General features: G+C 41.7%; 762 protein-coding genes, 9 tRNA genes and 2 riboswitches (2 of these 773 running past the window's edge). Of the genes, 466 read left to right on the top strand and 305 right to left on the bottom strand.

Translation table 11 applies throughout. The annotated features are described in order from the left end of the window. The 14 genes from CLV32_RS10225 to CLV32_RS10160 all read left to right on the top strand — a co-directional run. Positions 1–963: the 3' portion of a LacI family DNA-binding transcriptional regulator gene (locus tag CLV32_RS10225; RefSeq protein WP_133555046.1), read on the top strand. Its footprint begins 63 nt before the window's first position; the window shows 963 of its 1,026 coding nt (coding positions 64–1,026); the start codon falls outside the window, past its left edge; its stop codon occupies positions 961–963. A gap of 244 nt (positions 964–1,207) precedes the next feature. Beyond that, positions 1,208–3,508 carry an FAD-dependent oxidoreductase gene (locus CLV32_RS10220; protein ID WP_133555044.1) on the top strand — a complete coding sequence of 767 codons (2,301 nt, stop codon included), beginning with the start codon at positions 1,208–1,210 and terminating at the stop codon, positions 3,506–3,508. Continuing rightward, on the top strand, positions 3,502–5,193 hold the full coding sequence (locus tag CLV32_RS10215; protein WP_243732280.1) for a sodium:solute symporter family protein: 1,692 nt from the start codon (positions 3,502–3,504) through the stop codon (positions 5,191–5,193). Before CLV32_RS10220 ends, CLV32_RS10215 begins: the two co-directional genes overlap by 7 nt. Positions 5,194–5,195: 2 nt before the next feature. Next, positions 5,196–6,599: a sialate O-acetylesterase gene (locus CLV32_RS10210; RefSeq protein WP_133555043.1), complete on the top strand. Its 1,404-nt coding sequence runs from the start codon at positions 5,196–5,198 to the stop codon at positions 6,597–6,599. Between the two features lie 415 nt (positions 6,600–7,014). Further along, entirely contained in the window at positions 7,015–9,849 is a 2,835-nt protein-coding gene (locus CLV32_RS10205) for a SusC/RagA family TonB-linked outer membrane protein (RefSeq protein WP_133555041.1), read from the top strand. A gap of 4 nt (positions 9,850–9,853) precedes the next feature. Further along, on the top strand, positions 9,854–11,542 hold the full coding sequence (locus CLV32_RS10200; RefSeq protein WP_133555039.1) for a RagB/SusD family nutrient uptake outer membrane protein: 1,689 nt from the start codon (positions 9,854–9,856) through the stop codon (positions 11,540–11,542). A gap of 34 nt (positions 11,543–11,576) precedes the next feature. Then, positions 11,577–14,711 (top strand): SusC/RagA family TonB-linked outer membrane protein, encoded by a 3,135-nt coding sequence (locus CLV32_RS10195; RefSeq protein ID WP_133555037.1) that lies wholly within the window; start codon positions 11,577–11,579, stop codon positions 14,709–14,711. 9 nt (positions 14,712–14,720) lie between these two features. Further along, a complete protein-coding gene (locus tag CLV32_RS10190; protein ID WP_133555035.1) occupies positions 14,721–16,472 on the top strand; it encodes a RagB/SusD family nutrient uptake outer membrane protein in 1,752 nt (583 codons plus the stop codon). A 216-nt stretch (positions 16,473–16,688) separates the two neighbouring features. Further along, complete coding sequence (locus CLV32_RS10185; RefSeq protein ID WP_166641923.1) at positions 16,689–17,804, top strand: alginate lyase family protein; 1,116 nt, start codon at positions 16,689–16,691, stop codon at positions 17,802–17,804. Between the two features lie 80 nt (positions 17,805–17,884). Beyond that, positions 17,885–18,748, top strand: coding sequence for a glycoside hydrolase family 16 protein (locus CLV32_RS10180; protein WP_133555031.1), 864 nt, complete (start codon positions 17,885–17,887; stop codon positions 18,746–18,748). Positions 18,749–18,757: 9 nt separating this feature from the next. Then, positions 18,758–20,962, top strand: coding sequence for an alpha-galactosidase (locus CLV32_RS10175; RefSeq protein WP_243732279.1), 2,205 nt, complete (start codon positions 18,758–18,760; stop codon positions 20,960–20,962). 17 nt (positions 20,963–20,979) lie between these two features. Next, entirely contained in the window at positions 20,980–22,134 is a 1,155-nt protein-coding gene (locus CLV32_RS10170) for a glycoside hydrolase family 88/105 protein (protein WP_133555029.1), read from the top strand. Between the two features lie 13 nt (positions 22,135–22,147). Continuing rightward, positions 22,148–23,071, top strand: a complete 924-nt coding sequence (locus tag CLV32_RS10165; RefSeq protein WP_133555027.1) for a DUF4886 domain-containing protein — start codon at positions 22,148–22,150, stop codon at positions 23,069–23,071. Between the two features lie 17 nt (positions 23,072–23,088). Continuing rightward, positions 23,089–23,934 (top strand): hypothetical protein, encoded by an 846-nt coding sequence (locus tag CLV32_RS10160; protein WP_133555025.1) that lies wholly within the window; start codon positions 23,089–23,091, stop codon positions 23,932–23,934. Positions 23,935–24,000: 66 nt separating this feature from the next. Here CLV32_RS10160 and CLV32_RS10155 read toward each other — a convergent pair whose 3' ends face one another. The 3 genes from CLV32_RS10155 to CLV32_RS10145 are packed head-to-tail and all read right to left on the bottom strand — an operon-like array spanning position 24,001 to position 29,894. Then, positions 24,001–26,250, bottom strand: a complete 2,250-nt coding sequence (locus CLV32_RS10155; RefSeq protein WP_133555023.1) for an OmpA family protein — start codon at positions 26,248–26,250, stop codon at positions 24,001–24,003. Positions 26,251–26,259: 9 nt separating this feature from the next. After that, entirely contained in the window at positions 26,260–27,264 is a 1,005-nt protein-coding gene (locus tag CLV32_RS10150) for a PorP/SprF family type IX secretion system membrane protein (RefSeq protein WP_166641922.1), read from the bottom strand. Next, the gene (locus tag CLV32_RS10145; protein ID WP_133555019.1) at positions 27,261–29,894 is read right to left on the bottom strand and encodes a gliding motility-associated C-terminal domain-containing protein; all 2,634 of its coding nucleotides are present in this window, start codon (positions 29,892–29,894) and stop codon (positions 27,261–27,263) included. The genes CLV32_RS10150 and CLV32_RS10145 overlap by 4 nt, the downstream gene beginning before the upstream one ends. 262 nt (positions 29,895–30,156) lie before the next feature. Here CLV32_RS10145 and CLV32_RS10140 point away from each other — a divergent pair, with 262 nt between their 5' ends. The 19 genes from CLV32_RS10140 (at position 30,157) to CLV32_RS10050 (ending at position 51,818) form a co-directional block, all read left to right on the top strand. Next, positions 30,157–30,771 carry a histidine kinase dimerization/phospho-acceptor domain-containing protein gene (locus CLV32_RS10140; protein WP_133555017.1) on the top strand — a complete coding sequence of 205 codons (615 nt, stop codon included), beginning with the start codon at positions 30,157–30,159 and terminating at the stop codon, positions 30,769–30,771. 54 nt (positions 30,772–30,825) lie between these two features. Further along, positions 30,826–31,821 (top strand): type I glyceraldehyde-3-phosphate dehydrogenase, encoded by a 996-nt coding sequence (gene gap / locus CLV32_RS10135; RefSeq protein ID WP_133555015.1) that lies wholly within the window; start codon positions 30,826–30,828, stop codon positions 31,819–31,821. After that, positions 31,814–32,239, top strand: coding sequence for a GNAT family N-acetyltransferase (locus CLV32_RS10130; protein WP_133555013.1), 426 nt, complete (start codon positions 31,814–31,816; stop codon positions 32,237–32,239). The genes gap (CLV32_RS10135) and CLV32_RS10130 overlap by 8 nt, the downstream gene beginning before the upstream one ends. A gap of 3 nt (positions 32,240–32,242) precedes the next feature. Beyond that, entirely contained in the window at positions 32,243–33,436 is a 1,194-nt protein-coding gene (locus CLV32_RS10125) for a phosphoglycerate kinase (RefSeq protein WP_133555011.1), read from the top strand. A gap of 757 nt (positions 33,437–34,193) precedes the next feature. Beyond that, a complete protein-coding gene (mraZ, locus tag CLV32_RS10120; RefSeq protein ID WP_133555008.1) occupies positions 34,194–34,667 on the top strand; it encodes a division/cell wall cluster transcriptional repressor MraZ in 474 nt (157 codons plus the stop codon). Further along, positions 34,657–35,562 (top strand): 16S rRNA (cytosine(1402)-N(4))-methyltransferase RsmH, encoded by a 906-nt coding sequence (gene rsmH, locus CLV32_RS10115; RefSeq protein WP_133555006.1) that lies wholly within the window; start codon positions 34,657–34,659, stop codon positions 35,560–35,562. Before mraZ ends, rsmH begins: the two co-directional genes overlap by 11 nt. Further along, positions 35,559–35,993 (top strand): FtsL-like putative cell division protein, encoded by a 435-nt coding sequence (locus CLV32_RS10110; protein ID WP_133555004.1) that lies wholly within the window; start codon positions 35,559–35,561, stop codon positions 35,991–35,993. The genes rsmH and CLV32_RS10110 overlap by 4 nt, the downstream gene beginning before the upstream one ends. Next, entirely contained in the window at positions 35,983–38,076 is a 2,094-nt protein-coding gene (locus CLV32_RS10105) for a penicillin-binding protein (protein ID WP_133555002.1), read from the top strand. The genes CLV32_RS10110 and CLV32_RS10105 overlap by 11 nt, the downstream gene beginning before the upstream one ends. Before the next feature lies 1 nt (position 38,077). After that, positions 38,078–39,535, top strand: coding sequence for a UDP-N-acetylmuramoyl-L-alanyl-D-glutamate--2,6-diaminopimelate ligase (locus tag CLV32_RS10100; protein ID WP_133555001.1), 1,458 nt, complete (start codon positions 38,078–38,080; stop codon positions 39,533–39,535). After that, positions 39,535–40,782 (top strand): phospho-N-acetylmuramoyl-pentapeptide-transferase, encoded by a 1,248-nt coding sequence (mraY, locus tag CLV32_RS10095; protein WP_133554999.1) that lies wholly within the window; start codon positions 39,535–39,537, stop codon positions 40,780–40,782. The genes CLV32_RS10100 and mraY overlap by 1 nt, the downstream gene beginning before the upstream one ends. Further along, the gene (murD, locus tag CLV32_RS10090; RefSeq protein ID WP_133554997.1) at positions 40,782–42,125 is read left to right on the top strand and encodes a UDP-N-acetylmuramoyl-L-alanine--D-glutamate ligase; all 1,344 of its coding nucleotides are present in this window, start codon (positions 40,782–40,784) and stop codon (positions 42,123–42,125) included. Before mraY ends, murD begins: the two co-directional genes overlap by 1 nt. A 2-nt stretch (positions 42,126–42,127) precedes the next feature. Beyond that, positions 42,128–43,288 carry an FtsW/RodA/SpoVE family cell cycle protein gene (locus CLV32_RS10085; RefSeq protein ID WP_133554995.1) on the top strand — a complete coding sequence of 387 codons (1,161 nt, stop codon included), beginning with the start codon at positions 42,128–42,130 and terminating at the stop codon, positions 43,286–43,288. Positions 43,289–43,299: 11 nt separating this feature from the next. Further along, positions 43,300–44,409, top strand: coding sequence for an undecaprenyldiphospho-muramoylpentapeptide beta-N-acetylglucosaminyltransferase (murG, locus tag CLV32_RS10080; protein ID WP_133554993.1), 1,110 nt, complete (start codon positions 43,300–43,302; stop codon positions 44,407–44,409). Beyond that, a complete protein-coding gene (gene murC / locus CLV32_RS10075; protein ID WP_133554991.1) occupies positions 44,410–45,765 on the top strand; it encodes a UDP-N-acetylmuramate--L-alanine ligase in 1,356 nt (451 codons plus the stop codon). It abuts the gene before it with no gap. Beyond that, positions 45,758–46,900 (top strand): cell division protein FtsQ/DivIB, encoded by a 1,143-nt coding sequence (locus CLV32_RS10070; protein WP_133554989.1) that lies wholly within the window; start codon positions 45,758–45,760, stop codon positions 46,898–46,900. The genes murC and CLV32_RS10070 overlap by 8 nt, the downstream gene beginning before the upstream one ends. Before the next feature lie 27 nt (positions 46,901–46,927). Beyond that, a complete protein-coding gene (ftsA, locus tag CLV32_RS10065; protein ID WP_133554987.1) occupies positions 46,928–48,289 on the top strand; it encodes a cell division protein FtsA in 1,362 nt (453 codons plus the stop codon). A gap of 129 nt (positions 48,290–48,418) precedes the next feature. Further along, entirely contained in the window at positions 48,419–50,059 is a 1,641-nt protein-coding gene (ftsZ, locus tag CLV32_RS10060; RefSeq protein WP_133554985.1) for a cell division protein FtsZ, read from the top strand. A gap of 128 nt (positions 50,060–50,187) precedes the next feature. After that, complete coding sequence (locus CLV32_RS10055; RefSeq protein WP_133554983.1) at positions 50,188–51,429, top strand: aminotransferase class I/II-fold pyridoxal phosphate-dependent enzyme; 1,242 nt, start codon at positions 50,188–50,190, stop codon at positions 51,427–51,429. A gap of 197 nt (positions 51,430–51,626) precedes the next feature. Beyond that, positions 51,627–51,818, top strand: a complete 192-nt coding sequence (locus CLV32_RS10050; protein WP_133554981.1) for a histone H1 — start codon at positions 51,627–51,629, stop codon at positions 51,816–51,818. Positions 51,819–51,879: 61 nt separating this feature from the next. Here CLV32_RS10050 and dapA read toward each other — a convergent pair whose 3' ends face one another. From dapA to CLV32_RS10035, 3 genes are read right to left on the bottom strand one after another with little or no spacing between them, the layout of a single operon-like run. Beyond that, positions 51,880–52,761, bottom strand: a complete 882-nt coding sequence (dapA, locus tag CLV32_RS10045) for a 4-hydroxy-tetrahydrodipicolinate synthase (RefSeq protein WP_133554979.1) — start codon at positions 52,759–52,761, stop codon at positions 51,880–51,882. Between the two features lie 9 nt (positions 52,762–52,770). Next, positions 52,771–54,783: an NAD-dependent DNA ligase LigA gene (ligA, locus tag CLV32_RS10040; RefSeq protein ID WP_133554977.1), complete on the bottom strand. Its 2,013-nt coding sequence runs from the start codon at positions 54,781–54,783 to the stop codon at positions 52,771–52,773. Positions 54,784–54,806: 23 nt separating this feature from the next. Further along, on the bottom strand, positions 54,807–55,493 hold the full coding sequence (locus tag CLV32_RS10035) for a hypothetical protein (protein ID WP_133554975.1): 687 nt from the start codon (positions 55,491–55,493) through the stop codon (positions 54,807–54,809). Between the two features lie 62 nt (positions 55,494–55,555). On the opposite strand from CLV32_RS10035, the gene tyrS reads away from it, so the two are divergent. After that, positions 55,556–56,845, top strand: a complete 1,290-nt coding sequence (tyrS, locus tag CLV32_RS10030) for a tyrosine--tRNA ligase (protein ID WP_133554973.1) — start codon at positions 55,556–55,558, stop codon at positions 56,843–56,845. A gap of 1 nt (position 56,846) precedes the next feature. Here tyrS and CLV32_RS10025 read toward each other — a convergent pair whose 3' ends face one another. Genes CLV32_RS10025 through CLV32_RS10015 form a run of 3 tightly spaced genes read right to left on the bottom strand, consistent with a single transcriptional unit; the run spans position 56,847 to position 60,652 of the window. Next, a complete protein-coding gene (locus tag CLV32_RS10025; protein ID WP_133554971.1) occupies positions 56,847–57,827 on the bottom strand; it encodes a LuxE/PaaK family acyltransferase in 981 nt (326 codons plus the stop codon). Positions 57,828–57,854: 27 nt separating this feature from the next. After that, positions 57,855–58,208, bottom strand: coding sequence for a hypothetical protein (locus tag CLV32_RS10020; protein WP_243732278.1), 354 nt, complete (start codon positions 58,206–58,208; stop codon positions 57,855–57,857). Continuing rightward, positions 58,205–60,652 (bottom strand): penicillin acylase family protein, encoded by a 2,448-nt coding sequence (locus tag CLV32_RS10015; RefSeq protein WP_166641921.1) that lies wholly within the window; start codon positions 60,650–60,652, stop codon positions 58,205–58,207. The genes CLV32_RS10020 and CLV32_RS10015 overlap by 4 nt, the downstream gene beginning before the upstream one ends. A gap of 173 nt (positions 60,653–60,825) precedes the next feature. Between CLV32_RS10015 and CLV32_RS10010 the strand changes: the two genes are divergently transcribed. The 6 genes from CLV32_RS10010 to CLV32_RS09985 all read left to right on the top strand — a co-directional run bounded on the left by CLV32_RS10010 (position 60,826) and on the right by CLV32_RS09985 (position 70,567). Continuing rightward, a complete protein-coding gene (locus CLV32_RS10010) occupies positions 60,826–63,705 on the top strand; it encodes a TonB-dependent receptor (protein WP_133554969.1) in 2,880 nt (959 codons plus the stop codon). 184 nt (positions 63,706–63,889) lie between these two features. Then, the gene (locus CLV32_RS10005; protein ID WP_133554967.1) at positions 63,890–66,358 is read left to right on the top strand and encodes a glycoside hydrolase family 31 protein; all 2,469 of its coding nucleotides are present in this window, start codon (positions 63,890–63,892) and stop codon (positions 66,356–66,358) included. Between the two features lie 23 nt (positions 66,359–66,381). Further along, positions 66,382–68,376 (top strand): 1,4-alpha-glucan branching protein GlgB, encoded by a 1,995-nt coding sequence (glgB, locus tag CLV32_RS10000; protein ID WP_133554965.1) that lies wholly within the window; start codon positions 66,382–66,384, stop codon positions 68,374–68,376. A 91-nt stretch (positions 68,377–68,467) separates the two neighbouring features. After that, a tRNA-Cys gene (locus tag CLV32_RS09995) sits at positions 68,468–68,538 on the top strand. Positions 68,539–68,691: 153 nt separating this feature from the next. After that, on the top strand, positions 68,692–69,054 hold the full coding sequence (locus CLV32_RS09990) for a BlaI/MecI/CopY family transcriptional regulator (RefSeq protein WP_133554963.1): 363 nt from the start codon (positions 68,692–68,694) through the stop codon (positions 69,052–69,054). Between the two features lie 4 nt (positions 69,055–69,058). Continuing rightward, positions 69,059–70,567: a M56 family metallopeptidase gene (locus tag CLV32_RS09985; RefSeq protein WP_133554961.1), complete on the top strand. Its 1,509-nt coding sequence runs from the start codon at positions 69,059–69,061 to the stop codon at positions 70,565–70,567. Here CLV32_RS09985 and CLV32_RS09980 read toward each other — a convergent pair. The 5 genes from CLV32_RS09980 to pfkA form a co-directional block, all read right to left on the bottom strand. Next, complete coding sequence (locus CLV32_RS09980) at positions 70,557–73,220, bottom strand: carboxypeptidase-like regulatory domain-containing protein (protein WP_133554959.1); 2,664 nt, start codon at positions 73,218–73,220, stop codon at positions 70,557–70,559. The genes CLV32_RS09985 and CLV32_RS09980 overlap by 11 nt on opposite strands. After that, positions 73,217–74,161, bottom strand: a complete 945-nt coding sequence (locus CLV32_RS09975) for a GLPGLI family protein (RefSeq protein ID WP_133554956.1) — start codon at positions 74,159–74,161, stop codon at positions 73,217–73,219. The genes CLV32_RS09980 and CLV32_RS09975 overlap by 4 nt, the downstream gene beginning before the upstream one ends. Before the next feature lie 194 nt (positions 74,162–74,355). Next, positions 74,356–75,357 carry a type I glyceraldehyde-3-phosphate dehydrogenase gene (gap, locus tag CLV32_RS09970; protein WP_133554954.1) on the bottom strand — a complete coding sequence of 334 codons (1,002 nt, stop codon included), beginning with the start codon at positions 75,355–75,357 and terminating at the stop codon, positions 74,356–74,358. 4 nt (positions 75,358–75,361) lie between these two features. Further along, entirely contained in the window at positions 75,362–76,204 is an 843-nt protein-coding gene (locus CLV32_RS09965; protein ID WP_133554952.1) for a hypothetical protein, read from the bottom strand. A 4-nt stretch (positions 76,205–76,208) separates the two neighbouring features. Then, entirely contained in the window at positions 76,209–77,195 is a 987-nt protein-coding gene (gene pfkA, locus CLV32_RS09960; RefSeq protein ID WP_133554950.1) for a 6-phosphofructokinase, read from the bottom strand. 416 nt (positions 77,196–77,611) lie between these two features. Between pfkA and CLV32_RS09955 the strand changes: the two genes are divergently transcribed. Next, positions 77,612–78,292: an NUDIX hydrolase gene (locus CLV32_RS09955; RefSeq protein ID WP_166641934.1), complete on the top strand. Its 681-nt coding sequence runs from the start codon at positions 77,612–77,614 to the stop codon at positions 78,290–78,292. A 64-nt stretch (positions 78,293–78,356) separates the two neighbouring features. Here the strand turns inward: CLV32_RS09955 and CLV32_RS09950 are convergent, their stop codons facing one another. After that, positions 78,357–79,214 carry an N-acetylglucosamine kinase gene (locus CLV32_RS09950; RefSeq protein WP_133554946.1) on the bottom strand — a complete coding sequence of 286 codons (858 nt, stop codon included), beginning with the start codon at positions 79,212–79,214 and terminating at the stop codon, positions 78,357–78,359. A 410-nt stretch (positions 79,215–79,624) separates the two neighbouring features. On the opposite strand from CLV32_RS09950, the gene CLV32_RS09945 reads away from it, so the two are divergent. From CLV32_RS09945 to CLV32_RS09935, 3 genes are read left to right on the top strand one after another with little or no spacing between them, the layout of a single operon-like run. Then, positions 79,625–80,647, top strand: a complete 1,023-nt coding sequence (locus tag CLV32_RS09945) for a threonine aldolase family protein (RefSeq protein ID WP_133554945.1) — start codon at positions 79,625–79,627, stop codon at positions 80,645–80,647. Between the two features lie 25 nt (positions 80,648–80,672). After that, positions 80,673–82,178, top strand: a complete 1,506-nt coding sequence (gene accC, locus CLV32_RS09940) for an acetyl-CoA carboxylase biotin carboxylase subunit (protein WP_133554943.1) — start codon at positions 80,673–80,675, stop codon at positions 82,176–82,178. 5 nt (positions 82,179–82,183) lie between these two features. Continuing rightward, entirely contained in the window at positions 82,184–82,768 is a 585-nt protein-coding gene (locus tag CLV32_RS09935; RefSeq protein ID WP_133554941.1) for a riboflavin synthase, read from the top strand. Here CLV32_RS09935 and CLV32_RS09930 read toward each other — a convergent pair whose 3' ends face one another. Together CLV32_RS09930 and CLV32_RS09925 are read right to left on the bottom strand one after the other, a co-directional pair. Continuing rightward, positions 82,769–83,914, bottom strand: coding sequence for a tetratricopeptide repeat protein (locus CLV32_RS09930; protein WP_133554940.1), 1,146 nt, complete (start codon positions 83,912–83,914; stop codon positions 82,769–82,771). Between the two features lie 54 nt (positions 83,915–83,968). Continuing rightward, positions 83,969–85,750: a sensor histidine kinase gene (locus CLV32_RS09925; protein ID WP_133554938.1), complete on the bottom strand. Its 1,782-nt coding sequence runs from the start codon at positions 85,748–85,750 to the stop codon at positions 83,969–83,971. A gap of 147 nt (positions 85,751–85,897) precedes the next feature. Here CLV32_RS09925 and CLV32_RS09920 point away from each other — a divergent pair, with 147 nt between their 5' ends. Then, positions 85,898–86,485, top strand: a complete 588-nt coding sequence (locus CLV32_RS09920) for an outer membrane beta-barrel protein (protein WP_133554936.1) — start codon at positions 85,898–85,900, stop codon at positions 86,483–86,485. 108 nt (positions 86,486–86,593) lie between these two features. Then, positions 86,594–86,869, top strand: a complete 276-nt coding sequence (locus CLV32_RS09915) for a hypothetical protein (RefSeq protein WP_133554934.1) — start codon at positions 86,594–86,596, stop codon at positions 86,867–86,869. Here CLV32_RS09915 and CLV32_RS09910 read toward each other — a convergent pair. The 3 genes from CLV32_RS09910 to CLV32_RS09900 form a co-directional block, all read right to left on the bottom strand. After that, entirely contained in the window at positions 86,866–87,786 is a 921-nt protein-coding gene (locus tag CLV32_RS09910) for a YihY/virulence factor BrkB family protein (protein WP_133554932.1), read from the bottom strand. The genes CLV32_RS09915 and CLV32_RS09910 overlap by 4 nt on opposite strands. A 130-nt stretch (positions 87,787–87,916) precedes the next feature. Further along, entirely contained in the window at positions 87,917–89,047 is a 1,131-nt protein-coding gene (hppD, locus tag CLV32_RS09905) for a 4-hydroxyphenylpyruvate dioxygenase (protein ID WP_133554930.1), read from the bottom strand. A gap of 25 nt (positions 89,048–89,072) precedes the next feature. Beyond that, a complete protein-coding gene (locus CLV32_RS09900; RefSeq protein WP_133554929.1) occupies positions 89,073–90,239 on the bottom strand; it encodes a homogentisate 1,2-dioxygenase in 1,167 nt (388 codons plus the stop codon). A gap of 336 nt (positions 90,240–90,575) precedes the next feature. Here CLV32_RS09900 and CLV32_RS09895 point away from each other — a divergent pair, with 336 nt between their 5' ends. After that, a complete protein-coding gene (locus CLV32_RS09895; protein ID WP_133554927.1) occupies positions 90,576–91,571 on the top strand; it encodes a fumarylacetoacetate hydrolase family protein in 996 nt (331 codons plus the stop codon). Beyond that, entirely contained in the window at positions 91,571–92,461 is an 891-nt protein-coding gene (locus tag CLV32_RS09890) for a flavin reductase family protein (RefSeq protein WP_133554925.1), read from the top strand. The genes CLV32_RS09895 and CLV32_RS09890 overlap by 1 nt, the downstream gene beginning before the upstream one ends. Here the strand turns inward: CLV32_RS09890 and CLV32_RS09885 are convergent. The 6 genes from CLV32_RS09885 to CLV32_RS09860 form a co-directional block, all read right to left on the bottom strand. Then, the gene (locus CLV32_RS09885; RefSeq protein WP_133554923.1) at positions 92,458–92,973 is read right to left on the bottom strand and encodes a C40 family peptidase; all 516 of its coding nucleotides are present in this window, start codon (positions 92,971–92,973) and stop codon (positions 92,458–92,460) included. The genes CLV32_RS09890 and CLV32_RS09885 overlap by 4 nt on opposite strands. Positions 92,974–93,033: 60 nt before the next feature. Next, on the bottom strand, positions 93,034–93,735 hold the full coding sequence (locus CLV32_RS09880) for an SDR family oxidoreductase (protein WP_133554921.1): 702 nt from the start codon (positions 93,733–93,735) through the stop codon (positions 93,034–93,036). After that, complete coding sequence (locus CLV32_RS09875) at positions 93,735–95,525, bottom strand: aromatic amino acid hydroxylase (protein WP_133554919.1); 1,791 nt, start codon at positions 95,523–95,525, stop codon at positions 93,735–93,737. Before CLV32_RS09875 ends, CLV32_RS09880 begins: the two co-directional genes overlap by 1 nt. Before the next feature lie 84 nt (positions 95,526–95,609). Beyond that, complete coding sequence (locus CLV32_RS09870) at positions 95,610–96,086, bottom strand: GtrA family protein (RefSeq protein WP_133554917.1); 477 nt, start codon at positions 96,084–96,086, stop codon at positions 95,610–95,612. 87 nt (positions 96,087–96,173) lie between these two features. Beyond that, the gene (locus tag CLV32_RS09865) at positions 96,174–96,893 is read right to left on the bottom strand and encodes a CAP domain-containing protein (protein ID WP_243732277.1); all 720 of its coding nucleotides are present in this window, start codon (positions 96,891–96,893) and stop codon (positions 96,174–96,176) included. A gap of 84 nt (positions 96,894–96,977) precedes the next feature. Beyond that, entirely contained in the window at positions 96,978–97,619 is a 642-nt protein-coding gene (locus CLV32_RS09860; RefSeq protein WP_133554915.1) for a YceH family protein, read from the bottom strand. A 319-nt stretch (positions 97,620–97,938) separates the two neighbouring features. Here CLV32_RS09860 and CLV32_RS09855 point away from each other — a divergent pair, with 319 nt between their 5' ends. Further along, complete coding sequence (locus CLV32_RS09855) at positions 97,939–98,349, top strand: Rrf2 family transcriptional regulator (protein ID WP_133554913.1); 411 nt, start codon at positions 97,939–97,941, stop codon at positions 98,347–98,349. A 64-nt stretch (positions 98,350–98,413) separates the two neighbouring features. Then, complete coding sequence (locus CLV32_RS09850; RefSeq protein WP_133554911.1) at positions 98,414–99,064, top strand: NAD(P)-dependent oxidoreductase; 651 nt, start codon at positions 98,414–98,416, stop codon at positions 99,062–99,064. On the opposite strand, the gene CLV32_RS09845 is transcribed toward CLV32_RS09850, so the two are convergent. Together CLV32_RS09845 and CLV32_RS09840 are read right to left on the bottom strand one after the other, a co-directional pair. After that, on the bottom strand, positions 99,061–99,696 hold the full coding sequence (locus CLV32_RS09845) for a class I SAM-dependent methyltransferase (protein ID WP_133554910.1): 636 nt from the start codon (positions 99,694–99,696) through the stop codon (positions 99,061–99,063). The two genes, CLV32_RS09850 and CLV32_RS09845, sit on opposite strands and share 4 nt — an antisense overlap. 1 nt (position 99,697) lies before the next feature. After that, a complete protein-coding gene (locus tag CLV32_RS09840) occupies positions 99,698–100,618 on the bottom strand; it encodes a UbiA prenyltransferase family protein (RefSeq protein WP_133554908.1) in 921 nt (306 codons plus the stop codon). Positions 100,619–100,733: 115 nt separating this feature from the next. On the opposite strand from CLV32_RS09840, the gene CLV32_RS09835 reads away from it, so the two are divergent. Both CLV32_RS09835 and CLV32_RS09830 read left to right on the top strand, forming a co-directional pair. Continuing rightward, a complete protein-coding gene (locus CLV32_RS09835; protein ID WP_133554906.1) occupies positions 100,734–101,804 on the top strand; it encodes an AI-2E family transporter in 1,071 nt (356 codons plus the stop codon). A gap of 31 nt (positions 101,805–101,835) precedes the next feature. Then, a complete protein-coding gene (locus CLV32_RS09830) occupies positions 101,836–102,102 on the top strand; it encodes a hypothetical protein (protein ID WP_133554904.1) in 267 nt (88 codons plus the stop codon). A 56-nt stretch (positions 102,103–102,158) separates the two neighbouring features. Here CLV32_RS09830 and CLV32_RS09825 read toward each other — a convergent pair whose 3' ends face one another. Further along, positions 102,159–103,640 (bottom strand): glycine--tRNA ligase, encoded by a 1,482-nt coding sequence (locus CLV32_RS09825; RefSeq protein ID WP_133554902.1) that lies wholly within the window; start codon positions 103,638–103,640, stop codon positions 102,159–102,161. Between the two features lie 38 nt (positions 103,641–103,678). Here CLV32_RS09825 and CLV32_RS09820 point away from each other — a divergent pair, with 38 nt between their 5' ends. From CLV32_RS09820 to CLV32_RS09795, 6 genes are all read left to right on the top strand, one after another. Beyond that, complete coding sequence (locus CLV32_RS09820; protein WP_133554900.1) at positions 103,679–104,596, top strand: glycerophosphodiester phosphodiesterase family protein; 918 nt, start codon at positions 103,679–103,681, stop codon at positions 104,594–104,596. Next, on the top strand, positions 104,597–105,316 hold the full coding sequence (locus CLV32_RS09815) for an ATP-binding cassette domain-containing protein (protein WP_133554898.1): 720 nt from the start codon (positions 104,597–104,599) through the stop codon (positions 105,314–105,316). A 58-nt stretch (positions 105,317–105,374) separates the two neighbouring features. Continuing rightward, positions 105,375–106,103, top strand: coding sequence for a gliding motility-associated ABC transporter permease subunit GldF (gene gldF, locus CLV32_RS09810; RefSeq protein WP_133554896.1), 729 nt, complete (start codon positions 105,375–105,377; stop codon positions 106,101–106,103). Further along, positions 106,097–107,779 carry a gliding motility-associated ABC transporter substrate-binding protein GldG gene (gene gldG / locus CLV32_RS09805; RefSeq protein WP_133554895.1) on the top strand — a complete coding sequence of 561 codons (1,683 nt, stop codon included), beginning with the start codon at positions 106,097–106,099 and terminating at the stop codon, positions 107,777–107,779. The genes gldF and gldG overlap by 7 nt, the downstream gene beginning before the upstream one ends. Before the next feature lie 33 nt (positions 107,780–107,812). Further along, positions 107,813–108,937, top strand: a complete 1,125-nt coding sequence (gene dnaN / locus CLV32_RS09800; protein ID WP_133554893.1) for a DNA polymerase III subunit beta — start codon at positions 107,813–107,815, stop codon at positions 108,935–108,937. Positions 108,938–109,016: 79 nt separating this feature from the next. After that, positions 109,017–109,703, top strand: coding sequence for a DUF4397 domain-containing protein (locus tag CLV32_RS09795; RefSeq protein WP_133554891.1), 687 nt, complete (start codon positions 109,017–109,019; stop codon positions 109,701–109,703). Positions 109,704–109,706: 3 nt separating this feature from the next. On the opposite strand, the gene CLV32_RS09790 is transcribed toward CLV32_RS09795, so the two are convergent. After that, positions 109,707–110,456 carry an SGNH/GDSL hydrolase family protein gene (locus CLV32_RS09790; RefSeq protein WP_133554889.1) on the bottom strand — a complete coding sequence of 250 codons (750 nt, stop codon included), beginning with the start codon at positions 110,454–110,456 and terminating at the stop codon, positions 109,707–109,709. 156 nt (positions 110,457–110,612) lie between these two features. Here CLV32_RS09790 and katG point away from each other — a divergent pair, with 156 nt between their 5' ends. Next, positions 110,613–112,895, top strand: coding sequence for a catalase/peroxidase HPI (gene katG, locus CLV32_RS09785; protein WP_133554887.1), 2,283 nt, complete (start codon positions 110,613–110,615; stop codon positions 112,893–112,895). A gap of 71 nt (positions 112,896–112,966) precedes the next feature. On the opposite strand, the gene CLV32_RS09780 is transcribed toward katG, so the two are convergent. Then, the gene (locus CLV32_RS09780) at positions 112,967–114,019 is read right to left on the bottom strand and encodes a DUF4932 domain-containing protein (RefSeq protein WP_133554885.1); all 1,053 of its coding nucleotides are present in this window, start codon (positions 114,017–114,019) and stop codon (positions 112,967–112,969) included. 208 nt (positions 114,020–114,227) lie between these two features. On the opposite strand from CLV32_RS09780, the gene CLV32_RS09775 reads away from it, so the two are divergent. From CLV32_RS09775 to CLV32_RS09765, 3 genes are all read left to right on the top strand, one after another. Then, a complete protein-coding gene (locus CLV32_RS09775) occupies positions 114,228–115,286 on the top strand; it encodes a sensor histidine kinase (RefSeq protein WP_133554883.1) in 1,059 nt (352 codons plus the stop codon). Continuing rightward, positions 115,274–115,993: a LytR/AlgR family response regulator transcription factor gene (locus CLV32_RS09770; RefSeq protein ID WP_133554881.1), complete on the top strand. Its 720-nt coding sequence runs from the start codon at positions 115,274–115,276 to the stop codon at positions 115,991–115,993. Before CLV32_RS09775 ends, CLV32_RS09770 begins: the two co-directional genes overlap by 13 nt. 67 nt (positions 115,994–116,060) lie before the next feature. Continuing rightward, positions 116,061–116,720 (top strand): VTT domain-containing protein, encoded by a 660-nt coding sequence (locus CLV32_RS09765; RefSeq protein ID WP_133554879.1) that lies wholly within the window; start codon positions 116,061–116,063, stop codon positions 116,718–116,720. Here the strand turns inward: CLV32_RS09765 and CLV32_RS09760 are convergent. The 5 genes from CLV32_RS09760 to CLV32_RS09740 form a co-directional block, all read right to left on the bottom strand. Continuing rightward, entirely contained in the window at positions 116,707–117,579 is an 873-nt protein-coding gene (locus CLV32_RS09760; RefSeq protein WP_133554876.1) for a zinc dependent phospholipase C family protein, read from the bottom strand. The two genes, CLV32_RS09765 and CLV32_RS09760, sit on opposite strands and share 14 nt — an antisense overlap. A gap of 42 nt (positions 117,580–117,621) precedes the next feature. Continuing rightward, the gene (gene hscA, locus CLV32_RS09755) at positions 117,622–119,478 is read right to left on the bottom strand and encodes a Fe-S protein assembly chaperone HscA (protein ID WP_133554874.1); all 1,857 of its coding nucleotides are present in this window, start codon (positions 119,476–119,478) and stop codon (positions 117,622–117,624) included. A gap of 76 nt (positions 119,479–119,554) precedes the next feature. Then, positions 119,555–120,652: a DUF3810 domain-containing protein gene (locus CLV32_RS09750; RefSeq protein WP_133554872.1), complete on the bottom strand. Its 1,098-nt coding sequence runs from the start codon at positions 120,650–120,652 to the stop codon at positions 119,555–119,557. Continuing rightward, positions 120,652–121,986, bottom strand: coding sequence for a dihydroorotase (locus CLV32_RS09745; RefSeq protein ID WP_133555579.1), 1,335 nt, complete (start codon positions 121,984–121,986; stop codon positions 120,652–120,654). Before CLV32_RS09745 ends, CLV32_RS09750 begins: the two co-directional genes overlap by 1 nt. A gap of 188 nt (positions 121,987–122,174) precedes the next feature. Then, positions 122,175–122,735, bottom strand: a complete 561-nt coding sequence (locus CLV32_RS09740) for a hypothetical protein (RefSeq protein WP_133554870.1) — start codon at positions 122,733–122,735, stop codon at positions 122,175–122,177. A 223-nt stretch (positions 122,736–122,958) separates the two neighbouring features. Between CLV32_RS09740 and CLV32_RS09735 the strand changes: the two genes are divergently transcribed. From CLV32_RS09735 to CLV32_RS09715, 5 genes are read left to right on the top strand one after another with little or no spacing between them, the layout of a single operon-like run. Then, positions 122,959–124,269: a DEAD/DEAH box helicase gene (locus CLV32_RS09735; protein ID WP_133554868.1), complete on the top strand. Its 1,311-nt coding sequence runs from the start codon at positions 122,959–122,961 to the stop codon at positions 124,267–124,269. Positions 124,270–124,297: 28 nt separating this feature from the next. Beyond that, the gene (locus tag CLV32_RS09730) at positions 124,298–124,579 is read left to right on the top strand and encodes a hypothetical protein (protein WP_133554866.1); all 282 of its coding nucleotides are present in this window, start codon (positions 124,298–124,300) and stop codon (positions 124,577–124,579) included. 18 nt (positions 124,580–124,597) lie between these two features. Next, on the top strand, positions 124,598–124,933 hold the full coding sequence (gene gldC / locus CLV32_RS09725; RefSeq protein WP_133554865.1) for a gliding motility protein GldC: 336 nt from the start codon (positions 124,598–124,600) through the stop codon (positions 124,931–124,933). A gap of 6 nt (positions 124,934–124,939) precedes the next feature. Then, the gene (locus tag CLV32_RS09720; RefSeq protein ID WP_133554863.1) at positions 124,940–125,347 is read left to right on the top strand and encodes a hypothetical protein; all 408 of its coding nucleotides are present in this window, start codon (positions 124,940–124,942) and stop codon (positions 125,345–125,347) included. Between the two features lie 4 nt (positions 125,348–125,351). Continuing rightward, positions 125,352–126,011, top strand: a complete 660-nt coding sequence (locus CLV32_RS09715; RefSeq protein WP_133554861.1) for a heme exporter protein CcmB — start codon at positions 125,352–125,354, stop codon at positions 126,009–126,011. Between the two features lie 9 nt (positions 126,012–126,020). On the opposite strand, the gene CLV32_RS09710 is transcribed toward CLV32_RS09715, so the two are convergent. Continuing rightward, positions 126,021–126,665, bottom strand: a complete 645-nt coding sequence (locus tag CLV32_RS09710; protein WP_133554859.1) for a DUF6266 family protein — start codon at positions 126,663–126,665, stop codon at positions 126,021–126,023. Positions 126,666–127,403: 738 nt separating this feature from the next. Continuing rightward, positions 127,404–128,009 carry an alpha-ketoglutarate-dependent dioxygenase AlkB family protein gene (locus CLV32_RS09705; RefSeq protein WP_133554857.1) on the bottom strand — a complete coding sequence of 202 codons (606 nt, stop codon included), beginning with the start codon at positions 128,007–128,009 and terminating at the stop codon, positions 127,404–127,406. 205 nt (positions 128,010–128,214) lie between these two features. Here CLV32_RS09705 and ccsA point away from each other — a divergent pair, with 205 nt between their 5' ends. The 12 genes from ccsA (at position 128,215) to CLV32_RS09645 (ending at position 137,588) form a co-directional block, all read left to right on the top strand. Further along, positions 128,215–128,874: a cytochrome c biogenesis protein CcsA gene (gene ccsA, locus CLV32_RS09700; RefSeq protein ID WP_133554855.1), complete on the top strand. Its 660-nt coding sequence runs from the start codon at positions 128,215–128,217 to the stop codon at positions 128,872–128,874. Positions 128,875–128,876: 2 nt separating this feature from the next. Then, entirely contained in the window at positions 128,877–129,089 is a 213-nt protein-coding gene (locus CLV32_RS09695) for a CcmD family protein (RefSeq protein ID WP_133554853.1), read from the top strand. Between the two features lie 151 nt (positions 129,090–129,240). Continuing rightward, positions 129,241–130,662: a Glu/Leu/Phe/Val family dehydrogenase gene (locus CLV32_RS09690; RefSeq protein ID WP_133554851.1), complete on the top strand. Its 1,422-nt coding sequence runs from the start codon at positions 129,241–129,243 to the stop codon at positions 130,660–130,662. 125 nt (positions 130,663–130,787) lie between these two features. Further along, entirely contained in the window at positions 130,788–131,465 is a 678-nt protein-coding gene (msrA, locus tag CLV32_RS09685; protein ID WP_133554849.1) for a peptide-methionine (S)-S-oxide reductase MsrA, read from the top strand. A 164-nt stretch (positions 131,466–131,629) separates the two neighbouring features. Next, positions 131,630–132,040 (top strand): cytochrome c maturation protein CcmE domain-containing protein, encoded by a 411-nt coding sequence (locus CLV32_RS09680; RefSeq protein WP_133554847.1) that lies wholly within the window; start codon positions 131,630–131,632, stop codon positions 132,038–132,040. A 4-nt stretch (positions 132,041–132,044) separates the two neighbouring features. Next, positions 132,045–134,513 (top strand): heme lyase CcmF/NrfE family subunit, encoded by a 2,469-nt coding sequence (locus CLV32_RS09675; RefSeq protein ID WP_133554845.1) that lies wholly within the window; start codon positions 132,045–132,047, stop codon positions 134,511–134,513. Then, positions 134,513–135,274 (top strand): Rossmann-like and DUF2520 domain-containing protein, encoded by a 762-nt coding sequence (locus tag CLV32_RS09670; protein ID WP_133554844.1) that lies wholly within the window; start codon positions 134,513–134,515, stop codon positions 135,272–135,274. The genes CLV32_RS09675 and CLV32_RS09670 overlap by 1 nt, the downstream gene beginning before the upstream one ends. 39 nt (positions 135,275–135,313) lie before the next feature. Further along, positions 135,314–135,646, top strand: coding sequence for a 2Fe-2S iron-sulfur cluster-binding protein (locus CLV32_RS09665; protein WP_133554842.1), 333 nt, complete (start codon positions 135,314–135,316; stop codon positions 135,644–135,646). An 18-nt stretch (positions 135,647–135,664) separates the two neighbouring features. Next, on the top strand, positions 135,665–135,910 hold the full coding sequence (gene iscX / locus CLV32_RS09660) for a Fe-S cluster assembly protein IscX (RefSeq protein ID WP_133554839.1): 246 nt from the start codon (positions 135,665–135,667) through the stop codon (positions 135,908–135,910). After that, on the top strand, positions 135,910–136,446 hold the full coding sequence (locus tag CLV32_RS09655) for a KdsC family phosphatase (RefSeq protein ID WP_133554837.1): 537 nt from the start codon (positions 135,910–135,912) through the stop codon (positions 136,444–136,446). The genes iscX and CLV32_RS09655 overlap by 1 nt, the downstream gene beginning before the upstream one ends. Before the next feature lie 109 nt (positions 136,447–136,555). Then, positions 136,556–136,948, top strand: a complete 393-nt coding sequence (locus CLV32_RS09650; protein WP_133554836.1) for a hypothetical protein — start codon at positions 136,556–136,558, stop codon at positions 136,946–136,948. A gap of 70 nt (positions 136,949–137,018) precedes the next feature. Continuing rightward, the gene (locus tag CLV32_RS09645) at positions 137,019–137,588 is read left to right on the top strand and encodes a Maf family protein (protein ID WP_133554835.1); all 570 of its coding nucleotides are present in this window, start codon (positions 137,019–137,021) and stop codon (positions 137,586–137,588) included. On the opposite strand, the gene CLV32_RS09640 is transcribed toward CLV32_RS09645, so the two are convergent. The 9 genes from CLV32_RS09640 to CLV32_RS09600 all read right to left on the bottom strand — a co-directional run bounded on the left by CLV32_RS09640 (position 137,574) and on the right by CLV32_RS09600 (position 146,563). Beyond that, positions 137,574–138,479, bottom strand: coding sequence for a Ppx/GppA phosphatase family protein (locus CLV32_RS09640; RefSeq protein ID WP_133554834.1), 906 nt, complete (start codon positions 138,477–138,479; stop codon positions 137,574–137,576). The genes CLV32_RS09645 and CLV32_RS09640 overlap by 15 nt on opposite strands. After that, positions 138,480–139,796 carry an ABC transporter permease gene (locus tag CLV32_RS09635; protein WP_133554833.1) on the bottom strand — a complete coding sequence of 439 codons (1,317 nt, stop codon included), beginning with the start codon at positions 139,794–139,796 and terminating at the stop codon, positions 138,480–138,482. It abuts the gene before it with no gap. A gap of 5 nt (positions 139,797–139,801) precedes the next feature. Next, a complete protein-coding gene (locus CLV32_RS09630; RefSeq protein WP_133554832.1) occupies positions 139,802–140,707 on the bottom strand; it encodes an ABC transporter ATP-binding protein in 906 nt (301 codons plus the stop codon). Positions 140,708–140,815: 108 nt separating this feature from the next. Then, positions 140,816–141,991: a molecular chaperone DnaJ gene (gene dnaJ / locus CLV32_RS09625; RefSeq protein ID WP_133554831.1), complete on the bottom strand. Its 1,176-nt coding sequence runs from the start codon at positions 141,989–141,991 to the stop codon at positions 140,816–140,818. A 4-nt stretch (positions 141,992–141,995) separates the two neighbouring features. Further along, entirely contained in the window at positions 141,996–142,586 is a 591-nt protein-coding gene (locus CLV32_RS09620; protein ID WP_133554830.1) for a nucleotide exchange factor GrpE, read from the bottom strand. Positions 142,587–142,714: 128 nt separating this feature from the next. After that, the gene (locus CLV32_RS09615) at positions 142,715–143,398 is read right to left on the bottom strand and encodes a cell division ATP-binding protein FtsE (protein WP_133554829.1); all 684 of its coding nucleotides are present in this window, start codon (positions 143,396–143,398) and stop codon (positions 142,715–142,717) included. A gap of 2 nt (positions 143,399–143,400) precedes the next feature. Continuing rightward, positions 143,401–143,604 (bottom strand): fructose-6-phosphate aldolase, encoded by a 204-nt coding sequence (locus CLV32_RS09610; RefSeq protein WP_133554828.1) that lies wholly within the window; start codon positions 143,602–143,604, stop codon positions 143,401–143,403. Positions 143,605–143,643: 39 nt separating this feature from the next. Then, a complete protein-coding gene (locus CLV32_RS09605) occupies positions 143,644–145,560 on the bottom strand; it encodes a T9SS type B sorting domain-containing protein (RefSeq protein WP_133554827.1) in 1,917 nt (638 codons plus the stop codon). Next, positions 145,550–146,563 (bottom strand): acyl-CoA reductase, encoded by a 1,014-nt coding sequence (locus CLV32_RS09600; protein ID WP_133554826.1) that lies wholly within the window; start codon positions 146,561–146,563, stop codon positions 145,550–145,552. The genes CLV32_RS09605 and CLV32_RS09600 overlap by 11 nt, the downstream gene beginning before the upstream one ends. Positions 146,564–146,638: 75 nt before the next feature. Between CLV32_RS09600 and CLV32_RS09595 the strand changes: the two genes are divergently transcribed. Then, positions 146,639–146,989, top strand: coding sequence for a 4Fe-4S dicluster domain-containing protein (locus CLV32_RS09595; RefSeq protein ID WP_133554825.1), 351 nt, complete (start codon positions 146,639–146,641; stop codon positions 146,987–146,989). Positions 146,990–147,061: 72 nt separating this feature from the next. Here CLV32_RS09595 and CLV32_RS09590 read toward each other — a convergent pair whose 3' ends face one another. Continuing rightward, complete coding sequence (locus CLV32_RS09590; RefSeq protein WP_133554824.1) at positions 147,062–147,508, bottom strand: universal stress protein; 447 nt, start codon at positions 147,506–147,508, stop codon at positions 147,062–147,064. Between the two features lie 88 nt (positions 147,509–147,596). Here CLV32_RS09590 and CLV32_RS09585 point away from each other — a divergent pair, with 88 nt between their 5' ends. Continuing rightward, positions 147,597–148,376, top strand: coding sequence for a C40 family peptidase (locus tag CLV32_RS09585; RefSeq protein ID WP_133554822.1), 780 nt, complete (start codon positions 147,597–147,599; stop codon positions 148,374–148,376). Between the two features lie 62 nt (positions 148,377–148,438). After that, on the top strand, positions 148,439–154,321 hold the full coding sequence (locus CLV32_RS09580; protein ID WP_133554820.1) for an alpha-2-macroglobulin family protein: 5,883 nt from the start codon (positions 148,439–148,441) through the stop codon (positions 154,319–154,321). Here the strand turns inward: CLV32_RS09580 and CLV32_RS09575 are convergent. The 9 genes from CLV32_RS09575 to hisG form a co-directional block, all read right to left on the bottom strand. Then, entirely contained in the window at positions 154,318–155,214 is an 897-nt protein-coding gene (locus tag CLV32_RS09575; RefSeq protein WP_133554818.1) for a WD40 repeat domain-containing protein, read from the bottom strand. The two genes, CLV32_RS09580 and CLV32_RS09575, sit on opposite strands and share 4 nt — an antisense overlap. A 5-nt stretch (positions 155,215–155,219) precedes the next feature. Further along, positions 155,220–155,810 carry a bifunctional phosphoribosyl-AMP cyclohydrolase/phosphoribosyl-ATP diphosphatase HisIE gene (hisIE, locus tag CLV32_RS09570; protein WP_133554816.1) on the bottom strand — a complete coding sequence of 197 codons (591 nt, stop codon included), beginning with the start codon at positions 155,808–155,810 and terminating at the stop codon, positions 155,220–155,222. After that, positions 155,807–156,562, bottom strand: a complete 756-nt coding sequence (gene hisF / locus CLV32_RS09565; RefSeq protein ID WP_133554814.1) for an imidazole glycerol phosphate synthase subunit HisF — start codon at positions 156,560–156,562, stop codon at positions 155,807–155,809. Before hisF ends, hisIE begins: the two co-directional genes overlap by 4 nt. Before the next feature lie 3 nt (positions 156,563–156,565). Continuing rightward, positions 156,566–157,315: a 1-(5-phosphoribosyl)-5-[(5-phosphoribosylamino)methylideneamino]imidazole-4-carboxamide isomerase gene (gene hisA / locus CLV32_RS09560; protein ID WP_133554812.1), complete on the bottom strand. Its 750-nt coding sequence runs from the start codon at positions 157,313–157,315 to the stop codon at positions 156,566–156,568. A 1-nt stretch (position 157,316) separates the two neighbouring features. Then, entirely contained in the window at positions 157,317–157,910 is a 594-nt protein-coding gene (gene hisH, locus CLV32_RS09555; RefSeq protein ID WP_133554810.1) for an imidazole glycerol phosphate synthase subunit HisH, read from the bottom strand. Continuing rightward, positions 157,910–159,043, bottom strand: coding sequence for a bifunctional histidinol-phosphatase/imidazoleglycerol-phosphate dehydratase HisB (gene hisB / locus CLV32_RS09550; RefSeq protein WP_133554808.1), 1,134 nt, complete (start codon positions 159,041–159,043; stop codon positions 157,910–157,912). The genes hisH and hisB overlap by 1 nt, the downstream gene beginning before the upstream one ends. 2 nt (positions 159,044–159,045) lie before the next feature. After that, complete coding sequence (gene hisC, locus CLV32_RS09545; protein WP_133554806.1) at positions 159,046–160,092, bottom strand: histidinol-phosphate transaminase; 1,047 nt, start codon at positions 160,090–160,092, stop codon at positions 159,046–159,048. Then, complete coding sequence (gene hisD, locus CLV32_RS09540; protein ID WP_133554804.1) at positions 160,082–161,380, bottom strand: histidinol dehydrogenase; 1,299 nt, start codon at positions 161,378–161,380, stop codon at positions 160,082–160,084. Before hisD ends, hisC begins: the two co-directional genes overlap by 11 nt. A 66-nt stretch (positions 161,381–161,446) precedes the next feature. Beyond that, the gene (hisG, locus tag CLV32_RS09535) at positions 161,447–162,298 is read right to left on the bottom strand and encodes an ATP phosphoribosyltransferase (RefSeq protein ID WP_133554802.1); all 852 of its coding nucleotides are present in this window, start codon (positions 162,296–162,298) and stop codon (positions 161,447–161,449) included. A gap of 258 nt (positions 162,299–162,556) precedes the next feature. Here hisG and CLV32_RS09530 point away from each other — a divergent pair, with 258 nt between their 5' ends. From CLV32_RS09530 to bla (CLV32_RS09440), 19 genes are all read left to right on the top strand, one after another. Continuing rightward, positions 162,557–164,131 carry a L,D-transpeptidase family protein gene (locus CLV32_RS09530; protein ID WP_133554800.1) on the top strand — a complete coding sequence of 525 codons (1,575 nt, stop codon included), beginning with the start codon at positions 162,557–162,559 and terminating at the stop codon, positions 164,129–164,131. Positions 164,132–164,175: 44 nt separating this feature from the next. Continuing rightward, entirely contained in the window at positions 164,176–166,206 is a 2,031-nt protein-coding gene (locus CLV32_RS09525; protein WP_133554798.1) for a BatA domain-containing protein, read from the top strand. 6 nt (positions 166,207–166,212) lie between these two features. Then, positions 166,213–167,475 carry a dihydroorotase gene (locus tag CLV32_RS09520; RefSeq protein WP_133554796.1) on the top strand — a complete coding sequence of 421 codons (1,263 nt, stop codon included), beginning with the start codon at positions 166,213–166,215 and terminating at the stop codon, positions 167,473–167,475. Beyond that, positions 167,468–168,139 carry a hypothetical protein gene (locus tag CLV32_RS09515; protein WP_133554794.1) on the top strand — a complete coding sequence of 224 codons (672 nt, stop codon included), beginning with the start codon at positions 167,468–167,470 and terminating at the stop codon, positions 168,137–168,139. Before CLV32_RS09520 ends, CLV32_RS09515 begins: the two co-directional genes overlap by 8 nt. A gap of 28 nt (positions 168,140–168,167) precedes the next feature. Beyond that, complete coding sequence (locus tag CLV32_RS09510) at positions 168,168–168,740, top strand: DUF4199 domain-containing protein (RefSeq protein WP_133554792.1); 573 nt, start codon at positions 168,168–168,170, stop codon at positions 168,738–168,740. Positions 168,741–168,869: 129 nt separating this feature from the next. Next, positions 168,870–169,823, top strand: coding sequence for a glycosyltransferase family 2 protein (locus tag CLV32_RS09505; RefSeq protein ID WP_133554790.1), 954 nt, complete (start codon positions 168,870–168,872; stop codon positions 169,821–169,823). Between the two features lie 2 nt (positions 169,824–169,825). Then, a complete protein-coding gene (locus CLV32_RS09500) occupies positions 169,826–170,797 on the top strand; it encodes a glycosyltransferase (protein WP_133554788.1) in 972 nt (323 codons plus the stop codon). Continuing rightward, on the top strand, positions 170,790–171,617 hold the full coding sequence (locus tag CLV32_RS09495; RefSeq protein WP_133554786.1) for a hypothetical protein: 828 nt from the start codon (positions 170,790–170,792) through the stop codon (positions 171,615–171,617). Before CLV32_RS09500 ends, CLV32_RS09495 begins: the two co-directional genes overlap by 8 nt. Before the next feature lie 5 nt (positions 171,618–171,622). Then, positions 171,623–173,122 (top strand): GH3 auxin-responsive promoter family protein, encoded by a 1,500-nt coding sequence (locus tag CLV32_RS09490; protein WP_133554784.1) that lies wholly within the window; start codon positions 171,623–171,625, stop codon positions 173,120–173,122. 9 nt (positions 173,123–173,131) lie between these two features. Then, positions 173,132–174,298 carry a 1-deoxy-D-xylulose-5-phosphate reductoisomerase gene (locus tag CLV32_RS09485; RefSeq protein WP_133554782.1) on the top strand — a complete coding sequence of 389 codons (1,167 nt, stop codon included), beginning with the start codon at positions 173,132–173,134 and terminating at the stop codon, positions 174,296–174,298. A gap of 24 nt (positions 174,299–174,322) precedes the next feature. Then, entirely contained in the window at positions 174,323–175,654 is a 1,332-nt protein-coding gene (rseP, locus tag CLV32_RS09480; RefSeq protein ID WP_133554781.1) for an RIP metalloprotease RseP, read from the top strand. Positions 175,655–175,659: 5 nt separating this feature from the next. Next, positions 175,660–176,178 (top strand): iron-sulfur cluster co-chaperone HscB C-terminal domain-containing protein, encoded by a 519-nt coding sequence (locus tag CLV32_RS09475; RefSeq protein ID WP_133554779.1) that lies wholly within the window; start codon positions 175,660–175,662, stop codon positions 176,176–176,178. A 3-nt stretch (positions 176,179–176,181) separates the two neighbouring features. Beyond that, positions 176,182–176,466, top strand: a complete 285-nt coding sequence (locus CLV32_RS09470) for a DUF3817 domain-containing protein (RefSeq protein ID WP_133554777.1) — start codon at positions 176,182–176,184, stop codon at positions 176,464–176,466. 60 nt (positions 176,467–176,526) lie between these two features. Beyond that, a tRNA-Leu gene (locus CLV32_RS09465) sits at positions 176,527–176,606 on the top strand. Positions 176,607–176,674: 68 nt separating this feature from the next. Next, entirely contained in the window at positions 176,675–177,148 is a 474-nt protein-coding gene (locus CLV32_RS09460) for a hypothetical protein (protein ID WP_133554775.1), read from the top strand. Between the two features lie 129 nt (positions 177,149–177,277). Then, positions 177,278–178,195 (top strand): GlxA family transcriptional regulator, encoded by a 918-nt coding sequence (locus CLV32_RS09455; RefSeq protein ID WP_133554773.1) that lies wholly within the window; start codon positions 177,278–177,280, stop codon positions 178,193–178,195. A 91-nt stretch (positions 178,196–178,286) separates the two neighbouring features. Continuing rightward, on the top strand, positions 178,287–179,096 hold the full coding sequence (locus CLV32_RS09450; protein ID WP_133554771.1) for a DJ-1/PfpI family protein: 810 nt from the start codon (positions 178,287–178,289) through the stop codon (positions 179,094–179,096). A 476-nt stretch (positions 179,097–179,572) separates the two neighbouring features. Further along, positions 179,573–181,210, top strand: a complete 1,638-nt coding sequence (locus CLV32_RS09445; RefSeq protein ID WP_133554769.1) for an ABC-F family ATP-binding cassette domain-containing protein — start codon at positions 179,573–179,575, stop codon at positions 181,208–181,210. A gap of 15 nt (positions 181,211–181,225) precedes the next feature. Continuing rightward, positions 181,226–182,083: a subclass B3 metallo-beta-lactamase gene (gene bla / locus CLV32_RS09440; RefSeq protein WP_133554767.1), complete on the top strand. Its 858-nt coding sequence runs from the start codon at positions 181,226–181,228 to the stop codon at positions 182,081–182,083. Positions 182,084–182,143: 60 nt separating this feature from the next. Here bla (CLV32_RS09440) and CLV32_RS09435 read toward each other — a convergent pair whose 3' ends face one another. Further along, complete coding sequence (locus CLV32_RS09435; RefSeq protein WP_133554764.1) at positions 182,144–182,500, bottom strand: DUF4406 domain-containing protein; 357 nt, start codon at positions 182,498–182,500, stop codon at positions 182,144–182,146. Between the two features lie 61 nt (positions 182,501–182,561). After that, entirely contained in the window at positions 182,562–183,137 is a 576-nt protein-coding gene (locus CLV32_RS09430; protein WP_133554762.1) for a Crp/Fnr family transcriptional regulator, read from the bottom strand. Positions 183,138–183,270: 133 nt separating this feature from the next. On the opposite strand from CLV32_RS09430, the gene CLV32_RS09425 reads away from it, so the two are divergent. Continuing rightward, positions 183,271–184,074 carry an SDR family oxidoreductase gene (locus CLV32_RS09425; RefSeq protein WP_133554760.1) on the top strand — a complete coding sequence of 268 codons (804 nt, stop codon included), beginning with the start codon at positions 183,271–183,273 and terminating at the stop codon, positions 184,072–184,074. Positions 184,075–184,103: 29 nt separating this feature from the next. Then, a complete protein-coding gene (locus CLV32_RS09420; protein ID WP_133554757.1) occupies positions 184,104–185,009 on the top strand; it encodes a helix-turn-helix domain-containing protein in 906 nt (301 codons plus the stop codon). A gap of 84 nt (positions 185,010–185,093) precedes the next feature. On the opposite strand, the gene CLV32_RS09415 is transcribed toward CLV32_RS09420, so the two are convergent. The 4 genes from CLV32_RS09415 to CLV32_RS09400 all read right to left on the bottom strand — a co-directional run bounded on the left by CLV32_RS09415 (position 185,094) and on the right by CLV32_RS09400 (position 188,888). Further along, positions 185,094–185,711, bottom strand: a complete 618-nt coding sequence (locus CLV32_RS09415; RefSeq protein WP_133554755.1) for a hypothetical protein — start codon at positions 185,709–185,711, stop codon at positions 185,094–185,096. 162 nt (positions 185,712–185,873) lie between these two features. After that, positions 185,874–186,335, bottom strand: coding sequence for an Lrp/AsnC family transcriptional regulator (locus tag CLV32_RS09410; protein ID WP_133554753.1), 462 nt, complete (start codon positions 186,333–186,335; stop codon positions 185,874–185,876). Between the two features lie 119 nt (positions 186,336–186,454). Beyond that, positions 186,455–187,636 (bottom strand): cysteine desulfurase family protein, encoded by a 1,182-nt coding sequence (locus CLV32_RS09405; RefSeq protein ID WP_133554751.1) that lies wholly within the window; start codon positions 187,634–187,636, stop codon positions 186,455–186,457. A 184-nt stretch (positions 187,637–187,820) separates the two neighbouring features. Continuing rightward, positions 187,821–188,888, bottom strand: a complete 1,068-nt coding sequence (locus CLV32_RS09400) for a sensor histidine kinase (RefSeq protein WP_133554749.1) — start codon at positions 188,886–188,888, stop codon at positions 187,821–187,823. 184 nt (positions 188,889–189,072) lie between these two features. Between CLV32_RS09400 and CLV32_RS09395 the strand changes: the two genes are divergently transcribed. From CLV32_RS09395 to CLV32_RS09370, 6 genes are all read left to right on the top strand, one after another. Next, positions 189,073–189,732: a response regulator transcription factor gene (locus CLV32_RS09395; protein ID WP_133554747.1), complete on the top strand. Its 660-nt coding sequence runs from the start codon at positions 189,073–189,075 to the stop codon at positions 189,730–189,732. A 77-nt stretch (positions 189,733–189,809) separates the two neighbouring features. Next, positions 189,810–191,138 (top strand): S41 family peptidase, encoded by a 1,329-nt coding sequence (locus tag CLV32_RS09390; protein WP_133554745.1) that lies wholly within the window; start codon positions 189,810–189,812, stop codon positions 191,136–191,138. Positions 191,139–191,226: 88 nt separating this feature from the next. Next, positions 191,227–191,937 carry a RibD family protein gene (locus tag CLV32_RS09385; RefSeq protein ID WP_133554743.1) on the top strand — a complete coding sequence of 237 codons (711 nt, stop codon included), beginning with the start codon at positions 191,227–191,229 and terminating at the stop codon, positions 191,935–191,937. A gap of 283 nt (positions 191,938–192,220) precedes the next feature. Further along, positions 192,221–192,562 carry a phosphoribosylpyrophosphate synthetase gene (locus CLV32_RS09380; protein ID WP_243732276.1) on the top strand — a complete coding sequence of 114 codons (342 nt, stop codon included), beginning with the start codon at positions 192,221–192,223 and terminating at the stop codon, positions 192,560–192,562. 5 nt (positions 192,563–192,567) lie between these two features. After that, entirely contained in the window at positions 192,568–192,738 is a 171-nt protein-coding gene (locus CLV32_RS09375) for a DUF3606 domain-containing protein (protein WP_133554741.1), read from the top strand. 148 nt (positions 192,739–192,886) lie between these two features. Then, positions 192,887–194,086, top strand: a complete 1,200-nt coding sequence (locus CLV32_RS09370) for a winged helix-turn-helix domain-containing protein (RefSeq protein ID WP_133554739.1) — start codon at positions 192,887–192,889, stop codon at positions 194,084–194,086. A 36-nt stretch (positions 194,087–194,122) separates the two neighbouring features. Here the strand turns inward: CLV32_RS09370 and CLV32_RS09365 are convergent, their stop codons facing one another. Next, positions 194,123–194,785 carry a hypothetical protein gene (locus CLV32_RS09365; protein ID WP_133554737.1) on the bottom strand — a complete coding sequence of 221 codons (663 nt, stop codon included), beginning with the start codon at positions 194,783–194,785 and terminating at the stop codon, positions 194,123–194,125. A 40-nt stretch (positions 194,786–194,825) separates the two neighbouring features. Then, positions 194,826–196,262, bottom strand: a complete 1,437-nt coding sequence (locus CLV32_RS09360; protein WP_243732275.1) for a chloride channel protein — start codon at positions 196,260–196,262, stop codon at positions 194,826–194,828. A 39-nt stretch (positions 196,263–196,301) separates the two neighbouring features. Beyond that, positions 196,302–196,364, bottom strand: a riboswitch (Fluoride riboswitch). A 129-nt stretch (positions 196,365–196,493) separates the two neighbouring features. Between CLV32_RS09360 and CLV32_RS09355 the strand changes: the two genes are divergently transcribed. The 3 genes from CLV32_RS09355 to CLV32_RS09345 all read left to right on the top strand — a co-directional run bounded on the left by CLV32_RS09355 (position 196,494) and on the right by CLV32_RS09345 (position 199,267). Continuing rightward, positions 196,494–197,324 (top strand): hypothetical protein, encoded by an 831-nt coding sequence (locus CLV32_RS09355; protein ID WP_133554735.1) that lies wholly within the window; start codon positions 196,494–196,496, stop codon positions 197,322–197,324. Between the two features lie 35 nt (positions 197,325–197,359). After that, positions 197,360–198,238 (top strand): helix-turn-helix domain-containing protein, encoded by an 879-nt coding sequence (locus tag CLV32_RS09350; RefSeq protein WP_133554733.1) that lies wholly within the window; start codon positions 197,360–197,362, stop codon positions 198,236–198,238. A 90-nt stretch (positions 198,239–198,328) separates the two neighbouring features. Further along, positions 198,329–199,267 (top strand): alpha/beta hydrolase family protein, encoded by a 939-nt coding sequence (locus CLV32_RS09345; RefSeq protein WP_133554731.1) that lies wholly within the window; start codon positions 198,329–198,331, stop codon positions 199,265–199,267. 34 nt (positions 199,268–199,301) lie between these two features. On the opposite strand, the gene CLV32_RS09340 is transcribed toward CLV32_RS09345, so the two are convergent. Further along, complete coding sequence (locus CLV32_RS09340) at positions 199,302–200,264, bottom strand: SDR family oxidoreductase (protein ID WP_133554729.1); 963 nt, start codon at positions 200,262–200,264, stop codon at positions 199,302–199,304. A gap of 91 nt (positions 200,265–200,355) precedes the next feature. On the opposite strand from CLV32_RS09340, the gene CLV32_RS09335 reads away from it, so the two are divergent. Both CLV32_RS09335 and CLV32_RS09330 read left to right on the top strand, forming a co-directional pair. Beyond that, on the top strand, positions 200,356–202,008 hold the full coding sequence (locus CLV32_RS09335) for a WG repeat-containing protein (protein WP_166641920.1): 1,653 nt from the start codon (positions 200,356–200,358) through the stop codon (positions 202,006–202,008). A 121-nt stretch (positions 202,009–202,129) separates the two neighbouring features. Continuing rightward, positions 202,130–202,990: a DUF808 domain-containing protein gene (locus tag CLV32_RS09330; protein ID WP_133554725.1), complete on the top strand. Its 861-nt coding sequence runs from the start codon at positions 202,130–202,132 to the stop codon at positions 202,988–202,990. A gap of 29 nt (positions 202,991–203,019) precedes the next feature. Here the strand turns inward: CLV32_RS09330 and CLV32_RS09325 are convergent, their stop codons facing one another. Further along, complete coding sequence (locus tag CLV32_RS09325; protein ID WP_133554723.1) at positions 203,020–203,670, bottom strand: DUF1349 domain-containing protein; 651 nt, start codon at positions 203,668–203,670, stop codon at positions 203,020–203,022. Between the two features lie 92 nt (positions 203,671–203,762). Here CLV32_RS09325 and CLV32_RS09320 point away from each other — a divergent pair, with 92 nt between their 5' ends. Next, a complete protein-coding gene (locus CLV32_RS09320) occupies positions 203,763–204,524 on the top strand; it encodes a response regulator transcription factor (protein ID WP_133554721.1) in 762 nt (253 codons plus the stop codon). A gap of 62 nt (positions 204,525–204,586) precedes the next feature. On the opposite strand, the gene CLV32_RS09315 is transcribed toward CLV32_RS09320, so the two are convergent. The 7 genes from CLV32_RS09315 to CLV32_RS09285 form a co-directional block, all read right to left on the bottom strand. Further along, positions 204,587–206,422 carry a glycoside hydrolase family 13 protein gene (locus CLV32_RS09315; RefSeq protein WP_133554719.1) on the bottom strand — a complete coding sequence of 612 codons (1,836 nt, stop codon included), beginning with the start codon at positions 206,420–206,422 and terminating at the stop codon, positions 204,587–204,589. 25 nt (positions 206,423–206,447) lie between these two features. Continuing rightward, the gene (locus tag CLV32_RS09310; RefSeq protein WP_133554717.1) at positions 206,448–207,833 is read right to left on the bottom strand and encodes an alpha-amylase family glycosyl hydrolase; all 1,386 of its coding nucleotides are present in this window, start codon (positions 207,831–207,833) and stop codon (positions 206,448–206,450) included. A gap of 59 nt (positions 207,834–207,892) precedes the next feature. Continuing rightward, entirely contained in the window at positions 207,893–209,362 is a 1,470-nt protein-coding gene (locus CLV32_RS09305; RefSeq protein WP_208110979.1) for a RagB/SusD family nutrient uptake outer membrane protein, read from the bottom strand. 8 nt (positions 209,363–209,370) lie between these two features. Further along, positions 209,371–212,313: a SusC/RagA family TonB-linked outer membrane protein gene (locus tag CLV32_RS09300; protein ID WP_133554712.1), complete on the bottom strand. Its 2,943-nt coding sequence runs from the start codon at positions 212,311–212,313 to the stop codon at positions 209,371–209,373. Between the two features lie 380 nt (positions 212,314–212,693). Further along, positions 212,694–214,412 carry a DUF6377 domain-containing protein gene (locus tag CLV32_RS09295; RefSeq protein ID WP_133554710.1) on the bottom strand — a complete coding sequence of 573 codons (1,719 nt, stop codon included), beginning with the start codon at positions 214,410–214,412 and terminating at the stop codon, positions 212,694–212,696. Between the two features lie 181 nt (positions 214,413–214,593). Next, complete coding sequence (locus tag CLV32_RS09290) at positions 214,594–215,673, bottom strand: serine hydrolase domain-containing protein (protein ID WP_133554708.1); 1,080 nt, start codon at positions 215,671–215,673, stop codon at positions 214,594–214,596. 49 nt (positions 215,674–215,722) lie between these two features. After that, on the bottom strand, positions 215,723–216,046 hold the full coding sequence (locus CLV32_RS09285; protein ID WP_133554705.1) for a hypothetical protein: 324 nt from the start codon (positions 216,044–216,046) through the stop codon (positions 215,723–215,725). Positions 216,047–216,112: 66 nt separating this feature from the next. On the opposite strand from CLV32_RS09285, the gene CLV32_RS09280 reads away from it, so the two are divergent. Continuing rightward, on the top strand, positions 216,113–216,595 hold the full coding sequence (locus tag CLV32_RS09280) for a hypothetical protein (RefSeq protein ID WP_133554703.1): 483 nt from the start codon (positions 216,113–216,115) through the stop codon (positions 216,593–216,595). Positions 216,596–216,599: 4 nt separating this feature from the next. On the opposite strand, the gene CLV32_RS09275 is transcribed toward CLV32_RS09280, so the two are convergent. After that, on the bottom strand, positions 216,600–217,007 hold the full coding sequence (locus CLV32_RS09275) for a Dabb family protein (RefSeq protein WP_133554701.1): 408 nt from the start codon (positions 217,005–217,007) through the stop codon (positions 216,600–216,602). Positions 217,008–217,139: 132 nt separating this feature from the next. Here CLV32_RS09275 and CLV32_RS09270 point away from each other — a divergent pair, with 132 nt between their 5' ends. After that, on the top strand, positions 217,140–219,161 hold the full coding sequence (locus CLV32_RS09270) for a tetratricopeptide repeat-containing sensor histidine kinase (RefSeq protein ID WP_133554699.1): 2,022 nt from the start codon (positions 217,140–217,142) through the stop codon (positions 219,159–219,161). 106 nt (positions 219,162–219,267) lie between these two features. After that, entirely contained in the window at positions 219,268–220,626 is a 1,359-nt protein-coding gene (locus CLV32_RS09265) for a sensor histidine kinase (protein ID WP_133554697.1), read from the top strand. A 6-nt stretch (positions 220,627–220,632) separates the two neighbouring features. On the opposite strand, the gene CLV32_RS09260 is transcribed toward CLV32_RS09265, so the two are convergent. Continuing rightward, positions 220,633–221,022, bottom strand: a complete 390-nt coding sequence (locus CLV32_RS09260) for a VOC family protein (RefSeq protein ID WP_133554695.1) — start codon at positions 221,020–221,022, stop codon at positions 220,633–220,635. 211 nt (positions 221,023–221,233) lie between these two features. On the opposite strand from CLV32_RS09260, the gene CLV32_RS09255 reads away from it, so the two are divergent. The 3 genes from CLV32_RS09255 to CLV32_RS09245 all read left to right on the top strand — a co-directional run bounded on the left by CLV32_RS09255 (position 221,234) and on the right by CLV32_RS09245 (position 225,420). Next, positions 221,234–222,976 (top strand): serine hydrolase, encoded by a 1,743-nt coding sequence (locus CLV32_RS09255; protein WP_133554693.1) that lies wholly within the window; start codon positions 221,234–221,236, stop codon positions 222,974–222,976. A gap of 219 nt (positions 222,977–223,195) precedes the next feature. Next, a complete protein-coding gene (locus CLV32_RS09250) occupies positions 223,196–224,308 on the top strand; it encodes an FAD binding domain-containing protein (RefSeq protein WP_133554691.1) in 1,113 nt (370 codons plus the stop codon). Positions 224,309–224,346: 38 nt separating this feature from the next. Next, complete coding sequence (locus CLV32_RS09245) at positions 224,347–225,420, top strand: NADH:flavin oxidoreductase/NADH oxidase (RefSeq protein ID WP_133554688.1); 1,074 nt, start codon at positions 224,347–224,349, stop codon at positions 225,418–225,420. A 6-nt stretch (positions 225,421–225,426) separates the two neighbouring features. On the opposite strand, the gene CLV32_RS09240 is transcribed toward CLV32_RS09245, so the two are convergent. Together CLV32_RS09240 and CLV32_RS09235 are read right to left on the bottom strand one after the other, a co-directional pair. Next, positions 225,427–226,020: a pentapeptide repeat-containing protein gene (locus tag CLV32_RS09240; RefSeq protein ID WP_133554686.1), complete on the bottom strand. Its 594-nt coding sequence runs from the start codon at positions 226,018–226,020 to the stop codon at positions 225,427–225,429. Positions 226,021–226,050: 30 nt separating this feature from the next. Then, positions 226,051–226,599 carry a TetR/AcrR family transcriptional regulator gene (locus CLV32_RS09235; protein WP_133554684.1) on the bottom strand — a complete coding sequence of 183 codons (549 nt, stop codon included), beginning with the start codon at positions 226,597–226,599 and terminating at the stop codon, positions 226,051–226,053. A 69-nt stretch (positions 226,600–226,668) separates the two neighbouring features. On the opposite strand from CLV32_RS09235, the gene CLV32_RS09230 reads away from it, so the two are divergent. Next, positions 226,669–226,911, top strand: coding sequence for a hypothetical protein (locus CLV32_RS09230; protein WP_133554682.1), 243 nt, complete (start codon positions 226,669–226,671; stop codon positions 226,909–226,911). A gap of 4 nt (positions 226,912–226,915) precedes the next feature. Here the strand turns inward: CLV32_RS09230 and CLV32_RS09225 are convergent, their stop codons facing one another. Further along, complete coding sequence (locus CLV32_RS09225; protein WP_133554680.1) at positions 226,916–227,329, bottom strand: hypothetical protein; 414 nt, start codon at positions 227,327–227,329, stop codon at positions 226,916–226,918. 153 nt (positions 227,330–227,482) lie between these two features. Here CLV32_RS09225 and CLV32_RS09220 point away from each other — a divergent pair, with 153 nt between their 5' ends. Both CLV32_RS09220 and CLV32_RS09215 read left to right on the top strand, forming a co-directional pair. Next, complete coding sequence (locus CLV32_RS09220) at positions 227,483–228,526, top strand: NAD(P)-dependent alcohol dehydrogenase (RefSeq protein ID WP_133554678.1); 1,044 nt, start codon at positions 227,483–227,485, stop codon at positions 228,524–228,526. A 143-nt stretch (positions 228,527–228,669) separates the two neighbouring features. Then, positions 228,670–229,119 (top strand): hypothetical protein, encoded by a 450-nt coding sequence (locus CLV32_RS09215; RefSeq protein WP_133554676.1) that lies wholly within the window; start codon positions 228,670–228,672, stop codon positions 229,117–229,119. A gap of 196 nt (positions 229,120–229,315) precedes the next feature. On the opposite strand, the gene CLV32_RS09210 is transcribed toward CLV32_RS09215, so the two are convergent. Together CLV32_RS09210 and CLV32_RS09205 are read right to left on the bottom strand one after the other, a co-directional pair. Then, positions 229,316–229,873, bottom strand: a complete 558-nt coding sequence (locus tag CLV32_RS09210; protein ID WP_243732274.1) for an EcsC family protein — start codon at positions 229,871–229,873, stop codon at positions 229,316–229,318. 45 nt (positions 229,874–229,918) lie between these two features. Further along, a complete protein-coding gene (locus CLV32_RS09205) occupies positions 229,919–230,440 on the bottom strand; it encodes a hypothetical protein (RefSeq protein WP_133554674.1) in 522 nt (173 codons plus the stop codon). 133 nt (positions 230,441–230,573) lie between these two features. Here CLV32_RS09205 and CLV32_RS09200 point away from each other — a divergent pair, with 133 nt between their 5' ends. Continuing rightward, complete coding sequence (locus tag CLV32_RS09200) at positions 230,574–231,332, top strand: copper homeostasis protein CutC (RefSeq protein WP_133554672.1); 759 nt, start codon at positions 230,574–230,576, stop codon at positions 231,330–231,332. On the opposite strand, the gene CLV32_RS09195 is transcribed toward CLV32_RS09200, so the two are convergent. From CLV32_RS09195 to CLV32_RS09175, 5 genes are all read right to left on the bottom strand, one after another. Next, a complete protein-coding gene (locus CLV32_RS09195) occupies positions 231,277–232,455 on the bottom strand; it encodes an MFS transporter (RefSeq protein ID WP_133554670.1) in 1,179 nt (392 codons plus the stop codon). The genes CLV32_RS09200 and CLV32_RS09195 overlap by 56 nt on opposite strands. Positions 232,456–232,481: 26 nt before the next feature. After that, positions 232,482–233,384, bottom strand: coding sequence for an oxidoreductase (locus CLV32_RS09190; RefSeq protein ID WP_133554668.1), 903 nt, complete (start codon positions 233,382–233,384; stop codon positions 232,482–232,484). An 80-nt stretch (positions 233,385–233,464) separates the two neighbouring features. Further along, positions 233,465–234,370 (bottom strand): helix-turn-helix domain-containing protein, encoded by a 906-nt coding sequence (locus CLV32_RS09185; protein ID WP_133554666.1) that lies wholly within the window; start codon positions 234,368–234,370, stop codon positions 233,465–233,467. Between the two features lie 53 nt (positions 234,371–234,423). Beyond that, on the bottom strand, positions 234,424–236,535 hold the full coding sequence (locus tag CLV32_RS09180) for a PAS domain S-box protein (RefSeq protein ID WP_133554664.1): 2,112 nt from the start codon (positions 236,533–236,535) through the stop codon (positions 234,424–234,426). 79 nt (positions 236,536–236,614) lie between these two features. After that, positions 236,615–237,925 carry an Ig-like domain-containing protein gene (locus tag CLV32_RS09175; RefSeq protein WP_166641919.1) on the bottom strand — a complete coding sequence of 437 codons (1,311 nt, stop codon included), beginning with the start codon at positions 237,923–237,925 and terminating at the stop codon, positions 236,615–236,617. Positions 237,926–238,057: 132 nt separating this feature from the next. Between CLV32_RS09175 and CLV32_RS09170 the strand changes: the two genes are divergently transcribed. From CLV32_RS09170 to CLV32_RS09135, 8 genes are all read left to right on the top strand, one after another. Next, positions 238,058–239,179 carry a helix-turn-helix domain-containing protein gene (locus CLV32_RS09170; RefSeq protein ID WP_166641918.1) on the top strand — a complete coding sequence of 374 codons (1,122 nt, stop codon included), beginning with the start codon at positions 238,058–238,060 and terminating at the stop codon, positions 239,177–239,179. Positions 239,180–239,264: 85 nt separating this feature from the next. Next, on the top strand, positions 239,265–240,047 hold the full coding sequence (locus CLV32_RS09165) for a C10 family peptidase (protein WP_133554658.1): 783 nt from the start codon (positions 239,265–239,267) through the stop codon (positions 240,045–240,047). A gap of 99 nt (positions 240,048–240,146) precedes the next feature. Beyond that, positions 240,147–241,100, top strand: a complete 954-nt coding sequence (locus CLV32_RS09160; protein ID WP_133554656.1) for a DUF6624 domain-containing protein — start codon at positions 240,147–240,149, stop codon at positions 241,098–241,100. A 21-nt stretch (positions 241,101–241,121) separates the two neighbouring features. Then, on the top strand, positions 241,122–242,273 hold the full coding sequence (locus tag CLV32_RS09155) for a serine hydrolase domain-containing protein (RefSeq protein ID WP_133554654.1): 1,152 nt from the start codon (positions 241,122–241,124) through the stop codon (positions 242,271–242,273). Between the two features lie 154 nt (positions 242,274–242,427). Beyond that, complete coding sequence (locus tag CLV32_RS09150) at positions 242,428–243,531, top strand: metallophosphoesterase (protein ID WP_133554652.1); 1,104 nt, start codon at positions 242,428–242,430, stop codon at positions 243,529–243,531. A gap of 149 nt (positions 243,532–243,680) precedes the next feature. Continuing rightward, entirely contained in the window at positions 243,681–244,946 is a 1,266-nt protein-coding gene (locus CLV32_RS09145) for an MFS transporter (RefSeq protein WP_133554650.1), read from the top strand. Between the two features lie 33 nt (positions 244,947–244,979). Beyond that, positions 244,980–246,377: an FAD-dependent oxidoreductase gene (locus tag CLV32_RS09140; protein WP_133554648.1), complete on the top strand. Its 1,398-nt coding sequence runs from the start codon at positions 244,980–244,982 to the stop codon at positions 246,375–246,377. Positions 246,378–246,387: 10 nt separating this feature from the next. After that, positions 246,388–247,323 carry an endonuclease/exonuclease/phosphatase family protein gene (locus CLV32_RS09135; RefSeq protein WP_133554646.1) on the top strand — a complete coding sequence of 312 codons (936 nt, stop codon included), beginning with the start codon at positions 246,388–246,390 and terminating at the stop codon, positions 247,321–247,323. Here CLV32_RS09135 and CLV32_RS09130 read toward each other — a convergent pair. Further along, positions 247,320–248,084 carry a DeoR/GlpR family DNA-binding transcription regulator gene (locus CLV32_RS09130; RefSeq protein ID WP_133554644.1) on the bottom strand — a complete coding sequence of 255 codons (765 nt, stop codon included), beginning with the start codon at positions 248,082–248,084 and terminating at the stop codon, positions 247,320–247,322. The genes CLV32_RS09135 and CLV32_RS09130 overlap by 4 nt on opposite strands. Positions 248,085–248,394: 310 nt before the next feature. On the opposite strand from CLV32_RS09130, the gene CLV32_RS09125 reads away from it, so the two are divergent. From CLV32_RS09125 to CLV32_RS09100, 6 genes are read left to right on the top strand one after another with little or no spacing between them, the layout of a single operon-like run. Continuing rightward, the gene (locus CLV32_RS09125) at positions 248,395–251,412 is read left to right on the top strand and encodes a SusC/RagA family TonB-linked outer membrane protein (protein WP_133554642.1); all 3,018 of its coding nucleotides are present in this window, start codon (positions 248,395–248,397) and stop codon (positions 251,410–251,412) included. 13 nt (positions 251,413–251,425) lie between these two features. Beyond that, positions 251,426–253,156, top strand: coding sequence for a RagB/SusD family nutrient uptake outer membrane protein (locus tag CLV32_RS09120; RefSeq protein ID WP_166641917.1), 1,731 nt, complete (start codon positions 251,426–251,428; stop codon positions 253,154–253,156). A gap of 53 nt (positions 253,157–253,209) precedes the next feature. Next, positions 253,210–254,181, top strand: coding sequence for an NAD(P)-dependent oxidoreductase (locus tag CLV32_RS09115; RefSeq protein WP_133554638.1), 972 nt, complete (start codon positions 253,210–253,212; stop codon positions 254,179–254,181). 18 nt (positions 254,182–254,199) lie between these two features. Further along, on the top strand, positions 254,200–255,648 hold the full coding sequence (locus CLV32_RS09110) for an FGGY-family carbohydrate kinase (protein ID WP_133554636.1): 1,449 nt from the start codon (positions 254,200–254,202) through the stop codon (positions 255,646–255,648). A 1-nt stretch (position 255,649) separates the two neighbouring features. Continuing rightward, entirely contained in the window at positions 255,650–257,107 is a 1,458-nt protein-coding gene (locus CLV32_RS09105; protein ID WP_133554634.1) for an FGGY-family carbohydrate kinase, read from the top strand. Next, positions 257,100–257,699 (top strand): histidine phosphatase family protein, encoded by a 600-nt coding sequence (locus CLV32_RS09100; RefSeq protein ID WP_133554632.1) that lies wholly within the window; start codon positions 257,100–257,102, stop codon positions 257,697–257,699. Before CLV32_RS09105 ends, CLV32_RS09100 begins: the two co-directional genes overlap by 8 nt. A gap of 13 nt (positions 257,700–257,712) precedes the next feature. Here the strand turns inward: CLV32_RS09100 and CLV32_RS09095 are convergent, their stop codons facing one another. The 7 genes from CLV32_RS09095 to CLV32_RS09065 form a co-directional block, all read right to left on the bottom strand. Further along, positions 257,713–258,501 (bottom strand): FkbM family methyltransferase, encoded by a 789-nt coding sequence (locus CLV32_RS09095; RefSeq protein ID WP_133554630.1) that lies wholly within the window; start codon positions 258,499–258,501, stop codon positions 257,713–257,715. 62 nt (positions 258,502–258,563) lie between these two features. After that, the gene (locus CLV32_RS09090) at positions 258,564–259,202 is read right to left on the bottom strand and encodes a DUF6266 family protein (RefSeq protein ID WP_133554628.1); all 639 of its coding nucleotides are present in this window, start codon (positions 259,200–259,202) and stop codon (positions 258,564–258,566) included. A gap of 317 nt (positions 259,203–259,519) precedes the next feature. After that, positions 259,520–263,089 carry a GH92 family glycosyl hydrolase gene (locus CLV32_RS09085; RefSeq protein WP_133554626.1) on the bottom strand — a complete coding sequence of 1,190 codons (3,570 nt, stop codon included), beginning with the start codon at positions 263,087–263,089 and terminating at the stop codon, positions 259,520–259,522. Positions 263,090–263,092: 3 nt separating this feature from the next. Next, entirely contained in the window at positions 263,093–265,186 is a 2,094-nt protein-coding gene (locus CLV32_RS09080) for a hypothetical protein (RefSeq protein WP_133554624.1), read from the bottom strand. A gap of 9 nt (positions 265,187–265,195) precedes the next feature. Further along, complete coding sequence (locus CLV32_RS09075) at positions 265,196–266,839, bottom strand: RagB/SusD family nutrient uptake outer membrane protein (RefSeq protein ID WP_133554622.1); 1,644 nt, start codon at positions 266,837–266,839, stop codon at positions 265,196–265,198. Between the two features lie 10 nt (positions 266,840–266,849). Next, positions 266,850–270,086: a TonB-dependent receptor gene (locus CLV32_RS09070; RefSeq protein WP_166641916.1), complete on the bottom strand. Its 3,237-nt coding sequence runs from the start codon at positions 270,084–270,086 to the stop codon at positions 266,850–266,852. A gap of 187 nt (positions 270,087–270,273) precedes the next feature. Then, positions 270,274–271,416 (bottom strand): FecR family protein, encoded by a 1,143-nt coding sequence (locus CLV32_RS09065; RefSeq protein ID WP_133554618.1) that lies wholly within the window; start codon positions 271,414–271,416, stop codon positions 270,274–270,276. Between the two features lie 137 nt (positions 271,417–271,553). Between CLV32_RS09065 and CLV32_RS09060 the strand changes: the two genes are divergently transcribed. Next, entirely contained in the window at positions 271,554–272,141 is a 588-nt protein-coding gene (locus CLV32_RS09060) for a sigma-70 family RNA polymerase sigma factor (protein ID WP_133554616.1), read from the top strand. Here CLV32_RS09060 and CLV32_RS09055 read toward each other — a convergent pair. Next, positions 272,138–272,623 (bottom strand): FKBP-type peptidyl-prolyl cis-trans isomerase, encoded by a 486-nt coding sequence (locus CLV32_RS09055; RefSeq protein WP_133554614.1) that lies wholly within the window; start codon positions 272,621–272,623, stop codon positions 272,138–272,140. The genes CLV32_RS09060 and CLV32_RS09055 overlap by 4 nt on opposite strands. Positions 272,624–272,756: 133 nt before the next feature. On the opposite strand from CLV32_RS09055, the gene CLV32_RS09050 reads away from it, so the two are divergent. Further along, positions 272,757–272,930 carry a DUF3606 domain-containing protein gene (locus CLV32_RS09050; protein ID WP_133554612.1) on the top strand — a complete coding sequence of 58 codons (174 nt, stop codon included), beginning with the start codon at positions 272,757–272,759 and terminating at the stop codon, positions 272,928–272,930. A 74-nt stretch (positions 272,931–273,004) separates the two neighbouring features. Here the strand turns inward: CLV32_RS09050 and CLV32_RS09045 are convergent, their stop codons facing one another. Together CLV32_RS09045 and CLV32_RS09040 are read right to left on the bottom strand one after the other, a co-directional pair. Further along, a complete protein-coding gene (locus CLV32_RS09045; protein WP_133554609.1) occupies positions 273,005–273,424 on the bottom strand; it encodes an OsmC family protein in 420 nt (139 codons plus the stop codon). A 143-nt stretch (positions 273,425–273,567) separates the two neighbouring features. Continuing rightward, a complete protein-coding gene (locus CLV32_RS09040) occupies positions 273,568–274,482 on the bottom strand; it encodes a bestrophin family protein (RefSeq protein WP_133554607.1) in 915 nt (304 codons plus the stop codon). Positions 274,483–274,553: 71 nt separating this feature from the next. Between CLV32_RS09040 and CLV32_RS09035 the strand changes: the two genes are divergently transcribed. The 4 genes from CLV32_RS09035 to CLV32_RS09020 are packed head-to-tail and all read left to right on the top strand — an operon-like array spanning position 274,554 to position 277,770. Further along, entirely contained in the window at positions 274,554–274,877 is a 324-nt protein-coding gene (locus CLV32_RS09035) for a hypothetical protein (RefSeq protein WP_208110978.1), read from the top strand. Positions 274,878–274,900: 23 nt separating this feature from the next. Then, a complete protein-coding gene (locus tag CLV32_RS09030) occupies positions 274,901–275,977 on the top strand; it encodes an aminotransferase class V-fold PLP-dependent enzyme (protein ID WP_133554603.1) in 1,077 nt (358 codons plus the stop codon). A 30-nt stretch (positions 275,978–276,007) separates the two neighbouring features. Then, positions 276,008–277,102: a sensor histidine kinase gene (locus CLV32_RS09025; RefSeq protein ID WP_133554601.1), complete on the top strand. Its 1,095-nt coding sequence runs from the start codon at positions 276,008–276,010 to the stop codon at positions 277,100–277,102. Beyond that, the gene (locus tag CLV32_RS09020) at positions 277,099–277,770 is read left to right on the top strand and encodes a LytR/AlgR family response regulator transcription factor (protein WP_133554599.1); all 672 of its coding nucleotides are present in this window, start codon (positions 277,099–277,101) and stop codon (positions 277,768–277,770) included. Before CLV32_RS09025 ends, CLV32_RS09020 begins: the two co-directional genes overlap by 4 nt. A gap of 39 nt (positions 277,771–277,809) precedes the next feature. Here the strand turns inward: CLV32_RS09020 and CLV32_RS09015 are convergent, their stop codons facing one another. The 6 genes from CLV32_RS09015 to CLV32_RS08990 all read right to left on the bottom strand — a co-directional run bounded on the left by CLV32_RS09015 (position 277,810) and on the right by CLV32_RS08990 (position 286,144). Further along, complete coding sequence (locus CLV32_RS09015; RefSeq protein WP_133554597.1) at positions 277,810–279,279, bottom strand: M56 family metallopeptidase; 1,470 nt, start codon at positions 279,277–279,279, stop codon at positions 277,810–277,812. Then, on the bottom strand, positions 279,276–279,647 hold the full coding sequence (locus tag CLV32_RS09010) for a BlaI/MecI/CopY family transcriptional regulator (protein ID WP_133554595.1): 372 nt from the start codon (positions 279,645–279,647) through the stop codon (positions 279,276–279,278). Before CLV32_RS09010 ends, CLV32_RS09015 begins: the two co-directional genes overlap by 4 nt. Positions 279,648–279,797: 150 nt before the next feature. Beyond that, the gene (locus tag CLV32_RS09005; RefSeq protein WP_133554593.1) at positions 279,798–282,977 is read right to left on the bottom strand and encodes an efflux RND transporter permease subunit; all 3,180 of its coding nucleotides are present in this window, start codon (positions 282,975–282,977) and stop codon (positions 279,798–279,800) included. Between the two features lie 18 nt (positions 282,978–282,995). Beyond that, positions 282,996–284,165, bottom strand: coding sequence for an efflux RND transporter periplasmic adaptor subunit (locus CLV32_RS09000; protein ID WP_133554591.1), 1,170 nt, complete (start codon positions 284,163–284,165; stop codon positions 282,996–282,998). Between the two features lie 6 nt (positions 284,166–284,171). Next, positions 284,172–285,518 carry a TolC family protein gene (locus CLV32_RS08995; RefSeq protein ID WP_133554589.1) on the bottom strand — a complete coding sequence of 449 codons (1,347 nt, stop codon included), beginning with the start codon at positions 285,516–285,518 and terminating at the stop codon, positions 284,172–284,174. A gap of 41 nt (positions 285,519–285,559) precedes the next feature. After that, the gene (locus tag CLV32_RS08990; RefSeq protein ID WP_133554587.1) at positions 285,560–286,144 is read right to left on the bottom strand and encodes a TetR/AcrR family transcriptional regulator; all 585 of its coding nucleotides are present in this window, start codon (positions 286,142–286,144) and stop codon (positions 285,560–285,562) included. A gap of 181 nt (positions 286,145–286,325) precedes the next feature. Here CLV32_RS08990 and CLV32_RS08985 point away from each other — a divergent pair, with 181 nt between their 5' ends. From CLV32_RS08985 to CLV32_RS08975, 3 genes are read left to right on the top strand one after another with little or no spacing between them, the layout of a single operon-like run. After that, entirely contained in the window at positions 286,326–287,774 is a 1,449-nt protein-coding gene (locus CLV32_RS08985) for a circularly permuted type 2 ATP-grasp protein (RefSeq protein ID WP_133554585.1), read from the top strand. Between the two features lie 13 nt (positions 287,775–287,787). Next, positions 287,788–288,723 carry an alpha-E domain-containing protein gene (locus CLV32_RS08980; protein WP_133554583.1) on the top strand — a complete coding sequence of 312 codons (936 nt, stop codon included), beginning with the start codon at positions 287,788–287,790 and terminating at the stop codon, positions 288,721–288,723. 9 nt (positions 288,724–288,732) lie between these two features. Further along, positions 288,733–289,716: a transglutaminase family protein gene (locus tag CLV32_RS08975; RefSeq protein WP_133554581.1), complete on the top strand. Its 984-nt coding sequence runs from the start codon at positions 288,733–288,735 to the stop codon at positions 289,714–289,716. Between the two features lie 25 nt (positions 289,717–289,741). Here CLV32_RS08975 and CLV32_RS08970 read toward each other — a convergent pair whose 3' ends face one another. The 3 genes from CLV32_RS08970 to CLV32_RS08960 all read right to left on the bottom strand — a co-directional run bounded on the left by CLV32_RS08970 (position 289,742) and on the right by CLV32_RS08960 (position 292,741). Then, on the bottom strand, positions 289,742–290,848 hold the full coding sequence (locus tag CLV32_RS08970) for an NADH:flavin oxidoreductase (RefSeq protein ID WP_133554579.1): 1,107 nt from the start codon (positions 290,846–290,848) through the stop codon (positions 289,742–289,744). Positions 290,849–290,930: 82 nt separating this feature from the next. Then, positions 290,931–292,079: a fatty acid desaturase family protein gene (locus CLV32_RS08965; protein ID WP_133554577.1), complete on the bottom strand. Its 1,149-nt coding sequence runs from the start codon at positions 292,077–292,079 to the stop codon at positions 290,931–290,933. A gap of 161 nt (positions 292,080–292,240) precedes the next feature. Beyond that, on the bottom strand, positions 292,241–292,741 hold the full coding sequence (locus tag CLV32_RS08960; protein WP_133554574.1) for an ExbD/TolR family protein: 501 nt from the start codon (positions 292,739–292,741) through the stop codon (positions 292,241–292,243). A gap of 145 nt (positions 292,742–292,886) precedes the next feature. Between CLV32_RS08960 and glgP the strand changes: the two genes are divergently transcribed. Next, a complete protein-coding gene (gene glgP / locus CLV32_RS08955; protein WP_133554573.1) occupies positions 292,887–294,539 on the top strand; it encodes an alpha-glucan family phosphorylase in 1,653 nt (550 codons plus the stop codon). On the opposite strand, the gene CLV32_RS08950 is transcribed toward glgP, so the two are convergent. Genes CLV32_RS08950 through CLV32_RS08940 form a run of 3 tightly spaced genes read right to left on the bottom strand, consistent with a single transcriptional unit; the run spans position 294,536 to position 298,539 of the window. Further along, positions 294,536–296,131 carry an MFS transporter gene (locus CLV32_RS08950; RefSeq protein ID WP_133554571.1) on the bottom strand — a complete coding sequence of 532 codons (1,596 nt, stop codon included), beginning with the start codon at positions 296,129–296,131 and terminating at the stop codon, positions 294,536–294,538. The two genes, glgP and CLV32_RS08950, sit on opposite strands and share 4 nt — an antisense overlap. 4 nt (positions 296,132–296,135) lie before the next feature. Then, complete coding sequence (locus CLV32_RS08945; protein ID WP_133554569.1) at positions 296,136–297,194, bottom strand: HlyD family secretion protein; 1,059 nt, start codon at positions 297,192–297,194, stop codon at positions 296,136–296,138. A gap of 1 nt (position 297,195) precedes the next feature. Further along, positions 297,196–298,539, bottom strand: a complete 1,344-nt coding sequence (locus CLV32_RS08940) for a TolC family protein (RefSeq protein ID WP_133554567.1) — start codon at positions 298,537–298,539, stop codon at positions 297,196–297,198. Positions 298,540–298,599: 60 nt separating this feature from the next. Between CLV32_RS08940 and CLV32_RS08935 the strand changes: the two genes are divergently transcribed. Continuing rightward, entirely contained in the window at positions 298,600–299,451 is an 852-nt protein-coding gene (locus CLV32_RS08935) for a helix-turn-helix domain-containing protein (protein ID WP_243732273.1), read from the top strand. Here CLV32_RS08935 and CLV32_RS08930 read toward each other — a convergent pair. Next, a complete protein-coding gene (locus CLV32_RS08930; RefSeq protein ID WP_133554565.1) occupies positions 299,448–300,035 on the bottom strand; it encodes an NAD(P)H-dependent oxidoreductase in 588 nt (195 codons plus the stop codon). The two genes, CLV32_RS08935 and CLV32_RS08930, sit on opposite strands and share 4 nt — an antisense overlap. A 103-nt stretch (positions 300,036–300,138) precedes the next feature. Here CLV32_RS08930 and CLV32_RS08925 point away from each other — a divergent pair, with 103 nt between their 5' ends. Continuing rightward, a complete protein-coding gene (locus CLV32_RS08925; protein WP_133554563.1) occupies positions 300,139–301,050 on the top strand; it encodes a LysR family transcriptional regulator in 912 nt (303 codons plus the stop codon). 47 nt (positions 301,051–301,097) lie between these two features. Then, on the top strand, positions 301,098–302,156 hold the full coding sequence (locus tag CLV32_RS08920) for a class I fructose-bisphosphate aldolase (RefSeq protein ID WP_133554561.1): 1,059 nt from the start codon (positions 301,098–301,100) through the stop codon (positions 302,154–302,156). Here CLV32_RS08920 and CLV32_RS08915 read toward each other — a convergent pair. The 5 genes from CLV32_RS08915 to CLV32_RS08895 all read right to left on the bottom strand — a co-directional run bounded on the left by CLV32_RS08915 (position 302,153) and on the right by CLV32_RS08895 (position 309,286). After that, complete coding sequence (locus tag CLV32_RS08915; RefSeq protein WP_243732272.1) at positions 302,153–302,929, bottom strand: HAD-IIB family hydrolase; 777 nt, start codon at positions 302,927–302,929, stop codon at positions 302,153–302,155. The two genes, CLV32_RS08920 and CLV32_RS08915, sit on opposite strands and share 4 nt — an antisense overlap. Positions 302,930–302,972: 43 nt before the next feature. Further along, entirely contained in the window at positions 302,973–303,500 is a 528-nt protein-coding gene (locus CLV32_RS08910) for a hypothetical protein (RefSeq protein ID WP_133554559.1), read from the bottom strand. Positions 303,501–303,653: 153 nt separating this feature from the next. Then, a complete protein-coding gene (locus tag CLV32_RS08905) occupies positions 303,654–305,108 on the bottom strand; it encodes a RagB/SusD family nutrient uptake outer membrane protein (protein WP_133554557.1) in 1,455 nt (484 codons plus the stop codon). A gap of 18 nt (positions 305,109–305,126) precedes the next feature. Continuing rightward, positions 305,127–308,273: a SusC/RagA family TonB-linked outer membrane protein gene (locus CLV32_RS08900; protein ID WP_133554555.1), complete on the bottom strand. Its 3,147-nt coding sequence runs from the start codon at positions 308,271–308,273 to the stop codon at positions 305,127–305,129. A gap of 383 nt (positions 308,274–308,656) precedes the next feature. Further along, positions 308,657–309,286 carry a DUF4159 domain-containing protein gene (locus CLV32_RS08895; RefSeq protein WP_133554554.1) on the bottom strand — a complete coding sequence of 210 codons (630 nt, stop codon included), beginning with the start codon at positions 309,284–309,286 and terminating at the stop codon, positions 308,657–308,659. A 158-nt stretch (positions 309,287–309,444) separates the two neighbouring features. On the opposite strand from CLV32_RS08895, the gene CLV32_RS08890 reads away from it, so the two are divergent. The 11 genes from CLV32_RS08890 (at position 309,445) to CLV32_RS08840 (ending at position 326,139) form a co-directional block, all read left to right on the top strand. Next, positions 309,445–310,440: an AAA family ATPase gene (locus CLV32_RS08890; protein WP_243732271.1), complete on the top strand. Its 996-nt coding sequence runs from the start codon at positions 309,445–309,447 to the stop codon at positions 310,438–310,440. Further along, positions 310,437–311,324 (top strand): DUF58 domain-containing protein, encoded by an 888-nt coding sequence (locus CLV32_RS08885; protein WP_243732270.1) that lies wholly within the window; start codon positions 310,437–310,439, stop codon positions 311,322–311,324. The genes CLV32_RS08890 and CLV32_RS08885 overlap by 4 nt, the downstream gene beginning before the upstream one ends. Position 311,325: 1 nt before the next feature. Further along, complete coding sequence (locus CLV32_RS08880; protein WP_133554552.1) at positions 311,326–312,726, top strand: BatA domain-containing protein; 1,401 nt, start codon at positions 311,326–311,328, stop codon at positions 312,724–312,726. Next, a complete protein-coding gene (locus tag CLV32_RS08875; RefSeq protein ID WP_133554551.1) occupies positions 312,723–314,894 on the top strand; it encodes a DUF4175 family protein in 2,172 nt (723 codons plus the stop codon). Before CLV32_RS08880 ends, CLV32_RS08875 begins: the two co-directional genes overlap by 4 nt. 1 nt (position 314,895) lies before the next feature. After that, positions 314,896–316,680, top strand: a complete 1,785-nt coding sequence (locus CLV32_RS08870; RefSeq protein WP_133554549.1) for a hypothetical protein — start codon at positions 314,896–314,898, stop codon at positions 316,678–316,680. A gap of 54 nt (positions 316,681–316,734) precedes the next feature. Beyond that, the gene (locus CLV32_RS08865) at positions 316,735–318,369 is read left to right on the top strand and encodes a TldD/PmbA family protein (protein WP_133554548.1); all 1,635 of its coding nucleotides are present in this window, start codon (positions 316,735–316,737) and stop codon (positions 318,367–318,369) included. Between the two features lie 2 nt (positions 318,370–318,371). Continuing rightward, a complete protein-coding gene (locus CLV32_RS08860) occupies positions 318,372–319,688 on the top strand; it encodes a TldD/PmbA family protein (protein ID WP_133554546.1) in 1,317 nt (438 codons plus the stop codon). A 62-nt stretch (positions 319,689–319,750) separates the two neighbouring features. Continuing rightward, positions 319,751–321,391: a TldD/PmbA family protein gene (locus CLV32_RS08855; protein ID WP_133554544.1), complete on the top strand. Its 1,641-nt coding sequence runs from the start codon at positions 319,751–319,753 to the stop codon at positions 321,389–321,391. A 64-nt stretch (positions 321,392–321,455) separates the two neighbouring features. Continuing rightward, positions 321,456–323,036, top strand: a complete 1,581-nt coding sequence (locus CLV32_RS08850) for a Na+/H+ antiporter (RefSeq protein ID WP_133554542.1) — start codon at positions 321,456–321,458, stop codon at positions 323,034–323,036. Between the two features lie 121 nt (positions 323,037–323,157). After that, positions 323,158–324,798 carry a TldD/PmbA family protein gene (locus CLV32_RS08845; RefSeq protein ID WP_133554540.1) on the top strand — a complete coding sequence of 547 codons (1,641 nt, stop codon included), beginning with the start codon at positions 323,158–323,160 and terminating at the stop codon, positions 324,796–324,798. 3 nt (positions 324,799–324,801) lie between these two features. Next, on the top strand, positions 324,802–326,139 hold the full coding sequence (locus CLV32_RS08840; RefSeq protein WP_208110977.1) for a TldD/PmbA family protein: 1,338 nt from the start codon (positions 324,802–324,804) through the stop codon (positions 326,137–326,139). Positions 326,140–326,180: 41 nt separating this feature from the next. Here the strand turns inward: CLV32_RS08840 and CLV32_RS08835 are convergent, their stop codons facing one another. Then, entirely contained in the window at positions 326,181–327,797 is a 1,617-nt protein-coding gene (locus CLV32_RS08835) for an amidase (protein ID WP_133554536.1), read from the bottom strand. Positions 327,798–327,891: 94 nt separating this feature from the next. Between CLV32_RS08835 and CLV32_RS08830 the strand changes: the two genes are divergently transcribed. The 4 genes from CLV32_RS08830 to CLV32_RS08815 are packed head-to-tail and all read left to right on the top strand — an operon-like array spanning position 327,892 to position 331,215. Continuing rightward, positions 327,892–328,635: an EcsC family protein gene (locus tag CLV32_RS08830; protein WP_133554534.1), complete on the top strand. Its 744-nt coding sequence runs from the start codon at positions 327,892–327,894 to the stop codon at positions 328,633–328,635. Between the two features lie 50 nt (positions 328,636–328,685). Continuing rightward, the gene (locus CLV32_RS08825; RefSeq protein WP_133554532.1) at positions 328,686–329,027 is read left to right on the top strand and encodes a PadR family transcriptional regulator; all 342 of its coding nucleotides are present in this window, start codon (positions 328,686–328,688) and stop codon (positions 329,025–329,027) included. Next, positions 329,024–329,692 (top strand): hypothetical protein, encoded by a 669-nt coding sequence (locus tag CLV32_RS08820; RefSeq protein WP_133554530.1) that lies wholly within the window; start codon positions 329,024–329,026, stop codon positions 329,690–329,692. The genes CLV32_RS08825 and CLV32_RS08820 overlap by 4 nt, the downstream gene beginning before the upstream one ends. 20 nt (positions 329,693–329,712) lie before the next feature. Continuing rightward, positions 329,713–331,215 (top strand): YfcC family protein, encoded by a 1,503-nt coding sequence (locus tag CLV32_RS08815; RefSeq protein ID WP_133554527.1) that lies wholly within the window; start codon positions 329,713–329,715, stop codon positions 331,213–331,215. Here the strand turns inward: CLV32_RS08815 and CLV32_RS08810 are convergent. Continuing rightward, positions 331,168–331,923, bottom strand: a complete 756-nt coding sequence (locus tag CLV32_RS08810) for a carboxypeptidase-like regulatory domain-containing protein (protein ID WP_133554525.1) — start codon at positions 331,921–331,923, stop codon at positions 331,168–331,170. The two genes, CLV32_RS08815 and CLV32_RS08810, sit on opposite strands and share 48 nt — an antisense overlap. Before the next feature lie 96 nt (positions 331,924–332,019). Here CLV32_RS08810 and CLV32_RS08805 point away from each other — a divergent pair, with 96 nt between their 5' ends. The 4 genes from CLV32_RS08805 to CLV32_RS08790 all read left to right on the top strand — a co-directional run bounded on the left by CLV32_RS08805 (position 332,020) and on the right by CLV32_RS08790 (position 334,923). Continuing rightward, positions 332,020–332,502, top strand: coding sequence for a DinB family protein (locus tag CLV32_RS08805; RefSeq protein ID WP_133554523.1), 483 nt, complete (start codon positions 332,020–332,022; stop codon positions 332,500–332,502). A 40-nt stretch (positions 332,503–332,542) separates the two neighbouring features. Then, positions 332,543–333,865: an amino acid permease gene (locus tag CLV32_RS08800; protein WP_166641915.1), complete on the top strand. Its 1,323-nt coding sequence runs from the start codon at positions 332,543–332,545 to the stop codon at positions 333,863–333,865. 94 nt (positions 333,866–333,959) lie between these two features. Continuing rightward, complete coding sequence (locus CLV32_RS08795; protein ID WP_133554521.1) at positions 333,960–334,490, top strand: SRPBCC family protein; 531 nt, start codon at positions 333,960–333,962, stop codon at positions 334,488–334,490. Positions 334,491–334,494: 4 nt separating this feature from the next. After that, on the top strand, positions 334,495–334,923 hold the full coding sequence (locus tag CLV32_RS08790; protein ID WP_133554519.1) for a VOC family protein: 429 nt from the start codon (positions 334,495–334,497) through the stop codon (positions 334,921–334,923). Here the strand turns inward: CLV32_RS08790 and CLV32_RS08785 are convergent. Continuing rightward, positions 334,920–335,777, bottom strand: coding sequence for a ThuA domain-containing protein (locus CLV32_RS08785; protein ID WP_133554517.1), 858 nt, complete (start codon positions 335,775–335,777; stop codon positions 334,920–334,922). The genes CLV32_RS08790 and CLV32_RS08785 overlap by 4 nt on opposite strands. A 180-nt stretch (positions 335,778–335,957) precedes the next feature. Between CLV32_RS08785 and CLV32_RS08780 the strand changes: the two genes are divergently transcribed. Beyond that, positions 335,958–337,784 carry a PAS domain-containing sensor histidine kinase gene (locus CLV32_RS08780; RefSeq protein WP_133554515.1) on the top strand — a complete coding sequence of 609 codons (1,827 nt, stop codon included), beginning with the start codon at positions 335,958–335,960 and terminating at the stop codon, positions 337,782–337,784. Positions 337,785–337,806: 22 nt separating this feature from the next. Here CLV32_RS08780 and CLV32_RS23085 read toward each other — a convergent pair whose 3' ends face one another. After that, positions 337,807–337,947 (bottom strand): hypothetical protein, encoded by a 141-nt coding sequence (locus CLV32_RS23085; protein WP_166641914.1) that lies wholly within the window; start codon positions 337,945–337,947, stop codon positions 337,807–337,809. A 97-nt stretch (positions 337,948–338,044) separates the two neighbouring features. Between CLV32_RS23085 and CLV32_RS08775 the strand changes: the two genes are divergently transcribed. Beyond that, positions 338,045–340,228 (top strand): S46 family peptidase, encoded by a 2,184-nt coding sequence (locus CLV32_RS08775; RefSeq protein WP_133554513.1) that lies wholly within the window; start codon positions 338,045–338,047, stop codon positions 340,226–340,228. A gap of 67 nt (positions 340,229–340,295) precedes the next feature. On the opposite strand, the gene CLV32_RS08770 is transcribed toward CLV32_RS08775, so the two are convergent. From CLV32_RS08770 to CLV32_RS08760, 3 genes are read right to left on the bottom strand one after another with little or no spacing between them, the layout of a single operon-like run. After that, the gene (locus tag CLV32_RS08770) at positions 340,296–341,285 is read right to left on the bottom strand and encodes an MlaD family protein (RefSeq protein WP_133554511.1); all 990 of its coding nucleotides are present in this window, start codon (positions 341,283–341,285) and stop codon (positions 340,296–340,298) included. Positions 341,286–341,288: 3 nt separating this feature from the next. After that, positions 341,289–342,062 carry an ABC transporter ATP-binding protein gene (locus CLV32_RS08765; RefSeq protein ID WP_133554509.1) on the bottom strand — a complete coding sequence of 258 codons (774 nt, stop codon included), beginning with the start codon at positions 342,060–342,062 and terminating at the stop codon, positions 341,289–341,291. A gap of 10 nt (positions 342,063–342,072) precedes the next feature. Continuing rightward, positions 342,073–342,813 carry an MlaE family ABC transporter permease gene (locus CLV32_RS08760; RefSeq protein ID WP_394346173.1) on the bottom strand — a complete coding sequence of 247 codons (741 nt, stop codon included), beginning with the start codon at positions 342,811–342,813 and terminating at the stop codon, positions 342,073–342,075. Positions 342,814–343,096: 283 nt separating this feature from the next. Here CLV32_RS08760 and pta point away from each other — a divergent pair, with 283 nt between their 5' ends. From pta to CLV32_RS08745, 3 genes are all read left to right on the top strand, one after another. Further along, on the top strand, positions 343,097–345,190 hold the full coding sequence (pta, locus tag CLV32_RS08755; protein WP_133554505.1) for a phosphate acetyltransferase: 2,094 nt from the start codon (positions 343,097–343,099) through the stop codon (positions 345,188–345,190). A 26-nt stretch (positions 345,191–345,216) separates the two neighbouring features. Further along, a complete protein-coding gene (locus CLV32_RS08750; RefSeq protein WP_133554503.1) occupies positions 345,217–346,356 on the top strand; it encodes an acetate/propionate family kinase in 1,140 nt (379 codons plus the stop codon). Between the two features lie 247 nt (positions 346,357–346,603). Continuing rightward, on the top strand, positions 346,604–346,909 hold the full coding sequence (locus CLV32_RS08745; RefSeq protein WP_133554501.1) for a helix-turn-helix domain-containing protein: 306 nt from the start codon (positions 346,604–346,606) through the stop codon (positions 346,907–346,909). On the opposite strand, the gene CLV32_RS08740 is transcribed toward CLV32_RS08745, so the two are convergent. Then, positions 346,910–347,548 (bottom strand): rhomboid family intramembrane serine protease, encoded by a 639-nt coding sequence (locus CLV32_RS08740; protein ID WP_133554499.1) that lies wholly within the window; start codon positions 347,546–347,548, stop codon positions 346,910–346,912. A 662-nt stretch (positions 347,549–348,210) separates the two neighbouring features. On the opposite strand from CLV32_RS08740, the gene CLV32_RS08735 reads away from it, so the two are divergent. Together CLV32_RS08735 and CLV32_RS08730 are read left to right on the top strand one after the other, a co-directional pair. Then, complete coding sequence (locus CLV32_RS08735; RefSeq protein ID WP_133554497.1) at positions 348,211–349,506, top strand: glycoside hydrolase 5 family protein; 1,296 nt, start codon at positions 348,211–348,213, stop codon at positions 349,504–349,506. A 129-nt stretch (positions 349,507–349,635) separates the two neighbouring features. Next, entirely contained in the window at positions 349,636–350,019 is a 384-nt protein-coding gene (locus tag CLV32_RS08730; protein WP_133554495.1) for a hypothetical protein, read from the top strand. Here CLV32_RS08730 and CLV32_RS08725 read toward each other — a convergent pair whose 3' ends face one another. The 4 genes from CLV32_RS08725 to CLV32_RS08710 all read right to left on the bottom strand — a co-directional run bounded on the left by CLV32_RS08725 (position 350,020) and on the right by CLV32_RS08710 (position 352,807). Continuing rightward, positions 350,020–350,649, bottom strand: coding sequence for an alpha/beta hydrolase (locus CLV32_RS08725; RefSeq protein ID WP_133554493.1), 630 nt, complete (start codon positions 350,647–350,649; stop codon positions 350,020–350,022). A 1-nt stretch (position 350,650) separates the two neighbouring features. Beyond that, on the bottom strand, positions 350,651–351,586 hold the full coding sequence (locus CLV32_RS08720; protein ID WP_133554491.1) for a ring-cleaving dioxygenase: 936 nt from the start codon (positions 351,584–351,586) through the stop codon (positions 350,651–350,653). Between the two features lie 116 nt (positions 351,587–351,702). After that, positions 351,703–352,314, bottom strand: coding sequence for a thioredoxin family protein (locus CLV32_RS08715; RefSeq protein WP_133554489.1), 612 nt, complete (start codon positions 352,312–352,314; stop codon positions 351,703–351,705). Between the two features lie 4 nt (positions 352,315–352,318). Then, positions 352,319–352,807, bottom strand: coding sequence for a TlpA disulfide reductase family protein (locus CLV32_RS08710; protein ID WP_133554487.1), 489 nt, complete (start codon positions 352,805–352,807; stop codon positions 352,319–352,321). Between the two features lie 184 nt (positions 352,808–352,991). Between CLV32_RS08710 and CLV32_RS08705 the strand changes: the two genes are divergently transcribed. Continuing rightward, a complete protein-coding gene (locus CLV32_RS08705) occupies positions 352,992–353,360 on the top strand; it encodes a hypothetical protein (protein WP_133554485.1) in 369 nt (122 codons plus the stop codon). A 103-nt stretch (positions 353,361–353,463) separates the two neighbouring features. Further along, positions 353,464–353,997, top strand: a complete 534-nt coding sequence (locus CLV32_RS08700) for a ferritin (protein ID WP_133554483.1) — start codon at positions 353,464–353,466, stop codon at positions 353,995–353,997. Between the two features lie 213 nt (positions 353,998–354,210). Here the strand turns inward: CLV32_RS08700 and CLV32_RS08695 are convergent, their stop codons facing one another. Together CLV32_RS08695 and CLV32_RS08690 are read right to left on the bottom strand one after the other, a co-directional pair. Further along, on the bottom strand, positions 354,211–355,155 hold the full coding sequence (locus tag CLV32_RS08695; protein WP_133554481.1) for a chitinase: 945 nt from the start codon (positions 355,153–355,155) through the stop codon (positions 354,211–354,213). Beyond that, on the bottom strand, positions 355,155–355,937 hold the full coding sequence (locus CLV32_RS08690) for an SDR family oxidoreductase (protein WP_133554479.1): 783 nt from the start codon (positions 355,935–355,937) through the stop codon (positions 355,155–355,157). Before CLV32_RS08690 ends, CLV32_RS08695 begins: the two co-directional genes overlap by 1 nt. 94 nt (positions 355,938–356,031) lie before the next feature. Between CLV32_RS08690 and CLV32_RS08685 the strand changes: the two genes are divergently transcribed. Beyond that, on the top strand, positions 356,032–356,670 hold the full coding sequence (locus tag CLV32_RS08685; RefSeq protein ID WP_133554476.1) for a phosphatase PAP2 family protein: 639 nt from the start codon (positions 356,032–356,034) through the stop codon (positions 356,668–356,670). On the opposite strand, the gene CLV32_RS08680 is transcribed toward CLV32_RS08685, so the two are convergent. Both CLV32_RS08680 and CLV32_RS08675 read right to left on the bottom strand, forming a co-directional pair. Continuing rightward, entirely contained in the window at positions 356,671–357,966 is a 1,296-nt protein-coding gene (locus CLV32_RS08680) for a GntT/GntP/DsdX family permease (RefSeq protein ID WP_133554475.1), read from the bottom strand. A 1-nt stretch (position 357,967) separates the two neighbouring features. Further along, a complete protein-coding gene (locus CLV32_RS08675) occupies positions 357,968–359,470 on the bottom strand; it encodes a gluconokinase (RefSeq protein ID WP_133554473.1) in 1,503 nt (500 codons plus the stop codon). A gap of 173 nt (positions 359,471–359,643) precedes the next feature. Between CLV32_RS08675 and CLV32_RS08670 the strand changes: the two genes are divergently transcribed. The 3 genes from CLV32_RS08670 to CLV32_RS08660 all read left to right on the top strand — a co-directional run bounded on the left by CLV32_RS08670 (position 359,644) and on the right by CLV32_RS08660 (position 364,100). Next, positions 359,644–360,501 carry an HD domain-containing protein gene (locus tag CLV32_RS08670; protein ID WP_133554471.1) on the top strand — a complete coding sequence of 286 codons (858 nt, stop codon included), beginning with the start codon at positions 359,644–359,646 and terminating at the stop codon, positions 360,499–360,501. A 61-nt stretch (positions 360,502–360,562) separates the two neighbouring features. After that, positions 360,563–362,356 (top strand): ABC transporter ATP-binding protein, encoded by a 1,794-nt coding sequence (locus CLV32_RS08665; protein WP_243732269.1) that lies wholly within the window; start codon positions 360,563–360,565, stop codon positions 362,354–362,356. Further along, the gene (locus tag CLV32_RS08660; RefSeq protein ID WP_133554470.1) at positions 362,340–364,100 is read left to right on the top strand and encodes an ABC transporter ATP-binding protein; all 1,761 of its coding nucleotides are present in this window, start codon (positions 362,340–362,342) and stop codon (positions 364,098–364,100) included. Before CLV32_RS08665 ends, CLV32_RS08660 begins: the two co-directional genes overlap by 17 nt. Here the strand turns inward: CLV32_RS08660 and CLV32_RS08655 are convergent. Both CLV32_RS08655 and CLV32_RS08650 read right to left on the bottom strand, forming a co-directional pair. Next, on the bottom strand, positions 364,097–364,690 hold the full coding sequence (locus CLV32_RS08655) for a hypothetical protein (protein WP_133554468.1): 594 nt from the start codon (positions 364,688–364,690) through the stop codon (positions 364,097–364,099). The two genes, CLV32_RS08660 and CLV32_RS08655, sit on opposite strands and share 4 nt — an antisense overlap. Positions 364,691–364,764: 74 nt before the next feature. Beyond that, entirely contained in the window at positions 364,765–365,949 is a 1,185-nt protein-coding gene (locus tag CLV32_RS08650; RefSeq protein ID WP_133554466.1) for a metallophosphoesterase, read from the bottom strand. Between the two features lie 157 nt (positions 365,950–366,106). Between CLV32_RS08650 and CLV32_RS23315 the strand changes: the two genes are divergently transcribed. From CLV32_RS23315 to CLV32_RS08610, 8 genes are all read left to right on the top strand, one after another. Next, positions 366,107–367,426, top strand: coding sequence for a Pycsar system effector family protein (locus CLV32_RS23315; RefSeq protein WP_133554464.1), 1,320 nt, complete (start codon positions 366,107–366,109; stop codon positions 367,424–367,426). 1 nt (position 367,427) lies between these two features. Beyond that, positions 367,428–369,470, top strand: coding sequence for a polyphosphate kinase 1 (gene ppk1 / locus CLV32_RS08640; RefSeq protein ID WP_133554462.1), 2,043 nt, complete (start codon positions 367,428–367,430; stop codon positions 369,468–369,470). Next, complete coding sequence (locus CLV32_RS08635; protein ID WP_243732268.1) at positions 369,470–370,348, top strand: SdiA-regulated domain-containing protein; 879 nt, start codon at positions 369,470–369,472, stop codon at positions 370,346–370,348. Before ppk1 ends, CLV32_RS08635 begins: the two co-directional genes overlap by 1 nt. 11 nt (positions 370,349–370,359) lie before the next feature. Further along, positions 370,360–373,971, top strand: coding sequence for a BamA/TamA family outer membrane protein (locus CLV32_RS08630; protein WP_133554460.1), 3,612 nt, complete (start codon positions 370,360–370,362; stop codon positions 373,969–373,971). A 10-nt stretch (positions 373,972–373,981) separates the two neighbouring features. Continuing rightward, entirely contained in the window at positions 373,982–376,366 is a 2,385-nt protein-coding gene (locus tag CLV32_RS08625) for a GAF domain-containing protein (RefSeq protein ID WP_133554458.1), read from the top strand. Further along, positions 376,363–378,921 (top strand): BamA/TamA family outer membrane protein, encoded by a 2,559-nt coding sequence (locus CLV32_RS08620; RefSeq protein WP_133554456.1) that lies wholly within the window; start codon positions 376,363–376,365, stop codon positions 378,919–378,921. The genes CLV32_RS08625 and CLV32_RS08620 overlap by 4 nt, the downstream gene beginning before the upstream one ends. Before the next feature lie 70 nt (positions 378,922–378,991). Further along, a complete protein-coding gene (locus CLV32_RS08615) occupies positions 378,992–380,269 on the top strand; it encodes an NAD(P)/FAD-dependent oxidoreductase (protein ID WP_208110976.1) in 1,278 nt (425 codons plus the stop codon). 31 nt (positions 380,270–380,300) lie between these two features. Further along, complete coding sequence (locus tag CLV32_RS08610) at positions 380,301–380,747, top strand: nuclear transport factor 2 family protein (RefSeq protein ID WP_133554454.1); 447 nt, start codon at positions 380,301–380,303, stop codon at positions 380,745–380,747. Here CLV32_RS08610 and CLV32_RS08605 read toward each other — a convergent pair. Continuing rightward, positions 380,744–381,760 (bottom strand): LacI family DNA-binding transcriptional regulator, encoded by a 1,017-nt coding sequence (locus CLV32_RS08605; protein ID WP_133554452.1) that lies wholly within the window; start codon positions 381,758–381,760, stop codon positions 380,744–380,746. The genes CLV32_RS08610 and CLV32_RS08605 overlap by 4 nt on opposite strands. Before the next feature lie 332 nt (positions 381,761–382,092). Between CLV32_RS08605 and CLV32_RS08600 the strand changes: the two genes are divergently transcribed. From CLV32_RS08600 to CLV32_RS08560, 9 genes are all read left to right on the top strand, one after another. Beyond that, positions 382,093–385,323 (top strand): SusC/RagA family TonB-linked outer membrane protein, encoded by a 3,231-nt coding sequence (locus CLV32_RS08600; RefSeq protein WP_133554450.1) that lies wholly within the window; start codon positions 382,093–382,095, stop codon positions 385,321–385,323. A gap of 20 nt (positions 385,324–385,343) precedes the next feature. Next, positions 385,344–387,203, top strand: coding sequence for a RagB/SusD family nutrient uptake outer membrane protein (locus tag CLV32_RS08595; protein WP_133554448.1), 1,860 nt, complete (start codon positions 385,344–385,346; stop codon positions 387,201–387,203). Positions 387,204–387,218: 15 nt separating this feature from the next. Then, positions 387,219–388,862, top strand: coding sequence for a DUF4957 domain-containing protein (locus CLV32_RS08590; RefSeq protein ID WP_166641912.1), 1,644 nt, complete (start codon positions 387,219–387,221; stop codon positions 388,860–388,862). Positions 388,863–388,875: 13 nt separating this feature from the next. Continuing rightward, positions 388,876–389,640: a rhamnogalacturonan acetylesterase gene (locus CLV32_RS08585; protein ID WP_133554444.1), complete on the top strand. Its 765-nt coding sequence runs from the start codon at positions 388,876–388,878 to the stop codon at positions 389,638–389,640. Beyond that, complete coding sequence (locus CLV32_RS08580) at positions 389,641–390,414, top strand: rhamnogalacturonan acetylesterase (RefSeq protein WP_133554442.1); 774 nt, start codon at positions 389,641–389,643, stop codon at positions 390,412–390,414. After that, the gene (locus CLV32_RS08575; RefSeq protein WP_133554440.1) at positions 390,411–391,367 is read left to right on the top strand and encodes a pectinesterase family protein; all 957 of its coding nucleotides are present in this window, start codon (positions 390,411–390,413) and stop codon (positions 391,365–391,367) included. Before CLV32_RS08580 ends, CLV32_RS08575 begins: the two co-directional genes overlap by 4 nt. Continuing rightward, on the top strand, positions 391,346–392,308 hold the full coding sequence (locus tag CLV32_RS08570) for a pectinesterase family protein (RefSeq protein WP_133554438.1): 963 nt from the start codon (positions 391,346–391,348) through the stop codon (positions 392,306–392,308). The genes CLV32_RS08575 and CLV32_RS08570 overlap by 22 nt, the downstream gene beginning before the upstream one ends. After that, positions 392,305–393,927: a glycoside hydrolase family 43 protein gene (locus CLV32_RS08565; protein ID WP_133554436.1), complete on the top strand. Its 1,623-nt coding sequence runs from the start codon at positions 392,305–392,307 to the stop codon at positions 393,925–393,927. The genes CLV32_RS08570 and CLV32_RS08565 overlap by 4 nt, the downstream gene beginning before the upstream one ends. An 82-nt stretch (positions 393,928–394,009) precedes the next feature. Further along, entirely contained in the window at positions 394,010–394,795 is a 786-nt protein-coding gene (locus tag CLV32_RS08560) for a phosphatase PAP2 family protein (RefSeq protein WP_133554434.1), read from the top strand. Positions 394,796–394,834: 39 nt separating this feature from the next. On the opposite strand, the gene CLV32_RS08555 is transcribed toward CLV32_RS08560, so the two are convergent. Next, positions 394,835–395,467 carry an NAD(P)H-binding protein gene (locus CLV32_RS08555; protein ID WP_133554432.1) on the bottom strand — a complete coding sequence of 211 codons (633 nt, stop codon included), beginning with the start codon at positions 395,465–395,467 and terminating at the stop codon, positions 394,835–394,837. Between the two features lie 219 nt (positions 395,468–395,686). Between CLV32_RS08555 and CLV32_RS08550 the strand changes: the two genes are divergently transcribed. The 14 genes from CLV32_RS08550 (at position 395,687) to CLV32_RS08485 (ending at position 412,967) form a co-directional block, all read left to right on the top strand. Then, positions 395,687–396,211, top strand: a complete 525-nt coding sequence (locus CLV32_RS08550; protein ID WP_133554430.1) for a GNAT family N-acetyltransferase — start codon at positions 395,687–395,689, stop codon at positions 396,209–396,211. Positions 396,212–396,315: 104 nt separating this feature from the next. Then, positions 396,316–397,983 (top strand): glycoside hydrolase family 28 protein, encoded by a 1,668-nt coding sequence (locus CLV32_RS08545; RefSeq protein WP_133554428.1) that lies wholly within the window; start codon positions 396,316–396,318, stop codon positions 397,981–397,983. Between the two features lie 5 nt (positions 397,984–397,988). Next, positions 397,989–399,932: a glycoside hydrolase family 88 protein gene (locus CLV32_RS08540; RefSeq protein WP_133554426.1), complete on the top strand. Its 1,944-nt coding sequence runs from the start codon at positions 397,989–397,991 to the stop codon at positions 399,930–399,932. Continuing rightward, positions 399,932–400,957 carry a pectate lyase gene (pelA, locus tag CLV32_RS08535; protein ID WP_133554424.1) on the top strand — a complete coding sequence of 342 codons (1,026 nt, stop codon included), beginning with the start codon at positions 399,932–399,934 and terminating at the stop codon, positions 400,955–400,957. The genes CLV32_RS08540 and pelA overlap by 1 nt, the downstream gene beginning before the upstream one ends. A gap of 124 nt (positions 400,958–401,081) precedes the next feature. Continuing rightward, a complete protein-coding gene (locus CLV32_RS08530) occupies positions 401,082–401,870 on the top strand; it encodes a PAS domain-containing protein (RefSeq protein ID WP_133554422.1) in 789 nt (262 codons plus the stop codon). Between the two features lie 118 nt (positions 401,871–401,988). After that, positions 401,989–403,506, top strand: a complete 1,518-nt coding sequence (locus CLV32_RS08525; RefSeq protein WP_133554420.1) for a tagaturonate reductase — start codon at positions 401,989–401,991, stop codon at positions 403,504–403,506. A 6-nt stretch (positions 403,507–403,512) separates the two neighbouring features. Continuing rightward, positions 403,513–405,159: a UxaA family hydrolase gene (locus CLV32_RS08520; RefSeq protein WP_133554418.1), complete on the top strand. Its 1,647-nt coding sequence runs from the start codon at positions 403,513–403,515 to the stop codon at positions 405,157–405,159. Positions 405,160–405,184: 25 nt separating this feature from the next. Beyond that, positions 405,185–406,015, top strand: a complete 831-nt coding sequence (gene kduI, locus CLV32_RS08515; RefSeq protein WP_133554417.1) for a 5-dehydro-4-deoxy-D-glucuronate isomerase — start codon at positions 405,185–405,187, stop codon at positions 406,013–406,015. After that, positions 406,015–406,830, top strand: coding sequence for an SDR family oxidoreductase (locus CLV32_RS08510; RefSeq protein WP_133554416.1), 816 nt, complete (start codon positions 406,015–406,017; stop codon positions 406,828–406,830). The genes kduI and CLV32_RS08510 overlap by 1 nt, the downstream gene beginning before the upstream one ends. A 17-nt stretch (positions 406,831–406,847) precedes the next feature. Further along, complete coding sequence (gene uxaC, locus CLV32_RS08505; RefSeq protein WP_133554415.1) at positions 406,848–408,251, top strand: glucuronate isomerase; 1,404 nt, start codon at positions 406,848–406,850, stop codon at positions 408,249–408,251. Between the two features lies 1 nt (position 408,252). Beyond that, positions 408,253–409,272 (top strand): sugar kinase, encoded by a 1,020-nt coding sequence (locus tag CLV32_RS08500; RefSeq protein ID WP_133554414.1) that lies wholly within the window; start codon positions 408,253–408,255, stop codon positions 409,270–409,272. Continuing rightward, on the top strand, positions 409,262–409,921 hold the full coding sequence (locus tag CLV32_RS08495; RefSeq protein WP_133554413.1) for a bifunctional 4-hydroxy-2-oxoglutarate aldolase/2-dehydro-3-deoxy-phosphogluconate aldolase: 660 nt from the start codon (positions 409,262–409,264) through the stop codon (positions 409,919–409,921). Before CLV32_RS08500 ends, CLV32_RS08495 begins: the two co-directional genes overlap by 11 nt. Before the next feature lie 28 nt (positions 409,922–409,949). After that, a complete protein-coding gene (locus CLV32_RS08490) occupies positions 409,950–411,320 on the top strand; it encodes an MFS transporter (protein WP_208110975.1) in 1,371 nt (456 codons plus the stop codon). Positions 411,321–411,341: 21 nt separating this feature from the next. Further along, positions 411,342–412,967 (top strand): NADP-dependent glyceraldehyde-3-phosphate dehydrogenase, encoded by a 1,626-nt coding sequence (locus tag CLV32_RS08485; protein ID WP_133554412.1) that lies wholly within the window; start codon positions 411,342–411,344, stop codon positions 412,965–412,967. A 24-nt stretch (positions 412,968–412,991) separates the two neighbouring features. On the opposite strand, the gene CLV32_RS08480 is transcribed toward CLV32_RS08485, so the two are convergent. Continuing rightward, positions 412,992–414,023, bottom strand: a complete 1,032-nt coding sequence (locus CLV32_RS08480; protein WP_133554411.1) for a LacI family DNA-binding transcriptional regulator — start codon at positions 414,021–414,023, stop codon at positions 412,992–412,994. A gap of 94 nt (positions 414,024–414,117) precedes the next feature. On the opposite strand from CLV32_RS08480, the gene CLV32_RS08475 reads away from it, so the two are divergent. The 3 genes from CLV32_RS08475 to CLV32_RS08465 are packed head-to-tail and all read left to right on the top strand — an operon-like array spanning position 414,118 to position 419,697. Next, positions 414,118–414,477 (top strand): response regulator, encoded by a 360-nt coding sequence (locus CLV32_RS08475; protein WP_133554410.1) that lies wholly within the window; start codon positions 414,118–414,120, stop codon positions 414,475–414,477. Positions 414,478–414,516: 39 nt separating this feature from the next. Then, a complete protein-coding gene (locus tag CLV32_RS08470; RefSeq protein WP_133554408.1) occupies positions 414,517–417,231 on the top strand; it encodes a glycoside hydrolase family 2 TIM barrel-domain containing protein in 2,715 nt (904 codons plus the stop codon). A gap of 42 nt (positions 417,232–417,273) precedes the next feature. Further along, the gene (locus CLV32_RS08465) at positions 417,274–419,697 is read left to right on the top strand and encodes a glycoside hydrolase family 2 TIM barrel-domain containing protein (protein WP_133555554.1); all 2,424 of its coding nucleotides are present in this window, start codon (positions 417,274–417,276) and stop codon (positions 419,695–419,697) included. Here the strand turns inward: CLV32_RS08465 and CLV32_RS08460 are convergent, their stop codons facing one another. Further along, positions 419,698–420,495, bottom strand: coding sequence for a hypothetical protein (locus CLV32_RS08460; protein ID WP_133554406.1), 798 nt, complete (start codon positions 420,493–420,495; stop codon positions 419,698–419,700). A 172-nt stretch (positions 420,496–420,667) separates the two neighbouring features. Between CLV32_RS08460 and CLV32_RS08455 the strand changes: the two genes are divergently transcribed. The 4 genes from CLV32_RS08455 to CLV32_RS23080 all read left to right on the top strand — a co-directional run bounded on the left by CLV32_RS08455 (position 420,668) and on the right by CLV32_RS23080 (position 424,763). After that, positions 420,668–421,498 (top strand): alpha/beta hydrolase, encoded by an 831-nt coding sequence (locus CLV32_RS08455; protein ID WP_133554404.1) that lies wholly within the window; start codon positions 420,668–420,670, stop codon positions 421,496–421,498. Between the two features lie 5 nt (positions 421,499–421,503). Next, on the top strand, positions 421,504–422,910 hold the full coding sequence (locus CLV32_RS08450) for a glycogen synthase (RefSeq protein ID WP_133554402.1): 1,407 nt from the start codon (positions 421,504–421,506) through the stop codon (positions 422,908–422,910). A 10-nt stretch (positions 422,911–422,920) separates the two neighbouring features. After that, on the top strand, positions 422,921–424,192 hold the full coding sequence (locus CLV32_RS08445) for a glucose-1-phosphate adenylyltransferase (protein ID WP_133554400.1): 1,272 nt from the start codon (positions 422,921–422,923) through the stop codon (positions 424,190–424,192). A gap of 433 nt (positions 424,193–424,625) precedes the next feature. Further along, positions 424,626–424,763, top strand: a complete 138-nt coding sequence (locus CLV32_RS23080) for a hypothetical protein (protein ID WP_166641911.1) — start codon at positions 424,626–424,628, stop codon at positions 424,761–424,763. Between the two features lie 69 nt (positions 424,764–424,832). Here the strand turns inward: CLV32_RS23080 and CLV32_RS08440 are convergent, their stop codons facing one another. The 4 genes from CLV32_RS08440 to CLV32_RS08425 all read right to left on the bottom strand — a co-directional run bounded on the left by CLV32_RS08440 (position 424,833) and on the right by CLV32_RS08425 (position 428,871). Then, positions 424,833–425,249: a hypothetical protein gene (locus CLV32_RS08440; protein ID WP_133554398.1), complete on the bottom strand. Its 417-nt coding sequence runs from the start codon at positions 425,247–425,249 to the stop codon at positions 424,833–424,835. Continuing rightward, positions 425,239–425,679, bottom strand: a complete 441-nt coding sequence (locus CLV32_RS08435) for a Panacea domain-containing protein (protein ID WP_133554396.1) — start codon at positions 425,677–425,679, stop codon at positions 425,239–425,241. The genes CLV32_RS08440 and CLV32_RS08435 overlap by 11 nt, the downstream gene beginning before the upstream one ends. Before the next feature lie 463 nt (positions 425,680–426,142). Beyond that, entirely contained in the window at positions 426,143–427,501 is a 1,359-nt protein-coding gene (locus CLV32_RS08430; RefSeq protein WP_133554395.1) for a sensor histidine kinase, read from the bottom strand. Further along, complete coding sequence (locus CLV32_RS08425; protein ID WP_133554393.1) at positions 427,501–428,871, bottom strand: sigma-54-dependent transcriptional regulator; 1,371 nt, start codon at positions 428,869–428,871, stop codon at positions 427,501–427,503. Before CLV32_RS08425 ends, CLV32_RS08430 begins: the two co-directional genes overlap by 1 nt. 130 nt (positions 428,872–429,001) lie before the next feature. On the opposite strand from CLV32_RS08425, the gene CLV32_RS08420 reads away from it, so the two are divergent. The 6 genes from CLV32_RS08420 to CLV32_RS08395 all read left to right on the top strand — a co-directional run bounded on the left by CLV32_RS08420 (position 429,002) and on the right by CLV32_RS08395 (position 434,943). Further along, the gene (locus tag CLV32_RS08420) at positions 429,002–429,805 is read left to right on the top strand and encodes a helical backbone metal receptor (RefSeq protein ID WP_133554391.1); all 804 of its coding nucleotides are present in this window, start codon (positions 429,002–429,004) and stop codon (positions 429,803–429,805) included. 588 nt (positions 429,806–430,393) lie between these two features. After that, a tRNA-Leu gene (locus CLV32_RS08415) sits at positions 430,394–430,475 on the top strand. 70 nt (positions 430,476–430,545) lie between these two features. Continuing rightward, positions 430,546–431,892, top strand: a complete 1,347-nt coding sequence (gene tig / locus CLV32_RS08410) for a trigger factor (protein ID WP_133554389.1) — start codon at positions 430,546–430,548, stop codon at positions 431,890–431,892. Positions 431,893–432,050: 158 nt separating this feature from the next. Then, on the top strand, positions 432,051–432,740 hold the full coding sequence (clpP, locus tag CLV32_RS08405) for an ATP-dependent Clp endopeptidase proteolytic subunit ClpP (protein WP_133554387.1): 690 nt from the start codon (positions 432,051–432,053) through the stop codon (positions 432,738–432,740). Between the two features lie 4 nt (positions 432,741–432,744). Next, positions 432,745–433,986 (top strand): ATP-dependent Clp protease ATP-binding subunit ClpX, encoded by a 1,242-nt coding sequence (clpX, locus tag CLV32_RS08400; RefSeq protein WP_133554385.1) that lies wholly within the window; start codon positions 432,745–432,747, stop codon positions 433,984–433,986. A 93-nt stretch (positions 433,987–434,079) separates the two neighbouring features. Continuing rightward, on the top strand, positions 434,080–434,943 hold the full coding sequence (locus CLV32_RS08395) for an AMP nucleosidase (protein WP_208110974.1): 864 nt from the start codon (positions 434,080–434,082) through the stop codon (positions 434,941–434,943). Positions 434,944–434,973: 30 nt separating this feature from the next. Here CLV32_RS08395 and CLV32_RS08390 read toward each other — a convergent pair whose 3' ends face one another. Genes CLV32_RS08390 through sppA form a run of 5 tightly spaced genes read right to left on the bottom strand, consistent with a single transcriptional unit; the run spans position 434,974 to position 440,550 of the window. Then, entirely contained in the window at positions 434,974–435,486 is a 513-nt protein-coding gene (locus CLV32_RS08390) for a SixA phosphatase family protein (RefSeq protein ID WP_133554383.1), read from the bottom strand. Further along, a complete protein-coding gene (locus CLV32_RS08385) occupies positions 435,479–436,480 on the bottom strand; it encodes a glycosyltransferase family 9 protein (protein WP_243732267.1) in 1,002 nt (333 codons plus the stop codon). The genes CLV32_RS08390 and CLV32_RS08385 overlap by 8 nt, the downstream gene beginning before the upstream one ends. A 3-nt stretch (positions 436,481–436,483) precedes the next feature. Continuing rightward, positions 436,484–437,086, bottom strand: coding sequence for a DUF4254 domain-containing protein (locus CLV32_RS08380; RefSeq protein WP_133554381.1), 603 nt, complete (start codon positions 437,084–437,086; stop codon positions 436,484–436,486). Continuing rightward, complete coding sequence (locus CLV32_RS08375) at positions 437,067–438,764, bottom strand: DNA polymerase/3'-5' exonuclease PolX (RefSeq protein ID WP_133554379.1); 1,698 nt, start codon at positions 438,762–438,764, stop codon at positions 437,067–437,069. The genes CLV32_RS08380 and CLV32_RS08375 overlap by 20 nt, the downstream gene beginning before the upstream one ends. Positions 438,765–438,780: 16 nt before the next feature. Beyond that, on the bottom strand, positions 438,781–440,550 hold the full coding sequence (gene sppA / locus CLV32_RS08370) for a signal peptide peptidase SppA (RefSeq protein WP_133554377.1): 1,770 nt from the start codon (positions 440,548–440,550) through the stop codon (positions 438,781–438,783). Between the two features lie 53 nt (positions 440,551–440,603). On the opposite strand from sppA, the gene folK reads away from it, so the two are divergent. Both folK and CLV32_RS08360 read left to right on the top strand, forming a co-directional pair. Then, the gene (gene folK / locus CLV32_RS08365) at positions 440,604–441,098 is read left to right on the top strand and encodes a 2-amino-4-hydroxy-6-hydroxymethyldihydropteridine diphosphokinase (protein ID WP_133554375.1); all 495 of its coding nucleotides are present in this window, start codon (positions 440,604–440,606) and stop codon (positions 441,096–441,098) included. A gap of 17 nt (positions 441,099–441,115) precedes the next feature. After that, the gene (locus CLV32_RS08360) at positions 441,116–441,493 is read left to right on the top strand and encodes an Hpt domain-containing protein (protein ID WP_133554373.1); all 378 of its coding nucleotides are present in this window, start codon (positions 441,116–441,118) and stop codon (positions 441,491–441,493) included. Here CLV32_RS08360 and pssA read toward each other — a convergent pair. After that, positions 441,488–442,171, bottom strand: a complete 684-nt coding sequence (gene pssA / locus CLV32_RS08355) for a CDP-diacylglycerol--serine O-phosphatidyltransferase (protein WP_133554371.1) — start codon at positions 442,169–442,171, stop codon at positions 441,488–441,490. The two genes, CLV32_RS08360 and pssA, sit on opposite strands and share 6 nt — an antisense overlap. A 6-nt stretch (positions 442,172–442,177) precedes the next feature. Next, positions 442,178–444,082, bottom strand: a complete 1,905-nt coding sequence (gene rho, locus CLV32_RS08350; protein ID WP_133554369.1) for a transcription termination factor Rho — start codon at positions 444,080–444,082, stop codon at positions 442,178–442,180. 334 nt (positions 444,083–444,416) lie between these two features. On the opposite strand from rho, the gene pyrF reads away from it, so the two are divergent. The 11 genes from pyrF (at position 444,417) to CLV32_RS08295 (ending at position 455,274) form a co-directional block, all read left to right on the top strand. After that, the gene (gene pyrF, locus CLV32_RS08345; protein WP_133554367.1) at positions 444,417–445,247 is read left to right on the top strand and encodes an orotidine-5'-phosphate decarboxylase; all 831 of its coding nucleotides are present in this window, start codon (positions 444,417–444,419) and stop codon (positions 445,245–445,247) included. Then, positions 445,244–446,146 (top strand): DMT family transporter, encoded by a 903-nt coding sequence (locus tag CLV32_RS08340; RefSeq protein WP_133554365.1) that lies wholly within the window; start codon positions 445,244–445,246, stop codon positions 446,144–446,146. Before pyrF ends, CLV32_RS08340 begins: the two co-directional genes overlap by 4 nt. A gap of 37 nt (positions 446,147–446,183) precedes the next feature. Next, positions 446,184–447,464 carry a DUF2851 family protein gene (locus CLV32_RS08335; RefSeq protein ID WP_133554363.1) on the top strand — a complete coding sequence of 427 codons (1,281 nt, stop codon included), beginning with the start codon at positions 446,184–446,186 and terminating at the stop codon, positions 447,462–447,464. Position 447,465: 1 nt separating this feature from the next. After that, the gene (locus CLV32_RS08330) at positions 447,466–447,687 is read left to right on the top strand and encodes a PspC domain-containing protein (RefSeq protein WP_133554361.1); all 222 of its coding nucleotides are present in this window, start codon (positions 447,466–447,468) and stop codon (positions 447,685–447,687) included. A gap of 75 nt (positions 447,688–447,762) precedes the next feature. Continuing rightward, positions 447,763–450,360 (top strand): FtsK/SpoIIIE family DNA translocase, encoded by a 2,598-nt coding sequence (locus tag CLV32_RS08325; protein ID WP_133554359.1) that lies wholly within the window; start codon positions 447,763–447,765, stop codon positions 450,358–450,360. 13 nt (positions 450,361–450,373) lie between these two features. Beyond that, positions 450,374–451,024, top strand: coding sequence for a LolA family protein (locus tag CLV32_RS08320; protein ID WP_133554357.1), 651 nt, complete (start codon positions 450,374–450,376; stop codon positions 451,022–451,024). Between the two features lie 22 nt (positions 451,025–451,046). Continuing rightward, entirely contained in the window at positions 451,047–451,808 is a 762-nt protein-coding gene (locus CLV32_RS08315; protein WP_133554355.1) for an MBL fold metallo-hydrolase, read from the top strand. Between the two features lie 57 nt (positions 451,809–451,865). After that, a tRNA-Leu gene (locus CLV32_RS08310) sits at positions 451,866–451,949 on the top strand. Between the two features lie 553 nt (positions 451,950–452,502). After that, a complete protein-coding gene (locus CLV32_RS08305; protein ID WP_133554353.1) occupies positions 452,503–453,597 on the top strand; it encodes a hypothetical protein in 1,095 nt (364 codons plus the stop codon). Beyond that, positions 453,584–454,594: a sensor histidine kinase gene (locus tag CLV32_RS08300; RefSeq protein WP_133554351.1), complete on the top strand. Its 1,011-nt coding sequence runs from the start codon at positions 453,584–453,586 to the stop codon at positions 454,592–454,594. The genes CLV32_RS08305 and CLV32_RS08300 overlap by 14 nt, the downstream gene beginning before the upstream one ends. Next, the gene (locus CLV32_RS08295; RefSeq protein WP_133554349.1) at positions 454,591–455,274 is read left to right on the top strand and encodes a LytR/AlgR family response regulator transcription factor; all 684 of its coding nucleotides are present in this window, start codon (positions 454,591–454,593) and stop codon (positions 455,272–455,274) included. The genes CLV32_RS08300 and CLV32_RS08295 overlap by 4 nt, the downstream gene beginning before the upstream one ends. 373 nt (positions 455,275–455,647) lie before the next feature. On the opposite strand, the gene CLV32_RS08290 is transcribed toward CLV32_RS08295, so the two are convergent. Further along, complete coding sequence (locus CLV32_RS08290) at positions 455,648–456,052, bottom strand: winged helix-turn-helix transcriptional regulator (protein WP_133554347.1); 405 nt, start codon at positions 456,050–456,052, stop codon at positions 455,648–455,650. Between the two features lie 95 nt (positions 456,053–456,147). Between CLV32_RS08290 and CLV32_RS08285 the strand changes: the two genes are divergently transcribed. From CLV32_RS08285 to CLV32_RS08245, 9 genes are all read left to right on the top strand, one after another. Next, positions 456,148–456,876, top strand: a complete 729-nt coding sequence (locus tag CLV32_RS08285) for an SDR family oxidoreductase (RefSeq protein ID WP_133554345.1) — start codon at positions 456,148–456,150, stop codon at positions 456,874–456,876. Positions 456,877–456,888: 12 nt separating this feature from the next. Continuing rightward, positions 456,889–457,653, top strand: a complete 765-nt coding sequence (locus tag CLV32_RS08280) for an SDR family oxidoreductase (protein WP_133554343.1) — start codon at positions 456,889–456,891, stop codon at positions 457,651–457,653. Continuing rightward, on the top strand, positions 457,650–458,651 hold the full coding sequence (locus tag CLV32_RS08275; protein WP_133554341.1) for an NADP-dependent oxidoreductase: 1,002 nt from the start codon (positions 457,650–457,652) through the stop codon (positions 458,649–458,651). The genes CLV32_RS08280 and CLV32_RS08275 overlap by 4 nt, the downstream gene beginning before the upstream one ends. Positions 458,652–458,837: 186 nt before the next feature. Further along, the gene (locus tag CLV32_RS08270) at positions 458,838–459,419 is read left to right on the top strand and encodes a Crp/Fnr family transcriptional regulator (RefSeq protein ID WP_133554339.1); all 582 of its coding nucleotides are present in this window, start codon (positions 458,838–458,840) and stop codon (positions 459,417–459,419) included. Positions 459,420–459,556: 137 nt separating this feature from the next. Next, positions 459,557–459,991 carry a nuclear transport factor 2 family protein gene (locus CLV32_RS08265; RefSeq protein WP_133554337.1) on the top strand — a complete coding sequence of 145 codons (435 nt, stop codon included), beginning with the start codon at positions 459,557–459,559 and terminating at the stop codon, positions 459,989–459,991. A gap of 338 nt (positions 459,992–460,329) precedes the next feature. After that, the gene (locus tag CLV32_RS08260; protein WP_133554335.1) at positions 460,330–460,911 is read left to right on the top strand and encodes a Crp/Fnr family transcriptional regulator; all 582 of its coding nucleotides are present in this window, start codon (positions 460,330–460,332) and stop codon (positions 460,909–460,911) included. Positions 460,912–460,989: 78 nt separating this feature from the next. After that, a complete protein-coding gene (locus CLV32_RS08255) occupies positions 460,990–461,880 on the top strand; it encodes an MBL fold metallo-hydrolase (protein ID WP_133554333.1) in 891 nt (296 codons plus the stop codon). Next, positions 461,874–462,338, top strand: coding sequence for a nuclear transport factor 2 family protein (locus CLV32_RS08250; RefSeq protein WP_208110973.1), 465 nt, complete (start codon positions 461,874–461,876; stop codon positions 462,336–462,338). Before CLV32_RS08255 ends, CLV32_RS08250 begins: the two co-directional genes overlap by 7 nt. Before the next feature lie 35 nt (positions 462,339–462,373). Beyond that, on the top strand, positions 462,374–463,228 hold the full coding sequence (locus tag CLV32_RS08245; protein ID WP_133554331.1) for an alpha/beta fold hydrolase: 855 nt from the start codon (positions 462,374–462,376) through the stop codon (positions 463,226–463,228). Between the two features lie 166 nt (positions 463,229–463,394). On the opposite strand, the gene CLV32_RS08240 is transcribed toward CLV32_RS08245, so the two are convergent. From CLV32_RS08240 to CLV32_RS08230, 3 genes are all read right to left on the bottom strand, one after another. Then, positions 463,395–463,634: a hypothetical protein gene (locus CLV32_RS08240; RefSeq protein WP_133554329.1), complete on the bottom strand. Its 240-nt coding sequence runs from the start codon at positions 463,632–463,634 to the stop codon at positions 463,395–463,397. A gap of 166 nt (positions 463,635–463,800) precedes the next feature. Beyond that, entirely contained in the window at positions 463,801–464,508 is a 708-nt protein-coding gene (locus CLV32_RS08235) for a hypothetical protein (RefSeq protein ID WP_133554327.1), read from the bottom strand. Positions 464,509–464,510: 2 nt separating this feature from the next. After that, the gene (locus tag CLV32_RS08230; protein ID WP_133554325.1) at positions 464,511–464,699 is read right to left on the bottom strand and encodes a hypothetical protein; all 189 of its coding nucleotides are present in this window, start codon (positions 464,697–464,699) and stop codon (positions 464,511–464,513) included. A 197-nt stretch (positions 464,700–464,896) separates the two neighbouring features. Here CLV32_RS08230 and CLV32_RS08225 point away from each other — a divergent pair, with 197 nt between their 5' ends. Then, positions 464,897–465,277 carry an isomerase gene (locus CLV32_RS08225; protein WP_133554323.1) on the top strand — a complete coding sequence of 127 codons (381 nt, stop codon included), beginning with the start codon at positions 464,897–464,899 and terminating at the stop codon, positions 465,275–465,277. A 116-nt stretch (positions 465,278–465,393) separates the two neighbouring features. Here the strand turns inward: CLV32_RS08225 and CLV32_RS08220 are convergent, their stop codons facing one another. Next, positions 465,394–466,104 (bottom strand): NUDIX hydrolase, encoded by a 711-nt coding sequence (locus CLV32_RS08220; RefSeq protein ID WP_133554321.1) that lies wholly within the window; start codon positions 466,102–466,104, stop codon positions 465,394–465,396. Positions 466,105–466,310: 206 nt separating this feature from the next. Between CLV32_RS08220 and CLV32_RS08215 the strand changes: the two genes are divergently transcribed. From CLV32_RS08215 to CLV32_RS08205, 3 genes are read left to right on the top strand one after another with little or no spacing between them, the layout of a single operon-like run. Beyond that, positions 466,311–467,387 (top strand): UDP-glucose--hexose-1-phosphate uridylyltransferase, encoded by a 1,077-nt coding sequence (locus CLV32_RS08215; RefSeq protein ID WP_133554319.1) that lies wholly within the window; start codon positions 466,311–466,313, stop codon positions 467,385–467,387. Next, the gene (locus CLV32_RS08210; RefSeq protein WP_133554317.1) at positions 467,377–468,528 is read left to right on the top strand and encodes a galactokinase; all 1,152 of its coding nucleotides are present in this window, start codon (positions 467,377–467,379) and stop codon (positions 468,526–468,528) included. The genes CLV32_RS08215 and CLV32_RS08210 overlap by 11 nt, the downstream gene beginning before the upstream one ends. A gap of 15 nt (positions 468,529–468,543) precedes the next feature. After that, the gene (locus CLV32_RS08205; protein WP_133554315.1) at positions 468,544–470,220 is read left to right on the top strand and encodes a sodium/sugar symporter; all 1,677 of its coding nucleotides are present in this window, start codon (positions 468,544–468,546) and stop codon (positions 470,218–470,220) included. 3 nt (positions 470,221–470,223) lie between these two features. On the opposite strand, the gene CLV32_RS08200 is transcribed toward CLV32_RS08205, so the two are convergent. After that, the gene (locus CLV32_RS08200; protein ID WP_133554313.1) at positions 470,224–474,303 is read right to left on the bottom strand and encodes a hybrid sensor histidine kinase/response regulator transcription factor; all 4,080 of its coding nucleotides are present in this window, start codon (positions 474,301–474,303) and stop codon (positions 470,224–470,226) included. Positions 474,304–474,496: 193 nt separating this feature from the next. Between CLV32_RS08200 and CLV32_RS08195 the strand changes: the two genes are divergently transcribed. From CLV32_RS08195 to CLV32_RS08175, 5 genes are read left to right on the top strand one after another with little or no spacing between them, the layout of a single operon-like run. Then, the gene (locus tag CLV32_RS08195; protein WP_133554311.1) at positions 474,497–477,481 is read left to right on the top strand and encodes a SusC/RagA family TonB-linked outer membrane protein; all 2,985 of its coding nucleotides are present in this window, start codon (positions 474,497–474,499) and stop codon (positions 477,479–477,481) included. Positions 477,482–477,523: 42 nt separating this feature from the next. Next, positions 477,524–479,131, top strand: coding sequence for a RagB/SusD family nutrient uptake outer membrane protein (locus CLV32_RS08190; protein ID WP_133554309.1), 1,608 nt, complete (start codon positions 477,524–477,526; stop codon positions 479,129–479,131). Positions 479,132–479,147: 16 nt separating this feature from the next. Further along, positions 479,148–480,263, top strand: coding sequence for a SusE domain-containing protein (locus CLV32_RS08185; RefSeq protein ID WP_133554307.1), 1,116 nt, complete (start codon positions 479,148–479,150; stop codon positions 480,261–480,263). Between the two features lie 7 nt (positions 480,264–480,270). After that, positions 480,271–481,329 carry a glycoside hydrolase family 53 protein gene (locus CLV32_RS08180; RefSeq protein WP_243732266.1) on the top strand — a complete coding sequence of 353 codons (1,059 nt, stop codon included), beginning with the start codon at positions 480,271–480,273 and terminating at the stop codon, positions 481,327–481,329. 45 nt (positions 481,330–481,374) lie between these two features. Then, complete coding sequence (locus CLV32_RS08175; protein ID WP_133554305.1) at positions 481,375–483,855, top strand: DUF4982 domain-containing protein; 2,481 nt, start codon at positions 481,375–481,377, stop codon at positions 483,853–483,855. Positions 483,856–483,872: 17 nt separating this feature from the next. On the opposite strand, the gene map is transcribed toward CLV32_RS08175, so the two are convergent. After that, on the bottom strand, positions 483,873–484,631 hold the full coding sequence (gene map / locus CLV32_RS08170) for a type I methionyl aminopeptidase (protein ID WP_133554303.1): 759 nt from the start codon (positions 484,629–484,631) through the stop codon (positions 483,873–483,875). Positions 484,632–484,741: 110 nt separating this feature from the next. Between map and CLV32_RS08165 the strand changes: the two genes are divergently transcribed. The 9 genes from CLV32_RS08165 to CLV32_RS08125 all read left to right on the top strand — a co-directional run bounded on the left by CLV32_RS08165 (position 484,742) and on the right by CLV32_RS08125 (position 505,426). Next, positions 484,742–485,569 (top strand): helix-turn-helix domain-containing protein, encoded by an 828-nt coding sequence (locus tag CLV32_RS08165; protein WP_133554301.1) that lies wholly within the window; start codon positions 484,742–484,744, stop codon positions 485,567–485,569. A 90-nt stretch (positions 485,570–485,659) separates the two neighbouring features. Next, complete coding sequence (locus CLV32_RS08160; protein WP_133554299.1) at positions 485,660–486,916, top strand: prephenate dehydrogenase; 1,257 nt, start codon at positions 485,660–485,662, stop codon at positions 486,914–486,916. A gap of 510 nt (positions 486,917–487,426) precedes the next feature. After that, complete coding sequence (locus tag CLV32_RS08155; protein ID WP_133554297.1) at positions 487,427–490,618, top strand: SusC/RagA family TonB-linked outer membrane protein; 3,192 nt, start codon at positions 487,427–487,429, stop codon at positions 490,616–490,618. Positions 490,619–490,629: 11 nt separating this feature from the next. After that, complete coding sequence (locus CLV32_RS08150; RefSeq protein ID WP_133554295.1) at positions 490,630–492,576, top strand: RagB/SusD family nutrient uptake outer membrane protein; 1,947 nt, start codon at positions 490,630–490,632, stop codon at positions 492,574–492,576. A gap of 68 nt (positions 492,577–492,644) precedes the next feature. Beyond that, positions 492,645–494,627 carry a sialate O-acetylesterase gene (locus CLV32_RS08145; protein ID WP_133554293.1) on the top strand — a complete coding sequence of 661 codons (1,983 nt, stop codon included), beginning with the start codon at positions 492,645–492,647 and terminating at the stop codon, positions 494,625–494,627. Positions 494,628–494,751: 124 nt separating this feature from the next. Next, positions 494,752–498,969 (top strand): hybrid sensor histidine kinase/response regulator transcription factor, encoded by a 4,218-nt coding sequence (locus CLV32_RS08140; protein WP_133554291.1) that lies wholly within the window; start codon positions 494,752–494,754, stop codon positions 498,967–498,969. Between the two features lie 124 nt (positions 498,970–499,093). Then, positions 499,094–500,596 (top strand): glucuronyl esterase domain-containing protein, encoded by a 1,503-nt coding sequence (locus tag CLV32_RS08135; protein ID WP_133554289.1) that lies wholly within the window; start codon positions 499,094–499,096, stop codon positions 500,594–500,596. A 12-nt stretch (positions 500,597–500,608) separates the two neighbouring features. Continuing rightward, positions 500,609–503,221 carry a glycoside hydrolase family 3 C-terminal domain-containing protein gene (locus tag CLV32_RS08130; RefSeq protein ID WP_133554287.1) on the top strand — a complete coding sequence of 871 codons (2,613 nt, stop codon included), beginning with the start codon at positions 500,609–500,611 and terminating at the stop codon, positions 503,219–503,221. A 66-nt stretch (positions 503,222–503,287) separates the two neighbouring features. Beyond that, entirely contained in the window at positions 503,288–505,426 is a 2,139-nt protein-coding gene (locus tag CLV32_RS08125) for an alpha-glucuronidase family glycosyl hydrolase (protein ID WP_133554285.1), read from the top strand. A 129-nt stretch (positions 505,427–505,555) separates the two neighbouring features. Here CLV32_RS08125 and CLV32_RS08120 read toward each other — a convergent pair whose 3' ends face one another. The 4 genes from CLV32_RS08120 to CLV32_RS08105 all read right to left on the bottom strand — a co-directional run bounded on the left by CLV32_RS08120 (position 505,556) and on the right by CLV32_RS08105 (position 511,633). Then, entirely contained in the window at positions 505,556–506,656 is a 1,101-nt protein-coding gene (locus tag CLV32_RS08120; protein WP_133554283.1) for a glycoside hydrolase family 43 protein, read from the bottom strand. Between the two features lie 16 nt (positions 506,657–506,672). Next, complete coding sequence (locus tag CLV32_RS08115) at positions 506,673–509,534, bottom strand: glycosyl hydrolase 115 family protein (RefSeq protein WP_133554281.1); 2,862 nt, start codon at positions 509,532–509,534, stop codon at positions 506,673–506,675. After that, on the bottom strand, positions 509,535–510,662 hold the full coding sequence (locus CLV32_RS08110) for an endo-1,4-beta-xylanase (RefSeq protein ID WP_133554279.1): 1,128 nt from the start codon (positions 510,660–510,662) through the stop codon (positions 509,535–509,537). 140 nt (positions 510,663–510,802) lie between these two features. Continuing rightward, positions 510,803–511,633, bottom strand: coding sequence for a hypothetical protein (locus tag CLV32_RS08105; protein ID WP_133554277.1), 831 nt, complete (start codon positions 511,631–511,633; stop codon positions 510,803–510,805). A 98-nt stretch (positions 511,634–511,731) separates the two neighbouring features. On the opposite strand from CLV32_RS08105, the gene CLV32_RS08100 reads away from it, so the two are divergent. The 5 genes from CLV32_RS08100 (at position 511,732) to CLV32_RS08080 (ending at position 519,284) form a co-directional block, all read left to right on the top strand. After that, positions 511,732–512,541: an AraC family transcriptional regulator gene (locus CLV32_RS08100; RefSeq protein WP_133554275.1), complete on the top strand. Its 810-nt coding sequence runs from the start codon at positions 511,732–511,734 to the stop codon at positions 512,539–512,541. Positions 512,542–512,605: 64 nt separating this feature from the next. Further along, complete coding sequence (locus tag CLV32_RS08095; protein ID WP_133554273.1) at positions 512,606–514,048, top strand: alpha/beta hydrolase; 1,443 nt, start codon at positions 512,606–512,608, stop codon at positions 514,046–514,048. Between the two features lie 48 nt (positions 514,049–514,096). Next, entirely contained in the window at positions 514,097–514,645 is a 549-nt protein-coding gene (locus tag CLV32_RS08090; protein WP_133554272.1) for a DNA-3-methyladenine glycosylase I, read from the top strand. Positions 514,646–514,720: 75 nt separating this feature from the next. Beyond that, the gene (locus tag CLV32_RS08085) at positions 514,721–517,693 is read left to right on the top strand and encodes a CheR family methyltransferase (RefSeq protein ID WP_133554270.1); all 2,973 of its coding nucleotides are present in this window, start codon (positions 514,721–514,723) and stop codon (positions 517,691–517,693) included. Further along, a complete protein-coding gene (locus CLV32_RS08080; protein WP_133554267.1) occupies positions 517,668–519,284 on the top strand; it encodes a PAS domain-containing sensor histidine kinase in 1,617 nt (538 codons plus the stop codon). Before CLV32_RS08085 ends, CLV32_RS08080 begins: the two co-directional genes overlap by 26 nt. A 4-nt stretch (positions 519,285–519,288) precedes the next feature. Here CLV32_RS08080 and CLV32_RS08075 read toward each other — a convergent pair whose 3' ends face one another. Continuing rightward, positions 519,289–520,305 (bottom strand): LacI family DNA-binding transcriptional regulator, encoded by a 1,017-nt coding sequence (locus CLV32_RS08075; RefSeq protein WP_133554265.1) that lies wholly within the window; start codon positions 520,303–520,305, stop codon positions 519,289–519,291. 400 nt (positions 520,306–520,705) lie between these two features. On the opposite strand from CLV32_RS08075, the gene CLV32_RS08070 reads away from it, so the two are divergent. The 7 genes from CLV32_RS08070 (at position 520,706) to CLV32_RS08040 (ending at position 530,196) form a co-directional block, all read left to right on the top strand. Next, a complete protein-coding gene (locus CLV32_RS08070; RefSeq protein ID WP_133554263.1) occupies positions 520,706–523,822 on the top strand; it encodes a SusC/RagA family TonB-linked outer membrane protein in 3,117 nt (1,038 codons plus the stop codon). Between the two features lie 14 nt (positions 523,823–523,836). After that, positions 523,837–525,492: a RagB/SusD family nutrient uptake outer membrane protein gene (locus CLV32_RS08065; protein ID WP_133554261.1), complete on the top strand. Its 1,656-nt coding sequence runs from the start codon at positions 523,837–523,839 to the stop codon at positions 525,490–525,492. A gap of 14 nt (positions 525,493–525,506) precedes the next feature. Then, positions 525,507–526,019 carry a hypothetical protein gene (locus CLV32_RS08060; RefSeq protein WP_133554259.1) on the top strand — a complete coding sequence of 171 codons (513 nt, stop codon included), beginning with the start codon at positions 525,507–525,509 and terminating at the stop codon, positions 526,017–526,019. Between the two features lie 140 nt (positions 526,020–526,159). Further along, the gene (locus tag CLV32_RS08055) at positions 526,160–526,591 is read left to right on the top strand and encodes a DUF2147 domain-containing protein (RefSeq protein WP_133554257.1); all 432 of its coding nucleotides are present in this window, start codon (positions 526,160–526,162) and stop codon (positions 526,589–526,591) included. Next, positions 526,592–527,605: a WD40/YVTN/BNR-like repeat-containing protein gene (locus CLV32_RS08050; protein WP_243732265.1), complete on the top strand. Its 1,014-nt coding sequence runs from the start codon at positions 526,592–526,594 to the stop codon at positions 527,603–527,605. It begins immediately after the preceding gene. After that, positions 527,562–529,376 (top strand): M28 family metallopeptidase, encoded by a 1,815-nt coding sequence (locus CLV32_RS08045; protein ID WP_243732264.1) that lies wholly within the window; start codon positions 527,562–527,564, stop codon positions 529,374–529,376. Before CLV32_RS08050 ends, CLV32_RS08045 begins: the two co-directional genes overlap by 44 nt. Positions 529,377–529,386: 10 nt before the next feature. After that, positions 529,387–530,196, top strand: coding sequence for a hypothetical protein (locus CLV32_RS08040; protein ID WP_133554255.1), 810 nt, complete (start codon positions 529,387–529,389; stop codon positions 530,194–530,196). A 2-nt stretch (positions 530,197–530,198) separates the two neighbouring features. On the opposite strand, the gene CLV32_RS08035 is transcribed toward CLV32_RS08040, so the two are convergent. The 3 genes from CLV32_RS08035 to CLV32_RS08025 all read right to left on the bottom strand — a co-directional run bounded on the left by CLV32_RS08035 (position 530,199) and on the right by CLV32_RS08025 (position 532,177). Beyond that, the gene (locus tag CLV32_RS08035) at positions 530,199–530,474 is read right to left on the bottom strand and encodes a hypothetical protein (RefSeq protein ID WP_133554253.1); all 276 of its coding nucleotides are present in this window, start codon (positions 530,472–530,474) and stop codon (positions 530,199–530,201) included. Positions 530,475–530,564: 90 nt separating this feature from the next. Beyond that, the gene (locus tag CLV32_RS08030) at positions 530,565–531,236 is read right to left on the bottom strand and encodes a hypothetical protein (RefSeq protein ID WP_133554251.1); all 672 of its coding nucleotides are present in this window, start codon (positions 531,234–531,236) and stop codon (positions 530,565–530,567) included. 89 nt (positions 531,237–531,325) lie between these two features. After that, a complete protein-coding gene (locus CLV32_RS08025) occupies positions 531,326–532,177 on the bottom strand; it encodes a helix-turn-helix domain-containing protein (protein WP_243732263.1) in 852 nt (283 codons plus the stop codon). Between the two features lie 175 nt (positions 532,178–532,352). Between CLV32_RS08025 and hxlB the strand changes: the two genes are divergently transcribed. The 6 genes from hxlB to CLV32_RS07995 all read left to right on the top strand — a co-directional run bounded on the left by hxlB (position 532,353) and on the right by CLV32_RS07995 (position 539,301). Then, positions 532,353–532,934, top strand: a complete 582-nt coding sequence (gene hxlB / locus CLV32_RS08020) for a 6-phospho-3-hexuloisomerase (RefSeq protein WP_133554247.1) — start codon at positions 532,353–532,355, stop codon at positions 532,932–532,934. Between the two features lie 32 nt (positions 532,935–532,966). Beyond that, positions 532,967–533,599: a 3-hexulose-6-phosphate synthase gene (gene hxlA, locus CLV32_RS08015; RefSeq protein ID WP_133554245.1), complete on the top strand. Its 633-nt coding sequence runs from the start codon at positions 532,967–532,969 to the stop codon at positions 533,597–533,599. A 145-nt stretch (positions 533,600–533,744) separates the two neighbouring features. After that, positions 533,745–534,548, top strand: a complete 804-nt coding sequence (locus tag CLV32_RS08010) for an alpha/beta fold hydrolase (RefSeq protein WP_243732262.1) — start codon at positions 533,745–533,747, stop codon at positions 534,546–534,548. A gap of 11 nt (positions 534,549–534,559) precedes the next feature. Further along, positions 534,560–537,022 (top strand): hybrid sensor histidine kinase/response regulator, encoded by a 2,463-nt coding sequence (locus CLV32_RS08005; protein ID WP_133554243.1) that lies wholly within the window; start codon positions 534,560–534,562, stop codon positions 537,020–537,022. Positions 537,023–537,080: 58 nt separating this feature from the next. Continuing rightward, entirely contained in the window at positions 537,081–538,193 is a 1,113-nt protein-coding gene (locus tag CLV32_RS08000; RefSeq protein ID WP_133554241.1) for a hypothetical protein, read from the top strand. Between the two features lie 67 nt (positions 538,194–538,260). Next, the gene (locus tag CLV32_RS07995; protein ID WP_133554240.1) at positions 538,261–539,301 is read left to right on the top strand and encodes an Ig-like domain-containing protein; all 1,041 of its coding nucleotides are present in this window, start codon (positions 538,261–538,263) and stop codon (positions 539,299–539,301) included. 39 nt (positions 539,302–539,340) lie between these two features. Here CLV32_RS07995 and CLV32_RS07990 read toward each other — a convergent pair. Beyond that, positions 539,341–539,416 (bottom strand) — tRNA-Gly (locus tag CLV32_RS07990). A 212-nt stretch (positions 539,417–539,628) separates the two neighbouring features. Here CLV32_RS07990 and CLV32_RS07985 point away from each other — a divergent pair. After that, positions 539,629–542,025 (top strand): polysaccharide lyase 8 family protein, encoded by a 2,397-nt coding sequence (locus CLV32_RS07985; protein WP_166641910.1) that lies wholly within the window; start codon positions 539,629–539,631, stop codon positions 542,023–542,025. A 60-nt stretch (positions 542,026–542,085) separates the two neighbouring features. Here CLV32_RS07985 and CLV32_RS07980 read toward each other — a convergent pair whose 3' ends face one another. Next, positions 542,086–542,682, bottom strand: a complete 597-nt coding sequence (locus CLV32_RS07980; protein ID WP_166641909.1) for a GIN domain-containing protein — start codon at positions 542,680–542,682, stop codon at positions 542,086–542,088. 258 nt (positions 542,683–542,940) lie between these two features. Between CLV32_RS07980 and CLV32_RS07975 the strand changes: the two genes are divergently transcribed. Further along, on the top strand, positions 542,941–543,528 hold the full coding sequence (locus tag CLV32_RS07975; RefSeq protein WP_133554235.1) for an O-methyltransferase: 588 nt from the start codon (positions 542,941–542,943) through the stop codon (positions 543,526–543,528). Positions 543,529–543,571: 43 nt separating this feature from the next. Here CLV32_RS07975 and uxuA read toward each other — a convergent pair whose 3' ends face one another. After that, on the bottom strand, positions 543,572–544,738 hold the full coding sequence (uxuA, locus tag CLV32_RS07970) for a mannonate dehydratase (RefSeq protein ID WP_133554233.1): 1,167 nt from the start codon (positions 544,736–544,738) through the stop codon (positions 543,572–543,574). Positions 544,739–544,762: 24 nt separating this feature from the next. After that, entirely contained in the window at positions 544,763–546,691 is a 1,929-nt protein-coding gene (locus CLV32_RS07965; RefSeq protein ID WP_133554231.1) for a sialate O-acetylesterase, read from the bottom strand. 303 nt (positions 546,692–546,994) lie between these two features. On the opposite strand from CLV32_RS07965, the gene CLV32_RS07960 reads away from it, so the two are divergent. From CLV32_RS07960 to CLV32_RS07945, 4 genes are all read left to right on the top strand, one after another. Beyond that, positions 546,995–548,470 (top strand): xylulokinase, encoded by a 1,476-nt coding sequence (locus tag CLV32_RS07960; protein ID WP_133554229.1) that lies wholly within the window; start codon positions 546,995–546,997, stop codon positions 548,468–548,470. 22 nt (positions 548,471–548,492) lie between these two features. Continuing rightward, complete coding sequence (xylA, locus tag CLV32_RS07955) at positions 548,493–549,824, top strand: xylose isomerase (RefSeq protein ID WP_133554227.1); 1,332 nt, start codon at positions 548,493–548,495, stop codon at positions 549,822–549,824. A 91-nt stretch (positions 549,825–549,915) separates the two neighbouring features. Continuing rightward, positions 549,916–551,604, top strand: a complete 1,689-nt coding sequence (locus tag CLV32_RS07950; protein WP_133554225.1) for a sodium/sugar symporter — start codon at positions 549,916–549,918, stop codon at positions 551,602–551,604. Between the two features lie 86 nt (positions 551,605–551,690). Further along, positions 551,691–552,719: a LacI family DNA-binding transcriptional regulator gene (locus CLV32_RS07945; protein ID WP_133554223.1), complete on the top strand. Its 1,029-nt coding sequence runs from the start codon at positions 551,691–551,693 to the stop codon at positions 552,717–552,719. 11 nt (positions 552,720–552,730) lie between these two features. Here the strand turns inward: CLV32_RS07945 and CLV32_RS07940 are convergent, their stop codons facing one another. Together CLV32_RS07940 and CLV32_RS07935 are read right to left on the bottom strand one after the other, a co-directional pair. Beyond that, positions 552,731–553,471 carry an SDR family NAD(P)-dependent oxidoreductase gene (locus CLV32_RS07940; protein WP_133554221.1) on the bottom strand — a complete coding sequence of 247 codons (741 nt, stop codon included), beginning with the start codon at positions 553,469–553,471 and terminating at the stop codon, positions 552,731–552,733. Next, positions 553,464–554,501 (bottom strand): LacI family DNA-binding transcriptional regulator, encoded by a 1,038-nt coding sequence (locus tag CLV32_RS07935; protein ID WP_133554219.1) that lies wholly within the window; start codon positions 554,499–554,501, stop codon positions 553,464–553,466. The genes CLV32_RS07940 and CLV32_RS07935 overlap by 8 nt, the downstream gene beginning before the upstream one ends. A 213-nt stretch (positions 554,502–554,714) precedes the next feature. On the opposite strand from CLV32_RS07935, the gene CLV32_RS07930 reads away from it, so the two are divergent. The 5 genes from CLV32_RS07930 to CLV32_RS07910 all read left to right on the top strand — a co-directional run bounded on the left by CLV32_RS07930 (position 554,715) and on the right by CLV32_RS07910 (position 558,754). Beyond that, entirely contained in the window at positions 554,715–555,857 is a 1,143-nt protein-coding gene (locus tag CLV32_RS07930; protein WP_133554217.1) for a sensor histidine kinase, read from the top strand. Further along, positions 555,857–556,558: a LytR/AlgR family response regulator transcription factor gene (locus tag CLV32_RS07925; RefSeq protein ID WP_133554215.1), complete on the top strand. Its 702-nt coding sequence runs from the start codon at positions 555,857–555,859 to the stop codon at positions 556,556–556,558. The genes CLV32_RS07930 and CLV32_RS07925 overlap by 1 nt, the downstream gene beginning before the upstream one ends. A gap of 102 nt (positions 556,559–556,660) precedes the next feature. Further along, positions 556,661–557,380, top strand: coding sequence for a dioxygenase family protein (locus CLV32_RS07920; protein ID WP_133554213.1), 720 nt, complete (start codon positions 556,661–556,663; stop codon positions 557,378–557,380). A 1-nt stretch (position 557,381) separates the two neighbouring features. Next, positions 557,382–558,074 (top strand): pirin family protein, encoded by a 693-nt coding sequence (locus tag CLV32_RS07915; protein WP_133554211.1) that lies wholly within the window; start codon positions 557,382–557,384, stop codon positions 558,072–558,074. Positions 558,075–558,163: 89 nt separating this feature from the next. Next, complete coding sequence (locus CLV32_RS07910) at positions 558,164–558,754, top strand: HD domain-containing protein (protein WP_133554209.1); 591 nt, start codon at positions 558,164–558,166, stop codon at positions 558,752–558,754. Positions 558,755–558,778: 24 nt separating this feature from the next. Here CLV32_RS07910 and CLV32_RS07905 read toward each other — a convergent pair whose 3' ends face one another. After that, complete coding sequence (locus CLV32_RS07905; protein WP_166641908.1) at positions 558,779–559,423, bottom strand: YoaK family protein; 645 nt, start codon at positions 559,421–559,423, stop codon at positions 558,779–558,781. Positions 559,424–559,597: 174 nt separating this feature from the next. On the opposite strand from CLV32_RS07905, the gene CLV32_RS07900 reads away from it, so the two are divergent. Together CLV32_RS07900 and CLV32_RS07895 are read left to right on the top strand one after the other, a co-directional pair. Beyond that, positions 559,598–560,401: an AraC family transcriptional regulator gene (locus CLV32_RS07900; protein ID WP_133554205.1), complete on the top strand. Its 804-nt coding sequence runs from the start codon at positions 559,598–559,600 to the stop codon at positions 560,399–560,401. A gap of 108 nt (positions 560,402–560,509) precedes the next feature. Further along, positions 560,510–560,695 (top strand): hypothetical protein, encoded by a 186-nt coding sequence (locus CLV32_RS07895; RefSeq protein ID WP_133554203.1) that lies wholly within the window; start codon positions 560,510–560,512, stop codon positions 560,693–560,695. A 4-nt stretch (positions 560,696–560,699) separates the two neighbouring features. Here CLV32_RS07895 and CLV32_RS07890 read toward each other — a convergent pair whose 3' ends face one another. From CLV32_RS07890 to CLV32_RS07865, 6 genes are all read right to left on the bottom strand, one after another. Further along, entirely contained in the window at positions 560,700–561,392 is a 693-nt protein-coding gene (locus CLV32_RS07890) for a hypothetical protein (RefSeq protein ID WP_133554201.1), read from the bottom strand. A 234-nt stretch (positions 561,393–561,626) separates the two neighbouring features. Next, positions 561,627–562,127: an SRPBCC family protein gene (locus CLV32_RS07885; protein ID WP_133554199.1), complete on the bottom strand. Its 501-nt coding sequence runs from the start codon at positions 562,125–562,127 to the stop codon at positions 561,627–561,629. Between the two features lie 5 nt (positions 562,128–562,132). Continuing rightward, positions 562,133–562,456 carry an ArsR/SmtB family transcription factor gene (locus CLV32_RS07880; protein ID WP_133554198.1) on the bottom strand — a complete coding sequence of 108 codons (324 nt, stop codon included), beginning with the start codon at positions 562,454–562,456 and terminating at the stop codon, positions 562,133–562,135. A 281-nt stretch (positions 562,457–562,737) separates the two neighbouring features. Next, positions 562,738–562,822, bottom strand: a tRNA-Leu gene (locus CLV32_RS07875). A gap of 48 nt (positions 562,823–562,870) precedes the next feature. Continuing rightward, positions 562,871–562,943, bottom strand: a tRNA-Gly gene (locus CLV32_RS07870). Positions 562,944–563,079: 136 nt separating this feature from the next. Beyond that, positions 563,080–563,562, bottom strand: coding sequence for a regulatory protein RecX (locus CLV32_RS07865; protein ID WP_394346170.1), 483 nt, complete (start codon positions 563,560–563,562; stop codon positions 563,080–563,082). 209 nt (positions 563,563–563,771) lie between these two features. On the opposite strand from CLV32_RS07865, the gene CLV32_RS07860 reads away from it, so the two are divergent. From CLV32_RS07860 to CLV32_RS07845, 4 genes are read left to right on the top strand one after another with little or no spacing between them, the layout of a single operon-like run. Beyond that, complete coding sequence (locus CLV32_RS07860) at positions 563,772–564,302, top strand: gluconate 2-dehydrogenase subunit 3 family protein (RefSeq protein ID WP_133554194.1); 531 nt, start codon at positions 563,772–563,774, stop codon at positions 564,300–564,302. A gap of 9 nt (positions 564,303–564,311) precedes the next feature. Then, positions 564,312–566,027, top strand: a complete 1,716-nt coding sequence (locus CLV32_RS07855) for a GMC oxidoreductase (RefSeq protein ID WP_133554192.1) — start codon at positions 564,312–564,314, stop codon at positions 566,025–566,027. Further along, on the top strand, positions 566,024–568,483 hold the full coding sequence (locus CLV32_RS07850; RefSeq protein ID WP_133554190.1) for a bifunctional UDP-N-acetylmuramoyl-tripeptide:D-alanyl-D-alanine ligase/alanine racemase: 2,460 nt from the start codon (positions 566,024–566,026) through the stop codon (positions 568,481–568,483). The genes CLV32_RS07855 and CLV32_RS07850 overlap by 4 nt, the downstream gene beginning before the upstream one ends. 9 nt (positions 568,484–568,492) lie before the next feature. Continuing rightward, complete coding sequence (locus CLV32_RS07845; RefSeq protein ID WP_133554182.1) at positions 568,493–569,083, top strand: DUF502 domain-containing protein; 591 nt, start codon at positions 568,493–568,495, stop codon at positions 569,081–569,083. A 51-nt stretch (positions 569,084–569,134) separates the two neighbouring features. Here CLV32_RS07845 and CLV32_RS07840 read toward each other — a convergent pair whose 3' ends face one another. Continuing rightward, positions 569,135–569,842, bottom strand: a complete 708-nt coding sequence (locus tag CLV32_RS07840; RefSeq protein WP_133554180.1) for an LOG family protein — start codon at positions 569,840–569,842, stop codon at positions 569,135–569,137. Between the two features lie 15 nt (positions 569,843–569,857). Continuing rightward, positions 569,858–571,366: a sodium:solute symporter gene (locus CLV32_RS07835; RefSeq protein WP_133554178.1), complete on the bottom strand. Its 1,509-nt coding sequence runs from the start codon at positions 571,364–571,366 to the stop codon at positions 569,858–569,860. 78 nt (positions 571,367–571,444) lie between these two features. Between CLV32_RS07835 and recR the strand changes: the two genes are divergently transcribed. The 7 genes from recR (at position 571,445) to trpA (ending at position 577,555) form a co-directional block, all read left to right on the top strand. After that, complete coding sequence (gene recR, locus CLV32_RS07830) at positions 571,445–572,062, top strand: recombination mediator RecR (protein WP_133554176.1); 618 nt, start codon at positions 571,445–571,447, stop codon at positions 572,060–572,062. A 5-nt stretch (positions 572,063–572,067) separates the two neighbouring features. Continuing rightward, on the top strand, positions 572,068–572,883 hold the full coding sequence (locus CLV32_RS07825) for an SDR family oxidoreductase (RefSeq protein ID WP_133554174.1): 816 nt from the start codon (positions 572,068–572,070) through the stop codon (positions 572,881–572,883). Between the two features lie 4 nt (positions 572,884–572,887). Continuing rightward, on the top strand, positions 572,888–573,733 hold the full coding sequence (locus CLV32_RS07820; protein ID WP_133554172.1) for an alpha/beta hydrolase: 846 nt from the start codon (positions 572,888–572,890) through the stop codon (positions 573,731–573,733). 205 nt (positions 573,734–573,938) lie between these two features. Continuing rightward, positions 573,939–574,928 (top strand): anthranilate phosphoribosyltransferase, encoded by a 990-nt coding sequence (gene trpD / locus CLV32_RS07815; protein ID WP_133554170.1) that lies wholly within the window; start codon positions 573,939–573,941, stop codon positions 574,926–574,928. A gap of 31 nt (positions 574,929–574,959) precedes the next feature. After that, complete coding sequence (locus tag CLV32_RS07810; protein ID WP_243732261.1) at positions 574,960–575,574, top strand: phosphoribosylanthranilate isomerase; 615 nt, start codon at positions 574,960–574,962, stop codon at positions 575,572–575,574. A gap of 18 nt (positions 575,575–575,592) precedes the next feature. Next, positions 575,593–576,774, top strand: coding sequence for a tryptophan synthase subunit beta (gene trpB, locus CLV32_RS07805; RefSeq protein WP_133554166.1), 1,182 nt, complete (start codon positions 575,593–575,595; stop codon positions 576,772–576,774). Between the two features lie 10 nt (positions 576,775–576,784). After that, a complete protein-coding gene (gene trpA, locus CLV32_RS07800; protein WP_133554164.1) occupies positions 576,785–577,555 on the top strand; it encodes a tryptophan synthase subunit alpha in 771 nt (256 codons plus the stop codon). Positions 577,556–577,573: 18 nt separating this feature from the next. Here the strand turns inward: trpA and CLV32_RS07795 are convergent, their stop codons facing one another. Next, the gene (locus CLV32_RS07795; RefSeq protein ID WP_133554162.1) at positions 577,574–578,194 is read right to left on the bottom strand and encodes an L-threonylcarbamoyladenylate synthase; all 621 of its coding nucleotides are present in this window, start codon (positions 578,192–578,194) and stop codon (positions 577,574–577,576) included. 67 nt (positions 578,195–578,261) lie between these two features. Between CLV32_RS07795 and CLV32_RS07790 the strand changes: the two genes are divergently transcribed. After that, positions 578,262–579,923 carry an FMN-binding glutamate synthase family protein gene (locus tag CLV32_RS07790; RefSeq protein WP_133554160.1) on the top strand — a complete coding sequence of 554 codons (1,662 nt, stop codon included), beginning with the start codon at positions 578,262–578,264 and terminating at the stop codon, positions 579,921–579,923. A gap of 67 nt (positions 579,924–579,990) precedes the next feature. Here CLV32_RS07790 and asnS read toward each other — a convergent pair whose 3' ends face one another. Together asnS and sucC are read right to left on the bottom strand one after the other, a co-directional pair. Continuing rightward, positions 579,991–581,439, bottom strand: a complete 1,449-nt coding sequence (gene asnS / locus CLV32_RS07785) for an asparagine--tRNA ligase (protein WP_133554158.1) — start codon at positions 581,437–581,439, stop codon at positions 579,991–579,993. 608 nt (positions 581,440–582,047) lie between these two features. Beyond that, a complete protein-coding gene (gene sucC, locus CLV32_RS07780) occupies positions 582,048–583,238 on the bottom strand; it encodes an ADP-forming succinate--CoA ligase subunit beta (protein ID WP_133554156.1) in 1,191 nt (396 codons plus the stop codon). Positions 583,239–583,377: 139 nt separating this feature from the next. On the opposite strand from sucC, the gene CLV32_RS07775 reads away from it, so the two are divergent. From CLV32_RS07775 to CLV32_RS07760, 4 genes are read left to right on the top strand one after another with little or no spacing between them, the layout of a single operon-like run. Further along, complete coding sequence (locus CLV32_RS07775) at positions 583,378–584,028, top strand: ABC transporter ATP-binding protein (RefSeq protein WP_133554154.1); 651 nt, start codon at positions 583,378–583,380, stop codon at positions 584,026–584,028. Positions 584,029–584,035: 7 nt separating this feature from the next. Next, entirely contained in the window at positions 584,036–584,536 is a 501-nt protein-coding gene (locus CLV32_RS07770) for an ATP-grasp domain-containing protein (protein ID WP_133554152.1), read from the top strand. Further along, positions 584,536–585,141: an HAD family hydrolase gene (locus CLV32_RS07765; protein ID WP_133554150.1), complete on the top strand. Its 606-nt coding sequence runs from the start codon at positions 584,536–584,538 to the stop codon at positions 585,139–585,141. Before CLV32_RS07770 ends, CLV32_RS07765 begins: the two co-directional genes overlap by 1 nt. A 37-nt stretch (positions 585,142–585,178) precedes the next feature. Then, positions 585,179–586,810, top strand: coding sequence for a S41 family peptidase (locus tag CLV32_RS07760; RefSeq protein ID WP_166641907.1), 1,632 nt, complete (start codon positions 585,179–585,181; stop codon positions 586,808–586,810). 91 nt (positions 586,811–586,901) lie between these two features. On the opposite strand, the gene CLV32_RS07755 is transcribed toward CLV32_RS07760, so the two are convergent. Next, positions 586,902–587,843: a M28 family peptidase gene (locus tag CLV32_RS07755; RefSeq protein ID WP_133554146.1), complete on the bottom strand. Its 942-nt coding sequence runs from the start codon at positions 587,841–587,843 to the stop codon at positions 586,902–586,904. Positions 587,844–588,007: 164 nt separating this feature from the next. On the opposite strand from CLV32_RS07755, the gene CLV32_RS07750 reads away from it, so the two are divergent. After that, entirely contained in the window at positions 588,008–588,991 is a 984-nt protein-coding gene (locus tag CLV32_RS07750; RefSeq protein WP_133554144.1) for a potassium channel beta subunit family protein, read from the top strand. 47 nt (positions 588,992–589,038) lie between these two features. Here CLV32_RS07750 and CLV32_RS07745 read toward each other — a convergent pair whose 3' ends face one another. The 4 genes from CLV32_RS07745 to lpdA form a co-directional block, all read right to left on the bottom strand. Next, positions 589,039–590,487 carry a glyceraldehyde-3-phosphate dehydrogenase gene (locus CLV32_RS07745; RefSeq protein ID WP_133554142.1) on the bottom strand — a complete coding sequence of 483 codons (1,449 nt, stop codon included), beginning with the start codon at positions 590,485–590,487 and terminating at the stop codon, positions 589,039–589,041. Positions 590,488–590,588: 101 nt separating this feature from the next. Continuing rightward, positions 590,589–591,449 (bottom strand): sigma-70 family RNA polymerase sigma factor, encoded by an 861-nt coding sequence (locus CLV32_RS07740; RefSeq protein WP_008242129.1) that lies wholly within the window; start codon positions 591,447–591,449, stop codon positions 590,589–590,591. A 308-nt stretch (positions 591,450–591,757) separates the two neighbouring features. Next, positions 591,758–592,597 carry an MBL fold metallo-hydrolase gene (locus CLV32_RS07735; RefSeq protein WP_133554140.1) on the bottom strand — a complete coding sequence of 280 codons (840 nt, stop codon included), beginning with the start codon at positions 592,595–592,597 and terminating at the stop codon, positions 591,758–591,760. A gap of 76 nt (positions 592,598–592,673) precedes the next feature. Continuing rightward, entirely contained in the window at positions 592,674–594,062 is a 1,389-nt protein-coding gene (gene lpdA, locus CLV32_RS07730) for a dihydrolipoyl dehydrogenase (protein ID WP_133554138.1), read from the bottom strand. 335 nt (positions 594,063–594,397) lie between these two features. On the opposite strand from lpdA, the gene CLV32_RS07725 reads away from it, so the two are divergent. Next, positions 594,398–597,745 carry a TonB-dependent receptor gene (locus CLV32_RS07725; protein WP_133554136.1) on the top strand — a complete coding sequence of 1,116 codons (3,348 nt, stop codon included), beginning with the start codon at positions 594,398–594,400 and terminating at the stop codon, positions 597,743–597,745. A gap of 69 nt (positions 597,746–597,814) precedes the next feature. Here CLV32_RS07725 and CLV32_RS07720 read toward each other — a convergent pair whose 3' ends face one another. The 3 genes from CLV32_RS07720 to CLV32_RS07710 form a co-directional block, all read right to left on the bottom strand. Beyond that, the gene (locus CLV32_RS07720; RefSeq protein WP_133554134.1) at positions 597,815–598,477 is read right to left on the bottom strand and encodes a DUF6266 family protein; all 663 of its coding nucleotides are present in this window, start codon (positions 598,475–598,477) and stop codon (positions 597,815–597,817) included. A 253-nt stretch (positions 598,478–598,730) separates the two neighbouring features. Next, entirely contained in the window at positions 598,731–599,912 is a 1,182-nt protein-coding gene (locus CLV32_RS07715) for an AIR synthase related protein (protein ID WP_133554132.1), read from the bottom strand. 98 nt (positions 599,913–600,010) lie between these two features. Next, on the bottom strand, positions 600,011–602,194 hold the full coding sequence (locus CLV32_RS07710; protein ID WP_133554130.1) for a glutamine synthetase III family protein: 2,184 nt from the start codon (positions 602,192–602,194) through the stop codon (positions 600,011–600,013). Between the two features lie 249 nt (positions 602,195–602,443). Here CLV32_RS07710 and CLV32_RS07705 point away from each other — a divergent pair, with 249 nt between their 5' ends. The 5 genes from CLV32_RS07705 to fbp all read left to right on the top strand — a co-directional run bounded on the left by CLV32_RS07705 (position 602,444) and on the right by fbp (position 606,112). Continuing rightward, entirely contained in the window at positions 602,444–603,274 is an 831-nt protein-coding gene (locus CLV32_RS07705) for an energy transducer TonB (RefSeq protein WP_133554128.1), read from the top strand. Between the two features lie 111 nt (positions 603,275–603,385). Next, positions 603,386–603,769, top strand: a complete 384-nt coding sequence (gene gloA2 / locus CLV32_RS07700) for an SMU1112c/YaeR family gloxylase I-like metalloprotein (RefSeq protein WP_133554126.1) — start codon at positions 603,386–603,388, stop codon at positions 603,767–603,769. After that, entirely contained in the window at positions 603,696–604,475 is a 780-nt protein-coding gene (locus CLV32_RS07695; protein WP_243732260.1) for a tRNA1(Val) (adenine(37)-N6)-methyltransferase, read from the top strand. The genes gloA2 and CLV32_RS07695 overlap by 74 nt, the downstream gene beginning before the upstream one ends. Positions 604,476–604,523: 48 nt before the next feature. Then, positions 604,524–605,015 (top strand): metallophosphoesterase family protein, encoded by a 492-nt coding sequence (locus tag CLV32_RS07690; protein ID WP_133554122.1) that lies wholly within the window; start codon positions 604,524–604,526, stop codon positions 605,013–605,015. A gap of 23 nt (positions 605,016–605,038) precedes the next feature. Continuing rightward, positions 605,039–606,112 (top strand): class 1 fructose-bisphosphatase, encoded by a 1,074-nt coding sequence (fbp, locus tag CLV32_RS07685; RefSeq protein ID WP_133554120.1) that lies wholly within the window; start codon positions 605,039–605,041, stop codon positions 606,110–606,112. Here the strand turns inward: fbp and rnhA are convergent. Then, positions 606,109–606,582, bottom strand: a complete 474-nt coding sequence (gene rnhA / locus CLV32_RS07680; protein WP_133554117.1) for a ribonuclease HI — start codon at positions 606,580–606,582, stop codon at positions 606,109–606,111. The two genes, fbp and rnhA, sit on opposite strands and share 4 nt — an antisense overlap. Positions 606,583–606,757: 175 nt before the next feature. Here rnhA and CLV32_RS07675 point away from each other — a divergent pair. Beyond that, positions 606,758–606,833, top strand: a tRNA-His gene (locus CLV32_RS07675). Positions 606,834–606,978: 145 nt separating this feature from the next. On the opposite strand, the gene CLV32_RS23465 is transcribed toward CLV32_RS07675, so the two are convergent. Further along, positions 606,979–607,290: a ketopantoate reductase C-terminal domain-containing protein gene (locus tag CLV32_RS23465; RefSeq protein WP_394346172.1), complete on the bottom strand. Its 312-nt coding sequence runs from the start codon at positions 607,288–607,290 to the stop codon at positions 606,979–606,981. A gap of 725 nt (positions 607,291–608,015) precedes the next feature. Between CLV32_RS23465 and CLV32_RS07665 the strand changes: the two genes are divergently transcribed. The 3 genes from CLV32_RS07665 to CLV32_RS07655 all read left to right on the top strand — a co-directional run bounded on the left by CLV32_RS07665 (position 608,016) and on the right by CLV32_RS07655 (position 611,542). Beyond that, positions 608,016–608,798, top strand: a complete 783-nt coding sequence (locus CLV32_RS07665) for an SDR family NAD(P)-dependent oxidoreductase (RefSeq protein WP_133554113.1) — start codon at positions 608,016–608,018, stop codon at positions 608,796–608,798. A gap of 70 nt (positions 608,799–608,868) precedes the next feature. Then, complete coding sequence (locus CLV32_RS07660) at positions 608,869–609,693, top strand: helix-turn-helix domain-containing protein (protein WP_133554111.1); 825 nt, start codon at positions 608,869–608,871, stop codon at positions 609,691–609,693. 751 nt (positions 609,694–610,444) lie between these two features. After that, positions 610,445–611,542, top strand: a complete 1,098-nt coding sequence (locus CLV32_RS07655; protein WP_133554109.1) for a Fic family protein — start codon at positions 610,445–610,447, stop codon at positions 611,540–611,542. 84 nt (positions 611,543–611,626) lie between these two features. On the opposite strand, the gene CLV32_RS07650 is transcribed toward CLV32_RS07655, so the two are convergent. Further along, positions 611,627–612,142 carry a peptide-methionine (S)-S-oxide reductase gene (locus tag CLV32_RS07650; RefSeq protein WP_208110972.1) on the bottom strand — a complete coding sequence of 172 codons (516 nt, stop codon included), beginning with the start codon at positions 612,140–612,142 and terminating at the stop codon, positions 611,627–611,629. 169 nt (positions 612,143–612,311) lie between these two features. On the opposite strand from CLV32_RS07650, the gene CLV32_RS07645 reads away from it, so the two are divergent. The 5 genes from CLV32_RS07645 (at position 612,312) to CLV32_RS07620 (ending at position 618,183) form a co-directional block, all read left to right on the top strand. Next, positions 612,312–613,433: a serine hydrolase domain-containing protein gene (locus CLV32_RS07645; protein WP_133554107.1), complete on the top strand. Its 1,122-nt coding sequence runs from the start codon at positions 612,312–612,314 to the stop codon at positions 613,431–613,433. A 170-nt stretch (positions 613,434–613,603) separates the two neighbouring features. Continuing rightward, the gene (locus CLV32_RS07635) at positions 613,604–614,686 is read left to right on the top strand and encodes a DNA alkylation repair protein (protein ID WP_133554105.1); all 1,083 of its coding nucleotides are present in this window, start codon (positions 613,604–613,606) and stop codon (positions 614,684–614,686) included. Positions 614,687–614,988: 302 nt separating this feature from the next. After that, positions 614,989–616,200 (top strand): serine hydrolase domain-containing protein, encoded by a 1,212-nt coding sequence (locus CLV32_RS07630; protein WP_166641905.1) that lies wholly within the window; start codon positions 614,989–614,991, stop codon positions 616,198–616,200. Positions 616,201–616,340: 140 nt separating this feature from the next. After that, positions 616,341–617,354, top strand: a complete 1,014-nt coding sequence (locus tag CLV32_RS07625) for an SDR family NAD(P)-dependent oxidoreductase (RefSeq protein WP_133554101.1) — start codon at positions 616,341–616,343, stop codon at positions 617,352–617,354. Between the two features lie 10 nt (positions 617,355–617,364). Then, complete coding sequence (locus CLV32_RS07620; protein ID WP_133554099.1) at positions 617,365–618,183, top strand: helix-turn-helix domain-containing protein; 819 nt, start codon at positions 617,365–617,367, stop codon at positions 618,181–618,183. Here the strand turns inward: CLV32_RS07620 and CLV32_RS07615 are convergent. The 3 genes from CLV32_RS07615 to CLV32_RS07605 are packed head-to-tail and all read right to left on the bottom strand — an operon-like array spanning position 618,180 to position 622,848. Further along, entirely contained in the window at positions 618,180–619,007 is an 828-nt protein-coding gene (locus CLV32_RS07615; protein ID WP_133554097.1) for an oxygenase MpaB family protein, read from the bottom strand. The two genes, CLV32_RS07620 and CLV32_RS07615, sit on opposite strands and share 4 nt — an antisense overlap. Beyond that, complete coding sequence (gene xrtN, locus CLV32_RS07610; protein WP_133554095.1) at positions 619,004–620,344, bottom strand: exosortase N; 1,341 nt, start codon at positions 620,342–620,344, stop codon at positions 619,004–619,006. The genes CLV32_RS07615 and xrtN overlap by 4 nt, the downstream gene beginning before the upstream one ends. Further along, on the bottom strand, positions 620,341–622,848 hold the full coding sequence (locus tag CLV32_RS07605; protein WP_133554093.1) for an XrtN system VIT domain-containing protein: 2,508 nt from the start codon (positions 622,846–622,848) through the stop codon (positions 620,341–620,343). The genes xrtN and CLV32_RS07605 overlap by 4 nt, the downstream gene beginning before the upstream one ends. A 271-nt stretch (positions 622,849–623,119) precedes the next feature. Here CLV32_RS07605 and CLV32_RS07600 point away from each other — a divergent pair, with 271 nt between their 5' ends. The 8 genes from CLV32_RS07600 (at position 623,120) to CLV32_RS07565 (ending at position 633,767) form a co-directional block, all read left to right on the top strand. Next, the gene (locus CLV32_RS07600; protein ID WP_133554091.1) at positions 623,120–623,968 is read left to right on the top strand and encodes a metallophosphoesterase family protein; all 849 of its coding nucleotides are present in this window, start codon (positions 623,120–623,122) and stop codon (positions 623,966–623,968) included. Between the two features lie 172 nt (positions 623,969–624,140). Next, complete coding sequence (purL, locus tag CLV32_RS07595) at positions 624,141–627,803, top strand: phosphoribosylformylglycinamidine synthase (protein WP_133554089.1); 3,663 nt, start codon at positions 624,141–624,143, stop codon at positions 627,801–627,803. 93 nt (positions 627,804–627,896) lie between these two features. Further along, the gene (locus CLV32_RS07590; RefSeq protein WP_133554087.1) at positions 627,897–628,823 is read left to right on the top strand and encodes a YARHG domain-containing protein; all 927 of its coding nucleotides are present in this window, start codon (positions 627,897–627,899) and stop codon (positions 628,821–628,823) included. Next, a complete protein-coding gene (locus CLV32_RS07585) occupies positions 628,789–629,469 on the top strand; it encodes a DUF2306 domain-containing protein (RefSeq protein ID WP_208110971.1) in 681 nt (226 codons plus the stop codon). The genes CLV32_RS07590 and CLV32_RS07585 overlap by 35 nt, the downstream gene beginning before the upstream one ends. Before the next feature lie 388 nt (positions 629,470–629,857). Further along, positions 629,858–630,421 carry a UbiX family flavin prenyltransferase gene (locus CLV32_RS07580; RefSeq protein ID WP_133554085.1) on the top strand — a complete coding sequence of 188 codons (564 nt, stop codon included), beginning with the start codon at positions 629,858–629,860 and terminating at the stop codon, positions 630,419–630,421. Between the two features lie 33 nt (positions 630,422–630,454). Then, entirely contained in the window at positions 630,455–631,774 is a 1,320-nt protein-coding gene (gene mtaB / locus CLV32_RS07575) for a tRNA (N(6)-L-threonylcarbamoyladenosine(37)-C(2))-methylthiotransferase MtaB (protein WP_133554083.1), read from the top strand. 29 nt (positions 631,775–631,803) lie between these two features. Continuing rightward, positions 631,804–632,958 carry a prolipoprotein diacylglyceryl transferase gene (locus CLV32_RS07570; RefSeq protein WP_133554081.1) on the top strand — a complete coding sequence of 385 codons (1,155 nt, stop codon included), beginning with the start codon at positions 631,804–631,806 and terminating at the stop codon, positions 632,956–632,958. 14 nt (positions 632,959–632,972) lie between these two features. Then, positions 632,973–633,767 (top strand): inositol monophosphatase family protein, encoded by a 795-nt coding sequence (locus CLV32_RS07565; protein ID WP_133554079.1) that lies wholly within the window; start codon positions 632,973–632,975, stop codon positions 633,765–633,767. A 56-nt stretch (positions 633,768–633,823) separates the two neighbouring features. On the opposite strand, the gene CLV32_RS07560 is transcribed toward CLV32_RS07565, so the two are convergent. The 3 genes from CLV32_RS07560 to CLV32_RS07550 form a co-directional block, all read right to left on the bottom strand. After that, on the bottom strand, positions 633,824–634,375 hold the full coding sequence (locus CLV32_RS07560) for a NifU family protein (protein ID WP_133554077.1): 552 nt from the start codon (positions 634,373–634,375) through the stop codon (positions 633,824–633,826). A gap of 74 nt (positions 634,376–634,449) precedes the next feature. Continuing rightward, positions 634,450–635,796 carry an adenylosuccinate lyase gene (purB, locus tag CLV32_RS07555; RefSeq protein WP_133554075.1) on the bottom strand — a complete coding sequence of 449 codons (1,347 nt, stop codon included), beginning with the start codon at positions 635,794–635,796 and terminating at the stop codon, positions 634,450–634,452. A gap of 133 nt (positions 635,797–635,929) precedes the next feature. After that, a complete protein-coding gene (locus tag CLV32_RS07550) occupies positions 635,930–636,148 on the bottom strand; it encodes a PG1828 family lipoprotein (protein ID WP_133554073.1) in 219 nt (72 codons plus the stop codon). Between the two features lie 140 nt (positions 636,149–636,288). On the opposite strand from CLV32_RS07550, the gene CLV32_RS07545 reads away from it, so the two are divergent. From CLV32_RS07545 to CLV32_RS07530, 4 genes are all read left to right on the top strand, one after another. Further along, positions 636,289–636,858 carry an RNA polymerase sigma factor gene (locus CLV32_RS07545; protein WP_133554071.1) on the top strand — a complete coding sequence of 190 codons (570 nt, stop codon included), beginning with the start codon at positions 636,289–636,291 and terminating at the stop codon, positions 636,856–636,858. A 5-nt stretch (positions 636,859–636,863) separates the two neighbouring features. Beyond that, positions 636,864–637,967, top strand: a complete 1,104-nt coding sequence (locus CLV32_RS07540; protein ID WP_133554070.1) for a S1C family serine protease — start codon at positions 636,864–636,866, stop codon at positions 637,965–637,967. Between the two features lie 80 nt (positions 637,968–638,047). Further along, entirely contained in the window at positions 638,048–638,980 is a 933-nt protein-coding gene (locus CLV32_RS07535; protein ID WP_133554068.1) for a DUF72 domain-containing protein, read from the top strand. 47 nt (positions 638,981–639,027) lie between these two features. After that, on the top strand, positions 639,028–639,663 hold the full coding sequence (locus tag CLV32_RS07530; protein ID WP_133554066.1) for a peroxiredoxin: 636 nt from the start codon (positions 639,028–639,030) through the stop codon (positions 639,661–639,663). A 37-nt stretch (positions 639,664–639,700) separates the two neighbouring features. Here the strand turns inward: CLV32_RS07530 and CLV32_RS07525 are convergent, their stop codons facing one another. From CLV32_RS07525 to CLV32_RS07510, 4 genes are read right to left on the bottom strand one after another with little or no spacing between them, the layout of a single operon-like run. Continuing rightward, positions 639,701–640,882, bottom strand: coding sequence for a THUMP-like domain-containing protein (locus CLV32_RS07525; protein ID WP_133554064.1), 1,182 nt, complete (start codon positions 640,880–640,882; stop codon positions 639,701–639,703). Position 640,883: 1 nt separating this feature from the next. After that, positions 640,884–642,146 (bottom strand): aspartate kinase, encoded by a 1,263-nt coding sequence (locus CLV32_RS07520; RefSeq protein WP_133554062.1) that lies wholly within the window; start codon positions 642,144–642,146, stop codon positions 640,884–640,886. A 42-nt stretch (positions 642,147–642,188) separates the two neighbouring features. Further along, positions 642,189–642,662, bottom strand: a complete 474-nt coding sequence (locus CLV32_RS07515) for a GNAT family N-acetyltransferase (RefSeq protein ID WP_133554060.1) — start codon at positions 642,660–642,662, stop codon at positions 642,189–642,191. Further along, complete coding sequence (locus CLV32_RS07510) at positions 642,659–643,348, bottom strand: YggS family pyridoxal phosphate-dependent enzyme (RefSeq protein WP_133554058.1); 690 nt, start codon at positions 643,346–643,348, stop codon at positions 642,659–642,661. The genes CLV32_RS07515 and CLV32_RS07510 overlap by 4 nt, the downstream gene beginning before the upstream one ends. Positions 643,349–643,418: 70 nt before the next feature. Between CLV32_RS07510 and CLV32_RS07505 the strand changes: the two genes are divergently transcribed. The 4 genes from CLV32_RS07505 to CLV32_RS07490 are packed head-to-tail and all read left to right on the top strand — an operon-like array spanning position 643,419 to position 647,569. Further along, a complete protein-coding gene (locus CLV32_RS07505; protein ID WP_133554056.1) occupies positions 643,419–643,784 on the top strand; it encodes a DUF4296 domain-containing protein in 366 nt (121 codons plus the stop codon). Next, on the top strand, positions 643,781–646,153 hold the full coding sequence (locus CLV32_RS07500; RefSeq protein WP_133554054.1) for an endonuclease MutS2: 2,373 nt from the start codon (positions 643,781–643,783) through the stop codon (positions 646,151–646,153). The genes CLV32_RS07505 and CLV32_RS07500 overlap by 4 nt, the downstream gene beginning before the upstream one ends. Positions 646,154–646,203: 50 nt before the next feature. After that, complete coding sequence (locus CLV32_RS07495) at positions 646,204–646,908, top strand: CoA transferase subunit A (protein ID WP_133554052.1); 705 nt, start codon at positions 646,204–646,206, stop codon at positions 646,906–646,908. Between the two features lies 1 nt (position 646,909). Next, positions 646,910–647,569, top strand: a complete 660-nt coding sequence (locus tag CLV32_RS07490) for a 3-oxoacid CoA-transferase subunit B (protein WP_133554050.1) — start codon at positions 646,910–646,912, stop codon at positions 647,567–647,569. On the opposite strand, the gene CLV32_RS07485 is transcribed toward CLV32_RS07490, so the two are convergent. Then, positions 647,566–648,204: a uridine kinase family protein gene (locus CLV32_RS07485; protein ID WP_133554048.1), complete on the bottom strand. Its 639-nt coding sequence runs from the start codon at positions 648,202–648,204 to the stop codon at positions 647,566–647,568. The two genes, CLV32_RS07490 and CLV32_RS07485, sit on opposite strands and share 4 nt — an antisense overlap. Then, positions 648,194–649,381: a septal ring lytic transglycosylase RlpA family protein gene (locus CLV32_RS07480; RefSeq protein ID WP_133554047.1), complete on the bottom strand. Its 1,188-nt coding sequence runs from the start codon at positions 649,379–649,381 to the stop codon at positions 648,194–648,196. Before CLV32_RS07480 ends, CLV32_RS07485 begins: the two co-directional genes overlap by 11 nt. Before the next feature lie 208 nt (positions 649,382–649,589). Between CLV32_RS07480 and CLV32_RS07475 the strand changes: the two genes are divergently transcribed. Together CLV32_RS07475 and CLV32_RS07470 are read left to right on the top strand one after the other, a co-directional pair. Next, positions 649,590–650,069: a Dps family protein gene (locus CLV32_RS07475; protein ID WP_133554045.1), complete on the top strand. Its 480-nt coding sequence runs from the start codon at positions 649,590–649,592 to the stop codon at positions 650,067–650,069. A 95-nt stretch (positions 650,070–650,164) separates the two neighbouring features. Further along, a complete protein-coding gene (locus tag CLV32_RS07470; RefSeq protein WP_133554042.1) occupies positions 650,165–651,973 on the top strand; it encodes a UbiD family decarboxylase in 1,809 nt (602 codons plus the stop codon). Between the two features lie 58 nt (positions 651,974–652,031). On the opposite strand, the gene CLV32_RS07465 is transcribed toward CLV32_RS07470, so the two are convergent. Both CLV32_RS07465 and CLV32_RS07460 read right to left on the bottom strand, forming a co-directional pair. Next, positions 652,032–653,543, bottom strand: a complete 1,512-nt coding sequence (locus CLV32_RS07465) for an OmpP1/FadL family transporter (RefSeq protein ID WP_133554040.1) — start codon at positions 653,541–653,543, stop codon at positions 652,032–652,034. An 18-nt stretch (positions 653,544–653,561) separates the two neighbouring features. Continuing rightward, positions 653,562–654,575, bottom strand: coding sequence for a hypothetical protein (locus CLV32_RS07460; RefSeq protein ID WP_133554038.1), 1,014 nt, complete (start codon positions 654,573–654,575; stop codon positions 653,562–653,564). 105 nt (positions 654,576–654,680) lie between these two features. On the opposite strand from CLV32_RS07460, the gene proS reads away from it, so the two are divergent. The 4 genes from proS to CLV32_RS07440 are packed head-to-tail and all read left to right on the top strand — an operon-like array spanning position 654,681 to position 658,665. Further along, the gene (gene proS / locus CLV32_RS07455) at positions 654,681–656,153 is read left to right on the top strand and encodes a proline--tRNA ligase (protein ID WP_133554036.1); all 1,473 of its coding nucleotides are present in this window, start codon (positions 654,681–654,683) and stop codon (positions 656,151–656,153) included. A 35-nt stretch (positions 656,154–656,188) separates the two neighbouring features. Continuing rightward, positions 656,189–657,328, top strand: coding sequence for a cystathionine gamma-synthase (locus tag CLV32_RS07450; protein WP_133555534.1), 1,140 nt, complete (start codon positions 656,189–656,191; stop codon positions 657,326–657,328). Between the two features lie 3 nt (positions 657,329–657,331). Beyond that, positions 657,332–658,111 (top strand): TIGR02757 family protein, encoded by a 780-nt coding sequence (locus CLV32_RS07445; RefSeq protein ID WP_133554034.1) that lies wholly within the window; start codon positions 657,332–657,334, stop codon positions 658,109–658,111. Between the two features lie 29 nt (positions 658,112–658,140). Further along, positions 658,141–658,665: a YdeI/OmpD-associated family protein gene (locus tag CLV32_RS07440; protein ID WP_133554032.1), complete on the top strand. Its 525-nt coding sequence runs from the start codon at positions 658,141–658,143 to the stop codon at positions 658,663–658,665. Here the strand turns inward: CLV32_RS07440 and CLV32_RS07435 are convergent. From CLV32_RS07435 to CLV32_RS07405, 7 genes are all read right to left on the bottom strand, one after another. Then, positions 658,644–659,381: a polyprenol monophosphomannose synthase gene (locus CLV32_RS07435; protein ID WP_133554031.1), complete on the bottom strand. Its 738-nt coding sequence runs from the start codon at positions 659,379–659,381 to the stop codon at positions 658,644–658,646. The two genes, CLV32_RS07440 and CLV32_RS07435, sit on opposite strands and share 22 nt — an antisense overlap. 94 nt (positions 659,382–659,475) lie before the next feature. Then, positions 659,476–661,182 (bottom strand): peptide MFS transporter, encoded by a 1,707-nt coding sequence (locus CLV32_RS07430; protein ID WP_133554029.1) that lies wholly within the window; start codon positions 661,180–661,182, stop codon positions 659,476–659,478. Between the two features lie 117 nt (positions 661,183–661,299). Further along, complete coding sequence (locus CLV32_RS07425; protein WP_133554027.1) at positions 661,300–662,220, bottom strand: hypothetical protein; 921 nt, start codon at positions 662,218–662,220, stop codon at positions 661,300–661,302. A 1-nt stretch (position 662,221) separates the two neighbouring features. Beyond that, complete coding sequence (locus CLV32_RS07420; RefSeq protein ID WP_133554025.1) at positions 662,222–663,400, bottom strand: acetyl-CoA C-acyltransferase; 1,179 nt, start codon at positions 663,398–663,400, stop codon at positions 662,222–662,224. Between the two features lie 61 nt (positions 663,401–663,461). Further along, positions 663,462–664,235, bottom strand: a complete 774-nt coding sequence (locus CLV32_RS07415) for a GLPGLI family protein (protein ID WP_133554023.1) — start codon at positions 664,233–664,235, stop codon at positions 663,462–663,464. Positions 664,236–664,247: 12 nt separating this feature from the next. Then, a complete protein-coding gene (locus tag CLV32_RS07410) occupies positions 664,248–667,055 on the bottom strand; it encodes an outer membrane beta-barrel family protein (protein WP_243732259.1) in 2,808 nt (935 codons plus the stop codon). A gap of 135 nt (positions 667,056–667,190) precedes the next feature. Continuing rightward, positions 667,191–668,483: a sensor histidine kinase gene (locus tag CLV32_RS07405; protein ID WP_133554021.1), complete on the bottom strand. Its 1,293-nt coding sequence runs from the start codon at positions 668,481–668,483 to the stop codon at positions 667,191–667,193. A gap of 302 nt (positions 668,484–668,785) precedes the next feature. Between CLV32_RS07405 and CLV32_RS07400 the strand changes: the two genes are divergently transcribed. Both CLV32_RS07400 and CLV32_RS07395 read left to right on the top strand, forming a co-directional pair. After that, positions 668,786–670,450 (top strand): ATP-binding protein, encoded by a 1,665-nt coding sequence (locus CLV32_RS07400; RefSeq protein WP_133554019.1) that lies wholly within the window; start codon positions 668,786–668,788, stop codon positions 670,448–670,450. A gap of 80 nt (positions 670,451–670,530) precedes the next feature. After that, positions 670,531–670,779, top strand: coding sequence for a hypothetical protein (locus CLV32_RS07395; RefSeq protein WP_133554017.1), 249 nt, complete (start codon positions 670,531–670,533; stop codon positions 670,777–670,779). A 136-nt stretch (positions 670,780–670,915) separates the two neighbouring features. Here CLV32_RS07395 and CLV32_RS07390 read toward each other — a convergent pair whose 3' ends face one another. The 3 genes from CLV32_RS07390 to CLV32_RS07380 all read right to left on the bottom strand — a co-directional run bounded on the left by CLV32_RS07390 (position 670,916) and on the right by CLV32_RS07380 (position 676,058). Next, on the bottom strand, positions 670,916–671,593 hold the full coding sequence (locus CLV32_RS07390; protein WP_133554015.1) for a porin family protein: 678 nt from the start codon (positions 671,591–671,593) through the stop codon (positions 670,916–670,918). Between the two features lie 156 nt (positions 671,594–671,749). Beyond that, the gene (locus CLV32_RS07385) at positions 671,750–672,886 is read right to left on the bottom strand and encodes an alpha/beta hydrolase-fold protein (protein ID WP_133554013.1); all 1,137 of its coding nucleotides are present in this window, start codon (positions 672,884–672,886) and stop codon (positions 671,750–671,752) included. A 10-nt stretch (positions 672,887–672,896) separates the two neighbouring features. Next, entirely contained in the window at positions 672,897–676,058 is a 3,162-nt protein-coding gene (locus tag CLV32_RS07380; RefSeq protein ID WP_133554011.1) for a TonB-dependent receptor, read from the bottom strand. A gap of 178 nt (positions 676,059–676,236) precedes the next feature. Here CLV32_RS07380 and CLV32_RS07375 point away from each other — a divergent pair, with 178 nt between their 5' ends. Both CLV32_RS07375 and metE read left to right on the top strand, forming a co-directional pair. Next, entirely contained in the window at positions 676,237–677,127 is an 891-nt protein-coding gene (locus tag CLV32_RS07375; protein ID WP_133554009.1) for a glycerophosphodiester phosphodiesterase family protein, read from the top strand. Positions 677,128–677,208: 81 nt separating this feature from the next. Continuing rightward, positions 677,209–677,397, top strand: a riboswitch (cobalamin riboswitch). 148 nt (positions 677,398–677,545) lie between these two features. Beyond that, complete coding sequence (gene metE / locus CLV32_RS07370) at positions 677,546–679,858, top strand: 5-methyltetrahydropteroyltriglutamate--homocysteine S-methyltransferase (protein ID WP_133554007.1); 2,313 nt, start codon at positions 677,546–677,548, stop codon at positions 679,856–679,858. A 69-nt stretch (positions 679,859–679,927) separates the two neighbouring features. Here metE and CLV32_RS07365 read toward each other — a convergent pair whose 3' ends face one another. The 3 genes from CLV32_RS07365 to CLV32_RS07355 all read right to left on the bottom strand — a co-directional run bounded on the left by CLV32_RS07365 (position 679,928) and on the right by CLV32_RS07355 (position 685,932). Beyond that, the gene (locus CLV32_RS07365; protein ID WP_133554005.1) at positions 679,928–680,890 is read right to left on the bottom strand and encodes a GlxA family transcriptional regulator; all 963 of its coding nucleotides are present in this window, start codon (positions 680,888–680,890) and stop codon (positions 679,928–679,930) included. Positions 680,891–681,029: 139 nt separating this feature from the next. Beyond that, positions 681,030–682,145, bottom strand: a complete 1,116-nt coding sequence (locus CLV32_RS07360) for a GNAT family N-acetyltransferase (protein ID WP_133554003.1) — start codon at positions 682,143–682,145, stop codon at positions 681,030–681,032. Between the two features lie 43 nt (positions 682,146–682,188). Next, a complete protein-coding gene (locus tag CLV32_RS07355; RefSeq protein WP_133554001.1) occupies positions 682,189–685,932 on the bottom strand; it encodes a DUF3857 domain-containing protein in 3,744 nt (1,247 codons plus the stop codon). A 380-nt stretch (positions 685,933–686,312) separates the two neighbouring features. Here CLV32_RS07355 and CLV32_RS07350 point away from each other — a divergent pair, with 380 nt between their 5' ends. The 3 genes from CLV32_RS07350 to CLV32_RS07340 all read left to right on the top strand — a co-directional run bounded on the left by CLV32_RS07350 (position 686,313) and on the right by CLV32_RS07340 (position 687,286). Further along, on the top strand, positions 686,313–686,498 hold the full coding sequence (locus CLV32_RS07350) for a DUF3606 domain-containing protein (RefSeq protein WP_133553999.1): 186 nt from the start codon (positions 686,313–686,315) through the stop codon (positions 686,496–686,498). A 70-nt stretch (positions 686,499–686,568) separates the two neighbouring features. Beyond that, entirely contained in the window at positions 686,569–686,934 is a 366-nt protein-coding gene (locus CLV32_RS07345) for a response regulator transcription factor (RefSeq protein WP_133553997.1), read from the top strand. 64 nt (positions 686,935–686,998) lie between these two features. Continuing rightward, positions 686,999–687,286 (top strand): hypothetical protein, encoded by a 288-nt coding sequence (locus CLV32_RS07340; RefSeq protein WP_133553995.1) that lies wholly within the window; start codon positions 686,999–687,001, stop codon positions 687,284–687,286. A 56-nt stretch (positions 687,287–687,342) separates the two neighbouring features. On the opposite strand, the gene CLV32_RS07335 is transcribed toward CLV32_RS07340, so the two are convergent. Next, positions 687,343–688,512 carry an esterase gene (locus CLV32_RS07335; protein WP_133553993.1) on the bottom strand — a complete coding sequence of 390 codons (1,170 nt, stop codon included), beginning with the start codon at positions 688,510–688,512 and terminating at the stop codon, positions 687,343–687,345. Between the two features lie 284 nt (positions 688,513–688,796). On the opposite strand from CLV32_RS07335, the gene CLV32_RS07330 reads away from it, so the two are divergent. Continuing rightward, positions 688,797–689,918, top strand: coding sequence for an acyltransferase family protein (locus CLV32_RS07330; protein WP_133553991.1), 1,122 nt, complete (start codon positions 688,797–688,799; stop codon positions 689,916–689,918). A gap of 18 nt (positions 689,919–689,936) precedes the next feature. Here CLV32_RS07330 and CLV32_RS07325 read toward each other — a convergent pair whose 3' ends face one another. Continuing rightward, positions 689,937–690,506: a DUF1572 family protein gene (locus tag CLV32_RS07325; protein WP_133553989.1), complete on the bottom strand. Its 570-nt coding sequence runs from the start codon at positions 690,504–690,506 to the stop codon at positions 689,937–689,939. Positions 690,507–690,792: 286 nt separating this feature from the next. On the opposite strand from CLV32_RS07325, the gene CLV32_RS07320 reads away from it, so the two are divergent. The 3 genes from CLV32_RS07320 to idi are packed head-to-tail and all read left to right on the top strand — an operon-like array spanning position 690,793 to position 692,837. Next, positions 690,793–691,413 (top strand): MarR family winged helix-turn-helix transcriptional regulator, encoded by a 621-nt coding sequence (locus CLV32_RS07320; protein WP_133553987.1) that lies wholly within the window; start codon positions 690,793–690,795, stop codon positions 691,411–691,413. Positions 691,414–691,461: 48 nt separating this feature from the next. Next, entirely contained in the window at positions 691,462–692,298 is an 837-nt protein-coding gene (locus tag CLV32_RS07315) for a phytoene/squalene synthase family protein (protein ID WP_133553985.1), read from the top strand. Further along, complete coding sequence (idi, locus tag CLV32_RS07310; RefSeq protein ID WP_133553983.1) at positions 692,295–692,837, top strand: isopentenyl-diphosphate Delta-isomerase; 543 nt, start codon at positions 692,295–692,297, stop codon at positions 692,835–692,837. Before CLV32_RS07315 ends, idi begins: the two co-directional genes overlap by 4 nt. Here the strand turns inward: idi and CLV32_RS07305 are convergent. Together CLV32_RS07305 and CLV32_RS23460 are read right to left on the bottom strand one after the other, a co-directional pair. Continuing rightward, positions 692,798–693,226 (bottom strand): helix-turn-helix domain-containing protein, encoded by a 429-nt coding sequence (locus tag CLV32_RS07305; RefSeq protein WP_133553981.1) that lies wholly within the window; start codon positions 693,224–693,226, stop codon positions 692,798–692,800. The genes idi and CLV32_RS07305 overlap by 40 nt on opposite strands. Before the next feature lie 3 nt (positions 693,227–693,229). Beyond that, the gene (locus tag CLV32_RS23460) at positions 693,230–693,586 is read right to left on the bottom strand and encodes a type II toxin-antitoxin system HigB family toxin (protein ID WP_394346171.1); all 357 of its coding nucleotides are present in this window, start codon (positions 693,584–693,586) and stop codon (positions 693,230–693,232) included. Positions 693,587–693,845: 259 nt separating this feature from the next. On the opposite strand from CLV32_RS23460, the gene CLV32_RS07295 reads away from it, so the two are divergent. The 6 genes from CLV32_RS07295 to CLV32_RS07270 all read left to right on the top strand — a co-directional run bounded on the left by CLV32_RS07295 (position 693,846) and on the right by CLV32_RS07270 (position 703,680). Continuing rightward, a complete protein-coding gene (locus tag CLV32_RS07295) occupies positions 693,846–695,411 on the top strand; it encodes a sodium:solute symporter (protein ID WP_133553979.1) in 1,566 nt (521 codons plus the stop codon). A 26-nt stretch (positions 695,412–695,437) separates the two neighbouring features. Next, positions 695,438–696,373, top strand: a complete 936-nt coding sequence (locus tag CLV32_RS07290) for a dihydrodipicolinate synthase family protein (protein ID WP_133553977.1) — start codon at positions 695,438–695,440, stop codon at positions 696,371–696,373. A 220-nt stretch (positions 696,374–696,593) separates the two neighbouring features. After that, a complete protein-coding gene (locus CLV32_RS07285) occupies positions 696,594–699,629 on the top strand; it encodes a SusC/RagA family TonB-linked outer membrane protein (RefSeq protein ID WP_208110969.1) in 3,036 nt (1,011 codons plus the stop codon). A gap of 31 nt (positions 699,630–699,660) precedes the next feature. Then, a complete protein-coding gene (locus tag CLV32_RS07280) occupies positions 699,661–701,307 on the top strand; it encodes a RagB/SusD family nutrient uptake outer membrane protein (RefSeq protein ID WP_133553973.1) in 1,647 nt (548 codons plus the stop codon). 11 nt (positions 701,308–701,318) lie between these two features. Continuing rightward, positions 701,319–702,353 (top strand): sialidase family protein, encoded by a 1,035-nt coding sequence (locus CLV32_RS07275; protein ID WP_243732258.1) that lies wholly within the window; start codon positions 701,319–701,321, stop codon positions 702,351–702,353. 7 nt (positions 702,354–702,360) lie between these two features. Beyond that, complete coding sequence (locus CLV32_RS07270) at positions 702,361–703,680, top strand: DUF3748 domain-containing protein (RefSeq protein WP_243732257.1); 1,320 nt, start codon at positions 702,361–702,363, stop codon at positions 703,678–703,680. On the opposite strand, the gene CLV32_RS07265 is transcribed toward CLV32_RS07270, so the two are convergent. Beyond that, positions 703,677–704,546, bottom strand: a complete 870-nt coding sequence (locus tag CLV32_RS07265; RefSeq protein WP_133553971.1) for an AraC family transcriptional regulator — start codon at positions 704,544–704,546, stop codon at positions 703,677–703,679. The genes CLV32_RS07270 and CLV32_RS07265 overlap by 4 nt on opposite strands. Positions 704,547–704,739: 193 nt before the next feature. Here CLV32_RS07265 and CLV32_RS07260 point away from each other — a divergent pair, with 193 nt between their 5' ends. From CLV32_RS07260 to CLV32_RS07245, 4 genes are all read left to right on the top strand, one after another. Further along, positions 704,740–707,178, top strand: coding sequence for a hypothetical protein (locus CLV32_RS07260; RefSeq protein ID WP_133553969.1), 2,439 nt, complete (start codon positions 704,740–704,742; stop codon positions 707,176–707,178). 16 nt (positions 707,179–707,194) lie between these two features. Continuing rightward, a complete protein-coding gene (locus tag CLV32_RS07255) occupies positions 707,195–707,974 on the top strand; it encodes an HpcH/HpaI aldolase family protein (RefSeq protein ID WP_133553967.1) in 780 nt (259 codons plus the stop codon). A 123-nt stretch (positions 707,975–708,097) separates the two neighbouring features. Next, on the top strand, positions 708,098–709,723 hold the full coding sequence (locus CLV32_RS07250) for a fucose isomerase (RefSeq protein ID WP_133553965.1): 1,626 nt from the start codon (positions 708,098–708,100) through the stop codon (positions 709,721–709,723). Further along, positions 709,720–711,369 carry a ribulokinase gene (locus tag CLV32_RS07245; protein WP_133553963.1) on the top strand — a complete coding sequence of 550 codons (1,650 nt, stop codon included), beginning with the start codon at positions 709,720–709,722 and terminating at the stop codon, positions 711,367–711,369. Before CLV32_RS07250 ends, CLV32_RS07245 begins: the two co-directional genes overlap by 4 nt. A 58-nt stretch (positions 711,370–711,427) precedes the next feature. Here CLV32_RS07245 and CLV32_RS07240 read toward each other — a convergent pair whose 3' ends face one another. Further along, on the bottom strand, positions 711,428–712,330 hold the full coding sequence (locus CLV32_RS07240) for a hypothetical protein (RefSeq protein ID WP_133553961.1): 903 nt from the start codon (positions 712,328–712,330) through the stop codon (positions 711,428–711,430). A 266-nt stretch (positions 712,331–712,596) separates the two neighbouring features. On the opposite strand from CLV32_RS07240, the gene CLV32_RS07235 reads away from it, so the two are divergent. Both CLV32_RS07235 and CLV32_RS07230 read left to right on the top strand, forming a co-directional pair. Beyond that, positions 712,597–713,370, top strand: coding sequence for an alpha/beta fold hydrolase (locus CLV32_RS07235; protein WP_133553959.1), 774 nt, complete (start codon positions 712,597–712,599; stop codon positions 713,368–713,370). A gap of 90 nt (positions 713,371–713,460) precedes the next feature. Continuing rightward, entirely contained in the window at positions 713,461–713,979 is a 519-nt protein-coding gene (locus CLV32_RS07230) for a MaoC family dehydratase (protein ID WP_133553957.1), read from the top strand. A gap of 152 nt (positions 713,980–714,131) precedes the next feature. Here CLV32_RS07230 and CLV32_RS07225 read toward each other — a convergent pair whose 3' ends face one another. Together CLV32_RS07225 and CLV32_RS07220 are read right to left on the bottom strand one after the other, a co-directional pair. Then, positions 714,132–714,854, bottom strand: a complete 723-nt coding sequence (locus CLV32_RS07225; protein ID WP_133553955.1) for a class I SAM-dependent methyltransferase — start codon at positions 714,852–714,854, stop codon at positions 714,132–714,134. A 614-nt stretch (positions 714,855–715,468) separates the two neighbouring features. Beyond that, entirely contained in the window at positions 715,469–716,977 is a 1,509-nt protein-coding gene (locus CLV32_RS07220) for a hypothetical protein (protein ID WP_133553953.1), read from the bottom strand. A gap of 244 nt (positions 716,978–717,221) precedes the next feature. On the opposite strand from CLV32_RS07220, the gene CLV32_RS07215 reads away from it, so the two are divergent. Next, on the top strand, positions 717,222–719,069 hold the full coding sequence (locus CLV32_RS07215; RefSeq protein ID WP_133553951.1) for a glycoside hydrolase family 127 protein: 1,848 nt from the start codon (positions 717,222–717,224) through the stop codon (positions 719,067–719,069). 79 nt (positions 719,070–719,148) lie between these two features. On the opposite strand, the gene CLV32_RS07210 is transcribed toward CLV32_RS07215, so the two are convergent. Both CLV32_RS07210 and CLV32_RS07205 read right to left on the bottom strand, forming a co-directional pair. Then, the gene (locus CLV32_RS07210; RefSeq protein WP_133553949.1) at positions 719,149–719,658 is read right to left on the bottom strand and encodes a hypothetical protein; all 510 of its coding nucleotides are present in this window, start codon (positions 719,656–719,658) and stop codon (positions 719,149–719,151) included. Positions 719,659–719,869: 211 nt separating this feature from the next. Then, positions 719,870–720,967: an acyltransferase family protein gene (locus CLV32_RS07205; RefSeq protein WP_133553947.1), complete on the bottom strand. Its 1,098-nt coding sequence runs from the start codon at positions 720,965–720,967 to the stop codon at positions 719,870–719,872. 426 nt (positions 720,968–721,393) lie between these two features. Between CLV32_RS07205 and CLV32_RS07200 the strand changes: the two genes are divergently transcribed. From CLV32_RS07200 to CLV32_RS07190, 3 genes are all read left to right on the top strand, one after another. After that, entirely contained in the window at positions 721,394–721,762 is a 369-nt protein-coding gene (locus CLV32_RS07200) for a BlaI/MecI/CopY family transcriptional regulator (RefSeq protein ID WP_133553945.1), read from the top strand. A 4-nt stretch (positions 721,763–721,766) separates the two neighbouring features. Beyond that, positions 721,767–722,876 (top strand): energy transducer TonB, encoded by a 1,110-nt coding sequence (locus tag CLV32_RS07195; RefSeq protein WP_133553943.1) that lies wholly within the window; start codon positions 721,767–721,769, stop codon positions 722,874–722,876. Positions 722,877–723,047: 171 nt separating this feature from the next. Continuing rightward, positions 723,048–725,387 (top strand): outer membrane beta-barrel family protein, encoded by a 2,340-nt coding sequence (locus CLV32_RS07190; RefSeq protein WP_166641903.1) that lies wholly within the window; start codon positions 723,048–723,050, stop codon positions 725,385–725,387. A 44-nt stretch (positions 725,388–725,431) separates the two neighbouring features. On the opposite strand, the gene arr is transcribed toward CLV32_RS07190, so the two are convergent. From arr to CLV32_RS07170, 4 genes are all read right to left on the bottom strand, one after another. Continuing rightward, positions 725,432–725,875, bottom strand: a complete 444-nt coding sequence (arr, locus tag CLV32_RS07185; protein WP_133553938.1) for an NAD(+)--rifampin ADP-ribosyltransferase — start codon at positions 725,873–725,875, stop codon at positions 725,432–725,434. A gap of 95 nt (positions 725,876–725,970) precedes the next feature. Continuing rightward, on the bottom strand, positions 725,971–728,799 hold the full coding sequence (locus CLV32_RS07180; RefSeq protein ID WP_133553936.1) for an ATP-binding protein: 2,829 nt from the start codon (positions 728,797–728,799) through the stop codon (positions 725,971–725,973). 561 nt (positions 728,800–729,360) lie between these two features. Next, the gene (locus CLV32_RS07175) at positions 729,361–730,263 is read right to left on the bottom strand and encodes an IS3 family transposase (protein WP_133553934.1); all 903 of its coding nucleotides are present in this window, start codon (positions 730,261–730,263) and stop codon (positions 729,361–729,363) included. Next, entirely contained in the window at positions 730,260–730,688 is a 429-nt protein-coding gene (locus CLV32_RS07170) for a transposase (protein WP_133553932.1), read from the bottom strand. The genes CLV32_RS07175 and CLV32_RS07170 overlap by 4 nt, the downstream gene beginning before the upstream one ends. A 246-nt stretch (positions 730,689–730,934) precedes the next feature. On the opposite strand from CLV32_RS07170, the gene CLV32_RS07165 reads away from it, so the two are divergent. The 5 genes from CLV32_RS07165 to CLV32_RS07145 all read left to right on the top strand — a co-directional run bounded on the left by CLV32_RS07165 (position 730,935) and on the right by CLV32_RS07145 (position 736,045). After that, the gene (locus tag CLV32_RS07165; RefSeq protein ID WP_133553930.1) at positions 730,935–731,144 is read left to right on the top strand and encodes a hypothetical protein; all 210 of its coding nucleotides are present in this window, start codon (positions 730,935–730,937) and stop codon (positions 731,142–731,144) included. A 111-nt stretch (positions 731,145–731,255) separates the two neighbouring features. After that, entirely contained in the window at positions 731,256–732,641 is a 1,386-nt protein-coding gene (locus tag CLV32_RS07160; protein ID WP_133553928.1) for a DASH family cryptochrome, read from the top strand. Positions 732,642–732,775: 134 nt separating this feature from the next. Next, positions 732,776–733,273, top strand: a complete 498-nt coding sequence (locus tag CLV32_RS07155) for a gliding motility-associated C-terminal domain-containing protein (RefSeq protein ID WP_133553926.1) — start codon at positions 732,776–732,778, stop codon at positions 733,271–733,273. A 5-nt stretch (positions 733,274–733,278) separates the two neighbouring features. After that, entirely contained in the window at positions 733,279–734,157 is an 879-nt protein-coding gene (locus CLV32_RS07150) for a PorP/SprF family type IX secretion system membrane protein (RefSeq protein ID WP_133553924.1), read from the top strand. Positions 734,158–734,197: 40 nt separating this feature from the next. Continuing rightward, a complete protein-coding gene (locus CLV32_RS07145; RefSeq protein ID WP_133553922.1) occupies positions 734,198–736,045 on the top strand; it encodes a collagen-like triple helix repeat-containing protein in 1,848 nt (615 codons plus the stop codon). A 146-nt stretch (positions 736,046–736,191) separates the two neighbouring features. Here the strand turns inward: CLV32_RS07145 and CLV32_RS07140 are convergent, their stop codons facing one another. The 3 genes from CLV32_RS07140 to CLV32_RS07130 all read right to left on the bottom strand — a co-directional run bounded on the left by CLV32_RS07140 (position 736,192) and on the right by CLV32_RS07130 (position 738,887). Further along, the gene (locus tag CLV32_RS07140; protein ID WP_133553920.1) at positions 736,192–736,818 is read right to left on the bottom strand and encodes a response regulator; all 627 of its coding nucleotides are present in this window, start codon (positions 736,816–736,818) and stop codon (positions 736,192–736,194) included. After that, positions 736,811–737,620: a sensor histidine kinase gene (locus CLV32_RS07135; protein WP_133553918.1), complete on the bottom strand. Its 810-nt coding sequence runs from the start codon at positions 737,618–737,620 to the stop codon at positions 736,811–736,813. Before CLV32_RS07135 ends, CLV32_RS07140 begins: the two co-directional genes overlap by 8 nt. Before the next feature lie 370 nt (positions 737,621–737,990). After that, complete coding sequence (locus CLV32_RS07130) at positions 737,991–738,887, bottom strand: helix-turn-helix domain-containing protein (protein ID WP_133553916.1); 897 nt, start codon at positions 738,885–738,887, stop codon at positions 737,991–737,993. Here CLV32_RS07130 and CLV32_RS23235 point away from each other — a divergent pair, their 5' ends adjacent. From CLV32_RS23235 to CLV32_RS07105, 5 genes are all read left to right on the top strand, one after another. After that, positions 738,888–739,148: a hypothetical protein gene (locus CLV32_RS23235; protein WP_133553914.1), complete on the top strand. Its 261-nt coding sequence runs from the start codon at positions 738,888–738,890 to the stop codon at positions 739,146–739,148. A gap of 58 nt (positions 739,149–739,206) precedes the next feature. Then, positions 739,207–739,602 (top strand): cupin domain-containing protein, encoded by a 396-nt coding sequence (locus CLV32_RS07120; protein WP_133553912.1) that lies wholly within the window; start codon positions 739,207–739,209, stop codon positions 739,600–739,602. 96 nt (positions 739,603–739,698) lie between these two features. Beyond that, on the top strand, positions 739,699–740,760 hold the full coding sequence (locus CLV32_RS07115) for an NAD(P)-dependent alcohol dehydrogenase (RefSeq protein ID WP_133553910.1): 1,062 nt from the start codon (positions 739,699–739,701) through the stop codon (positions 740,758–740,760). Between the two features lie 244 nt (positions 740,761–741,004). Then, complete coding sequence (locus tag CLV32_RS07110; protein WP_133553908.1) at positions 741,005–741,409, top strand: nuclear transport factor 2 family protein; 405 nt, start codon at positions 741,005–741,007, stop codon at positions 741,407–741,409. Positions 741,410–741,492: 83 nt separating this feature from the next. Next, positions 741,493–742,638, top strand: coding sequence for an aldo/keto reductase (locus CLV32_RS07105; RefSeq protein WP_133553906.1), 1,146 nt, complete (start codon positions 741,493–741,495; stop codon positions 742,636–742,638). Positions 742,639–742,930: 292 nt separating this feature from the next. Here CLV32_RS07105 and CLV32_RS07100 read toward each other — a convergent pair whose 3' ends face one another. Next, positions 742,931–744,574, bottom strand: coding sequence for a carboxylesterase/lipase family protein (locus tag CLV32_RS07100; protein ID WP_243732256.1), 1,644 nt, complete (start codon positions 744,572–744,574; stop codon positions 742,931–742,933). Between the two features lie 170 nt (positions 744,575–744,744). Between CLV32_RS07100 and CLV32_RS07095 the strand changes: the two genes are divergently transcribed. Continuing rightward, positions 744,745–745,983, top strand: coding sequence for a PQQ-dependent sugar dehydrogenase (locus tag CLV32_RS07095; protein WP_133553904.1), 1,239 nt, complete (start codon positions 744,745–744,747; stop codon positions 745,981–745,983). A 2-nt stretch (positions 745,984–745,985) separates the two neighbouring features. Here CLV32_RS07095 and CLV32_RS07090 read toward each other — a convergent pair whose 3' ends face one another. Next, positions 745,986–748,499 (bottom strand): TonB-dependent receptor plug domain-containing protein, encoded by a 2,514-nt coding sequence (locus tag CLV32_RS07090; protein WP_133553902.1) that lies wholly within the window; start codon positions 748,497–748,499, stop codon positions 745,986–745,988. A gap of 292 nt (positions 748,500–748,791) precedes the next feature. On the opposite strand from CLV32_RS07090, the gene CLV32_RS07085 reads away from it, so the two are divergent. After that, entirely contained in the window at positions 748,792–749,412 is a 621-nt protein-coding gene (locus CLV32_RS07085) for a flavodoxin (RefSeq protein ID WP_208110968.1), read from the top strand. A 47-nt stretch (positions 749,413–749,459) separates the two neighbouring features. Here CLV32_RS07085 and CLV32_RS07080 read toward each other — a convergent pair whose 3' ends face one another. The 8 genes from CLV32_RS07080 to CLV32_RS07045 all read right to left on the bottom strand — a co-directional run bounded on the left by CLV32_RS07080 (position 749,460) and on the right by CLV32_RS07045 (position 757,882). Continuing rightward, positions 749,460–750,446 (bottom strand): aldo/keto reductase, encoded by a 987-nt coding sequence (locus tag CLV32_RS07080; RefSeq protein WP_133553900.1) that lies wholly within the window; start codon positions 750,444–750,446, stop codon positions 749,460–749,462. 2 nt (positions 750,447–750,448) lie between these two features. Next, positions 750,449–751,300, bottom strand: coding sequence for an aldo/keto reductase (locus CLV32_RS07075; protein ID WP_133553898.1), 852 nt, complete (start codon positions 751,298–751,300; stop codon positions 750,449–750,451). A gap of 132 nt (positions 751,301–751,432) precedes the next feature. Further along, entirely contained in the window at positions 751,433–752,413 is a 981-nt protein-coding gene (gene moaA, locus CLV32_RS07070; protein ID WP_133553896.1) for a GTP 3',8-cyclase MoaA, read from the bottom strand. Positions 752,414–752,431: 18 nt separating this feature from the next. Continuing rightward, complete coding sequence (locus tag CLV32_RS07065; RefSeq protein ID WP_133553894.1) at positions 752,432–754,594, bottom strand: xanthine dehydrogenase family protein molybdopterin-binding subunit; 2,163 nt, start codon at positions 754,592–754,594, stop codon at positions 752,432–752,434. Between the two features lie 30 nt (positions 754,595–754,624). Beyond that, positions 754,625–755,272, bottom strand: a complete 648-nt coding sequence (locus CLV32_RS07060) for a hypothetical protein (RefSeq protein WP_133553891.1) — start codon at positions 755,270–755,272, stop codon at positions 754,625–754,627. Beyond that, the gene (locus CLV32_RS07055) at positions 755,269–755,742 is read right to left on the bottom strand and encodes a (2Fe-2S)-binding protein (RefSeq protein WP_133553889.1); all 474 of its coding nucleotides are present in this window, start codon (positions 755,740–755,742) and stop codon (positions 755,269–755,271) included. Before CLV32_RS07055 ends, CLV32_RS07060 begins: the two co-directional genes overlap by 4 nt. Positions 755,743–755,866: 124 nt before the next feature. Then, the gene (locus CLV32_RS07050; RefSeq protein WP_133553887.1) at positions 755,867–756,775 is read right to left on the bottom strand and encodes a helix-turn-helix domain-containing protein; all 909 of its coding nucleotides are present in this window, start codon (positions 756,773–756,775) and stop codon (positions 755,867–755,869) included. Positions 756,776–756,781: 6 nt separating this feature from the next. Further along, positions 756,782–757,882: an alpha/beta hydrolase gene (locus CLV32_RS07045; protein WP_133553885.1), complete on the bottom strand. Its 1,101-nt coding sequence runs from the start codon at positions 757,880–757,882 to the stop codon at positions 756,782–756,784. Positions 757,883–758,141: 259 nt separating this feature from the next. Here CLV32_RS07045 and CLV32_RS07040 point away from each other — a divergent pair, with 259 nt between their 5' ends. From CLV32_RS07040 to CLV32_RS07030, 3 genes are read left to right on the top strand one after another with little or no spacing between them, the layout of a single operon-like run. Next, positions 758,142–758,606 carry a cupin domain-containing protein gene (locus tag CLV32_RS07040; protein WP_133553884.1) on the top strand — a complete coding sequence of 155 codons (465 nt, stop codon included), beginning with the start codon at positions 758,142–758,144 and terminating at the stop codon, positions 758,604–758,606. Between the two features lie 25 nt (positions 758,607–758,631). Then, positions 758,632–759,372 carry a carboxymuconolactone decarboxylase family protein gene (locus tag CLV32_RS07035; RefSeq protein WP_133553882.1) on the top strand — a complete coding sequence of 247 codons (741 nt, stop codon included), beginning with the start codon at positions 758,632–758,634 and terminating at the stop codon, positions 759,370–759,372. A gap of 29 nt (positions 759,373–759,401) precedes the next feature. Next, positions 759,402–760,307, top strand: a complete 906-nt coding sequence (locus tag CLV32_RS07030; RefSeq protein WP_133553880.1) for a helix-turn-helix domain-containing protein — start codon at positions 759,402–759,404, stop codon at positions 760,305–760,307. Positions 760,308–760,373: 66 nt separating this feature from the next. Here CLV32_RS07030 and CLV32_RS07025 read toward each other — a convergent pair whose 3' ends face one another. Next, positions 760,374–761,498, bottom strand: a complete 1,125-nt coding sequence (locus CLV32_RS07025) for an NAD(P)-dependent alcohol dehydrogenase (protein WP_133553878.1) — start codon at positions 761,496–761,498, stop codon at positions 760,374–760,376. Between the two features lie 314 nt (positions 761,499–761,812). Between CLV32_RS07025 and CLV32_RS07020 the strand changes: the two genes are divergently transcribed. Genes CLV32_RS07020 through CLV32_RS07010 form a run of 3 tightly spaced genes read left to right on the top strand, consistent with a single transcriptional unit; the run spans position 761,813 to position 765,181 of the window. After that, positions 761,813–764,077, top strand: coding sequence for a xanthine dehydrogenase family protein molybdopterin-binding subunit (locus tag CLV32_RS07020; protein ID WP_133553876.1), 2,265 nt, complete (start codon positions 761,813–761,815; stop codon positions 764,075–764,077). 28 nt (positions 764,078–764,105) lie between these two features. Next, complete coding sequence (locus tag CLV32_RS07015; RefSeq protein WP_133553874.1) at positions 764,106–764,573, top strand: (2Fe-2S)-binding protein; 468 nt, start codon at positions 764,106–764,108, stop codon at positions 764,571–764,573. Further along, positions 764,570–765,181 (top strand): hypothetical protein, encoded by a 612-nt coding sequence (locus tag CLV32_RS07010; RefSeq protein ID WP_243732255.1) that lies wholly within the window; start codon positions 764,570–764,572, stop codon positions 765,179–765,181. The genes CLV32_RS07015 and CLV32_RS07010 overlap by 4 nt, the downstream gene beginning before the upstream one ends. A gap of 4 nt (positions 765,182–765,185) precedes the next feature. On the opposite strand, the gene CLV32_RS07005 is transcribed toward CLV32_RS07010, so the two are convergent. Together CLV32_RS07005 and CLV32_RS07000 are read right to left on the bottom strand one after the other, a co-directional pair. Next, complete coding sequence (locus tag CLV32_RS07005; protein ID WP_262711518.1) at positions 765,186–765,341, bottom strand: transposase; 156 nt, start codon at positions 765,339–765,341, stop codon at positions 765,186–765,188. Positions 765,342–765,513: 172 nt separating this feature from the next. After that, positions 765,514–765,587: transfer RNA gene (locus CLV32_RS07000), tRNA-Pro, on the bottom strand. Between the two features lie 317 nt (positions 765,588–765,904). Between CLV32_RS07000 and CLV32_RS06995 the strand changes: the two genes are divergently transcribed. Both CLV32_RS06995 and CLV32_RS06990 read left to right on the top strand, forming a co-directional pair. Next, positions 765,905–767,422: a glycosyltransferase family 39 protein gene (locus CLV32_RS06995; protein WP_133553872.1), complete on the top strand. Its 1,518-nt coding sequence runs from the start codon at positions 765,905–765,907 to the stop codon at positions 767,420–767,422. Between the two features lie 39 nt (positions 767,423–767,461). Next, positions 767,462–768,514, top strand: coding sequence for a N(4)-(beta-N-acetylglucosaminyl)-L-asparaginase (locus tag CLV32_RS06990; RefSeq protein ID WP_133553870.1), 1,053 nt, complete (start codon positions 767,462–767,464; stop codon positions 768,512–768,514). Here CLV32_RS06990 and CLV32_RS06985 read toward each other — a convergent pair. Next, positions 768,511–768,783, bottom strand: coding sequence for a UBP-type zinc finger domain-containing protein (locus CLV32_RS06985; protein ID WP_133553868.1), 273 nt, complete (start codon positions 768,781–768,783; stop codon positions 768,511–768,513). The genes CLV32_RS06990 and CLV32_RS06985 overlap by 4 nt on opposite strands. 144 nt (positions 768,784–768,927) lie before the next feature. Between CLV32_RS06985 and CLV32_RS06980 the strand changes: the two genes are divergently transcribed. Together CLV32_RS06980 and CLV32_RS06975 are read left to right on the top strand one after the other, a co-directional pair. Then, the gene (locus tag CLV32_RS06980; RefSeq protein WP_133553866.1) at positions 768,928–769,305 is read left to right on the top strand and encodes a response regulator; all 378 of its coding nucleotides are present in this window, start codon (positions 768,928–768,930) and stop codon (positions 769,303–769,305) included. Beyond that, positions 769,305–770,348, top strand: a complete 1,044-nt coding sequence (locus CLV32_RS06975) for an adenylate/guanylate cyclase domain-containing protein (RefSeq protein WP_208110967.1) — start codon at positions 769,305–769,307, stop codon at positions 770,346–770,348. The genes CLV32_RS06980 and CLV32_RS06975 overlap by 1 nt, the downstream gene beginning before the upstream one ends. Here CLV32_RS06975 and CLV32_RS06970 read toward each other — a convergent pair whose 3' ends face one another. After that, on the bottom strand, positions 770,349–771,218 hold the full coding sequence (locus CLV32_RS06970; RefSeq protein WP_133553862.1) for a YitT family protein: 870 nt from the start codon (positions 771,216–771,218) through the stop codon (positions 770,349–770,351). Positions 771,219–771,223: 5 nt separating this feature from the next. Next, complete coding sequence (locus tag CLV32_RS06965) at positions 771,224–771,790, bottom strand: HD domain-containing protein (protein ID WP_133553860.1); 567 nt, start codon at positions 771,788–771,790, stop codon at positions 771,224–771,226. A gap of 157 nt (positions 771,791–771,947) precedes the next feature. Between CLV32_RS06965 and CLV32_RS06960 the strand changes: the two genes are divergently transcribed. Next, on the top strand, positions 771,948–773,348 hold the full coding sequence (locus tag CLV32_RS06960) for a sensor histidine kinase (protein ID WP_133553858.1): 1,401 nt from the start codon (positions 771,948–771,950) through the stop codon (positions 773,346–773,348). Between the two features lie 17 nt (positions 773,349–773,365). Then, the gene (locus CLV32_RS06955) at positions 773,366–775,027 is read left to right on the top strand and encodes an FAD-dependent oxidoreductase (protein WP_133553856.1); all 1,662 of its coding nucleotides are present in this window, start codon (positions 773,366–773,368) and stop codon (positions 775,025–775,027) included. A 26-nt stretch (positions 775,028–775,053) separates the two neighbouring features. On the opposite strand, the gene CLV32_RS06950 is transcribed toward CLV32_RS06955, so the two are convergent. Then, positions 775,054–775,383, bottom strand: a complete 330-nt coding sequence (locus tag CLV32_RS06950; RefSeq protein ID WP_133553854.1) for a helix-turn-helix domain-containing protein — start codon at positions 775,381–775,383, stop codon at positions 775,054–775,056. Positions 775,384–775,665: 282 nt separating this feature from the next. Here CLV32_RS06950 and CLV32_RS06945 point away from each other — a divergent pair, with 282 nt between their 5' ends. Continuing rightward, positions 775,666–777,174, top strand: a complete 1,509-nt coding sequence (locus tag CLV32_RS06945) for a carbon-nitrogen hydrolase family protein (RefSeq protein WP_133553852.1) — start codon at positions 775,666–775,668, stop codon at positions 777,172–777,174. A gap of 2 nt (positions 777,175–777,176) precedes the next feature. Here CLV32_RS06945 and CLV32_RS06940 read toward each other — a convergent pair whose 3' ends face one another. Beyond that, positions 777,177–779,402: an outer membrane beta-barrel family protein gene (locus tag CLV32_RS06940; protein ID WP_133553850.1), complete on the bottom strand. Its 2,226-nt coding sequence runs from the start codon at positions 779,400–779,402 to the stop codon at positions 777,177–777,179. A 65-nt stretch (positions 779,403–779,467) separates the two neighbouring features. Here CLV32_RS06940 and CLV32_RS06935 point away from each other — a divergent pair, with 65 nt between their 5' ends. Next, positions 779,468–781,036 (top strand): carboxylesterase/lipase family protein, encoded by a 1,569-nt coding sequence (locus tag CLV32_RS06935; RefSeq protein ID WP_133553848.1) that lies wholly within the window; start codon positions 779,468–779,470, stop codon positions 781,034–781,036. Here the strand turns inward: CLV32_RS06935 and CLV32_RS06930 are convergent. Next, entirely contained in the window at positions 781,023–782,882 is a 1,860-nt protein-coding gene (locus CLV32_RS06930) for a CocE/NonD family hydrolase (RefSeq protein WP_133553846.1), read from the bottom strand. The genes CLV32_RS06935 and CLV32_RS06930 overlap by 14 nt on opposite strands. Before the next feature lie 337 nt (positions 782,883–783,219). On the opposite strand from CLV32_RS06930, the gene CLV32_RS06925 reads away from it, so the two are divergent. Further along, positions 783,220–783,750 carry a sigma-70 family RNA polymerase sigma factor gene (locus CLV32_RS06925; RefSeq protein WP_133553844.1) on the top strand — a complete coding sequence of 177 codons (531 nt, stop codon included), beginning with the start codon at positions 783,220–783,222 and terminating at the stop codon, positions 783,748–783,750. Between the two features lie 44 nt (positions 783,751–783,794). On the opposite strand, the gene CLV32_RS06920 is transcribed toward CLV32_RS06925, so the two are convergent. Continuing rightward, positions 783,795–784,406, bottom strand: a complete 612-nt coding sequence (locus tag CLV32_RS06920) for a TetR/AcrR family transcriptional regulator (RefSeq protein WP_133553842.1) — start codon at positions 784,404–784,406, stop codon at positions 783,795–783,797. 93 nt (positions 784,407–784,499) lie between these two features. Between CLV32_RS06920 and bla (CLV32_RS06915) the strand changes: the two genes are divergently transcribed. After that, on the top strand, positions 784,500–785,408 hold the full coding sequence (bla, locus tag CLV32_RS06915; RefSeq protein WP_133553840.1) for a class A beta-lactamase, subclass A2: 909 nt from the start codon (positions 784,500–784,502) through the stop codon (positions 785,406–785,408). On the opposite strand, the gene CLV32_RS06910 is transcribed toward bla (CLV32_RS06915), so the two are convergent. The 4 genes from CLV32_RS06910 to CLV32_RS06895 form a co-directional block, all read right to left on the bottom strand. Then, on the bottom strand, positions 785,392–786,171 hold the full coding sequence (locus CLV32_RS06910) for an NUDIX hydrolase (protein ID WP_133553838.1): 780 nt from the start codon (positions 786,169–786,171) through the stop codon (positions 785,392–785,394). The two genes, bla (CLV32_RS06915) and CLV32_RS06910, sit on opposite strands and share 17 nt — an antisense overlap. 91 nt (positions 786,172–786,262) lie before the next feature. After that, positions 786,263–787,435: an MFS transporter gene (locus CLV32_RS06905; protein ID WP_133553836.1), complete on the bottom strand. Its 1,173-nt coding sequence runs from the start codon at positions 787,433–787,435 to the stop codon at positions 786,263–786,265. Positions 787,436–787,469: 34 nt separating this feature from the next. Continuing rightward, complete coding sequence (locus CLV32_RS06900) at positions 787,470–788,825, bottom strand: CHASE3 domain-containing protein (RefSeq protein WP_133553835.1); 1,356 nt, start codon at positions 788,823–788,825, stop codon at positions 787,470–787,472. An 81-nt stretch (positions 788,826–788,906) separates the two neighbouring features. Continuing rightward, the gene (locus CLV32_RS06895) at positions 788,907–789,728 is read right to left on the bottom strand and encodes an MOSC domain-containing protein (protein ID WP_133553833.1); all 822 of its coding nucleotides are present in this window, start codon (positions 789,726–789,728) and stop codon (positions 788,907–788,909) included. A 109-nt stretch (positions 789,729–789,837) separates the two neighbouring features. Here CLV32_RS06895 and CLV32_RS06890 point away from each other — a divergent pair, with 109 nt between their 5' ends. After that, positions 789,838–790,527: an NAD(P)H-binding protein gene (locus CLV32_RS06890; protein ID WP_133553831.1), complete on the top strand. Its 690-nt coding sequence runs from the start codon at positions 789,838–789,840 to the stop codon at positions 790,525–790,527. 462 nt (positions 790,528–790,989) lie between these two features. On the opposite strand, the gene CLV32_RS06885 is transcribed toward CLV32_RS06890, so the two are convergent. The 4 genes from CLV32_RS06885 to CLV32_RS06870 form a co-directional block, all read right to left on the bottom strand. Next, complete coding sequence (locus CLV32_RS06885; protein WP_243732253.1) at positions 790,990–791,430, bottom strand: hypothetical protein; 441 nt, start codon at positions 791,428–791,430, stop codon at positions 790,990–790,992. Positions 791,431–791,526: 96 nt separating this feature from the next. Further along, entirely contained in the window at positions 791,527–791,742 is a 216-nt protein-coding gene (locus CLV32_RS06880) for a hypothetical protein (RefSeq protein WP_133553829.1), read from the bottom strand. A 119-nt stretch (positions 791,743–791,861) separates the two neighbouring features. Beyond that, positions 791,862–792,113, bottom strand: a complete 252-nt coding sequence (locus CLV32_RS06875; protein ID WP_133553827.1) for a hypothetical protein — start codon at positions 792,111–792,113, stop codon at positions 791,862–791,864. Between the two features lie 52 nt (positions 792,114–792,165). After that, positions 792,166–792,957: a carbon-nitrogen hydrolase family protein gene (locus CLV32_RS06870; protein WP_133553825.1), complete on the bottom strand. Its 792-nt coding sequence runs from the start codon at positions 792,955–792,957 to the stop codon at positions 792,166–792,168. Between the two features lie 61 nt (positions 792,958–793,018). On the opposite strand from CLV32_RS06870, the gene CLV32_RS06865 reads away from it, so the two are divergent. The 6 genes from CLV32_RS06865 (at position 793,019) to thiD (ending at position 798,125) form a co-directional block, all read left to right on the top strand. Next, complete coding sequence (locus CLV32_RS06865) at positions 793,019–793,642, top strand: PhnA domain-containing protein (RefSeq protein ID WP_243732252.1); 624 nt, start codon at positions 793,019–793,021, stop codon at positions 793,640–793,642. Between the two features lie 90 nt (positions 793,643–793,732). Beyond that, complete coding sequence (locus CLV32_RS06860) at positions 793,733–794,641, top strand: NAD(P)/FAD-dependent oxidoreductase (RefSeq protein ID WP_133553823.1); 909 nt, start codon at positions 793,733–793,735, stop codon at positions 794,639–794,641. 136 nt (positions 794,642–794,777) lie between these two features. Next, positions 794,778–795,809: a methionine ABC transporter ATP-binding protein MetN gene (metN, locus tag CLV32_RS06855; RefSeq protein ID WP_133553820.1), complete on the top strand. Its 1,032-nt coding sequence runs from the start codon at positions 794,778–794,780 to the stop codon at positions 795,807–795,809. Between the two features lie 46 nt (positions 795,810–795,855). After that, the gene (gene metI / locus CLV32_RS06850; RefSeq protein WP_449415929.1) at positions 795,856–796,458 is read left to right on the top strand and encodes a methionine ABC transporter permease MetI; all 603 of its coding nucleotides are present in this window, start codon (positions 795,856–795,858) and stop codon (positions 796,456–796,458) included. Between the two features lie 13 nt (positions 796,459–796,471). Then, positions 796,472–797,287, top strand: coding sequence for a methionine ABC transporter substrate-binding lipoprotein MetQ (gene metQ / locus CLV32_RS06845; protein ID WP_133553816.1), 816 nt, complete (start codon positions 796,472–796,474; stop codon positions 797,285–797,287). 4 nt (positions 797,288–797,291) lie between these two features. Continuing rightward, entirely contained in the window at positions 797,292–798,125 is an 834-nt protein-coding gene (gene thiD / locus CLV32_RS06840; RefSeq protein WP_133553814.1) for a bifunctional hydroxymethylpyrimidine kinase/phosphomethylpyrimidine kinase, read from the top strand. Here thiD and CLV32_RS06835 read toward each other — a convergent pair. Next, a complete protein-coding gene (locus CLV32_RS06835; RefSeq protein ID WP_133553812.1) occupies positions 798,075–800,537 on the bottom strand; it encodes a hypothetical protein in 2,463 nt (820 codons plus the stop codon). The genes thiD and CLV32_RS06835 overlap by 51 nt on opposite strands. A 66-nt stretch (positions 800,538–800,603) precedes the next feature. Continuing rightward, positions 800,604–801,044, bottom strand: a complete 441-nt coding sequence (locus CLV32_RS06830) for a DoxX family protein (RefSeq protein WP_133553810.1) — start codon at positions 801,042–801,044, stop codon at positions 800,604–800,606. Between the two features lie 76 nt (positions 801,045–801,120). On the opposite strand from CLV32_RS06830, the gene CLV32_RS06825 reads away from it, so the two are divergent. After that, positions 801,121–801,303, top strand: a complete 183-nt coding sequence (locus CLV32_RS06825; protein WP_133553808.1) for a hypothetical protein — start codon at positions 801,121–801,123, stop codon at positions 801,301–801,303. On the opposite strand, the gene CLV32_RS06820 is transcribed toward CLV32_RS06825, so the two are convergent. From CLV32_RS06820 to CLV32_RS06805, 4 genes are all read right to left on the bottom strand, one after another. Beyond that, complete coding sequence (locus CLV32_RS06820; RefSeq protein WP_133553806.1) at positions 801,300–802,517, bottom strand: GAF domain-containing sensor histidine kinase; 1,218 nt, start codon at positions 802,515–802,517, stop codon at positions 801,300–801,302. The genes CLV32_RS06825 and CLV32_RS06820 overlap by 4 nt on opposite strands. A gap of 141 nt (positions 802,518–802,658) precedes the next feature. Continuing rightward, positions 802,659–804,014 (bottom strand): MFS transporter, encoded by a 1,356-nt coding sequence (locus CLV32_RS06815; RefSeq protein WP_243732251.1) that lies wholly within the window; start codon positions 804,012–804,014, stop codon positions 802,659–802,661. Positions 804,015–804,145: 131 nt separating this feature from the next. Next, positions 804,146–804,853, bottom strand: coding sequence for a LytR/AlgR family response regulator transcription factor (locus tag CLV32_RS06810; RefSeq protein ID WP_133553804.1), 708 nt, complete (start codon positions 804,851–804,853; stop codon positions 804,146–804,148). Further along, the gene (locus CLV32_RS06805) at positions 804,850–805,896 is read right to left on the bottom strand and encodes a sensor histidine kinase (protein WP_133553802.1); all 1,047 of its coding nucleotides are present in this window, start codon (positions 805,894–805,896) and stop codon (positions 804,850–804,852) included. Before CLV32_RS06805 ends, CLV32_RS06810 begins: the two co-directional genes overlap by 4 nt. 268 nt (positions 805,897–806,164) lie before the next feature. Here CLV32_RS06805 and CLV32_RS06800 point away from each other — a divergent pair, with 268 nt between their 5' ends. The 3 genes from CLV32_RS06800 to CLV32_RS06790 all read left to right on the top strand — a co-directional run bounded on the left by CLV32_RS06800 (position 806,165) and on the right by CLV32_RS06790 (position 811,314). Beyond that, positions 806,165–808,828: a TonB-dependent receptor gene (locus CLV32_RS06800; protein ID WP_243732250.1), complete on the top strand. Its 2,664-nt coding sequence runs from the start codon at positions 806,165–806,167 to the stop codon at positions 808,826–808,828. Continuing rightward, a complete protein-coding gene (locus CLV32_RS06795) occupies positions 808,819–809,634 on the top strand; it encodes a DUF4249 family protein (protein WP_133553798.1) in 816 nt (271 codons plus the stop codon). The genes CLV32_RS06800 and CLV32_RS06795 overlap by 10 nt, the downstream gene beginning before the upstream one ends. 81 nt (positions 809,635–809,715) lie before the next feature. Continuing rightward, positions 809,716–811,314: a Na+/H+ antiporter gene (locus tag CLV32_RS06790; RefSeq protein ID WP_133553796.1), complete on the top strand. Its 1,599-nt coding sequence runs from the start codon at positions 809,716–809,718 to the stop codon at positions 811,312–811,314. A gap of 67 nt (positions 811,315–811,381) precedes the next feature. On the opposite strand, the gene CLV32_RS06785 is transcribed toward CLV32_RS06790, so the two are convergent. Continuing rightward, a complete protein-coding gene (locus tag CLV32_RS06785; RefSeq protein ID WP_133553794.1) occupies positions 811,382–811,702 on the bottom strand; it encodes a putative quinol monooxygenase in 321 nt (106 codons plus the stop codon). A 174-nt stretch (positions 811,703–811,876) separates the two neighbouring features. Between CLV32_RS06785 and CLV32_RS06780 the strand changes: the two genes are divergently transcribed. The 5 genes from CLV32_RS06780 to CLV32_RS06760 all read left to right on the top strand — a co-directional run bounded on the left by CLV32_RS06780 (position 811,877) and on the right by CLV32_RS06760 (position 822,224). Further along, the gene (locus tag CLV32_RS06780; RefSeq protein ID WP_133553791.1) at positions 811,877–813,253 is read left to right on the top strand and encodes a M16 family metallopeptidase; all 1,377 of its coding nucleotides are present in this window, start codon (positions 811,877–811,879) and stop codon (positions 813,251–813,253) included. A gap of 4 nt (positions 813,254–813,257) precedes the next feature. Beyond that, positions 813,258–814,547 carry a M16 family metallopeptidase gene (locus CLV32_RS06775; protein ID WP_133553789.1) on the top strand — a complete coding sequence of 430 codons (1,290 nt, stop codon included), beginning with the start codon at positions 813,258–813,260 and terminating at the stop codon, positions 814,545–814,547. A gap of 167 nt (positions 814,548–814,714) precedes the next feature. After that, positions 814,715–816,244 carry a GAF domain-containing protein gene (locus CLV32_RS06770; protein ID WP_133553787.1) on the top strand — a complete coding sequence of 510 codons (1,530 nt, stop codon included), beginning with the start codon at positions 814,715–814,717 and terminating at the stop codon, positions 816,242–816,244. A 5-nt stretch (positions 816,245–816,249) separates the two neighbouring features. Further along, entirely contained in the window at positions 816,250–821,064 is a 4,815-nt protein-coding gene (locus CLV32_RS06765) for a chemotaxis protein CheB (protein ID WP_133553785.1), read from the top strand. 95 nt (positions 821,065–821,159) lie between these two features. Next, entirely contained in the window at positions 821,160–822,224 is a 1,065-nt protein-coding gene (locus CLV32_RS06760; RefSeq protein WP_243732249.1) for a major royal jelly family protein, read from the top strand. On the opposite strand, the gene CLV32_RS06755 is transcribed toward CLV32_RS06760, so the two are convergent. The 4 genes from CLV32_RS06755 to CLV32_RS06740 all read right to left on the bottom strand — a co-directional run bounded on the left by CLV32_RS06755 (position 822,211) and on the right by CLV32_RS06740 (position 824,902). Beyond that, on the bottom strand, positions 822,211–822,621 hold the full coding sequence (locus CLV32_RS06755; RefSeq protein ID WP_133553783.1) for a ribosomal maturation YjgA family protein: 411 nt from the start codon (positions 822,619–822,621) through the stop codon (positions 822,211–822,213). The two genes, CLV32_RS06760 and CLV32_RS06755, sit on opposite strands and share 14 nt — an antisense overlap. Before the next feature lie 11 nt (positions 822,622–822,632). After that, positions 822,633–822,935: a winged helix-turn-helix domain-containing protein gene (locus tag CLV32_RS06750; RefSeq protein WP_133553781.1), complete on the bottom strand. Its 303-nt coding sequence runs from the start codon at positions 822,933–822,935 to the stop codon at positions 822,633–822,635. Beyond that, positions 822,932–823,552 carry a hypothetical protein gene (locus CLV32_RS06745; RefSeq protein WP_133553779.1) on the bottom strand — a complete coding sequence of 207 codons (621 nt, stop codon included), beginning with the start codon at positions 823,550–823,552 and terminating at the stop codon, positions 822,932–822,934. Before CLV32_RS06745 ends, CLV32_RS06750 begins: the two co-directional genes overlap by 4 nt. Before the next feature lie 147 nt (positions 823,553–823,699). Continuing rightward, positions 823,700–824,902 (bottom strand): inositol-3-phosphate synthase, encoded by a 1,203-nt coding sequence (locus tag CLV32_RS06740; RefSeq protein ID WP_133553778.1) that lies wholly within the window; start codon positions 824,900–824,902, stop codon positions 823,700–823,702. Between the two features lie 279 nt (positions 824,903–825,181). On the opposite strand from CLV32_RS06740, the gene CLV32_RS06735 reads away from it, so the two are divergent. Together CLV32_RS06735 and CLV32_RS06730 are read left to right on the top strand one after the other, a co-directional pair. Continuing rightward, the gene (locus tag CLV32_RS06735) at positions 825,182–825,967 is read left to right on the top strand and encodes a HipA family kinase (protein ID WP_133553776.1); all 786 of its coding nucleotides are present in this window, start codon (positions 825,182–825,184) and stop codon (positions 825,965–825,967) included. Continuing rightward, the gene (locus CLV32_RS06730; RefSeq protein ID WP_133553774.1) at positions 825,957–826,337 is read left to right on the top strand and encodes a DUF3037 domain-containing protein; all 381 of its coding nucleotides are present in this window, start codon (positions 825,957–825,959) and stop codon (positions 826,335–826,337) included. Before CLV32_RS06735 ends, CLV32_RS06730 begins: the two co-directional genes overlap by 11 nt. A gap of 19 nt (positions 826,338–826,356) precedes the next feature. Here the strand turns inward: CLV32_RS06730 and CLV32_RS06725 are convergent, their stop codons facing one another. Then, a complete protein-coding gene (locus CLV32_RS06725) occupies positions 826,357–827,172 on the bottom strand; it encodes a DUF6515 family protein (protein WP_243732248.1) in 816 nt (271 codons plus the stop codon). Between the two features lie 210 nt (positions 827,173–827,382). Between CLV32_RS06725 and CLV32_RS06720 the strand changes: the two genes are divergently transcribed. Beyond that, complete coding sequence (locus tag CLV32_RS06720; RefSeq protein ID WP_133553772.1) at positions 827,383–827,586, top strand: cold-shock protein; 204 nt, start codon at positions 827,383–827,385, stop codon at positions 827,584–827,586. A gap of 168 nt (positions 827,587–827,754) precedes the next feature. On the opposite strand, the gene CLV32_RS06715 is transcribed toward CLV32_RS06720, so the two are convergent. Beyond that, complete coding sequence (locus CLV32_RS06715) at positions 827,755–828,462, bottom strand: DUF4397 domain-containing protein (protein WP_133553770.1); 708 nt, start codon at positions 828,460–828,462, stop codon at positions 827,755–827,757. 182 nt (positions 828,463–828,644) lie between these two features. Between CLV32_RS06715 and CLV32_RS06710 the strand changes: the two genes are divergently transcribed. Both CLV32_RS06710 and CLV32_RS06705 read left to right on the top strand, forming a co-directional pair. Beyond that, positions 828,645–829,208, top strand: a complete 564-nt coding sequence (locus CLV32_RS06710; RefSeq protein ID WP_243732247.1) for an RNA polymerase sigma factor — start codon at positions 828,645–828,647, stop codon at positions 829,206–829,208. Positions 829,209–829,210: 2 nt separating this feature from the next. Further along, positions 829,211–830,563, top strand: coding sequence for a hypothetical protein (locus tag CLV32_RS06705; protein WP_133553768.1), 1,353 nt, complete (start codon positions 829,211–829,213; stop codon positions 830,561–830,563). Here the strand turns inward: CLV32_RS06705 and CLV32_RS06700 are convergent. After that, the gene (locus CLV32_RS06700; RefSeq protein WP_133553766.1) at positions 830,547–831,782 is read right to left on the bottom strand and encodes a dicarboxylate/amino acid:cation symporter; all 1,236 of its coding nucleotides are present in this window, start codon (positions 831,780–831,782) and stop codon (positions 830,547–830,549) included. The genes CLV32_RS06705 and CLV32_RS06700 overlap by 17 nt on opposite strands. A 112-nt stretch (positions 831,783–831,894) precedes the next feature. On the opposite strand from CLV32_RS06700, the gene CLV32_RS06695 reads away from it, so the two are divergent. The 8 genes from CLV32_RS06695 (at position 831,895) to CLV32_RS06660 (ending at position 842,907) form a co-directional block, all read left to right on the top strand. Then, complete coding sequence (locus CLV32_RS06695; protein WP_133553764.1) at positions 831,895–832,803, top strand: SMP-30/gluconolactonase/LRE family protein; 909 nt, start codon at positions 831,895–831,897, stop codon at positions 832,801–832,803. Continuing rightward, positions 832,804–834,252, top strand: a complete 1,449-nt coding sequence (cls, locus tag CLV32_RS06690; protein ID WP_133553763.1) for a cardiolipin synthase — start codon at positions 832,804–832,806, stop codon at positions 834,250–834,252. Positions 834,253–834,349: 97 nt separating this feature from the next. After that, entirely contained in the window at positions 834,350–836,362 is a 2,013-nt protein-coding gene (gene tkt, locus CLV32_RS06685) for a transketolase (protein ID WP_133553762.1), read from the top strand. 85 nt (positions 836,363–836,447) lie between these two features. Further along, positions 836,448–837,083, top strand: a complete 636-nt coding sequence (locus CLV32_RS06680) for an HAD family hydrolase (protein ID WP_133553761.1) — start codon at positions 836,448–836,450, stop codon at positions 837,081–837,083. 118 nt (positions 837,084–837,201) lie between these two features. Further along, positions 837,202–837,861, top strand: a complete 660-nt coding sequence (locus tag CLV32_RS06675) for a response regulator transcription factor (RefSeq protein WP_133553760.1) — start codon at positions 837,202–837,204, stop codon at positions 837,859–837,861. Positions 837,862–837,918: 57 nt separating this feature from the next. Next, on the top strand, positions 837,919–841,320 hold the full coding sequence (locus tag CLV32_RS06670) for a glycosyltransferase (protein ID WP_133553759.1): 3,402 nt from the start codon (positions 837,919–837,921) through the stop codon (positions 841,318–841,320). Positions 841,321–841,374: 54 nt separating this feature from the next. Continuing rightward, positions 841,375–842,664 carry an NAD(P)/FAD-dependent oxidoreductase gene (locus CLV32_RS06665; protein WP_133553758.1) on the top strand — a complete coding sequence of 430 codons (1,290 nt, stop codon included), beginning with the start codon at positions 841,375–841,377 and terminating at the stop codon, positions 842,662–842,664. 33 nt (positions 842,665–842,697) lie between these two features. Then, entirely contained in the window at positions 842,698–842,907 is a 210-nt protein-coding gene (locus CLV32_RS06660) for a hypothetical protein (RefSeq protein WP_133553755.1), read from the top strand. 5 nt (positions 842,908–842,912) lie between these two features. Here the strand turns inward: CLV32_RS06660 and CLV32_RS06655 are convergent, their stop codons facing one another. Next, on the bottom strand, positions 842,913–843,611 hold the full coding sequence (locus CLV32_RS06655; protein ID WP_133553754.1) for a DUF4397 domain-containing protein: 699 nt from the start codon (positions 843,609–843,611) through the stop codon (positions 842,913–842,915). 210 nt (positions 843,612–843,821) lie between these two features. On the opposite strand from CLV32_RS06655, the gene CLV32_RS06650 reads away from it, so the two are divergent. The 10 genes from CLV32_RS06650 to CLV32_RS06605 all read left to right on the top strand — a co-directional run bounded on the left by CLV32_RS06650 (position 843,822) and on the right by CLV32_RS06605 (position 855,215). After that, positions 843,822–844,412 carry a TetR/AcrR family transcriptional regulator gene (locus CLV32_RS06650; protein ID WP_133553752.1) on the top strand — a complete coding sequence of 197 codons (591 nt, stop codon included), beginning with the start codon at positions 843,822–843,824 and terminating at the stop codon, positions 844,410–844,412. Positions 844,413–844,634: 222 nt separating this feature from the next. Beyond that, a complete protein-coding gene (gene spt / locus CLV32_RS06645) occupies positions 844,635–845,840 on the top strand; it encodes a serine palmitoyltransferase (protein WP_133553750.1) in 1,206 nt (401 codons plus the stop codon). 82 nt (positions 845,841–845,922) lie between these two features. Continuing rightward, positions 845,923–846,909: an NAD-dependent epimerase/dehydratase family protein gene (locus tag CLV32_RS06640; protein WP_133553748.1), complete on the top strand. Its 987-nt coding sequence runs from the start codon at positions 845,923–845,925 to the stop codon at positions 846,907–846,909. A gap of 17 nt (positions 846,910–846,926) precedes the next feature. Continuing rightward, positions 846,927–847,382: a phosphatidylglycerophosphatase A family protein gene (locus CLV32_RS06635; protein ID WP_133553746.1), complete on the top strand. Its 456-nt coding sequence runs from the start codon at positions 846,927–846,929 to the stop codon at positions 847,380–847,382. A gap of 1 nt (position 847,383) precedes the next feature. Then, positions 847,384–847,761: a GtrA family protein gene (locus tag CLV32_RS06630; protein WP_133553744.1), complete on the top strand. Its 378-nt coding sequence runs from the start codon at positions 847,384–847,386 to the stop codon at positions 847,759–847,761. After that, entirely contained in the window at positions 847,761–850,319 is a 2,559-nt protein-coding gene (locus CLV32_RS06625) for a DUF5686 and carboxypeptidase-like regulatory domain-containing protein (RefSeq protein WP_133553742.1), read from the top strand. Before CLV32_RS06630 ends, CLV32_RS06625 begins: the two co-directional genes overlap by 1 nt. 22 nt (positions 850,320–850,341) lie before the next feature. Beyond that, the gene (locus CLV32_RS06620; protein ID WP_133553740.1) at positions 850,342–851,643 is read left to right on the top strand and encodes a DUF4833 domain-containing protein; all 1,302 of its coding nucleotides are present in this window, start codon (positions 850,342–850,344) and stop codon (positions 851,641–851,643) included. A gap of 6 nt (positions 851,644–851,649) precedes the next feature. Continuing rightward, positions 851,650–852,270: a sterol desaturase family protein gene (locus tag CLV32_RS06615; RefSeq protein ID WP_133553738.1), complete on the top strand. Its 621-nt coding sequence runs from the start codon at positions 851,650–851,652 to the stop codon at positions 852,268–852,270. Position 852,271: 1 nt separating this feature from the next. After that, positions 852,272–853,210, top strand: a complete 939-nt coding sequence (locus CLV32_RS06610) for a phosphatase PAP2 family protein (RefSeq protein ID WP_133553736.1) — start codon at positions 852,272–852,274, stop codon at positions 853,208–853,210. Positions 853,211–853,304: 94 nt separating this feature from the next. Beyond that, a complete protein-coding gene (locus CLV32_RS06605) occupies positions 853,305–855,215 on the top strand; it encodes a tetratricopeptide repeat-containing sensor histidine kinase (RefSeq protein ID WP_166641902.1) in 1,911 nt (636 codons plus the stop codon). A 3-nt stretch (positions 855,216–855,218) separates the two neighbouring features. On the opposite strand, the gene CLV32_RS06600 is transcribed toward CLV32_RS06605, so the two are convergent. Together CLV32_RS06600 and CLV32_RS06595 are read right to left on the bottom strand one after the other, a co-directional pair. Then, the gene (locus tag CLV32_RS06600) at positions 855,219–855,650 is read right to left on the bottom strand and encodes a DUF983 domain-containing protein (protein ID WP_208110966.1); all 432 of its coding nucleotides are present in this window, start codon (positions 855,648–855,650) and stop codon (positions 855,219–855,221) included. Between the two features lies 1 nt (position 855,651). Then, positions 855,652–856,524, bottom strand: coding sequence for an AraC family transcriptional regulator (locus tag CLV32_RS06595; protein ID WP_133553732.1), 873 nt, complete (start codon positions 856,522–856,524; stop codon positions 855,652–855,654). Positions 856,525–856,717: 193 nt separating this feature from the next. Between CLV32_RS06595 and CLV32_RS06590 the strand changes: the two genes are divergently transcribed. Then, positions 856,718–857,446, top strand: a complete 729-nt coding sequence (locus CLV32_RS06590) for a head GIN domain-containing protein (protein ID WP_133553730.1) — start codon at positions 856,718–856,720, stop codon at positions 857,444–857,446. 53 nt (positions 857,447–857,499) lie between these two features. On the opposite strand, the gene CLV32_RS06585 is transcribed toward CLV32_RS06590, so the two are convergent. Further along, positions 857,500–857,931, bottom strand: coding sequence for a hypothetical protein (locus CLV32_RS06585; protein WP_133553728.1), 432 nt, complete (start codon positions 857,929–857,931; stop codon positions 857,500–857,502). Positions 857,932–858,322: 391 nt separating this feature from the next. Between CLV32_RS06585 and CLV32_RS06580 the strand changes: the two genes are divergently transcribed. The 3 genes from CLV32_RS06580 to CLV32_RS06570 all read left to right on the top strand — a co-directional run bounded on the left by CLV32_RS06580 (position 858,323) and on the right by CLV32_RS06570 (position 867,929). Then, the gene (locus tag CLV32_RS06580; protein WP_133553726.1) at positions 858,323–858,760 is read left to right on the top strand and encodes a hypothetical protein; all 438 of its coding nucleotides are present in this window, start codon (positions 858,323–858,325) and stop codon (positions 858,758–858,760) included. 424 nt (positions 858,761–859,184) lie between these two features. Beyond that, positions 859,185–866,894 (top strand): PKD domain-containing protein, encoded by a 7,710-nt coding sequence (locus CLV32_RS06575; RefSeq protein ID WP_133553724.1) that lies wholly within the window; start codon positions 859,185–859,187, stop codon positions 866,892–866,894. A 6-nt stretch (positions 866,895–866,900) separates the two neighbouring features. Continuing rightward, positions 866,901–867,929: a PorP/SprF family type IX secretion system membrane protein gene (locus tag CLV32_RS06570; protein ID WP_133553722.1), complete on the top strand. Its 1,029-nt coding sequence runs from the start codon at positions 866,901–866,903 to the stop codon at positions 867,927–867,929. A gap of 6 nt (positions 867,930–867,935) precedes the next feature. Here CLV32_RS06570 and CLV32_RS06565 read toward each other — a convergent pair whose 3' ends face one another. Together CLV32_RS06565 and CLV32_RS06560 are read right to left on the bottom strand one after the other, a co-directional pair. Then, positions 867,936–870,749, bottom strand: a complete 2,814-nt coding sequence (locus CLV32_RS06565; protein WP_133553720.1) for an outer membrane beta-barrel protein — start codon at positions 870,747–870,749, stop codon at positions 867,936–867,938. Positions 870,750–870,786: 37 nt separating this feature from the next. Continuing rightward, on the bottom strand, positions 870,787–871,647 hold the full coding sequence (locus tag CLV32_RS06560) for a hypothetical protein (protein WP_133553718.1): 861 nt from the start codon (positions 871,645–871,647) through the stop codon (positions 870,787–870,789). A gap of 104 nt (positions 871,648–871,751) precedes the next feature. Between CLV32_RS06560 and CLV32_RS06555 the strand changes: the two genes are divergently transcribed. Then, positions 871,752–873,308, top strand: a complete 1,557-nt coding sequence (locus tag CLV32_RS06555) for an MFS transporter (RefSeq protein WP_133553716.1) — start codon at positions 871,752–871,754, stop codon at positions 873,306–873,308. On the opposite strand, the gene CLV32_RS06550 is transcribed toward CLV32_RS06555, so the two are convergent. Continuing rightward, the gene (locus tag CLV32_RS06550; protein ID WP_133553714.1) at positions 873,295–874,545 is read right to left on the bottom strand and encodes a hemolysin family protein; all 1,251 of its coding nucleotides are present in this window, start codon (positions 874,543–874,545) and stop codon (positions 873,295–873,297) included. The two genes, CLV32_RS06555 and CLV32_RS06550, sit on opposite strands and share 14 nt — an antisense overlap. Positions 874,546–874,699: 154 nt before the next feature. Between CLV32_RS06550 and CLV32_RS06545 the strand changes: the two genes are divergently transcribed. The 4 genes from CLV32_RS06545 (at position 874,700) to CLV32_RS06530 (ending at position 879,846) form a co-directional block, all read left to right on the top strand. Further along, the gene (locus CLV32_RS06545) at positions 874,700–875,743 is read left to right on the top strand and encodes an alpha/beta hydrolase (RefSeq protein WP_166641901.1); all 1,044 of its coding nucleotides are present in this window, start codon (positions 874,700–874,702) and stop codon (positions 875,741–875,743) included. Positions 875,744–875,861: 118 nt separating this feature from the next. Further along, complete coding sequence (locus tag CLV32_RS06540; protein WP_133553710.1) at positions 875,862–876,932, top strand: DUF5694 domain-containing protein; 1,071 nt, start codon at positions 875,862–875,864, stop codon at positions 876,930–876,932. 102 nt (positions 876,933–877,034) lie between these two features. After that, a complete protein-coding gene (locus CLV32_RS06535; protein WP_133553708.1) occupies positions 877,035–878,312 on the top strand; it encodes an acetyl-CoA C-acetyltransferase in 1,278 nt (425 codons plus the stop codon). A 163-nt stretch (positions 878,313–878,475) separates the two neighbouring features. After that, positions 878,476–879,846 carry an alginate export family protein gene (locus CLV32_RS06530; protein ID WP_133553706.1) on the top strand — a complete coding sequence of 457 codons (1,371 nt, stop codon included), beginning with the start codon at positions 878,476–878,478 and terminating at the stop codon, positions 879,844–879,846. 40 nt (positions 879,847–879,886) lie between these two features. On the opposite strand, the gene CLV32_RS06525 is transcribed toward CLV32_RS06530, so the two are convergent. From CLV32_RS06525 to CLV32_RS06495, 7 genes are all read right to left on the bottom strand, one after another. Next, complete coding sequence (locus tag CLV32_RS06525; RefSeq protein WP_133553704.1) at positions 879,887–880,681, bottom strand: SDR family NAD(P)-dependent oxidoreductase; 795 nt, start codon at positions 880,679–880,681, stop codon at positions 879,887–879,889. A gap of 122 nt (positions 880,682–880,803) precedes the next feature. Next, positions 880,804–881,733 carry an alpha/beta fold hydrolase gene (locus CLV32_RS06520; RefSeq protein WP_208110965.1) on the bottom strand — a complete coding sequence of 310 codons (930 nt, stop codon included), beginning with the start codon at positions 881,731–881,733 and terminating at the stop codon, positions 880,804–880,806. A 34-nt stretch (positions 881,734–881,767) separates the two neighbouring features. Further along, a complete protein-coding gene (locus CLV32_RS06515; protein ID WP_133553702.1) occupies positions 881,768–882,763 on the bottom strand; it encodes an MBL fold metallo-hydrolase in 996 nt (331 codons plus the stop codon). A 30-nt stretch (positions 882,764–882,793) separates the two neighbouring features. Then, positions 882,794–884,560, bottom strand: a complete 1,767-nt coding sequence (locus tag CLV32_RS06510) for an amidohydrolase (RefSeq protein ID WP_133553701.1) — start codon at positions 884,558–884,560, stop codon at positions 882,794–882,796. Positions 884,561–884,574: 14 nt separating this feature from the next. Continuing rightward, the gene (locus tag CLV32_RS06505; protein WP_133553699.1) at positions 884,575–885,357 is read right to left on the bottom strand and encodes an alpha/beta hydrolase; all 783 of its coding nucleotides are present in this window, start codon (positions 885,355–885,357) and stop codon (positions 884,575–884,577) included. A gap of 155 nt (positions 885,358–885,512) precedes the next feature. Further along, on the bottom strand, positions 885,513–887,468 hold the full coding sequence (locus tag CLV32_RS06500; protein ID WP_133553697.1) for a sigma 54-interacting transcriptional regulator: 1,956 nt from the start codon (positions 887,466–887,468) through the stop codon (positions 885,513–885,515). Next, positions 887,461–889,704, bottom strand: a complete 2,244-nt coding sequence (locus tag CLV32_RS06495; protein WP_133553695.1) for a tetratricopeptide repeat-containing sensor histidine kinase — start codon at positions 889,702–889,704, stop codon at positions 887,461–887,463. The genes CLV32_RS06500 and CLV32_RS06495 overlap by 8 nt, the downstream gene beginning before the upstream one ends. Before the next feature lie 856 nt (positions 889,705–890,560). Here CLV32_RS06495 and CLV32_RS06490 point away from each other — a divergent pair. Next, positions 890,561–892,579, top strand: coding sequence for a M13 family metallopeptidase (locus CLV32_RS06490; protein ID WP_133553692.1), 2,019 nt, complete (start codon positions 890,561–890,563; stop codon positions 892,577–892,579). A gap of 71 nt (positions 892,580–892,650) precedes the next feature. On the opposite strand, the gene CLV32_RS06485 is transcribed toward CLV32_RS06490, so the two are convergent. The 4 genes from CLV32_RS06485 to CLV32_RS06470 form a co-directional block, all read right to left on the bottom strand. Next, on the bottom strand, positions 892,651–893,538 hold the full coding sequence (locus CLV32_RS06485; protein WP_133553690.1) for an EamA family transporter: 888 nt from the start codon (positions 893,536–893,538) through the stop codon (positions 892,651–892,653). A 694-nt stretch (positions 893,539–894,232) separates the two neighbouring features. Next, complete coding sequence (locus CLV32_RS06480) at positions 894,233–896,899, bottom strand: carboxypeptidase-like regulatory domain-containing protein (RefSeq protein ID WP_133553689.1); 2,667 nt, start codon at positions 896,897–896,899, stop codon at positions 894,233–894,235. After that, positions 896,883–897,701, bottom strand: coding sequence for a GLPGLI family protein (locus tag CLV32_RS06475; RefSeq protein ID WP_133553687.1), 819 nt, complete (start codon positions 897,699–897,701; stop codon positions 896,883–896,885). The genes CLV32_RS06480 and CLV32_RS06475 overlap by 17 nt, the downstream gene beginning before the upstream one ends. A 597-nt stretch (positions 897,702–898,298) precedes the next feature. After that, positions 898,299–898,712 carry a DUF3997 domain-containing protein gene (locus CLV32_RS06470; RefSeq protein WP_133553685.1) on the bottom strand — a complete coding sequence of 138 codons (414 nt, stop codon included), beginning with the start codon at positions 898,710–898,712 and terminating at the stop codon, positions 898,299–898,301. A 1,392-nt stretch (positions 898,713–900,104) separates the two neighbouring features. Between CLV32_RS06470 and CLV32_RS06460 the strand changes: the two genes are divergently transcribed. The 3 genes from CLV32_RS06460 to CLV32_RS06450 are packed head-to-tail and all read left to right on the top strand — an operon-like array spanning position 900,105 to position 901,985. Further along, entirely contained in the window at positions 900,105–900,440 is a 336-nt protein-coding gene (locus CLV32_RS06460; protein WP_133553683.1) for a hypothetical protein, read from the top strand. 52 nt (positions 900,441–900,492) lie between these two features. After that, positions 900,493–901,020 carry a hypothetical protein gene (locus CLV32_RS06455; RefSeq protein ID WP_133553681.1) on the top strand — a complete coding sequence of 176 codons (528 nt, stop codon included), beginning with the start codon at positions 900,493–900,495 and terminating at the stop codon, positions 901,018–901,020. A gap of 23 nt (positions 901,021–901,043) precedes the next feature. Then, positions 901,044–901,985, top strand: coding sequence for a hypothetical protein (locus CLV32_RS06450; RefSeq protein WP_133553679.1), 942 nt, complete (start codon positions 901,044–901,046; stop codon positions 901,983–901,985). Positions 901,986–902,535: 550 nt separating this feature from the next. Here the strand turns inward: CLV32_RS06450 and CLV32_RS06445 are convergent. Continuing rightward, the gene (locus CLV32_RS06445) at positions 902,536–902,739 is read right to left on the bottom strand and encodes a hypothetical protein (RefSeq protein WP_133553677.1); all 204 of its coding nucleotides are present in this window, start codon (positions 902,737–902,739) and stop codon (positions 902,536–902,538) included. 60 nt (positions 902,740–902,799) lie between these two features. Between CLV32_RS06445 and CLV32_RS06440 the strand changes: the two genes are divergently transcribed. From CLV32_RS06440 to CLV32_RS06425, 4 genes are all read left to right on the top strand, one after another. Continuing rightward, positions 902,800–903,045 carry a CHC2 zinc finger domain-containing protein gene (locus tag CLV32_RS06440; protein WP_166641900.1) on the top strand — a complete coding sequence of 82 codons (246 nt, stop codon included), beginning with the start codon at positions 902,800–902,802 and terminating at the stop codon, positions 903,043–903,045. Between the two features lie 24 nt (positions 903,046–903,069). After that, the gene (locus CLV32_RS06435; RefSeq protein ID WP_133553674.1) at positions 903,070–903,723 is read left to right on the top strand and encodes a toprim domain-containing protein; all 654 of its coding nucleotides are present in this window, start codon (positions 903,070–903,072) and stop codon (positions 903,721–903,723) included. Positions 903,724–904,239: 516 nt separating this feature from the next. Beyond that, positions 904,240–905,097 carry a pPIWI-associating nuclease domain-containing protein gene (locus CLV32_RS06430; protein ID WP_133553672.1) on the top strand — a complete coding sequence of 286 codons (858 nt, stop codon included), beginning with the start codon at positions 904,240–904,242 and terminating at the stop codon, positions 905,095–905,097. A gap of 21 nt (positions 905,098–905,118) precedes the next feature. Next, a complete protein-coding gene (locus tag CLV32_RS06425; RefSeq protein WP_133553670.1) occupies positions 905,119–905,913 on the top strand; it encodes an HNH endonuclease in 795 nt (264 codons plus the stop codon). 26 nt (positions 905,914–905,939) lie between these two features. Here CLV32_RS06425 and CLV32_RS06420 read toward each other — a convergent pair whose 3' ends face one another. The 3 genes from CLV32_RS06420 to CLV32_RS06410 all read right to left on the bottom strand — a co-directional run bounded on the left by CLV32_RS06420 (position 905,940) and on the right by CLV32_RS06410 (position 911,302). Next, positions 905,940–906,572 carry a hypothetical protein gene (locus CLV32_RS06420; protein WP_133553668.1) on the bottom strand — a complete coding sequence of 211 codons (633 nt, stop codon included), beginning with the start codon at positions 906,570–906,572 and terminating at the stop codon, positions 905,940–905,942. Between the two features lie 75 nt (positions 906,573–906,647). Next, positions 906,648–910,238 carry an NACHT domain-containing protein gene (locus CLV32_RS06415; protein WP_133553666.1) on the bottom strand — a complete coding sequence of 1,197 codons (3,591 nt, stop codon included), beginning with the start codon at positions 910,236–910,238 and terminating at the stop codon, positions 906,648–906,650. A gap of 8 nt (positions 910,239–910,246) precedes the next feature. Further along, positions 910,247–911,302, bottom strand: a complete 1,056-nt coding sequence (locus tag CLV32_RS06410; RefSeq protein WP_133553664.1) for a PIN domain-containing protein — start codon at positions 911,300–911,302, stop codon at positions 910,247–910,249. Positions 911,303–911,564: 262 nt separating this feature from the next. Between CLV32_RS06410 and CLV32_RS06405 the strand changes: the two genes are divergently transcribed. Both CLV32_RS06405 and CLV32_RS06400 read left to right on the top strand, forming a co-directional pair. Beyond that, positions 911,565–915,368, top strand: a complete 3,804-nt coding sequence (locus tag CLV32_RS06405) for a hypothetical protein (RefSeq protein WP_133553662.1) — start codon at positions 911,565–911,567, stop codon at positions 915,366–915,368. Positions 915,369–915,660: 292 nt separating this feature from the next. Next, positions 915,661–916,191, top strand: a complete 531-nt coding sequence (locus tag CLV32_RS06400; protein WP_133553660.1) for an OB-fold nucleic acid binding domain-containing protein — start codon at positions 915,661–915,663, stop codon at positions 916,189–916,191. Positions 916,192–916,279: 88 nt separating this feature from the next. Here the strand turns inward: CLV32_RS06400 and CLV32_RS06395 are convergent, their stop codons facing one another. From CLV32_RS06395 to CLV32_RS06375, 5 genes are all read right to left on the bottom strand, one after another. Next, on the bottom strand, positions 916,280–918,136 hold the full coding sequence (locus CLV32_RS06395) for a glycosyltransferase family 2 protein (RefSeq protein WP_133553658.1): 1,857 nt from the start codon (positions 918,134–918,136) through the stop codon (positions 916,280–916,282). A 36-nt stretch (positions 918,137–918,172) separates the two neighbouring features. Continuing rightward, a complete protein-coding gene (locus CLV32_RS06390) occupies positions 918,173–918,967 on the bottom strand; it encodes a hypothetical protein (protein WP_133553656.1) in 795 nt (264 codons plus the stop codon). Between the two features lie 35 nt (positions 918,968–919,002). Further along, entirely contained in the window at positions 919,003–920,103 is a 1,101-nt protein-coding gene (locus CLV32_RS06385; protein WP_133553654.1) for a glycosyltransferase family 2 protein, read from the bottom strand. A gap of 72 nt (positions 920,104–920,175) precedes the next feature. Continuing rightward, positions 920,176–920,421, bottom strand: a complete 246-nt coding sequence (locus tag CLV32_RS06380) for a hypothetical protein (protein WP_133553652.1) — start codon at positions 920,419–920,421, stop codon at positions 920,176–920,178. A gap of 101 nt (positions 920,422–920,522) precedes the next feature. After that, positions 920,523–922,746, bottom strand: partial view of a SusC/RagA family TonB-linked outer membrane protein gene (locus CLV32_RS06375; RefSeq protein ID WP_133553650.1) — the 3' portion only. It continues 200 nt past the right edge of the window; only the last 2,224 of its 2,424 coding nucleotides appear in the window; its start codon lies off the right edge, out of view; the stop codon is at positions 920,523–920,525.

Raw genomic sequence — 922,746 nt, 5'->3', positions numbered from 1 at the left:
GTTTCAAGAGCGCTTACCGGACATCCGAGTGTGAAAACTGAAACCAGAGCCCGGGTTTTGGAACTTGCTGAAAAGTTAGATTATCAGCGCAATATGCTTTCTATCAGTTTGATTACGAATAAAACTAAAACCATTGGAATTATATTGCCAGAGTTTATTACCTCATTTTTTCCGCAAGTAGTAGTAGGTGCCCAGGAAGAGGCAGCAAGACAGGGTTACAGTGTGTTGATTTCCCAATGCAATGAAAGCTATGAAACTGAAGTAGCAAACTCCAAAGTGATGTTAGCCAATCGTGTGGATGGTGTAATGGTCTCGCTTACTAAAGAAACCCTAAACTACGACCATTGGAAAGCATTTATTCGCAAGCGCATCCCCGTTGTGTTCTTTAATCGTGTATGCGAAGAAATGACCGTGCCGAAAGTGGTAGTTAATGACTATGATGCAGCATTTAAAGCTGTGGAACATTTGATAAACATTGGAAAACGTAGGATTGCGCATTTAGCCGGGCCGAATTCTCTTGTGATTAGCCGTAAAAGAATGAATGGCTATCTGGACGCGTTAAAGAAACACAATATTCCTGTAGATGAAGAGCTGATTATAGGCTACGATTTAACGCTTAACAAAGTAAAAATGTATGTTAAACATTTGGTTGAGTTAGATAATCCTGCTGATGCATTATTTGCTGTAAATGATCCAACTGCAATTGAGGCTATTCAGGTTTTAAAACAATTGGGGAAACGGATTCCTGAAGATGTAGCCGTTGTCGGATTTAGTGACAATTATGGATCAAGCTTTATTGAACCAAGTCTTACCACAGTTGCTCAACCTGTTCTCGAAATTGGGCGAAATGCTATGGAGCTTCTTTTGGGATTAATGGATAAAGATATTTCGGAATGGAAGCCGTTAATCAGAACACTTGATGCGGAACTGATTATTCGAAATTCTACAGTAAAAGGAAATTAAAACCAAGCCAGGGCTTTGAATGATTTATTTGGTCAATGCATATTCCAATAAGCTAAATTTTTGGGAAAAAATAGCATACCTGATAAAGGGAACGTTCCCAATTTTCGGGAACGCTCCCATGATTTTTTAGCATCTACTCTCGCTAGTCAGCACTTAAAATATAAATATCTTCGAAATCATTTAAAAAATTACTGCAAGATGCTGCCTAACCAAATGCGGCTTCTTGCATTTCGAAAGATATTTCATGAAAATAGAAGAACCATCTTTAAAAAGATATTTAAATCAGGTCGATCTGTCGGCTGATCTGATTGTTGCCGGCGGAGGTTTATCTGGTGTTTGCAGTGCCATTACGGCTGCCAGACAAGGGGCGAAGGTTGTTTTAGTTCAAGATCGACCAGTTCTTGGAGGTAACTCTTCCAGTGAAGTTCGCCTTTGGATCTTGGGTGCAACTTCTCATATGGGCAATAATAACCGATGGGCAAGAGAGGGTGGTGTTGTAGATGAACTTTTGGTGGAGAATACCTTTCGTAATCCTGAGGGAAATCCAGTGATCTTGGATATGATCTTATTGGACAAAGTAATACAAGAACCGAACATTCAGTTGTTACTCAATACCGCGATTTATGATATAGAAAAAAAAGACCAGGATACAATTGAATCTATTCAGGCGTTTTGTAGCCAGAATTCGACTTCTTACCGTTTGTCTGCGCCCCTTTTTTGTGATGCAACGGGTGACGGAATCGTAGGCTTCCTCTCTGGAGCTGCTTTCAGAATGGGCGCAGAGCATAAAGAAGAATTTAACGAGGGAATGGCACCAACAGAGGAATACGGTGAACTTTTAGGACACTCGTTATATTTTTATAGTAAGGATACAGGTAAGCCGGTAAAATTTATTCCGCCATCATTTGCTTTAACTGATATTACTCAGATTCCAAGGTTCCGTAATTTTAATGCAAATGAATTTGGCTGTAAGTTATGGTGGGTAGAATTTGGTGGACGATTAGATACCGTTCACGACACTGAAAAAATAAAATGGGAACTTTGGAAAGTTGTTTACGGTGTATGGAATTATATTAAAAATTCAGGGCAATTTCCGGAAGCGGAAAATCTGACCCTGGAATGGGTAGGTACAATACCGGGAAAAAGGGAGAGCCGAAGATTTGAGGGTGATTACATGATGACTCAACATGATTTAGTTGAGCAACGTAGTCATAAAGATGCCATCGCTTTTGGTGGTTGGTCAATCGATTTGCACCCCGCCGACGGAGTGTTTAGCGAACGCCCAGGATGTAACCAGTGGCACAGTAAAGGGATTTTTCAAATTCCATACCGTTCAATCTACAGCAAAAATATTACTAACTTATTTCTGGCCGGCCGTATAATTAGCGTTAGTCACGTAACATTCGGCGCCACACGTGTAATGGCTACATGCGGATATATAGGTCAGGCTGCGGGAATGGCCGCAGCGATGTGCATTCAAGGCCAACTCCAACCAAGAGATTTGCTCACTGGAGAAAACCTTCAAAAATTTCAACAAAACTTAATGAGAGAGGGGCAACATATTCCGGAATTCTCCTTATCAGATGATCAGGATCTCGCTCTTCAGGCAATATTGACCGCGTCAAGTGAATATCAATTGAAAGGTTTTGAGCGGGTAGACTTATGGAAATCGTTAGTGGTTCCCTCAGCACAAATGTTTCCTTTAAAGGCGGGCATATTGCCGGTCTTTTCGGTTCACATACATGCACTGGATGATACTGAGCTTAAGGTTGAACTGAGAATGTCCTCCAAAAAAGGAAATTTCACACCAGACGTCACACTTGCAGAAGAAAATATCCCAATAAAAAAAGGAAAACAAGTAGTCGATATAAGTTTTGATGTCGAGATAGAGGCTGACGATTATGTATATCTGATGTTCGGCGGTAATTCAGACGCTGAGATCGGCTGCACGGAACAACGTTTATCGGGGATTTTATCCTTATTTAATTCAAAAAACAAAGCTGTTTCTAACAATGGAAAACAAGTGCCACCCGAAGGAACGGGGGTGGATGAATTTGAATTCTGGTGCCCGCAACGTCGCCCGAATGGGCAAAATTTTGCAATTGCTGTTTCAGAAAAACAACGTGTTTATGGTGTTGAAAACCTGCTAAATGGCATTGACAGACCAGTTTCTCAGCCAAACGCATGGGTTGCCGAGATCAACGATCCACAACCGGCTGTCAATTTAACCTGGGAAACGCCGCAAGTCATCAAAAAAATTGATCTTTGGTTCGATAGTGATTTTGATCATCCCATGGAATCTGTATTGATGACACATCCCGAAAATGTAATGCCTTTCTGTGTGAGGGACTATGTAGTCAAAAACGATGCTGGCGATACCATCTTTGAACAAAAGAACAACTATCAAACGCGTAATCAGATTCTTTTTGAAAAAGGAGTTTTAACTAAAAATTTAACTATTGAGCTCCAGCATCCATCAGGAAACATTCCAGCAGCGTTATTTGCTGTCCGTTGCTATGCCGATCAAAATAATATAATATGGTAAGACTGGATTTTATAGTAATGGGCATCTTTGCCCTACTGATTTTTGCAATCGGATTGACTTTTACCCGTGTTGCAAGTAAAAATGGTCAGGCCTTTTTCGAAGCAGGTGGCGAAACACCATGGTGGATAAATGGCTTGTCCTTATTCATTAGTTATTTTTCAGCTGGTACTTTTGTCGTTTGGGGATCTATAGCTTATAAGTTTGGATTGGTTGCCAATGCTATCCAATTAACGATGGCGATAAGTGGGTTAATCGTAACGCTATTTATTGCCGCCAAGTGGAAAAAAACTGGCGTCGCCACGGCAGCCGAATTTATCGGTAAGCGTTTTGGGGATAAAGAAAAGCAGTTTTATACATATATGACGTTGCTTTTAAGCCTTTTTACTACTGCCGCGGTGCTTTATCCAGTTGGAAAAATGATTCATGTAGCAACTGATTTACCCATAAATACCTGTATTTTAATCATCGGACTTATTATCGTTCTCTATACAGCAGCCGGAGGACTCTGGGCAGTGCTGGTTACAGATGTTGTTCAGTTTGTAATCCTTTCGGCCGCTGTTGTAATCGTTATTCCTATAGCTTTTGCTCAAATAGGCGGTGTAAATAATCTGATTACAAAAGCACCAGCACATTTTTTTGAGGCTTTTAATGAAGATTACACCTTTGGGTTTATGCTTGCCTTCATCGTTTATCAAACTTTTTATATTGGTGGAAACTGGTCATATGTACAACGTTATACCAGTGTGAAAGATGAGAAAAATTCAAAAAAAGTAGCTGGCATTTTTACAGTGCTCTACTTCATATGCCCGATTATTTGGATGTTGCCACCGATGATTTACCGGATCATCAATCCTAATCTACAAGGCTTGCAAACTGAAGATGCTTACATGATGCTGATACAACAAGTAATGCCTGCAGGTTTAATCGGGTTGGTTTTGGCAGGTATGGTTTCAGCCACATCAAGTAAGGCAAACACCACGATTAATATGGCTGCTACGGTGTTCGCTCAGGATATTTATAAAAATCTAATGCGCCCCTCGGCATCAGAAAAACAGGTAATCTGGATGGCCCGTTTATTTACGTTGATATTTGGTGTGTTAACAATCCTGGTCGCCATGTGGATTCCTAGCGCAGGTGGAATTGTTGAAGTTGTTTTAAGCACCGCCTCCATTGCCGGTGGTGCCTTGTTTGCCCCGGTCATTTGGACGCTCTTTTCAAAAAGACAAACAGGCTTATCTGTGGTAACGGTGACCGTCAGTTCGCTGGTAATTAACTTGTTTTTCAAAGTTATTTCTCCATCCCTCCTTGATTTAAAATTAAACCGTACCATAGAAACAATCTTAGGAGTGGGTATCCCAATTGTTTTGCTCTGCATCTTCGAAATCTACTATCGAAATCGTGGTTTTGTTTCTGGAAAGTTTATTGAAATGGCCGAAGAGCAACTACGCCTGGTCAAGCAAAATCGGGAAGATAATAAGAACGCACATTTTGCTGCCGAAAAGCAAAATATATTCGGTATCCGGGTAATTGCAATATCCATGGCGGTTGTCGGGATAGGAATTGTTTGTCTCGGCATTTTAGCGGAAGGTTACTCAAACGTGATAATTGGTGTAGGCGCGGTGATTTTTATTTCAGCCATGGCTATTTATAAAGCAACCGTGAATAACAAAACTATTAAAGCTTAATCATGAGAATACAAAACGGCATATTATTTATACTTTTTTCTTTGGTATTCAGCGCACAGGCCGAAGTGCGGCTTCCTGCACTGTTTGCAGATAAAATGGTATTACAACAGAAATCACAGGTGAAAATCTGGGGTTTTTCGACAGGGAAAAAAGTAATCAGTATCAAGAGTTCCTGGGATAATAAAACCTACCTGATTAAGCCCTCAACGCATGGAGATTGGCAGACTTTTCTCTCTACGCCCATTGCCGGTGGCCCTTATGCCATCACTATCTCACAGGAAAATAAAATTGTCTTAAGTAATATCCTGATCGGAGAGGTATGGATTTGCTCCGGCCAATCGAATATGGATATGCCGATGAAAGGCTATGGTGGTTTACCGATTACCAATTCACTGGATATTTTGATGGATGCCCCAAATCCAAATTTACGGTTGTTTCACGTTGAAAAGGCCTTCTCCGCAACACCACAACAAGATGTAAAAGGACATTGGGAGCAAGCTGATGCCAGTTCGGCAAGTAATTTTAGTGCAGTTGGCTATCAGTTTGCCAGCTTTTTACAAAAACATTTAGGTATTCCCATCGGGATAATCCAAACAACATGGGGAGGTTCCCCAATAGAAGCATGGATAGATAGAACCCTGGTTGAGCATACTTTGGGTGATCGCCTGACTTCTGATAGAGCTATATCGAAAGCAAACCACCAAACGCCTGGGAATTTGTACAATGCAATGGTTAAACCTTTGGTTGGCTACAACATCGCGGGCGTCATCTGGTATCAGGGAGAACAAAACCGGCATAACAATCAAGATTACCTCGTCTTGCAAATGAAAATGGTCAATCTATGGCGAAATGAGTGGAATATTGGTGCCTGGCCTTTTTTTAGTGTTCAGCTGGCACCGATGGACTATGGCAAGGAGCCTGCACTATCTGTACCGCTATTGCGCGAAGCGCAAATTAAGTTAACAGATACACTGGAAAACTCGGGTGTCGCTGTTGCTATTGATGCTGGCGAATTACACAATATTCATCCCGCTAACAAAACGATTGTCGCTAAAAGGTTGGCCTATCTGGCCTTGGCTAAAACCTATCAAAAGAAGGGAATTGCCTATACCGGGCCGAAGTATCAAGCCATGCAAATTAACCAAGATACGGTGACCGTTAAATTTTCGGGCATTCCATTAGGAATGACGAGCTACGGAAAAAAAATCACGCAGTTTGAACTCGCTGGGAGTGATCATGTTTTTCATCCTGCAACTGCCAGGATAAAAGATGATAAAGTCATCGTAGTCAGCACCGAAGTTAAAAACCCTATAGCAGTTAGGTACGCATTTAAAGATTGGTGCGTTGGCGAACTTTATAGTGTAGAAGGCTTACCCGCCTCTCCATTTCGGACAGACAATTGGTAGTTTTTTTAGATTTGGTTTGATCCCTTGTTCCTAAAGAACAGGGGATTTTTGCTGTGTAAAATTTGAAGAATGCGCCGGTTTTCACAATTTATTGCTTAGCTTTTCTAAACTGTAGACGTCATTTTTGCTTGATATATAGAGATTTACGTATTTATGAGAACGTTCCCATTTTTTGGGAACGTTCTCATAAAATTTAGTCGTCACATTATAATACCTAAAATCAAAAGCTGAATATCTTTGGTAAACAGATTTTAATAAAATCAACTAACCAAATATTATGAGAAAATTCTACTACTACAAGGTATCCGCTTTAGCCTATTTTTCCGCCAAAATTTAGCAATATGTAATCCGACGGTTTTCAAATCTGAAAACTGGTGAAGCATTATTCTTTTTAACTCTTAAAAATTAAACAACCATGTCGATTTTTACAAAACCATTTATGGTATTGCTGTGCTGTATTTTTATTTTCGTTGGCAATGTGGCCGCGCAGGAGGTAACGGCGGCCAAACCCAATAATCAACCTAAAACTGATTCCCTGATAGCGGACTCCCTAAGGAAGCTGAAACAGCTAATTTATTTCAGTACCCCTAAAAATTTATCAACCGCATCTTCGGCAATGGTGTTGGGCAAAGAATTTAATACTACTCCGGTAGTGGCCTATCCGCTAGCACTTGCTGGTCGCCTGCCGGGCTTAACGGTATCGCAGACTTCTGGAGAACCTTTGAACGAAGGGTTTTCCTATCGGTTGAGGGGTCAAAGCCCACTCGTTTTTATCGATGGTATTCCCCGTTCGGTAACGGAGATCAGCATGGAAGAGATTGAATCGGTTACCGTATTAAAAGACGCTGTAGCACTTGCAATGTTAGGCGTTCGGGGTTCGGGAGGCGCGATCTCAATAGTAACAAAAAAAGGTAGCCCAGGAAAACAACAGATCAGCTTTACTGGTCAATGGGGCATTCAGAAACCCTTACAAAATCTCATCTCAAATCCACTTGATGCTTATAGCTATGCACAATTGTATAATGAGGCAATAGTTAATGATGGTTTATCGGTTGCTAACAATGGATTTAGTCAGGCTGCCTTAAATGGTTTTCAATCGGGTAATAACCCATATCTATATCCAAATGTGGATTGGAGAGATCAGGTGCTTAAAAACTCTGCAGCAATGGCACGCTACAATTTAAATACCAGTGGCGGCAATAACTATGTAAAGTATTTCATCAACCTTGAGCACATTAAACAAGATGGCTTTTTAAAGACGAGTGATTTAAACAGCAATTACAGTACTAATGCGGGGGTAAAGGGATATTTTATCCGCTCCAATGTAGATGTAAATTTAACCGATAAACTTACTGCCGGAATTTATATACAAGGCAGGATACTAAACAAAAATAATCCCGGTAACGCAGCAGTGGATAACATTTTTTCGTCGCTCTTAGCCACACCAAATAGTGCTTATCCCGTTTATAATGCAAATGGTACCTATGGTGGTTCTTCCCAGTTTACCAATAATATTTTAGGTCAGAGCATTGGTTCGGGCTACTCATTAAGCAATACGCGGACCGTCTTAACAGATGTTTACTTGAAATATGCTTTGGACGACATAACAAATGGCTTATGGATTAAAGCGCGGGCATCGTTTTTTAGCAATTTGAATGAGAATATCGTCAGGACTAAATCCTTTGCAGTTTTTGAGCCTATTGGTATTTCAGGTACCGGCGAAAGCACTTACCGCCAATTTGGTACCAACAGCGAGCAAGGCAATATCAACTCGATCAATTTTCAAAATCGTTCAGATTTTCAGGAGCTTTCAATTGGCTACAACCGGACTTTCGAAAAACACGGTTTTGATGCTGTAGTTTTAGCAAACCGCGATAACTTGGTAAATGGCACTAATTTGCCTTATACCATTCAAGGAATCTCTGGTCATGTTGCCTACAACTATGATGAAAAATATTTAGCGGAAATATCATTTGCTCAAAATGGTGCCAATCGTTATCCAAATAATGGAGGATTCAGGTATGGCTTCTTCCCGGCAGCAGGATTAGGATGGAACGTTAATAAAGAAGCGTTTTTAAAAGATCTTAGCTGGGTAAATAACCTGAAACTGTATACCTCATACGGCAAGAGCGGCAAAAACAACACCGCCTATTATACCTATATGCAGGTTTACAACGCCTCGCCAACATCCTATTTTGGATCTAGTGCCGCGGCCGGAACAACTGCCGGGGAATCTTATTTAGCCAATCCAAATATCACCTGGGAAAAAGCAAAACTCTTCAATGTTGGTCTCGATGGAACTTTACTTAAAAATCAACTATCATTTAACGTTGAGTATTATTCGAACAGCTATAGTGATTTAAGTATTGTTCGTGGAAATAATTCAGGCTTATTGGGTATTTCTTATCCTGAAGAAAATATTGGCAGACAAAAGTATTATGGCTGGGATGCGCAAATCAACTGGTCGCAGAAATTCAGGGAGTTTAGCTATTTTATTAATGCAAATGCAAGTCTTCAAAACTCAAAATTAATTTATTCCGCGGAGGCAAATCAACGGTATGCCTGGATGTACAGAACTGGCCATCAGGTAGGTCAAAACTATGGCTATATCGCTGAGGGCCTGTTTCAGAATCAACAGGAAATTGCAGGTTATCCAACTATCGAGGGATATACTCCGCAACCAGGTGATATCAAATATCGTGACTTGAATGGCGATGGCGTCATCAATCAGTTTGATCAGACAACATTTGGCTCAGAACATGCAACAGTGTTCTTAGGTTCCAGGATCGGGTTTAGTTTTAAAGGCATTGATTTTTCTGCACTGTTTCAGGGTGTAATAAATCAACAGATATATCTTTCTGGAAATTCTTACCGTGAGTTTCAGGGTGGAACAGCCCAAGCCTATGAAACACAGTTGAGCAGATGGACTCCCGCCACTGCAGCTACGGCTACTTACCCGCGACTAACCACAAGCTCGGGACCTAAAAATGGTGCGCCGAATAATTTTGTAAGTTCTTCGTATTGGTTGAGGAATGGAAATTATGTCCGATTAAAAACTATAGAGATGGGATACACTCTTCCCCCTGCTATATCGAAAAAAGTTGGCTTAAAATCAACCAGGATCTTCTTAAACGGACTTAACCTCTATACCTGGAGCTCGGATACTTTTAATGGTGCAGATCCAGAAAATTATAGTGGCGGATATCCAATAGGAAAAGTATTTAACCTCGGCGTAAACATTCAATTATAGTAGTATGAAAAGATTATTGAGCTTATTAATCATAACGCTGACGATTGTATCGTCATCATGCAAGAAATTTGAAACTGAACCGGAAGAACGAACAACAGAAACAGATGTTTTCGATCCAACAGATAAAGTAGGAACACTTTCGACGGCATATCTTCTGGGAATTTATTCGTTCCTGCCGACAGGCTTTAACAGAATTGACGGTGATTTACTGGATGCCGCAACCGATGACGCTGTGCCATCTTCTAACCGGTCTGGAATTAGTTTATTCACTAATGGACAGCTAACTGCAGTAAACTATCCAGATAACAACTGGAGCAACAGTTACACGATTATTCGTCGTTGCAATGTGTTCTTGAAAAATATCGGGGTGGTTCCTATTGCTGAAGTGATTAGACAGCGACAAGTTGCTGAAGCACGTTTTTTGCGTGCTTTTGCTTATTTTGAATTGTTAAAACGATATGGTGGCGTTCCATTGGCGGGTGATGAGGTTTTTGCCTTGGAAACGGATCTTAATCGCCCTCGAAATACTTTTGCTGAATGCGTCGATTATATTTCAAGCGAATGTGATTATGCAGCGGCAAACTTACCTAATGGATCGACAGTCATCGCCGCAGAGTTTGGCAGAGTGCCTTCAGAGGCGGCTTTAGCGTTAAAATGCAGGTTACATTTATATGCCGCGAGTCCGCTCTTCAATGGCGGTGGAGTGGAATCAAATACTGCATTGAAATCATTAACAGGTTATTTAAACGCTGATCAAAATAGGTGGATGCCAGCGATTACCGCTGCAGAGGCAATCATAGCCAAAGGATATTATAAACTTCCTGCGGGAACCGGAACCACCGCTTATAGTGCAGTATTTACTACAAAGATCAATACTGATATTATCTTTTCTAAGCAATCAGCAAACTCTACTGTAATTGAGAATGCGAATGCGCCGGTAGGTTATGTAGCGCCAGCTACAAGTAATGGTCGTACAAGTCCTACACAAAATTTAGTCAATGCATTTCCCAATTTAAATGGATCAGCGTATACGGGAACACAAACAGGGCCGTCACAGTATGAGAATCGTGATCCAAGATTAAAAGCCACCATTTTTTATAATACTGTTGCATGGCTGGGTAGGCCGGTACAAACTTTTGAAGGTGGCCTGGATAAACCGAATCAAGCTTTTAAAACGCAAACCAGAACTTCTTATTACCTGAGAAAGTTTATGGCTGATTTCTCTACATCGACAACCTATTCTAATCAAAGTCACAACTTCCCATATTTTAGGTTTGCAGAGGTTTTACTAAACTACGCAGAAGCGCTAAATGAGGTAAATCGTGTGGAGGATGCTGTTAAACAGATTATTTTAATCAGGGCAAGAGCTGGAATTACTGCAGGCACAGGCAACCGTTATGGTATTAGCGCAGGTATCACGCAAGTACAGCTGAGGGATCTGATCAGAAATGAGCGTAGAATTGAGCTCTCTTTTGAAGAACATCGTTTCTTCGATGTACGCCGCTGGAAGTTAGGATCAGCGCTAACCGGAAGTTTTCAAGGATTGAAAATTACGCCCAATGGCACGGTATACGATTACGAGCTGCAAAACGTAACGGATAATGTCTTCAGCAATAAATATTATCACATGCCAATCCCTTACACCGAGATCACCAAGAATACGAAGCTGTTACAGAACGAGGGCTATTATTAATTCCTTGCATGGTTTAATTTTTTAAAACAACGAAATGAAAAAATATATATACATTTTAAGCGTGTTTCTTTTTGTGCTCAGTTTTTCTGCAATCGCACAAAAAAGAGAAATTGCCGGCCAGGTAAGCGATAAGGATGGCGCCTTGCCAGGTGTAAGTGTAATCGATAAGGCCAATCCTAAAAATGGGACGGTTACCGATGCAAATGGCCGATTCAGATTGACCACTGAAGGCAACATCATCACCCTCAAAATGATCGGATACATTGCGAAAGAGGTATCCATTCAAGGTTTAAATAGCATTACTGCAACTTTAACAGAAGACCAGACAAATTTGGATGAAGTTGTGGTTGTAGGGTTTGGGGAAAAGAAAAAAATAACCCTCACTGGGGCCGTAAGTGCAATTAGTGGCAAGGATATCAAACAAAGTCCATCGCCGAGTTTGCAAAATACACTTGCTGGTAGGGTTACAGGATTTAGCAGTCAGCAGCGTTCCGGGCAACCAGGGAGAGATGGTGCCAGCTTTAACGTCCGTGGCGTGGGTTCTTACACCGGAAATAACAACCCGCTGATCCTGGTTGATGATATTGAGTTTACCTACGATCAATTCTCATCACTCAATGCAAATGAGGTTGAATCGGTAAGTATCCTAAAAGATGCCTCTACAACATCTATTTATGGTATTAAGGGTGCAAATGGTGTAATTCTGGTTACCACAGTGCGAGGGAGAGTCGGTAAACCACAGATCACTTTTCAGGCTGAATATGGTCTGAATCAGCTGACCAGGAGACCAGAATATTTGGATGCATACCAATCTGCGTCGATCATTAACCAGGGAGAGCTGAATACCAATGCGCTTAATCCAAATCCAAGTTTTGTGCGTACTTTTTCTGATCAGGATTTAGAGCTTTATCGCAACGGCACTGATCCATACGGGCACCCGAACAACGATTGGACTGATATTCTGTTAAAGAAATTTGCACCACAAGTTCGTGGGAATTTTGACATCACCGGAGGAACTGAAAAAGCCAAATACTTTGTCTCCATTGGCTATCTCAACCAGGGCGGGCAGTTAAAAGACTATAGTGCAGATTTAAACAGCCAGTTTTATTACAAGCGCTACAATTATCGTTCTAATGTCGATGTTAAATTGACTAAGACCTTAGATGTTAAGTTCGATCTGTTTGGTAACGTCGATGAGTTGAATAATAACAATGCCAGTGCAAATAGCTTGTTTAGTGATTTGGGTCGTACGGCAGAAACTGCTCCCTTTAACTATCCGGTCTACAATCCTGATGGAAGTCTGGGCTACAGCTTATGGCAAAGAAACTCGTCGGGAAGAAATAACAATAACCTGATAGGACGATTGATGTATAACGGATACTCCCGCTCATTTTCGAACAATATCAATTTAGCTACTTCGGCGGTTCAGAAATTAGATTTTATTACCAAAGGGTTATCGGTAAAGGGAACATTGGCCTATAGAAACCTATATAATTACACGCGTAATTTACAACGGCCTGCAAGTGGTACAGGATTCATTTCCTATATCTATGATCCGGTAACAGGCACTTATAATTTTGGTCAGCGTGATAACGTATACCGCATCAGTATACCAGTGTTAACAACAAGCTCTGGAAGTGAAAATACGACTTTAAGTCCCGGAAGTACCAGTAGTGCACTTACCATGCAAGCTATCTTAAACTATAACCGTTCATTCGGGAACCATAACGTAACTGGATTATTCTTATATAACCAGAATAGTAAAACCTATCAAAACAATGCTGATGGCAGGCGCTATAACTTTATCCCGGAAAATTTTAGAGGATATACGGCTAGATTAGGTTACGATTATAAGCAGAAATATATCTTCGAGGTAAGTGGTGCTTATAATGGTACCGACCGCTTTGCGGTTGGAAAAAGGTTAGGTTTTTTCCCTGCGGGATCAGTAGGGTGGAACATTGCTGAAGAAAAAATCTTCAAAGACAATTTGAAATTCATTGACCTTTTTAAAGCACGGGCTTCTTACGGTTTAGTAGGAGTTGATGGAACAGGAGGGACTTATGCTTATTTGCAATCTTATACTGCAGGATCGGGAACAGGCCTTTTCGGACTTGCACCGAACAATTCATACGGCCTGGCAACCGAAGGTACACTCGGCAACGATCAGGTAACCTGGGAAAAAGAAAAGAAGTTGGATATTGGTCTTGACGTTGCTTTCTTCAAACGTAAGTTTACGGCTTCATTCGATTATTTTAATAACAACAGATACGATATATTAACAACCCGGGGAACCGTCTCTGCGGTATTCGGACAGAATCTTCCACCTGTCAACCTGGGGAAAGTAAACAATAAAGGCTTTGAGGTAGAATTTGGGTTCAATGATAATATTGGAACGGATTGGAGGTACACCGTTCGTGGAACTTACTCGTTAGCTAAAAATAAAATCGTTTTTGCCGATGAGGCCGTTCAAAATTATGCCTACCAAACCTTAACGGGACAGTCTATCGGTTCTGTTTTAAAGTATAACTGGACAGGGGAGTTTTACAGTATTGCTGACATCGCGGATCCCACCGTCCCTAAACCAATTATTGGTGGTCGCCCGGGAGATCTGAAGTATAAGGATCTGAATGCTGATGGTGTGATTGACGCCAATGACCGGTCTTATTTCGGCTACACCAACTTGCCCAATACTACATTAGGCTTAACACTGGGTGCCAGCTATAAAAATTTTAGTGTCACAGTATTATTCCAGGGTGCAACAAACTTCGTAGCCAGTGCACAAGGTGCGGTGATACACCATAATGCCAGTAAAGCACTGCCGATTCACCTGGAACATTGGACGCCAGAGTTGGGCAACAATGCTAAGTATCCACAATTATATACAACTGCGCTAAGTCAGAGTCCAAGAGATTTCTACTCAGATTTCTGGGCTATTCCCGCAGACTATGTTAGGTTGAAAACCGCGGAGATCAGTTACACTGCCGGCCCGAAATTGTTGAGTAAGCTGAGGCTGAAAGGCTTAAGGCTATATACAAATGGATATAATCTGCTTACCTGGACGAAGCTGGATAAGCTGTATAATCTTGATCCTGAAGTTTTAGAATCCATCGCAGATCTACCTTATCCACCAACAAGAATTTTGAATTTTGGGATTAACGTTACCTTTTAATTGAGTGATATGAAAAAGATATTTACAATATTGCTAGTTGCAACAGTTATGTTTTCGTGTAAAAAATCGGGCTTTTTGGATGATAAAACCAATGGCCTCACGGAAGATGCAGTTTTTACAGATAGTATTCAAACGATAAATTTTTTAAACAGGGTCTATGTTGATGCAGGTTACAGCTTCGGTCCCTCGCGTTTTAACTCAGCGGGCGGTTCGGGAAATACAGAACTTGCTACTGATAATGCGGAAGGGAATAACAACCTTTCGGTATGGGCAGATTCCTATGTACAAGGGGTGATCGGGTCAAACAATGTTTTAACCAATTTTGCCACCGATAAGGATTTCTGGACAACGCCTTACAAAAACATCCGTCGGATAAACTTGTTGCTTTCTAAATTGCCGGAGGCACCGCTAAGTGCGGGAATGAAAAACCGGATGCGTGGCGAAGCCCGTTTTTTACGAGCTTACTATTATCATTATATGTTGGTCGCATTCGGTGGAATTCCTTTAATTGGCGATCAGGTTTTTGGAATCAACGATATTATCAACCTTCCTAGATCTAGTTTCAGCGACTGTATCAGCTACCTGACGTCAGAGCTTGATGCCGCTGCGGTTGAGTTGGCAACGGTTGCTTATAAAGATATTGATTACGGACGCGTAACAAAGGGTGCTTGTCTGGCTTTGAAGTCAAGAGTGCTGCTGTATGCTGCAAGTCCATTGTTTAACGGAGGTGCAGTAACAACCAGTCCTGCAGTGGTTCCTTTAATCAGCTACCCTACTGCGGATAACAACAGATGGATGACTGCCGCAAATGCAGCAGAGGCTGTGATAAATAGTGGTTTGTATTCACTGAACGTAGACAATGCTACGAGGCCCGGAAATGGCTTCTATCAGTTGTTCTTGAAACGGGTAAACAGCGAGTATATTTTTGCCTATAACCGTCCCGCCCAAAAAGAATTTGAAACTTTTTATCTGCCTCCAACAAGGTCTGGTAGCAGTGTAATGAAACCCACACAGAGTTTGGCAGAAGCTTTTCCTATGCGTGATGGTAAATCAATTAAAGAAAGTACGACCTATAATCCCAATGATCCTTATGTAAACCGTGATCCGCGTTTCGAATTTTCTTTGATCTACAATGGTTTATCTTATCTCAGCAACACAGGAGTAAAAACTCAGGTATTTACCTATAGTAGTACAGGCTCTACAATTGCTAACACCACCGCCGATGCTTATACGCCTCAGAATAAGTTTACCGGCTATTTTTCTCGTAAAATGCTGGACGAAAACCTGACCAATGCAAGCTCCGGTACCACAGAAAGAGCGTGGCCCCTGATTCGTTATGCGGAAATGTTATTAAACTATGCCGAGGCAATTACTGAAGCCGGACAACCCGAAAAGGCATACGATAAATTAAAACTATTACGTGATCGTGCCGGTATCTTACCGGGAGCGGATGGTTTGTATGGTTTGAAAGCAAATATGAGTGTTGCGGAAATGCGTGAAGTGGTGCGTAATGAACGCCGCATTGAAATGGCCTTTGAAGATCAACGGTGGAACGATATCAGAAGATGGAAAATCGCGGCTACAGTTTTAAAAGGTTTTAACAGTGTGGATATTATCACACGGAGCGCAACTAATACATACAAACATACCATTGGCACAGCGCCCCGGCCGTTAAATTTTAGAGATGCAATGTATCTACTGCCCTTGCCATTAGCAGAAATACAGAAAATGCCTTTAATGGTGCAGAATCCTGGTTATTAAAGCGCTAAACGCATAGCTGACACCTTACCCGAAGCCCAATAGTGCAAACTATTGGGCTTCCTTGATTTAAAGATCCGGGTTTATGAAAACGTTCCCAAAAAATGGGAACGTTTTCATTTAATAAGTATGCCCTGCAATGCCCTGCTTTAAATGATTGACGGTATCTTCGAAATACTGATTACAAATCAAATTCTATTTAACCAAATAGTACCAACGATGAACAAGCTTAAATTAAACCTAATTCTTGCCACAGTAGTATGCCTCACAGGCTGGGGGAGTATTCAAAATAAACTGTATGCCAGCGAACAGCCGCGTGGTATGCATCCCGAGAAACAATTAGACTTCGTTAAAAAACAAATCAAAAATAAAAAAGAACCTTATTTAACAGCCTTTAAAGCATTAATTATTAAGGCTGATTCTGCATTGTTCGTTAACCAGCATGCTGTTGAAGATTTTAGTATTCCAGGTTTTTATTCTGATAAGGAGGGCCACCGTAAAACCTCTTTGGCGCTACAGGTTGATGGTTTCTCAGCCTATAGCTGCGCATTAGCCTATAAACTTACCGGCCAGTCTAAGTATGCGGTTAAGGCCATTTACTTTCTGAATGCCTGGGGATCAATAAATAAAAAGTATTCTCAACTAGATGGCTCTCTGGTGATGTCCTATTCGGGAACAACGATGATGATGGCTGCGGAACTTTTGAAGAGCAATAAAAACTGGAAATCTAAAGATCAGGAACAATTTGCCTGGTGGACAAAAAATGTATTTCGGCATGCGGCAAATAGCATTCGTTACAGAAATAACAATTCTGGCGACTGGTCCAGGTTTGCTTCTTTGTTAGCCGATGTTTATTTAAGTGACCAAGATGATTTTCAAAAGAATGTCGGAATGATCAAAGATGAGCTTTTTAAACAAATTGCACCCGATGGGCACATGGTTGAGGAAGTTAAACGTCAGGGAAATGGTATCTGGTATACTTATTTCTCCTTAGCGCCTATCTCTGCATCGTTTTGGGTAATCTACAACCAGACCGGAGAAAATCTGTATGCTTTGGAACAGAACGGAACATCGTTAAAAAAAGGTTTGGACTACCTGCTATATCATAACCAACATCCTGAGGACTGGACCTGGTTTAAAAATCCAGTAACGGGTAATGAAAATACGGCTACGGGTTTTTGGCCGGCAAATTTATTAGAGGCAATGAACGGAATCTATCACAGCAAAGAATTCAATGCGTTCGTGGAGCCTTACCGGCCAATCGTATATCCACGCCATGATTATGCATGGACGTATCCAACCTTGTTTCCCCTAAGTTTAACGGGCTATAAATAAACACAATCACAACATCAGGTTTATATAACTGCAACGCAAATTCAAGCCCGCGGTTATTTAGCGCTTATATTAAAATCATCATGAAGAGAAATTCATTAACGTATTTGTTCATCTGTTGCACTTTACCAGTGTCTGTTTCAACATTTGCACAACAACTGGTAAACGCAAAACCTCCTAAACTAAAAAGTGACGGCTACAAATTGGTTTGGAAAGAAGAATTCAATTATAAAGGCGTACCCGATCAAACTAAATGGACTTATGAGAGGGGCTTTGAACGGAATGATGAATTTCAATGGTATCAGGAAGATAACGCATGGTGTGAGCACGGAAAGCTGATCCTTGAAGCAAGGAAGGAAAATAAACCTAATCCCAATTTTGTAGAAGGGAGCAGCGATTGGAAAAAGAATAGAAAGCAGGCAGAGTATACCTCTTCGAGTATTAAAACACAAGGTTTGCACAGCTGGCTTTATGGAAGGTTTGTGATGCGTGGAAAAATTGATATCCGCGATGGAATATGGCCGGCATGGTGGACTTTAGGTATTAAAGGTACCTGGCCGGCTACGGGTGAGATAGATATTATGGAATACTACCGGAAAAAACTCTTAGCCAACATTGCCTACATGGGTGAGGGTAAAAAAGATGCATGGTTTAGTGTAGAAAAGAATATTGATTCGCTAGGAGGAAAAGCCTGGGCAGATAAATATCACGTTTGGCGGATGGATTGGGATGAAAATAGCGTTGCACTCTACGTCGATGATCAATTGCTAAATAAAGTTGAAATGGATAAATTAGTTAACCAAAATGGAACAGGTATTAACCCATTTAAACAACCGCATTATATGTTGCTCGATTTAGCCATCGGTGGGAAGCAAGGTGGTGATCCATCACAGACAACTTTCCCTGCGAGATTTGAGGTAGATTACGTACGGGTATATCAAAAATAGCCAAATCAAATGATGAGCAACCAAATAGTAGACTTTAAAAGAACAATAATCAGTCTGTTCGCATTATTCCTTTTTGTGGGTGCCAGGGCACAATCTGTTTTAATTCCTATTGAAAGCAAAAACAATGCGATTGTCCTCAATGCGGATAAGGAAAGTGTACCCAGGATTGTCTATTTCGGAAAAAAACTAAGCAACAAAACAGAGTATAGCCGGATAGCAGGATTGTATCAGCAGGGCGATGACTATTCTGGAATTCTAAATGCTGCCTACACGGCCTCCGGATCTCAAAATCTTGTAGAACCTGCTTTGGCTGTTGTCCATGCTGATGGAAATACTTCACTCGATCTGCATTACGTGAGTCATGAAACAAAAGCATTGGATAACAATGTTTCTTTAACAACAGTACTACTTAGAGATCCTGTTTATCCGTTTGAAGTGACACTCAATTATAAGGTATATGCTAATGAAGACGTAGTTGAGCAGTGGACAACGATCAAACATAGTGAAAAGAAAGCCGTCAGGCTTGATAAATATGCATCAGCTAACCTTTATCTCAAAGGAAAAGATTTTTGGCTCAGGCAATACCACGGTGATTGGGCTAAAGAAATGCAGCCAGAGGAGTCAAAATTAACTCACGGAATTAGGGTTTTAGACAGTAAGTTGGGTACCCGGGCACATCTGTACCAGCCGCCAACTTTCATGGTTTCGTTAAATTCGCCAGCTGATGAAGACAATGGAGATGTCCTGTATGGAAGTATGGAATGGTCCGGGAACTTCAGAATAGATCTGGAACTGGACCCGCTGAATAATCTTCGCATTATTGCAGGTGTAAATAATCATGCATCAGCCTACGAATTAAAACCAAACATTGATTTTACAACGCCGGCATTTCTATTTACTTTTTCCAATTCAGGGAAGGGCGACGCCAGTAGAAAGCTGCAAAATTGGGCAAGAACCTACCGCATATTGGATGGAAAAGGATCCCGCTTAACGCTACTAAATAATTGGGAGGCTACTTTTTTTGATTTTGATGAGCAGAAACTGAGCAGATTGATCAGCGATACCAAAAAGTTGGGTGTTGATCTTTTCTTGCTTGATGACGGTTGGTTTGGCAATAAGTATCCTCGAAACAGCGATAATGCAGCACTGGGTGATTGGCAGGAAAACAAGAAAAAACTTCCTAATGGAATCAGTGCTTTGCTTAAAGTTGCTGATGAGAAAGGCGTTAAATTTGGTATTTGGCTGGAGCCAGAGATGGTTAGTCCTAAAAGTGAACTTTATGAGAAACATCCCGATTGGATCATCAAACAGCCCCAACGTGAGGAAAAGCTGTATAGGAATCAGTTGGTTTTAGACCTCAGCAATCCGAAAGTACAAGATTTTGTTTATAAGACCGTAGATGACCTTTTTACTAAGAACCCAAATTTAGCATACATCAAATGGGACTGTAATGCGGTCATATATAATGCTTATTCAAGTCACTTAAGCAACCAAACGCACCTTTATCTGGAATATGTTCAAGGTCTGTATCGCGTTTTAGAAAGAATCAGGGCAAAATACCCTAAAGTGCCTATTATGTTGTGTTCTGGTGGTGGTGGTAGGGTAGACTATGCAGCCTTAAAATATTTTACTGAATTTTGGCTGAGTGACAATACAGATCCTATGGAAAGGATTTTTATTCAATGGGAATACTCATATTTCTTCCCAGCAATTGCAAGTGCTAACCATGTTACGGATTGGGGTAAACAAAGTTTGAAATTTAAAACTGATGTAGCGATGATGGGGAAATTGGGCTTCGACATAGATATTTCTAAACTTGATGATAAGGAATTGAAATTTTGTCAGGAGGCAGTTGCTACCTATAATAGTTTCAAGGAAGTTGTTTGGCAAGGAGACCAATATCGATTACAGGATCCCTGGCAAAATGATGTCGCCTCAGTTATGTACATCAGTGCAGATAAATCTGCGGGGATTGTTTTCAATTACCTGGTTAATAATAGATATGAGAAGGGTTCCAAAGAGCCAATTAAATTGAAAGGTTTGGAGAACGGGAAGCGATATAAACTTTCAGAAATAAATCTTTATCCCAACACCAAAAGCAATATCAACAGTGAAACTATTTATTCAGGAGAATTTTTAAATACCATTGGTTTTAATCCAAAAGTGAATTCAAACCGTAAAAGTGTAGTCCTGAAAATTGAAGAAGTAAAATAACAGTAAAGATCACATAAATGAGTAATCCACAAATAAAACAGACATTTCTTGCCATTCTAATCTTATGTAGTGCCTGCGCTACAGGTTTTTCTAAAGTTGTTGGTGATAGCAGAGATTCGTCTTTTAAAACCACCGACATTTCCGGAATGATGAAACGTGTGGCCGATTGGCAAATCGATACATGGAACACCAAAGGGTTTAACCACCGCAAGGCGGATTGGACTAACGGCGCTTGTTATACTGGTATTTTTGCCTTTGGAAATATGAAAGGTAATGAGAAATATCTTAAAACGTTGGTTGATATCGGTAATGATATAGGTTGGAACACCGGACATATTCGTTTCTACGCAGATGATTATTGTGTTGGGCAAACCTATGCACAGTTATACAGCAAATATAAAGAACGCAAAATGATTGAACCGTTTACACTTTTGGCTGATAGCATTGTTGCCGCTCCCCATGATGAGCCCCTGAATTGGAGAAATAATATTCAAAAAAGGGAATGGGCATGGTGCGATGCGCTATTTATGGCACCTCCGTCTTTGGCCTATTTAAGTACGGCAACTGGCGACCAAAAATACCTGGATATGGCCAGCAAACTTTGGTGGAAAACGACCGACTTTTTATATGATCCTGCTGAAAGACTTTATTTCAGAGACGAAAGCTATTTCAATAAAAAAGAAAAAAATGGAGCAAAGGTGTTTTGGTCCAGAGGGAATGGATGGGTACTCGGTGGTTTAGTGCGGGTATTGGATAACATGCCCAAAACTCACCCGGACAGAGCTAAATTTGTGAAATTGTACAAAGATATGGTTGATCGAATTGCCGGATTACAACAACCGGATGGGAGTTGGCATGCATCTTTATTAGATCCCGCTAGTTTTCCAATCAAAGAAATGAGTGGAACAGGTTTCTTTTGTTATGCTATGGCCTGGGGACTTAATCAAGGTCTATTGGACGAACAAAAATACCTGCCTGTAGTTAAGAAATCCTGGGTAGCCTTAACTTCTGCTGTTCATGAAGATGGTAAATTGGGTTATGTACAACCTATTGGTGCCAGTCCTGATAAAGTGGATGCAAACAGTACTGAGGTTTATGGTGTAGGTGCCTTTTTACTTTCGGGCGTTGAGATCTATAAATACATGAAAGCGCATCCAAAAGCGCGCTATTAAAAATACAAAACAGATGAAAAGACTATTTTTCTTAAATTTTAAAGTCGGCAGACTGCTCATTCTTTTACTGGCTTTAAGCCTGAATGCGTTCTCCCAGGCTGATCACGATACGTTACGCTTATTCGTAATAGGAAATAGTTTCTCGCAGAATTCAACAACCTTTTTGCCGCAAATGGCTAAAGAAAGGGGCGAAAAATTAACCATCGGCAGGGCAGAACTTGGCGGTCATTCTTTGGAACAACATTGGGACTATGTTGAGAAATTTGAGAAAGACTCAACTGACGTTAAGGGGAGGCCTTATGCTGGCAAATCCTTGAAAACCTTATTGTCTAACGGGACCTGGGATATTGTGACAATCCAACAGTACTCTTATCTTTCAGGAGATTCGGCAAGCTACAATCCATATGCGCAAAAACTTGTTGCTTACATTAAGAAACTTCAGCCAAGAGCGCAGATTGTGATTCATCAAACCTGGGCCTATCGTGCTGATGCGAAGAAGTTTGGCAGTGTGGGGAAAGGACAGCTAGCTAAAAATCAGCAGGAGATGTGGGAGAAATCGCGTGAGGCTTACCATAGGTTAGCTAATCAGCTTAATGCGAAGATTTTGCCAGTTGGCGATGCATTTGAAAAAATGGCAACCGACAAAAAATATGGATATAAAAAGGATACAAGTTTTGATTTTGAACATGCTGTTGCACCAAATCTTCCAGATCAAACCAATTCAGTTAATATTGGGTATTTCTGGAATAAACAAGAGTTAGCATTTGATCCCAATCATGCTAACGACGCTGGAAAATATTTGGGTGGATTAATCTGGTACGGTATCCTCTTTAAGGAATCTCCGAAAAAAGTTAAATTTAAGCCAGAGTCTGTATCAGGTGACTTTGCAAAAGTTATAAAAAATATCGCCGATCATTTGGTAAACGATTCTAAATAGCTATATATGTCTTATATATGTTTAAAAAGCTTCTTATACCGGTACTTATTCTCCTGGCATTCCCGTTTCTCATCATTCTGATTAACAAGATAACTACTTTATATTATAACCGGAGTTACCAGCAGATAGATCAGGGAGTCATTACGTCACCACATTACCAGATGATTCAGATTAAGCTTTCCGGAATTCCTCAGGAGCTAACGGGTTATACTACGGAGATAGACTCCATGTATGTCGATACGATCCCGACCACGCCTGTGGATAGCTCAACTGTCCATAAAATAGATCCTAAATCTTTTAAAACATACGGGGGGCATATCTATATTGATACCGTAAAAAGGCTACTTCATATGGAAACAAGAGAAGATAGCGTAGATGGCAAAGGTGGTCCCACCGGAGATTACAAACAACATTACCTGACACTTAACCTAAAAGGAAAAATTATTGCAGATTCGGTAGTGTTGAATCCTGAGAAAGCACACACCTATCCAAATGGGTATTTAGTGCCGGATGTGCTTATCCCATTCCAGCCCTGGTTGGATGAAAACCAGCCTATTTATATTCATCATTTCGCTAAACAGAACTTTAATTCCTATTGCTTCAACCCCTTAAGAGGTTGGGGAAGTCCTAATGGTGCGGGGAACTGTTATTTTTGGGACGGAACCGCATTTTATGTGATCAATTTCCACAAGGAACTACTTAAGTTTAAACTACCCTGCTCCAGTGGCGCCTTTCTGTTTTCTGAAGATATGGATTTTAGTGCTGATATGAACTATTATCCTGTCCCGAAAAGCTACCAGAACATAGTTAACGCGTCATTTTTAGTTTATAAAAGTCAATTATACATGGTATCCGGGAAGTAGATCTTCACTGCTTTGCTCCCCGGATACGATGCTTTAACATCTGCAATTCAATTCATCACAGTTGCGCTATACCCCATTTTCGCTTAATACTTTAAACTCTGTGCGTCGGTTTTGACGCCTTCCCGCAGGGTTATCGCGACCGTCATCAAAGCTGTTTGGTTGTATTGGGCGTGTTTTGCCGTAACCTTTTGCAGTAATTCGCGAACGACTAATGCCTTTCGATATGATATAGTCTACACAAGACTGCGCTCTTTTTTGCGATAAGACGTTGTTCGTCTGGTCGGGTCCAAAGGAGTCGGTATGCGCGCTGAGCTCCACCTTAATTTTCGGGTTGTCATGCAAAATGCTAACAAGCCCGTCTAGCACTATTTTAGCCTCAGGCTTAAGCACAGCCTTGTTAAAATCGTACAAAATGTTGTCAATTACAATAGGCTTGTCAACTTCATATTCCTGCAGGCATACTACGGGATTATCCATCGTGTCTTTTAGTATTGTTTTAGGTGTCGATAGCGTTATGGCCTTAATAAAATAGCCTTCTTTTTCTAGCTTAAGCACGTAGAGCCTGTTGGCTTGTAAGGTAAAGTTGTATGTACCAGTAGCGTCTGTAATAAAAGTCGTAATAGTTTGGCGCGATGTGGAGTCATTCAAGGTCACCGTTACGCCCGCTAGCGGCTTGTTCGTGCTGCAATCAATTACTAACCCACTGCTGTTTACTATAACGAGTTTAGGCGGATACCGCTTCAACCGTATCACCGGAATAGGAATGGTGTCGTTTTTCAGGTTTTTAAATGCTGGCAACGTCATCGTTTTTGTGTAATAACCTTCTTTTTGTGCCTTAATTGAATAAATGCCTTTTTCTGGAACGGTAAAACTGTATTTTCCATTCGCACTGGTCGTAGAGATTTTACCCGGTTGCTGAGATAGCGAATCGCTCAGGTTCAGGGTTGTGCCCGAAAGGGGCTTGCTCGTGATTGAGTCAACGACCAGACCTGTCATTAAAATTTGACGGATTATAGGTTTATAGGGTACACTATATAAAATGAGGCAACAGTCAGACTCCCGGTCGGAGCTGATGTAGGCAACATGCTCATCGTTTTGGTCTGGGTAGAAGTGTATATCCGCCCGGGTGGAATTACAGGGATAACCCAGGTTTTTTGGTGTGCCCCAGCGCCCGCCATTGTTCAGACTCTCAAACAAATCAAAATCACCCATGCCAACAAACCCCTTGGAGCTATATACTAACGAGCGATTCAGCTCATTGTAATAAGGGGCTTGTTCATCAGCTGTACTGTTAACTGTGCTGCCTAAGTTTATGGTATTAATCGGCATCCCGTCATTATCCAATTCGCTTACCCAAATATCTGTGCCGCCCTGCCCCCCCATACGGTTGGAGGCATAATACAGGAACTTCCCGTCAGCTGTAACAAAGGGCTGCATAGAATTGTAATCGGCTGCATTTACAAAGCTATTGAGCTTTTGCGGTGTAGTCCAGCGGTTATTGGTAAAGCGACTCAGGTAAATGCAGGCTCCGGTAGTGTGCATTTCGTCGGCCCAAATGGTCAGGTACATGCGCTTGCCCGAGACATCTAGGGCTGGGGTGCCGTAATGCAGGCCGCGCCGTTTATCAAGTGTTAAATCTACCCGCAGCGGCTTAGCCACCTTGTCGGGCAGGATGGTGTAGATATGGTTAACCTGTTTGCTCTCGCCTGCTGCTGTGCGCGATGAACTGAACCAGTATTTGCCGTTGTTTATGCTCAGGGCAAAATCGCTACCGCTGCTGCTGATATTACCGGTTAGTTGTTGGGCATTAGCTGTTATTGGTTCTTGGATTTGTGCTTTCGCGAACAGACAGTTCTTAAGTTCTTTCTGAGCAACATCGGTATCGGATTTGTTTTTGCTGGTGTTTATGAAAAGCTGCAAATTGTTGATCGCATCGTCAATACGGTTATTGGCCCGCAAACAGGTTGCATACCAAAACCTGGCGAGTGGATATTCGGTCTCATATTTTTCAACCACCAGTCCGTAATATTGCTGTGCAAGGGTATAGTTGTGATCCAGGCGGTACGACTCAGCCAAACGATAATCTAGGTAGCCTGTTTGCGTAAAGTTTTGGCGCTTGCCTGGCCGCACCGAAAAATAAGGTACAGTGCCCTGGTTGCTGGTGGTGCCATTTTGTAAGCCTTTACTGTAATAGTAGGCGGCAGTCACATAATCCTTCGCATCGAAGGCGCGGTCTGCCCGCGTCATAAGTGCCCGGGTTTGGGCCATTGCACTTGCGGCGATAAGAGAAAATAAAATAAACGTTAATTTTTTCATATGATAATATTATAACCGGGGACAAATCGGCTCTACGCTCCTTAATCGATGCTTGAAAATATAACTTACCGAAAGCTCATATACGCCTTGCTGCCTGCCTAAGTTTGATTTCAGCGAGGATGTATTGTAATCATAACTGGCACCAATAAGCAATCTTTTTACATGGAGACCTACACTCCCAACGGCAGCATCATCAAGGCGGTACATGCCCCCTAAAATCAAGCTGGTTTCTTCTGCCAATCTAAATTCAAGATTGAGCCCAGCCGCCCGAATCTGGTTTTGCTGTTGGCGGATGTATAGCACGTGTGGGGTAACATCCAGGAAATTTGTGGTGCGCAACCGCATTCCGGCCTGGACATTGTATCGCATCGGGATGCGACTCTTAACTCCGCCATCCGTAGCAAAAGGATCATTAGCAGGGGCAATATGCGCTACGCTTACGCCGAAGAAGAGATTGGCCCTGCTGGTAGGCGTACCGTTATAATAAAACAAACCTGCGCTGGCATCAAATACGGTAGACTTGGTAGTGTTCAGGTTCTCAAAGTTGGGCAAACCGGGATCGTATCCCGTGCTGGGATTATATTGGTTGTCGAATTGTAAACTGTTAGGGTTGTAGCTGCGGTTAATAAGACCGGCCTGTAAACCAAAGTTCAGACGTTGATAGCCGTCGTCCGAAAGCGCGATCTGATAGCCGAAAGAGCCGTAAGCGGTCAGGTAATTATAGCCAGCCGATCCTGCCGACTGATTGAGGACGTTCAGGCCTAGTGCTACTTTATCAGACGTGCGAAAGTCAGCCGATACTGCCGAAGTTTTGTATCCGTTGTCAATGCCTATCCATTGCTGTTTGAAATTTCCGGTAACACGAAAATCGCCATCCATAACTCCCGTAAGCGCCGGGTTCAGCCACAGTGGGTTCGCATAATATTGCGAAAAATGTGGATCTACCTGTGCCTGGGCACCTCCTGCGCAAACTACCAGTAGCAGTGCTGTTTTAATTAATATTCTTTTGATCACTGTAATAAAGTAATTGTTCCTTTTTTATTTATCTGTTGCCCGTCGTTCATTGTAGCCCTCAAAGTATATATGTATACGCCAAGGGGTTGCAGCTTGCCTTTGTAGGTGCCATCCCAGCCTCTATTCTTGTCGGTAGTCGTGAACAGCAGTTCACCCCACTGGCTGTATACATAAAATCCCAATGTTTTAATGAGCTCGCCATGGACGTGAACCTCATCATTTTGTCCGTCGCCGTTGGGGGTAAAAGCATTGGGTACATAGATGTCGGCAAAGGGAGGCTCGATCTTAACCTGAGCCATGCCGAGTCCAGCGCTGCTACACAAACCATTAGAGCTTTCTACATAAAAGGTGGAACTGGTGCCGAGCGCTGGAGTTACAAACGTGGAACCTGTAAATAAAAGGGTGCTTTTTGTGGCCGAATCATACCACTTGTAAATCATACCGGGTTGTGCATCAACAGATAAGGTCGTGCTGCTGCCGAGTTTGATAGTTACGTTTAATGGTGTTATGAGTGTTGGCGTAGTTGGTGTACTTAAAACATTGATGACAACGACATTGCTGAGCGTAAATGTAGCGCAACTTCCAGATGTAACTAAACGCCGGTAATACGTAGTTGTGCTGATGGCCTGTGGGTTGTAATCTTTAGTGTTACCACCCGATATGTCGGTAAAGCTGGTGTTATTGGTAGAGCTTTGCCACTGGTAGGCGTAGGTGCCATCACCACCGCTGGGTGTGCTGCCGGCAATATTTGCAGGATCACCAGTAACACAAAAGCTGCTGACTGTAGGGGCTGTGAGCGTATTCTCGGCGATAGCTGATGCAATTACAATTGTGACTGTATTGCTGAGAACAGGCACAGCGCAAGTGCCTGAGGTAACTGACCGCCGGTAATAGGTTGTTACATTAATGGCCTGCGGGTTGTAATCTTTTGTATTCGCGCCGGATATATCAGTAAAGCTGGTGTTATTGGTTGAGCTTTGCCACTGGTAGGCATAAGTGCCATTACCGCCGCTGGGTATGCTGCCGCTAATATTTGCTGGATCACCAGTAACACAAAAATTGCTGATTGTCGGGGCTGTGATCGTATTGTCGGCAATAGCAGATGCGATGACAATCGTTACCGTATTGCTGAAAACAGGCACAGCGCAAGTGCCGGACGTAATTGACCGTCGGTAATAGGTTGTTACATTAATGGCCGTCGGGTTGTAATCTTTTGTACTCGCACCGGATATATCAGTAAAGGTGGTATTATTGGTTGAACTTTGCCACTGATAAACATAGGTCCCATCACCTCCGCTGGGTGTGCTGCCGATCATATTTGCTGGATCACCTGTAACACAAAAACTAATGATATTCGGTGCAGTGATCGTATTGTCGGCAATGGCCGATGCGATTACAATTGTGACCGTGTTGCTGAGAACAGGCACGGCACAAGTACCGGAGGTCACTGATCGGCGATAATAAGTGGTTGTACCGATGGTCTGCGGGTTATAATCTTTTGTGTTAGCACCAGATATATCGGTAAAATTTGTGTTGTCAGATGAACTTTGCCACTGATAAGCATAAGCTCCATCACCACCGCTGGGTGTACTGCCGGTGATATTTGCCGGGTCGCCGCTCATACAAAAATTGCCGATCGTAGGCGCGGTAATAGTATTGTCGGCAATAGCCGACGCAATTGCAATTGTTACCGTGTTGCTGAGAACAGGCACTGTGCAGCTGCCGGAGGTAGCTGACCGTCGGTAATAAGTGGTCGCATTAACGGTCTGTGGAGTATAATCTTTGGTGTTTGCACCAGGTATATTGATAAAGCTTGTGTTGTTGGTTGAGCTTTGCCACTGATAAGCATAGGTGCCATTGCCGCCACTGGCTGCGCTGCCAATAATAGCGCCCGGATCGCCGGCTGCACAAAAAATGGTAATGGGCGGGGCGGTAATGTTATTGTTGCTCACAGGAGGAACGATGAGGATGGTTATAGTGTTGCTGATACCAGGAACCACGCAGTTGCCCGCGCTCACTGAGCGGCGGTAATAGGTAGTAGTGGAGATTAGGGACGGAGTGTAATCTTTTGTCGTAGCGCCGGTAATAGTAGTGAAGTTGATATTGTCGGTAGATGATTGCCAGCGGTACACAAAATTACCGTTCCCCCCAATTGGCGTGCTGCCTGTTAGTGTTGCCGGCGTACCAGATAAGCAGAAATCGGTTGTAGCTGGAGAAGTAATGCTATTGTTGACTATTGGCGGCGAAGATTGTACGGTTACTTCATAAAAAGAATCATATGCGACCGTATTGCCACTGATAATTTTACGACGAATATCAAACATGATATCAGCCGAAGAAGCGTTGAGCAGGGCCGATGATAGGTAGTCGGCCGTACTATTTATTCCGGGTGCATTGACCCAGTTGTTGCCTTGTAGCAGTACTTCCCAGGTGTAGACCGTGGGTGTAAATACTGGCGTTTCACCTAGTATCACAACAGTAGCTCCAGAACAAATAGTTACCGGCTGCACTGCTGACGCAGGGCGAAGCTCCCGATGTATACTAACCGAGGAGTGTCGTGTCGACAACCGTGCAAGTAGTACACATGGAATCAACAGTAAAAATAAGAGCGCGAGCGAAAATTTATGCATTTGTAATATTGTCTATAGCTTACGACAGTTTATGTGTTAAAGCATCGTTCATTTATAATTTTAACGGTGTAGTGATGTGTCGATTTGCCGTTAATATATATCCCTTACAAAGTATCAGCTAATATTTTTAACAAAACTGACAGAAAGGTTTATAAAGCTGACATTTGTTTTTCTGCGCAATCCGAATCGTACAAGTGCTTGTATGTAATGAAATTTTTCAAAACTAAATGGCCTGATTTTAGCGTATTTGAATAAGATACAAATGAAAAATTTCGAAGAAACCAAAAAGCTACTGGATAATTCACAGATCTACTATATGATTTCTGTAGGGATGGATAGTACCTATACGTACGCCAACAAGCGGTACAACCGCGTTTTTGAAAATCAGTATGGAAATCTGGTTGGCCAGCATTATTCCATCACTATGCATAAAGATGACATGCGTGTTTGCGAATCTGTATCCGGACTGGCATTTCGATTCCCAGATCGTATATTTCCTGCCACAATACGTAAACATGATGGAAAAGGAGGGTACATCACCACGCAATGGGATTACAAAGCGATGTTTGATGAAAACGGACAGCCCGCAGGTGTATTTTGTATCGGTTACGATATTACAGAGTTTATGCAGCAAAGCAATGAATTGGAAGAAACGAAGGAATCGCTTAGTAAGACTCAGTTTACCCTTGCAGAAATTGCCTATATGCAATCGCATGGCGTTAGAAAACCTATAGCAAATATAATGGGTCTCAGTATGTTGCTGGAAACCATGGAAATGGATGAATCACTGAAAAACATGGTCGATATGATTAGTGCAAGTGCGAAAGAACTTGACCAGCTGATTAAAAATATGGCTAACCTCACAATAAATAAGTAAGCCTTTCTTATTGATTCAAAGAATGGGTATTTTTGCGCCCTCAATTGAATGAACATGAACATTGCAATCAATGGATTTGGCAGGATCGGACGTAACTTCTTACGTGAAGCAATAGCACGTAAGTTAAATGTAGTTGCGATTAATGATTTAACTAACCCAGCAACACTGGCACATTTGTTTAAATACGATACAGTACATGGTGGCTATAAAGGGACAGTTAGCAGCACGGAAAACGCGTTGATTATAGACGGACAGGAAATCCTGGTCTTGTCGCAATCCAAGCCGCAGGAACTCCCATGGAAAACTTTAGACATTGATCTTGTATTAGAATCGACTGGTAAATATACAACTAAAGCTGGTGCTGAGCTGCATCTGCAGGCTGGAGCAAGACAAGTGCTGATCTCCGCACCGTCGGCAGATTGGGAAATACCCATGATCGTGTTGGGCGTGAATGACAACAAGGTGGACCTTCAAAGTCCGATACTTTCCAATGCTTCGTGTACTACAAATAACGTTGCACCCATGGTGAAAATCCTGGATGATAACTGGGGGATTTTAGATGGCTATATCACTACCATCCACTCCATGACGGGCGATCAAAACCTGCATGATGCTCCCCATAAGGACTTGCGCAGGGCAAGGGCCGCGTCAGCTTCCATAATTCCGACAAGCACCGGAGCCGCAAAAGCAATAACGCATATCTTTCCGCATCTGGATGGAAAGCTCGGTGGAGCTGGCATTCGCGTGCCTGTGTTAAATGGGTCATTGACGGATTTTACGTGTATCCTGAAAACGCCGACTACCATAGAAGCGATTAACGCGGCGTTTAAATTTGCTGCAGAAAATGAGATGACCAGGATCCTGGAATATACCGAGGATCCGATCGTTTCTGTGGATATTCTGGATAATGCACACTCCTGCATCTTTGATGCACAGCTTACTTCTATTGTGGGTGATCTTGTAAAAGTTGTAGGATGGTATGATAACGAGTCTGGATATTCAGCAAGATTAGTAGATTTGGTGCAGAAAATAGCCTTACAATATGATTAAATTTATCAGTGCTGCAGACACCCTGCCACTTAGAAGTGAGGTGTTGCGTAAAAATCTGCCCCTTGCAGAATGTGTTTTTGATCGGGATCAGGACGGCTTCCATTTGGGTGCTTATGTTGATGACAAGCTGGTTAGTGTGGGCACTTTTTTTCCTGAAGACTATCCTGAACTCGGTGTTTCTGGCTACCGCTTAAGGGGAATGGCAACAGATCCTGCTTATTCGGGTAAAGGATATGGAGCTCAACTTGTAAAATTTGCACTAGAACACCTTAAAAATGCCGGAGCTTCCTATCTTTGGTTCAATGCCCGCAGTTCCGCTGTCGGTTTTTATAAGAAACTAAACTGCGACGTGATTTCTGAAGAGTTTGAAGTTCCAGGTATCGGTCCACACTTTAATATGTCAATACAAATAAAATAAAATATGAACACAATAGATCAATTCAATTTCAAAGATAAAAAAGCTTTGGTAAGAGTGGATTTCAATGTCCCTTTAGACAGTGAGTTCAACATTACAGACGACAAAAGGATGCGCGCAGCACTTCCTACCATCACTAAAATCCTTAATGATGGAGGATCAGTGATCCTGATGTCACACTTAGGTCGTCCGAAAGGCGGACCAGAGGATAAGTATTCTTTGAAACACATCCTGGGCGATCTTTCCAGAATGTTGGATCTGGAAGTGAAATTCGCCGACGACTGTATCGGTGAGCAGGCAGTACAGGAAGCACGTAACCTGGAGCCCGGACAAGTTTTATTACTTGAAAACCTTCGTTTTTATAAGGAAGAGGAAAAAGGCGACAAAGAATTTGCGGGTAAACTGGCTAAGTTAGGTGATGTATATGTAAACGATGCTTTTGGTACCGCGCACCGTGCACATGCCTCAACCGCTATTGTGGCAGAATTCTTCCCGCATGCTAAATATTTCGGTTATTTAATGGCCGAAGAATTGAAAAATGCAGAAAAAGTAAATCATGGTGCTGAGAAACCTTTTACAGCAATCATGGGTGGAGCTAAAGTATCAGATAAAATCTTATTGATCGAAAGCCTGCTTGATAAAGTAGACAACCTGATTATTGGTGGTGGTATGGCATATACCTTTGCAAAAGCAGCAGGTGGCGAAATCGGTACTTCGTTATTGGAAGCAGACCGCATGGAGCTTTGCCTGGAACTGGTTAAAAAAGCAAAAGACAAAGGCGTTAACCTGATCTTGCCACTTGATACAGTGATAGCTGATAAATTTGATAACAACGCCCAGAAAGATACGGTTGATACAGGTAAAATTCCGGCCGACTGGATGGGATTGGATATCGGTCCTAAAACTGTAGCCTTGTTCACTGAAACTATCAAAGGATCGAAAACTTTATTGTGGAACGGCCCTATGGGGGTTTTTGAAATGGCTAATTTTGAACAGGGAACCCGTGCTATCGCAGATGCTGTAGTAGCTGCAACACAGGATAATGGAGCGTTTTCATTGATCGGAGGTGGTGATTCTGCTGCTGCGATTGCTAAATTCGGATTGGAAGAAAAAGTAAGTTATGTGTCGACCGGTGGTGGTGCATTGCTAGAGTATATGGAAGGCAAAGAATTGCCGGGCGTAAAAGCAATCAACGACTAATTCAATAACGGTTTTTTAACGAAGGTCCTTAGGTGAAAATCTAAGGACCTTTTTTTATCTATATACGGTGCAATCCAAGATCGATTGTCTAAAGTCTGATTAGTAATTAATCATTTTACTGCATGCTTATTGGTCAATTGAATTTAATTAATAAGAAAATAAATAGTCCTGATTGCATTCATTTCCAGATGTTTATTGAGTGTCTGCATGCAAGTTGAATTTCGCCTTGATCGGTGATTAAATTAACAAGACCGAACAAAATCTGATGCTTTCATCCAGTATCTATCCAGATCCTATCCAGTATCTGTCCAGTTATCAGCCAAATAATACTGGATGAAACGTGTTTTATATTCGGAAAATCCCTGGATTAGTGTGCTTTTTAGCATTGCTTAATAGGAAATAATTGGCAGGTAAAGTCGGTGGGAACTTATGCACTCGGGGCTCTAAAAAAACTGCATTTTATTTTTTCGCTCAGATTATCGCTCAACTTCTTATGATCAAGTACATTGAGTGGAATTACTGATTATTAGGAGGTTAGAATGTTTATAAACTCCACCGCAAATTGCGTATGTTCGTATACTATTTGAAAAATAACGGATTTATGGGATTTTCTCCCACCTTTAAAATATGCCTCTAAATATGTAAAAAAGCGGTTTTTGGATTTTTTTTGTTTTGTTGAAAACTTTTTGTGGTAAAATGTGGTAGAAAGTGGTAGAAGTATCTATTTTTACACTACATAAAAAGTATAAATATCAAAATGGTTCAACTGCTAGGAGAGTTTGATTGTAAATTGGATGCGAAAGGTCGCCTTATGGTGCCTTCGAGTCTGAAGAAGCAATTGCCTGACGTTGAGAAAGAGGGACTTGTGATCAACCGCGGTTTCGAAAAACATCTTGTTATCTATCCTAAAAAAGTATGGCAAGGTATCGTTGAAGAGCTGAGTAAGCTCAATCCTTACGAGCAAAAAACTAGAGAATTTATCAGGTATTTTACCCGCGGCGCGACGGAATTGACGCTTGATGCGGCTGGTCGGGTTAATTTACCGAACTCTTTAATGGAGTCTGTAGGTATTTCTATCAATACCGAGCTTGTTTTAGCTTGCCAGTTTGATAAAATAGAAGTTTGGTCTAAATCTGCTTATGAAGCGATCTTTGATAATGAGCCTGCAAACTTTGCGAGTCTTGCCGAAGAAGTAATGGGCAATAAGAACAGGGGGGCGGATGGAAACTAATTACCATGTACCTGTAATGTTGCAAGCCTGCATGGATGGTTTGGCGATTAAGCCGAACGGTGTTTATGTGGATGTTACTTTTGGTGGCGGCGGTCATTCGCGTGAAATCCTAAAACATCTGGGTAAGGACGGTGTGTTGATCGCTTTCGATCAGGATCCTGATGCGCAACGGAATGCTATAGATGATCCGCGTTTCCGCTTTGTAGATCAAAATTTTGCTTTTCTAAAAAACAACCTGCGTTTGCTGGGTTTCCGTACAGTAGACGGTATCCTGGCGGATCTCGGTGTCTCGTCGCATCAATTCAATGAGCCTGAGCGTGGTTTTTCTACGCGTTTTGAATCGACATTGGATATGCGCATGGATAAGCAAAGTGAGTTAACTGCTGCAATGGTACTGAATACTTATGCTGAGGAGCAACTCCATAAGATCTTTGGTATTTATGGTGAAGTCAAAAATGCGCGGTCGCTCGCCAAGGCGGTGGTTACTGCCAGGGTTGCTCAGCCAATCAACACATTGGCTGAATTTAAGCAGGCTGTAGCGGCACATATCCCAAAAGGAAAAGAGAATAAATATATGGCGCAGGTTTTTCAAGCCTTGCGTATCGAAGTGAATAAAGAAATTGAAGTACTGGAAAGCTTTCTGGAGCAGTCGGCCGAAGTATTAAAACCCGGTGGACGCCTGGTGGTGATGTCTTATCACTCTTTGGAAGACAGGCCGGTGAAAAACTTCATTGCAAAAGGAAAAGTGAGGGGAGAGGTGGACAAGGATTTTTATGGCAATCAGCAAAAGCCATTCAACGCGGTAACCCGCAAGGCTGTAGTGGCGGATGAGGCTGAATTGCTGGCAAACAGCAGGTCAAGATCTGCGAAACTTAGAGTGGGGGAAAAGCTATGAATAACCAGTTTAAAAACCCAATAATAGAAGAAGATGAACTGGAGGAAGAACCAGAGATCAAGCTTAAAAAGCCTAAAATAAAAGAAGCGACACCGGAATCAAAGAGCAGTACGGTAGGCTTTTTCAAAAAGGTTTTTACGGAAGGTGGAGTAAGTAAGGAGGCGGCGACAGAGATGCTTCCTTTTCTGCTTTTTATTTCTTTTTTATGTATGCTGTATATCGCAAATAGCCATATGGCTATGAAAAATATCAGGGACATAGATAAGTTGGGTAAAGAAGTTAAAGAATTAAGCTGGGAATATAAATCGTTAAAAGCTGACCTTATGTTCAAGAGTAAGTTGACTGAGGTGGCAAAAAAAGTAGATACGCTGGGCATAAAGGAATTAACCGAACCGCCTAAAAAAATAATGATGACTAGCAATGAACATTAGAGCAAACATATTATTACGTGTTTATCTGGCTTTCGGCCTGATTGTACTGCTTGCCGTGGCGGTATTGATCAGGCTATGCGACGTACAGTTTGTAGAGGGACATAAATGGCGTGCCATGGCCGATAGTCTCTCTACAAAGTATGTCAATGTTGATGCCGCCAGAGGAAATATCTATTCAAACGATGGAAGCTTGTTGGCTACTTCTGTGCCCGAATATGAGCTGCGCATGGATCTCTTTGCCGGAGGTATTGAAGATAATGATGTTTTTTATGGTAAGGTGGATTCTCTTGCCTTAAAGTTATCGCAGTTTTTTGCCGACAAAACGCCTAAAGAATATGCACGTTATCTACGGAGCGCGCGTCAGGATAGTTCACGTTACTTATTGATTAAAAGACAAGTCAATTATCAGGATCTGAAAATGATCAGGACTTTCCCGCTATATAATATTGGTAAATACACAGGTGGTTTGATCGCTGTGCAACAAAATAAAAGAATTCATCCTTTTAAATTTCTTGCTGCCAGAACAATCGGGTATAAAAATGAGAATGTGTCCAACGGTGTAGGTCTTGAAGGTGCTTATGGCAACTACATCAATGGCGAGAGTGGTAAACGTTTGGTGCAGCGGATCGCTGGTGGTGTATGGATGCCTGTAAATGATGAGGCGGAGATTGCGCCTAAAGAGGGAGCCGATATTATCTCGACAATAGATATTAATATGCAGGATCTGGTTCAGACTGCATTGGAAAAACAACTGATTGCCAGTGAAGCGCATCATGGTGCTGCGATCCTGATGGAAGTTGCTACAGGTGAGGTAAGGGCAATAGCAAATTTTACGCAGGTTGCACCCGGAGAGTATAAAGAGACATTTAACTATGCTATTGCTGGTAATCAGGATCCGGGATCTACTTTTAAAGTAGCTTCTTATATGGCTTTGCTAGAGGATAAAAAGGTTGATACTAATACGATGGTTGCTACCGGGAATTATCAGGTTCCAGGTAAGTTAATTAAGGATTCGCATGGAAGTATCGGTGTCGTGACTGTGAAAAAAGCTTTTGAAGAATCTTCAAACGCAGCGATTGCACAATTGGTCAATACACACTATCGTGAGGAGCAAGCGAGATTTACAGACCATTTATATGATTGGCACTTAAACCAGAAACTGGAGCTGCAGATTCCTGGAGAGGCTCAGCCGGTAGTTAAAAACCCGAAAAACAAAAGTTGGAACAAGAACCTGACTTTGCCGCAAATGGCTTATGGTTATGAAATGCAACTGACTCCATTGAAGATGCTATCATTCTACAATGCGATTGCAAATAACGGAAGATATCTGGCGCCGATCTTTGTAAAAGAAATCAGAAAACTAGGTAACCCGATCGAGCAGTTCCAGGCACGTGTGATCAATAAAGAGATCTGCTCTCCGGCAACATTAGGTAAAATGCAAGCCATGCTGGCAGGTGTATTTACTGAAGGTACTGGTAAAAGTCTGGCTTCGAAATTTTATAAGATAGCAGGTAAAACCGGTACAGCGCAAGTTGCTGATGGCAATAAAGGTTACGGCAAAAAACAATACCAAAGTTCATTCTGCGGTTATTTCCCTGCTGATCACCCTAAGTATTCTTTGATTGTAGTAATCAACGATCCTAAAGGTGCTTATTACGCTGCAGCTGTTGCCGGACCTCCGTTCCGTGAGATTGCTGACCGTATTTACGCCCGCGATGTGCAGATGTACAACAATGTAGAAGAACATCTGGTAGGCAATACCAAATCGCCGGAGGCAAAAGCCGGAAAGAGTAAAGAAGTTAGAAAAGTATACAATGCCTTGGGAATTAAAACCCTTTACGCGGCAAAAGGAGATTACTTTAATAGCATAGATACGAGTAATGGTTTGGTTTACCAGGAATATAGCACATTAAAAGGCGTGATGCCTAATGTTGCTGGAATGGGGTTAAAAGATGCCTTATTTCTATTGGGTAATGCCGGCTTAAAAACCAAAGTGATGGGTAGCGGAAAGGTTTACGCACAATCTATCGCGGCGGGACAAAAAATTGGACGAGGACTGGGTGTTCAAATAGAATTGAAATAAGATGCAGTTGCAGGAAATTTTATACGGCGTAACGATTATTAAGCTTGTCGGATCGACAAACAGGGAGACTAGCGCCCTGACTTTTGATTCGCGTCAGGTGATACCGGAATCGGCATTCTTTGCAGTAACTGGTACAGTATCCGACGGACATAAATATATTGAACAGACAATTGCTGCCGGTGCGCGAATAGTGATTTGCGAGGTTATGCCTGAAGTGTTAAACGAACAGGTTACCTACATCCAGGTAGAAAATACATCTGTAGCCTTGGGAATCATGGCCGCAAATTTTTACGGTAACCCTTCAGCAGAGCTTAAATTGATAGGTGTTACCGGTACAAATGGTAAGACCACTATTGCGACCTTGCTATTTAAATTGTTTAGAGAACTTGGTTATCATGTAGGGTTGATTTCTACAGTTGAGAACCAGATCAATGAAACTGTTATACCTGCCACACATACAACGCCAAATCCACTTGCGCTTAACCAATTGTTGCGTCAGATGGTTCAGGCCGGTTGTGTGTATGCGTTTATGGAGGTGAGTTCGCATGCTGTGGTGCAACATCGCATTGAAGGAATTCATTTTGTAGGTGGGGTGTTTTCGAATATCACACACGATCACCTGGACTTCCACAAGACCTTCGATAATTACATCAAAGCCAAACGTGCATTTTTTGATGCGCTGCCTAAAACTGCTTTTGCCTTAACCAATGGTGATGACAAGAACGGGATGGTGATGCTGCAAAATACCAAAGCTTCTAAAAAGAGCTATGCTTTAAAACAACTGGCTGATTTTAAAGCCAGGATTATTGAAAATAAGTTCAGCGGACTGAATCTGGATATTGATGATACCGATGTATTCTTCAAGTTGGTTGGTTCATTTAATGCGTATAACCTGTTGGCAGTTTACGGTACAGCGATGTTGCTGGGCGAGGATAAACTAACAGTACTGACTATACTTAGTAACCTGACGGGTGCAGAAGGCCGTTTTGATTATGTAAGCAATGCGCAGGAAATTATTGGTATTGTGGATTATGCACATACACCTGATGCTGTTCAGAATGTGTTGAGTACTATACAGAATATCAGAAAAGGTACTGAGCAGGTGATTACGGTGATTGGTTGTGGTGGCGACAGGGATAAGACCAAACGCCCGGTTATGGCACAAGTGGCTTGTGACTGGAGTGATAAAGTGATTCTGACTTCCGATAACCCACGTACTGAAGATCCGCAGGCGATTTTAAATGATATGGAAGCTGGTGTTTCACCAACTAACAAACGTAAAACACTGTCTATTTTGGATCGTAAGGAGGCAATCAGGACGGCTTGTCACCTCGCCCGCAAGGGAGATATTATCCTGGTAGCAGGAAAAGGACACGAAAAATATCAAGAAATTAATGGAGTAAGATTCCATTTTGATGATAAGGAAATATTGATGGAACAATTAAACTCGATCAGCTAATGTTATATTATTTCTTCGAATATCTACGTCAGCATTATGACATCCCTGGATTGAGGTTATTTCAATATATCACATTCAGAACTTCACTGGCGATTATCATTTCCCTGATCATTACTACGGTTTATGGTCGCAGGATCATTAACTATCTGCACAAAATGCAGGTTGGAGAAACTGTGCGTAACCTCGGACTGGAAGGACAGATGCAGAAACAAGGTACGCCTACGATGGGTGGAATCATGATTTTGCTTGGTATTCTGGTGCCTACTTTACTGTTGGCTAACCTAACCAATGTATATGTCATCCTGATGATTATCACCACAGTTTGGATGGGTGCTGTAGGTTTTCTGGACGACTATATCAAAGTATTTAAAAAGAATAAAGAGGGATTGGCGGGTCGTTTTAAAATTGTTGGACAGGTAGGACTCGGGCTGATCATTGGTTATACCATGTATTATAACCCGAATATTGTGGCTCGTCAGAAAGTAGACGAAAGCAAAGTGGTTAAAGATGCTGCGCCGATGGTATTGCGCCAGAAAGGCGAGACTTTTTACTATACCCAGGATGTGAAGTCGACCATCACCAATATGCCATTCTACAAAAACAATGAATTTGACTACGCCAAGGTACTTAAGTTTTTAGGTCCTGGATACGAGAAATACGCTTTTTTTGTGTTCCTGCTGGTTGTTGTGGTGATCATCACTGCGGTATCAAATGGGGCTAATATTACGGACGGGATCGACGGTTTGGCAACAGGTACGTCGGCCATTATCGGGATTACGCTGGGCCTGTTAGCCTACGTGTCTGGTAATACGGTTATTGCCGATTACCTCAATATCATGTATATCCCAAATTCGGGGGAGCTGATGATTTTTGCGGGTGCTTTTGTGGGTGCCTGTGTAGGTTTCTTGTGGTACAACTCGTATCCCGCACAAGTATTTATGGGGGACACCGGAAGTTTGGCTATCGGTGGGATTATCGCGGCTTTCGCGATCATGATCCGCAAAGAGTTGTTGATTCCTATCCTGTGTGGTATCTTCCTGGTAGAGATTTTATCTGTCATGCTTCAGGTCTCTTACTTTAAGTATACGAAAAAGCGTTTTGGTGAAGGTCGTAGAATCTTCCTGATGTCTCCTTTACATCACCATTACCAGAAGAAAGGGTATCACGAAGCTAAAATTGTTGTGCGTTTCTGGGTTATCGGCATTTTGCTGGCCATCATTACCATCATCACCTTAAAAGTACGATAATGGAAAAGGAAAGGATTGTCATTTTAGGAGCCGGCGAAAGCGGCGTAGGTGCGGCAATGCTGGCGCAGAAGCAGGGATTCGATGTTTTTGTGTCGGATTTTGGTGCTATTGCTGATCGTTACAAAGCAACGCTAACTGAACTGAGCATCCCCTTTGAGGAGAAAAAACATACACAGGAATTAATCCTCACTGCGATCGAAGTGATTAAAAGTCCGGGTATTCCAGACGATGTGGCCATTGTTAAGGCGATTAAAAAACAACGCATTCCGGTGATCTCAGAGATTGAGTTTGCTAAGCGCTATACCGATGCAAAAACGATTTGTATTACAGGATCGAATGGTAAGACAACAACAACAATGCTGACTTATCACATTTTGAAAAAAGCAGGGTTGAACGTAGGTTTGGCAGGTAACATCGGCCATAGTTTTGCTGCTCAGGTGGCTACTGAAAACTTTGATTGGTACGTGTTGGAGATTTCAAGTTTTATGCTTGATGACATGTATGCCTTTAAGGCAGACCTGGCGGTGCTATTGAACATCACGCCAGATCATTTGGATCGGTACGATTATAAAATGAATAACTATGCGGCCTCAAAAATGAGGATTACGCAAAATCAGACTGCGGCAGATTATTTTATCTATTGCGCCGATGATGAAGAAACGCAGAAAGCACTGAAGAATACCACAGTGACTGCAAAAAAATATCCTTTCTCAATCCGTAAAAAGATTGAATTAGGAGCTTACCTCGAAGGAAATAATTTAAATATCAATATCAACCAATTAGACCAGTTCACTATGTCAATTTCAGAGTTAGCCCTACAGGGCAAGCATAATATTTACAACTCTATGGCTTCAGGCATAGTTGCCAAAGTGTTAGATATCCGTAATTCCACTATTCGCGAGAGTATGGGTGATATCAAAAACATCGAGCACAGACTGGAGCATGTAGCTAAAATCTCCGGTGTAGATTACATCAATGATTCTAAAGCTACCAATGTTAATTCTACCTGGTATGCGCTGGAAAGTGTACAGCCTGAAGTGGTTTTGATCATGGGTGGGGTCGACAAAGGGAATGACTATGATATGCTGAAAGAATTGGTGAAGAGCAAAGTCAAGGCGATTGTTTGTCTGGGGAAAAATAACAAACGCATCCACGAAGCTTTTGAAGATGACGTAGATGTTATTGTAAATACATTTTCTGCACACGAAGCGGTACAGGTGGCTTATCACCTTGCAAAGAAAGGGGATACGGTATTGTTATCGCCTGCATGTGCAAGTTTCGACCTATTCAAAAATTATGAAGATCGTGGCAATCAATTTAAGATGGCTGTAAAAGAACTGTAGTTATGTTTGCAAGTGCGCTATTAGAAAAAACCAAAGGAGACCGCTGGATCTGGCTGATTATCATCCTGCTTTCGCTGATCTCAATTCTCGCTGTTTACAGCGCTACTGGTACACTTGCGTATAAACAGGGGAAGACGGTGGAAAAAATCTTATTAACCAAGCACTTGATATTTGTACTGATGGGTATAGGAATGATTTATATCGCCCATTTACTTGATTATAAATACTATGCCGGTATCTCCAAGGTGCTGATGATCGTTACTATTCCGCTACTGCTTTACACGTTGGTGTTTGGTACAAGCTTGAACGATGCCTCCCGTTGGGTGAAGATTCCGATTATCGGATTGACCTTTCAGACATCCGATTTGGCTAAGCTTGCACTGATAACTTTCCTGGCCCGGATGCTTACTAAAAAGCAGGAAAATATTAAAGATGTTAAAAAAGCTTTTATACCAATTATGGGCTCGGTTTGTGCAGTGTTTATATTGATTGCACTAGCCAATTTATCAACAGCGCTCATGTTATTTGGAGTAAGCATTTTACTACTTATTATCGGAAGGATCAGCATCAAGCAGATTGCTATGGTTTGTGCCGGGGGGATGGTTTTATTGATGTTTGTTGTGTTTTTGGGGCCAAGAAGGGAAACCTACAGGTCACGGATCAATTCATTTATGCATCCTGAATTGCAGCATTCTGATAAGACTTACCAGGCGGATCAGGCAAAGATTGCGCTGGCAAATGGAGGTGTGTTTGGAAAGGGTCCTGGAAACAGTACACAACGGAATTTCCTGCCGCATCCGTACTCGGATTTTATTTTTGCCATTATCGTAGAAGAATACGGTTTGATAGGGGCGATTGTAATTATCATTTTATACCTCGCGCTGCTTTATCGATGTGTGCGGATTGTAACCCAAAGTCCGAAGGCCTTTGGTGCCCTGCTGGCTGCCGGACTGAGTTTTAGCCTTACCATTCAGGCTTTTGCAAATATGGCCGTTGCTGTAGGACTTGGCCCAGTAACAGGGGTTCCCTTACCGTTGGTAAGTATGGGTGGTACATCAATGATTTTTACCAGTATCGCTTTTGGTATTATCCTAAGCGTAAGCAGGGATGTAGAAGAAAACAATAAGAAAGTTGTTGTGGGAGAAATCCCGGCAATGGCATAAATAAAATAACTATGAGACCAACAAGAATTATCATTTCAGGCGGCGGTACCGGAGGACATATCTTCCCGGCGATTGCTATTGCCAATGCGCTGAAGCGCATGGAGCCTACTTGTGAGATCTTGTTTGTGGGCGCCACAGGCCGTATGGAAATGGAAAAAGTTCCGGCAGCGGGTTATAAAATAGTGGGTTTAAACATCAGTGGAATTCAGCGTGGTTCGATCACTAAAAACCTGAGTCTGCCTTTTAAACTGGTAGATAGCATGCGTAAAGCATTGGGCTTAATTTCATCCTTTAAACCTGATGTGGTTGTTGGGGTAGGCGGTTATGCTTCCGGCCCGATCCTGTTTGCGGCATCCTGGAAAAATGTACCTTACCTCATTCAGGAACAGAATTCGTATGCGGGTATTACCAACAAACGTTTGGGAAAAAATGCTGCCAAAGTTTGTGTGGCATTTGACGGTATGGATGCCTTCTTCCCCGCAGAAAAGATCCTGAAAACAGGAAATCCTGTACGTAAGGAAGTGGTTGATGTATTGAACAAGCATTTTGCAGGTTCTGAATTATTAAAGCTCGATCCACTTAAGAAAACAATCCTGGTAACCGGGGGAAGTCTGGGTGCAGGCACACTAAATAAAAGTATTGAAAAGCATCTGCAGGAAGTTCTGGATCAGGATGTGCAGGTGGTATGGCAAACGGGTAAGTTCTACTATCAGGATATCATTGATCGCCTTGGGCTGAATTTTCATCCCAATGTGCGGATTCTGGAGTTTTTGAACCGCATGGATCTGGCCTATGCTGCTGCTGATGTGATCATTTCAAGAGCTGGAGCCGGCACGATTGCCGAATTATGTCTGATTAAAAAGCCAGTAATTCTGGTGCCTTCGCCCAATGTGGCTGAAGATCATCAGACGAAAAATGCACTGGCCTTGGTTAAAAACAATGCGGCAATGCTGATCAATGACCGTTCGGCTATTGATACGCTGGTGCCCGAGGCTTTGGCTTTATTAAAAGACGAAACCCGGTCGGCGATGCTGGCAGAGAATATTGGTAAGATGGCTTTGCCGGAGGCTGATGATATCATCGCAATGGAAGTGTTAAAATTAGCAGGGAGGACAGTATAAATGGAACTTGCAGCAATCAACAGGATATATTTTGTAGGGATCGGCGGGATCGGCATGAGTGCGCTTGCCCGTTACTTTGCCAAACGTGGTGCTGTGGTTTGCGGTTATGACAAGACGCGTACTGACCTGACTATTGCTTTGGAGCGGGAGGGTATTCTGATTTCCTATATGGATGATGATGCAACGCTGCCTGTTTGTTTTCTGGATAAAAATCCGGATACGTTGGTAGTGTACACACCTGCTATCCCAAAAAACAGTACGATTTTAAATTATTTTCAACAGAACGGTTTCGCTTTAAAGAAGCGCTCTGAGGTATTGGGTATCATCAGTAAAGGGCAGTTTTGTATTGCTGTTGCGGGAACACATGGTAAGACTACAACGTCATCCATCATCGCGCATATCCTCACAGACACTGGTTACGGATGCACTGCATTTTTAGGCGGGATTGCTACCAATTATGGATCAAACTTTTTGTTGAGCGATAAGCCTGTGGTTGTTGTGGAAGCGGATGAATATGACCGTTCTTTTCTGACTTTACATCCTGATCTGGCGGTCATCACATCTATGGATGCCGATCATTTGGATATTTACGGTGATAGTATGCAGCTGCAGGAGTCTTTCAGACTGTTTGCTGGTCAACTCAAACCGGGTGGTACCTTGTTTTTGAGATCTGGATTACCGATTAGTGAAGGTGTAAATTACAGTTTGGATCCATGGGCAGATATTAAAGGATTGAACATCCGTATTGTAGATGGGTGTTTTGAGTTTGATTATGTCAGTGAAGAAGTAACTATCGAAGGGATCAGGCTGATGCTTCCCGGAAGGCACAATATTGAGAATGCTGTTGCCGCAATTGGCATAGCGTTGAAACTGGGGATTGAACCGGAAGCCATCAGGTCTGCCTTGGCTAGTTTCAAGGGTGTGAAAAGGAGATTTGAGATTCAGGTTAATACAAAGGATCATGTATATATTGATGACTATGCGCATCATCCTGAAGAATTGCGAGCTTGTTTTGCTGCTGTAAGGGAATTATATCCTGAGCGTAAGCTGACTGTAGTTTTCCAGCCGCATTTGTTTAGTCGCACTAAAGACTTTGCGGCAGATTTTGCTCAGGTATTGAGTACTGTAGACGATTTGCTTTTGTTGGAGATATACCCGGCCAGGGAGTTGCCAATTCCAGGGATTGATTCTGCGTTTTTGCTGGATCAGATTACACTGGATAGTAAAATAGTATGTGCAAAAGGGCAGGTCGTGGATTTAATTAAAGCCAAACAGCCTGAGTTACTGTTGACCGTAGGTGCGGGTGATATTGATACGTTGGTTCAACCACTTAAAAATGTATTGAGTCATGCTTAAACGGATCAACTGGACATTGATATTCAAAACATTTGCCTGGGTAGTTTGCCTGAGCGGTGTGGTGGTATTGATGAGCTTCGTAAGTGTGAAAAAGGCTGCAGTAAAATGCACTAATGTCAAGATTTTGATTCCTGGAGCTGATAACTTCATTGAAAGGGAAGAGATTGATGCGATATTGAAACAAAACCAGGGTGTTTTGATCGGGCGTAAGTTAGAACAAATTAATCTGGATGATATCGAAGATAAATTAAAGTCGAATCCTTACATCGGATTTGCAAAGGTATATGCGGATATGGATGGGGTGATCCACATCGAGATTAATCAGCGTCAACCCTTATTGAGGGTGATTAATGCTGGCAATCAGGATTTTTATATTGACAGAAAAGGGTTAAAAATGCCAGTGTCACCAAACTTTACCGCCAATGTGCTGGTAGCGAATGGTAATATCATGGAAAATTTCAGTGGCAAGATCGATACGTTACATACGCAATTGGCGGTAGATCTCTATAAGACTGCGGAGTTTATCAAAAAAGATAGTCTTTGGGATGCGCAGATCGAGCAGATTTTTGTGAACGAGCAAAAAGACATAGAGTTGATACCAAGAGTAGGTAACCAACGGATCATCCTCGGTAACGCGGATTCACTGGAAGTGAAGATGAGTAACCTGATGGCATTTTATAAACAGGCGATGCCCAAAGTAGGCTGGGAGAAATATAAAACCATTAACATTAAATACACAAATCAGGTGGTTTGCGTTAAGAATGAGCTAGACTCGGCAAATAGGGCAGAAGCGGGTAAGGCGCCATTGGCTAAACCAGTAGTGCCAGCCAAAATCAATGTAATCGATTCTATCGTAAAAGATGAGATTGCAAAGGAGATCAAAACTGAGGTAGCAGAAAAACCCAAGGTTGTGGTAGCGAAACCTAAGGCGGTTGCGGTAAAGCCCGAGGTGAAAAAGGTAGAAAAGAAACCTGAGCCGGCAAAAGTAAAGGCTGAGCAAGCTCCTGTAAAACCAGTAGTAAAGCCAGTAACCGCTAAACCGGTTGTTGTGCCACAAAAGAAAGTCGCTGCGCCCTTAACAACGGCAGCAAAGGCAAAAGAAAAAGTTAAGACAGATACCAAGAAGAACAAATAATAATAAACTCAACAAATTAGTACAGTTATGGGCAAAGAAAAATCTATCGTTCAATCACCAATCGTAGTAGGATTAGACATAGGAACCACAAAAATATGTGTGATCGTTGGTCGCAGAACACAGCACGATAAAATTGAAGTACTCGGCATTGGCAAGGCGGAGTCGGCTGGCGTAACAAGAGGTGTGGTGTCCAATATACAGAAAACAGTTCAGGGCATTGCCCAGGCTGTAGAGGTTGCCAGTGGGCAGTCTAACGTAGAGATACGTGTAGTGAATGTAGGGATCGCCGGGCAGCATATCAAAAGTCTGCAGCACCGTGGAATTCTTACACGCAGGGAGCTCAACAATGAGATCGCGAAGAAAGACATCGACAAATTAATTGATGATATGTTCAAACTTGTTATGCCCCCGGGAGAAGAAATCATCCATGTTTTGCCGCAGGAGTTTACCATTGATAACGAGCCGGGAATCAAAGATCCGATCGGTATGGCAGGAGTGCGCCTTGAGGCCAACTTCCATATTATCTCTGGACAGGTTACTGCTGTAAAAAACATCATGAGGTGTGTAAGCAATGCCGGCTTACAAACTCAGGAATTAATTTTAGAGCCGTTGGCTTCTTCTGAATCGGTGTTGAGCGATGAAGAAAAAGAAGCGGGTATCGCACTGGTAGATATCGGTGGTGGTACAACGGATATCGCTATTTTCCACGAAGGTATCATCCGTCATACGGCAGTTATTCCTTTTGGTGGCAATAGTGTAACTGAAGATATCAGAGAAGGTTGCTCGGTAATGAGAAATCAGGCTGAGTTGTTGAAAACCAGATTTGGTTCTGCATTGGCTGAAGAAAACAAAGAAAATGAGATCATCTGTGTTCCGGGATTAAGAGGTAGAGAGCCGAAAGAAATTTCTGTTAAAAACCTGGCCTATGTAATTCAGGCCCGCATGGAAGAAATCATCGAGCATGTGTATTATGAGATCAAATCATCGGGATACGAGAAAAAACTGATCGGTGGTGTGGTAATTACTGGTGGTGGCGCTTTATTGAAGCATTTGGCACAGTTGGTGGAATATGTGACTGGTTTGGATTGTCGCGTAGGTTATCCGAACGAGCATCTATCGAAATATGAGGATATGCCCAAAACTATTTACGATGACCTGAAAAGTCCAATGTACGCAACCAGTGTTGGTTTGTTGATCAAAGGAATTCAGAAGGCTGAAGAGCTGGTTGAAGAGATGAAGCAGCCTGGGGTGTATGTTGAAAAACCAACAGCTCCAAAAGAAAAAGTTAAGCGCAGCGGTAGCGGATTATTCGATAAACTATTGGCAAAAACCAAGGATTTTATCAGAGATGATATGAACGTTAGCGATGAAGATTATATCAAACCGTAATAATTATCCACAAAACGTGACTTTTCCACATTTTGAACAGTTGTGGAAAACTCCTGTTGAAAAAGTGTTAATATTACAAGGAGAGATGAACAGGTAAAACCTATTTTTAAATAACTGATTCATAAAGATATGCAATTCGAAATGTTAAAAGATAAGTCATCAATCATCAAGGTTATTGGTGTTGGTGGCGGTGGTGGTAATGCGGTGAACCATATGTACCGTCAGGGAATTACAGGTGTGGACTTCATTATCTGTAATACGGATGCGCAAGCATTAGAGTCAAGTCCTATTCCGAATAAGGTACAGTTGGGTGCAAGTCTTACTGAAGGAATGGGTGCGGGATCTATCCCTGAGGTAGGAAAAAATTCGGCTATAGAAAATATTGATGATATCAAAACCATGCTGGGCAGCACCACAAAAATGCTGTTCATTACGGCAGGAATGGGTGGTGGTACAGGAACAGGAGCAAGTCCGATCATTGCTCAGGCAGCGAAGGAACTTGATATCCTTACTGTAGCGATCATCACTACGCCCTTCTCTTTTGAAGGTAAGCGTCGTAAGATGCAGGCTGAAGATGGTCTTGATGAATTAAAGAAATATGTAGACTCTTACCTGGTGATTTCAAATGACCGTTTAAGGGATATTTTCGGAAACTTAACATTAGGTTCTGCTTTTGCACAGGCTGATGATATTTTGACAACTGCCGCTAAAGGCATTGCGGAGATTATTACTGTTCCGGGTTATATCAACGTGGATTTTAAAGATGTGCGTACCGTGATGAAAGACAGTGGTGTTTCAATCATGGGTAGTTATTCTGCAAGCGGTGAAAACCGTGCGCTTACCGCGGTAGAAGGGGCTTTAGCTTCTCCATTGTTAAAAGACAACGAGATTGAAGGTGCAAGATATATTCTGTTGAACATCAGTTCTGGCGTTCGTGAAGTGACAATGGATGAGGTTGCAATCATTACTGATTATATTCAGGACAAAGCTGGTCTTTCTGCTGATCTGATCTGGGGAAATTGCAGCGATGACAGCCTTGAAGATAACTTGTCTGTAACAATTATTGCTACGGGTTTCCAAACTACTGAGCAACGTGCACAGGAACAAAAGAATGTAAAGAAAATCTCTTTGCTAACACCTGAGGAAGCTCCTTTGGTGAGACCAGTAGAACAGGTGAATTCTTTCATCGAGCCTAAAGCCGAGGTTTATTCTAATGAACCGGTATTGAAGTCTGATATTAAACAGTCTGATCTTTTCGGTGATTTGTTTAACAACAACAAAAAGAAAACCGAAGATTCTGAAAATAACTTCATCAAGCATACACTTGTAGAAGAAGAACACACCACGTTCAATGATGTTCAGCAACCTATTGAATCTTCATTTGAATTTGAAGTAAAGGTTTCCGAGACAGATTTCACCTTTGAAACACCAGTTGCAGATTTCGCTGCTAATTTTGCTGATGCCCATCAGGAAGAGCAGGTAGAGGAAGTAGGTGCTGATGATGATAAAAACGATGAGTCTATTGAAGATCAGTTAAAGAAATCCAAAGAAAGGATTTTGAGACTGAAAGACCTGAGCATGAAATTGCGCACCACTAATGGCCTACAGGAACTGGAGAATGAACCAGCCTATAAGCGTAAGCAAATGCAATTGCAACAGGTTCAGCATTCATCAGAATCACAGGTTTCGAGATTCACGCTAAGTAATGATGAGGATGGCTCAACAGAGATCAGACCTAACAACTCTTTCCTGCATGATAATGTGGACTAACACATTCTAATATACTTTTAAAGCCTTAGTGACGACAATCACTAAGGCTTTTTTGGCATAAAAATGGCGTTGTTAAATATTAACCGTAAATTCGCAAAAAATTTAAGTCACCGTAAATACAGATTACATTGGATATTTTTGAAAAGATAGCAAAGCATATGGGGCCTTTGGGCCAACACCACAAATGGTCTCACGGGTATTTTTCTTTCCCTAAGCTGGAAGGTGAAATTGCTCCCCATATGATTTTCCGTGGAAAAGAACATTTAGTTTGGAGTTTGAACAATTACCTGGGGCTGGCAAATCATCCTGAGGTACGTGAGGCAGATGCAAAAGGTGCTGCTGAATTTGGTATGGCCTATCCAATGGGGGCCAGGATGATGTCTGGAAATTCGAAATACCATGAACAACTGGAGCAGGAGCTTGCTGCGTTTGTAGGTAAACCAGATGCTTTCCTTTTGAACTATGGTTACCAGGGAATGGTATCTATTATTGATGCGCTTGTTGACAGGAACGATGTGATTGTATATGATGCAGAATCACACGCCTGTATTATTGATGGGTTAAGATTACATATGGGTAAACGTTTTGTTTACCAACATAACGATATTGATAGTGCGCGTAAGCAATTAGAGCGTGCAACTAAGCTTGTGGCACAAACGGGAGGTGGTATTTTGTTGATCACTGAAGGCGTATTCGGAATGTCGGGTGCACAAGGTAAGTTAAAAGAGCTTGTTGACCTGAAAAAGGAGTTTAATTTCAGGTTATTGATAGACGATGCACATGGCTTTGGTACGATGGGTCCAACAGGTGCAGGAACGCACGAAGAGCAGGATTGTATTGAGGGCGTAGATATTTACTTCGGTACATTTGCCAAATCAATGGCCGGTATTGGTGCTTTCGTTGCGTCGACCGAAGATATTACCAACTTCTTTAGGTATAACATGCGTTCTCAGACCTTTGCAAAGGCTTTGCCGATGCCTATGGTTGTTGGGTTATTGAAGCGTTTAGAGTTGCTTAAAAACAATCCTGAATTGCGTACGCAGTTATGGAAAGTGGCCATGACATTACAGAAAGGACTTCGTGAGCGTGGCTTTGATCTGGGCATTACAAACACAATGGTTACTCCAGTATTCTTGAAAGGAGAGCTATTGGATGCTACGGCACTGACCATGGACTTGAGAGAAAATTATGGTATTTTCTGTTCTATCGTGGTATTCCCAGTTATTCCTAAAGGACTGATTGAACTTAGATTGATCCCAACAGCGGTACACACGATGGAAGATGTGCAGAGAACACTTGATGCTTTTAGTGAGGTTTCGGATAAATTGAAAAGCGGTTACTATAAGGATAATAAATTTTCGATGTCGTAAGGTAAATCATTGTTTAGAAAGCCCCTCTGTTACACAGTGGGGCTTTTTTGTTGACCTGTTGTGGATAATCTTATTAATTGTTGAAAAAATAATACGCAGTTGAAACCGTTTTATTTCCTTAAGTCTTTTTTTAGTAAGTGAAAGCACTTACTTTAGTTGTAAAGTATTGAACCTAAACCAATAAGAACCCCCAGACAATGGCTAAAATTGAAAAATTTAATGAGCTGAAAGACCTGATCAATGGTCTTGAGGCAGATGCTGATAAGTTTTATAACAAAGCGAACAGCGCAGCAGGAACACGTGTTAGAAAAGGTTTGCAGGAAGTTAAAAACCTTGCACAGTCGATCCGTTTAGAAGTGCAGGCTGCCAAAAACAGCGTGTCAAAATAAGCTGCTCAAGCGATCCATAAAAAAAAGGAACCAATTTGGTTCCTTTTTTTTATGGATGTTGTTATGCGGTGATCTTGTTGACTTGTTCAACGATTAACGCTTCCAGTTGCGGAGATACGTTAACCAGTGGTAATCGAACGCGATCGCCACATACCCCAAGGTGTTTTAATGCTGCTTTGACTCCGGCAGGATTACCTTCTGCAAAAATCAATCTTGTAAATTCAATTAACTGCAGATGTAAAGGCAATGCAGTCGTATAGTCGCCCGCAAGGGCTAAGCGCACCAGATTTGATAATTGTAAAGGCAAAGCATTTCCAACTACTGAAATCACACCTACTGCGCCAATGGAGATCATAGGAACTGCTACAGGATCATCGCCTGAAATCAGCATAAAACCTTCCGGTTTATCGCGTTGAATCTGATTGAACTGATCAAAGCTACCCGATGCTTCTTTAGTACCTATGATATTTTTGAAATCATGGGCGAGTCTGCAGGTAGTCTCCGGACTCATGTTACTTCCTGTTCTACCAGGTACGTTATATAACAAAATTGGCAAATCGCTTGCTTCGCTCAGGGCTTTGTAATGTTGGTAGATTCCTTCTTGTGTTGGTTTGTTATAGTTTGGGCTTGCAGACAGTATCGCGGAGTATCCTGCATGCTTAAAGCTTTGAATGCTTGCAGCCACATCCGCAGTATCATTACCGCCTATGCCGGCAATTAATGGCAAACGACCATTGTTAATTTCAGCGGTGAATTCCCAGATTTTCTGCTTTTCCTCCTTCTTCAGTGTCGACGATTCTCCTGTGGTACCAAGTGATACCAGATATTCTACCTTTCCGTCGATCTGGTGATTGATAAGCCTTGCCAGGCCATCATAATCTACCGATCCGTCTGCTGTGAAGGGCGTAACCAATGCTACACCTGTTCCGTGAAATTTATTCATTCTATTATTCTATTTCAACATATTTAATAAATCCTCCTGAGAGATCAGGGGGATACTCAATTTTTTGGCTTTCTCCAGTTTCGACGGCCCCATGTTGTCGCCAGCAAGCAGATAGTTTAATTTGCCGGAAATACTACTTAAGATTTTACCGCCATTACTTTCTATCGTTGCAGTGAGTTCTTCCCTGCTTACGCCTTCAAAAACTCCCGAAATTACGAATGTTTTTCCAGTTAATTTATCACTTGCGAGTTGAATTACTGTTTCTGTGACTTCAAATTGTAATCCGGCATCTTTCAGTAACGCTATTTGAACGTTATGTGCTTCCTGAGCGAAATATTCGACGATGCTTTCTGCAATACGTAATCCAATTTCGTCAATGGTTACGAGTTCTTCAATAGTGGCATTCCGCAGGTTATCCATTGTCTTCAGGGCAAAAGCTAGCTTTTTGGCTACGGTTTCGCCCACATAGCGGATGCCCAGACCAAAAAGTACTTTCTCAAACGGCATTTGCTTGGAAGCTTCAATACCCAACAGCATGTTGGCAATTGACTTTTCTCCGAACCGTTCCAGAGTTTTCAAATCTTCTGCTTTATCCTTAAGCGTATACAGATCGCTGATATGGCGCACGAGCCCTTTTCTATAAAAGCTTTCGATAGTCTCGTCTCCTAATCCATCAATGTCCATCGCTTTTCTTCCAATAAAATGCTGGATCTTACCAACAATTTGTGGCGGGCAGCCTTCATCATTGGGGCAATAAAAGGCAACTTCTACTCCTTTTCGGATGAGTGCAGTGCCGCATTCCGGACAATGTGTTGGATAAATCACCCTGGATGCATCTGCCTTGCGTTTTTCGAGATTCACCTGGATGATCTTGGGTATGATTTCTCCGCCTTTTTCCACAAACACGCTGTCTCCTTCATGTAAATCCAGACGTTCTATTTCATTGGCATTGTGCAGTGTTGCTCTTTTTACCGTGGTTCCGGCGAGTTGGACAGGTTTCAGATTCGCTACGGGAGTTACCGCACCTGTTCGTCCCACCTGGTACGTCACTTTTTCTAGTATTGTTTCTACTTCCTGAGCTTTATATTTATAAGATATTGCCCAGCGTGGACTCTTGGCTGTGAAACCAAGTTCCTGCTGTTGTGCATAGCTGTTCACTTTAATTACGATTCCATCAATATCATATCCGATTTTGAAGCGCTCGTTTTCCCAATGCTTGATGAATTCAAATACATCGTTGATGCCAGCTACCAGTTTGCTTTCTTCACTCACGTGGAAGCCCCATGATTTCATCGCCTGCAGACTTTCCCAGTGGGTTCTGAAATGAAGTTTATCTGTATTTAAGGCATACAGAAAGCAGTCGAGAGGACGCTTGGCCACCTCCCTGGAATCCTGCATTTTAACGGTTCCTGATGCGAAGTTACGTGGGTTGGCATATGTTACTTCACCTAGCTCTTCCTTTTCTCTATTAAGTCTGTCAAATGCTTTCCTGTGCATAAAGATCTCACCCCTGATTTCAAAAACTTCAGGAGCACTATGTTGCTTAAGATGGTGGGGGATATTGCTGATGGTCTTTACGTTTGCAGTAACATCATCTCCCTGTGTTCCATCGCCACGGGTTACAGCCCTGACCAATACGTTATTTTCGTAAGTGAGACTAATAGACAAACCATCAAACTTGAGTTCACAAACGTATTCAAAATTATCGCCGATTGCTTTTCTGATACGTTCATCAAAATCGATCAGATCCTGTTCATTATAGGTGTTGCCCAGGGAAAGCATCGGCCATTTGTGCTTAACGGTCTGGAAATTCTTGGTAATATCGCCGCCAACCTTTTTGGTTGGTGAATCCGGGTCTGCAAATTCCGGATGCGCTTTTTCCAGAGCCTCCAGGGCTTTAAGTTTTTGATCGAACTCGTAATCAGCAATAGTGGGCATTGCTAAAACGTAGTAATTGTAGGTATGCTGGTTAAGTTCTTTAACCAGGTTATCCATTGTGTCTTTAGTGCTCGAAATCGACATGGAGCGAAGATACAAATTGTCGCTTAAAATGTCTTCATGGAAAGTTCTGATTCCATGCTAACGAAGATGCTGAGGTAAGCGCTGGCAAGCTGTTCTTTAAAGCTATTGATGGCTATAGTTAATTCCTGTAGCTGGATATCTGTTAGTGGATTAGCCCACAAACGCATGCAGATTCTATTGAGTGCATAGGTAATATTTTCTGATTTCTGGTAGCTCAGCAGATACCGGCTTTTGATAAACTCTGATAAGAAATGCTTAAATCTATCTAGGTCTGGAATGCCTGCTATCGTCAGGAAAGAATCCAATTCAGCTGCGTTTGCAGTAGTCAATTGCTGGTAAAAGGTATCGACATTTACCAATGTAGTGATGCTAAGCAGGTGATCCAGGATTAACTCCAGTCCGATATGCGCAAGAAAAAATGGCTTCACAGGTCCGCTAGTCAGCACAGGTAAGATGTGCTGCTTCAGCGCGGCGGTCTGGATTTTAAAGAAAGCTGAAGAGTGAAAAATCCGGTCGGCTTCCAGGTGTTTTTCCCAGCCTTTGAGCAGTGACATGTGCGCGGACGAGCCACTGAATAGTTGGGGCGACTTCTGTGGATTAAGATTCCAGTCCTTGTGTGCATTTTTAACCAGGTCGGGCAGCACGACGCCCAATACCATATAGTAATCCGGGTTATTCCGCTCAAAATAATAGTGGGATAGGAAGTTCATCGCTTAAAAGTAGAAATTTTTTAGCCAGGCTTTTCCTATATTTGCCGCAAAAGGATAAACTAATGACCAATTTTGTAGAAGAGTTAAGGTGGAGAGGCATGTTGCACGACATTATGCCAAACACTGAAGAGAAGCTGAATGAAGGGATGTGTTCGGGATATATCGGATTTGATCCGACAGCTGATTCATTACATGTTGGTCACCTTACCCAAATCATGACCCTGATCCATTTTCAGCGCGCAGGACATAAGCCCTATGCATTGGTAGGTGGTGCTACAGGCATGGTTGGAGATCCTTCAGGTAAATCTGCTGAGCGGAACCTGCTGGATGACGCGGGTCTTGCACATAACCTAAATGGCATCAAAGCACAGCTCAGTAAATTTATGACCTTTGGGACTGAAGGTAATGACGCCGTAATGGTTAACAATGCCGATTGGTTTAAGAACTTCAATTTTCTTGACTTCATCAGGGATGTAGGAAAACACATCACTGTGAATTATATGATGGCTAAAGACAGCGTTAAAAAACGTCTTGACGGTTCTGGAACCGGGTTGTCATTTACTGAATTCAGTTACCAACTGATCCAGGGATATGACTTTTATTATCTGTGGAAAAACCATCAGTGCACTTTACAGATGGGTGGATCAGATCAGTGGGGTAATATTGTTACCGGAACCGAGCTAATCAGAAGAAAAGATAACGGAACCGCTTTTGCATTAACAACACAGCTGATTAAAAAGGCTGATGGAACTAAGTTTGGTAAAACAGAGAGTGGTGCAGTGTGGCTTGATCCTGAGAAAACTTCTCCTTACCGTTATTACCAGTTCTGGTTGAATGCTTCTGATGATGATGTCAAAAAATGGATCAGGATTTTTACGCTGAAAACCCAGGATGAGATCCAAGAACTTGAAACTGCACATAATGAAGCACCACATTTAAGAATTCTCCAAAAATCATTAGCTGAGGATATTACGGTGCGTACGCATTCTGAAGTAGCGTTAGAGACAGCGATTAATACTTCGAACTTCCTTTTTGGAAATGGTTCACTCGAATTCTTTGCTACCCTAAATGATGCTCAGGTGATGGAGATTTTCGATGGCGTGGCTCAGTTTATAATTTCCAAAGCTGACTTGGAAGCAGGCCTGGATGTTGCCACTTTGCTAGCCGAGAAGACTAGTGCTTTCCCTTCAAAAGGAGAGGTTAAGAAAACTATTCAAGGTGGTGGCTTGAGTATCAATAAAGAAAAACCTTCAGACGCTGCAGTTATCTACAATCAGAGTAACCTGCTGAACGATAAGTTTATCATTGTTCAAAAGGGTAAAAAGAATTATTTCCTGATTATCGCCGAATAGGTTATTGTACGAGCAGGTTGCAACCACGGATATCGGAGTTGTCAAATCTGCCCAGTACTTCAAATGATCCGTCCTGGTACGCTTTACCAAGATCCTGTGTCGCAATAAACGCACAGGAATTGATATTGGCCAGGTCGATCACATTGATGCCACCCGACTGTCCATGTTGTGGCGGGCTCAAGGGGTCATTCGTGTCGCGCAGTAAAATTTTCATCCATGGTGGGCAGTTAAAAATACCAACTCCATTTGAGTAACCCTGAGAAAGTAATTCTGTCATTCCATATTCACTATGGATCATTTGCACACCAAACCCTGCACTGAGCTGTGCATGAAGTTCTTCACGTACCATTTCTTTTCTCTTGCCTTTCATTCCCCCTGTTTCCATTACGATCATTTCAGGGAAATCAATATGGAAAGTCTCTACGAAATCCAGGAGTGCATAGGTAACGCCTATCAATATCGTTTTTGTTCCTTTTTTCTGTAATTCCTGCAGTTTCAGATACAGGTCATCGTGGTTATGTAGAAAATAACCACTGTCGGGATGTTTACTTTGCTTTAAAAGCGCATCTACCATATAGATCAGGGACGAGCCATCCCGTTCTAGGTAAGAGGGGAGAAGTGCAAGGATGCAGGTGTTTTCAGGATGACTGTAAAAAAGTTCAAACGCAGTATTGAAGCTTTGCTCATAGATTGCGACCTCGGTAACGAGATGGCGACTTTGCACCTGACCGGTAGTTCCTGAACTGGAAAAAACGATCTCAGGTTTAGCTCCGGTACTTAAAACTTCGTGCGTCTTGAAAAAAGAGATCGGCAAGAAAGGAATGTCTTTTACCTTATTGATGCGTTCTGGAATAATATGGAGATTTTCTATATAGGCCTTGTAGATTTCACAATTTGACGCCTGGTGCCTGAATATAGACAGGGCTACATTGTTAAAATCTGTTTCATTGCTAATACTGAAAATATCTGCTGTAGTGCTCACGACACAAAAATACACACAATTTCTTAATCAGGAATTGGGTTTTTTGTGAAGAATGGCTTTTCTGAACTGGTAGCCGCAAAATCCACTTACACCGGCAACGAATCCACCCAGTAGCGCAGTTAGGAAAAGCACCATCCACCAGGTTTTTACGGACAGCATTTCTGCAACTCTTGAGGCGAGGAGGTGCTGGTTTGGGATACTTTTAAATAGTGCGACACCGGTCCATAACAATGCAATTGCGAGAAATGGCGCCCAGAGCGCTATTTTTCCGGTTTTACCAACTAGTCCGCAGGTAACAAAGGAAATGACCACAATAATCCACCATGGCAGTACAATCTGTAATAGAAATGAGGCAACAAGTATAATTAAGAAGACGATCATCGTTTTTTAGCAATTTTAAGGTGGGCAATTTTTTTGGCACTAGGGTCGGTTGGCGACTGCATGTAGTATAAATCATATAGCCTGCCATCTGCCCAGGTATCGATCATGTCATCATAAAAGCGGCTACCTGGATTTCCCGATTGTCCACCAGGAAATACACCATGACCTTTAGGTGTTTTTCCCAATTCTATCACCATCCGCCAGGAAGGACCATTGCTCTCACTTAATGCGTTGATGGTACTTTTTCCACCACCCATTAGTAATGTCTTTGAACCCAGACCAGCTATTTTAGCCAGGTGCGGCACATTGGTGTGTTTGACTTTCGCCCATTGCCAACCGGTACCAATAGTTCCGTATTTACGTTCCAGGCTATCGCAAGTAAACTTGAAGGACTCATTAATCAAGTCGGCAAGCGTTTCCTTTTGAGCAGTTTTAATATTGTCGAACCATTTTGAGTTTGGTTCTTTAACAATGAGCTCTACGGTGCGGTCGCGCGAGGGGTAGCGCATCGGTACGTTATCGACACTAAATTCATCTGCCCAAATATCAGAGAACAGCCGCTTGGTCCAAAGTTCAAAGATGCCAGGTGCTATCTCTTTGGCATCGTAACGTTTATTCCATTTTGTAATAATATTAAGACCCTCTTTCTGGGTAGCATTTAGTTTTGTTCCGTCAATATTTGCAAATAAAGTGGGTAGTACGTTTTCTGCAAAAATACTGTAAGTATCGCTTTGCATGATCCTGATACTGTCGGCAGTAATCTTGGTCATGGCCGCTAATCTGTCATTTATCCGCTTACCGCGCTCGTAAGGAGCAAATTCCCAATTGATATAATATGGATAGGTTTGGTCGGTGGAGGACTGATTTGCGGAACTTACAAAATGGCGTTCAGGGTTCTTAACTGTTGGATTCTGATCTGCAGGGATCCAGCCCTGCCAGTCGTCCTTAGGATCTGAACCATCCAAGATAAATTTACCCTGATCTTTATATTTCAGGGGGAATTTTCCATTAGGGGTTATAGCGATATCATTGTCGGCCGAAGCGAAGACAAAGTTCTGTGCCGGAGCAGTAAAGTAGGTTAGCGCCTTCCTATAATCTGCATAATTTTTACCTCTATTGAGGAAATAAAAGGTCAGTAGTTCATTAGAGCTGTCATGTGCAATCCAGCGTAGCGCATGTCCGGTAGGAACATTATCAGCCATTGTGAAATTAGCTTTAGGTTTCTCCAGATAAACAACAGGACCCTGATGGGTATAGAATACCGTGTCGATTTCTGCTTTTTCGCCACGGATGCTAATAGATTCCATCCGCGTTGTAGTTGCTTTCCACTGATTGTTGTACCAATAGTTTTTGTGTGTTTGGTCTTTGAATTTTATCTGATAGAAATCAAGAATATCTGCAGCTACATTCGTTACACCCCATGCTATATTCTGGTTAAAGCCAACGGTAATACCCGGAGCTCCGGGTAGTGAAACGCCATATGCGTTTATTCCCGGTGCATGCAATTGGATCTGATACCAGATGGATGGTAATGTGAGATTAAGATGTGGGTCGTTTGCCAGAATTGGGAAGCCGGAAGCTGTTTTCTCTCCAGATACTGCCCAGTTATTACTGCCTATTCCTTCTTCCAGCTGTTTTGTATTTATACCAGTTGTCATCATCTGCACATAACTTGCCGGAGGAAGTGGTACTGGCAAGGGCTTAAAGTTCCATTTAGTGCCTTTTGGAATGATAGGATCTTCTTTAACGGGATAATCAGGGAAAAGATTGGTGGTAATTTCAGGGCCAAACTTTTTCAGGATATTAGTCATATAAAATTCGTCTGAGCCCATGGCAAGCACAGCTGACATTTGTTTTAGGAGTAGCGCACATTTTACAGGCGTCCAGTCTTCGGGTACAAAATCCAGTAATTTATATTCCATAGGCAGCTTCCCAGCAGTAAGTGTGTGAATATAATCATTGATCCCGGCGGTGTAAGCAAGAATCATTTGTTTTGAGCGGGGATCTGCCAACATGCCTTTAAGTGAGTTCTCTGCGCCATATACCATTCCCATTCTACGTTGATAACGATCCAATTCGATTGCTTTTCTTCCAACAACTTCAGAAAGTCTGCCAGCAGCATATCTGGTTTGGAAGTCCATTTGCCAAAGCCTGTGCATGGCAGTAACGTAGCCCTGCGCATAATAGAGGTCATGATCGTTCTGCGCAAAAATATGTGGGATCATGCGGTCATCAAAAACAATGTCAACGTCCTTTGTTGTTCCTGGAAGGTTGATTGCAGACTCGGCTGTTATTGCAGTGCTTTCAGCATTCTGCCAGAATCCCTTGAACGGGTTCAGAAATTTAACCACGGGAGGAACATCGCCAAATTTGGTGTTCAGGCAATAAATCAGCAGTAATGGGACAAGAATGCAGAAGAAAGCCTTTATTTTATTTATAATCATATAGTGTTTGCCGGCTTTAGGAGGGTATGCGTTATTTGGTTATCTATGGCAATTTAACATAAAAGTTAATTCAATTACAAAGAATAATTAAATTAATGAGGTGCCGGATAATTTGTTAGATTCAAAATTTGTTATAAATTTAGGTATAAATTAACCAAACTTAAACGAATTGTATGATCAGGAATTTTACTAAAGTAATTTTTGTGCTTGTCTTTTGTTGTTCCTCAGCTATGCTGGCCAACGCTCAGAGCACAGTTATCAGTGGTACTGTAACCGATAAAGTGAGTAGAGCACCTATTCCAGGTGTAAACGTAACTGTTAAAGGCAGAACAACTGCCGCATCAACAGATGTAAATGGACGATTTTCTTTAACGAGTATAGAAAAGCCACCGTTGACTCTGGTTTTATCATATGTTGGCTATGCTACAGTAGAGCAGCAGCTTACAGCGACTACGACTAACCTAAGTTTGGAAATGGAATCTGGAGTAATTCTTGGTCAGGAAGTCGTAATTTCCGCATCACGTACCCCAGAGCGTATCCTTGAATCGCCAGTAACGATAGAAAGAATCAGCGCATCGAATATCAAGGATTTACCGGCACCTTCTTTTTATGACGCCCTTACCAATCTTAAAGGCGTTGAAATGAGTGCGCAGAGTTTAACTTTTAAATCTGTTAACACCAGAGGATTCAACTCGAATGGCAATACACGATTCAATCAGTTTGTAGACGGAATGGATAACCAGGCACCTGGATTAAATTTCTCTGTAGGCAATATTGTTGGTCTTTCGGAGCTGGATGTTGATAATGTGGAGCTACTTCCAGGAGCAGCGTCAGCATTATATGGCGCCGGTGGTATTAACGGGACTTTATTGATGACTTCGAAAAATCCCTTTGACTACCAAGGGGCAAGTTTTCAGTTTAAAACTGGAATAAATCACGTCAATGATAATGAAAGTCAGGTGCAGCAATTCAATCAGCTGGACGTCCGTCTGGCAAAGTCGTGGAACAAGCGCTTTGGATTCAAAACATCATTCTCTTTCCTTCAGGCAAAAGATTGGGCGGCAAATGATACCAGGGATTTCGACCGTACTGCACGTCAGCTGAAATCCGGAGATAGAAATACAGACCCTAATTACGATGGCGTAAACGTATATGGCGATGAGATCAGCCAGAATATGATTAATGTGGCACAGAGCGTGCAAAACCAAACCGTTGCAGGTATTCTAGCTGCTACAGGTAATACATTAAATATTAAAAACGTATTGGACGCCAGTTTGCCTGCTAATGCTACTGCTGCACAGCAAGGGGCATTTTTAAATAGTTTGCCTGCGGCATTGCGAGGTACCGTGCAGAATTACCTGCCGTTCTATTTTGGATTAAGAAACAATGCGATCCCGAATCAATATGTTTCACGTACCGGATATGCCGAGAAGGATTTGGTTGATTATGATACAAAATCGTTGAAGACATCTACGACTTTAAACTACCGTATCACAAAATCAATTGAAGCGATTGCACAAGCCAACTGGGGGACAGGAACATCTGTATATACAGGTACAGACAGGTATTCACTGCGCAACTTCTCAATCGGTCAGTATAAGCTGGAATTAAAAGGAAAGGACTTTTTTGTACGGGCATATACTACTCAGGAACGTTCTGGAGAGGCTTATAACGCAACGATTCTCGGAACATTCATTAATGAAGCCTGGAAGCCGTCGACCACATGGTTCCCGCAATATATCGCCAACTATTTGGGTTCCAGAGCTGCCGGTCAGAGCGATGCTGCATCGCAGATGTATGCGCGTTCTCAGGCTGATATCGGTCGGTTGATCCCTGGCACTCCTGGTTTTGAGTCTGCCAAGATTGCGATTACAGCAAAGCCAATCGGTCCGCAGAATGGGGCTAAGTTTACAGATAAAACAAATCTCTTCCATTATGAGGGTATGTACAACTTTTCTGACTTGTTTAGCAATGTTGTGGACTTCCAGGTGGGTGCATCCTATAGAAATTACTTTCTGCATTCTGACGGAACGATTTTCGATGATGCCAACAGGACATTGACTATTGAGGAATATGGTGCTTTTGCTCAATTAGGAAAAAAGATGCTTGACGATAAGTTGAAGTTAACAGTTGCGGGTAGGTATGATAAAAGTCAGAACTTTGAAGGGCGCTTTACCCCAAGAATTACGGGTGTCTTGACTGTAGCTCCTAACAATAACATCAGGGCCTCTTACCAGACTGGTTATAGAAATCCAACTACTCAGGATCAATACATAGATCTTGCTGTTGGTGGAGGCTCGACTCGTTTGATCGGTGGTTTGCCGGAATTTCTGGAAAAATATAAACTAATCAGCAACCCTGGGGTACTTGCAGATAACTACAGGGCATTTCTGGGATCCGTTGCAAGCGGTACACCCAATGCGGCGTTACTTGTTCCTTACGTTTTTGATCCGCGAGGTGTAAGACCTGAAAGTGTTAAGTCGTTTGAGCTTGGCTACAAAGGGTTGTTGGATAGAAGGTTGTTGATCGATACTTACGCATTCTACAACATCTACAGTAATTTTATTGGGGCTGTAGAAATTTACCAAAATCCAACTGCAACAGCTGTGAAGTTTAATGTTCCGGTAAACCTTGTTGATGATGTGAAAACTTACGGCGGTGCATTCGGGTTAGATTACATGTTCGGGAAGTTTAATGCTACAGGAAACGTATCTTATAATAAGATCAATAATGTCCCTGCTGGTTTTATTAACACCTTCAATACGCCTGAAATCAGATATAACCTGGGCTTAGGAAGCAAAGAGATTGTTAAGAACTTTGGGTTTAACGCGCAGTACAGATGGCAGGATAAATTTACCTGGAGTTCTACTTTCGGAACGGGTGAGGTACCGGCGTTTAATACTGTAGACGCCCAGGTAAGTCTAAAGATACCTTCTATCAATTCGATTGTTAAGGTTGGCGGATCAAACATCCTGAATAAATATTATAGCACCTCTTTCGGAAACCCAACGGTGGGTGCTATTTACTATACTTCGATCAGTTTTAATCCATAAAAATTGAATACTACAGGCTGTATCAAAATTGATCTTTTCAATAAGATTGATTTCGGTACGGCCTTTTTTTATGCTTTTTACTTCCGATTAAAATGAGGTAATCCTTGACAATTCATATAAAAATTAACACCTTAGGTGTATTAAATACACGATTCAGGGATCTAAGATTTACACTGCCCAATTCATGGAAGAAAATAACGAACAAGGAAAAGAAATAAAGAATAACGCTAATATTCAGGAAATCGTTGAAGAGACGATTCAACATCTTAACAACCCCGTTACCGATTTAAAACCCATTGTTAAAAAATATTTAACAGCGGTACAGCACGTGGTAGCTGAAGGGAACAAATTCTATTTTTCTGACGGCGACGCCCGTGTAGAAGTCAGAGTTGTGAGTGATGAAATTATTAGAGTACGCCTTGCTCCGCATGGCGTATTTCTTGATGATTTCTCTTACGCAGTGCCTGTGGTGGATCAGAAAGTAACTACTTTCAGGATAGACGAAACGGAAGATCATTATCATATATCGACCAATACTGTTACATGTAATGTGAGGAAGCTGGATTTTCAGATCTCCTTTAGTGACAATATCTCAGGGCAGGTGATGAATGAAGATCATTCACCGATGCACTGGGAGGAAAATGTAGATTTTGGTGGTTATTATGTATACGCGACAAAGCAGTGCTTACCAGAAGAAAACTTTTTTGGATTGGGTGATAAGTCGGGCAACATGAACCTCAGAGGCCGTCATTTCCAAAACTGGAATACTGACGCCTATTCCTTTGGATGGGAGCAGGATCCGCTATATCGCACAATTCCATTTTATGTTGGGTTGCATGATACAACGGCATATGGTATTTTCTTTGACAATACCTTCAGATCTTACTTTGATTTTGGAAGAGAAGATCAGACAAAAACCAGCTTCTGGGCTGATGGGGGAGAGCTTCAGTACTATTATATCCACGGGCCACATATGATGGACGTTGTTAAGCGTTATCAGACCTTAACAGGAACACATCCTATGCCGCCACAATGGGCAATAGGTTATCAGCAGTGTCGCTGGAGCTATTATCCCGAAAGTAAGGTCAAAGAAGTAGCCGAAGGTTTTAGATCCAGACAAATACCATGCGATGCTATTTATCTTGATATCGATTATATGGATGGCTATCGTTGTTTTACCTGGAACAAAAAGCATTTCCCCGATCCGAAACGCATGATCAAGGAATTGAATGATATCGGTATGAAAACCGTTGTGATGATTGACCCAGGGATTAAGGTTGACGATAACTATTGGGTATTTAAAGAGGGTAAGGATAAGAATTTCTTCTGTCGACGGAGTGATGATTATTTTATGGAAGGACATGTATGGCCAGGACGGTGTCAATTTCCAGACTTTACCAATCCCACCGTTAGAGAATGGTGGGGTGGTTTATATAAGGAGTTGGTAGATCTTGGTGTTGCTGGTGTCTGGAACGATATGAATGAGCCAGCTGTATTTGGATCCGGAACTTTCCCTAACGATGTCCGCCACAATTATGATGGTTATAGGGGGTCACATCGTAAGGCGCACAATGTCTACGGTATGCAGATGGTTCGGTCAACTTATGATGGACTAAAGAAATTGATGCGTAATAAAAGACCTTTTACAATCACACGTGCCGGTTACTCTGGTATGCAACGTTATGGTTGCGTATGGACTGGTGATAACGTGGCAAGTTGGGAGCATTTAAAAATGGGTAATATCCAGTGTCAGCGGATGTCAGTTTCGGGTGTTCCTTTTTGTGGTACTGATATTGGTGGATTTAGTGGAGAGCCAACGCCAGAGCTATTTACGAGATGGATTCAGCTGGGCACATTTTCCCCATTTATGCGTGCACACTCCGCAGGAGATACTGCTGAGCGTGAGCCTTGGAGTTTTGGAGAGCCATTTACGAGCATTAACCGAAAGTTTATTGAGCTTCGCTATAAGCTGATGCCATATATCTATTCAGTGTTTTGGGAGCATCATCGTTATGGGTTTCCTATATTGCGTCCAATGGTAATGCTGGAGCAGGATAACATCAGTAACCACTACAGGCAGGATGAGTTCACATTTGGTGATAAGATCCTGATATGTCCTATTCTGGAGCCAGGTGCGGTTTCAAGAATGGTCTATTTGCCGAAAGGAAAATGGTTCAATTACTGGTCGCATGAAGTGCTTACAGGTGGTCAGGAACACCACGTGGATGCTCCATTAGATATTATGCCAATTTTTGTTCGAGCTGGCTCTGTTGTGCCAGAATATCCTGTAATGCAGTTTGTTGGGGAGAAGAGAATCGATGAGGTACGTATGAATATTTATTATGCAGATTATGAGGTGAACTCTTTCTTATATGAAGATCACGGCGATACGTTCGCGTATGAACAGGATATCTATTCGGAAAAGAAATTTAATGTTAAAGGTGATGCTGAATCGTTGACAATCAGGCAATCAGTAGAAGGTCTTTATACGCCGAATTACGAATTGTACACATATAATGTGGTTGGCATTCCATTTGAAGTAAAGAAAATTACCATAGATGATAAAGATATTGTTGACTTTAGCATGGATGAGCACAACTGCCTGCAGTTTAAGTCAAACAAAAACTTCCACTATATCAGAATCACCATTTAACCTAGTAATTTAAACCCAGATAAATGAGCAAAGTAAAACAGGAAAAGCCTTCCATAAAAAGTGCTGTTTCAGTTAAGAAGAATAATCCTGTATTTACCGCTGGTTCGGATCAACCGGTGTGGGTTTATAGTTTACTCACAGATTTCGATGTTGCTTTATTTATTAGCGGGAAGCATTTTAGGCTCTATGAGAAAATGGGCGCGCATCTGGTACTTGTTGACGGTGTTGCAGGTACTTATTTTGCAGTCTGGGCACCCAATGCGCAGCGTGTTGGGGTAATGGGTGATTTTAGCGACTGGGATAAAACAGGTTATACGTTGTTCAGACGATTGGATAGTTCGGGAATTTGGGAAGGATTTATCCCCGGGATTTTGAAAGGTACTGTTTACAAGTATTCAATCGTAGGTTTTGACGGAGTGATCAGGGAAAAAGGAGATCCATTTGCGAGTCGCTGGGAGCATCCCCCACAAACCGCATCTATAGTTTGGGATACTGAGTACAAATGGAAGGATAAAGCCTGGATCAGTAAACGTCCAAAATTGACTGCGCTAGATCAACCAATGTCGGTTTATGAACTCCATCTGGGATCATGGCAAAGGGATCCATCAGAGCCTAAGCGGGTACTTAGTTATAATGAGATTGCAGTGAGCCTTGTGCCCTATATTTTGGAGATGGGATTTACGCATGTTGAGCTTATGCCCGTGATGGAATATCCTTATTTTCCATCCTGGGGATATCAGATAACAGGCTACTATGCGGCAAGTTCCAGGCATGGGACGCCTCAGGACCTCATGTTCCTGATTGAAGAATTGCATAAGAATAATATCGGTGTAATTCTGGATTGGGTTCCTTCCCATTTTCCTGGAGATGCACATGGTTTGTACGATTTTGACGGCACGCATCTTTATGAACATGCAGATATGCGTAAAGGGTTTCATCCTGACTGGAAGTCTTATATCTTTAATTACGACCGCAATGAGGTAAGGTCTTTTCTTATCAGTAATGCAGTATTTTGGCTGGATCAGTTTCATGCTGATGGACTAAGGGTAGACGCAGTAGCGTCTATGTTATATTATGACTTTTCTAGAAAGGCTGAAGAAGCTGCAACCAACGAATTTGGAGGTAGCGAAAACTTAGGTGCTATACAATTTCTTAAGGACATGAATGAAGTGGTCTATAAGGATTTCAAAGGTGTACATACAATCGCTGAAGAAAGTAGCACACATCCGGGTGTAACACATTCAGTAGAATCTGGTGGATTGGGCTTTGGTATGAAATGGATGATGGGCTGGATGAACGACACATTGAAATATTTCAAAAACGATCCCATCAATAGGCAATTCCATCACCATCAGCTTACGTTTAGCATTACGTATGCTTTTACAGAACGTTTTATGCTGCCCTTTTCTCATGATGAAGTAGTGCATGGTAAATCGTCTATGATCTATAAAATGCCGGGTGATGAATGGCAGAAGTTTGCGAACTTAAGGACGCTCTATACTTATATGTTCACCCAGCCGGGGACGAAACTTCTTTTTATGGGTAATGAATTCGCCCAAAATGGCGAATGGAATTTTACGAGGTCGCTGGACTGGCATTTGCTGCAATATGATTCCCATGCCGGCATGCAACGGACCGTTAAGGCCCTAAACAAGTTATACCGGTCGGAACCGGCATTGTATGTAAACGCCTTTTCTTATGAAGGATTTGAATGGATCAATGCAGATGATGCACAACATTCAGTGTATGCATATATCAGAAGATCCAACAATGATAAAGACACATTAGTTGTTGTTTTAAATCTGACTCCGGTGTTTCGCGAAGGATATCGAATTGGTATGCCTTCAGGATCAAAATGGAAAGAAGTTTTTAATACTGATGCCACAGAATTTTTTGGAAGCGGTAAGGTGAGAAATTTTCCTTACTTGCCAGAAAAAATACCGTGTCATGGGAGAGACTTATCCATCCTCATGGACGTACCCGCACTCGCAGCAGTGGTCTTGAAACAGATTAAATAAAGGATATTGTCATTTTATTGTCACTAGCTCATTTTATCTTATTAAAGTATACTAAATTAGTAGACTATTTATATATTTGTATTGTCAATAGAGTCATGTGGCCGAGCGGTTAGGTAATGGTCTGCAAAACCTTCTACGGCGGTTCGAATCCGTCCTTGACGTCCTAGCTGATTCTCAGCTTATTAGTTTAGATGTTTGGTTAGATCTAAGTTTTGATTGTTTAAAATGCCAGGTTGGATGACCTGGCATTTTTTTTAAGATGCTCAGTGTTTGATGTTAACGTATTCTTCGTATATTTACGATACAATCGTATTTATGGAGAAGTTATCAATACAGGAAGAGGAAGCCTTACAGGCAGTGTGGCAGTTTGGAGCTGGATTTATCAAAGATTTTATGGAGGTGATGGCGGTGCCTAAACCACCTTATACAACGCTTGCTTCTACAATCAAGAATCTGGAAAAAAAGGGCTTTTTAAAAAGCGAAAAATTTGCAAACGCATATCGTTATAGCGCGAAGGTTAAGGAAGCAGAATATAAAAAACGTTTTATGAGCGGATTTGTAAACGATTATTTTCAGAACTCCTACAAAGAACTTGTCGCTTTTTTCGCAAAAGACAAGAAAATAACCGCTGAAGAACTTAAAGAAATCATCAATTTGATAGAGAACCCTAAAGCCTAACCTCATGCCTGAACTGTTTATTTTTCTGCTTAAAGTAAATGCTGCGCTAATTGTATTCTGTATCGCATACTATGCTGTATTGAGAAAGCTTACTTTTTATACGCTGAATAGATTTTTCCTGATTGCAGGGATTGTTTTTTCAAGTGTCTATCCTTTTATAGATCCTGCGGTCATTTTTGGGCGGCATGAGAATCTAATCAAGCCACTCGCATCGGCGTTGCCACAAGTTTATACAGTTGCAGAACAGGCAGCAGAAGTTGATTATTGGTTGATTATGAAAGTGATTTTTTGGCTGGGGGTGTTATTTATGGCCTTAAAAATGGCTATCAGGTTTTACTCTCTCTATCTCATACACCGCAAATCTGTTCCTGGTTTGGTAAGTGCTTATCCAGTTCGTTTTTTAAACGGCGAGGTGAGTACCTTTTCATTTTGGAAAAATATCTATTTAAATCCTGACCATCATGCATCAGAGGAGATTAACGCCATTCTAGAGCATGAACAGGTGCATGTTAAACAACTGCACACGGTTGATATTTTATTGGCAGAACTCAGTACCGTATTTTATTGGTTTAATCCGGGGGTATGGTATATGCGTAAAGCGGTAAAAGAAAACGTTGAATTTATAACCGATCAGAATGTATTGCAGAAAGGTGTAGATCGCCGTGCTTACCAGTATAGTATGTTGAGTCCACAACTATTGGCACAGCCTTCGGGGCTGATGAATAATTTCAATGTAACTGGTATAAAGCGCAGGATCCAGATGATGAATAAAAAGCGATCGTCTGGTTTTCAACTGGTCAGGTACTTGTTTTTGTTGCCGGTATTGTTGTTGATAACAACTGCATTTACGTTGTTCAGAAAGGAAGTTAAAGATAGTAGTGTATTTAAAAATACATTAGCAGTTGCCAAAGATGTCCTGACTTTAGCACCTTCCTCAGATCAGAATGGTATTGAAATATCGGTGTCGGGTAAGAACGCATCTTCAAAGGTTAAACGGCAGTCGAAAAAGAAACAAAATAAGAAAGTTCCGGGTAGCTTACCTGTGCACATAAGATCTGTTCTCACAGATACAACGGCTAAAAAGGTAAATCCGATTTCGTTTGCGCCGGTTGCAGAACAAAATGGAGGTGCTAACACTGTTGTTATGGTACGATATAATACAACTGAATTTCGTAAACCAATTAATTTGGATTCGGCAACTGTAAAAGCTATAAAAGTTAATTTCATCTATCGTGATGATCAGAAAGGAAAAGGAGAACCTGTTGTTAGATTCCGTGGCCAAACTGCTGAAGAAGGTTCGGCTTCCAAAACGGTGTTGCTGGATAACGTAAAAGTAATAGGTTATGGTAAGATGATTAAAAATGGAGGCCGTTATATCAATGATGAGCGTATTACTCCAGAAGATCTGGCTAAACTTAATCCTGACGATATCACAGAGATCAAAGTGAAGCCAGACCCTGAAAATAAGGAGCAGAAAGCAATTTTTATCTATGCTAAAAAAGCTAATAATTAAAAGTTGCTTTCAAGAGTGCAATTCGGCCTGGGATATTGTACGTAGCCGAGGTGAATGAGTTGATTGATTGCGTATTTGCACTGTAGGTTTTAATATTAGCGAGATTGGTAATATTGAATCCGAAATCAGTATGAATTTTCGCCACCGTATACCTGAATTTCAGATCAGCAAACAGGTAACTTAGATTTTCTTGTCCTGACTGGCGACTGAGCATGTGTTCCCCGGATAAGGTTGTATACACACTGTTGAAAAGTGTTGCACTGAGTTCCAGTTGCTGGTTAAGTTTGTTGAAGTTGTTGTTAAGCCCATTGTTGACTGCGGTTTTGTTGGAATAATTGTTATAATTCAGCTTATAATCCAGGTTGAGTAATGCAGTAAGTTTACTTTGTATGCCCAATTTTAACCCGCTATTGGTCGTGGTGAACGGAAGTAGTTCATTATTCTGGATTTGGTTTGATGTATTATAAGCATAGTTTAAACCACCGCTAATGGTAGTGCGAAACGGGATTAGGTATTTGCTGATACTTCCGGATAAGTTATATACATCGGTGTTGTTTTCGAAGGGAAGTACTATTCTTTGTTGCAGGTTGCTGCTGAGAATACTTGATGAAATCGTATTCAGGTTAACTTGCGTATACGATGCCTGCACCGAAAAAAAGAACATAGAAATTGCTTTTCGGTAATTAAATGACAATGCAGCAGAACTGATATTTCGTTCGGAAATGGGAGCGTTGTTAGCAAAGAGACTTCTGTAGTTTCTCAGTATTGCGCCGCGGTAAACATCATCTATGTCTCCAAGCTCAGTTTTGCGGTTTAAAGCAAGTAGCAGATAGTTTTCAATGCTTGTTTGATATTTTAAACTGAGTCGGGGGTTGAAAAGTAGTTTAGTTAATTGTTCATCCATTTTATATTGTACATCACTGTACGCTATATGCTGAAGTGTCAAAGGTAGATTCAAAGTGGCTTTGAGTTTTTCACCAAGATATTCGTATGTTCCTTCAGCAAAAACACCTTTTTTGTTCCAATCCAGGTCATTCGTACCATTGCTAAGCGCGGGATTTTCGGCTTGGTTAGTTTGCATCGCAGTTAAAGACGAACTGAGGTTCTGGGCCTGGAAATTGAAGCCTGCTTTTAAAGATTGTGTGAATTTTCCGAAGACGTTTTTAAATGTGCCATAGTTATTTGTGAAAAACGAAGGCATCTGCACATGTTGTGTTAGCGTCTGATAGGGTAGTCCACTATTTAAAATGTCTTCATTGATACCGGGACTTATATCAAGGTTTTCGGGTCGGTTTATGGCGTTAACGTAGGAATATAAGGTGTAGATATTCCCTGACTTAAGCGTGTTCATATAATCAAATTCGTTTGATATATCTAACATTTGCTGCTTTAATTGTTGATCAAGCTTGGCGCCATTCGTATTTAATGCTACCTGGAACCTACTTGGATTATAGTCGGCCACAAAGGTGTTTTTCATGTAGAATTTGTCTTTATTTACATTGAGTGTTGCCTGAACGTGCAGTTGATCTGGATGAGCAACATTATGCTGATCTTCCGTATATCTGATGTTTCCTGTGGGTAAGGTGATATCAGTTGTTTTTGAGTAATCCCTGAGCTGCCTGTCGCGCACATAATAAATGTTGGTCTTAAGCTGCAGATCATTTTTCAGGTTGAACAGGTTGTTTGTGTTGAGTAACGCCGCCTGGTTAAATAGATATCTGTTTTGCGGCAGGTCTGGTACTCCAGCGGCACCACTGGAAAGAAAAGGGTCGGGTTTAGATTTAGTAAGTCGGCTCATATAATCAGAGAAATTATGAGAGATCAGGTCTTCTGCAGGATCCTTTCCGATGTTGTTTGCTTTGAGGTAGTTGATACCCTTATATTTCTTTTTAAACATCATGCCGCTGGCATTTTCATCAAATTTGCCAGGTACACCGGCGCCGAGACTTAACTCGCCCATCAACTTAAGCTTCGCTTCGTCTTTTATGGTGATATTGATGGCGACATCGTCACTGTTCGTTTTGTTTCGTAGCATCTTTACAGGCTGATCGTTTTGAACAACCTGTACCTTATCAACTGCGCCCTGGGGGATACTTTTGGTGGCTATATTATATTTGTCGTCCAGTAGATTATCACCATCGATTGTGAAGTTTGATATGGGCTTCCCATTATAGCTAATCTTTCCATTGGCTGCCATTTCTATTCCTGGCATTTTTTTCAGTACGTCGCCAAGTACGCGATCCTGTTTATCACTAAAATCAGAGACTTTATAGTTCAGGGTATCGCCGCTTACTTTTAAGGTAGGTCTGTTTTTGATTTTTACAGTTGGCAGGGCAATTGAACTTTCAGAAAGCGTGACGTCGTATACCTGCCGCTCTTCTATTATATCGATACTTTCTTTTGCAAAGCCAAGACTGGTTATTTCCAATCGTGTACCCGTTTTTTTTGTGGGAAAATTAAGCGTATATCTGCCACTAACATCGCTTGAAGTATAAGTGAGAATATTTCCTTCAATTGTCTTCAAGGTAATGTTCGCTGAAGACACTGGTTTCTGTTGTTTATCTTTAACCGTTCCTGAAATACGCAGTTGAGCAGTGGCAGGCATGCTCATCATTATAAGCATGCCTGAAAGAATTAAAATGATGTTCTTCATTTTTTCTCAGGTAATTCAATGGTATTTAGTACGGTTGCAGGTTTAACTGTAGTGCTCCCTGGGGCAGCTTTAAAAACTACTTTGGAATCACCACTCATTCCACCCATACTCGAATTTATAAATCCAGCAGGGTCTTTGCGCAAAGCCTCTTTTAGATTGTTGATCTCTTTTTCGGTAGTTTTTATCGCGTCTTTTGGTAATTCTATAATGCTGGCGGTTGTCAGATTGGTGCCTTCATACCCGCCAATCACCATCACTTGTCCAGGAATGACCGCCTGAGGTTTGGCAACGGGCATTTGTGTTTTAATTTCTGATGCGTTCACCACCTCAAAGCCATCAAATTTAAAATTAATTTCTTTTTTTAAGTCAGAAGCCTGCACGATAAGGCCAGGAAGGCCATTGAGTTTCCAGGGACCGCTGCTAAATGGTATCTCCGGACAATACCAGACGGTGTAATCCCTTCCTTTGAAATAAGCAGTTGCTTTTTGGCATTTCAGACCCGATATGGTCAACGTATCATTGCTTAACTTCCAATCGATCGCTGGCATTGAATCTTCGGTGAGGTAATTGTTGACGATCCGCTGTTTCGTGAACATTTTTTTTTCATTCCGATATATGTAGATGTCATTTCCCGTGGTTCTTTTACCAGGGCTCATTTTTATATTTTTAATGAGACCCTGTTCAAATTGCTTCGCCATTTCTTCCATTTCTTTCTTCCGCTTCTCGGCTTCTACCACTTTGTCGAGGCTGGTGTACAAACTCGCATTTTTTCCTAAAAGCAACATCATCTGTTCCTCACGTGTGCTGTCGGGTTTACTTGTATTTTCTACAATGCTGTAGGTGTATGATACTCTGGCACGAACGGTGTCTGCTTTTTGTGCCGTTGCTATACTTGCTTGGAGAAGTATTACGACGAATGTTAAAAGGCTGTTTTTTTTCATTTTTAAATATTTTAGTTACGAATACATTGTAAACATACGAAAGATTCGTAGTAATATGAATATGTCGTAATTATTTTAACAGAGTTTAACAATTGCTGGCAGCATAAAATAAAAAAAGGCTATAAAACAAGAAAGGGATGCCACATTTGCGACATCCCCATTCTAACCAAATAGAAAACCTGTTTGAACAGGCCTTATTTTACTGTTCCGTAGTATTCTACAAATTTAGCTAAGGCAGAAGAATAACCCCATTCGTTATCATACCATGAAACTACTTTTACGAAGTTATCATTCAAAGCAATACCTGCATTTGCATCAAAAATAGATGCATGGTCATCTCCGATAAAGTCAGAAGAAACAACTTCATCTTCTGTATATCCTAACACGCCTTTCAGATAACCTTCCGAGGCTGCTTTCATAGCGTCTTTAATTTCCTGATAAGTAGCTGGTTTTTCCAAACGCACTGTCAAATCTACTACGGATACGTCAGCAACAGGAACACGGAAAGCCATACCGGTTAATTTTCCTTTCAAAGCAGGAATAACTTTAGTTACTGCTTTAGCAGCGCCTGTAGCAGAAGGGATGATGTTAGAGAAACCACCACGTCCACCTCTCCAGTCTTTTGCCGACGGCCCGTCAACAGTCTTCTGAGTTGCAGTTACAGCATGTACAGTACTCATTAAGCCTTCAACAATACCCCAGTTGTCATTTAATACTTTTGCTATCGGAGCAAGACAGTTGGTTGTGCAAGAAGCATTAGAAACAACTGTTTGATCAGCAGTTAATTGCTCATGATTAACACCCATAACATAAGTAGGAATAGAATCGTCTTTTGCAGGAGCCGAAAGAACAACTCTTTTTGCACCAGCAGCGATATGTTTATCAGCATCTGCTTTAGTGAGGAATAAACCAGTAGATTCAATCACAGTTTCTACACCTACAGCATCCCATTTCAAATTTGCAGGATCTCTCTCAGCAGTAATGCGGATTGTTTTTCCGTTTACAACCAGGTTTCCGTCTACCACTTCGATAGTCCCGTCAAAACGGCCATGCGTAGAGTCATATTTCAACATATAAGCCATATAATCTGGCTCCACAAGGTCATTTATTGCAACAACATCTAATCCTCTTTTCAATGCGGCTCTGAATACCAGTCTGCCGATACGACCAAAGCCGTTGATTCCAATTTTGCTCATCTTATTAATTTGAATAATAGTTTAATAAATTATATATAGGTTCTTTTGTAATCGTTGTTATTTTCAAGCCATGTTTTTGCGCGATATGACGCAGCCTGTCCTGAAAGTGAGCTGCCACATTGCCCACAAAATGAATTTCTTCTCCGGGATGGTTTTTTACCGTAGGCAACAGGTAAATTTTCATATAATTTTCTAAAGCCTGATCGACCATCTGTTGTATTGCTGGTTCCGCTCTCCATTCCATAAAGAAATCGAAAAAGGAACTGAGAAACTGCTGAGGCATCGGTTTCTTATAAATCCTTTCCAGAATCAATGCCCTGTCCAGGTTATACTTCAACTCAAATTCTTTATGTAACTTAGGCGATAATTTGCCTTGTATAAAGCTTTTCAGCAGCAGTTTACCAAGATGATTGGAAGATCCCTCATCACCAAGAATGAAGCCTAGTCCAAAATTGTTTTGTTCGGGATTTTTGCCATCAAACCAGGCACAATTTGCGCCGCTACCCAGGATACCAACAATACCACTTTTGGTGTAACAAGCTGCAATAGCTGCTCCATAAAGGTCATCTTTTACAACGATCTTGCTAAACTTGAAAAATAGGCCTAATGTCTCCTCTAACTCGCGACTCCTTTCCGGCGACGTTGCTCCGGCAGTAAAAACATAAATTCTTTTAATTCGCTCGGCGTTATTAATCAGAATAGACTTTTTATTGAGGGCGTTCAGAATTGTCTTTTGGTCATTTAAGGTCGGATTAATACCGGGCATAGCACATTCAGCAATGGTTTTTCCATCTTTGGCAATTTTCCAAAATGCTGTTTTTGAGCCACTGTATACTACCGCTGTCATAATATTATATCGATAACACTTTTGCCATTTCTAATAGATCTGCTTCAAGCTTGAATGAATGTTTATTAAGTGCTTCATCCAGACTTGTTGTTTTTACATCGTTGCCCCGTAGGCCAACCATCTGTTCAGTATTCCCTTTCAGTAATTCATTTACGGCAGCGAATCCCAATCTGGATCCTAAGATGCGATCGAAGCTGCTTGGACTGCCGCCACGCTGCAGGTGTCCAAGGATAGTAACCTTTGTATCGTAGTGGTTAAATCTTTCCTTAACACGATTAGCAATGTCATACGCTCCGCCGGCTTTATGTCCTTCAGAAACAATCACAATACTTGAAGTTTTTTTTGTTGATGCACCACTTTCCAACTGCGTGATCAGTTCGTCTAAACTAGTTTGTTTTTCCGGTAGCAACACTGCCTCTGCTCCAGTTGCAACAGCACTTCTTAGTGCTATACAGCCGGAATCGCGACCCATCACTTCAATAAAGAATAAGCGGTCATGAGCATCTGCAGTATCTCTGATTTTGTCGATTGCTTCTATTACCGTATTCATTGCAGTATCGTATCCCAGTGTAAAGTCCGATCCGTACAAATCATTGTCAATTGTTCCAGGTACACCGATAACCTTCACTCCAAATTCTTTGGAGAAGCGTTGTGCCCCTGTAAAAGTTCCGTCTCCACCAATCACGACAAGCGCATCAATATCTCTGGCTTGTAAATTATCATAAGCCTGTTGCATTCCTTCTTTCGTTTTGAATTCCAGGCAACGGGCAGTTTTTAGTATAGTACCACCTAGGTGGATGATATTGCTTACAGAACGGGCATCCATTGGAATGATGTTATTGGTGATCAATCCCTGGTAACCCTGCATAACGCCGAACATATTGATACCATTGTAGATACCAGTACGTATGACAGCCCTTATACAGGCATTCATTCCGGGTGCGTCACCGCCTGAAGTCAATACAGCAATATTTTTAATATTTGGTCTCATAATTATTATACGAATATACCGTGTATTTATTACACTAAGTAATTTATTTCAAGTTTTTTCATCAGTGGATTGTATTTTTTTAGAGAGATTACGCTTTGATCCGTCTGCTTAGTTTACTGGTTATCAATTCAAGATTATGCTGCCAAGGTAGAAAAAAAACGCAAGCCATTTTGTCCAGTTGTTCAATGGATATAGTTAAGCTACCTGGTTCTTTGACCAGGGAATTTGGGTTTATTGTAAATACGATAAAGTTTGTGTTGCGTTAACGTGTAACAAATGTTAAGAATAATATTCTTTTCTGCTTAATTCATTTAATTATATATTTACATTTACGTCGTTTTTACACTAAGTCGTTTTAATAAAGCTCTAAGTGTACATTTAAATTGCAAACACAAAAACATAAAGATTTGAAAGAAATGTTACCACAGTTTAATTCTGCCTTCTCGATTGATTGTGTGATTTTCGGGTTTGACGCTGGAGAATTAAAAATCTTATTGATCGAAAGAAACGAAGAACCTTTTAAAGATTGGTGGGCTCTTCCAGGTAATATCGTAGGCGAGAATGAAAGTCTTGATCAATCGGCATCTAGAATTCTTCACGAACTGACTGGATTAGGCGATATCTACATGGAACAATATTATACTTTCGGTGATGTAGCACGTCACCCACAAGGTAGAGTATTAAGTGTTGCCTATTACGCATTGATAAGATTGGGAGGAGATAAAGCATTAAAGCCTATCAGCAATTATGCTAAGCAGGCATATTGGGTAAATATCAAGGAACTGCCGAGATTGGCATTTGACCACCAGCAGATTTTTGATAAAGGCCTGGAGAAAATCAAAAGGAGGATCAAACATCAGCCTATTGCCTTTGAGTTATTGCCAGAGAAATTTACACTAACCCAACTTCAGAATATCTACGAATTAATTTCTGATAAAAAACTTGATAAAAGGAATTTCAGGAAAAAGATGCTCAGTTTTGGGGTGCTTAAAGACCTTGATGAGAAACAGAAAGGTGTGTCGTTCCGTGCTGCAACGCTGTATCGCTTTGATAAAAGGAAATATGCCAAGCTATTTGGGAAGGAAATCTCTTTCTAGAGTATACATTCATAAAAAAAGCGAAGATCTTCATCTTCGCTTTTTTTATGAATGTATACTAAGCTTATTTGCTTGCCGATTCAATATGATAGTTGACAAGGTCATCTATAGGTGATCGGATAATTTTACCGATTCCCATTTCGTAACGATCTGCAACAACACTTAGGATATCGCGGAAGCTATAGCCTACCGATCCTACACAGTTTAGTTTGTAGTCTTTGTAATTTGGATAGTGCGTAACCAGGTTCTCAAAAAATGCAGAGAATGCAAAGTCTACTGTAGAGAATGCATAATCTTCATAGTTGTCTTTGTAATCGTACAAAAACTTACTAAAGCTAGCGCAAAAACGGTTTGGAAGTGGTTTGTTATAGATATTGTCAAAAATATCTTCGTTGGTCAAGGCATAGTTGTCATAAAAACTTTCTCTAAGTCCTTTTGGCATATATCCCTTCATGTAATCACTCAGGATTCTTTTACCAATATAACAACCGCTACCCTCATCGCCAAGGAAATAGCCTAATGAATCAATATTCAAAGAAATATCCTTACCATCGTACAGGCATGAATTTGTACCGGTACCTAATATCGCTGCAAATCCGGGCTCATCACCAAGTAATGCACGGCAAGAGGCGAGTAAGTCGTGACCGATAAATATTTTAGCATTCGGGAAAGTTACCTGCATCGCATCAGCCACAATTTTTCTTTTGGCGTCTGTAGAACAGCCAGCTCCATAATAGTACACTTCGGTAAGCTTCTCTGTTTCTAAGTGATCAGGAAGTCCGATTTTAAGTGAGTCTATGATATAAGCTGTGCTCGAGAAATAAGGATTGTAACCTTCAGTATTAAAAAGAATCTTTCTTCCGGCTTCATTGATTAAGCACCAATTGGTTTTGGTTGAACCACCATCTGCAATAACTATCATCTTAATTTAAATTTTTCGGCATAAAAGTATACATTCTTAACACTTGTGGCTGACTTTTTTTCATAATTTTATTTTTTTAATACTCGTTTAGGTAAGGCATTTTTATGGTTAGTTTAAATGCCCAAATAGGTTATTGTTAAAAAAACACTAAGCTAAAATTACATTTGTTATTTTAAAATCCAAATTATTAAATTCTAAGTGTAGCTTTTAGCCCGTTTGTATTTTTTATTTAGAAAATTAAATTCAATTATAAGCGACTGATAAACAGTGTTAATTGGTTGAATTTTTGCCTGGGTGGTTGTTAATTAAAAAGAAAAATTTGATGCGATATTTTTTTTATTTTTTTCCTGTATCAGGTATAGGAATACCAATAAAAAGCTAATATTTGTATTCAGACAGTTCAAAATTTTATGCAAGAAAAAGTAGATTTTAGAAGCGATACGGTGACCCGACCGACAGCAGGAATGTTGGACGCAATGATGCATGCTAAGATTGGTGATGACGTTTTCGGTGAAGATGAGACCGTCAATGAATTAGAGTCAAAATTAGCTGCTATTTTCCAGATGGAAGCTGGACTTTTTTGTCCCTCAGGTACGATGACCAACCAGATTGCGATTAAATGTTTTACACAGCCTATGGATGAGGTTATCTGCGATCAGACTTCACATGTTTATCGGTATGAAGGAGGTGGTATAGCCTATAATTCTTTGGCCTCAGTTAGACTGTTGTATGGTGAGCGGGGCATCCTTACTCCTCAGTTGATTGCACCTGAAATTAATGAAGAAAATATTCATTATCCAAACACAAGTTTGGTAGTGCTAGAAAATACAGTCAATAAAGGTGGCGGTGCTTGTTATACGCTTGATCAAATTAACCCCATTGCGGAATTGTGCAGTACGGAAGGATTAAAATTGCATCTTGATGGTGCAAGAATATTTAATGCGCTTATTGCAACAGGAGATGCAGCATCAGATTACGGACAGTATTTCGACGGCATATCTGTATGTTTATCTAAAGGACTGGGCGCACCAGTGGGATCAGTATTTTTATCTGATCAGGCTACCATTAAACGGGCAAGGAAGCTACGTAAGGTGTTTGGCGGTGGAATGCGTCAGGCTGGATTCTTGGCGGCGGCAGGCATTTATGCGCTGGATAATCATGTAGACCGTTTGGCGATAGACCATCAACACGCCAAGGCGCTGGCTGATACCTTATCTGCGTGCAATTACATTGAATCTGTTATGCCAGTAGAGACAAATATCGTTATCGTGAAAGTGACTGCAAGTCGTAATGCCACTGAATTAGTACGAACTTTGGCAGATAAAGGAATTTTATGCAATACTACCGGTCCGGATACGATTCGTTTCGTTACACATTTAGACGTATCTTCAACTATGATAGATCAGGCGATAGCAGTATTTCGTGAGCTGTAGCTGATCGCCAGTAGAATTAAAGATTATGAATAAAGTTTTAGTAGCAAACCGCGGAGAAATAGCGTTGCGTATCATGCGTTCCGCTCGTGAAATGGGTATAAAAACAGTTGCTGTATTTTCTGAGGCAGACCGCAGCGCACTGCACGTGCGTTATGCAGATGAAGCCATTTGTATTGGCCCGTCAGCTGCTAGCCAGTCGTATCTTGTTCCTGAAAAAATCATTAATGCCTGTAAAGTTACTGGTGCTGATGCTGTACATCCGGGATATGGTTTCTTATCCGAAAATGCTGACTTTTCCAGGGCTGTGCAGGCCGCGGGACTTATTTTTATCGGTCCGGAACCTGAAGCAATGGAGATCATGGGAAACAAGCTTTCGGCAAAGGCGGCGGCATTGGCCTGGAATATTCCACTTGTCCCAGGAACCGCTGAAGCAATTACCAATGTTGCTGAGGCCAAAATTAAGGCGATTGAAGTGGGTTTTCCTATACTAATTAAAGCAGCAGCCGGGGGCGGTGGTAAAGGAATGCGGATTGTGCATAAGGCGGAAGATTTTGAAGAGCAAATGGGACTGGCTGTAAGTGAAGCTACATCAGCCTTTGGAGACGGTTCTGTCTTTATCGAACGATATGTGTCTTCGCCAAGGCACATTGAAATTCAGGTGCTTGGAGATAGTCACGGTAACATTGTTTATTTGTTCGAGAGGGAGTGTTCAGTACAGCGTAGACATCAGAAAGTTGTTGAAGAAGCTCCATCAAGCGTGCTGACATCAGAAATTCGAGAGCAGATGGGGAAATGCGCGGTAGACGTAGCACGTTCTGTCAATTATACCGGAGCTGGAACAGTAGAGTTTATCCTGGATGAAAATCTAAATTTCTTCTTTTTGGAAATGAATACGCGTCTCCAGGTTGAACATCCCGTTACTGAAATGATCACTGGTTTGGACCTTGTGAAAGAGCAAATTAAAATTGCAAGAGGAGAGGCGCTCACTTATGCGCAGGGCGACTTAATTATGCGTGGTCATGCCATTGAACTGCGCGTGTATGCCGAAGATCCTAAAAATAATTTTCTGCCCGACATAGGTACCTTAAAAACATATAAACTGCCGGCAGGCAAAGGTGTTCGCGTAGATGATGGATTTGAAGCTGGAATGGAAATCCCGATCTACTATGATCCAATGATTGCTAAACTAATTACCTATGGACAAACGCGGGAAGAAGCGATAGAAATTATGATCAGAGCTATTGCAGAATATGACATTACGGGCATACAAACTACCCTAGGCTTTGGTAATTTTGTGATGCATCATGACGCATTCAGAAGTGGTAATTTTGATACGCACTTTGTTGATAAATACTTCAAGCCTGGAGAGCCTGGAGAGCGTGGAGAGCGTGATCATGTCAATGAAGCTGAAACCTTGATCGCTGCAATTTTTGGATCTATTTATCGAAAGACCGCAGAGGCATCAGCAGTAACTGAAGCAACAACTAATAAAAGAAGTAACTGGCGGACAAATAGAATCGCTCAAAAATAAAAAATATGTTTACCGGAATAATAGAAACGCTCGGCACTGTTGAAGCTGTAGAAAGAGAACAGGATAATATTCATTACACAATTTCTGCTGCCTTGACCAATGAATTGAAAATTGATCAGAGTGTTGCGCATAATGGGGTCTGTTTAACAGTGGTTGGATTGACGGAAAATACATATATGGTAACAGCAATTCAGGAAACACTTGATAAAACCAATTTACAGCATTTGAAACCTGGGAGTAAGGTGAATCTGGAACGTTGTATGCAGATGAATGGCCGTTTGGACGGTCATATAGTTCAGGGCCACGTCGATCAGACAGCAATTTGTGTTCGTAGGGAAGCGCTTGAAGGAAGTTGGGAATACAGGTTTCAATATGATAGCACGATTGGAAATGTAACAGTTGAAAAAGGTTCTATCTGCGTCAACGGCATCAGTCTGACTGTTGTCAATTCTGCGGATGATGCCTTTTCTGTCTTTATCATTCCTTACACTTACGAACATACCAACCTGCATGAAGTTTCAGTAGGGGATACCGTAAATTTAGAGTTTGATATTATCGGTAAATATGTTGCCCGACTTACCCGTAAGTAATTATTTGCTTAGGGTATTGATTCGATCTTTAACATATAGTATTGCCTCCTTGTTTTTGCCTTCATCTGGCTTGCTTTTTAAATATAGCCGATAATAGGTAAGTGCCTTCGCAGGCTCTTTTAATTTCAAATCTTCTAATAACGCAATATTGTAATAGATTCCACCTTTACTGGTGTATTCCAATCCTTTTTTGTATGCTGCCAATGCAGATTTATATTGCAGTTTTTCTTCATACACAGTCCCCAATAAGGTGTAATAACTGGCCATATTAGGTGACGTGCTGAATTCTATAGTTTTTTTAGTGTATTCGGCAGAAAACGTGTAGTTTTTCAGTTCACGATAACAAAGCGCAGTGTAGTACAAGCTAGTTTCGTTTTCTTGTCCCCAGGATTCCAGAAGCTTAAAATATCTAATTGCTTTTTCAAAGGCTTTGGTCAACACAGATAACTTCCCCATCGTCGTAATCACAAATGATGTACTGTCCCCAGCCGCCATTAGCCGTTCGCCAACTTCGCTGGCTTCAGGGAATTTCAATAATGCCATACATACTGGCAACCTGGCTTTAAGCAATATGAAATTTCCGGTATCTGCTTTCATTGCGGGATCAAGTACAGCATAAGCTTTTTTATCCTGCTTTAAGATATTATAGCTTGTTGCCAGATCATATGCTACATCGGCCTCTGCTGGATTTAGTTTATTTGCTTTTTCAAGATACTTGATCTTGTCAGGGTCGTTACTCAAAGGATATAAGTTGGCAAGTTGCTTATACACATTAAAATTTGTACTGTCTGCTTTCAGGATCTCCAGGTAGAAGCTTTTCGCTTTTTCTTCATTTCCACGCCTGAGACTGATGGAGGCAAGATTAAACAAGACTGTTATATTGGTTGGTTGCAGTTGCTGCAGCGCAAGATAGTTTTTTTCTGCTTCGGGCAATAAACCTGCCATCAGATGAACATAGGCGAGTTGAAATAGCGCTTTTGGATCATTACTTTCCTTACCATAGATATTTTCAAGATAAGTTGCCGCCTCTGAATAACGCTGGTTCTGATAGTAGTCAAGAAGCTTTTCTTTGTCTAAATTACTTGTTTGAGCTTGCGCGACTGCTGCAACAATGAATAGAATTAATAAGCTAACATACTTTTTCATATCTTGTTTATTTTAAACTAAGATATTAGTTGTTTTTGTCATCTGCAAATGAATTTATACGTCTGCTAAGATTTTTTCCTCAATAGGAATGGAAATATAGAAAGTTGTCCCCTTACCTAAGGTACTTGTAGCTGAGATGTCGCCATCATTCCGTAACATAAATTCCCTGCACACCACCATTCCCAGCCCGGTGCCTTTCTCATTCATTGTTCCTCTTGACGATACACTTTTGCCATCAAAAAGGTTTGCAAGAAATTCGGGAGACATGCCGATGCCATTATCCTTAATGCAGAGCACCATGTGCCCGTCTCTGGAATAGGTAGCATAAACTTCGATCGTGCTTCCTGGGTTACAGAATTTAATCGCATTGTTCAGGATATTTCTGACTACAATCTGTATCATTAACATATCTGCGTACACGCCTTGTCCTGGAAATACGTCCTGGATGATAGTGATATCTTTGGCTTTTGCAGAAGGTAAATGATAATCGATCTCGTTGATTATCATTCCTTTCAGGTCAAAATATTCTTTATTAATCCCATAACCTTTTAACTGGCTTCTTGACCAATGCAGAATATTCTCCAGCAAGTCTGTAGTATACAGAATATCCTTGCTCAGGGTTGGTAAGATATCTTTGAATTCATCAATACTGATGACATCGTTAGCGATCATTTTAAGTACTTCTGACAGATTCACCAACGGACCACGAAGGTCGTGTGCTATAATAGAAAAAATCCTGTCTTTAAGCTGATTCAGTTCCTGGAGTTCATCAGCCTGTTCTTTAATTTTGCGAGCTTCATGACGCAGATTGGTTAAATCTTGAAACTTAACGATCGTCGCTTCATTATTTAATTTGTTTTCATTGAGGTATCTGATATCAGCTTCAATATCGAATGTACCCGTCGCGGTTTGTAAAACAAGTTCCGATTTTCCGGATCTGTTTTCTGTAATAGACTTTATAAGAAATGTCTCTCCCGGAAAAATCTCAGAGATTTCCCGCCCGATAATTTCGTTGGATTTCAGATCCCCGGTATATTTTTTAAAAGCAATATTGTAGTCGATAACCCTATTGTGCTTGTCCAATACCATAAAACCATCCTGCATCAGTTCAAGGACTTTTTCTCTGGCAACGGGCAAAATATCAAAAAGTTTAAATCGGTAAATGCCAAGAAAAATTAACAAAATGGTGGTAATAAAAGCAAAAGGGGTGACATCCAGATTTCCCAGCGGTCTAAACCCAAGAAGGTAGGATATATTTGCGATCCAGGGGATCAGCGCAGCGATCAAAATACTGTAATTCTGTTTTTTGTAGATTGCATCGGCTTTTCTGAATTTAACGAGTAAGAGGTATCCACCAATAGCTAACAAGATGTAAAAGTAGGCAGTAAATATCCGGTAAGAAATTCCAGGTTCTATGGCTACCATTGGGAAATCACTTTCCAAACTTAAGTGCAGGGCTTTATAATGTAGATGATGGTATTTGTTTGTCCACTCCAACAGTATAGTGATGACCGGTACAATGAGAAAAAGTGCGATGTTGCGGTTCGATTTTATCCATTTTGACTGTCCTGATAATTCAACACAAAAGAAAAACCAATTGATGGGCAATGTGGCGATTCCTAGGTATTCGATATTTGTGAAGAACTTCATCTGGTCTAGCGTGCTGCTAGCCAGCTCAAAACCGTATGCTACCGACCAGATTCCATTTGACAACATCATCAACCCGAACCACCTGACCGCACCCCCTTCCTTCTTATATACATAATAAGAAAGGAAAAGTGTCAGCGCACCACATACTATCAGTATGAGTGCGTATGTGTTAAAGGTAAATTCCATTCAAAACGGTTAGTCGGGCGAAATATCTATAACTTGAAAACAAAATCATAAATTTCCGGTTTAGTAAATATAAAACTACGTAATATACTTAATATTAAAAACCTTAGTTTTACATCTGTATTATCCATTTCATTCATTAAAATTATTATGAAAAGAATTATCCTTTCCGCACTGATGCTCTGCAGTAGCGTTGTTGCCTTCAGTCAGGTATTGCCTAGTTTCCAGTTTGGTATTAAAGGTGGGGCGAACCTCTCTAAATTCAGTACAGACAATGTTTTTGATAGCGATAACCGGGCAGGCTATTATGCTGGTTTCTATGCACGTGTTGGTGCCGTAGGCTTGCATTTCCAACCTGAACTTTATCTTGCCGGAAAAAACACAACCCTTGTAAGTGTAGCTGGTGTGGATAATAAAGTGAAATTTACCAGTGTAGATGTCCCTTTGTTAATAGGAACAAAAATCGGTGCAGCAGGAGTTGGACTGAGATTAAATACTGGTCCGGTTGTGTCATTTATTGTGGATAAAAAACAATCCTTTGGAGCCGCGACAACTAATATTTTCAATGGTAATTTTAAAGATCAGGCATTTGCCTGGCAGTTTGGTGCTGGTCTTGATCTTGGTGGATTGGGCGTAGACCTCAGATATGAAGCAGGATTGACTAAGCTTGGTAAAGATGGATATAACGACAAGAAGTTAAGTCTTTTCACTTTGGGACTCGCCTATAAGCTGTTCTAAAAAATATATACTTACAACTCGTTGATAGAAGGGTAATCCAAAAGGTTATCCTTCTTTTTTTTGGCCTTAAAGTTGACGTATAATCCACCCAACTCTAAACCTAAAATCATGAAGATCACAGAACTGCTGCTGAAAGGGCATAGCTTCCCTGCTTTGTTAAAAACATTTGGAATTGACGGTAATGATGTCAAAATTCAGGACGAAGACATCATCATGGCCGACCAGTTTTCTAAACATCAGGATACTGTTAAGGAAACCATCTGCATCGAAGCAAAAAATAAATCAGGTGTTTTTAATTTATTCGGAACATTACATTGCAATCTTGTTAACAATCTCGCGGTATTTGAGATGCAAGGCTTTGAACAGCTGCGTCCAGTATGCTAAGCTAACTTTGGAACTTCTTTAATCTCGTATGTAAATGCACCAGCGATGGGTCGTATAGGAGTGTCGTGTGCGTCACTCAGTACCTTAATGAAACATGCGCCATAATAAAAGATAAATGAAGAGTAAAAGACAAATAGCATGATCAAGACAATCGAGCCCGAGGCGCCATAGATGTTGCCAATATTACTCAGTGGAAGCATAATCCGCAGGATATATTTTCCAATTGTAAATAAGACCCCTGTTAACAATCCACCTTTCCAACTCGCTTTCCAGGCAGGGCGTCCGTTAGTAAGATATTTAAAGAGTACGCTAAACCAAACGGTTACGATTGCGATAAAAAGTAACTGATTGAGGATTGCTAAAAATACTTTGCCGAAGCTCGGTGAGGCATTATTGATATAAACTCCGATAAAAGCTTGAATGCTGTCTGTTACCAAACCCGTGGTAAAAAGAATGCCCGCCAATAAAATGATGACCATAGAACGGGCGCGAAGTTTTAATTTAAAAAGAAAACTTGAATGCGGCTTAATGCCTATCGACCAGATTTGATCCATTGAGCTTTTAATAACACTAAACAACGTGGTAGCCACAAAGAGAAAAAAGATGAAACTAAAAATAGTAGCTATCCAGTTTTGATCGATGTTCCGAATATTTCTCAGCGTCTGACGAATCTGCACAATACTACTTTCGTCAAGGATGTTTGAAAGCCGTTCAAATAATTTTGTTACCAATATCTTGCGATCGATGAAATATCCAAACAGTCTGATCAATATGATTAAAATAGGTGGTAGGGCAAAGTTAGTAAAGAAGGCTGTAGCGCCAGCAAGCCTTAAGGGATCATTCTTTTGAAAAAGGTTAAAGGCTTGCCTTAGGTGAGCACTAAATGTATGAATTTGGGTAAAAAGCCTTTTAAACATTCTTTTCTAACAATTGCAGCCCCGAAAGTAACTATTTTATTTATTTAACCCGGTGATGCACCAATTGTTTTACAATCGTCCGCAATAAAAAGGCGGGTGCTTATAAAAGACCCGCCTGTAAATGTTATTGTTATAGATTTCCCCGGAGTTCTTGTTCTCGCTCTAAAGATTCGAACAATGCTTTGAAATTTCCTGCGCCAAAAGATTGTGCGCCTTTTCTTTGTATAATCTCAAAAAACAAAGTTGGACGGTCTTCTACAGGTTTAGTAAAGATCTGTAAAAGATAACCCTCTTCATCACAATCTACCAGAATCCCCAGCTCCTTAAGTTTAGCGATCTCCTCATCAATTTCACCTACTCGATCAGGCATCATATTATAATAAGCCTCCGGAGGAGCGCTGAGGAATTCCACGCCACGCGATTTCAATTCCCTAACAGTAGTCAGGATATCTTTAGTCGCTACCGCTATATGTTGAACACCCTCGCCTTCGTAAAATTCCAGGTATTCTTCGATCTGAGATTTCTTTTTACCTTCCGCAGGCTCGTTAATTGGAAACTTAGAAAAACCGTTCCCATTACTCATCACCTTACTCATCAATGCTGAATATTCTGTATTGATTTGCTTGTCATCAAATGAAAGAATATTTACAAAGCCCATTACCTCTTCATACCATTTTACGGTCTCATTCATCCTGTTCCAGCCTACATTGCCTACGCAATGGTCTACATAAAGCAAACCTGCATCACCCGGATTGTAATCGCTCACCCATTCTTTATAACCCGGCAAGAAAGTACCAGTATAGTTCTTGCGTTCAACAAACATGTGGATGGTTTCTCCGTAAGTATAAATCCCGGACATTTTAACTTCCCCATGCTCATCGGTCTTCGTTATAGGTTCCAGATAGGGTCTGGCACCCCTTTTTGTGGTTTCTTCAAATGCACTATAGGCATCATCTACCCATAAGGCCAAAACCTTAACGCCATCGCCATGTAATTTAACATGTTCCGAAATTGGGCTCTCAGATTTTAAGGCAGTGGTAAGTACCAGTCTGATCTTTCCTTGCTGTAAAACATAAGAAGCATATTCTCTTACGCCGGTTTCGGGTCCCGCATAGGCGAGCGACTGGAAGCCGAACGCAGTTTTGTAGTAATGTGCCGCTTGTTTAGCGTTACCGACATAAAATTCAATGTAATCTGTACCATTGATCGGTAAAAAATCCTGCGCTTTGGCAATCTTTTCTGCAAATGTTTGTGTTGACATAGTATAACTATATGTGTGTGCTTATTTATTCAATGTTAATTTGCCAGCTTTTGTGGTAGTTCTCGTCCTCAATCGCTATGGCATCTTCAGTGAGCATCAGTGGTCTGAACGGGTCTATCATTACCGCCAGCTCCTCCGTTTTCTCTTTACCAATGGATTTCTCAACAGTACCCGGATGTGGTCCATGTGGAATGCCCCCGGGATGTAAGGTTATTTGTCCGCGTACAACACTTTTACGGCTCATAAAATCTCCATCCACATAATATAATACCTCGTCACTGTCCACATTGCTATGATTGTAAGGAGCAGGAATAGATAATGGATGGTAATCGTATTTACGAGGAACAAAAGAGCAAATCACAAAGTTATGGCCTTCAAAAGTTTGATGTACTGGTGGCGGCTGATGTAACCTGCCGGTAATCGGCTCGAAATCATGAATGGAAAATGCCCATGGATAATGAAACCCATCCCAGCCTATAAAATCGAAGGGATGAGTGCCGTAGGTATACGGGTATATTAAACCTTGTTTTTTAATTAATACTTTGAAATCCCCAAATTCATCATTCGTTTCCAAATCCACAGGCCTTTTGATATCCCGTTCGCAGTAAGGCGAATGTTCCATTAGCTGTCCATATTCATTTCGGTAACGTTTAGGACTCCGGATTGGGCTAAAACTCTCTATTATGAACAAACGATTATCTTCGCTATCGAACTCTAACTGATAGATCGTGCCACGTGGCACAACAAGGTAATCGCCATACGCAAATTTGATCTTGCCAAAACCAGTTTTCAAAGTTCCTGTGCCCTCATGGATAAAAATCACCTCGTCTGCCTGGCTGTTTTTATAGAAATAATCAGTCATGGATTTTCTAGGTGCAGCGAGCGAAATGTGCAGATCGGCATTTACCAACACCGGTTTCCTGCTCTTCAGATAATCATCTTCAGGTTTAATGTTAAAACCGATCAGGCTCGTGTGTTTGAGGTGTTTTTCCCGGGCAATTTTTGGTTCAACAGAATACGGCTCGCCAAGCGACTTCACAATTGTCGGCGGGTGGCAGTGGTAAACCAAGGAGTAAAGGCTTGAGAAACCTTCTGTAGAAACCAATTCTTCTGCATACAGTTCGCCATCCGGTTTCCGGAAAACGGTATGTCGCTTTGGAGGAATTGTTCCCAATGTGTGGTATATAGGCATATCAATATTGATTTGGTTAGACTGATTAGATAACGAGTAAAACGCAGAAACGTTTTAACCAGCAGCGTATTAGACGGGATATCTAGTTGGAATATTGCGCAAAGATGATCTTAGACAGCATCGCATAGCGAAATGCCGCTAGGATCTGGCGTGAAATCTGACTATTGATGGATAACATCTTGTTCATTTGCGTTGCTAAATTAGGGATAGTTATTGAAAGTTGTTTAGCAATCAAGGGATTATTCTTCAAAAAAGATATTTAATGTCATTAATCCTTGAAATCTGCAAACAACTACTTAGCTTTATCCCCATCTAACCATTTAAAAACTGTCAATTATGAAGCTAGTTTCTTATCTAACAGACGATCGTGAACATCTGGGTGTTTTCGTTAACGGACATATCTACAACTTAAATTCGTGTGATAAACTGCTGCCTAACGAGATGAATGCTTTTCTTCGGGGCGGCGTTGTACTAATGGATCGGGCGAAGAAAATTGATGCACAGATAAAGAGTGGTGAGTTGGAGCCTAAGGAAGAGGCCTTTTATGAGGTGCTGGCGCCCGTGCCACATCCGACATCCTGCCGCGATGGTTACGCCTTCCGTCAGCATGTTGCTGCAGCGCGTAGAAACAGGAAGGTAGAGATGATTGCTGAATTTGACCAATATCCGATTTTCTACTTCACAAATCATAATGCCATTCAAGGACCTGGAGAAATTGAATGTATGCCTGATCATTTTCAAAAGCTTGATTTTGAACTTGAAGTGGCTATCGTGGTTGGAACTAAAGGTAGGAATATCACCGCTGCGGAAGCCGATTCCTATATTGCTGGCTTTATGATCATGAATGATATGAGCGCGCGTACTTTGCAGATGGAAGAGATGTTATTGAACCTTGGCCCGGCTAAAGGAAAGGACTTTTCTACGGTTATAGGCCCATGGTTAGTTACACCCGACGAACTCGAAGAATACAAAACAAGTCCTAAAGAAGGACATACTGGTAATGCGTATAATCTGGAAATGTCTTGTTTAGTAAATGGTAGTGAGGTTTCAAAAGGAAACATGGCCGATATGGACTGGACTTTTGCAGAAATTCTTGAGCGCTGTGCATACGGTGTTGATATTTTGCCTGGCGACGTGATTGGCTCCGGAACCGTAGGTACAGGCTGCTTTTTGGAGCTGAACGGAACGGGGTTACTCAACGATGCGGCTTATAAGCCACAATGGCTGCAAGACGGTGATATCGTTGAGATGAAGATTACCGGTCTCGGCATCTTAAATAACACCATCAGAAAGGCTGATACTGATTTTTCTATACTTGCCCTTAAAAAATAATGCTGACCTTAAATGCTTCAGAAATGAGCCCGGTGCAGTTGCAAAATTATTTGCAATATGCAATTGCACCGAGGCCGATATGTTTCGCTACAACCATAGCAGCAGATGGACAGATCAACCTTAGTCCATTTAGTTTTTTTAATCTGTTTAGTACCAATCCACCAGTGTGCATATTTTCTCCTGCACGCAGGGTACGTGATAATACGACAAAGCATACACTCGAAAACGTACTACAGGTAAAAGAATGTGTGATCAATATCGTGAATTACGATATGGTGCAACAGACAAGTCTGGCCAGCACAGAATATGCAAGGGATATTAATGAATTTGATAAAACTGGTTTTACCATGCTTAAGTCAGAATTGGTAAGTCCACCACGTGTGGCAGAAGCGCCGGTTCAGATGGAATGTATAGTCACTGAAGTACTTTCCATGGGGCCGAACGCAGGTGCAGGAAATCTGGTGTTTGCAGAAATCAAGCGCATTCACATCAAAGAAGAAATTCTTGATGCTGATGGGAAAATTGATCAGGGAAAGATTGATCTGGTAGCCCGACTGGGTGGCGACTGGTACTGTAGGGTTACACCAGAAAATCTTTTTAAAGTTGCTAAACCCCTGACTACGTTAGGTATTGGAATAGATATGCTACCCTTTGAAGTTAGAAACTCAAGAGTGCTTACCGGAAATGATCTGGGGATGCTGGGTAACATAGAACACTTACCAACGGCAGAAGAAATCGATGCCCTCCGCAGTCATGCTTCAGTAAAAGAAGTACTGGATGCTACAATAGGGGATGGGACAACGCGTACCAGAGCATTACACGAGTTGGCGAGGAACTTTTTGGATAATGGAGAAGTATTAAACGCGCTTAAAGCTGTGCTGCTGGATTAGATAATACTCACAGCCTTCAGAAAACGGCCTCTATAGTAATCGTTTAATGTAGTTATGGTGACGGCATTTGCCTTACCTGACGTTGCATGGATAAACTGGATCTCATCACCATCAATAGCGTAAATAATGCCAACATGGCCTACAGATCGAACTTTAGGATTTGTTCCTGTAAAAATTAAAATATCGCCGACTTTTGCTTTAGCCAGTTCTACTGGTGTTCCCGTATTGCTGAATTCTGAAGAGGAACGGGGTACGTTAAATCCGAAATTATGGAACACATAACTTACAAAACCAGAACAGTCGAAACCGCGTGCAGGGTTACTTGAAGCATAATGATATGGCACACCAATCAAAGTTTTTGCAAAGCCGATAAGCTGATTTGCCGGGTGCTGTACAGGAAGTGACGAAATCAACTGCTGCACCATGTGCTGCATTTTTAAGGATACTGTTTGTGCCTGCCCTGCTGTAGCAAAAAAGCACACAAAACAAAAACTAAAGAGGATTTTCTTCATAAGCCATGCCAAAGATATCAAAAATACCAAAGTATGGAAGTTATGTTGATAACTTGCTGATTATGGCGTTGTAACGGCAACCGGTAACACCTTCCCGTTAAAAAATTTGTGCCCGGTCTTAGCGAAGTCCGCTACATACTTACCCATTTCAAAAGCCATTACTGGTGACTCATAGCCCGGAAACGCTTTTTCCAGCATTTCTGTTTGTGCTGAGCCCAGTGCCAGGCAGTTGATCTTAATTCCTGTGTCTGCAAGTTCATAAGCCAGACATTCGGTTAGTGTATGCAGTGCTGATTTACTTGAAGAATAAGCGGACAGGCCAGGGAACTTAACGCTGCCCTGATAGCCACCCATACTTCCGATATTTACAACATGACTTCCTTTTTTTAATAGCGGCAGAAGATTTTTAATCATGTTAAAATGACCCAGAACATTTCCCTGCAACATATCTGCGAAATCTTCGACAGAGGTTTCGAGGAAAGGCTTGTTTACTAATACACCTGCGTTGTTAATCAGTATATCGATCTCGCCGAGGCGTTCTTTCAAAAATGGAATTAATGCGGCATAATCATCTTTGACGATATCAAATTCAACCGGTAGCAAAGTGCAGTCCGGATTAATACCCCTGGCTATTTCCAGTAATTTTCTCAATTTATCTGCCGAGCGGGCAATACAGACGATTTTGTGATCAGTATGCAATGCAAATTCAAGTGCAGCTTCAAAGCCAATACCACTGCTGGCACCCGTTAAAACAATATTCATTATAAATCTTCCTCTTCTGTAATTAGTTGTGTAACTGGATTCTCAATCACGTGTAATCCGTCTTTTATTAGTTTCTTATGCTCTGGTTCGTTTAATGCCCGATGCTCTAGCGAAATTCTGATCTCACGTTCCAGTTCTGGAAATTGCTTGGTATGGTAAAGTATCTCCAGAATCTGTAACGCACACAGCCAATCAGACCGATGTTCTGCCTTTAGGCTAGCATAAATCTCCGGAAGATCTTCGTAACCCGTCTCCTGCTCGCGGATATCACGAACCATTTGGTACAGCGCATGCAGCTTCTGGGTAGGGAGGTCATAGCTTACCTTATGCGTTTGCTTATCGCTGATATGGGTCAGCTCTTCATATGCATCCTTGTCGGCAGCCCCATTAAATACAGACACGATTTTTTCACCCACAGCCATATCATAAACGCCCCAGTCGGGCTGGAACAATATATTCCCGTTTTCCTCTTTAACCGTACAATCTTCAAAGGTGATAAGAATCAGTTTGTCGCCCTTTATCAGGAGTTCAGATACAAGGCCTTCAACGTGGATCCTGCTGTCGAAAAGCAATGCTCCTCGCGTTCCTTTTACGATCCCTAGGGCCTCGAGTTCCGTTAAATTATGATCTTCCAAAAGTTTTTCATAGCCTGAGAGTTTTCCTACGGGAGAAGAAAATCCATCTTTGTGATATAACTTGTGGTGACCATCCAGTTGTTTATCTTCAAATGCCAATGCTGAAGGACCGCTGGTTTTAATGAAGGTAAGTTCATCATGCTGGTCTACGCCCATATCAGTAAATATGCCTGTTACCTGTAATCCAGAACTGTATACTGCGGTTGCGGGGTTTTTGCAGCCTATTGCTTTCATTAAACTTTCAGTTCCACCGCGTCTAAATGCCATCGTATCCGCAAATTGTTCCAGCACATCAATCAGATTTTGAAAGGTAGGCGTTACAAATAGTTGTGGTTGGGTTTTAGTTATATCGTATTGATAGTTTACAGTATCAATGGTGTACCAGATCTTTTTAACTTCTTCCGTCAGGCAACTGCTGCTTTCTCCGATTGAAGATAACAGACCCGCACCGTAAATCTTTGGATTTTCTAGCGTGCCGATCAAGCCATATTCTACCGTCCACCAGTGTAATCGACCCAACAATGCCATTTCTGATGGTTCGCCCATATCGTCTGCAACAGCACGTAAATGCTGCTCCGCTTTAACTATTATCGCCTCGTCTACATCAGCAGCTTCTTTAAGTATGGAAAGATTGCGAATCGCCTCGTACAATTCAAAATCTTTGGCAGAAAACATCGCTTTGGCACCAATAGAACCAATATAACTTAAGTAGCTGTTGTAATCCGCATCAGCGATAATCGGTGCATGCCCGGCAGATTCATGGATGATATCCGGCGCTGGTGTATATTCAATATGGTTAATTTGTCTGATATCTGCTGCAATCACTAAAACGTGATAAGCCTGGTATTCCATAAAAGCCGCAGGAGGTATAAATCCATCAACGGTAACAGCACCCCAGCCTAATTTACCCAGATTGTCATTCATGGTTTGCAAGTCCGGAATATATTCAATACTCAACCCGGCCCGTTGTAAGCCTTTGATATAAGGGTAGTAAGCCACATCTTTCAGGTAGCTATAGTTCTGACGCATTACATAACGCCAGACTGCCTGATCTATCGGCGTATATTTTTCGTAATGCTGTTCAACAATAAATTGCCTTAAATGCTTTGGGAGCTTAGCTACCTGCGGATTATTGAAGTCGTTAAAATCACTCATTACAAATCGGATTGATATTTCGCCAATATAGGTTGATACATAAAGTTAAGCAAATATTATCTCGCCCTATGACGAAAAAATGATCTATTTCTTTACTTTAAAAGAGAAGTGTTTTTGAGAAAAGTAGCTGAAAACAGCAAGTATAAGGGAAGTAACGAGTTTAGCGACTGTAGGATAGAAGCTAAATGCTTCAACCAAAACTTTGATAAACGCATAATTTAATAGGATATTAGTAGCTACAACAGATCCATACCTAAAAAGTTGGATCCGTCCCTTTAAGTTTGACTGTGTAAAAACCAGGTATTTATTGAGTAGGAAACCTATCAAAAATGTAAGCAATGATTCTATTGCCAGTGCTGCAATAGGTGCCGTGATCAGTGGCATGCCTTTGATTTGTACGTCTTCCTGCTTTAATATAATGTTATAGGCGATGTAATAGACAACCACACCTGCAACCATTGTAGTGCCACCTGTAGCAATATATCTAAAAGTATGTGGAGAAATCCAACGCGAAAAAGGTGGGTAAAAAAAGTCTATAAATCGTAATATCGCCTTCCGCATTTCCTTAATTAAACACGAAAGTAGGTATTGCCGGGCAATAACAGTAAGGGTGTAAGAAATTATTTACAATATACACCACTGATAACCTTAGATTGGTTTTAGGTTTGGGATAGCCACAAAGTCCATCGTCGCAGAATATTTATAGTGTGGATGTGGTTGGATACTCACGCCAACGATGTTGAGTCCCAACGTATTGTTCAGGATATTTTTTCGATGTCCAAGATCTGCAACTCCCTGATCAAGCAAAAGCAGGCTTACATTTGCCAGACCTGTGGAAAAGCCAAAAGCAAGATTCTCTGCCATTCCTCTGTTGGGATAATATTTCTCAATGCGATTTACCATTGTCCTTCCGTCATAAGAATTATGTCCGGCAACGTTATGCTTATTCATATCCTTGCCGTGTTGTTTCGCAACATAACTCAAGCTTTCATCGGGATACAGCAAACTTAGGTTCTTGACATTTTTCAGATCCTCTTTCAGTCCACGATAGTATGGGTCATATCTGTTAATCTTCAGATCATTATAATTACTATATTTTTTCATCTGTTGATTGTGCATATCTACATAGTCCTGGAAATAGGTGTCGAAAAATTTCGGTCCGTCCATCCTAACCAGATTCATATAGAAAATGATCTTTTTTTCTTCATCTGTAAGATAATTTACATTGGAAGCGGTATTGGCTTTGTTGATTTCCTCCTGGGTCCAGCCAGGGGCGGGCTGCGCATATTTTACCGTAAAATCAGGGAGGGTCATTGCCTTACTATACAAAGGCAGCGTAAACAGATATAGGGCGAGAATAAATTTCATAGGCTAACAGTAAACAGGATTTCCTGTCTACTGTTATTGACAATAATCTCTCCAAATGGTTTATTTGAACTGCACTTTATGAATTTACATCAACAAATTCAACATCTCTCTGAGTTCTTGAACCTCTTGCTCCAGCTTGGATATTCGTTCTTCCAACGCAGGGTCAGTGTTAGGAGCTACTGCTGTTATTTCTTGCTCTGGGTTTTCTGGTTCTTGTGCTCCGCCGAACAGGTGCATGTAACGCGCTTCCTTCTGGCCGGCTTTTTTAGCAAGCTGCTTTACGTAGGTGGGTTCTGATGTGGCCAGCTTTTGCAGGCTCTCTTGAACTTCTTCTATCGTTTCGAATTCATACATAAGACCCGAATTTGTATTAATTTCACCTGGGGTAGAAGGTCCTCGGAGTAGTAACAGGCAGACAATAGAAAGGTCGGATGGCAATAACGGATACATAATTGCAAGATTGTGCTTCCATTTCACAGCCCTGCTTCCCGCTCCGGTAACGGTACTGGCGAGCCCTTTGATTTTCAGGCCATTCAAGGTTAATACGACAGTTTCTTCATCGTAATTTACAACAGGATTTCTGGAAGTTTTTTGATTACAGGCAGCAGTAAGCCCGTTAATGCTCATGGGATAATAGTCTGGTGTTGTTCTGCTTTTTTCAATCAGAACACCTATAATTCTTTGTTCAATGGCACTGAGCTGAATCAGCGGTTTAATATCTTCCATAAAATAAAGATATAAAAAACTGCCTTATTGCAATATGAGCGTTTAGAGAAAGGCAATCAAATTCAATGTCCCGGATTAAACCGGGACAAATCAATTAATGGTTTAATTTTTTGTTGTTAACAAAAGTTAAGTATAGCGCAGCCACTGCCAGGACAAGTGTAAGCGATAAAATGATGATAGTTACGTCTGTATTGCTCATGATCAAATATTTTGTATGAAGGTAACAAAATTCCATACCTCCGGTTGTTTTTTTTAGTAAATAAATTTGCAGTGATCATATTTAGCTGTACATTTGTACTGTAATAAAAATAATTACAGAATGAACAACAGCAGGTTTTCCATCGCTATCCATATCCTCACCTTGCTTCATCAGGAGAAGGGCGCGCTGGTATCTTCTGATTATTTGGCAGGCAGTATAAATATCAACCCGGTTTTGGTTAGGAAAGAGTTGAGCAATCTTGCAAAAGCGGGCTTGGTGACTAGCAAGGAGGGTAAAAATGGTGGGAGTTACCTTGCTAAAGCGGCGGAAAAAATTACATTGGATGAAGTCTATAAAGTAGTCCGTCAGGATTATCTGCTGGGTCAAAACAAGAATACCCCCAATCCGCAATGTCCGGTGGGGAAACAAATAAATGGGCATTTGAATACATTGTACGACAAAACGGAGCAAGTACTGATCCAGTCGCTAGCTACACAAACGCTTGCTGACTTCAGTCGTTTATTTGACTGATTTTTTTTAAACTAAACTGTAATAATTAACATTACAATAATATATAAACAATAAAACGATAAGTATGAAAGTAGCATTAATCGGAGCAACAGGATTTGTTGGCTCAAGCATTTTAAAAGAATTGGTAAGTCGCGGAACAGAAGTTATCGCCATCGCTCGCAAAACTGACGAAATTGATACAACAAGTCCGCTGGTAACGGCTTTGGCAGTAGATATCATGAACAAGGAATCCCTGAGCAATGCCATTCAAGGAGTAGACGTGGTAGTTTCAGCTTTTAATCCAGGTTGGAGCAATCCCAATATCTACGATGATTCTTTAGCTGGCTTACAATCGATTCAACAAACCGTTAAGGATGCCGGCGTACCACGTTACCTTGTAATTGGTGGTGCAGGAAGTTTATTTATCAACGGACAACAGTTAGTAGATGGTCCTGAGTTTCCAGAAGCGATCAAGGCAGGGGCAACTGCAATGAGAGATTATTTAAATATACTGAAAGAAGAAAAAGATTTACAATGGACGTTCTTTAGCCCGGCGATCGAAATGCATCAGGGTACTAAAACCGGGCGCACAGGAAAATACCGTTTGGGTAACGATAGTCCGGTATTTAATGACGAGCAACGGAGTATCCTGTCGGTAGAAGATCTTTCTGTTGTCATCGCTGACGAATTGGAAAATAATGCGTTCCCTAATCAACGTTTTACTGCTGCTTACTAAGCAGATTTCTTGTATACTATAGCCTTTATAAATCCCTGGTAATACGTTTGTATATCCAGGGGTTTATAGTTTTTAGCTATAAAATAGGGTTGCATGGGTATGAGTGTTGTGGCTTCCACATGGGCAATTTTTCCAAAAAAGTAATACATAGTGCTGAGTAGCCATTCCTGCCATTTGCTACCGCCATTTTCAGGATTATCAAAATCACTGAACAACCAGAGGCCGGAGGGTTTCAGCATATGATTCAGTTTTGAGAAAACCTGCTGAATCCGCTCTTCCTTGAAATTGTCAAATAAAAATGCCGTGATCACAACATCGTAACGGCAGTCGTCAATAAAATCTTCTATAGGCAGGTTTACAAATTCCAAGATATTTCCCTTGGCAGATCTCTTTGATGCCAAGCGTATCATCTTTTCAGAGATTTCTACATAAGTGATTTTTAAACCTTCACCACATACTTTCGATATTTCTTCCAATATCCAGCCTGTACCTCCGCCTACTATTAAGATGTTGCTTCTGGAGGGAATGAATTTTATTTGTGCTATCTGTGCTTTTACCTGCGATTTAAAAAACACCATTCTGCTCAACATATCGTAATTGCGGGCAATCGCATCATAGTTGTTTAATTTCATGTCAGATGAGGTCAGGTGCAATTAGTATTCCAATAATACCGCAGACGGCTTTCACAAAAATCAGTCCGTCAATTACGATCAGATAATAGAGTATCCGTTGTCTATGATGCATAGAAAATGCAACGAGCATAGTCAATAAAAAAGGAAGCAAATTAAAGCCTACTCGTATTGCAGGAAAATTACGAACATAGGCGAAAATAAGCAATGAAATAACGCCAATACTCAACAGTGGCAGAAGGATATAGAAGATTGTTTTACGGATGCCGATACGAACTACAAACGTTTTTAGTTCCAGATTCGCATCAATCGCGTAATCCTTAATATCGAACATAATGGCATTTACGGTGCAAAACATCCAGTTTTTTATAAAAAGCCATACCCACAAAACGTCTGTAGGGAAGGGGGTACCCCGCTCTATTTTCAGTAGTATCAAGGGGAGGATATTTGCCGTACATGCCCAAATAAATCCGATGATAAACGGCTTTAGCCAACCTGTATTTCTGAGGTTCAGATTAAAAAAGAATGCTGGTAACAAGCCGTAATATAATGCTGCAGCACCGAGAACAATGAAAACAAAGACCCAGTAGGATAGCGGTAAATGCAGAATATGATGCAGGTTCTTGAAAAATAGATAAGCAAATAGGGCAATGGCGCTCGCTCCCAGGAAAAGCTGACTAATACTTAGGAAACGGTGGTGTTTAACATACCAGGCAGCCCTCGGATTGCTGTAGTTGCTAAACTTATTAACTCCCATGTAGGCATAGGTATAATAAACGATGGGTGCAGAAAAGATTAGCGCATAATAGGCTAAAGAATTAAAAGGAACATTAAGTTGCAGCGTTGACTCAATAGTTAATACTACCGCCAGGATGCCAATAAAATAATTGCCAAAAAAGATAAACCTGACGAGTTTCGATACCATTTCAAAGCAAGGTAAAAAGAAATTAAATGTTTTTATGGCAAACGTTTCAGGAATAAATCGTGTTAGGTAGCTACACGCATGTCACATCCGGCTTAAAAATAGAATAAATCTCCTTATGTCGTTACATCAATCGCCCGAAAAAATAAAAAAAGAATTGTCCTACATCCAGAAGGTTTGGCAAACTGTAGCTATTGTAGCACTGCTGGTTGTCGTAATTTTAATCGCGAGGGTAGCTTTTAATGTTTTGCTGATGATTTTAGCAGGGTCATTGATTGCAGTGTATTTTCATGGCTTAGGAGATATGATTGAGCGAAGGACAAAATTGAACAGACGTGCGGCCATGATCATTTCTGTGGTAGGCTCATTTGTAATCCTGGGTACATTGCTTTGGTTTATGGGTACAAAGATTCAAGACCAGATTGCTTTGTTAACCGAATCGTTGCCGCATACCATAGAGTCTGCTAAAATTAAATTAAGCCAAAGTTCGACGGGTACTAAGATTTTAGATTATCTCTCAGAAGACAGCAATTCAAAATGGATGGCTACGGCTCAGCGATTTTTCAGTACGAGTTTTGGTGTTATGGGTAACCTCTATGTAATTCTATTGCTTTCGATATTCTTTACTGCAAATCCCAATATTTACAAAGATGGGATGCTTAAACTGGTTCCCCAAGGAAATAAGGGGCTGGCCAAAACTTGTATAGATCGTACCAGTCTGGTATTAAAAGGTTGGCTCAAGGGTACAATGTTATCTATGGTGCTGATCACAATCCTTATTGCAGTAGGCTTGTCTATTATGGGAATTCCTGGAGCGCTGGTACTGGCAATGCTAACCGGGATGCTCAAACTAATCCCAAATTTCGGGTCCATGGCGGCCATGATTCCGGGAGTTTTACTGGCACTCACCGTGAGCACCAACACAGCCTTAATTGTTGCACTCATTTATATCGTTTCTCAGACTATAGTAAGTAACATTGTTACGCCCCTTATTCAGAAGAGGATGATCAACCTGCCGCCTGCTTTAACAATCATCAGTCAGGTAATTATGGGCACGCTTTCAGGGGCTTTGGGAATTATTCTTGCTGTGCCGTTGCTGGCAATTATTATCATACTTGTTGATGAATTGTATGTGAAGAAAATTGCTGCAAATGAACAGATTTCAGAAGAAGTAGTTCCCGATCTTTAAAACCATTCTGTATTTATACTGTTCGTTAACTATGATAGAACAAACACAAGAATATCAAAACCATACTGGGATAGATGCATTTAACTTGTTTTATGGCATCCAACATCAATTCGGAAACAAGTATAGTTATCAAAGAAATGGCGATCAACTGGTGATTTCAAAATTGGATAAGCAATCTTTCGGAGAGGTTACATTTGGGAATGCAGTAGTCAGGATTTCCCTGTCCGATTCTGTGGGATCCGATGAAAAGGAAACGTTAGCATTTATAGAAAATTTGTCTGCGTTGCTCGGTAAATAAAAAAAGCCCCCAAAAAGTTAATACTTTTTGGGGGCTAGTTCAAAATCAGGGCTATATTATCTCAATAAATTCTTCCAGCTTACCTTGCTTGAAATCAGCTGCTCCAGATCTTTGATCTCGATCCTTTGCTGCTCCATGGTATCGCGATGGCGAATAGTAACCGTATTGTCTTCCAACGTTTGATGATCTATAGTAAGGCAAAACGGTGTGCCTATTGCATCCTGTCTGCGGTATCGTTTACCGATGGCATCCTTCTCCTCATAAACGCAGTTGAAATCAAGTTTTAAGCTGTTCATGATTTCCCGTGCTTTCTCAGGTAGGCCGTCTTTTTTAGTCAATGGGAATATAGCAACCTTAACAGGTGCTAAACAAGGGTGTAGCCTCAACAAGGTTCTGCTATCTTGTTTTTCACCATCGCTCAAATCCTGCTCTTCGAAGGCATTGATCATGGTCAGCAAGAACATACGATCCAAACCAATAGAGGTTTCGATTACATAAGGAATATAGTTCCCATAAGGTTTTCCTTCAGCATTCAGATCATTATCAAAATATTGCATCTTTTTACCGGAAAACTCCTGATGCTGTGAAAGATCGAAGTCTGTACGACTGTGGATACCTTCTACCTCTTTAAATCCAAATGGGAATTCAAACTCAATATCTGTAGCAGCATTGGCGTAATGCGCTAATTTTGCGTGATCATGATAGCGGTATTTAGCTTCATCTGTGCCCAGGGCAAGATGCCATTTTAAGCGTGCCTCTTTCCAGTATGCGAACCATTTTTCATCCTCACCTGGACGAACGAAAAATTGCATTTCCATCTGTTCAAATTCACGCATACGCATGATAAACTGACGTGCAATAACTTCATTTCTGAAAGCTTTACCAATCTGCGCAATACCGAAAGGAATTTTCATCCGGCCCGACTTCTGTACATTCAGGAAATTCACAAAAATACCCTGTGCTGTTTCCGGACGTAGGTAAACTTCATCAGAGCCTTCGGCCATAGCACCAAACTGGGTGCTGAACATGAGGTTAAACTGACGCACCTCTGTCCAGTTTTTGGTGCCGCTAACAGGGCATGCAATCTCGTGTTCTTCGATTAATGCTTTCAGTTGAGGCAAGTTTTCTGCCTTTAAGGCGTCATCCATGTCAGATTGAAGTTTTGCAGCTTTATCCGTTTTTCCGTCTTTCTCATAACGGGCAATTTTATCTTCCAGTAACTGATCTGCACGATACCGTTTTTTGGAGTCTTTATTGTCGATCATCGGATCGTTAAATCCGTCAACATGTCCACTTGCTTTCCATACTTTCGGATGCATAAAGATCGCAGAGTCAATCCCTACAATGTTTTCGTGCATCTGCACCATGGCTTTCCACCAATACGTTTTAATATTGTTCTTCAACTCAGCGCCAAGCTGCCCGTAATCGTATACAGCACTCAGCCCGTCATAGATTTCGCTGCTCTGGAATACAAACCCGTATTCCTTCGCATGTGAGATTACATTTTTAAATTGTTCGTCGTTATTAGTTTTAGCCATAATATTGCAAATATAGAAAGTTGGGCTTACTTTTGAACATGAAACAATTCAATCTTTTCGTAATTGCATTGGGCTTCGTTTGTTTTTCAGCAACGGCCCAGCAGAAACACTACCTTTCTTTTAGGAACGAAACTGAACTTCGTACTTTTTTGGATGGTAAAAGAGCCACTTATCCACTGATTAGTGCGCACAGAGGTGGTCCAATGAAAGGCTTTCCGGAAAACTGCATCGAAACGTTTGAAAATGCCACTAGCTACCAACCGGTGATTATAGAGTTTGATGTTGCTCTGAGCAAAGATTCTGCACTCGTTATCATGCACGATGATAAACTTGACCGAACTAGCAATGGAACCGGACAGATTGGATCATATACCTATGCAGAACTGCAGAAAGTGCGCCTCAAAGATGATTTCGGTACAGTAACAGACTATAAAATCCCTACGTTGGAAGAAGTGCTGACTTGGGGTAAAAACAAAGTATTGTTTACTATAGATATAAAAAAAGGGGTACCTTATTCAAAAATTATAGCTGCTGTGCGTAAAACCCATGCAGAAAACAATTCGATTATCATCACCTACAATGCTAATCAGGCTGCAGAGGTTCACCAGCTTGCGCCTGACCTGATGATCTCGGCTTCTGCGCGCAGCATTGCCGATGTCGAACGATTAAATACTATGGGTGTTCCTAATGATAGGATTGTAGCTTTTGTGGGGACATCTGCACCAGATAAAGCCGTTTACGAATACTTGCACAGCAAAGGAATAGTATGTATTCTGGGGACCATGGGCAACTTAGATAAAAGTGCAGCAGCAAATCCGGATAAAAAAGTTTATTATAACCTGATTGCCGACGGCGCGGATATCCTTTCTTCAGATGAGCTGGCGGCGGCTGGAAAAGAGCTGGATCAGTACCGTAAAGACAAAAAAATAAGTACTCCAAACTTAAAAATTAAGTAATTGAGCATTAAAGTTCAGGGCCTCTCCAAGACCTACGCAAAGCAAACGGCAGTTAACAATATCAGCTTCACAGCAAATTCAGGCAGGATTGTTGGTTTTCTCGGGCCTAATGGCGCCGGTAAATCTACTACGATGAAAATGCTTACGGGTTATCTTCAGCCCAGCGCAGGATCTGTTGAGCTCTGCGGCCTTGATGTGCAGGCACAACCCGTAGCTATTAAAAAGCTTATGGGATACCTTCCTGAACATACACCACTCTATACAGATATGTATGTTCAGGAATTTTTATCTTTTGTTGCCAGTACCTATGGCTTGCAAAATGCAGATGAAAAGGTAAAACAAACCATTCAGAAAGTAGGCCTGCAGGCAGAGCAGCATAAAAAGATCGCTATGCTTTCTAAAGGGTATAAACAGCGTGTTGGTCTAGCACAGGCAATTATTCATGATCCACAGGTGCTGATTCTGGATGAGCCCACTTCTGGATTGGATCCCAACCAACTCACTGATATCCGTACACTCATTAAAACGCTGGGCAAGGACAAAACAGTAATTCTTTCGACGCATATTATGCAGGAGGTTGAAGCCTTATGCGATGATGTCATTATTCTACATCAGGGAAAAATCGTGGCGAACCAGAGTCTGGATAGCCTTAAAAACGAACAGGGAGATTTTTCGCTGGAACAGATCTTCAGAAAACTCACGGCTTCAACAACGAATTAGGGCCATCGCCTTTCTCATTTCTACGGAATTAGCTAACTTCGACACTATATTCAATTGCATGTACGCAGTATTTAAAAGAGAACTCTTCAGCCTGCTCAATTCACTTATGGCCTATATCACCATAGGGGTATTCCTGCTTGCAGCAGGACTTTTGCTCTGGTTTTTTCCAGACACTTCCATATTGGACTATGGCTATGCGGACTTGAACGGCTTTTTCAGCCTTGTTCCCTTTCTCTTCCTTTTCCTGATCCCGGCCATCACCATGCGCGCCTTTGCAGAGGAACGACGCGAAGGAACCTATATTTTATTGGCCTCAAGACCACTTACCGACTGGCAGATCATTTTAGGTAAGTATTTTGCCTGCCTGCTGATTGTTGCCTTTGCGCTGCTGCCCACATTAATCTATGTATATAGTGTCTATCAGCTTGGTTTGCCTCAGGGTAACCTTGATAGCGGTGCCACCATAGGTGCTTATATCGGGCTGATGTTTCTTGGTGCTGCTTTTACTGCGATCGGTATATTTCTTTCTTCAGTTACCAAAAACCAGGTAGTAGCTTTTGCTATCGCTGTTTTTATTTGCTTCATTGCCTACTCAGGGTTTGACGCGGTTGCTAAAATAGAAGGCCTGAGTTTCCTGGAAAGCAGCTTGTCGTTTTTGAGCATTAATGCACATTACACTTCTGTGAGCAGAGGCGTTCTGGATACAAGGGATCTAGTATACTTTATCAGCATGATAGCGTTGTTCCTTGGTTTAACACGATACGCGTTAGGAGGTAGAAAATGGTAAAGTTTAATAAACCAATGCCTGCATTGATCGTATTGCTGAGTGTAATTGCAGTGCTAAACCTCATTTCGACCAGATATTATACGCGTTTTGACTTAACAACAGACCATCGGTTTACCCTTACCAAGCAGTCAAAAAAGATGTTGGATGCACCAGGAAGCGAAATTACGGTTACGGTTTTCCTGAACGGGGAGCTGCCGGCAGCTTTCAAGCGCCTGAAAAATGCAACAGGGGATCTTTTGGCCGACTATGCTGCGATATCGAAAGCTAAAATTAATGTAGTTTTCGAAGACCCACTTTCTGGTGTTGCACTAAATGCCCAGGATACTGTCATCAATCAGCTGTATGCGCTAGGTATTGAGCCAACTACGTTAAATATAAAAAATGACAATGGCTTTGCCCAGAAAACAATATTCCCAATGGCAATGATTGTTGCCAACGGCCGGCAGATTCCAGTTAAACTCCTGGGCAACCTGGACGCTTCAGGTAATTATGAAGATAATATTAATAACAGCATCCAGAATTTAGAATATAGTTTTACAGCTGCATTCCGGAAAGTCATTACTGGAGATAATCCCAGGATAGGTTTTACAGAAGGGAACGGCGAACTTTCTGACCTCCAGCTCAGTGATGCAATCCGCTCCTTATCTAGTACCTACGAAGTGGGTCGTGTAAATCTGGATCAGATTGATAAGGCGGGCCTGGATAAGCTGAAATTGCTATTCATCACCAAACCTCAAACAGAATTTAGTGAGGCCCAAAAGTATAAGCTCAACTATTTCATCATGCAGGGTGGAAGGGTAGTGTGGAGCGTCGATCAGGTGAGTGCTGATCTTGACAGCCTGAGCGGAAAATCTGAGCAGCTTGCCTTCAACAAAAAGCTTAATCTAGACGATATGCTTTTTACTTATGGAGCAAGGATCAATTACAATCTCTTAGCTGATGCGAATTGTGTAGAGATTCCACTTGCTATGGGTGGGGGCGCACAGAATCAGATTCAGCTGGCACCATGGATATTTTATCCAATCCTAATGCCTGCAACTACCACTAAGCTGGTGAAAAATATTGATGGTATACGCAGCGAATTTGTTAGTACCGTGGATACCATTGGGGTAAAGGGGGTTAGAAAAACACCAATTCTTTATTCTTCACAATACAATAAGGTATTTCAGGCGCCAACATTGTTGGCGCTCCAAATGATAGCAAATCAGCCCGATCCCCGTGAATATTCAAATACACCACAGGTGACTGCTGTTTTGCTCGAAGGTAACTTCAGTTCTCTATTCCTTAACAGACCGTTACCACAGGGTATAACTACACCATATACAAATGTCACAAGTAGTAAGCCTGGTAAATTAATTGTCATTGGAGATGGTGATGTGTTCAAAAACCAAGTTAGCGCTAACGATAATTCTCCTTTTCCTTTAGGTTTTGACCGCTACACACAAAGAAATTATGGTAACAAGGCACTGTTACTTAATATTGCTGACTACCTTTCGAATGATGATAACCTGATCGAACTGAGGAATAAAGACATCAGGATCAGACTACTTGACAAAGAGAAAATTCGTGCAGGTAAACTTAAATGGCAGCTCATCAATATGGGGACTCCCTTATTGGTGTTAATATTTTTTGGAATTTTTCAACATTATTACCGCAAGCACAAGTATGCAAGGTAATTTTTATATTTTTGAGACTGATAAGATCATTATATGAGATTCATAGTATCCACTTCTACACTGTTAAAACATTTACAAACAGTAAACGGCGCTTCAAGCAGCAGTACTGTTCTGCCTATTTTGGAAAATTTCCTTTTTGAAATTAAAGAGGGAAACTTAACAATTTCTGCAACTGATTTACAGACCAGTATGACTACCTCTTTACCCGTAGAGTCTAAAGAAGGCGGTAAGGTAGCTGTCCCAGCCAGGATTTTACTGGATACTTTGAAAACACTTCCAGATCAGCCTATCTCGTTTAATATCGATGATAGCTCGTTCATTATTGAAATTAGCGCTGGCGATGGAAAATATAAATTAAGTGGGGAAAATGGTGATGATTTCCCTAAAATTCCCGTAGTAGATAACGCTTCATCAGTAAACTTGCCTGCTTCTGTTCTTACTGAAGCCATAACCAAAACAATTTTTGCAGTAAGCAACGATGAACTCCGTCCAGCTATGACAGGCGTTTTTTGTCAGTTGTCGGATCAACATATTACTTTTGTAGCTACTGATGCGCACAAATTGGTGCGTTATAGACGTAAAGACAGTAAAGCTGATAAAACCACATCGTTTATCCTGCCAAAAAAAGCCTTGACATTACTAAAAGCTGCTTTGCCTTCTAGCGACATCAACGTGTCTGTAGATTATAATGCAACAAGCGCATTCTTTAAATTTGAAAACATCAATTTAGTTTGTCGCCTGATCGACGAGCGTTATCCAGACTATGAAGCAGTTATTCCGGCTAATAACCCTAATAAACTAATAATAGATCGTGCTTTATTCTTAAATACTTTAAGACGTGTTGTGATTTTTGCTAACAAAACCACCCATCAGGTGCGGCTAAAAATCAATGGTAGTGAGTTGAATATTTCTTCGGAAGATCTTGACTTCGCCAACGAAGCACATGAGCGCTTAAGCTGCCAATATGAAGGTGAAGATCTGGAAATTGGCTTTAATGCACGGTTCCTGATTGAGATGCTAAGTAATCTATCTGGGGAGGAAGTAACTTTAGAACTTTCTACACCAAACAGAGCCGGACTATTGATTCCGCAAACCAACGATGAGAACGAGGATGTACTGATGTTAGTTATGCCAGTGATGCTGAATAACTACAACTAAATAATTAAAATATTGAATGAGATGGCTTGATTTTTGATCAAGCCATCTTTTGTTTTGTATCATCCCTAATCGTACACAAATGAACACAAAAACGTACTTAAAACTCAAAAACAACTGGATTTTGATCTGTTCAATTGCATTGTTGACCATTCTTGGTGGATGCGCTAAAACTAGCGACCCAATAGTTGTGGAAGGAACGGCAAAACTTAGAATAGCTAATGGTCTGCCAGGATCGGCTCCCCAGGATTTTTATCTCAACACAAACAAAATAGCTACAAATCTCGCGTTTGGAGAAAGTCTGGCTTATCAAACAGTAACCTCAGGAACGGTAAACTTATTTTATACAGCAACTGGAACACAAAATGTAAACGCTAGCTTGGGTGCATATCTACAAACAGACCAATCCTACACAGTGTTTTATGCCCGTAGCTCAGCAGGTCAGAACGGAATTTTAGGTTTACAAGACGACACAAATGCACCTCAGGCGGGCAGAGCCTCAGTGAGATTCATTAATCTGAATGCGTCTTCTACGGCAACAATAAATATAAGCGTGCTTAATGGAAGTCAGTTAATTTCAGGACTTGCAGAAAATGCCCCATCTGTGTCTTACGCCATTGATCCAGCTATTGCGCTTACTGCAACATTTACAGGAACAACAACGTTGCTCACTGTTCCCGCAGGAACATTTGTTGCCGGCAAATCATATATAGTATGGTTTACAGGAACAACAGCTGCAGATTTTGCAACACATATTATTACAACTTAGTTATTAGCGTACGGCCTCAAGCCAGGCGTTGGACATGAGCGCGGCGCCTGCTAAACTAGGATGCACCCCGTCAGTAGTCCAATAAGATCCTGGTTTGACCTGAGTCGCCTTGTCAAATATTGATTGGTAAGGGATAAAACCTGTATTAAACTGATCTGATAAATCTCTGGCCACTTGCCTGAACTTATTAAACTCCGGATACCAACTGTCGTCAACTTCTTTAACCCCCCTTAGCGCGAAAGGTTCGCCGATAATAACCTTTACTTCAGGTAATGATTTAAATGTAAGTTCCAGTAACGCCTTAAAATCATTGTGGTATGTCTCAATTGTGCCCGTATACGCGTGTTTATTAGTAGCCCAGTAATCATTTACCCCAATCAGGATACTCAGTACACTGGGTTTTAATTGCAAGCACTCTGCCTCCCAGCGATCACGCAGTTGAAAAACTTTGTCGCCGCTAATTCCTCGATTAAAAAACGTAAGATTCTTTTCAGGATGTTTGAGTAATAATTTGGATGCCGATAGCATGGCATAGCCAGAGCCCATACCTGTGGTCGTATTCGGCAATACTACTTTCTTACTGCGCCCTGCATCTGTAATGGAATCTCCTTGAAAAAGGATAATGTCTCCAGTGTTAATCCTAACTTGCTTTCCTGCAGCTTCTTTGAAGGCCGATTTTGCCAGTTGTGGCAAAGTGATACCTGCAAGGGTAGATAATCCGGCGATCTTAAGGAATGATCTGCGACTGTTCATATCAATAAATAATAGTGTTGTTCAGGGGTAAATATAATAGATTTTAACTATCGAAGATAGAATTAAATGATTGTGATTCTTCCTTCTAAAATCATAATTTTATAATAAACATATACCTCCGGGTTTAAATAACTACTTAACAATAAAGAATATAAAATGGAAGACGGATCAAACGATATCAGCAAATGCCCATTTCACAATGGCAGCATGAAGAATACTGCAGGTGGTGGTGGTACCAGAAATAACGACTGGTGGCCAAATCAATTAAAATTGAGTATTCTGCGCCAGCATTCTAATTTGTCTAACCCGATGGAGGATGACTTTAATTACGCAGAGGCTTTTAAAACGCTGGATCTGGATGCTGTAAAGGCCGATCTTCATGCATTAATGACAGATTCGCAAGACTGGTGGCCAGCAGATTTTGGTCACTATGGAGGTCTGTTTGTGAGGATGGCTTGGCACAGTGCCGGAACGTATCGCGTAGGAGATGGCCGCGGTGGCGCCGGAGCCGGACTTCAACGTTTCGCGCCGCTTAATAGCTGGCCCGACAACGTAAGTTTAGATAAAGCGCGCAGACTGCTGTGGCCGATTAAACAAAAATACGGTCGTAAAATATCCTGGGCAGATTTAATCGTCCTTACAGGAAATATAGCACTCGAATCAATGGAGTTCAAAACCTTTGGTTTTGCCGGTGGTCGTGAAGATGTATGGGAAGCCGACGAATCGGTATATTGGGGATCTGAAACTACCTGGCTGGGCGGTGATATCCGCTACGCACATGGATCTGAGGGCGTAGTTGAAGGACATGGTGTCTTGGTTTCTGATGATGATGCCGATGGGGATATCCATTCCCGTAACCTGGAGAAACCTCTTGCTGCAGTTCAAATGGGATTGATCTATGTAAACCCGGAAGGACCGGATGGAAATCCTGATCCTGTTGCTGCCGCAAGAGATATTCGTGACACCTTTGGCCGTATGGCCATGAATGACGAAGAAACTGTTGCCCTGATCGCAGGAGGCCATAGTTTTGGTAAAACGCATGGTGCTGCATCTGCAGATCATGTGGGTAAAGAACCGGAGGCTGTTGATGTAGATGCTCAGGGTCTGGGCTGGAGCAATAGTTACGGATCTGGTAAAGGTGCCGACACAATTACAAGTGGTCTTGAAGTAACCTGGACTAAAACGCCAACTAAATGGAGCAATAATTTCTTCGAGAACTTGTTTGGATTTGAATGGGAACTAACCAAAAGTCCAGCCGGTGCGCATCAGTGGGTAGCTAAAGATGCTGAAGCGATTATCCCTCATGCTTTTGACAGCTCGAAAAAACAATTGCCAACAATGCTGACAACGGATCTTTCCCTGAGACTGGATCCGGAATATGAAAAAATATCAAGAAGATTCCTGGAAAATCCGGATCAGTTTGCTGATGCCTTTGCCCGTGCCTGGTATAAGTTAACACACCGTGATATGGGGCCGAAAGAAAGATATCTGGGGCCTGATGTACCACAAGAAGAACTGCTTTGGCAGGATCCGATCCCTGCGGTAGATCATGCTTTGATTGATGATAATGATGTGTCAGCGCTAAAAGCTAAAATACTGGCTTCTGGTCTCTCAATAGCGGAACTGGTTTCAACAGCCTGGGCCTCGGCCTCTACGTTCAGAGGATCTGATAAACGTGGTGGTGCTAACGGTGCACGCATTCGCTTATATCCTCAAAAAGACTGGAAGGTAAATAACCCTGCACAGCTTCAGAAAGTATTGGGTGTATTAGAAGGTATACAGCATGATTTCAATGGTGCCCAGTTTGGTGGCAAGAACGTTTCTCTGGCAGATTTAATTGTTCTTGCAGGTTCTGCCGCGGTAGAAAAGGCAGCTCAGGATGCTGGAAATTCAATTACTGTACCTTTTGCTGCAGGCCGTATGGATGCTTCGCAAGCGCAGACAGATGTAGAATCTTTTAGCTATCTGGAGCCTGCTGCTGATGGTTTCCGCAATTACCGGAAAGCAAGACTGACCGTGTCAACTGAAGAGCTATTGATAGATAAAGCACATTTGTTGACCTTAACTGCTCCGGAATTAACCGTCTTATTCGGTGGACTGCGTGTACTTGATGTCAATTTTGATGGATCTAAAAATGGCGTTTTCACACAGCGCCCTGGTCAGTTAACCAACGATTTCTTTGTAAACCTGCTGGATATGAACACTGCATGGAAAGCAACCGGTCCAGATAAAGAATTATACCTTGGTACGGACCGCACAACTGGTCAGCCAAAATGGACTGCAACGCGTGCCGATCTGGTATTCGGTTCCAATTCAGAACTAAGGGCAGTTGCTGAAGTTTATGGAAGCTCAGATGCACAGGATAAATTCGTTAAAGCTTTTGTGAAGGTTTGGACTAAAGTGATGAACCTGGACAGATTTGATCTGAAGACTAAATAATAACTAAGCTAGTTAAATGTAAAACGGGCACCGGATTAATCTGGTGCCCGTTTTTTTTACTTAAGTTAAAGCTATTGCTTTGGATGCTTCTCTTTCAGCATGGTTAACATTGTTGGAAAGAAATCGTCAAAGCGGGTGTATTTTTTACCGGGCCCATAATTCGCCGCAATAAATGGCACCAAATCTTCTACATAAATAAAATCATTTGCAGTTTCTTTGGCTACCTGTCTTTTATACTGGCGTTCGGTACGGTAGTTTTTGTACATGTCGCCAACAATAGCGCGTACCATATTTTCATTCAGGCAATACTCCCAGGTACCAATGGTATTCCGCTTCATCCCATCGTCGTCTTTATTAAAGAGGTAAGCAAGTTCATCGATCTCTTTTTTATATTTAATAAAATAGGGATCAAGGAAAATATGACTCCCTTCGTGCCAAACCAGATAGTCAAATCCCTGATATGCAAAAACAGGCTCGTCTTTTTCGGTCGATTTCTCATTGAAATAACCTGTATTGTACACGATGATATTGCCAAATGCAGGATTCATCTTTTTTGTCGCAATAGCATGAGATCCCCAAGAATTTAAAGGATCTATGCAAATGTTCCATTGGGCAGTACCTTTTTTACCGTAAAACTTCTGGAGTTGCTCCATCGTTCCGCTCTTGGCAACCTGTTCGCGAATACCCGAGCCCCACTTCGCATACTTTTCCTGATGCGCCTGGAAAAAAGCCCAGAAATTACTCTCCTTTGCGAAATCCTTGCATAAGGAAAGGTATTCCAACACAGTGTCCTTGCCATATCTTTTATACCAACTCAGATCTTCAGGCTGATAAATCTTGATGTCAGGAAATCCAGTCATGGTATAGCCAAGCTCAGGAAAATCTGAATATACTTTACCCAGGGATTTTACTTTCACAACAGCCGGATGGCTCTTGTATTTTCCGAAATAGTCCATTACCTCTTTACTATAGGTAGAAGGGTTAGGATCAGGGTATTGATCACCAAGAATTTGAATAATGGTAAACAGTTCAATGCCCGGATGAACGTTCACGGTTAAATTGTCCTGACCATAAGTCTTAATAAATGGCAGGCATAGTAAAAGAAGTATAATTGCTTTCTTCATAATTTTTGAATATTGATTTGCTTAACCAAACTTGCGCTTTTGCCTACTACGAACGAAAAGCGATTGATCAATCACCCATCTTTATTGATGAATCGATTATTTTTATTGCTTCCTGATTTATCCCTGAAAAAGGCCGTTTAGTGTAGAGATTTGACTTACTCATATATTACCTGTATTGCTTTAAAGCTGGAACACCTATATTTAAAACATGAAGAAAAAGTACGTTGTCTCGATACATATACTTGTCTGGATAATGATCTGGCTAAATGATTTCCTGCCAAAATTTATTGGAAATACCTCCGCTGCGTTTACGTTCCATCAACCGGGGTCAGTACCTTTGATTCATTATGCATTGGTAAGCCTGGGCTATCTAATCTCCAATATTGTCGTTTTCTACACCATTGCCTACGTAATCGCACCCGCCTTTCTTAAAAAACAGTGGCTACGTGCCAGTCTTTTTCTTTTTCTGTTAATACTCTTTATACCTGTATATCGATTTTTTGCTGAATACAAGGTGATGCTTCCATTGCTGGGTTATGATAATTATTTCGGGAAAATCCCGGATGCCTATTGGTATATCCAAAACAGTATCTTATACACAGTCTATAGTTGTGTTACCTGGGCGTTAATCTATTTCGTAATTAAGGAGTGGTACCATAACAATAAAAGAAAACGGGAACTCGAAAAAGAAAAAATTGCAGCGGAACTTTCTTTTTTACGCTCGCAAGTAAACCCGCATTTTCTTTTTAATGCGATGAACGACATTTATTCCTTAACCCTGACGAAGTCGGATGAAGCGCCCGGAGCTGTTTTGAAATTATCAGAATTGCTCCGGTATATGTTGAGAGAAGGCACCGGCAACCTGGCTCCGCTAGAGCGCGAAATTGATTACCTTTCCAATGTGGTCGAACTTTGGCAAATCGGAGAGAAGGGGAGTAGTTTTGTCGATTTTAAAGTAAGCGGATTGATTACCAACCAGCAAATCGCTCCGCTGATCCTTATTAATTTTGTTGAAAACGCATTTAAACATGGTGTCACCAGGGAAGCGCTCAATCCTGTGCATATAGAAATAGACGTCGATCAGCTGGGCCTATCCTTCCTGATCTTCAACAAAAAAAATACGAACCTCAAGGATAATACCGGAGGTATAGGCCTGGCCAACGTAAAACGAAGACTGGAATTGATTTACCCGGACAGCCATGATTTGGAGATCTCCGATAACGCAGATACTTTTACAGTGAAATTAAGGATTGAATGGAAAAGATAAGATGCGCACTCGTAGATGATAAGCCACTGGCCCTGGATGTGCTGATCGATCATATTTCCAAAATGGCCGATTTGCAGATTTCCATCTCCACTACTAATCCTATGGAGGCTTTAAAAATGGTTATGGACGGTGCAATTGATCTGGTCTTTCTGGATATCCAGATGCCAGAGCTGAGTGGACTGCAGTTTATGAAAATCACTCCCGGTAAATGCAAAATTATTCTAACTACAGCCTATGCAGAATTTGCTTTGGAAGGATTTGAGCACGATGCTATAGATTACCTGCTCAAACCTATATCATTCGAACGCTTCTATAAAGCTGTTTCGAAGGCAAAACACTTTTTTCACACACCAGCAAAGGAAATTCAGATGGTTGCCTTGCAGGCAGAAAGCCCTAAAGGCTTTATTTTTGTTAAAACAGAATATCGACTGGTTAAAATTGACATCTCCGATATCTCTTATGTGGAAGGCATGCAAAACTATGTGGCAATCCATACCAGCTCAGGCAAAATACTATCCCTGCTCAATATCAAAAAGCTGGAAGAGCTGCTTGCCGGAAATGGATTCATCAGGGTACACCGATCGTATTTGTTATCGCTGGCAAAAATAGATAGCGTAGAACGAAGTCGCATCTATATTGGCGAAGCCGTTATTCCTTTAGGCGACTCATTTAGGGATGCTTTCTTTGAAGCGATTGAATCAAGATAAAACGATCTTCATTTTCATAGCCCTTTATTGGCCGGGATTTTATACTTTTGAGGAAAACACATCAAACTTGGAATTTTTAGCACAGTTCCTGGATTTTATCTTGCACATAGATAAACACCTGGAAACCATCATTAGCAGTTATCAAACCTGGACTTACCTGATCCTTTTCCTGATTATTTTTGCAGAAACCGGCTTTGTCGTTACGCCATTCCTTCCAGGAGATTCTTTGCTTTTCGCAATGGGCGCTCTGATCGCTGGTGAAAACACAGGCTTAAGTATCTGGATTATGCTGTTTATCCTGATCATCGCCGCTGTTACAGGAAATATGCTTAATTATAAGTTAGGGAGCATCCTAGGCGTTGCCGTATTTAAACCTGGAAATAGAATACTTAAACTGGAATATTATAATCAGTCACACATGTTCTTCGAGAAACATGGCGGTAAAGCAATCATATTCAGTCGCTTTTTGCCAATTTTCAGAACCATCGCCCCCTTTGTAGCTGGTGTTGCGAAAATGCCTTTCGGCAGATTCTCTTTCTTTAATATCATTGGCGGGGTAGCTTGGATCACCAGCTTGTTGATGGCTGGCTATCTGCTGGGACAGATTCCTGTAGTTAAAAAGAACTTCGATATCGTGATCATTGTAATCGCCGTAGTAACGTTCTTCCCAGCTATTTTTGCTGTTGTCAAATCAAAGTTCGTTAAAAAGAAAGTTACGGAGGACTAGCCCAATGGTTCATGTCGGGCTGCCCTGCATCTATCCAGGCAGAATACCAGAAGCTGGCAATAGCTAATACTGCTGCCGACATCTGTTTTTCGACCATGTTGTTCATGGCGTTGCTGTAAGCAAGCGCATAAGACCTGCTATACTGCTTGAGCAACTTGCCTTTACGTTTCGAAAACTCATATTTTTGCCGCTCTTTAAACCCCAGGCCGGCCTCCATCTTCAATGTGCTGTCTACTAAACTGTGGGTATGACTTACAATAGCCCAACTTTTCTGCAGAGGGCCAGAGATGTATTGTGCCCTGCCCACCAGAAAATTATACCGATCTCCAAATAATTCCGGAATACGGCTTTCCCAAAATGCATGAATACCTGCCTGATTGGTTAATTGTCCATTGTGGTTTTCGGTAGTGTGCAAAGGGACATGTGCGTCGGCGATATAATGGCCTAGATCTGCGGCCGATTTCAATATCTTTGCCGAATCCTGCTCCTCAAAAGCACCTACAAGTCTCAAATAGCTGATATGAATCTGCCAGGGCAGGATGCCCTGAGCATGCAACTTGGATAAACCATATTTCTTCAGGGCATCATTCCATCTCCGTGGGATACTGTCTATGTTACTTTCATATAGTTCTACGTCAAGATAATGACGCGGTGCCTCTAAGGTATCCGCATATCTTCTCATATCGGGATCAACAGCATGTGCACGCAGATAATTGATGTGCGATTTAAAGAATCTCCCCGGCTGGGGAGGTAGACAAAATACCGCTAAGTAATTGATTTGTGTATGGGCATAAAACCCCCAGGAACTACAAAGTAGCCAGATCAATAACATACTTAGCAAGAGTAACAAACCTTTCATCCGTTAAATCTCGCTAAGCGCTGATGAAAAACCTGAAATATTTTACTCGATGCTTTTGCCCTTCATTGCCTGCGATACCGCAATATCCATCAAACGTTCTGCAAATGGGCGGGTAAACTCGTTCAGTTCATCTGCTTTCTTCAGAATGTTGTCCTTAACGCCTTCTCCAAGCGCATCTTTCAAGGCCTGGATGTAAACTGCAGTTTCGGTGATCTCTTCGGCGGTTAGCACAAAACCATTCTTTTTAACAAACCGTTCGGCAGTATAAACCAATTGTTCGCCCTCGCTTCTTGCTTCGATCAGCATGCGCTGCTCCACATCGCTTTTAGCGTGAGTGATAGAATCAATTAACATCTGCTCTACTGTGTCATCCGTTAAACCATAAGAAGGCGTAATGTCGATTTCCTGCTTTACTCCAGAACGTTGTTCGATAGCCTGAATCGTCAAGATACCATCAGCGTTCAGGATGAAATTAATATCAACTTTAGGGAAACCCGCAGGCATCGACGGGATACCTTTCAAATCGAATTCTGCAAGTTTACGGTTCTCAGAAACCAGATCGCGCTCACCCTGGAAAACCGAGATCTTCATATTTACCTGTCCGTCTATAGACGTTGTATATTGTCTTCCTGCTTTTGTTGGCACTTTTGCGTTTCTTGGGATGATCACATCCATTAAGCCACCCATCGTTTCGATCCCCAATGATAAAGGTGTTACGTCGAGCAACAGGATATCCGAACGGTTTCCGGCAAGAATATCTGCCTGGATGGCTGCACCGAGGGCAACAACTTCATCCGGATTGATCTGGTCATGTACATCGCGACCGAAAAATGCCGAAACCTGACTTTTTACATATGGCGTACGGGTAGATCCGCCTACCATAACTACTTCATCTATCGCTTCAACGCTGAGCTTAGCATCACTCAAAGCCTGTTTACAAGCATCCAAGGTCTCTGCAACTTTGGCGGCAATCAATTTTTCAAAGGTGATCTTATCAATTGAACACCAGATCTCGCCCAGCTTTTCGTTAAAAATATTCTGTGTGCTCAATGCTTTTTTGGCTTCCTCAGCTTTCAAACGTAAGCTCTGCATTAATGGAGCATCCTGCTGTAGTGTTGCGGCGTCCAGCTTGTTCTGTTCTATCCAGTAATGTACAATGGCACGGTCAAAATCATCGCCGCCCAAAAAGGTATTACCATTGGTAGCCAACACTTCGAAAATGCCATTTTGAATAGACAGTACGGAAACATCAAAAGTACCGCCCCCCAAATCATAAACTGCAATGGTCTTTTGCACTGTAGGATCCAATCCCAGTCCATAGGCCAGACTCGCTGCTGTAGGCTCGTTCACGATGCGTAAAACATCCAGCCCGGCAAGTTTGCCAGCATCGCGCGTAGCTTGTCGCTGACTGTCATTAAAATAAGCAGGTACCGTGATTACCGCCCGGTTAACCGGAGTTTTTAAAGCATGCTCCGCCCTGGCTTTAAGTTCTTTCAGAATCTCTGCCGACAATTCTATAGGTGTATAAAATTTCCCGCCCGCTTCGATCTTAACCAGCGCCTCAGTATCATCGTCAATTATTTTATAAGAAAAAGTATCCTGATGCGCAGCAACGTCTTTATACGAGCGCCCAAGCAGTCTTTTAACTGAAAATATTGTGTTTGAAGGATCAGTAATCAGGAATTCTTTAGCTTCATTACCCACAACAGTATCGCCCATTGCATTAAAATGGACAACAGAAGGAACGAGCAAACCTTTGCCGGTATCATTGATCACCTGCGGATTCTTATCCGGATTGATAAATGCAACCAAACTATTCGTTGTGCCCAGGTCAATTCCTACAATAATCTCTTCCTGCTGTAATGAACCCGTTGCCAGGTTAATGGATATTTTTGCCATAATGACGCAAATTTAATCAATGTTTGTCCTTATTTTGTTTTAAAGCAGTCATGTTTTGCCTAAAGGCCCGCTTTATTTACAAGTCCTTTTTGTGGATATTGTATAGCCAGATTACGATATCCTGATAACTGTCGATCCCTTTTTTCTGATTGTTCATCTTTAGGAAGCTATCTAAGGCAGTACCCATATAAGCCGACATATCACCATTGTACTTACTCCAGAACTCCCGGTCGCGCCTGAAATCTTTGATCGTTCCGAGATTAATTGTGCTCAAAACTTGTTTATAGCTTTCTGGTGATTTAATCCTGATTTCAAACAATACATTTCTGAGTACATCATAATAACCTGAATACTGAAAGTTCAGATCCTGACTATTGGTAGCAACCATATAACCAATCAGGTTAGCTTCGTCTTCACGTGCTATGCCGAGTTGGTGGGAGATCTCATGACAGGTTACAAAAGGCCGCTCAGTTTGCGGGATTAGCATATTGATATTGGCTTCGCCAGATACTGGCGCATAATAACCCTCGAGACCAATATCTGTGATGAGCTGTTCGCTAATCACGCCTTTTAAAACGGGCTGCCTGTAAATGAAAAATGGGTTCTGAGTCGCCAGATCTTTATAGGATGCTACAGCACCGGCTTGCAATTCTGGCAGTGTATATGGTTTTTTGTTGATAGTCGTACTCAGCGCCCGCCCTCTTTGAACAGTATTGATCCGGTTAATCAGGAATGCAGATAAACGCAGCAATTGTTCGGGTGTATATTTTTCCTGCGAAATACCTAAACGTGTGGTAATGGATGGGCGCGAATAGTTCAATCCCCACAACAACTTAAACGCAACATAGAGGATAAGTATCAGATTTATACTTCGCAAGCCCTGTTGAATCCAGGCCATTTTTTTGAATTTGCCGGCTTTCAATGAAAGATAGGCTCGAAATATTCCCCAGATCAATAAAATGATCAGCAAAAAATAAATAACATCTCCAAGTGAGAAGGGTAGGAGGGAGGATAAGCAGCGAAGAGGTATCGCGATGTACTGATACAGGTGATCAGAATACATGTTTTCCACCAATGGGCCGTTCAGTCCGAATAAGAAGACAAGCAAAGAAATGATCAGCCAGATTACCAGATTCCGCAACGCGCTGCGGTAGCCACGATACCCCTGTTGCATTATCTGTTAAAAGTTAAACGTTTACCCGTCTCGTTGGTCATAAAGCGACCACGCTGATAGGCGAGGTTCCCGGAAACAAAAGTGTGTGTAATTTCCGACTGGAAAGTTTGTCCTTCAAAGGGCGACCAGCCGCATTTGTATAACACATTTTGCCGGGTAACTTTGAAAGGATCATTTAGATTTACCAATACCAGATCTGCCCAGTAGCCTTCGCGGATATAACCTCTGTCGGCAACCTGAAAACAGATAGCCACATTATGTGCTGTTTTTTCAACAATCTTTTCCAATGAGATCTTACCCTGATGGTACATTTCCAGCAAAGCAGGCAAGGCATGCTGCACCAGTGGCCCACCGGATGGAGCCTTGCTATATTCCTGTTCTTTTTCAGCAATGGTATGTGGCGCATGGTCGGTCGCGATGATGTCGATATGATCATCAAGCAGTCCTTTTAAAATAGCATCCTGATCAGCTGCAGTCTTCACCGCAGGATTCCATTTAATCCAGTTGCCCTTAGTAGCATAGTCCTTGTCGTTAAACCATAAATGATGCACGCAGGCTTCAGCCGTGATTCTTTTCTCGGCAAGTGGAGTTTGCGCATCAAAAAGTGCAATCTCCCGGGCAGTAGAAATATGAAGAATATGTAAACGCGTATTAAATTTCTTAGCCAGCTCAACAGCCATCGAAGAAGAGAGGTAGCAGGCTTCAGCACTCCTGATCTTAGGATGCATTTCTATAGTGAGTGCATCACCGTATTCTGCCTTAAAGGCGGCCAGATTTTTCTGTATGGTATGCTCGTCTTCGCAATGCGTAGCTACAAGCATAGGTGCTTCCTTAAATATATTTTCCAACACCTGGGCATTATCGACCAGCATGTTGCCTGTGCTCGAGCCCATAAATACCTTGATGCCGCAAATTGTTGCCGGATCAGTTTTCAAGACTTCTTCCAGGTTATCGTTGGAAGCTCCCATGAAGAAAGAATAGTTCGCCAAAGACATTTCCTGGGCAATAGCATATTTGTCTGCCAGCAGTTTCTGGGTCAATGTATTCGGTACGGTATTTGGCATCTCCATAAAAGAAGTGATGCCACCAGCCACAGCAGCCATGCTTTCAGAGAAAATATCTGCTTTATGCGTTAAGCCCGGCTCCCTGAAATGCACCTGGTCGTCGATCATTCCGGGTAACAAGTGCAGACCTTCCGCATTGATCTCTTGTGCGCCAGGAGCGGAAATACCCTCAGCGATCTTGGCAATTCTGCCATCTTGAATTAACACATCAGCAACGTAGATACGGCCTTCATTTACTAAAGTAGCCGCTTTAATCAGTAAGGTATTCATAACATCAAATCTAAGAAAATCTGGAAAATGGAATGCATAATAAACAAAGAAAGCCCCGTTTAAAGAGCTTTTATGAGACTGTCCAGTTAAAACGCCTGCCATAAGTGGCTGTTCAGCTTTTTCTCCTGTCTCTGATGTTGCTACAAATTTAATCAAAACTTATTTGTTAATCCATATTAATTCACTATTTATCTCGAGCTCTCGAAATCAATGGAACTAGTATATATTTCACGTAATAACTTGTTATCCATCTTATAAAGTATTGAGTGGCCTTCGTTGATCAATACAGCATATTGTCCATCACTTAATCGAAAGTCATCAATCACCATAGCTGTATAAATTGTTGCTTCACAGTTTCGGGCGCTCAGATGGCAAAATCCAATTACAACATTCAAGGTTCCGTTTTCAGTGTCTCTTTGCAAAACTATTCTTAGCGTGTGGGCTGTCTGCTTTTCAGGACTTACGAATGAAAAGTTTCTGACTTGCAATGAATAATATGTTAAATATGATAAAGAGTCCGATGCCAGTTTTAGAATAGTTTTTTCTTCAATTCCAGCTCTTTTTCCCACCCGATCACCAAATTGTAGTCTAACTATGTAGTGCCGGTCGTACCAAATTTCATATTCTAGGTGTACTGACTGTACGTTAACCTTTCTAGCATTTTTTGATCCTTTATTCGGGCCATAGCTAAGCTCATCATTAACTATCCTACCGATAATCCCAGGTTTTATTCGCGGTCTTCTCGCCATTTATTAGTCCTTTATTGTTTACAGATTAATCTATAACAGAAGAACTTAAAAGTCAAGGGGTAGACTATATCACAGTCGTAATATTTCTATATAACAGATGCTTATTTCAATTATATCGACTTTTATTAAGTTTTAAGAGGTTAATCATTGTATTCTTAATATCAAAATTCAAAACGGGCACATAACTAATTACCGATGCTATAATAAATGCTATCTTTGCAAAATGCCCAAAAAATTCGAAGAGTTTAAACTCAACCGACAGATTTTAAATGCTGTAGAAGATGCAGGGTTTACAGTTGCAACGCCCATACAGGAAAAGGCGATAGCCCCTGTACTTTCCGGACAGGACATTTTCGGTATCGCCGAAACTGGTACCGGGAAGACTGCAGCCTATGTTTTACCAATACTGATGCAGCTAAAATTTGCACAGGGACTAAATCCCAGAGCACTGATCTTAGCTCCAACAAGGGAGCTTGCCATGCAGATTGCTGAGCATGTGCAAATGTTCTCTAAATATACTGATCTGCGCTCGGTGGTCGTTTATGGCGGTATTGGCCCTAAAACGCAGATCGAGCAGATCAAAGCAGGCGTAGATATTATCATAGCTACTCCAGGCAGATTCCTTGATATCTATCTTGCTGGTCATATCAATACCCAGAGCTTGAAGTTCCTTGTACTTGATGAAGCAGATAAAATGATGGACATGGGTTTTATCGGGTCTATCCATAGAATTCTCGAGATCGTGCCCCGTAGGCGTCAGAACCTGCTGTTCTCTGCAACCATGAGTGATCTGGTACAGAAAATCGCTGGAGACTTCCTGAAAAATCCAACCATCATAGAAGTAGGCTTACAGGCTACACCAGCCCAAACCGTTACCCAGACCTTATATGAGGTCCCAAACTTTAAAACCAAAATCAATTTGCTTCAGTACTTACTGAAGAATGATGATGAGGTGAAAAGACTGATTATTTTTTGCAAAACCAAAACTGTTGCCGACAATATATTCGCTTTTATTATCAGACGTTTCGGTGCCGATGCCGTTCGTGTAATACATGCCAACAAAGGGCAAAATACACGGATCAACTCCATCAATGCATTCAAAGAAGGAAATATCAGGGTGCTTGTTGCTACAGATGTGGCGTCGAGAGGCATCGATGTTACCGAAGTGAGTCATGTGATCAACTTTGATGTTCCGATCATTATCGAAGATTATGTACACCGTATCGGGCGTACCGGTAGGGCTTTCAATAAGGGAGAAGCATTAACCTTCTTCACAGAAGCAGAAAGGTATTATGTTAATAAAATCGAAAAGCTGATCCGTCAAACCATTCCGGTGGTACCACTTCCGGCAGATGTTTTCGTTGAAGAAACACCATATGAGGAGCGTCAGGAAATTGCTAAAGCAATCGATATCCAGAAGAAAAAAGATGATCCTGACTTCAAAGGTGCCTTCCACGAGAAGAAAAGAACTTTTGAGGTGAAGAAGAAAGTGAGCAAAACACCACCCTGGAAAAATAAAAGACATAAGAAGTAGTAGCAGCTGCCAATGGTCTGTATAGCCAATGAAGAAAATTAGATTAACTCCACTCAATATTATCACCGCGCTGAGCCTTACACTCGGAGTAGTGTTGTTATTTCAAAAACAGGCGATGATCAGTCCTGTAGAACAAAGCATGAAAGGATTGTGGATGGCCATTTGTTTATTGGCTGCCGTAATCTCTTTCCTGTCTGATCAGATCTTCAGAAAATTCATTCCGCTGCTGCGGAATATTTGGGTGATCGAATGCGCATTTATAGTTTTTACAATCGTGCTGGTCTTTTTATTTAAAACAGCACTCCGATAAATTAAATACCTTTAATTAATGAAACAAGCAGAAATCAAAATCACTGTAGAGTTAGATGACAATAACGTTCCTGAAAATATCCTTTGGGAATCCACTGATGCAGCCACAAAAGAACAGGTTGCTGTAAAATCCATGATGCTGGCCCTTTGGGACCATAACTATAAAAATTCGTTGCGCATTGACCTTTGGACAAAGGATATGCCGGTAGATGAAATGAAAAGGTTCTTCTACGAAACGCTGCAAACAATGGGTGATAGCTTCCTTAAAGCAACAGGAGAGAATTTGATTGTAGAGGATTTGCGTGACTACTGTGCACACTTTGCAGACAAAATGGGGATTAATACCCAAAAATAAATTAAGATGAAAAATCAGGGAATCGTAGGTTCGGTAATTATGGGGGTTGGTGGCTTATGTCCGCTGGTACATTTACCCATCATTGGCAACTGGAACTATTTTGATATTGATATGAGACTGGCGATTGCATTTTATGTGCTTGTGGTGTTCGGCTTAATCTGTTCTTTTTTAGGAAAAACATCACTGATCAGGTCTATAGGCTGGGCGGCACTTGTGTTAATAGGAATCACTCTTGCCGGAGTCTACTTTAAGTCGCACGACTATTTCAGCTTTATTCACTTCAAGAAGCTGGTTAATTTTGCTGCGGGGATAGTGAAGTACAAATGGGGTTGGTTTGTGATCTTAGTCGGATCTTTGTTGCTCGTAACTGTACGGAAAAATAAGGTTGTGATCATTACAGAAACAATGGTTTAAGTCTATGAATCTAGCAAGTCAGGTTAAATATCTGCTCAAAAAGGAACTGCTACTTGAGTGGCGATCCAAGTATGCACTCAATGGAGTCCTGCTCTACGTAGTGTCTACTATTTTTGTGTGTTTCCTGTCTTTTGTAAGCGTTGTTTCCTTAACTTGGAATGCGCTGTTCTGGATTATCATGCTCTTTGCTTCCATAAACGCAGTATCCAAGAGCTTCTTGCAGGAAACTAAGGGCCGGCAGTTGTATATCTATACTATTGCCAGCCCTTTCGCTTTGATTATCTCGAAGACCATTTACAACATCCTGTTGATGGTGTTGCTCACCGTAATTGCGCTTGGCTTTTATATCCTGGTTTTTGATTATGTGCCTAAAGACCTGCCGTTGTATCTAGTGGCTACAGTTCTGGGTAGTCTCAGTTTCTCAACAATCTTCACCATGGTTTCGGCCATTTCCTCTAAAGCAGGTAACGGTGGAATGCTCATGGCAATCCTCAGCTTCCCAGTAATTATTCCGGTTCTGATCGTTCTGATCAAACTGACAAAAAATGCCATTGATGGACTTGACCGAAGTGTGAGTCTGGATGAAATTGGCCTGCTGCTTATTATTAATGTGCTGGTAATGGCGGTTTCATTGCTATTATTTCCGTACCTCTGGAGAGACTAAGCAAGTTAGTTACTTCATCATTCCTGCATAAAAACTTTTAGCGATCAGCTTTCTGTCATCAGAGATGAAGGAAATATAGATGTGCATCGGTTTTTTCCTCAAGTTTGCCTGAGTCTTTAATGTCTCCATGCCTTCTGATATCCTTGCCCCGCTCAGTAATTTAGTGGCAGACCCTTTTGCGTCATAGCATACTGCCATAATCTGATCTCTGGAACGGATAAAGTGCTCTTCCGAGGGGATGTCCCAGGTTACAATAATGTCGTCGTTCTCCAATCGAGCCACGATATTTTCAGGCATTCGCAGTTTACCATCAGTAAGTTGTATATTTGGGTAATCAAGTTCATAATTTGGATAATTACCTTTGATACCAGTAAGCAGCATCCTGGAGACTGCGATATTATGTGCCGTTTGTCCAGGCTTGGTACTTGTAGAGAAACCGACGTTGACGAAACTGGTCAAGGGAGATAAAAAATTCATAACGACAGCCATCTTTGAATTCATTGCACGCTGTGCAGGTGTTCGTCGTTTTTTGTTCTTCTTGTCTTTAAGTGGGCTTTTGAATCTCATTACAGGGATACCCAGTCTGAGGTAACCAGTAACCAGACTGAGCGATCCAATGAAGGGTCCGAGAATGCCATTTTTTAATCTAGCCATAGTGTTTGAGTTTAAGTGGTGTAAGTAATGGACAGTTAATACACTAAATATAAATAAGATAACTGTTATATGCAACTGCGGATTTGATGGTGGTTTTGTAGGGCTGAAATCCGATGATTGAACGGATATAGCCGAACAATAGCCGAAGGAAAGGCGAATAAAAGCCGAAGAAAAGGCGAAGCAATTGCGAAGACATTTATAATACTTTTACGCTGTGAATAGGCTTTAATGCGGATTGAGGACGGCAGGAGTGCTTTTAATCAGTTTGGGGCTGTAGTGGCGATTGTAGTGGTAAAATAGGGGCACTCTGCAATTCCCTAATAATTTACAATTTAAGGAATTACGTCAGATTTTCCAAAAATAACTCAAAAAAGTAAAGCCGGCATCCACCGGCTTTTCACTTTATTAACGCACCTAAATTATTATGAAAAAATCTAGTTCATCTGTAGGATCGAACTATTGTCTTAAGTCAATTTATTTGGATACCCTTACGCTGAAATTTCCTTGTTGCTTCCCAACCTGTAACCAGGTGGTAAAAACGAGTAAAGCATTTAGCGGATGTCCATCACAAAAGTGAGGATCATTGGCTTGTGTTCAAATAGGTTAGCTGTAAAACAATGAAAATTGTTTTTTTTAAGCAAGTAGTCAGAATAATGTTCTGAAACTATTTTTTTAAGTAAATCTTGCCAAATTTAATTTGTCTCATCAGTTGAACTGATGTGATCGTCAGGTTAAATATCAGATCATGGATCTGAAGGTGAGGTTGATTCTGGCAGTTTTAATTAGTTTTGTTGGTGGAAGCCGATGTAACCAGTTCCTTTGGGTTTCATCTTTCATCACCAGCAGACTGCCATGTTCAAGTACAAGTGTTACGGTCTGTTTGCTATCTTTATGCTTAAACATAAATTTCCTTTCAGCTCCGAAGCTCATGGATGCAATGGCACCATTCTTTTTTAAATCCTTCTCAGCGTCACTATGCCAGGCCATGCCTTCTTCGCCATCATGATACAGATTTAATAAACAGGAATTATACGTTTCTCCCGTTTGCGTTTCAGCGAGCTTTTTGAGTTGCAGGAGCTCATTAGTCCAGGGTAAGGCATGTTTTGTAGTATTGGAATACGTATAACTGAAACTTTGATCGCCATACCAGGCAACTTTTCTTTTTGTGATGATATGTTTTCCAAAAATGACGGCTTCATCGTTTTTCCATTCAACTGTTGTCATCAATATATCCATCAACTCATCAGCCTTGGCAACATTTAATACCTTACCGTAATAAAGAACAGTACCATCAACAGGCAGGTAGTTGTGAGCGGGATCGGCGGGTGTTTCAAAAAGCTTCATAGATGTTGATTTTACGCATGTAAAGTTCTGCAGGTTTTTCGAATTTTGAAACCCGATACTTGCTGAAACTTTTCTTGGTTCTTCTAAACTTATACATTTCAGTCCAGATAGATTCGGAATCTTTGTCATTCGAAAGGCAACGCTCATGATTTATTTCCCGGCGTAAATTCTTATTTATACCTTTGCCACTCATAAAAGGGATAGTATGCATAAAATGTGGTGGAAAATTTTAGGTTCTGTACTTGTTTTGTACGCAACAATAGCTGGTTTTTTAGCTACTGTTCCGGAGTTGCCCATTCTGCATGAAACTATTCGTAACCTGTACTTTCACGTGCCGATGTGGTTCGCGATGATTGTGTTATTTAGTATTTCTGTGTTTTATAGCATTAAAGTTTTAAGGTCTAATAATCCACTAGATGATATTAAAGCTGTTGAAAGTGTAAATACAGGAATTGTATTCGGAATTCTGGGAATCGTCACCGGCTCGGTATGGGCTAAGTTTACCTGGGGGCAGGCCTGGAGCTTTGATGTAAAGCAGAATTTTGCGGCAATTGCCTTGTTGTTATATTTTGCTTACCTGGTTTTGCGTAACGCGATAGATGAGGAGCAAAAGCGTGCAAAGATCTCTGCCATATATAATATTTTTGCTTATCCAATGATGGTTGTACTCTTGTTTGTATTGCCACGTCTACAGGATTCACTGCATCCCGGTAATGGTGGTAATCCAGGTTTCAACTCGTACGACCTTGATAGCCGTATGCGCATGGTATTTTACCCTGCCTGTTTGGGATGGATCATCATCGGTTATTGGATTTATACCTTGCTTTTCAGATTACGTTCCATCGATAAAAATTCTGCCTTATAATCATGAAGAAAATTTCAACAACGCTGTTGCTGGTATTGGCCGCTGTACAGCTTTTCGCACAAACGGCAACGGCTCCGGATAGCCTTTATGCATCGGATAAAATTTATGTTGTCGTGATTTGCGCAGGGATCATCCTGCTGGGATTAATCATCTTCCTGTTTTCTATCGACCGCAGGTTAAAAAAAATAGAAAAAAAATCTTCAGGTAAAATCTAATTTAAAACAGTTTTACTTCGCCATTTCGGGCTTATTTGCTGTGGTGTGCCGCATACACTAAGTGGAATCGCATTTGGATTAATCATTTTTTTTAATGCAATTTTGCAGCCATTAAGGATAACTACTTATTATAAATTCATAAAAAACAACAATGGCTAATACAGCAAACGAGACAAATTTCTTTACAGATGTCTGTAAAAATTTTGACAGTGCCGCACAATTCACCTCCCATCCAGAGGGACTATTAACCCAAATCAAAGCATGTAACAGTGTATATCGCTTCCAGTTCCCTATTCGCAGAGGAAACGGCTTCGAAGTGATTGATGCCTGGCGTGTAGAACACTCTCACCATATGAGCCCCACAAAAGGTGGTATCCGCTACAGCGAAATGGTGAATGAGGATGAGGTTATGGCACTTGCCGCTTTAATGACCTATAAATGTGCCATTGTGAATGTTCCTTTTGGTGGTGCTAAAGGCGGTATTAAAATCACGCCAAAAAATTATACTGTTGGCGAATTGGAAAATATTACCCGTCGTTATACTACAGAATTAATTAAGAAAAACTTTATCGGCCCCGGTATCGATGTTCCTGCTCCTGATTATGGATCTGGTGAGCGCGAGATGAGCTGGATCGCTGATACATATATGACCATGAATCCGGGTCAGCTTGATGCTTTGGGTTGTGTTACCGGTAAACCTATCGCTTTACATGGTATCCGCGGTCGTAAGGAAGCTACCGGAAGGGGTGTTGCTTATGCTGTACGTGAATGTGTTAGTGTGGCAGAAGATATGGCTAAAATTGGCTTCAAGGCTGGTCTAGGTGATAAGCGTGTGATCGTTCAGGGTTTGGGTAACGTGGGTTATCACTCTGCGAAGTTCCTGGCCGAATTTGGTGCTACCATTGTTGGTCTTTGCGAATTTGAAGGAGCGATCTACAATGAGAATGGGTTAAATATCGATGAGGTATTTGCACATCGTAAATTAACTGGTTCTATCCTTGGCTTTAAAGGTGCTAAAGAATTCAAGAATTCTATGGAAGGTTTAGAGCAGCCATGTGATATTCTTGTGCCTGCGGCTTTAGAAAACCAGATCACTGCCGAAAACATCAAAAGAATTCAGGCTAAAATTATCGCTGAAGGTGCAAACGGACCAACTACTCCGGAAGCTGAAGCGATTTTCACCGAAATGGGCGGTATCATCATTCCAGATATGTACTGTAATGCTGGTGGTGTTACTGTGTCTTATTTCGAGTGGTTGAAAAACTTGTCACATGTGGCTTTTGGCCGTATGGAAAACCGTTATGCGGAAAATTCTAATGCCAATCTGATCAATACACTTGAGAGCTTAACCGGACAAACTATACCTGCTGAGCACCGCTCAATGTTGGTTAAAGGTGCTTCTGAGTTAGAATTGGTAAATTCAGGGTTGGAAGATACGATGATTCATTCTTACCATGAGATTCGCGAAACGCTAATCACAAAACCAGGTATCCAGACTTTACGTACTGCTGCTTTTGTTGGTTCTATCGACAAAATTGCGGTTTCTTATATGAACTTAGGTATCTGGCCATAAGCTGATCCTTTGATTTTTATTGATATCATGAGCCTGCCCGGAAATACCGGGCAGGCTTTTTTGTTTATGACTTTTTGCTGAAGAATACACAGAATTTCGTGCGCTTTAATTCCGTATATTGGTGTATGTTAAGGCCTCATAAATTTATAGCTAGTTTTTTATTGCTCACCATTATTGCGTTGAGCGGCTGTTCAAATTCCGATACGCAACATCTGGAAGGTAAGGATGGCTTTGTGCTGGTAACCGCTCCTGATAAAGGAGAGCAGGTTGCCAATTTTGCTGGTGGTTGTTTTTGGGCCACACAGGAGGCGATGATCGAGCTTAAGGGAGTTCGTAAGGTGCTGAGTGGCTATGCGGGTGGTGAAACTAGCAATCCAACCTACGAAACCGTGCAAACCAAGGGAACAGGCCATGCCGAGGCTGTACAGGTTTATTATGATCCTAAGGTAATCAGCTTTGAAAAACTGGTTACAGCATTTTTTTATGCACATGATCCTACGCAGGTAGACGGACAGGGGCCAGACTTAGGGCCTGATTACCGGTCTATTGCTTTTTACAGAACGCCTGCTGAATATCGCAGCATTTCCGGTGTAATCGAAACAGTAAATGCCAGCAAGCATTATCCGGAGCCGATTGCTACGGAAGTTGTCCCGTTCAAAGCCTTTTATCCTGCAGAAATGGAGCATCAGGATTATTATCCGCGGAATCTCTGGAATCCTTACATCAGAAATGTCTCAAAGCCTAAAATTTTGAAGTTGCGTGCTGCTTTTCCAGGTCTGATTAAGTCTGAATATCTTAAGTAATTTTCTTTTCTTCCATTAGATGTTGTAACGTACATCTGGCAATGTTTATTTTTTGTCAGAGAACTATCAACGGAATGTCATCTAAGCGAATTGAACTTAGGCAAAACCGTTTGCGCACTTATATTTTTTATCTTTGTACCGTTCTTTTAAACCTGTATATTAAAATGAAAAAAAGTGCCATTATAGGATTGATTACGATAGCCATTTGTGTTTGCTTCCTGGTAAGCCTGAATGCTGATACCAGTAATTACTCCACCTTTAACGAGGCCGCCAAAGAATCACGGGAATTTCATGTGATGGGCTTCTGGGAGAAATCTAAAGGAATGTTCTATGATGCACAAAAAGATGCCAATCATTTTTCTTTTTTCATGAAAGATGCCAAAGGCGATGTGAAAAAGGTAGTGTATAATGGCACTAAGCCTCAGGATTTTGAAAAATCAGAGAAGCTGGTACTCATTGGAAAGATGGATGATGGAACCTTTTATGCATCCAAGATCCTGATGAAATGCCCTTCTAAATACAACGATAATCTTGTGGAAGTGAAGCAGGACGGTAAAGTAAAACAATACAACTAGTTTAATGGATACACAATTTTATGGAGAAACCCTCCTCCCGGGTAAAATCGGACAGTTCTTTATTGTTTTAGCCTTTGCCGCTTCGGTGTTGTCTGCAATAGCCTATTTCTTTGCAGCAAAAAACAAAAACCTGGAAGACAGGTCGTGGCAAATCCTTGGCCGTATTGGCTTCCTGACCAACTGGGCAAGTGTAATCGGAATCGGGGCTACTTTATTTTATCTGATCTTAAACCATTATAACGAATACTACTATGTTTATTTCCACTCTTCAAAAGCCCTTCCGGTATACTATATTGTGTCGGCTTTCTGGGAAGGACAGGAGGGAAGTTTCTGGTTATGGGCATTCTGGCAGTCACTATTAGGTGCTATCCTGATCTGGAAAGCAAAAAGCTGGGAAAATGGTGTAATGACTGTTGTGGCCTTCTCGCAGGTCTTCTTAACGTCCATGTTGCTTGGCGTAAGCATCTTTGGCGAGCGTATAGGCAGTTCTCCATTCATCTTATTGCGCGAAGCGATTAACCTGAAGGATATGGCTCCTGTTGTTTTTGCTGATCCTGAGAATTATAAAAATTACCTGAAATTTATTACTGATGGGCGTGGTTTAAATCCGTTGTTACAGAACTACTGGATGGTAATTCACCCACCAACATTATTCCTTGGATTTGCCAGTATGGTTGTTCCTTTTGCTTATGCCGTTGCTGGTTTAGCAGAGCGAAGATATAAAGAGTGGTTTAAGCCTGCGATGCCATGGGCGCTTTTTGCTGTAATGGTATTGGGAACTGGTATTATCATGGGTTCTTTCTGGGCTTACGAAGCACTTAATTTTGGTGGTTTCTGGGCATGGGATCCGGTTGAAAACGCTTCTTTGATTCCATGGCTCATGCTGATTGGCGGTGTCCATGTGATGATTGCTTTTAGAAACACCGGGCATGCTTTCTTTACTGCCATTGCACTTGTACTGCTCAGTTTCATCCTGGTATTATATGCTTCATTCCTGACCAGATCTGGAATTCTTGGCGAAACATCGGTACACTCATTTACAGATCTTGGTATGTTTGGTCACCTCATCCTGTATAACGTAGTGTTCCTGGCTATCCCAGTTTATCTGCTGATTAGCAGATGGAAAGAATTGCCTATTACAAATAAAGATGAGGAAACTTACTCACGTGAGTTCTGGATGTTTATTGGTGCGCTGGTTGTTACTGTAGCCTGTATACAGGTTATCTTTACAACGTCTGTTCCTGTATTCAATAAAGCTTTCGGTACCAACTTCGCTCCACCAATTGATGCGATAAAATATTATAACCAATGGCAGGCACCATTTGCCATCCTGATTACGGTGATATCTGGTTTTTCTCAGTTCCTTAAATATAAGAGAACTGACCCGCGTAAGTTTTATGTAAGTCTGATCGCCTCTATTGTTTTTGCTGTGGTAATTACTGCGGTTTTTGTATGGATTGCCGATGTATATGGTAATCTGATGTATATCCTGTTAACATTCAGCTGTATTTTTGCCGTATTATCTAACGCCAGGTTATTGAGCTTTGGTGTGGGTAAAAAAGGTAAACTTGCAGGTGCCGCGGTTGCACATATCGGTTTTGCATTATTGCTGTTAGGTGCACTTGTTGCTGCTGCAACAAGCAGGCCGATCTCATTAAATGCAAGTAACTTCATCCCTGTTAAGGATTTCGAGAAGGCAGAAAAACCTGGAGAGAATATGGTATTGTACCGTAATGAACCTAAGAAAATGGGTAAATATACGGTAACTTATATCAGTGATACTACAATAGCACCGAATACGTATTACAAGATCAACTTTAAGGTTATCGACCCTAAAAGTGGTAAGGTAACTGACGACTTTGAATTGAACCCACATGTACAGGTGAATGAGAAGATGGGGCTGATTGCTTCTCCTGATACGAAACATTATATTACACACGATATTTATACCCACATCACAAGTGCTCCTGAATCAAAAGAAGAGCATGCTGATCACGAGGGGCATTCTGAAGCTGAGAACTACAAGGCGCCAAGAATCCTGAATGTTAAAGAAGGGGATACTATCCACACCAGCAGTGGTATCATTACTGTTAAAGCATTAAACTTAAAACCAACGGCTAAGCAATTGGTGCTGGCACCAAATGATGTTGCTGTAGGGATGCCATTGGAGGTTAACCTGGATGGCAGGATCTTTAAAACGGAACCGATCTTTTTAGTGAAAGGAAACAACACATTTGACTTTGCGAGGAACATCGATGAGCTTGGTTTAAGGGTGAGATTTACCAAGATCCTTCCTGAACAAAATAAGGCTGAACTTCAGGTGTACGAGAAACCACAGCAGGCTAAGGATTGGGTAGTATTTAAATCTATCGAATTTCCGTACATCAACTTGTATTGGGTAGGTACGATTGTGATGGTGATCGGCTTCCTGATTTCTATTGTACGCAGAAAAAGAGAAATAAAAACTGCATAATGAGGGTTGTATTGCTGGGATCGGGCAATGTTGCAACACATCTGGCGCAGGCTTTTATAGCTGCGGACATGCAGGTTGTGCAGGTATGGAGTTATACGCTTGAAAATGCGAATGCTTTGGCCGAAAAGGTTGGGGCGGCTGCACTTGCTGATCTTGATTTGATTGATCGGGATGCTGATCTGTATGTTATCTCGGTAAAAGATGATGCTATTGCGTCGGTTGCAGGGCAACTAAAAGGGCTTGATGGATTGGTTGTCCACACTTCTGGTGCTACGGATTTAGCCATTTTGCAGGATATCGTCCATTCAGGTGTTCTTTATCCTTTGCAAACTTTTTCTAAAACGCAGGCACTGGATTTCTCGAAGGTTCCTTTATGTTTGGAATCGGCTGATGATGGTGATTATTTAAAACTGGACAATATTGCTAAGCAGTTAAGTACAGCTGTATTTAAGATTAGCAGCGCTGAGCGAAAAGTATTACATGTAGCGGCTGTATTTGTATGCAATTTCCCCAATTATCTATACCAGGTTGGTCAGGAGCTCGTGGCGGAACATGATTTAAGCTTTGACCTGTTAAGGCCTTTAATTCTTGAAACGGCACTAAAGGTGCAGCATGCCAACCCCGCCGCAGTGCAGACCGGACCAGCAGTGCGTGGAGATGAAAAAACGATGCAACGCCACATGGGCTTGCTGACTAATCATCCTGTATGGCAGGATATATATGAAAGCGTGAGCAAAAACATTAAAAACACACATATATAGCGTGATTGCGAGTTTTGCTTCTTATTTTTGAACACAATTATGAGCATTTATAAATTAACAATAAATTTTGAGGAAAAAGGAAAAGAGCCTGTAGAACTACCTATTGCTGGTGGTGAATCGGTTCTGGACGTTTGTCTTGATAACGGCATAGAATTACAGCATAACTGCGGCGGCGTTTGCGGATGCAGTACCTGCCATGTATATGTAACCAAAGGGATGGATAACATCCAGGATATTTCTGATAAAGAAGAAGATTTTATTGACAGGGCAGTTCGTCCGCGTATTACATCAAGATTAGGCTGCCAGTGTGTAGTAATCAACGGAGATATCCAGGTTACTATTCCAGACCAGTCAGAATTCCTTGGACACTAAACCACTATAAGACATTGTATGATACAAGATAAATTTGCCCTCCCGATACACTGGAATGATCATGAAGATATCGCCCAGGAGCTTTATGAAAAGTTCGGCGCTGAGTTTAACGAAGCAAAGATCTACAGAATCCGTTTTACAGAACTGCTGGAATGGGTTTTAACACTACCTAATTTTAAAGGTACCCGCGAAGAAAGTACTGAAGGCCATTTGGAGCAAATCCAGTCGGCCTGGGTTTACGAATGGAGAGATAACCAGGACTAATGTTTTTGCAGCAGCTTAAGGATATTACGACGTTTATTTTCGATGTGGATGGTGTGCTCACAACTGGTGATGCGCTGGCCATTGAAAATAACGGAACCCTGGAGCTGCTGCGTACTTTTAATATTAAAGATGGCTATGCTTTGCAGCTGGCCGTAAAAAAAGGTTATATCGTTTGCATCATCTCTGGCGGCAATGGGAAAGCCATGCAAAAGCGTTTTGAGGGGTTAGGTATTCAACATATCAACCTCGGTGTTTCTGATAAGGTAGCAGTTTATCTGCAGCTACTTGAAACACATCAAATCCGTAAGGATCAGGTGCTATATATGGGGGATGACATCCCTGATTTTAATGTCATGAAGCTGGTAGGTCTCCCTACTTGTCCTGCAGATGCGGTAGAAGAGATCAAAGCGATCTCTACCTATGTTTCTCCCTTTGCAGGCGGTAAAACTGCTGTGAGGGACGTTATTGAAAAAGTAATGAAGATCCAGGGTACCTGGTTTGATCCCAATCCTTCGGCAGTAGACTCAGGTAAATAAGCTTTTCTTCTCTGCAACAATTAAGTTACTTAATGGTATTAAACCTATTGCTAATTTGTATCTCTAATCGATACTAAACAAGGTTACAAAACCATTAAATTCAAAACAAATGAAAAAAGTATTTATGATCTGCGCGTTGTTATTCAGTGTAATAACATTTGCAAATGCACAAGGTGGTGGTCGTCCTCAAGGAACTCCTGAAGAGCGTGCTAAGAGAATGGTTGATCAGTTGACTGAGAAGTTGAAATTGACTGACGATCAGAAAACGAAAGTTACTGCATTGTATGTTGAGCAGAGTGCTGCACAGACTAAAGCTCGTGAAGCTGCAGGTGACGACAGAGAAGCTATGCGTGCTGGTATGATGAAAATTCAAGGTGAAACTGAGAAAAAAGTTGAAGCTTTGTTAACTGACGATCAGAAAAAAGCATTCGAAGCTTACAAAGAAGAAAGAAAAGCAGCTATGCAAAACAGAGGCGGTGGCCCTAATGGTGGTGGAAAATAATTTCCATCAATAATCAAATAATAAAAGCGGCTTTAGGGCCGCTTTTATTATTTTAGCGAAAATTTTAATTATGCTTAACCTGAAGTTCCCAATCCTATTAGCCTCAAAATCGCCACGTCGTCAGGAACTGCTGACCTTAATGGATCTTGACTTTGAAGTGATGTTAAAGGATGTTGATGAAAGCTATCCGGAAGGACTAGCGCCACATGAAATCGCATTGTACATCAGTGAGAAAAAAGCGAGGGCATTTATGGACGATAAGCTCGAAGCATTGGTTATCACGGCCGATACTATTGTTGCGTTGAATGGAGAAATCCTCGGTAAACCACGTGACGCTGAACATGCGAAAGAAATGTTGATGAAATTGTCAAATACTACGCACGAAGTATACACCGGGGTGAGTTTAGCCATGCATGATCAGGTTTCTACTTTCTATGACCGTACTTCGGTTACTTTTAAGCCCTTAAGTGCTGAACAAATCGACTACTATATTCTACATTATAAACCTTTTGATAAAGCTGGCTCCTACGGAATCCAGGATTGGCTGGGCATGGTTGCCATTTCCAAAATTGAAGGTTCTTATACCAATGTAATGGGTCTACCAACAGAAAAATTGTATAACGCTTTAGCTGCACTTTAATAAACTATACAGCACGCCAATTTTAAGGTCGTATGTAGAAAGCTTAAGCTCGGGAATGCCTGCATGATCCAGTACATAATTAGTAAGCAATGCTGCCATAACAATCATATCTACTCTTAAGGGAATCAGTCCTTCCATTTTCGTGCGTTCATCATGGGTAGACTTAAACAATTTATCCGCCAACGTACGGAATGGAGTAATGGCTATGCTGGCATTGTGGTTACCTGGGTTGAGCATAGCCGCATAGCTTTCAAAGGCTCCGGCCGATCCTATTAATAACTGAGGTTGCCATTTTGCACATTGTTTAAATAGCTCGGGAAGTTCAGTATCCAGATGTTTGATGATCGCTTCTTTTTCTTCGGCTGATAGGGGATCTGACTTGAAGAAACCCTGCATCAGCCGGGCTGCCCCAATGTTGTAACTGTGTTTCCAAAGCACTTCCCCTGGTTTACAGATAATGAATTCTGTACTTCCACCGCCAATATCCATAATGAGGCTGCAGTCGGTAACAAGACCTGTGGCTTCAACACCTTTAAATATATAAGCTGCTTCTTCCTCGCCACTGATAATTTCTATAGTGATACCTGCGCGATCTTTAGCAGCATCAACAAAGGCTTGTCCATTAGCAGCGCTACGCACTGCAGCGGTTGCCACTGCCTTAACTGCATCAACATTGTGCTTTTTGATTTCTTCTGCAAAGCCTTCTAAAGCCAGAAGCCCTCTTTCGAAGGCTGCTGGTATAATTTCCTGCTGATTGATCCGGGCTTCCCCCAATCGTACCGGTAGGTTGGTTTTAAATAAGATTTCTGGTTCTCCACGTTCTCCGCCATCACTTTTGGCGATGATGAGGTGGAAGGTATTTGTTCCTAAATCTATTGCTGCTGCTATCATCTAATTCCTATAACTGAACCATTTCAGGATTTCCTTAAAGCTGGTTTTTTTACCATACATCAGGATACCGACTCTGTATATTCTTGAGGCCATCCAAACAGTGCCGATAAAACCAACAATCAGTAATAGCATAGATAATGCCAGTTGCCAATCGGGCACACCGTAAGGTAACCTAACCATCATGGCAATCGGTGAAGTAAAAGGAATTATAGACAACCAGAAGGCGATATTTCCATAAGGATCTGTAGTAACAACACTTAAAGAAAGTGCGTAGCCCAGGAGCAGCGGCATCATGACGGGCATCATAAACTGCTGTGTTTCTGTTTCACTATCTACAGCCGAACCGATGGCAGCATATAAGGCACTATAGAACAGGTAACCTCCGATGAAAAAGAAAAAGAAAACGGAGATAATTTTAGGGAAGTTCAGACTCGCCAGACTTTTCTGGATATCCCCAATCGGTCCTGCAGCCTGTACGGCCTGTTTACCGGGGCCTGCGGCCTGCATACTGCTGATTTGTTTTGCCTCTTCTTTACCTACAAGGACTTTAACGGCGACAGTTGAGATGGAGGCAGTAAGTACAATCCAAAGGATAAACTGAGTAAGTCCTACCAGTGCAATACCAATAATTTTTCCCATCATCAGTTGAAATGGTTTTACTGAAGAGATCATCACTTCGATGATGCGACTTGTTTTCTCTTCGATCACGCCGCGCATTACCTGGATGCCATATAATAGGATGAACATAAACATAATTACACCAGAAACATAGGCGATAATAGTTGCTGCTCCGGCACTTGAATCCTCCTCTTTACCGGTTTCACCAATTTTTTTAACACTGATGTCTACATCTGATTTTAACTTGTCTACATCAGCCTGCGTTAAACCTGAATCTTTGAGTTTCTGGTTTCTGATCAGGTTTTCGATTTGGGAGGAAATCCGTCCGCTTAAAGTTAAGCCAGCTTGTTTGGTCCCCAGGATCTGAACTCCGGTTGGGTTGTCGAGTTTGAAATCGGGTAGGTACAGGATATAGTCGTACCCTGTTTTACCTAAGTCGGCTTTCATTTGGGCAAGCGACTTGTTTTCATAAGTATAGCCAAATGTAGGTGTCGATTTCAGTTGTTCTGTAAGGGTTTTATTCTCGTTAATCACGGCAACTTTAGTAAATGTTCCGTTAACGCCCTTTACCGAAAAATAGATAATGATTCCGTAAAAGATGGCAATGATCAATGGGGTTAATAAAGTCATAACGATAAACGACTTCTTCTTAACCCGTGATAAATATTCCCTTTGTATGATGAGTAAAATTTTGTTCATGGCTGTTAGTTTACGTTTTTAACCTTATCAATAAATATATCGTTCATGGTAGGAATCACCTCATCGAGACGGTGTATCGCTACATAGGGCAACAATGCAGCAAGGAGTTCATTTACCGATTGTCCTTCCTGCAGTTGTACCTTAATGAGGGTTGTGTTTTTAACCTGTTCTGTTTGGAGTACTGTCCCCAATAAGGCAATACCGGAAAGGTCGTAATTTCCTTCATACTGGATCCAGTAGGTGTTGTTTCGGTACATATCTTTGATATCGTCTACAGAGCCGTCAAGAATCTTTTTAGAGCGATTGATCAGGGCGATATGGTCGCAAAGCTCCTCTACGGATTCCATACGGTGGGTAGAGAAGATAAAGGTTGATCCCTGTTTGTTCAACTCGAGGATTTCGTTTTTGATGATATCGGCATTGACCGGATCAAATCCTGAGAAAGGCTCATCAAGGATAATCAGTTCCGGCTGGTGTAATATCGTGGCCACAAACTGAACTTTTTGCTGCATCCCTTTACTGAGGTCTTCCACTTTTTTATTCCACCAGCTTTCCATACCCAGTTTTTCAAACCAGAACTTGATTCTTTTAGTGGCTTCGGCAGTAGAGAGCCCTTTTAATTTGGATAGGTAAAGTACCTGTTCACCGATCTCCATTTTTTTATAGAGACCGCGTTCTTCAGGCAGGTAGCCGATTTGTGCGATATGGCTGGAATCGAGTTTTTTGCCATTAAAGATTACTTCGCCGCTATCGGGTGCAGTAATTTGGGTGATGATTCTGATCAGAGAGGTTTTACCCGCTCCGTTAGGGCCTAAGAGGCCGAAGATCTTTCCTGTTGGGACTTCCAGACTTACGTCGTCCAGTGCCCTGTGGTTCTCATACTGTTTTACAATGTTTTTTACGCTGAGCATGCATTTTGAGTTTAATCTGATAATTAGTAAGTCAAAGTACAGAATAGTTACAGCAAATGTGAAAAAAAATATCGCGCATAAAAAAAGCCACCCGAAGGTGGCTTTATGTTATTCAAAATACTCTTTCATTTTTTCAAAGAAGCTCTTGTCGTTCTTGCCCGGTTGCGGCTTGAAGTTCGGCGAGTCCCTGAGTTTTTCCAGGAGTGCGCGTTCTTCGCTGCTCAGTGCTTTTGGTGTCCAGATATTCACATGAATGATCTGATCACCTCTATGGTACGAATTTACTTCAGGAATACCTTTGCCTTTTAAGCGCAGGAGTTTTCCACTTTGGGTTCCCGGTTCGATTTTGATTTTAGCTTTACCATCGATGGTAGGCACTTCGGCACTGTAGCCTAATGCTGCATCAACGATGCTCACATGCAGATCGTAAACGATGTTGTTTCCTTCACGTTTCAAGGTCTCATGTGGCGTTTCCTCGATCAGGATGATCAGGTCGCCCGGGATACCGCCGTTAGGAGCAGCATTACCTTTTCCGCTCATGCTTAACTGCATGCCGTCACTCACACCCGCAGGGATGTTGATTGTAATGGTTTCTTCGCCGCGTACGGTTCCTTCACCATGACAAGAGTTACATTTTGCTGTGATCTGGCTACCGCTACCGTTACAGGTAGGGCAGGTAGACGTAGTTTGCATCTGGCCGAGGATGGTATTTGTTACCCTTCTTACGGAGCCACTACCACCACAGGTTTTACAGGTACTTACAGACGATTTATCTTTAGCACCAGATCCGTCGCAGGTTTTACAAACAATCTGTTTGTTAACTTTTATTTTTTTCTCTGCACCGTTGGCAATTTCTTCCAGGGTGAGTTTTACTTTAATGCGCAGGTTTGATCCTTTAGCTACGCGGCGACCGCCACGCGACTGCTGACCGCCACCGAAGAAGCTATCGAACGGGCTACCGCCACCGCCGCCGCCACCAAAGATATCACCAAACTGGCTGAAGATATCTTCCATGTTCATGCCACCGCCGCCATAACCACCGCCGCCGCCAGATGCACCACCAACTCCAGCATGGCCATAGTGGTCATACCTTTGTTTTTTCTCAGGGTTGCTCAGGATCTCGTAAGCTTCAGCAGCTTCCTTAAATTTATCTTCAGCAGATTTATCATCCGGGTTTTTATCCGGGTGAAACTTGATCGCAAGCTTACGGTAAGCCTTTTTGATCTCATCAGCAGAAGAACTTTTGCTAACGCCTAATATATCGTAATAATCTCTTTTGCTCATCTTATTAACTACCCACTACTACTTTAGCAAAACGAATTACCTTATCATTTAAAGTATATCCTTTTTCTAGCTCATCCATAACCTTACCCTTCATATCGTCGTTTGGCGCAGGGATTTTCGTAATTGCTTCATGCAGATCTGTGTCGAACGGAGTATTGATACTTTCCATTTCTTTCAGTCCTTTCTGAACCAGCAGATTTTTCAGCTTGTGATGTACCAACTGTACACCTTCACGTACTGCAGCAACATCCGTAGCTGTTTCCGTAGCCTTGTGGGCTCTGTCAAAATCATCAAGGACAGGTAACAATGAAACAATAACATCTTTACCAGCAGTTTGTAACAGCTCTACGCGTTCCTTTTGAGTACGGCGTTTATAATTGTCGAATTCCGCAAATAACCTTAAGTACTTGTCATTCAAGGCGGCGTTTTCTTCTTTTAACTTTTCTTCAGCAGAAAGTTCTGCTGCAGTTTCCGCAGGAGTTTCATTTACATTTTCTCCATTGGCCTGGTCTACAGGCTGCGTGTTGTTTTGCTCGTCAGCATGGCTTTCCATATTCGTATGTTCGTTATCGTTCTTTTTCTTCTTGCTAAACATGGGTATAGTAGAATTTCGGTGGTAAACTCAAAAGTTTTGCCAACAGTAATTTTCAGCCATGCTGTCAGTCTGCATTGCAACAGACTGAACATTATGGCTGAAAATGAAAATTTTGTCAGCAGATTTTATTAATTGATAGTGGCATCTTCATGTACCACGCCATCTTCACATTTGATGATACGTGAGGGCAGGGTACGGATGATATGGTAATCGTGGGTCGCCATGAGTACAGCGGTTCCGCTCAGTGAAATCTGTTTTAACAGATTTACAATTTCTTCAGAAGTATCGGGGTCAAGGTTACCTGTAGGCTCATCGGCAAGGATAATCTCAGGGTTATTCAGCAGTGCACGTGCAATAACAACACGTTGTTGCTCACCACCGGAGATCTCATGGGGCATTTTTCTGATTTTTGAACGCAGACCTACTTTGTCCAGTACATCCTTGATACGTTCCTGAATCAGGTTTTTATCGTTCCAACCTGTAGATTTTAATACAAACTCCAGGTTCTTTTCTACTGTACGGTCTGTAAGCAGCTGGAAATCCTGAAATACAATCCCCAACTTTCTACGAAGATAAGGGACATCGCGCAGGGCAAGTTTTTTCAGGTCGAAGCCTGCAATTTGTCCTTCTCCATTACCTATATGCAGATCTCCATAGATAATTTTCAGCAAGCTGCTTTTTCCTGAGCCGGTTTGACCAATCAAGAAAACAAACTCACCTTTATCTATATTGAGGTTAACATTAGATAAAACCAGGTGCTTTTGCTGGTAAACATCTACATTTTTTAAATTAATAACTGCGTTTTCTGCCATGCTTAAATATCTAATTTCGCGATCTGTCCGAAAGGCAGATCTTTAACAACTTCCATGATATAAGGCAATTGATCGGCCAGTCCCAGTTTGTCTAGCGACTTGTCGGGACGGTCTACCCTGAAATAGGCGAGCAAGGTGAATTTATCATCCCGTAGCTGCACATAGTCAGGTATTTTTGCAATGCCTTTAACTTTAATTACATACATTTTGTTCAAAAATAGTATTTCAAAATGAGAAATCGGGAATCAACGTACAATCATTAGCCAGCCGCTGATGTTTTTGATGTCGCTATTCAGTGTAATAATATAATAATAGGCACCCGCCGGCAAGATCTGTCCATTATACTTGCCATTCCATGGTGCTGATTTTGATGTTCCCGTGTACACGGTTTCTCCATTTCTGTTAAATACTTTAATCGTGGCCTCAGGGTAAGTTTCCAAGGCTTCAATTTCCCAGGTGTCGTTTACATTATCATTATTAGGCGAAAAGGTATTTGGGATATTAAGTTTCTGGAATACCCGGATAAAAACCTGGTCTGCGGCGCTGACGCAGTTGGCCGAGATCACGTTTAGCGTATATATAATATCTTTGACCGGGCTGGCAATGGGATTGAGTTTAGTCGGGTCGTCGAGATAATCTGCCGGCGACCAATAGTAAGTCAGGTTATCGCCACTGAGCTTACCATGAAGCTGGATGCTTTGACCCTGAATCATTTTCTGGTCCGTTCCTGCATCAGCTGTAGCATTCTTGATTACCGTTACCTTAACTTGTCTTGTTGCAGTACAAAGACCATTTGAAATGGCGACGGAATAGGTTGTTGTTGCAGAGGGACTGGCGATAGGATTGGCCACGTTTGGATTCGATAAACCTGTTGTGGGCGTCCATATGTAGCTACTGCCACCACTGGCCTTCAACTCTGTTGCAGTGCCTGCGCAAATTTCAACATTTGAGCTGACTTGCGGTGCCGGTGGAACTTCAACTGTTAGCTGTGTGGTATTGCTATTTATACAGTCTGTCAGACTAGTATAAGTGACCCGGTAAGTTCCACTCATAGCATAAGTTGCAAAAGGAATACTAATTGCCCGGGTATTGGCGCTGAAGTTGTTTGGCCCGGTCCAACTGTAAGCCTTGCCTTCCGGAACCGTCAGTAAAATCGTTTCGTTGAGGCAGACAGATCCAGATCCGGATATTACTGGGGGGAGATTTGGATTGACAAGGACATTAAGTTCGGGCGAAAGGATCCTGCAATTTGCGGAGTTTATGTTATTGCCTTCCGCAACAGCAAGTCGGTACTTATAATTTCCGGCTATAGCATTGGTGAAGCTTGTTGTATAGGTTGTCGCATTTTGTCCTGGTAGATCCGTCCATGAGGTTCCTGTATTTCGCTGCCACTGAAAGCTTGGTGCGTTATAACCAGCCGAAACTGCTGCAGAAAGCGTAACGCTGTAGTTGTCGCCTTCACAGATCGCCGTACTATTCGCGCTGGTATTGCTGAACTTAGGTACAATCGTTGGCCCGCAAGCCCTAAAGGTAATGTCGTCCAATGCCAGGTCATTGCCAATTCCACCTGGACCAGCATTTGTAATACGAATGATAACATCCGAAACATTGGATGGCGTAGTAAATAAGAAGCCATATTTCTTCCAGTCGCTGGCGGTACCCTCAGGAATATCCCCGGTAGCATAAGGCGTAACGAGCTCTGTTTTTCCATCCGACCCCAGGATAGAGAAAATCAGATTAGGTTTTTTTCCACTGTAAGTTAAAATGTTGATTGCCCAGGCAGAGAACTCATAGGTCGTATTTGGGCAAAGCTGAGAAACGGAAGTTTCGTAAAAAATTCCTGGATTAGTGGATGCATTAACGAGCATCATGTACCCATTTGGATCGTCAGGGGTGTGGTTGGTAATCTGGTGCCAGTCGCCAACATGCATACCGTTAGTAGATTTGACAATAGCATAATCGCCATCATCGGGTTTGCCACTATCTTTATATCTGTAATTGGTGTTGCTATTTAGTGAAGGACCGTAATTTGCTGTCCCTCTACCGAAATCTATGTTGACTACCGGATCTCCGAGTGACCCTGTACAAACTATCTGCGCTTGTATGCTCAGACTAAAACCAAGCATACAGCACAAAATGATTTGTAGTGTTTTAAAGGGCATTTAGAAATTTGATGGTGTCGACGTTATCGGCATAGTCCCATAAACGGGGTTGCTGACTTTGTCCGAACTCCAGTGTGTTGTCCAGTCCTTCTGCCGCCGATACTATGCACTGGATTTGATCTTTTTGCTGTTCCAGTATTTCCTTTACCTCATCCAGTTGTTGATACCGTTGATAGTACAATACTGCAAGGGGCGAAGAGAGGCCTTCATCTTCCTTAAGAAGGATAAAACCATTGTCAAAATGTGGAACCATATTGACAAGATAAATAGATTTATTGTAATCGTAATTATTATTGAATTTGAAATGATTGATGATGGGTTGAAAATCTTGCAGCGGTTCAAAAAAAGCTGCAATATCGTAGTTCTCCGGAATAAAAATCTTGGATACGTTTCTGCAGCCGAGACCAAAATAATCAAAGATATCGTGCCCCAGGGCGGCGATCTGTTGCTTGGTTTCATTTCCTGTGATCACGGCAACACTATTTCTATTGCGTCGGATAATGTTGGGCACCTTACCGAAATAGTAGTCAAAATACCTGGAGGTGTTGTTGCTGCCCGTGGCGATAATGGCATCGAAGTCCTGGAGGCGTTCTACGTATTGGATCCGATCAGCAAGCAGTGGCTCAATCTTTATCAATTCTTCCAGGAGGGCAGGCATCAGCTTATTGTCAGATGAAGAAAGCTTAATCAGCGCGATATTGCCTGTTGCCAGTACGCTGATCACATCATGGAAGCCCACAAGTGGTATATTGCCTGCCAGGATCAGTCCTACTTTCTTAGGTGTTGGATTAATTTTAATATCAGCAAACCATTTTTCCAGATCTGTGTTATTCAGCATATTACGAAGGGCATTGACGGCACGCTCTACTTCGGCAGTCGTAAACCAGGCGTTATAATTGCTTGAGTTTTGCAACAGCTGATCGAAAGTTGTCCCTTGTTCGGCCATAAATAAGCTGAGTTTATGAAATGCAATAATTAATTTTTCATGGCTTAGGACTGGCATATTCAAGTAATTTAAAAGTATAAGTGTTATATTTGCAACGCAAAGTTAAGCTTAGCAATACATATAGAAGAAGACATGGCTATTAAAATAACAGATGAATGTATTAACTGCGGAGCATGTGAGCCTGAATGCCCTAATAATGCAATTTATGATGCAGGCACGGCCTGGAGATTTTCTGATGGTACCAGCTTAAATGGTATCATTGATTTTGGTTCGACACAAATTGAAGCTGATGCTACTCAGGAAGCGGTATCTGATGAAGTTTATTATATAGTATCTGATAAGTGTACAGAGTGTAAAGGGTTCCATGATGAGCCACAGTGTGCTGCAGTTTGTCCGGTTGATTGCTGTGTGGACGATGAAGATGTTCGCGAAACTGAAGCAGAGTTATTAGAGAAAAAAGCCTGGTTACACCAGGAAGGATAATAGTCCGGCATTGGACATGGAAAAGGCCGTTACTGATGTAGCGGCCTTTTTTATTCGTTTAACTAAAGGTTTTTAATTTTCCTTGTAGGGAACAATCAATGTAGGAACAGCCGATTTCCTGGCAACATCTTCCGCCACACTCCCCATTAAAAAGTGATATAAACCACCACGACCGTAGGTGCCAATAACGATGAGGTCTGCATGCCATTCTTCAGATTGTTGCACGATGCCATGGGCCGCGCTATCAATTACGCTTAAATAAGTTGTAGTGATCCCCTCTGAAAACTTGTTCTCCACTTCCTTGAGTAAAATGTGACTGTTTTCGTCGCTATTGTCATAGGTTTCCAGAAACACGGGAGCAAGTGTAAGATCCGGGTTAACATTTGCGGGTATAGGTTCAATGATGTTGACGAGAGCTACTTCGGCGCCGAATTTCCTGGCTACTTCATAGCCTGTTTTCGCTGCATTTTCTGAGCAGGTGCTATTGTCTACGGCGATAAGAATTTTGTTGATGTTCATGACTACCCAATTAAGTATTTGTTATAAATTTAACAAAAAATTGGATTAAAAGTTTGCTGTCTACAGACAGCTAAGCATACCTATATATATGGAACAGGAATTTGGGATTTGCAGGGTGGCTATAGCTCCCTTGCGTGCTACAGGATCGGACAGGGCAGAGATTGCGTCGCAGCTGTTGTTCGGAGATGAAGTAGAGGTGTTGCAGAAAGTTGGAGGCTGGTGGCTTGTTAAGAACAGGTATGAAGGTTATGAAGGTTGGGTAGATTTCAGGCAGCTTGGCGGCCTGGGTCCGGATCCTCTGCCGGATACTGCAACAGCTTATCTGGTTCCTACAGGTTTGCAGAACATAATCACTGCAGAAGATGGAAGTTCCTATTATTTGCTTAGCGGAAGTACGCTGCCAAATTATGCAGAAGGAAAATGCCGTATCGGAAATCAAGTGTATCGTGTAGAATTTGAGCCGTTAGTTGTTGACTTCACTCAGCCTCAGTATGATGTCGAACAAATCTCCCGTTTTTTCCTTAACGCTCCCTATCTCTGGGGCGGACGTACCTTGTTTGGCATAGATTGCTCAGGTTTTGTTCAAATTGTACATAAATTGATGGGGATCAGATTACTGAGAGATGCATCACAGCAGGCATTGGAAGGTCGTGTTGTTGACTTCCTTGCAGCAGCAGAGTTGGGTGATGTTGCCTTTTTTGATAATGCTGAAGGTAAGATTACGCATGTTGGTATTCTACTTAGCAATAAAGAAATTATCCATTCATCAGCAAAAGTAAGGATAGATCCTATCGATGATCAGGGGATTTTCAACAAGGAATTGAATAAGTATACCCACCACTTAAGAATTATTAAAAAATTTAAGTAAAAATATTTTCTTGTAACTTGTGGAATGAAGGATGAGTTTGCATCATCCCGAAAAACCAGGTTATGAAAAGATATTTACACGCTCTCAAGACTCTCAAAGCTTTGAACGCTCTTAAAGTTCTCAACGCTCTCAACGCTCTTAACGTTCTCAACGCTCCAAATGCGCTCCGCAATCAGCAATACCGCGCTATCTTCATTTGGTTGCCGAAATCTTTACTATTGCTGCTGTTTATTTTCAACGGAAGTTTAGTTTTTGCGCAGCATAAGTTGGGTTCCGGCAGGCAGTCTGCATTTTACACCTATGTGTATAAGCTAAGCAATTCAGAAGCATTTACGCTTGCCGCTAAGGGAAAAGATGCGTTAACAGATGCGATGATGCATACTTTGGTGGATTCTTTGCCCGCCGATCAGCCTAAGCAGCAACTGAAATCCCTTCCTTATGGCAATTATCTGTATGTTCATGCGGCGGGAAACAGATTGGATTATCATGTGGAACCTGTACAAAACCTGGTTTTCGCATTTGTTAATAATACGAAAGACTTCCAGTTCAGCCTGACCGACTTAAACGGCAAGCTCGTTGCAAATGCGGAAGTTATAACGGGCAAAGGCAGTAAGGCACGTTACCAAGCCGATTCCAAACTCTATGTTGGCAGGAGCAGTAATAAAAACCAGGTTATTCGTGCCAGCTACCAGGGTGTAGTTAACGTTTTTAACTATGACCTTGAGTCTCCCAGACCAGTACCTTTCTTCAAGCGTCTGTTCCCGAAAAAAAATAAGTATATGGATTACGGGAGACGAAATCCACCTAAAGTAGACCTGTATACTGGTTATATGGTGTTCAATAAGCCCATGTACAAGCCAAAAGATAGTATTCGATTTAAGGCATACCTGGTGGATAAAAAGGGAAAAGCTATCTATAATAAAACATTGAGGGCAGATATTTACGATACGCGTGGAGACTTTAAAGGTACTGTAGCCAATCTAAAACCGTATCGGGAGGGTGCTTATGAGGGCGCGTTTGTGATTGCAGATAGCCTTGATCTGGATCTGGATGAAGACTATGAACTGGTGCTTAGGGAACAGCATGGCGATAAGTTGACGGATGCGTACAGAGGCAGATTTAGGTATGAAGATTACGAGCTTAAAGCGCTTGACTTTTCGGTCCGTACAGATAAAGATGTGCATACACCAGGAAATCCTATCAAAGTTTTTATGCGTGCTGTTGACGAAAATGGCCTTGCCGTCCCCGATGGTCGCGTAGCGATTAAGATCAGGGGACTACGCGCAAGAAATCTTAGCGCTGAAAGGGTTTTCCTGAAAACTGTTTTGTTTGAAAAGGATATGAATTTGGATCCTGTAGGAGAAACAGTTTTCACGATACCTTATAGTATCTTTCCAAAGGCTGATGTTGATTTTTTTGCAGACATTAAATTTTTGAACGCCAACAATGAAAGTCATAGTGATTCCAAATATCTGACCTATAAAGTTCTTGATCAAAAGATGTTAACCAGGCTGAGCAAGGACAGCTTGATGTTGGATTATAATATCAATGGGAAGTCGCAGGCACGCAAGACTACCATAATATTCAAAGACCGGGAAAATCAGTCGGTCGACTCCCTCAGCCTACATTTACCCTCAGGTATTCCAATTCCAACGCGGTATAAATCCTTACATTTTTTGTTAGGTGATGACCAGAAAGATGTTGAACTATCTGGTCTTGATGAGGCCATACAGCCTCAACTTCAACAAGGCAGAGATTCCTTGCGCATCTTTGTTGATAATCCGCATCAGGTTCCTTTTTGGTACACCATATTTTCTGGTAAACGCGTAATGATGAATGGTTACACCAAAAGACTGGATACGATAATCAGAAATGGTAACGGTGCTGCGGCGCAATTGACAGTGGCTTACCAGTGGGCTGGTGTGATGAAAAATCGCAGCGCAAGCGCGGGTTATTTTGCCAATGCCTTAAATGTCAATCTCTTTGCGCCAGTAATTGTTTATCCTGGTCAGGGCGTAAATATGCAGGTGCAGGTGACTAACACAGAAAAGATTCCGGTTGCCGGTATAGATGTAACTGCATTGGCTTATACATCTAAATTTAAAAATGGAAGGGATGTGTATCTGCCATCCTTTGCCAAAAGTTATAAACTTCGTAAAGAAGCTATACAACCAGCAATCAAAGAATTGGTAGAAGATGGTATGTTGCGACTGAACTGGCAAAAGTGGGCCAGGGCAATGCATTTAGATACCATCGCATATTATCAGTTTATGCATCCAAAAGAGGTATACGAACATATAGAACCTGTAAAAGACAAACTTGCAGAGGTCATGCCTTTTTTAATTAAGGATGGTACTGTTGAGCCTGTAAGTATCGTGTATATTGACCGAAGGCCGGTTTATTTTAACCAGACGGACCAGCTTCAGAATTATGTGTTCAGGGTTGATTCTGGAAAGCATGATATTACACTGCGTAGTGCAAACTTTGCAGCAACTTTAACAGGCTATCTCTTCCAACCGAAGCAAAAATACATACTTGGTGTGGCTGCAGATGTTGCCAATACCCGAGCACAGGTTACAATACAGCCATCGGTGTTGGATAAACTGGAGGCTGATGCGTTACAGCGCTATATGATGCGTATAACCGACAACTTTAATGGGCAGAAAGCCGTGGTGAGCACTGATCAGCAAGTTATACTACTTAATCCACCACCCGATGTCAGACGCGGAAGTCAGCTCTTAGTTGGCCCGTTAAGAGAACAAATTCTTCGTTTCAAATCTGGAAAGCTGGATCAGAACTTTCTAAACGAACCTGGTTATACCTATACTTTTTTTCCCGGACTGCTGAAGCAGAAGGCAGAAGTCAATCCGTATATATTTAGTCGAGATTTAACCTATCAGAAGCCGCAGACTGATTATAAACAGCAATATCTGGATAAAAATGCGATTGATAGTCTTTGGAACGACCATCTGGATTTGCGGAGCCGCACCAGTCAGCTTTTTACCCATAGGTATAGTGGTGATAAGAAAACAACCGGCACGCTCAGTATGGAAGTGGATCAGACTGTTTTCAAAGCAAGTAATTATCTTAAAAACATTTTGATTTATAAAGAAGGAGAGCCAGACTTTGTAGAGATCTATCCTGGTAATACGACTTATTTTAGTGCGCTGCAAGCAGGTACCTATAGCATGCTGTATCTCTTTAAAGACAACCGGTACTTTGTAGCTAAAGACGTTAAAATTAATATGGATGGTGCTAATTATTTCAAATGGAAACAGCCTTTGCAAGCTGCAGATGAGATGAGTAAAAAAATTGATCAGCAGATTAAGTCTACTGGGTTTAAACAGGAAACTTATGAGGAAAGTCAGGCCCTGGCGCTTCAGGTAGCTGAATCTTTTAATGAGCATTACGGCATAGAGCGTTACGTTTTTAATTTCAGCATGGCGGGCTATGTGTATGGTGAGGACAAGCGACCTTTGCCAGGCGTACGGATTCAGGTAAAAGGTTATAACCGACCGGCGATAACTGATGTAAATGGCCATTTCGTGATTGCGGTGCCTGAAAAAGGTATGCTGCTTATTCAGTCCATCGGCTACCAGAGCAAAGAGGTTAAAATAAGATTGGGAGATGTGGGTAACATTTATCTTGAGCCTGATAGCAGTTCGCTCAATGAAGTAGTTGTAATTGGTTATGGTGTGCAAAGTAAAAGAGCAATGGCTGAATCTGTAGCAACGGTGCTGCAAGGTCGTGCTGCAGGCGTAAGTGTGGGTGGGCTGCCGGCCGACATGATCGTACAGATCAGAGGTCTAAATTCAATGCCCACCGGACAGCCGCCACTTTATATTGTAGATGGTGTGGTTGTTGCGGGCGGAATCAGTGGAATAGATCCGAATGAAATTTCCAATATACAGACATTAAAGGATGCTACGGCAACGGCTATTTATGGATCTATGGCTGCAAATGGTGTTGTTATTGTAACCACGAAAAAGGGTAATACGGGAATAAGCGGAGATGGATCTCTGATTGAGCAGACAGGAAATATGCGGACAAACTTTTCAGATTATGCGATCTGGCAACCTAAATTGCTAACAGATGCAGCCGGTAAAGCGAGTTTTAAAGTGACCTTTCCGGATGATATCACCAGCTGGACAACAAAAGTAATCGCTATGAATGGAAACAAGCAAAGCGGCCAAGCTAATATCAACATTAAGTCTTTTAAGACATTAAGTGCCAACTTTGTTTCCCCTCAGTTTGCTGTGACAGGTGATTCTATCGATGTGATGGGTAAATTAATGAACTACAGTGGGGGGGAGCTTAAAGTGAATCGCCGGTTTGTATACAATGGGACTGAACGCCTAAATAGTGCTGTCAATTTCAAAAATGCCCACCTGGACACGATTGAGATTGTGGCAAAAGGCTCAGATAGTTTAAGGTTTGAGTATACCCTGAAACAAGATAACGGCTATTTTGACGGAGAAATCCGTAAGGTGCCAGTTGTCCCTGCAGGAGTGCAGGAGACAAAGGGTTATTTTGACGCCTTGTTGAAAGATACCACGATCAATTATCAGTTTGATGCCCATTTAGGTAAGATTAGCTTGTATGCCGAGGCATCAGTATTTCCAGTATTATTGGATGAAATTACCAAGCTGAGGAGCTATGAGTATTTGTGTAACGAGCAAATGGCATCCAAGCTGAAAGCCTTGTTGCTGGAGAAAAAACTCAGACAATATCTAAAAGAAGAATTTAAGCATGAAAAGGATATTCAACTCTTACTAAAGAAAATAAGTGTAAGTAAACGGCCGGAAGGGACCTGGGGCTGGTGGCAGGATAGCCCATCATCGTATTGGATTAGTCGCCATGTAGTTAGTGCACTACTGGAAGCAAAAAATGCAGGTTATACTGTTAACCTGGATACAAAAAAGCTGAGTACTTACCTGAGCGATCAATTGCATTTTGCTTCAGTATATGATCAGACGGAACTCTTAAAACTACTGATGTTGATTAATCCGGATTTCAGCGCCAAGAGTTGGATTGAAACAATTGAGAATTCAACAGAATTGAAGAAGCGCAGTTTATATCAGGAGTTGGAACTTATGGCACTGAAACAGCAGTCTGGTGCAAAGGTGGATATTCAGGGTCTTTTGAAACGCAAAAAAGAAACGATGTTTGGGAATGTCTATTGGGGAGAGCCGAATAACAGTTTCTGGGACAATAGCATTCAAAATACTTTATTGGCTTACCGCATATTGAATGCTGAGGGTGGATACGAAGCAGTATTAGATCAGATTACACGGTACTTCCTGGAACAACGTAAAAGCGGTCAATGGAGAAATACCTATGAATCATCTTTAATTTTAGAAACGATCCTGCCTAAACTTATCCAGAATAACAAAAGCTATCAACCCGCATCACTAACCGTAAATGGCGAAATGGTAACACAGTTTCCTTATCAAAAAACACTCTCGGCAGCGCAGGCGGTACAGCTCAGTAAGAAAGGAAATGCTCCGGTTTACGTGACCGCTTATCAGCAATTTTTCAATCCCAAACCGGAGAAAGTAAGTAAAGATTTTGTGGTAACCAGCAGCTTCGAGCAGCAGGGTATCCCCGTAAAGAGGCTTAAGGCCGGGCAGGCTACGCGGTTAAAAGTTGAAGTTGAGGCGCGCGCCGATGGCGATTATGTGATGATTGAAGTCCCTATTCCTGCAGGTTGCTCTTATGAAAACAAGACCCAGAGCTATTGGGGCCTGGAAAGTCACAGGGAGTATTTCAAAGAAAAGACATCGATTTTCTGCACTAAGTTAAAGCAAGGGAAACACACTTTTTATATTGAGCTGATGCCACGGTATTCAGGCGTGTACAACCTAAATCCTGCGAAAGCAGAGCTGATGTATTTTCCTGTTTTTTATGGCCGGGAAGGCATGAAGAAAATTGGCGTGGGAAACTAAATCATTTCCCAAATCATAACGAGCTTATCGTCGCCGGTGGAAAGGAGGTACCTTCCATCGGCCGACCAGCTGAGTTTATTTACAGAGTGCGTATGACCCTCAGTGCCCTTTTCTATGCTTAAGATCTTATAGAGTTTATAGTTTTCAGCGCCCCAGATCTTGATACTTTTGTCCTGACTTCCTGTAGCAAAATAAGGCAACACAGGATGGAAAGCGATGCTGTAAATGCTATAGAGATGGGCGGGAATATGCTGTGTTTGGGTATATTCCGGAAGTGACCAGGCTTTAAGCTGGGCATCTCTACCTCCGGAAAGCAGAGACCTGCCATCTGGACTATATTGCAATGAGGTCACAGGCAAATCGTGCGCTTGAAACTGGCTCAGTAATGCATAATCCTCCAGATCGTAGATGCAGATGATACCCGCCTTGGTGCCTACAGCAAGTTCTTTGAGGTTATTGCTGATCGACATTGTCCGCACAGTTTCTTTAGCGATGTTAATGCGGTATAAAAGGCTGTAATCTTTCAAGGACCAGATGGCTACGGTACCATCTTCGCTGGAGGTCAGGAATTCATTTTTTTCGGCAACTACCTTGATATCGAATACCGGTTTTTCGTGTGCCTGGAAGCTGCTTAAAAGTTGGGATGTGGCAAGGTCGAATACGTTTACCGTACCACTTCGTTCCCCGCTAAAGAGCAGTTGGCCATCAAAGACCATGCTATAGACAGAACTCTTTACGGGCATCAGCACTTTAACGAAGGCCTTTTGATTTAGTGACCATTCAACAATTCCTTTATCATTACCGGCCGTAAAAAACACATCCTGGTCTGCACTCGTAGTTAGCGCATACACAGGATTTTGGTGACCTGGTAATGTAATTACATGTCTCAGCATAGCTGTTATCCCTTATGTCTGTGTTCCAGGTTAAGTGCAATGTCTTGCAATGTTTTGCCTTTTTCGCGAAGCAACACGAGAAGGTGAAATACCAGGTCAGAGCTTTCATTGATGAAATCAACATCAGTTTCTGCCAGGGCAGCGATTACTGTTTCTACCGCTTCTTCTCCTACCTTCTGTGCTATTTTGTTGAGACCTTTGCCGCGCAACTTATTTACATAAGAAGTCTCGGAAGGGTTATCATATCGAGATTCAATAACTTTTTCTAATTCAAAAATGAAGTTCTGGTTGTAGTTGGTCTGGAAGCAACTGCGACTGCCTGTATGGCAAGTAGGACCAACAGGAGAGGCCTTAATCAGGATCGTGTCGTTATCGCAATCTATATGCGTTTCCTTTACAAAAAGAAAGTTTCCGCTCTCTTCACCTTTGGTCCAAAGTCTGTTTTTTGATCGGGAAAAGAAAGTTACCTTGCCTTCTGTCTGTGTTTTTGCCCAGGCTTCTGCATTCATATAACCCAGCATTAAAACCTCTAGCGTTTGTACATCCTGGATAATCACAGGAACTAAACCCTGGGTTTTTTCGAAATCTATTGTCATAACCTTACTGGTATGTTGTATTTTTTTAATTCTTGTTTTAGTACAGGGATAGGGATTTCACCAAAATGAAATACTGAAGCAGCTAAGGCTGCATCTACGCCTGTTTTGAGGAACACATCGGTAAAATGTTCAATTTTTCCTGCTCCACCGGAGGCGATAACTGGTATGTTAATGCTTTTGCTGATCTGATCCAGCAACAGCAAATCAAAGCCTTGTTTGGTGCCATCATGATCCATGGATGTGAGTAAAATCTCACCTGCGCCAAGTTCTTCGGCCTGCTTTATCCAGGTGGCAGTGTCTAATGCTGTCATCACTCTACCGCCATTGAGGTGCACACGATTACCCTCAGCAACAGCCTTTGTATCTACTGCTACCACTACAAACTGCACTCCAAAAGCTTTTGCCAGTGTTTCAATTAAAGTAGGGTCTTTGACCGCTGCGGAGTTAATACTGATTTTATCAGCACCGGCATTCAGCAAGGCTTCAGCATCTGCAATTGATGTGATTCCACCTCCAATTGTAAAAGGGATATTGAGTTGTCTGGCTACTGCTTTTACCATCTCGATCATCGTTTTCCGACGCTCATTGGTCGCTGTAATGTCCAGAAATACGAGCTCATCGGCACCTTGCTGTGCATACTGCCAAGCCAGTTCAACAGGATCGCCTGCATCTTTCAGGTCGACGAAATTAACTCCTTTTACCGTACGTCCGTCTTTTACATCCAGACAGGGGATGATCCTTTTACTTAGCATCTCTTAAAGCGAAGTAAGGGCTTTTAAATTCCATTCTTTGATCTCATCAATACTGATCCGGTTTTCGTAGATTGCCTTTCCAACTACTACCGAGCGGATGTCGTATTGTGAAAGCTCTTCGATATCCGCCATAGAGCTGATGCCCCCCGAAGCAATTAATTTAATAAAAGGACTATGTTCCAATAGCTTTTTGTATAAATCTACCGCTGCACCACCCAATTTTCCATCTTTATTGATATCTGTGCACAGGAACCTGAAAAAGCCTAGTTGCAGGCACTTGTCAACATAATCCATCAGCTTGATCGGAGAGCTTTCCATCCATCCGGAGTACTTGATCACTTCATCCAATACATCAATAGCAATAACAATCCGATTGGCATAGTCATATTTTTTGCCTACTTCAGTGCTAAGTTCTTTCAGGAAATCAGGATTTGTGATGGCTTGTGTACCAACAATTACACGGTGGATACCAGCATCCAGCAGACTCGTTACTTGCTCAATAGTACGGATACCACCGCCGTATTGCACACGCATATCTGTTTTTTTGATGATATCGAACAGCGCTTTCTGATTACTGAAATCGCCCTTTGCGCCGTTGAGATCAATGATATGTATAAATTCTGTACCGTTAGACCGGTAGGTTTCGATCATTTCGGCGATGGAAACATCATAAACTGTTTTCTGATCATAGTCACCTTCTCTCAGGCGAACAACCTTACCATCTAGAATATCAATTGCAGGAATTATATACATTTTACTGTTTTAAGTTTGAAAAGTTTCTTAATAATTGCTCTCCGGCGGCGCCTGATTTCTCAGGGTGAAATTGAACGCCAAAGAAGTTATCTCTTTGTATTGCAGCAGAAAAGGGAGCACCATAATTTACTGCTGCGATGTCAAAAGTAGGGTTATATTCAATAAAGTACGAATGCACGAAATAAAATTGTGCAGAATTTTCAACACCATGGAATAATAAATTGTTTTTGGTATCGACATTATTCCAGCCCATGTGTGGTATTTTGATACCGAGCTCTTTGTCAAACAGTTTCGTGTTCACCGGGATAATGTTGAGCAACGCTGCATCTCCTTCTTCAGAATGCGCGGTAAGCAGTTGCATGCCCACGCAAATGCCCAATACAGGTTTTTTTAAGGCACGGATGGCATTAACCAATCCCGTATCGTTAAGCTTTTTCATGGCGGCTCCGGCATGGCCCACACCAGGAATGATAATGTGGGTATATTGGTCAAAATCAGCCTCCGTATTGATCATGCCATACTGAATGTCTAGTCTTTCTAGCGCTGCAGTAAGCGAAAAGATGTTTCCTGCACCATAATTTACGATTCCGATCATTATAAAAGTCCTTTAGTACTTGGTAAGACTAGCTTTTCGGGATCACGTTTAATCGCAACCTTAATAGCTTTTGCAAAAGCTTTAAATATAGCTTCTATTTTATGGTGTTCGTTATCTCCTTCCGCTTTGATATTCAGGTTGCATTTTGCAGCATCGGTAAAGGATTTGAAGAAATGGAAGAACATTTCTGTAGGGACATCACCTACCTTTTCCCGTTTAAAATCAGCATCCCAGACAATCCAGGGCCTCCCACCAAAGTCTATTGCAGCCTGAGCCAGGCAATCATCCATAGGCAGGCAAAAGCCATAACGTTCCAATCCCAGTTTATTTCCTATTGCTTTAGCAAAGGCTTCGCCGAGGGCAATCCCAGTATCTTCAATAGTGTGGTGCTCATCAATATGAAGATCACCTTTAGTCGTGATTTTCAGGTCTATTCCGCCGTGACGTGCGATTTGATCCAGCATATGATCAAAGAAATTTAGTCCGGTACTGATTTCCGCTTTACCCGTTCCATCAAGGTCAAGTTCAATGCTGATTTTAGTTTCATTGGTATTACGTTCGTGTTTTACCGTACGTGTTCCTGCGCGCAGCATTGTATAAATATCTGCCCAATTGCTGGTTTCCAATGCAATATATTCTTTCAGAGTTTCTGCTTTATCGAGCATCTCATTAGCACCCAGTAGATCATTATTTCTTAACCAGATTGCTTTAGCGCCGAGGTTTTTGGCTAAGACCACGTCGTTAAGCCGGTCGCCAATTACGAAAGAATTCGCCAAATCATAGCCGCCAGTCAGAAAATGCTGCAAAAGACCAGTATTCGGTTTTCTTGTTGACGCATTTTCATGGGCAAAGGTCTTGTCTATAATTACCTCATCGAAGGTCACACCTTCATTTTTAAACGTGTCCAGTACGAAGTTATGTACAGGCCAGAAGTTGATTTCAGGATGCGAATCGGTCCCTAAACCATCCTGATTGGTCACCATGATTAACCTGAAGTCGAGCTCTGCAGCAATTTTTGACAGGTAATATAAGGACCTGGGGTAGAAAATTAACTTAGCAAAAGAATCGATTTGTTCGTCTTCGGGCTCTGTAATTAACGTGCCATCGCGGTCTATAAAGAGTAGTTTTTTCATAACTAAGCCTGGTAAGATTTAAGGTTATTAAGTAAGGTTTCGTTTTCTGTGGAGGTGCCTACGGTGATACGCAAACAGCCCTCGCAGAGGGTAACTTTAGATCTGTCGCGCACAATAATTCCCTGTTCAACCAGGTAATTATAGACCCCTTCAGCATCGGTAACCTCTGCTAAAATGAAGTTGGCATCCGATGGGTACACCTTTTTAACGAGGTCCATTTCAGCCAGACTTTTGCTTAGTCTGTCTCTTTCAGATACAGTAATTCTGATCCATTCGTTTACCTGTTCTACATTTTTCAGGGCCTCCAGTGCGATGTCCTGGGTAGCCTGATTGATATTATATGGAGGCTTCACTTTGTTTAGAATATCGATTACCGGACGGGCAGCAAAAGCCATCCCTAAACGGAGTGCGGCAAGGCCCCAGGCTTTAGAAAAAGTCTGCAGGATTACCAGGTTTGGATACTCTGTTAATTCCTGAATAAAGGTGCGTTGTTTGGAGAAATTTATGTAAGCTTCATCGATCACAACGAGCCCTTCAAAGTTGGCTAAAATGGTCTCAATATCGGTGCGGATAATTGAGTTTCCGGTAGGGTTGTTTGGCGAGCAGATGAAGATCATTTTGGTGTGTTCATCGATTGCTTCAGCGATGCCTTCAAGGTCCAGTTGGAAGCTCGGAAGCAAGCTCACTTTACGAAGTTCAACGTTGTTGATATTTGCCGAAACTTCGTACATTCCGTAGGTAGGGGGAAGCACAATTACGTTATCTTTTCCGGGCTCACAAAAGGCACGGTAAAGCAAGTCTATCGCCTCATCACTACCATTCCCCAGGAAGGTGTTTTCGATGGGTACGCCTTTAATTTTTCCGATCTCATCTTTCAGATCAAGTTGTAAAGGATCGGGATATCTGTTGTAGTTTTTCTCCAGAGGAGAGCCAAAACTGTTTTCATTGGCATCCAGATAAACGCTGGCCTGCCCTTTATATTCGTCCCTTGCAGTAGAGTAGGGGCGAAGGTTCTTAATGTTTTCGCGTTGTAGTTTGTTAATATCCATCTTGCGCTTGTAAACGAATAGTGATTGCATTCTTGTGTGCCTGCAGACCTTCTGCATTGGCCAGTAGCTCCACAGTGGGGCCAATTTCGGCTAATCCGCTGTTGCTGATGTGCTGGAAAGTGATCTTCTTGATAAAAGAATCAATAGACACGCCCGAATAGGCTTTAGCAAAGCCACTTGTTGGTAAAGTATGGTTTGTTCCCGATGCATAATCACCGGCACTTTCCGGCGTCAGATTGCCTAAAAATACAGATCCGGCGTTACTAATCAAGGGAATAAGCGCCGCGTATGTTTCCGTGGCCAAAATCAAATGTTCCGGAGCATAGGCATTGCTGAAATGCATGCCCTCAGCGGCAGAATTGACGATTACCGCATAGGAATTGGCAATAGCTGCCCGGGCTATATCCTTTCTCGGAAGAGCCTCCAGTTGTTTGTCAAGTTCTTGGATAGTATTAGCTATAATTTGTCTTGAGGTGGCCACTAAAATAGCCTGACTATCAACTCCATGTTCTGCCTGTGCAAGCAGGTCGGAAGCCACGAATGACGGAATGGCAGTCTCATCTGCGTACACTAAAACCTCAGATGGGCCTGCGGGCATATCGATTGCGGTTAATGTTGTGCCTTGTATCAGCTGCTTAGCCTGGGTTACATATCGGTTACCCGGGCCAAAGATCTTATCAACCTTGGGAATGCTTTCCGTACCATAGGCCATTGCGGCAATGGCCTGGGCGCCTCCAACCATCCAGATCCGATCAATACCAAGCAAAATGGCACAATAAGCGAGGTAACAATTGGTCTTCCCATCCTTTTGTGGTGGGGAACAGACCACGATCTCTTTGCATCCAGCTAATTTTGCGGGCGTAGCAAGCATTAAAAAGGTACTGGGTAGCACTGCAGTCCCCCCAGGGATATATAGGCCCACATGCTCAATTGCACGTGCTTCACGCCAGCAATTCACACCTGGCATGGTCTCGATGTTTGCCTCTGTGCTGATTTGTGCGGCGTGGAAGGTCCTGATATTGCTATATGCGGTATTTATGGCTGCTTTCTCAGCTTCGGGAATTGTACTGGCTATTGCCTCAAGCGTTGCCTTGTCCAGGTAAAGCTGTTCTAGCGTTACCTGATCAAAGTCGAGGGCGTACTGCTTTAAAGCTGTGTCTCCAGATACTTTTACCTCCTCCACGATCGCAATTACGCTTTCGCGGATGCTGGCATCATCTGCAAGCTGTCGTAAGCATAGGGTATCAACATTTTGTTTAGATAAGTCTTTATAACTATAGATTTTCAATGCTTTATGTTTTAAAATTAACTATAGGTTAATATCTGATTGTGGTGTTTCGTATCAAAAATCGCCTTAAATAATGATTTTTTCAATCGGCATAACCACGATACCTTCGGCACCTGCCACTTTTAGTGCATTTATTTTTTCCCAAAAATCCTGCTCGGCAATTACAGAGTGCAGGGCTACCCATCCTTCTTCAAACAGAGGAACAATGGTTGGGCTCTTAACACCAGGCAATAAGCTGACCACTTTTTCAAGGTTTTCTCTGGCTACATTGAGTACAACATATTTTGTTGCTTTAGCTTTCAGTACCGACTTGATCCGCTGTAAAAGTTCGAGCACTTCAGGGTTAAATTCCGAGCCCTCCCGCCCGATCAACACAGCTTCAGATTGCATCACTTCGGCGAAAGGTTTTAGCCCGTTGCTCTTTAAAGTTCCACCTGTAGAAACGATGTCACAGATCGCATCACTCAACCCTAAACCAGGACCAATTTCTACCGATCCTGAGATCGTCCGGATCTGAGCATTTACATTATTTTCCTGTAAATATTTTTCTAGAATTACGGGGTAAGAAGTGGCGATGGCAAGACCTTCCAGATCGGAGATTTCGGATACCGTACTGTTGTTGGGAACGGCGATTTTGAGGGTGCATTTTCCGAAGCCCAATTTCTGTAAATAAGTAACCTGAGCACCTGCTTCGGTGATCACATTTTCGCCTACAATTCCAAGGTCGGCAATGCCATCCTGAACGTATTCTGGAATGTCATCATCACGGAGAAAAAGAATCTCTAACGGGAAGTTGCTAACACTGGATATCAGCGAGCTTTTATAGTTCTCAAAAGAGAGGCCACAGTTTTTTAAAATTTCAACGGATTTTTCGTTTAACCTACCCGATTTCTGGATAGCGATTTTAAGTGTTTTCAATTTGCTGGTATTGAATGGATGAAACAAGAAATAATTCGGAAACAAGTTTTGAAGTACAAAACATTACATATCTATCGCCACAACTGGCGATGGTGCAAATGTAAGTGATGGTTCAAGTGTTTGTTCATAATTATTTTTGTCTCCATTCGCGCAAAGCACTCAGAGGTGCGGCAAATATATAGATTGCTTTTGTAATTCAAAAAATATGTGGCATTTAATTTGTTGTTTTGCATCAAAATTGACAGAACGCTCATTTTAATGAAAAAGCTCCTTTACCTCCTGATACCCATTTGTTTTCTTATACCTGCCTGTAACTGGTTTGCGGAGACTTCTGAGGTAGGAGAGATGCTGTCTATACATTTTGAAAACAAACTGTATAAAAAATTTGATACGGCAGCTTACCATGTAGTTTTTAAAAAGTGTATTGATTCACTTAAAGGTACACTCTCGAATCCCAAAGATATTACGGCCTGGTATGCTGATCATCAAAATGAACCTGTACTGGTTACGGCCTTTTTTGCCGATGGTAGTTTGGATAGCCTGGCCGCGTTCATCAGCAGAAGTCCTGAGCATGGCTTTAGCCCCTCCGTGTTCGGTTATCAGCCACTTGAAGATATGTTGCGCAGCTTACAAGCCAACAAATTTAAAAAGATAGAAGAAGTATATCCAGTAGTTGCCGAACTTGAAATTCGTAGCGCTGAGTCTTTATTGAAATATCATAATGTGATAAATTTTGGTGCGTTAGTACCTAAGAATTTATTGAACCGTTATTACATTCCTACCAAGAGGCCTGACGCAGAAAATAATGTTCGGGTGTTAGGCACAGCGAGTATTCAACAATTGCTGAGTTCTATCCAGCCTGAGTCAGCAAATTACAAAGCCTTGCAGAAAGCGATGCTTGGTTACGCGCAAAGTAATCCTCAGGCAGAGGAGCTGAAGACCCTTCTTGTAAATATGGAGCGCGAGCGTTGGAAGCTTCCCGAAACAGGACCAGAATATGTAGAAGTCAACATCCCCGATTTCACACTCACCTGGTTTAGTAAAAAGGATACGCTTATCCATATGAAGGTGTGCGTGGGTGGCAGGCGCGAAGCGGGCTTTGAAGAAAAGCTACAGACTTACCTGAAAACACATAACCTGGATGATATGCCGAAGAACCACCAGACGCCGTTGTTGTTCAGCAAGCTGAATGCGATTCAGGTAAACCCAGTTTGGAATATCCCTTCAAGTATTGCGCAGAGCGAGATTTACTATCAGGTGTTGAAGGATCCATATTATCTTTCTAACAGCAACATGAGTGTTTACTATAAGGGGGTGCGGGTTGCTGATCCGGACACTATTCAGTGGCGCAAATATTCCAGGGAGAAATTACCTTTCACATTCAAGCAGGGTTCAGGTGGTGGCAATGCGCTTGGTAAATTTAAATTTCTGTTTGACAATGGATCGAGCATTTACCTGCACGATACCAATAACAAGAATGGCTTTAATCTGGCCAACCGTGCAATTAGTCACGGCTGCGTGCGCGTAGAGAAACCGTTGGAGTTTGCACAGCTGCTTGTAGAAAGTCCACAGCAGTTTGATAAGCTGAGAATGGAAGTTAACCTTCCTCCATTGGATACTACAAAAATGAATGTCTTCAGATTTCAGCAGGCAAAAAAGACCGACAGCCTGAAAAGGTTTGAACTTAAACCAAAATGGTTTGGTACCAAAAAGCAGGTCCCTTTGCTCATCAATTATAAAACGGCCTGGGCCGATCAGGGAACTATTCAATATCGCCCTGATGTGTATGGACTAGATGAAAACCTGTGGGCAATATTAAAGAAAATGAGATAAGAAAAATTCCTTGCATTGCAGAAATTTTCTAACTTTGGTTTTTAATGAATTTCCTATACCCAGGTTTTCTTTTTGCACTTTTGGCGGTCGCCATTCCCGTTATTATTCATCTGTTTAATTTTCGGAAGTACAAGCAAGTTTATTTCAGTAACGTTCAATTTCTGACCGAAGCCAAAGCTGAAAGTGCCTCAGGTGAAAAGCTCAAAAATCTGCTGATCCTAATTTCAAGAATCCTCGCCATAATTTTTCTGGTGCTTGCTTTTGCACGGCCGTATTTTAAAAATGATGCGACGGTAGATCCAGGAAATGCCACAGTTGTTTCTGTATATGTTGACAATTCCTTCAGTATGCAAAGCGTCAATAAGGAAGGTAATCTGCTTGATGATGCCAAACGACGTGCAAGAGAAATTGTAAAAGGCTATCCGGTAAGTACGAAGTTCGTGCTAACCACAAACGATTTTGAGGGACGCCACCAACGGATGCTGCAAAAAGAAGATTTCCTCTCACAGTTAGAAGCAGTAAAGATCTCAGCAGGAAACAAGAGCCTGGAACAGGTACTTAGCAGGCAACAAAGCTTTGTGCCTGGTAACAATAACCACATCGAATATATCCTGTCGGATTTTCAGCAAAATTTTGTCGGCAATAAGGTTTTAAGTTCTAAAGCAGGTGTACAGGTAAATCTTGTGAAGCTAACTGCAAACGCATTGCCCAACATAGCCGTGGATAGCGTATGGTTCCTATCTCCGTTGCACCGGCCTGGAGATCAGGAAAAACTTGTAGTACGTTTACGCAATTACACCAATGCCCCCGTTCAGGGAATTCCGGTAAAGCTGACGATCGATAATCAGCAGAAAGCAATTGCTAATCTGAAGATTCCTGAGGGGACAATTCAGGATACCCTTTCTTTTAGCGGACTGAATGAAGGCTGGCATAAAGCAAAGGTCAGTATTAAAGATTATCCAGTTACGTTTGATGACGAACTCAACTTTACATTTAAATCAGACCGGGAACTTAAAGTGCTGAGTATCGGAACAGGGAATGGTGCACCATATATCAGGTCATTATTTGCTGCCGACCCATTTTTCAGTCTTACGGAAATGGCTGAGGCCAATATTAAGTATTCAAGTTTCGGGGACTACAGACTGATCGTGCTCAACGGACTTGAAAACCCTTCGTCAGGATTAGCGCAACAACTCAAAAGCTATGTTGAAGGCGGCGGCGCAGTTGTGATCTTTCCCAACGTAACAGCAGGGCAAGCGATTTATATTACTTTTCTTCAGGCACTCGGGTTGCCGGGTATCGTACAACTCAGGTCAGAGCAAACCACCATAAGCAGTATAGACTTTAAGAATCCTTTGTTTAAAGATGTGTTTGAAGAAATTCCGAAAAACCTGGAGTTACCCCAGGTGAGTAATTATTTTCAGTATGCCAGCTCCAACCAGCGAAATAGTCGTAAGTTGATGGAGTTGCCATTGAACAGGGTGTTCTTTGGGCAGTATAATTTTGGTGGCGGGCAGATCTTTCTATCGGCTTCGTCACTCGACCCAAAAGATAACAATCTGCCACAACATCCTGTCTTTGTCCCATTGATGTATAAGATCGCTTTCAGCAGTGCCCAGGCGCAACCACTTTTTTATACCGTTGGTAAAGATGAGCTGGTGGAAACCAGTAAAACCACGCTTGCGGCAAATCAAACATTGAGATTGACTTCGGAAGGGATTGACTTGATTCCTGAACTGCGCCAGGTTCCTGGCAAGACTTTGGTCTATACTGCCGATCAAATTCGTCAACCGGGATTTTTCGAACTTCGGAAGGCCGACTCGCTACTCTCTGTGTTTGCCTTTAACCAGAGCCGGCTTGAAAGTGAAAGCCGGTATGCCGGCAGTGCTGAACTTAAAAAGATCCTTCCGCAAAAACAGGTACGCTTCCTTGATGCTAATCAGGATGCCCTGAGTTTTGGGGATACTGCAAAAAATAACAGCAATGAGTTATGGAAACTTTGTCTAATTTTGTCCATTGTTTTTTTAGCTGTTGAAATTCTCCTGATTAAATTTTTTCACCACATAAAATTCTAAAAATACATGAATCTCCTTCTTACCAGCGTTACCATTGCCGATCCGAACAGTACATACAATCAGAAAATCTGTGATGTGCGTGTTTCCAATGGGCAGATTGTTGCTATTGAAGAACAGCTGACTCCTGAAAAAGGCGAACAGGTGATAGATGGCGAAGGTGCAATCCTGAGTCCGGGTTTCTTTGACCTGAATTGTGCTGTAGGCGATCCGGGATTTGAAACCCGTGAGGATCTCCAAACCGCCACTAAAACCGCCGGAGCTGGAGGATTTACCGGTATTGCCGTGCTTCCACATACCCAGCCCGTATTGCATTCAAAAGCTGAGATCGAATATGTGTTAAACCGCTCAAGGAACAACATGGTAAATGTATATCCTATTGGGGCTATCAGTCGCAATCTGGAAGGGAAAGAACTTGCAGAGCTTTATGATATGCAGCAGGCGGGAGCCATTGCTTTCTCTGATGGGAACAGGCCGATCACAGATGATGGGTTCATGAGCAGGGCCTTGCAATATGCTAAAGGTTTTGACGCGCTGTTAATGGTTTATCCCGAAAACAAATCCATCGCCGGAAAGTCGATGGTGAACGAGAGCAAAACCAGTGTTTTACTCGGTATGAAGGGTATCCCTACATTGGCAGAAGAGATGCATATTTCGCGAGACATATTTTTAGCTACCTATCATGATATGGAGGTGCATATCAATACCATCTCTACTGCGGGATCCGTAGCACTGATCAAAAAGGCTAAAAAAGATGGCGTAAGGATTACTTGTGATGTTGCTGCCCATCAACTTGTTTTTACCGAAGATGCGTTAAATGATTTCGATAGCAACTATAAAGTTAAACCTCCGCTTCGCGGGAAGAGTGATGTGAAGGCCCTGCTTGCCGGACTTAAAGACGGAACAATTGATGCCGTAAGTGCGCAACACCGTCCTCAAGAGATCGAGCACAAGGATGTAGAGTTCGAAATCGCAGCTTTCGGGATATTGGGATTACAGACCGCTTTACCTTTGCTGATTAAAGCCGGACTGGATGCTCAGCAGATTGCCGAGAAACTCGCTATCGCTCCAAGGAGAATCCTTAAACTGGAAATTCCGACGATCGAAGCCGGGCAACCAGCTAACTTTACCTTGTATCAGCCTAAAGGTACCTGGGAATATAACGATAAAACTAATTTAAGTAAATCAAGGAATTCACCCCTGATGAATCAGACACTGACCGGCAAGGTCGTGTTGGTATATAACAACAATCAATTTCAAGTATATGGATAGTAATGTACAAGGTGCGCTAATTGCGTCATTAACAAAATTTGCAGAAAAATCAGGCGAGGATGCCGCATTGCTTCAGGAAAGCCTGATCACTCTGTTCAGTAAGGAAATTGGGTTTCTGGAAAAAGTAGCCGAGTTTGATGCTGCATTTAATGAATACCCCGCTTTTGAAGAGTTACGTGAAGTATTCTTCGATTTGCTGATGATTAATTTCTTTGCCAATGATGTGAAGAAACTGGAAGAAGATTATCTGGAGACAGACGAGTGGGCAAATATTGAAGAAGAGACTATTGACCGTGGTACAGAATTGCTAAACCTGCTTTTGTATATCAACGAATGTCATGATGAGCAGATCAAGCCTGAACTTGACGACTTCCTGAAAGAGTTCTTATTGGTAGAGGAAGATGAGTTTCAGGATGAGTTTGACATCTATGAAGATCTGATCAGTAACCAGAATCTAGTAGAAGCAAGCATTGAAGATATCTGTAGTCACGCAGGCATGATTGATCTTGGCGAAGAAATGGAAGAGTTATTTGTACCTTTTATGGCATTCTTCCACGAGCCAAGGGGCACAGCTAAGTCTGTAGCAGAGTTAGAAGAATTTAGTGCAAATCCTTCCTTTGATGTTGCAGTTTACACGTTAATTACTAATTTTAACAATAATTAACCTTAAACGTAAAATAAACTAAACGAAAATGGAAACTGTTACCACTTTTAACACCGCTGCGGTGCGTAAAGCAGCTATTACAAATGGACTGATCTGGGGCGCTGTAAGTATCGTACTCTTTTTGGTGTTGTATTTTGTTGCTCCTGAAATGCAGGGAAATTGGGTTGGTGGGACACTTTCTATGGTTGTAGGAATTGCGCTTGCAGTGTTCTTCTGCCTGGATATGCGTAAGAAAGCAGGTGGCTACTGGACTTTTTCTGAAGCACTGCTAAACATTTTTATCATGTTTCTGATTGCTGCTGCGATCTCCTATTTCTTTACCATTGGTTTTTCTAAAATGGTTCCTGAATATGCAGTGCGAATGAAAGAATCGGTAATGAATAACACTGAAGCTACTTACAGAAGCGTAGGGCTTGGTGAAGATAAACTTGCTGAAGCAATGGCTAAGCTATCTGAGCAGTTGGACAAACAATTCAATCCAACGCCGCTTCAAATGATCACTGGTTTTGGTATTACAGCAGTAATGTATTTTATCGGTGCCCTGATCTTTGCTGCCATCTTTAAGAAAACACAGCCGATATTCTTCAAAACAGAAGAATAGGTCGTTAATACGTATACAAAAGCCAATATATCCGCGTTTAGGATCTATTGGCTTTTTTGTTGTCCTATGTTATCAATAATATCATTTAAATTGACAAAATTTGCGTTTTGTTTTTAAGCGCATCAATACATGGATATATCTGTTGTCATTCCCTTACTTAATGAAGAAGAATCCTTACCTGAGTTAACCACATGGATTAACAAGGTTATGGTTGAAAACGGCTTCTCTTATGAAATTCTTTTTGTAGATGACGGGAGTACTGATAAGTCATGGGCTGTGATTGAAGAATTAAAAACGGAATATCCGGCAGTAAAAGCGATCAAATTCAGAAGAAATTACGGTAAGTCGGCAGCCCTTAATGTAGCCTTCGCTGCTGCGCATGGTGAGGTAATCATTACCATGGATGCAGACTTGCAGGATAGCCCTGATGAAATCCCCGAGCTGTATCGCAGGATCAGGGAAGAGAAGTATGATATTGTTTCCGGCTGGAAGAAAAAACGCTACGACCCGATTACTAAAACTATCCCCACCAAACTTTTTAACGCGGCAACGCGCAAGATGTCGGGCATTCAGCTCAACGACTTTAATTGCGGCTTAAAAGCATACCGCAAGGACGTAATCAAGACTATTGAGGTTTACGGAGAGATGCACCGGTATATTCCGGTAATCGCTAAATGGGCTGGCTTCCACAAAATAGGCGAGCAGGTTGTAGAACACCGTGCCCGTAAATATGGCGTTACCAAATTCGGTTTCAGCCGTTTTATCAACGGTTTTCTGGATCTGCTATCTATCTTTTTTGTAGGTAAGTTTGCAAAGCGGCCGATGCATTTTTTTGGGTCTCTCGGGGTGCTCAGTTTTTTCCTGGGGATGGTAGCAGCAATCTGGCTTATAGCTGTTAAATTATATCATATTTCAGCACACATTCCCTACAAACGGGACATTACAGATCAGCCCTTGTTTTATATCGCGCTGGTAGCAATAATTGTGGGCTCGCAGCTATTTTTGACGGGTTTTGTTGCTGAGTTAGTTTCGCGTAATGCGCCCGAGCGGAACCATTATCTGATTGAAAAAGAAATGCATTAGTCATGTTTTTCTCCATTATTATTCCTTTATATAACCGCCCGCAGGAAATCGACGAGCTATTGTATACACTCAGTAAACAGAGTTATATGCAGTTTGAGGTACTTGTGATTGAAGATGGTTCGAAAAACGATGCAAAGGCCATAGTTGCCAAATATGCGCATCAGTTGGATATTCAGTATTACTACAAGGAAAACGAGGGACAGGGATTTACCCGTAACTATGGGTTTGCGCGTGCTAAGGGCGATTATTTTGTGGTCTTTGATTCTGACTGTCTGATCCCTGAGGATTACCTGGAGACGGTTGCAAATTACCTGCTGGAGCATAAGCTGGATGCCTATGGAGGGCCAGATGCGGCACATGCTAGTTTTAGCCCAGTACAAAAGGCAATCAGTTATGCCATGACTTCACCTTTCACGACCGGAGGAATCAGGGGCAATGCCAAGCATGTTGGGCAATTCCATCCACGCAGTTTCAATATGGGTGTTTCACGTGAGGTATGGGAAACTGTAGGTGGATTTATTCTCACCCGTCTGGGAGAAGATATTGAGTACAGTATCAGAATTCATGAGGCAGGGTTTAAGATAGGTCTTATTCCTGCTGCAAAGGTTTATCATAAACGACGCACCAGCTTCCTGCAATTCTATAAGCAGCTTCATTTTTTTGGCAGAGCCAGGATCAATATCTATAAACATTTCCCCAAAGAACTTAAGCTGGTGCATTTTTTTCCGGCGGCCTTTACGGTAGGATTTGTTTTCACGCTGATACTTAATGTAATATATCCCCCATTAGCGTATATTTGCGATGCGGTAATAGTATTGATCTTCCTGTTGATATTTTTTCATTCATGGATGTTGAATAAATCGCTGAAAGTTGCGTTTCTTAGTATTATCGCAGCCTTCATACAGCTAACAGCCTATGGTCTGGGCTTTATACAAGACCTCATTAAAAGAATAGTACTGAACAAGAATGATTGATTTTTTAAAAGAAAGCACCTTTACTGTTAATGAGGTGATCGGAAAAGCCTGGAAAGTGACTTTTGAGAATTACTTCTCACTGGCCACATTATGCTTCCTGATTTTTATTACACTTACTACCTCTAGCCTGATGGCTTTCTTTTTAAAAGATGTAAATATCGGCATGCGAATTATCATGGTGCTTATTTTCATTGTTTTGTATTGCACCGTTAACCTTAGCCTCTTCAAATACATTTTCCACTTGTTGGATAACGAAGAAGAAAATATTACGATCGTGAGCACTTTGCCTACCCGTCAACAAATCATCCGTTTCCTGATTGCAACCTTTTATTTTGCCTTGTGCATCATCTTTGTGGGTATTTTATTATATCCAGTGTTATTTGTGTTGGATCCAGTGTTGCGGTACGCCGTAAAATTGGGCTGGGTAGAAGACCTTGCTGCTGCGGGCAGGGTAGTTACAAATATTGCCGTTGCTATTGCTATTGTAGCCATCTTCATCACCTTTATCAGAATTTCGTTCTTTCAGTTTTTTATTATTGACAAACAAAGTACGCCATGGCAGTCGATCAAGTTCAGTCTGGCAACAACCCGGGGCAACTTTACAAAAATCTTGTTGTTGTTACTGGTGTTGGGGGGCTTTCATCTGTTGTCCTTGTTCTTTAATTATCTGCACTGGTCTGTAGTCTCATTAATTGTGATCAGCCTGAGCTCTTTCGTTGTGGTGCCTTTATCCAGCGTAGCGCTGACTATAGCCTATCGCAAGATGATGGGCGACTACAAGGGCGACGCAGAACCGGATATCATTCATAACCTAGTTTAGACCCTATGGGATTAAAAGCGGCACTCAGCAAACCCTTTGCAGCTCTTGTTGTGCGGGGCATTGAAAAGTGGAAAAAACATGCCGTAGCTGCGCAGGAAAAAACCATGCTTAAATTGGTTGATGCGGCTAAGGATACTGCATTTGGCAGAGACCATGATTTTAAGGGTATCAAGACCTATGCAGATTTTAAATCAAGGGTTCCTGTACGCGACTATGAAGACTTGCGCCCGTATATAGACCGTGTGGTTGCTGGCGAAGTTGATGTGATGTGGTCTGGTAAGCCCGAATATTTTGCTAAAACATCTGGTACCACATCTGGTGCCAAGTACATTCCAATTTCCAAAGAGTCGATGCCTGAGCATATCAAGGCTGCCCGCAATGCGCTGTTAACCTATGTGCACGAAACAGGAAACGCAGATTTCGTAAATGGGAAAATGATCTTTTTACAAGGTAGTCCGGTCATGGACAAGAAGAATGGAATCAATGTAGGTAGGCTTTCCGGTATTGTAGCCAATCTGGTTCCGGCATATTTGCAGAAAAACAGGTTGCCATCCTACAAAACCAATTGTATTGAAGACTGGGAGGAGAAGGTTGACGCGATCGTGGAAGAAACGAAGGATCAGGATATGACATTGATTTCTGGCATCCCGCCCTGGGTACAGATGTACTTTGACAGGTTAACCGAGAAAACAGGCGGCAAGAAAATTAAAGATATTTTTAAAAACCTGCAGCTGTTTGTATATGGCGGAGTGAACTACGAGCCTTACCGTGCTAAAATAGAGGCCAGCATTGGCAGGAAGGTAGACAGTATAGAAACCTATCCCGCGTCTGAAGGGTTTATTGCCTATCAGGACAGTCAGCATGACAAGAGCTTACTTTTATTGGCTGATGCTGGTATGTTTTACGAATTTGTTCCTGCGGATGAATATTCAAATGAAAATCCGACAAGGTTGAGTTTAGGCGAGGTGGAGCTTGACAAAAATTACGCCTTGATATTAAATACAAATGCGGGTCTGTGGGGCTATAGCATCGGTGATACCGTTAAGTTTGTATCTAAGAACCCTTATAAGATTTTGGTTACCGGAAGAATCAAACATTTTATCTCTGCCTTTGGCGAGCATGTTATCGGCGAAGAAGTAGAGCAGGCACTATGGAATGTCGCCAATGCGGAAGGTGTGCGTATTACCGAATTTACTGTGGCACCTCAGGTAAATCCTCCGGCAGGGGAATTGCCGTATCATGAATGGTTTATTGAGTTTGCCAAAGCACCTGCAGATTTAACAGATTTTAGTCAAAAGGTTGACGAAGCCCTGCAAAAGAAAAATATTTACTACTTTGACCTGATAACAGGAAGTATACTGCAACCGCTGGTAATCCGGTCGCTGCAAAAAGATGCTTTCGTAAACTACATGCGCTCGGCAGGCAAGCTGGGTGGACAGAACAAAGTTCCCCGTTTGGCTAACGACAGGAAGATTGCGGATAGTTTAACTAGCTTTACGATTTAGAAATTACAATTGAAAAATATAGCAATACTGGGCTCTACAGGCTCTATAGGAACACAGACTTTGGAGGTGATACGGGCTAACCCGGGTCTCTATAAAGTGGTGGCACTAACTGCACAAAAGAATGCAGAATTATTGATCGAACAGGCTTTGCAGTACTTACCTGAGTTGGTTGTAATCTGTGACGATAGCCAATACGGCAAAGTAAAAGATGCACTCTCAGATTATTCCATCAAAGTGCTGGCTGGTGAGGAAGCGCTCTGCGAAGCAGCAAGCCTGGAGGGTGCAGACCTGGTCATCACTGCCATCATGGGGTCTGTTGGGTTAAAACCAACTATCGCTGCCATCAAGGCTAAAAAAGATATCGGTCTCGCTAATAAGGAAACCCTGGTTGTTGCCGGAAGTCTGGTTACGCAGCTGGCAAAAGCTAATGGGGTAAAGATCTTACCTGTAGACTCAGAACACTCGGCAATTTTTCAATGCCTGGTGGGCGAAAGTTATAGCAACATCGAAAAAATCTACCTCACTGCTTCCGGCGGACCGTTTCGTGGTAAAGACAGGGCCTTTTTATCGGGTGTTACCAAAGCTGCTGCATTGAAGCATCCAAACTGGGTGATGGGTGCTAAGATCACAATTGACTCAGCTTCGCTGATGAATAAAGGGCTTGAAGTAATTGAAGCAAAATGGTTGTTTGACCTGGAAGCAGATCAAATTGATGTGATTGTACATCCACAGTCTATCATACACTCGTTGGTTCAATTTACCGATGGCTCCATTAAAGCACAGATGGGGTTGCCAGACATGAAGCTGCCAATTCACTACGCGATGGCTTATCCTGAACGCGCAGGTACAGATTTCCCGAGATTTAATTTTATGGATTATCCAGAATTGAGCTTTGAGCAGCCAGACCGTACTACATTCCGGAATCTTGAACTTGCCTATCGGGCGATGGAGCAAGGTGGAAATATGCCATGCATCATCAACGCTGCCAATGAGATTGTAGTGGCGGCCTTTCTGGAAGACAAAATTGGATTCCTGGAAATGAGTGATGTAATTGAAAGGTGCATGCAGGACGTATCTTTTATCGCTGAGCCAGACCTCAATAATTTCCTTGAAACCGATGCACATACCCGTATATTTGCCCGGGAACTCGTAACAAATCAAACTTTATCTATCTAAATAAAAGAACACACAAATAAATATATGAACGGACTGATTATGGCTGCCCAGTTATTGCTGGGATTATCAATATTAGTAATCTTACACGAGTTAGGCCACTTTTTGGCTGCCCGTGCTTTTAATATCAAAGTAGAGAAATTTTACCTGTTTTTTGATGCCTGGGATGTAAAGCTTTTCAGCGTTACTAAAGGGGATTGTGAATACGGAATCGGTTGGTTGCCTTTGGGTGGCTATGTGAAGATTGCCGGAATGATCGACGAGTCTATGGATACCGAGGCGATGGCCCTGCCACCGCAACCCTGGGAGTTTAGATCCAAACCTGCCTGGCAACGTTTAATCGTAATGCTTGCAGGTGTATTCGTAAACATCGTGGTAGGTATTTTCATTTTCTGGATGCTGACATTCAAATATGGTGAGACGTTTATCCCAAATAGCAGCGTTAAAAACGGAATTAATCCTGGAGTTATCGGACAGAGTATCGGTTTGCAGAAAGGTGACCGTATCACCGCGATTAATGGTAAAGAGGTTGTACGCTTTGATGAGATCACCTCCTCAAAAGTATTGCTTGGTAACACACAACTGACTGTGTTACGTGGTGCACAAACTTTAGATGTTAAAGTGCCCGACAATATTCTCAATAAAATATCAGATCAGGGTGTAGAAGCGTTTATTGACCGCGCCCCATTGCTTTCTTCAACTATTGATAGCATCATGCCCGGTAAACCAGCAGCTAAAGCTGGCGTACAAAAAGGTGATGTCATTACTGCAGTCAACAATGTGCCTGTAAAATACAATGTTGACGTTATCGCTGAGGTTAAGAAAAACAAGGGCAAGTCTATCGTGCTTAACATAGATAGATCTGGTTCAGCACAGGTAATAACTTTACCTGCCGATACTGCCGGATCAGTGGGTGTTGGCTTTAATGTCAACGAAATTAAAGAAGAGACCATTAAATATGGTTTCTTTGAAGCGCTTCCATTAGGTGTAAATCAAGCATGGAAAATGTTTGGCGACAATGCGAAAGGTATTGGTAAAGTATTAACTGGAAAGATTAAGGCAAATAAGGCATTTTCAGGTCCTGTAGAGATCGCAAGAAAGGTTTACGGCGGACAGTGGATCTGGGCCAGGTTCTGGGCTTCTACAGCCTTTATATCAATTGCATTGGCATTTATGAATTTACTACCTATTCCTGCACTTGATGGTGGGCATGTGGTATTTCTATTAGTGGAAATGGTAAGAGGCAAGCCTCTGGGAGATAAATTTATGGAGCGTGCACAGATTGTAGGTTTCGTAATTCTTTTGTCACTGATGGTTTTTGTACTGGGTAATGATGTGTTTAAGGCATTCTTAAAGTAAGGCTGATGGATTATTTTGAATTTTACGGTTTGCCGGTTTCATTTAATCCGGATGCTGCAGAAGTAAAGAAGCAGTTTTATGCTTTAAGCAAAAAATACCATCCTGACTTTTACATCAATGAATCTGTTGAGAAACAAGATGAGGTGCTGGAACTGTCGACATTAAATAACAAGGCCTACCAGGTGCTTGGCAATCCTCAAAAATTGCTACCCTACGTATTGGAGCTGAAAGGCCTTGTTACTGAAGGGGAACATTATACCTTGCCTCAGGATTTTCTGATGGAGATGATGGATGTGAACGAAGCGTTGATGGATTTACAGTTTGATCCGGATGCAGAGAAACTTGCTGCCCAGGTGAAAGAGATTGATGCGATAGAAGCGGGGATGCAGGCTGAATTGACAACATTGAAAGATGCTTTTGATACTTCAGGATCTGCAGATGATTTACTGAAGATCAAAGACCTGTACTACCGGACAAAATATTTATACAGGATCAGGGAAAGCCTGGCCAAAATTAAAGCTTAGTTTATGAAGACCGAATCCATTTTTAGAAAAGTAGCCGTTGCGGAGGGAATCTCTTACATTCTGTTGATTTTTATCGCTATGCCTTTAAAATATTGGGCGGGCTTGCCGCTGGCAGTAAAATATACAGGTTGGGCACACGGTGTACTTTTTATGCTGTATATCGTGTTTTTCATTATGTCGTGGATGGAAAGCAGATGGAAATTGCAGCGTGCAGCCATGTATTTAGTGGCATGTCTGTTACCTTTTGCGCCGTTTTGGGTTGATAAACAGCTTGCTAAAGATAATTAAAAATAATGTTTGTTAATTTGGACTGCAATGAATAGATTTGCATCCCGCTAACAAGCAAATGCCCAGCTGGCGGAATTGGTAGACGCGCTGGTCTCAAACACCTGTGGGAAACCGTGCCGGTTCGACTCCGGCGCTGGGTACATTGAAAAGCCTTAGAGAAATCTAAGGCTTTTTTGGTTATTTTAGGTAATTTAGATAAATGTACGCCGTGGTCAGAACATTGATTTTTTTCTATCTACTTCTATTCTCTATAACAACCTATGCCCAGGCAGCAAGACTGGAGCAGGAGAAATTTATTAATCTGTTGAACAGGAACTTTAAAACTAAACTCCTTCCAGATTCGGATGCTTTGTACACACTTAATATCCAAATTGCTTTAGATAATAACTCCAGAGCCGTGATAACATCCAGTGACGCTGTGTTATTCGATAAAATTGGTATTATTCCATTTCTGCAGAATTATAATTACAAATTGCTAATGGGAGAAGTTAGGCCGCTTAAATTTATTCTGCCAATTGGGATCATTGTAGCAAGCTCAAAATATGGGCCTAAAAGCATCGATCTTCATATTGCCGATAAACTGTCAAACCTATTTTATCACGAAAAGCCCGAAGACGATAACATCAGGATTGTTTATTTGAACTCAGTGATACTATTCGCCGATAAAAAGGTTTACCACTAACTACATATTTTCTCAATTCAAGTGCGTCCGAATCCTGCACTACCGTCAAATTTAGTCTTTAAAAACGGGCACCTAATCTTTATTGCTCACGCGGTCAAGTTTCTTATACCAATACCTTAACTTTGAAAAATGAACTCAAATCGAGTGATTTTTTTCATCTTCAATAACGTTCACCTTCTTGATTTAGCGGGGGCAGTAACTGTTTTTTATGAATCCGGATGCTGCGGAAAGCATTACGATATCCATTATGTTTCACCATATGACAATCCAGCAACCTCATCTGGTATTGGATTTTCAAATGTTCAGCCCCTTAATTCGGTAACAGTTCGTCAGGAAGATATTGTAGTTGTAGCAGGAATGGAAATTGAAAAATGGAACCGGGCAGATGATCATCTCTGGATACCCTGGTTACAGTCTGCTGCTGCAGCCGGTGCTACCATAGCGTCAATCTGCACGGCAGCCTTTGCACTTGCTGCTGCGGGACTTCTAAATGGACACAACTGCACTACACACTGGGCATGGACTACAGCATTACAGCAACGATACCCGTTGCTCAAGGTAATAGAGAATAAACTATTTGTACAAAGCGGCCGGATTTTCACCAGTGCCGGAATCGCTACAGGAATTGATCTTGCGCTCTATCTGGTAGAAGAACAACACGGAGCGGCTTTTGCATGTCTTGTAGCGAAAGATATGGTAGTTCACATACGGAGAGATGGGACAGAAGCACAAAGCAGTATTTATCTTCAAAACAGACAGCATATTAACCATCATGTACACCACATACAGGATTATATTACTAAACATTTACATCATAAAATAACAATAGGAGAGCTTGCTGAACTGGTCTTTATTAGTCCAAGGAATCTCACGCGACTGTTCAAATCTGCCACAGGAGTTACCATCGGTCAATATATTCAGGCGTTAAGACAAGAAAAAGCAAAGCATTTGCTTAAAACCAAACATAAGATAGCCTGGGTAGCGAAAGAATGTGGTTATAGCAACACAGCCCAATTGAGAAGGCTGGTTAAAGAAGCAAAGGATTAACAGATTTCATAAACAGAATGGCCGGATTCTTACTACAGCTGTCCTGATTTGTTAGGTGTATTCAATTAATTTTGGATTCAAATACTATAGTATGAAACAGCTGCTACGCTTAATCCTTTTTATTCCATGTTTTGCATTTACTCAAATTTGTGCAGCAACGTATGTTTGTCCACCGTGTAACCACCCGTGTGACACCACTGCCTATCAGCAACCCGGTGTTTGTGCACATTGTGGGATGACATTAGTTGAGAAAAATGAACAAGCGTTAAAGGATCAAAAAATAACAGTTTGCTTTTTTTTATATGATGGGGTAGAGGTGCTTGACTTTGCAGGTCCGATGGAAGTATTTTCTTATGCAGGATTCAAGATAATAACCGTCGCGAAAACCAAAGCACCTCTTTTATCACAGGGAATTTTAAAGATTACTCCTGACTACAGTATTCAGGACGCCCCACAAGCAGATATTTTTGCGGTATTTGGTGGTTCAGATGATGTGGCAACAAATGATCCAGAGGTTATTTCCTGGATAAAATCCATGGATAGTGCCACTAAAAGCTATTTTTCTGTTTGCACCGGGGCTTTTATTCTTGGTAAAGCAGGGTTGCTTGATCAGCTTACCGTTACCACTTTTCATAAAAGTATAACAAATCTGCAAAAAGCGGTACCGAATGCTAAAGTGCTTCAAAATGTGCGCTATGTTGATAATGGTCGGGTAATTACTACAGCGGGGATTTCGGCTGGTATAGATGGTGCTTTACACCTGGTCTCAAAGTTGAGAGGTAAAGACGTTGCAGAGGCAGTTGCAAAACAGATAGAATACGATAAATATGTGCCCGAACAAGGAATGGATTTATCAAGTGCGGAACCGCCAAAAACTAAAATTTCTAATAAGGAACGTTAAAGGTTTATTCCCTGTTATGATCACTCACAAACTAAGTCGTTAAATTAATGAATGTTTAAAGTCAATCCAAAATTAAATCGATATCTGCATACCTAAAATAGTATAAAACAAGGGTAGGTATTGGGTGTATAAAGGGTTCGATAAGAAAGGCAGTCAGTTAGGGGCCAAGTAGCGGACAAGTAGCCACTAAGTAGCCACCACATAGGGTAATACAAGCTTGTGAAATACTAGTCATTAGCTATACAAATCGAACTTTGTTAAGACTCATGTCAGAAGCAATACCTGCCTAAATTGAACCGGGTAATAGCCAAAGGCAAGCTGAGCTAACCACCACATTTTAAGTGATGAAACAGCAGGTCCCAATATTGCAGTAATACTTTGAACAACACATTTTCTGTAAAGGGATATATAAATCTGCATTCGATATTTATTTCAAATTCCATTATCTTTGCCACTCATTTTAATATCCCCCTTTCGTGATTAATGTAAATAATATCTCCGTTTCCTTTGGCGGAACTACCCTGTTTAGTGATGTAACCTTTTCGATCAACGAAAATGACAAAATAGCCCTGATGGGTAAAAATGGTGCAGGTAAGTCAACTATTCTCAAAATAATTGCCGGTGCTACGAAACCTACTTCTGGCAATGTTACCGGCCCTAAGGATGCAGTTATTGCTTATCTGCCACAGCACCTACTTACGCAAGATAACGTTACTGTATTTGAAGAAACGTCAAAAGCATTTCAGGAGATGCATCAAATGCAGAAGGAACTGGATGAATTAAACGAGCAGCTCACGATAAGAACAGATTACGAAAGTGACGATTACATGAAATTAATTGAACGTGTATCGGAATTAAGTGAGAAGTTCTACTCTGTAGAAGAGGTTAATTATGATGCTGAAATAGAAAAGGTATTAAAAGGCTTAGGATTTGAACGTAAAGACTTCACGCGTCAAACTTCTGAGTTTTCGGGAGGATGGCGCATGCGAATTGAGTTGGCAAAGATTCTGTTAAAGAAACCGGATCTGATTTTACTAGATGAGCCTACCAACCACATGGATATTGAAAGTATTCAATGGCTTGAAGATTTCTTGATCAACTCGGCTAAAGCGGTAGTTGTTATTTCGCACGATCGTACATTCGTCGATAACATCACCAATCGTACAGTAGAGGTTACAATGGGTAGGATATATGATTATAAAGCCAAATATACCCATTATCTGCAGTTGCGTGCTGATCGTCGCGTGCACCAGCTAAAAGCATATGAAGAACAACAGCGCTTTATTGCCGACAATCAGGAGTTTATTGACCGCTTTAGGGGTACATATTCTAAGACTTTGCAAGTACAGTCGCGTGTAAAAATGCTTGAGAAGCTCGATGTAATTGAAATCGATGAAGTGGATACTTCTGCATTGCGCTTAAAATTCCCACCTTCTCCGCGCTCGGGTCAATATCCTGTTATTGTAGAGGAGCTTACCAAAACTTATGGCGACCATGTAGTATTTGAGAAAGCATCAATGGTTATTGAACGGGGAGAAAAAGTAGCTTTTGTCGGTAAAAATGGTGAAGGTAAGTCGACCATGATTAAAGCCATCATGAGCGAGATTGAATTTGAAGGAAGCCTTAAAGTTGGCCACAATGCTAAGATTGGTTATTTCGCTCAAAACCAAGCTGCGCTGCTTGATGAAAGTTTAACCGTATTTGATACTGTAGATCAAATCCCGCTCACCACCGGCACGCTAAAAATCAAAGACCTTTTAGGTGCTTTTATGTTTAGTGGTGACGATATTACAAAAAAAGTTAAGGTGCTATCTGGTGGTGAAAAGACACGTTTGGCAATGATTAAGCTGCTGCTGGAGCCGGTAAACGTATTAATCCTGGACGAGCCAACTAACCACCTGGATATGAAAACCAAAGATATTATCAAAGAGGCCCTGCAAGATTTCGATGGCACCTTGATTTTAGTGTCGCACGATCGTGACTTCCTGGATGGTCTGGCTCAAAAAGTATTTGAATTTGGTAATAAACGTATCCGTGAACACTTTGAAGATATCAAAGGTTTCCTGGCCTACAAAAAAATGAACAGCTTAAAAGAGATTGAAGAAGGTAAGTAAATTATATAACCACCGATGAAAAAATTCCTGTTTCTTATCAGCCTGTTGTTTGTTAATTACTTTGTATCGGGCCAAAAAGTTGTAGAACCTTCTACAACGATGCATCCTGAATGGTCTAAACCTTATCAGCCCTTTCGAATCGTAGGTAACCTGTATTACGTAGGAACTTACGATTTAGCGTGTTATCTCATTGTAACACCTAAGGGCAATATATTGATCAACACTGGCCTGGCATCCTCCGCTTCATATATAAAGAAAAACATAGAAACTTTAGGGTTTAAGTTTGCGGATACTAAAATACTGTTAAATATGCAGGCACACTTTGACCACATGGGGGCAATGGCCGCAATAAAAAGGCTGACAGGCGCTAAACTGATGATGGATGAAGGGGATGCGGCTATGGCCGCTGGTGGTGGCCGTTCAGACTATTCTTCCAGGCAGAAGGTTATGACTTACGTGCCTGTAAAACCTGATCGCCTACTACATAATGGCGATACTGTAAAATTGGGTGGTATGCAGTTAATAATGCTGCATCATCCCGGACATACTAAAGGATCCAACAGTTATTTGTTCACTGTCGCAGATAAAAAACGAAAATACAGGGTGTTAATTGCGAATATGCCCACTATAATCACCGATGAAAAGTTTTCAGATTTATCTGACTATCCCACTATCGCTAAAGATTATGCCTACACCATCAATTCAATGCAAAATTTGAACTTTGATATCTGGTTGGCAGCGCATGCGAGTCAATTCGATCTTGCTGGTAAGCATAAACCAGGTAACAGCTATAATCCAGCAGCTTTTATGGATAAGAAGGGATACGACGACAATATGAATAACTTACGAAAAGCTTTTACTGAGCATAAATAGCGCGTAGTTATTTTTATTCATGTATATGAGTTTGGCTGCCGTGCACAGTACCAGTAGCTTTTACCATGAAACGGGAACTTCATCCAGGTTATAGTACACCGGAATTCCTTTTTCTTTTGCAATGCGCACATCTTCATCGGCCCCTTTCGATGCACCCGCTATGCGGAATATCGCATCACACTTTTCGAGCAGACGGTGGGCAGCGGGATATTGTATCTCATTCCAAATGTCATCCCCGGTTTGAGCAGAACCTGCCAAGTGGATCAACGGCAAAGCCACCCATTCTCCAATCATAGGGATATGCCCCTTTTTAAACAAGGGTAGGGCCATTGCCTCAAGGTTATTCAGATTCTGTTGCATTAAAGACGGGTCGTCATTGGTGCCGCTTCTGTAAGGGCCGGAAATTAATATCAGCATAGTTTTCTTTTTACAAATAGAACGAAAGAATCTTGTAGCGAACTTAAGGTACCTTAAGAAATTAATTTTTTTGTTTTCTAAGTGCGCTTAGAAATTCAGGCGTAATCCCCAGATATGAGGCGATTTGTTTCTGAGTTACTTGTTTTACAATTTGCGGGTATTTTTTTAAAAAACTTTGATACCTTTCTTCAGCTGTTGATGACAGATTTTCCATTACCCGGAGTTGCTCCCGTGTGTAAGCGTTTTGCATCAGGATCCTGAAAAACCGTTCAAATTTCGGTACTGCTTCTAATAGTCTGTCAAAATCTGTTCTGTTGATCTGTAAGACGGTACTTTCCTCAAGAGTCTCAATATGCGTCATTGCAGGCTTATTATTTAAATAACAATGCATATCTGTAATCCACCAGTCCGACACCGCAAACATGATTGTCGATTCTTTACCAGCTTTATCGATATAAAATGATCTCAAGGCTCCGCAATGCACATAACTTAAGTACCGGCATTCCTGATCCGCTTGTAGCAACCAGCTCTTTTTAGGTAATGTTTTACAGGTAATCAAGGAAATGAAAAAGGAAGTTTCTTCATCAGTCAGACTGATGTGTCTGGCAATATTAGAAAGGATTTTACTTGTAACCATCTGCTAAGTTAGCTTTAACAAGCCATATTCTGGTAATTAAAATATACAATCTGGATACAACAAAATCCGGTTTGGAAACATTTGCCGATGGATGGTTCCTGATTTTTGTCTCATAAAATTTAAACATTGAAATATGCAAAAGACAATATTTATTACCGGAGCATCAACAGGACTTGGCAAAGCAACAGCTAAATTGTTTCAGGCCAGAGGCTGGAACGTTATTGCTACGATGCGAAACCCTGAAAAAGAAACGGAACTCAGGCAGTTACCAAATGTTACCATCTTACCATTAGATGTAACCAATCTGGAGCAAATTAAATCAACGGTGACAAAAGCAATTGAGTTGCACAACATTGATGTGGTATTTAATAACGTGGGCTACGGTTTAATGGGCGCTATGGAGGCATTAACCGACGATCAGATTGCCAGGCAACTCAATACTAATCTTTTGGGGGTTTTACATACCACACATGCTTTCATCCCACATTTCAGGGAAAAGAGAAGCGGGGTGTTTATTAGTACCACCTCTATCGGCGGACTTTTTGCATTTCCACTCCATTCTATCTATCACGCTTCCAAATTTGCAATAGAGGGTTGGTCAGAGAGCATGTCTTTTGAATTGGGTGTACACAATATCAGCATTAAAACTGTTGCTCCCGGCGGTATTGCCACTGATTTTATTGGCAGGTCACTTGATAGAAACACACATCCTGCTTATCAGGAGATTGAGGATAAGTTGTACGCAGTTGTTGATGGTATGATGGCTGCGGCCTCAAGCCCAGAACAGATAGCAGAGGTAGTTTATGAAGCTGCTACGGATGGTAAGGATCAGGTACGCTATGTTGCAGGAGCAGATGCGACTGCACTCTATGCACGCCGTTTGGAAATCGGTAACGAGGCCTTCCGACAAGAAGTCCAGAAACAGATCCTGGGCTAAAAATTGTATCTTTATAAAGATTGATCGCTATGAATATCATTAACTCCATATCCGAAAAGCATCGTTTGGTATCACTTCCGGAACCATTACATCCCTTAGTTAGTGTAATACGTGTTGAGGATATGCGTTTTCTGGAAAGCAACATTTGGGAACATTTTTCTGTTAATTTCTATTGTATATCGCTCAAAAGGAATATTACCGGGAAAACAAGATACGGTCAACAATACTACGACTATAATAAGGGAGTGATGACCTTCCTAGCGCCCAAGCAGGTGATGTCTATTGATGCATCGCAAATGGATCCACTTAATTCAGCATCTGGTTATGCATTGCTCATTCATCCGGATTTTCTGTATAAACATCCCCTGGCTGCAGTTATTAAGAATTATGGTTTCTTTTCTTATGCTGTAAACGAGGCTTTACACCTCTCAGAAAAGGAAGAAAAATATATGGCAGAGATTTTTGAAAAAATTGACGAGGAATATCAACATATAGATAAACATACCCAGGATATCATCCTTTCACAGATTGACCTGTTACTGAATTACAGCAACCGTTTTTACGAAAGACAGTTTATTACGCGCAAAGCGGTAAGCCACGATCTGCTGGGTAAAATGGAGCAGTTATTAAATGAATGTTTCGAAGGTGGGGAAGGTCTGACCAAAGGCATTCCAACAGTGGAGTATCTTGCAGGTCAACTCAATTTGACACCGCACTACCTAAGTGATATGTTGCGCTCCCTTACCGGGCAAAGTGCCCAACAGCATATTCAAGGCAAACTGATTGAAAAAGCAAAAGAATATTTGTCGGTAACGAATTTGTCTGTTGCCCAGATAGCTTATCAGCTGGGTTTTGAGTATCCCCAATCATTTAATAAACTTTTTAAAAAGAAAACAAACAGCTCTCCACTGGAATTCAGACATACTTTTAATTAGTAAATAAAAGAAGCCCCTGACGTGATATCAAGGGCTTCTACCGTTATTGTGATTTCATTTGTGTGTTTAAAATAAATTGCTCATTTATTGAACAAAGTCCAGTTTCTGTACCAGATACGCCTTGCCGAATTTATTAGGGTCATGGATTACCGTTGCAGTAATTGATTTCCATTTGGGTTGTGTGATTTTTGGCCAGCTTGCACGTATTTCGTCTGCATTTTGCATGATTTCCTCTAATTGGCTTTGAATGGTAGTGTTGGCAAATGTAAACTGCAACTTTTCAGGGATGAAGAAGTAGTCACTTCCTTTTCGACCCATTCTGATGACCGGACCTCCGGGAACATACGAAGTGATAATTTGGATCTTAAAGGATTCATTTCCTTTGTACTGTGCTTTGCTCAATACCTTTACAAACTCAAATTCCTGTGAAGAGCCATCTGCAGGTGGATTATCATTATTATGGAATTTGGCTTTTACTCGATAAATATATCCAGGTTCTCTTTCTTCGAAATTACTTAAGGGGGCACCAGCTGACACATTTTCCGGCATTTTTAATAAAATGTCATTCTCTGCACCATAGTTGGCGTTGATCAGCAATTCAACTTCCTGGCCATTTTTAAGATTGAGTGGTCCGTAAAGTGGTTCTTTTTTACAGGATAACAGCGTTACGGCAATAAAAAGTACGAGTAGATTTTTCATCATGTTGGTTTGTTTAGTTGTTAATAAAACGAAACTGAATTTAAAAACGCTACATGTTCCGGTTTTTGTTTACAAGCAATCAATACTTTTCAACCTGACACATTTCTTTAATATTTCCCGGTGATCTTCACACGATTGAACAGTAACCTGAAAACCAGATAAATGTTATATCGGGTAGGCTGTATCGCTCTTAGTCTCAGACAGGACAAAAAAGCTTTGGACGGTCGTTATATTAGGGAGGGTAGCCAATTTGTGCCTGTAAAACTCGTGATAGGCATCCATATCACGCGTAGCTATGCGCAGGATAAAATCGAAGGACCCGGTCATTTGAAAACACTCCATTACTTCGGGGAATTTAACTACCTCTTCCTCAAATCCCCTTAGGGTATCTGCCGCATGATCATTCAGCAATACCTGACTAAAGGCAATAAGATTACGATCTATCTTTCTTCGATCCAGGATAGCTACAGTTTTCTTGATATAGCCCAGAGTCTTCAATCTCCGGACGCGCTCGTGGATAGTAGCTACGGATTTGTAGAGTTGATCTGAAAGTTGCTTATGCGTAATGCCGGCATCTTTTTGCAATATGCGTAAAATCTCTTTGTCCGTAGGATCCAGTTCGATCATTGATTTTTATTCTAAAAGCTATTTACCCGCGATTTTAAAAGATATCCTGCATTCGAAACACAAGGTATTTGAACGCAATATACCAAATACTCTGCATAACTATTCTGCACTTTGTCAGATCAGTCTGCGGGAATGGCAGCCGTGGAATGATCAACAGCTTTTACTGGCTCCAGGATTTTACCAAGTACCTCAACGGCAGCATCGATATCGACAGCACACGTAGTTTTGCTGAAAGAAAACCGGATTGTAGCCCCGGCTAAGCCTTTGTTTAGTGCCGCAATAACGTGGCTCCCATAAGTTTCTCCTGTATTGCAGGCACTACCACCCGAAGCACAAATACCATTGCGATCTAATAAGGCAAGCATTAAATCAGTATTAGTCCCAGTTGGGAAATTAACACTGAGTACCGTGTAAAGTGATTCAGCAGTGCTGTTGAAGGAGATCTCATCGGATAATGCATTGAGCTTTTCACGCATCTGTTTATTTAGCGTTTCGATCTGCGCCTGATCTTTGACCTGATTTTCCATAGCTAGTTCTAATGCCTTGGTAAATCCAATGATGCCATGTGTATTTTCTGTACCTGCTCTTCTCTTGCGTTCCTGACCGCCTCCATGGATAAAAGGTGTGAAGTTTATGCCATCCCGTACATATAAAATTCCGGTACCCTTTGGCCCATGAAACTTATGACCCGACGCTGAGGCGAAATGTACGCCACTTGAAGCAAAATTTAATGTGTAATGTCCGATCGTCTGCACACAGTCAGAGTGGAATATCGCCGCGTAACGCTCACAAATCTCTCCCACGGTTGTAAGGTTCAGCAAAGAACCAATTTCATTATTGGCATGCATCAGGCTCACCAGGCATTTAATCCCTTTTGCAGATCGTTCGGCCAATTGTTCGTCCAGATCATGGAGGTCAACTTCACCTGAAGCGTTCAATTTCACAAAGGACCTGGTAACCTTAGCGTCTCCGCAATAGTGTGTTATGGTGTGCAACACAGCGTGATGCTCTATCGGAGAGCTAATAATATGTGTACAGCCCAGATCTGTTAATGCTGCTGAAATCGCTGTATTATTGCTCTCGGTGCCACCACTGGTAAAAAAAATGTTTGTTGGTTTAACGCCAAGCATATCTGCTACCTGTTTTCTTGCCGATTCTATAGCCCTGCGGGTCTGGCGGCCTATAGAATACCCTGACGATGGATTTCCATAAAATTCTGTCATGTAAGGTATCATGGCTTCTAGTACCATAGGGTCTAGTGCAGTAGTGGCAGCATTATCAAGGTAAACAATCTTATCCATCTTATTCCGGTTATCAGTGGTTATTTAGTAAAGGTGTGGTTTTCCGGAATTTTCTACAACGAACTGGTTTATTTCCATAAAAATTATGGCTTTGTCTTCGTTTTTTGCATTATTTATTGATTTTTGCTTTGTTTCTGTTTCAATAGTGTGTCTTTTTCCGACTAGCAGCTAAAAGCATATAAACTCAGCTTTTTGATGCTTTGGGTAATGTAATGGATATTGTGGTGCCAATGCCCTCAGTACTTTCGCATGAAATGATGCCTTGATGCCACTCTATGATCAATTTTGTGATGGACATGCCTAATCCAATGGTAGGTTCTCCATCTAAACCGACTCTTGCGGCAGGGGTAAATTTATCGAACAGTACTGGAATTAAATGTTTAGGGATCCCTATTCCATCATCGGTGACTTTAAGGTTTACAGTAGATTCAGTTTCGGATACACTAACGTTGATATGGCCTCCCGATCTAGTAAATTTTAAAGCATTAGATATCAAATTGTTTATAACCTGCATAAATTTACTGTTATCAAGGTCAATGAAAATTTCCTCACTTGAACTGTAAAAATCAAAAATTCGGTCAGACAGCTCATTTGAACGTCTGCATTCATCCATATAGTCACTAACTATCTTCACGATGTTCAAATTCTTTTTCACTAGTGACACTTCTGTCGCCTCTAATAACTCGCGCTGAATCAGATCGTCGATGAGATTAATCGACTGCGCAATAATGCTGGCGATATGATCTGTTTTAACTGCTAATCCATCGTTGTTTTCTTCCCGTATAGTTTTAACGACTGCTCTTGCAGCACCCAGGGGACCTCTCAGGTCGTGTGCCAGCATGTGTAAAATAGAGTTTTTTTGATTTGCATATTTGATCAGTACTCCGTCGTTTTGGGCCGTGTCTGTTACATCCTCTATTGTAGCTAGTAAAAGATCTTCCTCATTTATCTGAGATAAAAAAGGTGTGATTTTAACCCATTTTTCGCCAATCTTACTTTCCAGACAGAGCGATAGTGATCCCAGAAAATTACCTTGCAGGAATTTTTCGTACGCTGATAAGACAATAGGTAGCTGATCCTGCTGGATCTTATTTTTGATATTAGAGATCTCAGTAGCTTCACGCTCGCCGTCGGAAATCCATGATAAACTATGATGAATAAAACGTATTTGCCCTGAAGAGATGTGATAAGCGAAGTGTATGTTAGGGCCAAATGGTAGTTCTGGGGATGGTTTGCTAATTGATGATTTCATACGTAGTTATTGATGCTCAGCCTCATTCAAATTTCCGGCCATAAAATAGGTCAATCTTGAAACTTGTTCAATGTGCAATATTGCGTATTATTGATGAAATATACGGTTTATACGTTCCTCGCTAGGTAAATACGTGTTTTACAACTTGAGTTGTTAATTAGCCCTCATTTAATACCTTTGTTATATGCGAATTCCCCATAGTTTAACTGTGTTAATTGTTGAGGATCAGAAGCTTGTAAGGGACGGTATCCGGTTAATTCTTGCCGAGTCAGATTTTAATAACATACTTGTCGCCAGCAACAGTGAAGAGGCATTGTCGATTATTGAGCGCAATGATCAGATTGGAATCATTGTTACTGATATTCTGATGCCAGGTACGGATGGTATTGAACTATCTAAAGCAATTATCAGACTGCGTCCAAATATGAAAATAGTTGTCTTATCCATGCTTGATGATGAACAACAAATAGCCCGTTCGTTTGCTGCGGGGGTAAAAGGTTTCTTGCTAAAGACTTTGAATCCCGAGGAATTGATTTATTGCCTTCACCATGTTTATCTGGGTGGAACCTACCTGCATGCTGATCTTGCGATGAAGTTCTTTTACCGCATACATCCAGCGGCAACTGCTGGTGTCGATCCTGTAGAAATCTCTGAGCGGGAAGCTGATGTGCTGGCGCTTATTGCGCAGGGCTTTACGAGTACTGAAATTTCTGATAAGTTATTTTTAAGCAAAAGAACGATTGAAGGGTATCGAAAAACATTAATGAGTAAAACGGGTTCTAAAAATACCGCCGGCTTGATACACTACGCGACCGCTAATTACCTGATCAGGAAACCTGATTAGCAATCCGATAATTTGTAGCGTTATGCAACGCTTATAATTTTGTGGTGTCCTTTACATGAACTAATAGTTAAAGGATTATGATCAAGAACGTTACTTTATTTGTTTTTATGGTTTGTTTCTTTTTTTCGTCTGCTCAGGCACAGCGAAAAATCAAGATGACCGATACGGTGTCTACAGCGGATAAGATGCTTGGGCTAGCAACACTTTGGAAAGAGTCGGCATATAATTTTGTCTGGTTTGATAAACAACCCAATTTGAATTGGGATAGCGTATACCGTGCCTATATACCAAAGGTCTTAAGCGCATCTAACGTTTTTGAAGTAAACCGGGTACTTACAAAATTTCTTGAAGAGCTTAAGGACGGGCACACCGCAGTTTGGGTTAACCAGGGCTTTTGGGACGAAATTGATCAGCCACCTGTGTCAATAACACGTGTTGATGGAAAACTACTGGTCTACAGACTTGATTCGAATCTCAAGGATGAGTTACCACTGAAAAGTGAAGTACTGAAAATTAACGGCCGCGAAGCATCCGAATTTTTAAAAAATGATTCCTGGCTGGGTTTTAAAGGTTCGGAAATCAAGGTGCTTTTCAAGAAACCAGACGGTAAAGAAAAGATTATTGTACTGAAGAGAAATTTGAATGACCTGTTTAAGCTTGGTAAGTTTCAGTACTTTCCTGCCACAAATATACAATCGTCACCAAAATTTGCACATCACATCTTGAAAGGTAATATTGGCTTTGTTCAAATTAATACTTTTTCAGATTCCGCCGTTGTGGATAGTTTTAAAAATATTTTACCAACGCTAAAAACTCAACGGGCACTCATCCTGGATCTGCGAAACAATGGGGGAGGGAACAGTGACTACGCGTTGGAGATTGCTAAAGTGATTACAGATAAACAATATCTTGTGGGGTCATCCTGGCGCACACGCATTAACAATGCCGCCAACAAAGCCTGGGGATCATTTAACAAAGCAGCTAACAAAACCCCCGATTATAAATATAAGGAATATCAGGAAATGAACGCCTGGGAGTTTCACCCAGGGGATACTATTGCTGCGGCTGCAACAGAATCAAAATTGAATCGGCCTGTCGTGATCCTGACTTCCAAAAACACTTTTTCTGCTGCAGAGGATTTTCTAATATATCTTTTAGGGAGTAAAAATATCATCAGGATAGGTCAACCTAGCGCAGGGAGCTCCGGCCAACCGCTAAGAGTAGAGTTACCGATTGGGATGATCGCGAGAATTTGTGCGAAACGAGACATGCTTCCTGATGGAACAGATTATATAGGGATCGGAATACAACCTGATATCCTTGTTCCGGCAAAATCTATCTTTTCTACAGACACTAAAGACGAAGAACTGCAAGTAGCATTAAATTATCTGAAGAAGTCGTTATAAATCTCGTGCTGCTGCACGGTTGTCAAACTAAATAAGTAACGGACTGTTATCTTAACTTGTAGTGATCACAAATGAATTTAAGAGAATAATGAAAAAGATAACAGATCGACCTTTTGTAATGTGCCTGATGATGACCTCTGTTGACGGTAAAATACTTAGTGAGAAATGGGGAAGCAGTAGCAAGGTAAAGTCGCTATTGACTGCTTTTGAAAAAACACACGAACAGATTGGTGTGGGTGCCTGGATAGTTGGACGAACAACGATGGAAAAAGATTTTACGAATTTTGAACCTAGAATTCTAAAAAAAGGTCACCAGGAAATAGAGCGTAATGATTTTGTAGCAGCTTATACCGGGGATTCCTTTGCTATAGCAATAGATGCGGAGGCTAAACTGGGTTGGAAAAAGGCTACTATGCAAGGAGATCACGTGATTACAATATTAACGGAAAAGGTGGAAGATGCTTATTTGACACACTTAAAGGATATCGGCGTATCTTACCTATTTGCAGGGAATACAAAAGTTGATCTAAAAATTGCGCTTAAGAAGTTGCATCAGCTATTTGGCATCGAAAAGTTAATGCTTGAGGGGGGCGCCCACATCAATGGTAGTTTCTTGAATGAAGAGTTGATTGATGAGCTTCACCAATTGATTTTACCGATCGCCGATGGAACCATCGAAACGGCTACACTGTTTGAAGTTGATAAAAGTGTAAAAAGGAAGGCTGCAACAGTAATGAAGCTTAAACAAGTACAGCAAATTGAAAATGATGTGTTGTGGCTAACTTATACGTTTAACTAAATTGTTATACGTTACTGTTTTTGCACACCCGCATCGTTGCCGTTATCTTCATTACTGATATCGTTGAACGCTATGGCTTCGGAAGGATAAAAGATTGTCAACCATTTATAGCAAATAGGGATATAGCGGATATTTTCGTGAATTTACGCTATATCGTGAACGTCAGTAAGTGGGACATTTCATAAACATCTGTTTTGCATAACATTGTCTTTCGGTTTGTTTTTTGATTGCATAACAGCGAAAAAAATAAGATATTTAAATAAACAAACCAGTGGTCCGAAATATGTTTAAGAACACTGATAGCAGATACAATATGGAAGAAATGAAAACGCTGACTCAGGTGATGCAGGTACTTGATCAAAGGGGTTATACGATAGATTTTAATTTGGAAGATGTCAGTTCAGACAGTCCTCAGCATCTTTTAAAGAGCGATCCCGAACGGTTTGTTATAGATCACGTTTACCGCTTTGAAGGCGATACGGATCCCGATGATGAGGCGATATTGTATGCTGTATCTTCAGTCGATAAGTCTTTAATGGGCATATTTGTGAATGGATATGGTATTTCTGCGGAAACTGTAGATAGTGTAGTAATTGACAGGCTTAAGAAAAGAGAGGAGCTTTAAACATCATGGAATATTCCGATAATATACCAGATCCAAATACAATCAACCTCGATCGGGATTATGAACTGTTACATTGGACAAGCGAACTTAAAGTCACCAATGATGAATTAAGAGAAGCCGTTGCAGCAGTAGGCAATTCCATTGAAGCCGTTAAGGTGTATTTGGATAGAGCTTAAAGGTTGTTTAAGCGAAGCCTATTCCTAATTCGGAAAGGTTACTTTACACATATGCCTAAGGTAGTTTGAGACGTGGAATATCTGGATACTGTCAAGTGGGTTAATTTTTTGCGCGTGGTTTGAACTGAAGATGTTTAATTTTATAGCTATGGACCAGATCGTATTTTCAAAGGCGCAGGCACGTAAAATTATTCTCCATGCTGCCGGACTTGCTAAGGTAGGGCAGTTTGGAACAGGTGTAGACGCTGTGTACTCACTGATTGGTCACCTTGGTTTTGTTCAGCTGGATACCAATTACGTAGTAGAGCGAGCCCATCATCAGGTTATGGCCTCGCGTATCCCAGATTATCAAACTGAGTGGCTGGATGAGCTCATCTCCGACGGCCAGATTTTTGAGTTTTTCACCTCCGATGCAGGTTATTTGCCCATGCAAGATTTTCGCTTTTCACTCCCCGTTAAGCATGCCTTTGTTGTGAATGGAAAGGAAAAGACCAAAGGAGAAGTAAACTTAATGCAGGATGTACTGAGCCGAATAGAGCGCGAAGGACCATTAATGGTTGGGGATTTTGAAAACGACAGGCTGGAGTCCAGTTCCGGTTGGTGGGATTGGAGGCCCGCAAAGGTTGCGTTGGAACGACTGTATCTTGAAGGTAAGCTAATGATTACCAGGACCAGGGGTTTTAAGAAGATTTACGATCTCCCCATGAATTTAATTTCACCAGAGACAGATGTAACTTTGCCTACAGCAGAAGAATTTGCGCGGTATATTATCCGGCGTACACTCGGAGCATTGGGTATCGCTTCTATTAAAGAAATGAACTGGCGTGCCCGTCACGTTAAAGGTCACCTGGTGAAAAGTGAGCTTGAGAAAATGTTGAACGAAGGGTTGGTTAACGTCGTTGCTGTGCCCGGTCTAACCAAAGGAACCTTCTACATGCTGAAAGATCAGGTTTCGGAAGTGGAATTATCAGGAGAAGTATTTATACTTTCACCATTTGATATTTTGAATGTGTTCAGGCATCGCTTAAAGGATTTTTTTGACTTTGACTATCAGATTGAGTGTTTTGTTCCTGCTGCAAAACGCAAGTATGGGTACTTCTCTCTACCAATATTGCATGGAGATTTGTTTATTGCACGCATGGATGCAAAGGCCGATAGGAAACAGAAAGTTTTGATTGTTCATAACCTCCACTTTGAAAATGTCGAGCTTGATGCATCGGCGATCAGTCAGCTTATAATTGCGCTAAAGGAATTTGTTAAATTTAATGCTTGCCTGGATATCGTTTTTAAGGAATCTAACAGGCAGGATTACTTAAGATCAATTAGGCTCGGATTTATGAGAACGTAATAACGAAGGTAGAAACAGTTTAATTTTTGCGCTCCACTAGTAAAGAAAATATTTTTTTGAGTTTGGCACCTTGATGGCATTATCTCCCGGCTTAAATCCGTCCATCCGCGGAATACCTTTGAATGGATAGTTGAAACTGTAGGATTTATCTTCAGGGATTTTTTTGTTCTCATCGCAATCTCCATAATTTTCAGAGATCTCTACTTTTTTCGTTGAGAAGTTGATGTCGTATGTGAAATCAAACTCACAGGTGTCGTAAAGGTTGTAGGTAGACCCGATCAAAAACCAGTCTGCATGCTGATAACGAAATATGCTGTTAACGGTGCTGTAATGTCTTGAATTGTGATTGAATGTTTGCGCAATAATTAGGGTGTTGTTTTTAATAGTAACAGATAGATCAATACCGTCATCTAAACAAAAGCCGCAGTTTTTACTACTTCTTAAAACAGATGTATTCTTTTTCCACAACTTAATTTTCCCACCAATAGATTTGCAAATATACAGGACCCTGAAGAACCCAAGCTCACCATCAGTTTTATCTGTATCGAACACATAGATATGTTCCTTAATGCCATCTTTATCCAGGTCGCCTTCAGTTTCTAAAACTTGAGTATAGCCTTTAGGAACAAATAAATCTGGCAGCTGACGTACCGGCATTTGTAATGGAAACAAAATGAATAGGATCAGGAATAATTTCATATAGCACGTAACATGTTATTATTGATGTACAACGCAGGAATCAGGAGTTTGTTGGCTTTCTTATTCTTGAAAATTGCTTCTTGAATGGAGCACTATATTTATTTAGCTTTTGATAGAAATATCCGCTGGGATTCATGGTTTCGGAAAGAGGGCTGTCGGCAACAAAATTAGGATCAACTTTTTTGGGAATAGCAGTGCGATGGGCGGTGTAAATTCCAGAATTCCCACTAAAAAAATATGCCGTAAAACAAGCTACTGTAAAAAGGAGAACATGTTCTCCACCAAATAATTCGACACCCATAAAAGTACAGGCAAGTGGCGTTTTGGTGGCACCCGCAAATACAGCGATAAATCCTAAAGCAGCGAACAGGCTTACCGGCGCATTCAGCACAGTGGCGAGTGTATTGCCTAGTGTAGCCCCGATATAAAAGAGTGGCGTTACCTCTCCGCCTTTGAATCCGGTGGCAAGTGTTATTGTTGTGTATAGTGTTTTCCAAAACCAACTCCAGGCTTGCGCACCTCCGGTATGAAAAGCAGATGGGATAGTTACTGCACCAGGATATTCAGCATCTACGCCAAGGCTGAGATAGTCGGGTTTTCCCAATAATAATGTCAAACCGATAATTATCAATCCGCCCAAAATTGGTAACATCCATTGGTGTTTGAATAATTTAAGACCGAGAGCTTTGATTTTGTGTGCCATTTCAGAAAAAAGAAGGCTGGCTAAACCAAATGCGGTGGAGGAAATGAAAACCTTCGCAAGTAGCAAAAAATCTATGGGGAGATAGTCTGATAAAAAATAGGGGGCAGCAGGGATGGCGTCAATATGATATTGAACATGGGTAATGTGCCAGGCGCTTACTGTAAGGTCGCCAACTAAAGCTGCTATCAGTCCGGGAATTAAAGCGTTGTACTGTATCTTTCCAATTGCCAATACTTCCATTGCAAATATTGCTCCGGTAACAGGGGTGCCAAATACAGCACCAAATCCCGCGGCAATACCGGCGATAAGCACAATTTTTAAATCGGATCCTTTTAACTTAAACCACCTGCCAAATAGTGCCGCTATACTGCCGCCGATCTGAACAGCCGTTCCTTCACGTCCTGCAGATCCGCCAAAAAGATGAGTGATTACTGTGGTAACCAAAATTACAGGACCCATCAGAGGTGGTATTTCTCCGCCTTCCAGGGCTATTTGCTCAATGATGAGGTTATTGCCTTTTTCGGAAGATTTCCCGACCGTTCGATAAATAAAGTGGATGATCAAACCAGCAAGGGGTAAGAGGAACAGTAACCACTTATGGTCAAAACGAAAATGGATAGCCAGGCTTAGTAACCAAAGGAAAAAAGCAACGAGGCTACCAATAACTATTGAAACTGGTATACTAATAATAGTCGTACGTAAAATTTGCCTGAAGGCTGCGAATTGTTCCTGAAAGAATGAGGAGCCGTTGCTTGGATTGATGTTTGTTTTCACCTATAATAGTTTTTGTCATATGAATAAGTTCATACGAGGTTTATCATAGGCGCCATCAGCAATTGCGGTTTTTAAAAGGAAGACACCATTTCCCGGTTGCTAATATATAACTATAACATTAAAATTGCTAGTTTCTTATTAAAATTTCCGTCGCTATCTCGCTCAGCAAACAATTGCGCATAGCTTACGTTCTTATAACTTCCTGGCAGGAATCCAGGTATCCACCCATTGATGAAAAAACGGAAAATGTATCTCATTATAGTCGTTGCAATATTGTTAGCTATCTTAATACCGCTGCTGATCAACAGAATCTTTGCTTCCATCTTAAATGGTAGTTATGCTGATCCTGGTAATTTTTCTAAAGGCGTAGGCTATACGTTAACGAAGCTTCCAATTCAGGGAGATCTGGAGTTTGACACGAATGATTCGTCTGCCGATTATGTAAGTTCAATTTATATGGATACCTTAAATCTGAATTTTAAAGTTATCGTAAAGGTGTATGCAGGTTCTCATGATAACTTTGAAACCATTTACATCACTTTTGATCAGTATGGGAAGATCCTGGAGAAAGACAGGTATATACCTCTACAAACAGATACTAGATATCAGCTCAATAGGGAAAAGTCTGATGGGGACGGCAACGTGGTGCTACGTGCCAGTGATGTCAAAAAAGATGCGGTAAATCATCTCTTGAATTGCAGGCTTTTGGATGGAGTATTACCTCCCTGGCCAAAATGGAAACAAAGAACGTCACCGGTATACATCAATCATTTTGCAATGGAAGACTTCCATCCTTCAGATTTGAATCCTTTTGAAATCGGAGGTATTAATGGCAACGGCAGGACTTCAATTTGGTATGGTACCGCTTATTGTGATATCCGGTTTATGGACAAGCTTGTAAAACTTAAAATTCCTTTTGGGTACGACAACCTGCTGTGGTTCACCAATGACTACCATGCGAAACTACAATACTATAAGCTACCAAAGGAATTTGAACATAAAATACCCGTTCGTTTTTTACAACTTGAACACGATGTTTATATTTTACGCGCTGAAAAATAGCTTTTCAGCAAGTTTGAATTTGTTAACTTTGTGTGGTGAAAGCAAATCTCGAATGTACAGCAGTTAGATCTCAACACAGCGATGCTAAACTTAAAGGTTTTAAGATCCATGAGATTACTGGCCCCGCATATCCCGCATTAGTGTATGGGCGTAGAGATTTTTATAAAATCGTTTTGGCGACGGGGCATTTTAACCTGTCTTATGGCGATCAGGCATTTGAGATCAATGACACCTTTCTCTTTTTTGGCAATCCACATATCCCTTATGCCAATGAGCAGCTATCTGAAGAGCAACGAGGGTATGCCTGCGTTTTTACCGAAGAATTTATTGGAAACAGAGAACGAAAAGATAGCCTGCTTAATACACCATTATTCCGTTTTGATGGCATACCTGTAGTGCGGTTAAACGATGAAGAAGCAATTTTCGTTACCAGCATCTTTCAACGGATGCAAGCTGTATATTGTGGCGGTTATGCGCAAAAGGCCGAAATGCTTAGAAGTTGTATCGATCTTATAATCCATGAAGCGCTACGCATCCAGCCACAGATAGCACAGGTGGAAAAAAATGCTGCAGGCCGTATGACCTATTTGTTCATGGATTTGCTGGAAAAACAATTTCCTGTCGAAGCCTTGACCCAGCCACTTCAATTGAGAACCGCGCAAGACTTCGCAGATCAACTATCAGTACACGTCAACTATCTTAATCGCTCAGTCAAAGAAATAACAGGCCGGCCGATTTCCGTGCATATTGCTGAACGTATAACTGCAGAAGCTAAAGCACTTTTACACCACACGAATTGGAGCGTGGCCGACATCGCTTACGCACTTGGCTTTGAGTATCCGAGTTACTTTAACAACTATTTTAAGCGACTGAGTGGTATGCCGCCTAATTCATATAGGAAGAATAGAGAGTAGGTTTGAAAATCATAGTTTATCGTTTGATTTTTTTTACATGATCAGCCCCCAGGTTCAGAACTTTGTGATCATAAAATGAATTACAAAATCATGGAAACAAACAAATCAAATTTAGCAGGCATACCTGCAATAACACCCGTTATCTCTTTTAGCCCGATTATATTTCCCGCGCCCGGACGTGGAGCTGATCTGGAACTACGTGTTTCTGCACCTGCAGCAGGGACAAATCTGCCAGTTATCATTTTTGCTCATGGTTATGGATCTTCTTTAAATGGTTACGCCCCCTTGGTCAACTTCTGGGCAGCCCGTGGGTTTGTAGTTATACAGCCCACTTTTTTAGATTCAAGAACGCTGGCTTTAAGTCAGGATGATCCGCGTGTTCCCTTAATCTGGAAATTTCGTGTTGAGGATATGAAGCGTATTTTGGATGAGCTTGATATGATTGAAAGTACAGTACCTACTTTAAAGGGACGTACTGATAAAACCAGAGTTGCTGTGGTGGGTCATTCGTTTGGTGCCCAAACTGCGGGGATGTTATTAGGTGCACGAATAATAGGTGGTGATGGTACGCTGGGAGAAGATCTTTCCGACGCGCGAATTAAAGCGGGAGTATTACTCACCCCGGCTGGTAAAGGGGGAGAAGATCTAAGTGCGTGGGCGGCAGAACATTTTCCTTTTATGAACCCTAGCTATGCGGAGCTTACAACGCCGACTATGGTAATTGCCGGCGACCAGGATATCTCTCCCCTAACAGTGCGCGGGTGGGATTGGTTTACAGATGCGTACAGCCTTAGTCCCGGTGCAAACGCACTCCTTACGCTATTTGGCGGCGAGCATTTGCTTGGCGGAATTTCTGGTGATCTGGTTACCGAAACAAGCGATGAAAATCCTGATCGTGTAGCTATAGTACAAAAACTGACCTGGGCTTACCTGCGTAGTGCCCTTTATCCGGAAGATTCTGTATGGTCTGCAGCATGTGCAAAACTTAAGGCTGACAGCAGTTTATTAGGTAAAATTGATCAGAAATAACGCTTTAGCACCGTCCGATCAAACTCAGGCGGTGCTAGCTTCTTTTACTCAATACTAGTAACCCGACAGCCAGTACGATTCCTGCAGCAAGATATTTTCTGTGTGCCTTGGGTTTGCCCGGAAGGCCCCAGCCACCGTGTACTGCGTTTCCAAATTTTAATGGATTGTATATGTTGCCATCGGTTTTTTCAATTGGATCGGCATGTTTCAAGTATTGCCTGATCACCATGCCTGCAATACCTCTGGTAAGTCCCGGGAATAATCCATAGGATGCCCGAAGTAATATTGATGCGCTTCCAACCATCGTTTCCGACTTCGGATACTCAGAAATTGACACTATTGCAGCAGCAACTCTGTTCGGATCGTAAACAGGTGGAGCCGGCTTCAGTTGTTTTCCAGTATAATTTGCAGCATGCTGGATACCAGGAGTATCTAAGAAGGCGGGAAAAGTGTCACAAACGTGAATGTTTTTATAATCCGTCAATTCAGCTTTCAGCGCAGCACTGAAACCCCGCAGACCAAATTTACTGGCGGAGTATGCGGTACCAAAGGGTACTGGTAAAAATCCTCCAATTGAAATGTTGTTAATGATAATTCCAGATTTTTGCTTCTTAAAGAAGGGAAGTACGGCGTGTGCCCCATTCATGTAACCTAATAAGTTAGTCTTGATCACCTGCTCATTGAGCTCCATCGGTGTCACATCAAACTCACCAATCGCCAGCACTCCGGCATTGTTTACCCATACGTCGATTCCAGCCCCGAAGTCGTCCGCCATTGCGGCAAGATTAATCACTGAAGATATTTCCGACGTATCAGTTTCTACACAAAGTACCTGTGAGCCAAGTTGGCGGCATTCCAAAGCAAGCTCCTCTAAGGCCGTAATATTACGTGACGCAATGATGAGCTTATTATGTTTTTGCGCAAAGGCTAAACTAATTGCCCGTCCCACTCCACTGGAAGCGCCCGTAATAACTATTGTCCTATCTGTAGTTTTCATCTAGAATTAACCCTATACTTTATTTAATGTTTTAAAGAACTTTTTAATGATCCATTCAGCAATAAGCCTAGATTTGAGCTTTAAACTCAAAATGAAACGCATTCTTATTATTTTATTATGCATTTGGCAAGGGGCCGGTGCTCAGGAAATTTTAGTCCCTTATAAAACAGGTAACAGGTGGGGCTTGGCAGACCTGCAAGGTAAATTGGTTGTGCCCACAAACTATGACTGGATTTCGATTGGCAAAGATTACCCCGGTGGATATTTTGGTTTTAAAAAAGGAAATCAGTCTGGTGTAATCTACAACCGAAAAGAGATCATTGTCGAAACTGGAGAAGGTCATGAATACGCGGTACTAGACGAAAAATTTATCCTGGGAAGGTATAAGGAGAAGTATGATGTTAATAAAGCCTACAACTCAATGGAAGAGCGGAATGCAGCAAGGAGAAATCCACGGGAAATGCATACGATATACAATCTGAAAGGACAAAACATCTATCCGGAAAATTTTGCCCGGTTAAGCATTATCGATACCATTGGTAGCAGTGCCCGGTTGAAAAAGCAATCTAAGTACACTATATTCTATAGCGTGAATTATGAAAATAAGCACAGCATTTTTGTGTTTGATATAGATAAACAGCTGATAACAAAATGGCTTCTGAAAGATTACGATAAATTTAAGCTTGAATCAGATCTGCCGGTCTTATCTATGCGTAATGCTGTTTTCAGCGCCCAAAAAGACAGATCCTCACCGGAAGAGCTGGTTTCATTTGATCTGCTGAAGAATACTGTCCATATGAGTTCAAAGATCGTTTCTGGTAAAAATGATACTGGTAAGGGCAGTCCGTTGTATAATGGGGATGTAAAAGGTGATCCGTCGTCAGACATCGTTATCGTAGAAAGCGGCCGTCCCTCGGAAATTGGGAAGAAGAGAAAATTACGTTATGACATGAGATTCATTGTTGCTGGAAATTCTATTACTTATTCTAAGTCCGATCAGGCTTCAAACCGACAAAACAAAGATTTTACATTGCCATTTAAGGCAGATAACTTCAAAGTGGAGGTCTTATATTCTACTCTGCCACCAACAAAAGACAGTATCGAGCGCCAGATAGCAAATGTGCTGGTCATAGAATCCGGCGGCAAAAAGGGTCTGTGTATTACTGATAGTTTATTTATCCCGCCTGTTTACGACGAGATTAAGGCGCTGATTTCGCATGGGAAAACTGTACAGGACCTTTCATTCCTTGTAGGTTTGAAGGATAAACAAACGAATAACATGAAGTATGGGACTATAGACGTTTATGGCAAAACGGTTATACCTGTTATTTATGATGAAATCGCAATTGATCAACAATATTCTTCCAGCAGGAAATCTTTTGTGGAAAATCTTTACAATGAAGACCTACGGGTATCTATAAATAAAAAGTCTGGATATATCACAACAACAAATCAGGTTAAATTATCTGTCGAATACGATTCAATCTATAAAAATGACTTAAACTATCTTCAAAATGAATCTGAGTTTATGGTTTTGAATAAGAATGGAAAATATGGTTTGTTAAAGTTTCGGTATGCCGGGAATTTGTTAATTAAACCACAGTTTGAAAAAAAAATAGGCTATTACGTTGAGAATTATAAAAGTAAAAAAGGACTGAACTTATTAGCGCTGATCACTAATGAAGGGCAGTTGTATGCTTATGCTACCAAGGATGGGCTGATATTCGCTGGTAAGGAAAAGTAAAAAGACATCTGGAAAACAGTACGTAAATTTCGTTCTTGAACCTTTTTTTAATCTTGTGGACGTGTTTTTGTTATAATTTGAAATCGATTCGATATTTTGCGCCTCGATTAACAAGACATACATGGCCTCAGGTTTTTTTGCGATTTTAGATGATATAGGTGCTTTAATGGATGATGTAGCCGTAGCGGCGAAAGTCGCCACAAAGAAAACTGCAGGAATATTAGGCGATGATCTGGCAGTGAATGCCGAGAAGGCAACCGGCTTCTTGTCGTCACGGGAAATACCGGTACTTTGGGCGATTACAAAAGGCTCCTTACTCAATAAGTTGATCATTGTGCCAATTGCCCTGCTGCTGAATGTTTTTTTTCCTGTAGCAATCAAAATAATCCTTGTCCTTGGTGGCTTTTATCTTGCGTTTGAAGGGGTGGAAAAAATAGTGGAGTATTTCTTCCACCATGAAAAGTCCGGCCATGAAGTAGTAGTGGAGGCTGAACAAGATCCTGCCGCTGCTGAAAAGGCCAAGGTAAAGTCTGCAGTCATGACAGACTTTATCCTATCGGTAGAAATTGTGATCATTGCACTCGGAACAGTCCTCAACGAAAGCGTAGGCATACAAATTGTGACGGTTTCGATCGTTGCCATCGTGGCAACCATTGGTGTCTACGGCATTGTTGCCCTTATTGTTAGAATGGATGATACAGGATATAAACTAATTAAGCGTTCGGCAGACAAAGGTTTCTTTTCAGGACTGGGACATATTTTGGTGAAGTCTCTGCCTGTGATCATTAAAATTTTAAGCGTTGTAGGAACCATTGCGCTAATTCTTGTTTCAGGTGGGATTTTTGTTCATAACATCGAGTTCGTCCATCATCTGTTTCCAGCAATTCCATCAATAGTTAAAGAATTTTTGTTTGGTCTTTTTGCGGGGCTGCTTGTAGTTGGTCTTATAACAGCTGTCAAAAAAATGATTCCATCCAGGTAATAGCCCGTAATGTAAGCTAAATGTGCAAATTAATCTTTGTGGTTCTTTAGCCATTCTAACCTGCGCTGATCTGCTAAATGCGTTACTTTAAAATTATCGAATTTGGCATTAAAGCCATTCCCGTCAGGGCTGGCGGCCATTAATCCAACCATTACAGGTCTGTTGTCCTGCAATGGCGCATTGCGGAGCAAGTGATACTGCTTATCATCATAAGAGTAAAATATTTCAACAGCGTCCAGCCTCCTCACAGCTTTGATCCAGAGATAAGCTGGTGTTTTATCGAGTGTTGTTACACTCCAGTCGCTTTTTTGATGTGTTACGACAGTGCTTAAATTATACTTGCCATCCACAAACTCTATCCCAGTTTTGATATAGTTTTCATGGTCTGTCCGAAGCATCAAACCCATTTGGTCAAAGCGCGCTTTATAATCACCTGTAATTTTGACCTTGACTTCAAATTCACCACCATAAACGGCATAATAATAGGGGGCATCATCAACGGTAAAACCGTAATGAGATATTCTCCAGTAATCGCTTTGTGGGGTTACAAACATGTTTAAACTGTTGTTTTTTATTTCCCATTTTTCTGGCTCGTTAAACCATTGCATCTTTTCAAGAGTCTGGGTGAAACCGGCTTCAGACATTCCCATTAAAAGAACAGCCAGGATAATCTTTTTCATCTGTTATTATATTTAAGCTGATATTTATATTTACGCCGATAAAGGTAACGTACCCTAATTACGTAATCAATACTGATTAATAACCATACTGGATGAGCATTATCAATACACTAAATGAAGCGTTGTTAGAACAGGTTTTTGAAATTCAGGATAGGTCTCTGGATTTACAGCACTATCAGTATACCGCGTTTATGTATGCCCAGATAGAAAATGCCATAGCTGTATTGAGTGATATGAATGCAAATAAAAGCTATATATACAATGGCAGGTTAGCAACACAGCTCGGTTTGATGCATTCAGATGCCCCTGAGGAAATAGACTCAATCTGGGAAGAAAATATCTTTAAAAAAATTCATCCGGATGATCTCACTAACAAGCATTTATTGGAGCTGCAATTTTTTAATATGCTTAAATATCTGCCTGTATCAGATCGCTCTAATTATTACGTAAGCAGCAGACTTCGTATGTTGGATCCGTCAGGTCGATATGTAGCCGTTAAACACAGAATGTTTTATGTCTGCGGGTTATCAAACGGCAGCTTTTGGTTGGCTTTATGTCTGTATAATTTTGACGACCGGGATAGCCAGGCAGCAGAGCCTCATAGCCTTATCGTGAATTCTGCCACCGGCGCTTTCATAAAACCCGATAACTACAAGTCAGATAATATCCTGTCTGCACGGGAAAAGGAAATTCTGAAGCTTATTAAAAGTGGCCAGATGAGTAAGGAAATAGCCAGTTCTTTCTCCATTAGTGTAAATACCGTTAACAGGCACCGGCAAAATATTCTGGAGAAATTAAGGGTTAATAATTCTTTAGAAGCCTGTAGGATTGCGGAACTAATGCACCTGATCTAGCAGGTTAGGAAGGGGCACGGATAAATTTCATTTGAATAATTATATCAGGTAAAAAGTATAAATTATTTGCTCAGCTCAAGGATGTATTCTCCTTTTGCAGGGATGGTAATCGCTGAATTGAGTGGAAAACTTTTCGAAGAGATGATGTCTTTTGCCGATGTAAAGGATCCGATAATGTCCGTAAACCGGTTCATAGAAACGGCTTGCTCCTTAACTGCGCTGTTCAAGATTACCATTACCGTTTTATTGTCCTTGATGCGTGCGTAAACATAAATCCCGTTATTAGGAGCGTAGTGAATCATTTTGCCCTTCGTTACGGCCTCGCTGGTTTTACGCCACTGCAACAGTTTCTGCAGGTAGTCCCATGCTTCGTTCTGAAGCGCATTACGTCCGGCCTTTGTAAATTGATCCGTCTTATCGCCCGGCCATCCACCGGGAAAGTCTACCCTTAAACGCCCATCGCCTTCTTCTTTCGTTCCTGTCATCAGCACTTCAGTTCCATAATAGAGCTGCGGAATGCCACGCATGGTAAGTAAAAATGCCAAGCCTTGTTTATAGCGGTTTAGATCCGTATCTTCTTTGCGGTTAAAACGGCCTAAGTCGTGATTGTCCAGAAAAGTGAGGATATGATATGGATCGACATAGATAAAATCCTGGGCAATATCTTCAAACAAATCTCCCAGGTATCCATTATCTGATTTACCGTCAAATGCTTTTTGGGCAGCAAAGGTCAACGAAAAATCCATTGGGGTTTTTAGATGTGGATTTTTTTTGCTTAATATCGAATTAGCTTGCCACCATGCAGATGAGGTGCTTTTATTATACCATGTTTCACCAACGATGTTAAAATCGGGATACTCGTCATACACTTCTTTATTCCATCGCGCCAGGAAATCAAAATCCATATAGGAATAGGTATCCTGCCTGATCCCATCTATACGGGCATACTCAATCCACCAGATGCTATTCTGTATCAGGTACGTTGCCAGGTGTGGATTCGTCTGGTTTAAATCAGGCATGCCGCGGGTAAACCAGCCATTTAAGAAGGTCTTTTTCTCCGAAGGTGAAGCATGCACATCCATTACCGAAACAGTAGCATGGTTGGTTTGCAAGAATACGCCATCATTGTTGATCCAGTTTTTTGAAGGAAGATCTTTCATCCACCAATGTGAGCTTCCACAATGGTTCAATACCATGTCCATCACCATTTTCATCCCCTTGTTGTGCGTGGCTTTGGTAAGTGCCTTAAATTCTTCATTACTTCCGAAACGTGGGTCTGACTGATAAAAGTCGGTAATTGCATATCCGTGGTAAGAACCACCGCGCATTTTGTTTTCCTGAATAGGGTTAAGCCAAACGGTGGTAATGCCGAGATCTTTCATGTAGTCAAGCTTTGTCAACACACCCGCATAGTCTCCGCCGTGGCGGGCATTTGGGTTCTGCCTGTTTACAGATACACTGTCCCAGTTGTCGTTTTCAGTGCGGCCGTTTGCAAAGCGGTCGGGCGTAATTAGATACAGCACATCAGCCGCGTCGAATCCCATTGCACCGCTCTTGTCATCCCGGTTTTTTAATGGATAGTTATAAGTGAATTTGTCTGTGCCGTTACTGAATGTTACAGGTACATTGCCGGCTTTGGCAGACTTGGCTACATTTACATAAAGGAATACGTAATTGGGGTTCTCTACCTTTGCAGCAGTCGTAAGTGTAACACCGGGATAGCTGATGCTCACCTTCGCATTCCCTATATTGGGGCCATAAACCAGAATCTGGAATTCTGTCTTTTTCATTCCTACCCACCAGTTGGCAGGTTCAATACGGTTTATGGTGATGGCCGCCGCGGAGCTAAACAAGAAAATTACGGCAAGGAACAGTAGGTTGATTATTTTTTTATACATGGCAATTTGAGTTTTTTGTTAGGTGCTATTTAGTTAACACGATATATTGAAAAGGTTCCATTTTAACTTCCCGGTCTACAGTAACCGCTTTACCTGTAAATGCATCTTTCCAACCCGAAGTGCTCAGTCCGTCAGGGACAGCGTAGTTAACCGATTGGTTTCTCAGGTTCGACAATACCAACACCTGCTCCTTTCCAGATTGCTTGGTGAACACACACACATCATCACTACTATAGGCATTCAGTGTTCCACGTCGGATAGCTTTGCTTTTGTTTCTGAAAGCGATAACCTTTTTATATTCTGAAGTAACATCCTGATTGGTCTGAGCTAAACTCCAATCTATCTTGTTACGTGTGAATGGGAAAGTCAGCCTGAAGGGCGTCGCTATTTCCTGCCCATTGTAGACCATGGGGATACCTTTCATGTAAGCAATAACAACAAATGCTGCCATAGATCCCTTCTTGCCGCCAAATAATTCCAGGGGTGTACCGTCAGAACTGTTTACGTCGTGGTTGGTAACATACCGGACTACCGCTTGTCCTTCGGATGCGCCGCTATATTCTTTAACGTTCATCGAATCGATGGTCTTTACGGATCTGTGCTTACTGTAGATGCTTTTTAAATTACCGAAATATCGAAATCCAAAAGTGTAGTCAAATCCCGCCTTGAAATATTTTGGGCTTTCGCCTTCTGCAAGCATTAACAATTTGTGTGACTTAATGGTATGTAACGTATCGTTTAGCTGTTGCCAGAAATCCATCGGCGGGCCGTCAACAAAATCGCAGCGGAATCCGTCAACGTTAGCCTTGTATACCCATGACTTTATCGAATGGATCAGCGACATGCGCATATCGTTATTTTTGAAGTTGAGCTGGGCAACATCTTTCCAGTCCCTGGGATATTTGATATTGCCAACAGAATCTTGTGCATACCAGTCTTTATTAGTAATCCAGGGATGGTCCCATGAGGTATGGTTGGCGACAACATCCAGCAATACAGCCATTTTAAGTTGGTGCGCACCATCTACCAGCTCACGCAGATCCTGCAATGTTCCGAACTCTCGGCCAACCTCATCATAATTCTGTGTAGCATAAGGTGAGTTAGATCCTTTGAGAACTCCAACCTGATAAATTGGCATCAGATAAATTACATTGATCCCAAGTGCTTTAATAGAGTCAAGACGGGCCGTCACTCCTTTGAAGTTTCCGTCTTTACTAAACGAGCGGGTATTGACCTGGTACATCATTACGTCGGCTCTGTCAGGAACACCTTTAAACGGTTTTCCATATTGTGAGGGATAGTTAAATGCAGTCTGCGCAAAGGAGATTGCTGGTTTGACAAGACAGAAAATGGCCGTCATAACCAAGAGGGGGATTTTGTTTTTACGTAACGGGAATAGCATATTTTTCATTGCACTGTTGTTTGAATTTAACGGAGGCTAAATTGCCTCCGTTAGGCGATAATCCGGAATTAATAACCGGGGTTTTGTTTTAAGTTAGGATTTGCATTCATGGCCGCTGTCGGAATAGGGAAGAGCTGCCAGTGGGCATCAACTGCCGGAACAAGTCCATGGGCGAGTGTAAAGGTACCAAACCTGATCATATCCTGTCTGCGGTGACCTTCCCAATTTAGTTCGAAACCACGCTCGTCATAAATGTTCTCCAGCGTTGGGTTTGCTGATAACGGCGACAAGCCGGCTCTAACCCTAACCTGGTCAATAAACGGCTTAGCTGCCGCCGCATTGCCCAGTCTAACGTTACATTCAGCCATCATCAACAGGATATCAGCATAACGATAGATCGGGAAGTCATTAGAGCTTCCACTGCCATCATTAGGAGCTACAGGGTAAAATTTCACGTTCCTTACGCCGGCAGTATTTCCAGCACCCGGATTGATCAGCGAAGTTACCTGAGGTGTATACGTAACGCCACCGGGCTGAGCGCCTATCAGAAACTGTTTGATCCTGATGTCGTTAGCAGCATATTTATTATAAGTCTCTTCCGGTACAATAGTGCCGTTCCAACCCGAATAACCAAACATAGCTATGCCATTCGGACCGTTTACACTTCTCAGTGCAAGCACATTATTTCCGATCACATTTCTTTTCAGCCAGATGGCTAATATAGTCTCATCATCGGGACACAGATCTCCGAAAAGTTCGAAATACTTATTGCCAAGAGGGCTAGAGGCATTCGCTGTACCCGGATGTAAGGTATAACCACCTGCGGCAACCTTGGTACAGGCGGCCAGGCACTCTGCCCATTTAGGAGCTCCTGTATAAACCCCCGCGTTTAAATACATCTTAGCTAAGAAAGTGTAAGCGGCCCACTTATTGAACCGCCCATAAAATACACCTCCCTTGGTCTCGGGAAGCCGGTCAGCATTTGCTGTGATTTCACTAACGATCCAGTTATAGATCTGCGTTCTTGTCTGCGTTTTTAACTCAGCTGTAGTAATGTTATTGTCTGTGTAAAAAGGTACGTCGCCAAAATCATCGATCAATAAGTAGTAAAACCAGGCACGAAGAATTCTTACTTCAGAGATTTTTGCTGCGGGAGCACCTGATTTTTCCAGTTGTGTTACTGCAAGGTTAGCCAGGTAGATGGAATTGTAGCAGGCATTCCAGGTGGTATTAATCTGTCCCAGCGTTGGCGTCCAGGCACGCGTGTATAAATAAGCATTTTCTGGCCCCCAATCGCCGCTCAGCCGGTGTGGAACAACCTGCTCATCGGTGCACATATTATTTGTATCGTAATATCCATTATCACCACCCCCAAATTGAGGCATCCGCGCATATACACTCGCCAGTGCAATGTCCGGACCTTTTGGATCTGCAAAAAATTGATCCGCAGTGTATTTATCGTATACGCTTTCATTTACTTTAGTACAACTCTGGGCAAAAACTGCCAGAGATAGCATGCTTATGATTAATTTCTTCATGGTCATTATTATTTTAAGGTGATGTTAAGACCTATAGCAAAATTTCTTACACGTGGATATATTCCGTTGTCTCCGCCAGTTTGTTCAGGATCAATTCCAGAATATTTAGTAATAAGTGCCAGGTTTTGTCCGGTTAGAGAAAAGCGAACAGCACTGATATGTTTTGATTTTGAAGTTGGGATTCTGTAGCCAAAATTTACGTTCTCCAGGCGGATAAACTTACCGTCTTCCAACCAGTAATCGGTCGCCAAAGGGAATACCGAGGTATACATATTATCGTCTATAGCGCTGGCAAGGAGGTTGGATTTACCCAGATTTTCCAGGTAACTCAGGTTAGACCTCAATCTGTTATAGAGTTTATTACCACCTGATCCGCGTACGAGAACGGAAGCGTCAAAGTTCTTGTACCTGAAGCTAGGGGTAAAAGCAAAGGTGTATTTAGGTTGTGTCTGTCCGGCAAACACCCGGTCAGGACTGGTAGCGCCGGCATCGATCTTCCCATCGCCGTTTTGATCTACGATAGTTTCAGTGCCATTTGCTGCAACACCCTGATGCTGCAAAATATAAATCGCTCCAATTGTTTGTCCTACAACTAGGTATGCATTTTGTCCGTAAGGGATGAAGTTGGTGATCAATGGAACTCCATTTAGCGATCCGCTTAAGTTGAGTACTTTAGAATCCATCAACGTAACGTTTCCCCCAAGTCTCAACTTGGTAGATTCATTACTGATCAGGTCATAACTTAGCGCCATTTCAATGCCTCGGCCCTGGATACTTCCTACATTTGCCTGAATTGAGCCTGTAGGGTAGGGTGGCTGGGGAACTGTGTAGCCATATAGCAGTTTATCGGTTACATTTTTATAAACGTCAAAGCTTCCGCTCAAACGCCCGTTAAGGACAGCAAAGTCGAGCCCTATATTGGTAGACTTTTTCCTTTCCCACTCCAGGTCTGCATTTGCATTTTGAGTAGTCCTGAAGTTTGTTTGTACGTTTCCACCAAAATATACCGTTCCTGATCCCTGGACGATTTGAAGCGACTGGAGTACTCCCAGCGGCTGCTGGTTTCCCGTAATTCCGTAACCTGCTCTTAACTTCAGGGTGCTAAAAAACTTTTGACCCTTCATAAATGGCTCCTGGTCAATTTTCCAGGCAACTGAGGTGGATGGGAAATTACCCCACTTATGATTCTCCCCAAATACAGTGGCGCCGTCTCTTCTGAAATTAACTGTAAGGAGATATCTATCCATAAAAGAATAGTTGAAACGTCCTAAAACAGATACTGTTCTGCGTTGATTTCTGTAGGAAGAATAATCTCCAGCCTGAACTTTTGAAAAGTCGCCAAGGCCGAGATTGTTGTAGGTAGCAAGGTCATTTACAAAGCCTCTTGCCGCACTTCCGCTACCATAATCCATCTGTGCCTGCCACTCATATACAGCAGCAGCATCGATGTGATGGTTTCCGAAATTCTTGGTGTAGTTTAGCTGCGCATCCATGAGTTTGTAGTCATTATAATCATCATTGACACTCGCATATCCTTTTTGATCAATTGCTGCTGCCACTGTAGAAACGGCTGGTGTATAATTACCAGAGGTTCTGCTGGTTTTTTGCCAGCTGCCGAATACTTCTGCAGACAACCCGCCAATGATTTTATAATTGGCTCTGAGAGATCCCAGGAGCCTGTTTGTCTCAGCGTCATTGATAATTGTGTTTGCCGCTGCTAAAACGTTGAGTGGTTGAAACAAGTTGGGATCTGTAAAATAAGTGCCGTCTGCCTTATAAATAGGATCTGTAGGTCTGGAGATGTAGGCATTTGAAATAAGGTTCGACGTAAACGCCGCCCGGCCAACGCTTCCGGGGCTACCCGCATTTTGTGTAATATTGCTATTCAACGTCATCGTGATCGTCAGTTTATTATCCAGTGCTTTTTGCGTCGCCTCGATCCTGCCCAGGTACCGTTGGTTATCGGAATGGATAACAATACCGTTTTGTAAAATCGCACCCAACGAAGCCCGATAGCTGAAATTATCAGTTCCCCCTCCAATTGTTAAGGTGTGGTTTTGAGTTGTCCCGTTACGGGTAAGCAGACCGAACCAGTCTGTATTTGCACCGAAGTTTGATGAAGCAGGAATGCTTCGCGCTGCAGCCTGCTGAGACCATTCTGCAGCGGTAAGCATTTTGAGCTGCCTTGTTACTACATCTACAGACGAATTTGCCGTGTATTCTATGGTACTTCCTGATTTGCTTTTTTTCATCGTCACGATCAGTACACCCGAGGCGCCACGTGAACCGTATATAGCTGTGGCCGAAGCATCTTTAAGCACCTCAATACTTTCTATCTCCGTTGGAGGAATTTGATTTAATAAACCTACATCCCCCTGAACGCCGTCTATAACCACTAATGGGTTATTATTACCCTGGATGGATGTAATACCCCTGATTTTAATGTTCGGGGAACTTCCGGGCTCACTACCTGTTTGGGTAATAACAACACCAGCTGCACGGCCGGCAATTTGTTGAAGCGGGCTGGTCACTACACCCTGATTAAAATCTTTGCTGGATATACTGGAGACCGCACCAGTAAGGTCAGATTTTTTTGTTGTTCCGTAGCCAACTACGACTACTTCCGACAATGCCTGTGCATCCGGACGTAGCTGAATGATCAACTTTTTGCCTTCAGTCATAATCCGTTCAGTACGATCATAACCCACATAGCTAACAATAACAGTGATTGCAGTCTGATTGATGTTAAACTGGAATTCGCCTTTGGTATCAGTAACCGTAGTTCGGCTGGTGCCTTTAATCTGCAGTGTGGAACCAGATAAGGCGCTGTTGTTTTCGTCAACGACCTTTCCGGTAAAAACAGATTGCTGAGCGTAAGTTGAACTTAGAAAGCAGAAAAATAATGCTGTAAGTCCATACCTCAACAAGTAAAAAAAGTAATTTTTTTTCATAATTGTGTTCGATTTATATTTGGTTTAACCAGCTGAACTTTGTGGCTGCTGGTAAAATCAAAGTAAATGCACTTCGAACCCAATAACAATAGATATAGATCCCGATATCGAAAATATCAGTGTTGATTATTTTATAACATACTGTTTAATAGCTGTTTGATATGTATTTTTAGCTTTGAATATATAGATTTGATGGAAAGGGTTTATTAAAAACAAGGCCTGAGGATCGGATATATTGGCAATAAAAGTCAGTTTGCAGCGTAAGGCACAGGAAAAAATGGATGCGTAATTTGAGAATTAATTCTGTGGTGTCAGAAAATGAAGCAAACACATAGTGCATAAAAAAAAATATACCGATCGCGAGTAGAAATGTTATTTTTTTATTGATTAAGTGGGAGTTCGTTTACTATTGTACGGATCGTCATAATTCTTTCCTTAAATGCCTCGTTCGGAACTAGCGATCGGTTTTTTACTTTCGTTTTATAGGTATAGATGGTGTTAACAGAATAATTTAATATTTTAGCTATGGTTTCATTTTCATCTATTCCCAGACGAATCAATGCGAAAATCCTCAATTCATTGTTGAGTAGCTGCCCAGGTCCGAGCTGCGTCTTGTGCTCATCGTCAAATAACAGATTAAATTCTTGTACAAAATTTGGAAACAGGTTTAGAAATACCTCGTCAAAAGTTCTGTAGAAATTCTCCCGCTCCAGATTTGTGTCCAGGCGATTGATAACAACTTGCAATTCATCGAACTGTTGTAGGGTGACAATTTTTCCCAATACGCGCTTAAGTCGATCAAGTTTTTCAATGTAGTCGGCATTAACATTAAAGAAGTGACCAATATATTCCTCTTTGATCAAATTAGCCTCGTCTAGTTTTCTATTTGTACTGGTTAGCGACTGATTGGCAATATCTAGTGAATTATTGATCTTTAGTAAGTTCGTGTTCGCTATATTCAGATCTTTGTTCTGATCGATAATTAGCTGATCGGCTATACGAAGTTTCTTGAGATGTTTAGATGTGATGTAGGCAAAATATATAACCAGAATGATCAGAACGGTTATGGTAGACGCATAAATGAGTAAAGATCTTTTCTGCCGCTCAATATCACTTACCATATCCCGCTCTATAATAGGGAGAATATTGCTGATCTCAACCTTGCGCTGTTTGGCACCGTAAAAACTGTTATCTTCAATAGCACTATGGATATACACAAATGATTCTCTGGTGTTGCCATTCCGGTAAAGGTATTTTGCGAGGTTGACCAACGCAAGGGATTCTTTTGTAGAATGGACATTATCAATAATCGCCGACCTGATTAAATAGCGCAATCCTTCGTCAGGTTTGTTTACACTGAAATACAGCCAGCTCAGACAGCTAAAATTTATTGCGCTGTCCTGATAAGATACCTTTGAGCTTAGTAGTTGTTTGTAAGTTTTGATTGCCTGTTCGTACTGCTTACTCCTTAAAAGCTTAAGTCCGCTAGCCGACAGGTGTTCATAAGAGTTTGGAGAGAATTTGTGAATGATCGTATCACAGTACCCGAGTCCCTGTCTGGTATATAAATCGTGGTAATAAGGGATCTTATCAAAGTCAGCCAAATCAAAATTACTCCGGGCCAGAAAGAAATAATATTCAAATTGCTGTTTCTGATCAAGATACTGGGATTTAACCGAATGTAATGTATCTATCCCTTCTTTAAACATACCTGATGAAACAAGTACAAAACCGAGGTTTAATCTGGCATAATTTATTTTATTGTCATCTTTTAATAAATAAGCACACTCGCTGGCTTTTTTGCAATAAATATAAGCCGAGTCATGTATAAAAGATTTATAAGCGGTATATAGCTTTTGGTAACCCTCATACCGCGAATTCAATGAAGCGTAATTTAGTCGAAGCTCTTTTTGTAGTTGAGCAATATGGTGCCGCTTTTGTTTGTCAAAATCAAGTTTTTTTGCCAAGACCTGGGTTAACGTACTTTTTAAACTGTCTATCCCTTTTGTGGAAGCGAATGCCGCACAAGTTGAAGAGAACTGTACGACGGAAATTACCAACAACACGTAAAATAAATAGTTCCTATTGATACGGTTCACGGTTGTCTGTTATGTTGTATAAGTATAAGATATAGTTATTTGCAACAAAATGAAATGCAATACATGATGCGACTGGCATCGGTCAGTGTTGCATTTGAATATTTGGTAACCAAATATAAGATAATATCTCTAAAACCGTTAAGAATTTTCCATAACCAATCTGTACCGGGATTACTGCCTTTTACTTTAACATCCTTAATACCAACTCAGCAATATCAGTAGTTGTCTTTGTGGGTGAGTGGCAGTCGCAATTACTCAGGCCGGCTACGTAAATGTCTTCCGAAGGAAGATAAACTGCCATGGATTTGAACCCAAATATGCTCCCGCCGTGTTCTCTGCTTACTGATCCGTTTATTTTCTTAATGTGCCAGCCATATCCATATGTTAGTGAACTATCATTGTTTAATTTATAAGCAGTAAATGCTTTTTTTGTTTCTTCGGGGCCGAGTAGCACATTTGTGTTTAATGCATTTTGCCATTTCAGCAGATCGCCGACTGTAGACATCAATGACCCGGAGGAAAAGGGTACGCTGAAATTAATTGTAGTCTTATTTACATATCCCTGTTGTTTTTGATGATAACCATAAGCTCTGTTATGGACAATAGCCCTATCGGTGGCGTAAGATGACTGAGTCATTCCCGCTTTCTCGAAAATATATTTGCTAATGAAATTTGCATAGGTTTCTCCGGAAACCAGCTCTATGATGTATCCGAGAACTACATATCCGGAATTGTTGTAGTCAAATTTCTCACCTGGCTCAAAGTCGACAGGCTCGTTTTTGAAGAAATCAACCATCATTTTAGGCATCATCTCCTGCTGTGCAATATTTGAAAGGGATTTCATTTTTGTAAAGTCTTTAATGCCGGAAGTATGCGTCAACAGATGGTGAATGGTTATCTTGTTGCCCGAAGGGTAGTCGGGTATATATTTTGAAACTGGATCGGTTACCTTAAGCTTTCCACGCTCTTCTAAAATAAGCATAGCAATTGCAGTAAACTGTTTTGTCATTGATCCTATTTGAAAGACACTCTGCGGTGTTAAATCGACATCGAGCTCCAGGTTAGCCTTCCCAAATGCTTTCTGGTATACCGGTTTTCCATGTTGTGAAACCATGAATACGCCTCCTGGACCACTCGGGTCTCCAAATTCCTTTGCTATTATACTGTCGATCCTGTCTTTGGAAATTTGCCCGAATGCGCTGCTGAATGGGTTAACACTTGCTAAAAGAAGTAGAAAAAGCGCTATTTGTTTTGAATTCATATCTAATCGTTTGTGATTTTCCGATTAGACGATCTAAGAAGATATCTGGTTACAGCGATGTGGAACCAAAGAACCCGCCAACTGATGTCATAGCAATAAAAGCATTTTTGACGTCTTCGTTGGTGATCAACCCTGCGCGCAATAAATCAGGCACCGCTGTTACCGGCAACGATTTCAGTTCGGCAAGCGCCTCGTATAATGGTATCCCCAAACTAATTATTTCTTTAACGTCAGTTTCTGAAGCAACACCCTGTGCGTTGATATATCTGTATGCATAATATAACTCGTCGAATGCCAGCGGGGTAAGTGACATAGCCTTACCAATAGCGGCCAGCATTTCCTTTTCGGCGTTTGTGATATCTACTGATTCCATAGTCAAATATATCGCTTTAACATCAAGGTCTATCTAAAAAACTTGTATCTTGGAATAAAAAAGATAATGAAAACTGTATTAAGATATAGCGTGTTCGCCTTGCTTCCGCTTACGATCGCATGCACGCAAACTAACACTGAGTCGAAGACCACTGAAAAATCGACAGACACGCTTAAAAATGAGTGTTATACTGCTGTAGATTCACTGGATACCGCCAAATTAAAACTGAATTATTTGAGAAATGGTGATGTAACAGGTACATTGGTAATTGATTATGCCAACAAAAGTAAAAACGATGGTGAGTTGAAGGGGAAGTTTAAAGGAGATACTTTATATGTTGACTACACCTTTAAAATTCCCACAAGAAACCCTGTAGTTTATAGAAATCCGCTTGCATTGCTCAAATCAAATGGAAAACTGATCCTCGGTGTCGGTCAAATAGAAACCACGCTGGGCAGATCTTATTTTGTGCGAAATAAGGCTATCGATTACAGACAGGTGAAATTCATTTTTGCTGAAACAGCATGTGCCGGGCAGCCCAAACCTTAGTTATCTAAGCTTCAATTACGTCATAGACTACCACTTTATCCCACAGGTGACTGTGGTTCTTGATAAATTCCAGGTGTAGCGGGTGCGTCTGATATGTTGACTGTCCTTCGAGATCACTGAAGAACATCAGCTCGGATACGGCCCAGCTATTGTCTACAACGTCCCTTTTTTCTGTACTGGCTGCAATGCCTACATGAACCTTGCGAACCGTAGGTATTTTAGCTAATGTCTTTACACCTGCAATAAGTTGATCGCGATCGGTTTTGGAATCTGGGTTTTTTAACCAGAAAAACACATGGTGCACAATGGGGTAATTATTTTCCATACTTGTTAGGGGCATTGCAGATGCAGCTGTGCCGGCTGCTAACACAGCGGCAGTTCCAATAAATTTTCGTCTGTTGGACTTATTCATATCGTTAAAGCTAAAAAAAAATAAGCATGTTGTACAAGTATTGTCTGAAGATGTTAATAGTCCTTTTAGTTGTAAGTCCTTTTTTGTTTATTTGTTTCAGGGTCGGAAAATAGTGTAGAATCCCCCTTATTTATGTTTCATTTCAATACGCCCTCAAAAAAATATGCCCTTTTCGTTCTGGGATTTTTAGTCCCCCTGCTCGCCACAGCGCAATTCACTAAAAATAGCGACAGTGTACTCAAGGTGTTGAAAATGAATAAAAAGGAAGATTCTGTCAAGGTAATCGACTATGCGCGTGCTGCTCAGCTTTACAACCACCAAAAGCCCGATTCTGCGATCTATTATTTAAATCAGGGATTAACAGTGGCACGTAAGGTAAATTTTCAACGTGGGATTGCCTTATTAAATAGCAAACTCGGGACTTTTTACCTCGACAATGGAAGCTACAAGAAAGCGGATTCCGTTTTTCGTATCGCGCTTAGTATTCATAAAGCATTAAGACGGTATGAAGATCAGTCATTGATTTATCAATCGCTCTCGGCGGTATATTCTGAGGCTGGCGACGAAGTTAATTCGCTTAAGTATATCCTTACTGCCAAACAGATTGCTGAAGATCGCTCACTCGTGGAGCAACTTCCATTCTGTAATGGTATGATCGGTATCAGTTATCAAAACCAGGGAGATCTTAATTTTGCACTTAAATATCTGAAAGAAGGACTTCGTATATCTGAAGATTTACAACGTCATCATAAATTCAGTACTGAGGCGAGACAATATTACAACCTGACTATTCAGGCTGACCTATGCACAAATATTGCATCCATATTAACAGACAAAAAGGAATACAAACAGGCATTAGTATACTATGAGCAGGCTATTAAGACGAGCAAAGATGGTGGCTTTTATGATGTAAACGTCCTGCTGTTCGTTAATGCGGCCGAAGTTTACCGCAAAATAAATGAGCCTGGAAAAGCACATGTACTGTTGGATACTGCACTCCGGCTAGCTAATCAGGGCGACCTCTATCGCGAAAAATATAAGGTTTATACACAGTTGGGCTTGTTGGAAACCAAACCTGTGTTAGCGGTCCCGTATTTCGAAAAAGCAATTAAACTGGCAAGTGATCAGAAAACCGACCTGATGGAAATTTATCAGGACGTATCGGCTTACCTGGCAGAAAAAGGACGTTTTAAAGATGCCTTTGATGCCCTCGTACAATATAATGCGTTGAAAGACAGTATTAACAGTGTAGAGAAGGCAAAGCAGATTGCCAATTTGAAATCCTTAAATCAACTTCAGCAGTCCGAATTAAAAGTTAAAACTTTATCACTAGAGAATTATAAGGTCAAAACAAGTTCTGTCGTTATCGGAATTATCTCTTTAGTCTTGTTGGGTTTGGTAATTACAGGGTATCTATACTTTAAAAAGCTCAAAAAGCTGCATGTTTTGGTGATTGAACAAAAGAATAGACTGGAAAATCTCAATGATATGAAAGACAAGATTTTTTATATCATTGGTCATGATTTGAGGGGCCCCGTAGCCAGTATGGGATCTTTGACGGACATTATGAGAGCGGAGTTTGAGCATGATGAGGATGTTGGTGGATATCTGGCGCTGCTGCAAACAAAACAAGGTCATGCCATGGAAATCCTCGATAAACTCCTTACCTGGGGGAAGCTCGAATTTCAGGAGTCGTCCGTGCCTGCACAATTCAATGTACAGGTAGCACTTAAGGTGAGTCTTCAGGACATAATCTCAGGTGCAAGTCAGAAAAATATTAATTTTCAGAATGAAATACCTGCCAGCCTGGAAATAATATCCGACGCCAATCATGTCGATTTTATTGTCCGCAACCTGTTGCAGAATGCGCTGAAATTTACTCCGGTTGGAGGGACCATCTCGCTGAAATACCAGCTTGACAACATCACGAACTACCACGTGCTGATTATTAGGGATTCTGGTATCGGCATGTCAAAAGAAAAACTTAGCAAGCTGATGTTTACCGCAGGTACCACACCTGGAACATCGAATGAAAGCGGTACCGGTATTGGGCTCATGCTGGTTAAAAAGATCGCTGAGCAGAACAAGCACACCATTGCTGTGGAAAGCGAAGTTGGGCGGGGAACTACATTTTTTTATAAAATTCCTATTTGACGGTACACATCTTTAAAATTCTTTTTTAAAACGGCTGATTGATGGTAAATTGGCAACGATTGCTATATTTATCCCTCTGCTAATCCCACAGAGCGATAAATTATTCATGCCAAAATATAATTTCAATATCCTCAACTATCAGGCATTAAAAGGAAAAAGAGACATGTGGGCCGACTTGATCGGCAGTCCGTCGAAGTTTCCTTTGGAGGGTAGAATATTTCATTCTATTAGTATTGGTCTGATGCTTTTAGCGTGTATTTATGTTCCATATAACTTATATGCCGGGTTATACGTAGGTTCTGTGTCTGCCTTACTATTAGGTTCATTCTTTGCTTACCAATATTATCAGTCGCGATTCCACAACAGGCCACACAATAGTACATTTTTTGGGATAACAGGTATTGCTATTTTCGGTATAAATTATTTTACGAATTCCGGCATCAACGGATCAACAGATCTGATCTGGCCTGTTTATCTGTTGCTGGTATTTGCAATATCCCCTTACCAACAACATCTCAAGTGGCTTTTTATTTATCTGCTGTGTTTTTTGCTCCTGCATCTGTTGGAATTTTACCATCCTGAGCTGGTAGAGTATCCGTTCAGCGCAGGTAAGGGACAGTTTGTTGACCGTGTTACGGCATTTCCAATTCCTGTAGTCGCGATTTATATTATCATTAGGTTTATAAGGCGGAGCCATGATAAGGCCAGGGCGGCTGAACAGGAAAAAACAATGGCTGTTGAACTGAGTAATGCACAGATTTTATCACAGAAAGACCAGTTGGAACAGAGTAACATTGAAAAAAATAAATTAATGTCTATCATTTCGCACGACTTGCGAACTCCCCTGATGAATGTCAGAGACTACCTGGAACTGCTCAATGAGTATGAGCTGGATAACGCCGAACGCAAAAACCTGGAGAAAGTATTGCTTACCTCCACTAACAATGCCATGGATATGCTGTCCAACCTCTTACATTGGACAAAAACACAGATGGAAGGGCCCAATGTACATCTGCAGGAGCTAAATTTGCTTACCGTGCTATCTAATACACTCGGAATCGAAAAAACTCATGCGCTGAAAAAAGAGATTTCACTTGATTATCAGATTTCACCAGAAATTGTTGTCCTGGCGGATGTTGATATGCTTCAGCTTGTGGTACGCAATCTGGTAAGCAATGCAATTAAGTTTACCCAAGAAGGGGGGCATATTGCCGTTAACAGTACTTTACTTGCAAATGAGTGTAAAATTACTGTAAGTGACAATGGACAAGGAATTCCGGTGGAGAAGCAGGAAAAGATTTTCTCGATTAAGGCTGAGCCTGCATTTGGAACAAAGAATGAGCGTGGGGTGGGACTGGGACTTGTTTTGTGTAAAGAGTATATCGAGCGACAAGGTGGGAGAATTGGATTTGACAGTACACCGGGCTCTGGTTCATGCTTCTATATTTACATTCCTGTAAAATAGTTAATCTTACTGCTGTTGGGTAGAGATGCTCCAGAAATTACCAGCAAAGTCTGTAAACATCCCTCTTTTGTCAACATCGCCATCCTGAACTTTGGGTGGGTCAATACCTTCACACCCTGCGGCTATAGCCATCTGATAAACTTCGTCCACATTGGGTAGGTATAAATGCAGCATAATGCTTTGTGGTGGATAGTCTGCAGTTGCATCTGCAATCATCAATATGCTGTCATCAATCAATAGTTCCAGATGTAAAATTGATCCGTCCTCACGCTCAATCTTTCTCTGTTCTGTTGCTTTGAAAATTCCTTTTAAAAGTGCAGCCAAACGCCTGGCATCGTTTACGATTAAATAGGGGGACAGGGAGTTGTAGTTTGCCGGTTTGTAAGATGATATCATGACTCTAATCTATATAAAATGCCTGGATTAAAATAGTTAAGCCGGATAGTTTTTTAATCTCGATTTTGTTAAATTGCTTCGTGGTTTAAAACGATATTTCCTAAAACAAGGCGCAGAGGCTGTTTAAAAGCTAAAAGACGTAAAGATGGCGTAGAAGAGACGGCAACAACAGATCGGATATCAATGTACTTTTGGGTATAAATAACAACTCATGAATAAAATAGAAGTTGCACGAAGACTGACAACCCTTAGAAAACAAAATGGCTTTAGTCAGGAACAATTAGCTCAAAAATCTGGCATCGCCCTGCGCACTATACAACGTATTGAAGGCGCAACAGTGGCCGCTCATTTGCAAACCCTCTCATTGATTTGTACAGCGCTCGAGATCGAGCTCGATGAACTGACAGGAAAGGATGAGGCTGGAACAGATAAAATAAAAAAGAACTGGTTGCTTTGGCTGCACCTGGCGCCGGTTATTGCCTCTTTTATACCAACCGGCAATTTAATCGCACCATTCGTATTGTGGCTATATAAGAGAAACGATGATGAGGATTTTGATAAACAGGGCAGGGCTGTTGTAAATTTTCAGATCAGTATGTCCTTGCTTTTTGGGTTCGCCTTTGTGATGATCTTTGTGTTTACGCCCATTGCCATCCTATTGATATTTGGATCGATATTTTACAATGTACTTATGGTCTTAGTGAATTCGTGGAGGGTTTCGCAAAATAAGCCATATAATTATCCGCTTTCTATTCCATTCTTCAGACGGAAATCTGCCGTTGCGGTCTTTGCACTTCTTCTCCTGTTCGTTCAATCCCCCTTGCATGCCCAACAAATAAAAAAATTGGATGGCAGCATCGTGACTGCAGATGCTTTGGGTAGCAAGGTTGAATTGTTAATACGTGAGGCTAATGTGAAGGGTCTCGAACTTGCAGTTTTTAATAAGAATGAAGTGGTTTATAAAGGTGCTTTTGGTATCGGAAATGAGCTGCAAAAACCTTTACATACCTCGATGAGTATTTATGGTGCTTCGTTGAGTAAAACAGTTTTCACCGCCCTCGTATTAAAATTGGTAGAGGAAAAAATACTTAGCCTTGACCGGCCATTGCAGAGCTATCTTCCAAAACCAATATATGATTATCCAAAAAAGACTAAATGGCAGGATAATTACGATGATTTTAAATCTGATTCATCATATCGGAAAATTACTGCGCGGATGTGTCTGGACCACACCACCGGTCTTCCAAACTGGAGATGGGATTATAACGACCATAAATTGAAATTCGCTTTTGCTCCCGGTAGCCGTTACAGTTATTCAGGAGAGGGTATGGTATACTTGCAAACTGTTATCGAACATATGACAGGTAAATCACTGGAACAATTGGCAGATGAAAAGATCTTTAAGCCTTTACGTATGATCAATTCAGCTTACCGCTGGTTGCCTAGGTTTGAAGCCGATTATGTTGTTGGATATGATGCAAAAGGCAAATCTTACGAGAAAGATAAAGATAATGAACCCCGCTCACCAAGCACTCTGGAGACCACGCTGGATGACTATACAGCATTTGTTGGTGCTTTGCTTAGTGGGAAGCTACTGAAAAAGTCCTCGTCGAAGGAAATGTTTAGTCCGCAGATCCGTTTGCGCTCAGTTGCGCAGTTTGGACCCCTCTCGAGAAAAGACAGTACAACAAACGATAATATTTCACTTAGCTACGGCCTGGGTTGGGGTTTACTTAAATCGCCCTACGGTTGGGGTGCCTTTAAAGAAGGACATGGAGACGGATTTCAGCATTATACGATTGTTTTTCCGGAAACAGGTACTGGAATTATTATCATGACGAATAGCGATAATGGAGAAAGTATCTTTAAAGAACTGTTGGAATTTGCAATAGGGGATATCTACACACCCTGGAAGTGGGAAAATTATACTCCATATAACTATGCAGGAAACTAGGCTAAGATTTTGCCAAAGATCGCAGATGCGAAAATTTAATACTTTAAAGTTATCATCAGCCTTAATCTCAGCTATGCACCCATTGATGGATTTGTAGTTAACGGAGGTATTAAATTTAGGCTATAAGGTTTCGACGATAGTAATCGCCCGTTGAACGATTCCCGTGATCGTCATCTGCTCGAAACACTAATTTTACTTCATATTTAATTATAGTTCAATATGAAAGTTGCAATAATTGGTGGTTCTATTGGTGGCCTGATCACGGGAATCGCACTTCGGAAAATCGGATATCAGGTAGATATCTATGAACGATCGGCTTTGGCCATGGAGGATCGTGGTGCAGGGCTGGTAATTCAGCCTGGTCTGATGAATTATATGGTCGCTACTGGAATTTCCAGTAATGAATTGTTTGGTGTTCCTGCAACAGAACGGCAGATTCTCAATGATCGTGGCCATGCAGCTTATAAGTATGAAAACGATACATCTTTTACATCCTGGAACTATTTATGGAAGCAGCTAAAGGACTACTTTCCTGAATCACATTATCATTATGGACACAGGGTCACCGGGATACACCAGGAAGCGGCGCAGGTTACGGCGACCTTTTTTGATGGTAAAACGTCGACCACAGATTTGCTTATCGGCGCTGATGGCTACAGCTCCGTTGTGCGGGAACATATTTTGCCAGGGATAGAACCCATTTACAGTGGCTACGTAGCTTTCCGCGGATTGATAGCGGAAAAAGATCTTACAGATGCCGAGGTCGAATTTTTCTCTAATAAATTCACGCTATATCCTTATTCAAACTCACATTTGCTAGCCTATCTCGTTCCTGGAAATCACGGGGAGCTTAACAAAGGTGAGCGACAGCTCAACTGGGTATGGTACCTGAATAAAAATGCTGTGGAACACCAACGGGTAATGACTGATAAAGACGGGCGTTTACGCCAGTTCAGTGTGCCCGCAACTTTTCTCAGTGCCGGGAATATCAAAGCGCTTAAAGATCGGGCACAACAAGAACTTCCGGAAATACTGGCTCAACGGGTATTGCAAACAGCCAATCCTTTTGTACAAAGCATCGTTGATATGAAAGTTCCCAGAATGTATCAGGGGAGTGTTGTAATTCTTGGCGATGCAGCATCCGTTGTACGTCCTCACACGGCATCGGGTACAGCAAAAGCTTATGAAGATGCCGTTGGATTAGCAGCTGCATTATCCGGAAATGAGACACTGGGGAATGCCCTTAAATCTTGGGATGTCATACAACGTGCTTACGCTGATGAACTCATTGCTTATGGTAAGAAGCTGGCCAGGGGAAGTGGCTTAGGATAATCTGGGTTTAAATAATTTTCAAATAAAATTCTGAAACCATGTCAAATGTAAATTTATTTACCCCGATCAAAATCCGGGGGATGGAGTTGAAAAATAGAATAGTTGTGTCGCCAATGCAGCAGTTTAGCGCGGTAAATGGTAAAGTAGGTCAATGGCATCTCGTTCATTTGGGAAGTCGTGCTGTAGGCGGAGCCGGCCTGATAATCACAGAGAGCCTTGCAGTAAATAAGCAGGGTAGAAGCACTCATTTTGATGCGGGACTTTGGAATGATGGGCAGATTGCGGGCTGGAAGCGCATTAATGCATTCATTCATGATCAGCATGCAAAAGTAGCTGCTCAGATTGCGCATTTCGGCAGTAAGGCCAGCCGGTCTCATCCGAACGAGGGACTGCAATACCTGAGTCCTGAGAATGGCGGTTGGATCACAAAAAGTGCTTCTGCTGTTGCTCCTTTTGGGCATATGAGTTTGCCCAAAGCACTTTCTTTGCAAGAGATCTTTAAAATCAAATGGGATTTCGTGGCAGCGGCACGAAGGGCCGTCGCTGCTGGCTTTGACGCCATAGAAATTCATGCCGGACACGGTTATCTTTTTCATCAGTTTTATTCCAGAATAATTAATCAGCGTACTGATAATTATGGGGGCAGCTTCGAGAACCGCATACGTTTATTGGTAGAGGTGACGGAAGAAATCAGAAGTGTAATCCCGGAGAATATGCCTCTGCTGGTCCGTATCTCTGCCGTAGACTATCTGGAAGATGAGAAAGCCTGGAAAATTGAAGATAGTGTTCTGCTGACAGATATTTTAAAACATATTGGCGTCGACGTGGTAACGGCATCTGCCGGGGGCTTTGTGTTTTTAGATAAATCCAAGGTATTTCCCGCTTATCAGGTACCTTTTGCCGAAAAAATCAAGTCGGAAACAGGAATTATTACCGGTGCAGTAGGCGCTATAACCGAACCCGCGCAGGCCAACGAAATTATCGCCTCAGGTAAGGCAGACCTTGCTGTAATTGCCCGCGAGTTTTTACGGGACCCCTATTTTGCATTACGTGCAGCAAAGGAACTCGGACAGTCTTTGGAGTTACCATTTCAATATCGGAGAGCTTTTTAGATGTTGTTAATGGTCATAATCAATGTCCAAATTGTATTTGTAGAGTAAACCGGCAAGGTTAGATGCGGAGAATTTGGTCTGTTTCATCGTGTTGACGCCAGGATCTAAACTGAAGTTTCGCGCCGTCCGAAAATCTGTTTTGTCCAGGATGGTTCGTGCAAACGTTGAGCCTGACAGGTCGCAGTTGTGAAAAATGCTCGAGGTAAGGTCGGCGGCTTCAAAGTCTGTTTCCTTGAGTGTGCACTCCGTAAACCGTGTTTTCCTAAGTTTAGTGCCATAAAATGTTGAGTAATCTATATGACTATAGTCAAAAGTGAATGAGAACAGAAATTTGTTGCACTTGGAAAAATCTACACCCAAAATTTTACATCCGCTGAATGTAACATCTCTGAACCCTGTACCAGAAACTACGGTAAGTGAAAAATTGCATTGCTTGAAAATGCAATCAACAAAGTCGTTGTTACTCAAGTTACTTTTCGAAAAATCACAATTGATAAATTCACATTTAACAAATTCTCTGTTTTTTAGTTGCTTTTCAACATAGTCAACGTCTGTAAATATCTTGTCTTCGTGTGTAGTAGTTTCGTTTAATTCACTCATGATGTATTTTTGACCGGAAATAACCAGCTATTATAAATGTTGTAATTTGTCTACGATCTGTTGCTTTTTGGATTTGCTGATGTTATAAACGCCAAGGTTGCCTGCGTACCACAATCCATCAGCTACAAGTGCAATAATCAGGTTATTCAGGTTCTCATCCCCCTTGATATCTGCATCCATCTGGCTGCTGAACCATTCGTCCCAACCTTTGCGGTAATGGTCGTTGATTAATACCGCCTGCATGATAATTTTCATAACACGCTGGTAATGTATATCGTCACTTTTTTTGACTACGAAACGTAGATACGACATACTCGAAGACTCTTTTTTGGTGCTTTTCTTTTCTTCCTGAATCCATTCGGTAAGTTCAGCGAGACTTTGTCTGACGAGTTCATCCAGTAGCTCTTCTTTATTGCGGAAATGATGAATAATCCCCCCTTTACTCAGCCCGGTCTTATCTGCAATTGCTTGAAAAGTAACCTGATGCCAATCTGCAGTGGCACCTATTTCAGCTGCAGCATCAAGAATTACCTGCTTATTAAGCTCAGGTTCTTTTTTTCTTTTATATGGATTTTCCATTAACCAAAGATACCGACCAAATGGTTTGTTTGCAAATTATTTATATATTTGCAGACCAAAAATTTAATTATGTCCAGATACATCACTATTCTTTCGACCGACATTCGCACACCGGCTAATCTATTGGATATAGTTAACGTAATTAAAAGTTTTAATGAAATCCTATCCTGGACGGTTGATCTCGAGGATGCGGATAATATTTTACGGCTGGTCTCCACTCGGGAAATGGGCGAGGAACTAGTTCAACGGCTGGGTACATCCGGTGGGAAAGCTACGGTGCTCGAGGTATTTGATACCCTGGAGCTAGCTTAATTTTCTATTTACCGACGCTGTCTATTGGTCTGAAACGCAATGCACTCCAGGTATCATTGATTGACACCGCTGTTACAGTGGTGATATTGAATTGTTCGCCTGTCACACGGATTGTATCACGGTTGATATCTGTCTTGATTTTAGAGGTTCCTTTAGGATATGCAAACCATAATACGCTATCTGGTTCAATCTTATCGAGCTTGTTGTTTAGAAAATCGAGATATTCTGAATTAGTGTTAATAAAGACCAGCGTATTCGCGCTTTTTTTATCATCAAATGAGTTAGGAAAGCCTAGTTTTTCGAATTCTATAGCCAAATCAGCTGGTGAATTGATAATTGTAGCGGTGTCTCTGAATTTAAACTTTTTAATGATTTCAAACATAAGATTTTGAATAGGATGTGCATCAAAATTAATCATTGTCTAATAATTAGACAACGATAACATACTGACGGCGAGCTATAGGTTGGTTTATCTGCTAAAAACTATGTTATCTGTTGGTAAAATTAGAAGGTATGTTGAAATCTCTCCGTTATTTATTTTCACCTTTATGATGAACTAAAATCAATTCTTATGATACCAGTGAAAGGTTACGCGGCACAGGATGCCCAGACAGATCTTGCACCATGGGATTTTCAACGCCGCGAGGTGGGACCCCATGATGTACAATTTGATATATTATTTTGTGGTGTTTGCCACTCTGATCTCCACCAGATCAAAAACGACTGGTTCCCGGGAATTTTTCCAATGGTACCTGGCCACGAGATAGTTGGTCGTGTTGTTAAAGTAGGGGATGCTGTTAAGAACTTTAAAGTAGGTGATTTAGCCGGAACGGGGTGTATGGTAGACTCTTGTCAGGTATGCGAAAATTGCAAGCGTGATTTAGAGCAATATTGCCTGGAAGGTAATACACAAACCTACAATAGCATGGAGCGCGATGGATCATCGCCAACATACGGTGGTTACAGTAATTCTATAGTAGTACGGGAAGAATTTGTATTGCATGTTTCAGAGAAAATGGATCTCGCTGCGGTAGCGCCGCTTTTGTGCGCTGGTATTACAACGTATTCCCCATTGAGACACTGGAAAGTTGGTGAAGGCCATAAATTAGCAGTCTTAGGTTTAGGTGGATTAGGGCACATGGCTGTTAAATTTGGTGTTGCTTTTGGCGCCGAAGTTACCGTGTTAAGTACCTCACCTAAAAAAGAAGAAGATGCACGGAAATTGGGTGCACACCATTTCGTAGTTACAACAGACCAGGAGCAGGTAAAAGCAGCAATGGGTACGTTTGACTTTATCCTGGATACTGTTTCTGCGGAACACGATTTTAATATGTATCTGAGCCTGTTAAGAACTGATGGCGTACATATTTGTGTAGGTGTACCGCCAAAACCAGCAGAAATTGCTGCTTTTAGCCTTTTAGGTGGTAGAAAGAGCCTTGCCGGTTCTGGAATCGGTGGGATCAAAGAAACGCAGGAAATGCTGGACTTCTGTGCAGAAAAAGGTATTGTGTCGGAGATCGAACTGATTGACATCAAAGATATTCAGTCGGCCTACGACAGAATGGTTAAGGGAGATGTCCGTTATCGTTTTGTAATTGACATGGCTACGCTTTAAGTAGGCATCAGGTTAAATTTTCTTAACCAGCATAAAAACTAATATTTTTAGTTTTTATGCGGGTTTTTTCATTTTGATTCGTAAATTTGAAGTGGTGCTGCGATTATAACCGCAGCAGGCCAATTAAAAAGATTATAATCAATATGGTTGAACTCAATTATTTTCTGGAGGATAATCAGTCAGTATATCAAATTATCCAATTTCGCACCGGAGAGCCCTGGAGGATAGTCGATGCAGGCGAGTTACTTGGCAGTATCGAAAAGCTGGAAGGTATGTGGTATCTGCGTGGCAAAAATGCCCTGGAAGAAAAATTAATCACCGGAATAGGTGAGCTTATTGATGCCCAAAATTTTAATAGACTTCCTGCGGAACTCAAAACTCATTGGTCGCCGTATGTCCATGAAGCATTAGCTCAAGGAGATAATGAGTATCTGATCGTATGTAAACCCGATATCGATTTTGACAGATTTGAAAAGATATTCAGATCTTACATCGGTACAATCGTTAAAGATCAATGGGAAATTCGTTTCAGAATTTACGATTCGATGATGTCCCGCGACTTTGAAGTCGTAATAAATAAGATGCATGATTAAACCTATGCAGTTTCTTTGTGTCATATTAACGTAATTAACATTTTCCTTGAAATCTGTTCAGGAATTAAGTTCGTTAATTAAACAAATGAAGGCGTGAGGTGGGATTGTGAGCTGGAGTGAGGGTGATAACACACAGAGAGAGATTTGATGCAGAGGGATGAAAACCCGGACAACTAGTCCGGGTTTTCTTTTGAAATTAGATCTGTAAATATTGGGCTTTAACACCGTCAGCAACACGCTTTATAAACAAATAATTAATCGTACCTCCAATTACGGCGCCCACTACAGGTAACAGACGTTGTGCAGTTTTAGAACCCAGGCTCATCAGAATTTTCTCCGCAACTTCTTCCATTACATTCTTGGAAATGGCAACACCTGTATCTGCTTTCAACGAGGAAGCTACGATCTTGAAAAAGTCCTCAAATGGAAAGCGGTAATTTCCGGTATTGTAATAGGCAATTGCCATAGTCACACGAAATTGCTGGGTAATTAAATTAATAATATCCAGGGGAATCCCCACCAGTGCGGTACTTAATCCGCCTACGCCGGTAACGATACCGGATCCAGCCGCCATCAGTGCACATTGATTGATGAACTTGTCAACGCCCATGCTATCGACGCCTTTCTTGATAGTTACCTGATCGATGCGGTTGAAGATCTGCTGAAAGCCTCCCTCAGACAATTGATTGAAGCCTGCTTTCAGGTTTCTTTTGATATTAGCGGTATTAAATCGTGGAATTCGCATAGTTGCCATGTCTTCTTAGGTGCAACTACGCTACTTTCATGCCACATCCTTCAATTAAATCTTTTCTATGGATAAGATAGTGATACCGATTGAACAATCGTCCTGGCATCCGTCTTCCCAATGTCCGCAAGAGGATATCATACCGTCATTTTTAGCCTCGAAATAAGTGATGTGTTTTTCTCTTTTCAGAAGCCAGTCGTTCTTTGCCTTCTGATAAACTTCTTCCAGAGTGATGGAAGAAGCCCCTCCCTGATGTGAATTTATCGTGGTAGCAGTTTCATCCCAACTTCCTGTGATTATAATTTCTTGATTGGTGCCACTGCCATATCCCTTCTGGACATAGCTGCGTTTGGTAACTTTTCCAGCCTCTACGGTTATCGTTGTTTGACTTGAGAATCCAAATACTGATCCACTATAAACTACATAGCGGTAATTATCGTTTGAAGAGGATTGAAACTGCTTCCAGGCCTTATAACTTTTATTGTAGTCACTTCCATATTCAAAATTGTCTTTCTTGCAGGAAGTAATTAGAATTGTGCCGAGCAAAAGGATTAAAAAGCAGAGTTTAGCGTTCATATAGTTTTGATTTTAAGACAGAACGGATCTGAAACGGATAACGCTACATCATTGAATAAAAATCAGTTATTGGCTCAACTTATTCCCAAACAAAAGGAGAAGCGCTATCTTTAGTGCATCAACCCCTGATGCTATGGCAGAAAAAATCCTTGAGGTATGTGCTTTTACACTGGAAACCTGCATTATTGCGGAAGGCGTTGGTGCAACACGTGTAGAGTTGTGTGATAATCCGCTTGAGGGTGGTACTACCCCGGCTTATGGTTTTATCAGGCAGGTAATGGAGCGCGTCAATATGGATGTATTTCCGATTATCCGTCCCCGGGCAGGCAATTTTTGCTACAGCACTGATGAATACCAAATGATGAAGTATGATATCAAAGCCTGCCTGGATCTTGGCTGTGCCGGGATTTCGGTGGGCGTGCAAAACATCAATGGCGAGATAGATGTGGAAGGGATGAAGCGGATAGTCGATTGGGCGGGGGGTATGCAGGTAACCTGTCACAGGGTGTTCGACACTACGCCTGATCCTTTTACTGCACTTGAAACATTGATTGACTGTGGTGTGACGCGGGTGCTTACCTCCGGACAACAATCTACTGCTCCTGAAGGGAGTACTTTGCTTGCTCAGTTGGTTGAGCAGGCATCAGAAAACATAATCATTATGCCTGGTGCCGGTGTTAAATCAGGTAATCTGGAACAACTAATACTAAGTTGTGGCGCCAATGAATACCATACGTCTGCTAGGATAGCTGTCGATAATCCGCTGAGCTATATCAATCCTAAAGTAAATGATTATGGAAAGGTATACGTAGCAGACGAAATCGAGTTACGTGCAATCATGTCAATTTTGGCGAAGCATTCCTTTGGAAACGCATTGCTAACAAACCTATGACAGGACCTAGTGCCAGCGCCATAAATATGTATGGTTTATAGCCGTCGTTTATAAGCAGGTTGATCAGTTGGATGCTGATTATAGTGATAGAAAAACCGATGCAGTTAACAATTGTTAAGGCGGTTCCGCGCGCTGTTGCTGCGGCTTCCTGAGCAACAAGGGTAGAAAACAAGGGGGAGTCCGCTATAACGGCCATGCTCCAGAAAGTTAGAAACAGTAAACAGCATACTGTTGACGATCCGGACAGAAAGATAGGGGAGAGGAGGCAGCAGATTCCAGATACACATAACGCAATGGCTGCGGTTTTCTTAATACCAAAACGTGCTGAAAGCAAGCCGCTTGCTATACAGGCTATAGCACCTGTAGCAATGATGAAGAAAGAAACCAATGGGATATTTAGTTCAGATGCAGGATGCTGGTTTTTGTAGTTTATCAACATCACCGGAAGAAATACCCAAAAAGCATAGAGTTCCCACATGTGGCCAAAATAACCTATTGCTGCGGCTCGGAATTCCTTGTTGCGAAAACTGATGAAAAATGACTTGGGGTCTAACGCCTGCACAGCTTTACGGTAGGGGCCGTCTGGTACGAAAAAGTACATCGCCAGTCCACCGGCAGCAGCAAGTGATGACGTAGAAAACAATACGTAATGCCAGGGTAAGGACGTAGTCAGGCTTTTTAAAAAATGTGGAAAGGCTGTTCCCAGAACCAGTGCGCCGACTAAAAATCCAAGGGATTTTCCGAGACCTTTTTCATAATGGTCGGCAGCGATCTTCATACCTACAGGATAAATTCCGGCGAGGAAAAATCCTGTTGTCATTCTGAATGCGAAAAGTTGAAACACTGTAATTCCTGGAAGCGCAATGCAGAGGTTTATTGCGGCAGCACAGATTCCGCAGATCAGGAAAACACGGGACGGAGAAAATCTGTCAGAAATGCTAAGTAATGCGAAAATGAAGGTCCCTATGATAAATCCCAGTTGCACTGCAGTACTCAGATGTGCCACGTAGGATGCCTCCAAATGAAATTGGCTAACAAGTTCCGGCATAATGGCATTCCCGGCAAACCAAACTGAGGTGCAGAGAAACTGGGATAGTACAATAATAGGCAGAATGCGCTTCATGCCCTAAAGATGGTGATTTTTTGGATCTAGCGCATGGGGAATTGTATTCCTGTAATTGCTTCGGCAAGATTCCAGAGTTTTTCTGCAACCAGTTGATCGGTAGCATGAGGAGCGATTGCTGTTTTTACAGGGTATCCTCTGATGCCATCCTGATCTGGTGCATAATAAGTACCGCCAATAACATCCGAGGCTGTGGCAGCGTATAATGATGTTAGGGCACCCTGTGCCGGCAGCATAAGTGCGCCAAAACGCTCAAGTGCGGCAGTATAGGATTCTTTAGTCATATACCTGGCCAGCTCAGTCTCTACGGCGCCCGGGTGGGCTGCAACGGATAGAACGGCATCGCCCGTTTTTTCAATTCTGCGTTGTAGTTCCAGCGAAAATAGTAAGTCAGCAAGCTTACTTTGTGCATATTCGCGCTCCGGCACGTAAGCCTTTTCTAGTTTCAGGTTGTCAAAATCTATGGTGCCGTTCAGGTATGCGCCGCTGGTCAGAGTAACAATTCTTGATTCCGGCGTATGCCTTAACAAAGGGTAAAGTAAGCCCGTCAACGTAAAGTGTCCCAGGAAATTTACGCCAAACTGCAATTCATAGCCTTCGGTTGTTTTTCCTGCGGGGGGAATCATGACCCCGGCATTATTGATCAGCAGATTCAGCGATGCATGGTCCCTTAAGTATTCTATTGCAAATTGTTTCACTGAAGTTAAGTCCGACAAATCCATTGCCCTTGCCTTTAGTGTGCCACTTCCTTTTTCGAGCTGCAAGTTGGCAATCGCGTCATTCGCGCTTTGTAGGTTTCGGCAGGCCAGAATTACATCTGCTCCTTTCTGATAACAGGCTAACGCAGTCTCGTAGCCGATTCCTGCATTGGCGCCCGTGATAATTACTGTTTTACCGGTTAATGCCGGCATGTTGTCTTTTGTCCACATGATTGATGTTGTTTAACAACACAAAGTTCTGCAACATTTTAAGGGAAAATCTACCCTAAAGAAATCAAATCCTACAAAAATCAATCAATCGTGGCAGCCCTAAATGAGCTGGGGGAAACTTTGGTTCTGCTTTTGAAAAAGCCAGAGAAGTGATTGGGCTCTTCAAAGCCAAGGCTCCAGGCAATTTCATTTATTGTCCAGTTTGTGCTTTTGAGTAATATTTTACTTTCCTGCAGTATTCGGGTACTGATCAATTGTGAGGTGGTCTGACCCGTAGTTTCTTTCAAGGCCTTATTTAAATGATTTACATGTACATTCAATTGTCGCGCAAAGTCAGCCGGCGTCCGTATGGCAACCACCTGATTACTTAATTCTATAGGAAACTGTCTTTCCAGTAATTCCAGAAATAAACTGCTGATTCTTTCTGCGGCATTTGATCCTGTAAGCGCTGTTCCTGATGCCGGCCGCATTTTCTGTGCAGTATGGACGATCTCGTAAAGTAAGTTGCGGATCAGGTCGTATTTGAATACGTAATCGCCATTAAGTTCTGATAGCATCCTTATAAATAAGGTAATAAAGGGAGCGGCACCGGCATCATCCAGCGGAATGATCGCTTGGTCTGCCGACTGGAATACAGGGTAGTCCCTGATGTTTCCAAACCTGCTGAAAAAGTCTTCTGTAAAGACACACAAATAACCGGTTTGACGCTCGCCAAGAATTTCCCAGGAATAGGGAATCATCGGGTTGGTAAAGATGAGCGCACTTTCATGAACTTCAATACATTGATCAGCATAATGTATCTTGTTGTGCCCTGTAATAATGCTTATCTTAAAAAAATTGCGTTTACTGTAGGATACCTGTTTGCTCTTCGGCAACAGCAGGTCTTCGATCCTGAATATATTAAATTGCGCTACAGGTGCTTGCCCAGTACCGGGCTCAGCACTAACTTTTTGATAAAATGAATCGATTCCAACAAACCTGGTCATATTCAAATATACAAAAATCAAACCATGTCGTGACTTGTGACTAACGATCGGAACTATGCTAATGGCACACTGAAATAAAAGGTTGATCCTTTGTCCACTTCGCTCTCCGCCCAGATGCTCCCTGTATGCCTTTCAACAATTTCCGCACTCAGGTATAGCCCAATGCCAAAGCCAGATATCGTATGATTACTTTCAACCCGGTAATAGCGGTCAAACAAATGGCCCATATCTTTTTCTGCAATGCCCATACCCTGATCCCGAACACTAACAACGGCAGCGTTGTCGACTATAGCGCAGCTAATTTCTATTTCCTTATTATTTGGCGAGTATTTAATAGCATTACTCAATAGGTTGGAAATCACACTGCTGATTTTGTCATAATCGGCAACTATGGTAATGGGCTCATGTATTTTGTAGGTGATCGAATGGCTGGAATCCATAAGTACCATCTCTTTAACTGAGGCATTGATCAACTCATCAAGCCTGAAATGACTTTTATTTAAAATAATCTTACCAGATTCCAGACGGGAGATATTCAAGAAACCGTTAATCATGGTGGTCATTTTTCTGACCTGCTTACCAGCAACTTCAAGCGCATTTACAGTAAAGGTGTCTTCACCCTTTCTGGCTTTGTTCTGCAATATTTGAATATAACCGTTTAAAGAGGTGAGTGGAGTCTTTAACTCATGACTAACCATTCCAATGAAGTCATTTTTGCGCTGTTCATCCTGTTTTAATTCAGTGATGTCCATCACAAAACCCGAAAATATCGTGTAGGCACCTGCATCATCCTGACTGATTCGTCCCAAGGATCTTAACCATACTACTTCGCCATCATTAAACCTGTTCTGGGCGTAAGTAACATCGTAGTTTCCTTGGTTTGCGATAGCCTTTTCGATGGCCTCGGTTACAATTGGACGGTATTCCGGCGTAACCTGCGCAATGGCCTGCTCGTATGTCATAGGTTCAGCACCTTCATAACCAAAGAGCTTGGCTAACATCTTGTTATAGGTAAGGTGCTTAGTAGCGGGGTCAATCTGCCAGGCACCAAGTCGGGCAGCATCAATAGCAAGCCTTAAGCCCAATTCTGCTTTCTCTACCTGCTGACGCGTAATGATCAAATCCTCATTGGCGCTAAGCAACTCCTCGTTAGAAACAGTCATTTCCTCGTTCATGGCGATCAGCTCCTCAGCAAGATCCTGCTTTTCTATCTCTTCTTTTTTGCGGTCGGTTATGTCAATACAAGAACTGATGTAGCCGGCAAATGAACCATCGGGGAAAAACCTTGGAGGTCCGCTTGCCAACAGCCATCGGTATTCTCCATCATGATTCATCACCCGGAACTCTCCGCTAAAAGGCGCGCGTTTATTAAAATTATCAACAAAATTGCTTAAAAACTGATCCCTGTCGTCCGAGTGTATCAGGTCAACCCAGCCGATCTTTAGCAGTTCCTGCATAGGTCGCCCGGTCAGCTGCTCCCATGCTTTGTTAAAATAAATAGCTTCACCAGTTTCATCACCCACGGCAATTAAAATGTCTGTCCCTTCAGCCATTGTGCGGAACCGCTCTTCGGTTTCCCGCAGTTCCCGAACCCGTGCTTCCACACGTGCTTCAAGTTCCGTGTTTAACAGATGTAGGTTTTCCTGCGACTGCTGGAATTCTTCATTAATCGCTGCAAGTTCTTCATTGGTAGATGCCAACTCCTCATTCAATGCCTGTTCTTTTTCCAGTGCCAATTCCTTTTCTTCAGCCCGTTTGATAGCTTCAAGCCCTAAAATTCTATCCGAGATATCGATAGCTGTATGTAGCACACAGATTGTTTTTCCCTGCGCATCTTTTATGGCTCTATATTCAAACTCGAAGTAGAAAGTAGTTAGCACACCATCAACCTCCAGTGTTGCAGGTGTGTCTGTTCCAGAAATCGTCAGACCTTCCAGCCAAACACGCTTAAACATTTCTATGAAAGGTTGACCTCTCAGTTCTGGAAGTGCATCTTCGAGCGATTTTCCGATAACACTTTTGTCTTTTCCCCAGATCCTGAGCATTGCATCATTGGCAAGTTGAATCACGGCGTCTTCACCAACATGAATTGCTGTGGCAGTTTTTGTTAAAGCGAAAACCTCAATCAGTTGTTCGTTGCTTAATAGGTGAGGAGACTGACTCATAAAATAGATGATGGAATTAATGTTGATCGCACGAAAGAGCAATAACTATTCCAATATCAAATTCTTAAAGCCGCGACTTTCAATGTGCCGCAGTACTGAATTCCAGTAGGTATGGCTGTAATGATATGCCCTGAAGCGAGCGGAAACCCGGGCCAAGTACAATCTGGTAGTTTTTGCCAGGCTGAACTTCCACTTCGAAAGTTGCAGATTTTCCGTCTTCAGAGAAACTCTTAAATGCGGTTATCTTGAGTAAATTAGATTGGCCTAGCGGGCCATACTCGAAATTACGAAAGCGTTTATCCATATTTTCAGAGAAAGTTACTGTTATTTCTGTTAGGGACGGATTTATTTCTTTTGATCGATTTCTGAAAGGCTTAACTGAACTAACCGTTGGCCTCCCTTTTTCATAACCAGCTTTTATATTGGCAAGTCCTTTTTTGAAGTAGCCAGATTTCTCAACAAAACTGGTTAGTGTGGTCTCACTATCATAATCCAGCTCAATCATGTCAATGATTGCCTGTTGCTTATCCTTCGCACCGTTATAGTATTTCTGACAAATTGCATAACCCACATAATACCCCATATCTCGCTGGTTAAACTCATTAGCGGCATTGGTGTAAAGCCAAAACCCGTTGAATGGGTTATATAGTTGTGTAGCGAATTTGTTTCTGACTTGCGCCTCATGTGCCTCCCCGTATTTCATAGATGGTGTTGTAGATTCTTTTCCTGTAGACAAAACCGCAACAAACTCTGCAGCGCCTTCCAAAACACACTGCCCCAATAAAGTGCTTGCTATTGTTGTTTTTTGCTGCGTGTGTACATATTCATGAATGTTTGTGAATACTACCTGATCAATTGGATTGCTTTTGAAGTGCGGGCCCAAATGTGAAAATGTTTGCGGAAATTCTGTCGTAATAGTATTCTTGTCGGCCATAGCGATCTCACTGCCAATCAGAATACGATCTTTAAGCGTTGTTCCGCCTGTTCTTAGTGCGCCAATTGTGAAATAAATCTGTGCCGGTCGCAAATTGGGGTATGTTTTTTTCATCTGCTGCACAGCTATAGCAATGCTGTCTGCAAGGTCTTTTGTTTTTAGGGTGTTGTTTCTTATCGAATTCCAGAAAAGGGGATAACTATTGATGGCATCCAGATAAGATTTAGCGGTGTAATCGCGCACTTCCATGATTGACTTCAGGCCTGGTGATCCTTTCGCCAGAAATAACGAGTTGAGGTAACCATATTGAGCTACACTGTCTTTTGTAGTAATGATCTTGTCGTAAGCCTCCCAAAAATGGTCTATGTCTGTCGTAATGATATTTTGATTTTCCGTCTGAGAAAAGACAGCTGAAAAGGAGGCACAAAAGAACCAGGTGAGGAGAATGTTTTTCATTGAAATGATTTTGACTGGATAAATATCTAAATGACACCTGTCAACTGCCCAACGTTGCATTTTTCTAAAAAAAAAGTTAAAAAAAGAGCGGTTATTTATTTCCTATATTCATCTTTTCTTAAACGTTCGGCAATGTCTTTTAACTGGTTTGATCTTATCGTTGCTTTTGGCATTCTCCAGGGTGTCGTTTCGTCGGGCTTGTTATTGAGGAAGGGCACAGTTAGTACCGCTAGCAAGTTCCTGATCGCGTTATTGCTCATTTCAAGTATGCTTAGTTTTAAGATTTTGCTGCACACGCTGAAACTCTGGGATACAAACTCTTTTAGGTATTTTCCCCTGGCAATTGATTTAGTAATTCAGCCGTTAATTTATCTATATGTAAGGTCTTTAACAAGCCGAATTTTTTTCTGGAGAGATAAGACCTGGCTGAATTTTGTTCCGGCAGCATTATTTATGACCCATGCACTGATTGTCTATTTCCTGGTTCTGCCAGAGATTTCTTTTGTGCAAAAAGATGCACTAGCCGAGGTCTGGCATTTTAATCAGGTTAAGCAGCTGGAGGACTATCTGTCTGTTGTCAGTGGATTTGTATATGGGTATTTTAGTTTGGTTAGCGTGCAGCGATATCGGAGATGGCTCAAGGATAATGTTTCTGATACTAATTACGCAACCTTTAACTGGCTTAAGCATGTGTTACTGTTGACAGGTTTACTTGGTCTCGTACTTTTTATCAACGTTTTTACTGATCATGCATTTTATACGAGAAGCTCTTTTTTGCGTTGGCAGATTTTCTATGTGTATTTGTCAGTGCTAACCTACTATTTGGCTTACAAAGGATTGCAAGGTCAGTCGTTGCCTCAGCCAGTGGCTGTAAACCATGAAAATCAATCCAGCGATGTCCTCAGGTTCACAATGGAAGAGCTGGAAGCAGCAAAGCGTACTATACTCGCTGCTTTGCGGGAAGATCGTGTTTTTTTGGATAATGAACTTACCCTTCAAAAGCTGGCGCAGCAGCTTCAACTCAGTGTGGCGCTAACTTCAACTGTAATCAATAAAGATTTAAACCAAAGTTTTCGCACATTGATCAATACGTATCGTGTGGACGAAGTGAAGACAAAACTTAAAGATCCGAGATATTCACATCTATCTATTCTTGGCATTGCGCTTGAATCCGGTTTCAATTCTGAGGCTAGCTTTTACAGGATTTTCAAAACCGCTACCGGGCATTCTCCAAAAAGATACCTCAAACTTTGATTTGGCAGGCATAAATTACGCTCAAAACTTGTTTTGAGAAGTTTGTACCTGTTTTAAACACTTGCTTTACCAGAAACTTAAGGCAATGAATACAAAATCTAAAATCGCTATTGCGATCACACTGTTCAGTGGGGTCTCTTATGTTGTTGGCGCTACATCGTTTCCGGGAATAGACACTGGTACAAAAGCTGATCACATTCTGATCAAAACGCATTGGAAACAGATGGGGGGCTTTGAAATGTATACGCCCGATCACCTGCGTCTGGGCTGCTGGAGTACTGCACTGGCACAGATCATGTTCTACCACCAATTAAAGCCATTTGGCGCTGTTGATTACACGTCCCGGCACGGCTATGTGATTAAAGAACAGATAGACAGTAACACTATAGTCTTAGGAAATCTGGTGCCTGAATTTAACTTAGCGACTACAGAAGCTGAGAAGGTGGCTACAGCAAAGTACAATTATTTTGCCGCATTGGCTGTAGCTAAGGATTTCGGAACCGATAGCTATATGCATAAGCTTGCACCCGCGAGCCTATTGGAAGCGCATTATAATGTCAGCGTTAAACGCTACATCTCTTGGCACGGCATACTTCCTTTTGGAACTGGAAAACTGAAAAAAGTTATCTGTGAAGAACTAAATGCCGGAAGGCCACTTTTTCTGCATTTCGCCAACCTGAAGGATTTTGGGCATTCTGTGGTGATTGATGGTTACCAGTGGAAAGATAACCAACTTATGGTTCATCTAAATCAGGGTCAGGGTGGTGCGCAGGACGGCTGGTATAAATTCGATGCCGCAATACTTAAAGATCGTGACGATGCTTTACGCGTTGTCTATGCAATTCGGCCCATCAAAAATGGGAGATAAGTTTAACGGGAAAAGATAACTATTTATTTAGTTAATTACGTAGCTTTACCATTAGCATCCAGATAATCAATAGCGGGATGAGTATTAAAACTTTGCGTAATGAAAAAAATAGCGTTTATTCTATTGTTGTTAATCGGTGTCGCTGCGATGGCACAGAATTCCTATTCAGAGTTAATTTCAAAAGCGTATAGCCTTTATGTCAAAAAAGCTTATAAAGAATCTGCTGATACTTATGCGGCAGCATTCAGAATTGAAAAGAAAAATGCTGATGACCTGTATAATGCGGCCTGCAGTTATGCACTGGCGGGAGAACCGCTACCTGCAATATCTTTATTAAATCAAAGCCTGGATAGAGGCTGGGCTAATTTTAATCACCTGAAGAGCGACTCCGACCTGGCCTCACTGCATAGTACGCCCGCATGGACCAAACTGATGGCTAAAACGGAACTTATATCAGCCCGTCTGGAAGCGAATTACAATCAGCCACTTAAAAAGGAACTGGAAAAAATATATTCTGCCGATCAGGGTATCAGGGATGAATATGTTAACGCGCAAAAGAAATACGTTACCAAACATCGCGTAACTGATAGTCTGGCAAAAATAATGATGCATTACGATAGTGTAAACATAGTTAAGGTTACAAACATCCTTGATAAGTACGGATGGTTGGGTGAAGATAAAGTAGGGCCGAGAGGTAACGTAACGCTGTTCATCGTTATTCAGCATTCCGATCTTGCTATTCAGCAAAAGTATCTGCCTATGATGCGTAAAGCGGTAAAAGATGGAAAGGCAAGTGGTAGTTCACTTGCCCTGCTAGAGGATCGCGTGGCACTCGGTGAGGGAAGGAAACAGCTATATGGCAGTCAGGTGACGATGAAAAACGATGGCAGCTTTTATCTCTTGCCCCTCCTGGACCCTGATCATGTGGATTTGCGAAGAGCGAAAGTTGGACTTGGTCCGATTGCTGACTATGTGAAAAACTGGAAAATAATTTGGGATCTGGAAACTTATAAAAAAGAGCTTCCTGAACTGGAAAAGCTGAATAAATTGTAACTTTCGGAAAAATCTAAACCTATGTTGCAATTTGTCCGATTTTCACTGTTTATGCTGCTATGCCTGGCGCTTTCGTTCCCCGGATTTTCACAGGTTGCAAAAGCCGAATCAGAGATTCAAGAACTTATGAAGCAACTTGAGGTGGTTGGCCTGTCGGTGGTAGTCGTGAAAAAAGGAGATGTGGTTTATACAAAATCCTTTGGATTGAAAAACCGCGAAAACAATACAGCCCTGGCAACTACAGATCTTTTCAGGATTGCCTCTATATCCAAATCTTTTTCTGCAACGTCTGTTATGCAGCTTGCGGCAGCCGGTAAATTGAGCCTTGATGAAGATTTTGGTAAGCTTGTTGGTTTTAAAGTACGTAATCCGAAATTCCCTGAAACAGTGATTACCCTAAAAATGGTGCTCTCACATCGTTCAAGTATTAACGATTCACAAGGTTATTTTAATCTGGATGTAATCAATCCTGATAAAAACCCTGACTGGGCGAAGTGTTACAACACGTATGAGCCGGGTGCCGGCTATCAATATTGCAACCTTAATTATAATTTAGTAGGAACGGTGATTGAAAAGCTGTCAGGTGAGCGTTTTGATCAATATGTGAAACATCATGTACTTGATCCGCTAGGTGTTTACGGGGGATATTGCGTAGACTCGCTGGATAAATCGCGATTTACTACATTGTACGAGTACAACGCAAAAAATGCCGACCATTTCAGTGTTGCTGAGCTTGCCTACAACCCAAGAAGCGAAGAAATAAAAAACTATGTAATGGGTTATAGCACTCCGATATTTTCACCTACCGGTGGAATGAAAATTTCTGCGCCAGACCTGGCTAAAGTAATGACCATGCACATGAATCTCGGGAAATATAAAAAGACTAGGATCATGGCGAAAAAGTATGCAAAGGCAATGCAAACGAAATTGTCTGATGAAGAGGGATACGGGATGGCAATGATGACACTTGATAATCTTATCGCCGGTAAAACAATGAAAGGTCATACTGGATCAGCTTATGGACTGTATAGCGCCATGTTCTTTCAACCTAAAGATCAATTCGGCTTTGTCGTGATCACCAATGGCTGTAATCCAATTTACACCCGCGGGATGAATGACGTGCTTCGTCAAACCATGAATATTTTGTATCGGGATATTGTGCTCGGTAACTAATTGCTTTGTTACTATTACTGACCGAAAAGATCACGTTAAATTCATATTAAGTTAAAGTGAAGGGGCTACTTTAGTTTCAAAATATTGTATTTGATTACAATATCATTTTAATTTTATTTAATTTGGTTTCGTTTTAACCAAATCGATCACGATTATGAACCTACATTTGCTGAAAAGCCTTATCGCTTCACTGTTTTTAGTTCTTATTTTATGCCTCAATAACGATGTTGAGGCACAGCAGACGCAGAAATTTGAAAATCCTAAATTAACAGATACTGCTTCCTGGTCAATGGTACTCCTTCCAGATCCGCAAAACTATGTGAAGTTTCAGCGCAACCAGCCAATACTTGACGTGATGATGAACTGGATCACTGAACGCATTGATTCCTTACACATCAAAATGGTAATGTGTACCGGCGATCTGGTGGAGCACGACGATATCGTTAATCCTGACGGCAAGAAAATGGATCAAACTGGCCAGCAACAGTGGAAAGCAGTGGCGAAAGCATTTGGTAAACTTGATGGGAAAATTCCTTATATCACGGCTACCGGAAATCATGATTATAATATATTCAGCTATACCCATAAGCCTAAAACCACGCATTTTCCTGAATATTTTCCGGCTGAAAAGAATTTTCTGAATCAGAAAATGCTCCGCGAGGTTGCGCCAAATATATATGGAAACAATAGTTTAGAGAACGCAGCCTACGAATGGCGGTCTCCGCAAGGTAAGCCATATCTGTTTTTATCGATTGAATTTGCTCCCAGGGATACGATTCTTACCTGGGCCAGAGAACTGGTAGCACAGAAAAAATATAAAGACCATGCAGTAGTATTGCTTACGCATGCCTATCTGAAATATACCAATGAATGGATAGAAAAGGAGGGTTACGATCTTCCAGGTGCTAATTACGGCAAAGCGATCTGGGAAAAGCTGGTCTATCCCTCATCCAATATCAAGCTGGTAATTTCAGGTCATATTGGGGGTGTTAATGATGCACGAAAACATGTAGCCTTTAAAACTGATAAAAATAATAAAGGCATTACTGTACAGCAAATGACCTTTAATGCACAGGCGATGGGTGGCGGTCATTATGGCAATGGTGGTGATGGCTGGCTCAGGATACTTGAGTTTATGCCAGATGGCAAAACGATCAAAGTGAAAACTTTCTCGCCGCTGTTCGCTTTGTCTCCTTCTACGCAGAATCTCGCATGGAGGAAAGCGAATTACGATGAGTTTACTTTCAAACTGGATTAATCCTAACTTCGGTTGTAAACTTTAAAAAACTTACATTTAGTTTTATTATATTTTTATTTTGTTTTAAAAGGTTTTATTTTGTTAATTTGGATAAGGCAACTGACAGGTTGAATGTTGCTGGAAAACCAAGTATAAAACATATAAGTGTGATGTCAAAAGCTATTCTTCCCGAACGCCGGCGCTGGTTAATTATTCTGGTCATCTTTTTGGCCATTGTTTTTAATTACTTTGACAGACAGATCGTATCAATCCTTAAACCAGTTATAAAAAAAGAATTCCAGCTTGCGGATGACGGATATGCATTCATCCTTAATATTTTTACGGTATGTTACGCGTTAATGTATCCTGTTACTGGCTGGCTTGTTGATCGATTTGGTGCGCGTTTGACTATGTTTTTTGGGATAATTGGCTGGTCGCTCGCGTCAATTGGCGGAGGCATTTCCCGTTCCGTTGGTCAGTTTGGTTTTTTCAGGGGGATGCTAGGCATGGCCGAGCCTACAAATTTCCCTGCACAGCTCCGTGTGGTTACAATTTGGTTTCCGGGAAAGCTGAGGGCGACAGCAAACAGCCTGTGCGTTGCGGGTAGTTCTATTGGGGCAATCATTGCTCCGCCGTTAGTGGCCTGGCTTGCCATCACTTATAACTGGCATACGGTATTTGTTGTAGCTGGTATTTCGGGACTAATTATAGCCTTGCTCTGGATCATGATTTACCGTGACCCACCAACATCTATCATGCAGGAGGCTACTGAAAGTGCACAGCCAATGGAAACTGAGGGTTTTAAATGGAAGCAGCTGTGGTCCAGAAGAAGTCTGTGGGGTATTTTACTTATTCGTTTTGTTACAGATCCGGTATGGTACTTCTGCTTGTTCTGGTTGCCGGGTTATCTTCAGGAGCAGTCTGGACTTTCCTTGAAAGAAATGGGCCTATACGGCTGGATCCCTTTTCTGGTTGCTGATCTCGGTGCCATTGGAACTTCTGCCTGGTCCGACTATATGGTTCGGAAAGGAAGAAAACCCCTGCAGGCACGTAAAGTAATGTTGACTGCCGTGGCCGTGCTTTCTCCTTTTTGCGTGCTTACACCATATCTGCCAAGTGCTTTTTCAACCCTTTTGATATTTAGCGTAGTTGCGATCGCCTGTCTCAGCTGGCTTTTTACGGTCAGCGTCGTCGTTGCTGAAGCATTCCCCAGTAGAAATGTGGCCAGCGTACTCGGTATTGCCGGGGGATTTGGTGCGGGTGGAGCCGTGTTGTTCAATTACTTTGTCGGGCAGTTTATGGGTAAGGTAGGCGCAGAAAATATATTCATGGTCATGGCTTTTTTGCATCCCATTGGTGTATTAATCCTTTGGACAATGATAAAGCCTGAAAAACCTAAACAAGTAGCAGTCGGGAATCCGTTGCTGACGGTATAAAAAATATAATGTGTAATTTTTAGCTATAGTGTTATGAAAAATGAGAAGCTGACAGTATCTGAGCCCGCAAGGGAACTTCCTGTTCGTGCGCAGGTGGATGTATTGGTAGTGGGTGGCGGTCCGTCGGGATTAATTGCAGCACAGGCTGCTGCCGACGATGGTTTGAAAGTCATGCTGATTGAAAGCAGAAGTTTTGTAGGAGGCAATATGACTATTGGTTTGCCAATTCTTGGATTCCTCGGCCAGAAAGGCAACCAGATTATCAAGGGCCTTCCACAGAAATTTATTGATCGCCTAAAGGAAAAAAATGCTTCCAGTGAGCATCGTCCTTGTCCTTTGCATATGAGTCTGACACTGGTAGAGCCCGAGGCTGTCAAGAATGTAGGTCTTGAAATGTTGCTCGAAAGTGGCGTTGAAGTGCTGCTGTATGTGTTTTTTGCAGGGGTAATTAAAGAAGGTAACAGTGTTAAAGGCGTAATTATAGAAAGCAAGTCGGGAAGGGAGGTAATCCTTGCAAAAACGATAATCGACTGTACAGGTGATGCCGATGTTGCTTTCCGTGCCGGCGTTGCGTGTGAACAGGGTAACGAGCAGGGTGGCGTGCAGCCCCCAACATTAATGTTTTGCCTTGGTGGTGTCGATACGGAAAAACTAAGGACCAGTATCTCCGAAGAACCTAGAACTTATCTAACCGATTTTATTCCCAATGAGTACTTCGGGCAAAATAATCAGTTTATTGTTGTAGGACTACGTTCTCTAATCAATAAGGCAAAAGAGGATGGGCTGGAATTACCAACCGAACGTACAATTGTAATCACTGGGCTTCGCGAAGGCGAAGTTTGGGTTAATATGACCCGTGTTAACGGTGTTGATGGTACTGATCCGGCTAGTCTTTCCTATGGTGAGGCTGAAGGCAGAAGACAGATTCATGATATTCAGAAATACCTGATTAACTACGTACCAGGTTTCGAAAATGCATATTTCACCAAAATGGCTCCATTTATTGGAATCAGGGAGACACGCAGGATTGTAGGTAAATATGTGATGACCGCTGCGGATGTTCTGGGCTGTAGCCGTTTTGATGATGCTATTGCTGTTGCCAGCTATCCATTGGATCTGCATCACCCACAGGGAGGTGGCTGTACGCTGGAATGGTGTGGCGACTGTTATGATATTCCTTACCGTTCCCTGATACCTGAGAAAATCGAAAATCTGATCGTAGCAGGTAGATGCATTTCAACTACGCACGAAGCTATGTCGGCCATCCGTGTGATGGCACCATGTATGGCGATGGGAGAGGCTGCGGGCAGGGCAGCCAAACTCGCTATCCGTGCAGGTGTTTTACCGTCGGCATTGGATGTGAACCTGCTTCGCGCCGAACTACAGGAAAAAGGTGCTTTTCTGAATCCACAAGTGTTAGCAGAATCTTAAACTCAGCGAAATGAACGAAGTATCAAGGAGGAATTTTGTAAAAGGATTGGGTATTGCTGTATCCGCATCCTGCCTGCCGATTGGGTCTTTTGCCGAAACGATAAACGCATCTGCTATGCCCTTGGGAACATCACATCTTGTATTGGGTTGTAATATTCGCGTAGCCTTGCCAGAGGATGATGCAATTGGCCGTGGATGGACTGCACGTAAAAAAGCATGTATACAGGTGATTAAATCGCAGAAACCAGATTTGATCGGTTTTCAGGAAGTGCTGAAAGTGCAGGCAGACGATCTTAAGAAAGAAATGCCCGAATATGGCTGTTTTGGGTTTGAGGGCCCTGAGATGGATGTTAATCCGGAAACCTATAATGGGATTGCTAAAAACCTGGTGATGTATTCTAAAAAAAGATATGATATGGTCTCTGCCGGATGCTATTGGCTTTCTGAAACACCAGAGATTGGTGGGAGCAAGTCATGGAATACAGCAAGAGCCAGACATGTTAATTGGGTGCGACTTAAAGACAGACATTCTGGGCGTGAGTTCAGGATTATGGCTGTTCATCTGGATCATAAAGACCAGGATGCGCGTAACAAGCAAGGACAATTGATTGTTAAAGAGACGGCACAATATCTGCCTGACTTCCCGCAGCTGCTGATTGGGGATTTTAATGTAGACGCTACAAATCCGGTGTATGATATCATTGTCAAAGGCGGCTGGGAAGATACTTACCGCACCATCCATGGAAATACAGAGCCGGGGGCAACCTTCCATAATTTTTTGGGAAAAGACTATCAGAAAACCTCGGGGAAAACGACTGGAAAAATTGATTTTATTTTTATCCGCGGAAAATTCAAAGCTGAAGGGGCAAAGATCATTATGGATCAGGTAGATGGTATCTATCCAAGTGACCATTACTTTGTGAGTTCGGAAGTAAGCTTCACTTAAGCAATAATAACCTTTACGCCACGTTCCTCAATAGCACTTACAACTGTATCAGGTACTTTGCTATCTGTAATGATATAATGAACCTGCTCAAACCCGCAGATCTTACCAAGGCCTCTTTTGTCAAATTTAGTGCTGTCGGCCATGATCACTACGGTTTGAGCGGTTTCAATCATCTTTTGATTTAAAGTAGCCTCAGATAAATTTGTAATAGAAAGGCCGAAATCCAGATCAATCCCATCAACCCCTAAAAATAAGATGCCGCAGGAAATATCAGAAAGGATACGTTCGGCATAAGTGCCAGCTACGGAGGAAGAATTTGAACGGATGAGTCCGCCTAATTGTAAAACCTCTACATTGGGCCGGTTACTTAATTCGAGGCCGACTTTCAATGCCGGTGTGATCACTGTTAAGTGTTTATTCGGATGCAGGCATCTGGCCAACTCAAAAACCGTGGTTCCGGATCCTATCGTAATTGAGTCGTTCATTCCGATCAATGCCATCGCTGCTCGTGCAATTTTTTGCTTTTCATCCGAATTGATGAACTCCTTTTCATTGATCGTCCGCTCTGCAGCGTAAGGATTATGGATGGATCCGCCACCCCGCGTACGGAATAAAAGACTCTTATCCTCTAATAACTTTAAGTCCTTTCGGATAGTTACACCTGAAACTTCCATCTGATCGATAAGTTCCATAATGTTAACTTTTCCGTTTTCTTTTAGTTTTTTTAGAATGAATTCATGTCTATCGGTAATATTCTTCATGGTAAAAGTGCTTTAAGAGCGTTTATTTGGCGTATTTTGTTGATTTTTTAATCTTTTGGATATAATAGCGAATTTAACTTATATCCGCGAATTAACCGCAAATATTCATGATAATTTAACATTATACTCATGTTGTGGTGATGTTAATAGCTTAAAATTGCTTTCATATTATTTAAAATAGGTTTTATTTTGTTTTAATAACTTTAATTTGTTTATTTGATCGTTCATTTCAAAATACAGGAACGGTGCAGATCTGATGGAAGTGGCCAAAGCTTAAGAAACCAAATATCATTTATTCAATAAACTTGTTATGAAAAAAAAGTGCTATTCTGCTATCTTCAGAAAAATGCAGCTTGGGGTATTAATCTTATACCTGATCCATGCTGTAGGCTTCGCCCAAACCGGCGTTCCAATCACAATTAAAGGTAAAATTACCGAACGTAATGGCGGTAGTACAGTTCCTGGAACATCGATTAAAATCAAAGGCCAACAAGGAGGTACCTCAAGCGATGCAAATGGCAATTACAGCCTTACAACTAAGCCTGGTGACATTCTTGTATTCAGCTCAATAGGATACGAAAGTCAGGAGATCGCTGTTACCAGGCAAACTACTGTTAACATCTCCTTCATCCCAAGCACCGAAGGTCTCGATGAGGTTGTGGTTGTGGGCTTTGGCACGCAAAAAAAGGTTAACCTAACCGGTGCTGTATCGTCGATCTCTTCGAAAGACCTGATCGTAAGGCCAGTGGGACAAGCTTCGGCAGCATTGCAAGGACTTGCTGCCGGTGTTACGGTAACACAGTCGTCAGGACAGCCGGGAGCCGATGCTGGAAATATCCGCATTCGCGGGATCGGAACACTCCTTGATGCGAATCCATTGGTGTTGATCGATGGCGTAGAGGGCTCTATCAATGCGCTGGACCCTAATATCATTGAAAACGTTTCGGTACTAAAAGATGCCGCATCAGCATCTATCTATGGTTCCAGAGCAGCAAATGGGGTTATTCTGGTGACCACTAAAAGAGCTAAGAACAACCAGTTGTCTGTAAATTATAATGGATATTCAGGTTTTCAGGATCCTACAAACCTGCCAAAAATGGTGAATGCTATAGATCACATGGTGCTAACCAACCTTGCTTATACCAATACAGGTAAAGCACCACTTTATTCAGATGCACTGATCCAAGCTTATCGTGATAATCCCGGGAATACGGATCTTTATCCAAATACAGACTGGCAGAAAGAAGTGCTTACAGGATCTGGATTTATGCAGAGTCATTTCATCAGTATTAATGGCGGTGGCGAGAAGATCCGCTTCCTTACCTCGGCAGGATTTTTTGATCAGAAAGGTATCATTGAGAACTCTGGGTTCAGACGCTTTACGTTGAGAAATAACGCAGATGTACGTTTTTCTGATAAGCTGAGCCTGAAGGTCGACCTTCAGTTACTTGCAGCCAATTCTCTTGAGCCGGGTCCGGGTACCTCCGCAGTGTTTCACTGGATGAACAGAATTCCTGCCAATCAGGCGTTCAGGTATAGCAATGGTAACTGGGGAGAAGGTTGGAATGGTAGTAACCCGGTAGCCTTTACAACAAAAGATGGGGGCTTCCAGAAAAACTCAAGCCCGTCGGCACAGCTGAATGCAACGCTGACCTACCAACCATTGAAATGGCTAAAAGCCGATTTAACAGCAGCACCACGCTATTCGCAATCTGAGGACAATAATTTTAACAGAGCGGTAGTAACCTATAAACAGGATGGTACTGTAGCCTACACTGCGCCTGCATTAAGTACCTTAACCCGTTCTTTAAGTCACTCTTACTATAATAATTACAGGGCAACGGTTACCGCTGATCAGGCTGTTGGTGATCATACTTTTAAAGTATTGGTAGGTGCCTCAAGGGAAGATTATCGCAATGATGGGTTCTCTGCGTTCCGCGACAACTTCGTTTTACCTGATTATCCGGTATTGAATACAGGGTCCTCAGCTAATCAGCAAACTACAGGATCAGCAGCCGAATGGGCACTGCAGTCATTTTTTGGAAGAATAAACTACGATTATAAGCAAAAATATCTACTCGAAATCAACGGCCGTTATGATGGATCATCACGCTTTGCCGAAGGTCATAAATATGGTTTCTTCCCTTCTGTGTCTGCCGGATGGAGAATATCCCAGGAAAGTTTTATGCAACCTGTTAAGGATGTAATCAATGATTTAAAAATCAGAGCTTCATGGGGAGAACTTGGTAACCAGAATATCGGTAACTATCCTTTTACTTCTTCTATTGCGAGCGGTTCTTATACCATTGGCAAGCAGATTGTCAATATTGCTGCGCTCAATACACTTGCTAATTCAGGAATTTCCTGGGAGACAACGGCGATGACGGATTTTGGACTTGATTTTACCATCCTTAAGAATCTTAGTTTTACAGGTGATTACTATATCAGAAGAAGTAGGGATATTCTCTATACGCTTGATATTCCACTAACGGTAGGTCTTGCTGCTCCAATTCAAAATGTTGGCGTGGTGACGAATAAAGGATACGAACTTGCCTTGTCTTACCGCAATAATATCCGGGATTTTAAATATGATATCAGCGTGAATTTCTCTGATGTGATCAATAGGGTGGTAGATCTGCGTGGCGTAAACCGCTCAGCACTTACGGTAAGTCGTGAGGGATCTTCTATCAACTCTTTGTTCGGACTTCAGGCAGAGGGATTATTTCAGTCTGACGCAGAAGCGGCAGCGCATGCCACCCAGTTTGGTATAACCAAAGCCGGCGATATTAAATATAAGGATCAGAACGGTGACGGCGTGATCAATGATGCAGATAATGTTATTATTGGTAGTACAATTCCACGATATACCTACTCAGCATCGTTAAACGCTTCATATAAAGGATTTAGCATAGCTGCGTTTTTCCAGGGTGTAGGCAAGGCAGACGGATTCCTGTATCAGCAGGGCATTATGCCTTTCTTCAATGGGGGCACGGTTCAGGAGCAACATAAAGACAATTGGACACCAACAAATACTGGAGCTGCTTTTCCACGACTTGCATTTAGCGAGACAAATAATGAGAAGGTATCCAGCTTCTGGGTTAAGGATGCTTCTTACCTGCGCCTGAAAAACCTGCAGATCGGCTATTCACTGCCAGCCCGTATCGCCAGTAAATTATCAACTAGCTCTATTCGTGTCTTTGTAAATGGACAAAATCTGTTTACCAAAGATCATTTCTGGAAAGGCTATGATGTAGAGGCTCCGGTTGGTCGTGGCGACGTGTATCCGCAGGTTAAAACCTACACCGTCGGACTTGATGTTAACTTTTAAGCGCAGGTCCCATATGAAAACTACAACAAATACTGCAAACGCATTACGTGTATCAACAGCAAAAAATAAAGTCATGAATAAGATCATTTACTTCATACTCGCAGTCTGCCTCATCCTTCCGGCATCCTGCAAAAAAGATTTCCTGGATAAGGTTCCCCTTAGTGGTCCTTCCGATGCATCCTTCTATTCCAATCAGGATGAACTGATGCTCGGACTTTTTGGATGCTACAAAGCGTTGAATTTCGAAGCCAAGACACAGCGTCCATGGCCTGTAATTCTTGACGTAACTACAGACATCGACTGGAACAGAAGTAACCATGCGATGCAGGAAATCGGTAAAGGCAGTCATGCCAGTAACAACGCTTCAATCCTTGTTTTCTGGCGCGAATATTACCAGGGTATCGGTCGCTGTAACTTCTTGCTTGATAATATTGATCGCGTCAAAGATAAAATCAGCCCTGCGTTATACAATCAGGTAAAGGCTGAAGCAAGGTTCTTACGGGCGATCAACTACCATTACTTAATTGAAATGTTTGGTGGGGTACCCCTGATTACCCATACGGTTAAACTTGAAGAAGCTCAGGTGCCACGTAACACAAAAAGAGAAGTGGCGGATTTCGTAATCAAAGAAATGGATGATGCTGCAAAAGATCTCCCGCTAACGGTGGATGCTAAGAGCGCAGGTCGCGCTACTAAAGGTGCTGCACTGGCCATCAAAGCAAGAACTGCTTTATATAATGGAGACTGGACAGTTGCTGCGGATGCAGCAAAGGCTGTAATGGCCTTGAATACCTATAAGCTGCATCCGGATTATGGACAGCTATTTACGTATGCCGGCCAAACTTCTGCTGAGATTATCTTTGCCCTTCAATACCTGAAAGGTACCCTCACACATGCTACGCCAAATTTCTTAACCTCGCGTATGGCAGGTGGTGTATCCAATGAGGTTCCACCGCAAAGTCTGATAGATTCATACGAGATGAAAGATGGCCTCCCAATTGATAAGTCGCCATTATACGATCCTAAAGCACCTTTTAAAAACCGCGATCCGCGTTTGGGTTACACCGTTGTGCTTCCAAATTCTGTATTATTTGGTTATCAGTTTGAAACACATCCGGATAGCTTAAAGGTTTGGAATTATAATGTTAGTCCGGCAGTGCGTGTAACAAATACCGATGCTACTAATGCTTTTGCCACCTATTCAGGGTATCTATACAGAAAATATACGGATATCGCCGACATGGCCGATGATGAAAACTCTGATATGAACCTCATTCTTATCCGTTATGCTGAAGTATTGCTAATCTATGCAGAAGCAAAAATTGAGGCCAATCAGATAGATGACAGCGTGTATGACGCCATTAATCAGGTTAGGCAACGTACAACAGTAGCATTGCCGGCACTTACAAAAGGAAAGACTCAGGCAGAGATGCGCGCAATTGTACGCCTGGAACGTAAATGTGAACTGGCGATGGAGGGACTAAGATTGTTTGATATCAGAAGATGGAAGATTGCTGAAAAGGTGATGCCGGGCCCGTTGTTGGGTAGGATACCTAAAGCTTTCCTGGCTTCGGCACCAACGTTAGATGAAAACGGTACTGCCGACTACAGTAAAATCAGTAACCGCTCGCAAATGCGTCTTATTGAGACGAGAACTTTTAATGTTAATCGTGATTATCTGTGGCCAATCCCGAACATCGAAATACTAACCAATACAAAACTTGTACAGAATCCGGGTTGGTAACCCGGATTAATGTTACAGCCAGCTATAATAATGTTATACCCTAATTATCAACTATGAAGATATTACTGACCGCCCCTTATCACGAAGAAGGACAAAAAGAACTGGAAAATGCACTTGGAGATGTTATTAACAGACCCTGGAAGGATCACGGGCGCGCTTTTAACCCCTCAGAGCTTATCAGTTTACTGCGGGAAACGCAGGCTGACGCTTTGATTACCGAACATGATGAGGTGACGAAGGAAGTGATCGAGGCTTTTCCGGATCTCCAGTTTATCGGAGTTTGCAGGGGTACGCCCAGTAATGTCTGCCTGGAAACAGCGGCACTTTATAACATACCTGTATTTCATACCCCTGCCAGAAATGCACAGGCGGTAGCAGAGCTGTTTTTAGCTACGGTAATTGATATGCTACGTTTTGTTTTTGAAGGAAGCGCATGGCTGAAAGGCGGCGGCTGGGGTGCCGGTGCCCATACTTCATACCTGCAATTTAAAGGGAATGAAATGGCCGGTAAAACTATTGGTATGGTGGGATTTGGTGCCGTCGGTCAGCGTATTGCTGAAATGGTAGAAAATTTTCCGTGTAAGATCAGTTTCTATGATCCTTACTTGAAGGAATTTGATCCAAAGTATACAAAAGCCACCATTGAAGAGGTTTTTCGAACTTCAGATATCGTATCAATTCATTTGCCCGTAACGCCGGATACGATCGGTATGATCAACAAGGACCTGATTTCATTAATGAAGAAAGATGCCATCTTTGTAAATACCGCAAGGGCGAGTGTTGTTGTTCGTGAGGACTTGTGTTTTGCCCTGGAGAATAACCTGATCCGTGGCGCAATTCTGGATGTGTTTGATCACGAACCCCCTGATGCAACCGATAACCGGATCATCAACCTGCCAAACGTATTGGCTACACCACATATTGCCGGTGCCACAGACGAAGTGGAGGATCACCATGTTGAGATTCTCAACCGAAAAATTATGAATTGGTTTGCTACAGAAAAGGCTAAATTGACTAATTTTTAAAGCTAAATATCAAGGCCAATGGATCTTCAGGAAGCATATATAGTGATAGATATCGGTACAGGAAATGTACGGGTGGCAGTAGTATCTGTAACAGGTACATTGCTTGGACTAGCGAGAGTAGATATGGAGTACATACGGGATGAATTATATCCTGAAGCCCTTTATTTTGATCCAAATAAGCTTTGGCAGGAAATTCAGGATTTAGCACACAAGGCTTTGGCTGAAGCTGGTCCGGTTGCAGTTCTTGCAGTTACATCCACTAGTCAGCGTGAAGGAATTGTACTGATTGATCAACATGGCAGCTCACTGATAGGCTTACCCAATATTGACCATCGCGGTCGAGAATGGGAAGCCAACATCCCGGATGCTGATGCTGTTTATCAATTAACAGGGAGATTTCCGACTTCTCTGTTTTCGGCGATGAAATTAATTGGAATCCGGGAACGGCGTAAAGAAATTTGGGCGCAGACTGCTCAGTTTATGAGTATCAGCGATTGGGCTACCTACCAGCTTAGTGGAGTTTCGCACTATGAACATTCACAGGCTTCGGAAACCCTGCTATATGACGTCAAAGAAAAACAATGGTCGGCAAGGCTCTGCGAATATTTCAATATTGATGCTTCACTGTTGCCTGAACTGAAGGATTCGGGGACAATACTAGGAACAGTGAAGGCAGCAGCAGCTGTGGCGTTTGGTATTTCTGCTGATGCATTAATTATTGTTGGTGGTGCAGATACGCAATTGGGTGTGCAGAGCACACAACCTGAAGCTGGTGATATCGTTATCGTTTCCGGTACTACCACGCCTATAGTACAGATCGGCATAGCTTATACCACCGATGCGCAGCAGCGGTTATGGACAGGACGGCATATCGATAGCAATAGCTTTATTGTTGAGGCGAATGCAGGTGTAACAGGCCTTAACTACCAACGATTAAAAGAGATTTTTTATCCGAATGAGCCTTACGCTGTAATAGAGAAGGAACTTTCAGCATTGGATCACTACCAGTGTGTCGCTTCTTTAGGATCCCTGGTGGCGGATGAGAAATCGCCGATTACCCGTGGGGGATTTATCTTCGATACGCCGGTCTCACATCGACTTAGTCGTGCCGGATTTGTTTGGGCAACACTGTGGGACATTGCTTGTAGCATCAGGGAAAATTACAATAGCCTTTGTGCTGTGGTCAATCATGATGTAGATTACGTGTGGGCATGTGGTGGTGGGATTCAAAGTCCGGTCCTCAGGCAATTTATTGCCAACTTGCTTCAAAAAAAAATAGTGATTCGGGAAAACTACACGCAGTCTTCGATCAGTGGTGGGGTCTTCATCTGCAATAAGGCACTAAATAAGCCTCAGCCGGAGCCGGTAACGCTCGAAATTACCTTCCCGCAAATTTTGCCGGAAGAGCAACAACTGTATGCTGAATGGAAAGATACCAGAAAGGCATTTAAAACAACTTTTAATTAAAATGGCGCCATACTTTATAGGTATAGATATAGGCACTCAGGGTGCCCGGGTAGTTGTATTGGGTGCCGATGGGCAGATTGCTGCCCAGGCAGAACGGGTATTTGAGCTTACTGCAGATTCAAGGGAGGAGCAAGACCCTCAGCTGTGGTGGCAGAGTTGCCAGGATTGCCTGCTGGAAATCACTTCTCAGGGGAGGGGCCAACTGTTCCTCAACGCTATTGAAGCTATTGGTGTAACTTCTACTTCCGGCACCGTAATCCCATTGGATGAAAACCATCAGCCTTTACATCGGGCGATTATGTATAGTGATAAACGCTCAGCAGATCAGGGTGCTTTTTGCTCACAAGCGGCACAGCATGCCGGGCAAGCAGGTTTTACGACCTTTAATGCTTCCTGCGGTCTTTCTAAAATGCTGTGGTTCCTGGAATGTTACCCTGAAAAAATAAAACAGATCCATTCCTGGATCCATGCCGCTGATTACATAGTTGGCAAGCTTAGCGGATGCTGGGGGATCACAGACTACACGAACGCCTTTAAATCAGGTTACGATGTGAGCAAACTGGAATGGCCGGATTATCTGTTTGCTTCAATCCCTCTAAAACGCGGATGGATGCCACAAGTGCTGCCTTCTGGAAGTGTTTTAGGTAGTATCGATCCCATGGTAGCGGCCGCATTGGGACTGCCTGAAGGAATTAAGGTTGCTGTAGGGATAACAGACGGCTGTGCGTCGCAAATTGCTTCGGGTGCTGTGGCACCAGGAAACTGGAACACTACCATAGGTACCACAATGGTGATTAAAGGCGTTACAGAAAATGAAGTACTGGATCCCCAGGGCAGGATATATAGTCACAGGCACCCCGCAGGGTATTGGATGCCCGGTGGTGCAAGTAATACTGGTGCCGACTGGGTAACAAAAGCATTTGGTGACAAGCTACCACATTATAACAAAGTTGCCGAAGGCATGATCCCAAGTGGCGTAATTGCCTGGCCATTGCGCCAGTATGGAGAGCGGTTTCCGATATTGGCGCCTAAAGCTCAGGGTTTTGAGCCCGAAGGACTCTCCCCTGAAGCGCAATTTACAGCTAATATGGAAGGGGTGGCTTATCTGGAAAGATACGCCTATGAGCTGATCAGCCAGCTGTCGGGAGAAAAAGTACATGCGGTATACACTGCAGGTGGGGCAAGCAACAGCAAGGTCTGGTTAAAAATCAGAAGCAATGTGCTTAACCTTCCGATCATCAAGATGAAGGAAGCTTCCGGCGCTGTTGGTGCTGCGATTTCTGCTGCATCAAAAACACATTTTAATTCGCTGATAGAAGCTGCTGCGACACTCAATATCAAGGAGCTGGAAGTTTTTCCGGAACCAGAGCTCGTTGCGCAATATGATAAGGCCTACCAGAAATTTCTGGCGGCACTCGTTAACAAACGCTATATTAGTACCACGAACATCTATGCTTAACATTTATCTGCTCAGACACGGAGAAACAACTTACAATGCTGATGGCAACCGCTATTGCGGAAGAACAGATGCACAATTAACTACAAAAGGGTTGGCGCAGGCAACTGCTGTTGCCGAGCAATTGAGGAATATAAAGCTTGATGCGGTGTATGCCTCTCCATTATTCAGGGCGAAAAGAACTGCCGAGATTGCCTCAAATGGTTCAGAAGTGGAGACTGATCAGAGATTGATAGAAGTGGACTTTGGTGTTTGGGAGGGGAAAACAAGAGCGGAGTTTGTTGCTGAAGACCCGATGAGCTGGCAAAACTGGGATACAGATCCTGCAAAATATCGTGCCGGAGGCACGGGAGAAAGCGGAGCAGAGGTTGTTGAACGTGTAGCTGATTTTTTTAATAGTCTGTTAGAAAGACATTCCTCAGGAAATATTCTTGTAGTAGCTCATAATGGGGTTAACCGGTTATTTCTTGCTCATAAACTTGGTATGCCGTTGAAAAACTATAGGAAGATCGCCCAGGAGAACTCTTCGATAACCCGTTTTGAATTAGCTGAAAATGGAGAATTGACGTTGAATCTCCTGAATAGCAAACTGTAACCGGGGAAAAGGCTTATTTAGATGTTTCCCTGGCTTTAAGCTGCGCATAAATGTCCTTTCTTAGAAAACTTCTTTTCAGGTGCTCAGTAGAATGGATCATCACATAACCTGCATCCATTAACTGCTTACAGGCCTTTTTAATCCTGAAATGAAAACCTTTGTCTTTTGTATTGTAGACCTCATCAAACTCTACAAGGATCAGTTTAACGTCCAGTTTATCTTTCACGATTGTATCGATTACAGTGTACTCTGCACCTTCAATTTCCATCTTGACCATGTCTACGGCAGTATGTCCAAGTTGTTGCATCAGGCTTGATAAACGATCCACCGGTGCTTCAATATAAGTGTCTGAATCTGTAAAAAGATAAACCGAGTGTGATGCGTAATTTTCTTTTACCGGATCGTAGAATTTTAAGGTGGTTTTGGTATCCCATACACCAATCTCTACAAAATGGATTTCTTCCAGTTTTTCGCTGCTGATACTGTAGGTAAAAGGGGCAAGGTTATCAATTGTTGTTGGCTTGCCTGCTGCAGTATCTACCTTAAGCTGCTTAAAATGTTCTATGCCTTCCGGAGTTGGGTCGAAAATGTAAATCTGTGAATCGAACAACACTTTGAGTTCCGTATCAAAGCTGATATCATCACCAGCACCAATTAGATAGCATACCGATTCAGGCCGCAGAAATTCCTGCGGAATATGGTATCCATGAAATTTAGATCCCACGTGGATCAGGTTTTTTAAAGGCTTTACCCCTTGCTGAGGATGGATACCTAGAATTCTTTTAATAAGGTTTGCGATCATCTTTATGGCGGACTACGATGCCCAAACATACAGAATATATGACAAAAGGCCTCAGGAATGATTTAAAACGTGTATCTGCCTAAATATTTACTGTTGGAGATCGCCCTCCTGTTTTCCGAAATAAAAGACACATATACTTCCATGGTTTTACCCCTTAGTTGGGCGTTGATTCTTTTAAACTGTAGCCCGGATTTCCTTTGCTTACCAGCAGTAATTTTCACCACTTTGTCGCTCTCAGGAAAATAAGCCATCAACATCAATTGGTCTTTTGGGCTTGTGCCACGCAGATCTCCCTCAGTGTTCCAGGTTAATTTAAGGCCCTGATCTTCAAACTCAAGTTGAAAGTCCTCTGGTATCGGCAATTGCCCACTGGTTAGCTTAAGTCCGGGATAATCTATTTCTTGATTTGGATACTGCCCTTTAACGCCATACTTGAGGTTGTAAGACTTAGCCTCGTTGTTTGGGGTTCTGCTTTTTCCTTCTGCTTCGAGCTGAAAGCCTATAGCCAGATAGTCTGAAATCAGGTTGAGGAATGGACTCAAGACCTGCATCCGTTGCAGAGTAGCTTTTTGTTTTTCTGTCCTTGGCGGAGTTACTTCTGCCTTGGAACGGATTACATAAACGCCGCGGCGCATGTAACCCACAACGGGTCCCACCTTACCAAGGGGGCCGCTTAAGATTCCGTTTTTGAGAATTGCCATTTTAAGTTCTGTGTATAAGTTAGTTATGCACTATACAATATACGACTAATACAGTAATTATCCAAATGTAATACATGTTTTATCCAGTGTTTTTTGGCTGATGTCTGGACAGGAACTGGACAAGAACTGGAGAGATACTGGACGAAAGCAGTTGTTTTGGCAGGACAATTTTATTTTATAATCAAAATAGTATAAAATATGGCAGGGAGCGAAACTACCTATAGTGCTACTTTCGCAGCACCATAGGTATAGTATCGCATAGGGGCAAATTAGAAAAACAGTAACCAGCTTTTTCTCTGCATCGCCAGGATTTTTATTTATTTGAGATAGATCAGTACCGGGTAATCAGGGATGTTCATATTATCAATATTCAGCTTACCTTGTTTTGTAGTGAATTCCAGCTCCTGGCTTGTACCGGTCATCAGGTCGGTCATAGTCATGGATTTTACCGGCTTATTTCCAGCGTCTATTGTTAAATTGGCAAGTCTGGTGCTGAAATCGCCGTCGGCACGTTCTGCCGACCAGATTGCAATAACCGTTTGGTTCAGTCGATCTTTGAATGTATAAACCGGGATGGTACCTGGCGCCGCCAGCATGGATTGGTCCCATATGATGGGATAGGTATCTGGCCGGTCTGCCACGGGAAACACCGACACGTTAATGGATGGGTCCGAAATGAAATCGGCAGTTGTTTCAGCCAGTCTTTTAACAGCGTTGTAAGCCACCTTAGGATTTAGTTCCGGATCAACCAGGCCGAAGTGGTGTTCAGGTTCGTAGGGGTCTTTGCCGTCGTCTTTAAAGTCGTACTGCATTAACCTGGTAATGTCCATTCCCAAGCCCATCATCAACCTGCGTTGTAAATACTTGGCCTGTGCATTTTCGGTGAAACCGGCAAACAACGTTTTTTTAGCCGGTTGAAAAACAGAGTACCCGAATTCTGTAAGCCAGATTTCCTTAGGGCCGTTATATTTCGCAGACTGCGCCCGGTACATTTCTATCTGAGAACTAAAGGTTCCTTTATCGTCTGCCGTGGCAATTCCATCTCTTTTCAGGATTCCTGCAGAGCCGCTATAGGGAATGATTTCGGGTACCGTTCTGTAGCTATAGGGGTGGTCTGTTAAGCCGTCAACCTCAGGAGCAATGCCTGCCTGCAACTGTCGGAAATTAACCGGAGCCACCGAGCCCAGACCTATTACTTTTACTGTCGGGTCTACGGCTTTGATGGCTTTTGCAGCTTTATTCAGCAGTGTCACGTAGTTCGTTACCCATGCTTCCTGCTTGCCACTAGCATCTATCCCGTTCCAGTGTCCGCCGTAATATTTGGTATAGCCAAAATTTGCAGGTTCATTCTGCATTTCAAAGACATCCACATCGCCCTTGAGCTGCTTGGCCATGGCGGCCGAGAACTGCGCATAGGCTTCGGGATCGTAGGGATTACTATATAAGGAATTACCGCGATTAAGCAAGAGAATCAGTTTTAAGTTATGTGCATGTGCTGCTTTGATCCATTTCAACGTTTGAGCAGGAATAACGTAGACGCCTTTTTGCTTTTCTACGTCATTCCAGTTCAAATCGTCCCTGATCCAGCCGAGACCGGCATCAGCGATCATAGGCATGATGTTTTCATAGTTCCAGCCCTGTGCAAAATGGGTGCAGGTACCTAGTTTGTCGTTAACTTTTTTTTTTAATCCCACCTGCATTAAAGCAGCGGGTTTTGATCCCATAGTGAAAACAAGTCTGCCGCCAGCCATGATCTCCGAATGATTAATGGTATTGCCATAGTAAGGTTTGCCATTCAGTTCAATTTTCTGAACGTAAATATTTTTTGTGGATACCTCCGGGGCTTCGACCGTAAAGGTTTTACCACCCTCCAGATTGATTACGGCCTTTTTAAAGGCGGGAGCACCAAATACATATTTACCTTCTGCCGGGTTAACAGGGTAGAATCCTAGGGTGCTGAATAAGTACCAGGCACTCATCTGTCCGCAATCATCATTCCCACTCAGTCCGTCGGGTGCATTTTTGTACTGTTCCTTCAGAATTTTAGGAATCAGTTCCTGGGTTTTCCAGGGTTCGCCAGCTAATGTGTACAAGTAGGTGATATGGTGACTCGGTTCGTTGCCATGTGCGTATTGGCCGATCAGTCCGGTAACGTCAAGCGTGGAGCCATCGCCGGTTATTTTAGAATCCATGTTGAATAAGGAGTCCAGTTTATTGGTAAATGCTTTTTCTCCACCCATTAGTCTAATCAATCCCGGTACGTCCTGCTGAACATGCCAGGTATATTGCCAGGCATTTCCCTCAGTAAAGTCGCCACCACTTGACTCGGCATGTGAGATTTTTAAAGGATCAAAAGGATTCACCCAGCTGCCGTCAGATTTTTTGCCACGCATCAATCCTGATTTTTGATCAAATACATTGGCATAAGCCCCTGCGCGCTTGATAAAGAAACCGTAATCGGATGTTTTATTCAGTTTTTTAGCCATTTGTGCGGCACACCAGTCGTCAAATGCCGCTTCCAGCGTTCTCGATACAGATTCTATTTTTACAAGGTCGGCAGGCAGATAACCATACTTGTTGAGGATCGACCAGTCGTATTTTGGATTACCGTTGTTAGTCAGCGTTGTTTTAACAGCCTGATACGCTTTTTCATAGTCAAATCCCTTAATGTTCTTCAGCATTGCATCGGCAATAACCGGTACGGCATGGTTTCCGATCATCGTCCAGGTTTCTTTGCCAAACAGCGTCCACACAGGCAGGGTACCAGCGGCATTAAAATGTCCGATCATAGATTGAACCATCTGCCCGGCCCGTTCTGGCATTAAAATCGTGTACATGGGATGCGCTGCGCGGTAGGTGTCCCAAAGTGAGAATGTAGAGAAGTACGTTTTAGTGGGTGAGGTATAGATCTTGTCGTCCTGAGCGCGGTATTTACCATCGATATCAGCGATGTTATTGGGTTGTATAGCCAGGTGGTACATACTGGTGTAGAAATTCTGCTTTTGTGCGTCATTTCCCTCAATAGCCATTTTATTGAGGTAGGTAGTCCAGGTTTTTTCGGCCTCGGCACGTACAGCATCAAAATTTTTGCCTGTAGTCTCTGTTAGATTTTTTCTGGCTCCCTCAATGCTTACCGAAGAAATGGCAATTTTCATCTCTATGCTAGCACCTTTAGTGGATGGAAAGTTTATTACGATCTGCCGTTTCCGTTCTCCATCAGCAAAGCTTGCAGTGGTAAACGATTTTGTCGTCTGAAGGACAAAAAATATCTTTTTATCTACCCAACGTTTTGAGCGGATGTAGCCTGTGATTGTTGTTTTGTTTTCAATATTCACCTTACTTTCCAATACTCTGCCAGCGAGGTCTTTTTCTTTGTCGACCAGGCCATGTTGAAGATCAACGAGCAGGTAGGCGGAGCCTGACTTATTAAAAGTGTACCGATGCACGCCGGTATGCGCTGCTGCGGTAAGTTCGGCTTTAATATTGTCGGCATTAAGTGTTACCTCATAGAAGCCGGGAGAAGCTTTTTCACTGCTCTTGGAGAATCCACTTTTATAGCCCTTATCAGCCAGTGTCTGATAGGGGAAAATGAGAATATCACCCAGATCCATAGCACCAGTTCCATTTAAGTGGGTATGAGAGAAACCATGGATTTCCTTATCTGTATAACGATAACCTGAGCAGTAGGCCCAGTTGTAATTTCCTGTCTCAGGACTGAGTTGCACCATGCCGAAGGGCACCGTGGCGCCGGGATAGGTGTGTCCTGTAGCTTCAGTGCCGATAAATGGATTAACATATTTCAGGTTTCCCTGTGCAAAGCTGATATTCTGCCAACCCACTATGATCGTAAGCATGACCATGATGGTATAGATTTTTCTTCTTTTCATATCTTATTGATTAGCTAATTCTTTTAATGTTTCTTCACTCGTTTCTACCATGCCGCCGTTCACCATTGGTGTAGGAGCACCGGGTAGGGCCGAAACTTTTTCGTTGTATGTTTTCCAGGTTGTTCTCCATTCCAGCAGGTGTTTTTTTGCTGCGGCGTTGTCGCCATTATAATAACTGAACATCCCGCTGATATAGTGGTAAATCACACCTGTCAGATATTCGGCAGATACCAGGGTACTGCGTACTTCTGTTGCTTGTTTCTGATCGGGAAGGGTAGCTTTAATCAGGTCGTAATCACGCAGCATTTTTTTTGCGAGTTCCCATGCCTGCTTTTTGTCTGCGCAATCCTGAGCGAATGTCGCTTTACTGAATAATGCTTTGATCGTTCCAGGGCCAAAAGAAAACTGGCAATCCAGGTTTTTATGCGACTTTGTTCCGCCGCCGAGTACATCATCTCGTTCCCAGTTGAGTGCCGGAAGCCAGCCGTCATGTGTAGCACTGTAACCGTTAAAGTAACATGCCTTAAGAATCATGTCTTCAGATTCCATCAGGATCCCGGTAATAGTGGTTGCAGCTTTTGATTTTATTGGTACATTGAAAGCAAGTGATGCCCATTTTGCCGCGAGTGATTCGGGTGTTTCCTTGCTATCCCACATCAGGTGGGTATAGCCGAAGATATTCGCCATAAGCCATTCTTCGCGTTTGAGGTAGGGGCCACACCAGCCGTCGGCACTGAGCCAGCCCCAGGTATATTCTATTCCCATTGCCTTGGCAGCTTTCATGCCGGCGGGGCCTTTATCAATTTCCTTACTTCCACGAGCCATACGTATAACTTCATAGTTCGGGATGGACGACTTAAAGTGGTAGCCGTCCTGAGCCAGGTATTCTATAGCTTGTTTTTTGGTGCCCTTGCCGAGCGTTGGGTTGAACTTATTGTACCTCCAGAAATCAGTCTGCGTATTTTTAACAGAAAATATGGTGCCGGTATCAGCCTTGATTTCTGCTGTGATTTTTGTGTATAAGGCGGGATCTGCATGCCAGGCATCATTGCCTAGCGACCAGGTTCTGGGAATGAACGTTTTGTGGTACTTTTTGACTACGATAGCCTGAATAGAATCTATCACTGCTGCAAGTTCTGTTTCTGAAGCAGGTCCTTTACCTGTAAAATAAGGATTGAAGTAGGAATAGTTCTCGCCGAAGCGGCCTATTACGACATCTATTTCCGGGAAATCGGTAAGGATCTCATTCAGTGAGGCGTTGAGTGCTTTGTAACGATCCTTGTGCTGTACAGTTTTGGGATATGCAAATATATCGCTGTTTACACAAACCTGCAGGTGGTATTTCTCGGCGGCGGCGATAAGTTCCCTGAATTTTGTGCGGCGTGCTTCGACCCATGTTCTTCCCGCTGTGTTAGGCGGGAAGATCGAGTCGGAAAGGCCAGCATAAGTGCTGGCAAAGCTGTAGCTGCCTATATATAAGGTATTCATGCCGGAGCGCAGAATATTGCGCGCCTCATCCATAGGTGCATAACCTGCACCGTCAAAGGGACGCATAGGATCAAATTGACGCTCACGGATAATGGGTTTTGCAGTAGAAGCCACTGCTGCAAATCCCGTAACTTCAAATGGCTGGGTGATCATCCTGAATTTAAAATCAGGGGTTTTTAACAGTTTGGATCCTTTAATTAAAGTTTTTTCGCCCAGTTTGAATTGTTCAGTGATATAGTAAATGGCGTAACAAACGGCGCGCAGGCTGCCGGCTTTAACGAGCAAAACGTTTTTTCCATTCCTGATTTGCTTTTCCAGCAGGTATGTTTCTGTTTGGTTTGGTACAGTCCAGTTTGCGGTATCGATAAGCACTGCGTTTGCTGAAAAAGTAGTGCCACTGAGCAATGACTTGATTGCCGGTGTTTGTCGACTTCTTTGACTAACAGCTGTTTTGAGATCCTGCAAAGCATCCTGTACTGCGGCATCCTCTTGCAGAACAGGATGGATATAAATCTGTGATGATCCGCTGAAGGCGAACTCTGGTTTAGGGATGCAAAGTGCTGCCTGTCCCGTTAGGAACAGGAGCACGATTATGCCATATTTTTTCATCTTGTTGTGTTAGTAACCTGGATTTTGCGGAAATGCTGAGGCGCCGCCATCTGTTCTGTCGATCTGCGTTTGTGGAATCGGACGAAGCATATGGATGTCTTTAACATTTGGTGCACCCAATGAGTTATACAATTTTACACGGTTAACCAGCTGTTTGGTGCGTACCAGGTCAAACCAGCGTTGATGCTCTCCATTAAGTTCGCGGGCACGTTCATCAAGGATAAAATCCAGATTAAGCTGCGCGCTAGTCACTTCCATAGCCGTTTTGTTCAATGCTGTAGCTGCATCTGTGATACCTTTTTTTGCCGCTCTTCTTCTTAACGTATTGATATAGGTGAGCGCTTCATCAGGTTTTCCACTCATCAGCAATGCTTCGGCAGCGATGAGATAGGTTTCTCCCAGGCGGTAGAGGATGAAATCGCGTGCACCGGAAGTGGCATTGGCGTCTGTACGGGTTGGATCCAGGTATTTTGTTAAGGTTGGATATAAGGCTTCAGTTACTTTACTTGGCGGGTATACGGAATAGTTTTTGGTGGCAATCTGTGCTGCAGTAAGCTCAACATCTGGGAAGAACACCGCGGTATCGCCGAGTTTCATGTTTACTGCGTGGCCGTTGATGGTGTAAGTTCCTGCTTTGTTACAGAAATAAGTGCGTTTAAAAGTGGCATCGAAACGACCATCCGTTTGGTGGTTATATAAAGTGTTTAAAGTAAAAGCCGTTGGTTTATATCTTTTGTAAGGCCTGCCACCTGCAAGGTCGCGTTGCATGCCCGGTTGCAAGTCATAGTTGAAGATGAAATATAAGTGCAAGGTATTTCCATCACCGTTCGTTAGCAGGTTGTTGCTGTATTGCACGGAATAAATGGTCTCTGTATTTCTTTCTCCGGCACCTTGCGCAAATATATCAGCAAAGTTGTCTAATAATTTATAACTGTATCCTGTAATTACTGCTTTTGCCAGATCTGCTGCTTTGGTATAATCTGCCTGGTCGTTTGTGATACCAGCCTTTGTTAAGTATACTTTAGCTGCTAAATGCTGCGCTGCAGGTTTGATGGCCCTGCCATAGTTTGCTGTTGTTGTAGGCAGGTTAGTGATCGCATAATCCAGATCGTCGGTGATAACTTTATAAACCTCAGCAACGGGCGAGCGTTTTGCGGTTGTTACTGCGCCTTTGGTTTCCGTTAAAGTGATATGTACAGGACCCCACATTTGCACAAGCATGAAATAAAACTGCGCTCGTAAAAATCGGGCTTCGGCAACACGCGTTGTTTTTAACGTTGCATCCATAGTCACATCGGGCGCCCTGTTGATGACTGCATTACAGGCATTGATACCTTGATAGAAATTGGTCCATGCTGTTGTAAAGTTTCCCTTTACAGGGTTCAGATTTGCATTATAGGCATTGAAATCTCTGTCGGCATCAGATCCGGCGGTGTATTCATCCGTGCCTGTAACGCTAAGATTAGCGCCAAGCTCAGTACCCCAATACGCTCTCTGTAAACTATAAGCAGCATTAACGGCTGCCTGAATACCATCGGGTGTGCTGATGTAGTTATCTGTTACTTCAGAACGGCTGTCTTCAACCAGTTCTTTTTTACAAGCGCCTAGCAACACAATGGTTGATATTAATATGGTGAAATAAATTCTTTTCATGGTTGATTGATTAAAAAGTAACATTTAGACCGAGGGTGTAGGTTACGATGGCAGGTCTTCCAGGAATCTCAGGATCTGTACCATTGAAGTCTGATAGGTAAGGAGCGAGTGTAAATGGATCGGAAACACTGCCGTAAATCCTTAATGATTTTGCAGCTATTTTTTTAGAAATGTTTGGGGAAAACTGATATCCTAGATTAATGTTCTTAATCTTCACAAAGGAGCCATCAAAATAGCGCAGTGCATTGGCAAATGTCGGTGTCGAGTTCGCTACGTTAGGTTGCGGGAAATCGTTTGTCGGGTTTGTTTTAGTCCAGTAGTTTACGTTGATATTGTTGTACCGTCCTGCTAAAGCCATGGTGTTGCCTGAATAAAGCGGGTTTACAAAAGTATTTCCGAAATTGGCAAGGACAAGCACTGATAAGCTGAATCCTTTGTAACCAAATCTGTTGGTCATACCGCCGGTGAAATTAGGAAGATCCTGACCTAAAATAACGCGATCTGCACCGTCGATTCTTCCGTTACCATTGGTGTCCTGAATTTTAACTTGTCCTACAGATGAACTGTATTTTGCTGCTTCTGCTTCCTCGCCAAGTTGCCAGATCCCAATTTTTTTATAATCGTAGAATACATTTATTGGAGATCCTATGAAACGATTATTTCCAACGTCATCGATTTTACCCTGAGATAGTTCAACAATCTCTTCTTTGCTGATAGCAAAATTGAGATCTGTGTTCCAAGAGAATCCATTTTCTGCAGCAGGTTTGATATTGAGCGTAGAAATACCAAATTCCAATCCTCGGTTTTTAGTTGTACCTATATTTTGAAGAACCTGGTCAAACCCACCCGTTGCAGGAAGGACTTTGAATAGTAGCAAATCTTTAGTTTTTGAGGTATAGACCTCGATAGAACCGGTAATGCGATTATCGAGAATCCCGTAGTCTAGACCGACATTGAGAGCTGTAGTCGATTCCCATTTCAGGTCATCATTTCTAATGGAGCCTGGGCGGTAACCAAATGCATCAGTACCACCAAAATCATAGACGGTCCGATTCAATAAACCTTGTGTCTGGTAGGCGTTAATCCCAGTATTTCCAGTAGTACCATAACTTAGACGTAATTTTAGATTATTAACGGCTGTTACGCTTTTCATGAAATCCTCATTCGTGATATTCCATCCCAAGGCTGCAGAAGGAAAGAATCCCCACTTGTTATTGTTGCCAAAACGGGAAGAACCATCAGCTCTTGCCGTAAAAGTAACAAGGTACTTATCATTAAAGGCGTAGTTTGCCCTTCCCATGTAGGAAAGAATAGACCATTTGTTGTAGTTGCTACCAATTCCTGTGATGGTAGTTGCGGCACCAATATTATAATTTTCGAATGACTCTAAAGGTAGACCCATGGCATTAGCGCTCGTAGTTTCAACCGTCCTGGAAGTGATACTTTGTAGACCAGTAAGATCAACTCTATGTTTACCAAAAGTCTTCTTGTAGGTCAGCATATTTTCCCAAGTATAGATTAACGTAAAGTCCTCACTGTTTGCGGCCGTTGATTGTGCGAGATTTCTATAGGTTGTATTTGGGCTGAAGAATGATCCTGCTCTGTTTTCAATTAGGTCGGGGCCGAAGTTTGTTCTTAATGTCAGTCCATCTATAATCTTCGCCTCTCCATAGAAGCTACCTAAGATACGCATGCGTGTATTTCGGCTAATCACCGCCTTGTCTACCAAGTCTGTGAGTGGGTTTGGAAGTAGCGCATCATTTGACGGGAGAAATACCAGATTTCCCGAAGCATCATAAGCCTGACCAAGAGGATTTGAAATTAAAGTGTTGTAGTAAGAGTTAGCATTATTTGCTTTGCTGTAAGAGGCCAGTAGCGACACGCCGACTTTAAAGCGCTTGCCAAGATCCTGGTCTAAGTTGACTCTTGTTGAATATCTGCTGAAACTTTGTGCGGGGTTGTAGCCCTTATCATCATTATAACCAAAAGAAATTGAATATCTGGTTGTTTCTGTGCCACCATTGATGTTCAGTTCATGGTTTTGTCTTTTTTGATTTTGAAGAAACAGTCTCTGCCAGTCTGTAGAAGATCCATTAGCAATTGATGCGAGTTCAATTGAATTGAACAGGTTTTTGTCTGCATTGGGATCTGCATTATTATAAGTATTGTTGGCTCTCCGGGATTCTCTTTTATATTCTGCGAACTGGTTACCATCCATTACATCGATGTAACGGGCAATTGCACCAATAGAAGCATAAGCATTATAATTGACCTGCGCCGGACCGGTTTTACCACGTCTGGTAGTTACAATCACAACACCGTTGGATCCACGGGAACCATATAGAGCCGTAGAAGATGCATCCTTTAATATGTCAATAGATATAATGTCATCTGGGTTTATGTCGTTTAAACCACCATTAATGGGTATGCCGTCAATTACATAGAGGGGCTCGTTAGAAGCTTGAATTGATCTATTACCTCTGATAAAAATCTTAACGCCTGCACCCGGTTCATTACCATTTCCTGCACCTACATTAGTGGAAACGTATACTCCTGCAGCTTTACCTTGCAAAGCCTGACTAATGTTATTCACTGGTCTTTCGTGCAGATCCTGGTTTTTAACTGAGGTAATTGCTCCAGTAATATCTTTTCTCGTTTGAGTTCCGTAACCCACCACGACAACTTCATTTAAGCCCATCGGAGCTTCTTTTAAAATAACATTTAGCGTAGTTTGATTGGTAATGATAATCTGCTGGGAATCCATGCCGATCTGTGTAAAGACCAACATGCTCCCTGGAGTTACTCCATTGATTTTATAGTTACCATCGGCATCTGAAGAGGTACCTCCAGCTTTGCCTTTAATTATAACATTAACACCGGCAATAGGGATGCCTTTTTCATCAGTAACTTTGCCACTCACAGTAGTCTCCTGTTGTGCAACAACTGGAAGATTCATCCTTTTTGTGATGACAATCGTTTTTTCATTGATCACGTAGTCTAAAGGCTGACTGGAAAAGCATTTGTCCAGTGCAGTTTCAAAAGGTGTGTTTGTTAAGTTAACGGTAACAGGCTTGGCGAGTTTAAGCAGTTCGGAACTAACAATAAAGCTATAGCCTGTTTGTCGTTGGATATCATTTATAACTTCCTTCATGGAAGCCTTGTCTTTTTTGAGATTTACCATTTGGGCATACCCTGCTGCAGAAACCTGCATAATAGTAGTAATCAACAGCAAACAAATCAGTTTCATAGTAAGCAAAAGTTTTGACAGCACGCGACGCGGCTTTGACCTGCAGGGAAATGCAGCGTAAAATTTATACATTTGATTATTGGTTTATAAGTGGTTTTCGATTCATTGTTTACCAATCTATTGTCCCTTGGTGTCGTAACCACCAGGGGGCTTTTTTTTGGTAATTTATTCTGTTATGAAGTACAGGTTAAGGCATTACAACGATCCTCCTTCCTTTCTCAGTTGCACCAGGTTCAATCTTAAAGTGTACTGTTCCTGTTAATTCCATATTCTTGAGGAGCTCATCTACATTTTTATATCGTGATGTTTTTCCATAAAAGTCTTTGTTGGCTGTGTTTCCGGTATAGCTAACGTCAACATCGTACCAGCGACTTACCTTAGCCATGATTGATCTGATGTTTTCATCATGGAAGATGAACATGCCATTTTTCCAGGCAACGGTAGCCTCGAGATCCGCCTTGGCGATACTGAAATTACTGGTACCATCTATTGTCCCGTATTCACCAGGTTTTAAAATAGCTGATTTACCTTCTTTTTTTAATCTGACAGATCCTTCAACAAGTGTTGTGGTGGATTGCTGATCATAGGCATTGATGTTGAAATGGGTGCCCAGCACTTCTGTTTCTGTGCCATTGCTAATCACGCGAAAGGGTTTCGCTTTATTTTTTGCAACTTCAAAATAGGCTTCACCTTTAAGTTCAACCTTGCGGTCGGCCCCATTAAATGCAACAGGAAAACGTAACGATGATTCGGCGTTTAGCCATACCTGTGTGCCGTCGGGTAACTGCAATTGATACTGCCCTCCGCGGGGTATGGTAATGGTGTTGAATCGGTCCTTTTGAGCAGGTGAGCCCGATGTCTGATAAACAAGTTTACCACCAACCTCATTTTTAATGATCGCCGTACCTTCATTAGCTAATATGCTGTTTTCAGAATTATTGAGGGTGATGTTCGAGCCGTCGTCGAGTGTCAGGATAGCTTTGTTGCTCCCCGGCTTGATTGTATTTGCGTAATTTACTTTCGGTGTTTCTTTTGGCTCCTTTTGTGTGTAGAAATAAAGCGCAGCACTGAGTGTGATCAACGCTATAGCAGCGGCGGCAGCAGGGAAGTTAAACCAACTCAGTTTTCTTGTTTTTTGATGAGTAATGCTATTCGTCAGCTTTGCATGAATGCGCGCGGTAATTTCTTCGTGATCTCCCAAAGTGGAGTCCCATACAACGTTCGTTAAAGAGAAATCGTCTTTGTAATTTTCCAGTAATCTGATCTCCTGTAAATTGCAGTCTCCGGATCTGTATTTTTCGTACAGTAAAATATAGTCTTCCCTGGTCATATTTGGTTTTGTAAGTATAGAGTACCCTATAGGGCGAGGAACACACACACATTTGTAAAATATTTTTTATTTATTTTATAAATGATGGCGAACAGGCCGTTTAATTCATAAAAGCTGTATTTTAGCCCAGACCAGATATGGATATAAAAGTCACCGACTCAGATTTGTTAAAGTCAATCTGTAATGATGATGAGCGGGCATTTTCCGAACTCTTTCATCGTTATTCGGGGAAAATATATGCCAAATCTTTTGCCTATCTGCGTGATGCAGAAACCTGTGAGCAAATTGTCCATGATGTTTTCCTTACGATCTGGAATAACCGGAAAACGCTACAGATAGAATCTTTCGTGGGCTACATAACTGCAGCAGCGCGTTATAGAGTTTATAAGCAGATTGCTGTGCTCAAGTTGTTGCCATTGGATTATAAAGAGGACATTGAGTTGCACTCCATAGAGCGGGTAAATAATGGGGGAGAAGAGTTGCTGGCCTATTCGGACATGAAAACTGCCCTGGATCTGCAATTGCAAAAGCTACCTAAACGCTGTCGCGAGATTTTTATACTCAGCCGTTTTCAGATGATGACTAACGACGAGATAGCTGAGAAATTAGGTATAGATAAGCGCACGGTAGAAAATCAACTTACCCGTGCGCTCAAGTTTTTGAGGTTATCGTTTAAAGACCTGGCCGTCCTTACTGTAATCCTGATGGATATTTTTAACTCTTAATTTACGTCGTTCAACGTGATCGTAAAATCAAGAGGTGAGTTTGCCGGAATTGATGTTTTAGCGACGTTTTGATAGCCATAGAAGGAAGGCATAATCAACCTGATTTTTCCACCCTTCTGTATCAGGGGAATACCAATCTGCCAGCCTGTAATTACGCCACCAAGATTGGTTGAAAAAGCCGTTTTTCCAGTTGTGGTGTCGAATATAGTGCCGTTTAAAAGCTTTCCTTCATAGTCACATACAATTGTTGTTGCTGTGGTGTAATTAACAGATCCTGTACCTGGTGCTATAATCTGATAGAAGATACCGCTTGGAGATTTAATTGCAGGAATTTTATTGGCATTAACATAAGCACGAATCGCTATGGTATCTGGACCAAAATATAATGCGCGGTCATAAGTCTCTGTTTCACTATCTTTTTTGCAGGCAGCAAAGCTACCCAACAGGCAAAATGCCAGTAATGTGTATAAAGTTAATTTCATGTGTGGCAAATATAATGATTCTCCGTTATAGATAAATGTTAAAATAAACGGTCGAAATGTTAAAATGTAACAGATAATTGTGAAAACATAATTGCCCTCTGGTTGTTCAGGCTTAACCCAAATGTAGTGGATTATGGAACGGTTAAAAGACAACTGGCCGGGAACTGACCGGATCAATGTAGCGGAAAATTATGAGGTGGAAATCTGGGCTAAACGATTCGACTTAAGTCCTGAGCGACTGCGGGAACTTGTAACATTGGTTGGCCCCTCGGTAAGTGCCGTAAAGATATTTTTGGATAACACGTAAAAAATATTGGTGTGAATCTAAAAAAAATGCCTGCCTGTCAAATCGCGATTGGGCAGGCATTTTTCATATGTAAACTATGCGTACTGAATAGTTAATGTGATAGGTACATTAAGTGCTTTCGATACAATACAATTGGCTTTTGCGCCTTCAGCAATTTCATTGAACTGCGCTTCTGACACACCTTCGATTACTGAGCCTTTCAATTCCAGATGAATGCCCGTGATGCTAAGTGCCACCATGTCTAAATCCAGAACCGCCTGTGTATCTAAGTCGCCAGGTGTAAAACCCGCTTGTGATAAAGCAGCGCCAACAGCCATTGTGAAGCAGCCTGCGTGTGCCGCTGCAATTAATTCCTCAGGGTTGGTGCCGATGCCATCTGCAAATCGTGTTTTAAATGAATATTGAGTTTTGTTCAGAATTGTGCTCTGCGTAGTGATTTCTCCTTTTCCTTCGGTAAGTGTACCATTCCAATGTGCTTGTGCTGTGCGTTTCATGTTTTTGTTTCTAAGTTTATGCTGGTTTATGATCAGGCAAGACTAATACGTTATTGTTGACGTACCATGTTACCGGGTTTTTACACAAATATAATCTTGTAACCTGATCTTTATAGTCGGATGAGGTAATTTTTTCTTAAAGTTTAGGTTAGGATAAAACCCGTTTCTGCTATGTGTTCTGGCATCGGTCGACCCGTCATCTCAAGTAGGGTGCTTTCAATCATTCGTGTAATCGTGTCGAGCGGGAGGTCATTGGGCTCCAGACCGAACGGTTCCTCTATTTCATCGGCAATAGCCTCGAATCCTACAAAAGTGTAGGCGATAAAAGTGACTACAACCGGCGTCATCCAGGCCAGACTATCAACAAACCCAAAGGGTAGCAGAAAACAATAGAGATACACGGTACGGTGTAGCATCAACTTATAGGTATATGGGATTGGTGTAGAAGCCAGTCGCTCGCATCCACCGATGATATCGGACAGCTTATCGAGATTCTGATCAAAAGCGACCAGCGTAATTGAATCAATTTCACCTTTTTGGCGTGCTTCCTTTAGCATTGCAGCCAATTTATTCATTAATATAACAGGCTTAAAGTGCACATCCGATAGCTCCAGAGCGGTGTTTGCATCCAGATATTTGTAAAGGTCGGTACCGGCATCGGTTTTTCGTAGCTGGTGTTTTAATGCATAGACTAAGGCGATGAGCAGGTTTATAAATGCTGTTGTCTCCTTGCTGTCGCGTTCGTAAGGACTGAGTGATAGAAATTGGCGCGCTAAAGATCTGGTGTCATTTAACAAAGCACCCCATAATTTTCTGCCTTCCCAAAACCGATCATAACTGGCCGTATTTCTGAATCCTAAAAAAAGCGCGAGGGCGATACCGAACAGCGTAAAAGGAGCCGGATTGAGCGGGATTTTGTAAAAAAGATCATTCTTGAAATAGACGACGGCCACTGTGAACATGAAAAGTAATGCCAATCGGGGAAGGATCTTCGGCAACACAGAACCCTGCCATATAAAAAGCATACGGAACCAATTCTCATTTTTCCTTTGGATCATAGGATAAAGTTGGTTTTTATTTCTTGATTTACAGACATTGGTTTGTTATTTTACAAAAAATGTGTTTGCTTATGAGATATTGGAAAATTATTGTGCCTGACTTACCTGCATCAGCAATGGCGCTCTATCCCTTTATGCTTTTTAAGTCGCCCTTCCTTCAACATGATCCGGTAATTATCAATCATGAAGAGATTCATTTTCGTCAGCAACTGGAATTGCTTATTCTTCCTTTTTATCTGATTTACTTAGGGCACTACCTGCTTAACCGTATGCGATATAAAAATCATGACGAAGCGTATTTTGCTATCTGTTTTGAAAAGGAGGCCTATGCCCACGACAGGGACTTGAACTATTTAAAAAAACGAAAGCTTTATCAATGGGCTGCTAGGAGCTAAGCTGGTTTGCATTATATTTGTTCATGAACTTTCAAGCGCTTTTTCCAATTTTAAAACATAGCACGTATCTGAATACAGCATACTCAGGGATTCTTTCAGAACCGATTCTGGATTGGCGTAGGGCGCACGACCAGAGTTTTATGGATGGTGCAAGTGATTTTAGGATTGAGCAACCAGCATTTTTACAGGAGGTCAGGATCGCATTGTCAAGATATTTTAATGCGGAGGTAGCGCATACATTTCTTGTTCCCAATTTCTCACATGGATTTGCCAGGTTGTTGGAAGGTATTCCAGCGAGTCACCGTTTCCTATTGATTAAAGAAGATTACCCTGCAGTAAATTATAGTGTTGTAAACAGGGGTTTTGCAGTAGACTATGTCTTGCCCGATGCAGATCTGGAAGGAAATATTTTGGCTCAAATGGCTGCGACACGTCCAGACGTATTCGCATTTAGTATTGTACAATATAGCAATGGACTGAAAATTGACCTGCAGTTTTTAAAGCGCTTAAAGCAATTGTATCCAGATCTATTGATTGTTGCCGACGGCACGCAGTATTGTGGAACTGAAAGTTTTGATTTCGATGCCTCTGGAGTCGACGTGCTAATTGCCAGTGGTTATAAGTGGATGCTTGGTGGTTATGGGAATGGTTTTATGTTGATGAAGCCTTCGGTATCTGCAGATATCTACAGTGCTAATCAAGAACTGGGATTGCCGAATGAGGCTTTTTTACAGGACCGCACTGTTTTATCGCTGTACTTTGAAAGCGGGCATCAGGACAGCCTCTCATTCGGGACGCTATACCAAAGTATCCTTTGGTTTGAGGATTTAGGAAAGGACTTCATTGATCATCGGATCAATAATTTAATTGTTAAGGCTAAGTCAGCATTTGAGGACCGTGGTCTGCTAGCTCCGGAAATTGTTAACCGGAAATTGCACAGTAACATATTTAACCTGCTCATTGCAGAAGAAGATTTTACTAAACTTGAGCGTACAAATATCAAATATACTGCACGAGGCAGGGGAATCCGCGTGTCTTTCCATTTCTATAATACCGAGCAGGATCTGCAACATTTATTGGATGTGCTGGATGGTATTTAATCGTGTAGAAAGTGACGTTAGTCGAAAGATTTGCCCGTACTCCAATATTATTACGACTTTCGGGATGTGGTTAAAAAAATAAATTTCAGTTTTCCTGCTGTTTTCGAAGGATTGATCTGGGTGTTCTATGTGGGTATGTATAAATACTCTGCTCACCTGGAAAGTTCAGGTCTTCCTCATATTCCCAACAGTAGCTTCCCTTATCTGGAAATATGCCTGTATAGCATATGTTCCATGGTATTCATCATACCTTATTACAGGTGGATGGTTCCGGCGTTGTTGGGGTCTAAACGGTATTGGCTACTGCTGTTGCTCACCGTTGTGTACTTTATTCCGGTTTATATTTACGCAATGCAGGGCATGGCCTGGATTTTTATGCAGGGAACCGAGGAACGCACGGTACATCGTTTTTTTACGCACCTGTTCAAAAACCCGTTTCTGGATATTGATGTAATGCTGATTGATCTGATTACTTTTTTGTGCCTGGCCTTTGCCCGTTTTTCTTATCAGACGGAGCAGAAGCGACATCAGGTTGAAACTGATAATCTCCAGTTGCAATTGAGTATGTTGAAAACACAGCTACAACCACATTTTTTGTTCAATACGCTCAACAGCCTCTATGGCTTGAGTTTGATGGGCTCCAAAGAAACGCCACGCTTTATTCTCCTGTTATCGCAAATGATGCAGTATATTCTTTATGATTGTGATCAGGAATTTGTAGAACTGAATGATGAAGCTGAATTTCTGAAGGGGTATTTTGAATTGGAGCAACAGAAATTTCCCGAAGCGAAAGTCTTTATGCATAGTCCCGAAGTTATCCCTTCGGTCAAAGTTCCGCCCTTGCTTTTCCTTCCATTGGTGGAGAATAGCTTTAAGCATGGTAAACATAAACTGGAGAATGCTGCAGGTGTGGATGCAACGTTAACTGTGACCAATCAAGAAATTAATTTCAGTATTGTCAATGATAAGTTGCAATATCATGGAGGGATGCAAAAGGGTAGGGGTGGTATTGGATTAGCTAATATCCGAAGGAGACTGGAACTTTACTACCCCGGAAAGTATGAATTGAATTTTACGGAGTCAGAGCATGAGTATCGTGCTCAGTTAATAATTAGGTTGATATGAAGTGTGTAATCCTCGACGACGAACCGCTGGCACATCAGGTGCTGGAACATTATATTATGCAAACGCCAGGTTTATCATTGGTGGCAAAATTTAGAAACGCCGTTGAAGCTTATGAATATATGGGTAAGCATCATGTGGACTTACTTTTTCTGGATGTAGAAATGCCGCTGATTAATGGAATTAGTTTTCTGACAGCTTTAGCAAAACCGCCTAAAACGATTTTTACTACGGCCTATAAACAATATGCTTTTGAGGGATTTGAACTCAACGCTGTAGACTATTTGCTGAAACCATTTTCTTATGAACGTTTTGTTACGGCCGTAAACAAACTGGGCAGCCTGAGTGCTGAAAATGAATCGATGCATACGCTGATCATTAAAGATAAAGGAGGATTTTTGAATCTTCGGCAACAGGATGTCTGGTATGTAGAGGGCTGTAAGGATTATGTTAAAATTGTAACTCCAGAAAAGACACACGTAATCTATCATACCTTGAAGGGCATTCTTGAGAAGTTGGATCCTGTTCAATTTGTACAGATACATCGTTCTTATCTCGTCAACCGAATTTATATAGCCCGCATTTTGCAGGATTCTGTGGTGCTTGCTGACCAACAGACACTTCCTGTTGGACAAGTGTACAAAAAGTATTTATTAAATAAACTCAAATAATAAAATTGGGCTCCCGAACATTTCAGGAGCCCTGTTTTGTTATTTGGTATAAGGCGTATTAGTATAGACGATATAGTAGTCTGGACTATTTTTTAGTTTTTCATTGAATTCTTTTCTATAGGTCTCGGTCATCAAATCTACCTGATAAGTCCTGTTTTCCTTTTTAGCACGGCCGTACAATTTGCTGGTGTGCACATTTCCAAAATCTTTTGGCTGGTAGTTGGCAAGCGTTTCGTTTTTGATCCTTTTTCCATTCACCCAGACGCCATAAGTTGGATTTTTCCAGGTCTGCAATTGCTCAGCTGTCACTTTCGCTGGCTTCAGTGGATCCATCTTCAGGTTGAAAGCTATAGCTTGCTCATTTTGTTGTTTCAAGCTCATCTGTTTCCAAATTGTCTCCATTCTGTTTTGCTCTGCCGCAGTGCCCTTTGTCAAAAATCCCTTCAGGTGCTCCTCATCAAACTTAAACTTTGACGCCAGTTCCCGATACTCGGCCATCAGATTTGCAGATACTCCTGCGTTAGTATAGGCACCCTGTCTTCTGAAAGTTACGAAGTTTAGTTTTTTTGAATCCTTGTCTTTTTTCCCCGGTATCACGGCAACAAGCGCATGTTCTTGTTGTGCTTGTACTTGCTCCACATTTCCACAGAAGGTAAAGGCGGCTATTGTTAGCAATGGAACTAATGTGAGTTGTTTTAACAACGTAGTTTTGGTGTTAGCTTGTTTCTTCATCATGATTAATCTTTTTTTGGTTATCGAATAGTTGAATTTGCTGGTAATGAATAATGTGTTTGCCATCAATATTTCTGATAAAAGCAATTCCTGATATTGCGCAGTATCGCTGTGCAACGCTAAGACACTCTCGTCTGCCAGAAATTCATGATTCAGTAAAATTGCTTTTCTGTAAATCAACAAAAGTGGGTTAAACCAGGCGAGCGTAAAGAGTAGTTCTATGAAAAGGACATCCCAGGAGTGTTTTTGCCTCACATGGCTGAGCTCATGGTCCAGGATCTGCAGGGGCAGCGCTCCAGATAGATAGCTGGTTTTATCGAGGAAGATATAGTTGAGGAAGCTATGGGCACCGAGATGGTCATCATTCAATACCAGCCTGGCGTTCTCATAACGTAAAAATGGCCGCTTCCCAACTTTCTTGAAAAGCAGGTAAATATTCCGAAAGAACCGCAATAAAAGGAAGGTTGATATGAACAGATACACCAGCTTGGCAACCTGAGGCCAGTCCCAGTTTACCAATCCCTCCTGTGTAGCAGTTGCGTATGCAATTGATTGCGGCAGTGGATCGCTATAGGCAATTGGCTGAAACCTGTTTAGGGTAACCTCGGGAATGATATCCCTTTTCAATTCCAGGAATGGGATGCTAAACGAAAAGATGATGCTAAACAACAAGTAAAATCTATTAAAACGATACATCTTTTCTTTTTCCAGCAACAAATGATAAAACAGGTATAAGCATCCTGAACATATCAGTGATTTGAGGAGATAAAGTATCATAATTTCTTTTTTTGAATTTCCTGATCAACTATTTTTTTGAGATCTTCCAGTTCATCAGCCGTCAGATCACTGGTTGTAGTGAAGAAAGAAGCAAATTGTAAAGCGGAGTTTCCGAAGTAATTCTGGATCATCCCTTTAACATGTTTGGCGAAATAGTCATTCTTTTTTACCAAAGCAAAATATTCCCTGGAATTGCCGTATAGCTTATAGCCTACAAAGCCTTTGTCCTGCATGCGTTTTAGTAAAGTGGCAACGGTTGTGGTAGCAGGTTTGGGATCATCATGACTTTCAATAAGATCCTTTAGGAACACCGTTTTGTGCTTCCAGATCAGGTTCATTAACTGCTCTTCAGACTTAGATAATTTCATTTCTTTCTACGTTTAGATATATCGTTCTACTAATGTAGAATAATAAAATTTAAAAACGAAGTGTTTAGTTGTGTTTTTTTTATAATGTGTTCAGTGCATAAAAAAAGGGCTTTCTGTTTAGAAAGCCCCTTCAATTTTAACTATTATTAATTAGTCTTCATCAGCATGAAGTGTGTTCTGGTGATCTTCAGGTTTGTAATTTGCCTGTAGCTCTGCCAGTTTTTTCTTGCCGTAAGCTAGTTTTGTAATTAATACAAAAAGTACGGGAACAATAAATATGGCAAGGATAGTAGCTGAGAGCATACCTGCTGCCACAGTCCAGCCAATGGTCATACGGGAAACAGCGCCGGCACCATGTGAGATGATCAACGGAATTACCCCGAGTATAAAGGCTAATGAGGTCATTACAATAGGGCGCAAACGCAAACGTACAGCTTCTATCGTTGCAGCGATCAGCTCCATACCCCAATCTACACGTTCCTTGGCAAACTCAACAATCAGAATCGCATTCTTTGCAGATAGACCAATCAGGGTGATCAAACCTACCTGAGCATAAATGTTGTTATCTAATTTAGGTAAGAAAGTCAGGGCGAGTATCGCACCAAATAACCCAAGCGGTACGGCAAGGAGGATAGAGAATGGTACAGACCAGCTTTCATATAAGGCTGCCAATAGCAAGAACACAAAGACAACAATCAGTCCGAAGATCAGTGTTGTACTGCTTCCAGCCTCTTTTTCCTCAAGCGACAAGCCAGAGAAATTATAAGCATAGTTAGCTGGTAATGTCTGCGCAGCTACTTCTTCAAGTGCCTTTAGTGCATCCCCCGAACTATAACCCGGTTTTGCCGATCCTGCAATTTCAATAGATCGGAACAAGTTAAAGTGATTGATGATAGATGCATTTTCTACCGTTTTATAAGAAACAATTGAGCTCAAAGGTACCGATGTCCCGGCAGCATTTTTTACGTAGAGCTGTGTTAGGTTTTCGATTTGGGAACGGTAGTTAGTGTCTGCCTGTGTTACTACGCGGAAGTTCCTTCCGTAACGGGTGAAGTCGTTGATATAGCTAGAACCCAGATAAGCAGAAATAGTACTGTATACAGATCCAATGGAAACGCCCATTTTCTTGGCCTGATCACGGTCAACATGAACCTGGTAATTTGGTGTTCTCGCGTTAAAGAGGGTGTAGGCCATAGCTATCTCCGGACGCTGGTTGGCGGCACCGAGGAATTTGCCAACATTCGCTTCAAACTTTTTGATATCACCAGTCTGTTTTTCCTGGATCTGTAATGAGAAACCTCCACTAATACCAAGTCCGGGAATAGGTGGTGGTGCTACCACGAGCACACTACCATCTTTGTCGCCCGCAAACTCCTGCGTAACCGCAGCAATGGTGCTGGCTACGTCGCCATCGCGCTCATCCCATCCTTTGAGCTGAACGAAGAATGTTGCAGCATTGGATTTAAATGAACGGTTCAGGATGTTGATACCTGCGATAGAAGTTATATTTTTAACTTCAGGATGTTTTTTCTGGATGTCTTCTGTAATTCTTTTGATAAAGGCATCTGTTCTTGCGCCAGAAGCGCCCTCAGGAAGTGTAACTCCCATCAGGAAGATACCGGCATCCTCATTAGGGATAAATCCAGAAGGTTTTTTAACGAACAGACCAACGGTTCCTACATAAAGACATGCGAGGATAATCATCACCAAAGGAGCTTTTTTTAAGGCCCATTTTACACCATTGGAATAGTTGTGCGTAACCTTTGCAAACCATTTGTTGAATTTGAAGAAGAACTTGTTCAGTCCTCTGGAGTCTTCACTCAGGTTCATTGGTGTAAGCAGCAAAGAACACAATGCCGGAGTAAGTGATAATGCTATAAATGCAGAGATGATTACTGATACGGCGATTGTGATGGCAAACTGTTGATACAGCTGTCCAACCATGCCGGGAATGAATCCTACCGGAATAAATACAGCTGCAAGAATTAATGCGATTGCGATTACCGGAGCTGTAATATCGGCCATAGCACGACGTGTAGCATCCGGTGCAGAAAGACCTTCGTGGTCCATGTAATGCTGCACGGCTTCTACCACAACAATGGCATCATCCACTACGATACCGATGGCGAGTACGAAACCGAACATCGTTAATACGTTAATAGAGAAACCGAAAAGGGTAAATAGAATAAACGTACCGATAATGGATACTGGAATGGCAAGTACTGGAATTAAAGTTGCTCTCCAGCTTTGCAGGAAGAAGAACACAACGATGGTTACCAGGATAAGCGCTTCAACCAAGGTGTGGATTACTTCGCTAATGGAGACCTTTACAATAGAGACTGTTTCGTAACCTACTTTATAATCAAGATCCTTAGGGAAAGATTTTTTCAACTCTTCCAGGGCTTTATCGATACCATCAGCGGTCTGCACAGCATTTCCACCCGGAGTCTGGTTAATGGCCATCATAGAAGCCACTTTTCCGTTGATTTTAGAACGGGTAGCATAACTGAACTCGCCCAGTTCTACACGTGCCACATCCTTTAGATAAACAGCAGATCCATTTTCTCCGTTTTTAACAACGATATTTCTAAACTGTTCTTCGGTGTTCAAATCGCCATCCAATACTACCGAGAATTCGAAAGTCTGGTTATCTGACTGCGGGGGCCCGCCAACAGTACCACCCGGAATACGGGAATTTTGCTCGGCAATAGCTGTAGAAACATCAGCTGGGGTAAGGTTTAAACGGGCCAGTTTATTGGCATCAAGCCATACCCGCATACTGAAGGGCTGACCAAAAGCCTGCACATCACCTACACCAGGAATCCTGAGTAGCGCGTCTTTAACGTAAAGGTTGACGTAGTTGGAAATAAATTTCTGGTCGTATGTGCCATTTGGCGAGTACAGACCCACCACCATCAGGATGTCATTGTTAGCTTTTTTTGTGGTTACCCCCAAACGTCTCACTGCCTCCGGTAAAGCAGGTTCTGCAATACCTACGCGGTTTTGTACGTCCAGAGCCGCAATGTCGATATTGGTTCCTACATCAAATGTTACCGTAATTGCTGAGCGGCCGTCCGATGTACTGTTGGACGACAGGTACTTCATACCCGGCGTTCCGTTGATCTGACTTTCAATTGGGGTAGTTACTGTTTGTTCTACCGTTTCAGCATCGGCACCTGTATACGTACCACTTACCGTTACCGTTGGTGGTGCAATGTTAGGGTATTGACTAATCGGGAGTGTAGTGATAACGATGGTACCGATCAGTACGATGAGAATAGAGATGACAATTGCCGTGACCGGCCGTCTTATAAATACTTCTGAGATCATATATCTGAAATTCTTAAATTATTTTTTTGCTGCAGGTGCGGCTGCAGGCTGTTGTCCATTTGCTTCTCCGGCAGTTCCGGCTTTAACTACTGCTCCTGGTCTTACATTTTGTACGCCTTCTACAACAATGACCTCACCTTGTTTTAACCCATTTGTAATGGCAACACTCTGATCAAATTGTTTACCCAACTTGATAATACGTGGTTCTGCTTTACTGCTGTCGCCAACAACAAATACATTATATTCCCCAAGTTGTTCTGTAACTGCTTTGTAAGGGATAACCAATTGGTTTCCGTTCGACTTGTTCAATGCTTTCAGGTTTACTGTCATACCCGCCAGGAGTTTTCCGCTGGCATTGGGATAGCTCAACCTCACTTTGATTGTACCCGTTTGTGGATCTACTGCGCGGTCGATAGCAACGATTCTTCCTAAACCTTTAAAGATACTTCCATCCTGAAGCTGAACGCTGAATAGTGAATCCTGAATGGCAGACGGATTTTTTTGCAAAGCTGCAAATCTTGGAATTTCAGCCTGATTTACTGAAATGTCTACAGCAATTGGATCGTTTGTCGATACCGTGTTCAGCAGGGTAGTGCCAGGTGAGGCAAGGGCACCTAGTTTAACTTGCGAGATACCTATAGTTCCTGTTAATGGAGAAACAATGATTGAACGTTGTAAATCATTTGCCGCAGACGACTGCTCGGCCTGCGCAGCAGCAACCTGAGATTCGGCATTAGCCAGATCAGTAAGTGCATAATCTACACGTTGTTTGGCTACAGCATCCTGCTCAGCAAGTCTGGTATAACGGTCGGCATCTTTTTTCGCCTTGTCGCGGTTTGCTTTAGCTACTGCAACATTTGCCTTAGCGCTGTTAAAAGCGGCGATATATTTTGTTCTGTCAATTTCGTAAAGCTTTTGTCCTTTTGTTACTTTTTGTCCGTCTTTAACATAAATTGCTGTAATGTAGCCACCTACCTGAGGACGAAGTTCGACTTCATTTAAGGCTACTACCACACCAGGATAAGTATCTGTTGTGACAACGGGTTGCTCAGCTACTGTATATGTTGTTACCGGTGTGGCCGGAGGCGGTCCCTGCTGCTGCGCAGCTTTGTCGCCACCACCACAGGATGCCAGCGTGATTGATCCAAGGATAACGATGCCTAGTTTTAAGTAATTCGTCGTGTTCATTTGTGCTTATTGATTTACAGTGATTGTTCCTAATGCTTGTTGTACGTCCAGTTTTGCGGATAGCAAGCTGTACAGTGAATTTAAATAATTGAGTTGCGCAGTACGCAGGTCGGTTTCTGATGTCATCAGATCCAGGTAGGTTTTGATGCCTTCGTCATATTGCAATTTGATTGTGTTATATACCTGTCTGGAGATGTCAACATTCGATTTTGATGTTTTCCAGTCATTTAAGTTGGCTTTATAAGTTGCCATGGACTGCTCATACTGGGTGTTGATCTGGTTTCTGGTGTTGACCAGGTCTAAATCGATTCTGCGCTCCTGTAGCTCAGACTTTCTAATTTCCTGTGTTCTTTTTGTACCCAGGAAAATCGGCATACTTAACTTCAGTCCGATTACAGATCCCGGGTAGGAGTTATCGTATAGATTACTGAAATTGTTGTTCAGGTAATTAAAGCTATAATTAGCAAATCCAGAAATAGTAGGGAGGTAAGTCCATTTATTATAGCTGGTATTCAGGTGTTGCAATTGTTTTTGTGTTTGCAGTAAACGATATTCCACCCTGTTTGTATAAGCCGTTTGTTGTGTGGTATCCAATAAAATGCCCGCTTCCATATTTGTGCCGGCAAGATTTAATGTAAATGGTGCTTCCGGACTGTATCCGATTAACTCCTTCAGATAGGCATATTTGTATTTTAACAGCTCATCGGTACGCTTTTTATCAGCCCTTGAGTTGTTCAGGCTGATCTGTGCCCGTTGATAATCGGTTTTATCAACCAGGCCAACATCATATTGCGCTGAAGCATCTTTTAACTGTTTCTCAAGTCTTGCGATATTTTCGTTGATGATGTTAAGTTGCTCCCTGCTGGTCAGGATGTCATAATAAGCCTTGCTTACATCAACAACTGTTGTGATTTTGTTGTTTTCCGTATTCTGTTTGTATTGCTGTCTGTAAAACTTCGCTGCTTTGGATGCCTGGATCAAACCGGCGTTTAAGAACTGCTGATCTGCCTGCAGGATTACACTGGAAGTATGTCTTGTTCCAAGTGTCAGAAATGAAGTCTGGCCATTTGTGGTCAGCGTATTTACCTGCTGCTTCAAATTATTGTTGTAGGTTCCATTGGCATTAATCTGCGGCAACCATCCGGATAATGCAGATTTAATGTCCCGTTCTCCGATTTCTTCATCGATCAGCGATTGTTTAACACCAGGTTTGTTTGTTAGCGCGAAATCTATGACTTCCTGCAGGGTGGCGTTATTGAGTTGTTTGTCTGCTGATGTGGTCTGACTGTAGCCCGATAAGGGCAGGGTTAGCCCTGCAAAAAGCAGAAATAAAAGGAAATTGTGTGGTTTCATATATAAGAAAAGGGAATTGTGTATTTGTGCTATCATCTGTGTTATTGTTTTTTTATGCCGTCCCAAATAATTTGTACTACTTCAATGATATCTTCTTCCGAATAAATCATTTGTTCTGCTAATCTGAAATTGGCGGCGGCAACAAGTGTCCCTTTGATCGTTGGGCCGAGTAAACGTGAATCTATGTTTTTAAAGACCCCATTTTCTATGCCAAATACGAAGAAAGGAATGACTTTTTCCAGAAAAAGAGGGCTGTCCTTTTCCGGGTAATTTTTAGCGAATGGTGAATTCAGATATTGCTCAAGAAAAACCAGGGCAGAAGGATTGTTGATATAGAAATTATACTGGTTGATCATGAACTGGAAAAAACGCTCTTTATATGTTTTAGTTTCGTCGTAATTCATCAGAATGGCCTCGGCCAGCTTTTCCTTAGTTTCTACATACAGCTCCACAATTAATGTTTCCTTGGAGTCGAAATAATGATAGATTGTGCCCGCCGCCACATGCGCATGTTTCGCAATCTGGCTCATAGGCGTACCATGAAACCCATAGTCCTTGATGAGGGTCAGGGTGCTATTCAAAATAGCGCGTCTTTTGCTGTGGCAATCTTCTAATTGAACGTTCATTCGGTCGCAAATAAACGGATAACTTGACAAGTTGTTTGCCTCCTGAAAAACTTATGACAAATTTATGATTCATTATATATTTAAGAATTATCTGGTGTTTTAGTCTTTTATTAAGTTTTTTGTAGTTAAAATTCATATTTTATCGATTAAAACGCTATTATTAGAAAGTAATTACGCTTATATGAGTCGAATTAATTTAAATAGCTATCAAAATGTCCCAAATACATGGGATGAAATGTATATTTCTGAGCAAAATCTGCGTGGTCAGTACCATAGAATTCTAAATTATCTACAAAAAGAGTCTGCGAGTGATCTGAATAAGAAAGAAGAGCTTGCGAAACGGCTATTTATGAGTCAGGGTATCACTTTTACTGTGTATGACAGTGGTGAGGGGATTGAAAAAATATTTCCGTTTGATATTATCCCCCGGGTAATTACAGCCAGCGAGTGGGCCTTTATCGAAAAAGGAATTAAGCAGCGATTAAAAGCACTTAATCTTTTCTTAAAAGATGTGTACAGTAATCAGTTCATCATTAAGGATAAAGTAATTCCAGCCGCATTGATCTATTCGTGTCCGCATTTTCTAAGAGAGATGTATCAGTTAAATGTTCCGCACGACATCTATATCCACATTGCTGGTATCGACTTAATCCGTGATTACGATGGTACCTTTTATGTTTTGGAAGATAACTTACGTACGCCATCGGGCGTTAGCTATATGCTGGAAAACAGGGAGATCACTAAAAGGCTTTTTCCGGATCTTATTCCACAATGCGGTGTGCGCAGCGTAACAGAATACCCTGCAATCTTGTATAAGAATCTTGTTGCGCTTTCTCCGCGGGCAGTGGCCAACCCAACAATTGTATTGCTTAGTCCGGGCATGTATAATTCTGCATATTACGAACATACAACGCTGGCGCGACTGATGGGTGTTGAACTGGTGGAAGGGCGCGACCTTGTTGTGAGGGATCAAAAAGTGTTTATGAAAACGACCACCGGCCTGCAGCAGGTAGATGTTATCTACCGAAGAGTGGATGATGAGTTTATTGATCCGTTGGTATTTAACCCAAATAGCGTGCTGGGGGTTGCCGGATTGATGAGTGCTTACAGGAAAGGAAATGTGGCGATTATCAACGCAATAGGGAATGGTGTTGCCGATGATAAGGCGGTATACAGTTATGTGCCTGATATGATCCGGTATTATTTAAACGAGGAACCTTTGCTCAAGAATGTTCCGACATACAGTCTTAGCGACCCGGAACAGCAGGAATATGTGTTCCAGAATATGCATAAAATGGTGATTAAAAAGACCAATGAAAGTGGTGGTTATGGGATGCTGATGGGACATGCCGCCACAGAACTGGAAATGCAGCTATACAAGCAGGAAATCCTGAAGGATCCGCGAAACTTTATTGCACAGCCTACAATTAGTCTTTCTACTGCGCCATGTTATATGGACGGCCTGCTAACGCCGAGGCGGGTAGATTTAAGGCCTTATGCTTTATGTGGACCTGATGGCATTTCTATAGTGCCCGGCGGCCTAACCCGGGTGGCGCTTAAAGAGGGATCCCTGGTTGTGAATAGCTCGCAGGGTGGTGGAAGTAAAGATACGTGGGTTTTATCGGCTTAAATTTTAGATTTTTATGTTAAGTAGAGTAGCTTCAAGCTTATATTGGTTGAGCAGATACGTTGAACGTAGCGACGGCATTCTTAGAATGCTCAAGATAAATTATGCCTCTTCACAGGATACCATTCAGGAGTTTACCTGGGATCCTGTAATCCGGATTTCATCAGGAGGCGATGCCGAAAGTATTGCGGAAATCAAGAATGATAGTCGCAAAGTAGTAGAGTACCTTTTATTTAACCGGGACAATCCCAACTCAGTAATCAATATGGTTACGCTGGCGCGCGAAAACGCACGCAGCGTACAGGAGCATATTGCAAAGGACCTGTGGCAGTGTCTGAATGAGTATTACCATACGGTAAAAGATCCTAAATTACTGTGGTATGTACAGAAAGATGACCCAATTACGGCCCTCGACATTCTGAGTAAACAGGTGATGCTCTACTATGGAACTGCCGAAAGCACAATGGAAAGAGGTGAGAGCCGCAGTTTCATGAGCATAGGCAAATACCTGGAGCGTAGCATCCAGTCGATCGATATCCTCGATATCAAGTTTAGCTCAGTATCAGACAATCCTGACTTGCTGTTGGATACATCTTACTGGAAACATTTATTGCTTTCTCTTGGCGGATATGAGCTATACCTTAAGTCCTATAGAGAGGGCTTTACGGCAGAGAATATCCTGGAGCTGGTGATGTTAAACAAAGATTTTCCGCGTTCAGCTATTTATGCCGTCGACAATATCCAACGTTATTTTGGGCGTTTGAAGAGCGACCAGAACATGGAACATTATAATAGCCTTTCTTTCATCATCGGCAGATTGTCAAGTAACATAACCTATAGTTCTGTTTACAGCATGAAGTCGGAAGGACTGCATAATTACCTGGTTAAAGTCCGGTCTGAACTCTATGGTATCGGAAACCTGATGGATGAATATTATTTCGCAAACTCTTAAATAACAACCATGCCTGTTTTTAAAATTAAACATATCACCAATTACAAATACGATGCTCCGGTTCGTGATAGTGCCAATCAAATTATACTTTTCCCGATAAAAGACGAATATCAGAAGGTTATAAAACACGATCTCAATATTTCTAATACGCCCGATGTGGATATATTTATTGATTATTATGGAAATGAAGTAGGGATTTTTACACAGGGCGAACCTCATACGCAGCTGAAGATCTTCTCAAAAATATCTGTTGAAACGATAGCTAAAACGCTGCCACAAGATGATATCTTTAGCAGTGAGCAATGGCGGATCCTGGACGAAATTAAGTTTGAAGTTCCCTACATCGATTATTTGAAGCAAAAAAGCTTTGATGGAGCCGATGTTTTAGCAGCTGCCATCGCAACGCTACGGAATCCGGACGACACGCCATATCAAACGGCCGTTAAGTTCTGTAATTATGTGTTTACGCATTTTGAATATATTAAAGGAGTTACTACGGTAGATACTACCCTGGAAGAGATCCTGCGTCTTAAGGCAGGAGTTTGTCAGGATTTTGCACATTTGCTCACCACGATGCTCAGGTTAACAAAGATTCCGGCGCGGTATGTTAGTGGTTACATCTGTCCGAATAAGGATGGGATGCGGGGGGAAGGTGCAACGCATGCATGGGCGGAAGCTTATATCCCTGACTACGGCTGGCTGGGTTTGGATCCTACAAATGATTGCATTGCCAACGAAAAACATGTAAGACTGGCTGTGGGTCGTGATTTTAGTGACTGCTCGCCCGTGAAAGGGGTTTTTAAAGGCTCTTCGGGTCACCTGATGGAAGTAAACGTTTCTGTGGGCTATGATGATGATGATTTTGAAACGGAAAATTATTTCCAGCCAAGAGAGATCAATTATAGCAAGCCGTTAACGACATTGCCATTAAAGAACAGCTACCAACGGCATATGGATGCAATTATGCAACAACAGCAACAACAACAGCAATAAAAGCTATTGCTGTTGTTGCGGTAGTCTAATCCAAAATCAGTGAGCTTAAAGCATCTTTAGTAAATCCTTTCAGTTCGTCCGTACGTCCTTCTCTGATTTTTTGCACCCAGTTCGGATCAGCCAGTAGCGGTCTGCCTACACCAACGAGATCAAAGTCTCCGCGATCCATCCTGCGCATCAATTCATCAAGGGAGCTTGGCTGTGAACTTTCGCCGGCAAACGCTGCCAGGAATTCTCCATTAAGGCCTACAGAACCTACGGTAATGGTTGCTTTTCCTGTAATTTTTTTTGCCCATCCGGCAAAATTCAGATCGGAACCTTCAAACTCATTTTCCCAGAACCTACGCTGTGAGCAGTGGAAAATGTCAACTCCGGCATCGGCCATAGGATTTAACCATGCTTCCATCTCCTGAGCTGTCTTAGCAAGCTGATAGGTGTAATCGGCTGGTTTCCATTGTGAAAGCCTGATAATGATTGCAAAATCTTCGCCTACCTGTCTTCTTACTTCCTTAATTACTTCAACGGCAAAGCGACTTCTTGCTTCCAGCGTCTTACCGCCATAGTTATCGGTACGTTCGTTGGTACCTTCCCAAAAAAACTGATCAACAAGGTAACCGTGGGCACCATGAATCTCCACGCAATCAAAGCCAAGTCTTTTTGCATCTGCTGCGGCCCTGCCAAATGCAGCGATCGTATCGGCGACATCGCTTTCGGTCATGGTATTTCCGTTATTGAATCCAGGTCTGTTCAATCCTGACGGTCCTTCAAAAGGCTGAGCTGGCAGCCATCCTGAATGGTGGTTGTCCATTATGCCCATATGCCAGATCTGCGGTCCCATCTGTGCGCCGCCCTGGTGTACACCTTCGATTACAGAAGACCATCCCGCAAGGGCCTGCTCACCGTAAAAATGTGGAATGTTGGCGTCGTTGGACGAAGAAACGCGTTCGATAACGGTTCCCTCGGAAAGGATAAGCCCCACTTCACCTTCGGCACGCTTACGGTAATAAGCGGCAACATCGGCTGTAGGAACACCACCTGGAGAAAAAGACCGCGTCATGGGAGCCATAACAATCCGGTTTTTTGTATGCAAAGATTTCAGGCTAAAGGGCCTGAATAAATTTTCTGTGTTCATAAATTAAAATTCAAGTACGCTGCAAAGGTATATGCCAAGGCGATTGAATTTTTACTGATCAGGAGAGATGACGGAAAGATGATCAGACAACAACGCTGGGTATGTGCTTAACCAATACCAGTGCTGGTTTTGGATGAGTTTCCTGCAGCCTGTAAGCCTCTTTACCCAGTTTTTTTAGCATGCGGTAATGGGAGCTTAAAGCCCCTGTGAAAGTGCTGCTTTCAATGTAAGGAAGTTCAAATTCCAGCGCTGTCTGCCTAACTATTTTTCCAATAGCAGGATAGTGAATGTGGCAGATTTTAGGAAAAAGGTGATGCTCGATTTGTCTGTTCAGTCCACCACAGAAAAACGCAGCCAGCTTGCTTTCGCAGGCAAAGTTTGCAGTAGTTTTCATTTGGTGTGCTGCCCAGGCCTCATCGATAGACCCCTGTGCATCGGGTAATGGGAATTCGGTTCCCTCTACAACATGCGCAAGTTGAAAAACAAGACCTAGTACAAGTCCCTGTGCCAGCTGCATCGCCATGAAGCCGATAAAGAACTGCCAGAAAGTAATCGGCATGACTATTAAGGGGAGGGCGATAAACAGGAAATAATAAATAGACTTATAAAAGAATAGCCTGAAGTATTCTATTCGTGGGTGTGTATTAACATGTTCGCCGATCTTTTCCTGGAAAAACTTTTTATAGTCTTTACGGAAAACCCAGGAAAGCATAGCCAGGCTGTATAGGCCAAAAGCATAAATATGCTGGTAGCGCTGTATCTTGTTTACAGGTTCTTCATCAGAGAATCGGATCAGGCCTGGTGCCACATCGATATCTTCGTCGTGGCCCGCAATATTAGTATACGTATGATGCACGATGTTGTGGCAGATATTCCAGACATAGGGACTAGCACCAATCAGGTTAAATACGAAGCTGAAGCTTTTGTTTCTTTGTGCGTTGGCGGATAAGGCTTTGTGAATGGCGTCATGACAAACGTTAAATCCTACAAATGCACCAAACATACCAGTAACCATGGCCAGCACCAATAAGACATACTGGTTTAACGGAACAAAGAGAATAGTGAGGTATAAGGAGAGCATTGCGCCAAGGAAAAAAGCTACCTTAAGCCACATAGCGGCGTTTGCGTGTTTTGAAAGCTGATTTGTCGTGAAATACGCATCTACTCTTTTTCTTACAGTGGCATAAAATGCCGACTGTGCGGTATTGATAAACTTGACTTTTTTAGTCATCTGAAATGTAAATGCTTGTGAATAGTTGCGGAAGGTTTTGGCTAAGGTACTGTAAAAGTTTGGTGCACTTAGTTAAGCCAGCTTTAAATTTATCTACGGCATGTATGGTTGTACAGATCTATATCGGGTAAATAAAAAAGCAGATGCGTATCCAGCTGCTATTAAAGCAGTTTATTCTTTGTTAAGAAATCTTTTTCTTCGGGCGTAATGTGGGCATCGTCAATGGCAGGTGCATTGCTGATTTTTGCAATGTGAAGTTCGTCCATCACATCTACCAGGTTTTTATATTTCGCAGCGCTGGTAGGCTTAATGATGACGAAGATTGATCTCTTTGTATCTGCAAACAGTGTTTCTACTTTGTTTTTATTGTCGACAAGAAAACTTCTGATCTCAATTAACGGCGTGATGATTGGTCTGGCTTGATCAGCTTCACCCATATACCAAGCCACTTTGTTATCCTTGCCAAGTAAAATGGTCATCGTTTGGGAAGCGCGAACTGGCATCTGAATTCCTTTATCCTCGGGTTTTGCAATATCCATAGCTACTGGCTTGTTCAGGGAGGTTGTCAGCATAAAAAAAGTAATCAGCAGAAATGCCAGATCTACCATTGCAGTCAGGTCAACTTTCGGACTCATTTTTCGGGAAGTAGTTAGCTCAGCCATAATAATTAAGTTTAGTGATTTACTAATTAGATGATTGCCGGAGTATCTTTCCATAAAATTTTGCAAATAATTCTGCGTCCAAATAATATTTATTTAATAGTAATTTTAAATGGGATGCTTTACATTTACGATTTAACGACACATTATGACCCAGTCTGAAATTTTTGGATATACCCCGGATAGCCGCTACGAAAAATCAGTTGCCTACTTCTCTATGGAGTTTGCTATTGACCAGTCTTTAAAGATCTATAGCGGTGGATTAGGCTTTCTTGCCGGTTCTCACCTGCGTAGTGCTTACGAGCTCAAACAAAATCTGGTAGGGATAGGAATCCTTTGGAAAGACGGATATTACGATCAGGGCCGATCCCCCGAGGGATTGATGAAGCCTTATTTTATTGAAAAGGACTACAGCTTTCTGACAGATACAGGAATTGTATTTACGGTACCCGTTCATGATGCTTCTGTGCATGTGAGGGCATACCTGCTAAAACCTGAGACTTTCGGCTCAGCACCGTTATTCCTGTTGAGTACTGATATCCCGGAGAATGATCCGATTTCAAGAACGATCACACAGCACCTGTATGACTCCAACGAAACTACCCGTATTGCCCAAAGTATTGTACTGGGTACCGGAGGTGCTATTTTGCTGGATACAATTGGTCTTGACAGGGATGTATACCACATGAATGAAGGGCACTCGGTTTCGCTCAATTTTTATCTATATGCCAAATACAAAAGCTTAGAGGAGGTCAGAAAAAGAGTTGTGTTTACTACACATACCCCCGAAATGGCGGGAAATGAAGAACACCAGTATGGTTTGTTAAAGGAGATGTCTTTCTTTTACCATCTTCAGGAGCATGAGGTTAAGTTTGTGCTTGGGATGGATGGAGATAAATTTAACTATACGCTTGCAGCGCTGAAGTTTGCTAGAAAGGCAAATGGTGTTTCTGCATTGCATGGGCAGGTTGCCAGAGAGATGTGGGGCAGCAATCCCGGTGTATGTGAGATTACATCTATAACGAATGCGCAGAACAAGAAATACTGGAAAGATGATGTATTGGAGGCTGCATTATCTGCATCCGACGATGCTGCAATCACAAACCGCAAGAAGCAGATGAAACGTGACCTTTTTAAAGTTGTTGCTGATCAGTGTGGGAAGTTATTTGACGAGAATGTATTAACTATAGTTTGGGCCAGACGTTTTGCCAGTTATAAACGTGCAGATCTGGTGATGTATAATTGGGAGCGCTTCTTAAAGCTTTTGAGTCATGCAGAGTTTCCTGTGCAGTTTATATGGGCCGGAAAACCCTATCCTGAGGATCAGGGGGCGGTAGACCTGTTCAATACAATAATCACCCGGGCTAAGCCACTTGCAAACTGCGCTGTACTTACAGGGTATGAACTCGGCCTCTCGGCCTTGCTCAAAAAAGGATCCGACGTTTGGCTAAATAATCCGCGGATGTATAGGGAGGCATCAGGAACGAGCGGTATGACAGCGGCAATGAACGGGAGTATTAACCTGTCACTTCCCGATGGATGGATTCCTGAGTTTGCTGTCGACAAACAGAATAGCTTTTTAGTGCAGCCTGCTGCAGATCAGTCTAATCCTGAAAAGCTTGATGCTGAAGAAAATAACAATTTAATGGATGTTATTGAGCAAGTAGTTGTGCCAATGTATTATTCTGACCAGGCGGGTTGGTTAAACATTGTTAAACGTGCTGCCAAGGATGTAGTGCCTGAATTTGAAAGTAGCAGGCTCGCTGGGGCGTATTATGAAACCATGTATACGGCCGGTTAAAATGATGCTGGTGATGGTTGGTTGCCTCTAAGATTGATAACGGTACGGTTTACAGCCGGGTATAAGGCGATGAGCAGGATAGTTGCGATAATTACCCAACTGATGAGCTGATAATAATCCATGGCATAGCGAAGTTGCGTCTGAACATGGACGGATTTGGAGAGCAGGCCATTTGCCAGTCGTGATGCCTGATCAGGGGCGATCCCACGACTCACCAGGAGTTGTTTGTAGCCGCTTATCCTTTGTGTTGCCAATCCATTTGATGTGCTGAGTTGTTCCTGGAATCTAATCAGGTGTTCGCTTTGCTTGGTGATTGAGAAGTAGTTGATCACGGCGATACTGGAACAAAAGCCTGCAAACCTAAAAAATACACCCGTGGCAGAGGCCGTGCCTCCTAGATGTGCAGGTACGGCGGAAATCATAAACAAGATTATAGGAGTCATGAGGGTTCCTGCACCAAGGCCCTGGATAAATAGCGGGAGGATATATGTTGTTGCGTCTGCCTGCGGTACAAACAGGTTGTACATCCACACATGGAATATTAATAAAAAAAGAAAACCGACAATCCAGATTAAACGCATAGGGCGCTGCATCAACACCATCCTTGAGCTTATCAGAATACTGAGAATAACACCAGCGATGTTGGCAGTATATAGGTAACCAATGTGGATAGGGTCCATGCCGAGAATGGTTACGAGATAGGTTGTGGTGACGCCCATCGCTCCGCGGCAGATGTAAAGGATGAAAATCAATAATGCCCCTAGTGCAAATTTCTTGTATTTAAAAACTGAGAGATCAAGGTATGCCCGTTTTAAGCCCTTTTGTCGCAATACATGTGTTAACAAAAGAAATATCACGCCAATGCTGGAATAGGTAATGCGTGGGTCGCTAAACCATTCGTACTGCTGGCCGTAGACCAAAACATAGCCAAGCAAACAAAGTGCAACAGCATAAATCAAAAAACTGGCCCAATCCAATTGATATAGCGGGATTTTTTTTTCTATCCTGACATTATTTAATAGGAAGAATAAGATTACTGTTCCCGGGACATAGAGAAAAATAACCGCTTTGTAGAGGGCATTAAAGTCGAACGCATCCAGTAGTGGTGCTGTAACCAATGTTGTAAACTGTGCGATACAAAGCAGCATGCCATAGAACACTGAATATCCTATTTCTCTCGCTCTTTCTGTTTTAAGCTGCCCAAAGATCAGGGTAATGCATATCGTGGTCGAAGCGCAATTGGCCATACCCTGGATAAACCTGAAAAGCAAGAGAACCTGATAGTTATGTGTAGTATAGCAGATATAAGATGTAATGATTTGCAACAGGCTGCTGATAAGTAGGTAGGGTTTGATAGCGATGAAGCTAAAAAATCGCCTTTCCAGTGCAAAGAAGCTTGCTACGGCAGCATAGAAGACAATCATGGAGTATTGTACATCTGCCGGTTCGGCTCCATAGTATCCGGAAGCCCCGCTGCCGCTGGCGGTAGAAAGTCCGAATAGTCCCAAGGAAGGGAGGATGACCAAAAAGATCACAATCCTCATAAACCAGGACGGTACCCATGATTTGATCACTGATGAATCCAGATTCATAAGGTTATTTTTTACGGATGGCGACATTAGCATTCATACCGGTACGTAGTGCTGCCAAGGCAAGTGTGTTGTCTGTTAGTTTGATGCGCACAGGGATACGTTGTACGATTTTCACAAAGTTCCCTGTCGAATTATCTGGCGGCAGCAGTGAGAAGCTGGAGCCGGTAGCCGGCGAGAGCGACTCGATTTTTCCTTCAAAGGTTTGATCCGGAAATGCATCGGCGCTGATCTCTGCTATATCACCAACATGCATATGTCTTAACTGTGTTTCTTTAAAGTTTGCTATTACCCATTTGCCGGCATCCTGATCAACAATATAAGCCAACGTTTGTCCGGGTTGAATCTGCTGTCCGGTCTGTATTGTTCGTCTGCCCATCTGACAATTGTAAGGGGCGGTGATAACTGTATAACCCACATCAAGTTTATTTCGGTTCAACACCGCAGCCCGTCTCTTGATTTCGGTCTGAAGTACGGTCTCCTGTACCTTTGTATCGTTGGTTTTTGATAGTGAGGCCTGGTAGTTGATCAATGCTGCCTGGTAGTCGGACCGTGCCACCTGTAGTGCAGTCTCCACATTTTCCAACTGCTGTCTGGTGGCAGATTCAGCGTCGAACAGTTTTTTATAGCGGTCATATTCCTGCTGTTGCTTCCATAGGCGTGCTTTAGCGGATGAAATTTGCTCTTGCACCGCAGCGGCAGTTTGTTCTGCTGTATGGATATTGCTTGTGAGTACCTTTTCCTGGGCCTCGGCATTGTCAAGTGCCGCTTCGGCCTCTTGTTGTTGTAAAGCATACTCCCGGTTATCAATGATCAGAAGGGTATCCCCCTTTTTAACCTGCTGATTTTCCTCGTACCGGATCGCACTGATATAACCGCCCACGCGTGCTGTGATGGGATTGATGTATTCCTGAACCTGTGCATCGTTGGTTTCTTCATAAGTTTTTAGATTCCAGAGCGTGATGCCTCCCCAAACAAGGAGTATGAGTAATACAGCTCCAGCAATCCATGAGGTGATGATAGTGATTAATTTATCTGTGCGTGTATGTAGATTTTGCTGTTTCATTTTATAGGTTTCCGATAACATTTTGTAATTGATAGTATTGCATTTGGGTTGCAATCTGAGCGGATGTTAACTCAAACTGGCTTTGCAAAAGGGCGGTATCCGAATCAAGAAGATCTGTTACCAGAGATAATTGGTTAAAATAGGTATTGTATACAATCCTGGCATTCTCCTTTGCCTGAGCGATATTTACGCGCGCTACGCGGATTCTGTTTAATGCTTCCTGGTACCGTAGAAAAGCTTCTTTTACTTGTTGCCGCACACGATCCTGCTGATCTGAATGCTCCAGCTCCTGTGATTTGAGTTCCAGTTCGGCAGCCTTAACTTTATGCTTGTTGTGGTAAAAACCATCTAGTGCAAAGCTCGCCTTGATGCCGGCCATCCCCAATCCAAAAAGGGCATCGCCATAAGGGTAAAATTGGATCTGCGGGTAGCTGTAGGCATAGTTCGCAAAAAGACCCACTTTAGGTGCTAGATTACCTTTGGTGGTTTTTAAAGCTACCTTCGATAAATTTGTTTGCTGTTCTGAGATTTTGTTCTGAAAGGAATTTGCCTGTGCCTGTAAAAGATATTCGTCGTAAGATTTGACAGTGAGCAACTCTACATCCGCCAAAGTATCGGGGTTTATAACGGCTTCGTCGGGCTGACCAGTCAGGATATCCAACTTTTGGCTTTCGATCTGGATATCATTCTCGATTTGCGTCAATGTCAGTTTGTCCCTCGACAATTGCAGTTCTGCACGTAAAAGGTCGCTCTTCAACACAACTCCATTTTTTAGTAGTTGCTTAATCTGTAAGATCTGTTTCTCCTGATCGGCAATATGGCTCATGATCAGTTTCTTAAACTGATAGCTTTTTTGCAACTCCAGAAAATAGGCTGCTGTTTTCAATTTTACATCAGCTACAGTCATGTTTTTCTGTTCCTGCCTGATTTGGTTGAGCGTTTCCTCAGTTTTGATCTTCAAGTTGATTTTATCACCGCTATATAAGTTTAGGTAAGCATCACCACCTACCTTATAAAAGGTATGTAATACCGGAAACTGTCCGTGAGCATGCAGTAATCCGTTTTCAAATAACGGCATATTACTTACCCTGGCATATTCTCCTTCGGCATTGATTTCTGGAAGTCTTTCTGCTTTTGCGTCCTTGATATCCTCGGCTTTAGCCTCTGCCTGCAATTGTTTGATCTGAATGCTTTTATTGTACTGTAACGCGTTATTCCAGACTTCTGCAAGCGTTGTATGCTGATCAGGTTTTGAAGCAGCTATCACTTGCGCATTGAGGTGTTGGGTAGTGCAGGTAACAAGTAAAGCGAGCGTTAGTATTTTAGATAAATTAATTGGTGTCATTATGGTACAAAGTTACACAGTGTAGCTTTGTGAGATTTTATGTAAATTGCCTAAATATTTATGATTCCAGCCAAATCAATGGATGTGCGTACCACATCAGAACATTTAGCAGCCATCGATAGAAGTGCGTCTTCTGTATATGTGCTGCATGAGAAATATGAACGGAGATTTCCGGTGCACAACCATGTTAAAGGGCAGTTGACTTATGTAGATGGCGGAATAGCTTACGTGCATGTGGAAAAAAACACGTTGGTTATTCCCGCGCGGCACTACATCTGGATCCCTGCCGGAATGGATCATTTTTTACAGGTCGGACCTTCTGCTACGGCAATCAGGAATATTTATTTTAGTCTTGGTAATCAGGAGCCGCCATTTTACAATGAGATGGGGATTTATCCTGTAAATAACCTTTTGCATGAGATGATTTTATTCACGGAGCGTTGTAGTGGAGATGTGGAGCCAACGAATATTCATTATGTGTTTTTAGCGGGCATAAAAAACATCTTGCCTGAGCTCAGTCCAAGACACCTGCCTACGGCTTTGCCAACTACTCAACATGTGAGGTTGCGGCCGATATTGCAGTATCTGAATGCGCATGCGGCCGAAGTACTTACCCTGGGAACTGTTAGTACGGCATTTGATCTGAGTGAACGGTCTTTATCCCGGTTATTTCAAACTGTGCTGAGTATTTCTTTTCTGCAGTATCTAAAGCAATTGCGGATGGTTAAAGCGGTGGAGCTGATGCTGCGAAAGGATTTGACTTTAAGTCAGATCGCCTATGCTACCGGGTATAATAGCATCTCGGCATTTAGCAATACCTTTTACCAGCTTACTCAGGTTCGGCCTTCGCAGTTTTGCCAGGCCATCCGGTCAGGAAATTCTACTCCTGACCAGACTGCTGTTGCAGTTTAAGAAAAATAGGTATCCAAATGATGTTCGTAGCGCTTCAGGTCATTAACGATGTCCGCGTTTTTCTCCACATCGTGGAAATGCAGTCCCGGGATAGCTTGCATGCCTGTAAACGCGTTCATCCGGTGAAAGCCAAATAGCGCACCATCATCTACGCTGGTTTCATTGAAGAATTCTCCTGGCAGCGTAAAGGCTGTAGCAGGTGCATTCCAAGAACTGGTCACCATATATTTTGTGCCATGAAGCATGCCTCCGGTACCATAGTTGATCTGTGGATTCGCAGAACTGCGTCCGTCACTCTTATAAATTCCATTTTGGTGTCCTTCGGTAAATACTTCATCAATATATTTCTTCATCCCGTGTGGCAACTGGAACCACCAGATTGGGGTATGATAAATCACTACATCCGCCCATACGTAATTGTCCACTTCCTGTTTGGTATCATATGGAGTGTTGATATCAGTAAACCGAACCTCGTAGCCGGGCTTGTTCTGGAAATAGCTGATCGTTGCATCGAACAGTGTTTTGTTGAATTTTCCACCCGAATGCCCAAAAATCTGTCCGCCGTTAATAATGAATATTTTCATGTTGTGTTTTTCTTTTTAATACAGCAGCAAAATTAAACTGCCTAGTGTTATTAATAAAATAAGATAAATCATACCTTAGTATTATAATAATGATAGTTTGAGTATGGTAAATTTGGAATGGTTCAGGACTTTTAAAGCGATTTACGAAACGGGGACACTCACAGGTGCCGCTGAATCATTGTACATTTCGCAACCTGGCGTAAGCTTGCATTTAAGTGCGTTAGAGGCACATGTAGGGTTTAAATTATTCGACAGGACATCGAGAAAGATGATTGCTACAGAGCGGGGAAAGGTTTTGTATAACTATGTTCAGGAGGCTGTAAATAAATTGCAGGATGCCGAGCAGCATTTTCACAAGACAACAGAAAAAGAAAGGCCAACAATCAGTATCGGGATGTGCTTCGAAACTTTTCAATTTACCTTGGAATCCTACTTGCCAACTTTACCTTTTAATGTGATCATTAAATTTGGGGAATATCCGGAAATGTTGCGAGATCTGGATAACGGTATTCTTGACCTCATTATCACTCCACAGAAAGGCGATTATAAAGGATTGGTATATAAACCCTTTTTTAAAGAGCGGATTGTAGTCATAGGCGGTATAGATACTGACACAATCTTACTTGATCAGTATGTCCGGGATGCTGACCAGAGTGCGATCCTAAGCTGGCTTAAGGAGCAGACCTGGTATGGTACAACGGGTGATATGGAACACCTGCGTAAATTTTGGCATCAGAATTTTGGTAAACGTCCAGACTTCAAGCCTAATTACATCGTGCCAAATATGAGTTCGATTATCCGGTGTCTGAGTGTAGGGCAGGGGATTGCCATAATCCCTGATTTCTTATCTGGTAAAGAGCTCGATTCCGGAAAAATTAAACTGATTTGGGAGGGCTTCCTGCCTTTGGAAAATACGCTTTATTTTGGGACACGCAAGGGGGCTATGTATCCAGAAGAGATTAAACTTGTGGAAGAGATTTTTCAGAAGGAAATGGGAAGTAAAGTTATTGTGTAAAACGAAACATTCAACCGCCGTTTCCGTTTTATAAATAAAAAGACATCATGGCCTTTGATAAAATAGTAGATCTGCTTGGCGACGCTGCCGATACCTTGTTAAATTACACCAGTACAACATTCGATCAGTCGCAACTCCACCTGCCGGGGCCTGATTTCGTTGATCGTATTTTTGTTCAGACGAATCGGAATGCACAGGTTTTAAGGAATCTGAATGCTATCTATCAGCATGGGCGCCTTGGCGGTACTGGATATCTTTCTATACTTCCGGTAGATCAGGGCATTGAGCATACCGCAGGGGCATCATTCGCGAAGAACCCACTCTACTTTGATCCGGAGAATATTCTCAGACTAGCCGTTGAAGGGGGCTGTAATGCTGTGGCAACAACTTTTGGCAATCTGGCTATGGTTTCCAGGAAATATGCGCATAAGATTCCTTTTTTGGTAAAGTTGAACCATAATGAACTGCTCACATTTCCCACCAAATATGATCAGATCATGTTTGGTTCTGTCCGTGAGGCCTGGAACCTTGGTGCTGCCGCAGTAGGGGCGACCATTTATTTTGGCTCTGCTGAGTCAGACCGGCAAATCGTTGAAGTGGCAAAAGCATTTGAAGAGGCGCACAGCTTGGGTATGGCTACAGTGCTGTGGTGTTACACCAGGAACAATGCGTTTAAAAAAGATGGCGTTAATTATGAAAGTGCTGCCGATATTACCGGGCAGGCCAACCATATCGGTGTTACCATACAGGCGGATATTATTAAGCAAAAACTGGCAGATGTAAATGGTGGTTTCAGTGCGCTAAACTTTTCTAAAAGTGACCCGTTAATGTATTCTAAACTCAGCACGGACCATCCTATAGATCTTTGCCGGTACCAGGTAGCAAATTGCTATATGGGAAGAGCCGGATTGATCAATTCAGGAGGGGAATCTAAAGGGGCTTTAGACCTGGCAGATTCTGTGAAGCATGCAGTGATTAACAAGCGCGCAGGAGGTACAGGTTTAATCCTGGGGCGAAGGGCATTTCAGCGGCCTTTTGATGAAGGTGTTGCCTTCCTTCACCAGATCCAGGATGTTTATTTGGCACAGGAAATTACGATTGCTTAAGGCCGCTGGAGTATCTTTCTGATCAAATCCTTGGTGTCTTCGGGATCTTTTACGTTGATGCAGTCGGCACCAGTGCGTGTTGCCGGGTAATCATTGCCGCCTTCGAAAATTGCATCACCAATAAACAGCATATCTTTGATTGGTATGTTCAGGACATCGCGGAGCTTAAATATTCCATAAGCTTTGTCGATTCCGGGCTTGGTAATATCAATGGAAGTTGCGCCGCCTAGTTGTACTGAGAACTCAGGAATCGTTTTTTTTAGCAAGCCTTGTATCACCTTACGTTTTGCGAAATCTGGATCCCAGGCTTGTTTAGGTTGTAGGGGAGCGTGCTGTCCAAGAGCCGAGAAGGTGATCTGGCTCCCGCGATCTTCGATCTGCTCACCCCAAAGTTTTTCGGGTACGTTGCCTGTTTCCTTAACTGCATCCTGTAGGTTTTTTAGTATTTTATTCTTTTCCTGCGCTGTAAAGTCCTCCGAATAAAGTTTTTTCCATGCTCCCGACTGGTATTGATAAAATTTAGTGCCGCATGTCGGTAAGATTGACAGCTGTGAAAGCTTGCTACCTGAAGGGAGGTTAGCCAACACCTGCTTCTCAAACTGTGGCCAGTCGCCGCCAGAAATAATAGCCACGCCACCTCTATCCAATAGTCCGGAGAGCAGGCCAGCCATTTCATGGTCTATCGCAGCCTTGCTTTCTGCAAGGGTGTTGTCAAGATCGAATATGATCAGATTTTTTTTACTGAATTGAATGTCTTGTGCCTTATCCATCATTCTGGGGTTGTATAGTATAAACTGAGATTTCCTAACTTTGTTGTCAATAGCTGAAATTTGTCCAGTGTATGAGCACACCTTTAAAGTTTAGGTTAAAATAATTGAGGAAAGCCGCGGTAGTATCAAAGCCATCGTTTATTGCAAGCAGGTCTATTTCCTGTGGGGTTAAACGTCTTTGATCAATCCTGATCTCTGGTAAACCGATCTCAGAACCTGTTGGCCAGGTAATCTCAACTTGCTGCAGTGCAGTGCAGCAGATCAGCGGTGCAAATCGGAAATAATCAGATGTGCCGGGGTTTATCGACAAGTGGATGGCCATTCCTTTTTTCCACTGACGACTGGCAATGGTGCCTGAGGCATGTGTTCTGAATCTCCTGATGGTATGTATTTTTGCACTTAGCGCATCGGTGCCATTTTCAGGTTTGCTGAATCCTGTATTGAAACGCAGACGGTGGGCTGATTCAAAAGTATCAAAATCATTATGCTGGATTTTGAGTGAAAGGCTGCGCCAAATTTTCCGGATAAAATACTGAGGTTTGCCATTAAGTTCCTCGCTAAAAGATAAATTCATTATTAGGATGTCTGCTAGGTCAGGCCACTAATATACAACAAATCAGATTTTGTAGAACAAGCACAACTTAGAGGCAAGGGTTGGGAAATCAAATAGCGATAAAACAAAAAGAGCAGCCCTTTTGGAGCTGCTCTTTCGTTATGTAGATGTTGGTTAATTTGTGTTGTCGGTCATCAGTTTGTTATACAACAACTCTGTGCCTGAAATTGGCCAGATGTATTGGCTGGAAGTTGGAGGCACAGCAGCAACGCCACCTCTGGCAGGGAAAGTTAAGCCAAGGCGCAGAATATCTGGTGTGCGTAAGCCTTCTCCAAGGAATTCTATGTTACGCTCTTTAACGAAAGCATCGAAGAATGCTGAGGGAGTAGCGAAACTTGCTGCAGTGAATACTGTAGTCGCATCAGAACGTGTTCTAACGGCATTTAGCAAAGCTAAAGCCTTAGCGTCAACGCTATTCGTGCTTCTGGCAAGTGCTTCACCTAAACTTAAGAGTACTTCGGCATATCTGATTACCGGAACATAATCAGCAAAGTTAGCTGCTGGTAATGTTGGGAATTTTGACATGTAAGGAAGTCCGCCCGACAGAGTGATAAAGCTTCTTCTTTTATCCGCTGCTTTGAATGTTGCATCACCAATAATTCCGTCTGGATTAAGTGAGTACAACTTTGTGCCAAAGAAATACGAGCCAATTGCACTCTGACCACCAGCGTTCTCTGTACCGTTTACAAATGGCATCGATAAAATTGATTCCGTTGTAGTGTAAGGAGTTTTGAACACGTTAGTGATGTCTGCCTGCAGGGCATGAGCAACACCTGTTGTTGCTGTAAAAGGTCCGGCGGTAGAAACAATTTTGTTAGCTTCAGTAATTACATCAGTATATCTTTGCATGCTTAGGTATACTCTGGTTTTGAAGGCTATTGCAGTGTTTCTGTGTGCACGGATTGTGTTGTTTACAGCAGTAGTATAAGTTAAAGGCAAATCAGTCTCAGCTTCGTTCAGATCTTTAAGTACCTGAGTGTAAACTTGAGCAACGGTACTTCTTGCAAGATCGTAGTTTCCAGCAACAGAGTTTCCAGTTAAACGTAAAGGTAATCCTGGTTTGCTACCCTGACCATCATAGAAAGGCCTTGCGTACAATTGCAGCAGACTGTAATAGCAGATTGCACGAACCAATTTGGCCTCGGCTACATAGTTCTTGCCAACAGCATCGCCAACAACTCCGGTTCCTTTTGCAGCCATTCCTTCGATAAATAAGTTACAGCGATTGATCGTGTTGTAAGCAGATCCCCAAAAGCCAGTTACTTCCTGTGCACCATTTCCTAGCGTGTACATGTAAGTCTGGTAAGCGGTTACTGAGTTTGAACTCTGAGCGATATAGTTGTCTGCCCTAAGTTCGTTGTAAACCGGATATCGGCCTCCGTAGAAGTCTCCAGCTCTCAATCCTGCATAAAGCCCCAGTACTTGTCCCTGTACCCTAAGTACAGTAGAAAATTGTGCTAGGTCCAGGGTAGCTACTGCAGTCTCAGATGCCGGTGTTAACAATTCTTTTTGGCAACCCGCAAGCATACCTGCGGCAATAAGTGTGATATATATTAATCTCTTTTTCATATTTCTTGTTTTTATAGGTTAAAACTTAACTGATATACCTGCTGTAAATGCACGACCGTTACCAACAGAGTTTCTTTCTACTCCGGCAGCTGAATTCGAGTTTCCGTTTGATGATACCTCAGGATCTGATCCAGGATATTTGGTGAAGATCAATAAGTTGTTACCGCTTACGTAGATTCTTGCATTAGCAATCTTAGCTTTAGATACGAAGCTAACTGGTAATGTATATCCAAGACTTGCGCTTCTCAGTTTTAGGAAATCACCTTTGAAAACGTTTACATCGATAGGGAAAGATGATCCGTTGGATACGTTATCTCCGTTAACAATTTTAGGGATGTCTGTTTCCTGACCTGGAGTTGTCCATCTTCTCAGCATATCAGTAGAGTTGTTCCAGAAACGTTGATCTCTAAGACCTGAGTTTGTTCCGTAGTAAATAGAGAATCCTAATTGATAAGTGAAGGTCAATCCAAGATCAAATTGTTTGTATCTGAATGTGTTGTCGAAACCTCCTGAAAATTTAGGTTGCGTGTTTTTGTAAGGACTGGCGTCGTTTGCAAGAGAGATACCATTTTTAGCTTCTGTTCCATCCTCATAAGTGTATCTAAACTGTCCTGCGGGAGCTACTTGTTGGTAAAGTACTTTCTTTCCGGTAGATTTTTCAATGAAGATTCTTCTTCCTGAAGCGGCGTCTACACCAGCAGTTCTAACAACGTAGATCATACCAAGTGGTCCACCGACCTGAGAGATACTGGCAGACTCCAGTGAAGAAGTTGTAGTTAAGAATTGAGTGATACCTTCTGATAATGAAGTGATTTCGTTTTTGTTGTAAGAGATATTGAATGAAGGGCTCCAGCTGAAATCTTTTCCTCTAAAAGCATCTCCACTGATGGTTAACTCGTAACCTTTGTTGTACATAGAAGCAATATTCAGTGAAGGTTCACTTGGTAAACCTGCAGAAGGTATCTGAGGTACGCTGTAGATCAAACCATCCAAAGTGTTTTTGTAGTAAGCAGCTTCTACGGTAATCCTGTCATTCAAGATACCAAAGTTGATACCAAGATCCAGTTTTTTACTTTCTTCCCATCCGATTTGGTCATTACCTGTTTGTGTAGGAACCAATGTTGGCGATCCGTTATACAAACCTGTTCCGTAGAATGAGTAAGATGCAAGGTTACCAAGACCAGCAGTGTTACCTACTGTTCCATAAGTTCCTCTTAAGCTGAAGCTGGAGAAGGTTTTGTCCAGTCCGGCTTTAGTCCAGAATTTCTCATTTGCAATTTCCCATTTCAAACCAACACCATAGAAAGTTCCTTTTTTATTGTCTGCACCGAATGCAGAATATTGATCCTGACGAACGTTAGCTGTTAAATAATAACGTTTAGCATAGTTGTAGTTTAAACTTCCGAAGAATGATACCAGGTAGTTTTCACCTACTGTTCCACCTGCTGTAGGTGTAGCATAACCAGCAGCGAAAGAATTGAAAGCTGGATCTGATAAGGTTGTGCGTGATGCATTAAAGCCGTTTACTGTACTTCTGGTTTGCTCATTACCAACTAGTAGGGAGAAGTTATGCTCGCCAAAAGTTTTTGTTGCCTGAGCAGTATTTGTCCATACCCAACGTTTGTTTTTACTGAAACTTGCTGAAGCTGAACCGCCTGAGGCTGCAGAACCACCGTTGATTGGGTTGAAGAAAGAATCATTGTCAGAGAAGATATAATCTACTCCATATACCGATTTCGCATATAACCAATCTGTGATGTTAGCTTGTAAATACACACTTCCCTGGATATGGTTCAGCTCATTGTTTGAACGATCAAGATCTAACACTGCTGCAGGATTGTAAAAACCCACGTCAGATCCTACGTTGGCACCCCTGCCAATTGTGGTAGCATTGAAAATATTATAAGTTCCGTCAGCATTTTTTGGAGCAACGTTTGGCGCAGTAACAATCGCTAACCTACCTAAACCGCCAGTACCAAATGCTTCTCCAGAAAGAGAACCTGATGATGTAGCTGCAAGGTTTTGCTCATTTGAGTATTGTAATTTACCACCGAAAGCGAAAATTTTACCTTCTTTGTGGTCAACTTTAGCCAACATGGATTTTCTTGTGTAATCATTGTGTTGGATGATACCTTCTTGTTTTGTGTAGCCAGCAGAAAGATAGTAGTTTGTTGATTCTGTACCACCAGAAACACCAATTGTATTACTGTGCGAGTAAGCCGTTCTATAAATATAATCGTACCAGTTGGTATTGATTACATTTCCAGCAGCATCATTCTGCAAATTAAACGAACGTGTTGCCTGATTGAAAAGACCTGCATTTCTAAGGCCTTCATTTTTCAATTCAACATATTGATAAGCATCTAGCAGTTCTGGTAAGTTTCTCGCCTTTGTAGTCCCAACCCATGCGTCATAGGTTACTACAGCTTTACCTGGTTTACCTCTTTTTGTAGTAATTACGATTACACCATTTGCAGCTCTACTACCATAGATCGCAGAAGCAGCAGCATCTTTAAGAATCTCTACGCGCTCAATATCATTTGGATTGATGCTGGCAAGTGCGTTACCTGCCGCGCTAGATCCACTGGCGTCGCCAGAATAGGTAGCAACACCATCCACAACAAATAATGGAGATGAACTTAGTGAGATAGAGTTTGTACCCCTGATACGAATTACCGGCGGGTTATTCAAGACGCCGTTTGGTAGGGTCACCTGAACACCGGCAGCTTTACCGCCCAAAGCCTGGTCAAAACTTTGTACAGGTTTATTTTCTAATTGTTTCGCTGTAACGCTGCTTACAGAGCCAATAACATCGGCCTTCTTTTGTGTGCTGTAACCGTTTACTACGATCTCATCCAGCACTGCAGCATCTTCTTCAAGAATGATAGATAAAGAGTTGCCTGTTATAGGTACGATTTTAGTCACATACCCAACAAAAGAGAGTCTCAGGTTTTTAGCGCCATCTGCGGGCACCGCTAAAGTAAAAGCTCCTGTTCTATCCGTTTGTGTGCTGGTTCTTGTGCCTGAAATAATAACACTTACGCCTGGGATCGGTGCGCCGGTGGTTTTGTCGGTCACTTTTCCGGAAACAACACGAGTTTGTGCATGCACTTGCACTGCAATACACCATAATAATACGAATGTAGCGAGTAGTTTTCTTCTCATATTTTAGTTTTTAGTTTAGTTTTTCTAAATATGATGATTTTAGAATGTTTTTTGTGTCTTTTGTTTTTAAAAAGTGACGAAATGGAACATTTTTATATTTATTTCAATTAATAAGTGTTGTAATTATGTTTTTTGCATTAAATACGTCATGATAAATCACTTTTTTAGGTAATTTATTTACGAAATATTTAGTTGTCACTGGCTTTTTGTTTGTTTTGTTTGGTTATTTTGGATTTTAAATATGTTTTTCGCTTGTATTTTGTCTGATTTTGTAATTAAGTCCAGTTTTTTTTGCGTGTTTTTTAAAATAGATGAGTTTTTATGCCAAAAAAAAGCCCTCCATTTTGTTGGAAGGCTGGAGCTTTTAAAGAGCTATGTTGAGGTCAAGCATTAATGCCTAAAGCATATAATATAATGTTGACACCGAATTTTGTATTGTCCTCGGAGAGGAAGCGTTTATTTCGGAAATCATAGTCCCACTCACAACCGTAGTCCTTATTGCTGAATAATACACCAATTCTGTTATTTATCTGAACGGCCTTGAGGTAATCGTGGACTAGATCGTCTCCCCAGCCATTAAGTTCAAATGATGTGGTAGGAGGGCCTTTCTCAAACTTAAAAAAAGACGTATATATAGGATGATTGTTTGCAATCTTTTTTAGCGCCTGCGGACCGAATAGTGAAGCCATCTGCGCCTCAAAAGATTTTGAGAATAAACCGTCAATGTCGTGATTGCAATCGTCTACAAATACAAAGCCTCCATTTTCCACATATTTCTTGAAGTTTGCTCCTTCCTGTTTGTTAAACTGCACGAGTTTGTGTCCGCTTAGGTAGCAAAAAGGATAATTAAAAATGTCAGGACTGCCCAGGTCTATTACTTTCTCCGCGGGGTCAAAAGGGATTGTGGTATATTCTAAAATGGAGTTTAGAATATTTGCAGGCATCCGTTGATCGGTATCCCAATCACCGGAACTGTATTTTAGGCGGGCAAACGTGAACTTATTCTTTAACATTCATCTAATTTAATGCATATTTTGCGAGAATCCGCTCTAACGACTGCTTTGAAGTGTAATTTTTTCGATATTCTATGATTTTTATAAACGATTCTATTGAATTCGCCCTATATTGAAATCGATTTATACATCATTGGTCATAAAACACATATAATATCTTGGAGATTTCAGAAAGTAATGTGAGAATGCTTATCGGTAAGCTTTCACTGTTGAAAAAGGAAATACAGAAAGTCATAGTTGGCCAGGATGTGGTCATAGAAGAAATGCTGATTGCATTGATGGCCGGAGGCCATTGTTTGCTGGAAGGGGTGCCTGGACTGGCAAAAACGTTGATGGTACGCACGATGTCGCAGGCGCTGGATCTTTCTTTTAGACGTATTCAGTTTACACCCGATCTGATGCCTACGGATATTCTTGGAACGGAAATCCTCGAAGAGGACCATGTTACAGGCAAGCGCTTCTTTAAATTCAATAAAGGGCCAATATTTGCAAATATCATTCTGGCTGATGAGATCAACAGGACTCCTCCGAAAACACAATCGGCATTGTTAGAAGCAATGCAGGAGTTTGAAGTAACTTATGGTGGACAGACTTATCCGTTAGATAAACCGTTTTTCATATTAGCTACGCAGAACCCTATTGAGCAGGCAGGCACATACCCCTTGCCTGAAGCACAGCTGGACAGGTTTCTTTTATATGTTAAGATCGGGTATCCTTCTGCAGCAGAAGAAATCGCTGTGTTAAGCAGTACCACAGGAAAGAAAAAAAATAAAGTAGAAGCGGTTATTGGCTCAGAGGATATCATTCAACTCCAAAGCCTGGTGCGTGATGTAAGCATCAGTGATGATATGGTTGCCTATGTAAGTGAACTGATCCGCGCAACACGGCCCGACACTACAGCCTACGCATATGTCAAAGAATGGGTTAGGTGGGGTGCTGGCCCAAGGGCTGGACAGGCGCTCATCTTAACGGCTAAAGCACGCGCCCTTTTTAATGGTCGTTACGCTGTTATACCTGAAGATATACATACTATGGCTTATCCTGTGCTCAGACATCGGATCCTGATGAACTTTAAGGCAGAGGCAGAGCAGGTAAGTGCAGACCGCGTTACCGAAGAATTGATTAAAGTGGTGGTTAAACCCCAGTGGAAATGAGTAAACTCCTCGATCCGAAAATATTAATGGCCATTAAAGAGCTTTCTCTGGCAGCAAAAACTACTATTGAAGGTTTTATTAATGGAATTAACAAGAGTACGATCAAAGGTCCAGGTATGGAATTTAGTCAATACAGGAGTTATCAGCCGGGTGATGATCTGCGGTTGCTTGATTGGAAGATGTTTGCCCGATCAGACCGCTATTATATCAGGGAGTCGGAAATTGAGACAAATATTTCCATCCGTCTGGTGATCGATGCAAGTGCTTCCATGAATCATTCTGATGGCGACTACACAAAAATAGAATATGCCCGCTACCTTGCTGCGTCTTTGGCCTATCTCGGCAACTTGCAGGGAGATGCCATTGGCTTGAATGTTTTTAAATCACATGAAGTAATTTCTCTGCCCGTAAAGCAGGATTTTCAGCATCTTTCCAGGCTGTTTTTTCAACTGGAACAGATCAAGCCTGAAGGTAGTTTTACAAAGGCAGCGCATTATAAGCAACTGTATTCCGGTGCCAGCCAAAAAGAACTCACAATATTTATTACAGATTTGTATCAGAGTGAAACGGAAATTTTTGACCTGCTGGATACTGTGAGTACCTTAAAACATGAAGTGATTGTTTTTCACCTGATGTCGGCAAATGAACTTGCATTGGATTTTAAAGGCTACTCTACATTTGAAGACCTTGAGACGGGAGCTACGATTCAGGTAGATCAATCATCCATCCGTAAAACTTATAAAGCAAAACTGGAAAGTTACCTTGAAGAGGTTAAAACAAAAGCATTGAATAAACGCATATTTTACAGGATGTTAAGTACTGATGAGCCGCTGGAACAGGCGCTCAGGGATTTCTTAAACCAAAGAAAAAAATTAAAAGTATAAGATGTTTCAACTGCTGTATCCCCTTGGTCTTTTAGCTGCGCTGGGCATTATTGTCCCGGTAATCGTACATCTGTGGAATATAAAAAATGGGAAGACACTCAAAATCGGTAGTATCGCTCTGCTCGGCTCTCCTTCTAATCAAAGGTCGAGAAACCTAAAGGTTACCGACTGGCCATTGCTGCTAATCAGGTGTATACTGCTTTTGCTGGTGTCACTTTTACTTGCCCTGCCGGTATACCGAACTAAGCAGATTACTGCAGACCGTCCGGGGTGGATAGTCGTAGAACGTGCTTTGCTTAAAGAGGTGTGGACAAAACATAAAAGGCAATTGGATTCATTATTGTCAAAGGGTTACCAGCTTCATGATTTAGCGCTAAAATTTCCACTGATTGATCTGAAGGATACTGCAACGGTTTTTTCTAAGCCTTCAACAACAGGACCATCTTATTTCTCTATGCTACGCCACCTCGATCAGTCGCTAGGCGCAGGTTTCAAGGTTTACCTGTATACTGGAAATCAATTGAGCCGATTTTCCGGGGCATTGCCAGTTACACAGCTTGCACTACACTGGCAACTTGCGTCTGTTGACGACAGTTTGAAAACGACCTGGCCAGTGGGTGGCTTAACAGCACACTCTTCTGCAGCGGGGACTTACTACAGCCCTGTTAGCACCTTTGCAGATACCGTAAATCAAGAGATTGCTATTTACGAATCGTCAAAATCTGGTGGCGCCAGTTATGTTAGGGCGGCAGTTTTAGCAATCGCTGATTTTACAAAACATAAGGTGCATCTGCGTACTGTTCAAACCGTAGAAGACATTAAAAAACCAGGCACCTTTATCTTTTGGTTGTCAGATGAACGGTTAACTGATGTTCAGCTCAAGGGTTTGGCTCCTGGGACTACGGTTTTTGCTTATGCGGGAGCTAAGCCATTCAAACTTAAATCGCAGATTCTTAAACTGAGAGGAGATGCACTCGATGAAACACAACTTTATCAGCGTACGGCAACGACAGAAAAAGCTGGTGTTCCGGTATGGACTGATGGCTTTGGTGAGCCGTTGCTTGTAGAAACACGGGAATTGGGTGTGCATCTGTATAAATTTTATAGCCGCTTTAGTCCACAATGGACATCGATGGTTTGGAGTAATGGCATGCTGATGGCAATGCTGCCTGTTTTAAACCCAGACCCGGCTGCTATATATGGTTTTAAGGAGGATGAGCGTTATCTTAATGCTGTAAGCACGACAAGTATAGCGGGTATTTCGGGGTCTTCAGAAAAAGGAATAACCCCCGCGACTTCCTACGAAACAAAAGCAATTGAAAACTATATCTGGTGGCTGCTATTCATCGTGTTTATCGCTGAGCGCTGGTTATCTTACAGAAAAACAAGACAGGGTATATGAGGAGTTCCGAAGGTAAATATTGGATAGAGGGATTGCGGCGACGTTGGATATTTTCTGATGCAGTCAAAGCATTTTGTTTTGCCGCCACGGCAGCAATTATTTCTGCTACTGTTGCGATGCACTTTTTAGGTACGGGCTGGAAAGCTTTTGTATTGATATTTCTACTGTTGTTTGCTGGTATCTCTGCCTGGATGAAATACTGGAACATTTCCAGTGCCCAGGTCTCTCGATTTGTTGATGATCAATTTCCAGAAGTTGAACAAAGCAGCTGGCTTGTGCTGGAACCTGAAGAAAATCTTAGTTTGCTACAGCGTTTACAGGCAGATCGTGTTAACAAAGTGCTGTCTGCTAAAAAGATTTCTGATGCGCCATGGAAACAGCTTGTAGGCCCGGTGCTGGTACTCGTCGCTGCAATTGCACTGTCCTATGGGCTTTCCTTCATTTCGCAATCTAATAGGAGCATAACTGATTCTATAACAGAAAAAAATGCTGGTATGCCTGTTGTCAAAGAAAATATCCCTGCGGAGGTATCCGGTTTTGTAATTACAATAACACCTCCAGCATATACCGGCAAACAAGCACGCAGTCAGCAGCAATTCAGCCTGACTGCAGAGACTGGCTCCATGGTCAAATGGGCTATCAAGACCTCTCTGCCTGTTCAGTCTATGGTGCTATTGCTTAATGATAATGAAAGTGTTCCATTAAAATCCGCGGACAATAAATCAACCTGGTCTGCCAGTCGTCTGATTGCAAAGTCTGGATTCTATCAAATTGTGCTCAATGGAAAAAAATCTGATTATTACCAGATGGAGGTAACTCCGGATCTACCCGTTGCCATCAGGATAACAAATCCAGCCCAGCATAGTACAATTGATATTGGACAGCCACAACAGATTGATCTGAAGGTATTGCTTAACGATGATTATGGGATTACTGATGCCTCGATCTCGGCAACAATGGCTAGCGGTAAAGGTGAGGCTGTAAGTTTTAAAGAGAAGAAGATTGCGCTGCAAACAAATATTCATAACCAGCGTAGCATACAGATAAGTCAGCGGATACTGCTCCGCGAGCTTGGCATGAAGCCTGGCGATGAGCTTTACTTTTATATTAATGCAAAAGACAACCACGGACAGTTGAGTAGGTCAGATACTTATTTTGTCTCTATCCAGGATACAACGGAACTAATGAGCCTTGCAGGTATTGATAACGGTGTTAACCTTGTTCCTGAATATTTTAGGAGTCAGCGCCAGCTCATTATGGATACAGAAAAATTGCTGAAGGAGAAAGCCGGGATGTCTGAAGAAGAATTCAAGAATAAAAGCAATAACCTGGGCATAGATCAAAAAATGCTTAGGCTGCGTTACGGTAAATTCCTGGGTGAAGAAGAAGAAACGAATATTGGCGGCGGTCATGCCGATGAAAAAGAAGGTAAACATGCAGAAGGCAAAGATGAGCATGGGCATGAGGCTGAGCAACATGCCGAAGCGGTGGAATTTGGAAATACTCAGGCAATCATGGATCAGTATGCACACAAACATGATACCTCTGAAGATGCCACATTTTTTGAACCTGAATTGAAAGCGCAATTAAAAGCCACCCTCAATGAGATGTGGACGGCAGAACTTCGTTTGCGCACCTACGAGCCGCAACAGGCACTTCCTTTTGAATATAAGGCTTTGAGATTACTGAAAGATCTTCAGCAAAAATCAAGGGCTTATGTGGCAAAAACGACATTTAAAACAAGTCCTATTAAGCCGGAAAAAAGGCTTACTGGTGAGCTCAAGGAAGTAAATGGCGTACAGACATCAAGGAGTGGTGGTGCTGGAAATAAAAGCGTTACTGTGTTAAAGGCGACTTTGGCCATGTTGGAAAATAAAAAAGAAGGTCTGCCCGCTATGCCTGGCGATTTGGGCGTGCTGCTACAGGCTCAGCAACAACTGTCGGCAGCAGCTTCAAATACACCGGCTAAATACCTCGATGCATTGAAGTCGACCAAGAAAGTTCTTGCGTTATGGAAAAATGGTAATCCGCAAGCCAGAGATATTGCGGCTATGCAGAAAGGCCTGAGTTTGCTGATTGGTGCTGAGCTCGCAGTTCCTGTACAGTTGTCGGCAAGATCCTCGGAACTCACCAAATCTTATTTCAAACAATTAAACCGCATGCAATAAGATGGAAAAATTGTACCCAATGTATATTGCTGCTACTTTGTTGTGTCTCGTGTTGATCTATTTCGAAATTAAAAGGGATAATAAAGCCAGATTGTTGTTCCGCGTCCTCGCGGTCGTTATCGCTATTGTTGCACTGTTGTTTTTGATTGCTCCGTTAACATACCGCGCAAGCAGAAGCGTGAACCAAAAGGAATTGGTGCTTTTAACTGAAGGAGCCACAAATAAACTGGCAGACGATTCCCTTTATTATACGCTCGATAGTTTGGTGTTCCGGAAGTATAAAAGTACATCTGTAAAGTTAATTGCAGATCTTCCTTATTATTTGAAGACGCATGAAGATGTAAACAGTCTTCGCGTTTACGGAAATGGATTACCGCCTGCATTATTGAAATATACAAAAGATCTGCGCTATACTTTTGTTCCCGGTGCGGAGCCAGAAGGCATCATAGCGGCATCTTGGTCTAATGTGGTGCGGGAGTCCGAATCTCTGGATGTATTGGGAACTTATAACAATACTACTGATCAGCCTGTGAAGCTATTACTGGTAGGATCGGGTACGCACCTCGACTCCGTAAAAGTGGCTGCTCACGGCAAGTATAACTTTTTGTTGAGATCTGTTCCCCGACAGCTGGGCCGGGCAGTATATACTGTAATGGCATTTTCGGGAGAGACATTGATTTCCTCTTCGCCAGTTCCTTTTGAGGTGCTGCCGGTAGGTAAGATCAAAGTCCTTGTGCTCTCTTCTTCTCCTGACTTTGAATACAAGTTTTTAAAAAATTGGTTGTTAGAAGCAAAATATCCCGCGGTTTTCAGAACCCGTATTAGTAAAGATAAATTCAGTACAGAGCAAGTTAACCTCGAGGGTCAACAGGGTACAGCGCTGACGACCGGAATATTAAAAAAATATGATCTTGTCATCGCTGATGATGATGAGCTTGCTCAACTGGGTAACGCAGCCAATGCAGAATTGAGAAATGCTGTGGCTGCAGGACTAGGTTTGTTAATCCGCTTTAATGAAACAAAACAGTTATCGGCCTTAGGTCAGAAGTTTCAGCTGATTAATTCGTCGGACACGATTACGACTTCTTTTACACCAATATTGGATGAAAGTACAACTTCTTTAAAACCAATTTCAACAGGGCAATCATTATCCATCCAGTCAGCCCCGGGAACGATCGCTTTAGTGCGTGATCAGAAAGGGAAAATCTTCGTCAATACAGGCCTTTACGGAAATGGCAGGCTTGGTGCCACGGTGTTGTCTTCAACATACAACTGGATTTTGTCTGGACAGAAAAAAGACTATGCAGAATATTGGGCATATATATTAGGTAAAAGTGCCAGAAAACAAATCGCGGCTGAGGTATTTCATGTTAGTCCGTTATTTCCTGTTGTGAGAGACGAAGTAAATGTGATATTTGAAAGCAATATAAGTAACGGGTTGCCTGAAATAAAGCTTAACGATGCTGGTAGCAGTGTTTTGCAGAACACTGTATTGCCGTTTTATTGGCAAAGTACAGGATGGGTGTCCGGAAAAGGATGGAATCGTTTTCAGGCAAAAGAAAAAGCTGCTAATTATTTCTACGTATACGATATCGGAGATTGGAAAGCTTTAAGAGCGCAGAACCTGATATCTGAAAATAGAAATTCTATAAAAAATCTTGCTGATGAGGTCTTAAAAGCTCGTGTCGCTACAGAAGATTTCGAAAAAGAAGTGTCAAAATGGCTATTTTTTGTATTATTCTTGTTTTCTCTGGCCTATCTTTGGTTTGAAACTAAAATGTTATAAAACTTTTAGTTTAAAAAGCATAAATTGAGGTTCTTAAACTAAAATGAACCCGCTTTGAAAAGAAAAGACTTTATTTACCTGTCTGGGATGGGCCTTGGAGCACTGCTACTCCAGGATCTGAATGCGCTTGGCAATCCCATAGACCCTTTACAAGCGCTGGAGGGCGTCGACGTAAAATTCAAGAAAGAACTTGCTGATGTTGCATTGAATGCAGCAAGAAGTAAAGGAGCCACCTATGCTGATATCCGTATCGGACGTTATCTGAACCAGTTTGTTGCTGCCCGTGAAAAACGTGTGCAGGGCGTAAGCAATACCGAGTCTTTTGGTGTTGGTGTCCGCGTAATTGCCAATGGATGCTGGGGATTTGCAGCAACGAATAAAGTCACAAAAGAAGATATTGCTAAAGCTGCAGAGCAAGCGGTAGCAGTAGCTAAGGCTAATTCCAAAATAATGGGAGAGCCTGTGCAATTGGCACCGCAGAAAGGCTTTGGCGAGGTAGCATGGAAAGCACCTATAGAACGCAATGCGTTTGAAGTTCCTATTAAGGAGAAGGTAGATCTGCTAATGAACGTAAATGATATCGCCTTACAAAATGGGGCTAGCTTCGTGAATTCTGTCATGTTTGCCATCAATGAGCAGAAATATTTTGCATCAACTGATGGTTCTTATATCGATCAGGATATCCACAGGATATATCCTTCTTTTACCATTACAAAAATTGACCGTGGGTCTGGTAAATTCCAAACCGTGAACTCTTTAAGTTCACCGATGGGGATGGGCTACGAGTACCTTACACCGCGTGCTGAAGATAAAGTGCAGGGTGTGGTTACGAGATACAAACACCGTTATGATATGCTGGAAGACGTGAAAAACGCTACGCAGACAGCAGATCAGAAAATTAAAGCAAAAACAGTGGAGCCAGGGAAATATGATCTGGTATTGGATCCTTCACATCTTTGGTTAACGATCCACGAATCTGTTGGTCACCCTACAGAACTTGACAGGGTGCTCGGATACGAGGCTAACTATGCAGGTACAAGCTTCCTGACTCTTGATAAATGGAAAACCAAAAAATTCAATTTCGGTAGTAAACTTGTTAACGTTGTTGCTGATAAAACACAGAAAGGTTCATTGGGAGCTGTAGGTTATGATGATGAAGGTGTGAAATGTGGTAAGTGGGATCTGATTAAAGACGGAACACTGGTAAACTATCAGGCTATCCGCGATCAGGCACATATCATAGGTCTGGATGCATCACAGGGTTGCTGCTATGCACAGGGTTGGGATGATGTTCAGTTTCAACGCATGGCTAATGTGTCATTGCAGCCAGGTAAGGAAAAACTAAGCGTTGATGACATGATCAAGAATGTCGAAAAAGGTATATATATTATTGGAAATGGAAGTTTCTCTATCGATCAGCAACGTTACAACTTCCAGTTTGGCGGGCAAAGTTTCTATGAGATCAAAAACGGTAAGATTGCCGGCATGCTGAATGATGTTGCTTACCAGGCAAATACCCAGGAGTTCTGGAACTCATGTTCTGCAATTTGCGATGAGAGCGACTATCGTTTAGGTGGTTCATTTAACGATGGTAAAGGACAGCCGTCACAAAGTAGTGCAGTGTCTCATGGTAGCGCAACTACACGTTTCAATGGTGTTAATGTTATAAATACAGCAAGAAAAATCTAATTATGGCTATATTAAGTAAAGAAGAAGCCCAGGCTATACTCAAAAAAGTAATCGGTTTTTCAAAAGCTGATGCCTGTGAGGTAAGTTTAAATGGTTCTGACGGTGGAAATATCCGTTATGCCCGCAATGCAGTGTCTACAGCTGGACAAATCAGCGTAATGAGCCTTGCGGTAAATTCTACATTCGGTAAAAAAACAGGTACTGCAACGATCAATGAGTTTGATGATGCATCCCTGCAGAAAGTGGTGAAACGTTCTGAAGAGTTAGCGATGCTGGCTCCTGAGAATCCGGAATATATGCCTTTATTAGGGCCTCAGGATTTTCCTGAGTCTACCACCTACAATGCAAAAACGGCGGCAATGACGCCTGATACAAGAGCAGATATGGTTGCTAAAAGTTTGGAGGTTTCTAAAGCCGCAAAACTTGAAGCTGCAGGTTTCCTGGAAAATTCTACCCGTTTTAACTCGGTAATGAATTCCAAAGGTTTGTTTGCCTACAATAAGTCGACAAATGTTTCTTTCTCGGTAACAGTAAGAAACCAGGAGGGAACAGGATCAGGTTATATAGAACAGGATTTTAATGACCTTGATAAAATGGATACCTTGGCGCTTAGCAAAATTGCCGCCAAGAAAGCCAATGGTTCTGCAGGGGCAAAAGCTATTGAACCTGGTAAATACACGGTAATCCTGGAGCCGCTGGCAGCCAGTGATATGCTGGGGAATATGTTTAGAGGCTTTGATGCCAGAAGTGCTGATGAAGGCAGAAGCTTTATGAGTAAAAAGGGTGGGGGTACGCGTCTTGGTGAACAGCTGTTCTCAGAAAACATCAATATCTATTCAGATCCTTTCAATCCGGAGTTGCCATCATCAACATGGGATCGCGATGGGTTGCCAAATAAAAGAACACAGTGGGTAGAGAAGGGTGTTGTTAAAAACTTATCGTACTCAAGATACTGGGCAGCTCAAAAAGGTGCACAACCATTACCTTTCAATAGGAGTATTGTTTTGGAAGGTGGTAACCAATCGCTCGAAGAGCTGATCAAAGGCACAGAAAAAGGAATTCTTGTTACACGTTTTTGGTATATCCGTTCGGTAGATCCTCAAACACTATTGTTAACAGGACTTACACGTGATGGTACTTTTTATATCGAGAATGGTGAGATCAAGTTTCCACTTAAGAATTTCAGGTTCAATGAAAGTCCTGTTATCATGCTTAACAATGTTGAGGCTCTGGGTAAACCTGTTCGTACGGGCAGTGGCATGATCCCTCCGATGAAGATCAGGGACTTCACCTTTACGTCACTATCTGACGCTGTTTAAAATCAACAATTAGCAATGCTCCTGGCATTGCTAATTTTTTTTAACCATTTAAATTTTAAAAATTGAGAAGACGCGATTTTTTATATATGACCGGTGTGGGCCTAACGGCTACAATGGTGCAGGGCATGCCCGCGTTTGGTCGCCAGATAACTGTCGAAGAAGCATTGACTCCTGTCGATGTGCAGCTTAAAAAGAAAATGGCCGATATTGCGTTAAATGCTGCGCGATCGAAAGGTGCCAGCTATGCGGACGTCAGGATCGGCCGCTACTTAAATCAGGTGGTATCTACCCGAGAGACCCGTGTTGATAACATCTCCAATGCAGAATCTTATGGACTGGGCGTACGGGTAATCGCGAATGGCAGTTGGGGCTTTGCTGCTACCAACAACATGGATAACGATAGCATCGCCAAAGCAGCAGAGATAGCGGTAGCCATCGCCAAAGGAAATGCAAAGCTCCTCACAGAAAAAGTACAGCTAGCTCCACAAAAGGGTTTCGGCGAAGTAAGCTGGAAAACACCCATAGAAATTAATGCCCTCGAAGTGCCGATTCCTGAAAAAGTCGCAATGTTGCTCGAAGTAAACAAAGAAGCGATGAAGGCAGGAGCTAAGTTTGTGAATTCAAATCTGTTCATGATCAATGAACAAAAATATTTTGCATCAACAGACGGTTCTTACATCGATCAGGATATCCACCGCATCTGGCCCAACTTCACGGTAACTAAGGTGGATTCGGCAGGTGGTAAATTCGAAACGCGTAATGCATTGAGTGCGCCGATGGGAATGGGTTTTGAATACCTGCGCCCTAAAGATGAAGAGAAAATTAAGGGTGGCCCGGTTACGATGTATAAGAAACGCTATGACATACTTGAAGATGTTAAAGAAGCCGTAGCGCACGTAGAGGAGAAACTTAAGGCTAAACCGATTGCTCCGGGAAAATATGACCTGGTTCTGGATCCTTCGCATTTATTCCTGACCATCCATGAATCTGTTGGACACCCTACAGAGCTGGATCGTGTACTGGGTTACGAAGCCAACTATGCTGGAACAAGCTTCCTTACGCTCGATAAGTGGGAAAGTAAGAAGTTTAATTTTGGAAGTAAGCAGGTTAATATTATTGCAGATAAAACACAACCGGGCTCACTGGGTGCTGTGGGCTATGATGATGAAGGTGTGAAATGTGGTAAATGGGATATTATCAAAGATGGTATCCTTGTTAACTATCAGACTATCCGCGATCAGGCACATATCCTGGGGCTCAAAGAATCTCAAGGCTGTTGTTATGCAGATAGCTGGGACAGCATTCAGTTCCAGCGCATGCCAAACGTTTCGCTTGCGCCAAGTAAAGAAGCACTTAGCGCAGCTGATATGGTGAAGAATGTAGAAAAGGGGATCTATATGTTCGGACGTAATTCCTATTCCATTGATCAGCAACGTTATAATTTCCAGTTCAGCGCACAGCTGGCCTATGAGATTAAAGAAGGTAAGATCGTGGGTATGTTCAAGGATGCCGCATATCAGGCCAACACACAGGAATTTTGGAATTCCTGCGTGAAATGCTGTGGTCAGGATGATTTTCGCTTAGGTGGTACCTTCTCTGATGGTAAAGGACAACCTGGACAGGCTAGCGCGGTCTCGCATGGTAGTGCTACAACAAGATTTAATGGCGTCAACGTAATCAATACCGGACGCAGAATAGGCTAGTAAACTATGCAGGAATTTGGTATTTTAGCTTTCTTCTTGAAAGTTAAAATACCATTTTTTATTTATGACCGAGACCATTATCCCTTATTTGGGCATCGTAATCGTAATTCTGTTGCTCGTAACACTGGCGCAGAAAATAAAGATCGCCTATCCTGTGATGCTTGTTGTTGGCGGTTTGCTCATTAGCTTACTGCCCGGTCTGCCGCAGATTAAAATTAATCCGGAACTTATTTTTATTGTTTTCCTTCCTCCATTACTGTACGATGCAGCATGGGAAACGTCATGGAAAGATCTTTGGCGATGGAGGAGGGTGATTACCAGCTTCGCCTTTCTTGTTGTGCTGGCTACCTCACTCGTAGTTGCACTGGTTTCTAATATGGTGATCCCCGGTTTTACACTTGCGCTGGGTTTTTTACTAGGTGGTATTGTCTCTCCGCCGGATGCCGTATCTGCAAGTGCAATCCTCAAAACCGTCAAAGTTCCCAAACGGATATCTGCTGTAATAGAAGGCGAAAGCCTGCTTAATGATGCTTCCAGCTTAATCGTTTTTCGCTTTGCCCTGCTGGCGGTAAATACAGGTACATTTGTATTTCATAAAGCTGCAGCGGATTTTGTCCTGGTTATTGCATTGGGGATTTTAATTGGCGTACTTGTCGGACTGCTATTTTATTACCTCCACAAATGGTTGCCTACCGACTCAAATGTTGATGTGATCCTAATGTTGCTGGCGCCTTATGTCATGTATATAACCGCAGAAAGCTTCCATTTCTCGGGGGTGCTGGCGGTGGTAAGCGGCGGACTTTTCCTCTCTGCACGCAGTCACTCCTTTTTATCCCATAAAAGCAGGCTCAGAGGGTCCAACGTATGGTCGGCATTCAGTTTCTTTTTAAACGGTCTTGTTTTTATGCTGATCGGCCTTGAGCTACCTGAAATTGTTGGTGGTCTGGGCGGCGTCAGCCTGAAATCAGCTATAGGCTACGGCCTGCTCATTACCGCAGTGCTGGTGGTTACTAGAATTATCTTTTTCCTCGGTACCTCAGCGTTCACAACATTCATCAGCAGGTATATCAAAACTGCCGATAGCAGACCGGGTTGGCGCGGGCCATTAATTGCTGGCTGGGCAGGTATGCGAGGGGTGGTATCTTTGGCTGCGGCATTGTCCATTCCGATTTTCCTGACTGATGGGACTGCCTTTCCACAACGTAATCTGATTTTGTTTATCACTTTCACCGTTATTCTCCTTACGCTGGTGGTGCAGGGACTTACTTTGCCATTTGTAATACGCTGGGTACATATGAAGGATCCGGATCACTATAATTCTGATAAAGAGCAGGCGGATGAAATTCGTAGGAATCTCGCTGAGCAGAGCTTGAGTTATCTACGCGAACATCATGCGGAAAGCCTCGAGGTAAATACTTCCTTGCAGGAGCTAACAGCCAAACTGGAAACTGATCTTAACTTAAGTGATGAAGAAACAGGGGCACACCATGAAGAATTTAAGCAAGTTTATCTCCGGATGCTCGACGACCAGCGGCTAGCACTGCTGGAGATGAACAAAAAGCCTGAAACGGATGAGGCTGTGATCAGAAAATACCAGGGATTGCTGGATATTGAAGAAGAAAAAATAAGATTGAAGTATGATTAGTGCTCAATTTTAACAAAAAACTAGTATTTGAAATCCAAAATCTTGCTTTACGCAAAATAAGATACATACTAATCTCTTTTATTTTTATATTTAGGCACCTAACAACCTAAATAACAAAAACTTGAAACGTAGAAATTTTATTTATCTGACTGGAGTGGGGGCCGCCGCGGCAATGCTTCCTGCTATCCCGGTCTGGGGTAATGAGATACCCTTTGAGAAGTCGCTGGAGTATGTTGATCCCGCTTCGAAAAAAATAATTGCTGATGTGGCTTTAAACGCTGCACGAAGCAAAGGGGCCACATATACCGATGTCCGCATTGGCAGATATCTGAATCAATATGTAGTTACCCGCGAAGATAAAGTAGAAAACCTGGTTAATACCGAATCTTACGGTGTAGGGATCCGCGTAATTGCCAACGGATCCTGGGGCTTTGCTGCCACCGATAAGATGGACAAAGATTCTATCGCCAAGGCTGCTGAACTTGCTGTTGCTATTGCCCGCGAAAATTCAAGACTCCTTGCTGAGCCCGTGAAGCTTGCTCCACAAACAGGCTATGGCGAGGTGAGCTGGAAAGCGCCAATAGAGAAAAATGCCTTTGAAATTCCAATCAAGGAAAAGGTGGATCTGCTGCTTTCGGTAAACGATGCAGCAATGAAAGGCGGTGCCGATTATATCAACTCTATCCTTTTTATGGTGAATGAGCAGAAGTATTTTGCCTCTTCAGACAACTCCTATATTGATCAGGACATTCACAGAATCTGGCCTACTTTCTTTATCACCAAAATCAATAAAGAGACCGGCAAATTTGAAACCCGGAATGCGCTGAGTGCACCAACCGGAATGGGGTATGAATATCTGGATGCCAAGCCTGAACATAAAATTCATACCGCTGCGGGAACAGTCTACAAAGGGCGATACGATATGTTAGAGGATGCCCGTCAGGGCGCTACACAGGTTGCCGATAAGTTGAAAGCCAAATCTGTGGAACCTGGAAAATATGATCTTGTTCTCGATCCGTCGCATCTATGGTTAACGATTCATGAGTCCTGCGGACATCCTACTGAACTCGATAGGGTACTTGGTTATGAAGCCAACTTTGCCGGTACAAGTTTTCTTACCCTCGATAAATGGGAGTCAAAGAAATTTAATTATGGAAGTAAAGTGGTCAACATCACGGCCGACAAAACAGAAAAAGGATCTTTAGGCGCTGTAGGATATGACGATGAGGGGGTTAAATGTGGTAAGTGGGATATCATTAAAGAAGGTATTCTGGTAAATTATCAGGCGATCCGGGATCAGGCACATATCATTGGGCTCGACCATTCACAAGGATGCTGCTATGCTGATAACTGGAGTAGTGTGCAGTTTCAGCGCATGGCAAATATCTCGCTGCAGCCTGGTAAACAGCCACTGACGGTAGATGATCAGATCAAAAATGTGGAAAAGGGAATCTATATTGTTGGCGATGGATCATTCTCCATCGATCAGCAGCGTTATAACTTCCAGTTCGGTGGTCAACTTTTCTATGAAATTAAGGCAGGAAAGATTGTGGGTATGCTTAAGGATGTAGCCTATCAATCCAATACTCAGGAGTTTTGGAATTCGTGCGTTGCCGTATGTGATCAGCGGGACTATCGCCTGGGTGGTTCTTTCTTTGACGGGAAAGGGCAACCTTCGCAGTCAAGCGCAGTATCGCACGGTTCAGCAACTGCGCGTTTTAAAGGGGTCAATGTAATTAACACAGCAAGAAAAATCGGATAAATTATGCCTATATTAACTAAAGAAGAGGCTAAAGCACTTTTAACTAAAGTACTCAGCTACTCAAAAGCAGATGAATGTGAGGTAAATATCAATGGTTCTGATGGTGGAAATATTCGATATGCACGTAACTCAGTAAATACAAGTGGAGCGATAAGCACCACCAGCCTCGTTGTTAGTTCTTCCTTTGGAAAGAAGTCTGGCGTGGCAACGATCAATGAATATGATGATGCCTCGCTCGAGAAAGTTGTAAGACGCTCGGAGGAATTGGCTAAACTGGCACCGGAAAATCCGGAGTACATGCCCTTTTTACCCCAGCAGGAATACGGGCCTGAATCACCAACGTTTTCGCCGGTAACGGCAAAAGTAGGCCCTAAAGAACGCGCGGATGCTGTTGCTCAAAGTCTGCAGGTATCAAAGGATGCCAAGCTGAACGCTGCCGGATTTCTTGAAAACAGCATGGGCTACAGTGCAATGATGAATAGCAAGGGGTTGTTTGCCTACAATACCTCTACAGACCTGGCATTCAATATCACCATGCGCACCTCAGATGGAAAGGGGTCCGGTTATGCTACGCGCGGCTACACAGATTTCAGTAAACTTAATGCTGGGAAGGATACTGCTGTAGCGGCAAAAAAAGCGGTCGCCTCGGTAACGGCAAAAGCAATAGAGCCCGGAAAATATACAGTGATTCTTGAGCCTACCGCTGTGGCCGTGATGCTGGAAAATATATTCTTTGATATGGATGCCCGCCAGGCGGATGAAGGGCGGAGCTTCATGAGTAAACCCGGTGGTAAAACCAGACTTGGCGAGCAACTCGTGGATCCACGTGTAAATATTATGTCGGATCCATGGAATAAAGAATTGCCCGGAGCAACATGGTCTGGTGATGGACGTGCTCAGCAAAAGGTGAATTGGATAGAGAAAGGGGTAGTGAAGAATTTATATACCTCCCGATACTGGGCGGCAAAAACAAATATAAAGCCTATTCCATTTCCTGGTGGATTGATCATGGAGGGGGGAACAAAAACCCTGGAAGAATTGATTAAAGGTACAGAAAAAGGAATTTTGGTTACCCGTTTATGGTATATCAGAACAGTAGATCCACAAACGCTGCTGCTTACGGGGCTCACACGCGACGGTACTTTCTATATCGAGAACGGCGAGATCAAGTTCCCTGTTAAGAACTTCCGCTTTAACGAAAGCCCGGTCATCATGTTAAATAACCTCGATGAAATGGGAATTCCTGAGCGCACGGTTAGCGCAGAGAGTAATGCAAATTACCTGTTGCCGCCACTTAAAATCAGGGATTTTACTTTCACCTCCTTATCGGATGCGGTCTAGTAAACAGAAAAAGAGATTGCCAAACAGGCAATCTCTTTTTTTTATACGATTACAGCTTTAAATTTCGGAGCGCGTCGCTTGTTACTGGCTTGCTCGTAAGCATAGGCAAGTTGAATTAATTGTGGCTCAGCATAGGCTGTACCTACAAATGACAAACCCATTGGCAACTCGTTAAAATGACCCATAGGTACTGTAATGTGTGGATATCCTGCCCTTGCTGCGGGAGCAGAGAAAGAAAACCCATTGTCATAATCTCCGTTGATCAAATCAATGCATACTGCAAATCCATTGGTAGGCGCAATGATGGCGTCAAGTTGTTTTTCTTTTAACAAGGTATCTATTGCTATCCTTGATGTTCCCTGCGATTTTGCCAGGGCATCCACATATTCTTTACTATCCAGGCCTCCTTTTTTCTGGGCCTGCTCCAGGGTCTCCTGCTTAAAGAATGGCATTGCCTTGTCTTCATTGTTATTGTTGTAGTCAATCAGGGAGCCCAGGGATTTGATCTTTGAATTTGATGTGCGCAGGTATGCGTTAAGGCCATCCTTGAATTCGTAAAGCAGTACCTGGAACTCTGCATTCCCAACACCACGAAGCGACTTCAGTAACTCCACCTCTACAACTTCGGCACCCTGCTCTTTTAAGGTGACGATGGCCGCTTTTAGTAGTTTAACCATCGCAGGATTCCCATCAAGGGCGGTCTTTTCTATCCCCAGTCTTTTTCCTTTTAATCCGTTTTTATCCAGGTAAGCCGTGTAATCTGTTTTTGTTTTTCCAGCGCTTTCTTTAGTGTAGCGGTCATTGGCATCGATGCCGGTAAGCGCACCAAGTAGGGTCGCGGCATCGGCAACGGTTCTTGCCATTGGTCCCGCGGTATCCTGTGTGATGGATATTGGAATAATTCCAGTGCGACTTAGCAGTCCAACCGTAGGTTTGATACCTACAAGACCGTTCACAGAAGCAGGCGAAACTATCGACCCGTCAGTTTCTGTCCCTATCGATACTGCGCAAAGGTTGGCTGCCGTAGCAGAACCTGATCCTGCACTGGATCCACTCGGGTTGCGGTCAAGAACGTATGGGTTTTTTGTTTGTCCCCCGCGACTGCTCCATGCACTCGTAGAGTTGGAAGACCTGAAGTTTGCCCATTCACTTAAATTGGTTTTTCCCAAAATGACGGCACCCGCTGCACGTAACTGGGTGATGATGAAAGCATCTTTACCAGCATGATTGTCAGCAAGCGCAATAGATCCTGCAGTAGTCAGCATCCGATCTCCGGTATCTATGTTATCTTTAATCAATACTGGAATTCCATGCATCGGACCACGCAATTTTCCTGCTGCCCGTTCTTTATCCATGCTGTCAGCAATACTCAGCGCGTCTTTGTTTAATTCTATTACTGCATTTAATGCGGGACCTGATTTATCTATAGCCGCAATACGCTTCAGGTAGAGTTCCGTGATTTTTCGTGAGGTCCATACACCGCCTTTCATCTTTTCCTGTAACCCGGCAATCGTAATCTCGTCTAACTCAAAAACGTCGACTGCAGCAAGCGTACGTTCTGCTGAGGTGGTAGGATGTACAAGATTTGCAGTGGCGCCTAAGCAACTGATGCTCAACGCAGCAAGTGAGCCTGTCTTGATGAAATTTCTTCTTTGCATAACGTGGATTAAATAAACCTCAATTAACAAAATAATAAACGGTTTATGAAAGTAATCAATCTATATTTAATACAAAACGTCTACGAATGTAACTATGACTGAATACGAACAAAAGATAAGTGTTGAATTGAAACAGTGGCAACGAAAGATTACAAAAGATCCTTCCTTTGCAGACAGGCTTTCTAAGCAGGTACAGGATAAAATGAGTGGCATTATTCCGGAGAAAGTTCATCAGGCTGTCACTTTTATGGTAGAGAAGATGTTTAAGCTGATGCTCTATGGCGCCGAATACCTGACCGGCGAAATGCCAGATCCGCAATCGACGCTGCTTTGGCGCGAAGCTTATGTTAAACAAACTATCAAAGATTACCAGAAGACTGCCGGTGTTGAAGGTGCTGTAACTGGTGCCGGTGGAATCTTGATGGGTATAGCTGACTTCCCTGTGCTGGTTGGTATCAAATTAAAAATGCTCTTTGAGATTTCAAGGTTATATGGCTACGATGTTGGCGACTACCGCGAAAGACTCTTTATGCTTTACATTTTTCAGCTGGCCTTTTCCAGTCAACATAACCGCCCACAGGTCTACAAGATTTTGGAAAACTGGCAGGCTTATGCGGATTTGTTGCCGAAAGATCCTGCAGCATTTGATTGGCGTAGCTTTCAGCAGGAATACCGCGATTATATAGATCTGGCCAAAATGGCGCAACTAATTCCAGTAGTTGGTGCTGCGGTAGGAGCAGTAGCTAATTATAAACTGATCGATAAACTTGGTGCTACCGCGATGCAATGCTACCGCATGCGTAAGCTTGATGACGGCTTAAAATTAGAAAATCAATAAATTATATACATAATTTTCTTAGGTATATAAAAATAGTGATATATTTGATTATGGCAATCCGGAACGAACTTTTTAAAGGTACCCTGCAAACCATTATCCTCAATCTTTTGGAAGAGAATGGCAGAATGTATGGCTACGAAATCACGCAAAAGGTAAAGACTATTACTCAGGGTGACCTATTACTTAAAGAAGGTGCTTTGTATCCTGCATTACATAAACTTGAAGCTGAAGGTTTGTTGGAAACTATGGTGGAGGTAGTGGATAACAGGGTTCGTAAATATTACCTGCTTTCTGAAGAAGGAAAGACAGAGGTAGTAAGCAAACTTCAGGAAGCCAGAGAATTTATTAACAATCTGCAATTGTTACTCAACCTTAAACCGCAACTGAAATGATACTGACTGAAACACAAAAAACGGAGATTAGGGAGTTTATCGGGACTGTGCCTAAATATCAGGAAACCTATGATGAACTGTATGATCATATCCTGAGTTCTTTAGGTACGCTTGAAAATGAAAATTACAATATAGATCTGGTGGCAAGGATTGTTAACCAAGACTTCGGTGGGTTTAAAAAAATTGTCTGCGTAGAAGCGGATTACAATAAGCAGGCAATGAAAAATGTGATGCGGGATTTGCGTCAGGAAATGAAACAGCAATTCTATTTCCCCGAGCTCTGGAAAACATTGATAATTTTAGCCTTATGTGTCATAATTTATAACTATTCGTCCGGTGATTTTAAAGTAATCAGGATCATATTTGGATCAGTAATGCTGGCGAGCTTTACACCAATGGTCTACTACTGGGGTAACCGATTGTTGTTTAAGAAAAAAGGGAGTCGCCCGTCCATTAAGGATGGCGGTTTTGCACAACAGTCGATGATGCTGATGCAGGTCGCTTATGCGCCATTTTTTATATTTATAGATAAGGATGCGCTCTTACAAGTCACCTATCCAACCGCACTGATCGTTACTTTGTTCATGTTTTTTTTCTCGAGCATCTACATTCGGTCTTATTTCCGACTTTACAACAGAAACGTAAAAATACTGCTGTCACGATAAATTCTTACTACATTTAAGGTATGCCTTCTTTAAAAAGTCTTCCTTCTCCATTAAGCATTCTGATGCTGGTTATTGTATGCGCAGCCTTGGCAACATGGCTTATCCCTTCAGGAAAATACAATACACTGGCCTACACGGAGGGAGATTCTACATTTGCCTATACTGGAAAAACCGGCGTGCATAGTTTGCCATTTACGCAAAAAACGCTTGATAGTCTGCATGTCCTGATTACGCTTGATAAGTTTGCCGCGGGAAACATCCGTAAACCTGTTTCGGTGCCTGGGACTTTTTATAACCTCCCTAAAAATAGTCAGGGCATTATACAGATTCTTACTGCTCCGGTCAAAGGAATCTATGATACAATTGATATTATCTTGTTTATCCTGTTCACAGGTGGATTCATCAATGTTTTTTATGCTACAGGTGCAATGGAAGCTGGTTTGAAAAACCTTTCTGCGCGCATGCATGGTAAAGAAGCATGGCTTATTATTATTCTGGGCTTTCTTTTTTCTTTTGGCGGTGCCTCTTATGGCATGGCAGAAGAAGCTTTTGCTTTTTACCCTATTATGGTGCCGTTGTTCCTCGCTGCGGGTTACGACTTAATAGTTCCTGTCGCTGTTCTTTTTGGCGGCACTCAACTTGGTACACTTTCCTCTTTCAGTAATCCTTTTTCTACTATTATCGCATCCAACGCCGCAGGTATCAACTGGGCAGACGGACTTTACGGGAGGCTGATCATGTTTGCCATAACTACTGGAGTCTTTATCTGGTATGTGGTACGCTACGCGGAGAAAGTGAAGCGAAATCCACAAGCCTCATTGGTCTACAGGTATGACGGATTGGTGAGCAGTCCTTTCCCAACACTTGGTCAGTCCGATGTGAAAGAAGGAAGAAATACAAAAAATACCGTGTTGCTCTTACTGTTCCTTGCTACGTTCCTGATGCTCATCGCTGGTGTGGTGGTGCTTAAATGGTGGTTGCCCGAGATGTCTGTCTTATTCCTTTCCTCATCAATCCTGGTTGCAGTAATCACCCGTATGGGGGAGAAAGAATTCCTCGCTAAATTTATCAAAGGTGCCGAAGGCTTGCTCGGTGTTGCTTTTTTAATTGGTACGGCGCGTGGTGTTACTTTGATTTTGAATGATGGGAATATCAGTGACAGCATTTTGTTTTATGCCTCTGGCCTGGTTGATACCTTGCCGCCACCCATATTTATCGTTCTCATGCTGTTTATCTATATGATATTTACCATATTTATTTCCAGTTCGTCGGGTATGGCTGTTGTCACAATGCCAATTATGGGTTCCCTGGCGATGATGACGGGCGTTCCGGGAAGGGAGGTAGTGAATAGCTATCTGTATGGAATGGGCATCATGGGGTTCGTTACGCCAACCGGGCTGATCCTTCCTTCATTGGCGCTGGTTAACGTAAGCTTGAAGGCATGGTGGCGTTTTATCTGGCCGCTGATGCTGATATTAATTCTGATTTGCGTGCTTTCCCTTATTATTGGTATCAAGCTTTAGGCTGCGGTTCAGGTATTGCTGTAAATCGGAAGTTCGTTTTTCAACAGGCAGGACCTTAAATTCTTTATAACTGTTCATCACATAAAACATGAGGTCGTCCTTATCCAGCTTATCGAGCTCTTTTAATGTTGGGCGGTACAAAACCATGAAATGATCAAGCTCTTCACCCTTTAACGGTGTGTAAGACTTGACCAGTACTTCGTTAAAACGCGCATCAATCTGCAGTTCTGTTTTTTCCTGCTCCAGTCGGCGTTTAAATTTTCTGGCCGATTTACCCTCTTTACTGAAATATTTAGAGGGGTAAAAAGTAAGCGGTTTGTTCTGCTCTATTTTTAATGCGTTTGCTTTACGGTATACATCAGCATACTGCACTTCAGGATTGAAATTTTCACCCTTAATGGTCACGTTTTTCAGGAAAGTTGTATTGATGTACAGATACCTTTTGATTGGTCTGGTATCGATCAGCAATAAGGTGTCCGTAAGGTAGCCTGGCTGGGTAAAGATGAGCACCTGACCTGCAGCCGCACTTATTTTGAAAGCTCCCTTATTATCCGTTTCTGTATGCTGTCGGGTAGTGCTGTTGGTTACCATAACGCCACTCAGTATTTGAGAACTTGCCCTGTCGGCAACGGTACCGCTGATTTGTTGGGCCTGTGCGATATTTGTGATGAATATAGCTAGCAACAAGAAGATAACATTTCGGAACATAACTAAAGGTACTCCTTCCCGGTGGATGCCGCTAATTTTTTACATATTTTAACATCCACTAACAAACATCAGACGCATAGTGCTTGTTAATTTAATATGAGTTCGACAGATAATAACAAGATCCTGATCAAGGAATTAACGGATTTGATTTTAAAAGGAAATGCACATGCATCTCTGGAAGATGCGCTGGCAGATATCCCATTAAAAGATATAACTGTAGCGCCCGATAATTTGCCTTATAACATTTGGCAACTTACAGAACACATCCGCATCACGCAGTGGGACATTGTAGAATTTTGTATTGATCCAAATCATAAGTCGCCTAAATGGCCTGAAGAGTACTGGGTAAAACCGGTAGAGCAGGTTACTGCAGCACAATGGGAGGAAAGCATTGCGCAGATCAAGGCCGACAGAGAACGGTTCCTGGATTTGCTGAAGCATGCGGATCTTTTTAGCCCCTTGCCGCATGGAAGTGGCCAGAATGTCCTCAGGGAAGCATTACTAATCGCTGACCATACCTCTTACCATCTGGGCGAGGTTCTTATTTTACGCCGTTTGCTGAACAACTGGAAATCTTAAAAAAAAGCTATCTTGTTGACGTTTTTACAACGATCAGCAGATGGGTACAATTTTACCGGAGAAAAATAAGATAGGTCTATGGACAAGCACTTCGCTTGTAGTAGGCAATATGATTGGTGCGGGGGTGTTCCTGATGCCGGCAGCACTGGCCTCTTACGGAAGCATCAGTCTGCTTGGTTGGATGTTCTCTGCCATAGGATCCTTTTTTCTTGCGCGCGTATTTGGCAATTTAAGTAAGCTTGCCCCACAGGTTACAGGTGGTCCTTATGGTTATACACGTCTTGGTTTAGGGGATTTTGCAGGATTTCTCGTCGCCTGGGGCTATTGGATCTCTACAGCTTGTGCCAATGCTGCCATTACGATATCTCTCGTTAGTGCGCTCAGCACTTTTTTTCCTGTGCTTTCCGGGAACGCGGTGTATTCAGTATCGACAGGCCTTCTCGCCATCTGGCTGCTCACCTGGATTAACACCAGGGGAGTGGTTGTGTCAGGGAAAGTCCAGCTGTTTACCACTATCCTCAAATTAGCTCCCTTGTTTGTAATTGCCGTTGGCGGACTATTTTTTATAAGGCTGGAAAACTTCCAACCCTTCAACAGCAGCGGCACCTCAATATGGTCGGCCATACAGGCCACAGCAACCTTCACTATGTTTGCCTTTGTAGGCATAGAATGTGCATCTATTCCTGCCAGCACTGTCGATAATCCTGCTAAGACTATTGCCAGGGCAACAATGCTGGGGCTGCTTATTGCGGCGCTGGTCTATATCCTTGGGAGTGTTTCTTTGATGGGGATCCTCTCGCCAGCACAACTTAAAAACTCTGTTACGCCATATGCCGACGCTGCCGTATTGATGTTTGGGCCGACAGCGAAATATTGGGTAAGTGCTGGAATTGCCATTGCCGCTTTTGGTGCACTAAATGGCTGGATTCTGATTCAGGGACAAATGCCATATGCAATTGCAAAAGACAAACTCTTTCCGGCAGTTTTTGCTAAAGAAAATAAACGTAAGGTTCCTTACATGGGGATGCTTATCAATAGCGTAGTCGTGTCGTTATTCATGACAATGAATTATACGAAGGGCCTGGTGGAGCAATTTCGCTTTTTGCTGCTGCTTGCTGTATTGACTATTTTTATCCCTTATCTCTTTTCGACAACGGCATATATGCTGATTAACCTGCTGAAAAAGAAAGAAAAAAAAGGCCTGATCTCTGCTGCGTTAATCGCCGTTCCAGCCTTTGCCTACAGTTTGTGGGCTATCGCAGGATGTGGCGAAAAGACCGTTTATTACGGTTTTCTGGTGTTGATGGCTGGAATCCCGTTCTATGTATGGATTGTATATACGAACAAGACAGAGGAACTTTGATCTTGTCCTGATTTACCCCTTTATTAGTCCGCTTTACACCCAGAGGTTCATAGTCCTCATCAGTATATTTGAGTAAACTAAATAAAAAGATATCATGCATATTCTCGTTAAGGTCGTTGTCGTTATCGGCGCAGTAATTATCTTTCTTCTTCTTATTGCCATCTTTGTTAAGAAAGAATATACTGTCGAACGATCACTTGTAATCAATAAACCAAATCAGGAAGTGTATGATTATCTTAAATTTATACGTAATCAGGATTACTACAGTAAATGGGTTATGACTGATCCCAATATGAAAAAAACCTTTACGGGAACGGATGGCACGGTAGGATTTAACTATGCCTGGGATGGTAATGATAAGGCAGGACAGGGCGACCAGCAGATTACTAAACTCGTAAATGGCGAGCAGGTTGATACGGAGATACATTTTATCAGACCTTTCGCGGGACTTGGCTGGGCTTCTATGTTCACCAAGTCGCTACCACAGGGACAAACAGAAGTAGTTTGGCGCATGAAAGGTCGAAACAACTATCCGATAAACCTGATGAATCTAGTAATGGATTCTATGCTCGGGAAAGACATGGATGTTAGCCTTCACAATTTGAAAAATATTTTAGAGAAATAATACAATGGCCAAGTTTAACTTCTACCTCAACTTCAAGGAAAACACTGAAGAAGCTTTTAACTTTTACAAATCCGTATTTGGCGGAGAATTTGAGACCCTGCAAAGATTTGGGGACACACCGCATGCCGGCGATGTTCCAGCAGAACATCATGATAAAATTATGCATGTCTCGCTGCCCCTCCCGGGTGGGGGAGTACTGATGGGAACAGACGATCTTGGTGTAATGGGACGGCCCTTTATTCTGGGTAATAACATCTCGTTGTCGATTGGAGCAGACTCAGAAGCTGAGGCAGACCAGCTTTTTGGAGGCTTATCAGAAGGTGCAACCATAACCATGCCACTTCAAAAAACCTTTTGGGGTGCGTACTTCGGAATGCTGACAGATCGCTTCGGCATCCAATGGATGGTTAACTACGATTACCCGCAAGCTTAATTTGCGCGCTTTCCTGAACCTAACCACATCAACGAATTGATCAGCATCTGATTCTGTTCTTTACTGGAAAATGTTGAGGAGAGCGCTTTTTTACTGTTGTGCTCGTAGTCAATGTCGTTATGTCCCATATTTACATAGACCATTTTATATTTCTTATTGGTCCATACAACCGGGTAATAACCACTATGCCAGATTTCGTATGCTTTAGGGCCTGTTCCCAATGGGAAGCTGCTTGAATCTATCGCCATAAGAATATCGATGTCTTTATTTTTCCTGAGGTCATTTTGCCAACGGTACCATTCATTAGGCGCAGCCTTAAAGGTGCCTGGAAGGCCCTTTGTTATCGGATGCTGCTTGTCTTCTACCTTCAAAATAGCAGATGTTGGTCTCCATGTGTTGCTGCCATAGCCTCCGGATCCTAGAAATATGTTATGATACCAGTTCCAGTCTTCAGGAAAAGTAGAATCCTTTAGTGCAAAAGCAGAAAAATGGAAACCCATCCAGGCGCCGCCATTTTCCATATAAGTTTGGAAAGCTACTCTTTGTTCAGGTGCTTCTGGGCGGGTGTCAAGAAACAGGACCACCTGATATTTAGCAAGCACAGCGGCATTTAAGCTGCTCCAGTTGGTCGTAGAATCGTAACTGAAATTGTATTGCGCTGCTGTTGCGGCAAACCACTTATTTGCCTCATGTACGTAATCAATATGCGCCTGATCAGCTTTTGCGGTAAAAAAAGCCAATACCTTGAACTTTGGTTTTTTACTTTGTGCATTGAGCAGGTTATGTTGTAAGCAGCAAACTGCAATAAACAAAATGATCCGGAATTTTTTTACCGTCAGACAGGAAATTTTCATATTTGGTCAGGCTTTAATCTTAGTTCTAAATTAAACTTTATATTGAATCTTTCCTTAAAAAAAATAACAAAAACATATTGGAAAAATGCACTTTCTTTTTCAATTGTAGTAGGTTTAAACCGATCTGAAATCAAAATAAAACTGTAGATTGCCGTATCCTTACATACCTTTTTCATTGTTATGACTGATCATAAATTGAAAATTCTGTATATTGGAAGCTCTTCAGCCCACCTACAGGGAAACACCATACTCAACAACGATCTTGCTGCCTATGATGTTTCTTTCGTAAACAATCATATAGCATTTTCAGCACGTTTAACAGAATTTCAACCGGATCTCCTTGTTGCTGAATATTCCAGCGATGCGTTCTATGCTGGGAACCCGGATGGAATCAAAGGATATCCTTTTCCTTTACCCTTACTGCTGATTGTGCCCGAGGATCTGGAGGATGAGGTTATAGTGCTCCTGGATAATGGGGTGGATGACTATGTGCTTCGTAATAACAGAAAGAGATTGGCTAAAGCCATAGCCAACCTTGCTGCCAAATCAAGGCTGCAGAAAGGTGGCGAACAGCGGTACAGGTACCTCTTTGATCAGAACCTCTCTGGATTTTATACAAGCTCTGTGAAAGGCCTGCTGCTGGATTGTAACCTTGCTTTTGCCACAATGCTGGGCTATAACTCGCCGGAAGAAATTATTGGAAAACAGGTGATAGATATGTACCAGGTGTCATCAGACCGGCAGGAATTTATTGATGAGCTCATCAAGCACAAGAAACTTAGTAATTATCAAAGTACACTGTTGCGCAAGGATGGCAGTTCTATCCATCTGCTGGAAAACATCTATTTATTTAATGACCCACTTACGTCGGAGGCGCTTTGTCAGGGCGTAATGATCGATATCACCGAATATATCTCGACCAAGGAGAAGGTAGCACGCGCACGATCCCTACTTTCTGAAGCGCAGAAGCTCGCTAAAATGGGTAACTGGAACTACAATATGCGCAAACAAGAGCTTACGCTATCAACAGGTATGCGTGATATTTTAGGGATCAACCACAAAAATAACATTACGGTTGAAGAACTGAAGACGTTTATACATCCCGATGATATACAAATGGTGATCGAAAATATTCTCGGTCTTCCAGGTACAGCCATCAAGGGAGAAAATAATTTCAGAATTTGCAGACCTGATCAGCGGGTAATCAAAGCAGCGAGTGTCAATACTTTTGATTACGATGAGCAGGGAAATGTGCTGCGTTTTTATGGTGTTGTACAGGACCGCTCGGCATTATTGGCTGCTGAGGAAGCGCGTGATCAGATCACTGCTGAGCTAATCAGTCGCAATAAAGCACTGGAGCAGTTTACCTACGTGATATCGCACAACCTCAGAGCCCCGGTTGCCAATATCCGTGCGCTGACAGAAATTTTGGATATGGATCTTGAGGGCAGGAGCAAAGACCTGATTGAGAAAATGGGGGCTTCAGTGCAAAACCTGGATACTATCATCACCGATTTGAACCAGATTTTGCAGATTAAGCAACTCCATAATGCCGTCAAGGAAAAAATTCAGTTTGAAGATCTCATGCGTAGCATTCGCTTAAGTATAAAGAATCTGATAGAAGCAGAACAGGTCACATTTGAGCACAATTTTAACGGGGCTTCAGCGATGATTGCCATCAGGGGATATTTATATAGTATCTTATATAACCTGACATTAAATAGCATTAAATATAGGAAGAAGGATATAAATCCGGTTATAAAAATAAGCACGGTTCAGCATCCTGACTATATCATCCTCAGCTTTCAGGACAACGGGAAAGGGATAGATCTGGTTAAAAATGGCGATAAGTTGTTCGGACTCTATAAGCGCTTTGATACCAGTATTGATGGAAAAGGAATGGGACTCTTTATGGTTAAGACGCAGGTGGAAGAACTTGGCGGGACCATAAGTGCCAGCAGTTCTTTAGGTGAAGGTACAATCTTCACCATGCATTTCCCTTTATAAACATCTAAGACCTTGACCGGCTTTATTTAGTTTTAGATACTGGTACTTTTTTAGCATCTTTTGCTGATGTAACATTTTCTGCTTCAGTGCCTTTGGCTTTTCCTTTGTCTTTCGTTTCTTCTGGGGTCACAGCATTTTTTGCCGTTGCTTTTTCTTTACTCATGGTCTTTTCAGGATAGGTATACAACTAGAACAACCTATCAAATAAATGGTTTTTTCAAAATTCATTTATACCTTCGCCCATTACTAAATACACACATATGAAAAGAATAGTGCACTTGCTACTCTTCGCCATGGTCATCTTTTTTGGCGGCGAAGTTAAAGCAGATGAAGGCATGTGGCTTCCCCTGTTAATTGGGAAAAACTACGAGCAAATGAAGAAACAAGGTTTTAAGCTTACGGCAAAAGACCTGTACAATGCCAATGGGTCGAGCATGAAAGATGCTATTGTCCACTTCGGTGGTTTTTGCACCGGAGAGATTGTGTCAGACAAAGGCCTGATCTTTACCAACCACCATTGTGGCTATGACGCTGCAGCATCCAACTCTACAGCGCAGAACAATATCCTCGACAATGGATTTTATGCAAAAAATTACGGTGAAGAAAAGCCGATCGACGGACTTTGGGTGCGTTTTCTGCAAAAAATGGTAGATGTTACTCCTCAGGTTGAGGCAGCAGTTAAAGGGCTGACCGGTGTTGAAAGAACAACAAAAATGAATGAGACCTTTGCAACTATTGCTAAGGCAGCAGTAACCGGCCCTTCCATTGAAGCTAACGTTAAGGATTTCTACAAAAATAACCAGTTTATCTTGTTCGTCTACGAACGTTTTGATGATATCCGACTGGTAGGTATTCCGCCACAAAGCATTGGTAAATTTGGTGGCGATACCGATAATTGGGAGTGGCCAAGACAAACAGGCGATTTCTCAGTATTCAGGGTTTATGCAGGAAAAGGAAATGTAGCTGCCAAATACAGCGCTGCTAATACCCCTTACGTGCCTAAAAAATTCCTTCCGATCTCTATCAAAGGCGTCAAAAATGGAGACTTTTCTATGGTATACGGTTACCCGGGCCGTACAGACCGTTACTTAACTTCTTACGGAGTGGATCTGGCTACAGAAAAAGTCAACCCCACTACAGTTAAATTACGCGATATCCGCCTTAAAGCATGGAAAGAAGAAATGAATAAAGACGTTGCTGTACGTTTAAGGTTGTCTTCTCAGTATGCAAATATTGCAAACTACTGGAAATATTATATCGGTCAGACTGAGCAGTTAAAAAGTCATAAGGTAGCCGACAGTAAACGTGTGGAAGAAAAAGCATTTACTGCCTGGGCAGGACAAAAAACAGAGTTCAATACTTTAATGGAGCAATATGACGCATTATATAAAACGATCGAGCCTATTGCCATACAGCGTACATATATTACCGAAGGCTTCGGAGCTTCGGCTTTTGTAGCAAGCACCCTGAATATTGGCAACACATTAATTGGTTTAACAACCCAAAGAGGGGATGCTGCATGGCTTGCAGGAATGCAAGCGAAAATGAATGCTGCATTGACAAAATATGAATCTACTTATAATGAGCCTGCAGATAAAAAGATCTTTGCACAGATTCTAGCAAGTTTTTATCAGGATGTACCTGTCAAATCACAGCCCACGTTCTTCGCGCAAATTGCAGAGAAATACTGGACTGGTAAACCCGAAACAACATTTGCTAAATATGCAGATTACCTTTGGGAAAACAGCCAGTTCTTAAAACCCGAAAAGCTCCGTGCTTTTATCGCAACCAACCCATCCGCTGAAGACGTTAAAAAAGATCCCGCGTATCAGTATGCGCTGAACGTAGTGCCCGCTACTTACATCAAAACAAATTTCGGTTCTGTAGTGAGTGATTTCGAAGCTAAAAAAGCAGAACTTGATCATGAATACCTTAAAGGCGTGCTGGAAAAAAATGCCGGGAAAATCATGTACCCTGATGCAAATTCTACCATGCGTATCTCTTTTGGTAACGTACAGAACTACTCGCCTAAAGACGGAATTACCTATAATACTACGACAACAATTGATGGTGTAGTGGCGAAATACGTGCCTGGTGATAGTGAATTCGACTTGCCGCAGTCGCTGATTGAGAACTATAATAAAAAGAACTTCGGACAGTATGGTAACGATGGTACGTTGACTGTTGGTTTTATTACAAATAACGATATCACGGGTGGTAACTCCGGATCTCCAACCATCAATGGCAATGGAGAGCTAATCGGATTAGCTTTTGATGGTAACTGGGAAGCTATGAGTGGAGATATCGCTTTTGATAAACAGTTTAAACGGACCATCAATGTTGATGTGCGTTATGTGCTGTGGTGTATTGATGTACTGGGCGGTGCCAGGAATATCATCAATGAATTGGATATCAGAAAGAATGCTCCTGTAAAAGGAAAATAAAAGTGGCTTATACCATAAAAAAAGCGCCTGATCGTCAAACGATCAGGCGCTTTTTTTATGTGTATTTTTACTGTTGAGGCTTTGCCGCTTTTTCAGCTTCCTTAGCTTTCTTTTTGAAGAATCCTCTGAACAGGAAGTTACTCTGTAATGCTTCCAGATCCTGATCTAACTTATGGCTGCCTGATTGTAGATTCGTCATGATTGCACGTACCTGATCCGCCGTCTTAGGATCGTTTAATAATAATCCTGCAGCGTTATCAGTCTTGTTCAATTTAGAAGTCGCATTGTTAAGGTTCTCAGTCATAGCCGAAGCTGAACGCGCTGTTTTCTGCAGTTCGTTTACCGAAGCCTGCAATCTGGCGAAAACCACCGTGTCTGTTAATAACTTATCAGCAAGGCCATCTTTCGTATTCAGCTTTTTACTAAACTGATCCAGTTCTCTGGCCATTCTGTCTGTAGAAGCAGTTGTTTTCTGCAGGTTGGCAACAATAGCCTTAAAGTTATTGGCGATTTTCTCGTCAGTAAGCAATGCTCCCGCAGTACCTTTACCCGCAACAAGGGCTGCAGATAGTGTTTTGAAGTCACCCGTAATGTCTACCAGATTTTTGTTATTTACCTGAAAGGTCTTCATGATATCATCCGTAGAAAGGGTTGTATTTACTTGCAAACGATCTCCATCTTCTACAAAAGGATACTTAGGATTCCCGCCTTCAATAACGATAATCTTGTTGCCGATCAATCCATCAGAACTGATACTTGCTTTCGCATCTTTATGAATGTATTTATGTGCTTCTTCTTCGATGTTTACAAAAACCTGTACTTGTGATTGTCCGTAAAACTGGATCTTTTTAATAGTACCTATTTTTACGCCGGAATACCACACATTGTTCCCCGCTTTCAATCCTTGAATATCGCTGAACACAACACTCACGGTAAAGCTCTTTACAAAGCTTTTACGTTGCCCACCTAGCGTGAAGATTGCAAGTACAAAAATGAATAAACCTAAAAGGATAAATATGCCTACCGTAATCTGCTTACGGCTGTCTGATTGTGCCATGTTTTATTTGATAAAATTATAATCGTAAAAAGGTTTCACCCTCTCGTCATTTGTGTTAAATACCTCTTCGAAAGTTCCCTGACGTTCAAATTTGCCGTCAAGGAGCATCGCCACGCGGTTGCCTACCTCTTTGGCGCAAGTCAAATCATGTGTGATCACGATCGAACTGGTTTTATAGCGTTCCTGCACTTCGTTAATGAGTTTGTTGATTTCCAGACAGGTAATGGGATCCAGACCTGCTGTAGGCTCATCATAAAGCATGATTTCAGGCTGCAAAATTAATGTTCTTGCAATCCCGATACGTTTACGCTGACCGCCGGAAAGCTCCGAAGGCATTTGGTTTATAGTTTGTAACAAGCCTACGGCATCCAATGTTTCTTCTACCAGCTTATTTACTTCACCTTTTGTCAGGGTTTTGCGGTTGCGGACCAATGGAAACTCCAGGTTTTCTCGTACCGTCATACTATCATATAGTGCGCTGTTCTGAAAAGAAAAGCCCACCTGCAGTCGCAATGCCAGAAGTTCTTTATAAGTTATTTCATCAACAACATTCCCCAGCACTTCTACTTTTCCTGCATCAGGAGTAAGCAGACCAATAATGATTTTAATGAGTACTGATTTTCCTGTACCCGATTTACCAAGTACAACAAGGTTTTCCCCACGATATAAATCAAGGTCTACACCTCTTAATACGTGGTAGTTGCCAAAGGATTTATACAGTCCGTTAATCTGAATTACTTTTTCTGCAGTGGTGTCGGTAAGTGGTTTCTCTCTCATATACTGCTAATTAGGTTCTAAATAAGCCAAAGAACTGTACCGAAATTACTTCTTCGATAAAAATTAAGAACATGGCAATAACTACAGCCGAATTAGCGGCTTTTCCTACACCCTCTGTACCCTTTGAAGAATTGTAGCCCTGATAGCAGCCTACAATGCCGATGGTAAATCCAAATAAGATGGCTTTAATCGTCGAAGCTGTGAAATCAAGAAAGGTGATCTGCTCCAGTGATGATTGGAAAAATGCCCTTGCACTCGTACTCTCAAACATGGATACGTTTAGTAAAGCACCCAGCATACCCACCATGGCGGTATAAAAAGTTAAAATGGGGATGGTGATCGTCGCAGCAAGCACCCTTGTCGATACCAGAAATTTAAAGGGGTTTGTAGCTGATACCTCCATGGCATCAATCTGCTCCGTTACACGCATGGAGCCGAGCTCGGCGCCTATACTTGAGCCTACTTTTCCTGCGGCAATCAATCCGGTAAGCAGGGGAGCCAAAGTTCTCAACAGCGCAATTCCTACCAGTGAAGGAAGCCACGAAGTAGCTCCAAATTCAGAAAGTGAAGGCCTGGACTGCTTGGTAAACACTACTCCGGTAATAAAACCGGTAGTAGATATCAGTAGCGCAGAGCGGTAGCCAATTTCATAACATTGCCTCAAAAGCTCCTTACCTTCATAAGGAGGTAGAAATGCCTCTTTAAAAAAGCGGGCGATGAAGCTGTAGACATTATATAAGGTAATAAACATCCGTCCGAGCGCACTGGGCTTTCGTTCCTCAGGTTCTGGTACGGTAGAAGTTTCTTTAATCTCCATGGATGAGTTAATATTTCAAATCATTTACACGCTAGTAGCAAACCATGCGCCAAGATTTTTGCAAATATATACTCCCAAAAGGTAAAGATTGTAATCTCAGCATAATAATGATAACTATCAGGCATCATTTCTTACCTTTATGTCAATCTAAAAAATGGCACTCTGCTTGCTCTTAGAGAAGATTAAAATTGCATATTGCTTTCCAAACGCTGTGCCCATGACGAAGAATATATTTATAGCCTCTGCAGAGCCGTATACCGGCAAATCCGTAATCGCCTTCGGGCTCGTCAACATGCTGTTGTCCAAGACGAGTAAGGTAGGGTATTTTAAGCCCATCATTGCACAGGAAAATGCAGAAAATAAAGAACAACATATAGAAGCTATCCTAGATTATTTCAATCTTCCGATAAATTATGCCGATACTTTTGCCTTTACCAGACAGCAAATGCTACATCAGGCGGAGTCTGAAAACAGGAGTGAGGTGATCGATACCGTGATCAGTAAGTACAAGAAGATCGAGGAGAACTACGACTTTACGGTAATTGAAGGGAGCGATTTTCTTGGGGAGGGGATCGCCTTTGAGTTTGAATCAAATGTGCTCATTGCCAAAAATCTCGCTGCACCGGTAGTCATCGTGATCACGGGACAAGGAAAAGGTACTGCGCAAGTGGTTAATACAGCCATCAATATTTACAGGAACTTTTTATCACGTGATGTTCAGGTGTTGGGGATCATCGCCAATATGGTGCAGCCGGAGTTTGCCGACGACATCCGTCAGCTGCTAGCAGCGCAGTTGCCGTCAGACCTCATGGTAACGGTGATTCCAATCGACAGCGGATTACAAAGTCCGACTATGAGTGAAATTACCCGCGCGTTGGGAGCGAAGGTGCTTTTTGGAGAGGAGCTGATGGCCAGCCAGGTAGATAACTTCGTTACCGGAGCTATGATGCTGCCAAATTTCCTCAACCACATCAAAGAGAATGTGTTAATCGTTACGCCGGGCGACCGTGGTGATATCATCATCGGAGCACTGCAGGCCAACCAAAGTTCCAACTATCCTAAAGTGGCCGGTATTGTGCTCACTGCAGGCAGCATCCCGGATCAGCCTGTAATGCGGCTGATAGAAGGTCTGCAGACGGTAATTCCGATTATTTCCGTGCAGACCGGGACTTTTGAAACCAGTAATGCTATTGGCTCTATCCATTCCAGGATCACAAAAGACAACCGTAAAAAAATTGAACTGGCTATAGCTGTGTTCGAAAAATATGTAGATATCCAGGCGCTGGATGATAAAATTATAACCTTCCAATCGGAAGGTATTACGCCACATATGTTCCAGTATCAACTGGTGAAGCGGGCAAAGAGCCAGAAGAAACATATCGTGTTACCCGAAGGTAACGACGATCGAATTTTACGTGCTGCCGCACGACTGACGAGTCAGGATTTAGTAGAGCTTACCATTCTTGGCGATGCCGCAGAAATTGGTATCGCAGTGAAGCGGTTGGGTATTAACCTGGACATGAATGCTGTACATGTAGTAAACCCTAAAACGTCGATCAATTACGACGATTATGTAAATACACTATATGAACTTCGCAAGAATAAAAATGTAAACCCTGAGATGGCGAGGGATATGATGACCGATGTTTCATACTTTGGTACAATGATGGTTTATAAAGGGCATGCCGATGGTATGGTTTCTGGTGCGGTACATACCACACAACATACGATTAGGCCGGCATTGCAATTTATCAAAACCAAGCCAGGCGTATCGGTAGTATCTTCGGTTTTCTTTATGTGTTTGCCGGAGCGGGTTGCGGTATTTGGCGACTGTGCCGTTAACCCAAATCCATCCGCAGAAGAGCTCGCTGAGATTGCCATATCTTCGGCAGAAAGTAGTCTGCGGTTCGGAATCGAACCCCGCATTGCGATGTTATCCTATTCCTCAGGAAGCAGCGGCGCTGGTGAAGATGTGGAGCGTGTGCGCGAGGCAACATCGATTGTTAAAAGTAGAAGACCAGACCTGAAGATTGAAGGGCCAATCCAGTACGATGCAGCGGTTGATCCAATAATCGGCCAGCAGAAATTACCGGGCTCTTCGGTAGCGGGCCGCGCCAGCGTGCTTATTTTTCCCGATCTTAATACCGGTAACAATACTTATAAAGCCGTACAGCGTGAAACGGGAGCATTAGCAATAGGGCCGATGCTACAAGGCTTAAATAAACCTATTAACGACTTGAGCAGGGGATGTACCGTAGATGATATTTTCAACACGGTGGTAATTACCGCGATTCAGTGTCAGGACAACTAAAAAATATAAACAGCATACATTTTTCTATGAAGATATTGGTGATTAACTCGGGCAGCAGCTCTTTAAAATATCAACTTTTCCAAATGCCCTCAGATCATCCGTTATGTGCCGGTTTGGTTGAGCGAATCGGTGTTGCCGGTTCCGATATTCAAAACCATGAGCAGGCGTTGCAACAAGTGTTAAACTCTTTGTCTACATTAGGCTTTATCAATAGCCCGGATGAGATTGACGTTGTTGGGCACAGGGTAGTGCACGGTGGAGAGTCATTTCTAGGCCCAACCATTATTACAGATGAAGTTAAAGCCCAGATCAAAGCATTATTTTCTTTGGCTCCCCTGCACAATCAGGTGAGCTACACCTGTATTGAAGTTGCAGAGAAGACTTTTCCGACGGCCAAACAAATCGCTGTTTTTGATACCGCATACCACCAGACCTTGCCAGACTATGCGTATAGGTACGCCATTCCAAAAAAATACTATACCGGTGAGCGGATCCGTAAATATGGTTTCCACGGTACAAGTCATAAATATGTAGGAGAGCAGGCAGCAAAATACCTTGGCAAAACAGAAAGTAAAATTATTACAATCCATTTAGGTAATGGCTGCAGTATGGCTGCATTGCTAAATAGTAAATCCATAGAAACCTCTATGGGTTTCGGCCCATTAAGTGGATTGATGATGGGCACCAGATCAGGGGATATAGATCCATCCGTGATTTTTCATTTACTGGATCATAAAGGATATACCCCTGCCGATGTGAATCAACTTCTAAATAAGGCTTCTGGCTTACAAGGGATGGCAGGATCCAATGATATGCGAGACGTTCATCGTTTTGCGGCAGAAGGTGATGCGGAGGCAAGTTTGGCCTTAGCAATTTATGCATATAGAATTAAATTGACTATTGGTGCTTATGCCGCCGTATTGAATGGCCTCGATGCAATTGTATTTACCGCGGGTGTTGGTGAAAATGATCAGTTACTGCGTGCAGCAGTATGCAGAGACTTATCTTATCTGGGTATTGAGCTTGATGGAGTTAAAAATGGTCAGTACAATAAAGAGATACTGGAAATTAACCGTCCTGAGGGAAAAGTTAAGATTATGATTATCCCTACAAATGAAGAGGTCGAGATCGCGAATCAATGTTATGAAATGCTACATGATAAGTAGTATTTCATACTGAAATTTCTGTAAATTCTTAGAATAGCCCGACCGTAGTTACGGTACGGGCTGTCTACAACTGTTTGCCAACAAATCGGGATAGATAAATAACAGGTGTTTATTTTTCTAAGTATGTCGTTATCCAACGCTCGTACTTTCCGATATAAAATTGCTTCCTTTTCAATGTGCATCCTACAACCTTAGGTTGTTTTTTATTACTTCCGGTTGTTGTATATTTACTACTCAGTATAAAGTAATGGACAATACCATAGGTGAAAGAATCCGTGAAATGCGTGAACGCAAACATATCTCGCAGTTTGCGATGGCTTTTAATCTTGATATGTCGCAGGCAGCATATTCAAAAATAGAACGTGGCCTTACTGAGATCAAGGCAATTCATTTATACAAGATTGCTGGTGCGCTTGGTACATCTGTTTATGAACTTCTGCCTCCTGCACTGGAAGCAAATATGTTGCTGAGAAGTAGTTTAATAGTAACGCCGGTACTCAATTATATAAAATCCGTTATTAATAAATTGTTTTCCTCTGGAAAAAATAGATAGTCAGGTCTTCTTAAAATGGGATAACAGTTCTATGAGCAAGAAAGGCCTGATTGTTACTGCCATTAAGATCCCGAATATAGATCCATAAAAGTGGGCGTAGTGGTTGTGCCGGGATCGTATAAACGTGAATAGGAAAGTGATTGTGAGGAAGGCCAGACAAAAATGATAGCTGTAATAGATAGGGGATAACGATACTTCTATAGCCAGATGATCTAGCGGTTTATAAATCGTACTGAAGGTTACAAAAGCCATTACGGCTCCTGAAGATCCTGCACTGGTCCATTTAAAATCATGTTTGTGGAACCATCCGTTAAATAGATTAATTGCAACTGTTGCACTGCAAAAGAAACCTGCCATAAATAGAATGACCGCCCATTTTGGATAGTCGTCCAGCAATACATATTCGATGTCATAACTCATCAAATAGAAGATATAGGTATTAAATAACAGATGAAGCAGATTGTTATGTATAAAGGCGGATGTGAGTAAGGTGTGTGTGCGATCTCCCCTAAAAACTGCATAAGGATGAAAACGTAGCTTGTTGTAGAAGTTGCGGGATGTTAATCCAATAATACCTGCCGTGAGCAGAAATGCCGACATAGTGTATGTGAATGGGATTTCGGTAAAGGGCAGAGACATGTTTTTAATTTATTTAAATATAAAGAAACTTTGGCTGGACATTGATAAATATTCTCCAAAAGGTGCATTAAGAAAAAATATAGTCGCGGGGATACTGTACCCCTTGTACTAACGCCAACCGATGATTATGTGTTCCTTGCAGCTGTTCTTTTTAAAAGGCGAACGCTCGATAATAATGTAAATCCAATATGAAAAAAATAAACAGTGAAAAGACTAGCTCTAAATTTATTCAGTGAAATAATCGAAAAAAAATTGATAATAAATGAACGTATATTTTTATCAGAAGATTAGGAGCCGAAATCTTGTCCTGCATTCAAAGGCTTTTAGCAGGTCATCGAATGGCCTACCTGATTCGTACCACGTTCGACTGGTGGGGAACAAATTGCCCAGGTGGTTAGGCAGGGTATATTATCATGCAGTACGGAAATCTTGGGTGATCAGCGTCTGAATAAATTCATTTTAAAATTTATATAATTCAGAACCGAAACACTAAAAATAATAAGGAATATTTAGATGGCTGATTGCCGCGGCAGGCATGGGCTGGATCTTTTTAATTTTTTTTCTATTATCAACTTTATAGATTGTAAAATCTGAATATAAAATTTAGTTTTACGGAAGGTATTAGCAAATATTGCATTACCTAACCTAACCAAATTTAACCGATGAACAGTCCAACATTCAAATCCTTCAATATTTTGAGTCTGCTGCTTGTATGCAGCATTTTCGGCAATGCACAAACTAGCAGCAATACCCCGCTAAAAGTTCAGGTTGAGAAATCAAATGGCGGTTATACGATTTTGAAGGGAGGGATGCCATATTTTATCAAAGGTGCAGGTGGTACTGCAAAAATGGATCGGCTGAAGGCTGCTGGAGGAAATTCTATCCGGACATGGAATACCAACGTCGGGGCTAAGGTACTCGAAGATGCGCAAAAGCTGGGACTTACCGTTACGATGGGATTGGATGTGGCCAGAGAACGTCACGGTTTTAACTACGATGATACTGCAGCAGTAAAAAAACAACTGAATAAACTACGTGCGGAAGTAACAAAATATAAGGATTTCCCCGCTTTGCTAATTTGGGGTATCGGAAACGAACTTAATCTTGACTATAAAAATCCTAAAGTATGGGATGCCGTTAATGACATCGCCAAGATGATTCATGAGGTAGACCCCAACCATCCTGCTACAACAATGCTTGCCGGAGTCAACCAAAAAGAAATCGACCTGATCAAGTCGAAATGTCCTGCATTAGATTTAATTGCAGTTCAGGTATATGGCGGACTTGCCGCTGTTCCGGCACAACTGCAAAAAACGGGCTGGAATAAAGCATATATGGTAACTGAATGGGGCCCTACCGGACATTGGGAATGTCCGAAAACACCTTGGGGAGCACCAATAGAAGAAACAAGCAGCGAAAAGGCTGCGGTATACCAAAGTCGATACGAAGCATCTATTGTGAAAGATAAAAACTGCCTGGGCTCTTACGTATTCCTTTGGGGGCAGAAACAGGAGCGCACACCAACGTGGTATGGCTTGTTTACTGAAGCAGGCGAGGAGTCAGAAGTAGTAGATGTAATGCAAATGGAATGGAGTGGTAAATGGCCCGACAATCGCGCTCCTCATTTAAATAGCTTCACAGTTAATGATAAGAAAACAGCAGATGGGGTTTATCTTAATCCTGGAAAGCCTTACCAGGTGGCATTTTCTGCTACAGATCCTAATGGTGATCAGCTTACAGCAAGATGGGAAATTTTGCCAGAAGCAACAGACTTGGGCCAGGGTGGTGACAGAGAAAGCAGACCGCAACCAATATCCAATCTGATCCACAATGTTACACAAACCGGCGCCACACTCAAAACCCCTGAGAAAGAAGGTGCTTACCGGTTATTTTTGTACCTGATGGACGGTAAAAATAAAGTGGCTACCGCAAATTTTCCTTTCTTTGTTAAGTTGTAGGAACGTATTGTAACAAAAACACTACAATTCATTGATTTTCAGCTCTTGATTAGATCCGCATGACATAACGTTTCGTATATCTAATCAACACCAAATGGTAATTGGATTTCTCATTCAAACCGCCACTGTATGAAAAAATGTAATGTCTCTCCTGGCCAACACCAGGCAACGCTCCTCCTCCTGGATGAAATGTGTGACTCCAGCACGATTTTTAATTCCGACTTATTTTTCCAGTCTAAATTTGAACATGCTGAAAAGCTGATCTTTTATCATCAGACGACAAATTGTAATGATCGCAAATTTATCCTCATGAAGAATATCCTCGACACGCTCCCCCTGATTGATCATGATGAGCGCCGGAAATCACTGTTGGATATTGTTATGCCGATTCTTCATAGTGATTTTGCAATTCATGAAGAGACGATCCTAAGCTGGGCTGATCCCGACGGAGAAAACTACGTTAGGAACAGCGAGATCAGCCTCTTCATGGATAAAGCACTTAAAACCCGCTAATCAGTTTTTTGTGAAAAACAATTTATTGGCCAGGTCCACTTCATCTTTGCTGATGTTGTGGGCCTTACCTGGGTAGGCAATAACCGTAATGCTGCCATTCATGTTTTCCATAATTCCGCCGCTCTCCTTTACTCGTTTCAGTGGTACATGTGCATCCGGATTGCTAGTCGTAATCAGGACTGGCGTTCTATTGAAATCTCCTGTGTAGTTTTCCATAGCCAATTGTTGGCCAATCAAGCCGCCCGTAAAAGCAATAATTCCTTTGTAAGTTACGGCATGTCTGCTGGTATACTCCAAAGCCAGGCAGGCACCCTGTGAAAAACCGAAAAAGTAGATCTCTTCTTTAGGGATTCCTGCAGCAACAACATCCGAAACCAGCGCATGGATCACTTCCAGTGCAGAATCCAGTGCAGGCTGGTTGTTTTCAACAGGCGCCATAAAACTTTCCGGATACCAGCTGCCGTATGTGGCTTGTGGGGCGAATAGCGCAATGTCTTTTAACGCAAACTCTGATGCGAACGACAAGATTCCTTCGGCAGAGGCACCACGGCCATGCAGCATGATCATAGCCCCTTTGGCTTGTGCTACAGGAGTTCCTCCTGTAGCAACATCTTTAATATGAGTGTACATGTTAATCTAGTTTTGGTAAAATTGCAGTAATGCTTTCGCGTTGACTTTCATACTGTTTTGGCAATTTTAACCCTTTACCCAGGTCGGCCATATCTTCATCCACTTCAAAACCTGGATTATCTGTAGCGATTTCAAAAAGCACGCCTCCGGGTTCTCTGAAATAGAGTGAGTAGAAATAGTTTCTGTCTATTTTTTCTGTAATATCCAATCCTTTGGCTACAATCAAATCTCTGAAGTGCATTAAGGTTGCTTCATCTTTAACCCTGAAAGCAACGTGGTGCACCGATCCGCCGGCAACATGGCCGGCCATTTCTCCCGGGGCTTCAACAAGATCTACAGTAGCTGCTTCATCTACAGTATCAATTACGAACCTGGAGCGGTTTACTTCTTTCTCCTGTAACTTGAATCCGAAGATGTCTGTCAGGATTTCTGCTGTACGCTCAATTTTATTGCTGGTAATCGTTACCTGGTGAAATCCACGTACGGCTTGCGCTGCACCGATGCCAGCTGTTAACCAAGGCTTGCGGTTATCGGTTTTCTTGGCTACCGTTAACTCGAATTTTAATCCGTCAGGATCTAAGAACGTCAGGTATTCTTCTCCAAATTTGCTGGAAACCTTATTGTAGATCACATTATTCGCTTCCAAACGTTCCTGCCAGAAAGGCAAGCTTCCTGCAGGAACGCTCAATCCGATTTCCGTTACCTGTCTGGTGCCTCTTCGTCCGGTTTGTATCCCTTCCCAAGGGAAGAAAGTTAAGACCGTTCCCGGTGTGCCTTCTTCATTACCATAATAAAAATGGTAGGTATGCGGATCATCGAAGTTGACCGTTTTTTTGATCAGGCGTAAGCCTAAAACCGTAGTGTAGAAATCGTGATTTTTTTTTGCATTGCCTGCTATCGCTGTTACGTGGTGTATACCCAATATTTGATTTTCCATGATCTTTTTGTTTTTGTTGATACAAATTTACAGCAGCTCATGGACTCCAATCTTATCCTATCGTAAGAAATGAATTTGTGCTTATGGGCGGGATAACAAAGCAAAGAAAAGGTCCCTTATATTGCCGTTTTGGCTTTTTTAACAGTACATCCAATTGCCTTTGAGGTAGTGATGGCTGGTTTTTCACCGGTAAGCAACGCTTTTACGGCGTCATCCATAAAATAACTACGTTTAATATTGGTTCCTTCAGGATCGTCATCTATAGCGCCCGTATATTCTATGATCAAGCCTTTATCGCTTTTCTTTGTCAGAAATAGGTGAGGGGTCTTAGTAGCACCGTAAAGGTCGGTAACCTTTTGCCCGGCATCAAACAGATATGGAAAGCTATATTTTTTTGCTTTGGCAAGCTCCTGCATTTTTTCAAAACTGTCGCCTGCTGATACGATAGGATCGTTCGGATTTATGGCAATAACGGGGTAACCCTGACTTGCATATTTAGCATTCAGTTCAATAATTCTTTGTTCATAACCTTTTGCATAAGGGCAGGTATTGCAGGTGAAAACAACAATAAAGCCCTTTGCCTTAGGGAAATTGCTGAACCCTACCGTTTTTCCGTCCACGTTTTTTAAGCTGATCTCGGGGGCAATCATGCCTGGAGTTAATGTTTTAACCTGGGCACCGACTGATACCGACAGCATTGCCAGAAGAATAATGATGTAATTTTTCATATGCTTATTTGTTTATGTTGTAGCTTGCTAGTAGTTCATTATAGGTAAATTCCTGCTCAAAGAAACTTCGCCTGTTTTTTTGTTTATTGATAAAGAGCGTTGCAGGTAATGCGCCAGACCAGTCTTTGCTGATCCTGTCGATATAGTTTTGCTGACTTGCTTCATCCAGCAAAAACACTTCGTTTTTAAGTTTTAGTTTTTTTACTATTGCCGTTACATCAGACTTAAGCTTTGATTTGAAATCAAGACTTACCAAAAGTATTTTTACTTTCTGCCCCGCCACCTTAACTTTGAGTTTCTCAAAATGCGGAAGTTCTTCCAGACAGGGTAGACACCAGGTAGCCCAAAAATTTACGATATACAAGGTGTCTTTACCCAATTCTATCCGTTTTTCCAACTGATCAAGCTTCAACAGTTTAATAGGCTGGGCCTTCGTCTGAAAGGCAAATAGGGATAGCGAAATTGCTAAGCAGAAAATAACCAGTAACCGCATGCGTCAAAATTAAAATATGATAAACCTTGTAATGCCGGTGTTAAGGTAAAGATAACATTTATAGGATATTAGTGCAAATTGTGTAGAGAGTCTAACGGTCTTATTTAGTATGTTTAAAAATAATAATCAATATGTTTGGATTGAATCTAAATAATTTCAATCTTTGTATAAAGCAATTGTATACATGGCAATAACCATTACTGCACCTAATACTACTACCTTAAACTGGACAAAAGTGTTTGGTAATTACGCCGGCACCATTTATCAATCTGATAGTGAGTCTTGCTGGTACGTAGAATTTGCAGGAAAAACTGCCCGCTTTGATTACCGCAATATCCTGAAGTTAAAGAAAGCTGTTTACAACATCGATATCGAAGCTTTGCTCCTGAACTCAGAAAAAGCTGCAGACCTGGAAATCCTGTTTATTTGTGCCTGCGATCATTGTTATGTACTTTCTCTTTTAGAGATTATTGCCCTCAAAGATTTGCTGCAAGGTACCTTCGTAATGTTGGAGTTGAACCACATTATTCATGACAGGCTTGTAAGGATCTAAGCCTTAACTAGGTTTAGACTCGTTCCATATTTCTTTTATATTCTCTCCTTTAAATTACTAGCACTATTTTTGGTTATCAATAGGATATATTAAAATCAAGAATATGAAAGATATCATGCGCGTTAAGTGCTTGCTTTCCTCAGATGTGGAAGCGCTCTTAAATCAACAAATAAAAAAAGAAGCTCATTCTTCGTCTATATATTTAGCAATGGCATCGTGGTGTAACCAGAATGGCTTTGATTTTTCTTCAGATTATTTCTTTAAACAAGCTGAGGAAGAAAGACAACACCAATTGAAATTCTTTAAATATGTACTGGATATGGGAGGTACTGCTATCTCTCCTGAAATTACAGCTGTTAAAACTGAATTCAACTCTTTTAGAGAGATCTTTGAAGATGCTTTGGATCAGGAAATTAGTGTAACACAGTCTATTAAAAACATCGCTGCCCGTTGCTATAAAGAGCAGGATTTTGTAACTGTAGAATTCCTGAACTGGTTCTTTAAAGAACAACGTGAAGAAGAATATAAAGCTAGAAGAGCCCTTGAATTGTTCGAACTGATCGGCGAAGAAGGAACTGGTAGCTGGGAAATTGATAAAAACGTTGGTAAAATTAAATACTCCAGCGAAGCTGAATAACTAATTCAATATTTTGTCGAAAAAGGATAAAAAAGATAAAGCGGGTAAGAAAGACAAAAACGATCTAAAGGGAATAAAAGTTAAGAAACTGAAAAAGAAGTGCTGTGAAAAGTACAAAAAGGGTAAACGGTGTGATAACTGTCCTTTAAATCCAGCACTGTTCAGGTAAGCTTAATTTTTATTCTCGTTTACCTCAGCTGAGTTACGCCTTTTTTAATACGACTGCATTGTTCCACATGAACAGTTGCAATTGGCATCTGTGCCACCCAGTCTTTTTAGGAATGCTTTATAAAAACCGATGCGATCCTGCATGGCTGCGTTCTTCTCACCTTGATTACATTCCAAGGCCCCATTGATGATATTTGTGACCATGCCAAAGCCCGCGACGCGACCCTTGCGCTGATCATCGGCACCAGGTTTCCATAACCCTGTCATTACCTGATGTGCTGAAGGCCTTATGCTTTGAGGTGTCATCCAGAAATATATAGCTGTCTTAAATGCTGCAACGGCATCTTTCTCGAGGATTTCCGGGTTATTCAACAAAATGTTTTGATCCCCATAAATACAGGAAGATGCAAAGCCATAATTTCCATTATAGCTAAGCTGTAAGGGGCCACGACCGTAATATTTTTTCCCCGCTACTGCAGGGTAGATTTTGTTATCAGTTTTGTATGCTAAACTTGTATCAATTTCGTGTATGAATATCAAACCCGAATTAAAATTACCGTCCTGACCATTTTTGGTTTCATGTGCTGACTGTGCGAAAAATGCTGCTAGTTCTTTTTTATTAAGGCTGAGATTTCCATTGTTGCAAAAATCCGCGAAGCGGATCGTGAACTTTCGGTAAGGTTTGGCTTTTGCCCATGACTCGTTCCATTCCGAATCCTCACGAACTACTTTTGATATTTTAGTCAATTCGTCTGTTCTAGTAATTCGAAATAAATACACATCTCTCATTTCTATCTCGACACTGATATTTCTCATTTCGGTTGCTGCTTTAATAAATGCGGCATAACTGTAAAAAGACGCGTGATTGGGAAATAAAGTCTGATAGTTTTTTGCTGTGAAATACCTTGATATAGGTTGAGCATAAATTGGTGCAAATCCACCTTTAATCACCAAGAGAAAGATTAAAAGATGCTTGAGGCCCTTCATCATTAAAATGCCGGCGTACGACCGCCGTCGACAGGGATGTTTGTGCCGTTAACATATGCTGCAGCGGGTGAAGCCAGGAATGCGATTACATTAGCGATTTCTGCCGCTGTGCCAAACCTGCGCATTGGAATACTGCTCAATAAGTTTTTTTCAACCTCACCAATGTTGGTTGCGCTGCTTTTTGCAGTGTTTTCCATTAAACTTTCCAATCTTGCAGTGGCGGTCAAACCTGGCAGTACGTTATTTACCGTAATGTTAAATTGTCCGATTTCATTAGCTAATGTCTTTGACCAGCCAGCCACTGCCGCACGGATGGTATTGGATACGCCGAGATTGGCCAGTGGAGTTTTGACCGAGGTAGATACGATATTAATGATGCGGCCGTAGCCGGCGGATTTCATTCCGGGCAATACAGCATTGACAAGATTCTGGTTATTGACAATGTGCTGCTGAAAAGCTGCAGTGAAATCTGTTGGTTCAGCCTCGGTGATTGGTCCGGCTTTTGGCCCTCCTGAATTATTGATGAGGATATGAACGGGTTTAGCGATACTATTTTCGATAGCCTGTTGTACTGCTGCAGGATCAGAAAAATCGGCTACTGCATACCCATGCTGCTGCCCGTCTGTAATAGGTAATTGGGCTACAGCATCCTGTAGTGACTGTTCATTTCTGGCAATCAGGGTACAACTGGCGCCTAAGCTGGCGAGTTCAATGGCCGTAGCCAGACCGATGCCTTGTGTGCTGCCACAGATTACGGCATGCCTGTTGTTCAGGGAAATTTGCATATTGCGCTCGATATAAAATGATAAACAAATATAACATATGCGACTCAGGATTGTTGAGTTAAAATGTCTTTTCGCTGATGCCTTAATTTAATAGATGAACGACCGTAGAAAAAAAATACTCTTCAGAACTGTTACCGGACTGGCTCTAGGTTTTGCACTGCTCACCTTGCTGGTACTCCTCTTTCCTTTATCCTTTATTGATAGGGGTATCTCACACCGGATCCAGCATTATGACTACCCGATCATCGATACGTTTATGAGCTTCGTCAGCTGGTTTGGGGAGTCGCCAAACTCTTACATCATTGTAATGGTAACCGCACTAACATTCTTTGTTTTCAAATATAAAAAGGAGGGCTGGTATGTGCTGGCGACGGGGATTTCGGGAGCAGTAATGTTTGTCGTTAAAGTAGCTGTGAATAGACCCAGGCCTACAGCAGATCTTGTCCGAATTTATCATAAAACACGGTTACAGAGCTTTCCCAGTGGTCATACAGTATTTTATGTGGCCTTTTTTGGATTCCTGATCCTATTAATGTATCAGCTAAAATCCATCCCCAACATCATCAGGATGTCTGTAGCTGTTTTTTCAGCGGCACTTGTCTTTCTGGTTCCTTTTTCGAGGGTATACCTCGGTGCACATTGGTTTACCGATGTGCTTGCCGGATTCATTCTGGGGCTGATCTGTTTGCTCGTGCTCAGCTATCAGTATCTGAAAACTCCAGGAAAAGTATAGTTATACTACCGCACTTAAAAGCATTACGCCTGCAAGTCCAAGTAATGATACTATTGTTTCCATTAAGGTCCAGGTTTTAAACGTTTCCTTTAAACTCAGGTTGAAGTATTCTTTGAACATCCAGAATCCGGTATCGTTAACATGTGAAAACATCAAGCTCCCAGAGCCTATCGCCAATACCATTAATTCGGGCGAAGCGCCACCAGCAATAAAAGGGATGACCATACCCGACGCGGTAAGGGCGGCCACTGTGGCTGAACCGAGTGTTACACGCAATACTGCCGCAATGAGCCATCCCAAAAATAAAGGATTGGCATGTATAGAAGCTGCAAGTGCCTTAACTTGCTCACCAATAGCGCTATCTACCAGGATCTGCTTAAATGCTCCACCAGCGGCAATGATCATCAGGATCATTGCGATACCTTTTACGCCTTCCACACATGATTCCATAGCCTGTTGGATACTTAGTTTCTGAATCAACAAAGTAATCAGCAAGGAGGTGAGCAGCGCCAGCGTGGGGTCTGACAACACGATAAACAACGTATGCAAAGGTCCGGATGCAAAAAGTAGACTTCCGACAGTGCCCGCTGCAATTAAAAAAATTGGAGAAAGGGCGATGACGAAGCTTTTGAAAGCTGAAGGTAAGGCCTGCTCTCCATCGAAATTAAAAGCAGACAGTTCGATCCCATTTTTTTGCGGTAGCTTAATGATTATCCTGGGTAGCACAATACCTGCCAGGATCGCTATAGGGACACTCAGCGTAAACCCGTAAATCAACACCTTACCCAAATCAGCGTGGAAAATCCCGGCCAACGCAACAGGCCCGGGATGTGGGGGTAAAAAACCATGCGTAACAGATAGTGCCGCCGCCATAGGAATACCTACGTAAAGTTTTGGAAGCTTAGCCGCACTGGCAATAGTAAAAACCAGGGGGATCAGCACCACAAAACCAGCATTGTAAAACAAAGGAATCCCTACTAGAATTCCGGTAAGTAATACTGCCCATTGGATATTTTTGAAACCGAAAATGCGAATGAGGACATAGACAATCTTTTTGGCTGCGCCGCTGTCTTCAGCAAGCTTACCAATCATTGCTCCCAATGCCAATACCATTACCATACTGCCAAGCGTACTGCCAATGCCATTGGTAATGGAAATCATCACTTTTGCCGCCGGCATTCCGAGTAATAGACCTGTAACGATGGATGCAATCAGCAGGGCCAGCATGGGGTTTAGTTTCTTGATGATGAGTACCAACAAAATCAGAATGCCGAATAAAACAGAGAGTAAGCCCATGTTAGTTTTTTAAGTCGTTGATAAGGTGCATAGTTTCTTTTAAATCGGAATAAAGTCTGCTGAAAAGAGGTAATCTTGACCGATAAACCGCGTGACTTTTAACATCGGGCACAACAAAAGCCTGTGCAACCTGACTGGCTAGTTCAATGCGCTCATCGCCTGGGAAGAGCACTCTCGCAGCAAGGATAGCGGCACCAATGGCCGAAGCATCTTCAGTTTGCATCAGATATAATTTTTTTCCGCAGATATCGGAGAGCGTTTGCAGCCAAACGGGTGAATTGATGAAACCTCCGCTCACGTGAATTTTATCAATGGCTGTGTTATTCCTTTCCAGCGCATTTAAAATCTGACAAAGAGGATAACAGACGCCTTCAAGTACCGCTTTGAACAAATGTTGCTGCGTATGTTTATTTTTAAGTCCAATAAAGGCACCGTTACTGGAGCTATCCCAGATTGGTGCACGATCGCCTGTTAGGTAAGGCAGGAAGAATAATCCATCAGCGCCGGCAGGAGTTTCAGATGCCAGTTGAAAGAAGGTGTCAAAGTGACTTTGTTTGGTTTTTTCTACAGACATAAGCGTTTTAATTGCCCAGTCTATGGCTAATCCACCGTTATTAATTGCTCCCCCACAAACATACGTATTGCTGTCAAGGATGTAATTGAAAGTCATGCTTTCTTCATTGTAAATAGGATGGCTACTCGTGATTCTGACGGCACCGCTAGTTCCGATTGTGAGTGCCGCAGTACCAGAAGCTACAACCCCTGTTCCCAGATTAGCTGTACATCCGTCGCTCGCGCCGATACAGACGCTGAGGCCAGGGCTGAGGTTCATCTGAGTCGCTATTTCCGGGATTATATCTGTGCGTACATGGTAGGTGGGTACCGGCTTTGGGAGCTGGAGGTAGGTGATACCCGCATAATCAAGAATGTCTGCACTCCACTGCAATTCCAGAATATCAAATAATCCCGTTGCAGAGGCAATGGCGTAATCTTCTTCAAATTCGCCAAAGAGCTTATGCCAGATATAGGCCTTGATAGAAATGAATCTGGAGCTTGCATTAAATAACAAGGGATCGCTCTTTTTTAACCAGAGGAGCTTGCATAATGGAGACATAGCATGGATTGGTGTGCCCGAAGTTCTATAAAACTGTGGGCCTTCGGGACTATTACGTAACGCTGTTGCGATATCCTCGCTTCGGGAATCTGCCCAGGTAATCAGGTATGACAATGCCTTTCCATCTTCCGATACTGGAATAATGCTATGCATGGCCGTGCTGATGCTAATGGCCACGGGCTGTTTTCCACAGTGGGAAATTATATCGTGAATACAGTGTTGAAAGGCGACCCAGATCTCTTCAGGATCTTGCTCGCTCATACCTGCACGTTCACTGTAAGTAGGGTAACTATGTTGTGTAACATGGTGTATAGTGCCTGATAGTGCGATTGCCAGTGCCTTGGTGCTTCCTGTGCCTACATCAATGCCAATTATATAGGGTTCTGTCATTAAATTCTGAACATGTTCAGGTACTAATATAGGAAAGAATTCCAAAAGCAATGCGGACTATCAAATTCCATCCTTAGCTTATCTGCTGATTTTCAGTCTATAAAAATTAGTCTTTTTGGTTCGTAATAACTAATAATATTAGTAATATTGTTTCTTCTGATAAACTGGTTAATATGGGAGAAAAACTGAACGATATGATCTATGGTAGCATGGAATGTCCAGCTGTAATAGGGGCTTTGCTGGAGAGTAATGCACTGAAACGTCTTGGCGGAATACATCAGAGTGGTGCTGTGTTTTTAGTGGAACCCCGTATTAAACATACCCGACTGGAGCACTCCATAGGGGTATGTATGCTTATTCGTTTTCTGGGCGGTACGGAGCTTGAGCAAATCGCTGGACTGCTGCACGACCTGTCTCATACTGCCTTTTCGCATGTTGGAGATTATGTGTATGGACATCAGAATGAGGATTTTCACGAGCAGCAATTTGAGAGGCTACTGCTAAACTCGGAGATTCCGCAGATTCTGGATCGTTTTGGCTACCACGTTGAGCAGATTCTCCATGGAACATTTGGCATCCTGGAGCGTGAGCTTCCTGATCTTTGTGCAGATCGACTGGATTACACCCTGCGCGACGCGCTATATACCGGCATCATCAGCAGGACAGAAGCACTCCAGTTTTTGAATGCTGTGACGGTGCGCGATAACAGAATTGTTGTGCCTTCGGAAATCCATGCCAGCTGGATCAATGCTGTTTTTGAGAAATTAAATGCTCAGTTTTTTAACGATCCTGTTAATCTTTACGCCAACTACCAACTTGCCAAAATAATTAAACTGCAACTGGAGGATGGCAGGCTAAAGGCTGAAGATCTTTTTAAGGATGATGTTTATGTACTCAATAAAATACGGAGCTCCAGTGATGGCCTTGCCAGTATCAACAGCATTAAAAAAAGAGAGGGTCTGGCTGCGGTGCTCAAGAAATCTAATCTTACGATTAAGAAACGTGTATTAAACGTTTCGGCTGTGTCCTGACATTTCTTATTGTTAATTATTCGTGTAAATTTGATCGGCTGTAATTGATAGTATACGAGTAATGGAAAAAAATAAGAGCGTTGAAAGCGGTCAAATGAAAGTAGATAGTGCCAGCGCCAAGCCTAGAGAGCGTAGCGCTAAAAAGCCCTCTATATTTGGGCTGTTGAAACCGTATAGGCAGTTGATTAGCTTGCTGGTTATTTTTGCACTGCTCAGCAATGGCATCAACTTAATTTTACCAAAACTCATTGCCCATGGCATAGATTCTTTTGGTAAAGGTACATTCGATATGAATGCCATACTGCTTGATTTCTCAATCGCAGTGGTACTTATTTTTGTTTTCACTTATTTACAAAGTATCGTTCAAACATATGCCTCTGAGCGCGTAGCAAGGGATTTAAGAAGTCGCCTGTCCGATCAGATTTCAAGACAAAGTCATGCTTTTATTGAACAGGCAAACCCATCGAAGCTCCTTACAAATCTGACTGCGGATGTGGATTCTATTAAAACGTTCGTTTCACAGGCCATTGTCTCTATGGTATCTTCTGCATTTCTGATTATAGGATCAAGTATATTGTTGCTGAGCATAAACTGGCGTCTGGCTTTATGTATCATCGCCATTATTCCCGTTATCGGAATCACTTTTTACACCGTATTGAAAAAGGTTAAAGTGCTTTTTGTGCAAAGCAGGGAGGTGATTGACTGGCTCAATAAGGTGATCAATGAAAGTGTAATGGGCGCTGCAATTATCAGGGTTATCAATTCCCAGCAGCTGGAATATCATAAATTTATGAGTGCTAATGCTAAGGCGCGGGATTTAGGACTTTCTATCCTACGCCTTTTTGCAGGACTTATCCCGGTAATTATCTTTATTTCTAACCTTGCTGGTCTGACCATTCTTGTGTTGGGTGGACATTTTGTAATTCAGGGCAGCATGACGATCGGTGAATTCGCTGCCTTTAACAGTTACCTCTCCATCCTGATATTTCCAATTCTGGTGATCGGATTTATGAGTAATGTTATTGCACAGGCAACAGCTTCTTATGGAAGGATCGAAGCAGTACTTAATAGGCCCGAAGTTCCTGAAACTGGTACGCTGGACAGGAAATTAGCGGGAGCACTGGATGTACAGTCTGTTTTTCTGAATTTTGGACAGAAGCCCGCATTAAAAGACATTTCTTTTTCTTTGAGTCCGGGATCCAAAACGGCGATTATTGGCCCCACCGCTGCTGGTAAGAGTCAGCTGCTCTATCTACTTACCGGCCTTACTTTGCCAGACAGTGGAAAGATCTTATACGATCAGGAAGAAATCAGTGCCTATAAACAAGAAGCATTTTACAGTCAGGTGGGTTTTGTATTTCAAGACAGTATCTTGTTTAATATGAGTATCAGAGAGAATATTGCTTTCAGTGACCTGGTTACCGACGAAAGTTTGCAGAAAGCTATTGCTACGGCCGAACTCAATGATTTTGTTTCGGCTTTGCCGGAAGGCCTGAATACAATTGTTTCTGAGCGCGGATCGAGTTTGTCGGGTGGTCAGAAACAACGGATCATGCTGGCACGGGCACTTGCCATCAATCCAAAAATTTTATTGCTCGATGATTTTACTGCTCGAGTAGATACACAGACTGAGCAAAAGATCCTGAATAACCTGCAAAATAATTACCCGGGATTAACGCTGCTTTCGGTAACGCAAAAAATAGCCGCAGTAACACATTACGATCAGGTAATTGTGTTGATGCAGGGCGAAATTGTTGCACAGGGCACACATCAGGAGCTCCTGAAAACCAGTCCGGAGTATGTTCAGATTTATGATTCACAACAGAGTACCAGCAACTATGAAATACAATCTTAATGAGGTAACAGCAGGTAAAGAGAAGACCTCTACCTATGCAGCGCTGGTAAAACTGCTGGACATGATTTCTGATGAAAAGAAGAATCTTTGGATGGCTTTGGCGGCGATTTTAGTAAACTCTACCTTGCTGCTATTGGGGCCGCTAATTGTTGGTCATACGATTGATAATTACGTGCGTACAAAACAGTACCACGGCGTACTAGTCTATGCGGGGATACTCTTAGCCATGTACTTGTTGGCTTTATGTACCGGTTATTTCCAAACTAAACTAATGGGAGGCGTTGGTCAGCGGATGTTGTACAAGCTTAGAAACGCTGTGTTCAACAAGCTACAGGAGCTTCCGGTTTCATTTTTTAATCAGAATAAAGCCGGCGACCTGATCTCCAGAGTAAACAATGATACTGATAAACTTAACCAGTTTTTTAGCCAGTCGCTGATGCAGTTTGTGGGCAGTATCGTTACCATGACCGGAGCGGGTGTCTGCCTGTTGGTTATCCACACTGAGCTCGGTGCCGCGGCATTAGTGCCTGCAGTAATTATTCTCGTGTTTACGATGTTGGTATCGCCCTGGGTAAAAGCGAAGAATGCGCTAAACCTGAAGAGCACCGGCGGTATGAGCGCCGAGATTCAGGAAAGCCTGAATAACTTTAAAGTGATCATTGCCTTTAACCGGCGGGATTATTTCAGGAAACGATTTGACGAGGCCAATCAACATAACTATAAAACTGCAATTGGCGCCGGACTGGCCAATAACGTTTTTATTCCGGTTTATGGACTGCTTTCCAGTCTGGCGCAGCTTATTGTCCTTGCTTTTGGGATTTACCTGATTAGTAAGGGGCAGTTTACCATTGGATTGCTGGTAAGCTACTTTTCTTATACCACCAATTTTTATAACCCCCTTCGTCAGCTCGCAGCACTGTGGTCGAGCTTCCAGGTGGCGATGGCAGGTTGGGACCGTATTTCTCAGATCCTTACCCTGGAGACCGATCTTGAACAACAGCCTGCGGGATTGCAGTCGGACTCCGGCACAGTTTTAGAATTTAAAGACGTACATTTCGCTTATACACCGGAAAATGAGATCCTCCATCATATCAGTTTCAAGCTTGAAAAAGGTAAAACCTATGCTTTAATTGGCCCCACAGGCGGTGGAAAAACTACTACAGCTTCCTTAATTGCCAGGTTGTATGACCCTACACAAGGCACTGTTTTTCTAAATGGAAGGGATATCAGAACGTATACTGCTGAGGAGCGTACCCAAAAAATTGGATTTATTTTGCAGGAGCCATTTTTGTTCAGCGGCACGGTGCGTGAGAACATCATTTATGGCAATGCGCAATATAAGGACTTTACAAATGCTGAACTCGAGGAAGTGATCAGGAAGGCGAAGTTATCAGATTTGCTTTCGTTATTTGAGACAGGTCTGGATACTCCTGTAATCTCGGGGTCTGATAGCATCAGCCTCGGACAGAAGCAACTCATTGCTTTTATGCGTGCAGTATTGCGTAACCCGGATGTGCTGATTTTGGATGAGGCTACAGCAAATATCGATACCATCACTGAAAAACTGCTCAGTACCATCCTTGAACAACTGTCAAAAGATACGGTGTTGGTTATCATTGCACATCGTCTCAATACCATAGAAAATGCCGATGAGATCTTTTTTGTGAATTCGGGAGAGGTGCAACGTGCCGGGACATTGCAACATGCAATGGATATGTTGCTTACGGATAAGCGGAAGAGCTAGTCTTCTTTGAGTCTGCTTTGGCTGATGTCTGTACCATCAATTAATAGCTGGACATCGTCAATCCAGAGCTTGCCAGGCCCTTTGATGTTGCCGCCCACATAAATGGTTTTTACGTTGGCAGGGATTGATAGCCTGAGCTCATAAAGCTTCCAGTCTTTAGTGCCACTAAGCTGTTTATCGTCAAGCGTAGCTGCTTGTACTTCTGTTCCGGTGCTGTCGGTCATCGAGATAAACAGGCTAACAAAGTTCAGTACATCCTCATGTTTTAACCATGCTTTTAAAGTAAGTTCATTACCAACATATCTTGCCGGCAGGGCATAGGCAATACCGGCGTGCCCTTTGCTATCATCGGCATCCACGCCTAATACAACCGAACGTTTGCCGCTGTGGCGGATCAGTGAATCTGACTGGATATTAGATTTGCTTGCCGGACTAAAATTGAACCATCCGTCGGGGATTGCCTCATTTTTGTTGACTACCTCAAACCCGAAATTATAGTAAGGAATATCCATAAGCAGGCTGTCGGCAGTCTGTGCAGATACCGGTACTGAAAGGATAAACAGAAAAAATAAAATTAGGGGCACACGCATTGGCAACAGGCTTATTGGCTAAGCTACTCTTTCTGCCGGAATTGTGTAAAAATTTTAACAGAAATTAACGTCGGCTAGCCTTTCTTAAGGGTGATCACAGTCACCTCCGGCCAAATCCCTACGCGGCCTGAAAAACCGATAAAACCAAAGCCTCTGTTGATATTAATATAACGTCCGTTTTCTTCTTTAATGCCGGCCCAGTGCGCATATCTGTATTTGACAGGACTCCACTTAATTCCGAATAGCTCGATACCAAACTGCATACCGTGCGTATGGCCAGACAAGGTGAGCTGGATCGGTGTCGGATTTTGTTTAACCTGCGACTCCCAGTGTGTGGGATCGTGAGAGAGCAGAATCTTGAAAGCTGCCGGATCGGTATTTCGCAGTGCCTTTTGCAGGTCGCCCCGTTCACCAAAGCCCAGACCCCAGTTCTCTACTCCGGCAAGCACTATAGACTGTCCGTCTTTGTTCAGGATCACATGTTCATCTAAGAGTAGTCTGAAACCAAGTTCGCCGTGATGATTTTTAAGATCCTGCAGATTTGCACGTTTGTTGGTATCGGTATCCCATTTAACATAATCCCCGTAATCGTGATTCCCCAGGATGGAAAATTTTCCGAAAGCTGCTTTTATCTGTGAAAAACAGGGGATCCATGGAACAATCTCAGTCGCCTTGTTATTGACCAGGTCGCCGGTAAACACAAAAAGATCTGACTGTTGTGCGTTGATCAGGTCAATTCCTTTCTGCACCGCTTTGGTATTATTGAAGCTTCCGGCGTGAACGTCAGAAATCTGGGTTATCGTAAATCCGTCGAAAGCTGCGGGCAGATCAGGGAACGTAAGTGTATGTTTGATTACGCGGTATGCATATTTCCCCAACGACATACCGTAAATAAACACAATTATCGTTGCGAAGAACATTATTTCAGCAAAGGTTACCCAATTGATATTCCTTCCCTGTCGCATTGCCAATCTATATAAGTCGCCCGGAATCAGCACCACTGAAAAGATCAGCTCGCTAACCAGGAGGATAAGAAAGGCATGTGATGCGATTTTGAAAAAAAGATCCATTCCTATACTTCCAATGCGTCTGATGGCAATTAAAATGGCCGCTGAAATGAAAAGCACAACCGACCAGAAAAACAGAGGGACAAATGGGCCGGGGTTTAAAGTCTGGAATCCAGAGAGTGTATATACATTAAGTAACAGGAAAATAATTAAAAATAATGCTATGGGTAAAAAGTTTATTTTTCTCTTCATAAAATGCAACATGTGGTGCAGTAAGCACATAAAGCACAAAAGTACGCTTTAGTGTTAAGCTAACTCTATAAATACGTCGTTTAAAAGGCATTATTATTGATATATTTGAAACAAGTCCGGATATGGATTTTTTTAAAGCGTTAACAGCACCCATTCTATGAATTTTTTGGAAATCCTTGGTCAGGTAAAAACACATGTAGAAGCATTATTTAAGGCTGATCATCAGAAAAAACTCGTTTATCACAACGTAGTACATACCGAGCATGTTGCTAAGCATGCCGTTGAACTCGCTAATTTTTATCGCCTCAATGACAGGGATCTCTTCATTGTTGTTGCTGCCAGTTGGTTCCACGACATCGGGTATATGGAAAAATGGGAACAACACGAGCTCCGCGGTGCGGACGCCGCCGCGATCTACCTTACTGACAAGGGCGTTGATGCTGACACGGTGCAGGAAGTGAAAGACTGCATCATGGCTACTATGATGCCGCAAAATCCTAAAAATCTTTTACAGCAAATTATCTGTGATTCTGATCTTTACCATTTGGGAAGTGACGATTTCAAAGACAGAAATAAGATGATGCGCCAGGAAACGGAAAATCTGCTGGGCAAGTCTATCGATAAATCAGTGTGGCGCATGGGTACAATTAAACTCATGGAGTCGCATCACTATCATACACAATACTGCCAGGATAAACTGAATGCCAAAAAACAGATTAACCTGGACGACCTGAAATCAAAAGTAAAAAAAGAACTGAGCGGGAAGGAAATAGAACGTTTGCAAGGAGTGGAGCGTATTGAAGGGACTGACAACATACCAGATACCCCGCGCGTTGAGTACACCATAAGCGTTCAAGCCACACCTGACAATATGCTCAATAATTCAGGAGCAGGTATCGCTATTGCCGACAATGGCGCTAAAGGTAAAAAAGGAAAGAAAAATAAGGATCGCCCTGATAAGGGAATCGAAACGATGTTTAGGATTTCCTCGGGAAATCACCAGCGTTTAAGTGATATGGCCGACAATAAGGCGCATATCATGATCTCTACCAACTCTATCATCTTATCAGTGATCTTAAGTATCTTGCTGAGGAAGCTGGAAGATAACCCTCATTTGATTGCGCCGACTTTATTGTTACTCATTATCTGTGTGGTTACAATGGTGTTTTCTATACTGGCAACACGTCCTTCTGTTCCTCCGGGAACATTTACACCCGAAGAGATTGCCAATAAGTCTACTAACCTGTTGTTTTTCGGTAACTTTTACAGGATGGGCCTGCCGGAATATGACGCAGGAATTCATAAGATGATGGAAGACCGCGAGTTTCTTTACGGCAGTCTCATCAAGGATGTGTATTCTCAGGGTGTAGTTCTTGGTCGTAAATACAGGTTACTCAGAATTGCGTATAATGTGTTTATGTTCGGGATTGTAGCCTCTGTGCTTGCCTTTATTATAGCTATGGCTTTTTCAATGTAATATGGAAGAGTTTTTGTACTTCAATAGGGATCTCAGTTGGCTAAGCTTCAACGAAAGGGTATTATCAGAAGCGGAAAGCGCCGATGTGCCCTTGCTGGAAAAAATTAAGTTCCTTTCCATCTATTCGTCTAACCTTGACGAGTTTTACCGGGTGCGGATGCCAGTTTTGATGGCGATTGAAAATGCTGATGATATTGATGGGCTGGATAGTGCCTATACGCAGGCCAATAAATGTATAGACCTGCAGCAACAACACTATGGGGAAATTCTGGAAGGCATTATATTACCTGGCCTGGAAGCACAAAACATAGATTGGATTTATAAAGAAGAAATTCCTGCATCGATAGAAAAACAGGTTACGCAGCTCTTCATTTATAAGGTAGAGCCCGTGTTACAGAAAGTTACGATTGCCGCCAACAACCGTGAGTTTTTTGCTGAAAATAATAAGCTCTATCAAGGTGTGGTTCTGCAGGATCCGACCGGAAATGAACGGTTGGAAATTCTGACGATCCCTTCCGATCAGGTTCCACGCTTATATCTGATGGAAGACGACATTCATAAATACATCGTTTTTCTGGATGATATCATCAAACATAACCTCAAGCAGGTATTTCCCGGTGATAAAGTTATTGGTGCCTACAACATTAAAGTGACGCGTGATGCAGAGATGCTGATCGAAGATGAGGTAGATGAAGATATCGTGACGGCCATGGAAAAGGAACTTTTAAAAAGAGACTTTGGTGCGGCGACGCGTTTTTTGTGTGAGCCCAATGTTCCCTTGAGGCATTTATATACCATGATGTACGCGCTCAATCTGAGCCAGGCATCTGTAGTAATCGGCGGTGTTTATCATAACCTGCGCGATCTGGCGGATTTTCCTTTTCAGGATCCCGCACAGGAGTATCCAAAATGGCCGGCAGCTGATCCAGTACCTTTTCCTGCCAGTGCCTCCTTTTTTGAACAGATCTCTAATAAGGATATCCTTATAAACACTCCTTACGATAGTTATGCACCCGTTCTTCAGTTTTTTGAAGAGGCAGCAACAGACGCTCAAGTTACGGAGGTCTACTGCACACTTTACCGTGTAGCAAGTCAGTCCAAAGTGATTCAGTCGCTAATTAAGGCAGCGAAGAATGGTAAGAAGGTAAGTGTCATGCTCGAGCTGAAGGCGAGGTTTGATGAAGCAAACAACATCCGCTGGTCGTCTAAACTTAAAGCCGCAGGTGTAAAAATTATCTACAGTAGCAGCGCTTTTAAAGTACATGCTAAAGTGGCTCTGGTTAAGCGTAAAGTCGAAGGGACCACCTCAGCCTACGGTTTGTTCTCTACAGGAAACCTGAACGAAACAACGGCGAGATTCTATACTGATCATATCGTGCTGACGGCATCTGAACCTATGTTAAAGGAGTTGGAGCGTCTGTTTGGCTTTTTAGGTAAAAAGAAAAAGAAACCTGCACTGGAAGACCGGATCCCCTTCCAGCATTTATTGGTAGCGCAGTTTAACCTGCAAAGCAGATTCCTGGAATTATTAGACCGGGAGATTGTAAACGCAGGGAAAGGACTGCCGGCACATATTACCATTAAGCTGAACAATCTGGAAGAGAAAATCCTCATCAACAAATTGTATGAAGCTTCCAACGCAGGTGTAATCATAAATCTGATTGTCCGCAGCATCTGCTGCCTGGTGCCTGGTGTTCCCGGGCAAAGTGAAAACATCACAGTGAAGCGTATTGTAGATAGATATCTGGAACATGGAAGACTTTTCCTATTTCATAATAACGGAAACGAGGAGCTTTTCATGGGATCTGCCGATTGGATGAATAGAAACATTTATTCGCGAATAGAGGTTTGTTTCCCGGTGTACGATCAGCAGCACAAAGCTGAACTCAAAGAAATACTTAAAATCCAGTGGGAAGATACCGTTAAGGCTGTAGAGCTGAACTCTGACTTGAAAAATATCAGGCTGAAAAATGACAACGGAATCAGGTCTCAGGAGGAAATTTATAAATTACTAACAGCCGGTAGTCTGGCAGAGAAACAATAATGAAAAGAACAAGATACCGGCTCATCATATTTTTTGCCGCAATCGCGGCAATGGGTGCTTTTGCATGTAAACCAGCAACCAATAAATTTACCTCTCCACAGGGTTACAACCTGAACAGTCCTGAAAAATTTATTATGCCAGAAGACCTTCTGGAGATTTCGGGAATTGCTTTTCAGGGCATGAATGGCAAGACTGTCTATTCTATTCAGGATGAGGATGGTAAACTGTTTGCTCAAAATTGGGGCATTAAAAAAGCAACAGCAGTAAAATTTGCTTCTAAAGGTGATTATGAAGATGTAGCAATTTATAAGCAGACAGTATTTGTGCTTAAAAGCTCAGGTTCGCTCTTTGTTTTTCCTCTGGCTGATATCAACAAGAAAAAATCGCTTAGCGTAAGGGAATGGAAAAAGATATTGCCTAAAGGGGAGTACGAAAGTATGTATATCGATGAGCCCACCCATAAGATTTATATTCTGGGTAAAAATAACACCGATGATCATAAGGCCCGTGTATCTACAGGCTATATCTACAATTATGACCCGGCTACAGGAAATATTGCTTTTTCAAGTAACTTCAGCATTAAGTCGAAGGAAATTGAAGCCATGGGCCAGGAGATCAGAACTGGATTAAAAGCTTCTGCAATGACCCTGAATCCTGTGACAAAAGAATGGTATGTGCTGTCTTCTGTAAACAAGATACTTGTTATTGTTGGTGCCGACTGGAAAGTTAAAGCTGTTCACCGTCTGGATTCTTCGATTTTTAACCAGCCTGAAGGCATGGCCTTCGATAACCAGCGCAACCTCTATATATCCAATGAAGGCGATGAGCTTTCTAACGGAAATATTCTTAAATTTAAATTTAAACCCTCATCTAAATAGAACGCCATCTGATGAAACGCTTACTCCTTCTAATTTTAATACTATTTTACATGTCGCCAAGCTGGGCACAGCATTCGCCAGTGGTATCGCGTGTCATCCTGATTGGAGATGCGGGAGAGATGGATACTCAGCAAAGCCAGGTGCTTAAGCATGCTTCGGCAAACGTGCTGAAGGGAAAAACAACAGTTCTTTTTCTAGGAGATAATATATACCCACGCGGCATGGGGCTACCCGGAAGTGCTGAAGAGGAAGAAACAAAGAAAATTTTGCAGTCCCAATATTTACCCTTGCGTGCAGCGGGCGCTCCGGTTTATTTTTTGCCAGGAAATCACGACTGGGATAAGTCGGGACCAAAGGGTCTGGCTAAGATCAAAAGGCAATGGGAATACCTGGATGAACAGCAGGATAGTCTGCTTAAGATGGTGCCCAGAGATGGCTGTCCCGATCCTGTAGAGATCAATGTGTCGAAAGATCTGACCATTATTGCATTCGACAGTGAGTGGTTCCTGTATACCTTTAATAAAGCTAATCCTGAACCTGAGTGTGATTGTAAAACTAAGGATGATATTTTGCGGAAGATCCAGGATCTCTATTACAAAAACAGGAATAAAGTAATTCTATTAGCCTCACATCACCCTTTTCAAAGTTATGGTATCCATGGAGGGCATTTTTCATTCAAGGACCACCTTTTTCCGCTTACGGCATTCAATGATGACCTGAAGATTCCGCTTCCGTTTATAGGATCTATCTATCCTTTTCTCCGCTCTACTTTTCCAAATGAGGAAGATTTGAATCATCCGGACTATAAGGATATGGTACAGAAGATCAATGCTGTTTTCGGGACCTTCCCAAATATGGTGCACGTTGCCGGTCATGAGCACGGCTTGCAGTTTATCAAGTCAAAAAAGCAGATGCAGGTAATCAGTGGTGCCGGGGCGAAGCATAGCTACGTTGTAAAAGGAAAAAATGCATTGTACGCGGACGCGACACAGGGATATGTTACAGCAGACATGCTTGCTGATAAAAGTATCACCTTCACGTATTATAAAGATACCGATAGTGGCGTAGTGCAGACCTTTTCATATACCAAACCTTATGTAGCAGTTAAAGAAAGACTGGATTCTTTGCATAAACCGATTGTTGGGGATAGTATCATTCTTGCTGTACACCCGGCTTATGATAAGGTGACAGGATTTCACCGTTTTCTTTTTGGCGAGAACTATAGAAAAGAGTGGGCCGCGCAAACGAAGTTGCCTGTGATCAGGCTTTCTTCTATTCACGGGGGATTAACACCGATTCAAATGGGTGGCGGCTTCCAGACCAATTCATTGCGTCTGGTAGACAAATCTGGTAAAGAATGGGTGCTTAGAGGGGTTGAGAAGGCTCCAGAGAAAATTCTTCCCGATGAATTACAGGAAACGTTTGCTAAAGATCTTGTAGATGATGCGTTAAGTGCCCAACATCCCTTCTCGGCATTAGTAGTGCCACCTTTGGCAGTAGCAGCACGTGTTCCCCACGCAAACCCAATTATTGGTGTGGTTTCTGCTGATCCTAACCTGGGAAAATATGCCGCTTTATTTGTAAACAAGATATGTTTGCTCGAAGAACGTGAACCTATTGGTGAGAGTGACAATACACCTAAAACAGTAAAAAAGCTGGATAAGGATAATGACAATAACATTGATGCCGAAGAGTTTTTAAGGGCGCGCTTGCTGGATTTATTAATTGGCGACTGGGACAGGCACGGAGACCAGTGGAGATGGAAAAAAGAAAAAGGGGATGGTGAAGATGTATATACTGCCGTTCCCCGCGACAGAGATCAGGCGATGTATGTGAACCAGGGACTGATTCCTACGCAGGTATCAAAGCCAGGCCTGGTGCCTAACCTGCAAGGATGGGGAGGGAAGATCAAAGATATTCGGTATTCTTTATGGAAAACGGTCTTCATGGATCGCTACCCTGCAACGCATTTTAGTTACGAGCAGTACATGAAAATAGTCAACGATTTTGTAGCTGCAGAAACAGATGAAGTGCTGGAGGCAGGGTTAAGAAGGCTACCAGCATCGGCATATAAGCTAAGGCACGACAAGCTCCTTGCCGCATTGAAAACCCGGAGGAAGAATATTCCCGAAGAAATGTCCTGGTATTATAAATACTCGAATAAGATTGTAGACGTGCACGCGAGTGGTAAAAACGAACTGATTACGATCACCGATACGGTTAACAATGGCTTAAATGTGAAGGTGAACAAAGTTAATAAGGATGGGAAAGTTCAGAAAGCTCTGATGAATACAGCTTATTACCCTGAGGTAACCAAAGAAATCAGAATCTATACAGGTGGTGGATCAGATCGCGTAGTATTGGATAACAAAACCTCCAACATTAAACTGCGTGTGGTAGATAGCACCGGTACTAAAAACATTGAGGTGATCAATGCCAAACGTAAAGTGCAGTTGTATGATATAGGTAATAAGTTAAAATTGAAGGGTGACTCATCAAGGCTGAAAATCCATTTGTCGGGCGACAGCATCAACACTTCCTTTTTGCCGGTCAATCTGATTCATGAATTTATTCCAATCTACACAGCAGCGTTTAACCGTGATGAGGGTGTATTGATCGGTGCGGGATTCAAGTATATCCGTCAGGAAGGTTTTAGAAAACTTCCGTATAACTATATGCACGAGTTTCTGGTGTACCACTCCTTTACAACCAAGGCCTTTCGGATCCGGTATCGCGGAGAATTTATTAAGGCAATAGGGAATGCCGACCTGGAGATCCAGGCAAGGGCAGATGCTCCGGATAATTCCATTAATTTCTTCGGCCGTGGCAACGAAACGGTATTGAATAAATTTGATGGCTATCAGAAATACTATAGGGCGAGATTTAATATCTTCCAGTTTGATCCTGCACTTCGCTGGCATACTGAAACGGGAACAAGCGTTTCTATTGGTCCGTCGTTTCAGTACTATCATTACGATGTCGAGAATAATGAAGGTCGCTTAACGCAAAACCCTGCGCTTATAGGTTCTTATGATGCCAATAGTGTGGAAAAAGACAGAATGCATGCTGGTGTGATAGTCAACTTTGTTAATGATAAACGCAATAACAAAGTACTGCCAGCCTGGGGAAGTTATGTAAATATAAAGCTGCAGGGATACGCCGGCCTGAACGATAACTCCAAATCTTTTGCACAGATCATCCCCGAGGTGGCTTTATATAAGGCATTAAACACAAGAGCAACGGTAGTCCTTGCCGAACGTTTTGGAGGTGGGGTAACTATTGGAAAGACTGCATTTTACCAGAGTTTGTTTCTTGGATCACAAGGAAATTTGATGGGATTCAGACAATTCAGGTTTGCCGGTCAACATTCTTTCTACAACAACCTGGAGCTGCGCGCTAAGCTTGGTGACTTTGCGAATTACCTGGTGCCAGGTCAGATTGGACTAATCGGCTTCTACGATACCGGAAGAGTCTGGGAAAGAAATGATGATTCCAGTCCGTGGCACCATGGTGTAGGTGGCGGACTTTACCTGGCTCCGGCAGAGCTAACTGTAATAAAATTCATTATGGGACACTCTACTGAAGGCTGGTATCCTTATCTTAGTATAGGAATGCGTTTTTAACTTATAAGATATGCAAGCGACCACCGTTAGTTTAGTCCCAGGAGCAGAAGAGCTCAATAAGCATCCGCTAGGGATCGATTTGCACTTTTCGCTCAAACCTTTTATCCGGTTTATAGAGCAGAAAATAGAAACAGAAAAAACAGCCAAGGTTAACTTTTTTAAATATATTCTGGAGCAGTTTAAGCAGTATCCAGAACTTGAGGAAGCCGTGTCGGCCGCTGACGCGCAAAAATACACGTCGCTCTATGAGCTGATCTATACTGCACTTTCTCCGATCCTGAATGATGAGTCTGAGCAGTTCTGGGCACTAGGGCCCCCATTAACGGCAGCTTTTTTTTACGGTACTTCTGGTTTCTACAGTATACTGATTGATGCTGAGACAAAGATGCTGAGAAAAGATCTGAAATTGCCCGTTGCCGAGGACATGCATAAAAGTGTACGTACGAGTTTCTATAACCTCGTTCTTAAGAAATTTTACAACTTCACACTTACAGATGTAGATTTCACAATCAAGTCATTGATCGATCCGGAAACACATTTACTAAAATACTATCGGCTGAATGTGGACACACGTTTTATGGACATCGAGAGTTTGGCAGAACTTCCCGAACTGAGCCTTCAGAAAATCAAAGAAGAGCTGCAGGACGACACAAATACGTTAAATATATTAAGTAATCTGTTGCCTCCCGAGCAGTTTAGGGTAGAAGGTATTTCCATTGTAAGCCTCACAGATGTTACTTCAGAATATGCACTGGAATCAGTTAAAAATGTAATCATAGCACACAACGATTGTGCGGTTGGCTCGCATGATAAAAACATTACGATTGCGCTGCAAACACTTGTAGGAAGTGATCAGGTGGAATTTGGGATTTTACCCTATTTAAGGCTCAACGACAAAACAGTGGTCAATGACCATTCTGGATTTCAAAGTATTATTATTGAACTGGCCAGGCAGGAGCAGGATGGAGAGGTAGATTATCAGTCGTTAATAGAAGATTACCTGATGCATCCCCGGCGATTGATCTTTCCTGAAATTGTAGAGGAAGAGCAGAATAATTATCCGATGTTAAGACTGCTATGGAATAAGGGTATCCGGTCTTATGCTCTTTTTCCGCTGTACTATAGTGGCCGGCTGGTAGGGTGTTTGGAATTGTACGCCAAAGATCCAAGCTTTTTTAACAGTAGCACCCTGTCTAAAATAGAAACAGCTTTCCCGCTACTGGCCCAACTTTTTCAGAATATTATTACTGAATTTAACAATGAGATTGCTGCAGTGATAACAGATAAATTTACTTCGCTGCAACCGGCAGTGCAGTGGCGTTTTTATCAGGCTGCATTCAACTATCTCAATGCAAAATCTCTGGGAAAGAAACTGCCTATAGAATCTATCTTTTTCAAAAACGTACATCCTTTCTATGGTGCTATAGATATCAAAGATTCGAGCATTGAGCGCAATCTGGCCATCCGTAAAGATTTGTATGCACACTTCGATTTGCTGGAAACGACGCTTTGTGAGATCAAGGTGAAGGTTAAGTCGCTGAATGAAAAAAATATCCCTTCGCCCGCCGGGCTATGGAATCATAAAGAGTTTGATGAACTTTCTGACCGGGAAATATTAAGAATTGAAGATTACCTGCTGAGGCAGCTGCCGGCATATCTGCATTTGCTGAAAGATACCCAGCCTGCAGTAACGCAGACCGTCGATAATTACTTTAGCCATGTTGACCCACAGGGGGCCCTTTATAAAAACAGGCTGGAATATGAACGCAGCATGCAATCTATCAACAGAACAATCAGTACGCTGTTGGAAGAGTTTAACGTAGAACTTCAGCATGCATATCCATGCTATTTCGAGAAATTCCGGACAGATGGTGTTGAGTTTGATATTTATCTCGGTGAATCTATCGCCCACCTTACGCCAATGCCGGCCGATATGGTGCAGACCTTTCGTTTTATGCAGCTGGAGATTATTGCCAAGATTGCGCGTGCCACAAATCGGCTGATTCCGGAGCTGGCAATGCATTTGCAAACAACACATCTGATTTTTGTATACGATAAACCCATAGATATTAGTTTTAGGGCCGACGAACAGCGGTTTGATGTGGAGGGTGGCTACAATATCCGCTATCAGATGGTCAAGAAACGAATTGATAAAGCACATATCAAAGGCTCAGAAGAGCGTTTGACACAGCCCGGTAAAATTGCTATCGTTTACTTCAATAGTTCTGAGGCAGCAGAATATTTAGGATATATTCAAACCCTGCAAACACAGAAACTGCTATTAGATGATGTTGAATATATAGAAGTCGAAGAACTTCAGGGCGTAGAAGGACTTAAGGCACTCCGTGTTGGTGTGGCAATGAATGAGCACGCTGAAATACAATCGGGCATATGATAAAAAGATTACTTTGGTTTCTGTTACTACCTGTTGCTGGCTTTGCGCAAACTAAAAACTTGCCGGATTCAGTAACTGTTGCTATTGCCCCCGAATATGATCAGGTAAGTAAGGTACACCGTGACTTTTTAGGGGAAAATTACCGGAAACTCTGGGCACTCCCGGTAAAAATGAGGGTACTTGATATCAATAAGGAACGTGGCGGGTTAAAGATCTCCAAACTGGGTGGTGGCAATCAAACGCGGTCCATTCGTTTTGTAGACCCTCAGGGAAAAGAATGGGTGTTGCGAACGATTCAAAAGTATCCCGAGCGTGCGCTACCAGCTAACCTCAGGCCAACTATTGCTAAGGATATCGTTCAGGATCAGGTATCAACAGGACATCCGTTCGGCGCCATGATTGTACCAGTTCTTGCTGAAGCATTGAAACTTGAACATGCCAATCCTGAATTGGTGTATGTTGGTGACGATCCGGGACTTGGTGAATACAGGAAGGAATTTGCGAATGCCGCTTACTATTTTGAAGAACGCGCTCCCCTGGACCTGGATAAAACACAGAGCACCGATAAAGTTCAGGAGAAACTGCAGGAAGATAACGACCATCTGCTCAACGAGAAACTTGTGTTACGTGCCCGGTTGCTCGACTTTGTTGTTGGCGACTGGGATAGGCATGAAGACAACTGGCGCTGGACATCTGATAAGGATAAGGGTGTAACACGTTACGATCCGATCCCACGCGACAGGGATAAGGTTTTTTATAAGACCTCAGGCATCTTTCCCTGGTTTCTTTCCCATCAATGGCTAAAATCAAACCTGCAACCATATTCAGCAACCATCCGCGATGTTAATGGATGGAATTTTAACGCGAGGTATTTTGACCGCTATTTTTTAAACGAGCTCAGTGAAAAGGATTGGAAGGAAGAAATCCGTTACGTACAGGAAAAAATCACGCCTGAATTGGTAACTAAAGCGTTGCGACAAATGCCAGCTGCAGCGTTAAAATACAATAACGACGAGCTTTCAAAAGCTTTAAATGGGCGGGTAACTAATTTGCAGGAGATCGCAATGACCTATTATTATTTCCTGGCTAAAAAAGTAGATATACCGGCCTCAGATAAAAAAGAATATTTTAGCATCTCCCATAAGGATGATGGTCGTATTGCCGTCAAGATAGAGAATATCAAGAAAGACGGTACAAATGGCCGTACCGTGTTTCAGCGCACTTTTGATCCGAAGCACACTGAGGAAATAAGACTCTATGGATTCGCTGGAGAAGATGTGTTTGATGTTAACGGTACCAAGAAGTCGCGGATTGTTGTGCGGATGGTTGGAGGCGCAGATGTAGATGTCTTTAAAATCGATTCCAGCCTGAACAATAAAAGTAAGAATTATATCTACGATAGGCTGGACGGCAACAATATGCTCCCTTCGAAATCAGAGGCGAAGTTTAGGCTTGCGAACGATACTGTTGTCAACAGTTTCAATAAGAAGAGCTTCGTTTTTGACCAGCTAGGCCCACTTTTTCATTTTAACTACAATCTCGATCAGGGCTTATTGGTAGGCGTAGGTTTAGTGTATGAAAAGCAAGGCTTTAGAAAAGCACCCTATCGATTCAGGAATGAGCTCTGGGCAAATTATGCTACTGGCAGGGAATCATTCTTGTTCACCTATTCCGGCGACTTCAAGGAGCTGATCGGTAAAAATGATTTAAAGATTGATGCGGTCATGCTTGGTCCTAATAACCTGAGTAACTTTTTTGGACTGGGGAATGATACCCGGTTTATCAACAAAGGCGATAAGGATATGTCGTATTATAGAAGTCACTATGACTATTTTAATGCCGATTTTAAAGTTAAACGCGCACTGGATAAGCGATTCACGCTGGAAGCTGGTATTTCTACGGAGTATTATACCAGTGATGCCGCGTCTAATGCAAAACGGTTTTTAAGAGATTTTAATGCTGCCTATCCTGAAGAGGAGGTTTATAAGAATAAGTTCTATGCCGGGTTAGTCAGCAACCTCACTTACGATAGTCGTGACAACGCAGCTATCCCTAAAAATGGAATATACTGGAAAACTACGGTTGCCGCGAAACAAGGACTTAACGATCAGCACAACGCGTGCGGAAGCATACAGACCGAATTCAGATCGTATGTTAACCCGGGGAGTTCTGGTTTCGTAATTGCCAATAGACTGGGGGCGGGCACAACTATAGGTACGCCAACTTTCTATCAGCGCATGCAACTTGGTGGGGTGCGCACATTGCGGGGGTTCCATACCAATAGGTTTACAGGTCGTTCGATGGTGTATTATAACCTGGATCTCCGACTTAAATTATTTGATTTTACGTCTTACATCACTCCGGGTTCTGTAGGCCTTATTGGTTTTAACGATATCGGCAGGGTATGGGAACCCGGACAAAGCTCTAAGAGCTGGCATGACGGTTATGGGGGTGGCGTTTATGTAATCCCTGCTGAACTTATTCTGATTCAGGCTGCGGTAGGATTTTCCAAAGAGGGCGCATTGCCTTATATATCTATTGGTTTTTCTTTTTAAAATTCATTAATCGTGACGGTCTGCTGGTAAACTAAAAAGCAAAATGACTGTTTAATAAGTATAAGTTGTCATGATGCATAAACATATTGTAATAGTTGGCGGAGGCTTTGCCGGAATTAACCTGGCCAAGGAACTGTCTAAAGATGCTGTTTTTCAAATTACACTGGTAGATAAAAATAACTACAATTTCTTTCCACCATTGATATATCAGGTTGCTACAGGTTTTTTGGAGCCTTCGAGCATCAGTTATCCCTTCCGCAAGCTCTTTGCCAGCAGAAAGAATGTAAGGTTCAGGCTGGGAAAGCTGCTCAAGGTTGTTCCGGAAACAAAAACATTAATTCTTTCTAATGGGGAGCTAACCTACGATGAGCTGATTTTTGCCACTGGTGCGGAGACGAATTACTTCGGCAACGAAAATATTAAGAAACACGCTATTCCAATGAAGACCCTGGGTGATGCGATCTCGATGCGGAATATTTTATTGATGCGTATGGAGGAAGCATCCGTTTCCAATGATCCTTTGGAAATAGAGAAGCTATTGACGCTTGTCATCGCTGGAGGAGGGCCCACAGGCGTAGAGATCTCGGGGATGTTTGCAGAGATGAAACATGGTATCCTAAAAAAGGATTATCCTGAGTTGGCAGGCAAAGGAGGCGAGATTTATCTTGTCGACGGTGGAAATGCAGTGCTATCGCCTATGAGCGAATATTCGCAGCAACATACCGGCGCTGCCTTAACTAAGCTCGGCGTGAAGCTTGTGCTTAATATGCATGTAGATGACTTTGTTGATGACACCGTTGTACTTTCCGACGGGAGAAGAATAACGACCAGGAATTTAATCTGGGCAGCGGGCGTAACGGCGAAAATTTTTGAAGGTATCCCAGCAACATCTTATGGAAGGGGGAAAAGGATGCTGGTAGACGAATTTAACCAGCTTAACGGAGTAGCAAACATCTATGCCATTGGCGATACCTGCTTGCAGCTGGGCGACGTTAAATTTCCTGAAGGGCACCCTCAGGTAGCACAGGTGGCCATTCAGCAAGGGCTGGCGCTGGCAAAAAACCTGAGACGCCGGCAAAAAGGAAAGGAGCTTAAACCTTTCAGCTATCACGATAAGGGGTCCATGGCAATTATCGGAAGTGCCAATGCCGTGGTAGACCTGCCGAAGCCCAAGATTCACATGAGTGGCTTTATCGCCTGGATGGTCTGGTTATTTATTCACCTGATGTCTTTAGTAACCTATAGGAACCGTGCACGTACTTTTTGGAATTGGATGATTGCTTATTTGGCAAAAGATCAATCATTACGTATGATCATCCGTCCGATTGAGGAAGAAGATATCGTATAAAGCTGTATATTGGCCTCATAATTTAAACCAAATGAAGAAACTAATCGGTATGATCCTGCTTGTTACAGCAGGACTTTTCACACAGGCGCAAACAGCTATGGTTACACCAACAAAAGATGAAACAGAAGTCGCAGCAGCAGTAGAGAAACTCAGACTAGCGATGATCAGTGGTAATAAGGCTGATCTGGAAAGTGTATTGTCTGACGACCTCAGTTATGGGCATTCTGGTGGTAAGCTGGAAAACAAGGAATCATTTGTTACGGCGATATCAACCAAGAAATCGAACTTCTTAACTATCGAACTGAGTAAACAGACAATCTCAGTGATCGGTAAAGTAGCTATCGTACGCCACGATCTGATTGCAGATACGAATGATAACAATAAACCTGCACATATCCATTTAGGGATTGTTCTGGTATTTCAGAAAGATAAATCAGACTGGAAAATGATCGGTCGCAGGGCATTTCACCTCGACTAGGTATTCCGGATAAACAAGCTGGTATCAAGGACCTTTTTTTCGAATTCGGTAACCGGATACCTGCTTTCAATAAGGTTGATCAGCATTTCCGTAGCGATCTGACCAATTTCAAAGGCCGGTTGACGAATAGAAGTCAATGAAGGACTCATGAGGTCGAGCACATCAGAGTTACTGAATCCGGCAATCGCCATATCTTCAGGTACTTTGATGTTAAGTTTCTTAAAAACCATTAAACATCCGATACTAAGCCTATCGCCGGCAACGAATATTGCATCAGGCTTATCTTTCATGTCCAGCAGTTCCTGAATAGCCGTTTCCACTTCTTCATGAAACATACCGCCATGTGGGCAGTGTTTAATATAATCCTCGTTGATGGGTATGTTATGTTGTGCCAAAGCCCTGCTATAGCCGGAAAGTCGTTCTTTGCTGATAGACAAATGGGCGGAACTGGTGAGGTGCGCAATTTTTCTATATCCTGTTTCTATCAAATGGGAGGTAGCCTCAAATGCACCTTTTTCGTTGTTTGCTACAATCTGATGCGTATCGATCTCTTCTGCGACGCGGTCAAAAAACACCATCGGAAGTCCTTTATCGTGCAAATATTTTAAATGAGCAACGTCATCTGTTTCGGCAGAAAGTGAGATGAGTAAGCCATCCACGGATCTCGACGATAAGTATTCTGTGTTTATTTTCTCGCGATCATACGATTCATGTGTCTGCGTAATGATAACATGGTACCCTTTATCATAGGCGATGGATTCAATTCCATTAATTGCTTGCGAAAAATAATGGTTTGCCACTTCGCTCACTAAAACGCCAATAGATTTGCTTCTGCGTTCTTTTAAGCTCAGCGCATTTGGATTGGGGCGGTAGTTGATTTTTTTTGCATAGTCCATCACCAACTGCTTGGTGCGGCTGCTGATTTCGTGGGTATCGCGCAAAGCTCTTGATACAGTGGAAGTTGAAAGGCCGAGTGCCTTAGCGATATCTTTTAGTGTAGAGGGCTCAAACATGCTTGTAGTCTTAATTTTAAATAAAATGATTACATCAGATTATTAAATATTGCAATATAAGGTAAATCCGGGTCTTAATATAATTTTTGACAGAATTGACGGTATGTCGGGAACGATTGCACAAATATATCTGAACGCTGCATTCTATAATTAAAAAAAACAATGTAGAATTGTTTGTAGAAATCTAACCAGATTTCCATTTAACCAAATAGCCGCGGTGTCGAAAATAAAATAATCTCAAACTTATCACCAATTGTAAATTAAGCCCTGAAAGGGTCTGTTGGATAGTTTGTCTTGTTTTTTTAGCTATCGTGGATTAAACGATTCACTGTATGAAAAGAATTTTACTACTGTTTGTATTGTTAACATCTTTTGCCGGAGCGCTACATGCTCAGACTCGACAGGTAACAGGGGTGGTGACAGACAAAACATCGAAAGCACCCGTACCGGGTGTCAGCGTCATTGTTAAAGGCACAAAGAATGCCGTTAGCACGGATGAACAAGGGGCTTACAAAATTTCAGTACCAAGTACAGGATCAACAGTGTTGGTCGTGAGATTTGTTGGCTACACTTCACAGGAAATCACTGTGGGTGCACAATCAAAAATCAATGTTACACTAGCGGAAGATGTTTCTCAACTGAATGAAGTTGTGGTTAACATCGGTTATGGCAGTGTACGTAAAGAAGCCCTGACGGGTTCCGTATCTTCAGTACGCGCTAAAGATCTGGCGGATTTTCCTGTTGGAACCGCTGCGGAGGCATTAGCGGGGAAACTTGCAGGGGTATCGGTAACAACTACTGAAGGTAGCCCGGGTGCTGAGGTTCAGATTAAAGTGCGTGGTGGAAGTTCCCTTACAGGAGATAATTCACCGCTTTATATTGTTGATGGGGTACAAGTAGAAAACGCGCTGTCAGTATTGTCTCCAAATGAGATTGAGAAGATCGACGTACTTAAAGATATTGCCTCTACCTCTATATATGGTAGTCGCGGTGCAAACGGCGTTGTGATCATCACCACTAAGGGTGGAAAATCAGGCAGAACAATTGTTTCATTGGAAGCTTATGCTGGTGCACGTCAGATCGTAAACAGACTCCCGGTTTTAAGTCCGTACGAATATGTAAAGTACCAGTACGAATTATACAATTACAACACTACACAGGAAGTTAAGGATCAGTTCACGAAAAGATACGGGACTTTTGAGGATCTTGATATCTACAAGAACATTCAGGCTATTGACTGGCAGGATAAAGTGTTCGGCCGTCAGGCATTCTCTAATACACAGATCCTGAATCTATCAGGTGGTACTGATGTAACAACATTCAATTTTACATTGAACAATACCAAAGAAGATGGTATCATGCTGAACTCTGGTTACAGAAGAACATTTGCTTCTTTCCGTTTCGACCATAAAATATCCGATAAATTAAGAACAGGTATCAATGTACGTTACAGTCGCCAAAGAATTGATGGTGTTGGTACAACGAGCACAGGTTCCAACTCTGCTAACCGTTTGAGAAATGCAGTGCGCTATCAGCCGTATTCGGGTGGTGGTGATTCTGGTGACCTTTTTGATGCAGATTACCAAACCACAGCATTGACTAATCCTATTGCATTGGCAAATAATGAGCTTAAGTATGATTACAGGAACGACATGATCAGCAGTGGTTACCTGAACTATCAGATTTTAAAAAATCTATCCATCAGAAGTACGGTAGGTTTAACTTACACTGATCGTAAAACAAATACCTTTAACGGTGCAATCAGTTTGGCTGGCCGTAATAACGGTGGATTGCCTGGGGTAGTATTGGATAATTCGAATCTGACCGCCCTGATCAATACCAACTTAATCAATTACAAGCCGGATTTGGGATCAGATCACAGTCTGGATTTATTGGTGGGTCAGGAGTTGACTAAAACAGATATCAATTCCAATAGCGCTAACATCAAATGGTTCCCAATAAGTATCACCCCAAGTGAAGCCTTTGCGAGTATCCAGAAAGCAGAGCCACCAGTGGGATCAGTACAAGACAAACCAACTTCGTTAATTTCTGGAGTAAGACAATTGTCTTTCTTTGCCAGAGCTTCATATTCTTATAAATCCCGTTACCTGGCAACTTTTAACTTTAGAAGAGACGGATCTTCTCTATTTGCGCCGGGTAAGCAGTGGGGTAACTTCCCATCGGCACAACTTGCCTGGAGATTATCTGAGGAAGATTTCTTCAAAGGTCAGGACATCAGCTGGGTTGATAATGTTAAAATCCGCTTCAGCTACGGTGCTGCAGGTAACAACAGAATCGGTCAGGATTTATTCCGTACATTATTCTCTGCCAACTCTACGGCAGGTGGTTATGCAGCATCTGATGCTTCTGTTACCACTGGTCTAATCGCTGGAAGCGTATTGTCTAATCCCAATATCACCTGGGAGACAAATACTTCTAAAAACTTAGGTTTCGATTTCGACCTGTTCAAAAACAGATTAAACGTAAGTGTGGATTTATATGATAACAGGACTAAAGACCTGTTGCTAAATGCAAACATTCCGCCAATCAATGGTTATTTGACACAGCAACAGAATGTTGGAAGAACACAGAATAAAGGTTTGGAGATCCAGTTAAACTGGGCTGCAGTTAAAACAAATGAGTTCACTTACAACACCGGATTTAACATCTCCTTCAACAGAAACAAGATTCTGGAACTTCAGAATGGCGTTCAGGCTTACACCGCACAATCAGGATGGGTAAACTCCCTGGCAGATTATTATGTTCAGGTGGGTAAACCAGTAGGGCAGTATTACGGATTTATTTCTGATGGTAGATATACTGTTGATGACTTTACGACTACTCAAAATGCAACTACAGGCGTTTACACGTATACGCTTAAACCAGGTATTCCGAATGCGAGTTTGCTGCTGGGTAACAGGAACCCGCAACCGGGAGATATGAAAGTTAAAAAACTGAGCAGCTCTTCAAGCATGCTGATCAGCGAGGATGACAAAACTGTTCTCGGTACTTCACAGCCTAAATTTACTGGTGGTTTAAACAATCAGTTTGCTTATAAAAACTTCGATCTTAGTGTTTTCGTTAACTTCTCTGTAGGTAGCAAAGTATACAATGCCAATAAACTGGAATTTACATCACAATATAATGTGAAAGACAATAACCTGTTGGCAACCATGGCCGATCGCTGGCAAAACTTTGATGCAAATGGTATCCGTGTAACAGATCCGGCTACATTAACTGCGATGAACGCAAATACAACTATGTGGACGCCTACATTAGGTAACTATGCACTTACATCGTATGCAGTAGAGAATGGATCTTTCCTGAGAATTGCAAACCTGACTCTGGGATACACCATCCCACAATCAGTAGTGAAAAAAACAGGAATTATTTCTAAATTAAGGGTTTATGCTACTGTGAACAATTTGTACACCATCACAGGTTATACAGGTTACGATCCTGAAGCAAATACAAGACGCTCGAATCCGTTGACGCCCGGTGTAGATTACGCGGCCTATCCACGTAGCAGATATATCCTGGCAGGTCTAAACCTTGTTTTTTAATCCTTCTAGTAATTAAAAAAATGAAAACGAAATTTATAAATTCTGCTTTGCTAGTCTTAGCTATTGGAGCAATCAGCATAACTTCCTGTAAAAAGGTACTTGACTATAAATCTGACTCCTCTTCTTCTGCGGATGTAGTTTTTGAGAGTACAACATCTACTAATGCCGCAGTAATCGGCGTTTATAACAAGCTAATCGGAGATAACGGATACGGTAACAGAATTTCTTCCCTGTTTCCTTTGTCGGCCGACGATTTTAAAACCTCAGGAAGCTACAGCTCTGCGGATAGACGTGGTATCAGCATGTATGGTGCTAGCTCTGATAACAGCGACCTGTACAATCCTTTTGTGCAATTATATTCGGGGATTGAACGCGCAAACTTATGTATCAAATTTATCCCTACCTCTAATGTATACACCAACGGATCTGCCGGAGAAAAAGCATTAATGCAGCGTTACTACGGTGAAGCCCTTGCATTACGTGCCTTATTTTTCTATGAGCTGATCAGAAACTGGGGAGATGTACCTGCATCGTTTGTTCCGGCAGCAGACGCAGCAACCTTATATGGTCCCAATGTTGATCACGATAAAACTTATGAGCGTATTATCGCTGACCTGAAAATCGCTGAAGACATGGTACCTTGGAGATCTGCAATTGCCGATTACGGTAGTTTTAGATTTACTAAAGGAGCCATTAAAGGATTAAGAGCTAGAATTGCATTGGCAAGAGGCGGTTATTCCTTGAAAATCAGTAACCATACCATGACAAGAAATGCTGATTATCTGACCTATTATAAAATAGCGTTCGACGAGTGTCTGGATATTATGGGCCATCGCGGTGATCATACCTTGAATCCTGTTTACGAGAATGTTTTCAAATCTCTTCATACCATTTCAAGACTTGACGATGCACATGAACTGATGTTTGAGGTTGCTGCTTATGGATCTAACTCCTCTACAGATAGTAAATTGGGTTATTACAACGGTATGCGTTTTAACTCTGCCTCTTCTTTCGGACAAGGTGGAGGTGGTATCAATGCCATCCCAACTTATTTCTATGAGTTTGACCAGAGTAAAGATTGCCGCAGGGATGTTACCATTGGTGTATTTGAGATCAATGCCAACTCTAAGAAAATCTTGAATGCTACAAGTGCACTTACAGACGGTAAATTCCGTAAATCATGGACAGCATTCAATAATTCATCTTCGGCGCAAACATTCGCCATCAACTGGCCGATCCTCCGTTTTGCCGATGTGTTGCTGATGTATGCTGAAGCAGACAACGAAATTAACAATGGCCCTTCTGGTGCCGCTCAGGCAGCGCTGGTAGAAGTGCAGAAACGTGCTTACGCGGGCTTCGAGACCAGTACGCCGGTAAATCCAACAACCAAAGATGGATTTTTTAACGCCATTGTTAAAGAAAGATTACTTGAGTTTGGTGGTGAGGGAATCCGTAAATATGATTTGATCAGATGGAATCTGATGAAAACCAAATTTGATGAAACAAGGGATAAACTAAGACAGTTTATGCTGGGACAGGGCGCTTACGCCAATGTACCTGCATATATCTATGCAAAAGAAAACAACTACCTGCAAACCAACAGTGTTGCCGAAGTTGCTAACATGGACTTGTATTCAGGAACTTCAACTACAGTGAACAACGTGTTCTTTACGCCTGGTTTGGGTACCAGCGCAGCTCCTTCTGGTTATACGACTAAAAACTGGAGAGCAGGAGTAACGGACGATGCAACAACCGGTACGATATCAGGTACCCTTGCGGGCTTTGCATTTTATTTCGAAGCCAATAAAAAGGAAGTTTTCCCTTATCCTAAGTCAGCATTGATTGAAAATCCTGCGATGGTTCAAAACTTTGGCTATTAATTTAAAACAATGATCATGAAGAAATATATCAATTCAATTGCCTGCAATTTATTGTTTGTTGCAGCAATAGCTATACTTATCGCATCGTGTAAGAAATCTGAAGATGTGCCAACAGAGCCGGCAAGGATTTTTAAGCCAGGCGACCTGAGTGTATCAGCAGGTGCAACCTCAGCAAAGTTAAAATGGGTACAGCCACTTTTGTCGACAGGAAAAGCCTTTAAATATACTGTCGATTTTGCTAAGGATTCTTTGTTTAGTACAGTCGCTTATACCGCTACTTCCGATACCCTCGGTTATACCGTAACTGAAGAAAATATCGCCGTGCGCACCAAATATTTTGCGAGAGTGCGGGCAAATGCCACCGGTGATCAGCCGGCCTCTAAATATATCGTTAGCTCATCATTTACGCTTACAGGTACACAACTGTACACTGCGCTGCGTGATAACGAAATCCAGGAAAATGGGGTAACTTTAAGGTTCACACCAACCGTTGGCTTGAGTTCTATCGTATTGACGCCTGCAACAGGGACAGCGGTTACCGTTGCTTTGAGCACGGCAGATGCTGCGGCTGGTTTAAAAGCAATTACCGGATTAACAGGTGGTATAAAATACAGTGCTGAGTTGTTTTCAGGTAAAACAAGTAAAGGATTGCTAACGTTTACCACGCTTGCGCCAACTACCTATACTGTTAAATTGTCTCCCGGTGACGACCTTGCCGGAACAATCGCTTCTGCGGCAAATGGTGCCGTAATCGGATTAAATCCTGGAACCTACGACCTGAGTGCTGCGAGTACTTTTATCACCCAGAAAACAATTACCTTGAAGTCTATCTCCGGCGATCCAAAAACTACATTGGTTAAATTGAAGGAAATAGATATTGAAGGTACAGGTGCGGGAATTACCCTGTCGGGGATCGAGTTCGATGGAGCTGCCGGATCTGCTTTATACTTTATCAATTACATCGGATCTCAGGCTAATAATGCTTCGGCAGCTACTTTTACCAATGTTACTGTCGACAATTGTATCGTACATAACTTTACTACTGCCTTTATGCGCGGTAATAGAGGAACCAATGTTAAGGATCATAAAATAGGGGCTATCACGGTAAACAATTCTATAGTATATGATGCAGGCGCAAATGCTTCATCGGCTTACTATGCTTTCCATTTGGACAATATGCAGTTTACAAGTCTGGCTATCACAAAGTCTACGTTCTATAATTTTGGCCCGGGATTGTTCCTGGCTTCGAAAACATTGAATGCAGATGTGGTACCATCAATTACTGTAAGCTACAGTACCTTTAACGGTTTCGGTGGAAACAGTAAATATGCGTTGCTTGATGCTGCTGCAAATCCTGTTAATATGACTATCAGTAACAGCATCCTGGCCAATACCCCTAAATCAGGAACCGTCCCTGCGGCAGCACTTCGTGCTACGGCAGCAGGAATTACATTGTCCATTAGCAACACAAATTATTTCAACCTAAATTCTACAGGTACAACAGCGCTGACTTTTGCAACTGCTACGTTGACTAATACGCTAACCACCACATTACCGTGGACGGCAACAACAACAGATTTTACACTTCCTGCAGGTTCGGCTTTGCGGACCGCGGGAACAGGAAATACCGCCTTAGGCGATCCACGCTGGGCGTATTAATCGTATGATGGAAATGACTTATAAAAATTATATCAAAGGATCAGCAGCACTTGTGCTGCTGATCCTATTTGCTTTTAGGCTACCTGAACGTAAAATCCGTGTGTACCTGATCGGTGATTCGACTATTTCTATCAAACAAACTACAGCGTACCCGGAAACAGGTTGGGGAATGCCATTCGTTAACTTCTTCGATGCTGGGGTTCAGATAGAAAACCGTGCACAGAACGGACGTAGCACGAAGACTTTTGTCGCGGAAAATCGCTGGCAGCCGGTTGTCGACAGTCTGCAAAAAGGGGATTACGTTTTTATACAGTTCGGTCATAATGATGAGGTGCCCACCAAAGCGAGTTATACACCCATTGGTGATTACCGGAATTATTTAATTAAGTTCATTAGCGAAACAAAAAGTAAGGGTGGAAATCCTGTGTTAATTACCCCGGTGTCACGCAGAAAATTCGATGCTAACGGAACAGCCTTGGATACCCATCAGGAGTATGCCGCTATGGTGCGTAACATTGCCGGAGAACAACATGTTCCATTGATAGATCTCGATCAGAAGAGTATTGCATTGTTGCAGAAACTCGGAGTGGAAAATTCAAAAATGTTATTCAATCAGCTCCAGCCAGGCGAACATCCCAATTATCCCGAGGGAAAAATTGACGATACCCATTTCAATGAGCTTGGTGCACGGGAAATGGCACAGCTGGTGCTTAAAGAAATCCACGTGTTGAATCTTGATCTTGTAAATCATATTGTTAAACCAGTAGTGAAGAAATAAATGAATCGCTTTTTTGCCTATCTCAGTTTAAGCTTAGTTCTGGTGGGTGCCACGGCATTTAAACAGCAGAAGCGTCCGGTAACCGTTTGGATGATTGGCGACTCTACGATGTGTCTATATGAGCCATCACGGGCACCTATTACTGGGTGGGGGATGCCTTTTGCTACGTTTTTTACGAAAGAACTTAAGTTTGAGAACCGGGCCAAAGGGGGACGGAGCACGCGTACATTTATCAGTGAAGACCGATGGAGGCCTATTGCTGATAGCATTGCTGCCGGCGATTATGTATTGATGCAATTTGGACATAATGATGAAGCCAAAGAAGAAAAGTACAAAGACAGGTACACACCAGTACCCGACTACAAATTAAATCTGACTAAGTTTATTACCGAAACACGGAGAAAAGGAGGCGTTCCAGTGCTGATTACTCCTGTTTCCAGAATGAAATTCGATAAGCAAAATAAAGCACAGGAAACTCATGCCGACTATACCGCTGCGGTATACGAAATAGGTAAAATGATGCAGGTTCCTGTGATAGATTTGGATAGATTGAGCAGGGAGCTCTTCGACCAACTGGGGCCTGACCGCACAAAAATGCTGTTCATGCAGATCGAGCCAGGAATTAATCCAATCTATCCCGAGGGCCAAAAAGACAATACGCATTTTAATGAGCTAGGTGCCCGCCGGATAGCTGAACTTGTCCTTCACGAAATGCAGGCACAAAAGTTAACATTGGCAAATTTTATGTATAAACCGAAAACAGAGAAAAAATGAGGAAGATCTTTTTAAGCATTTTATGTGTATTAACTTTTTTTGCGGCATTTAGCCAGGACAAACAACTTGTTGTTGCGCAGGATGGATCCGGAGATTTTAAGACTGTTCAGGAAGCAATTAATGCCGTGCCGGATTTCAGGAAGGTAAAGACTACAATTTTCATCAAAAAAGGGATATACAAAGAAAAGCTGAATTTATCGGCTTCAAAAAAAATGGTTCATCTGCTTGGCGAAGACCTGAATAAAACAATTCTGACCTATGACGACTATGCCGCGAAGAAAAACATCTTCGGGGAAGAAAAAGGAACTTCTGGCTCAGCAAGTTTTTATGTATACGGTGATGAGTTTACTGCAGAAAATATCACCTTTGAGAATTCGTCGGGCCCTGTAGGGCAGGCGGTGGCCTTATGGGTGGCCGGAGATAGAGCGACGTTCATCAACTGCCGGATGCTCGGTTTCCAGGATACCCTATACACCTACGGTGCCAACAGCAGACAATACTTTAGTAAATGTTATATTGAAGGAACAGTAGATTACATTTTTGGATCTGCTACAGCAGTATTTGATGGATGTGAGCTCTTTTGCAAAAAGGGCGGAGGATATATCACCGCAGCATCAACTCCCGACACCGTTAAATATGGTTATGTATTTTTAAATTGTAAAATTACGGGTGATGCTCCTGAAGGTTCTTTTTACCTGGGCAGGCCATGGAGACCTTATAGTAAAGCGGTTTACATCAATACCGCCATGTCTAAAGTAATTAAGGCCGAAGCCTGGAATAACTGGGGTAAGGAAAGTAATGAGAAAACTGCGTATTACGCGGAATATAAAAACAGCGGCCCAGGCGCTCAGCCTGAAAAACGATTAACATGGTCGCACCAGCTTACACAGGAAGAATCAAAAGCATATTCCCTGGACAATATATTTAGAGGATGGAAACCGGGATCAAATTAATAGTCTTTTTTCTTTGCTATAGCCTGATCAGTTTTACCAGTGCTGCACAGCGCCAGCGCACGGGATACCGTGTTGCGCAGGATGGCAGTGGCGATTTCAGAACTATTCAGGATGCTGTAAATGCTGTTCCCGACAATTCGACCAAACGTATAAAAATTTCAATCAAAGCGGGTACTTATACCGAGAAGCTGGTAATTCCAGCTGCTAAAAAGCAGATCTCATTAATCGGAGAGTCTGCTATGCAGACGATCATCAGTTTCGGAGATTATTCGGGCAAAGATGGTATCAATACCTTTAACTCCCATACCGTCCTGGTACTTGCTGACGGTTTTCAGGCGGAGAATATCACTTTTCAAAATACCGCGGGCCCTGTAGGGCAGGCGGTGGCGCTTCATGTTGAAGGTGATCAATGTGTCTTTATTAATTGTAGGATATTGGGTAACCAGGATACGTTGTTAACTTCCGGAGATAACAGCAAACAATATTACCGCAACTGTTATATTGAAGGTACTACAGATTTTATATTTGGATCAGCAACAGCTATATTCGAGAAATGTACAATCTACAGCAAGAAAAACTCTTATATTACTGCAGCTTCTACGCCCCAGGGTCATAAGTACGGATATGTATTTCTAGGTTGTACACTTAAAGCAGATTCTGCTTTTAAAAAAGTATACCTGGGCCGCCCCTGGAGGCCTTATGCCAATGTTGTTTTTATTGACACTAAAATGGGCGACCATATCTTGCCCGAGGGTTGGCATGCCTGGAATAATACCGACAATCACAAAACTACTTTTTATGCTGAGTATGGATCAACAGGCCCGGGTGTCATTGCTGGAGCCCGCGTGCCCTGGTCAAAGCAGCTTACCGCTGAAGAGGCAAAAGGCTATACAATTAAACAAATTTTTAACGGCGACAGCCAATGGATTCCTTTAAAATGAACAGATCTCTCCCTTTATTATTCGCACTGCTGTCTTTCTCAGCTGTGAAAGCACAACAGCCTGCTGTATCCAAAGTTTGGGTGTCAGATTTGGGTAACGGCAAGTACAAAAATCCGGTATTAAACGCAGATTATTCAGACCCTGACGCGATCAGAGTGGGTAGCGACTTCTATATGGTGGCCTCGAGTTTTGACGCCATTCCAGGATTACCAATTCTGCACTCTAAAGATCTGGTAAACTGGAGCATTTTAGGACATGCATTATTGCGCCAGCCACCGTTTGCCCATTTTTCTAAAACGCAACACGGTAACGGTGTTTGGGCACCTTCAATCAGATTTCATAAAGGTGAATTTTATATCTATTATCCCGATCCTGATTTTGGGATCTACGTGGTCAAAGCTAAAGATCCTGCAGGAAAATGGTCGGCACCGATCCTTGTAGAAGCTGGCAAAGGGTTAATCGACCCATGTCCGCTATGGGATGAAGACGGCAAGACTTATCTTGTTTATGCTTTTGCAGGGAGTCGCGCAGGGATCAAAAGTGTCATCGCGGTAAAAGAGATGGATGCCAGTGGCGAAAAAACCACCACCGCGGGTACAATGGTTTATGATGGCCACCAGAACGACCCAACGATAGAGGGGCCTAAATTTTATAAACGTAACGGCTACTACTATATTTTTGCCCCGGCAGGGGGGGTGGGCACAGGATGGCAGCTGGTATTGCGCTCAAAAAATGTATATGGTCCTTACGAACGTAAAGTAGTAATGGATCAGGGCAAAAGCACCATAAACGGGCCGCACCAGGGTGCTTGGATAGATACCCCTTCAGGTGAAAACTGGTTTCTTCATTTTCAGGATAAAGAAGCCTACGGAAGGGTAATGCACCTGCAGCCAATGCGCTGGGTAAACGACTGGCCTGTGATAGGTGTTGATACGGATGGTGACGGTAAAGGGGAGCCAGTAATGACTTACACCAAACCCAATGTTGGTAAAACCTATCCAATTGCCACGCCAGCAGAAAGTGATGAGTTTAATACCGCTACACTCGGTAAACAATGGCAATGGCAAGCTAATCCGGAAGCCAGCTGGAGCTTTCCTGATCCGGGAAAAGGAGCGCTTACGCTATTTACAGCTAAGATGCCCGACAGCGCAAGGAACCTATGGGATGTACCTAACCTCTTATTGCAGAAGTTTCCCGCAGAAGTTTTCACGGCAACAACAAAAGTTAAGTTTACGCCTAACCCGAAATTAGAGAACGAGCGCACAGGACTAGTCATTATGGGTATGAGCTATGCTAACCTCTCTGTTAAAAGTGGTAAAAATGGTTTGTCGCTGGTATATGTAAGTTGTAAGTCGGCAAATAAAGGAGGTAAAGAAATAGAACGCGTTTTAACACAGTTACCAGGATCTGATGTTTACCTGCGGGTAAGTGTTGGCCCTAACGCAGTGTGTAAATTTAGTTACAGTCTGGACGGATCACAGTTTATTCCTGTTTCGGAGAGTTTTACAGCCGAACCCGGGCAATGGATTGGAGCCAAGGTAGGTCTTTTTGCTACCCGTCAAACACAAATTAATGATTCGGGCTATGCTGCTTACGACTGGTTCAGAATCACACCGTAAATTGTAGCAGCGTTCGTTATTTTACGTTCACTTCAGAATTTCAACAGAATTGGTTTGTAAATTTGATGCTTCATACACCTTCATGAAGTTGATCAGATTTACAAGCCTTTTTTTGTTTTTATACATCCCGTTTACCCTTTCAGCGCAGCAAATTGCGCCGGTAGTGGAAGACAGTGTAAGTAGTAAGCAGACTGACAGGAATATACGGGGCGTAAATCCTCCGGCGCTTAAATCTTTTATCATTCCTGCTGTTTTTATTGGCTACGGTTTCGTAGCCTTGAATAACAATACCCTCAGGAAATTAGATATCAGTACCCGTGATGAAATTCAGGAAGATCATCCTTTATTTGCGAATCACCTTGATAATTACCTGAGGTTTGTTCCCGCTGCAGCCTTTTATGGACTGAATCTGGTAGGCGTAAAAAGTAAACACAGCATTGCTGACGGAACGGGTTTATATGTATTGTCGGAAGCGATTATGGGCGTGTCAACTTTTACTGTGAAACACCTGGCCGATCGTAACCGACCCGACGGCTCAAATAATTACTCATTTCCCTCGGGACATACGGCGAGTGCTTTTGCCGCTGCGGAATTTCTAAATCAGGAATATCGGGATGTGTCTCCATGGATAGGCTATGCTGGCTATGCCGTAGCCACGGCAACAGGGGCCTTTCGATTGTACAATAACAGGCATTGGGTAAGTGATGTGGTTGCCGGCGCCGGTTTTGGGATAGCATCTGCTAAGCTTGCTTATTTGATTTATCCTGAGGTTAAAAGAATGATATCTGGCAAAAAACAGGTCAACTATAGTTTGGTGCCAACTTATCAGCAGCACGCAGTAGGGCTTGCTTTCAGCAGTACTTTTTAAAAAGAACACCAGGTCGGCTACCCAACCTGGTGTTGAAAATTAACTACTGGCAATAAATGGCGCCGCCTGGTTATAGTCGCCAGTATTCAGCAGTCTGATCACAAATTGCCCGAGATCCCCGGCGTTGATATGGTCTCCCGGACAGTCCGTCAAACTAACATTCAATTCCGTTAGCACATCAGTCAAATGAATCATGGGCAACCTGATGAGTGTCCATGAAACTGTACTTCTCAACAGATGATCGTACTCAACTTGTTTATCAGCAGTGCTCAATGGATAGTTTTCCTTCATCCACGCCGTGCCGAATGCAGTGGCAGGGCCTTTTTGATCTGCCACTGTGTCAACATTGAGTCCGGTCAGGGAGATGTATTTCATGATATTGAACTCCTTCATCGCTTTGAGGATATTGGTAGTCGATTGACTAAAAACACCCGTTTCGCCCGGGCGTTGCCCTACCGCGCTAACGACAAAATCACATCCGAATAACAAATGATAGACTGCATCATAATCTTTGGCATTGCCGCCAACGAACTCAATGTGGTGTTCAGAGGAGTGGAACTCAGGGTCTTTAACTAATAATTTCAGGTGATAGCCAGCTGCTAATAATGCTTTAACAATGTATTTTCCGGCTTTGCCGGTGCCGCCGAGGATGGCGACTGTCTGATTTTTCATAAAATGTATATAAAATTGATGTATAGTTCTGCATAGCGCAAGCCAGCGATTGGCTTACGGTAAACCAGTCGATCCGATCGTCTGGCATATAGATCATATTTTATAAAGAGATTTTAATACACACAAGGTACATAATTCCTGGAAATAAATATATAGCTATGGGGAATTCGCATAGAGAATTACGAACTTAGGAGCTGTTAAACTTAAGTACTCATATAGATGGATTTTATTGTAGAAACAGAGCGGTTGTTGCTAAGAGAGCTTCAGGAGACTGACGCTGAGGCTATGTTTGAGTTGGACGCAGATCCCGAAGTGCATCGTTTTCTGGGTAATGCGCCACTGACTAATCTTGATCAGGCTGTTCCCGTTATTCAGTTTATCAGGCAACAATACCTCGATAATGGAATTGGCAGGTGGGCAGTTATAGAGAAGGAGTCTGGAGCAATGATCGGCTGGTCGGGATTTAAATTGATGCTGGATTCTGTAAACGGACACTCCGGCTACTATGATCTCGGTTACCGTTTCATACGGAAATGCTGGGGCAAAGGCTATGCAACTGAAGCTGCAAAGGCCATGGTTGCCTATGGATTTAACCAGCTTAATCTGAACTCGATTTACGCGATTGCTGATGTTGGAAATATGGAATCACGCAAGGTACTGGAAAAGGTAGGCATGGAATGTAAGGGAGAATTTATTTATGATGATGTGCCTCACCACTGGTTTGAGCTTCATAAAACGGTCTGATGCAAGAAAAAGTCTGGAGTTTTGGGAACGATTGCGCAATTATTTTCAATAATTTAGTTTCATTCTCCTTCAAAACTCTGTAGACTTGTCTACAACCAAATATTATGATCAAGTTCCACCAATACGTTATTGGCTTGTCTTTACTGATTTCTGCTCAGTCTTTTGCCCAGAAACAAACAACCAAACCTTATTCTTTCGAAAATCTTCCTGTGGTTGCCCTGCCTGTATTTAAAAACGATACAATCAGTATTTTGAAATACGGAGCAAAAAATGATGGAATCACCCTGAATACTAAAAGTATCAATACCGCTATAGCAGATTGTAGTAAAAAAGGAGGAGGCGTTGTCCTCATTCCAGCTGGCCTCTGGCTTACCGGGCCCATAGAACTCAAAAGTAATGTCAACCTTCACCTGCAAAAAAATGCACTCGTACAGCTAACCAAAGATTTTGATCAATTTGAATTGGTAGAGAGCAACTGGGAAGGCTTTGAACAAATGCGCAACCAATCGCCAGTTTGGGCCACAAATCAAACCAATATTGCTATCACCGGCTACGGAATTATTGATGGAGCGGGCGATGCATGGCGTATGGTAAAAAAAGAAAAATTAACTGATAACCAATGGAAAAAGCTGGTCGCTTCCGGCGGAATTGTTGCTGAAGATAAAAAAACCTGGTATCCTTCGGAAAAGACTTTGAAGGGAAGTAAAATGAAGGATCCAGGAGCTATTGTTGCGGGAAAGACGCCTGATTTCTATGCGTCTATTAAGGACTTTCTACGCCCAAACCTGCTGGTATTAACCAACTGTAAACGCATTTTACTGGAAGGCGTAACCTTCCAGAATTCTCCGGCATGGAACCTTCACCCGTTAATGTGTGAAGATCTCACGGTGAGGAACGTGTATGCTAAAAACCCATGGTATGCCCAGAACGGAGATGGGATTGATATCGAGTCTTGTAAAAATGTGCTCATTGAAGGCAGTACCTTTGATGTAGGTGATGATGGCATTTGCGTCAAATCCGGTCGTGATGCATCCGGCAGAAAACGGAATATGCCTACTGAGAACCTGATCATCAGAAATAGCACGGTGTACCATGCACATGGTGGTTTCGTTATCGGCAGTGAAATGTCGGGTGGTGCTAAAAACATTTTTATCAGCGACTGCACTTTTGTTGGTACGGATATAGGTTTGCGTTTTAAGACTACCCGTGGCCGCGGTGGCGTTGTAGAGAAAATCTACGCCAAAAATATCAACATGAAAGATATTGGCGGAGAGGCGATTCTATTCGATATGTATTATGCAGCTGTAGACCCGGTTCCACTTAGTGGAGAGAACCGTGTGGCACCAAAAGTACAGCTGTTGCCGGTAACAGTAGAGACACCCATCTTTAGAGATTTCCATATCAGTAACGTAGTATGTGACGGAGCTTCCAAGGCTATATTTGTAAGGGGCCTTCCGGAAATGAACATTAGTGATATCTTTATGGACCACATCACGATCAAAGCAGATCAGGGTGTGGATATACAAGAAGCAAAAAATATTAAGATCAGTGACTTACAGATCCACAGTAAAAATAATAACCCGCTTTTCAATATTCAGAATGGCAATGGTGTTGAACTTTCTACTATTAAGTTTGACAAAGCCGATCTGTTATTTAAAATCAGCGGGTCTACAAGCGGGAAAATAACATTGACTGGCACCGATGCAGCTAAGGCGGCCGATAAGGCAGTCTTTACAGACGGCGCCACAGCACAATCATTAACGATAAAATAACAGACATGAAGCAATCATTATTAACTAAAGCAGGACTGCTGGTATGTGTAGCCGCGGCCACGATGAGCCAGGTTAAAGCACAGACAAAACCGGTAGCTGAACAGATGGCCGCAACAGTAATGGATATCTGGAAGGACTCGCTAACTGTTGAGGTTGGAAAACCTGTGAAATGGTCTTATGATCAGGGCGTAATCCTGGAAGGGATAGATCAGATCTGGAAACGTACGGGTGACGGCAGCTACTTTGCCTATATGCAAAAGAGCATGGACCTGTTCGTTAACAAAGAAGGTGCAATCCGTGGTTATAAACAACAGGATTTTAATATAGATAATGTTAAAAATGGCCGTGCGCTGTTGACATTATATAAAGTAACGGGTCAGCAGAAATATTTTACCGCAGCCAGCCACTTATGGGATCAGTTGCAAAAACAACCGAGGACTACAGATGGTGGCTTCTGGCATAAAAAAATCTATCCTTCACAGATGTGGTTGGATGGATTGTACATGGGAGAACCTTTTTATGCTGAATATGCGAGTCTGATAGGCGATACAAAGGCGTTTGACGATATTGCACGTCAGTTTATCCTGATGGAAACACATGCACGTGACGCTAAAACAGGTTTGCTTTACCACGGCTGGGATGAATCTAAAGCGCAGCGCTGGGCTGACAAGAATACCGGAACTTCCCCTAATTTCTGGGGTAGGGCTATGGGTTGGTATGGCATGGCATTGGTAGATGTGCTGGACTATTTCCCGGTAGATCATCCCAAACGTCCGGCTCTGATCGCTATATTAGACAGACTGGCACAGGCAACTGTTAAATATCAGGACCCTGCTTCAGGGCTGTGGTTCGATCTTCTTGATCAGCCAAAAACAAAAGGGAATTATAAGGAAGCTTCTGCTTCGTCAATGTTTACCTATACCCTGGCAAAGGGAGTACGTAAAGGTTATCTCGCAAAGACTTATTTTGCCGCTGCAAAAAAAGCCTATGCAGGAATGAAAGCAGAATTTGTTGAGCAAGGAGCTAAAGCCGGACAGGTAAATTTGAAAGGAACAGTAAGTGTGTCTGGATTAGGTGGTACCCCTTATCGTGATGGTACTGTGGCGTATTACCTAAGCGAGAAGGTGATTACCAATGATGCTAAAGGCGTAGGGGCGTTCCTGATGGCTGCCAATGAGATGGAGCTTGCGGCAATGCCTAAGCCTGGTGCAGGGAAAACAGTTTTACTGGATTCCTATTTCAATAATGAAATCAAGAAAGACCAGAGCGGTAATATGACCCCGTGGCATTATAAATGGAACGAACGCGCTAATAGTGGATTCTCAATGTGGGGCAATCAGTTTGAAGCAGCAGGTTTTAAAAAGGAAACCCTTTACCAGGCGCCAACAGCCGAAAACCTGAAATCTGCAAGTGTTTATATCATAGTTGATCCAGATACCAAAAAGGAAACACCAGATCCTAAATTTATCGGGGAAAAAGATATCAAAGTGCTTACCACCTGGGTGAAAAACGGAGGCGTCTTGGTATTGATGGCAAATGATACCGGGAATGTGGAATTAGATCATTTCAATCAACTGGTGAAAAACTTTGGTGTACAGTTTAATTACGATAGTAAAGGAAGAGTTACCGGCAGTCAGTTTGAAATGGCTAAAATCAATATCGCCCCAGGCAATCCGGTGTTTAAAACTGCCCGTCAGGTATATATTAAAGAATTTAGCAGCTTAAACCTTTCGGCTCCTGCTGTATCTATCTTAAAAGACAGAAACGGAGACCAGGTTGTGGCCTCAAGTAAATATGGTAAAGGCACGGTATTGATTATTGGTGATCCATGGTTGTATGATGAATATGTTGACGGACGCAAACTGCCCGTAGAATATGATAATTTCAAAGCTGGTGCTGACCTGGCAGACTGGCTGGCTAAACAAATTCCTGGATATAAAGCCAAATAATGAAAAACTCATTTTTATTCCTGTTCTGCCTGTTGGCCTTTGGTCATTCTTACGCACAGCAAAAAGATTCCATAGCTGAAAACATGCTGGTGTATCAGCGCGCTATCGGCGGATGGCCGAAAGCCGTAGATATGATCCCGGTAAAATATGAAAAGAAACTTACCGATGCCGAGCGTGCTGTTATCAAAGCAGATTCGCTGCATGAGGATGCTACATTCGATAACAGTGCAACCTCCAGAGAAGTGATTTATCTGGTTAAAGCTTATGGCTTAACGCTGAACAGGAATTATTTAAATGCTGCCGAACGCGGACTTAACTATATCCTGAAAGCACAATACGCAAATGGCGGGTGGCCACAGTATTATCCTGAGCATAACATTTACAGGGGAGAAATTACCTATAATGATAATGCCATGATTAACGTCCTTGATATCCTTCAGGACGTAGTAGAGGGTGTTAACGGCTTTAACCTTGTTAATCCCTCGTTTAAGCCACGAGCAGCCGAATCCGTTAAACGGGGTGTTGACTGTATTCTGAAAACACAGGTAAAAGTAAATGGGAAGCTAACCGTATGGTGCGCGCAGTATGATGAGAAAACATTGCAGCCTGCTAAAGCACGTGCCTTTGAGTTGATCTCTCTTAGCGGAAGTGAGTCTGTAGGTATCACCGAATTCCTGATGCGTCAGGATAAACCTTCAGATGCGGTTAAAGCCGCCATCCGTGGTGCTATGGCTTGGTTTGAGGCATCTAAGATTGTTGGTTATGACTTTGTTTTTGTAGAAGATCCTAAACAACCTAAAGGTAAAGACCGCGTACTTGTTAAAGATCCTAAGTCGACAATATGGGCGCGTTTTTACGATATTCAAACCAACGTACCTTTCTTTACAGGAAGAGACAGTGTACCTAAAAAGACAATTGCCGAAGTAGAAGTTGAACGCCGGACGGGCTATGCCTGGTATGGCACATGGCCTGCCAAGCTGATCGATAAAAAATATCCTGCCTGGTTAAAATCTAAAGGTAGCTAGTTAACCTGTTCATTTTTTAAAGATTTAAGTCCCGGATTTAAGCTGCTCCATCCAAAATGGATGAAATGAATACCCCCATAGCACATGTGAATGTGTAATATAGTTCCCTATTCTATTGTTAGTTATGAAGGGTGTGCGGGTAGCTGTGTTTTATACTATTGCTGGTATACTGTGGATCGTGCTTAGCGACTATCTGATGGAGGCTATTGAGCCACATCTTGATCCCTGGCTTTACGATCTTGTGTACAACGGTAAGAGTATGTTCTATGTGGTCGTTACCGGAATCTTACTTTTTGTGGTCATGAAACTCGGTCGCATCAAAGAAGCTGAAAGCATCAGGATGGGAGAGGTGTTGAATAAAGTGAATAACCTGGTTAGTATTACCAATCTTGAACACTGCATTACCTGGGCCAATCAGGCTTTTCTGAACTTTACCGGATATACACTCGATGAAGTAATAGGAAAAACACATGCAGAGCTGTTGCATGGCGAAGAGACCAGTCAGGATGTAGTCAATTCCATCCTCGCAAAAGTAAAAGCCAAAGAAGGTGCATCTGGCGAGATGATCAATTATAAGAAAGATGGTGAACTTTACTGGACGCAATTCAATCTCACGCCTATATTCAATGCCAATGGCGATATCGAATCCTATATCTCGGTAGAGAACATCATCACTGAAAGAAAACAAAAGGAAGAAGAGATCCTCATCAAGGACGCCAGACTGAAGGCAGTGTCCTGGCTTAACTCGCACGAGATCAGAAGACCCGTTGCTTCAATTCTTGCAATTACTTCGCTTATTGATACAGAGGAGAACACCGCCGATCTGCCCAAACTGATTGAGTTGCTCCAGTCATGCACACTCGAACTTGATCATATCATACATGTGATCAATGATGAGGTATCCGGCAAATAATACGCCCTAAAAGCACTTACCGATAACGATTGCGCAAATAATTTAGGGAATACACCCTGTGTTCTTTCCAATTATTATGTAGAATTGTTCGTGACCAAATGTATTTATCGGTATTGAAATGATTTTATCAGGGGATAACTTAAAAAATATAGACAGTAAGCTGTTTAATCTACCAGAAGCTGCCGTAATGGCGCTTCCGGAAAAAGTGCTTCAATTTGGAACAGGTGTATTGCTACGTGGGCTGCCTGACTTCTTTATTGATAAAGCCAACAAACAAGGCATCTTTAATGGAAGAGTAGTTGTTGTTAAATCAACAAGCAAAGGTGGTACTGCTGAGTTTGACGCGCAAAACAGCCTCTACACTTTATGTGTGCGCGGTATTGCTGCAGGTCAGGAAGTGAAAGAGAATATTATTTCTGGTGCCATCAGCAGGGTTCTTGCTGCGGATGCCCATTGGGATGCTATCCTGGACTTCGCTGCAGGTTCAGATTTTCAGATTATCCTGTCCAATACGACTGAAGTGGGAATTCAACTGCTGGAGGAGCCTGTTACCGGGCCTGCACCACAATCTTTCCCTGCAAAAGTGCTTGCTGTATTGTACCATCGCTTTAAGCAAGCGACAGGAGATTTAGCAAAACCGATCGTTATTGTGGCAACAGAATTGATTCCTGAAAACGGAACTAAACTTAAAAATATTGTAAACCAGCTCATCACCTTCAATAAACTGGAAGATGATTTTACCAGCTGGTTCAGTGAAACAGTGATTTTCTGCAACTCGTTGGTAGATCGTATTGTACCTGGAAAACCTGACGCCGCTACAGCAGCAGCATTAGCAGAGGAGCTGGGATATGAAGACCAGCTTTTGTCGATGGCAGAACCCTACCGCCTATGGGCAATTGAAGGAGATGAGCGTGTAGCTGAAGTGCTGTCGTTTATCAAGGCAGACCCCGGAGCAATTGTAAAACCGGATATCGAGATTTATAGAGAACTTAAAGTACGTTTGCTGAATGGTACCCATACCCTCAGCTGCGGCATCGCTATGCTTGCCGGCGTTGATACAGTAAGAAACGCTATGGTTAATCCAGATTTGGAACACTATATCGCTGGCGTAATGACTGCAGAGATTGTTCCTGCAATTCCTTACGAAATAGATGAAGCAGAAGCTATAGCCTTTTCAAAATCGGTTCTTGACCGTTTTGCAAATCCTTATATCGAGCATCTGTGGATTAACATCACCATGCAGTATAGCATGAAGCTCAAAATCAGGATTATCCCGGTATTGTTGAATTATTATCGTAAATTTAATACCGTTCCTGAACATATGGCCTTTGGCTTCGCCGCTTTCCTGAACTTTATGAATACTGATGAAGAAAGAGATGGAGCTTATTTCAAAAGCCTGGCAGGAAAAAATTATCAGGTTACTGACGATAGTGCCGCATGGTTTTACAAGCATGGCCAGGAAAATAGTGGGACAGATTACGTATCAGCGACAATGAAGGACGCGGAATTTTGGACTGCTGATTTAGCACAATTGCCAGGGTTTATAACCGCCGTGGCTGAACATTATGCTGCAATTGAAGAAGAAGGCGTGATCGATGCCCTGGCGCGTCTGGAACGCACAAAGATTAATTCTTAACTATTCATGAATAATAGAATTTTAAAAGTACACCCTAAAGACAATGTGATTGTGGCGCTTGCCGACTTAAAGGCCGGGGAGCAATTACAATATGAGGGACAAAATTATACGCTTGTCGAAGACATTCCTGCAAAGCATAAGTTCTTTGCCCATGATATGGAAACAGGAACGGAAGTTATTATGTACGGTACGCTGGTTGGAAAAACACAGTTTGAGGTTAAGGAAGGATGGCGCATGACGACAGATAACCTGAAGCATGCTGCAGCACCCTACGAGTTCAGACCTTACCATTACGAATGGCAGGCGCCAGACGTAAGCAAGTTTGAAGGTAGAACCTTTAACGGTTACCACCGCTCCAACGGGCAGGTAGGAACGGCCAACTATTGGTTGTTTATCCCAACGGTATTTTGCGAAAACCGCAACCTGGATGTTATTCGCGAAGCACTCCACAATGAATTGGGCTATGCCGTTACGGAAAAATACAAGTTCTTTACCCACCACCTTGTAGAAACATACAAAAATGGTGGCGATGCGCTGGCACTGGATCAGATCAATATGGCTCCGGGACAGACGCATGGCGACAGGCCCTTTAAAAACATTGATGGGATCAAATTCCTGAACCATCAGGGAGGCTGCGGTGGTATCAGACAGGATGCTGCAGTACTCAGCAAGTTGCTCGCCGCTTATGCTGACCATCCGAATGTGGCCGGAGTAACGGTACTGAGCCTGGGATGCCAGAATTTGCAGGTGCAGGATTTTCTGGATGACCTGAAAACGAGGAACCCATTATTTGATAAAAAGCTGCTCATCTTCGAACAACAGCAGTCGCAAAGTGAAGAACAACTGATTACCGATGCTATCCGTCAGACTTTTGAAGGACTCATCGAAGCCAATAAAATGGAACGTACACCAGCACCCCTGAGTAAGCTCAATGTTGGTGTTAAATGTGGTGGGAGCGATGGCTTCAGTGGTATATCTGCAAATCCTGCAGTTGGCTACTGTTCTGACCTGCTGGTTGGGCTAGGCGCAACGGTATTACTGGCAGAGTTCCCTGAGCTCTGCGGTGCCGAGCAGAATATGATTGACAGGACCAAAGATGAAGCTGCAGCACGTAAATTTATGGAGCTGATGTCTGCCTATAGCAAATCTGCCGAAGATGCAGGTTCTGGCTTCCACATGAATCCTTCACCAGGAAATATCAAAGACGGACTGATTACCGATGCAATTAAAAGCAATGGCGCCGCTAAAAAAGGTGGAACATCGCCAATCGAAGATGTGCTCGACTACACAGAACCTGCTACAAAGCCAGGTCTGAATCTGGTATGTACACCAGGTAATGATGTCGAAGCCACAACGGGTAAAGCTGCAAGTGGTGCAACATTGATTCTCTTTACCACAGGATTGGGAACGCCGACAGGAAATCCTGTTTGTCCGGTAATTAAAGTTGCTACAAATAATGCACTAACCCAAAGAATGGGCGATATCATAGACATCAATACAGGCCCCGTTATCGAAGGAGAAAAGACTATTGAGCAAATGGGCGAAGATATTCTGGAGTATTGTATCAAAGCTGCAAGTGGAGAAATTATTCCCAAAGCAGTATTACTGAACCAGGATGACTTTATTCCTTGGAAAAGAGGTGTATCTTTATGATATTCAACAAAATTTTGAGCCAATTATGAAATTAATACAAGCAGTACATGCTGATGACTTCGTTTCTTACGGAACTGCAAAGATCAGAGAACGTTTTCTTCTGGATGAATTAAAAGAAAAAGATAAAGCAAATTTTGTCTATGCGCATTATGACAGGATGGTTACCGGGCTGGTACATCCCGGAGCAGAAGCTATAACACTTGGTAACTATCCAATCCTGCGTGCAGAATATTTTCTGGAACGTCGCGAAATGGGTATTATCAACGTAGGTGGCAAAGGAAGCATTACCGCTGACGGTGTTACTTATGAATTGAATAAACTGGATGCACTCTACCTGGGTAAAGGTGTTCGTGAGGTGAGTTTCAGCAGTGCTGACGCCGCTGCACCAGCAGTTTTTTACACCCTGTCTGCACCTGCACATCAAACCTATCCAACAACATTCCTGGCACATGCAGATGCATTTTCTGCACCTCTGGGAAGTTTGGAGACAGCAAACGAAAGAAGGATTGTTAGATATATCCACAAAGACGGTATCCAAAGCTGTCAGTTGGTGATGGGATTAACCATACTTTCTACAGGAAGTGTATGGAATACCATTCCGCCGCATACACATGATCGCCGTATGGAAGTTTACTTCTATTTCGATGTTGAAGAGGATCAGCGTGTTTTCCATTACATGGGAGAGCCGCAGGAAACAAGACACATCGTTGTGGCTAATCACCAGGCGGTATTGTCGCCAACCTGGAGTATTCACGCAGGAAGCGGAACAAAAAATTATAGTTTTATCTGGGGTATGGCCGGTGAAAACCTGGACTATGCAGATATGGATACGATACCAGTAACGGAGATCAGATAATGGAAAACAACTTTTCTTTAGCAGATAAGGTCATCGTTGTGACCGGAGGAACCGGAATTCTGGGGAACTCTTTTGTAAATGCCATTGTTGAAGCCGGAGGTAGCGTAGGTATCCTGGGCAGAAATGCACAGGTAGCTGAAGAGCGCGCCGAAGCTATTAACAAAGCAGGAGGCAAGGCTATTGGTCTTGTTGCCGATGTGATGGATGAAGCGCAGCTTACGGAATGTAAAAAGCAGGTGCTTGATCGCTTCGGTAAAATCGACGGACTGGTTAATGCCGCAGGCGGAAATCAGCCTGAGGGCGTATTAATGCCCGATGCAGACATCTTTAACATGAGTATCGCAGGGATGAAGAAAGTAATGGATCTGAACCTCTGGGGTACAATTATTCCAACGCAGATCTTCGGACAAAGCATTGCTGAAACAGGTAAGGGCAGCATCGTCAATATCTCTTCTATGAACTCTAAAAGAGCTATCAGCAGGGTGCTCGGATACAATATGGGTAAAGCCGGTGTAGATTATTACAATCAGTGGTTTGCTGTGGAACTGGCAAATCGCTATGGTGATGCCATCAGGATGAATGCTATTGCTCCTGGATTTTTCCTGACTGAGCAAAACAGAAACTTACTGACTAATGCTGATGGTACTTATACAGATCGTGGTGGAATGGTGATCAAACAAACGCCATTCAAACGTTTCGGTAATCCCGATGAGCTGAAAGGTGCTTTAGTCTGGTTATTAAGTGATGCTTCTCAGTTCGTAACAGGTACGATGATTTGTGTTGATGGTGGGTTCTCCGTGTATGGAGGTGTTTAATCAAAATTGTGCATAACGTGAAAAAATTTATAGACGAGAATTTCTTATTGAATACTAAAACTGCAGAGACTTTATACCATAGTTATGCAAAAGAGATGCCGGTGATTGATTACCATTGTCACCTGCCGCCAGACCAGATTGCTGAAGATAAGAACTTTGAAAACCTGACGCAGGTCTGGTTGTATGGTGATCATTACAAATGGCGCGCAATGCGTGCCAATGGTATATCTGAAGATTACATCACCGGCAATAAGACTACTGACTGGGAGAAGTTTGAGAAATGGGCAGAAACTGTTCCATACACCTTAAGAAACCCATTATACCACTGGACACACCTGGAGTTGCAACGTTACTTTGACGTGTACGATATCCTTTCTCCAGCTACAGCGAAGAAGATTTATGATGAGTGTACTGCGAAATTGCAAACACCTGAATACTCTGTTAAAAATCTGTTGCGGAAGATGAAGGTTACCACTGTAGCAACTACAGATGATCCTTTGGATAGCCTGGAGCATCATCAGAAAATTAAAGCTGACAATTTTGAGATCAGCATCCTGCCTGCCTTCAGGCCGGATAAAGCAATGAATGCAGATGATCTTCCGGCATTGCAGGATTACATCAGCAAACTTGCAGCACTTACAGGAACTGAAATTAATACTTTCGATACTTACCTGTCGGCATTGAAAAGCAGACACGATTATTTCGCTGAAAATGGATGCCTGCTTTCCGATCACGGCCTGGAACAGATCTATGCTGAAGATTATAGCGATGCAGAAGTTTCCGGAATCTTTCTGAAGATTATTGCTAATGCAGCACTTACAGCAACAGAAGCGCTTAAGTTTAAGTCGGCAATGCTCTATCAGTTTGCCATCTGGGACCACGAAAGAGGATGGGTTCAGCAATATCATCTTGGTGCCTTAAGAAACAACAACGCAAGGATGCTGAGAGAACTTGGCCCGGATACCGGACTGGATTCTATTGGTGATTTCAAGCAGAGTGAAGCGCTGTCTAAATTCATGAACAAGCTGGACTCAACAAACCAACTTGCAAAAACTATCTTATATAACCTTAATCCTGCCGATAATGAATTGATGGCTACCATGATCGGTAACTTCAATGACGGAACTGTTGCCGGAAAGATCCAGTTTGGCTCTGCATGGTGGTTCCTGGATCAAAAGGATGGAATGATCAAACAGATCAACGCATTGTCTAACATGGGACTGTTAAGCCGGTTTGTAGGGATGCTTACAGATTCAAGAAGTTTCCTTTCCTTCCCACGACATGAGTATTTCAGACGTTTGCTCTGTAACCTCCTTGGTGATGATGTAGAAAATGGCGAGCTGCCTGCGGATATCGAATGGATTGGTAAAATCGTTCAGGATATCTGCTACAACAATGCTAAAACCTATTTCAAATTCTAGGATGGGGAAGATTCTGAATTTCGGTGAGCTTTTACTGCGGATCTGCCCTGATGGTGACGGATCCTGGTTAAAAGAAAATAAACTGCCATTTTATGTTGGTGGTGCCGAGCTTAATGTAGCTACAGCGCTGGCTATCTGGGGCCTTCCTTCGGCTTACCTGACCGCCCTGCCAAAAAATCTGATCAGCGATCAGCTGGTGGAATACCTCAACGACCGCGGCATTGACACCAGTCTGATTCAATATCGTGGTGAACGCGTAGGACTTTATTACCTGCATAAAGGTAAGGACCTTAAAAATGCCGGTGTAATTTATGATCGTGCACATTCTGCTTACGCAGGATTAAAACCAGGAATGATCAATTGGGATGAGATCCTGAAAGATGTAAGCTGGTTCCATTTCAGTGCCATCTGTCCGGCAATTTCTCAGGATGTTGCCGACGTGTGCGAAGAAGCGCTGAAAGCAGCCTCAGAAAGAAATATTACCATTTCGATTGACCTGAACTACCGGGCTAAACTATGGCAGTATGGAAAGCAGCCTGTAGAAGTGATGCCGGCACTCGTGAAGTACTGCGATGTTATTATGGGAAACCTTTGGGCAGAGGAAAAGATGTTGGGTGTGTCACTTCCGGGCGACATAGCTGAAATCGATCAAAAGGATACCTATATTGCTCAATCAGAAATCACTGCGCAGGATATAATTACGAAGTTCCCAAAATGCAAGGTGGTAGCCAATACTTTCCGTTTTGATGCGGGTGCAGGAATAAACTATTACACAACGCTGTATACTGAAGGCAAACAATACCTGTCGAAACCATTTACTGCAACAAAAATAATTGATAAGGTAGGAAGTGGCGACTGCTTTATGGCCGGGTTGATCTACGGACTGTCTCAGGACCATGATAAACAGGAACTGCTTGATTTTGCCACTGCTGCTGCATTCGGTAAACTATTTATTGAAAGTGATGCCACAACTCAAAACGTGGATGATATACTTAAACTGTTAAAAGAAAATGAAAACTAAAGAAAGCGCGATTAAAGCGATCACCGATCAGGGCTTGCTGCCCTTGTTTTTCTACGAAGACGCTGAAGTAAGTCTTCAGATCATAAGAACCTTATATAAGGCCGGTGTTCGTGTGCTCGAATATACAAACCGTGGTAAAGAAGCCCTGGAAAACTTCCGCTATATTATGCATGCCCTGGAAGGGGAGATGCATGACCTTTTCTTGGGGATAGGAACGATTAAGAACACACAGGAGGCACGCGACTTTATCCATGCTGGTGCACATTTTATCGTTGCGCCGGTGGTGGATCTTGAGGTTGCCAAAATTGCGCACGACTCTGGCTTACTTTGGATTCCGGGTTGCTTTACACCAACAGAAGTAAACCTGGCTCACCAGAACAAGGCAGGAATTATTAAACTGTTTCCTGCCAATATGTTGGGTCCTGAGTATCTGAATTCGATCAGGGATCTTTTTGCCGGTCAGTTGTTTATCCCTACTGGTGGAGTTGAGATTGAAGAAGAAAACATGAAAAGCTGGTTCAAAGCTGGTGTTTGTGCTGTAGGCATGGGCAGCAAGCTGGTGAGCAAAGACATCATGAAGAATAAAGATTACGATACCCTTGATGCCCTCACCCGGAAGACGCTGGAGATGGTCAAGTCAACCCGCTAAAACCAAACACAACCTTAAACCAAATATAATGATAGAGAATAAAATAGGCAACTACCGCTGGACCATCTGTGCGCTGTTGTTCTTCGCCACTACCGTAAATTATTTAGACCGCCAGGTACTTAGTTTGCTGGCACCGATGCTTGAAAAGGAATTTAACTGGACAAACAGCGATTACGCCAACATCACTGCAGCATTTCAATTGATATATGCTTTTTCAATGCTTTTTGCAGGCAGGTTTATTGATAAACTGGGCACCAAATGGGGTTATGCTATCGCATTAATCATCTGGTCGGGTGGCGCAGTATTGCATGCTGCAGCAATTCCAGTAGGACAAGGACTATCTTCTCTGCTGGCTTGGGCGGGATTAGGTCTTATTCCTGTCTCAGTGCTCGGTTTTATCGTTTCAAGAGCGGTATTGGGCTTCGGAGAATCGGGAAACTTCCCTGCCGCCATTAAAGCGACCGCAGAATATTTCCCTAAGAAAGAAAGATCGCTGGCAACGGGTATCTTCAACTCAGGAGCAAATATCGGCGCTATTCTGGCTCCCTTAACAGTACCATATATTGCAGCACAGTGGGGTTGGGAAACAACCTTCCTGATCATTGGTGCAATCGGCCTGGTATGGTTGTTTTTCTGGTTCATTTTTTATGATAAGCCTGAAGAACAAAAAAGAATGTCGGCTACGGAACTCGCCTACATCAATAGTGATCAGCAAAATGAAACAGAAATTAAACTGGATGATGAAAATGCGGAGAAAGTTTCCTGGTTCAAGTTACTCGGCTATAAACAAACCTGGGCTTTTGCTTTCGGTAAATTTATGACTGATGGTGTTTGGTGGTTTTTCCTTTTCTGGTTGCCGTCTTACCTTAAAGCACAATATCAAATGGAAGGCACAACGATCACGCTTCCATTAACAATCTTATACAGTATGACGATGATTGGAAGTGTTGGCGGTGGTTGGTTCCCGGTGTATTTCATGAAAAAAGGATATGCTCCTTATGATGGCCGTATGAAAGCTATGTTGATTATCGCTTTGTTCCCATTAGTAGTATTGGCGGCGCAACCCCTTGGTCATTATACCTTCTGGATCCCTGTAATCCTGATTGGTATCGGTGCTTCGGCACACCAGGCCTGGTCAGCAAACATATTTACTACGGTATCGGATATGTTCCCTAAAAAATCTGTAGGTTCTGTAATCGGTATCGGTGGAATGGCCGGCGGTTTGGGCGGTGTTACCTTATCTAAAATCGGCGGTGCGTTGTTTGACTACTATAAAGGTCTTGGTCACATCCAAACAGGCTATACAATTATGTTCTCCATCTGTGCGGTTGCCTATTTGATAGCCTGGGTAGTGATGAAGGCACTTGTTCCTAAATACACACCTATAACAGACTTATAACCTAACGCTATTTCATCTAAAATGAGCTTTCAAGAACAGTTACAAGAGATCTTTGTTACCGAAGCAGAGATCCCTGAAGCCTACAGGCTTCAGGAGGAGTTAAACCAGAAAACATATCTCAGCAATGGCGAGATGTGCAACTGGACAGGAGATGTACATACCGTGCTCTCCCCAATTTGCATCCGCACTGCCACCGGCCTGGAGCGCAAAGTAATCGGTACTTATCCTTTATGCGGGCCTGAGGAAGCAATGGCTTCGCTGGATGCCGCCGTGGCGGCCTATAATAACGGTCGCGGCGAATGGCCTACGATGAGCGTTGCCGACAGGATTAGCTGCGTAGAGCAGTTTACCCGTCAGATCATCGCCAAGAAAGACGAAGTCGTTAAACTTTTAATGTGGGAGATCGGCAAGTCGCATGGCGACTCGGTAAAGGAGTTCGACAGGACTGTAGAATACATCTATGCAACAATCGATGCATTGAAAGATATTGACAGACATTCCTCAACATTTACCATCGAACAGGGTATTGTAGCGCAGATCAGAAGATCTCCGCTGGGCGTGGTATTGTGCATGGGCCCTTTCAACTATCCATTGAATGAAACCTTCACAACACTGATCCCTGCGCTCATTATGGGCAACACAATACTTTTTAAACCACCTAAACACGGAACATTATTACATTATCCTTTGCTGGAAGCCTTCAGGACATGTTTCCCTAAAGGTGTAGTGAATACGATTTACGGTCGCGGTAACCAGATTATACCTGACCTGATGAAATCTGGTCAGATCAATGTGCTAACGCTGATCGGCTCGAGTAAAGTTGCTAATGAACTTAAAAAGCTCCATCCTAAAGTTAACCGCCTGCGTGCTATACTCGGACTGGATGCTAAGAATGCGGCAATTATCACACAGCATGCTGATGTTAAACTTGCTATTCAGGAAACATTATTGGGCTCACTGTCATTCAACGGACAGCGCTGTACCGCCCTTAAAATTATTTTTGTCCACAAAAGCCTGGCTGATGAGTTTTTAAAAGGCCTCGCTGAAGCTGTTGCCGGTTTGAAATTTGGTATGCCATGGGTGGATGGTGTTTCTTTAACGCCGCTGCCAGAACCACAAAAACCAGCTTATCTTAAAGAATGTATTGATGATGCTGTAGCACACGGTGCAAAAGTAATCAACGAGAATGGTGGCGAAACAGTAGCTTCTTTCGTATATCCGGCAATTGTTTATCCGGTAAACAAAGACATGAAGTTGTATGAGGAAGAGCAGTTTGGTCCGGTAATTCCAGTTGTTCCTTTCGAGGATCTGGAAGAAACTATTGAATACCTGATTGAATCTACACATGGGCAGCAGGTCAGTATCTTCAGTAACGACGATGATGAAATAGCTTCACTGATAGACCCGCTGGTAAATCAGGTAAGCAGGGTAAATATCAACTGTCAGTGTCAGCGTGGCCCGGATGTATTTCCTTTCACGGGTCGTAAAGACAGTGCCGAAGGAACGCTTTCAGTGGTAGATGCACTCCGTTCGTTTTCTATCCGGTCGCTTGTTGCTACAAAACTAAATGACAAGAATAAACAATTGATCAATGAGATCGTTAATAGCAACAGCTCAAACTTCTTGAGTACTAAATATTTATTTTAATTTACATTTTTGGTTAGATGTATGCTAAAGCCGGTCAGAAATGACCGGCTTTTTTGTAGAGTTCCGTTCCGTAAGCACAGAATTTAAAATGGTGACTGCCTTGGCATCCTCCAGGTTTTTCTGTTCAATGATATCAAATAAAACTTCTGCAGCTTTCTTGCCTATTTCAAAGGCTGGCTGTGTAATGGTACTCAGGCTCGGTGCCAGTAAAGGCGCGGTAGCAAGATTAGAAAAACTGATGATTTTTACTTCCTCAGGGATCTTTATACCCAGCGCGTCACATACATAATAGGTAGTTACCGCCAGCTTCTCCACAGATGCAAAAATACCATCCGGTGGATTCGAAGAGCTCATCAGCTTTTTGATCATTTCAAAATTCTCAGTGGCGCTATGCCCACAGGTAATCATGTAATCGTCCAGTGGTGTAATACCGTTATCCTGTAGTGCTGTTCTGAAACCTGATAGTCGCTTCTGACTGATTGATAACGTTTCTGACACCTGCAGGTATGCGATCTTCGTACATTCGGCTTCAATTAAATGTTGCGTTGCCTGATAGCCGCTTTCATAATCATTGGTAGTGATTTTTGCGGTGTCTATGGTCTCTGCAACCCGGTCAAAGAAAACCAGGGGGATGCCTTGTTGGTGTAGTTTATCAAGATGTTCTACGTTGCTGGTCTGACTGGTTACCGACATCAGAATCCCATCCACGCGCCCACTTTGGAGGTGCTTAGCTACGGCTAGTTCTTTTTGGAGGTCTTCGTGCGTAAGATAGATTAGTACATGGTATGCTTTTTTCTGCGCGATTTCTTCGATGCCATTGATGGCATGGGTAAAGAAGTTATTGTCGATTTCAGGAATTACAAGGGCAATGGTCTTGCTCTTCTGCTTGCGCAGACTACTTGCGTAGGGGTTGGCCTGGTAGCCCATTTGCTCTGCCAACGCACGTACCCTGATTTTTGTTTCAGTACTTATCTCATGGCTATCGTGCAGTGCCCTTGACACCGTTGATGTCGATAAATTCAGGGCTGCCGCAAGCTGTTTTAAATTGGTACTCATGCCCCAAATATAAGAAACATAAATCCTTGAGAAAATTGCATTATCCGGTTATTTTGTTTAAGCTTGTTTAAGTTTATTTAAACAAGCTTAGGTTATGCCATACAAAATATACATAGTAGAGGATGATAGCGCAATCCGGAATGTATTGGAGATGATTTTGACTGATGCAGGTTACGAGGTGCTGGCCTTTGAAAATTTCAAAGGTTTGAAAACGCAGATTGAGCTGGTTTTACCTGATCTGATTCTCATGGATATGACCCTGCAAGAGGGGAATGGGATTACTTTCTGTGAGGAGCTAAAAGCGGCAGCGTTGACAGCAAAAACACCCATTTTGATGATGTCAGCGCATTTTATATTAAATCCGGAAGAAGAAATTCCCTGCGCCGACGGCTTCATCAGCAAGCCTTTTGATATAGATGATCTGCTCAGCATAGTGGGCAAATATGTTTCTTGATTTTTATTGTAATGCCTCTTAAAATAGTAAATTCGTGTAATGAAGCGAACTATACTTTTTTTGAGTTTTCTGCTCGTAGCTACCTGCTGCTGTAGTGGTGTTTTTGCACAGCAACGCAGACTCCATACTGATGGGCCGAGGGTTGCATACGACCTGAGTGTACATTGGGCTTTTATCAAAGATCCTAAAGATACCGGCAAAATGCCTGGCACCTTTGCTGGCTGGACTGATGTGAAAATTCCGCATACCTGGAATGCTTATGATGTGATGGACGACAAGCCGGGATATTACCGTGGTGCTGGCTGGTATAAACTGGATCTGGCCATGCAGCGCGATTGGAAGGATAAACATCTTTTCCTTTGTTTTGATGGAGCCAATCAGGAAGCAGAGGTTTACGTGAATGGAAAGAAAGCAGGCACGCACATCGGTGGCTATTCTCGTTTTGTTATTCCTATCAGCAGCTACCTAAAATTTAATAAAGGCAAATCTATCAACCAGATCGCCGTTAAAATCAACAACAGATTTAATGAAAGTATAGCTCCGCTTACTGCCGATTTCACATTTTTTGGAGGTATGTACAGGTCTGTACAACTGTTGGTGGCTGATCCTGTACATTTTGACGGAACGAAATATGGTGCAGATGGGGTTTACATTTCTACGCCTAAAGTTTCTGCGAAGGAAGCTGAGATATCGGTAAAAGGAACTATTAAAAACGAAACTAAGCTTTCTAAGCTAATAACGATCGTTACACAGGTATATAGCCCATCAGGAGAGAAATTAAATACAACAAGTACAAAGGCGGTCATTCCTGTAGGTGACTTATTTAGTTTCAATCAGGAACTGCCAAAACTGGCTGACCCGGAACTTTGGTCGCCAGACAAGCCCGCACTCTACCGTGTAATCACGCAGATTGCCGATGGAGAAACCGGAGTCGTCATAGATCAGCTGACAAACAGAATTGGATTACGCTGGTTCCGTTTTGACGCCAACGAAGGATTCTTCCTGAATGGAAAACACCTTAAGCTCATGGGCGCAAGCAGGCATCAGGACTATGCCGGTATGGGCAATGCTGTACCTGCAAGCTTACAAATCCGGGACCTCGAATTACTGAAATCTTTTGGGGGTAACTTTTTGCGGGTAGCACATTATCCTCAGGATCCGGCAATCTTAGCAGCATGCGACAGACTTGGAATCCTCGCCTCCGTGGAGATTCCTGTGGTCAACGAAATTACTGAAACGGAAGCCTTTTATCAGAACTGCAAGACCATGCAGGAAGAGATGATCTGGCAAAACTATAACCATCCAAGTATTATAGTATGGGGTTATATGAACGAGGTGCTCCTGAAAATGCATTTTAAAGATGATAAACCGCGTCAGGATCAATACATCACCCATGTCGCAGAATTGGCACGTGCATTGGAATCACTTACCCGTGCTGCCGATCCTTCAAGATACACCATGATTGCCAACCATGGAGATTTTAACCTGTATACCAGAGCCGGCTTAACCAAAATACCAATGCTATTGGGCTGGAATTTATATCAGGGATGGTATGGTGGTACACTTGCCGACTTCGGCAAGAATCTGGATAATATGCATAAACAACAGCCTGATAAGCCGTTTATTGTAAGTGAATATGGTGCAGATGCAGATCCGAGAATTCATTCTTTCAAGACCGAACGTTTTGATAAAAGCGTGGAATATGCCGTAGAATACCACCAGGTATACCTCAACGATATCCTTAAAAGACCTTTCGTTGCCGGTGGGGCAGCCTGGAACTTATCTGATTTCAATTCGGAAAGCAGGGCCGAGAGCATGCCGCATATCAATAATAAAGGTTTGCTTACGCTAGACCGCCGACCAAAAAATACGTATTATTTATATCAGGCAACATTGCTCGACAGGCCGTATGTGCAGATCGGCCTTGATGGCCAGGAGCTTGTTGGTACAGCATCCAAAGGAGACGAAAACGGTTCCCAGCAGATCCAGGTATTTAGTAACCTGCCTGAACTGGAACTGTTTCTGAATGCAGTAAGTCAGGGGAAAAAGACTGTTACAGATCACATGGCGAGCTGGAATGTTCCATTTGTTGATGGGGCTAACCGATTGGGCGTTGTCGGTATTGCAAATGGACAAAAAGTAGGTGACACAACAACGGTCCACGTAAAACTTCAACCTTACGAGTTGAGCAGCTCGGTGCTTCCTTTCAGGGAAATAGCAATTTCTTCAGGGGATCCCCGCTATGTTAGAGATAATAAAAGGGTAGTCTGGTTTCCCGATCAGCCATACCGTTCAGGCTCTTATGGGTTTGTAGGCGGTACACCGTTTAAAATGAAAGATAGTAACCGCCAGAAATTCGGTACAGATAAAGATATTCTAGGCACCTATAACGATCCAATCTACCAAACGCAGGACGTTGGCTTGGAAAGTTACAAGCTGGATGTGCCCGACGGAAGCTATCTGCTAACGCTACATTTCGCAGAGCTGCTTGGCGAGGCCTCCAACTCATCACTGCCGTATAATCTGGATGCTAATGTCCGTAAAGAAGTTAAGGAGTCGCGGGTATTCGATGTGTTCATGAATGGTGAACCTTTATTGAAAAATGTAGACCTGAGTAAAAAGCCAGGTAATGCACGTCCCTTAGTCAAAGACTTCAAACTGAAAGTAAAAAAGGGCGCGGGGATTGAACTTACTTTCAAAGCAATAACAGGCAGCCCGGTGCTGAATGGTATTCAACTCAAAAAAATAAACTAAACGATTTTGAAAAAATATTTACTGTGTGCGCTGGTATTCCTGATGGGTACCAACGCAATTCTTGCGCAAACTTCGCAAAGACTGATCAATAACTGGGAATATGTTAAGGGAGATCTTGGCGGAATATGGGAAGCTGTACGTCCGGTAAAAGAAGGAAATCCGGAGGCATCGCCGGTATGGACAAAAGTAAGTCTGCCGCACTGCTTCAATGCGCTTGATGCAGTAGATCCTGATGTAAATTATTACCAGGGTCCGGGATGGTACCGCACAAACCTGAATGTTGATAATCCCTACCAAACGGGGCGTACGCTATTACATTTTGAAGGAGCAGGACAAAAAACAACAGTGTATATCTACAATACAAAGGTTGCCGAACATGTTGGCGGCTACGATGAATGGACTGCAGACCTGACCGACGCCATAGAGGCGTTTAAAAAATTGCCGGTATTTAAAAGCCAGTTTAAAGGTAAGATCCCCTTGAGTATTCGCTGCGATAATACGCGCGATCTGGAGATGATCCCTTCAAATCTTTCAGATTTCAACGTGTATGGCGGTTTATACCGTTATGTTAATCTGATATATACTCCTAAGCTATATGTAGATAAAGTTTTTGCTGAAACTCATACGGATCTAAAAGCTAAGTCAGCAAACCTCAATGTAAAAATCAGGTTGGCAGATCCTGCGGGCAGCATTGGCGCAACGATCAACTGCGAACTAATTGATCCTGCAGGGAAGTCTGTTTACCGGTATACTACCAAAATCTCTGCTGGTGCAGGAGATGCCCAGCTGTTTAAGACTACAATTAAGGCACCTAAGCTGTGGTCGCCCACCACACCGGCAATGTATACCCTGGTTACTTCCTTGAACAATGGGGGCGAGACCTCGGTAAAAAAAGAAAAGATAGGCTTCCGGAATTTCGAATTCGTGAAAAAAGGTCCATTTATGTTAAATGGACAGCGCCTGCTTTTACAAGGTACACACAGGCATGAAGATCATGCAGGTGTAGCTGCAGCAATGACCGAGGATATGATCCGTACTGAAATGACTATGATGAAGGAAATGGGGGTTAACTTCATCCGTCTCGGGCATTACCAGCAATCGCGCATCGTACTTGATCTTTGTGATAGTCTGGGTATCATGGTATGGGAAGAAATTCCTTGGTGCAGAGGTGGTTTAGGTGGTCCCATCTATCAGGAGCAGGCAAAACGCATGTTGGTGAACATGGTTGAACAGCATTATAACCATCCCGGAGTTATCATCTGGGGACTAGGGAATGAGAATGACTGGCCGGGAGATTTTCCTGAATTTGACCAGGAGAAAATCAGGGCCTTTATGAAAGAACTGAATGACCTATCGCATAAGCTGGATCCGGGACGGATGACCGCGATCAGAAGATGCGATTTTGCGAGAGATATTGTTGACGTGTATTCTCCATCAATCTGGGCCGGTTGGTATAGGGGAAATTACACTGAATATAAGGCGGTATCTAAAGAAGAATTTGATAAAAGCGACCGCTTTCTGCATGTAGAATGGGGTGGAGATAGTCATGCACGCCGTCATGCTGAGAATCCGGATAATGCCTTAAGCTTAATTAAAGTTGGCGGTGGTGCTGATGAAAGGGCGGGTGATGCTTCGTTGTATGGTGGCGCTGCGCGCGTATCCAAAGATGGTGACTGGAGTGAAAGTTATATCAATAACCTGATTGACTGGCACCTCAAAGAGCAGGAAACGATGCCTTGGTTAAGCGGCTCGGCATTCTGGCCTTTTAAAGATTTTTCAACACCAATAAGACCGGAGAACCCGGTTCCTTATGTGAACCAGAAAGGTGTAGTGGAGCGTGATTTCACCAAGAAGGAGTCTTTCTATGTCTTCCAGTCTTACTGGTCTAAAACACCAATGGCACATATCTACGGACATAGCTGGCCGGTGCGCTGGGGAGATGAAGGTGCCGAGCGCATGGTAAAGGTATACTCCAACTGTCAGGAGGCCGAGCTCTTTGTTAATGGCAAAAGTTATGGAATAAGAAAGCGGAATAGTCAGGATTTCCCGGCAGCAGGACTGCGGTGGCAGATCCCAATGTTTAAAGGTAAATATACCATTAAGGTAATTGCCAGATCTGGAAAGACTGTAGTAACCGATGAGATCACTCAGGAATATCAGACGGAAAAATGGGGTAAGCCGGCAACGCTGGTGCTTAACAAAGTTAGTGAAGAAAACGGAGTTGCTACCATAGAGGTAAAGGCTTTGGACAATAAAAATATCCTTTGCCTGGATGCGATCAACCTGGTAGAATTTATGCTGACGGGTGATGGCAAGCTGATAGACAATCAGGGAACATCTTCAGGTTCCAGAAAAGTGCAGTTGTACAATGGCAGGGCCATCATCAAAGTGATGACCCAGGGAGGAAGTAGCGTTGCCGCTGTAAAGTCGGCCGGCTTTAAAACAGCATTTTTGGATTTACGTTAATCAATACGTTACCTTCCAGGAGGTTTGTGCGCCTTTTTCATCGAAACTGGTGATCGTGACCGGATAGCCTTCCTTATTGTACGTATAGTTGTATGTATAGGGAAGGCTTGCGCCAGTTTGCCGTATCACATTGGACTTTTCAGAACGCAGCAGCGAAAGGTTGTTTTCGAGTGCCAGGAACTGGCAGGAACTTACCTTCTTAAACAATCCGTTTTTGTCGTCATAAGTGTACCCTGTAGGTTTAATATCTGGGCTGGTATTTACAACGGTATTTACAGTGCCTGATTCTGAATAATTGTAGATCACTGTTTTCAACAGCTGATCATTAAGATTGTACCATTTTACCGACGAAATATTGCTGGCAGCGTTTAACTCAACATCATAATAGCCCAACGGTGTTGTACTCTTTCCATTGAGCTCTACCAAATGTTGCGATGCGCGGATAACTTTTCCGGTATCATCCCAGGTGTAGTCAACTAAATAAATCAATTCCGATTTTTGGTAGCGTTCATACCTTTTAAGTCGCTGCTGATCGTTATAAGCCAGCTTCTCACTCAGTCCATCGGACTGCGCGAGGCTGATTAATTGCCCGGCAATCTTGCCATAACTCAGGCTGATCTGAAGTTGAGGCTGTTCCAACTTCTGCGGTACCAATGTAGTAAGGTTTACCGGTTTTTCTCCACCGGTAGGCGGATCTGGGTTAGGCTGGTTCTTTTTGCCGCATGCTGTTAAAACCAAAATCAGTAACACGCAGCTACAGGTACCCGCGCAGGTCAATAATGTCTTTGTGTTCGCCATGTCTTTGCTTTTTTAGCCTAAACTGTTACTGAACCTGGCGCCGTTCAATACACTTAAAGAAAATATATACTATGTTATCTAAAAAGATTGTAAAATACCTTCATCTGATAGTTATTATCATTAATCATATTGCAATTAATTCCTATATTCAGAACATTATAATAAACTCTGTATGAAAGTCTCTTTGATCAAAAAGCTATTGCTGTGCATCTGTGTTATTGTTTTCTATGTCAGTAACTTACGTGCCTCCACGGTAGACACGATTTTGACTACCAGTACCGCTATGAAAAAACAAATTAAGGCAGTTGTAATCCTTCCTGATACGTACAAATCAGGCGAGCGCTTTCCTGTAGTATATTTATTACATGGCTATGGCGGGAGTTATGCTTATTTCACGAAAGTCACTCCTGCAATCAAGGCCTTAGCCGATCAGTATAAGATGATTCTGGTATGTGCAGACGCTAATGTATCGAGTTGGTATCTTGATAGCCCGGTAGATCCCAAATGGAAATACGAAACCTATGTAGCTACAGAATTGGTAAACTGGATCGACCAGCATTATTCGACTATTGCCAACAGAAGCGGCAGAGCAATTACAGGGTTAAGCATGGGTGGCCATGGAGCATTATCACTTGCGTTTAAGCATAGCGATACATTTGGCGCTGCTGGCAGCATGAGTGGTGGGGTTGATATCAGGCCCTTCCCGGATAACTGGCTAATTTCAGAAAGACTTGGTACCCAGGCTAGCTTTCCAGATCGATGGAAGGAAAACAGTGTGGTAGAAAATATTTACCGCATCAAAGCCAATTTGTTGTCATTGATTATAGACTGTGGAAAAGATGATTTCTTTTATAACGTCAATATGGAGCTCCACGAGCGCCTCCTGTATGCCAACATCCCGCACGATTTTATTATCAGGCCAGGTGCGCATACTTCCACATATTGGGCAAACTCCATTACCTTTCAATTGTTGTACTTCAACAACTTTTTCAATAAAAAATAGAATTTATGGAGATTATCCACCTCAGTGCTGAATGTTACCCCGTCGCCAAAGTTGGCGGACTGGGCGATGTTGTTGGTGCACTGCCTAAGTATCAGAATAAGCTGGGTCATTTTGCCAAAGTAGTAATGCCCGCTTATGACACCAAATTTATGCGGGAAAATGAGTTCGAAGTGGTGTACGATGGTTGGGGTAAGCTGGCCGACCTCAATTTCCCCGTGCGTATCTTTAGAGAGAAAACCAATGTACTTGGCTTCGACCTCTTTCTCGTGCACATCGCAGGTTTACTTGATAGACCCAAAGTTTATGGCTATGATGACGATGTAGAACGTTTTCTGGCCTTTCAGATTGCTGTGCTCGACTGGATTAATCAGTGGGAACATCAGCCTGATGTAATCCATTGTCATGATCACCATACTGGACTTACGCCATTTATGACGGCAAACTGTTTCGGCTACCGCCGGCTCAATCAGATTCCTACAATACTGACCATCCACAACGCACAGTACCAGGGACAGTTTGGCTGGGATAAATTAAATTACATTCCTGAGTTTGATCCATGGAAGGGTGGTCAGCTGGGTTGGGGCGGAGCTATAAATCCCCTTGCTTCGGCTATTAAATGTGCCTGGAGAATCACTACAGTGTCTCCAAGCTATCTAGATGAAATCAGTCACAAAGCCAACGGACTGGAATCTTTACTTGCTACGGAGCAGTATAAGTCGCGCGGAATCCTCAACGGAATAGATAACGAAGTGTGGGATCCCGCTCAGGATGAGATGCTTTACAAACGCTTCAACGGAAAAACTGTAGAAAGTGGAAAAAAGGCAAACAAAGCTGCCTTGTGCGCTGTTTTCAACCTGGATCCTGAAAAACCATTGTTTACTTTTATAGGCAGGCTTGTTGGAGAAAAAGGGGCAGATCTACTGCCAGAAATTTTTATTAACGCGCTAAGTTATAGTCAGGGGGGAATAAACATCCTCGTGCTCGGATCCGGAGAGAAAGAAGTAGAAGACAGACTGGAAGGGTTGAAACAATACTTCGGGGGAAATTACAATACTTATATCGGTTACAATGAGCAGCTTTCACATCAGATATATGCTGGTGCAGATTTCCTGCTGATGCCTTCCAGAGTTGAGCCTTGTGGTTTGAACCAAATGTATGCCATGCGCTACGGTACTATACCAATAGTGCGTAGAATTGGCGGATTGAAAGATACAGTAACCGATATCGGCGACGGTGGTTTTGGCATTTGTCATGATCAGACGAGCGTTGGTGATGTTGGTCATGCAATAGGAAGAGCGTATGGACTTTTCCAGGATACTAAAAAAATGAAAGAGATAAAGAAACTGATCATGACGCTGGATCATTCCTGGGATAGGGCAGCGCAACAATATATCGACTTGTACCAAATATAAAACTATACATATGACTGAAAAAGTATTGGGAGTAATCCTTGGTGGTGGACAGGGCTCCCGCTTATCGCCGCTCACATTAACACGATCTAAACCTGCAGTACCAATAGGTGGTAAATATCGCCTGGTAGATATTCCGATTTCAAACTGTTTGAATTCCGGGATTCACCGCATGTTTGTTTTGACGCAATTCAACTCTGCTTCTTTAAATAAGCATATTAAGAACACCTATCATTTCAGTCACTTTAGCGACGCTTTTGTCGATATTCTTGCCGCTGAGCAAACTCCTGAAAACCCCACCTGGTTCCAGGGTACTGCCGATGCTGTGCGTCAAACCATGCACCATTTGCTGAACCACGAGTTTGAATATGTGCTGATCCTTTCGGGAGATCAGCTGTATCAGATGGACTTCAATGAAATGGTGAACGCCCACATTGAGGCAGGTGCCGAAGTTACCCTCGCAACAATTCCAGTAACCGCTAAAGACGGTACTGACTTCGGAATCCTGAAAGCCAATGAAGATAACATCATCACTTCGTTTATAGAGAAACCTAATTCTGAGCTAATTTTAGATTGGTCATCAGATACCGGCCCTGATATGCAGGCCGAAGGCAGGAATTACCTGGCTTCTATGGGTATCTACATTTTCAATAAAGATCTCCTGGTTAAAATATTTGCTGAGAACCCTGATGAGAAAGATTTCGGAAAGGAGATCATTCCACGTGTTTTACAAGAATACAAAGTGTTAAGCTTCCAATACGAAGGCTACTGGACTGATATCGGTAACATATCTTCTTTCTTTGAAGCAAACCTTGGTTTAACAGACGATATCCCTAAGTTTAATTTATTCGATAGTCACCAGAGCATCTTTACCCGGGCACGTATGTTGCCACCTTCAAAAATCCTTGGTAGCACACTTGATAAAGCCGTAATTGCCGAAGGTTGTATTTTACAGGCCGATTATATTAAACATGCCGTAATTGGTATTCGTGCCAGAATAGGCAGAGGTACTAAAATAGAGAATGCTTATGTAATGGGGAGCGATCGTTACCAGACATTGGAAGAAATCAGAGATGAAACCAGTGCTGGCCATCCATTAATAGGTATCGGCGATCACTGTACCATCATCAATGCAATTCTAGATAAGAACTGCAAAATCGGTAACGACGTACAGATTAACGGCGGCACCCATCTGGAGAACGGAGATTTTGGTAACTACGTAGTTAAAGATGGAATTGTTGTAGTTAAAAAGGGTGCAATAATCCCTGACGGTACAATAATCTAATTAAATAGAGGGGACAATGTAGCAAATTACCCTTAGCTAGATAATCTGTGTTTATTCTATGTTAAGTAGATTTTTTCAAACCTATTGGTTTGATTCGTTTTGTAACGCAAGAATAGTCTTGCACGACCCGGATTAATCCCTAACTATGTGGATCAATTTAAAAAAGTGGCTGCAGTAGCATTAGAACTTCTTACTGCATCCGGAGCAATCGTTACGATTGCCATTTCTTTTGGAATACACCCATAAAGTTGTATTCCGATATCGAATCGGGAAGAGGAGCTAATCAGCTCCTTTTCGTTTTATTAAGATCATTATTTAAGAAGCGTTAGGACAAATCATTTTTATGATTAATAGCCCTCGAACCCCCTTCGAAAATCATAAAATGGTATGATTATATTTGTATGTAGCATAAAAATCAGCTACTTACGTTATTATGTTTAAGAAAATTGAATTTAAAATTGGTAGAGATGCACAGACAGGTGAATTTATGAAAGTTAAAGATGCTCAAAAGAACAAAAAGACAGCTATCGTTGAAACAATCAGCTACACCCTACCTAAAAAGAAAAAATAATAGTTGGAATTAAACATTGTGAAATTTGACTGATTGCCCCTTGTTTGACGAGGGGCTTTATCATAAATGTCAATGTTTGTATAAAGTGAAACCTCTATCAATATAGAATATATGAAATATGAATTTATTTCTCCAGCCTACAAAAGGTGCTTTTCCAAGAAATCTAAGCGCTAACAAATGATCTACATCTTCAGTTAGCATTTCTGGTAGGCCTGCGTTAATTGCGCTAATTGTAATTTTTTCAGATCCCAAACCGTGTTTGGGCGCAAGTTTAATATCGTTCCACGTCATTCCGCTAAGTCGGATGATTTGCTCAATCAATGCTACTTTTTCGTCAGCTGTACAATGGTTTAAATCAAAATCTTGATGAATGTATTTGAAGCAAAAGACTGGGTGTTGAAAAGCATCGATACTAACTACTTCTTTTTCTTTAAGAAGCTTGCCTTTAGTAGGTTTTACTCCTTTTAGTTTGCTTTTAGTCTTCAAGTTGAGTGGTGAAATAATTAATCAACTCTTCATGATTGATTACAGATTTCAATGCGGTGTTATTGTAAGGGGGTTCATCATGCGTCATATTCATTAGTTTAATTGCCGAAAATTGACCATAAACAGCATGCACCTCTGTCAAAACCTCCATCGCTTCCTCACTAAAAATAGAAAAATCAAATCCTTCTGGATAAGGAATGGCTCCTGATCCATATTGTTTAAACTCTCCATAAACTTCAGGAACGACAGGTCCATATTGCCAAGAGATAATTTCTTCTTTGAATAACGGCTGTTTATATAGAGCAAGATGAACGCCTTGAGCGTAATACAATAACTTTTGGACTTTTAGGTTGGATGTTGTATCTCCTTTTTCGGGATCAGTTAATGCAACTAATGCGTTAGCAATCTCTATGGCGGAATAGACTTTCATAATTTAATACTTAAACACGGTTTTTAACTGAACAAAGGTAAATTAAAAATTGTTTATTATCGTGATATTTGTTGCTTAAAGTATTCATTTATTTGATTTACAGATAGTTGATATTGTATAAGATAAGAAAAAATACTAATATATTTAGTTTTCTTTCGCAAGAACACCTGATTTGAGTTAATATTGAGCGCCTTTGCCATTTTATGTATCAGACTTTGGTAACTTATTTGTAGAGAACTTAATAAAGGGGTCAAGAGGTTAAACGGGCTTAATCGAAAGAAACGCGCTAATGCCTGAAGTATCTCGTCCTTTTGACCATCTACTAGCAACAATATTTGTTCATTAATTCCTTTCGATTGAGCGTCGTTTTATTCGAAGAGATTGGGAACCCGCAGAACTAGACGCAGGGCATATGAATGAAATTCTTCATCATATAGCTAAGGGTAATTTGCTATATTGTGGCCTAAATATATTTAAACACCAGGGAAAAGGTAGTCCGCTCAAAAGGTACAGAGTTGACCTCCACATTTCCCTGGTGCATTTTCATGATGTTCCTGGTAATCGTTAAGCCAATTCCAGAACCATTAGTCCTGGTGGTATAAAAAGGAACAAAAATCTTTTCGATCAGATCCTGATCTACACCCTTCCCATTATCCGACACATCAATAGCCAGTTTATTGGCTTCAAGCCGGTAATTAATCGTGATTGCTGCATTTTCTACACCCGCTAAAGCATGGATGCTATTGGTTACCAGGTTAATCAATGCCTGTTCAATCAATTTCAAATCCAATTGTAAACTGATCTTTGACGACGTCTGTTCAACATTCAGCGCGATATTTTTTTCCTTCGCAAATGGTTGCATCAGAATTTTTAAGTGTTTAAGGATTTCTCCGATAGCGTGTGGTTCAAGATTTGGTGTGGGAAGCTCAGCAATCAGTCGATAATCCTTTACAAAATCCAGCAAGCCCATAGATCTCTTCTTAATGATTTGTAATGCCGGACGCAAGTCCTCCAGATCTTCTGCATCCAGATAATCTTTGTTCATCACCATGGAGCTTACTGTATCAGACAACGAACTTATAGGCGTAATGGAATTGAGAATCTCATGAGAGATCACACCAATAAGTCTGTTCCATGCTTCTGCTTCTTTCTGTTCGATCTCATCCTTGATATTTTGGAAGGAGATGATGAAATAATCTTTGGCATACAGATTTAAAGGAATTACTTCTGTCGACAACTGGATGAGCTTATCCTGTATCTTCAATTCCACAAATCTTTTTCCACCCTGCTGAATTTTATCAATCTCCTGCGTGAAAGCAGGGAGGTGATTTTTTACGCGATGCCAGTATTTATAAGTCGGAACTTGTAAAAGCGTGCTCGCCGACTGGTTGAAAAAAACGATCTCAGAAGATTCATTTTGATCAGGAGATTTCTGAACAACGATCACCCCAACGGGCACCTGCTCCAGGATTGTGCGGATCAACTGGAACATGGAATCCTTTTCAAGCTGAATATCTTTATTAGCTTTCAGTATGTCCTGGAAAGACTGATACAATTCAGGGAAGCTTCCCCTGGTCGCTTTATTCTTGAAGTTAAGCGTGCTATCGCGGGTTTTTATAGCGATAACAAACTTCTTAATATCTTCCTTGATCTGATTGATGAAGAAATACATGTTCAGGATGACACAGATCATCAGGATCGCAAGTCCGGTCATGCTGAAATAAAGGTGCGTATTTCTGATCAGGTATACCAATAGCACACCCATCCCGTTGATCAGGAGCAAATAGGCGAGGAGCCTGAAGGTGAAGCGCTGAAAAAACATTACAGATCAAATTTTTCTATGCGGCGATACAATGCTGCACGTGTTAAGCCGAGTTCTGCTGCGGCCCTGGATATATTCCCCTTATGCTTATCGATAGCCTTTTGCACCATCATCTTCTCCATTTCTTCTAGTCCCATATCAGTTTGGATAGCCGGGGCACCTCCAAATTTCTGTGGACTCAGTTGCAGGTCAGCCGCACTGATCTCATGCCCGTCGCTCATAATTACAGCACGTTCTACCACATGCTGAAGCTCGCGTACATTACCCGGCCAGTGGTAGCTCAGCAACATCGACGATGCACGCGCATCAAACCTCAATAAGCCCTTATGGTATTTGGTGTTAAATGATTGCAGGAAATGATCTGCGAGGATCAGGATATCATCACCGCGCGCAGCCAGACTTGGCAATACCAGTTCGACGGTATTGATCCTGAACAAAAGATCCTGACGGAACGTCCCTTTAGCTACCATATCATTCAACGGCATGTTCGTTGCCGTAATCAAACGGACATTGATCTTTCTTTCTTTATTTTCGCCAAGCCTGGTTACCGTTCTGTTTTGTAGTACACTCAGGAGCTTAGCTTGTAGCGGTAACGAGAGGTTTCCGATCTCATCCAAGAAGATCGTTCCGCCCTCAGCCATCTCAAAACGACCAGGTTTATCCTCTCTGGCATCCGTAAAGGCACCTTTTGCATAGCCAAACAGCTCGCTCTCAAAAAGATTGTCATTTAAGGAACCGAGATCCACATGCATAAAAATCTGATTTTTACGGAGGGAGTGCTTGTGGATTTCATAGGCGAATACCTGTTTACCTGTTCCATTTTCTCCTAAGATCAACATGTTTGCATCCGTAGGTGCAACTTTGAGCAGGGTGCGTTGTAGATCTTTAATGGGCTCTGCATTACCCACGATATGCTCAAACTGGCGGGCAATATCCTTTTGGATGGAAGAGTTTATTTTCTCTAATTTCTTTACTTTTCTGGTCGACTGCCGTAGTTTTGATGCTGCAGAAATAGTGGCAAATAGTTTTTCATTCTCCCAAGGTTTCAGGATAAAATCTGTAGCACCTTTCTTGATTGCCTGCACAGCAAGTTCCACATTTCCGTAGGCTGTCATCAGAATAACAACATAGTCTTTATCAATAGATAAGATATGTTCCAGCCAGTACAAACCTTCACGACCGTCGCTGGCACCCTTTTGGTAATTCATGTCGAGCAAAATAATGTCCACTTCATTTTTACTGAGCAGCACATTGATCTCTTTTGGCGACTTGCAGGTGACGATCTGTCTGAAATGTTGTTTCAGGAAAAGACGTGCACTTACTAAGATGTCATCATCATCATCAATTACTAGGATAGTCGATTCAATCATGGTTATAGAATTTATCCAAAAATAGAATAAACATTGGATCGATGGTTTTTAAGTGTCCGTTAACGGACATATTATTTTATTTTTTTATCAACAGGATGCACACGTTCGGCTGGTTAATTACCTTTGAAACATGCAAAAGGTATTTCAGGATCAGATGGGCAGGACAATACACGTGAACCACCCTCCAAAGAGAATTATTTCGCTTGTGCCCTCACAAACGGAGCTTCTTTTTGAACTGGGTTTAAACAAAGAGCTTGTTGGCCTTACCAAATTCTGTATCCATCCTGCAGCTGCCGTAGCTGAGAAAACTAAAATCGGTGGAACAAAGAAGCTGAAGATTGATCTGATCCGGAGTTTACAGCCAGATCTTATCATAGGCAATAAAGAAGAAAACGAGCAGGGTGATATTGAAACGCTTATGGCCGAGTTTCCGGTTTGGATGAGTGACATCAGTAATCTCGAAGAAGCTAAGGTTGCTATTGCGGGAATCGGTGAAGTTGTAGACAGGGCACCCGAAGCAGCATATCTAAACCACCTGATTACCGCAGGATTTTCCGACTTACAAGTATTGGCCCTTCAGCAAGGCATAGATAAGAAAGTTGCCTACTTGATTTGGAAAGATCCATATATGTTTGCCGGGAGAAATACGTTTATCCATGGTATATTAGCAATCAACGGCCTGAGCAATGTTGTTACCGCAGATCGTTATCCAGAGCTAACGTTGGATGCGCTTGCCGCGCTTAAGCCAGAACTTATTCTACTATCTTCAGAACCTTATCCTTTTAAAGAAAAACACATCCTGGAAATCCAGGAACGGATCCCTGAAGCACAAGTGATGCTTGTTGACGGGGAAATGTTTTCCTGGTATGGTAGCAGGCTTGTAAAAGCGGTACAGTACTTCTTTAACTGGCAGAAAGAATTGCTGCAGCAGTAGTATATATACATTCTGGTGTCCCAGAAACCCGTGGTTTTATTGAGCCAACATTCCCTAGAAGTGTCTTTCCAATCATTTTAAGGGGGTTTTTGTGCCATTTTTGAGGCGTCTTTAGGAAAATAAGCACTAATTATGAGTTGAATTCAGATTGAACAGTAGCTAATCGAGGTGTTAGGGTGCACTTGACACCCGGTTGACGCAGTCTACAGGGGTGTCAGGGGGGCGTCAACCCCGGGTCAATGGGGGCTCAAGGGGGCGTGAAAATGGAAGTTAATTGCACTCAGATAGCTTTTTCCCTGCCGCCCACCCGCGCTTTTGTTCTATCGTTTTTTCAGTTAATACAAAGAAGTAATTACAGAATACGCTTTACGCTCTGCCTGGCCGTCGAGGCTAAACTGAGAACCGGCAGAAAGGTCGGGATTTAAGGAACGCAGTATTTAAGATCTGATTTCCCTTTTCCTGAAAATGGCTTAAAATTTTATTTGCCTATAAATAAAATGTTTACCTCTATTTTTCGAAAATATATTTGAAACAGTTTTCAAAATCGGAAACAATCTGTATCTTTGCAGTCTTATAAAAATCCTAACTGCGGATGTGGCGTAATTGGTAGCCGCACCAGACTTAGGATCTGGCGCTTCACGGCGTGGGGGTTCGAGTCCCTTCATCCGCACTAAAGATTCCTCCGTTGAAATTCGGGGGAATTTTTTTATTAAAGAATTTGTAACATTTTAACCAAAGAAATGAATATTACACAGGAAAAAATTGACGACTTAAATGCAGTTGTAAAGATTAAGATTGCACCTGAAGATTATACTGCAAAGGTCGATAATTCTATAAAAGAACAAGCAAAAAAGGCTAACCTTCCTGGTTTCCGTAAAGGAATGGTTCCTGCAGCGCACATCAAAAAGATGTACGGCAAAAGCATCCTTGTTGAAGCAATCAACACTTTGCTTAGCGAAACACTAAATAACTACTTAACAGAAAATAAAGTTGAAATCCTGGGTCAGCCTTTACCGGTTCTTGACAATGGTAAAGATTTCAAATGGGACAACACAGATGAGTTTGAGTTTGACTACGAACTGGGATTAGCACCTGCTGTTGATATCGACATTACATCAAAAAATAAATTCACCGAATATCAGGTTAAAGCTGATGAGGAAACTTTGGCTTCAAGGATCAAAAACATCCGCAGGAGCTATGGCAAAATGACAAACCCGGAAGTTTCGGCAGACGATGACGTTCTTTATGCCGATTTAGCACAACTTTCTCCCGATGGTTCAGTTTTTGAAGGTGGTATCGCACATACTGGTTCTATCCGTCTTGACCAGGTTGAAGACAAAAAAATCCTGAAGACTCTAATCGGTTTGAAAAAGGACGACGTTGTTGAACTTGATCTGCAACAAGCGTTTAACAACAATGAGACGATCATTGCTAAATTGTTAGGCATTGAAGAAGAAGAGGGTAAAGATTTGAAATCTAAATTCCAGGTAACGGTTAAAAATGTGAACCGTTTAGAGGAAGCAGATTTGAACCAGGAGTTCTTTGATAAAATATTTGGTGAAGGCGTAGTTACAGACGAAGCTGGTTTCACTGCAAAAATCACTGAAGAGGTGGAAGGCATGTTTAAGCAGGATGCGGATCGCAAATTGCAGAATGATATGTACATCAATATCCTCGACAGCGTAAATATTGTATTGCCTGATGCCTTTTTGAAAAAATGGCTTAAAGCAACTAACGAAAAACTGACTGACGAAGAGCTTGCTGAAGGTTACGAGGATTTCGCTAAAAACCTGAAATGGACTTTGATCGAGAACAAATTGATTAAAGACAACAACATCGAGATTAAATATGAAGATGTTTTTGCTACAGCAAAATCTCGTTTGGATGCTCAGTTCAGAATGTATAGCCCTACACCGATGCCTGAAGATCAGCTTGCACAATACACCGCAACTTTCCTGCAGGAGAAAGATAATGCGAACAGAATATTTGAAGAAGTGAAAGCTTTGAAAGTATTTGATTACATCAAGACTGTTGCAACATTGGAGCAAAAGGATATCGCTTATAATAAATTTATAGAGATGAAATAATTTGTGTAGACAAATAATTCTCTAGTAACAATTTATCATGAGGCGGCTTTTAACAGGCCGCCTTATTTATATCCCGAAACCAAATTTTACAATACCACAATAAATTAGCAATTTAGTTTTACTACTATTGAATTAACTAACACAGAAATTTTATACACATGAATATAGATAAAGACGAATTTAGAAAATATGCCGTTAAACATCACCGTATTAATGGTTTAAACGTAGACCGTTTTATTGGAGCAACCAATAACTCGCCTAAAAGCATGACCCCATATATCATCGAAGAACGCCAGTTGAACGTAGCTCAGATGGACGTGTTCTCCCGCCTGATGATGGACCGTATTATTTTCCTTGGTGATGCTATCCATGATGGAAATGCAAACATCATCCAGGCGCAATTGCTGTTCTTGCAGTCGACAGATAACAACAGAGATATCCAGATCTACATCAACTCACCAGGTGGTTCTGTATACGCTGGTTTAGGTATCTATGACACGATGCAATACATCACTCCGGATGTGGCTACGATCTGTACAGGTATGGCAGCATCAATGGGTGCAGTGTTACTTGTTGCGGGTGCCAAAGGTAAGCGTGCTGCATTACCACACTCACGTGTGATGATCCACCAGCCTTCAGGAGGTGCACAAGGTGTAGCTTCAGATATGGAGATCAATTTGAGAGAGATGTTAAAACTGAAAAAAGAATTGTACGATATTATCGCTAACCATTCTGGTCAGAGTTACGAGTGGGTAGAGAAAGCATCAGACAGAGATTACTGGATGAAAGCTGACGAAGCAAAAAGCTTTGGAATGATTGACGAGGTGCTAGGCGCACACAATAAATAGAATAATGGCTAAACAAAACAAAGAGTCCCGCTGCTCTTTTTGCGGCTCAAGCAAGCAAGATACGCTCATGCTGATTGAAGGACTGGATGCATTCATTTGTGATAAATGTGTTGCCCAGGCCAACCAGTTGGTTTTGCAGGAATTTGGTAGTCAGAAGGCTAAAAATGCAGATGCTACGCTGACGCTTTTAAAACCTCTGGAGATCAAGCAACATATTGATCAATACGTAATCGGTCAGGATGATGCGAAGAAAGTGCTTTCTGTAGCGGTTTATAACCACTACAAACGCTTAAGTCAGAAAATCAATCAGGAAGATGAAGTTGAGATTGAGAAGTCGAATATCATGCTGGTTGGAGAAACAGGAACAGGTAAGACTTTATTGGCTAAAACCATCGCCAAGATTTTGCATGTGCCGTTTTGCATCGTTGATGCTACGGTGCTTACAGAAGCAGGGTATGTGGGTGAAGACGTAGAGAGTATCCTGACTCGTTTGTTGCAGGCAGCAGATTATGATGTTGCTTCGGCAGAAAGAGGTATCGTCTATATTGATGAGGTGGATAAAGTTGCCCGTAAGAGTGACAACCCTTCAATTACCAGGGATGTTTCCGGAGAAGGTGTACAACAGGCTTTGTTAAAGATCCTGGAAGGTACAGTTGTAAACGTGCCACCTCAGGGCGGCCGTAAGCACCCTGATCAGAAAATGATTCCTGTAAACACGAACAATATCCTGTTTATTTGCGGTGGTGCCTTTGACGGTATCGAGCGTAAAATAGCCAATAGGCTGCGTACGCAGGCAGTAGGGTATAAGGTTAAGAAAGACGATGTTGACCTCGACCTGAAAAACCTGTACAAATATATCACACCACAAGATTTGAAATCTTTCGGTTTGATCCCTGAGCTTATAGGCAGGGTTCCTGTGTTAACACACCTGAATCCATTGGACAAGCAAGCGTTGCGTAATATTTTAACAGAGCCAAAGAACTCACTGCTGCGTCAGTATGTTAAACTGTTTGAATATGAAAATGTAAAGCTTGTGTTTGAAGATGACGTGCTTGACTTTATTGTGGATAAGGCCATGGAGTATAAGCTTGGTGCACGTGGACTGCGGTCTATCTGTGAAGCGATCATGCTGGATGCGATGTTTGATATTCCTTCCGACAGTACAGTGAAGGAGCTGCATATTACGCTCGAATACGCGCTCGATAAATTTGAAAAAGCCGATTTTAAAAAGCTGAAAGCTGCATAAAAATTTAAATCCCCGGTTTGCCGGGGATTTTTTTTAACTTGTTTTTTGCAGATCCAGCAAAACAGAACGAATAATTAACAAAAGGAGAAATATATGAACGAAGAAAAAGACGTAAAAAAAGACGAGGCTATCGTAGCAAAAGCCAAAAAAGTAAAAGAAGTAGAATCTCCGGTAAAATCAGGATTAAAGTCTAAAGACGAGATCGTTAAAAATTGGTTGCCGCGATACACCGGCAGACCTTTAGAAGAGTTTGGTAAGTATATCCTGCTGACCAACTTCAGCAAATACTTGCAGATGTTCTCAGAATGGAATGACAATGCGCCGATCATGGGACTGGATAAGCCAATGCAGAGCGTTACGGCCAATGGCATTACGATCATCAATTTTGGAATGGGAAGCCCCCTTGCCGCTACGATGATGGACTTGCTTACCGCGATTATGCCTAAAGCCGTATTGTTTTTGGGGAAATGTGGTGGCTTGAAAAAGAAAAACCAACTGGGTGACCTTATTTTGCCAATCGCGGCAATCAGGGGAGAAGGTACATCAAACGATTACCTGCCTGCTGAAGTTCCTGCACTGCCATCATTTGCCTTGCAGAAAGCGATTTCGACCACCATCCGTGATCATTCCAGGGATTACTGGACAGGAACATGCTATACAACCAACCGCAGGGTTTGGGAACACGATAAAGAGTTCAAGAAATACCTGAAAACATTGCGTGCTATGGCTGTTGACATGGAAACGGCTACAATTTTTACTACAGGATTTGCCAACAAAATTCCTACCGGTGCTTTACTACTGGTATCAGATCAGCCGATGATCCCTGAGGGTGTTAAAACTGCCGAAAGTGACAGCAATGTAACGACTACGTATGTGGAGACCCATCTTAAGATTGGGATTGACTCGCTGAAACAAATGATCAATAACGGGTTGACGGTGAAACACCTGAAATTCTAGTTCTTGTAATCACAAGCTGTGTTGTTTTGATTAATCCCGGGCAGGTGTAAACGGATGCTCCGGATAATCAAATAACAACATGGTTCCTGTGTTAGCACTAATTTCTGCCCAGGCGTCGGCATTAAAATTAATAACGACAACGCCAGCTGTAGGAACATCATAGATATCAGCATCTGTTAGCGTGAGCGCCAGCTGCGCTACACCTGGATTATGACCAAACATTGCCGCCTTTACAGAACTGTCAGGAAGCGCGTTCACTGCTTTTAGCAGCGCTTTCAGTGGCGCTTCATATATTGATTCGTCAGTAGTGATAGCCTGCTTATCCATGTTCCATACCTCAGCAAAGATCTCGCAGGTCTGTAATGCTCTTGGCGCAGGGCTACTCAACAAATAATCGGGAATTAAAGCCCTGATCTTCATTCTTTCGGCCATTTCTGCCGAATTATTCCGACCACGTTCAGTCAGGTTACGCTCAAAGTCGCTGCCGTCCGGATGCTGGTTTTCAGCTTTGCCGTGTCGTACTATGATTAGTTGTTTAGCCATGGTTCAATTTTTGAAATACTTTATCAAGGATCTGCTGTTCAGGCAGGTTGTTCATGCATGCAAAATCACCACGGTAGCATGGCACATTTCCGTATACAGAACACGGTCTGCAATAGAGATCAATCTGTACAGCATCATCCATCTGTTGTCCGTAACCCAGGAAACCAGTAAACGGGTGCGTAGCGCCCCAAATGCTGACTACAGGGATGTCTTTCAGTGCAGCCATGTGCATGCCCGAAGAGTCCATGCTGATCATCAGACTGAGTTTTGAAATCAATTCCAGTTCTTCCGCGAGATTCATCTTCTTTATAACAGATTTGATGTTCGGATGTTTTGACTCCCAATCTGCGGCCACGACCGCTTCGGCGTCGGTTCCACCGAAAATAAACAATTGATAACCTGCAGTTGCGAGCTTCAGTACTACCGCTTCCATCTTATAGAGCGGGTAAACTTTCTGGAGATGTTGCGCAAAAGGGCTGACTCCGATCCATGGGCTTTCCAATGATGATGTCAGCTGCTTTGTGTCTTGCTGTAATGTAAAAGGAAAACCCAAAGCATTGAATACATCCGCATAGCGCTGTACGGTTTGTTTTAGTGGCTTAAGCTCTTTGTTAAATTTGCGTGTCAGCTTTTTTTTCTCAGCACGTCCTTTGTCTAATTTTTGGATTTTGCAGCCGGTAAGGAAAAACAGGATTCTGATTAGGCTACTGCGCAGATTATTGTGCAGGTCTGCAACATGCGTTATCCGCTGCTTTCTAAGTTCCATAAACAGCTTAAAAAGGCCGAAGAATCCTTTGTGCTCCTTTTTAGGGGCGAAAGGATGGAAAGCAACATTTGGAATAGCACTGAAAAAAGGCTGGAAGAGCGTGCGACTTGTTACAGTGATCTTAACATCGGGGTGAGCCGTTCTAAAATCACGAATTACTGCTGCCGACATGGCTACATCGCCCATCGCCGAGAATCGGATAATCAGCATATGTCTGGCCTCAGCCATGACTTATTTGGCGTTGTATAAAACGGGGTTCAATGTTGGATCGTTGTACATCTTCATCTGTTTATAGACCTTCATATACTTATGACCGCTTTTGATATCTGTAACCAGTTCATCGAGACTTTGCGAAAGGTCGGTCCGCTGACTGAGCAGAATGTTTAATTTTAATGTAGTTGCCTGAACATGTTCATCACTGGCACCGGTTCGTTGCGTCTCCTCTTGCATGTGGAAGATTTTTAACGCCAGAATACTAAGACGGTCTACGACCCAGGCCGGACTTTCCGTGTTAACTCTGGCATCCGGCAGGGGAGTACTATCTTTAAATTCCTCAAGGAAATAGCTGTCGATATATTCTACCACATCCGTTCTTTCCTGATTGGACTTATCAATACGTCTTTTCCATTGCAGACCTTCTACGGGATCGATGTCAGGATTACGAACTACATCTTCCATGTGCCATTGCGCAGTATCAATCCAGCATTTTAAATAGAGCAGATGCTCCAATGTTTGCAAAGGATACGTGTTATTTATCGGCTGGTCGATGTTATCATTTACATGATAATCAAGGATTGCCTCTTCAAAAATGCGGTTACACAGACTGCTGATCATGCTTCAAAGGTATGGATAATTTTTTTGAAATGGCTTCGAGCGATAGGGCGTTGAGGCACATTGCTGCTTCCAGGCCCCCTTTTCTGGCCGTGAGGACACCATAATGCGTATCATGAAATCCATCGGTGCGGTGCGCATCCGGATTGATAGAGAGCATCACTCCTTTTTCTATTGCGTAACGGTGCCATCTCCAGTCGAGGTCCAGTCGCAGTGGATTCGCATTGATTTCTATCACCACATTATTGGCTGCACAGGCATCAATTACTTTAGCATAATCTATGGGATAACCTTTACGGCTGAGTAATAATCTGCCGGTAGGGTGCCCTAATATAGTTGTGTATGGATTTTCAATAGCTCTAATCAGTCTGGATGTAGCTTTTTCTTCATCCATGCGTAACTGGCTGTGCACCGAAGCTACAACAAAATCAAAAGTCTTTAGGATTTCATCCGGGTAATCTAATGAGCCATCATACAAGATATCACTTTCTATTCCTTTCAGGATTTTGAATGGCGCCATTTTGATATTCAGCGCATCAATTTCCTGATGCTGCGCATAGACCCTTTGTTCATTCAATCCGTTAGCATAAAATGCAGACTTAGAGTGGTCGCAAATGCCAAAGTACTCCAGGTGCAACTCATTTTTACAATAGCTGGCCATTTGTTCCAGCGTATGCACGCCATCAGACCAGGTAGAGTGGTTGTGCAGGCTACCTTTCAAGTCCTTATACTCAATCAGTACCGGAAGCTTATTTGCTTTGGCCAATTCAATTTCGTTAAGTGCTTCGCGCAGCTCAGGTTCGATGTAGGCAAGACCTGCCTTTTGATACAGGTCTGCTTCACTCGAAAACGGTCCGTTGCCGGCAAGTTTGAGCAACTCGGTAACGTGCGCTTCATTTCCTGTGGCCTTAAAAAAATCGATAACAAATTCAGCAGCAGGAACCAACTGAAGGGTGATATTTAAACCAAAAGCACTAATGCCATGGTATAAATCATCAGCCGTATGCTCAAAGGGAATTAGTTCAAAAGTCTTTAAGCGATCCTGGATCAACCCGATGTTTGTAGCACCAGCAACAATATTAATTTCTTCGATAATCTCACAGCGACGCCTATAAGCACCGGCGACATCTAGTTGTACCTCTGAATCAACCTCCTGAAGCCAAATGAGCAGTTCCGAGTGGAGTGTGCTCACCAGCAGATCTACCTGGGCGTAAAGAAACTTACCCTGGGCGGCCATTTTAAATTCAATAACCTTACGAATCTCTTCCTGAGTCTTTAATCCGAAGCCCTTTGCCTCAATCAGTCTGTTTTCATTGCAGGCATAGTATAGCTCACCGATACTTTCTATTCCCAGCTCTTTCCAGATTACGACAATCTTTTTTGGGCCGATACCTTTGATGCCCAGCATCTCTACGATACCGTCAGGCGTTTCGGCAAGGATATTTACCAGATCCTGAATCTGACCTGTTTGCAATAGTTCCCATACTTTTGCCGACATTGATTTGCCGAGTCCATCAATGGTTGCTATTTCTTCCAGCGTTTTCGTCTGGATGGCAAAGGGAAGTTTATCTATTTTAAAAGCAGCATTTGCTACAGATTTAATCTTAAAAGAATTCTCATTATGCAGTTCCATGAGCTGTGACAGCAAACGGAAGGTGCGGGCTATGGCTTTATTTTCCATGAAGTATTGTCGTAAATTATTTTACACTGATCTCGTAAGGCAAGCGTGTCTGGATACCAGAATTGACAAGCGTTTTTTTCATCTGTTCGTAGATCATGTAGTTCTCGCCAAATTCCTGCTTAGCATAATATACACGGATATTGTCTTTAGCATCCGTCAGGAACTGATTTAGCGGATCAATTTTTTCAGGGTATTCCACTACTCTGTATTCTTTGATTTTTGCTTTTTTACCAGCTGCAGTAATGGCATCCTGGAAGCTACCAAGTCGGTCGGCAAGACCTATTTTGATCGCATCCGTTCCAATCCACACATGTCCGCCGGCGATGGCATCAATCTGCGCTTTAGTTTTCTTCCTGCCTTCGGCAACCCTCGTTAAAAAGGTGTCGTACACATGGTTTACACCAGTTTGCACAATAACACGTTCAGCAGGTGTTAATGGTCGGGTAGTGCTCATGATATCAGCATATTGACCCGTTTTTACGCCATCAAAGGTGATACCCAATTTGTTGTTCAGCAGGTTTTTAAAATTGGGGATAATGCCGAATACACCGATAGAACCAGTGATAGTATTAGGCTGCACAAAGATTGAATCGGCAGCCACGGCCATATAATAACCACCCGATGCGGCCACATCGCCAAAAGAAGCAATTACAGGCTTAACTTTTTTAGCAAGGACAACCTCACGCCACATCACATCCGAAGCCAGCGCACTTCCACCACCAGAGTTTATGCGCAGAACAATAGCCTTGATTGATGTATCCAGTCTTGCTTTGCGGATGGCACGGGAGATTCTTTCAGATCCAATAGAAGATTCAGAACCCTCGCCACCAACGATATCGCCATTGGCGAAGATCACAGCAATTTTATTTTTCTGCGTAAAGCTTTCCGCAGGGGTACTTTCAGCATAGTCGTTTATAGACACAGTATTTAATGGATCATTGCCAGATTCCCTGCTGATTTTTCTCAGCTCATCCAGGATCTCATCCTTATACCTTAAACCATCAATAAGCTTGTAGGTAAGTGCATCTTTAGCACTTTGTATCTTATAGACATTGGCATAGTTAAACAATGTGTCTTTGTTGATCTTTCTAGACTCGGAGATACCTTGTAAAAAGGTGTCGTACAAGCCACCAACATAGGCTGTTACCTGTTTGCGGTTGTAGTCGCTCATCTTATCCGTAATAAAGGGTTCAACAGCGCTTTTGTAATTACCTACGCGGATGATCTGTGCTTCTACGCCCAGCTTTTCCATAGCACCCTTAAAAAAGGTAAGTTCAGAGCTGAAGCCCTTAAACTCCAGGTCGCCCTCAGGGTTGAGGTACACCTTATCTGCTACCGAAGCCAGATAATAAGCATCCTGAGTATATACTTCGCTATAGGCTATGATTGGTTTTTTGCTTTTTTTAAAATCAATCAGGGCGTCGCGGATTTCCTTTAACGTTGCTTTGCCTGCGGTAGGAGCCGTAACGTTGATGTAGATACAGGTAATTCTATCGTCAGTTTTAGCACGTTTTAGCGATTTGATCACATCCGTAAAACCGATAGTCTTGGTATCGCGTGAGCCGATGATCGGCAGGTTTTCAAACCTTTTGATGGGCGTGCGCTCCAGGATAGTCTGATCAAGATTCAGGAAAAGGATAGAGTTGGAAGCAATTTCTACTTTTTTATCTTCACTGAGTGAGGAAACGAGGCCGATGAGCAGTGCCAGGCAGAGTACAAAGATGACAAATACAGAGAGGATCACTCCGACTACTGTGGCAAAAACATATTTAAAAAATTCTCTCATGTGAAGGTTTAGTGTTTAATTTGTAAATATATGAATTCGGCTGTGCTATAGATATGGAATTGGATACAAAACTGGTGTATTTGTTACTTGGTAGCAACATGGGGGATCGGGCAGCTTTACTTGCCGAGGCCATCCGGCATATTGGCCTGCGAGTTGGGGAATTGGAGGCTGTCTCATCAATTTACGAAACTGCGGCCTGGGGGAAGACAGATCAGCCTGGTTTTCTGAATGTTGCTATTTGCGTGGCGACAGCATTTACTGCTGAGGAGGTTCTTGATGAAGTGCTGGCTATAGAACTGCAGATGGGGAGAGTACGAGAAGAACGCTGGGGGTCCCGGATTATTGATATCGATGTAATTCTGTATAGCGATGAAATAATAAGTATTCCGAATAAATTGCAGGTACCCCATCCGGAGATGCAGCACCGGCGTTTTGTGCTCGAACCTTTAAGTGAAATTGCAGCAGTGGCCTTTCATCCCCAGTTGCATAAAACTGTTCAGGAATTATTAGTAGATTTAGAAGATAATCTGGCAGTTTGGAAAATATAAATAGCTAATTTTGTTTTATGATCGATAAAGAAAGAAACTTAACTCCGCTGGATTTAACCTATCTAAGGGACATGTCTGGCAACAGTATAGAGTTTATGATCGAGATGATTGATATGTTCAAGCAGCAAACGCCTTTGTATATTGATGATCTTGAGCAGGCGTTATTTGAAAGAAACTGGGCGAAGGTTTCCAGTTTTGCGCATAAGATAAAACCAACCTTTGCTTATGTTGGGCGGGAGGATGCAAAAGACCACATGCAAATGATGGAACATAATGCACGTGATCTGAATGATGTTGAAGAATTGGCTACCGCTTTTAAAGAGTTAACTGAATTTACCAAAGTGCTTTATGCACAGCTTGACGCAGCTAAGGCTGATCTGGAAAAACAATTATAGACTACTATTCTTCCTGAAATGCAGGATTGAGGTGCTGATGTAAAGGATCAGCACAAAAGGTATTGCTGCAAATTTCAATACTGCAATCAATATTGCAGAAGCGATCAGGAATATAAATTTCGTTTTATTCTCCGCCCATTTCATGGAGCCGAATTTCAGTGAGAAAATTCTAATCTCACTTACCAGCAGCCAGCACATCAATACCGTGATTGATACCAGGAGCAGGGTTGAGTTGATCAAAGCAGGATAATCTTTTTGTATAAAAGGCAAAGACACGATAAACAAAGTATTCATTGGCGTATTGAGTCCAATAAAATCTTCAGTCTGGCGTTCATCGATGTTGAATTTGGCTAACCTCAGGGCCGAAAATATCGTGATCAGGAAGCCGATAAAAGGGAGGTAAGGCGAGGTGAAATCACTCATGTCGAGTAATTTAAACATCACGACACCAGGCAGGAAACCGAAACTTACCATGTCGGCAAGGGAGTCCAGCTCTTTTCCCATCGGGGATTTGACATTCAATAACCTTGCAGAGAATCCGTCGAAGAAATCGAAAATACCCGAAATGAGTACCGCATACGCTGCAAGGTCAAGTTGGCCTTGAAAAGCAAAAACAACCCCTATACAGCCCGATAACAGGTTAGCGCATGTTAGTGCATTAGGGATTTGTTTTTTCATAAATAATTAGCTGTTCATAGAAATCAGGAATTCCTCGTTTGACTTGGTGTTCTTGATCTGCGCCTGAACAAATTCCATAGCTTCCTGAGCATTCATATCTGCCAGGTGATTTCTAAGGATCCACACACGTTGGAGCGTATCTCTATCATGTAACAGATCATCTCTTCTTGTGCTTGAAGCGGTGATATCAATAGCAGGGAAGATACGTTTGTTAGACAGTTTACGATCCAACTGAAGTTCCATGTTACCAGTACCCTTGAATTCTTCAAAGATCACCTCGTCCATTTTAGAACCAGTGTCCGTTAATGCTGTAGCGAGGATGGTTAATGAACCACCACGTTCGATATTTCTTGCTGCTCCGAAGAAGCGTTTAGGTTTGTGTAAAGCATTTGCATCCACACCACCAGATAAGATTTTACCCGAGGCAGGAGCTGTAGTATTATAGGCGCGTGCAAGTCTGGTGATAGAATCCAGGAGGATTACCACATCATGACCACATTCTACCAGGCGTTTAGCTTTTTCCAATACGATATTGGCAATTTTTACGTGACGTTCAGCAGGCTCATCAAAAGTTGATGCAATTACTTCGGCACGCACACTTCTGGCCATATCTGTAACCTCCTCAGGACGCTCATCAATCAAAAGAATGATCAGATATACCTCAGGATGGTTTTTAGCGATTGCATTGGCAACCTCTTTTAGTAAATTCGTTTTACCCGTTTTAGGCTGAGCTACGATAAGACCACGCTGTCCTTTACCTATAGGAGTAAAGAGGTCAATAATCCGTGTAGAATAGTTATTTGTTTCTGTGAACAGGTTTAAGCGTTCCGTAGGAAACAACGGTGTAAGGTAATCGAAAGGAATTCTATCTCTAACATCAGCAGGCAGGCGTCCGTTGATGGACTCTACGCGTACCAGCGGGAAATATTTCTCGCCTTCTTTTGGAGGGCGGATGCTTCCTTTCACAGTATCTCCGGTTTTTAGACCAAAAAGTTTGATCTGTGACTGAGAAACATAGATATCATCAGGAGAAGACAGGTAGTTGTAATCTGCAGATCTTAGGAATCCGTAGCCATCGGGCATAATTTCAAGAACACCCTCGTTTGTGATGGTATTGTCGAAATCCAGATTTGAGTAACTGTTTTCGTTTTGTTTATGGTTGTTGTTGCCGGGAACATTCTGGCCTTGCTGTTGCGTTTTTTGTCTGTTGTTATCTTCCCTGGCCGGTCTCATTTTGCGTGCCTCAATATCGGCAGCAGTAGGAAGCTGGGGCTCAGCAGGAGCAGTGGTAGCAGCAACTTCTTTTCTCGGACGTTCCTGACGGGCAGGGCGATCAGTGCGTTCTGAACGCTCTCCACGCTCTCCACGGTCTGTGCGATCATTACGCTCAGTTTTTTCCGGTCGTGCTTCAGTAGCTGTTTCCGTTGGCGTTTCCGTTGAAGTATTTTCATCCGTTGCAGCAGCAACAGGTTCCGCTACTTCCTGGCGCGCTGCACGTGGAGCACGTTCAGCAGCCTGTTTACGTGGAGCTACTTCGGCAACTTCAGGTTCAGTAACTGCGGGAGTTTCCCGTTGTGCCGTGAATTCAGGGGCGAAGGGTTGTGACTGGCTATCTACATCGAACAGAGAACCTCTGTTGAACGTAGGTTTAGGGGTGTCAGGATCATCCTTTGCAGGGATTCTGGTCCGTTTTCTTACCGGTTTGTCTGCCGAACCTGCTTTAGCTATTTTAGCTTTAGGGGTTTTCACTTCTTCGGTAGATTCAACCGGACTTTCTTTTTCTTTAATCTGAGCAATGATTTCTACCAGTTCTGCCTTTCGTAGATCATCGGCGTTAAGGATGCCATGGGACTTGGCTAGCTCGCGCAGTTCTGCTGTAAGCTTTTCATTTAATTCTGTTTTATTAAACATTATATAGGTGTAGAGAAATGTTGATGTAAGTATTTGTCATAGGATAGCAGCTATGCTATAGTTGATGTAACATAAATTTTTTTGAGTATATACCGAAAAAGGTTTCAAATGAACGAAGCAAAGAATGCGGTTTTAGAATGTAGTAGAACTAATTTAAATGAGATTTTTTGACTGTTCAGAAGAACAAAAAAGAATTTATATTGCAATTGTATGTATTTGTAAACTAATCTCCAAAAAAATATAGAAATTATTGTAAAGAATTTACAATAGCAATTACAAAAAAGCGTGTCAAAAGGTTTTAAATTTTGTCATATTTGCACACAAATCACGTCTGATGAACAAAAGAGAACTATTTGCGCAGATCCAGGAAAAAAAATCTTTCCTGTGTGTCGGTTTAGATCCGGTAATGGAAAATATCCCTAAACACTTGTTAAAGTACGAAGATCCGATTCTTGAGTTCAACAAACAGCTGATTGATGCTACAAAAGATCTTTGCGTAGCCTACAAACCTAACACAGCATTTTACGAAAGTATGGGTTGGAAAGGTTGGAGAACCCTGACTGAAACCTGGAAGTACATTCCTGAAAATATTTTTACCATTGCCGATGCTAAGCGCGGTGATATTGGGAATACTTCGGCTATGTATGCGGAGACCTTTTTTAATAGGGAGAAGTCGGAGATGGGCTTCGACGCTGTTACTGTAGCACCTTACATGGGTGAAGATTCCGTAGGCCCATTCTTAAACTATAAGGATAAATGGGTGATCCTATTGGCGTTGACCTCAAACAGCGGGCATAAGGATTTTCAGGTTCTGGAAACTGGCGGTCAAAAATTATATGAAACCGTTATCAATACTTCTTCAGGCTGGGCTACTGCCGATCAGCTGATGTACGTTGTTGGCGCTACACGGGCAGAAGAATTTAAACAAGTGCGTAAGCTTGCTCCAGATCATTTTTTGTTGGTTCCCGGTGTTGGTGCTCAGGGCGGAAGTTTAGCCGACGTATGCGAATACGGACTTAATGATAGCTGCGGATTACTTGTTAACTCATCCAGAGGAATTATTTACGCCGGCAAGGGAGAAGACTTTGCCGAACGCGCAAGGGAGGAAGCATTAAAGCTCCAGCAGGAAATGGAACAGATCCTCCTCAGTGCAGAACTAATATGACCGCTAAAAAGCCCGATATCAGGTTGATCCTGGCCCTATTAGGCGTAGCGATCATCTGGGGGACTACATATTTGGGAATTCGGGTAGCTGTGCAGACTATACCGCCCTGGTTCGTTACCACCATGCGGCAAACGTTGGCATCAGTAATCCTGTTGATCTATCTCTTAAAAAACAAAGAGTTGAAATGGATAGGCTGGTCGCATTTTGGGCGACAAGTTATCCTGTCTATGTTGATGATTGTGATAGCCAACGGGCTTACTACCGTTGCAGAGAAAAATATCTCAAGCGGATTGGCATCGCTGCTAAGCTCATTATCACCATTACTTGTTTTTGTTGGTGGCTTGGTTTTTGGAACACAAAAACCCTCCCTTAAGGGTATTATCGGAGTAGTTCTGGGACTGCTGGGCGTAATATTCATTTTTAGAGATGGCCTGCAGGATTTCCTCATTCCCGCTTACAAACATGGTATCTTGATCATGTTTGTGGCTGTGTGTGGCTGGTCTGCAGGAACAATCTATATCAAAAAACATACGCATAAGTCACCGAACATCTTTCTCGATTTATTTTACCAGTTCGCTTTTTCCGCAGTTGTGCAGTTTATCCTGGCCATGATATTTTCTGGAGACACCAGTCCGTCCACCTGGCGCCTGTCAAGTCTCGGTGCCGTAGTATATCTAGGTGTCTTCGGCTCAGTACTCGCCTTTTTCTGTTACCACTATGCTTTAAAAAGGGTGACAGCTGTTCAGGCTTCAGTATTGAATTACGTCAATACAATCATTGCGATATTGCTGGGTTGGTTAATTCTTGATGAGGTAGTTACGATCGATACCTTTATTGCGGCCTTTCTAATCATCGCAGGCGTATTTATGACGAATTACAATCGCGCAGCCGTAAAATAAATATGTAAAAATTGGTTCAGCCGAACTAATTTTACCAATGGCAATAAACGAAAACTTTTTAAGTTTTCTCTGGCAATTCAGGCTGTTTACCGCACAGCCGTTATACTGCGTTGATGGAGAACGGTTACGGGTTATCCATCCTGGCTGGCTGAATACCCACGCGGGGCCAGACTTTATGCAGGCGACGCTGGAGATAGGCGGTGTGCGATGGGTTGGGAATGTAGAGATTCACGTAAATGCATCAGACTGGTTTTTACATAATCATGAGCTGGATAAAAGTTATGATTCTGTAGTATTGCATGTGGTCTATGCGCATGACCGGGCTATTTACCGGGGAAACCAGACGCTGATTCCGGCGTTTGAAATCAAGGAAATTTTCGACGTACGCTATCTGCAACAGTATCAGCAACTGATTAATGAGCGGACAGTTTTTCCGTGCGCAGCACAGGTTACGCATGTAGATCCACTAACCGTAAGCTGGATGCTCAGCAGAGTGCTGGCAGACCGGCTGGAACGCAAATCAGATGAACTATTACAGCAAGTTAAGCATTTACAGGGCGATTGGGAAGCAGCACTTTATCATTGCCTGGCCAGAAGTTTTGGATTCAAGACTAATACCGTTCCCTTTGAGTTGCTTGCCGCTTCTTTGCGACATCCAATCCTGGTTAAGCACCACCGGGATCCGTTGCAGGTAGATGCCTTGATTTTTGGGCAGGCAGGTTTTTTAGCGGGAGCATTTGAAGAAATCTATCCCCAGCAACTTCAGGAAGAATATAATTACCTGCGGAAAAAATGGCGACTTGTGCCGATTGATGTATCACTTTGGAAATTTTTACGCATGCGGCCAGCTAGTTTCCCTACTGTGAGGCTTGCTCAATTTGCGGCACTAATGTGGAGAACTCCGGTACTTTTTGCAGAACTGATGCATTGCAGGGAGTTACATGAACTGCATCATTTTTTTGAGCAGCTGAGCACAGCATCTTACTGGGATCACCACTATACGTTCAAAAAAGTAAGTGCCGGTGCACATACGCATATGGGGATTTCTTCCGTTAACAGTATTTTGATTAATGCTTTTTGTATTGTGCTTTATAGTTACGGGAAGCATACAGCGAACCAGGAATATAAAGACCGGGCGATTTCCTTTCTGGAGGAGATTGCAGCCGAACGGAACCATTTGGTGGACAGCTATGCCGAAAACGGGATCAAGATTGAAAATGCATTTGACAGTCAGGCGATCCTTGAATTAAATAAATACTATTGTAGTCAGAAAAAATGTTTAAATTGTGGTATTGGAGTTAAACTGTTAAAACGATAAGATGTTCCAGAGAGTCATTACCTATTTTGAGAAACAAAGTTTTGGTGTTTGCACGTATCTTGCAGAGCGTCTGGACATATCCATCAGTAAGATCCGTCTATTCTTTATCTACGCTTCTTTCCTTGCGGTTGGGTTTCCCATTGTGTTTTATATCCTTGCCGCAGTGGTGTTGGATGTGCGGCACTATATCAAGAAAATCAGATTGCGCATCTGGGACGTCTGAAAATTGTATTTATATAACTCAGCACATACAACTATATATTTTATATTTGTTGATTATTAATACTTGTACATAAAAATGGCGCTAAAGGGAAACCAGTTTAAGTCTAATTCATTTAAAAACGATGCTCCGGAGCGACCAGGTACGCGGCCTGCGGCCAAAGCACCCAGAGAACGACGGGATCTCATGCCTTCATTTGATTTCAACAACGGGAGGCTGATCAAGATCCTGGGTTTGTTTTTTCTAATCCTTGCGCTCTACTTTCTAATTGCTTTTACCTCATATATTTTTACCTGGCAAGACGATTACAGCTATGTAATCGATGCAAATGGAGGATGGCATAACCTGTTCAAAACTGTTGATGAGCTTAAAGCGCTTAATATTGCTCCTGTAGTACAAAACTGGCTGGGGAAGTTTGGTGCGCTGTTAGCACATCAGTTTATTTACGAATGGTTCGGCATGGCCTCCTTCTTATTTGTGCTTGTGTTTTTTGTAATCGGCTACAGGCTACTTTTTAAAGTCAAGATCTTTGCGTTGGAAAAAACGTTCGGGTATAGCTTTTTCTTCTTGTTATTCCTTTCGCTGAGTTTCGGGTTTTTCCACGCTTTTTTTGCTGATGCACCACATTTTCTTGAAGGGGAGTTTGGCTATTGGACGAATAAGATCCTTGTTGCACAGATCGGCATTGCCGGTGTAGGAGGTTTACTTGCCTTTTTAGCGTTGAGCATCCTGATCATTGCTTACAATATAGACTTTAAAATTCCAAAGATTGAGCGCAAGATTGAGAACTTCGAAGTTCCTGAGGTACCGGAAAATATTCCCCTGGAAAATGAGCTTCCTTCTAAACCAGTAGAATTTAGTGTGAATGATAAACTGGGTGCACAACGTAAACGAGAGCAGAATGTAGTATTGACGCCAAGTCGTTTTGAGGATACACAGGCCGAGGAAGAAGCGATTGCCGCTATTCCGCTGGCGACGAATGTGATGCACAGCGCACCAATTATTTTATCACCTACAATGGACACACCGCCACCATCGCCAATACGTCCGAATGAGCTTTTTGACAGCGCGCTGTTAGCCGAGGAGTCTGCTCCCGAGCCTGTATTTACTATCGAAAAGACCGAAGAAGAGAAGAAGTCTGAAGACCTGGTGGAGCAGTTCGGTGCCTATGATCCAACATTGGATCTGGCCAGCTACAAATATCCGCATTTGGACTTGCTAGAAAACCACGGTTCTAACAAGATCTCGGTAAATGCCGAAGAGCTGGAGGCCAATAAAAATAAAATTGTAGAGACCCTGAATCACTACAATATTGAGATTGATAAGATCAAGGCCACTATTGGCCCTACGGTAACCTTATATGAAATTATCCCGGCACCGGGTGTGCGGATTTCGAAGATTAAAAATCTGGAGGATGATATCGCATTGAGTCTTGCAGCTTTAGGGATCAGGATTATTGCACCTATGCCAGGCAAGGGGACTATAGGTATTGAGGTGCCGAATATGCATCCCGAAATGGTGTCTATGCGCAGCATCCTGGCAACTGAAAAGTTCCAGACTACGACAATGGATTTGCCTATAGCATTAGGCAAGACAATTTCGAATGAGGTTTTTATCGCCGACTTATCCAAAATGCCACACTTGTTGGTAGCAGGGGCTACTGGTCAGGGTAAATCTGTTGGTATCAATGCTATCCTGGTTTCATTGCTCTATAAGAAACACCCTTCACAGCTAAAGTTCGTGTTGGTGGATCCTAAAAAGGTGGAGCTCACGCTTTTTAATAAAATTGAGCGTCACTTTTTGGCTAAGCTGCCGGGTGAAGCTGATGCGATTATCACAGACACCAAAAAAGTAATCAATACCCTTAACTCACTTTGTATTGAGATGGATCAGCGTTATGACCTGTTGAAAGATGCACAGGTCAGGAATTTAAAGGAGTATAACGAGAAGTTCATCAAGCGCAAGCTGAACCCTAACAATGCACACCGGTTTTTACCTTATATTGTGCTTATTGTGGATGAGTTTGCGGATTTAATGATGACTGCCGGTAAAGAGGTTGAAACGCCTATTGCGAGGTTAGCACAGCTGGCCCGTGCGGTAGGTATCCACCTGGTGCTGGCTACCCAAAGACCATCTGTGAACATTATTACAGGTACGATCAAAGCCAACTTCCCGGCAAGGATTGCCTTCAGGGTATTATCGAAGATAGATTCACGTACAATTTTAGATAGTGGAGGTGCTGATCAGCTGATCGGTAGGGGAGACATGCTGTTATCAACAGGAAACGACCTGATCAGGCTGCAATGTGCTTTTGTAGATACGCCTGAGGTAGATCGAATTTCTGAGTTTATTGGAAATCAGCGCGGATATCCTGAAGCCTATCAACTACCGGAATATCTTGATGAAGCGGCTGAAAATGCAAAGCTGGAGTTTGATGCATCCGACAGAGATTCTATGTTTGAGGATGCTGCACGATTGATCGTCATGCATCAGCAGGGATCGACATCGTTAATTCAACGTAAACTAAAATTAGGGTACAACAGGGCAGGTAGAATTATCGACCAGTTGGAAGCAGCAGGTGTTGTTGGTCCGTTTGAAGGTAGCAAGGCCCGTGAGGTTTTAATTCCTGATGACTATGCTTTGGAACAATTCTTGGACAACCTTAAAAATGATTAAACCAGCAAATTCTATGAAGAGGTTCTTAAGTGTTTTATTGTTAACAATAGTTTCCTTTAATATCGCCCAGGCTCAAACAGATCCTCAAGCACAATCGATATTGGCGGCGGTGAGTAAAAAGTACCGGTCGTTCAAGGCTATCCGCACAGATTTTACTTTTTCTGTTGAGAACAAGCAAGCAAACGTGAAGAACACCGAGAAAGGTACTTTGTATGTAGACTCCAAAGCTAACAAGTATAAGGTTGTGATGGGGGATAAGGACCTGATCAGCGACGGAAAAACACAATGGACATACCTTAAAGATGATAAAGAAGTCCAGGTCAACAATGCCAGCAGTAGTTCTGATGCATTAAATCCTGCAACAGTATTTACGATGTACGAGAAAGGATATAAGTATCTGTATACCGGTGAACGTAAAGTAGGTGCAAAGGTGTATCAGATGATCGATTTATCACCGATAGATACCAAGGTTCAATATTTTAAGATCCGCCTGAGTGTTGACAAGGTTGCAAAACAGATCGCCAATGTGCAGGTTTTCGACAAGAATGGTAGTGTATATGCATACGGCATAAATAAGTTTGTGCCTAATGTTGTTGTTCCTGCAGGAACTTTTAGTTTTGATGCAAAAAAATATCCTGGTGTTGAGGTTGTGGATTTGCGGTAATGGTGCTTAATCTGATTTTATTTTGAAAATTACTTTTTTAGGTACCGGCACATCTCAGGGGATTCCTGTAATCACCTGTCGGTGTGCAGTGTGTACTTCTCCCGATCATAGAAATAAGCGTTTACGGACGTCGGTAATGCTGGAAACCGCAGATAAGACGATTGTGATTGATAGCGGCCCAGATTTCCGGTATCAGATGCTGCGGGAAAATGTACAGGATCTTGATGCGATATTGTTTACACATGAGCACAAGGATCATATTGCGGGCCTGGATGATATCCGTCCTTTCAATTACCTAATGCATAAGAACATTGATATTTATGCAGAGGAAAGGGTGCAGAATGCATTAAAAAGAGAGTTTTCTTATATATTTTCGGATGTTCCCTATTTCGGATTGCCTAAAATAAACCTCCATACAATATCTTCTGAGCCTTTTAAAATAGGAGAGACAGAGATTGTGCCGATCGATATTATGCATTATAAACTTCCGATTTTAGGTTTTAGAATTGGAGATTTTACCTATATCACTGATGCAAAAACAATATCTGAAGAATCGGTTGCTAAAATTATGGGTACAAAGGTATTGGTTATTAATGCGCTGCAGGTTCAGGATCATATCTCTCATTTTAATCTGCAGGAAGCTGTTGAATTTGCGAAACGGATCAACGCTGAGATGACTTATTTTACGCATATCAGTCATAATTTGGGACTGCATGAGGCCGTTGAAGCTGAATTGCCGGATAATATCAGGCTGGCATACGATCAGTTACGTATTGAGGTTTAATTTTCTGAAAATAGCGCTAGAAACTTCGGTGAATAAATTTATATTTGCGCTTAATATACCCAGGTGGCGAAATTGGTAGACGTACCATCTTGAGGGGGTGGCGCTCGAAAGGGCATGGCAGTTCGAATCTGCTCCTGGGTACTAACCAGATTCATGGTTAATTTTTTTAAAGGGTTGCTCGTTAAAAAGCAACCCTTTTTTGTTGATTTTCAGTAGGTTAACATGAAAGGTCCTGTCCAGATATTTTGTTCTAAATGAACCCTGACCCCATACCAGACTATCTTTGAACAAACCTCTGATTAAAGTGTGCTTTTGAGTAACGTTTCCCTTATCATACAATAGAAAAAGATTTTACAGACGGGGCAAGAATCGTTCAACTAGGTCTTTGTCCGACTTATCCTTGATCGGAAAGGCCGCATTCATCACCACCATACTTGGGGGACACTGTATTTCAGCTCAAGAGCCATTGGAAATTGAGGAGTAGAACAAAATAAAAAACATTGAAGTTGCAATCTAACGACTAAATTTAAAGCTATTGCGCATATTCTTTTTCTTGAATTATTAGGAAAATTAATTCGAAGAAAATCTTTAAAGTTCCATTTCATACCATAACTAGTAACAACGATCCCATTTTATTTTTAATGCTGTTATGCAGTTATAGTTTTAGACTATAATTCTTTAAACAAATTTAATTATGAAATTGTATCCAATCATTTTAGTAGCATTAATTGCAAGTTGTTTTACATCGGCAAATGCCCAAAAAAACAAAGCAATCTTAAAAGGTAAAGTAGCAAATTGGCCTACAGACACAGTATACTTTGCTACATTTACCTTCCATTCTCCATATTCCACTGTAGAAGGTTTTCAAGTCCTTAAGCCGGATAAAACATTTGAATACGTCTTTGACAAAGTAAACCAACCATTTATTGTTTATTTAACTCCAGAGCGAAGATTTCTTGACTTGAGAAACGATGTTCTTTATGAAAACTTAACCGATAAATACTATATCGGCTATTGCAAAAACTTCTATGATTGCCCCATCACTACTTACTTAATAGAACCGGGAACGGAGACCAATGTTGAATTGACAAAAACCACACGTTATGGAAAAACAGGGATTAAATTCTTAAATGCAGACAAGTACAATTCCGAATTTTATCAAACCACATTTGACTTGGATCAGGCATTTGATGAAGCATTAGATTCTAAATCTGATGAAACATTAAAAGACATCAAAAACGTAGATAAAGCAATTAAGAATTTAAGCAGTAAATTAAATAAATTATTAACTAAATTGGATAAAGAGCAGCAACATATAAGCCCATTTTTATATAAGTATACAAAATCAGAAATCGAATTTGGAGCTAAAAAGGAATTTCTGAGATACCTCCTATTGAATCATAAAGATGGAGCATCGAAACTTTTTAGAAATAAAATTCCAAAGGAAATAAGTAATGTTGTTGAATTTAATAAAGAAAATATCGATTATTCGACGATGATCAGTCAAGAGTATAATGAGTTTCTTGAATTGTATTTAAGCTTCAAATATAGTAAGCTAAAAAATGAATTGATTATCTATAAAGAGCTTGATAAAGAGAAATTTGACTTTGCTTTAAAGGAACTGCCGCAGACATCAAAATACTTTTATTTGGCAAATAACCTCTTGCATTTAAAGTACAACATCAAAACAAAGGAGCTTGTTGCTAGGCTTATTAAACTTTACCCCGCCGGAAAATTGAATGATAAATTATTGAGAAAATATAATAAAGAAAACCATGCAGCTACATAAAAAGAAGACTATACCTTATTTGGAAATTGCTATTAATATGTTGATGTTGTTAATCTTTTGCGCATTTTCAGTTCTCACGCCTAAAATGGGCAAAAAAGAGATTTTATCAGTAACGTTAATAATTTCAATATTCTATATTCACACTTTTTTTATCATTCCAGTCTTAGTAGCCCAAAAAAAGAAACTGAGATATGCTGTTTTGATTATTGCGCTTTCCGTAACTTTTTACCTGCTAATTCGAAAAATAATTCGCACTTTATTTGATGATGTTCAAACGGGGGAAGACGTTTTCTACATAATTTTTACGTTAACTGCTGTGCTTTTATTAACGCTGTGTTTATCGTTTGTATATGCTTATTTACGTACAATAAAAGCTAAAGAAAGATTATTTAACTTAAGGTTGGGTAGTAAAGAATCAGAATTAAGACTGTTAAAGTCGCAAGTTAATCCGCATTTCTTGTTCAATTCTTTAAACGCCATATATGCCACAGCCTTGGTCGAAAATGCTCCTAAAACAAGTGAAAGTATTGCAAAATTGGCAAGTTTAATTCGATATATGCAGAAAGACATGAATGAAAATTTCATTCCCCTGAAAAATGAAATTAAATACATTGAAGATTATGTCGCCATTCAAAAGATACGTTCTGCAGTAGAGCCAATTGTAGAATTACGATTTGAAAATATTGAAAATTACATAATTAGTCCTGGACTGCTAATTCCCTTTGTTGAAAATGCATTTAAATATGGAATAGATCCATCAAAGCCTTCAAAATTAGAGATATCAGTATCTTGTGGTAATAATTGGATAATTTTTGAATGTATAAATACTTACCATGAAGGTTATAAAACTTACAAAAAGGAAGAGGGCTTTGGCATAGGAATTAGAAACACAAAACAACGTTTGGAACTAGCATATCGAAAAAACCATACATTTGAAATTAAAAAACTGAATGGGGTTTTTTCGGTAAAAATGGGTATAAATACTGCTCAAAAATGATAATAGCAATTGCAATAGACGATGAACCAAAAGCGCTTGAAGTTATAAAATTCCATTGCGCCAAAATTGAGCGGTTAGATCTGATCGCTCAATTTTCCGATCCTGCAGAAGCAATTGTTTTTTTAAGACAAAATCCTGTCGATTTAATATTTCTAGACATCAATATGCCCAATATTTCTGGTTTGGAAATGTTGGAAGAATTAAAATTAAAACCAAATATCATTTTCACTACGGCCTATACAAATTTCGCCTTCGAAAGTTATGCTCATAATGCCATTGATTATTTATTGAAACCCTTTGAGTTTGATCGATTTCAAATGGCCGTAGACAAATTGGAAGAACGGATGTCTTTTGTAAGGAATAAAAATACTTTCTTTTTCATAAAGGACGGATTCCAAAATATTAAAATTCAATTCAAAGAAATTTTATTTATCAAAGGTTCTGGTAATTACTTGGATATTATCCTAAAAGAAAAAGTACATTCTCCTCGAATGACGTTTATGGAACTCGTAGAAAAATTACCTTCCTCGGAATTTATAAGAGTGCATCAGTCTTATATTGTCAATATTAATACAATTGAGAAAATCGAAACTAACCATGTTTACATAGATAAATATGAAATTCCTATAAGTGGTCGTTATAGAGATTTGTTCTTCAAACGATTAAATCTAACGAAATAGATATTAAAAGCTGCACTATTTTTTGGAAAGAACAATAAGTAAACGGCGCATCTGTTTTGGCTAAAATCTCTCCAGTGAAAAGGGTATATCAAAGTACTTATTTAAGAATCAACAACTATTTGTTCTATTACCATCTGGGTTAAGTGACTTAATCGAAAATCACCTTGATTTGTGACGTTTGATTAAATGAATTTTTTTCTTTCCAAATAATGTTCCAAAGTTAAGTTAATTCATCAATGAACTTAACTTTGTGTTAATATAGTGATTTATTCTAACTATAGTGAATTAATCATTGAAGGGAGTCTTGTGCATAAATTGAGATATGTAATTTGGCTGGTTAAACCCCAAAAAAGCAGCTTATATTGATTCAATGTTATAACAATTCGATTCTTTTGCTTGCTATAAATGCATCTTTATCTTTTTTTACTTCTTCAAGCATTACCCTTCTTTCTGGTGGCATTGTAAAATATTTATCAGCCCACAAATTTATTTCAATCATTAGCGGAAGCAAATCTATCCCTTTCTGCGTTAGTTTGTATAAAACTTTTGCCTTGCTTTCGGGATGTTCCTGCTTTGTGATCACATCATTTTCTTCAAGCATTTGTAATCGGGAAGCTAAGATATTGGTCGCTATTTTTTCTTCCGATTTTAGGAAATCGCCATAAGTACATTGTTTGGAGATCATCAAATCTCTCACAATCAGTAAAGACCATTTATCTCCCCATATATCTAATGAACTGCTAATAGGGCATTCAGACCGCTTTTTTAAATTTCCCATAAAATAAATTGTAAAACTACTTGCAAAATGAAAGTTGTTTATATATTTGCACTTGCAAAACGCAAGCGAATTTACGCAAATAAATTATAGATACAATGAAAACAACAGGAAATACAATATTTATCAGCGGTGGAAGCGCCGGAATAGGTTTAGCCATAGCTAAAAAATTAAGCGCAGCTGGCAATAAAATCATTATTAACGGACGTAACCAAGAACGCCTTCAAGGTGCCTTAGACCAGTTAGAAAATACTGTTTCCATACAGGGCGATTTGTCGGTAAAGGCCGACAGGATTAAGATTGCAGAAGAATTAAAAAATAACCATCCCGCTGTAAACATCATCATTAATAATGCTGGTGCTGCTTTTATGAATGATTTAAGTAATAGCAATAACAATGCAGCAGAAAAAGCATACGAGGAAATCAATACCAATTACATCAGCGTGATTGATTTTACTGCTTTAACTTTACCATTACTCTTACAACAGAAAGAAGCTGCAATTGTAAATGTTTCTTCAATAGCTGTTTTCAGATCCAATAAATATCTGCCAACTTATTCGGCAAGTAAAGCAGCTTTACATAGCTATACACAAGGTTTGAGAGATACATTCGCGGATAACGAAAATCTAAATATTTATGAGCTCTATCCACCATTGGTTAACACCGAATTTTCTGCAGAAATTGGTGGTGTAAACGGCATTCCTCCATCAGAAGTGGCCAATGAGCTATTTGATGCTTTAGGAAAAGATCAATTTGAGGTTCCTGTAGGCGATACCAAGAAAATCCACGAACTGGTGACCCCAATTACAGACAATGTTCCTCATTAATTTCAAGCACCAATGAATTTAAAAGGAAAAGCTATCCTCATTACAGGTGGCGGATCGGGCATCGGGCTCGAAGCTGCGAAACAATTTTTGCAAATTGGCGCAAAAGTGATCATTACAGGAAGAAACCAAGATAAACTGGCTGCTGCAAAAATAGCTTACCCAACATTAACTACTATACAAAGTGATGCTGGGAATGAAGCCGATGCTTATACGCTTTTCGAAAAGGTAAGTGAACTGGGTGGTATCGATATACTCTATAACAATGCAGGTGTCGGTGTACCACCCAAAAATTTGGGCATTGCCAGCGACGATCATTTCAAAGGGGCTGAGTACGAATTGCAGGTTAATTATCTGGGCGTAATCAGGTTGAATAATCTATTTATAGAAATGTTAAAATCTCGAAAGGAAAGTGCCATTATCAACACCACTTCAATTTTGAGCATTGTGCCCTCGCTTGTTGAGGCCACTTATTCGGCATCCAAAAGCGCATTGGCTTTTTACACCAAATCGTTGAGGGGACACCTCGAAATTCTGGGTTCCAATGTAAAGGTTTTCGAATTGTTACCACCTTTAGTTGATACGGATATGGTGGCCGATCGAGCAGATAAAAAGATAAGCCCAGATCAATTGGTGAAGGGGTTGATTAAGGGGCTAGAAAAAAACCAATACACTATTCGTGTAGGTGATTCGAAACTGATTTATGTATTTAACCGTTTTTTTCCGAAACTTACCTTTGGGTTGATCAATCCGAGGAAAATAAATTCAACTTTAAGATGAAAGCATTTTCAATAAAAAAATACGATAAAAAAGGAGCGCTGGAACTTACTGATATTCCTACGCCAATCATAAAGGATAATGAAGTATTGGTTGAAATTTATGCTGCTGGCTTAAATTTACTTGATTCGAAAATAAAATCGGGAGAATTTAAGTTGATATTGCCCTATAACTTACCAATCATTTTGGGGCATGATGTTGCAGGCGTAATTACTCAGGTAGGAGCAAAGGTAACGCAGTTTAAGTTAGGCGATGAAATTTATGCTCGTGTTTCAGATTTTCACATTGGCACCTTTGCAGAATATATCGCCATTGGCGAAGCTGATTTGGCGCTAAAGCCCGCGAACATTTCTATGGAAGAAGCGGCCGCTATTCCTTTGGTTGCACTTACGGCATGGCAGGCTTTGGTAGAAAATGCGAAGCTGAAAAAAGGCCAGAAAGTGTTTATTCAGGCAGGCTCTGGAGGTGTAGGTACGATTGCTATACAGCTGGCGAAACATCTGGGAGCAACTGTGGCTACAACAGCAAGTGAAAAAAGTTTTGCTATGCTAAAAGAGCTTGGAGCAGATATACTGATAGACTACAAAAATGAAGATTTTGAAACCATCCTGAAAGACTACGATGTGGTGTTGAACAGCCAGGATAACAAGACGCTTGAAAAATCACTGCGGATAATTAAACCGGGAGGAAAAGCAATCTCTATTTCTGGCCCACCTACAAGAGAATTTGCCAAAGCAATTGGTGCTAATTGGTTGATCAAAACTATTCTTTCGCTGGTTAGTTTTGGAATCGTTAAAAAGGCAAAAAAACTTAACGTTGGCTATTTTTTTCTTTTTATGAGGGCTGATGGAGCACAATTGAAAGAAATCACTTCGTTGATAGAAGCGGGAACAATTATTCCGATAGTAGATAAAGTATTTCCATTTAACCAGACTAACCAGGCATTGGAATACGTAGAGAGCGGACGTGCAAAAGGGAAGGTAGTTGTGAAGGTGAAGTAAAGGCAAAGGTTCTTTTAATCCCAAGGTAGCTTAAATTCAATATATCAGGATATGTATTTCTACATATGTTGGTTTCCTACTACATGTTTAAGGAATTTTTTTTGGAGTATGATCAATGCAATTTGAGAGTCCTTCAATAACAAATCTATTTTGTAAATTGCCGAGCTATCCTTTAACCAAGAATCTATGCACCAACAGCTTCTAAATTACATTAATAGTCACGGTACTTTGCAATTAACAAGCGCAGAGGAAGAATTGGTTAAGGCTGCGTTTCAACCCAAAAAACTCAGAAAAAAGCAATACTTTTTGCACGAAGGCGATGTGTGTAAGCACAGTGCTTTTGTGGTTAAAGGTGCCATGCGGCAATATAGTGTTGATGAAAAAGGGGTAGAACATGTTGTACATCTTTTTATTGAAAATTATTGGGCGAGCGATCGTGAAAGTATGATTATGCTAACCCCATCAGTTTTTAACATTGATGCTTGGGAAGATTCAGAGATACTTATGATTACACGAGCAGAAATGCTTGATCTGATGTTCAAAATACCTGCGATGGTGGAAATGATTAGGTTAATGGATGAAAGAAATGCCATTGCCAACCAAAGAAGGCTAAATTCTACCATTAGCGCCAGCGCGGAAAAACGTTATGAAGAGTTTGCCAGTAATCATCCGCAATTTATTCAGAGATTTCCGCAATATCTTATCGCTTCGTTTTTGGGAATCACTAAAGAAACATTAAGCAGGATTAGAAAGCAGGCCATTAGGTAATCTTTGCTAGGCCAATTTCGCAAAACCGTTGATAATTATCAACGGTATTTTTTATCATATCTCATCTTTCTAAAACCTTGTTATGTTGCAGTTTTGTAATGTCAAATCATTTAGGACTTATCAAAATTTAAAGGACAATGGAAAATACCAATTTAAATGCCATAGCAGCAACACAACTTCTTCGCAATAGTTTAGACAAGTTTTTAGCAAAGGATATGAAAGGTTGGACGGATTTATGTGCGGAAGACGTAGTTGCGGAGTTCCCTTTTGCACCGGAAGGCTCACAGGAAAGGTTTGAAGGTCGTGAAGCACTTTATGCTTACCTAAAAGACTATCCTAATTATATTGATGTGAAATCATTACCTACACTTAAAGTTTATGGAACCGATGACGCAAATGTTGCAATCGCAGAATGGAGTGCATCAGGAGTGGTAATCGGTAACGGCAACCCTTATGAAATGAGCTACGCTACTTTTGTAACCTTTCGTGATGGCTTGATCGTAAACTACCGTGAGTACTGGAATCCACAGGCTTTTCAAAAAGCAATGAGCGGGGGAAGTTTTGCCGAATAGACAATTTTGCCGACGTGACTTCCTCAGAAAGTAGCGTTAGTTAACCATCACCGTTCATCAGCATCACTAAGGCAAAGAGATTAGAAAACAAGGTGTGCATCATCGTGATTTCGGGGATGATTAGGAGTTGTCGGTATAAAAGCAACAGCCCACTGCTGGTATTGGGGATTATATCTTAGCGGGATCAACCAGAACTATGGGTTGACCCCGCAGTACTTATTCAAAATAAGCTAATATTTTAGAAGAAAATAAAGCGGACTTTTAATTAATTTTGGGCTATTAACGTCAAATCTAAGCAGATATATAACAACTGATTTTCATCTGATGGTACAGACTTTATGAAAGAGCTTCTCAAACAAAATATCTCCAATCACATATTCATTTCAGAAAATGAAAGAGATCTGTTCTGCAACCTGTTTGAGCATAAATCGATCAAAAAAAAGAATTTTCTGTTGGAAGCGGGTGAAATCTGCAAATTTGAAGGATTTGTGGTGAGCGGACTTTTCCGTATCTATCATTTAGACAAAAATGGTTTTGAAAATGTATTGTATTTCGCTATGGAGAATTGGTGGATAACCGACATTGATAGTTTTACCAATGAGAAACCTTCCCAGCTTTATATAGAGGCACTTGAAGATAGTGAAGTACTGCTGATTTCCAAAAAGGATAAGGAATTTGCATATATCAATCTTCCCAAAATAGAAAAACTATTCAGGATCATGACCCAAAAAACCCATGTTGCCCTGCAAAGAAGGATGATCGATAATCTAAGCAAAACTGCCGATCAGCGCTACCTGGATTTTATTGAGAAATATCCCCAGTTATTGCAACGACTGACCAATCTTCAGATTGCTGCATATTTGGGCATCAGCCATGAATTTTTGAGCAAGATCAGAAAGAAAATAGTCAATTCCGGTTAGGTGCAGGTATTTATTGAACTTGTTCAATCTTTTGACTTGGTAAGGAGCGCATCTTTGTATCATTAATTATACAACGGCATGAAATCAATTATCACAACATTATTCTTAACAATTCTAATCTTATCAAAAATGGAAGCAAATGCACAAAGTTTCAAAACTGTTGAAACTCCTAATTTAAAACTGGAAGTTTATAACGCATCAGAAAATGCTTTTGGTGTGGCATCGGTAATCATCTCGGGCAAAACGGATGCAGTATTGATCGACGGACAGTTTACCTTGGCGGATGCCGAAAAGGTAGCGTCGGAAATCAAAAATTCTGGAAAGAAACTAACCGTTATTTATGTATCCCATGCCGATCCGGATTATTATTTCGGACTAGAGGTATTTAAAAAATATTTCCCAGAAGTTACCGCTTATGCATCTCCTGCAACAGTGGAGGCTATCAAAGCTACTTCACAGAAAAAACTGGACGTTTGGGGCGAGCGATTGGGTAAGGCTATTACTTCTAATGTGATACTTCCTCAGGTCTTAAAAGGAAACAGCATTGAGTTAGAGGGGCAGAAACTTGAAATATTCGGATTGGATGAATTTCCAGCCAAAACCTTCGTTTGGATTCCTTCCATCAAGGCAATAGTAGGTGGAATTAATGTTTTTGGAACTACTTTTAACCTATGGATGGCCGATGCTCAGACAACAGATGCTCGCAAAAATTGGATTACTGTTTTAGATAAAATCGAAGCTTTACACCCTGTGATCGTTATTCCTGCACATGCCAACAATGCAAGCCCATTTGATATTAGCGCAGTAAGACATACCAAAAGCTATATCCAGTTCTACGAAGAGGCATTAAAAACCAACAAAACTTCTGAAGAATTGATCAAGGCGATCAAGGTAAAATATCCGGTGCTTACTTTTGAAACTGCATTGCAAATTGGTGCCAAAGTAAATACTGGCGAAATGAAATGGTAAAACTTAAAATCATATTCAGCCTGATGGTGCTTTTTGCAGTGTCAGGCTGTCTGTTAAATCAAAAGAAAATGACAAATCTTGAAATTGTAAAAAGTACATATGAAGGTAAAACTTCAGAAGAAAACGGTAAAAATCTTGCGAAGTATGTCGCGGATGATATCTCATGGACCGAAGCTCAGGGTTTTCCTTATGCAGGTACTTACATCGGATTGGCGGAAGTTACCAAGCATGTATTTAGCAGGTTGGGAAGCGAATGGATCGATTATAAATTCACGCCCGAAGATTATGTAGCCAGCGAGGACAAAATAGTAGCCTATGGAACTTATACCGGGACCTTCAAAATTACTGGTAAGCCATTTAAAGCAAGAGTAGCGCACGTTTGGAAATTGAAGGATGGAAAAATAATCAGTTTCGAGCAGTTTGTAGATAGTAAGCCGGTAAACGATGTAATGAAATAGCTGAAATTAGTGCTGAATAAACATAACTTATCACGATGAAGATTTTAAAGCAAATTATAGCAGAAATAAAGAGTGCGAAAGATGAAGATACCGATCAATTGCAGGATTTGATATTGCGGTATATTTGCTATGCTCCAAAAATGCCTTTGAGGGTTTTTCAGGAAAACTTGCTTGAACGTGCTGAAATAACCAAATTGAGGGTTCATGACGAATATTTCTCTGGACAAGAGCTGACTTTTCAGGCCTTCAAATGGGGAAAAGGTAGCCGAAAGATACTGCTTACCCATGGATGGGGTTCAAAGGCCGCAGATCTTTCTGACATCATAGTCGCGTTGGAGCAGATAGGAGATGTTGAGATTATCGCTTTTGATGCTCCTGGCAATGGTGTCTCTGAAGGGAAACTATCTAGCTTGTTACTGTTTGCGGAAAGTGTAAAAGCCATCGTCGCCCATCATGGAATACCAGAAGTAACTATTGGACATTCATTAGGTGCCACTGCGAATATCATTGCGATGCAACAGTTAGGAATCCATCCAAAGCAGATTATCAGCATCGCTCCCTTAATTGATCTTGGGAAAAATTTCGAGGCCAGTATGGACGCGATTGATATCCCTAAAGACAGTCAGAATGCTTTTTTTCAAAGTTTTGAAGAACGCTTTAAAAAGCCAGTTTCAAATTATAATCTTGTCGATTGGTCAGCTTTTACCACTGAGTCATCCAAACACTGGGTGGCTTACGATGAAAATGATTTGATTTCCCCTTATTTATATATGAACACCTTTTTAAACTCGAATTCTTTTATAGAATCTACAAATTACATTGGTGCCGGTCATGAACGGATCATCAAATCGCCAATTATGATCCAGGATATGTTAAAGAATTTATCATGAAGTATCCATGGAGAATCATGAGTGTTAATGCAACGAGTGCATTATTTGCTATCCAGGGCATATGCATAATCAGTTACAACTTTTAGCAGGCCTGTTGCTTCATCGGAATTCAGCTCATTTGATGTCAATACGTTGCTCAGAAGACTGACGGTATTTTTAAGCTCTTTTAGATGGTATTGACTGGCTTATCTGAATTTGGAATATGCATATTTTGCATATCGCTTTGTTCGTTTAGTACTTTTTCATTAAAAATATTCTTGATGTGCCTGGAAATTACTGACTGATCTCTCTCAAATAATAAAGCCATTTGTGCTTGTGTAAGCCAGAGCGTCTCACTTTTTAGCTTTACATCAATGATTGTTTTGCCATTTTCTATTTGGTAAATAATAATTTGGTCGTCAGCCATCTCTAATTAATTTATTGCTAAACTATATATAAACCGTGAAAAGTTGGTGAGATTTTTCAATATTGGATTCTGTCCGAACTCTTTTTTTACTGATCGACCATACCGTGACTATTTCTATTAAATGCTTTTCGAACTACGGCGATAGTATATTAGTTATATCAACCTACTATTGCTCCTCAGCAGGTTTTGCATCTTTTTGAACCGTCACTTCTACTTTTGTTGCTCCTGCTCTGGCTGATGATACAGATTTGCCGATTTCCGTTAACCCTTTGGATTCATAGATTTTCATAGCTGTTACAACATCAATAGCTTGCCTGGTTTGTTCTTCCGGAATAGGTACAAAAGAGAGGAAATTAATTGTTACACCTTTAAATTTTAACAGGCCGTTCACATTTTTAAGTAATTCCGATTCAAATTCATTTTGATTGAAATCGACAATGTCTTCGTTTAGCAGTAGATCCCTAGCGATCTCTTTAATCCGTTTATCAATTACTGAGTTTTCGGCAGTTTCGTAGGCTTTAGCACTATTAACTTCATTATCGCTATCACTGTTCATCTTACCCAGGTATTTGGCCTCACCGATGTACAGTCGCGCATCAGTGATAGAATAATCATAAGTAACTTCAATTTTAGCCATTACTCTGTTTTTAAAAGCTGATTTAAAGACGCTTTCCCCTTGCATTGGATAATCGGGTACAGTTATTTTGTAGGAACACATGCCGACTCCTTTAGGCACTGTTTCGCCAGCTTTAATGACCTCCCAGGTTACCCCGCAATTGCTTGTATAGAGTGTTTGTACGTTGGATTGAGCCCTGTCACATCCTGAAAATAGAAACACTGCCATGGCTGTCATAGGGAATAATAAATTCTTCATTTTTAATTGCGTTTGATTTGTCTGATTGATAAGTATGAAATGTAAATCACAGCTACTGGAGCCAAAGCACCGAAGATTGTTAAAAACAGCCCGGCGTGCATATAGTATTTGCCCATGATATAAACCTGATACCAGAAACTGATTAGGCATAGCGCTATAACAGTTACGATGAGATAAAGCGTAATTTTCATATTTGTTCAAGTTTAATAAAAATATGGCAATTGGACTTATAAATATCAAACCAAATAAGTCCTATTGACCACCTTTTACGAATGTTTATCACAATTGTCTCGATGGGGGAGATAATCAGTTCCGGTGATTTGTTCAACTAGTTAAACTTTTTTCAGGACTGGTGCAACTAGCTTTGTCTAAACAAAAAGATAATATTATGATGTCATCAGTTGAGAAAATGATCGATCAGTACATACTGGCGTGGAACCAGACTGGGCTGGAAAGTTATAGCTTAGAATTTGAAAAATGTTGGGGAAGTAATGCACTTTATAGTGATCAATATTCTGAGCATACAGGTGTCCAGGGCATAGCCGACTTTGCAGATCAATCATTGAAATTTGCGCCGGATAGAAAATTCAGTGTCTTAGAAATTCCCGAATGTCACCACACCTATGGCCGTTACGCCTGGAAGGTAGAAACTGGTGGTAAGACTAATGTTGGTTATGATTACTTTGAATTTAATGCGGAGTTTAAGATTACAAAACTAATCAGCTTTTTTACTTTGCCAGACGATTACCCTATCGAAAAGCTTGGTTAACTAATCTTGTAATTCTAGAGTATAGAGTTCGTATATAATCAATTTGATTATGTACGAACTCTTTTTTTAATATCATCACTACATTGGATTATTGAATGACCACCGATCAGATTTGATTATGGCTGTTCAGTCAACTTTACACTCGGCAGAAGATTTAAAAACTCCTGAATATTAGCCTGGTATTTTTTCTTATCCAACTTAAAGTAATAGGCACCTTTTTTTGAGCCTGATTTATCTTTCTCCTCCAGTTTTAGCAAGAGTCCGGTGGAGGCAATTTTTCTGCTAAAGTTCCTCGTGTCTATTTTCGTGTCATTAACCTCTTCAAATAAGGTTTGCAGCTGAGGGATAGTGAATTTTTTAGGCAGCATTTCGAACAAAATAGGGTGGAGCGCAGCCTTGTAGCGTAGTTTTTTCCTGGCATCAGTAACCATTTGATCGTGATCGAAAATCAGCTTCGGCCTTTCATTAATCAGAAACCACTCTGCGTGAAAATCATCATTAATCTGGGTCTTATACTTGTTGATATCGATGAGTGCAAAATAACCGACTGATAGTGTCCGTTCAATAGGATCCCTGGTTGGAGCACCATATACCTGCAGCTGTTCCAGGTAAATACCTTCCAGCCCTGTGTTCTTTTTCAAAACCCGGTTGGCAGCATCATCAGGTGATTCTGCAGGGCCTAAAAATCCACCGATCAAACTCCACTTATCTTTCTCAGGCTCCAAGCCCCTTTTTACCAATAAAATTTTAAGGTGTTCGCCATCAAATCCAAAAACAATACAGTCAACAGCAACAAGGTAATGGGGTTGGCCTGAATAGTCGATCATCGAGATGTAGGTGTAAGCGTGTTGATTATTATTATTATTATTATTATTATTATTATTATTATTATTATTATTATTTCTGCTAAAATACAAAAAGATTAATAAAGTTATTACTTGTCATATTGACATTTAATAATTTATGTATACTTTAGCTCCCGCTGTTCCTTAAAATATCGCAGCGAAGAAATTCTAATCAAATCATAATAAGTATGAGTACTACATTTGAGCTCGACACAAACCCACATAGACGGCTTAATATTCTAACTGGGGAATGGGTGTTAGTTTCTCCTCACAGGAGTAAACGACCATGGCAGGGGAAGGTCGAAGACCTTGCAAACGATAACAGACCCGAATACGATGAGAAATGTTATTTGTGCCCGGGTAATGCCAGGGCAGACGGCGAAGTAAATCCAGCATATACTGAGAGCTTTGTTTTCAAAAATGACTTTTCTGCTTTGCTGGAAGATACACCTATTTACAGCGCTAACGAGGATGATTTGTTGGTGGCCAATACCCAAAGGGGAATTTGTAAGGTAATCAGTTTCAGTCCGAAGCACAATTTAACCCTGCCTGAACTGAGCCTGCAAGAAATCACGGCTGTAGTAAACCTTTGGAAAAAGGAGTATGCTGCGCTCGCAGACAATGACTGGATCAAGTATATCCAGATTTTCGAGAACAAGGGGGATATCATGGGATGTAGCAACCCACACCCACACGGACAAATATGGTCTCAAAGTGATGTGCCTATGGAAGTATGTAAGGAGACAGAGCGGCAGAAGAACTATTTTGCGATTCATAGGCGCAGCTTGCTGGCCGACTACCTTAATCTGGAGCTTCAGAAAGATGAGCGTGTTGTTTACAAGAATGAACATTTCGTTGTTTTGGTGCCTTTCTGGGCTATCTGGCCGTACGAAACAATGATCATCAGTAAGCGACATGTAACAAGTATCCTGCACTTTACTCAGGCAGAGCTAAGTAGTCTTGCCGACAGTATTAAAGTGTTGACAACAAAATATGATAACCTTTTTGAATGCTCGTTTCCGTATTCTGCGGGGATGCACCAGGCACCAGTAAACGAAGGGGAACATAACGAGTGGCACTGGCACATGCATTTCTATCCACCTTTATTGCGTTCATCTACTGTAAAAAAGTTCATGGTGGGCTACGAGTTGCTAGCTAATGCGCAGCGTGACATTACACCGGAATTTGCGGCACAACAGTTAAAAGCGCTTTCTGCCCAGCATTACAAATCTCTAATCTTCAATAGTCAAGAAAATGAATATTAATACAATTAAAGCAAAATTCCGTGAATTGTTTGCTGCGGAAGCCACTGTTATCAAATCGCCCGGAAGAATCAACGTTATCGGAGAACATACCGATTACAATGACGGTTTTGTGCTTCCTGCTGCCATAGACAAAGCCATTTATGTAGCAATTTCAAAAAGAGACGATGAAGAGATACGCTTGTTTTCTGAAAACTACCAGGAAGAACTCGTAGTTAGCTTATCGCAGGTTCAAAAATCTGATAAAGCATGGGCCAATTTTATTTTGGGTGTCGTAGATGAATTGTTCAGTCGTGGTTACGCACTTAAGGGCTTCAATTTATACCTTAGTGGCGATGTGCCACTTGGCGCTGGTCTTTCCTCGTCTGCGGCGTTGGAGTGTGCTACAGGTTTTGCTTTAAGTCATCTTTTTGGATTAGACATTGCTAAAAAAGATATCGCTCTGATAGGACAACAGGCAGAGCATAAGTATGCAGGGGTAAACTGCGGTATCATGGATCAGTTTGCGTCAGTATTTGGTAAGGAAGGTCAAGCAATACTGCTTGATTGCAGGTCACTCGACTATGAATATATCCCCCTGGATTTAAAAGACTATAAATTTGTGTTACTGAACAGTAATGTGAAGCATAAACATTCAGAATCCGGTTACAATACCAGAAGGATGCAAAGTGAAAAAGGCGTGGCAATGGTTAAGGCGCAAGTTCCAGAAGTTTCCAGCCTGAGGGACATTACTATCGCACAGTTAGATGAATTTGTTAAGCCGTATGATATGGAGGTTTATATCAAATGCAGATTTGTGGTTGAAGAAACCCAGCGTACACAACTCGCAGCGGAGAAACTCAAGGCCGGTGATTTAGTGGCACTGGGAAAGCTGATGTTTGAAACCCATAATGGGTTAAGTAAAGCTTATGAAGTAAGCTGTGTAGAGATAGATTTTCTGGTAGAGCAGGTAACTGATCTGGACTATGTGCTTGGTGCCAGAATTACGGGCGGTGGCTTTGGTGGATGTTCGTTAAATCTGGTTCATCAGGATAAGGTAGATCTGCTGGTTGAACACATGACAGCAGTATACCAAGAGAAATATGGTATTACGCTGGACGCTTATATGGTCGAAATTGGCAACGGAACTGAAGTAATCGCTTAATTTTTAAATAAATTTATGAACCACAATATTTTATCCACAAAAGATTACATCGTATTTGCGGTGTACTTTGTTATCGTTACGGCTTACGGCCTCTATATTTACAATAAGAAAAAGTCGGAATCTACCGGCTCTAAAGACTATTTCCTGGCCGAGGGTTCGTTAACCTGGTGGGCCATTGGCGCATCCTTAATTGCATCTAATATCTCTGCAGAGCAATTTATCGGGATGAGTGGGTCTGGATTCAAAATGGGACTTGCTATTGCTACTTATGAATGGATGGGTGCGGCTACGCTGATTGTGGTTGCTGTTTTCTTTATACCAGTGTACCTCAAGAATAAGATTTCAACAATGCCTCAGTTTCTGCATCAGCGGTATAACGGTACTGTGGCTATGATTATGGCGGTTTTCTGGCTACTATTGTATGTCGTTGTTAATCTAACCTCAATCTTATACCTCGGTGCACTTGCTGTGAGCAGCATCTCTGGCTTTAGCCTAGAGTTTTGCATGTATGCTATTGCCGTATTTGCGATCATTATTACCCTTGGCGGGATGAAGGTAATTGGTTATACCGATGTTATCCAGGTATTTTTTCTAATCCTGGGCGGCCTTGCAACAACCTATCTTGCTTTAAATCTGGTCTCTAGTCACTATGGCACAACAGGTGTTTTGGAAGGCTATCATTTAATGGCGACTAAAGCTTCCGAACACTTCCATATGATTCTAAAGCCAAGTAATGAGAACTATATCGATTTACCTGGACTGAGTGTATTAGTTGGCGGTATGTGGATTGTGAACCTGAACTATTGGGGTTGCAATCAGTATATCACACAACGTGCTTTGGGTGCCGACTTAAATACTGCCAGGGGAGGGTTACTGTTCGCATCGTTTTTGAAATTGCTGATGCCAGTTATTGTAGTGTTGCCTGGTATAGCGGCATACGTGTTGTATAAAGATGGCGCGTTCCAGTCAGAAATGATGCAAGATGGATCGGTTAATCCGGATCGTGCATACCCGGTGCTCCTGAACTTATTGCCAGCCGGGCTTAAAGGGCTGTCGTTCGCGGCATTAACTGCTGCGGTGGTTGCGTCGTTGGCTGGTAAAGCAAACAGTATTGCAACCATCTTTACTTTGGATATTTACAAGAAAGTGATCAACACTGATGCTTCAGAGAAGACATTGGTGCTGACCGGAAAGATCTCAATTGTTGTAGCCATGATTCTGGGGGTGCTAATTGCTCCACATTTAGGGATTGACAAGAAAGGTGGATTCCAATACATTCAGGAATATACAGGTTTCGTATCACCCGGAATTTTTGCCATGTTTATTCTAGGTTTCTTCTGGAAGAAAACAACGTCCAACGCTGCTTTATTTGCGACTATAGGTGGTTTTGGCATGTCCTTATTACTTAAGGTCCTTCCAAAGCTCACAGATCTCTCATGGCTAGCTGCCAGTGGATTTTCAGTGAAAAATGCTGATGGTGTTTTCGAAATACCATTCTTAGACAGAATGGGTTTCGTGTTTGTATTCTGTATATTAGGCATGATTATCATCAGCATGATTGCTGGCAAAAAAGGCGCTAATCCTAAGGGGCTGGAGATTGACGTGAAGATGTTCAAGACTTCAACAGCTTTCGCTGTGGGTGCCTTATTGATAATCGGATTTATTGTTGCCCTGTATAGCTTTTACTGGTAAAGGCTAATCATTCTTTGTTAGCCCCTGGAGGTATGCCGTTGGTGTAACACCAAATTCTTTTTTAAATGCCTTGGTGAAATAGGATTGGGTCTGAATCCCAATCCTATACATCACTTCGGTCATCAAAACATCCTCATTCTTCATAATTTCTACTGCTTTTCTTAATCTTGCTGAACGAACGAATTCACCGATAGACTGGCCAGTAATGGATTTGATCTTTTGGTAGAGTTTTGTCCTGCTCATGCCGATTTCCCGGCATAGATAATCAATATCTAACTCGGGGTTAACCATCTGAGCATCAATAATTGAAATCAGTTGATTCATGAATAGTTTATCTTTCTCGGAGTGTACCAGTTCTCTGGGTTGGATTTCCTTGTTTTTTAAGTAATGCTCTTTGATTTTCTGGCGTTGCTCAAAGATATTTTTGAGGGTGAGCAATAGTAAGCTTGTTACTATTGGTTTTGTAAAATAAAGGTCTGCACCAGACTCAGCGCCCTCAATCTCTGCCTCAATACTATTCTTTGCCGTCAGCATCATGAATGGAATATGGCTGGTTTCCACACTTTCTTTAATCATTTTGCAGAATTCGATACCATTCATTCCAGGCATCATCACGTCACTGATGATCAGGTCCGGTAGATGCTGACTTGCCATTTCAATCCCGCTAAGCCCATCAACTGCTTCCAGAATCCGATATTGGATCTCCAGTGTTTCTTTGATAAAGGCGCGTAATTCATCATTGTCATCCACAATTAAAATTGTCTGCGTACTCTGGCTTTCGGTGATAGGAGCAAATGGGGTAGGCTTAGCAGTAACTTCTGATTGGTAGGTAATACTTTCCAACCGGGTTCCTCCGGCGGTAGCACTTTGAACAAACTGTTCAGCCGGTGTATAATCGGTTTTCAGGACTGGAATACCGATTATAATTTCAGTTCCCTGATTTCGCTCACTGGAAACTTTGATGATACCCTTATGTAATTCAGTGAGGCTTTTAACGAAAGCCAGTCCAACACCCGATCCAAGGTGTGATTCAGTAATGCGGTAGTACCTTTCAAACAAATGTTGAATGGAGTCTTTGGAAATCCCAATACCACTATCGATAACCCTGAAATAAACATATGAAAGGCTCTTATAAGGATGATCTACCTGCAGGCTGTTGGCAAAAAGAGGAGGAAGGTTTTCTATAGATTTAAGTACCTGTAGCTTTAGCTGCCCACCGGACTTAGTATATTTTAGTGAATTATTGATAAGGTTAAGAATGATCTTTTCAATGACCTGCCTGTCGAACCATACTTCAGCAGGCAGCTTATCTTTCTCCACCTGGAAAGTGATATTCTTCTCGGCAGCCATTTCTGAAAATTCTTCAGCAATCTCATCAATAAACAGACTTAGATTTCCATCAGTCACATTCAACTTTAGTGCACCCGAAGCTGTTTTCCTGAAATCCATCAGTTCATTGATCAGTCGCAACAACCGATTGGCATTGCGATGAATGGTGTTATAATAATGCTGAAAAGACTCTTGGGTATCTTCATGTAGGAGACGCTCTATGGGACCCAGGATCAATGATAGTGGCGTACGGAATTCATGGGAAATATTTGTGAAAAACTGAAGTTGAGTTTGATGTATTTCTTCACGTTTCTCTTCTTCAATTTTTCGAAGCTCGAGTCGACGTTTAAAACTGAGCGCTAGATAGGTTAAATAAACAGCTGCAGCAAATGCCAGCAGCCTGAACCACCAGCTGGCCCAGAATGGAGGCGTAATATGTAGTTTAATTGCACTCCCTACCTGGTTCCAGGTACCGTCGTTGTTGGTTGCCCTTACTTTGAAAGTATAGTCACCGGGATCTAAATTGGTATATATGGCCTGGCGGTTATTTCCTATATTAATCCATTCCTTATCCTCACCCTCCAGCTTATAGGCGTAATTGTTATTCTCGCTGGATACATAATTAAGGGCGGCAAAGCGGAAAGATATTGTTGCCTGATCGTAGTCTAAATCGAGGTTTTTGGTATAGCTGATATCATTTGATAATACATCTGAATCCGTTTGTGGCGAGATCACCTTATTGAAGATCTGGAATTCTGTGATGTAAACAGGAGGGATGAAGCTATTTGTTCTGATATCTTTTGGATAAAAGGAATTAAAGCCGTTGATGCCACCGAAAAACATTTCGCCGCTTTTGGTTTTAAGGTATGCGTTTGATTCAAATTCAAACCCCTGCAAGCCGTCGGCAGCGTTATATTTTTTAAAGGCATGATTTTTAGGGTTAAATTTTGTTAAGCCTTTGGCTGTTGATATCCACAAATTGCCGTGTTCATCTTCTGTTATGCCTTTGATGAAGTCTGTTCCAAGTCCGGCATTTTGGCTGAAGATAGAAAACTTGTTGGTTTTTGGATTGAATCGGTAGAGTCCTGCCTGGCCAACCCAAAGGTTTCCTTCCCGGTCCACAAAGATGACCCTTAGGTCTGGCTTTTTGCCGCCTTCGGTGAAATAGTGACTAAAGACTTTGGTTTTGAGATCATATCTGTTCAGTCCACCATCATCTGTTCCTATCCATAGATTTTTCGCGTGATCTTCATTGATGGCTACGATATTATTGCCAATCAGTCTGCTTCCAGCCGATCCTTGAACAATTCGTTCAAAACGTTCTTTCTCTTGATCAAATCTGTTCAACCCGCCATAATAGGTGCCGATCCAGATGTTATGTTCGCTATCTTCAAATGATTTCTGTACATAATCCGAAGAAATGGAATTTGGATCGTCGGCATTGTGCAGGTACCTGGTAAATGTTCCATCATTATGCATCCTATTTAATCCACCCGCCCAGGTTCCGACCAGCAACACCCCGCTACTGGTTTTAGAAATATCTAAAATGGCATCGGCACCAACACTGCCTGGGTTGAAAGGGTTAAATTTGTGGTGCGTAAAAACCCCACTTTTTTTGTTGTAGATATCGAGCCCTCCTCCGTCTGTACCGATGTATATATCGCCGTTATCTGCTTCGTGGAACGCCCTGACATCATTGTAGCTCAAACTATTCTTATTTGGCTCCTGTCTGAACAGGTTGAACTTCTCTGCTTGCGGGCTGTAAAGATTTACACCGCCACGATGGGTACCTACCCATAAGTTTCCCTGTATATCTACAAATAAGGCAGAAACAGTACGCTGCGAAAGACTTGCTGCATTCCCTGCTTCGTTTTGGTAGTGGTTGAACCTATTTGTGACAGGATCGAAATGATTAAGTCCCCCGTTGATGCCGCCGACCCAGATTTTTCCCTGTTGATCAAATGCTATTGCCCTGACCAGGTTGCTGCCGATACTATTATTGTTTTTCTCCTGATGCAGGTATGTTTTAAAAGTGTTATTCCCTGCATTAAACTGAATGAGCCCGTTCTCTTCCGTAGCAAACCAAAAAGAACCGTCTTTTGCTTTCTCTATCACGCGAATCCTAAAGCCATCAAGTTTAGTTTCGGCACTTGCTTTAGCAACATCCAATAGTTCGATTCCTGAATCACTCGCTATCCAGATGTTTCCATCTGATTCTACAAAAACATCATTGATAAAGTCTTTTTTGGTTCCCTTTTGTGTTTTATTCTGGAAATGGAATTGTGTAAAGGTTGCCTTGTTTTGATTGATCAGCGCAATGCCACCACCATAAGTTCCTACCCAGATGCCTTGTTTGTTTTCTGCAATCGTAGTGATGATATTATTTCCCTGATTGGTATTATTATACTGCGTAAATTTATTCTGTTGAGGATCAAATTTGTTCAGGCCATTTGAGGTTCCAACCCAAAGGTTATGATCTTTATCTTCAAGCATGCAGCGGATAAAATTGTCACTGATACTGCCAGCTTTACCCGTATTTTTGAAAGCGGTAATCTGGTTTCCGTCATACCTGTTGAGTCCGTCGCGGGTTCCGAACCAAATAAAACCACGGTGATCCTGGAAGATACATTCAATGGTGCTATTTGACAGACCATCCTCCACCGTAATATGTTTAAACTTTAAATTTTGCCCTTTAGCAATTGTCGCCAACAACAAGAGGAGGCATGGCAAAATAAGTTTAACGAGACGGATCATGTGAAGGCTTTGGTTAGAAAGATTAGGAAAACAAATGTAATTTATTTTTCATCAGCTTTTGTTAACGGATCCGTGGTTTATAGCCCTTTAGCCATACAATATGTCGATTAGCACAAAAGAAAAGTACAATAGCACAAAGGGAAATGCTCAGGAAGCCCTTGATTTGTCAGTATAATTCTAACCAAATATTTCTATGCAGATTTTTACATCTTTTCTCAAGAGTAACATGCGATCCGTTATGGTCTTGCTGCTACTCTTAACCCATGGATATCTTTTTGCACAACAGGCAACAATTACAGGAGTGGTTAAAGAGACCCCCGGTAACTTAGGTATGCCAGGCGTGAGCATTCGATTGAAAGGTACATTAGTAGCAACTTCCACAGATGCCAATGGAAACTTTAGTATCAAAATACCTACGGGTGGAGGCGTACTACAGTTTAGCTCTATAGGCTATAAACCACAAGAAATTTCTGTTACAAAAACTACCAGCTTAAACGTTATGATGAGTGAAGACGCTTCGACCTTAAACGATGTGGTTGTGGTGGGCTATGGTACTACACGTAAGCAGGACTTAACAGGTTCGGTTGCCGTAGTTGGTGTAAAGGATTTTCAAAAGGGAAGCATTACAACGCCAGAGCAATTGCTTTCTGGCAAAGTATCTGGCGTAGCCATTACTTCCAACAGCGGTCAACCTGGTGCAGGAAGTACAATCCGCATTCGCGGAGGATCATCTTTGAATGCCAGTAATGACCCCTTGTTTGTGATTGACGGCGTACCATTGGAAAGTGGTGGCGTATCAGGTGCTTCAAACCCGTTGAGCTTTATAAACCCGAATGACATAGAATCTTTTACTGTATTAAAGGATGCATCTGCTGCAGCTATTTATGGTGCCCGCGCATCAAATGGGGTAATTATTATTACCACAAAAAAAGGATTGAGTAATGATCTTAAAGTAAGTTTCAACTCTGTTAATTCAGTTTCTAAAATAGTTAAACAGTTGGATGTGCTCAGTGCAGACCAGATTCGTACTATCGTAAATGCAAACGGTACAACCGCCCAGAAAGCACAATTAGGATCGTTTAATACAAACTGGCAGGATTTGATTTATCAGGACGGAGTATCTACAGATAACAATATCAGTATCACTGGTGGTATAAAAAAATTACCGTATCGTTTGTCTCTGGGCTACCAGAACCAAAGTGGATTGTTAAGAACAGACCAATTACAAAAAACTTCTGCAGCATTCGTGCTCAATCCACGTTTCTTCGACAATCATTTAAAAATAGATCTGAATTTAAAGGGAAGCATGCAAAAGACCCGTTTTGCAAACACGGCGGCCATAGGTGGTGCCGTTAGCTTTGACCCTACACAGGCAACATATACCAATAGAACAGACTACAACGGCTATTGGGAATGGCTTGACCCGACTACCCCAACGGGTCTGGTAAATTTAGTTGGCCGCAATCCGGTTGGTTTGCTGGAACAGCGGGAAGATCGTGCGAAGCCGTTGCGCAGTATTGGTAACTTACAGGTCGACTATCAATTTCACTTCCTGCCCGAACTGCATGCCAATTTTAATGCAGGGTACGATGTTGCAACCGGGAAGGGAACAGTATACGTTGATCCTAATGCTGCAGAATCTATTTTAAGTAATGGCGTGAGCAATCAGTACAAAACAAACAGACAGAATACAGTGCTCGATTTTTATCTTAATTATGTTAAGGAATTCAAGTCAATTAAAAGTAGGATCGATGCAACAGCAGGATATTCTTATAACGATTATTTAACAACTCAATATTTCTACCCAAGCTTTGATGCTTACGGAACTAAAGTGGCCAATTCTGACCCTGCATTCCCAATCAACAAGCCACAATACCGCTTAATCTCTTACTTCGGTAGGTTTAATTACAACTATGATGAACGGTTCCTGTTAACAGCAACAGTTCGTCGCGACGGCTCATCACGTTTCGGCCCGGCGTATAAGTATGGTACATTTCCATCATTGGCACTCGCCTGGACGGTGAAGAATGAATCATTTTTGAAAGATAGCAAGACCATTTCAAACATGAAGGTTCGCGCAAGTTATGGGATTACCGGACAGCAGGATGGGATTGATAATTACGGTTATCTCTCTACTTATGGGCTGAGTTCACTTAACGCACAATATCAGTTTGGAGATACCTTTTACCAGATGTATCGCCCGAGTGCCTACATCGCAAATATCAAGTGGGAGGAAACGGCGACTGCAAATATTGGCCTGGACGTAGGTTTATTTGATAACCGCATGAGTGGTAGCGTAGATGTTTATCGCAAAAAGACGAGCGACCTGCTCAACAGAATACCTCAGCCGGCAGGTACCAACTTCGCTGCAACAGCAATTGTGAATGTTGGCGATATGAAAAATGAAGGTGTGGAGCTGACGCTGAATTTCAACCCGATTAAACAAAAAGATTTTAACTGGGATTTTAGCTTCAATGCTACGTATAATAAAAATACCATCACCAACCTCACTGTTGTCCCAAATGACCCCAACTATGCAGGTTTTCCAAGTGGAACAATTGCTGGTGGTATTGGTGGACAAAATGCCTATATCAATGCTGTTGGCGGACCGAAAAATACATTCAACTTATATGAGCAGGTCTACGATCAACAAGGAAAGCCTGTTGAAGGCGTGTACGTGGATCAGAATGGCGATGGCATCATCAGTCCGAGTGACTTCAAAAAAGGCAAACAGGCCGACCCAAAAGTATTCCTCGGTTTTAGCAATAATATGAGCTATAAAAAATGGAACCTCTCGTTTACTTTGAGAGCCAATTTGGGGAACTATGTGTATAACAATAACTTCAGTCAGAGTGGCAACTTAACCCAGATTACCGGTACCGCCGTTATCTTGAATGGCTCGCCAAACTATCTGACAACTAATTTCAGATCGCAGCAGTTGTTGAGCGACTATTACGTTCAAAATGCATCATTTCTACGCATGGACAATGTTAACCTCGGTTACTCTTTTGGAAATCTGTTTAAAAATAAGGCTAATCTGCAACTTACCGGAAGCGTTCAAAATGTGTTCGTAATTACCAAGTATCAGGGACTTGACCCAGAGGTTGCTTCAGGTGTAGATAACAATATTTACCCTAGACCACGTGTATTTTCTTTGGGATTGAACCTTAATTATTAGCGCTTAAATCAATTTATCATGAACTGTTTTACTACAAAATATATGAAAACACGCATTCTACAATTGTTCACACTGGTTTGTGGCGTGTCTATAGCTTTGCTATCCTGCAAAAAACTTGATTTGACACCTACTAATGATCTTACGGCTGATAAGGTTTACACCAGTGCTGGTGGCTACAAGCAAGCCCTTGCCAAAGTATATGGGGCTTTTGCGCTGACTGGAAATGCATCTGTTGGACAACCGGACATCCCTGCAGAAATTATCAAGGACGAAGGTAATTCTGATTTTTTGCGACTGTACTGGAACCTGCAGGAACTTACTACGGACGAGGCCGTATGGTCATGGCAAAATGATGCCGGCGTACAAGGTTTGCATGAACTGAGCTGGTCGTCGACCAACTCTATTATCAACGGCCTCTATTACCGCTCTTTCTTCCAGATTACGTTATGTAATGATTTTATCAATCAGTCTTCTGATGATAATCTCAGCAAGCGTGGTATTAGTGAAAGTGATGCGACTGAGGTCCGTAAATTCAGAGCAGAAGCCCGTTTTATCCGCGCTTATCAATACGCGGTGCTGATGGATATCTACGGAAACCCACCTTTGGTAACAGAACAGACTGAAATAGGGGGCAAGGACTTACCAAAACAGATCCAACGCAAAGACCTATTTGCCTATGTGGAGTCAGAACTCAAGGCAATAGAAAACGAATTGCCTGCAGCGAAAACGAATGAATACGGTCGTGCCGACCGTGCTGCAGCCTGGGCGCTCTTAAGCAGAATTTACTTAAATGCTCAGGTATACACCGGTACAGAACGCTATACAGACGCTATTACCTACTGCAATAAAATTACAAGTGCTGGTTATACCCTGCATAACAATTACAGAGAGCTCACGATTGCAGATAACCATTTAAACAAAGATGAATTTATCTTTACGATTAACTACGATGGTACCAGCACGCAGAACTATGGTGGAACAACCTATCTGATGCATGGTCCGGCGGGAGTGCCTGCTGAAGTTTCCGGATCCAGCGGTAACTGGGGCGGTTTACGTATTACGCAGCAATTTGTAAATCTTTTTGCTGATAAAAGTGGGGCTACTGATTCCCGCGCGCAGTTTTATATGTCTGGTCAGAATATGGATGTTAACGACTTATATACTTCTACCGACGGTTATTCAAGTACTAAGTACAGAAATAAAACCCGCGCAGGAGGACCGGCACCACATCAGGATGTTGCTAAAGACTTTTCAGATATTGATTTTCCGTTGTTCCGTTTGGGTGAGACTTATTTAACGTATGCTGAAGCAGTACTGAGAGGTGGAACAGGGGGTAGCTTAACAACTGCTTTAGATTATGTAAACAGGTTGCGTACCCGTGCATATAATGGAAGCATTGCCGGAAACATTCCTTCGAGTGCGCTTACCACAGATTTTATCCTGGACGAGCGGGGCAGAGAGTTGTGGTATGAAGCATCACGACGAACAGACTTAATCAGGTATAACAAGTTTACCACTGCAGCTTATCTGTGGGCATGGAAAGGTGGCGTGAAAAATGGAACAGCAGTAAACGCAAAATATGCGCTTTACCCACTTCCCCCAACAGACCTTACCGCTAATCCAAACCTTCGTCAGAACACAGGCTATTAATTCAGAATCAGAAAACATGAAAACAATATTTAATAAAACGTGCACGATGCTGCTGTTATTCAGCGTTATGTTTGCCTGCAAGAAAGAAGAAAGTACGAATATTATCTCGGTACCTTCAGCATCTTCTCTCAGCTTTAAAAGTTCTGCTGCAGCTGTAGTGCTGACTGCGGCTACCGATGCCGCTCAGGTAGTAACATTCAGTTTCAAAGCAGCAAATTTCGGAGCTAATGTAATACCTACTTACAGCCTGGAATTTGATCTTCCTTCGGATACCAGTGGTGCAAAGGCATGGGGTAATGCGGTAATTGTAAAGCTGGGTGCAGGAACTCTGGAAAAGGCGTATCTGGGTGCTGACTTCAATTCATTACTTGCCGTACAGCTTGCTTTGCCCACTGGCGCTGTCAGCACGCTGGCAGTAAGGTTGAAGGCAGAAGTTAATCAGAATACAGGCTTAACATCAACCATAAAGCCAATCTACTCCAGTTTAAGTGTCACAGTAAATCCGTACAAAGCAACTATTGAGTATCCTGCTTTGCTGGTTAAAGGAGGAAACTCGTGGAAAACTCCAACAACAAGAACAGATGGTTTTATACTGACATCATCTAAATTCAACAGTAAATATGAAGGTTATTTGAATCTGCCAAATGCCGATGGTTATGGCGGAGATGCATTCCAGCTAATTTCTTCAAAAGATCCAGCGAAAGTTTATGGCTGGGGCGGAACATCGACAACGATGAGCCTCAATGGAGGAAATTTATACCTGACGCCGGCACCAGCTTATCTAAAAGTAAATGCCGATGTTGACGCAGGAACAATCAACTATACTGCGGTGAAATTCTTTATTTCTGGTGATGATAATGGTTGGAGCACGTCGTCTATGCCGATGATTTATAATGCTGCGACAGGAAAACTTGTTGCGGCCAACGTGCCGCTTACGGCCGGTAAAACGTTTGTCTTTACCTGCAATGGCAGTTATGATATCAGCTATAAAGTAGATGCCACGGGTGCATTGATGTATGCCGGTGCACCTACCTGGGGTGGTATAAATATTCCGGTTACCAAGACCGGCGTATACACTGTGACGCTGGATCTTAGCGCTGGCGATGGAAATTATTCTTATTCAATTAAATAAAGTTGTTATGTTAACAGTGAAAAATATAAAACGTATGAGGTGGTTCGGCTTTGTTGCCTTAATGATTGTGTGCAGCGTTAGCTGTAAGAAAAATGTAATGGGAGAAACGCAGCTTTATCCAGCACCAGATCCAGTAGGTACTTATGCCAAAGGGGCAGACGTAAGCTGGATAACTGAAATGGAAGCAGCAGGCAAAAAATTTTATAATACCGCTGGTGAACAGCAGGATATTTTTAAAATTTTAAAAGATAAAGGCATCAATACGATCCGGCTGCGTGTTTGGGTTAATCCAGCAGCCGGTTACTGTAATACTGCTGATGTTCTTGCAAAGGCGAAAAGAGCAAATGCAGCAAACATGCGCATCCTGATAGATTTTCATTATAGTGATTCCTGGGCTGATCCCGGTCAGCAGAATAAACCCGCAGCCTGGGCCACTCAGGATATCGCTGCGCTAAAAACGTCAGTCTATAACCACACAGTAGAAGTTTTAACCGTGCTTAAAACGAACAAGATTGTTCCAGAATGGGTGCAAGTAGGTAATGAAACGAATAACGGTATGCTTTGGAATGAAGGTAAGGCATCAGTAAACATGAAAAACTTTGCTGACCTTATTTTGTCTGGATACAATGGAGTTAAAGCAGTTAATCCAAGTTCAAAAGTAGTGGTGCACATCTCCAATGGATATGACAATAGTCTGTTCCGCTGGATGTTTGATGGCCTTAAAAATAATGGTGCTAAATGGGACGTAATCGGGATGTCGCTATATCCAACAGCTACAGACTGGACTACAAAAAATACACAATGCCTTACAAATATGACTGATATGGTTGCCAGATATGGTTCTGAAATTATGATTTGTGAAGTAGGTATGCCTGTTACTGATGCTGCTGCATGCAGAGACTTTATCAAGGATATCATCGTAAAAAATAAATCACTCGCAAACGGTAAAGGTCTTGGTGTGTTTTACTGGGAGCCTCAATCCTATAACAGCTGGAGTGGTTACAAGTTGGGTGCTTTCGATGATACTGGCAAACCAACCGTAGCCATGGATGGCTTTTTACCTTAGTTTACACTAGCCGCTGACGAATATATTTGACTATCCCCAATTTTTATGAAAAGTAAACTTACTGCGATTTTCTCCTGTTTTACTGGGAGCATAACGATCATTACTAGAAGTGCCTGTATTCTATTTCTTTTATCAACACTATCTTTAAGTGTTTTTTCCCAATCCCGAACTGAACTATTATTTACGGATGGTTGGAAGTTTTTTAAGGGTAAAAATGATGCATCATTTGCCAAAGATTTTGATGATAAAAACTGGAAATCTGTAAAGGTACCACACGATTGGGCGATTGAAGGTCCTTTTGATAAAGAGATCGATAAACAGATGGTGGCAATTGTGCAGAACGGAGAGTCAAAACCCAGCGAGAAAACCGGGCGAACCGGCGCACTTCCTTATATTGGAGAGGCCTGGTACCGGAAAACTTTCCAACTGCCGGGATCTATTAAAAACAAAAGGGTAATCCTCCAGTTTGACGGTGCCATGAGTGAACCAAAGGTCTTTTTAAACGGAGTAAAAGTTGGTGAATGGAATTACGGTTACAATTATTTTTTCATCGATGTTACTGATCAGTTAAAAGCTGGAGAAAACAATGTATTGGCCGTTCATCTAAGCAACAGACCGAAGTCATCGAGGTGGTATCCCGGGGCCGGTCTTTACCGAAACGTACGGCTCATTATCAAGGCAGAGCAAAGCATTGCGCAATGGGGGGTAAGCATAACCACCCCAGTTGTTTCCAGCACTTTTGCGAAAGTGAATATCAAGACAAAGATTTCTGCACCTGGTGCTACGTTAGTTACAACTATACTGGATCAAAACGGAAAACAGGTAGCATTGGATAGTGCAAAAACGATGTTCGGTAATGAGGCAGATCAAAATATCAAAATACAAAACCCAAGGTTATGGAGTCCGGAAACGCCTGAGCTTTATACTGCTGTTTCAAGACTTTATCTTGGTACCACTCTTTTAGACCAAGTAACGACACGTTTTGGCATACGGGAAATCAGTTACCAGGCCGGTAAAGGTTTTAGTCTAAACGGAAAGGTTCGCAAATTCAAAGGAGTTTGTTTGCATCATGATCTTGGTCCGCTTGGCACGGCAATCAACATTGCTGCATTGCGCAGGCAGTTGATGATCCTTAAGGATATGGGCTGCGATGCGATCAGGAGTTCTCATAACATGCCTTCATTGGAACAACTTGAATTATGTGATGAGCTTGGCTTCATGTTTCTGGCAGAAACTTTTGACGAGTGGGCAAAGCCGAAAGTTGAGAACGGGTATCATTTATTTTTCGATACTGATGCCGAAAAGGACATCGTCAATTTAGTTAAGGCGACAAAGAATCACCCCTGTATCGTAATGTGGAGTGCGGGTAACGAAGTGCCGGATCAATTTGGCGCCGAAGGAGTTAAGCGTGCAAAGTGGCTGCAGGAGATCTTTCATAGAGAAGATCCCACACGACCAGTAACGGTTGGTATGGATCAGGTTAAGGCAACTATGGCATCGGGATTTGGTGCGCTGTTGGATATTCCCGGACTCAATTACCGTGTACACCTATACGACGAAGCTTTTAAAGCATTTCCGCAGGGCATGCTACTGGGTTCTGAAACGGCTTCGACAGTGAGTTCCCGTGGCATTTATAAATTCCCTGTAGTTAAGGCAGCTGCGAAAACGTATCCTGATTTTCAGACTTCGTCGTACGATCTGGAGTACTGTGATTGGTCTAACGTGCCTGACGATGATTTTGTATTGCAGGATGATAAACCCTGGGTTATCGGTGAGTTTGTGTGGACAGGCTTTGATTACCTGGGGGAGCCAACGCCGTATGATGAAAGCTGGCCCTCACGCAGTTCTTATTTCGGCATAAACGATTTGGCAGGCTTACCTAAAGATCGTTTTTATTTATATAGAAGTCGCTGGAACACTGCAAAACCAACCTTACACCTGCTTCCACATTGGAACTGGGCTGGGAGAGAAGGACAGGTAACTCCTGTGTTTGTATACACCAATTATGATAGCGCAGAACTTTTTTTAAATGGGAAAAGTTTGGGTATTCAGAAAAAAAGCAAAGCGACACCACAGAACCGCTATCGGCTGATGTGGATGGATGTGAAATATGAACCCGGCACTTTGAAGGTTGTCGCCTATGATAGCACTGGAAAGGCCGTGGCAGAGGAAACAAAGGTTACCGCTGGCGAGCCCTACCGAATTGTGCTTGATGCTGACCGGAAAAGCATAGCTGCTGACGGCGAGGATATTTCTTTCGTCACAGCATCTGTGGTTGATAAAGATGGCAACCCTTGTCCGACTGCTACCGAAAGATTGAATTTTGAGGTGAAAGGAGCAGGTAAGTTCAAGGCCGTATGCAATGGGGATGCCACTTCGCTGGAAATGTTCGACAAACCTACAATGAAATTATTCAGCGGAAAGCTGGTGGTACTCGTTCAATCAACAGATAAGCAGGGGAATATGGTGCTTAAAGTAAGTGGTAAAGGATTGAAGGGAGGAGAAATAGAGTTGACCTCAAAATAAATTGGGTAAGGCTGGCATCAAATACCATTTAATGCCGTTAAAATTATTGGCTTGCCAGAAGTTACAAGTATAGTATGCTCGTGTTGAGCTACAAAGCCTCCCTTGTTTCCAGTAAATGCCCAATTGTCTGCCGCCGTTTCAATAAATACGGATTTTGTAGAGATAAATGTTTCGATAGCAACTACAGAATCCTTTCTAAATCTTCTTTTGTCATCGCGATCGTGATAGTTCATGATCGCGCTTGGCTCTTCATGCAGACTCCGGCCAACACCGTGTCCACTAAGATCCCGGATGACAGTATATCCTGCGTTCCTAGCTTTCGATTCGATTAACTTGCCTATGTCAGCAATTTTCACTCCTCCGCTGATTTGAGCAATGGTATCGTTTAATATATGATGTGAAGTGTCTATCAAGCGCTGAAGATTCTGGACATCCTCGCCAACGATAAATGAACATCCGTTATCAGACCAAAAGCCATTTAATTCTGCAGATACGTCGATATTGATGATGTCTCCATTTTTGAGAATTACTTTATCTGACGGAACGCCATGGGCGAACTCTTCGTTAACGCTGATGCAGCTATAACCAGGGAATCCGTAGGTTTCGAAAGGAGCTGACTTTGCACCGAGGATTTCTAATATATGTTTTCCATAGGTATCTATGTCTTTTGTAGAAAGTCCTGTCTGCGCATACTCCCTCATTTTTTTTAAAGTAGTAGCAACAGCATCGCTTACCCGTTTCATCCCTCGTAGTTCTTCTTCCGTTTTTATAAGCATAGGTCGATTTATTCAGTTTTACAAAACTAGGCGCAAATAAATTGTGCTCATAGTAAATATTGGACATCTTGTAATTCTTTGACTTTTAACATTTCCTGTAAATTTGTAACATGCCGATAGATTATCTGAGAAAGATACAATTAGGGGAATTTAATGCGTGTGGTTATAGGGTTTGCCCTTCCAAGTCTGCGGAATCCGTTATTGAGGGTTTTTATGTTTTTTCTAAAGATACGGGGCATGATACAGATCTCATTTTTAATGATGGATTTCCCGTGCTTGTATTTTTGCAGGACATCGACGATGCTGTTTCAGTAACAGCAGACAGTGGGACTTCAAAAATTACGGCTGCCTGGGCAAGTGCTGGGCCAGTCAAGAATGTGCGTGTGAAATATGATAGCGGTACAGCGCAGATCTTTATAATACGGTTTCACCCAGGTGCTTTTTATCGGTTATTTGGGTTGAGTGCTCAGCATTTTAGAAATAATCCAGTTAGCCCATTCGAAAATATTGCCCGGGATAATAACTTCAACATCGCAGAGTTTTATCAAAGCAAATCTATAAATGAAAAGGTCGAGTTTATTCAACGTTATATACGGAATCATTTTACAAAAGTAGACACACCCGAAATCTTGCACAAAATATTGAATTATATTCACAGGCAAAAAGGCAGAAGTACAGTACAGCATGTAGTGAATGATGCAGGGATAAATTACAAAAGGCTGGAAAGAAGTTTTACGCAACATGTTGGACTGTTACCTAAAGAGTATATTCAGCTCCAACGGTTTATTCATGCGTATGTTGATCTGGTTGGTAGCGAAGATGTAAACCTGATGAAAGTAGCGGTATCGAACGGCTATTACGACTCCAACCATTTCCTCAAGGACTTTAAATCTTACACTGGAAAAACACCATTGCAATATTTGAGATCCCAAGTATAATTCTATGTGATTTGGTTGTTGTGACCTGGATCATGGTTATGGCTGCTCATGATCATTTGGTAGGATCCGGCATTCCTGTATTTTGGCGAAATGAATATCGGGATTATTGGTTTGGGGGATATGGGTAGGGTATATGCCAAGGCATTTGCAAAAGCCGGATATGCTGTTTTTGGATGTGATATGCCAGAAAACCGTGGGCATCGGGAAGAAGAACTCAGTCCGCTAGGTGTAAGGATACTTGCTGACGGGCATCAAGTGTCCTCAAAAGCCGATCTGCTGATATATTCTGTAGAGGCAGAACTAATTGACCATGTAGTTGCCCAATACGGGGCGTCGGCAAAAGCCGGCTGTATCGTTGCCGGGCAAACTTCTGTTAAATATCCCGAAATACAAGCTTTTGAAAAGTACTTACCTGCCAATGTTTTTATTGTAACCATGCACGCCTTTCATGGCCCAGGTTTCGAACCTGATCAACAGAAATTGGTATTGATTCCATATCGTAGCAACGACGAAGTATTGCAGCGTGTGTACGATATCTTTCTTAAGATAGGATCGGATATCGCTGTGATATCAGATTATAATCAGCATGATCAAATTGTTGCCGATACCCAGGCGGTAACACATGTCGGATTTGAAAGCATGGGTACTGCATGGAGTGCAGCAGGATTTTTCCCCTGGGAGAACGATTCCTATCTTGGCGGCATTGACAATGTGAAGATATTAACAACCCTGCGGATTTTTAGCTACAAGCCCCATGTGTATGGAGGCTTGGCAATTTTGAATCCGTACGCACGACTTCATGTAAAACAATATGCAGCTTCAGAATCTGAATTATTCAAAATGATGATCAGGGAGGAGAAAAAGGAATTCAGACAACGCATTTACAAGGCAAGAGATTTTGTTTTTCAGGAAAGTCGAAAACCGCTATTACTAGATGATAGTATAATGCGCGAGTTTTCTCTTGGAAACGATACTGGAACAAGGAAGCATAATTCACATCTGAGTTTATTGAGTATGGTTGATGCCTGGCATCAGCTGTCAACGAATCCTTATGATAATCTGATCTGCCAAACCCCACCTTTTAAACTAAGACTTGGTATTGCCGAGTTTCTTTTCAGAAATGAGGAACTTCTGGAAGAATCTATCGAAGCGGCCCTTTACGATAAAACAATTCGCGGTGATGATTTGGAGTTTCATTCGGCAGTACGAGAGTGGTCGTCTATAATTAGGTATGGTGACTTAAACGGATACAAGAGACATTTCGATCAGGTCCGTATTTTCTTTGCTGATAAACTAGTACAGGGAAGAACTCAGAGCACAGAACTGATCAAAAGACTGTCCCGGTAAAATGCTTCGATAAAAGCGATTACTCATGCTCTTGAGCTTCAGAAATCGCGCTATGGCCATAATTCTATGATCTTTGAACATTTTTCACATGATTTTGTCAAAAATTATCATAGCTAATTGAACAAACATGTGAACTTTGACCAAGCGGCAAACCATAATTTAATTTATCGGTGTCGTTAAACTAACCAAATATTTTACCCCAACCTATAGGCTATACTGTATGAAAGGAAAGTTTCTACAATCGATTACCAAAAACCGGGCATTTATGCAACCGATTGTATTTTTGGAAGTCCATGTCTTTCAGTATATAAGTTCAATAGGTCAATCGCGACTAAACAACCTCCGCAAGTATTCGTCTTGCTACATAGCCGAATAAAAAACCAACCAAATATTTAAATCAAATTGTATGAGAAAACTCAAACCTAAAAGTCATTTTTACCCACCAAAGGGAAACGCATATCCATGTGCTTCTAAGACCTTTATTTTTATAAACCAAATTAAACCAATCATATGTTAAAACTTAAACTCATCAAATGTTGGAAGATGATGATGCTCACGTTAGTGAGTATGCTATTTTCCCTTTCTCTTTTTGCACAAACTCATACCATTCGCGGTAAGGTTATAGACGAAAAGGGAGAAGCGCTTCCGGGAGCGACAGTGAAAGTTGCCGGTACAAATTCTGGCGCCACCACCACTAATACTGGAGAGTTTAGTCTCCAGGTTCCAGCAGGAAGCACCAGGATTACAATTTCCTTTGTAGGTTACCTTGCTGTAGAAAAAACCATCACTGCCCAAACTACCAGTCTTGGCACAGTTGCCATGGAAAGAAATACCAGGGATTTGAACGAAGTTCAGGTAGTTGGCGTGGGTTATGGATCTGTAAGGAAAACAGACGTAACGGGAACAGTAGTAACAGTTGATGCAAAGGCATTGCAGGAAATTCCATCTGCAAACGTATTTGAACAACTAAAAGGTCGGGTAGCCGGTTTGGATGTAGTTAGTGGTTCCTCAGGTCCCGCAATTACAATCAGGGGTAACCGTACAATCGGCAACCCAGGTGCTGATCGCCCTTTAGTCGTATTAGATGGACAGCCTTACTATAACTTCATTGAGAATATCAATCCAAACGATATTAAAACGGTAGAGGTACTTAAAGGTGCTTCTGCAACAGCCATCTATGGATCGCGCGGTTCAGGCGGTGTTTTGTTAATCACAACCAATAGAGGTCGTGTAGGACAAACAGTGACGTCTTTCGATTCCTATACAGGCATTAGCGTGTTGGAAGGAAACCTTGCTGTGCTAAACGGTGAGCAATATGCCCAGTTAAAAAAAGATGCAGTAAGAGGTTCAATCCTGCAAAGTAACGGACCTTCTGAATCAAACCCTTTAACACCAAAAGAGAGAGAAGCTTTGGCTAATGGCGTCAGTACAAATTGGGTAGATTTATATACGAAACCTGCGCTGCAGACCGATCATAGCTTAAGAGTATCGAGTGGTACTGAGATAACACAGTTCAATGCTGGTTTGGCTTATCGCCGCAATAACGGGCTAGAACCAAACATTAATAACGATCGCTACACGCTTTCTACCAATGTAGACCATAAAATCAGCAAGGTTGTCAAAATTGGTGCAAGCATCTTATTGAGTTTAAGAAACTCCAATACCGGTGGATCAGGACAAATTGGAAATGCACAATGGATAACACCTCTGGCAAGCCCTTACAATCCAGATGGATCTGTAAATTACTTTCCAATGGAAGGTTCACAGGATGCAACAACTTTGAGCCCTCTTGTACCCGGTGTTATTCCAGACTCTTATTATAACAATACACGCGGTTTTCTGAACAATGATATCGTGTACGCAGAAATCAGTCCGGTAAAACATTTGAAATATAAGTTTACTGTAAACTATAATTTTTCCCAGTCACTACAGGGAATATACAATGGTATTAACAGGGGAGGAATCCAGACAATTGATAAAACCAGCGCAAGTACGACCAATAATTATTCTTACAGACTTGCGCAGGAGCATCTGGTAACTTACGATAACATCATCAAAGAAAAACACAGTGTCAATTTTGTTGCCGGTTTTTTAACAGAAAAACAACGTACAGAGAATTCAACGTCCAGTGTAACAAACGTCCCTTCAGATGCGGTTAGGAATTTAAACCTTGGATTGGGTACATTTAACAGTCAGAGTGGAAGCTTAACAGAAACAGGATTGATTTCGTATGTAAGTAGATTAAACTATGCTTATGATGGCAAGTATGACCTGACCGCCACTTTCCGTATCGATGGTAACTCTGCATTGGCAGAAGGTAAAAAATACACTTCTTATCCTGCTGTAGGTTTAGGATGGGTAATGAGCAATGAAAAATTTATACAAAAGCTTACTTTTATTGATAACCTGAAATTGCGCGCGGGTTACGGAGAAAACTCCACCACTGGAAGTATAAGTCCTTATGGTACCCTGGGTAGATTAAGTTCTCAAAATTACCAATACGGAGGTGTATCTGCTGGTAACTCTACAGGAGTTAGAGTAACGACATTGGTAAATAATCAGCTAACATGGCAACGTACCAGAGATTACAATCTTGCCTTAGATTTCGGTTTATTCAAGAACCGTTTAACGGGATCTATTGAGGTTTATAAACAAAGAACCACAGATATCATCCTTAACAATGTGCTGCCACCAACTACTGGTGCCAATGGGCAGGCAACCAATTTGGGGACATCGGCAAATAAAGGCTTGGAGATTAGCCTAAGCAGTCAGAACATTCGTGACCTTGGTGGCTTCTCCTGGTCTACAGATTTTAACATTGCTTTCAGTCGTGAAAAAATTGTTGAACTGCCAAACGGAAGTCCGTTTGATATCAACACCGGACTGTTTGTTGGTCAGCCATTAAGCGTAATTTATGATTTAAGACGATTGGGCATCTGGCAGATAGGTGATTCGCCGGGCATCAACACGGCAAAATCTACTACTGATGGTGGTACTGTTTACCTGCCAGTAAGCGGACAGACTTCGCCTTTGCAATATCCAGGACAGATTCGCGTAGAAGACGTGAATAAAGACGGAAAGATTGATGCCAATGATAATCAGATCCTGGGTAACTTCCAGCCAGATTACACTTTTGGTTTTACAAACAGATTCGCTTACAAACGCTTTGACCTGAATATCGTGATCCAGGGAAGGATGGGCTTTACGACTATCGTTCCTTATGTATCATCATCTAATTCTGGTACCAATGGATGGCAGTTTCTAAATATTGGACGTCACAACCAGCCTGTAATAGATTACTGGACACCAGAAAATCCAGGAGGATATTTCCCTATGCCAAACTCACAGGTACAAAGTGCAAACTACTCTACGCTTCAATATTTTGATGGATCGTTTATTCGTGCTAAAAGTATCAACGTGGGTTATAACTTCTCAGAAAAGCTGGCCAAACATATCGGAATGAGCTCACTGAGAGTATATGCAAATGTGACTAATCCGTTCATTATTTATGCGCCGGTAATGAATCATAGCTTTACAGTTACTGATCCAGAATCTATTAACAATATTAACCCAACAGCTGTCTCGGCAAGCGGGAACATCGGAGGGTTTAATCAAAACAACAATAATGGATTCCGCGGTGTAGGAATTAGTCCTGGATTGCAAACCAGAGATTTTATTATCGGTATAAATGCAAGATTTTAACAGAAATATTTATGAAAATAATATATAAAACAAGTTTCATTGCCGCGTTCGCCGCAATGCTTACAACAGCACCAGGATGTAAGAAATTACTGGTAGAAGAGCCTAGATCTGAATTCTACCCGACTTATTTCAGCACGCCAGGCGGAATAAAGGCTGGATTAACAGGTGTATACAGTGACCTGAGAGGCTTTTATCAAGGAGAAGGTCAGGTTCATTATTATATGGGAACAGATGAGTCGCAGTCTGGAGGCAGTGCCAATCCGGGAGCTGTTAACCTGAACCTTTATACCGGGATCAATTCATCGAATACGATAGACTTTGCCGGATTGTGGTCTGACATCAACACGCTTAACGGAGTGTTACAATATGCAGAAACAGCTGCTCTTGATGCGCCAGTTAAAGCACAATACATTGCTCAGGCAAAATTTCTTCGTGCCTATTGTTATTTTCATTTGGTTCAAACCTATGGTGGTACAACTGCTACGCAGAAAAGTGGAATCCCTTTGCATAAAGAATTTATTACTGCTGCTACAACGGCCGATGCACCGGCGCCATTAGCTGACATTTATAATTTTATCATTCAGGATTTCACTGATGCTGCGGCAGGACTTCCAGCAACCATCACGGCATCAAATTTACTTGCCGGTGTAGGTAAAACTGCTACATCTGCTTCTGCTAAAGCCTACTTGGCCAAGGCGTACCTGACAAGAGGATATCTATCTGAAGTAGCCCAATCGGGTGATTTTCAAAAAGCCGCTGATCTCACGGCAGAGCTGATCAGCAACAAAGGGACTTATGGATTGGACTTGTTCCAGGACTATAACGATGTTACTAAACCAGCTAACGATTATGGTAAGGAAACAGTCTTCGCTATTGACTTTGGCTTTGCTGATCCAACCTATTCTGGCCGTACTGAGCAGGGTACCGGTGGATTTGGTCTTAACAACCTTCCAGTATTGCATAGATGGAACTATATCTCCCTTGCTGGGGTAGATAATAGTACAGGAATCGATGCCGTACCTCAAAAAATCAATACTGCAAAACAACCAATGCAGCGTGACGTGTACAATGGACGTCCATATATCCGTGTTGCCCCATGGGGACCATATACTGCGGAGGTAGCCTTTGCTGATCAGGTGCACGATACACGCTGGGATGCTACATTCCAGACTTTTTGGATCTGCAACAAAACTGTAGCGGCAGGTGTAACAAGCACAGGAGGTTTAAAAGGTGTTCTGGTGCCTACTACAATCAATTCACTTACATCTTACCAACCGCCGATCAATGGAGATACTGCTATTCTGATGCCTGGAGTTGATGTAACAATGGCAAGAAGAGATGCCTTTAAGGGATTGATCGTTACTCCAAAACAATATTCAAATAATGTGTTCCCAGTTGTTAAAAAGTTTGACGACATTCTACGTACGGGTATGAACGACTTTTCTAGCAGACCAATCGTACTGATGCGTTTCTCAGAAGTATACCTGATGAATGCTGAAGCTAACTATATGGCGGGAAAACTCTCTGAGGCCGCTGCATCGTTGAACGTGATCAGGCAACGTGCTGCATTCCGCACACCTGCCGATGCTGCGTTTATTCCTAAAGGACAATTCAGCGTTACTTCGGCCAATCAAGCCACTGCTAACGCCGCCAACGCTGCGGCTATGTTACTAACGCCGGCACAAGTGGCCCAATTAGCTGTGCCTAACAGCACAACGCCAGGTTCATCACTATGCGGAATGGACCTTATTCTGGAAGAATACACACGTGAACTATATGGTGATCCACGTCGCTGGTACGATTTGGTTAGGACCAGACAGTTAGTGAGAAGGGTTAAGATGTATAACTCACCAGGCGCTGCAAACGTTCAGGAATTCCATATGCGCAGGCCAATACCACAGACACAAATCAATGCCGTGTTAACCGGACCCAAATATCCGCAAAACAATGGTTACTAATATTTAGCTGTTACACTAAATCAAAAAGGCTGCCCGAGTATTTCGGGTGGCTTTTTAATTATATCGATATGATAAAATATCATAAAAAATACAGAGCCGCGCTGCTTTCTATATTGTTTTCCATTCCTTTTCTTCCATCCTTTGCTGCTATCCGGTTACCACAACTTGTAAGTAACCATATGGTGCTTCAGCGTGATCAGCAATTGAAAATCTGGGGCTGGGCAAAGCCGGGCGAAAAAGTTGCGGTCTCTTTTATCGGCAAGAATCTCAGAACCGTTACTGGAGCCGATGGAAAGTGGCTCATAAAACTTCCGGCAATGAAAGCCGGTGGACCCTACACGATGCTTTTAAAAGGAGAAAATCAGATTGCCCTAACAGACATCATGATTGGCGACGTATGGTTCTGCTCCGGACAATCAAATATGGTGCTCCCCATGGAACGCTTGAAATATAAATATGCTGATGAGGTTGCGAACGACAATTTTCCCGATATCAGAAACTATTTTGTATCAACCAAATCAGACGTCACCAAAGAATACGAAGATCTGCCCACAGGGAAGTGGACGCCTGCGGTAGGAAAAGGCATTCTGGAGTTTGGAGGTGTAACGTATTTTTTTGCAAAAAAACTGCATCAAAAATACCATGTTCCCATAGGCATCATTAATTCAAGTGTTGGCGGCACACCCATTGAAGCATGGATAAGCGAGAAAGGCTACAATGATTTTCCTGCATATCAGGAACAAATCAAAAAATTCAGAGATACTGCTTATATGAACACCCTGGACCGTTCTGTGGCTAACTATATCCGAAATCATCCACCTACACGTTCTAGCGAAATTGATAAAGGCTTGTCAGGGCCGGTAAAATGGACTGATACCACATATGTTCCAAAGAAATGGCATCCATTCTTTATGCCAGGCTATTGGGCAGATCAGGGGGTAAAAGGTCTTAATGGCGTGCTCTACTTTAGAAAAGAAGTTATTATTCCTTCAGGAATGACAGGCCTGCCGGCAAAACTGCTGTTGGGAACAATTACAAACGCTGATTCAGCATTTGTAAATGGCAAATATGTGGGTAATACGACCTATCAATACCCACCAAGAATTTATAACATCTCGGCTGATCTTTTAAAGCCAGGTAAGAACATTGTAATCGTAAAGGTGGTAAGTACCGCTGGTAAAGGAGGTTTTGTACCTGAGAAAGATTACCTGATTAAAGCTGGTGGACAGCAGGTAGACTTAAGAGGAGATTGGACCTACCAGGTAGGTTTGGTACAACCCCGCTTTAGCGGAATGTCTGCCGATGAAATGAATGCCCCGCGTCCCATTAACGCACAAAATTCTCCAACAGGTTTATATAATCCCATGGTAGCTCCGGCGATTAACTATGCAATAAAAGGATTTTTATGGTACCAGGGGGAGACAAATGCAGGTAAAGCGGCAGAGTATGCCAAGTTACTTCCCGCGCTGATTAAAGATTGGCGTGAAAAATGGGGGCAAGGTGACCTGCCTTTTTTATTCCCGCAGTTACCTAATTTTATGGAGGTGGACTATTCACCCGGTGAAAGCGCGTGGGCGGAACTCAGACAGAGTCAGCTTAAAACATTATCAGTTGCGAATACTGGAATGGCAGTGGCAATTGATGCTGGTGAATGGAATGATATTCATCCGCTGAACAAGAAGTCTGTTGGTGAGCGACTTGCTTTATGGGCCGAGCACCTTGCATATCATGACAATGGTCTGGTTTACTCTGGGCCAATAATCGAATCAGCAAGTCTTGAAGGTAATGAAATTGCGTTGACATTTAGTAATACCGGCACCGGACTGTCAACTACCGATGGAGCTGATCTGACGTATTTTGCAGTAGCAGGAGCCGATAAAAAATTTGTTTGGGCAAAAGCAAGAATTGAAGGTACTAAGGTAATTTTAAATACTGGCCGTATTACGCAGCCTAAGTATGTCAGGTATGCCTGGGCCGACAATCCTGAAGGTGCTAACCTCGCTAATAAGGAAGGACTTTTGGCATCACCTTTTGAAATAGTGGTTAAATAAATCGTCGATATAAACGTGCGAGAATTTTAATTTAAGTACATATATTTACGATTAACTAACCAATATAAATTCACGTTATGACAATGATCCGGATCTGTCCGGATTATTGAAATCATCAAATTCTATGCTCTTTTTAAGACACAGCATCCGGTCGTTTTACGCATTATTTAATCAAAGTACCAATGCGCGTTTGCTACTTGCATTAATCATGCTTTTATCATTCAAAGCGGCGTTTGCACAGAAGGATCTTAACTTCATAGCATTGACAACAAAGAACGGCTTGTCTTCGAATACCGTAAATGCTGTTCTTCAGGATCGGCAGGGGCTGATATGGATCGGTACAAGTGATGGACTGAATAAATTTGACGGTACTAATTTTACCGTTTATACACATAATGAAACTGATAGTTCAAGCATTCCCTCAAATGTAATCACATCGTTGTTAGAGGATAAATCTGGCAAACTTTGGATAGGGACCAGCGCGGGTGGCCTGGCTTTTTACAATCCCCGGCTAAACGTTTTCGGGACTTTTAAGGGCGGTATAAATGTCGGCAAGCAAAGCCATTTCAATGTAAAGGCACTTTATCAGGATCGTGAGGGACAGATTTGGGTAGGTACTTTCGGTGGATATCGTATTATCAATCCGGTTACACTCCAGGTAAAAAACGTGGAGTTGGAAGGCTTGTCGATTAATAATGCCAATACGATCGCAGTGTTATGTTTTTTTGAGGATGACCAGCAACAAATGTGGGTGGGTACAAATAACGGCCTTTTCCGCTACAATAAAAAGTCCGGAAAAATGGATATGTTTTTACATAATCCTAATGATCCAACCAGTATAGGTGATAACAGCGTTCGCGCTATAGTCAAGGATAGGCAAGGAAGGATTTTTTTTGGCACCAACAAGGGATTGAACTTGTTGATGCCTGATCAGAAAACCTTCCGGTTGTTTCTCAGGTCTAACAGCAGACAGTTATCACCGTCGGAAGATATGATCTATGCTGCAAGCCTAGCTCCAGATGGTAAACTCTGGATAGGAACTGAAGATGGAATAGGTGTTTTCGATAGTGAACGCGACCTGTTTTCAAGTATAAAACCAGACCGCAGGAAGTCATTCAGTCTAAGCAATAAATCTATCCGCAGTATTTGTAATACAAAATCCGGAATCATTTGGCTGGGCACTTACCAGGGGGGAGTCAACAAATATGATCCCAATCTCCCATTATTTAATTTAAAACGTAGCAGTCCGTTTGATCCACATGGATTATCGTCACCGCTGGTTACTTCCTTTGCAGAATATCAAAAAGGGAAAATTTTTGTAGGTACTGACGGTGGTGGACTACATTTTTTCGATCGGGAAACAGGGTTATTTGATCCGATCAATCTTAGAAGCAGGATCAATATTTCCGGAGGTCCACTTACTATTTTGGCGCTGGACTTTGATAAAAATAAAAAGTTATGGATCGGAACGTATCAGAATGGCCTATTTCAATACGATCCAAAGACAGGCAGCAGTAGACAATTTATTGCTGGTGATCAAGCAGGAAATTTAAGTCAGAACGATATTTTTTTCGTAAAAGAGGATAGTAGGGGGCTCGTATGGGTAGGTACGAATGGAAATGGAGTTGATGTTTTAGATCCAGGTAAACAATCTTTTACAAGATATAGTAGTAATGCCAAGGGACATTTCCGGATTCCTGTAAACGGGTTTATGCGTGCTATTACTGAGGATGCCAATGGTGACATGTGGTTAGGTTCCAATGGCTCTGGAATTGTTGTATATCATTGGGCTAGCAAAACATATACACATTACGATAAGTTAACTAGTAACTTGTCTGACGACGTGGTGCTGAGTATCTTACATGACAGAAAAGGTAATACCTGGGTGGGTACAAATTCTGGAGGACTCAACTTACTGAATAAAAAAACAGGCAAATTTATCCATTTCGGCGAATCCAGTGGACTTGCAAACGGAATCGTATATAAGATATTAGAAGATCGTGCAGGTATGCTTTGGCTCAGCACAGATAAAGGCGTAAGTTCGGTCGATCCTGTGACGAAGAAGATCAAAAATTTTGGACGTCCAAACGGGATTCAGGACAGCCCGTTTCTTCTGGGTTCTGGTCTTGTTGCTACTGGTGATGAGCTTTATTTCGGTGGACAGGATGGATTCAACTATTTTTCCCCTGCTGCTCTGCCAGCTAACAATGCTATGCCATCTGTACTACTCACCGAACTTAAGGTCGCAAACAATATAGTTAGCCCCGGGCCGGACGCAGCTATTAAAGAACAAATAAGTTTTGCAAAAGAGATAACCCTGGATTATGGTCAGAACTTCTCAATCAGCTACGTTGCATTGAACTTCACCGCACCTCAGCAAAACCACTATTCCTATAAGTTGGAGGGGCTAGACAAAGAATGGAATGACGTAGGACGAGAAAAAACAGCCTACTATACAAACCTTGATCCCGGAGATTATATATTTCAGGTTCGCGCAAGTAATAACCAGGGAGCCTGGAATGATAAGGTTACCACAATAGCAGTACATGTTCTTCCACCATTCTGGCGTTCCACATATGCTTATATCCTATACACTGTGCTGGTGGTTGGTTTGCTATTGTACTCCAGACATCGTGGCATTCAGAAAATTAAGAATGAACTTGCACTGGAGCACGAAAAAATTAATGCGAAGCAGCAAATTGAGCAACACCGGCTGGAAGCTGAACGGCTCCACACCCTTGACTTGCAAAAGATCAAATTCCTGACCAATCTGAGTCATGAATTTAGAACACCAATTTCACTGATACTCGCGCCAGTAGATAAATTACTTTCGATAAAACATGATGCTTCTGTATCCGGTCAGATAAAGATGATCAGTCGAAATGCAAGAAGGCTGCTGAATCTTGTCAATCAGCTGCTCGATTTTAGAAAAATGGAAGAACAGGAGCTCAAGTTAAACCTTAAACAAGGAGATTTGATCGCATTTATCAATGAAGCTGCTCAGTCATTTCAGGATTTGTCAGACAGGAAAAAAATAAACCTTTCTGTCTACAGTAATGTCACGTTTTTAATAACAGACTTTGATCATGATAAAATGGAACGGATAGTTTTTAATCTGCTATCAAATGCTTTTAAGTTTACGAAAGCTGGAGGGGAGATCTCTTTGGTAACAACGTTGGATAGTAGTTCTAACAGTGATCTTTCAACCCTTACTATTTCTGTTTCAGACACTGGCATTGGTATTACACCTGAAGTTAAGGACCATATATTTGAACGTTTCTTTATGGACAATAACGTTACGTCGGTAATTAATCAGGGAAGTGGAATAGGTTTGTCTATAGTCAAGGAGTTCGTAGAACTCCATGGTGGCGAGATCAGTGTTGAAAGTATGCCCGACCAGGGTACTCAATTTTTAGTAAAATTTCCTGTCAAAGACTCGGGTATTGAGCCCATGTCATTTCAGACCCTTGCTTCAGATGAACAGGATTTGGTGAACGATGCGGACTTTGGCCCAGACGAATCGATAAACACGTCAGAAGAAGTAATTACAACAAAACTTGCTACTATTCTTCTCGTGGAAGATAATGATGAGTTCCGTGACCACCTTAAAGATGCACTCCAACCGTTTTACCACATTTTAGAAGCATCAAACGGAAAAGAAGGCTGGCAAAAGGCATTATCCTGTCACCCTGCATTAGTTGTAAGTGATATCAGCATGCCTGAGATGAATGGCATTACCTTAAGCCAGAAAATCAAATTAGACAAACGCACCAGTCACATTCCTGTTATCCTGCTTACAGCAATTAGTGGAGAGGAGGACCAGATCAAAGGACTTCAGTCGGGCGCAAATGATTACCTGACCAAACCATTTAATTTTAACATTCTTCACGCTAAAATCAGGAACTTGTTACTCTATAATCGCTCGATAAAGGATGCCTATTCAAAACAAATCCAAGTTCAAGGTACAGAAATTGAGATTGAGTCTACAGATGTAAAATTATTAAATAAGATTGTGCATTACGTGCAGGAAAAGATGAGTAATCCTGAGTTATCCGTAGAAGACCTAAGTAAACACGTTGGTATGAGCAGAGGATCGCTATACCACAAGCTGTTGGAAATTACGGGCCTTACACCCATTGAATATATCCGTTCAATAAAACTCGAACGTGCAGTAGAGTTTCTTGAAAAAAGTGATTTCAATGTTGCGCAGATTGCTTACATGACGGGCTTTGGTACGCCAAGCTATTTCTCACGTCTTTTTAAAGCGCATTACGGTATGCTGCCATCGGAATATATTAGTACAAAGCGAAAGGGCAGAAGCATGGTAAATTTGCCGGATTAAACATTTAGTACCATATCTTGAACAAACAGAGCATTTTTAAAAGCTGTGCTGAGGTATTTTTGGGCTAGTCGCCGCGGTTATTTGATACAGACCTTTTAACTGGTGATAACCAAAATATAAGTGTATGAACATAAAATGGCTTTTTTGCATGCTAGTGTTTGCCGGTCCAACTGCGTACGGACAAGGGTACCCACCACAGGTAAATTTTACTGCGCAGCAGGATAGGGAGAATATGATGACTCAGCTCGGAATCAAAATGTTGCGACCAGGAGCGAGTGGCGATAACAATTCGCCTAATCGTGCTAACAGTGATCAGTCGCTCGCTAATCCATACCCAGATTATCCTGATCCGCTGATTTCAAAAAGTGGTAAGAAAGTTAGCAATGCGCAGGACTGGTGGAAGACACGGCGACCGGAAATTATCGAAGATTTTGAGCGTGAGGTTTACGGACGCGTACCGAAAACTGCACCAAATATCACCTGGCATGTAAAAATTACTGATAAAGAATTTGTTGGCTTTAACCCGGTAATTGCAAAGCAAATTGTTGGACATGCCGACAATTCATCTTATCCGATGATTGATGTCAATATCGCGATGACCCTGGTGATACCAGCAAATGCGAAGTCGCCGGTTCCCGTATTGATGATGTTTGCTCCAAGTGCGCTTCCGGCTCCTGCTCAGCCACCCAAAGAGGATTTGGAAAAGATCAACGTAGCGCTCAAAGCATTACTGATAAAATCGAATCCTGAGCTGCAACCGGTTTTTGAAAAATATCCTGCCTATAATCCTATTGCTGCTCAAAATACAGGTTTTAATCCTTTTGCGCCCAGGCCTGCCGGAGATCCACCTACCGCTGAGCAGCTTATTGCTGACGGTTGGGGATATGTTTTGATAGATCCCGCAAGCATCCAGGCAGATAATGGTGCCGGGCTAACCAAGGGGATTATTGGGCTGACCAACAAAGGACAGCCTCGAAAGCCAGATGATTGGGGAGCACTGCGTGCATGGGCATGGGCTGCTTCAAAAGCATTGGATTACCTGGCTACAGAACGTATGGTCGACAATAAACGTGTCGGTATTGAAGGAGTATCCAGATATGGTAAAGCTGCTCTGGTTACAATGGCTTTTGATGATCGGTTTGCGATCGGGCTGATAGGTTCTTCGGGACAGGGTGGAACTAAACCAAACCGGAGAAATTTCGGAGAGGCGCTGGAAAATTTAGCCGGTGGCTCTCATTATTGGATGGCAGGCAACTATATGAAGTATGCCGCATCTGAGGCAGTTTTTGGAAGTAAGACCGCAAATGACCTGCCGGTAGAATCTAATGAGCTGATTGCCCTATGTGCACCGCGGCCGGTTTTTATCAGTCATGGAATCCCTGAAAAGGGAGATGCCAATTGGCTCGACCACCAGGGCAGTTACATGGCTGCTGTGTCTGCAGGTAGCGTGTATAAATTGTTGGGCGCTAAAGATCTTGGTGTATCCAACGATTATAAAACGGAGAAGATGCCTCCAGTAAATCAAGGGATGACCTCGGGCCAGCTTGCCTGGCGCCAGCACGACGGTGGACATACCGACGCGCCAAATATCAAATATTTTCTTCAATGGGCTGATAAACTTAAATAGCTAAACATTCAAATGAAATTTATAAAAAATACTACGCTACTACTGCTGCTCTTATTTCCGGCGAGGATGCTGGCGCAACAGCAATACCCTTTCCAGAACTACAAACTTGATTTTAATACCCGGGTTAATGATCTGGTATCGAGATTAACTTTAGAAGAAAAAGTTAGTCAGATGCTCAATTCGTCGCCGGCAATCGCAAGGTTGGGTATTCCTGCTTACGACTGGTGGAACGAGGTGCTCCATGGAGTAGCCAGAACACCATTTAAAGTAACGGTATATCCTCAGGCTATTGCCATGGCAGCAACATTCGATAAAAAATCACTATTTCAGATGGCCGATTATTCTGCACTTGAAGGCAGAGCTGTGCATAACAAGGCCGTAGAAATGGGGCGCGGTGGAGAGCGGTACATGGGGCTCACCTATTGGACGCCGAACATTAATATCTTTCGTGATCCCAGGTGGGGAAGAGGGCAGGAAACTTATGGTGAAGATCCATTTCTTACCGCTGCAATGGGCGCCTCTTTTGTTAAAGGCCTTCAGGGCGATGATCCAAAGTATCTTAAAGCTGCGGCCTGCGCCAAACATTATGCAGTGCATAGCGGACCTGAACCTGCGCGCCACGTGTTTGATGCCAAGGTAAGCAACTATGATCTTTGGGATACCTACCTGCCCGCCTTCAAAAAGCTAATTGTTGACACCAAAGTTGAGGGCGTGATGTGTGCGTACAATGCTTTTGAATCACAACCTTGCTGTGGTAGTGACCTATTGATGGTAGATATCCTGCGGAAACAATGGAATTTCAAAGGGTACGTAACTTCCGACTGCTGGGGCATCGATGATTTTTTCAAGAACCACAAAACACATGCTGATGCTGAGGATGCTTCGGCAGATGCGGTGATTCATGGAACAGATGTAGAGTGCGGAACAGATGCTTATAAGTCGTTGGTCAAAGCCGTTAAAGACGGTAAACTGTCCGAAAAACAAATTGATGTGTCAGTGAAAAGATTGTTTATGACCAGGTTCAAGCTTGGGATGTTCGATCCTGCGGAGTTGGTAACTTATGCACGCACACCTTCTGCTGAACTGGAGAGTGAAGCGCATCAGCAACATGCACTCAAAATGGCAAGAGAGTCTATTGTGTTATTGAAAAATGCAGATCAGACACTGCCATTGAAAAAGAATATTCAGAAAATAGTTGTGTTAGGTCCCAATGCAGATAATGAGATTTCTATTCTGGGTAATTACAACGGAATTCCTTCTGCACTGACAACAGTATTTAAGGGTATTAAAGCTAAGCTTCCTAATGCAGAGGTAGTTTATGAAAAGGCGATCAATTTCACCAATGACACGCTTTTAGTTTATGCTGACCTTGCCAAGCGTTGTGCCATTGATGGAAAAGCAGGTTTCAAGGCAGAGTATTTTGACAACCGGGAACTTGCGGGAGCTCCTGTTGTACGCCACGAAGCAGATTTATTGCATAACTGGCAGGAAGGAGAGCCGGTGATAGGTACGATTAAAGCAAGAGACTTTTCGGCCCGCTATACCACCAACTATCAGGCCGGTGAGCAAACTTCTATTACCTTCGAGGTAGAAGGGGATGACGGCTATCGGCTTAAGATTAATGGTAAAGAGGTATTAAATGCATGGTCTAGAAATCGCTGGGGATCGCAGCAATATAAATTGATAACAGACCCGGGAAAATCCTATGAACTGGTATTGGAATATTGGCAGGGTGATGGTAAAGCAAATGTTAGGTTAAGTGCTGGAAGGTATGAGAAGACTGACATAGTTGCGCTTCAGGATAAGGTTAAAGACGCAGATGCTATTGTTTATGTGGGTGGTATTTCTCCGCAGTTGGAAGGAGAAGAGATGAAAGTTAATTATCCAGGATTTAACGGTGGCGACCGCACATCAATTATGCTCCCGCAAGCGCAGACAGAATTGATGAAGGGGCTGCAGGCGACAGGGAAAAAGGTAATATTTGTGATGATGACAGGAAGTGCCATTGCTATACCATGGGAGGCAAAACACATTCCAGCAATCATTAATGCGTGGTATGGGGGGCAGGCTGCCGGAGCTGCAGTGGCAGATGTACTTTTTGGAGATTATAATCCTGCCGGGCGACTACCTGTAACCTTTTATGGAAGTGATCAGGATCTTCCTGACTTTTCGGATTATTCTATGACAAACAGAACATACCGTTATTTTTCTGGTAAACCGCTATATGGATTTGGTTACGGATTAAGTTATACGCGGTTTAAATATGATCAGTTAAGCTTACCTGCAAGTGTTAAACGCGGTACTTCGCTGCGTGTACGTATTACCGTGAGTAATACTGGTGCTGTAGCTGGCGAGGAAGTGGTACAACTTTACTTATCTCATCCTGGCTCTAAAACCAAGTCGCCAATAAAAGCATTAAAAGGCTTCGAAAGAATCGCGTTAAGGGCTGGGGAACGTAGAGTGTTGACTTTTACACTTTCTAAAGAAGATATGTCTACCATCAACGCAAACGGAGGTATGCAACAGCTAAGCGGAAAAATTATGCTAAGTATTGGTGGTTCCCAGCCCGATGAATTAAATGTTACATCAGGAAATATTGTAAAAAAACAAATCTCTGTTATTTAGAACTACATGAATTTATTTAAACAACTACAACGGCGATTAAAATCCGTAAACAGGAATTGTGTAAGTATGTGTTTGACACTTGTTATTACATTATATTATTCCTCAGCTTTCTCGGAAACAGGGTACCGGCTGTGGATGCGTTATGACCGAATCGAAAATAATAAGCAGCTTGAACAGTATCGTTCACAACTGCAAACAATCAATTTTCAGGGACATAGCATTACAGCACAGGTTGCAAAAAAAGAAATATCAAGTGCATTTAATGGCCTTCTTGGAACGGAACCTAAGGTGACCTTAAGCAGTTCTGCAAGTTTGTTGATCGGAACACCAGAAAACTCCCCGCAAATCAAATCGCTGATCACACCCAAAGAATTACTGAATTTGTCTGACGGTTACCTCGTCAAGACATTTCATAATAAAGGGCAACAACAGATCGTAATTGCTGGTTTGACAGAGAAAGGGGTGTTATACGGTGTTTTTCATCTGATCAGACTTATGAAGACTCAACAGTCCTTGTCTGCGTTGACGATTAGAGAAATTCCATCGATCAAAAACAGGGTTTTAAATCACTGGGATAACCTGGATGGCACTGTAGAGCGCGGCTATGCCGGAACTTCCCTCTGGGAATGGCATAAATTGCCCGGTTTTACACAAACACGGTATACTGATTACGCAAGGGCAAATGCTTCGGTAGGCATCAATGGTACTGTGCTGAACAATGTAAATGCCAACGCATTATCGCTCACCAAGCCTTACTTGTTAAAGGCAGCAGCGTTAGCCAATGTTTTCCGCCCCTACGGCATCAAAGTGTATTTGTCGGCACGCTTCAGTTCGCCTATAGAAATCGGCGGACTTAAAACAGCAGACCCCCTTGATCCGGAAGTTAAACGCTGGTGGAGCATGAAGGTGAAAGAAATCTACGCATATATACCAGATTTCGGTGGGTTTCTGGTAAAGGCAAATTCTGAAGGCCAGCCCGGGCCACAAAACTATGGCCGCAGTCATGCCGATGGGGCAAATATGCTGGCCGATGCATTAGCTCCGTTCGATGGCATAGTGATGTGGCGTGCTTTCGTTTACGATGATAAAGTGCCAGATGACAGGGCTAAGCAGGCGTACAATGAATTCAAACCGCTAGATGGGAAATTTAGAGCCAATGTACTCGTTCAGGTTAAAAATGGTGCAGTAGATTTTCAGCCCCGGGAGCCTTTTCACCCTTTATTTGGTGCGATGCCGGCCACGCCACTAATGATGGAATTTCAGCTTACCCAGGAATATTTGGGCTTCTCTACACATCTTGCTTACCTGGGAACTTTATTTAAAGAGACATTGGCTGCGGATACGTATGCGAAAGGAAAGGGATCTACAGTAGCAGATGTTGTTACTGGAAAACTAGATCAACACCAACTCACTGGCATTGCTGGGGTAGCAAATATCGGATCTGATGTAAACTGGTGTGGTCACCCTTTTGCACAGTCCAATTGGTATAGCTTTGGACGAATGGCATGGAATCCGGGATTGTCAGCCACCGCGGTGGCTGACGAATGGATAAGGATGACTTTTACAAATGATATCAATGCAATAGCAACGATAAAGGAGATGATGATGGGTTCCAGGGAAACTATTGTCAATTATATGACACCACTCGGTCTGCACCATATTATGGCCAGAAATCACCATTACGGTCCCGGTCCATGGGTTAAAGATGCCGGAAGGGCAGATTGGACGTCAGTGTATTATCATAAAGCAGATGCTGTTGGAATTGGGTTCGATAGAACCGCTACAGGATCAAATGCTATTGCTCAATATAGCCCTGATGCAGCCAGGGAGTTTGCTGATCTGGCGAATATTCCTGATAAATACCTGCTTTGGTTCCATCATGTTAAGTGGAGCGATAAGCTCCGTTCCGGTAATACGCTTTGGGATGAACTTGTTAGCCATTACTACCTTGGTGTGCGAGATGTTGCGAAGATGCAATCGCAATGGAAAGCTATGGCCGGTAAGATTGACGAAGACAGATTTAAAGAAGTTGCAGAACTTCTGGAAATTCAGCACGAGGAAGCCAAATGGTGGAGAGATGCATGTGTACTGTATTTCCAGTCCTTTTCAGGACTTCCCATTCCAGCCAGCTATGAGAAGCCTGCACATGATTTAGCATATTATGAAAACCTGAGATTCTATTTCGTTCCAGGCATTAAAAATTAATAAATAAGGATAGGAGTGTGTAATTTGTAATCACAATACGAATTCAATACCAGTCATGACAAAAAAAAGAGGCTATTTCCAATCGGAAACAGCCTCTTAATCGAGTGTTTATTAGAAGTAATATTGTCGCTATTTCAAAATCGGTTCTATCAATTTGATGGTTCCATCAGCATTATGCGTTAGTTCGGTTACCTTAACATTTCTCAGGTGTGTTTTTCCAGATAGTTGTGTGTCGTGGTAGAAGATATACCATTTCCCTTTTATTTCCACTATGGAGTGATGTGTTGTCCAGCCTTCAACAGGATCCATAAATGTTCCCTGATAGGTAAACGGTCCGTATGGGGTATCACCAATGGCAGATGCAAGGTAATGGGTGTCACCCGTTGAATAGGTGAAATAATATTTACCGTTGAATTTATGCATCCAGGCGCCTTCAAAAAATCTTCTGTCGTGATCCTTTGTAAGAAGCTGTTTTCCTTGCTTATCCAGAATAATAACATCCTTAAGACCTCCTTCGAAAGAGAGCATGTTATTAGTTATTTTCGCCACTTTTGCTGTTAACGCCGGTTGATCTTCTTGTTGAGAGTCTGTTTTTGATCCATTGGCATCATATTTTCCATTTTTCCAACGTTGCAGCTGGCCACCCCAGATTCCGCCAAAATACATATATGAGCTACCATCTGAATCTGTAAATACTGCTGGGTCTATACTGAAGCTACCCGGAATAGGTAAGGGTTCAGCTTTAAAAGGTCCTGCAGGATTCTTGGACGTCGCAACACCTATCCTGAAAATATCAGATTTATCTTTAACTGGGAAATATAGATAATAGGTACCTCCTTTAAAAGCAACATCGGGCGCCCAAAGCTGCCTGCCTGCCCAGGGGATATCCTTAATGCTTAAAGCTACACCATTGTCAGTTACCTTAGCGCCGATGCTGTCCATACTTAAGATATGATAGTCGCGCATATCAAAATGATCTCCATTGTCGTTTTCTGGCTTACCTGCCTCAATATCGTGAGAAGGGTAGATGTAGATCTTTCCATCGAATACGTGTGCCGATGGGTCTGCCGTAAAAATGTTCGATATTAACGGCTGAGACAAATATTTGCTTTTTTTTAAGGTGTCAATACTTGTCTTAGTCGTAGACTGATTATTTTGCTGGCATGAACTCATAATGCCTAAACCCATAATGGATGCCAGTACGGATATTCCTTTTATTTTTTTAATCATTTTTATTTATAAGTGGTTAATTGTTGTTTTTTGTACTTAAGGTGCTTTCCGGCGGACCAAGGAAGCTCGGTTTTAATCCGCCGAGATCCAAAACCAGTTTCTGCAATACTACACCTGGGTTAACCATCATGTATTTGATCGTGTGTTTACCGGTTTTGTTGAATTGGAATGGCGTTTTAAAGATTTTGATGCCATTTGCTACCGACTGACCCCATGCGTTGTCAGATTTGTAACCAGAACTGATGTTAACAACAATAGGCGCCTCGTCATCAACCGAAACAGCAAACTGAAGGCCTTCTTTTCCGGTAAAATCAATTGTTGGGGAAACAAAAGTATTTAGTGTAAACGTTCCAGTATGTGTTAGATAAATTTCGTACACTAAAGCTGGTGAAGTTTCCGACGGTTGTTGGATCGGGGCGGTAACTGGGACAGGCATAACGCCTCCCAACGTTTTACCATAGTTGGGAATAGTTTGCCAAAATATGGGTCTGTTATTTATCGCACGACTATAATTAGGTGCTTCCATAGCGATATAACCATTTTCCGGCAGAAACAAATTCGGTTCAATGTTAGCCGTCATTGTGTTATCTGTATTGATAGGAAGCTGAATTATCGATCCGTCAGTTCCTGAAATTATAATTTCACTCCGAGTATTTCCAGTTGGTGCCTTAGACCAGTCAATGCTGATACTTACTGTCTTTTCAGTTGTGACTGTTCCATTTTTTTCTTCAATGCTCACAAAGCTCGGCGCCGTAATACTGTATCTGAAAGCGCTTGTTCCTGTGTTAAATATTTCGAAATCATGTGTTTTGTTGGTTAGGCTGCTGAATACCGGGAAAGATTTGTCAACTGTTGCCTTACCCGTCCAGGAAGCATCAGAGCCTTCAATTGAAATGCCTAATCCACCTTGTCCAGGTTGGATGGTTGTTGTTTTCGGAATGATATTTTTCTCAGGCTGCTGCCAGTAAGTATAGCCAATATGTGTTTGATCCATCATATGGTCCCATTTACCCCCCGCCATTATAGTATTGTAATAATTCGTGATCTTAGCATCACGCTTAAATAGCGAATCCACCTGAGCCGCCAGAGCGTTAGTGGCTACTCTTCCCTGTTTGGCATAGAGCCGGTTTTTTGCCTGAGCAAAATAAAGTGCATACAGATTTGAAACGGCTTCCACGGGATGTAATACCAACTGGTAAAATGCATCTTTTTGACTTTTAGGAATTTGCTGATAAATATTGTCTGCTTGCCGGTTTAGTTTTTTGAAGTCAGATGTGACACGCTCAAATTCCCTGTAATTAACAAGACTATAAGTGTTCGCGTTCAACAACTCGGGTTTTATCCTGCCGCTGTATTTTAGATAGGTGTCAATAATTTGACCTATCGCAGTAGCATGCGTTTTTCCAAACTGTTTAGCTGCCCAATTCATAGTGTAGGGCATAAGTTGTTCTGCTGGTATTGCGTTAGGTGCCCAGGCGTAATCCAGAAAGAACTCAATCGGAAACTCCATAGGCTTCAGGTCTCCCACATTGACAATCCAGATCTGGTTAGCATCATATCTGTAAGCCAAATTCATCTGCTCCCAAACTTTCTGAATAGGATTGGTATTTAGCCATTTGTAATTTCTTGGGCCGCCAACATAGTCAAAATGATAGTAAATCCCGTAGCCTCCCGACCGCGGCGCTTCTCCAATTCGAGGGAGTTTACGGATATTACCCCAGTTGTCGTCGCACAATAAAAGGGTAACATCGTCGGGCACACGCATGCCGTTATCGTAGTAATCCTGTACTTCCTTATATAAAGCCCAGAGCTGCGGGGTTTCTGAGGCAGGTTTTTTGGTTACTTGCTCAATAGTTTGCCGCTGATCTTTAACAATCCTTTCCAGTAGTGCCGTTGCTGTCCCCTCTGTCATCGGTTCATCTCCATCACCACGCATCCCGATGGTAATGAGACTCTCTTTATTGCCCATGTTCTGAATTCCTTTCCTCCAGAAATCGGTGAGCACTTCTTTGTTATTTTCGTAATTCCATTGCCCTTTTCCAAAACGTTTCCATTCGGTCTGACTGCGTACCATCGGTTCATGGTGACTGGTACCCATCACTACGCCATACTCATCCGCTAGAATAGGATTCATCTTATCATCATCGTTGAAAGCGCTTCCCCACATCGCAGGCCAAAGGTAGTTGCCCTTTAAACGCAGAATCAATTCAAATACCTTTTCATAAAATTTATGGTTAAAACCGCCGAATTCTTTTTTACTCCATCCTGATAGGGCAGGGGCCTCATCATTAAGAAATATACCGCGATATTTTACTGCCGGAGAAGATATAATATGGCGGCCTTCCAGGATGTACAGGGCGGAGCTTTTCTGGATAGGTACATCTGCCCAGTAATACCATGGCGAAACGCCAATCTGATAAGACAGTTCATAAATTCCATAAATCGTTCCACGTTTGTCGCTCCCCGCGATTACAAGTGCTGAATCCACACCTTTCACCGGGTTTTTTACCACTTGGATCAAAGTGCTTTCCCAATTGCCGGCTATTCCACCAACATTAATTTTAGTATTACGGATGAGCTCGTCAATAATAGCACTATGACCAATGGTACCAACAATGATGGGCATTCCGTTTGCCTTACCTGTGGAGAACATGGGTTTAACACCACTAACTTTCCCCAAGTCTGTCTGTAAGTCTTTTGCGGCGCGCAATACGCCAGGCCATTCATTAGAACTAGCAATAATGGTAGCAACTTTACCTTTGTGAATAAGCGGAAAGCTGCCCGGAACGAAAGTGCTACTTGTAATTGGATTAAGACCAGCCGCGCGGCTAGCTGTCCATATGCCAAATAACGCAAAAAAGAGAATATATTTTTTCATCTATCTAGCCTTAAATTTAACTACTTCCCAATAAGCCTTTTTTGGTTGGAGCTGTGTATCAAACAAAAGTGGGTAGTTTTTTCTTCCGATTACAGGATAGCTGTCCAGCCATGTAGCTCGATCAGAGATGTTCCAGAAAGTGACATTTGTAATCACATCCTTATATTTTCTGAAGGTGTCGAACACCATTTTATATTGTGCTATCTGTTTTTGCTCCAGATCTGGTGTATAGGTGTCTGTTTCGCCAGCTTTCTTTGCTCTCTTTTCCTTTTCCCATGGATAAATAGACATGTCAAGTTCTGTAAACTGAATCTTTAACCCTAAAGAGGAATATTGTTGGATGGCATCGATGAGCTCCTGTTTACTGGGTTCGTAGATTGACCAATGCGCCTGAAGTCCGACGCCATCAATCGGAACATTCTTGTCTTTAAGGTTTTTAAGAAGCTTGTAGATTCTTACACGTTTTTGCGGACGCTCGGTGTTGTAATCGTTGTAATACAATTTCGCTTCAGGATCTGCAGCATGTGCATATTCAAATGCTTTAACGATGAAATCCTCGCCACAGATCTGATACCACTTAGAGTTACGCAGAAATTTCGTATCATCGTCGTCTATCGCTTCGTTTACAACATCCCAGGCGTAGATCTTTCCTTTGTAGCGTCCTACAACGGCATCAATATGAGTTTTTAGTCGCTCCAGTAATAATTCTTTACTAGCTTGCTTACCATTTGCATCAATAAACATCCAATCTGGAGCCTGCTCATGCCAACAGAGATTGTGACCGCGGATCTTAATTCCATTTTTGACCGCGAAGCTGACGATAGAATCTGCTTCTTTCCAGTTAAAATGCCCTTCCCGAGGTTGTATAGATGCCATTTTCATGGCGTTTTCTGCAGTTACGCTATTGAATTGTTTTTTAATGAGCGTGGCCTCATCACCGGTTAAGTTTCTTCTGCCAACGGCAACTCCGATACTGAAATAGTTTTTGTAGAAGTCTTTTAAACCACGGCTATCTGCTTGATAATTTATCGTTGTTTGTCTGCTGCTGCAGGAGTTTAATAAAAGCAGGCATATACAGCAGTAGCCCAATACAGTTAACGGTGTGAAGCTTGAATTTTTTCGATTCATATCTGGTCTTGATTAGCAGGTCAAATGGACTGCCTTTTATCTCGCCAAATTATCAAAAGCCTATTTTTTGAAATGTGCCATTTTATTATTTTAATGATACAGATGTATAATGCTAAGCCTTATCTGTATTCGTTTAAAGTCTACTGGAATGATCCATCCCTATAAACCAGTGACTTACGTTTGCCGGTAAAAATAAAGCCTTCTTTAGTGTTTTTTGACTCGCCGTAGGTAAGCGTTTTTGTTTCAGCATTAAATTTGGGTTGTATTAATCGCCTTATTTCATCTGGGTTGTCCTCATCCATCAAACTCGCCGACGTAAATAGTTCAGATTCTAACGATTTACCTACTTTGAATATTTTTGCATCAATAGAGAATTTCCCCTCCAATAAGGTCAACGATCTGCAAAGGGAATATGGTTCCATTCCGCTCATTTGTCCATTTCCTAGTAATAAATACGTGGGATCTTTGGCAGGTTTTAGCGCATAAATGGATTCGAAAAACGGAGTAGGGGACCCATCATATTCACGTTGCTCATATAGGGAGTCAAAAGATGCAGTCGCGAGTGTGTCTTTTGAGGTCTGATATTGAAGAATATTCTGCACATGCCACATGGTACCTGAGTTTGGCGAAAGCCAGTAAAATATGCGAAGCAGCTTGTCATCTGATGTAAGGATTTTAATATCATATTTCTCCAGCGAAGAATAGTTGGCCGTAAAACTTTCAGGTTTTTTTAAAACAATTAAAAGGCGGCTGACGAACAATTCTTCAGCACTTGGTTGTCCATCGTCTGTATAGTTCCCTTTCGATGCGACCATCTTCGCTGCCAGGCTGTCCAAAGAACCGTCTATAGTGTCCTTCGGTATGATCGCAGGTTTTACGGTGTCAACAACCGTCTTTTCTTTGACTTGTTTATTCTGACACGCGGAAATCACAATGATCAGGAAAAAGAGCAATGAAATTTTAGAAACCATAAGCTAATACATTTTGGTAGTAACAGCTTAGCGCGTTTTAAGTTTGTGACGAATCATCAAAAAGCTATATTTACAAGGCCTTCCCGTAAGCTTAAAATATGGTTGAAATCTTTCAGAATATCCGGAAAATCTATGTTTTTAGCGATCCCTGCGAAGCATTAAAACCCTATATAGAATTTTTCTCGGAATCATCAATACCAGATGGTCTTGCTGCAGTGGGCAATAATTTTTCATCCGTTAAAATGTTTCCCAGCTGGACCCCAACTTTTTACATTAATCTGGGTACACCTTATTATATAGATCTGAAAGCAAAGCGCTACCTGATAAAGGTTGCCGAAGATATTTTGATTTTAAGGAATGATGACATAACGAGACATAAATTGCCTGCAGACCATTTGTACACTATAAAGTTTAACCCCGGCGGTTTAGAGGCTATTCTGGGCATAAATCAACTTAGTCTGGCAGATAAAATCACTGACTTGAGGCAAGTTTTACCGTTACGCCTGCTAGACAATATCAGGCGTGCAGAAAATTTTGAGGTGCGTACAGCACTGATGCAGAATTATCTGCTTAGGGTATTTGAACGGCAACAAACAAAGGATCATTTTATTGGGTTGGTCAACGATGCGATCGGGGAATATACGACTTCGGGTATGAGTCTGAGTACAAGTCATGTAGCTGAACGAGTTTTTGTGACTTCAAAGACAATAAACAGATATTTTAACAGGATAATAGGTATTTCTCCAAAAGCATATTTTTCAATGTTACGTGCCCGGACCGCATTGACGGCTTATGTATCCAGGCAGGATGAGTTCGTTCCTTTTGATTTTGGATATTATGACATTAGTCACTTTCATAAAGATGTTATCAGGTTTACCGGAAAGAAACTCACACAGCATAAAATATAATTGTCCGTTTTTTACTTTCGCGCCCCAACTCATCTCCTTACTTTGTGCGTAAATTAGATTTGATATGAGACTTTTTTTAGCCGTTCTTTTTTTTATCTCCCACATTACAATATCCGCTAGCGCGCAGACTTACAAAGCAGTGGTATTGCCCTATCCAAAACTAGTAAAGTTTGATCCCCGTTTGATTGTGAAAACAGGTTTCTTGGTTGTACCGGAAAATAGAGCTAAACCTGCCGGAAAAACTGTGAAAATACCATTTATTTATGCCCGCAAACCAGATCAGGATTCATCGAAAAACATCTCTCTTTTTACAACAGGAGGTCCCGGATACAGCACAACAGCTAACATAGACAGTATTGCTTACGATTCTGGATTTCTTAAGTTCGGTGGGTTCATCGCTTTTGATCAACGTGGAACAAAGCGTACGATACCATGCCTGGACTGCCTGGAAGTAGGTGAAGCGGTGAAGAGAAGTTACCGGGAAGGTAAAAATAAAGACAGTCTGATTTTAAAGGCGACTATCGCCTGCCGCAAACGGCTATCTGATCAGGGGATTGATTTGTCTGCTTATAATACCATGGAAAGCGCAACAGATATCAATGATTTGCGGCTGACCTTACATGTCGATTCCCTTAACCTGATTGGCATATCTTACAGCGGAGGGCTAATGCTTTCAGTAGCACGGCAACACCCGAAGGCCGTTCGTACACTCCTGTTGAATTCTCCTTTGCCAGCGTTCGTGAATTTTGAGGAACATGCTTTGCTCAATCTTAATGAGGCTTTTGATAAGGTATTTGATAACTGTGTATCAGACTCTGTATCTCAAGTAAAATATGCGAATTTAAGAGATCGTTTTCATCAATATTTCAGCAACATCACCGGTAAAAATTTCAGCCTGCGGTATCTGGAGAAAGGTACGCGTGACAGCATCACAATAAAATATACCAAAACAGAATTGTTAAATGCATTATCCGATCGATTGAACAGCATTCAGGTCAAGTCAGTACCCGCAGTAATGCTTGATATGATTAATGGAAAACATGCCGATTATGTCAAAGAAGTATTAGATGGTTACTTCAGGGGAGATCCCGCACTGTCGCTAGGGATGCGGTATTCAGTTTACTGTACGGAACAGATCGCATATGCCAGTCAGGTGTTGGAAAAACAGCAGGATCGAATTCTTCCCTGGCTTGCCGGATATCCAGTAAACAATGTGAATCATCAGATCTGCGACTGCTGGGAAGTACGTAAAGAAGCTCAGGATGCAAAGACGCCAGTCTATTCAGCCGTCCCGGCATTGATCACGGGAGGTGATATCGACCCTGCTTGCAGGCCATTTTATAACCGACTGATTCAGCGGTATATGCCCAATAGCCAATTGCTGATTATCCACAATCGCGGTCACCTCCCAGGTTTTACCGTCGATGGTACGGATTACGTAAAGATGTTTCTGGAGAATCCTTACCAGAAGATCATAGCAAAGTCGGACGCACTAATCGTAGAATAAGGAAATCTTTGAATTATTAATACATTTACAGCAAAGAAATAAAACAAAATGTCGTACTGCGCTGCAATAGAATCAATGACCGGAGAACGGAAAGCACTACATAAATCTTACCATGATGAGCGGTATGGTTTTCCTATTCATAGCGACAATGAATTGTTCTGTCGCTTAGTCATGGAAATTAATCAGGCAGGACTGAGTTGGGAAACTATTTTGAAAAAGGAAGATAATTTCAGAGCCGCTTATGATTACTTCGATATTGGTATAGTGGCGGCGTATACAGAAACAGATCGGGAGAGACTGTTGGGAGACCCTGGAATTATACGCAATAAGCTAAAGATCAACGCGGCTATAGAAAATGCCAAAACAATAGTACAGTTGCAGAAAGAATTCGGATCTTTTGAACGATGGCTGGAACATCACCATCCAAAAACTAAGGAAGAATGGGTGAAACTATTTAAAAAGACGTTCCGTTTTACAGGCGGTGAAATCGTAAATGAGTTTCTGATGAGCACCGGATTTTTACCAGGCGCACATCCTTCAAGTTGCGTAGTTTATGAGCAAATATTAAATGCAAAGCCAATGTGGAATAAGAAATAGCGGTTTCTTTATGCACAAATTGTCTACTCATCTAATTTAACCCTATTTTAGCTTTCTATTCGCAGGCGAAGAAGTATGGCTAACAGACAAATCAAGGGGCAGCAAAAGTTAAGGGTGACAGATGAATCGGAAGAGTTGATTCACCGGACTATAAAGAATAATTATCAAAGTACGTTTCCGATAGTTGGAATGGGGGGGTCAGCAGGGTCTTTCCATGCCTTTGAACTATTTTTTCAACGGATGCCCATTGATGCAAATATGGCTTTTGTTATCGTTATGCACCTGGAGCCCACCCATAATGTAGATATTGCGACGTTGCTACAGCATTCCACATCAATGCCCATTGTTGAAGCGGAAGACGGCATGCGTATAGAACCTAATTCTGTTTATATTATCCCGCCAGGTAAAGATATGGGGATGCACAACGGTCATTTGCTGTTGTTTAACGCACATACAACTCGGGGTGCACGGATGGCAATCGATCATTTTCTTCAGAGCCTTGCCGAAGACCAATGGAATAATGCAGTGTCTATTATTTTTTCCGGCATGGGGTCTGATGGGGAAACGGGTGTGAGGATGATCAAGGAGAAGTTGGGTATGGCTATGGCACAGGATCCGGCAACGGCCGAATATAGTAGCATGCCATTAACATCGATAAAAACAGGACTGGTTGATTACATTATCGCTCCCGAAGAGATGCCTGTAAAACTTGTACAGTATCTGAGTCATCCTGTATTGCAACACAATGCTACCGAAGAAATTAGTCTTGATCGCAGCAACCAAACTCACGTTCAGAAAATATTGATGCTCCTGCGTTCGCAGACCGGGCATGACTTTACGCTGTATAAAAAAAATACCATTACCCGAAGGATAGAGCGCCGCATAGCTTTTCACCAGCTTCCTGACTATGTTCATTATGTCAACTACCTTCGGGAAAACCCGGTAGAAGTAGAAACACTTTTTAATGAACTACTGATTGGCGTTACCAAGTTTTTCAGGGATCATAATGCTTTTGATGTTTTACGTGAACATTTGTACACGCACTTGCTTCAAAAGCCCGTAGACGAGCCGATCAGGATCTGGATTGCCGGGTGCTCTACGGGAGAAGAAGCGTACTCTATTGCCATTTTGCTGACGGAATATCTGGATACCATGAGGCTGAAACGTTTGCCAAAAGCTCAGATATTTGCTACGGATCTTGACGCCAATGCAATAGAACACGCCCGTGCAGGATATTATTTCGGTAATATCGCTTCAGAAGTGTCAGCGTCCAGGCTGGAACGTTTCTTTGTGAAAAGAAACAACGGATATGTTGTTAAGAAAGAGGTTCGTGAAATGATTGTTTTTGCACAACATAATCTGATTAAAGACGCACCATTTACTCGCCTGGATCTCCTTTGCTGCAGAAATGTGATGATCTATCTGACTACAGACCTGCAGCGTAAGATTATCCCTGTGTTCCACTACTCGCTAAATCCAAAGGGGCTTCTTTTTCTCGGACCTGCGGAGTCAATAGGGTCTTTCAGCGAATCGTTCGATGCACTTGATTCCAAATGGAAACTATTTGAAAAAAAGGACGGCGTGGCTAATAGTGTGAAAATGATAGATTTTCCTTTTCATATTACCCAACAGAGTAATAAATCAAAGGAACAACCGATAAAAATTATGGAAAAAAACTCACTGGCTGAAAATTTTCATAAAGTACTCCTTAACCAATATTCTCCTTCTTCATTGCTTGTAAACGATAAGGGGGAAATCTTGTACATCAACGGAGAAGTAGATAATTATCTTAAATTACATTCTGGCGATGCCGTCATGAATATCCACAGAATGGCCCGCGAAGAAATCAAATACGCTTTAGGAAATGCGATCCATCAGGCATGGAAAGAGCGGGGTACAACGGAAGTCAAAGATTTTAAGGTTACAATTAACGGCACCGCACACCTCATTGGATTTAATGTCGCCTATCTCAACGAAGCTCCATTGGCCGGGCTTTTACTGATTGTATTCAAAGAACGGGCGATGCTGAAAAAAAGCAGGGCTAAATCTGGCGACATTGACCCGGCAAAAAATGGTGCCGTTGAAGAACTTGAAAAAGAACTGATTTATACCAAACAGCAGTTACACAGTACCATTGAACAAATGGAAACTTCAATGGAAGAACTCAAATCTACTAACGAAGAGTTGCAAAGTACCAATGAGGAGTTGCAAAGTACGAATGAGGAGGCGCTTACAACAAAAGAAGAGATGCAGTCACTCAACGAAGAGCTCATGACAATCAACCTGCAGTATCAGAATAAGGCTGAGGAGTTGACTAATCTGAATAACGATATGAAGAATCTCCTGGATAACACGGAGATTGGAACAATTTTTCTTGATAATCAGCTTAACATTCTCAGATTTACGCCGCAGGTTAATAAACTGTTCAATGTAATCCCAACGGATGTTGGTCGGTCAATCACCCATATCGTTTCAAACTTTGATTACCCGGCAATAGAAAACACCATCATAGAGGTAATTGAAAGATTGTCTGGCAAAGAACTAGAAATAAAAACCAAGAAGAACGAATGGTATAATCTCCGTATTATGCCCTATCGTACGATCGACAATTTTATTAGCGGGGCAGTATTAACATTTACAAAGATTACTCCGTTAAAGGCGCTGGAAAACAAATTGTCTACATTGATGACGTATGTACAGTCTGTCGTTGATAGTTTGCCTGATGCAGCAATAATTCTGGATAAGAATGCAAAAGTACTTGTGGTTAATGACGCTTTTTTGAGGCTGTTCCAATTGCGTGAATATGAAGTAAAAGAACAATTCTTTATGGAGATTGCACATAATCGCTGGGGCACCAATAAACTTGACCACTTACTCCTCGAGCATGGACTTAGAGAATTCTTCTTTCAGCATGAATTCCCGGGTCTTGATCTCGTCAATCTTAAAGTTGAAATTAGCTATGTAACGGAATCTCCAGTAACAGAAAACACTGCGCTTATCATGACTTTTAAAGCTGTAGAAATTGGAAAGCAAAAGAAGAAAGAATAAGGAAAGAATTATTGAATTATTGCGTCAGCGTATTGAACATCCAGATTCATTACAAATGAATGCGGAGGCTAAAATAACAGAACACGAAATTTCGGTACTGTTAAATGAGCTGCAAGTGTTTGAATTGGAATTGGAGATGCAGAATGATGAACTTAAACTTTCTTATGAGTTATTGGAAGCTGAACGCCTAAAATTTGCAGGGTTTTTTAATCAGGCACCAGTTGGATATTTTGTGCTGGACTATATAGGATCTATTGAGGAAGCTAACCAAACCGGAGCCGACTTGTTGAATGCGACTAAGAAAAACATCCTGGGGAAACGATTTCAAAGTTTCATTACACCCAATGATCTGGAAAACTTTTATTTCTTTTTACATAGAATGAAGGGTACTGGCATCAGACAGAACTTTGAAATCAAGTTATCGCTACACAACGAGCAGGAAATTTATACCAGGATGGAGGGAGTAGCGGTTATTAATACTACTTCAGGGAAAATTCAATACTACATTACTGTCGTAGACACCACGGAAAGTAGGATTGCGCAACAGCTGTTGGTAGAAACATCTCAGCGACTTAAACTTACCCTTAGCGCCTCTTCCACGGGTACGTGGACTATGGAGATGAGTAGGAATAGGATCTTTCTTGATGACTTCTCTTATACAGTTTTGGGGATCGATACCTGGGATTTTGACGGCACCGTGCAACGTTTCATTACATTTGTTCATCCGGATGATCAACAGTTAGTGCGCGCAGCATTTTTAGGGCCTCAGCAAGGTGATGGAAGAATAGAACTAGAATTCAGAATTGAAACACAAAGTGGAGCAATAAAGGAAATATATGCCCTGGGTCAACAGGTAGAAGGCGCTGAAACCCATGCCTTTTTTGCTGGTATTTTAATGGATATCACACCCCGAAAGGAGCTTTCAAGACAAGCTGAAAATGCTCAGGAAGAGAAGCAGAAGTTGATCCTTGCCGCTACGTTCGAAGCCCAGGAGAGAGAGCGGGACCGAATCAGCAGTGCCCTGCACGATAGTATCTGTCAGATTTTATATGGTATCAAGCTGAATTTTCAAAACCTAAAAGTGGCAGGAAAGACTGCCGAGATGCAGAATGTAAATAAGCTTTTGGATCAAGCAATTCAGGAAACCAGGGAGATTTCCTATGAACTTACGCCGTCTGTACTGCGGGATTTCGGTTTTGCAGCAGGAATTAAAGAAATATCGCAACGGTTTAGTGGGTTTGGGCTTAAAATCCATGCGGAGGTAGAGGATGATCTTGATACACTGCCAGGCGAGACGCAATTGTATCTTTTTAGGGTTGTACAAGAGTTGGTCAACAACTGTATCAAACATGCGCAGGCAAAAATTGCCGAGATCAATATTTTTACTGAAGATGGCTGGCTAATGTTGGTAGTTAGAGATAATGGGAAAGGCTTCGATGTTGAAAATGAGCAGGCATGGCTAAAAGGTTCCGGTTTACGTGGTATAAAAAATAGGATTGTGCTACTGAATGGGGAGATAAAAGTAGAAAGCAATTCATCAGGAACAAAAACGACGATTAGTGTTAAGAAAGATCGTCCTAACGATGGCTAGTGATCTAATGCAGAACTAATTTGCAATCCACCATAACCTTTTGATAATCCCCGATACCAATGTCTTTGTTGATTAATTTCAGCAAAAGTTCTATAGCATTTTTACCCACAGACTGTGGATTTTCTTCTATCGATGCCAATGGTGGGTGATCCAGGTAATGGATAAATGGCGTATTACCAAAACCGATACATTCTATCTCTTCAAAATTGGGATGTTTAATGGATTTAAGATATTTTATGGCATCGAATATGATAACTTCTTTAAATGCTACCAATGCCGTCGGCTGCGGACTTTCAGTCATAAATAACTTTTGAATCGCATTAATAGTGTTTTCTTTGTCAAAATCTGTGTAAGCAACTAACTCAGCGTCGAAAGAAATTCCGCCATCTTTAAGTGCATTGATATAGCCATTGAAACGATCGTGTGTAAAATTGGTCATTTTAGGGCCGCCCAGGTACGCAATGCGTTTATGACCCCGCGAAATTAAAAAGCGTGTGGCCTCGTAAGATCCCTGAAAAGTGTTACCTAGTACTTTATGACAGTTGAGGTTAAAACTAGGGTTCCTGGTGTAGTATACTACAGGTACACCAAGCTTCTCAAACTGGTCTAAATGGTTAAAATCTTTCGTTTGTTTGGAGATGGCGATGATGAGTCCATCCACACGGCTGCGCAGCAGCATATTTGCCAAAAGAATCTCCTTTTGCAATTCATCATAAGACTGACTGATGATTACGTTATATCCCTTCTGCATGGCGTATTGTTCAATGCCATAAATACTTTTGGTGAAAAAGTGATCCAGAAGATTGGGCAGGATAACGCCAATAATGTGCGATTTCTTTTCCTTTAAGTTGAGTGCAGATTTGTTAGGCGTAAAATGCCATTTCTGCGCCATTTCTTTTACCCGTTGTCTGGTATACGAGTTTATTGTAGGGTAGTCGTTTAGTGCCTTTGAAACTGTTGAAACTGACATTTTTAACTTCTCTGCCAGAAATTTTAGTGTCACCGGTGTATTGTTCTCCATCTGCTCTTTTCTCCCTGCATATATAAGGAAATAAGGTGGATTTCCCTTGTAAATGCTTTGTTATCGAATATATTCTCAATATAGCAAATTATTTCAAACGTTTGAAACGGTAAAATAGGCTATTTTACCTGTTTTAAGCATGATTTTGTTGCTTGGGCCACTTGCATTTTACTAATTTCATTCCCGTAACCAGCTAACCAAATATAAAATGAATGTTTCATCAACACGTCTCCCGGACATACGTGTCCCCGATTATCCCTTTTTGTTAAGATCTGTCAAATCCTTATCTTAAGGAATCTTCAGTTTTATTACCAGTTAATTTATTTCATCCAATTCAATCTCATTTGCACATAACAGACATGCTTTGTCTGGTTTTGTGTGCAACAAACAAAAATCAATTATGGATAAACTTTACAATTATTTTGTAGGTGTCTTGTTGTGCTGCTGTATTTCTGCAACAGCTTTTGCTCAAACAATGATTACCGGAACAGTAAAAGACGCGAAAGGCCTTGTGCTGCCTGGCGTAAGTGTTAAAATTAAGGATACGAAAAATGTGTCCGTTACGAATACTGATGGTAAATACAGTATTCAAACGTCTGATAAAGATGCGGTATTGGTATTTACTTATTTAGGTTTCCTGCCCAAGGAGTTAAGTGCTGGAGGTAAACCGGTATTAAATGTGACTTTAGAAGAGGACTCACAAGGACTTAGTGAAGTCGTTGTGGTTGGTTACGGTACCCAGAAAAAAGTAAATCTGACTGGTGCTGTATCTGTAATCAGTGGAGAGCAACTGGCAAATAAGCCGGTGCCTAATGCGTTGGCTGCCATGCAGGGTATAGCACCGGGTGTAACGATTACACGCAGCAGCGGTAAACCAGGTGATGAAGGTTTTGGTATTCGAATCAGGGGCTTCTCTTCTGCTAATGATACTAAAGCGTTAATTTTAGTAGACGGGGTAGAGATGGATCTTTCTCTAATTAATGCAGACGACGTAGAAAGTATTTCTGTGCTGAAAGATGCAGCAGCAGCATCTATCTATGGAGCACGTGCTGCTGGTGGTGTAGTGTTGGTAACAACTAAAAAATCAACAAGTGGTAAAACCAGGATTAACTTTACAAGTAATTATAGTCTGAATATTACGGCGAGGCAGCCTGAACGCTTAAACTCATGGGATGAGCAAGCGCTAATTGATGAGGCTCGCTTTAACGCAACAGGTGCCAGAGAATTTACACCGGAACAAATTGAATGGTTGAAAAACCCCAACTTTGACTACCGTCCAAACCTTACCGCAGACCGCTGGGAGTATTTTGACAATACAAACTGGATCAAAGAAGGTATGAACAAAGTAAATCCCGCTCAGAATTATTCTCTATCAGTAGGCGGGGGTAAACAGGAATTGAACTACTTGTTATCTGCAGGCTATTATCAGCGTCGGGGTGTGTTGCGTTACGGACCAGATGATAACAACAGAACTAACCTCAGACTTTCTGTAAATACAGAACTAAATAAGTACATGACCCTTAATGTAACAGCAGGTTATATTAACAATGCTGTTAACCAGAACTCCTATAGTACTGGTAATATTATTGATCTGCTGTACCGCGTTCGGACAAGACAAGCATTGTATACTCCCGCGGAAGATATAACCGGTCAGCCTTACAATGGTGATTTACAATTGAATCCTATCGATATCCAAAAAAATGCAGGAACTAATCTTTCAACTTATGAAACATTTACAGGTAAGGCAAGCTTAAATGTAAAGAACTTTGTGAAAGGTCTTTCCCTGGATTTTACAGCGTCGAGAATGCAGGATAATTATAATTCTGAAGTTGATGCCCGGACATTGAACTGGTACGGTCGTACAACCAATACTGTCAGATTTTCTTTAAATACACCAAACTCAATAGCGTTAACTAAAAACAAGGGTTACCGTGATAACCTGACAGGTCAGTTCACCTATGATCTGAGCGTTGATAAACATAATTTCAAATTGCTGGGTGGAGGTTCCTACGAGCAGTACCGTAAAGACCAGATCTCTGCCGGTGCATCAACAATGGTGACCAATGACTTCTTCAGTCTTAACTTTGGCGATCCCTTAACAAAGACAAATAGTGATCTGGTAGAAACATGGGCTTTTGGCTCGGTATTCGGAAGATTTAACTATAACTATGATGAACGGTATCTATTCGAGGCTACGGTACGCTATGATGGAAGTTCACGCTTAGCTCCGGAAAATAGGTTCCAGGTGTTTCCTGCATTTTCTGCCGGATGGAGAGTAAGTGAAGAGCCATTTTTTAAAGATAAAGTACGCTTTATAACCAATCTTAAACTTCGTGGATCATGGGGGCAAGTTGGTAATGGTGCTGTTCTTGGGCTCTATGACTATATCCCGCAAATTACCAGTGGTCTAACTCAGCCAAATAACTCAACCACACCTAACTTGGTTTTCAACGGCGTTAAATCACAATATCTTTTTCAAAATTCATTACCATCTGCCAATAAAACCTGGGAAACTGTTGAAGTCAGCAATATCGCTATTGATGCAGGGTTCTTTAAGAACAGGTTAACACTTACTGCAGAATATTATACCAAGTTTAATAAGAACATGCTGGCGACACTTAATTTACCAAGCATAATCGGTGTTTCTGTAGGTAGTAGTAACGTTGGTGAGTTGAAGAGTTGGGGAACGGAGCTTGAAGTAAGGTGGAGAGATACATTTAAAAATGGAGATTACCATTTTGGATTCAATGTGTCCGATAACCAGAATAAGCTCGTTAAATATAATGGTAAAAACTCAATCGGTGCGGGTGGACTTGTTGAACTGATGGAGGGTTTTCCATTAAATACTGTGTGGGGTTATAAAACAGACGGATACTTCCAAACTCAGGCAGAAGCGGACGCTTACAAAGCAAAAGTAAAATACCCCTTCTTTGCTAATCCTGGCCCCGGTGATGTGAAATACCTTGATTTGGATGGAAATGGTATTATCGATGCCGGTGGAGGTACACCTGCTAAGCCGGGAGATCTGGTAAATCTGGGCACAACGAACGCGAGGTATACATATGGTTTTGACCTTGGCGGATCATGGAAAGGATTTGACTTTTCAGTATTCTTTCAGGGTGTAGCGAAACGGTCATTCTTGATCGAAGAAAACACATTGTCTCCAATTTTAGGAACAGCAAACATGCCATGGACAATCCATATGGATCACTGGACTCCGGATAACCCGAATGCTTTTTTCCCGAGAATGTATCAGACAAGTGCACATAACTTCAGGCCTTCTGATAAGTGGGTTCAGAATGGTAGCTACCTGCGCATGAAAAATGTAACTGTTGGTTATAACTTTAAAACAAATAAAAAAGTATTCCAGAATCTGAGAGTTTACTTTTCCGGACAGGATCTTTTTGAAAGTACCAAAGTACTCAGCGTATTTGACCCAGAGGTTGGGAATAACGTTAGTGCAAGTACTTATCCATTCTACCGCTCTGTATCATTCGGTTTAAATGTTACGCTATAATTATGAAAATTGCTATGAGAACATATAAAATATTAATCGCCTTAATGCTGGTTTCATCGCTGATGATCAGCAGTTGCAAAAAGCTCGACAGGTTACCAGAAACAACCCTATCTGACGCAAATTTCTGGAACACAGAAACAGATTTGCAGAATGCTGCAAACAGGTTATACGAGCAATTGGTTGGTTTTAGTATAGACAATAGAGGAGACGATAACGTTAATCAAAGTGGCCTGAATCAGGTTAGTAACGGTAATAGGGGGGTACCCGGTACCAGCGATGATTGGTCTAATCCATATAAAAACATCTTTACTGCAAATAATATTCTGGAAAAAGGTGTCAAGGCACAGGTTACCGATGCCGTTAAGAACCGCTACTTTGCGGAGGCACGTTTTTTTAGAGCCTACAATTATGCTGCCCTCGTAGAAAAATACGGAGATGTGCCGTTGATTTTAAAAACATTGGCTACTGATGCTCCTGAATTAACTGCACCGCGTACTGAGCGTGCCAAAGTTATTCAGGCAATCTATGATGATCTAGACTACGCCGCTACATGGCTGCCAACACGTGCAACGTTACCAGCTTTGCAGTATGGTAGAGTTACAAAAAGCGCAGCATGGGCCTTGAAAGCCAGAGTTGCTTTGCAGGAAGGAACAAGACAGAAGTTCTTTGGAGAATCTGGGTCAGCAGCACACCTACAGGTTGCAATTGATGCAGCGACTTTGGTAATGGGACAAGGTCATACTTTGTTTGCCAATTATCAAGGTATGTTTACTCACGATGGTGAAGGGCCAACTAACACAGAAAATATTTTTGTTAAGTTATACGGAAATACCGCTGCTTTAGGTTTGACACATAATACATCAAGAGATCTTGAGAATGGTAGAATTGCACCAACACGTAATTTGATTCGTATGTTTTTATATAGAGACGGATTACCGGCTTTCAATACTGACAATACACCGTCAGCTACAAAATCTCCTTTGTTTGTAAATGAAAAGGACGAAGCAAGTTACAATACAATATTAGATAACCGTGATCCCAGAATTACTACGCTTGTGTTCAGAGCTGGTGAACAGTCTTATCAGCGTCCATGGGTTCCCGGAACTTCTTTAGGTTCGAGATCTGCCTACGCAGGAAAAAAAGGATTTAATGCGGCCGACTGGACGTTAAACAACGGAGCCAATGTACATAAACCTTTGATCCGTTATGCCGAAGTCTTATTGATTCTGGCTGAAGCGAAGTTTGAGCTGAACAATGCAATCTCTGATGCTGATTTAAATGCAACGATTAATGTTATCAGGACAAGAGCAGGCATGACAGTGAAATTGACTAATGCATTCGTAACTGCCAATAACTTAAGTATGAGAGAAGAAATCAGACGCGAACGCACGGTAGAACTTTCTTTAGAAGGCTTCAGATATACCGATTTGTTGCGTTGGAAAATAGCAGAAACTGTGCTGCCGAAAACTTTACTTGGTGCTAAGTTTAACGCTACCGAATGGGTAGGGACCAATGCCTCTTCGCTACTTCTTAATAGTGACGGAGTACTTGTTGTAGAGGATGCTACTAAACGAACTTTTACTGCTAGCAAGGATTATTTGTACCCTGTTCCGTTGCAAGAAATCTCTTTAAGCGGTGGCAATGTGAAACAAAATCCAAACTGGAACTAATTAAACTGAACAATATGAAAACGACAATATATACAGTACTGCTTGCATTGATCACGATAGGTTTCGCTTCATGCGAAAAACGCGACTACCCTGCCGGCACACCTGAATTCGAAAATTACTATTACGCAGGGTACCTGCCATGGAATAACACTGGTACTGAATCTGTACTGCGTACACAAACAAAACTTGTTAAATTTCCTGTACAGTTCAATTCTGCCTATGTACGCGATTATGATGCCTCGGCATACTATAAATTGGTTACAACAGGAATTACTAACGCTGCGGTACTGGGTCAGGACTTTGACGTGGTAGATAAAAATGGTAATTCAATTAAGGCAACCGATGGAAATTACGCACTCGTGTTCCCTAAAGCACAAGCAAAGATCGATACTATTTATCTTAAGGTATTGAACAGTAGTGTTGCAGGAACGCGTAAAATTGAAATCGACCTCGTTAAAAACGTATCGTCCAATTACACGGTAGGTACATTTTCACAGTCCTACATTCGTTTTTTAGAAGTTAAATAACTTCACACCTAATTTTGAATAAAGACTAACCGCGTTACCATTTATGGTGAATTGGTTAGTCTTTTTGATGTATAAATATTTCACAACCTTCGTAATGTGGGGGCCAATCGTTATTTTAGCCTAACTAAATATAAAATACTATGAAATATATCGCGCTATTCCTGCTGGTTTCAGCAATTTCGTTCACAGGTTTTGCACAGGGTAAAGATGCTGTGGTGGGTAAATGGGTAAATTCTACTGGCGAAGCTCATGTGGATATCACAAAAAAGGGAGAGAAGTACTACGGTAAGATAGTTTGGCTCAAAGCGCCAAAAGATGAGACCGGTGCCACTAAAACAGATGTTAAAAATCCAGTAGAAAATCTGCGTTCAAGACCCATCCTTGGTCTTGAGATTTTGAGAGATTTTGTTTACGAAGATGGCAAGTGGACTGATGGAAAGATCTATGATCCTAAATCAGGTAAAACATATAGCTGTAATATGACGATAAAGTCAAATGGCGATCTGAATATTCGTGGCTATATCGGTATTTCGCTGATTGGTAGAACAGATGTCTGGAAAAAAGTAAAATAGATGAAATTATTCTTTGCACTTCTTTGCCTTCCATGTATACTTTTTGCGCAGAAGGAAGTTTTAAAACCATTAACATCAGGAACGAATACCAGCATACGGGGGATCTCTGTCGTGTCTGATCAAATAGCTTGGGTAAGCGGGAGTAATGGCTTTGTGGGCAAGACGTTGAATGGAGGTAAAGATTGGCAATGGATAAAACCTGAAGGATATGAGAAGCTGGATTTCAGAGATATAGAAGCTTTTGATGATCAAAACGCAGTGATCATCAATGCCGGATTTCCCGCCCATGTGCTGCTAACGGCAGATGGCGGAAAATCATGGCAACAAACGTATTTAAATACCGATTCTCTGGCGTTTCTAGATGGTATGGATTTTTGGGATGTTAATAATGGGATAATTTTTGGTGATCCGGTTAAGAATAAGCTGATGATCCTAAAAACTACTGACGGAGGCCATAGCTGGACGGACATCTCGGCAAACCTGACCGCAGAAGTTAAAATTGGCGAGGCTGGTTTTGCTGCTAGCGGAACAACAATTCAGGCAAAGGGTAAAGGTAAAGTCTGGATCGCCAGTGGCGGTGTAGTGTCAAATATTTATTATTCTCCCAACTACGGGAAAACATGGAAAGTATTTCCATGTCCCATTATTCAGGGACAAAGCAGTACCGGTCCTTTTTCCATTGATTTTTTTGACGAGAAACATGGAATTGTGGTAGGCGGAGATTATCTAAAGGATAAAGAAAGTTTTAATAATGCCCAGCTTACAACTAATGGCGGGAAAACATGGTTCAGACCGGATGTTTCTGTGTACGGTTACCGTTCAGGGGTTAGTTACCTGGATGCTAAGCACTGCTACGCAACAGGTACTTCCGGAACAGATTATTCGATTGATGGAGGCTTAACTTGGAATAGACTTTCTGATCTCAAATTTAATGCGATAAAAAAAGCAAAGAAAGGTAATTTGGTGCTTCTTGCAGGCAGCAAAGGACAAATCTATCAGCTTAGCGTTCAATAATTGCCCGGTTTCCGGTCGTAAGATTACCAAAACAAGACTTCATTTTATTCTGGATTCCCTTATCTTAGAGGCTGAGTTTATAAAAGCCATGGTAAATAGTCGCCTAAAGAAAATTTTGAAGCAGCATAGTTCTGCGATAGTATTATTTTTTTTTTTATTTCAGTATGCTGCTGTACAAGCGCAGAATCAACAATTTGTGCCAGATTCCATCGCTGTGAAGACTATCAACGAAACTAGCTTCGCAAAACACATCACTGTTTTGGCATCCGATGAATTTAAAGGGCGCAAGCCTTTTACCATTGGCGAGGTCAAATCAATAAACTACCTTAAAACAGAATTTGAAAAGCTAGGATTAAAACCTGGCAACGGGGACAGCTTTTTTCAACAGGTGCCAATGGTCGATATTAAATCTGTTCCTGAAGGGCAACTTGTTATTAAAGGAGCTGGAGGAACAGTATCAGCAAACTATCTTACCGAATTTGTTGCTGGCACAAAACATGTGTTGCAAAAAGTAGGACTGGCTTCTTCACCGATAGTATTTGCTGGTTATGGTATTGTAGCTCCCGAATATAACTGGAACGATTATGCTGGACTCGATGTAAAGGGAAAAACCGTTGTTGTAATGATCAACGATCCAGGGCTTCGTGATTCCACGCTTTTCAAAGGAAAAAACATGACGTATTATGGTCGTTGGACCTATAAGTTTGAAGAGGCGGCACGTCAGGGGGCAGCCGGAATACTGATCATTCACGATGATATTCCTGCCGGTTATCCATGGTCAGTGGTACGCAGTGGCTGGTCGAAATCAAAGCTTCAGCTGGAGACGGCAGACCAGAACAAGTCGCGCGCACTAGTAGAAGGCTGGATCAGCATGGATATTGCTAAACAGATGTTGAAATTGGCCGGAAAGAATGAGAACCTATTGTCTATGGCGACAAAGCGTGGGTTTAAGCCAGTAGATTTAGGCCTGACTACATCGCTCACTATAAATACGACAATTAAAAGATCGGTGTCAAATAATGTTTTGGCGGTTATTCCGGGTGTTAAAAGACCGGATGAAGCGCTGATCTATTCTGCACATTGGGATCATTTTGGTGTTGGTGAAATTGTAAAAGGAGATTCCGTATACCACGGTGCCGTTGACAATGCCACGGGTGTTGCAGCACTGTTGGAGATCGCTGCGGCTTTTAAGCAATCGCCAATACCGCCAGAAAGATCAATACTCTTCATTTCCTTTACGGGTGAGGAGCAGGGCCTGCTTGGCTCTGAATACTATGCAAGCCATCCTGTGTTTTCTGTGGAAAAATCTGTTGCAGATATCAATATGGATATGATGGGATTGGCAGGTAAAACTAAAGATATTGTTGTTTATGGATATGGGCAGTCAGATTTGGAAGACTATGCAAAAGCATCAGCCGCAAAACAGGGCAGAGTTATTGTACCAGATCCTGTACCTTCTTCAGGATTGTACTACAGATCTGACCATTTTAACTTTGCTAAAGTTGGAATCCCTTCATTTTTCTCAGGGTCCGGTGTTGACAATATTCAGTACGGAAAGGCATACGGTATGAAGCAAGCTGACGATTATATTAAAACCAGATATCACTCTCCACAAGATAATTTTGATCCTAAAACATGGGACATGGGCGGGATGGTTGAGGATGTTCGACTACTGTTTGATATGGGTTACCAGATGAGTCAGGAAACATTATTCCCGCAATGGAAAACAGGATCAGAATTTAAGAAGATAAGAGAAAAAACAGGAAATTAACTTGAAATCTATGAACAGAATATGTTACATACTGCTGCTAGTCGGGATCATCACAAGTTGCAATAAATCAGAACACGCAGAAGTATATGTACCAAGGCTGCTAAAAGGGGAAGAAGATCTTAACGTGAGATACAAAGAAGGGGAAGCTAAGTTTACTATATTTAATTTTGTTAAAGAAGATAAGAAGCAGCGAGTTGGAGACCTGATCGGAATTAGATATGGTGATACTTTGATACGTATACAGGCGGATCCTAATGACAAAACGCTAATTCATGATCATTTTGGATTTGCACAATTCGTTAATACCGACAAAACTTGTATCCTTGTTCAGATGCCAAATGAAAAGGGACTTATTGGGCCAACTTATATCATTGCGCTTAAAAATGGGAAGCCAGAGGTTATCAATCCTTATATGGCGTCAACCGGCAAAAATGATTTGAAATTTACCAGAGGCGTTAGCAACGTGGGTAAGTCTGCGTATCTCATTAATAACGATTACCTATTGTCAGCAGTCAACGCTAAACTTTATACCATCAAAAGGCAGAATCCGGACGAAAGAATTCAGGGTTATCTTTTCTTGAAATCCTCTGATAACGAGACCTTGGTATTTCTGGTCAACGGTGCTTTCTATCAGGTGCATTATCCTTCAGGTGAGACTTACACTTTGCCAATCACCAGCAAGATCGCTCAGGATGATTCTCGTGGATTGTATAAATGGATACAGGATAATTATACCTGGATCCGGAACAGTAAAAACATATCTTTCCTTTTGCCGGCGCCAACAGACGACGGTATTAAAGATATGCGTAGGAAAATCTAAGATTAATACTTTCGTTTCAGGAAGTACTTTCTGTCAGCTGATTCCGGATCACCCTCTACTCTGATGGTATATTCTCCAGACTGCAAAAGGCGCTTATATTGGTAATAACGTAAAGCCTTACCACGCTTATCGTAGACAACCTCATTGGTGTCAATTCTCAATTGTACGGTTCTCGTGGCTGGTGCTGCAAACCGGAATGTTGTGGTGTCTGATTTCAGTTGAGCTTTGGTACTCTGAAGAAAAAAGGTCAACAAAAAAATGCTGAATACATACTTCATACGCTTAATATTAATGACAACCCAATTTACAAATTTTTCTGATGAATTGGAATTCAATTGCGGAGAAGTAAGTATTCAGCGGATAGAGATCTATTGATTGCCGAGTCGGGTGGCGAAATCTGAGATTACATTTTGATACTTACGTAGCGCCCTGTCCCAGTCATGAAACTGTTCATCCGCCTTAACGCTTGTTAGTGGTGCTCCGGAAAATTCGCTAACGAGCTTCACTTTATAGGTGAGTGGATCACTTTTCGATAACTTGATGATTAAGCGGGTCCGGATTGTATTCTGCTGGAAACTCTGGATACTCCATGCTGTTCTCAGATAAGATGTTTCCTTATCCGCAACCTCTATGGCGTCAAAGTAATCGGTGACGATTTGATTTGCTCTTTTCCAAACGTCGGTCACATCAAGCTTTTTATTGATTTCTATAGAGAAATCGATATTCGCCTGATCGGTCTTAACAGAGGCCTCTTCAGCATCGTCACGTTTCATGTCAAAAAATTGCTTTTTAGGTGGCTCGGTCATGCCCTTTTTATTGCAATATGTTTGTTCGTACCGTAAAAAGCCCGATTTTTGAATCTTGACATTTACACATGAATTTTTTGGTACTTTAATTTTTAGTGTGCCGGTACCAAGACTTTGCCCGTCAACAATAATCTTCGCGTCGGGCTCAGATGCTGAGACCTCAACTGTCTGCGCAAATAGTGCCATTGGCAGCAGGCTTAACAGCAATAGGCATAATAGTAATCTTGTTTTCATAACATTCCATCAATGGTTAATTTATAGAAAGCAAGCTACAGCTTATCTGTATGACGGAAAATACCTAGTGTTAGGTATTTTGTTGATTATCAGTTGTGTTGTGTGCTATGTTGAAAGTCTTCTGGAGAGGTTCCTGTTTGCTTCTTGAAAAATCTGCTGAAGTATGGGCGGTCGGTAAAACCTAGCTCATAAGCTATTTCTTTAAGCGTGCTGTCACTGTGCATAATCTTTCTTTTAGCTTCCAATATTACCCGATCGTGGATCAGCTGCATACCGGTCTTATCCAGTTTCTCTTTCAGAATCTGGTTTAGTCTTTTCATGCTGATACCAAGCCGATCGCCATAAAACTCCGCGCTACGCTTGGTAAGATAGTTTTCTTCCAGCAGTATCATAAATTCATAAACTCTCTTCTGGTTGATGTCTTGTGTGGTAAACACATTTTCTTTAACGCGGATCAACTTTAATAGAAAGACTTTTAATACAGCTTTAACAATAAGCACACTTTGTGTAGCATCCTGGTATTCTGCTTCAAGTAATTCGTAAACTTTTTCAAGTGCCGAGGCCTGTTCGCCATTCAATGGAAGGCAGGAAAATTCTCCCTGGATATTAAAGATTTTAAAAAGATCAAGGTAAAACTCCGTATCTGCATCATCAAGAAAGTCGCGCTTAAAAGAAAGTAATATTCCCTTTTTTCCAGCTTTATTGAGTTGGTGTACCCGATAAGGTGGAATGAGGTAAATCCAGTCGCCACTATTTATGTTTTGATCTTCCCTAACCACATGTAAAGGTAATTCATCCTGAAGCCATACAATCTCAAAGTAGTCTTTCCTCCCAGGATCGGATAGGTAACTGGGTGGACAATTTGCCAGATTTCTGATGTAAATCGGTGATTTAGTAAGTCCGGCTTTCTGATCTTCCTGCATCTTACAAAGATAAGGCATCTTTCTATGTAGACTTGGACTTTCTGGACATCTGCGAGGACTTCTATCTAACGACCTTTTTTTTATGTCATTTCCATGATTGATAAATGCAGATATTTCCAAATTGTCCAAGCCTATGTGCATAAAGTGTAACGCTGATCCTCTATGCTGAGGATACCTTTGCCCGCATACTGATATGGAAAATACAAAGCACACACCGGCAGAACTCATAAGAAATAATCTTGACCTTATACTTGCAGAACAAAGCAGGTTAACTAAACAACTTAATTTTGCTGACGTTGCAGGAGTAATTCCATATCTCCATTCGGCAGCGCGCATTTTTGTTGCTGGTGCAGGAAGATCCGGTTTCGCTATGCGATCTGCAGCAATGCGGTTGATGCATTTCGGGCTGACAGTATATGTGGTGGGTGAAACCACAACTCCTGCCATTCAAACTGGCGACCTTCTATTTATCGCCTCAGGAAGCGGAACTACTGGAAGTATGGTTAGTGCCGCGGAGAGGGCATCCAAGGTAGGAGCAAAAGTTGTTGCTTTATCAACAACCACAGATTCTCCACTTGCTGCTTTGTCAGATTACCTCTTATTAATTCCTGCCGCTCAAAAGCAGGATCATGCACATATCATCTCAAAACAATACGCAGGTAGCTTATTCGAACAATCGTTGCTACTAATTACCGATGCTATTTTTCAGACAATGTGGGATTTGGATGGAACACCGGCTCCGGAATTATGGAAGAGACACGCCAATCTGGAATAATCAATTTAATATACTATATAACACAAATTAACATGGCAAAATTACAAGTCGCAATAGACCTTTTAACTACAGCAGATGCACTGGCATTGGCGGCGAAAATCGCTCCGTATATCGACATCATCGAACTGGGAACTCCTTTAATCAAGAATGAAGGAATAGCTGTAGTAACAGCAATGAAAAATGCACATCCAGATAAATTGGTGTTTGCTGATCTGAAAACAATGGATGCAGGAGAGCTTGAGGCGGATATCGCTTTCAAAGCAGGTGCCGATTTGGTTACTGTACTTGGTGCTGCCGGTGATGCAACTATCGCAGGTGCTATCAAAGCAGCAAAAGCACATGGAAAAGGTATTGTTGTAGATACCATCGGTGTTGCTGACCGTGTGCTTAGAGCACAAGAAGTTACTAAATTGGGTGCAGAGTTTGTAGAACTCCATGCCGGATTAGACGAGCAATGGACGGCAGGTTATTCCATTCAGGTATTGATAGATGAAGCAGCTCGTGCAGGGGTGCCGGTATCAATTGCTGGTGGTGTAAATATCGAGAATGTTGCTGCAGTGATTAAGGCTGGTGCAATTGTAGCTGTTGCTGGTGCTGCCATTTATGGCGCGGCAGATCCAGCTGCGGCAGCTAAAGCATTGCGCGAAGCAATCGACGCGGCATAACCGAACGGGCAGGACCAGATGGCCTGGCGCTGCCCGTTTAACATGCTTTTTGGTTTGAAATACTTTTCCTAATAAGTACTTTTACGCTAGTGACCGGTAAATCCGGTCATTTTATTTTCACGTATATACCTGTTAAGATACTTTTATGATCAGCGCGACAACCAGAAAGAAAAATAACGTTTCTATTGAAGGAAACCTTGACGCCCCGCAAACTATAATATTCGCCCACGGATTTGGAACCGATCAAACTGCATGGGATGCTGTAAAAGAAGCTTTTAAAGCGGATTATAGAATTGTACTCTATGACAATGTCGGGGCTGGTGCTGCCGATATCAATGCTTATAGTCCTATAAAATACAACACATTACAAACCTATGCCAACGACCTGTTGGATATAGCGTCTGAGCTGGATTTGAAAGGGGCGATTGTAGTTGCTCATTCTGTAAGCTCCATGATTAGTGTGATCGCTGCGAACAAATCACCTGAGCATTTTTCTAAACTCGTCCTGGTAGGTGCCTCACCACGATATTTGAACGATGGACAATACGTTGGTGGATTTACTCAGGATGCACTTGATGGTATGTATGAGACCATGACAACGAATTATTATGCCTGGGTAAGCGGATTTTCTGCAGTTGCTATGGGTAATCCAGATAAGCCCGAACTGGGCGAGGAATTTGCGAAAACACTCCGTGAAATCAGACCGGATATTGCCTTGGCGGTTGTCAAAGTTATATTTGAATCAGATGTGCGTAATCAACTGCCAGTATTAAATTTACCAACATTATTATTGCAAACAAAGGAAGATATAGCAGTGCCAGGACAGGTTGCGGCGTATCTTAATGATCATATCAAAAATAGCGTGCTACAGATACTTGACGCAGAAGGACACTTTCCACATATTAGTGCACCAGATACAGTAATCAAATCGATTCAATCGTTCATTTAGCAAAGATATTCATGCAGATAAACTGGGCTAAACGTGCATTATCGTTTATTAAACAGTCAGGTGTTGTAGAACAATATGAGAAATGGGAAGCTCTATTGTTACGGAGTGCTGCGTTACTGAAGGAACTGTCGGATGCCGACAATACATTGTTATTGAAAGTAGAAGATGAACTTACTGCAAAGATCCTTACTGCTGAAAATGAAGATCCGGCCTATTTTGACCCCACTTTGTTGGCAGGTTTAACATCTGGCGAAGATATTGCTTACTTTCAAGCTCCTTTCATTGCGTTTAGCCAGAAATTCTCAGATTTGCTTAAGGATCAGCAATCAGCAGTAGCATTACCCTTATTTCATCTGGAACGTCCGGGATATATCGTGTTATCCTGGACAATTCCAATAGCTTTTACTGAAGATTTTAAGGATTTTTTAGTGGCCTGTCTGGATAAAATTTGCGAAATGACCAAGCTGGCAGCTTTACATTACACGCATGAGGAGTTGGAAGTTAGATTTAATGCCATCTTTCAAACTATACCACAGAGCACCGTTTTTATAGACGACAGCGGTAGAAACAGCTGGATTAATGGACACGCAGCCCGTTTGTTTAATTTAAATGTAGGAAGTGTAGTCCCGGCTCATCTCGCAGAAGCAATGCAGCTACTCAGAAATAGAGCTAGCAATAGAGAGGAAATTTTCATGAAAGGAATGGAGATGTTTAAATCTAAGGATAAAAGGATAGAAAATTGGCATTGGCTCTTTGAAGATCCTGAATTCTTGGTGCTAAATGTTAACTGTGCCCCTACAGTATCGGCTCATGTAAGCGGTATGCTCTGGACTTTTGAGAATGTTACCCCGCAGTTCTTGTATGATAAGCACCTCAAAGAACTAAATGTACAGCTTGAGGAGAAAAGTCAGCTGGCAGATGCACAGAATAAAGCTAAATCTGAATTTCTAGCTAATATGAGTCATGAGATCCGGACGCCGATGAATGGTGTTATTGGCATGACCAGCTTATTGCGCAATACTAAACTGGACGAAGAGCAATTTGATTTTGTGGAGTCAATCCGTGTCAGTGCAGATTCACTGTTGGAAATCATCAATGAGATCCTCGACTTTTCAAAAATAGAATCTGGTAAACTGGAACTGGAAGAACACTCTTTCCTGATTCATAAAGTCATCGAAGAAACTTACGATCTGCTTGCAGTAAAAGCCTATGAAAAAGATATTGATTTACTTTATCAGATAGATCCGGAAGTTCCGATGGAAATGATCGGGGATATGACAAGGTTGAGGCAAATTGTTGTTAACCTGGTGGGCAACGCGATTAAATTCACCCCTTCGGGTGAAATCCTGACCACCATTAAATTACTCGACAGAGAAAACGATGTTTTTAAGCTTGAATTTGCTATCAAGGATACAGGTATTGGCATCCCGCAGGATAAAATGCATAAGCTGTTCAGCTCTTTCTCACAAGTAGATTCTTCAACAACCCGGAAGTATGGCGGAACGGGACTTGGACTGGCAATTAGCGCACGCCTGGTAGAAAAGATGAATGGTGAAATCGGTGTGGAAAGTGAAGTAAATGTCGGTACGACATTCAAATTTACCATTCAGCTGCATGCAGACAGGCAGGTTAAGGCATTCCGTGCGATAACTGCAGAAAAAGATCTGATAGGGAAAACGGCCTTGCTTATTGATGACAACCTGACCAATTTACGGATACTTAAAGGACATTGCGAAATGTGGGGCATGCATGCGGATATTGCAATATCTGGTAGCGAGGGTTTGACGTTACTGAACAACAACAGTTCCGACGTGGTAATTATAGATATGTTGATGCCAGAAATGAATGGCATTGATGTGGCGGCACTGATATTCGAGAAATATAGCACAACTTTACCTCTGGTGCTTTTCAGTTCTGCAGGTCATTTTCCTGCTGAACGAAATGCAGACCGCAAATATTTTACTGCCATTTTAGATAAGCCGATTAAGCAAGCTTATTTTAAGAAGATGCTGCTTGAAACGCTGGCCAGGAAAGATGAGGCATTTAAAAATAATGCGATCACTGTGGACGATGTTCCAGAGGAGCCCATAGAACATACCGATGTACGTATTTTGGTTGCCGAGGATAATATTATTAATCAGAAAATAGTCGTAAAAACATTAAAAAGCATTGGATATCCTTGTGATGTTGTTGCGAACGGTTTAGAAGTTCTTTCCTCAATTGAAAGACAGCCTTACGATCTGATATTCATGGATATTCAGATGCCGGAAATGGATGGTCTGGAAGCCACACGGAAGATTATCGAGCTGTACGGAAAGTCCAGGCCGATAATTATTGCGATGACCGCGGGTGCTTACGAGGAAGATAAGCAGAAATGTATGGAAGCTGGTATGGACGATTATATTACCAAGCCTTTCGATTTCGATAATTTCTACTTCAAATTTAATTTATGGAAAGGTAAGATGGCGAAATAGCTTTAGAATGATTATATTTGGTTTATAGCCTTAAAAACTAATACCTTAACCATTCAAAATGAAAAAGACCTATCTTGTTGGCATAGCCGCACTTCTTGGCGTTTTGCTCTTTGCCGGTGTTAACCCTAAAGGGAATACTCCTTATGGTTTAAAATCAGGAACACCACAAATTAAATCTATTACCGCCCTGACATTTGGCCCTGCCGGCGTACTCTTCATCGGCGATTCTCAAAGTGCCACAGTGTTTGCTGTAGCTACTAAGGATGTGGCTAAAGTGACAACAGCTAAGCCCTTTGATTTAAAGAATATTGATGTAAAGATTGCGGAGGCCTTAGGCACAACCAAAGAAAATGTTACGATAACCGATATGGCGGTAAATCCAGTATCGAAAAGATTATATATAGGAGTTAAAGCTACTAACGGACTGCCGGTACTGCTTTCTCTGTCTTCAGATAATGTGATCAAATCAGTATCGTTAAAAGATGTAAGCTTTTCTGAAGTGGCGCTTAACAATGCACCTGCCGAAGACGCCAAAGATCAAAGAGGCAGATCAATGCGCATATCAGCCATTTCTGATATCGGATTCTTTGATGGTAAGCTTTTAGTGAGTGGGATCTCCAACAAAGAGTTTAGCTCATCCTTCAGAAGTATAGCTTTCCCTTTTACTGGCAAACAAGACGATGAATCCAGTTTGGAAATGTACCACGCCTCACACGGGCGTTATGAAACAACGTCACCTATTCGTACGTTCAGTACGGCAACTATCGCCGGAAAAAAATATCTGGTAGCCAGTTATACCTGTACACCATTAGTGCTTTTTCCAATGGATGAGCTCAAGCCAGGGGCACATGTAAAAGGACGTACAATCGCAGAAATGGGTAATCAAAATACGCCTTCAGACATGATCTGGTTAGATGAGAAGGATCAAAGCTATCTTGTCATGGCTAATGACCACAGACCTGCAGCGAAAGTGAGTTATTCAGAAATAGAAAAATTTCAGGGATCACTTACAGAAAAAGCTGTAACGACAACAGCAGGCGTAAACTTCGTAGCTTTGCCATTTGAAAAAGTACTTCAGCTTGATAAGCTGGACGGCAAGAGAGCAGTGGTTATACAGCGTAAAGCAAATGGTGATTTAGACCTCTGGACTTCAGATGGTAACAATATTTAAGCTAAATGCTTCTAAAAATGCTGGGTTTTACTTTATGTTTAACCTGGCTTTTTTTTTGCTGGTCAGTATGGCAGAGATCAGCTGTAAAAACCAGTCGTCAAAACTGCATATCATCTATAAGGACGGCAAAGCCGTACAGATAGAAATCCCTGTAGCTTTACTCCAAAATCCAAAGGATGTGGGCCTTCCAAACTCACTTTCTGTGTCGTTATCCCGTCAATCGGGTAACATACTTGGAGAATATACCAGCAGTGAGGCGTCAATTTATTTTAGGCCCATTATACCGTTAACACCCGGACTAAGTTATACCATCTTACAAAAAGGACGTGTTATTGCTAAGGTGCATGTGCCTGCCAGATCTGAAAATAAAAGAGCTAAACTTATTGCTATCTATCCACAGCTGGATACTTTACCAGAGAATCTTTTAAAGTTTTACCTTGTTTTTTCTGAGCCTATGCAAACTGGAAATTCATTGAGCCATATTGCCTTGCTTAATGAACATGGCGATACCCTCAAAAATATATTTCTTGACTTACAACCAGAGTTATGGGATAGTACAGGTCATGTACTCACTGTTTGGCTTGATCCAGGACGTATAAAACGCGATCTGGTGCTCAATCGGGAATTTGGAAATCCGCTGCTTGAGGGGCAACATTATGAGTTGTTAATCTCAGGGATTTGGAATGATCGCAATGGTGCAAAACTGGTCACACCTATCCGAAAAACTTTCCTTGCTGGTAAAAGAGATTCGGGAATTCCGGATATAGCGTCATGGTTATTAAAAATTCCCTACGCGCGTACCAGAACAGCCCTCATTATAGAATTAAATGAGGCACTTGATCATTATCTACTGGAAGAATCGATATCTGTAGTCAACAAACAGGGTCAGGTCATTCCAGGCGTAATCCTATCCGGTAATAGCAATAAGAGATTGAGTTTCATTCCTGAAAAAAACTGGGGTGCAGGAGCTTATTTCATTAAAGTTAGCTCCGTACTGGAGGATTTGGCGGGTAATAATCTTAACCGGCTATTTGACAGAGACCTGAAGTCAGATCAAAAAGGGGAAAAAGAATTTTACTACAGAAGATTTGATACTCGAGCCGATTAAATAATAGATAAAAAAAATGGCCTTCCGTGAAGAAGGCCCTGGAGCGAAAGACGAGATTCGAACTCGCGACCCCGACCTTGGCAAGGTCGTGCTCTACCAACTGAGCTACTTTCGCATGGTGCAAATATACTCAAATCTCTTTTTCTTCCAAGTTATTTATGTTGATTTATCAGAACTGGTATATTATACCTCTTTAAATCATCGACTTAATTTTATCTTTTTTTCTTGGCTATGCCTGATACAGGCAAAAAAGAGTTGGATTTTCGATTTCCCCAAGTATTAGTATCTTGGGGTTTCGTTTTACAACCAAATGTAGACCCGTATCGTATGAAAATTTTAAGCAGGATTTCGCCTGGAAAATATCTGTTATTGTTTCTTTTCGTAGCACTTACTAAATCTGTGCATGCAGATCCTTATGACGATGTGCGCTTGCGCTGGGCAAATATGTTAACGGGAGGGGATTATCAGGTTGATGAGCCTTATTTGAAACTCAAGGTAAATGACATCACAAATGCTGCACAGCGCTATTGGAAAACTGATTTCAATACTGCCAGCAACAGAACTGTCTTGTGGAAAGATCTCGACTATTCAAAATCCTCGGATATAACAAACAGCTATGCAAGGTTAAATGTAATGGCAGTCGCTTACGCAACAAAAAGCTCTGCTCTATACAAGAATGAAATGTTGCTGACCGACATCATCCAGGCATTGGAGTGGTTGAATATCAATAAATATAATACTACTGTACCCTTGCCGAACGGATCTAAACCCAGACATGTTGACAATTGGTGGGATTATAAAATAGGGACGCCGCTCAGTCTCAATAAGGTTCTCGTATTGCTTTACAATGAATTGGGAGACTCAAGGCGAGCAAAATATCTTGCTGCGGTGGCACATTTTACACCTAACTTAACCGATAACGGATTTACTAATGGTACAGTAATGGAATTTACGGCCGCCAATAGGATTTGGATATGTACGATCCTCACAGTTAAGGCTATACTGCTGAAGGACGAAGCTCAACTTCAATATGCCAGAAAAGAAATGAACCCTGTTTTTAGCTACGTACGCAGTGGGGATGGTTTCTATACCGACGGTTCCTTTATTCAACATGATGGTACGCCCTATACCGGCGGCTATGGCTTGTCGCTAATCGATAACCTCGCGATACTGATGTATATTCTGGCAAAGTCGCCCTGGGAATTAAATAATCCGGGTCTCCATAATATATACGATTGGATTCATAATTCCTTTGAGCCTATCGTCTCGGGATCCGGCATCATGGGCATGGTAACCGGAAGAGAGATTTCCAGGAATCGTCCAATTACTGATATCGGTTTCAAAAGACTGTTGGACCCTGTACTGTTACTCTCTGAAATAGCTAAACCTGAGGATGCTAAAAAATTGCAGAATCTACTAAAAAAATGGTTGACACGTTACACTGCCCTGGACTACAAAACTTTTTTAGGAATCTATAATTATGGCCTTGCAAAAAAAATCGCTGGTAATGCGTCAATTAAGGTTAAAACCGAAGAGTTTTACAAGGAATTCCCAAATATGGATCGCGTGGTTGTACATAGACAGGGATATACTTTTGGAGTCAGTATGCACTCAGATCGAACTTACAATTACGAGTCAATCAATAACGAAAACTTAAAAGGTTGGCATACCGGCGATGGCATGACCTATTTGTACAATGGTGATATCACACAATTTGAAGGGACGTTCTGGCCTACTGTAAATTACTACCGACTGCCAGGAACCACGGTCGAAGAAAATACAACATTGACGCCTGTGCAAACCAGCCGCAGTAACTGGGTAGGGGGGACTAGCATTAAAAATCGGTACGGAGTAACAGGCATGTCATTAGCACCAAAAGGACAGTCCCTTGAAGGTAAAAAGTCATGGTTTATATTTGATGATGAGATTGTGGCCCTCGGTGCCGGGATTTTTAATGGCGATCATAAAAACGTACAAACGTTTGTAGAGCAACGTAAGCTGGGAAGCACATCGGATACTTTCTCTGTTAATGGGGTTAAAATAATTGCGGGAGAGTCAGAGCTAGCGATGAACGTAAGCTGGGCACATTTATCGGGCAATGTTCCGAACACAGATATAGGTTATTATTTCCCTGACAAACCCCAGGTTCATATCCTTCGCAATATACAATCGGGTCGATGGAATGAGATCAATACCACTGTTGGGTCCGACACCACATTAAAAACCAATCCTTTTTTATCTCTTTGGTTTAACCACGGTATTCATCAGGTAGACAATAACAGGGAGGAGAATAAATATGCATATGTTCTTTTGCCTGGTGCTAATGAAAATAAGATTAAAGCCTATGCAGCCAGTCCTGATATCTCTATTCTTGAAAATTCCGCGAAAATACAGGCTGTTTATGAGGAAAAATTAGGAATAGTTGGAGTGAATTTCTGGACTGATGAGCGTTCTAGTCTATCGAGAAACGGACGCGTTTATTTGACATGTAATAAAAAAGCGGCAGTGATGGTTCAGGAAAATGCAAAACAGATTACTGTGTCCCTGTCTGATCCAACAATGCAGAATAATGGAAGCATTGAATTACTTGTATACATAAAGTCAGGGACGGTAATTTCTAAGGATACCCGGTTACAGATTTCAAAGTCTGGTGCTGCCTTGAAAATTAAGGCCAATGTAGCAGGGTTAAAGGGAAGCAAACTTACGGCTACAATTGCTAAATAGGTTTTAAACAGAAAAGGGCATTCTTACCGAACGCCCTTTTTGTCATGTATATTGTTGTTGTTATTTGCTGGCAGCAACTCTATTTCCGTTTAAAAGAATCTCTGAGCCGTTTTGACCTTTGTCAAAGCTGATGAAGTCAGTGTATTTCACATTTTTCATGTTACTTGCCACCAAAGTATATTCGCCAGCCAATCCACTCATTTTCAATTTGGCATCGTCATTGATCACCGTGTACAGGCTTCCCGCTCTGGTATTAATTTTAGCTTTTGCACTTTGACTTAAAAATACCTGTAAGTATTTCACGTCAAGTTTATTTGCTGTAACAACTTCAGCATTTCCAGCTGCTTGAATCCTTTGCAGGTCTTTTACAGACACGAGGATCGTTACCTGCTCAGTTTCTGTAGTGTTGACATATAGTGTCTGACCTACACTGCTGATTGAAGTTTTTTCAGGATTAAACTGATTGTCGACTGACACACCTTCTTTTTTACCTTGAGTAAGAACGATTTTTACATTACCACTTACCCAGATTTTGTTAAAGTTGTTTTTTACAGTAACAACTTCTGTGCTGTCGGCAGCTAAAGTAGTCATTGCTGATGAAGTTAATACTACTACTGATAATACTGTTGCGAATACTGTTTTTGCTAGAGTTTTCATGACTATATGATTTAAGATATTTTGTTGTTGTTTGTTATTAAGACGCCACTACCCCAGGAAAAGTTGCACGCAGTTTTGCTGTTTTATACGAAGTGCGGGGCAACTCACGACGAACGCCTGTAATTATTCGACGAACGCCAATATTTATTTTTTTAATCAGCAAGATTTTAAACCAACAACAGTTTAATTACGGTGGGTAATAATTTATTGCATCATAATTAATTAATGATATCTTAACAAACTTATTGATAATTAGGTATGAACGACGATATTAACCAGGCGTATCCATCAGCATATGCAGCTATTATAAATGCAACCATGCACACGGCATTTTCAATGTCCTCCGATGTGCTCACCTGTTCGCTGCTACGTACATTGGCAGCTGCTAAACCGGGAGGAGATTTTCTGGAATTGGGAACTGGAACTGGCCTGTCTACAGCTTGGATCCTGGATGGAATGGATACGAATTCCAAAATGATATCGGTTGATAATGACCCAGCCTACTTGGGTATCGCTCAGAAATTTTTGGGTAAGGAGAGCAGACTTCAGCTTAACTGTACTGATGGTGGAGTATGGATAGCGGAAAACAGGAATTTAAAGTTCGATTTTATCTTTGCAGATACATGGCACGGAAAATATTTGATGCTTGAAGAAGTGCTGGATATGTTACATCCGGGTGGTTTTTATATTCTTGATGATATGTTGCCCCAGCCGAATTGGCCTGAAGGGCATCAGGAAAAGGCTATACAGTTAATTGGAATACTGGAACGTAGATCGGATTTAATCATTACAAAGCAATGCTGGGCAACAGGGATTGTTATTGCGATAAAAAAGGCTCAGGCATGATCTGCTACGTGGTAGCATAGTTGCCCGAACCTTTTTTACAAACCTAGGTGTTCATCCTGACTATGCCTTCCTCCAGTCCCCGCAATTCTGCAAGGCCCTTGAGTCTGCCAATTGCGGAATATCCGGGATAAGGATGTTTATGCAAGTCGTCCAGCATCTGATGTCCATGGTCTGGACGCATAGGGATTGATCTGTTTTCCTGCTGCATTAAATGAACAGCGGCTTTAACGATCTTAAACATATCCGCATCGCCTTCGAGGTGGTTAGCCTCAAAGAAGTTGCCTTCATCATCCCGCTGTGTACTTCTCAAGTGAAGGAAATAGATCCGCGATCCCATCCTGTCGATTATCCCCGCAAGGTCATTATCTGGCCTGGCCCCAAAAGAACCACTGCAGAAGCAAAGACCGTTTGATTTAGCCGGCACCTGATCTACGATATATTTAAAATCAGCTTCAGTACTCATAATTCTTGGTAAGCCTAAAATAGGGTAGGGTGGATCATCGGGATGTATTGCCATTTGGATGCCATACTCATCCGCAACTGGAGTTATCGCCGATAAGAATGACACGAGATTGTTCCTCAATACCTCGGCAGTAACATCTTTAAATCCTTCCAATAGTGTAAGAACCTGCTCTGGAGTAAAATGATCCTTACTTCCTGGTAATCCCTGTAAACAGGTCGCGGTAAGTTCGGCCCGTCCGTCGTCAGAAAGTTGACTATAATAGGTCTTCGCTTTATCAAACTCTGCTGAACTATATTCTTTTTCAGCACCAGGTCTTTTTAAAAGGAAAAGGTCGAATGCCATAAATGCAATCTTTTCGAACCGTAATGCGAGTGCGCCTGTTGGTGTAGCATACTTTAAATTCGTTCGCATCCAATCCAAAACCGGCATGAAATTATAAGTAACGGTATATATGCCACACGAAGCTAGATTTTTAAGACTGATTTTATAGTTACTGATGTAGACATCGAAATCTCCCGATCTCTTTTTAATGTCTTCATGCACAGGCAAACTCTCTACTACGCTCCAGGTCATTCCAGCATCTTCAATGATCATCTTTCTTTTTTCAATTTCATCGATTGTCCAGATCGCACCAACCGGAATTTGGTGCAGCGCTGTCACAATGCCTGTACAGCCCGCCTGACGAATGTCTGCAAGGCTAACGATGTCATCAGGTCCATACCAGCGCATGGTTTGTGTCATTCTCATATATAGCTTAATTTATGGTTGTTTTTATTTGTTAGGTATTTGCGCTTCAAAGGGTGCAGCTGGCAAGCCGTCCTTGTTATACAGATTTGCACCTGAAGGATTGTCTGCCCAGGCATACCTGATATACATTGGGTTAGTTATAGCGCTATTGAAGGCCACAACTCGATTGTTTTTAACGGCCGCCTCTGCCCAAACAAATTTTCGATCTTCACCAGCAATAGCAAAACCCTTTAAAGGCCCGTTACCCATGCTCATCAACCCTTTGCCGATATTTTTGAAGCTGATTTCAAGTTGTTGGCCAATCCGTCTGACACTGTCAAAATAAGGACTTGAGGCATTAATTTGTCGCCCGTAAATTAACTGCTCAGCCTGCAGGGCCAGTCGCTCGCCAACTTCTTTTTTATTTAGCGGATGTACATCATTCCATTCTCCCAAATCGATCGCAACGGCCATACGAGTATTTTTATCCGCGAGCAGTTCACTTTGCGCAACCCTCAATTTAGCCCAGTTACTTTCTGAGGGCAAATCTTTAATTTCCATATAGCCCGGAAGTTGTACGTATAAAAAGGGAAGATTTCCTTGTGCCCATCGTTTTCTCCAGTCTGCAACTAAAGTCTGCATGAGCCTGAGGTATTCTTCTGATTTGCTGGCGTTAGCCTCACCCTGGTACCATAAGAAGCCTTTGATCTTAAAAGGCATAAGTGGTGAAATCATTGCATTAAAAAGCCCGGCAGGTTTCCAACGTACAACAGTTTGGGCAGAAGGAGGGGGGATAATCGCACCTGTTTTATATTTCCACGCATCAGCAAGATTTATAGTGTCTTTAGCTAATATCAGCATATACGGTTTGTCGGGAACAAAACCTACTCTCGCCGAAGCACTTACCAGTCTGATGGTAAGCGTGTTCTGTCCTTCTTTAAGTATACCTTCGTTCAGTAAATATCTCCTTTGCGGATACTGATTTCCGGTTGTCCCCACAAATTTTCCATTGATGAATACCGAATCTGCGTCAACCAGTCTTCCTAATAACAATTTGACCTTCCCTGATATCATTCGTTTATTAAGCGATACCACCTTCTTCAGCCATACCACACCGTTTTGTTTGTTGAAAACTGTTTCTGGCAGATAACCAACTGTTTTAAGCTCCTGCCAATTACGAAAATCGATATCATTCGACTTCCAGTTATTTTTCAGTCCGTCATCTTTTTGATTTAATAATGCATACCAAGCCGCTGATTTTGTTCTGTTATTTGAATCTATAGTTTTTGTAAAACTGGGATCTTTAAATTTCTGCAACTCGTTATAATAGTCTGGAAATTGCCGGAGTGACTGTTCACTGATCCACGACTGGGCGGGTGATCCACCCACAGAAGTATTAATTATCCCAATAGGGATGTGTTCTTTTTTTTGAATGTTAACGGCAAAAAAATAGGCCACCGCAGAAAAGTTCAGCACATTTTTAGCGGTTGCGGATTCCCAGGCACCGGCTGTGAAGTCTGAACGCTCATTGATGAAGTCGTAATCATGAGGTACCATAAATTGTCTGATGTTGGCATAGTTTGCGCTGGCAATTTCTTTTGGATACTTGTCCAGAAGACTCCCCATAGCCAGTTCCATATTGCTTTGCTCGCTACATATAAATACATCCCCGAACAGTATATCCTTTAATACTATTCTATTGCTCGCGGAAAACTCCATCTGATAAGGGCCTCCCGATTTGGTAGCCGGAAGTGAAATTGACCATTTACCCTGTTCATTAGCTGTGGCCCGATAGATTTTGGAATTAAATCGTACAGAAATTCCCTCTCCAGATCCAGCCCACCCCCAAATTTGTACGGGCACATCACGTTGCAAAATCATCCCATCGCTTATTAGTTTTGGAAGTTTGATTTGTGCATTGGTTATAAAACTGATTAGCGAAATGCTGAATAGAATTATGATCTTTCTTAACATCTTGAATTGAAATTGCAGATACCTGCTGCCAAGATACAATAAAAGCTTAATTTTTGCAATCGGTTGCAACCTTGTAAAAATATAAACGAAATAATAATGTAACCGAACTAATACGAAGTCTTAACGAGCCCGGCAATTGGTTGCAAAAAGCACTTTTAACGAGTTAAATGCCACCTATAGTCAAGCCACTAGCATTCCATTAAACAATTAGCTGTGATTTTTTTATAAAAAATTTGGTGTTGGTAAATTAAAATCTATCTTTATGCAACCGTTTGCATAACCAGGTATAAATTTGAATAATCTATGTATTTATTAGGGATTGATATTGGTACTTCATCTATTAAAGTTTCAGTTGTTGATGTAGCCACGCAGAAATCTGTCAAAGCTGTCCAGTATCCAGAAGAAGAAACAGAAATAAAATCCGTCAAACCAGGTTGGGCGGAACAGTCGCCAATGGATTGGTGGCACAACGCACAGCAAGCTATACTTCAATTAAATGCTTCTGGCCTATTTGACCCCAAAAAAATAGCAGCTATTGGTATTGCCTATCAGATGCATGGGCTGGTTGTGGTAGATAAAGATCAACAGGTATTAAGAGATAGCATCATTTGGTGTGATAGCCGAGCCGTTGAGTTGGGCGAAGAAGCTTTCGACACAATAGGCCATGAGGCGTGCTTACATAGGTTGCTAAACTCTCCCGGAAATTTTACAGCTTCCAAACTCGCCTGGGTTAAAAACAACGAGCCTGAGATATATAGCCAGATAGATAAAGCTATGTTGCCCGGCGATTTTATCGGTATGATGCTTACAGGGATTATTACAACAAGTATTCCGGCACTATCAGAAGGTGTATTCTGGGATTTTCAGAAAAATGAAGTTTCTGCCGATGTAATGAATTTCTACGGACTTAATCATGAAGTTATTCCGGAAATCAGACCGTTGTTCTCTGAACATGGCCTGCTAAAGGCTGAGATCGCGAGCGCATTAGGCTTGACAGCTGGTATTCCGGTATCCTATAAATCCGGTGATCAACCCAATAATGCGCTGTCTTTGAATGTATTGAAACCTGGTGAAGTTGCTGCAACTGCAGGCACTTCAGGGGTGATTTATGGTGTGAGCGACGAATTAACTTACGATCAGCAATCACGCGTGAACACTTTTGCCCATGTTAACTATTCAACAGGAACAACGTCTACCGGGGTATTGCTTTGTATCAATGGCACAGGCAGCATGTATCGCTGGGCTAAGCATAATTTCGCACCGCATTTATCTTATTCAGAACTCAATAAGCTCGCAGCATCGGCACCTCTTGGAAGTAAGGGGCTTAAAGTCCTGCCTTTTGGCAATGGTGCCGAGCGTATGCTCAACAATAAGTATACAGGTGCTCAACTTCTTGGTATCGATTTAAACCTGCACAACCAGGCAGATATTTTCCGCGCCGTGCAGGAAGGAATAGCATTTTCTTTCCGTTACGGCCTGGATATCATGAGAGAAAATGGCATGCAGCCTAAAGTAATCCGTGCGGGTAGAGCAAACCTGTTCTTAAGTGATCTTTTCGCACAGACTTTTGTAGATGTTACTGGAGTGCCAGTAGAACTCTATGAAAATGATGGTAGTGTAGGTGCCGCTTTAGGTGCTGGTATCGGTGCCGGAATTTTTAAGGATTCTGAAGCGGCTTTTACTTCACACGAAGTCATCAAATATTTTGAGCCGCAAAATGCTGCCGCTTATGAGCCTATCTATACTGATTGGAAACAGATTTTAATTAATGCATTGTAATAAAAACACAAACCATAACATAATGACAAAAGTAGTAACAGGAGCAAAAGAATTTTTTAAAGGAATTGATCAAATTCAGTTTGAAGGTTTGCAAAGTGATAATCCGCTTGCATTCAGATGGTATGATGCCAATAGGGTAGTTGCAGGAAAAACTATGGCAGAGCATTTTAAATTTGCCTGCGCGTACTGGCATTCATTCAATGGAAACGGTGGTGATCCATTTGGTGGTCCAACTCATGTTTTCCCTTGGGACGAAAAGAAAGATGCTGTAGAACGTGCTAAAGATAAAATGGATGCAGCATTCGAGTTCATCACTAAAATGCAAATCCCTTATTATTGCTTTCATGATGTAGATGTTGTAGACTATGGTGATGATATCGTAGAAAACGAACGCAGACTGCAGGCATTGGTAGATTATGCTAAACAAAAGCAAGCGGACAGCGGCGTGAAATTACTTTGGGGAACAGCAAACCTATTTAGCCATAAACGCTATATGAATGGTGCCTCAACCAATCCTGATTTTCATGTTTTGGCACATGGCGCAGCACAGGTGAAAGCAGCATTAGATGCAACAATCGCACTGGGTGGCCAGAACTATGTATTCTGGGGCGGAAGAGAAGGTTATATGAGCCTTTTAAATACAGACATGAAACGCGAACAGGAGCATTTAGCTAAATTTCTGCATACCGCGAAAGACTATGCTCGAAAACAAGGTTTTACAGGGACCTTCCTAATCGAGCCGAAACCATGTGAGCCTTCTAAACACCAGTACGATTATGATGCTGCAACAGTTAGAGGATTTTTACAGCAATACGACCTGCTTGCCGATTTCAAACTTAACTTGGAAGTTAACCATGCTACATTAGCAGGTCATACTTTCCAGCACGAACTTCAGGTTGCTGTTGATAGTGGTTTATTAGGGTCAATGGATGCCAACCGTGGTGATTATCAAAACGGCTGGGATACTGATCAGTTTCCAAACGACATCAATGAACTGACAGAATCGATGATGATCATTCTTGAAGGTGGCGGTTTACAAGGCGGTGGTATTAACTTCGATGCCAAGATCAGACGTAACTCTACAGATCCCAAAGATTTATTCTACGCGCACGTTGGTGGCATGGATATTTTTGCAAGGGCTTTGGTTACAGCAGATGCAGTACTTCAAAAATCTGATTACAAAAAAGTTAGAACGGATCGCTATGCTTCTTTTGATAGTGGTAAAGGTGCTGAATTTGAGCAAGGTAAATTGAGTCTGGAAGACCTAAGAAACTATGCTGCAGAAAATGGCGAGCCAGAAACACGCAGTGGTAAACAAGAGTATTTGGAAAACATAATAAATCGATATATTTAAAAACCAAATCAGCCACATAAAATGCTGATTAATGCCTTAAGGTCTGGACTCAGACTTTAAGGCATTATAAAAAATCTAACCAAATAAATTAATGAAAAATCACTTACTCGATACGAAGGATTACATTGTTTTTCTAATCTATTTCGTAATTGTTGCTTCCTACGGGCTGTATATCTACCGTAAAAAGAAGTCTCTTTCAACAGGCTCAAAAGATTATTTTTTGGCTGAAGGTTCGCTGACATGGTGGGCAATTGGTGCATCACTGATCGCTTCGAACATCTCTGCAGAACAGTTTATAGGAATGAGCGGATCCGGTTTCAAAATGGGATTAGCTATTGCTACCTACGAATGGATGGCTGCAGCTACATTAATTGTTGTTGCCGTATTCTTTATTCCTGTATACCTGAAGAATAAGATTTCTACGATGCCTCAGTTTTTGCATCAACGCTATAACGGTACCGTTGCGATGATTATGGCCGTATTCTGGTTGCTGCTTTATGTTGTAGTTAACTTAACATCTATCCTTTACCTGGGTGCACTTGCTGTGAGCAGCATCTCCGGTTTCAGTATCGATCTGTGTATGTATGCCATTGCCGCATTTGCAATCATTATCACCTTGGGTGGAATGAAAGTAATCGGTTACACCGACGTTATACAAGTGTTTTTCCTGATATTGGGTGGCCTCGCAACTACTTACCTGGCCTTAAATCTTGTGTCGACGCACTATGGAACACATGGGATTTTAGAAGGATATAACCTAATGACCAGCAAGGCATCGGAACATTTCCACATGATTCTGAAACCTGAAAATGAAAACTATATCGATTTGCCTGGACTTAGCGTGCTCGTAGGTGGTATGTGGATCGTAAACCTGAACTATTGGGGTTGCAACCAGTATATCACGCAAAGGGCTTTGGGTGCCGACTTAAAAACGGCACGTAGCGGTATTTTATTTGCTGCTTTCCTTAAGTTACTCATGCCGATTATTGTTGTATTGCCTGGTATAGCTGCATACGTACTGTATAAAGATGGGGCATTTCAGGCCGAGATGATGCAGGATGGATCTGTGAATCCTGACAGGGCTTATCCGGTTCTCTTGAATCTGCTTCCCGCAGGCTTAAAAGGTTTATCTTTCGCAGCATTAACCGCCGCAGTTGTTGCCTCATTAGCAGGTAAGGCCAATAGTATCGCGACAATTTTTACGTTAGATATTTACAAAAAAGTCCTTAATGTTGACGCTACAGAGAAAAACCTGGTTGTTACCGGTAAGGTTACGATCATTGTAGCAATGATTTTGGGCGTATTGATTGCGCCACATCTTGGCATCGATAAAAAGGGTGGTTTCCAATATATTCAGGAATATACAGGATTCGTATCTCCGGGTATTTTTGCCATGTTTATCCTGGGCTTCTTCTGGAAAAGAACAACTTCTAACGCCGCACTTTTTGCTACAATTGGTGGGTTTGGTCTGTCGTTGTTCCTTAAAGTTCTCCCTAAGTTCAGTGACCTTTCGTGGTTATCTGGAATGGGCTTCTCAAAACTGGTTAAGCAGGAAAGTGGTGCTATGCTTTACGAAATTCCTTTCCTTGACCGTATGGGATTCGTGTTTATATTCTGTATCATCGGTATGTATATTATAAGTATGGTTGAAGGTAGAAAAGGAGCTAATCCTAAAGGACTTGAAATAGACGCTAAAATGTTTAAAACCTCTACCGGTTTTGCAGTCGGTGCCTTGTTAATTCTTGGTCTGATCGTTGCATTGTACTCTATCTATTGGTAGCAGCATGATAACCGCTGTAAATAGTTTAATATTTACAGCGGTATTTTTTATTATCATTGCATTAAATCTATTTCCTGTCATCAGTTTTGAAGAAAAAGACAACTATATACGATATTGCCAAAGAATTGAATATAACCGTTTCTACGGTTTCCAGGGCTTTGAGTGGTTTTCCTGCCATTAGCGATGCTACCCGGCAGTTGGTTGTAGAGACAGCTAAAAGATTAAATTATAGTCCGAATAAACTCGCCTCAGCCTTAAAGTCTGGTAAGACTTTTATAGTAGGCGTGATTGTACCCAGCGTGGAAGCGCATTTTTTCGCGTCAATTATACATAGTATTGAAGAGGGATTGAAAGATAGCGGTTACCGCATTATCCTGTACCAGTCAAAAGAATCCCTTGTTAACGAAGTGAACGGTGTGAGAACACTACTTGAAGCTCAGGTGGACGGTATTATGGCTTCTATGTCTTTAGAAACAGATGATGTTTCGCATTTTGAAGAAATTATAGCGCAAAACAAGCCGCTGGTGCTGTTTGACCGTGTTAACAAACAACTTCGTGTACCAACAATTACATTGAACGATTATCAGGCAGGATATATGGCTACGCAATACCTGATTGATCAGGGCTACAAAAATATTGCTTTCATAACCACAGTGCATCAGATCAAAATCTTTAATGATCGTTTAAAAGGATATAAGGATGCGATCAGGGATAACAAACTACCTTTTTCTGAAGACAATATTATCCTGGGTGGACTTTCAATCAAAGATGGTCGCTATGGTGCCGCTAAATTATTAAGATCTGAAAACAGGCCCGATGCAATTGTTGCAGGGGATGACTTCACAGCCTTGGGTGTGATCAAAAAGTTAAAGGAAATTGATGAAACACCGCCCAAGATTGGTGTTATCGGTTTTGCGAATGAGGCTTTTTCAGCCTACATTACACCAAGCTTATCTACTGTCGATCAGCATCCAGGTGAAATGGGAAAGGCCTGTGCTGAGATGTTTCTGCAAATGGCCGGACAGCTTAATCCTTACGACAGTATTCGCAATATCGTACTGGAACCCACTATTGTGGAAAGACAATCGACAGGGAATACTGACGCAAAAGATTAAATATCTACATTTTAAAAACCAACGGAATTTCCGCCATCAACTGGCATAACAACCCCCGTAACGTATTTTGACCCTTCAGAACAAAAGAAGTACACTGCCTCAGCAACATCATCAGGCTGTCCCATTTTTCCCATTGGAGTCCTGGAAAATACTTTGTTCTTTCTTTCTGGATCCGCATCTAACGCTTTAGCAGACATAGCAGTCTCAATAAATCCTGGCGCCACACAATTGGTTCTGATGCCCAAAGGAGCAAGTTCTGTTGACATCGCCCTTGTCATGCCCTCAATGCCTGTTTTTGCTGCCGAATAAGCAATAACCTTAGGAATGCCGTATTGGGCAGCCATAGAACTGATGTTTACAATCACACCCGCATGATGATCGATCATTTTTTTGACAACCTCTCTGCTTATCGCAAATACTGATGCCAGGTTAGTTTGTACAACCCCCGCAAAATCTTCATCCGTCACCTCCACAAATGGCTTCTTCATGTTAATTCCTGCGTTGTTTACCAAAATGTCAATCTTCCCGAATTCCTGATAAATTTCGTCAACTAAGGCAGGAATGGCTTTTAGATCCTGAAGATCCAGTACCTTATAGCTGCAAGACGATCCAAAATCTTGGGCAGCAGTTTTTAACTTTTCCTCGTTTCTGCCGATCATGACGACATGGATTCCTTCGTGCGCCAATTTTTTCGTTATCGCAAGACCTAATCCTGCACCTCCGCCAGTAACAATGGCTATTTGTTTACTCATATGTTTTTTTTCTTATCGATGAAGCTCTTATAATTAAATCTGTATTCAGTACGATCTGGCTGTTCAAATCAGGATTGCCATCACCATCAAGATGGTCAATTAATATCCTGGCAATTCGTTCTCCCATTTCGTTACCGGGATAGTTTATAGTTGTAATAGGAGGTTCCGTAACACGGGAAATTAAGTCATTGTTAAATCCGACTACCGCGATGTCTTCGGGAATACGTAGGCCGGCTCCTTTCAAAATCGTTAGTGCAAAAGCTGCGGCCGAGTCATTGGTAACAAATAGACCATCTGGCAGCTGTTTGCGTTTTATTACATGCGCTATAAGAGCATCATGCATTGCCCCCTCAGAAAGGTCATTGGAGATAAAAAGATCTTCCCTGAAATCTATCTGATGATCTAAAAGTGCTTTTTTGTATCCTTTCAATCGATCAGCATACACATTCCGATCAATATTTCCCGTGATGTGCAAAATTTCCCTGCAGCCTTGTGTAATTAAATGTTCTGTAGCTAAATAACCAGCTTTGAAATTATCTATTACCACCGTTGTGGAGTTCATAGCTTCTGTAGTCCTGTCGAAGAAAATGATAGGGATATTTTTTTTCAGGAAAGGATCGAAGTGACTAAAATCAGCTGTGTCTGAAGATAGAGAAACGATTAACGCATCAACCCTGTTGTTAAACATAGTTTTAGCATTTGTCTTTTCTTTGGATTCCTTTTCAAAAGATTGACTTATAATCAGGTTGTAACCCGCATTATTGACACTGCGCTCAATCCCGGATAATACAGATGACATAAACAAACTGTTTAGTCTGGGCACAATAACACCGATCGTATTCGTTTTTTGCCTGCGCAGGTTGCTGGCAAATTTATTTGAACGGTAACCCATTTCCGCTGCCAGGTCAAAAATGCGTTTTTTGGTTTTTATGTTGATAGCAGGATGGTCCTGAAGACCGCGACTAACAGTAGTTGCGGAAATATTCAGTCGCTCGGCTAAATCATAAATAGTTACCTCTTTTTCTTGCATGTCTTAAAAATATCAACTCAGCAGCTCAAGATGACAACGCCAAATTAGCATTAATAATTAAAAATTACAATCGGTTGCAATAATATAATCGACCTGAAAAATTTGTGTTAGCACCCAACATTACGCTGCCGGTTTTCATCCTTACAATTATGCTGTTCATCGGTACAAATGGAATCTTTTTTGTAATATTAATGACCTTTAAGTGTGATAAATTTGAAAATAGCCAGAATCATTACTCAGCTAGCCGGATGGATGCTTTTCTTTAGCCTCCCCATAGTGTTTATGCTAAACCAGCAGGATAATGAGGATACGATGCAGGTAATCAGTATGGGCGCCTACTGGCAGTTTTGCGGAATTTATTTGTTGCTGTTTTATTTGACCAGGTTGGTGCTGATTCCCAGACTTTACCTCAAGGGACGTTACTTCTTGTTTTTCGGAATAATCAGCCTACTTTTTATTGGCGTCTGCATTGTGAAGCCGTTTGACCACTTGATGTCGGCCCACCAACGTCAAGGAATCAACTTTGGAAGATCGGACAGGCAGGAGCCCCGGCCTGATCGGGGCGGGCCAGCGCCTGAATATGGTGGCCGGCCGCCTGGACCAGAATTGGGATCCCGTGATACTCAATTTCAAAGGCCCGGCCCCCCAAATCAGCGGGAGTCACATCGTTTTGATATTGTAGGTGTTTTTCTGTTCGTCATGGTTATCTCACTTACCATGGCAATAGAAATTAACAAGCAGTTGTACATCACGCAACGTAAAGCCATAAAAGCGGAGGCAGATCGCGCGGAAGCACAGCTTTCATTTCTAAAAGCCCAAATCAATCCGCATTTTTTGTACAACACATTAAATAATATTTATACCCTCGCCGTAACATCAAATCCTAATACGGCGCCCAGCATTATGAAACTTTCGAATATCATGAGATACCTTACTGATGATATCACCGAAGAAAAAGTATCCTTACGTGATGAATTGGACTGTGTCGATAACTTTATTGGTTTGCAGGAATTGCGCCTCGGAGCGAAGACTCCAATTGAATATCATGTAGAGGGGCTAGCATTGAATCAGAAGATTGCGCCCCTGGTACTCATGACATTTGTGGAAAATGCTTTTAAATACGGTGTCAGCAAACAAAGGATCTGTCCCATCATCATACGAGTTAATATAGCCGACACACAAATTCATTTTTATACCGAGAACCATGATTTCTCTGCGAACGTCAAGCTAACCAGGACTGGCATAGGCATCAATAATACCAAACAGAGATTACAGTTTGCATATCCAGGTAAACATACTTTACTGATTGAAAAAAAAGAGGATCGATTTATTGTAGACCTAAAGCTGTATTTATAATGAAGAGACTTACATGTATTGCAATAGACGATGAGCCTCTAGCACTGGAATTGATCAGGGAATATACTTCCCGATGCCCGGTACTTAATTTACTGTACACCTTTGAAGATGCAATACAGGGAGCGGAGTATTTAAACCATCACCCCGTCGATCTCCTCTTTATAGATATCAATATGCCAGATATCACGGGGATCGACCTGGTGCGTACATTGACAGTCAGGCCTATGGTTATTTTTACTACTGCCTACAAAAATTTCGCCTATGAGGGGTTTGAACTGGATGCACTCGATTTTCTACTGAAACCTATAGATTTTGCAAGGTTTTCAAAAACCATCACTAAAGCTGTACTTTATCAGGAATACCGACAACAACCGAAATCTGTTGCTACAGAAAGTATATACGTACATGCTGATTACAAGCTCGTTCGGATAGCTCTTCAGGAGGTTGCATATATTGAAAGCTTTGGCGATTATGTGACTATACATCTATTGAACGACAAGGCCGTTTCGAGTCTGATGTCTCTGAAAAAGGTGTTAGAGAAACTGCCTGAAAAACAGTTTATCAGAATCCATCGTAGTTATGTTGTGCCGGCAAGCCAGATCAAAATGGTGCACAACAGGAAGGTTTCCTTGAATGCTGGCAGGGAGCTCCCGATTGGAAACAGCTATCTTCCGATGGTTAACGAATGGCTGAAGCTGTGATTTACCGATACATTTACGCTGTTTATCTATACTTACACTAGTCTGAACCTGAGATAAAAGATATTTATGACCATTAAGGTGGTTACTATAATCTCAATTATCATGGAAAGAAAGGTTTTTCTGAAAAGTCTCATCATCGGCGCATTATCGGCTCCAGCCATAATCGAAGGATGTAAAAAGTCAAGTTCTACGGTCGATGATCCTTCGGGAACAGGTACTGTTACGAATAGCGGAACAGGTAATACTTCATGTACGGTTGCACCGACAGAAACAGAAGGTCCATTTCCCACAAAAGCACCATCCTCCTACAGTAGAAGTGACATCACAGATGGACGGACCGGGTATCCGCTTACCTCAAAGATCACGATCAATACCGCAAGTAATTGCGCTGCACTGGCAGGAGCAATTGTAGATATCTGGCATTGTGATGCTGAAGGGAACTATTCTGAGTATGGGGGTACAGGAATGCAGGCTACAAATTATCAATCGGTACATTTTTTAAGAGGCAGGCAGGTTACAGATGCAAATGGGCTAGTAACTTTTACCAGCATATTTCCTGGATGGTATAGCGGACGTGCTACACATATTCATGTGCACGTTTACACGGCGGCGGGAAACTCCTTAAAAATCACTCAGATTGCTTTTCCTGAAGGCTCAGGCGCAGCGGTTACACTGGTAAACGGATACAAAAAGGGAATGAGCGGATATACGTACAATGCAAATGATAATGTGTTCAGTGATGATACCTTAAAAATAGAGGTTGCATCGGTAACGGGCAGTCTGACGGAGGGCTTCGCTTTAACCATGAAAGTAAACGTTTGATATGGAAGCGTCATCAGGTAAGATCTTTTTAAGTGAGCAGCGCGGGACTATAGAGACTGCGCTGTATCAGAGAAACTGCACGTTTAATTTTGATACCTTTTTTAACGAGCACAAAGGGCCTTTCGATCCTTTGTATTTATTCAACGATGAGCTGCTGGAAGGTGCTGCAACGATTCGAATGGATATTGAAAAGCCGACTTATATAATTTTAGTGCCGATAACTGGAGATTTGCGATATACTGGTTGTGGTAAAGTGCTGGAGGACGTACTAGTGGGGCAATTATTTGTCATGAAACTAGACAGGGAAAGTAACTTTAGCATTAGTAATCCATATGAATCCGATGCTATCAGCTATTTGCAGATCTGGATTGCTGCATCAGACGATCGTCCGATGCTCCCCTATACAGTTGATTTTGAGTTAGGAATGCTGCCTAACGCATTAATCAGCCTGATTGCAGATCAGGATAAAACTTCACCTTTTAACCTGAATATCGGATCATTTGAAGGACGTTCAGAAATTACATATCAAAAGCGTGGCTCGGCATCAAGGTTCTTTTGCTTTGTCGTTGCCGGAGCGTTTGAAGTGGAAGGACGTTTGCTGCACGCAAAAGACGGCCTGGCATTATGGGATACCGATGCTGTGGAAATGGAGGCACTAAGTAACAATGCATTGATTCTTACTATGGAGATCTGATAGTAACGGAAACAATTTTTTAAGTTAATAACCAGTTAATCTCTTGTTTGTATGTTTGGTCGACTTATATAGTCATCCGATAAAATACCATGAACAAGACAACACAAACTCCTGAAGAGATCGTAGATGAAGTTTTTGATTTATACACGCTGCATGGCGATGAAGATTACATAGGAGAACCGGTATCACAGTTGGAACATATGTCTCAGGCAGCTAATCTTGCGCAGGTTGAAGGGTATGAAGATGAGGTAGTCCTGGCGGCATTTTTTCATGATATTGGACACCTGTGTGCTGCCGGGGCAGAAGTAGGCAGCATGGGCGGAATGGGAAATATAGACCACGAAAAGCTAGGTGCTGATTACCTGATCGATAAAGGTTTTTCCACACGGTTGGCTACCCTGGTAAATGGTCATGTGATTGCCAAGCGATATCTGACATATATCAATCCAGACTACTTCGAAAAACTATCGCCTGCAAGTCGTGTTACACTTGAATTTCAGGGCGGTGTTATGACGATCAACGAAGCTGCAGAATTTGAAAAAAACCCAGATGCTGAATTGATTGTAAGAATGCGGTACTGGGATGATGAGGCTAAGCTAACGGAAACCCCGGTAAATAATATTGAGTACCTGAAGTCCATTGCTATAAAACATCTTTATCAACAGCGGAATCCTGAGTAAGGACTTGTTGGCCTTGATTTCAGATCAGCGATAACGATAGATACCAATAGTCAGGAGCACCATTGAAGGTATAACTATTGTGAAGGAGTTCAGTTCAGGACTAATCAATGTGGAGATCGCAGATCCCGATAAGAAGCAAAACCATATTTTTAACAACATCGTAAACCGGGTCAGGTGCGTGTCCCAATCGCCTAAACTGTCCTCGGGGTACTTCTTCTTTACAGCGAATGCGAGATGTTGAGCCATGCTGTTTAGCGTACCAGTAACGAAATCGGGATTTACAGATTGGCTGCCCACCTTTGATACAGCTGTATTCATAAAACCCATTGATAGGCTCAACAATACAATACTTAGTTCTGTACTGGGTTTTAAGAAATTTGCCAGAAATAAGTAGATCGTTAACAAAAATACCGTTGGTGCCAGAGAGATCCATTTTAGTTTTTCAGAATTAATCTGAATAAGTATATTGCCTAGAAAAATCCCGGTAAAGAAAGATATAATGGACGTAAAGGTGGCTAGTGTTGCAGTTAAACTTCCCTGAACAATTGAAAATCCCAGCTGTGTGGTATTGCCGCTCATAAATGATAAATATGTTTTAATGGTTATATACCCATAAGCATCTACATAACCTGCAATTCCTGCGAGTAGAAATGAAATGTTTCTATCCAAATTAACTAATATCTTATCTTTTTGCACAAATAAAACTAGCGACAAAATGAGGATTTTGATTTATTATTCGTTGAAAGCGGTGATAGGCTCGTTGGTTCGGGGTGTGATCGGTATTTAGTAAGTCGCTATACACTAAGAAAATTGTAAGTTTATCAGATTCTAAAGCTGAGCCAAATGTTTAAATACGAAGAGTATTATGTTCATCAAAGATTTTCTATATTCATCAAGAAGCTATGGATTTTAGATAACCTGAACAATCCAGGTCAAATTACAGGTAAAGCAGTACTGCCAAATGGCTGTTTTAATATCGCCGTAATAGAAGGAGCAGGGTTAATGATTAAACATTTAGGATGGGAAAAGCATTTGATTCCAGGAACCTATTTCTGTGGACAGATGACCGAAGCAATCAGTGTTGACTTATTACCTCAATCAAAAGCAACAATGATCCAACTTCATCCCTGGACACCGATGCATTTTACGTCACTTGATCTGCAGTCGTTTACAGATAATGTGTTGCCTTTGGCTTTGTTAGACATCAATTCGAATTTGATTGATAAAATGACGGGCTTAAGCAACGAGGAAATTTTTCAGAACATCATTCTGACATTTACTCCGGCATTTAAAGTAGGGGTAGCAAGTAAACGAGTTTATCAGGCTTCTAAAGCTATAATGGATTCTAAGGGAACTTTTACAATAACGCAGCTCGCGTTAAAACTCGAATGTTCGTCACGCTATCTGCAAAAAATATTCAAAAAACACATCGGTTTGTCGCCAAAACAACTGTCATCGATCGTGAAGTTACGCGCTGCGGTAGATGATATTGCTTACCCGGATCAACAAAAGACTACGTTGACGATGTTGGCTTTAGGGAACAACTTTTATGATCAGGCACATTTCAATAATGCCTTTAAGTCTATTGTAAAGACATCACCACACAACTTCTATCTACCCGACTATTTTCTGTCTTTCAAAAGATAATTTCCTGTTCGCTTTTTTCCAATTTCCGCCCGGTACTATCTGGTACTTTCGTTCAGCAAGGGTGAGGACAGCATATGCTGGAGGAGGCTGTTGTGCAACGGAACTTCTATGGCTCAAAAAATCAAGATTTATACTGATGATAATTCGAGAGCGGCAACGCTTTTAGATTTTTATGACCTTATTGACGTCAGGGATTGTGTCATCATCGGGTATGAAGATGTAGATCAGGTTCCTGCAATCCGTAGACTGCTGACAGATCACGGAATAGAGATTCAGGAAATCTTGTTAGTATAACCGGCTACTGTTTTACCACTAGTATTCGATAAGTGAAATCTGTACTACCTTGGTCTGAAGACGTTTTGAGATACAACGTGTTGTTATCTTTCCAACATGCTCCATTAATAAAAAACTTAAATGGCCTGCGAGTTACCTGCTTAACTCCAGTACTATTTACCATGTATAACTCAGCATCCTGAGTAGGAGGAGGCATGTCATCATATGTCTCATATGGGTTATACTGGCTGCTAAATATCCGACGGTGGTCTGCAGAAAAATAAGGAAAACCATTTAGTGTGTCTATGTTGCCTGAGTTTTTGTTGATCAATAAGAAAAAATTGTCTTCATATAAATGCACTTCTACCAGATAGCTTTTAACCGATTCAAACTGACCTCTGTATTTATAGATCTCTATATTTTCGTCGTACGGTACTCCATTGTTGTTTGTGAATACGTGCACGCCACTTTTTAACGGTAGACTCGTCTTTCCATGGATAGAACTGAATTTTGCCGAATCCGGCGTAAATGGATTCTGGTAAGCAGAAAATGCTTGCAGAAACTCTTCTTCGGTTATTGAACTATCCTGAAGACCGGTTACGCTCTGTGCAGCTTTGATCTGAGTGCTGACATTTGGTGTTATTGCTTTAACTTCTTTCTTTTTTGGAATTTCTTTGCAACTCAAGCATGCCAGGCAGATTAGTACAAGTTTCTTCATTTTTAAAGATAAATATAAATTTATCGGCGGTTGACATGTGCATGATCGAAAAATCATCTTTCATACAAAAGCCATTAGTAGATCTATGTAATTAGCAAATTGGTAGGGTCATGTTTTGTGAATCTGAGCTTTGAAATCCAGGATAGTTTTAGACTGCACGATGTAACACTGGATTCAATTGAAAAAACCTGATACAGGGATGTATCAGGTTATAACGTTTTGTATAAATGGATTTTATTTTTCAGATAGTGTTGCCAGTAACTGATCAAGGTTATCTATCGACATTTTAAAGCCGGTTTCGAAGCCCATTTCTATCATCTTCTCTAAACGTGTTAATGAGTCATTGTAGATCGTAATACTAACTTTTGTTATACCGTTATGTTCACTAAAATTATAATCCCAATCAGAGCCTGGTAAGTCAGGGTTTTCATTTTCGTCTGAAAAAGCATTGTGCATTTTGAAATTGGTTTTTGGCGTAATGGAAGTAAATTCCTGAACTGACCAACGCTCTAGTCCTTCAGGACTTACCATTGCATAGAACCTTCTGCCACCAACTTTGAAGTCCATGTGTTTTGTTCTTGCCGACCATGGCTTAGGTGCCACCCATTGATCCAATAATTCTTTCTTGGTAAAAGCGTCCCAAACCAGAGGCAGTTCGGCATTAAATTCTCTTGTAATAAATACCGTTTTTGCAGGTTTGTCAACGGTAAACTCAAATAATAGGTTAGTTTCCATATAATTTATTTTTTAGATTGTTGTTTCATGTTTTCTAATAATTCATCAAGTTGGTTAAACTTGGTTTCCCAGATTGCCCTAAACTGCGCTAACCACTTGTCAATGTCCTTCATTTTCTCTATTTCTAATGAATAATAGATTTCTCTTCCCTGATGCTCTTGTTTGATCAATTCGCATTCGGTAAGGATCCGTAGATGTTTTGATACTGCTTGCCGGGTGGTGTTAAAATTTTCTGCAATTGCATTGGGTGTCATTGCTTGTATCGCGATTAAAGCGATAATTGCTCTTCTTGTTGGATCAGCTATTGCCTGGAAAATATCTCTTCTCATCTTTTTAAATATTTGGTTCGGAAACCATACGGTTGCAAATATATGCGCAACTATTTGGTTTCGCAAATATTAACGTGTTTTTTATTAAAAGAAGTTTTTAATGGATAATCAGTGGGGCGGGATATATTAGATTGCGTTTACGAGAGTCGCAGAGTTAAGATAGGTAGCTAATTTTGGTAGGAATTCATTAATTTCTTGTACTTATAGTCGGTGTTTTTCACCGTACCATTCTAAAACAAAAAAGCCGATCATTATCTGATCGGCTTTCCGCTTTATTTTAGTACTCAGAGCGGGAATCGAACCCGCACGACTTTTAAGGTCACAGGATTTTAAGTCCTGCGTGTCTACCAGTTCCACCATCTGAGCAGGCTATTAACCTTTGAAATAAATGCCTCCTGGTAGGAAGACATTTAGAGCGAAAGACGAGATTCGAACTCGCGACCCCGACCTTGGCAAGGTCGTGCTCTACCAACTGAGCTACTTTCGCATGATTTAATTTAAACGCCATCCGACGTTTCCAAGCTTCTTTCCATGCCATTTAAAGGCGCTTATTTCCGTTTGGGTTTGCAAATATAGTTACAATTCTAGTTCAAACAAGTTATTTGCAATAAAAATTTATAGTACTAGCTTAAGTTGTTGTTTTTCAGGACAGATAAAATCAAATCATTTTCAAATCCTTTACCCATTAAATAACTTGTTAGCTTAAAACGTTTTTTAAAGGCATCCTTCTCATGGATTGTCGGTGCTTTTTTTTCTGCAGCAGCAAGGATTGCTGCCAGATAATCATCATAATCAATCGTATTAAGCGCTTTTACAATCATCTTGTCGGGAACACGCTTCAGCTTCAGCCCCTGTTTGATCTTTATTTTACCCCATTTCTTGATATTAAACTTGCCGGAAACATAGGCATGTGCAAAGCGCTCCTCATTTAAAAAGTTAGTACCTATCAATTCAGAAATGAGCTCCTCCACATCATTTTTGTGTAAGCCCCATTCATAAAGCTTATCTCTGATTTCCTGTTGCGACCTTTCCTGGTACGCGCAATAATGCTCTGCTTTCAACAAAGCACTTCGTTTATCAAGATGTACAGTTTTTTTCGTCTCCAAGACAACAATATTACGCATTCTAGGCACGCAAAGCACAAAATATAATACGATAAACAGGAATTAGTTCAATCCATCTATGCGTAGACTTAAATACCAAATAACAGTTGCCTTGTTTGTCAAAATTTGTAAATTGAATACCGATTAATGCAAAGATAGTATTACCCGCATAAAGCCTTAAATTAACTATCTTAGCAACAGACCAAATAGAAATGAACAGACGTTTAGTAATCAAACAAGTATTGATCATGGCCGGTGGTATCGCTTTGTTACCGGCTTGTGTGCGCGAAGAAGGGCAATCTACAGTTTCCTGGAAAAATATAAAGCTGACCCTCGACCAGGAAAATTTCCTTGCTGATGTGGCAGAAACGTTAATCCCTGAAACCGATACACCTGGAGCCAAAAAACTCAACCTACACCTGTTTGTATTGAAGATGCTTGATGATTGTTACAGCAGCGTTGATCAACAACTTTTTCTGAAAGGTATGTCGCAGTTACAGGATAAAAGCTACGATCAGTTTACAAAATCTTACACCAAGCTTTCCAAAAGGCAACAACAAGAAGTATTGCTTCAGATTCAGCATGATAAATCAAAAAGTCCGGAACTCGATGCTTTCTATAAAATCACTAAACAACAAACCATTAACGGCTATATGAATTCGAAATATGTAATGACAAATCTGGTGAAATGGGAGCTTGTCCCAGGTCGTTATAATGGTTACTTCCCCGTAAAATCCGCATAATTTTAAAGTATGTCAAATATTAATATCGACGCCATAAAAGAGCAGACTTTTGATGTTATCGTCATCGGGTCAGGTATCAGTGGTGGTTGGGCGGCCAAAGAATTTACCGAAAAAGGGTTAAAGACCCTGGTATTGGAACGAGGAAAAGATGTGCAACACATTAAAGATTATCCAACAACCAATAAGTATCCTTACGAATTTGAACATCGCGGAGCACTGACCCTCGAAATTGAAAAGGCCAACCCCATCGTTAGTAAATGCTATGCTTTCAGGGAGGATGCCATGCATTTCATGGTTAAAGATAATGAACATCCATATGTACAGGAAAAGCCTTTCGACTGGATCCGCGGCTATCAGGTAGGAGGTAAGTCGCTGCTTTGGGCCCGACAAACTCAGCGTTGGAGTGACTTTGATTTCGAGGGGCCTGCAAGGGATAATTTTGCGGTCGACTGGCCAATTCGGTATCAGGATATTGATCCCTGGTATGGCTATGTTGAACGATTTGCCGGTATTGCGGGAAATAAAGATGGACTAGCGGAACTTCCTGATGGAGATTTCCTGCCAGGCTACCCGCTCAATGCTGCTGAGGATTTTTTCCGTGGGGTAATCAAAAATAAATATCCAGATCGCCATGTGATCAGCGCACGTTGTGCACATTTATCCAGGCCTCAACAGGTGCATTTCGATCAGGGAAGAGCAAAATGTCAGAACCGGGTGCTCTGTCAGCGTGGTTGTCCGTTTGGTGGATATTTTAGTAGTAATGCTTCGACCTTGCCTTGGGCAGCTAAAACAGGTAACTTAACCCTGCGCCCTTTTTCGGTAGTGGAATCGGTAATCTATGATGATGCTAAAGGTAAAGTTACAGGCGTAAGGGTAGTAGATACAAATAGCAAAGCGGTAACAGAATTTTATGCGCGTGTAATTTTTGTTAACGCCGGAGCTTTAAATACCAACCTGATCCTGCTCAACTCTAAATCTAAACGTTTTCCTGACGGGTTGGGAAATGACAGTGGGCTGCTCGGTAAATACGTCGCTTTTCATAATTATAGCGCACGTGTTTCTGCAGAATTTGATGGACTTAAACAGTATACTACAGATGGTCGTACGCCCAATGATGGTGGTTATATGCCCCGATTTAGAAATCTTCATCAACAGGAAACGGGATTTAAACGTGGGTATGCTATAGCTTTCCGCGCTGGAAGAGATGTAGAACGTGATTCGTCCCCGATTGGTGCCGACTTAAAAAACAACCTGATCAATGGAAAGCTCGGTCCCTGGAAAATGCATTCGCACATGATGGGAGAGACCATTCCAAAAGAAAGTAATTTTGTTAGTCTCCATGCAACAAAAACAGATAATTGGGGCGTACCTTTGCTCAATGTATCTGTCGACTACGATGAGAATGATGCGCTGATGAAAAAAGATTACCTGGAACAGGTTACTGAAATGTTTACGCAAGCGGGCTTCAAAAATATCGAACCCAATGCTAAAACACAGGCTCCAGGGCTCGATATTCATGAAATGGGTGGTGTCCGCATGGGCAACGATCCGAAAACGTCTCTACTCAACAAATGGAACCAGTTGCATGCTTGCCATAACGTGTTCGTAACGGACGGTGCTTGTATGACTTCAACTTCAACCCAGAATCCTTCACTTACCTATATGGCTTTAACTGCCCGTGCCGCAGATTATGCTGTTCAGGCGATGAAGAAGACTGAAATATGAGTAAAGAAAACTATTCCATTGCTGCTATTGCCAAACAAATCAGAGCTATCGATTTCAAGCTGATCAAAGATGTACTGATCTCCCAACTCGTTATAGATAGCCGCAGTGTGATCGACCCCGGTCATTCACTGTTCTTCGCCTTGCCGGCCGAACGTGATGGACATCAGTTTATTGATGCTGCCTACCAGGAGGGAATTAGGAGTTTCGTAATCAGTGATACACATTTTATTCATAACCATGCTGATGCCAATTTCCTGCTGGTAGCAGATGTTAAGACAGCACTGCAGGAACTTGCACTCCTCAACCGGAAAATACACCAGCTTCCTGTAATTGCCATCAGCGGAAGCAATGGTAAAACAATAGTCAAAGAATGGCTATTCCAGCTGCTGGCAACAGATTATAATATCGTCAGAAGTCCTAAAAGCTTTAACTCCCAGATCGGAGTACCGTTAGCTGTTTGGCAGATTCGCGATGAGCATACGCTAGGCATTTTTGAAGCGGGAATTTCCAGGCCAGATGAGATGCCGCGACTAGCAGCCATTATCCAGCCAACAATAGGTATATTAACAAATATTGGTGAGGCACATGCCGAAGGCTTTAATTCACCACAGGAAAAGCTGCTCGAGAAACTTAAACTGTTCACAAATACTGATGTATTTATCTACGCACCGGAATATTTACAAGGCTTGGCGGAAGAAAACCTACCTGGGCAACGCAGGTTCTCCTGGAGCATGGATCGCAAAGCCGACCTTAGAATCTTATTCGTAGAGCCTATCGATGGAAAAAGTTACATCAAAGCCATTTATCAGGATGCAGAGATCGAATGCCTCATCCCTTTTACAGATAAGGCCTCGATAGAAAATGCTATTATATGTTGGGCAACCTTACTTGCTATGGGGTATACCGCAGAACAAGCAGACCTTAAATTGGAAAAATTGACCTTGGTACGCATGCGACTGGAACTTAAAAACGGTATCAACCAGAGTTCGGTGATAGATGACTCCTATAGTGCTGATATCTCTTCGCTCGCCATAGCGCTTGATTTCCTTAATCAACAAAATCAACACGACAAAAAGACGCTGATTCTTTCCGATCTTTTGGAAACGGGCAAAAGCACGGATGCACTGTATGCCGAGATTGCGGCACTGATAACCCAGAAAGACGTACAACGTTTGATTGGAATAGGAACTGAGATCATGGAGCACGCTGATCTTTTCAATGTCGAAAAACAGTTTTTCCAGTCGACAGAAGATTTTATCAAGGATTTTTCAAATCTGACTTTTAATAACGAATCTATTCTGGTGAAAGGAGCAAGGCGCTTTGGCTTTGAACGCATCAGTAAGCTTCTCACGCAGAAAATTCATGATACCGTATTAGAGGTAAACCTCAATGCACTGGTCAGCAATCTCAAATTTTATAAGTCTCAACTTAAGCCCGGCGTAAAAATCATGGCCATGGTTAAGGCTTTTTCATATGGCAGTGGCAGCTTCGAGATCGCCAATGTCCTCCAGTTTCATAAGGTAGATTACCTGGCTGTTGCTTATACCGATGAAGGGATTGCCCTGCGAAAGAGCGGGATCACCTTACCAATTATGGTGATGAGTCCCGAGCCTGCGGCGTTTGAGGCTATAGTGAAGTATAAGCTTGAACCTGAGCTTTACAATCTTGAAATTCTGAAGGGATTTATCGCATTCCTTCAGTCGGATAAACCAGCGTATCCTGTACACCTAAAGATAGATACCGGTATGCATCGTCTCGGTTTTGATGAGGCAGATATTGAAGAGATGCTACAGCTTATTGATGCTAATGATAGCATTAAGATCCAGAGTGTTTTTTCCCACCTCGCGGGAAGTGATGATGAAAAGCATGATCTCTTTACCAGAGCGCAGATTGCCTGGTTTAAAACCGTTGCTGGTAAGGTTACGGATACACTGGGCTATCAGCCGATCAGACATATTAGCAATACATCGGGAATTACCCGTCATCCAGATGCACAATTAGATATGGTACGGCTGGGCATTGGTCTCTATGGCTTCGATTCCGCACAGGAACAGGCCAGAACTTTACAGACTGTTGCGGTTTTAAAAACTACGGTTACTCAAGTGAAGCATATCAAACCTCATGACAGTATCGGATATAGCAGGAGAGGAGTAATGCCCGAAGGTGGGGAGATTGCCACAGTAAAAATTGGATATGCCGATGGTTACAGCCGTATGTTTGGTAACGGCGTAGGGCATATGCTCATCAACGGCAAAAGAGTGCCTACAATAGGTTCGATATGTATGGATATGTGTATGCTGGATATCACTGGAATGGATGTTAAAAACGGTGATGAGGTGATCGTGTTTGATGAGAGCCTCAGCATTAGTGAACTGGCAGCACAGATAAATACGATCCCCTATGAGATCCTTACAAATATTTCTCAAAGAGTTAAACGAGTCTATTTTTATGAGTAGTTTTGCTGCATGAACAGGATTGGTCGCGCATTACTAAATTACTTCATCAAGGGCTTGCTGGTCGTATTACCCATTGCATTAAGCGTGTTTGTGGTTATATGGGCGGTAACAACAGTAGATAGTTGGCTTAATATAAATAATATTCCAGGGCTCGATCCCGGTATGGGACAAAGTCGCAACATCCCTGGCCTGGGACTTTTTATGGTGCTCACCATTATCCTGGCCGCAGGAATCTTTGTTACTTACTTTGTGACGGAGCCGATGTACAACTGGTTTCAGCGTATGATGAATAAACTCCCGATTCTGAAGTTTATCTATTCCTCTATTAAGGATCTCACGGAAGCTTTTGTTGGCGATGAAAAGAAATTTAACCATCCTGTACTCGTAGAAGTGGAGGGCGACCTCAAACGTATTGGTTTTTTAACGCAAAGTGACCTCAGTTCTATAGGTATGCCGGGCGAATCTATCGTCTACTTTCCCTTTTCTTATTCTTTTGCCGGACAGGTGTACATCGTCAAAAACGAGAAAATCAAGGAATTGAATATGACAGCTGCCGATGCCATGAAACTGGTTGTTTCTGGTGGTGTAAGTCATTTTTAATCAAAAAGGCGGATACCAATAGATACCCGCCTTCTCCTGATAAAACCCTTGTTAGAAATTGGGTTTCAATACATATTTGTCATAGAACCTGAAGATATGCTCTGCAGCTTCCTCCGCGGTATCAACAAGCCTGAAGAGGTTTAAGTCTTCTGCATGGATATTGTGCTCCTGATTTAACATGGTATTGGTAATCCAGTCTACCAGCCCACCCCAGTAGGCTTTGCCTACCAACACAATCGGGAAACGGGCAATCTTGCCGGTCTGGATCAGGGTAATCGCCTCAAATAGCTCATCCATTGTGCCCATGCCACCCGGTAGTACAACAAATCCTTGCGAATACTTCATAAACATCACCTTGCGGATAAAGAAGTAATCGAATTCCAGTAATTTATTATGGTCAATATATTTGTTGTGGAATTGCTCAAATGGCAACTCAATATTCAATCCTACAGATTTACCTCCGTTGGTGTGCGCACCTTTATTCCCTGCCTCCATGATGCCAGGTCCACCACCAGTGATCACTCCATAACCACGATCGGTAAGCAAGCGACCACATTCAACAGCGATCTCGTAATAAGGGTTCGTTTCTGCAGTACGTGCAGATCCGAAGATGGATACGCAGGGGCCGATTTTAGCCAGTTTCTCAAAGCCGTCAACAAATTCAGCCATGATCTTGAATATTTGCCAGGAGTCTGTTACCTTAATCTCCTGCCAGTCTTTATTTTCAAATGCACTTCTTATTTTCTCTTCACTCGTCATTCTATAGATATTTAATTAAAATTTTGTTTGCAGATCAGTCTTTTTACTGATCAGTAATAAACCAAAAAAGGTGATCAAGCCATTCACCAGAATTAGCTCTACACTAAACTTGTAACCGCCAAGCAGCTCGGCAGAATAATTGTTCAGTATGTAGCAGAGTATCGGTGACAATACACAAACGATGGGAACCAACTTATCGTGTAAGCCTCTGTTACGTACAAATAAGCCAAAGCTGTATAGCCCTAATAATGGCCCATAGGTGTAGGACGCAACTTTAAAAATTCCTTTAACTACAGACTCATCATTGAACGCGTTAAATACAATGATCACCACAAACATCAGTAACGAAAAGGCCACATGCACCATATGTCGTTTGTTAACCGATGCCGCTGAGTTAGTCTGTTCTCCTTTGTCCATCTGCAAAAAGTCAACACAAAAGGAGGTAGTAAGCGCTGTTAATGCGGAATCCGTTGTTGCAAACGTCGCAGCAGTTAACCCCAGCATAAAAACAATAGCTGGGACAACACTTAGATGGTTCAATGCGATTTCAGGAAACAGGAAGTCGGTTCTCGGTTTGCCTGTTACGTGATCCAGGGGTATTTCAATGCCGTTTTTTGTAGCATAGATATATAATAACGCACCAACACTTAAAAAGAATATATTCAGGATCACAAACACACCAGTAAAAGTAAACATGTTCTTCTGCGCCTCCTTGATGGTTTTCATACTCAGGTTTTTCTGCATCAGATCCTGGTCAAGCCCCGTCATCGCAATCGTAACGAAGATACCGCCCAGCAACTGCTTACTGAAATGAAACCCGTTGGAGAGAAAGTCCTCGTAAAAGAATATTTTGGAATATCCGCTGTTCTTAATGGTTTCAAAAGCTGCCGGAATATTCAGATCTAAGCTGCTGCAGATGAAATATAAGGTTAAAAATACAGACAGCACCAGGAAGAATGTCTGCAGGGTATCGGTGATGATAATGGTTTTTAAGCCACCCTTAAAAGTGTAAGACCAGATCAGCAATAAAGAGATCAGAACCGTAGCCCAGAATGGGATGCCGTAGCTGTCAAATATAAAGCGCTGTAGTACAATAACGACAAGGTAGAGTCTGAAAGCAGATCCAATGGTTCTGCTGATCAGGAAAATCGATGCTGCAGTCTTATAGCTGTAATGCCCTAGACGTTGTTCTATGTACCCGTAAATTGAGGTAAGTCTCATCCTATAATATAAAGGAAGCAGCACCGTAGCAATAATAATAAAACCAATGGCGTTCCCTAATACAAACTGGAAATACTGGAATTGATTTCCTGTTGGCGCACCAACTTCTCCTGGTACAGAAATAAACGTTACACCAGAAAGTGCGGTGCCAATCATGCCGAATGCTACCAGGTACCATTTAGAATTTCTATTGGCTATAAAGAAAGTAGAATTGTCTGACGATTTCTTTGACGTGGCAAAGGCAATGATAATCAACAGCAGGAAGTAACCTATTAAAAAAGATAGCAGTATCGCGGGACTCATTATATGTTTTTAGGTGTTAAATGTAATAAAATCATATTTTAAAAATCAATTAACCGAAGATAAATATAAATTTGTATTATGAATTTTTCTTCTAAACTGCTGGAAGATGCTGTCAATGAATTTTCTAAATTGCCTGGCGTTGGGCAAAAGACCGCACTTAGGCTGGTGTTACATTTATTGAACAGGGAAACTGAAGAAGTGGAACTTTTTGGCAATTCTATTATTCGCCTGAGGAACGAAATCAAGCACTGTTCTATTTGCCACAACATATCTGACAACCAGATCTGCGAAATCTGCAGCGCTACAAAACGTGATAGAGAAGTTATCTGTGTTGTTGAAGATACCAGGGATGTAATGGCTGTGGAAAATACATCTCAATATTTTGGAGTGTACCATGTGCTCGGTGGATTAATTTCTCCGATGGATGGTATAGGGCCATCTGACCTGTTTATTGATTCGTTAGTACAGCGCGTCGCTACAACCCCGGTAAAAGAAGTTATCCTGGCCCTGAGTGCTACAATGGAAGGGGACACCACACTTTTTTATTTGTACAAAAAACTCAAAGAGTTCCAGATTCCAATTACTACCATCGCTAAAGGTATCGCCTTTGGCGGAGAGCTTGAATATGCAGACGAAATTACCCTCGGCCGGTCTATCGTTACCCGGGTACCTTACGAAAATTCTATCATCAAATAAATTCCATGGATTTTAAAAATAAAGTAGTAATCATTACTGGTGCCTCTTCTGGTATTGGATTAGCCCTCGCCAATGAACTGGCAAAACGCGGTGCAAACCTGGTGTTGGCGGCACGTCAATATGTAACGCTTTGTGAAATTACCTCCAATCTGGAGAAAGATTATCAGATCAGGGCAATAGCCGTTCAAACAGACGTCAGTAAAGAAGAGGATTGCAAAATTTTAGTCGACCAGGCAATTCATGCTTTTGGACAGATAGATGTCTTGATCAATAACGCCGGATTATCTATGCGTGCACTGTTTACAGATGTAGATCTCTCGGTCTTGAAAAATTTGATGGATGTTAACTTTTGGGGTACCGTATACTGCACTAAATATGCGTTACCGGAAATTCTAAAAACCAAAGGTACCGTTGTTGGCGTATCTTCTATAGCAGGATTTAGAGGGCTACCAGGTAGAACTGGTTATTCATCATCCAAGTTTGCCATGAATGGCTTTATAGAGTCCTTGCGTACAGAGCTGCTGCAAACCGGCGTCCATGTAATGCTCGCGTGTCCGGGCTTCACAACGTCAAATATTCGTGTGGCTGCTTTGTCGGCTGAAGGGAAAGCACATGGAGAGACGAGCATGGAGGAAGGAAAGATGATGAGCCCCGAAGAAGTAGCAACGAATATCGCTGACGGTATTATTGCTGGAAAACGTACGTTGGTTATGACCGGACAAGGGAAATTAACGGTATGGCTTAATAAATTGCTGCCGGCTTTGGCCGATAAACTGGTGTTTAACCATTTTACCAAAGAAAAAAATGCTTTAATAAAATAATTCAATGACTGCCGCCAGAATCTGTCTTATGCTCTTTGCCTTTATCGGACAGCTTGCTGCTGCCTCAGCACATGTTAAAGTCGCAAAAGACATTAACTATACGGTCAACAACGACGTTCGCCGACAACTGAATGTATATTGTAAATCTGGAGATCAGCAAACTAAGGACGTTGTTATCTTTATACACGGTGGTTCCTGGAGCAGCGGGAGAAAAGATATCTATTGGTGGTTGGGAAGAAACTTCGCCCGGAAAGGTGTTGTTGCCGTAACGATAAACTACGGTCTGGCGCCGGATAGCAAATACCCGCAGATGGCAACAGATTGCGCAAATGCAGTAAAATGGGTAACAGAAAATATTAATAGATACGGTGGTAACCCGGCACGCATCTTTTTAATGGGACATTCTGCAGGTGGCCACCTCGCCGAGTTGATCAATGCTGATCCCCGGTATTTTGCTGCTGCAGGTATTAAAAACCCAATCAAAGGTCTGATCCTTGACGACCCATTTGGTCTGGATATGCATGAATATATGCGTACTGCAGAAAAGGACAACAGCTACTTCGACTTCCTTAGAACCTTTAGCACCAACATGGATACCTGGACAGCTGCCTCACCCTTGCATTATATTGCCAATATTAAAAATCCACATCTGCTGTGGTATGGTGCTAAAACATATCCTGCAATTCAAATTCAGACAAAAAGATTATACGAGCAACTCGCTGCGCGCAATACACCTGTAAAACTTGAGGTTATTCCGCGTAAAAAACATGTTGGCATGATCACACAGATGATTTTTGGTTGCAGTAAACGTTATGCTGATATTCTGGAATTCCTTGCTTCATGCAAGTAATCATCCAGTTAAAGACATATTTTTTAAATATATTTTGCAAATACTAAAAACAATTCCATCTTTGCTTACAGAATGATACAGAAAAACGTTTTAACTCAATGGTGGTGGCACAGCGCAATAGCGTAGTGTAACCCTTTGTTTGTCGTTTTTTTACTAAAAATACTATAGGGTTGCTTTTTTAAGCAGCCTTTTTTGTTTTATACCCATGAAGAAAATACTGAATCACCTCTTTGAAAATAAAAGCTTTAGCAGGCTTGAAGCACGTAAAATCCTAACGTCGATAGCGCAGGGAGAATACAATAACGCGCAGATTGCAGCCTTCATTACCGCTTACGGAATGCGCAACATCACGGTTCATGAACTTGCGGGCTTTAGAGATGCTATGCTTGATCTCTGTATTCCGCTTAGTTTCTCCGATTTTGAATTAATCGATCTCTGCGGAACAGGTGGTGATGGCAAGGATACCTTCAATATCTCAACCCTGGCTTCTTTTGTAGTTGCCGGTACAGGAAATAAGGTTGCCAAACATGGTAACTACGGCGTTTCTTCTGGCTGCGGCTCTTCTAATGTGATGGAATACCTTGGTCACCGTTTCACCAACGATCAGGATATTTTAAAGCGCAATCTGGATCAGGCAGGGATCTGCTTCATTCATGCTCCACTTTTTAATCCTGCAATGAAAACCGTGGCACCGATACGTAAGGAACTTGGTGTGAAAACCTTCTTCAATATGCTCGGGCCTATGTGTAACCCCGCCCAACCCAAGAATCAACTGGTAGGTGTATTCAGTCTGGAACTCGCGCGTTTGTATGGTTACCTGTATCAGGAAACGGATAAGAACTATACTATCCTACATGCGCTTGATGGCTTTGACGAAGTATCGTTGACCTGCGATTTTAAAACTTTCAGTAAAAAAGGAGAGTCACTTAGAAAGGTGAGTGATCTTGGCTTCGAGCAGCTAAATGAAATGGATATCAAAGGTGGTGACACTGTGGAATCTTCCGCAACGATCTTCAGAAATATATTGAATGCTGAAGGAACGGATGCACAACATAACGTTGTCCTCTGCAATGCAGCACTCGCTATTCAAACTATTAAGCCGGATCTTTCCTTCGCTGATTGTTTCTATGAAGCCGAGGAATCCCTGATGGGTAAAAAAGCCTTGAAAGCATTTACCACATTGATCAACAATTAGTATGCAGCACATTAAATTGAAAGTCTGTGGAATGAAAAATCCGGATAATATCCAGGCACTGGCTGAGGTGGAACCGGATTATATGGGCTTCATATTCTATAAGGAATCAAAACGTTATGTAGGGGCGCTTGTGGCAGAACAGGTGCGGCATTTGCCGAAAGGGATTAAAACAACGGGTGTATTCGTAAACTCAGATTTGCAAACAATTGCCGGGACTATTAAAGATTTCGGCTTAAGGACAATACAACTACATGGTGCTGAAACTCCGGAACTCTGCGAGTCACTGAAGATTCAATTTCCTGATATAGAGGTAATCAAAGCATTTGGGATTGATGAGGAATTTAACTTTGACCTGCTGCATACGTATGACAATGTAGTTGATTACTTTTTATTTGACACCAAAACGCCAGCACACGGAGGATCCGGTAAATCATTTAACTGGGAAAAATTGAAACAATATAGCGGAGAAAAGCCTTACTTTTTGAGCGGGGGAATCGGCCTTGAACACCTGGACGAAATCAAGGCTTTAAACCATCCGGCGTTGTACGCTATTGATATCAATAGTAAATTCGAACTGGAACCCGGACTGAAAAATATAGCACAGATAAAAACATTTAAAACAAACCTCTATGGCCTTCAGGCCTAAGGAAAAACACATCGGAATATGAACTATTTTGTAAATGATAAAGGTTATTACGGAGACTTCGGCGGAGCATACATCCCTGAAATGTTATATCCCAATGTAGAAGAGCTCCGTCAGAACTATCTGGCTAAAATTAATGAGCCGGATTTCCAAAAGGAATTTCATCAGTTATTAAAAGACTATGTAGGCAGACCTTCGCCATTATACCTGGCTAAGCGCTTGTCGAAAAAATATGGTGCAAATATCTTTTTGAAAAGGGAAGACCTGAACCATACAGGAGCTCATAAGATCAACAATACAATCGGACAGATCTTACTCGCAGAAAGACTTGGTAAAACACGTATCATCGCTGAAACAGGTGCAGGTCAACATGGTGTGGCTACAGCAACCGTTTGTGCGTTACGTGGACTGGAATGTGTAGTCTACATGGGAGAGATTGATATAGAGCGCCAGGCACCAAATGTAGCGCGGATGAAGATGCTGGGAGCCAAAGTTGTACCAGCAACCTCAGGGTCAAAAACATTAAAGGATGCTACTAATGAGGCTATGCGCGATTGGGTTAACAATCCTGTAGATACACATTATATTATCGGCTCTGTAGTAGGCCCGCATCCATATCCTGATATGGTTTCCGTTTTCCAGTCGGTGATTTCTGAAGAAACAAAAAAACAATTGCTGGAACAAACGGGATCTGATCAGCCAGATTATGTACTTGCCTGTGTAGGTGGAGGTAGTAATGCTATGGGCATGTTTTATCATTTTATCAATGATGAAGGTGTACAGTTGATTGCTGTTGAGGCAGCAGGGAAAGGTGTTGGGAGTGGACACTCGGCAGCTACTACAGCACTCGGGAAAGAGGGTGTACTGCATGGAAGCAGAAGTATCCTAATGCAGACAACAGACGGGCAGGTGGTAGAGCCATTTTCCATCTCTGCCGGGCTTGACTACCCGGGAATAGGTCCGCAACACGCACACCTCTTTAAAACCCTGAGGGCAAAATATGTATCTATTACAGATGAAGAGTCACTGGATGCAGGATTGTTATGTACCCAAATGGAAGGAATTATCCCGGCTATCGAGAGTGCACACGCATTAGCCTACCTGGAAAAAATGGACTTTAAAGGAAATGAAAACGTTGTCGTATGCCTTTCCGGTAGGGGAGACAAAGACATGGATACCTACATGAAATATTTCGGCTTATAATAGCAGCAAAATGAACAGAATTAATCAATTGTTTCAGGAGAAGAAAAATAACATCCTGTCTATTTACTATACTGCCGGGTTTCCGGAATTATCTGATACCGTTCGCATAGCAAAAGCATTGGAACTTGCTGGTGCCGATATGCTGGAAATCGGGTTCCCATATTCAGATCCTGTTGCCGATGGACCGGTAATTCAGGCAAGCAGTAAAAAATCACTGGATGCTGGTATGGATCTTAAGTTGTTGTTTGAACAACTTAAAACCTTGCGTCAGGAAGTAAGTATTCCTGTGCTGCTGATGGGCTATGTAAATCCATTGCTACAATATGGCGTGGAAAACTTCTGTAAATCCTGTGTCGAAGTGGGGGTGGATGGACTTATTGTACCCGACCTTCCGATGGTCGAATATGAAGAGTTTTATCAAAATATCTTTGAACAATATGGTATCAGTAACGTATTCTTGGTTACACCGCAGACTACCGTAGAAAGAATTCATAAAATTGATAGCTTAACCAACGGTTTCATTTACATGGTATCGTCCTCGGCTACTACCGGAAAAAACCTGCAGCTGTCACAAAATACAGAAGACTACTTCAGCAGGATAGCAGCCTTGCCCCTGAAGAATCCTAAAATGATTGGATTTGGCATAAACGGTAAAGCTGCATTTGATAAGGCCTGTCAGTATGCTAACGGTGCTATTATAGGGACAGCATTTGTGAGTTCCCTGGAAAAAGATAGCTCTTCAACTGGAATTGCCGAATTTATGAAAGCTTTTACAGCTTAAATCAAAGTATCTTGAAGACTAGATATAGTCTTCAAGATTTCCTTTGCCTTCCCTAATGATTTCAAAATCACCAGAGGTGCAGTCAATAACTGTAGAAGGCTCATTGTCCCCATATCCGCCATCTATGACAAGCTCAACCTGCTCCTGATATTTTTCGTAGATCAGTTCCGGGTCGGTGCTGTATTCGAGTAATTCATCTTCATCTTTAATGGATGTTGATAGGATAGGATTACCGAGTACGCGTACAATCTCACGGGCGATGTCATTGTCAGGTACCCGGATACCAACAGTCTTTTTGTTGGAGCTGAGTAGTTTAGGAACGTTATTGTTGGCGTTGAAGATAAAGGTAAAAGGGCCCGGTAAAGCTTTCTTCAGTACACGGAAAATGGTGGTGTCTATAGGCTTGATGTAATCTGAAATATGACTTAAATCTGAGCAGATAAAAGAGAAGTTTGCCTTTTCAGGTTTGATTCCTCTGATCCGGCAGATTTTCTCGATCGCCTTTTGATTAGTGATATCACAGCCAAGGCCGTAAATGGTATCTGTGGGGTAAATGATCAGCCCACCTTTCTTTAAGACCTCAACAACCTGTTCGATTGCCTTGGGGTTTGGATTTTCAGGGTAGATTTTAATAAGCATATGTAAATTTACGAAAATCTTTGGTCTGTAAATTGATAAATGTTGTAGTATTGAGTAACTTGAATTTATGAGAAAAGCATTTGTTGCCATTGCAGCCTTCCTGGTGACGGCCACTGTAATGATCAGTTTAGCCTGGCCACCTTTTTATTGGGCGTTTATATTTATAGGTCCGATTGTGATTTTGGGGATTTACGACCTATACCAACCTAAGCATAGTATTGTCAGAAATTATCCCGTTATTGGCCGTCTGCGCTATTTTGCAGAAGATCTTCGCCCCAAAGTATATCAGTACTTTGTAGAGAGTGATACGAACGGTAAGCCTTTCAGCAGACTCAATAGGTCACTCATCTATCAGCGTGCTAAAAAAGAGAATGATACGATTCCTTTTGGAACGCAGTTGGATGTCTACGAAAATGGCTATGAATGGCTCAGTCACAGCATTGCTGCAATCAGTCATCATGAGCTTAATGAAGATCCCCGGGTTACTATCGGTGGGCCGGATTGTACACAACCATACTCGGCGAGTATTTTCAATATCTCTGCCATGAGCTTTGGTTCTCTCAGTGAAAATGCCATTTTGGCGCTTAACGGAGGTGCTTTTATGGGGAATTTTGCACATAACACCGGGGAGGGAGGAATTAGCGACTACCATGCACAGCCTAAGGGAGACCTGATCTGGCAAATTGGAACAGGATACTTCGGTTGTCGTAACCCCGATGGTACTTTTAATCCTGATGCCTTCGAGGAACGTGCACATTCTGATCAGGTCAAAATGATTGAGATCAAATTATCTCAGGGTGCAAAGCCTGGACACGGGGGTATCCTGCCCGCGAAGAAAGTGACGCCAGAAATTGCCAGAATTCGCCTGGTGCAGGAAGGTTTCGATGTCATCTCACCGCCCGCACATGCGGCTTTCTCCACGCCCATAGAGATGCTGGATTTTGTAAAGTTATTGAGAACCCGTTCGGGTGGTAAACCTGTTGGTTTTAAACTCTGTATTGGGCGTAAGAGCGAATTTTTTGCCGTTTGTAAGGCAATGGTAGAAACAGGAATTTATGTCGACTTCATCACCGTTGATGGGGGAGAGGGTGGAACCGGCGCTTCACCACAGGAATTCTCTAATGCTGTGGGCATGCCTTTGAGAGAAGGTGTTGCTTTTGTTTATGATGTGTTGACAGGCTTCGATCTAAAAAAGCACATTAAAATCATTGCTTCAGGTAAAATTGCTTCGGGATTTGATTTGGTTAAGAATATCGCTTTGGGGGCCGACCTATGTAACTCGGCCAGAGGAATGATGTTTGCCCTGGGTTGCATCCAGGCACTGGAATGTAATAGTAATACCTGTCCAACAGGTGTGGCAACACAAGATAAAAGTTTGATGAAAGGTCTTGTTGTTGATGATAAAAAGGTGAGGGTGTTCAATTTTCATAGACTTACTGTGGCTAGTGCGGTAGAGCTATTGGGGGCAGCGGGTCTACACCATCCATACCAGCTTACCAGGGCATATGTAAATCGTAGGGTTGCTCCAAATGTTACGCAGTCTTATATTGAGACGTTTCCCTATATTCCGGAAGGAAGCTTGCTTCAGACACCTTATCCGATGCGTTTTGAGCTGGGTATGGCCTTGAGTTCGCCGAAAACTTTCAGGCCTACCGATTATAAAATTTCGCCGGTCGACTACGCCCATGCGAACTCCTTTTCAGATACGTTAGAAGATAAACAACACTAAAAATTATCGCATAAAAAAGGCGCCATTTTTATGATAAAAGGCGCCTTTTTTATTTGTGTATGTTTGATTAAAACTCTGCGTTTTTAGGGAAACGTGGGAACGCAATTACGTCCCTGATATTGGTCATACCAGTCACGAATAGAATCAACCGTTCAAAGCCAAGCCCAAAACCTGCATGTGGTGCTGTTCCAAATCTTCTGGTATCCAGATACCACCACATTTCATCCTGCGGAATATGCATCTCTTCCATACGTTTTGTTAAACGATCCAGTCGCTCCTCACGTTGTGAGCCACCAATCATTTCGCCGATTCCAGGGAATAGGATATCCATTGCAGCAACAGTTTGACGGCCTTCAGCATCTGGCTCGTTCTGACGCATATAAAACGACTTGATATCTGCAGGATAATCGGTCAGGATTACTGGTTTCTTGAAATGTTTCTCTACCAGGAAGCGTTCATGTTCCGATTGCAGGTCAGCGCCCCATTCGTCAATCAGGTATTTAAACTGTTTCTTTTGGTTTGGTTTTGAAGATTTAAGGATCTTAATAGCTTCTGTATACGTTAGGCGCTCAAAATCATTATCCAGACAGAACCTGAGCTTATCGATCAGACTCAGTTCGCTGCGTTCGTTCTGTGGTTTCGTTTTCTCTTCTTCAAGTAACCTTGTGTTTAAGAAATCGATTTCATCAGCACAGTTTTCCAGCGCATAAGTAATCACATATTTCATCATGTCCTCTGCCAGCTGCATGTTGTCTTCCAGGTCGGCAAAAGCAACCTCAGGTTCAATCATCCAGAATTCTGCGAGGTGACGCGTTGTATTTGAGTTTTCAGCCCTGAATGTAGGTCCGAATGTGTAGATCTGACCGAAGGCCATAGCAGCAAGCTCACCTTCCAGTTGTCCGGATACGGTTAAATTTGTAGCCCTGGCAAAGAAATCCTCGGAGAAATCAACCTTGCCATCTTCAGTTCGCGGTGTATTATCAAAATCAAGCGTGGTTACTTTAAACATTTCTCCGGCACCTTCAGCATCTGAGGCTGTAATGACCGGGGTATGCATATAGACAAAGCCACGTTCGTTGTAAAATTTATGGATAGCAAAAGCCAATGCATGACGAACTTTAAATACAGCGTTAAAAGTGTTGGTCCTGAAACGCAAGTGAGCGATCTCCCTTAAAAATTCAAGGCTATGTTTTTTTGGTTGCAATGGAAACTTCTCAGGATCGCTGTCTCCCAGAATCTCTATAGTGGTGGCCTTCACATCAACCTTTTGTCCTTTACCCAGAGATTCAACAAGAACTCCCGTCACTGCTATAGCAGCACCAGTGGTGATTCTCTTAAGCAAGCTTTCATCCGTATTGGCGAAATCTACAACAATCTGAATATTTGCCATGCACGATCCATCATTGATCGCAATAAACTGGTTGTTGCGGAAGGTTCGCACCCAACCCATCACAGTAACTTCTCTATCAAACGCTGTGGTTTCCAGTAAGCTTTTTATTTTTTCTCTTTTAATCATGTGGTTTTTGTGGAGAGCGTCAAAAATAGGAATTTTGAGGTAGAATACAGAATTTCTTAGCTTGTTTGAGGAAGAGATTGATACGAATGATATTTAGTGCAAAAATTGTTAAGACTACATTTTTAGAGCTGTGAAATACTAAATATGTGTGTTTTCTTGTTCTTTTTGTGTTTTATTTTTATAAACACAGGATTTTTATTTGTTTTTACTATTTTTTCAGGGCTTTTCTCATATTTATCCTTATTTTCTTTATTTTAATTAATAGGGTTAGGGTGTTTTTTGTGATTTTTATTGATTTCAATAGATCTGCTTTGATATAAATCGGTAATTATTAAAAATTAATACGCGGAAATACAGTTATTTATGAGAAATATCCAAAATAATATCGATAACATGAATTTTTATGGAAATAATTAGTATGTTTGTGATGCTCGTTTAATTTATATTTGGTTTTAAAAATCCTCCCGCAGATTCTGTAGGAGGATTTTTAATTTAAGACAATTTCCAGATCAGAATTACTTCCGGTATGATTCTATAATCCGAAAAATAAGACACAAAAAAAAGGCTGCACAGTGATGTACAGCCTTTTTATATTTATTGAGTAAATATTAAGCCAATACCTGAGTTACTAGGTCTGAAGCATCTTTCAATGCAATAGCAGAATATACTTTTAATCCGGACTCGTCAATTAATTTTTTTGCCTCTACAGCATTAGTACCTTGTAAACGACAGATGATTGGTACAGGAACATTACCGATTTCATTATAAGCATCGATAACACCTTGCGCAACACGGTCACAACGAACAATACCACCAAAGATATTGATTAGAATTGCTTTCACGTTAGGGTCTTTCAAGATGATGTTAAAACCAGCTTTAACGGTTTGCGCATTCGCAGTTCCACCAACATCCAGGAAGTTAGCCGGCTCACCACCTGCAATCTTAATGATATCCATAGTAGCCATTGCTAAACCAGCACCATTAACCATACAGCCAACGTTACCATCTAATTTTACATAGTTTAAGTTAGACTCACTAGCTTCAACATCCGTAGGATCTTCTTCCAGTTTATCGCGCATAGCTGCGTAATCAGGATGACGGAATAAAGCATTCTCGTCTAAGTCAACCTTAGCATCAACAGCAATGATTTTGTCATCAGAAGTTTTTAATACCGGGTTGATTTCAAACATTGCTGAATCAGTATTGTCATACGCTTTATAAAGTGCTGAAACAAATTTCACCATTTCTTTAAAGGCGCCACCGCTTAAGCCCAGGTTAAAGGCGATTTTGCGCGCCTGGAATCCTTGCAAGCCAACTTTAGGGTCTACTTCTTCTTTGAAAATTAAGTGAGGAGTGTGTTCTGCAACTTCTTCAATGTCCATACCACCTTCGGTAGAATACATGATGATGTTTCTGCCTTTAGCACGGTCTAAAAGTACGCTGATGTAGAATTCCTTAGTTTCTGAAGCACCTGGATAATATACATCCTGTGCAACTAAGATCTTATTCACCTTTTTACCTTCAGGGCCAGTTTGAGGAGTAACCAGTTGCATACCCAAAATTGCAGTAGCTCTTTCTTTAACCTCATCAAGGTTTTTAGCCAGTTTTACACCGCCACCTTTACCTCTTCCGCCCGCATGGATCTGCGCTTTGATTACTACCCAGTCAGAGTTGTAATCAGTTTTCATTTTTTTAGCCGCTTCTACAGCCTGCTCTACCGTATCGGCAACAATGCCTTCTTGAACGGCAACACCAAAACTTTTAAGTATTTCTTTACCTTGATATTCGTGGATATTCATTTGCTGAAAAAATTTGATCCAAATCTACAATTTCAGATCGGTTTTAAAAACTTATTATCATCTTTCTGAGATAAAAAATGCGCATAAAATTTGCGCCCCGGGCGTTTTTTAATCTACACCTTTTTGTAAGTTTGTATTTATGCTGAAAGCTACAGGTATTAAAAAATCATATGGAAGTCTGCCTATTTTAAAAGGAGTTGATTTTGAAGTTCAAAAAGGAGAGATTGTAAGTATCATAGGTGCTTCCGGTGCAGGTAAGAGTACTTTATTGCATATCTTAGGTACCCTGGATAAGCCTGATGCAGGAACCGTAGAACTTAACGGCACAAAAATCACCAGCCTTACAGGCGAGCTTGTTAGTGTATTTAGAAATCAGCACATCGGTTTTGTATTCCAGTTCCATCATCTCTTACCAGAGTTTTCTGCTATAGAAAACATTTGCATACCTGCGTTTATAGCGAAGACCTCTAAAAAGGAAGCTGAAATACGTGCAATGGAGCTCCTCGACCTGCTAGGGCTAAAAGATCGTGCACAGCACAAACCCAATGAATTGTCGGGAGGCGAGCAGCAACGGATCGCTGTGGCGCGCGCATTGATTAATAATCCGACAATCATTCTGGCCGATGAGCCCTCTGGAAACCTGGATTCTGCCAACGCTGATGCCTTGCACCATTTTTTTATCAACCTTCGGGATAACTTCAAACAAACCTTTGTGATCGTTACCCATAATGAGAACCTGGCAGAGATCAGCGACCGGGTGGTGACTATGAAAGATGGTCAGATTATATAAGTAAGCTATGAAACTATTAATAACAGGTGGAAAATCGGCGCAGGCGCTCAAGTTGCTGAAAGCATTTGAGGGACACGATATTATCCTGGCCGACTATGGCGAAACTCCAGCCTTCACATCTCCCAGCTATAAGTTCCTTGGCCTCGGCGAGGTGAACGAGTCTATTGCACACAACTTACTTAACATTTGTCTGGATCATCAGATAGATACTGTATTGCCGTTGCATGAATTTGAAATCCTGCCAATGGCTAAATCGACAGTCCTTTTTGAAGAATTTCAAATCCGGATTCTACTGCCTTCAGTAACCGAGATTACGCAGTACTTTTATCCACAGGATGATATTCAACCTGATATGAAGTGGATAGTATTTAAAGAAGGAGCGGTATTATACCCTGCTGAAGCTACTGATAACATTAAAAATCTGGCGCAGGAAAATCAGTTAAATGGCGTGTTCTATGTTCCGGAAGGGCCGGATGCGCTGACGGCTATTCTATATACTATACGTTAATGATTGAACAATCAACAATTGATAAGTATAAGGCGTACATCTTTGAGTTTGATGATGTGCTATACCCTGAAAAAGATTATCTGTTACAGGTTTACTATCTTTTCGCCCAGTTTATGGAATATACAGTTCAAAATGATGCCGCTGAAATGCTGGGCTACATGAAAGAACAATATGAAAAATACGGTGCTGCAGGGATCTTTGATAACACGAAAACTAAGTTTACACTGGAAGAGGAGTATCGACTGAACTTTGATCTGCTCAATAGAAATGCAAAGCTGCCGTTGAAATTATTGATGTTTCCTAAAGTGCTTGAATTCTTGAAAAAACTCGTGCAATCTGGTAAACAAGTTTTTTTGCTGAGTTCCGGGAATCCAGAAAAGCAACTCAATAAGTTACGCCAGTTAGAGTGGGAGGGATTAGCACAGCATATCAAAGTTTATTTTGCAGATGAAATCGCTCAGAAGCCGGATCCCGTATGTATTGAATTCGTTCTCCAAGAGCATAGTTTACATCCTGATAATGTGATGTTTATTGGCAGGGATATTGCAGATGAAAATATGGCTGCTGCTGCAGGCGTATTTTTTTTGAATGTTGAAGAACTATAACTACCTTAACCAAACTAACTACCTTATTATAAAAACTATGAAGACGAACCGTGGAGCCAGAAGCTGGATGCTTGTGCTGGCCGTAACTACTGCCGCAGGCTTAGGTGCCTGCAAAAAAACTACGCCAACACCTGATCCGGTAACTCCAGTTGGACCACCTTCAACAGGTTCCCGTGCGGAGCTTACAAAAGACTCTATTTTTTTATACGCCAAGCAGGTTTACCTGTGGAATGATGCGCTGCCTAGTTACGGTGTATTTAACCCGCGTCAATACACTAGTGCTTCCACTGATCTGGCAAATTACAATGCTGAACTTTTAGCAATTACCAAGTACAAGATCAACCCTGCAACAAATGCTGCATATGAGTATAGGGCCTCAGATCCTTCGACGCCAAAATATTCCAATATCCAGGATTTGAGTAACAAAAACCCCGTTGCGGTAATTGCGCCCCTTGGTTCTGTAAATACCGATGGAGATGGATATGACATCGGGATTTATAGTTTGTATCCGGTTGGGAATTCCGACAATGACTACCAGGTATATATCAGAGCGGTAAGTCCAGGTTCCTCTGCAGCTGCAAAAGGATTGACCAGGGGAACAAGGATTACTGCAGTTAACGGTAAATCGATAGGGACTGATTTTCAAAATGAAAGAACTGTTTTAAACACCTTAACGGGAAATACAATTACATCTGCAACATTATCAGGTTTTAAAACAGATGGTACCCCATTCACAGAAACCTTAAATCGCACATCTTATAAAAGCAGCCCGGTTTATAAAAGTAAGGTATTTACCCAATCAGGTAAAAAGGTCGGCTATCTTTCTTTTGCACGTTTTTCTGCGCTGACAGCTTCCGGAAGTGATGCTAATCTTGATCCTGTCTTTGCAGATTTTGCTGCACAGGGAATCACTGATTTAATTATTGACTTAAGGTATAACGGCGGCGGATATGTAAGTACAGCAGAATATCTTGTTAACCTCATTGCGCCATCTTCGGCGAAAGGAACGATGTATGTAGAAAAATACAACACATCTATGCAGGCTAATAGTGCCGAATCAATCCTTAAAAATCAGCCCTTGGTTGATGCGAATGGGAAACTGCAGTATTCAAGTGGCAAGTTAATAACTTACGCCAATGTTGATTATTCGATTGCAGGAAATACAGCTGTATTTAATAAAAAAGGGTCTTTAAATGGTGTGACAAATGTAGTATTTATCGTTTCGGGTAGCACAGCGTCTGCCAGTGAGTTGACTATTAACGCATTAAAGCCGTTTGTAAACGTTAAGTTAGTTGGTACACAGACATATGGAAAGCCTGTAGGATTCTTTCCGATCACGATTGAAAACCATTATGATGTCTACTACTCGATGTTCGAGACTGTAAACTCTAAAGGTGAGGGGGGGTACTACGCAGGATTTACACCCGATGTTGTTGATGCATTTGATGATTGTTTCCACGACTTTGATAACCCGTTGGAAAACTACGTAGCTAAGTCACTCAACCTGCTTGCACCAGCTACAGCTAAGCCGAGTGCCTCAGTCGTAGCCTCGATTAACGCGTCGAGATCATTATCAACCTCTAGTGCTACCGCTAATATGACTGGAAAACTGGAAGGTTCAGGGCGCATAATTGGAATGGTTGAAACACGGCATAAATTGAAAAAATAAAACATAAACAGCTAAAGCTATAAAAAAAAACACCCCGGAATGTGTACAACATCCGGGGTGTTTTTTTTATAGCTTTATGAAAAATAATAGTTTATTGCTTTTTCATCTGTAGCTTTTCCCGGTACAATGCTTGAATGTCTCTTTGTTTGTCGATGTTGTCTACAATCTCCAAAATTGCATTTGATGTGCTGATAAGGAAATCTGGATTGATGTTTTGATATTCATCGCTTTCCTTGTGATAGTCTTTGTGATCTTCTACACCGAAATACAGGAAGGGAACTTTTTTGGCATTAAACGCACCCTGATCGCTTTGGTTGGTCCAGTCTTCAACACTTTGTTTGGGGTTGTCGTGACCAGTGCGAATTTTTAACTCCTGGTTGGTATATGTAATGAAGGGCTTCAATTGCGGGTTCTTTAGTGTACCTGCAACATAAAGTATGTTCTGATCATTATGGCTGATCATATCCAGGTTGATATTCACTAATATCTTTTCTAACATTATCGGGCTGTGATTTACAAAATATTTTGAGCCCTGCCATTCCAATTCTCCTGCATCAAAGAAGGCGAAAATAATCGTGTTATCTGGTTTTGCCTTTGCATACCAGGCGGCAATCTTCAGCAAACCGGCAACACCCGAGGCATTGTCGTCTGCACCGTTGAAGATTTCATTGTTAACCACACCGAGGTGGTCGTAGTGCGCGGAAATTACAATTGCCTGGTCGCTTTTCCCAGGGATATAAGCAATCAGGTTTTTGGCATCGCTCAAGGATCCATTCTTTTCTTTAGCCTTGAAGGGCTGTTCGTAATTGGTGTAGCCGCTAAAACTTTTCAGTCCCAGCTTTTTTAGTCGTCCACTGATATAGCTTCTGCTCATCTCGGCTCCTTTAGTACCAGTTCTGCGACCTTGATATTCATCTGAAGATAAGATTCGTACATCAGTAAGTAACTGTTCGTTGCTTTTTGGTGTATTGGAATTCTTAACAGACCGGCAGCTCAGTAGTAGTGCTAATGGAATTAACAGGTATACTCTCATGCTATAAATAATGCTTTAATTAGGTGTATGTAAACTTTATGACAATTTTATGATCTAATATATCACAAATATCCGGTACCTCCATGGTCTTTAGCAAAAACTTAATCACATTGTCTCTGTTGATACTATAGTTCTTTAAATTATAGCACATTAAAATTTTGAAAATGGAATACAGACGTTTGGGTAAATCAGGGTTACAGGTCAGCGCGCTATCTTTAGGCAGCTGGTTAACGTTCGGACAACAGATCAGCGACAAAGTAGCTGATGAACTTATGGGAATCGCCTATGATGCAGGGGTCAATTTTTTTGACAACGCAGAAGGATATGCCGAAGGGAAATCTGAAGAGGTGATGGGAAAAATCCTGAAGGCTAAAGATTGGGATCGCTCATCATACGTAGTGTCTAGCAAAGTGTTTTTTGGTACCGCTCAGAAAGGAGCCAATCAAACCGGCTTATCTCGTAAACACGTAATCGAAGCATGTAACGCAGCGTTAAAACGCCTGCAAGTTGAATATCTGGATTTATATTTTTGTCACCGCCCAGATAAAAACACCCCAATTGAAGAAACGGTTTTCGCAATGAATACTTTACTTCAACAAGGGAAAATCCTGTATTGGGGAACTTCAGAATGGAGCGCTTCAGAAATTATGGAAGCGATCAGTATAGCCAAACAAAACCACCTCATTGGCCCAACTATGGAGCAACCACAATATAATTTGCTGGAAAGAACCAAAGTGGAAAAAGACTATTTGCTGTTATTTAAAGAATATGGCCTCGGCACAACCATCTGGTCGCCGCTCGCATCAGGATTACTTTCCGGTAAATACACTGCAGGCGATGTTAAAGGAACGCGTTTGGATATGAAAGGTATGGAGTGGTTAAAAGACACTGTCCTTGCAGATGGAAAACTCGAAAAAGCAAAGAAACTTCAGGAAATTGCAGATGGACTTGAGATACCTATGGCAAAGCTGGCGTTAGCATGGTGCCTTAAAAATCCAAATGTCAGCACAGTAATTCTTGGCGCCTCTAAAGCTGCGCAGCTTAAAGAGAATCTCACTACACTGGATATCATTGATGAACTGACAGAAGATGTGATGGAAGAGATTGAGGACGCTATGGAAACCAAGCCGGTGTTGCCACAATTTTAATATAAAAAACCGTTGTCTGAATAGATCATCAGACAACGGTTTGAATTTTAATAATACGTTAGACGCACAACACCGGCCATCTTCTTGGCCAGACGGATCACCTGCCGGGTATATCCGTATTCATTGTCATACCAAACATATAATACGACCGATCTATGGTCATTTGCTATAATAGTGGCCGGTCCGTCAACAATTGCAGCATGACTGTTTCCAATCAAATCCGTACTTACAAGTTCATTGGACAGGGAATACTCAATCTGTTCGGTTAATTCTCCACTCAGCGAAGCTTCTCTTAACACGTTTGCTATAGCATCTTTGGTGATTTCCTGGTCAAGTGCCAGATTCAGGATCGCCAGGGAAACATTTGGTGTAGGAACACGGACTGCATTGCCGGTTAGCTTTCCTGCAAGGTGTGGAATCACTTTTGATACCGCTTTGTCGGCCCCGGTTTCAGTAATCACGAGATTTAATGCCGCAGATCGGCCCCTTCGGTATTTTTTGTGATAGTTATCCAACAGGTTCTGATCATTAGTGTAGGAATGTACGCTTTCCAGATGTCCTTTTTGGATTCCAAAAGCATCATCTATCAGTTTTAACACAGGCACAATGGCATTTGTAGTGCATGAAGCATTAGAGATGATTTTTTCAATGTTGAAATCTATTCCCTGATCGTTGATGCCGGTAACAATATTTGGGATATCTCCTTTGGCAGGAGCGGTAAGGAGTACCTGGCTAATTCCATTTGCTTGCAGATGTCTGCTTAGGCCTTCGCGATCGCGGAACACGCCGGTATTGTCGATCAATAAAGCATCGTTGATGCCGTACTCGGTATAATCAAGTTCTTCAGGTTCCCTGGCCGTCAGGAAATAAATGGTCTGTCCGTTTACAACTAAGGAGCGGTTTTCAAAGTCAACCGCAATCGTACCCGTAAAAGGTCCATGGATAGAATCGGTTTTTAATAATTCCGCACGTTTGGTCAGTTCCTCATCGCTGTAGCTCCTGGTAACAACGGCACGCAAACGTAACTGCTCACCTTTTCCCGCCTGGAGGATAAGTTCTCTCGCTGCAATACGACCAATACGGCCAAAACCATAAAGTACAACGTCTTTTGCTTTCAGGCTAATCTTGTCTTTACCGATGTGTGTGCCAAGCTTGCTAATAATGAAATCATTTACACTGGCGTATGTATCGTTTCCCTCGATCCATTCGGAGGCCAAACGGCCGATGTCAATTCTGGAAGGGGCGAGGTTGCTTGCGCTGATGGCGGTAGCCAACTCCAGCGTTTCGTAAATGCCAATGTTTTTACCACTTACGGTACTGGCATAGTTGTGGTGCGCAAGAATTTCACTGCTGCCCACATCGAACAGCGGTTTTCTGAAAAGTACAAGTTCAATGGATCTGTCGAACCAGAGTTGGCCAACAACTTTGATCAGTTCAATTGCTTTTTTTTCTTTTTCAATCCAGTTTTGAAACTCAGATTGGTAGTTTTTTAGCATGTCAAGAAGAATTTGGTTAGAATTGCCACAAAAGTAAAAAAGATCGGGTAAGTACCCAATCTTTCTTGATTTTTAATATGTTATGGCTTCTGGCCAGAATTTTATCCTAAGTAAGACTTCAGGATTTTACTTCTTGATGTATGACGCAGGCGTTGTAGCGCTTTGTCTTTGATCTGACGCACACGCTCACGTGTAAGGTTAAATTTCTCACCGATCTCTTCCAGAGAAAGCGGATGATTTGTGCTTAAGCCGAAGAATAAAACGATGATCTCACGCTCACGCTCTGTCAATGTTGACAAAGAACGTTTGATTTCTTCTGATAACGATTCATTGATCAGGCTACTGTCAGTATTAGGCTCATGATTTTCCAATACATCCAGCAGGGTATTTTCCTCGCCCTGAACAAATGGCGCATCCATAGATACGTGACGGCCTGAATTACTTAGTGTGTCTGAAATTTTATCTACTGTTGTTTCCAGGATGTCTGCAAGCTCTTCTGGAGAAGGTTCACGTTCGTATTCCTGCTCAAGCTTAGAGAAAGCCTTGCTGATCTTACTCAATGAACCTACCTGGTTTAATGGTAAACGCACAATACGACTTTGCTCAGCGATAGCTTGTAAAATAGATTGACGAATCCACCAAACAGCATAAGAAATGAATTTAAATCCTTTAGTTTCATCAAAACGCTTAGCAGCCTTGATCAAACCAAGGTTACCTTCATTAATTAAATCTCCTAAAGTTAAACCCTGATTCTGATATTGTTTAGCAACCGAAACCACAAAACGTAAGTTAGTTTTAGTTAAACGCTCCAGCGCAGCCTGATCACCCTCACGAATTTTTCTAGCTAATATAACCTCTTCTTCTGCTGTGATTAAATCGACTTTTCCAATCTCGTGCAAGTATTTATCAAGTGACTGACTTTCGCGGTTGGTGATGGATTGGGTAATCTTGAGTTGTCTCATTTATATATATTGGAGTCCCTTTGTTGTGTTAGAGCGTGCAAAAGTATGAATTTTTAGGGTAATTTAAAACATAAATTCCTGAAAACGTTACACTTTACGCCTTTTATTTACATGTTATGCTTACAACAAAAATTATTCCAAGATTGTTTTGTCAGTGCTTTTGCATATAGCTAAAATCAAGCATTAAATCATTAAAAACAGGTATTTCTTTTGTAAATCGGTAATAATAAATATATTAGCGTTGTGTTAATATTTCATTCTCCTGACAGACAATTCCTGACTTGAGTAACCGCTGTTGTGACAAGCCCTTACAAAGCTGACAGACTAAAAACTTCATTTACCCGGATTCCTTTTTCTGTTTGCTTTAAAGTACAGCATTCATTTATCGGATCATGCTCCAAAAACAGGATATAGTCGTTGTCTGTTGCTTCTTGTAGTATCGCTTTTTTCTCATGCAACGTTTTTAACGGAAACATATCGTATGACATTACATAGGGCAGGGGTAGGTGTCCTACAGAAGGTAGCAGGTCTGCCATATAAAGAATTGTACGGTCCTTATATCTGATCTGAGGAAGCATCATCGCTTCAGTGTGGCCATAAGCAAAACGGATGGTAATGTCATTGCCAAAAGTAACACCCTGCTCATGGGCAACAAAGTTAAGTTGCCCGCTTTCCTGGATCGGCAAAATGTTATCCTTTAGAAAAGAAGCTTTCTCACGGTCGTTTGGATTAACCGCCCATTCCCAGTGTTCAGCATTGCTCCAATACGTAGCATTCTTAAATGCTGGAACCAACTGTTCGTTTTGGCGCAGCACTGCACCACCTACATGGTCAAAATGCAGATGCGTCAGGAATACGTCGGTAATGTCTGCGCGACTAAAGCCTTTTGCTGCCAGGGAGCGGTCCATTGAATCATCCCCGTGCAGGTAATAGTGACTGAAGAACTTCTCGTCCTGCTTGTCGCCAATACCAGTGTCGACCAGGATTAGCCTGTTCCCCTCTTCAATCAGCATGCAGCGCATGGCCCAGCTACACATATTATTGCTGTCTGCAGGGTTGCTCTTTTGCCAGATCGTTTTCGGCACCACGCCAAACATGGCACCGCCATCGAGTTTAAAAAGTCCGGTATCTATAGTATGCAGTTTCATGCTTTATTGGTTAGGTCGTAAAAATAAAAAACCTGCCGGGTTATTGGCAGGTTTTTTATCATTTATATAGGTATGCTTATAAGTGAATTACTTCTCCGTATGCATCAGCGGTAGCTTCCATAATGGCTTCGCTCATGGTAGGGTGTGGGTGAATTGCTTTCAGGATTTCATGACCAGTTGTTTCCAGTTTACGGGCAACAACAATCTCGGCTATCATCTCCGTTACATTAGCACCGATCATGTGTGCACCAAGCAACTCTCCGTATTTGGCATCATAGATCATTTTGATGAAACCATCTTTTGCACCAGCAGCAGCAGCTTTACCAGATGCAGAGAACGGGAACTTACCGATTTTCAATTCGTATCCTGCGGCCTTCGCTGCTTTCTCCGTATAACCTACAGAAGCAATTTCAGGAGTACAGTAAGTACATCCAGGGATGTTGTTGTAATCGATAGGCTCTGGATGGTGACCGGCTATCTTCTCTACGCAGGTAATACCTTCTGCAGAAGCAACGTGTGCAAGGGCTTGTCCTGAAACAATATCGCCAATGGCATAGTAACCTTTAACATTGGTATTGTAGAACTGGTCTACAACAACTTTACCTTTATCTGTTTTGATGCCAACTTCTTCAAGACCGATGTTCTCCAGGTTAGCAACTACACCAACAGCTGATAAAACGATATCGCATTCCAGTGTTTGTGTACCTGAAGCTGTTTTTACCTGAACTTTGCAACCAGTACCTGACGTGTCAACAGCTTCTACAGTAGAAGAAGTCATTACTTCGATACCTGCTTTTTTGAAGCTACGTAATAATTGTTTAGAAATATCCTCATCTTCTACAGGAACGATGTTATCTAAGAATTCAACAACAGTAACTTTAGTTCCTAAAGTAGCATAGAAATAGGCAAACTCAACACCTATCGCACCAGAACCTACGATAACCATAGACTTAGGTTGCTCAGGAAGATTCATTGCTTGTCTGTAACCAATAATTTTTTTGCCATCTTGTTTAACACTAGGCAATTCTTTAGACCTACCGCCTGTTGCGATAATAATATGTGGAGCAGTGATCTCTTTCTGAGTGCCATCTGCAGCTTTAACTTCTACTTTGTTTCCAGGTTTCGCTTTACCTGTTCCCATGATCACTTCGATCTTGTTTTTTTTCATCAGGAACTGAACACCTTTACTCATTCCTTCAGCTACACCGCGACTGCGTTTAATAACGGCGGCGAAATCCGCTTCTGCAGGAGCAGTTTTAATTCCGTATTCTTCTGCGTGATTGATGTATTCGAATACTTGTGCACTTTTCAATAAAGCTTTAGTCGGAATACAACCCCAGTTGAGGCAAATACCACCTAAAGACTCGCGTTCTACAATTGCAGTTTTTAAACCCAATTGAGAAGCTCTGATCGCAGCTACATATCCACCAGGACCGCTGCCTATAATAATCACATCGTAGTTCATATCTTATATTAAAGGAATTAACTTAATTCAGGTGTCAAAAATAAAAAAAATGTTTGTTAAAAGAGATTAACAAGCTACATAGCTATGTAAATATCTGGTTAAGGTTAGGTAAAGTTTAACCAGCCTAAAAGCGCCTAAAACCGCCAAAAAATCAAATTATTGATAAACTGATAGTTAGAAGTGTTAAATAATGTGTTAAATGTTGAAAAATAGAAGGATTATTAATAATTATTTAACATTGGAAATTAAAATCTGTGCAAAATTAATATTTATCTTTGTCGAGCTATCTTTTTAGCATTTTCACACATAAAAAAACAAACGTTAATTAAAAAAGTATGAAGAAATCTTTACTATTTAGAATTGTAGTAATCATGATTGCTTTTGTGGGATTGTTTTCTGCAGCTCAGGCTCAGGTAACCTCATCAGCAATGACTGGTACAATTCGTGATGCTAAAGGTGTTTTGCCTGGAGCAAGCATCAGAGCAACACACACACCTACGGGTACAGTTTATGGAATCACTACAAATACTGACGGTCGTTATACGATTGGTGGTATGCGTGTAGGTGGTCCTTACACTGTTGTAATCAGCTTCGTTGGTTACAAAGCAACAACTTACAATGATGTTTACCTTAAATTAGGTGAGAACTTTGTATTGAACGCTACATTAACTGATGACGCTGCTAACCTTTCCGAGGTTAAAATTGTAGGAAATCAACCAAATGCGGTTATGAACTCTAACAAGTCAGGTTCTTCTACTGTAATTGCGAGAGCACAAATCGCTGCTCTACCTACAATTACCAGAAGTGTAAATGATTTAACGCGTTTAACACCTCAGGCTAATAGTACTTCAATTGGTGGTGGTAACTACCGTTCAAACAACTTTACTGTGGATGGTGCTAACTTCAACAACCAGTTTGGTATTGGTGGTAACATTCCTGCGAATGGTTCTCCAATCTCAATTGATGCATTAGAGCAGATCTCGATCAATGTAACTCCTTATGACGTTCGTCAGACTGGTTTCACAGGTGGTTCAGTAAATGCTGTAACACGTTCAGGTACAAACAAATTCTTTGGAAATGCTTTCTTTACTTTACGTGGAGAAGAAAATCAAGGTAAACGTATCGGTGATACTTATAGAATCCCTGATGCATCTATCCAGCCATTAGATGAAAAACAATACGGTTTCAGTTTTGGTGGTCCGATCATTAAAGACAAGTTATTCTTCTTTGTAAACGCAGAAAAGAAAGTTACTACTGGTCCGGGTACACAAAGACTTGCTGCAACTCCAGAACTTCCTTATATTCAGGCTAACCCGAACGTTGTTCAGGCACCTGCAAGTTTCTTAAATGAGGTAAGATCATACTTGAAACAAAATTACAACTACGAGACTGGTCCTTACCAAGGATACAGCCAGGTTAGTAACAACGAAAAATTATTTGCACGTTTAGACTGGAACATTTCAAAAAATCACCGTTTCAGCGTACGTTACAACCAGGTAGAAAGTCAAACTCCTGCATCTGCGAGTACTTCAGTTTCAGGTTCTGCTGTAACAGGTAACTTAGCTTATGGTAACGTAAGATCAGGAACTACAAGAACTGCTGGTCTTCCTTTCTCTAACTCTAACTATTATCAGGCTGCTAACCTTTATTCAGGTGTAGCTGAGTTAAACTCTTCTTTCGGAAGTAAATTCACGAACGTTTTACGTGCTACGTATTCTCACCAAAATGACCCTAGAACTTCTGATAGCTCTCCGTTCCCTTTGGTTGATATCCTTGATGGTACACAGACTCCAACAAGTGCTGGTAATGTGTTAACTACTTTTGGTTACGAAGCATTTACTTATGGTAACTTAAGAGATGTAAACACGAATACATTCAGTGATGACTTAAGCATCGCTTTGGGTAAGCATAACATCACTATTGGTGCACAGGCTGAATTCAGTAAAACCAAAAACGGTTTCCAACGTTTCGGTACAGGTTTCTATACCTTCAAATCGTGGGATGATTTCAAAAACAATGCAACTCCATTACAGTATTCTGTAACTTATCCTTTAACTGCTGACGGTTCACAAGCTTATCCTAGCTTTAAATTCGCTCAATATTCAGCTTATTTGCAAGATGAGTTCAATATCACTGAACGTTTCAAAATCACAGCTGGTGTTAGATTAGAAGCTGCAAGTTTCCCTGATGTATCTGAAATCAGAACACATCCATTGGTTGCTGCTCAGGATTTTGGTGGTAGAAGAATTGACACAGGTGAATTGCCTGAGAACAGAATCAACTGGTCTCCACGTTTCGGATTCAACTGGGATGTAAACGGTGACCGTTCATTGCAAGTTCGTGGTGGATCTGGTATCTTTACTGGTAGAATTCCATTTGTATGGATCGTTTCTCAGTCAGGTGATGCTGGTTTATTACAGTACACGCAAACTTATTCAGGTGTTAACACTCCTAAATTCAGTCCTAGCATTGCACCTAATTTAACTTCTGCAGCTCCTGCAGCGGGTATTACAATGCCAAGTACAATCAGTTCTTTATCTAAAGACCTGAAATTCCCACAAACTTGGAAGTCAAACTTAGCTGTTGACTTCAGATTACCAGGTGGTGTTATTGCTACTTTAGAAGGTATCTATGGTCGTGACTTAAACGTTGCGGTTGCTAAAAACGTTAACTTAAGAGATCCACAGGCTTTAAACAACCCTGCCTCTGCTGATAACAGATTATTCTTCTTGCCAACACCTAACGCCAGACAGTATGTAAATACTACAGCTGCAGGTGCAATCAGTGCAACAGGTACTACGTTCAACAACGTTATCCAAATGTCGAATGCAAAAGGTGGTTACAACTGGATGGCTACAGCTCAGTTGACAAAACAATTTGACAATGGTTTAGGCTTAATGGTAGCTTATACTAGATCTGACCAACGTAACTACGGTGATCAGTCAGGTGACCAATTGTTGAACCTTTGGTCAATTCCACAGACTCAAGGCAACTCAAATGATCCAGCTTTAAGTTATTCAAGTAACTTGAACCCGGACAGAATTATTGCAAACATCTCGTACCGTAAAGAATACCTTAGAAATCTTGCTACTTCATTCTCATTATTCTATGAAGGTGCACAACAAGGTAGATTCTCTTATACGTACTCTTCAGATTTTAACCGTGATGGACAAACTAATGATTTAATTTACATTCCTAGAAATGCATCTGAAATCACTTTCCTTCCATTAACTGTTGGAACAGGTACTGCTGCTAAAACATATAGTCCAGCTCAGCAAAATCAGATCTTCGAAGATTATATCAACCAGGATCCTTATCTGTCTAAACACAGAGGTGAGATTGCAAAACGTAATGGTGGTGTTTCTCCATGGAGAAATCAGTTTGACCTGAGAATCGTTCAGGAAATCTTCAGAAACATTGGTGGTACTAAAAACTCATTCCAATTTACTGCTGATATCTTCAACGTAGGTAACTTGTTGAACCGCAAATGGGGTAATGTAAACTTCGTAAATCAGGCTGCAATCCTGACTCCTGCGAATGCTACAGCTATCAGCTCAACAGTTGCACCTACATTCAGATTGAATACAGCAGGTGGTGATGTTGTGACAAGTACTTTCGGTACTTCTCAAACTATCTCATCTACTTACTATATGCAATTCGGAGTTCGTTACAACTTCCAATAAGATTAGATATTGATAAAGAAAAAGGGTTGACCATCGGTCAACCCTTTTTTTGTTACTAACAATTTGAGTTTAGGTGTTTACCATCTTTTTAGCACGTGGCTGCCTGGGGATCTGTATTTCGCCAAGAAATAAGCTATTGCTTCTATGTTTCCGGTTTTCCTGTACAAATGCCAGATATACTAAGACTTTCTTGCCCGCAAAGAATCCTGGAAGGTCCACTTCTGCCTTGCCTTGACTTCGTTTTGGGCCGGCGGTTTCTGTTATTGCCCTTTTTCCTTTTTCGTAAATTACATACATTGTTCGTTCGTCATAAGGATAATGGCCCTGGGCGTTCCAGCTGATTGTAAGGCTGCTTGAGGAATTCACTGTCACACTTGCTTCAGTAGGCTGAGCAAGCTTGCCAAAGCTAACCAGCACCTTTGCAGAATCTATGACCTGATCTGGCTTTTCGCCTACAAGTGCATTTTTCATCAGGTAAGACTTGGCAGCAACAAAGCCACCGTAAGTAGGGGCGTAGTCCTGAAATCCGACTCTCAGGAAAGATATAATTGGGCTCAGCCAAAGCTGCACTTCATGAAATTTTTTGCGGTTGGCCAGTTCCCCTGCTGTAGGTGGACTGGTTCTTGGTTTTGGAACTGAGCGCATCAGATCCTGGTTCCGGGATTGGTAACCCACAACGTTACCGACTTTTCCTGAAAAGCCGCCCAGAATGCCGTTCTTTAAAACTGCCATATGGTTGATATTTAGGTGTATATCAAGTTACGAATTCGATAAATCAAAAACAAATTTAATTACAACTTATAGGAATATACCAAGGCTTAGGTCCTGTTACATTCCTGTTATCCCCCTGCTATGTCCCTGTTATGTCCCTGTTATCAGCACTTAAGACCGGGCATTTTTTATTTTTTTCAGCGACGCTGTTCAGCATAAAAAAAGAGACCTGCTTAACAAAGCAGGTCTCTAAGTATTAAGAAGGAATTTCTTTTTAGTTGTAAACGAAATCCCCTTTTTCACTATTGATGGTAACTTGTTTTTGAGTACCGGTTTCTACGCGGCCAATAACCTTAGCTTCGATGTTGAAACTTTCAGAGATTGCAATGATATCCTGTGCGATCGCTTCAGGCACGTAAAGCTCCATTCTGTGGCCCATATTAAATACCTTATACATTTCCTTCCAGTCAGTGCCAGATTGCTCCTGAATCAGTTGAAATAGCGGTGGGACAGGGAATAAGTTATCCTTAATAACATGAACATCATCATTGATGAAATGAAGGACTTTAGTTTGCGCACCACCACTGCAATGTACAAGTCCGTGAATCTGACTTCTGTAACCCTCCAATACCTTTTTGATCACCGGCGCATAGGTGCGGGTAGGGGATAACACCAGTTTTCCGGCAGTTACAGTTGTGTTTTCGTTAATTTGAATCGGATCTGTTAATCCTTTCTTACCCGAGAATACCAAGTCGAATGGTACCGATGGATCAAAGCTTTCCGGATACTGACCAGCGACATCTTTATTAAATACATCATGTCTGGCAGATGTTAAGCCGTTAGAACCCATGCCGCCATTATATTCAGTTTCATAGGTAGCCTGTCCGCTCGACGATAAACCAACAATGACATCGCCCGCCTGAATGGTATGGTTGCTGATGACATCTTCACGTTTTAAGCGGCAAGTAACAGTAGAATCTACGATAATCGTTCTTACCAGATCACCCACATCCGCAGTCTCACCGCCTGTAGAATAGATAGAGATGCCTTGTTCACGCAGATCGGCCAGAATTTCTTCAGTGCCATTAATGACTGCTGCAATTACTTCTCCGGGGATCAGATTTTTATTGCGACCGATGGTAGATGACAACAAGATATTGTCTGTAGCACCCACGCAGATCAGGTCGTCCAGGTTCATGATGATTGCATCCTGAGCAATACCCTTCCAAACGCTGATGTCGCCCGTTGTTTTCCAGTATACATAAGCGAGGGAAGATTTCGTACCCGCGCCATCGGCATGCATGATATTGCAGTAAGCCTCATCGTTACCCAGGATGTCGGGGATGATTTTACAAAAAGCCTGCGGGAAGATTCCTTTGTCAATATTTTTGATGGCATTGTGCACATCTTCTTTTGAGGCCGACACCCCACGCTGATTGTATCTGTTATCACTCATGTTGCTGCAAAGATATTATAAAAGCCAAAATTAAGCTGGATTTAAGGCAAAAAAAAACCCTTCAAACGAATTTGAAGGGTTTAAATAGTTGGTTATGTTTATTTGATAAATAACAACTCTCTGAACTTAGGTAATGGCCAAACGCTGTCGTCAACAATTTGCTCCAATTTGTCAGTATGGTAACGGATAGTATCGAAGTACGACTTAACTTTCTCATCGTAAGAGATTGCTTTATCGCGAGTATCTTCGATATCATTGGTAGTTTTACGTTCTTCCAACATCGCATCAATACTAGTTTTAACTACATTTAAGTGTGTAGATAATTTGTTGATGATTGCCATTGGGGTAGCTAATAAATCTTCGCCAACACCAAGATCTTTCAATCCTTTTGCGTTTTCGATTAACGTATTCTGATAAGCAATAGCAGCAGGGATAATCATACTGTTCGTGATTTCACCCATTACTCTGGCTTCAATCTGAAGCTTTTTGTAATAGCTTTCCAACAAGATCTCATGGCGGGCGTGTAACTCGCGTTTAGAGAAGATATTGGTTTTAGTGAACAGGTCAGTAGATTTTTCACTTACGTATGCATCAAGGGCAGTAGGGGTAGTTTTGATGTTAGCCAAACCACGTTTAGCAGCTTCATCTTCCCACTCTTTGCTATAGCCATTTCCTTCGAAACGGATATCTTTTGATTCTTTGATGTATTTTTTGATTACTGTTAATAGCGCGATGTCTTTTTTCTCGCCTTTTTTAATCAGTTTATCTACGTCTACTTTGAATTTAACCAATTGGTCTGCTACGATTGCATTTAAAACAGTCATAGGTGCAGAAGAGTTGGCTGAAGAACCTACAGCACGTAATTCAAATTTGTTACCAGTGAAGGCAAAAGGTGAAGTACGGTTACGGTCTGTGTTATCCAATAAGATCTGAGGGATTTTAGGGATACCTAACCATAGCGCATTGTCTTCTTTGATTTTTTTGCTGATGCGTGAGTGTTCGATCTCGTCAAGAACTTCATTTAACTGTTGTCCAAGGAAGATGGAGATGATCGCCGGTGGCGCTTCGTTAGCTCCCAAACGGTGATCGTTGCTTACCGAAGCAATACTTGCTCTCAATAAGTCTGCATGCTCATGAACTGCTTTTACAGTATTTACGAAGAATGCAAGGAACATCAGGTTATTTTTTGGTGTTTTACCTGGTGCAAGTAGGTTTTTACCTGTATCAGTAATTAAAGACCAGTTATTGTGTTTACCAGAACCGTTGATGCCAGCATATGGTTTTTCGTGCAATAAAACTTTGAATTTATGTCTTAAAGCAACTTTTTCCATCAGATCCATCAACAATTGGTTGTGATCGATCGCCAGGTTGATTTCTTCATAAATAGGTGCACATTCAAATTGCATAGGAGCAACCTCATTGTGACGTGTTTTCAAAGGAATACCTAATTTTAAGGCCTCATTTTCGAAATCAACCATATAAGCGTAAACACGCTCAGGAATTGATCCGAAGTAATGATCTTCTAATTGCTGACCTTTTGCAGACATGTGTCCGAATAACGTACGGCCTGTTAAAACAAGATCCGGACGTGCATTATATAAGGCTAGATCTACAAGGAAATATTCCTGCTCGATACCTAATGAAGCGTTAACTTTAGTGATGCTTTTATCGAAATATTGGCAAACATCTACTGCAGCTTTATCCATAGCGTTTAAAGCTTTCAATAAAGGTGCTTTATAATCCAATGCTTCTCCTGTATAAGAAACGAATACAGTAGGAATGCAAAGTGTTTTTCCTGCCTGACTTTCCATGATGAATGCTGGTGAAGATGGATCCCATGCAGTGTAACCACGAGCTTCGAAAGTGTTACGGATACCACCGTTCGGGAAGCTTGATGCATCAGGTTCTTGTTGAACCAAAGCACTTCCTGCAAATTTTTCTATTGGACCATCGCTGCTAGGCTCAAAAAATGAGTCATGTTTTTCAGCTGTTGTTCCTGTTAATGGTTGAAACCAATGTGTGTAATGTGTAGCGCCTTTAGACATTGCCCAGGTTTTAATGGCTGTGGCAATATGATTTGCATCTTCATGATTGATCAATTCTCCCTGATCAATTGCTGAGCTCAGCTTTTCATAAACCTCTTTTGACAAGAAGTCTTTCATTTTCTTCTTATCAAATACATTAACACCAAAAAAATCAGAGATCTTATTAGATGGGGACTTAACCTCAGGAGAAACTCTGGATTGGGCTTCTTTTAATGCAATTGTTCTTAAACTTTTCATTGATTTAATTAGATTTCACCAAAAATAGTTTTTTAAAGTAAACTTTTACCAAATTGTTTGAAAAAAAATCAATTGTTTACAACTTTTTTTTGGTCGTTAGTGCTTTTTGATTAAAAAGTGGTTAAAAATGCTGCTAAATCCTTATTAGCAAGGGGTTGTGGGGCATTGGTGTGAAATTAAAATTTCTTAAATTTTTTATGGAATGTAGGTGAATTCATCATCATAGCTCTGAACTTAAAGAAATAAACCATGCTAAATCAATCAAACTTATACAAGACCGAGTGGCTTGATCTTGTATTTCAAAACAGGAACAAAAGTTATGGTGCTTATGCCTTGCGTGCAGCTTCGGCAAGCATGATGGGCCGGGCATTTTTTATTGCAGCACCCTTATTTATTTTGCTTTTTGTGGGCCCGGGTCTGGTTAATAGGTTTAAGAAAGAAACTCCGGCTGAACCTATGGACCGCGTGATTGAAGTAGATCAAATTGTTCTGCCGCCGGTTAAGCCTGTGGAACCTAAACAGGAACTGCCAAAACAGGAGCCAATCACAGAGAAAATCAAAACAGTTGCTTTGCCAAGTAAGATCGTGGTGACGGAGCAGCCGGCAAGGGATATTCCTATGCCAACCGTTGATGAGTTAAAAGGTGCCGTTGTTGGTGCCGAGACACATGACGGTAAAGAAGTAACTACCGAAGTAATTACTGGTGGACAAGCCTCGGCAGGTACGGGAGCTGTAGCTACACCGGTAGTTGATAACAGTATCCATGAGTCCAGCTCTGTTGATGTGTACCCTGAGTTTGAAGGTGGCATGAAAGCCTGGGCTAAATATATACAGCGAAATCTGCGTTACCCGGCACAAGCTGCAGAAGAGGGTATTCAGGGGAAGGTACTGATTAGTTTTGTGGTTGAAATGGATGGTTCATTATCCAATGTAACCCTGTCAAGGGGAGTAACAGGCAGTCTGGATGAAGAAGCCATGCGCGTAATACGCAAGTCTCCAAAATGGAGGCCTGGTAAACAAAGTGGCAGTCCTGTTCGTGTGCGCTATAACATGCCGATTGGATTTTCTCTCGGCAATTAAATAACATATTATGGGATTATTGCAGGGGTCTGAAAAATTAGTGTTCGACAGCTATTTTTCTACCTTTGCAATAATCCTTTTTCATTTAGAAATAGGACAAAAGGTTGTCTTATGTTTAATAAAATACACCACATCGCTATCATTTGTTCCAACTATACGGTTAGCAAAGATTTCTATACCCGTATCCTGGGTCTGGAAATACTGAGTGAGGTTTACCGCGCTGAAAGGAAATCCTACAAGCTTGACCTCGCTGTGAATGGCGTATATCAGATCGAACTGTTTTCATTTGAAAATCCACCCGCACGACCTTCTGGTCCGGAGGCCAGTGGCCTCAGACACCTCGCGTTTGAAGTCGACGATATTGAAGTTGTAATTGCCCGGCTGAATGCAGCGGGTGTGACGACCGAAAATATCCGGGTAGATGAATTTACGGGTAAGCGGTTTACGTTTTTTGCTGATCCCGACAATTTACCGCTGGAACTTTACGAAATTTAGGATGAGCAGTGTTTTCAGGTTTAAACAATTTGAAGTAGAGCAGTCGGGCACGGCCATGAAGATCAATACGGACGGTGTATTACTGGCCTCGATAGCTACACATGCAAAACCAATAAGGATTCTAGATATTGGGACGGGCACCGGGGTAATTGCGCTGATGCTGGCTCAGCGCTTTGCTGAAGCTAATGTTGACGCTGTAGAGATTGATGCCTTCTCTGCGCAGACTGCAGGATTAAATTTTAGCAATGCTCCTTTTGCTGAGCGTTTGGCTATTTACCACAGTGATATTCTTAATTTCAGTCCCGACGATCGTTATGACCTCATAGTTTCCAATCCCCCATATTTTGTAAACGATCTCAAAAATGAACTGCTGCAAAAGCAGATTGCCCGCCATGCAGATGAAGACTTTTTTGGTAATTTACTGAGAAAGGTATCGAGTTTGCTAACCGAGCGAGGTTTGTTTTGGGTTATTTTACCTGTTAAGACGGCCGATTGGGTTATTGAGCATTCGGTGCTGCATCAATTATATCCTTCCAGGATTATTTCTGTACATTCTGACGAAGAAAAGCCTGTAATTCGTAAAATCCTGTGTTTACAACTTGGTTTTACGGCTGTTTTAGAAGAACATTTTTATATTTACGCAGCGCGGAATACATATACAACAGCCTACAAAGAATTGCTGAAGGATTTTTTCCTGGCGTTCTAAGCTGCAGGTCGCCGTAATACAATTTTTATCCTTTTAAGATTTATCACAATGACCAAAATCGGCCTTATATCTGATACGCACAGTTTCCTGGATGATGCTGTATTTAAGCACTTTGCGGACTGCGACGAGATTTGGCATGCCGGCGACTTTGGTGATGGCGTTGCCGGGAAACTTGCCGACTTTAAACCCTTGCGTGGGGTATATGGAAACATCGATACCCAGGAAATCCGTTCTGAATTTCCAGAACACCTGCGCTTTAACTGCGAGCAGGTGGATGTCTGGATGACACATATAGGCGGATACCCCGGCCGGTATTCTGCTCAGGTTAAACCAGAAATTTACACTAAGCCGCCGATGCTATTTATCACCGGACATTCCCATATTCTGAAGGTGATGTTTGACCCGAAGAACAAAAGTTTACACATAAATCCCGGTGCAGCAGGAAAAACGGGCTGGCATAAAGTAAGAACTTTAATTCGTTTTTGCATTTCGGAAGAAAAAATACATACCTTAGAAGCCATAGAAATAGGTAATAGATAACGTAAAAAGTACACTAAGTAGGTATGAAAGGCATCAAAACACTCGGTCAGTTCATTATTGAGAAACAGGCTGATTTCCCATATGCAAAAGGGGAGCTCTCAAGATTATTAAGAGATATCGGCATCGCCGCAAAAATTGTAAACCGGGAGGTTAACAAAGCAGGTCTGGTAGATATCCTTGGTGAAGCCGGCACCATCAACATTCAGGGCGAAGGACAACAGATGTTGGATATCTTTGCCAATACGCAGTTTATAGCCGCATTGACCAGTGGGGGAGAATGCTGTATCGTTGCTACCGAAGAAGAAGAAGAATTTGTTCCTATTGATTCTCCGGTATCGAAAAATGCAAAGTATATTGTTTGTATCGATCCGTTGGATGGATCATCGAATATTGACGTGAATGTTGCTGTGGGTACTGTGTTCTCTATTCTGCGTAGAAAATCTGTTGAAGGTATGGCAACATTGCAGGATGTGCTACAAAAGGGAACAGAGCAGGTAGCTGCAGGTTATGTGATCTATGGTTCGTCAACCATGATGGTTTACACTACCGGAAAAGGTGTTAACGGGTTTACGTTGGACCCATCAATAGGGGAGTTCTGTTTATCGCATCCCGACATGAAGGTGCCTCAGGATGGAAAGATTTATTCCATTAACGAAGGAAACTATGTGCATTTCCCTGAAGGGGTAAAAAAATATTTAAAATATTGTCAGGTTGAAGATACTGCAACTAACCGTCCATATACGTCAAGGTATATTGGTTCTATGGTTGCTGATATTCACCGTAACCTGATTAAAGGCGGGATTTACATGTATCCTACTACTGCAAGTTCTCCAAAAGGGAAATTGCGTTTGCTGTATGAGTGTAACCCGATGGCTTTTATCATTGAGCAGGCGGGAGGTATCGCTTCAGACGGGTTAAACCGGATTATGGATATAGAGCCTGAAGAATTGCATCAACGTGGAGCGATCTTTATCGGTTCCGAAAAAATGGTGCGTATTGCAGAACAATTTATGGCTGATTATTCTCCTGTTCAGCCACTCAAGCAGGCAGTTGAAGAAAAGTTGGAAGACTTAAATATGGTTGGTGGGATAGACTAGAGCAAAGTAGCTCTGTTTTTTTCTGCTTCGAATTCGTGATCTATGGCAAGGGCAGCCTTATTTTTGGAGGCTGCTACTGCCAGCACGTCGCAACGCTCATTTTCGGGGTGTGCATTATGTCCTTTGATCCAGGTGAAGGCAACCTGGTGTTTCTTATATACATCGAGGAAACGGATCCAGAGATCTTTATTTTTTTTGTCTTTAAAGCCTTTTTTGACCCAGCCAAATACCCATTTTTTTTCTACAGAATCCACAACATATTTGGAGTCGGAGAAAACCATGACTTGTGCACCGGGAGTTTTAATACTGTTGAGACCTACAATTACGGCAAGTAATTCCATGCGGTTGTTGGTAGTCATGCGGAAGCCTCCGCTGAGTTCCTTATAATGGATTCCTGAGCGTAAAATCACGCCATAACCTCCTGGACCGGGGTTTCCACTTGCTGCGCCGTCTGTATAAATTTCAATCATAAGCCAGGCAAAGCTAAGTTTTTAGTGAAGATAATCCATTTGAATCCTTAATTTTATTAGGATAAGATTTATAATGCTCTGAAATGGATGATGTTATCAACTAATACGGTTTTTTTATCAAAAAAATTTGCTGGAGATATTAAAAATTGTACTTTTGTGGACGTTAAAAAAACACGGTGGTTTTAGCTCAGTTGGTTAGAGCATCGGTTTGTGGTACCGAGGGTCGTGGGTTCGAGCCCCATATTCCACCCGTTAGCCCTTTAAGATATCTTAAAGGGCTTTTTTATTTTTAGCCGATTTTTAAATCGCTGATTAGAGAAGATAGAGGCCAGTTTTTGGTTCGAGCCCTGTTTGGTACCCTGACGGGGTAGCATGGTTTAACTTGGAAGTTAACTCTCAAGCTGTTGTTAAACAGTATCTTGAGTGGTTTGTTATTTGATTTTTCTGGTTCGATGTAAGGTGTGTTACAAATAAATTATATTTAATTTTTGTCATTTGTCCAGTAATCAGTACAAATATGCTACCAGACGTACTCGCTAACTTTTCAACTGCAAGGTTCAGTGTGTCGATTTCGATCTCTCTACCATTCAAAGTATCCTGATAGGTTGATATTTTTCGCCTATCTAACATTTCACTTATTGACTTCACATCTTGACGTAAATCTCTTTCTTTAGCTTGACGGCACTTTTGGTAATGACAGCAATAAATTTTCCACTAACAAATTGGCACGTTCAGATTCACGTTTTTTACGGTAAAATACACTAACGTCAATCTCAAGTAAAGGACAGATGAGGTTGAATACACATTTGGTAATTACTTTTTCAAGATTATAAACTGACTGTTCTCTTCTTTAATGTTACCACAACAGCCGATTCCTCTGTGCCAGTTTTAAACTCGTTCCTATTTAATTTGCTATTCAGTTTGTTATATAGGATTTTTATATTTTTTATACATTGTAAGCCCTAAAAACCGTTCTAACTGTTCAGCAACTCTCTACGGCTCAGTGGCCAAATCCATTTCCACGCGCCAGAATATTTTATATCTGGAAGCTATTTCACTACGCTGTTGAAAATAAGTTATAAGCAACTGTGGTCGCTGTAAGAGGATTTTTATCTAAAGTCCTGAGAAATAAAAAAAGTTAAGGATTTCAGGACGTTTAAACAAAATAAATTAGGACGTTTAAACAAAACTTCAGTTTTTTTTTGAGTCTACATTTGTATAACGGAATAATATAAGAGGGGAAAGGAATAATTATCAAGGACCGCTTATAACTGCAGAATCTACGGTGTGTCACAAAATGACTTCTGAAGTAAACTTGTATTCAATGATAAAGCTAGTACTATACGCTTATGGAATTGAGCGAAAAAATAATTGAGCTAGCATTTAAGCGCAACTAGAATAAATCACTATTAATAAATATAAAATTTTAAAAAATGATAAATAATCAGAAAGACAGTAGTAAAGTAGCCATTATTATAGGAGGCAGTACGGGAATTGGAAAAAGTACAGCGATTAAAATTGCCGAACGTGGTGTTGGTGTGATCTTAACCTATAATACGAATAGAGATAAAGCAGAACAAACGGTTGCTGAAATTGAAAATGCAGGAGGTCATGCTGTGGCATTACTTTTAGATGCTGGGCGGAGCGAAACCTTTATTTTGTTTAAGGAAGCCATTCTAGAGCAACTCAAAAGCAAATGGAATAGGGAAACATTTCACTACCTTGTCAATAATGCAGGTTTTGGAGAGATGGCCTCGTTTGAGGCGACTACCGAAGAATTGTTTGACCGAAATGTGAGTGTTATGCTTAAAGCACCTTTTTTCATCACCCAACATTTATTACCATTATTGGAAGATGGTGCTTCGATTGTAAATACTACCAGTACAGCCGCTTTGGTTACAGGTATTGCAGATGGCGCATCCGCTTATGGTGCTGTGAAGGCAGGCCTTGTCGTACTTTCTAAATACATGGCTAAGGAGTTCAGTAAGCGAAAAATACGGGTGAATTCTGTAGCACCAGGACCTACAAAAACTAATTTTGCTGATTCAGGTTTTGAAAGATTTCCGGAATTCGTGGACATTATTGCAAATCAGACTGCGTTAGGAAGAGTTGGTGAGGCTGAAGATCTAAGTAAGGTGATCATTTCACTCCTATCAGATGACTTTGGCTGGGTTACTGGTCAGGACATTGAGGTGTCTGGAGGATTTCATCTGTAAATCAAAAGACTAAAAGCAAGCCAAAGCGTTGTCTTTGGCTTGCTTTATTTGTAGATTAGCTATTGAAGATATGGAATTTCAAACCAAATATATTACCCCAGACATCAAGCTTTCTTCTTACGAAGACAAGTTATTCAAATCTGAAGTTGCATTCAAACAACATATGCTAGTGTGGTTTATATCTGGGGAAACAAAGATTATCCAGGCTGATGAAAGTTACCTGTTTAAATCGGGAGATATTTTTCTGATCCCCAGAAATCAACTAGCAACGATTATTAATTACCCAAAAAATGGTTTCCCACATAAAGCAGTGGTCATGCATCTATCTACGGATAGGCTTAGGGAGTTTTATCTCAATCTTGATGTAAAAAGACAATCTGGTGGTGCCAAAAAAATCTTTTCTTTTAGCCATCATGCTTTATTGGAAAGTTGCCTTGCCTCGTTAATCCCTTATTTTGATCTAAAAGGGATAATGCCTGAAAATATTGCTGCTTTAAAAATCACGGAAGCGATTAGTATACTAAGAGCTGTTAATCCTGCTATTGATGGGGTCTTGGCAAATTTTGACGAGCCTGATAAAATTGATTTGGTCAGCTTTATGGAAAAGAACTACATGTTTAATATGCCTTTGGCAAAATTTGGTTACTTAACAGGTAGGAGCCTGACAACATTTAAGCGTGACTTTGGGAAAGCATTTAACAGCACCCCACAAAGGTGGCTCACTCGGAAAAGGCTGGAGCTGGCACATTATCAGTTTACAGAAAAAAATAAAAAACCTGTTGATGTTTATTATGAGATCGGTTTTGAAAATTTTTCGCATTTTTCATTCGCTTTCAAAAAATATTTCGGTTATTCTCCCACGGAGATATTTCAGTCAAATTTGTTGAAAAGATGACTTTTGTTGCATTGTAACTGTTGCCTAAGACGCGGTTCGCCTATTTCATATAATGCTCATTGTAAGGTCGTCTGAAAGTTTTTTACCAGAAAAGAAGTCTTAATTTTCGCTTGCTCAGTTCTAAAGGTTGAACACATCTACGATTGTTTGTCTAAACTTTAACAGCTGGAAAAAGTAATAAAATAATTTTTTGGACTACAACAAATTCTGTCGCACTATTTTAATCATCAAGAATTTTTGAAAAACTGCCTAATTCAATCAATTCGTCCAGAAAACGGTTCGAATTACGCACCGCCACTGACCCCAGTTTTGAAAGCAGTCTGAAAAGGCTGCTTTTTTTGTTTACGGGGTTCGAGTCCCTTCATCCGCACACTTTAATATACTCCGGATCAAGGGATCAAGCCGAATTCTTGGGGGGAATGAAATAAATTCTTTCTTTTGCACCTGAGGGGATTGAAGATTTCCCTTGACAGCAGCAGAGTAAAAACTTATTAGTCTATTACTTCCAGAAGGTATTCTGGACTATTTCGAACTAAAGGCAGTAGCAAAGGAATAGAAAGAATTTTCATCTTACTGTTTAAAGGTACCAATTTTCGTATTTTACACAGTTGGTTTTTTCGGGAGGGTTACAGATCTGTATCTTTTATAATCTTCAAAACATCATGTATAAAATCTTTACAGGATTAACTTGTCATGTATAAAAATTTAAATTATCTTTACATGACAAGAGTCTCATGTATAAAAACTTTGTATGAAGAAATTCGCGAAACTGAGCAGTGATATCCCTTTTAATAAATTGCCGCTATTGCCTCCTGATCAGATTAAAGTGGAGACAATTCCTGTTTTACGACAGGTCGTCCAATCTTCAATAGCGCTTTCGGAATTAAAAGGCCTAGCTTATACGCTTCCTAATCCTTCTATTCTTTTGAACGCTGTGATACTTAAAGAAGCGCGTATGAGTTCTGAAATTGAGAATGTGATTACTACTCATGATAAGTTGTATCAAGCACTATCTGCAAGTGGCTCACAAATAGATCATGCCACGAAGGAAGTTTTACGCTATAGGGAAGCTATGCTAGCAGGGTTTAATATGATCGTTCAAAAAGAATTTTTGAATACAAACGGAATACTGGCTATACAAGAAATACTTGAAGAGAATAAAGCAGGTCTCAGAAGATTACCTGGAACCTCATTAAAAAATGCTGTTACTGGTGAAGTCATTTACACTCCGCCGGATGATTATGATACAATCCTCACCCTGATGAAAAACTTAGAGTGGTATATAAACGAAACTGATGTACTTTCCCCATTGATCAAGCTGGCAGTTCAACATTACCAGTTTGAAAGCATCCACCCATTTTATGATGGTAACGGCAGGACCGGAAGAATTATTAATGTTCTTTATTTGTGCCTGCATGGACTTTTAGATAGTCCCGTACTTTATTTAAGTGACTATATCATTAAACATAAAACTGATTATTACAGATTGCTCGGAGAAGTTAAGACTAAGGACAATTGGGAGGAATGGATATTATTTATCCTGAAAGCTATCGAAGAAACTTCTACAGAAACTACTGATCAGATCAAAGCAATCAATCAGCTCTTTTTAAAATTGCAACATAAAATAAAGGAAGAAGCAGCTAAGCTTTACAATAAGGACTTATTAGAGCTGTTATTTGAGCAACCATATTGCAAAATAGAATTTGTTGTTGATCGACTTAACGTTTCCAGGATAACAGCTTCAAAATATCTTAACGGATTAGAAAAGATCGGAATATTGCATGCTAAAAAAGTATGGAAGGAAACCATATATATCAATATCGAGCTGTTTGAACTTCTGAAAAAATAGACTAAAAGGAGTGTTATAACATTACTATTAGTAATAAGTACTCAAAAATCAGGATTGTAGTAAAGCGGGGCTATAATTGATTCTCTATCTGAGATGCTGTAATCGATCATTGTCGACGACTTTAGAAAATTTGTTCAACAATTCCAGCAATTTCGGTTTGACGATATTTTGGCAAAACGGTTTTTCAGGATTACTATAATAATAGTTCAGATACTCTGTTTTGTTGAGTTTAAACTCATGAAAGTTCAACACTTCGGTAATGATGGGATCTGGAAATTCTTTTTGCAAGTGTTCCAACGCCTCGCCAGCCACACTCATTTGATGATCATCGAATGTATAAATAGCAGAGCGGTATTTATCTCGCATGGAATGACTGGACGTACAACTATGCGTATGCAGGTGGATGGAAATTAGTATAGCTAGAGAAATCTGCTGTTCATCAAAGGTGACCATTACTGCCTCAGAAAAGAATTCCGGTGCTTCGTCAGAGGAGATCCAGCCTTGTTGTACAGAGATGACACCTTTAAGAGAAAGAAATATGGCTTCAGTGCACCAGTGGCAACTTCCGCCCAATCCGATTGTCGATATTTTATTTAACATGGGTGCTCCTGTGATGATGTACAAAATTATGCATTCTATGTTTGAGATAACAAAACTTTTAGGGGTGCCATTACTTCATTCCTCCAAGATTCAGTAATGGCCTGATTTTACTAGTCATTGTCCTTATTTTAAAATCACCAGCGGGTAAATTTGAAGTTAAAATAGCGCTATGAAAAAAAGATACCTGTTTCTATTTTTATTATTACAATTAGTAACTGATGCAGCTAACGGACAGCCTTTGCTAAAGAAGCGCGTTGATGCATTGTTCCGGGGCACGGTTGATAAGAACACGCCTGGCTACGCAATCGCTATCCTGAAGCAAAATAAGATCTTGTATGCGGGCGGATATGGTTCCGCTAATTTGGACTATAAAATCCCTATAACGGTCCATTCTGCTTTCGATATCGCCTCAGTATCAAAGCAGTTCACGGCGGCCTGTATTGCGCTGCTGATTATAGATGGCAAGCTTGCACTAAATATGCCTGTTAGTGATTTTGTTCCAGAAATAGCAAAATACGAGGATACGATACGGATTATGCATCTGATATATAATACCAGCGGGATTATTGATTATCCCAAACTTCCGCGCCCAGGTGGAACTTCCTGGATCACCTTTAATTATTTTACCGTGGATGATGCAATCAGGGTCTCGCTGATTCCAGATACACTGGCGTTTAAACCCGGTACACGCTGGGATTACAGTAATACCAATTACATGTTGCTAACTAAGGTGGTTGAAAAGATATGTGGCATTCCTTTTAGTGAATTCGCCCGCAAACGGCTTTTTGAGCCATTGGGTATGTTACATACTAGTATTAATGATGACAATACAGAGGTCATCCCCAACCGGGTAACCCCATATAATCCCCGGTCAAAAGCATATGTTGATGCTTATCGTAAGGAAGGCATCAAGGTTAAGTACGGTAAGGGCTGGATTCAGCATGTGCGCAACGCCCCGCATTATGGCGGTAGTGGGGTCAATACTACAGTAACCGACCTACTTAAATGGGAAGCAAATTTCTTTAGTAGTTATTTTGGGGGCGAAGAGTTCTATAGATTGATGCACCAGACACATCAATTTGATAACGGCAGGGATAATCAGGCTTTTGGCTTATATAGCGGTATATTTAAGGGGCATGTTTATTGGGGCTGGGATGGAGGGGACTTCGGCGTCAGCTCACAAATTATACGTTTTCCGAAGGAAATGATCGCAATCATTGTGTTATCAAACAACGGTTCGGGCAATGCTGCGGATAGAGCGATGAAGATTGCAGGCTTTTTACTGAAATAGGATATAAAAAATACTCGACTAGTGATTTTGGTTGGGCATACGGAAGTAAGAGTGACTACAAACTTGCTAATAAAAAAATAGCCCTGTCCATTTCATTAGGCGTTGATGAACAGGAGCTGAGTTCTTAGTTAGAGTCCGGAACATTAATCTTATTTCCTTATTTTTACAGCATGGAGCCGCTAAAGGAAATGTTTAATGAGAGTTTTTATCGAAGGTTTGCAAGCGCTTTTTTAAAAGCAGACGCGAATTTCGATGCCGAAGCGTTTGTCAAAGATGTAACGCGCAATATGGAGTCGTTCTCTTTAAACGGTCGGCTCCGCAATACTTCTGTCGTTCTTCATCAACACATGGATAGGGATTTCGAAAGTTCACTGCCAGTTCTTTATGCCGCGGCGCCATTATTGCCCCGTGGCTATACTGCACTTGTGTTGCCAGATTTTGTTTCACTATATGGACAGGAGCATTTTGATATTTCGATGCAAGCTTTGCGCGATTTCACTTCGATGGGTTCTTCTGAATTTGGTGTTAGGACGTTCATCAAAGCCGATCCAAAAAGAGCGCTGACGATCATGGGGCGTTGGGCAAAAGATCCGGACGTGCATGTAAGGCGACTGGCTTCTGAGGGGAGCAGACCGCGACTGCCGTGGTCTTTTAAACTTGATGCGGTTATTCAGGATCCATCATTAACGCGCAGCATCCTGGAAGAATTGAAAGCAGATCAGGAATTGTATGTGCGTAAATCTGTCGCAAACCACTTGAATGATTATTCTAAAGATAATGTTGATTATTTGCTCGCCTTGCTGAAAGACTGGGATGTTAAACATATCCATACGGGCTGGATCATGAAGCATGCTAGTCGCTCGCTCATCAAAAAAGGGTCTCTCGCCGCACTGGAGCTATTTGGCTTTGCTGGGGGTGCTCATGTAGAAGTTAAGGAGCTTAGCTTAAAGCAGGAGGTTTTGAGATTAGGGGACACCTTAACATTTGGGTTTACCTTGAAAAGCAACGAGTCTGAAACACGGAAACTGGTAGTGGATTACGCTATTCATTACGTCAAGTCGGCTGGATCTGCTTCCAAAAAGGTTTTTAAACTTAAAGAGGTTGAAATGCTGCCGGGGCAGACGATGAGTATTGTTAAAAGTCAGGTGATCAAGGATTTCACGACCCGTAAACACTATCGTGGTAAGCACCTGCTGGAAATTATGGTCAATGGTGTAGTGATGTGTGCTACGAATTTTGAAATAGTTATATGAGGCACAATCAGATTTTATCTTTCAGGTTATTTGGTCACTCATTGGTTGACTTCAAGAACGATGCCCGCACGTAAAAAGAATAGCTTTAGGGTGCAGAATGACAATAGGAGGCGGCTATTACAGAGACTTAGTTATATTTGTGGCTCAACATTAGTAACAAGCACACATTAATTCAACCATTGCGCTCAATGAGAAAAATCATTTGTATAATTTTTTCGACCCTATGCATTGCACAACATCAGGTTGTGGCACAACAAAAACTAGATGTTTACTTGGATCATCTTTTTAAAAATCAAAAATTTATGGGCAGTGTCGCAATTGCTCATAATGATAGCATTATCTATTCCAAGGCAGTAGGGTATTCTGATGCTGCTAAAAAGAAAGATAATGAGAAAAATACCAAATTTCGTGTTGGCTCGGTAACCAAAACTTACACAGCCGTTCTGATACTTAAAGCAATAGAAGAACGCAAGCTCAAACTGGACGATAAACTCGTAACTTTTTATCCTACAGTAGCTAATGCAGATAAAATTACTATTGAAGAATTGTTAAAGCACCGTTCTGGGGTTTTTAACTTTACGGAAATAGAAGGGGAGGGTACATGGGAAGAACATTTCCACACAGAGCAGGAGTTTGTAGATTATCTCGCAAAACAGAAAAGTAATTTTGAACCTGGAAGTGATTATGAATACAGTAATTCGAATTATGCTTTGCTCGGATTCATCCTTCAGAAAATCTACAAACAGCCATTTGCTGCGGTACTTGTTGAAAAGATCTGCAAGCCGCTTAATTTGCTTAATACCTATTATACTTTTGAAGTAGATACGGCAAAAAATGAGGCATTATCTTACAATATTCAGGACACCTATCTGAAAAATGGAAATGTAAATTTCTCTAACCATCCTGCCAGTGGAGGAATTGTTTCTACTCCGACAGATGTCAATAGATTTCTTTTCGCGCTATTTAATAAACAGTTAATTACTACTCAAAGCCTGGAGGCTATGCTGCCAGTTGATAAAGGGGCGTATGGATTTGGAATAGAGAAGCTTAAATTTGATAATCCAATGGGGTATGCTCACGGTGGTAGAGTAGAAAATTACTTTTCAAATTATTGGTATTTTCCAAAGGAAAATGTTGGTGTTGTTGTGCTTGCCAATGCGGTAAATATAGACGTTGACGTAATCAGTACGGCCTTGCTAAAATCGGCGTATGGAACAATGCCTGAATTGCCCAACTTCAACCACATCAGCAACATGGCTGATACAGCGTTCAATGAAATTAAGGGAACCTATTTCAGTAAAGATCAAAAGGAATCAATAACTATTTCCTCAGACGGAAAATATCTGGTCTTTCAGAATTCGAGACCTGGCCAGGACTATGTCTATTTTGAATATAAAGGAAATCAGGTGTTTCAATACGATAGTATTGCGCTTCAGTTTTTTCCTAATAAACACGAGATGATGCTGAAACAAGGTGCTGAACAGATAATTTACAGAAAATCCGTTAAGAAGTAATCGGTATATCTGTTAATATTTGCCGATACCATGATGAATTTTTCAACTGACGTGCTAAACAAAGTTAATTGACACGCTAAACAAAATCCCCGGGTTCGTGGTACGCTAAATTTGTCCTATAACATTTAAATTAAATTAACATGGAACAGGATAATTATCAGGGCGCATTACAGCTCCCGCTAGGAACTGGCTTTAATGCTGCATCGACTGCAAGTGATGTAATTAAAGGAATCGATCTGACAGGCAAAATTGTTATTGTAACAGGAGGCAATACTGGTATTGGGTTGGAAACAACAAAAGCACTTGCTGGGGCCGGAGCAACAGTAATCGTACCTGCCAGAGATCTGGAGAAAGCAAAAAAGAATTTGCAAGGTCTTGAAAACGTAGAATTAGAATCTATGGATCTGATGGATCCAGAATCTATTGATGCTTTTGCAGCAAGATTTATTGCTTCTGGCAGGCCGCTGCATCTGCTGATTAACAATGCTGGAATTATGTGGGTTCCCTTGCAGCGCGACGCTCGTGGAATTGAATCGCAATTGGCCACCAATTATCTGAGTCAATTTCAGCTTGTAGCAAGGCTGTGGCCGGCTCTTAAACTGGCAAATGGAGCGCGGGTTGTCAATGTGTCCTCATCCGGACACCACATTGCACCTTTTAATTTTGAGGATCCTAATTTTGAACACAGAGAATATAAAACACTTGATGCTTACGGACAGTCAAAGTCAGCCAGTAACCTTTTTGCGCTCGAGCTGGATCATCGTGGTAAGAAAGATAAAATACGGGCATACGCTCTGCATCCGGGATCTATTTATGGCACAGAGCTGGCCAGAAATGCTGATGTCGAGTTGTTTAAACAAATGGGGTTCTATAATGAACAAGGTGAGATCCGTGCGGAAGTGATTGCCGGCTTAAAAACCATACCACAGGGCGCTGCTACAACAGTTTGGTGTGCAACGAGTCCAATGCTGGATACTATTGGCGGCGTATATTGTGAGGATGCAGATATTGCTGAATTGGATACAAGCAATTTAGGGCTTCATAATAATATGGAAGTAAAAGGCGTAAAGCTTTACACGCTGGATAAAAATAATGCACAAAAACTTTGGGATTTAACTGTTGAAATGACCGGAGTTTCGATAGAAAACGGATAACTTTATACAGATGGAGCATCTGTCCAAATACCTAACCAAAGACATCAAGCTATCCAGTTATGAGGATAAGCTGTTTAAGTCAGATCTCATCTTTGAGGATCATATGCTGGTGTGGTTTATTTCGGGTGAAACGAAAATCATACAGGCAGAGTCAACGTTCAATTTCAAAACTGGAGATATTTTTCTGATCCCGAGAAATGAACTCGCAACAATCATTAATTATCCAAAAGACGGTTTGCCTCATAAAACGGTAGTGATGCATTTGTCGACAGACCGTTTGAAGAAGTTTTATGAGCACGTAGCGGTAAACAAAACTATAGAAACAGCGCCGAAGATCTACAGTTTTAGCAATCATCCATTGCTGGAAAGCTGCATGGCCTCATTGATTCCTTATTTTAGCGTGGCAGGAGAATTCCCGGAAAATCTTGCCGCGTTGAAAATTGAGGAGGCGATAAATATCTTACGCTTAATTGATCCCGGTGTGGATCGTGTTTTGGCTAACTTTGATGCGCCCGGAAAGATAGATCTCATCAATTTTATGCAGCATAATTTTATGTTCAATATGCCGCTAGAGAGATTTGGATACCTGACGGGACGCAGCTTGTCTACTTTTAACAGGGATTTTAAGCAGCTTTTTGGTACTACTCCGCAACGGTGGCTCAGCGATAAAAGGTTGTCGCTGGCCTATTATCACTTAGCGGAGAAAAAGAAAAGGCCAACTGAGGTCTACCTTGAAGTCGGTTTTGAAGACCTGTCGCACTTTTCGTTTACGTTTAAAAAGAAATATGGCATGTCACCAAATCAACTTTCAAAAAATAGCCACAATTAGCGGTTCGGCGGGTTGCCAAGCGCGAGGATTCGTTCTTTGTATTGCCTCGGAAGAATCAGGTTTCTTATCGTTTTTTGTAGTCCGAAACGTTGAGTCAGCTTATACAACCTTAATATCGGTCTGATTGGTTTTCCGGATCCCAACAATAGCAATTCATTTACGCTGGCCGGTACTGTTAATGCCTGTATCTGACGCATCAGGAAATATCTGGGACATCCCAGATGTTTCTTGTATTGTTTAAACAGATCTTTTGAGTGCCTGCTATAAGTCAGATCTTCCTGTAACTGACGCCGGTGAGCAAGCTGCCAGGCAGAGAAATTTAAAGGAAGTCCGGATATTCCCATTCGTTTGCCCACCCTGTAGAAGGTGTTAAACACTTCATCTTTTTCGGCGTGACTGAGTTTGCGTTCCAATATTTCAAAAGATCGTATCGAATAGTTAATCAGCATAAATAATACATCACGGTAGGCCCAGTCGGGAATAGTTGAAGCCCTTGCATTCTCCACATTTTTGTGGATCATTGTAATCTGATCTATCGCTGCGTTAGCATCAACTGCAGAAGAGAAAATTATCCGCTGTGCGTAAACAACTGTTGAAAACAAACGCGCTAAAGGATCTTTTGGCAGTTTACCGGTAAAATAAAGCCAATCGACGGCCTTATTCAATGCGAACTCTGCCGCGGCACCCGCAAAGATAAATAAGATCACATCCGTATTGCCCCATATTTTTCGGACAACAGAATCTTTGCTTACAAAGCCCTTATTAAGGATCTTTTCAGCTGTATTTTTTGAGGTGGGATCTAATTCCCCGGTTGCTGTAGTCATGGTTTTGCTATTAAGTAATTTCGGTTGGAAAGTAGGCTGATGACTTGTTCTTTAAGGTTTTTTCGATTCATTGCATTGACGTTGATCAGGTAAAAAGGATGATGCCCGGTGGCGTCTTTCCACCGCCATTCAAGTTGGTCGACTGTACTTGTAGTACCACTGTCAAACCACCAGGCAGCATAGATTTTATCTTTTCCTTTCACTAGCAAAGCGGTATAAATATCCGAATGTCCTATTCTTTCTTTCTTGATTTGCTTGAAGTCGTAACCGCTTCCTGTCCAGCAGATTTTAGGATCATGACCGGGCACATAAAAAGGAGTAGGCTTAATATAAATCAACAGGTCGTCATTCTCGAACTTAGAGATTCCTGTTTTTAGCAGATTTTTTTTGAAGCCTGTTAGTTGGATATTTTCGTTTACTGTAATCAACGTATCTGCCGTTACAATTCTGGTACCTGCAAAAATCAAGCTGGCAATCAGGGTAAATTGCAATACAGGATGTCGCAGTGGATTAAGGGCTAAATCTTGTTGATACTTTTCCTGCGGTATGTGAACACCTTGGCGACTGATCGATGTTTTTAAGCCAAGTACTAACGGGAGAATAACGTAAATAACCAAACATAGTATGCCAAATAATTCGTGAAAAAACGTGCCGGGCATAATCTTAAATATAACCAGCAGAAAAATCCTGAAAAAATTACCACATATATTTAAGACGATTGTAAATAGAAATAGTGCAGCAACCCATAAAAAATTAAGTGAACGGCCACTCTGCTTTTGGTATTGGACGATTAAAAACAGGCAAAGAATGAGGGAGATGATCAACATATTTAAACCTGCACAAACAGGATCCACGGCAAAGCTGTATTTTTCCAGTTCGATCTGATTACCTACCGCCGTAGCATGAATGCCCATGCTGTTGAGTAGCGCTGCAACTCTGCCCGTAAGCCATAGCCTGATTGAGAAATCTACAGTTCCAAAAATGTATTTAAACACTGGTGATATCAGGAAAAGTAGAAAAAGGAAAGCCTCTGTTAATTTGCCAAAGTTACTTTCGAGAAACAACAGCGTGCTAAATAGTAGCGCTATGAAAAATGTAGTGTTAACAGGAAGGCAAATCGCTAATATAAGGGAACCAACTGCTGGAAGCAGGTATCGCATGGACAGTCGATTGCGCTTAATCCGACAAATGAAAGGAATCAGGATCAGTCCGGCATACAGATTCAAATCCCAATTGAGGTAGCTGGGCAGAAACCAGAGTATAATCGTCAGATATGCCAGACTTATCCCTAGTAAAGGAGAAGCTAAGCCTGGCTTATTTAGGTTTATAGCAATCATAAAGCAGTATTTATTATTCTTTTTCTATGGAGAACATAGGCAGCAGTACCAATGCATAAGATAAATAACACCCATTCATGTGGCTCAGGAACCGCGCCTGATGATTTCATAGATGCATTTTTCAGACTGTTTTTGTTTGCCTCAATATCAAATCTGTCGTAGTCCTTCTGAGTTTCCAGCACGATTAAGCTTGATACAGGAGAGACAATAAATGCTTGCTCGGCTTCTCCGATCAATTCTGGCCGGATGTAGTTTTTGGAGAAGAAGTCCGGACCTACCTTTTTCATGATATCATTATACGCGAATAGACGCAACAAATGGTCTGGAGCATTTTGCGATTTGATAACGCCCGTTTTCCTGATCATCATGCCCGCATCTTCAATAACTACAATCTGTTCATTCTCTTGATTTTGAATAAAAATATGTTTGCTTAACGTTTTGCCCAGATCTGAAATTGTTCCGGTTTCAACGGTGAAGACACGAAGTTCTTTAAGTGCTTTTAGGTACGGGCTTTCCAGCGGACCGAGATTGAAAACCTGCAGGCGTTTAGGTGTTTTTAAATAGGCAACCAGTTCCTTTCCAAAAATACTATCATCAAGATCACCTAAGTTGGGCGATTGGAAGCCTCCTTTTGAAATCAGTAATGACCGCTCAGGGCTGCTTATTTCCTGAATAGGAAACAAACTGAAATTATATCGCGTTAATTTGGTAAACAATGCATCTCGATTCAGCACATTAAGTCTGATCATTTTATCGTCGAATACATAGATTGCTTTTCCCTGCGCATTTGCCCAGATAGTATCAAACTCCGCTTTTGTCCAACTACTGTTAATGTCGAGATAAAGATGCTGGGCGGTAAATGAGCGATATCTTTTATTGTAATTTTCTAATTGATATCCCGCGCCAGCGAAAGAAAATGCTGCTGTCGACAATGGTGTTGCTGCACAAGATATCTCTACAGCGGACTGGTCGTTTTCTGACTGATATACCTCTGGACTTGTTTGTGTGAAAGCTGAAGGAAGTCTTAAGTCCTTAATGGGTCCCGAATGTGTTAATTGTGTGATTTTAGATGCGTTACTTGCCATCGGTCCATCAAAAGATATTGGCTGATAGATAAGTTGGTTACCTTTTTTAAGCATCGGACTTGTAACGCCGATCTTGAATTTCCGGTTTTCCTTGGGTGTGCATGGAAATACGCGTACGGTGATTGTATTTCCTTCCTGCCAATGGATTACTGAAGGATCATGCCTTTCTATGCCGACGATGGTTCGGTAGGCAGAATCTGCCTTTGCCTTGGTGCTGAGTCTTGACTTTTCTTCTTTTCCGTCAATCCAGAGTGATAGTGAGGAAACAACAGAACCTTCGGTGAGGTGGAAGGTGTAAATGGCTTCCTGATTACTCCATTGAGATTTAGCGTTGTTCCTGATGCTCAATGTTTTTTCGGTATAAGCCATCCGGTATGCCGGATATAATTTGATGTTGCTAACAACGCTGATTGTTTCGAGATGATCGCCCGCCCAAAGTCTGTCCTGTGCCTGATGTCTGGCCTGGTACATGGATTTCAATATCTTAATTCGATCTTGTTCATCAAGATTGGGTCTTTTGAAAAGTAGTGTGGCAATTACCACCAATGGATCATGTTGTTTCTGCTCGTCAAAAGAAGAGCCCGGCATCGGTCCCCAGAACAAATGATCTAAATCTACCTCATGATATACCAGTCCGGTCTTTAGCAAACGTTCGGTCATGAAGTCAGGAGTAAGTTGTTGACTCACCTGAATCCATGCCGGAAGCTTAGGCTCATTCAAAGTATTATGATCGATTAAAGTGTTGATTTCTTTGTTGGTATGAAACCATTTTACCGAAAAAGCCGTAGCAAGTAGTATAGGTAACAAAAAACCTAAGCTGACTGAATACCAGAGTTTTTTATCTTCCCGAATGGCTCTGATAACAACTGCAAGCGCAGCAGCTGCCAGAAAGGCGGGAACAAAACTGTGAATAGAAATCCCTATTGCTAACAGTCCGACCAGGCTGATCAGGTATAAGGGAAAAAGATAGATGGCGTAGTAGATGAATAGCACCAGCGCTGAACCAAGGACAAAAAATATGCTGTTTTTCCATAATCTGCTGGCCGACGCATTTAAATTTGAAGCCAGCAGGATTGCAATTGTTGACAATATGATCCAGACTGAGCACCAGGTTACTGAGGCATCAAATACATTCATTTCCCGGTTCAGTGCAAATGCGCTAATAAACAAAAGCACCAGTAGGAGTACGGTATGGCGGAGATCACCTTTGCTCCATTTCCATTTGTATGCTTTAAACCAATAGGCGATCAGGTAAATCTGATAAACTGCGGCGATGCTATAATTTATTACAAATATTCCAGCTCCAATATCAGATACGATATTAGTTGTCAGCGCAAAAATGAGAAATGAAATTGCGACCAGAATAATTCCGGTTTTGTAAACCGGATCTTTTAGGTTGAGGTTAAAAAACTGTTTCATAGTTTTATTTTTTGAAAGTGCTTTGTTTTTCAAAGTTGGTAACGATAAAAAATAGCAGAAGCCTGCTGTAGTTAAAGTACTTTGATATTCAAAGTAAATACATTATTTCGAACATTCCAAACAATTTATGTTCAGATAGGTGAATAGTGGTTTAGGGGGCATGCTATTAATATGTCGGGCGAAAACTTTTTTTATTTAATAATTTGATAACAAAAATCACGTGCTGATTATCTAGCGGTAGTTACTTTTGCATTATCTTAACTGAAATAGTATGTCTGACAGACGTTTTTTTATTAAGAGCAGCCTTGCCAGTGCTGCTCTTGCTGTCCTTCCGCCATCGGTAACTGCTTTGGCGGCTGCACCGGGAGAAGTTGTTATTCCGGTAGCTGGTGGTAAAAACCTGCTCCGCTTTGCAATTGCATCAGACGGACATTATGCGCAACCAGGCACGCCGTTTAAACAGGATCACGAGAATATGGTTGGCTGGCTTAATAAAGCGCACGAACAAAAATCACTGGATTTTGTGATTATTAATGGCGACTTAGTGCACGACCGCCCCGATTTACTTGCTGAAGTAAAGCGCGACTATTACGATCGCTTAAAGGTTCCTTTTTATGCGATACCAGGTAATCACGACCATGCGGATACCGCTTTATGGAAGGCTGTATTTGGGTACGAAGATAATTTTTCCTTTCAGAAAAATGGAGTAGGCTTTGTGTTGGCAAATACGTCAAATAATAAAGGCGTTTATCTCCCCCCAGATCATGCTTTTTTAAAACGTGAGCTGGATAAGCTGACAGGGCTGAAGACTGTTTTTGTCATTTTACATATCCCGCCACATCTATGGGTACCCGAAAACCCTTTTGTGGAGTCGCCAGACACTGTTAAGTTACTGCATAGTTATCCAAACGTGAAAGCTGTATTTCATGGTCATGATCATAGTCTGGATGCTGTTTTTTACACGGAAAAACTGCCACATTTCTTTGATGCTCATATCGGTGGTAACTGGGGAACTGCTTACAAGGGTTATCGTATCGTGGAAGTTGACGAAGACGGACAGATCTATACGTATCAGGTCAATGCCAGCCAGTCGCCGCAACTCAACGACACCCGCTTTTAACCTGTTGGTGGATATGCATGACCATGTTTGGCTGTTATGAACACCCCTCATGTTTGTTTGTTGTCAGAATTGAAACATGCTGCGCTTGTCAGCATCAGAATTGGTCTTTTTTGCATCCTATAGATTGATAAACATAGGTTTTTACCGTACCTTTGCGGCATAAATAAAAACCATGATTTATTTCTTTTCCAACGAGGCTGATACTGTCTTTGCTGTTCAACTACAACAAAACCTCCAAGCATCAGATATTTTAAAATTAACCTGGCTTTTTGGCGGCGCGGAGCTGCAACAGGAAACTGTACTTACAGACTTCTTTGTTGGCCCCCGGGCAGCAATGGTTACGCCATGGAGTACTAATGCTGTGGAAATCACACAAAACATGGCGATTGATGGCATCATCAGAATCGAAGAGTTTAAGCGCGTAGCGGATGATTTTTCAGATTATGATCCGATGTTGCTTCAGAAATATAAAGAGCTGAATCAGGAGCTGTATACAATCAGCATTCAGCCCGAGCCGATTCTGGATATTGATGATATTGCTGCTTACAATAAGCAGGAAGGACTGTCGTTAAGTGAAGAAGAAGTAAACTATCTTAATGAACTTTCACAGAAAATAGGGCGGAAGCTTACGGATTCTGAAGTCTTTGGTTTCTCGCAGGTAAACTCAGAGCACTGCCGTCATAAAATTTTTAATGGAACTTTTGTAATTGACGGTGAAGAACAGCCGGTATCATTGTTTAAAATGATCCGTCAAACATCTGAAGCCAATCCAAATGGAATCGTTTCTGCCTATAAGGATAATGTGGCTTTCGTAAAGGGACCGGTTATACAGCAGTTTGCACCTAAGCGTGCCGATGTTCCTGAATATTACGAAATAAAGGATTTTGAATCGGTAATCTCTCTGAAAGCCGAAACACATAACTTTCCTACTACAGTTGAGCCCTTTAACGGTGCTGCAACAGGATCGGGCGGAGAAATCAGAGATAGATTGGCAGGTGGACAGGGTTCACTTCCCTTAGCGGGAACTGCGGTTTATATGACGTCTTTCTCGCGCCTTACCGAAGATCGCCCATGGGAAAAAGCAATGGACGAAAGGAACTGGTTGTACCAGACGCCTATGGATATTCTGATTAAGGCTTCTAATGGTGCATCTGATTTCGGTAACAAATTCGGTCAGCCACTTATTACGGGTTCTCTGCTTACCTTCGAACATGAGGAAGACGCTAGGAAACTTGGGTACGATAAAGTGATTATGCAAGCTGGCGGTATTGGTTACGGCAAGGCTGATCAGGCTAAAAAACATAAACCTGCTGAGCACGACAAGATCGTTGTTCTGGGTGGAGAAAATTATAGAATAGGTATGGGTGGCGCTGCGGTATCGTCAGCAGATACAGGTGCTATGGGCACAGGTATTGAGCTGAATGCGATCCAACGCTCTAATCCAGAGATGCAGAAAAGAGTTGCCAATGCCGTACGTGGAATGGTGGAAAGTGATCATAATACGATTGTTTCCATACATGATCATGGCGCCGGTGGTCACCTCAATTGTTTATCAGAACTTGTAGAAGAAACAGGTGGAAAAATTGACCTGGATAAGCTTCCAGTAGGTGATCCAACACTTTCAGCCAAAGAAATTATCGGGAACGAATCTCAGGAACGTATGGGATTGGTAATCGGTCAGGAACACATCGAAACGCTGCAGAAGATAGCCGATCGCGAGCGTGCGCCGATGTATACTGTTGGCGAAGTTACCGGCGATCACCGCTTTACCTTTGAATCGGCTACCACTGGCGCCAAGCCAATGGATATGAAAATGGACGATATGTTTGGTAGCTCTCCAAAGGTGGTGATGCACGATCAGACGGTAGACCGTAAGTATACTGAAATCAATTACGACGTAGAGAAAATAGACACCTATCTGGAGCAGTTACTGCAACTCGAAGCTGTAGCGAGTAAAGATTGGCTGACAAATAAAGTTGACCGCTGCGTAGGCGGTCGCGTAGCAAAACAGCAGTGTGCGGGCCCACTTCAATTGCCTTTAAATAACTGTGGTGTAATGGCATTGGATTACCAGGGTAAAGATGGTATTGCAACATCAATAGGCCATGCGCCACTGTCAGCCTTGATTAATCCGGCTGCAGGTAGTCGCAACGCCATCGCCGAATCTTTGTCAAATCTCGTTTGGGCGCCTTTAAAAGATGGCCTGGAAAGTGTCTCACTTTCTGCAAACTGGATGTGGGCCTGCAAAAACGAAGGTGAAGACGCCCGTTTATATGCTGCCGTTAAGGCTTGTGCCCAATTTGCAATTGATTTAGGTATTAATATCCCGACAGGAAAAGACTCCTTGTCGATGAAACAAAAATATAGAGATGAAGAGGTGATCTCTCCGGGAACTGTGATTATCTCTGCAGCGGGCCATTGCGATGATATCACTGCAGTAGTAGAGCCTGTATTGCGTAAGGGTGGAGGTTCCATCTACTACATCAACTTATCAGGAGATCAGTACAAATTGGGAGGTTCTTCTTTTGCACAGATTTTAAATAAAATTGGGACCGAAACTCCTGATGTTTTACAGGCTGGCGAATTTAAAAATACATTTAACACCTTGCAAGAGTTGATTAAAGCTGGATATATCCAGGCTGGTCACGATATTGGCAGTGGTGGTTTAATTACTACGTTGCTGGAACTTTGCTTTGCCGATCGTAATCTGGGTGCTTCGATAGACTTATCTGCCTTGGGTGATCAGGATATCGTTGCTAAACTGTTTGCAGAAAATATTGGTCTTGTATTCCAGGCTGATGCCGCTGCAGAAGAATTAATGGGTGCCCATGGTGTTGCCTACCATAAAATAGGAACGGTAATCTCTAAACCTTCACTTGAAGTAAAAGATGCTTCTGGAAACTGGAGTTTCGATATCGATCATTTGCGCGATGTTTGGTTCAAGACCTCTTATCTTTTAGATCAGAAACAAAGTGGTCCTGTTAAAGCAAAGGAGCGTTTTGATAACTATAAAAACCATGTTCTTGAGTACACTTTCCCATTGGATTTTGATGGAAAGAAACCTGTTATTGATCCTTCTAAACCGAGGCCAAAAGCGGCAGTACTTCGCGAAAAAGGAAGTAACTCTGAACGTGAGCTTGCTAATGCTATGTATCTTGCTGGTTTCGATGTAAAAGACGTCCATATGACCGACCTGATCTCTGGAAGGGAGACGCTGGAAGATATTCAGTTTATTGGTGCCGTTGGTGGATTCTCTAACTCGGATGTATTGGGCTCTGCTAAAGGCTGGGCAGGTGCATTTTTATATAACGAGAAGGCCAGACTTGCACTGGAGAACTTCTTTAAACGTGAAGATACTTTGTCAATTGGAATCTGTAACGGTTGTCAGTTGTTTGTCGAGCTTGGCTTGATTAATAAAGATCATGAGGTGAAACCTAAGATGTTACATAACGATAGTCATAAGCATGAAAGTGGTTTTACATCCCTGACTATTCAGGACAACAACTCGGTTATGCTTTCAGGCCTTGCAGGGACTACATTGGGCGTATGGATCTCGCATGGTGAAGGTAAATTTAACCTGCCTTACGCTGAAGATCAGTATCAGATTGTTGCCAAATATGCTTACGAAAGCTATCCTGCCAATCCAAATGGTTCAGATTATAACACGGCGATGATGTGTGACACTACTGGCAGACACCTGGTGATTATGCCACATATTGAACGCTCTATTTTCCAGTGGAACTGGGCAAATTATCCAGAAGGCCGTAAAGATGAAGTTACACCGTGGATGACAGCCTTTGTTGATGCCAGAAAATGGTTGGAAGCTAAAAAATAAAAAGACTATATCGTTAGTATAAGGCAATCTGAGAAGATTGCCTTTTTTATTGGAATAACTTTTGCCTGCTCATGACAATAAACTGCTCCAAAGATGAAATTACTCCGCTACCTTCCCTTAATGCTATTAGCAGCCTGTTTCCAGGCCTGTGGCGATGGGATGATCAAAAACAAACAGACTGACTCGGTTGAAAATACTGTACAACAAGTTGTACAACCCGTTGAAAGAAAAGTAAATCATGTGCTTCAGGTAGAATATACTGAGGATTTGATTGGTGATTGGGTGGGGATGTTTGAGCCGGATACTGCGTATATGAAAGCAGATGAAGAAGGTGGTTCCCTCTCACACAAGATCACGATATCCATTGATCAGATTAATGGTACTGAGGTTAAAGGGCACAGTGTTGTGGCCGGGAACTACAGACCTTTTACCGGCACAGTAGAGGATGAGGAAAAGAAGTTTGTCTTTACTGTAGCAGAGCCTGGCGATGATCAGTTTGATGGGAAATTTGATTTCACCATCCCAAAGGGAGATAGTCTTTTAATTGGTGGTTGGAAATCGTATAAGGAAATCAAAATTCCTGCGAGGAATTATAAGTTGAATAAGAGATTTTTTAAATACGACCCACAAAGAAGACTGGAAGACTTTCCTTACGTAAATTGGAAGAAGTCAAAGCAACAGGAGCAGGACTATGATGGGGAAAAGTCGATGGAAGAAGCTTTTTATTCAACCACTGAGGATGTTCGAAAATATAATGCCTCAACACAGGAACTAAAACGAGAGAAAGTTGCCAATATGAAAAAGGCCGACATTTATATTCTCCGTAACTCTATCTTCGCCAGACACGGCTTCTCTTTTAAAAATAAGGATTTGATGACCTATTTTGATATGCAGGAATGGTACATGCCCGTTTCCATAAATATTGAAAAAAATCTCACCGCATTGGAAAAGAAAAATATCAGTTTGCTGATGAAATATGAAAAGCATGCGGAAGAATATTATGATGTCTTTGGCAGATAATGTTTCCCTGCTTAGGCAGATACTCAGGATCGCCTGGTATGTCTCAATACTCTTCTTCAGTTACCTGATGTTGTTGATTACATTACAGTACATCCCTGCGCGCACGGATGTTGCTTTTCTGCGTGTTAAAGATAACGTAACCGGACTCCTTCATTATCGCATCGCTTTTTTTACGCATGTGTACACGAGTATTATTGTACTTGTATGCGGGATTATTCAGTTTTCAGGATATGTACGTCGCCGGTTTTTGACCGTTCACCGACTTTCTGGCAGGGGCTATGTGATCCTCATTCTTTTGTTCGCCGGGCCTAGCGGCCTGATTATGGGTTTCTATGGAAATGGAGGTTGGGTTGCACAGACTGCTTTTTGCCTGCTTGCCATCTTATGGATGTTCTTCACTTACCGGGGTTTCAAATCAGCGTTAAGCGGTGACTTGCCTGCACACCGGAACTGGATGTATAGAAGTTATGCACTTACTTTATCCGCCATTAGTCTAAGGCTCTGGAAATGGGTGATTATTCATTTTTTTGGCCTCCATCCGATGGATGCCTACCAGATTGTTGCCTGGCTGGGTTGGACAGGAAATCTGCTTGTTGCAGAATTGCTCATTTATAGCTGGACATATCGCCGCAATAAATTCATTTAAATTTAACGACTGATCGAAAGGATTGTTCGGGAATGAAAATAGAGTGTCCATTAACGATCATCAATGTTATCTTATGCGCCCCTATTGTGCTTTTAAACGCAATAATCAGGAGGTGGCATAGTGTTGGCATAGCGGCATGCATACTCATAAATGCTATAGGTTAGCGTTTTTTAGTTTTTAGTTTAGTTAATAGCGTAAGGGCTTGACCGGATGGTAAGCCCTTATTTCGTTACAATCAAAAAAAACAATGTTTAAACTTTCTTTTATAAGAAAAGATAATTACATTTGAGCTTACCCTTTCGGGGGTATGTTTTTCATAGGTAGATGTAGGGTCGGAAACTTGTTTTCGACCCTTTTTTTATTTACGTTCTGTATCTTTACTGCAGAGATGAAAAAGAAAAAAATTATTGTTGCAATTACCGGTGCCAGCGGAGCTATCTATGCCAAGCTACTTCTTGATAACCTGAAAGCATTATCTGCTCAGATAGAGCGTGTTGGTGTTGTAATGTCTGATAATGCCAGAGAAGTTTGGCGTTTTGAGCTGGGGCATAGTGATTACGAACAGTATCCTTTCGATTTCTACTCCAAGATGGATTTTCATGCACCCTTTGCTTCGGGCTCTGCAAAATACGATACGATGATCATTATACCGTGTTCTATGGGTACATTGGGACGCATAGCCCAGGGTATTTCGAACGATTTGATTTCCAGGGGCGCAGATGTGATTTTAAAGGAACGTCGTAAGCTAATCGCAGTAGTCAGGGATACACCATTCAGTTTGATTCATCTCAATAACATGAAAACGGTAACCGAAGCTGGTGGGATCATCTGCCCTGCAAACCCATCCTTTTATAGTATTCCTGTCACAATTGAAGATGTTGCTCAGACTGTAGTAAGCAGAGTGATTGATTTGGCAGGATTAGAGCAGGATAGCTACCGATGGAGTGAATAAGTGTCGGCAAAAGTTTTATCTTTGCAGATTCAAATGAAGAAAGTCGCTTTTTATACCCTTGGCTGTAAACTGAATTTTTCAGAGACATCCACTATTGGCCGTCTGTTTACAGATGCCGGCTATGCTGTTGTAGATTTTACAGCAGGTGCTGATGTATATGTAATTAATACCTGTTCCGTTACTGAACATGCAGATAAGAAATGCCGAAAGGTTGTAAAAGAAGCGCTTAAGTATTCGCCTAATGCCTACGTTACTATCGTGGGCTGCTATGCGCAGCTAAAGCCTGCGGAGATTGCTGAAATTGAAGGCGTGGATATGGTACTCGGTGCAGCAGAGAAATTCAGAATTGTTGAGTACATTTCAGACCTTACGAAACTGCCTAAGGCTGTAGTGCATCAGCAGGATATTGAAAAAGTTAACCATAATTTTATCGCCGCTTATTCTATTGGTGATCGTACACGTACGTTCCTGAAAGTACAGGATGGCTGTGATTATCCTTGTACCTATTGCACAATACCTCTGGCACGCGGCGGTAGCAGGAGTGATACCATTGAAAATGTAGTTAACCGCGCAAGGCAGATCGCTGAGAGCGGTGTTAAAGAGATTGTGCTTACTGGCGTCAATCTTGGTGATTTTGGTATCCGGGATGGCAAACGTGAAGATAAGTTTTTCGACCTTGTACGTGCGCTTGACGAAGTAGCGGGAATAGAACGTATTCGCATCTCGTCTATCGAACCAAACCTGCTTAGTAACGAAATTATAGAATTTGTAGCCTCCTCGAAAAGGTTTGTGCCTCACTTTCATATCCCATTGCAGTCGGGATCTGATAAAATTCTGGGTTTGATGCGTAGAAGATATCAACGCGATCTCTATACTGAACGTGTGGCAACAATTAAAAAATTAATTCCTAATTGCTGTATCGGTGTAGATGTAATCGTTGGATTCCCCGGAGAAACACATGAGGACTTTCTGGATACTTATCAGTTTTTAAATAATCTTGATATTTCATACCTGCACGTATTTACCTATTCTGAGCGCGAGCAAACTGTTGCCGCTACACTTCCGGGTTCTATTGCAGGAAGCACACGTGCTGATCGAAGCAAAATGTTACATATTCTCTCGGATAAAAAAAGACGGGCATTTTATGAATCTCAGTTGGGTACCGTGGGAGAGGTGCTTTTTGAGGATGATCAGAAAAGTGGATACATGCATGGTTTTACTAAAAACTATGTGAAAGTACGCGCTAAATATGATCCGGTTATGGTGAACGAAATTAAATATGTAAAGTTGATTTCGATGAATGCTGAAGGGGAAGTGGAAGTTGCCGAATCTGAAGAAGTTTTGGTGCATTAATCCTATATTCGCATAAACTTTTTTCTTTTATGTTTCCTACTGTATCTCATTTTATAGCATATCTTTTTGGCATTCAGATTCCGCTTCCTTTCAATACTTTTGGTGTTTTTGTAGCTTTCGCCTTCATGGCTGGTTACTGGGCGTTTTCTAAAGAACTGGAAAGAAAAGAAGCGCTGGGGATCTTACATCCCGTAAAAAGAAAGATGGTTATTGGTAAACCGGCAACTACTATAGAGCTGGTGATGAACGGAATCTTCGGATTTCTGATCGGCTATAAATTGGTATATGCGTTATTGAATTACAGCCTGTTTGTTAACGACGCGCAAACCGTTTTACTTTCCTTTAAGGGTAACATCCTTGGTGGTATTGCTTTTGCCGCCTTATTTGCTTACTGGGATCATACAGAAAAAAATAAGCATAAACTGGCGCAGCCGAAAACAGTTGAGGTTATAGAACATCCACATCAGATGATGGGACACCTGATAGTTTGGGCCGCAATATGGGGCTTTTTAGGTGCCAAGATCTTTGATAACCTTGAGCATTGGGATACATTTATTCAAGATCCAATAGGTGGTTTATTGTCGTTCAGTGGACTTACCTTTTATGGCGGATTGATCTGCGGCGGTGCTGCAGTGATATACATCGCCCGTAAAAACGGTATTAAACCTTTGCACATGCTTGATGTGGGTGGCCCTGGGATGATGCTTGCTTATAGTGTTGGACGAATCGGCTGCCATATGTCAGGAGACGGTGATTGGGGTATCGTCAACATGCACCCTAAACCTTTGTCTTGGTTGCCTGATTGGCTATGGGCATATACTTACCCAAACAACGTCGCAATGGAAGGCAATCCAATTCCTGGCTGCAGCGGTAAATTCTGTAACGAACTGCCACTTCCGGTATATCCTACACCAATTTATGAAGTCGTAGTCTGCTTTATTTTATTTCTCATCCTGTGGAAAATCAGAAAACAGATTAAGTTACCAGGAATGATGTTTGGCATTTACCTGATATTAAATGGCCTGGAGCGCTTTTTTATCGAACTTATCCGTGTTAATTCAAAATATACTGTTGCGGGAATCCCGTTTACACAGGCTGAATTGATTTCTTCGATACTTTTTATCTCAGGCGTATGCCTGGTATTGTATTCGATCAAAAACAAGGAAAAACACGCCAATTACTAATGCCTTAAAAACTTATGGATTACGAACTGCTCTGTACTCAGGTATGTGCAATTGCCCGTATGACGGGAAATTTCATCCGAAAAGAATCGATGAACTTCGATGCGCAAAAAATAGAATTTAAAGGTCTGAATGATCTTGTTTCCTATGTTGACAAGCAAGCGGAGCAACAGCTCGTAAATAACCTGTCAGAGCTGATTGTTGGTGCAGGTTTCACTACTGAAGAAGAAACAATCAACAGCCGCGGTGATGTGTTTAACTGGATTATTGATCCATTGGACGGTACTACAAATTTCATCCATGGAATTCCTGTGTATTCAATCAGTATTGCACTTTACGAAAATGACGAACCTGTTATCGGTGTGGTTTATGAAATCAATAGATCAGAAATGTTCTACGCCTATAAAGATGGTCCTGCCTTTTTGAATGGCAAAAAAATCGCTGTGTCTAAACGAGCGGCGCTTTCTGACTGTTTGCTGGCAACCGGCTTTCCGTATTATCAGTTTGACAAGCAGGCGCAATACATGCAGTTATTTTCGGAGATGATGCGCAAATGCCATGGCTTGCGCAGAATGGGATCTGCGGCGGTAGATTTAGTGTATGTGGCCTGTGGCAGGTTTGATGCTTTCTTTGAATACAATCTTAATGCCTGGGATGTAGCCGGCGGCGCTTTTATTGTACAGCGTGCAGGAGGAAAGATCATGAACTTTTCTGGAGGGAGCGAATTTATAAATACCCGAGAGATTCTTGCCGTCAATGGGCTTATTGATGAAGAAATTTTGGAAGCGATAGCAAGGAATTTTAATGCATAAAAAAACGCTCCTGAATTTCAGGAGCGTTTTTTTATCTAACAATAGGTTGTCTGAAACTATAGCGCTTCAGAAACAACTTCTTTAACTTCTGGCACCATTCTCTGCAAAAGATTCTGGATACCTGATTTTAAGGTGATAGTAGAAGACGGACATCCACTGCAAGAACCTCTCAATTCAACAGTAACAACCCCTTCGTTGAAAGAGCGGTAGCTGATTGCACCACCGTCTTGCTCAACAGCCGGACGTACATAGTCATGCAGGATCTGCTGGATCTTAATCTCCAGGTCAGAACCTTCAAAGCTTGGCGCTTCATCAGATGTCTCTTCTTTAATCTTATATTCAGATTCTACAGCTCCTTTAACAAATTCCTTAAGGATTGGCTCTACATCAGCCCAATCTGTACCCTCAGTTTTAGTGATTGTCACAAAATTACTCGCGAAAAATACGCCTGATACAAAGTTGAACTTGAACAGCTCCTTTGCAAAAGGCGATACTTCAGCACTTTCTTTTGTGGCGAAATCCTCGCTGCCATTGATCAACAGCTTGTTTACCATGAATTTCATGGTGGCAGGATTTGGTGTTTGTTCTGTATATACGTTGATCGTCATGGTCGTTTATTTGATACAAAAATAAATAATTACCCTTTGATTATCTGATTTGCATGTCTGTTTTGAGTCATTAATTAGAAGACGCCGGTATAGTTGAATGGAGTAATGTTTTTTAATTCTGCTTTGAGTGCATCAGAAACTGACAATTGATCAATAAATTCTGCCATCGTTGCTGCAGTAATCTTTGTATTAGTTCTGGTCAGATCTTTCAGCGCCTCGTAAGGATTTGGATAAGCCTCTCTTCTTAGTACCGTTTGGATTGCTTCAGCAACAACAGCCCAGTTGTTTTCAAGGTCGGCCTCGATTACTGCATTGTTCAATAATAATTTATCCAGTCCCCTCAGGGTCGAGCTAATTGCAATTACACTGTGTGCCATCGGTACGCCGATATTTCTAAGAACTGTAGAGTCTGTTAGGTCGCGTTGCAGTCTTGAAATCGGCAACTTAGCCGCAAAAAATTCATACAGGGCATTTGCGATACCTGCATTTCCTTCGGCGTTCTCAAAATCAATCGGGTTCACTTTATGTGGCATTGCAGACGACCCTACTTCACCTTCTTTAATCTTTTGTTTAAAGTAGTTTTTAGAAATATAGGTCCAGATATCCCGGTCGAGGTCGATAATGATATTGTTAATACGTTTCAATGCATCGCATTGCGCAGCAAATTGATCGTAATGTTCGATCTGTGTAGTGTATTGTGCACGATTTAATCCCAATACAGAATTTACAAATGCGTTTGAAAATTCTACCCAGTTGATAGATGGGTAGGCGATATGGTGTGCGTTGAAATTTCCTGTGGCACCACCAAATTTTGCGTTATTTGGAATAGTCTTCAAAGCCATTAATTGTACATCCAGCCGCTCGGCAAAAACCAGCAGCTCCTTGCCTAATTTGGTAGGAGAGGCAGGTTGCCCATGCGTATGCGCCAACAATGGAATATCATTCCATTCTGCAGCCATTTTTTTTATCTGATCGATCAACTGACTAATTTTTGGATAGTATACTTCTTCCAAAGCCAGTTTAAAGGTATAAGGTATAGCGGTATTATTTACATCCTGAGAGGTAAGGCCGAAGTGGATAAACTCTTTATATGCTGCCCAGCCAAAGTCATCAAATTTTCTTTTGATAAAGTATTCTACGGCTTTAACATCATGGTTTGTGATTTTTTCTGTGTTCTTTACTTCCTGTGCATCATCTTCAGAAAACTGGATATAGATAGAACGTAGCTGATCATATTGTTTTTTGTCAAAATCCAGCAGTGAAGGCAGCCCTTTTTCTACTAGACAGATGAAATATTCAATTTCAACAAATACCCGGTATTTAATCAGGGCAGATTCTGAGAAGTAAGCAGCGAGATTTTGTGTTGTTTGCCTGTAGCGCCCATCAATTGGAGAGATGGCCTGTAGTGCTGAAAGATTCATGAATTGAAAGATATGTTCAACGGCAAAGGTAACATTTATTAACTGTTTATGCCAGAACGGCTGTTTCAAATATAAATGTCAGGGCATAAAAAAAGCCCTGACAGTGCCAGGGCTTTTCTTAAGTTAAGGAAAATTATTTCTTAACTTCAGTTTTAGTAGTTTCAACTTTAACTGTAGTATCTTTTACTGTAGAATCTTTAACTGCAGTATCAACTTTGTTAGTATCAGTAACGATAGTTGAAGAATCAGTCATTGTAGTATCAGCACCTTCAGCTTTTTTTTCTGAGTTACAAGCTGCTACTGATAAAGATAATGCTAAAGCTAAAAAGCCGAATTTAAATAAGTTTTTCATTCTAATTTCTGTTTAAATAATTAATTAATTTTACAGATTAATACCGATAAGATCAAAAGGTAACCCATGAATCTAAAAAATAATTAAGAATATTTTTTTGCCTAATATTGGGTTACCATTCACGTATAAATGTATTAATAGTGAGTAATAAGTTAAGCAGTTCAGTTCCAACAGATAGAGAAGTAGTTTTAGGGATACTAAATAATTCAGAAGACGCACTAAATAGATTGTATACGGGGCATTTCCCGATGGTTCTTCAGTTTATTCTGAATAATAACGGGGATGAAGATGACGCCAAGGATGTTTATCAGGAAACGATTATCGTCCTATATAATAAGATTAAGAGCGGAGATTTCGAGTTGACAAGTAAATTAAAGACTTATATCTATTCAGTCAGCAGGAGGATCTGGCTCAAGAAGCTGTCACAGCAAAATAAGAAGACAAGTAACAACCTGTCGGAATTTGAAGATGTGATTGCTGTAGAGGTAGATGTTGAACAGCATGAAGAAAAGGATATGCAGTTTGAAAAAATGAAAACTGCTATGCTGAGTCTGGGTGAGCCCTGCAAGACGATTATTCAGGATTTTTACATGCATAATTTGTCTATGCAGGATATCTCTGAGAAGTTTGGTTATACCAATACCGATAATGCCAAAACTCAGAAATATAAATGCCTGCAACGATTAAAGAAGCTGTTTTTTCAAAATTAATGGTCATGAGAAACGATATCGAGTTAGAGAATTTAATTGAAGATTACCTGAACGGGAAGCTTACCCCTGCTGAGGCTCAGGCATTCGAACAATTGCGTGCAAACGATCAAGCTATCGATCACCGCGTGGTAGCACATAAAGTCTTTTTGGATTCTATTACAGCTTATGCACAGCAAAGTTCCTTACAGGAGCAGCTAGATCATATCCACGAAACCATTGATGTAGATACGCTGAGCCGTAAGCTTGGACCGCATCCGTCTTATATCGTTAACCTTTGGAAGCAAAACAAATCTGCACTGGCCATTGCTGCATCATTTATCCTGCTTACCTGTGTTTCCATTTATTCGGTATTGCACAATACCAGACAAATTGGTTCTTACGAGATGCTAAGCCGGAAACTTGGCAAAATTGAGAATAAACAGGATTCTCAAAATAAGCTGATCAGAAATATCGTATCAAACAGTCAGTCGGGCAAACCGGTATTAAGTCCGGCGAAGTACGGGGGTACAGGCTTCGCCTTGACTACCAACGGTTATCTTGTTACCAATAACCACGTTATTGATAAGGCAGATTCTATCTATGTTCAGGATAGCAAAGGAGCAAGCTATAAAGTTAAAGTTGTTGCCCAGTTTCCAGAGCGTGATCTGGCAATCCTGAAGATCAGCGATAATTCTTTTTCGCGCTTGTCAAGCCTTCCATATAAGCTAAAAAGAAACAGTGCCGGTATGGGAGAACATGTGTACACTTTAGGATATCCTAAAGATGATGCAGTACTAGGCGAGGGATACCTGAGCTCTAAAACAGGGTACGGAGGTGATACACTGGCATATCAGGTAGATATTCGGGTAAATCCAGGAAATAGCGGCGGTCCTTTATTAGATAACCAGGGAAATGTAATCGGTGTCATTAGCGCCCGCGAAAATGAAATGGACGGAGCTACATACGCGATTAAATCCAAATACATCATGGATGCCCTCGGTACGATTTCTCAGGATTCCTTAGGGAAGATTGTTAAAACCAAAAAAAGAAACGTATTGCAGGGACTTACCAGAACCAGACAGATAGAAAAAATACAGGATTATGTTTTCATGATCAAAGTATATAACTAATTATTATTACCTATACATTTGCCCTGAGCCTGTTTACACGGACTCAGGGTTTTTTATTTTATGACCATTATATTTATGATATGGATTTTGGAAAAGTACCTCGGGAAGAAATCCCCGAAATAGATTTTTCGCTACCAGCGGATGGGGCACAGACAGCAGCAACATTGAATAAATCGGAAAGGGTAACCACTCCGAAGTTTTATGTAGGCTGTGCGAAATGGGGCAGGGATGAATGGATTGGGCAGATCTACCCAAAGGGTACCAAAGCAAAAGACTTCCTGAATCAGTATGTAAAGCAGTTCAATGCGATAGAGCTTAACGCTTCTTTTTACCAGATACCAACAGAGAAAACCGTCGCAAGCTGGAAAGCTAGCGCAGAAAGCTATGCGAACCCACCTTTTCTATTTTTTCCAAAATTCCCTAGAACTGTTAGCCATATCCACAGGCTTGTTAATGCTGATACGGCCACAGATACCTTTTTGGCTAACTTACAGGGTTTTGGAAAATTCCTCGGACCTGTATTCCTGCAACTCAGTGATAACTTTGGGCCAGCAAAATTAGATGTGTTGGAGAGCTATCTCCGTAACCTGCCTGTGGATATGCGTTTCTTCGTCGAACTTCGCCATAGGGAATGGTTCGACGATCTGACAGTAAGAGCAAAGCTCTTCACCTTATTACATGAGCTGAAAATTGGTAGTGTACTTACTGACGCTACCGGCAGGAGGGATGTGTTGCATATGGAACTGAGCACTCCGGCTGCTTTTATCCGTTTTGTTGGTAATGGGCAGGAATTTGCCTTTTCGGACCGCGACCGTGTAGATTCCTGGGTTCAAAGGATCTCGACCTGGTTGGATAAAGGACTTGAGGATGTTTATTTCTTTCTGCATCAACACGATGAAAAGGATACACCTGAAATTGCTGATTATACCATTGAACAGTTTAACAAACACCTCGGATCAAAGCTCAACCGGGTAAATTTTATTACAAAACAATTAGGAATGTTTAACGATTGATCCTTAATTTTAGGAAAACCAATTCCATAAATTTAAAAGCAACCATTATGAGTATCAGAATAGGCGACGTAGCACCGAATTTTCAAGCAAAAACCTCTATAGGGGATATCGATTTTTATGAATACCTGGGCGACAGCTGGGGCGTTCTGTTTAGCCACCCTGCAGATTATACTCCGGTATGTACAACAGAATTGGGGCGTACTGCTGCTTTGAAAGACGAGTTCAGCAAGAGAAATGTAAAGGTACTTGCACTCAGTGTTGATTCTGCAACTTCTCACCAGGGCTGGATTAAGGATATTAACGAAACACAAAATACCGATGTAGATTTCCCGATTATCGCAGATGAGGATAAGAAAATTGCAGATATGTATGATATGATTCATCCAAATGCATCCGAGACGTTAACTGTGCGTTCTTTGTTCGTAATCTCACCAGATAAAAAAGTAAAACTGATGATCACCTACCCAGCATCAACAGGAAGAAACTTCAACGAAGTATTACGTGTGATTGATTCATTACAGCTAACTGCAAAATATAGCGTAGCCACGCCAGCTGACTGGGCAGACGGTGACGATGTGATCGTAATGAACAGCATCAAGACCGAAGATATTCCGGAGAAATTTCCGAAAGGGCATAAAGTGATTAAACCTTATTTGCGTACTACACCACAACCAAATAAGTAAGGTGTGATTAGTGGCAGTTTACCTGAGCTGCCGCTATTTAATAATGCTGTAGAATCGTAGCATCGATAATTATGAATCCGTGATTACCATCTTTTGTAAAGATTAGAAACTGATTGTCTGACGACTTTATCTTGAATTTTTTAATAAGATTTTCTGCTTTTTCAGGGTAGTTTCTGACAATTACATTGCCCACCAACGATTTCTCTTTCTTCAATTCCTGAGCCGTGTAAACCTCATTAACGGTAAATATACGACCCGGAAATTCTGAGTTCGCACTGTCGGATGTATAAAGGTGAGTATGCTGATCCAGTTTTTCTAAACCGAAGTGTTGTGCGATCTGGTTGAATGCGCCACTTTTTAATAAAGCGACATCAGGTTCGTACAAATAACGGCCTAATACTTTCATTTTTCCAACACTTTGTTCTGCCACATCGCGCAAGGAAAAGCTGATCTCTTTGATCGTATCGTTCAGAGTTACTGCAGTTAGTGTAGCTTCACCCTCAAACTCAGCTTTAAGGATAAATAGCAGTTCCTTACATTCATTTTTTGTACTTATAATGCGGACTGCAGCAACATTTTTTAACTCTTTAATACCCGCTGAAATATCAAGCAAGGGCGAGGTCTTGATGATGACCTGTTCAGATTTAATAAGCAACAAGTCCAAATGAGTCACGATATCTGGCGTGCAATCTTTCAGCATGAAAACTTTTCCAGCCTTACTCCTCCGGGCAGGGTCGACATAAATTGTCTGAAAATAAACTTCATGCTCCGCCAGGTATTCGAGTCCGTTAACAGGCTGGCAACTGATGTTTTTTGCGCCAAGCACCTTTGCATTATGTGCTGCAATTTCCGATAGCTCGGCGTCTAGCTCACAATGTATAACAGACTCAGCATGCTTGGCAAAGTAGAAACTGTCTACACCGAAGCCACCAGTCAAATCGATTACATTTCCACCCCCGATTAAGGTAGCCTTATATTTAGCAGTAATTTCTGAAGAACACTGCTCTATGGATAGCAAAGGTGGATAATAAATCTGCCCATGCCTAAACCAGGTAGGTAGTTTCTTCACGGATTTTTTCTTAGCCATGATCTGTGCACTTAGTTCCTTTGCAGAAACGCCTGGAAAAGGGCTTTTTGCCAGCGCAATACGATGCACATCACCGTTGAGATTTGCATCGATGTACTGTTGAACATCAGGAGCTAAGATTGCTGTGTTCATATTATGTGTTTTTCATCACGATCTGGCAAGTATGCCTGCTTTTTACTTCCAGAAGGATCGTTTTATCTGCCGTTACGCGATCTATGGTATCCTGATTGTAATATCGTATGGTAACGAGCTCGAGACCTGTATTGTATTTTACTTTGTACGAACCTGACAGCTGGTCAATGAGGGCATTGATCTGATTTGGATTGTGATCTATACTTACGGAAAAACTAATTGCCGAATTGAGCATAGTATTTACCTTAACCTTATGTTGGTGTAAGATGCTAAATATATCACTTAAATTTTCTTCAATTATGAAGGAGTAGTCTTTTGGGAAAATAGAGATTAACACCTGGTTGACCTTGAAGATAAAAGAGGGAACAGGATTTTTTGTGCGTTCTGCAGTAATATCAGTGCCTTCCAGAGAAGGATTAAGGAAAGAACGTACATACAAGGGAATATTTCTATTTTGCAGCGGTTTGATTGTTTTTGGATGGATTACATTTGCACCATAGTAAGTGAGCTCAATGGCATCGTGGTACGACAACTGTGGAATTTTCTCAGTTTGCTCAAACCATTTTGGATCGGCATTAAGTACACCCGGAACGTCCTTCCAGATGGTAAGTGAGTTTGCAGAAAGGCAGGCGCTGAAAATCGCTGCAGAGTAGTCTGAACCGTCCCTGCCTAGGGTAGTTGTGAAATTTTCACTTGTACTGCCTATAAAGCCTTGTGTAACTATAACGGATTTCGCCAATAATGCAGGTAATGTTTTCTGGATATCTGCCTCTGTTTTTAGCCAGTCAACCTTTGCCTCCTTATATGTATTATCTGTTTTTATGTAATTTCTGGCGTCTATCCAGAGGGCCTTGCAGTCTGAAAGATTTAGATGTGCAGTTAGAATTTTTGAAGAAACGAGCTCTCCGATGGAAACGATCTGATCGTAAATATAGTCAGGAGCATCACTGGCCTCCTCTTCGAGTAACCATTCAATTTCGACGAAAGCATTTGCGATATCGTTGAAAACAGGATGTTGCTGATCAGCAAATAGTTCATGTGCTATTGAGAAGTGAAAAGCCTTAATCTCTTCCAATAAATCGTGCTGATCAGATTCATTGTTGATATAGGACTCACACAGACGCTCAAGTTGATTGGTAACTTTGCCCATGGCAGAAATTACGATCAGTAGTGGTGTTGCTGTGCAGGCTTTGATAATGTTACTAATATTCCTTATTCCCTGGGCATCCGAAACTGAAGCCCCCCCAAATTTATATACCTGCATGTTATTTTAGTTGATACAGACTAGGCGCCTGCTAATTAATTTTTATTGCTGAAAGCTGATGATCTGTTCTTTAGAAAGTGATGCATTAATCCATCCGCTTTCTAGGGTAGCGCTGTATTTGTTGTAAAAGTTGATTGCTGGCTCATTCCAGTCCAACACCTGCCAAACCATGCCGCTATATCCTTTTTCTGCTGTTTCCTGCACGATCCGGTCAAAGAGTAGTTTACCCGTTCCCTTACCGCGTTGCGATTCTGTAACGATAAAGTCTTCCAGGTAAAGTCTGCGACCTTTCCAGGTAGAATATCTGATATAGAACAGTGCAAAGCCTACGATACTGTCATGCTCTTCGGCAACAAATGCTTTCCATACCGGCGCAGCACCGAAACCGGCATCAACAAATTCGGCCAGCGTTACTGTTACCTCTTCTGGTGCGCGTTCGTAAACTGCGAGCTCTGTGATCAGTTCGAGCAGCCGCGGGCAGTCTGCTGCTGTTGCATATCTTAAGTTGACGCTCATTGTGCTTTAAAGTGTTTGATTTTTCTCTTTCCAAATATGGCACTTCCAATACGTACCATTGTACTTCCTGCTTCAACAGCGAGTTTATAGTCGGCCGACATGCCCATTGAACAAATTGAAAAGGCATCGTCTTTTCTGAAAAAGCTAAGTTTAACGCCATCGAAGAAGACTTTTAGTTCTTCAAATTCATCATTGATTTGTTTTTCCACCTCGGTATTCGTAGCAATGCCCATCAATCCGGTAATGCGAATGTTCTTTAATGCCGCATATTCCTCAGACCGCAGTAGTTCAATCACTTCGTCAAAACCGAGACCGAACTTTGTCTCCTCATCGGCAATATATACCTGTAGCAGGCAGTCGATTATCCGCTTATTTTTTGCCGCCTGTTTGTCGATCTCCTGCAGTAACTTAATACTGTCTACAGACTCGATCAGACTGATGAAAGGGGCTATATATTTTACTTTATTCGTTTGCAGGTGACCAATCAGATGCCATTCGATGTCTTTAGGGAGTTGCTCTTGTTTTTCCACCAATTCCTGAACGATGTTCTCTCCAAAAACCCGTTGCCCGGCATTGTATGCCTCCATTACTTCTTCTGCGCTATGAAATTTTGAAACCGCTACCAGCGTTACCTGATCGGCATCCAGTTCATTTTTATATCGCAATAAGTTATCCGCTATGCTCATTTATCAGTATTTTTGGTAAAATTAACAACCTTAGTCAAATTTGACTAAGAAATACTAATGTTTTAATGAAATGAGGAAATTTCTTCCGCTGTTTGTACTGATGATTTATCTGGTTTCCTGCCAGTCTGACAAGATTCCTGGTACGATTATTCAGCCTGTGAAAATGGAAAAAGTTCTGTATGATATCCATATGGTGGATGGTTATATCAATACAATGAGTAAACCAGATTCGGCGAAACAGGCATCGGCAGCCTTTTACAAAGGAGTTTATAAGAAACATGGTATTGACTCTGCTTTGTATGAACAGAGTATGGATTATTATTATAAACATCCGGAGGTACTCAACGATATGTACGAACATATTAAAAAGAAACTGGAAGCAACAAAAACGTATTTAAACAAACCACCAGTTAAGAAAGCAGTCAAAAAAGTATGATATACCCCGAGAGTTGTTTAGAACGACTTGGTTTTGATGAAATAAAAGAACTAATTACGAAACATTGTCTGAGTCCGATGGGTCGCCAGATGGTGAGCAGAATGCAGGTAATTACCAAGTTTGACCAGATCAATAAGTTCTTAAGACAGACCTACGAATTTAAAAGTATCCTGGAAAATCAGGAACCCTTGCAGATCAGTACCTTCTCAGATCTTAAATACCTGGCAGAGAAGATCCGTGCAGAGGGAAGCTACCTGGTAGAAGAGGAATTGTTTCAGATGTATACATCATTGCAAACAGCCTTCGCCGTGATTCGCTTTTTTGAGGAGCGAAGGGAAACTTATCCCAATCTGGAAGCACTTTTTGAACACCTTCCAGTAGAAAAAAATATCCTGAAGAAGATCGAAACCGTGTTGGATCCAAAAGGAAAGATCAAGCCTAATGCATCTTCTGCCCTCCAGGAAATCATAGGTGCTATCGCTAAAGGTGAGCAGGAAGTGCGTAAACGCATGGACAGCATTTATAAAACTGCGGTAGCACAAAATTGGGTAGCCGACGGCAGTCTGACGATCCGTGATGGCCGCATGTGTATTCCTATCCTTGCCGAAAATAAAAGAAAACTGAAGGGTTTCATACATGATGAGTCTGCCAGTGGACAAACTGTTTACATGGAGCCTGAAGAGGTTTTTACGTTAAATAATAAGTTGAGGGATCTGGAGTTTGATAAGCGTCGGGAGATTATTCGGATCCTGATTGCACTAACAACAGATTTGAGACCATATACACCATTACTGCTGTCATACCATGGGTTTCTCACTAAATTAGATTTTGTACGTGCAAAAGCACTATTTGCTATAGAGATAGAAGCTGAAATGCCTGTTCTTGTAAAAGAAGCACGCTGTAAATTGGTTAATGCGCGCCATCCTTTATTGACGCTATCGTTTAAGGCTGAAAAGCGTTCTGTTGTACCGTTAAACATTTCAATTCGCGAAAATCTCCGTATTGTCCTGGTCTCGGGCCCCAATGCAGGTGGTAAGTCTGTCTGTATGAAAACCGTTGGTCTATTACAGATCATGATCCAGTCTGGATTACTCATCCCGGTACATGAATCAAGCGAAGTGGGGATATTTAATGAAATTTTTGCTGATATCGGCGACGATCAGTCCATAGAGAGCGATTTAAGTACCTATAGCGCACATTTAACCAAAATGCGTTATTTTATTGAACATGCTTCACCAAAATCACTGGTCTTAATTGACGAGTTCGGAACAGGTACAGATCCGCAATTTGGTGGACCTATGGCAGAAGCTGTGCTTGAGGTACTCAACAAGAAAAAAGTACGCGGTGTAATTACTACCCACTACTCAAACCTTAAGCTATTTGCCGGAAATACCGAGGGGTTGGAAAATGCCTCCATGTTGTTTGATAACGAGAAGATGCGGCCAATGTATGTTCTTGAGGTTGGTAAGCCAGGGAGTTCATACGCCTTTGAAATAGCGCAAAACATCGGCCTGCAAAAAGAAGTGATCGAACTTGCCAGGCAGAAAACGGGATCTAACCAAAATCGTATTGACAGTTTATTGGTGGATCTTGAGCGCGAGAAAAAGCAAATCTATGATACCAAGCTCAACCTGTCCAATCAGCAGAACAAAGTAAAAAACCTCGTTAGTGAAAATGAAAAACTTAAGCTTTTCCTTGAGGAGAATAAAAAGGCACTGATTAAGGAGGCTAAGCTTGAAGCACAGTCAATCATAAAAAATGCCAACAGGCTTGTTGAAAATACTATCGCTGAGATCAAAGAAAATCAAGCAGATAAACTTGCCACGAAGAGCTTGCGGCAGAACTTGCAAAAAGAATTAATTTCCAATCAGGTCAAAGAAGAGCCCAAACCGAAACCCGTTGTAGAAGTAGGCGGGGTAATTGCGGTGGGCGACTGGGTTCAGCTGATTAACACAGAGACAACGGGACAGGTCCTGGAAATCAACCGGGGTAACATTGTCCTGGCAATCGGTGATTTACGTTCTGTGGTAAAAAAGGAACGCTTACAGAAAATAAGTAATAAGCAAGCAAAGAAGGTTGTTCAAAGCCAGTCGTTCTCCGGCAGCATTTCTGATGCCATTACTAATTTTACGGCTGAGTTGGACTTACGCGGCATGCGCGGCGACAATGCGGTGTATGAAGTAGAGAAGTATCTGGATAAAGCTATTATGCTGAGCTTTCCATTTGTTAAAATTATCCATGGTAAGGGGGATGGAATCCTGCGCAAGCTGATCAGGGAATATGTGAAAAAATATAAACAGGTAAACCGCGTTGAAGATGAGCATGCCGATCGTGGTGGTGATGGCATCACTTACGTCTATTTCAATTAAGCCATTTGCGTTCAAAGATTTTATCTATAATTTAGCGGCAAACCAAATATATGATCAATAAAGTTGTGACGGATGCACGTGCTGCCATCCATGATATCGCAGATGGGCATACGCTCATGCTCGGCGGCTTTGGCCTCTGTGGCATTCCCGAGAACTGCATTTCGGCCCTCGTAGAAAAAGGTGTAAAAGAGCTTACCTGTATTTCGAATAATGCCGGTGTTGATGACTTTGGCATTGGTCTGATGCTCCAGCAGAGACAGGTTAAAAAAATGATTTCTTCTTATGTAGGTGAGAATGCAGAGTTTGAGCGCCAGCTTCTTAGTGGGGAGCTTGAAGTCGAACTGATTCCTCAAGGAACACTTGCCACCAGATGTATGGCTGCAGGTTACGGTATGCCTGCTATTTTTACGCCCGCAGGTGTGGGAACTGAAGTTGCTGAAGGCAAGGAAGTGCGGAATTTTAATGGTAAGGATTACCTGATGGAATATGCGTTTGATGCTGATTTCGCCCTAGTGAAAGCCTGGAAGGGAGACACTGCCGGTAATCTGATTTTCAGATCTACCAGCAGGAACTTTAATCCTGTGATGGCCATGGCTGGAAAAGTCACAATCGCTGAAGTAGAGGTGCTGGTTGAAGCAGGAGCGCTTGACCCAGATCAAATCCATACGCCAGGTGTATTTGTGCACCGTATATTCCAGGGAAGTGATTACGAAAAAAGAATTGAACAGCGTACAGTAAGATCAAAAGCACAATAAGATGTTAGATAAAGACGGAATCGCAAGGCGCATTGCGCGCGAGATTAAGGATGGATATTATGTAAACCTTGGCATCGGGATACCTACGCTAGTGGCTAACTACATCCCTGTAGGTTTGCAGGTTGTGCTGCAGTCTGAAAACGGCTTGCTGGGTATGGGTCCTTTCCCTTTCGAGGGTGAGGAAGATGCCGATCTGATCAATGCAGGAAAACAAACGATAACAACATTACCGGGCTCGTCGATCTTTGATTCAGCACTGAGCTTCGGCATGATCAGGAGTCAGAAGATAGACCTTACTATTCTGGGTGCTATGGAAGTATCAGAAAATGGAGATATTGCAAACTGGAAAATCCCAGGGAAAATGGTTAAGGGCATGGGGGGAGCCATGGATCTCGTGGCATCTGCAAAGAACATTATTGTGGCTATGCAGCACATCAATAAGGCCGGGGAAAGTAAGCTTTTGCCAAATTGTACCTTACCATTAACAGGTGTAAAATGCATCCGCAAGGTCGTTACCGAACTTGCGGTGCTGGATATCTTACCTGAAGGTGGTTTTGTGCTTTTGGAACGTGCACCGGGTGTAAGTGTAGACTACATCAAGAATGCAACTGCCGGCAAACTTACAGCATCGGTAAACACACCAGAAATGAGTCTCAATTAAGGCTTTGTAAACTGAGTTTTCAATTCGATAGAAATCGCCTCGCTCACTTTCAGGATGTCGTCTGCGTCATTTGAATTATTGGTTACGATGCGATGGCATTGACTGCGGTATGGCATCAGGTATTCACGATAAGATGGAAGCACATGGTTTTCCCATTTGTACATCACGTCTTCCTCGGGATAGCCTCTTTCCATACCGTCTCTTTTAATACGGCGTTGCAATGCAACTTCTTCATCGGCTTCAATAAAAATACTGTGATCCAGCAAACCGCCAATTTCCTGGAAATGAAGGATGAACAAACCTTCTACAATGATAATGGGAGCGGGGTTAATCTCCAGAATCTTAGTAACCGCTAATGGATTGTTGAAATTGTATTCTCTTTTGTAAACAACTTCACCCTTTACCAATTTTTTGATGTCCAGGAGAAATTGCTCATCGTCAATGGTAGATGGCAGGTCAAAATTGTACAATTTATTTTCCTCTTGCGTCATCTCGCCCGAAGGGATATAATAGTCGTCCTGAGAAACCAGGGTAACTTCATCATTCTTAAAATGATGAAGAAAGCAGTTTAAAAAAAAGGTTTTACCGGATCCGCTGCCACCTGCGATGCCGATGATAAAAGGTTTATTGTTCATTCTCTTGTTGTCCGCTGTATGTTAAATTGCAAAAAAATCTTTTATCGATAGCACCCAATGCGTCGGCAACAGCTTTTGTCATCACGATGATTACGTCTTTTGTAGTTTCGTTCTCCGTAAACTTACCCACAACCTTAGCAAATGTAGATCTGTTAGTCATAGGGTTGGTGATCTTCATTACAGATCCAATGGGAGCTGTACGGTGTAATACAAGCATTTTAGTAGGATCCAGATCAGGATCAGTGATCCACACTGCAGTACCTTTTTCATCCATCTGATTGAGACCGTAGCGACTCGGTGCGTATCTTAACGAAGGGTTTTTTAATCCTGTAGTATCAGAATTAGATTTATTGGGGTCAGCCGTATTGGCTGCAGGCGGGATATAAACAGGCTTAGCAGGATATTGGCCCTTGATCAAGAGGTGCTGACCAACGTTAAGTGAGTTATCTTTAAGGTTGTTCTTCGCTTTCAGCTGATCCATAGTCAGATTATACCGCGTTGCGATGGAGTAAATTGTTTCATTGGATCCAACCACATGCTCAATAAAGTCTGCATCTTGCTCAGCTTTAACGGGTGTAGCAGCGGGCTTTTCGGTAACTTTTTTCTCAACAGGTCTTTCTGCAGGTTTTTCGACAACTTTTTCTGCTACAGGAACAGCCACTGGCGTTTGCACTGCGTCCCCGTTGGTTTCTGTAAAACCTTCTTTTACCGGTATTTTTAAAATCTGTCCGATCCGCAGGTTTATGGTCTTTAACTCATTGATGCGTTTGATCTCATTAACTGTAGTGCCATATGTTTCTGCCAGACGGTTTAGGTTTTCTTTCGGTTTAACCGCATGTTCTATAATCGTACCTGATGCTGATGGTGTTCCAGAGTCCGGAGCTGAAACCTGCGCCATTGGCGTAGATTTAGCAGCAGTAAAAGCAAGTTCAGTAGGAACCTTAATAATGACATCGAGGGCCAGATATTTATTGTCATTATAGGCGATTATGATCTTTGGGGAGATGTTATATCTTCTTCCGATAGAATAATAAGTGTCTTTAGCTACTACCTTATGGAGGATTACTTTTTTACCACTTACGTTTTCAACACCTACCGAATCTTTTAAAAGGGTGGCCTTTGATTTTGGAAGATTGAAAAGGAGAGCGGCAACTAACAGTATATAATATTTTTGCATTAATTTTTGCGCTAGAAATTAAGGTTAAACAATGATACGAATAAAAATACAAGAGGCCGGAGCTTAAAGACATGCTCAATAACATCCTCTATTAAACGGTAGTTTAATGGCTGTATTGTATCTTATCCGTTTTTTTGAAAAACCATTTTTATTAATTTATGTTATCTATCTTGCCCTAATAATCTTACAAATTAAAATATAATATATCATGGACGCAAAAGAAATAAGCCTGAGTGAAAAAAAAGTGAAACCTGTTGTCGATCTTTTAAATGACTATCTGGCTAATTATCACATTCATTACCAAAAATTAAGAGGCTGCCACTGGAACATAAAAGGACAGAACTTTTTTACATTGCACATTAAATTCGAAGAATTATATACCAACGCTCAGTTAACGATAGATGAAATTGCTGAACGTGTCCTTACTTTGGGTAAACCACCACATAGTCGTTTTGCAGATTATATTGCTGAATCTGGGATTCAGGAAATTAACACCATTGGGATGAGTGACCTTGCTATGGTTGACGCGATCCTGGAAGATATGGCACATCTGATTCAATTGGAGCGCGAATTGCTTGAAGCTACAGATGGTGCTGGTGATGACGGTACAAATGATATGGTAAATCGTTTTATGCAGTTTAAAGAAAAAACTACCTGGATGCTGCGTTCCTTTGCAAACAAGAAATAAGCAAATACAAGTTTGATAAGCGCCAGGCCAAAAGCCTGGCGCTTTCGTTTAAAAGTAGTTTTAATAGCAGTAATTCTTTAATACCTTTGGTGCTGATGGGATATAAAAGTTTAGCGGCATGTGTGGCCGATCTGGAGAAACACGGGCACCTTTTAAGAATTAAAGACGAAGTTGATCCTTATCTGGAGATGGCAGCGATCCATTTAAAGGTTTATGAACAAGGTGGACCAGCATTGTATTTTGAGCGGATTAAAGGCTCCAGGTTTCCGGCAGTATCAAACCTTTTTGGAACATTGGATCGGTCACGATTTATATTTCGTGATAGCCTTAAAAATGTGGAGCAATTAGTTGCCTTGCGTTCCGATCCTATGAAGGCCATCAAGAATCCGCTGAAAACAGCAGGATCAGCATTGACAGCATTGTCGGCACTGCCCTTGCAACAGCGGCTCTTTAAATCAACATTTGGCAAAACCACCATAAGTGAACTTCCACAGATTGTAAACTGGCCGCTAGATGGTGGTCCGTTCATTACCATGCCCCAGGTATATACTGAAGATGTAGATAAGCCTGGAATCCTGAATGCCAATCTTGGCATGTACAGAATTCAGCTAGCGGGAAACGAATACGTCAAAGACAAAGAAATCGGTTTGCATTATCAGATCCATAGGGGTATCGGTGTGCATCAGTCAAAAGCCAACGCTAGGGCACTGCCGCTAAAGGTCAGTATCTTTGTTGGTGGGCCACCTGCCAACCCACTTGCTGCAGTAATGCCCTTGCCTGAAGGTTTGTCAGAAATGACGTTTGCGGGTGCACTGGGTAACAGAAGATTCAGATATTTCTATGATGAGGAAGGATTTTGCGTGTCTGCTGATGCTGACTTTGTGATTACTGGGACTGTTTATCCACATGAGAATAAGCCCGAAGGTCCATTTGGTGATCACCTTGGTTATTATAGTTTAACGCATCCCTTTCCGTTGATGAAAGTGCACAATGTATATCATCGCAAAGACGCGATCTGGTCGTTCACCGTAGTCGGTCGGCCCCCGCAGGAAGATACTAGTTTCGGTGCGCTAATTCATGAGATTACAGGGTCTGCTATTCCACAAGAGATCCACGGACTTAAAGAAGTAAATGCCGTTGACGCTGCTGGAGTGCATCCGCTTTTGTTTGCGATAGGCAGTGAACGATATACCCCTTATTTAAATGAGCGCAAACCTCAGGAGATATTAACAATATCCAATCATATTCTAGGTAAAAACCAACTGAGCCTGGCTAAATACCTTTTTATAGCCGCGCGTGAGGATGATGAGCAGTTAAAAACTGCCGATACGGCTTTGTTTCTACAACATATGCTTTCAAGAATTGACTTAAGCAGAGATTTGCATTTTCAGACTAATACTACTATTGATACGCTTGACTACAGCGGAGAAGGATTAAATGCGGGTTCAAAAGTTGTGTTCGCTGCCGCGGGAAGCAAAAAACGTGAACTTGCTGATCAAGTTCCAGGTGATTTCAAGTTGCCCGAAGGCTACGGGAAAGCCTATCTCGCTATGCCGGGCGTGTTAACTGTTCAGGGAACAGCATATACAAATGCCACACAAGCAGCTAAAGAAGCAGAAGTATTAAGTCAGGTGCTGTCAACCTTAAAGTTGGAAGGATTTCCATTGATTGTCTGGTGCGATGACGCTGCCTTTGCTGCAAATACCATCAATAATCTGGTCTGGGTAGCTTTCACCAGAAGTAATCCTGCAGCCGATATTTATGGCGTAGAGTCGTTTACGCTCAATAAACATTGGGGCTGTCGCGGTTCTTTAATTATCGATGCACGAAAGAAACCCCATCATGCACCGGAGCTTATCAAAGATGAAGAAACGGAATTAAAGATCAACAGATTTAATCTATAATGATAAAGGGGCGCCGGATATTACATCCAGCGCCCCTTTATCATTATTCTGTTTTTATTTAGAACCTTACTCCAAAAGTTAAGAATAAGTTATTCCTCGCAATTTTAATATCTGCACTCGGTTCAGAAAAATCTGAAAGGGTATATGGACTGGTGGTATAGTTCGATTCTAGACGTTGATAAGCAACATCAAAGTAATAGTTGCTATACCGATAACCTAAACCACCACTATAAAACTTAGTGTCAAATTTATTGTCATCGTCATTCTTAATCGGACTTCCATTTAAGCCGTAACCAGCGCGTAAGCTAAACTGATCGATTTTATATTCACCACCTACACGGAAATTCACTGCGCTGGTGTAATTCGATTTCACGTCAGCATTGTTTTGATTAATTGTTGTATAGTCTCTGTAGTTTGAACTGGTGCTGAATTTGATGCTTGCATAGTCAACATAGTCAACATCAGCAGTAAGTAAGGCGTTACCACCCAAGATAACGCTAGCGCCCAAAGATCCTTTATAAGGCGTACGCAGGTTATATTCAAAAGCATAAGTCTGATCAGCGTTGGTGAAATTGGTATTGGTGCCACCACCGGTATAACGCGTGTCTAATACTTCAGAATAGCTATCCTGCATATGCACCCAAGTTGGCGTTTGAAAGGTGGCGCCCAATCGTACTGCATTTGTAGGTTTAAAGATCAAACCCAAACGTCCGTTAATTCCAGAACCATCTGTTACCTGGTTTTGTCTGTAAGACAAGGTGTAGTTCTTGCCAACCATGTCATTATCAGGATTGGTAGAAATATTAGTTCCAGACTCTAAATATTCTGCATTGCTGGTGTATCTCATATTAACTAAGCCGATAGAAGCACCCAGGTATAACTGGTTAGATATATTTAATGCTCCTGAGAAGTTCAGCTCAGACGTTGATCCAGACTTAGTCTCGTATTTTCGCTGGTCGTTATTCAGACTTGTGGCCGGTTGGTATAAAGTGTTGTTTGATGCCAATTCATCAATCAGAAAGTTATCATAAGCCATCTTTTCTAACGAGCCGGTGCTGAATTGATTAGGCGTTTGGCCAGTAGCAATCTCTGAATAGTAATCTGCGATTGAATTATTTGCGTTTTTACCTCCGTACGAAAAATTACTACTAAAATCATTGTTGCGATTGTAACCTAATCCCCAAACCACACTAACTGCACCTTTGTTAAGGTCAGCACCTTTTGGTTTAACGATAGGATTATACCAAACAATACCTGCCTGATTTAAGTTAAGCTGGTTTTTAGTATCCTTGGTACTTGTGCCAAGGTATCTTGCATTTGCAGAGCTTCCGTTAAATTCGGGAGTAATGCTAAATTCAGACCTTGTAAACATCCCAAGTCCGGCAGGGTTACCGCCTAATGAGCTAATATCGCCACCTAAGGAAATCTGCGCGCCACCCAGACCTTTAAATCTTGCTGAGCTGCCGTATCCTGTTTGAGAAAATCGGAGTGCGTCTCCGTAATATTGTGCATATGTTGCTCCTGTGCTGGCTACTGTAGCCAGCAAAAGAACTGTTAGAAATTTTTTCATGTGTGTCTTTGAATAAGATTATCTTCCGCCTCTTCCTGGTCTTGTACTCCCCTGAGCACCGCCGCCGCCGCCGCCACGTGATCCACCGCCCATAGAGCTACCAGAGCTGCTTGGCGGGGGAGTGTAGGTTGGTCTTGACTGCTGAGTAGAACTTTCAGTACGTTGTGGTCTGACATAATTATCAGAACTGCTCGATCTGGTTGGTCTGCCTACACCGTTATTGCCAGTATTACCATAAGAAGTTGAGCGGGAGCCACCGTTTAAAGTAGCACCTCTGTTCGGGTTGTACATATCTGATCTGCTTCCGCCGTTCACAACCTGACCGTTGTTAGTCCTGGTTGCGCCACCGCCAAAACCACCTGAGCTGCCCGGAGCATATCCGATACCATTTTCACGGCCTCTGTTAGGTCTCGCGCCATAGGTTACGTTTCCACGACTGCCATATCCGCCGCCGTATCCACCACCGTAATAGCCACCACCATAATAGCCACCACCCCAGTAACCAGGACCCCAAAGACCGCCGTAGTATCCGCCGCCCCAAAGGCCACCATAGTAGCCTCCGTATGGCCAGCTAGAATAACCACCCCAGAAAGGAGAGTAGCCCCAGCCAAAAGAAGAATAAGGACCCCAGAAACCACCTAGTCCGCCGCCATAGCCGTAACCATAACCGAATCCTAGACCAAGACCGAATCCTGAGTAATAGGGAGAAAAACTATTGTATCCGTAATATCCGTCGTAGTAAGGATCGTAATATCCTCTGAAAGAACCCGGGTAATAAAATCTGTTGATACGTGAAGCGTAGTCCATGCCGTAATAAGCATCACTGTTACCATAATCGTCGACGTAAACATCGTTATTCTGGTATTGTGTTGCCTGACTAGGAGCAGGTTGCTGGTACTCTACCGCCTGAGCTGTAGTACCATAAACATCGTCACTGACGTTCGCTTGTTGCGCCATTCTGGGCGCTGAGCAGGATGCGACAACGAGTGTTGCGCATGCGAGCAAGCCGGTTAATAAATGGTTAGGTTTCATACTATGTGAATTGTTTGTGTGTGTTGCAATTTAATATAGGTATAAATTTATAAATTTGTAACCTACTATACAAGACATTTAACACAAAAAACGTTCCAAACAGTTATGAGCAAAGGTATTACAAGTAAAAGCGAAGATTACTCACAGTGGTATAATGATATCGTGATTAAAGCCGATCTGGCAGAGCATTCCTCTGTAAAGGGCTGTATGGTCATAAAGCCCTATGGCTATTCTATTTGGGAAAAAATGCAGGCCGTTTTGGACCAGAAATTTAAAGATACAGGACACAGTAATGCCTATTTTCCTTTGTTCATCCCTAAGTCATTTTTTTCTAAGGAAGCGTCACACGTCGAGGGTTTTGCCACTGAGTGTGCCGTAGTGACACATTATCGTCTTAAAAATGATGGAAACGGAAATATTATTGTTGACGAAACTGCCAAATTGGAAGAGGAACTCATCGTGCGTCCTACCTCTGAAACCATCATATGGAATACCTACAAAGGTTGGATCCAATCCTATCGTGATTTGCCTATCCTCGTTAACCAATGGGCTAATGTTGTGCGTTGGGAAATGAGAACTCGTTTGTTTTTACGTACCACAGAATTCTTGTGGCAGGAAGGACATACCGCACATGCTACTTCTCAGGAAGCAGTGGAGGAAACGGAGAAAATGCTGAACGTTTACGCTGATTTTGCTGAGAATTGGATGGCTGTTCCTGTAGTTAAAGGAAAGAAGACACCCAATGAGCGTTTTGCCGGTGCCCTGGATACGTATTGTATTGAAGCGCTGATGCAGGACGGTAAAGCATTACAGGCGGGTACATCGCATTTCCTAGGTCAGAATTTCGCTAAAGCATTTGACGTTAAGTTTACCAACAGGGAAGGTAAAATTGAACATGTATGGGCTTCTTCCTGGGGCGTCTCTACGCGCCTGATCGGTGCATTGATTATGGCTCATAGTGATGACGCCGGACTGGTTTTGCCACCTAAACTGGCACCAATTCAGGTTGTAATTGTTCCGATTTACAAAAGTGATGAAGACCTTAAAAATATATCTGCTTTTGTAGATGAGCTTATCCCGAAACTTAAAGGTCTGGGAATCTCTGTAAAATATGATGACAGAGATACACAACGTCCTGGTTTTAAATTTGCAGAATACGAACTAAAAGGTGTGCCGGTGCGTTTAGCTATTGGTGGTCGTGATTTAGAAAACAAAACTGTAGAATTAGCCAGACGTGATACCCGTGAGAAAAGCACGGTGAGTCAGGAAGGACTAGATCTGCATATTGCGCAATTACTGGAAGATATCCAGTCAAACATTTACAAGAAAGCAGCAGATTTCAGAACTGAGCATATCACTGAGGCAAACTCTTACGAGGAGTTTAAGGAATTACTGGATGGAAAAGCAGGCTTCATCTCGGCGCACTGGGATGGATCTCCTGAAACAGAACAGAAAATAAAGGAAGAAACTAAGGCAACTATCAGATGTATTCCATTGGACAACCCATTGGAAGATGGTATTTGTATTTACTCTGGTAAACCATCTATTCAACGCGTTTTATTTGCAAGGGCTTACTAAGTCCTTTAATTATTAATATCATGGATAAACAACATATGAAATTTGCAACCAAAGCGATTCATGCAGGCCAGGAGCCTGACCCTACAACAGGGGCAGTGATGACGCCAATTTACCAGACTTCAACTTATTGGCAGGCTTCTCCGGGTGATCATAAAGGGTATGAATACTCCAGAGGAACAAACCCTACACGCAAAGCATTGGAAGACTGCCTAGCGGCCTTGGAAAATGCAAAATACGGACTCGCTTTCTCAAGTGGTATGGGTGCTACAGATGCAGTGTTGAGATTACTGCAACCGGGTGATGAAGTGATCACTGGAAACGACCTGTATGGTGGTTCTTACAGAATCTTTACTAAAGTATATGCGAAATATGGTATTAAGTTCCATTTTCTCGATCTTTCGAAACCAGAAAATATATTGCCTCATATCAATGATAAAACAAAGCTGATCTGGATTGAAACACCAACCAATCCCACGATGCGTATTATTGATATTGAAGGTGTAGCTAAAATCAGCAAGGCTCATAAATTGATCCTTGCTGTGGATAACACATTTGCCTCACCTTATCTGCAAAACCCTATGGACCAGGGTGCAGATATCGTGATGCATTCCGTAACCAAGTATATTGGCGGGCATTCTGATGTGGTTATGGGGGCGTTACTTGTTAACGATGACCAGCTTTACAAAGAACTCTGGTTTGTTTACAACGCCTGCGGTGCTACACCTGGACCACAGGATGCATTCCTGGTACTGAGGGGTATTAAAACCTTACACCTGCGGATGAAAGCACATTGCGAAAACGGCGAGAAGGTTGCGCAATACTTAAAAAATCATCCCAAAATCGATAAGATTTATTGGCCTGGTTTTGAAGATCATCCCAACCATGATATCGCGAAAAAACAAATGCGCGGATTTGGAGGCATGGTTTCCATAACCTTAAAAGATGCTGATTTGGCAGAAACGTTCAGGGTAGCCTCTTCTTTCAAAGTATTTACGCTGGCAGAATCTTTGGGCGGTGTAGAATCGCTGATTAATCACCCGGTAAGTATGACACACGGTTCTATCCCGAAAGAAGAACGTGAAAAAGTTGGCGTAACAGATAACCTGCTTCGTTTAAGCGTAGGGGTTGAGGATATTGATGATTTGCTTGCGGATCTTGAACAGGCTTTAGCTTAGTCCTTGGAGTTTTTAGAGACAAAAGACTTTCTGGACCTGAAAGTGCGGCAATACAATACTCCGGCCTTCATCACGAACGATCCGATCTGTATTCCGCATCAGTATACCAGAAAGCAGGATATTGAAATTGCCGCATTTTTTGCGGCAATTTTAGCTTGGGGACAGCGTAAGACCATTATCAATAAGTGTAATGAGCTTTTTGCGCGTATGGACAATGCGCCATATGATTTTATGGTCAACCATGAGGAGGAAGACCTGCGCGTGCTATTGGGCTTTAAACACCGCACCTTCAACGATACCGATCTGCTTTATTTTGTCTCCTTTTTTAAACATCATTATCAGCAGCATGAATCACTGGAAGCGGCATTTTTACCTTCAGATCACATAAGTAAATCAAAGTTTAGCGCAGAACAGGCACTTAATTATTTCAGGGCTTATTTTTTTAGTCTACCTGATTTTCCACGTCGCACCATTAAGCACGTATCTTCTCCACTGCAAAAATCCACTTGCAAGCGACTCAATATGTTTTTACGATGGATGGTGAGAAAAGATAACTGTGGTGTCGATTTCGGCATTTGGGATACGATCCCATCATCCGCATTAATTTGTCCTTGTGATGTCCACGTGGATAGGGTGGCCCGAAAACTAGGGCTTATCAGTAGAAAACAAACAGACTGGCAAACCGCCGTTGAGCTTACCGCCCATCTGTCTGAGTTCGATCCACTCGATCCTGTAAAATATGACTTTGCCCTTTTTGGGCTGGGTATTGAAGAAAAATTTTAGACCGTACAGTTTACTTTCTATCTTTAACCATGATCAGTTTCAAAGCAGAAATAGAACGCTTCAATGAAATGGGTGAAAAAACTGGCTGGAGCTATGTATTTATCCCTGCCGACCTCGCCGAGCAGCTTAACCCTGGATGTAAGAAGAGCTATCGTGTTAAGGGGATGTTGGATGCTACAGAGATTTCAGGTATGGCGTTAGTGCCCATGGGCGCTGGGGATTTTATTCTTGCACTGAAAGCGAATCTTAGAAAAGCCTTAAGAAAAGAGGCAGGAGCAGTGTTACAAATTCAACTGTCGCTGGATACTGATTTTAAAATTGAGATGCCCGAAATTTTATTCGACTGCCTGCAGGATGAGCAGCACCTGATGGATAACTTCCTGAAAATGCCTAAATCACACCAGAACTATTATATCAATTGGCTCAACGAGGCAAAAACAGAGGTGACGCAAACTAAAAGGTTACTGATGATTGTAAAGGCAATGGAAGAAAAGCAAAAGTTTGGCGAAATGATCCGTGCTTCAAAAAATAATCAGGATACCTTGCGATCGTAATTCCTGAACCAGCTACCAATCTTCATCTGAATTACACCGAAAAAGGCCTCACGGAAAATTCTCGTGCTCATTTTTGATGTGCCCTCAGTCCGGTCTGTAAAGATAATAGGCACCTCCACAACATTAAAACCATACTTGATGGCTGTAAACTTCATTTCTATCTGAAAGGCGTAGCCCACAAATTTGATCTTATCCATTGGGATTGTTTCTAATACCCGGCGCTTATAACATTTAAAACCTGCCGTAGCATCCTGAATGGTGATGCCCGTAATGAAACGCACATACATAGAAGCAAAATAAGACATCAGTACTCTGTTCATAGGCCAATTTACTACATTGACCCCCTGGACGTATCTGGATCCTATAGCTACGTCGGCGCCTTTGAGACATGCAGTCTTCAATTTGATCAGATCTTCAGGGTTGTGCGAAAAATCAGCATCCATCTCAAATATATAATCATAACCACGTGCCAGAGCCCATTTGAAACCATGGATATAGGCGGTACCCAATCCAAGCTTACCTTGCCTTTGCTCAAGGTGAACGATATCAGGATATTCTGTTTGTATTTGCTTCACAATGTTGGCGGTCCCATCGGGAGACCCATCATCAATAATAAGCAGGTGAAAATCCAAACCCAGAGAAATTACTTTACTGATAATTTTCCCTATGTTCTCTTTTTCATTATAGGTAGGAATGATAACTAAGCTGTCTGACACGTACTAATCTCTAAAACTCTGCGAAAATATTGATAATAAATTAAAAACCCGCAGTAAAACATTTTACTGCGGGTTAAAATATGTTAAATATAGCCTAGCGCACGCCGTGCATCATTTTCTTTAAGAAACCTGAAAGCAAGAATAATAATAGTGCCGCTACACCCGACAAGGTTACGAATACCATAAAGAATTCGTATAAGTTATGAATTGTATAACCAACAAATGTAGGGTACACAAGATCAATTTTTTCTTTCGTCATTATCGCCACCTGTTCAGCGGTAGCCTGGATTCTACCATCAAGGATGCCTTTCAGATCGATTCCATTTTTGGTCGCAAATTCAAATTTATCGCCTGTTGGCGGAATCAGTGCGCCCAGTGTTCCAGCCAATGCATAACCTGCTGCATTACCAATAAACCATACACCCATCAACAATGAAGAAAATCTTTTCGGTGCAAGTTTTGCTACCAGCGATAAACCAATTGGAGACAAGCAAAGCTCACCCAATGTGTGGAACAAATACATCACAAATAACCAATGTACCGCAAGTTTACCTGTGTTTCCGATTTTACCAACCTGCACAGCAATGATATAGTAACCGATGGCCAGTAACAATAAGCCCATTGCCTGCTTAACAGGGGAGATTGGTTCCAGATTACGTTTCTGAAGCTTAAGCCACAACCAGCTAAAAGGTAAAGCAAAAACCACGATAAAGATAGAGTTGGCGTTTTGTACAAAGCTTGGTGGCAATTGTATCCCTAAGAAATTAAGATCAGTTTGTTTATCGGCAACGAACGTTAGTGAAGAACCTGCCTGCTCAAATGCAGACCAAAAGAAGATTACGAAAAATGCAATGATGTACATTACAGTAATCCTGTCGCGCTCAACTTTGGTAATCGACTTATCGGTCAAAATCAATACAGCTAATGAAATCGCTGCAGAATAAATAAAAGGGTAAACCCAGCTTTTAATTGGGTTAGGATCCAAAGAAAGGTAGTGAAACGTAGCATATAACACAACCATTAATCCTGCGCAAGCAGCTAAAGCGGTATTGGTAAAGTTAGCTTTCTCAGCTTCGCCAAGTTCGTTAAGTTCAGAGGTGTTTGCTCCCGGTTTAGCACCAACGGCATTACCTTTGGGATCCACAACATATTTGTTTTTCAGGAAGAAGAAAAGCACGGTGCCCAGGAACATTGCCAAACCCGCGGCAAGGAATCCCCATTTAAAGGCCTCAACAACCCGAACATCACCAACTTTAACGTCTCCCAGGAAAGGGCAGATTGACATACCGAGGAATGCACCTACGTTGATACCCATATAGAAGATCGTGAAAGCTGAATCCAGTCTGTTATCACCCTTGGCGTAGAGTTGACCAACCATAGATGAGATGTTTGGTTTGAAGAAACCATTTCCCATAATGATTACACCTAATGCAATCCACATCATTAGTTTAGCAAGCTCCAGGTTGGTAGCATATGTAGAACCACTAAAGAACAGACATAACTGCCCGATACCCATAACAAGTCCACCCAGCATGATACAGTTTCTGTTACCTAGATACCTGTCGGCAACAAAACCTCCTAACATAGGAGTAAGGTAGCATAGTCCAAGGAAACCTCCATAAACAATGGCCGAATCTTTATCTGAGAATGCAAGAGCGTTAACTAAAAATAGCGTCAATAATGCACGCATGCCATAAAAATTGAAACGTTCCCACATTTCAGTTGTGAAAAGGACATATAACCCCTTAGGATGTCCTTTCTTGGTACTTGTTAAATGTTCAGGCTCTAGAATTTCTTCCATTTGTGTTGTTTTTAATTAATTTTTTGAATAAATAAGTCAATCGTGCTTAATACAGCGAAGGTAAGATAAGCACACATAATTGAACTCGCAAATTTATAATAGTATATGGTATTTGGCTTAAAATTTCTTTGTTACAGGGATATTTTTGTTCTTCGGATCTATGTAAAGCTCATCTTTAGCGTCAGGATCATTCTTCGGCTGCACATTTTCTACAAGTTTCAGCTTTCCACCTAAAAGGCGATAGCCATCAAATGTAGAGTCAGAAGCATAAAATTCATAATTGCCCACCATTGCAGGATCAAAAGCTACCAGATGATCAAATACAATCATGTTGAGCACTTTATCCATCCGCATGGTCATTGAATTTAACTTATTATATTCAAAGACAATTCTACTTTGTACCGGCGTTCCTTTAATGCCTTCAAAAACAGCTTTCCCCATTACAGGTAATCCATTTTCAAAAGATAGCACCTCAATCACTTTTTTTGTTGTTTTACTAGAGTTACCTTTCCAGCCTAACAGTGCATAATACGTTTGCCTGCCACTGTTAATTACCGGCACGATTTCGTAATAACGCGCACCGAACCATTTCTTGTTATCTGAAATGATATTGGTATCTTTAATGAAGGCAGCCGACTCATCAATCAAAGGAAACAATTTAAGCTGGCCGTCTTTAGTATGTAGCTGAATGGCACCAAAAAACCTGTATCCACCTTCCGTTGTGGGTACATACCATGAAAATATCCGGAATGCCTTGTCTGGCGATGTTACATGTGAAATTGTTTTCAGTGAGTCGAACCCAAAGCTGAAAGAGCCAGGCGTTTTTAACGCATTTACAAGCGTTTTAATGAACTGCGCATTCTTCTCAAACCGCAGCGGATTTTCTGTAGCTTCCAAAACGGCTGCACTGATGCGGATTAAAGAATCCTGAGCGCGTTGTAGTGCAATAACATGACCAGCCTGTTGTGCATTGACTTGCTTACTGCAAAAAACACACATCATCAATAGACACCACAGAAATTTCACCTGCTTTAACATGTTAGCCAATTTTTTCTATTACCAGTGCGCTCGCACCACCGCCACCATTACAGATTCCCGCAACGCCAATTTTACCGCTGTTTTGGGCAAGTACAGAGAGTAAAGTTACAACAATTCTGGCACCTGAAGCACCCAGGGGATGTCCCAATGCTACAGCACCGCCGTTTACATTTACCTGATCTGCCGACAGTTTCAATGCCTGGTTATTGGCTAAAGAAACTACCGAAAAAGCTTCATTGATCTCAAAGAAGTCAACATCGCTGATCGCTTTACCAGCATTTTTTAATGCTAAAGGGATTGCCTTGGCAGGAGCGGTGGTAAACCATTCCGGTGCCTGCTGTGCATCGGCATAGCCGATAATCCTGGCCAGTGGTTTTATACCCATTGCCGCAGCGCGTTCCGCGCTCATCAATACTAAAGCAGCCGCACCATCATTTAACGCCGATGCGTTGGCAGCGGTAACGGTACCGTCTTTTTTGAATACTGGTTTTAGCCCTGTTATTTTATCAAATTTTACTGCAAAAGGTTCGTCATCGGCAGTGATCTGCGTAACAGTACCTTTTCTGTCTGTTATATTTATGGGAATTATTTCATCGGAGAACTTGCCGGCTGTTTGTGCAGCCTGGGCGCGCTGATAAGAAGAAATAGCAAACTCGTCCTGGGCTTCACGACTGATGTTACATTCCGATGCACATAATTCTGCTGCCGATCCCATGTGATAATCATTATACACGTCCCAAAGTCCGTCTTTAACCAATCCATCTGTTAACTGACCGTGCCCTAAACGATAACCGTTTCTTGCTTTATCAAGGTAATACGGCACATTACTCATGCTTTCCATACCTCCGGCAACAATGATATCGGCCTGCCCCAGGGCGATGCTCTGTGCAGCAAGCATAATCGCTTTTGTGCCAGAGGCGCAAACTTTATTAATGGTAGTGGCAGGCACATCTGGCAAGCCTGCAGCCTTTGCCGCCTGTGTAGCTGGTGCCTGTCCAAGGTTGGCAGACAATACGTTACCCATGTAAACTTCCTGTACATCTTCAGGTTTGATCCCTGCTTTTTCCACAGCAGCTTTAATAGCTTGTCCACCCAGTTCTGTAGCGGAGATACCCGACAATGAGCCGCCGAAACTTCCTATTGGTGTTCTTACTGCAGATACAATTACAACTTCTTTCATTCTTGTTTATATATTTTGGTTGCTGCAAAGGTAAGAATTTTGAAGGAAGCTAATACTGGATTTATAAGGTAAAGGCTTTTAAATTCGATTGAGCCTGACTGCCCCATTCTTTGAAAGCCCGGTTTAATGACTGCATCAAGCCTTTATTATCTGTTGGCTTCCCTTTAACGGGAATATATAACTCTTTAGGTGTAACCGCCCGGTCTGTAACCTTTGTAGCAAACCAGGTCACATTTTCGTGGGGGAGTGCCACGCCGAGGATCATCCCCGGCAAACCGCCAAAAGATTCTGGGCCACCAGATACAGGAATCTGATCCGTATAAAAAGCAACTACATAGATCGAATCCATAATCAGCGCGTTGGCTCTCCTGCACTGGTAACCGGCAATCTCTCTGGTTTCTGTGGTAATCTTCCAATTTATTTTCCGAACACTATCTTTAACAAGAAACAATTCTTCATATACATTTTTTTGGGTTGTACTGGTCTGGGTTGCAAAGTCAGTATATATGGTGTTGATCTGTTTAGCTTGTGCCAGGTCGAAAAAGCTTCCACTAGTTGTAGTTTCTTCAACAGGGCTAAACAAGGATTTGTCTTTGTTAAAACTCAATGTGCTCTTGGAGACCTTGAACTGCGGCTGATTTTTTTTATAGGAATCAAAAGCCTGTTGGTAAAATGAACTGTTTGATCCGGTAATTAGTTTTTTTACCATGGCGTACATGTTGGTAGTCTTATCATATTCGATTACGCCATTAAAAGGGAAACGAACATATTGCGCATAGGCGGACGAAAGTAATCCGGAAAGCATGGTAATCAGGAAGAGCGATTTAATTTTCATGTCTATAATTTTTTATTTACCCATTTTGTTAAAATCCCAGGTTACTGAGCACATAAAGTAACGTTGGATGGTCAATGAAGATGTTTGTGTGATAAAGTTGCCGGAAGCCGAGCGGTTGAAGCCTGTATTTTGGTTCAATAGATCATTTACCTTTATAGAGGCTTTGAGCTGATCTCCTTTCAGGAACTTTCGTGATACAGAGGCATTCCAAATCAAACGCGTAAAATCTTCGTCAAATGACTTCGTGGCTCCGCGGAAAAGATAGTCACCATCAGTACTGATCTCGAATTTTGCCGGTAGGTATCCCGTTGCCGAAAAACGACTTCTAAATCCCCAGCCGTCATTGTTTAATTCTTTCTGAATGGATGATGATCCTGTGCTATAGTTGGGCCCACCATTAACATAGGCACTGAATTTCTTCTCTACGTTTTTAGACAGGCTCAAATTTGCTGAATATTCTCCTGAACTATTTTGGTTGAGCTCGGTCTTACCATTATATGTTACATAGTTGAAGGATGTACTTTTATTTAAGTTTCCTGAAAGACCAACATTAATATCTGTGAAAATTTTCATTTTCCTGTAGTAACTTAAATAGCCATAGTAATTGCTTGGCCTTTTACCGGTCAGGTTAATGGATTGAAAGGTGCTTCGTCCTTCCAGATCGGTCGTCGTGTTGCTGACAATACTGTTTTCCGTAAAGCTATAGTTGATACTGGCGTAAAGACTTCTGTTGCCGATAACTTTGTACGAATCGTAATATGCACTGAAGTTGTTGGTGAAAGAGGGGCGAAGGTTCTCATTACCCAAGGTCACATTTAGTGGATCTGTATTTACGCGCACCGGTTGGATCTGGTCAACACTTGGTTGGCGCGTGCTTCCTGAATACCTGATACTGAAAGATTGCTGTGAAGAAATTTTGTACTGATAGCTGGCCTGTGGGTTCCAGTTCACAAAGTTTCTGTCAAACTTGTTGTTCGTGTACCGGTCAAGTTGATCAAAGTTGATCAACGCAACTTTAGTCCCAATATTAATTACTGTTTTTTTACGGTTGAAGTTGGCAATTGCACCACCTTGATTCCCGATTTGTGTAAGCTTAAAATCATTAGAGAATTGCGTGTCCAGCATATCATAGTTTCCAGATGCCGATTTGTTGAAAGATTTCCGGTCTGAGATACTTTGATTCATACTCAGACCATAATTGAATACAATTGAAAGGTATTTGGCAATCGGTTCCGTATAAGTCAGATTTCCGGTCAGGATATTACTATTAGCGTTCACTGTTTTCAATTGGTCAACAATCTCTTCCCGCTCAAATGCACCCGTGGTGGCATAAAACGTATTATCTGACCTTAGAAATCCTGTAGATTCATTTTTTCTGATCGCTTCTGATAGGTTGAGCGAAAGCGTTCTGCCTTTTTTCCTGAATTTTTTGGTGTAAAATGCAGACGCATTAAACACTTGTTGCGTGCCATCATTACTCACCGTCCGATCGCTTGCATTCAGCCTGGTATCATCACCACGGAAACTTCTCGCTATATAACCCGTCGAGGTATTCGTTTTCTTCGCCATGCCGTCCACGGAAATTTTAAGGTTCGACATAGAATCAAGTTTGATCTGGTAGGTTGCATCTAGTTTGTTTCTGAAAATGTAATTATGTGAAGTCTGATCAGAATTACTGATAATTACACCTGAAGGCAGATTATTCTGACTGATTGTGTTTACCGCACCATCAATCGTAATTGCGCCGGTTTTAAAGTTTGTGTTGATAGATTTTTTATCGCTGTCCCACTTGGTATCATAGTGTAGACCCCCACTTGCAGCTACCGGAATCCCGTCACCGGTGTACCTGCCATCAAAAGAGTCCAGCTCGTCTGAACCTCCGCCACCACTGATCATGATGATGCCATTGTCCAGAATCTCCATTCCACCACTGTTCATTTTACTATTATCCTGCCAGCTCAACCCGGTTTTTCCAGTATTACTCAAAGTGCCGTAAGCAGAAAACTTCATCTTACCCTTGAACCGGTTAAACTGTGCCTGTGTTTCGTAATAGCCATCATTACCAATACCCGCGTCCAGCTTTCCGAAGTAACCGTTTTTCTTATCTTCTTTCAGCTTAATATTTATCGTCTGCGATTTCTGTCCGTCGTCTATTCCCGTAAAGGCAGCCTGATCGCTCTTCTTTTCAAACAACTGCACTTTGTCAACCATGTCTCCACGAATATTTTTCGTAACCAGGGTAGGGTCATCGCCAAAAAACTCTTCTCCGTCAACGAGTACCTTGCTAACTGTTTTGCCCTGTGCGGTTATCTTGCCGTCCTTATCTACCTGAATACCGGGCAGTTGCTTTAACAGATCTTCAACCTTCGAGTTTGGCTGTATTGTATATGCTGCCGCATTGAATTCTGTTGTATCTCCGTTAATCTTAATTGCTGCGGCGGTGCCCTTGATCAGCACATCCTCAAGTAATTTAGACTTAAGCAACATGTGTAGTGTGCCAAAATCTTTTTCTGATTTTGTTGAATCCAGTGTGAAAGCTTCAATATAATCGGCGTAACCCGGATAGGTAACCATCAATATATATTTCCCTTTCTGGAGTTTATTGATTTCAAAGCTACCATCCGCGGCAGTTCTGGTAAAGCTTTTTAGTGTGGAGTCTTTAGCATTCAAAACGCTGATGCTGCTGTTCAGGAGTTTTAAACGTGCAGCAGTATCTACGGTTGTTCCCTTTACAAGGTATTTGTTTTGTGCAAAGCCTGATACTGCCAGTAGCAGCATTCCCAGACATGCTAAATTTTTGAAGAGCGTTAATTTATACATATCCCAAGGTATAACTAAATCGTTAGTGATGCAAGTTTTTTAATAAATTTAACATCTATTAACAAAAATTAACAAACTGCTTAGATTCCTAGTGTCCAGCGGGATATAAATGTTATTGATTGGGTGTTGCAGAACCTATGCACAGTGGGGAATACTCACATAAAAAGTAGTTCCAGCCGGACTGCTCTCGAACCAGATCTTTCCATCCTGCAGCTCTACATAACTTTTGGTCAGCATCAAACCCAAGCCAACACCTTTTTCATTATTGGTACCATAGGTGCTTTTGCTCTTCATAGAAAACAATGAGGATGAGTTTTCGGAAGCGATACCTACACCATTGTCTTCAACAATAATCTCACAGGATTCCTGTTTATGTTCGAAACTTAATGTGATTATGCCACCAACTGGAGTAAATTTAATCGCATTGCTTAGCAGGTTCCTAACTATCAACTGCAGCATGTCGGGGTCAGCAATGACCTTCATTTCAGGATCATGATTGTAAACCAACTGCACCCCCTTTTCCCGCGCCAGATTTTGCTGCACTTCAATTGTTTTGCGTAAAACCTGGTGGAGCGACAACGGATTTAATGAGACATTAGTGCCATTCATTTGATCCTTAGACCAGGAAAGAATGTTTTGAAGCATTTCCGACGTCCTTTTGGTAGAAGCCAATAGCTTTTGTTCAATTACTGTTTTCTCAGTTGAATCGAGATCGATGGCATTCAAGAGTTCCAAGTAGTTCTCTACCGATGCCAATGGGGCCTTAAGATCATGCGCAACAATTGAAAACAACTTGTTCTTAGTCTCATTAATTTCCTCCAATTGTAAAAGTCTGTTGTCAGCAAGTCGCTTTTCTTTAATGTAATTGGATTTGATATATAAGGTGATCAAAGAGATCAACGCGATAATCTCTGTCATCGTTTGTCCCATATCCAGTAAACGGGCTTCCTCGTTTGCATACAATGGCTTTAACAAGCCAGGGTATTTATATTCCGTAAAAAGAAGCGCAATCATCAATGCAAGATTCAGCGGGACCCAGGTCCAATATTGTCTTTTGGTCGTAACTACAGTCAAAATAAAAATAATTAATGCAAAAAGTATCACATTTACCCCTTTAGAGCCTTCGCTAATGTAGTATGTTCCCGCGCACATTACATTGGCACTTATGGCAAATAACGCGACGGCAATATCCAACCTGTTTCGATATCTGGACAGATAACATATAAATACAAGTAAAACCGTAAAACACAACATCAATGAGGCAAATCCCGACAGTCCGATCCAAAAAAGAACCAGGGCATTTACAACTGCTGTGAAAATTCCGGACACGATAATGGCATGAAAGATCCGGCTTTCCATCGAAAACCTGGTCTTATCTCCAATAACTTCATTCCAATACCCTTTTATGCGCGTAACTAGTGTCCCCAAGAGCGAATTTCCTATGCCCAAATATAAGGAAACAAATGTCCCTTATCCAGATCAAATTTAAATTTAAACGATTGCGTATAAATACGGCAAATGAAATACACTGTATTGAAATTCCTGTTTGGCATTATTAGTGTGTCAGTTTCGACATCTACTATGAAAAACTAAAGGAAGCGGCTTGCGAGGTGCTTCCTTTTTTTTTTAACACAGATCGGATACTGTGCCAAACATTTTGGGTTGTATTAACGTAGTACAATAGAATTCTAAACTAAAATATAGTTTTATAAGCACCACTATACCTGTCCATGAGCGTATTCCCTAAAATGAGTGACCAGGAGTTACTGGAAGTATTAATGTTATCACCCAAGGCAATTGCTGTTTATACAACTAACGATGTCATTATACAAATGGCTAACGATGCCATGATTGCGTTCTGGGGAAAAGATCGGTCTGTTATTGGAAAACCTTTAGAACAAGCAGTGCCGGAATTAAAGGGACAACCTTTTATCGGGATGCTTCAAGAGGTACTGGCAACGGGGGTTACCAATTCAGGACTGGCCATTCCAGCAGAGCTTTTTATCGATGGCAGACTTCAGACTTTTTATTATGATTACGAATATAGGGCTGTCAAAAATGAGCAGGGCCCATACTGTATATTGCATACTGCTACCGATGTAACTGAACTTGTTGTAAACCGGCAGGCGCTGGAATTGGCCAAGGAGAGGGAAATCCAGCTGGAAAGAGAACAATTCCTTAACGAACAGCTCGCAGCATCCAACGAAGAACTTAATGCCATCAATGAAGAACTGCATGAAGCACAGGAAAGTCTCACTAACTTGAATCACGAATTAGAGAGCCGGGTTGATGAACGGACTAAGAAGCTTGCCGAAAGCGAATCTAACATCAGATACGCAGAAGAAATGCTTCGTTTTTCCATTGAAGCTGCGAAAGCAGGAACCTGGTATATGGATGGAATTACCCGGGAGTTCCGCACTTCCCGTAGGCTTAGAGAGCTTTTCGGTTTTGATCCGGATAAGGAAGTTAGCTATGATCAGGTCATCTCACGGATTCCGGAAGACTACAGGGTTAAAGTGCAGACAAAAGTAGATCAGATATTATTGGAAGGCGATAACTATATCGTTGAACATCCAATCCTGGATTACAAAGATCAGAAAGAACGCTGGGTAAGTGCCATTGGTAAATTGTACCGTGATGATGATGGCAAGCCACAGCATTTCTCCGGACTGATGCTAGACATCACCCAGCAGAAGAAAGACGAAATCAGAAAAAACGATTTTATAGGCATGGTGAGTCATGAGCTCAAAACACCATTAACATCCTTAAGCGGTTATATTCAGGTGCTTCACCGCAATGCAAAAAAGACAGAAGACAAGCCGACAGCAGACATTCTGGATAAAGCACACAATCAATTGAAAAAAATGACTTCAATGATCAATGGCTTTCTAACTATATCCAGACTTGAATCTGGTAAAATTCAATTGCAGAAGCAAGTATTTGAGCTGGATGATCTTCTACGTGATGTGATTGATGAAATCAGTCTTTCTGCATCTACGCATAAAGTAACGCTGTTTCCTTGTCCTGAATTGCTCGTTAACGCTGATCGGGATAAGGTAGGGTCCGTCATATCTAATTTGTTGAGTAATGCAGTTAAATATGCTCCCAAACAAGAACAAATTACGGTGCGCTGCAAACGGATAGGCAATATGGCTGAAATCAGTATTCAGGACGAAGGTCTAGGCATTGACATACAGGATGTTCCCAATCTTTTTCAACGCTTCTATCGCATAGAAAATAAAGACAATCCACATATCTCCGGTTTCGGTATAGGCTTATACCTATCAGCAGAAATTGTGCAATACCACGGTGGCAAAATCTGGGTGGAGAGTGAAAAGGGCAGGGGATCGACCTTCTATTTTACGCTTCCACTTCATGAGGAACCATCAAAATAACGTCAGGAAAATGTTTTTTTTATTTAACCTATCAACAAAGATGCTGGGAAACTGTTAATTTAACAACAAAACAAACGATTATGATTACTCCGGAAGACAAAGTTCCCCTAGACGACTTTAATAACGATGATGCTGATGATCAACAAAGTCAGCAGGACATCCACTCAAATGGTTTCGAAGCGCACATCGACGATTCTCCAGACGATATCGAAGCCAATACTGATTTACTTGATCAAGCATTTGACGCTTCAGAAGCTTCTTTTACGCTGGATGCCGATAAAGGATTTGCCCCGAAAAAAGGTGATGACGATTCGAATGTAAAAAGCTAAAGCATAGAGATCGTTGTCTTTTCGCATCCATGATGCGGTATCAATAGGCCATAAGAAAAAACCGCTATGATAAGCATTGCCTTATCAAAGCGGTTTTTTTATGAGATTGCTGGTCCTTTGCCTTCGGTATTTCCAGCTAGAAGTGGAAGTTAGCGCCGATACTCGGAACAAATGTATTTAGTCCGAAAGAAAAACTCTCGGCCTTGTATGGTTGTGAATATGGATTCGCACTGTCAGCTTTCATATCTTGATTGTTATAAGAAAATAAGGGGAACGAAAACTCAAAAGCAAGTTTTTTAGTGGGAAAGAATGCAAAACCAGGATTTGCTGAAGCATTATAGGTCGTATATTTATATTTTAACATCATGAAATCAATAGCACTTGCTGGTGTTATTTGACTTGATTTACCAACACCAATTCCTAAGCTTCCTTGTCCAAAAAATTTGAACTTGTCTACAACATCGATATAATACCTGATTATAGGACCAACAGAAAAGTTTCTTTCCTTGGTATTTAGCGAGGAAACAACCGAGGTACTTCCGTTAACATAGTTAGTTTCGGAAGAATTTTTATTGTCAACATATGCTAAACTTAATCCGATAGCCAGGTTTTTTTTGATAAAGTGACCGAATTTAGGACTGACATTGAAATAATTACCGACAGACGTGGTTACGTTTTGAGAACCCGCTGGTGTTATTGTGGTTCGGCTATAACTAATTGAACCTCCTATAAAATTATTCCCTTTTTCAGTTTGGGCATGAACGGATGAGAGGGCGATGCAAAGTACCGCACATAATAAGTAGCGTTTTTTCATATGATTAATATTAATGGTATCAATAATACCATTAATATTGAGGTAAAATAAATATATCGTTTTATCTTATTGTAAAGTCTTAGTAGTCAGTAGATAATTGTTAAACACTGCTATAAAAAAAAACTGCTGCCAAAGCAGCAGTTTTCAAGGTAGCTGCTAATCTTTAAACAGCAGCTGACTAAACGTTGTCAGATATCTGCGCCATACCTGGTAGGTGTGTACACCCTCAGTTTCAGTGTAACTGAACTTGATGTTTTTTGATTCCAACCACGACTTATATTTTCTGTTAGATTCTATTAAGAAATCGTCTTTTCCGATCGCTATCCATACCAGCTTAAGTTTGTTGTTGATAGAAGCATCAAGCTTTGGAAAAGCTTTGGTATAGTCTGGATCCAAAAGAATCACTGCAGCGCTAAAACCTCCAACATAACTGAATAAGTCCGGGTTGTTTAATCCAACGTCTAGCGACTGACCCCCACCCATAGAAAGGCCGGCAACAGCCCTGTATTTTTTATCCGCTTTTGTGTTATATAGGCGCTCCGTCATCGGGATTACTTCTTTTAAAAACGAAGCTACAAACAGCTCCTCGTTTTTCTTCAAAGCCTCTTTGCTGTATGCGCCGGCACCTGGCTCAAGCATTTCAGGTGCACCATAACCAAGCGTGTTCACAATGATCATTGGCTTTGTTTTGCCCTGCGCAATCAGGTTGTCCATAATTATGTTTTCTCTGCCTGCAGTAGTCCAGGCACTCGTCTCATCTGTAATTCCATGGAAAAGGTACAATACCGGATAAGGCTCTTTCCTTTTGGGATCATAACCAGGCGGAGTGTATACCCTGATATCGCGCTGATCGCCAACTATACCTGATTTATAAAAGTGCTGAACCAGCGTGCCATGGGGTACATCATTCAATTCCCAACTCAATGTTTTAGGCCCTGGAACATGTGCCAGACTCTGCCCTAATGCACGTTTAAACAAAGGCTTGATCAATGGGTTGTTTGGATCGGGCAATACATTACCGTCAACAGCAAAAGTATATCTGTAGATATCAGGTTCAAAATGTGCCGAAAAAGCCCATACACCAGCGGTGTCTTTCAGCATCATGCGCTGTTTGCCATCGTCCATAATCAACATCACCTGTTTGGCATTGGGTGCCAGAAACCTGAATGTTACCTGCCCGCCATCTGCAACTTCCGGAGATTTTAAATAAACGGCAGCGGGATTTTTAGTAGTCTGTGCTACCGCTCCGGAGAGCAGCAGGCACAAACCTAAAGTGTTAATTAATTTGATCATATCGTTCTGATTAGAATCCGTAACGTAAGCCTACCTGAACCTGGAATGGATTTCCTGACGGAGAAACCACACCTGCGTTAGGGTTTACACTGTAGTTATACGTTCTTGTAGTAGGGTTAAAGCTGGCAATAGAATAGATCGCCTGTGTGCCCAACGTTTCTGTAACACCCCATTTTTTATTCAGCATATTACCCAGGTTGAACACATCACCCGATACTTCAAAATAATGTGTTTTATAGACCTTGAATTTCTTAGCTAATCTCAAGTCAAACTGACCGTAAAACTTGTTGATACCACCATTACGTTCGGCAACCTTTCCAATGCTTTTTCTCAGATAGTCTTTAAAGCTATCGCTAACCAATGGATTGTCAAGAATAGCCTGAATACCAGTTCTTACGCTTGCCGCAACAGATGCGTCATTAGGATCAAAAACATATGCAAGATCGTTAGTGGCAACAAAGTCACCATTTACGTTTCCATTTACGATCATAGAGTATCTTGTGCCGCCGATACCAGAGTAGCGTAACCCTACACTAACTCCCCAGAATGTTGGTAATGTACCGTATAGGACAACTTTATTTCTGAATTGGTTATCTGAAGCCGACATCTGACTTAAATTACGTGGGTCATCTTTTACTGGTAATCCAAGCGTTGCCGTATTGGCTACGTTACCATTGTAAGAAGTATTGTCTTTTGAATCATTGATTGTATAACTGAACGAAAACTCTCCGTCTTTGAAATACTTGTATGTACCATCAAAAACAAATGCGATCTGATTGTTTCTACCCTCGCTGTTTAAAGCCAGCACCCTACCAACACGGTCAGTTTTGCGACCTAGAGTCCAGTTTGTAGCGCCGTTTGTTGCGTTGATAGTGCTTGCAGGTACATATACACCTCTATTATCTTCATTGGCTAAACGGAAGAAAGGCTGGTCGGCCATATTGGCGTCGGTATACATATAGTTATTGCGTGCCCAACTCGCGTACATGGTCACACCAAGTCTAAAACGATCATTAAAGATTCTGTTGTAAGAGAAGTTTGCTTTGTATAATACCGGGATCCGGGTATCTTCTTTGTTCAAGTTGATGGTAGATAACTTGGCAATTGCTGGATTGTTAAATAATTCCGTACCTGGTGCAGAAGCAGGGTTGGCACGGTAGCCAATGAAGTCTGGTTTTGGTACGTTGGCACCCTGAATATCAACCGCAGTCATTTTTGTACCGTCGAACACCATGTTATTGATCATGGTATAGTTCAGGATGTCGGATCCAAAGATACCACCACCAAACCTTACGATATCTTTTTTACGCTCACCAATATCCCAAGTAAACTGCACACGTGGCTGGATCTGGAAAGTCGTTAGTGAGTGGTCTGTTTTTAAGCCAAGATCATCAAATACAATCTGGTTAAAGTTTGGCTTATCCAGATAGTTGGTATAATCCGCCCTGATACCTGCTGTCATTTCAAAGCCACGCGCCAGTTTAGTCTGTGCCTGCGCATACAGTGCAGAGTTCAGGTAATTCTGTCTTACCGTAGGATCAGCAACCAAAGGAATTTCCCGCGCATAACGATATGGCGTCATGTTCGCGAAATTATCAAGCCCTGTAAAGTAAAAACGACCATTCAGCTCGCTACCATATCTTGAATAGAGGTGCGTATACATCAAATCTGTACCGAAAGTATAGTTTACCTTATCGGTATTGTAATACAGGTTATTGGTGCCCTGAACAACATTACTGAAGAAATATTCAGGTGCGTAACGCTGACCGCCCAATTGAATTGTTGTATAAACGGTTTTGCCGTCGATAGTCGAAGGTACACGCTCTACAATAGCGCGGGGGATATTAGCACCCGGAACCTGCTCGCCCGGTAAACTTTCAAATGATGAAGTTAGATATTGTAATTTAGCTTCGTTGGTTAACCTCGGACTGATGGTTGTCCTTAAAGTTGCCAATGTGCTATTGCTTTTTGTTCTGTTGTTTCCGTATACCTCAAAAAGGTTGATGGCACTGTTGTCACCAATATTCAACGGGTTAAAATCGTAAATGTAGTTGTCACTGATCGTCAATAGATTTCTCTTGTTCAGCTGTACATCAACACGTGCAAACAAGGCTTCAGTACGTTCTTTTTTAGGGAAAGAACCAAACTGTGGTGTGGCAGCAACACCGTATTTAGGGACAGCGATAGCCAGGTAGTTCAATAAAGTCGATTGTGTTACACTCAATCTTTTTTCATCTTCTGCAGAGCGGATATCGGCAATCTGAAGCGGACGGGAATCACGCTGATGATCAAAAGCAATAAAGAAATGCGCCTTATCTTTGATGATGGGGCCACCTAAAGAGAATCCATACTGATACGTGGAGTAGTCAATATCACGCTTTAAGCCACGGATATCGTATTTAGACGATAACCAGTCGGCACGACCAAATCCAAATACGCTTCCGGTTAAGGTATTAGTTCCGGATTTTGTTGCTGTTGTGATGCTACCACCACCGGCTCTGCCGTAGGTAACGTCATAGGCATTGGTTACTACTTTAAATTCCCGTACAGCCTCCATAGAGATAGAGTAGGGGGCACCAGGAGTTGCTGTACCACCAAATGTTGGGTTTTTAGCAGTCATACCATCAATAGAGAAATTTGTAGAAGTTGCCAGCTGGCCTGAGATACTTCCACCTCTGCTCAACGGAGATAAGTCGATCAGCGTAGTAAAGTTCCGGCCGTTTACAGGTAATTTATTGATGTTTCTGGCACTAACTGTGGTAGAAGCACCTAAGTTGGGTATCGAATTTTTAATGCCCGATGCTACAATTTCTACTGCGTTTAGTGTTTGTGAAGCCGATTCCAGACTAACATTGACCACCTGAACATCACCAAGGTTTAAGGTGAAGCCAGTTCTGGTCTGCGCACCGAAACCTACAAAAGTTACCTTTACTGTATAAGGTCCGCCTAATGGTAACTGTTTAAAGGTGTAATCTCCTTTCTGACCAGTCGTAGTACCAGTATTGAAACCGGTTGACTCATTTCTAACAACAACAGAAGCGCCCGCAATTGGTTTCTTCTGCTCGTCAGTCACCATTCCCATCAGGGATGCCTGGGAAATCTGTGCAAATGATTCTCCTTGTACGCAAAGGAAAACCATTAAAATAAGTAATTTAACGTAATTTTTTTTCATAAAAATGGTTGTGTTTGTTTGCTGCGAAAGTAGAGCGGTATTGTTAGGGATATATGTTCAGATGATTATTAAAAAGTGCTTTTTTATCTGATTATTGATTAATTATTTAACAGTAAATTAAAAATCAAGGTAAATGGACTTAACATAACCCGCCTTTATTTGGGCTTTAATCCAACATATGAAACTTACAACAACAATGTTCCTCGGTGCGGTATGCTTCGCAACGACAGTGAGCGCACAAAAAATTGACCTTCAGGCACATCGTGGAGGTCGCGGACTAATGCCTGAAAATACAATTCCGGCAATGATATCGGCGATTAACCTTGGTGTGAAAACACTTGAAATGGATCTGGCAATCAGTAAAGATGGATTGGTAGTCGTATCTCATGATAGTTACATGTCTTCAGATTTTATGCGTAAGCCAGACGGATCGGATATTTCTAAAGCAGAAGAAAAAGGGTTATTGATTTACGGAATGGATTACAGCATGGTTAAATCGTATGATGCCGGAACCAAAGTACATCCGCAGTTTGCTGCTCAGAAAAAGATGAAAACCTACAGGCCACTATTCTCAGAATTAATAGACAGTGTAGAAACTTATATTAAGAAACATAAGTTAAAACCTGTTAACTATAACGTGGAAATCAAAAGCAGTCCGGATGGCGATGGTACAGCACATCCTGTTCCTGAAATATTCGTAGAAAAAGTAATGCAGGTCATCAACAAAAAGAAAATTGGTAAAAGGGTAGTAATCCAGTCGTTCGACAAACGTCCACTCCAGGTTTTACATGCTAAGTATCCAAACCAGGAACTGTCGTTCCTGATCATGAACAGAGATAACTTCGAAACCAATATTAAAAATCTTGGTTTCACGCCACAATATCTTAGTCCCTATTTTAGTTTAATCACACCTGAGATGGTTAAACAGGCACATGACCAAAAGGTTAAAATCTTACCCTGGACGGTTAACAATGCTGAAGATTTTAAGAAAATGGAAGTATTAGGCGTTGATGGCGTGATCACTGATTTTCCCGACCTCGGTGTTGCCGCTTACGGCAAATATCAGTAATTCTTTTGGCTGACCTGCAGACATCCTGTTCAGGTCAGCATTTTTTATTCTATCTTTGAAGCATTAGTTCTTACTATTATTTCTTCATCAACCGTTATAGGTTCTGCTTAACGCAGATTAATAGGGAATCGTGTGCAAATCACGAGCTGTCGCGCAACTGTAAGTAACGCACAGGTTTTTACCGGCTTAATATCCACTGTTCCATCAGGAATGGGAAGGATGGTAAAAACTGTTACAAGTCAGGAGACCTGCCCAGAACGAATTGACAATGCTTTCGCGATTTGAAGCAAGGTCTGGATTGATGTGGTGTACAGTTTTAATGCTGTGCCCTGCTATGTCCTGTCTTCTTTTTTCGTTTTGCATTGCGAGATATTGCCAGAGCTATTAATAGATTTTTTCATCTTTTAAAAGCAAAGAAATGCTAACAAACAGTCTTGGCTACCCGCGAATAGGTAGCGACAGAGCACTAAAGAAAGCCTGCGAATCTTATTGGGCAGGCAAAATTTCGGTTCAGGTTCTCCTGAAAACCGGACAAAACATCAGAGCCCACAATTGGGAGCTACAACAAAACGAAGGAATAACATTTATTCCGTCAAACGATTTTTCATTTTACGATCAGGTACTAGATCATTCTTTAATGTTTGGCGCTATTCCAGAAAGATATCATCAGGTGATACTGGATGGAAAAAATGGGGAGCTCGATCTATATTTTGCTATGGCCAGGGGATACCAGCGAGATGGGCTGGACATCACTGCCATGGAGATGACGAAGTGGTTCGACACAAATTACCATTACATTGTTCCCGAATTTCATAGAGACCAGCAGTTTAAACTGTTCTCTACTAAAGTAGTTGACGAGTTTAAAGAGGCTAAAAGACTGGGCTTACAAACTAAACCTGTACTCATTGGCCCTGTTTCCTATCTGTTACTCGGCAAAGAAAAAGAAAGTGGGTTCCATCGCATAGAACTGATCAATAACCTGCTGCCCGTATATTTAGAGCTCCTGAAAGGGCTGGAAGCTAATAAAGCGGAATGGATCCAGTTTGATGAACCTTTCCTGGCCCTGGATCTTACTGAAGCGGAACAATCAGCCGTTTCTTATGTATATGCTACCATTAAAAAGAACTTTCCTAAACTGAAGATTATTGTTGCTACTTATTTTGATCAGTTGGGAGACAACCTGGAACTGGCAATAAACCTTCCTGTTGCAGTATTGCATATCGATTTGGTGCGTGCGCCAGCGCAATTGGAAGCTGTATTAGACCGGATTCCTGATAATTTAACGCTATCATTAGGACTGGTAGATGGAAGGAACATCTGGAAAAATGACTATGCGCAATCGCTTAGCCAGATTCAAAAGGCGATTGAAAGATTGGGCAGGGAGCGTGTCTGGGTTGCCGGATCATGTTCTTTGATCCACAGCCCATGCGACCTGGATCTGGAGACCAATGTAAAATCCTTGTCGCCGGAAATCAAACAATGGCTCGCCTTCGCTAAACAAAAAGTTCAGGAGATTTCTGCACTTGGTAAGATCGCTGCACATCCGGAATCAGAAGCATCCAAAGCCCTATTTGCAGCGAATATGGTTGATCAGGAAAGCAGACGTAGCTCAGCGAAGATTCATCGCCCGGAAGTTGAAGCGCGGGTTGCCGCAATTACAGTCGCAGATTCCAGCAGACTGAGTCCCTTTAGCATCAGGACTGAGATTCAGCGTAAAGCACTCAACCTGCCTTTGTTTCCTACAACAACTATCGGATCTTTCCCGCAGACAACAGAAGTACGTAGCTGGAGGGCAAGATTCAAGAAAGGTGAGTTGAGCCAGGAACAATATGATGAACTGATCGCCAATGAAACTGAAGAAACGATCAGGTTCCAGGAAGATATAGGGATTGACGTATTGGTGCATGGTGAATTTGAACGGAACGACATGGTAGAGTATTTCGGTGAACAACTTGCAGGATTTGCCTTTACCAAAAATGGCTGGGTACAAAGCTACGGCAGCAGGTGTGTAAAGCCGCCAGTGATCTACGGCGATGTGTATAGACCTGCGGCCATGACCGTGCGTTGGTCTTCCTTCGCACAGTCGCTAACCAGCAAATGGGTAAAAGGTATGCTTACTGGGCCGGTAACGATTTTACAATGGTCTTTTGTCAGAAACGACCAGCCGAGATCAGAAACATGCACCCAGATTGCCCTGGCAATCCGTGATGAAGTGGTAGATCTGGAAAAAGCAGGTATCAAAATTATCCAGATTGATGAACCGGCTATCCGCGAAGGACTTCCCCTACGCAAATCGGCATGGCAGCAATACCTGAACTGGGCTGTTCGGGCCTTCAGAATCTCCGCAAGTGGCGTACAAGACGATACGCAAATCCACACCCACATGTGCTACTCAGAATTCAACGATATCATTACCAACATCGCAGATATGGACGCCGATGTAATCACTATAGAATGTTCGAGATCTCAAATGGAGCTGCTCGGTGCATTTGCCGATTTTAAATATCCGAATGAAATTGGTCCTGGCGTCTATGATATTCACTCACCACGCGTGCCCGACCGCTCAGAAATGGTGCTGTTGCTGGAGAAAGCTGGTGCAGTAATCCCTGCAAGGCAGCTTTGGGTTAACCCTGACTGTGGTTTAAAAACCAGACATTGGGACGAGACCAAGAAAGCATTGATCGAGATGGTTGCGGCAGCAAAAACCATGCGCGAGGAAGTGCTGGCATAAGTAGTTTTAAACGCACTCAGTTTTTGTTACGCTCACGTTTAAAATGGCCTCTTTTGGAGGCCATTTTTATTATACCCTGCTCATGTATTTACTTCTATAAGCACTGGGGGTAATGCCCACAGTTTTTTTAAAAAGTAGCCTGAATGCTTTCTGGTCGTTATATCCGGATTCGATCATCGATTCCAGGATCCCACCAGAGGTTTTCTCCAGGTAACGCTTGGCGGCTTCAATTCTTGTCTTCTGCAGGTATTCAATTGGGGTGTTGCCGGTAACGAGTTTGAAGCGGCGTACAAAGTTCCTACGACTTGTTGGAATATCTCTAAGCAGTTCTTCAATCGTGGTAATGGCTGCAAAATCATTTTTTATCCTTTGTTGTACCTTTTTTACCAGCTCATCATGATGCGTCTGTGTGGGTTGAAAAGAACCAAAATAGGTCTGGTGATTTCTGTCGAGGTCTATCGCGAAGAACTTTGCAATTCGAATAGCCATATCGCGATCCGTATATTTTTCGATCAGTTGGATCAGCAGGTGAAAACTGCTGGTAGCGCCACCGCTCGTATAGATGCCCTGATCACTTGTAACCACTGCTTCGGCCTGGACATTCACTTCTGGGAAAGCGGCAGAAAAGTCTGATATCGCATCCATGTGCGTAGTAGCACATTTGCCGTTCAATAATCCTGTTGCAGCCAGTAAGAAAGCACCTGAACATACACTTGCCAGTTCTGCACCTTGTTTGTGTTGCTGACGAAGCCAGGACAGCACATGCCCATTTTCCTGAATGTAGATCGGGACATTGCCACTATTAAATGCAGGCACAATGATCAGGTCGAACTGCTGCGGATCGGATAACGTCAATTCTGGAAAACGGTTGTAAATTACCCCATCATCACCTGTGCGAATAGTTTGAATTCTGAATTGGTCTGGAAGTCCATTCTCATGACAAAATCTGTTAACAGATTCGAATACATCAAACACCGCTGCCACACTAAGTAATCGGTGGTTCTGACTCAGTAAAATCCCTAGTTGTACCATACGTGCTATATTATTTGGCTCAAATGCCCCTAAAGGCTTACTAATATAGTATTTAAAAAATAAAAACCGACACAAAAAAAAGGCCCCGAAAAAACATCGGAGCCTCAATTTATTTTTGAAAGCTTGTAACTTAATTTCGTTAAATTGCTTTTTCCAGAATTCTATAAGTCTTGTAAGGATCACCTTTAATCGCGATAATTGCGTTGTTTACCAGGTCGTTGTGTTCCAATGTCCAGCTCGCCTCAGCATACTCCAAACCTTTCTTTTTGTAAGATTTAATGATAGAAGCATAGATGCATGCTTCGATACCCATCTTACGATAGCCATCAACAACACCCAGCAGAAGGATACGGATTCCTTTTACTTTTTTAAGCCCGAACAGTAATTTAAAAATCCCAGTAGGGAACAGTCTGCCTTTTTTTATTTTCGCCTGTATCTCGTTAATATTTGGAATGGCAGCACCAAAGCCAACCACTTTACCATTTTGTTCTGCAACGAAACAGAAGTCAGAATCCAGGATCATCTTGAGGTCTTTGGCCTGATAATCATATTCCTCATCGTTCAATGGAACAAAACCCATATTGCTGTCCCATGCCTTATTATAAACTTCGCGCAGGGCAGCCGCTTCAGCCTTAAAGTTTTTCATGTTGATCTTTCGGATCACGATATCACTTCGCTTAAGTCTGTCTTCCAATCTATCCATTAATTTAACCGAACGATCGTCGTAAGCATCACCATCCCATTTCCATGCAATAAGATCTACTTTTTTGCGTAAGCCCCAAGCATCCAGTAAAGTTTCATAATAGGCAAAGTTATATGGCATCATCACCATGGGTGGCATGTCGTAACCTTTAACCAGCAACCCGCAAGATTCGTTGGTCGAGAAGTTTACTGGACCGATGATGGTCGACAAGCTTTTTTCCTTTAACCAACTGGTTGCCTGGTCGAGTAGTGCATTAGCCACTTCCTGGTTGTTTATGCAATCAAAAAAACCAAAAAATCCGTCGTTAGTCTTATTAAAAACATTATGTGCAGTATTGTGAATAGCGGCAATACGACCAACAATTTTCTCTCCATCATAAGCCAGAAAGCATTGCAATGAAGAATGCTTATGGAAAGGGTGGGTAGTTAACAGGTCCCTTTGTGCGATGAATAGTTCCGGCACATAGTTTTTATCATCTTTATACAGTTCGTGAGGAAAATCAATAAAGGCACCCAGCTCTTTTTTCGATTTAACCGGTATAATTGTTATCATTTCTTATGAATGGCTAATAGTAATTTGGACGAAGTTAAGATATTTATTTTAATGCAAGCTGTTGTGCGTCTGCATCTACCATTTGTTTGTAAAAACTTTTGAAAGCCAATACTTTATCCTGTGGAACGAAGTCGTTTTTTAAATGAAAAGTCCGTTTAAAAACAAGCTTTTGATCCTTAACGGAGCTTTCAATATTAAAATCTACAAATTCATTGCTGATGTGTACTGGCGGATAAGACTGTACCAGGCTCTTGTCTTTTGGTAAATTCAATATCAGTTCCTGATCATAACTATCGGTGCCAAATAGCTGTGTCAGATCTATCCCTGATTTTCTGCCTGCCAGGATCTGAAGGTCTGAAGCACCGTTTTTATTAGACCATGGAATAGAGAAGATCTCGAGTCCCGCTACTGGCTTAATTACGTTCAGCAATTGATAGGTAGTGCTGGTGGTTACGGTATCTGCAGTTGCTGTAGCTGTATTCAGGTTCCCAAAAGTCAGCTGCTCAATCTCATTTTCCGGGTAGGCATGACTCAATTGTTCCTTCATTTTCTTCAGCTGATCCGTACTGCTCAGATCATTAAAGACTTCACGCAGGTAGCTCGCCGCCGAACCAGTATTCTGGTTATTTTCCTTAATCTGCATATCGGCATCCTTTAATGTCACCACAGTTTGGTACATCATGGTATTTAAGCCACGGATAGTCGGGTTAAAGTTTGTTAACTTATTAGCCGTTTTATTTATCTCCAGCACATTAGAGTGGATAAATGAATTGTCAAATGTATTAAAAGGCAGGGAGTTTGAAGTCAGCTCAACCCAGTAGTCCTTTCCGTTAACAATCGCTTTCGCAATACAATGATTGAACTCCATGCTAGGCAATAAAAGTGTGTTGATGCCATTATCGCGGGTGCTTGCCAAAGCCAGTTCTGCGGTAATGCCTGCTTCTTTACACATGGTTACAAAGAGGGTAGCCACGTCTTTGCAGTCGCCGATCCTGGTGTTGATTACTGTTGCTGGATTTTGCGGAATAATCCCACTCTGTCTGAAAGAAACGGAGCTATAAGAAATGTTATTGGTAATGTATTTATAAATCAGCTTTACTTTAGTCAGCTCATCCAGGTTCGGCTTGTCGGCAAAAAGTGTATTTACCACGCTCTTTATCTCGTAGCTACTCCGCGCTTTTGCTGCGGCGATATCGTTATACCAATTCGACATATATTGCCAGTCGGGAATGGAAGAGATGTAAAGCTTGTTTGTCACATCATCCATGGGTGGCATTTTATCTTCGTAAACCAATGCTTTTTGGTTGTTCTGCTGCCAAACATAAAGGTCAAATTCATCCTTTTTAGTTTTTACCAATGGTACTGGTTGCTGCGAAAAAGCGTATTTAAAAACTTTGTCGTGGTGCACCAACAGCGAATATTTGGCCTGTACATAAGGAAGTCCGTCGTTAAAGTAAAACGAATCCCAGAAATGTGAGGCCATAGTGCCCACAAAGTAATTTTCGATTTTATACCGCAGGTTGATTACGTCGCCTACTTCCAGATTGGTAAAGATCACTTCGTTTTGGTTACGCTCAGCAGGTACTTTTGTGCCGCTGGCCTTAATAACTTCTGCAATTTCTACGTTCAGGTTTTGATCGCTGTTGTATGGAATTTTATATTCCTTCATAGATTCCAGCCCTTTTTGTGTAAGCACCTTCGCAATAAAGATGTGCTTCTCCTCAGAGCCGCCGTTTTCATAGACAACTTTCTGAATTTCGTTATCGAGGGTAACCACATGGTCATCCGGAAAATCTTTGAGGGTAGGTGCAGCGGCGATTAATGCCTTTACATCCGGCTGAATAAAATAATCAAATACGGGTTTCTTATCCTGCAATCTTCTTAATGATTCGATTACATCGTAATCATTCGGGTTAATCAGCAAACTCTTTTTGTAAGCAATAGTACTTTTTTCCTTTTGCTTCATCATGTTGTATACCTGACCTAGTGCGGCATAGGCTCTTGAGTTGTTGGGGTCGATGTCCAGCTCCTGCAAATAAGTTTTTTCTGCTTTATCGTAAGACTGCAGTTTGTAAAACTGATCACCCAGATCTGCATAAATGCCCAGACCAATAGGGTCGTTCTTGATCTCCGACTGGTATATATTAAGTCCGGCATCCTTTTCGCCCTTATCCAGATAAAGTTGTGCAACAAACTTCGCAGATCCGTAATCGTCATTGTTGTCGATGTATTTTTGCAGGATAGCGATAGCCTGAGGGTTTTTCCTGATATCTCTTTCAATACTGTATTTCATCCCGGCTATGGTTCCAAAATTGGGGTAGAGCGTGTAGGCCTTTTCTATGAGGTCTATCACTTCCTGCTGGTTTTTACGCTTTCCCGCGAGATTTACTTTTTTAAGAAAAATGGCCTCATCCTCACCATAAATAGCTTCCAGCTTTTTTAGGGTAGCTTCTGAGTTTACCAGATCCTGCTGTGCCACATACCGGCTGTAAGCAAGCTCCAGTCCCAATGCACTTTCAGGATCATTGGTAAGGATACTTTCCTGCAAGGTCTCTATGCCGGTGCGGTTGTTGGCTCTTGAGAATAGCTCTATGAACATGCTGTTCAGGTAAGTGCTTTGTGGAAACTCCTGTTTCAATTTTTCCATCAGGGTACGCGCTTCAAATATATCGCCCTGACGGAGGTAAAGCTTGGCCAGCATCAATCTGTCAAGATAGTCATCAGGTTGCTGTTTCAGTTTGTTTTCAAAATAACGAAATGCTGCTGGCTGCAGTCGCGCTGTAGCAGCACTGGTTTCTTTAGTATATTTCTGTGGTGTAGCAGTGGTGGTTAATGCGGTTAGCGGCTGACCTTTTTCATCGGTGATGCGCACCATAAAATTTGACCGGTTGGCATAGCTTTCGCCAATCTGCACCAATACCCTGTTATATCCAGGATGCAGCTGAATGGTACTGATATACGAATCCAGGTCATTATTTCTTTCCTCAGCTTCTGTCAGCACCAGTTGATCATTTACCCAGACTTTTACTGAGCCTGAAACGCCAACGCGGAGCTGTACTATACGGGCGTCTGGCGACTGCACAAAAGTTTGTGCAAACTGTAATGCATTGTGATAACTGTTATAGTAACTGAAATCAAACCATTTATCGTGACGTAAGTAAGGTACTTTACGCCATCCAGACTGTCGGTTGTTTTTACCTTTAAATTGTGCATCTGCCTGTGGCTTATCCAGTACATCGTAATTCTTGTCGAACCCACTGGTAGAGATATTCTCGTATTCGCCGGTAATCAGCCAGTTTTCGAGCTCGCCAAGGTTGCCATATTGCTGGTCTGCTTTACCATAGTCCTTGATAGTCTCGTAATGCTTGCCCATCAAAGAAACCGCCATGGCGGGAAGTGTGCCATCCAGATCTTTCCTGCTGGCCAGGCTGCTTAGGAACTCCAGTTGTTCTGGCGTCTTTCTGCCCGAATTGTAATTGATGGCAGCACTGCCCCAAAGGGCAAAGAGGTAGGGCTGTGGGTTTGCCGAGTTTTTATAGAGTTTATTAATATAGCCAAATCCTTCCGCATACGGCCTGTCCATCTCGGCCAGCAGTGCCAAACCTATATTAGCCTCGTCGGCAGTGGTACTTTGTGTAGTAAGCTGCGTAAAAAGTTTACGTGAGGTCTGCCGGTCGTTTTGAAAGAATTTCTCCCAGGCCAATTTAGTTTTGGACTGTGCCTGTATGGTCGTTACAGCAAATAGAACGAGAAAAGAAAGTGTTGAAAAGATGATTTTAATCTTCATCAGAATGCGTTTGTTTTTAAGTTTTTATGATGTGTAACACGACATTTACTGCGCTTGGCGGGTAAGTTAATTTGTGTACGGTATCAGAACTCAATTATATAAAAAAAAATCGTCTTGTTAGTCTTTGGTTAATCATTTTGGATATAACAGTTTTGTGTCAATAAATGGTGCAACGGGATACTATACTGCGAGATAAAGCCGTTAAGGGGAAAAGTAATCTGCTCCGATTACAGAAATTTGCTAAGCGGAAGGTAATAGTCAGTAGTTTTTTTGATAAAAACCCTGATGTATGTAAAATTTAACTGTATTTTAAGTTAAATTGTTGATTATTTAAACGTTAAGCGACTTTAATTGTTTATATTTATATCAAACGCATTGCCATGGAAAATTTAGCTACCAGCGGTGAATGGTCCCGCAACCTTATTGACGTTTCTGAAGAAATTGATTTAGAGTATTGGTGTTCTACTTTTAAAGTTACGCCAGAGCAACTTAAGTCTGCAATTAAGGCCGTGTGCAATTGCGCTGCCGACCGCGTCAAGGCCTATCTCGATATCACTATCCACTAGTCTTGTTTATCAATTAACAGCAAAACGTAAACGATTTAGAACTTTTGTAAGTCTGACTTGTTTATGCTGTATGTTAAAGAAGATATTTATTCTTGAGGATGATCCCGATCACAGGGATATTATGGAAATTATATTGAAGGGTGCTGAGTATGACGTAAAGTCTTTCCCAGACCTGAAATCGTTCAAAGTTGCGATCCTGGAAGAAATCCCTGATCTGGTAGTGATGGATCTGATGTTGCCTGATGGCAATAGCCTGGAGATTTGCAAAGAATTGAAAGAGACACCTGCCACCAGCCATATACCAATCCTGGTGCTTACCGCACATACTAATCCACTTAAAATAATGGGCGTAAAATATGCTGATGAATTTATTGCTAAACCATTTGATAACGATGAATTTGAAAGCATTGTGGCCAATCATTTATCAGAAAGGTAGTCTGTCGAATATTGAAACCAATTATGTATACCAATTGTTAATCTGAAAACAAAAACGCATAACCATGGAAAACAACAATAGTTATGATCAGGAAGATAGTCTTCCGAAAGATCAGGATGATGAAACCCAATTTGAGAACCCTAGTGTCGACCCTGGATTTGAAACCAGCGAACCACATGCACTAACAGGTCGCGAAGATAAGCGAACGGGTAATATCGATGCCAATAAGAGCATCAAGGAAATGCGTGAGGAGCACGAAGCCAATGTAGAAAAGGAAGATGAGGAGGGTGATGATGCCCTTAATTACAAGAACGACCGTGAGAACGGTGCATACAATCCCAAGAATATCTAGTATTAAAAGCCGGATCAGCGATGATCCGGCTTTTTGTGTTTTAAGGGTTATTGAAATTATTTAAAGAGCATTGGAAGAAATTCCGACAGATAGTCTCTCCAGTTGGTCCAGCTATGTCCACCTTCGCTTTCTCTGTAAGTATATTTCATGCCGATTTGGTCAAGTTTGCTGCGGTAGTCTGACACTGCTTTGTAAAGGAAATCAGTTTTACCAATACCAATCCAGTATAGTTTATAGCCGTTAGCAGATTGTTTTTTAAGCGATTCATCAAAGTTGGCATATACAGGAGATGAAACCTTGTCGCTGGCCATCACTGCTGGTGAGAAAAGACCTACCCAGGCAAAAGTATTTGGGTAGAATCTCGAGATGTGCAGCGAATGATATCCACCCATGGACAAACCTGCAATAGCTCTGTTTTCTTTGCCTTTAGCAGTGCGGTAATTGCTTTCTATAAATTTAAGGATGTCTGGAAATGTTTGTTCCATAGTTCCATCCATGGTATGTGGTAGTTGCATAGTCGGTTTATACAGCCCCTCTGTAGATTCGCCTGGCGCTGCTTCCTGAGCAACGTTTCCATTGGGCATTACTACAATCATGGGTTTTGCTTTACCCTGTGCAATCAGGTTATCCAGAATCTGCGTAGCACGACCGAGTGCTGCCCAGGCTTCCTCATCACCACCCATACCATGTAAAAGGTATAAAACAGGATAATCCTGTTTGCTGCTTTCGTACCCGGGCGGGGTATAAATTGTGATTCTTCTTGTTAAATTGTTTCCTGGTGAACTATACCATCTGCGTGACACCGTTCCGTGTGGAACAGCGTTGACGGTGTATAAATCTGCTTTCCCGCCAGGAACGATAAATACGTTTGTTACGGATGCCACATCCCTGATCAGGTAAACATTGTTGGGATCAGTAATACGCAGACCATCTACTAAAAAGGAATAACTGTGTAAATCAGATGTAATGGGGGTGCTGGTTAAGCTCCATACGCCATCCTTGTCTTTCGCCATGAGTTCCGTTCCGGGAGTCCATCCCTGTGCAGGCATCCAGTCGCCTGAAAGTTTAACCTCCTTAGCACCGGGTGCTTTAAGTCTGAAGGTAACCGTTCTGTCGGCCTTAATTTCAGGCGAAGTAAGGTCTGATCCTCCCGATAGGGCTTGTTGCGCAAAGGAGCTGGAGGAAAAGATGGTAAATGCTGCGAAAAGCGTGACGAGTTTTTTCATTTGCTTATTTTTTGTATCATATATCTGGTGATTAAAGATTGTGATTAAATTTTGAAAATGAAATAATTTATTGCTTTAATTTGAAGCAAATCAAATTTTGTCAATTGCCAATCCCATTTCATAAGGATTATAGCACAAAATAATTGTTTCAAGTAGCCTGAATCCGGCTTTTTAATTTAGAGCAGAATCCTAAGGAAATTTTTGACGTCACTTGTCTGTTTTGAAAATCTATTTTATTGATGTTAAATAATTGATTTGTGGCTTAAAATCAGCATTATTGTGTAATGTCTCAAGAAAATATTGATGCTATGGTGCTTACAACCTCCGCAGGGGAGGCCGAGCCTGCTGTAGCCATTAATTACGAACAAATCGATACCATTCGAGGCATAACTATTTGCCTGATCGTTTGGGGGCATTGTCTTCTGGGATGGCAGGATTACGTTCCAAGGAATACTGTAGATCTTTTTTTGAAAATCGCTGTAATTGAAACTGGAAAAATAAGTACGATTATCTTTTTTGTGGTAGCTGGATTTCTTCTAAGACCGAAGTTGCGTAATTATAGTTTCGCTAGTTTCTGTAAGGAGCGCCTGCCTAAAGTATATATCCCATGGCTTTCTTTCATTCTTCTGTTTTTAGTCCTTAGTATTATTCAATTGTTGCCTCTGGCCGAATTGTGGGCAAGTCGGGATTTAAAGCAATTTTGGTGGTACATTTATAAGCTGACAGACGGTTTGATGCTGTATACGGCTTACTGGTTTGTGACGACTTATATTGTTACCATGCTTTTGTTGGTTTGGTTGCGTGACCAGGCTGAAAGTGCCTGGCTGGGTATCGTTCTTGCAGCAGTAACGCTATTTTACTGCATCAACTTCTATTATAATTGGGTTGCAGCCAATCACGCGAAAGCGGTACTTGCCTATGCATTTTTTGTTTGGCTGGGCATGCAAGTCAATAAATATTACCCGATGATCCAATCCGCCATTCAAAAGGTCAATTGGGCGGTACTGCTCACTGCTTTGAGTTTGTCTTTTATCATCTCATGTATGGATGCTAAATATCTATCCGGTATCGGTTGTGTAGATCCCTATGGGTCAAACCGCATCAGCAATGCAGTGGTATCCCTGCTTTTCTTTGCGGTACTACTCAAGGCTGGCAAGAGCTCTAGCATTAACAAACTTAAACCCAGGAAAACGGTGTACGGGATATTTTTAGCACACAACATTGTGATCTTTGAACTCACGTTTATAGTGTTGCGGTTTTTTTCTGTTGAACAATTCGAAAGTATCTGGATGCTACTGGTATTTAACCTGGCTTTTTTTGTGATTGTGTTGACTGTTACTTATGGACTGGTATGGGCCATAACGAAAAGCCGTTATCGCTGGCTGGTGGGTATCAGCAACAACTGATCTTACCTGCAATAGTTATTACTTAGGTTTGCCCAGATATTCATCTGTAAAATGTTGCGTCTGTTTTTCCTTCGCAAATTTCTCCGCATTGTAGTCTGCTGAATTTCCTTTTGGGATAGATAAAGAAGTCCATCGGTCATCAAGAAGTATTTTCCCGATAAAGACGATCTGACCTACATGATAAGGGTAATGGGCGAGCTGTCTGTTGATAGCTTCAGTAATAGAATGTCCCTGATTGCGGATAAAGATTTCTTTATCAAGATCCGTTGATGACAGTGAATTTATTGCTTCTAATAAACAAGCCCAACCTGCATCCCATTTGGCAATCAAGTCAGCCCTGTCTGTAATATCATCCATAAATTCGGCATCGCGGTTGCGCCATTCTTTTTCACCATCAGTGTGCATAAAATCTGTCCAGCGAGACATCATATTTCCCCATAGGTGCTTAACGATCATGGCAATGCTGTTGCTTTCTGCGTTAAATTTCCAGAACAACTGCTCGTCTGTAAGTTGGATAAATGTGCGGTCGCCCAGCAACTTATAATATTCAAATTGCTTCTTTGCACTAGCTAAAAAAGGATCGGGCATGGCTGGTTTTATAAGATTGAGACTGATTTCTTTTTGAAAGTTACGATTCTCTGTTCTAACAAAACAAGTTAGTAGTAAGAAAAAGAAACAGCAATTGACGGTTTGGCGCGTAACTTGCTTTATACTTTAGTATATTTATGTACCATAAGTTTCTTTTATGCTGTATAAATACACTAAATTGTCGGCTTTTAGACGACTTATGTTTTACTGATTTGGGGAATCCTAAACTGCTTTGCATAATAAAACGCAGAAGTTACAATAAAGCATGCTTTATAAATATTAAACTATGTATTACGAATTAATTAACGATCTGGTAACGCTGGTTAAGCAATATGAAGAAGGAGCTGGAGCTGCTGATGTTAAGTCATTTAACACTTGGTTGAGTTTGCAGCTTGGATCGAAAACAATTGATGCGCATTCGGAACCTGAATGGTCTGGAAAGGCAAGTGGAAGATCTGCAGATAGCGTAATTAATACCTCCCTGGTACATTTATATAGATATGCAAAATCGCATGCTAAAACTGCTATAATAGAAAGTTCTTTTTCTACTCCCGATGATTTTATTTACCTTATTAATCTGGTGTCATTAGGGAGTATGACTAAAACCGCCCTGATCAAATTAAATGTGCATGAAAAATCAGCAGGAATGCAGATTGTGAATCGACTGATCAATAATGGGCTTGTGGAACAGGAAGCTATGGAAAATGATAAACGGAACAGAATGATCCACATTACTGCGAACGGAAGACAGCTTTTGAACGAGCGGATGCATGAAATAAGGAAAGCCTCCAGCAGGGTAACAGAACCTTTGAACATACAGGAAAAGATGGATCTGATCAGGCTATTTTCGAAACTCGAAGACTTTCATGCCTCGAAATCCAAAACGGAATTACAAACGAATATTTAAATATACAATTGAACCAACCCAAATATATTACTGACATAACCTTTGCCCATGAAAGAGATATTTGACCAATTATCTGCGGATTGCAGTAAAATGATCACCAAACGTTATAGCACCAGTTTTTCATTGGGAATTTACTTTTTAAGCCAGAAGTTGCGTCGCCCAATCTACGCTATCTATGGTTTTGTACGTCTGGCTGATGAAATTGTAGACAGCTTCCATGAGCACGACAAAGTGTTTTTATTGGATAAATTCAAAAGAGACTGCTTTGAAGCCATTGAGGATGGCATCAGCTTAAATCCTGTATTGCATTCTTTTCAGCAGGTTGTTAACCAATATCAGATTGATAAAGAGTTAATCACTTTGTTTCTCGACAGTATGGAGATGGATCTCAAACAGGAAACATATACCCCTGAGAAATACGACCGTTACATTCTAGGTTCGGCTCAGGTAGTAGGACTGATGTGTCTGCAGGTATTTACCGAAGGGGATAAAACCGAGTACGATAAGTTAAAGGACTCTGCCATGAAGTTAGGGTCAGCTTTTCAGAAAGTGAACTTCCTGAGGGATGTTAATGCTGATTTTTATACTTTAAACCGTACCTATTTTCCCAATGTAAATTTGGAAAGCTTTTCAAATATCGAGAAAAAGCTAATAGAGAACGAGATTGAAACTGAATTTCAGGAAGCTCTGGTTGGGATCAGGCAACTGCCAGCTTCTTCTGGAAGTGGCGTATATCTTGCGTATGTTTACTATAAACAGCTATTTAATAAAATTAAGCGGAGTACAGCAGAGAAGGTGATGTCTCAGCGGGTGCGGATATCGAACACACATAAGATCGGGCTGATGTGCGATTCACTGATCCGCTATAAAACAAATACCATATGACGGAAGAGGTGATTCTTGTTGACCAGACAGATAAGCAAATCGGCACCATGCCAAAGCTGGAGGCGCATGTTTTGGGCAAGCTACACAGGGCTTTTTCGGTTTTTATCTTTAACGGCGATGGTGATCTGCTGTTGCAGCAGCGCGCTTTAAGTAAGTACCATTCAGCAGGGAAATGGACCAATACCTGCTGCAGTCATCCCAGGCCGGGCGAGTTAACTACAGTTGCGGCAAAGAGAAGGTTGAAAGAAGAAATGGACATGGTTTGCAGACTTGATCCTGTTTTTAGTTTTTGTTATAAAGCTGAGGTCGAAAACGGGCTGAAAGAATATGAGTACGACCATGTTTACTTCGGAACATCAGATATGTTACCCATTCCAAATCCAGAAGAAGTAGCAGATTTTAGATATATCAGCATGGAAGACCTTAAGCTAAGTTTAATCGAGGAACCTGAAATGTATACGGAATGGCTAAAAATCTGTTTTGATCAGGTTATTGAGCATTATGAAGCTTTGTTTACAAAGTCTGATTTGCCTGGGTAAGTATCAGTTGTCAACTTATAAGTTCTGTTGAAGGTATCTTGCCTAACTTTAAAATGATCTGCCAGCTTTCTGATTACATCTTTTGATAAGGCTTTTTTATAATTGAGTATATCAGACACGTAGCCTTTACTTACCTCCAGTATTTCAGAAAGTTGCTGCGCTTTGATTTGATGATCCTGCATAAAAGAGCGTAGCAGTGTTATGGGGTCAGCTTCTTTAAAGGTATTGTTTTGCTCATCAAATTTTTCAATCAGGAGCGTTAGCAAATCTATTTCATCCTGCAAAGGCTCCGAAATTTCTGCGCTAACTAACAATTTCAGTTGATTGCAGTATTGTGCATATTGTTCCTTGTTTTTGATTACGGTGTATTTTAATGCGTTCGTTTCCATGATTCAAAATAAGTTAATCGTGTATTGTCCGTTGATTTTACATAGCCTATCATAGTCAGCATGAGTACCTATCCAGCACACAAAAAGATGAATTTGCTTTAGTCCAAATGCATACTTACAGCTCAATCTATAGTTATTTCCTCCAATATCAAAAACAACCCTGTTACTACCTGCGCCTAATAGATCAGCTGTATTATAAGTGCGTTTGATATCGCTGGGTTGTTGCCAATCCGCCAACTTCAATTGATCAATCCAATCTTCGAGTGGAGTTCTGCTGTTTGACTGTAGCCAGGCAAAGTCTTCTAGACTTTGTTTTTTACAAGATGAACTTTCATCTGATACAAATTTATACGAAAATATTTTTGTAGTATGTTAAACTCAATACATATGGAAAGCCATACTTCCGTTAATGCGAATTGGAAATCACTTACAAACTTAAACGGTCAAAAGTTGCGACACAAGGGTAGCCAGTGTTATAAGTAAAGGACACAAGTTATTAATCATCCCTAAAATGTGTTTGAAGATAAGATGGTACAATAGGTTGTGAATATACTATAAGGAAGAGGTTTTTTTATCAGTTATGTTTGTCGTAACCAATTATAACCAATACAACATTCTGATGAACAATCTTCCAATTCTTGATCTTTCCATAATCGCTGCTTACCTGATTGCTATGGTGTTGGTCGGTATTTATTTTTCAAGAAAAAATAAAAGTGCAGAGCAGTTCACCAAAGCCTCGGGTAAGATCCCTGGCTGGGCAATAGGACTTTCAATCTATGCAACCTTTCTAAGCAGTAATACTTTCCTAGGGGTTCCCGGAAAAGCATTTGGTGGCAATTGGAATGCTTTTGTATTCAGTTTATCTATGCCACTGGCAGCATGGGTGGCCTCAAAATATTTTGTTCCTTTTTACCGGAGTGTGGGTGGGGTATCTGCCTATACCCATCTTGAGCATCGCTTTGGTGCATGGGCACGTACGTATGCTGTTGTATGTTTCCTCCTTACTCAGCTTGCCCGCATGGGAACGATATTTTTCGGAATTGCGCTTAGCCTACAAGCCCTAACTGGATACAGCATGCAGACCATTATGATCGTAATGGGGATTTGTATCATTATTTATACTGTTCTGGGAGGGATAGAGGCGGTAATCTGGACGGAAGTTGTTCAGGCGGTTATTAAAACCATGGGTGCCTTGCTGATCATTTTTCTGATCGTTAAAGATATGCCTGGTGGTATTTCGAAGATAATTGATATCGGTCAGCACGACCATAAGTTCAGCCTTGGTAGCTTATCTCCCAATTTTACAGAGTCCACTTTCTGGGTCGTTCTTTTCTACGGCTTTTTTATCAACCTGAACAATTTTGGAATGGACCAGAACTATGTGCAGCGGTACCATACTGCCACTTCCGTTAAGGAAGCAACGAAGTCTATCTGGTTGTGCGTTTGGTTATATGTTCCTGCTTCACTGTTATTCTTCGTTATAGGATCTTGTCTTTATGCCTATTACCAGGTGCACCCTGAGTTTATTGAAGTGATTAAGCAGCAGGTTGCCGGCGAAAGGATAGGGACGTATGCTTCGGCATCGGAGTTGAGTAGTATGGCAGCCTCGTTGAAGCCGTCTGACTATGGTGATAAGGTGATGCCCCATTTTATGGTCACGAAAATACCTACCGGACTTGTCGGCCTGATAGTGTCTGCAATTTTATCTGCAGCAATGAGTACCATCAGTTCAGGTATGAACTCTTCAGCAACAGTTTTCTCGGTAGATATCTATAAGCGCTATTTCAAGCCAGACATCACCGATAAACAGAATCTTTTTGTATTACACCTGGGCACGGTAGTCTTCGGGTTGCTTGGTATGGGTACCGGCATCGCAATGATCGGTGTAAAAAGTTTGCTGGACATCTGGTGGGAGCTGTCTGGTATCTTCGCCGGGGGTATGCTCGGTCTCTTCCTGCTCGGCATGGTTAGCAGAAGTACAAAAAATACTGTTGCGCTGAGTGCCACACTCATTGGTCTACTGGTGATCCTGTGGATGACTTTCTCCTCTTTCTTTCCGGAAAGCTATGCTTTCCTGCGCAGTCCTTTCCATAAAAGTATGATTATCGTAATCGGCACCCTGACAATATTCCTTTCAGGCATTCTGCTTACGCGTTTCCAAAAAAAAGACGTTTCCATTAGCTAAACATAAATCTCAAAATCAATTTAAAGATGAACCACACTCCTAAAGAATTTATTCCGGTGATGCTTACTCCGTTTAAAGATGACGGTAAAGTAGACTTCGATGGCTTAACAGAACTTACTGAATATTATATACGTGCCGGTGCGAGCGGATTGTTTGCTAATTGCCTCTCGAGTGAAATGTTTGAGTTGACCGAGCAGGAGCGTTTGGATGTAGTCAAACATGTAGTAAACACTGCCGGCCCTGGCATCCGTGTTGTTGCTACCGGAACCTTTGGCGGAGTCATGGAGACTCAGGCCGACTTTGTGAAAAAGATCTACGATCAGGGCGTTGATGCCGTAATTATCATCACGAACATGCTTGCCGCCCAGGCGGAAGCAGATGAGATATTTAATGCCAATATGTTTAGGCTGCTGGACTTGACAGAGAAAATTCCAATGGGCTTTTACGAATGCCCGGTACCTTATAAAAGACTGATTTCTGCCACTCAGCTGGAATCGTTTGTAGACACAGGAAGAATAATTTATCATAAAGATACCTGCCTTGATATTGTACAAGTTACCAATAAGATCAAGACAGGAGCAGGACATATATTTGGTTTATATGATGCCTATATGGGACACGCAGTGGCTTCATTAAAGGCAGGCTCGGCCGGGTTATCCTGTATTCAGGGTAACTACTGGCCTGAGTTGATCGTATGGTTATGTCAGCATTTCGACAAGCCTGAGTTGAAGGCCGAAGTTGATGCCGTGCAGCAGTTCTTTATCAGCAATATGGATGTGATGCATCACGTTTACCCGGTCACGGCAAAATATTATCTGCAGAAAAGAGGACTTTCCATTTCTGCGTTTACACGCCAGCAGGTAGGGCAGCTTACTCCGGAGATAAAAATTCAGATCGATCAGCTGTATCAGGATTATGAAAATCTAAAAAATGATCTCGGATTGAAGTTATCCATATCCTGATCGTGCTGTTAACCCGTGCGTTATGCTAAGATCGTACATAAACTGGGTAAATCCTCATCATGTAGGGATCGCTTATTCAGTTACTTTTAATTAAACAAACAGACCTTAAAAAAGGGGCGGCATTGGATAAGGTGCCCTCCCGATAAGTACAGTGGCGATTGTAAAGGACAGCCGCTGCTGTATGCCTAAAAGAATACCTAACCAAATAATTAATGAATTTATGAACGGCAAATTTACTTTATGCGAATCTTCGCATGTACGGCATGTTTTTTCCATGTTGGGAAATTGGAAAAAGTACTTTATTCTGCTACTTTTTCTTCAGCTCTCAAATTTTGCAAATGCCCAGACCATTACCGTGAGTGGTACGGTACGGGATCCAAAGGGAGAAGCGCTCACCGGAGCTACCGTGATGATTAAGGGCACCAAGATAGGTGCAAGCACGAATGTTGACGGTAAGTATGTACTTAACGCACGCGGTGCGGAAGATATACTCGTAATCTCCTATATCGGATCTCTTCCTCAGGAAATAGTCCTTGGCAACCGTGTGGTACTCGACGTGGTACTTCAGCCAGATTCGAAGGCTCTGGGCGAGGTAGTAGTGGTTGGTTACGGCACGCAGTCCAAGCGTAATGTAACCGGATCGGTAACTAAGGTTGACCTGTCCAAATCTGCAAACCTGCCCAATACCAACGTTTCACAAGCATTACGCGGAACCGTTGCAGGGGTGCAGGTTACTGATGACGGGCGACCAGGACAAAGTGGATCCATACTGATTCGTGGACCACGTTCTTTAAGCGCGTCCAACAATCCACTGATTGTATTGGATGGAATTATATTTAGTGGTAGCCTTGCTGATATCAATCCGAATGATATCCAGTCAATGGAAATCCTAAAAGATGCAAGCGCAGCAGCAATCTACGGATCGAGAGCGGCAAACGGCGTTATCCTTGTTACCTCAAAAAAGGGAACGACAGAAAAACCTAATATCAGGTTCAATGCCTTTAACGGATTCTCAGACTGGGCATACAAAGTGAAATTGCTGAGTCCGGAGCGCTATGTACAAAGCAAACTGGATTGGAGAGCACAATCGGGACTTGAAGCAGACCCCGCAAAAATATTAACCTATCTGAATAAGTCGGAAGCTGACAACTATGCTGCCGGAATTACCCATGATCCATGGGATGAGGCTTCGCAACCTGGTCGTATCAATTCTTATGATGTCAGCATCTCCGGAAGGTCGCAATATTCCAACTACTACCTGTCAGGTGCAATGGTTAATGAGAAAGGACTTATCTTCAATGATAATCAGAAAAGAACTTCGGTTAGGGCAAATATAGATAATCAGATTACCGACTGGTTTAGCGTAGGAATTAATTCCACTTTTGTACACCGCGATTTATCGGGTATCGCTGCCGACTTAAATAATGCCTATACCAACAGCCCGTATGGTAACTGGTATTATCCGGATGGTCAGCCCACACAATTCGTTGTTCCCGAAGATCAAGCCTATGGAAATTCAGTGAGAGCATCTTTGCTAACAACTAATGAAGAGGTGTATGATAACCTTTTTAGTAATTTCTACGCAAAATTAACAGTTCCCTTTATCAAGGGGTTGGGTTACCGGGTTAATTATTCGCCAAACTACCGTTGGAATCATAACTATAATTTCTTCCGTCAGGATACACATTTAACAAACAATACAACCAGTGCCAGTAAATTTGATCAGAAAAACTTTGACTGGGTACTGGAGAATATCTTAACTTATAACAAACAGATTAGTAAAGACCATGCTGTAGACTTCACTTTGTTATACGGGCGTAACCACTACGGTTTCGAGTCTACTACAGCACTTGCAGATCAGCTGAGTTCTGATGCGCTTGGCTTTAACAACCTCGGTTTAGGTGCGGTATTGTCTAACACGTCAACGGCGGAAGCCTCAGAAGGTATTTCATCCATGTTCAGGATCAATTACCGGTTTAAAGAAAAATACCTGTTAACACTTACCGCAAGAAGGGATGGAAGTTCTGTTTTTGCAGCCAATAATAAGTACGCTACATTCCCTTCAGGATCATTAGCCTGGATTGCCTCCGATGAACCATTTATTAAAAAAATTCCTTTTATAGATATGCTGAAAGTGCGTTTATCTTATGGAGCAGTGGGTAATCAGGCGATCGGGCCATACCAGTCGCTAAGCTTGTCAAGCACCACCCAATACGTATATGGAGATGGCGGCGCTACCACACTTGGTGTTTTTCCGTCAACCATCGCTAACCCAGATCTGAAATGGGAAACAACCTATACAGCTAATGCTGCCGTAGATTTTGAGTTATTTAAAGGTAGACTGGGTGGTACCCTGGAGGTATATAATAGTAATACAAGCGACCTGCTTGTGCGGAGATCTATTCCTGTTATGACGGGTTATAATAGCATTTTTGCTAATATCGGAAAAACCAATAATAAGGGTATAGAGCTTACACTGAACTCAATTAATATTCAGAGTAGCAAGTTTGAGTGGGGAACAAACTTTGTATTCTCGACTAATAAAAATAAGATTGTACACTTGTACAATACTGATGTTAACGGCGATGGAATAGAAGATAACGATCTGTCGAACAATTGGTTTATTGGTCACCCGATTACAACGTATTACGATTATGTATTTGATGGTATTTACCAAACAGGAGATCAGATTCCTACGGGATCTAAGCCAGGCTTTGTCAGGTTAAAAGACCTGAATAACGACGGCAAGATTGACGCAAACGACCGTACTATTATCGGTTCTGGTGGTCAGCCTAACTATAGATTTGGCTTAACAAATATATTCAGATATGGTAATGTGTCATTATCGGTATTCCTGAATGCTATGCAGGGCTGGATTTCAAACTTCCCATTGTTAAATACAGCGGTAAGTCCGAACGCCCCAGGCAGGGGACTAAACCAGCTTGATGCTGGGTACTGGACTGCAGAGAATAAATCAGAGACCCGTCCATCGTTGGTGTATAACAATCCGCTTTCACATGGCTGGTATATCAGCAGGAACTTTGTGCGGATTCAGGATGTATCACTTTCCTATCAGTTTCCAAAAGAGCAGTTGAGTAAACTCAGACTAGCTAACCTACGTGTTTTCGTGAGCGGTAAGAACCTGCATACGTTTACCAAATGGCCGGGAGCAGACCCTGAAAGTGGAGGTATTACTACTGCCAACCTTTATCCGATGGCACGCACATTTACATTAGGCTTAAATGTTGCATTTTAATCCGGTTTATTCATCAAATAACTAAATGATTATGAAAACTTTACAAATATTTTTATCAGGTAAATTTTTTGTTCAGACTTGCCTGGTACTGACCATGATGTTCCTTTTAGGGGCATGTAAAAAGAGTCTCTTAGACGAAAAGCCACTTGGATCTTTAAACTCAGACCTGGTGCTGATCAACAATACAGGGTTCCAGAATTATCTGGTTGGACTGAGTCAGGCTGCACGCGAGGAGATGACTATGGATGATCAGACCTATATCGCCAACTTTATGGGTACCGATGTAGTTACCGCAGCAGGTGCTGAATTTACCTTTTACAAAAACTATAACACCTATCTGAATCCTACCACGCGGGAGGTGACCAATATCTGGAACTGGGCATACACAAAGATGATCCTGGATGCCAACACCATCATTGTGTATGCAAATAAGCCCGAGTCAAAAGCAATTTGGGCTACCGATGCAGCACGTAATGCCGTTATTGCAGAGGCGAAATTTTACAGAGCATACACCTATAATCTGCTGGCAAATACCTACGGAGGCGTACCCCTGGTAGATACGTTGTATGCTGGACCGAAATCTGATTTTACCCGTGCGACCAGAAAACAGATTTACGAATTTGTACGCAACGACCTGGAGTATGCATCTAAATGGCTTCCGGCAACTGTTGATAAGACCAAAGAAGGAAGGATCGTTAAAGCGGCGGCAGACCACTTACTGAGCGAAGTATACATTAGTCTTGGCGACTATGATAAGTCTATCGCCAGTGCAAACAATGTAATCAACTCTGGTTTGTACAAAATCATGACCACGCGTTTTGGCAGTCAGAAGGACCTTCCGGGAGATGTTTTTTCAGATCTTTTTAAGGATGGTAACCAGAATAGGAGTTCAGGAAACCTGGAGTCCATCTATGTATGGCAGTTTGAGGCCTTTACCCAAGGTGGAGGTGGATCTCAGGCTGGTAACAGCATGATTAGGCAATGGGCACCTTTCTTAACCAAAGTGCTTGATCCTGAAGGGAAGGCAATACTGGTATCTGACAGTCTGGGTAGAGGCACAGGACCTTGTCGTGGCACCAACTACTTTTTATATGATGTCTGGAAAGACAATGCCGCTAACGATATGCGGAATTCCATTTATAACATGCGACGCAAATTCTACTACAACAACCCGGCATCGAAATATTTCGGTCAGCAGGTAGAAAAACGCACCAATCAGGAAGACACGTTGAGAAACATATATCCATATCCAAGAAAAGTAGAAGGGAAACCCTGGAATAACATCAATACATCTGGCAGAACAGCGAAAGACATTGCGATCTTCAGACTTGCAGAGACCTATTTGTTGCGTGCCGAGGCCTTTGTGCGCAAGGGCGCATTACAGAGTGCTGCTGATGATGTGAACGTGCTGCGTAACCGTTCAAATGCAAAACCTGCTAATGCCGCTGACATGACATTGGATTATATCCTTGATGAACGTGCAAGGGAGCTGATTGCAGAGGAGCCGCGCAGACGCACCTTAACGCGTATGGGCAAGCTGGTAGAACGTGTACGAAAGTACAATCTGCTAGACATTACCAAGAGCACCATTCTTGATAAGCATGAATTTTTCCCCATCCCACAGACCGCTATAGATGCTAATTTTAGTGCAAAATTAGAACAGAACCCGGGGTATTAAATTATAGGAATATGAGAACCATAAAAATATTTTCAGTGCTGCTGTTGCTGGGTTGTATGCATGCAAATATCAGCACAGCACAAATTAAACTACGAAGAGTAAGTGGGGCGTTGATTTATGATCAGCCTCCGTTTCCATCCTGCCATGCGTCGACTCTGGTAGAAGTTAAGCCAGGTAAATGGATGGCGGCAGCTTTTGGGGGTACCCATGAAGGCAATAAAGACGTGTGTATCTGGTTATCAGTTAATGAAAAAGGAACATGGTCTAAGCCTGTAAAAATGGCTGATGGGATTATGAGTGATACGCTGCGTCATCCATGCTGGAACCCAGTGCTTTTTAAGGCAAGTACAGGCAAGCTATTCCTGTTTTATAAAGTAGGTCCTTCACCGAGTACCTGGTGGGGCATGGTGATGACTTCGACGAACGACGGAAAGACATGGACAAAGGCCGAGCGCTTGCCTGACGGTATTTTGGGGCCAATTAAAAACAAACCTGTGGAACTGGCCGACGGTACAATACTTTCACCATCGAGCAGTGAAACTAAAGACAGCTGGAAAGCACATATGGAGAAATCTACAGACCATGGAAAAACATGGACGCTAATCCCTGTCGATCCGCAAACGCCATTCAACTTAATTCAGCCGAGTATTTTGATCCATCCGGATAAGAAACTCCAGATTATTTGCCGCAGTAAAGAGAATATCCTCGTTCAGGCTTTCTCCAGCGATAATGGCAACAGCTGGGGTACAGTAACCAAAACAAGCTTGCCGAATCCAAATTCAGGAACTGATGCCGTGACCTTAAAGAATGGATGGCAGGTACTAATCTATAACCCTACGGTACAAGGAAAAGGGGGAAGGGCAAAACTTAATGTTGCCGTTTCCAAAGATGGCAATATCTGGACGGATGCCGCAGTGTTGGAAAATGAAGAAACAGGGGAATTTAGTTATCCTGCGGTTGTGCAGGCTACAGATGGAACGATTCATATCACTTATACCTATAACCGGGTCAATGTAAAATATGTGGTGATGGCCCTTGCCAATTAAGATAGCTATGTCGATGAACTTCAAAATGCAACAGCTTACCTTTGATGAAAGTGGGCACACCATTCATAATTATCAGGTTTTTTCTGTTGATGATCAATGGATTGTGTTTGATGCCAGGAATGACGACGGCCAGATTGGTGCGACAGGGCGTATCCTGATGCTGCATACAGAAACTGCTGAAATCAGGGAATTGTATCGTACCACAAACCAATCTGTCTTTGGGCCTGGTGTGGGTGCAGCATCATTTTCACCCACAGGTGATGTCGTTATTTTTATTCACGGCATCCGGAATGCAATGGCTGAAAAGCCGTACAGTTTTACCAGGCGTACAGGTGTGGCAATTGATATAGCCAGGCCCCAGCATCCGGTTTTTATGGATGCCAGGAATATTACCAGTCCCTTTACCAAAGGTGCGCTTCGCGGGGGCACCCATGCACACTGCTGGAGTGGCGACGGGCAATGGATCAGTTTTACGTACAACGATTTTGTGATGGAGCAGTTGGCTGCGGTAGATCCTTTAAAAAAAGACCTGCGTGCCGTTGGTGTAATGCTCCCACTAAAAAAGGTAGTGGTGCCCGAAGATGTTGAAATGGAAAACAACGATGGCGCTTTGTTTTCCGTTATTGTATCCCGGGTGACAGCGAATCCATGTGCTGGAACTGACGATATTGAAAAGGCGTTTGATGAATGCTGGATCGGGAGCAATGGATATATCGGCGAAGATGGTACACGAAAGTGTCGTGCAATTGCATTTCAAGGACATGTAGCAGATGAAAACGGCGTATTAAAAACAGAATGTTTTGTGGCAGACCTGCCCGAAGATGTCGATTTTGAGGTCGGAAATGAACTGATTGAAGGCAGCATTGATACCCGTCCTGCTGTTCCCTCTGGCATTACCCAGCGGCGGATTACTTTTACACAGTCAGGAATTATGGGACCTCGACATTGGCTGCGTACTAATGCTGCTGGCTCAATAATTTCATTTTTAAGTAAAGACGCTCAGGGAATTATTCAAATCTTTGGTGTATCTCCAAATGGCGGAGCGATCAGACAGCTTACTTTTAATGCCTTTGATGTACAGGGGCAATTTAATTTCAGTCCGGATGGCAAGTCGTTGGCTTATCCAGCGGGGAATAGGATCTTGCTAAGCAGCGTTGATACTGGAGAAATATATTTTGAAACGGATCCTTTTTCTGAAGCCGACAAACCCGTTGGGGGAGTTGTATGGTCTAATAACGGGCAGATGCTTGCATTCAACAGATATGTTAGTTCTGCCGGGAGGCGGTTCCTGCAGATATTTATCTTAAAAAATACCTTGCCGTATTAAGCAGCAAGGTATTTTCGTTTATATTCCAGTGGTGTCATCCCAATGATCTTTTTAAAGTGTCTGTAGAAATTGGATACGTTGTTAAATCCACATTCAAAGCAGATTAACTCGGTTGGGAACTTATCTTCCACCAGGAAGTGACAGGCATGGCTGATGCGGATTTCTATTAAAAAATCATAGTACGTTTTCTTTGTCATCAGTTTAAAATACCTGCAGAATGAGGTAATGCTGAGGTTGCAGATGGACGAAATTTCTTCCAGGCTGATTTCCTTCTTGTAATTTGAAAGGGTAAAGTTATAGACCTTATTTAGTCGTTTAGTATCCTGCTCGTTAGACTGATTAAAGCTTTGCGCAGATGCGATTAAGGTATAATCGTCGGCCTCAGCAAGTACTTTCAGGATTGACATAAACTGAATGATACGATCCAGGTTGGTGGCATGAACGGCTCCGGTCATCAGTTTTGCCAGCTTTTCCCTTGCAGCGCCGTGGATGATCATGCCACGTTTGGCTTTTTCGTATAATTTCGGAATGAGATAGGCTTCAGGAATATTAAGCAAACTTTTGCCGAGGCAGTCTGGAAGAAACTGGAGCACGATGGCTTCAGTGTGATAGCTGGGGTCGTTCTGAAAATATTCTTCGCGACAGCGCCAGGTATGCGGAAGGTTTTCTCCGAGCAGAATAATCTCGCCGGTAGAAAAGTTACCTATGTTATCGCCTATAAATCTCAGGCCTTCGCCTTTGATTACATAATGTAATTCGAGTTCAGGGTGGTAGTGCCAGATCCTCCCGAAGTTTGGCTGTATATCGTGCCGGATACCGAAAGAATTAAGCAATGTAACTGGAACTTTGTGAAAGTACGGTTTCATTTCAAGAAGGTTTATATATTGGTTGCTATGAATATAAGTATATTATTTCTTAAAAAAGGGTATTGAAAGAGAAATGTTACCAGATGCTAATATGCTATAGAAACTGGATAAAAAGCTGCAATAAAACTGGGTGGATATCGGTGATATTTGTTATCATGGCTGTCTCATAACCTGCAATAAACCTAAACCAAATATGATGCTGATCTCTAAAAAATCGATTTTCCTGTTGATGGTGCTGTTTACGTTGAGTAAAGTAAAAGCAAATACAACTTTACCGATAGCGCATACTACTATATTGGCACCTGTCGGACAGGTGAACCTGAATACGGCTTTGCTTGTCCTGGCACCAGGGATGAGCGGGCCTGAAATTAAAGCATCAGAAATGCTCCTTGATGAAGTAGAAAAACGGAGCCGTATTCGCTGGCAGACGCGTACTACAATTCCAGCAAAGGGGCAAAAGGCAGTAATTCTGGGGCAGCGTAAAGCGCTGATATCGGCATATCCTTCGTTAGCTAAAGTGCTTGGGAATGGTTCAGAAAAGCCTGAAGGATTTAGGATTGTCAGTTATTCAGAGGATGTAATTGTGATTGCCGGAAATGATGCCCGAGGGGTACTGTTTGGCGCGGGAAAGCTGTTGCGAATGATGGACTATACCTGGGGCGCAGTTACTGTTGCCTCAAAAATTGACGTCAATTCTGCGCCAGTATATGCATTGAGGGGGCATCAGTTAGGTTATCGTCCGAAAACAAATTCTTATGACGGCTGGTCGGTCTCTATATGGGAGCAATATATCCGTGATCTTGTCATTTTTGGCACCAATGCGATCGAACTGATCCCACCGGTATCGGATGATGATGCAGATAGTCCGCATTTCCCTATACCACCGATGAAGATGATGATCGAAATGTCGAGGCTGGCAAAAGAATATGGCATTGCATGCTGGGTATGGTACCCGGCAATGGAGAAAGATTATGGGGATAAAGCGACCGTAGACCGGGCAATTAAGGAATGGGGCGCGGTATTAGAACAATTACCGCGCGTAGATGCTGTATTTGTACCCGGAGGAGATCCGGGGCATACGCCGCCGAAGGATTTCTTTCCCATGCTTGAAAAACAGACGGCACAGTTAAAAAAGCTTCATCCGGAAGCTAAGATGTGGATGTCTCCACAAGGTTTCGGCTCAACATGGCTGGCAGATTTTTATAAAGTGATTAAAACAGAGCCGGAGTGGCTTGAGGGCGTAGTGTTCGGACCCCAGCAAAGCGAAAGCCTGGATGATTTGCGAGCTAACCTACCCGCGCGCTATAAACTGCGTTTTTATCCTGATATAACGCATTCCTGGAGAGCGCAATATCCGGTTCCAGAATGGGACTTTGCATCCATTGCAACACTGAACCGGGAGCCTATCAATCCCAGGCCTATTGATCAGGCGTTGATTTTTAAACGCTTACAACCGGTTGCCAGCTATGGCTTTCTTACGTATTCCGAAGGATGTAATGACGATGTGAATAAGATTATTTGGAGCGGGCTGGGCTGGGACCCGAATGCCGATGTGACGGATATTTTGCGGGAATATAGTGGATACTTTATAGGATCCGAACTCCGCGAATCCTTTGCACAAGGACTTAAGGGACTTGAACAGAACTGGCGTGGTTCTCTGGCGCAGAATACCCAGGTACGGACAACGCTGTCGCAGTTTCAGGATATGGAACGATCGGCAACACCTGCACGCCTGCAAAACTGGCGTTTCCAGCAAGCCTTATACAGAGCTTATTACGACGCAACAAACCAGTCCAGATTAATACAAGAAACAGCGCAGGAGCAAAAAGCATTAGAAATTCTGAGTAGGGCCAGTGCTACGGGAAGCCTAGCAGCGCTGGCAGATGCCCGGGTGGCACTGGAAAAACCGGCACCTTTATATGCTTCAGAAACCCGGGCCAGGGTGTTTGAACTGGCTGAAGCACTTTTCCAAAGCATACATATGCAGCTGAGTGTTGCGCGCTATCAGGCAATTGCCGTACATCGCGGAGCCAACCTTGATCTTATAGATTTTCCGCTAAATGATGCCCCATGGCTGAGAAAACGCTTTGATGAGATTTCTGGCTTAAAAACGGAGCAGGAAAGACTCAAGCGGATTGAAGCAATTTTAAACTGGACAAATCCAGGTCCGGGTGGTTTTTATGATGACCTGGGAAAGCCAGGAGCCCAGCCCCATCTGGTAATGGGCTCGGCATATGCTGATGACCCTGCCTATTTAAAAGCACCAATGGATGGCATGGTGGTGCGCGTTCAGGATCATGAGTCTAAAGTGTCTTCCAGCACTTTTGCGGAAACGTTGCATGACTATCCGCTGGAATTATTTTACCCTTCATTGGATAAATCGGCGCACTATAAGTTGAAAGTCGTCTATGGTCCGGAGGCTAAGTCAGACATCCGCTTGGTTGCCAATGAAGGTATTGAGATTCAACCGATGAAAGCAAAAGCTATGGATTTTCAACCTCAGGAATTTGAGATTCCAGCTGTGGCTACCCAGGGTGGTTCGCTAAAGTTAAAGTGGAACAGGCCATTAGGGCTTGGTGGAAGCGGTCGTGGTGTACAGATTGCCGAAGTATGGCTGATGCGTGTAAATTGATCTTATAAAATGTGTTATGAATTTAAAAATCAGTAAGGTTAAGCAGAAGTTAAAGAATGGAGAGGCCTGTTTCGGAACCATGCTTCGCATTTTGAAATCGCCGCAGGCTGTGCCCATGTGTGCTTCGGAAGGCTGGGATTATGTTCTGCTGGATACCGAGCATAATGACTATGACTATGAGACATTAGGCAATTTCTGTGCGCTGGCCAAATATGAGGAGATGGCCCTGTTTGTTCGTGTGCCTGACAAATTATACCACCAGATGGCGCAGATGCTGGATATTGGTGCAGAGGGGCTGGTGTTACCACAGGTAAAGACAAGGGAGGAAACGGAACGTATTATCCGGTCAACCAAGTATGCACCTTTGGGGAAACGGGGAGTAAGCATATCCAGCACTGTAACACTTTTCAGAGATTACGATATCGAAATATATACTACCTGGGCAAATGAGGAACTGATGACGGTAGTGCAGATTGAAAGCGAAGAGGGAATGGCTAATCTGGTTGATATCGTCGCTACGCCGGGTGTAGATGCTATAATGATTGGGCCTGCAGATCTGAGCGATGACATGGGAATACCTGGGCAGATACATCATCCGAGAATGGAGTCTGCTTTTAGAGAAGTAATCAGGCAATGCGATATTTACGGTGTGGCTCCTGGTATACATCTAAATAACCTGGACGACGTTAAGAAATGGCGGGCTGAAGGGATGCGGTTCATCACCTACAGCTACGATACCAAGTTTTTTAAGGATGCCTCCCGGGAAGCGCTGCAAAGCTTGCGCAGTTTTGGCTGAGCCAGATTTTGGATTTTGATAAGATGCTACATTAAGTAGATAAAAACCGGCAGAAAACATCTGCGGTAAGGATTGATATTTGTGTAGAGCGCTAGCTTTTTTCTCAAACACCAAATATCAATTATGTCAAATAGCACGAGTCAAAAACAAATCACATTGATTGCAAGCGGGGATCTGCGGATTGCTGCGAATCAGGACTGCTGGGCAGCCCAGGAAGAATTAGAGACCTTACTGACTAAGGCCATTGCAAAGCAAGGCTGGACGGTCAGCAGAGCGCATGGCTACGATCCCATAAAGAAACACGGCCTTATTGATTCCCAGAAAATGGGCATGGAGGTATTCAGATCTATTGACCCTGATGCCCCGTTAGTAGTAGCAGAGGGACTGTGGCAATACAGTCACCATGTACTTGCAGGTTTGACCACCCACCGTGGGCCTATACTGACTGTTGCCAATTGGAGCGGACAATGGCCGGGGCTTGTAGGCTTATTGAATCTCAATGGCTCTTTAACAAAAGCCAACACAAACTATAGTTCTTTGTGGAGTCAGGACTTTGAAGATGATTTCTTTGTAAATGGGCTCACAGAATGGCTTGCATCAGGCAAAGTAACCCATGATTTAAGTCATGTAAAAGATTATAAAACAGTTCAGGTACCCTCGGCAGAAGCTGAAAAAGGAAAGGTCTTTGCGCAGCAATTCAGGGGACATAAAGCCATCATGGGAATCTTCGATGAAGGGTGTATGGGCATGTTCAACGCGATTATGCCCGATGATCTGTTGCATGCCACGGGAGTTTTTAAGGAAAGGCTGAGCCAGTCGGCATTGTATGCTAAAATGCTGGGCGTGCCGGATGCTGAAGCGATGGCTGTTTTGGAATGGCTGATTAAGCGCGGCATGACTTTTAATTTTGGAGAAACGCATGCCAGTGACCTGACCAGGGCACAGGTATTGGAGCAATGTAAAATGTATATCGCTGCGCTAAGGATAGCAGATGATTTTGGCTGTGATACCATTGGCATCCAATATCAACAAGGACTTAAAGACCTTACCGCAGCCAGTGACCTGGTTGAAGGGCTCTTAAATAACAGAGAGCGGCCACCGGTTTTTAGTGCTGATGGGCGTGAACTTTATGCTGGCGAGGCTTTACCACATTTCAATGAAGTCGATGAATGTGCAGGTTTAGACGCTTTGATTACTTACAAACTATGGAATGAGCTGGGTATGGAACCTGAAAACACACTCCACGATATCCGTTGGGGGGAGCATTTTATAGGAGCGGGTGTAGATGCTTATGTCTGGGTATTTCTCATTTCCGGTGCTGCCCCGCCGGCTCATTTTATTGATGGTTACCGTGGTGCAAGTAGTGACCGGCAGCCGCCAATGTTTTTTCCAAAAGGCGGAGGTACGTTAAAAGGCGTTAGTAAACCCGGGCCAATTGTTTGGAGCAGGATATATATAATGAATGACAGTCTGCACTGCGATATTGGCGTTGGAGAGGTGGTGTTGCTACCTCAAAAAGAAACCCAAAGAAGATGGTCTATAACCAATCCACAATGGCCGATTATGCATGCGGTGTTGCATGGCGTAAACCGTGATCAGTTGATGGCACAGCATAAGGCAAATCATATTCATGTTGTATATGCTACCAATGACGCGCTTGCTCAGCAGGCAGCAAGGATCAAGGCGGCGGCTTTGGCTGAGCTTGGGATTGATGTACATTTTTGTGGTGATGTTAAACTGGAAGCATGAGCGGGCATCTGAAATATGTAATCGGACTCGACTTTGGAACAGATTCCGTTAGGGCATTACTTGTTGATGCGCTAACAGGGGTGGAGGTAGAGAGTGCGGTTCATTTTTACACGAGATGGAAACAGGGATTGTACTGCGATGCGGCATTGTCGCAGTTCAGGCAGCATCCACTAGATTTCGAAGAAGGGATGGAAATCACTATCAAATCAGTATTGGCAAAAGTAGGGCCTCAGATCGCATCAGGGGTAGTCGGTTTATCCATCGATACCACCGGATCGTCGCCTGTTGCTCTGGATGACAATGGCCGTCCTCTGGCTTTAAGTCCAGCGTTTGCTGAAAATCCAAATGCTATGGTAATTTTGTGGAAGGATCATACTGCTGCTTTGGAAGCTGAAGAAATTAACAGCCTTGCGCATAGTTGGGAGACCGACTACACCCAATATTCAGGTGGCGTTTATTCGCCGGAATGGTTCTGGTCGAAAATATTACATACGATAAAAACCGATGCTGATGTTGCACAGGCTGCCTATTCCTGGGCTGAGCATTGCGACTGGATGCCGGCATTGCTAACTGGAAATTCCGATCCCCGGAAATGGAAAAGGAGCAGGTGTGCTGCGGGGCATAAGGCAATGTGGCATAACGATTTCGGGGGACTACCGTCTGAGTCATTTTTAACTACATTGCATCCGGCACTTGCCGGTTTGCGTGACCGGTTATATACAGAAACGTATACCTCTGACGAGGCTGCAGGTAGGTTATCGTCCTATTGGGCCGAGCGCCTTGGGCTGCCAGAGCAGGTTGTTATTGGTGTAGGTGCATTGGATGCGCATTTTGGTGCTGTAGGATCTGCAATTACTCCCTTCTCATTGGTTAAGGTAATGGGAACTTCGACATGCGACATGCTTACCGCGCCGAATGCCCAATATGAACGGGCATTTATTAAAGGTATTTGTGGGCAGGTTGATGGATCAATTATGCCAGGTATGTTGGGCATGGAAGCCGGCCAATCGGCATTCGGAGATGTATATAGCTGGTTTCGGGAACTCTTAGAATTCCCACTAAGGGAATTGTTAGCAGATTATTTACCTGCAAAAGAACTTGCCAGGGTTTCTTCCGAGATTTTGCCGGCACTGTCTAAGAAGGCTGCGCTGTTGCCACTTACAGTTCAGGATGTAGTAGCGACAGACTGGATTAATGGGCGGCGAACTCCAGATACCGACCTGGGTTTAAAGGCAGCGATCTACGGTTTGCAGCTTGGTATCGGCGCAGCACATATTTTTAAAGCACTTGTGGAAGCTACTGCTTTTGGTTCAAAAGCTATCGTAGATCAGTTTGAAAAAGAGGGAGTACCTATTGAGCGGGTAATTGCGCTGGGTGGGATTGCCAAAAAGTCGCCATTTGTAATGCAGACCCTGGCTAATGTGTTGAATATAGAAATTTTGGTTGTTAAAAGCGATCAGGCATGTGCACTGGGTGCTACCATGTTTGCGGCAACAGTAAGTGGCTTATATGAAAATGTTGCTGAGGCTCAAAAAACAATCTCTTCTGGGTTCGACGCAACATATTATCCACAAGCGGATAAAGTCTCGGTTTACGAGGTGCTTTATCAGAAATACGTCAAACTAGGTTTAGCTATGGAAAGCTGATCGGTGTTTTAGATAAGCAGTTCCATCCCTTTGTTACGGAACTGCTTATCTCGTGTTATTATTTCACCTTAATGAGCTTACTCACCGGAACTTCAAATAAAGCAGCGGCTTCTTCATCGAGTAACCAAAGTGTTTTATCATCTTTAAAACAAACCGATTCTATCTGCGGTGCTTTAACCGGAAGCCACCAGATATTTCCATTAAAATAGCTTCCTGTAGGGCTGGTACGTTCAAACATCCAGATAGCGGTGTAAGTAATTACGACGAGCCTGTTCCCATCTTCAGATGCATCAGCAGCAGTGACTTTTCCGCCGATATTAAATTGATCAAGCAGTGTTAAGGTATTAACCTCATCGGTTCTTTCAGTGTCCATGCGGTAGTGACGGGTAAAGGTGTCAGCACGATCTTTGGATAACATCTGGAAGCGTCCATCAGCAAAAAATACCGCTTCACAGTCGTAATTGAAATCTTTTTTATCTGTGAATGTTTTTTGATCAGGATACTTCAAAAAGAGTTTTTTCAGAAAGGTGGTATTGCTGGCGATGGGTGAAGGCTCAGGTACGACATACAATACCAGGTCTTTACGATCGTTGTAGTTGTTCCCTACATCGGCAATGACAAGATTACCTTTATTATCCATGGTAATATCTTCCCAGTCTACGTTAGTAGCACCGGCGATGGTAATACCCTCGTAATTGCGGTAACGTGCAGATTGGTAAAACTGCCCCAAGCTGTCGATAGCAAACACCCTCGGCAAATCTGCGGAGTCATTGTGCACCCAGAATACGTTTTTATCTGATTTACTACGTACGATACCGGAAAGTTCCAGTTTACCCCAGTAATCAAACTGGAATTTTGTTTTTAGAACTTCAGGATCTCTAGCAGGTAATTTAAGTTCCTGCGCGTAGCTTAGCCCTGCATTTAGCAATGTGAGTAATAATGCACCCTTTAAAATTTTCATTTTTTTTGACTAAGGTATGCCCCAGTCGTTAGCGGAATGTTTAGTTAAGGTTAGCATTGTATGAGCGTGCCGGTAAATTCTGTGCTAAGCTTTTCCGCTATGCGTGTTGATTTGCCTGGTTGGGGTTGATCAATTTTGAAAAGATTCGTAAATCCGCGATATAAAGCAATTAAGTTTTGTCTTTATTTAGTTATCTTCCTGTATGTCAGTTGATTGTTTGGTGGCAACTTCTTTGTCTATACCATGCCATATAAAACACAAAGAATATGAAAACAACAAAAACTTTAAACTACGCACTAGGTGCTTCAGTTTTACTTACAGCTATCTTAGGTTCAGGAAGTGCAATTGCACAACAAAAAGCTCCGGTTAAAAATATCGTCATTGTACATGGTGCATTTGCTGATGCATCAGGTTGGGAGGCTGTACATAACATTTTAGTGAAAGACGGTTATAAAGTGACTTTGGTGCAAAATCCAACAAGCTCTCTGGCAGAAGACGTGGCTGCAACTAAATTTGCATTGGATCGTCAGGATGGCCCGGCTGTATTGGTAGGTCACTCATGGGGTGGTACCGTAATTACTGAAGCAGGAAATTCTGATAAGGTAGCCAGTCTGGTTTATGTAGCTGCTTTTGTTCCGGATGGTGGTGAATCCACGCTTGCGCTGGTTAATACGGTTGCAACAGCGCCTAAAGGGATTCTTGCTCCCGATGCTCAGGGCAATGTTTACCTGGGTAAAGCTACTTTTCAGGAAACTTTTGCCAATGGGCAGACTAAAGAGAAATCTGATTTCATGTATGATTCTCAGATCCCATTGACTGTAAAATCTTTTACCGATAAAATTACAGTACCGGCATGGAAAAGTAAACCAGTATATGCTGTAAAACCATCAAACGACGAAACTATTGATATGGGGTTGGAAGATACGATGTACAAACGCGCAAATGCTAAAGTTACACATATCAAGGGCGGTCATACTTTATTTATGACCAGCCCTAAAGAAGTGGCTGCAGTTATTGAAGATGCTGCAAAAGGAAAATAGCTTTAGTAAATCGAACTGGCTATGTTGCTTGCCAGATAGAAAGAGATACATTTTTGAAAAAATGATCATAATACATTTATCCCTAAAAATATGAATGCAGTAAACACAACCAACAGTCCGGCTGCGGCAAACGTTCCCGGATCATTTAACCCCGAGGAATTTCTAATTACACCGGCGAGAACTTTTGAAGATTTGAAAATTGGTGAAATTTTTCGTGCGCCAAGTCGTACGCTGACCGATGCACATTCAGCGGCGTTTCAAACCGTGTCATGCGATAACCATCCTGTACACTATGATGCCGTTTGGGCGGCCAGACATGGTCATTCTGCTCCCGTGGTACACGGGCTGCAGGTACTTGCCTTTACAGCTCCCGGTGCTACGATGTTTCCACATGTTATCGGAGAAGTCTTTATAGCTTTTACTGAACAATCCTGTAAGTTTTTGAAGGAGGTGCATAGTGGAGACACGTTATATCCAGGGCTGGAAATTACCGACCTTACTGACCATGGTGGTACCGGAACGGTAACTACTGCTGCTACAGTATATAACCAAAGAGGTGAATTGGTGCTTTCGGGAGAGCACAAGTACCTGCTAAAAACAAAAAGCTAGGTTTATAACCTGGCGCTCTGCAGAGGCCTTGCTGTATCTTACAGCAGGGCTGTCTGTTTTACTTCATCCCCATCAAAGCAGGCTACACGAATAACAACAGCTAAATTCTTTTTAACAAGGAATGTTTAGAAGGAGCGTGGCGAATGAAAAGATCAATTTTGGCGGATGTATTTACTAAACTCAGCAGGCGACTTAAGATTAAGTAAGTCAACACGATTTTTTTCTAAATCGACATACGATAATTTTTCCAGCTCGGCCTGTGTGAGTTGGATATTGTTTTCAGGTATTTCTTTGGTAACCATTCCAATACCCTGATCTGTATCGAACACCTTTACGTTGATATCTTTCCGGGTTGCCCGAAGTTCTACTAATGCCTTCCATACGTCTCCATTCCAAATGCCGTTATAATCAGGAAGGTTCATCCGATACACCTCAAATTTGTGATGCGCCCGGATTGCAGATGTTTCATTTATGGGATTACAGTCATGTAACAAAATAAACCCGCCGTCGTTCAGGTTCATCAACGCGTTGTTGATATCCTTAATCACTTGTTCGGATAGATGAAGGCCATCGATAAACACTACATCCAAACCGCCTATTTTTTTGAGATATTCATGTTGCTCTTCAAAAAAACGATCACTGGTAAGCTCAAAAAATTTGTTATTGAAATTGTGTGGGTTGCGTACATAGGCTTTGATTTTGTTAAAATTTTTGATGGTGAAGTTAGGATCTACAGCAAGTTTAAGGGTTGATTTGATCATGAAAAAGCAAAAGCCAGTTTCAACTCCAATTTCTAGGTAATTAACCTTTTTTTTTCTTTTTTTAATTTCATTGATACATGCCTGTATCATATCAAATCTTTGTAATTCTCTCATGATGTTGTCTGTTTCTGCCAAAATCTTTAAAATAGGTATATAAATCGCAATTTGAAATGATTGCAAATAAAATATATTTTATACAGCTCCAATTGCCCGTACCAGGTTGATTTCCATTGCGGGCGACATTGGATTACGGTGCTGTTCCAAGTATAACTTTCGAAAAGCGCCTTTATGATGTTTTTAGTGTGGGGGTGATACATTGTGCAAACAATGGTTTGGCCCGGTAGCCGTTAAAGCACTTTAAAGGCAGATTTATTTTTTTCTGAAAATTTCTTTTTTGGCCTTTATACCATCAGGAACACTGGTTTTGATGATTTTTATGGGGGGTCAGACACCCCCCGAAACTGTTTCAGGATTTTCTGAATAGCGATCTTTATGATACGATTGACACCAAAAAAATAAAGGAAAACACCTTTATCAACCATGCGTGGATGCGCTGGTTTTGTGGTGATTAGTTGCAAATTAGATTTATTGATTTGTGTAGTCGACAAACCGGGCAATCAGCCGGGACGGCGTTGCAAACGTTCGTTGACATATGAGTAGGTTGTCCAGTTCTATTTCGGACAGGTGCTTAATCGGATAAACATGCTTCCTGGACCTGGGGAGCATGTTTATTTCTTTTGCGATTTGGTAATGGCATCTGACCAACTTAAAAAATCAAAATATTTTAATAACTCTTGTTCTGGAGGATTTTCTGCAAATTTGCTCCTCAGTTCCTGGTACTTTTTCCAGATCGACCGGTTCTTGATGCTGCTGTATGGCTTATGGGTATTTGAAAATATATGGAATAACAGGCGTTCCAATTGGAAAAACTTCTCCGTTTTTGTGAACAGTCTTTTAAAAGTACGCATCTCATATTCTAAATAATCGATATTGCCCATTTCAAAATGTATCAGCATACGAAACAATCTGGATACCCGATAAATGATTTGCGTTGAGCCTTGCTTATCCTGTGAAAGACCAATCGAAATATACTTACTAGCTGATTGTAGGTCTTTATTTCGAAAATAACTTACTGCGATGAAAAAAATCAGTTCCAATTGCTTGTGGCCATGAACCATTTGTTTGACCTTCGGAAGGTACGACTTATTGGTTTTGATTACAGCCAATGCCTGATCATAATCACTGTTTCCCAGGGCTGAATTTAGTGTGTAAATAAGGAAAGTTTGTCTGCAAGTCTGGGTAAAATGATCAGAATAACTGCTGTTGCTTAAGACTTGAATTTTATCAATAAAAAAAGCCATTTCTGCATATAACCTGATACTGCGTAAGCTGTCCAGAATTCCATCTAATGCAGCCAGGTAATCGTAGGGTGGGCAAGACCACAGTTGTGTGTGTTGTTCAAATAGAAGATTCAGTGACTTGAAAATCTTTAGCGCAGAATTATAGTCTCCCGTGCGACTCAGGAAGAATGCCTGAAACAAAAGGTGCAACTTTTTGGATTCAAAAGATTGTTTATTACCCCTTGTAATTATGCCCAGTTCACTCAGAAGTAAATCATTTAATTTTTTATCCTGCTGATCTCCGCTGTGGTTGCTTTGGGTAAGCATCCGGTAGTTTAAGAGTTCGAATAAAGAATAATGTTCATGTGTTTGTCTTAAATTCTGCAGGTTCTGTTTCATTCTCATCTGCATGCTTACAAGTTCTTGTTCTGTGGTATCGGGAAAACCATTTTCAGAAATATGGCTGAGCTCCATTCTGGTAGCGGCATAATACATTAGGTGATCCGCTCTGTCTTTGGCAAGAATTTTTATTTTGTCCAGTTCCGCCAACCCCCTTTCAGGTATTTCGCGCTCAAAACAAAGCTTTGCTTTCATCAGGCAATGTTGACTATAAAACCAGTCGTCGTGATCAATCCGCATCTGAACCAGCATATCAGTTAAGACTTTGTATAAGTAGGATGCGGTATTGTCAAATGATTTTTCGGGATATTTCAATTTGAATAAAAGCTCAATATCATCAGGGTTAGCGCTTTTTCCCGACTCAAACATCAAATCAAATAGATTCATGTAATCTTTATTTGCTCCCTGAGCATTATATTTATTTTTAAAGTGTTTTCGTTCTGAACCTGACAGTGATAATAGCAGTTTTTTCAGGTTGTGTTTCAATGTGCTTTTCATGAACTAAAGAGGAATCAAAATATATAATGTGTTGATAGTCAGTTTTACCGGCTTAATTTACTAAATTATCTGACTATTACGATTCATGAGATGATGAAAATAAGGCATGGTGGAGATCGCATTTCCGATTAAGTTTGGATCAGCGGTAATACATCAGCAAGACTAGACTTTATCCTGACCGGAGCCATTGTGGTACTTAAAGGATCGAAAATGCAGCATGTAAACCGGTACCTAACCAAATATTATGAAACGAACTTTTTACCCAACATTTGCCGTTTTGGCATTTTGCCTGATGTTCATCGTGCCGGCCTGGGCACAGGATGCCCGCGTTAAAGTACAACCGGTAGTTAAGGAGATCACTCCAACTATCTGGGATATCCAGCTACCTGCTCAAAATACCTTAAAAGGTTATCTGGGTGACCGTTATACAGAAAACCTAAAAAACAGATTACTTAAAATAGATGAAGCTGGACTTTTAGACGGCTTTACACACAGACCGGGTAAGCACCGATGGATTGGTGAGCACGTGGGTAAATATTTAGAGGCTGCGGCAAATACCTGGGAAATAACTAAAGACGAAGCCTTAAAAAAGCAGATGGACCGGATAGCCAATACATTGGTGTCTACCCAGCTTCCCGACGGATATCTTGGTACGTATCTGCCAGAAAATTACTGGACATCATGGGATGTTTGGTCGCATAAATACAACCTGGTGGGTTTGCTGGCGTATTACCGCGTTAGCGGCGACCGCAAGTTTTACGATGCTGCAGTAAAAATTGGCAATCTGCTGTGTCGGACCTTTGGAGATAACCCCGGTCAAAAGGATATTATCAAAGCCGGATCACATGTTGGAATGGCCGCTACTTCGGTAATTGACCCGATGGTTGACCTGTACCGCTGGACTGGTGATAAAAAATATCTTGATTTTTGCCATTACATCATCTCTGCCTATAACCATCAGGGTGGGCCGGCGATCATTAATTCGTTACTGACCCATAAACAGGTAAATAAAGTAGCAAATGGCAAGGCTTATGAAATGCTTTCAAACCTGGTAGGCGTCATTAAGCTTTACCGTGTTACCGGAGAGCCTGAACTGTTTACCGCTTCGAAAATCGCCTTTGATGATATTGCCAACAAAAGGCTTTTCGTTTCTGGAACAACCAGTGATCACGAACGTTTTAAAGATGATTTTGAATTATCCGCCGACACTGCTGCACATATGGGCGAGGGCTGTGTAACAACAACCTGGGTTCAGTTTGGTATGCAGATGTTCGCGGCAACCGGCGACATGAAATATTTTAACGAGGTCGAAAAATCCGTTTATAACCATTTGCTGGCGGCAGAAAATCCATCTACAGGTTGCGTAAGTTATTACACCCCACTGGTTGGCGTTAAACCTTACCGTTGTCACATTACGTGTTGCCTATCCAGTGTGCCGAGGGGTATATCACTGATCCCTTACCTAAATTATGGACATCTCAGAAATAAGCCAACTGTATTTTTCTATGAATCAGCAGATATAGAAGATCATATCCTGGTAGATAACCAGCAAATGCGCCTTGGACTCAAGATTCAAAGTAAATTTCCGCAAGCCGGTGTTGCCGACATTCTGGTTGATGTACCGAAACCAGCCAGCTTTGCTATTCAACTTAGGGTACCAATGTGGGCAACAGCATTTAAGGCAACTGTAAATGGCAAGGCCTACTCTGGCATAGCAGATGACGTAGTTAACATCTCCAGGACCTGGAAAGCGGGTGATAAGATCGCCGTTACTTTCAATATCCCTGTTCATGTATTGCCTGGAGGCAAAAGCTATCCCAACGAAATCGCGATCAAACGCGGACCGCAACTTTTAGCATTTGATGATTCGCTGAATAAAGGGGAGGGGAGCAGTTATATGGTTAGCAAGACACCAATATTAGTCAATCAAGGAAAACTTCCCGCTGATTGGGTAGGTAGTCAGGTTTATCAATTGTCAGTAACAACAAAAAATGGAGTAAAATCTCAATTAACCTTAGTGCCTTATTCTGATGCAAGTCAAACCGGAGCTGGTTCTACAGTCTGGATCCCTGCCTCGGTTGACGCGAGATAATCAAGGTTTCTACATACAATTTATCCTTTTAACTGAACACGTAATCACCTGAGTAAGATGCATGGAAATACGTGTTCAGTTAATTTTGGTTATACCTGGTATAGATCACGTGACTCATTTTTTCAAGTACGCGCTTCATATCATCTGCTTTTTTTGTTCCGATCAGTAACTTTTTATTGTCAGGGAATTCAAGTTGTAATCCCATGTTTCCCGTCGTATTGAAAGCCCACCCATTCCCTGAATATCGGATTCCCCATCCGCCATATTCCATAATTGGACTATATTTTCTGAGGGATAGATTTTGGATTTTATCCCAGGTGTATTGCCTGAAAGTAAGATGGAAGGGAAAAAAACGAACATAAATTCCGTCTTGAGTGATCCGGGTTTCCAGTTTAGCTGTAAAAATCAAAACTGTTACCAGCAACGGAATTCCAAGAGAGAGCCAGGTCTGGATGTTTCCAGATGACTGTTGCATTGCCCCATTATTATACATGCTATACAGTGCAACTCCATTTACGGCTAACAGGATAAGCCAGAGCCACCATTGATTAAAGCGTTGTTTTTCGGTGAATAATAGTTGATGTTCCATCAATAACTCATTTAGCAATGATGCGAAGAATTTCATGCGGTTGTTGTGCCATAATACTGCTTCAAGTTCGGAAATTTATCTTGTATTAATGTATAAATCGGTAGGAAAAACATCTATCATTTTCCCGGGTTGATCGTATTAAACGTAAGTGGATATGAGTAGAAGAAGTTAACAAATTAACAAAAGGTTAATTGTCAATGGAAAGGTTGGATTAATGTGATTGTATACTTGTGTTATTTTCGGGGAGGTTAGGGTTATGAACCAACTGAACTTTAGTGAAGCGATCTTTAAGTTTTATAAACCAAATTTCAAAGCTATAATAACTTAAATAAGATAGTAGATAAGTCGATGTAATGATTAGAATAAAAGTGAAAACAAAATCATTAGTTTTAAAGTGACTCATTGCGAAACCAATACATAGAGGATGATAAACATATAACCCATAGCTGATTTTACCCGTGAATCTAAGAAATTTGAGTCTAAAGAATCCGTTCAAGATGGTGTCCTTCTCTGTTAAAAGAATGATCATCATCATGTATAACAGAGAAATTAATGGCAATTTAAAAACGTAAATATTATTGTTGCCTTGTCCTCCCAAGACCCACCAGTTTACAACTAAGAGAACAAGGGCTGTTGGCGCTAAATATAAAAGATGTTTTACGTTTATCCATTTATATATATGGTTTAGTGCGGCAAAAGCACCAAATCCAAGGCAGTCCATGTTAGTAAAAGTAAAATAGAAACTGCCGTAGCCGTAATGACTTAACCCAATTTTCGTTAGCATGCTGACAACGAAAATTATTACAAGTACTTTTAATAAATTTTTGTTAGCTGTGTAATAGACAATTATAGGCCAAACCAGGTAAAAATGTTCTTCCACTGCTAAACTCCAGAAGTGACTAGGCCCTTTAATGTCCCAGTTAAAAGTCTGAGCAATGTTTTGAAGATATACCCAGTAGTACCAGTTGTGTTGGAATTTAGTTGTATGTCCGTTAACAAAATAAGGTTGAGCGACCAAATAAACGATTAATCCCAGATAATAGAGAGGAAAAATCCTTAGGCTCCGCCGAATGTAAAAATTTGAAAAATAGTTGCCAGTTAATTTTGCTTCCAGTAAGATTCGGGTGATTAGAAATCCGGAAAGCACGAAAAACAGCGTTACGCCGGTTTGCCCGAAACTTCCTGGTTTATGAAGGAATTTGAGTAATAAGGAAGAGTTATCGGTATCTTGGGCAATGTGAAAAAATATAACCATTAAGGCGGCGAAGCCACGTACACCGTCTAACTCTTTATAATATTTTAAATGCATTTTAATTAAATATACAACTCTGGCTAATAAATCTGGCGCAAAGAAAGCAAATAAATCGTCTTATCAAAGTGTTGGTATGCAATGGAAACTTAAATAGTTTTAATAATTTGTCAAACACGAAAGTTTACAACTAATTAAAACTATGGCAAAGTCTTGGACTTTTTCAGTAAAGGGCACTTTATGTTTAGTTTTACCGTATGGTCAGCATTATAGCTATAGATCTTCCAAATTTATTCTACCGAACGATAAGTTGAGGTTTGTGTTTTCATCTTCTGATCGATGAAGACGTGTTGAAATGTATAAAAATTCTTTCATTGAGGTCTATTAGGTAGAAAATGTGTACAGGGAAAGGTCTGGCGTGTTAAAAAGATGTTTTTAGTTGAGATAACTAATTTTTTAGCTGATATTAGGGGAAGCGAAAAAATTATGGAAATAAAAGATTTAACCAAGGTTGAAGGTCAGCTTATGCAAGTGCTCTGGAAATTAGAAAAAGCTTTCGTTAAGGAAATTATCAACGAGCTTCCTGATCCGAAGCCAGCATATAGTACAGTTTCAACGATTATCAGGATTTTGGAAAGTAAGGGGGTGCTTGGTTTTGAGGCTTTTGGTAAAACACATCGCTATTATCCGCTGATTAGCAAGGAAGAATATATGCGGCATGAAGCAGATAAGTTTCTGGGTAACTATTTTTCCAATTCTGTCCAGGATATGTTTTCATTTTTTGTTCAGGAAAAGAAAATTGATCTCAAAGACGCAGAGCAGTTACTTAAAATGATTGATAATATTAAAGATTAGCGCTATGAATCTGATGCTGTACTTTTTCTTGTCGGGTATTTCATTGACTGTTTTATATCTTTTTTATAAACTGCTGCTGCAACGCGAGACATTTTTCTTTGTGAACAGAGTTTATCTGCTTTCGTCTATTTTCTTGTCTGTGTTGATTCCCACTTTGGATTTGTCTTTTCTTTTTGCACTTCCAAAGATAGATTTGGTCGTGTCCACATTATCAGTCATTCCTGATGGCAAGGGGCTATTATTGGGCGCCGAGCATATCAATCCAGTGGTTGTTATTTATTGGATCGGGGTGATAATTAATGCCATTATTCTCTCGGTTAAAATTTATGGGACTAGAAACGTGCTTAAATTAGTTAAAAAAGGAAGTGCATTTTCCTTTTGGAAAACAAAGGTAATTGATACCGATATTGAAAATTTCGAAATTATTGATGCACATGAAAATGTTCATGTCAGACAGTATCACACCTTAGATATCCTGTTGCTGGAAATGATGAAGGTGTTTTTCTGGTTCAACCCTGTAATTTATTATTACCGAAAATGTCTTGTATGTATTCACGAATTTCTAGCTGATGAACAGGCGGCGAAGCTGGCTGGAAGTAAAAAGCAATATGCAATGACCCTTTTTTTACACAATTTCAGTGCTTCTCCAATGTTGTCGAATAGTTTTTTTAATAATAATCTATTAGAAGAAAGAATAGGGATGTTACAACGCAAAAAATCAAATAGCTCCCGGTTATGGAAATATGTGTTGACACTTCCGATGATTATTACATTATTGTTGTTTTGCTCTTTTGGAAGTGCTGATTTTAGTCGCGGCAACATAAAATTGGACAAAGCGGCTAACTTTCCAGGTGGGTTTGAAGCATTCAGCAGGTATTTGGTTAAAGCAGCTCAAAAAGTGTCGGATAAGCGCGGTAAAGTTAAAGTTAGTTTCATTGTGGAAACAGACGGTATGGTTAGTCATGTGAAGATAGAGAATGGTTTAGATAAGGCGAGCGATCTTGAGGCGTTAAGAATAGTAGGCGGTAGTCCGAAATGGGAACCGGCTATATTGAACGGAGAGCCTGTAAGATCATCCTATCAGATGGGTATAAACTTTGCCGAAAATAAGTAAAAACATAAGTGAACATCTAATTAATTAGATGTTATAGCTAAAAGATTAGTTGTAAAACTAATGTAATAGTTGTATGTTTGGATTAACTCATTTAATCCATATCTCATGCGCACCGTTAGTACTAAATTCTACCTTCTTTTTTTCTTAAGTTTCTGCTTATCTATCATTTCTATGGCTGTTAATGCCCAACAAAAAAATGGAGTGGTTACGGGCGACGTGATCGATGAAAACCGTTCGATGCTTCCATTTGTCCAGGTGAGTTTAAAAAAAGTTCAGGATTCCAGTAGGGTGAAGGTTGTATTGGCTGATATTTCAGGCCATTTCCTATTTGAAGTTCCGGCGGGGAAATATTTTATCGAGTTTAAGATGATGGGCTATACCACGCTTAAGTCAAAACCCTTTGCTGTCTCTGAAGCGCAAAGCCATGCTTTAGGTGCTATCTCACTTCATCCAATTACTACAGAACTGGCAACTGTTACTATTTCTGCGCCGCTTCCCTTTGTTGAGCGAAAAGCAGATAAGCTTGTCGTGAATCTGAATGGGATGGGGGCAGGGGCACCTATTTTAGATGTAATGAATCAGCTTCCCGGGGTAACGGTGACACCGGACGACCGGATCAGCCTGAATGGAAAGTCTGTACAGATTTATGTTGATGGCAAAGCGACCACGCTTTCTGCCGAGGCCCTGTCTGGCATGTTGAAGGGGATGTCTTCATCTGCAATTCAAAAGGTTGAACTCATCGCCCAGCCTTCCGCTAAGTATGATGCTGCTGGGAATGGTGCAATAATCAACATCATTAGAAAGCGTAATTACAGCGCAGGGTTAAATGGGAACGCATATGCTGGCGGGGGAAAAGGCACATTTGGAAAAGCAAATGGTGGGATTAACCTCAATTATAAAGGAAAGTCATACAACGTTTTGCTAAATATGGATTATAACTACAACAAGTATTTCAATGATAGTTATATCGTCTCCATGTTAAGTACCGCTGGGTCATCTGTCCGTCGGTCTGTTTCTGATATTCAAAGCACCAGAACAAGCGCCAATTACACACCCAATCTAGGCGCGGATTTTTATCTGTCCAAACGAACTACATTATCGGCGTCGATAAGACCCGGCTTTCAGTCTTTAACGCGCGATGCCTTTTCTAAAATTAGCCTAAACGCTGGAGAAAATCCTGGCAGCGGATCTGAATTTGTCAACATAGTTGGTATCAAGGCCAATAATTTGTCTTCGGGATTGCGACTACAGCATCAGTTAGACACCGCCGGACGGGAACTTACCATCGATCTCGATTATTATCGCTCCGGAAACTACAATGACCAGGACAACCGAAACATTGTGCTTAGCCCGTTTTCAGATTTGCCAAGCACAGTATCTCAGGATCGGGTATTCGATGTGTACGCAATCAAAACAGATTATACGCATCCGCTAAAGAACGGCAGCCAATTTGAAATGGGCATGAAAACAAGTTATGTAAATTCAGGGAACACCAATTTCTACAAAGATTTGAGCAGTCAGCAGACTGATGTTTTTAACTACAAAGAATTGATTTCGGCGCTTTACTTAACCTATGACCATACGGGCAAAAAACTTTCTTATCAACTGGGCATCAGGGGAGAATACACTCATGGGCAGGGCGAACAGCAATTTGGAGCCAGTAGTTTTACCAGGCATTACTTACAGCCATTCCCATCCCTGCATTTAGATTACAAGCTTAATCCAAGTAACTCTTTAAGTTTAGGAGTAAACAAAAGGATTGAGCGTCCGGGTTATGAAAGTTTAAATCCGCTTGTACGCATCATCAATAGTAATAATTTGCAGGCTGGAAATCCGGCGCTTCAACCACTTATCGCCTATAACGCAGATTTATGGTATGGCTATAAAAATGCATTGTTTTTGGGGGTAACTTACAGCTACGCCAAGGATGATTTTACGAGTATAACAGTTCCTACAGGGGAAGACATATTAACCACATTACCGGGCAACGCAGATTATTCAAGCTACGTTACGCTGCAGGCCATGTATGGCAAGCAGGTACTTCCATGGTGGTATACCAGTACAAGTGCCAATTTGTCTAAACGTTCTTTCAAAGGTGAATTTAATGGAATGATATTGCAGAGTGATGGTATTGCCAGTCTTTCTGCCACGTCCTATCATAGTTTTTCTATAACGAAGCGTTTTTCATTGATGTTACTTTTTAACTATCGCGGGAAAAGTATGGAGCGGACGATCACTACCCAGCCATTTGCCTACCTGACAGCCGGTATTCGCCAACAGTTCCTGAATAAGCGTGCCTCTGTTCAGCTTAACGTGATGGATATTTTTAAATCGTACAAGAATTTCTACCAGCAAAACAGCGGATCTGTGCAGCAGACCTGGCAAAACACGTTTGAAACGAGAATGGCGAAGCTTAATCTCAGTTACAGTTTCGGTGGTACCATAAAAAATGGGAAGAAAAATAATGGCGCCGAGGAAGAGAAGAAGCGTAGTGCAGTGAATGAAAATTAATTGATTGCTTGGTTGTTTGTTGGCTCACAGCCGAAATTATAAGGCTAATCATTTAACGAATTAATACCTTCGTCCTTCAGTTTCTGTAATCCGTCTTTCATGGACTTTACCATTGCTGGTTCGTGCCCTTGCCAGACGGTTACTTCTCCAACAACTTTAAATGGATGTATTGACCGATAAGACATTGTTGGATTACCGGGGAATTTTCTATCTGTCAAATCAGGATCGTCCGCAATTTCCCCTGTTGGCTCCACCAGATAAATTCTCTCACGGCCTTCTCCGTAGGCGAGTTCGGCGCCCCAAATGGCAGCATCTAAGGTTGCTGTTAGGAAAATGTATTTGGCAGTTTTTCTTTGTCCGAAGTTTGAGTTGTTGCCCACCTGGATAAAATCACCAATTTTGAGATCCGCTTTTGTTCCATGGAAGTAGGTCTGAGCAAAGGGACTTTGATTATGAATAGGTCTAATTTCGCTTTTGTTTGATTCCATGTGTTGTCCTTATTAAATTTCAGTCCAAGCGTCCGTCCAAATGAGGATTATCAGAAGAAAGGTAAGCATAATTTGCAAATACAAATTATGCTTACCTACAAAAGTTCAGTTACATCGCGGCCATATTGCTCCTTGAAAAGCTTGCTGAAATAGGCAGGTGTTTCAAATCCGGCTATATATGATATTTCCGATATAGTCCGGTAACGGCCGCTTTCGATGGCTTCGCGGGCAATTTGCAGACGGATGTTGCGGATATACATATTGGGCGTAAGGCCTGTTGTCTGTTTAATCCTTCTGAAAAGCTGTCGTTCACTTAAGGCCATATCGTCGCTTAAAATGGCTACGTTCAAAAGAGATTTTCCTATGTACTTGCGTACGGTTGTCTCCAGGCTAGTAAGCCATAGCAAATCGGAAGGCGACACATATGACGTTTCAGCTACTGGTTCATTGTCGGCACTGGCTGGCTCCTGAGAACTCAGCTCGACAAGCTCCTGCTCATCAGTGGCAGTTAAGCTTAATCGTTGCGTGGCGTTGCCAATCAGGTTAGTGGCACGGGCCAGCAATTCTCCACTTACAAATGGCTTAGTGAGGTAATCGTCTACCCCGATGTTTAGCGCCCTTAGTTTATTCTGGCTATCACCAAGTGCGGTAAGCATAATTATAGGTACCCTGCAAAGCACAGCATCCTGTTTAATGTGTTTAAGTAAGGTAAAACCATCCATTTCTGGCATCATCACGTCAGATACAATCAAATCGGGCAACGTACTCATCAATTTAAGTTGATCAAGCGCCTCCTGCCCGTTGTGTGCTGTAACTATCCTGTAGTATGGCTTGAGGATAGAGCTTATATATTGTGCCATTTCATGATGATCTTCTACCAGTAGAATCAGTTTTTCAGCCTCACCACCTGCTATTTCTTCTGTGTTTGGTGTGACGATTGATAACTTTTCAGTCGCTGTTTCAGCAGGTGCAGGAATCTCGGGCAGCGAAAGTTTAAAGGTGGAGCCACGTCCCGGGTTACTTTTCACCGTAATAGTGCCGCCCATCAGTTCGCTAAATTCAAGCGCGATAGCCAGGCCAATTCCAGTACCGCCTTCTGCTACACCACGGTTACCCTGGTAGTAGCGGTTAAATATTAAAGGCAGCTCATCATCAGGAATACCTTTTCCGTTATCCATAACAGTCAGCTCAATCAGGCCATCATTTATAGCCGCAATAACATGTACCGAACCGTTGAGCTGGGTAAATTTGATAGCATTGCTTAAGAGGTTATTGACAATTTTCTCAAACTTATCAGCGTCGAGCTGCACAAATGAATCCTGAGCTATATTGTTTAAAAGTGTAAATGCAATGTTTTTATAGGCTGCTGCCGAAGCAAAGCCCTGGTAAATTACGTTGACAAACCAGGCAATATCTACCGGTTTTAATTTTACTAATAAGGTGTCGGCTTCTATTTTGCCAAGGTCGAGCAGCTCGTCGACCAGGTTGAGTAGCTTTTTACTATTCCTGAAAACTGCCTGCAAATAGGTTTGCTGTTGCTGTTCGTCAATCGGTGCTTTATTTAACAACTGCTCGGTAGGCCCCATTATCAGTGTAAGCGGTGTGCGTAGTTCATGGCTTATGTTGGCAAAAAAGCGGGTCTTTAAAGTGTCCAGTTGCGCAAGCTGGCGGTGCCGCTCGTTAAGCACCGCATTTTCTCGCTTCTTTTTGCTGGCAAACCATCTAAAAGTGGCGATACTTGCCAATAGCAAAATAATAGCGATCGCTATGATAAGATCCCGTTGCAGCGTTGCCTCTCTTTTTTGGTTGGCTGCTAATAGTAAACGCTTATCAGCTTTATATTTCTCGGCCAACTCCGTTGCCACACGGTCTTTGTTAAGGTCGTTCAGGCTGTCTTTAAGATCAATGTATCTTGATTTATATTCAAAAGCCATTTTATAATTACCAACTCCCCAATAGGCATTGGACAACTGCCAATAGATATCCCTGGTTTGTATCCGGTTACTTTGTGCCTCGGGCTGGGCGGCGAGCACTTGTTGGGCATAATCAATACCGGCTTGATAATGGTGCTGGTCTATCTCAATCGTCATCAGCTCATTCAGAGAATGTTTCTTTACTGCCAAAAAGTTCTCCCGGGTTGAGATTGCTACCGATTGCTTCAGCACAATTTTGGCAGTATCAAACCTGTCTATCTTTCTGTAGATCCGTCCAAGGTTGCTTAAATAATTCGCTTTATCGTAGGCCGACATGGTTGCTACATATTCAGGTTTAAATATGGCCTCCTGATACGCCAAAGCTATTTTATTATAAGCAGGGGTTTCGATAGAAGTATAGGAATAAATGCTGCAAAGGAGGTTTAGCGATGCCAGATACATCGTGGTATCCTTTAGGGCTTGCGATTCCTTCATCGCCTGCAGGGCATAAGGCCGTCCTTTAAAAGGATCACCGATAGAGCGGTAAAGGTTGCCAATGGAAATAAGGCAGGCAAGGCTTTCCCGTTGCCAGTTTTGGGCATCTGTTTTTCGTAAAATGGTAAAGGCGGCCTTCATAGCTTCTGGATTTCGACCACGGCGACCGAGCAGGTTGGCAACCATAATAGCCGACCGGGTATAGGTTGCCGGATCTTTTACAGAAACTATTTTATTGGCTTGATATGCTAAATCCATCGCCCTAATCTCGTCGCCGGTGATGTACGCCTTGTAGGATTGTGCAAAAAGCACCTGGGCTTCAAATATCTTGTTGTGCGTTTTTTTGGCAATAGCTGTAAGCTGCCTGGCGTAATTGTCGGCGGAATCAGCATTCTTAATCTGCCTGTATTTATTTAGGAGGGCTGCTGTTTCATTTTGTTGTGCAAACACAGTGGTGCATGACAGCGCCAGCATAAAAACAGCAATCAATTTCAATACAGGGATCTGGCGTAGCATGATGAATTTTAGTATAGTGGTTGAAAATACGTTTAAACATCCGTTGACTAAAATATCAATCGAAAAAATATGAAAATTACTTTTAAAATCATTCCATTTCAGCGGAAATCAGGTTTTCGGATTGAGGAAGCTGATCAATTCATGCCAGGATAGCTGAGCCCACTTTGCCTCGCATAGGGCCATAAATACGTTGTTTTACAGTTCCCATGAGGGTTCGTTTCCGCTTTGACTATAGAAAAGTACAGGGGCATATCCTTGGAAAATAAGGACGCCGCCGTAACCTTACTTTAGGATGACAATTCATATATGCGTGGCCGATACGGCGTCGACACGGCATTAACGCGCCCTTTAGCCGGGGTAATGCCGCGTCAAGGGCGCGTCAACCCCCCGTGTGTGCCCCGTTTGCCTATGAGTTGTTGATAGTGCTTTAAAAACTCGGTCAGACTGTCCTATACTGGGATTAGTTTACAGTAAAAAAGCAGATTACTGATTAGGGTTTACGCTTTATTAGCGTTTTACTAGTTATGGTTTACAATGATAAATTTAAATACTGATATAAGTTTACACTTGTATCGGCAATTCCTTGAGCGGGGTTTTAGGAACGATGTTTTCCAAAATGTGCGTGTTGTGTGGGGTTTGGAAATCGCAACTGGTATGCATTCTAATATTGTTGTATTTGTGAATGGCCAGTTCGACTGCTGTCTTTGATTTTGCCATGCTTTTAAAGGTCTTTTCCAGCTCGAACTCCATTTTAAGAATACCATTTACCCTTTCGGCAATCGCATTATCGTAAGGGCTTCCGGATTGAGTCATACTGATGTTTATGTTGTTGTTTTTCAATAGTTTTACATATTCATCGCAACAGTATTGTGTTCCCCGGTCTGAATGATGTATTAGCGGTCTGTTACGATAAACCCTTCCTTTAACAGCCTGCTCTAAGGCTCTAATACATCCAATTGCTTTTAAGTTTGACGCCAAGTGATGACCTACTATTTTTCTAGAATATGCGTCAGTAATTAGGGACAAATAGACAAATCCTTGATCTGTACGCAAGTAAGTGATATCACTTACCCAGATTTCTTCTGCTTTTGTAGCCGGCCTTCTGTAGACCAAGTCAGGGTGTATCTTGTATCTATGAAATGAATTAGTAGTGTAAACCCACTTCTTTTTTGTTTTGATTAACATGTCATTTTCTCTCAATAATGAAAAAATAGCATCCCTTCCCATTGTTATCCCATGCGCTTGTAAAAAGCCATTGTTAAGCTCTTTATGTAATTTAATACAGCCAGTTTTAGGAAGTATCTTCCTAATAGACTGGATTTGATTTAATATTATTTCTTCTTCAATAAATCGTAATTGAATGCTTTTTAAATGGTTATACCAAGCCTGCCTGGTATAACCAAATACCCCACATAGATTATCTATGCTATAATATTTGCGGGAACCTCTAAGTTCATAGATCACTTGGTAGCAGCTTTTTTTTTAAGATCTGTACCATATTCAACATTGGCAATGGCAATTACTTTTTCCAAAGCAGCTATCTTCATTTCTGCCAGAGCAAGCTTCTTCTCTAATGCTTTCTGATCCTGGGAACCTGAGGACGGTTGTTCTTGTTCAGGCTGTTCTTCAATCATAACAGTTACATGGTTCTTTTTGTACCAATATACAAATGTTCTGACGCTAACTTCTGTCACTCCGTATTTTCTTCCAATCTGAGCATAGCTGTAAGGTCCGTCTATGTACTCAAGAGCCACTTGAATTCTAAAGCTGTCTGTGTGAGGTGATGTTGATCCTCCTTTGCCTTTCTTGGGGCGTTCGTTTTTTATACTCATTTTTCTGATTTGAAAAACTTTCTTATGTAAACTCATTTCAGGAACGGACAGACCCATGTCCTATACTGGTTTTACTTGACGTATTTAGTGTCATATTTTTTGGTTTTACTGTTTTTACTTGTCATAGGGTCTGTAAAGGGAAACCGTATCAGACGAACTGTAAAGCTTTAGGCGTATAAGACCGTTAGACATATCATAGTGTTTTCTGGAAATACGACTATTTAAGAACTGGCCTTCGCATTTGATGATAAAGTAAAAATTAAACAATAAGATCAACCATGCGTTATCTGTGAAAATATAACTATGGAAAATTTCAACATTCAATTACTTGAAAAGGATTATACTATTGAACCACAAGAAAACGGGACATTCCGGATTTTCGAAGGTGAAGAAAAAATTGGGGTAATTTACCCCGAGCCAGGTGATTTAGCCATCGAATGGAAAACTATGGATGATTTAGAGGAGGGGTTTGTTGCGCAAATTGGAGAACTTATTTCCGAACATAACATGTAAATTAAAATTGACTAATTGCAGCTATGGCAAAGCAAGGAGCAAGTGCCGACAGAAAATTGAACTCATTAGCGGATTAATAACTTATACTCTCCAAAGACAGGGCATTATAAAATGAAGAGACGGGGTTTGGTTTGGTTCAAGAATGATTTGAGGCTGCACGATAATGAAGTCTTAGTAAAGGCTCATGAGGAATGTAGCGAGTTGGTTTTTTGTTATTGTATTGAAAAAAGTGATTATGAGCAGTCAGGGCTCGGCTTCAGGAAGAAAGATGTCGTTCGATTTAAATTCATGCATCAGTCTGTGCTCAATTTAAAAACGAACCTGGAATGTCTTGGAGGACATTTAGTTGTTGGCGAAAATTCAGCAATGGTTACCTTGCCTGAACTGGTTGAAAAATATGGGATAACGGACATCTATGCTGAAGAGGAATATGCACCTTATGAAATAAGTTTAGTTAATACGTTGATCAAGGCCCTGCCAGCAGTGGAATTTCATTTTTTTTGGGGCAAAACGCTTTACCATAAAGATGATATACCCTTTAAGATTTCTGAAATTCCACTAACAAGCAAAGCTTATAGAATTACTGCCGGCCGTAAGGCCAAGCCAAGGGAAACTTTTAGCCGACCTTTCAAATTCAATGCTGTCGCTGATGTAAAAACCAAAAGATTTCCTTCATATAAGCTTTATGGGTTTAACGAAGATGAATATAAAAACTCAAAACTATTTGTGAGGGGTGGCGAAGATGCCGCATTGGAAAGACTACAGTATTATACGTTTAAATCCGAACTGCTTACAGGATACAGATGGAGCAGAAATAAATCAGATGGCCTGGACTATAGTTCAAAGCTTTCACCCTATTTGGCTTTGGGGTGTATTTCCGCTCGTGAAATCTATGAAAAGGTAAAAAACTACGAATCAAAGGTCAAGAAAAACCAGAGTACTTGGTGGCTGATTTTTGAATTGGTATGGAGGGATTATTTTACATTTAAAGGCATGCGGTTTGGAACCGCTATATTTAAGACCAAAGGTTATAAAAACAAGGACATTGATTGGGAAAACGACCCCTCGAAGTTTGAAAAATGGTGCTCAGGTTGTACGGGAATTCCCTTTGTAGATGCCCACATGCGACAGCTAAATGAAACTGGCTATATGAGTAACCGGGGCCGGGTAAACTGTGCAAGCTACCTTACACATGATTTAAAGATAGACTGGACCTGGGGAGCAGCCTATTTTGAAGCGAAATTGATTGACTATGATGTGAGCTCTAATTGGATGAACTGGCATATGCAGGCATTCGAGATCTGGTACACCAACCCTGTGAACCAGTCCAATAAGTACAAGGCTCAGGAATTTATCCGGAAGTGGATACCTGAGCTGGCAAACAGAAATGATATCGAAGTTTTGATCCCCTGGGAATTCGATATTCCCGCTTATCCAAGGCCGATTGAAATATACCAGAAGTGGGATAGGGCCATTAAGCTGATACTTAAAGATTAAGCCCGTGTGATCTGAAACATCGGAAAAGGATCAGAAATGTGCAGCAGTAATGGATATAAAGATTAAGGGTTAACCCTTGATTCGGCCAAAGCTGATTTTTTGCAAATTTGGGAAAACTAAACTTTTTCGCTCTCATGCAATCAAAATCTATGCGCCTCTTATTTATCGCTCTTCTTATAGGTGGTAGCGTCCATGCACAACAGAACACTGTCACCGCTGGTGGCGATGCTGTAGGCAGTGGAGGCACAAGCAGCTATTCTATTGGACAGGTTTTTTATACGGTGCTATCGGCGGGCAGCACTTCGGTGGGAGCGGGTGTGCAACAAACATATACTGAAGCCTTTAGTAGCCTTAATCTAAAGCAATACGTGCTTAATGTGCTCTCTCCAAATGGAGATGGCAAAAATGACGCATGGGTCATTAAAAATATAGATGACTATCCCAATAACACTGTGTCGGTTTACGATCGTTCCGGAAGGCAAGTATTTAACGAAAAAAGCTACAAAAATACCTGGAATGGTACTTATAATGGCACTCCGCTGGCAGAAGGGGTGTACTTTTATGTGATCGAATACGGGAATGGTATTGCGCCTTTAAAAGGTGCATTGAACATCTTATACCGGAAAAATTAATCATCATGAAAAAATTAAGCTTATTGGTTTTTCTCGTGCTGATGCAGAGCCTATCCTACGCACAATTGAATACCCTGGGGAGTATGTATTTTCAGAACCGCTACTTAGCCAATCCGGCAATGGCAGGAACTGATGCTGGAGTTGAATTTAATGGCAGTTATAAGGCACAGTGGGGCAAGATTGAAGATGCACCCACGCTTTCGGCGGCGACGGCTACCTACGGTTCGGCCAATAAACGCGTGGGCTTGGGTCTAAGTTTTTACAGCGATAAGGCCGGTGTTATCCAGCAGACGCAAACAAAAATTACTTATGCTTACCACGTCCCGCTCAATGCAAGCGAAAACTATTTAGATTTTGGCTTATCGGCGGGTCTGATGAATCAAAGTATAGATTTTGACCGGGTAAATGCAGATGCTGAAGATCAAGTTCTCTACGATTTTAATCAACAGCGCGCTTATTTTGATGGCGATTTAGGACTTGCCCTTCGCAAAGATCACCTGACAATAGAAGGTGTGATGCCGAATTTAAGAAGGTTTTTTAAGAGGGACGAATTGCGCCGGGTAATTAACCGCAATACGTTTCTGGCGTCGGTATCTTATAAGTTTTTGAGTAATGGTGAGTCTTTTAGCGGCATCGAGCCTCGCCTGGTTTACAGGGGGCTCGAGAATTTTGGTGATATTGTTGATCTTGCCCTTAACCTCAGTTTTGCTTCCGACAAGCTGACGGCGAGTTCTGTATACCACAGCACAGGCAACTTCACCTTCGGCATAGGGGCTACCTACGCTAAATCTTTGTCAATTCTTGCTCAGTACACCACCAATACGGCTGCATTAAGAAGTTATACCAACGGCGAATTTGAGGTTGGGCTCAGGTATCGCTTGTAAATAGATAATCAATAAAGAAATACGTCTCAATAGCACAATTATGATAAACTTTTACAAACCTATTTTTTGCTTATTGTTATTTTTCCTGGTCAGCACAGGCCTTTATGCTCAGGCACCAAAGAAAATTAGCTACCAGGCAGTTATCCGCAATAACAACAATAAGCTAGTGGTTAGCCAGCGAGTTGGTACAAGAATAAGTATCCTGCAGGGTTCTGCAAATGGCAACGCCGTTTACACCGAAACACAAACGCCAACATCGAATGCTAACGGTCTAATCAGTTTAGAAATAGGCTCTGGTACACCTGTTCTCGGTACTTTTTCAGCAATCAACTGGGGCAACGGTACATATTTTATCAAAACAGAAACTGATCCGAATGGTGGTAGCAGCTACGATATTGTGGGTGTTTCTCAATTAATGAGTGTGCCTTATGCTTTATACGCCGAAACCTCGGGAAGTTCTACTCCTGGTCCTAAAGGAGATACTGGATCGAAGGGCGATAAAGGTGATACAGGCGCCACTGGTTTGCAGGGTGCATCTGGTTTGCCGGGCGCTGCTGGTGCTACCGGAGCAAAAGGTGATAAGGGCGATAAAGGAGATACGGGTGCTACAGGCGCAACTGGTTTGCCTGGGGCTGTTGGTGTGCCGGGCGCTGCTGGTGCTACCGGAGCAAAAGGTGATAAAGGAGATAAAGGAGATACAGGTGCTGCAGGCGCAACTGGTTTGCAGGGTGCATCTGGTTTGCCGGGCGCTGCTGGTGCTACAGGAGCAACCGGGGCAAAGGGTGATAAGGGCGATAAAGGAGATACGGGTGCAGCAGGTGCAACTGGTTTGACTGGTGCGGCTGGTGCTACGGGAGCAGCGGGGGCAAAAGGTGACAAGGGCGACAAAGGTGATACGGGTGCAGCTGGTTTGCCTGGTGCTACTGGTGCCACAGGAGCAGCGGGGGCAAAAGGTGATAAGGGCGATAAAGGAGATACGGGTGCAGCAGGTGCAACTGGTTTGCCTGGGACTGTTGGTGCTACAGGAGCAACTGGCGCAAAAGGTGATAAGGGAGATAAAGGAGACACAGGTGAAGCAGGTGCAAAAGGTGATAAAGGAGATGCCGGATCAGCTCTTCCCAATGGTACTACGGGGGGACAAATTTATCTTACGGCTGCAGTAGCTCCCTTTGCGGCACAAAATCCTGCTACAGCAACTGGAGATGTAACGATTAGCAGCAATGCCGTCACCACCATTGCTGCTAATGCGGTAACTACTACAAAAATTGCAGACGCTTCGGTTACCACTCAAAAAATTTCTGCCAGTGGTCAGGCCGGTCAATCTACATATTTGCGTGGTGATGGCGCTTGGGCTACTCCTTCATCAGGAGGCGCGATCCTGCAATTGTTCGCTACAAGCACTCAATCTCAATTAAAAAGGCCTTTCGCCTATAGCAGATATACATTCAATTACAATAATAAAGTGAGCGGCGCGAGTCAGGCTGCCTGGGTAAACAACAACACCTATACGGTACCTTCAGATATGGAAGGGCTCTACAACATCAATCTTGCTATGATCGTAACTAATATAGGTTCTTTTACCAGCTATATTCCATATCCTGAAATACAGGTTACCAGTGGATCAACCGTTCGATACTATTACGGGGCGGGATCTGGTTACTCTGCTCTGCTAACTGGGAACGGTACAGACGAGACTTCAGCGAGTACTTCTACTATAGAGCAAAACAAATCTTACGCAAGGGGTACTCTGGATGTCACGATCCCTTTGTTGCCCGGTGATGTTGTTAAAGTTTTTTACAGGGGGAATGCGAGTTCAAACAGTGCCACGGCACAAGTCGATTTTAGTACAGACGGAAGTAGCTACCTTAGCATCATCAAGTTGAATTGATCAATTTTATATAAAAAAATCTAAAATGGGGAGATAGTCCATTATGCTGTTTCTGGATATGAGGTAAATGCTAAGCACAACAGCATGCCATTCGCTTTGTTGTCTAAACCTCCGAAAGTAATTTTCGAGATATTGAAAGCAACTATTTAAGGCCTTATATTTCTGAGGGCCCATTTCAACAGGGCGTTTTTTTCTTTGGGCAAGCGCAGTTTGTTGATGATGCGGCTGCGGTGCCCTTCTACTGTTTTTTCGGCCAGGAAAAGTGATTCGCCAATTTGCTTACTCGTTTTTTGTCCGGCTACAAGGGCAATAATCCTGCGCTCGATCAGTGAAAAGCGCTCGTCGCTGATAGCCGAGACATCGGTGATGTTGGTGACGTAGCTTTCGTCGAGGTACTTGCTTTTGTAGTGTAAACCACTGGATACCGCCCGGATGCAGTCGGCCAATTCTGTGTCGGCATGTTCCTTTAGCAGGTATCCGGACAACTTATATTTCAAGGCACGTTTGTATATAGCCGCCTCGCGGTGCATTGTAAGTAGGATTACCCGGGTGTGTGCTTGCTGCTGATGCAGCTTTTCTAAGATGTCAACTCCATCTATTCCCGGCATATTGATGTCGAGAATGGCTATGTCGGGCTTTAACTGCTGTATCAAGTTGAACGCTACAAGACCATTTGCGCAGGTTCCAATTACCTTATAGCCCAGGAGTTCTACATAGGCTTTGGTACCCTGAAGGGTAAGGGGATGATCATCTGCTACCAACAATCTAACCATGCGTTTTAGGGATTTGGATGTTGATTTTTGTTCCTTTTGGTGACGAAGTTATTCTGGCTTCTCCGCCGCAGACTTTGCTTCTTTCGAGGATATTATGTAGGCCAAACGCATCTCCCTGTTGTAATTGGTGTTCAACATTAAATCCCTTGCCGTCATCTTCGATTAGGACAGATAACTTATTTGGGTGTTCTTTTATTTCGATTCTTGCATGGAGGGCGTCTGCATATTTGATGGTATTGGATAGCGCTTCCTGTAAAATCCTGTAGATCTGAAGTTCTACACCTGTTGGAAGGCTTTCCCCATAATCGGAATCTATGATCAACTGCAAGCCGTGAACATGTATCATCCTTTCGGTCATCTGTTCGAGACTAAGCAGCAGACCAACTTTTTTGAATAAGACGGGATGTAAATCACGGCAAACGCTGCGGATTTCATTGATGATGCGGTCGACTTGTATTTTCAGCTCAGGCTTGTCCTGCAAGCCCGATTTAAGTGCTAGTAATTCGTGGGTAACCCCATCATGGAGGTCGGCAGCAATTCTTTTACGTTCCTTTTCTGAATTTTCGAATAGTTTTTCTGTGAACCAGCTAACCTGTTTGTTGCGTTTATTAAATTGCGTCCTTTTTTGTTTAAGGAAATAGATGTAGGAAGATACGCAAATGATACCGAATACTAAAAAAGGAAAGCCATTGTATTTCATTTGCTGGTACAGTTCCTTCCCTAAATCCGGAGATTTCGTATCGCAGCCAATGAGTAAAAGCAGAAAAAGTAGTAAGTAAGGGAGTACTTTCAAGGCGTTCATCCAGGTTTTTGGGTTACACCAAATTTACAAATTAAATTTAAAAAAGGTAAATCTACAAATTTCAAAATACTTGTAAATGACCATCGAGGTTGATAATATCAGGTCTTATTTTTTATAAATTCTAAGATCTGCTCTGACAATTTCTTTACCCCAGCATCGCCAATGCGTAATAAGTTATTGGACACTAGATTGCCATGGTCGTCAGTTAGAACATGAGCAGGGTAGGACTATAGGCGCAAGTGGCGGTATAGCTCAGCTGGCATTGTTTAAAACAGGTGATGCTTAAATAAATCCCTGGAGTTCATTATTCCGACAATTTCTTCTCAGTGCATTGTCCTCAATCTTTTAGATTACTAATTATAACATGATACTAATTCAGCATTCTGTAATCGTTGGGCGTGTAACCCGTATGGTTTTTGAAAGATCGTGTGAAATGTTGAGGGTACTTAAAGCCCAGTTCATACGCAATCTCACTCACAGATTTTGAGGTGTCAAATATTTTCTCTTTGGCCACATCCATCGTTTTTAACTGGATGTATTCCTGAGCTGATTTTCCTGTTTCCTTTTTGATCAGATCGCCGAAGTAATTGGCAGATAAGTTAAGTTGTTCTGCACAGTAATTTACAGAAGGGAGGCCGATTTCTCTTGGCTTATCTGAACTGAAATAGCCGTTCAGCAACTCTTCAAATTTTTGAAGTATGCCCTTATTGGCATTTTCCCGCGTGATGAACTGCCTGTCGTAGAAACGCACGCAATAGTTTAGTAAAAGCTCGATGTTGCTTACAATCAAAGTTCTGCTATGCTTATCGATTCCCCGCTGAAGTTCATTTCTGATCTTTTCAAAACAGTCATAGATAATCTTCCGCTCGCTTTCAGATAAGTGTAGAGCCTCGTGCACCTCGTAGGAGAAGAAATTATAATCAGATATATGGCGTCCTAGTGAAGTACCTTTCAACAGATCAGCGTGAAAAACCAGGTTCTGACCTTTCGGCTGATAGCGCTCGCCATTATTTTCTATACCGATCACCTGTCCCGGGCCTACAAACACTAAAGACCCTTCTTCGTAATCGTAATAGTTACACCCGTAATGCAAATCACCGCACTTGATTTCCTTTAAAAATATAGCATAGAAACCAAAATTACTCCTTCGGTTTAGCCTTTTGTCGGCCTTTGACAGGTCTACAATATTAACTAGTGGGTGTAGGGTTTCATTGTTGTTAATTGCATTGTATTGGCCGATAGTATCGATCTGCGTTACATTTTCCATATGCTTTTGCTTTCGTCATTCAAAGATAGTTCATTCATTACAGCTTCCATTGACCTGTTAACTCAATCAGTAATAATGGTAAGTGATCCAGTAATCTGTATAACAAAGGGACTAAAAATAGACCTGACATTTGTATTCAGCATCAAATACGAGACACAAATAGAAATAATGAAATATAGAAAATTAGGAGACAGTGGTTTAGAAGTATCCGCATTGGGCATGGGTTGTATGAACTTAAGCTTGGCACCGGTAATGCAGTAGATACAAATGAGGGTATTTTTATAGTAAAATTCAAACAAACTTTTAAAACAAATACGATATGACTGAATTCGATCAAATATTCCCTTTGGGAGAGAAAAATGAAGCCTTTGCACAATATTTCATCGGGCAAAGCTATCTGGCTCCATTAACTAAAGACGGCGTTTCCACCAACAATGTCACCTTTGAACCGGGATGCAGAAATAACTGGCACATCCATCACAAAGGGGGGCAGATACTCCTTTGTACCGCTGGCAGGGGCTGGTTTCAGGAAGAGGGAAAACCCGCCAAGGCATTACATCCTGGTGATGTGGTTAATATACCTGCCGGCGTAAAGCACTGGCATGGTGCGTCAAAAGATAGCTGGTTTTCACACGTTGCCATTGCTGTCCCAGCAGAAGGTGCCAGTAATGAGTGGCTAGAGCCAGTATCTGATGAACAATATGCTAGCCTCTAATAGCATATTAAAATATAAAGCGCCATGTCCACACGACACCGCATATTCAATTAAATAATAGCAGCAGGTCTGCAAAGCAATATTAATTATATACAAATGGAAACAACACAGGTAAAGGCTTTCGGAACTATTTCTGCCGAAGCGCCCTTAAAAGAACTAATAATTAGCAGGAGAGAGCCTATAGCAGATGACGTCGAAATAGACATCTTATTCTGTGGCGTGTGTCATTCTGATCTTCACACTGCAAGAAACGACTGGGGTGGAACTCGATATGAGGCTGTTCCGGGTCATGAAATCGTTGGAAGAATAACTCGCGTAGGATCTGCTGTGAGCAAATTTAAAGTTGGTGACCTCGCCGGGGTTGGCTGTATCGTAGATTCCTGCAGGACATGTTCAAGCTGTCAGCAAGACTTAGAGAATTACTGCATCCCTGGATTTACAGGCACTTATAACGCAGCCGACAAACATCTGGGTGGACACACCTTTGGTGGGTATGCTGAGAAAGTTGTCGTACACCAACATTATGTGTTAAGTGTACCTGAAAATCTGGATCCTGCAGCTGCAGCGCCATTGCTTTGTGCAGGCGTCACCACATGGTCGCCTCTAAAACATTGGAATATTAACGCAGGGAGCACTGTAGCAGTGGTAGGTCTGGGTGGCCTTGGACACATGGCTGTTAAATTGGCTAAGGCTCTGGGAGCTCATGTTACCTTGTTCTCAAGGTCTGCAAACAAAGTGCAGGATGCAATTGATCTGGGAGCAGATCAAGTAGTTATTTCAACAGATGACGCGCAGATGAATGCTGTGCAGGGAACATTTGATCTGATCATTGATACGGTCCCTTATATGCACGATATCAATCCGTATGTCACTACCCTGAACATTAGCGGCACGCTTGTATTAGTTGGATATTTAGGTCCACTCGAACCGATGTTGAACTCGGCTCCAATGGTTATGGGCAGGAAAGCTGTTGCGGGCTCTGTAATCGGTGGTATTGCAGAAACACAGGAAATGCTGGATTTCTGCGGTCAACACCATATCGTTTCAGAAATTGAGATCATCAAAATGCAGGATATCAACGAAGCCTATGAGCGCATGCTCAAAAGCGATGTGCGTTATCGTTTCGTGATTGATATGGCTTCACTTAAAGCGAATTAACAACTGTAATCATGCTGAGCGTTAATCGGATGATTGATCACATAGATTAAGGCCTGAATCCGGATCATTGAAAATGGTAGCATAATCAGTAATCTGTATTAGTATTTGGTCTGAAATAATCTGGATCTTAGTGATTTACTTGTGCTTTAAGAGGTGCACCAGTATTAGGTTAGAATGAAAATGATGGGTGCGCTGCATGCGCAACCATCATTTCTATTTTATCATACACATTAAGATACCAATCATGAAAAAATCAATCATTACATTATTCCTGTTAATTTCCGGAGCGCATTTGTCTTTTGCGCAAGCCCCTGCAGCTGCATCTGTTCCAACTCAGGCGGATAAAGAAGTGCTTGAACTATCTAAAAGTAAATGGGTCTGGATGGCCGATAAGGATGTAGAGAAGCTTAATACGTTATTCGATGAGAAATGTGTGTTTGTGCATATGGGTGGAAGCTGGGGAAAGACCCAGGAACTCAACGTCATCAAAAGCGGAAACATCTGGTATAAACAGGCTGAAGTCTACTCCTCGTCCGTAAATATTCTCGGCAATACAGCAATTCTATTGAATGACATCGATCTGCTCGCTGTAGTTGGCGGCAACGAAGTGATCCATGCGTTTATGGTGACAGAGGTGTATGTTAAGTAAGATGGCAAGTGGAAGATGGGTTCACTCACCTTCTCACAGATCCTTCGTCCGGTAAAAATGAAAAGCAATAAATAATCCATAACATGAACGGCTCAGACAATAAAAAGAATAATGCAGAATTGAGCAGACGTAGTCTGCTGAAAGGCGGACTTGTACTGGCAGGTGCTTCCATGTTACCAGGTATCGTGAAAGGGGAGGCTGTTGAATATGCGGCTTCAGGCCGCAGGAAGCTTGGTGGAAAACTTGAGGTCTCCAATATTGGGCTTGGCGTCCAGAATATGAGTCGCACGTATCAGACTACCGTACCCTCCAGGCCAGAAATGCTCAGGATCATCCGTGCTGCTTACGACAATGGCGTAACACTGTTTGATACCGCCGAGGCATATGGCCCCTTCGAGTGTGAGCGAATACTAGGCGAGGGGGTAGCCTCCTTTAGAAACAAAATAGTCATAGAGACTAAGTATGGCTGGAACATCGACCAGAACACTGGGCGGCGCTTACCAGGATTGAACAGTCGCCCTGACCACATTAAGGAAGTGGTTGAAGGTATGTTAAAACGCCTTCGGACAGACCGTATAGATCTCTTATATCAACACCGTGTTGATCCTGCAGTGCCTATTGAAGACGTTGTAGGAGCCATCAAAGATCTGATTAGCCAGGGGAAAGTCCTTCATTACGGTCTTTCAGAACCCGGCCCCCAAACGGTGAGAAGAGCACATTCCATTCATCCGGTTACGGCCATTCAAAATGAGTATTCGCTACTGTGGCGCGGACCAGAAGAAGTTATCCTGCCGCTTTGCGAGGAACTCGGAATCGGCTTTGTTTGCTGGAGCCCGCTTGGCGTAGGTTTCCTGACTGGAGAAATTGATGAAAATACTGGATTTGCTCCAGGTGATATCCGTGCAAGTGAGGGCCGGTTCTCCAGAGAAAACCTCTCCGGAAATATGGCACTTGTTAAATTATTAAAAGTTTGGGCCGCAAAGAAAAAAGCTACGCCTGGCCAGTTATCGCTGGCATGGCTGCTGGCAAAGAAGCCCTGGATTGTGCCGATACCCGGTACAACGCAGATGTCACATCTGCTGGATAATGTTGGCGCGAACAGTGTCAAATTTTCGGTGGATGAATTGAATCAGTTCAATCAGGAGTTATCGGCTATTACGATTAAAGGATTACGCCTCCCTCAGGGGGTGCTGAATTTCTCTAATGTAGAAGCACCAGCTAAGGTATAAAGAACGCAGTTTGTTAAATACGAAAGCCTGCTGACCATTTTTGGTTCGCAGGCTTTCGTATTTAATAGTCTCAGAGCTGGTTAGAAATCTGTTTTAACGCTTATCTCTTTCCAATCTTCCAACTCTTTTGCTGCGCGTCAAGCTCCTTACGGATCACTGAAACGGCTCACTGGAACATCCGGTTATTAACCATGTCTTATTGAGTTTTCCATTTGTCAGTGTTTATGAGATCAACAATTTGCGTATTAACATGTTCAGTTTATATTCGTTAAAGATGTGCTGCGGGAAATGTTTAGTGGAGGTTTCCCGATGTTACCGCTTTCTCGATAATGTCCAGTCTTTCTTTTTTTGGATCGGGTCCGCCGATCGCCGAGCCGTCGGAGCGGAATTCGAGTAGCAAATTCGTTTTTAGGTTATAAGCTGGCCATTCTGGTAGATTGCTTCCATTAGGATTGCCCGTCCTGGCAAAATTTGCCCAGTAGGTATTCATCATCTTAGCAACCTCCTGATCTTTTGGAGCTATCGCAGACTCATTTCTGCTGCTCAGGTTATTAAAAACATAGCTTATTTCAGATGCATGTGCAGCACCATAACGCATGCGTTGCAACATGGCAGGTGAGACATAGGAAAATAAGTAAATATAAGCGGCAGCACCCTTAGCTGTAAAGGCCCGGGCTGTGAAACGGGCAGGTTCTGCCCAAACTTTATCTGTATTCACCAGCGTAAGCATTTTTTGGAACTCCGTATTTCCATCCGGATTGTAGACTCTGGCGGCTTCGGCTTTTACACTGCCGAACAATGACAATAATGTTTCTTTGGAATTAGCATTGACAAAACCTCCAGGTACTTCTGCACTATTAGAGCCAATTATCAACGGTATTTTTGGCGCTTTGCCAGCCTGATAGGCGCTTTGCGCAGTTTCAACCACCAGTTTCCCATCCAGAATTGGCCCTGAATAAATGAGTGCTCCGGTCTGATTATCCGATTCCTGTCCGCCATCAACAATCTCCGTCACAGGCAGGCCTCTCAATTTTTCCAGGGCCGCCGCATCTGTGGCTTCTATTCCGTGTTTTTTTGCAAAGTTGACGCCGATAGCTTCTGCTGAGACAGGATAATAGAAATCCGCACCGTTTTTATTGAGCGGACGCCCGGTCAGTACCCCGTCTCTGCCACCACCAGATTCGATGATGGCTTTATGAAATAATCCCCTGGCCTGCGGGATAGTCAATAATGACTGGACAGAAACCCCACCTGCAGACTCGCCAAATATGGTCACATTTTTCGGGTCACCTCCAAATAAAGCTATGTTCTGCCTGATCCACTTCAGTGCGGCGATCTGATCCATATAGGCATAGTTTCCTGTAGGTTCATCAGGCTTTTCTTTGCTTAATGCAGGGAATGCAAAAAAACCAAGTCGTCCAAGACGGTAATTAATTGTAACTAAAATCACCCCCTGTCTGGCAAAATGCGTTCCCGAAAAGTCGGTTTGCGCACCACTTCCACCTACAAAACCGCCCCCATGTATCCATACCATTACAGGTAATTTTGCTGCTGGTTTTGAATTTGCAGGTGTCCATACATTCAGATAAAGGCAGTCTTCAGACGATGTTTTCGATATGTCCTTGCCATTGCGTGGCCAGCCCATCTGTGCGCAATCTGGCCCAAAATTACTTGCATCACGTTCTCCTGTCCATACTCGCTGGGGCTGTGGCGCTCTCCAACGATTGGCACCAACCGGTGGAGCCGCATAGGGAATCCCCTTGAAAATGGAAACCCCGTTTTCTGTTATACCCCGCAGCTTTCCTGCTTCAATCCGGACCTGCGGTCGTGATAAAGTATCCAGGAAAATGGATTTGCCTATTGATTTTCCTGCTGTCAGCTGTGTTTGAAACAACAACATGCTCAGTGACAGGTAGCTAAATAGTAGTCTGTTCATATTTAAGTTGTTAAGATGGTCTGTCGGTAAAGTTCCGCTCTTTCGCCGAGAAGGCTGTGATATGGATTACAGATTAAGCTACCATTTTCACTGATTTCAATCAGGTTGTTTAACATGTTATCAAATATGTACTAACTTCACTAACAACCGTAAAGCTTTAAATATCTCCTATGAAAAAGCAACTCTTAATCTGCATGTTCTCTTGCCTGGTATTGGCAACTTCCTGTAAAAAGAAATCCAAAGAAACAGACGTAATCATTGATCCACCTACACCCACTAATCCGGCATCTGTGGAGACCAATCCGCCTAATTCCAGCTACAGTCCGGCATTTGTTGGCCAAACACGTATCAATGCCATTAGGACTACTACGCCCTATGGTTCTTCGGTATTGACATCAGCACTAACTCTTCCATGGGGGATCGCTGCGTTGACCGACGGACGTTTCCTGGTTACAGAAAAGGCAGGCACGATGCGGATCGTTACTTCGTCTGGGCAGGTAAGTGCAGCATTGACAGGTGTTCCCGCTGTAAACAACAGCGGACAGGGTGGCTTGCTCGGCTTAACTGTAGATCCGGCTTTTGCAACAAACCGCATGGTCTACTGGTCTTTTTCGGAAAGAGGTACTGATGGAAACCTGCTGGCAGTCGCCAAAGGGAGACTCTCCGCAAGTGAAACCGGTTTGGAAAATGTTACGGTAATCTATCGCGCCACACCAGCATACTCAGGAGTAAACCAATATGGCAGCAGGGTCATTTTTGACAGAACGGGTAATTTACTGGTAAGCAGTGGCGACCGCTCTGATCCCGGAATTCGCGTACAGGCTCAGGCAGTGAATTCTGCTATTGGTAAAATCTTAAGAATTACCACTGATGGACAGGCGGCACCCGGTAATCCGTCGTTTTCACAGGCAGGGGCAAGGCCGGAACTGTATTCCATCGGACATAGAAATCAGCACGGCTTAGCGATACACCCCATTACAGGTGATCTGTGGGAAGGTGAGCTGGGCCCCAGAGGTGGTGATGAAATCAACCTGATCAGGCCGGGTGCAAATTACGGCTGGCCCGTTATCACTTATGGAATTGATTATAGTGGGCAACCACTCGGCGGCGCCATTCAGCAACAAAGCGGGATGGAGCAACCGGTCTATTATTGGGATCCTGTAGTGTCGCCCAGTGGCATGACATTTTACAGGGGAAGCCGGATCCCTGAATGGGAAAATAACTTGTTTGTTGCTGCCTTGAGTGGCACACACATCGTTAGATTAACGATTGCTAACAACCGCGTGATAGGAGAGGAACGGCTGCTGGTTAGCGAGGGACAACGCTTCAGGGACATCATTCAGGGAATTGACAACGCCTTATATGCGATAACTGACGGAGGCAGACTGTACCGAATAGACAGACAATAGTTTTATAAATGGTAAGTCAGTGTTGTGTAATACATACCGCCAACTGCAGGTGCACCTAAATAGGAATTGTAGTAGCTGTTCAGCAGGTTGGTAGCACCAATTTTGACGTTGAGCTTGTTTTGCATGATATCATAATTGGCCTGGGCATCAAAGTTGCCAACTGCTTTTACCTGCCCGTTCACCAGGAAAGACTGCCAGTAATAGCTGCTCTGATGTTTGTAAGTCACCAGAAATCCCAGGCTTTTAATTACATCATCGCCACCGAAGGATAGGTTCGTTGTCCATTCCGGCGTGTTAAATCCATCTTCAAATCCATCATTGTTCTCTCTTTTGCTTAGTTTAGCATAGGATAAATTACCACCCAAGGTGTATTTTCGCAAAAACAAATAGCTCATTCCTAGGCTGCCACCTACATTATACACTACGCTACGAGAGTTGGTATACATGCGATACCGGTTTTGCTTGCTCCGGTCGTTCAGGGCATAAGGGATTGAGTCCGGATTGGCTGTGTTTGGTACGTTCATCTCCACCTGGGCAATAAAGTTGTTGTACTTGTTATAGTAAACGTCTGCATCAATCTTTAGGGTTCTGTTAAAAAACAGACCCTTGTAACCCAATTCGAGTGAATTGATGTGCTCCGGCTTCAAATAGGTGTAATAGTTTTTAACCAGAAGGCCTTTTCGCCGTTCAATTGCTGCTGCAGTAGACATACCGCTGTTGAAATCACTGGTCACCGCTGCCTGAAACTGATCCACGGAACTCCGCAGATAGGCATTTTCAAAAACTCCATCCGACATAATTTTTAGTCCACCTACACGCTTTACGCCACCGCTGTTCACATTAGAAAAGGCTTCGAAAATGCTTGGGAAACGGGAGCCGCTCTGATAGGAGACGCGGATGCTCTGATTATCACCGGGTGTGAGCACAGCTGCCAGACGTGGGTTGTATTTTGCCTGGAAATAATCATTTTTGTCTACCCTAAGCGTAGCGGAAATCCTCAATAGGGAACTGAACAGGCTTTTGCCAACCTGCAGAAAAAGACCAGATTTGCCATAGGTAAAGGTGTCAAATGTTTTACCAGCTGCGGGGTTGATGAAATAGTTGCCATCTGGCTGGATGATATAAGTTTGATAGTCAATACCTGTTAAAATATCCAGTTCTGTGTTTTTTGAAAATTCGCTGCCAATGACCCTCGAAACATCCAGCTGTGCTTCGGCATGAACCAAATCGTCCTTTACGCGCAGCGCTGATCCAATATCCCAATTGTTGATATCGGCAAGCTCGGTCAGTGCCTGGTTAAAAGCAGCTGTACCGGGCTGAAGTCTTCCCTGATCTGCGGCTGACCTGGCTTGTCTTAAGGCCTGAACGGTGGTCGACCCTGGCATGGCAATCGCGGTATTGTACGCGTTAGTGTAATCCGTAAACCATTGATTGTCGGACTTAAAACGACGATCCTGATTTTCTGCGGCCGACCTCAAATTATAGGATTTACCTGTGTTTTCACTGGTGATGAAAGCCCTGGCCTGAAAGATGTCAGATTTGATTTCGAAAGCATGTTGCTGCAGTACGTAGTCTTTCAACGCAAAACGATTAGCACGTTGGTAAACGTTGTTGATATCTGCGATGCGGTAGGTATAACTTAATATCGTTTTTGGGGATAATTTATAGTATAACCCAATGTCGGCCTTAATATTCTGTATGTTGTAATCGGTCAACTCCCGCTCTGAATAACCTGTTCGTGCTACTACGTATTGTCTTCCCTGTAAAGTAATGGTACGCCGGTTGGAAGATTCATTTCCGTACCCATTTACAGGATCATATGCAGGATTATTTATCCCGCCGGTTATACCTAAGCCTGCATTTGCTCTGGCATTCAAGTCTGTCCGGTCATCAGCAATCCAGTCATACCCTTTAGTGAATGTGCCATTTATTTTAAAGGCGAAACGGTCGGATAACTTCTTCGCAACCCTCAGGCTGCTTTCGGTGAAAAGCTTCGCTGGAGAGTTCACATCGTTGATATGTGTCACACCCGTTTTTTGCTGCAGCGTGATGCCTTCTGTAGTAAATGGATTTTTCGTGATGAAGTTGGCCAATCCGTTGATAGCGTTCAAACCATACAGTGCAGATGCAGTACCGGGAATGATTTCGACGCGGTCAATATCCAGGTCGCTAGGCCCCATGGCGTTTCCGATAGGCGCGCCGATGTGAGGAGCCTGATTATCAGTGCCATCTACCAGTTGCGTAAACCTGACATTCGTGGTATTGGCAAAACCCCTGGTATTGATAATCTTAAAACCCATGCTGGGTGTGAGCATCTGCACGCCTTTCACATTTTCCAGCCCATCAAAGAAGCTGGGCGATGCAGAATTTTTAATATAGGCATTCCTGACGGTCTCTATGCTCACAGGTGCTTTAAGGATGCTTTCCGCCTGTCGGGAAGCTGATATGACAACTTCCTGCAAGAGTTCTGTGTTTAACGTGTCTGTCCTGGCTGTTGTGTCTTTCTTTACTTTCATCTGTGCAAATAAAAACACTGGAAAAAGTAGGAAACAAATAAATATGTAAGGTTTCGGCATTGGCTTTTCAGGATAAAACAGGCGTTAGCACGGCTTCAGGCTTAATGTTATCTAACTTAAAACAACATCTTTTGTTTTCCTGATGCGTCTTTGTACTACAATAATAAATATTGGCCTAACTTAAAACTGTTATATCAGTAAAAATGGTAGCAAAATCCGTAATATGTATCAGTTCCGATTCCGTAATTGTCGGGATCTTAATACGTCAATAGCATTATTAAATAAAACAGATATGTTAAATATTTTTCAGGGATTATCTATGGTTGTTCTGTTGATGGGCTTCACTGCCTGTTCCAAGGCACAAAAGCCGGCAGAGCAGACAAAAAATGAGTTAAAGGATAAAAAGGTGTTGATTGTATACCTTTCCCGCACCAACAATACGAAAGCGCTGGCAACTATGATTCATGCGAAAGTTGGGGGCACCCTCGTGCCATTGGAATTGGTTACACCTTATCCCGCAAATTACCAGGCTATCGTAGCCCAGGTTGCCGATGAAAACGCTTCGGGTTTTCTTCCTCCCTTAAAAACGAAAATAGATAGCCTGGAAAAATATGATGTCATATTTTTGGGTTTCCCTACCTGGGGGATGCAGCTTCCGCCACCGATGAAAAGCTTTTTGAAAGCCAATAACCTAAGCGGTAAGACTATTATTCCTTTTAACAGCAATGCGGGATACGGAATCGGGAGTACAATCGAAACCATAAAAAGCTTGTGTCCAGACAGTGAGGTGTTGGAAGGTTTTACTACCAAAGGTGGGATAGAACGTGACGGAGTTCTCTTCGTGATGGAGGGTCAAAAGGAAGTACAGGTTAAGCAAGAAATAGCGGCCTGGTTACAGAAAATAGGTTACTAATATATTCTGGAAATAAAAAAGACCCCATTTTTAATGAGGTCTTTTTGTTATTTGCCGACTCTTTTTTGTAAATGCTCCGGATATCTGGTACCCTGAACCTCTATTTTGGATGCTTCAGCGGTGATGCGCTCCAGGTTTTCGTTAGAGAGCGTGACTGATGCCGCATTGATATTTTCCTCCAGTCTGTTGAGTTTTGTTGTTCCTGGGATAGGAACGATCCATGGTTTTTGAGCAAGCAACCAAGCCAGAGCAACCTGTGCTGAGGAAGCATTGATTTCCTTTGCGATACTTTGCATTAAGGATACAAAAACCTGATTGGCTTTTCTGTTTTCCTCGCTAAATCTGGGAACGATATTCCTGAAATCGTTGGCATCAAATTGAGTCTCCTCGTTGATGGCGCCGGTAAGAAATCCCTTGCCCAACGGGCTAAATGGTACCAAACCTATCCCAAGCTCCTGAAGTACTGGAATGATCTCATCTTCAGGTGCACGCCACCAAAGTGAATACTCACTTTGAAGGGCAGATACAGGTTGAATATTGTGCGCTCTGCGAATAGTGTCGGCTCCCGCCTCAGAAAGTCCAAAATACTTCACTTTTCCGTCCCAGATCAATTCTTTTACGGTCCCTGCTACCTCTTCAATAGGCACGTTTGGATCAACCCTGTGTTGATACAAAAGATCTATCCGATCCGTGCGTAACCTTTTCAGCGCTGCATCTACGTAAGCACGGATGGTGTCTGGCCGACTATCCATACCAAGATCTGGTTTTCCATCCAGGAAGCCGAATTTTGTAGCGATGGTGACCTGATCCCTGAAAGGTGCAAGTGCTTCTCCCAAAAGTTCTTCATTCGTAAACGGCCCATAGGCTTCTGCAGTATCAAAGAATGTTATTCCCGATTCAAATGCCTGTCTGATCAGTTTGATCCCTGCTTCTTTATCTGTAGCTGGTCCATAGCCAAAACTCAGACCCATACAGCCTAAGCCCAGGGCTGAAACTTCAAGTCCCTGACTGCCCAATTTGCGTTTTTCTAACATATTTATAAGTCTAATTTGCGTTCGCTCAGCCATTTTACCATTTCCGGGTTACGATGGTCAAAGAACAAGCTTTCTTTTGTGTCTAATTGTTTGATCGCTTCAAGGTCATCCGATGATAACTGAAAATCAAATATGTTGAAGTTCTCAACCATTCTTTCTTTACGCACAGATTTAGGAATCGCGACAATGCCTCTTTCTGTGAGCCAGCGCAAAATCACCTGGGCCACTGTTTTTCCATATTTATCGCCAATGCTCTTCAGTACCTCATTTTCAAAAATCTCATTCTTTCCTTCGGCAAACGGTCCCCATGACTGGATCTGAACGTTATTATCTTTCAGGAACTGTTGGTTCTCTATTTGTTGGTGAAATGGATGCGTCTCGATTTGGTTCACAGCGGGCGTAAAACCACTGTTAATGATCAGGTCTGTCACGCGGTCTGGCTGGAAGTTAGCCACGCCAATGGCTTTCACCTTGCCTTCGTGATATAATTCCTGCATCGCACGCCATGATCCGAAGATATCGCCATAAGGCTGATGGATCAGGTATAAGTCAAGATAGTCGAGTTGTAATTTTTCCAGAGATTTAGCGAAGGCAGCCTTGGTTTTTTCATAGCCAGTATCCTGAATCCAGAGTTTTGTAGTGACAAACAGTTCCGCCCTGGAAACGCCACTGTTCTTAATTCCTTTACCCACTGCTGCTTCATTTTGATAAGATGCAGCGGTGTCCAATAAACGGTAACCTGATGCTATGGCATCGATCACACTGCGTTCACATTCTGCTGCGTCAGGGATCTGAAAAACGCCGAAACCCAGGATGGGCATTTCCACGCCATTGTTTAATTTAATGTTTTCCATATAGCTATTTTTAAATGATAAGCATTGCTGAACAAAGCTTAAAAACTGATACAAAGTTCAGCTTATTAACACTTGAAAACTTATATGGATTACGGTATTTGATACCAAAATTACTGATTTTGTTGCCGCGTTTTAACCGCCTATGCTAATCATAGTTCTGTTGTTTATGCGATCAGCATCGAGTTCCTCAAAATGACTTTTGAGCTGCCCCCCGAGTTCTTTCTTTTTGCTCCAGATACAGGCTTTGATCAATGGCAAAACATCCTGTTGATTCCGAAGCGGACCAAGTAAATCCATCTCCCCATCTGAGAACAGACAGTTTTTAAGTTTACCATCGGCGGTCAGCCGCATCCGGTTACAGGTGCTGCAGAAGGGCGCAGTCATGGTACTGATGATGGCAAATGAGCCCTTATGCCCAGGTATCTTAAAATGTTTGGCAGTATCATGAAGCGATCCTTCAAGGGGTATCACCGTATATTGCTCAGCAACCCGATTCAGGATTTCCTGAAGGGAGAACATTTTATTGCTGGTCCATTTGTTGCCGCTAAATGGCATAAATTCGATGAAACGGATCTGCAAAGGCTGATCCCTGGTCCAGGCAATAAAGTCCAGGATTTCATTGTCATTCAGGCCTTTCATTACCACCATATTGATCTTGACGGTGATGTTTTCGCTGAGCAGCAGTTCGATGTTGCTGCGCACCTGCTGAAAGACATCACGGCGGGTAATCAGCATAAACTTATCCTGTTGCAGCGTGTCAAGGCTCACATTGATGCTTTTGATCCCGGCCTCCTTAAACACAGGAAGCAGCTCGGCAATGCGAGTACCGTTGGTAGTGATCACCAGTTCGACCGGCAATTTACCCAGCGCGCTAATGATGGCAGGAGCATCCTTACGCACCAGCGGTTCCCCGCCAGTGAGCCGGATTTTTTTAACGCCCTGTGCTACAAAGATTTCCGCAAGCCTGAGAATCTCGTCAGTTTGCATCAACTTTGATGCCGGACTGAAATCGTACGACTCTTCGGGCATACAATAAAAGCAACGGAAATTGCAGTTATCTGTAAGTGATATGCGCAAATAATCATGAATTCTTCCAAACGAGTCTGCTATCATCAAATTGTTTTTATCTGTTTATACGCTTGCCATATCAAATGGTAATTTCCGGATGCGCTTACCGGTCAGGTCAAAAATGGCATTGGTTAACGCCGGGGCAAAAGCTGGTAAACCCGGTTCGCCAACACCACCTGCATTTTCAGTATTGTCCATTACAAAAACTTCAATAGGAGGGATGTCCGTAATCCTGGGCATTTTGTAATTATAGAAATTCCGCTGTTCTACCATACCATCTTTAAAGGTGATTTCGTGGATAGTTGCTGCCCCAAGGGCCATTACAATACTTCCTTCCACCTGTGCTTTGATGATATCCGGATTGACATACCAGCCACAGTCCATCACCGCCCAAACCTGATCAATTTTGACTTTTCCGTTGTTGTCTTTTGAAACTTTGACAACCTGGGCTACCGTGCTGGCAAAGCATTCAGTAATAGCTACGCCATATCCTTCGTTCTTATTCCGTTTTTTCCAGCCCGATACCTCTTCAATTTTATCAATCAGTTTCTGTGATCTTTCATCCTGAAGGTATTTACGTCTGAGGTCCATAGGATCCTGCGCTGCGGCATGTGCCACCTCATCCAAGAAGCTCTCATAAGCAAAACCATTTGTAGAGGCATATACAGATCGCCACCACATAGTAGGAATCGGCGTTTCAAACTGAACCTCAGCGAAGCTGATATTCGGAATACTTTTGTAATAAGGTGCTAAAAATCCTTCTGAGGTACTTCTGTTTGCTGTAGTTAATTTTTTTCCTGAGCGCCACTGGTCATTATTCTGGCCCGCCATTCGGAATTTCAAAGCTTTAATTTCGCCTTCTTCCACGGAAGCCTGACATCTGTAACTGATTCCAGGACGGTAAGGGCCCTGGGTTGCATCATCTTCACGTGTCCAGACTACCTGAACAGGTGCACCAATCTCCTTAGAAATCAGCGCAGCCTCATGTGGATAGTCCATGAAAGCCTTTCTGCCAAAACCACCGCCTAGAAAAGTCATATTGATAATTACTTTTTCCAGGGGCAACTGCAGTTGTGCGCTGATGTAATCCTGAACCCATTCAGGTGCCTGTATTGGTCCCCAGATCTCCACTTTGTCGCCCTGATAATGCGCCACGCAGTTTAAGGGTTCCATGGCGCTGTGCGACTGGTATGGTGTCTGGTATACCAGGTCGAGTGTCTTTTTTCCTGCAGCAACGGCGGCGTCGGGATCCCCCTGTTTTTTCAGGAACAGTCCTTCTTCTTTCTGGAGTGCCTGTTGCTGGCGCTCGAAAATGACCGGCGAACTGATGTGTTCAAAGCCGCTGTCATCCCAGGTAACCTTTAATAATTTTTTACCCTGCAGGGCGGCCCAGGTAGAATTGGCTACCACAACAACACCTTCGCGGAATATGGTAAATACGCCCATGCGTACCTTAAATACTTTTTGTACCCCCGGCACTTTTAGCGCCGCCGTGGCATCATAGCTTACGATCTTTCCATGAAGGCGCGGACTTCGTTCTACTGCAGCATACTTCATACCCGGCAGTTTTTTGTCCAGACCAAAGATGGCACTGCCATCTGTTTTCATAGGTGTATCCTGTCTTTTTAGCGGCTTTCCAATCAGCTTGTAGGCTGAGCGCTCCTTAAGGACAATATTTGCGGGTGCAGTTAGCTTAGACGCATCTACCACCAGTTCTCCATAATGGAATTTCTTTCCACTGGGCTTGTGAATTACGTGCCCAGCTTCGGCGAAACATTCCTGTGCTGTAACGCCCCATTTGTTAGCGGCAGCGAGGATGAGCATTTCCCGTGCAGTAGCACTGAGTTTTAATAAGTTTTTGTAGGACGTTCTGATGGTAGAACTACCACCCGTTACCTGGTTGCCGTATTTTTTCCTATCGCCCTGAGCAAAGCGGATATCAATGTCTTTCATGTTGACTTCGAGTTCCTCTGCAATAATCTGGGGTACGGATTGGTAGGATCCCTGACCCATCTCCGCACGGTGATTAAATATGGTCACCTTCCCATCCACATTAATGTGGATCCAGGCATTCATTTCAAAATCCTTGATGCCATCGGCGATGCCTGCATTGATAATTTCAGCTTCTTCTGCGCTGGAGGGAAAATAAAAACCCAGACAAAGTGCTGTACCTGCCACACTGGTCATGCGCAGGAAATTTCTTCTGGAAACTTGTTCGGTGCTCATTATATATGTCGTTTATTCCAGTGAATCTTGTTATTTCTTTGGCGCATAAGCACCGGTGCTCAGCCAGGTAAGCCAGGCTTTCTTGAATTCTGCATGGCTCATCGGCGGTAATGTTCTGCCTTCTCCAGGATTCCATCCGGCAAGTACCAGTCCGTCATCAGCATGTTCGATCAGCTTCTTCATGTCTTTATTGCCATTCTGCTTTGGATCCATCAGTTGTTTTGCCAGCTGATGAGCTGTGCGCCCTTCAAAAACCATTTTCATGTTTGCCGGAGGCAGATGCCAGTTCGGATTTCCCGGTGGGGTGTTTTTTCCCGGTGTATTGGTAGGCTGATGGCAATTGCTACATTTCATCGCATAAACACCTTTACCCTCCAGGCCGCGTTGCGGCGACATGGTATGTAGGTGACTATCATCGCCCTGAAGTGGAACGTCGCCCGCAGGGTGACAATTCATACACCTCGGGCTCATCAGTACTCTGTAGACTTTTTTAAAAGCGGCCACGGAAGCAACGCTGTCTTTCTTTACTACAAGTGTAGCTGTGGAGACCTCCGCTTTGTTTCCGGTGTTTGATGCAAGTGACATCAGGCTTACCAGGCAAAGCATAATACCCATTACACCTATGAGTCTAAAAACTGCCCAGTGCTTAGTAATTAGTTGGTTTATTGTCGATTTCATTCTGTAGTCTCTTTCTGTTTCTGAAGTTCAGCAGCCATGTGGATTGCCTTGCGTATTCTTGGGTAGGTGCCGCATCTGCAGATATTGCCCGCCATCGCATGGTCAATATCTTCATCTGATGGGTTTGGATTTTCTCTCAACAGTACTGCCGCAGACATCAATTGTCCGGAATGACAGTATCCGCATTGCGGAACGCTAATTTCATTCCAGGCGAGCTGCAATGGATGGTCATTATGTTCAGAAAGGCCTTCAATGGTCAGTACTTTCTGTCCTTCCGCACGGCCAACCTTAGTTACGCAGGATCTGACCGCTTCTCCGTTCAGGTGAACTACGCAGGCGCCGCATTGAGCGACACCACAGCCAAACTTTGTGCCGGTAAGACCGACAAGATCCCTGATTGCCCATAACAGGGGCATATCACGATCTGCGTCGATCTGGTAGGTTTTGTCGTTGATGTTTAATGAAATCATATATTTTATTAAATGCTTTGATGCATGTTGCTCTTGATCTAATATACCGAAAATGGCACTGAATAGTTTCTGAACAGTGATTTTGGTAGGCAATCAGTAAAATTGGTAACTCCTCAACTTCAGCTTAATTTCTGGAATAATTTGACAGGCGATATTCCATGGGTGTGACCCCGGCATTTTCTTTAAAAAGCCGTGTGAAGTGCTGGGGGTATTTAAAACCAAGCGTGTACGCCACGTCCGAAATATTGACTCCAGGATCTAAGACCCGCTCTTTAGCCAGTTCAATTATCTTGTTGTGGATAAGCTCCTGCGCTGTCTTTCCGGTTTCTTTTTTGATGAGATCGCCAAAATAATTTGCCGATAACCGCAGTTCTGCCGCACAATAAGCGACAGTGGGAAGGCCAGCTTCCTTTGGTCGGTCGGAGAAGAAATAGTCATGCAATAAGCGGTCAAACTTCTGAATGATGGTATTGTTCAAATAATCCCGTGAGATAAATTGCCTGTCGTAAAATCTGGCGCAATAGCTAAGCAGCAGTTCTATATTTGCAGTAATTAGTTTTCGGCTATGCTTATCGAGGTCGTGCCTTAGTTCATGCTGGATCTTGTGAAAACACCCCGAAACAACCTGACGTTCCATTTTGGATACATGCAATGCTTCATTGATCTCATAAGAGAAGAAGCTATAGTTCAGGATGTGGCTTTCAAGCGGGTTTCCTTTTAGAAAGTCAGGATGAAACAAGAGTGCCCATCCCTTAGGCTCAGGAACGATCGCTGCCTCAGGGATGCCGATTACCTGCCCTGGACCGATCGCCAGGAAAGTACCTTCCTCATAGTCATACTGACTTCTGCCATACAGCAAAGCGCCGCATTTCAGTTCCTTCAAATAAATGCAGTACAGGTTGAAGTTGTAAGTGCCAGGAGAAAGCTGCTTCACCTTGGATACGTCGATCACCGTAACCAGGGGATGTAAGGTGTCTACGCCCCGCAATTTGTTGTATGCTGTGATATTGTCTATCCTGATAATCTCTTCCATGATACGCTAATCCAGCCCTTTCTGTTTTAAAAATGCCGACATCAGATCTGCGATCTGGATATTGTTTAAATCTGAGAAGGGGAAGTGTGTATTGCCTTTGATTCCGATTTCAGGTAGATGAACTACAGTGACATCGCCACCATGCTTGTTCACCACATCCCTCCATAACCTCGCCATCTCAAGTCGCGCGCGCCATCCATCGGCACCCGGTTCGGCGATCTGTTTTGCGGGAATATTATCCCCATAATAAATGATAATCGGAATCTTTGTTAACTTCATAAAATCCTGCATAGGCATTGTAGCAGCGGTAAGTTCACCCGCAGAACTGGCAATTGGCTTTGGCATTTCACCTTCAGGGAAGATAAATCCACTTCCAGGCTCATAGGATACGATTGCCATTATATTGGCGTTTTTTATAGCTGTTTCCCAACCAAATCCTCCGGAATGTGAATGAGTAACCAATATGCCCTGACCGATTTTAGTGAATAGTGCGGAAGCGGCGTCTGTAATAACCCTGTTGTCAAAATCACCAATATTAGGGGTAATCTGCCTGAAATACTGATTTAAAGTTTCTTCATCCTTAGCAAACTGCACTCCGGGATAATAATTCGGCCATACACCTACCCTGAATATATTGAACCACTGTTGTTCATCTGGGGTAGGGTTGATGGTAGCTGATACTGTGCTTCTTCCAGCATTTCCTCTGCGCGGCTGATCAATCAGGTAAACGCTGAATTTACGTTTTAAGAATATGTTTTGAAAGCCATCTCTTCCGTCTGGTGTGCTCTCCCATGTTTTTGAAAACTGACCGATTCCATGCCAGAAAACCAAAGGCAACTTGCGCGCCTTGTCAGGGATTTGAAAATTCACATAAGCGTGGTCACCATGGTAGCTCTGACCCGCTGGCGTGCGTTTGATCGGATCAAATGTGCCTGCGTTCTTAATCACTGAGCCACCTACGGCGAAACTTCCCTGTTGCCGGATAGTAATCAGGTTTGCCTGTTCCTTACCTTTTGTTGCACGGCAGGAATACGTCAGTACTGAAATCAGGATGAGGCATAAAAAGGCACTACAATTAGATGTGTTTTTAAAGTAGCCGCTGTTCATATTTTGTATTGATAAATGATTCAGAGATTGGTAATTGAAATACAAAGATCTAAAGTTCGTAAATCGAAATGTTTATACAAATTACTGTTTAGTATACCAATTTCACCGAAATATTTTGAAATGGCAGTTGTGCGATGCTTTGGCGGGCTTGTCCGAACCAGATCAGTGATTTTGGTAGAAAGTTCAGTAATACATATAACTAACAGAAATTTATTCCCTGCATATTTGTAATCATCGTTTTTATATATAATATAATGATATGGGAAAATTAGTCAATAGTGCTCTAGGCATTTTAATATTGGTTACCGGAGTTTGTATCAATGCAGATGCTCAGCAACAAAATGAGGTTGTATCGAAATACGGAAAAGCAAACGGAAATTTTATTGGAGCCGTTTCGGTAAAGATGTATACCGATGCGAAAACTGCATTAAACTGTTCTGTAGGCAGTGTCAGTTTTGAAGCCGGCGCAAGAAGTAAATGGCACAAACATCCCGGCGGACAAATGTTAATGGTGACCGAGGGGAAAGGTTATTACCAGGAACGGGGAAAGATAAAAAAGGTAATCCTGAAAGGAGATTTTATCAGTTGCCTGCCAAACGTGGAGCATTGGCATGGCGCTGCCGAAGATAGCGGCATGACGCATGTGGCTATCGGCCCAAATGTTGACCAGGGTGCTGTAACCTGGCTGGAGCACGTAACGGACGCGATTTACCTTCAGAAATAAACAGCAATCACCTTAAAAAGCACACATGAAAAAACAGAGCAGGTGTATGGTGCTGGTTCTCCTAAGCATCATTGCCGGAGTAAACCCAGTTTCCGCAGAAGATATTAAATCAGTAGATGATCAGTTAAATAAACGGCAACGTGCTATTGTAGCAATATCAGCACTGACTGCAAAGGGAAACCAACAGGCGCTTGCCCCTGAAATTGGAAAAGGTCTGGATGCAGGTCTGACGATCAATGAAGTTAAAGAGATTCTGGTACAGTTGGCGGCTTATGCGGGTTTCCCGAGAAGTTTGAACGCCATAAATTCTTTGAAAAAGACGATGGATGAACGTATAGCCAAAGGCATTAATGATCCTGTTGGGCCACAACCCCTGGCACTGGATAGCACCGCAAACCGTTATGAGCTCGGTAAAGCAAATCTGGAAAAATTGAGTGGGAAGGCCGAAGGCAATACTAAAGCGGGCTATGCTGTAGTTGTGCCTGTGATCGAAGTGTTTTTGAAAGAACATCTTTTTGCAGACATCTTTAGTCGTGGGGTACTCAGCTATCAGGATAGAGAACTAGTAACCGTTTCTGCATTAACCAGTCTTGGAGGGGTAGAATCACAGTTGCAAGGACACCTGGGTTTAAGTATGTATAATGGATTGACAGTACCGCAGTTGACACAGATGCTGGACATTGTAGCCAACCTGGTGGGGAAAAAGGAAGCAGAAGATGGCCAACTAGTATTAAAAAAGGTGGCGGATGCCCAAAAGAAAAAATGATTTGCTAACTTGATTAAATGCAACAAGCTATGGATTCCATATTAAAATTTAATACGATAAAAAGCTATAATGACTTCAATAAGCACGATACACTTCATCCGCTTGTGAGCATTGTAGACCTTGCCAGGGCAGATCCAAGGGAGTCAAGGAAGATGTCTTATGGGTTTTATACCGTGTTTTTGAAGGAAATCAAATGTGGTGACCTGAGGTATGGCCTTAATAACTATGATTATGAAGAAGGAACACTGATCTTTCTTGCACCCGATCAGTTGATCGGAGAGAACATTCCGGATAACTATTATCAACCTCAGGGAAAAGCGCTGGTATTCCACGCAGACTTGATTCATGGCACTTCTTTAGGCCGACAAATGAGCAACTATGCATTTTTCTCCTATCAGGTTCATGAAGCACTGCATTTATCGGCGCAGGAGCGGGATATCATTCTGGACTGCCTGGCAAAAATTCAGTATGAGCTTGAGCGTAGTATCGATAACCATAGCAAGAAGCTGATTACAGCGAATATTGAGTTATTTCTGGATTACTGTACCCGCTTTTACGACCGTCAGTTCCTAACCAGAGAAAATGCGAATAAAGGTATTTTAGCCAGATTTGAGGCTTTGCTGACAGATTACTTTCAAAGTGACAAGCCTCAGTTGCAAGGCTTACCCAATGTGAATTACTGTGCAGATCAACTGAATTTATCATCAAACTATTTTGGTGATCTCATCAAGCGGGAGACCGGCAAGTCTGCCTTAGAGATTATCCAGATGAAAACCATTGCCCTGGCCAAGGAAAAGATCTTTGATGCCAATAAAACAGTAAACGAAGTTGCTTACGAATTGGGCTTTAAATACCCACAACATTTTAGCAGGGTGTTCAAGCAGCGTGTAGGACATACACCAAACGAATATCGCCGCTTAAATCAGGGGAGTTAATTTAACTTGATAAAAAAGGTCTTCTCCGAATGCGGAGGAGACCTTTTTTATGCTTTTCACACAGATCTATTTTTTCAGAGTCTTCATGTCAATCACATACCTGAACTGTACTTTTCCATCAATAACTTTTTGGTAAGCCTCGTCTATCTGATTTGCGGAGATAATTTCTACATCCGGATAAATATTATTTGCAACAGAATAATCCAGCATTTGCTGAGTCTCGGGAATTCCCCCGATCAGTGAACCATACACTTTTCTTCGCGCAGCATATACCAGTGATGCGCCATTGATCATCGGCTGGTTTTCAGTAGCAGGAAGACCAACAATGGCTAACTCTCCACCCATGCTCAGCATTTTGATGTATAGCGTAGGATCGTATTTCTGAGGAATAGTGCTCAAGATAAAGCTGTATTGGCTTTCCAGACCCTTGATTTCATGAGCGTTTTTAACGTTAACATATTTTACCGCGCCCATTTTCTGAGCAGCCGTGCGCTTATCTTCGGTAATATCAAATACGGTAACCTTCGCGCCAAGGGCAACAAGATATTTTACTGCAAGGTGCCCAAGTCCGCCAAAACCAGCAACAGCTACAGTATCGCCTTTTTTCACTTTTGAAAATTGTATAGGAGAGTACGTTGTGATTCCTGCACACAATAATGGAGCAACTCTTTTCAGATCTGCATTCTTAGGTATTTTTAGTGCGAATTTTTCTGCTATCACATAATTATTCGCATAACCCCCCTGGGTAATTTCGCTACTGTTGTACGGATCGGGCATCCCATAAGAAAAAACTGGTCCCTTGCTGCAAAACTGCTCCTGACCATTTTTGCAATAGCTACATTCGCCACATGAATTTACCAGACAGCCAATACCAGCATAATCACCAACCTTGAATTTGGTGACAGCCTTGCCGACTTTTACTACGTGTCCAGCAATTTCGTGTCCGCCAACAAAGGGATATTTTGTTGGCCTCCATTCTCCTTTTGCGGCATGAATATCACTATGGCAAATACCGGAATACATGATGTCAATTAATATTTCACAATCACCCACAGCATGTCGGGTAAATTCATATTTCTGGAAGGCTCCGTCTTTATCCATTTTGGCCATACCGGTAGAAGGTATTGCAGTATTTTGTGCAAATGTCTGCGTCGCTAGCAGCAACATAAAAAAACTTAGTAATCTTCTCATTTTCTGTTTTGAATTAAAATGTCATTTAATAGCACAAAGGTCAGGCATGTAAAAAGGCGGGGTAGGATACCGATTACTCTATTTACTACCATTTTTACTGTTTCGACGACCTTTAACAAGCATTTGAAAAACTAGTGATCCAATATATTTCTGCTTCAACAGAATGTGTGAATTACAGTTAGGCCAGGATATCAGTTAAAATGGTAGAAAAATCAGTAATCTGTATAAGTCAGATTCACTTGAAAGTTTATAAATTTATTTTGTGTAGTTGGTTGACGTGCGGGCGATAGAATTAAATATTGAAACGAACGTTAATGGAAAAGACCAAAAGCAATATCAACAGGCGCTCATTTTTAAAAGCCTCTGCCCTCTTGGGAGGTGGCTTGATGATACAATTCAGCGCCCTTGCAAAATTCGACCTTCCCGCTAAAAGCGTTGACGGTATCAATGCCTTCCCTTGGAACGAAATCAATGGCTATATCAAAATCACTTCTGATAACGTCATTAAAATTATCAATCCCAATCCCGAATTTGGTCAGAATGTAATGACCTCGCTTCCCATGATCGTGGCTGAGGAACTGGATGTCGATTGGAAAAAAGTGATCGTAGAGATGGGCCCACACGACAGTGTCAAACTGGGCGCCCAGTTTACCGGGGGCAGTAATTCAATGCGTATGTATTGGAGGCCGCTTCGCGAGGCCGGTGCCACTGCTCGGCAGATGCTGATGGAGGCTGCAGCTCAAACCTGGGCCGTTCCTGTGGAAGAAGTCACAGCTAAGGCAGGCGTACTCGGTCATGAAAAGAGTGGTAAAACAGCAAGCTATGGTGACCTTGCCGCCAAGGCCTCGAGCCTGCCCGTGCCAAAGGGAGTAAAGTTAAAAGACGTCAAAAGCTTCAATGTTGTCAGAAACTCACAAAAAAACGTAGAAGGAGCAAAAATTGTTAGTGGCAAGCCACTTTTTGGACTCGATTATAAACATGAGGGGATGCTAATTGCAATGATTCAGCATCCGCCAGCTTTTGGGATGACTTTTAAATCCTTTGATGGATCCCAGGCGCTGAAAATGCCGGGCATTAAGAGTGTTTTCAGTCTTAAATTATACGAAGACGGATTTGAACAGGGTGGATTTGATACGCGCACATTTAACGATGTACTGGTTGTAGTCGGTAAAACTACCTGGGAAGTAATGAACGCGCGGAAAAAACTGATTGTAGAATGGGTTCCTGCAGGCGATGTTAAAGATACCATGGCTGGGAGGGGAGGAAAGCGGGAGGTTGTAGTGCCAGGTGAGCTTGAAAATACTGCCGACCAGCATGCGAAAATGGTGGAGTATGCCAATAAGCCGGCTCAGGTACTCAGAAAAGACGGAGATCCGGAAACAGCCTTTAAAAACGCCGCGCAGATTATCGAGCGTACTTTCAATGCACCTTTCCTGGCCCACAACTGTATGGAGCCCATGAATTTCTTTGCGCACGTTACCGATGAGAAAGCGCTGTTGGTTGGCCCGCTTCAGGCGCCCGGTTGGACAGAGCCAACGCTTGTCAAAGTATTGAAACTTCCGGCCGACAAAATAGAAATCCAGATGACCCGCATGGGTGGAGGTTTCGGTCGCAGGGCATACGGACACTATCTGGTTGAAGCAGCCCTGATTTCCAAAAAAGTAAATGCACCGGTCAAATTAATCTATAGTCGCGAAGACGATACCACCTATGGTATTTATCGCCCGATGTATACCGCAACCTACCGCGCGGCACTTGATGCCAATAAAAATCTGATCGCCTTCCATGTTAAGGGAGGCGGTATACCCGAACATGCTATCCACCCTAACAGATTTCCTGCCGGCGCTGTCGACAACTATCTTGCTGAAGGCTGGCAGATACCATCCAATATCACCATTGGTGCATTCAGGGCACCGAGATCTAATTTTAACGCGGCGGCAGAACAGTCATTTCTGGATGAATTAGCGGAAGCGATGGGCAAGGATCCCATAGATTTTAGGCTAGAATTGCTAAAAAGAGCAAAGGACACGCCTGTTGGCAAGAACAATGAGTACGACGCTGACCGGTATGCGGGTGTCTTGAAGCTGGTGAAAGAAAAATCAGGCTGGAATGGCCCAGAGCATAAGAAATTCAGTCGCGGTGTTGCTGCATATTTCTGTCATAGTTCATATGCGGCCCATGTGGTAGATATGACAACTAAAGATGGGCAGCCCTATGTAGAACGTGTATTCAGCGCTATTGATTGTGGCATCGTAATTAACCCGGATGCCGCGACAAACATGGTGCAGGGCGCTGTGGTTGATGGTATTGGGAATGCTATGTATGGCGGACTGACACATAAAAATGGAGTTGTTGAGGAAAGTAATTTCCATAAATACAGGCTGATTCGCATGCATGAAGCACCTAAAAAAGTGGAGGTTCATTTTATCAAAAACGACATTGATCCTACGGGCCTGGGCGAACCGCCTTTCCCACCTGTCTTTGGTGCAGTGGCTAATGCCTTGTATAAAGCATCTGGCCGTAGATTCTATCAGCAACCTTTTTCTTCGCCTCAGCCTTCTGCAATACCTGCTGTATAAACCTTTCTCTTTTTAATCAGACATTTTTATGATCAAGTTGAACATTAATAAAAAGATTTACAATCTGGACGCAGATCCTGAGATGCCGCTACTATGGGTATTAAGGGACGTTGTGGGTCTAATTGGCACAAAATATGGCTGCGGTGTAGCGCAGTGTGGTGCCTGTGTAGTACACCTGGATGGTGAAGCTGTCCGCTCCTGTGTGACGAAATTAAGTAGGGCGGAAGGGAAAAAAGTAATAACAATTGAGGGTCTTTCCGAAAACCATACCCATCCCTTACAACAAGCGTGGCTGGAACTGGACGTTTCGCAATGTGGATATTGCCAGGCCGGTCAGATCATGTCGGCGGCCGTGTTGTTAAATGAAAATAAAAAGCCTTCAGATCAGGATATTGATGATGCCATGGCGGGAAATATCTGTCGCTGCGGCACGTATCTGCGCATCCGCGAAGCAATACATCTGGCCTCAGAAATTCAGGGAAAGGAGCGCTCATGAAAATCAGGATCAGAACTTTTGTAGTGACCAGCACCCTGATTTTGATGGTGGCTGTGATGGCTTTTAGCCTGGATACGTCGAAAAGCAAAGCCCCTTTCGTAGTGATGAAAAGAGATAGCATAGCTTCAGTAGCTGCATTCAAAAAGGTGTATAGTGTACTAATGAGTCCGCGATGCATGAACTGTCATCCCGCTGGCGACGTGCCGCTTCAGGGAGACGACAGCCACCTGCATGCTATGCTCCCTAAGCGAGGTTTAGAGGGTAAAGGTAAGTACGCCATGAAATGCGCAAACTGTCACCAGCCCACAAATATTGCTGGATTAAATAAACCTCCCGGCCATCCGAACTGGCACCTGCCACCGGCAGATATGAAAATGGTATTCCAGGGTAAAACGGCGAATGAATTGGCTAAACAACTGCTGGACCCCAGGACGAATGGCAACAAGAACATGAAGCAGTTGATTGCACACGCCGATGATGGCCTAGTCAAAGCAGGCTGGAATCCCGGTGAGGGCCGTACACTTCCACCATTGAGTCATGCAGCATTTAAAAAAGCGTGGATAGCCTGGCTGTCAAATGGTGCTTATGCGCCTGAAGCGAAAAAGTGACCAATCAGAAAACAAAAGCTCTGCGAGTTTGCTCTGTATGGTACTTTATCCTGCATTCCTGAACTGCATCGTTGGCCAGTTTCTGTACGTGAAAGGGATCAATTACCCGACGCGCATTGACAAAGCACCGCTTAATAGTTAACTGCATGTTGGCAGCCATATCTATGGTTACCTACTCCTGAAGCTGCTTACCGTCAACCTAAAAATAGCGCCCAAGGTGATAGCAGCTGACATTTGGCATTGATCCAAGAATTTCTTGATCCACTTGATCCCACAAAAACATTAAGATACAAAAAAGCCTCTAAATCTGATGATTTAAAGGCTTTTTTAAGTCGGGGTGGCAGGATTCGAACCTACGACCTCCACATCCCAAATGTGGCGCGATACCGGGCTACGCTACACCCCGAACTTTTATTTACAACCTGGAGTTAAACTCTTCCGTTGTTTGGGATTGCAAAAGTAGAACTTTTACTTTAATAAACAAATATATTTTAAAATATATTTTTAGTTTTTCAATTTCCCTCACAGATCCTCTGTGATTGGTATGGTGCAAATGTAGGATAATAAATCGCATTCTACGACTGTGAGCGGCTTATTTCTGTTAAACTAAGTGTAATCAGTTCATGTTCAAGAAGAAAAAATTTCAACGCGCTCTATTTTTTGTCTTAAATACATACAGTTATTAAATAAGGTTAATTTTGCAGTACAAATAATAATGTAATCATGGATTCTTTTAAGCGAATATCAAACTGGACCCTATCCAATTCGATTGCAAGTGGCATTGCACTATTATCATTCGGCCTGGTAATTTTGTATACGAATTACAATGGGGTAGGTGTTTCGCCAGATTCTATTGTATATCTAAGTACGGCACGTAATATTGCAACAAATTTCAGTTTTACAGAATACAGTGGCGACCGCCTCGTAGATTTTCCTTTAGGCTATCCTATTTTTCTTGCACTGATTAAGTTGATTTCCTGGACGGATCCGCTTACTATCGGACCAATTATCAACGGTTTGTTGTATGCTGTACTCATTCTACTGGCCGATGCCTCAATGAAAGTGCATAGACAGTTTCAGGCTTGGAACCGTTATTTGATATTAATTGTTATAGCGATAAGCCCGGCATTGCTTCAGATATATGCAATGTTATGGTCAGAAACTTTATTTCTTGTACTCTCACTGCTTGCCCTTCTGCTGTTGATGCGCTACGTTAGTAATCCGTCAATTAAAAAACTGTTAATTTGTTGTATTTCGGTCGCATTGGCTTGCATTACCAGGTATGCCGGGATAACATTAGTGGGAACTGGACTGGCGTTGATCTTTTTTCATAGCCAGTTGGATTGGCGTAACAAAATTAAGCACTTGCTATTGTTCTGGATTTTGTCGGTATCGTTGCTTTGCGTCAACATTATTAGGAACACGCTGGTGAATGGTACGCCTACAGGATCCAGGGAACCAGGAATCGTATCCTTACAAACTAACTTCAGTTTTTATACGCAGATTGTAGCTAATTGGTTTCCGAATCATGGAATGCCTGATAGACTTGTAGCTTTTGTAGTAACCGCTACCTTGATTTTTTTCATAGTGATGATGATGATGCCAATTTGGAAACGCTATAAATATGGAACTGTTGAACATGTATGTTCAGTTTTTGTGATAGCATACACAGTTTTTATCTTGGGTATTTCTACATTAACTCATTTTGAGCAGCTAAATAACAGATTTTTAACGCCTATTTATGTGCCAGCAATTATCGTTATTCTGATCTGGCTCAGTCGCAGTTTAAATAAGTTGCACTTGTCTACCGCAGCACGTAAATTCGTCATTTCTATCTTTCTTGTCGGCTTAATTTGTTTTAATGTGTTTACGGTGTATCACATGATTGATATCACAAAAAACTACGGTATTCCCGGTTATACCGATAAGTTCCAGAAAAACTCTGCCACTGCATTATTTTTAAAAAAGAGGCCCCATTTTTTTGATCCTAAAATTCCGGTTTATTCCAACGCACATGAAGCTGTTTACTTTTTGTCTGACATGAAAGCTGCAGAACTACCTCACAAGAATGACCCCATAACCACCAATCGATTTTTGAAGGGATCACTGAACTATCTGATCTGGTTTTACCAGACTAAGGATACCGATTTGCTGGATAGCGCTACTGTGATGGCTCATCGGCAAATTATCGGACAATATAAATTTAATGACGGGGCAATATTTCTATTTAAAAATAAGTAAGTTTAGCCTTGCATATCAAGCCCTAAATTCAACCTTTTCATGTTTAACCGTAGAAAATTCATTAAAGCATCGGCACTTTCTGCTGGTCTTGTCGCGCTAAATAAAAGTACCTTCGCAAAACTTTCTAAGCACACGGGAACTTCTTCAGCAGCACCAAAAACTGTTAAAAATTCAGCTATAATTATTTCTACCTGGGATTTTGGCATCGCTGCAAATAAAGCTGGATGGGAAATTCTATCAAAAGGAGGCAAGGCACTAGATGCTGTAGAACATGCAGCATGGGTGCCAGAAGCAGACGTCAAAAACTCTTCGGTAGGGTATGGAGGTCTTCCTGATCGTGATGGTATAGTTACGTTAGATGCCTGTATTATGGATGAACAAGGGAATTGCGGTGCCGTACTCGCGATTGAACATATTAAACATCCCATATCCGTAGCACGTAAGGTTATGGAGAAAACACCGCATGTGATGCTGGCCGGTGATGGTGCATTGCAATTTGCACTGGAGAATGGTTTCAAAAAAGAGGAGTTGTTGACTGAAACCAGTAAAACAGCCTGGAAAGAATGGCTTAAAACGGCACATTACGCTCCAGTGATGAATATAGAGAATGAAAATTATAGGAAAGCTGCACCACAGAAGCTTCCCGGAAATCAGTACAATCATGATACCATAGGTATTCTAGCCATGGATGCTGAGGGCAATCTGAGTGGTGGCTGCACAACCAGCGGCATGGCTTATAAATTACATGGAAGGGTAGGAGATAGTCCGATTATTGGCGCAGGACTGTATGTAGACAATGAAGTTGGTGGAGCCACCTCTACTGGCGTAGGAGAAGAAGTAGTGCGGAATGTTGGGTCGTTTCTCGTTGTCGAACTGATGCGTCAGGGTTACACCCCTGAAGCAGCCTGCAAAGAAGCGGTAATGCGGATCATCAAGAAAAAACCTGATACCGCTAAAAATATTCAGGTAGGTTTTCTGGCGATGAACAAAAAAGGAGAGTATGGCGCGTACGCCATACAAAAGGGTTTCAGCTATGCTGTTTGTAATACAGATAAGCAGGATTTGCTAATTCCCGGTAAAAGCTTTTACTAGTAATCTACAAAAAGCTCGTCAGGATAACACCACATCCAGCGTTCGCCGGTTTCGGCCGACGCCACTACGGGATGTTTCTCGTGGTTGTAATGTTTGGTCATGTGCTTTTTTGGCGACTGGTCGCAACATAGCGTAACACCGCAAGTTTGGCAGGTGCGCAGATGAACCCAGTCACTATGTTCTTTGATGCATTCTTCGCATACTTTTTCGCTTGCTATTTTTACTTCTGTGATAGCTTTAATATGGCTGCAAATAGTTTGGTTGTCCATAATTCGTTTTTGTGAGATGTGCTTAATAAATCGTGTTTAATAAAGATAAAGTTTTTCTCTTATCTGAGGAGCATTGAAAAAATTAAATTAGATAACTAAATTCTTAAACAGATTAAATTTTTAAATTAGCTATATTTAGACCCTATGAAAATACTAGTTGTAGACGACGAAGCAGACGTTCAGCCACTTTTTCTGCAACGGTTTCGGAAAGAGATTAAAAATCATGAAGTTGAGTTTAATTTCGCGCTATCGGGTGAGGAAGCATTAGCGTTTCTAGAAACCAGGCATTCTGAAGTAGTGCTGATTTTATCTGATATCAATATGCCTGGAATGAGTGGTCTGGACTTGTTAAGCAGGATTCGGCACGACTACGATACCCCTCCGCCAGTGGTGATGATGATCACTGCTTATGGAGATGAAGAGAATCATCGACAAGCAATTGAACAGGGAGCAAATGACTTTCTGACCAAGCCCCTTGATTTTAATTTGTTAAAAGAAAAACTTAAAACCTTCGAAGAATAATGGCTAAGATACTCGTGGTAGATGATGAAGCAGATTTAGAGATCTTAGTGAAACAGAAATTTCGCAAAAAGATCAGAGAAAATGTGTATGAATTCGTCTTCGCCCAGAATGGAGAAGAAGCATTGCTTAGGATTCAGGAGCATCCGGATATTGATATTATGCTTTCTGATATCAACATGCCTGTAATGGATGGACTTACTTTGTTAAGTCGCCTGCCGGAAGCAAATCCTATGCTCAAGGCTGTGGTAGTATCTGCTTATGGCGATATGCAGAATATTCGTATGGCTATGAACCGCGGTGCGTTCGACTTTGTATTTAAGCCGGTAGATTTTGAAGATCTGGACCTGACGATGGAAAAAACGATACAGCATGTTAAGCAGCTGCAGGAAACCATTAAGGCGATCAAAGAAAATAATATCCTCAGGATGTATGTTGACGAGAACGTCCTGAACTTTATGACGCACAAAGGTTTTGAAAATAGCCTTTTAGGAAATGAAATAGTAGAGGCTACGGTAATGTTTATCGACATTTGTGGCTTTACAGCGATTACAGAGAAAGTTCCGGCAAATACTGTTGTGGATCTGATCAATACGCTGTTTGATAAAATTGTGCAGGAAGTGATTAGTCATGGTGGTCATATCGATAAATTTATGGGTGATGCCGTGATGGCGGTGTTTAGGGATAAATTCCATCTGGATAGGGCTATAGATGCAGCACTGGCAATAAAGGCGCAGTTGAATGGTGCGGAGACTTTCAAGTCTGGCGACTATGAATTTAAACCAGAAGTGTCAGTTGGCATCAATTCGGGCGAAATGGTTTCTGGGAACATAGGTTCGGCCTCATTAAGAAGGCTCGATTATACAGTTATCGGAGATTCTGTTAATCTTGCACAACGGTTGCAGGGCGTAGCAAAAGCCAGCCAGATCCTGATTACGGAGCAGGTTTATCATCTTGCGAAAGAATCTTTTAATTGTATAGAAGTGGGTGAATTTACCCTTAAAAATAAAGAATTGCCAGTACTTACGTATGAGGTAACGGAATAATTAATGGCGCGCACGGCGTTTTAAAACGCCGCCTGCCGCTTCTTTCACTACACTGGTAAATACAAAAGCTTTAGGATCTATTTCGTGGATCATATTTCTTAATCTTCTCAGCTCAAGTCTGGTAACTACGGTGAAAACGATATCTACAGGGTGACTTACGTCGAAACTCTCAGGTAGGAAACCGCGCTCTCCCTTGTACACAGTAATACCACGGCCGAGTTTCATAACCAATCTTTCTTTGATCACCTCACTTTGTCCGGAGATAATGGTTACACCAGTATATTCTTCCAGCCCCTCGATCACGAAGTTGATCATCCGGGAAGCAGTGTAATAGGTAAGAATGGAATACAAGGCTGTTGGCAGACCCAGCTTAATGGCTGCAATAAGGAAAATGACGATGTTTATGCCCAGGATAATTTCACTGATGGTGAAGCTTATCCGCTTACCGGTGTATAAAGCCAATACCTCAATGCCATCCAGTGCGCATCCTCCGCGGATGGCCAGTCCAATACCTATTCCCATAAACACACCGCCAAAGATAGATACCAGCAGCTTATCGGAAGTGATCTGTGTTGCAGGCAGGAAATGAAGGCAGAGCGCCAGGCCTATAATGGCTGCAAGCGTGCGCAGTGCAAATGTTTTATTAACCTGGAAAGCACCCATTAAAATGAAAGGAATGTTAGCGATAATGATCACATAGGCAATGTTGACATGATATAACTCATGGATCAGCAAGGATATTCCAGTTACGCCACCATCAAAAAAGCTATTAGGTACCAGGAAGCTCTTTAATGCAAATCCACAGAAAAGAATTCCTGCAAGGGTATATCCGGCATCAATAATATGGGTCTTAATCGGTGTGTTGTTCATCTTGGTTATAATAAGGCGTTGATGTTAAGTTCTTTTGTTGCATTTCTGCGGCTGATAGAGGTGGCTGTAAAATAGTGGTGCTGCTTCAAAAAATCTATCTGCATCTGATCCCAGGTGTCTTCGTTATCTATCAGTCCCTCAGCGTGCATCTCTTCATATAATTTCTTTCCATTTGCGGCAAAATCTTCTCGCCCGAGGTAATCCAGGTCAGCGTCACAAAGGATTTGTTCTGCAAGAGAACGGGGTTGCTGTGGAATCCGGGTTGCCATAATCAGCCGGCAAACTTCTGCGATATCTTCTTCGCTGTAACCAAAAGTACGCAGCGCATCTGCTGCAATGATACAGGACTGCTCCTCGTGGTCTTTCCGGTGCTTTAAATAGCCTGAATCGTGGTACAACGCCGCTATTAATAAAAGCTTCAGCGCTTTCCCGTCAACATGCTCGGCCCGGGCGATAGATGCGGCACACTGATAAACGTCCAAAGTATGTCCGAGATCATGGTAAAGCAAATGCCTGGGCAGTTCTTTTTGTAGTTTTTTCAGTATGAATTTACCCTCGGGGCTATTTTGCATAAAAAATCTATTCAAGGGCTAAGATATTAATGTTAGCTGAGCAATGAAAACGATTTCTTCGAATTTTAATAAATTCATGTGTAGCTTTTTAGTGTTGGTTTAATGAAAATGGCTGTTTCTTGTTAGTTAGCAAAATTTATTATCCATATATTTAGCTATGCAAACGGTGACCATAGATTGGCTAAAAAAGATCGAAGTTTTACAGGATATTCCCGACGCACAGCTGCAGTGGTTTATCGATATGAGCGAAGACAGGAGCTTTGCTGATGGCGATTATGTATTAGAGCCCGGGCAAGCCTTAACCGGGCCACATATCCTGCTGGAGGGGAAAATGCGTTTCTTCGTCATGCAATCGGGCTCCATGCGCGAGTACCTGATATTTGAGCCTGGAGCCATTACTGGTTATCTTCCTTTTTCCAGAGCTAAAATATCCTCCAGCTATGTTCAGGCCATTGGAGAACTTCGGATGCTCATGTTTCCTACAGCGCACATCCATGATATGATTACGCAGAATTTCGAATTGACACAAGCCCTGGTGCATATCATGTCAAACAGGGTGAGGGAATTTGCTAACTTTCAGCAACAGGGGGAAAAAATGATGGCGCTTGGTAAGCTTTCAGCAGGCTTAGCGCACGAATTGAATAACCCTGCTTCGGCGATAGTGCGCGATTCGAGCACACTCATCAAACATGTTCAGTTATCACCGGAGGTATTCAAAGACCGTTTTTCTATTAAGCTTAGTCCGGAAACAGTAGATACGCTGTCGGATACTTTTTTTGCTATTATTAGCAAGGAAAGGCCGCTGGCACCAGGACTTAAGCAGCGTACTGCTTTGGAAGATAAGCTGGGTGACTGGCTCGACGATAACGACATAGACCATGCCTGGGAAATTGCAGAAAACTTTGTTGACTATAATTTCTCTATAGATAATCTTGATGCACTGGCCGCAATCATACCGGAAGCTTACCGTTCTCCATTGTTTAACTGGATGGCTACGAAGTTATGTGCTGAAAAGATGATGGGTGATATACGTGAGTCTGCCCGCCGTATTGCTGAGTTGGTTAACTCTGTCAAGAATTTTACGCATATGGATCAAGGGCAGGATAAACAATATGCAGATATTCATAAGGGTATTGCAAATACCCTGACTATGCTTGGCTATAAGATCAGGAAGGGCAATATTGAAATTGTACAGGATTATGATCTGAGTCTGCCGCCTGTCAACGCTGTTATTGGGGAGCTTAACCAAGTCTGGACCAACCTGATTGACAATGCACTTGATGCGATGGAACCTACAAAAAAGGGGGTGTTAACGATCAGGACTAAAAAGGATGGCGAATTTGTTGAGGTAACAATTACAGACAACGGTCCCGGTATTCCTGCTGAAGTCCAGTCGAAAGTTTTTGACCCTTTCTTTACCACAAAGGAAATGGGCAAAGGCACAGGGATGGGGCTTGAAGTGGTACACCGTATTGTTGACCAACATAAAGGAACAGTGAAACTGAAATCTAAACCTGGAGAGACCGCATTTGTGGTATGCTTTCCAATTAACGGATAAATATTACGTAACATAAAATGAGTAGACCGATTATATTTTGTATTGACGATGATCCCCAGGTACTTCGTGCGATTAACCGCGACCTGAGGTCAAAATACAGTTCTTTGTATAAGATCATGACAACCACTTCGGCGCAGGAAGCACTGGAAATGCTGACTGAACTGAAGAACAGTGGTGCAGTGATTGCGTTGTTTGTATGTGATCAACGGATGCCGGAAATGGAAGGTGTAGATTTTCTCTGTAAGGCAATCAACATTTTTCCCGATGCCAAGCGGGTGCTGCTAACGGCTTATTCTGATACTGAAGCAGCAATAAAAGCAATCAATGACGTGCAGTTGGATTATTATCTGATGAAACCATGGGATCCGCCAGAAGACAGGTTGTACCCGGTTATAGATGGATTGATTGGCGACTGGCAGAATAACTATGTTCCTGAATTTACAGGGATCAGGTTGATTGGATTCCAGTTCTCACCGGCATCACATACCATCAAAGATTATCTGGCGGGGAACTTAATTCCATACCGCTTTCTAGACTTTGAACGGAGCACTGAGGCTACTGAACTGGTAGAGATGAATAATCAGGGTAACGAAGATCTGCCGCTTGTTTTGTTTGAAGACGGAAGCTTCATAAGTAAGCCAACCATCAAGGAAATAGCGGAGAAAATAGGGATCAATCCACAGATCACAAACCATATTTATGATGTTGTGATTATTGGTGCGGGGCCTGCCGGTCTTGCTGCGGCTGTTTATGGCGCATCTGAAGGATTGAAAACACTGATGATTGAGCGTAAGGCGCCAGGCGGACAAGCCGGAACGAGCTCCAGGATTGAGAACTACCTGGGTTTTCCAGCCGGTTTGAGTGGTGCCGATCTGACGCGCCGGGCAATTACGCAGGCAAAACGACTTGGCGCAGAGTTTTTATCGCCACAGTCTGTTAGTGATATCAGGCAAAAGGACGGTTATAAAACTATTATCCTTGAAGATGGACCCGACATATTGAGCCGTTCAGTAATCATTACCACCGGTGTTGATTACCGGAAGCTGGAGGTTCCAGGCATCAACGATTTTACCGGAGCTGGGATATATTATGGCGCTGCGCTAACGGAGGCTGCCGCATGCACGAATAAAGAAGTTTACGTTTTAGGAGGGGGTAACTCTGCCGGACAGGCAGCCGTATATCTGTCTAAATTTGCCAAAAATGTCTATATCGTAATCAGAAAAAATAGCCTGGTGAGTACAATGTCTGCCTACCTGATCGCGCAGATTGCCGATATTCATAACATTACACTTATTATTGATACTGAGATTACAACTGCAACGGGTGCCAATAGCCTGGAAAAATTAACGTTAACCAATGCTGTTACTAAACAAAGCGAGGTTCGTGATGCTGATGCTCTGTATATCTTTATAGGGGCAAAACCTTATACCGATTGGATTCAGCTGGATATTATTAAGAATGATAAAGATTTTATTGAGACAGGGCGAGATCTGAAAGCATATGCTGATTTTGAAAAGATCTGGAAGTTAAAGCGTGATCCTTTCTTGCTGGAAACCAGCTGTTCGGGTATTTTTGCCGCCGGGGATGTTCGGGCAGGCGCAATGAATAGGGTAGCATCTGCCGTAGGGGAAGGATCCATGGCGATCAGCTTTGTGCATAAGTATCTGGCAGAAGTTTAAGGGAATAATCCCCCTTAAGGGGGGGATTATTTTTTTCTTACTTCTTCATATAGTTCAATCAGCTTTTTCTGCAGCGATAACAAATCCTGCTCTCTCGCTAAAAGCTTTTCTTTAAGTTCATTTAATTCGTCTACCTTTTCCGGAATTGGTGCATCTCCCTCTTTTGCAAGTATCTCGATGATAGAAACATTGAACAAGCCTGCAATTTGATGAAGTCTTGAAATGTTAATGTCAGTGAATCCTGTTTCAATTTTAGAAAATGCAGGGATAGATATGTTAAGTCTTTTTGCGACTTCCCCCTGGTTCCAGCCATTCTTGTGGCGGAGCATTCTGATGTTTTTACCGATGTTGTTCATTGTGTTATGATTTGTTTAGGATTATCCTGAATGGGTGAACCCATTTCGATCTCAGGAAATTATAGATACATGTACGGAAACTGAGTTGACGTGGATTTCATTTTACAGATTAAATTTAAATAATAAGTCAATATTTAATTTAAACCATAGGATTATTGGCCTTTGGGAGAGCGATAATTTAAAATTATTACCTTATGGTTGAATATACAAAATTAATGTTAACTGTGCAAACTAATTTAACTTCGGGCATCATTTATGTGTTAGAACAGCTAAAATAACACTATGAATATTGAAACCCGGAAACTTACACTGGAAGATTATACAGACCTTAAGGAGTCTATGGAACAGGCATATGACACACTTGGCGGCTCAATATGGAGTAAACAAAGTATTGCTAAATTGTTAAAGCTGTTTCCTGAAGGCCAGCTTTGTATTGCTGTGGATGACAAAGTTGTAGCATGCTCACTGTCTTTAATAGTAGACTATGATGAATATGGGGACAAGCACACTTATCAGCTGATCACCGGTAATTATACATTTTCGACACACGACCCTACAGGGGACACCTTATATGGTATAGAAATTTTCGTATCTCCGGATTATCGCGGTTTGAGATTGGGCAGGCGCTTATACGAAGCTAGGAAAGAACTATGCGAAAGTCTGAACCTGAAAAGCATCATTGCCGGTGGACGCATACCGGGATATCATGCGCATGCGGAAGAACTTAGTCCAAGACAATATATCGATAAGGTTAAATCAAAGGAGCTTTACGACCCTACGCTAACGTTTCAGATCTCTAACGATTTCCATGTGCGTAAAGTATTGAAGAACTATCTGCCTGGAGATCATGAATCTAAAGAATTTGCAACATTAATTGAATGGAATAATATTTACTATCAGGGGATCGATGCCTCGGCACGGTCGGCAAAGACAATCAGGATTGGCCTTGTACAATGGCAAATGCGCTTGTTTCCTGATATGGATACCTTTTATGAGCAAGTTGAATTTTTTGTCGACGCGGTAAGTGGATATAAATCCGATTTCATCATGTTCCCTGAATTCTTCAATACGCCACTACTTCAGCCCTATAATCATTTGCCGGAAATGGAGGCTATGCGCAAGCTTGCAGGATTTACTGCTGAGATTGTAGAGAAAATTCAATCCTATGCTGTTTCCTATAACGTAAATATCATTTCAGGTACTATGCCTATAGTAGAGGGAAACAAGATGTACAATGCCAGTTACCTGTGTCACAGGAGTGGGAAAACTGAAGAATATAGAAAGGTACATATCACCCCAAATGAACAGAAATATTATGGGATGATTGGAGGCGACAAGATTCAGGTTTTCGATACCGATTGTGGTAAAGTAGGGATTCTGATTTGTTATGATGTCGAGTTTCCGGAGTTGAGCAGAATTCTGGCAGACCAGGGTATGCAGATTTTGTTTGTACCTTTTCTAACCGATACGCAAAACGGATATACACGCGTGAGGCATTGTGCACAGGCCAGGGCTATAGAAAACGAGTGCTATGTAGCTATTGCAGGTTGTGTAGGTAATTTACCAAAGGTTAACAACATGGATATTCAATTTGCGCAATCAGCAGTATTTACGCCCTCCGATTTTGCATTTCCAACGAACGCCGTTAAAGCAGAGACCACGCCTAATACGGAGATGATGCTGGTAGTAGATGTTGATCTTCATTTATTGGACGAGTTACACCATTTTGGAACGGTAAAAGTGTTGAAAGACCGGCGCAAGGATCTATACGAGGTGCGCCTCTTGAAATAACGTTAATGCGTAGCTTTTACGCGGGATTTTTCTGTATCGTTGCTGCCTGATTTATCGTCATTTTGTTTAACAGTTTTCTTGCCAAAATTATACGTCATACTCAGTTTGAATACCCTGCTTTCGCTCTTTTGTGTAAGTTGGTAATCCTGGCTGGGTATGGCACTACTGATGCGTGCTTTTCTGGTATTGAACAGATCTGTTGCGCTTGCCTTGATTGTGAGTTGCTTACCTAAAATATTTTTGCTAAGCCCCAGATCCATACCGTAAAGTGGTTTTACTGCGTAGGTTCCGTAGATTTGGGGCGACTGATAGTCAAATGCAATCTCTGTATCAACCAGTTTGCCAACTTGCAAGGTCTGCGTAGTGTTTAACAGATAAGTGAGTTGGCCAGCGCTATAAGGCAAGCCCATCAGGTTGCTTGTTTGGTATTTATTTCTGTATACCGTCAGGTTGTTTGTACTTTGCCACCAGGAGGCAAAAGTTACCGGTACTGCAAAGACAAGATTTATAGTTTGTTCTCTGGCAAGGTTCTGGTCTTTAATATAAAGTGTCTTTTTTACTGTGTCAGTTATTAATGTTGTCGTGATTACGTCTCTGGTTCTGCTGTATCCGAGACTTACATTGCCTATCTTTTTTAAATTATAACTTAACTCAAAAGCACTTGTATACTGCGGATTCAGGAATGGATTCCCTACTGAATAAGTAAAAAGGTCAGCAAAATAGCTGAAAGGATTCAATGATTGGTAATCAGGACGGTCTATCCTGCGGCTATAGGAAAAACTAATTTCATCCGCAGGAGACAACTCCCTGTTAATGGAAATGTGTGGAAAAAAATCCAGGTAAGTACGTTTCACGGTATTATCCTGACCTGGAGAAATGCCCTTCGACGCAGTAAGCTCAGCCCTAAGCCCAGCCTGGATATTAAGCCCATATTTCTGAACACTGAGTTCGGAATAAGCGGCCTGAATAGCTTCCCGATAGCTGAACTCATTACTTTTCCCAATGTCCTTGATAAAGCCCGTGGCATTGTTGTTTAGGTAGGCAAAAGCATTCTCAGTTTTAACGTAACTGCTCTTGAAGCCGCTTTCCAGTTTAATACCTTCAGTCAGTTGCCTGCTGTAGTCAATCTTTGCTGCCCAGATATCAATTTGCGAGGGTGTCTGGTTCTTGAATAATAATGCTGGTTTGAAGATCTGCCCACTCGAATTGTAGAAAATGTTATTATAGATAAAAGTATTAGCACTTGTGAATCTTGAGTAGTCGAGGTCGGCGTTTAGTTCTTGTCCGGAGGTATCAATCTTAGATCGGAGATTTAAGTTATAACCAAGGCTTTTATATCGGCTATCCCCGTTACTTATTGAGTAGATGCTGGAATCCGGAAGGATAGGCTGTTGCCCGATCAAAGTTAGATTGTCTGTATTTATAGTGTTTTTATTCGTAAATCCTGTTGTTACAAAACCCAGAACAGTCTTGTTGGTGAGGTTGTAATCCAGCCCGGCTTTTAAATTGTGACTTTCCTTTGCATATAGATCGGTACCGCTTTGCCTGAAAAAAGTTTGTTCATTACCGTTGTTGTTACTTCTCGATAAATTCAAGATTTCATTTTCTTTTAGGTTTTCAAAACTATACTGTCCGAAAAAGTGAAATTTTGACGATCGGTGGTTGATCAGTAAGCTGGCATTTCGCTTAAAGTAATTACCGTAGCCGCCAACTGCGGTGAGGTTTCCATTTGTTCCGTAGTCTTCGTTTTTCTTGAGTCTGATGTTAATGAGGCCCCCGGCACCCGAAGCTTCGTATTTTGAAGAGGGGCTTCCGATGAGTTCAATCGCTTCTATGGAAATCCCATTAGTTGCGCTAAGGAGATTTCTGACCTGCTCTGTGGAAAGGTATGTTGGTTTACCGTCGATTAGCACTGTAACACCACGTTTACCGTTGAGACTGATGCTGCCGTCTCTTTCTACGTGAACACCCGGGGCTTTGGAAAGAATTTCCAGGGCAGAAGAGCTACTGGAAACGCTGCTATTGGAAACATGTAAAGTTGTGGTGCCATTCTTTTGCGTCACTAAAGGTTTTTTACCGGTGATCTGCACCGTATTCAGTTCCTGGACTTCGTTAATTGTGGAAGTTGAATCCGCTTTCTTTTTTGTTGAATCCTGTGCGAAACCAGGGATGGCGATAAAAAAAGGAATGCAAAAAGAGAATAAAGAGCGGTTAATTTTTATCTTCATGCTACTAAGCTAAAGTTTCGGGATTGCCGCCAGAAATCTTTAACATTGTTTAACAAGCTAACCAAATGAAGTTTACGTTACCACTATACGGCCTGCTACTGTGTGCCGCTATCACTATAAGTTTTGTGCAGGAACCCATCCCGGTAGTTGAAAAGCCTGTAGTCAAGATAAAAACAGGGCTAATTTCTGGCGTTACAAATCCGGGAACAGGCGTCAGCAGCTATAAAGGTATTCCCTATGCGCAGGCTCCGATAGGAGATCTGCGCTGGCGGGCACCACAACCTGCTAAACCATGGCAGGATTTGAAGGTTTGTGACGCCTTCGGACCAAGTCCATATCAAAATAAACCAGGCCCATTTAGTATGTGGTCTCAGGAATTTATTATCCCCGAGCAACCCATTAATGAGGATTGCTTATATCTTAACGTATGGGCGGCTGCAAAAGGTAAAAAACCTAAGCCTGTACTGGTATGGATTTATGGTGGTGGCTTTGGGTCAGGCGGAGCCAATGTTCCGGTATATGATGGAGAAGCATTGGCAGCTAAGGGTATTGTATTTGTAAGTTTTAACTACAGGGTAGGCGTCTTTGGATTTATGGCACACCCGGCACTCTCGGCTGAATCAGGGCATCAGGCATCGGGTAATTATGGATTGATGGATCAAATTGCCGCACTGAGATGGGTTAAAGATAATATTGCTGCGTTTGGCGGTGATCCGGATCAGGTAACAGTAGCAGGCCAATCGGCGGGATCTATGAGTGTAAGCTGTCTGATGGCGGCTCCTGCGGCAAAAAAGATGTTCAGTAAAGCGATCGCCGAAAGTGGTTCTTACGTGCTTAACCATAATGGTATTGAAGACTTGCGTACTGCTGAGCAACAGGGACTGGCTATTGCAGAAAAACTGCAGGCTAAGACGCTGGCAGAATTACGCGCTGCTCCCGCCAGTGCTGTACAGCGATCGGTGGTGGGTAATTTTAAACCTATTGTAGACGGATATATATTGCCGGAGGCTGTTGGCGACTGTTTTGCTGCGGGCAGGCAGCATCAAGTGCCTTTGCTTACCGGATGGAATGCTGATGAGATATATGTAGCTGAACCAATAAAAACTGTACAAGGTGTTCAGGAAAAGCTCAAAAAACAATATGGAGATAAAGCGGAGATATTATTAAACTACTATCACGTAACTGATGAATCGTCTGCCATTTATGCGCAGCGGCAACTGGCCACAGCAGAGCGTTATGGCATGCAGAATTTTACACTCGCTAATCTGCAGAGCAAGATTCCCGGATTGCCTGTTTACGTATACAGGTTTTACAGGAAGGTGCCTGGAAATGGTGAGTATGCTAAATTCGGTGCCTTCCACACCTCCGAAGTTCCATATGCGTATCATAATCTTCGGTTTTCAGATCGGCCCTGGCAAGCAATAGACTACAATTTGGAAAAACAAATGTCAGACAGTTGGATCAATTTTATAGTTAATGCTGATCCAAATCATCAGGGGATGGCCAAATGGGGGAAGTATGATCAGAAGAATTACCAGGTTATGGTATTCGATGAGGAGATACAACCTGCAGCACTTGCTGAAAAAGAAGTACTACAGGTTATTGTTGCTGCGCAGACTGTTAAAGTACCCTAACTGTTAGGTAGCTTGGGTTTTCCTTAGTGCTGTAAAGCTTATGTGTTGCTTTAATAAAATCGGTATCCTTGGCTTTCATAATATCCTGAACTTGTTGGGTATTCCTGTCAATCAAAGGGAACCAGGTACTTTGTAACTGCACCATGATGCGGTGGCCTTTCTTGAAGGTATGGAGTACGTCCTGTAGTTCAAAGTTTACCGGACTTATCTTGCCAGGAACAAAGGCTGTTGGTTTGTCAAAGCCCGTGCGGAACTTTCCGCGCATAGCCTCACTTCGCACCATTTGCTGATAGCCCGACATTTTAACTTCCTTGCCTGTCCATTTATTATTTGTTGCCGAATCAGGGTATACGTCAATGACTTTAATTACCCAGTCGGCGTCTGTGCCGGTGGTAGACACTTTTAAGTTGGCCCAGATATTTCCGGCGAGCGTAACTTCGTTATCAAGAACATCTGTTTGGTAGGTCACAACATCGGGTCTTGCAGATGCGAAACGCTGATCAGCAGTCATGTAGTCACGATCCATGTCCATAGACTTCCGATTTAGGAATGGGACAGGGTTTGCAGGGTCTGAGTCAAATGTGCTGAGTTCGGTTTTTCCTGCCGCAGGTGCCGTAAATGCTAATTTGCCACCCGGTAAAAAATATAGCTTTTTCTCTTCAGCATCTTTCGGTGGCCAGGTATTGTAGGTTTTCCATGCATTTGCACCAGTTTGAAATACGGAAACTTTGGGTAGATCTAATGGAGTGTCTTTAAGATAATGACTAAAAAAGGCAAACTCAATTTTCTCTCTATAAAAAGGACCGGTAGCTTTTCCGAAATCTACATCACCCAGGTGGTCGCCATCTCCTCTGGCCCAACCACCGTGTACCCATGGGCCCATAGCAAAATAAACTGGTGTTTTCGGATTATTGGCGGCAAGTACTTTATAGGTATTAATGGCGCCATATAAATCTTCTGCATCGTACCACCCACCTGTAACGAGTGTTGCTGTTTTAATATTGGTAAGATGGGTCAAAACATTTCGATCTTTCCAATGCTGGTCATAATTAGGATGATCCAGTAATTCATTCCATAAACGGATGGTATCCTTATAATACTTAAGATTAGAATTTCGCATACTGCCCATTTTGAGGAAGAAGTCGTAACCATCCTCTGTGCCAGGATTAAATCTGCCACCGCGGCGTTGTGTTGGTTTGTCATCCTGACGATTAGTAAATCCGGGATAAAATCCGAAATTGGCAACGAGCATAAAAGCACCGTTGTGAAAGGCATCATCGCGGTAGAGATCTGCAATTGGAGCTTGTGGCGAAGCGGCAACAAGCGCAGGATGTCTGCTTAGTAAAGCAGTAGTTGTATAGAATCCCGGATATGAAATTCCCCATACACCAACTTTGCCAGAGTTGTTTGGAACATTCTTTAACAACCAGTCAATTGTATCGTAGGTGTCGGTACCCTCATCAACAGCACTGGAATTTGGATGCTTATCGAGTTCGGGAGTCATCTCCTCGTAAATACCTTCGCTCATATAACGGCCCCGCACATCCTGATAAACGAAAATATACCCGTCATGTAAGAACAATGAAGAAGGCCCCAAACTTGCTTTGTATACTTCCGGTCCGTAGGGTGCAACACTGTAACAGGTCCTGTCCATCATAAACGGATATGTTTTACTCTTGTCTTTAGGGACGTAAACAGAAGTAAATAGTTTTTTTCCATCCCGCATAGGGATTTGGTATTCGTACTTCTGGTAGTTTGTTTTAATAAAAGCAGCATCCGGATTATTTTGCTGCGCGATAGCCGTGAAGCCCAGGAGGCTCAACGTCCAAAGAATGAGATATTTCATGATGTTAAGTTTGGTGTGCGAATATAACTGGAAAATACTACTCGCGTAGAGTTTTTAGCTATTGTCTGCAGAAATGGACGGTTGGTTAAACAAAAGTGGGTGTTTAATAATTAATGTTTATGTATATGTCTTGTTTTTAGCTGATTATAGATGATATTGTAGTATTTGCGTTTGTTTTTTGTTGATGTTTTTCTGTTGTTTATACTTAATCAATGTGTAAACTACGCGATTTAACGATAAAATTACCTGCTTCTCATGAATAATAGAAAATAGGAATTGTAATTGATTAGTCATGAATAGATCTACAAATCTATTAACCTTTTCTAAAATGATAACTATGGAAACTATTAGAACTGATTTTAACAGCCAATTGTACACACACAAAGATGGATTACTTTCCTTTGCGATGTCTTTTACTAAAGACACTGACGACGCAGCGGATCTGGTTCAGGATACGTTGTTAAAAGCGATTCATTATGCACAAAATTTTAAAGAAGGTACAAATCTTAAGGCGTGGTTATACACGATCTTAAGAAACACTTTTATTAATACATATAGAAGAAAACAAAGGGTAAAGACCATGGTAACTGTTACGGATGAAATTTCATCTGATCAACTTAGATTTAGTTCAACTAACAATCAGGGTGAGAACAAATGCACGATGGACGATATCAATAAGGCTTTAGCAAAACTGCAACCGTGTTACTCGGTACCGTTTTTGAGATTTTTTGAGGGTTATAAATACCACGAGATCGCAGATGAGTTGAATATCCCGATAGGGACAGTAAAGACAAGAATTCATCTGGCAAGGGGGATTCTGAAAAAGAACCTTAAGATGTACCATGAACAGTTTCTTAAAGCAAGTTAACCTAATCCTCATATTGATAAAAAGGCTCCAAGCGGAGCCTTTTTTTATGCTGAAGTGTTTTTCATTTGCTCAATCAGCATTTTTAAGGTTTCCATCACCTGATCAAGGTTACTCTGGTTTCCTGTAACTTTTGCAATCATAATACCGCCTTCAATCAGTGCGATCATTGAAAGCGCCAATACTGAACTGTTTAATTCTTTTTTAAATTCCCCGTTTTGAATTCCGGCGGTGATGAGATCCTGTATATTTTTTTTCCAGTTGATAACGGCGTTAGCAGCACGCTTTTTTAACGCTTCATGCGTATCGTCTGCCTCGACTGCTGTATTAAGCACTGGACAGCCGCCCTTGGGGAAATTTCCCTTATTGAAACTATCGTACACGCTGGCGTAAACCAGTAATTTATCCTGATAGGTTGTCGCTTTTTCTATTCGTTGCTGAATAAGCTTGCGAACACATTTGTGATTGTAATCAAATACGGCGAGCGCTACCTCTTCTTTGTTTTCGAAATTGCCGTAGATACTGCCTTTCGTCAGGCCAGTCGCATCAGTTAGGTCGCTTAACGACGTACCTGCATAACCTTTTTTATTAAAAATTTCGGCTGTACGCTCGATAATAAAATTCCTGGTCCGGTCTGCTTTGCTCAATACATTGTCCATATTGCAAATATACCAAAAGGTATTTAAATATAACAGGATTAGTGCATGGAACAATAGTCTACATTTATTAGTTTAGCATTTAATTTTGAAGAAATGAAAGTTAAGGTTCGGTTGTCATTACTCTTATTAGGTATTCTGTTTAGCTACAATAGTATTGCGCAGCATCGTTTGTTACGAAATGAAATTGCCAGCATAGCACTGTCGGCGAAAGGCAGAGTGGGGGTAGCGATGGAGGTGTTGGAAGATCGGGACACACTAAGTTATCATGGTGGTTCGCGTGTGGTAATGCAGAGTGTTTTCAAATTTCCTATTGCAATAGCAGTTTTGCATCAAGTGGATCTCGGGAAATTGAAACTGGATCAGATGTTACATATTATCAAAGAGGATCTCCCTAAAAACTATAGTCCGCTTCGCGACAAATATCCGGAAGGGAATATCGACCTGCCTGTTTCGGAGTTATTAAGTTATATGGTTTCTTTAAGTGACAATGATGCCTGCGATATTTTATTGAATAAAATTCAACTTAAATCTGAGGTGGAAAGGTTTATTCATAACGTTGGAATCAAAGACATTGAAATCAGAGCTACTGAGGCAGAAATGATGGCAAATTGGGATGCGCAATATACAGATTGGACAACACCTGACGCCATGTTGAAACTGTTAAGGATATCCTATACTGATACAATTTTGCGTCCGTCAACTAAAAGCTTTCTTTGGGAAATTATGGAGGCAACATCCACAGCGCCAAAGCGGATGAAAGGTTTGTTGCCGCCGGGAGTAATCGTAGCACATAAAACAGGCACCTCCTCAACAAATTCCAAGGGCCTTTCGCCGGCAACTAATGATGTTGGCGTAATTACGCTACCCAATGGAAAGCATCTGGCTATCGCCGTTTTTGTCACGGATTCCTACGCTGATCCCGTTACCCGAGATCTCGTTATTGCAAAGATCACAAAAGCAGCATATGATACCTTTTCCGCAACTGCTACCAAACATCCTTAAGCCCATTTAAAAGAGCCTGCTCGTACCTTAGCTCATCAAATTTATATAGGAAGGGTGCCTTAAAAGCACCTCCGGTTCTTTTTTCTTCCAGTCGTGTAAGGATGTTATAGCTTATTATGCGGCGCTGGAAATTTCTCCTGTCCAGCTTCATGCCCAATATGGTTTCGTAGAGTCGCTGTAATTCGGGCATCGTAAAGGTGCTTGGTAAGAGGTTCATCCCAATTGGCTGAAAATTAAGGTGCAAGCGGATTGTCTTTAATGCTTGTTCTATAATTTGCCTGTGGTCAGACATGAGGGAGGGAAGTTCATTGACATCAAACCATTTGCAACTGACTGATGAGAAATCAGCCTGAGGGTCTACCTGTGTATATTCTACAAGGGCATAAAAACCAATGGTGATAAACCGGTCGAGCAGCCATTTATGAATTTCTGAGGACGTTTCGTCGTGCTCAAATTGCCGGTTTAGCAAGGTTGCCCGGTTATTTAACCGGGTTCTTTCAGGATCGCCAAATACATGGAACTGCTCCAGAAATATACCTGTCAGTCCTGTCCTTTCTTTCAGTACACGTTTTGGTGCTTCCTCGAGAAACTCATCTTTTTTAACAAATCCTCCTGGTAATGCCCAGGTTTTCTGGTCTTTGAGTTCAAGAAGCAGAACTTTCAATTCATTTTCATGAAAACCAAAAATTGCTACATCAACAGAAATTCCGGGCATGTAGCTGGAAATGTTCTTTATGAATTCGGAATTATGGTTTTCTGGCATAATGGGATCGGTATGTGGTTTTTGGACAATTTAGTAATTCTCAGAAGCTCCCACAAATTAAAGGCGTTAGCTTTATGTCATACATGGGATGTTACATCGCTTTTACAATGTTTTTTCGCAAAAACATATAGCAAAGTGCGATTACCGTCGTTGCTGCTGATGCATACATCACTGATGGGATTTTTGCGATAACATCCTGAAAGTACCATCCTGCGCCCAGCGCAGATAGCCCTATTCCTGCCTCCATGGCAATATACATGGTTGCCATAGCCTTACCACGGTGATCGGGCAGGCTCATGTCAATTGTCCACGCATTTAGTGCGGGTGATAAAACACCAGAGGCCACACCGTAGATGCAGGCACCAAGCATTAACCCGGCAACTGAAGACGAATAGCCAATAACGGACATGGATAGGATCAGTAAAACAAGGCCGGTATTGATGACCCGGATTCTGCCGTAGCGGTCTGATGCTTTTCCGGCAACAAAGCGAATAAGCAGAGAGGCGATTGTAAAGACCATGAAAAACAAGCCTTTATTGGCAATACCGAGATGACTGCTCCAATCAGGAATTAATGTTAGGATAACTCCATAGGCAATGTACGAAAGAAAGGTAACTAATGCTGCAGGTAGTACTTCCAGCGCAATCAGGTCTCTTCTTGAGATTTTGAGTAGCGAAAAGCTGAAGGGATGTTTTGGCTTCAGCGTCTCCTTCATGTTCATCAGTATGATGATCGAGAGTAAGGCGAAGATCGAAGATGCGTAAAATAAAACGTTTAAAGAATAATAAAGTCTTATGGAGCTGCCTATTGCCGGCCCAATTGCCATTCCGGTACTGAAGCAGAGACCATGTATGCCTAATGCTTCTCCCCAGCGTTCACGTGGGATGATGTCTGCGACATACGCTGCTGTTGCCGTTGGCTTGAATCCTGTAGAAAAACCGTGGAGCAGCCTCAGAAATAGGAATCCTGAGACAGTACCGAGTATCGGATACATAAAGCCGCATACGAAACAGACTACAGAACCAATTGCCATCACAGGAATCCTGCCCAATGTATCGGTTAGTCGGCCGCTAAATGGCCTGGAAATTCCGGCGGTAAGTGTAAAAAGTGCAATAATAAGACCTTTATATTGTGCTCCGCCAATGCTGCTTAAATATGCTGGAAGTTCTGGAATCAGCATATTGAAACTTGCTGAAAAAAGTAGGGAGCTCAGACAGACCAGGCCGAACTGTAAGGTGTAGATAGACGTTGCGGGCTTTAACATAATTACGCTGCAAAGCTACTATTACTTTGGCCGATTACTGCAATTTGGGGTCCGTTGTTTTCTTGATTTTCAGTGCGCTATTCATGCCTCTCACCGTTTCGTCCAGACTGGCAGCAGAAGCCTGCAGGTTATTGAGTATTACCTGTAGTTCTGCCGGTAAATCTTCAGTTTCCAGCAATTCGCAAAGGGCTATCATGTTTGCAACAGGTTTCCTCAGGTCATGAGACACCATATAGTTAAACGCTTCCAATGCGGCGTTTCGCTGCGTTAATGCAGTTAACATCCTTTCTCGCTCCAGCTCAGCGGTCTTTTTATCAGTGATATCCTGAACATAACCAGAAACATACTTTACTTTTCCTTCGCGGTCCCGGATCACAGTAATTGCTGTATTAATATATTTAACCTGTCCGCCTGTCAATAGCCTGAACATGTGGTTGTGAACGTGATTATTTGCATTAATAAGCCTGATTTTTTTACGGATCAATTTTTGGTCTTCCGGGTGAATATGCTTGATAAAGTGGTCATAAACCATTGCCTTCACATTAGGGCTCATTCCCCAGATTTTATACATTTCTTCCGATCCGCTAAGCATTCGGGTTTCAGGGACCATTGTCCAGGTTCCCAATGCAGCAAGCTGTTCAGCCTTTTTGTTTCTTGCATCCTTTTTAATCAGATCAGTAAGCATGTTTTTACGTACGACACTTTCCTGCATAGCGTTATTTACCAGTATGACTACGATAATGAGTATAAACAGCAAGGTAAGCGTTAGGGCAAGGTTTCGTAGTAGCTGAGCTGATGTAAGCATATTGCTGCGTTCAGCGAGTCGCTTTTGCTCAATGGCATTGATCAGGGTGCTATACTTGTCAGCTTCATCTACATAGTTTCCGCCGGTATGACTTTGAAGATAGGTAAGTGCCGGCAGAAAACCTGAAGTTTGTCTGATATGAATCATCTCGGTTGAGAGTACGATACGTTTACCTATATAAACTGTTAAAGAATCCAGGGCAGGGCGCATATTTAAATCTTCTGCGGTTAACATTCTGAATTGACCGAGATTCCTTGTTAAGGATTTCTGGGTGCCAGCGAATTTTTTCGTAGAGGTAGGTTCACCAGTCAAAAGATAACGTCTGGCAAGCATGCCGCTTTGTGCGGCAAGAAATTGTATTTTCGCAGCCGAGCTTAGAATTTCCTTGCTGTGATTCACAAGCATATTCACCATAATTGCACGCTTCGCAGTGTAATAAACAGCAAACAACAAGCAGCATAGAATTATTGCCAGCAGGTTAATGTTGTAGATCATTCTCTTATTGAACGCACGCATAAATACATCACTAATTACAGGGAAAAGGTAAGCCGGTATAGGACGAGAAGCATTTACGGCTACGCGCAAAAATAATCTTTTAAAACAATATATTCCTATAGGTTTTGAATTAAATGATGCTACTATTGCTTATAGGTGATGTTTTATGCCTTAAACGGGGGTTTTATAGCTATGCACGACAATTGGAGTATTTGTTGTGATAGTTCCGGAACCATTGTGGATTAAATTTTGGCCGAAAATAATTTTGTTGTTTCTGCTGCGGTAGCTAGCGAGGGTTTTTAAAGGTTCGCTGCCCTTTTTTCCAGTCTGCTGATCTACGGTAATCAATACACATCTGGCACAGGGCTTAACAGCAAAAAATGCTACTCCTCCAATTTCAAACGCTGAGAAAGTATCTTCCTCATGAGGCATTCCGCCTGAAAATACGAAATTTGGTCTGAAACGATCCATGAGGATGGGTTGATCCAGTTTCTGATTCAATTGATCTAAAGCGGCCATCCCAATTATGAGACAGGGATACCCGTCAGAGAAACGTACAACTTCTTTTTCATAGGCATATCGTGGATCTACATATCTTTCTTCCTCGTTGAGCATCTTGACAAGTCTGACATGCATACCGAGTAAGGATGAGAACCAGTCATTTACGGTCTTGCTTACCTCCATGCCATTGCATTGATCATCCCAGACTGTTACCTGGATGAGCTCGCCGGTTTCACAGTCCTTGTCGAATGTAATGTTAAGATCTGGATCTAATTTGTGCGCAACAGTAAGCTCTGATCCATTTATCTTAACCTGCAGCAAGGAAAGTAAATGGTGTTTACGCTGACTAACGAATGTACCTGACTGATCAATGAGCATCCATTGCCGGTCGTACTGCAATCCTTTTTGTTCTATAAGGCACTGATCAAGTCTTATTCCGCCAAGTGATTTGATGGGATAAATATAGATGTCTGTCAGCCGGTATTCGCTCATCCCTAAAGGTAACAAAAATCTGATTTATATCATTTTGGTATAGCGTAATCAATGCGAATTCATGCGTTATTTTTAATAAAGGCGTTATCTTCGTGAACAATCAATAATTATGGAAGCAGCAAAAAAAAAGGCAGTAATAGTGGGCGCCAGTGGTTTAATTGGATCGGAGTTATTGGACTTACTGCTGAAAAATGATTCCTACGCAGAGGTACTTAGTTTAGTGCGTAAGGAAAAGCCAATCCAGCATCCAAAGTTGACTCAGATAGTTGTCGATTTTGAACAATTGGCAACCTATAGTAATTTAATTACCGGACATACTGTTTTTAGTTGTTTAGGAACGACAAAAAAACAAACTCCCGATACACAGCTTTATTATAAAATTGATCATGATTATCCCGTATTGTTGGCAAGGTTGGCAGCTGCTAACCAGGTAGCACAGTTTCATTATGTTTCGGCTCCTGGCGCAGATTCAAAATCGTTGATCTTTTATTCTCGGACAAAAGGAGATGCAGAAGCCGATTTAAAGAAAAGCGGGATAAGAACTTTGTATTTGTATCAGCCTTCTTTGCTTACTGGTGAAAGAAAAGAGCATCGTTTTATGGAGCAGATTGCAGAACGGATCATGAAAGTGATCGACCCTGTACTTGTTGGAAGTTGGAAGAAATATAGAAGTATATCTGGTAAGTCTGTGGCTTTAGCGATGCTGCGACGATCTCTAGTACCCGATGTGGGAGTTTTTACATTAGCATCTGATCAAATTCAAGAGATTGCAGATGCGGATAATAAAATAATGCTTTAATCTTTTATTGGTAATGTTTTGATTGCTAACCCTTAAGTATATTTTTTCTTATTGAACCTGAGCTGGATGTTGAATTGTTGATAACATTATTGGTATTCCGGCTGTTTATTTCCTAAATTAATACTGTGATTAAAAGGTATCAATAGCAGAAAAAAAGTCCTGTGAGCGGGTGATCCACGAAGGGCAGGCAAAACATAAGTCAGCAATACTTCTACAGACTCTTTTAACCAGAAAATCCCTTGCTTTGCAGGGGATTTTCTGGTTAAAAGAGTTATATACCAAACTAATTAGCGAAGCTGCTGTTCTATTACAAATCTTCTTTTATCAAATCACATGATTCAATTACTTTTTATGATTAGCGGGGTACAAGTTGGTATGTCGGAAATAATGCTTTGTGCACTGGGCGTATTAGTTTTATTCCTATTAATTAGAAATGCCTTGCTCCCCCCTAAAGAATAACAATTACATGGAAGGTGGGGTTTTTAGACCTGCTATGCCTGAAACCGTTTCTTCTTCTTCATCATGTTTTCCTTTTTTCTTTTTCTTTTGCGGACCGCGTAATTGCTCTTCGATAAAGTCGTCGTATTGCGTTTGCTGCTCTCCCTTAAGGATATTTCGGATGTTATTGTTGGTGTCGTTCTGAAGTTTGTAAATTTTTGTTACGGACTCATCACTGTAACCTCCCGTTTGCTGCTTTTTAGCAAGTGCCAATTGCTCTTTGTACATGTCTACCGTGTAATTATAGATAATACTGCGTTGGGTTGGATTTAGTTTAATCTTTTTCTCCATGGCCTCCATGTTTTTAGTAGCCAGTTCAGTGGCGGTTGGAGGGGTTTTTTGTGCATTAGCCAGGCTGCACGTTGCAATTATGGTTAAAAGAACCAGAATATATTTTTTCATCATGATTTAAAATAGCTGTTGATATCGCTTATAATTATTATGCAATAAATGTATAAAATAATCTTCAAAATTTCATACCACGCTAATTCATGAAGTAGTTTACATCGATATACCTGAAGTAACTCCCCTGTTGCCGTGGTTTTCGAGAAGTGTTAAAGCCAAAGATTCGGCACTGATGCAATTATTTAGATTTTCAATCAGCCATGTGTTACCAGGATTCAATGAAAGGGATGCTCTTGCAGTGGCAGTGTTTTTCTTTTTGTTTTCGTAATCGTTTTTTAAAAGATTATAAGCTTCTACATATCTGGTATCCATACTTGGTTTTACTGAACGTTAACAAACAACAAATATATCATATTCCTGTCTGTTGAAGATCATTTAAGTATGTGAAATTTTCGAACATATTGCCTTAATTAACGTCTTAAATCAACGTTTTACTGTGCAGACTTCAATTGATCCAGGTAAACTGTCAGAATATGCTTTAGGTATAGTTCTGGTTTCGGCATCAAAATCACTGTACCAGGTTCTTTATCTTGCGCATGCTTCAGATAATTTGCTTTAATTTTTCCCCAATCTTTGGAATACAGTTGGATAAACATCTCGACAAACTGCTTATCGGTGTAGTCTTTTGGAAGCTTGCTTAAAACAACTTCTATTTTCTCTTCTTTTCTATGTAATACTGCCATCTTAATCTTTTTCCAAAGCTACGAACTAATTTGAACCAGGGGAAAATAGTTTTTATGACTGGTATAGTTCCGGTTTTAGCCTGTTTGCCAACAGACCAGTTGCCAGTGTAAGATCCAGATCAGCAACAATTACACCGGTTCTTTTATAGGTTTCGTGAACAATACAATTACCATCAGGGGAGATAATAGCACTTGCCGACTCTGGAAATGCTGTGGCATAACCGACGCTAGCAAAATATATTGTATTTTCCAATGCGCGCATCATCATGGCTTTTTCGTAATATGGATTTTCCTTTGCTCCCCATACTGTCAGACTTGGACCCTTTATGTTGCTCCCAGTCAGGTGGGGGTGAAATACAACTTTCGCTCCTTTGCGGGCTGCCCAGCGCACCAGTTCGGGATAACGAAATCCTTCATGGCAAATGACAATGCCAAATTTTAGTCCATTGATTTCGAAAATCTGCCGACCAGTGCCAGGTAGGTACAGGTCGTCTTCACTCGGATCTAACTGATTTTTGGTTTGACACCCGATTATTTCTCCAGTGTCTGAAATAACGTAAGCCACATTTGCAATGCCATTACGATAATCCTGGTCCATCGGGATGATGACAGCGATATTAAATTCTTTTGCCCATCTACAAACCTGCTGCAGTGCTTTGTCAAGCTTTGCAGGGTCATGTGCTTCTCCATTATATTCGTAACCCCTGTATCCAGGCAAGTATGTTTCAGGAAAACAAACTAGCTTGGCTTCTGAGGCTGCCGATTCTATGATCAATTGTTTTACCCAATACAGGCCATCTTCGAGCGATTTTGGAATAGGCGGGGAGGCTAAGGCTATTTTCATAATTGAAGAAGTTACTGTTGATCTCGTAAAATTATTAAATTTACAGAAGCAAAACGGTGTAATGGGTAAAATAATTACCTTCGCAATCCCGATTAAAATGATGGATATGAAATTTGAAGAGCAATTGCTAAAGAGAAGTAACAATCAATGTGAACTGTGCCAATCTGGCGCTACACTTACTGTTTACCAAGTTTCTCCTCAGACAGAAAAAACGACTGAAAATTGTTTTATGATCTGCGAAACCTGCTTATCTCAGGTAGAACAACGTTCCGAAATGGATAAGAACCACTGGCGTTGCCTTACCGGAAGCATTTGGAGTGAAGTGCCAGGTGTACAAGTGGTAGCCTGGAGAATGCTTAAACGTATGAGCACTGAAAGTTGGGCTGTTGATCTACTCGACACGATGTACCTGGACGATGAAACGCTGAACTGGGCAAAAGCAGGGGTAGATGATGAACAAACACCGGAAGATGTACATAAAGACAGTCTCGGCGCAACTTTATTTACTGGCGATTCTGTAGTGTTGACAAAAACCCTGGACGTTAAAGGATCATCTTTAAACGCTAAATTAGGTACTGTAGTGAAAAATATTCGCCTGGTAGAAAACAATACAGACCAGATAGAAGGAAGGATTGAAGGTCAGGTTATTGTGATCCTGACTAAATACGTGCGTAGACAAAATTAGTAGCAGGTCTTTCAGCTTGTTAGTAAAACTAACAAAAAACTAATTATGCAATTTTGTTGCAATTAATATATTGGATACCTTTAGTGCATTATGGACAAAAATAATTTGATATATGATGCCCTGATTGTCGGTGGCAGTTATGCTGGTCTTTCTGCAGCTTTGGGATTAGGTAGGGCAAGGCGCAAGGTTCTTGTGATTGATCATGGCATGCCTTGCAATCGTCAGACTCCACATTCGCATAATTTTTTGACACAGGATGGTAGTACACCTGCTGAGATCTCGGCGCTGGCAAAAGCGCAGGTATCTGCTTACCCAACAGTTCAGATCATGAATGATACTGTAGCAGGCGTAAGCGGAGAGAATATGGGTTTTGCAGTTTCTCTGGCTGATGGCGGACTTGTGCGTGCTAAAAAAATCATTTTCGCAACGGGTATTCAAGATCTAATGCCGGATATTCCAGGATTCAAAGAAAGTTGGGGTATATCAGTAATCCATTGTCCATATTGCCATGGATACGAATATAGTGATCAGCCTACAGGATTATTGCTCAATGGAGATGCAGCTTTCGACTTTGGACAGGTGATTCGTAACTGGACTGATCAGCTTACCATCTTCACAAACGGCGTCTCGACACTTTCTTCCGCTCAGACTGCTGAGCTGCAACTCCTCGGAATCATGCTTAATGAAATACCAATTAAAAGCGTCAGTCATACTGATGGACATTTGACTGGAGTTACACTTTCTAATGAAGACCAGGTCCCGCTTGCCGCAATGTATGCAAGGTTGCCTTTCAAACAACATAGTCAGATACCTGTTGATCTTGGATGTGGGTTAAATGCACTTGGTTATCTGGAGGTAGATGATATGCAGCGAACAACGGTAGCGGGGATTTTTGCCGCTGGCGACAATGCATCACCGTTTAGGTCTGTTGCAGGGGCTGTTGCTGCAGGAGCCAAAACTGCCGCTATGCTAAATCATGACCTGATAATGGGTAAGTAAAATGCAATTTAATTGATTAAAGCTTGTAAAGTCCGTTATAAATCGCTTTTTTTGCAGCAAAGACTACATAAATACTAGATTAAATTTTTGTGGTCAGATTATCAGCGGTATTCGCTGGTGTCTTTTACCTGCTTTTATGATCATTTTAAAAAACCTGAATAAGGATTTTCATCAAAAAAATAAAAAAGTAACAGCGCTTGCAAATGTTTCTCTGGAGGTAAAACCGGGTAAGATATTTGGGATCATCGGCGCTTCAGGAGCTGGCAAGAGTACGTTAATCCGTTGTGTTAACTTGTTGGAAGTTCCGGATTCAGGCGAAGTGATTGTAGATGGAAGAAATCTGATGACTTTATCTTCCGGGGAATTGAGCAAGGCGAGGAGAGAGATCGGGATGATCTTCCAGCATTTTAATTTACTATCATCACGCACCGTATCCGGTAACGTAGCTTTTCCTCTTGAATTGGCTGGGATGCCTAAAAGGGATATTGCGATCAGGGTGTCAGAATTGCTATCCCTTGTTGGCTTGGCGGAGAAGGCGACAGATTATCCGGCAACATTATCTGGTGGTCAAAAACAACGTTTAGCTATTGCACGCACACTGGCCTGCAATCCTAAAATTTTGCTTTGCGATGAAGCAACAAGTGCATTGGATCCCGCAACTACAAAATCTATTCTGGAACTGTTGAAAGATATCAACCGGCGATTTAATATCACAATTTTATTGATTACCCATGAGATGGATGTGGTCAAGAGTATTTGTGATGAAGTGGCTGTAATCAGCGAAGGAAAATTGGTTGAGCAGGGCACGGTAAGTGAGATCTTTGCACATCCTAAGACGGAACTGACGAGTGCCTTTATTAAATCGGCAATTAAAGTTACCGTTCCCGATTTTTATAGGGATCGTCTGCATCAGGAAAAAGTTGCTGATAGTAATCCCTTACTTAAATTAGGCTTTACGGGAGACACAACAGATAGTGCCGTAATATCCGAAGCAAGTCAGCGGTTTGCTATAAAATACAATATCATTACAGCACAGATCGAATACGCTGGAGCTGTTAAATTTGGTGTTATGATCGTGGAGGTTACGGGGGCGTCTGATCAGCATGAACAGGCAATGAATTGGTTTAAAACGCAACATATTATTGTGGAGGAGTTAGGGTATGTCTGAGTCGATGTTGATCATGTTATTAAAAGGAACGGGCGAAACACTTGTTATGACCCTTCTATCAGGCTTATTCGGTTTCATACTCGGGCTGCCTACAGGAGTCTTACTTTTTCTTACCCGTAAAGGACAGGTATTGGAAAGTCTTGCTTTCAATCGTTTTATATCCGTTCTGGTAAACATTTTCCGCTCTATTCCTTTTATAATATTAATCGTTTGGATGATTCCCTTCACCCGGGCATTGGTAGGTACATCCATTGGTGTAAGCGCTGCGCTTGTACCGTTAAGTATCGGTGCTGCCCCATTTATTGCAAGGATGGTAGAGAATAGTTTACTCGAAATCCCAAATGGTTTGATTGAAGCGGCGCGTGCAATGGGTGCCAGACCTTTACAAATTGTATATAAAGTTTTACTACCCGAGGCGCTGCCATCGATTGTCAACACTGCCTCGATTACCCTCATCACGCTGGTAGGTTATTCAGCTATGGGTGGGGCCGTTGGTGCTGGTGGTCTTGGACAAATTGGTTATCAGTATGGGTACGTTGGATACGACGTCACTGTGATGAACACTGTATTGGTAATATTAGTCGCCATAGTATTTTTAATACAACAAATTGGAGATCGCATTTCTAAAAAAGTAGATCACCGTAAATAAAGAATTCTATCTTATGAAACATACATACAACACATTACTTATAGCAGCATTTGCAATTACAAGCCTGATGGGCTGTTCTGGTGGCGCAAAAAAGGACGATCCTAACAAGATCAAAGTAGGCGTAGAGGCTGGCCCGGAATTCAGGGTAGCCCAGGAAGCACAAAAGGTTGCAAAAGAGAAATATGGACTTGATGTTGAATTGGTGCAGTTTAATGATTATGTAATGCCAAATGAAGCATTACATCAAGGTGATATTGATGTAAATGCTTATCAAAATAAACCATATCTGGATGTGCAGGCTAAGCAAAGGGGTTATCATTTTGCTATTGTTGGTAACACGTTCACCTATCCCATGGCAGGTTATTCTAAAAAAATCAAATCCATTGCTGAGCTAAAAACAGGAAATACGATCATCATTCCAAATGATCCTACCAATGGCGGCCGTGCGTTGCTATTGTTGCAAAAAGCTGGGTTAATCACGTTAAAAGCAGGAGTGGGGTTGTTGCCTACTTTGAATGATGTGACTGGAAATCCTAAGGAACTTAAAATCCTGGAACTTGAGGCGCCGCAGTTGCCGCGCGCGCTAGACGACAGAGATGTTACTATTGCGATTATCAACAATACATTTGCTACGCCTATTGGGCTAGTTGCGGAGCGCGATGGGATTTTTGTGGAGAGCAGGCAGTCACCTTATGTAAATATTATTGTTTCCAGAGAAGACAATAAAAATGCCGAGAAGGTTAAGAAATTTGTGCAGGCATTTCAGTCTCCTGAAGTAGAGAAAGCTGCGCTTGTAGAGTTTAAAGGCGGCGCAATTAAGGGCTGGTAACAGGATGTCTGACTACGTTTATCCGTCAGTCTTAACCATAGCGGGATCTGACAGTGGAGGTGGTGCAGGAATTCAGGCAGACCTTAAAACGTTTGCTGCACTAGGCTGTTACGGCACCAGCGCAATTACTGCCCTTACTGCACAGAACACACAAGGTGTATCGTCTATTTACGGGATTCCTGCCGGCATCCTTTCGGGGCAAATTTTAGCTGTACTGGGAGATATCCGTCCATCGGCTATTAAGATCGGAATGTTATACAATAAAGAACAGATTGAATCTGTTGTATCTGCACTTATTCAGTACCCCGGGATTCCCGTGGTTATCGATCCGGTAATGAAAGCTACTGCGGGTCAGAATTTAATACAAGAAGTTGCTATCCCGGCGATGCGTGATCTTCTGTTTCCCCTGGTTACCTTGATTACTCCCAATCTGGACGAAGCCAGTATTCTGAGTAATATGACAGTTACGAATGAACAACAAATGCAAGATGCTGCACAAGAAATGCTAAAAACAGGCTGCTATGGCGTTCTTGTAAAGGGGGGGCATTTAAAAACAGAGACCCTTTGCAATGTCTATGCGGACGGTGCCGGCCTTATCCGTAAATATTTTTCAAGTCGCGTGGAAACGGCCAACACACATGGTACAGGTTGCACGCTTTCGTCTGCAATTGCTGCCTACCTCGCTTTAGGTGAACAGCTGGATATGGCAATTGAGCGCGCAGGTATATTTGTTCAAAACGCTTTGATTGCCGGTAAAAATGTTAAAACAGGAAAAGGTAAGGGACCTTTAAACCATTTTTTTGCGCCTACGCCATTGATAAAGCGGAAACTGCAGTAAAACCAGAATCAATAATGCCGATCCTGCCAGAGAGATATGCTCTCCGGTGTAATAGGAGTCGGGATGGAAAACAAATTCGATAGTATGTTTACCCTGCGGAATTTGTGCGGCTCGTACCAGGTAGTTTGCCGAAAAATAGGGCTTTTCTACCCCATCAATAAACATCTTCCAGCCACGTGTGTAATAAATCTCTGAGAACACTGCAATATTGGCTTGTGTAGAATTGCTCTCATACACCATTTTATCGGGCGCATAACTCGATAATGTGATCACGCCGCTGGCAGTGCCGGGATGCCATGGTGTGCCTTCAATTTGAGATTTGAATCTCTGGTCAACGATCGCCTCATCTTTAGGCGAAAAGTTGGTAATCGCCTTCATTTCTTCATCTGCATTTTTCACATATTTAACCTTACTCACAAACCACGCATGACCACAGGCTGTCGTATTAACCTGTGCCTGCAACGTTGCAGAAGTATCGGCATTGCTGATTATATATTTCGTGTTTAGCATATCAAGAACTGCCATATTAATCGTTTTACTGAATTGAACGGTGATTACTTCGTCAAATTTTTTCAACCTGGCTGCTGAATATCCACCTATCGACTTATGGAAATATGGCGTAGTAGCGTCACTCAGAATATTTTCTGTAAGGTCTATGACCTTATAATCAGGATCTGGGTCTTTTAGGATCTGTAAGTCTACTGCTCTGGGCTGTGGCTTTACAACATCCTGTCTTTCTACAAAACTACCAGTGTTGAGGTAACGTTTATCTATGGGCCACATATCAATTAATACGAGTGCTACGAAGCCAAGCGACAATACCGTAGCTGTAATTTTGTTTTTTAGGAAGGCCCAAACCAGCGCAAATGCCAATGCTATAAAAATAAAAGAACGGATGGCATCGTCCTGGGCTGCAGCTTTTCTATCGGCGGCAAGCGCATCGCCCAATATGTTGGCTGTAGATTGGTCAACCTTTAACATTTGGGCTAATTGTGCAACGAAGTCGAGGTGGTTGCTACTTTTGAAAGAAAGAAATACATCAGGTATAATGGCAACGAGTAAACTTAAGCCCCCAGTGATATAGAGTGAATGTTTTGCTTTTTTTAGTAAAAAAGTTCTGTCTGTAGCCGCTGTGAGTTCCTGAGCTGCCAGTAATGCGAGCATCGGGAAACAAAGCCCAGCTACCGCAAGAATAGATTCTACCGCTCTAAATTTATTGTAAAGAGGAAAATAATCGAAGAAAAGGTCTGATACAAATGGGAAATTCTTACCAAATGACAGGAGCATGGTTAGCAGTACCACTGCCAGCAACCACCATTTCATTTTATTTTTGACGATAAACAGACCCAGTACAAAAAGGAAGCAGACTACAGCCCCAAAGTAAAACGATCCTTCTGTGAACGGTTTTTCGCCCCAGTAGGATGACCCTATATTTTGGGCAATGTAAGTCGCCTGACTTGGATCCGCCCCGATGTCTGTTAGACTTTTGACCACATGTTCGTGTTGCTGTGCGTTACCTCTTGAGCTTCCTCCATAAGCGTTGGGAATTAGAAAAGTAATACACTCACCTACGCCCTGACTCCATTGATAGGCATAAGCTTTGGAAAGGCCTTTGCCAGATTCCTTTATCTCGGCTGTAAGATTTGATTTCCCGCGAATCGTATCCTTACCGTAGTCGTATGTGCTCCACAGTGAGGATGCGTTTACAGCTATCGCGATCAGCGTTGCTACGCCAGCGAAAGCAATAGACCTGGCTAGCAGTTGGAACGTTTTGCTTTTAAAGGCATGATAGGTTTCGATTCCTACTAAAATCAGAATTGCCAGCAATAAATAATAGGTCATCTGGATGTGGTTAGCTCTGATCTCGAGCGCTAAGAATAACGCTGTCAGTGCTATTCCTGCACTATATTTGCCTCGAAAAATAAGCAAAATTCCTGCGAGTACAGGGGCAAAAAATGCAATGGCAAACACTTGATTTGCATGTCCGGCGGTAATTAGGATGATATTGTAAGAGGAAAAAGTAAAAGCAATGGCACCTGCGGCAGCAAGCCAGGGATTTAGCTTAACAACACAAAATAAGAGATAAGTTCCTGCCAATAACAGCAAAACCGTTCCTATAGGATTTGGAAAAATGGCATTGATACCCTTAATAATCCATGTTGTGATATTTGCGGGGTAAGGTGCCCAGATTTGAAAGGTAGGCATGCCACCATGAATTTGATTGGTCCACAAAATCGTTTCTCCCTTTTCCTTATATTGGTTGATCTCGGTCTGTGTAGATTGAGCCCTGGTGACATCATTCTGCCCAATTGTTTTTCCTGAAAATGCAGGATAGAAATACACAAAACAGATTGCGAAAAATAAGAGGAAGACGAAAATATGTGAGCTGTTTTGTTTAAACCAATTGTTCATAATGTAATGTTATAAGCGTCAAATCTAAAGATAAGACGCTTATAAAAAAACACTATATATGTTTAATCAGGCTGCGAGATCCTTTTTTTCGTATTCAATGGACAATCGTCCATCTCCCATTACCAAAAATAAGAGAAGTCCGACAAAAACCAGACTCGATAGCCAGATTTCTGAATACGGCCTGAAAATATTTGGCGACAGGTTTACAAAAAATACCGCAACGATGAGAATTGGCAGGTTGAGCAAGCAAAATACTCTCGTATTAGATCCCAGGGCTATTAGCAAGCCGCCAATGATGTGAAGCGCAATAATGAGGTGCGCCATGAAACTAATGGTGACCGAGGTCCCCAAACGGGCATTTTCCATTAACAATGTAAACGCATGAAGATTTAAAGCGAATGCGATTCCCTTCCAGATTAAAATAATTCCCAGTACGATACGCAGGTAGTCCAGTGATTTTGGGTGATGCTCATCACCCCAGTTTTGGATTTTTGTGATTATGCTCATGATGAATATATTTGGTAATTAAATATACACAAAATAACAGCATTTAGTTTTGTAATTTTGTGACTCAGAGATTCCTATGATCAGACTTAATAACGATACCCCTACATCGGTACTGCAAGACGTAAAAATTGGAGATATGGTTACAGATACTTTTAGTAAAACAGGGCTGGTGGAGGAAATAGATATAGAAGATGATGGTCTGTCTAAGATTTATAAATTTACGCTGGTAACCGGAAGGAACATTGAAATAAAGCGTTAGTTTTCAAATGGACGTTTCTTAATGGTAAAGATAAAGGAACTTCCATATCCCAATTCAGACTCCACTTTGATGTTGCCTTTAAGTTTTTCTACCAGCGCTTTTACAGTTGACAGTCCAAGTCCATTGCCTTTTTCATTAAAGCGATCAGATTGCTCAAGTGTAACATGTTTTTGGAAAATGATTTCTTTATGCGCATCAACGATACCAATTCCATTGTCCTTAACCCTAAATAGATAGTGAGTAATGGTTTCTTTAACCGAAATACTGATCAAACAGCGGGCTTTGTCCGAATACCTAATCGCGTTGCTGATCAGATTAATAAATATCTGCTCAAGGGCTACTTTTGAACTGATCAGCGTAGCATCCGCTTCCGTTATCTCAATCTGTACATTTTCTGGCATCTTGATCAGGCTGCTGATTTTATTAACCAATTCCTTAAAATCAATGGTTTCAATATTTAGCAGTAAGCTAGCCGGATCTTTTGAGTAATTCAGCATTTCATCAACAATGCCGATCAGGCTTTGAGTAGCGTTGCGGGTAATAGCAACCATCTTCAAGCCTTTTTCATCTCCCCGGGAATTCAGATGTTTTTCCATCATATCTGTAGATAACATCATATTTGTAAGGGGGTTTTTAATGTCGTGAGCTGCGGTAGATGCAAAATTTTGCACAAAAGAATTGACCTCAATCAAAGATTCGTTAGCCTTGCGAAGATCGGAGATTTTCTTTTTGAGTTCGATCTGGGTCATTACCTGTTTAGCCAATACCTCAAGGCAAAGAACTTGTTGAGGTGTCATTTCCTTAGGCTTCACATCCAGTACACATAAGGTGCCCAAGGGAAATCCGCTTTCGCTCAATAAAGGTACGCCAGCATAGAAAACCACGTTAGGATCACCGGTTACTAATGGATTGGATTTGAAGCGTTGGTCTGTCCGAAGATCCTCAACAATCATGATTTCCTTCGGCCGGGCAATTGTGTGCGCGCAGAAGGCATGTTCTTTTGGTGTTTCTCTAACTTCTGTTCCCACTACGCTTTTAAACCATTGTCTGCTTCCATCCAATAAGGTGATCAGTGCCACAGGAGTCTGGCAGATTTCTGAAGCGAGCTTTGTTAGTTCATCAAATTCATGCTCTGCCGGGGTATCAAGGATGTCATATGCTTTTAAGGCTGCAAGACGTTGAGATTCATTCGGCAATACTGGATAGGTGCGCATAGGTTAAGCTTCTGACCAAAAATAGTTTAAATCCTCTTGATAATCGCATACAAGTTATTCCCTGCAGGAATCATTGAATGGTGTGCATCTAAAAACGTGGCAATCAAGATAGGCGCAGCTGTTTCCTTGAAGACCACAAAGCTATAAGGGGGCCGGATTATTAGGCTTTAATAACAAACGGTAGCTGATCGCGCAGGTGAAAAGTAAGCAGGTGATTATTATCCAGAGCCAATTATATCCCAATTTTTCGGCCAGGAAGAACCCACCACTCGGGCCAACTATTTGAGCAAAAGACCAGCTTAGCGTATATCCGGCAGCATAAAGCCCACGGTTATGTTCGTTGCTCCTGTTGATTACAAAGGTATTAATGAAGGGCAAAGAAAACATTTCGCCTAAAGTAAAGAACAACATAGACACTATTGCCAGTGTTAAATGGAAAACTACCGGGCTATTGAGGACGAGGTAGGAGAGGGACACCAATAATACCCCTGTGATGATAAAGAACATGGGCGTACGCTTTTTTTCTATGCTATTGATCATTACCATTTCAAATAACGCAATTACCACGCCATTCAAGCCCATGATCAGTCCTATGTTAAACTCGTCAATATGCCAGATTTCTTTATAAAAAAGAGGCACAACCCTGAACATCACAAAGAAACAAGTAGTGAACATGCTGCTGATAACGATAAATCTGATAAATAAGCCGTCCTTCCAGGGCTTTAGTACTTCTATGTTTGCTTTAATTGCCTGCGCCGCTTTGTGTGCTGCCTTTCTTGACGGTAAAAGGAAGAGTATAATTATGCCAACCAAGACGCTTACACCGCCATCAACGGTGAATAACAATGGGTAGCTGAAAGATGCGATCAATCCTCCTGTACTGGCCCCAACTGCCCAACCTACATTTGTTGCCAATCTGTTTAAAGAGTATGATCGGGTGATTGTTCCCGCTTTAGCATAGGTTGCGATCGCAGCGAAGTTTGCAGGACGAAATGCTTCTGAGAAGAAGCTAATCACGACAGCTAGCACACATAAGGTAGAAAAATGTGTGACGGTTGCATACAGAATAAATAACCCACCACCTATAATTGAAGCCAAAATTTGAACTGGCCTAAAACCAATCAGATCAGTAAGTTTCCCGCCAGCTGCTGAACCTAAGATTGAGCCAATTCCAAATAACGTAATAATCAGACCTGCATCAGAAGTACTGCGATAAAGACCCTGTGTCATGTATAAACTCATGAATGGAACAGCCATATATCCGCATCTGTTGATTAACATCACAACACTGAGCAACCAGGTTTCCCGACTGAGACCACTAAAAGAAGTTTTATAAGTGTTGAGAATTAACCTGAACATATTTGGCTGATCTTTTGGCGCAAAAATAGTGATTCGGAAATCAATTGGCCGGAAATTTGGTTTTTTGTTGATGCCTTTCTTAAGCTTAGATAGCTTTATCTTATAAACTGTTATTTGTTGCCATACAGGTAAGGACATTCCTAAATGCTAAATGGAGTTGTTGATCAATTGCGAATTTCGTAATTATAGATCCGATATATTAATAATTACTTTATAATCAATTGTATAGTATTTTTATCTATAGTGTTACTTAAGATTTCTATTTGTTGTCAGAAGTTCCGGGTGTTGATATACTCCATCAACGTTTCCCGATAAGATTCGCCAATTGGGATTTCTGCTTTGCGGATGATGACCTGGTATTTTTGAACAGACTCTATTTTATCAAGGGCGATAATGAAAGATCTGTGAACCCGCATAAAATCATGTTGCGGCAATTTCTCAGTAAGGTCTTTTAAATTGATGCGCGTGATTACAGGTTTATCATTAACTAAAATGATCTTTACATAATCTTTTAAACCTTCAATATAAGCAATATCTGTCATCCTGATTTTGACAAGTGAGTATCCTGCATTTACGAAGAAGTGACTCTCTGATGAAGGCATTTGTATAGCGGGTTTATTGCGCAATGTGAACAGATCATGAGCCTTCCCAACGGCGCTAAAAAATCGTGCAAAATTGACGGGCTTTACCAGGTAGTCTACAACATTAAGATTGAAAGCTTCCAGTGCATAATGTTCAAATGCAGTGATTAGGACAATCATGGGTGGCTTTTCCATGGCCTGGATAAATTCCAGGCCACTAATTCCAGGCATCTTAATGTCCAGAAAAATAAGATCTATTTGTTGTTCTCTTACAACATGCAACGCGTCGATAGCATTACGGCAGGAAGCAACATGCTTCAGGAATGGTATTTTACGGAGATTATCCTCAATAAGCTCCACCGCTAAAAGCTCATCATCAACGATCAGGCAATTCATGAATCTAGTTTAATTATCAGTTCAGCTTTAAAAACCTCTTCCCTTGTGGATACTTTGAGGCTATATTTACCTGGGTATAACAGTTCCAACCTTCGTTTAATATTTTGCAGTCCGATGCCGGTCTCGCTTTCCTCCATGTCTGCAACTGGGCTGATGTTATTCAATACAACGAATTGCAGGGTGGAATTGGTAAGCGTGATGAAAATGTCTATTAACGGATTTTCTACCATAGAAAGTCCATGTTTAAAAGCATTTTCTACAAAAGGAATCAGTAGCATAGGTTCAATTCTGTACTGCTCCAGATGTCCACTGATATACATGTTCAGTTTAACCGTGTCGCCGTAACGCAGCAACTGCAGGTCCACATAGTTTTTTAGGTATTCTACTTCAGTATTTAGTGCAATATGGTTTCCGTTTCGTTCATATAACATGTAACGCATTAGGTTCGACATGTTGATGAGGGAGGCTTCCAGCAATTCGGAATTTTTACGGGCTAGCGAAACCATACTATTTAGCACATTAAACATGAAATGCGGGCTGATTTGGGATCTTAGGAAAGTCAATTCTGTTTTAAGCTGGGCGTTTTCCCGTCTGCTCAGCGCACGCTCCCTGCTGTTGATGTTCAATAGGATGCAGTAGCAGTAACTGCTCAACACCGAAACTGCAAATGGCGGAACGGCAAAGAAAGGGTTAAATGGAGGTGGGCCAGGCATGGTTGCTTTAAAATGTGTGCCGATATCCTGGCCGGAAGGATGAATATACCTGGAAACGCTGAGGTAGATCAGAAAGCAAACTAATATGCCTATGCCATACAATATCCATCCTTTTGGCTGTTTAAGGGCAGGAAAAAGCAAATACGCATGAAAGTAGAATATAATTAGAATAAGTAGATTTCTGTAAAACATATCCCGCACAAAATTCTTGTGCACGCCAGACAACGCCCCGCTTTGTGGAAATAAAAAAGGTAACAGGGCGAATACCAGCCAAAGCAGGAGTGGTATAAACTGGTAGAACCAGTTTTGAACAAATATTTTTTTTACCATAGCATGAAAGGCACAAGATAAATAAAGGCGGGTAAAAACAGCGCGTTCAGCGTATTCCTTTCGTCGCTGAAAACACGCCAACTATCGCATAAATATGCAGTTACGTCGATATTTCAAATCAGCCAGTCTTTATCCTGTAATTTCAGCTTCAATTATGGTTAGAAAACTACTTACATCCATCTTTTTATGTGTATTAACATGCTCAGGTCTGCAGGCGCAACAGCGTCTCTTAAGTAAAGTAATTGTTAATGGATTTTATACGACATCAATGAATTTTGTATTGGACAGTCTCATGTCCAAGTATAAGTTGAAAATAGTTTATGATCGGGAACAGGCCAGTCGTGTTGGTATTTCAGAACGTTTTGTTGAGGAGCCAATAAATGGGGCGCTAAAAACGCTCTGCAGACAAGCAGATATGCATTATTGGGTTGATGCAGATACGACTATCTACATCGTCAAATCGCAGGAAGATGTGCGATTACTGAAAAAAAAAGCAGCGTTAGATAATGTGCACCCCGAGGTCAGATCAATGCGTGTCAGAACAGAAACTGTAGCCAACTCAGAGGTTATTCCTAAAGTCGATAAGGCATTTCGTTTATCAGGCCGGATAGTGGATCAAATCAGTGGGGAATCGTTGCCTGGGGCTGTAGTAAGTGTGGAACGCAATAATATTCGGGCGACTACTAATGCTGATGGTTATTTTACTTTAGCCAATATCCCTTCAGATACTTGCGTGATTTCCACTTCTTACGTAGGTTATATTCCAGATCGGCTGAGTTTAAAGCATGTTGATGTAAGTCAGAAAATGATTATTGGTTTATCTGTAGCACGAAACAGCCTCGAAGAAGTTGAAATTAAAGGTAAGCGGAATGATGGGATCATGAGTACAGATAAACGCAAAGTCAGCGTTCTTCAGATTTCCCCCGCCAAGCTCGCTGAGCTTCCCAATCTTGGTGAAAAGGATATTATGCGCTCGTTCCAGCTGATGCCCGGCGTTAGTGCCAGTAATGAATCGTCCTCAGGTGCTTATGTTCGTGGAGGAACACCAGATCAAAATCTGGTGTTGTTTGATGGGTTTACCGTATATCAGGTGGATCATTTATACGGTTTCTTTAGTGCTTTTAATAGTAATGCTGTTAAGGATGTGCAATTATTTAAAGGCGGTTTTTCAGCGAAGTACGGCGGTCGCTTATCTAGTGTTACCGATATTACTGGTAAGGAAGGAAATCAAAAGGACTGGAACATTGGCGGCGACCTGAGTTTACTCAGTGCAAATATTTATCTGGAAAGTCCAGTGATGAAAAGCGGAACGTTACTACTTGCCGCACGTAAATCCTATCAGGGCCCGTTATATAACAAATTATTTAATCAGTTCAACAAAACCACTACCACAGCAACACCTAATGCTGGTCCTGGAGGAGGACGGGGCTTTGGCGGGGCAACAGCCGTAAGTACGCCGTCATCTTATTTCTATGATTTAAACGCAAAGTATACCGTAAATATTGGGGAAAAGGACTTACTGTCTTGGAGTATCTATCAAGGAGATGATGACCTGGATAATAGCAGGGATATCACGCTACCATCATTTCTAACAACAAGTACTGTTTCCTCCGGACCCAGCATAACGGATAAAACGACTTATGGAAACCTCGGTTCAAGCTTGAAGTGGTCAAGGAGATGGAACAACAAGTTATATTCAAATACATTAGCCAGTTATTCTACCTACCATAGCGACAGGAACAGGAGCAACACGATGTCCGTTACCAATAGCGACGGAATTGCTACTGAGGTAACCAGCGGTACTATAGAGCAAAATAAATTGCAGGACTGGAGTATAAAATCTGATTGGGAGTATCAGGCCAGTAACAAATTGAAAATTCTGTTTGGCGGTTATGGCTCTGCGCAAGATGTAATTTATAAATATAGTCAAAACGACACCAGCACACTTATAGATCAAAACAGGAAAGCTTCCGTTGTAACCGGATATGCCGAGGCAGAATATTCCCCGGTCGAGAAACTTCAGTTTAAGGGTGGTATTAGAAGTACGTTTTACGACCAGACGAAAAGATTGTATTATGAACCACGGTTCTCAGGATCTTACCTGCTAACAGATAGGTTTACTATTAATGCCGCTACAGGCAGATTTTATCAGTTTATGAATAGAGTGGTGCGGGAAGATATCCTTTCCGGAAGCAAGGATTTCTGGGTGCTGGCCAATGGAACAACTATTCCGGTAGGTAGCGCAGACCACTATATCATGGGCTTTAGCTATGAAACTGATAAATACCTTTTTGATGTGGAAGGCTACTACAAAAATCTAAATGACCTGACCGAATACTCGCAACGTACAACAGGCAACAGACGTTCATCGACGTTGGAAGAGCATTTCTATAACGGAAGGGGTTACACGTCGGGGGTGGAATTTTTGGCACAGAAAAAAGCTGGTAAATATACAGGTTGGGTAAGTTATACAATGGCTATCGCCAGAAACCAGTTCGATGCCTATAGTGCCGATTATTACTCAGCTAATCAGGATGCACGCAACGAATTCAAGTCAGTTAACATGTACAAATGGAACAATTGGACATTTTCTGCTACATGGATTTATGCAAGTGGTAAACCTTACACTGCTCCTGTTGCCAGCTACACTGTTGACAATGTAAGCGGGAATGCCAGAACATACCTCACCATCAGCGGTAAAAACACAGAGCGCATGCCTGCCTACCATCGTCTCGACCTTGCAGCAACATTAGACCTGATTAAAGTAGACAGTAGAAAGACCGGGAGTATCAGTTTCTCCTTGTTCAATGTCTATAACCATACTAATATCTGGTATAAGGAATACACTATTTATAACAATCAAGTGATCACATCGAATATCAACTATCTAGGTTTAACCCCCAATATTACGCTCAGCTTAAAATGGAAATAAGGAAATATATTACGCTTTTTTTAATAGCAAGTGCTTTTGCTTCATTAGTGCTCTCCTGTAAAAAAGATGGAGGAGATAGTGCGATTGCAGAACGGCCGGTGGTCGTTTCTTACCTGGTTGCCGGCGAGCCAATTACAATGAAGGTATATCTGCAGAAAGGTATTCTGGATACAGCTGCCTACGGAGCACCAGTTTCGGGTTTGAGTATAACACTAAGCAATGGCAGCAAGCAGCTAAAATTGTCTGAGCTTACTAAGGGTGTCTATACCTCTGATGATCTTTCATTGGTTACACCTAATAGTATATGCTCAATGAGTTTTGACTATAACGGAAACACGGTTTCTGCTGAAACAAAGGTGCCTTCTTTGCCTGTAAATTTTAAAGCGTCATCCCTGGAACAAGCCGTGCCAGACCCGGATCCTTTGGACAGTGTGGTGAAAACATTTTATCCCGTAACATTTAACTGGACTGCCACAAGTGGAGGGTATTACCTCCTGGTGTTCAGAAATCAGGATAGTACACCTTTGCGCATAGGTAATGGCTTTGGACGACATAATCCCTATTCGGATATGGAGGAATATCTTGGTCAGGTATCCAGCTTCACCACACAGCCGATGACCTTTATGTTTTCAGGTTATTATGATACTTATCTTTATCATATTAATGCCGAATACAATGAGATTCTAAATAGTAGCGGTACGAGTTCGTTAAACCTGACAAACCCAGCTACGAACATTAAGAATGGTTTAGGGATTTTTACAGCAATGTCAAAAACATCATTGCTATTTCATGTATACACGCAGTAAAATGATTTAAATCCCCATTTATAAGCGAAATGAGCGTTGAAAATCTTAAATTCACAGCAAAACGATTTTCCTCGCTCATTTATGCATTACAATTTATTACAGTTTTCTATTTTACTTTCAGCAGCGTTTATGCTGATTATGCTGGCGCAAAAGTTAAAGATCGCTTACCCGATTTTTCTGGTTGTAGCCGGACTGATCATCAGTTATATTCCTGGTATTCCGGTAATCAATCTGGACCCGGATATGATCTTCCTGATTTTTCTCCCTCCTTTGTTATATGAGGCAGCATGGTATACTTCATGGAATGACTTTTGGAAATGGCGGCGGCCAATTGGTATGTTGGCCTTTGGGCTCGTAATTCTGACTGCAAGTGTCGTAGCTTACTTTTCGACTGTGCTGATACCTGGTTTTACGTTGGCGATGGGTTTTGTTCTTGGTGGCATTATTTCACCACCCGATGCTGTTGCTGCTACTTCTGTATTAAAAAATATCAAGGTTCCCAAAAGGATCACCACGATTCTGGAAGGTGAAAGTCTGGTCAATGATGCGTCAAGTTTAATCGTGTTGCGTTTTGCGCTCGCGGCGGTGTTAACAGGTGCTTTTTCTTTTCAGCAGGCGGCCGGTAGTTTTTTCCTCGTGACCCTTGCAGGGATTGTCATTGGAATTGCTGTAGCACATGTTTTTTATGCAATTCATCGTTTTCTGCCCACAACGCCGAGCATTGACGCTGCATTCACCTTAATTGCCCCATATTTTATGTACTTGGCGGCTGAGCAGTTTCATTACTCGGGAGTAATGGCCGTGGTGAGCGGAGGACTTTTTCTTTCCTACCGTTCACACGAAGTGTTTACAACTGGGCAGAGTCGCTTACAAACCATAAATGTGTGGTCAACGCTCGGGATTATCCTGAATGGCCTCGTTTTTATTTTGATTGGACTGGAACTCCCCGTAATCATTAACGGTTTGGAGGGATATTCGTTAAAAGATGCATGGACCTACGGACTGCTCATTTCACTGTTAGTGATCGCTATCCGGATCGCCTGGATCTATCCCGGTACCTTTATCCCGCGATTGCTGTTTAAAAAGGTTAGGGAACGAGAATCAGATCCTGGATGGAAAGGGCCGCTTATCATTGGATGGGCAGGTATGCGTGGCGTAATTTCTCTCGCTGCGGCGCTATCAATTCCATTGCTGACAAACGACGGTACTCCTTTTCCACATCGGAACCTGATAATTTTTATCACCTTCGTTGTGATTTTAGTCACGCTGGTTTTTCAGGGCCTTACCCTTCCAATTCTTATCAAATGGCTTAAAATCAAAGAAATTGATCCTGTTATTCCTGCAGAACGGGAGGAAGCAGCAGTTAAACTGCGCTTGGTCCAGGTCGCACTTAATTTGCTTGATACTACATATAGTCAGCAGATTGAATCAAATGCCTTGTTGGGAAGCTTGAAAAGATCATTCGATAATAACCTAAACCATGCTACGCATCGCCTTGATTCAATGGACTGCAGTGAGGACGAAGCTGCAAAGCGTAACCAGTTTAATCTGGTACTTAAAGATATTTATCATGCACAGCGACTGGAACTTTTCCATATCCGAAAAGAAAAGGAATACAGTGATGAAGTGATCAGGAAACAGGAGATGCAGATTGATCTTTCAGAAGCCAAAATCAAATAAAATAACCACAACCTGAGTATTTCTGGCTGGCTAGTTACTGGGATTCCTGTAATTATTCGAAAGGATTTTAACTTATCTTATTTGTTTTATAGATAATTAACGGCAGTTGTACGATGTCCTTTGCTATCTCGACAAATTCCAGCAAATAGGGCATTTGATTATGATGATCCAGACTATGTTGGTCTTTCCATGTTTCCTGAAAGATAAAGACATGTTCATCTTCCGATGATTGGTGCAGGTCATATTGCAGGCATGCTTCCTCTTGGGTGGAGTTTTTTACCAGGTTCAGCAATGTTGATTTTACGATATCGATATTTCCCGGAAGGGCGGTAACGATTGCTGTTAAATACACAGGGATTTCCGAATTATTGGATTGTTGGTTCTTCATATGTTCTTGCACAATTGAAGTGTAAAGCTAAGCTTTAAAGCAGGCTGATTGAAATAAGATAACTTATGCATCACTATTATAAAACTAATGGCCTTTTGTAAAAAACAGGTGTGTTATGGGGAAATTATTGTGAGATGACTATATTTGAAATACACGTTTCCAACCCTTTTTACTATGTCGCTTAGAATTCCCGTTACGTTTTTTACCTGTCTGTTGCTGATTACGAGTACTGTTTACGGGCAGAAAAAGATCGCTCCAAACATGTATTTTAAGAAATTACCTAATGGATTAGAAATCCTGGTGGTTGTAGATCAGACTGTTCCATTGGTTACCATTGAGGCTGCCTGTAGAAACGGCTCGTTTACGGAAACACCGGAATATAACGGGCTGAGCCATTTATACGAACATTTATTCTTTGATGCAAACAAGGATTATCCTGACGCTGAAAGTTTCAATGAACGTACAAATGAACTGGAAATTACAGCAAATGCTACTACACGCGAAGAGGTAGTAAACTATTTTTTTACGCTTCCTGCTGCAAATCTTAAACCGGGATTGAGCCTTATGAATTCCTCCCTCCGGTTTCCTATATTCATTAAAGAAGATATGGCTCGCGAAAATGAAGTGGTCAACGCTGAATTTACCCGCCACGAATCCAGCCCCGTTTTTCCATTAATTGAAGCTAATGCCAGACATATGTGGGGCGCTAACTATTCCCGGAAAAATGTAATTGGAGATCATAACGTGATCCTGAGCGCTACACCTGCAAAAATGGATTCTATAAAAAACAAATACTACCGTCCGGATAATAGTGTATTGGTAATTGCCGGTGATGTTAAGGTGGAAGAGGCCTTCCGGGAAGCTGAAAATATTTTTGGATCCTGGCAAGCGCCAGCCTACGATCCTTTCAAGCGCTGGCCAATACCTGAGTTCAAGCCGCTTACGAAGAACGACTATTATTTTGTTGAAAATGACCAGACACCTGTTCCATTCATGTTATTTAGCTGGCACGGACCTGATACCCGTAACGATATTCCTGCAACATATGCGGCTGATGTGTTTTCTTTTATCGTAAACCAAAATGGCTCAAAATTAAAACAAGCCCTAATCAATTCAGGCCTTGCACAGCAAGCTGATGTAAATTATTATACCCAGAAATATACAGGTCCCATCAGTTTAATGGTGAGTCCTAATCCTGCACGGATTCAGGCTTGTTATGATGAGGTACTTAAACAGATTGCAAAATGGGATGAGGATGATTATTTATCTGATGTACAAATTGAAAGAGCAAAAAGGCTCCTTTCTGTTGATCAGGTGAGAAACAGGGAGGTTACCGCAGAATATGCACATTTATTGTCATTCTGGTGGGCCTCAGCTTCCGTGGATTATTACACACATTATGAAGAGAACCTTCATAAAGTAACACGCAAGGATTTGCAGGAATATGTGCGTAAGTACATTAAAGGCAAGCCATTCACTGCCGGACTTATGGTGACCAAAGAGACTATGGCCACTGTTAAACCTCAGGAGTTTTTTAAATCAAGCAAGTAATCAGATGAAAAGATATATTTTAAGCATATTCCTTCTTTTAACCACAGGCATTGTACATGCTCAAACAAAAACTATCGCTTTTGATGTTAATGGACTCAAGGTTATTTTAAGACCCACACAGAAAGAAACCATAAGCATGAGTATGTTTTTTAGAGGAGGCGTAATGAATGGGGGAGCCAATCAGGCAGGCCTGGAAAATCTTACTTTGGCTGCGCTTGCTTCTGCCGGAACCACCCGTTATAGTGTAAACGATTATAAGGAACTTGCTGATGAATTCGGAATAGATATCGCTGGAGCGGGCAGTACAGACTACGGTAGGGTAAATATGAGTTGTATCGATACGTACTTTGAACAAGGCTGGAAGTTATTTTCCGATGCGATTTCAAATCCTGCTTTCGATCCAACCGAATTTCAATCGGTTAAGGAAAAAACTATTTCGGCAATCTATCAGCTGCGCTCTGATCCTGAAACACGTATAGAGCAGATGGCAATGGAAAGTCTTTTTAAGGGCAGTGTTTACAGTGCAGACCCTATGGGAACCGCAGAACGTTTGGCAACATTTACACCAGATAGCGCCAGAAACTATTACAAGAATGTATTGTTGAATAAAAATAAGATGTTCCTCGTTGTAGCGGGAAATATCAGCCGGGAAACCCTGGAAAAGAAAATTAAAGAAGCGTTCAACGGTTTACCTGCTAAGGCTTATACTGCGCCGTTGTATACTGCTCCGGTGTTAAACACAGAAACTGTGCGTATCGAGAATCGGGATATTGCAACAAATTATATTAGTTGCGTTATGAATGCGCCTAAGATGAGCAGCCCCGACTTTCCTGCTTTTATGGTTGTGGTAAATGTGCTCAGTGGAAATCTCCATAATGAACTTAGAAATAGACTTGGCCTTTCTTATGCACCAGGTGCAACGGTTGAGGTTCAGCAAATTCCCTATATGTCCATGTTTGTAAGCACTACTCAGCCCAAAAAGGCTTTTGATGCCATGCTTGAGGTGTATTCGAATATCCGGGCCGGTCAATATGGTCAGCGGATTCTTGACCTTATCAAAAGAGATTATAGAAGCGGTTACTACCGTCATCAGGAAAGCTCAGGTGCAATTGTGAAAAGCCTTGGTGAAGCCGAAATTCTTGGTGGCTATGCCTTGGAAGAACAGCTGGTGGAAAAATTCAATAACGTCACCCTGGAACAAATGAAAGGCGTCTTTGCTAAATATCTTACCGGTGCCATCTGGCTTTATTTAGGCGATGAAACGTTAGGGCGAACAGCTTTTCAAGCGAAATAATTTAATATTTCAACACAATTTTATATTTTGTGCGGCTAGCCTGAACAAGGTTGGCAAAAACCTTAAACCTCCGCTTCGCTCCAATTTAATTGTTTTTTTGCTAGTCTGGTACGCTATTTGGCTACGACTTGCAAATTGAACAAAGTTGTATTACGTTAAAGGAAATAATGGCTGAGAAAAATAAATATGATTCAGAGTTTTGTGGAAGTTTGCCACTGCATAATATTAACCTGATTCAGGACTATGGATACCTGATCGTTTTAGATCACCAAGAGCTGTCCATTGTCCAGGTTAGTGAAAATGTAACAGATCTTTTAGGACACACACTTCAAGAAATTGTGAATTCAAGGTTGTCAGATTATATTGAAAAGGAAGATTTAAACAGGATCTCAACAATTCTTCAAAAAGGAATTACAGAAAAGATACCGTTGACTCTCAATTTAAACAGTAAAGGTCAGATTACGCCTTATCACATACTGATGCATGTGAAAGCTGATTACGTTATTTTAGAATTACAGGAGGCGCATCCGGATAAAAACCGCAGTTTTACGGAGGTATACCAGGAGGTGAAACACATCTCGCTGGCGCTGGAAGCCGCAGCATCTGTCCAAGAAGTTTGTGAGATAGCAGTTCATGAAATTCGTGTGATATCGGGTTTCGATGGGGTATTGATGTATAGGTTCGATAAGGACTGGAATGGAACCGTAATTGCTGAAGAAAAAGATGAACGGCTGGAACCTTATTTGGGGCACTCATTCCCAGCCTCTGATGTGCCAAAACAAGCCAGAGCTTTATATCTGAAAAATCCTTATCGCTTGATTCCAAACCGGGAATATCTCCAGTCAAAATTGTATCCGGTAATCAATCCTTTGTCGCACGCGTTCATCGATCTTTCTGACTGTAATCTGAGAAGTGTTCCTGCCGTACATCTGGAGTATATGAAGAATATGGGGATCAAAGCTTCTATGTCTATCCGCGTGATAAATGATCAGCAGCTTTGGGGTTTAATATCTTGCCATCATATATCACCAATGTATCTGGATTATGAGATATGCTCTGTTTTCGAATGGCTTTCTTCTTTGATTTCGAGCAGGATTTCTGCAATTTTAAACAAGGAGACCTATGATACCGTAACGCTGCTTCAGCAAAAACGTTTGCAGCTTATTGACGAGATATACGCACAAAACGATATTACTATAGGTCTGCTACATAGACCAGATCTCAATATATTGGAACTGTTCAACGCCAGCGGTGCAATGGTCGTAATTAACAAGAGGATCGAAACTATTGGAGAAGTGCCTGAAAAAGATGATTTAGATAATCTGCTTTTTTGGTTGGAAGGAAAAGAGGTAAATACCGTATTCTCTACCGATCATCTGAGTGGTTTGTTTGATGATGCTGCTGCTTACACAGCAATAGGAAGCGGAATCTTGGTACTCCCTATCAATAGTGCTGAAGCAGAATACTTAGTCTGTTTCAGACCAGAAGTGGTGGAAACCATCAACTGGGGAGGAGATCCCAATAAAGCCATCAATTTTGAAAAAGATAAAAAAAGCTATCATCCCAGAAATTCCTTCAAACTTTGGCAACAGGTTGTTGTTCATCATGCATTGCCATGGGAACAGACTGTTCTCGATGTGGCAGAAAGTTTGCGGAATTTCCTTTTTGAATTCAGAACAAAACAAGGACATAACTAAACCAAATGCAGAAAACTGAAAATAAAATGAATTATATCGTCGCTATCGGTGCATCAGCTGGAGGATTGGAAGCTATCCATGACTTTTTCGATCACATGCCCGAGAGCTCAAACTTTTCCTTCGTTGTAATTCAACATTTGTCTTCTGATTATAAAAGCCTCCTGGTTGAGCTGGTTGCCAAACATACCCACATGAAGGTATTCGAGGCAGCTAACGATATGACTATCCAGCAGGATTGTGTGTATATTATACCAAACAATAAAATAATGACCGTTAAAAACGGACGGTTAAAGCTCGCTGACAAATCACTGGTCAAAGCACCCAACACGGCAATTGATACGTTTTTACATACCCTTGCTAAAGATAAAAAAGATAAAGCCATAGCAATCATACTTTCTGGAACAGGTACCGATGGTACTAAAGGAATTCAATCAGTTAAAGAATATGGAGGTATGGTTATCTGTCAGGATCCTGCAACAGCAAAGTTCGATGGGATGCCCAACAGTGCGATTGCCTCAGGATGTGTAGACCATGTGCTGGCGCCAAAGCTGATGAACGAGGAATTGTTTGCCTATGTAAATGAAGAACCTGTAAAGGTTTTGGAAAACGGAAAGGTTGATGAGGAAATGCTGGATGAAATCTTTAAGATGGTTCATGAGCAAAGCGGCAATAATTTCAATCTTTATAAAACTCCGACCATCATCAGGCGGATAGGACGTAGGATGAATGAGCATAAAATCGGCAAACTGGATGAATATGTAAGTTTCCTGCGCAATTCTGATGATGAAGTGAAGATCCTTGGTCAGGACTTTTTAATTGGCGTAACTAAGTTCTTCAGGGATCCGGAAGCTTTCGATGTGCTGGAAAAACAAATCTTTCCTGAGTTAATAAGTCGGAAGACAAATGGTGAAGTCATCAAAATTTGGGTCTGCGCATGTAGTACCGGACAGGAAGCCTATTCCATCGCTATTTTGTTAAATGAATGTCTGGAAAAAGCAGGTAAAAGACTTGATGTCAAGATTTTTGCTACAGATATAGATGAGAAAAGTATTGAGATTGCAGGGAAAAATCAATACCCTGAAGTCACGGCGAAAGAGATTCCGGTTAGGTTTTTAAAGAAATACTTTTCAGAGGATGGGAATTTTTTAAGTGTGAGCCCCGCCATCAGGAAGCAGGTAGTCTTTGCCAAACATGATGTTACCAAATCGCCGCCATTTATTAAAAATGACATGGTAACCTGTCGGAATATGCTGATCTATGTCAATAATATTTTGCAGGATAAAATCTTGTCGACTTTTCATTTTTCATTAAATCATGGTGGTTACCTCTTTTTGGGCTCCAGCGAAACAGCCAATGGTCTGAAGCAGGGACTTACAGAAATATCAAGTAAGTGGAAGATCTTTCAAAAGACTGGCGTTATCAACTATTCGACGTTCAATACCTATAACACCCAGGGCAGAGTGGTTTCAGCAACGGATAAGAAGAAACAAGCGCCTCTGGAAATTCCGCTTAGTCCTATTGAAAAAAGCTTTAATAAGTTTATTACAAATGATCTTGGCTATGTTGGTGTTTTCATTGATAAACTCTACATGATTCAGGAAGCTGTTGGTAACTACAGGCAGTTTCTTGAGCTTCCTGATACGAAAATCGAACTTAATATTCTGAAAATGGTGCCCAAGGCCGTCTCTATTGTACTCAACACAGCGCTGCGGAAGAGTTGGAAAGAACAAAAGAAGGTACACCTCAACCGCATTCGTAGCAAAAAAAATGGAGACGATATTTATCTGAACATATCTATTCAGCCTCCCGATCAGGAACACCCCTACACGATGATCGTATTCGGGGAAAGTATGATAGAAGTGGTGCCTGAGAAAGACGATATCGGTCTGTCATTATTATCGGATGGTCAACAAGACGAATATCTTTTTGAACTTGAAGCCGAATTAAATGAAACAAGAACCAATCTTCAAATGGCAATTGAAGAAATGGAGACCACAAATGAAGAACTTCAGTCAAGTAATGAAGAATTGCTTTCGGCAAATGAAGAACTTCAGTCAAGTAACGAAGAACTACAATCGTTAAATGAAGAGTTACACACCCTTAATACGGAGCACCAGCTCAAAATTAGGGAATTGATAGAACTCAATGACGATCTTGATAACTATTTCAGAAGTACAGACATAGGCCAGGTCTTTTTAGATTCCGGACTCTTCATTCGCAAGTTTAATCCAGCTGCTATTAGCATGGTCAATATGATCGATGCTGATATCGGCCGCTCTATTGAACATATATCCAATAACATCCAGGCAGATAATTTAATTGGTGATATAAGAAACGTACTTTATACCGGCCATGTTGTTGAAAAAGAAGTGCTGCTGAAAAATGGTAACAGAAGCCTTATGCGAATCCTCCCTTATGTAAGGAAAGATAAGAGGACAGATGGAGTGGTCATCACATTTATAGATATTTCTACAATTACGGAATTAAATAATATTATATCCGGTGTATATAATGCCAGCTTAAATGCTATTTTGGCTTTTACAGCCGTCAGAAATCAGGATCACTACATTGTCGACTTTAAGTGTGTTTCATTCAATACTGCTGCACTAACGCTGCTCGGTAAAACCGGATCTGAGCTGGAAAATGCAATGCTGGTTAAACAGCTGCCAGAACTTTTGGATGGAAATATGTTTCAAAAGTATATACAGGTAGCCGAACAGGGCAACACACTGCATACTGAGTTTCGGACAACCGATAGCCGCTGGCTTCAGATTGTAGCTGTAAGGATGTCGGATGGCTTTGCCGCTACACTTACCGACATTACTGAAAGGAAAGCATCGGATCAGAAATTGAAAAAGAATTACAATGAACTGATCGCCACCAGGGAGAATCTGAAAATCCTCAATTCAGAGTTGGAAGTCAAGGTGGAGGAGCGCACGCAGCGTCTTACAGAAAGTGAAGAACGTTTTAATCAGGTTTCCCGCGCTACAAATGATACGATCTGGGACTGGAATCTGGTAAATAACACCATGTGGCGCAGTGAAAGTTTTACTGCAATGTTTGGCTATACACATTCAGAGGAAAACGGTTCTATTACGTTTTGGTTTGATAAAATACATGCAGATGATCAGCAACGTGTACGCGACAGTGTATATGCCGCTATTAACCGCAATGAAGAACAATGGTCTGCTGAGTATCGTTTGTTAAAGGCTGATGGTAGCTATGCAGTAATCCTTGATCGGGGCACAATCCTACAGGATGATTTTCAGGTTCCATACAGAATGATTGGATCTATGATTGATATCACCCGATTGGTTGATACAGAAAATAAGCTAAGTTCCAGCGAACGAAAGTTCCGTAAGGTGTTTGATTCCAATGTGATCGGCATGTTGTTCTCGAACATTAAAACGGGGAGCATCGATCAGGCAAATGGTGCATTCCTGCGTATGATTGGCTATACACAGGATGATTTGGATAAAGGAGAGCTTTATTGGAATAAATTGACACCTGAAGAATATATGCCGGTATCGATGGCGGCAGTAAATGAAATAGCAGAACATGGTGTGTGTCCGCCATTTGAAAAACAGTATCTCCGTAAAAATGGTGATCGAATTTCGGTAATGCTTGGATCAGCACTATTAGACGAAGATAATACTGACGAAGTTGTCACCTATGTAATAGACATCACTGAACAAAAACATGCCGAGCGCAGAAGAAAAGACTTACAGAAGCTTATTCGCAAGCAACAGGCCGAGTTTTATAGCATCTTTAAAAATGCTCCTGCACTGATTAGTATCCGAAGAGGAAAAAATCTAAAATACGAATTTGTAAACACTGCCTTCGTCGAATTCAATGGCGACCAGGAATATATTGGTAAGGCATCGAATACATTAAGTCCAGGATTTGAAAGTGAGAAACTGCAGGAAATCGAAGATAAAGTGCTTAAGACTGGCGAAACTTTTGTGGGTAAGGCCTTTGAAGTTGAACGTACAAATCCTGAAAATGGAGAGACCAAAATATGTTGGTTCGACCTGATCTATGCACCGGTATACTCTGACTTTGGTGAAGTTGATGGTATTGCATTTTTCGGTTTCGAAGTTACAGAGTTGATTTTGGCTCAAGAAGCTACAAAGGAGCTAATGCACAAAAAAGACGAGTTCATGAGTATTGCCAGTCATGAATTAAAAACCCCAATTACGAGCATCAAGGGTTATTTGCAAATTGCCCAGCGACTGGCAGAAAGATCCAATACAGACAGTCAGATTCTTGGTTTTGTTGATAAAGCCAATCGGCAGGTAGGCAAGCTAACAGCGCTGGTGGAAGATTTGCTCGACGTAACACGCATACAGGCTGGTAAAATGCAATTTAACTTTGAGTCTTTCGGTATTAGTGACCTGATCAACGAATGCATAGAAAGCGTTAGGCTGGAGGGTTATCAATTTATTGTAGATCCAATGGCTGATGTTTTGATTTATGGAGATAGACACCGGATTGAACAAGTGATTAATAACTTTTTATCTAATGCAATTAAATACTCACCTGGCGAACGGATCATTAAGGTTGGTGTACAAGCTGTTGATGGGCAATTAAAAGTTAAAGTGAAAGATTCTGGTATTGGTATTCCTGAAGATAAAAAGGCCTATGTATTTGATCGGTTTTTCCGTGTTCAGGAATCTTCATTTATGTTTTCCGGCCTGGGGCTAGGTCTGTATATCTCCGCAGAGATCATAAAGCGACATGGAGGGACGATAGGGGTAGAGAGCGTAGAAAACGAAGGCTCTGAATTTTGGTTCATTATTCCCCTAACCAATGATCATTAAAAACAATCTTTTAAAACAATGTGAACAGAAGCGGCATTTTAATAAGCATGAAACAAATTAGTTTGCAAGTATATCTATGTTTTGTCCTAGCCATTATGACAACGAAAGCAGCAATGGGCCAGCGAATTACAACATTGACAGAAGTAGCCTCTTTCGGAAATAATCAACCGATAGGTGTAACTGTTGCGCCAAAAACAAACCGCCTGTTTGTTTCCTTTCCACATCAGGAGCCGTTTTTATATGGACTAACAGAGATTATTAATGGCGAGCGCCTTCCTTACCCAAACCTGGACTGGAATAAATATATTCCTGAGCAAGCCAATGCGCATTTTTTTAACGTACAAGACCTGTATGCCGACGACAAAAATTTCCTGTGGGTATTGGATTCTAAACCTGCGGGCGGAGCCTCTGTTTTCGGTGCTGATAAGCAGTCGGATCCCAGTGGCAAATTTAAATTGTTGCAAATAGACCTGACTACTAATAATGTGGTAAGAACCTATACTTTCGAAGATCTTCCCAAAGATAGAAGTGCTTTAAATGACGTTTGTGTTGATAACCGTAAACATTTAGCCTATTTGTCAGATCCTGGCCTGCATGCGCTAGTCGTTCTGGATTTGGAAACCGGGAAAAGTAGAGCGCTTTTACAGGACGATCCCTCCACTATAGTTAAACCAGGGTTAAAACTTAGATTGGATGGCAAAGACGTGGTGGATACACTCGGTAAACCTTTCGTCTCCAATGTGAATGGAATCGCATTAACTCAAGATGGAAAATATTTTTATTACAGGGCAATCAACCAGACGAAATTATACCGCATTGAAACGCAATATCTGGCAGATCAGCGTTTGTCGCCAGCAGAACTTTCTGCTAAGGTAGAGATGGTTGCTGAGACTGGAATTTGCCATGGTATGATTGCTGATGCCAAAGGGAATATTTATCTCAGTAACTCTCCAGACAGAAGTATTCAATATGTAAGTCCTGATAAACAGTTGCATGTGCTGATACAGGATGACAGATTGATCTGGCCAGACTCATTCGGCGTTGGTAAAGATGGGTATTTGTATTTGAGTGCTTCTCAGATGAACAGGTTACCAAAATATAATAAGGGAGAAGATAAGGTTGATTATCCTTATCGTATCTACAAAGTTAAGCTACCCTAGCTTGGTTTCTCTGAACAGAGAATAGCTTTTCCAATAGGATAACCACCAAAATTCCAGCAGTATAAGCAATCAGATCTCCCCAGGCAAAGTAGTTTCCAAGGATCAGTCGGCCAATCCAGGATTGGTCTACACCGAGAATCCGACTTAGCTGCAGGTATTGTGTGAATTCCAACACATAAGAGTAAAAAAGCACTACCAAAGCTGTAGGCAGCGGACTGATGTTCAGTATTGATCTCACCAGGGTGTAGAGTAACATCACGACGAAAAAATCGCCCACATAGGGTCTGATAAAATCATCATGGGTATAGCGTTCAATGACAAACTCAAGCAGGAATAAAAGGATGCTCAGTAATAAATATACCCAGCTTAGCCTCAGAATTTTTCTAGAAGTCCCCATTATGCTTCGGATTAAGATTTTTGTTGCCGGATTAGATTTTCTAGCGCCTGAAGATGTTTTTTAAAAGCCTCTCTGCCGGTAGCCGATGCGAAGTATTGGGTGTTCGGTTTTCTGCCAATAAACGATTTGCTTATGGTAATGTAGTTTTCTTTTTCTAAAGCCTTTAGATGTGAAGCCAGATTCCCATCAGTTGCTTGAAGCAGATCTTTTAACGCATTGAAATCGTAACTCTCGTTAGCTACAAGTACGCTCATAATCTGCAACCGTAAACGATTTTCAAAAGCCTTATCAAATTGATCTAATGCGTTTTTCACTGATTGTATTTAAAATGCATAATAGTACCATACAGGATATGTAAAAAGCCAAAGCCAATTACCCAAAACACAAGACCGTATCCTGGGGTCGCAGCTGCCAAAAGCCCGAGAATGATTTCGCCACAACCAAGCCACTTTACATCGTTAAATGTGTATTGACTTGCAGAAATAAGTGCAAGGCCGTAAAAGATGAGGCAAGCTGAAGCTACGATGCCATGTTCCTGTCTAAGTATAAAAATTATGATGAGCAAGCCACCAGTAACAAGGGGGATAGCCATGCTGGTCACCAATCTTTTGCTTACAGGGTTCCAGAAGTTCTCACTTCTTTTTTTTGCCTGCCGAATGGTGAGGTATACGCCCGAAGCCAATGAAAGTAGTAAAACAGACGATGCTATAAGTACGAGTTTAATCAGCACATTCGGATCAGAAATATAGGTGTCGCGGTAATCAAGGGTACCCGTATCCCCATAAACAATCCGGTACCCGAGATATGCACCAATAATTGCATATACTCCAGCGAGTACACCAGATAGTCCGCTTAGCGAAATAAATTTTGCAGAACGCTCCATCAACTGTCTGATAGAACTCAATTCCGCGTATGCATCTTTTTCTTCCATTTTAAAAGAACTTTGAGACGCGAAGTAATAGATTATTTTTTTAGGAAGCAAGCGCAATGACATAATTGTTTTATTTATGCTGCCATAAACAAAAAAAGAGACTGATCACCGCGATCAGTCTCTTTTCATAGTAGTTAACAGTATAGATTAAACCAGTTCTGTTTTTCTAAGTTGTTTTCTTGTAGACTCAGTCAATTCTCTTTTAGCAAGTGCATGACATTCATAGATAGCATCGCTGAACATCATTTGCTGAGGAGGTGTTTTTTGCGTAGATGCAGATGGACCTCTTAAAGCGCCAACAAGACCAAGTTCTCTGGCAACATATACATATCTGATAGCGTCAATAACTACACCAGCAGAGTTTGGTGAATCTTGAACGGAAAGTTGTGCATCAAAAATTACCGGAGCCCCCATAAAGCCTTCAAGTTCCAAGCGGAAGTTAGCTACCTTATTATCGCCGTAAAATGCGATGTATTCAGACGGACCCGCATGCAGGAAGCTGTCGTGTGTAGAAATACCTCTGATATCGTTTTGTGCACGAATCACATTCTCTTTAGAAATCTTTTTAGACTTCAAACGATTTTTGTCTTCCATGTTCAGAAAGTCAGTGTTTCCACCAACATTTCTTTGAATATGTGCTTTAACATGATGTCCTCTTTCGAAAGCAAGTTCTTGTAACATTTGAGAAACAATACTAGCGCCAAATTGACTACGCATATCGTCACCAATGATTGGAATACCTGCATTGATGAATTTTTGCTCCCAAACAGGATCTGAAGCGATAAATACAGGGATACAGTTCACTAAGGAGATTCCAAGCTCAATACAAATTTCAGCATAAAACTCAGTAGCCAATTGTGATCCTACCGGAAGGTAATTGATCAAAACCTCTGCTTTACTTGCAACGAGCTGCGCGATGATGTCTTTGCGGATTGAATATACAAGGTCTTTGTCGTAATCAACAGCGTTTAGCAGTGTATCAGTGGTTTTAAGTTCGTCTTTGATTACAAAACGTTGATCTTCAGGATATGCTGCCATTAATGGAGAAACACCATCAATAACAGGAGATCTGTAAATCATGGCTTCAGAAGCGATGTCTGCGTTAAGGACGATAGTGCAGTTCGGTTTTGCAAAGATCGCATCTTTCAACGGAAGGCCAATTTTCCTTTCGTCAATGTCAAATCCACATACAAACTCAATATCTGCTGCAGTATAGCCGCCAATGTCGTCGGCCATTAAACCAGATTTTTTGTCTGTGAACTTAGTGTAATACTCTACGCCCTGAACGAGGGAACTGGCGCAATTACCTACGCCTACAATCGCAACTTTAATTTTTCCTTGGTTTTGCATTATTATTATTTGTCTATAACGTCTTATGATCCGATCATCAAAGACTTTTACTTTATAATTTTTTAATCTTATTTTAATCGCAAAAATATTGAATCTTATTCTCAATTTCAGTATCGAAAGCTAAAATTGTAACGGATAATGTGGATTTTTCAAAAGTTTGACATTGCGACAACTTAAGACCATCCCTTGTTTTCTTAAATATAAGATTAAATATCTGGTATTTGGTTTAAAAATATTGGATTATACCTTAATATTGCACCTGAGAGGAAAAACCAGTTTATGAATAAACCAGAGCTTCAACTGAGAACCGTTCAGGTAACAAGGTACGTCACCCCCCTGCGTGAAGGTGGCTCTATGCCCGCCATCGCTGAAGCCAACGATGGATTCTTGTACGTTTTGAAATTCCGCGGAGCCGGACAAGGTATCAAAGCGTTGATCGCTGAACTTATTGGTGGAGAAATTGCCCGGATACTAGGCTTTAAAATCCCGGAACTGGTTTTTGCTACGCTTGATGAGGCATTTGGCCGTACAGAACCCGACGAAGAGATTCAGGATTTATTGAAAGCCAGTGTAGGCTTAAATCTGGCATTGCACTATCTGTCTGGTGCGATAACATTTGACCCTTTGGTGAGTCCGGTAGATCCGCTACTGGCATCGAAAATAGTGTGGCTGGATTGCTTTCTAACAAATATGGATCGCACACCACGCAATACCAATATGTTAATTTGGCATAAAGAGTTATGGCTTATAGATCATGGTGCATCGCTTTATTTCCACCATAATATTCAAAATTGGGAAGAACAAGCAATTAAGCCATTCACACTTATTAAAGACCATGTATTGTTACCCTATGCCACTGAGCTTGATGCGGCGGATGCAGAATTCCGACAGCTGTTAAATTCCGATAAAATTAGAGAGGTTGTTGCCTTGATACCCGATGAATGGCTAAACCTCGATGGCTCATTTGCTTCTGCAGAGGCCAACAGGTCGGTTTATTCAGGGTTCTTAGCAGCACGATTATTACAGTCACAAATATTTGTAAACCAGGCGAAAGATGCAAAATAACTATCTTTTTGAATATGCAGTATTGCGCGTGGTACCTAGAGTAGAACGTGAGGAATTTATGAATATCGGGGTAATCCTTTACTGTGCAAAGAAGCGTTTTATGCAGAGCGTCTTTGTGATTGACGAAACGCGGTTACTCGCCTTATGCCCGTCAATGGATATTGACGAAATCAGATGTCATGCTGCTGCGTTCGAACGTATCTGTAACGGAAAAGGGGGAGGGCCAATTGGAGAATTGGATATGCCTTCCAGATTTAGGTGGCTTACCGCTACCAGAAGTACGGTGTTCCAGAGTTCTAAAGTACATCCGGGTTTTTGTAATGAACCTGAGGATATGTTGCAGCGTTTAACAGAACAGCTGGTACTTTAAAGTACCAGCTGCACATTATTTAGAATAATTTGCCGATTACCCTATAGCTTACATTATTCCCTTCAACAACTTCTTCATAATAGATGTCGTCTGGTGTAACATAGTATTTTTGTCCCTTCAGAACCACTTCGTGATAACCTTCGGGTAAGGAATTAACGATGTCACCAATCTGCGGCTGCTGTGCATCGTTGTTGTCTGTATCCAATATGCCATCTTTACCTGCAACAACGTAAGTGGTTTTCCCATCCTGGCCTACTTTTTCAGTATAGTAGACTCCTTTATATTCGTAATATACCTGGCCGTTGATTTGAATTTGTTTGGCATCATTAGGCAGCGTAGGCACTTCAGCACCAACAGGAGGAACTACTACAGTGTAGGCATTGTTGTCTTGTCTGTAGAACAACCCGCTTGAGTAATAGAATTGATCCTGCCCAAAGTAAAATGGATAATATCCGAATGGTAGTACGCTTAGTCTGATCCCCAAATATGGACGATAAAAACTATAAAATGGCCGGCGATACCCAAACCCGTACGCTATTCTGGGGCGACCGCCAAATCCAGGACGATAAATAGAGCCAGGTCTACCTCCAAAAGAAGGTCTTGATCCATATGATGGCCTACCCCCGAACGATGGTCTGCCTCCCGAATTTGGCCGAACCTGTGCCCCGCCAAAACCACCTGGACGGCCGCCTCTTGATGAAATTGATCCACCACCAGATCTGCCTGATGAACCACCGCGTCCGCCGCGTTGAGCAAATACGTTTTGTGTGCTGAGCCCAAGGCCAAGCAGAACTGCCGCAGTTACGATGAATGATTTATACTTTAAAGTGTTCATAATGTGTGAAATTATTTGATCTTAAGACTTTTTGGGTCACGAAAGGATTATTGCTTATACAGATTTATGTGTAATGCTGACAAAGTAATGACGGATCTAAGCAAAAACGCTAAAAATTCAGTTGTAATTTATAATTATTATAAAATAAATTTTGAATCTTTATTTTGGCTATGTAGCTTTAACTAAAAATATAACAACCACAACAGGACTATGAAAAATCAAGGAACTATTAAATTTTTTAATGAAAGCAAAGGGTTTGGATTCATTATTGACGCGAATTCAGGCAAAGATATATTTGTACACTCTACTTCTATAGCCGGAGGATCGAAAGGACTTGCTGAAGGTGACCAGGTAGAATTTGACTTAGCTGAAGGAAAAAAAGGACCAGAAGCTAAAAATGTAGTGAAATTGTAAGCTTAATTAAAATTTAAAAATGGGTCTGATTAGTTAATCAGACCTTTTTTTTGCTTAAATTTTTGGTAATGCATCGTATTATCTGTGAAATTTCAACTAAAAACTATATCCACAAAAAAAGTCTGCCTAATCAGGGCAGACCTCTGTAATAATAATTCTTGATTGTTTTTATAAATCGTGGTTGATAACCTGAAGTCCTGCTTTTTGCGTAGTAACGGCAGTTGTAATCAATCCTTTCGCCCAGATAGTATATACCTTATCTGCTTTTAGGTCGTAATCTGTCAAAGTTGCAACTGTTGTGTTTGTTGCAGCATCTTTAAGTAGTATCGTTTTCACACCTGATGTTACGTTTTCAAAATTGCTGAACTCTTTATAGGCCTTATTGCTAAAGGTTGTTGCATCCCCAACAATTTCCATCGTCAATGTTGTTGCATCGGGAATAAGGTTGATAAACCTTACTTTGGTTTTTCCCGCAGTTGGATAGGTCAACTCATCTTTAATCTGTAAATACGCTAAGGCGTCGGCTTTTCCAATGATGAATAAAGAACCATATTGATTTGTTGGAAAAGTAAGATTGCTTTGGAGTAATGATGTTGCACTTCCAGCCGCCCTTACAGTAGCCTGGTGGTTGCCTGCTAAAATACGTTGGTAAGGTATACGCAGTGGGAATAAAAATGAGCCGTCAGCTGCATTGACACGTTCGTTGTCGAGATAAAAATCTATTGCCGTTGAATTTGGTGATGCATTGATTATAGTTAAAGCGGAAACATCTGGATTAGGAACTTCGTCCAGCTTACAGGCAGGTAATATAGCAACCAAGGCCAGGGAAGAAGCAAGTAGTAGGTTTCTTAATTTTGAATTTGAAGTGATTTTCATTTTTTGTGTTTTTAATTTATAGGAATATTTAATGAAGAAAACGAACCCGCTACGGTTAACGCTACAATATTTTTAAAAAAGCGCTAAGCAAAATAAATATTGATGACCTTTGTAGCGTTATCTAAACGAGCTGCGTTTAGACCTAAATTAGGTAGTAAACTCATCAAGACAGGCTGAATACGTTGAGCGGAAAAGACATCAGGTTCCAGAAAATTATTGTGGGAATTAAGGCCCATGACCTGGTTGTACAGGAGCAGATTTATAAATTATATTGGGGATATCTGATGGCGGTGTGTTTACGCTATCTTAATGACAGGGATGTCGCGATGGAAGTTGTAAACGACAGTTTTATCAAGGCTTTCAAGATTGTATTCGATTTTAAATTTGATGATGATCAGGAAGTTGCGCATAAGATGTTCAAATCCTGGCTAACTAAGATTGCAGTACGTACTGCGTTGGACAGTTTGAGAAGTAAGCGCAGTTACCTGAGTTATACTGATGACTATCAGGAGATACCGGAAGACTACGTGGCTGTAGAAAGTAAGCTGTACGCTGCCGATATCCTCAGTTTACTTCAGGAAATCCCCGACCTGCATCGTACGGTTTTTAACCTGTATGAAATTGAAGGATTTTCACATGAGGAGGTCTCAGGTATGTTAAAAATTCCTGCAAGCTCCAGCAGGACCTATTTAACAAGAGCGAAGATGAAACTCAGGGAATTGTATAAAATTAAGATGGAGAGTTGATCATGAAAGATAATCATCACAAAGAGTTAATTACCGAAATCAAAGAGGTGCTTTCAGTATATGAAGTGCCTTATGAGGAAGGTGCTTGGGAAGCTTTCATTGATCGCCCAAAGAAAAAACGCATGCTTCTGTGGCCATGGATCAGCGTTGCGGCAACGTTGCTGGTTGTCTTTTCCTTTTGGTTTAATATGAAACAGGGGACGGTAACCAATCATAAAGATCAAATAGTACATAACAGAACTGAAATAAACAAATCAAACGATAACGAACAAAAAAAGTCATCAGACGGGGCGGGTCTATCAAAGGGCATAAATGCTCAGGCAGGTGCTGGTAGTCATTTATCAGGTAAAACTGACGACTTAATCATAGAAGCACCTCTACCGCAAACTTTAGATACCAGCATCGTTAAACCTAACTTAAACGATGCATCGATTTTGGCTGCCAAACCAGAGTTGACAAAAATGCCTGCCGTATTGGCCAGCGCAATGGTGTTGACGATAAAGGCAGAAAACCCGATTAGGACCGCTACAACGGAAACCGCACTTTTAAAGATGAACTCTGGTATGTACACTATGGTTCGGGAAAAGGCCGCAAGCCAAACTGCGAAACTACCAGCATTGAAAAAATTAACCAGAGATACAGCGGTTAAAATGCCAGAGCCTAAAACAGATTCCTTTATGGATCTGTTAATGAAAGAAAAACAAACACAGGTGGCTAAAACGACTCCAAAAACACCAAAAAAATCATTAGAGTCAAAATGGGATTTTGGTGTCGAGGTTTTGCCAACAGTAACCAGCTCCGCATTAAATGTTGGAGCGGGGCTACTTACAGCCTACAAACTTTCGGATCACTTTTCGTTGGGAACCGGAGTAGCTTACACTGGCCTGGGTTCGTCGGTGGCGCATCAACCCGGAATTTCTGCATTAGACAGCAAACAGCTTCAATCTGTAAGTTCGACTTACAGAGCCATTGATATTCCGATTAATCTGGTATATAATCTCAATAAGAAAGTTTATACCTCGGTAGGGGTATCTTACATTAATGTGGTGGAAGAAAGAGCCACCAATACATTTGTGTCAGAGCAACGATCCAGTTATTACAGCAGCAGCCCTTCAGGGTCCTCCCAAACATCTATAGGTTTTGAAACTCAGAAAACACAAGAGTCTGCACAAACGCAAACTTTAAAAGGGATGGGATCTCTTGGGTTTTTCAATTTTTCTGTCGGGCGTAAGCAGGAAGTATTCAATAAATACCACATTTCCATTGAGCCGTTTATTAAAGTTCCTGTCGGGAAATTATCTCAACAGGATTTAAAACTGACTAATGGTGGTATGAAATTTAAGATTGAATTTTAAGGGGTAGTTCTTTTAACCAATTTTTTCCCTCTGTAAAACGCGTAACAAGCATGCCTGCTACGGTGTCACCGGTTGCATTGAGCAAGGTTGCCATTGGATCAACCAATGTGCCGATAATCATTGCAGGCGGGAGGGCCTCAGGTGGAAAGCCATATGCCGATATAAATAACAACTCACCTACGTATCCTCCGTTCGGGATGCCACCTTCTACGATGCTAACAAGAACTGTCATGCCCACAGCTAGAAAAATAACATCTGCACTGTTAAAACTTTGGCCAAACATTGCAAATACAACGGCCATTTTAACGATAGAAGAGATACTTGATCCGTCTTTATGAAGCGTTGCGCCCAAAGGTACGGTTACATTGGCAATATAATCCGGAATTTGCATTTTCTCCGCTGCCTCAAGATTTGCAGGGATTGTAGCAATGCTGCTGCATGTGCCAACCGCTGTGGCAGAAGGAATAATGTTGTTTTTCCAATAGGTTTTAATTCCACGGAATCCACCAGCAAGAAAAGCATAACAACTAAAAAGAACAACGAAATAGAACGCACCAACTCCATAGTAAAGCCCCAAAGAACGTGCATAAGTGCCAAATAATTGCGGTCCGAAAACACCAACCTGATAGGCGAAATATGCACCTAAGCCCAATGGGGCAATCTTCATAATGATGGCAAACAAATTTTTAAAGACTTCATTCCCCCCATGTAAAAATTGGGCAAAGGCTGTCGCGCGCGCTCCAGCGCGTAGCGTAGCAAATCCAATCAATACAGAAAAGATGATCATGGAAAGCATGCTTTTCCTGGAAAGTAATTCATAGAATTCGGAGGTCGTAACCAATTGCGTAATTTGTTCAGCAAACGGCTTCTTTTCGATAACTTCTGTAAGCGGAATTCGCTGGATGTGTTCGTGTAGTGGAAATAATCTGACAGCAAGGATGGTCAGCAAGGCGGCGATAACTACTGTGCCAAGAAAAACCATGGCCATAATGCCCATCATTCGGTTTAGTTTGTTTGAGGCAGTCAACCCGGCTATTGAAGAGGAGATGGCAAAAAATACCAGGGGGATAACTGCCGTAAATAACAAATTTAAGAATATGTCGCCAATAGGTTTTAAAAGTTCCACGCTTTTGCCAAAAATCAAACCTGCAACGCTACCCAATGCTATTCCTGTGATCAGAAATAGGATGCCTTTATAGTTTTTAAAGAAGCTATTCATCTGCCTAATATAAAGCTTTGGTCGCGCATCAGCTAAAAGCTGATGAAATATTGCAAATTTACACTGATATTAGCCCTGTTAACAGTGAACAGTTGATAAACCAAATAGTACCATGGAATTTTTGAAAACAATTAGCCACAAGATGATCTTTACTATCGTGATGATAGCAGGCACCAGTTCAGTTATGGCGCAACAGAATCAAGCACTTTTTGAACAAGCTGCGCTCCAATTAATAAGTAAGCAGTTTAGTTTTACCGAGGGACCTGCATCTGATAAAAACGGAAACGTTTTTTTTACCGATCAGCCGAATAATAAAATATGGAAGTACGATACCAGCGGTAACCTTTCAGTTTTTATGGAGCGTGCCGGCCGTTCTAATGGTACCTATTTCGATCGAAAAGGTAATTTGGTTACCTGCGCCGATGAAAATCAACAACTTTGGTCGATTGATCCAAAAGGAAAGGTTACAGTATTGGTTAGCGATCTGGGCGGTAAACATCTCAACGGACCTAATGATTTGTGGATTGATCCTAAAGGAGGAATCTATATTACCGATCCATATTATCAGCGGGATTACTGGACGCGGAAAGCATCTGAGCTGGACGGACAAAAAGTGTATTACCTTCCAAAAGGTAAAAAGAATTTGGTGCTTGTTACTGATAGCTTGAAAAAGCCTAATGGAATTGTTGGCACACCAGATGGCAAAACCTTATACATAGCAGATATCGGAGCATCCAGGATCTATAAATTTTCAATACAGAAAGACGGTAAGTTGTCAGACATGCGTATTTTTATAAATCAGGGTGCGGATGGGATTACGCTTGACGAAATGGGAAACCTGTATCTTTCGGGTAAAGGGGTTACCATCTTCAATCCTGCGGGACAACAAATTGGACATATTGATGTGCCGGAACCCTGGACAGCTAATTTGTGTTTTGGTGGTAAAGATAAAAATGAACTATTTATCACGGCTTCCACAGCCCTCTATAAAATTCCTATGCGTGTAAAGGGCGCAAAATAGATGAATTGGCTGCTGATTGCTGAGGTTTGTTATGCACTGCTGGTTACGGCAGTTTGCCTGCGTATTGTTTATGATACCAACTCTACCAGTAAAACGCTGGCTTACTTGCTGCTAACCGTTTTCTTTCCCATCGGCGGCATGATTCTTTACTTCGTAATCGGTACTAATTATAGAAAGCGAAAATTATATAGTAAAAAGATCTTTCAGGATGAGAAACTCATGCTGGAGGTGCAGAAACAAATCTTTGCAGAGTCAGAGCGTACTTGGTTGCTCGCTAAACCTGAGTTTGGTAAATACAAAAAACTCTCCAATCTTTTGCTGAATAGCAACTGGAGCAGTGTCAGCAATACCAATAAAGTCGAAGTCCTCATTAATGGCGAAGAAAAATTCCCAGCTGTCATCAAAGCACTGGAACAAGCAAAAAAGCATATTCATATTGAGTATTATATCTTCGAGGACGAAGTTATCGGTAATAAGATTAAGGATATTTTGATCAGAAAGGCGAAGGAAGGTGTGTCTGTACGTTTTATCTATGACGACTTCGGTAGTAGATCCATTCGTAGGAACATTATTCCCGAACTACTTGAAGCGGGAGTTGAAGCGTATCCTTTCTATAAAATTTTCTTCATGGCCCTGGCTAACAGGCTAAATTATAGAAACCACAGGAAGATCATTGTAATTGACGGCTATATTGGTTTTACAGGCGGGATTAATGTAAGTGACAGATATATTAACCAGCCAGGGCAGTCAGAAGTATTCTGGCGGGATACACACGTGAAAATCACAGGCCCGGGAGTTTATTATTTACAGTATTTATTTATATGTGACTGGAATTTCTGTTCCGACCATGAGCTTCCGGCACATACTGATTTCTTTTGCTCTGAACCATCTGAGAAAATGGGCGCTTTGGTGCAGATTGCTGCGAGTGGGCCGGATTCAGACGACCCTACAATTTTGTTCTCCATTATAGATGCAATTGGCATGGCCGAACGAGAAATCCTTATTACAACCCCATACTTTATCCCCGGCGAAAGTGTACTGCATGCGTTAACTGTAGCCGCGTTGAGCGGGGTTTCTGTAAAACTGCTGGTGCCGGGTAAATCAGATTCAAAAATGGTAAACCTTGCCGCAAGGTCATACTATGGGGATCTGATGCGATCTGGAGTTCAGATTTATACATACCAAAAGGGGTTTGTCCATGCTAAGACAGTGGTTTCTGATGGGATGCTATCGATTATCGGTACGGCGAATATGGATCACCGGAGCTTCGAACTGAATTTTGAAGTCAACAGTATGATTTATGACCGGGCAACTGCAGCAAAGCTGACAGATATATTTAACGCTGATCTAAAAAACGCCGTAGTGTTAGATTTGGAAGAATGGAAAAGGCGACCATTTTATAAGGAGTTTCCTGAAAAATTGGCCCGGCTGCTTTCTCCACTATTATAAATGACTCTTTTCTGAGAAACTGTTTCTCTTAAGTTTTGTTTTTCGCATAGTATCCTCATTCAGAGGAGCGGTAATTACAAAAGAATTTTAAAGAGCTATGGAATCAAAAAATCAACATCTTGAAGAACTTGCTATAAATACTGTTCGCCTGTTATCGGTAGACGCCGTGCAGAAAGCAAACTCCGGTCACCCGGGAATGCCTATGGGCGCTGCGCCGATGGCTCATGTTCTTTGGTCAAAATATTTGCACTTCGATCCTAAACAACCACACTGGCCCAATAGAGATAGATTTGTATTATCGGCGGGACACGGTTGCATGCTCCAATATAGCTTGTTGCATTTGACAGGTTATGATGTTTCTCTTGATGATCTTAAACAATTTAGACAGCTAAACAGTAAAACCGCCGGACATCCTGAATATGGGTTGATTGATGGTGTTGATGTGACCACTGGCCCATTGGGGCAGGGATTTGCCAATGCAGTGGGTTTCGCCATAGGTCAGAAACATCTTGCAGAGCGGTTTAATAAACCAGACTTTGAATTGTTTAATTATAAAATTTATGTGATTTGCAGTGATGGAGATATGATGGAAGGAGTGACTTCTGAGGCTGCTTCCCTGGCGGGGCACCTCGAGCTCGGCAACCTCATCTACCTCTACGATGATAACCATATTTCCATTGAGGGTGACACAGATATTGCATTTAATGAGGATGTTGCTAAACGTTTTGAAGCGTACAACTGGCATGTTCAGACTGTCGAAGATGGAAATGATATCAATGCAATTGATATTGCGTTGCGCAATGCCCGGGGAGAGACCCAGCGTCCATCCCTGATTAAAGTCCGTACCCAAATTGCGTATGGTAGCCCAAATAAAGTAAATACTGCAGGTTCACATGGGTCGCCTTTGGGAGCCGATGAAGTTAAGCTGGTAAAAGAATTTTTTGGTTTTGATCCAGATAAGTCATTCGTTGTGCCTGAGGAAGTTGCTGACTTTTACAGGGAGGTTGGCAAAAAGGGATCGGAGCGTGCGGATGCCTGGGATCAGCTATTTGCTGATTATAAAAAACAATATCCTGAATTGGCATCAGCATATACTGATGCCTTACAGGATAAACTGCCTAAAGACTGGGAAAAATCCTTGCCGGTATTCAAGGGTTCGGATCCTAAAATGGCAACAAGACAGGCATCAGGAAAAGTACTTAATGCAATAGCAAAGGGACTGCCAGGTTTGATTGGTGGTGCAGCCGATTTAGCGCCATCAACAGAAACAAATCTGAAGGCCTTCAGTTCCTTTACGCCTGAGCAAAGGGGAGGAAGAAACTTTCATTTTGGGATTCGTGAACATGCAATGGGTGCTATACTGAATGGACTGGCCTTAACAAAAGGGATCATCCCTTTCGGGGCCACTTTTTTGATCTTCTCGGAATATATGCGCCCTCCAATCCGTTTGGCAGCAATCATGAAAATCAGGCCTATCTTTGTGTATACCCACGATAGTATCGGACTAGGAGAAGATGGAACAACCCATCAACCAGTAGAACAGTTGATTAGTCTGAGGTCGATTCCCAATATCACAGTGATAAGACCTGCGGATGCGAATGAAACAGCTCATGCCTGGCGCGTAGCGATTAACCATACCGATGGACCGGTTGTCTTAGTATTTACCCGGCAGGCCCTGCCAATCCTGGATCAGGAGACTTATGGAGCTGCTTCAGGTCTGGAAAAAGGTGCCTATATCTTATCCGAATCTGCAGAGAAACCTGAAATCATTCTGATAGGTACGGGGTCGGAAGTGAGCTTATTGCTTGAGGCACAAGAACACTTGAAAGACGAGGGCATTTATGCAAGAGTAGTAAGCATGCCGTCATGGGAGCTTTTCGAGAAACAAACCCATAGCTATAAAGAGGAGGTGCTTCCTGAAAAAATAAGGAAACGACTGGCTGTAGAAACAGGCTCCCCGCTGGGATGGCATAAATATGTAACCGATGAAGGAGACATTATCGCGATGCATGGGTTTGGAGAATCTGCTCCTGCAGAGGATTTGTTTAAAGTTTTCGGATTTACGGTCGAAAATGTAGTGAAAAAAGCAAAAGCCTTGTTAAATAGCTAAACCAGAAATGTATATTTAGATGCTGGTCGTGGGCCCTCATAAAATTTAGGGTACAACCGGCATCTAATTATTAGAATTTAAATATATGAAGAGCACAGATCTTAAAATATTGTTTTTCGACATCGGTGGTATATTGCTTACTAACGGCTGGGGCCATGAATCCAGAAAAATAGCCGCCAAGCAGTTTGGCTTGAACTATGACGAGATTAACGTATTGCACAATTTTATTTTTAATGTATATGAAATTGGGAAAATCACACTAGACGAATATCTGGATACCGTGATTTTTTACCAGCCGCGCGACTTCACGAGGCAGGATTTTCTGGAGTTCATTTACGCGCAATCCAAAGAATTGCCAGATATGTTGGCCTGGCTTAAAGAATGGAAAAAGGACTGTGGCTTCAGGATTATTTCAATAAATAATGAGGGTAAAGAACTTAATGATTATCGGGTGGAGAAATTTAAATTGCACCTGTGTTTCGACGCCTTCATCTCTTCATGCGAAGTGAAGCTACGTAAACCGGATCCAGGAATTTTTCAATTGGCTATGGGAATAGCGCAGGCATCGCCACAACAATGTGTTTATTTTGATGATCGTGTGATGTTTGTTACCACAGCTCAGAAACTGGGTATCAAGGCATTTCAGCATACAGACTTTGAATCCACCAAAAAAATACTCGAAGGATTAAAACAAGAGAATTTTCAGTTAGACCTGCAATAGGAAATTCTGAGCCGTTATGGCGTATAAATACCAATCAAAAGACGTACTTATACCGTAGATAGTGGCTTCTTATTTGCTGATATTTGAATCTGCGTAACGCTATTATTCTCAAAAGACTTTGGAATCTCAAATAAAACTACTACTTGTCGAAGATCACAATATCGTCCGTTATGGTATTAAATCTCTTTTAGAGGCTGAGCCTGGATTTAAAGTTATTGCTGAAGCAACGAACGGCCGTGAGGCTTTGGAACAGATTAAGCAAGGGCTAGATGTGGATATTGTTCTTACAGATATCAATATGCCGGAACTTGCTGGTATAGAATTGATAGGAATTCTACAAAAAGAATATCCGTCTTATAAATGTCTCGTTCTGTCGATGCTTGACCATCAAAACTACGTTTACCGGGCTATGGAGGCTGGCGCGATGGGATACCTTGTTAAAAATATTGACCGGTCGGAAATGGTCTTTGCCATCCGGCAGGTACACGCAGGCCATAAATTTATTTGTACCGAGATTGCTTTGAAGCTAATCTCAAGACATGCTACAATTACGTCAAATGTAGAAGTTAAGGAGAAGTCAAATCTTGAGTTTTCTAAAAGGGAACTAGAGATATTGCAACTTATTGCTGAAGGCATGACAAATAACGATATAGCACTGAAACTATTTACCAGTCGCCGGACAATAGAGGGTAACAGGCAAAGTCTGCTAGAAAAGACAAATACCAAAAATACTGCTTCGTTGATACATTTCGTTATAAAGCACGGAATTATCGGCTGATCCTCCTGAAATGAATTCTTTTGTGCATTTTTGTTCTCCTAAATTATAGTGGAATTTATGCACGACAAACAGATCTTTCAAAGCAATACTAAAACCAGGTGGGTGGCCTTCCAGTGGGTTAGTCGCGGCATCATTCTCGCTTTCGTTATCGCAACAATTTGTATTGCATATACTTTATTTTCAGGTGGTAACCCAGCGCTTCCAATTATCAATACAAATACTGCGCTAAGCAAAAAGCAGATTGACAGGATTAAACGCTCTACTAAATACTCCGAATTTAAAATTCAGAAAAAAAGCCTGCTTAAAATTCAGGAAGATCAAAAAAGACAACGTCTAAAACATCCCCATAATAAGGTAAGAATTAACGCAGGTTTCTATGTTAACTGGGATCCGCAATCACTTACCGATCTGAAGGACAATATTGCCCAACTTGATATGGTTGTCACCGAGTCGTTTTTTCTGGTTAAAGGAGCAGATACAGTTTTGGATAAATCTGATCGCGATGCATTAAGGACCATCCATAGATTCAAAAAGACGGCTATCGCAGTAGTCTCAAACTTCAAGGATGATCATTTTGATGGCGATGCAGTACATTTGTTGCTCAGTAACAAAAATCTGCAGGACCGTTTCATTGCCAACCTGATCATTAAGTTGAAAAAATATAAATACCAGGGTGTTAACATAGATTTTGAAGAACTGAAAGAGAAGTCTGATGCGCCTCTAATCGCTTTTCAACAGAATCTTTATGCTAAAATGCATGCGCAGAACTTGTTGGTTACCCAGGATATTTCGCCTGACAATGATGATTACAATGCAGTTACTTTAGAGAAATATAACGATTACATTTTTCTGATGGCTTATGATCAGCACAGTGAGTTGAGCAACCCAGGTGACATCTCCCATCAGTTATGGGTAGAAAAACAGTTGGATGCTATCTGCTCAAAAATATCATCAGATAAGGTAATATTAGCATTGGCCTGCTATGGCTATGACTGGCCTGATGAAAATGTGGGTAAGGTAGTTACCTATCAACAGGCTATCGCCAATGCAAACCGTTATAAGGCCAAGATCATCTTTGATCCGGCCTCTGCTAATCTTCATTACACTTATCTCGACGAAGGCGGGATTAATCATACGGTATACTTTACAGATGCAGCTACAAACTTTAATTTGATCCGAAAGGCCGACGATTGGGGGGTGGCCGGTGTTGCAGTGTGGCGAATGGGTGCAGAAGACGGTCGTTTGTGGACCTTTGTCAACAAAGACCTTAGCATTGATTCGTTGAAAAAAACTGGAATAAACTTATCCAGGATGACCAGCGTTGGGCTAAATGACAGGATAGATTATTCTGGAGAAGGCGAAATTCTCGATCTTGTATCTACTCCTAAGGCTGGAAAAATTAACCTGGAACTTGATAGTACCAATTTTGTTATCAAAAATCAACAGTATGTTGTTCTTCCAACGAAGTATAGTATTCGTAGATATGGTCAGGCTGACAAAAAGATTGTTTTAACATTTGATGACGGACCTGATCCTGTATATACCCCACAGATAATCGACATCCTGCAGAAGAACAATGTGCCCGGTAGCTTCTTTGTAGTCGGTATTATGGCTGAGCAGAATATGGGCTTGTTATTAAAGGAGTATAATTTGGGTTACGAAATTGGCAACCATACATTCTTCCATCCGGATATGTCAAAAGTTGGCCCACAACGTGTGAAATTCGAATTGAATGCCACCCGGAAGCTGATAGAATGTGTTACCGGGCATAGTACAATTCTTTTCAGGCCCCCATATAACGCCGATGCTGAACCCAGTACATCCGCAGAGATCCTACCGGTTGCTCAAAGTCGTGCTGAAAATTATATTAACATCGGAGAATCCATCGATCCAGAAGATTGGCAGCCTGGAATTTCGGCAGATTCAATCTTCGCAAGAGTGGTGCGTCAGCGCGATCTCGGAAATATTCTGCTGCTGCATGATGCCGGTGGAAACCGTGCTGCAACCGTTGCTGCACTGCCAAGGATCATAGCCTATTTTAAAAAACAAGGATATGAGTTTACAACAATAGCTAATTTGATAGGTAAGAAAAAAAGTGAACTGATGCCAGCAATTAAAACAGATGCTGACAGCGGATTCAGTGGTTCTGCAGATTACTTGTTTCTAAATGTCTTAGCCTATGGTAACCTGATCTTAAACTTCATCTTTATACTCGCTATTATACTGGCAATTTTGAGAAGCGTGTTTATCGCAGTGCTCGCTGTACGCCAAAAAATAAAAGCAGATGGGGAAAAAGGATTGCTGCTGACAAACCCGACCGATAAGGTAAGCGTAATTATACCGGCATATAATGAGGAGATTACTGCGATACAGACTATTGAAAGTTTATTGAAAACGACCTATCCGAATGTAGAATTCATTTTTGTTGATGATGGTTCTAAAGATAAGACCTTTCAGATCGTGCATGACAAATTTGGAGACCATCCAAAAGTTAGGGTGTTCACCAAGCCGAATGGAGGTAAAGCCTCGGCCTTAAACTTCGGTATCACTAAGGCTAATGCAGATTTTGTCATCTGCATTGACGCCGATACCTTGCTTGCGGAAAATGCAATTACCGAAATGATGCGTTATTTCTACGCTGAAGATATTGCAGCTGTTGCGGGAACGGTAAAAGTCGGTAACGCCAACAATATCATCACAAAATGGCAGTCAATTGAATATATAACGGCTCAGAATATGGATCGAAGGGCATTTGATATGCTGAATACCATTACTGTTGTGCCAGGAGCAATCGGAGCTTTTAGAAAAGCTGTCATTACTGAAGTTGGTGCGTTTACTACCGATACGCTTGCGGAAGATTGTGATTTAACAATGCGCATTTTGCGTGCAGGATATGTTGTTAAAAACTCAGATTCGGCAATGGCTTATACCGAAGCACCAGAGACTGTAGATATGTTGCTCAAACAACGATTGCGCTGGAGTTTCGGCGTAATGCAAAGTTTTTGGAAAAATAAGGATACCATGTTTGATAAAAAATATGGCTATTTCGGTATGGTTGGTATGCCTAACATCCTAATCTACCAGATTATATTGCCCTTGTTTTCTCCATTGGCCGATTTGTTCATGTTGATCTCTTTAATAGGGGGGCTGTTCTCCTTGTCTTCAGCCGACGCCCTCAGTTGGCATGGGTTTACAAGTATATTGAGCCCCGATAATGGCTTGGGACAAGTTTTACTTTATTATTGCATTTTCATTATTGTTGACTTGTTCTTTGCCGCCTTGGCGTTCAAAATGGAGCGCGAAAAATATAAAAACCTGTTGTATATTATCCCACAGCGGTTTTACTGGCGACAACTCATGTATGTTGTGTTATTTAGATCGATAAAAAAGGCCCTTCGTGGAGAACTTGAAGGCTGGGGAGCGCTCAAAAGAACTGGGAATGTAAAAGCTTCATCATGATATGGCAAACATTGACGCGTATTACAGGTTATTAGATTAGTAATTTTAAACTAAATGATTCAGACTTCAGCAAAAAAGATCGTAATTATTGGAGGTGGTTTTGCCGGTATGAACCTGGCACACCAACTTAACAACGCCGATGAATTTCAGATAATTCTGGTAGATAAAAATAATTATAATTTCTTTCCTCCACTTATTTATCAGGTAGCTACAGGCTATCTTGAAACGTCTAATATTAGTTACCCTTTCAGAAAGCTCTTTAGCGAACAGGAAAATGCAACTTTCAGAATGGGTGAGGTCGTTCGCGTGCTTGCCGATAAAAACCAGGTAGAACTCACTACCGGAATACTTGACTATGATATTCTTGTGTTTGCAACCGGAACTGAGACTAATTATTTTGGAATGGAGAATGTAAAACAAAATTCTGTTCCGATGAAAACAGTAGAAGACGCATTGTTTATGCGGAATACGCTACTTGAACGTCTGGAAAAGGCATCAAGGGAAACAGATCCCGCAGTCAGAAAAAAGCTGCTAACGATAGTTGTTGCCGGAGGAGGTCCCACAGGGGTTGAGATTTCGGGGATGTTTGCAGAAATGAAAAAACTGGTAATCCCGAAAGATTATCCGGAACTCATCGGTTCTAATGGTGAGATTTATCTGGTTGATGGCCTCAAAGCAGTACTCACGCCGATGAGCGAGAAAAGTCAGCAATACACCTACAACACCCTGACTAAAATGGGTGTAAAGATTAAACTTGATCATATGGTGAAAGATTATACCAATGATGTGGTTTCATTTGCAAACGGAGAAACTATTGAGGCTAAAACACTGATCTGGGCTGCAGGTGTGACAGCAATTGTTTTTGAAGGTATTCCGGCTGATAGTTATGGTCGTGGTAAACGAATGCTAGTCGATGCTCATAATAAGGTTGTTGGAACAGAAAATATATATGCAATAGGGGATACTTGTTTGCAAACTACCGATGCAGCATTTCCTCAGGGACATCCTCAGGTAGCTCAAGTGGCTATTCAACAGGGTAAGTTGCTTGGCAAAAATTTGAAAAATATGTTGACCGGAAAGACACTTAATGCTTTTACTTATAACGATAAAGGCTCTATGGCTATTATCGGTAGAAATAAGGCTGTTGCAGATCTTCCATCGCCAAAACTTCATTTCGACGGTTTTCTTGCCTGGGTAGCATGGTTGTTTATTCATCTACTATCACTTATCACCAATAGAAACAGGTTTAAGACCTTATATAACTGGACGGTAGCATATTTTACAAAAGATCAGTCTTTGCGCATAATCGTGAAGCCAGGTAGAGAATCTTTTGATAATAGTTAACATTAAGTTAACATTGATTCAGCATATTTGTAAATGTTTTTGAAGATCCTTGCAGTAGTATTTTATCTCTTTACAATAATAGCAGCCTTTAAAATGGAAACCCCATTGAAGGGATTGTTATTTGTCCTGGTAGTGATTGGTGTAAGTGGCTTGCTTTATCTGTTTATTCTTTTTCCAGGTATTTCAGGTATCGCAGTGGCTATTATGCTTGCTGCCTTTATCCTTAAACAAGGAAGTAGGTAAGGAGCCTAGTTTTGGACACTCAGTTGGATCGAAAGCTTCTCAGCGTCTACAGTCGATCCAGTTAGCCCTTTTGCCCAAATTGTGTAGATTTTCCCTTTCGTAAAGGTTGCACGAATGGTGGTAGCAACACTCGTATTGGTAGCTTTATCAAGTAGATTGATCGTGTATTCTGTTCCTGGTGTAAAGGATATATAATCTGTATACTGTTGGTTTGATCGGTCTGCGAATGTTGTTTTTGTGCCTAATAATTGCAATTCAAGAATCAACGCGCCTGCATCTGGCGACATATTCAAAAATCTGACCTTGGCTCTTTCTGTATCAACCACACTGAGGTCATCCGTAATCCAAAAATAGTTTACAGCAGTAGCAGTCCCCGTTAAAAAAAGCGACCTCGAAATTTTCCCTTCGAAACTGACTTGAGTAGGAGCAAGGGCGGTCGACGAATTTGCCACTACAGTCTGAGCGGTGTATGTGCCCTGATATACTCCGGTATAAGCAGTATTTGCACCGAAAATTAATGGTGTGCTGCCATTTACAACTCTATTGTCGATCAAAAAATTCAACGCAGTAGCGCTGGGGATGGCGTTATATACTGCAACAAATGCGATGTCGCCTCCAAGGTTGGCCTCTTTCTTACAAGAACTTATTGCAGAAATCATGATAACCAGGGCTGCGGCGAAAATTTGCTTCTTGATGTTTTTCATATGTTAATTAGGAATGGCTAAGATACGAATTGTTTCTTTGGAGTTAAACATAGAAACAATTCTGAGTTGTTTGAATTTGAACGCTTAGTTATAAATTGAGTGTTTATTTCATGTAATCTTTCAGTCTGTTTAATTTTTTGGCGACAGATCTCAATTGCTTTCTGTACTTTTGGACCGTAATTGAATTTTGGTCTGGTATTTTAACTTCCAATGGAAAAAGATGAACTCGTAATCACTGATATACTGGTCGGCGCTAAGAAGCTGTTCGGGAAACATGGGTTGAAGAAAACGACGATGGAAGATATTGCCATGGCTGCAGGGAAAGGAAAAAGTACGTTGTATTATTATTTTCCAAGTAAGAAGGAGATTTTCGAGGCCGTGGTAGAGCAGGAGATGAAGAGTGTGGTTAAAAATATCCGGGAGTCTGTTAATGCATCGGTTTCAGCTAAAGAGAAACTGAAATCTTTCATCAAAGCTCAGGTCACATCAATTATCGGAAATCAAAGTTTTCGTGAGGTGGTTTTGGAAGATTCTATGGAAAGCATGAAAATGCTGATGTGTATGAAATCCAGATATGAGCAGATTCAAATCGATATGGTTCGTGAGATTCTTCTTGGTGGAGCGCAATGCGGCGAGTTCAGAGAGTTGTCACAGGCTAAAATGAATAAAATGTCATACGTGATGATAACAGCCTTTAGAGGAATGCACTACCCGCTGAGCGTAGAGTTCGAAGCACCCGATGATGCTGAATATTTTGATGAAATGATCGATATGTTGATGGAAGGGATTGGCAAAAATTAAAGAATTCTCGATTTATTGTGTTGTTAATAGTTTATTTGACAAAAAGATTATAGACTAAAACACGCGAAAAGTCCGGGAATGAATTACTTTTGTTTCATCTTAATTTAACATATTTTTAATATATTTAGAACAACTTTTAATCCAGCAAGTTAGCTCTTAGCTAGGATTAACTGATAATAAAATTTATGAATCCAACTGCAGTAAACATTATACAGTTCAAGCATGCGTAAAAAATTGCACGATAGAGTTGCCTCGTTTAAAGATGCAACAGCGATTAAAGAAAGGGGATTATATCCTTACTTTAGGTCTATAGAATCAGCTCAGGATACCGAAGTTATCATCGATGGTAAGAAGGTCCTTATGTTTGGTTCTAACTCTTACCTTGGACTTACCAACCATCCCAAGATTAAAGAAGCGGCAAAACAAGCTATAGAAAAATATGGCACTGGATGCGCTGGTTCGCGTTTTTTGAACGGAACCCTTGATATTCACCTTGAGCTTGAGCGCAGGCTTGCGGCGTATGTAGGTAAAGAAGCAGCTGTATTGTTTAGTACCGGCTTTCAGGTAAACCTCGGTGTTATCTCTTGCCTGCTCGATAGAAACGATTATCTTGTTCTTGATGAATACGATCATGCCTCCATTATTGATGGTAGCAGATTGTCATTTTCAAGGTCTATCAAATATGCACACAATGATATGGATGATCTGCGTAAAAAATTAAGCAGATTACCGGAAGATTCGGCGAAACTAATCGTTGCCGATGGTATCTTCAGCATGGAGGGCGACCTGGTAAATCTACCGGAAATTGTCAAAATTGCTGATGAGTTTGGCGCCAATATCATGATGGATGATGCTCATAGTCTTGGCGTGATCGGTTTTAATGGCTCTGGTACTGCATCACATTTTAACCTTACCGATAAAGTAGACCTGATCATGGGAACGTTCAGTAAATCACTCGCCTCATTGGGTGGTTTCATCGCAGGTTCTGAAGAAACAATTGAATTCATTAAGCACCGTGCAAGAGCATTGATGTTCAGTGCAAGCATGCCTCCTTCGGCAGTGGCCAGTGTAATCGCTGCACTCGATATCATCGAGTCTGAGCCTGAACGTATCGATAAATTATGGGATAATACAAACTATGCAAAAAAGCTACTTTTAGAAGCCGGTTTCGATATCGGTCATACAGACAGCCCTATTATTCCTGTATATATCAGGGATAATGACAAGACCTTCCTGATCACAAATATCTTACACAACAACGGCATATTTGTTAATCCGGTAGTATCTCCCGCTGTACCTTCAGATGCCTCATTGATCAGGTTCTCGTTAATGGCTACACATACCTTCGAACAGATCGAAGAAGCTGTAGCAAAACTTGACGCCGCATTCAAAGAGGTGGAAATTTTAACTGCTAAAGTGAGTTTATGAAACATTTCGACTTCATCGGTGTCAAACTTCGGTTAAACGAATACTGCTTAGATAGGTCGAAATAGATTTCAGAAAAATCGATATGAAAAAAAGAGTATTAATTACTGGTGCAAGTGGGTTTGTTGGCTTTCATTTAATTGAAGCAGCACTGGCTTCCGGTTTGGATGTCTACGCTGCCGTTAGAGGTGCAAGTCAGATTAGCCACCTCCAGGTATTTGATATTCAGTATGTTCAGCTAGATTTTAATGTAGTAGAGCAACTCCATGAAACAATTGAAAGCTGCAAAATTGATTATATTATTCATGCTGCGGGGATTACCAAAGCAAGAACTGAAGCAGAGTATAATCAGGTAAATGCTGTGTTTACAAGGAACCTGGCTGTAGCTAGTGTGAATGCAGGGGTAGAAAAATTCGTTTTTGTAAGCAGCCTTGCTGCACTCGGACCTTTATCAGACTTAAAGGGGATGTTGCACGATGATAGTGTTGCACATCCTGTAACGAGCTATGGGAAAAGTAAATTACTCGCCGAGCAATATCTCTCAGAGATTCCCGAGCTTCCTTTGATTGTTATACGGCCAACAGCTGTATATGGTCCACGGGAAAAGGATATCTTTATTTTGTTCAACAGCATCAATAAAGGATTGGAGCCTTACATCGGTCAGTTCCAACAACAACTGAGTTTTGTATATGTAAAGGATCTGGCCGCAATCGTGGTCAAAGCGCTCCATGCTGATGTTAGACAGCAATCTTATAACGTATCTGATGGATGCGTTTATGATCGGTATGCGCTTGCGGATTTATCGAAAAAGACATTGAAAAAGAAGACCTTTAAATTTCATCTGCCTGTTGCAGTAGTAAATCTTTTGGCCTCAACAATGGAACTATTGTACCGTTGGAGTGTTAAAGCACCTACATTGAATAAAGAGAAAATGCAGGAGTTGACGGCAGTAAACTGGGCTTGTGATATCTCTGCGATTCGCACTAACCTGGGTTTCAGTCCCAAATATAACCTGGCATTAGGTCTGACCGAGACTTTAAACTGGTACAAGAAAAATAATTGGTTATCCTAAACATACGCAAAAGAACAATGTTGTTCCATAAAATCACCTCAACGAGCTTCGGCATCGGCTATATCGGAAAAGGAGCGGGCACTGCAGCAGCAGTTGCTACCTGCCTGGTATGGTATGCGTTGATGAGAGCGGAAACAACTAACTTTTTGCCTGCCGCACTGGTAACGCTTGGTATCACTGCACTGGGAATTTGGTCTGGTAATGTCGTTGAATCGATTTGGGGCAAAGACCACAATAGAGTCGTAATTGACGAAGTAGCAGGTATGTGTATCGCTCTGCTATGGATTCCGGTAACACCCTTGAATATCTTTGTTGGATTAGTATTCTTTCGTTTTTTTGATATACTAAAGCCACTCTTCATTCGTAAACTCGAAGACCTTCCAGGTGGCTGGGGTGTAATGTTTGATGATGTGCTTGCCGGTGTATATGCCAATATTTGTCTGCATCTTTTTCTAAAATTAAATCTGAGCTAATATGGCAACTTTTGTAAAGGCTCAGGTCTCCTCTTTAACGGCCTCACTTCTTGACTTTCTTACCACATTAGTCTGTAAGTACGTGTTTCATTTTCAGGTAATTCTGGGTAGCGCAACAGGTACAATTGTTGGTGGAATTGTAAATTTCCTGATTGGCAGAAACTGGGCTTTCGAAGCCCGCCAGGGAAATGCAAGCCGTCAGGCACTCAAATATCTTTTGGTATGGACCGGGAATCTTGTGTTGACAACAACGGGCGTTTATCTCGTTACGCACCTCCTCGGCCTCACCAATTATGTCTTACCCAAAATCTTTGTATCCTGTGTTGTAGGTGTACCCTATAATTATTTTATGCAGAAAAAATTTGTATTCATATCGTAATGAAAAATCAATTCAAAAAAATTATATGGTCATTCGTACTCCTGATACCTTTATTGGCATTTCAGGCGTCAGCCCAAAGTACTGTCATCAGTGGTCTCGTAACAGATGCGAAGGATAAAGATCCTTTGCCATATGTTACTGTCATGTTTAAAGGAACAAGTATCGTAACCCGGACAGATGCTGATGGAAAGTTTACCATCAGCACCACCGAAAACCATACGCAGCTTCAGTTTAGCTACGTGGGTTATACTTCAACCACGGTAACGGTAAAACCCAATCAGACACAGACGATCAATGTTAAGCTCGATCCTGAATCTACAGCGCTGACAGAAGTTACTGTCACTGCAGGAAAAAGGCCAAGATACCGTAACAAGGAAAATCCAGCAGTAGAGCTCATCCGTCGGGTAATTGAACATAAGAATAGCAATCGCATGGAAAGCTATAGCGAAGTTCAATATCAACAGTACGAACGTATGACTTTCTCTATGAGTAATCTGTCGGATAAGTTCAAAGAGAAACGTATTTTTAGAAAGTATCAGTTTCTTTTTGATGAACAAGATTCTACTAAAATAGGTGGAAAGAACATCCTTCCGGTATACATGGCTGAAAAGTTGTCTCAGAACTACTTCAGAAAAAGCCCTGAAAAGAAAAAGACGGTCGTTTTAGCCGATAAGCATGTGAACTTTGAAAATCCGATTATCGACAATAAAGGAATCAACCAATATTTCGATAGGATGTATGCTGATATTGATATCTATGATAATAATATCTCTCTACTGAGCAATCAATTTTTGAGTCCGATTGCAGATGCATCTCCCACTTTCTATAAATTCTTTATTACAGATACGATCAAGACACATAGTCCACAGCTGATCGAATTGTCTTTTATTCCCAGAAATAACACTGATATGTTGTTTGAAGGGAAGATTTACATCACCATGGATGGGAACTACGCTGTACAAAATGCATTCCTTACGGTGAATAAAAATATCAACCTGAACTTTGTTCGTGCGCTGGAAGCTCGGTTAAATTTCGAAAAAAATCCGGATAACAGATATCATCTAAGTAAAACCAACCTGATTGTTGACTTTGGTGTTAACAAGAACAAGGGTGGCGGATTTACTGGTGAACGTACCATCGTACTGAAAGATTATCAGGTTAACATTCCACAGTCAGATCAGGTGTATGCAGGGGATGCAGTAATAGTTAAAGCCGATGCCGAAAAGCACGACGAGCAGTTTTGGGTAGATAATAGGTTAGATACCCCGTCCGCGGCCAGTCTTAAAGTATATAAGAATATTGATACCCTCCAGAAAATGACTTCCTTTAAAAGGACTATGGATGTGGTTACGCTAGTAATAGCGGGTTACAAGGATTTTGGGCCATTCGAAGTTGGACCAGTGAATACGTTTTATAGCTTTAATAATGTAGAAGGATTAAGACTTCGTTTAGGCGGAAGAACTACCCCCGCGTTAAGCAAACGGTATTATTTTGAAACGTATGCTGCATATGGATTGAAAGATGAGAAATGGAAGTACTTTTTAAGTAGCACATATTCTTTAAATAATAAATCAATCTATTCTTTCCCTCAGAATTATTTAAGGGCAAGCTTCCAGCGCGACACCAAAATTCCTGGGCAGGAATTGCAGTTCGTACAGGAGAATAATTTCCTCTTGTCGTTCAAAAGAGGTGAGAACAATATGCTCTTGTACAACGATTTTTACAAGTTCGAATACATGAAAGAGTTTGAGAATCATTTCTCGTATAACATATCCTTCCGTAAATGGTCTCAGAAGCCTGGAGGCTCATTAAATTTCACCAATTTGGTTGGAAATATGCCCAATACGGTAGATCAGCTTAATACTTCAGAACTAAGCGTAGCACTTCGTTACGCTCCGCATGAAAAGTTTTTCCAGGGTAAAATTTACCGTACGCCGATCATTGATAAATATCCAACTTTCAATTTAAGATATACTGCTGGTCTTAAAGATGTGTTTGGCGGCGACTATTCTTACCAAAATATTGCAGGAAGCATTGATAAGCGTCTGTATATGTCTCAATTAGGGTATTCCGACATCACCCTGGAAGGTGGTTACATTTTCGGTAAGGCGCCTTTCCCACTGTTAACCATCCACAGGGCCAATCAGACTTATGCTTACCAATACAGCTCTTTCAACTTAATGAACTTTCTGGAGTTTGTGAGTGATCACTATGCAAGTTTTAATATTGATCATAATTTTAACGGATTCTTTTTTAATAAAGTACCTTTGTTAAAAAAATTGAAACTACGGGAAGTTGCATCCTTCAAAATATTATATGGAGGTCTCCGCAATGAGAACAATCCAAATATGGATCGCTCACTGCTGCAGTTCCCGACTAATGCCGCAGGCGTTCCGACTACGTACTCCTTAAATAAGGAACCTTATATGGAAGGTAGCGTCGGCATTGGGAATATTTTTAAATTTTTAAGGGTTGATATGGTCAAACGTTTCAGCTATTTAGAAAATCCCGTTGTTTCTGAATATGGTATCAGGGCAATGGTTAAACTTGACTTTTAATACGAATACTAGTACAACATATATGGCATCAACTACATCTACCAGAGACCGCATGCAACAAGGCATCTATGTGGTTATCAATCCCTTTGTAAAGGGGCTGATTAAGATAGGTCTCACCCCAAATGCGGTAACAACTATCGGATTGTTTCTGAATATCGGTGTTGCTGTAATTTTCATCTTTGGGGCTGAAAAAACAAATAGGGGCGACCTTTCATTCGTAGGCTGGGGTGGTGCGCTGGTGCTTTTTGCAGGACTGTTTGATATGCTTGACGGACAGGTAGCAAGAATAGGAAATATGAGCTCCACCTTTGGTGCAATGTACGATTCTGTACTGGACCGATATAGTGAACTAATTTTGTTTCTCGGTATCTGTTACTACCTCGTTGCACATCATTACTTTTTAAGCTCACTTTTTGCATTTATAGCTTTAATGGGATCTATGATGGTAAGCTATACCCGGGCAAGAGCCGAAGGCCTCGGCGTGCAGTCTAAAGGTGGGTTAATGCAAAGGCCTGAACGTGTTATTACCATCGGAATCACTGCAATTGCTTGTGGTGTTGCCGGACATTTTATGGGTGGCGATTACAAAATTTTCGTCCCTGGAATCTCTTTTCATGTATTCGAGACAATGTCAATCTTTACTATCCCCTTAACAATAATGGCAGTAATGACAAATATCACAGCTATAAACAGATTAAGAGATGCAAAAAAAGCGCTCAATATCAAAGACGCTGAAAGCAAGAAAGCCACATATGGTAAAGCAGTAAGTATTTCGGCTATATTAATTACACTGGTACTAAGCTTCTCTGGCAGCAGTACTGCCTTCGCGCAAACAGATACTAGTGATCCATCTCCTGTAAAATTTCCGACGCCCAAAGGAATAGCGAACGAACTGTTTTATTTGCAACGTGACCCAAACAGCAATACAATCATCTACGAACTTAACCTCGACTCAAAAGGGAATGTCGACGCTGATGAACCCGTGTTGGTTTACTGGATGCGCTATCATGATGGCGGCGAGAAGAAAGACCTGAGCTATATCCAACGTAAGTTTGCCTACGGCCTGCAGACAAAAGATCTTGGCAACGGACAGTTTGAATTACGTTTCGTGTCTCATAAAAAGCTTCCTTTGTATCTGATCAAGTCGGATACAGATAAGAAATACCATGTATACATCACTGTAAATAATAAGAAAATACAACTGGATAGGGTTTTTGTCCGCATTGAAGGCGGTTCTTTCTGGTTGCCTAATGTTAAATATGTTGAACTTAAAGGAACTAACGCTACAGGTTCGACGCAAATTGTAGAACGTATAAAAGTTTAAAAGATCATGAAAAAGAATTTCGTTTCTAATTCTTCTGACTCGATCAGAATGTTCAAAAATGGATTTTTAGAAAGTTTATCAAAGGTTCACTTTTTTGTCCCTTTAATCGTATTTATACCAGTGATTGTCTTTTTGATCTGGAAATCACTGTTTGATTTGAATATGGCAATTCTGCCTTTTGCAGGATATGCGTTATTTGGAATTTTTGTCTGGACCCTTACGGAATATGTAATGCATCGCTATGTATTTCACTTTTACCCAACATCTGATTGGGGAAAGAAAATTCACTTTATTTTTCACGGTGTGCACCACGATTATCCTAATGATGCGAAACGCCTGGTAATGCCGCCATCAGCAAGCATCCCTTTAGCGCTAGGTTTTTTCTTTTTGTTTCAATACTTACTGCCAATTGGAACAGTATATGCCTTTTTTCTGGGCTTTATCAGCGGCTACCTGGCTTATGATATGACACATTATGCCTTGCACCATGCTAATTTTAAGAACGGCTTCTGGAAGAAACTTAAGCAACATCATATGCTGCATCATTATTCTGACTCTACACGTGGATATGGTGTAAGTTCTGATATCTGGGACAAAATCCTGGGTTCAAACTTCTTAAAGAAATAGTATGCACGAAAATGCCAATGGCTATACATCTTTTTATGCCTTAAAGAATTTCTTGGTCACCACCTTGTTATCCATACTTTACCTCCTGGTATCGGCTATTCTTGTTGGGTTTAAGTCGGATCAGATAGTCCTGCTCCTTATTTTTAACGTCGCGTTCTACGCTTCGCGTTTCAGTAGAAAGTTTATCCTCGGCTTCTCGATCTTTATAGTGTATTGGATCATTTTTGACTACATGAAGGCGCTTCCCAATTACAGATATCATTCGGTGAGCATTGAACAGCTGTATAATCTGGAGAAACATTTTTTTGGCATACACACCCCATCAGGTATGCTGACCCCCAACGAGTTTTTGAAACTGCACACAAGTAAGGCTGCAGATTTAATTACCGGCATCTTTTACTTACTTTGGATTCCTGTGCCTTTAGCTTTTGCCGGATATCTATTCTTCAAAAATAAACTGCAGTTTCTATATTTCTCCTTTACTTTCGTACTGGTAAACTTGATTGGGTTCGTAATCTATTATCTTTATCCCGCGGCACCGCCATGGTATGTTCAACTGCATGGTTTTCATTTCGTCGCCAATACCCCCGGCAATACCGGTGGGCTTTCCCGCTTTGATCAGTTGATAGATGCCCCCGTATTCAAGTCTATATACAGCAAAAGCTCAAACGTATTTGCCGCTATGCCTTCATTGCATTCCTCTTATCCGGTTATCGTGCTTTATTATGGCATAAAGAACAGACTTGGTTTAGTAAACTTGTTCTTCGGATTAGTAATGCTCGGAATCTGGTTCACGGCGCTTTATACAAGTCACCACTATCTGCTGGATGTTCTGGCGGGAATCAGTTGTGCGATTTCAGGTATTTTTAGTTTCAACTGGCTGGCTTCAAAACAACCTTTTCAAAACTGGTTAAACAAGTTTCAATCTGTAATCAACTAATATTGCTTTTTTGATTTTTATTGTATCTTAGAGATGGATAATGTCTATGAGGTACAAGCGCTCGATGCTTTTTTTTCTGGTTTTACAATGTTTTATGGCCTTTAGTGGGAGTGCTAATGGGACTGATGCTGCCATGCCTGTTGTTAATGATACCAATCAGGTGAAAAGCTTGTTGGCGACTGCTAAATCTTTGATATTTAAAAATGCCGACTCGGCAATCTTGATACTGCATCGTAGCCGTAAACTTTCAGCGTCCTTAAACTATTCGTATGGAGAAGGAGTAAGTCTTTCTATGATTTCGTCTTATCATGAGCGTCGTGGAGAGCTCAGATTAGCTCAAGATTATGCCGAACAACAGATATCTGTTTTCAGAAAGTCCAACTATCAAAGAGGTTTAGCCGGTGCATATAATGGTTTAGGTATCATTCAGGGAAAGAAGGGAAATTATAAAGCTGCTGCAAAGTATTTTTATATGGCTTTAAAATTGAATGAGCGGCTGCATAGCGTAGAAGGAATGCGGCAAGGTTATATGAAGCTAGGCCTTGTGAATGCCATGAGTAGAAATTTTCCGCTAGCGAAGTATTATTACAATAAGGCTGAACTCATAATTACCGACAGAAGATCTAATCCATACCTTACATTAGTTAATGGACTTGGACAAATGTACGCCATGCAAGGTGATATCAAAACAGCTTACAACTATTTTATCAGAGGTGTACATGCTGCCAGTGATACATCAAATCAGGGTAGCAGGGCCCAGTTGATGACCAATGCGGGTAAGGCTGCCGAAGAGTTAGGGGATAATATAGAGGCTTTTCATTACCACACCATGGCCTTAGAACTCGTACGTCAATTTCATCAGCCGATGGAAGAGGCACATACATTACTAAACCTTGCGTCCCTGCAGTTTAAGGAAAATCCGAAACAATTGCCCTCCAGGCTTGGTGAAGCCCTTATCTTATCTCAAAAACTTGGCGACAAACAATTGCTGTCAGATATTCATCTAACATTAAGTGAAATTTATAAAAAACAAGGGAATTACAAAAGGGCTTTACAAGAATTTGAAACTTACAATCTATACCGGGACAGTCTGTTTACTTTAGATAAGAAAAATGACCTCGCCTCACTACAAAAGGATTTTGAATTAGATAAGTCGCAGTTGGAAGTAAAGTCTTTACAGAGCTTAAATGAAAAGCAAAGTCTGATTAGAAATATCTTCGCACTTCTATCAGCTGCTATTTTATCGATCGTGTTGATCATGTTTTTTGCGATTCGTAAAACGAACAGACTCAATAATAAGTTGAAGGAATCTGGGTTAGTTAAGGATAAAATGTTTTCAATTCTTGCCCATGATCTTAGAAGCCCTATCACAAATGTCGTTCAGATGATGGACTCATTGGATGTTGACGACAATACGATTGAAGAATGGCGGATGTTGTTTCAAGAACTAAAAAGACATGCCAAGGTGTCCCTGGAAACTTTAGATAATCTGTTGCAATGGGGCGCAGCACAGCTGCAAGGTATTCGAGTAAGACAGGCTCAAATAGAAACACAGGTATTGATAGATCATAATGTAGCGACCCTCAAAGCTCAGGCTGATCGTAAGAAGATAGCGATAAAAAACCATTGTAGTCCGGTTACTTCAATCTATGCAGATCCTGTTCATTTCGATTTCGTAATCAGGAACCTCGTATCAAATGCAATAAAATTCACCTACAGCCAGGGGAGCATAGATATTCGATGTATGGTTTCCAGAGATTCAGGTATGATCACTTTTTCGGTTCAGGACACTGGGCAGGGCATTTCTGCAAAAGACCTCCAGACGCTATTTAGTCAGAATCTGGAAAGTAAAAAAGGTACAGAAAACGAAAAGGGAACTGGTATTGGACTGATGCTCTGCAAAGAGTTTGTTGAGGCTAATGGTGGCAGAATCTGGGCTGAAAGTGAAGAGGGGAAAGGATCAGTCTTTTATTTCAATCTCCTTGCGCTGCCACCAGGCAAGTAAGAGCTACTTTTTCTTTTGGGGAGCCCTGTTCGGCTCATAATGTAAGCCGGGCGATAACCAATAAAGTAAGATAATCCTGGAATATCTGTAATTAAATGGAGAAAAGGCAAGTACTGCCACGAGAAGGATCGCTACATAGTACCACAGATTTTCGTATACGAGGGGAAGACCTAATATGTACGCTGCAACACTCGCGCTGATCATTTCTGCAACGTTCATGGCATAGCTGATAAACATGGAAACATAAAAATAACCAGGTTCACGTTCAAATTTTAGTCCGCAGTAAGGGCAGGTTTCATTCATCTTTTGCACTCGAAAACCATACGTTGGCCCTTCAAAAACTTTTCCTACCCTGCAGCGTGGACATTTGGCATGTACAATTCCATTCCATTGTGATACTTTTAATCCTGTTGGTTGATTACTGTTATTTTCCATATTATTGAACGTTTGACTTTCTGAATTTTTCGGGGGTGATGCCCTCGTGTTTTTTGAAAAACCTGTTAAAGTAAGAATTGTCTTTGAAATTTAGACGCTCCGCAATCTCTGCAATACTCAGGCTAAGGTTGATGAGCGAACGTTTCGATTCCAGGATAACTCTTGCCCGGATCAGTTCCCCGGCCGAATTACCCGCCAGATCCTTACATAGTGCATTGAGGTGGTTGGGCGTAACATAGAGTATCTCGGCATATTCTTTCGGAAATCTCAGCACCAGGTAATGCTCATCAATTAACTGCAGAAAATTCCTAAAGACGGTTTGATTGTACGAATGGGGTGTAGCGGTGACGGTTGACTGTGCAACCCTGGATACCTTAATCAACAATTGAAGGAGCAGTGTGCGAACCATATCCTGACTAAACATTCGTTCCTTGGGCGTCTCTTGAAGCATGCTTTCAAACAACGTTACCGCTTCTTGCTGCAATTGGGGATTCAACTCAATAACCTGCTCTTCCGGTACTCCGCTGAATACTTGAAATCCGTTAATATAATTGGCGTTGTGCAAAAACGAACTGAAATAGCTTTTTGAAAAATTGATAATATAACCGTCTGGCTCATCTTCGAAATCCCAACTGTGTACCTGCCCGGGTGCCATAAAATAAATCTGTCCGGGTGTAATGCGGAATTTTTTGAAATCTATGTACTGTGTCCCTGTACCCTTTGAAAAATATACAAGGTGATAAAAGGAGTGCCTGTGCGCTTTATGAAGGTGCTGATTATTCTTGGCATAGTAACCAAAACGGCTAATCAGAATCCCCTCATCTTTATAGGATTCGAAGTTACCGATGTCATATAATGGAATGCCTGATGCCATGTACAAAAGTACGTAAAACGTGATGGCTAATGTGGTACTATTACACGTTAAAATGGTACTATTTATAGATTCTTTTGTTTTTGAGCCCTCATAATACTAGCGCCGAAAATAAAAAGAAAACAAAATTTGTTTTACTTGCAACTTTTAGGATTCACATACGTCTTATAAGAGTTGAATTTTAAAGAAACTGATCATGAAAAAAATAGTCCCATTACTTTTTAGCGGAATATTAGCGCTAAGTACCATCAGCTGTTTAGCCAAACCAGCAAGCACAACTACAATTAAACAGACCGAAGACCGTACGGTGAAGAATTTTTCTGGAATTGCTGCAGGTGGACCCATTGATGTGATCGTCACAATCGGTAACACCGAAAGTGTGCGTTTTGAAGGAGATGCAGATGCAATTGCCACATTGGTTACCGAAGTCAGAGGGAACGTTTTGATCATCAGACCGCAGAATAGTTGGAAAAGTTGGGCGAAGAAATATGAAGATAAAAAAATAACAGCTTATGTATCTGCAAAAAAGATCAGTAGCCTCACAATGAGTGGCAGCGGTAGTATGCGGGTTAACTCGCCGATTAATCAGTCAGAATTGACTACCACGTTGAGCGGTTCTGGAAGTATTAAAGTAGGCCTGGATGTACAGGAATTGACTTCGGTGTTAAGTGGCTCAGGAACAATTAGTTTAACTGGTAGTGCCGATAAAACAACCGTAACACTGAGCGGTTCGGGTGTGCTTAATGGAAAAAGCTTAAAAGTAGGTTCACTTTCAACTACTTTAAGTGGTTCGGGAAGTGTTAATGTAGACGCATCCGACGAAATTAATGCGGTAATCAGTGGTTCTGGTACTGTCAATTATCGTCAAAGTCCGACTATACACAAAACTGTGATTGGTTCTGGAGGCGTGCGTCGCGGATTGTAGACCAACATACAAAACATAAAAAGGCATCATGAAACTTTCATGATGCCTTTTTATCAATAAGCCAATAGCTCATGCTCTAACACCTCGGGATAATGTTGTTTACACCCATAGGTGATTTCAATAACAAGTTCTCCACTGGCGCTGAACCGACCCTCGCGGTTTGAAACTGCGGAAAGTGTTGTGCTAAGTGCGACCAACTTATCTCCGAAAGAACTGTTTATAATGTCAGTCGGTTTAACAAACTTAATTGGCCTCCTGTTTCTGATTGCAAAGCTACCCTGGGAAGCCAAAAATGAAATCGACTGTTCATTTAGGTTGCTCAGATCACGAAGTTGTGATGCTGTAAACGCCAGGTAAGTAATAGCCCAACGTTTAAAATCTTTTGCCACTTCGGCTGCAAAAGCATATACCGCTTCGTCCTGCAATGCATAGATGTCTGTCTGCATTGCATTGATTCCTGTTTGTGAAAATTGATATTTCTTCATATTTTTTTTATTCAAATCTATATTGACGAAACAGCTGGAATCAAGATCCATAAGTTGAAATTAGCTGAACGCGTTGCAATTACTATTTGAAGAAAGCTCAATAGGATAATAAAAGGACTGAACAGGTTATGGAACGAATTTTAGTGCCAGGTAGGAAAGCATATCGTGGCATGATGAAAAAATAAATATGGTTAATAATAGGTGATTATATAGTTTAGAGCGCACTTTAGACAAATGATCCCTGATGTTTAAATTTTCCTCCCTTAGAATATACAGTAGTAATACTTTGATAATTAGAACCCTGTGGGAGATTCCAGTGATATGCTATCTTGGACTGTCTTATTGGCAAATCGACGTTGCTCATATTGTTCAACATATTATCATATGTCTTATGTTATTTAACTTGAGGCATGTGGTAACACACCTGATCAATTGGTCAAAATATAAATCTCCTCAATTTATTGCAAATAGCTTTACACTTCCCGCGCATTGTCCACAAATAGATCTCGCAATAATTCATTCTACAACACATGGTCGATACGCTGTTGACACTTCAGGAATTATCCACAGCTGGCCAGATACGCTACAGGAGAGCGTACGTTACCTATCTGAAAAAGAGTACGTTCGTGTAAATAAATCATTTTTGGTTGCATATAAAGTAATTGCTGATTTTATACCTGAGAATGCCTCAGAAGCAACCAGCGTCAGTAGAAATAAACGCGTATTCTTACTTGCCCTTACTGTTCCTTTTAAAAAACCAGTCTACACCACTTATAAGAACGGCGTGCAGTTAAAACGTAACTGGCAACGCTTATCCCCAAAGAAATAACAAAGCGATATCAGGTTATTCTTAAAATGAATATTCATCTTGTTCTTTTTTTATAAGTCAGGTCGAGCTATTTTGTGGAAAAAAATCGAAGTTTCTTAATGTTATTGTTAAAATACTGAATTATTGTTTATTTATATCTCATCAGTAGAAAATTGATCGGCAGACAGGCATTTCATTCAATACTTTTCATAATCCGCACCTAAAATTCATTTTCACGATTCGGAATTTAATTATACTTTTGCGGCCTTGACATATATGAACGGGCTTGAAGAAAGTTTAAACGACTATGCCGTTATATATTATGTTATTTTAAATGATTTATCTTAAGATGTTCCTCTCAAGAATTAGGATCGAATTATTAAAGCAGACTCAACTTATCCTTCTCAAGATTTTACGCATTCACCCTATACGTTAAAAATATTAAGTGGTTAAACATTTACTGAGAATAGCTGTTCTTGTCGTCTTGTTTTGTGGTTTTTATCGGCTTTCAGCAGCTTTTGGACTGGAGAATTATAACCTTTTTGGTAAGCCCTGGGTTTTCAAGGCCGACCCCAATCAGATTATTATAAACGGTTCCGCTGCACTATGCCCTAATGCCGTGGTAGTATTGCGTGCTAATAATGCTGTTGCCGGTCAAACGATAGTCTGGCGTAAGGGAGGGGCAATCATTGCCGGGCAGACCGGAACTACTTATACCGCAAATAGCGCCGGGAATTATAGCGTCACGGTAAATGGTACGTTATATCCTGCGGTTACATTAACCATGAAGAATGGACCTAATGCTACTTTCACTTTTACAGGTGATAACCAATGTGTTTCTCAAGATGTACAATTTACCAATACCTCAACAGGAAATGGATTGACCTACAGTTGGGATTTTGGCGATGTCAACTCGGGAGTAGCAAATACGTCGACCGACGAAAACCCAACACACCGTTTTGTGGGGGCTACGGGAACGGGAACGCAAATTTTTCAGGTTAAGCTGACGGTAACCAACGACGAAGGTTGTAGTCAGGTAGTCACAAGAGGGGTCACGATGAATAAGCGACCGAATGCGAATTTGACAGGGCCTAACCCCACGACTTTTGAAGACGAGGAATATTTTACAATGTGTACGTCGAGTGCTTCGTCAGCACCAGTAAATATCACGAACTCTTCTACCACTGCAGCAACGAATATAGGTTATGAAATCAATTGGGGCGATGGAAGTCCGGTTTTACAAACCGCTACATTTACCTCACTTTCTCATACTTATGCTATCGGCTTCTATGATCTCACGTTTAAGGTAACTGGCGCAGACGGATGCGTTGAAACAAAAATTTACCATGTTTTTGTGGGAAGTAATCCCGCAGTATCCATCGCGAGCCCGGGAAATACCGTAGTTTGTGTGGGCGTACCCATCAGTTTTCCAATTTCCGGAACACAGTCAAACCCACCGGGAACAAGATACACGGTCGTGTTTAATGATGGCTCAGCGCCGCAAAACTATACGCAACAGACCCTTCCAAACGCAGTAGAACATACTTTTAACGAGAGTTCCTGCGGTAAACCGGGAAACTCTTTTAGTGCGCAGATCATTGCATCAAATCCATGTGGTACTTCCAATGTTACGGTTTCAGCCATTTACGTATCTGAAAAACCGGTCGCTGAATTGACAAGTACTGCTCCCAATACCTGCATTAACAGCCCGGTAACATTTAGTAGTCATAGTTTTAAAGGAAATAGCGTGTCTTCTACCGGCGCCTGTAATCCGGGTAAAGCTATTTGGGAGATTGATACGCAAGATTATATAGTTGTTAGCGGAAGTCTGGGAGAGCTAGGTTCGACATACGGTAATACTATAGCCGGAACGGAAGATATTGTCATTAAATTCACTACTCCAGGTACGCATCACGTAAAAATTAAGGTATGGACAGGAAATACCACCTGTGGAGATGATGAGGCAGATCTACCTGTTTGTGTCAATCCGGCACCCCTGGCATTATTTACCACCGATATTGATAATGGCTGTCAGCCCCTCACTATTCATACAACCAACACATCCCCAATTCCTAATTGTGGTGTAAACAGCTACCAGTGGTCGGTAACCTCGGCAACGGGTACTGCCGGCGTAACCTTCGACGCCACTGCTGCGAATCCGGATTTTCAGTTTGCCAATCCTGGTACGTATACCATAACGCTGGTTACATCGTCGCCAGGACAGGGATGTACGTCGGCCCCATATTCTAAACAAATAGTAGTACATGCATTGCCCGTCGTTACGCTTAGTGCCGCCACAGGCGGATCTATCTGTGCCGGAACTACACGTACCCCTTCGGCTAGCGTCATATCTACCAATGCCGTAACTTACCAATGGACTTTCGAAGGGGGATTGCCTGCTACCTCTACAGTGGCAAATCCGGGAACAATTACTTACGCTACCCCGGGTACTTATACAACAACCCTGGTTGTAACGAACGGGTGTGGCTCAACAACAAAAACTTCAACTGTAGTTGTTAAACCTATTCCGGAAGTTACCGTTCCTGCCCAGGATATTGTATATTGTAAAGGTAAGACCACGGCGGTAATCCCCTTTTCCAGTAGCCTCCCGGCACCGGCAGTAACTACCTATGCCTGGTCAAATAGCAATATTGCTATCGGATTGCCAGCAAGTGGGTCGGGATCAATCCCTGCATTTACAGCGGCCAACAATGGCACAACACCAATTTCGGCAATAATTACAGTCGTACCAATGAGTAATGGCTGTGCAGGCCTGCCAAAAACATTTAATATTATCATTAATCCGCAACCATCGGCTCCTGTCGCTTCGCCAACAAACTTCATCTATTGTCTTAATGAAAACGCTTCGGCAGTATCAGCTACTGCTACAGGTGCAAATACACTGCAATGGTATACTAATGCAGCACTAACAGCCACGTTGCCCGGGGCACCAACGCCACCTACAACTACGGCAGGCATAACCAGATATTATGTGACGCAAACAAATAGTTATGGTTGCGAAAGCCCCGCCACGGTAATTACTGTTACCGTAAATCCCGCTATTGCTAATAACAGAATAGGACCAGATCAGAACTTATGTTTCAGTAGCACTGCAGCACCTATCACGCAGCAAGGTACACTGACGGGGGGTAGTGGCGTTTATATGTATCAATGGCAAGTTGCTACAGGGGCTTCACCGTTTACGGATATTGCCGGCGCAACAACTGCCAGCTATTCTCCAGGGGTCTTGATGGAAACTACTAAATACCGGAGACTGGTAACAAGTGGTAGCTGCGCAAGCATTTCTAATGAGGTTACCCTTGGCGTGCAACCCGTGCTTAGCAATTTTAATATTGCCGATAATCAAACCATATGTGCAGCTACAACTCCGGCACAATTAATTGGGGAAGGCCCATCTGGCGGCAGCGGTACATATACTTATACCTGGGAACGCTCAACAGACCAAATAACGTGGACGGCAATTACCGGGGCAACGGCACAAAATTATCAACCAGGTATACTCAACACCACTACCTATTACCGCAGAAATACAATTACTGGGATTTGTACAGGTATGTCAAATATCGTGATGATTACGGTCAACCCCCGTCCAACTGTAAATACGCTAGCAGATCAGCTTTTCTGTGCAAATATCCTTGCTCCAGCTACAACATTCAGTAGTCCCGTTGCGGGAGCCGTTATCTATGCATGGACCAATGATAATGTGAATATCGGTCTCGCAGCATCCGGAACGGGCAATCTTCCTGCATTTACAACATCGAACACTACTAAGCACCCTATTGTTGCACATATAAGTGTCACAGCAACATATACGGCAAATAGTGTAAGTTGTCCGGGAACGGCAATGACGTATACGATTACAATTCTCCCCAATATTACAATCAATCCGTTAGTAGGAACTCCCGCACCTGTATGTGCCGGTACGGTAATTCCTGCCGTCAATCCGACACACGATGCGGATCCGTTTACTGGGGCTACTATAACTTACAGATGGACATCTTCTAACCCTGCAGTAGGACTCAACTCGGGCACAGGTGTTCGTGTTCCCGCTTTCGCTACAACAAATACAACAACAACTGATATTACGAGTACGATCACCGTTTTTCCTATCTATAATTATAGCGGTAAACAATGCGAAGGTGAACCGCAAAGCTATTCTATTGGCGTTAGTCCGCAGCCAACGCCTGCAAATGCAGGTGTAGATCAAAAAACCTGCGGTACAACAACTACATTAAATGGCAATACCCCGCTGGTAGGATCCGGCGTATGGGAACAGACCTCAGGTCCGTTGGCGAATATCGTAAGCAGCACCTCGGCAGGTACAGTGGTAAACGGGCTGACTAAGAATAACAGATATACTTTTAAATGGACAATCAGCAATGGTTGTACACCGAGCTCGGATTTTGTTACTGTTGATGCACTTTCTGATATCGTCAATGCTATTCAAACCTCTAATGCTGTAATTTGCCCTGGTGTGAGTGTAACGCTCAGCACAGATCAGCTAAGTGGTGGTGATGTTTCTGGCATCGTTGCTGCAAGCTACACCTATGTATGGGAACAATCTGTCGACAACCAAAACTGGACGATCATCAACGGTGCCACAGCAGCTACCTATACAGTTAGCCCTACAGCAAGTACCTGGTACAGGAGAACAGTGCGTAGCTACAACCTCTGCGAAAGAATTAGCTTGCCGGTTCAGGTTGTTGTTCAACCTGCGATCACTAACAACATTGTTAGTGGATTAAATCAGACTTGTACCGGGCATTCTCCAGGTCAGTTAACAGGTACCATTCCAGCAGGATCAGACGGTAACTTTATGTACCAGTGGCAGCTGTCTGTTGATGGCACAAACTGGACAACTATAGCCGGGGCAAATCAGGATAGTTATACGGTACCGGTGCTTACACAAAATACTTTTTACAGACGTATAGTGAGTTCCGCAAGTTGTAATGGTGCTCAGCGTAACAATAGTAATGCTTTTCTCATCACTGTAAATCCAGATGCGCTTGCGGAATTTACCGTTTCGAGCACGATGGGCTGTGCACCGTTCCATATCAGAAACGTAGTGACACTTGTTCAACATGCCGACAGGAATTCAAGCTATGAATGGTTTGTAGATGGCCTTTCAATCGGAACGGGACTTACGATTCCTGATTATGTGATTCAAAATGATGGTGAAACGGCACATGTCAAACTTGTTGCAACAAGTAGATATGGCTGCGAATCTTCTGTGAAGGAAATGGATCTCAGCACCGTTAAATCCGTTACTGCTGCCTTCATTAAAGATCAGGTTGCTGCCTGTGGTCCGGTAACAACCCATTTCACGAACACATCCACTCCGATAGCCGGTGCACGTTACAGCTGGAACTTTGGAAATGGATCTACCTCAAGCTTGGCACAGCCTGCTGATGTCGTTTTCCAACCGCATCCACTAAACAGAGATACCACTTATACCATCACGCTAACAGCCATAACAGATTGTAATGTCAGTACTTTTACAGATACTGTTCTGGTACACGCCATTCCTAAGGCTATCTTCACACCTGATAAAACGATTGGCTGTTCGCCGTTTGTGATCAATCTGACCAACCAGAGCAGGGGTACGGCCACCACCTATACTTACAGTTTTGGTAACGGGGATAAAATCGTAAAAAGCAGTAAAGATGGATTTAGTTATACTTATAATACTACTAAAACAGATACGCTGACTTTAAAAATGGTTGCCGAAAATAGTTGTGGTAAAGACTCTACAGAATATCAGGTGGTTGTTTATCCTAATCAGGTTCAGGCCAACCTTGTTGTGAATGGGAACAACCAGTATGGCTGTTCGCCCGTAGCGGTAACCTTTACCAATAATACGACCGGTGCCACCACCTTTAACTGGGACTTTGGTGATGGCAATACTGCGGTAACTACCCAGGCACCAGCTACGCTGCAACACATTTATACCCGGCCCGGCGTCTATACCGTTAAATTGCTTGCTTCAAATGGCTGTAGTTCTGCTACCACAACACAGACGATCACTGTATATGAGCAACCGGCTTCAACTTTTACACTTTCTAAAACACAATATTGTGTAACAGAGTCGCTGGTGCTAAACAACACCTCGGCGACTCCTGATTATAGTTATTTGTGGGACTTTGGTGACGGTACAACAAGTAATGCTCAAACACCTGTACACGCGTATACCAGAGCTGGTGTGTATACTGTTAAGCTCACTACCATTCGTCCATTTGCCAACGGTGCCAGCTGTAGCAATACCGTAAGTCATTCTGTACAAATTCTGGCCAAGCCAGTTATGGTGCTGACCAGCAATGCAGCGAACCTCAACTGCGGCCCATTCGATCTTGTGGTAAGCACACCAGCATCAAGTGCATCAGCAGCAGAATGGAATTTCGGTGATCCTCAGGGTGCCAATAACCAGCTGAGTGGATTTACAGCCCGACATACATATACGCGTGCAGGGATTTACAGGGTGAGACTGATTGCCTATAATTCTGCCGGCTGTGCAGATTCTACATACCTTTCCGTTCGGGTTACAGAAAGCCCACTGGCATCCTTTACACCAGGAGATAGTATCTTGTGCGGATCGGTAACAACGATCAATTTTAGAAATACAAGTACCTATGGCGGTACAGATCTGGTAACTTATAAGTGGCTGATCAATAATGCTGTAGTGTCTAATCAGCGAAATCTAAGTTATAACTTCACACCGCCAGCCAGCGGGGCTTATCCACTTGCATATGCTGTAAAATTGATTGTTACCAGCACCCTGGGATGTTCTGATACTTCAAGTCATACCATTCAATTTAATGCGCTTCCGAAAGCGGCATTTACAATTGCTGCCGCTAGTGGCTGCGCTCCGTATGTGCCTGTAGTTAACAATACTTCGCAATACGCTGATCTCTATACCTGGTATGTCGATAATAGACGGGTATCTACAGAAAAGAATCCTGTATTGAGTTTGCCAAACCCGGCTACTACCTACAGAATCAAACTGGTCGTTAATAACATCTATGGCTGTAAGGCCGATAGTCTGGAGCGCAGTATCACTACTTATCCAAAACCAGTGGCGGCATTTTCTTTGGCCGAGAACCTCAGCTGTAATGGTAAGCTGGATCTGAAAATCACGAACAGTTCTACCGGTGCAACCAGTTACACCTGGAATTTTGGCGACGGCACAGCAGAAGTTACAGGCGCAACACCTGCACATACTTATGGAGCGGTAGGTACCTACCAACTGAGGGTTATTGCTTCAAATGGCTTCTGCAGGGACACAGCTATCCAGGAAGTCCGTATAGCAGCAACGCCTCAGGCGGCATTTACAGCGAATGTCAGGACTGGCTGTACGCAGATTACGACTACGTTCACCAATATATCTGTAAACACCCAAAGCTATGTCTGGGACTTCGGCGACGGCACATACTCCATAGAGAAAAATCCTGTGCATACCTATAGTTATCTCAAATCACCCTATACCGTAAAGCTTGTGGCTACGGGAGATTTTGGCTGTTCTGATACCGCTATAATTACAAATTACATCGTAGTTAGCGCGCCGCCTAAAGCGAATTTTGAAGTCCTACCAGATACACTGATTAAGATTCCTGATTTTACGTTTACGTTTAACAACATCAGTACAGGCAACCCGGTAAAATACAAATGGGAATTTGGCGACGGCCGGACGGCAGATACCAGAAATGCTGTGCATACCTATCCTGATTCCGGCATCTTCAAAGTACGCTTAACAGTAACAAATGCGGAGAACTGTGTAGATGTGCTTACACGCACAGTACAAATTACGAATACAACGGGATACCTCTATGTGCCGAATGCATTTGAGCCAGGAAGTCTCAAGCCAGAACTGCAAACTTTTGGCGTAAGGGCCACTGGTTTGTCTGAGTATACCATTAAAGTTTTCAATACCTGGGGTGAGCTGGTCTGGTCAAGTTCAAAGCTTGATAAGGAAGGTGTTCCTACTGAAACCTGGGACGGCACAATGCGCGGTTCACCGGCACCACAGGGCGTGTATGTATGGTACATCTCGGCAAAATTCATCAATGGATCTGAATGGAAAGGAATGAAATACCAAACAGGATCGCCAACAAAAACAGGACCTATTCACTTAATCAGATAATAAGCAATGAGCAAAGCAAAAGCACTGGTATTGTTGTTTTTAATCAGTAGCTACTTAATTCCCGGCGTGCAGGCACAGGATCATATCTATTCCCAGTTCTATAACGCGCCCAATTACCTTAACCCTGCATTAAACGGGCAGTTTGAAGGAGACTTCCGGGTGAACATGATTTACAGAAACCAATGGTCGCAGATTCCCGGAAACCTAAGCTATTATACTTTTTCTGTAGACTATAACCTGCCCCGTTTAGGTGGAGGTGTAGGGCTGATGATTAGCAAATCTAGTGAAGGTACAGCCTACCTCAATAAGGTAAATATTGCTGGTATCTATTCCTATAGTGTAGAGTTTGATAACAGTGTTTTGTCATTTGGCGTCCAGGGAGGTATGACTAACCGCAAGCTCGATTACAATAAGCTGGTGTTTTTAGATCAGCTGGGTAGTGGCGGCATCACCGGCGGTATCTCTGGTGCAACATTACCGGAGTTTAATAACAAGTTCTATTTTGATTCTGGGGCCGGCATCAATCTGGTTACTGGAAATTTCATGATCGGTGCTGCTGGTCAGCATCTGAACAAGCCGGATGAATCTTTTACAGGTACAAAATCTGCATTGCCCATCAGGTATAATGGATATGCGAGTTACAAACTTGCATTAAGTCCATACGATATGGACAATACCTCCTTTTTAATTCCATCCGTAGTCTATTATCAGCAAGGTACTTTGAAGTCGTTAAGTCTGGGTGCACAGTATAAACATCAGAATGTGAATCTTGGTGTTTGGTACCGTGGTGACGGGCAGTCTGCTGATGCAGTTGTGGTCTCAGTGATTTTTGATCTGTTTGGACGCAGCGATTCCTATGATAAAGTTCGTCTGGGTATCAGTCATGATGCCACATTATCCAGACTGCCTTACGGTCGCACGGGAGGTACCACCGAAGGTGCTTTAACCTACGAAACTACCCTCAATCCAAACGTTGAAACCAGGTATGGGCAGGGTAGGGGTGTTTATGGAAATCGCTGTTACGATTTCTATTAGAACGTTTTATTGAATAAAACTTCCGTCACCGCGTCTGCGTAACTCCTGACCATTCCGCCTCGGAGAGCCAGTCCACTTTTGTAGGTTAGTACGCACGCTCAGCATAAAGTAACGACTCAAAGCGTTTGTCAGCGTATTGGTTACTGAATTTTCTGTAGTTACCTGATTAACGAAATTATTTTGTTTCAGGATATCAAACACTTGTAAGTTAACAGTTAAGTTCCTTTTCTTCAGGAAGTTTTTTTCTATAAATGCATTGATAACCAATGGATTTCGACTCAGATTGTTTGATATTCCTTTTACGTAATTTTTGCTGGCATTATAGCCAACGGTAAAGGTCTTGTCTTCTAGGAAATAAAACTTGCCATCAATGTTCATTGATAGCGTACGCACATTGGTGTTGGTTGATCTTGGTAATGTATACAATGTACGGGCTACATCGTAAGCAACAAAAGGATTGACCTCAATAGACTCGTTTGGATTAATTCTTGGACCAAAACGCTCATTGAAGCGCCAGGTAGTAGTTACGTTTTCCTCGTTGTTACTCATGGAAATGCCATGTCCATAGGTAACATTCCCAATCAATGAAAGATTGTATTTGCGGTCGGCAAGCTGTTTGGCAATATTGTAGTTTCCATTGACTGTATATATGCCACTTAAATTTACAAACCGTGTTTCATTTTTAAAGGTATTCAGGTTGTCTTTGATCTGGACAGTATTCGTCACAATCTGGTTGCTGATGATACTGGTGTTCACATTTGCCGAAAGATTCAACTTGGAATTGGCAATATAGTTATTGTACTGCGCAGCTATATTGTGTCTGAAAGCGGGCTTCAGGTTCGGATTACCCACCACAGGATTTTGGGGATTGGACTCGTCACGTACCGGCTGGATCTGATTGAACGATGGTTCGGTAGGGCTTCCAGAATAATTTATGGAAACGCGTTGCTGGCGCGACCAAGCGTATTGAAATCTGGCAATTGGAATCAGGTTGAAGTTAGTCCGCCTGGTGTCTATATTTCCACCTGTCACCTTAGTGCCTTCAAGAAGGGTTGGTACCGCAGTTAACCCTAGAGAGAAATTGTATTTTGGTTTGGTAAATCTATAATTTGCTGCTATCCTGACCTCAGTAAAAGAATAATTAAAAATGTTGCTGAGTGAATCAATTACGACCGGTCGGCCGGCAACATCTATGTTATTTGTTAGCGCTTCGTTATCATAACCACGATAGTTCATCTGTGTGTTGAATTCCAATTGTGAACTCTGACTAAGCGGCTCTACGTAAGTCATGCTGGTACGCAGATTCTTGGTCAAATTGCTTCGCGTGATATATCTGTTTACCAGGGAATCCTTAAGCACATTACTGGAAGCATCCTGATAATAAATGATATGATTGTTCTGGGTGTTTTCCTGTTCCTGATCAGCAGTATTGTAGTTCACCTGAATGGAAAAGTTTCTGCGTGGTTTCTTGAAAATGTGCTGATAAAAAACAATCCCACCATAGTTTGGATTTGTGTTGTGACTGCTTGTTGATCCAAGAATATCCTGGTGAATCAAACCTGTTTGATAGTTCGTGGAGTTATTTTCTGAAACGCTTCCAGAATAGCTGAAACTCGGCGTCACTCTCAGGAAGTTGGCACTGTCAATGTTGTATTCCAGTTCGAAACTGAAATTATGTGAATCACTATTATTTTGTGATGCCCTGTTGCTCTTAAAAAACGTTGTACCTAGTGTGCTGTATCGTTCACCATCACTGATATTAGTAGAATTTACATGACGGGAATTATAGCGGTAATTCATATTGACCTGAATTTTTTTACCCCATTGATCCCGGTAGCTTATACTTGGATTGTTGCTGGTTGTTGTCCCTCCACTGCCACCGCCGCCACCGCCAGAATTACCTGTTGATACTGCATTGTTTCCACCAGCCGAGCCCCCGGCAATACCCGTTGATGCCACTCCATTCACCGTATTGTTGAAGTTACCAATCACTGAGATCACCTGATTACCGTTCGTACGTGCCAGGGCTACACGACTTTCGTACCTACCATCATTTCCCGCACCGGCACTAATCCTGGCCGTGTTGCCCACAGATCGATCAGCTTTCGTTGTAATATTTAAAACTTTTTGCGGATCACCATCTTTAATTCCTGTTCTCGCCGCCTGGTCCCCGTAGTCATCTACTACCTGAATCTTGTCTACAATATCTGCTCCCAGGCTTTGTATAGCCTGCGCCAGATCTCCACCAGCATATTCTTTTCCATTTAATTTTGCCTTGGTAATCGCTTGCCCCTGATGGGTAACAGAGCCGTCAGTACCCACTTCCATGCCTTCCATTTTTTTGAGCAGCTCATCAACAGTGGCATTCGGCCTTACCTTGTAATCACTGGCCTTATATTCTACGGTATCTGTTTTATAGGTAATGCTGGCGGCACCATTGATCACCACCTCGTCTAATTCTTTACTGCTGGAGTTTAACACAAGGGGATCAAGGACAAGTCTTGGAAGTACGTCGTTATTCAATAACCGTTTAACCAGGGGACGGAAACCAACACTGCTGACCGACATCACAAAAGTTGCCGATTTTACATTTTTGAAAACAAAAATCCCATCAGAATTCGTTGTAGTAATCAGGCTGTCGGTCGCGCTCTTAAGCTTAACTGTTGCCCCACTTACAGCATTGTCCGTGCTGTCTTTAACAATTCCACTTACTTCACGTAGTGCCAAAGGAGGTTTTACCACATTTGTTCTTGGAGGGGCTGTCTGCGCAAAGGCAGCAGAAAAACAGAAAAATAACAAGCAAAGTAGCGTTTGTTTCATGGGGTCGGTCTAAAAGGATGGGTAGGTATGTTGCGAGTTATTTAATCAGTTTGTATTTGCCCCAGAAATCTGTTGCGGACATCATATCTGTCCCGCCACGAACAACAGAAATAACGGGGCCACCACCACCACCGCCGCCGCCAGCTCTTCCAAACCCTTCTACAACTACGTTACCATCAACCATGCCCATACCAGCTAAGTCTATACCGTTTACTTTAACGTTAAATGCGAGATCTGTTTGTTGTGAGGCCGATAAATCTAAAAGTGATAGCGGAATTGAAAGCTCATAAACGAGGTTTGCTTTGTCGTCAATATTGATCACGGTTTTTAATCCATAGGTATTATATATTGATACCGTTGTGTCAGCGATGGACTTTACACCAGTAATCCTGAATTCTTTCATGGCAACAATAGCTCTTTTATGTGCCGTAATCAGCGATGTTGTATCAGTGCCACCCTGGCCCGCCTGACGATTTCCTGGTCCGTTTCCGCCACGAGCGCCTGCTCCAGGTCGGCCTCCACCAAAGCCACCTCTGCCACCGGCACGATTAGGAACAGGATACATAAGTACCAATGCGTCTTTTTCCCTCTTTTTCGCCTCTTTATTCAGCACGATAGTGATACCATTGGCAAGAATTTTATTGATGGTAGGTTGATCAGTACATTTAAGTGCTAGGTATATATTTTGCGCGTCATTGCTCATCGTATAATGAAGCATCGTACTTTTACTGTATTCCATTTCTGCTGTCCATTCAGTTAGCTTCCCATCGATCTTAACATTTGACGGTGCTTTGATTCCCTTTGATAAGTCCTGTGCGTTAACTATACTGGTAGATAATGAAGTCAACAGGACGAAGAGTGGTATTCTAAATAAGGCGGAGGTAAGTGTTTGGCGCATAATAATGGGTTGATAACTAAAGATACAGTATTGACGCAGGCCTTAATCATAAGTTTAATATGTAACATATATTATACGTAACTTTAGTTCAAACGAGAATTGCCATGGCTACAGTAAAGTTAAGCAGTGTAGAGGGAAGATGGATTATGGTATCGGCCATTCTGGCTTCGGCAATGGCCTTTATTGATGGTACCGCATTGAATGTTGTATTGCCCGCCTTGCAATTGGATCTCCATGCTTCGGCGATGGATCTTTTTTGGGTCCTAAACGCCTATCTGTTGGTTCTGGCCTCACTGATCCTCATTGGTGGAGCAATGGGCGACCGCTATGGGCGCAAGAAAGTTTTTATGCTTGGCATCCTGATCTTTATCGCGGGCTCTACTGCCTGTGGTTTTGCTCAGCACGTTACGCTGCTGGTTATTTTTAGAGCCCTCCAGGGAATAGGTGGGGCGCTGATGATCCCAGGGAGTCTTTCTTTAATCTCCTCTGGAATAGCCGAAAAAGAACGTGGAAGGGCTATAGGGACATGGTCTGCATTTACCACAATCGTTACCATGGGCGGGCCAATTTTAGGTGGCGCATTGGCAGATGCGGGCTTATGGAGATATATTTTCTTTATAAACGTGCCAATCGGCCTCGTTACATTATTGATGCTTAGTACGAAGGTGAAAGAAAGTGCTGATGGCCAGGTTAGGGGCAGGTTGGATTTTGGAGGTGCCCTCACCATTGCCCTGGCACTTGCAATGTTGACTTTCGGATTTTTAAGGGTTCCCGTATTGGGGATAGTGCATCTTCAGACATTGGGTATGCTAGTTGCTGGATTTGCCTTACTGATCCTATTCATCAGGATTGAATCCAGGCACGAAAATCCCATGATGCCGCTCTCCTTATTCAGGAATTCCATTTTTAGCGGAGCCAACCTGCTTACATTTTTTCTCTATGCCGGCCTGGGTGCCGGGATGTTATTTCTTTCTTTAAACCTTGTGCAGGTACAAGGTTATAGTCAGCTGCAATCAGGCTTTACCTTTTTGCCATTTACCGTTCTTATGGTATTGATTGCGCGTTTTGCTGGCAAGCTTGCCGATAAATACGGTCCACGGTGGTTCCTCATCGCTGGCCCGGCAGTAGCTGGCCTGGGAATGCTACTATTGTCGTTGGTAGCCCAAACTGCAGGGCCGGCAGCCTACTGGAGTACATTTTTCCCAGGAGTTCTTGTCCTGGGATTAGGAATGTCGTTCACTGTTGCTCCATTAACCACGGCGGTAATGGGCGCTGTACATGAAGAGCTGTCGGGTACAGCGTCAGGTGTCAACAATGCCATGACGAGGATCGCTAGTGTCTTCGCAAATGCTATTTTTGGTGCGCTGGCAGTACTGTTTTTCGTAGGTGTGCTGAAAAAAGACCTGGCAAATCTGCCCCTAACGGAATCACAGCGCATAGGAATTATAGCGGAGGCCAAAAACCTGGGTGATGCGAAAGTGCCTGAGTCAGTAAATCCAGAAATACGCTCAAGGATAATTCGTGCAAATAAAGACGGATTTATTCACGCTTATCAAATGGTGATGCGTATTTCGTGTATCCTGGCACTAACTGGGGCTGTTATGGCTGTAGTTTTTATAAAACCCCGGGGCTTGTCGAAAAATAATGTTAAGGCAATGTGATAACAACCTGCGATTCATGTGCTGGCTCAGTTGACCACTGGAATTTGACACCATTAATTTCCAATATAGGCGAACTTTTCATTTCTCCCCTTAACAGTTCACCAACACTAAGGTATATGGCTTCGTATGGGCGAATCCAGTCGAGCGAAAGCGTAGTTCTCAACCGTTGCAAATGAATAAATTCTTCAGCAACCCATACCTTTTCAGACCTCTGCTTAACATATTTTCCATAATCCTCAAGCTCAGGAAGGTCACCGAAAATCGCCTCCATGATATCCTGCATCGTGAGTATGCCGATAAACTTTTGATGCGCATCAACAACGATGCTGAAATCTTTATTCATTTCTTTGAAATGGGTGAAGATATCTCTGACGGGTAAACTGGAGTCAATTTCATAGCTATCCATAATACTGTCATGCCAATCGTCGTCGTTGGATAGTAGAAAAGTCTTTGTCTTTAAAATGCCTGTTACCGTATGTGGATCTTCACTGATAACTGGAAAGTAGGCGTAGGGCTTCTTGCTGATTAATGATTTTACCTGCGCTGTTGACCAAGCTGAAGAAAGTGTAAGGGTGATGCGTGCCGGTTTCATAATACTGAAAGCAGTTCGGTTTTTGAAGGCAATCACATTTTCATGCATCCAAAATTGTTTTTTCTCCAATAGTCCTTGGTTATACGCTGTACCAAGCATCTTTTTCAGGTCGTTCTCTGATATCTTTTTATGTTCAGGAGTTTTTATGGCCAATAGCTCAAGGATTTTGTGTGTACTGTAGGTTAGTAGTTTAATAAAAGGATAGGCAATTTTTGAAAAGATCACTAGGGACGGCGCTATGATCAGGGACACCTTTAACGGAAACTGCAGGGCAATTGATTTAGGGACAAGCTCACCAAAAACTATAGTGAGATAGGTGATGGAACCGATTCCGAGGATCAATGACCCCGTATGCGCAAAATATAATGGAACGCCCCAGCCACTAAGCCAATGTTCCAGGCCTGCCGCCACAACACTGCCACCATAAATTCCTTCTATGAGGCCCAACAATGTGGTACCTACCTGCACGGCACTCAGAAATTCTTCGGGATTCTTAATGAGCTTGAGCGTGCGAATCGCATTGGTATTCTGAGCTAAGTTGCCTTCTGTTAACTCTTCGGTCGTTACAGAAACCAAGGCGAGTTCTGCGAGAGAAAAGTAGCCATTTAATATAATAATGAGTAGGATAATTAATACGTCAACCATGAGTTTTTGTTATTGGTTTAGGAATCTCATACTAAGATAGCAAGTGTTTACAGAATTGTTTGCGCTATTAGACGAGCAGGCATATTGAGTCGTTGAATGAAATTGAAATAATTGATACTTATCTGTATTTTCACCTACTCCAATTATCAAAACAGTGAAAAAGACCATCATCCTTTCAATATTTATCCTGGTTTTTAATAGCATCGCTTCTGCGCAAGCTATTCCTCAGGGAACCGTGAAAACTGTATATCTAAACGCCAAATCTCTGCAGCAAAATAAGGGTAACGAAAATCCAAGACGTAGGGTTACGATATATCTGCCTGCCGACTACAGTGCGAAGAAAAAATACCCTGTCATCTATTATCTGCATGGTTTTACCTGGAGTGATAGTTTAGTCTTTGCCTCGGATGGCATGGCTCAACTGTTGGATAGAGCAATTGCTCAGCAGAAGATCCGCCCGTTCATCCTTGTGGCACCAGACGCTAATACATTGTATAAAGGATCTTTCTATACTAATTCTAATGTGAATGGCAACTGGTCAGCTTTTGTAGCAGAGGACCTGGTAAACTTTATTGATGCCAACTACAGTACGATTAAAAATAAAAACAGCCGGGGCCTCGCCGGACATTCTATGGGAGGGCATGGTGCGTTAAAGATCGCAATGTTATACCCTGATCGGTTTAGTGCTGTTTACGCAATGAGTCCGGCACTGCTGGCGGCTAATAGTGAATGGATGCTGAACATGGGTTCTGTGTCGTCTATTCTGAATATGTCTGATGCAAAACAATTATCTGGCGACTTCAATGCTATGCTTGCCGTGGCATTGGGACGTGCATTTTCACCTAATCCTAAAAAACCACCCTTTTATTGTGATTTGCCGTACATCAAAAGTACCGACTCACTCTCTGTTGATGATCATGTCTTAACGTTATGGAATGCGAATACGCCTGCTGCGTTACTGCCCACACATGCTTCGGCACTAAGAAACCTCAGGGGGCTGGCTTTTGACTGGGGATCCAATGACCAGTTTAAGCATATTCCGCTCACGGCACGGTCATTTGCCAGTCAGTTGGAAGCTTTCGATGTATCATTTTCTGCCCGGGAGTATCCTGGAGATCATGGCAGTAAAATCATGTCTGATGATGGACGTGTCTTGAATTTTCTCCTGCCGTTTTTCGAAACTTATCTGAGCTTCTAAGATGTGACCCGTTTTTTTATTTGGAACTCTGACGGGTTGGGATAACAAAATAACCTGTAGGTATAATTTTGTTGATTACTGAATGCTACTTGCTGAGATTAGAAATAAAAACAGCAATATGAAAAGACTTCGCATTTTCTTCGTAATCAGCGTACTGCTAGCAGCATGTCAAGCAACTTTTGCGCAACAGCAAATTGAGATTATGGTTTTGGGTACATCACACGACAACCCTGCTAAGGATTCCCTGGAATATCAAAAAGTCCAGGCCAGACTTCTGGCATTTAACCCCGATTTTGTTGCCGGTGAATATGTGTTGCGTGGCGACTATATGAAATTGTCGCCAGACAGTTATAGAAGGACTTATAGCGACAAAATAATTGCTTATATTGATCAAAGGAATCCCGGTTTAAAATACAATGCAAAGGATGTTAAGAAAGCCGAAATGGCATTAAAAAAATCGGCCAATTTTCACAAAATACGTATTGACCTGGCCCTTCAGTACATTAGAAATTATGATTTTGCAAATGCCGCCTATCAGGTATTCCTTCTGGAAAAATACTATAAACCTTTTTTCGGCAAGGAGGAGCTGAGTTATTACAATACGCATCTGGGCACTACTGATTCTTTAAAAAAGATTGGATTGTTCCGTGAAACCAGCGAATATACGACCATCATCTTTCCCATGCTAAAAAAGCAAAATTTAGACGTGCTATATGCTATGGATTGCCAGACATATGATCTGGAATGGTCTAAAGCCTGGGATATGGTAGCCCGTGTGTATCCTTATATCCCAAGAATTGCAAAGCTTGACCCTAAATCTGAAGAGGGGAGGGTCAAGAAAAGGATTGATAGCACCTACAAGGCATTGGAAGCTGAGGCTGCCAAAAGCGGGTTAACGGGGTACGCATTGCTCAATACAGAGACCAGTGGACGCTACCACGATCTCGAAAATTTTTATGGCGGCCCATCGATGCTTGGTTTTTCAAAAGCTTATCCTGATGATCTGGTTAAGGAAATGTTGAAATATTGGATGCTCCGCAATGAAGGCATGGCAAGTAACGCAATCACCCAAATCAGGCAGCAAGGAGCAAAAAGAGCTATTATCGTAGCAGGAGCGGGACACCAGAAGTGGTTGTCAGATCTATTGAGGAAAGAAAAAGATGTGAAACTCGTGAATTATAATGATTAATACCGCCTTTAATTGACACAGCTATTGCATAAGATTTAGGTTTTGAAATAAACTAATCGGTATATTTATTCTGTGCTTAAACATACTTCTTATTTATTTAATATGGCTGGTGAAACTAAGATCAGAAAAGTAGCAGTGGTGGGATACAATAGGATTCCATTCGCACGAATTAATACAAACTATACCGATGCAGACAATAGTGACATGCTGGTTGCAGCACTAAACGGGCTGATAGAAAGATACAGCCTGAAGGGACAGCGTTTGGGCGAAGTTGCAGGCGGAGCCGTTATCAAACACACGCGGGAAAGTAGTTTAATAAGAGACTGTATTTTAAAGACCAAACTCGATCCAGCTACACCAGGAGTTGATCTGCAACAGGCCTGCGCTACAGGAATAGAGGCTGCGGTTTATATTGCCAATAAAATTGCATTGGGACAAATCGAAGCGGGAATAGCCTGCGGTGTCGATTCTACAAGTAACGTACCAATAGTTGCTTCTGAACACTTGCGTAATGTGCTGCTTGAAGCAAGTCGTGCAAAAACACTGGGTTCTAGAATTAAAACATTTCTTAAGTTGAAATTGAAGGATTTCAAACCGGGTGTTCCCGGCATAGATGATACCTTTACTGGCCTGTCTATGGGTGGGCATACGGAGCTGACGGCAAAGTATTATGGGATCAGCAGGCAGGATCAGGATGAGCTCGCACTAAGCAGCCATCAGCGTCTGGCGAAAGCTTATGATGAAGGTTTTTTTGAGGATATGGTAACTCCTTTTAAAGGGTTGGCGGTAGATAACAATCTGAGACGCGATACTACCCTGGAAAAGCTCGCTAAACTCAAACCCGCTTTTGATAAGGTAAGTGGAACCCTCACTGCCGGGAACTCAACTCCTTTAACGGATGGCGCTTCTTCGGTGCTGATTGCTTCTGAGGAATGGGCGGCGGCGCACAATCTTCCTGTCCTTGCCTATATTACTTTTATGGAAACCGCTGCGATCGAATATATCGAACATAAGGAGAACTTGTTGCTTTCACCAGTTTTTGCGGTAAACAGGATGTTAAAACGTGCAGGATATAAACTTCAGGATTTTGATTTCTATGAGATTCATGAGGCTTTTGCGGCACAGGTATTAACGACCCTGAAGATTTGGGAAAGTGACGCACTCAGTGCAACCTTTGGGCTTGATGCTTTGGGCAAAATTGACCGCAATAAACTCAACGTCAAAGGTAGCAGCCTCGCTGCGGCACATCCATTTGCAGCTACTGGTGGTAGAATTATTGCCACAATGGCCAAGCTTTTAAATCAAAAAGGGAGTGGAAAAGGTTTGATCTCTGTATGCGCTGCAGGCGGGCAAGGCATTACCATGATATTGGAAAAATAATAACATTGGGTCTTGATGCTGAGACTACCGTATTTCGTTGTGCCATTTTATTAATCCCCGATATGTAGTAGTAGTTGATCGGGCGATACCCCATAAGTTTCAGTTATCCAATTGATTATGTGCATGGCATGCCGCTTGGTGATTTGCAGAAAAATCACAAGTCATGAAATTAAAGTTATTACTGTTGCTTACAGTATTGCCTGTGTTAGCCTCAGCGCAGCAGATCGTATTTAAGTCGATGCGTTCCGACGAGGATTATAGCACATTTGGAAGATTGGCAGACAGCAGCTGGTACCACCGGTTTAAGTTCCATCCTTTATCGATTGATAAGCTCAATTATATCAGTTTTGGCGGTGAAGTACGTAACCAGTATTTTCATTATAAGGATCAGGATTGGGGCGAATCCTTGCCTGATCGTGATGGCTTTGTCCTTGCGAGAACGCTGTTCCATGCTGATCTTCATTTAGGTAAGTCTTTCAGGACTTTTGTTCAGCTCCAAAGCAGCATGAGCAACGGGGAACTCGAATCTCCATCGCCGGTCAATCAAAATCCATTAGACTTACATCAGGCCTTTATTGATTTTACGCAGCCAATTGGCAAAGTATCTTTGCTCACCTTTAGAATAGGCCGGCAAGAGCTTTCCTATGGTTCACAACGCCTGGTCTCGCTCAGGGAAGCTCCCAATAACAGGCAGGCATTTGACGGCGGCAAAATGACTTACAGTACAGCGCGGCTTCGGGTCGAAGGTTTTTACACAAATTATGTTCAGGCGCGGGCAGGTATATTTGATGATCGGATTACCGCAGACACACGGTTCTGGGGTACGTATGCTACTGTAAAGAAATTTCCATTGCTGAAAAATATTGATTTGTATTACCTGGGAATCAAAAAGCGCAAGGCAGTGTTCGATGATGGTGCAGCTGGCGAATTACGTCATTCTGTAGGCTTGAGAACCTGGAATACCAATCGGCAGTGGCAGTACGATATCGAGGGTGTTTACCAGTTTGGGCATTTCGGTCAGAATAAAATTGCTGCATGGACACTTTCTTCAAATGTGGCTTATACCTTCAATGACTTTTATCTTTCACCACAACTGGGGCTCAAAACAGAAGCTATCAGTGGTGACCGGCGTTATGGAGACGGCAAACTGAATACTTTCAATCCATTGTTCCCTAAAGGCGGGTATTTTGGCTTAGCAGCGCTTATAGGTCCAGCAAACCTTTTCGATATTCATCCCTACCTTCAGATATCCTTAAGCAAAAAACTTACCCTGATCGAAGATTACGACGTGTTTTGGCGGATGCAAACCAGTGATGGGATTTATGCGGTAAATACCAGGTTATTATATTCAGGCAAAAATACGTTATCAAGGTATATTGGAGGTCAATTAGGTACCAACCTGGAATATAACCCAACTAATTCGCTTTATCTGCGGGCGGAGTTCACCTGGTTCAAAAGTGGCGACTACCTGATGGAGGTTGGACCGGGTAAAGATATTCTGATGAGTGGAGCTACTATCACCTACAAATTCTAACCTTTACCCGGGCAATTATAATATACTTTTATTCTTTCAACTAAAGTATTCCTTTCAATAATCCCCCTTCAACCCTGATAGAGGCACCATTTGTGGCTGAGGCCAGTGGACTTGCCAGATAAGTAACTATGTTTGCTACTTCGTCTGTAGCCAGAAAACGCTGGATGATGGATGTAGGACGGGTGGTTTTAAAGAAATCCGCTTCTACTTCTGCGGTCGACTTGTTTTGATCTTTAGCCAGATTTTCAATGAAGCCGCCTACACCTTCAGATAAGGTTGGCCCTGGCAGCACAGAATTCACTGTAACCGCTGTGCCCTTGGTCAGTTCTGCCAAGCCGCGGGCTATCGCTAGCTGCGCAGTTTTGGTCATCCCATAATGGATCATTTCTTCTGGTATCTGCACAGCAGACTCGCTCGATATAAAAATGATGCGTCCCCATCCATTTGTTAACATCTGTGGGAAGTAGGCCCTTGCCAGGCGGATTCCACTCAGTACATTCACCTCATAAAAACGTAACCAATCTTCGTCAGTAATATCAGTAAAAGCCTTAGGCTCAAAAATAGCAACATTATTGATCAGGATATCTACCTGTGGCAGTTGTCCAATCAGGCCTTTGATGGAATCAGCACTGGTAAAATCAGCGGTTATGCCAGTAATCTTGTCATTCCCACTTTCGTTTTTGATCTGCTCCACGGCTTTATCAACGCGTTCTGACGTACGGCCATTCACGATAACTTCAGCCCCTTCTTTTGCAAGTTGAAGTGCAATGCTATAGCCTATTCCAGCAGTTGACCCGCTTACCAAGGCTTTTTTATCTGTTAATTGTAAGTCCATAATTTTAAATTTTATTTGGTCTCTTTGAATCTACCGATTAAATATAAGGGAAAAAAAGACATGGTAAGCATACCGCAAATGCTGCAGTATGTTTACCATGTAACATAATCTGTTTTGCTCAGTTACTTTTGTAAAAATGCCAAAAGGTCCTTTTGTACCTGTGGTGTGTTTTCCTGTACTATCCAGTGTCCTGAATCTTTGATTACCGATTCTTGTACATTAGTAGCCACTAACCTGGCGTGTGTTGCCAGAAAAGGCCCAGCAAAATGGTCTGAGCCCATTGTCAGTACTGGCATAGTAATTTTATGCTTAGCGAATTCAACATTATCCTTCGCATCCTGATTAAAATAGCCGAACCAGTGAAATGCTCCTGTTGTTGCCCCGGGTACTGAATACGCACGAATAAATTCGTTACGCTCTGCTAGGGTGAAAGCATTTTTTTGAAATCCCACTACTGGCCAAAAATCGGTCAGGAACAGACCCACTTTACCAGAAACCAATTCTCCGGCATGTGGCTGCGCGAAAAATCCGAACCACCAGGCTTGCGATTTTACCTGGCTCCAAACGGGTTCTATACCCGGTAATAGCGCATCCAGTAAGGCAAGTTTCTTTACGTCTCCAGGAAACTGGGCCGCATAAGCGTAAGCAACCATCAGCCCGATATCATGCCCAACAACATTGACGTGCTGAAAGCCTAATTTCTTCGTCAGTTCGTGCATGTCAACGGCCATATTCTTTTTGTCGTATCCGCCAGCGGGTTTATCTGATTCACCAACACCACGCATATCGGGCGCGATCACAGTATAATGTTTTGATAACTCTGGCAGGAGCCTATTCCACATGTACCAATTTTGGCCAAAGCCATGTATCAGCAATAAAGGTTCCCCTTTGCCACCAATTACATAGTGGATCTTAACTTTGTTAACTATAGCATACTGATGCTTAAAATTTGATGGCGGATTACCCGGGGCAACCGCTGCGAAAACATTGCTGAGTGTTGCTGTGCATAACAGCGTAAAAAACAGCCGTTTCATTGTAGTTGTGATTTTCATGATTTTATTATTTTAGATTTGAATTAATGGTTGTTTATTTCTTGTTGGCCCTGATGTCTTTATAGGCATTAGGTAAGTTAAAATTGTAATGGAGCCAGTTGAACAAGACATAGCCCTGGTCGAAATTCTTCATCGTTACAGTGGCTTTGGTTTGATCCAGACTCAGGCCTTTATCAACGGCAGCTTCGACTTGCCTCTTAAGCTCCGCTACATAGTCGATGGTATATTTTATGCCGGCTTTATTGGTAATCCGGCCGTGTCCGGGAATAACAATGGCATCATCCGGTAGGAAGTCGTAAACCCGTCTAAGATTGGCTGCGGGCTCTAAAAAGTATCCGTCGAATAGCCATGGGATAGCCGGACTTTCAGCAATGAAGGGATTGCCAGCCCAGAAAATCTTTTGGTTAGGCATCCAAACGAACAAGTCGGCAGGCGACTGTGCCGTACCCACATTTTGAAGTTCTATTACTTTACCATCTCCAAGGTCGACTTTCATGCTGCTGTTTTTTGGGATCACAATGTCTGCCGGTCGAAAAACGGTGTTCTCGATTCCTCTGCCAGTGCCGAATAAGCCGACCATAAATGTTTTGATACCGTCATAGTTTTTCGAAAGGTTATCTTTAGCAAACTCATTCTGGATGATGCTTGTGCCAGCCGGCAATAAATAATTGCCAAAGCAATGATCACCATGGTCGCTGGTATTCACCGCATATAAAATAGGTTTATCGGTTACGGACCGGATTAGTTTTATCTGCTGGTCAAAGAGTCGTTTAGTAAGCATAACTTCAATCATCAATACACCACGACTTCCTACAACAAAACCGCCGGTGGTAGCTTGTGGTATACCTTTGGATGTCTGTTCGTCAACAGTAGAGGGTAAAATCGCATAGGTATCATCAGCCACTTTTTTTAGTGTCAATGTTACCGTATTGGCGTCCCAGATCGGAACCTGCGGTGGAAGTTGCGCCTGCGCGGCAGTACGCCCAATGCCTGTCAGGATGACGAAAGCAATCAAATATTTAAGTTTCATGTCTAAGGGTTTATTTTTGTTTAATACGATCTAGTGTTGATAACCACCAAAATGTTTTACGGGCGACCAGGATGGGATTACTGCCGGCGTTACCGGATCAGCAGCTTTATAAGTTCCTGAAGCATACACAATCTTGCCGTTAACGATTGTAAGTACTGAAGTGATGGTTTTCACTTTTTCTGTCGTTGCGCTGAAGTAATCGTCAGATAATATGCTTAGGTCTGCATACATGCCCTTTTCAATCTTTCCCTTCACTTCTTCTTCACCGGAAAACCAGGCGCTCCCCGAAGTATATAGCTGCAATGCCGTAAAACGGTCAAGTACCTGGTCGCGCGGCCAGAATTGCATGCCGCCTATAGTCTTCCCGGTTATTAACCAATGCAGCGCCATCCAGGGGTTATAGGTTGAGATCCTGGTTGCATCTGTGCCCATGCCTACAGGGATGCCCATTGCCAGCATTTTTTTAATAGGAGGGATTTGTGTATCGGGTTGCCCATACATCTTTTGATAGAGTTCGCCCTGGAAATACATCCTGAATTGTACTGCAATGCCACCTCCCAGTTTCTTTACCCTTCCCAACTGTTCATCGGTTATTGTTTCTGCATGGTCAAAGAACCACCTAAGCCCATCAAAGGGGATCTCGGTATTTACTTTCTCGAATACATTTAACATCCTGTTGATAGACTCGCCATAGGTAGCGTGGAGCCTGAAAGGCCATCTGTTTTTTACCAACAACCTGATGATCGGCTCCAGATCGGTTTCCATGCTGTCGGACAGTACAATTCTGGGCTCCAGGAAGTTCTCGAAGTCTGCTGCAGAGGCAACAAGGTTTTCCCCGGCACCTTCCATAGAATAGCCATGTGCGCTGAGCATATGGTCATTGTTATTTGGCGATGTTTGTTTGATCCAGCGCTCATAATCCTGCAGTTCTGTTCCTTTTTTCTGAGCAAACAGGTAATATGAGGTCCTGATATTCAATTTGCCGGCTTTAGCAAGCTGACTTGCCACGGCGTAATCAGCATCGTAGTTCTGACCGCCCCCGGCGGCGTCTATTGCACTGGTGATCCCGAAGCTATTTAGTTCCCTGTAAAATTGCAAGGTGCTATTGGCACGTTCTTCATTGTTGAGCACAGTGGTAAGTCCGAGGGTAGTATAGATCGCCTTAGGGGTTTCCTTTGCATACATCAGGCCTGTAAGATTTCCGCGTGTATCCTGCTCCAATAGGCTTCCCTGATAATGCGTATCCTTCGTGTAACCCAGTACTTCAATACCTTTTTTATTTAGAAAAGCCTTGCCATAGAGATAGGTGATGAAAACGGGTTTGTCGGGAACCGCCTCGTTGATCTCCGCTATAGTCGGTTGCCTTTTTTCAGCAAATTGAAATTCATTCCATCCACCTATAACTTTTATCCAGATACCCTCAGGAGTTTTTGCTGCTTGTTCCTTTAGCATCTCCATGGCGCGTTTGAGCGTTTTAACGCCGTCCCAGCGAAGCTCTGTGTTAAAATGTAGTCCCTCACGGATAATGTGAATATGGCTATCGTTCAGCCCGGGAATTATCGTTCTGCCCCCGGCATCTATTATTTTGGTGGTTCCGGATTTATAGGTATTAAGAATAGCAGTATTGGCTCCCGTTTCTTGGATGATGCCATCCTTTATTGCTACCGCCTGAGCAAATTCACCGGGTTTTACCAGCGTTGCTATTTTGCCGTTGATGATGATTAGATCTGCTTTTTTTTGTGCGGAAGCCAGCAGAAATACCAAAAGAATTGGAAAGATGATCAATTTTTTATACATGGTCTGTTTATTTGTTATAAGTTTTCGAGCCAGCTGGCGATGTAATCAGCGTCTGATTCCCAGGTAGGTTGGCCGAGTACAAAATGGTTTCTTCCGTCAAATTCTTTGTATGCAGTTATTGAGGAGATGTCACTATAGCGCTTATAGTTTGTGTAGTTCAGGGAGGGGGGGATGAACCTGTCAGTACTGCCGGCGATAAATAACAGGGGCGCATGTGGTTTGGAAAAGTCTACCTTAGCTACACTCGTGATCGCATCGCGCACAACAAGCTTTGATTCCGGGATTACGCATCGGTAATAAGCGTCACGCTGCTCCTCATAAGACATGCCATTGGTGAAGGCATATTGCCATTCGCCAAACGACATCAGGTAGGTCTTCTTTGTGGAGGTGAAAAATCCCAGGGGCCCCCAGCCGGCTTTATAGAAAGAAAATTTGAATGTGAATACGCCCTGCGGCTGTAGTGAATGGATAGCTATCCCCGCGTCGGCAAGGTTACGCTGTAAGAGTAATTGTGTGATTAGTCCACCCATAGAGTGACCAATGAGGATTGGCTTCTCTGGAAGTTCTCCTACAATCTTTGCATAAAATTCGACAAGCTCACCAAGCCTCACCTTCGCAATGCTGCTTGCAGGGTGTCCAAGGCGTAACTTCTCGGCACTCTGTTCTTTGTGGGGCCATGGTGGGACAATCGTGTGATATCCTTTTTCTGCAAAATAACGTCGCCAGCTATCCCAGCAATTACTGTGGACAAAAGCGCCCGTTATAAATACAATTGTTTTAGCAGCTATTTCTTTCATGTTGGATTGAGGATTAATTAATCCAACAGAGTCAACCCATAGGCCAAATAGTTAATTTATTGATTATTAGTTATTTGATTTATTGTGCCATTGATGTAATTACGTTATCTCGCTGAGTCTTAACGCTGAGACTACCGTATTTCGTTGTGCTGCTATCACATGTTAGAGAATTCTTTTTTAATACCCAGCCGCTTCATCTTAGAGTTGAGTGTGGTTGGCGGCAGATTGAGGATTTCGGCTGCGCCGCCTTCACCCCAGATCTTTCCATTGCATTTCTTTAGTGCAGCCAGGATGTGCTGCCTTTCGTTCTCCAGCATGGTGACCACTGGTGGCGGCGTATGGACTACTGCAGGAGGGCCTATCTGAACGTTGGGCAAGATTACATGATGAATTTCATCATCTTTTGCCAGCAGGATATTTCTTTCGATCAAATTTTCGAGCTCACGAATATTTCCGGGCCAGTCGTGCCCCGCCAGTGCATCCAGAACCCTGGTTGATAACGGACGGATAAACTTACCCGTTTTTTTGCTGTAATGCTCCAAAAAGTGAGCCGCCAGCGCAGGAATATCTTCTTTACGGTCGCGCAAGGGTGGCATGATAATCGGGAAAACATTAAGGCGGTAGTACAGGTCAAGTCTGAACCGCCCTTCGGCAACTTCTTTTTCCAGATTCCTATTTGTAGCAGCAACAATCCGTACATCGGTCTTGATCGTTATCCTGCCGCCAATGCGTTCAATTTCCTTTTCCTGAAGTACCCTCAGTAATTTAACCTGAATCTCCAGTGGGATTTCGCCGATCTCATCCAGAAAGATTGTGCCGGTATGTGCTTGTTCAAACTTCCCAATCTTACGGTCGTAAGCACCGGTAAAGGAACCTTTTTCGTGACCGAAGAGTTCTGAGTCAATTAGATTTGTTGGGAGCGCTGCACAGTTGACCTTTATAAAAGGGCGACTTTTACGCGGAGATAGAAAATGAATCCGCTCAGCAATTTTTTCTTTTCCGGTACCACTTTCTCCCAGGATCAAGACAGATGAGTCTGCCGGGGCTACCTGGATTACATTGTCGAACACATTAAGTAACAGATGACTGTTACCAATGATGCCTTCAAAGAGGTTGGCATTAAACGGTTGTGACATGTAGCCAGGTAGTGTGCTTTGTGCCTTAGGCCTGTTAACGGCCAAAGGGTTGTTGCCTGAATCAAGCAGATGTTCTGCAAAAGCTGTTAACAGCTCCTGATAGCGGTTGCACAGTACCAGGTGATCGGCACTGTAGGCGTCTTTTCTTTTGCTGTAAAAACATATATTGAAGATATTTCCATCCCGGAGCTTAAGCGGCATCACAAGATGTGCATTCATTTCAAAAGTTTTCGCGATAAGGCGTTTGATGCCACTAAGCCGTAACAATTCATCAAATTCCTCATGCTCATACCAGGTAGCGATCATTTCGGCCTGATCAGTCTGATTAAGTTTAGAGAGTTCTTCCAGCTTCAGGTTTGAGATTACCGAAAGCTCCTTGGGGCCTATTACCTGATACTCTTCAAAACCGATTCGCAAGAAGCTAAAATCATTATAATCCAATCCTGCTTTTGCTGCAACACCTACACTCATAAACTCATAGGGGATATAGGGCTGGATAGCCTTGCCCATAGCAATGATCTTCGCTTTCCAATCTGCTTCGGAATAAATAATCTGAGCAGCTTTTTTCTGTAGAATGGCTTGTTGCCTAAGTCCGTTTTCGAGGTTGTTTCCCCGGCGGTAAATTGCGATGTCGAGCGCAATCAACACATCCTTTTCCCTAAATGGTTTAACAACGAAACCATAGGGGTTGGTTTTCTTCGCTGCTTCCAGAATCTTCTGATTCGAATTGGCAGATATATATATAAATGGAATATCCATTTCTGTAAGACTATTAGCCAGGTCGATACCCGTTAGCTTACCAATCAGGTAAATATCTATCAACACAAAATCAGGAGTCGTGGTATCAATTAATTCCATGGCCTCAACTACCGTATCAGCAATTCCACAAATACGGTATCCTGCTTTTTGGAGCATATTGCTCAGTGTGTCAGCAATAATGAACTCATCTTCTACGATCAATATTTTTTTAGGCATAGCGCTCTTTTTGTTTGTTATTTTTTGTGGAAATAAGTTTATTTTTTTTAAACCTGATATGCACTACGGCACCTGATTGTGAGTGAATTTCTAACTTCCCACCCAACTGCTTACTTAGGCCGCGCATTAGGTTCATGCCAAGTGAGTTAACTGTCTTAAGGCTGAAGTTGTCAGGAAACCCATGGCCATCATCCCTGATCTGGAGCACGAAATTTTCATCATCCTCAGAAAATATAGCGATATAGATGTTCCCTTCTTCAGTTTTGTCAAACGCATATTTAATCGCATTTGTAATCGCCTCGTTCAGGATCAGGCCAAGCGGAACAGCATGCTGAACATCAAGGCTGAAGTTTTCAATTTCCTTATAAAAATGGATCCTGCTTCCTATGTCGAAGCTATCTTTGAGGTAGGTTACCAGTTCATCGATATATTCAGGCATGTTAATCAGTGCCATTGATTCACTCTGATAAAGCTTCTGATGAATCAATGCAATAGACTGCATCCTATGCTCGCTATTCTGTATCGCCACCAGTGCTTTCTCGTTGTCGATATAGGCAGACTGACGCTGCAAGAGTCCCATTACAATCTGCAGGTTGTTTTTAACCCTGTGGTGGACCTCTTTGATCAGCCATTCTTTCTCGTCTACCAGCTGATTTAGCCAAAGGTTCTTTTTATTGATCTCTTTGTTGTTTCGTTGCTTTGCCCGGTAACTAAGGTAAAGCAGGGTGAGGAAGAGCGCAAGCACAAGGAGGCCCAGAGAAGTCATATTGCGGATGTTGTTTGCCTCTTTAACCCTGGATACATTGAGAAGGCTGTCTTTTTTCAGAGATTTAATAGACTGCTCGTTCTTTGCGGTTTCATATTGAATCTGAAGTTCCTCAATCTGTTTACTTTTCGTGCTGCTAAAAATGGAGTCTTTTAATTGTTCGTAACGCCTGATATGTTGAATTGCTTTAAAATATTGGCCAGCGGCAGAGTCAACTTTGAAGGCAAGCAACTGGATATCCTTTTCCCGGGATGCCGATGCTGGCGTGTTTAACAATACGGGTAGAAAAGGCGCTGCATCCTTATAGCGTTGTTGATTAACATAAAAGTTGGCCAGATCATATTTGCCAAAGATGATAAACTCCGCTATGGTTTTGTTATCTGCCAGCCGGAGCATATTCCGATAATGGTATTCAGCAAGCTTGGCGTTGCCCATGGCTTCGTAACAGTATGCCTTAATTTGCGAAAGTGTGGCTATATCAAACTGTGTTTCTGGTTTATTGCGGTGTTCAAGAGCAAGAATCTCTTGGAGTGCTTGCTGCGGTTGTTTTTCTAAAATCAGCTCATGGGCCAAAAATCCCGCAGTCCTGAACAAGTACCGTTGTGGCAAATCCATTTTCTCCCGTAGGGCTAATGTTTTTCTATACCAGACGATGCTCTTTGCTGGTTGACCCAACTCCTGGTAAACCTGGGCAAGTTCGCCATATACCTTACTGGCATGACTGCTGTCGCCGATTTGTTTCATCGCCGCAAGGCCCTTCAGAGAATAGAATAATGATTTATTGAAGTTGCCCTTGTAGCGATTAGAAGAGGAAAGCAGGAGGTAGGCGTCGGGAAGATATGATGCGGAAACATTTTTATATTCCGAAAGGAGTGTTAAACAAGCCTTATCGGCATCATCGATATATCCATGAGACTGCATTACTGTGCTAAGTCTATAGCGCATCTCAAATTGCTTGTCAATATTTCCCGTTTTACGATATAGGGTGTAAGCATTTCCAAAGGCGGTGGTCATTTCAGCGATATAAGGGGCCCAGCTTTCCTCCCATGACATAGAAAGACCGAGTTGCTCCCAAAGTCTGGCTTCGTTCCTTAAGTCACCATGCAGCTTTTCAAGCTCGATCGCTTCCCTGAGCAATTTTTTGGTGAGTAGTATGTTTTTTTGTTTGTTGGCTAACTCTGACCATAATAGGAGGTTGTCAATCTTGTATTTACCCCGGTAACCGGGATGTTTGTCCAGAATATTTGTTGCCCTTACTAAAAATATTTTGGCACTATCAATCCCCTTGTTCCGGAATTGTAAAAGGTAGTGCCTGCTAATTTGCTGTAACAGGGTGAATCGTGTTGTATCTGTGAGCTTATCTGACAGCCTGGTTTGTAAAAACTGAATATCACCAGCTTTATGCGGCTGGGATTTCGACACGTTAAAAGATAATGTCAAAAAAATGATAAATGCAGCGGCTCTGCGCATGGTTTTAACTTATGATTATGGCACAGTAATGTACGAACAACTATTTAATTGTCAGTTATTTTAGTGTTTTTTTGATCATAGGAAGGAGATGTTAAGTTTATCCAAAACTCCTGCCAGTGTTCCATCTTTTGACGGAGTAATGTTGGTAAAAAATAGAATCTGCTATATGGCAGTGTAATATGATGTATTTTATGTTTGTGTTGATTCCATTTTTGTTGATCTGGCATCGGCAGACAACGGTATATCGTTGTCCGTATAACCGATCAACTATATGTCGCTAATAAGTCTGTATGGCTATTTTTCTTTACTTCCGGCCAATTAGATACGACTTGCGGCCATCATTTGCATTTAACAGAGAACTTGTTGTAAGTTTGATGTATGAGCGCACACTCGGAATTCTTAAAGGTTTTACGGATGAGAAGTACACGAAAAAAATTAGGAAATCAAATCGAAAATAGGTCTGAAACCTGAAGTTGACCTGTTGGCAACCTGATGACTACCTGCGCCGCACCTTGTTCGACCAGATCCGAAAAAATCGCGGAGGAATTGACCTGGAAAGTAGCTTGGTGTTTACTTAATAAAATTAGTGATTTAAGGTTATTTTATTTTGCATAAAATCAATGATATTCTGGAATCGAATCATTACAAATTAAACGTGGCACATAATATGGCCATTCTGCCCCTGATACCATAATTATTTACGGTCAGCTGATTGGCGTATAAGTAAATTGTCTGATAGCTCCTTACGCCAAATAGGCTAGCTAAATCCAAAGGCGCAAATAAATTGATAGCTAATTTGCTAAGCGGTTGCAATTGTTTATTTTGCAGATATTATATTTAAACAAATCTTGAGTTTATGAAGAAAGTATTTTACCTGGGCGCTGCGTTGGTGGTTTTAAGTGCATGGATTTATAAAGACGATCACAGGAAGGGTTTTGTTGATGTGGCCGGGATAGATACCTCCATAAAGCCGGGGGATGATTTTTTTCGCTTCGTTAATGGCCGCTGGAACGATACTGCAAAAATCGCCAGTGATCAGTCAGGCGTAGGTTCCTATAGTTTCATGAATATTCCTCAAAAACAACTGCTGCAAAACATCCTCGATAGTGTTTCAAAAACCAAAAACACAATGGGAAGTGTTGAACAGAAGGTAGGCGATTTTTACGCTTCGGGTATGGATCTGGCTACGATCAACAAACGGGGATACCAACCAGTTAAACCAACACTTATACGGATTGATGCTATTAATGATGTACCCTCCCTGATGAAATTTGTAGCAGCGGAGCTGAAAGCAGGTAACCGTTCAATTATAGGCTTTGGAATTTCTCCCGACAACAAAAACAGTAGCATCAACATCGCTCATGTTGCTCAAACTGGCATTGGTTTACCTGAAAGAGATTATTATTTTAAAACAGATTCATCTACAATTGGCATTCAGCAAGCTTATAAAAAATACATCAGCACCTTATTTCAGTTAACGGGAAGTAACGCCGCTGCAGCAAATAAGAACGCAGATATAACTTATGACATCGAAAAACAAAATGCTGCTTCGCATAAAACAAATATTGAACGAAGGGATGTTAAAGCGAATTACCACAAGTTAGCGGTAGCAGCCATTAACCAAACACAGCCAAATATAGGCTGGTCAGCATTACTTGCTAACATTGGTGCAACGACCGACTCGATCGATGTGGCCCAACCCGCTTATTACGATAACTTAAATGGGTTATTAAAATCTGTTTCCATCAACGATTGGAAAATCTATTTGAAAGCAAATACGCTTAAAGACTATTCGGTATTACTTAGTGAACCTTTTGTAAATGCTGCATTTGAGTTTAACAAGGTATTGTCAGGACAAGCCACGCAAAAACCCCGCAGGCAAATAATGACCGATAACGTTGATGGTTATCTCGGACAGGCCCTGGGGCAGTTGTATGTGAAGCGTTATTTTAATGAGGATTCAAAAAAACGTGTGCTGGTATTGGTAAATAATTTGCAAAAAGCTTTCGAAAATAGGATTAATCATCTGGACTGGATGAGCGATAGTACCAAACGTAAGGCAGTAGAGAAGCTTTATGCGATCACCAAAAAACTTGGCTACCCAGATAAGTGGCGCAATTATGATCAGGTACAGGTTAGCAAGGACAAATACTTTGAAAATATCTTGTCGATTAAACGAAATGGCTATGCGTACCAGTTAGCCAAGCTTAACAAACCTGTTGACAAAACAGAATGGAGCACAACACCATCAACCGTTACAGCCTATTACAGTCCGTCGTCTAATGAGGTAGTTTTCCCGGCAGGGATCTTACAATTTCCTTATTTTGATTTTGCGGCAGATGACGCGATTAATTATGGTGGAATCGGAATGGTAATTGGTCATGAAATGACACATGCCTTTGACGACCAGGGCGCACAGTTTGATAAGGATGGTAACGTAAAAAACTGGTGGACAATGGAAGACTACAAGAAGTTTAACGAAAAGACAAAACAGTTGTCTGATCTTTATAGTTCATTTACTGTGTTAGGTGATGTCCATGTAAAAGGACCGCTGACATTGGGTGAAAACACTGCCGACAATGGTGGGATTGCTATGGCTTACGATGCGTTTAAGTTGACTGAACAGGGAAAAGGAAATGTCAAAATTGATGGTTTTACACCGGATCAGCGGTTTTTCTTATCTATTGCAAGGATATGGAGGGTGAAAACGAGAGATGCATTTCTCCGGACTTACGTGAACACCAACCCCCATTCACCTGCTATGTGGCGTGTAAATGGGCCATTAATGAATTTCCAACCATTTTATCAGGCATTTAATGTGCAACCTGGTGATAAAAATTATAAGCCCGAAGATCAAAGGGTCAAGATTTGGTAAGTAGGCAGCCCACGAGGCGATTGATGCTATAATAGTTCAGAATATGAAGTATCAGGAATAGAACACATCACCTATTTCTTAGCGAACTTCACATTCATCAGTACTACAGCGCTAATGATCAGGCATATTCCTGTCCATTGGAAGAGGTTTACCGGCTCTTTTAATAAAACATAGGCAAATAATACTGACACAGGAAGCTCAATAGATGCGATGATTGTTCCAAGCCCTATACCAGTATGGGGCATGCCGCTGGTAAACAACAAAGGAGGTAATATGGTCCCAAAAAGTGCCAGGAAAATACCCCAGGGATAGAAGATTGCAAAGTTGAAATTACCATACGAGGTTGTGGAGAAGATCAGCACAATTATTGTCAAGCCACCCGCCATTAACCAAAGGCTTCTTTTGATAGAATGCAGATGTGTAGCGATGCTGTTTGAAGAGTATAGGGAAATTGTGTATGAAAGCCCCGCTGCAAAGCCCCAGGCAACCCCTTTCCAGCTTAATTCGTGCGCAGAAGAAAAAATATTTGTGGCCAGTGCTGTACCGAGCAAAACGACCAGCGTTGCTGCCAGTTTTCTCTTTGATGGCATTTTCTTATCGAGCACAGCTTCTAATAATAAGCCCATCCACACCGACTGCATTAACAGGACTATAGCAACAGAAACAGGTATATATTTAACAGCAAAATAATAAAATATGCTCGTAAGGCCCATAGAAGCTCCGCCAACCATTAGCTTCAGAATAGAAAACGGCTTTTTTATTTCCTGTTGTTTTTCTTTTGTTTTGACAAAAATCTGTAGCAGCATGATGCCTAAAAAACCGACAGTAAACTGCGATGTAGTCACCTCAGCCGTTGTAAATCCATGCGCATACGCGAGTTTAACTACTGTTGCCAATGCACCATAACTTGATGCCCCGAGCCCAACCAATAATGCTCCCTTTAATACTTGTTTCTCCATCAATGATCTCTTTCCCTAATTGGGTGCAAAGAAACAGATTCAGATTGATCTTTATATCAACGGGGTGTCCAAAAAAAGTGATTGCTTAATTTATCAAGGTATTTCGTTGAATATTACTGAAAATATAATCTTAGAGAAAAAGTAAGGTTGTTTATGGACTGTGTGTAGCCTGGCGTTGACAATTAGAGGTCAGCAAACCAAAGGATCAAGATTTGGTAGCTATACATGTATCATCAGATAGAGCGGCTGAGTAAATTTTTTGCGTCTTAAATTGCCGGTAATAAAATTTCTAAAGTATTTATTTCTATGGATTCTAAATGGGTAGCTATTGTATCCAGGGCAGGAGAGGTGGTAGTTGGGTTTTATAGATAATGGGTAGGTAAAGGGTTCTATAAGAAAGGCATTCAAGTAGGGTTCACTTAGCGTCCAAGTAGGCAACAAGTAGGCACCACATAGCCTGACACATGGTACTCAAATGGTACGCAAACCCTATGTGGAGGCTAGTGTATTAAATGCCATATATAACGCCATAAGGATCGAAATAGCATCCCGAAATCATTTTCTTCTATTTTTCTTGTCTGTGTAAATTTTTCTAATTTATTAAAGAAAGTTTCTGAGTAAATGGGGAAGTATATGGTCACAGACTTCGTACCTAATTGGATTATTGATCGCATAGTTATATGAGATTGAGCTATTAAAATCTGTATTCCATTTTTAATAACACAAATCTTGGCAGAAGTCTGTATTCAGTTGTTGAGGTTCCAATATCACTTATTGTAAAAGTTCTAAATGTGTTCGTGTTGAACAAGTTTTTACCAGACAACATCAGCGTAAGTTTGTTTTCCTTTACCGTATATCTGGCATCAAAATCTAAGAAATAATAATTTTTGTCTTTTTCTAAATTCCCAAAATAATAGCGTTCTGAACTGACATCAATATTTAGTTTCTTGTTAAATGTCAAAGTCATATCTAAAAAACTCACATTATTGGTGAATTTATTTCTTATAGTCGTTTCTATTTTGTTTGTTGACCACATACTTCCAAAATGGAAGTTCAATAACCCGTCAAATGCGGTCCTATATTCCATGCCATAGTTATAATTGATAGAGTTAACTTCCCTAAGCTGAGCGTTGTTTACGATGTTTTTGAATTCTGATTGTGTGTAGCCCAATTTCACCTTAACGTTACTTTCCAGTTTTTTTAAAAAAAAATCTAAAGAGGTACTTGCGTTAAATAACTTCCGATCTTTAATAATAATGGCTTCTGACTGTGTGAAATTTTGATTGATTAAGGTGTTGGTTGAAAAGAAATCGCGATTTTTAGTGTACACAAATGTGGTATTGGCAAAGAATCGGTCACTCCAGTTGCCTAACTGATAACTTAAAAACAAAGCATCAGCATCTAACTGACTTAGCTCTCCAAGGCCGCTGGAAAAACTCCTAAAACCCGTTAACACAAAATTATCATATAGATTTATTATTTCTGCATTTGTTCTATTCTGCGCGTAAGACGTCCGTATTTTATTATTTTTGTTAATTGTCCAATCCAGACCCAAGCTCGGGTTGACAAAAAAAGGCTGTTGTGCAGTGGATTGGCTGTTCTGATCTATATTGTTAAATAATTGATGAACTGATAGATTGGCAATAAGGGCAATTTTATCTAGATTGTATCGATACTTGCCTTTAGCATAGATATCGTTCACAGCATAGGTGAGCTCATTTTGAAAGCCTTGCGGATTATTGATCAATGTTCCGTTTTCAAAAAGTGAAAATTTACTATCAAGTATATCGCGTCTGTAAGAATTACCGAGTTTTAACTCTAAAAGATTTTCACCTTCTTTTCGGTCCAGGAGATGGGCTTCAAAACCAGCAAAGGTCATTTTTTGGTTTAAAGTTTGCCCAACATTGTTTGCATTAATGTTGGGAAATAAGTCCCCAAACAAGAACAGGTTGACCGAATAATTTTGTGGTGCAGTTTCACGAATAAAACGACCCGTGAGCAGCAGCACTCTTTTGTCATTAAATTTAGCGGTGTAACTTATTTTCTGGTCTAACAGTTCTACAGGATTATCTAACTGCTCAATGGTCGACTGTCCGTTAAAAAACAGATCAGAATTACTCAGAAAGTTAGCGTTTTGATACTTTGTAGCGCTTTCTATCACCTTACTTTCAGAAATATTATAGGTGAGGTCGGCTTTTCCAAAGCCGATCTTACTACGATTATGGAGTTGGTAATCTTCGGTGTTGGTAAAGTTTAAGTCATTTACAGAAACATTATCGGCACGATTTCTGAAAAAATCCAATTGATCGCCATTGAAAAACCCTAGTGTTTTAATCTTCAACTTTTCGGACGGATTAAAAATGGCATTTAGTGAACCCATTTTTGCGTTATTAAACGTAGTTCTGCTTCGTTTAAAGTTGGGGGGACTGGCAGATAAGTTAATGAGCTGCGATATATTTTGATCATCGCCTATACTTGAAGGCTCGTCAGATCGCATTGGCCTAATGAGGTGATTGATATCTCCCGTGGCATCATAGCCAATATTATTAAAATTGGTTAAGAAATAGTATTTATTTTTCTTGCCGAAATTCATTAGGTTGGCTTTGCCAAAATACCTTTGCTGATCAGCAAACGCATCGTATCCCAATGTCATATTACCAAACCATATATGTTTGGCATCATCATTTAATTTTAGGTTCAAGGCAATACGCTCGCTTTGTTCAACGCCTTTTAACAGGCGATTGTTGGAATAATTTTGGAGCAGCTCAATCTTATCAATAGGTTTTGCAGGCATATTTTTGGTCAGTATTTTATACCCGCGTTCAAAGAAATCATCACCTTCTACCATCACCTTTTCAACTTCCTGGTTTCCCACTTTGATGGTTCCATCTGCTTCAATGGTTAAACCAGGGATTTTTTTTAGTAGATCTTCAACTACTTCTTCATTACCTTGTGCAAATGCTTTGGCATTGAATACAATGGTGTCCTTTTTTTGAACAATATCTTCTGTTCGTACAATAACATCGTTTAAGGCGATAGATTCTTCCTTTAAGATTACGTTAAAATTTGTATTTTGATTTGCATCTAATACTTCAACTCTAATTTCTTGTTTTGCAAAACCTAAAAATGAGAAGCTTAACAAAAATTTACCGGTGGTTTTTGGATGTAATGAATAAAAACCATTTTCATTAGTGCGTGTGTAAGCAACAAAGCTACTATCGTTCGCTTTTTTCAGAACAACAGTAACAAATTCAATAGGAGCCTCTTTTTGATTTGATACCTTACCCTTTATTTGTGCATTTGATACATGAGCAAAAAGTAAAAAAACTACGATCCATAAGAGTCTATTTTTTATTTTCATTTATTGCATCGGTTTCCCACTCATATGTTTTCTCGGTTCGATACTTTCTGCCGTCTTTGCTTGGATTCGGTGTAAATCTACTTCCTTGTGGCAATCTAGCATTTAGTTTTTTTGCCAATAAGTCGTCAAAATTATCTTGCATGTAAGCTTCTTCCTTAAGCGTAAGTTCTTTTGCTGCAGTTGGCACCTTAATAATTTCTTCGGTGTTGTAGGGTATCTTGATTTCTGTCACATAAAACCGCATCATTTTTTCACTGTCCTCGGCTTCCAAAATCAAACCGGGTAATCCATGCAATTTCCAAGGTCCAAATGGCACGGGAATGTCGTAAGTAAACCAGGCAGTATAATCACGACCTCTAAAACTGCCTGTAGCCTTGGTAGCCGTATACTTTCCTATTTTTTTTGTTGCGGTTTCTATTTTCCAGTTTATAGCTAACCAGTCTTCCTTAACAATAAATGCGTCACTAATTGAGTTTTCTGGTCTTCTTATAACCATCAGGTTATTTTTTATATTTCTATAAATTCTGCCTCCCAAAGAATCGCCGTATGGTAATGTGAAATTAAAGCCATCGTCTATTTTTTCAACTTTAATAGCTGGTTGACTTGTTTGTCCTAAATTAGCCAATAGGCTTTCATAGCTGTTGAAGTAGACTGTCATATCTACACTTCTATTCCTTTGTTTTTTATCAGGATAGTAGCTTTTATAAGTTACAACTCCTGTCAGTCCGTTTTGGGCACGTAGTTCGACAGCAGTAAGAAAAAGAATGATAACTAGCAAAATCGATCGCTGAATATTTTTCATACTTCTAATTTTTAAGGTAACCCAAATTGATATTTACCAATTTGGGTTGGTTATGTATTAATCACTTATAACAGTATTCCAAATATTGCTCTTATTTAATGGCCAACGATTACCTACTTATCGTTTGTAGAAATCACGAAAATACATTAGCTCGGTTGTTTAAAAGCGTTTTTAGGTTCTGTTGATATCTGTATATAACGGTTAATACGTTTTTATTGATTGTAATTATTTTCTTAGGCGGAAAGACTGTAACTCTAATTTAATAACGAGTCGTTAACTAAACAAATATTTTGGTTAATTAATTTTAATGATTACAGATTTTATCGAATCGGTTTGCCTGATACTTTTTTTAGACTTGGGGTTCGATAGTTAATATGGCAAAATACGAGTATATTTTTTAATCCTAGTTTTCAAGTAGTTGAAATCAAGATATTTAATACTTAATCACTATATGTCTTCAAGAAATTGTAGCCCTAAACGCTGTTGATGTTTAATGAACCGCCATATGCCGAACGGCACTTACGGTGGTGTGAGGGCACAGGTAATCATAAGTTGATTACCATCTCTATGAATCTAAATCTAACGATGCTGTTATTTTTACTTAAATGCACTTGTAAACGGTATAGGAGTTATACCGAGATCTTTTCTTTTACTTTCGAATTGTGCCAGATCGAACGGACCAAGACTCTTAGGATCAGTAAATGTTTTTAGCTCTTGCTTAATAGGTATGATATAGTAGTTAGTTACCGTAGAGTCTATTCCTTTTTTTAAGTCATTTGGATGTTGTTTGGCAATAATATAGTCTTTGTTATGCCCTATTTCAAATACCATTGAACTAACAATCCCGGAATACGAACTCTCAGTATCCTTGTAACTGACAGCCATCTCAGTATCCAAGTCTGGAGCTAATAGATAATAGTTACCGATAATTTGTACTCTACGATGGGCGCCAATTCCACCACAACTGGAAATTAGCAGTATGATAAATAAAGAAAGAATAGCTTTTGTCATTGATTGTTTTCGAAATATAATAAATCTGCGCCAGATTGGTATGCGTAAATGTAGCAAAAAAAGACTGCTTAACAGACCAATAGTAAATAATGAGAGTTATGTTTCATTACATACGACTGCCTTAACACTCCCCCAAAATCGGCGCTACATTTACAACGGAATTTTTATCAGCAAGCGATGCTAAAATGTAGCATATAGGCAATCCCAGCCTTCAGTTAATGCATTAATAGTTATAATAACACGCATCTCGCAATCTTTATGCATTAAATCGATGCCTTTAATCTCATTAATATTTGCTGTCTTTATTTTGATTTGATGATATACACAGTTCGATTAATCTATCTTTCAGTTTCTGTACGTTCGAATCTCTTCAAGTGCATTTAAAAAATCCTTTCCATGTTTATGTTGTACTTGGGACAAAGCTATTGGCCTTATAGACCTGCCAGCAGCTTTTCTTCTTCAATCGCTTGAAGTTCTATCCAGTGAGTAAATTAGTATTCAGACCCTAACTCACAGATTACTCACTGGAAGATGGTTTTAGATGAACAATTTGACACATCTTAAAAACAAAAAAGCCTGTTAATGATACATTAACAGGCTTTTTATACTTTTTGGTAGTGTTACCAGCGGAGAGAGAGGGATTTGAACCTATCTCGTTTTTCCGTGTTTAAAGTATATTTTTAAGTGTTTTCAAAGTGGTACTCACTGAGAACTCACTGTTAAATGCCTGAGTGTTTTTATAAACCTAATTTACGAAAATATTTTTGTTTGTCGCATCATTTAAAAAGTAAAAGAACAATATGATTCAAATTGGGATTGGTTGCTGGAACTCAAAAACACTGTTGTTCTCAAAGAAGCCGAGTTGAACCAGGCATTTCTTGACCTAGAATCTCTAGCAGACGTCAAAAAGATTTATAAAGTTAAGTGAGAAGTGGGGTTTATTTATACTGCTGCTTCGGATTAAGTATTTGTTGGCGTTGAACAATGAACTAACTCCTGGTGAATAATTTCTATACTGTGTTCTTCCTTGATTTTGCTCTTGGTTGCTCATAGCCAGATATATAGCCAATACCCAAGGCGTATTCGCACCAACCGTATCGGTGCTGATCGTCCCATTCGAGCCAGGGTTAGGTACTGCATTGTTCTGGCTTGTCTTTTCATCTCTCTTGTGGGCGAAAAGTTTATAAAGGACATCAGTGAGGTGCGTTGCCCATGGACCGGGCGGTGGGCATAATCTACATGGCACATAAAGGTAAGCAGCTTCCTTCCAAGCCTATCGGGTAGGTAGCTGCCTTCGAAGTCACGCATAAAAACGTCATCATCGTCTGCAAATTTATAAAGCATCTGGCATAGATCAACATATTCCCTCAGTCTGTTTTGCTGACGGGTTCGATGTTTGACCTTGCTAAAAGTGAATTTAAAGGCGAAGTATTAGCGCGCAACCTGAAAGAATTTGTAGGCACGACTGTGCGCGTGGTCGGAAAATTTGTATGTGACAAGACAGTTCGCACCAAACGCGGAGACTATATGAAGTTCGGCACGTTCTTCGATGTCAATGGTGACTTCTTTGATACAGTACATTTCCCGCCTTCTTTGCGAGCTTATCCGATTCGTGGAAGTGGCATCCACCTGATCGAAGGGAAAGTGGTCACTGATTTTGATTGTCCCGCCATTGAGGTTTCAAGAATTGCGCCGACGCCGGTACATGCCGATCGGAGAAGTCTTTGATATATAATAATTTTGATGGTAAAATGGTATATTCCCGCACTAAATACGTTCAATGAATACCGGAGATTATTTCAATATACAGAATCAGCAACAACGAAATGAGGAAGACAATAGATTTAGAGAACTTGAAAAACACTACAGGAAAGCACTAAAGAATAAGGAATTTATATTGACCCCTTTTTGGCATCTGGATCAATCGGAAATTGATTTTACGAGGTTACTTAATGACTACCCAAAATTTCTTCAAAAAAACAGTGCATACAGTATTTATCACATTGAGGTAGAAGAGTTATTTAGGATCGCAACAAAAAGATTGAAGAGCGTTTTTGATAAGAAGAAATTCTGGAAAGCTCGAAATAATGATAAGATCGTCGATATACTTGAAAAATGGGAATCAGGAGAAAAGTTAATCCCTGTTATCATTAATAGCTATGGTTTCTCAATAAATATTCAGGACGGCAATCATCGTTTCTCTGTTTGCTGCTATTTTGATGTAATGACGATACCGATTATTGTTGCTGAGGAGTTTAAGACAGTTTTTCTTCTTAAAGCAAATCCAGATAAAATTACACTGGTTTAAAATTTAGTAAAATATATTTATATATGAAATTATCAGAAAAAGAGTTAAATAAATTAATAGCTGAGGCTGGAAAGTTAAACAAGGACCAGAAGCAGGAATTGCTGACCTCGGTCAATGAAAGCCTTATTAACGCAAATTGCCCGGTCATTACTGCTGAACAGATTACGTTTATGCCACAGAGTGTTGGGAATTGGGGAATGCAAGATTCTACGCTTACGACAATTATTTTTGATCATTATTATCCCCCTGCTCTTGATGGACAGTACGCGCATTTTACGGATTTAAATGCCTTTGATTCCATTCTGAAACAAAAGAAAATGAGGTTAACCTCACCGTTGAAACGTGAATCGGATGATGAATTTATCCATGTTTATGATGAATACGGGATGGACGGCTACCAGAATTCCACCCACCCTGTTAGCGGCAAAAAGGCTTTGATGGAAAATCTGTTCTATTTATCACTTACCGGGAACCAAAGTTCTGATATAGACATGCAAAGGGGAATGTGGGACCATTTTGGAAATGCGGGTACAGGGGTAAAACTGGTATTTCAGATTACAGTTAAAAATCACGATTCATTCAGAAAAGTATTTTACCCTGAAATATCAGGTGATTTAAGCAAGGATTTGATAACCAATTTAAAAAGAATTGCTGCCATCTATGACAGGCCGTTTGTCATAAATAGAACGTCGAGGCTTGGTGCATTTTATATCAGCAATGTTTTTAAAGATGAGTATGAAACGCGGTTGCTGGTAAAGAAGTTGCCGGAAATGCCTTTTCCATTTCCGGTACATATAAATTCTGCAGGAATACCTTTTATTGAACTGGATTTCGACAATAAACTAGTAAACTTTAATCTGATAGAGGTTCAGCCAGGATTCAACTGTGATCGTAGCCATCTTCAGTCAATATTAGATTCATATCATTCTTCCGCAACGTTACTGCCCAGTGCAAAGACACCCTGATAAACCGCTTTAATCAGCACAGAGATTAAAGTGGCTCATATAATCTCGTGCTATTGGAGGTCCGACCTTCCCGGGCATAAGAGGTTTGTGCAGAAGTAAAATCATTAAGAGGGGCTGTTTATGGATGGCTAACAGATCGGATTAAATTCGTTTTGGTATTGAATGATGAAACGATTAAAAGTTAAGACTTCCCTGAATATCAGGTGTTCCGCTTGTTTTTGCCAATGGCATTCTTTTAAATGATTTTTCAGCGATGAACGTTCCCCAATATGGCTTTAGGTAGGAATTGATTCCTTCCCTGCTTCCTGCCTTAAGCCAGCCATCCCGGTCCTACTCTCCGACAACCAGCGGCATCCTTTTCTTCCGGTTATGGATTTTTGCTACTGCAATAAACGTACAAAAGGGTGAGCAATAACGCTCACCCTAGATCTACCGGAGCAACTCACTCAATTCCACTAGTCCTGTCTTCTGCAAAAATCGGTGGTGATTGCGCTTAGTTCATCCTGGAATTCATTTCCGATCACACCATACATTCCGAGTCACCAACTTCTTATTTCACCAGCCCCTTCTGAATAAGCTGGGATAGAAATAATAAGTTCCTCCCCCTGATCTTCAGTTCAATTTTTACCGCCTCATGCATACTTGATATGCTCAGGCATAGTGTGTACAACTGTTTCAATTCTCTCACCTTTTCCATCTTCACATTGTTTGATGCACTTAATTCACTACCGGCTTTCGTTCCATTTGCAGCCATTGAAAATTTGAATGGCTGCGTGCTACATCCTCCTATCAATCTACTTTTGCCATTGAATCAGTGCAGAAAGAAAAGGTGATGGAGAACAACAAAATAATAAACGTAGCAGAGGCTAAACAATTGGATATTGTTCAATTCTTAGCCTCGCTGGGCCACCGGCCCAAAAATGTCCGGGGAACAGATCACTGGTATCTTTCCCCGCTGCATGAAGAAAAGACCCCTTCCTTCAAGGTCAACAGCGCCCTGAACAGGTGGTTTGATTTTGCACTGGGGCAGGGAGGGAATCTGGTTGATCTTGGCATCTAGTATTTTCGCTGCCCCGTTAAAGAATTGCTGGAGAAATTAAGCGAAGGTTTTTCGTTTCCGCAGCAGGTTGCAGCACCGCGTCAGGCAGCAAAGCAGGATCAGCCAGAACAAAAGAAGATCATTATTCTTACTGAAAAGGAGCTTACCTCAAATTGGTTACACGCCTACCTGGATGAGCGAAAAATCCGTCCTGCAATTGCGCAGCAATATTGCAGGGAAATTACCTATTCCTATGGCGACCGCAGCTATTATGGGATCGGCTTTAAAAATATTTCCAGCGGCTTTGAAATTCGCAGAAAATATGCCAAGCTTTCCAGCTCGCCAAAGGACATCACCCTGATTAAAAATGGCAGTGATAAGCTTGCCATATTTGAAGGATTTACCGACTTTCTTTCTTTCCTGTCCCTTGATCGGAAAACGGCAGCAAAAGGCACCGACTTTTTAATCCTCAATTCGACTTCCTTCTTTGAAAAGTCCATTGACCTGATGAACAGCTACCAGACGAAATGGCTCTACCTGGATAACGATGCAACCGGACATAAATGCAGGGATAAGGTATTAAGTCTGAAAGCCGGATATGAAGATAGGAGCATCCTTTACGAAGGCCATAAAGACCTGAATGAATGGCTGGTTAATAAAGACCGTCCGCATCGACAACAGATGCGCCGGGGTTTGTGAAGTTCTGTAAAGATTAAAGACAGTCACAAAAAGCAGTCTTTAAAAGTCTGTGGGATTGCTGGCTTTTTTGCAATCGGCAAGATGTCCGGTTGTTTCACAAACCGAATCTTGCGCCACTTACTCGGAACTCGTGTGGCGATAGCCTGAAATGAAAGTGTTGTTTCTGTAAAGTAAAACCTTTCGTTTTATCACCAGCTTCCCTTTTTATTGTAGCCATTATTTTTATATATTAGATTGTTTTAATCTTGTTTTCTTAAGATCAATGTCCATTTACCAAATATAGCAACAATTGATACGATGGGGATGGCATTCTTTTCAAGACCGTAGGCGCACTTGGAAAAGGGAAAAGCATTTTCATTACCGCCAAATTGCCTGACTCTGTACAATCGCAAAAGATTTTATAGAAGCGTTAGAGCCAAACAAACCATTATCTTCGAAAGAGATTTCTCCAATTGAATTAAACTGATAATTTTTTTACATATTTAAGTCATATACTTTTAAAGGATTTTTTAAAAAATGGATAAGTCTGAAAAAATTTATAAGTTGCTATCATCAAAGTTTGAAAAGGATCTCTACGAAGCAGCTATTGCGAGTCTGAATGAAAATAACAATAAGCTAAGATATAACAATTTCGCTTATAGTATAAGAGAGCTTTCCAGACACTTTTTGTATAATTTATCTCCTGAAGCTAACATTTTTTTATGCACATGGTTTTCTGTTGAAACGGAAGATGGAAAGCCTACAAGAGCACAAAGAATCAAATATGCTATTCAGGGTGGAATTAGTGATGGAATTTTGAGTACTTTTGGATTAAATGTTGATGAACTTAAGGGAAGCATAAGATCAATTAAGTCGTCAATCGACTCATTAAATAAATTTACTCACATAAATCCCGAGGTCTTCGATTTGTCCGATGAGGATGTAGAGTCTTTAAGCCACGGTGTGTTTTCAAATTTTGAAAGTTTCGTTGAACTCATTACTGAGTGTCGAAGTCAACTCGCGAATTTATTGGAAAGTAGCATTCATAACCAAATGATTGATGCCATTCTTAAAAATTATTTCGAAAACATTGATATGATAGCTCCACATCATTCCATTGATTATAGTGAGATCAGCGATTATTTTGTTAGCGAAATTAGTCATGAGCATATTATTGTTAATGTATCTGGTGAGCTGTATGTAACATTGGAATATGGATCTAAACAAGAACGTCGCGAGGGTGATGGATTGGATATGAGTGAATCATTTCCTTTTGAAACCCATATTAGATACGAAATATCAGAAGATTTTCCAAACTCTACCTATCAAGTTGATGATTTTGGCGTGGACACGTTGTCTTGGTATGGTGATGAAGAAGAGCTTGGTGATGATTGAGAAAGTAGGTAAATATAAATCATGGAATTAAAATCGAAATTGCAGAAAAATTTGATACTCACTCATGTTTATAAAGTTTGTTCAATTGTAGAAGATGCAATCGAGGCAGGTGTTCCACTAAATTATAGCGACAAAGATGATCTTGATAATTTAGGCGAAAGAACTCTTCAATTTGGAAAAAAGACACTGCTTCATATATACATTAAACATGCTCTTATAGAATATTATAATTACTTCTTTAAGGATATGGCTGATCAGGTATGCGATGATATAATCGAGTTAGACTTTTTGCAAAGTCAATTTACGAATTACGAAATTGACATTGATTTTATTAGTATTAAATATGATCCCGAGTATAATCCAGTTACAACCGTAAAACAGATAAAACATTGGTATAAAAAGAATGAGCCAAAATTTCAATTGTTATATGAAAAGGTAAACTGCGAAGTTTTTTTTATATTATTTTCTAATAGAGCACTTTTGCAAAAATTCAATCTCAATAATTCGTTGAACTTTAATCAACTTAAAATATCAGAGAATCGGCTGTCTAAAAAAGGAACAGTTAAGAGGACAAAAATACCTGTATGGGTTAAGGAAGCGATAAAGTTTCGCGACAAAGGAATGTGTTCTTGGTGCGGTATAGATCTTAAAAGTCAATTCAATCGCCTTACCTCATCAAATTTTGATCATATTCTACCATTAAGTTTATATGGAGCAAATGATCCAACCAATATCCAATTGTATTGCAATACCTGCAATAAAAAGAAAAGTAATAAAAATTCGAACTTTGGAAAGGTTTATGAGATATGGTTTTAAATCACAGGATAAAGATTGATTATTTCCTATATTTTAATATTTTCGACCTTTATAGCTAAATGATTTATGATTTCTCTTACTGATAAAAAGTACGGAAATGCTTCTTCCTCTGCAAGAATTTCTTGTGCTAGTCCATAAATTAACGGCATATAAGCTATTGACTGGGACTTTATCGAGAATTGATGAGCTTTCTCGGTGGCAGATATTGAAATAGGTGCTGCTAAATTATCAAAAATTTTATTTGCCTCTGCATGGCTGTATGCGTTCCTAAACTTTTTTCTAATAACTGTTAAACTTGTTTTAATTGCATCATCAATTAAATGTAAATCGTAACACGAATTAATATTATCATTTAGTGTACAGTTGTCATATTTTTTGATTGCCGACTCATAAATTTCAGCTTGTAATGTAAAGTTATCTTTCCTGCCACCAGATGTATGATAAATTAATGCCATTTTAAAAGATCGCTCTAGCCAATGGTTTATTAATGTGATAGCAGCTTGATTGCATCCTGTTAATATAGACATTAAAATTTCACTTTTTACAGATTCTAGTTCAGGCCATACCAGTTTTTCGTTTAAAAACGGCAAGATTTTGGCAATATTGTTTTCAATATTAATTATAACTGTACTTGCTATTGAGTTTAAATTACTTTCCATTATGGTTTAATTATTATTGATAAATCATTTGTAATAATCCAAATTAATGATCATTTATGTTTAATTAATTATTAACTATAATTTCAAGGTGAAAAGGTCCCCGTTTAGCTGTATTTTTTCCCTCATGCAAATGCTTTCAAATGCATACTGGCAGGTATTGACAACTATCTCCTTGTTTATATATTTTGTTGCATACTCCCTGATAATGGGTAATGAACGTTTTGAACCTGCGAATGCTAGGCATTCCACTGCCCTTCTGATTTGGGGAAACGTGAAGCCATTATTTATTTTAAAAGTCTCCAACAAATTCAGGACCCAATCTTCATCATCGGGTTTGACCAAAGTCACTAACGTCCTCATCGGTCGTTCAAAGTGAAATCCACCATCCTGAATTTCAATTTTATTTTCACATAGATCTTCAACAATTTTCTTTATGCGTGGAATAAATATTGGGTTCTCTAATTCTTCCACTGCTTCTAAAAAAGTATCCATTTGAATTCCTCCAGCACTAATATCAAAAGGATAGTAAGTTTCAAAAAAGCAAATAACTATTTCGGTGGCCAAATTTGGCTCAATTAATTTAAGCTTTTTTAGTAGGTGAAAGTGTATATAAGAATTTTTCTGCGTAAATGATTTTCCATTGTAATACCATTTAATAATTTTCCGTTGCTTTTCTTTTTCACCAATAAAATAGTAGGCGCCTGCAACTTCAAATGCTAAACTGTATTCGTGAGAATCACTAAAATCTTTTTTTAAAGATACTGTTATGCGGTCTAATAGCTCTATTCCCTCAGAAAGATTAAAGCGACGTATTGCTTTTATAAGTGTGTATGCTGTAGGTACATAAATAGCTGAAGGAAAATCATTCTTTCTAAATATTTCAATAATCTCTCCATTATTAATCAAAGCTTCTGCAGCGCCATTTTGCATTTGCGGATCATTACTATTAAAATAAAAGTCAATTTTATCTTTAACTTCTCCGTAATTAAACCGGCTCAGCGCAGCAACTGCTTTATAGGCAACATTTTTGTTTGGATGCGCCGCTAGTTCAAAAAATAACTCTTTGGGAACTTTGCATTTACTTTCGCATATGATATCAACCAAATATCCTGTGATATCGCCTTTATCTTCAATGTGTTGAAAAAGTTTGGTTTTGATCTTCTCCATGGTAGATAAAGATGCAGCTTGCTTTAGCAAATTTTTAGCTGGTGAACTAAATGCACTGTGGTGTGTTTCGAATAAAAGATCAACTAACTTATTATTAAAAACCGTATCTGGCAAAGATGAAAGAACATCGGAAATTTGTCTTAACTTATCGTCATTACCTTTTGAATTGATAAAGCTTTTGATAAATAGTTCCTTTAATCTTTTAATGATATTTTCAGTTAAATTTCCTTGATTTTGTAATTCCAAGAAAATTCTTCCGCATTCTCTGTTCATTATTAGATCATTAGTTTTCTCCCAACGTTCTATTATCAGCAAATGTTCAGTTTCATGGTAATAATAAAGACCTCTCGCAATATGGGCTTGCGATGAGCTTCCTGAAAAGAAAGAACCTGATGTCCATTCGATATTTTTCAGTATTAGGTCTAATGCAAGTTTGGATTTAGTCTTTCCAATTCTGCTTAAACCAAACATTTTAATTTCTGCAGAAGTTTCATTTTCAATCGCTGTGTAAATTTCTTTTAGAACATAATCGCTTTCGATATTAGTTACAAAATAACTGGCGCGGACACGTATTTCAGGAATATCAGAGGAAACTTGTTCCATTAGATCATCCACAATCATTTGAAATTCTTCCTGATTACAATTACCATTCTCCTGGAGACAGGATGAGCAAAGCCATAGATCAAACTTACACTGTTGGATTAAGGGTGTACAATCTTTTATAAAGGATGCTACCCCGATAATTATAAGTTGCCACCTCTTTTCATTGACCATTTCGAGGGTTATAATATGCCCAGAGTCTAGTCTATCCTTCAGTCCTAAGCTCGCGAAATGGTTTAAAAAGAGACGATGCCAAAAGTACAAGCTGTCACTTCCTCCAACTAGTAGACCAGTTTTTTCAATTTGGTGTAATATTTCGGTCGTTGTGATCCCGATTTGAATTTTTCTATTGTTTTCGAGAGCTATCAAAGGCGCTACCAATAATGACTCTACCTCAGATCGTGATAGAGAAGCTTTGTCGGAATCAATCAAATAATAAGCAAGAATAGAAAGTAGCTTTGAAATTGTTTCCCAGTTTAAATTTCCAGTTTGTTTCTTTTTACTTATCTGCCATTTTTCTATTCTATTTACTATTACACTAATAACTTGCGTAACTGTTTTAGGTAGGCTCTTTAATTCTTTAAAAACTGAAATCAAGCAAAGTAGAAGTAAGATATTGCCGGATTCTTTTTTCATTCCACTTCGCTCCAGTTGGTAATGAAAATTATGATATTGGCCACCTATATGATTCTCTACGATTATTTTTATCTGTTCATCAGTAATTGGTAATATTTCAAAACCAACAGAAGGTTTAAATCTAGGAATACTATTGGGCCTAGTCGTTATAAAACATTCGTAATTTTCACCTAAATATTCTATTTCCCTGAAAGTCTCATCCTGATAGATTTCCGGTACTTCGTCATAAGCGTCCAAGAAAAGTATAAATTCATTTTTTTTTGGTAAATCGTAGAAGGATGAAATGGTATAACCATTACGATTCAAGGTAGATAAAATCAGATCCTTTATTTTGGTAACATTTGAAATCTCCCTTAAGGCGATATATATTGGTATACGAGTGTCTTTATTTGAAAGGCATGTTTCAGCAATGTGCCAATTCAAATATTTTAACATGCTCGTTTTACCACTACCTGTATCACCTACAACAACTTTTATCTTTAATTCAATATCCTGTCTTAAATTATGAATTTTATATAGTTTTTGTTTTTCATAGATTTTACTTTGGCCATATTCGCAAAAAGTAAGTAAATTGTCTGGTGTGATGCCTGACAAATTGAGGTTTTCTAGCCCCTGAAAATATTGATTAGGCAAATACCATTTATCACTTTCCCTAGAAATTCTATCTAAGTAATTTTTAAAATCCGCTAATAAAACTTTCTGTTTACGTTTATTTTCGATCAGCCTTTGTTCATCTGTTATCGTAATAGCATCCTCAATATTTACATCTTTCAAAATTTCTATTGTAGTCTTCGAATTTTGATTATTACGCCCAAGTAAAACATGTAATTCAGTTAATTTTATTTGCAGATCTGCGATGTCATTAGAATGAAAAACAAGTTCATTTACATTAAAAACCTTTAGTTCTTTACCATTTGTCAGCATGATAAAATTTTTACCTACACTTAGAGCATAAGATTGAAGTTGGCCAAAATGGTTATCAATGTCTTCATCAGGACCTTTGCTGTCAATAATGAATTTTGCCATATCGTGATTTCCATCGAGGCATATAACGAAGTCCGGCCTATGAATTAGGCCTTTAGATCCTCCCTCAGAAAAGCGTACGCCAGAATAAATATCCTTTGCCGGAAAATATTTTTCCGGAATAATATCAATAAGCTTGTACCCAAGAAATCCTTGCAAAAGTGGTAATACAAAATTTTGGCTAACAGCCGCTTCATTTTGAAATTTTAAATGCCCAAAATCGTCAAATAATTTACCCATATAAATAATTATTCAGCAATTAATGCTGAATTAAGTTGTAGATCCTCAAATTTGTCATTAATTAATTTTAATGTTAAATCAAGATTGATCAAAGTCGGTAATACTTCATAATCCAGTGAGTAATTGATGTCATAATCCCCACTAGAATCTATTTGAGGTGAATAAGATTCATGCAGTACCACCATACCTACTTTACATGTAACCTGTGCGTTAACAAGTTTAAAATCCGAATTTATATCCTTGACTATGAAATCGTTTATTTGACTGACTTCAAAATCAAAAATGCCTTGAAAGTCTTTATAGATATTATCTGAGGTAGAATGTTTATTGTAAAAGTTTTTAAGGTCAACTTGCCTAAAAATCATAGTATCAAGTAGTATTTTCAGAGTTTGGAGATCAATATCACTTATTTTAAATTCAATGTCTTTAACAGTTGCAAATTCGTTTTCAATGAAAGATTGTAAACTATTATAATAAATTATTGTAAGGCCGTCTTCCTTCATTTGATCTAATAGACTGGATTCTAATCTTTCTCTACCAAAATCATGTGAATTTTCAGAAATGAAAATAATTCTCTCTAGCTTGTTGATTTTACAATGATCTATTATACTCTCCCAAAGTATAGCATCTTTCATGCCTTCACCAGACGCTTTGAAGGGCTTTTGCTTATTCAAACCTTTCATAACGACCCTATTAAAATCCAAAGAAGGTAATTCCTCTTGAATAATGACATTTTTAATAGTTGATTTTATGTAATTTAAGTATTCAATCGAATTTTTGTCTATATTTTCAGAATTGTATTTTTTAAAAGAATATAATGTGTTTGCTATATTTTCCAGTTGTTCATTAATTATGCATCTTTTTAAAGAACGTTCCACTACCTCTAACTCACCAAAAGCTTTATCGGTAGTACCCTTATAATTTCTAATTAATTCTTGACCAACTATAAATGGAACAAATAATTTATCATCAGTTTTCCTAAGATATGATATTAAGGCGTCGAACTTACTTGTCTTTAAGCTAAAATTTTTTTGGAAGATATTGGTATCTAATACTATATTCATGATGTGATAATTTTGGACGGATCTATTTTTTTCAGTTCCATTGGCAAGTAAAATAATTCTTTACTATGAAACAACTACAATCAAAATTTTCCTAAATTGTTAAAATTGCATTACCCTGTAGAAAATGAATTGAGTAAATTTACTCTAAAATGGTATCGCAATAAACATATAATGATATTATATTTTTCGCAATAACAGTTATTTATATTGCATTTATAGTAATTAGCGCTTATGTTTTTAGAAAAAAATATATTTTTAATATATGAAAATTAACGCACTTTCTCCAAAAGACATTTCTGGTCTAAAGCCAGATCAATTAATAGATCTTCTTGAAAAACTACTTTCATTAGAAACCTCGAAAGTTTATTTGCCATCGGAAATTAACAGCCTTTCAGTTCCCAAGGCGCTAACCGTGAAGGATGGTGGTGAGGATGCTAAAATAGCTCTGGATATATCTATAGCTGATAATAGGCTTGTTGGCTCTCAATGGATTAAAAATCCTGTTACAGTGTTTCAGTCAAAAGCGAGTAAAATGAGCCCAGATGATTGTTATAAGGAGGTAATTATTCCAAGAAAAAGAGGCCAGAAGGGGAAGAAAGAGCTTCAGCCAAAAATAAAAGAATGTTTAGATAAAGCAGGTGAATACATACTTTTCACCACCGACGAACTTGTTCCAACCTCCATTGACTTAAGAATTAAGGCAATTAAAAGAGCTTTTAATGAATCTGGTATTGCTGACACAGACGCCATAAAAGTTAGAATACTAGATGCAAATCAAATTTCAAGATGGTGCAACGAACATCTCTCTTCAATAATCCTCGTTCAGAGTTTTAAAGGAATACAAAGGCTTGGAACTTTCAGTGTATGGTCCGATTGGAACAAGATCTTTCGGAAGCAAAAGAAATATGAATATCAGGAAAGTACTAGCTTAAAAAGTAATACGCAATTATTGTTTGACGCTTTGCATAAGAAAGGCATAGCAAGGGTAATTGGACATAAGGGTTTAGGCAAAACCAGGTTTGTTCTGGAAAGCTTTAATCCTTCCAATAGTCAGCTAGCTGAAGTATTGAGTAGTTCAGTTGTGTATATTGACTTAGCTATCGCATCACCAACTGACCTAACAACCTTTATCCTAAACCATGGTCATCTTGAAGGTATTATAGTCATAGATAATTGTTCAGATGAATGGCACAATAATTACAGTCCACTAATTCGAGTAGCCTCTGGACTTAAAATGATAACTATAAATGATAGCAATGAAAATTTAAAGAATGAATATATAGTTTTAGATAGGAAAGGACAGGGAGAAGTTGTTCTAATGATGTTTAGAAATTGCTTTCCAGGATTAAGCGAAAGCGAGGTTAAGCATTTCGTTGAAATCTCGGAGGGTTTTCCAGAGATGGTTTCATTTATAGACGATGCGATAAAAAATAATAGTTCACAAGTAGTCCTAAATACATTGCCAAAAGATTTTGTCAATAAATTCCTTTTTCCTGATAATATAGATGCTGCTGAATATGATCTATTTAAAGCTTGTTCAGTGTTTACTGAATTTGGTTTTTATGACGATAAAATAGACGATATAATCTTTGATAGAGAAAGGAAAAAGCTTGAGTTGCAAAACGTTTTAATATATACCCAAATAGCTAAAATTCCTCAAACCAAATCAGCTTTTTACAAGTTTTGTACAAAGTATCGAGATAAAAGGTCATTACTTGAGAAGAGAGGATATTACCACTCAGTTATTCCTGAGCCAATTGCTGCCACCTTGGCTGCAGAATGGTGGGAAGAAACATCATTTGATTTTGTTTACACGGTTCTGCAAGAATTGAAAGAGTCAGAACTTTTAATTCCAATGATGGATAGATTAAGTAATATGGATCAAAGCGATCGTGCAAAAAATATAGTCTCAAAAGCATGGGGACCTAGTGGCCCTTTTTCAACAGCGGAAGTTTTAAATACTGAATTGGGTTCACGCCTCTTTCGCTCTGTAGTAGTAGTGAATCCTATAGCTACCGCAGATGCGCTGTCATATACTTATGAGGAATTTTCGATACAGGAACTCAAAGAGAAAGTGCGCTCTGGACGAAGAAATATTATATGGGCGTTAGAAAAATTAACATTTAGAGCTACTACATTTAATAGTTCGGTGAAGATGCTAATGAGGCTTGCTGCTGCGGAGAATGAGACTTTTGCAAACAATGCAACAGGACAATTACTGCAACTCTTTCATATTCAACTTGCAGGAACCGAAGCAAATTTAAAAATGAGAACTGAGGTTATAAAATGGGGCCTTAAACAAAGTGATCGTGAAGTCAATGAGATTGCAATTTTAGCTGGTAAACATGGGTTGAAGTCTAGCGGATTTCACCGTACAATTGGGGCAGAGAATCAAGGACTGAGTAGTCCGCTAAAAGATTACCAACCAGGAACTTGGAAAGAGATTTTTGAATACTGGGAAGAAATTTTAGAGGTTTTTACCTTAGCATTAGAGGAGGATAAGTCTTTAATTGACTCTGTTAAATCAGCTGTGGCATCTTCAATAAGGTCAATGTTCGAAAATGGCCAAGGGATGGTCATTAAAAAAAGTATAGAAAAAATATTATCTGTTGATGAAAACTTGTGGATTGATGCAATTAATAACTTAAAGAGGACGGTTGATTGGGATAAGCTAGGCGAAAAAGATCGTGTTATTGCTGAAGAGCTTTTACAAAAACTCCGCCCATTGAATATCGGAAGTAAGCTTAAACTAATTGTTGTAACACCGGAATGGGGATATCGTAAGGGGGATAATAGAGAGGAGGATAATCAAACTAAGGCTAAATTGTATGCATTAGAATTTGTTAATGAACCAACATTGCTAATACCATATTTAAAAATTTTGTTGGAAGGTGAGCAACGACAAGCTTTCAATTTTGGCGTTTCACTGGCAAGTTCAACTTACATAGAAATTTTATTACCAAAAATCCTAAGTCAATTAGCTGAGATACCTGAACCAGATCAGAACCCATCTTTTTTAGCTGGCATTATATCTCAACTCTCTGTCGAAATGCAGCGTAAAGTTATTGATGATATGCTTTCTAATAAAGGAGCCATAAAGCATATATTTCATATTATAAGATTAATAAATCCTTCCAAAGATGAGGTTTTTAAACTTTTTGATTTAGTAGACAATAAAGAAGTAAACATAAATAGCTTCCAAAGCTTTCAGTATGGGAAATTTTTAGATCAATTTGATAATAAGGATGTGCTCCAGCTTTGTGAAAAAATAGCCTCATATGGAAAAGAAGGCGTTTGGACTGCTTTTCTATTGATTACTCAATATTATTATGATGATGACGATAAGTGGTTAACAACGAGAGATTTTATTCGTTCTATAATGACTGACTATAATGTTTTAAATGATTTTGATTTTGCACCGCACGTTGAGGACTATGGCTGGTACCTGGCAATGAAAAAACTATTAGACAATACTGGAGATTTAGAGTTTGCTGAGAATATCTCTAATCAAATAGTTAGTGCATCATACAAAGAAGGATTTCCATATTTTGAAGAGTCTTTAAGAGAAATAGCAGAAATTTTATGTACGCAGTATTTCAAAATATTCTGGTTAAGGTCTTCCGAAGGATTATTATCAGATACAATTTCATTTTTAAATTTGAAGACTCTTCTTGGAGTAAAAAATGGGGTGTTTGGATATTCTGGAATTCTTTTTAATGGTGACCAAACCGAAATAATAAAATGGTGTATAGAGAACAATCCCAAAGGCGCATACCGAATAGCCTATATGATGCCTTTATTTGGTGAAGATACTTGGACTGACTTTGCACTTTCTATGATTGATGAATTTGGAGAGGACCAAAAGTTTCTTGATGAAATTGCTTCTAATTTAGGGAGTTTTGGAATGGTTGGCTCTTCAGAAAACTATTATTTAAAAGTAATAAAAATGGCAGGGGATTTATCAGATCATAGAATACCCAAAGTACGTAAGTGGGCAAAAAATTGCATTATTCACTATAATAAAAATATAAGACGAGATAAGTTGGATGAAGAAAATAGGGCATAAATATTATATACTGGATTTTAATCTTTTAAAATTCCAGTAAATTCCGTAATTTGGTGACTAATGAAATACAGTTCTTAAATTAAGATTTATAGTATAAGCAGGCAATGATGTTGCCTAATTTGTATGAATTATAAATTTTCAAATGAGGTTGCGTAATTCGTGGCGTCCCTATTATGGTAAGCGTATAAACAATTGTAGTATAGTGAGTTGCAGAAGGGGTTCGAGCCCATCATGGCTCACACCTTAAAAACCGTCTTACAAAGCAATTTGAAGGCGGTTTTTTTGTTTTTTGATGCTGATTACTGACTATGCCACGATTGGACTTTCATTAAAGGCGCATCCAGTGAGCTTTATCCGTGACCAACTGGATATGCTGCGCATTCTCTCAACCAAAGCGACAAACAATGACGCAGTAAATGGTCAGTCTGTAAAAGTTGCAGGGCTGGTATTGGTTAGGCAGCGGCCCGGTACTGCGGGGGGCGTCTGTTTTATAACTATAGAGGATGAGACTGGTTTTACCAATTTGGTAGTGTTTGAAAAGTTATTTGAAACCTATAGGAGGGAGATTCTGCATTCAAGGCTACTCATGGTTGAAGGTAAATTGCAGCGGGAAGGCAAGGTGGTGCATGTAATAGTAAAGAAGTGTTTTGATCTGACTAAGATGCTTGGCAAGCTTGTTCAACAGCCTCAGGAAGATCTTCCAGTTTTAACCTTATCCCGCGCTGATGAGAAATCTGCACCATATCCTACTCAAAATAAACGAACACAGGTGAGAGAAGACGTTGCAAAAGAAACTTTTCATAATGGACGAAATTTTAAATAAATGTTAGAACATTACTTTGAAAAGTTCAGGGATTTTATTTTAGGCTTTCGACCGAGAAAACTTTGTTGAAAAAATGGAGTGCATATCATTATAAAATATCCAAAAACTCTATTGATAAATCTATAATATCAGTAGTATCTTCATTTGAACACTTCGGGTGCAGAAAAGATTTAGTAGTAACAAGACGATCGACTGATAAGGCGAAATTTAGCATGGAATTGTGTTGATCTTCGGTATGAACAAAGTAACGCGTTAGATAAAAATTACACCACAGTGCAGTATTGTTATCATCCGAAAAATTTTGTACTCTTCTCATTTTGATAACTTTTTCCTCTATTGAGGAGATGGCTTCATCTAACTTAATTGAGCTGACTCGGCATGCTATTTTGTATAAAAAAGTTAATATTTTTAAATAATTTAGCTTAGGATGTGGAAGATTAATAACCTCCGATATTGCTGTATCCAGTCTAGAAAGAACGAATTTTTGAATGTATGTGTCAAAGACTGCGCTTCTGTTATTATTATTTGTAGTCGCTAGAAACTCAAGCAAGAACAAATAATCCTGACTAGAAAAATCTAAATCTTTGTCCATTAAACATAGACTGTCCAGCGATGTTTGATTGATTCTCTCCTGATCATGCCAATAGTCATTTACTGGGTTGCTTAAACGCGATAGGTGATATATAAGCTGTTGTAGAAACAATTTTGGCTTGGGCTTTTTGCCATTTTCATACATTAAAACCTGAAATTCAGCAAGTGTATCAATATCCCTCAGGTATTTATTTGTATCCTTTTTTAACATAGAATTTTTTACAAAATATTCTATAGTATTTCCAAATTGAAATGCTTGAGAAAAAAGGTGATTTTCAGCTTCAGAATCCATTTCAGTTATCAGACTTTTAAAAAGTAAATCCGTTGAGGCATTGACTGATTTGTTTTTAAAACAAGATTTGAATTTGATGAAAAATATTAAGCATGATATTTTGAATTCGAAAGGTTTGCTTATGCAAAAATCTCCGACGTTTTCCATAAGCCACTTAGCGAAGTTGTTTAGAAAAGCTCTAATTTGAATTAATGTTTCCTCATCTAAATGAGATGAAATTTCAGGTTTTAATCTCTTCAGTTTATTTATTTCTTTCAAAAGTATAAATCGGAACCGCTTAAGTCGGTTGTCAATAACTTCGTTATGACCTCTGGCGATCTCTTTAATAAATCTATTCTGTAAAAGTCCTTTATCTAGTCGCCAAGATTCGCTATTCGGACAATTCTCTTTCCGGAAATTTACGTCCCCCCGATCGGCACGTTTGATCCATCTGTTATACGAACGACATTGATAATGATTAATATTAGCAATTGAAATCTTAGAAATGGTGTTTGAGCATTCTTCGCCACTGCTATTAATACGTAACCCAAATTTGAGTTCGCAATAATGTGGATACTGGATTGATGAGATGGCAGCAACTTTCGTGAACGTTTTCACTTCGGAGCTCATATTTCTCATTCTTTTTACCAGACTGGAGGTAATCAATCTCTCAGGATCCTCTATCATACCATTATGTCCAAAAATATGCCAGTTCAATGATACAGCCGTAGCATTTGGGTACCGAGATAAAAAATATTTTAAATTGCGATCGCTCTGCAGTACAACAAATTCGTCCACATCAAAGAAAATTACCCATTCAAATTCATTAATGTAATCTTTTAAAGCAATTCTAAATGCTTGTATCTGAGTTTTTTCGGCATTAGAATCAAACCATGGAATGACGGTTGTATACGTATGGTGGGGTTGTAGATAGAGTCCTAAATTTTGTTTTTGATCATTGTCAAAAAGAAAAAAATGGTTAATTCCTAAGCGTTTATGATATACTAACCATTCATCTAAAAACTTTTCTTCGTCACGGAGTACCGATACTCCACAAATGTGCTTGTCGCTATTGAATGTCATGATATGGATGATTATTAATTACCAAATGTTAAGCCCTTATTTACAGGTCTTAATAAAAAATTCTTGAACAAGATATAGCACATACAATTGCCCTCGATAATCTAATCCCAAATGTAAAATGGTGTGCATTATCAATTCGACAAAGTTTGATCTACCCTGCGGTTTTACAATAAGCAGATTTGAGACGCGTTGAAAAAATTCCCACGTACTTGTGTCGTAAGTTTTTTCACTTGCATTTATCGCATTCAATTCCAAAATACTTTCAAAATTAAAGACTAGGTCAGCACAAGCATGGCTGCGGATTTGCTCTGCGATTGTTAAATCCTGCATTAGTTCATGCTTAAGGAAGATTTTGTTTATAATGTCTTGTATGGAAAGGCAGACAGATCGTTGATCATGTAACTTTGATATTGTGATAATTAGTTGCAAAAAAACACTTAATAGGTCTTCCTTTTGAAACGGGTTTTTGAGGATCCAGGTACTCAGTATTTGGGAATAATTAAATAGGAATTTATCCTTTTCGTGGAACTCATTGTGGACATTGAAATGGAATTTGAAGTTGTTTTCATACAATGAATTATTTGGATAATTCATCCATAGCGTCTTACCAAATTCTATATTAGAAGGAGGTGTACTCGTTGGGGTTTTTTTAAGATATTTTTTTATGGAATTTCTTGTGAAATCATTAACGGCTTTATGAATAGATTTGTCAGGGAATAAAACTAATCTAACCCCTTCGCCTTTTTCCGGGATAATGAATATGTGGTAGGGTAGATCTTCGAAAGCTTTAATCAGATTATGTATGCAATTAAATAATTCGCCCCATTTCATTGAATTATAATAGATAGAGTATGTTATTATTTTTCTCACCATGATGATAGCGTAATTACCTTCTCTCCAAAATTTCTGGTAACTGTTCCATTTCCAAATCCGTTTAAGTTTATTTTTTCCTCACCGAGATTAATATTCTTTTTCCATATTTCGCGGTTGTCTATCTCACATTTTAATAGTTTCAATTGGTCGGACAAATTATCGGAGGTCACTTTATAATATATTGCTTCTTCGGAACACTGATGTAATATCAACCCATCTTCAATTACGTTGAAATTTATAATTTTTAAATTATCGTCTGTTACTTGGAAAATGTTTGGTGAATGCGTCCAACTACATTTTTTCCAACCTTGGATGAGAAGTATCTTTTCTGATCCCATCTTTGTTGAAATTTGTTCTAGGTCATCATCAGTGTCATAAAGTGTACCCCACTCTAAAAAACCATCTTTAAAGAGATATAAAATTTCTGTCTTTGAAGGATCTTTATAGGATAAATAAATACTTAAGCAATTTCTTCCTATAAATTCGTTTGTAAAACGCTCGCTATTGGAATGATTGATGGCAGTTAAAAACTTTTGTTCGCTAAATTTAATTTGACTAAACTTATCTTTACAGAGCCTATCATATAGTTCCAAATCTTCAAAACCATAACCTTTCATTGATTCGTTATATCCTTTGGATGATTCGAAATCACTTTTTTTGATAACCAGTCTCCCAATTACATCCCGGTAAGTATATTCCGGGGTTAAAAAAAAGTTAGACTCACCTGATCCGTCGTTTTTTGTGAAAATCTTATTTATATAATTTGCAAAGCCAGCGCCTAAAAAGTTATCAGCGTCAACATTACAAAGAATTTCTCCTGAGGCTAAGCGAAAGGCCATATTTCTGGAGTGACTTCGATCAAAAAGCTCTGCTCCAGCATGCTGATAAAATTTCAAGAGACCAGTTTGCGAATACTCGTTTAATTCAGTTTTCACCCATTCTGCTATGTCATCTGTAGAGCTATAGTCTAAAAGAACAAATTCTAGATTTTTATAACCGATATTGTCGAGAATGTTTTTTTGTAAAGTTAATTTCAAATGATGCAGTCGATTCATCGATACCGTACAAAATGAAATTTTGTGTTTAGTCATCATTAGCTGCTGAATTATTGAGACATCATTATGAATTGTTAAATAGAAAGTGCACCCGGAATGCACTTCCTATTATTATACTAATTGGCAATCACTAGAAGAAATTGATGCGCAGACATAATATGTTCCACATTCTGCCGAATAGCACCTCAGTAGGTTTCCTCCCCACGATGATGGATCTGGATTAGTTGTACCATGACATGCATCAACTCCGTTGTACCATTGATTTTCGCAACCCGTGTAACCACCAGTGATTTTTTTCATTTGATCTTTACTTAGCATTTCTTTAATGCCACCAATTTTTAATTGAAAACTTTTCATATAAATCAGTTTTAAAATTTTTAGTCCCTTTAAAGGGAGACCAAACCTTGCCCTGTTTTCCTAAAGACAGGAAACTTATTGTCCGCGAAACAATATTTTAGTTAGTTGTTTTTCACAACTTCATATTTAAAAACTTTACTAAATACCTCACCTTTCGGAGTAATCCCCTCGATAGTTATAGTATAGTTACCAGGTAAATCCCCGTTAACGTAATTGAAAGTAGCTTTCCCGTCAATGCCAGTGGTAAGATTTGGACTCCAAAAGACCGTTGTTCTTAAATCATGCATTGAGTTGATTTCAGCTTTCGCATATTGCGGGACGAAGAACTGCTTTGGTATTGAAAAAAGAGGCTGAATTATTTTACCTCTGCTTTGTGCCATTTTCGTTTTACCAGGCAGCTTTGTTGTCACAATCATCACTCCACCCGAGCCTCTTATTCCGTAAATTCCTATGTGATCTATTGATCTTAACACTTCTATGCTCTCAACATCGCTTAAGTTGATTCCTTCGAGGCTCATTCCTTGAACACCATCAACAAGAATCAAAAGCGGTGGAGCATTCGTACCCGCATTGGATATGAGATGTAAGTCTTTATTGAAACCTATCAGCATTGGAAATACTTGACTCCAGTTCGACAGTTTGGATAGGAAATCTGAAGTAAAAATTTGATCCGCTTGACCTGGGCCATTCAGATTCAAAGATCTGGATTCTTTAGGTAGCTTTTGAACTGGCCTGGCGCCTGATACCTTTACTTCATTCAAATGAATGGTCTTGGCGGCGTTTTGATTGATCAGCGATCTTTCGCTTGCAATTGCCTTGAAATTAGATTCATCCGTTACGGAGAAATAATCTGCAAATTCTTTAAGGTGATTTGTTGAAACGATTTGGTCAATTTCATTATTCTCAGTCAATACTTCAAAATCTCCTATCTTTTTACTGATATCCAACCTTAATGGTTTATATATAAGACTATCTGGTAAGTTAAAAATAAAGTGCCCACGGCTGTCAGTAATGGTATCCAAAAGCACGCCTTTGCTGAGCTCTCCAGCTAGAATAGTGACTGCGGCGCCAGAAACAGGATCTTTAGATTTTGAAACGATTTGCCCTTTCAGTTGAAAATGGTTCTCATTAAAGCTTTTCAATGAGTGAATTACGTTTGACGTCCAATCTGGCAAACGTAATTTTTCCATTATAAGTAATTGGTTGAGCTTCAAATCTTTATCGGCGTTAGCGTCAGCAAAATAATAATTTGCATTTTTTACATAGTTTAAGACGTTAGAGCTGAGCAAAAGATTACTGTTTATTGTTAATTTAGTATTCTCATCTACAGGAAAGAAACTTGAGTTAATGGCAGAGACAGAAAAGTTCCCAAGCGTAGGTTTTCCATATTTGTCCGTGACAGCAATTTCCAATTGTACCGGTTCCCTGGTTGTGTAAATTTTCTTCAAACCCGGAATTTTGATATCTAAAGCCGTCTCGATCCTATTATAAACCAGTCTGCTGGTCACCGGATTTTTTGTCGAGTTGAATAGTGTAAACTGAATTAATCCCTCAGGTAATTTTGCCTTAGGGATCGCTAGACTGACAACACTATCTGGAAAATTAGTCTTGAATACAAACAAAGGAACTCCATTGTTTAGAGGTAAAAGAACTACTTCATCTTTATTCATTAGACGTTTTGTGGTTTGTAGAATAACATTTAGAGTATCGGGATTGTGAAGTTCAACGTGTATGACATAGCCTTCATTTTTTATAGTACTTAGGACCCGTTTTCTTAAAGTTTGATTACCAGAGACTATTTCTGCAAAATATATTGTACTTGACAGAGGAGTGAACTCAAAGGAACCAATTCCATTGGAGTCTGATTCAAATTTTGCCATGATATGATTCAAATTGTTCACAATATTGCCTTTGATTCGTATATTTCTTCTGTGACTATATCTTGCCCGAAAGGCGACAGTTGCCCTTAATCCATTTACAAGCTCTCCACTTTCCGGATAAAACTCAACATCTAGACCAGTACTTGTTGAATCCAAATTTGTTTGATAATCATCGACATTAGCTATGCTTGCAGCTGACCTATCATTAGTGTTAATTACGCGCAAAACTTTCTGGAAAGTTAACCTCTGGTCAGTATTTTTGATATGTTTAGTGTAAGCTCTTAGTAAATAATTGGCACTAGGTAAGTTTCCAGGTACCACAAGGGTTCCGGCTGCCAATCCGAGTTCGATCGGCACAGTCACGCGCATTTTAACTTGTCCAAGGAGATCTACAAGATCGAGTTGAAGGATCTTACTGTTTTCTGCTGGAACGTTGTTTTTAGCA

The organism is Pedobacter duraquae (assembly GCF_004362245.1).
GTDB classification, from domain to species: domain Bacteria; phylum Bacteroidota; class Bacteroidia; order Sphingobacteriales; family Sphingobacteriaceae; genus Pedobacter; species Pedobacter duraquae.
Note: the sequence above shows the minus strand (reverse complement) of the source record. Positions and strands in the feature narration are given on the sequence as shown.

Coding starts and splice junctions, on each gene's coding strand:
- CLV32_RS10220 (WP_133555044.1), top strand. CDS start 1,208: ATGAAAATAGAAGAACCATCTTTAAAAAGATATTTAAATCAGGTCGAT.
- CLV32_RS10215 (WP_243732280.1), top strand. CDS start 3,502: ATGGTAAGACTGGATTTTATAGTAATGGGCATCTTTGCCCTACTGATT.
- CLV32_RS10210 (WP_133555043.1), top strand. CDS start 5,196: ATGAGAATACAAAACGGCATATTATTTATACTTTTTTCTTTGGTATTC.
- CLV32_RS10205 (WP_133555041.1), top strand. CDS start 7,015: ATGTCGATTTTTACAAAACCATTTATGGTATTGCTGTGCTGTATTTTT.
- CLV32_RS10200 (WP_133555039.1), top strand. CDS start 9,854: ATGAAAAGATTATTGAGCTTATTAATCATAACGCTGACGATTGTATCG.
- CLV32_RS10195 (WP_133555037.1), top strand. CDS start 11,577: ATGAAAAAATATATATACATTTTAAGCGTGTTTCTTTTTGTGCTCAGT.
- CLV32_RS10190 (WP_133555035.1), top strand. CDS start 14,721: ATGAAAAAGATATTTACAATATTGCTAGTTGCAACAGTTATGTTTTCG.
- CLV32_RS10185 (WP_166641923.1), top strand. CDS start 16,689: ATGAACAAGCTTAAATTAAACCTAATTCTTGCCACAGTAGTATGCCTC.
- CLV32_RS10180 (WP_133555031.1), top strand. CDS start 17,885: ATGAAGAGAAATTCATTAACGTATTTGTTCATCTGTTGCACTTTACCA.
- CLV32_RS10175 (WP_243732279.1), top strand. CDS start 18,758: ATGATGAGCAACCAAATAGTAGACTTTAAAAGAACAATAATCAGTCTG.
- CLV32_RS10170 (WP_133555029.1), top strand. CDS start 20,980: ATGAGTAATCCACAAATAAAACAGACATTTCTTGCCATTCTAATCTTA.
- CLV32_RS10165 (WP_133555027.1), top strand. CDS start 22,148: ATGAAAAGACTATTTTTCTTAAATTTTAAAGTCGGCAGACTGCTCATT.
- CLV32_RS10160 (WP_133555025.1), top strand. CDS start 23,089: ATGTTTAAAAAGCTTCTTATACCGGTACTTATTCTCCTGGCATTCCCG.
- CLV32_RS10155 (WP_133555023.1), bottom strand. CDS start 26,250: ATGAAAAAATTAACGTTTATTTTATTTTCTCTTATCGCCGCAAGTGCA.
- CLV32_RS10145 (WP_133555019.1), bottom strand. CDS start 29,894: ATGCATAAATTTTCGCTCGCGCTCTTATTTTTACTGTTGATTCCATGT.
- CLV32_RS10140 (WP_133555017.1), top strand. CDS start 30,157: ATGAAAAATTTCGAAGAAACCAAAAAGCTACTGGATAATTCACAGATC.
- gap (WP_133555015.1), top strand. CDS start 30,826: ATGAACATTGCAATCAATGGATTTGGCAGGATCGGACGTAACTTCTTA.
- CLV32_RS10130 (WP_133555013.1), top strand. CDS start 31,814: ATGATTAAATTTATCAGTGCTGCAGACACCCTGCCACTTAGAAGTGAG.
- CLV32_RS10125 (WP_133555011.1), top strand. CDS start 32,243: ATGAACACAATAGATCAATTCAATTTCAAAGATAAAAAAGCTTTGGTA.
- mraZ (WP_133555008.1), top strand. CDS start 34,194: ATGGTTCAACTGCTAGGAGAGTTTGATTGTAAATTGGATGCGAAAGGT.
- rsmH (WP_133555006.1), top strand. CDS start 34,657: ATGGAAACTAATTACCATGTACCTGTAATGTTGCAAGCCTGCATGGAT.
- CLV32_RS10110 (WP_133555004.1), top strand. CDS start 35,559: ATGAATAACCAGTTTAAAAACCCAATAATAGAAGAAGATGAACTGGAG.
- CLV32_RS10105 (WP_133555002.1), top strand. CDS start 35,983: ATGAACATTAGAGCAAACATATTATTACGTGTTTATCTGGCTTTCGGC.
- CLV32_RS10100 (WP_133555001.1), top strand. CDS start 38,078: ATGCAGTTGCAGGAAATTTTATACGGCGTAACGATTATTAAGCTTGTC.
- mraY (WP_133554999.1), top strand. CDS start 39,535: ATGTTATATTATTTCTTCGAATATCTACGTCAGCATTATGACATCCCT.
- murD (WP_133554997.1), top strand. CDS start 40,782: ATGGAAAAGGAAAGGATTGTCATTTTAGGAGCCGGCGAAAGCGGCGTA.
- CLV32_RS10085 (WP_133554995.1), top strand. CDS start 42,128: ATGTTTGCAAGTGCGCTATTAGAAAAAACCAAAGGAGACCGCTGGATC.
- murG (WP_133554993.1), top strand. CDS start 43,300: ATGAGACCAACAAGAATTATCATTTCAGGCGGCGGTACCGGAGGACAT.
- murC (WP_133554991.1), top strand. CDS start 44,410: ATGGAACTTGCAGCAATCAACAGGATATATTTTGTAGGGATCGGCGGG.
- CLV32_RS10070 (WP_133554989.1), top strand. CDS start 45,758: ATGCTTAAACGGATCAACTGGACATTGATATTCAAAACATTTGCCTGG.
- ftsA (WP_133554987.1), top strand. CDS start 46,928: ATGGGCAAAGAAAAATCTATCGTTCAATCACCAATCGTAGTAGGATTA.
- ftsZ (WP_133554985.1), top strand. CDS start 48,419: ATGCAATTCGAAATGTTAAAAGATAAGTCATCAATCATCAAGGTTATT.
- CLV32_RS10050 (WP_133554981.1), top strand. CDS start 51,627: ATGGCTAAAATTGAAAAATTTAATGAGCTGAAAGACCTGATCAATGGT.
- dapA (WP_133554979.1), bottom strand. CDS start 52,761: ATGAATAAATTTCACGGAACAGGTGTAGCATTGGTTACGCCCTTCACA.
- ligA (WP_133554977.1), bottom strand. CDS start 54,783: ATGTCGATTTCGAGCACTAAAGACACAATGGATAACCTGGTTAAAGAA.
- CLV32_RS10035 (WP_133554975.1), bottom strand. CDS start 55,493: ATGAACTTCCTATCCCACTATTATTTTGAGCGGAATAACCCGGATTAC.
- tyrS (WP_133554973.1), top strand. CDS start 55,556: ATGACCAATTTTGTAGAAGAGTTAAGGTGGAGAGGCATGTTGCACGAC.
- CLV32_RS10020 (WP_243732278.1), bottom strand. CDS start 58,208: ATGATCGTCTTCTTAATTATACTTGTTGCCTCATTTCTATTACAGATT.
- CLV32_RS10015 (WP_166641921.1), bottom strand. CDS start 60,652: ATGATTATAAATAAAATAAAGGCTTTCTTCTGCATTCTTGTCCCATTA.
- CLV32_RS10010 (WP_133554969.1), top strand. CDS start 60,826: ATGATCAGGAATTTTACTAAAGTAATTTTTGTGCTTGTCTTTTGTTGT.
- CLV32_RS10005 (WP_133554967.1), top strand. CDS start 63,890: ATGGAAGAAAATAACGAACAAGGAAAAGAAATAAAGAATAACGCTAAT.
- glgB (WP_133554965.1), top strand. CDS start 66,382: ATGAGCAAAGTAAAACAGGAAAAGCCTTCCATAAAAAGTGCTGTTTCA.
- CLV32_RS09990 (WP_133554963.1), top strand. CDS start 68,692: ATGGAGAAGTTATCAATACAGGAAGAGGAAGCCTTACAGGCAGTGTGG.
- CLV32_RS09985 (WP_133554961.1), top strand. CDS start 69,059: ATGCCTGAACTGTTTATTTTTCTGCTTAAAGTAAATGCTGCGCTAATT.
- CLV32_RS09980 (WP_133554959.1), bottom strand. CDS start 73,220: ATGAAGAACATCATTTTAATTCTTTCAGGCATGCTTATAATGATGAGC.
- CLV32_RS09975 (WP_133554956.1), bottom strand. CDS start 74,161: ATGAAAAAAAACAGCCTTTTAACATTCGTCGTAATACTTCTCCAAGCA.
- gap (WP_133554954.1), bottom strand. CDS start 75,357: ATGAGCAAAATTGGAATCAACGGCTTTGGTCGTATCGGCAGACTGGTA.
- CLV32_RS09965 (WP_133554952.1), bottom strand. CDS start 76,204: ATGACAGCGGTAGTATACAGTGGCTCAAAAACAGCATTTTGGAAAATT.
- pfkA (WP_133554950.1), bottom strand. CDS start 77,195: ATGAGACCAAATATTAAAAATATTGCTGTATTGACTTCAGGCGGTGAC.
- CLV32_RS09955 (WP_166641934.1), top strand. CDS start 77,612: ATGTTACCACAGTTTAATTCTGCCTTCTCGATTGATTGTGTGATTTTC.
- CLV32_RS09950 (WP_133554946.1), bottom strand. CDS start 79,214: ATGATAGTTATTGCAGATGGTGGTTCAACCAAAACCAATTGGTGCTTA.
- CLV32_RS09945 (WP_133554945.1), top strand. CDS start 79,625: ATGCAAGAAAAAGTAGATTTTAGAAGCGATACGGTGACCCGACCGACA.
- accC (WP_133554943.1), top strand. CDS start 80,673: ATGAATAAAGTTTTAGTAGCAAACCGCGGAGAAATAGCGTTGCGTATC.
- CLV32_RS09935 (WP_133554941.1), top strand. CDS start 82,184: ATGTTTACCGGAATAATAGAAACGCTCGGCACTGTTGAAGCTGTAGAA.
- CLV32_RS09930 (WP_133554940.1), bottom strand. CDS start 83,914: ATGAAAAAGTATGTTAGCTTATTAATTCTATTCATTGTTGCAGCAGTC.
- CLV32_RS09925 (WP_133554938.1), bottom strand. CDS start 85,750: ATGGAATTTACCTTTAACACATACGCACTCATACTGATAGTATGTGGT.
- CLV32_RS09920 (WP_133554936.1), top strand. CDS start 85,898: ATGAAAAGAATTATCCTTTCCGCACTGATGCTCTGCAGTAGCGTTGTT.
- CLV32_RS09915 (WP_133554934.1), top strand. CDS start 86,594: ATGAAGATCACAGAACTGCTGCTGAAAGGGCATAGCTTCCCTGCTTTG.
- CLV32_RS09910 (WP_133554932.1), bottom strand. CDS start 87,786: ATGTTTAAAAGGCTTTTTACCCAAATTCATACATTTAGTGCTCACCTA.
- hppD (WP_133554930.1), bottom strand. CDS start 89,047: ATGTCAACACAAACATTTGCAGAAAAGATTGCCAAAGCGCAGGATTTT.
- CLV32_RS09900 (WP_133554929.1), bottom strand. CDS start 90,239: ATGCCTATATACCACACATTGGGAACAATTCCTCCAAAGCGACATACC.
- CLV32_RS09895 (WP_133554927.1), top strand. CDS start 90,576: ATGAAGCTAGTTTCTTATCTAACAGACGATCGTGAACATCTGGGTGTT.
- CLV32_RS09890 (WP_133554925.1), top strand. CDS start 91,571: ATGCTGACCTTAAATGCTTCAGAAATGAGCCCGGTGCAGTTGCAAAAT.
- CLV32_RS09885 (WP_133554923.1), bottom strand. CDS start 92,973: ATGAAGAAAATCCTCTTTAGTTTTTGTTTTGTGTGCTTTTTTGCTACA.
- CLV32_RS09880 (WP_133554921.1), bottom strand. CDS start 93,735: ATGAATATTGTTTTAACGGGTGCCAGCAGTGGTATTGGCTTTGAAGCT.
- CLV32_RS09875 (WP_133554919.1), bottom strand. CDS start 95,525: ATGAGTGATTTTAACGACTTCAATAATCCGCAGGTAGCTAAGCTCCCA.
- CLV32_RS09870 (WP_133554917.1), bottom strand. CDS start 96,086: ATGCGGAAGGCGATATTACGATTTATAGACTTTTTTTACCCACCTTTT.
- CLV32_RS09865 (WP_243732277.1), bottom strand. CDS start 96,893: ATGAAATTTATTCTCGCCCTATATCTGTTTACGCTGCCTTTGTATAGT.
- CLV32_RS09860 (WP_133554915.1), bottom strand. CDS start 97,619: ATGGAAGATATTAAACCGCTGATTCAGCTCAGTGCCATTGAACAAAGA.
- CLV32_RS09855 (WP_133554913.1), top strand. CDS start 97,939: ATGAACAACAGCAGGTTTTCCATCGCTATCCATATCCTCACCTTGCTT.
- CLV32_RS09850 (WP_133554911.1), top strand. CDS start 98,414: ATGAAAGTAGCATTAATCGGAGCAACAGGATTTGTTGGCTCAAGCATT.
- CLV32_RS09845 (WP_133554910.1), bottom strand. CDS start 99,696: ATGAAATTAAACAACTATGATGCGATTGCCCGCAATTACGATATGTTG.
- CLV32_RS09840 (WP_133554908.1), bottom strand. CDS start 100,618: ATGGTATCGAAACTCGTCAGGTTTATCTTTTTTGGCAATTATTTTATT.
- CLV32_RS09835 (WP_133554906.1), top strand. CDS start 100,734: ATGTCGTTACATCAATCGCCCGAAAAAATAAAAAAAGAATTGTCCTAC.
- CLV32_RS09830 (WP_133554904.1), top strand. CDS start 101,836: ATGATAGAACAAACACAAGAATATCAAAACCATACTGGGATAGATGCA.
- CLV32_RS09825 (WP_133554902.1), bottom strand. CDS start 103,640: ATGGCTAAAACTAATAACGACGAACAATTTAAAAATGTAATCTCACAT.
- CLV32_RS09820 (WP_133554900.1), top strand. CDS start 103,679: ATGAAACAATTCAATCTTTTCGTAATTGCATTGGGCTTCGTTTGTTTT.
- gldF (WP_133554896.1), top strand. CDS start 105,375: ATGTACGCAGTATTTAAAAGAGAACTCTTCAGCCTGCTCAATTCACTT.
- gldG (WP_133554895.1), top strand. CDS start 106,097: ATGGTAAAGTTTAATAAACCAATGCCTGCATTGATCGTATTGCTGAGT.
- dnaN (WP_133554893.1), top strand. CDS start 107,813: ATGAGATTCATAGTATCCACTTCTACACTGTTAAAACATTTACAAACA.
- CLV32_RS09795 (WP_133554891.1), top strand. CDS start 109,017: ATGAACACAAAAACGTACTTAAAACTCAAAAACAACTGGATTTTGATC.
- CLV32_RS09790 (WP_133554889.1), bottom strand. CDS start 110,456: ATGAACAGTCGCAGATCATTCCTTAAGATCGCCGGATTATCTACCCTT.
- katG (WP_133554887.1), top strand. CDS start 110,613: ATGGAAGACGGATCAAACGATATCAGCAAATGCCCATTTCACAATGGC.
- CLV32_RS09780 (WP_133554885.1), bottom strand. CDS start 114,019: ATGAAGAAAGCAATTATACTTCTTTTACTATGCCTGCCATTTATTAAG.
- CLV32_RS09775 (WP_133554883.1), top strand. CDS start 114,228: ATGAAGAAAAAGTACGTTGTCTCGATACATATACTTGTCTGGATAATG.
- CLV32_RS09770 (WP_133554881.1), top strand. CDS start 115,274: ATGGAAAAGATAAGATGCGCACTCGTAGATGATAAGCCACTGGCCCTG.
- CLV32_RS09760 (WP_133554876.1), bottom strand. CDS start 117,579: ATGAAAGGTTTGTTACTCTTGCTAAGTATGTTATTGATCTGGCTACTT.
- hscA (WP_133554874.1), bottom strand. CDS start 119,478: ATGGCAAAAATATCCATTAACCTGGCAACGGGTTCATTACAGCAGGAA.
- CLV32_RS09750 (WP_133554872.1), bottom strand. CDS start 120,652: ATGCAACAGGGGTATCGTGGCTACCGCAGCGCGTTGCGGAATCTGGTA.
- CLV32_RS09745 (WP_133555579.1), bottom strand. CDS start 121,986: ATGAATACCTTACTGATTAAAGCGGCTACTTTAGTAAATGAAGGCCGT.
- CLV32_RS09740 (WP_133554870.1), bottom strand. CDS start 122,735: ATGGCGAGAAGACCGCGAATAAAACCTGGGATTATCGGTAGGATAGTT.
- CLV32_RS09735 (WP_133554868.1), top strand. CDS start 122,959: ATGCCCAAAAAATTCGAAGAGTTTAAACTCAACCGACAGATTTTAAAT.
- CLV32_RS09730 (WP_133554866.1), top strand. CDS start 124,298: ATGAAGAAAATTAGATTAACTCCACTCAATATTATCACCGCGCTGAGC.
- gldC (WP_133554865.1), top strand. CDS start 124,598: ATGAAACAAGCAGAAATCAAAATCACTGTAGAGTTAGATGACAATAAC.
- CLV32_RS09720 (WP_133554863.1), top strand. CDS start 124,940: ATGAAAAATCAGGGAATCGTAGGTTCGGTAATTATGGGGGTTGGTGGC.
- CLV32_RS09715 (WP_133554861.1), top strand. CDS start 125,352: ATGAATCTAGCAAGTCAGGTTAAATATCTGCTCAAAAAGGAACTGCTA.
- CLV32_RS09710 (WP_133554859.1), bottom strand. CDS start 126,665: ATGGCTAGATTAAAAAATGGCATTCTCGGACCCTTCATTGGATCGCTC.
- CLV32_RS09705 (WP_133554857.1), bottom strand. CDS start 128,009: ATGAAGCTTTTTGAAACACCCGCCGATCCCGCTCACAACTACCTGCCT.
- ccsA (WP_133554855.1), top strand. CDS start 128,215: ATGCATAAAATGTGGTGGAAAATTTTAGGTTCTGTACTTGTTTTGTAC.
- CLV32_RS09695 (WP_133554853.1), top strand. CDS start 128,877: ATGAAGAAAATTTCAACAACGCTGTTGCTGGTATTGGCCGCTGTACAG.
- CLV32_RS09690 (WP_133554851.1), top strand. CDS start 129,241: ATGGCTAATACAGCAAACGAGACAAATTTCTTTACAGATGTCTGTAAA.
- msrA (WP_133554849.1), top strand. CDS start 130,788: ATGTTAAGGCCTCATAAATTTATAGCTAGTTTTTTATTGCTCACCATT.
- CLV32_RS09680 (WP_133554847.1), top strand. CDS start 131,630: ATGAAAAAAAGTGCCATTATAGGATTGATTACGATAGCCATTTGTGTT.
- CLV32_RS09675 (WP_133554845.1), top strand. CDS start 132,045: ATGGATACACAATTTTATGGAGAAACCCTCCTCCCGGGTAAAATCGGA.
- CLV32_RS09670 (WP_133554844.1), top strand. CDS start 134,513: ATGAGGGTTGTATTGCTGGGATCGGGCAATGTTGCAACACATCTGGCG.
- CLV32_RS09665 (WP_133554842.1), top strand. CDS start 135,314: ATGAGCATTTATAAATTAACAATAAATTTTGAGGAAAAAGGAAAAGAG.
- iscX (WP_133554839.1), top strand. CDS start 135,665: ATGATACAAGATAAATTTGCCCTCCCGATACACTGGAATGATCATGAA.
- CLV32_RS09655 (WP_133554837.1), top strand. CDS start 135,910: ATGTTTTTGCAGCAGCTTAAGGATATTACGACGTTTATTTTCGATGTG.
- CLV32_RS09650 (WP_133554836.1), top strand. CDS start 136,556: ATGAAAAAAGTATTTATGATCTGCGCGTTGTTATTCAGTGTAATAACA.
- CLV32_RS09645 (WP_133554835.1), top strand. CDS start 137,019: ATGCTTAACCTGAAGTTCCCAATCCTATTAGCCTCAAAATCGCCACGT.
- CLV32_RS09640 (WP_133554834.1), bottom strand. CDS start 138,479: ATGATAGCAGCAGCAATAGATTTAGGAACAAATACCTTCCACCTCATC.
- CLV32_RS09635 (WP_133554833.1), bottom strand. CDS start 139,796: ATGAACAAAATTTTACTCATCATACAAAGGGAATATTTATCACGGGTT.
- CLV32_RS09630 (WP_133554832.1), bottom strand. CDS start 140,707: ATGCTCAGCGTAAAAAACATTGTAAAACAGTATGAGAACCACAGGGCA.
- dnaJ (WP_133554831.1), bottom strand. CDS start 141,991: ATGAGCAAAAGAGATTATTACGATATATTAGGCGTTAGCAAAAGTTCT.
- CLV32_RS09620 (WP_133554830.1), bottom strand. CDS start 142,586: ATGTTTAGCAAGAAGAAAAAGAACGATAACGAACATACGAATATGGAA.
- CLV32_RS09615 (WP_133554829.1), bottom strand. CDS start 143,398: ATGGCAGAAAACGCAGTTATTAATTTAAAAAATGTAGATGTTTACCAG.
- CLV32_RS09610 (WP_133554828.1), bottom strand. CDS start 143,604: ATGTATGTAATTAAAGTTAAAGGCATTGCAAAAATACCTGACTATGTG.
- CLV32_RS09605 (WP_133554827.1), bottom strand. CDS start 145,560: ATGCCCTTTAAAACACTACAAATCATTTTGTGCTGTATGCTTGGTTTT.
- CLV32_RS09600 (WP_133554826.1), bottom strand. CDS start 146,563: ATGCCAGTCCTAAGCCATGAAAAATTAATTATTGCATTTCATAAACTC.
- CLV32_RS09595 (WP_133554825.1), top strand. CDS start 146,639: ATGGCTATTAAAATAACAGATGAATGTATTAACTGCGGAGCATGTGAG.
- CLV32_RS09590 (WP_133554824.1), bottom strand. CDS start 147,508: ATGAACATCAACAAAATTCTTATCGCCGTAGACAATAGCACCTGCTCA.
- CLV32_RS09585 (WP_133554822.1), top strand. CDS start 147,597: ATGGAACAGGAATTTGGGATTTGCAGGGTGGCTATAGCTCCCTTGCGT.
- CLV32_RS09580 (WP_133554820.1), top strand. CDS start 148,439: ATGAAAAGATATTTACACGCTCTCAAGACTCTCAAAGCTTTGAACGCT.
- CLV32_RS09575 (WP_133554818.1), bottom strand. CDS start 155,214: ATGCTGAGACATGTAATTACATTACCAGGTCACCAAAATCCTGTGTAT.
- hisIE (WP_133554816.1), bottom strand. CDS start 155,810: ATGACAATAGATTTCGAAAAAACCCAGGGTTTAGTTCCTGTGATTATC.
- hisF (WP_133554814.1), bottom strand. CDS start 156,562: ATGCTAAGTAAAAGGATCATCCCCTGTCTGGATGTAAAAGACGGACGT.
- hisA (WP_133554812.1), bottom strand. CDS start 157,315: ATGTATATAATTCCTGCAATTGATATTCTAGATGGTAAGGTTGTTCGC.
- hisH (WP_133554810.1), bottom strand. CDS start 157,910: ATGATCGGAATCGTAAATTATGGTGCAGGAAACATCTTTTCGCTTACT.
- hisB (WP_133554808.1), bottom strand. CDS start 159,043: ATGAAAAAACTACTCTTTATAGACCGCGATGGCACGTTAATTACAGAG.
- hisC (WP_133554806.1), bottom strand. CDS start 160,092: ATGGATATTAACAAACTACAACGCGAAAACATTAAGAACCTTCGCCCC.
- CLV32_RS09530 (WP_133554800.1), top strand. CDS start 162,557: ATGAAAAAGCTCCTTTACCTCCTGATACCCATTTGTTTTCTTATACCT.
- CLV32_RS09525 (WP_133554798.1), top strand. CDS start 164,176: ATGAATTTCCTATACCCAGGTTTTCTTTTTGCACTTTTGGCGGTCGCC.
- CLV32_RS09520 (WP_133554796.1), top strand. CDS start 166,213: ATGAATCTCCTTCTTACCAGCGTTACCATTGCCGATCCGAACAGTACA.
- CLV32_RS09515 (WP_133554794.1), top strand. CDS start 167,468: ATGGATAGTAATGTACAAGGTGCGCTAATTGCGTCATTAACAAAATTT.
- CLV32_RS09510 (WP_133554792.1), top strand. CDS start 168,168: ATGGAAACTGTTACCACTTTTAACACCGCTGCGGTGCGTAAAGCAGCT.
- CLV32_RS09505 (WP_133554790.1), top strand. CDS start 168,870: ATGGATATATCTGTTGTCATTCCCTTACTTAATGAAGAAGAATCCTTA.
- CLV32_RS09500 (WP_133554788.1), top strand. CDS start 169,826: ATGTTTTTCTCCATTATTATTCCTTTATATAACCGCCCGCAGGAAATC.
- CLV32_RS09495 (WP_133554786.1), top strand. CDS start 170,790: ATGATTGATTTTTTAAAAGAAAGCACCTTTACTGTTAATGAGGTGATC.
- CLV32_RS09490 (WP_133554784.1), top strand. CDS start 171,623: ATGGGATTAAAAGCGGCACTCAGCAAACCCTTTGCAGCTCTTGTTGTG.
- rseP (WP_133554781.1), top strand. CDS start 174,323: ATGAACGGACTGATTATGGCTGCCCAGTTATTGCTGGGATTATCAATA.
- CLV32_RS09475 (WP_133554779.1), top strand. CDS start 175,660: ATGGATTATTTTGAATTTTACGGTTTGCCGGTTTCATTTAATCCGGAT.
- CLV32_RS09470 (WP_133554777.1), top strand. CDS start 176,182: ATGAAGACCGAATCCATTTTTAGAAAAGTAGCCGTTGCGGAGGGAATC.
- CLV32_RS09455 (WP_133554773.1), top strand. CDS start 177,278: ATGAACTCAAATCGAGTGATTTTTTTCATCTTCAATAACGTTCACCTT.
- CLV32_RS09450 (WP_133554771.1), top strand. CDS start 178,287: ATGAAACAGCTGCTACGCTTAATCCTTTTTATTCCATGTTTTGCATTT.
- bla (WP_133554767.1), top strand. CDS start 181,226: ATGAAAAAATTCCTGTTTCTTATCAGCCTGTTGTTTGTTAATTACTTT.
- CLV32_RS09435 (WP_133554764.1), bottom strand. CDS start 182,500: ATGCTGATATTAATTTCCGGCCCTTACAGAAGCGGCACCAATGACGAC.
- CLV32_RS09430 (WP_133554762.1), bottom strand. CDS start 183,137: ATGGTTACAAGTAAAATCCTTTCTAATATTGCCAGACACATCAGTCTG.
- CLV32_RS09425 (WP_133554760.1), top strand. CDS start 183,271: ATGCAAAAGACAATATTTATTACCGGAGCATCAACAGGACTTGGCAAA.
- CLV32_RS09420 (WP_133554757.1), top strand. CDS start 184,104: ATGAATATCATTAACTCCATATCCGAAAAGCATCGTTTGGTATCACTT.
- CLV32_RS09415 (WP_133554755.1), bottom strand. CDS start 185,711: ATGATGAAAAATCTACTCGTACTTTTTATTGCCGTAACGCTGTTATCC.
- CLV32_RS09410 (WP_133554753.1), bottom strand. CDS start 186,335: ATGATCGAACTGGATCCTACGGACAAAGAGATTTTACGCATATTGCAA.
- CLV32_RS09405 (WP_133554751.1), bottom strand. CDS start 187,636: ATGGATAAGATTGTTTACCTTGATAATGCTGCCACTACTGCACTAGAC.
- CLV32_RS09400 (WP_133554749.1), bottom strand. CDS start 188,888: ATGAAATCATCAATTAGCAAACCATCCCCAGAACTACCATTTGGCCCT.
- CLV32_RS09395 (WP_133554747.1), top strand. CDS start 189,073: ATGCGAATTCCCCATAGTTTAACTGTGTTAATTGTTGAGGATCAGAAG.
- CLV32_RS09390 (WP_133554745.1), top strand. CDS start 189,810: ATGATCAAGAACGTTACTTTATTTGTTTTTATGGTTTGTTTCTTTTTT.
- CLV32_RS09385 (WP_133554743.1), top strand. CDS start 191,227: ATGAAAAAGATAACAGATCGACCTTTTGTAATGTGCCTGATGATGACC.
- CLV32_RS09380 (WP_243732276.1), top strand. CDS start 192,221: ATGTTTAAGAACACTGATAGCAGATACAATATGGAAGAAATGAAAACG.
- CLV32_RS09375 (WP_133554741.1), top strand. CDS start 192,568: ATGGAATATTCCGATAATATACCAGATCCAAATACAATCAACCTCGAT.
- CLV32_RS09370 (WP_133554739.1), top strand. CDS start 192,887: ATGGACCAGATCGTATTTTCAAAGGCGCAGGCACGTAAAATTATTCTC.
- CLV32_RS09365 (WP_133554737.1), bottom strand. CDS start 194,785: ATGAAATTATTCCTGATCCTATTCATTTTGTTTCCATTACAAATGCCG.
- CLV32_RS09355 (WP_133554735.1), top strand. CDS start 196,494: ATGAAAAAACGGAAAATGTATCTCATTATAGTCGTTGCAATATTGTTA.
- CLV32_RS09345 (WP_133554731.1), top strand. CDS start 198,329: ATGGAAACAAACAAATCAAATTTAGCAGGCATACCTGCAATAACACCC.
- CLV32_RS09340 (WP_133554729.1), bottom strand. CDS start 200,264: ATGAAAACTACAGATAGGACAATAGTTATTACGGGCGCTTCCAGTGGA.
- CLV32_RS09335 (WP_166641920.1), top strand. CDS start 200,356: ATGAAACGCATTCTTATTATTTTATTATGCATTTGGCAAGGGGCCGGT.
- CLV32_RS09330 (WP_133554725.1), top strand. CDS start 202,130: ATGGCCTCAGGTTTTTTTGCGATTTTAGATGATATAGGTGCTTTAATG.
- CLV32_RS09325 (WP_133554723.1), bottom strand. CDS start 203,670: ATGAAAAAGATTATCCTGGCTGTTCTTTTAATGGGAATGTCTGAAGCC.
- CLV32_RS09320 (WP_133554721.1), top strand. CDS start 203,763: ATGAGCATTATCAATACACTAAATGAAGCGTTGTTAGAACAGGTTTTT.
- CLV32_RS09315 (WP_133554719.1), bottom strand. CDS start 206,422: ATGTATAAAAAAATAATCAACCTACTGTTCCTTGCCGTAATTTTCTTG.
- CLV32_RS09310 (WP_133554717.1), bottom strand. CDS start 207,833: ATGAAAAATATGCTATTCCCGTTACGTAAAAACAAAATCCCCCTCTTG.
- CLV32_RS09305 (WP_208110979.1), bottom strand. CDS start 209,362: ATGAAGAAATTAATCATAAGCATGCTATCTCTGGCAGTTTTTGCCCAG.
- CLV32_RS09300 (WP_133554712.1), bottom strand. CDS start 212,313: ATGAAAAAAAATTACTTTTTTTACTTGTTGAGGTATGGACTTACAGCA.
- CLV32_RS09290 (WP_133554708.1), bottom strand. CDS start 215,673: ATGAATTCAAAACAAATAGCGCTTTTTCTACTTCTTTTAGCAAGTGTT.
- CLV32_RS09285 (WP_133554705.1), bottom strand. CDS start 216,046: ATGGAATCAGTAGATATCACAAACGCCGAAAAGGAAATGCTGGCCGCT.
- CLV32_RS09280 (WP_133554703.1), top strand. CDS start 216,113: ATGAAAACTGTATTAAGATATAGCGTGTTCGCCTTGCTTCCGCTTACG.
- CLV32_RS09275 (WP_133554701.1), bottom strand. CDS start 217,007: ATGAATAAGTCCAACAGACGAAAATTTATTGGAACTGCCGCTGTGTTA.
- CLV32_RS09270 (WP_133554699.1), top strand. CDS start 217,140: ATGTTTCATTTCAATACGCCCTCAAAAAAATATGCCCTTTTCGTTCTG.
- CLV32_RS09265 (WP_133554697.1), top strand. CDS start 219,268: ATGCCAAAATATAATTTCAATATCCTCAACTATCAGGCATTAAAAGGA.
- CLV32_RS09260 (WP_133554695.1), bottom strand. CDS start 221,022: ATGATATCATCTTACAAACCGGCAAACTACAACTCCCTGTCCCCCTAT.
- CLV32_RS09255 (WP_133554693.1), top strand. CDS start 221,234: ATGAATAAAATAGAAGTTGCACGAAGACTGACAACCCTTAGAAAACAA.
- CLV32_RS09250 (WP_133554691.1), top strand. CDS start 223,196: ATGAAAGTTGCAATAATTGGTGGTTCTATTGGTGGCCTGATCACGGGA.
- CLV32_RS09245 (WP_133554688.1), top strand. CDS start 224,347: ATGTCAAATGTAAATTTATTTACCCCGATCAAAATCCGGGGGATGGAG.
- CLV32_RS09240 (WP_133554686.1), bottom strand. CDS start 226,020: ATGAGTGAATTAAACGAAACTACTACACACGAAGACAAGATATTTACA.
- CLV32_RS09235 (WP_133554684.1), bottom strand. CDS start 226,599: ATGGAAAATCCATATAAAAGAAAAAAAGAACCTGAGCTTAATAAGCAG.
- CLV32_RS09230 (WP_133554682.1), top strand. CDS start 226,669: ATGTCCAGATACATCACTATTCTTTCGACCGACATTCGCACACCGGCT.
- CLV32_RS09225 (WP_133554680.1), bottom strand. CDS start 227,329: ATGATTAATTTTGATGCACATCCTATTCAAAATCTTATGTTTGAAATC.
- CLV32_RS09220 (WP_133554678.1), top strand. CDS start 227,483: ATGATACCAGTGAAAGGTTACGCGGCACAGGATGCCCAGACAGATCTT.
- CLV32_RS09215 (WP_133554676.1), top strand. CDS start 228,670: ATGGTTGAACTCAATTATTTTCTGGAGGATAATCAGTCAGTATATCAA.
- CLV32_RS09210 (WP_243732274.1), bottom strand. CDS start 229,873: ATGGCAACTATGCGAATTCCACGATTTAATACCGCTAATATCAAAAGA.
- CLV32_RS09205 (WP_133554674.1), bottom strand. CDS start 230,440: ATGAACGCTAAACTCTGCTTTTTAATCCTTTTGCTCGGCACAATTCTA.
- CLV32_RS09200 (WP_133554672.1), top strand. CDS start 230,574: ATGGCAGAAAAAATCCTTGAGGTATGTGCTTTTACACTGGAAACCTGC.
- CLV32_RS09195 (WP_133554670.1), bottom strand. CDS start 232,455: ATGAAGCGCATTCTGCCTATTATTGTACTATCCCAGTTTCTCTGCACC.
- CLV32_RS09190 (WP_133554668.1), bottom strand. CDS start 233,384: ATGTGGACAAAAGACAACATGCCGGCATTAACCGGTAAAACAGTAATT.
- CLV32_RS09185 (WP_133554666.1), bottom strand. CDS start 234,370: ATGACCAGGTTTGTTGGAATCGATTCATTTTATCAAAAAGTTAGTGCT.
- CLV32_RS09180 (WP_133554664.1), bottom strand. CDS start 236,535: ATGAGTCAGTCTCCTCACCTATTAAGCAACGAACAACTGATTGAGGTT.
- CLV32_RS09175 (WP_166641919.1), bottom strand. CDS start 237,925: ATGAAAAACATTCTCCTCACCTGGTTCTTTTGTGCCTCCTTTTCAGCT.
- CLV32_RS09170 (WP_166641918.1), top strand. CDS start 238,058: ATGTCTTTTAACTGGTTTGATCTTATCGTTGCTTTTGGCATTCTCCAG.
- CLV32_RS09165 (WP_133554658.1), top strand. CDS start 239,265: ATGAATACAAAATCTAAAATCGCTATTGCGATCACACTGTTCAGTGGG.
- CLV32_RS09160 (WP_133554656.1), top strand. CDS start 240,147: ATGAAAAAAATAGCGTTTATTCTATTGTTGTTAATCGGTGTCGCTGCG.
- CLV32_RS09155 (WP_133554654.1), top strand. CDS start 241,122: ATGTTGCAATTTGTCCGATTTTCACTGTTTATGCTGCTATGCCTGGCG.
- CLV32_RS09150 (WP_133554652.1), top strand. CDS start 242,428: ATGAACCTACATTTGCTGAAAAGCCTTATCGCTTCACTGTTTTTAGTT.
- CLV32_RS09145 (WP_133554650.1), top strand. CDS start 243,681: ATGTCAAAAGCTATTCTTCCCGAACGCCGGCGCTGGTTAATTATTCTG.
- CLV32_RS09140 (WP_133554648.1), top strand. CDS start 244,980: ATGAAAAATGAGAAGCTGACAGTATCTGAGCCCGCAAGGGAACTTCCT.
- CLV32_RS09135 (WP_133554646.1), top strand. CDS start 246,388: ATGAACGAAGTATCAAGGAGGAATTTTGTAAAAGGATTGGGTATTGCT.
- CLV32_RS09130 (WP_133554644.1), bottom strand. CDS start 248,084: ATGAAGAATATTACCGATAGACATGAATTCATTCTAAAAAAACTAAAA.
- CLV32_RS09125 (WP_133554642.1), top strand. CDS start 248,395: ATGAAAAAAAAGTGCTATTCTGCTATCTTCAGAAAAATGCAGCTTGGG.
- CLV32_RS09120 (WP_166641917.1), top strand. CDS start 251,426: ATGAAAACTACAACAAATACTGCAAACGCATTACGTGTATCAACAGCA.
- CLV32_RS09115 (WP_133554638.1), top strand. CDS start 253,210: ATGAAGATATTACTGACCGCCCCTTATCACGAAGAAGGACAAAAAGAA.
- CLV32_RS09110 (WP_133554636.1), top strand. CDS start 254,200: ATGGATCTTCAGGAAGCATATATAGTGATAGATATCGGTACAGGAAAT.
- CLV32_RS09105 (WP_133554634.1), top strand. CDS start 255,650: ATGGCGCCATACTTTATAGGTATAGATATAGGCACTCAGGGTGCCCGG.
- CLV32_RS09100 (WP_133554632.1), top strand. CDS start 257,100: ATGCTTAACATTTATCTGCTCAGACACGGAGAAACAACTTACAATGCT.
- CLV32_RS09095 (WP_133554630.1), bottom strand. CDS start 258,501: ATGATCGCAAACCTTATTAAAAGAATTCTAGGTATCCATCCTCAGCAA.
- CLV32_RS09090 (WP_133554628.1), bottom strand. CDS start 259,202: ATGGCAATTCTCAAAAACGGAATCTTAAGCGGCCCCCTTGGTAAGGTG.
- CLV32_RS09085 (WP_133554626.1), bottom strand. CDS start 263,089: ATGAAAAGAAGAAAAATCTATACCATCATGGTCATGCTTACGATCATA.
- CLV32_RS09080 (WP_133554624.1), bottom strand. CDS start 265,186: ATGAAAAAATATGGCATAATCGTGCTCCTGTTCCTAACGGGACAGGCA.
- CLV32_RS09075 (WP_133554622.1), bottom strand. CDS start 266,839: ATGAAAAGAATTTATTTCACCATATTAATATCAACCATTGTGTTGCTA.
- CLV32_RS09070 (WP_166641916.1), bottom strand. CDS start 270,086: ATGAAACTGATTTGTTTGCTGTTGATTACTACTATTATGCAGGTTTCT.
- CLV32_RS09065 (WP_133554618.1), bottom strand. CDS start 271,416: ATGACCAGGGAAGACTATATTTTACTGTACGAAAAATACAGATCCGGA.
- CLV32_RS09060 (WP_133554616.1), top strand. CDS start 271,554: ATGGATATAAAAGTCACCGACTCAGATTTGTTAAAGTCAATCTGTAAT.
- CLV32_RS09055 (WP_133554614.1), bottom strand. CDS start 272,623: ATGAAATTAACTTTATACACATTACTGGCATTTTGCCTGTTGGGTAGC.
- CLV32_RS09050 (WP_133554612.1), top strand. CDS start 272,757: ATGGAACGGTTAAAAGACAACTGGCCGGGAACTGACCGGATCAATGTA.
- CLV32_RS09045 (WP_133554609.1), bottom strand. CDS start 273,424: ATGAAACGCACAGCACAAGCACATTGGAATGGTACACTTACCGAAGGA.
- CLV32_RS09040 (WP_133554607.1), bottom strand. CDS start 274,482: ATGATCCAAAGGAAAAATGAGAATTGGTTCCGTATGCTTTTTATATGG.
- CLV32_RS09035 (WP_208110978.1), top strand. CDS start 274,554: ATGAGATATTGGAAAATTATTGTGCCTGACTTACCTGCATCAGCAATG.
- CLV32_RS09030 (WP_133554603.1), top strand. CDS start 274,901: ATGAACTTTCAAGCGCTTTTTCCAATTTTAAAACATAGCACGTATCTG.
- CLV32_RS09020 (WP_133554599.1), top strand. CDS start 277,099: ATGAAGTGTGTAATCCTCGACGACGAACCGCTGGCACATCAGGTGCTG.
- CLV32_RS09015 (WP_133554597.1), bottom strand. CDS start 279,279: ATGATACTTTATCTCCTCAAATCACTGATATGTTCAGGATGCTTATAC.
- CLV32_RS09010 (WP_133554595.1), bottom strand. CDS start 279,647: ATGAAATTATCTAAGTCTGAAGAGCAGTTAATGAACCTGATCTGGAAG.
- CLV32_RS09005 (WP_133554593.1), bottom strand. CDS start 282,977: ATGATCTCAGAAGTATTTATAAGACGGCCGGTCACGGCAATTGTCATC.
- CLV32_RS09000 (WP_133554591.1), bottom strand. CDS start 284,165: ATGAACACGACGAATTACTTAAAACTAGGCATCGTTATCCTTGGATCA.
- CLV32_RS08995 (WP_133554589.1), bottom strand. CDS start 285,518: ATGAAACCACACAATTTCCTTTTATTTCTGCTTTTTGCAGGGCTAACC.
- CLV32_RS08990 (WP_133554587.1), bottom strand. CDS start 286,144: ATGAACGTTCAATTAGAAGATTGCCACAGCAAAAGACGCGCTATTTTG.
- CLV32_RS08985 (WP_133554585.1), top strand. CDS start 286,326: ATGAGTCGAATTAATTTAAATAGCTATCAAAATGTCCCAAATACATGG.
- CLV32_RS08980 (WP_133554583.1), top strand. CDS start 287,788: ATGTTAAGTAGAGTAGCTTCAAGCTTATATTGGTTGAGCAGATACGTT.
- CLV32_RS08975 (WP_133554581.1), top strand. CDS start 288,733: ATGCCTGTTTTTAAAATTAAACATATCACCAATTACAAATACGATGCT.
- CLV32_RS08970 (WP_133554579.1), bottom strand. CDS start 290,848: ATGAACACAGAAAATTTATTCAGGCCCTTTAGCCTGAAATCTTTGCAT.
- CLV32_RS08965 (WP_133554577.1), bottom strand. CDS start 292,079: ATGACTAAAAAAGTCAAGTTTATCAATACCGCACAGTCGGCATTTTAT.
- CLV32_RS08960 (WP_133554574.1), bottom strand. CDS start 292,741: ATGGCTGAGCTAACTACTTCCCGAAAAATGAGTCCGAAAGTTGACCTG.
- glgP (WP_133554573.1), top strand. CDS start 292,887: ATGACCCAGTCTGAAATTTTTGGATATACCCCGGATAGCCGCTACGAA.
- CLV32_RS08950 (WP_133554571.1), bottom strand. CDS start 296,131: ATGAATCTGGATTCATCAGTGATCAAATCATGGGTACCGTCCTGGTTT.
- CLV32_RS08945 (WP_133554569.1), bottom strand. CDS start 297,194: ATGAAACAGCAAAATCTACATACACGCACAGATAAATTAATCACTATC.
- CLV32_RS08940 (WP_133554567.1), bottom strand. CDS start 298,539: ATGACACCAATTAATTTATCTAAAATACTAACGCTCGCTTTACTTGTT.
- CLV32_RS08935 (WP_243732273.1), top strand. CDS start 298,600: ATGATTCCAGCCAAATCAATGGATGTGCGTACCACATCAGAACATTTA.
- CLV32_RS08930 (WP_133554565.1), bottom strand. CDS start 300,035: ATGAAAATATTCATTATTAACGGCGGACAGATTTTTGGGCATTCGGGT.
- CLV32_RS08925 (WP_133554563.1), top strand. CDS start 300,139: ATGGTAAATTTGGAATGGTTCAGGACTTTTAAAGCGATTTACGAAACG.
- CLV32_RS08920 (WP_133554561.1), top strand. CDS start 301,098: ATGGCCTTTGATAAAATAGTAGATCTGCTTGGCGACGCTGCCGATACC.
- CLV32_RS08915 (WP_243732272.1), bottom strand. CDS start 302,929: ATGATGGATAAGGCACAAGACATTCAATTCAGTAAAAAAAATCTGATC.
- CLV32_RS08910 (WP_133554559.1), bottom strand. CDS start 303,500: ATGAATTTATCTTTTAGCGAGGAACTTAATGGCAAACCTCAGTATTTT.
- CLV32_RS08905 (WP_133554557.1), bottom strand. CDS start 305,108: ATGAAAAAGAGATTAATATATATCACACTTATTGCCGCAGGTATGCTT.
- CLV32_RS08900 (WP_133554555.1), bottom strand. CDS start 308,273: ATGAGAAGAAAACTACTCGCTACATTCGTATTATTATGGTGTATTGCA.
- CLV32_RS08895 (WP_133554554.1), bottom strand. CDS start 309,286: ATGTTAAAGAATAAGTTCACGTTTGCCCGCCTAAAATACAGTTCCGGT.
- CLV32_RS08885 (WP_243732270.1), top strand. CDS start 310,437: ATGAGTAAACTCCTCGATCCGAAAATATTAATGGCCATTAAAGAGCTT.
- CLV32_RS08880 (WP_133554552.1), top strand. CDS start 311,326: ATGTTTCAACTGCTGTATCCCCTTGGTCTTTTAGCTGCGCTGGGCATT.
- CLV32_RS08875 (WP_133554551.1), top strand. CDS start 312,723: ATGAGGAGTTCCGAAGGTAAATATTGGATAGAGGGATTGCGGCGACGT.
- CLV32_RS08870 (WP_133554549.1), top strand. CDS start 314,896: ATGGAAAAATTGTACCCAATGTATATTGCTGCTACTTTGTTGTGTCTC.
- CLV32_RS08860 (WP_133554546.1), top strand. CDS start 318,372: ATGGCTATATTAAGTAAAGAAGAAGCCCAGGCTATACTCAAAAAAGTA.
- CLV32_RS08850 (WP_133554542.1), top strand. CDS start 321,456: ATGACCGAGACCATTATCCCTTATTTGGGCATCGTAATCGTAATTCTG.
- CLV32_RS08840 (WP_208110977.1), top strand. CDS start 324,802: ATGCCTATATTAACTAAAGAAGAGGCTAAAGCACTTTTAACTAAAGTA.
- CLV32_RS08835 (WP_133554536.1), bottom strand. CDS start 327,797: ATGCAAAGAAGAAATTTCATCAAGACAGGCTCACTTGCTGCGTTGAGC.
- CLV32_RS08830 (WP_133554534.1), top strand. CDS start 327,892: ATGACTGAATACGAACAAAAGATAAGTGTTGAATTGAAACAGTGGCAA.
- CLV32_RS08825 (WP_133554532.1), top strand. CDS start 328,686: ATGGCAATCCGGAACGAACTTTTTAAAGGTACCCTGCAAACCATTATC.
- CLV32_RS08820 (WP_133554530.1), top strand. CDS start 329,024: ATGATACTGACTGAAACACAAAAAACGGAGATTAGGGAGTTTATCGGG.
- CLV32_RS08815 (WP_133554527.1), top strand. CDS start 329,713: ATGCCTTCTTTAAAAAGTCTTCCTTCTCCATTAAGCATTCTGATGCTG.
- CLV32_RS08810 (WP_133554525.1), bottom strand. CDS start 331,923: ATGTTCCGAAATGTTATCTTCTTGTTGCTAGCTATATTCATCACAAAT.
- CLV32_RS08805 (WP_133554523.1), top strand. CDS start 332,020: ATGAGTTCGACAGATAATAACAAGATCCTGATCAAGGAATTAACGGAT.
- CLV32_RS08800 (WP_166641915.1), top strand. CDS start 332,543: ATGGGTACAATTTTACCGGAGAAAAATAAGATAGGTCTATGGACAAGC.
- CLV32_RS08795 (WP_133554521.1), top strand. CDS start 333,960: ATGCATATTCTCGTTAAGGTCGTTGTCGTTATCGGCGCAGTAATTATC.
- CLV32_RS08790 (WP_133554519.1), top strand. CDS start 334,495: ATGGCCAAGTTTAACTTCTACCTCAACTTCAAGGAAAACACTGAAGAA.
- CLV32_RS08785 (WP_133554517.1), bottom strand. CDS start 335,777: ATGAAAATTTCCTGTCTGACGGTAAAAAAATTCCGGATCATTTTGTTT.
- CLV32_RS08780 (WP_133554515.1), top strand. CDS start 335,958: ATGACTGATCATAAATTGAAAATTCTGTATATTGGAAGCTCTTCAGCC.
- CLV32_RS23085 (WP_166641914.1), bottom strand. CDS start 337,947: ATGAGTAAAGAAAAAGCAACGGCAAAAAATGCTGTGACCCCAGAAGAA.
- CLV32_RS08775 (WP_133554513.1), top strand. CDS start 338,045: ATGAAAAGAATAGTGCACTTGCTACTCTTCGCCATGGTCATCTTTTTT.
- CLV32_RS08770 (WP_133554511.1), bottom strand. CDS start 341,285: ATGGCACAATCAGACAGCCGTAAGCAGATTACGGTAGGCATATTTATC.
- CLV32_RS08765 (WP_133554509.1), bottom strand. CDS start 342,062: ATGAGAGAGAAACCACTTACCGACACCACTGCAGAAAAAGTAATTCAG.
- CLV32_RS08760 (WP_394346173.1), bottom strand. CDS start 342,813: ATGTTTATTACCTTATATAATGTCTACAGCTTCATCGCCCGCTTTTTT.
- pta (WP_133554505.1), top strand. CDS start 343,097: ATGACGAAGAATATATTTATAGCCTCTGCAGAGCCGTATACCGGCAAA.
- CLV32_RS08750 (WP_133554503.1), top strand. CDS start 345,217: ATGAAGATATTGGTGATTAACTCGGGCAGCAGCTCTTTAAAATATCAA.
- CLV32_RS08745 (WP_133554501.1), top strand. CDS start 346,604: ATGGACAATACCATAGGTGAAAGAATCCGTGAAATGCGTGAACGCAAA.
- CLV32_RS08740 (WP_133554499.1), bottom strand. CDS start 347,548: ATGTCTCTGCCCTTTACCGAAATCCCATTCACATACACTATGTCGGCA.
- CLV32_RS08735 (WP_133554497.1), top strand. CDS start 348,211: ATGAACAGTCCAACATTCAAATCCTTCAATATTTTGAGTCTGCTGCTT.
- CLV32_RS08730 (WP_133554495.1), top strand. CDS start 349,636: ATGAAAAAATGTAATGTCTCTCCTGGCCAACACCAGGCAACGCTCCTC.
- CLV32_RS08725 (WP_133554493.1), bottom strand. CDS start 350,649: ATGTACACTCATATTAAAGATGTTGCTACAGGAGGAACTCCTGTAGCA.
- CLV32_RS08720 (WP_133554491.1), bottom strand. CDS start 351,586: ATGGAAAATCAAATATTGGGTATACACCACGTAACAGCGATAGCAGGC.
- CLV32_RS08715 (WP_133554489.1), bottom strand. CDS start 352,314: ATGAAAAATTACATCATTATTCTTCTGGCAATGCTGTCGGTATCAGTC.
- CLV32_RS08710 (WP_133554487.1), bottom strand. CDS start 352,807: ATGCGGTTACTGGTTATTTTCTGCTTAGCAATTTCGCTATCCCTATTT.
- CLV32_RS08705 (WP_133554485.1), top strand. CDS start 352,992: ATGGCAATAACCATTACTGCACCTAATACTACTACCTTAAACTGGACA.
- CLV32_RS08700 (WP_133554483.1), top strand. CDS start 353,464: ATGAAAGATATCATGCGCGTTAAGTGCTTGCTTTCCTCAGATGTGGAA.
- CLV32_RS08695 (WP_133554481.1), bottom strand. CDS start 355,155: ATGATGAAGGGCCTCAAGCATCTTTTAATCTTTCTCTTGGTGATTAAA.
- CLV32_RS08690 (WP_133554479.1), bottom strand. CDS start 355,937: ATGCAAATTTCCCTGAACAACAGGCATGCCGTAATCTGTGGCAGCACA.
- CLV32_RS08685 (WP_133554476.1), top strand. CDS start 356,032: ATGAACGACCGTAGAAAAAAAATACTCTTCAGAACTGTTACCGGACTG.
- CLV32_RS08680 (WP_133554475.1), bottom strand. CDS start 357,966: ATGGGCTTACTCTCTGTTTTATTCGGCATTCTGATTTTGTTGGTACTC.
- CLV32_RS08675 (WP_133554473.1), bottom strand. CDS start 359,470: ATGACAGAACCCTATATAATTGGCATTGATGTAGGCACAGGAAGCACC.
- CLV32_RS08670 (WP_133554471.1), top strand. CDS start 359,644: ATGGGAGAAAAACTGAACGATATGATCTATGGTAGCATGGAATGTCCA.
- CLV32_RS08665 (WP_243732269.1), top strand. CDS start 360,563: ATGGAAAAAAATAAGAGCGTTGAAAGCGGTCAAATGAAAGTAGATAGT.
- CLV32_RS08660 (WP_133554470.1), top strand. CDS start 362,340: ATGAAATACAATCTTAATGAGGTAACAGCAGGTAAAGAGAAGACCTCT.
- CLV32_RS08655 (WP_133554468.1), bottom strand. CDS start 364,690: ATGCGTGTGCCCCTAATTTTATTTTTTCTGTTTATCCTTTCAGTACCG.
- CLV32_RS08650 (WP_133554466.1), bottom strand. CDS start 365,949: ATGAAGAGAAAAATAAACTTTTTACCCATAGCATTATTTTTAATTATT.
- CLV32_RS23315 (WP_133554464.1), top strand. CDS start 366,107: ATGAATTTTTTGGAAATCCTTGGTCAGGTAAAAACACATGTAGAAGCA.
- ppk1 (WP_133554462.1), top strand. CDS start 367,428: ATGGAAGAGTTTTTGTACTTCAATAGGGATCTCAGTTGGCTAAGCTTC.
- CLV32_RS08635 (WP_243732268.1), top strand. CDS start 369,470: ATGAAAAGAACAAGATACCGGCTCATCATATTTTTTGCCGCAATCGCG.
- CLV32_RS08630 (WP_133554460.1), top strand. CDS start 370,360: ATGAAACGCTTACTCCTTCTAATTTTAATACTATTTTACATGTCGCCA.
- CLV32_RS08625 (WP_133554458.1), top strand. CDS start 373,982: ATGCAAGCGACCACCGTTAGTTTAGTCCCAGGAGCAGAAGAGCTCAAT.
- CLV32_RS08620 (WP_133554456.1), top strand. CDS start 376,363: ATGATAAAAAGATTACTTTGGTTTCTGTTACTACCTGTTGCTGGCTTT.
- CLV32_RS08615 (WP_208110976.1), top strand. CDS start 378,992: ATGATGCATAAACATATTGTAATAGTTGGCGGAGGCTTTGCCGGAATT.
- CLV32_RS08610 (WP_133554454.1), top strand. CDS start 380,301: ATGAAGAAACTAATCGGTATGATCCTGCTTGTTACAGCAGGACTTTTC.
- CLV32_RS08605 (WP_133554452.1), bottom strand. CDS start 381,760: ATGTTTGAGCCCTCTACACTAAAAGATATCGCTAAGGCACTCGGCCTT.
- CLV32_RS08600 (WP_133554450.1), top strand. CDS start 382,093: ATGAAAAGAATTTTACTACTGTTTGTATTGTTAACATCTTTTGCCGGA.
- CLV32_RS08595 (WP_133554448.1), top strand. CDS start 385,344: ATGAAAACGAAATTTATAAATTCTGCTTTGCTAGTCTTAGCTATTGGA.
- CLV32_RS08590 (WP_166641912.1), top strand. CDS start 387,219: ATGAAGAAATATATCAATTCAATTGCCTGCAATTTATTGTTTGTTGCA.
- CLV32_RS08585 (WP_133554444.1), top strand. CDS start 388,876: ATGACTTATAAAAATTATATCAAAGGATCAGCAGCACTTGTGCTGCTG.
- CLV32_RS08580 (WP_133554442.1), top strand. CDS start 389,641: ATGAATCGCTTTTTTGCCTATCTCAGTTTAAGCTTAGTTCTGGTGGGT.
- CLV32_RS08575 (WP_133554440.1), top strand. CDS start 390,411: ATGAGGAAGATCTTTTTAAGCATTTTATGTGTATTAACTTTTTTTGCG.
- CLV32_RS08570 (WP_133554438.1), top strand. CDS start 391,346: ATGGAAACCGGGATCAAATTAATAGTCTTTTTTCTTTGCTATAGCCTG.
- CLV32_RS08565 (WP_133554436.1), top strand. CDS start 392,305: ATGAACAGATCTCTCCCTTTATTATTCGCACTGCTGTCTTTCTCAGCT.
- CLV32_RS08560 (WP_133554434.1), top strand. CDS start 394,010: ATGAAGTTGATCAGATTTACAAGCCTTTTTTTGTTTTTATACATCCCG.
- CLV32_RS08555 (WP_133554432.1), bottom strand. CDS start 395,467: ATGAAAAATCAGACAGTCGCCATCCTCGGCGGCACCGGCAAAGCCGGA.
- CLV32_RS08550 (WP_133554430.1), top strand. CDS start 395,687: ATGGATTTTATTGTAGAAACAGAGCGGTTGTTGCTAAGAGAGCTTCAG.
- CLV32_RS08545 (WP_133554428.1), top strand. CDS start 396,316: ATGATCAAGTTCCACCAATACGTTATTGGCTTGTCTTTACTGATTTCT.
- CLV32_RS08540 (WP_133554426.1), top strand. CDS start 397,989: ATGAAGCAATCATTATTAACTAAAGCAGGACTGCTGGTATGTGTAGCC.
- pelA (WP_133554424.1), top strand. CDS start 399,932: ATGAAAAACTCATTTTTATTCCTGTTCTGCCTGTTGGCCTTTGGTCAT.
- CLV32_RS08530 (WP_133554422.1), top strand. CDS start 401,082: ATGAAGGGTGTGCGGGTAGCTGTGTTTTATACTATTGCTGGTATACTG.
- CLV32_RS08525 (WP_133554420.1), top strand. CDS start 401,989: ATGATTTTATCAGGGGATAACTTAAAAAATATAGACAGTAAGCTGTTT.
- CLV32_RS08520 (WP_133554418.1), top strand. CDS start 403,513: ATGAATAATAGAATTTTAAAAGTACACCCTAAAGACAATGTGATTGTG.
- kduI (WP_133554417.1), top strand. CDS start 405,185: ATGAAATTAATACAAGCAGTACATGCTGATGACTTCGTTTCTTACGGA.
- CLV32_RS08510 (WP_133554416.1), top strand. CDS start 406,015: ATGGAAAACAACTTTTCTTTAGCAGATAAGGTCATCGTTGTGACCGGA.
- CLV32_RS08500 (WP_133554414.1), top strand. CDS start 408,253: ATGGGGAAGATTCTGAATTTCGGTGAGCTTTTACTGCGGATCTGCCCT.
- CLV32_RS08495 (WP_133554413.1), top strand. CDS start 409,262: ATGAAAACTAAAGAAAGCGCGATTAAAGCGATCACCGATCAGGGCTTG.
- CLV32_RS08490 (WP_208110975.1), top strand. CDS start 409,950: ATGATAGAGAATAAAATAGGCAACTACCGCTGGACCATCTGTGCGCTG.
- CLV32_RS08485 (WP_133554412.1), top strand. CDS start 411,342: ATGAGCTTTCAAGAACAGTTACAAGAGATCTTTGTTACCGAAGCAGAG.
- CLV32_RS08480 (WP_133554411.1), bottom strand. CDS start 414,023: ATGAGTACCAATTTAAAACAGCTTGCGGCAGCCCTGAATTTATCGACA.
- CLV32_RS08475 (WP_133554410.1), top strand. CDS start 414,118: ATGCCATACAAAATATACATAGTAGAGGATGATAGCGCAATCCGGAAT.
- CLV32_RS08470 (WP_133554408.1), top strand. CDS start 414,517: ATGAAGCGAACTATACTTTTTTTGAGTTTTCTGCTCGTAGCTACCTGC.
- CLV32_RS08465 (WP_133555554.1), top strand. CDS start 417,274: ATGGGTACCAACGCAATTCTTGCGCAAACTTCGCAAAGACTGATCAAT.
- CLV32_RS08460 (WP_133554406.1), bottom strand. CDS start 420,495: ATGGCGAACACAAAGACATTATTGACCTGCGCGGGTACCTGTAGCTGC.
- CLV32_RS08455 (WP_133554404.1), top strand. CDS start 420,668: ATGAAAGTCTCTTTGATCAAAAAGCTATTGCTGTGCATCTGTGTTATT.
- CLV32_RS08450 (WP_133554402.1), top strand. CDS start 421,504: ATGGAGATTATCCACCTCAGTGCTGAATGTTACCCCGTCGCCAAAGTT.
- CLV32_RS08445 (WP_133554400.1), top strand. CDS start 422,921: ATGACTGAAAAAGTATTGGGAGTAATCCTTGGTGGTGGACAGGGCTCC.
- CLV32_RS23080 (WP_166641911.1), top strand. CDS start 424,626: ATGTTTAAGAAAATTGAATTTAAAATTGGTAGAGATGCACAGACAGGT.
- CLV32_RS08435 (WP_133554396.1), bottom strand. CDS start 425,679: ATGAAAGTCTATTCCGCCATAGAGATTGCTAACGCATTAGTTGCATTA.
- CLV32_RS08430 (WP_133554395.1), bottom strand. CDS start 427,501: ATGTTTTTTCAGCGCTTCACCTTCAGGCTCCTCGCCTATTTGCTCCTG.
- CLV32_RS08425 (WP_133554393.1), bottom strand. CDS start 428,871: ATGATTGAATCGACTATCCTAGTAATTGATGATGATGATGACATCTTA.
- CLV32_RS08420 (WP_133554391.1), top strand. CDS start 429,002: ATGCAAAAGGTATTTCAGGATCAGATGGGCAGGACAATACACGTGAAC.
- tig (WP_133554389.1), top strand. CDS start 430,546: ATGAATATTACACAGGAAAAAATTGACGACTTAAATGCAGTTGTAAAG.
- clpP (WP_133554387.1), top strand. CDS start 432,051: ATGAATATAGATAAAGACGAATTTAGAAAATATGCCGTTAAACATCAC.
- clpX (WP_133554385.1), top strand. CDS start 432,745: ATGGCTAAACAAAACAAAGAGTCCCGCTGCTCTTTTTGCGGCTCAAGC.
- CLV32_RS08395 (WP_208110974.1), top strand. CDS start 434,080: ATGAACGAAGAAAAAGACGTAAAAAAAGACGAGGCTATCGTAGCAAAA.
- CLV32_RS08390 (WP_133554383.1), bottom strand. CDS start 435,486: ATGGCTAAACAACTAATCATAGTACGACACGGCAAAGCTGAAAACCAG.
- CLV32_RS08385 (WP_243732267.1), bottom strand. CDS start 436,480: ATGGCTGAGGCCAGACATATGCTGATTATCCGATTCTCGGCGATGGGC.
- CLV32_RS08380 (WP_133554381.1), bottom strand. CDS start 437,086: ATGATCAGCAGTCTGTGTAACCGCATTTTTGAAGAGGCAATCCTTGAT.
- CLV32_RS08375 (WP_133554379.1), bottom strand. CDS start 438,764: ATGGAAAATAAAGCCATAGCCCGCACCTTCCGTTTGCTGTCACAGCTC.
- sppA (WP_133554377.1), bottom strand. CDS start 440,550: ATGAGAGAATTTTTTAAATATGTTTTTGCCACAGTAGTCGGAGTGATC.
- folK (WP_133554375.1), top strand. CDS start 440,604: ATGGAATTGGATACAAAACTGGTGTATTTGTTACTTGGTAGCAACATG.
- CLV32_RS08360 (WP_133554373.1), top strand. CDS start 441,116: ATGATCGATAAAGAAAGAAACTTAACTCCGCTGGATTTAACCTATCTA.
- pssA (WP_133554371.1), bottom strand. CDS start 442,171: ATGAAAAAACAAATCCCTAATGCACTAACATGCGCTAACCTGTTATCG.
- rho (WP_133554369.1), bottom strand. CDS start 444,082: ATGTTTAATAAAACAGAATTAAATGAAAAGCTTACAGCAGAACTGCGC.
- pyrF (WP_133554367.1), top strand. CDS start 444,417: ATGAACAAAAGAGAACTATTTGCGCAGATCCAGGAAAAAAAATCTTTC.
- CLV32_RS08340 (WP_133554365.1), top strand. CDS start 445,244: ATGACCGCTAAAAAGCCCGATATCAGGTTGATCCTGGCCCTATTAGGC.
- CLV32_RS08335 (WP_133554363.1), top strand. CDS start 446,184: ATGGCAATAAACGAAAACTTTTTAAGTTTTCTCTGGCAATTCAGGCTG.
- CLV32_RS08330 (WP_133554361.1), top strand. CDS start 447,466: ATGTTCCAGAGAGTCATTACCTATTTTGAGAAACAAAGTTTTGGTGTT.
- CLV32_RS08325 (WP_133554359.1), top strand. CDS start 447,763: ATGGCGCTAAAGGGAAACCAGTTTAAGTCTAATTCATTTAAAAACGAT.
- CLV32_RS08320 (WP_133554357.1), top strand. CDS start 450,374: ATGAAGAGGTTCTTAAGTGTTTTATTGTTAACAATAGTTTCCTTTAAT.
- CLV32_RS08305 (WP_133554353.1), top strand. CDS start 452,503: ATGAAATTGTATCCAATCATTTTAGTAGCATTAATTGCAAGTTGTTTT.
- CLV32_RS08300 (WP_133554351.1), top strand. CDS start 453,584: ATGCAGCTACATAAAAAGAAGACTATACCTTATTTGGAAATTGCTATT.
- CLV32_RS08295 (WP_133554349.1), top strand. CDS start 454,591: ATGATAATAGCAATTGCAATAGACGATGAACCAAAAGCGCTTGAAGTT.
- CLV32_RS08290 (WP_133554347.1), bottom strand. CDS start 456,052: ATGGGAAATTTAAAAAAGCGGTCTGAATGCCCTATTAGCAGTTCATTA.
- CLV32_RS08285 (WP_133554345.1), top strand. CDS start 456,148: ATGAAAACAACAGGAAATACAATATTTATCAGCGGTGGAAGCGCCGGA.
- CLV32_RS08280 (WP_133554343.1), top strand. CDS start 456,889: ATGAATTTAAAAGGAAAAGCTATCCTCATTACAGGTGGCGGATCGGGC.
- CLV32_RS08275 (WP_133554341.1), top strand. CDS start 457,650: ATGAAAGCATTTTCAATAAAAAAATACGATAAAAAAGGAGCGCTGGAA.
- CLV32_RS08270 (WP_133554339.1), top strand. CDS start 458,838: ATGCACCAACAGCTTCTAAATTACATTAATAGTCACGGTACTTTGCAA.
- CLV32_RS08265 (WP_133554337.1), top strand. CDS start 459,557: ATGGAAAATACCAATTTAAATGCCATAGCAGCAACACAACTTCTTCGC.
- CLV32_RS08260 (WP_133554335.1), top strand. CDS start 460,330: ATGAAAGAGCTTCTCAAACAAAATATCTCCAATCACATATTCATTTCA.
- CLV32_RS08255 (WP_133554333.1), top strand. CDS start 460,990: ATGAAATCAATTATCACAACATTATTCTTAACAATTCTAATCTTATCA.
- CLV32_RS08250 (WP_208110973.1), top strand. CDS start 461,874: ATGGTAAAACTTAAAATCATATTCAGCCTGATGGTGCTTTTTGCAGTG.
- CLV32_RS08245 (WP_133554331.1), top strand. CDS start 462,374: ATGAAGATTTTAAAGCAAATTATAGCAGAAATAAAGAGTGCGAAAGAT.
- CLV32_RS08240 (WP_133554329.1), bottom strand. CDS start 463,634: ATGGCTGACGACCAAATTATTATTTACCAAATAGAAAATGGCAAAACA.
- CLV32_RS08235 (WP_133554327.1), bottom strand. CDS start 464,508: ATGAAGAATTTATTATTCCCTATGACAGCCATGGCAGTGTTTCTATTT.
- CLV32_RS08230 (WP_133554325.1), bottom strand. CDS start 464,699: ATGAAAATTACGCTTTATCTCATCGTAACTGTTATAGCGCTATGCCTA.
- CLV32_RS08225 (WP_133554323.1), top strand. CDS start 464,897: ATGATGTCATCAGTTGAGAAAATGATCGATCAGTACATACTGGCGTGG.
- CLV32_RS08220 (WP_133554321.1), bottom strand. CDS start 466,104: ATGATCGACTATTCAGGCCAACCCCATTACCTTGTTGCTGTTGACTGT.
- CLV32_RS08215 (WP_133554319.1), top strand. CDS start 466,311: ATGAGTACTACATTTGAGCTCGACACAAACCCACATAGACGGCTTAAT.
- CLV32_RS08210 (WP_133554317.1), top strand. CDS start 467,377: ATGAATATTAATACAATTAAAGCAAAATTCCGTGAATTGTTTGCTGCG.
- CLV32_RS08205 (WP_133554315.1), top strand. CDS start 468,544: ATGAACCACAATATTTTATCCACAAAAGATTACATCGTATTTGCGGTG.
- CLV32_RS08200 (WP_133554313.1), bottom strand. CDS start 474,303: ATGATCCGTCTCGTTAAACTTATTTTGCCATGCCTCCTCTTGTTGTTG.
- CLV32_RS08195 (WP_133554311.1), top strand. CDS start 474,497: ATGCAGATTTTTACATCTTTTCTCAAGAGTAACATGCGATCCGTTATG.
- CLV32_RS08190 (WP_133554309.1), top strand. CDS start 477,524: ATGAAAACACGCATTCTACAATTGTTCACACTGGTTTGTGGCGTGTCT.
- CLV32_RS08185 (WP_133554307.1), top strand. CDS start 479,148: ATGAAAACAATATTTAATAAAACGTGCACGATGCTGCTGTTATTCAGC.
- CLV32_RS08180 (WP_243732266.1), top strand. CDS start 480,271: ATGTTAACAGTGAAAAATATAAAACGTATGAGGTGGTTCGGCTTTGTT.
- CLV32_RS08175 (WP_133554305.1), top strand. CDS start 481,375: ATGAAAAGTAAACTTACTGCGATTTTCTCCTGTTTTACTGGGAGCATA.
- map (WP_133554303.1), bottom strand. CDS start 484,631: ATGCTTATAAAAACGGAAGAAGAACTACGAGGGATGAAACGGGTAAGC.
- CLV32_RS08165 (WP_133554301.1), top strand. CDS start 484,742: ATGCCGATAGATTATCTGAGAAAGATACAATTAGGGGAATTTAATGCG.
- CLV32_RS08160 (WP_133554299.1), top strand. CDS start 485,660: ATGAATATCGGGATTATTGGTTTGGGGGATATGGGTAGGGTATATGCC.
- CLV32_RS08155 (WP_133554297.1), top strand. CDS start 487,427: ATGTTAAAACTTAAACTCATCAAATGTTGGAAGATGATGATGCTCACG.
- CLV32_RS08150 (WP_133554295.1), top strand. CDS start 490,630: ATGAAAATAATATATAAAACAAGTTTCATTGCCGCGTTCGCCGCAATG.
- CLV32_RS08145 (WP_133554293.1), top strand. CDS start 492,645: ATGATAAAATATCATAAAAAATACAGAGCCGCGCTGCTTTCTATATTG.
- CLV32_RS08140 (WP_133554291.1), top strand. CDS start 494,752: ATGCTCTTTTTAAGACACAGCATCCGGTCGTTTTACGCATTATTTAAT.
- CLV32_RS08135 (WP_133554289.1), top strand. CDS start 499,094: ATGAACATAAAATGGCTTTTTTGCATGCTAGTGTTTGCCGGTCCAACT.
- CLV32_RS08130 (WP_133554287.1), top strand. CDS start 500,609: ATGAAATTTATAAAAAATACTACGCTACTACTGCTGCTCTTATTTCCG.
- CLV32_RS08125 (WP_133554285.1), top strand. CDS start 503,288: ATGTGTTTGACACTTGTTATTACATTATATTATTCCTCAGCTTTCTCG.
- CLV32_RS08120 (WP_133554283.1), bottom strand. CDS start 506,656: ATGATTAAAAAAATAAAAGGAATATCCGTACTGGCATCCATTATGGGT.
- CLV32_RS08115 (WP_133554281.1), bottom strand. CDS start 509,534: ATGAAAAAATATATTCTCTTTTTTGCGTTATTTGGCATATGGACAGCT.
- CLV32_RS08110 (WP_133554279.1), bottom strand. CDS start 510,662: ATGAATCGAAAAAATTCAAGCTTCACACCGTTAACTGTATTGGGCTAC.
- CLV32_RS08105 (WP_133554277.1), bottom strand. CDS start 511,633: ATGGTTTCTAAAATTTCATTGCTCTTTTTCCTGATCATTGTGATTTCC.
- CLV32_RS08100 (WP_133554275.1), top strand. CDS start 511,732: ATGGTTGAAATCTTTCAGAATATCCGGAAAATCTATGTTTTTAGCGAT.
- CLV32_RS08095 (WP_133554273.1), top strand. CDS start 512,606: ATGAGACTTTTTTTAGCCGTTCTTTTTTTTATCTCCCACATTACAATA.
- CLV32_RS08090 (WP_133554272.1), top strand. CDS start 514,097: ATGTCGTACTGCGCTGCAATAGAATCAATGACCGGAGAACGGAAAGCA.
- CLV32_RS08085 (WP_133554270.1), top strand. CDS start 514,721: ATGGCTAACAGACAAATCAAGGGGCAGCAAAAGTTAAGGGTGACAGAT.
- CLV32_RS08075 (WP_133554265.1), bottom strand. CDS start 520,305: ATGGAGAACAATACACCGGTGACACTAAAATTTCTGGCAGAGAAGTTA.
- CLV32_RS08070 (WP_133554263.1), top strand. CDS start 520,706: ATGGATAAACTTTACAATTATTTTGTAGGTGTCTTGTTGTGCTGCTGT.
- CLV32_RS08065 (WP_133554261.1), top strand. CDS start 523,837: ATGAGAACATATAAAATATTAATCGCCTTAATGCTGGTTTCATCGCTG.
- CLV32_RS08060 (WP_133554259.1), top strand. CDS start 525,507: ATGAAAACGACAATATATACAGTACTGCTTGCATTGATCACGATAGGT.
- CLV32_RS08055 (WP_133554257.1), top strand. CDS start 526,160: ATGAAATATATCGCGCTATTCCTGCTGGTTTCAGCAATTTCGTTCACA.
- CLV32_RS08050 (WP_243732265.1), top strand. CDS start 526,592: ATGAAATTATTCTTTGCACTTCTTTGCCTTCCATGTATACTTTTTGCG.
- CLV32_RS08040 (WP_133554255.1), top strand. CDS start 529,387: ATGAACAGAATATGTTACATACTGCTGCTAGTCGGGATCATCACAAGT.
- CLV32_RS08035 (WP_133554253.1), bottom strand. CDS start 530,474: ATGAAGTATGTATTCAGCATTTTTTTGTTGACCTTTTTTCTTCAGAGT.
- CLV32_RS08030 (WP_133554251.1), bottom strand. CDS start 531,236: ATGAAAACAAGATTACTATTATGCCTATTGCTGTTAAGCCTGCTGCCA.
- CLV32_RS08025 (WP_243732263.1), bottom strand. CDS start 532,177: ATGCCTTATCTTTGTAAGATGCAGGAAGATCAGAAAGCCGGACTTACT.
- hxlB (WP_133554247.1), top strand. CDS start 532,353: ATGGAAAATACAAAGCACACACCGGCAGAACTCATAAGAAATAATCTT.
- hxlA (WP_133554245.1), top strand. CDS start 532,967: ATGGCAAAATTACAAGTCGCAATAGACCTTTTAACTACAGCAGATGCA.
- CLV32_RS08010 (WP_243732262.1), top strand. CDS start 533,745: ATGATCAGCGCGACAACCAGAAAGAAAAATAACGTTTCTATTGAAGGA.
- CLV32_RS08005 (WP_133554243.1), top strand. CDS start 534,560: ATGCAGATAAACTGGGCTAAACGTGCATTATCGTTTATTAAACAGTCA.
- CLV32_RS08000 (WP_133554241.1), top strand. CDS start 537,081: ATGAAAAAGACCTATCTTGTTGGCATAGCCGCACTTCTTGGCGTTTTG.
- CLV32_RS07995 (WP_133554240.1), top strand. CDS start 538,261: ATGGCAGAGATCAGCTGTAAAAACCAGTCGTCAAAACTGCATATCATC.
- CLV32_RS07985 (WP_166641910.1), top strand. CDS start 539,629: ATGAAAATTTTAAGCAGGATTTCGCCTGGAAAATATCTGTTATTGTTT.
- CLV32_RS07980 (WP_166641909.1), bottom strand. CDS start 542,682: ATGAAAACTCTAGCAAAAACAGTATTCGCAACAGTATTATCAGTAGTA.
- CLV32_RS07975 (WP_133554235.1), top strand. CDS start 542,941: ATGAACGACGATATTAACCAGGCGTATCCATCAGCATATGCAGCTATT.
- uxuA (WP_133554233.1), bottom strand. CDS start 544,738: ATGAGAATGACACAAACCATGCGCTGGTATGGACCTGATGACATCGTT.
- CLV32_RS07965 (WP_133554231.1), bottom strand. CDS start 546,691: ATGTTAAGAAAGATCATAATTCTATTCAGCATTTCGCTAATCAGTTTT.
- CLV32_RS07960 (WP_133554229.1), top strand. CDS start 546,995: ATGTATTTATTAGGGATTGATATTGGTACTTCATCTATTAAAGTTTCA.
- xylA (WP_133554227.1), top strand. CDS start 548,493: ATGACAAAAGTAGTAACAGGAGCAAAAGAATTTTTTAAAGGAATTGAT.
- CLV32_RS07950 (WP_133554225.1), top strand. CDS start 549,916: ATGAAAAATCACTTACTCGATACGAAGGATTACATTGTTTTTCTAATC.
- CLV32_RS07940 (WP_133554221.1), bottom strand. CDS start 553,471: ATGAGTAAACAAATAGCCATTGTTACTGGCGGAGGTGCAGGATTAGGT.
- CLV32_RS07935 (WP_133554219.1), bottom strand. CDS start 554,501: ATGCAAGAAAAAGAGGTAACTATTTATGATTTAGCCGAGCGACTGAAT.
- CLV32_RS07925 (WP_133554215.1), top strand. CDS start 555,857: ATGAAGAGACTTACATGTATTGCAATAGACGATGAGCCTCTAGCACTG.
- CLV32_RS07920 (WP_133554213.1), top strand. CDS start 556,661: ATGGAAAGAAAGGTTTTTCTGAAAAGTCTCATCATCGGCGCATTATCG.
- CLV32_RS07915 (WP_133554211.1), top strand. CDS start 557,382: ATGGAAGCGTCATCAGGTAAGATCTTTTTAAGTGAGCAGCGCGGGACT.
- CLV32_RS07910 (WP_133554209.1), top strand. CDS start 558,164: ATGAACAAGACAACACAAACTCCTGAAGAGATCGTAGATGAAGTTTTT.
- CLV32_RS07900 (WP_133554205.1), top strand. CDS start 559,598: ATGTTTAAATACGAAGAGTATTATGTTCATCAAAGATTTTCTATATTC.
- CLV32_RS07895 (WP_133554203.1), top strand. CDS start 560,510: ATGGCTCAAAAAATCAAGATTTATACTGATGATAATTCGAGAGCGGCA.
- CLV32_RS07890 (WP_133554201.1), bottom strand. CDS start 561,392: ATGAAGAAACTTGTACTAATCTGCCTGGCATGCTTGAGTTGCAAAGAA.
- CLV32_RS07885 (WP_133554199.1), bottom strand. CDS start 562,127: ATGGAAACTAACCTATTATTTGAGTTTACCGTTGACAAACCTGCAAAA.
- CLV32_RS07880 (WP_133554198.1), bottom strand. CDS start 562,456: ATGAGAAGAGATATTTTCCAGGCAATAGCTGATCCAACAAGAAGAGCA.
- CLV32_RS07860 (WP_133554194.1), top strand. CDS start 563,772: ATGAACAGACGTTTAGTAATCAAACAAGTATTGATCATGGCCGGTGGT.
- CLV32_RS07855 (WP_133554192.1), top strand. CDS start 564,312: ATGTCAAATATTAATATCGACGCCATAAAAGAGCAGACTTTTGATGTT.
- CLV32_RS07850 (WP_133554190.1), top strand. CDS start 566,024: ATGAGTAAAGAAAACTATTCCATTGCTGCTATTGCCAAACAAATCAGA.
- CLV32_RS07845 (WP_133554182.1), top strand. CDS start 568,493: ATGAACAGGATTGGTCGCGCATTACTAAATTACTTCATCAAGGGCTTG.
- CLV32_RS07840 (WP_133554180.1), bottom strand. CDS start 569,842: ATGACGAGTGAAGAGAAAATAAGAAGTGCATTTGAAAATAAAGACTGG.
- CLV32_RS07835 (WP_133554178.1), bottom strand. CDS start 571,366: ATGAGTCCCGCGATACTGCTATCTTTTTTAATAGGTTACTTCCTGCTG.
- recR (WP_133554176.1), top strand. CDS start 571,445: ATGAATTTTTCTTCTAAACTGCTGGAAGATGCTGTCAATGAATTTTCT.
- CLV32_RS07825 (WP_133554174.1), top strand. CDS start 572,068: ATGGATTTTAAAAATAAAGTAGTAATCATTACTGGTGCCTCTTCTGGT.
- CLV32_RS07820 (WP_133554172.1), top strand. CDS start 572,888: ATGACTGCCGCCAGAATCTGTCTTATGCTCTTTGCCTTTATCGGACAG.
- trpD (WP_133554170.1), top strand. CDS start 573,939: ATGAAGAAAATACTGAATCACCTCTTTGAAAATAAAAGCTTTAGCAGG.
- CLV32_RS07810 (WP_243732261.1), top strand. CDS start 574,960: ATGAAAAATCCGGATAATATCCAGGCACTGGCTGAGGTGGAACCGGAT.
- trpB (WP_133554166.1), top strand. CDS start 575,593: ATGAACTATTTTGTAAATGATAAAGGTTATTACGGAGACTTCGGCGGA.
- trpA (WP_133554164.1), top strand. CDS start 576,785: ATGAACAGAATTAATCAATTGTTTCAGGAGAAGAAAAATAACATCCTG.
- CLV32_RS07795 (WP_133554162.1), bottom strand. CDS start 578,194: ATGCTTATTAAAATCTACCCTGAAAATCCAAACCCCAAGGCAATCGAA.
- CLV32_RS07790 (WP_133554160.1), top strand. CDS start 578,262: ATGAGAAAAGCATTTGTTGCCATTGCAGCCTTCCTGGTGACGGCCACT.
- asnS (WP_133554158.1), bottom strand. CDS start 581,439: ATGATTAAAAGAGAAAAAATAAAAAGCTTACTGGAAACCACAGCGTTT.
- sucC (WP_133554156.1), bottom strand. CDS start 583,238: ATGAATATCCACGAATATCAAGGTAAAGAAATACTTAAAAGTTTTGGT.
- CLV32_RS07775 (WP_133554154.1), top strand. CDS start 583,378: ATGCTGAAAGCTACAGGTATTAAAAAATCATATGGAAGTCTGCCTATT.
- CLV32_RS07770 (WP_133554152.1), top strand. CDS start 584,036: ATGAAACTATTAATAACAGGTGGAAAATCGGCGCAGGCGCTCAAGTTG.
- CLV32_RS07765 (WP_133554150.1), top strand. CDS start 584,536: ATGATTGAACAATCAACAATTGATAAGTATAAGGCGTACATCTTTGAG.
- CLV32_RS07760 (WP_166641907.1), top strand. CDS start 585,179: ATGAAGACGAACCGTGGAGCCAGAAGCTGGATGCTTGTGCTGGCCGTA.
- CLV32_RS07755 (WP_133554146.1), bottom strand. CDS start 587,843: ATGAGAGTATACCTGTTAATTCCATTAGCACTACTACTGAGCTGCCGG.
- CLV32_RS07750 (WP_133554144.1), top strand. CDS start 588,008: ATGGAATACAGACGTTTGGGTAAATCAGGGTTACAGGTCAGCGCGCTA.
- CLV32_RS07745 (WP_133554142.1), bottom strand. CDS start 590,487: ATGCTAAAAAACTACCAATCTGAGTTTCAAAACTGGATTGAAAAAGAA.
- CLV32_RS07740 (WP_008242129.1), bottom strand. CDS start 591,449: ATGAGACAACTCAAGATTACCCAATCCATCACCAACCGCGAAAGTCAG.
- CLV32_RS07735 (WP_133554140.1), bottom strand. CDS start 592,597: ATGAAACTGCATACTATAGATACCGGACTTTTTAAACTCGATGGCGGT.
- lpdA (WP_133554138.1), bottom strand. CDS start 594,062: ATGAACTACGATGTGATTATTATAGGCAGCGGTCCTGGTGGATATGTA.
- CLV32_RS07725 (WP_133554136.1), top strand. CDS start 594,398: ATGAAGAAATCTTTACTATTTAGAATTGTAGTAATCATGATTGCTTTT.
- CLV32_RS07720 (WP_133554134.1), bottom strand. CDS start 598,477: ATGGCAGTTTTAAAGAACGGCATTCTGGGCGGCTTTTCAGGAAAAGTC.
- CLV32_RS07715 (WP_133554132.1), bottom strand. CDS start 599,912: ATGAGTGATAACAGATACAATCAGCGTGGGGTGTCGGCCTCAAAAGAA.
- CLV32_RS07710 (WP_133554130.1), bottom strand. CDS start 602,194: ATGAAAAGTTTAAGAACAATTGCATTAAAAGAAGCCCAATCCAGAGTT.
- CLV32_RS07705 (WP_133554128.1), top strand. CDS start 602,444: ATGCTAAATCAATCAAACTTATACAAGACCGAGTGGCTTGATCTTGTA.
- gloA2 (WP_133554126.1), top strand. CDS start 603,386: ATGTTTAATAAAATACACCACATCGCTATCATTTGTTCCAACTATACG.
- CLV32_RS07695 (WP_243732260.1), top strand. CDS start 603,696: ATGAATTTACGGGTAAGCGGTTTACGTTTTTTGCTGATCCCGACAATT.
- CLV32_RS07690 (WP_133554122.1), top strand. CDS start 604,524: ATGACCAAAATCGGCCTTATATCTGATACGCACAGTTTCCTGGATGAT.
- fbp (WP_133554120.1), top strand. CDS start 605,039: ATGAAAGGCATCAAAACACTCGGTCAGTTCATTATTGAGAAACAGGCT.
- rnhA (WP_133554117.1), bottom strand. CDS start 606,582: ATGATTGAAATTTATACAGACGGCGCAGCAAGTGGAAACCCCGGTCCA.
- CLV32_RS07665 (WP_133554113.1), top strand. CDS start 608,016: ATGATAAATAATCAGAAAGACAGTAGTAAAGTAGCCATTATTATAGGA.
- CLV32_RS07660 (WP_133554111.1), top strand. CDS start 608,869: ATGGAATTTCAAACCAAATATATTACCCCAGACATCAAGCTTTCTTCT.
- CLV32_RS07655 (WP_133554109.1), top strand. CDS start 610,445: ATGAAGAAATTCGCGAAACTGAGCAGTGATATCCCTTTTAATAAATTG.
- CLV32_RS07650 (WP_208110972.1), bottom strand. CDS start 612,142: ATGTTAAATAAAATATCGACAATCGGATTGGGCGGAAGTTGCCACTGG.
- CLV32_RS07645 (WP_133554107.1), top strand. CDS start 612,312: ATGAAAAAAAGATACCTGTTTCTATTTTTATTATTACAATTAGTAACT.
- CLV32_RS07635 (WP_133554105.1), top strand. CDS start 613,604: ATGGAGCCGCTAAAGGAAATGTTTAATGAGAGTTTTTATCGAAGGTTT.
- CLV32_RS07630 (WP_166641905.1), top strand. CDS start 614,989: ATGGGCAGTGTCGCAATTGCTCATAATGATAGCATTATCTATTCCAAG.
- CLV32_RS07625 (WP_133554101.1), top strand. CDS start 616,341: ATGGAACAGGATAATTATCAGGGCGCATTACAGCTCCCGCTAGGAACT.
- CLV32_RS07620 (WP_133554099.1), top strand. CDS start 617,365: ATGGAGCATCTGTCCAAATACCTAACCAAAGACATCAAGCTATCCAGT.
- CLV32_RS07615 (WP_133554097.1), bottom strand. CDS start 619,007: ATGACTACAGCAACCGGGGAATTAGATCCCACCTCAAAAAATACAGCT.
- xrtN (WP_133554095.1), bottom strand. CDS start 620,344: ATGATTGCTATAAACCTAAATAAGCCAGGCTTAGCTTCTCCTTTACTA.
- CLV32_RS07605 (WP_133554093.1), bottom strand. CDS start 622,848: ATGAAACAGTTTTTTAACCTCAACCTAAAAGATCCGGTTTACAAAACC.
- CLV32_RS07600 (WP_133554091.1), top strand. CDS start 623,120: ATGTCTGACAGACGTTTTTTTATTAAGAGCAGCCTTGCCAGTGCTGCT.
- purL (WP_133554089.1), top strand. CDS start 624,141: ATGATTTATTTCTTTTCCAACGAGGCTGATACTGTCTTTGCTGTTCAA.
- CLV32_RS07590 (WP_133554087.1), top strand. CDS start 627,897: ATGAAATTACTCCGCTACCTTCCCTTAATGCTATTAGCAGCCTGTTTC.
- CLV32_RS07585 (WP_208110971.1), top strand. CDS start 628,789: ATGCGGAAGAATATTATGATGTCTTTGGCAGATAATGTTTCCCTGCTT.
- CLV32_RS07580 (WP_133554085.1), top strand. CDS start 629,858: ATGAAAAAGAAAAAAATTATTGTTGCAATTACCGGTGCCAGCGGAGCT.
- mtaB (WP_133554083.1), top strand. CDS start 630,455: ATGAAGAAAGTCGCTTTTTATACCCTTGGCTGTAAACTGAATTTTTCA.
- CLV32_RS07570 (WP_133554081.1), top strand. CDS start 631,804: ATGTTTCCTACTGTATCTCATTTTATAGCATATCTTTTTGGCATTCAG.
- CLV32_RS07565 (WP_133554079.1), top strand. CDS start 632,973: ATGGATTACGAACTGCTCTGTACTCAGGTATGTGCAATTGCCCGTATG.
- CLV32_RS07560 (WP_133554077.1), bottom strand. CDS start 634,375: ATGACGATCAACGTATATACAGAACAAACACCAAATCCTGCCACCATG.
- purB (WP_133554075.1), bottom strand. CDS start 635,796: ATGAATCTTTCAGCACTACAGGCCATCTCTCCAATTGATGGGCGCTAC.
- CLV32_RS07550 (WP_133554073.1), bottom strand. CDS start 636,148: ATGAAAAACTTATTTAAATTCGGCTTTTTAGCTTTAGCATTATCTTTA.
- CLV32_RS07540 (WP_133554070.1), top strand. CDS start 636,864: ATGAGAAACGATATCGAGTTAGAGAATTTAATTGAAGATTACCTGAAC.
- CLV32_RS07535 (WP_133554068.1), top strand. CDS start 638,048: ATGGATTTTGGAAAAGTACCTCGGGAAGAAATCCCCGAAATAGATTTT.
- CLV32_RS07530 (WP_133554066.1), top strand. CDS start 639,028: ATGAGTATCAGAATAGGCGACGTAGCACCGAATTTTCAAGCAAAAACC.
- CLV32_RS07525 (WP_133554064.1), bottom strand. CDS start 640,882: ATGAACACAGCAATCTTAGCTCCTGATGTTCAACAGTACATCGATGCA.
- CLV32_RS07520 (WP_133554062.1), bottom strand. CDS start 642,146: ATGCAGGTATATAAATTTGGGGGGGCTTCAGTTTCGGATGCCCAGGGA.
- CLV32_RS07515 (WP_133554060.1), bottom strand. CDS start 642,662: ATGAGCGTCAACTTAAGATATGCAACAGCAGCAGACTGCCCGCGGCTG.
- CLV32_RS07510 (WP_133554058.1), bottom strand. CDS start 643,348: ATGAGCATAGCGGATAACTTATTGCGATATAAAAATGAACTGGATGCC.
- CLV32_RS07505 (WP_133554056.1), top strand. CDS start 643,419: ATGAGGAAATTTCTTCCGCTGTTTGTACTGATGATTTATCTGGTTTCC.
- CLV32_RS07500 (WP_133554054.1), top strand. CDS start 643,781: ATGATATACCCCGAGAGTTGTTTAGAACGACTTGGTTTTGATGAAATA.
- CLV32_RS07495 (WP_133554052.1), top strand. CDS start 646,204: ATGATCAATAAAGTTGTGACGGATGCACGTGCTGCCATCCATGATATC.
- CLV32_RS07490 (WP_133554050.1), top strand. CDS start 646,910: ATGTTAGATAAAGACGGAATCGCAAGGCGCATTGCGCGCGAGATTAAG.
- CLV32_RS07485 (WP_133554048.1), bottom strand. CDS start 648,204: ATGAACAATAAACCTTTTATCATCGGCATCGCAGGTGGCAGCGGATCC.
- CLV32_RS07480 (WP_133554047.1), bottom strand. CDS start 649,381: ATGCAAAAATATTATATACTGTTAGTTGCCGCTCTCCTTTTCAATCTT.
- CLV32_RS07475 (WP_133554045.1), top strand. CDS start 649,590: ATGGACGCAAAAGAAATAAGCCTGAGTGAAAAAAAAGTGAAACCTGTT.
- CLV32_RS07470 (WP_133554042.1), top strand. CDS start 650,165: ATGGGATATAAAAGTTTAGCGGCATGTGTGGCCGATCTGGAGAAACAC.
- CLV32_RS07465 (WP_133554040.1), bottom strand. CDS start 653,543: ATGAAAAAATTTCTAACAGTTCTTTTGCTGGCTACAGTAGCCAGCACA.
- CLV32_RS07460 (WP_133554038.1), bottom strand. CDS start 654,575: ATGAAACCTAACCATTTATTAACCGGCTTGCTCGCATGCGCAACACTC.
- proS (WP_133554036.1), top strand. CDS start 654,681: ATGAGCAAAGGTATTACAAGTAAAAGCGAAGATTACTCACAGTGGTAT.
- CLV32_RS07450 (WP_133555534.1), top strand. CDS start 656,189: ATGAAATTTGCAACCAAAGCGATTCATGCAGGCCAGGAGCCTGACCCT.
- CLV32_RS07440 (WP_133554032.1), top strand. CDS start 658,141: ATGATCAGTTTCAAAGCAGAAATAGAACGCTTCAATGAAATGGGTGAA.
- CLV32_RS07430 (WP_133554029.1), bottom strand. CDS start 661,182: ATGGAAGAAATTCTAGAGCCTGAACATTTAACAAGTACCAAGAAAGGA.
- CLV32_RS07425 (WP_133554027.1), bottom strand. CDS start 662,220: ATGTTAAAGCAGGTGAAATTTCTGTGGTGTCTATTGATGATGTGTGTT.
- CLV32_RS07420 (WP_133554025.1), bottom strand. CDS start 663,400: ATGAAAGAAGTTGTAATTGTATCTGCAGTAAGAACACCAATAGGAAGT.
- CLV32_RS07415 (WP_133554023.1), bottom strand. CDS start 664,235: ATGAAAATTAAATCGCTCTTCCTGATTACCATGCTTTCCGGATTACTT.
- CLV32_RS07410 (WP_243732259.1), bottom strand. CDS start 667,055: ATGTATAAATTAACGCTCTTCAAAAATTTAGCATGTCTGGGAATGCTG.
- CLV32_RS07400 (WP_133554019.1), top strand. CDS start 668,786: ATGAGCGTATTCCCTAAAATGAGTGACCAGGAGTTACTGGAAGTATTA.
- CLV32_RS07395 (WP_133554017.1), top strand. CDS start 670,531: ATGATTACTCCGGAAGACAAAGTTCCCCTAGACGACTTTAATAACGAT.
- CLV32_RS07390 (WP_133554015.1), bottom strand. CDS start 671,593: ATGAAAAAACGCTACTTATTATGTGCGGTACTTTGCATCGCCCTCTCA.
- CLV32_RS07385 (WP_133554013.1), bottom strand. CDS start 672,886: ATGATCAAATTAATTAACACTTTAGGTTTGTGCCTGCTGCTCTCCGGA.
- CLV32_RS07380 (WP_133554011.1), bottom strand. CDS start 676,058: ATGAAAAAAAATTACGTTAAATTACTTATTTTAATGGTTTTCCTTTGC.
- CLV32_RS07375 (WP_133554009.1), top strand. CDS start 676,237: ATGAAACTTACAACAACAATGTTCCTCGGTGCGGTATGCTTCGCAACG.
- metE (WP_133554007.1), top strand. CDS start 677,546: ATGCTAACAAACAGTCTTGGCTACCCGCGAATAGGTAGCGACAGAGCA.
- CLV32_RS07365 (WP_133554005.1), bottom strand. CDS start 680,890: ATGGTACAACTAGGGATTTTACTGAGTCAGAACCACCGATTACTTAGT.
- CLV32_RS07360 (WP_133554003.1), bottom strand. CDS start 682,145: ATGATAACAATTATACCGGTTAAATCGAAAAAAGAGCTGGGTGCCTTT.
- CLV32_RS07355 (WP_133554001.1), bottom strand. CDS start 685,932: ATGAAGATTAAAATCATCTTTTCAACACTTTCTTTTCTCGTTCTATTT.
- CLV32_RS07350 (WP_133553999.1), top strand. CDS start 686,313: ATGGAAAATTTAGCTACCAGCGGTGAATGGTCCCGCAACCTTATTGAC.
- CLV32_RS07345 (WP_133553997.1), top strand. CDS start 686,569: ATGTTAAAGAAGATATTTATTCTTGAGGATGATCCCGATCACAGGGAT.
- CLV32_RS07340 (WP_133553995.1), top strand. CDS start 686,999: ATGGAAAACAACAATAGTTATGATCAGGAAGATAGTCTTCCGAAAGAT.
- CLV32_RS07335 (WP_133553993.1), bottom strand. CDS start 688,512: ATGAAAAAACTCGTCACGCTTTTCGCAGCATTTACCATCTTTTCCTCC.
- CLV32_RS07330 (WP_133553991.1), top strand. CDS start 688,797: ATGTCTCAAGAAAATATTGATGCTATGGTGCTTACAACCTCCGCAGGG.
- CLV32_RS07325 (WP_133553989.1), bottom strand. CDS start 690,506: ATGCCCGATCCTTTTTTAGCTAGTGCAAAGAAGCAATTTGAATATTAT.
- CLV32_RS07320 (WP_133553987.1), top strand. CDS start 690,793: ATGTATTACGAATTAATTAACGATCTGGTAACGCTGGTTAAGCAATAT.
- CLV32_RS07315 (WP_133553985.1), top strand. CDS start 691,462: ATGAAAGAGATATTTGACCAATTATCTGCGGATTGCAGTAAAATGATC.
- idi (WP_133553983.1), top strand. CDS start 692,295: ATGACGGAAGAGGTGATTCTTGTTGACCAGACAGATAAGCAAATCGGC.
- CLV32_RS07305 (WP_133553981.1), bottom strand. CDS start 693,226: ATGGAAACGAACGCATTAAAATACACCGTAATCAAAAACAAGGAACAA.
- CLV32_RS07295 (WP_133553979.1), top strand. CDS start 693,846: ATGAACAATCTTCCAATTCTTGATCTTTCCATAATCGCTGCTTACCTG.
- CLV32_RS07290 (WP_133553977.1), top strand. CDS start 695,438: ATGAACCACACTCCTAAAGAATTTATTCCGGTGATGCTTACTCCGTTT.
- CLV32_RS07285 (WP_208110969.1), top strand. CDS start 696,594: ATGAACGGCAAATTTACTTTATGCGAATCTTCGCATGTACGGCATGTT.
- CLV32_RS07280 (WP_133553973.1), top strand. CDS start 699,661: ATGAAAACTTTACAAATATTTTTATCAGGTAAATTTTTTGTTCAGACT.
- CLV32_RS07275 (WP_243732258.1), top strand. CDS start 701,319: ATGAGAACCATAAAAATATTTTCAGTGCTGCTGTTGCTGGGTTGTATG.
- CLV32_RS07270 (WP_243732257.1), top strand. CDS start 702,361: ATGTCGATGAACTTCAAAATGCAACAGCTTACCTTTGATGAAAGTGGG.
- CLV32_RS07265 (WP_133553971.1), bottom strand. CDS start 704,546: ATGAAACCGTACTTTCACAAAGTTCCAGTTACATTGCTTAATTCTTTC.
- CLV32_RS07260 (WP_133553969.1), top strand. CDS start 704,740: ATGATGCTGATCTCTAAAAAATCGATTTTCCTGTTGATGGTGCTGTTT.
- CLV32_RS07255 (WP_133553967.1), top strand. CDS start 707,195: ATGAATTTAAAAATCAGTAAGGTTAAGCAGAAGTTAAAGAATGGAGAG.
- CLV32_RS07250 (WP_133553965.1), top strand. CDS start 708,098: ATGTCAAATAGCACGAGTCAAAAACAAATCACATTGATTGCAAGCGGG.
- CLV32_RS07245 (WP_133553963.1), top strand. CDS start 709,720: ATGAGCGGGCATCTGAAATATGTAATCGGACTCGACTTTGGAACAGAT.
- CLV32_RS07240 (WP_133553961.1), bottom strand. CDS start 712,330: ATGAAAATTTTAAAGGGTGCATTATTACTCACATTGCTAAATGCAGGG.
- CLV32_RS07235 (WP_133553959.1), top strand. CDS start 712,597: ATGAAAACAACAAAAACTTTAAACTACGCACTAGGTGCTTCAGTTTTA.
- CLV32_RS07230 (WP_133553957.1), top strand. CDS start 713,461: ATGAATGCAGTAAACACAACCAACAGTCCGGCTGCGGCAAACGTTCCC.
- CLV32_RS07225 (WP_133553955.1), bottom strand. CDS start 714,854: ATGAGAGAATTACAAAGATTTGATATGATACAGGCATGTATCAATGAA.
- CLV32_RS07220 (WP_133553953.1), bottom strand. CDS start 716,977: ATGAAAAGCACATTGAAACACAACCTGAAAAAACTGCTATTATCACTG.
- CLV32_RS07215 (WP_133553951.1), top strand. CDS start 717,222: ATGAAACGAACTTTTTACCCAACATTTGCCGTTTTGGCATTTTGCCTG.
- CLV32_RS07210 (WP_133553949.1), bottom strand. CDS start 719,658: ATGGAACATCAACTATTATTCACCGAAAAACAACGCTTTAATCAATGG.
- CLV32_RS07205 (WP_133553947.1), bottom strand. CDS start 720,967: ATGCATTTAAAATATTATAAAGAGTTAGACGGTGTACGTGGCTTCGCC.
- CLV32_RS07200 (WP_133553945.1), top strand. CDS start 721,394: ATGGAAATAAAAGATTTAACCAAGGTTGAAGGTCAGCTTATGCAAGTG.
- CLV32_RS07195 (WP_133553943.1), top strand. CDS start 721,767: ATGAATCTGATGCTGTACTTTTTCTTGTCGGGTATTTCATTGACTGTT.
- CLV32_RS07190 (WP_166641903.1), top strand. CDS start 723,048: ATGGCTGTTAATGCCCAACAAAAAAATGGAGTGGTTACGGGCGACGTG.
- arr (WP_133553938.1), bottom strand. CDS start 725,875: ATGGAATCAAACAAAAGCGAAATTAGACCTATTCATAATCAAAGTCCC.
- CLV32_RS07180 (WP_133553936.1), bottom strand. CDS start 728,799: ATGCTACGCCAGATCCCTGTATTGAAATTGATTGCTGTTTTTATGCTG.
- CLV32_RS07170 (WP_133553932.1), bottom strand. CDS start 730,688: ATGGGTCTGTCCGTTCCTGAAATGAGTTTACATAAGAAAGTTTTTCAA.
- CLV32_RS07165 (WP_133553930.1), top strand. CDS start 730,935: ATGGAAAATTTCAACATTCAATTACTTGAAAAGGATTATACTATTGAA.
- CLV32_RS07160 (WP_133553928.1), top strand. CDS start 731,256: ATGAAGAGACGGGGTTTGGTTTGGTTCAAGAATGATTTGAGGCTGCAC.
- CLV32_RS07155 (WP_133553926.1), top strand. CDS start 732,776: ATGCAATCAAAATCTATGCGCCTCTTATTTATCGCTCTTCTTATAGGT.
- CLV32_RS07150 (WP_133553924.1), top strand. CDS start 733,279: ATGAAAAAATTAAGCTTATTGGTTTTTCTCGTGCTGATGCAGAGCCTA.
- CLV32_RS07145 (WP_133553922.1), top strand. CDS start 734,198: ATGATAAACTTTTACAAACCTATTTTTTGCTTATTGTTATTTTTCCTG.
- CLV32_RS07140 (WP_133553920.1), bottom strand. CDS start 736,818: ATGGTTAGATTGTTGGTAGCAGATGATCATCCCCTTACCCTTCAGGGT.
- CLV32_RS07135 (WP_133553918.1), bottom strand. CDS start 737,620: ATGAACGCCTTGAAAGTACTCCCTTACTTACTACTTTTTCTGCTTTTA.
- CLV32_RS07130 (WP_133553916.1), bottom strand. CDS start 738,887: ATGGAAAATGTAACGCAGATCGATACTATCGGCCAATACAATGCAATT.
- CLV32_RS23235 (WP_133553914.1), top strand. CDS start 738,888: ATGCTTTTGCTTTCGTCATTCAAAGATAGTTCATTCATTACAGCTTCC.
- CLV32_RS07120 (WP_133553912.1), top strand. CDS start 739,207: ATGACTGAATTCGATCAAATATTCCCTTTGGGAGAGAAAAATGAAGCC.
- CLV32_RS07115 (WP_133553910.1), top strand. CDS start 739,699: ATGGAAACAACACAGGTAAAGGCTTTCGGAACTATTTCTGCCGAAGCG.
- CLV32_RS07110 (WP_133553908.1), top strand. CDS start 741,005: ATGAAAAAATCAATCATTACATTATTCCTGTTAATTTCCGGAGCGCAT.
- CLV32_RS07105 (WP_133553906.1), top strand. CDS start 741,493: ATGAACGGCTCAGACAATAAAAAGAATAATGCAGAATTGAGCAGACGT.
- CLV32_RS07100 (WP_243732256.1), bottom strand. CDS start 744,574: ATGAACAGACTACTATTTAGCTACCTGTCACTGAGCATGTTGTTGTTT.
- CLV32_RS07095 (WP_133553904.1), top strand. CDS start 744,745: ATGAAAAAGCAACTCTTAATCTGCATGTTCTCTTGCCTGGTATTGGCA.
- CLV32_RS07090 (WP_133553902.1), bottom strand. CDS start 748,499: ATGAAAGTAAAGAAAGACACAACAGCCAGGACAGACACGTTAAACACA.
- CLV32_RS07085 (WP_208110968.1), top strand. CDS start 748,792: ATGTTAAATATTTTTCAGGGATTATCTATGGTTGTTCTGTTGATGGGC.
- CLV32_RS07080 (WP_133553900.1), bottom strand. CDS start 750,446: ATGTTAGAAAAACGCAAATTGGGCAGTCAGGGACTTGAAGTTTCAGCC.
- CLV32_RS07075 (WP_133553898.1), bottom strand. CDS start 751,300: ATGGAAAACATTAAATTAAACAATGGCGTGGAAATGCCCATCCTGGGT.
- moaA (WP_133553896.1), bottom strand. CDS start 752,413: ATGATAGCAGACTCGTTTGGAAGAATTCATGATTATTTGCGCATATCA.
- CLV32_RS07065 (WP_133553894.1), bottom strand. CDS start 754,594: ATGAGCACCGAACAAGTTTCCAGAAGAAATTTCCTGCGCATGACCAGT.
- CLV32_RS07060 (WP_133553891.1), bottom strand. CDS start 755,272: ATGAAATCGACAATAAACCAACTAATTACTAAGCACTGGGCAGTTTTT.
- CLV32_RS07055 (WP_133553889.1), bottom strand. CDS start 755,742: ATGATTTCATTAAACATCAACGACAAAACCTACCAGATCGACGCAGAT.
- CLV32_RS07050 (WP_133553887.1), bottom strand. CDS start 756,775: ATGGAAGAGATTATCAGGATAGACAATATCACAGCATACAACAAATTG.
- CLV32_RS07045 (WP_133553885.1), bottom strand. CDS start 757,882: ATGAACAGCGGCTACTTTAAAAACACATCTAATTGTAGTGCCTTTTTA.
- CLV32_RS07040 (WP_133553884.1), top strand. CDS start 758,142: ATGGGAAAATTAGTCAATAGTGCTCTAGGCATTTTAATATTGGTTACC.
- CLV32_RS07035 (WP_133553882.1), top strand. CDS start 758,632: ATGAAAAAACAGAGCAGGTGTATGGTGCTGGTTCTCCTAAGCATCATT.
- CLV32_RS07030 (WP_133553880.1), top strand. CDS start 759,402: ATGGATTCCATATTAAAATTTAATACGATAAAAAGCTATAATGACTTC.
- CLV32_RS07025 (WP_133553878.1), bottom strand. CDS start 761,498: ATGAGAAGATTACTAAGTTTTTTTATGTTGCTGCTAGCGACGCAGACA.
- CLV32_RS07020 (WP_133553876.1), top strand. CDS start 761,813: ATGGAAAAGACCAAAAGCAATATCAACAGGCGCTCATTTTTAAAAGCC.
- CLV32_RS07015 (WP_133553874.1), top strand. CDS start 764,106: ATGATCAAGTTGAACATTAATAAAAAGATTTACAATCTGGACGCAGAT.
- CLV32_RS07010 (WP_243732255.1), top strand. CDS start 764,570: ATGAAAATCAGGATCAGAACTTTTGTAGTGACCAGCACCCTGATTTTG.
- CLV32_RS07005 (WP_262711518.1), bottom strand. CDS start 765,341: ATGGCTGCCAACATGCAGTTAACTATTAAGCGGTGCTTTGTCAATGCG.
- CLV32_RS06995 (WP_133553872.1), top strand. CDS start 765,905: ATGGATTCTTTTAAGCGAATATCAAACTGGACCCTATCCAATTCGATT.
- CLV32_RS06990 (WP_133553870.1), top strand. CDS start 767,462: ATGTTTAACCGTAGAAAATTCATTAAAGCATCGGCACTTTCTGCTGGT.
- CLV32_RS06985 (WP_133553868.1), bottom strand. CDS start 768,783: ATGGACAACCAAACTATTTGCAGCCATATTAAAGCTATCACAGAAGTA.
- CLV32_RS06980 (WP_133553866.1), top strand. CDS start 768,928: ATGAAAATACTAGTTGTAGACGACGAAGCAGACGTTCAGCCACTTTTT.
- CLV32_RS06975 (WP_208110967.1), top strand. CDS start 769,305: ATGGCTAAGATACTCGTGGTAGATGATGAAGCAGATTTAGAGATCTTA.
- CLV32_RS06970 (WP_133553862.1), bottom strand. CDS start 771,218: ATGAACAACACACCGATTAAGACCCATATTATTGATGCCGGATATACC.
- CLV32_RS06965 (WP_133553860.1), bottom strand. CDS start 771,790: ATGCAAAATAGCCCCGAGGGTAAATTCATACTGAAAAAACTACAAAAA.
- CLV32_RS06960 (WP_133553858.1), top strand. CDS start 771,948: ATGCAAACGGTGACCATAGATTGGCTAAAAAAGATCGAAGTTTTACAG.
- CLV32_RS06955 (WP_133553856.1), top strand. CDS start 773,366: ATGAGTAGACCGATTATATTTTGTATTGACGATGATCCCCAGGTACTT.
- CLV32_RS06950 (WP_133553854.1), bottom strand. CDS start 775,383: ATGAACAACATCGGTAAAAACATCAGAATGCTCCGCCACAAGAATGGC.
- CLV32_RS06945 (WP_133553852.1), top strand. CDS start 775,666: ATGAATATTGAAACCCGGAAACTTACACTGGAAGATTATACAGACCTT.
- CLV32_RS06940 (WP_133553850.1), bottom strand. CDS start 779,402: ATGAAGATAAAAATTAACCGCTCTTTATTCTCTTTTTGCATTCCTTTT.
- CLV32_RS06935 (WP_133553848.1), top strand. CDS start 779,468: ATGAAGTTTACGTTACCACTATACGGCCTGCTACTGTGTGCCGCTATC.
- CLV32_RS06930 (WP_133553846.1), bottom strand. CDS start 782,882: ATGAAATATCTCATTCTTTGGACGTTGAGCCTCCTGGGCTTCACGGCT.
- CLV32_RS06925 (WP_133553844.1), top strand. CDS start 783,220: ATGGAAACTATTAGAACTGATTTTAACAGCCAATTGTACACACACAAA.
- CLV32_RS06920 (WP_133553842.1), bottom strand. CDS start 784,406: ATGGACAATGTATTGAGCAAAGCAGACCGGACCAGGAATTTTATTATC.
- bla (WP_133553840.1), top strand. CDS start 784,500: ATGAAAGTTAAGGTTCGGTTGTCATTACTCTTATTAGGTATTCTGTTT.
- CLV32_RS06910 (WP_133553838.1), bottom strand. CDS start 786,171: ATGCCAGAAAACCATAATTCCGAATTCATAAAGAACATTTCCAGCTAC.
- CLV32_RS06905 (WP_133553836.1), bottom strand. CDS start 787,435: ATGTTAAAGCCCGCAACGTCTATCTACACCTTACAGTTCGGCCTGGTC.
- CLV32_RS06895 (WP_133553833.1), bottom strand. CDS start 789,728: ATGAGCGAATACCGGCTGACAGACATCTATATTTATCCCATCAAATCA.
- CLV32_RS06890 (WP_133553831.1), top strand. CDS start 789,838: ATGGAAGCAGCAAAAAAAAAGGCAGTAATAGTGGGCGCCAGTGGTTTA.
- CLV32_RS06885 (WP_243732253.1), bottom strand. CDS start 791,430: ATGATGAAAAAATATATTCTGGTTCTTTTAACCATAATTGCAACGTGC.
- CLV32_RS06880 (WP_133553829.1), bottom strand. CDS start 791,742: ATGGATACCAGATATGTAGAAGCTTATAATCTTTTAAAAAACGATTAC.
- CLV32_RS06875 (WP_133553827.1), bottom strand. CDS start 792,113: ATGGCAGTATTACATAGAAAAGAAGAGAAAATAGAAGTTGTTTTAAGC.
- CLV32_RS06870 (WP_133553825.1), bottom strand. CDS start 792,957: ATGAAAATAGCCTTAGCCTCCCCGCCTATTCCAAAATCGCTCGAAGAT.
- CLV32_RS06865 (WP_243732252.1), top strand. CDS start 793,019: ATGGGTAAAATAATTACCTTCGCAATCCCGATTAAAATGATGGATATG.
- CLV32_RS06860 (WP_133553823.1), top strand. CDS start 793,733: ATGGACAAAAATAATTTGATATATGATGCCCTGATTGTCGGTGGCAGT.
- metN (WP_133553820.1), top strand. CDS start 794,778: ATGATCATTTTAAAAAACCTGAATAAGGATTTTCATCAAAAAAATAAA.
- metI (WP_449415929.1), top strand. CDS start 795,856: ATGACCCTTCTATCAGGCTTATTCGGTTTCATACTCGGGCTGCCTACA.
- metQ (WP_133553816.1), top strand. CDS start 796,472: ATGAAACATACATACAACACATTACTTATAGCAGCATTTGCAATTACA.
- thiD (WP_133553814.1), top strand. CDS start 797,292: ATGTCTGACTACGTTTATCCGTCAGTCTTAACCATAGCGGGATCTGAC.
- CLV32_RS06835 (WP_133553812.1), bottom strand. CDS start 800,537: ATGAACAATTGGTTTAAACAAAACAGCTCACATATTTTCGTCTTCCTC.
- CLV32_RS06830 (WP_133553810.1), bottom strand. CDS start 801,044: ATGAGCATAATCACAAAAATCCAAAACTGGGGTGATGAGCATCACCCA.
- CLV32_RS06825 (WP_133553808.1), top strand. CDS start 801,121: ATGATCAGACTTAATAACGATACCCCTACATCGGTACTGCAAGACGTA.
- CLV32_RS06820 (WP_133553806.1), bottom strand. CDS start 802,517: ATGCGCACCTATCCAGTATTGCCGAATGAATCTCAACGTCTTGCAGCC.
- CLV32_RS06815 (WP_243732251.1), bottom strand. CDS start 804,014: ATGTCCTTACCTGTATGGCAACAAATAACAGTTTATAAGATAAAGCTA.
- CLV32_RS06810 (WP_133553804.1), bottom strand. CDS start 804,853: ATGAATTGCCTGATCGTTGATGATGAGCTTTTAGCGGTGGAGCTTATT.
- CLV32_RS06805 (WP_133553802.1), bottom strand. CDS start 805,896: ATGGTAAAAAAAATATTTGTTCAAAACTGGTTCTACCAGTTTATACCA.
- CLV32_RS06800 (WP_243732250.1), top strand. CDS start 806,165: ATGAATTTTGTATTGGACAGTCTCATGTCCAAGTATAAGTTGAAAATA.
- CLV32_RS06795 (WP_133553798.1), top strand. CDS start 808,819: ATGGAAATAAGGAAATATATTACGCTTTTTTTAATAGCAAGTGCTTTT.
- CLV32_RS06790 (WP_133553796.1), top strand. CDS start 809,716: ATGCATTACAATTTATTACAGTTTTCTATTTTACTTTCAGCAGCGTTT.
- CLV32_RS06785 (WP_133553794.1), bottom strand. CDS start 811,702: ATGAAGAACCAACAATCCAATAATTCGGAAATCCCTGTGTATTTAACA.
- CLV32_RS06780 (WP_133553791.1), top strand. CDS start 811,877: ATGTCGCTTAGAATTCCCGTTACGTTTTTTACCTGTCTGTTGCTGATT.
- CLV32_RS06775 (WP_133553789.1), top strand. CDS start 813,258: ATGAAAAGATATATTTTAAGCATATTCCTTCTTTTAACCACAGGCATT.
- CLV32_RS06770 (WP_133553787.1), top strand. CDS start 814,715: ATGGCTGAGAAAAATAAATATGATTCAGAGTTTTGTGGAAGTTTGCCA.
- CLV32_RS06765 (WP_133553785.1), top strand. CDS start 816,250: ATGCAGAAAACTGAAAATAAAATGAATTATATCGTCGCTATCGGTGCA.
- CLV32_RS06760 (WP_243732249.1), top strand. CDS start 821,160: ATGACAACGAAAGCAGCAATGGGCCAGCGAATTACAACATTGACAGAA.
- CLV32_RS06755 (WP_133553783.1), bottom strand. CDS start 822,621: ATGGGGACTTCTAGAAAAATTCTGAGGCTAAGCTGGGTATATTTATTA.
- CLV32_RS06745 (WP_133553779.1), bottom strand. CDS start 823,552: ATGGAAGAAAAAGATGCATACGCGGAATTGAGTTCTATCAGACAGTTG.
- CLV32_RS06740 (WP_133553778.1), bottom strand. CDS start 824,902: ATGCAAAACCAAGGAAAAATTAAAGTTGCGATTGTAGGCGTAGGTAAT.
- CLV32_RS06735 (WP_133553776.1), top strand. CDS start 825,182: ATGAATAAACCAGAGCTTCAACTGAGAACCGTTCAGGTAACAAGGTAC.
- CLV32_RS06730 (WP_133553774.1), top strand. CDS start 825,957: ATGCAAAATAACTATCTTTTTGAATATGCAGTATTGCGCGTGGTACCT.
- CLV32_RS06725 (WP_243732248.1), bottom strand. CDS start 827,172: ATGAACACTTTAAAGTATAAATCATTCATCGTAACTGCGGCAGTTCTG.
- CLV32_RS06720 (WP_133553772.1), top strand. CDS start 827,383: ATGAAAAATCAAGGAACTATTAAATTTTTTAATGAAAGCAAAGGGTTT.
- CLV32_RS06715 (WP_133553770.1), bottom strand. CDS start 828,462: ATGAAAATCACTTCAAATTCAAAATTAAGAAACCTACTACTTGCTTCT.
- CLV32_RS06705 (WP_133553768.1), top strand. CDS start 829,211: ATGAAAGATAATCATCACAAAGAGTTAATTACCGAAATCAAAGAGGTG.
- CLV32_RS06700 (WP_133553766.1), bottom strand. CDS start 831,782: ATGAATAGCTTCTTTAAAAACTATAAAGGCATCCTATTTCTGATCACA.
- CLV32_RS06695 (WP_133553764.1), top strand. CDS start 831,895: ATGGAATTTTTGAAAACAATTAGCCACAAGATGATCTTTACTATCGTG.
- cls (WP_133553763.1), top strand. CDS start 832,804: ATGAATTGGCTGCTGATTGCTGAGGTTTGTTATGCACTGCTGGTTACG.
- tkt (WP_133553762.1), top strand. CDS start 834,350: ATGGAATCAAAAAATCAACATCTTGAAGAACTTGCTATAAATACTGTT.
- CLV32_RS06680 (WP_133553761.1), top strand. CDS start 836,448: ATGAAGAGCACAGATCTTAAAATATTGTTTTTCGACATCGGTGGTATA.
- CLV32_RS06670 (WP_133553759.1), top strand. CDS start 837,919: ATGCACGACAAACAGATCTTTCAAAGCAATACTAAAACCAGGTGGGTG.
- CLV32_RS06665 (WP_133553758.1), top strand. CDS start 841,375: ATGATTCAGACTTCAGCAAAAAAGATCGTAATTATTGGAGGTGGTTTT.
- CLV32_RS06660 (WP_133553755.1), top strand. CDS start 842,698: ATGTTTTTGAAGATCCTTGCAGTAGTATTTTATCTCTTTACAATAATA.
- CLV32_RS06655 (WP_133553754.1), bottom strand. CDS start 843,611: ATGAAAAACATCAAGAAGCAAATTTTCGCCGCAGCCCTGGTTATCATG.
- CLV32_RS06650 (WP_133553752.1), top strand. CDS start 843,822: ATGGAAAAAGATGAACTCGTAATCACTGATATACTGGTCGGCGCTAAG.
- spt (WP_133553750.1), top strand. CDS start 844,635: ATGCGTAAAAAATTGCACGATAGAGTTGCCTCGTTTAAAGATGCAACA.
- CLV32_RS06640 (WP_133553748.1), top strand. CDS start 845,923: ATGAAAAAAAGAGTATTAATTACTGGTGCAAGTGGGTTTGTTGGCTTT.
- CLV32_RS06635 (WP_133553746.1), top strand. CDS start 846,927: ATGTTGTTCCATAAAATCACCTCAACGAGCTTCGGCATCGGCTATATC.
- CLV32_RS06630 (WP_133553744.1), top strand. CDS start 847,384: ATGGCAACTTTTGTAAAGGCTCAGGTCTCCTCTTTAACGGCCTCACTT.
- CLV32_RS06625 (WP_133553742.1), top strand. CDS start 847,761: ATGAAAAATCAATTCAAAAAAATTATATGGTCATTCGTACTCCTGATA.
- CLV32_RS06620 (WP_133553740.1), top strand. CDS start 850,342: ATGGCATCAACTACATCTACCAGAGACCGCATGCAACAAGGCATCTAT.
- CLV32_RS06615 (WP_133553738.1), top strand. CDS start 851,650: ATGAAAAAGAATTTCGTTTCTAATTCTTCTGACTCGATCAGAATGTTC.
- CLV32_RS06610 (WP_133553736.1), top strand. CDS start 852,272: ATGCACGAAAATGCCAATGGCTATACATCTTTTTATGCCTTAAAGAAT.
- CLV32_RS06605 (WP_166641902.1), top strand. CDS start 853,305: ATGGCCTTTAGTGGGAGTGCTAATGGGACTGATGCTGCCATGCCTGTT.
- CLV32_RS06600 (WP_208110966.1), bottom strand. CDS start 855,650: ATGGAAAATAACAGTAATCAACCAACAGGATTAAAAGTATCACAATGG.
- CLV32_RS06595 (WP_133553732.1), bottom strand. CDS start 856,524: ATGGCATCAGGCATTCCATTATATGACATCGGTAACTTCGAATCCTAT.
- CLV32_RS06590 (WP_133553730.1), top strand. CDS start 856,718: ATGAAAAAAATAGTCCCATTACTTTTTAGCGGAATATTAGCGCTAAGT.
- CLV32_RS06585 (WP_133553728.1), bottom strand. CDS start 857,931: ATGAAGAAATATCAATTTTCACAAACAGGAATCAATGCAATGCAGACA.
- CLV32_RS06580 (WP_133553726.1), top strand. CDS start 858,323: ATGTTATTTAACTTGAGGCATGTGGTAACACACCTGATCAATTGGTCA.
- CLV32_RS06570 (WP_133553722.1), top strand. CDS start 866,901: ATGAGCAAAGCAAAAGCACTGGTATTGTTGTTTTTAATCAGTAGCTAC.
- CLV32_RS06565 (WP_133553720.1), bottom strand. CDS start 870,749: ATGAAACAAACGCTACTTTGCTTGTTATTTTTCTGTTTTTCTGCTGCC.
- CLV32_RS06560 (WP_133553718.1), bottom strand. CDS start 871,647: ATGCGCCAAACACTTACCTCCGCCTTATTTAGAATACCACTCTTCGTC.
- CLV32_RS06555 (WP_133553716.1), top strand. CDS start 871,752: ATGGCTACAGTAAAGTTAAGCAGTGTAGAGGGAAGATGGATTATGGTA.
- CLV32_RS06550 (WP_133553714.1), bottom strand. CDS start 874,545: ATGGTTGACGTATTAATTATCCTACTCATTATTATATTAAATGGCTAC.
- CLV32_RS06540 (WP_133553710.1), top strand. CDS start 875,862: ATGAAAAGACTTCGCATTTTCTTCGTAATCAGCGTACTGCTAGCAGCA.
- CLV32_RS06535 (WP_133553708.1), top strand. CDS start 877,035: ATGGCTGGTGAAACTAAGATCAGAAAAGTAGCAGTGGTGGGATACAAT.
- CLV32_RS06530 (WP_133553706.1), top strand. CDS start 878,476: ATGAAATTAAAGTTATTACTGTTGCTTACAGTATTGCCTGTGTTAGCC.
- CLV32_RS06525 (WP_133553704.1), bottom strand. CDS start 880,681: ATGGACTTACAATTAACAGATAAAAAAGCCTTGGTAAGCGGGTCAACT.
- CLV32_RS06520 (WP_208110965.1), bottom strand. CDS start 881,733: ATGAAAATCACAACTACAATGAAACGGCTGTTTTTTACGCTGTTATGC.
- CLV32_RS06515 (WP_133553702.1), bottom strand. CDS start 882,763: ATGAAACTTAAATATTTGATTGCTTTCGTCATCCTGACAGGCATTGGG.
- CLV32_RS06510 (WP_133553701.1), bottom strand. CDS start 884,560: ATGTATAAAAAATTGATCATCTTTCCAATTCTTTTGGTATTTCTGCTG.
- CLV32_RS06505 (WP_133553699.1), bottom strand. CDS start 885,357: ATGAAAGAAATAGCTGCTAAAACAATTGTATTTATAACGGGCGCTTTT.
- CLV32_RS06500 (WP_133553697.1), bottom strand. CDS start 887,468: ATGCCTAAAAAAATATTGATCGTAGAAGATGAGTTCATTATTGCTGAC.
- CLV32_RS06495 (WP_133553695.1), bottom strand. CDS start 889,704: ATGCGCAGAGCCGCTGCATTTATCATTTTTTTGACATTATCTTTTAAC.
- CLV32_RS06490 (WP_133553692.1), top strand. CDS start 890,561: ATGAAGAAAGTATTTTACCTGGGCGCTGCGTTGGTGGTTTTAAGTGCA.
- CLV32_RS06485 (WP_133553690.1), bottom strand. CDS start 893,538: ATGGAGAAACAAGTATTAAAGGGAGCATTATTGGTTGGGCTCGGGGCA.
- CLV32_RS06480 (WP_133553689.1), bottom strand. CDS start 896,899: ATGAAAATAAAAAATAGACTCTTATGGATCGTAGTTTTTTTACTTTTT.
- CLV32_RS06475 (WP_133553687.1), bottom strand. CDS start 897,701: ATGAAAAATATTCAGCGATCGATTTTGCTAGTTATCATTCTTTTTCTT.
- CLV32_RS06470 (WP_133553685.1), bottom strand. CDS start 898,712: ATGACAAAAGCTATTCTTTCTTTATTTATCATACTGCTAATTTCCAGT.
- CLV32_RS06460 (WP_133553683.1), top strand. CDS start 900,105: ATGTTTGACCTTGCTAAAAGTGAATTTAAAGGCGAAGTATTAGCGCGC.
- CLV32_RS06455 (WP_133553681.1), top strand. CDS start 900,493: ATGAATACCGGAGATTATTTCAATATACAGAATCAGCAACAACGAAAT.
- CLV32_RS06450 (WP_133553679.1), top strand. CDS start 901,044: ATGAAATTATCAGAAAAAGAGTTAAATAAATTAATAGCTGAGGCTGGA.
- CLV32_RS06445 (WP_133553677.1), bottom strand. CDS start 902,739: ATGGCTGCAAATGGAACGAAAGCCGGTAGTGAATTAAGTGCATCAAAC.
- CLV32_RS06430 (WP_133553672.1), top strand. CDS start 904,240: ATGGATAAGTCTGAAAAAATTTATAAGTTGCTATCATCAAAGTTTGAA.
- CLV32_RS06425 (WP_133553670.1), top strand. CDS start 905,119: ATGGAATTAAAATCGAAATTGCAGAAAAATTTGATACTCACTCATGTT.
- CLV32_RS06420 (WP_133553668.1), bottom strand. CDS start 906,572: ATGGAAAGTAATTTAAACTCAATAGCAAGTACAGTTATAATTAATATT.
- CLV32_RS06415 (WP_133553666.1), bottom strand. CDS start 910,238: ATGGGTAAATTATTTGACGATTTTGGGCATTTAAAATTTCAAAATGAA.
- CLV32_RS06410 (WP_133553664.1), bottom strand. CDS start 911,302: ATGAATATAGTATTAGATACCAATATCTTCCAAAAAAATTTTAGCTTA.
- CLV32_RS06405 (WP_133553662.1), top strand. CDS start 911,565: ATGAAAATTAACGCACTTTCTCCAAAAGACATTTCTGGTCTAAAGCCA.
- CLV32_RS06400 (WP_133553660.1), top strand. CDS start 915,661: ATGCTGATTACTGACTATGCCACGATTGGACTTTCATTAAAGGCGCAT.
- CLV32_RS06395 (WP_133553658.1), bottom strand. CDS start 918,136: ATGACATTCAATAGCGACAAGCACATTTGTGGAGTATCGGTACTCCGT.
- CLV32_RS06390 (WP_133553656.1), bottom strand. CDS start 918,967: ATGAAATGGGGCGAATTATTTAATTGCATACATAATCTGATTAAAGCT.
- CLV32_RS06385 (WP_133553654.1), bottom strand. CDS start 920,103: ATGATGACTAAACACAAAATTTCATTTTGTACGGTATCGATGAATCGA.
- CLV32_RS06380 (WP_133553652.1), bottom strand. CDS start 920,421: ATGAAAAGTTTTCAATTAAAAATTGGTGGCATTAAAGAAATGCTAAGT.